The sequence below is a fragment of the Pseudomonas sp. 3-2 genome (genome assembly GCF_019710535.1).
Classification (GTDB): domain Bacteria; phylum Pseudomonadota; class Gammaproteobacteria; order Pseudomonadales; family Pseudomonadaceae; genus Aquipseudomonas; species Aquipseudomonas pharyngis.
Genome location: NZ_CP081200.1, coordinates 3,911,729 through 4,834,474 on the forward strand (window position 1 = coordinate 3,911,729; position 922,746 = coordinate 4,834,474).

Below are 922,746 nucleotides of genomic sequence, written 5' to 3' on the forward strand. Positions count from 1 at the left end.
GGAGGCCTGCGGGCGACGCTGTCGATTCCCGCCGGTTGAACAGGTCTTGGGACCGTTGAGTCAAGGCGTAACCATCGGCGGCGCCTTGCTTTGCAGTGCCATTGAGTCGGCATTGGAACCCGACACTGTCTCGGGCACCGCCACCCAAAGCAGCACCAGCGCTACCAGCGCCACGGCCGCCAAGGTCAGAAACCCGGCGCTGTAACCGGCCTCTTGAACCACGATGCCCGCCAGACTGTTGCTCAATGCCGCGCCCAGTCCGAACACTGTCGAAATCGCCCCCAGACTGACGTTGAAGTGGCCGGTCCCCAGCGTCAGGTCTTTCACCACCACCGGAAACAGCGCGCCGAAAATCCCCGCGCCGATGCCATCGAGCAACTGCACCGAAACCAGCCACCACGGATCGTTCGACAGCACATACAGCACACCGCGCAACGGCAAAATCAGAAACCCCGCCAGCAGCAACGGCTTGCGTCCCCAAAGATCGGCCTTCGCCCCCACCAGCAGCGCGACCGGCACCATCACCAGTTGCGCCGCGACGATGCAGGCAGACGTGAGCGGCGTGGCCATCTGCAGATTGGCCTGCGCCAGCTTCTGACTCACCAGCGGCAACATCGCCGCGTTCGCCAGATGAAACAGCGCGCAGCAAATCGCGAACATCAGCAGCGGGCGGTTGGTGAGCAACACGGAAAAGCCCGAAGGCTGCTTGCCCTGCCCCGCTTCGCTGGGGGAAAGACCTCGGGCGAGATCGTGGTCAATCGCGTCTGCCGACACAAAGGAAACGGCAATCACACTGGCCAGCGCCATGACCGCCATCAAATAAAACACCGCAATCGGACCAAACAGGTACGCGGACAAACCGGCCAACAACGCGGCGCAAGCGTTGCCGGCGTGGTTGAAGGTTTCGTTGCGCCCGGTTCTTCGCGTGAAGGCACGAGGCCCGGTAATCCCGAGGGTGATCGCGCAAATGGCCGGCGCGAAGATCGAAGCGGCGACGGCACTGATGGCTTGCGTCACCGCCACCAGGCTGAACGACGTCACAAACGGCAGCAGCAGACAGCTTGCGGTGACCACCAGCGCGGCAATCGCAATCAGCGACCGTTTGAAGCGCGTGCTGTCGACCAGCGCACCTGCCGGGGTCTGGGTGATGAGCGCGGCGATCCCGGCAAGGGTCATGACCAGACCAATACTCGCCGGCTCCCACTGGTGAACCGCCAGCAGGTAAATCGCCAGATAAGGACCGAGCCCGTCACGCACGTCGGCGAGGAAGAAATTCAGGCTGTCGAGGGACAGGTTATTGCGGCGATCGAGGTGAGTGGCCACGGGAAACGTCTTCGTTGTCGAGGTTCTGCGAAATGACTCAACCTCCGCAAATCGAATGACCCATTGGCGGTGATTTTAGTTGCATGGAAGGGGGGGCGAACTTGCCCCAAAGGCAGCGCATTGCAGATGAATTGACGAGTAACCGACGACACTATCGCCAAGTGCTCTAAAGAACTGTCAGTTCTGTCAGGTTACTTGCCGTTTGGCCAGGTTTACGCTGGCCTCTACGACAGTAAATCGAGGCGTCCAACATGTTCCGGATTCGTCATTTTGTGCCACAAGGTGTTCTCTTGTTGGCGATGCTGAGTTTGATCAGCCATGCTCAAAGCGCCGTCACGTTTACCTATTTTCTACCTGTGGACTTTGAGTGCAACAACGGTGTGACAACGCCGGGCTACAGCGTCTACGTCGTCGGCAACCTCCCGGAAATCGGCAGTTGGGATGTGACCAAGGCAGTGAAACTGACCCCCTCTGCCTACCCGACATGGACCGGTCAGACCAAGTTCACCCTTTTAACTGAAAAGACCTCCGTGGAATGGAAATGCATCATCCGCAGTGAGACGAATCCATCCGACGTAAAACAGTGGCAAGCCGGCGCCAATAACCAGGTGACGACGGCGTGGAGCCCTACACCGAAAAGCATTGGCACGTTCTGACGCATCGTTTTTTTGATCTCAGGGGTTGAGCAACAACCCCTGCTCCGCCTCACACAACCCCACGACGTAATCCCAAACCACCCGCAACCGTACCGACTTGTGCAACTCGCGCCGCGTACTGATCCAGTAGCTGCGTTCGATGCTCTCATCGGGCAACAGCGGCACCAGATCCGGGTCCGAAGCCGCCATGTAACAAGGAAGAACGGCAATGCCGAGACCTGAGCGCGCCGCCTGCTGCTGCGCGATCACGCTGGTGCTGTGAAACACCACCCGTGGGTTGCGACAGAAGCTGTTGAGAAACATCAGTTCCTGACTGAACAGCAGATCATCGACGTAGCCGATCCACGCGTGCCGTCCGAGATCTTCGCGACTGCGCAGCGGCGGCGCATTGTCGAGATAGGCGCGGCTGGCATAGAGCGCGAGCCGGTAATCGGTGAGTTTGCGGGTGACCAGCATGTCCGCCGCCGGCCGCTCCAGGTGAATGCTGATTTCCGCCTCGCGATTGAGGATGCTGACGAAGCGCGGCACCGCCACCAGTTCCACTTCCAGCCCCGGATAGCGTTCGAACAACCCGATCATGCGGCTGGCGAGAAACATGATGCCCAGCCCTTCTGTCACTCCGACGCGAATCTTGCCCAGCGGCGCCGTGGACTGGGTGATTTCTTCCTGAGCCAGGAGCGCGACGTTCTCCATGGCTTCGGCATGTTTGAGTAGCGCCTCTCCCGCCGGGGTCATTTCGTAGCCTTGGGCATGCTGGACGAACAACGCGGTGCCAAGGCTTTTTTCGATGGCTTCGATATGTCGGGCGACGGTGGCGTGCGTGGTGTTCAGGCGGCGGGCGGCGGTGAGCAGTCGGCCGCTGCGCTGCAACTCGAGAAAGAACCGCAGGTCGTTCCAGTCGAACATGGCTTGTCCTTGTCGGCTATCGTCATAAAGCGCTGTTTGAAAACGCACAGCGGCTGCGCAAAAACTAACATTCTTTTGACGAAAGCAAACAACTAGGATGACCGACAACAAAAACAATAAGCGAGGTCAGGGAATGCAGACGTCCCTTGATGAATTCGACTACATCGTGGTCGGCGCCGGGCCGGCCGGGTGTTTGCTGGCCAATCGGCTGTCGGCCGATCCACAGCAGCGCGTGCTGTTGCTGGAGGCTGGCGGGCGCGACAACTACCCGTGGATTCACATTCCCGTGGGTTACCTGTTCTGCATCGGCAACCCGCGCACCGACTGGTGCTTCAAGACCGAAGAACAACCGGGCCTCAATGGCCGCGCGCTGAGTTATCCGCGCGGCAAAGTGCTGGGCGGCTGTTCGTCGATCAACGGCATGATCTACATGCGTGGCCAAGCCAACGACTATGACGGCTGGGCCGCCGAAGGCAATCCGGGCTGGGCCTGGAACGATGTGCTACCGCTGTTCAAACAGAGCGAAAACCATTTTGCTGGTGCGGCGGACTTTCATGGCGACAAGGGTGAATGGCGAGTCGAACGCCAGCGCCTGTCGTGGCCGATTCTCGATGCCTTCCGCAGCGCTGCCGAACAGAGCGGCATCGCCAGCATCGACGACTTCAACCAGGGCGACAACGAGGGTTGCGGCTACTTTCAGGTCAATCAGAAGGCCGGGGTGCGCTGGAATGCGGCGAAGGCGTTTCTGAAGCCGATTCGCGATCGGGCCAATCTCACCGTGCTGACTGAAGTCGAAGTAGATCGGGTTTTGTTCGAAAACGGTCGCGCTTCGAAAGTCAGCGCCCGTTGGCAGGGTCAACAAAAGAACTTCAAGGCGCGCAAGGAGATCGTGTTGTGCGCCGGCTCCGTGGGCTCGCCGAGCATTCTGCAACGCTCCGGAATCGGCCCGCGTCCGCTGCTGGAAAAGCTCGGGATCGGCGTGGTGCATGAATTGCCGGGCGTCGGCGGCAACCTGCAGGACCACCTGCAACTGCGGCTTATCTACCAACTGGAAAACGCCCGCACCCTCAACCAGATTGCCGGCAGCATCTGGGGCAAGATGGGCATGGGCCTGCGTTACCTGTACGACCGCAGCGGGCCGTTGTCGATGGCACCGAGTCAGCTGGGTGCGTTTGCCCGCTCGGGGCCGGAACAGACCTCGGCCAACCTCGAATATCACGTGCAGCCGCTGTCGCTGGAGCGTTTTGGCGAGCCGCTGCACAGCTTCCCCGCATTCACCGCGTCGGTGTGTGATTTACGGCCGCAGAGCCGGGGCCGGGTCGAGATTCGCTCAGCCGATCCGCAAACCGCGCCGCTGATCCAGCCCAATTACCTCAGCCATCCCGAAGACCTGCGTGTGGCCGCCGACGCGATTCGCCTGACCCGGCGCATCGTCAGCGCTCCCGCCTTGCAAGCCTTCAACCCGGTGGAATATCTGCCAGGCGCCAGCCTGCAAACCGAAGAACAACTGCACGAAGCGGCGGCGAAGATCGGCACGACGATTTTCCATCCGGTCGGCACCTGCCGCATGGGCAACGACGCGGACGCCGTGGTCGATGCGCAGTTGCGCGTGCATGGCGTGCCGGGGCTGCGGATTGCCGATGCGTCGATCATGCCGCGCATTACCTCGGGCAACACCTGTTCGCCTACGCTGATGATTGCTGAAAAAGCGGCACAGCTGATTCTCAACCCAACCGCCCGGAGTTTTCCCGCCGAAGAAAAAGCACTGACCGCACTCTCTTGACCAAAGGAACAGCGGCACCCGCCCACAAGGTCGGCGCCGACAGTGGAAACAACAAAAACAATCACTGTGAGGGATACCGATATGTCAGAACACGTTCAGCCTCTGGACGCCGTGCGCAGCGCGGACGCCAGCCCCGATACCCGAAAGGTCATCTTCGCCTCGTCCCTGGGGACGGTGTTCGAGTGGTATGACTTCTTCCTCTACGGCGCCCTGGCGGCGGTCATCAGCAAGCAGTTTTTCGCCGGGGTCAACGACACCACGGCGTTCATCTTTGCGCTGATGGCATTCGCCGCCGGCTTCATCGTGCGGCCGTTCGGGGCGCTGGTGTTTGGTCGGTTGGGGGACATGATCGGGCGCAAATACACCTTCCTCGCAACCATCATCCTGATGGGCGTGGCGACGTTCGCCGTGGGCCTGCTGCCGACCTACGCCAGCATCGGCATCGCCGCACCGATCATTCTGGTGATACTGCGCATGCTGCAGGGCCTGGCCCTCGGCGGCGAATACGGCGGCGCCGCGACTTACGTGGCCGAACACGCGCCAATCGGCAAGCGCGGGTTCCACACCAGCTGGATTCAATCCACCGCGACCCTTGGTCTGCTGCTGTCGCTGCTGGTGGTGCTCGGTTGCCGCTACTTCACCGGCGATCAATTCGAAGTCTGGGGCTGGCGTATTCCGTTCCTGTTGTCGATCGTGCTGCTGGGTATTTCCACCTGGATTCGCCTGAGTCTGCACGAATCGCCGGCCTATCTGAAAATGAAAGAAGAAGGCAAGGCCAGCAAGGCGCCGATCCGCGAGTCCTTCGGCAAATGGGAAAACCTCAAAGTCGTGCTGATCGCCCTGTTCAGCATCAACGCCGGGCAAGCGGTGACCTTCTACGCGGCGCAGTTTTACGTGCTGTTCTTCCTCACCCAGTTCCTGAAAATGGACCCGGCGGTGGCCAACAGTCTGCTGATCATCAGCGTGGTGATCGGCGCGCCGTTCTTCATCATTTTCGGCTGGCTGTCGGACAAGGTCGGGCGCAAACCGGTGCTGATGCTTGGCTTGCTGCTGGCCACCGCGCTGTACTTCCCGATCTTCAAATCCCTGGCCCACTACGCCAACCCGGCCATCGACCACGCCAGCCGACAGGCACCGATCACCGTGGTGGCCGACCCGGCGACCTGCACCTTCCAGTTCGATCCGGTGGGCAAGGCCAAATTCGACAGCCCGTGCGACAAGGTCAAGACCTTCCTGGTCAAGCAAGGCCTGCCCTACTCCAGTGTTGCCGCCCCGGCGGGCAGCGCGGTGCAGGTGAGCGTCGGCGATGTGAAACTCGACGGCTTCGACGAGGCGGCTCTGCGCGGCGCGATCACCCTCGCCGGCTATCCGCAACAGGCTGATATGCAGCAAATCAACAAACCGATGATCGTGGCCCTGATCGTCGGCCTGATCATCATCTCGGCCATGTGCTACGGCCCGCTCGCCGCGCTGATGGTCGAACTGTTCCCGACCCGCATCCGCTACACCTCGATGTCCCTGCCGTACCACATCGGTAACGGCTGGTTCGGCGGTTTCCTGCCGACCGTGTCGTTTGCGCTGGTGGTGTACACCGGGGATATTTTCTACGGGTTGTGGTACCCGGTGCTGATTACCGGGGTGAGCCTGGTGGTGGGGATGATCTGTCTGCGTGAGACGAAGAATATCGATCTGGACAAGAACTGATTGATATTCGTGTGGCGGGGGCGCAATGCCCTCGCCACCCTGCGGAATTTCAAACCTCCGCCTCCAACAACTCAAACTTCACCTGATCGGGATAAAACGCCACGTAGTCCTTGATCTGGCTGACCGAAATCTTTGGATTTTCGTACGTCCATACCGCGTTCGCCCCTTCGTGCCCCGGCACTTGCAGACTGAAATAGTTGGCATCGCCCTTGTACGGGCAGTAGGTGGTGTGGTCGGTGCGGGCGAAGTATGTTTCGTCGATGTCTTCACGCGGGATGTAGTAGACCGGCGGGTAATTGGCTTCGAGCAGCACCAGGGCTCGGGCCGAGGCGGCGACCTGTATGCCGTGGAATTTTACCAGCAGGCAGCCAGGCTGCTCGGCAACGGTGATGACGGGACTGGGACCGGAACTTTTCATCGGTTTCTCCTGACGGCGGCGAAGGCACCGGTTCAGGTATAACCCATGTGGGGGAATCTCGTCGGATCCGCAGCCGAACGGTTTTTTCTCCGATCAGTAACAACCGTCGCTTGCGAAGGCGGCGGTTTCTGTTTTCATATCACGCGCAAAACGACCAAGACGCCCACCGACAGGAGTCATCATGCGCAAGGATTACCTGGCTTTTTTCATCTCGCTGTTCCTGTCACGGCTGGCGGATCAGATCCTGTTGTTCATCGTGCCGCTTGTGGTGTTCCAGACTACCAACAGCGCGTCCTGGGCGGGGCTTGCATTCTTCGTCGAGTCGCTGCCGCGTTTTCTCGCGTTTCCGCTATGCGGAGCCCTGTGCGACAAGTTCTCGCCCATCAGGATCCTGCACATCAGTCAGGTCTACCGTGCTCTGCTTTGCGTGCTGGCAGTAGGGCTTTATGCCGTCTTCGGCGGTATCGCGTGGCTGGTGGTGCTGTCGGCGCTATGCGGCGTGCTGACGACTCAGGGCATCATGGCCCGCGAAGTGCTGATGCCGCGTATTTTCCAACACTACAGCTACACCAAAACCCTGTCCTACTCGCAGATAGCCGACCAGACCGGACTGGTTCTGGGGCCTTTGGTGGCGGCATTGCTGCTGGAAGTTTCGGCCTGGTACTGGGTGGTGCTGTGGGTGGCCGGGCTGTTCCTGCTCGCCGACCTGAGCATGCGGGTGTGGCAACGTTTCAGCCGTATCACCCTGGAGGTGTTCGAGCAGCATCAGGACATCTGGCTGCAGCCTCTGCGCATCGCTTTCAGGCATATCCGCGAACGGGCGGAGCTGAAAAAGATCATCACACTGGCAGTGGGGGTCAACCTGATTGTCGGGGTCACCCTGGCCACTTCGGCGGCCATGGTGCTGGGTCAATACAGCGCCGGCAAGGACGACTACGCCATGCTGCAAGCGGTTGGCGCGGTGACCACCATCGTGATTCTGTTTTTCCTCGCCCGGGTGGTATTGCCGTTGCGCGTACTGGGTGGGGTTGCCTGTTCGATGCTCGCCGCCGGCGCCTTCATCAGTGCCCTGAGCCCGAACCTGGCGGGTTATGTGCTGGGTTTCCTGCTGATCGTCGGCTTCGACAAAATGTTCAACGTCTACATGCGCAGCATTCGCCAGCGAGTCATTCCACCTCAGGACTTCGGCAAGACCGTGGGCGTGGTCACCCTGCTCAACAACTTGTCGCAACCGCTGGCCGGTCTGCTGGTCGCACTGCTTGCTGCGCCATTGGGGACGCAACGTGTGATTCTGATTCTGGCCGTGCTGGCGACGCTGCTGGGCGTGGCGGCTTTCGGGTGGTTTGCCCGAGTACGTAATGCCCACGCCACGTCGATCCTCGAGACCGAGCAGTAACGGATTTCACTGTCTTAGAGCGATGTCCAAAAACAAAAAAACCGCAGCCTGCGAAGGACTGCGGTTTTTTCGTTTCAGATTTTCCGGTTTCAGATCAGGCTACGATATCGGTCGCCACCGCCTGCCCCACCACACCCACGGCGAAGTCCACCGAACCCTGGCCTGTGAGGTCAATCATCAGGCTGGTCTGGTTGGTCTGTTCGAAGTAAGTGAGGATCGCGTCCCCGGCATGCCCTGTGAAGCCGCTGACGAAGTTCAGTGTGGCTGCGCCGGTGGCGAACCCGGCGATGCCTGACAGGTCGATCTTGTCCAGGCCGCTGGTGAAATCCATGATCCAGTCCGGCGCGGTCATGGTCGAGTCGCTGGCCGCGCCGAACACGAAGGTGTCTGCGCCCTCACCACCCCACAGCGAATCACCGCCGCCACCGCCGTAAATGATGTCGTTGCCGGCACCGCCGACCAGGTCGTTGGCCGCTGCGTTGCCGATCAGCAGGTCATTGCCCGAGCCGCCAATGGCGTTTTCCACGGTCACGCCGTGAGCGATGGACACGTTGCCCACCAGACCGCCGACATCGGAGAACGACCCTTCGTTGAGGTTGATCTTCTGGTTCTGGCTGAAGCCGGAGAAATCCAGCGTGTCATTGCCGCCGCCGTCCCACACCGAGAACACCACTTTGGAAGTGTTCGAGGTGGCGCTGTAGAAGTCGCGATCGGCGTTCGAGTTGAAGCCGTACACGGTGTTGTCGGCACGGGTTTCGAAGTTGGCGCCGTAGAGTTTCTGCACCGCGACGATGTCGTCCATCAACGGTGCCGAGGCGTAGGCGCCGCTGCCGTCCTTGCTGAAGTTCTGGTCGGTGTTGGCTTCGCTCCAGTAGCTCATCAGGCTGTAGCCACGGGTGTCTTCGGCGTATTTGGCGTCGCCGTAGGTCGGGTTGCCGTTGCCGGCGTTGTAGGCGCCCGGGTGCGACAGGCCGAGGGTGTGGCCGATTTCGTGGGTCAGTGTCTGGCGCCCGTAGTTGTTGGTGTCCGGGGTCTTGTTGACCTGGTACTGATCGTTGATCAGGTACCACGACTGACCGTCGTAGCTGCTGCCCTGCGGCAGGTAGGCGAACGCCGCGCCGCCGGTGCTGACGTCGTAGTTGCCGAAAGTCATGTGGCCGTCGCCACCCTTGCCTTCGGTGAAAGTCACGTTGGCCACGTCGGACCACGATTGCATCGCCAACACGGCCTGGGCCTTTTGCTGGGCGCTGAACTCGCTGAAGTTACCGAGTTTCGGGTTGTAGTTCGACGGTTTGTCGGTCAGGAACGTGTAGGTCAGATCAATCTTGCCGTCGGCATTCTTGTCCTGCCACGACATGCCCTTGCGCAGGATTTCGTCGGCGGCCTGGTCGGCGGTGAACGATGGTTTGCCGTTGACGGTTCCGGTGCCGCGATCGTACAGGTGGCTGAAGGTGTCGACGGCGGTGAAGGCGCTGCTGGCCTGGGAGGAAGGTTGAGACATGGTGTACGTCCTTGTTTCTGAAGAGTCAGTGTCAGACAGAAAAACGGCGATCTTCTGGCGAGATCGTCCTGTCACTCGCCCTGTTAGGCAGATTGAACCTGCCACAGCCGCCAACGCGGGCGCTAATCAATTTCTCGATAGCGTCCCGGATTGCTCCGACGGGGGCTGTCATGACCGGCAAACTATTCATCTGTATATCCATACAGATAAAAGTTGCCCCATCGCCCGAGTCAGGCCATTCTGTGCGCCTCTTCGGGCAATGATCGACGACGGTGGTTATGCGGCTGTACCTCTGTGAAAAACCTTCCCAGGCCAAGGACATTGCGGCCGTGCTCGGCGCAAAGCGTCGGGGCGACGGCTGCTGGCTGGGAACGGACGTCACGGTGACCTGGTGCATCGGCCACTTGCTGGAAACCGCACCGCCGGACGCCTACGACGCCAAATACAAGCGCTGGGTGCTGGCCGACCTGCCGATCATCCCGGACAAGTGGAAAATGACCGTCAAGCCGCGTACCGCCAGCCAGTACAAGGCGGTCAAGCGCCTGCTCGGCGAGGCCAGCGAACTGATCATCGCCACCGACGCCGACCGCGAGGGCGAAATGACCGCCCGGGAGCTGGTGGAGCATTGCCGCTATCGCGGGCCGATCCGCCGCTTGTGGCTGTCGGCGCTGGATGAAGCCTCGATCCGCAAGGCGTTGGCAGCGCTCAAACCGGGCGCTGAAACCTTCAGCCTGTATCACTCGGCACTGGGGCGCTCGCGGGCGGACTGGCTGATCGGGATGAACATGAGTCGCCTGTTCACCCTGCTCGGCCGGCAATCGGGCTATCAAGGCGTGTTGCCGGTGGGCCGGGTACAGACGCCGACCTTGCGACTGGTGGTGGATCGCGACCGCAGCATTGCCGATTTCGTGCCGGTCGCGTACTGGGCCATCGACGTGCAACTGCTGCACAACGGCACGCCGTTCACGGCGCAATGGCGGGCGCCGGGCGATGCCTGTGACGATCAGGATCGCTGCCTCAATCAGGCCCTCGCCCAGCAAGCGGCCGCCGCGATCGGCAGCGCTGCCAGTGCCCGGGTGGTCAAACTGCGCACCGAGCGCATGCGCGAGGTGGCGCCCCTGCCCTTCGACCTCGGCACCTTGCAGGAAGTCTGCTCGAAGAAGCTCGGCCTCGGTGCCCAGGAAACCCTCGACATCGCCCAGGCGCTTTACGAAACCTACAAGGTCATCACCTACCCGCGCAGCGATTGCGGCTATCTGCCCCTGAGCCAGCACAGCGAGGCGCCAGGGATTCTTGCGGCGTTGCGTCAGGCCGATCCGAGCCTCGAAGCGCTGCGCGAGCATCTGGAGCCACAGCGCCGCTCCCGCGCCTGGAACGACGCCAAGGTCAGCGCCCACCACGGCATCATTCCGACCGCTGCCGCGAAAAACCTGGAGCGTCTGACCGGCAAGCACCGCGCGGTCTACACGCTGGTTCGCGCACGGTATCTGGCTCAGTTCCTGCCCAATCACGAATACGACCGCACCCAGGCCGATTTCGATTGCGCCGGGGAAGCCTTGCGCGCGGTCGGCAAGCAGATCATCGAGCCGGGCTGGAAACGCGCGTTGCCCGAAGCGCTGGCCCCGGCCAGGGGGCGTGAAGCCCCCGCGCCACAGACGCTACCGACACTGACCCAAGGCGCCGAGTGCGCCGTGGCGGACGTGAAGCTCAAGGACCTTTGGACGCAACCGCCCAAGCCCTATACCGAAGGCGACCTGATCAAGGCCATGAAGAACGTCGCCAAACTGGTGGAAGATCCGCTGCTCAAGCAGAAACTCAAGGACACCACCGGCATCGGCACCGAAGCTACCCGCGCCTCGATCATTCAAGGGTTGCTGGATCGCGGTTATCTGGTGAAAAACGGCAAGGCGCTGTCCGCCACGCCCGCCGCCTTCAGCCTGATCGACGCCGTGCCGCGGGCGATTGCCGACCCCGGGACCACGGCGATCTGGGAACAGGCGCTGGACATGGTGCAGAGCGGCGAGATGAGTCTGGAGGAGTTCGTCACCAAACAGGCCGCATGGATGAGCAAGCAAGTGACCCGTTGCGCCGGGCTGAACCTGACCATCAGCGGCCCGCCACCTGCCGGCAAAGCCGCTGCGCCATGGAAGAACAAACGCAAGACCACTCGGCGCAAAACCACCGGAACCGGCAAACGCTCGGCAAAACCGGCAGCCAAATAGCCCGCTGCACGCTACTGTTTCTGCAGTGATGGTCAGGAGGCAGCGGCATGTCTGTCATCGAACTGCGCGTCGCCCGGCGCGACGAACTGGACACCCTCGAAAACCTGATGCAGTTCTACACCTATGACTTCAGCGAGTGGCTGCCGCTGAAGCTGGGAGGACATGGTTTCTTCCCGATCCAGTTGAAAGACGATTACTGGCGCCAGCCAGCGACCCGGCCATTCCTGATCCACGTCGACGGCGAACTCGCGGGGTTCGTGACCGTGGATGACCACCTCCTCATCGAAGGCGCCGACTTCAACATCGGCTATTTCTTCGTCAGCCGGCGCTGGCGTGGCCAAGGCGTCGCGCAGTTTGTCGCCTCTGCCCTCTTGAGCCACTTGCCCGGTCGATGGCAGATTTTCCATGTCGACGCCAACCTGCCTGCACAGCGGTTCTGGGCCCGGTTCATCCCCGAGCTGAGCGGCGGCGACTTTACTCGCCAGACCAAAACCGTGGACGGCTATCCCTGCACGTTCTACTGCCTGCGCAGCCTTTCTCCCGCTGCGTGAGCTCCTCTTTTTTCATTCCAGAATGACTTTGTCCGACAATATGTAGTGACCAAAAATAATCACTACAAAACCGTTGACGGCATCGTTTTGCTTTTGCATGATGCAGACGTCTCCCCGATCGGGAGCACTGGCAACACGCTTGAGCAAGCTCGTCTGACCGCCGAGCTGTTTTTTCCGGATACACGCTGCCCACAAGGCAGATTGAAGAAGCTGACCTGGCCTGAACGTCCAGTACAAGGACGAGAAGCGCTGGCGAAAATTCTCAAGACGCTTGTGGTCGACCCTGAAAACGTCGTCAAGGAGCCTCCCGGTTTTCGCTGCTTCTCCTCGTTGTGACGCTTTTGCGTAGCAGTTATTCAACACGACTACATGCAACAGACGCATGACCCCGTACTTCACACGGGCGACCGCTGACGTCCTGGTTTCGGTGCCAGGGATCAACTAACCGATGGGCTACCTGTATTAGCGAATCAACTTTGAAAGATCACCAGACTGGTCAAGGGGCAATATGATGAATCTGAACAATCAACCTACTATCGAAGAACTGGCTCGTATGTTCGCTGCGCAAAAAGACAGCCACGACAGCCATATTCTGTGGATCAGCAAGTCGGGTCAGGTCCATATCGACTGCCTGTCGCCCCATGCTGGTGAAGAAGAGTTCGACCGGAACAACCAGAACCTGCTGGCCCGCCTGAAGATGTACCGCCGTGGCCACGGCTATGTCGGCAAGAAAGCCGCGGCCGACAAGGACTTCATCGGTAATGTTCTGCAAACGCTGAAACAGGCGTGGGACTCGATGCAGAACAAGAACGAAGTTCGGGTGATTGATCGGTTCTGCTAAGTTAAAACTTCAATAAAACAAGGGCCTGCTTCGAAAACGAAGCAGGCTCTTTTTATTGCTCGCAAAAAAAGCTCATGAACGAGTTTCCAGCACCAACTTCATAAACGCCTCAGCCGCCGCACTGTGATAGTTGTTGTTGCGCCGCAACAACGCCGCTCCCCGCTGCGGCGCTTCGCTCTCGACCCGCAACCTGCGCAACGCCCGGTCCTCGGTCGCAATCGCCTCGGGCAGCATGGTCGCAATCGGCGCATGCCGGATCACTTCCAGCAACGTGCTCACCGAATTCACCTCTATCTGCACCTTGGGGGTGATGCCGTTCTGGCGGAAGTATTCATCGATCGACAGGCGCGTGAAAAAATCCGGCGCCAGCAAGGCGAAATCCAGCTGCGCAATGTCATCCGGGGTCAGCACCGAAGAGCTGTCGTATAGCGGATGCTCACGCCCGACCATCACCCCCAACGTCTCGACAAACGCCGGAATGCACTCAATGTCCGGATTGCGCACTGGCGTGAAGGCAATCGCAATATCCAGCGAGTCATCCGCCAACCCGGCCTCGATGTCGTCCATCGACAACTCGAAAATCTCCAGGTGAATCCCCGGATACCGCGCCACGTAATCGCGCACCAACGGCCCGACCAGGTACGCCATGAACGTCGGCGTCATGGCCAGCCGCAGCGAGCCTCGGGACAGATCCTTCACGTCATGCAACGCGCGCTTGCCCGCCTCCAGCTCCACCAGCACCCGTCGCGCGCATTCGATATAGGCCTGTCCGGCGTCCGTAGGTTTGACCGAGCGCGAGGTGCGATCAAACAGATCCACACCGAGGGTTTCTTCCAGTTGGCGGATCTGTTGCGACAAGGTCGGCTGCGACACGTGCAACGCCTCGGCCGCCCGGGTGAAGCCGCCGTGATCGGCCACGGCCAGCAGGTATCGCAAATGTCGCAGCAGCATGGACGCTCCATCTATAGGCAGTACTTATGCTTGGCATTGTATATCGGTCTTGGACGCTATGGATCAATCGGCAGAAGATGAATCCCACACAGCAAGCCAACCCCGAAAGGAGAAGCACCATGCAATCCCAAGCCTACAACGACTGCCGCATCGCCCTCACCACCCGCGCCCTGGATGCCAAGGCTCAGAAAAACCTGTCGTGGCAGGACCTGGCCGACGGCACCGGCCTGAGCCTGGCCTACGTCACCGCCGCCCTCCTCGGCCAGCACCCATTGCCGAAAGCCGCTGCCGAAGTGGTCGGCGACAAGCTTGAGCTGAGCGCCGAAGACGTCGCCGCTCTGCAAATCATCCCGCTGCGCGGCAGCCTCGACGGCGTGCCGACCGACCCGACCATTTACCGCTTCCACGAGATGATCCAGATCTACGGCACCACCCTGAAGGCGCTGGTTCACGAGCAGTTCGGCGACGGCATCATCAGCGCGATCAACTTCAAGCTCGACATCAAGAAAGTCGAAGACCCTGAAGGCGGCTCCCGCGCCGTGGTCACCCTCGACGGCAAGTTCCTCCCGCTGCGTCCGTTCTGATCCCTCCCGGGCCCGCAACCCGCGTGCGGGCCCCTCCAAACCTGATTTGCCAAGTCATCACCACATCTGTCTGGAGGCTGCCCCATGCAAAAAATTCTGTTGACCCTGGCCCTGCTCGCCGGCCTCGCCGCCCAGGCCCAGGCTGATGAAGAGGCCGTCGCCTACCGCTACGGCATGTCGCTGGACATCGCGCAAGTCGTGAGCATCACCCCGGTCGCCGACGTCTGCGGCGTAGTGCCGGTCGAAATGACTTACCTCGACAGCCACGGCGCAAAACACATTCTTCAATACAGCGAATTCGGCACCGGCTGTTCGAACTGAGAGGACACACCATGAAAAACCTGATCGAAGGCTTCCTGAAGTTCCAGAACGAGGCGTTTCCGCAACGCACCGAGCTGTTCAAACACCTGGCGACCACCCAGACCCCGGGCACGCTGTTCATCACTTGCTCCGACAGCCGCGTCGTCCCGGAACTGCTGACCCAGCAAGAACCCGGTGAGCTGTTCGTGATCCGCAACGCCGGCAATATCGTGCCGTCCTACAGCCCGCATCCGGGCGGAGTTTCGGCGACGGTGGAATACGCGGTGGCCGTGCTCGGCGTAACCGACATCGTGATCTGCGGCCACTCCGATTGCGGCGCCATGACCGCCATCGCCCAGTGCAAATGCATGGATCACCTGCCCGCCGTCAGCGGCTGGCTGCAACACGCCGAGTCGGCGAAAGTGGTCAACGAATCGCGGCTACACGCCAATGACGCCGCCAGGCTGAGTTCGATGGTGCGGGAAAACGTGATCGCGCAACTGGCGAATATCCAGACTCACCCGAGCGTGCGCCTGGCTCAGGAGAAAGGCCTGCTGAATCTGCATGGCTGGGTGTACGACATCGAGACCGGCTCGATCGACGCACTGAGTGCCGACCGTCGCACCTTTGTCTCGCTGGCCGAGCAACCGTCGACTTGCGCGGTGTACGGTCAGGCAGTCGATGCGGCTTGAAAACACAACGCCGCGCCCGCCATTGCGACGGGCGCGGCGTTGTTCTGTTCAGCGTTTTACGCCCAGATCGATCTGCGTCATGCGGCTGCGTACGGTGAACACGCCGTCACCGGAGAGGATCGCGCTGCGGGCAAACAGGCGGCCGCTTTCCCAGTTCGAAAGGCCCAGTTCCGGCTTGTTCAGCGCGTACTGGCCATCGACCCAACGGGTGATCCCGTTGCCCACGAACGGCGCGTTGACCGCGCTGTAGAAGCGCTCCTGAACCGCCGCGTCCTCGCTGATCAGCGACACGGTGAACTGCGGGCTGTAACGGTTGAACAGCGCGATGGCCTGATCCAGATCGTCGACGATCATCAGGCTGGTTTCCGGGGTTTCTTCCCATTCCCACTCGCGGCCCAGTTGGGCTTCCGACAGCGGTTCGGCCAGCGCTTCGGTCTGGTAACCCTCGGCGCGATAGACCTCGACCGTCGCGTTCCGCCAGTCGCTCGGCAGGTAGCTTTCGCTGCCTTCGACGATATGCAATTTGCAGCCCTGGCCACGCGCGGTGCCGGCCTGCTGCAAGGCGTCGAGGAACAGCGGCACCAGTTCGGCAGCACGGTCGCGCTGGATCAGGCAGACGTTCAGCGTGTTGCAAACCTTGCGATCCAGCGAGTTGCGCACCACAGCGGCAAAGCGCTTGGCGTCCGCCTCGCGGTCGGCGATCAGCCACGCGCCACCAGTGCCGTGCAGGCTGACGGCGGTGCCGGCCTGCTGGGCGATGCTGCCCAACTGGCTGACCGCACGCCCCGAACCACGGGCCACCGCCAGCGACAGACGCCGGTCGGCGAACATCGCCCAACCGGCGGCGTGGTTGACGCTCTCCACCAGCGACACCGCACCGGCCGGCAGACCGGCATCGACCAACGCCGGGTTCAGGGCGTGGCTGACGATGGCTTGCGCGGTACCCAGCGCATCGCTGCCAATACGCAGCACGGCGGTGTTGCCGGTGCGCAGTACGCCCGCGGCGTCGGCGAAGACGTTTGGCCGACCTTCGAACACGAACGCGACGATGCCCAGCGGCGACACTACCTGCTCGACCTTCCAGCCGTCATGTTCGACGCTGCTGATCACCTTGCCACGGGTGGCCGGCGCATCACGCCAGGCCCGCAGACCGGCGATCATGTCGCGGCGCATGCGCTCGTCGGCGAGCAAGCGGGTGGTGGAGCGACCGCGCGCCTTGGCCCGTTCGATGTCGGCGAGGTTGGCGGTTTCGATCAGTGCCCAGGCGTCCGGGTTTTCCAGACGTTGGGCAAACAGATCGAAGAAGCGGCTGATGGCCTCGTCCGGCACCGCTGACAACGCGGTAAACGCCGCCGCTGCACGCTCGATTGCCACCGAGGCTGCCTGCTGATCCGCCACCGGAATCAGCAACAGCTCGCCGCTCACCTGCTCCACCAACAGGTGGTCGCCGGGGCGGAAACGCTCGGCCAGTTCGGGGCTGACCACGGTGACGCGGTTACCGGCGAAAGGGATAGGCGTGCCAGCGACGAGACGTTCGAGCGCGAGAGACATGGAGCGGATTCACCATATTGAGGGCGGCCGGAAAATGTATAGGTTGGCCTCCCTCAAAGCAACACGGCCTCAGAACACCGACCAGCCAATCCGCGAGCTGAGCATTTCCAGCGCCGCCATCCCCGCCAGCGAGTTGCCCGCCGTGTTCAGTTCCGGCGACCACACGCACACCGTGAACTGCCCCGGCACCACCGCAACGATGCCGCCACCGACGCCGCTCTTGCCCGGCAGACCGACGCGGTAGGCGAAGTTGCCCGCCTCATCGTACAGGCCGCTGGTAGCCATGATCGAGTTGACTTGCTGGGTCTGGCGGCGAGTAAGAATCTGCTCACCGCTGTGCTTGCAGAAACCGTCGTTGGCCAGGAAGCAGAACGCCCGGGCCAGATCGATGCAGTTCATACGCAACGCGCAGTGGCTGAAGTAGCTGCGCAGCACCGCTTCAACGTCGTTGTGGAAATTGCCGAAAGATTGCATCAGGTACGCCATCGCCGCGTTGCGCGCGCGGTGCTGGTATTCGGAGTCAGCGACCTTGCCGTCAACCATCACCTGCGGGTTGCCCGACAGCCGCCGTACGAAGTCGCGCATCGACAACGCGGGCGCCGCAAAGCGTGACTGGTTGATGTCGCAGATCACCAGCGCCCCGGCGTTGATGAACGGATTGCGCGGACGGCCGCGTTCGAATTCCAGTTGCACCAGCGAGTTGAACGGCTGGCCGGACGGCTCATGGCCCAGACGCTCCCAGATGGCCTCGCCGGAATGTTCGATGGCCTGCACCAGGCTGAATACCTTGGAAATACTCTGCACCGAGAACGGCGTCTCGGCGTCGCCGGCGCAATACATCTCGCCGTCGTTGCCATACACGGCGATGCCCAGTTGATTGGCCGGCACGGTGCCGAGGGCGGGAATGTAGTCAGCCACCTTGCCCTGCCCGATCAGGGGCCGGACAGCGTCAAGGATCTCGTTCAACAGCGCTTGCATGCCGGGTCTCGAAGTCTCGCCCCATGGGATTGCGGGGACACGGTGGCTAGACGCTGCGCCCGGCAATCGAATCACAACGGCGCTGTGTATCGCAGTGTGTACGGCCCGACGCCCGACACATCCCGCGCACAAATCCGGCCCTTTGCGACACATCCGCGATACAGCCTGACGCTCAAATACGCCTGTCGATCGGCAACCCCGATCAAGCCTTTGAACTAACCTATCGCATCGGAGATACATCATGACCAAGCGCTCGAAAACCTCCCTGACCCTCGGCCTCCTGCTTGCCGGTGGCCTGGCCCTGTCCAACGCGGCTTCGGCTTCCGAAGCGTTCAGCGTCAAGCAACTGGATCACGGCTACAGCCAGACCCAGGCCAAGGCCGACTCGGCGGAAAAAACCTCGGAAGGCAAATGCGGCGAAGGCAAGTGCGGCGCCGGCGAATAACCCTTTTCACGGGGCACGTCGGTGCCCCGTTTTCTTTTGAATGAATGGAGCCTTCCCATGACCACAGCTCTCTCGTCGGCCGTCAAAGGCCTGCATGTGAACCTCGACCGCGCCGGTCAGTGGCTCGCGCCGCTGACCTTGCGCCTGTTCATCGCCTGGGAGTTTTTCGAATCGGGGCTGGAGAAATTCAACGGCCAGAACTGGTTCGAAGACATTCAGGAGCGGTTCCCGTTTCCCTTCGACCACTTGCCGGCCACGCTGAACTGGGAACTGTCGATGTGGGCCGAGCTGATCTGCGCGCTGGCGATCCTGATCGGATTCGGCACGCGGATTTCGGCGATTTCGCTGATTGTCGTGACCGTCGTCGCCACCGCTGCCGTGCACTGGCCGGCGGACTGGTCATCGTTGAGTGAGCTGGCCCAGGGTTACGCGATCACCAACAAGGGCTTCGGCAACTTCAAGCTGCCGGCGATTTACTTGGCTGCGCTGCTGCCGCTGGTGTTTGCCGGGGCCGGCAAGTTGAGCGTGGATGCGTGGCTGGCGCGGTTTTTCTGGAAACACGCCAGCCACTGAGGATCAATGCGCCCGGTCCAGCCCGGCCAGCAACGCACTGTCCCGGCTGTAGATGTCCGGTGCGTAGAGCACACGCCCCTGGCCGTCGACCTGTGCCGTCCAGTAAGTCATGAGGATCGGCACCGGATTGCTCAGGCGGAATTCATGGGTGGTGCCGGTGGCGAGCAAGGTGTCGGTGCGCGCCTTCTCCGCCGGGCTGAGCAGCAAATCGCGCAGCTTCATCGGATGCTCGACCCGCACGCAGCCGGAGCTGAACGCCCGTGGCCCCTTGTCGAACAGCGCCTTGCTCGGCGTGTCGTGCAGGTACACCGAAAACGGGTTGGGGAAACGAATGACCATTTGCCCCAGCGGGTTGCGTGGCCCGGCGTCTTGACGCAGGAGGATGTTGCCGGGGTTGTCCCAGTCGATGTCGGCGGCGGCCAGCGGCTGGCCGTTGGCGTCGAGCACTTGCAGGTTCTGGCGGCTGAGGAAGGTCTGATCCTTGCGGATTTCCGGCAGCTTGTCTTCCTTCCAGATGGTCGGCGGCACGGTCCAGGTCGGGTTCAGCGTCAGGCGCGTGACCCGGGATTTGAGCAGCGGGGTCTGGCGTTCGGCGCGCCCGACCTGGGTGCGGGTCTGCCACACCGGCAGGCCACCTTGATAAAGCGTCAGCTCGGCAGCGGCGACGTTGACCAGCAGACCGTCCGGCTCCATGTCTTGGGCCATCCAGCGGAAACGTTCAAGGTTGACCCGCAATTGTTCGCGACGGGTCAACGGGCTGATGTTCAGCTCCGCAATCGTCCCCGGCCCGACCACCCCGTCGGCCTGCAACGAATGGTTGGCCTGAAAACGCTTCACCGCCTCCACCAATACGCCGTGATAAGCGTTGTCCGGCGTGCCGACCACACTGCTCAGATAACCTTCGCTGTAGAGCCGGCGGGCCAGTTCCGGCACGCGTTTGTCTTCCATGTCCGGACGCAGCAACGGGCCGTTGCCCACCGACGTCCACTGAGGCAGGGCTTGCAGGCGCTGCGCGGCATACAGATGACGCAGGTTCTGGTACTGCGCCAACTGCGGCCGGGCCAGATCGAAGGCGGCGGGAACGTTGTGCACGCCTGGCACGGCGATCGCCAGCAATTCAGCCTGACGGTCGCGAGGCGTTTCGTCGGAATGCCACAGCGGTTCGAAGTGCGATTGCAACAGGCGGCCGTAATGCAGATCCTGCAGGGCTTGCAGGTAATAGCGGCTGATCTCGATATCGGCGCACAGTTCTCCATCCTGCGGGGCAGTGAGCGCTACCGGATAGCGTTTCGGGTTCAGGCCATCGTCGGCCAACAGCTGCAATTGCGCATGCAAGGCCGGCAATTGCCCGCCATCGGCCCACACTGGCAGCCAGTCCTGCTGCTGGTAGAACGCGCGCAACTGATCCAGCGCCGGACCGTTGAGACTGGTGCCGATCGTCGGGCACGCCTGGGGCAGGCTGATCAGCGCAGCCTGCAGCGGGCTCTGCGGTTCGATGGGCATTTCCGTCGGCACGGGCGGCAGCGTCGGGAGTCCCGGCAACGGCTCTTCGGCGCAAGCGACAAACGGCGCAGCGAGCAAACAAATGCTCAAGTAGCATGCGTACTTTTTGAACAACTGCTTTACTCCAATCCATGGCCGTCTTGATTGACGGTCAACCTTACCTCAGGTGCGGTGCACAGTCAGGCCCGATTCGCGGGCTTGCCGGGAACGACTGGACGTCAGGAGCCTAAGTGCCAAACAAGTAGCAAGTGGAGACTCACTTTAAATGTTGACGTTTTTGCGCCGACTTCTGCTGACTGCCACCGCCCTTGGCGTGCTGACCAGTCCAGCCTTTGCCGCCGGCACCACTTCGCCGGTTCTGTACACCAGCCTCGCGCACGCCGCGCCGGAACTCAATCCCCAGGCGCTGAAAGGTGCCTTGAACGCCATGCAATGTGCGATCAACAACGGCGCGAAGCAGTCTCGTCATCTGGCGATCATCGACTATTCGCAGCCGTCCACCGAGCGCCGGTTGTGGATCTTCGACCTGACGCGGAAAAAACTGGTGCTGCGCGATCTGGTCGCCCACGGCTCGAACTCCGGGGAAAACTTCGCCACCCGGTTCTCCAACCGTGAAGGCAGTTTTCAGTCCAGCCTCGGCCTGTTCCGGACCCAGGAAAGTTACCAGGGCACCCACGGTTACTCGCTGCGCATGGACGGTCTGGAACCGGGCATCAACGACATGGCCCGTGACCGCGCCATCGTCATCCACGCCGCCGACTACGTGAACCCGTTCTGGAGCAAACGTACCGGCCGTCTGGGCCGCAGCCAGGGTTGCCCGGCCGTGCGACCGCAAGTGGCCAAACGGGTGATCGACAGCCTGAAGAACGGCCAATTCATGTTCTCCTGGTATCCGGATCAGCAGTGGCTGAAATCCTCGCCGTACCTCAACTGCCAGCCACAACAGATCGCGAGCATTCTCAGCACTCACGCCAGCTGAATACGCTGTGGGAGTGCGCTGGCTCCCACAGGTTCGGTTTATTACAGATTTGTCATCGAGTTGTCGGTTTGCCGAGCGGATCGCCCGGTAGCTTGAAGTTGTCCCGGCCAGAACGCCGATCAACTTCAACGATTCGAGTGACTCATCATGAAAACCCTGATCCTCGCCTTCACCGCCCTCCTCGCCACCGGTTCCGTGTTCGCCGCGCCTGCGCCGGACGCTGCCGTCATTCATGACAAAACCGGCTTCTTCGTGCACCTGGATGTCGACAAAGTCCTCTCCAGCACCGATATTTCCCAGGCCTGCGGCGTGATCCCCGCGCAGCTCAACTACCTCGACCACCAGGGCCGTGAACATGTGCTGGACTATCAAGTGCAAGGCAGCGGCTGCACCAACGACCATTGAGGCGCAGTAGCCATGAATATCCTTGTTGTCGAAGACGAACCCAAGGCCGGCAATTATTTGCTCAACGGCTTGCAGGAACTGGGCTACAGCGTGAGCCTGGCCCGGGACGGCGCCGACGGTCTGCACCTGGCGCTGGAATTCGACTTCGACGTGATCGTGCTGGACGTGATGATGCCGAAAATGGATGGCTGGGAAGTCCTGCGCCGGCTGCGCAAGGAAACCGACACGCCGGTGCTGTTCCTGACTGCCCGCGACGACATCGCCGACCGGGTCAAAGGCCTGGAACTGGGCGCCGACGATTACCTGATCAAGCCGTTTTCCTTCGCCGAACTGGTGGCACGCCTGCGCACCCTGACCCGGCGCGGGCCGATCCATGAAGAAGAGCAATTGCAGGTGGCCGATCTGCAGATCGATGTGCTCAAGCGTCGGGTCAGCCGCGCCGGCAACCGGATCACCCTGACCAACAAGGAATTCGCCCTGCTGCAACTGTTCGCCACCCACACCGGGCAAGTGCTGTCGCGCTCGCTGATCGCCTCGCGGGTGTGGGACATGAATTTCGACAGCGACACCAACGTGGTCGATGTCGCCGTGCGCCGCCTGCGGGCGAAGATCGACGATCCGTTCCCGCTCAAGCTGATCCACAGCGTGCGCGGCATCGGCTACCGCTTCGATACCCAGCCGTGAAAGTCGCCGGCACGTATTCCCTGACCTTGCGCCTGGCGCTGGTCTTCGCCGTGCTCGCCTTTGCGGCGCTGGCAGGCCTGGGCGCGGCGCTGTACAACCAACTGGAAGCAGCTCTGATTCGCCGCGACGACATCCAGTTGGTCAGTCGCGTCGATCAGTTGCGCACCTTCCTCAACGACAGCAACACCCTGGAGCTGATCAAGAACAAGCCGGCGCTGTTTCAGAACATGCTCGGCAACCGCGAAGCCTTGCTGACCATCGGCGCCCCTGGCCAGCCGCCGCTGCTGGTGGTCAACCCCGGCAACCTCGCCACCCCGAACTTGCCCGCCGTACCGATCGGTCATCCGATGGCCCTGAGCGATGTACAGCACTTGCCGAGCGTCGACGGTGTGCCGTTTTCGGCGGTGGCGGCGACCATCGACTCGGGCGATCTGGGCAACCTGCAGGTGCTCACCGGACGCCTGATGACCGAGCGCACGGCAATGCTCGCCAATTACCGCCTCAGCGTGTACGGCCTCGCATCATTGGCCGCGATCGTGCTGGCGCTGGTCGGCTGCCTGCTGGTGTATCGCGGTTTGCTGCCATTGCGGCGGATTGCCCGGCATGCCCACGGAATCGGCATCGCCAACCTCGGCGAACGCCTCGACCGCCACGGCACGCCCCGGGAATTGCAGCCGATGATCGAAGCTTTCAATGCGATGCTTGACCGGCTCGACCGAGGGGTTGCGCAACTGAGCCAGGTCTCCACCGACATGGCCCACGAACTGCGCACGCCAATCAACAACCTGCTCGGCGAAACCCAGGTCGCCCTGCAACAGAGCCGCAGCGTCGACGCCTATCAGCAGTTACTCGCCTCCAACGTCGAAGAACTCGAACGGCTGGCGCGGATGCTCGACAACATGCTGTTTCTCGCCCGCACCGACCCGGCCAGCGCGCTGAGTCAGCGTCAGGAACTGGACGCCTGCGATGAGATGCAGCGCATTGCTGATTACTTCGAAGGGCTGGCCGCCGACGTCGGCATCAGCATCGAGGCCCGTGGCAGCGGCGTGATCTGGGCCGAACCGATGCTGCTGCGCCGCGCCCTGGCCAATCTGTGCGCCAACGCGATCAAGTACGGCGCGGCGGATTCGACGCTGCAGGTCGAGGCCGTGGCTGAAGCGGACGGCAGTTATCTGCGGGTACGCAATCAGGGCGCGACCATTCCGGCAGAACATCTGTCGCGGCTGTTCGAACGCTTCTACCGCGTCGATCCGTCCCGCGAGCGCTCGGCCCAATCCAACGGACTGGGCCTGTCGATTGTCGCGACCATCATGCAATTGCATCAGGGCCGCTACAGCGTCAGCAGCGCCGACGGCATCACCTGCTTTGAACTGTTCTTTCCGGCCCGACAACCCCGCGACTGATTTCGCCAAGGTCTCCCTGTGGGAGCGAACCTGCTCGCGAATGCGTTGTGTCGAGCACTGATGAAACTGACTGACCCGGGCGCTATCGCGAGCAGGCTCGCTCCCACAAGGAAAATGCAGTGCGACGGCGCCATTGTGTGCGCGAAGTCTGCGCCTAACGCGCATCCCCGCCAGCGGGCTTATAGAACAGAAACTTCCTGGTCTCGGCGGTTTTCCTGTATTCCTTCGCCCAGCTCGGATGAACGTTACGGTCGTGGAAATACAGGGCGCCATGGGTGCGGTCGGTGAGCTGGCGGTTCAGTGCCTTGCCGGCGATTTCCTTGGCCAGCGCGTATTCGGCGTCCTCCTTGACCTGATCCGGACGCCCGTCGCACCACCAGGAAAACTGGCAACTCCTGGTTTCCGAGCCCTGCTTGACCACCTCGCAGACCGTGCCCGGAAAGCCGTCATGCCCGAGACGGTTCATCACCACACTGGCCACACCTTCCATGTCGGCGTTGTCCTTGCCCTTGGCTTCCCAATAGATACTGCGCGCCAGACAGGTGATCGGATCATCCAGTGGCGCGGCGCCGGCCGGGTCGACCGCCTGCGCTTCGGTCGGGGTGATGGCTTCGGATTTGGGCGCCGGCGGCGCGTCGGGTTTGTCGGCGGCCTTTTCTTCCAGAACCTCGGCTTTCGCCTCGGCCTTTTCCTTGATCGGTGCCTGATCGGTGGCCAGTGCCGCGCCGCTCAGCAGGGTCAACGCAAGACAGCAAAGCAACCCGTTCAATCGCATGTTCATTCTTCCGGCAGGGCCCGATGCGGGCAAAGTGTTACGTGGTTGAGACGCCCGGTTTCCGGGGTCTTCGCAGAGTGTAGACGGCAAATTGCACGCAATCGTTCTGCAGAAAAAACCCTGTCGTGAAGAAAAAGACATTGCACCAACCGGGGCCCTTTCGCGCATGATGTGCGCACTCAGCCCAAGGGAGATTTCCATGCGCTTCATGCCATCCGTTCTGCGACTCGCCGCGTTGTCCGTGGGCCTGGCGCTGGCCACTTCGGCCATGGCCACCGACGAGTCGCAATTGATCGAATCGATCAACAGCTACCGCAGCCAGCCGCAGCGTTGTGGCAGCCAGGCGTCCAGCGAATTGCCGCCGCTGTCGGCCGATCCGCGCCTGATTCTGCCGGCCACCGGCGTGGTGGATTTGCAGCAGGCGATGTCCAGCGCTCGCTACCCGATGGTCAACGTGCAGGCGATCACCCTGAACGGACCACGGGACGCGGCGTCGGCGATGAAGGCGATTCAGGAGAGCTTCTGTCAGGTGGTGCTGGATCCGCAGTTCGTCGATATCGGTGTCAGTCGCGCCGACCGTGACTGGCGCATCACTCTGGCCCGACCGCTGCTGTCGGCCCGCCTCGGCGACGGTCAGGCGGAAGGCCAGAAACTCCTCGAACAACTCAATGCCGCCCGCGCCCAACCGCGCCAGTGCGGCAGTCAGGCATTCGCGGCGACCACGCCGCTGGCATGGAACGCCGTGCTTGGCGGCGTTGCCCAGGAACACAGCCGCGAGATGGCCAACAACAATTATTTCGACCACAAGGACCGCAACGGCGGCACTCCCGGCGACCGCGCCGAACTGGCCGGCTACAGCGGCCAGCAGGTCGGCGAGAACATCGCCGCCGGGCAGGACACGGTGCAGAAGGTCGTCGCCGGCTGGCTCGCCAGCCCCGGTCATTGCGCCAACCTGATGAACCCTCAGTATCGTGAGCTCGGCGCTGCGTACGCAGTCGATCCGAAGAGCAGTGCCGGGATTTACTGGACTGCGATGTTTGGCGGGGAGTAAACCTCAAGGCATCCTCCCCATTAGGGGAGGATGCAATAGGCAGGCAATAAAAAACCGGAGCCAGGCTCCGGTTTTTTTATGCTCAGTGGGTTCTCATTCCCGCTGCATACATCGCCAGTTTCAGCAGGCTCGCTACCACCGCCAGCGAGACCACGCTGCCGGACCAGATCAGCAGCAGCCAGCCCAGACGCTTGTACCAGGGGCTGGATTTCACCTCACGCGAATCAATGGTAGCCATCGCCAATCCTCACTTTGCCGCGGAACACGTAGTAGCTCCAGAAGGTGTACATCAGGATCACCGGCAGGATGAACAGCGCGCCGATCAGGGCGAACAGCTGGCTGGTGGCCGGTGAAGCCGCCGCCCACAGGCTGACCGACGGCGGGATGATGTTCGGCCAGATGCTCATTGCCAGGCCGACGTAACCGAGGAACATCAGCGCCAGGGTGAACACGAACGGCCAGTGGGTGTGCCGCTGACGCAGCGAACGCAACAGCCCGAACAACGCCAGCACCGCCAATACCACCAGCCCGGCGAACACGGTCAGGTGCGCATGGTTGAACCAGCGACTGGCCAGTTCCGGATGCAGTTGCAACGTCCACACGCCGATCACCACCACCATCGCCAGCAGCAGCCACGCCAGTGGACGGCTGTAGTGACGCATCCGCGATTCGAGCATGCCTTCGGTCTTGACCAGCAACCAGGTGCTGCCGAGCAAGGCGTAGGCGATCACCAGACCGACGCCGCAGACCAGCGGGAACGGCGCCAGCCAGTCGAGACCGCCACCGGCGAACTCCCGATTCACCACCGGAATTCCCGACACATACGCGCCGATCACCACGCCCTGGGAGAACGTCGCCAGCAGCGAACCGCCAATGAACGCCCAGTCCCACAGATGGCGTTTTTCAGCCGGCGCCTTGAAGCGAAACTCGAACGCCACTCCACGGAAAATCAGACCCGCCAGCATGAAGATCAACGGCAGATACAGCGCCTCCAGAATCACCCCGTAAGCCAGCGGAAACGCGCCGTACAACGCCGCCCCGCCGAGCACCAGCCAGGTTTCGTTGCCGTCCCACACCGGTGCGACGGTGTTCATCATCACGTCGCGTTCCTGCTCGTCGCTGATCATCGGGAACAGGATCCCGAGGCCCAGATCGAAGCCGTCCATGATCACGTACATCATCACCCCGAAGGCAATGATCACGCCCCAGATCAACGAGAGATCGATACCTTGAATACCCATGACTCAACACTCCTTTTTCAGTGGATCCGGGTCGCGGATTCGAGGTTGTCGGTGACCGCCGAAAGTGGCCGGCGCGGGGTCTGCACCTGAGTGCCTTCGGGCGGATGTTCATGGTGCGGCTGCGGGCCCTTGCTCACCAGTTTCATCATGTAGCCGATGCCCACGGTGAACACCGAGCAGTAGATGACGACGAACAGCGCCAACGAGGTGCTCATCTGCGCCACCGAGTGATGGGACGCGGCGTCATGGGTGCGCATCAGGCCATACACCACCCACGGCTGACGCCCGACTTCGGTGGTGATCCAACCGGCCAGCAGCGCAATCAGTCCGCTCGGCCCCATCAGCAGCACCAGCCGCTGGAAGCCGCGATGCCGGTAGACCTTGCCGTTGCGCCGCAACACCAGGCCCAGCACACCGACCAGAATCATCAACATGCCCAGCCCGGCCATCACGCGGAAGCTCCAGAAGATCACGGTCGAGTTCGGCCGGTCTTCTTTCGGGAAACTCTTGAGCGCCGGGATCTGCTTGTCGAGGCTGTGGGTGAGGATCAGGCTGCCGAGGTACGGAATCTCGATCGCATACTTGGTCTTTTCCGCCTGCATGTCGGGGATGCCGAACAGCACCAACGGGGTCGGACCGTTGTCGGCGTTTTCCCAGTGGCCTTCGATGGCGGCGATTTTTGCCGGCTGATGCTCCAGGGTGTTCAAGCCATGGGCGTCACCGACCACCGCTTGAATCGGCGCCACGATCAGCGCCATCCACAGCGCCATGGAAAACATCTTGCGCACCGGTTTGCTGTCGTTGCCGCGCAGCAAATGCCAGGCCGCCGAAGCACCGACGAAGAACGCCGTGGCAACGAACGCGGCAATCGCCATGTGCGCCGGACGAAACGGAAACGACGGGTTGAACACGATCGCCAGCCAGTCGACCGGCATCACCCGGCCGTCAACGATCTCGAAGCCCTGCGGGGTCTGCATCCAGCTGTTGGAGGCGAGAATCCAGAAGGTCGAGATCAGCGTACCGATGGCGACCATCACCGTGGCGAAGAAGTGCAAGCCACGGCCCACGCGGTTCCAGCCGAACAGCATCACCCCGAGGAACCCGGCCTCGAGGAAGAACGCGGTCAGCACTTCATAGGTCAGCAACGGCCCGGTGACGCTGCCGGCGAAGTCGGAAAATCCGCTCCAGTTGGTGCCGAACTGGTACGCCATGACCAGCCCCGACACCACGCCCATGCCGAAGTTGACGGCGAAGATCTTCGACCAGAAGTGGTAAAGATCGCGGTAAGTGTCGTTACGGGTTTTCAGCCACAGGCCTTCGAGCACCGCCAGGAAACTCGCGAGACCAATGGTGATCGCCGGGAAAATGATGTGGAACGAAACCGTGAACGCGAATTGAATTCGCGCCAGGTCCAGTGCCTCCAGGTTGAACATGATGATGTCCTCATCCAGGCTGAAAAGCGGCAGCACACGGCCGGGCCACCGCCAGGCGCGAACGCCTGCAGCCAGTCAAAATGCAAAAGGGTTGGATCGCGTGGTTCGGTCAGGCCACCGACGACGGGATCAGGTTGCTCGCCTCGGCCGCTTCGAGGCGGATCGCCACGAATTTGGAGGTCGGCGTGTAGGTGCGGTCGCCGTAGCTTTCCAGCGGCACCAACGGGTTGGTTTCCGGGTAGTACGCGGCAGCCTGCCCGGCGGGAATGTCGTAGGCGATCAGGGTGAAACCGCTGACCCGACGCTCGCGCTCGTCGCCCCACAGCGCCACCAGATCAACCTTTTGCCCCGGTTCGAAACCGAGTCGGCGGATGTCCTGTTCGTTGGCGAATACCACGTCGCGCATACCGTAGACCCCGCGATAACGGTCGTCGAGGCCGTATAGCGTGGTGTTGTACTGATCGTGGGACCGCATGGTTTGCAGGATCAGATGCGGTTTGACCGGCAGGTTGCGCACGCCTTCGCTGATCAGATGCTCCGGCAGCACACACGGGGTGAACTGGGCCTTGCCGGATTCGGTGTTCCAGACCCGGTCGGAGGCGTTGTTGCCGAGGTGGAAACCACCGGGGATCAGCAGCTTCTCGTTGAAATTCTCGAAGCCCGGAATCACGTCGGCGATCAGGTTGCGGATGCGTCCGTAGTCGCCGACCGCCCATTCCCAGTCGATCGGGTGTTTGCCCAATGTGGCGGCAGCGATTCCGGCAATGATCGCCGGCTCGGATTTCAGATGCGCCGACTTCGGCTTCAGTTGACCGAACGACAAGTGCACCATGCTGAAGGTGTCTTCCACTGTCACGCCTTGCGGGCCTTCGGCCTGAACATCGATGTCGGTACGGCCGAGGCACGGCAGGATCAGTGCGTCACGCCCGGTCACCAGATGGCTACGGTTGAGCTTGGTCGAGATGTGCACGGTGAGGTCCAGTTTGCGCATCGCGGCGTGGGTACGCGGCGTGTCCGGCGTGGCTTGAGCGAAGTTGCCGCCCAGCCCGATAAACACCTTGGCTTCGCCGCGTTCCATGGCGCCAATCGCCATCACCGTGTTGTGGCCGTGCATGCGCGGCACCTTGAAGTTGAAGCGCTTTTCCAGGGCGTCCATCAGCTCGGTCGGGGCCAGTTCGTTGATGCCCATGGTGCGGTCGCCCTGCACGTTACTGTGCCCACGCACCGGCGACAGCCCGGCGCCCGGACGGCCGACGTTGCCGCGCAGCAGTTGCAGGTTGATGACTTCTTGCAGGGTCGGCACCGAGTGTACGTGCTGGGTCAGGCCCATGGCCCAGCACATGATCACGCTCTTGGCCCGGGCGTACATGCGCGCTGCCAGTTCGATGTCATGCAGCGGCACGCCGGACTGCTCGACGATGTGCTCCCAGCTCGTGGCATCGACTTCGGCCAGGTAGCTGTCGAGGCCCGACGTGTGCTCGGCAATGAACGCGTGATCGAACACCGGTTCGCCGCCAGTGGCCTGGGCTTCGCGCTCCCACTCCAGCAGGAACTTGGCCATGCCGCGAATCATCGCCATGTCGCCGCCCAAGGCCGGGCGGAAGTACGCGGTGTTGGTCGCTTCCCAGCCGTTGCTGAGCATCTCGATCGGGTTCTGCGGATTCTGGAAGCGCTCCAGTCCACGCTCCTTGAGCGGGTTGATGCACACCACCTGCGCGCCGCGTTTCACCGCTTCACGCAGTGGTTCGAGCATGCGCGGGTGGTTGGTGCCGGGGTTCTGGCCGATGACGAAAATCGCGTCGGCGTGGTGCAGGTCTTCATAGACCACCGTGCCTTTGCCGACGCCCAGGCTCTCGCCCATGCTCACCGCACTGGCTTCGTGGCACATGTTCGAGCAGTCGGGGAAGTTGTTGGTGCCGTAGGCACGGACGAACAACTGATAGAGAAACGCCGCTTCGTTGCTGGCGCGACCCGAGGTGTAGAACTCGGCCTCGTGGGGCGATTTCAGACCTTTGAGGTGTTTGGCGATCAGCGCGAAGGCGTCATCCCAGGTGGTTTCGACATAGCGGTCGACCCGGGCGTCGTAGCGCATCGGATGGGTGATCCGGCCCTGGTATTCGAGCCAGTAATCGCTTTGCTCGGCCAGGGTCGAGACCGTGTACTTGTTGAAGAACGCCGGATCGACCAGGCGGCCGGTGGCTTCCCAGTTCACCGCTTTGGCGCCGTTTTCGCAGAACTTCAGCATGCTCGCGCCGGGCGCTTCACCCCAGGCGCAACCGGGGCAGTCGAAGCCGCCGTTCTGGTTGGTCTTGAGCATGGCGCGGATGTTTTTCAGGGCGTTTTCACTGCCCAGCCAGTTCTTGGTGAGGCTGATGACAGCGCCCCAACCCGCAGCGGCGCCCTTGTAGGGTTTGTAACGGTCGACTTGTGACATGGGACTTCTCCATGACGATGCACACAGGCAAAAACCTGATCGGGTTTAAACAGCGACGACTGACTTTCAAGTTAAAAAGCGGTCGTTTCGTTTGACGGGGCCAAGGATAGGAACCGCTGCAAAACCTTGTCTAATCGCTATTAATGACTGCGTTATCGAAAGCATCTATCACGGCGTTAAACCCTTTGAATACGGGAACTTGCAAAACTAAGCAGCGCAAAATTCCAAATAATTATTTCATCATCGACAGCATCAATCGGCCGGTAATCAAGAGTGATTGGACGCTGTCTCAAGTTGCTCATAATCTGCGCCGACCCAATCCCTTCAATAGCGGATTTCACCCAAGCGAGGCTGTCATGTCAGAGCGCGTCTTGATCGATGGTTACAACCGCCGCGTCGACTACCTGCGCATGTCGGTCACCGACCGCTGCGACTTCCGCTGCGTGTATTGCATGGCCGAAGACATGCAGTTTTTGCCGCGCCAACGGGTGCTGACGCTGGAGGAGATCTATCAACTGGCGCAGAGCTTCGTTGCGCTGGGCACCCGCAAGATCCGCCTGACCGGTGGTGAGCCGCTGATACGCCCCGGCGTCGTCGGCTTGTGCAAGCAGATCGCCGCCCTGCCCGGCCTGCGCGAACTGTGCCTGACCACCAACGGCTCGCAACTCGTCAAACTCGCCAGCCCGCTGTTCGATGCCGGGGTCAAACGCCTCAACGTCAGCCTCGACAGCCTCGATGCCGAGCGCTTCAAGCAGATGACCCGCACCGGCGACCTGGGCCAGGTGATCGACGGCATCGACGCCGCACGCGCCGCCGGATTTACCCGCACTAAACTCAACTGCGTGGTGATGCAGGGCCGCAACGATCACGAGATCAATGATCTGGTGCAGTTCGCCATCGAGCGGGATCTGGATATTTCCTTCATCGAGGAAATGCCGCTGGGGATCATCAGCGAACACAGCCGCGCCGAGTCGTTCTTTTCCAGCACTGAGGTGCGCGAAAAGATCGCCGAGCGCTACACCCTGATCGACTCCGCCGAATCGACCCAGGGCCCGTCGCGCTACTGGCGGCTGGCCGAAGCGCCGCACATTCGACTGGGGTTCATCTCGCCCCACAGCCACAACTTCTGCGGCACCTGCAACCGGGTGCGGCTGACGGTCGAGGGGCGTTTGCTACTGTGTCTGGGGAATGAGCATTCGGTGGATCTGAAAGCGGTGCTGCGGGCTCATCCGGGTCAACCGGAACGACTCGAGAAAGCCATCATTGAAGCAATGAAACTCAAGCCTTACCGGCACAATTTTGAAGTGAACGACGACGTGCAAGTGGTGCGTTTCATGAACATGACCGGCGGCTGATCCGCCACGTTTGCAAGGCAGAGAGCCGCATGATCATCCGACCCAAGGTCAATCAATTCGCCATTCTCTTCACCCTCAAAGGCTCGATTGCCAAGCGCATCGCCCTGCGCGCCCTGATGGTGACGCTGCTGGCGTCGGCCATCGTGCTGGTGGAAATGCTCCACCCGAGCAACTTCACCAAGGTCAACGCCACGCCGTTCACCCTGCTCGGCCTGTCGCTGTCGATCTTCATGAATTTTCGCAACAACGCCTGTTACGACCGCTGGTACGAAGCGCGCAAGGCCTGGGGCGAAGTGATCGTGCATGTGCGCTCGATGATTCGCGAGACCCATGTGATTCGCGAATCTGCGCAGCGCCGTCTGTTGCTGCTCAACCTCGCAGGTTTTGCCCATGCGCTGAATGCGCGGTTGCGCCGGGAAGACGAAGCCGCCGCCAGCGCCGAATGGATCACCCCGCAGCACGACGCGCAGGTGCCGGATTACAGCGGGCGCATCCTGCAAACCGTCGGTCAACAATGTTCCGATCTGCATGAGGCCGGTGATCTCAGCGAGTGGCGCTACATGCTGCTGGCCAATCACCTGACCAGCCTGACCCAGGCGCAGGCGGTGTGCGAGCGGATCAAGAACACGCCGCTGCCCTTCCCTTACACCCTGCTGCTGCACCGCACGATTTACCTGTTCTGCATCCTGCTGCCGTTCGCCATGGCCGAACCGCTGGGCTGGCTGACGCCACTGTTCACGGCAATTGTCAGCTACACCTTCTTCGGGCTGGATGCGATTGCCGATGAACTGGAAGACCCGTTCGGCCGGGATGAAAACGATTTGCCGACCGATGCGCTGGTGCGCAGCATCGAGCGGGATATTCTGGCAGAGCTGGGGACTGAGCCGTTGCCGCCAGCGCTGAAACCGGTGGACTACGTCCTCAGTTAATCGACTGCCTCCCCCTTCCGGGGAGGGAAACTCATCAATCCAGATGCGCCCAGGTCATGCGGAACGACGCCCCGCCCCACGGTGAATCGCCGACGTCGACCTGCCCGCCATGGGATTGCGACACCCGCCGCACCAGCGCCAGACCGAGGCCAAAGCCGCCCGTGCGGCGGTCACGGCTGGCATCCAGGCGCGAGAACGGTTCGAAGATTTTCTCCCGTCCTTCCAGCGGCACGCCCGGGCCGTCGTCGTTGACCTGCACTTCGTATTGATCGCCGATGCGCACCAGCGACACCTCGACCCGCTGCTCGGCATAGCGAATGGCATTGCGCAGCAGATTGATCACTGCCCGCGCCATGAAGCGCGGCTCGATCCGCACTTCATCGACCCGGCAATCTACGATCAACAGCTGCACCCCGGCGGCCTCGGCTTCCAGCGCCACGCTGCCGACCACGCTGTCCAGCCAGTTGGCCGCCTGGATGTTTTCGCGGGTAATCACCGTCGCGCCACGTTCGAGACTGGCGTAGGTCAGCAGTTCGGAGACCATTTCTTCCAGCTCGCCGAGGTCGGCATACATGTCGGCGATCAGTTCGCGGTTCTGGCTGGCGTCCGGTTGCTGCTTGAGTTGATCGAGCTCGAACGACAACCGGGCAATCGGCGTGCGCAGTTCGTGGGAGACGGCGTTGGTCAGTTCGCGCTGATTGGCGATCAGCCCTTCGATGCGCGCTGCCATCAGGTTGAAGTGGCCGGCCAGGTCGCGGATGTTCGAGCGTTTGGACAGCTGGATCCGCACCGAGAGGTCGTTGTCGCCGAAGCGCTCGGCGGCCAGCCGCAGTTTTTCCAGATCGCGCCAGTGCGGACGAACCCAGAAGTACAGGACGATGCCCAGCAGCACAGCCAGCATCAGGTAGGCCCCGGTAATGTAGAACGGCATCAGGCTCGGCTCGGGCGGCAGCTTGATACTGAGCAACTGCGAACCACCGTCGATGTTGCTGATGAACTGGGTGTAATCGTCACGAATAACCAACACATCCTGGGCCAGTTCGGCTTTTTCCTGATCATTGAGGTTCAATTGGTCAGCCTCGACCAGGCTCAACGTCAGCCCGTAGTGCGGCCGCAACGCCTCCAGTTGCGCCTCGCGCGCCGCGCCCTGCTGGTCGCGCATGTGTTCGACCAGCGACCAGGCCTGACCGCGCACCGCTTCACGGTTGTAGGCCTGCATCTGGTTGTCGAGCAACGCGTTGAAGGTGTGTTCGACGGTTTGCAGCGCCGCCACCAGCCCGACCGTCATCACCAGAAACAGCCCGAGAAATAACCGCAGCATCTACAACTCCCACGCGAACGGATTGAACAGGTAACCCTTGCCCCACACGGTCTTGATGCACACCGGTTCGCGAGGGTTGTCCTTGAGTTTGTTACGCAACTTGCTGATGTAAACGTCGACGCTGCGGTTGAGGCCATCGAACGCGATGCCGCGCATGCGGTTGAGAATGTCATCGCGCGACAGGATCTTGCCGGCGGCGCTGGCCAGCAGCCAAAGCAGTTCGAATTCCATGGTGGTCAGCTCGATCAGTTCGCCCGCCAGACGCACTTCGCGGCAACTGCGGTCGATGATCAGGTTGCCGAATTCCAGTGAACTGACCACGCCGCTGTCCGGCACCTGCCGGCGTTGCAGGGCCCGCAGGCGCGCGAGCAGGACCGGCGGCTTGATCGGTTTGATCACGTAGTCATCGGCGCCGGACTCCAGGCCCAGAATGTGGTCGAGGTCATCTTCCTTGGCCGTCAGGATGACAATCGGTGTGTCCGACACGCTGCGGATTTCCCGGCATACGTGCAGGCCGCTCTGCCCTGGCAGCATCAGGTCGAGCACCACCACTTTGGGCTTGAATTCGAGAAACGCGGCCACGGCCAGATCGCCGCGATGCACCGTGCGTACCTCGTAGCCGTGTTGTTCGAGAAAGTGGGCGATCAGCGCGGCCAGCCGCTCATCGTCTTCCACCAGCAGGACTCTGCCAAAACCCAGGTTATCCATAACAACCGCCGCCAACCGCTTTGTGAAGTGGGCGCCATTATGGCGGCATTCGCGGGCGAGTCGTTTATCGCAGGCAGCAAAAACCGGCCTCCGGGGCCGGTTTTCGTTGATGTTTCATACTCTTAAGAGTTTTTAACAATTCATACCGCGACGGGTACGCCGCTGTGGAAGCGGAATTCCTCGTCCGGCGATTCGATCAGGTCCTGCTCGGCGGCGCGGACTTTCTCGATCACCTGGGCGATGTCCTTGGCGTCACCGTACTGGTAGGCCAGTTTCAGGTAACCCTGGAAATGCCGGGCCTCGCTTTTCAGCAGGCCGAAGTAGAACTTGCCGAGTTCTTCGTCCAGATGCGGCACCAGCGCTTCGAACCGCTCGCAACTGCGCGCTTCGATGAAGGCGCCGACCACCAGGGTGTCGACCAGTTTCACCGGTTCATGGCTGCGCACCACTTTGCGCAGGCTCGAGGCATAACGGCCGGCATGCAGCTGGCGCAGTTCGATCTTGCGTCGCTTCATGATGCGCATCACCTGCTCGTGGTGCACCAGCTCTTCCCGGGCCAGACGCGACATCATGTTGATCAGATCGACATGGGAATGGTACTTGGCGATCAGGCTCAACGCGGTGCTGGCGGCCTTGAACTCGCAGTTCTTGTGGTCGATCAGCAGGGTTTCCTGATCGGCCAGCGCGGCTTCAACCCAGGCGTCAGGCGTGCGGCAACCAAGGAATTCGTGGATTTCGGGAAGGATCATGGGGCTCACGGTCAAAAGGTGTTCGAGCGAAGGGCGCCGATTATACCGGCCTGCCCGCAGACCACCAGCCGCGCGCGTTGATATGCATCAAGTCGCAGACGGATGCGCAGCAACTATAGTTGTGCAACGCCGTGCCTTTTCATTGCTGGAGATTCACTCATGCAAGCCATTCGCAGCATTCTGGTGGTCATCGAACCCGAACACGCGGAAAGCCTGGCGCTCAAGCGCGCCAAGCTGATCGCCGGGGTGACCCAAGCCCATCTGCACCTGCTGGTCTGCGACAAGAAGCACGATCACGCCGGCATGCTCAGCGTGCTCAAGGCCGCGCTGCTGGCGGACGGCTACAGCGTCACCACCGAACAGGCGTGGAACGAGAGCCTGCACGAAACCATCATCGACGTGCAGCAGGCCGAAGGTTGCGGGCTGGTGATCAAACAGCACTTCCCCGACAGCTCGCTGAAAAAGGCCCTGCTGACCCCGGCGGACTGGAAACTGCTGCGCCACTGCCCTACTCCCGTGCTGCTGGTGAAGACCGCCGGTTCGTGGAAGGACAAGGTGATTCTTGCGGCTGTCGACGTGGGCAATGCCGACGGCGAACACCGTCATCTGCACACCACGATCATCGACCATGGGTTCGACATCGCCAGCCTGGCCAAGGGGCATCTGCACGTGATTACCGCCCATCCGTCGCCGATGCTGTCGGCGGCCGACCCGACGTTCCAGCTCAAGGAAACCATCGAGGCGCGCTATCGCGAGCAATGCCGGGCGTTTCAGGCTGAATTCGACATTGATGACGCTCATCTGCATGTCGAGGAAGGCCCGGCAGACGTGCTGATTCCGTTCATGGCGCACAAGCTGCAGGCGGCGGTGACGGTGATTGGCACCGTGGCGCGCAGCGGCGTATCCGGTGCGTTGATCGGCAACACGGCTGAACAGGTGCTGGATCAGCTGGAAAGCGACGTGCTGGTGCTAAAGCCTCAGGAGGTTGAAGACCATTTGGTCGAATTAACGGTGAAGCATTAAGTATTGGGACGCCTGCAAGGCCGTCATCGCTGGCAAGCCAGCTCCCACAGGAACTTCGGTGTGCACTCCATGGAGAGCTTTACACCATCATTGTGGGAGCTGACTTGCCAGCGATAGCAATAGGTCAGTCGCCGAGGGCGTCCTTGAGGAAACCGGGCGCGATGTAGCGCTGATAGTGCGCTTCCGACAGCAGGAAAAATTCCCGATCAATGGCATCGCGCAGTTCCGGCAGGTTCCAGTCACGAAACTCCGGCAGCAGCACCATGCCGTAGGCTTCCAGATTAATAATCACCCGCGCGCCCCGGGCGATCAGCTGATACGCCCAGCAATATTCCGACTGATGCGGCACGAAGCGGATCTTGCGCTGCTCCAGCTGATGGCGCAGACGCGCCGGATCGAAGACCTCGACCTTGCTCGCCATCACTTGTGACAGCAATTGCTCAAGACGCAGCCAGACCGCGCGCTTTTCCTCCTCGTTGTAACCGTTCCAATGGATCACTTCGTGGTGGAAACGCTTGCAGCCACGGCACACCAGATCACCGTAAACGGTGGAGCAGAGGCCGACGCAAGGGGTCTTGATGGTCTGATTGGGCATAGAGTGGGCAAAACACTTGAAACGCGGAACAGGTCGGCATGTTAGCCCTTTGTCCGCCATTCATCACCCCTCAAACGTCAGGGACAAGCGCCGGATCAGGGTTTGCCCCAGCCGCGCACAACGCAACCAAAGTCCAATAGAGCGCGACTTACCTTTAAATTTTTTTTGCCGTAGAATCAGCCAGCCTTTTTAGGCGCCAATGTCCGTTAGAAGCTGTTTTCAAAGCGTCACGAGCACAGTCGTTCCTTCAGAGCGGTGTTGGCGTAAGGTTTTTCCAGCGGGGAAAAGCCATACGCCAACCCTCATCAGCTCCCCGTTCTGCAGGCGTAAAACTTTGAAAGCAGCTTCTGTAAGGAATTGCCGGTAATTCTGGCCGAACGACCCACAACGTCGTGAGGAGCATGAGTACGGCAATTTCGGGATGAGCGTCCCGGACACCCATTTGGGACCACTGATGAGGGTAATAACTGTGCTTGAAGCCTACCGCAAACATATCGAAGAGCGTGCAGCCCTGGGTATCGTTCCCCAGCCGCTTAACGCCGAACAAACTGCAGGCCTGGTCGAGCTGCTGAAGAATCCTCCGGCTGGCGAAGAAGCTTTCCTCGTTGACCTGATCACCAATCGCGTACCACCAGGAGTGGACGAAGCCGCCTACGTCAAGGCCGGTTTCCTCTCCGCACTGGCCAAGGGCGAAGTCTCCTCCCCTCTGCTGGACAAGAAGCGCGCTGTAGAACTGCTCGGCACCATGCAGGGCGGCTACAACATCGTGACCCTGGTTGAACTGCTGGACGACGCCGAGCTGGCGCCAGTGGCCGCCGAGGAACTCAAGCACACCCTGCTGATGTTCGATGCTTTCCACGACGTGGCTGAAAAGGCCAAGAACGGCAACGTTCACGCCAAGGCCGTGCTGCAATCCTGGGCTGACGGCGAGTGGTTCAAGAAGCGCCCGGTGCTGGCCGACAAGATCAGCTTGCGCGTCTTCAAGGTCACCGGCGAAACCAACACCGACGACCTGTCCCCTGCCCCAGACGCCTGGTCGCGTCCAGACATCCCGCTGCACGCCCTGGCCATGCTGAAAATGGCCCGTGACGGCATCGTTCCGGACGAGCAAGGCAAGACCGGCCCGATGAAGCAGATCGAAGAAATGCGCGGCCAGGGCTTCCCTATCGCCTACGTCGGTGACGTGGTCGGTACCGGTTCCTCGCGTAAATCGGCGACCAACTCGGTCCTGTGGTTCTTCGGCGACGACATCCCTTACGTGCCGAACAAGCGCGCTGGCGGTTTCTGCTTCGGCAGCAAAATTGCTCCGATCTTCTACAACACCATGGAAGATGCCGGCGCACTGCCAATCGAGTTCGACGTATCGAACATGAACATGGGCGACGTGATCGACCTGTACCCGCACGCAGGCAAAGTCTGCAAGCACGGTACCGACGAAGTCATCACCACCTTCGAAATGAAGACCCCGGTGCTGCTGGACGAAGTCCGCGCCGGCGGCCGTATCCCGCTGATCATCGGCCGTGGCCTGACCGAGAAGGCTCGCGCCGAACTGGGTCTGCCAGCGTTCGACCTGTTCAAGAAGCCTGAAGCACCGGCTGAAAGCACCAAGGGCTTCACCCTGGCGCAGAAAATGGTCGGCAAGGCATGCGGTCTGGCAGAAGGCAAAGGCGTTCGTCCTGGCACCTACTGCGAACCGAAGATGACCACCGTAGGTTCTCAGGACACCACCGGTCCAATGACCCGTGACGAACTGAAAGACCTGGCGTGCCTGGGCTTCTCCGCTGATCTGGTGATGCAGTCCTTCTGCCACACCGCGGCTTATCCAAAGCCGATCGACGTGACCACCCACCACACCCTGCCTGACTTCATCATGACCCGCGGCGGTGTTTCCCTGCGTCCGGGCGACGGCATCATCCACTCGTGGCTGAACCGCATGCTGCTGCCGGACACCGTGGGTACCGGTGGTGACTCGCACACCCGTTTCCCGATGGGCATCTCGTTCCCGGCCGGTTCCGGCCTGGTCGCGTTCGCCGCTGCCACCGGCGTCATGCCGCTGGACATGCCGGAATCGATCCTGGTGCGCTTCAAAGGCAAAATGAAACCTGGCATCACCCTGCGTGACCTGGTTCATGCCATTCCTTACTTCGCCATCCAGAACGGTCTGCTGACCGTTGAGAAGAAAGGCAAGAAAAACGCCTTCTCCGGCCGCATCCTGGAAATCGAAGGCCTGGAAGGTCTGACTCTGGAACAGGCGTTCGAACTGTCCGACGCCTCGGCCGAACGCTCGGCTGCCGGTTGCACCATCAAGCTGTCGAAAGAGTCGATCACCGAGTACCTGCAGTCCAACATCACCCTGCTGCGCTGGATGATCGGCGAAGGCTACGGCGATGCGCGTACCCTGGAGCGTCGTGCTCAAGCGATGGAAGCCTGGATCGCCAACCCGCAACTGATGGAAGCCGATGCCGACGCCGAATACGCCGAAGTCATCGAAATCGATCTGGCCGACATCAGCGAGCCTGTGCTGTGCGCGCCGAACGACCCGGACGACGCCCGTCTGCTGTCCAGCGTTGCTGGCGAGAAGATCGACGAAGTGTTCATCGGTTCGTGCATGACCAACATCGGTCACTTCCGCGCTGCCGGTAAACTGCTGGATCAGGTCAAGGGTCAGCTGCCAACCCGTCTGTGGCTGTCGCCGCCGACCAAGATGGACGCTCACCAACTGACCGAAGAAGGCTACTACGGCATCTACGGCAAGGCCGGCGCCCGCATGGAAATGCCAGGCTGCTCGCTGTGCATGGGTAACCAGGCACGCGTTGAGCCGAACAGCACCGTGGTGTCGACCTCGACCCGTAACTTCCCGAACCGTCTGGGCGACGGCGCGAACGTCTACCTGGCTTCGGCTGAGCTGGCGTCCGTTGCTTCGATCCTGGGTCGCCTGCCGACCGTCGAGGAGTACATGGAATACGCTGGCAAGATCGACAGCATGGCGGCCGACGTTTACCGCTACCTGTCTTTCGACCAGATTGCCGAGTTCCGTGAAGCGGCTGCGAACGCCAAGATCCCTGTCGTTCAAGCCTAACGCTGCAACGCAATGAAAAACGCCGCCCATCGCGAGATGAGCGGCGTTTTTTTATGCCTGCCGGATGGGGCCTCGCCCCGCGAAGATCGCAGGCACAAAAAAAGGCCGACCTGCGAGGCAGATCGGCCTTTCTGTTTCACAAGATCAAACGGGATCTTGTGTTGGATCTCACGCCGTCAGCGAATAGATCAACGCCGAAATGGCCACCAGACCCACTGCGGTGACAAACACGTTCGACATCTGCCCACGATAACGGGCCATCGCCGACACTTTGCGGATCGCGTACATCGGCATCAGGAACAGGATCGCCGCGATGACCGGGCCACCGATGGTTTCGATCATGCCGAGGATGCTCGGGTTCAGGGTCGCCACGATCCAGCACACCACCAGCATGAACGCCGCCACGATGCGGTCCAGCGCCTTGGCGCCCGGACGCTTGCCGCTTTTGACGATCAAGCCCTTCAGGCCTTCGCTGGCACCGATGTAGTGGCCGAGGAACGACTTGGAGATCGCCACGAACGCAATCAGTGGCGCCGCGAACGCGATGGTCGGGTTGCTGAAGTGGTTGGCCAGGTACGACAGGATCGACAGGTTCTGCGCCTTGGCTTCCGCCAGTTGCTCCGGCGACAGGGTCAGCACGCAGCTGAACACGAAGAACAGCACCATCACCACCATCAGCAGGTGCGCGCGGGACAGGATCTGCGAGCTGCGCTCATCCGCGTGAATGCCGTAACGACGCTTCTGATCCACAGCAAACGCCGAGATGATCGGCGAGTGGTTGAAAGAGAACACCATCACCGGAATCGCCAGCCACAGCGTGTGCAGCAGCGCCGACGGTGCCGGCACTTGCGAAGCGGTGGTCAGGATGCCGCCGTTCCAGTGCGGAATCAGGTACACCGCCAGGAAGAGCAGCGCGACGATGAACGGATACACCATCAGGCTCATGGCCTTGACGATCACTTGCTCGCCGCAGCGCACCACGGCCAGCAGGCCGAGGATCAGCACGAACGAAAGCAGCGCGCGCGGTGGCGGCGTGATGTGCAGTTGGTGCTCGAGAAAACTGGCGACCGTGTTGGTCAGGCCAACGCTGTAGATCAGCAGGATCGGGAAGATAGCGAAGAAGTACAGCAGGGTGATCAGCGCGCCGGCCTTGATGCCGAAATGCTGTTCCACCACGTCCGTGATGTCGGCGCCTTCGCGACCGGAAAGCACGAAGCGGGTCAGGCCGCGGTGTGCGTAGAACGTCATCGGGAAGGCCAGCAGCGCGAGGATCACCAGCGGCCAGAAGCCACCCAGACCTGCGTTGATCGGCAAAAACAGGGTACCGGCGCCGATGGCCGTCCCGAACAGTCCCAACATCCAGGTAGTGTCATGGCGATTCCAGCTCGACAGTTCGGCTGGTGCTGCCGCCTCAAAGCGTTGTTCGACGCTATTGGCCTGATCATTCATCCGGTCGGATCTCCGCATTCCGGTCACTTGCCACTCGGTCAGGACGCGTCGGAAAAAACCGACAGACATGCTCCGGCCGAAACAGGGGCGCGATTCTCCGCGATAAATGAGCAGAAGCAAAGACTTAGCTGAGGAATGGTTGTGCGGAGCAGATCGGAGGCTTGTCGCTTTTGGGAAAAAGACTGTCGGCGCCAGATACGCCATATGTCGTTTTATGGAATGTACCGGCGCCGAATGTGCCATGGGAAAACCCGATCAGATTGATCGGGCCAACATGAAGCCGAGGGACATGCAAAAGATGCCCAACCCCAGCAAACCCCAGATCGGGCGCATTTCTTTCCTGTTCTTGATCCGTATTTTTTCGGCCCACTCATCGTGTTCCCGTTCCAATTGCTCCATTCTGGCTTTGGCGTCATAGGTGCTCATGTTGATTTCCTTTTGGGTCATGTGTCTGAAGATTGCGAAAACGAACATTCAAAACTTGAAAAAGACGCCCGCTAACGCCGCGCTTGCCGTCAACACGCCGGCCACCACCGCGACTGGATAGAAATACGTCTCCCACTTCAGCTTCTTCTCTTCCGCCAGAAGCTTCTGCCGCTCAGCCACCAGTTTTCGCGTTTCGTTATGCAGCCTGTCGAGTTCCAGGTTTTCACGGTTGTTCTGAAGCATTGGCCTTCCTTGGCTGATGGCAATTTCCGTCCGGGTTGCCGCTCCGTCCTGAAGAGCGCATCCCGTCCTGCTCTCTATGGTTCCGCGCTTCTCACCCCGCCGTATAGCGGATGAATCCGGCAGCACTTGTAGGCAACATCCGTAAATCCCGCAGGATGGTGCGTCCATTTCCTAACGTTTTTAAACAACCTCACTGACCGGCATTTTTCGGCTATACCCAATGGCGAATTGACTGACATTCCCGTCCAGTCCCCCTCGCCTGTGGAGCCATCCCATGCCCCTCGTCCGCGTCGACATCAAGAAGAACCCGGACCCGACGTTCGCCAAACGCATTGGCGAAGTGATCTACGCCGCCCTGCGCAGCGAGATCAACGTGCCGGAACATGACAACTTTCAGGTCCTGGCCGAGCACGACGACCAGCACTTGATCTATGACCCGCAATACCTGGGGATCCAGCGCAGCGACGGCATCGTGTTCATCCAGCTGACCATCAGCGAAGGCCGTACCGTCGAGATGAAACAACGGCTGTTCCAGACCATCGCGCGCAACCTGAACCAGCAACTGGCCGTGCGTCAGGAGGATGTGTTTATCAATCTGGTGGAGGTGAAAAAAGAGAACTGGTCGTTCGGCAACGGCATCGCCCAGTACGTGACCTGATTCAGTGAACGTGAGCGCCGATGTCAGCTTCTGACAAAGCACCCGCGCACTCCCCGCGTCAGCTCCTACACTGCCTGATGCGAGGCCGCGCCAGCCATTGCCAAACCGCTCTGGAGTCAGCACTCTGAACCGACTTTTGCGCCCGAAGACCGACGATCACAGGAGCCAAGCAATGCCCGCCACCGTTCTGGTACTGGTTGAAACCATCAATGACTATTTGCCGATTCTCGAACATCAGGGTTTTCACCTGATTCTCGCGCCGACCCCTGCCGAACGCGCGCAAGCCATCGCCACCCACGGGGCGCGGATCGACGCGGTGCTGACCCGTGGCCCCCTGGGGTTATACGCTGAAGAGATCGCCGCATTGCCCGCGCTGAAAATCATTTGCGTGATCGGCGCCGGTTACGAGCAGGTCGACCTGCAAGCCGCCAGCGACCGTGGCCTGACTGTAACCAACGGCGCCGGTGTCAACGCTTCGTCGGTGGCCGACCACGCCATGGCCATGTTGCTGGCGCTGGTGCGTGACATACCGCGCTGCGACGCAGCCGTGCGCCGGGGTGAATGGCCGAAGATCATGCGTCCGTCACTGGCCGGCAAGCGTCTGGGGATCCTCGGGCTGGGCGCGGTGGGGATGGCGATCGCCAAACGCGCAAGCCTGGGCTTCGACATGGAGATCAGCTACCACAACCGTCAGGTGCGCAGCGACGTGCCTTACGCGTTCTGCTCGACCCCGACCGAACTGGCCCGGGCCTCGGACTTTCTGGTGGTCGCCACGCCCGGCGGCATCGGCAGCCAGCATCTGGTGACCCGCCCGGTGCTCGATGCCCTGGGGCCCAACGGTTTTATCGTCAACATTGCCCGCGCCAGCGTCATCGCCACCGCTGAACTGATCAGCGCACTGGAACAACGTCGCATCGCCGGGGCGGCGCTGGATGTGTTCGATCACGAGCCGCAAGTGCCCGATGCACTGAAAAACCTCAGCAATGTGCTTCTGACCCCGCACGTCGCCGGGTTATCACCGGAAGCCACCCAGGGCACCGTGGAACTGGTGGGCAAAAATCTGGTGGCTTTCTTCTCCGGCCAACCGGTGCTGACGCCCCTCCAGTTGCCGCCGAAACTGAACAACCAGCGCGTGCACTAAAGCGCGCCAGGCAAAGTTCAAGACGCCGGGATTCGGCGTCTGCCGAAATCATGCCAAGCGTGGCGGCGTTGGGCTGCGGGACGCCACGCCCATTCCTAAAGTTGATTACCGTCCAACACGCTAACCTATAAGACCGGACCGCGCTTGTGACGACCCGAGCGCGCCATTAGATTAGCCAATGATGTCTGGCCTCCAAAATAAGCAGAAGGGATAAGCATGGCGCTTACTGACCAGTCCACCCGTATCCGCTCTGGCGAAGAACTCGATGCCAGCCTGATCGATCCGTACCTCAAGGCTCATATTCCGGGCCTGACCGGCACACCGCAGATCAGCCAGTTTCCCGGCGGCGCGTCGAACCTGACCTACCTGCTGGAATACCCGGACCAGGAATTCGTCCTGCGCCGTCCGCCGTTCGGCCACAAGGCCAAATCCGCCCACGACATGGGCCGCGAATTCCGCATCCTTAACCAGTTGCGCGACGGTTTCCCGTATTGCCCAAAAGCCTACGTGCACTGCACCGACGATTCGGTGATCGGCGCCGAGTTCTATGTGATGGAACGGGTCAAGGGGATCATCCTGCGCTCGGACCTGCCGCCTGAACTGGGGCTGGATTCAGCGAAAACCGAAGCCCTGTGCAAGAGTTTCATCGACCGTTTCGTCGAACTGCACCGGGTCGATTACAACGCCTGCGGCCTGGGCGATCTGGGCAAACCGGAAGGCTACGTCGCCCGCCAGATCAAAGGCTGGAGCGAGCGCTACGAAAAAGCCCTGACCCCGGACGCTCCGCACTGGGAACAGGTCAAAGCCTGGCTCACCGACAAGATGCCGGCCGACCACCCGACCTCCAGCATCGTCCACAACGACTACCGCTTCGACAACGTCATCCTCGACCCGAACAACCCGATGCAGATCATCGGCGTGCTCGACTGGGAACTGACCACCCTCGGCGATCCACTGATGGACCTGGGCAACACCCTCGCCTACTGGATCCAGGCCGACGACCCGGCACCGGTGCAACTGATGCGCCGCCAGCCAAGCCACGCGCCAGGGATGCTGACCCGCCGCGAATTCGTCGACTATTACGCCGAACGCTCGGGCATCCAGATCGACAATTTCGATTTCTACTACACCTACGGCCTGTTCCGCCTGGCCGGCATCGTGCAGCAGATCTACTACCGCTTCTTCCATGGCCAGACCCAGGACAAACGCTTCGCGCAGTTCATTCACATGAACAAACTGCTGGAGCAGATGAGCCTGCAGGTCATTGCCAAATCCAGCCTCTGATGACGGCGTTATAACAAGGTTTACTACAAGGGAATCCCATGTCCAAGACTCAGTTGTTCGACCTCGACGGCAAGATCGCTTTCGTCTCCGGCGCCAGCCGCGGCATCGGTGAGGCCATCGCCAAACTGCTGGCCCAGCAAGGCGCCCATGTCATCGTTTCGAGCCGCAAACTCGAAGGCTGCCAACACGTGGCCGATGCCATCATCGCCGACGGCGGCAAGGCCACAGCAATCGCCTGCCACATCGGCGAAATGGAACAGATCAGCCAGGTCTTCGCCGGAATCAAGGAACAGTTCGGCCGGCTGGACATCCTGGTCAACAACGCCGCGACCAACCCACAGTTCTGCAACGTGCTGGACACCGACCTTGGCGCCTTCCAGAAAACTGTCGATGTGAACATCCGCGGCTACTTCTTCATGTCGGTGGAAGCCGGCAAGCTGATGCGCGAAAACGGCGGCGGCAGCATCATCAACGTGGCGTCGATCAACGGCATCTCGCCGGGGATCTTCCAGGGCATCTACTCGGTGACCAAGGCTGCGGTGATCAACATGACCAAAGTCTTCGCCAAGGAATGCGCCCAGTTCGGCATCCGCTGCAACGCCCTGCTGCCGGGCCTGACCGACACCAAATTCGCCTCGGCCCTGGTTAAGAACGATGCGATCCTGAAACAGGCCCTGACGCAGATCCCGCTCAAACGCGTCGCCGACCCGAGCGAAATGGCCGGCGCCGTGCTGTACCTGGCGAGCGACGCGTCGAGCTACACCACCGGCGTGTCGCTGAACGTGGACGGCGGATTCCTGTCCTGAGCCGCTTCTGACGCAAAAGAAGAGGGCAGCCCGAGGGCTGCCCTCTTCATGCCTCCAGAACCTTCGGCAACTGCCAGCCGAAATGCACCGACAACAACCGCAACAACAAACACGCCGCCCCCGCCAGCAACGCAGCCGCCACCGGCGGCACACCCAGCCTGCGCCCGACAATCAACACCGCCGCCCCGACAAACGCCGAGCTGGCATACAAATCCGCCTGCAACACCACCGGCACCCGCGCCAGCACAATGTCACGCAACACCCCGCCACCGACCCCGGTAATCGTGCCCATCAACATGGCCACAAACGGCGAGATCCCGAAATTCAAGGCCTTCTGCGCCCCGGCCACGGCAAACAGCGCCAATCCCGCCGCATCCAGCACGATCAGGGTCGAACCGGACCAGCCCAGCACCAGCTCATGAAAAACAAACGCCACCCCGCCCATGGCAAATGCCAGCGCCGGATAGCGCCAGTCCGCCACAGCCTTGGGCGGCGTAGCACCGATCAACAGATCACGGGTCACCCCGCCACCGAGCGCGACGATGAACGCAATCACCATCACCCCGAGCAGATCGAGTTGACTGCGCATCGCCGCAATCGCGCCTTCCACGGCAAAGACTGCGGTGCCAACCAGATCGGCCACCAGCACAATCCACTCGACCCGCGCCTTCAACGGCGCCCGGCTTATTGAGTGACGCAACGGGTCTTGGTGATGTGTCGAGTCACTTGCCCGTCGGCATAGGCATCACCGGCGACCTCGGTATTTTCCATGACCTGACAAGTGCGCTCAGGTGGCGGAGGCGGTGCTGCCGGCGGAGGGGGTGGCGGACTGGCGCAACCACTGAGCAGCACCAGACCGAAAGCCGACAACAACGAAGCACACACGCGTTTCCCAGGATTGTTCATAGGATGACCCGCGATGAATGGAAGAAAACTCCCGTCGCCGAGCAGGACAACGCCCGGTTATGGAAACCGAACCACTCATTCCTTATAGACCAGTGGGGGGTGAGTGCCAGTGAAATGGCTCGAACTGGCAGGATTTGCTGTCGATTTTCGGAATGAGTCGACTAATCCATCGCCACCGCCGACAAGCCATCACCGACAGGTGAACCTCGGATTGGGACGCAGAGCGTCCCGGCTGCATTCCCACGCGGAGCGTGGGAACGATCAAAATCGGCCCTACGCTCCTCACCACTCACCGCTCACCACGATGAGCGTTAGCTCGAGTAAGGCTTTTGACGTGCTGGCCCCGTCGGCAGGCTGAGTGGAGGGATTGATCCGGGGGTGGGAGCGCAGCGACCGTTTGGCGAAGCCAAACACATCGAGAGGAGGTGCAGCGAAGCAAACCGTAGGCGATGCCCCCGGATCAATCCCGGAGCGAAGGAACCCCGAGCCTCAGCGAGGGGCCGTACGTCAGGGTTAGAGACCTTTTGGTTACTTTTGGGGCGTTCGGTGCGTGTCAAGGCACCTGTCGCCTTGTTCCAATCGTTGTTAGCCAGTTGAGCCCTTAAAGTCAGGGCGCTCTGGGTTTAAATACACCGCATCAGCTAGTTTCCAGTTGCGTGTCCGAGTGCTCCAACGGCTCGGATTAGCTTTCCTGGCATCCTCATAAAGCGCTGCTCTTGCTTGTAATAGCATCGTCGCTTTGCCTTCGTGCCTCTCGTTTGGCGTCACGTATTTCAAAGCGCTATGGCGATGATCTTCGTTGTACCACTCGATGAATTTCTGCACCCAAAGCCTCGCATCAATGACCGTATCAAATGGTTGATCCGGCCAGAGCGGGCAGTACTTTGCAGTGCGGAAAAGTGCCTCTGCATATGCGTTATCGTTACTTACCCTTGGCCGGCTAAAAGAAGGCTCGACGCCAAGTGCAACCATGCTTTCACGCAGCAAAGAACCTCTCATCACGTGTCCGTTATCCGAGTGCAGCACCAGCGGGCGACCCGCTGTATGTTCACGTAAGCATCCCTTTCTAAGCAGCTCGCATGCGTGTTCGGCGCATTCCACTTCGTGCACTTCATTGGCGACCAGTTTGCGGCTGTAGACATCCTTGACCATGTACCAGTAGAAAAATCGACCTCTGACGGTGCTTGGCAACCAAGTGATATCCCAGCACCACACCTGGTTGGGGCCATCGGCACAATGCGTCGTCAGCACCCTACGTTTCGGGGCTTTGGTTCGGCCGCGACGCACGTTTTGATGAGCCGCTTTTAACACTCGGTAAAACGTCGATTCCGAAGCCAGATAGATGCCTTCATCGGCCAGTTTGGGGACGATCTGGTGCGGAGTAAGGCTGGCGTAGCCAGCCTGATTGGCAGCATCAAGTACCGCTTGGCATTCCGACTCACTGAGCTTGTTAGCCGGAGCTGCCCGTTTAGCCAGCAGTCGCCCATCACAGTCAGCATATCGCCAGCGCTGGACTGTACGCAGGCTCAACCCCAACTCATTGCAGGCTCGATATCGACGAGCGCCGCTCTGCACTGCGTCTGCAATCAACTTCATGGCTTGCGTACGATCAGCGGCGTTAATCAGTCTTCCTTGTCCTTGCCCCAGATCGCATTGGCTTTTTTTCTGAGCTCCAGCAAGGCCACCGCCTCCGCACGTCCGGCATCTGACTGGATCAATTGACGCTCGAGTATTTTGATACGCCGTTGCTCGGCCGTTTTAGAGGTTCGAGAGTTGAGATCAACGACCGGATTGGCGTTTTGACAGGCCAGTCTCCACTGCTGAATTTGCTCAGGGTAAATGCCCTTTATTCGGCAATACTGAGAAATTTCCACCTCGCTCAACGGCGCGGTTTCCATAACAGCATTGAATTTATCGGCGCTAGACCATTGGTCACTGGTTTTGCCGTTTCCTGGAACGATCAAGCCTTTGTCTCTGGCCATTTGTCTCCAGTTTCGCAGCGACTGTGGCGTGAGATTGAGTGCAACGGCAAGTTCTGCCACTGACCGATTAAAGGGCGGCATCATTTGCAAAACGACCCAGTCTTTGAAGTCGCTGTCGTAGCGCTTGCCTAAATTGGACATTGTTATGCACCTTCACCCTCTTGAATGAACGAGTCAATCAACAAGGGCGACAGGTAGCCTGACACAGAGGGCGTTTGCCAAAAGTGACCCGCCGTAAGGGCGGAACCCCAAGAAGCCGTTACCGCAGCAACGGATATTCACCCAAACCGAACAAGAATCTGGTCGGCCCAAAGGCCGCCAAGTTTAACTGGGCGAACGCAAAGAATTACTCTCAAGCTCATACCGCAACTCATCAACCAAAGCATCCACCGCTTCCGAAGTACGCAAGGCATCCAGACTCAACCCACTAATCACCAGATCAACCTGCCCTGAAGCCGGGTGATACAACTTCACAGTAAGGGAATGATCCCCATCCACCACACACTCACAAGCCAACGGCGAAAAACTACGCTCAAGTTGCGCCCGCAACTGCGTCAGATAAATCATCGCGCCAGCTCCGAAAATCGACGCAACACGCCAGGTTCAATGACAAACAACACATTCATGGTCTGATCCAATAACAACGACGGAAGGGACACGATCACGAACGAAACCCGCATCGCACCCCACCAGCCTAAGAACAGCCTGCCTTGTCAGACACCCGAATTTGCACCTCATGAACTAGTGCATTTGCACCTTAGCGCTGTCCCCGGCTGCTCCCCGAGAACAACCCCCGTTCGCGGGCCCAGACAATCGCCTCGCTGCGGCTGTGCACATCCAGCTTGGAATAAACCGTCGCCACATGATTGCGCACTGTATTCGGCGCCAGTTTCAACCGTGCAGCAATTTCCTTGTCCGCCAGCCCCTCGCAGATCAGCCCCAGAACATCGCGCTCGCGGGCGGTGAGATCGGTGAACGAAACGCTGGGCAACTGCGGCGAGTTGATCTTCTTCACATTGGCCAGCTTTTCGATCAGCGTGCGGCTGAACCACGACGCATCCTTCATCACCTCTTCAATCGCTGCCACCAGTTCAAGCTCAGTGTGCTTGCGCTCGGTGATGTCCATCAGCACCAGCAGATAGCACACTGTGTTCTGGATGTTGACGGTGTCAGCGGACACCGCGCACTCCAGCACTTCGGCGTTTTTCTTGCGGATTCGCATATCGGCGCGATCGACCCGGCCGGTCTTCTCCAGCGCCGCCAGCAACCGGGCGCGCTCAGCCTTTTCATCGATGAAGTCCAGTTGCGCGACGGTCTTGCCGAGCACGTCGTCGCTGTCGTAAGCCAAGGTATCGAGGAAGGCCTGGTTGACATCGATCAGCCGCTGCTCGTCGGCACTGCAAATCAGGATCGGCACCGGCGTCAGGCGAAAGGCCTTGGCGAACCGTTCCTCACTCTGGCGCAGGGCGACCTCGGCCTTGTGCCGTGGCTCCATGTCGACGAACGAAAACAGCATGCAGTCTTCGTCGTTGAGCACCAACGGCTGGCCGGCGACGATAACCTGTTTGCTGCCACCGTCCGGCAGACGCAGTTCGGCCTGCATCTGCGGAATGGTCGCGACATCACGCAGGCGCTGGATCGCCAGATCCTTGCGCTCGGCCCGTTCGAGAATGTCCAGCTCATAAGTCGAGGCGCCGATCACCTGATCGCGGGCGTAGCCGGTCATTTCCAGAAATCCCGGATTGACCTTGATATAACGCAGATCGCTGAGGCGGCAGATCACCGCAGGCGCCGGGTTGGCATTGAAGGTTTTTTCAAAGCGCTGCTCGGCGTTGGCCCAATCGGTGACGTCGCTCATGATCAGCACCAGCGACTCGATGTCGCCGTCGCGATCGGTCAGCACCATGCTCCGCACGCTGTGTACCCAGGTGCGTTCCTCGTCACTGCACGGGGAGACTTCGACCAGCACGTCGCTGAAGGTTTCGCCGGCGGCCACACGGCAGATCGGGTACTGCTCCGGTGCCAGCGCGTGGTTGTTGCGATACCGCAGATTGAAGCGCTCGGCATATTCCCCGGCGTTGTTGCCCAGCTCTCCGATGCGGCTGACGCCATGCATCGCCAGCGCCGCTTCATTGGCCCAGAGAATCGTCTGGTCGATCTCCAGCAGAATCACCCCGTCGGACAGCCCGGCAATGATTTGCTGCAACTGACGGCGATTGGTTTCGGTGGTCAGGACGTCCCGGCTCATTGATTCTCCACAAGTTCGCGCATGTGAAATTTACGACCGCGGACGGTTGTGATCGTGCCAACCACGATTGAGCGTTGACTATTCGCGCCTCGCGGCTTTCTCGTCTAACGTTAGTACCTCGACGGATTGTGTCCGCGCCTGCGGCCGGGCATCTGATCAAGGAGAGACAAATGACGAGCGACCGTATTACCGAACGGACCTATCGCACGTGGTCCACACCCATTCTGTTGGAGCTGAAAAAGCGCGAACACCAGATGGACCCGGCAGAGCGGCAGGCACTGGAAAACGTGATGATCGAAAGAAGGCTGTTGAACATCGGCAGCCCGGATGGCAAGGAACGGCGCAAGGCAGCGGTGAGCCACAAAAGAACAACTTGAGCCGGGTGTCTGTGGCGATCTGCCAGATCGCCACAATCTCTTGCCTACTCAACCCTGGCTTTACGCCGCGCGTTGCTTGCCCGCCACCGCCGCCGAAGCCGCCAGCATCGCCCGCAGCAACACCGCACAGCCGGCCGCCAGATCGTCCGGCGCGGCGTTTTCGATTTCGTTGTGGCTGATACCGCCTTCGCACGGCACGAAAATCATCCCGGCCGGGCCGAGTTCGGCAAGGAAAATCGCGTCGTGGCCGGCGCCGCTGACAATGTCCATGTGCGACAGGCCCAGACCTTTGGCGGCGCCGCGCACGGCTTCGACGCAGCCTTTTTCGAAGTACAGCGGCGGGAAGTCGGCGGTCGGGGTCAGTTCATAGGTCAGGCCGTGTTCTTCGCAGGTGGCTTCGATGACTTGCTTGACCTCGGCGATCATCGAGTCGAGGCGTGCCGGTTCCAAATGCCGGAAATCGAGGGTCATGCGCACTTCGCCGGGAATGACGTTGCGTGAGCCGGGATAGGCTTGCAGGCAACCGACCGTGCCGCAGGCGTGGGGTTGGTGGCCGAGGGCAACGCGATTGACCGCGCCGACGATCACCGAGGCGCCGACCAGAGCGTCCTTGCGCAGGTGCATCGGGGTCGGACCGGCGTGGGCTTCGACGCCGCGCAGTTTCAGGTCGAACCACTTCTGCCCCAGTGCGCCGAGTACTACGCCGATGGTTTTGTGTTCGTCCTCAAGAATCGGGCCTTGCTCGATGTGCGCTTCGAAATAGGCGCCGACCTTGTGCCCGCTGACCTTGCGCGGTCCGGCGTAACCGATGGCGTTCAACGCTTCGCCAACCGTTATGCCGTCGGCATCGACCTTGGCCAGGGTTTCTTCGAGGGTGAATTTTTCTGCGAACACGCCGGAGCCCATCATGCACGGGGCGAAGCGCGAGCCTTCTTCGTTGGTCCAGACCACCACTTCCAACGGCGCCTCGGTTTCCACGCCCAAATCATTGAGGGTGCGCAGCACTTCGACGCCGGCGAGCACGCCGAAGCAGCCGTCGAACTTGCCACCAGTGGGCTGGGTGTCGATGTGGCTGCCGGTCATCACCGGGGGCAGGTTCGGGTTGCGGCCGGGGCGGCGGGCGAAGATGTTGCCGACTTCATCGACCGTGACGCTGCAACCGGCGTCCTTGCACCACTGCACGAACAGGTCGCGGGCCTGGCGGTCGAGGTCGGTCAGGGCCAGGCGACAGACCCCGCCCTTGACCGTGGCGCCGAGCTTCGCCAGCTCCATGAGCGACGCCCATAAGCGGTCGCGGTTGATGTGCTGATGGGTCGATTGCAGAACGTCTACGGCTGCGTTCATGGGGATCTCCTCAGGCAGTTCTTATGGGAATTACAACGGCGATTTGACGGCCACCGGCGTCGCACGCATCGCGCACAACCCGTAATAGATCAACCCGCCCAGCGCCGAGCCGGTGAACCAGCCGTAGCTGTAGAACCAGCTGAATGCGCTGCTGCCCAGCGACAGCAGGGTCAGCACCACCGGCACGCCAAAGGCGATGAATCCGGACCAGTTCCACGCCGGGTACACGTCGTCGCGGTACAGGCCAGCCAGGTCCAGTTGCTGTTTCTTGATCAGGAAATAGTCCACCACCATGATCCCTGCAATCGGTCCGAGCAGGCTGGAATAGCCCAGCAGCCAGTTCGAATACACGGTTTCCAGGCTGACATCGGAGACGATCAGCCCGAGCTTCTTCAGCAGCTCATGGCCCATCAGCGCCAGACCGACGAACCCGGTGAGAATCACCGCTTTGGTGCGGTTGATGACTTTGGGCGCGATGTTCTGGAAGTCGTTGGTTGGCGAGACGATGTTGGCGGCAGTGTTGGTCGACAGCGTAGCGATGATGATCAGCGCCATGGCCACCGCGACCCACACCGGGCTCTGGATATGACCGATCAAAGTCACCGGATCGGAGACGCTGACGCCCACCAGTTTCACCGAGGCGGCGGTCATCACCACGCCCAGTGCGGCGAACAGGAACATGGTCAGCGGCAGACCGAAAATCTGCCCGAGGATCTGATCCTTCTGGCTGCGGGCATAACGGCTGAAGTCAGGAATGTTCAGCGACAACGTGGCCCAGAAACCGACCATCGCCGTCAGCCCGGCGGCGAAGTAGCTCACCACGCTCGCGCCTTCGGGACGCTTCGGCGGAATCGCCAGCAACTCGGTCATCGACACATTCGGCATGGCCCACACCAGCAACCCGATGCCAACCGCCACCAGCAGCGGCGCCGACAGGGTTTCCAGCCATTTGATCGACTCGGCGCCACGGATCACCACCCACAGGTTGAGCGCCCAGAAGACCATGAAACCGATCACCTCTCCCGTCCCGCCGAGGGATTTCCAGCCCTCGAACACCGAGCCGAGAAACAGGTGAATCGCCAGCCCGCCGAACATGGTCTGGATGCCGAACCAGCCGCACGCCACCAGCGCGCGGATCAGGCACGGTACGTTGGAGCCGAGAATGCCGAACGACGAACGCAGCAGCACCGGAAACGGAATCCCGTATTTGGTGCCGGGAAACGCGTTGAGCGTGAGAGGAATCAGGACGATGACGTTGGCAAACAGAATCGCCAGCAAGGCTTCGCCGACGCTCAGGCCGAAATACGCGGTGAGTACGCCGCCGAGGGTGTAGGTCGGCACGCAGATCGACATGCCGACCCACAGCGCGGTGATGTGCCATTTGTTCCAGGTTCGTTCGCGCACCTTGGTCGGTGCCATGTCGTGGTTGTAACGGGGACTGTCGAGGACGTCGCTGCCGGCTTCGAGTTCGAACAAGCCGTCGCGCTCGGTCACTTGCGATCTGTTCTGTTGCATGGCCGCTCCACTGTTCTTCTGATTATTTTTTGCTCATCAGGCGGCTGCACACGCAGGTGCGAGCCGGACGATGGCCGGAGGAACTGACAACTTTCATGCACCGGCCATGGTGTCAGCGGCGGCATCAATAAACGTGCCGGGGGAACCGCTTGGCGCTGGGGCCGTGCTTCGATCTTTTTGTAACTGACTGATGTTTATCAGTTTTAATTATTCACCTTGTGAGGCCGCGAAAACTTGACTGAACACTCAGGCTAAATGCCAGGCAAGTTGTCCGAACTGTCAGGACTCAATCTGGTGCACTGCATTATTTTTCTTCAGGACGCCTCACTCTCCGCTTAACTTCAAGCGGCTGATTTCACATAGGAAATCTTGCTCATATTTCCAACCTGTCAAGTGCGTCAAAATGGTGAAGCGCCTCACCATTTTGGTGATTTCGTATTTTTATCTTTATTTATCAGCCACTTAAAACAGTCATAAGCTTATAAAAAATAATCTTGATCAATTGCAGAACTGCGACTAGCGTCTATTCCTGACAGCGCTGACAAGATTACGCATTTGGCGCTGCAGACAATAAAACACTAGAACCGGCACAAGTCGGTCATGCCTGCGAGGAACTCGGAATGTCTCTGTTGATCCGTGGCGCCACCGTTGTTACCCATGATGAAAGTTACCGCGCCGATGTCTATTGCGCTGACGGCGTGATCAAAGCCATTGGTGAAAACCTGGATGTTCCCGCCGGCGCCGAAATGCTCGACGGCAGCGGTCAATACCTGATGCCCGGCGGCATCGATCCGCACACCCACATGCAACTCCCGTTCATGGGCACCGTGGCCAGCGAAGACTTCTACAGCGGCACCGCCGCTGGCCTGGCCGGCGGCACCACCTCGATCATCGATTTCGTGATTCCCAATCCGCAGCAATCGCTGCTCGAAGCGTTTCACCAGTGGCGCGGCTGGGCGGAAAAGTCCGCCTCCGACTACGGCTTCCACGTCGCGATCACTTGGTGGAGCGAGCAGGTGCGGGAGGAAATGGCCGAGCTGGTCAGCCATCACGGGATCAACAGCTTCAAGCATTTCATGGCCTACAAGAACGCGATCATGGCCGCCGATGACACGCTGGTGGCGAGCTTCGAGCGCTGCCTGGAGCTCGGCGCGGTGCCGACCGTGCACGCGGAAAACGGCGAGCTGGTTTATCACCTGCAACGCAAGTTGATGGCCCAGGGCATCACCGGGCCGGAAGCGCATCCGCTGTCGCGGCCATCTCAGGTCGAAGGTGAAGCCGCGAGCCGGGCAATCCGGATCGCTGAAACCATCGGCACGCCGCTGTACCTGGTGCATGTTTCGACCAAAGAGGCCCTCGACGAAATCACCTATGCCCGCAGCAAGGGCCAACCGGTTTACGGCGAAGTGCTGGCCGGGCATCTGCTGCTGGACGACAGTGTCTACCAGCACCCGGACTGGCAGACCGCCGCCGGTTACGTGATGAGCCCGCCGTTCCGTCCGCGCGGGCATCAGGACGCGCTTTGGCATGGCTTGCAGAGCGGCAATCTGCACACCACCGCCACCGACCACTGCTGCTTCTGCGCCGAGCAGAAAGCCGCCGGCCGCGACGATTTCAGCAAGATCCCCAACGGCACCGCCGGCATCGAAGACCGCATGGCGGTGTTGTGGGATGAAGGGGTGAACTCGGGGCGGTTGTCGATGCAGGACTTCGTCGCCCTCACCTCCACCAACACCGCGAAAATCTTCAATCTCTATCCGCGCAAGGGCGCGATCCGCGTCGGCGCCGATGCCGACCTGGTGCTGTGGGACCCGCAAGGCACTCGCACCATCTCTGCCAAGACCCACCATCAGCAGGTGGACTTCAACATCTTCGAAGGCAAGACCGTGACCGGTGTGCCGAGCCATACCGTCAGCCAGGGCCGGGTGGTCTGGGCCGACGGCGACCTGCGCGCCGAGCGTGGCGCAGGCCGCTATATCGAACGGCCGGCGTATCCGGCGGTGTTTGATTTGCTGAGCAAGCGGGCGGAGTTGCACAGGCCGGTTGCGGTTAAACGCTGAAATCCAGGCCTTCGGCCATCGCTGGCAGGCTAGCTCCCACAGGTGTACGCATTCCAAATGTGGGAGCCAGCCTGCTGGCGATGAGGCCAGTTCAGACACCACAAAAAACCACTGCCCGACAGAGGCAGAAAACCTCAAATAACCGTGAGGCAAAAAACCGTGATCGAGACCCTGAACCATCTCCCGCACCCGCACGAAAGTGCGGCCGCCCTCGCCGGCCATTTCACCGATCTGGCGCCGCCGCTCAACGACCGCCAGGCACATCTGGAAGCCTCGCGCTGCCTGTATTGCTACGACGCGCCGTGCGTGAACGCGTGCCCGAGCGAGATCGACATTCCGTCGTTCATCCGCAATATCCATCAGGACAACGTGCCAGGCGCGGCGCAGAAAATCCTTTCGGCAAACATCCTCGGCGGCAGTTGCGCCCGAGTCTGTCCGACCGAGATCCTCTGCCAGCAAGCCTGCGTGCGCAACAACGCCCACGAATGCGCGCCGGTGCTGATCGGCCTGCTGCAGCGTTATGCCGTGGACAACGCGCACTTCACCGAGCATCCGTTCCAGCGCGCCGCCGCCACCGGCAAACGCATCGCCGTGGTCGGTGCCGGCCCGGCGGGTTTGTCCTGCGCGCATCGCAGCGCCATGCACGGCCATGACGTGGTGATTTTCGAAGCGCGGGAGAAGGCTGGCGGGCTCAACGAATACGGGATCGCCAAATACAAACTGGTCGACGACTACGCGCAGAAGGAGCTGGATTTCCTCCTGCAGATCGGCGGCATCGAAATCCGCCACGGACAGAAACTCGGCGACAACCTGACTTTGAGCGAACTGCATCAACAGTTCGACGCAGTGTTCCTCGGCCTCGGTCTTAATGCGAGCAAGCAACTCGGCCTGGCCCACGAAGACGCCCCCGGCCTGCTCGCCGCCACCGACTACATCCGCGAACTGCGTCAGGCCGACGACCTGTCGCAACTGCCGTTGGCCGAACACTGCATCGTCCTCGGCGCCGGCAACACCGCCATCGACATGGCCGTGCAAATGGCCCGCCTCGGTGCCCGCGACGTCAACCTGGTCTATCGCCGTGGCGCAGCGGACATGGGCGCCACCGGCCACGAACAGGACATCGCCAAGGCCAATCAGGTGCGGCTGCTGACCTGGGCGCAACCGGATGAGGTGCTGCTCGATGCCCAAGGCAAGGTGCGTGGCATGCGCTTCGCCCGCACCCATCTGGTGGACAGTCGCCTGCAAACCACTGGCGAAACGTTCGAGCTGGCCGCCGATGCGATCTTCAAAGCCATCGGCCAGGCCTTCGACGGCAGCGCCCTCGCCGACCCACTGGCCCGCGAACTCAAGCGTCAGGGCGAACGGATTCAGGTCGATGAAAACCTGCGCACCAGCATCCCCGGCGTCTATGCCGGCGGCGACTGCACCGGCCTCGATCAGGACCTGACCGTGCAAGCGGTGCAACACGGCAAGCGCGCCGCCGAGGCGATCAACGCTCAACTGATGCTCAATGTGGAGGCTGCGTAAATGGCCGATCTCTCGATTGTCTTCGCCGGTATCAAAGCCCCCAATCCGTTCTGGCTGGCCTCCGCGCCGCCGACCGACAAGGCCTACAACGTGGTGCGCGCCTTCGAAGCCGGCTGGGGTGGCGTGGTCTGGAAAACCCTGGGTGAAGACCCGGCGGCGGTTAACGTGTCATCGCGTTATTCGGCGCACTACGGCGCCAACCGCGAAGTGCTGGGCATCAACAACATCGAGCTGATCACCGACCGCTCGCTGGAAATCAACCTGCGGGAAATCACTCAGGTGAAAAAGGATTGGCCGGACCGCGCGCTGATCGTTTCGCTGATGGTGCCGTGCGTCGAAGAGTCGTGGAAACACATCCTGCCGCTGGTGGAAGCCACCGGCGCTGATGGCATCGAACTGAATTTCGGCTGCCCCCACGGCATGCCGGAACGTGGCATGGGCGCGGCGGTCGGTCAGGTGCCGGAGTACGTCGAACAGGTTACGCGCTGGTGCAAGACCTATTGCTCGCTGCCGGTGATCGTCAAGCTGACGCCGAACATCACCGACATCCGCGTCGCCGCCCGCGCTGCGCACCGGGGTGGCGCGGATGCAGTATCGCTGATCAACACCATCAACTCGATCACCAGCGTCGACCTGGAACACATGGTCGCCCTGCCCACCGTCGGCAGCAAAAGCACCCACGGCGGGTATTGCGGTTCGGCGGTCAAGCCGATCGCGCTGAACATGGTCGCGGAAATCGCCCGTGATCCGCAGACCCAGGGCCTGCCGATCTGCGGCATTGGCGGCATTGGCAGCTGGCGCGACGCGGCGGAGTTCATCGCTTTGGGCAGCGGCGCGGTGCAGGTGTGCACGGCGGCGATGCTGCATGGCTTCCGGATTGTCGATGAAATGAAGGATGGCCTGTCGCGGTGGATGGACAGTCAGGGTTACGCCAGCATCGCCGAGTTTTCCGGGCGTGCGGTGGGCAATACGACCGACTGGAAGTACCTGGACATCAACTATCAGGTGATCGCGAAGATCGACCAGGCGGCGTGCATCGGTTGCGGGCGTTGCCACATTGCCTGCGAGGACACGTCACACCAGGCGATCATCAGCCTGAAACAGGCCGATGGCACGCATCAATATGAAGTGATCGATGATGAGTGTGTGGGGTGCAATCTGTGCCAGATCACTTGTCCGGTGGCGGATTGCATCGAGATGGTGCCGATGGAAACGGGCAAGCCGTTTCTGGACTGGAATCATGATCCGCGCAATCCCTATCACGTCAGCCCTTGAATGATCGTTCCCACGCTCCGCGTGGGAATGCAGCCCGGGACGCTCTGCGTCCCACTGGAACGCGGAGCGTCACTTGAGGCATTCCCACGCGGAGCGTGGGAACGATCAGTTACGGTTCTAATCCGATCCCCCGCAAAATCACGCTAGTCACCGTCTGCACCGCCCGCTCGAACTGCATGTCCGACAACGGCTGGTGCTCATTCAGAATATTCACCTGATGATCAAAGTCGGCATAGTGCTGGGTTGAGGCCCAGATCATGTACAGCAGGCTCGACGGCTCCACCGGCAGAATCCGCTTGTCCTCCACCCACTGCCGGATCTTCGCCTCCTTCATCTTCGCCCAGTCGTACAGGCTCACATCCAGCGCCTCGCCGAGGGTCGGGGCGCCGTGGATGATTTCGTTGGCCCAGACTTTCGACCCGTAAGGCCGGCTGCGCGAGTGGTTCATCTTGGCGCGGATGTAGCTGCTGAGCACCACGCGCGGATCGTCGAACATCTCGAAGCACAGCGCGTCCTGCTTCCACACTTCCAGCAGGTCGAACAGCACCGCGCTGTACAGCTCGCTCTTGGTCGAAAAGTAGTAATGCAGATTGGAGCGTGGCAGCTGCACTTCCGCGGCGATGTCCGCCATGGCGGTGCCGCCGAAACCTTTCTCGGCGAAGACTTTCTCCGCCGCCAGCAGGATCTTGTCGACGTTGGTGCGGCGGATTTCGATCTTGTGATTGCCCATGAGGGCTCCCTGAAGACAACGTGGTTGAAGACTAGCATCCGCTCTGGGCAAGGGGCGACAGCCGAGAACGATTCTTCACACACTTGGGCTTTTTTCTGGTTTAGGATCGCCCTCCTTCTCCCCGTCAGACACTGAAGGATCTGTCCATGACCATTCGAAAGCGCATCGCTGCGGATGATCCGCAGCTCGCCGCACTGTGGGAGCGCTCGGTCCGCGCCACCCACGATTTCCTCCCGGAAGACGACATCCATCGGCTGTTCCCGCTGGTGCGTGACACCTACCTGCCCGCGCTGGACGTGCAGGTTTTCGAAAACCCCGACCACTCCCCGGCAGGCTTCATCGCCACCGACGAAGACACCGTGCAGATGCTATTCATCGACCCGGCTCAGCGTGGCCAGGGGATCGGCCGGCGCTTGCTCGACCATGTCCGCCGCCCACTGCTGAAGGTCGACGTCAACGAACAGAACCCGCAAGCCCACGGCTTCTACCGTCACTACGGATTCGAAGACATCGGCCGCTCGGCACTCGACGGCGAAGGCCGGCCCTTTCCGGTCATTCACATGCGCCTGAAAGCCCTGTGATCCAGGTTCTATACTCAGCCCGCCATTTCACTGAAAGGAATCTTTCCATGCCGATGAAAAAACTCTTCACCGCTGGCGCGCTGCTGGCTTCGCTGATCGTCACTTCCCAGGCCTTCGCCCACGCCCATCTGAAAAGCCAAACTCCGGCTGCCGACAGCACCGTCGCGGCACCGGCAGATCTGCGCCTGGTGTTTTCCGAAGGCGTCGAAGCCAGCTTCACCAAAGTCACCGTGACCCACGATGGCAAGCCGGTGGCGGTCAAACCGCTGACCACCGAAGGCGACAAGAAAACCCTGATCGTCACCCCCAAAACACCGCTGACCGCTGGCGAATACAAGGTCGAATGGCATGCGGTGTCGGTCGACACACACATAAGCGAAGGCGCCTATCAGTTCAAGGTTGGCCAGTAATTCATGAGTGAAGCGCTGGTGCTGTGCCGGTTCCTGCATTTCATCGTCGTGTTGATGCTGTTCGGGGCCTGGTTGTTCCGGCCGCTGCTGCTCAAGGGTGAAGCGCCGGCGCTGGATCGGCAGCTGGCGCGACTGGCTCGCTGGCTGGTGGCGATTGCCTTGGCCAGCGGCGTCACCTGGGCGTTGTTGATTACCGCAAGCATGGCCGGTTCGGCGGCTGCCGCGTTTGATCCGCCCACCGTCGAGCTGGTTCTCGGTCATACGTTTTTCGGTCAGGTCTGGCGCTGGCATCTGTTGATCAATGCGCTGTTGCTGGCGTTGCTGTTTACGCCGTGGCGTTCGAGCCGACCATTGCAGCTGGGCTTGAGTGCGGTGCTGCTGATGACGCTGGCACCGGTCGGACACGGGGCGATGCTCGACGGCTTCAGTGGCCAGATGCTGATCCTCAATCAGGTCATTCATTTGACCTGCGTCGGCGCCTGGCTCGGTGGGTTGTTGATGCTGGTGATGATCCTGCGCCAACCTGACAAAGACATGCGCGAGGTTTTGCGGCGATTCAGCGGGCTCGGTTACGCACTGGTCGCCGGCCTGCTGATCACCGGGCTGATCAATGTGCGCGTACTCACCGGCCAATGGTGGCCGACGCCGCTGTTCTCGGGCTTCGCCCTGATCCTGTTGATCAAGGCGCTGCTGGTGTTTGGCATGCTCGCCCTGGCGCTGTTCAATCGCCTGCGGATCAACGATTGCGAACAGCGGCTCGACACCCTCAAGCGCAGCGTCATGCTCGAATGGCTGCTGGGGATCGGCGCCGTGGCGGCGGTTTCCGTGCTTGGCACCTTGCCGCCGATGACCGCCGCCTGAGGTCAGTGTTTCTGGGTGTCACCCGCCGCCGTATCAATGCTGACCACCACCGACATCCCCGGCCGCAGGCGCTCGCTCTCCTGCTGATCCGGATCGATGGTGATGCGCACCGGCACCCGCTGGGCGATTTTCACGAAGTTGCCGGTGGCGTTGTCGGCCTGCAACAACGCGAATTCGGAACCGGTGCCCGGCGAGATGTGCTGCACATGGCCGGTGAATTTGCGGTGGTTCAAGGCATCGACGGTGAAACTCGCCGGCTGCCCGACGCGCACATTGTCCATCTGGGTTTCCTTGAGGTTGGCGATCACCCATTTCTGGTTCGGCACCAGCGCCATCAACTGCGCCCCGGAGTTGACGTAGGCGCCGAGACGCACGCCGATCTGCCCGAGCTGACCGTCACGCGGAGCAATGATCCGGGTGTTGGACAAGTCGATCCGCGCCAGCTGCACCGCCGCCTCGGCGCTGGCCACCGCCGCTTCCAGCGAGCCGCGATTGACGATCACCGTTTGCAGATCCTGCCGGGCGATTTCCAGATTGGCCTTGGCCTGCGCCACCGCCGCAATGCTTTGCGCATTGGCGGCCAGCGCCACGTCCATCTCACGCTTGGACACGGAACCGTCTTTGACCAGCGCCTTGTTGCGTCGCAAGTCGGCCTCGCTTTTGCGCAACTGCGCCTCGCTGTCGGCCACCACCGCCTGCCGCAGCTTGATCGTGGCTTCGGCGCTATTGCGCTGCTGCACCACGTTGGCCAGCGAGGCCTTCTGCACCGCCAGTTGTGCCAGCGACTGGTCGAGACGTTGCTGATAGATGCGGTCATCGAGACGCACCAGCAAATCGCCTTCTTTCACAAACTGGAAGTCCTGCACCGGCACTTCAAACACATACCCACTGAGCTGCGGGCCGATGATCGTCACCTGCCCGCGCACCAAGGCGTTTTCGGTGGTCTCAACTGCGCTGCTGAACGGCGGCAGTTGCCAGGCGTAAAGCACGATCAGCACACCGACGATGGCAATCGCGGCAAAGCCCAGCGACGAGATGATCCGCACCCGCAACGAACGCGGCTCGGTGTTCGGTGATGACGGCGGCGCCACACCTTCAGGGGTGGCGGCGATGGCATTGGTGGTCGTAGTGGTCGGTTCGGTCATGAAGAAGTGGCACCGCTGGAAGGTACGGAAGGTGTCGGGGCGACGGCTTTGGTGGTACTGATCAGCCACAGCGCACGGATGGAAATCCAGATCATGGTCAGGATCGCGATCACCGCAATCAGCATGAACACATCGTTATAGGCCAGTACGTTGGCTTCGCGCGTGGCGGCGTTGGCCAGGCTGCGAATGCCTTGCAGGTTGCGCAGGCTCGGGTCGGCAATCACGGAGCCGACCGCCGATCCGCCGCTCTGTACCCGGGCGGCGACACGCGGGTCGGACATCACCAATTGCTCGACGATATGGCTGGAATGAAACTTCTCGCGCACGATCTGGAACGTCCCCAGCAACGCCGCGCCGATCAGGCCGCCGAGGTTGTTGCAGATCCCGAACAACACTGAAAAGCTCACCAGGTTGCGTGGATTGGTCAGCACGTTGCTCGTGCCCAGCACCATGGTCGGGCCGAGGAAAAAGGTACTGCCGAACGCCAGCAGGAACTGGCTGAAATACAGGTTGCCGGGGCGGGTCAGGTTGTTCGATGAGCTGTCCATGATCGAGCCGGTGGCCATCAACGCCAGCGAAATGATCAGCGGCATCAGCAGGTGTTTCGGGTCGATGGTCAGCGCGCTGGTCAGCAGCCCGGCGACGCTGCCGATCAGCATCACCACATACAGGCTATGAAGCTGCTGGCTGCTCATGTTCAGGTTCTGCATGAAGCCCACGGCGCCGGTGGATTGCTCCGAGGTCACCATGCGGATCAGGATCACCGCCAGCGCCAGGCGGATCATCACCCCGCTGCCGAGCCAGCGGGTCATCAACATCGGGTTGCTGCGGTTATGTTCGATGGCCAGCCCCGCGAGAATCAGCGCAATCGACGCGGCCAGGGCGATACCGATCCAGTCGGCCTCCAGCCACCAGTCGATCCGCCCCAGGGACAACACCGCGCACAACAGCGCGACGCCGCTGGCGAGGATCGCGAAGGTCAGGAAGTCGAGCGGTTCGAAGGTCTTGAACCGGTCACCCGGCGGCAGTTTGAGCATCAGGACGCAGCCCAACGACAGCAGCGCCATACCCAGTTCAAACAGGTACAGGCCGCGCCATTCGGCAATCTGCAACAGGTCTTCGGAAAACAGCCGCGCCAGCGGCAAGGCCAGTTGCGAGGTGCCCAGGCCCAGCACCAAGGCCTTCATCCGCCATTTGGCCGGGAACGCCTGCACCATGTAATACAGGCCCAGCGAACTGAGCGCCGCGCCAACCATGCCGTGGGCCGCCCGCACCGCGACTGCTGAATTCAAGTCATTGACGAATAGATGGCCGAAGGTCACCAGCGCATACAGCACCAGAAACACCTCGGTAAACGCCCGCAGCCCGAACTGCTGGCGAAACTTCACCAGCAGCAGGTTCATCGACACGTTGGTCATCACGTACGCCGCCGGCAGCCAGGCCATCTCCGCCGTCGTCGCCCCGAGCGCACCTTGCAGATAAGGCAGGTTGGCGACCACCAGCGCATTACCCAGCCCACCGGTCACCGCCACCAGCAAGCCCACCAGCGCATAAGCCAGGCGCTTGGGGTTGGAGTGCAGCGGCGTCGAGGGAGAACCGGGCAGACTGGGCTTCTCGTGCGGCTGCCAGTTGCGCGGGGCGTATTGATCCATTGAAAGGCCTTGTCTTGTAGTCGCTTAAGTGTGCCGCAAATCCTGGCCAAACACCTATCCAGTGTGGGAGCGAGCCTGCTCCCACAAGGGATTTTGGGTGGATTCGTAAATTTTGTTTAAAGGTCATCTCGCCCGCAGCGGATTTTTCCCAAGCGTAGCGGATGCCAACCTTGCAGCACTTCTAAACCTGAAAGGTGCCCGATATGACCACTCCCCGTTGGCAACGCTCCCCGCGTCTGCTGAAAAACCTGCTGGCCGCCGCCCTGTTGCTGCCCGCCCTCACCTTCGCTCAGGAACGCCCGTGGCCGGATGGCTCGCAACTGGTGATTTCGGTGTCGATGCAATTCGAAACCGGCGGCCAGCCCGAGGGCGCTGAAAGTCCGTTCTCCGGCACACCGCTGCCAAAAGGCTACCCGGATCTACCGGCGCAGACCTGGTTCGATTACGGCTACAAGGAAGGCCTGTGGCGCATGCTCGATCTGTGGGATCGCACCGGCATCAAAGTCACCTCCCACGTGGTCGGCGAAGCGGCGCTCAAGCACCCGGACCTGGCCAAGGCGATTGCCGAGCGCGGCCATGAACTGGCGGCCCACGGCATGCGCTGGGCCGACTCGTACAACATGAATTACGCCCAGGAAAAACAGTTCATCGGTGATGGCGTCGCCGCGGTGGAAAAAATCACCGGTCAGCGCTCGGTCGGCTACAACGCCAACTGGCTGCGCCGCAGCCCCAATACGTTGAAGGTGCTGCAGGATCTGAATTTCACCTATCACATCGACGATGTCAGCCGCGACGAGCCGTTCGTGACCATGGTTCGTGGACGCAAATTCGCCGTGGTGCCGTACACCCTGCGCAACAACGACATCGTTCTGGTCGAGGGCCGGCATTTCTCTGCCGAACAGTTCTATCAGCAACTGGTGCTGGAATTCGATCGCCTCTACGCCGAAGGCGCGAGCAAGCGGCGGATGATGTCGGTGAGTCTGCACGACCGCATCGGTGGCACCCCGGCGATGGTCGAGGCTATGGAGCGCTTCATCCGGTACGCCCAGTCGCATTCGAAGGTGAGTTTCATGCGCAAGGATCAGATCGCGCAGATCGTGCTGACCGAAAAAAATCCCCTGATCGATAACACTGAAGCGCTCTACAACCAGTAAACGTGCCGAAAGCAGCCCTCTTCACAGCGCTTTGAGGGCTGCCCGCTCACCCAAAGTCATCGTACGACGCCCTGTTGACTTTTCCGGAAAACCTCGCAAATATCCGCAACCATGTTGTACGACGACGTATAACAAATAATAAAAACAACAAATGAAACAGGGAGCGTCACAGTGAGCACACTCGTCTGCAATTCCGTCCGCACGTCCCGTTTTTCTATCCCCCGCCCGCGTTCCACCCTGAGCCTGATCGGCTGCGGCAGTCTCGCCCTCGCCTTGCCGATGAGCGCCGATGCCGAGGGCTTCCTCGAAGACAGCAAAGCCACGCTGAACCTGCGCAACGCCTACTTCAACCGCAACTTCGTCAACCCGAACTATCCGCAGGGCAAGGCCGAAGAGTGGACGCAGAACTTCATCCTCGACGCCAAATCCGGTTTCACCCAGGGCACCGTCGGCTTTGGCCTGGATGTGCTGGGTATGTATTCGCAGAAACTTGATGGCGGCAAAGGCACGGGCGGTACGCAGCTGCTGCCGATTCACGATGACGGACGCCCGGCGGACAATTTCGGGCGACTGGGTGTTGCGCTCAAGGCCAAGGTGTCGAAGACCGAACTGAAGGTGGGTGAATGGATGCCGGTGTTGCCCATCCTGCGCTCGGACGATGGTCGCTCCCTGCCCCAGACCTTTCGTGGCGGCCAGATCACCTCTACCGAAATCAATGGCCTGACCCTTTACGGCGGGCAGTTCCGTGGCAACAGCCCACGCAACGATGCCAGCATGGAAGACATGTCGATGAACGGCCGCGGCGCCTTCACCTCCGACCGTTTCAACTTTGGCGGCGGCGAATACACCTTCAACGACAAACGCACGCTTGTCGGTCTGTGGTACGCCGAACTCAGCGATATCTACCAACAGCAGTACTTCAACCTCAGCCACAGCCAGCCGCTGGGCGACTGGACGCTGGGTGCCAATCTCGGTTTCTTCACCGGCAAGGAAGACGGCAGCGCCCAGGCCGGCGACCTCGACAACAAAACCGCATTCGCCATGCTCTCGGCCCGGTACGGCGGCAACACGTTCTACATCGGCCTGCAAAAGCTCAGCGGCGACGATGCCTGGATGCGCGTCAACGGCACCAGCGGCGGCACCCTGGCCAACGACAGCTACAACGCCAGTTACGACAACGCGCAGGAGCGTTCCTGGCAGATCCGCCACGACTACAACTTCGTAGTCCTCGGCGTCCCCGGGCTGACGCTGATGAACCGCTACATCAGCGGTGACAACGTGCACACCGGCACCATCACCGATGGCAAGGAATGGGGTCGTGAATCGGAGCTGGCCTACACCGTGCAGAGCGGTCCGCTGAAAAACCTCAACGTCAAATGGCGCAACGCGACAATTCGCCGGGACTTCAGCACCAATGAATTCGACGAGAACCGGATCTTCATCAGTTACCCGATTTCGTTGTTGTAAACCCTGGCATGGGGTGAACGGAGGGTGAATCGGCCTTCCGTCACTTACACCGAAAGTCGCGTTGACAAGTTCCGGAAACCCTACCGATACTTCAGCGCAGTCATACGACAACCTACAACAAACCTAATAACAACGTGTAAGGGATTGCCATGACGTCCACCTCCACCGCCCCAACTCCGTTCAATCGCCTGCTGCTGACCGGCGCCGCCGGTGGCCTGGGCAAAGTCTTGCGTGAACGTCTGCGCCCGTATGCCAACGTGCTGCGCCTGTCGGACATCACGGCCCTCGCCCCGGCCATCGATGACCGGGAAGAAGTCGTGCTCTGCGACCTCGCCAACAAAGCTGCCGTGCATCAGCTGGTCGAAGGCGTGGATGCGATCCTGCACTTCGGTGGCGTCTCGGTGGAGCGCCCCTTCGAAGAAATCCTCGGCGCCAACATCTGCGGCGTATTCCATATCTATGAAGCGGCACGCCGACACGGTGTGAAGCGGGTGATATTCGCCAGCTCCAACCATGTCATCGGCTTCTACAAGCAGGACGAACACCTCGACGCCAGCTCCGCTCGCCGCCCCGACGGCTACTACGGTCTGTCCAAGTCCTACGGCGAAGACATGGCCAGTTTCTACTTCGATCGCTATGGCATCGAAACCGTCAGCATCCGCATCGGCTCGTCGTTTCCCGAACCACAGAACCGCCGAATGATGCACACCTGGCTGAGCTTCGACGACCTCACCCAATTGCTCGAGCGTGCGCTGTACACCCCCAACGTCGGCCACACCGTGGTTTATGGCATGTCCGCCAACAAGGATGTGTGGTGGGACAACCGCTTCGCCAGTCACCTCGGTTTCGAAGCCAGGGACACCTCCGAAGTGTTTCGCGAAAAGGTCGAGGCGCAGCCCATGCCGGCAGCCGATGACCCGGCGCGGATCTACCAGGGCGGAGCCTTCGTCGCGGCCGGCCCGTTCGGCGATTGACCGGCGCGATTCACGTCTCCAATAAAACCAAGGGAATGAGTATGCAAGCCGAATTGATCGTCGACGCCCGCAACGCGGTGGGTGAAAGCCCGGTCTGGGTATCGCAGGAGAACGCCTTGTACTGGGTCGATATCCCCAACGGTGGCCTGCAGCGCTGGAGTGCCGACACTGGCCATGTCCATGCCTGGAAGACTCCCGAAATGCTTGCCTGCCTCGCCCGCCACAGCAAGGGCGGTTGGGTTGCCGGGATGGAGAGCGGGTTCTTTCACTTGCAACCGCATGCCGATGGCAGCCTTGACAGCGACTTGCTCGCGACCGTGGAACACAGCCGCCAGGACATGCGCCTGAACGACGGTCGCTGCGACCGCCAGGGCCGGTTCTGGGCCGGCAGCATGGTGCTGAACATGGGCCTGAATCTGCCCGAGGGCCGGCTCTATCGTTACGGTGCCGGGCAAACAGGCGTGATCGAGGCACAGCTTGATGGCTTCATCGTGCCCAATGGCCTGGGCTTCAGCCCGGACGGCAAAACCATGTACCTGTCGGACTCGCACCCGAACGTCCAACTGATCTGGGCTTTCGATTACGACAACGAGACAGGCACACCCTCCAACCGGCGGGTGTTCGTGGACATGAACCATTTTTACGGCCGCCCCGACGGCGCAGCCGTGGATGCCGATGGCTGCTACTGGATCTGCGCCAACGACGTCGGCCTGATCCATCGTTTTACCCCCGACGGTCGCCTTGACCGCTCGCTGCAGGTACCGGTGAAAAAACCCACCATGTGCGCCTTCGGCGGCAGCCGGATGGACACCTTGTTCGTGACTTCGATTCGCCCCGGCGACGACCAGGATCCGCAGTCCCTGGCCGGCGGCGTGTTCGCCCTCAACCCCGGCGTCAAAGGCCTGCCGGAGCCAATGTTCGACGATCTGCTGTAACCCGCCCTTGCTGCATTGCTGTGCCTTGAACACAAAAATAACAAGACTGGAGAACCCCTCATGGACTTCAAACGCACGTTGCTCGCCGCCGCCCTCCCCCTCGCGCTCACCTTCGGCAGCGCGGCCCAGGCGCTGGAAATCAAATTCGCCGACATCCACCCCGCCGGGTATCCGACCGTGGTCGCCGAAGAACAGTTGGGCAAGACCCTGGTTGCCGAAAGTGACGGCAAGCTGACCTTCAAGATGTTCCCCGGCGGTGTACTCGGCTCGGAAAAGGAAGTGGTCGAACAGGCCCAGGTCGGCGCCATCCAGATGGCCCGCGTCAGCCTCGGGATTGTCGGCCCTGTGGTGCCGGACGTGAACGTGTTCAACATGCCGTTCGTGTTCCGTGACCAGGCGCACATGCGCAAAATCATCGACGGTGAAATCGGTGACGAGATCCTCGACAAGATCACCAACTCCGAATTCAACCTCGTGGCGCTGGCGTGGATGGATGGCGGCACGCGCAACATCTACACCAAGAAACCGGTGCGCAGCCTGGCGGACCTCAAGGGCATGAAAATCCGCGTGCAGGGCAACCCGATGTTCATCGAAACGATCAACGCCATGGGCGGCAACGGTATCGCCATGGACACCGGCGAAATCTTCAGTGCCCTGCAGACCGGCGTCATCGATGGCGCGGAAAACAATCCGCCGACCCTGCTTGAACACAACCACTACCAGAACGCCAAGTTCTACAGCCTGACCGGGCACCTGATCCTGCCCGAGCCCATCGTGATGTCGAAAATCACCTGGGAAAAACTCAGCCCCGATCAGCAGACGCTGGTGAAAAAAGCCGCCAAGGCTGCGCAGGCCCAGGAGCGCACCTTGTGGGATGCCAAGTCGGCCAGCAGTGAAGAGAAACTCAAGGCCGCTGGCGTCGAGTTCATCACCGTCGACAAGAAACCCTTCTACGAGGCCACCGCTTCGATCCGCGAAAAATACGGCGCGCCCTACGTCGACCTGATCAAACGCATCGAAGCCGTTCAGTAACCTCCCTGCCCTCAATACAAGGCCCGGCAGCGCTGGCGTCGCTCGACGCTCACGCCTGCCCGGTTACGGTGGAACCCGATGAAGAATTTGCTGCTGCGCATCAATGACCGGATCTACATGGCCTGCATCTGGGTCGCCGGTCTGTCGGTGCTGACCATTTCCCTGATCATTCCCTGGGGCGTGTTCGCCCGTTACGTCCTCGGCACCGGCTCAAGCTGGCCGGAGCCCACCGCCATCCTGCTGATGATGGTCTTCACCTTCATCGGCGCCGCCGCCAGCTATCGCGCCGGCGCGCACATGGCGGTGGCGATGGTCACCGACCGTCTGCAACCGAACATGCGTCGAACCATGAGCATCGTTTCCCAAGTGCTCATGGGCACCATCTGCCTGTTCATGACCATCTGGGGCACCAAGCTCTGCCTGTCGACGTGGAACCAGTTCATGAGCGCCCTGCCGACATTGCGCGTCGGCATCACCTACATGCCGATCCCGATTGGCGGCGCGCTGACGCTGATTTTCGTGCTGGAAAAACTCTTGCTCGGCGATCAAAGCAATCGCCGCGTGGTGCGATTCGACCTGGTTGAAGAAAACGAAGGGGCTGCCTGATGGACGCATTGATTCTGCTGGGCAGTTTTATCGCACTGATCCTGATCGGCATGCCGGTTGCCTATGCGCTCGGGCTGTCGGCCCTGATTGGCGCGTGGTGGATCGACATCCCGTTCCAGGCCTTGATGATCCAGGTGGCGGGCGGGGTGAACAAATTCTCGCTGCTGGCGATTCCGTTCTTCGTGCTCGCCGGCGCAATCATGGCCGAGGGCGGCATGTCGCGACGGCTGGTGGCCTTCGCCGGGGTCCTGGTGGGCTTCGTGCGTGGCGGGCTGTCGTTGGTCAACATCATGGCCTCGACGTTTTTTGGTGCGATTTCCGGCTCGTCGGTGGCCGATACCGCGTCGGTGGGTTCGGTACTGATCCCGGAAATGGAGCGCAAGGGTTATCCCCGGGACTTCTCCACGGCAGTGACCGTCAGTGGTTCGGTGCAGGCCTTGCTGACTCCGCCGAGTCACAACTCGGTGCTCTACTCGCTGGCCGCCGGCGGCACCGTGTCCATCGCTTCGCTGTTCATGGCCGGCGTGGTGCCGGGCCTGCTGATGAGCGCATGCCTGATGGTGCTTTGCCTGATCTTCGCGCGCAAACGCGACTATCCCAAAGGCGAAGTGATCCCGATGCGCGAAGCCTTGAAGATCTGCGGCGAAGCGCTGTGGGGGCTGATGGCGATGGTGATCATTCTCGGCGGGATTCTCTCGGGGATCTTCACGGCCACCGAGTCGGCGGCCATCGCCGTGCTGTGGTCGTTTTTCGTCACCATGTTCATCTACCGCGACTACAAATGGAGTGAGCTGCCGAAACTGATGCATCGCACGGTGCGCACCATTTCCATCGTGATGATCCTGATCGGCTTCGCCGCCAGCTTCGGCTACATCATGACCCTGATGCAGATCCCAGCGAAAATCACCACGCTGTTCCTGACCCTGTCCGACAACCGCTACGTGATCCTGATGTGCATCAACGTCATGCTGCTGTTGCTCGGCACCGTGATGGACATGGCGCCGCTGATCCTGATCCTTACGCCGATTCTGATGCCGGTGATCCTCGGAATCGGCGTCGACCCGGTGCAGTTCGGCATGATCATGCTGGTCAACCTCGGCATCGGCCTGATAACGCCGCCGGTGGGCGCCGTGCTGTTCGTGGGTTCTGCGGTGGGCAAGGTCAGCATCGAAAGCACCGTGAAGGCGCTGCTGCCGTTCTATGCGGTGCTGTTCCTGGTGCTGATGCTGGTGACCTATGTTCCGGCACTGTCGCTGTGGTTGCCGCATCTGGTGTTGTAACGCTAACGCTGTGGCGAGGGCGTTCGCTCCCTCGCCACAGATTTCATATCACGCCCGCAGCAACATGTAAGCCGCAACCACCAGGCACACACTGGCAAACCCCACCTGCAACGTCCTCGCCGGTACTCGCGCGCAAAGTTGGCGACCGATGATCATGCCGATGATGCTCGCCACAATGAACGCAGCACCCAGTCGATCTATCCGCACGCCCGCGTGGAACGCGCCGATCACACCGATGGCGGAAATCAGGCTGATGACCATCAGTGAAGTAGCGACGATCCCGCGCATCTGTACATCGGTCAGTTGCTTGAACGCCGGCACGATCAGAAACCCGCCGCCCACCCCCAGCAACCCGGACACTACACCGGTGACAGCGCCCAGCGCCGCAAGGGTCGCGGTGCATTTGGCGGTCCAGTCGAAACGCCCAGTCTGTTCATTGAGCATGCAGTTCTTCTGGCCCCAACTGGCGTGGCCATGGTCACTCGGACCCTCCTGCTGGCGTTCGCGGCGCAGCATTCGCCACGCCACCATCACCATCAGCAGGCTGAACAGAATCATCAAAACCTTTTCCGGCAACTGATGGGCGAAGTAGATGCCCACTGGCGAAAACACCGCGCCGAGCGCCGCGATCAACAGCGCCGCACGATAGCGCACCAGTCCATGACGCAGGCCATCGATAGCGCCGACCGCCGCCGCGCTGCCCACTGCAAACAACGCCACCGGCGCCGCTTGCGTCATCGTCCAGCCCAGCCCCAGCACCAGCGCCGGCACCGCGAGAATCCCGCCGCCGGCCCCGGTCAGACCAAGGACCAATCCCATCACCACGCCAAACAGACTTGCCAGCAACATAGAGTGTTCTCAGTCGACCCTGGACAGACGCGTCAGCCATTCGCGGCCCTTGAGCATGCCGTTCCAGTAGAACCACGGCAGCAGCGTCGCCTTCAGCCACCACGCGGAGCGGCGCGGCACGGTCGGGTCGAGGGGAAAGGTCGGCAGCAATTTTCCACCGTAGCCGAACTCGGCGAGGATCACCTTGCCCTTCTCTACCGTCAGCGGGCAGGAACCATAGCCGTCGTACTTCAGCGGCAGTGCCAGATCCTTGCGCAGGGCCAGCAGGTTTTCCGCCACCACCACGACCTGTTTGCGCACTGCTGCGGCGGTTTTCGCATGGGTGGTGCCGCAGATATCGCCCAGGGCAAACACGTCGGGATAACGCGGATGTTGCAGCGTGTGCGGGTCGACCTCGCACCAGCCGCTGGCGTCGGCCAACTGACTCTGCGCGATGAAATCCGGCGAAACCTGCGGCGGGACGACGTGCAACAGATCGAAGGTTTTCGCCTGACGGGTGACATTGCCGTCCGCGTCCTTGACGTCGAACCAGGCGGTTTTCGCCGGGCCGTCGACCTTCACCAGATTGGAATTGAACGCCAGCCGCGCGTTGTATTTCTCGATGTACTTCATCAGCGGCGGCACGAAAGTCGGGACGCCGAACAGTGCGGCGCCGGCCAGATTGAACTCGACCTCGACCTTGCTCAGCACGTTGCGCTTGAGCCAGTGATCGCAGGACAGGTACAGCGCCTTCTGCGGCGCGCCGGCGCACTTGATCGGGATCGGCGGCTGGGTGAACAGGGCTTTGCCGCCGCGCAGTTTCTGCACCTGATCCCAGGTGTATTGCGCGTGCTGATAGCTGTAGTTGGAAGTGACGCCGTACTGGCCGAGGCTTTCCTGCAAGCCTTCGATGTTCTCCCACGCCAGGCGCAGGCCGGGGCAGACGATCAGGTTCTGATAGGTGACGCTGCGTTGGTCGTTGAGGGTGAGGCGGCGCTGGTCGGGGTCGATGCCGGTCACTGCAGCCTGAATCCAGGTGGCCTGACGCGGCATCACTTTGTTCATCGGTCGGGCAGTGTCTTTGGCATCAAAGGCACCACCGCCGACCAGCGTCCAGGCCGGCTGGTAGTAATGCAGGGTGCTCGGCTCGATCACCGTGATTTTCAGGCCGGGATCGCGCTTGAGCAGGCTCGCGACAAAACCGATACCGGCAGTGCCGCCGCCGATGACCACGATGTCCGCACTGATGGATGGGCCCCAGTGTTGATCGTTCATTGTTTGTTCCTTATGGCTGCACGCAAGGATAGCCGGGTCTATTGCGCCCAGCTTTTGAGCACGGCTCCGCAGTAGAGTCCGGAAAGGGTTTTCATCACCTGGATCACTTCGTGACTGGCGAGACCGTAAAAAATGTACTTGCCTTCACGACGGGTCGCGACCAGCCCTTCATCACGCAGGATGCCCAGTTGCTGGGACAGGGTCGGCTGCCGCACGCCGGTCATTTTCTCCAGCTCGCCGACGTTGCGCTCGCCCTGGGTCAACTGGCACAGGATCAGCAGCCGATCCTCATTGGCCAGGGCCTTGAGCAAAGAACAGGCCTTGGAAGCCGAGGCGCGCAGCTGCGCCACTTCACATTCGGTCAGACTGGATTGCATTTGCAGGATGCCTTCAACGTCACTTAAGCTGCGGACATTATGTGTTTACATAAAGTGTTGCAACCCTGACTTCCCACCTTCTGCACAGGACCGTGTTCATGCCCGCGCTGATTGAAGCTTTCCTCGACCCCGCCTCCTCGACCTACAGCTATGTGGTCTACGAGGCCGACGGCGGGCAGTGCGCAATCGTCGATCCGGTGCTCGATTACGACGGCGCCGCCGGCCGCACCTGCACGGCTCAGGCCGACAAGATCATCGCCTTCGTTCGCGCCCACAACCTGCAAGTGCAATGGCTGCTGGAAACCCACGCCCACGCCGATCACTTGTCCGCCGCGCCGTACCTGCGCCGGGAACTGGGCGGGAAAATCGCGATTGGCGAATCGATCAGCAAAGTGCAGAACGTGTTCAAGGCGCTGTTCAACCTGGAGCCGGAATTTCGCGTCGACGGCTCACAGTTCGATCATCTGTTCGCACCCAACGAGTCGTTCCGAATCGGCAATCTCAAGGCCACCGCCCTGCACGTCCCCGGGCATACCCCGGCGGACATGGCCTATTTGATCGATGGCGAGCAGATCCTGGTCGGCGACACGCTGTTCATGCCCGACGTCGGCACCGCCCGTTGCGACTTTCCCGGCGGCAACGCCCATCAATTGTTCAATTCGATTCACAAGCTGCTGGCTTTCCCGGCCAGCGTGAAGCTCTACGTCTGCCACGACTACCCGCCGCAAGGTCGCGACTCGCAGTGCCAGACCACCGTCGGCGAACAGCGCAAAAGCAATATCCACGTGCATGACGGCATCGATGAAGCCACGTTCGTTGAAATGCGCACACGGCGGGACGCGGGGTTGGGAATGCCGACGCTGTTGCTGCCGGCGATTCAGGTCAATGTCCGGGCGGGAAACCTGCCGCCGGCGGAAGGCAATGGCGTTGTCTACCTGAAGATCCCCATCAACTCTGTGTAGGAAAAACTCAATTCAAGAAACGGGAATAACGGTTTTCGTACCTGTCGCGTCGGATGCGATGAACTGGGCGTATTCTCGGCCAGAAGGCAGACTTCATGGGGTAATCAACCCATGGAGATTTGGCAATATGGATATTCGCCGCAACCACCGGGATCTGTCCCCGGAGGAAAAGGCCGCCTTCGTCAACGCGGTTCTGACGCTGAAAAACAACGTGAACAGCGTGCTGCGTCCCGGCCAGCAAAGCCGTTACGACGATTTTGTACAGATCCACAAGAATTCAATGGGACGAGGTAATCCTCTTGTTCCCAATCCGCATCGCAGCCCCCTGTTCTATCCGTGGCACCGTGTGCTGATCCGCCAGTTCGAGTTGGCGCTGCAGGCCGCGGCTGATGACCCTCGCATCACCCTGCCCTACTGGAACTGGCAACTCGGCGGCGCCGACAATCCGTTCACTTCGGACTTCATGGGCGGCAACGGTGACAATACCCAAAACATGCTGGTAACAACCGGTCCCTTTTCCAGTACACAGTCGTCATTCATTGTCTCCGTATGGGACGAGGGGTTCGGTAACGCCGGGGTGCGCCGCAATCTCGGTGCTGCGGGTGCCTTGCCGTCACCAGAAACCGTCATTTCGGCGCTGAACAGAACGTCGTACTGGATGGAGCCGGGCGGTTGGGAAAACGTCTCCGAGCGCGAACTGCACAATCAGGTACATGCCTGGATCGGGGGCAGCATGATGGAAGCATCGTCCCCCAACGACCCGATATTCTTCCTGCATCATTGCTATCTGGATCTGCTCTGGGAGCGCTGGAAGAAGCTCCATCCGAACGTCCCCTCCTTCACGCAGGACGACCTGAGTCACTCGACACTGGTCTTTCACCCGGAAAACGAACCCGCTCCCTGGCCTCAGAGCTTTACCGTTCAGCAGACACTTGTTACCAAAGACCTGGAATATCGCTATGAATACCTGTGAACTGCATCGCACTCAGTTACCCAGCGTCAAGCCATTCGCCGGCAACGGCAACGCCGTCTTGTAGCGCACCTGCTTGAGCGCAAAACTTGACCGGATGTTGGCCACGCCCGGCACCTTGGTCAGAAAGTCCATCATGAAGCGTTCGAGCGACTGGATGGTCGGCACCAGCACCCGGATCAGATAGTCCGGGTCGCCGGCCATCAAGTAGCACTCCATGACTTCGGGCCGATCGGAAATCGCCTCTTCGAAATGCTGCAGGGCCTCTTCCACCTGCTTCTCCAGGCTGACGTGAATGAACACATTGACGTGCAGCCCCAGCAGGTCGGCATCCAGCAGGGTCACCTGCTCGCGGATCAGCCCCAACTCTTCCATTGCCTTGACCCGGTTGAAGCACGGGGTCGGTGACAGATTGACCGATCGGGCCAGGTCGGCGTTGGTGATGCGCGCGTTCTCCTGAAGGCTGTTGAGAATGCCGATGTCGGTACGGTCCAGTTTGCGCATGAGACAAAACCACCTGTTTTTTATGTTTATGCAGAATTTCTATCTGCAAATGATCTTCAGCGCAACGAAACAGAGAGAAATATTCTTCTTGCCCGGGCCTATGATTGTTGTAGGACAAGATTTCTTTTATCGAAGAATGACTGCCAGCTCACTACAAGAAATTCACAAGATCGAGCGTAGAAGCCATGACCCAAGCGTATGAACCGCTGCGTCTGCACGTCCCTGAACCCTCGGGCCGCCCAGGCTGCAAAACCGATTTCTCCTACCTGCATCTGACCGATGCCGGCACGGTGCGCAAACCTTCCATCGACGTAGAACCCGCCGACACTGCCGACCTGGCCCGTGGCCTGATCCGCGTGCTTGACGACCAGGGCAACGCCCTCGGCCCATGGGCTGAAAACGTGCCGGTCGAGATCCTGCGCAAAGGCATGCGTGCCATGCTCAAGACCAGGATCTACGACAACCGCATGGTGGTCGCCCAGCGTCAGAAAAAAATGTCGTTCTACATGCAAAGCCTCGGCGAAGAAGCCATCGGCAGCGCCCAGGCCCTGGCCTTGAACATCGACGACATGTGCTTCCCGACCTACCGCCAGCAAAGCATTCTGATGGCCCGCGACGTGCCATTGGTCGACCTGATCTGCCAACTGCTGTCCAACGAGCGCGATCCGCTCAAGGGCCGTCAGCTGCCGATCATGTACTCGGTCAAGGACGCCGGTTTCTTCACCATTTCCGGCAACCTCGCCACCCAATTCATTCAGGGCGTGGGCTGGGGCATGGCTTCGGCGATCAAGGGCGATACCAAAATCGCCTCGGCCTGGATCGGCGACGGCGCCACCGCCGAATCGGACTTCCACACCGCCCTCACCTTCGCCCACGTTTACCGGGCGCCAGTGATCCTCAACGTGGTCAATAACCAGTGGGCGATCTCGACCTTCCAGGCCATCGCCGGTGGTGAAGCCACCACCTTCGCCGGACGCGGCGTCGGATGCGGCATCGCCTCGCTGCGGGTTGACGGTAACGATTTCTACGCGGTCTACGCCGCCTCCGCCTGGGCTGCCGAACGCGCCCGCCGTAACCTCGGCCCGACCATGATCGAATGGGTCACCTACCGCGCCGGCCCGCACTCGACCTCCGACGATCCGTCCAAATACCGTCCTGCCGACGACTGGAGCCACTTCCCGCTGGGCGACCCGATTGCCCGCTTGAAACAGCACCTGATCAAGGTCGGCCACTGGTCGGAAGAGGAGCACGCCGCCGTCAGCGCGGAGCTCGAAGCCGAAGTGATCGCCGCACAGAAACAGGCCGAACAGTACGGCACCCTCGCCGGCGGGCAGATTCCGAGCGCCGCGACCATGTTCGAAGACGTCTACAAAGAGATGCCGGAGCACTTGAAGCGCCAGCGTCAGCAGTTGGGGATCTGACATGAACGATCACAACAACAATATTCAGTTGGAAACCGCCATGACCACGACCACCATGACCATGATCCAGGCCCTGCGCTCGGCCATGGATGTGATGCTTGAGCGTGACGACAACGTGGTGGTGTTCGGCCAGGACGTCGGTTACTTCGGCGGCGTGTTCCGTTGCACCGAAGGCTTGCAGACCAAGTACGGCACCTCGCGGGTGTTCGATGCGCCGATCTCCGAAAGCGGTATCGTCGGCGTCGCGGTGGGCATGGGCGCTTATGGCTTGCGTCCGGTGGCCGAGATTCAGTTCGCCGACTACGTGTACCCGGCGTCCGACCAGATCATTTCCGAAGCCGCCCGTCTGCGTTATCGCTCGGCCGGCGAGTTCACCGCCCCGATGACCCTGCGCATGCCGTGCGGCGGCGGCATCTACGGTGGCCAGACCCATAGTCAGAGCATCGAGGCGATGTTCACTCAGGTCTGCGGCCTGCGCACCGTCATGCCGTCCAACCCGTATGACGCCAAAGGCCTGCTGATCGCCTCCATCGAAAACGATGACCCGGTGATCTTCCTCGAGCCGAAACGCCTGTACAACGGCCCGTTCGACGGGCACCACGACCGCCCGGTAACCCCGTGGTCGAAACACCCGCAAGCCCAGGTGCCGGACGGTTACTACACCGTGCCGCTGGACGTGGCCGCCATTACCCGTCCGGGCAAGGACGTGACCGTGCTGACTTACGGCACCACCGTGTACGTGTCGCAAGTCGCCGCCGAAGAATCCGGCGTGGATGCGGAAGTCATCGACCTGCGCAGCCTGTGGCCGCTGGACCTGGAAACCATCGTCAAATCCGTGAAGAAAACCGGCCGTTGCGTCGTGGTTCACGAAGCCACCCGCACCTGCGGTTTCGGCGCCGAACTGGTGTCGCTGGTGCAAGAGCATTGCTTCCACTACCTGGAGGCGCCGATCGAACGCGTCACCGGTTGGGACACCCCCTACCCGCACGCGCAGGAGTGGGCGTATTTCCCTGGGCCGTCCCGAGTGGGCGCGGCGCTGAAACGGGTCATGGAGGTCTGAATGGGCACGCACGTTATCAAGATGCCGGACATCGGCGAAGGCATCGCGGAAGTAGAACTGTCGCAGTGGCACGTCAAGGTTGGTGATCTGGTCGTTGAAGATCAGGTGCTGGCGGATGTGATGACCGACAAGGCGATGGTCGATATTCCCTCGCCGGTCCACGGCAAGGTGATTGCGCTGGGTGGTCAGCCGGGTGAGGTGATGGCGGTCGGCAGTGTGCTGATCAGCATCGAGGTCGAGGGCGCCGGCAATCTGAAGGAGTCGGACAAACCGGCGCCAGTTGCGGCGAAAGAAACGCCAGTCGCACCCAAAGTTGAAGCTGTCGTTGAAAGCAAACCCGCCGCGCCGCGTACGGCTCCGGTTTGCCAGGGCCCGGTGGTCGCTCGCGAAGCCGATGAGCGCCCGCTGGCCTCGCCGGCCGTGCGCAAACATGCGCTGGACCTGGGCATTCAATTGCGTCTGGTGCGCGGTTCCGGTCCGGCCGGTCGCGTGCTGCACGAAGACCTCGACGCCTATCTGGCGCAGGGTCAGTCGAATGCTTCGGCGCCGGTCGCCGCCGCGTCCGCCCAGCGTCACGATGAAGAACAGATTCAGGTTATCGGCATGCGCCGCAAGATTGCCCAGCGCATGCAGGACGCCACCCAGCGTGCTGCGCACTTCAGCTATGTCGAGGAAATCGACGTCACCGCAATTGAAGAACTGCGTGCCCACCTGAACGAAAAACACGGTGCCAGCCGTGGCAAGTTGACCTTGCTGCCGTTCCTGGTGCGCGCACTGGTCGTTGCCCTGCGCGACTTCCCGCAGATGAACGCCCGCTACGACGATGAAGCCCAGGTCATCACCCGCCTCGGCGCCGTGCATGTTGGCGTCGCCACTCAAAGCGATGTTGGCCTGATGGTGCCGGTGGTGCGTCATGCAGAAGCTCGCAGCCTGTGGGACAGCGCGGCGGAAATCTCCCGCCTGGCCACCGCCGCGCGCAATGGCAAGGCCAGCCGCGATGAACTGTCCGGCTCGACCATCACCCTGACCAGCCTCGGCGCCCTTGGCGGCATCGTCAGTACCCCGGTGCTGAACCTGCCGGAAGTCGCGATCGTCGGCGTGAACAAAATCGTCGAACGCCCAATGGTCGTCAAAGGCCAGGTGGTGATCCGCAAGATGATGAACCTCTCCAGCTCCTTCGATCACCGCGTGGTCGACGGCATGGACGCGGCGCTCTTCATCCAGGCCATTCGTGGTCTGCTCGAACAACCCGCGACCCTGTTTGTGGAGTGATCGCATGCAAACTCTGAACACCACGCTGCTGATCATCGGCGGTGGCCCCGGCGGTTATGTAACGGCCATTCGCGCCGGGCAACTGGGCATCCCGACCATTCTGGTCGAGGGCGAATCGCTGGGCGGCACCTGCCTGAACATCGGCTGCATTCCGTCGAAAGCGCTGATCCATGTGGCCGAGCAGTTTCATCAGACTCAACATCACAATCAGCATTCGGCACTGGGCATCAGCGTTTCCGCGCCGACCCTCGACATCACCAAGAGCGTCGAGTGGAAGGACGGCATCGTCGATCGCCTGACCACCGGCGTCGCGGCGTTGCTGAAGAAGCACAAGGTTCAGGTCATCAACGGCTGGGCCAAGGTCATCGACGGCAAGACCGTGGAAGTCGGCGACACCCGCATCCAGTGCGAGCATCTGGTGCTGGCCACCGGCTCGCAAAGCGTCAACCTGCCTATCCTGCCGATTGGCGGGCCGATCATTTCGTCCACCGAAGCGCTGGCGCCGAAGTCAATTCCGAAACGCCTGATCGTGGTGGGCGGTGGTTACATCGGTCTGGAGCTGGGCATTGCCTATCGCAAGCTCGGCGCCGAGGTCAGCGTGGTCGAGGCGCAGGATCGGATTCTGCCGGCCTACGACGCCGAACTGACCCAACCGGTGCACGACGCGCTGAAGCAACTGGGCGTGAAGTTGTACCTCAAGCACAGCGTGCTGGGCTTCGACGGGACATTGCAGGTGCGCGATCCGAACGGCGACACCCTCAACCTGGAAACCGATCAGGTGCTGGTGGCTGTCGGCCGCAAACCCAATACCCAAGGCTGGAACCTCGAAGCGCTGAACCTGGACATGAACGGCTCGGCGATCAAAGTCGACAGCCGCTGCCAGACCAGCATGCGCAATGTCTACGCCATCGGCGACCTGAGCGGCGAGCCGATGCTGGCCCACCGCGCCATGGCCCAGGGCGAGATGGTTGCCGAGCTGATCAGCGGCAAGACCCGCGAATTCAACCCGACCGCCATCGCTGCCGTGTGCTTCACCGACCCGGAACTGGTGGTGGTCGGCAAGACCCCGGACGAAGCCAAAGCGGCAGGACTGGACTGCATCGTGTCGAACTTCCCGTTCGCCGCCAACGGCCGGGCGATGACCCTGGAATCGAAAACCGGCTTCGTGCGGGTGGTCGCTCGTCGGGACAATCATGTGATTGTCGGCTGGCAGGCGGTGGGTGTCGGGGTCTCCGAACTGTCGACTGCGTTCGCGCAAAGCCTGGAAATGGGTGCGCGACTGGAAGACATCGGTGGCACCATCCATGCGCACCCGACCCTGGGTGAAGCGGTGCAGGAAGCGGCGTTGCGTGCGCTTGGGCACGCGTTGCACCTGTAAAAACCCGACACGGGGGAGTTTTTTCATAAGCAGGCTAATAAATCTGCTGCTCCCCCCATCGCCCGGGCTGCGAAACCGCTCAAGAATGAAGTATTGTTGTGCCCATCCAAAAAAACGTCAGAAGCCTTGAACCGCTTCGGCGGTTGTTCAGTGATAGAGGGTGTCATGGGTAACGAAAGCATCAACTGGGACAAGCTGGGTTTTGACTACATCAAGACCGACAAACGCTATCTGTCGTACTTTCGCAACGGCGAGTGGGACAAAGGCACCCTGACCGAAGACAACGTGCTGCACATCAGCGAAGGCTCCACTGCCCTTCACTATGGCCAGCAATGCTTCGAGGGCCTGAAGGCCTATCGTTGCAAGGACGGCTCGATCAACCTGTTCCGTCCGGACCAGAACGCCGCGCGCATGCAACGCAGCTGCGCCCGCCTGCTGATGCCACATGTCTCCACCGAGCAGTTCATCGAAGCATGCAAGCAAGTGGTACGCGCCAACGAGCGTTTCATCCCGCCTTACGGCACCGGCGGCGCGCTGTACCTGCGTCCGTTCGTGATCGGCGTGGGTGACAACATCGGCGTGCGTACCGCACCTGAGTTCATCTTTTCGGTATTCGCGATCCCGGTCGGCGCCTACTTCAAGGGCGGCCTGACCCCGCACAACTTCCAGATCTCCACCTTCGACCGCGCCGCGCCACAAGGCACCGGTGCTGCCAAGGTCGGTGGCAACTACGCTGCCAGCCTGATGCCGGGCTCCCAGGCCAAGAAAGCGCACTTCGCTGACGCCATCTACCTGGATCCGCTGACCCACAAGAAGATCGAGGAAGTCGGTTCGGCCAACTTCTTCGGGATCACTCACGACAACAAGTTCGTGACCCCGAACTCGCCGTCAGTACTGCCGGGTATCACCCGTCTGTCGCTGATCGAACTGGCCAAGTCCCGCCTGGGCCTGGAAGTGGTCGAAGGTGATGTGTTCATCGACAAGCTGTCGGACTTCAAAGAAGCCGGCGCCTGCGGTACCGCTGCGGTGATCACCCCGATCGGCGGCATCAGCTACAACGACCACCTGCACGTGTTCCACAGCGAAACAGAAGTCGGCCCTGTGACCCAGAAGCTCTACAAAGAGCTGACCGGCGTGCAGACCGGCGACGTCGAAGCGCCAGCAGGCTGGATCGTCAAGGTTTGATCTGACGGCCAGATGCACAAAAGCCCCCATCGAGTGATCGATGGGGGCTTTTTCATTCGCCTCGCTCGCCGGCCTTCATGGCAATCCGCTTGCCCGCGCGACCGGCGATCCCGCTCGCCTGCCCGTTCTGCTGCTTGCCCATTCGTGCCTGGGTAATCAATCCGGGAATCAGTTCCCCCTCCGGCAGGTTCTTCCAGAACCGCGTCGGCAAATGCCCCTGCATGACTTTCTCGTTCAAACGCGCCGGGTTGAAGATGTGGCTGTAGTACGTCAGCCATAAGTCACCGTGGGGATCGTCGACGTTCTGCGCCAGTTGCTGCCATTCCACCGGGCACTGGCGCTGATGGATCAGTTGTTCGCCATCGTAATAAACCCCGTCGCGGGGCGTGGCGATCAGCCAGCGATGCCGGCCCATGCGCCCGATGAAGTGTTCGCTGGCACTGTGCAGAATGTCATGGGCCGGTTCGTGCCACGCGACGTATTGCGGGCCCGGCAATTCTGGCGGGCGCTCGATGAAACGCACGAATGCATGCAGATGATGGGCTTCGCGCTGCACCTGCTTGATCCGCCGCTGCAACTCGCTGCCCAGCTTGTCGCCAGCCATCATTGCGGTGCGATCACCATGGCTGACCCGCCACAGCACTTCATACAACAGACTCCAGCGTTGATTGCCACGGTAGCGTGACGCTTGTTCCAGGGTGTCGAGCAACACACGCGGAATCCGCGCCTGAAACGGCCCCTGCCCTTCGGGCACCGACACATCACTGGCAAACAGATCACTTACCCCTTCTGACGCCCAGCTCACCAGACTCGGGTCGATTTCATGGCTGAGCAGCCAGCGCGCCTGCTGGCGCCAGGTGTCGAACAGATCGTCACAGTCGAGATTGATCATCCCCATAGCCCCATCTGCTGCGGCATCGGCCGGTCGCGCAACTGCTGATAGAGCATCTGGCTGGTGACTTCTGCCTGCTGCGGGTGGTAATCGCTGGTGATGATGAACGGCTTGGCCTTGGCCAGCACACAACGCATACGGGCCACGTCTTCGTAGCGAATGCGCCGCTGTCGACGCAGCTCCACCAGACGTTCGGTGGTGCGCAGGCCGATGCCGGGTATGCGCGAAATCAACGCCGGTTCGGCACGATTGAGATCTAGCGGGAACACCTCGCGATTCTGCAGCGCCCAGGCCAGTTTCGGGTCGATGTCCAACGCCAGATTGCCCGGCCCCGTAAGCAACTCACCGGCGGTATAGCCATAACCGCGCAACAGGAAGTCAGCCTGATACAAGCGGTGCTCGCGCATCAGCGGCGGTGCGGCCAACGGCACGCTTTTCGGGCTGTCGGGAATCGGGCTGAACGCCGAGTAATAGACCCGGCGCAGACGGAAGTTGCCATACAAAGCCTGAGCGCTGTGCAGGATGGTGCTGTCGTCGGTGTCATCGGCACCGACGATCATCTGCGTGCTCTGCCCGGCCGGGGCGAACTTCGGAGCGCGGGGTTCGTTGAGCAAGGTCTGCACGCCGGTGTAGATGGTGTTCATCGCCTGCTTGATCGAACCGATGTGCTTCTCCGGCGCCAGGGTTTGCAGGCTGGCATCGGTGGGCAATTCGATGTTGACGCTCAAGCGGTCGGCGTAACGCCCGGCTTCTTCGATCAGCGCGGGGTCCGCATCGGGAATGGTCTTGAGATGAATGTAGCCACGGAACTCATGCTCTTCGCGCAACAGCTTCGCGACGCGCACCAGTTGCTCCATGGTGTAGTCCGCCGAGCGAATGATCCCCGAGCTGAGGAACAACCCGCTGACGCAGTTGCGCCGGTAGAAATCCAGGGTCAGCGTCACCACTTCCTCGGGCGTGAAACGCGCACGCGGTACGTCGCTGGAGCGGCGGTTGACGCAGTATTGGCAGTCGTAGAGGCAGAAATTGGTCAGCAGAATCTTGAGCAGCGACACACAACGCCCGTCCGGCGTGTAGCTGTGGCAGATGCCCATGCCATCGGTCGAGCCCAGCCCGCTCTTGCCCTCGGAGCTGCGCTTGGGCGCGCCGCTGCTGGCGCAGGAGGCGTCGTACTTGGCGGCGTCGGCGAGGATGCTGAGCTTGTCGATGATTTGCATGGCACGGACTCAATACTGTTCGCATATACAGTATAGACAGCGATTTGCTCACACAAGGCGCAATGCCGCTCTTCGTCGGAATGTCGCGCCGCAGCAGTCAGGTCAATTTGACTCAGCAGGAGTCGGATTGACTCGATTCCACAAGCGTCATAATGACTATCAAACCTGCGCAGCCCTTGATATCAAAGGCTGTCCGGCATGGCCCGAAAATTGACTGACTCTCGGTAGCCATTTGGCTGAAGACCAAAACGGGAGTCGAAAATGGATCATGTTTTTCAGGGCAAGCTGGCCGTCATCACCGGTGCCAGTTCGGGCATAGGCCTGGCCGCTACCGAACGCCTGCTGGATCAGGGCGCGCGCGTATTGGCCATATCGCGAAAACTCGGCGCACTGGCCGAACTGCTTGAGCGGTATCCGCAGCAACTGGTGTGGAAACCCGGCGATGTCACTCAAGCTTCCGACCTAAACGCTTTGGCCGAACAGGCTACACGCCTCGGTCCGGTGAATTTCGTAATCCCTAACGCCGGTATTGCGGAGCTCGCTGACGGGCTCAACAGCTCGGCGTTCGATCGCCAATGGGCAGTGAACGGCGCCGGCGCCCTGAACACCTTGGCCGCCCTGCGCCCGCACCTTGCAGACAAGGCGTCAGTGGTGTTCATCGGTACTTTTCTGGCCGGAATCAGTTTCGCGGGACTGGCCGCCTATATCGCATCAAAAGCAGCATTGATCGCCCACGCCCGAACCCTCGCGGTCGAGCTGGCACCCCACGGTGTGCGCATCAATTGCGTCTCCCCCGGCCCGACCGCAACGCCGATCTGGTCGACACTGGGTCTGAGCGAAGAAGCGCTCGGAGACGTAGCCCGAGGCGTCAACCAACGACTATTGGGCGGACAATTCCTGGAACCTGCGGCAGTGGCCGACGTCATTCTTTTTCAGTTGGGCAATGGCGCACGCGGCGTCATCGGTCAGGATTGGGTGGTCGATAGCGGATACACCCTGAGCTAACGCGCATGCACCGATCCGGGCGGGGAGTCAGCCAGTTGGCGACCTGACAATTCCCGCCCGGCCCCAGGCAAAACCAGACCCCAGCGCGACGCCAGTTCCCGGCGCCCCTGCACCGTCAGGGTCAGTGCGCGACTGTCCAGATCCTGCGTCACCCATTTGCGCTTCAACGCGGCCTGCAACAACGCGGCCCCGAGCGAACCGCCCAAATGCGGCCGACGCATGCTCCAGTCGAGACACGGGCAAGCGAAGCGGCGGCGCAGCGTCGACAGATCCTTGACCTCAATGCCCAGCTCTTCAAAAAACGCCTCCCCGCTTTCACTGAGGCGATAAACCTGCTCATCGGTTTCCACCAGCCATCCCGCCTCAAGCAGGCGGTCATGCAACAACACCGCGAGCGTCCCGGCCATATGGTCGTAGCAGGTGCGGGCAAATTGCAGGCGATCCGGCGTGTGCGGTTTGAAGGTCGGCTCGGGGTTCTGACCGATCACCATCAGCGCTTCGAGCGCCTGGGCCACGCGCTTGTCGGCGAGGCTGTAATAACGGTGGCGGCCTTGTACATGCAGACGCACCAGCGCCAGGTCCTTGAGCTTGGACAGGTGCGCGCTGGCGGTCGAGGCGCTGACGTCGGCGAGGGTCGCCAGCTCTGTGGCAGTTCGGGCGTGGCCGTCCATCAGCGAACACAGCATTTTGGTCCGCGCCGGTTCCGCGATGGCGGCGGCCACTTGCGAAACGCCAATGTCTTGATGTTCTGCGTGCATATTTCGCTCCCGGACGAATCATCGCCCTCAAGGACTGGAGATAGTAGCAACACTTTCCCCACCGACAAGGATGCGATCCATGGACCCGATCTTCGCTGCAACTCACGCCGATCCCTATCCCTATTACGCCGAACTGCGCACGACGGGCGGGCTGACTTTTCATCACGGACTGAAACTGTGGGTGGCCAGCAGCGCCCGGGCGGTGTGCGCGGTGCTGGCGCATCCGGATTGCCGGGTGCGTCCGGTGCAGGAGCCGGTGCCCAAAGCCATCGCCGATGGCATGGCGGGCAAGGTGTTCGGCCAGTTAATGCGCATGAATGACGGTGAAGCTCAGCGCTGCCCGCGCTCAGCCATCGAGCCGCCGTTGGGGTTGATTGATCGGGAAGAAGTCAGCGCGCTGGTGTCCGCGCGGCTGATAACGAACGATGCCGACGGCCTCTATAACGCCATGTTTCGCGGCCCGGTGTGCGTGGTTGCATCGCTGCTCGGATTCACCCCGGCGCAGGCACGCGTAATCAGTGAACTGACGGCGGATTTCGCGGCGTGTCTGTCGCCGTTGAGCAATGACCTGCAACTGGCGGCAGCGCATCGGGCGGCGGAGCAATTGCGCGGGTATTTCATTGAAATGTTGGCGGATCCGAACCCGTTTCTCGCCGACATTCGCCAGCGGTTTGTCGGCGATGAAGACGTGCTGCTCGCCAACCTGATCGGCCTCTGTTCACAGACGTTCGAGGCCACTGCCGGGCTTATCGGCAATGCGTTGGTGGCTTTACAGCGTTTGCCTGAATTACGCGCGGCGTCAGTGGATTCGTTACTGGCTGAAGTCCAACGCTTCGATCCATCGGTGCAGAACACCCGCCGATTTGTGGCGAACACCTGCGAAATCGACGGCGTGCGGCTGGTAGCCGGCGATGTGATTCTGGTGCTGCTGGCCTCGGCCAATCGCGACCCGGCACTCAATGAAAACCCGGATCGCTTTATGCCGGATCGCCCGAATCGTCGCAGTTTCACGTTCGGCAGCGGTCGGCATCAATGTCCCGGACAGATGCTGGCAATGACGATCGCCAGCGCCACGCTCACCGAAATCCTCGCCCGCGACATTGATCCGGGAAGACTCGCGTGGCACTACCGGCCTTCGCTGAATGGACGAATTCCGATGTTCAGCATTGTCGGTGCATGAACATTTGCCATCGCGAGCAAGCTCGCTTCCACAGGGAATTTGAGAGAACGCACAACTCTGTGAGAGCGAGCTTGCTCGCGATGGCGGACTGAAAAATGAAGCATCATTTTGCCCTCATCCGAGAGGCTACATCGCCTTGCGCCTTTGCCTACAACTACGCCAGAATCCGCCGGCTTGTGCGGCTTGGGGCCTGCCAGTAACTTGATTCGCATCACTGAATGGTCAGTGAACGGGTTTAGTCGCTCGGGAACCACAAACCATGCACAAGCTCCATCCAGTCAGATATTTCGCATATCTGCACTCTATGGCGGCCGTGCGCAGGGCACCTTCGGGTGCACCGGGTTTGGTGTGTTCCCCGGTCGACTAACCTGCGTACAGCTGCCACCTCACTGTTTAGTCGCAAGGTGGTGTCAGCATCATTTACGGATACCACCAAAATGTTCAAACCTACGCCTAATCCACCCGAAACTGACGTACCCAACGAATCCGACCCAACCTCTCCCTACTCCACAACCGACTCAAAAAAACTCCACGAAGCCGCCGAGCGCGCCCTCGACCATTACCTGAAACCCACCGCCCCGAAACAACACTGCCCCGGCCGCATGTTCCTCGTCGCCCCCGACCTGGATCAGCATGCCCTGCTGGCCCACGCCTGCGAATCGATGACTTCGGCCAGCGTGATGCTCAGCGACTTCGCCGCGCTGCTGGACCCGCCCTACCGCAGCACCGTGCTGGGCATCGCCCAAGTGGTGATGTGTGGCGAACTCGCGGTGAACCGGGCGCTGGACACTCTCGATGTCACGACCTGAGGAACACCCATGGAAAGCAAATCCGATGCACACATCGTCGCCGCCCTGATCTCCATCGGCCTCAACGAGAAAGACAGCCAATGGGCCCAGAAAGCCTGTCTGCTACTGCTCGAGAGCGAACGGAAATCCATCGTCAGCGCCGCCCTCACCGCCCTCGTCCAGATTGCCCGCGACCATGGCGAACTGGACCGCAACCGCCTGCTGCCGGCACTCGCCAGCGTAAAACGCAGATTCCCAAGCCTGACCGGCACGGTTGCCGCGACGCTGGATGAGATGGTAATGGCTGCGTAATACCCGGGGCGCAAGGCAAGAAAAAACCCGCAGCCTCCGTTGAGGGAGGCTGCGGGTTTTGTGTGCAGATGTGGTTAACGCCGAAAGTCAGCCAGAACGAAAGGCGTATGCGCCCTCAAGTAAGCCTCGACCTCTTCCAGCGAAAGCAACCCTTCGCGGGACGAAACAGTGGCTTCTTTGTCATCGTCACGAGTCACTGTCACGGTGTAAGCGCCTTCCGTCTCCTGCAAAACGCCGGTGAGTCTGACCTTCTGCCCGTCTTCCTCGGCGAAGGAAATCGCGGACAGTGGCTTTGACGCCAAGACCTGAGCCTTGCGGGCCAGAAAGGCTTCTCGCCGTGCGAGGACATCCTTTCCGGCGAACCACAAAAAAATCATCATGGCCGCGAAGAATACCAACTGGATGTTGTAAATCGGGCTCCGTCGCCCCGGGTGTTCGATAGTCAACCACTCAACAGTTTTGTAAATGATCTGTTCAACATCCATCGACCTGATCCTTGAGCCGTTCGAACAAGATGACCTCCGGTCATCAATCCTCCCGCGTCAAAACCTCAAGCAACTCAATCTCGAACACCAGATTCGAATTCGGCGGAATCTTGCCCATCGTCCGCTCGCCATAACCCAGATGCGCCGGCACCAGGAGTTTGCGCTTGCCGCCAACCTGCATCCCCATGATCCCCTGATCCCAACCCTTGATCACCCGACCGGTGCCGATCACACACTGAAACGGCTTGCCCCGGCTCCAGGACGAATCGAATTCGGTGCCGTCTTCCAGCCAACCGGTGTATTGGGTGGTGATCAACGCGCCTTTGACGGCGGCTTTTCCGTCACCGGGCTGGAGATCGATTATCTGCAGTTCATCATTCATAACATTCGCTCTACTGTTCCGCTGGCCGCCGTTTTCCCAGAAATACCGGCCATTGGCAACCGTTTGGCCCAAGGTTGCCGCTGTTTCCGGTGTTGACCGCGAATGAGGATTGTGTGGCGGACAGACGCTGAGTCATGGCCGGGCTGATTGAATTTCAGCGCTCGGGTGTACCGAACACAACGCCATTGAAGGTATGCGTGCAGCATTGGCAGTTGGGCGTCATGTCTTCGGCTTTCAGGGCGGGATTTACGATTTGCAGGCGCTTGTTCTCATCGACGTATAACCCGCTGTAGATGCTGGACTCACCCACCCCCACCACATCCCTTCGCTCGTGTTCATGCAGAGCGACCATCCAGAACACCGGTTCCTGCCGATCCAGCCGCGACACCGCCTCACTGAAAATCTCGTCCCAATCACCGCCGACACGCGACAACAGAAAGCGAAACAACGGCGTGTAATCGTAGCCATGATGCTTGATGCCATGCATCGAACCGCGTGCAGCCTCGCTGTGGATTTCAGCCTTGGTGTTTCGCTGATGCCGATAATGCCCGCCCGGGTTGTTGCGCCAAACGTTGTGGGCGGTGGTGTTTTCTTTGCGATAAAGGGGTTTCTTGTTCAACGATTTGCTCCTGACATCCAGTCACTCGAAACGCCCCTCGCGTTTTACCGGAACGGCGCTCGAATGCAATCAACCGTCCATGGCCAATTGTTGCTTGAGGTCAGCGTTCCACCGGTTGAATCGCCACAATCGTCCCGTTGGTGATCATCACCATCACGTATTTATCGTTGATCTGCACCCACTGCGCCTGCGGTTCCGGCTGCTTGAGGCCTTTCTGTTTCCAGTTTTTGATGGCTTTTTCGCTGCGCTGGTAGATGTCCGGGGCGCGGTCGTTGACGTTCAATTCGCGGTTGCCGGTCGGTGATTGTTCGACAGTGTCGTTCGAGGTTTGCGCCGCTTGAACGAGGGGGCTGATCCCGGCGATGCCGGCGACGAGTGCCAGGCTGGCGATTAGGGTCTTGTTGTTCATCGGTGAACCTCCTGAGATTTGTGATACCTGAAATCCGACTGCGGGGTTCTGGAATCATTCCTTGTTTTTTGATGATGCTGAACCGGAGATTGTAGTCGCGCCCCGGAACGCGATCCGGGCTCGTCCGCCACCGGGCGAATACAGTCAACGGCATCCATTTGCGATAAGATCGCGCGCCCCCACAGAGTGAACAAGGACATCACCGTGAAAATCTATCTCATCGTCAATCTGGTGTTGCTGGCGCTTCTGGGGCTCTACGCTGTCAGTCTTTTCAACAAACTTGTTGCCCGGCGCAACGAGATCAAGAACGCATTTGCCCAGGTCGAAGTGCAGCTCAAACGCCGCTATGACCTGATCCCCAATCTGGTCAGCATCGCCAAGGGTTATCTGGCCCATGAGCGCGAAACCCTTGAAGCGGTGATCGCCGCGCGCAATGCCGCCGTGGCCGGACTTGAGGCTGCACAGGCGAAACCGGGCAGCGCCCAGAACATTGCGCAATTGGGGCTGGCGGACAGCGCACTCAGCAGTGCCGTGGGGCGATTGAACCTGACGCTGGAGGCTTATCCGGAACTCAAGGCCTCGCAGAACATGCAACAACTGAGCGAAGAGCTGAGCAGCACCGAAAACAAGGTGAGCTTCGCGCGCCAGGCGTTTAACGACGCGGTGATGACCTACAACACGCTCAAGCAGAGTTTTCCGGCGGTGCTGCTGGCGGCCAGTTTTGGCCATCGCGAGGATGCGGTTCCGTTGAAGTTCGCCGATACGCTGGCCATCAAGACCGCGCCCAACGTTTCTTTCTGATTGCTGCTCTCCATGGATGGCCCGATGAAGCTTTACGACAGGGGCTGCATCGAGCACTCCTGATCAGGCGGTAAAAGCCGTTGTCGCGTCCACCTGAAGACGGCCTGAGCAGTTTATTCCAACCCCAGCCAACGGATGGCCCAATGAATTTTTTTGAACAACAGCGCAAGGCTAAACGCCGTACAGTGTTGCTCGTGATTTTGATGTTTTTTGCAGTACTGAGCCTGATCCTCGTTTCTTGCGTGCTGATGACCATTCCGGTCGAGGATGGTAATGGCAAGGTCCTGCTGGATCTGGAACTGGACTGGCGGCTGTTCTCTATTGTTTCAGCTGTCGTGATCAGCATCGTGCTGCTGGCCAGCCTGGCCAAACATTCAGAGTTGTCCGCAGGCGGCAAGGTGATTGCGCGGCGCCTGGGCGGCCGTCTGATCAACCACAGTGCGCAGACTCTGGAAGAGCGTCGCTTACTCAATGTCGTCGAAGAAATGGCCCTCGCCTCCGGCACCGTAGTGCCTTCGGTGTACTTGCTTCCGGATCTGGGCATCAATGCGTTCGCCGCCGGACTCACACCGCAGGACGCCGTGATCGGGGTGACGCAAGGCGCGATCAACCTGCTGACCCGTGAAGAGCTGCAAGGTGTGATCGCCCATGAGTTCAGCCACATCTATAACGGCGATATGCGCCTGAATACGCGACTGGTGGCCATCGTCCACGGCATTCTGGTTCTTGGCCTGACGGGCAGCTACATCCTGCGGGGCATGGATAACGTTCGCAAAACACCGGCCGAGCGCAGCCGGTTTGTCGCGTTGCCGATGCTGTTCGGTTTCGTGTTGTGTGTCGTGGGATTGGCCGGCACTTTCTTCGGCAATCTGATCAAGGCTGCGATCGGTCGACAACGCGAGTTTCTGGCCGACGCCACTGCCGTGCAATACACCCGCAACCCACAAAGCATTGCCGGCGCGCTGAAAAAAATCGGCGGTTATCCATTGGGAGCGTCGATCAATTCCGCGCACGCCGCCGAATTCAGCCACCTGTATTTCGGCTCGAGCACTTCGTCGATGGGCGACGGTTTGATGGCGAGCCATCCGGATCTGAGCGAGCGAATTCGCCGGGTCGATGCAGAGTGGGATGGCACTTTCACAAAAATCGCGGCGCCCGTGCAGCCCCACATAGAACCTGTGCCGGCAACCCCGGTGACCGATGCGTTCAGCGGTGTTCCGACAGATGCAATGGCTGTTCTCTACGATGTAAACGCCCTCCAGGGTTCAATCGAAACCATTGGCACGCCGCAATCCGCACACCTTGATCAAGCTCGCAAGATGCTGCAAGACATCGCGCAGCCGCTCAAAACCGCGGCCCACAGCCCGGAGGGAGCCCAAGCAATCGTGTATGGCTTGCTGCTGTCACGTCTGCCCTCCCTGCAGGCCGTGCAACTGGATTTACTCCAGTCGGAAATCGACGACAACGTATTCAACACCCTGAGTCTACTGCGTGAACCGCTCTCGACACTTAACCCTGGACTGCGATTGCCGCTGATCGATCTCGCGATTCCCTGCCTGAAAGAGCTGGGTAAAAAACCGGTTGCAGCCATGAAGTGCAACCTGAATCTGCTGGTCGAGGCGGACAACGAAACTGAATTGCTGGAGTGGACGCTGCTGCGCATCATCGAACGCAATGTCGAGGGGCCAATGCCTGTGCAATTCAAGTTCGGTCTGTTCCAGTGCGCCGAAGAACTGATGGTGCTATTGCATGCATTGACCCGCGCCGGACAGGAAAACCCTCAAGCGGCAGCACAGGCGCTTGAACATGCCTGGAACGGTTTGCCGTTCGAGCAGCCGCAAGAGGTGCGCCCTGAGCTGGAAGATCTGACCGGACTGGAAAGCGCAATCAAACGCCTGCGTCATCTCATGCCGGAAGAGCGTCCCGCCCTGCTCGATGCCATGACTCGCTGCGTATTGCACGACGGTGTCATCACGGTGGCTGAAGCAGAACTTTTCCGCGCTCTGGCAGATTTGCTTGATTGTCCATTGCCGCCGTTGCTGGCTACGGGACAAGTACACGATGCGCGAACGCAAACAACGGCAGCGGCATAGGCGGATGCCGTTTTCTGAACAAGACATGCAAAGGATTGATCCGCTTCTAACATCAATCCATGCCAACAATGCAATTAACAAATCGATCCCTGCGCGCCACTATCCGCCCCAATAAAAACCGTGCGCCGCCTCCCCGTCGCGCACGTCATAAAAGCGGTGGAGTACTTTTCTATGACAGCCTCAATCCCACACGGCGGCTCGCGGGCCGGCGCCATTTTCCGGGTGACCTCGGGTAACTTCCTCGAACAGTTCGACTTCTTTCTGTTCGGCTTCTACGCCACGCAGATCGCGGCGGTGTTCTTTCCGGCGAGCAGCGAGTTCGCGTCCCTGATGATGACTTTCGCAGTGTTCGGCGCAGGCTTTTTGATGCGTCCGCTGGGGGCTATCGTGCTCGGCGCGTACATCGATGACGTCGGTCGTCGCAAAGGTTTGATCGTCACCCTGTCGATCATGGCCAGCGGCACGATACTGATTGTGCTGGTGCCCGGATATGAAACCATCGGCCTGTTTGCCCCGGCGCTGGTGTTGATCGGACGGCTGCTGCAGGGCTTCTCCGCCGGTGCCGAACTGGGCGGGGTTTCGGTGTATCTCTCGGAGATCGCCACACCCGGTCGCAAAGGCTTTTTCACCGCCTGGCAGTCGGCCAGTCAGCAGGTGGCGATCGTCGTCGCCGCAGCGCTGGGTTATGGCTTGAACCAGTGGATGGCGCCGCAAGCCGTCGCCGATTGGGGCTGGCGGATTCCGTTTTTCGTTGGCTGCATGATCGTGCCGTTCATCTTCTTTCTGCGGCGCAATCTCGCGGAAACCGAAGAGTTCGCCGCTCGCAAACATCGCCCGAGCATGAAGGAAGTGTTCCGCACCCTCGGTCAGAACTGGGGCGTGGTACTGGGCGGGATGCTGATGGTTGCCCTGACCACCACCGCGTTTTACTTGATTACCGTGTACGCACCGACCTTCGGCAAAACCGTGCTGCACCTGAGCACTTCCGATGCGTTGCTGGTGACGCTGCTGGTGGGTGTTTCCAACTTCTTCTGGCTGCCGATTGGCGGTGCATTGTCCGATCGCGTCGGCCGCCGTCCGGTGCTGATCGCCATGGCGCTGCTGGCGCTGGCCACCACGTATCCGGCGTTGTCGTATCTGGTGCAGGCGCCGAGCTTCAGTCACATGCTGCTGTCGCTGTTGTGGCTGTCGTTTATCTACGGTCTGTACAACGGCGCGATGATCCCGGCGCTGACCGAAATCATGCCGGTGGAAGTGCGGGTGGCCGGTTTCTCCCTGGCCTATAGCCTCGCCACTGCCGTGTTCGGCGGGTTCACCCCGGCAATGTCGACCTTCCTGATTGAGTACACCGGCGACAAAGCCGCACCGGGTTACTGGATGAGCATCGGCGCACTGTGTGCATTGTGCGCCACGCTTTATCTGTATCGCCGGGCCGGCGGTCGTCTGCAACCTGTTACTGCCTGAGAACATCACCATGAAAAAACTGTTTACCGTTACAGCCCTGCTCGCCGGTCTTGCGTTCAACGTTGCGGCCCAGGCCGAAGAACTGCGCGTCATGACCTCCGGCGGTTTCACCGCCGCCTACAAGATCCTCGGGCCGAAATTCGCCGCCGCCACCGGCAACACGCTGGACACCCAACTCGGCCCGTCGATGGGCAAGGCGCCGGAGGCAATCCCCAATCGCCTCGCCCGTGGCGAAAAGGCTGACGTAGTGATCATGGTCGGCTATGCCCTCGATGACTTGATCAAGCAAGGCAAGGTCGATCCGGCGTCGCGGGTGGAACTGGCGGATTCGCGAATCGGCCTGGTGGTGCGCGAAGGCGCGCCGAAACCGGACATCAGCAACGTCGACGCCCTGAAGAAAACCCTGCTCGACGCCCAGTCGGTGGCCTACTCCGACAGCGCCAGCGGCGTGTACATCGAGCAGCAATTGTTCAAGAAACTCGGCATCGAAGATCAGCTGAAACTCAAGGCGAAGATGATCCCGAAAATCCCGGTGGGCTCGGTGGTCGCCACCGGCGACTATCAACTGGGCTTCCAGCAGGTCAGCGAATTGCTGCCGGTGCCGGGAGTGAGTTTTGTGGCGAAGATTCCTGAATCGGTGCAGTCGGTCACGCGGTTTGCAGCGGGGATTCCGGTGGGTGCGCAGCATCCACAGGAAGCCAAGGCGTTGCTCGCTTATCTGGCCGCACCTGCCGCCCAGGTTGACGTACAGGCCACCGGTCTGGATTCGGTCAAGCGCTGACCGTCGGCGGCTGGACTTTCATTTCCACCACCAGCCGCTCCAGTTCCAATGCCGCCGGGGTCAGCGTTCGACCCCGGCGTTTGATGATGCCGACGCTGCGCATCACTTGCGGCTCGGTCAGCGGCACCCGCGTCAGGATCGGATGATCCGCCGCCGGCATCGCCATCAGCGGCACCGCCGCCACACCCAACCCCGCTTCCACCAGACCAATCATGGTCGTCACATGCCGCGTCTCGCAGATGCTCGGGCGCTGCGGCACCACTTTCGCCAAGGCCTGATCCAGCAGAAAACGGTTGCCCGAGGTTTTGTCGAGCGAGATGTAATCCTGCCGGTAGAACTCGTCCCAGGTCACGCTGCTGCGCCCGGCCAGCGGATGATCGCGGCGACAGGCAACGACGTAGCTCTCCTGCACCAGCGGTTCGAAATCCACGCCCGCCTCCTGGGTGCCCATGAAACTCAGACCGAAATCCGCCTCGCCGTTGACCACCGCGCTCAGCACGTCGTGGGCGCTGGAATCGAGGACTTTGACTTTGATGCGCGGAAACTGCCGGTGATAACGGGCGACCACGCTCGGCATGAAGTAGTACGCCGCCGACGGCACGCAGGCAACGGTTACGTGGCCCTGCCGATTCGAGGCGACTTCGCTGATGCCCAGCAACGCGACGTCCAGATCGTCGAGCAAACGTTCGACGCTCGGCATGAAACCGCGTCCGGCCTGGGTCAGGCTGACCTTGCGCGTGGTGCGCTCGAACAGCTTCACGCCGAGGGCGTCTTCGAGCTTTTCGATGCGCCGGCTCAGGGCCGGTTGCGACAGGCGCACGGTGTCGGCGGCCTTGCGGAAACTGCCCTGCTCGACCACGGCGCGAAAGGCTTGCAGGTCGTTGAGGTCGAAGTTGATGGCCATGGAAGACTCGAAAGGAATTGATTCGCTGAGGCTATAAATGTAACCAATTGATGCAAATTATTACAGAAGCACATCTGCTCAAGCATGTGCTGCCCTGGAGTGTTCACATAGCCTGGGATCATCTCAGTCTCCCTTGTGGGAGTGGGCTTGCTCGCGAAGAAGTCGTCAGGCAACTGATCTGCGGAATGACACACCGCCTTCGCGAGCAAGCCCGCTCCCACATCAGGATCTGCGGTGGATCTTGAATCGTTGCAACCTTTATCCTTGTCGCCCCCCCCGCCGTACCGCGTTACTGGAGTTCCGCTCATGCCCCATGAAGGCAATCTGTTACAAGCCGCCGTCGTCTTTCTCTTCGCCGCCGTGCTCACCGTTCCCCTGGCCAAGCGCCTGCAACTGGGCGCGGTGCTCGGTTATCTGTTTGCCGGGGTGATCATCGGCCCGTCGGTGCTGGGCCTGATCGGCAATCCGCAAAGCGTCAGCCATATCTCGGAACTGGGCGTGGTGCTGCTGTTGTTCATCATCGGTCTGGAGCTGTCGCCGCGACGTTTGTGGGTGATGCGCAAATCGGTGTTCGGCGTGGGTCTGGCGCAGGTGCTGCTGACCGGTTCGGTGATCGGGGTGCTGGCGTTGTCGGTGTTCGGTCAGCCGTTGAACAGCGCGATTGTCTTGGGCCTGGGTCTGGCGCTGTCGTCCACCGCGTTCGGCTTGCAAAGCCTCGCCGAGCGAAAGGAACTGACCAGCCCCCACGGTCGTCTGGCGTTTGCGATTCTGCTGTTCCAGGACATCGCCGCGATCCCGCTGATCGCCCTGGTGCCGATGCTCGCGGGGGTCGATCACCACACCAGCACCGCCGACGACGTGCGCCACAGTTTGCAGGTGCTCGGCGGCATCGCGGTGGTGGTGATCGGCGGACGTTACCTGTTGCGTCCAGTGTTCCGCATCGTAGCGAAAACCGGTCTGCCGGAAGTCTCCACCGCCACCGCGTTGCTGGTGGTGATCGGCACCGCGTGGCTGATGGACATGGTCGGTGTTTCGATGGCGTTGGGCGCGTTTCTTGCGGGCCTGTTGCTGGCGGATTCGGAATATCGCCATGAGCTGGAAGCGCAGATCGAGCCGTTCAAGGGCCTGCTGCTGGGACTGTTTTTCATCAGTGTCGGCATGGGCGCCAACCTCAGTCTGCTGCTCAGCGCGCCGATCACGGTGCTGGGGCTGACGCTGCTGCTGATCGCCCTGAAGTTGCCGCTGTTGTTTGTGGTCGGGCGTCTGGCCGGCGGGTTGAACAAGGTCAGCGCGATTCGCCTCGGCATCGTGCTGGCGGCGGGCGGTGAATTTGCGTTTGTGGTGTTCAAGATCGGTCGCGATCAGGGGCTGTTCGAACCGCGTCTGTACGATCTGCTGGTGCTGACCATCACCCTGTCGATGGCGGTCACGCCGCTGTTGCTGTTGGTCTGCGCACGACTGGTCAGCCCGAAGGTGCAGCCGGTGGAAGTGCCGGAGAAATTCCGCCAGATCGAGACCGAAACCCCACGAGTGGTGATCGCCGGTATGGGTCGGATGGGCCAGATCGTGGCGCGGATCCTGCGGGCGCAGAACATCAAGTTCGTGGCGCTGGACACCTCGGTGGAGACTATCGAACTGTCGCGCAGTTTTGGTGGCGTGCCGGTGTTCTACGGTGACCCGATGCGTCCGGAAATCCTTAGTGCGGCCAAGGCCGGGGAAGCGGAGTATTTCGTGATTGCCACGGACGATCCGGAAACCAACATCAAGACCGCCGAGATCGTGCGCAAGCTCTACCCGCACATGAAGATCATCGCCCGCGCGCGTAACCGGCAGCATGTGCATCGGTTGGTGGATGTGGGGGCTGATCCGATTCGGGAGACCTATTACTCAAGCCTCGAAATGAGCCGCCGTACGCTGGTTGGCCTCGGTTTGACCCAGGCCCAGGCCGATGCGCGGATCAAGCGCTTCAAGCACCATGATGAACAGGTGCTGGAAGCTCAACACGCGGTGTACGACGACGCGGCCAAAGTCCTGCAGACCGCCCAGGAAGCGCGGGCGGAACTGGCCCGGTTGTTCGAGTCGGATCAACTGGAAGAACAATCGGGCCAGTCCTGAAGGTTGCAGAGTTCCAAATGTGGGAGCCAGCCTGCTGGCGATTGCGACAGCTCGGCCACCATCAAGGGTGGCTGAACCGGCCTCATCGCCAGCAGGCTGGCTCCCACAAGTTCAGGCTATCTCCAGCTCCCTCTCTTCTTTGGCCGGCGCCACTTCAAACCGATCCGCCAGAAACGGCGTGATGTCCAGCGGCAGCGGTTCATCGTTGACCAGTTTGTCCAGCAACACCCCGGTGATCGCCGACGTCAGCACGCCGGTGCGGAAATGCCCGCAGGCGTTGAGATACCCCTCTACCCCGGCCATCGGCCCGAGAATCGGCAACTCGTCCGGCGAGCCCGGCCGCAGCCCGGCCCAGGTGCGCTTGAGGTTGATATCCGCCAGTTCCGGCAAACAACGCACGGCGCCCTGCACCAGTCCGGCGATTTCCGGCCAGGTGGTGGTGACGTCGAAGCCTTTGTCCTCGGTGGTGCTGCCGATCAGGATTTCGCCGTTGTCCTTCTGCGCCATGTAGCAATCGCTGGTGGTCAGGCAGCCGTTGAGGATTTTCGGCAGACGTTCGGTCAGCAGGATCTGGCCTTTCACCGGTTTCACTGGAATCCGGATGCCCGTGGCCCACTCACTCAAGTCCGCTGCCCAGGCGCCGGCGGCGTTGATCAGGGTTTTGCAGTGGAACACCCCGGCTTCAGCCGTCTGCACCCCGGTCACCCGCGTGCCGTGATGCAACACGCCGGTGATGTTGGTGTTGACGAACATGTCCACGCCATTCTGCCGGGCGCCTTCGGTGTAGGCGTCGGCCAGGCGGAACGGGCTGACCTGATGGTCGCAGAGAAACTCCAGCGCCCCGCGCGCTTCATGGCTGACGCTCGGCTCGGACTCGCGCAATCCCGCCTGATCCAGCCAGCGCACCTGATCGGCCAGATGCGGAATGCAGCCGACGATGTGCTCGGCGTACAACCGGTCTTCATCGTCATAGATCACGAACTTGAGCCCGGTCTTTTCGAACTTGAAATCCATCCCGTGGTTGTCGCGCAGCTCACGGTGCAACGCCGGGTACAGCGCGTTGGACTGCAAGGCGAAATCGAAGAACGACGGCGGCAGGATGTGCGGCGTGCTGGCGTCCACCGCCACCGCCGCGCCCTGGGTTTCGCGCTTGCGATTGGCCGACATCATGCGGAAGAAAATCACCCCGCAGCCCAGCCCCACCGACTCGCCGATGGCCCACAAGCCACCGGCCGAAGCGCGGGTTGCATTGCCCGGGCGCTTGGCATCGATCAGCGCGACCTTGAGGCCTTTGCGCTTTGACAATTGATAGGCGATGGACGCGCCGATCACACCGCCGCCGGCAATGACAACGTCATAGAACTTACTCATGGGAAACGGCCTCCGTGCCGAGGGACTGGAACGCGGAAAAAGGAATCGGATCGATCGGGAAACGCGGCCGCAGCCAGCCGACATCCTGCCGCCCGGTGGCCTGCCGCAAACGGTCGCTGCAATAGCCGACGCACATCCGACCCTGGCAGTCGCCCATGCTTACGCGGGTGCGCATTTTCAGGCTGGCGATGTCTTGCACGCCCTGCTCCAGCGCGCGGTCGATGTCAGCGCGGGTCGCGTGTTCGCAACGGCAGATCACCGTGTCGGCCGCCGGCAAGGCGGTCTGCCCGACGCCGCGTTCGGTGTAGCGATCCACCGCTGCGCGGAAACGCACGATGGCTTTGAGTTTGCCCAAGTAGCGGTCGCGACGGACGCGCGCCAGCTCTTCTTCCAGCACGCCGCGTTGCAGCAGGATCGAAGTGGCGGCGATCTTGCCGGCGAGCATCGCCGCTTCGCCGCCGCGAATCCCGCCCATGTCACCGGCCAGGTGCACGTGGGGCTCGCTGCTTTGCTGCCAGATGTTGGCATTGGCGCGCAGGTAACCGTCGTCGCTGAAGCCGTGATCCAGGCCCATTTGCTGACTCAGTTGCGTACGCGGAATAAAGCCGTAACCGACCGCCAGCGTCTTCGCTTCGAAGCGCTCAACGCGGCTCATGTCCGGCTCCCACGTCGCCGAATACGGCGCCACGCTGACGCTTTTCAATTCGCCTTCGCCGTGCGCCTCGACCACGCCCCAGCCGTAGTGCATCGGGATGCCGTGCAGTTTCAGATAGGCGAGCATGCTCAAGCCATCGAGGAACAGCTGCGGCTTGTTGAGCAGCGCCAGACTTTCCTTGGCGATCTTGCCGAACGCGCAGGCCTCGTAGACCCCTGCCACGCTCACGCCCGACGCATGCAACTGGGTCGCCACCAGCGGCAACAATGGCCCGGTGCCGGCGATCACCACCGGCCCCTGCGGTTTGACCACGCCACTTTTGATCTGCAATTGCAGGCCGCCGAGCATGATCACACCGGGCAAGGTCCAGCCGGGAAACGGCACGCTGCGCTCATGGCAACCGGCGGCCAGCAGCAATTGCGGGTATTCGATTTCGTGCAGACGCTCGTCGCCGTCCAGCACCACCAGCGAGCGCGTGCCTTCGGCGCCGACCACGCGATGGTTGAGGCGCACGTCGATCAGCCCGGACTGCTCCTGGAAATCGCCGTGCAGTTTGCCCAGCGCCTCGGCATAGCGCGGCCCCAGGTAATCCAGCTGCACACCATCACGCAGCGGCCCGCGATAGACCACGCCACCCAGGCGCGAAGCTTCTTCAAGCAAGGTGCAGCGCACCCCGTGCCGGGCCAGTTCGATGGCCGCCGCCATGCCCGCCGGACCACCGCCGACGATTACCGGATTGAGGCTCATACCACCTCCTGCCCGTGAATGCGGTTGACCTGGGTCTCGATCAGCATGCCGTCGCGCACCACAGTCTGGCAGGCGCGGCGCTTGTGCCGACCGTTGATTTTCACCAGGCAGCACTGGCACACGCCCATGCCGCAATAGGCACCGCTGATCTGGTTGTGATCGTTGCGCGCGACCTGGCGCACGCCGAGGGACTGAATGACGCTGAGCACGGTTTCGCCGATGGCAGCGCTGACCGGCTGGCCGTTGACGTGGACAGTCATATCCGCCTGCGTCAAAGGCTGGATATCGAAGGTTCTTTCTAGGCAGTGCATTGCAATGATCATCCGTGAAAAGTTCAGGTGAGGTTGAAACAGCTCCTTGCTGCACTACACCTCGCCGGCTCGTGGGGGTTAGCTCTCTATCGGGCCGGCAGGGTTACTCCGTCAGCGCAGCAAAGCGCGCGCAAGCAATGTAGTCGATCCAGCGGCAAGGGCCTGGAAATTTCACGGTAGGGGATATTGCGCCGACGAATATTGATCCAGGCCATGGAAATGACTATAGGGTCCTGCGACCTCGACACTGCGCAGAAAGCAAAAAGCCGCTTCAACCCGAAGGTGGAAGCGGCCAAGGCATATGCCTCAAGGAATCAGTGCACGAACAGGGCGATCAGGATGATGATCGGGATCGGTACGCCGAGGAAAAACAGCAGTAGTGAGCGCATGGTGGTTCTCCTTGATTAACGGACTGGCGGCAGCGTGGTCGTGGTGTAGGTTTCGACTTCGACGTACTCGACCGCATCCCGGCGGCGACCGCCGAAGGTGGCCGAAAGGCTGGCGAAGAACGCACCGGCCAGCAGCGCGATGAACATCCACAATGAGGTCCAGGCAGCGACTTTGGCGGCGGTGTCGGCGGCTTGTTGCGCTTTCACCTTGGCGTCGGCGATTGCTTTCTGGGTGCGGGCGTAGATTTCATCGACCCGACGTTCGGCGTCAGCCTGGGTCAGGTTGGTACGCTGAGCGACCAGTTGAGCGAGGTAGGTACGATCTTCGGCGCTGAGCTGACCGTTGGCCAGGCTCTGGGCGAAGATCCGGGTCACGGTGCCACGGGCGGCGTCATCGCTGACAGCGGCGGGACGATCATCGCGGAACAGGCTGTCGACGAAGTAACCATACTGGTCACTGTCGGTATTGCCCGCTGCGGTTCCGGCCGCTTGCGTCATGGCACCGGCCGCACCGCCAACAACACTCGCACCGGCCTGCACGCCGCCGCTGACGATGCTGCTGACCGAACCGACCACCAGCGTCGCGGTGACCAGCGTGGCCACGCACCAGGCGAGGAAGCCATGGGCGGTGTCGCGGAAATACACCTCGTCACCGTGCATGTTGGCCCACTTCACCCGCAGGCGACCGGCGATGTAGCCACCGAGCCCCGAGGCGATGATTTGCGTGGCGGCCAGCCAGATGATGGTGGAAATGCCCAGGCCTTTGGCGCTGACGCCCTCCCCGGCCCACGGTGAAACGGCGGAGAAGCCCAGACCGAAACCCAGCAGCACGAGAATCAGCGACAGCGCCGCAGCCGCGGCCGCCCCGGCGAAGATCGCGCCCCAGGACACGCCCGAGACGTTGCTCGACTCTCCTTCGTAGGCAGGATAAAACCCATCAGAGGATCTATTCATTGTTGTAGTGCTCCAGGCATGAAAAATGGTGTTACAACTCGTCGTCAGATGAATTGCAGTGACCGTGCCAGTCGCCAACATTAAATAAATCGTTTTAATTCAATCAGTTAAAAACTCTGAACTTCTTAGGACCATGCAATTTGCAACAACGGCTCGATAACAGCGGGTTTTATGCATTGGCACAAAAGCCCGGTCGTAGCGTTTGTATCCGCTAAAACATGAAAGTTAATTTAAAGCGCAGGCGCAAAATCTTGGCAAAATGCTGCCATTGCGTTTGAACAGACCAGCAGGCCCACCATGACTCGCATCCTCACCATCGAAGACGACGCCGTGACCGCCCGGGAAATTGTCGCCGAACTGAGCAGCCACGGCCTCGACGTGGACTGGGTCGACAACGGCCGTGAAGGCCTGGACCGCGCCGTCAGCGGCAACTACGACCTGATCACCCTTGACCGCATGCTGCCGGAGCTTGATGGCCTGGCCATCGTCACCACGCTGCGGACCATGGGCGTGGCGACGCCGATCCTGATGATCAGCGCCCTCTCCGACGTCGACGAGCGCGTGCGTGGCTTGCGCGCCGGCGGCGATGACTACCTGACCAAACCGTTCGCCACCGATGAGATGGCGGCCCGGGTCGAAGTGCTGCTGCGCCGGCAGAACAGCAACGGAGCACAACCGACCACGTTGCAGGTGGCGGATCTGCAACTCGACCTGATCAGCCACGAAGCCCGCCGCGCCGAGCAGGTGCTGACGCTGTTGCCGACCGAGTACAAGCTGCTGGAATTCCTGATGCGCAACAGCGGCCAGATCCTGTCGCGGATGATGATTTTCGAGGAGGTCTGGGGTTATCACTTCGACCCTGGCACCAACCTGATCGACGTGCACATCGGCCGCCTGCGCAAGAAGATCGACCCGCCGGGCAATGTCCCGCTGATCCGTACGGTGCGAGGCTCGGGTTATGTCATTGCCGAACCCGTCTGACGGTTGGCGTTCTTCCAGCAGTCGCTTGCTGGCGCTGTACAGTTCGTTGTTCGTGGCCTGGAGCGCGATCCTGATGGGGGTCATGTACTTCGAGGTCTCCGGTTACCTCGACAACCTGGCCAAGCATTCGCTGATGCAACGTCAGCATCTGTTTTCGCACTTTCGCGGCGATCAGCTGGAAGACGCGCTCGCCGCCAGCATGACCTTCGACATTCGTGGCATCGACGCCTACGGTCTGTTCGACGCCCAGCATCGCTACCTCGGCGGCGCGCTGCAGAGGATCCCCGAGGGCCTGCCGCTGGACGGCAAGATCCATATGCTCAGCGAATGCGCCGACTCCGACGACCCGACCCTGCCCGCCGACAGCTGCGACGCAGTCGCCACCCCGACCCGCGACGGCCGCTGGTTGGTGTTGTTGCGCGACAACGGTTCGCTGTTCGCGGTGACCAGGATCATTCTGCATGCGTTGCTCTGGGGCGTGTCGCTGACGATTGTGCCGGGGATCATTGGCTGGCATCTGCTGCGTCGGCGGCCGCTGCGGCGGATCCGGGCGATCCAGGCCAGCGCCCAGTCGATTGTCGCCGGCGACCTGACCCACCGCTTGCCGCTGTCCAATCGCCGCGATGAACTGGACATGCTCGCCGCCATCGTCAACGCCATGCTTGATCGCATCGAGCGCTTGATGAACGAAGTCAAAGGCGTGTGCGACAACATCGCCCATGACCTGCGCACCCCGCTGACCCGTTTGCGCGCGCAGTTGTATCGCATGCAGCAGCAGGCCGGCGAAGGTTCGCCGGAAGCGGCGCAACTGGATCTGGTGCTGGCCGAGGCCGATACGCTGATGGCGCGGTTTCGCGGTTTATTGAGGATTTCCGAACTGGAGGATCGTCAGCGGCGCTCGGGGTTTGTCGAGCTCGATCCGGTGTTGTTGCTGCAGGAACTGCACGAGTTCTATTTGCCGCTGGCCGAAGACGACGAGTTGCGCTTCGAGCTGAACATGCCGGAAACGCTGCCGATGCTGAACGGTGATCGAGCGTTGCTGTTTGAAGCGCTGGCGAACCTGTTGAGCAATTCGATCAAGTTCACCCCGGCCGGTGGCACGGTGGTGTTGCGCGGGGTCAATGATGCGGGGCATACGCGGATCGAGGTGCATGACTCCGGCCCCGGTATTCCCGAGACCGAACGGGAGGCGGTGTTCCAGCGGTTCTACCGCGCCGAGGGTGGGCAGTTGCAGAATGGCTTTGGCCTGGGGCTGTCGATTGTCGCGGCGATCGTCAACCTGCATGGGTTCAGTCTTGAGGTGGGGCGCAGCGATCTGGGCGGGGCGAAGCTGGTGCTGGATTGTCGGCAGAGCTTGATTTCACAGTCCTGAACTTCATGTATTCCCCATGTGGGAGCCAGCCTGCTGGCGATGACGGTGTGTCAGTCAATGAATATGAATGATCGACCGTTATCGCTAGCAGGCTAGCTCCCACAAGGGGTTCTTGCAGAAACTCAGGCGGGATAGTTCGCGCGCAGCGCTTCGAGGCCACCCTGATAGATGCCGCTGAACAGCGCCACCACTTCCTCATCGCTCACGCCCTTGGCCGTGAAGCGTCCCGACCACGTCACCTTCGCGCCCTGCCCCTGGGCTTCAACACGAATCGTCGCCAGATAATCGGTGGCCGGAAACGGTGCCTGCAGAATCGAATAACTGTAGGTTTTGCCCGCGTTATCGAACGTCTCCAGACGCTCGACCACCACCCCGCCGTCAGCGGTTTGCAGGGTGCGCACACGCCCGCCTTCACTCAGTTCGCTGTTGGGAATGAACGGCAGCCAGTCCGGCAGGGTGTTGAAGCCGCCAATCAATTGCCAGACCTGATCGGCCGAAGCCGGGATGTCGATCGTTGCTGATGCTGTTGCCATAAATAAAAAGTCTCTCTCGATAAATTCAGATAGTCAGGCTGTCGACCACGCCGCCGTCGACCCGCAACGCGGCGCCGGTGGTGGCTGAAGACAGCGGTGAAGCGATGTAGGTGACCAGGTGCGCGACCTCTTCGACATCCGCCACGCGCTGGATGATCGAGCTCGGACGGGCCCGGCGCACAAAGGCGTCAGCCTCGTCCCGCAGGCTGCGGCCAGATTCGGCGGCGGCATCCTTGAGCATTTCCTCGACACCGTCGGTGAAGGTCGGCCCGGGCAAAATCGCATTAACCGTAACCCCGGTGCCAGCCAGACGTTTAGCCAGGCCATGGGACACCGCGAGGTTGGCGCTTTTGGTCACGCCGTAGTTGATCATGTCGGCCGGAGTGGCCACGCCGGATTCCGAAGACAGGAAGATCACCCGGCCCCAGCCCTGTTCGACCATCGCCGGTACGTAATGCCGCGACAGGCGAACGCCGGAGATTACGTTGATTTCGTAGAAGCGCGTCCACTCATCGTCCGGCGCGTCGAAGAAATCCACGGCGTTGTAGATGCCGAGGTTGTTCACCAGGATGTCGGCTTTCGGTTCAGCGGCGAACAGTTTCTGCGCGCCTTCGGCCGTGCCCAGATCCGCCGTCAGACCGCGCAGTTGCGCCCCCGGCACTTTGCCTCGAATGCTTGCCAGCGCCTGCTCGACCTTGGCCGCGTCGCGACCGATCACCACCACCGTGGCGCCCGCCTCGGCCAGCGACTGGCTGATGCCCAAACCGATGCCCGCCGTGCTGCCGCTGACAATCGCCAGTTTTCCGCTCAGATCGATCTTCATGCTTTCACCTCGTCGATGGGTAATGGTGCACGTTCGGACACCAGTTTCGCTTCACGCATGGCCTGCCAGAAACCGGCCGGAATGACCGCCGACAGCGCCGCCACATCTTCAGCGATGCGCCCCGGTTTGCTCGCGCCGGGAATCACGGCTGCCACGGCCGGATTGGCCAGCGAGAATTGTAGTGCAGCCGCTTTGACATCCACGCCATGGGCCGCGGCGATGCGTTTGATCTGCTCGACCTTCGCCACGATCTCAGGGCTGGCCTTCTGGTATTCGAAGTGCGCGCCGCCGGCCAGGATCCCCGAGCTGTAGGGACCGCCGACAACGATTCCAACATTCTGCGCCCGCGCCGAATCCATCAAACGCTGCAAGGCGCGGTCGTGGTCGAGCAAGGTGTAGCGGCCGGCCAGCAGGAAGCCGTCAGGCTGCGCCTCGGTCAGGTCCAGCGTCAACTCGCACGGCTCGACCTTGTTCACGCCCAGGCCCCAACCCTTGATCACGCCTTCTTCACGCAGACGGGTCAGGACTTTAAAGGCACCGGTGCGGGCGTGATTGAAGTACTCGAGCCATTGATCGCCGTAGAAATCCTGAGCGATGTCGTGGACCCAGACGATGTCGAGGCGATCGGTTTTCAGACGCTTGAGGCTGTCTTCGATCGAGCGCAGCGTGGCGTCGGCGCTGTAGTCGTTGACGATCTTGTTCGGGCGGCCGTGTTCGAACACCCCACTTTTCTCGCCCAGATCCCGGGCGGCGGCGTCTTCGACTTCATCGAGAATCACCCGGCCGACTTTGGTGCTGAGCACATAGTCGTCGCGCTTGTAGCGGGACAGTGCTTCGCCGAGGCGGATTTCCGAGAGGCCCGAGCCGTAGAACGGTGCGGTGTCGAAGTACCGCACGCCGGCATCCCACGCTGCGTGCACGGTGGCCTGGGCTTCTTCTTCAGGAATGGCGCGGAACATGTTGCCCAGTGGCGCGGTGCCGAAGCCGAGTTGGCCGGGGAGTTTGTCTTTCAAGCTCATGATGCTGTCCTCGTAGTTCGTGGTCGGTGTTGACCGTTGAGCAGATCCTAGATTGCGCCACTCAGACCGTCCAAGACATAATCAGCAGTACTTGAGTCCCTGAAGGTCTGACATGATCGACATCCGCCAATTGCGCTACTTCGTCGCCGTCGCCGAGGAAGAACACGTCGGCCGCGCCGCCGAGCGCCTGCACATTTCCCAGTCGCCCCTGAGCCGACAGATCGCCCAGCTCGAAGAACGCCTGGGCCTGACCCTGTTCGAACGCAGCCAGCAGCGCATACGCCTGACCCGCGACGGCCAGACCTTTCTCGCCGAAACCCGCGCCCTGCTGACCCACGCCAATCGCCTGGAATCCCTCGGCAAACGCCTGGGCCGTGGCGAAGAAGGCGGCCTGTGCATCGGCTACATCGAGAACGCGATGCACGCCGGGGTTTTGCCCAATGCCTTGCGCGTACTGCGGGTCGACCGGCCTAACGTGCATGTCGCGCTGTACAACCTGAGTTCTGCCGAACAACTGGAAGGCCTGCGTCAGCGTAGCCTCGATATCGCGCTGGTCAGTGAACCGCCGACGATCGACGATCCCGACCTGCTGGGCTTCCAGGTGCTGGACGACCCGATGCTGCTGGCGCTGCCCGAAGGACACCCGCTGAACCAACTGGCGTCGCTGACCCCGGCGGATCTGGCCGATCAGGAATGGATCGGCGTGCAGCCGCGCCAAGGGGCCGACGATGAGTTCGTCAGCGCCTGCATCCGTGCAGGCTTCACCCCGGATGTGCGGATGCAGGCCACCGAGCCGTTTACCGCGCTGGGGCTGGTCGCTTCGGGCCTGGGGATCGCGATGATCCAGAAAGGCCTGAGCCACAACGCACCGCCGGGCGTGGTGCTGCGGGAAGTGCCGTGGCTGGCGTTCACCACACCGTTGTGGGCGGCGTGGCACCGGATCAACCTGCGGCCGCTGGTGGAAACGTTTCGCAAGGTATTGACCGGCGTCGATCCCGCCCAGTGACCCGACAGCGAAAGACTTTGCTGCTTTACTGAAAAGACTCAAAAAACCAGCGAGTCTTCCGGCATGAACCGCAATGACCTGCGTCGCGTGGACATGAACCTGTTGGTGATTTTCGAAACCCTGATGTTCGAAAAGAACCTGACCCGCGCCGGGGAAAAGCTGTTCCTTGGCCAACCCGCCGTCAGTGCGTCACTGGCGAAACTGCGCGACCTGTTCGACGACCCGTTGCTGGTGCGCAACGGCCGCGTGCTGGAGCCCACCCAGCGGGCGCTGGCGATCCTCAAGGAATTGCAGCCGGCGATGGACACCATTTCCGGGGCGGTCAGCCGAGCCAAGGATTTCGACCCGCTGAGCAGCCGCGACGTGTTTCGCATCGGTCTGTCGGACGATGCCGAGTTCGGCCTGTTGCCGCCGTTGCTCAAGCAATTGCGCGAAGAGGCACCGGACGTGGTGGTCGTCATCCGCCGGGTTAATTTCCTGCTGATGTCGTCGATGCTGGCGTCCGGGGAGATTTCCGTCGGCGTCAGTTACACCACTGAACTGCCGGCCAATGCCAAACGCAAAAAGCTGCGGGACCTGCGCTGCAAGATCCTGCGCGGCGATGATCGTCCCGGCGCGCTGACCCTCGACGACTACTGCGAACGGCCCCATGCGCTGGTGTCGTTTTCCGGCGATCTGGGCGGGGCCATCGATAACGACCTGGCGCGGATCAACCGCGCGCGTCGCGTGGTGCTGGCAGTGCCGCAATTCGCTCCGCTGCGGGCTATTCTGGCCGGCACCGACATGCTCGCCACCGTGCCGGATTTCGCCGCTTGTGCGCTGGTCGAAGGCAGCAGCGTGCTGCGCGCCGACGACCCGCCGTTCGACATCGTGCCTTCGGAGCTGTCGATGGTCTGGAACGGGGTCAACGACAACGATCCGGCGGAACGCTGGTTGCGCTCGCTGATTGCCCATCACATGTCGGCGCCGCTTCCGCCACAGGCGCACTGATCGGCTTGAACCCCGGATCGACCTCGCGCAGGTACACCGGCAGGTCGGTCATCGGCGGCATCTGCGGGATCTCGAAATACATCTGCACCACCCAGCCACGGTGGTAGTTGTTGTGGTTGATCACGTGCATCAGGATCGCCCCGGCGTTCATGGTGCCGCCATCGCCGGAAACAAATTTGAAATCGATCGAGCGGTTCAGCGAGGCTTCGGTCTGCTGCGCGCTCCAGGTGCGATACCAGCCGTCGACTGTCTGCTGAGCCTGGCGCAACTCGCCGAGGTCGGCGTGCACCAGATCATGGGACGTCGTGAAACCGTGCTCGCGCCCCTCGAGGTGCGCCTGCCAGATCCGGTCGACCACGTAGATGTGGTTCAACGTACCGATCATGTTCTTGAAAACCGTCTTGCGCTCCTTTGTAGTCTCCCCCGCCGGCAGCGCTTGCAGGCTGTCGAACAGACGCTGATTGGCCCAGGTCTTGTAGTCCGTGAGCAGATGGGCCGTGGCCAGATTGATCATCGCGGGTCACCGTAGGCACGAAAAAGGGCTCCGCCTAGGATAGACCTCTCTTGCGGGAATGGCGGTGATGCTGACTATTGGTCGAAGAGTAATAACCTCCACTTTCGCTCAAGCCCCCAACCGCGCCCACCCCTCCACCAATCGCGCACTGATACTCACCCCGCCACAAACAATGATCACCACATCCCGTGCCCCCGCCAGCGCCGGGAGGTCAAGATACGCCACCGCCAGTAAAAGCCCGCACGCCGTTGATCCGCCCTCCGCCGCTGCCAGCGGTTAAACGCCGGGGATCGTGCCGGGATCTACACTGAACGGAACAGCCGTGAGGTGCCTATGAAAATGTCTGCGCAAATGACCGTGGTCGCCGTGCTCGCCACCCTCGCCTATCTGGGCCTGGCGATGTGGGGCATCGGTGGCGTGGCGGTGTTTTTTTCTCACGGCGCATTGGTCGTGGTGGCCCTGGCCACGCTGGCCATGGTGGTGGCGTCGCTGTTCACGGAAGTGAATCTGAGCACCGGCGAGCGCGAGGACCGGGCCAATCGCTGGGTGATTCCGGCGTTCGCCGTAATCGGATTGGTCAGTGCCTTTCTGCCGGCTTACTGCGACCGCATCGGCTTTTGGACCATCGGCCGCGAAGGCACCCGTTGGCTGGGAGCCCTGCTTTTTATGGTCGGCGGTGGATTGCGTTTGTGGCCGGTGTTTGTGCTGGGCCATCGGTTCAGCGGGTTGGTGGCGATTCAGCCGGGGCACAGGTTGGTCACCGAAGGCATCTACCGGCATCTGCGCAACCCCAGTTATCTGGGGCTGGTGATCAATGCGATCGGCTGGGCACTGGCGTTTCGTTCGGTGGTCGGCTTGTTGCTGGCGGCGCTGACGCTGATCCCGCTGATCGCCCGCATCCACGCCGAAGAGGCCCTGCTGCGTGCGCAGTTCGGCGCCGAATACGACGCTTATTGCGCGCGCAGCTGGCGACTGGTGCCCGGGGTTTATTGAGGTTGCAGGCGCAGCTGGCCGTCGCTGTCGATGCTCAGCGCAATGTCGCGGTAACTGGCGATGGTCGCGTGGGTGGTTTCAAGCGGATGCTGGTGAGTGGTGGTGATGATCATCAACGGCGCACCGGCGGCTTCAGCGGCCTGGATGCCGACGGTGGCGTCTTCGAAAATCAGGCAGTCCGCCGGCTCCAGGCCCAGGCGTTTGGCCGCCAGTCGATAACCGGCCGGATCAGGCTTGCCTGCGCTCACGTCTTCAGCGGTGATCATCACCACCGGTTCAGGAATTCCCGCCGCCGCCATCCGCCGCAACGCCAGATCACGTGGCGCCGAGGTCACCATGGCCCAGCGATCCGCCGGCAACGACTTGAGAAACGCCGCAGCACCGGGAATCTCGACAATGCCTTCGACGTCTTCGATTTCCGCCGTGGTGATGAACGCCGCTTGCGCCTCGGCGTCCACGCCCGGCAGGTTCAAACGCGTGATGGTGTCGATGGCGCGCACGCCATGGATGGTCGGCAAGAACGTTTCGACGTTCACCCCGTGGCGCACGGCCCAGGCGGACCAGATCCGCTCGGCGGCGGCGATGGAGTTGAGGACGGTGCCGTCCATGTCGAACAGGAACGCGCCGAACGCGCGGTTGAAAATAGTCTCGTGAGCTGACAAAAGATCACTTCCTCGCAAGGGGCCGGGCAACGATGCCCGGCAATGTAGCACTTGCAGGACGCTTCAGTGCAGACGCGGCGCCCTGGATTTGAACGCACTGTCCACGCAATCGAGCAACTGGCCGATTGCCCAAGGCTTCTTGATGAACGCCACCGGATGTTTCACCCCTGAGGTTTCCGGCGTTTCATAACCGGACATGACCATCACCGGTTTGTCCGGCCAGCGATCGCCGACCAGATTGGCCAGGTCCGCGCCGTTAAGGGTGCCGGGCATGGTGATGTCGGTGAGCAGCAGTGCCACTTCCGGCGCGTGCTCTTCCAGGTATTGCGAGGCCGCATCGGCACTGGTCTGCGGCTCGACCTTGAAACCTTCCTCCTGAAGAATTTCGCAAAGAAACTCCAGAATCAACGGATCGTCCTCGACTACCAGAATCAATCCGCCAGGAAGGTGCGCGCTCGACGTCGAAATTGGACACATGAACTGGCACTCCCTGAATTGCATGAACGATTTAGCGGCTTGATTCCGCTACTTATCAGGTATGAGCAGCACCTTCTACAGAAATTCATTTTTGATACAGGTCTTTTCGATAACAGTGGGTCAAAGGGCACTCGCCGGCGGGTAATTGCGGTTAAAATGCGCGCCCTTTTGCTGGCCGATCCTGATTGATGAACCCTCAAGCCCTCGCCGTTCTCCATGCCCACCTGCTCACTGCGCTGACGTCGGCCCCGGCCGAAACCCGGCGTCTGTTCCATGGGCGCGGGCGTTGCTGGCCGGGGCTGGAGCAAGTCACTGTGGATTGGCTGCAGGGCGTGGTGCTGGTGTCCTTGTTCAAGGAGCCCGAGACTTCGCAGCTGGAAGACCTCAAGCGTCTGTTGCTGGAAATCACCGCTTCGGCGCCATGGCAGCAGTCCGGCGCCCACACTTTGTTGATCCAGCACCGTTACCTGCCGCAGAGCACCGCCGAATGGCTGTTGGGCGAAGAAATCGACGAGATGACCATCGTCGAGGGCGGGCTGAAATATCGGGTGGATCTGGGCCGCAAACAGAACGCCGGGCTGTTCCTCGACATGCGTTACGGGCGCAACTGGGTACGTGAACAGGCGGCGGGCAAACGGGTGCTGAACCTCTTCGCCTACACCTGCGGCTTCTCGGTGGCGGCCATCGAAGGTGGCGCCAGCCATGTGGTCAACCTCGACATGTCCCGCGCGGCCCTGAGCCGGGGCCGCGACAATCACCGGTTGAACGGGCATGACCTGAGCAAGGTGAGCTTCCTCGGCCACGACCTGTTCAAATCCTGGGGCAAGGTGATCAACAGCGGCCCGTACGATCTGGTGATCATCGACCCGCCGTCGTTCCAGAAAGGCAGCTTTCTGCTGACCAAGGATTACCAGCGTGTGCTGCGTCGTCTGCCGGAATTGCTGACGGCACAGGGCACGGTGCTGGCCTGCATGAACGATCCATCGTTCGGTTCCGACTTCCTGATCGACGGCGTGACCCAGGAAGCGCCGAGCCTGCGCTTCGAGCAACGGCTGGAAAATCCGCCGGAGTTTCCCGACGTCGATCCTGAAAGTGGTCTGAAGGCGCTAGTCTTCAAGCGCACTGAATAACTTCCTCGCCGGTTTCAGCGGAACAGTCCGAGGCCCATTTCGCGCGCCGCCTGCAGCTGCACCGCAGGATCGCTCGACTCGGACTCCAGCAATAATGTCGATCCCGCCACCGTCGCCCCGCAATAATCGAAAATGCCGTGATCGATCTGCGCTTTCATCGCCGTGTCGTAGCCGTGGCGCTCGTAGGTGCCTGCATCCGCCCCGCCCAGTGCGACCATGTGCACACGCAGTCGTCCGAGTTTTTTCAGGGTCTTATCACCGTCGAAATCGTACGCCCAACCGTTGCTGAACACCCGATCGATCCAGCCTTTGAGCATTGCCGGCATCGACCACCAAAACACCGGATAGACCAGCACCAGCGCGTCGGCGCGTTCAATGCGGGCCTGCTCGGCCAGCACGTCCGCCGGTGGCGCGGATTCGCGGTGATGCACCGCCCAGTCAGCCACGCCGAAGCGCGGGTCGAATTCTTCGGCGTGCAGGTCGGCGATTTCGAAGGTGTTGGAGGGATCGCTTTCCGACAGGCCTTTGGCAATCTGTTGCGCCAACGCGCGTGTCAGCGAACGTGGATCATCGTGGTCTACAACAATCAATGCGTGCATGGGGAAATCTCCGGTTGGTGATTGCTGACCAAGGGCTTATCCTTTCGATAAGCTACGATTGGTAAGTTACCATCAGTAAGTTACGTTTGGTATATAAGCAATGTCAACCACTGAAATCCCCGAACCCGCACAACCCCGTCGCCGCCTGTCCCGGGAAGATCGCCAGCGCCAGTTGCTCGACATGGCCTGGCAGCTGATTCGCGAGGAAGGCACCGATGCCCTGACTCTCGGCTACCTGGCGGAAAAAGCCGGCGTGACCAAACCGGTGGTCTATGACCACTTCACCACCCGCGCCGGTCTGCTCGCGGCGCTGTACCAGGATTTCGACCGGCGCCAGACGGCGCTGATGGACGCGGCGCTGGCCAATGCCGAAGCGACCTTGAATGGCATCGCGACGGTGATTGCCACGGCGTATGTCGATTGCGTGCTGACCCAGGGCAACGAGATTCCGGGGGTGATTGCGGCCCTGGCGAGCACGCCGGAACTGGAGAGGATCAAGCGCGAATACGAGGCGATTTTCCTGGAGAAGTGCCGCAACGTGCTGTCGCCTTTCGCTGAAGGCGCAGAGATCGGACAGGCAGGATTACGCGCCATGCTCGGCGCCGCTGAAGCGCTGTCGCAAGCGGCAGCCACCGACGAAATCAGCGCAGTACAGGCCCGTGACGAGCTATTGGCAACCATCATTGCGATGGTCGAAAGAGCCGCCGCCCGCGCCGCCAAAGCAGGTGACTGACGGTACTTGAGCCCGCCCTCCCGGCTTCCTACGATGAAGCTACGCAGCTTCTTGGTCCGCCAAGCCGTTGCGTAGGTGCGGGTGCTCTGAACCCCAATCAAGCCTGCACCTGGCTTCATGCGCATCTTGAGCCTCGCGGGCTCTACTTCCTCCCCATCAAAGAGTCTTGAGGCTCTTTTTTTGTCTCGGAAAATCAGTGTTCGGGGTCGCGTCGTATCGAACGCCACGCGGCCTGAGCCAGCAATTCACGATGAGCCTTCGGACTGCCCTGCACTCGCCCGGACAACCACGCGCGGCAATAGCTGTCGGCCTGACCGACGATCAGCGACGGCAACAGTTCGGCCGGGCATTGGTTGAGTTCATCTGCGCGCCCGGACTCGCCCAGCCAGGTACGCAGCCCCAGGTTGCGGGTCTTGTTGCGCTCGGCCAGTTCATCCTTGTGCGGCCCCCGGGTCACGGCATAACGCGCGTGATACTGGAACCGCGCCCACTCCGGCTGGTTCTCGACCCAATCCACATAGCTGTAGACCAGCGCCTGCACGCCCTCTTCGGTCGTCGTCGCGTCGGCCAGATAGGCGTCGCGCAGGCGCGCCTGGTCCTCCAGCGCAGTGAAGAACAGCGCGGCCACCAGCCCTTCCTTGTTGCCGAAGTGGTGGTAGATCGCCCCGACACTGGTGTCACACTCGGCACGGATCATTTCGATGGTGGTGGCCTCGATGCCCTGCTCGTTGAACAGGCGCAGGGCCTTGCGAAAGATGTCGCGCTTGAGTTCGGCGCGGCGGCCGGGGTAGCTGCGTTCGAGTAGATCTGCGGTGTCCATGGGCCTTGAAAATCCGGGTAAAGGGCACGTCCGTGCCGGTGATCCAAACGCGCACAGGTTGACAGATTTCCCGCGAACAGAATACCGTTCCGTTACAGAACAATATTCTGTTACGGAACATGATTCTGTAAATCCCCTAACCGCGAGGCTCCCCCCCCATGAGTCAGTTTCTCAGCATGTTCAACAGTGTCGGTTCCCAGGCGTTCAGCCAGATGGCCTGCCAGGTCGCGCCGTACTTCAGCACCATCAACCCGCTGGTGACCGAATTGCGGGCAGGTTCGGCGCAGGTGCAGGTGCCGTTTCGCCGCGAGATCACCAACCACCTCGGCACCGTGCACGCCATCGCGCTGTGCAACGCCGCTGAACTGGCGGCCGGGATGATGACCGACGTGTCGATTCCCGCCGGCGCGCGCTGGATTCCCAAAGGCATGACCGTCGAATACCTGGCCAAGGCCAAGACCGACGTGACCGCCGTGGCCAATGGCGAAGCGCTGGACTGGCAGACCGAAGGCGACAAGATCGTGCCGGTGGATGTCCACGACGCCGAAGGCAAGAAAGTGTTCACGGCGCGCATCACCATGAACGTGAAACTGGCCTGAAATCACCGGCACAAAAAAACCCTTGCTGCGCTAAGCGCAACAAGGGCTTTTTGTCGCTGCCCGGATCAGTGAACGGTCAGGCGCTGACGAACAAATTCTTCGGTGCGGCGGGTGACCTGATCCAGATGCCGGTCGCGCTGTTTCTCGGCATCGAGCATCGCGCGCTTGCCGTGCTTTTGCAGAAGGTAGGTGTGGATTTGCTGCACTTCCAGCGAACGGTAGATCGGTGTCGTGTCGATAAAACCGCGCAACCCGTTGCTGCGGTAATGCCGAGTGCTCATCAGCACCTGCGTTTCGAGCTGGCCCAGCACCTCGAAACCCAGCGCTTCGAAATACGGCACCTTGCCGACGCTGCAGGTCAGTTCGGCATGGGGGTAACGCGCCACCATATCCGCGATCAACGAACGGGCCACACCCTGACGCCGATGCCCCTCGCGCACCGCCAGATAGGCCACGTTGCACGCCTCCCAATCACCCTGCACCGGCAGGTACAACAGGAAGCCGATCACCTGCTCCGGATCATCGTCGTCGGTGGCCACCAGCAGTTCCACTTCGGTGCCCTTCTCGCCGTTCAACGCCTCCAGGTACAGATGAACCTCGTAGCCGACCGCGTACTGATAAACGTTGTACAGCAGATTGCTCGGGCCCAGCCCTACAGCGCTGATGTCGGTGAGATAGTCGACCACCATCTGCAGGATCTGGCTGTTGACGCCTTCGGGGCATGGGGATTTGTAGTGGGTGATGCGGGGCATGGCGGGCGGACTCCAACGGTAAAACACAGGTTGCCGGGCGAGTTGAGCGACCGGCGAACCGCGACATCATACCTTGTGCACGCCTGACAAAAATTTCATCTGCCCGAGAACGGATCTTTCGCCGATTTGGCGTCCAATTTTTCAGCTGCGTTCATTCCCGACGCACGCCTTGAGGAGTTGCCATGAACGTTCTGCGTTCCGCGAAAACCATCAAATCCTTGCTCGCTGCCGCGCTGGTAGCGATCACCCTCTCGGGCTGTGTCGTCGAACCGGTTCGCCCGCATCGGCCACCACCGATCGTTGAGGTGGTTCCGGTCATGCCTGCGCCGGGTTATCACTGGGTCGCCGGGCATTACCGCTGGGCCGGCAACCAATGGCGCTGGATGCCAGGGCATTGGCGAGCGTACTGAGGCCGGTCACTGCGCGGGGGCAACGACCTTGAACCTGATGTCGATGTCCTTGGAAACCACGGTGTCCGCCCACTCCCCTGCACCGAGCCCGAACTGGTCGCGCTTGAGCACCAGTTCGCCGTCAAAAATGCCGATGCTGCTGTCGGGTTTGAGTTGCACCGGCACCTGCACCTCACGGGTGATGCCTTTGAGCGTGAGATGGCCGTTAACCAGATAACGGTTGTCGCCGGCCGGGCTGAAGCGGGTCGATTCGAACACAGCCACCGGGAATTTCTCGGTGTCGAACCATGCCGGTTTCACCAGCTCGGTGTTGGCGTCCTCACTGCCGGCGTCGATGCTGGTCAGGTCGATGTGCAGCGTGGTGCGGGCATTGGCGAGATTGTCGCTGTCGAAATCCAGCGTCGCATCGAACTTGCCGAACGTGCCGTACATCCGCGAGCCCATCTGGTTGTAGGTGAAACTGATCTGACTGGCGGTGGTATTGACGCGGGTGTACTCCACCGCCTGCACAGCAGGGACGACAATCAGGCAACACGCGGCAGCCAATAACAATCGAATCGACATGGAATGCTCCGGCGCCCGATGGGGCTCGAATGACTTAAGCAAACATCCGGCACTTGCGCCAGCCCCGCCAAGGCCCACCCGGCCCGTCACACCAATCGCTCGATCTTCTGATGCTGCCAGATCCGTTTGTAATACAGCGTCTGCAGCACCAGCATCCCCAGATAGGCAATCGGAAACGCCATCCACACACCCTGCAGACCGAACTGCCCGTCCAGCCAGTAGGCCGCCGGCAACTGCACACCGAGCACACAGATGATCGCCACACCCACCGGCACCAGCACCGTGCCGCTGGCGCGCATGATGCCGCCGATGATCGCCTGGAAACCGAAGATCAACAGGCTCCACAACATGATGTGCAACAGGTGTTCGGCCATTGCCCGGGTCGAGTCTTCGGTCAGGAACAGCCCCAGCAACCAGTGCGACAACAGGTAACCCGCCAGGATCAAGCCACCGGTCAGGCACACGTTGATCCAAAGCCCGGTGCGCAGGATCGGCCCCATTCGCTCCAACCGCCCGGCACCGATCGCCTGGGCGCCGAGGATCGACGCGGTGATCGCAATCGACAGCGCCGGGAACTGCACGTAGTTGACGATCTGCGTCACCGCACCATAGGCCGCCGTCGCCTGCGAGCCGTGCTGGTTGACCAGCGCCAGAATCACCAGCTCCGACAGCGACAGAACAATCATCTGCACCCCGGTCGGCAGGCCGATACGCAACACCTTGCCGAGAATTGCGCCGTCCAGTCGCAGCGCCGCGAAGAACTCACGATCCGGCGCCAGTGGATGACCCTTGCGGATCAGGCTCCATGACAGCCACGCCATCGACGCCAGCGTACCGGCCAGACCTGCAACCGCCGCGCTCTGGATGCCCAGTTGCGGCAAGCCGATCCAGCCGCGAATGAACGCCGGAGTCAGCGCCAGCCCGACAACGGTCGACAGCAGCAGCGCCAACATCGGCGACAGTGTGTCGCTCACCCCGCGCAACAACTGGGTGAACAGCACGTACACCAGCACAAACGGCAAGGTCCACATCATCACCCGGGCATAGGCCACCGCATCGTCCAGCACATCCGCCGGCGTGCCCAAGCCCTGCAAGGCCTGACGCGCAAACACACTGCCCAGCACCGCCGCCACCAGCCCGATCAATACCCCAAGCAACAGCGTCGCCCCGGCAATCGCCTTGACCATGTGCGACTCACGCGCGCCCCACGCCTGACCGATCAACACCCCTGCCCCGGCGCCCAGGCCGATGACCAGCGCGATAAAGAAAAAAATGATCGGAAACATCCCCGACACCGCCGCCAGCGCCTGCGTACCAAGCATCTGGCCGATGTAGATGCTGTTGACCGTGCCCGACATCGATTGCAGGAAGTTCGACAGCACCATCGGGGCCAGGAACAGCAGGTAGGTTTTCCAGAGGGGGGATTGAGCGGGGGTTTGCATTGAGGTCCGTCTCGGGTGGGAGCTGATGACAGAGTCTAAGGTATGCGATGCCGTTCAGGTCGTACCGGTTTGCATTAAAACTTCGTAATCTGCACCTCGACCAATGTGCATAGCCTCCCCATCACGACAGGAAGTGAATCCCCCCCATGCGCCGTTCCCCATTTCTGCTGAGTTGCACCTTATTGACTGTTTTGACGACGACTGCCCACGCCGCTGCCGCCCCCTCGCCCGAGGTGGTGCAAGGATTGGTGAACACGTTGAACGAACGCCTGAACATCGGCGACCTCGTTGCCCTGACCAAATGGGACAGTGGCAAGCCGATCCAGGACAGTCCCCGTGAGGCGCAGGTGATCGACAACGCCCGCAAGTTGGCCGCCGAACGCAAGCTCGACCCGGAAGACGTCGCGCAGTTGATTGCCGCACAGATGGAGGCCAACAAACTGGTGCAGTACGGTTTGCTCGCACAATGGCAAGCGGCCGGTGCCGCGCCGGACACGCCGCGCCCGGATCTGGGCAAGCAGATTCGCCCGCGTCTGGATGAGTTGCAAACCCGTCTGCTGCAGCAATACGCCGACTTCACACCCTACCGTCACGACCCGAACTGCCCGGCGTGGTTGGCCAAGGCGCGCACCGGTCTGACCCGCGATGCGCTGCATGATCTGGCCCTGACCCGCGCCACCGGAGAGCTGTGCATTCGACCGCTAGCGCCCTAGAACAAGGGTCTTGGCATTCATTGCTGGCGTCGATAGTCACCATCAGTTCAATGAAGTTCTCATAAAAAATCCGCGGCGTAACATCGGCTCCATACCCAACAAACAACACCCCTGGAGCACACGATCATGAAACGCCAAATCCTTCTCGGCATCGCTTTCTCGGTTCTTGCAGTCAACGCTTTTGCAGCCAAACCCGCCCACACCATGATCGCCGAAGGCGGTTCGGATCGGTTGATTGAAAGTCGTTTAGCTGAGGGTGGTTCGGATCGTTTGATCGAACGCCGTGTTGCCGAAGGTGGCGCTGATCGTCTGATCGAACGCCGCGTTGCTGAAGGTGGTTCGGATCGTCTGATCGAACGTCGCGTTGCCGAAGGTGGCGCTGATCGTCTGATCGAACGCCGCGTGGCTGAAGGTGGTTCGGATCGTCTGATCGAACGTCGTGTTGCTGAAGGTGGCGCTGATCGACTGATCGAACGCCGCGTTGCTGAAGGTGGCGCTGATCGCCTGATCGAACGCCGCGTTGCATAAGTAAGCAGCGCATAAAGATAAGCCCGGCCTGATCAGCCGGGCTTTTCTTTGCGCGCGCTTTTTGCGTTTGCTGGGTAAGCTCTTAGCCCGACGCTGCGAATTTCAGGTTTCCCGTGGACATTGAACGACTACTGAAGAAAAAACAGCTCAACGTGCAGGAGCAAAACGCAGTCGTTGCGCATCGTTTGATGCTTTGCGCCAGTGAATGGCGCAAACAGGGTGTACCTGTCGCCCTGGCCCGATACGGAGAATCCCAAGGCATCGACTGGTCGTCGTCCATCGTGCTGGAACTGGAAATCGACTTTCCCGGCATGCCTCGCCTGTTCGGACTTTTGCTGGATCAAAACGAATGTTTCATCGCATTTGAAATCGATACGGACGCCTCCCATGAACACATTGAATCCGTGGATCGCTGGGAGGACGTCTCGTCGATGCAAAATACTTCGACATCTAATCCGGGCACAGGTAAAGGCTTTGCCTCGATCGCGCTGGACGTGAAGCGTCAGCTTGTTTGATCGCTCTTTGCGCAACGCTCACTCTTCGGCGTCTTGAAGTCGTCACTGGTTGAGTATCTACGCCTCATCAAAAGGAGCACTCATTGAACATGGGCCCGAAAACCGAAACGCTGATCAAGGTACTGAATGAGTTAATCAGTGTTCTGGAAAGCGACGGAGAAGCGCACTGGAGCGCGTGGATGCGAAAAGCTCGCGCACGATTGCTGGACTCCGATTATTCCGGAATCACGTAGCTGCTCTCGGCCTATGGCGGGATGGGGTCCTTCAATGATGTCGTGCTCGGACAAACCAGTATCAACGGTGCATTTGCCTGGAAGCGCGGCTATGGCGAACTGAATGCAAAATTTGCCGAACTCCGTGAGCAAGCCTACGGGCTGGCCAATGAAATCAGGCACATGCAGCGATAACGGCATTCATTGCTGGCGTCGATAGTCACCATCAGCTCAATGAAGTTCTCATAAAAAATCCGCGGCGTAACATCGGCTCCATACCCAACAAACAACACCCCTGGAGCACACGATCATGAAACGCCAAATCCTTCTCGGCATCGCTTTCTCGGTTCTTGCAGTCAACGCTTTTGCAGCCAAACCCGCCCACACCATGATCGCCGAAGGCGGTTCGGATCGGTTGATTGAAAGTCGAGTGGCTGAGGGTGGTTCGGATCGTTTGATCGAACGCCGTGTTGCCGAAGGTGGCGCTGATCGTCTGATCGAACGCCGCGTTGCTGAAGGTGGCGCTGATCGCCTGATCGAACGTCGCGTCGCTGAAGGTGGCGCTGATCGCCTGATCGAACGTCGCGTTGCTGAAGGTGGCGCTGATCGCCTGATCGAACGTCGCGTTGCCGAAGGTGGCGCTGATCGCCTGATCGAACGTCGCGTTGCCGAAGGTGGCGCTGATCGCCTGATCGAACGTCGCGTTGCCGAAGGTGGCGCTGATCGCCTGATCGAACGCCGCGTTGCTGAAGGTGGCGCTGATCGCCTGATCGAACGTCGCGTCGCTGAAGGTGGCGCTGATCGCCTGATCGAACGCCGTGTTGCCGAAGGTGGCGCTGATCGTCTGATCGAACGCCGCGTTGCTGAAGGTGGCGCTGATCGCCTGATCGAACGTCGCGTCGCTGAAGGTGGCGCTGATCGCCTGATCGAACGTCGCGTTGCTGAAGGTGGCGCTGATCGCCTGATCGAACGTCGCGTTGCCGAAGGTGGCGCTGATCGCCTGATCGAACGTCGCGTCGCTGAAGGGGGTTCGGATCGTCTGCTGGAACGCCGCGTCGCCTGAATCAAACGCTCTACCGCTGTACAAACAAAAAGCCCGGCCTGATCAGCCGGGCTTTTTCACATCCACCGCCGCTTACTGAACGGTTTTCAGCTTGACCACATCACCGGAGACCTTGGTGGTGTAGCCGCTCAGGACCCATGCCCAGAACCAGTTTTCCTGAATCTGAGTATTGATCATGGCGTCGCCGCCCTTGGCCTTGATCGCGGCATCCTGTGCACGGACGAAACGGCTGTTCTGCCGGATCGGGATCACGCCGAACAGCATCAGGCCGGTGGCAGTGGCTTCGCTGTGGCCAATCACGGTGTATTGGCTGCTGTCGTAATGTCTGGTGTTCATCGGGGTGCCGGTGCAACCTGCCAGAACCACACCGAACAGTGCGGCGGCGACTACTTTGCTGAGGTATTTCACTGCAAGACTCCATGGGTAAACGCCCGGGATCCGTCTCTCGGGCGGCGCACACTTTACCGAACGAAGTGGCTCATTGATATCAACCTCGGCAGATTTTCATTAAACGCCTTGCTGGCAGCCCGTCCGCGATGTCGCATACCATGGCGCCACTTCAATAAAAACAGACTTCGCCCATGCTCAAAGCCAGCCTGCGTAGCCACCTGACTCTCTGGTTTGCCGGTTTGTCCCTGCTGACGCTGTTGAGCGTTGGCTTCTATGTCGGCCACATCGCCACCGAACAAATGAAACAGGCCAGCGGCAATGCCCTGTTGAGCACCGCACGATCGGCCGCAGCATTGCTGGGTGAGCAATTGCGTGAGCGACAACTGGAGGTTTATCTGCTCAGTCGCGCGCCGCATCTGGAGCGTGGTGATCTGGATAACCCGGCGATCCTCAAATCGATGCAGCTGCGCACCCAGGCCCGCGCCGAATATGCGTGGATGGGCATCGCCGACGCCAACGGTCAGGTGCATCAGGCCGTCAACGGATTGCTGGTGGGCCAGTCTGTCCAACAGCGTCCGTGGTTCCAGGCGGGTTTGCGCGGTGAATACACCGGCGACCCACACGAAGCCGTGTTGCTGGCAAAAATGTTGCCGGCGCTGGCGAATGGCGAACCGCTGCGCTTCATCGATTTCGCCGCGCCGATTCACAATGCCGACGGCCAGGTGATCGGCGTGCTCGGCGCCCACGCGCACTGGAGTTGGGTGACGCGCATCGTCGAATCGGCGGCGCTTTCGCACAAAGGCGTCGCGCCGGACATCGAGGCATTGATCGTCGATCACGACGGCAAAGTGCTGTATCCGGAAGCGCTGGTTGGCCAGCAACTGGCAGCGAACAATCCCGACTCGCCGGGCTGGACCGTCGGCGACGGTTACCTGACCAGTGCGGTGACGGTGCCGACGCCCTTGAGCACCGCGTTATCCTGGTCGATTGCCGTGCGCCAGCCGTTGGACACCGCGCTGCAACCGGCGCGCCTGCTGCTCTATAAATTGTTGCTGCTGGGGGTGATGGCTGCGGTGGTGTTTGCACTGGTCGCCTACTATCTGGCGCTGTACCTGAGTCGCCCGATCGAGCAATTGGCACGCTCGGCTCAACAGGTGCAGAACAATCAGCCGGGGACGCGCTTTCAGTTGCAGCACCCGGTACGGGAAATCGCCCAGCTCGGCCAGTCCATCGACACGATGACCCAATCGCTGCTGGCCAAAGAGCGCGAGTTGCAGGAAGCCAACGCTTCGCTGGAAGCCACGGTTGCACAACGTACTGCTGCCCTCACCCAGGCCAATGCCGAACTGCTGAGTCTGGCGACTCATGATGGGTTGACCGGCGCGTTCAACCGTCGCCGGTTTGACGAAAAGCTCACCGAGTACAGTCTTTTGTTTCGCCGTACCGGACGGCCGTTTGCGTTGTTGCTGATCGACGTCGATCATTTCAAACGCATCAACGATACCCACGGCCACGCGGTCGGAGATGACGTGCTGCGACAACTGGCACAACTCATACAGATCAGCACCCGGGCCACCGATTTTGTCGCACGTTATGGCGGTGAGGAGTTTGCCGTGCTGCTGCCGGAAATCGCCAAACCGGACACCCCGGAAGTGGTCGCCGAGAAGATCCGGACCACCATTGCCGAAACGACATTTCCGCTGGTCGGGCTCGTTACCGTAAGCATTGGTGTCGGCCTGGCCGACCCGGCCGACAACTCCCCGACAGCACTGATCAAACGTGCCGACCAGCGGTTGTACAAGGCAAAAGCGGCAGGTCGCAATCAAGTGGCCTGCCAGGCTTCGCTCATCGAGGTGAGCGAAAATGGCTGATGCGCACTCGATCCCGCCACGATTCATCCTCCACGAAACCGAACACTGGATACTCAATCACCACATGGCTTCGTCCCTGCCCGGCTATCTGATGCTGGGATCGCGCCAGGGCGCTCACTCGCTGGCCGACCTGCCGGAGGCGGCATTGGCGGAACTTGGCATTCTGCTCGCCAGAGTGCAGAAGACGCTGGAGCAACAACTGCAACCCAAATGGCTGTACATCAGCCGCTTCGGTCATGAGCCCGGTTATCCCATCCACTTTCATTTCATCCCGGTGTACGACTGGGTGGAAACGTTGTTCTGGAAAGACGAGCGTTATCGGGCATTACAGGTATTCGGCAGTCTGGAGAGTGCGCAGACTGCCACCGATGGCGCCGAGTTGACGTTGTTTATCTGGCGAGAGTTTGGCGAAAGCCCGACACCCCCTGCGATTCAGGGGGCGTCGATCAAAGATGTGACTGCGCGATTGAGACTGGCGCTGAAGTAAACCGCTTTATTGCTTCATATCTTTGACCAGTTCAGCCATCAGCAGATCAGACACATGGGTAAATGCCTTGCGCAGGACTTCCGGATCTTTCGCGTATTGCTCCGGTAGATAGGCAAGGTTGTTGGCATCATTGAATACCGTGATCGTTTCAAAGTTTCGCCAGACCGCCGAACCCTTGCGCTTGATCTGGGCGTTGGCGCCGATCACCGGATACAGCACCTCGCTGAAGTTTTTGAGGCACAGCCCCCACTGTCCGACCATGATTTCGATTTCGGCGTCGGCCTGCTCGCCTTCTCCGACTATTGTGAACAGCCGCTCCTGCTGAACCCGGTCAACGAAACTCTGGCGGACCAGTTTGGCCAGGTCGATATCATTGGCCTTCATGTTGTTGAGGATTGCCCGGGAAATATCCCCCGTCAGCACATCACCATTTTTTGTCCCCTCCACGGACCCCGCGCCTGCCAATGCATTGACTTGTGTCGTCGATGCACCGGCCGCCATCCCAGTGGCCGCCCCGGCACCGGCACCCAGTCCCGCGCTCCAGGCTTGAGTCATGCTGGTGTATTTGAAGTTATCGACGGCAACAAATACCGGTAGCAGCTTCAGTGTCTTGATCTGTTGACGATCTTCGACACTAAAGTTCTTGGTGACGCATCCACATAACAGCAAGAGTGCGCCAATAACAACGAGCAATTTTTTCATGGTGGGGAAAGTTCGAGGGATTGGACATCAGACTTATCGCCCGCACTCGTCAATCCTTGAACCTGGCATGACTCATTGCCACCGAAAAGTTGGGTCGGGTGCAAGGCTTAGGCATAGCCGTTCTTTTCGTAAGGCGCGCTCTTGGAATACCGTCGTCACGCGGGAACTTGCATTGCGCAGCTCCCGCACAGACGCTTCATTGCAGAGAAAAGGTCTGAAGATACGCCAACAAATTATCAATCTTCTCCTCGTCACTCAGTCCCCAAAAGATCATCCGCGTCCCCGGCACCACGCCCTTCGGATCCTTCAGATACTTCGTCAGCGTTTCACGATCCCAGGTCAGGCCGGAGTTTTTCATGGCGTCGGAGTACACGTAATTCGCCGACGTCCCCGCCGGGCGGCCGATGATGCCGTTGAGTTCCGGACCGAATCCCGGCCGGGCAGATTCGCCGACTTGATGACAACCGCCGCACAGGCGCGGGAAGATTTTTGCGCCGGCCTCGGCGTCACCGGCAGCCAGTGTCGGCGTGCAGAACAGGCCAGCGTTGAGGATCAGGGCGAAAGTCAGTGCAGCGTTTTTCATCAGGGATTTCCAGGTCTTCGGCGGCGCCAAGGGTAATCCTGCGCGGTCACTTGCGCTACAGGTAGGCGCCCACGACCTGGCGGACTTTGAGCAAGGCTTGACGCAGGGCAAGCATGTCCACCGATCCCAACGCCAGACGAATCGCGTGGGGCACATGGGCGGACACGGTGAAGGGCTCGGCGGTGGTGACGGAAACCTGTTCGTGCATCAACTCGACCACGATGTGGTCGGCCCGAATATCTTCCGGCAGCGGCAGCCAAAGAAAATACGAAGAGGGATGGCCGACAGTCGGCAGTCCTTCGAGAATCTGCGCGGCCAGGGCTTGCCGGGCCTGGGCGTCGCTGCGTTTTTGTGCTTCGAGCAAATTGACGGTGCCGTCGTCGAGCCAGCCGCAGGCGATGGCGGTCATCACGCCGGGGGTGTTCCAGGTGGTCGCGCGGATGATCCGCTCCAGCGCCGCCACCCGCTCGACCGGCGCGGCGATGAAGCCGACCCGCAGGCCGGTGGCGATGTTTTTCGACAGACCCGAGACATAGACCGTGCGTTCCGGTGCCAGAACCGCCAACGGGGGTGGCGGGTTATCGACCAGAAACGCGTAGGCCGCATCTTCGATGATCGTCAGATCATGTCGGCGGGCAATCGCGATCAAATCCTCACGTTGTTCCAGAAGCATCACCCAGCCCAGTGGATTGTGCAGGGTCGGCATGCTGTACACCGCACGCACCGGTCGTTGGCGGCAGAGTTTGTCGAGGGCCGCCAGATCGGGGCCCTGCTCATTGACGGGAATCGAGACCACTTCAAGGTGCAGCGCTTCGGCCAGCACTTTGAATCCCGAATAGGTCAAGGCGTCGGCGGCGATCACATCGCCGGGCTTGAACAGCGCCATCAACGTGACTGCCAGCCCTTGCTGCGCGCCGTTGACGATCAGCACCTGCTCGGCCTCGACACTCAAACCGCGTGTTTGCAGGTGCCGCGCCACCGAGGCCCGTTCATGCTGGCGACCGGCGTGGGGCTGATAGCGCAGCAGCGCTTCAAGGTCGCCGGACAATGCCAGTTGCCGCAACGCAGTGCGCAACAACTCGGCCTGCCCCGGCAATGACGGGTAGTTGAAGTTCAGATCGATCATGCCCACCGCGACGTCTTTCTGGTCGATGCCCTGCCCCGGCAACAACGACGTTTCCCGCACGAACGTGCCGCGCCCGGCTTCGCCGCTGACCAGGCCCATGGCCTCGAGCTCGGCGTATACGCGCGAGGCCGTGACCAGCGCCAGCCCTTCACTGGCTGCCAATTGCCGGTGAGTCGGCAAACGCGTGCCGGGCAACAGGCGACCAGCGCGGATGTCGGCGGCATAGGTGTCGACGAGGGTCTTGTAGCGGGAGCGCGGCATGTCGGCTTGTATCCATGACAATTTTTTGATTGTGCTGATTCTCAGCCCTAGGATCGATCCAACGCAACCCACCTCCGAGCGCCACATCCATGGAACGAACCACCCACCTCGGCACCCCGGCCCTGGAAAAAACCAGCGGCTGGATCAATGGCCTCATCGGCGTCGTGATTTTCAGCGGCTCGCTGCCCGCCACGCGGTTGGCGGTGCTGGAGTTCGACCCGGTGTTTCTCACCGTCATCCGCGCGACCATCGCCGGCGCCCTGGCGTTGTGTCTGTTGTGGCTGCTTCGCGAACGGCGTCCGGCGCGGGATCAGTGGTTCTCGTTGTTGATCGTGGCGCTGGGCGTGGTCGTGGGTTTCCCGCTGTTGACGGCCTTGGCGCTGCAATACGTGACGTCGGCGCATTCGATTGTGTTTGTAGGATTGCTACCACTGGCGACGGCGATTTTTGGTGTGTTGCGCGGTGGCGAACGTCCAAGTCCGGTGTTCTGGATTTTTTCGGTGCTGGGCAGCTCGCTGGTGGTCGGTTTTGCGATCTCACAAGTCCTGACCGCCTCGCCCACCGGTGATCTATTGATGCTGGCGGCGATTCTCGCCTGCGGCCTCGGTTATGCCGAAGGCGCCAAACTGTCGCGCACCCTCGGCGGCTGGCAGGTGATCTGTTGGGCACTGGTGTTGTCGTTGCCGGTGATGGCTGTGCTGAGTGTGTGGCTGGCGCCCGCCTCGTTCAGCGGTATAAGCCTGTCGGCGTGGGTGTGCCTGGCTTACGTTTCGCTGTTCAGCATGCTGATCGGCTTCGTATTCTGGTATCGCGGGCTGGCTCAGGGCGGGATTGCGGCGGTCGGACAGCTGCAATTGCTACAACCGTTTTTTGGCCTGGCACTGGCCGCGACCTTGCTCCATGAGCATGTCAGCGTGGGCATGCTGGTGGTTACGCTGGGGGTGATCCTGTGCGTGGCCGGGGCGAAGAAATTCGCCAGATAGTCTTCAACTCGCGCCAGCCTTCCATTCCCGCGGGCTGAGCCCGGTCTTGCGTCGAAACGCCCGGGCCAGCGCCGAAGGACTTTCATAACCGACTTCTTCGGCAATCAGGGCGATCGGTCGTCCCTCGCGCAGGCGTTTCTGCGCGAGGCTGATCCGCCAGTTCACCAGATAATCCACCGGCGTCTGCCCCACCACCCGCCGGAAGTGGTCGGCGAAACCGGCGCGGGACAGGTTGGCGGCGCTCGCCAGTTCGGCGACGCTCCAGGCCTTGGCCGGTTGGTCGTGCATCAGGTTCAAGGCTCGGGAAATCTTCGGATCGGCCAGCCCCGCCATCATGCCGGGCTGCTGGTTGCGACTGCTGATGAGGTGGCGCAGCAGCAGAATCACCAGCAACTCGAACAGCCGGTCCATCACCGCTTCGCGCCCGCAATGGCCGTCGAAAGCTTCCTTGAACAGCCACTCCAGGGTGTTGGTCATTTCCGGCAGGTCGGCGAGTTTCAGCACCAGATAATCCGGCAGCGCTGCCGCCAAAGCATTGCCCGCGCCGCCGTCGAAGGTCAGCGAAGCACACACCAGTTGCGTGCCCATGCCTTCATCGGCGAACAAGCGATGGGCCATGGGGCGGGGAAAAAAGATCAGGGTCGGTTCGTTGAGCGAGACTTCAGGATCATTGCCCGGTTTGAGCAATAACTCCCCCGCCTGCAACAGGTGCACATGCCCGCACACCTGATCGCCGCCGTAGGCGCTCAACCCGCAGAACGTGCCGCTGTGAAAGGTGCCGGCATTGACGCCGAAATGGCTGAGCAACGTAGAAAGGCGATCCATGACTGATTCTCGCAAGGACAGGTTTGGACGATCTGTCGCATATCCTCGACGATTTGCACCCAAAGCACCAGCCGCGCTCAATAACATGACCTCCATCCCCGGCGCACTTCGCACCGGACTTTCGGAGAATCACCATGAGCCGCATCGCCCCTCTCAGCCTCGAAACCGCCACGGACGCCACTCGCCCAGTGCTTGAAGGCGTGCAGAAAAAAATCGGTTTCCTGCCCAACCTGTTCAAGACCCTGGCCGTCGCACCTGTCGCGCTGGATGCCTACGTGCAAATCTCGGCAACCCTGGGCAAGACATCCCTGAGTGCCAAGGAAAAAGAGGCGGTGTACCTGGCCACCTCGCAAGTCAACGGTTGCGACTATTGCCTGGCAGCGCACACCCTGTTCGCCAGCAAGGCCGGGCTGGCAGCAGAAGAAATCATCGAAGCGCGTCATGGCCGGCTCAATGCCTTCGCCACCCTCGCCCAACAACTGACCGAGACTCGTGGTCATCTGAGCGATGAACAGATTGCCGCCGCCCGCGCTGCCGGCATCGACGACAAGAAGATCATCGAAGTGATCGCCCTCGTCGCTGTGCAAACCCTCACTAACTACCTGAACAACGCGGCGCTGACCGACATCGATTTCCCGGCAATCGATGCCTGACCAGTGACCGGGGTCGATCTCAGTCGTGATCGACCCCGGCGCGTTTCAGCAATTTCTTGCAGCGCTCGGACAGGTGAAACACCTGCAACTGCTTGCCCGCCTTGGCGTAGCGTTCGCGAAGGGTTTTCAGCGCAGCGATGGCCGAGTAATCGACAAAGCTCAGGTGCCGACAATCCAGCGTCACCCGTTGCGGATCGCTGGCCGGGTCGAACTGATTGAGAAACGGCGTGGTCGAGGCAAAAAACAGCGTGCCGTGCAGGCGATAGAGTTTGCTGCCGTCCGCTTCCAGATGCTCATCGGCGTACAGCTCGCGCGCTTGCTGCCAGGCAAAATTCAGTGCGGCGATGATGATCCCGCACAGCACGGCCGTGGCCAGATCGGTAAACACCGTGATGGTCGTTACCGCGATGATCACCAGCACATCGTTGAGCGGCACTTTGTTCAGCACCCGCAACGAAGCCCAGGCAAACGTCTGCTGCGACACCACGAACATCACCCCCACCAGCGCCGCCAGCGGAATCCGCTCGATCAGCGGCGACAGAAACAGAATGAACAGCAGAATCAACACACCCGCCACTACGCCGGACAAACGCCCGCGCCCGCCGGAACTGAGGTTGATCACGGTCTGGCCGATCATCGCGCAACCGCCCATGCCGCCGAATGCACCGGAGACCACGTTTGCCGCGCCCAGCGCCACGCATTCGCGATCCGGGTAGCCACGGGTTTCGGTGATTTCGTCGGTGAGGTTGAGGGTCAGCAGGGTTTCCAGCAAACCGACCAGTGCCATCAGAATCGCGTAGGGCGCGATGATGCGCAGGGTGTCCAGCGTCCACGGGATGTCCGGCAGCGCGAACGTCGGCAGGCCGCCGGCGATGTGCGCCATGTCGCCGAGGGTGCGGGTCGGCAGGCCAAGCAGATAAACCAGCAAGCCGACGCCGAGGATCGCCACCAGTGCCGGCGGCACCGCGCGGGTCAGGCGCGGTAGGATGTAGACGATGGCCATGGTCAGCAGCACCAGCCCGGTCATCACGTACAACGGCGTGCCGCTGAGCCACTGTTCACCGCTCTTGAAATGCTCCAGTTGCGCCAGCGCGATGATGATCGCCAGGCCGTTGACGAACCCCAGCATCACCGGGTGCGGCACCATGCGCACCAGTTTGCCCAGCCGCAACAGCCCGAACGCCATCATGATCAAGCCGCCGAGCAACACCGTCGCCAACAGGTACTGCACGCCGTGCTGCACCACCAGCGCGACGATCACCACCGCCATCGAACCCGCCGCCCCGGAGACCATGCCCGGCCGGCCACCGAACAGCGCGGTCAGCGTGCAAATGATGAAGGCGCCGTACAGGCCCATCAGCGGATTGAGGTGAGCCACCAGCGCAAATGCAATGCATTCGGGCAACAGGGCAAACGAGGTGGTGAGTCCGGCCAGGACATCGGCGCGCAGACGAATCGGTTTCATGGCTTACCTGACAGAGTGGCCGACGGGCGCGGCCGCATGCATTGGCGCAAAAGAGCGCCGAGGAAAAAGAGGGTTGCGGATGTTACGCAAATGCACCGGCGTGGGCCAGTCATCGCTGACAACCGCCGGCGCGCGCTCTATGCTGGCGCGCAGTTTTTGCCAGTGGAGCCTCTGATGCCGAGCGAATTGACCAGCCGCGAAGTGTGCCAGCGATTGCGCGATGCCGCGCTGGGCGTGTGTGGCTTGCGGGTGATGGACGCGCGATCGGATCGGGTTTCGGTCGCCATCGAAGGCTGGCGCTTGCAACTGGACTACGACGGCCAGCGCCTGCATCACTGCGTTGATTGTCTGTGCCCGGACGGTCGCGAGTGGACGCTCGACACCCGGCAGCGCTTCGGCACCGATCCGGTCAGTCTGTTGAGTACCTGGGAACTGGCGCAGATCGAGAGCTTGTTGCGACAACGTGAATGAGGGATGGCATTCAGAGTTGCTCAATGATGGCACTCTGCCCATAATTCGCCCCCCTCTTCTACGCGCAAGGAACTGCCGTGAAAAAATCGCTGTTGTTGATCCCGTTGTTTGCTCTGCTCCTGCAAGGCTGTGGCATGACCATGGCCCGTTACGAGCCAAGCTTCGACAATGTTCAGAAGCTCAAGCAGACCCCGCCGCTGCACGCGATCAGCAATCCACAGGTGACCGCTGAATCGGGCGAAGGCTCGTTGATGGTCCGCGCCAACCCGATCAAATCGCCGACCGGCAGCATCCCGGCGCATATCCAGGACGCGATCACCGAAGAACTGCGCAAGGCCGGTCTGCTTGATCCGCAGGCGACGCGTCATCTGCAAGTGCTGGTGGTGAAGAACCAGCTGAACGCCGGCATGGGTACCGGTGACGGCACCATCGCTGCACGCTTCACCCTGCGCAATGGCAACGACGTGGTGTACGACGCAACCAAAGATGTCAGCCATCAGTGGAACAGCAGCTTTTTCGGCTTTATCGCGATCCCCAACGCGACCAACGCCTACAACCCGATGCTGCAGGACTTGCTGAAGAATCTGTACAGCGATCCACAGTTCATTCAGGCCCTGAAGTAAGGGCCAAAAAAAAGAGCCGCGATTGCGGCTCTTTTTTTGCCCACTCGCTGGAGTGAGTCAGATGCCCGAATACTTCGGACGGTTGCTGTCGGCCCATTCCTTGAGCAACGCATTGACCTGCCGAGTGAATGTATCGGTCACCGCCGCTTTCGGCGTATTGAACGCCAGCGGGAGGAACCAGATGCCCATCCAGGTGCCGACCGCGTCATGGTTGCTGGCGGTGGACAGCGGCTGGCCTTGCTGATCGAGGGTTTCCAGGCTCATGGTGTACTGGTCGGTGGCATAGGCTGGAATGATCGTCATGCTCAGACCACTGATGAACGCCAGCACCAGCTGACCGCCATTCGGTGGATGGTTGTACATTTTCAGACGCAGGCTGTAGTCACCTGGCTGCTTCTCGAACTGGTCGAAGGTCACACGACCGAACAAACCGGAATCCTTCAGGACGGTTTGCAATTGCGGTTTGAGCATGTCCCGAGCTTGTGGCATTTCCACGGCGGAAGCGCTTTTCGGCTCGCCCTGGTAAAAGTCGAAATCGACATAGATGTTTGGCTTGTTGGCATAACTGGCCATCGATGGCAGCGTGACCGGAGCCACTTCGTCCTGGGTGAAACTGGCACAGCCGCCCAGCGCGAGCACCAGACCCAGCGCCAGGATTTTCCCGAATTGCATGATGTCTTCCCTAAAGTGATATCAAAGAGCCTCCATTGCGGAGCGCCGGGGGCGGATTCTAGTGATCGTCTACGTTCGGGAAAAGACCTGATTCGGGAAAACCCTGAAAAAGATTGCGCCGGCTCAGCTTTGGCGCAAATCGAGGGTGTACGTGTAATAGCCCATATCGCGCACCCAACCGAGTGATTCGTACAAACCCTGTGCGCTGAAATTATCGGTGGCGGTTTCCAGCACCAGTCCCTTGGCGCCGGTTTCGACGGCGAAGTCGCGGGCGGTGTTCATTAATAGCCGCCCCACTCCACGGCCACGGGCGGCCGGCGTGGTGAACAGGTCGCTGAGCAGCCAGGTGCGATGGGCATCAATCGAGGAAAACGTCGGGTACAGCTGCACAAATCCCAGCGCCTCACCGTCTTCATCCTCAACCAGAAAAATCGCCGATTCATTGCCGACCATACGCTCGGCGATGAAGGTCCGTGATTGCTCGAGATTCGATGGCTGGCCGTAAAAGCCGCGATAGGCGTCGAACAGCTTCGCCACTGCGTCAAGGTGAATCGTCGTGGCGCGCAGTGCCTGAAGGGTCATTGTGATTTTCCTGATGTCACTGAAATTGAAACCAGCATAGCGCTGAGGAGCGAGTTCGCTGGCTTAATCGCTATATAGTTTTGTATATTGCGAACCCGAAATGGCCAGACCCTCCATGCCGTCCATGAGCAGCATCCGCGCACGCAACCAGCAACTGATCCTGGCCGCCGCCAGTGAAGAATTCGCCGCCAACGGCTTCGACGCGACCCAGACCCGCGACATCGCCGCCCGCGCCGGTGTGCCCAAGGCCAATCTCTATTACTACTTCCAGAGCAAAGAAAACCTCTACGGCAAAGTGCTGCTCGGCTTCGTCGAACCGTTGCTGGAAGCTTCGGCGGTGCTGCGCGAAAGCGACGATCCGCTGATCGGCCTGCGCGCCTACGTCGCCGCGCGCATCCGCATCGCCCGCGAGCACCCGGCGATCGCCAAAGTGTTCAGCGGTGAGTTGCTGCTTGGCGGCCGCCAGTTGCCCGATGAATGCCGCGACCTGTTGCGCGGCGAAGCCCGGCGCAATGTCGAGTGTCTGCGCAGCTGGATCGACCGCGGTTTGCTGGCGCCGGTCGATCCCGAGCATTTGATGTTGTTCATCTGGTCGGCGACGCGCACCTACACCAACATTGCCTGGCAGATGGGGCGCATCACCGGGCGGGAGGTGCCGCAGGATGAGGATTATGCGGTGGCGGCGCAGACGATTACGCGGCTGGTGTTGAGCGGTGCGGTGTCCGAGCCGGTGAGTGATGTTCGCAGGTTGATGTTTGCGACCTGATTTCAGGCAGTGGCAGTATGCCCTCCCACCCTCATCGTCATTTAAGGAGCAGCTCGTGGCCGCTTCGGATATTCACCTGTCGGACAGCTCTGACAGAGAACTCTTCACGCGCATCGCCGATGAGCTCCAGCAGACGCTGAGCGGAACCTGGACAACCCAGGCCAGCGGTCTGGATCAGTATTACTGGGATCTGGCAGTCGATGGTCAGGTGATTACCCTGCACCTGGAGCATTATCTGGGGATCATGTTGTTGGTGGAGGACGCGGATCCGCAGTGGGTGGCGTCCGAACGGTTTCAGACCGTGGTGCGGCGGCTACAAATGGCGTGATCCGCATGCGTCATTGTGGGAGCGAGCTTGCTCGCGATAAGGGCAGCACATTCAACATCATCGGTGACTGAATGAATGCCATCGCGAGCAAGCTCGCTCCCAGTATGACTGCGACAACCCATCAGAACGTAATTTCGGCAGCCGGCTTCACATCGATCCGCGCCACGGAACCGGTCAGGTGCGCCCAGTCCTTGTTGTGTTCGGCGATGATGTCTTCGGCGCTCATGTTGCCGTTGTCGACGGTGGAATGCGCGTCGGCCGCCAGTTCCACGTCGTAGCCCAGTTGATGGGCCTGACGCACGGTGGCGTTGACGCAGTAATCGGTTTGCATGCCGCAGATCACCAAGCGGTCGAAGTCTTCCCGGGGGATCAGTTTCTGCAGATTGGTCTGGTAGAACGAGTCGTTGGCAGTCTTGTCGACGCGCAGATCGCCGGGCGCGGTGACCAGTCCGTCAGCCAGTTGCCAGCCTTCAGCACCGTGGGCGAACGGGCTGTCCTTTTCGTTGTGCTGGATCAGCACCACCGGCACACCCGACTGGCGCGCGCGGGCGGAGAGGCCGTTGATGGTGTCGATTACCCGTTTGGCGTCGTGGCACTCGTATTCGCCGGCGCACAGGGCGCGCTGGACATCGATGATCAGCAATGCGGTGGTCATGGTGAGCCTTCCTTGATCGGTCCTTGAGACAGGGGCGGACCTGTGCCCGCCCCCTTTTTACTCTGCTCAGTAACCCAATGACAACCCGGTGTTGCGCCGTGGGTCGTTGGCGCCGTAGAAGCGGTTCTTGCCGACTGGTTTACCCCCCAGCGAAGGTGCACCGACCAGAATCGCGGCGATGTGGTTGGCGTCCTGCGGGCCCGCGAACTTGTGGCCCCAGCTCTCGAGAATCTTCTTCGTGTCGGGGCTGGCGGCGAAGTCTTCGAGGTTGGTTTCTTCCGGCATCCACTGCTGGTGGAAACGTGGCGCATCGACCGCTTCCTGCAGGCCCATGCCGTAGTCGATGACGTTGAGCATGGTCAGCAACGTCGCGGTAATGATGCGACTGCCACCCGGCGTACCGACCACCATTACCACTTTGCCGTCCTTGGTGACGATAGTCGGGCTCATCGATGACAACGGTGCCTTGCCGGGAGCGATGGCGTTGGCTTCGCCCTGCACCAGGCCGTACATGTTCGGCACGCCGACCTTGGAGGTGAAGTCGTCCATTTCATCGTTGAGGATCACCCCGGTCTTGCTCGCCATCACGCCCGCGCCGAACCAGTCGTTGAGGGTGTAGGTGACCGAGACCGCGTTGCCCCATTTGTCGACGATCGAATAGTGCGTGGTGTTGCTGCCTTCATGGGGCGCGACACCGGGTTTGAGTTCCGCCGACACACCGGCCTTCTGCGGCTGGATCGCGTTACGCAGCTTGGTTGCGTAGTTCTTGTCCAGCAGGTGTTCGATCGGGTTCTTCACGAAATCCGGGTCGCCCAGATAACTGTTGCGATCCACGTATGCGTGGCGCATCGCCTCGATCTGGTAGTGCATGCCCTGGGCCGAATGAAAGCCCAGATCCTTCATCGGATAGCCTTCGAGGATGTTCATGATCTGGCAGATCACGACGCCACCGGAGCTTGGCGGCGGAGCCGAGACAACGTGATAACCGCGATAGTCGCACTCCACCGGGGCCAGTTCACGGGTCTTGTATTTGTCGAGGTCGGCCTGGGTGATGATGCCCTTGTTGGCCTGACTGGAGGTGACGATGGCGTCGGCCACCCAGCCTTTGTAGAAGCCGTCGGCGCCTTTTTCGGAAATGGTGCGCAGGGTTTTGCCCAGGTCCTTCTGCACCAGTTTCTGCCCGACCTGCATCGGTTCGCCGTTGCTCAGAAAGATCGCGCCGGAATCCTTGATGTCTTTCTTGAACACGTCCGTGGCGTACTCCAAAAGCTCGACGTCGCCCTGTTCCAGTTCAAACCCTTCTTCAGCCAGTTTGATGGCCGGGGCAATCATTTCCTTGCGCGGTTTGGTGCCATACTTGCTCAGCGCCAGCTCCATGCCCGACACGGTGCCCGGAACGCCGACCGCGAGGTGGCCACGGGTGCTCAGATCAGGGATGACGTTGCCGTCCTTGTCGAGGTACATGTTGGCCGTCGCGGCCAGCGGGGCTTTTTCCCGGAAGTCGAGGAAGGTCTTGCGTCCGTCCGCCAGTTGAATGGTCATGAAACCACCGCCACCGAGGTTGCCCGCCGCCGGGTAAACCACTGCCAGTGCATAACCCACGGCGACCGCCGCATCCACCGCGTTGCCACCACTTTTCAGCACGTCGACACCCACGTGAGTGGCCAGGTGCTGGGCGGTGACCACCATGCCGTTTTCGGCGGCGACCGGGGCAACCGAGGCGGCGTGGGCCATGAGGCAGCTGAGCGCCAATGAGGTCGCAATCAGCGATTTGGCAAAACGTTCGTACTTCATGAGTCGGTCTCTTCTTTTTATAAGGTAGGAAAGCGCTTCAAGAGCATCAGCCAGTATGGTCGCGATTGCGGTTTGCGCCTCCCCGATCCGGCAGTATGCTGGGCGCAGTTTCCGCCCCGTCCCGGAGTTTTGCCCATGGCCTACACGTTCATCACCCTGCCCTCGCCTGTCGGCGAGTTGAAGCTGGTCGCGAACGGATCACGTCTGGCCGCCATCCTCTGGGAAAACGACAAACCGAACCGGGTGCGCCTGGGGCCGATGAGCGAGGCACCGGACAATCCGCTGTTGATGAAAACCGCGCAACAGCTGGAAGAATATTTTGCAGGAACGCGAAACGCGTTCGATCTGGAGCTGGACTTTGCTGGCACCGAATTCCAGAAAAAGGTCTGGGCCGCGTTGCTGACCATTCCGTTTGGCGAAACCCGCACCTACAGCCAGATTGCCGAACAGATCGGCCACCCGAGTGCGGTGCGTGCCGTCGGCGCGGCGAACGGGCGCAATCCGATTTCAATCATTGCGCCATGCCATCGGGTCATCGGCGCCTCAGGCAAACTGACCGGTTTTGCCGGAGGCCTGGAAGCCAAGGAGCGCCTGCTGACCCTGGAAGGTGGCCTGTGGTCGGACATCGGTAAAACCGGTGACTTGTTTTAACCGTCAAACAGGTTATTCATCGCCGCATATTGCAGCAGCATGATGGTCTTGGCATCGCAGATCTCGCCCCGCTGGAACGCCGCCAGCGCGTCGTCGAAACGCCACTCCAGCACTTCCAGTTCTTCGGTCTCTTCTTCCAGACCGCCCCCTTCACTGACCTTTGACGAGGCATCGTACTCGGCGATGAAAAAGTGCAATTTCTCGGTCACCGAGCCGGGGCTCATGTAGGCCTCGAACACCTTATTCACATCATGCACGCGGTAACCGGTTTCTTCCTCGGCCTCGTCGCGGATGCGCTGCTCCGGCGCCGCGCCTTCAAGCAGTCCGGCCGCCACTTCAATCAGCAAACCGTCGTGACCGTTGACGAACACCGGCAGACGAAACTGCCGTGTCAGCACCACGGTGCGCTGCTCGCGGTTGAACAGCAGAATCGCCGCGCCATTGCCACGATCGTAGACCTCGCGCGTCTGGCGCTGCCAGTCCCCGTTGTTGCGGTGATAGTCGAAGGTGATTTTCTTCAGCAGATACCAGTCGTGGGACAACACCTGGGTATCGACGATGTTGACCCGCTCGGCTGTGTTGGACATGACGCCTGATCCTTTTTTGTTATCGGAAGATGGCCATGGTAGGTGAAATGTTGCGAACCGCCGACGAAAAAAAGCCCGGCAGCGCTACCGGGCTTTTCGTTCAATGACTACTGATGAGCGACGCTCACCGTTGCGGCATCAGCGCCCTGCACCGCAGACGGCACCCCGTGAATCAGTGGTCCATAACGCCGACTGAATTCCCAGTTGTACGGCACGCGATCCTTGCTGGTGCCGTTGTCCCAGTTCACCGACCAGGTCATCAGGCCCTTGATCGGATGCCCTTTGACCGCCAGGCGTTTCATCGCGTTGCCGACCACGGTCTTGTCGATCACGTAGCCGGTGGCGGCGGCATCGACGTTGGCCGGCAGGCCGATGACGAACTTGTCCGCCGGGATCTTCGTAAAGCCGCGAGTGCCGGTCACCAGGCTCTCGGTCAGGTAATAGAGGAAATCCTCTTTCATCGCGTCGTTGTTCTGCGCGATCCACGCCCCGTTGCCGTTATTGGCTTCCGGCACCCAGACCCCGTCGCCGCCCTGGTTGTAGAACTGCGGAGCGATGAAGTCGTAATAGCCTTCCAGCGCCTGCAGATATCCAACGTATTTGCCGGAGACGGTCAGGTACGGAAACTCCGGCGCCATGCTGATGATGAAATGCTTGCCTTGGCCTGCGTAGTGATCCTTGACCAGTTTCAGCGCGGCAGGCAGGACGGTCTTGTTGGCAGCGAAATCAATCGCGCTCTGCTCAAGATCGATGTCCAGGCCGTCAAAGCCGTAGGTTTCCACCAGACGGATGATTTCGTTGGCCAGCGGTTGCTCCTGACCGGCACGCAACTCGATGTGCGCATCGGCACCGCCCAGGGAAATCAGCACCGCCCGCCCCTGACTGTTGAGCACGCCGACCTGACGGCGAAACTCGGCATCGGAGACGTTGAACGGCTTGAAGGTCGGAATCCCGCTGCCCTTCATGAAGGCCACCGCAACCACGTTGTATTCCTTGGGCACGTTTTCCAGGGTGATGTTGGCGAACTGGCCGCGCTGGTAACCATCGCTCGGGCCGGCCGGCCAGTTGTGCCAGAAGCCCATGAGGATCTTCTTGCCGGCAAGGCTCGGCATCAGCGATGCCGCATCGCTGGCCTGGTTATTCAATAGGGTGAAGTCAATGTTTGACATGTTCTAATCCTTCAGAACGTGTGGGTTTGACGTTGCGGGCTTATTTGAAGTCCACATCGAAGGCCTGATAGAAGGCGTTGCCGGTGTTGGCGACGATCCACATCAGCACGATGACGTGATGACCCTGCTTGTTGCCCGGAAGTTTCACGGCGTGGTTGACCTTGGCTTTCAATTCCGCCGCATGACTGTAGTACGGCACTTGCGGATAGAAATCCTCGGCAAACGGTTGCGCTTCCAGTTGCGCCCGGGTGATGCGTTGTTTCGGGTCCCAGCCATCCCTGGTGATCAGCCAGCGGTAACCGCGAGTGGTATGCGGCGCGGTGTACTCCCATTTGACCTCAAGGGTCTGGCCGGGGGTGACATTGAGCAGCGGCCAGGAGAATGGACGCCCGAGTTTCTTGCTCATTTCTTCTGCGGTGAAGTTCACACAGTCACGTGCGTCGTTCTTGCCGCCACTGAGAATATAGCCGTCAGCGGGCGGTACGACGCTCGGGTTGTCGCTTTCGAACGGCGCGGGGAACGGGCCGGCCGCGAGCGCCGGGAAGTTCTTGCCGCCTTCCATTTCATTGACCTGCCAGCCGCCGAGCAATCCTTGCTCGATGGCCACCGCGCCGCGGCTTGCAGGGGAAATGACGCGACCGTGTCGCAGTTGGGTTTGAGCTTGTGGTTGGTTCATGTTTTTCACTCCGTTGATTTAAGAACTCTCCTGTCCGAGGAGAGGCTTTCAAGCTAACGGAGGGGGATTTTTTGTCCATCGGCGGTTTTGTCGCAGTCGGCCTCGGCGAAACTTCAAAAATGCCGAAAATACTGTATATAAACACAGTTCATTGCGACGACGCTCACTCAACGCATGGCGAAAAGACTACACCGCGTCATTACAAACACCTGCGTTCACCGGTTCAGGGAAGCTGCGCTCTGAACTCCTTTTCATACTGCCCGGCGAGCTGTTCCTTTTGCTTGTCGTCGAGCAGCTTGCCGGCCATCTGGAAGAATTTCTGCTCTTCCTCCTGCAAGTGGTGATGGACCTTATCCGAGAGCTTTTTTGCCATCGCCAGCCAGGCCGGGCTGGACATGTCGGTCTCGTCGAGCTCTTCCATCATCTCGTCCATTTCATGGTGTTCGGCAATGGCATGGCGACTGAGGTCGACACCCTTGTCGATCTCCATCAACGGAATATAGAAATGGCGCTCTTCGGCGGTTTCGTGGGCCTGAAGCTCAGCCTTCAGCTGCTTGTAGGCCTCGACCCTTTCCGGGGTGTCACCGCTGGTCTTGATCAACGATTTCGCGTAGGTCCGCTGACGATCGTGGCTCTCACGCAGGGCTTCGAAAATGTTCATGGAATCTCCCAGGCAAACGCGTTCCGGATGGACGCCCTGAAGGGCTAGACCGCGCCGCAGGAGCGACGGTTCCAAGCGATTGCTTCAATCGGCTGTGGCGCGATAGGCTGCCGATTCATTACTACAAGGAAGACAACATGACGTTGCGGATCGAGCTGTCGCAGGAACCCACCGAAGAACAGCGCGCGGCCATCCTGGCGCCGCTGCGTGCCTACAACATTGCCAAGGCCGGGCCGTCGCTGTACGAACCGGTCGCGCTACTGGTGCGCGACGACAACGACGCGATCCTCGGTGGCCTCTATGGGCACACGTTCTATCGGTGGCTGTTTATCGAGTTGCTGGCGGTGCCGGAACAAGGCCGGGGACAGGGCATCGGCTCGAAGCTGATGAACATGGTCGAGGAATTCGCCCGGGAAAAAGACTGCGTTGGGATCTGGCTCGATACCTTTGATTTTCAGGCGCCCGGGTTCTACAAAAAACTGGGGTATACCGAGTGTGGCGAGATTGTGGATTATCCGCTGGGGCACAAGCGGCATTTCTTCCAGAAGCGTTTGATTGATTGAATTCAGCGACCCTCGCCCGCAGGCTGGTGAGGGTCGCAAAATCAACGCATCCAGCCGCCCGTTACAGACAGGTCGCCAGCGCCGCCAAGCGGCGCTTGGCCACAAAATCATCCTTCTGCGCGTAGTAATTCAATACGGTACCGGACGCATCCGTGGTCAAGTCGACAAACGACTCCGCCGAACGCGTGTAGACCGTCGAACCACCCTTTTTGCCCGGTTGCAGATACGCCGCCGCGTCCACGCCGAACACCGCTTCGTCCTGCCAGGCGAATTGCACGCACTGGGCCACGACTTTTTCGGGTTTGTCCGAATTCAGGGTCTTGTTAGGGGTTTGCGTGCGGGCGTCTTCCATCGCCGAACCCGCGCAACCGGCCAGCAAGGTTGCCGCCAGCGCCACCATCAGCATTCGCATTGCATTCGCTCATTCGGAAAAAACCGGACTGTATCACCGCAACGGCAAAAATCGTTCTGCTTTACTGCATTTAAAACGCGACACATGCCGGCGCCTGCGGCACATTAACGGTGACCAGCCTCACAAGGAAAGCCCATGGCGCCTACTGACCAGCGACACGAACAAGCCTTGAAACTGTTTCTCGATGCACGCCCCGAGTTGCGCGAAGCCCTCGACCACCTCAACCCTTTGCTGGCCCAGGCCAAGGGCGAAACTCCGGCGCAGTACCGCGAAGAACGCCTGCACGAAGCTTTCGAAGCCGAGGCCGAAAGCCAAGGTTTGTTTGCCTGGGAATTGACGTTGCAACTGACTGCCACCACGCCCGAGGAGTATCAGGCACAACGCCTGGAAGTGCATCGCGAAGTGGCGGAAATGGCCGGGATGGACTGGCTGGAGTACTGCGATCTGTATGGCATAGAACCGTAAACCCCGCTCAAGGACGCTGCCTCGATGCTGCCTTCCACCTCGACCCACCGCGCCAGTCCCGGACATCTTCACATACAGAAATGGCGCGGCCGTGTGGGTCTGGCGCTGGTTGCCAGCCTGTCGGTACTGGCCGGCATGACCGACGCCATCGGCTTCATGGCCAGTGGCGATTTCGTTTCCTTCATGAGCGGCAACACCACGCGGCTGGCGGTGGCGATCAGCGATGGCGACAGCGCACTGACAGGGCGGCTGATCCTGCTCGTCGCAACGTTCATTGTCGGCAATGCCCTGGGTGTCGTGATCAGTCGGTTGGGTGGTCGGCGGGCGCTGCCGTTGCTGTTGTCCATCGCCGCACTGCTCTGTGCCGCAGCCTGGCCCTTTGACACGCAACTGCCGGCCCTGCTGGCGGCGATCATTGCGATGGGCATGCTCAACGCGGCGGTGGAAGAAGTGAACGGCCTGCCGGTCGGGCTGACGTATGTCACCGGCGCCCTGTCCCGATTTGGTCGGGGAATGGGGCGCTGGGTGCTCGGCGAACGGCGAAGCGGCTGGCGGGTGCAACTGGTGCCGTGGAGCGGGATGCTGGTCGGGGCCATTCTGGGGGCGGTGCTGGAACATCATCTGGGGCTCAAGGCGATGTTGGTCAGCGGTCTGTTCGCCGCCGTTCTGGGGCTGGTGACCCTGAAGATTCCGCGGCGTTGGCAGCTGGGCTACATGCCACGCTGAAGGACGCCTGCTCGTATCGAGACGGGCGCGGGAAACATCCACTTCGCCGCCCCGCCGAGAAAGCTTTATCATGGCCGCAGTTTTGCTGATCGAGTCCGTCATGAAGTTCGCCATTGCGCTGTTTTCCGCCGCCCATGCGCCCTCCTCGCGCCGCGCCCTGCTGTTCGCCAGGGCTGCGCTCGCCGGCGGGCATGAGATTGTCCGGCTGTTTTTCTATCAGGACGGGGTCCACAACGCGTCCGACGCCGTGGTCACGCCGCAGGACGAACTGGACCTGCCCAAACAGTGGCGCAATTTCATCACCGAACAAAACCTCGACGGCGTGGTGTGCATCGCCGCGGCCCTGCGCCGTGGCGTGTTGAATACCGAGGAAGCCGGGCGTTATCAGCGTGATGCCGTGGCCGTCAGCGCGCCGTGGGAATTGTCCGGCCTCGGTCAGTTGCATGACGCGGTGCAGGATGCCGACCGCCTCATCTGTTTCGGAGGCGCATGACATGGCCAAGTCCCTTCTGATTATCAGCCGTCAATCGCCGTGGTCCGGCCCCGGCGCCCGCGAAGCGCTGGACATCGTGCTGGCCGGCGGCGCCTTCGATCTGCCGATCGGTCTGCTGTTTCTCGATGACGGTGTGTTGCAACTGGCCGCCGGACAAAACGCCAAGGCCCTGCAACAGAAAGACCTGAGCGCCAACCTGCAAGCGTTGCCGATGTTCGGCGTCGAAGAGCTGTTCTACTGCGCCGACAGCGCCAGTGTTCGCGGCCTCGGCGATCGTTCGCTGGACGAGGCACAGCCTTTGGCCGCCGAACAAATCACCGCCCTCATTGACCGTTACGACCAGGTGATCACCCTCTGATGTCGACTCTGCATGTGTTGTCCCATTCCCCGTTCGGCGACGAACGCCTGACCAGTTGCCTGCGCCTGCTGGGTGCCAGCGATGCGCTGTTGCTGTCGGGCGATGCCGCTTATGCGTTGCAACCCGGCACTGCGCCGTTCAGTGCGCTGGAATCCCGCAAGGTGAAATTGTTCGTGCTGGCCGAAGACGCGCAAGCCCGTGCCGTGCAGGTTCCGGACTGGGCCGAAGCCATCGATTACCCGGCCTTCGTCGAGCTGTCGATCCACCACGACAAGGTCAACAGCTGGCTATGAATGCGCTGACCGTCGGCACCCGCGCCATTGAACTGGACAAGGACGGCTTTCTGGTCGACCTCAACGACTGGTCGGCCGAAGTCGCCAGCGCCCTCGCCGCTGCCGAAGACATCGAACTGAGCGCCGAACACTGGGAAGTCCTCGAATTGCTGCGCAGCTTCTACGCCGAATTCCAGCTGTCACCGGCCACCCGGCCGCTGATCAAGTACACCGCGCTCAAGCTCGGCGCGGAGAAAGGCAACAGCCTGCACCTGAACCGACTGTTCAAAGGCACCCCTGCCAAACTCGCCGCGAAACTGGCGGGCCTGCCCAAACCGACGAATTGCCTATGACCGACTATCCAGCGCTGACCCTCGAAACGCCCGCCGAGCATCCATTCGCCCAGTTCGTGCGCATCCTCGGCAAGGGCAAGCGCGGCGCCCGCGACCTGACCCGCGAGGAAGCCCGGCAAGCCATGGGCATGGTGCTCGACGAAGCGGTCGAAGAAACCCAGCTCGGAGCCTTCCTGATGTTGCTGCGGCACAAGGAAGAAAGCGCTGAGGAAATGGCTGGCTTCACCGAGGCACTGCGCGAACGTTTGCAGGCGCCAGCGCTGAAGGTCGATCTGGACTGGCCGACCTACGCTGGCAAGAAGCGTCACCTGCCGTGGTATCTGCTGTCCGCCAAGTGCCTGGCGCAGAACGGCGTGCGCATCTTCATGCACGGCGGAGGCGCCCACACAGCCGGGCGTTTGTATTCCGAACAACTGCTCGGTGAGCTGAACATTCCGCTGTGCCGCAACTGGCAACAAGTCGGCGCGGCGCTGGATAACGGTGGCCTGGCGTTCATGCCGCTGGTGGACTGGGCGCCGCAGCTGCAACGGATGATCGACCTGCGCAACACCCTCGGCCTGCGCTCGCCAATCCACTCGCTGACGCGGATTCTCAATCCATTGGGCGCGCGTTGCGGCTTGCAGAGTATTTTCCACCCCGGCTATCAAGCGGTGCACCGCGATGCCAGCGGCCTGCTTGGCGACACGGCGATCGTGATCAAGGGCGACGGCGGCGAAATCGAGATCAACCCGGATGCCAACAGCCATTTGTACGGCACCATGGGTGGCGAAAGCTGGGATGAGGAATGGCCGCAGTTGTCGGCGCAACGCCACGTCAAACCTGCGTCGCTGGATATCGAGCATTTGAAAGCCGTCTGGAGTGGCGATGTGGTCGACAGTTACCCGCAAATGGCCTTGATCTCGACCATGGCGTTGGCGCTGCGCGGCCTCGGCCAAAGCCGTGAACAGGCTTTTGAAACCGCCGAGCAATACTGGGACGCGCGGGATAAATCGATTTAACCGATCATTAACGCCCGATCTTTGCGCTTTTTGTTCGAACTCATCGGAATAGACTCAACTCCAACGAATTATTGGTTTCTGGAGTCTTGATCATGGGTTTACTCGTCGACGGCCGCTGGCAGGACAAGTGGTACGAAAGCAGCAAGGACGGCGCGTTCCAGCGCGAACAGGCGCAGCGCCGCAATTGGGTCACTCGCAATGGCGAGCCGGGCCCGAGCGGTGAAGCCGGTTTTGCCGCCGAAGCCGGGCGTTATCACCTTTATGTCTCTCTCGCCTGTCCGTGGGCGCATCGCACGCTGATCCTGCGCAAGCTCAAGGGCCTGGAAAGCCTGATCGACGTTTCAGTCGTCAGCTGGCTGATGCTGGAAAACGGCTGGACCTTCGATCAGAACCTCGGCTCGACCGGCGACAAACTCGACCACTTCGATTTCATGCACCAGCGCTACACCGCCGACACCGCCGACTACACCGGCCGCGTCACCGTACCGGTGCTGTGGGACAAGAAGCTCAAGCGCATCGTCAGCAACGAATCGGCGGAGATCATCCGCATGTTCAACAGCGCCTTCGATGACTTGACCGGCAACGATCTGGACTTCTATCCGGCGCCGTTGCGCGGCGAGATCGATGCGCTGAACGAGCGGATCTATCCTGCCGTGAACAACGGCGTGTATCGCGCCGGGTTTGCCACCTCGCAGAACGCCTATGAAGAAGCGTTCGATGATGTGTTTGCCGAACTGGATCATCTGGAGCAGGTGCTGGGCGCCAACCGTTATCTGACGGGTGAATACCTGACTGAGGCTGACGTGCGGTTGTTCACCACGCTGATTCGTTTCGATGCGGTGTATCACGGGCACTTCAAATGCAATCTGCGGCGCATCAGCGATTATTCGAATCTGTCGAACTGGCTGCGTGAGATGTACCAGTGGCCGGGCGTTGCCGAAACCGTGGATTTCCAGCACATCAAGCATCACTACTACGGCAGCCACAAGACCATCAACCCGACAGGGGTGGTGCCGAAGGGGCCGGAGCAGGATTTCACTGTTGCCCATGACCGGGACCGGTTGGGCGGGAAAGGGGTCTGGCGCCGAGGTTGAGAGCAGGATGGTTCCCACCGCGTGGGAACGATCCCCCCAGAGTCGTCAGATTTGACCCTGAGCGCCCTCGAACCACGCCAGTTTCTCGCGCAGTTGCACCACTTCGCCGACGATCACCAGCGTCGGCGCATGCACTTCATGCTCCGCCACCAGCCGCGGCAGATCGGCCAGCGTGCCGGTGAAGACCCGCTGATTGACCGTGGTGCCCTGCTGGATCAGCGCTGCCGGGGTATCGGCCGCGCGACCATGCTTGATCAACTGCTCGCAGATGATCGGCAACCCCACCAGCCCCATGTAGAACACCAGCGTCTGAGCCGGCGCGACGAGGTCCGACCACGGCAGATCGGTCGAACCGTCCTTCAAGTGCCCGGTGACGAAACGCACCGACTGAGCGTAGTCGCGATGAGTCAGCGGAATCCCGGCATATGCCGCGCAACCGCTGGCCGCCGTGATGCCCGGCACCACCTGAAACGGGATGCCATGGGCCGCCAGTTCCTCGATCTCTTCGCCGCCACGGCCGAAGATGAACGGATCCCCACCCTTCAACCGCACCACACGCTTGCCGGCCTTGGCCAGATCCACCAGTTGCTGGTTGATCTGATCCTGCGGCACGGCGTGATCGGCGCGACGCTTGCCGACGTAGACCCGCTCGGCATCGCGACGGCACAGCTCAAGAATCGCCGGAGCCACCAAGCGGTCGTACAGCACCACGTCGGCTTGCTGCATCAGACGCAAGGCGCGGAAGGTCAGCAGATCCGGATCACCCGGTCCTGCCCCAACCAGATACACCTCACCGGTCGTGACCATGGCTTTGCCGTCAATCTTGGCTTGCAGCAAACGTTCGGCTTCGGCGCCCTGTCCTGCCAGCTGCCGGTCGGCAATCGGCCCCTGGAACACGTCTTCCCAAAAGCCCCGTCTCTGCTGCACATCGGGAAACAGGCCTTTGACCTGATCGCGAAACCGCGCGGCCAGACCGGCCAGATGGCCGTAGGTCGAAGGAATCCAGGTTTCGATCTTGGCGCGGATCAGCCGGGCCAGCACCGGCGCATCGCCGCCGCTGGAGACAGCGATGATCAGCGGTGAACGATCGACGATTGCCGGGAAGATCACGCTGCACAGCGCCGGCGCATCGACCACGTTGACCGGCACGCAACGCCGATGGGCATCGGCAGAGACTTGCGCGTTCAACGCTTCGTCGTCGGTGGCGGCAATGATCAGCCCGCAACCGTCCAGATCCTTTTCGGCGTAGCCCCGCAGCAGGCATTCGCCACCGCTGGCGGCAACCAGTTCGCGCAGTTGCGCTTCGATTTCAGGTGCGATCACCCGCAGCAGCGCACCGGCATCGGCCAGCAGGCGGGACTTGCGCAAGGCAATCTCCCCCCCACCGACAACCAACACACGACTGCCGCGCAGGTTGTGAAACAGCGGCAGATATTTCATTTAGCCGATGACCTCAAGGCCACCCATATACGGCTTCAGCACGTCCGGCACGCGGATCGAACCGTCGGCCTGCTGGTAGTTTTCCAGCACGGCCACCAGGGTACGACCGACTGCCAGACCGGAACCGTTCAGGGTGTGCACCAGCTCAGGCTTGCCGGTTTCCGGGTTGCGGAAACGCGCCTGCATGCGGCGGGCCTGGAAATCGCCGCAGTTGGAGCACGACGAGATTTCGCGGTATTTGTCCTGGCTCGGAATCCACACTTCCAGGTCGTAAGTCTTGACTGCGCTGAAGCCCATGTCGCCAGTGCACAGCGCCAGGGTGCGGTAAGGCAGCTCCAGCAGTTGCAGGACTTTCTCGGCATTGGCGGTCAGGCTCTCGAGCGCTTCCATCGATTTCGACGGCTCGACGATCTGGACCATCTCGACCTTGTCGAACTGGTGCTGACGGATCATGCCGCGAGTGTCACGACCCGACGCGCCGGCTTCGCTGCGGAAGCACGGAGTGTGGGCAACAAACTTGATCGGCAGCTGTTTCGAATCGACGATTTCACCGGCCACGATGTTGGTCAGCGACACTTCGGCGGTCGGGATCAGGTACAGATCGGCTTCGCCTTCGCGAGCGATCTTGAACAGGTCTTCTTCGAACTTCGGCAGTTGACCGGTGCCTTGCAGCGCCGGGGCCTGAACCAGATAAGGCGTGTAGGCCTCTTCGTAGCCGTGCTCGGTGACGTGCAGGTTGATCATGAATTGCGCCAGTGCGCGGTGCAGACGGGCAATCGGGCCACGCAGCAGGGCGAAACGTGCGCCGGACAGCTTGGCGGCGGTTTCGAAGTCGAGCCAGCCGAACTTCTCGCCCAGAGCCACGTGGTCCTGAACCGGGAAATCGAAGGCGGTCGGGGTGCCCCAGCGGCGCACTTCGACGTTGCCGTCTTCGTCTTCGCCGACCGGTACCGATTCGTGCGGCAAATTCGGGATGCCCAGCAGGATCGAATCCAGTTCGGTCTGGATCGCGTCCAGCTCGACTTTACCGGCGCTCAGTTCGCCCGCCATGCGCTCGACGTCCGCCATCAGCGGCGCGATGTCTTCGCCGCGCTGCTTGGCCTGACCGATGGATTTAGAACGCGCGTTACGCTCAGCCTGCAGTGCTTCGGTGCGGGTCTGGACGGTCTTGCGCTGTTCTTCCAGCGCTTCGATGCGCGCGACATCCAGGGCAAAGCCACGGGAAGCCAGGCGGTCCGCTACGTCCTGAAGGTTGCTACGTAACAGTTTGGAATCGAGCATGTCGGTTTCTCGTTATCAAAGTTTGGTCAGGGACAGGCCAGCCCAGGTCGCGAGCAGCCCGCCGAATACGCTGATGGCCGCATAGCCCAGGGCCAGCGGCACTTGCCCGCTTTCCAGCAGGCGCACCGTATCCAGTGAAAAGGATGAAAAAGTCGTCAGCCCCCCGAGGAAGCCGACCATCAACCCGGCACGTACCTCGATCGGTACTTCCGGGCGTATCAAAAACAGGCCGTACAGCACGCCAATCAGCAGACAGCCCACGATATTAACGGCCAGCGTCGCGGTATAGAAGTGCCGCGGCCAATTGGCGTTGACCCAATTACCGGTGGCGAAGCGCAACAAAGTGCCGGCAATCCCGCCGACGGAGACCGCAACAATCAATGGAACCACTATTTTCTCCGCTGCCGAGGGCTTAAACGATCAAGTTGGGCGAGGTGGTTGAGCTTTTCGCCGATCTTCAATTCCAGGCCACGGGGGACCGGTTGGTAGAACGGAATCGGGTCGAGTTCTTCCGGGAAATAGTCTTCGCCGGCCGCGTAGGCGTCCGGTTCGTCGTGGGCGTAACGGTATTCGTCGCCATAACCCAATTGCTTCATCAATTTGGTCGGCGCATTGCGCAGATGTAGCGGCACTTCCAGCGAACCGTGTTCGGCGGCAGCGCGCAGTGCGGTCTTGAAACCCATGTACACCGCGTTGCTTTTCGGCGCACAGGCCAGATAAGTGATTGCCTGCGCCACTGCCAACTCACCTTCCGGGCTGCCGAGACGTTCCTGCACTTCCCACGCGGCCAGGCACAGGCTCAGGGCGCGAGGATCGGCGTTGCCGATGTCTTCGCTGGCCATCCGCACCACCCGCCGGGCGAGGTACAGCGGATCGCAGCCGCCGTCGATCATTCGCGCAAACCAGTACAGCGCGCCGTCAGGATTCGAGCCGCGAACCGATTTGTGCAGCGCGGAAATCTGGTCGTAGAACGCTTCGCCGCCCTTGTCGAAACGCCGGCGAGTGTCGCCGAGCAGGCTTTGCAGCAGCTCGGTGCCCATCTCACTGTTGTCTTCGGCCAGGTCCGAGGCGTTTTCCAGCAGATTCAGCAGGCGCCGGCCATCGCCATCGGCGGCGGACAGCAGCATCTGAAAGCCTTCATCGCTGAGCGTCAGATGTCGCTTGCCCAGACCACGCTCTTCGGTGAGGGCGCGGTGCACCAGTTTGCGCAACGCCGCTTCGTCGAGGCTTTTGAGTACGTAGACCCGCGCCCGCGACAGCAATGCGTTGTTCAGTTCGAACGAAGGGTTTTCAGTGGTGGCGCCAATGAAGATCAGGGTGCCGTCTTCAACGTACGGCAGGAAGGCGTCCTGTTGAGACTTGTTGAAGCGGTGCACTTCATCGACAAACAGGATCGTGCGCTTGCCGTACTGGCCGGCCTGCTGCTTGGCGATTTCCACCGCCTGACGGATCTCCTTGACCCCGGCCAGCACTGCCGAAACCGTTTCGAAGTGCGCATCCGAGACTTCTGCCAGCAACCGCGCCAACGTGGTCTTGCCCACGCCCGGCGGGCCCCAGAAGATCATCGAATGCAGGGCACCCTGCTCCAGCGCTTCGCGCAGAGGCTTGCCGCGAGCGAGCACGTGTTCCTGACCGACGTACTCGTCCAGATTGGTCGCCCGCAAACGGGCGGCCAGGGGCTGGGCGATCGGTGCACTGCGAAACAGATCCATCACGTACCGTTGAAACCTCTGTGTTTATTCCTGGATCACATCGGCACCCTTGGGGATGTCGAACTTGAACTTGGAGGCCGGGACCGCTTCGTTGGCCTTCACACCGGTAAACAGGATGTTGGTGCGCTGGCCGACGCTGTCGATCAGTTGCATGTCATTGACCAGACCGTTGCGGAACGACAGGCGCAGGCTGTCGAACAGCGTGTCCTTGGTTTTCGGCTTCAGGGTGAAGTCGATCACGCCACCGGCCTCTTTCGCGGTGATGTCAAAGCTCTGACTGATCTTCGATACGTCGCCAGACAGCAACAGCGCCGGGGTCTGGGTCAGACGCTCATCAAGCTTCTTGATGGTGGCCTGTTCCAGATCCGGGTCCCACAGGGTGACTTTCTTGCCGTCGGACACCATGGTCTGCTCGGCTGGCGCATTGGTGTGCCAGTAGAACAGGCCCGGACGCTGCAGGGTCATGTCGCCGGTGGTTTCCTGCAACTGGGTGCCGCTGCCGTCGAGGGTCAGCTGGGAAAAATTGGCGGTCAGGGTCTTGGATGTTTCGAGCAATTGGGTAAGGCGAGCCACATCCTTGTCATCGGCGTGAGCCGTGAGGGTGGTCAGAGCCAGTACCGGCAGCAGCATGCGGATAAGACGCATGGGAGTCCTCTTGAATACTCGTGGGAAAGTGGACGGCGCTTCATGCACCGCCCATTGCATTTGGATCAGGGTATCGAATCAGTCGCGTACCGGGCCAGGGGCCAGGACTTCGCGGGAACCGTTGGTGTTCATCGACGTCACGACCCCGGCCATTTCCATGGCTTCGATCATGCGTGCGGCACGGTTGTAGCCGATCTTCAGCTTGCGCTGTACAGCGGAGATGGAGGCACGGCGGCTTTCGAGCACGAATTGCACGGCTTCGTCGTACAGCGCGTCGGCTTCCGGATCGTCGCCGTCACCGCCGCCGCTGCTGCCTTCGAAACCACTGCCCGCCTCTTCGACACCATTGAGGATGTCGTCGTTGTATTCCGGCGCGCCGCGCAGTTTCCAGGCTTCAACCACCCGGTGAACTTCATCGTCGGACACAAATGCGCCGTGAACCCGGATCGGCAGGCTGGTGCCCGGCGGCATGTAAAGCATGTCACCGTGGCCGAGCAGTTGTTCGGCGCCGCCTTGGTCGATGATGGTCCGGGAGTCGATCTTGCTCGATACCTGGAACGCCATCCGCGTCGGGATGTTGGCCTTGATCAGACCGGTGATCACATCCACCGACGGCCGTTGGGTCGCGAGGATCAGGTGGATACCGGCCGCACGCGCCTTCTGGGCGATACGGGCGATCAGTTCTTCTACCTTCTTGCCGACGATCATCATCATGTCGGCGAATTCGTCCACGACCACGACGATGGTCGGCAGCTTCTGCAACAGCGGCGCTTCGTCGTGGATGCTTTCGCGTTTGTACAGCGGATCGCTCAGCGGCTCGCCGGCGTCCTGGGCTTCCTTGACCTTGGCGTTGAAGCCGGACAGGTTTCGCACGCCCATCTTCGCCATCAGCTTGTAGCGACGCTCCATCTCGGCCACGCTCCAGCGCAGGGCGTTGGCGGCGTCCTTCATGTCGGTCACGACCGGGCACAGCAGGTGCGGAATGCCTTCGTAGATCGACAGCTCGAGCATTTTCGGGTCGATCATGATCAGCTTGGCGTCATCCGGGCCGGACTTGAACAGGATCGACAGAATCATCGCGTTCACACCCACCGACTTACCGGAACCGGTGGTACCGGCCACCAGCAGGTGCGGCATTTTCGCCAGGTCAGTGATGACCGGTTTACCGCCGATGTCGTGGCCCAGGGCCAGGGTGACCGGCGATTTGAAGTTGTCGTACTCAGGGGTCGACAGCACTTCAGAGAAGCGCACGATCTGCCGGTCTTCGTTGGGAATTTCGATACCGACCGTGGTCTTGCCCGGAATCACTTCCACCACCCGCACACTGGTCACGGCCAGCGAACGTGCAAGGTCTTTCGCCAGGTTAGCGATACGGCTGACCTTCACGCCCGCAGCAGGCTGGATTTCGTAACGGGTAATAACCGGGCCGGGATGGATCGAATCCACGGTGACTTCGACGCCGAATTCCTTGAGCTTGATCTCCAGCAAGTGGCCGACCGCCGCCAGGGATTCAGGCGAATAATTGAGTTGTTTCTTTTCCGCAGGATCGAGAATCGAGATCGGCGGCAAGGTGCCTTCCACGGCGCTGTCGACGAACAACGGCACCTGCTTCTCTTTCTGCACGCGCTTGCTTGGCTCCGGCGCCTTGACCGGGGCCGGGGCGATGACCGGCGGCACCTGTTTCTCGCGCTCGGACATGTGCTTGCTCAGGGCCTGTTCGCGCTCGATCAGACGTTCCTTGACCTTGGCCTGCTCGCGTTTGTCGGTGACCGTCGGTGCAACAACGTCATGTACGCGATCGTCGACTTCCCGAAGTTGCGCAACCAGTTGCTTGCGCTCGGTACGCGCCGACCACCAGCGGTTGACCGCGCCCTGGAACAGTTCGAACAGGTCGAGGGTGATCTTGCCGGTGATGTCCATCACCTTGAACCACGACAGGTCGGTGAACACCGTCAGGCCGAACAGGAACAGTGCAATAAACAGCAACGTGCTGCCCTGAATGTTCAGGGCGTTGCGGGCCAGGTCACCGAGGCTTTCACCCAGCGCACCACCCGCGCCGGCCGGCAATCCGGTGGCTGCATGGAAATGAATGTGCGCCAGTGCAGCGCCGGACAACACCAGAAACACCAGACCGATCAGGCGCCAGGAGAACAGCCAGCCGCTCCACTGCCACGGCTCGTGACGCTGACGGAAGATCTGATACGCCTTGATCGCCAGCAGCAACGGGAAGATGTACGCGAAGTAACCCAACACCATGAACAGGATGTCGGCGCTGTAGGAGCCCGCCGGGCCACCGAAATTCTGCACGTCATCGATCTTGCTGTTGTGGCTCCAGCCCGGATCGTCCTTGCCGTAGGTCAGCAAAGCCATCATCAGGAACAGGCACAAGGCGCCGATGGCGATCAATGCACCTTCCTTGAGCCGGTAGTGCAATTGCTGGCGCCAAAGCGGAACGACTGTTTTTGGTGCTTCCGTGGATTTCTTCAAAACGCTTCTTTTCCTGCGCCAGAGGCGCGTCCATCTATTGAATGACGATAAAAAACTGCCCAATCCAGGCAGGTAAAAAATTGACAGGCGCAACGGAGACTACTTTTAACACTGCGCCCCGCCTTTTATAAACACGGCACGCGGCGAATATTCTGTAACAGCCCGGCATTGTACGGGTTTGCGCGTTCGATGCCATGCTTCCAGGTCTCTGGTTCAAGCATAGCCAAACGCACAACACCCGGCGTTCAATTTGAGCATGCATTGTCTTTTGTGACAAAGGCTTATGAGGTGTATTTGATGAACGTAGCGAAGCATTCGCGCCTCATCTCCCATGAACGCCACACATTGACGTCGGCAAGCTTGCTCGCACCGGTGTTGCGCCCGATTACGACCGCATCCGGATGCTCAAGTTGCAGCTACGCAAAAGCCGTACTGCAACGGAGGACATTCGCGTCATTTCCCGGCACACTTTACCGCGGGCCCACTGCCCACCGCCCTCCCCTTCTGCAAGCCTGGACGCCATGCTGACTTGGTTACAACGCAACTCACTGACTTTCCCGCCACTGGAAAAGGCCATGCGCGATCCCAACGGATTGCTGGCGGCCGGCGGCGACCTGTCCGCCGATCGCCTGATCCAGGCCTATCGCCACGGCTGTTTTCCGTGGTTTTCCGAAGGTCAGCCGATTCTCTGGTGGTCGCCGGATCCGCGCACCGTACTTTTTCCCGACGAACTGCACGTCTCGCGCAGCCTCGGCAAATTGATGCGCAAACAGCGTTATCAAGTGACCTTCGATCAGGATTTCGACGCCGTGATCCGCGCCTGCGCCGCCCCCAGGGAATACGCCGACGGCACCTGGATCACCGAGGCGATGCAGAACGCCTATATCGAACTGCATCGGCGCGGTTTTGCTCACTCGGTGGAGGTACGGGATCAGGGCGAACTGGTCGGAGGCCTGTACGGCCTAGCGATGGGGCAACTGTTCTTTGGCGAGTCAATGTTCAGTCGTGCGGACAATGCTTCCAAGTACGGCTTTGCCACGCTGGTGCAACATCTTAAGGAAGCGGGTTTCGTGCTGATCGACTGCCAGATGCCGACCGATCACCTGCACAGCCTTGGCGCCCGGGCCATTTCACGGCAGACATTCGCCGACTATCTGGCCAGGCACCTCGATCAACCCAATCATGCGACCTGGGTTTGCTGAGCGACTTTTGCGCGCGTGGCTTACACTTAATTCACCAGCTTACCCTTGAGGGTTGATCATGACCGAGTTGGCGCGTTTGAAGTTTTATGCCACTCAGCCTCACTCTTGCAGTTATCTGCCCGAGGAACAGGCGACGACCCTGTTTCTCGATCCGAGCCAGCCCATGGATGTGCATGTCTACGCAGATCTGTCGGAAATGGGCTTTCGTCGCAGCGGCGATCATCTTTACCGCCCGCATTGCCAGAACTGCAATGCCTGCGTGCCTGCGCGCATTCCGGTGGCACAGTTCAATCCCAACCGGCAGCAGAAACGCATTTTCAAGCGCAACATCGATTTGCAGGTGCGCCCGGTCAAGCCGGCGTTCAGCGAAGAGTACTTCGACCTCTATCAACGCTACATCGAACAGCGCCACGCGGATGGCGACATGTACCCGCCGAGCCGCGATCAATTCTCGACTTTTCTGGTACGCGACCTGCCCTTCTCACGCTTTTATGAGTTCCGGCTCGACGGACGGTTACTTGCAGTCGCCGTCACCGACCTGCTGCCCAACGGCCTGTCCGCGGTCTACACCTTTTACGAACCGCAGGAAGAACGCCGCAGCCTGGGGCGCTACGCCATCCTCTGGCAAATCGCCGAAGCCCAACGCCTGGGGCTTGAAGCGGTGTACCTGGGCTATTGGATCAAAAACTGCAAAAAGATGAACTACAAGACCCAATATCGGCCCATCGAACTGCTCATTAATCAGCGCTGGGTCATCCTGAACTGAATGCAGACCCTAAACCCCTTGGCGTAAACCCCATTTTTCGGGCACAATGCACGCCGCTTTTGCCTGGCGCAGTTGCACCGGGCCATTCATTGGATACCGAGGGCTTTACTGCATGTCGAAAGAAGACAGCTTCGAAATGGAAGGCACTGTCGTCGACACCCTGCCCAACACCATGTTTCGTGTGGAGTTGGAAAATGGGCACGTCGTAACCGCGCATATTTCCGGCAAGATGCGCAAGAACTACATTCGTATTCTTACCGGTGACAAAGTGCGCGTCGAGCTGACGCCCTATGACTTGAGCAAAGGGCGTATTACTTACCGCGCTCGCTAATCAAGTCAATACAAGACGCCCGGCATTTGCCGGGCGTTTTTGTTTGTCTGGGTTTTGGGTTTGCGCTTGAGTTTTGGGTGTATATCCGTTGCTGCGGTAACGGCTTCTTATGGTTTCGCTCTTACAGCGACTCACTTTTCCAAACGCCGAAAAGTAAGCAAAAGGCTTTTGCCCCGGCGTACGGCACTTCGCTTAGGCTCAGTGTTCCCTCGCTACGGTGTCCACCAGGGGGCATCGCCTACGGTTTGCTTCGCTGCACCTCCTCTCGATGTATGCGGCTTCGCCGCACGGCGCTACGCGCCTACCCCCTGATGGACACCTCCGCTCGGCCTGCCGAAGGGGCAAAAAATCAAAAGCCAAAGCCAAAGCAAAAGCAAAAGCCAGATCAAGAGCCCCCCACTCCTCACCACGCAACACGATGAGCGTTAGCTCGAGTACCGCTTTTGATCGCAGGGCCCGTCGGCAGGCTGAGTGGAGGGATTGATCCGGGGGTGGGAGCGCAGCGACCGTGCGGCGAAGCCGCATGCATCGAGAGGAGGTGCAGCGAAGCAAACCGTAGGCGATGCCCCCGGATCAATCCCGGAGCGAAGGAACCCCGAGCCTTAGCGAGGGGCCGTACGTCAGGGTTAGAGACCTTTTGGTTACTTTTGGGGCGTTCGGTGCGTGTCAAGGCACCTGTCGCCTTGTTCCAATCGTTGTTAGCCAGTTGAGCCCTTAAAGTCAGGGCGCTCTGGGTTTAAATACACCGCATCAGCTAGTTTCCAGTTGCGTGTCCGAGTGCTCCAACGGCTCGGATTAGCTTTCCTGGCATCCTCATAAAGCGCTGCTCTTGCTTGTAATAGCATCGTCGCTTTGCCTTCGTGCCTCTCGTTTGGCGTCACGTATTTCAAAGCGCTATGGCGATGATCTTCGTTGTACCACTCGATGAATTTCTGCACCCAAAGCCTCGCATCAATGACCGTATCAAATGGTTGATCCGGCCAGAGCGGGCAGTACTTTGCAGTGCGGAAAAGTGCCTCTGCATATGCGTTATCGTTACTTACCCTTGGCCGGCTAAAAGAAGGCTCGACGCCAAGTGCAACCATGCTTTCACGCAGCAAAGAACCTCTCATCACGTGTCCGTTATCCGAGTGCAGCACCAGCGGGCGACCCGCTGTATGTTCACGTAAGCATCCCTTTCTAAGCAGCTCGCATGCGTGTTCGGCGCATTCCACTTCGTGCACTTCATTGGCGACCAGTTTGCGGCTGTAGACATCCTTGACCATGTACCAGTAGAAAAATCGACCTCTGACGGTGCTTGGCAACCAAGTGATATCCCAGCACCACACCTGGTTGGGGCCATCGGCACAATGCGTCGTCAGCACCCTACGTTTCGGGGCTTTGGTTCGGCCGCGACGCACGTTTTGATGAGCCGCTTTTAACACTCGGTAAAACGTCGATTCCGAAGCCAGATAGATGCCTTCATCGGCCAGTTTGGGGACGATCTGGTGCGGAGTAAGGCTGGCGTAGCCAGCCTGATTGGCAGCATCAAGTACCGCTTGGCATTCCGACTCACTGAGCTTGTTAGCCGGAGCTGCCCGTTTAGCCAGCAGTCGCCCATCACAGTCAGCATATCGCCAGCGCTGGACTGTACGCAGGCTCAACCCCAACTCATTGCAGGCTCGATATCGACGAGCGCCGCTCTGCACTGCGTCTGCAATCAACTTCATGGCTTGCGTACGATCAGCGGCGTTAATCAGTCTTCCTTGTCCTTGCCCCAGATCGCATTGGCTTTTTTTCTGAGCTCCAGCAAGGCCACCGCCTCCGCACGTCCGGCATCTGACTGGATCAATTGACGCTCGAGTATTTTGATACGCCGTTGCTCGGCCGTTTTAGAGGTTCGAGAGTTGAGATCAACGACCGGATTGGCGTTTTGACAGGCCAGTCTCCACTGCTGAATTTGCTCAGGGTAAATGCCCTTTATTCGGCAATACTGAGAAATTTCCACCTCGCTCAACGGCGCGGTTTCCATAACAGCATTGAATTTATCGGCGCTAGACCATTGGTCACTGGTTTTGCCGTTTCCTGGAACGATCAAGCCTTTGTCTCTGGCCATTTGTCTCCAGTTTCGCAGCGACTGTGGCGTGAGATTGAGTGCAACGGCAAGTTCTGCCACTGACCGATTAAAGGGCGGCATCATTTGCAAAACGACCCAGTCTTTGAAGTCGCTGTCGTAGCGCTTGCCTAAATTGGACATTGTTATGCACCTTCACCCTCTTGAATGAACGAGTCAATCAACAAGGGCGACAGGTAGCCTGACACAGAGGGCGTTTGCCAAAAGTGACCCGCCGTAAGGGCGGAACCCTAAGAAGCCGTTACCGCAACAACGGATATTCACACCAAACAAACAGACAATAAAAAGGCGCCCGAAGGCGCCTTTTCACTTACCAGCCATCAGGCCATTTCTGCAGTGGTCTCGAAGTCAAACGTCAACTCACCATCCTTGATGTCGATGTGAACCACACCGCCATGCTCGGCCAGCTCGCCAAACAGAATCTCCTCCGCCAGCGGACGCTTGATCTTGTCCTGGATCAGACGCGCCATCGGACGAGCGCCCATGGCCGAATCGTAACCACCGGCCGCCAGCCAACTGCGCGCCGCATCGGTGACTTCCAGAAGCACCCGCTTGTCTTCCAGCTGCGCCTGAAGCTCGGTAAGGAACTTGTCCACCACGCTTTTGATAACCTCGTGACTGAGGCGACCAAATTGAATGATGGTATCCAGGCGGTTGCGGAATTCCGGCGTGAAGCTCTTCTTGATCACTTCCATCGCATCGGACGAGTGGTCCTGATGGGTGAAACCGATCGAAGCACGTGCCGCCGTTTCAGCACCGGCGTTGGTGGTCATGATCACGATCACGTTGCGGAAGTCCGCCTTGCGCCCGTTGTTGTCAGTCAGCGTACCGTGGTCCATCACCTGCAACAGCAGATTGAAGACTTCCGGATGCGCCTTCTCGATTTCATCGAGCAGCAATACGCAATGCGGTTGCTTGGTGATCGCTTCGGTCAACAAACCGCCTTGGTCGAAACCGACGTAACCCGGAGGTGCACCGATCAAACGCGATACGGTGTGGCGCTCCATGTACTCGGACATGTCGAAGCGAACCAGTTCGATCCCCAGCGCCTTGGCCAATTGACGCGCGGCTTCGGTTTTACCGACACCGGTCGGCCCTGCGAACAGGAACGAACCAACAGGCTTGTCGGGCGACTTCAGACCGGCACGGGACAGCTTGATCGCAGTCGACAGCGAATCGATCGCCGCGTCCTGTCCGAACACCGTCAGCTTCAGGTCACGCTCCAGATTACGCAGCAGTTCCTTGTCGGAGCTGGTGACATGCTTCGGCGGAATACGCGCGATTTTCGCCACGATGTCCTCGACTTCAGGGACTTCGATGCGTTTCACGCGCTTCTCGACCGGCTGCAGACGCTGGTAGGCGCCCGCCTCGTCGATCACGTCGATGGCCTTGTCCGGCATGTGCCGGTCATTGATGTAGCGCGAAGCCAGTTCCGCAGCGGCGCGCAGCGACTCATCGCTGTATTCGATGTTGTGGTGCTGTTCGAAGCGACCTTTCAGGCCGCGCAGGATACCGATGGTGTCCTCCACCGACGGCTCGACCACATCGACCTTCTGGAAGCGACGCGCCAGGGCACGGTCTTTTTCGAAGATGCCACGGAATTCCTGGAACGTGGTCGAGCCGATGCAGCGAATGTCGCCAGACGACAGCAGCGGTTTGAGCAGGTTCGAGGCATCCATGACGCCACCGGACGCAGCACCCGCACCAATGATGGTGTGGATCTCGTCGATGAACAGGATCGCCTGCGGACGTTTTTTCAGTTCGTTGAGCAGCGCCTTGAAGCGCTTCTCGAAATCACCGCGATACTTGGTGCCCGCGAGCAGAGCACCCAGATCGAGTGAGTAAACGACGCTGTTGGCCAGCAGGTCCGGCACCTGGTTGTCGACAATGCGCTTGGCCAGGCCTTCGGCAATCGCGGTTTTACCCACGCCCGCCTCGCCCACCAGCAGCGGATTGTTCTTGCGACGGCGCGCAAGAATCTGCGCGACACGCTCAACTTCCGTTTCACGCCCGACTAGCGGATCGATCCGGCCCTGGCGTGCAAGTTCGTTAAGATTGCTGGCATAAGCGTCCAGCGGATTGCCTGAAGAAGAAGACTCACCGCCCTCGTCGTCCTGCATATCTTGTTCACCTTCAGAGTGATCGCCATGCCCCGGCACTTTGGAAATGCCGTGGGCGATATAGTTGACGACATCAATGCGTGCAACGCTCTGCTGTTTCAGCAGGAACACCGCCTGACTCTCTTGCTCACTGAAGATTGCAACCAGCACGTTGGCGCCGGTCACTTCGCGTTTGCCCGAGCTCTGCACATGAAAGACAGCACGTTGCAGCACACGCTGGAAGCCCAGGGTTGGCTGGGTTTCGCGATCCTCGTCATGGACGGGGATCAGTGGCGTGGTGGAGTCGATGAACTCCTGCAGGTCGTGCTTGAGTTTGTCGAGGTTTGCGCCGCAGGCACGCAATACGGTGGCGGCAGCCTCATTGTCCAATAGGGCCAGCAGCAGGTGTTCGACGGTCATGAACTCATGACGTTTCGAACGTGCCTCCTTGAAGGCAAGATTGAGGGTGACTTCGAGCTCGCGGTTTAACATAGCTTCACCTCATACCCAAGTGGTCGGCGATTAACCGTCCTTCTCGATTTCACAGAGTAGCGGATGCTGGCTTTCCCTGGCGTACTGGTTGACCTGCATGGCCTTTGTCTCGGCGATGTCGCGGGTAAACACTCCACATACTGCCCGCCCTTCTGTGTGGACGGCCAGCATGACCTTGGTCGCCAGCTCGCGATTCAGGTTAAAAAACACCTCGAGCACTTCGACGACGAAATCCATCGGTGTGTAGTCATCATTGAACAAAACCACCTTGTACATCGGCGGCGCCTGTAACGCAGGCTTTGCTTCCTGAACAGCAACGCCTGCCGAATCGTCGTCGTGCTCCTGTGGAAGATCCTTTTGGAGAAGCGGGCGATCCTGATTGAATGTTAGTCGAATCTGGCTGATTGCATGCATGGAAAGAAAGGTTCGTCAGTTGTGCAAATACAGTGGTGGGGGCGGCTTGACACGTTTTCAACTCCGACTGCCCGGTCACCTTGACTATCGGGAAAACGGTGTTACAACCAATAGAACCCACAGTGGGGAAAAAAGATCCGCGGAGTCAATCTTTTTAACGGATTCGACTGCGGATGAATTGGATGATACTCCAGCGATGGAGACTGTTGCAGAGGGATTTGAGCATGGCTGTCGGCAAGGTGAAATGGTTCAACAATGCCAAGGGGTTCGGTTTCATCAACGCCGATGGCCCCATGGGACATGATGAAGATGGTAAGACCATCGATTTATTTGCCCACTACTCCACCATTGAGATGGAGGGGTACAAAACCCTGAAAGCCGGGCAAATCGTCAAATTCGAGATCGTGCAAGGGCCCAAAGGCCTGCATGCCACAAAAATTCAGAATGTCAATGTCGAGGCCGCGAAAGATGCCGCCTCGGCTGCTGCTGCTGCCGCTCATCACCAATCAGTGACCAGCTGAAGCAACCCGAACACCTGCCAGAAAACAAACCGCCCGGCTCGATCACTCGAGCCGGGCGGTTTCGTTGCAGCCGTCTTTCTTACATATGCTTGATCAGCGCTTCGCCGAAGCCCGAAGAAGACACCAGTGTGGCGCCTTCCATCAGACGTTCGAAGTCGTAGGTCACGGTCTTGGCCTTGATGGCGCCATTGGTGCCCTTGATGATCAGGTCGGCCGCCTCGGTCCAGCCCAGGTGGCGCAGCATCATCTCCGCCGACAGGATCACCGAACCCGGGTTGACCTGGTCCTTGCCGGCATATTTCGGCGCGGTACCGTGGGTCGCCTCGAACATGGCCACGGTGTCGGACAGGTTGGCACCGGGCGCGATACCGATACCGCCCACCTCCGCCGCCAGGGCGTCGGACAGGTAGTCACCGTTGAGGTTGAGGGTGGCGATCACATCGTACTCGGCCGGACGCAGCAGGATCTGCTGGAGCATGGCATCGGCGATCGCGTCCTTGACGACGACCTCGCGGCCGGTTTTCGGATTCTTGAATTTCATCCATGGGCCGCCATCAAGCAGCTCGGCGCCGAATTCTTCCTTCGCCACCTCATAACCCCAGTCCTTGAAGGCGCCTTCGGTGAATTTCATGATGTTGCCCTTGTGTACGATGGTCAGCGACTTGCGGTCATTGTCCACTACGTATTGCAGGGCCTTGCGCACCAGACGCTTGGTGCCTTCTTTCGAAACCGGCTTGATGCCGATGCCGCAGTCCTGGTCGAAACGGATCTTGGTGACGCCCATTTCTTCTTTCAGGAATTTGATGACCTTGGTGGCCTCAGGGGAGCCGGCCTTCCATTCGATACCGGCATAAATGTCTTCGGAGTTCTCGCGGAAGATCACCATATCGACGTCGCCGGGCTTTTTCACCGGGCTCGGCACGCCCTCGAACCACACCACCGGGCGCAGGCAGACATAGAGATCGAGCTGTTGGCGCAGGGCGACGTTGAGGGAGCGGATGCCGCCACCGACTGGAGTGGTCAGCGGGCCCTTGATGGAAACCACGTAATCCTTGACGGCGTCCAGGGTTTCCTGGGGCAGCCAGGTGTCCTGGTCATAGACTTGAGTCGCTTTTTCGCCAGCATAAACCTCCATCCAGGAAATCTTGCGCTTGCCCCCGTAGGCTTTCTCTACGGCAGCATCAACCACTTTGATCATCACAGGGCTGACGTCGACGCCAATGCCGTCACCTTCGATGAAGGGAATGATCGGGTTATCAGGGACATTGAGAGAATGGTCTGCGTTGACGGTGATTTTGTCGCCGACGGCTGGAACCTGAATCTTCTTGTAACCCATGCTGAACTCCATTGTTTGGATTGAACATCTGGCTTGGTTCGAGCGTAACCCAGTTAAATCAACACGCAAACCCTCTGTTCCGGGCGCGACCACATCTCGGTTCGTACAAGCCTGAAAGCAAAGGGAAAAGCGCCAATCTCAAGCATTCACGGCGACTCTACGCCCCACCCCGGCCTGCGACCTTTAGACCAATGGACGAGAATCGTTGCATATGAACCATCGGCAGATTGCCAGCTACCTATGTATAATGCCGCCCGCTGACCAAAGGGTCACGACGGCTGGCCTCTCTAGCACGAGACTTTCCGCCTGATTGGTCGGGTTGTTACCGCAGTCCGACTGCTTGACGCTCTACTGATGCACCCAACATCACCGCGAAGAATCTCGACATTCGGTTCATGGATGACTTTGAACGAACGCGCTTACCCGGCGCCCCTCGAGTTTCTGCGCACGCTTTAGCAAAGAAGAGAGAGTTAATCCGAATATGCCCACCCGCTCGAAGATCATCTATACCTTCACCGACGAAGCTCCAGCCCTCGCCACCTATTCCCTGCTGCCGATCATCGAGGCTTACACCGCCTCGGCCGATATCGCCGTGGAAACCCGCGATATCTCTCTTGCAGCACGTATTCTGGCCAGCTTCCCCGAGCAACTGGGCGACAAAGCCGTAGCCGACCACCTCGCCGAACTGGGCGACCTGGCCGTTACGCCTGAAGCCAACATCATCAAGCTGCCGAACATCAGCGCCTCGGTTCCGCAACTGCAAGCCGCGATCAAAGAACTGCAGGCCCAGGGCTACAACCTGCCGGACTACCCGGAAACCGTGACCAGCGACGCCGACAAAGATGCCAAGGCGCGTTACGACAAGGTCAAGGGCAGCGCCGTGAACCCGGTTCTGCGTGAAGGCAACTCCGACCGTCGCGCGCCGTTGTCGGTCAAGAACTACGCTCGCAAGCACCCACACAAAATGGGCGCCTGGGCCAAGGACTCCAAGTCCCACGTCGCTCACATGAGCACCGGCGATTTCTACGGCAGCGAAAAAGCGGCCCTGATCGACGCCGCTGACACCGTGAAAATCGAGCTGGTCGCCCAAGACGGCACCACCACCGTCCTGAAAGAAAAAACCACCGTTCAGGCGGGCGAGATCCTCGACTGCTCCGTGATGAGCAAAAAGGCCCTGCGCGCGTTCATCGCCGCTGAAATCGACAGCGCCAAGCAACAAGGCGTGCTGCTGTCGGTTCACCTGAAAGCCACCATGATGAAGGTCTCCGACCCGATCATGTTCGGCCAGATCGTTGCCGAGTTCTACAAGGACGCCCTGACCAAGCACGCCGACGTGCTGGCCGAGATCGGCTTCAACCTGAACAACGGCATCGGCGACCTGTACGCCCGCATCAAATCCCTGCCGGCCGAGCAGCAAGCCCAGATCGAAGCTGACGTGCAAGCGGTCTATGCCGTTCGTCCGTCGCTGGCGATGGTCAACTCCGACAAAGGCATCACCAACCTGCACGTGCCGAGCGACGTTATCGTCGACGCCTCGATGCCGGCCATGATCCGTGACTCCGGCAAGATGTGGGGCACCGACGGCCAGCTGCACGACACCAAGGCTGTGATCCCGGATCGCTGCTACGCCACCATCTACCAGGCGGTGATCGAAGATTGCAAAGCCAACGGCGCTTTCGATCCGACCACCATGGGCAGCGTGCCAAACGTTGGCCTGATGGCGAAAAAGGCTGAAGAATACGGCTCCCACGACAAGACCTTCCAGATCAAGGCCGACGGCGTGGTTCGCGTGACCGACAGCAAAGGCACCCTGCTGATGGAGCAGGCTGTTGAAGCCGGCGACATCTTCCGCATGTGCCAGACCAAAGACGCGCCGATCCAGGACTGGGTCAAACTGGCCGTCAACCGTGCTCGTGCAAGCGCAACTCCAGCCATTTTCTGGCTGGACCCGATGCGCGCCCACGACGGCGTGGTGATCGAGAAGGTTCAGGCTTACCTGAAGGATCACGACACCGCTGGTCTGGACATCCAGATCATGGCGCCGGTCGATGCCATGAAATACACCCTGCAGCGCACCCGCGAAGGCAAGGACACCATTTCGGTGACCGGCAACGTACTGCGCGACTACCTGACCGACCTGTTCCCGATCATGGAACTGGGCACCAGCGCCAAGATGCTGTCGATCGTGCCGCTGATGAACGGCGGTGGCCTGTTCGAAACCGGCGCCGGCGGTTCGGCTCCGAAGCACGTGCAGCAACTGGTCGAAGAGAACTTCCTGCGCTGGGATTCGCTGGGTGAATTCCTGGCCCTGGCCGCTTCTCTCGAGCACCTGGGTGTGAACTACAACAACCCGAAAGCGCTGGTTCTGTCCAAGACCCTGGACCAGGCCACCGGCCAGTTCCTCGACAACAACAAGTCGCCATCGCGCAAAGTCGGCAACATCGACAACCGCGGCAGCCACTTCTACCTGGCGATGTACTGGGCACAAGCCCTGGCCGCCCAGACTGAAGACGCTGCACTGCAAGCGCAGTTCGCGACCCTGGCCAAGACCCTGACCGAGAACGAAGCGACCATCGTCGCCGAGCTCAACGCCGTTCAGGGCAAGCCAGTGGACATCGGTGGTTACTACCACGCCGACGCCGAGCTGATCAGCAAGGCTATGCGCCCAAGCGCAACCTTCAACGCGGCCATCGCTGCGCTGGTTTAAGGTTGTAAAGGGAACATCACAAACCCCGGCCATGCGCCGGGGTTTGTGTTTCTGCCTTTCGCCCAGGAGATTCAATCAATGCAATGGCTCCCCCACATCACTGTCGCCACCATCGTCGAGGACAACGGCCGCTTCCTGATGGTCGAGGAACACAAGGCCGGGCGTAACGTGCTCAATCAGCCGGCCGGCCATCTGGATCCGGACGAAACCCTGATCGAAGCCGCCGTGCGCGAAACCCTCGAGGAAACCGGCTGGGACGTCGAACCCACCGCCGTCATCGGCATTTATCTGTACACCGCCCCGAGCAACGGCGTGACTTACCAGCGGGTATGCTTCAGCGCCGAAGCGGTAAAACACCACCCGGATTATCAACTGGACGACGGCATCGTCGGCGCCAAGTGGCTGACCCGCGACGAATTATTGGCCCAGCGCGATAACTGGCGCAGCGAGCTGATCATCCGTTGCATCGACGATTATCTGGCCGGCAATCGCTTCGGCCTCGAACTGATCCGCCCTTCCCTTTAGCCTTGAGGCCGTGAGCCTGATAGAATCGCGTCCTTTTTCAAGACACTCATTGAATCCCTATGCGTGATCCAGCCCCTTCTGACACATCCAAGAAGCGCGTCATTGTCGGCATGTCCGGCGGCGTGGACTCTTCCGTTTCCGCTCTCCTGCTGATCGAGCAGGGTTATGAAGTGGAAGGCCTGTTCATGAAGAACTGGGAAGAAGACGACGGAACGGAATACTGCACCGCCATGGACGACCTGGCGGATGCCCAGGCCGTGTGCGACAAGATCGGTATCAAGCTGCACACCGCCAACTTCGCCGCCGAGTACTGGGACAACGTGTTCGAGCACTTCCTGGCCGAATACAAGGCCGGCCGCACGCCGAACCCGGACATCCTGTGCAACCGCGAGATCAAGTTCAAGGCGTTCCTCGACTACGCCATGATGCTCGGCGCCGATCTGATCGCCACCGGCCACTACGTGCGCCGCCGCGACATCGACGGCCGCACCGAACTGCTCAAGGGCCTGGATCCGAACAAGGATCAGAGCTACTTCCTGCACGCCGTCGGCGGCGAACAGATCGCCAAGACCCTGTTCCCGGTCGGCGAGCTGGAAAAGCCGGAAGTCCGTGCAATTGCCGAGAAATACGAGCTGGCAACCGCCAAGAAGAAGGATTCCACCGGGATCTGCTTCATCGGCGAGCGTCGTTTCAGCGATTTCCTCAAGCAATACCTGCCGGCGCAACCGGGCGAGATCAAGACCACCGAAGGCGAAGTCATCGGCCGTCACCACGGTTTGATGTACCACACCATCGGCCAGCGCCAGGGCCTGGGCATCGGCGGTCTGAAAGACGCCGGCGACGAGCCGTGGTACGTGCTGCGCAAGGACCTGGACACCAACGAGCTGATCGTCGGTCAGGGCAACAACCATCCGTGGCTGTTCTCCAGCGCCCTGCTCGCTTCGGAAATCTATTGGGTCAACCCGATCGATCTGAGTCAGCCATTGCGTCTGACCGCCAAGGTTCGTTATCGCCAAAGTGATCAGGCCTGCACGCTGGAAAAAACCGCGACCGGCTATCGCGCCGTGTTCGACGAGCCGCAACGCGCAGTCACGCCGGGCCAGTCAGTGGTGTTCTATGACGGTGAAATCTGCCTCGGTGGCGGCGTGATCGAAGTCGCCGAGCCGTGGAGCGGCCAGGCATGAGCCCGACTCAGGAGCAATTGACCGCTCTGGGCGGCGTGTTTCTCGCCGCCGTGCTGGTCGACCGGATCGCCAAGACCGGCCAGACCAACGAGGCCGGCCTGAGCTGCATGCTCGGCAGCCTGCTGGTTCGCGACCCGAAAGACACGCTGGATGTCTACGGCGGCGACGACATCAACCTGCGCGAGGGTTACCGCGCACTGATCGGCGCCCTCGAGCGCGACCCGAGCACCTTGCAGCGCGAACCGCTGCGTTACGCGTTGTCGATGCTTGGTCTTGAGCGGCAACTGGCCAAGCGCAACGACATGCTCGACGTGATCGGCAAGCGTCTGCCGCAGATCCAGTCGCAGGTCGAGCATTTCGGCCCGGCCCACGAAAACGTGATAGCGGCCTGCGGCGCGCTGTATCAGGACACCCTGAGCACGCTGCGCCAGCGCATTCAGGTGCACGGCGACATGCGCAACCTGCAGCAGCCGAGCAATGCCTCGAAGATCCGCGCCCTGCTGCTCGCCGGCATTCGTTCGGCACGCCTTTGGCGCCAGCTCGGCGGTCACCGCTGGCAGTTGGTCGTCAGCCGGCGCAAATTGCTCAAAGAGCTGTATCCGTTGATGCGCAGCGAGTAAATCGTCGCGCAATAAAAGCTTTGTAGCCTGTAACGCGTAATACGCCGGTCAGTTGGCGACGGACCGGCGGATTTTTTCATGTATGATACGCGCCCCATTTCGTTGCCCGACTGTCCGAGAACACCCCATGCAGCTCTCTTCGCTCACTGCGGTTTCCCCTGTTGACGGCCGCTACGCCGGCAAAACCCAGGCCCTGCGCCCAATTTTCAGCGAGTACGGCCTGATCCGTGCCCGTGTTCTGGTTGAAGTGCGCTGGCTCCAGCGCCTGGCCGCTCACGCCGGCATCCCGGAAGTGCCAGCCTTCTCCGCCGAAGCCAACGCCGTTCTGAATGAACTGGCCGAGAACTTCTCGCTGGAGCACGCCGAGCGCGTGAAAGAGATCGAGCGCACCACCAACCACGACGTCAAAGCGATCGAATACCTGCTCAAGGAGCAGGCGGCCAAGCTGCCGGAGCTGGCCAAGGTCAGCGAATTCATCCACTTCGCCTGCACCAGTGAGGACATCAACAACCTGTCCCACGCCCTGATGCTGCGCGAAGGTCGTGATGACGTGATGCTGCCGCTGATGCGCCAGACCGCCAACGCCATCCGCGAACTGGCCATCCGTTTCGCCGACGTGCCGATGCTGTCGCGCACCCACGGCCAGCCGGCTTCGCCGACCACTCTGGGCAAAGAACTGGCAAACGTGGTTTACCGTCTCGAGCGTCAGATCGCTCAGGTCGCTGCCGTTCCGCTGCTGGGCAAGATCAACGGCGCTGTCGGCAACTACAACGCTCACCTGTCGGCCTACCCGCAGATCGACTGGGAAGCCAACGCCCGCGCCTTCATCGAAGACGAGCTGGGCCTGGGCTTCAACCCGTACACCACGCAGATCGAGCCGCACGACTACATCGCCGAGCTGTTCGACGCCATTGCGCGCTTCAACACCATCCTGATCGACTTCGACCGTGACATCTGGGGCTACATCTCCCTGGGTTACTTCAAGCAGCGCACCATTGCCGGCGAAATCGGTTCGTCGACCATGCCGCACAAGGTCAACCCGATCGACTTCGAAAACTCCGAAGGCAACCTGGGCATTGCCAACGCACTGTTCCAGCACCTGGCGAGCAAACTGCCGATTTCCCGCTGGCAGCGCGACCTGACCGACTCCACCGTTCTGCGCAACCTCGGTGTCGGCTTCGCCCACAGCGTGATCGCTTATGAAGCGAGTCTCAAAGGCATCAGCAAGCTCGAGCTGAACGCTGACAAGATCGCTGCCGATCTGGACGCGTGCTGGGAAGTCCTGGCCGAGCCGATCCAGACCGTGATGCGCCGCTACAACATCGAAAACCCGTACGAGAAGCTGAAAGAACTGACTCGCGGCAAGGGCATCAGCCCTGAAGCGCTGCAGACTTTCATCGATGGCCTGGACATGCCGGCCGCTGCGAAAGCCGAGCTCAAGCAACTGACCCCGGCCAACTACATCGGCAACGCTGTAGCGCAAGCCAAACGCATCTGATCGACTGCTTGACCCGTTTGAGACGCCCGGCCGCGCCGGGCGTTTTTATTCCCGTCTGAAAAATGCTTTTTTTCAATAGGTTACATATGAATCCCGATATTCCTCTTCAACTTCTGGGTGGTCTTACGGCGCGCGAATTCATGCGCGATTACTGGCAGAAAAAACCACTGCTGATCCGTCAGGCGATTCCTGATTTCGAAAGCCCGATCGACGCCGACGAACTCGCCGGCCTAGCCCTGGAAGAAGAAGTTGAATCGCGCCTGGTGATCGAGCACGGCGAGCGTCCATGGGAACTGCGTCGCGGCCCATTCGCCGAGGACGAATTCAGCAAACTGCCGGAGCGTGAGTGGACCCTGCTGGTGCAGGCGGTCGATCAGTTCGTGCCGGAAGTCAGCGAGCTGCTGGAAAATTTCCGCTTCCTGCCGAGCTGGCGCGTCGACGACGTAATGATCAGCTTCGCCGCCCCGGGTGGCAGCGTCGGCCCGCACTTCGACAACTACGACGTGTTCCTGCTGCAAGGCCACGGCAAGCGCAACTGGAAAATCGGCCAGATGTGCGACTCCGAAAGCCCGCTGCTGCAACACGCGGACCTGCGCATCCTCGCCGAATTCCACGAGACCGAAGAGTGGGTTCTGGAACCGGGCGACATGCTCTACCTGCCGCCGCGCCTGGCCCACTGCGGTGTTGCCGTCGATGACTGCATGACCTACTCGGTCGGCTTTCGCGCACCAAGCGCCGCTGAAGTGCTGACCCACTTCACCGACTTCCTCAGCCAGTTCCTGACTGACGAAGAGCGCTACACCGACGCCGATGCAAAACCGGTCAGTGATGATCCACATCAGATCCAGCACGATGCACTCGGCCGCCTGAAAGCACTGCTCGCCGAGCACATGAGCGATGAGCGCCTGCTGCTGACCTGGTTCGGCCAGTACATGACCGAGCCGCGTTATCCAGAGCTGGTGGTCGGCCCGGAAGAGGTCGAGGAAGAAGACTTGCTCGGCGCACTCGAAGACGGCGCCATCCTGATCCGCAACCCGAGCGCGCGCCTGGCGTGGTCGGACGTCGATGACGATCTGTTGCTGTTCGCCAGCGGCCAGAGCCGTTACCTGCCGGGCAAGCTGCGCGAGCTGCTGAAGCTGATCTGCTCCGCCGACGCCCTGCACACCGACAACCTCGGTGACTGGCTGAGCGACGAAGACGGTCGCGGCCTGCTGTGCGAATTGGTCAAACAGGGAAGCCTGGGGTTCGCAGACGATGAATAAGATTCGCGTACGTGTTGCAGACTGGCAAAAGGACAACGCCGAGATCCGCCGCATTCGCGAAACGGTGTTCATTGCCGAACAATCGGTTCCACCCGAGCTTGAGTGGGACGCCGACGACGCCACAGCGGTGCACTTCCTGGCTTTCGAAGGCGACTTTCCGATCGGCACCGCCCGCCTTTTGCCCGACGGACATGTTGGCCGGGTTTCGGTGCTCAAGGACTGGCGTGGCCTGAAGGTCGGCGATGCGCTGATGCAAGCGGTCATCGCCGAAGCAGAGGAGCGCGGACTGAAGCAGCAGATGCTCAGCGCCCAGGTGCAGGCCACGGCGTTCTATGAGCGCCTGGGTTTCAATCTGGTCAGCGAGGAATTCCTCGAAGCCGGGATTCCGCATGTAGACATGGTTCGTCATTCGGCATAAGTCCGCGTCGCGGCATTCGCGGGCAAGCCCGCTCCCACAGGAGACCTCCAGCGAACACAGATTTTGTGCTCGGCAGAGATCCAATGTGGGAGCGGGCTTGCTCGCGAAGAGGCCCTCCAGAACACCACAAAACGCCCTGCCATTTTCGGATGCCGGGGCGCTTTGCTGTCTACGATTCAACTTGCCCCACCCCGGGCCGACAAACTGGCAATATCAAGCCTTTCGAAAGCGGAGATAACGGACATGTCCCTACGCACCCTGCTCACCACCCTGCTGCTCGGCTGCAGTGTTTCGGTGATGGCAGCCACAGAAATCGTGCCCCTCAAGTACCACACCAGCGCCGACATGCTGCCGGTGGCTCAGGACTTCATCGGCAAGGACGGCCAGGTCAGCGCCTATGGCAACCAGCTGATCGTCAAGGCCGAGCCCGGCAAGATCGAAGAACTCAAGGACCTGCTATCGCAGCTCGACACCGCGCCCAAGCGCTTGCTGATCACGGTCGACACCAACGAAAACAACGGCCGTGGCGACGAAGGTTATTCAGTCAATGGCGCGCAAACCCGGATCATCAGCCGCAGCACCGCCAGCCGTGACGGCGGCATTCAGCAGATCCAGGCCAGCGAAGGTGCACCGGCGCTGATCCAGGTCGGCCAGAGCGTGCCGATCACCAGCAGCCAGACCAACTCCTACGGCGATTACAGCAGCCAGACTCAATATCGCAACGTCACCCAGGGTTTTTACGTCACCGCCAGCGTCACCGGCGAAACCGTTCACCTGGCCATCAGTACCAACCGTGACCGCATGAGCCAGGAACGTCCCGATGTAGTGAACGTGCAAAGCACCGACACAACTGTCACCGGACGGCTGGGCGAATGGATCACCCTCGCCGGCGTGAATCGCCAGACCCAGACCGACAAACAGGGTCTGGCCCGCAGCTACTCGACTCAAGGCCGGGATGACATGACGTTGCGGGTGAAAGTCGACACGCTGGACTAAAGCACCAAAAACTGACTGATTAGTCGTATTAGACGAAAGATGTAGTGCTTGAAAAAAAGCACTACAAAACGTTTGACGAGCCAAAAAAGCGAAGGCATGATGGCCTCGCTCCCGCTAATCAGAGGCCCTGGCAAGGGCCTTCGAAGCGCTGCTCGCAACCATCCCCGCGAGCCGTTTCGTGTCTGTACCGCCCACAAGGCGTGTTTGACGAGGTTGCCGACTGGAACGAAGTTGTCCCGAGGGACGGAAGCGTAATTAGGTAACCCGGCTTTACACTGTCGTTCGTATAAAGGCCCACGACGCCCGAATGCGCCCACCAGTTCGCCTTTACCTGCTCACCTCCCCTCGAGCTCATCGTTCATCCCGTCGCCTGCCCCGCCGAACCCGACCTGACCACCTAAGCTTCTGGTCAGCGAGCGCAAGGAATTTTCCACCGCAGAACAACTTTTCATAAAGACGCGACGAGGTTTATCTCCATGGCACTGACACGCGAACAGCAAATTGCAGCCCTTGAAAAAGACTGGGCTGAAAACCCGCGCTGGAAAGGCGTGACTCGCAATTACTCCGCTGCTGACGTCGTCCGTCTGCGTGGCTCGGTTCAACCAGAGCACACCTTTGCAAAAATGGGCGCCGAGAAGCTGTGGAACCTGGTCACCCAGGGTGCCAAGCCGTCCTTCCGCCCAGAGAAAGATTTCGTCAACTGCATGGGCGCCCTGACCGGTGGTCAGGCTGTTCAACAGGTTAAAGCCGGTATCCAGGCGATCTACCTGTCGGGCTGGCAAGTCGCGGCGGACAACAACTCCGCCGAATCGATGTACCCGGACCAGTCGCTGTATCCGGTGGACTCGGTTCCAACCGTGGTCAAGCGCATCAACAACTCGTTCCGTCGCGCCGACCAGATCCAGTGGAAAGCCGGCAAGAACCCGGGCGACGAAGGCTACATCGACTACTTCGCGCCAATCGTGGCTGACGCCGAAGCCGGTTTCGGCGGCGTACTGAACGCCTACGAGCTGATGAAGAGCATGATCGAGGCAGGCGCCGCCGGCGTTCACTTCGAAGACCAGCTGGCTTCCGTGAAGAAATGTGGCCACATGGGCGGCAAGGTGCTGGTTCCAACCCAGGAAGCCGTGCAGAAGCTGACCGCGGCTCGTCTGGCTGCCGACGTTGCGGGCGTACCGACCATCATTCTGGCCCGTACCGACGCCAACGCTGCCGACTTGCTGACTTCCGACTGCGATCCGTACGACCAGCCATTCGTGACTGGCACCCGTACCCAGGAAGGTTTCTACAAGGTTCGTGCAGGTCTGGACCAGGCAATCGCCCGTGGCCTGGCCTACGCGCCGTACGCCGACCTGATCTGGTGCGAAACCGCCAAGCCGGACCTGGAAGAAGCCCGTCGTTTCGCTGAAGCGATCAAAAAGGAATACCCGGACCAGATCCTGTCGTACAACTGCTCGCCTTCCTTCAACTGGAAGAAAAACCTGGACGACGCGACCATCGCCAAGTTCCAGCGCGAACTGTCCGCCATGGGTTACAAGCACCAGTTCATCACCCTGGCCGGCATTCACAACATGTGGCACAGCATGTTCAACCTGGCGCACGACTACGCCCGCAACGACATGACTGCCTACGTGAAGCTGCAAGAGCAGGAATTCGCTGACGCCGCCAAGGGTTACACCTTCGTGGCTCACCAGCAGGAAGTGGGCACTGGCTACTTCGACGACATGACCACCGTGATTCAAGGTGGCTCATCGTCGGTAACCGCACTGACCGGTTCGACAGAAGAAGAACAGTTCCACTGATCGACTTCGCCTGAGCGAACGGCCTTTGCGGACCGTATAGAAAGCTAACCGCATTGCCGAAAAAACTGACGCCCCGACTGGTTCGGGGCGTTTTTTTGCCTGTGGTTTTCCAGGCACCTCAGGAATTGGCAAAGCCTGTCAGGCAAAACATTGATCCAGAGCGGTATCCGCATCGCAAAAATCGGCTAAAACGGGCGCCGCCGCTACTTGCAGTAACGCGCATATAAGACAACTTCCCAACTACTGACCCGTTAAACAGTTACGAAATCTCTGCAAACGATATCAATTATCATTTAGCGACAACTATGTTCGTTACATTTCCCACAAAACATAATTCTTGAAATTCCGGCTAATGCCCGCAACGCATGGGCTGCGGGCCCTTCGAGGTGTGCTATGTCCTTATTCCAATAAATAATTTCGCCATAGGAATTTTACTTGCAGGGTGTTTAGCCATAAAATCAGCGCGATTGATTGCTGCGACATATCGTCACTGCCTTATTTCTTTATCAAGCTCAGAGACCTTTGCTCTCTGTTAAGGATTTCCAGCATGCCCGAAGCGACAGGACTCATGGCCCACAACTGGGGCTTTGCCATTTTCCTTCTGGGTGTAGTCGGCCTGTGCGCCTTCATGCTCGGCGTCTCCAGCCTCCTCGGGTCAAAAGCCTGGGGCCGCAGCAAAAACGAACCGTTCGAGTCCGGCATGCTACCTACCGGTGGCGCCCGCTTGCGGCTCTCAGCCAAATTCTATCTGGTCGCGATGCTGTTCGTGATCTTCGATATCGAAGCCCTCTTTCTCTTTGCATGGTCTGTGTCCGTCCGCGAAAGCGGCTGGACCGGATTCGTCGAAGCTCTCGTTTTCATAGCAATTCTGTTGGCAGGTCTTGTCTACCTGTTCCGAGTGGGCGCCCTTGACTGGGCTCCGGAAGCTCGTCGCAAGCGGCAGGCGAAGCTGAAACAATGAGGCTTTGGCAATGCAATACAATCTCACCAGAATCGACCCCGATGCTCCTAACGAGCAGTATCCGATCGGCCAGCGGGAAACCGTTTCCGATCCGTTAGAGGATCAAGTCCACAAAAACATTTTCATGGGCAAGCTGGAAGACGTGCTGAGTGGCGCGGTCAACTGGGGACGTAAGAACTCCCTGTGGCCGTACAACTTCGGTCTGTCGTGCTGCTACGTGGAAATGACCACCGCCTTCACGGCGCCCCACGACATCGCGCGCTTCGGCGCCGAAGTTATCCGGGCATCACCGCGTCAGGCCGACTTCATGGTTATCGCCGGGACCTGCTTCATCAAGATGGCGCCGATCATTCAGCGCCTGTACGAGCAGATGCTCGAACCCAAGTGGGTGATCTCGATGGGTTCGTGCGCCAACTCCGGCGGCATGTACGACATCTACTCCGTGGTTCAGGGGGTGGACAAGTTCCTGCCCGTTGACGTCTACGTACCTGGCTGCCCGCCCCGTCCAGAAGCATTTCTGCAAGGCTTGATGCTGTTGCAGGAATCCATTGGCCAGGAGCGTCGCCCACTGTCCTGGGTCGTTGGCGATCAAGGCGTTTATCGCGCCGACATGCCTTCGCAGAAGGAACAGCGCCGCGAACAGCGAATCGCAGTCACCAACCTGCGCAGCCCTGACGAAGTCTGATCCAGTCTGTTTCATAGAAACGAGAGGCTGGCTTCATTCTTTACGTTGACCGAAAGCGAAAAAATAACCATGACTACAGGCAGTGCTCTGTACATCCCGCCTTATAAGGCAGACGACCAGGATGTGGTCGTCGAACTGAACAACCGTTTTGGCGCCGAAGCGTTCACCGCTCAGCCGACCCGCACCGGCATGCCGGTGCTGTGGGTGGCCCGCGCCAAGCTCGTCGAAGTCCTGACCTTCCTGCGCAACCTGCCCAAGCCGTACGTCATGCTCTATGACCTGCACGGCGTGGACGAGCGTCTGCGCACCAAGCGTCAAGGGCTGCCGGGCGGTGCCGATTTCACCGTGTTCTATCACCTCATGTCGCTGGAACGTAATAGTGACGTGATGATCAAGGTCGCCTTGTCCGAGAGCGACCTCAGCTTGCCGACCGTCACCAGCATCTGGCCGAACGCCAACTGGTACGAGCGTGAAGTCTGGGACATGTTCGGCATCGACTTCAAAGGTCACCCGCACCTGTCGCGCATCATGATGCCGCCGACCTGGGAAGGTCACCCGCTGCGCAAGGACTTCCCGGCGCGCGCTACCGAGTTCGATCCGTTCAGCCTGAACCTGGCCAAGCAACAGCTCGAGGAAGAAGCCGCGCGCTTCCGTCCTGAAGACTGGGGCATGAAGCGCTCCGGCCCTAACGAGGACTACATGTTCCTCAACCTGGGTCCGAACCACCCTTCGGCGCACGGTGCGTTCCGCATCATCCTGCAACTGGACGGTGAAGAGATCGTCGACTGCGTTCCGGACATCGGTTACCACCACCGTGGCGCCGAAAAGATGGCCGAGCGTCAGTCCTGGCACAGCTTCATTCCGTACACCGACCGTATCGACTACCTCGGCGGCGTGATGAACAACCTGCCGTACGTGCTCTCGGTCGAGAAGCTGGCCGGCATCAAGGTGCCAGAGAAGGTCGACGTCATCCGCATCATGATGGCCGAGTTCTTCCGGATCACCAGCCACCTTCTGTTCCTGGGTACCTACATCCAGGACGTCGGCGCCATGACCCCGGTGTTCTTCACCTTCACCGACCGCCAGAAGGCGTACACGGTGATCGAAGCCATCACCGGTTTCCGTCTGCACCCGGCCTGGTACCGCATCGGCGGCGTTGCCCACGACCTGCCGCGCGGCTGGGAAAAACTGGTGAAAGACTTCGTTGAATGGCTGCCGAAGCGCCTCGACGAATACACCAAGGCCGCGCTGCAGAACAGCATCCTCAAGGGTCGTACCATCGGCGTTGCCCAGTACAACACCAAAGAGGCCCTGGAATGGGGCGTCACCGGTGCCGGCCTGCGTTCCACCGGTTGCGACTTCGACCTGCGTAAAGCGCGTCCGTACTCCGGTTACGAGAATTTCGAGTTCGAAGTGCCACTGGCCGCCAACGGCGATGCCTACGACCGCTGCATGGTTCGCGTCGAAGAGATGCGCCAGAGCGTCAAGATCATCGACCAGTGCCTGCGCAACATGCCGGAAGGCCCGTACAAGGCGGATCACCCGCTGACCACGCCGCCGCCGAAAGAGCGCACGCTGCAGCACATCGAAACCCTGATCACGCACTTCCTGCAAGTTTCGTGGGGCCCGGTCATGCCGGCCAACGAATCCTTCCAGATGATCGAAGCGACCAAGGGCATCAACAGTTATTACCTGACGAGCGACGGCGGCACCATGAGCTACCGTACCCGGATCCGCACTCCGAGCTTCCCGCATCTGCAACAGATCCCTTCGGTGATCAAAGGCAGCATGGTCGCGGACCTGATTGCGTACCTGGGTAGTATCGATTTCGTTATGGCCGACGTGGACCGCTAAGCATGAACAGCACGCTTATCCAGACAGACCGTTTCACCTTGAGTGAAACCGAGCGCTCGGCCATCGAGCATGAGCTGCATCACTACGAAGACCCGCGCGCGGCGTCGATCGAAGCCCTGAAGATCGTTCAGAAAGAACGCGGCTGGGTGCCGGACGGCGCCCTGTACGCCATCGGCGAGATCCTCGGCATCCCGGCCAGCGACGTTGAAGGCGTGGCCACGTTCTACAGCCAGATCTTCCGTCAGCCGGTCGGCCGTCACATCATTCGCGTCTGCGACAGCATGGTCTGCTACATCGGCGGCCACGAGTCGGTGGTCAGCGAAATCCAGAACAACCTGGGTATCGGCCTGGGTCAGACCACTGCCGACGGTCGTTTCACCCTGCTGCCGGTCTGCTGCCTTGGCAACTGCGACAAGGCACCGGCGCTGATGATCGATGACGACACCTTTGGCGATGTCCAGCCTGCCGGCGTCGCCAAACTGCTCGAGGGCTACGTATGACCCTGACTTCTTTCGGTCCTGCCAACCGCATCCAGCGTTCGGCCGAGACTCACCCGCTGACCTGGCGCCTGCGTGACGACGGCGAAGCCGTGTGGCTCGACGAGTACCAGGCCAAGAACGGTTACGCCGCTGCGCGCAAGGCCTTCGCCGACATGGATCAGGACGCCATCGTCCAGACCGTGAAAGACGCAGGCCTCAAAGGTCGCGGCGGTGCAGGCTTCCCCACAGGCGTGAAGTGGGGCCTGATGCCAAAGGACGAATCCATCAACATCCGCTACCTGCTGTGCAACGCGGATGAAATGGAGCCGAACACCTGGAAAGACCGCATGCTGATGGAGCAACTGCCCCATCTGCTGATCGAAGGCATGCTGATCAGCGCCCGCGCGCTGAAAACCTACCGTGGTTACATCTTCCTGCGTGGCGAGTACACCACCGCCGCCAAGCACCTGAACCGTGCCGTGGAAGAAGCCAAGGCAGCGGGCCTGCTGGGCAAGAACATCCTGGGCAGCGGCTTCGACTTCGAGCTGTTCGTCCACACCGGCGCCGGGCGTTACATCTGCGGTGAAGAAACCGCACTGATCAACTCCCTCGAAGGCCGCCGCGCCAACCCTCGCTCCAAGCCGCCCTTCCCTGCCGCCGTCGGCGTGTGGGGCAAGCCGACCTGCGTGAACAACGTTGAAACCCTGTGCAACGTGCCGGCGATCATCGCCGACGGCGTGGACTGGTACAAATCGTTGGCCCGCGACGGCAGCGAAGACATGGGCACCAAGCTCATGGGCTTCTCCGGCAAGGTCAAGAACCCTGGCCTGTGGGAACTGCCATTCGGCGTGACCGGTCGCGAGCTGTTCGAAGATTACGCCGGCGGCATGCGCGACGGTTACAAGCTCAAGGCCTGGCAGCCAGGCGGCGCCGGTACCGGTTTCCTGTTGCCGGAACACCTCGACGCACAAATGTACGCCGGCGGCATCGCCAAGGTGGGCACCCGTATGGGTACCGGCCTGGCCATGGCGGTGGACGACAGCGTCAACATGGTGTCCCTGCTGCGCAACATGGAGCAGTTCTTCGCTCGCGAATCCTGCGGTTTCTGCACCCCTTGCCGTGATGGCCTGCCATGGAGCGTCAAGCTGCTGATGGCCATCGAACAAGGCCGCGGCCAGCCAGGCGACATCGAGACCCTGCTGGGTCTGGTCAACTTCCTCGGCCCGGGCAAGACCTTCTGTGCTCACGCACCGGGTGCCGTGGAGCCGTTGGGCAGTGCCATCAAATACTTCCGTCCAGAGTTCGAAGCCGGTATCGCGCCTGCAAGCGCCGCCGTCCCGCCTCTGGCGAAGCCGATCACAGTCGGCGCGTAAACGCTTAAAAAAGGCGAAGGGTCCGTGCCCTTCGCCTTTCGTCCGATGACGCCTTTCGGGGCTGACTGGATTCGGACGGATAACAAGATTCCATTAGCCACGCCCGCTGACACCGGGCCAACGAAGACCTTTGAACCATGGCCACTATCCACGTAGACGGCAAAGCGCTCGAAGTCGACGGGGCAGACAACCTGTTACAGGCATGTCTGTCGCTGGGCCTCGACATCCCTTATTTCTGCTGGCACCCCGCGCTTGGTAGCGTCGGGGCGTGCCGCCAGTGCGCGGTCAAACAGTACACCGACGAGAACGACACCCGTGGTCGCATCGTCATGTCCTGCATGACCCCTGCCACCGACAACACCTGGATCTCCATCGACGATGAAGAATCCAAGGCGTTCCGCGCCAGTGTCGTTGAATGGCTGATGACCAACCACCCGCACGACTGCCCTGTGTGCGAGGAAGGCGGTCACTGCCACCTGCAAGACATGACGGTGATGACCGGCCACAACGAGCGCCGTTATCGCTTCACCAAACGTACCCACCAGAACCAGCAACTGGGCCCGTTCATTTCCCACGAGATGAACCGCTGCATCGCCTGCTACCGCTGCGTGCGTTTCTACAAGGATTACGCCGGCGGCACCGACCTCGGTGTATTCGGCGCCCACGACAACGTGTACTTCGGTCGCGTTGAAGACGGCACCCTCGAAAGCGAGTTCTCCGGCAACCTCACTGAGGTCTGCCCGACCGGTGTGTTCACCGACAAGACTCACTCCGAGCGCTACAACCGCAAGTGGGACATGCAGTTCTCGCCGAGCATTTGCCATGGCTGCTCGAGCGGTTGCAACATCTCCCCGGGCGAACGTTACGGCGAACTGCGTCGCATCGAAAACCGTTACAACGGTTCGGTGAACCAGTATTTCCTGTGCGACCGTGGCCGTTTCGGTTATGGCTACGTCAACCGCACCGACCGCCCACGTCAGCCGCTGCTGGCCGACGGCACCAAGCTTGGCCTGGATGCTGCGCTGGACAAAGCCGCCGACCTGCTGCGCGGTCGCAACATCGTCGGTATCGGTTCGCCGCGTGCCAGCCTGGAAAGCAACTACGCGTTGCGTGAGCTGGTCGGTGCCGAGCACTTCTACTCCGGTATCGAAGCCTCGGAGCTGGAACGCATCCGTCTGGTCCTGCAAGTGCTGAAAGACAGCCCGCTGCCCGTGCCGAACATGCGCGACATCGAAGATCACGACGCCGTGTTCGTCCTCGGTGAAGACCTGACCCAGACTGCCGCCCGTATGGCCCTGGCCCTGCGTCAGTCGGTCAAAGGCAAGGCCGAAGACATGGCCGAAGCCATGCGCGTCCAGCCTTGGCTCGACGCTGCGGTGAAGAACATCGGTCAGCACGAACTGAACCCGCTGTTCATCGCCAGCCTGGCTGAAACCAAGCTCGACGACATCGCCGAAGAGTGTGTACACGCCGCTCCAGACGATCTGGCCCGCATCGGTTTCGCCGTGGCTCACGCCCTGGACGCCAGCGCACCGGCCGTTGAAGGTCTGGACGCCGAAGCCCTGGAGCTGGCCAAGCGCATCGCCGACGCCCTGCTCGCGGCCAAGCGTCCGCTGATCATCGCCGGTACTTCGCTGGGCTCCAAAGCCTTGATCGAAGCCGCGGCGAACATCGCCAAGGCCCTGAAGCTGCGCGAGAAGAACGGTTCGATCAGCCTGATCGTGCCGGAAGCCAACAGCCTCGGCCTGGCCATGCTCGGTGGCGAATCGGTCGATGCTGCGCTGCAAGCGGTCATCGACGGCAAGGCCGACGCCATCGTCGTGCTGGAAAACGATCTGTACACCCGCACCGCCAAAGCCAAGGTCGATGCGGCACTGAACGCTGCGCAAGTGGTGATCGTTGCCGACCATCAGAAGACCGCCACCAGCGACCGCGCGCATCTGGTTCTGCCAGCCGCCAGCTTCGCTGAAGGCGACGGTACGCTGGTCAGCCAGGAAGGTCGCGCCCAGCGCTTCTTCCAGGTTTTCGACCCGCAATACATGGACGCGAGCATTCTGGTCCACGAAGGCTGGCGCTGGCTGCACGCCCTGCGCGCCACCCTGCTGAACCAGCCGATCGACTGGACGCAACTCGACCACGTGACCGCTGCCGTTGCTTCGAGCACGCCGCAACTGGCCCGTATCGTCGACGCCGCGCCGTCCGCCTCGTTCCGCATCAAGGGTCTGAAACTGGCCCGTGAGCCGCTGCGTTACTCCGGTCGCACCGCGATGCGCGCCGACATCAGCGTTCACGAGCCACGCACCCCGCAAGACAAGGACACCGCGTTCGCCTTCTCGATGGAAGGTTACTCGGGCTCCGCCGAACCGCGTCAGCAAGTGCCGTTCGCCTGGTCGCCGGGCTGGAACTCGCCGCAAGCCTGGAACAAGTTCCAGGACGAAGTCGGTGGTCACCTGCGCGCTGGCGATCCGGGCACCCGCCTGATCGAAAGCACCGGTGATTCGCTGAACTGGTTCGCCAGTGTTCCGCGCGCGTTCAACCCGGCCCAGGGTACCTGGCAAGCCGTGCCGTTCTATCACCTGTTCGGCAGCGACGAGAACTCGTCGAAAGCCGCTCCGGTCCAGGAACGCATCCCGGCCGCCTACGTTGCACTGGCCAAGTCCGAAGCGGATCGCCTGGGCGTCAACGACGGTGCACTGCTGAGCCTCAATGTGGCCGGCCAGACCCTGCGTCTGCCGCTGCGCATCAATGAAGAGCTGGGCGCTGGCCTGGTTGCACTGCCGGCCGGTCTGGCAGGCATTCCACCGGCGATTTTCGGCCAAACCGTTGATGGTCTGCAGGAGGCAGCGCAATGACCTGGTTCACCCCTGAAGTGATCGATGTGATCCTGACGGTCATCAAGGCCATCGTGATCCTGCTGGCCGTGGTGGTCGCAGGCGCGTTGCTCAGCTTTGTCGAGCGTCGCCTGCTGGGCTGGTGGCAGGACCGTTACGGTCCGAACCGCGTGGGTCCGTTCGGCATGTTCCAGATCGCGGCCGACATGCTGAAGATGTTCTTCAAGGAAGACTGGACGCCGCCGTTTGCCGACAAGGTGATTTTCACCCTGGCACCGGTGGTGGCCATGTCCGCCCTGCTGATCGCTTTCGCGATCATCCCGATCACCCCGACTTGGGGCGTGGCGGATCTGAACATCGGCCTGCTGTTCTTCTTCGCCATGGCTGGTCTGTCGGTCTACGCGGTGCTGTTCGCCGGCTGGTCGAGCAACAACAAGTTCGCCCTGCTGGGCAGTTTGCGTGCCTCGGCGCAGACCGTGTCCTACGAAGTGTTCATGGGCCTGGCCCTGATGGGCATCGTGGTGCAGGTCGGCTCCTTCAACATGCGCGACATCGTCGAGTACCAGGCGCAGAACCTGTGGTTCATCATTCCGCAGTTCTTCGGCTTCTGTACCTTCTTCATCGCTGGCGTGGCCGTGACTCACCGTCACCCGTTCGACCAGCCGGAAGCGGAACAGGAACTGGCCGACGGTTACCACATTGAATACGCCGGTATGAAATGGGGCATGTTCTTCGTCGGTGAATACATCGGCATCATCCTGATCTCGGCGCTGCTGGTCACCCTGTTCTTCGGTGGCTGGCACGGTCCGTTCGGCATCCTGCCGCAACTGTCCTTCGTCTGGTTCGCACTGAAGACCGCGTTCTTCATCATGCTGTTCATCCTGCTGCGCGCTTCCATCCCGCGTCCGCGTTATGACCAGGTGATGGATTTCAGCTGGAAATTCTGCCTGCCACTGACCCTGATCAATTTGCTGATAACCGCTGCGGTTGTGTTGTGGAACACACCTGCGGTTGCGGTTCAGTGAGGATTTGACCCATGTTCAAATATATTGGCGACATCGTTAAGGGTACCGGTACCCAGTTGCGCAGCCTGGTCATGGTCTTCGGCCATGGCTTTCGCAAGCGCGACACCCTGCAATACCCGGAAGAGCAGGTCTATCTACCACCGCGCTACCGTGGCCGCATCGTCCTGACCCGCGACCCCGATGGCGAAGAACGCTGCGTAGCCTGCAACCTGTGCGCCGTGGCGTGCCCGGTGGGTTGCATCTCGCTGCAGAAAGCTGAAACCGAAGACGGTCGCTGGTACCCGGACTTCTTCCGTATCAACTTCTCGCGCTGCATTTTCTGCGGTCTCTGCGAGGAAGCCTGCCCGACCACCGCGATCCAGCTGACCCCGGATTTCGAGATGGCCGAGTTCAAACGTCAGGACCTGGTGTACGAGAAAGAAGATCTGCTGATCTCCGGCCCCGGCAAAAACCCTGATTACAACTTCTATCGTGTTGCAGGTATGGCCGTTGCGGGCAAGCCGAAAGGCGCCGCACAAAACGAAGCCGAGCCGATCAACGTGAAGAGCTTGCTGCCTTAAGGAAGAACGATGGAATTCGCTTTCTATTTCGCATCGGGTATCGCTGTTGTGTCCACACTGCGTGTGGTCACCAACACCAATCCTGTGCACGCCCTGCTCTACCTGATCATTTCGTTGATCGCCGTGGCCATGACCTTCTTCGCACTCGGCGCTCCGTTCGCCGGCGTGCTGGAAGTGATCGCCTACGCTGGCGCCATCATGGTGCTGTTCGTGTTTGTGGTGATGATGCTGAACCTGGGCCCGGCCTCGGTGCAGCAGGAACGCACCTGGCTCAAGCCCGGGATCTGGGCGGGGCCGGTGATTCTCGCCGCCCTGCTGCTGGCCGAACTGCTGTATGTGCTGTTCGCTCACCAGAGCGGTCAGGCCATCGGCCACACCACCGTCGACGCAAAAGCCGTGGGCATCAGCCTGTTCGGTCCGTATCTGCTGGTGGTCGAACTCGCCTCGATGCTGCTGCTCGCTGCAGCCGTCACGGCGTTCCATTTGGGCCGTAATGAGGCTAAGGAGTAGAACATGCCTGTTATCCCTCTCGGTTCTATACCTATGGAGCATGGCCTGGCCGTTGCCGGCATCCTGTTCTGCCTTGGTCTGGTCGGCCTGATGGTCCGCCGCAACATTTTGTTCGTGTTGATGAGTCTGGAAGTGATGATGAACGCCTCTGCACTGGCCTTCATCGTTGCGGGCGCCCGCTGGGCGCAACCGGATGGACAGATCATGTTCATCCTGGTGATCAGCCTTGCAGCCGCCGAAGCCAGTATTGGCCTGGCGATCCTGCTGCAACTGTATCGCCGCTTCCACACGCTCGATATCGACGCTGCCAGTGAGATGCGCGGATGAACCTACTCTTTCTGACTTTCGTATTCCCTCTGATCGGGTTCCTGTTGCTGTCGTTCTCCCGCGGCCGCTTCTCGGAAAACCTGTCGGCGCTGATCGGTGTCGGCTCCATCGGCCTGTCTGCCATCGTCGCGGCCTACGTGATCTGGCAATTCAACGTCGCGCCACCGGAAGGTGGCGTCTACACCCAGGTGCTGTGGCGCTGGATGTCGGTGGAAGGTTTCCAGCCTGACTTCGCGCTGTACCTGGATGGTCTGTCCGTGACCATGCTCGGTGTGGTCGTCGGTGTCGGCTTCCTGATCCACCTGTTTGCATCGTGGTACATGCGTGGCGAAGACGGTTACTCGCGCTTCTTCTCGTACACCAACCTGTTTATCGCCAGCATGCTGTTCCTGATCCTGGGCGATAACCTGCTGTTCATCTACTTCGGTTGGGAAGGCGTGGGCCTGTGCTCGTACCTGTTGATCGGTTTCTACTACAGCAACCGCAACAACGGTAACGCCGCACTCAAAGCCTTCATCGTCACCCGTATCGGCGACGTGTTCATGGCGATCGGCCTGTTCATCCTGTTCCAGCAACTGGGCACGCTGAACGTCCAGGAGCTGCTGGTGAAGGCGCCTGAGCACTTCAAGGTCGGCGATTTCTGGATCGTGCTGGCGACCCTGATGCTGCTGGGTGGTGCGGTCGGTAAATCGGCGCAACTGCCGCTGCAGACCTGGCTGGCGGACGCGATGGCCGGCCCTACCCCGGTTTCGGCACTGATCCACGCCGCAACCATGGTGACTGCCGGTGTCTACCTGATTGCCCGTACCCACGGCCTGTTCGCCCTGGCGCCGGACATTCTGCACCTGGTCGGCATCGTGGGCGGTGTGACCCTGGTACTGGCCGGTTTCGCCGCACTGGTGCAAACCGACATCAAACGTATCCTCGCCTATTCGACCATGAGCCAGATCGGCTACATGTTCCTGGCGCTGGGCGTTGGTGCCTGGGAAGGCGCGATCTTCCACCTGATGACCCACGCCTTCTTCAAGGCCCTGCTGTTCCTTGCCTCCGGTGCGGTGATCGTTGCCTGCCACCACGAGCAGAACATCTTCAAGATGGGCGGCCTGTGGAAGAAACTGCCGCTGGCCTACGCCAGCTTCATCGTCGGTGGTGCCGCCCTGGCCGCCCTGCCGCTGGTGACCGCCGGTTTCTACTCCAAGGACGAAATCCTCTGGGAAGCGTTCGCCAGCGGCAACCACGGTCTGCTTTACGCAGGTCTGGTCGGTGCCTTCATGACGTCGCTGTACACCTTCCGCCTGATCTTCATCGCGTTCCACGGTGAAGCCAAGACCGAAGCCCACGCCGGTCACGGCATCGCTCACTGGCTGCCGCTGTCGGTGCTGATCGTGCTGTCGACCTTCGTCGGCGCCATGATCGTTCCACCACTGCACGGCGTACTGCCGGAGAGCGTTGGCCATGCCGGTGGCGAAGCCAAGCACAGTCTGGAAATTGCCTCGGGTGCCATCGCCCTGGCCGGTATCCTGCTGGCGGCCCTGCTGTTCCTCGGCAAGCGTCGCTTCGTCACCGCGATCGCCAACAGCGGCATCGGCCGTCTCCTTTCGGCCTGGTGGTTCGCTGCCTGGGGCTTCGACTGGATCTACGACAAACTGTTCGTCAAGCCGTACCTTGCGATCAGCCATGTACTGCGCAAAGACCCGCTCGACCAGACCATCGGTCTGATCCCGCGCATGGCCAAGGGTGGTCACACCGCCCTGAGCCGTACTGAAACCGGTCAACTGCGTTGGTACGCCGCCTCGATGGCTGCTGGTGCCGTGTTGGTCATCGGCGCTGTCGTGCTGGTAGCGGTCTGATATGAACCTTGCGAATTTGCGAAAGGAAACGAGCCCGTCATGATTCTGCCTTGGCTAATCCTGATCCCCTTCATCGGCGGCCTGCTGTGCTGGCTGGGTGAGCGCTTCGGCGCCACCCTCCCCCGCTGGATTGCGCTGTTGACCATGACCCTGGAACTCGCCCTCGGCCTCTGGCTGTGGGCCCACGGTGACTATTCATTTGCACCGGCGCCTGGCGCCGATCCGACCTGGGCGCTTGAGTTCAAGCACGTCTGGATCCAGCGCTTCGGCATCAATGTGCACCTGGCCCTCGACGGCCTGTCGCTGCTGATGATCCTGCTGACCGGCCTGCTGGGCATCCTCTCGGTACTCTGCTCGTGGAAAGAGATTCAACGTCACGTTGGCTTCTTCCACCTGAACCTGATGTGGATCCTGGGCGGCGTTGTCGGCGTGTTCCTCGCCCTCGACCTGTTCATGTTCTTCTTCTTCTGGGAAATGATGCTGGTGCCGATGTACTTCCTCATCGCGCTCTGGGGTCACAGTTCTTCGGACGGCAAGAAAACCCGGATCTACGCAGCGACCAAGTTCTTCATCTTCACTCAGGCTTCCGGCCTGATCATGCTGGTGGCGATCCTCGGTCTGGTCCTGGTCAACTACAACAGCACCGGCGTGATCACCTTCAACTACGCCGATCTGTTGAAGACCAAGATGTCGATGACCACCGAGTACATTCTGATGCTCGGCTTCTTCATCGCCTTCGCGGTCAAGCTGCCAGTGGTTCCGTTCCACTCCTGGCTGCCTGATGCTCACGCCCAGGCGCCGACTGCAGGTTCCGTCGACCTCGCCGGTATCCTGCTGAAAACCGCGGCCTACGGTCTGCTGCGTTTCGCCCTGCCGCTGTTCCCGAACGCCTCGGCCGAATTCGCGCCGATCGCCATGACCCTCGGTCTGATCGGGATCTTCTACGGTGCGTTCCTCGCTTTCGCGCAAACCGACATCAAGCGTCTGATCGCCTTCTCGTCCGTTTCCCACATGGGCTTCGTACTGATCGGCATCTACTCCGGCAGCCAACTGGCACTGCAAGGTGCCGTGATCCAGATGCTGGCCCACGGTCTGTCGGCAGCGGCACTGTTTATCCTCAGCGGTCAGCTGTACGAGCGTCTGCACACGCGTGACATGCGTGAGATGGGCGGTCTGTGGTCGCGTATCGCTTACCTGCCGGCGATCAGCCTGTTCTTCGCAGCCGCTTCGCTGGGTCTGCCAGGCACCGGTAACTTTGTCGGCGAGTTCCTGATCCTGATCGGTACATTCGCCAGTGCGCCATGGATCACCGCGATTGCCACCTCCGGTCTGGTGTTCGGTTCGGTCTACTCGCTGATCATGATCCACCGCGCTTACTTCGGTCCGTCCAAATCGGATTCGATCCTGCACGGCATGGACGGTCGCGAACTGATCATGGTGCTGGGCCTTGCGGTACTGCTGATTTACCTCGGCGTCTACCCGCAACCGTTCCTCGACACTTCCGCCGCCACGATGCATGGCGTGCAGCAGTGGCTCGGCACCGCCTTCACTCAACTCGCTTCGGCCCGGTAAGAGCGCTATGGAATTCACGATTCAACACTTTATTGCGCTAGCGCCACTGTTGATCACCAGCCTCACCATTATCGTGGTGATGCTGGCAATCGCCTGGCGCCGCAACCACTCGCAGACCTTCCTGATTTCGGTGGCGGGTCTGAACCTGGCCTTGCTGTCGATCCTGCCGGCCCTGAAAGTCGCGCCTCTGGCCGTGACTCCATTGCTGCAGATCGACACCTTTGCCTGCCTGTACATGGCGCTGATCCTGGTCGCCACCCTCGCTTGCGTCACCCTCGCTCACGCCTACCTCGGCGATGGCGGTTCGGGTTACCCGGGCAACCGTGAAGAACTGTACCTGCTGATCCTGATGGCCGCCGCCGGTGGCCTGGTTCTGGTCAGCGCGCAGCACCTGGCCGGGTTGTTCATCGGTCTGGAACTGCTGTCGGTGCCGGTCTACGGTCTGGTGGCCTACGCCTTCTTCAACAAGCGTTCGCTGGAAGCCGGCATCAAGTACATGGTGCTGTCGGCCGCCGGTTCCGCGTTCCTGCTGTTCGGTATGGCGCTGCTGTACGCCGACTCGGGTTCGCTGAGTTTCGTCGGTATCGGTCAAGCCCTGGCCGCGACCGGTCTGCCAAGCTCGCTGGCGCAACTGGGCCTGGGCATGATGCTGATCGGTCTGGCGTTCAAGCTGTCGCTGGTACCGTTCCACCTGTGGACGCCGGACGTGTACGAAGGTGCTCCGGCACCGGTAGCCGCGTTCCTCGCCACCGCGTCGAAAGTGGCCGTGTTCGCGGTCATGGTTCGTTTGTTCCAGATCTCCCCTGCCGCAAGCAGTGGCGTTCTGAGCAACGTGCTGACCATCATCGCCATCGCTTCGATCCTGTTCGGTAACCTGCTGGCCCTGACCCAGAGCAACCTCAAGCGTCTGCTCGGTTACTCGTCCATCGCGCACTTCGGCTACCTGCTGATCGCACTGGTGGCGAGCAAGGGTCTGGCGGTGGAAGCCATCGGCGTGTATCTGGTCACCTACGTGATCACCAGCCTCGGCGCCTTCGGCGTGATCACCCTGATGTCCTCCCCGTACAACGGCCGTGACGCAGACGCGCTGTACGAGTACCGCGGCCTGTTCTGGCGCCGTCCGTACCTGACCGCCGTACTGACCGTGATGATGCTGTCCCTGGCCGGTATCCCGCTGACCGCTGGCTTCATCGGCAAGTTCTACATCATCGCCACCGGTGTCGAGTCGCACCAATGGTGGTTGGTCGGTTCCCTGGTCCTGGGCAGCGCCATCGGCGTGTTCTACTACCTGCGCGTGATGGTCACCCTGTACCTGATCGAACCGAACCTGCGCCGCCACGACGCCCAACTGCACTGGGAACAGAAAGCAGGCGGCGTGATGCTGCTGGCGATTGCCGTCCTGGCGTTCTTCCTCGGCCTGTACCCACAACCGTTGCTGACCCTGGTTCAGCAATCGGGCCTGGCGGGCTGATCGTTTAGCGATCGTTGGCTACAAACAGAAACGGCACCTTCGGGTGCCGTTTTTGCTTCTGGGCGAGCATTCCGAGTTCCCCCCTGCCAGTCCTGCTTGAACGCCAGAAAGCTTGCGCCGATTGTGCGGTACTTTGCCAAACCTCATAGGAAAACTCACCGCATAACTGTTCCATAAGTCCACGTAAATCCTTCAGTACGAATTTGCGTCATCCCCGCGATGAAACATCTGACAACGGCAGGAAACAGAACGTCTCAGAACGCAGATTCCTTTCGCCTGACTCGACCGTTATCACGCCGTTCGATGCTCTCAGAAGCGCCCCGCCTGGTGATTCCGGCACGTCAATTCACGTTTTATCAGTACGTATTTCGACACCGCTGAAACTCGCGGCTGGAAACGTCTGGACATTTTTGACCCCGCCCTCACCGCCCTTTTAGATTCGGCTCGTGCTTGCAACAGCACTCCCAAACAACAACCAAGGAGCAACATCATGGGCTACATGGGCAGCTGGAACGCAAACCCTATCGATGAACTGGAAGAGCAGGAAGCGCCCTCTCCAGAGCAGATCGAAGCGCTGCAACTGACCGAGGAAGAACAGGCGGAACTCAACGCCGAGTGACAGAACCCGCGGGGGCCTTGCGCCCTCGCGGGCTTTCCAGGAAGGAAATCATGGACAAGACAACGTTGGCCGAGCGTGAGCTCACGGCCGATCAGGCAGAACGGCGTATTCACACCGAACTTTCACGCCTGGGCCTCACACCGCACACCCGCACCCTCGGCAGCAAAGTGGTTGCCGTTCAGGCGAGTCTTCATGGCGGCGACAACCGTCATGCCCGTGGCTCCGGCAAGGGTTATGCGGATCAGGCGCACCTGGGCGCGCTCTATGAAGCGCTCGAGCATTACTGGACGGATGAGCTCTGTACCTACGATGTTCACCACGAAACGGAACGCTATTTTAAAGACACACCAATGTTTGCCGATGACTCGCTTCTGCACAGACTCACTTGCCAGCAAAACGTGCACATCACCTGCCGGACCTATGTCTGTCCGCCGTGGCATGACCGGTTTTCCTATCCGGTGGCGCTGACTTCGCCGAACGGCTCACGTTTACCCTCGTCACCGGGCATGGCGGACTACCGCGCCGTGCGGCGTTACGCCAGCAACAGCGGCACCGCGATTGGCGCCACTTACAACGAAGCGATGCTGCACGCCGCCAACGAATGCATTGAGCGCGACGCCGTGTCGTTGTTTCTGCTCAACCATTTTTACTACCAGAACCATCCGCCACTGCGACGGGTGGCGCGCGTTGATGGCAGTGACGACCTAAGTCGTCTGTGGGCCGATGCCGAACAGGAAATCGACGGCGAAATCGTGCTGGTGGATATCAGCACCGAATTCATGACCCGGACCTTTCTGGCGTTCACGACGAAACCGGGCCCTCACCCACAGATATTCGGCAGTGGCAGCTCTCTCGACCCGCGCCACGCGGCGTGGCGGGCACTCACTGAACTGGTGCAGTTGCAACTGAGTGCCGCCGAACCCGAATACCGCCAGACGCTGGCCAATGCGCTGCGCAACCTGCAACCGTTCCCGCGCCTGCTGCGCTGTGCGCAGTTCGATCCGCAGACGCTGCTGCATCACTGCGTTCAACACGAGGAGAGACTGCCGGATTCCGCCAAAGACCTGTCGGTGCAAAATCAACTGCACCTGCTGATTCAAGACCTGCGGATTCATGGCCGTACGCTGGGTGCAGCGGTCCTGCAGCGAACCGAGCTCGGCACGACCCTGCTCAATGTGGTGATCCCCGGACTGGAACGCTTCTTCGTGGTCTGCAGCGGTAACGTCGTCCTCCCGCAAGCCCGGGGCCGTACGCTGGAGAGGCCCGCCCCATGAGCCGACCCGATCGCAACCGGGAGCTGACACTGGCCCGATCCATGCGCCTTTACCTCAACGAGAACGGCGCTGTTGGCCACTTCCTCGAACCGCGAGGCAGCGGACTGCATCACATTTTTTTCCTGCGGGTGAACGATGAGCTCTGGGTCGGCCGCAAGCTCCTGCAACGTGACCGGCATTTTCGATGGCAGGCCAGCAGCTCGCTCAAACCCGACATGTTGTTTGGCCCGCATCTGCATGCATTGTGGGGGGATGACGGGTTGTCAATCGGCTATCGGACGGTCTCCCCCGCCGACAAAGCGCAGTTCTTCGAGCACGCCTTGCATCAGGCTGACAGCGAGATCCTGTTTCCCTTCCCGCTGCTGGATGAGGCGGGCCGGGAAGCGGTCTGCCCGGCAGAGTTCTGGCAAGGCAACGAATCACTGGCCGAACAGCTGAACACCGACGAACACCACCTGCGCGAATACTGCGCCGGGCTGCTCCAGGCCATCACAGAAAAAGGCGCACTGGTTTACGACCCGGCTTGTTCAACGGGCGCGTTCATCGCCCATCTCGCCCGTGCCCTGCCCGACTGTCTTTGCCTGGGCAGTGACCGTTCGGCCTCGATGATCGAACATGCCAGGCGATGGCACAGCGCAACCTCCGTCGAGTTCGATGTGCTGGAGGCGAGTGAAGCCTTCGATACCGGGATTCGCTGCGATGTCTTGATCCTGCGTTTCCTCAACGCCGAAGTCTTGACCCGCCGAGCGGCCCAAACCGCATTCGAGTCGCTGATCCGCTGCGTCAAGCCCGGCGGCACGATCCTCGTTTTCGGTCACACCCCGGTGCTGATCCCGGTCACCTGGCTTGCCTCCACCCACCACCTGAAACTTGAATCCAGCGTCGCGGCACGGCCTGGGCAGGTCGAGCTGTTCCAGTTCTATCGTCTGACGGTTCAGGCGTCATGACCTTCTCCCTGCACAGCCGAGGTTATTACCCGACCGGCGACGGCCATCAACTCTATTGGGAACGGCATGGTGTTCCGGGACACGAACCGGTGTTTTTCCTCCATGGCGGCCCCGGCGGACGTATCAGTCGTCACCATCTGCAGTTTTTCGACCTGGGCCGGTTCGACATCATCCTGTTTGACCAACGAGGTTGCGGGCGCTCGACGCCTTACGGCGAGCTGCGGGACAACAGCACCGCGCCGTGTGTCGAAGACATCGATGCCCTGCGCCAGCATTTCGGCTTCGAAAAAATCAGCGTGCTGGGCGTGTCATGGGGTAGCTGGCTGGCGATTCAGTACCAGCAGCGTTACCCGCAGCACCTGCTGAAAACCACGCTGGTTTCGGTATTCGTGCCGTTTGCCGACAATGTCCGGGCTTACGATCAGGCGCTCAATGACGGGCTGACGCAATCGCCAGAATCATCGCCCGGCCAACACGCCAGGAACATCTACCGGATCCTCGGCGAAGGCTGTCCATCGCAGCAACACCGCGCCGCCATCGAATGGTTGAACGCTGTTCTACGTCGCACAGGGCAGACGATTTGCCGCGCCACACTGGAGCGCTTCGTCGATCGGGAAGCGGTGCTCGCGATCCGCCTCGAACTGCATTACCACCTGCACAACTATTTCTTCACACCAAAGGACGAATACCTGACCCTCGACGACAACACCCTGCTGATCCAGGGCATCCACGACACCCATGGCATGGCCAGCGTGCGCTGGCTCAGGCAACGCATGAACATCCACTGCCGACTGCTGCATGCCGGGCACAACGCCTTTGAAAACGCCATCCTCAAAGCGGTGCGTCGGGCGGTGAAACGTGAAATCGAAAGGTGAGCGTTATATGGCCGTAGGATTTTTTTCCGTTACTGGCCCGTCCCGCCGGGAACACAGAAAGCTCTCTCCAGAATGCCCGTCTCGTCCTACAGCCACGCCAGGAAACAAGACGTTATCTTGGGTCACGGTTTACCAAGCGGCTGAGGCCAGAACGGACAATGAAACGTGAAATCTTTTTTGAGCTGGTGAGCAGCTTCGATTCATCGGTGGTCGAGCGACGGAGCAAAGTCATGCAATTTCCCTATATAGCGCGGCGTGCAGGTTTGCCCCTCACCTGCACAGAACAAATCCGGGACTTTGCCGCCCCCCCTTGATTCTGGCTATATTTGTCCAGAATATGAGGAAGACATGATGATCATCGTTCCGTTGGCCGAAGCCAAAAACAATCTATCCAGACTCGTCGATGAGGCCGCCTCGGGGCAAATCATCACAATTGCCAAACATGGGCGTGCACTCGCTCGTCTGGTTCCTGTCACCAACGCTCACGGTCCGCGCATAGGTGCGATGAAGGGCAAACTCGTGCTCCCCGAAAACTTCGACGCGCCACTACCGGATGACATGCTCGACGCGTTTGAGGGTGGCCAGTCATGAGGGTATTGCTCGACACCCACATTCTGCTCTGGACGCTTTCAGACGATTCCAGACTCTCCGCAAAAGCCAGAAAACTGATTGAGAACGCCACCGAAATCTACATCAGCGCTGCGACCTACTGGGAGATAGCGATCAAGGTCGGGCTCGGCAAGTTGAATGTTGATCTCGAAGAGATAAGGCAATACAGCCTCGACAGCGGTTTTATCGAACTCCCAGTGACCTCAGAACACGCCATTGCCGTAAAGGAGCTTGAACACCACCATCGCGATCCATTCGATCGGCTTATTGTTGCAACCGCCATGATTGAGCCGATGAAGCTGCTAACCGCCGATCCCCTGGTGGCTCAGTACACAGATCTGGCTGTTCTGGTCTGAATCCCGCACAAAGAAAAACGGCACCCGAAGGTGCCGTCCCATTCCTCAAAAACCCTTACTTGCGTGCCGCCTCCCACGACTTGAGCAGTTCGTTGTAGCTCACGGTTTCGCCTTTCGGCTTCTCGTTGGCCAGCTTCGGTTTGGGTGCGCCCGGCTGGTCGAACCAGTATTGCGCGTCGCGCTCGGGGTTCATTTTCGGTGCGCACACCGCTTGGGCCTTGGAGCGTTCCAGACGGGTCATGATCGCGTCCTGATCCTTGGCCAGACCGTCGAGGGCCTGTTGCGGGGTCTTCTCACCGCTGGCGGCCTCGGCGATGTGGCTCCACCACAGTTGCGCCAGGCGTGGATAATCCGGCACGTTGGTGCCGGTCGGCGTCCATTGCACACGGGCCGGGCTGCGGTAGAACTCGACCAGACCACCGAGTTTCGGTGCCAGATCGGTCATCGCTTGCGAGTTGATATCCGACTCGCGAATCGGCGTCAGGCCGACGATGGTTTTCTTCAGCGACACGGTTTTCGAGGTCACGAACTGCGCATACAGCCAGGCCGCGAGTTTCTGTTTCTCAGGCGTGGATTTCATGAAAGTCCACGAGCCCACGTCCTGATAACCGAGCTTCATCCCCTCTTCCCAGTACGGCCCGCGCGGCGACGGCGCCATGCGCCATTTCGGCGTGCCGTCGGCGTTGACCACCGGCAGACCCGGCTTGGTCATGTCGGCGGTGAAGGCCGTGTACCAGAAGATCTGCTGGGCGATGTTGCCTTGGGACGGCACCGGGCCGGATTCGGAGAAGGTCATGCCCGCCGCTTCCGGTGGCGCGTACTTCTTCAGCCAGTCGACGTATTTGGTGGTGGCGAACACCGCCGCCGGTCCGTTGGTGTCGCCGCCGCGGGTCACGCTGGAACCGACCGGGTGGCAATCCTCGACGCGAATCCCCCACTCGTCCACCGGCAAACCGTTGGGAATGCCCTTGTCGCCGCCACCGGCCATGGAGAACCAGGCATCGGTGAAGCGCCAGCCCAGGGACGGGTCTTTCTTGCCGTAGTCCATGTGCCCGTAGATGCGCTTGCCGTCGATTTCCTTGACGTCTTCGCTGAAGAACTTGGCGATGTCTTCATAGGCCGACCAGTTCACCGGCACGCCCAGTTCATAGCCGTACTTTTCCTTGAACTTGGCTTTCAGGTCGGCGCGTTCGAACCAGTCGGCGCGGAACCAGTAAAGGTTGGCGAACTGCTGGTCGGGCAATTGATAGATCTTGCCGTCCGGCGCAGTGGTAAAGGAGATGCCGATGAAGTCCTTGATGTCGAGGGTCGGCGAGGTGAAGTTCTTGCCTTCGTTGGCCATCAGGTCGGTGATCGATTCGGTCTTGCCGTAGCGAAAGTGCGTACCGATCAGGTCCGAGTCGTTGACCCAGCCGTCGTAGATGTTCTTGTCCGACTGCATCACCGTCTGCATTTTTTCCACCACGTCGCCTTCCTGCAGCAGGTCGTGGGTCAGCTTGATGCCGGTGATTTCGCTGAAGGCCTTGGCCAGCACCTTGGATTCATATTCGTGAGTGGTCAGGGTTTCCGAGACAACCTTGATGTCCATCCCGCGGAACGGCTCGGCCGCCTTGATGAACCACTTCAGTTCTTCGAGCTGCTGCTCGGCCGTCAGGGTCGACGGCTTGAACTCGCTGCCGATCCATTTTTTTGCGGCATCTTCGTAGGCGTCGGCCCAGGCGGACGCGCTCAAACCGCTGAGTGCCAGCATGGCTGCCAATGAAATGCTATGTCGCAGCTTATTTTTCTTATCGAACATAGAGACCTCCTGTTAGGTTTTCGGAGCACGATTGCCGAGCGATTCGACTAGCCCCAACGCATCACAGCCAACAGCCACACCAGGGACAACGCGGACGCTACCCAGATGCTCCAGTCGGTCACGCCGATTACCAGCAGATGCAGGTAGGCGCTGCCGAGAAGACCGATGAACAAGCGATCGCCACGGGTGGTGGCAATCGGCAGAAACCCTCGCCGCAAAATGCTCGGCGAGCGCAGTTCCCAGGTGGTCATGCCCACCAGGATCAAACCAATCACGATGAAAAACGCCGCCGTCGGGACGGTCCAGCTCATCCATTCCATCATCAGTTCCTCAGACCCGGCCCAGGGCAAAGCCCTTGGCCACGTGGTTGCGAACGAACCAGATCACCAGCATGCCGGGGAGAATAGTCAACACCCCCGCTGCCGCCAGTACGCCCCAGTCAATCCCGGATGCCGACACCGTGCGCGTCATCACCGCCGCGATCGGTTTGGCGTTCACCGAAGTCAGCGTGCGCGCCAGCAGCAGTTCGACCCAGGAAAACATGAAGCAGAAAAACGCCGTCACACCGATGCCGGAGCCGATCAGCGGAATGAAGATCTTCACGAAGAACTTGGGAAAACTGTAGCCGTCGATGTAGGCGGTTTCGTCGATTTCCTTTGGCACCCCGGACATGAAACCTTCGAGGATCCACACCGCCAGCGGCACGTTGAACAGGCAGTGCGCCAGCGCCACGGCGATGTGGGTGTCGAACAGGCCGATCGACGAATACAGCTGGAAGAACGGCAGCAGGAACACCGCCGGTGGCGCCATGCGGTTGGTCAGCAGCCAGAAGAAGAGGTGCTTGTCGCCGAGAAAGCGGTAGCGTGAAAACGCGTAGGCCGCCGGCAGTGCCACGGTCAAAGAGATGATCGTGTTCAGACTGACGTAGTACAGCGAGTTGATATAGCCGGTATACCAGCTCGGGTCGGTGAAGATCACCTTGTAGTTCGCCAGCGTGAAATCCTGTGGGAAAAGAGTCAGTCCGCCGAGGATTTCGGTGTTGCTCTTGAAAGACATGTTCAGCAGCCAGTAGATCGGCACCAGCAGGAACAGGATGTAGAGCAGCAGTGGGATCAGCTTTCTTTTGCTCATGGCCGGGCCTCAGCGGTTGGCATCGTTGTGGGTCATGGCGGTGTAGAACAGCCAGGACACCAGCAGGATGATCAGGAAGTACACCAGCGAGAATGCCGCCGCCGGCCCCAGGTCGAATTGGCCTACGGCCATCTGGGTCAAGGTCTGACTCAGGAAGGTCGTCGAGTTACCCGGCCCGCCACCGGTGAGCACGAACGGTTCGGTGTAGATCATGAAGCTGTCCATGAAGCGCAGCATCACCGCGATCAGCAGCACGCTTTTCAACTTGGGCAACTGAATGTGCCGGAACACGGCCCAGGCCGAGGCCCGGTCGATGCGCGCAGCCTGGTAATACACATCGGGAATCGCCCGCAGGCCGGAGAAACACAGCAGCGCCACCAGCGAAGTCCAGTGCCAGACGTCCATCACCAGCACGGTGACCCAGGCGTCCATGGTGTTGGCCGCGTAGTTGTAGCTGATGCCCATGGCGTTGAGGCTCGACCCGAGCAGGCCGATGTCGGCGCGGCCGAAAATCTGCCAGATGGTGCCGACCACGTTCCATGGAATCAGCAACGGGATCGCCAGCACGATCAGCACCACCGACGACCAGCGACCCTTGGTCGGCATGGTCAGGGCAATGGCGATCCCGAGGGGGATTTCGATCAGCAGCACACACGCCGAGTAGATGAACTGGCGCAGCAACGAGTCGTGCAGACGCGGATCGAGCAGCACCTGCTTGTACCAGTCGGCGCCGACGAAGTAGCGGCTGGACTGGTCGAAAATGTCCTGCACCGAATAGTTGACCACGGTCATCATCGGGATCACGGCACTGAAGGCCACCAGCAGGAACACCGGCAACACCAGCCACCAGGCTTTGTTGTTCTGCACCTTGTTCATGGCTGTACCTCGCTGTCGGTGGCATCCAGCAGAAACTCGTCGGCATAGACCATCAGCCACTGCGCCGGAAAACTGATGTACGCCGTGCCCTGGGGCACCGGTTTGTCCTCGGCCAGACGCACTTTCAGCGGTGCGCCGTCCAGATCCAGGGTCATGATCTTGTAGGTGCCGAGGTCTTCGACGTGTACGACCCGCGCCTGCATCGCGTCATCGAACGGCTCGTCCCACACATGGATGAACTCGGGACGGATGCCGACCTTCAGATTTTTCCACTGGCCGTGTTCGATATGGCGCTGCAAGGCGTCGGACAGCGGCAGATGGGTCGAGTTGAAGCCGACTCCGCCCGGTTGCGGCTGCACTTCGATCAGGTTCATCCCCGGGCTGCCGATGAAGTAGCCGACAAAGGTGTGGCTCGGCCGCTCGAACAGTTCCCGTGGGGTGCCGAACTGGACGATCTGGCCGCCGTACATCACCGCGATCTTGTCGGCGAAGGTCGAGGCCTCCAGCTGATCGTGAGTGACGTAGACCATGGTGATGTTGAACTGCTCGTGGATCTGCTTGAGCTTGCGCCGCAGTTTCCATTTCAGGTGCGGGTCGATCACCGTCAGCGGCTCGTCGAACAGAATCGCCGAGACGTCATCGCGCACCAGGCCACGGCCCATGGAGACTTTCTGTTTTTCGTCGGCGGTGAGGTTGCGCGCCTTTTTGCTCAACAGGTTTTGCAGATCGAGGACTTCGGCGATTTCCTGCACCTTGCTGTGCACTTTCGCCTCGGCCAGGCCCTGATTGCGCAGGGGAAAGGCCAGGTTGTCGAACACGGTCATGGTGTCGTACACCACCGGGAACTGGAACACCTGGGCGATGTTGCGCTTCTCCGGCGTCAGGTCGTTGACCGCTTTGCCATCGAACAGCACATGGCCCTGGGACGGACTGAGCAGGCCGGAAATGATGTTGAGCAACGTCGATTTGCCGCAACCCGAAGGGCCGAGCAAGGCATAGGCGCCGCCCTGCTCCCAGATGTGGTCCATCTCGCGGATCGCATAGTCCTCGGGCCCGCTCGGGGTTTTACTGTAGCTGTGGGCGAGGTGCTGCAAACGGATTTCGGCCATCAGGCAACCCTCGCGACGCGCCGGCCCGGTGCCTGCACCAGACGGCCCTGCGCATCGAACACAAACAGTTTATGGGTCGGGATATAGATGCGGATCGGCGCATCGACGTCGTATTCGTGAACCCCCGGCAAATGCAGCACCAGCAGGAAATGCTCGTTGCGCACGTGGAGGAAGGTTTCCGAACCGCTGATTTCCGCCACCTCGACGGTCACCGCCAGTTCCAGGTCGTCATCGTTGCTCGGCACCAGCGAGATGTGGCTCGGGCGCACGCCAAAACGAAACTCGCCCTCGCCCACCGGCCGCAGGTCGACGTTCAACGGGAAGTGCACGAAGTTGGCGAAACTCACTTCGTTACCGGCGATGTGCCCCGGCATCAGGTTGATCGGCGGCTCGGAGAACAATTCAGCCGCCAGCACCGTTTGCGGCTGGTGATAGACCTCGGTCGACGGGCCGCTCTGGATCACCCGGCCTTCATGAAGAATGGTGGTGGTGCCGCCCAGCGCCAGCGCTTCATTGGGCTCGGTGGTCGCGTAAATCGCGATGGTGTGGCGCGCCTTGAACAGCTCGCGCATTTCCTGGCGCAGTTCTTCGCGCAGCTTGTAGTCGAGGTTGACCAGCGGCTCGTCGAACAGGATCAGCTCGGCATCCTTGACCAGCGCCCGGGCCATCGCGGTGCGCTGTTGCTGGCCGCCGGACAGTTCCAGCGGATAGCGCTTGAGAAACTTCTCGATGCGCAGCATCTTCGCGGTTTCCTGCACCTTGCTCTGAATCTGCTCATTGGAGATCCCGGCCTGGCGCAGCGGCGAGGCGATGTTCTCGAACACCGTCATGGTCGGGTAATTGATGAACTGCTGATAGACCATCGACACGTTGCGCAAACGCACCGGGCGCTGGGTGACGTCGACGCCGTTCATCAGGATGCGGCCGCTGTCGGGCTTGTCCAGACCGGCCATCAGGCGCATCAGACTGGTCTTGCCGGACAGCGTGCGTCCGAGCAAAACGTTGAAAGATCCAGGTTCGAATTTCAGGCTCGCATCGTCGATCCAGGTCTGGCCCTCGACGGTACGGCAGACGTGCTCCAGGGTGAGTGACATGGCTCGGCCTTTTTATTATTGGAGTCAAGCGACCTGTCCTGTAGAGCGACATTCGTGCCAGAAACGGCAAGCTGTTGATTTACCGCCAGATTCGCTGAAAGCCACGCAAACCGTGGTTCGTAGCTGAACACAAGTGAACAGTCGCGACTGAACAATTGAACAGTTTGGCGATTGACAATGAACAATAGTGAACAACACTCTATGGATGCTTTTTGCTCATCGAATGAGCCATAACAAAAACAACAAAGCACCCTTCAGAGACTGCCAATCATGGCCGCACCTGCTCCGCCGCTTTCCCACGACGCCCTCGTCCAGAGTTCCTGGCAACGTTGCCGCGCGTTCGGTCTGGATCACCAAAGCGCCCCGGCCTTTGATCAGTTGCCCGCCGCCGGCATCGCGCATCTGCTCGACAGCCATCACGCGCTGGTGCAGACCACCCACCAGGAAGTCTTGCCCTACTACGAAAACATCCTCAGCAATTCCAACTGCCTGATCATGCTCGCCGACAATCAGGGCCAGGTGCTGACCTCGTGGGGCACGCAACGCTTTATCGAGCCGAGTCTGGCGCGGGGTTTTCAACCGGGAGCGAGTTGGATCGAACGCGCCAGCGGCACCAACGCCATCGGCACGGCGCTGGCCTGCGAGCAGGCGGTACACATCGAACACGATGAACACTTTCTCAAGGCCAACCGCTTCATGACCGGTTCCGCCGCGCCGATTTTCGATGCCGAGCGCAAGGTCATCGCCGTACTTGATGTGTCCAGTGACAGCTATCTGCCGCCCTCGCATACCCTCGGCATGGTCAAGATGATGAGCCAGACCGTGGAGAACCGGCTGATCCTCAACCTGTTCCATGGTCAGCACTTTCAACTGACCTTCAACACCGGGTTGAACAACCTCGACAGCCAGTGGGCCGGGCTGCTGATCTTTGATGAGAGCGGTCAGGTGCTGTCGGCCAACCGTCGGGCCGACAATCTGCTGGGTGTGCGCTTGTCGCGGGTCAGCGTTGAAAGCCTGTTCAAGGTGTCGTTGCTGGAGTTGATCAATCAGCCGGACGGTTTGCCGTTTGCCTTGCAGACTTCCGGGCGCAATCGTTTCCAGTGTTTGTTGAAGCGACCTAAACAGGCGCCGGTTCAGGCGCGAGTCTTCACTGAAACAAGAACCGCTGAAACCAGAACCGCTGAAACCAGAACCGCCGAACCGAAAGTCGCCGCACCCACGGCCATCAGCCTGAGCACATTGCACTTCGGCGACAGCCGCGTGGAAAAAGCCGTGCGCCAGGCTGAACGTCTGCTGGAAAAGGACATCCCGCTGCTGATTCACGGCGAAACCGGGGTGGGCAAGGAAGTCTTCGTCAAAGCCCTGCACCAAGCCAGCTCCCGCAGCAAACAGGCGTTCATCGCCGTCAACTGCGCGGCGATCCCCGCCGAACTGGTGGAGTCAGAGCTGTTCGGCTACGAGAAAGGCGCGTTCACCGGTGCCAACCAGAAAGGCAGCATCGGCCTGATCCGCAAGGCCGACAAGGGGACGCTTTTCCTCGATGAAATTGGCGATATGCCACTGCCAACCCAGGCCCGGCTGTTGCGGGTGTTGCAGGAGCGCTGCGTGCAACCGGTGGGCAGCAGCGAGCTGTTCCCGGTGGATCTGCGGATCATTTCCGCCACCAACCGTTCGCTCCGGGAACAGGTGCAACTGGGGCGCTTTCGCGAGGATTTGTACTACCGCATCGGCGGCCTGACCTTGGAACTACCTCCGCTTCGCGAGCGCAGCGACAAGCAGGCGCTGTTCAAACGCCTGTGGGAACAACATCGCGAGCCATCGCAGTGGGCGGGATTGAGTCGCGAGGTGCTGGAACTGTTCGAGCGGCACCCGTGGCCGGGCAATCTGCGCCAGGTCAGCAGCGTGATGCAGGTGGCGCTGGCGATGGCCGAGGAACAACCGATTCGACCCGAGCATTTGCCGGACGATTTTTTCGTCGACCTGGAGATGGAGCCCGTCGAAGTGGCCGAGCCGTTGAGCATCGACCTGAACGATGCCGAGGCGTTGAACCGGGAGTTGCAGCTGGCCGGGGGCAATATTTCCCACCTGGCGCGGCGATTGGGGGTGAGCCGCAATACGCTGTACAAGCGATTGCGGCAGCTTGAAAGCTGAGCGCCCCCATAGCAGGTCAGGCCGAAATTGCTGGTTCAACAGGCGCAGCCGATGCGGACGCCAACGTCCGCAGGCCCATCAGCACCACGACCATCATCATCAGACCTGCAGCAATCGCGACCGCGAACCCTGCCCGTGCACCAAAAGCATCAATCACCAGCCCCGCCAGCATGCCGCCGAGCGCCACGCCGATGCTGATTCCGGTGGTCATCCACGTCAGGCCTTCGGTCATCCTCGCTGCTGGGATGATGATTGTTCCCAGCTTCATGACCACAACCATGGTCGGCGCGAACGAGATGCCGGCGATAAACAGCATCGCGGTAAGGACATAAACGTCCGGTGAGAAAATCGGCAATACGCCGGTGACTGCCGTGACCAGGATCCCGATAAAGAACTGCTTTTCAATCGCCAGCGAAACCCGCAACGCGCCGAAGGTCAGGCCCGCCACCAGCGAGCCGAACGCATAGGCGGCGAGGATGAAGGTGGCGGACGCTGGCCAGCCCTGGGCATTGGCGAAGGCCACAACGGCGACATCGATCGATCCGCCAATGGCGCCCATCGCCAGCAGTGCCAGGACAATGGTGCGAACGCCGGGAATCAGCAGGGTCGAACCGCTGTTTTTCCGGTTGCCCGCCACGACTTTCGGTTCGGTCTGACGCTGCATGAGAAACGCCGTCACGCCGACGGCCAGCAACCCCACCGCCACCAGCGGCCCGGCTTCCGCGAAGAAACTTACGCTCAAACCGATCGCCAGTGGCGGGCCGATGATGTAAGCCAGTTCGGTGAGGACCGTGTCCAGCGAGAACGCGGTGTGCAGTTGTGGCTTGCCACGAAACAATTGCGTCCAGCGTGCGCGGATCATGGACGGCATGCTCGGCATCGTCCCCGCCAGTGCCGCCAGCACAAAAAACAGCGCGGCGGGCGCCCTCAGGTGCACCGCAACAATCAGCGCCAACAACATGACGATGCTGAACGCCGTGACGACGGGCAGCACGCGACTCTGGCCACGCCGATCAACCTGTTTCGAGATGCGCGGGCCGAGCAGCGCATTGGCCAGGGTAAACGTACCGGCGACTGCACCGGCCAGCCAGTAAACGCCGGTCTGCTGCACCAGCATGGTGATGATGCCGATGCCGATCATTGCCTGTGGCAGTCGGGCAATAGAGCTCGCGAGGATCAGCCCGGTCGCGCCGGGTGTCGATACCAACTCGCGATAGTGATTAGCCATGATTCCTCCCTTCCGGATTCGCCGCTGATGAGCATCCTGCCGCGTGCGCTATCAAGACCCATGCGAATACCAAAAGCAATCACACATTGTCTGGATCGTTCCCTCGCGGAGCGTGGGAACGATCAACTGTCTGCGTGAGAACGATCAGTAGGGACAGAAAAACAAAACCCGCACAAGGCGGGTTTTGTTTGTAACAGGCGCAGCAATCAGTCAGCCAGACGCCAAGTCGTGCCGCCCTTGCCGTCCTCCAGCACCACGCCCATGGCGGTGAGCTGGTCGCGGATGCGGTCGGATTCGGCCCAGTCCTTGCCGGCCCGTGCCGCCAGACGCGCAGCGATCAGCGCCTCGACTTCGGCTGCATCGACACGCCCTTCGGCGCCGGCCTGCAGGAAGTCATCGGCTTCGAGCTGCAACACACCCAGCACGCTGGCCAGTTCTTTCAGGCGTGCCGCCAGACCGGCCGCAGCCTCGAGATCGCTCTCGCGCAGACGGTTGATCTCACGCACCATCTCGAACAGCACCGCGCAGGCTTCCGGCGTGCCGAAGTCGTCGTTCATCACCGTGGTGAAACGCTCGACGAACGCTTCGCCGCCCGCCGGCGCCACATTCGGCAGGCCTTTCAACGCGTGGTAGAAACGCTCCAGTGCGCCCTTGGCGTCCTTGAGGTTGTCTTCCGAGTAGTTGATCGCGCTGCGGTAGTGGCTCGACACCAGCAGGTAACGCACGACTTCCGGGTGGTACTTGTCGAGCACGTCGCGAATGGTGAAGAAGTTGTTCAAGGACTTGGACATCTTCTCGCCATTGATACGGATCATGCCGCAATGCATCCACGCGTTGGCGTAGGTCTTGCCGGTGGCCGCTTCGCTCTGGGCGATTTCGTTTTCGTGGTGCGGGAACTCGAGGTCGCTGCCGCCGCCATGAATGTCGAACGTCTCACCCAGGCAGCAGGTGGACATCACCGAGCACTCGATGTGCCAGCCCGGACGCCCGGCGCCCCACGGCGATTCCCAGCTCGGCTCGCCCGGCTTGACGCCTTTCCAGAGCACGAAGTCCAGCGGATCTTCCTTGGCTTCGTCGACCTCGATCCGCGCACCGATGCGCAGGTCTTCGATCTTCTTGCGCGAGAGCTTGCCGTAGCCCATGAACTTGCCGACGCGGTAGTACACGTCGCCATTGCCCGGGGCGTAGGCGTAACCCTTGTCGATCAGGGTCTGGATCATCGCGTGCATGCCAGGGATGTGATCCGTGGCGCGCGGCTCCATGTCCGGCTTCTGGATGTTCAGGCGCGCTTCGTCTTCGTGCATCGCGGCGATCATGCGCTCGGTCAACGCTTCGAACGACTCGCCGTTCTCGTTGGCCCGGTTGATGATCTTGTCGTCGATGTCGGTGATGTTGCGCACGTAGGTCAGGTCATAACCGCTGAACCGCAACCAGCGGGTCACCAGGTCGAACGCGACCATGCTGCGGCCGTGGCCCAGGTGGCAGTAGTCGTACACGGTCATCCCGCAGACGTACATGCGCACCTTGTTGCCATCCAGCGGCTTGAAGATTTCTTTGCTCTTGGTGAGCGTGTTGTAGATCGTAAGCACGGTGTTTCCTTAAGACTTGATCACTGGCCCCACGAATCACGCAGGGTCACGGTACGGTTGAATACCGGCTGACCTGGTTTCGAGTCCTTGATATCCGCGACGAAGTAACCTTCGCGCTCGAACTGGAAACGGTCTTCCGGCTGTGCGTTGCCCAGCGAGGGTTCAGCACGACAACCGGTCAGCACTTGCAGTGAGTCAGGGTTGATGTTGTCCAGGAAACTCGCGCTGTCTTCGGCCTTCTCCGGGTTCGGAGAACGGAACAGGCGATCGTACAGACGCACTTCGCACTCGATGCTGGCACCGGCCGGCACCCAGTGGATCACGCCCTTGACCTTGCGGCCTTCAGGGTTCTTGCCCAGGGTGTCCGGATCGTAGGAGCAACGCAGCTCGACGATGTTGCCGTCGGCGTCCTTGATCGCTTCGTCGGCACGGATCACGTAGCTGCCGCGCAGACGCACTTCGCCATTCGGCTCCAGGCGCTTGTAGCCTTTTGGCGGTTCTTCCATGAAGTCATCGCGGTCGATGTAGATTTCACGGGCGAACGGCAGCTGGCGCACGCCGAGTTCTTCTTTCTGCGGATGACGCGGCAGTTCGAGGTTCTCGACCTGGCCTTCCGGGTAGTTGGTGATCACGACTTTCAACGGACGCAGCACGCACATGGCGCGCGGGGCGTTCGCGTCCAGGTCCTGACGGATGCTGAACTCGAGCATGCCGAAATCGACCACGCCGTCGGAACGGTTGGTGCCGATCATCTCGCAGAAGTTGCGGATCGACGCCGGGGTGTAGCCACGGCGGCGGAAGCCCGACAGCGTCGACATGCGCGGATCGTCCCAGCCGTTGACGTGTTTCTCGTCAACCAGTTGCTTGAGCTTGCGCTTGCTGGTGATGGTGTAGTTGAGGTTCAGACGGCTGAACTCGTACTGACGCGGGTGCGCCGGCACTGGCAGTGCGTCGAGGAACCACTCGTACAGCGGACGATGGCTTTCGAACTCCAGGGTGCAGATCGAGTGGGTGATGCCTTCGATGGCGTCCGACTGACCGTGGGTGAAGTCGTAGTTCGGGTAGATGCACCACTTGTCACCGGTCTGGTGGTGATGGGCGTGGCGGATGCGGTACATGATCGGGTCGCGCAGGTTCATGTTCGGCGAGGCCATGTCGATCTTGGCACGCAGTACGCGGGCACCGTCCGGGAACTCACCGGCGCGCATGCGGGCGAACCAGTCCAGGTTCTCTTCAACCGAACGGTCGCGGAACGGGCTGTTCTTGCCCGGCTCGGTCAGGCTGCCGCGGTATTCCCTGGCTTGCTCGGGCGTCAGGTCGTCGACGTAGGCCTTGCCGGCCTTGATCAGCTCGACGGCCCAGTCGTGCAACTGGTCGAAGTATTGCGAGGCGTAGCGCACTTCGCCGGACCATTCGAAGCCCAGCCATTTGACGTCGCTTTCGATCGCGTCGATGTATTCCTGGTCTTCCTTGGCCGGGTTGGTGTCGTCGAAACGCAGGTGAGTGACGCCGCCGAACTCCTGGGCCAGGCCGAAGTTCACACAGATCGACTTGGCGTGGCCGATGTGCAGGTAGCCGTTGGGCTCAGGCGGGAAACGGGTGACGATCTGCGTGTGCTTACCCGAGTCCAGGTCCGCCTGGATGATCGGGCGCAGGAAATTGACCGGCGTAACGGGGCCGGTCTTGGAATTCGAGGTAGGGTCGACAGTGGGCTTGCTCATAGGATCCTTGAACGTACAGTGCGCGGCCGGGACACGGGCCTGACAAAACAAAGCCGCTATCATAGCCGATGCTGTCAAGCCCCTGACAGAGCAGGGCTTAAAAGGAATGCATTTAATCGCCGGGTTTTGAAAAACAGCCTCGAAATTCGCGCCTGTCACGCTAAACTGCGCACCTTGGCCCCCACGGGCTGAACCGGTACGGGGCCCAAATGTCCCAATACCCACGAATTCCTTATAAAGAGCATCGATCATGACTCAAGTTAAATTGACCACCAACTTCGGTGACATCGTCCTGCAACTGGACGCTGAAAAGGCGCCTCTCACCACCGCCAACTTCATCGAGTACGTTAAAAAGGGTCACTACGAGAACGTCGTGTTCCACCGCGTCATCAAAGGCTTCATGATCCAGGGCGGCGGTTTCGAGCCAGGCATGAAAGAAAAGAAAGACAAGAGCCCGAGCATCCAGAACGAAGCCGACAACGGTCTGAAGAACGACAAGTACACCATCGCCATGGCCCGTACCATGGACCCGCATTCGGCTTCGGCGCAGTTCTTCATCAACGCCTCCGACAACAGCTTCCTGAACCACACCGCCAAGACCGCTCAGGGCTGGGGTTATGCCGTGTTCGGTAAAGTGGTTTCGGGCACCGACGTTGTCGACAAGATCGAAGGCGTTTCCACCACCTCCAAGGCAGGCCACCAGGACGTACCCGCAGACGACGTGATCATCGAGAAAGCCGAGATCATCGAAGCGTGATATTGCTGATTTCAGACTTGCATCTGGAAGAGGAGCGCCCGGACATTACCCGGGCGTTTCTGGATTTACTCGCCGGACGCGCCCGCTCGGCGAGTGCGTTGTACATTCTGGGCGACTTCTTCGAGGCGTGGATTGGCGACGACGCCATGACCCCCTTCCAGCGTTCCATCTGCCAGGCCCTGCGCGAACTCAGCGACAGTGGCACGGCCATTTTTCTGATGCACGGCAATCGCGACTTCATGCTCGGCAAGGCCTTCTGTAAAGAGGCCGGCTGCACGCTGTTGAAGGACCCGAGTGTCGTGCAGTTTTACGACGAACCGGTGCTGCTGATGCACGGCGACAGCCTGTGCACCCGCGACGAAGCCTATATGAAGCTGCGCCGCTACCTGCGCAATCCGCTGAGCCTGTTCATCCTGCGCAACCTGCCCTTGCGCACCCGGCACAAGCTCGCGCGCAAGCTGCGCAGCGAAAGCCGGGCGCAGACGCGGATGAAGGCCAATGACATCGTCGATGTCACGCCGGAGGAAATTCCGCGGATCATGCAGGAATACGGGGTGAAAACCCTGGTTCACGGGCACACCCATCGCCCGGCGATCCACAAGTTGCAGATCGGCGATCAGGCGGCGAAGCGAATTGTGCTGGGGGATTGGGATCGTCAGGGTTGGGCGTTGCAGGTGGATGAGAACGGGTTTGCGTTGGCGCCATTCGACTTCGCGCCGCCGCCAGCACTGCCCGCCCCCGCAATCTAAAGCCAAACCCAAAAACAAATGTGGGAGCGGGCTTGCTCCCACATTTGACCGTACTTCGGATCAGTGACCGCTGGCGGCCGGGCCTGCCTTGGCAGCGAATGGCGGCTTGGCCAGCCACACAATCAGAATCAACCCCATGAACCCCCAGCCCAGCAACGTGAAGTAATCCACGGTGGAGAGCATGTACGCCTGACTGGTGAGGATCTGATCCATCTGCGCATAGGCCGATTGGCTCGCGCCACCCAGCGAATGCAAGGTCTCGCGAGTCGCTGGCTCGAAGGTGCTGATGCTCTCGCTCATATAGGCATGATGCTGATCCGCCCGGCGAATCCAGATCCACGTAGTCAACGACGCCGCAAAGCTGCCGCCCAGTGTCCGCAGAAACGTCGCCAGACCCGCGCCATCGGCAATCTGGCTCGGCGGCAGGTCCGACATCAGAATGCTCAGGGTCGGCATGAAGAACAGCGCCACGCCAATCCCCATGAACAACTGCACCAGGGCGATGTGCTGAAAGTCCACTTCGTTGGTGAACTCGGCGCGCATGAAGCAGCTCAGGCCGATCGCCAGGAACGCCAGCCCGGCCAGCAGGCGCAGGTCGAACTTGTGCGCGTACTTGCCGACAAACGGTGAAAGCAGCACCGGCAGAATGCCGATCGGCGCCACCGCCAGACCGGCCCAGGTCGCGGTGTAGCCCATCTGGGTCTGCAACCACTGCGGCAGGATCAGGTTGATGCCGAAGAATCCGGCGTAACCCAATACCAGCACCAGCGTGCCGATGCGGAAGTTGCGATAGGCAAACAGCCGCAGGTTGACCACCGGATGCTGGTCGGTCATTTCCCAGATGACGAACACCGCCAGCGCGATCACCGAAATCGCCGCGCCGATGATGATGAAGTTCGACTCGAACCAGTCCAGGTCATTGCCTTTGTCGAGGATCACCTGCAACGCGCCCACGCCGATGATCAGCGTGATCAGCCCGACGTAATCCATCGGCTGATGGCTGGTGACCACCGGGCGCTTGGCCAGCTGCTGGCGCACCACCATCACCGCGAAGATCCCGATCGGCACGTTGATGAAGAAAATCCACGGCCAGCTGTAACTGTCGGTGATCCAGCCGCCGAGGATCGGCCCGGCAATCGGCGCCACCACCGTGACCATCGCCAGCAACGCCAGGGCCATGCCCCGCCTCGCCGGCGGATACACCGCAATCAGCAGTGTCTGGGTCATCGGGTACAACGGCCCGGCCACCAGGCCTTGCAGCACGCGGAAGCCGATCAGTTCCGGCATCGATGTGGAAATACCGCAGAGGAACGAAGCCAGCACAAACAGGATGGTCGCCCACAGAAACAGCTTTACCTCGCCGAAGCGACGGCTCAGCCAGCCGGTGAGCGGCAGCGCAATGGCGTTGCTCACGGCGAACGAGGTGATGACCCAGGTGCCCTGCTCCGAACTCACGCCGAGGTTGCCGGAAATGGTCGGCAACGCCACGTTGGCGATGGTGGTGTCGAGCACCTGCATAAAGGTCGCCAGCGACAGGCCGATGGTGCTGAGCAACAGGCTGGGCGGCGTAAAAGAGGCGTTATTGCTCATCGTGAATCCTATGAAGCCGGGTTGGCGCCGTGTCTGTTACAGACGCAGTCGCCCTTTGTGGGAGCGAGCCTGCTCGCGAAGACGGCGGTTCAGCCAACAAAACTGTTGAATTGAAAAATCGCCATCGCGAGCAGGCTCGCTCCCACAGGATGGGATCAGCGTTGCGCAGTCTTGCTGACCGCTGCGCTGTTGTCGTGGATCAACTGGGTGATCATCGCGTCGGCTTCGGCCAGTTGGCGGTCGTAGACGTTGGTGCTGAACGAGGCCTTTTGCGGCGGTTGCTGGGCCAGTACCGGGCCGCTCTGGTCGTGCAGGTTGACCTCGACATTGGTCGACAGACCGACGCGCAGCGGGTGTTTGGCCAGCTCTTCGGCGTTGACGTGAATCCGTACCGGCACACGCTGCACGATCTTGATCCAGTTACCGGTGGCGTTTTGCGCCGGCAACAGGGCGAACGCGCTGCCGGTACCCGCGCCGAGGCTGTCGATGGTGCCGCTGAACTTGACGTCGCTGCCGTAGATGTCCGACTCGATTTCCACCGGTTGGCCGATGCGCATGTCACGCAGCTGGGTTTCCTTGAAGTTGGCGTCGATCCACAGCTGATCCAATGGAATCACCGCCATCAGCGCAGTGCCCGGCTGCACACGCTGGCCAAGTTGCACGGTGCGTTTGGCGACATAACCGGTGACCGGCGCGATCAAGGTGCTGCGCGCGTTGGTCAGGTAGGCCTGACGCAGTTGCGCGGCGGCGGCCATCACGTCCGGGTGCGAGGAGACCACGGTGTCATCGACCAGCGCGCTGGTGGTTTTCAACTGCTGCCTGGCGTTGGCCAGGGCGTTTTGTGCCGAGGTCAGGTCATCGCGGGCGTGGGACAGTTCTTCCTGGGAAATCGCCCCGCCGGCCGCGAGATTTTTCCGCCGGTTGAAGTTGTCCTGGGCTTTCTGCACTTCGGCCTGTTGCGCATTGACCTGGGCCTTCATGCCGTCGACGTTGCTGTACAGGCCGCGAACCTGACGCACGGTGCGGGCCAGATTGGCCTTGGCACTTTGCAGACCGACTTCGGCGTCGTTCGGGTCGAAGTTGATCAGCACCTGGCCTTCGTGCACCAGATCGCCATCGTCAGCACCGATGCTGACCACGGTGCCGGTCACCAGCGGGGTGATTTCCACCACGTTGCCGTTGACGTAGGCGTCGTCGGTGCTTTCGCTCCAGCGCCCGATGAATTCGTGATACGCCCAGACACCGGCACCGGCGAGGGCAACCACAACGGCCAGCACCAGCAGCATCACCTTGCGTTTGCGCGGATTGCCAGTGTCCTGGGCGTTGTCTTGAGCTTGTGTGTTTTCGGCAGTGGCCATGACAAGTACCTTGAATTAGTTGTTCGGCGTGGCTGGGGTGGCGTTGGCTGCGGTCAGGGTTTCACCCTGGAAGCCGCCGCCCAGCGCTTGCATCAGTTGAATCGACAGGTCGATCTGCTCGGCATTCAGGTTGGCCAGCTGACGCTGGGCCTGCAGTAATTGCTGCTCGATGCTGAGCACGTCCAGGTAGTTGCCGATGCCGGAACCGTAACGCTGGACGACGGTGTTGTAAGAATCCTGGGCAATCTCGGTCGCGTGCTGCTGGGCGCCGATCTGCCGGCCGATGTCACGCAGCTGGTTGATCGTGTCGCTGACATCGCCCAGGGCTTTCACCAGGCTTTTGTTGTACTGCGCCACGGCGAGGTCGTAATCGGCGTCGCGGGCATCGAGGTTGGCGCGCAGGCGCCCGCCATCGAAGATCGGCACCGAAATCGTCGGGGCAATGTTGAAGAAGCGACTGGCGGAGCCGAACATCGCGTCCCCCAACAAGGATTCGGCACCGGCGGAAGCCGACAGGTTCAGGTTGGGATAGAAGCGGGTCTTGGCCGAGTCGATGTCCTTGCTCGCCGCCTCGACACGCCAGCGCGCGGCGACCAGATCCGGGCGACGGCCCAGCAGTTCGGCTGGCAGCACCGAGGGCAATGCCACGGCGCTGGCTTGCAGAACTTTCGGTCGAGCGATTTCGTTGCCGCGATCCGGGCCTTTGCCGAGCAGCACGGCCAGGGCGATTTTCGCGCTGTTCAGGCGTTTTTCGGCGTCGATCAGGCTGGCTTCGGAGCTGGCTTCCAGACTTTGGGTCTGCTGGAACTGGTACTGGCTGTCGATCCCCGAGCTCAAACGACGCTGGCTCAGGTCGAGCATCTGTTTGGTGCGCTTCAAATCTTCGTTGGCCAGGTCATAGACGATGTGCGCCTGACCCAGATCGCTGTAGGCCCGGGCCACATCAGCGGCGAGAGTCAGTTGCGCAGCCTGACGGTCGACTTCGGCGGCGCGGGCCTGGCCGAGTGCGGCCTCCCAGGCTTCACGCTGACCGCCCCACAGGTCGAAGTTGTAATTGAAGCCGGCGCTGATGTTGCGCACGGTGGAGTAAGCCCCACCCTGCCCCAGCGGATCCTGATTCCGGGCCAGACGCGAACGGCTGATGCCGGCGCTGGCGTCGAGGGTCGGATAACGCTCGGCATCGGCGGCATACGCGGCGGCGCTGGCCTGATGGGCACGGGCGTCGGCGATCTGCATGTCCGGGCTGTCTTTCAGGGCTTCGCGAATCAGGCCGTCGAGCTGCGGATCGCCGAGGCTGGTCCACCAGTCGCTCTTCGGCCACGCGGCCTGGGACAGGGTCACACCGTTGAGCGATTGCCCGGTCTGCAGGGTTTTCGCATCGAGGCTGGTGCTCTGGGTATCGAGGCCACTGTAGTTGGCGCAACCGGCGAGGATCATCGCCGACAGCACCAGTGTCAGGCTGCTGCGCAAGGTTTTACCGCTCATTGTGTTCACCTAACCGCTGGAGGGTGATCGGGTCACCGGCTGCCAGCAAAATTTTCTTGAGGATGTATTCCAGGGTTTTCAACTCGTCCGGGGTCACGGCGCCGGCCAGTTCATTCATGGCATCGGCGCCGATGTGCGGCAGGCGATCGGCCAGTTGCTGGCCCTGCTCGGTGAGTTTGAGTTGCACCTGACGGCGATCGCCTTCGCTGCGTTGGCGAACCAGAAAGCCTTTCTGCTCCAGACGGTCGAGCATGCGGGTCATCGAACCGCTGTCCAGCGACAGGTGCCGGCACAGCTCGGCCGGGGTGTCGACGCCGAACTGGGCCATGATGATCAACACCTTGAACTGCGCGGCGGTGATGCCGTGGGGTTCCATGTGGGTGTCGATGATCTTGTCCTTGAGTAAAGCGGCGCGGCCGAGCAACAGGCCGAGATGGCAATGCTGGAATTCGTCAGGGGTGAAATGCTTCATGTGCTCACCTAATAACTGCCTAGGCAGTGAATGTATGTCGAGATGTTACTGCCTAGGCAGCGAATGTCAACGTAATAGTTAGGGGGCTTGCTAATCAGATGACCAGTGGCTTTGGTTTGGGCGATGGGTAGGCGTTGGAAAGCGTTGCCTGTAGGAGTGAGCCTGCTCGCGATGAGGCCATCAGCCGCACCGTTGATGGTGAATGAAAGGACGCCATCGCGAGCAGGCTTACCCCTACAGGGGAGCGCATTCCGATGTGAAGAGCGCCGGTGCTTTCTAGGAATCGCCTGATGTCCAGCTTTGAGTGTCGCGGCTAACGTACGCCGCTCATTGGCCGATACGTAAAGCCCTCTTCATGAAGCGTTTCCAACCGCAGCGCCCTACCCCGATCACGAAATTGATTCACACGCTGTGCCTGACGCTGCTCTTCGCGTCCAGCTACGCGGGCGCGGCTAATTGCTCGTTCTACCCAAACCATCATCAAACAACTCTCACTATGCAAGTACCCGCTACACTTTCCATTCCTCGTGACACACCTAACGGCACCCTAATATATGAAAGTCCGCCAATCACACTCGGCCCTACGCCCAGCTCATATAAATGCACTAACGAGTTTTCATATGGTGTTTTGAACAACGTCGGCGTGTCTAAATCGGGCGACCTTGTTTACGCGATAGGAACCACTGGACTTGCATGGCAGTGGTCTTTCAAAGACAACGTAACCATACCCATTTATCCGGGCATTCGGCGAGAAGCGGGTGGATACGGATGGGACACCACAAGACACGTGCTACGACTATTCAAAATAGCGGATGTAATCGGTGTACAGAAAATCCCGGCAGGTACACTTGGGGTTTTCCATGCAGACGGTGTATCACCAATGACAATGGCGACCAACGGCGTAACGATCGTACCTCAATCCTGTGAAACGCCTGATATCCAGGTAGACATGGGATCACACGACATCAGTATATTCGCCAATAACGGAGCCTATTCTGAACCGGTCAAATTCGACATAAGCCTCAACAACTGTCCATCAGGCATTAATAAAGTAACTTATACACTCAAGCCTACTTCAACTTCTCCCTCGCAAAATTCAACGAGGGGCATCGTAAAGCTGAGTGCAGATTCGACTGCTGAGGGTTTGGCCTTGCAAATACTCAACACGGATGGAACGCCTTTGGTTTTACATCAAAGCTATGTGTTCGCGGACTATCCCACTGCGGGAGGCAACTTGAAAATCCCCCTGAGCGCCCGATACTTTCGCATTGCTGAAACAGCTGGCAATGGCGGGTTTGACAAGGGCATGCGCGCCGGATCAGCCAACGCAACGATTGCCTTTGTCATGAGTTACCTGTGAATCCATTAACGCGTTGCCACAGCCGATTGTTCGCCCCCCCTCTTTAGGAATTGTCTGATTTTCGTCGTGCCCGGCCCGCCCTACTGTGCCGGGATGCGCTTGAAGAACTACCTCCATCAGATCAGCCCGGTGCTGTCCACGCCCCACGCGGCGCGACGCTTGTTGCGCATTTTCGCGCTGGTGTTGCTGGTGGGCATTCTCGGCGGCGTGTACAGCTTCCTGCTGTTCACCTTCAACAGTGAGATTTCCCAGCGGCGCAGCTACATGAGCAGCGCCATCGCCGAGGCGCATACGTTTTTCACCACCCGTGAAGCGCTGCTCGAAAGCCTGAGTCTGTCGGCGACCCGTCAGACCGCGCTGAGCGCGCCGCTATCCGAAGAGGAGATCCGTCTGCTGCTCGGACAAACACCGGGCAAGCAGTGGAGCATCTGGCTGACCCAGCGCATGCGCGACTATCTGCAAGCGCGCAAATTGAATCTGCTGTACGTCAGCAGCGGCGCCGAAGCCCAGGTCTGGCGCTTGTACAACACGACGCCCATGGCCGACGACTTTCCGCACGAGATGCTTGATCGCCTGGAAACCCTCAAGCACGGCAACAACAGTGCCTTGAAAGAAATCTGGCTGACCCACAACTGGCAAGGGCACTCGCAGCTGTACATCTTCATTCGTCTGGATGAACGCGATCTGGAGTCCGGTTGGCTCGGCCTGGAAATGGACGACCGTGAAGTGGCCACTGCCTTGAGCGACCACAGCGCCGGCGAGTTCACCATGTTCAATTCTCAGGGCATGCCGTTATTCAGCAACAGCCACAAACCGCCGCCCGGGCAGAATCTGCCGCTGCTGCGCCAGCAGGATTTCTTCGGTTTCGTCGGAGAAGGCTGGCTGCCCGAGCAACTGGTATTGCGCAAACAACTTAAATCGTCGGATTGGCAGCTGACCTACTCCATCGACTTGCTAGCGGTGTTGTGGGCCCTGTGGCCGCAAATGCTCGGCGCGCTGGCGTTCTGTCAGGCGAGTATCAGTCTGGTGTGGCTGTTGATCCGGCGCCTGGAGCATCGCTTCATCACCCCGACCCTGCACCGGATTCAGGCGCTGGTGGAAAGCGAGTTGTTCAGCCGCGATGTGATCCAGACCGCTCCGGTGGCGCTCTGTGTGTTGCGGCGCAGCGACGCTCAGGTGGTACTGGAAAACACGCTCGCGCAGCAATGGCTGGGCGCGTGCAGAGAGCAACTGGGTCGCGGCTGGATCCGCGCGGCATTTGCTGAACACGCGCCGTGCCTGACCGACTATTTCGAGACCGCCGACGGTCGCCACCTGTACCTGAGTTGCGCGCCGACCCGCTACAAGGGCGAAGACGTGTTGTTTTGCGCCTTCAGCGACATCAGCGCGCGCCGGCAAATCGAAGCGGCGCTGGAGCAGGCGCGGCAGTCGGCCGATGCTGCCAACGAAGCGAAAACCCTGTTTCTGGCGACCATGAGCCATGAAATCCGCACCCCGCTGTATGGCGTGCTCGGCACTCTCGAACTGCTCGCTCGCACTCAGCTCGACACTCAGCAGAAAAGCTACTTGCGCGCGATCGAAGGCTCGTCCGCGACCCTTCTGCAATTGATCTGCGACGTGCTCGACGTGTCGAAAATTGAGGCCGGGCAACTGGCGCTGGAACTCAGTGACTTTTCCATCGTTGCCCTGGCCCAAGAGGTTGTGCAGGGCTACGCGGCGGCGGCGCAGAGCAAAGGTTTGCAGCTCTATGCCTGCTTCGATCCGCAGCTGCCCGACAGCCTGATCGGCGACATCAGTCGTGTCCGGCAGATCCTCAACAATCTGCTGAGCAATGCGGTCAAGTTCACCGATTCCGGACGCGTGGTGCTGCGGGTCAACGTGCTGTCCCGCGAAGGCGAGCGCGTCTGCGTGCAATGGCAGGTATCGGACACCGGGCGCGGCATTGCCCACGATGATCAGACATTTATTTTCGAGCCGTTTTACCAGACCCAAGGCAACAGCCACGTCGTTGCGGGCACTGGGCTGGGCCTGCCGATCTGTCTGCGGCTGACGAATTTGATGAACGGCACCCTGCAGATGGTCAGCGAACCGGGGCTGGGCAGCAGTTTTTCCCTGACCTTGCCGCTTGAGCAGCGCACGGGCAACACGCCGCCTGAAACACAACCGAAACTGGCGGGCGACATCGTTTATTTGGTGTCGCCAGTACGCGAACTGGCCGACAGCCTCGCTGGCTGGCTGCGCCGCTGGGGCGCTCGCCCGCACGTCGGCGCGCCGGCCAGTCACGCGCCTGCCGACGGCGGCGTATTGCTTGAGCTGTATCCGGTGCCGATGGATCAGCACAGCGAACTGCGCTGGTCAGGGCCACGCGTGCTGGCCAGCGGCGCGGGCGCCTGTGAGCCGCAATGCACAGTCGACGGCTGGATAGCGAATCTGAACGATCTGGCCGCGATCCGCCAGGCTGTGCGCCAAGCTCAGGGCGGCGCCGTTATCGAGCATCAGCAGACACAGACCCAGGCGTTGGCGCCGCTGCAGCTACACATTCTCGTCGCCGAAGACAATGCCATCAACCAATTGATTCTGCGCGACCAGCTGCAAGAACTCGGCTGCACGGTGGCGCTGGCCAGCGATGGCGAAGAGGCCTTGTCGCTATGGCAGGCCAACACCTTCGATGTCGTGCTCAGCGACGTCAACATGCCGCGCCTCAACGGTTATGAACTGGCCAAGGCCCTGCGCAGACTGGGCTGCACCACGCCGATCATCGGCGCCACCGCCAACGCCCTGCGCGGCGAAGAGGCGCTGTGTCTGGCCGCCGGCATGAATCACTGCCTGATCAAACCTTTTACGCTAAGAGCCTTGTCGATCGTCCTGGCTCCCTACCACCGAGTCGCTCATGAAGTCCCCTAGCCTGCTGATTGTCGAAGATCACCCGTTCCAGCATCTGTACTTGCAGAACCTGTTCAACGAGTTGGGCGTCTTCGATCTGGAGTTTGCCAGGGACGGCGAAGAAGCCTTGCGGCGCCTGAAAAAACGCGAGTTCGACCTGGTGCTCACCGACCTGCTGATGCCGGGCATGGATGGCGTGCAGTTCATTCAGGGCCTGGCCGCGCAGCCCTCCCGCCCGGCACTGGCGATCATGAGCGCCGCCTCACGGCGCATGCTGATGGGCGCGAGCCTGGTGGCGAGCAATCTGCAGGTCAAAGTCATCGGGCTGATTTCCAAACCGGTCAACAGCGCCGCCCTGCGTTGCCTGATCGACCAGTTGCAGGCGCTGCGTCAGGACGTGCCGATCGCCACGCAGGCTGGCATCGACCGCCAGAGCCTTGTACGCGCGTTGGATAACGGTGAGCTGCAAGCCTGGTTTCAACCAAAAAAGGCGTTGGACAATGGTCGCATCGTCGCCGCCGAAGCACTGGTACGCTGGGCTCACCCGGAACACGGCACGTTGTTGCCGGGAGTTTTTCTACCGGCGCTGATCGCCTGCGATCTCGAAGAGCACCTGCTCTGGCGGGTACTGGAACAGGCAATGGCCGCCCAAGCGGTATGGCGCCAGCAGGGCTATGACATTCCGGTGTCGATCAACCTGCCGACGCACCTGCTCAACAGCCACGACCTGCCGGATCGCATCCTCGCTTTTGTCCTGCACCACGACGGGCTGCCGGCGCGGATCTGTTTCGAGCTGATGGAGTGCTCGGTGCCCGATGACATCAGCAACTTCTACGCCGGTGCCTGCCGCTTGAGGATCAAGGGTTTCGGCCTGTCACAGGATGATTTCGGCAAGGGCTACAGTTCCTACATGAACCTGGTCTCGGCCCCTTTCACCGAACTGAAAATCGACCGCGCGCTGGTACAGGGTTGCAACCGCAACGCCGAACTGGCGCAGGCGCTGACCAGCATTGTCACGTTGGGCCGGCAACTGGGTCTGACGGTGGTCGCCGAAGGCGTGGAAACCGCGCAGGAACTTGCTCTGTTGCGTAAAATCGACTGCACTCAGGTTCAGGGTTTCCTGATCTCCCACGCCGTGTCTTCGGAACAGTTCCAGCAGTTGCTCTGTCATGACGGACCGGCGAATGTCTGGTGATCTGCAGCTCGCGGCGGACGACCACCACTTGCCATCGAGGTCAGCCGTGTTCAAACGCTTACCCACTTTTATCGACCGAGCGTATTGATGCCGCACCCCAATGCCCTGCTGGAAAAACTTGCCAACAGCTCGCAGCGCCTAAACAAGGGCTTACTGATCCTCGGCGCGCTTGCGCTGCTGTTGCTGGGTATCAGTTATCTGGGCGTGCAGCGCATGGTGGAAGAACAGCGCGATACCCTGCAGTTCCACTTCGCCCGACTGATGGAAAACATTCGCGAGCAGGAGGCCTTTCTCGACGCGATCTCTAGGGCCAGCGCCAAGGGTGTGTACTTTGCCGAGGCTGTGACGCCGCCTGTTGTCCAAAAGCTTTTGCCCGAAGAAGGGCCGAACATTTACGAAGGCCGTGGGCTGCCGTTTTCGCTGCCGTTCAGCGTAAAGATCGATCCGGAGCGAATCGCCCCCAGCCAACACCCCAAGGTGTTTGTCCTCGGCAGCTATCTGGCAGCTTACTACAGCGCCTTCTGGGCAGCCTCGCATTACCAGTCTCCGCAGGTGATCCTGCTCAACGGGCCGGACAATTACGATATCGCCGTGCCTGCCACCGGCCGTTTGCGCGGCGCCGGGCCAACGCAGGTCGGCCGGTTCGTCGAACTCATGACCCAAATGAACATGCAGCGCCACGCACAGACTTCAGAGCAAGTGCACTGGGCTCCCTACCCGTTCGAGCAGGAAAACGATGGCACCCCGAGCCTGCTGGCTTACGTGCGGATCAACCTGAGTAAACCGACGCTGAGGATTGAGGGGGCGAACTCCTGGGTGCTGCTCGGCTCGCTGTTGAAACTGTCCCAGGTCAACAATATCGAGCGTTTGATGGAGTGGTCGATCTACGACGATTTCACCCTGATCACGCCCAACGGCACAGCGTTGATCGGTGCGCTCAAGCCAGACCAAGTGCTCGATGACGGCGCGAACCTGACCCGCGACGGCCTGGTGTTCAAGCTGACCAGCCCCGGCGACCAACGCTGGACGGCGATCTATGTGATCAGCGTGCAGAGTTTTCTCGATTACGCGCTGTGGCCACTGCTATGCCTGCTGGCACTGGTGCTGGCGCTGCTTGGCAGTGGCCGCGCGCTCAATCGCTGGTACACCCAACGCGTTATCCTCCCCGCGCAAACTGCCCACGCCAGCATCGCCGAAAGCGAAGCCTTCAGCCGTGCGGTCATCGACACCGCGCCGACCGGCCTGTGCGTGATCAGCCGCCGCGATCATCAGGTGTTGCTGGAAAACCAGCTCGCCCAGCAATGGCACGACACTGGCGAACTGATCAGCCTGCTTGACCAGCAGGCAGCGACTGGCCATGGTCATGCCGAACTGGAGATAGACAGCCGGCATTTGCATGTCGCTTTCGTCGCCACTCGTTATCAGGGTCAGGATGCCTGGCTGTGTGCGCTGCACGACGTCACCCGACATGTGGAAGACGCCGCGGCACTGGAAGTCGCGCGTCAGGCCGCCGACTCGGCCAATCAGGCCAAGAGCCGGTTTCTGGCGACGATGAGTCATGAAATCCGTACGCCGCTGTATGGCGTGCTCGGCACTCTGGAGCTGCTCGGCCTGACCGCCCTCGCCCCACGCCAACAGGATTATCTGGAGACCATTCAGCGCTCGTCGGCCAGTCTGTTCAAGTTGATCAGCGATGTGCTGGATGTGTCGAAGATTGAGGCCGGGCAGATGAACCTCGAGCTTCAGCCGTTCTGCCCGCTGGAACTGACCGAAGACGTGGTGCGCAGCTACGCCGCTTTTGCCCGCGGCAAAGGGTTGCAATTGTATGCCTGCATTGATGCAGCACTGCCGGATCACTTGCTCGGTGATGCGCAGCGCATTCGCCAGATCCTCAACAACCTGCTTAGCAACGCGATCAAGTTCACCGATAACGGCCGTGTGGTCGTGCGTGTTCGTGTGCTGCAAAACTCAAGCGGTCGAGCCCGGGTGCAGTGGCAGGTCAGCGACTCGGGCGTGGGCATTTCCCAGGCGCAGCAACAGCAATTGTTCGACCCTTTCTACCAAGTCAACGAAGCCGACAGTCATGCCGGCGCGGGTCTCGGTCTGGCCATTTGCAAATGGCTGTGCGAGTTGATGCACGGCGAGTTGAACGTGGTCAGTGAACCGGGACTAGGCAGCTGCTTCAACTTGCAACTGATGCTCGATTGCGCACCGGGCAGCCTCGCCGATTGCCCGGCGATCGGCGCCGACAGCCCCGCCGTCTACGTGCGTGCGCCAGTCGCTGAACTGGCGCAACATCTGATGGCGTGGCTGAACCGCTTTGGCCTCGACTGTCGACTGGTGACCAACGAGCTGCCGCCGCCTTCGGCGCTGCTGGTCGATCTTGCACCACTGGCCAGCGCTACAGCTTTCGCTGGCCGGCGAATCGTCGCCATTGCCGCTGGCCCCAACCCGGCGCAGGTGAGCGGCAATGACTGGCAGGTCGATGCCGACGACGTGCGCGCGATCGGCTGGGCGATTGCCCTCGCCGTGCACGGCGCCGGTCAGCAGCGCACGCCGTCGCGGCAGGCAAACACCCGAGCGCTGAATCTGCGCGTGCTGGTGGCCGAGGACAATGCGATCAACGCGGGGATCATCAAGGAACAACTGGAGGCGCTGGGCTGCTCGGTGGTTGTCGCAACCAATGGCGAACAGGCTCTGGCGCACTGGACACCGGGGCGCTTCGACTTGCTGCTGACCGACGTCAACATGCCGGTCATGAACGGTTATCAACTGGCCGCAGCACTGCGCGAGCAGGATGCGACATTGCCGATCATCGGCGTCACTGCCAATGCCTTGCGCGAAGAAGGCGAGCGCTGCGCCGCCGTCGGCATGAACGCGTGGATGGTCAAACCGCTGAACTTGGCGACGCTGCGTGCGCAACTGCAAAGCCACTGCCATATCGCTGTCGCGCCGGTCGCCGATACCCCGCCGACGCTCTCGCCGAAAATGCGCGAGCTGTTTGTCGTAACCCTGCGCCGCGACATTCACACCACCCTCAACGCGCTCGACGCAGCCGATGCCGACAGCGTCGCGCGGCAACTGCACAGCATGGCCGGGGCACTGGGCGCGGTGCAGATCCCGGCCCTGGCCAGCGCATTCGTCGAACTGGAATGTCGCCTGACCGGCATGGCCGTAACCCCGGCGCTGGGCGGTGAGGTGCGTCAACAACTGGCGCGCCTGAGCGACCTGCTCGATGCCTTTGAATAATTTCACTCTGGATAAAGCACCCATGGAAACCTTCAATGTTGTCATCGCCGATGATCATCCCATCGTCCTGCTGGGGGTGCGGGAACTGGTCGAGCGTGACCACCACTTCAGCGTAATCGGCGAAGCCGTTTGCCCCGATGAGTTAATCGATTTGCTGAAGACCCAGCCGGTGGATCTGTTGATCACCGATTTCAACATGCCCGGTGACTCGCGTTACGGTGACGGACTGAAGCTGGTGGAATATGTGACCCGGCATTTCCCCCAGGTGCGGGTGCTGGTCCTGACCATGATTTCCAATCCGTTGATCCTGGCCCGTCTGCAGGAACTGGGTGTACTGGCGGTGATTCAGAAAAGCCAGTTGCACGTTGAAATAGAAGTGGCGCTCAAAGCCATTGCCAAAGGCCATACGGTTCGCAGCAAACAACCCGCACCCACTTCGGTGCTGGACAACAGCGCGGACCTGGATGAACGCTTTGCCCGCTTGTCGCCCAGAGAACATGAAATCCTGCGGTTGTTTGTGCAAGGACAAGGCGTCAATGAAATAGCACGAGGACTTAACCGAAGTGCCAAAACAGTCAGTACACAGAAAGTTTCAGCCATGCGAAAACTTGAAGTAAACAGCGATCAGGAGTTAATGACTTATTGCATCGAGCGCAACTTGTTCAACTAGACAATTGCGCACTTCAGCATGACTTGCCGCGCATCTAGGAATCGTCTGATGTTCCAGCGCAAGTACGCGATTTATTGTGTTGCTTTAACCCCACCAATGGAAAAGCAACATGAAAAAGCTGTCTCGCACGCTTCTCGCCTTGTCGATCTTCGCTGCCGGTAATGTTCTGGCGGCCGATCCTGTTTCGCCAACCAAGGCTGGCAGCGGCACCATCAATTTCACAGGTACCATCAACAACGATGCCTGCTCGGTCGAAGGCGCCGGCAAGGACAAGACAATCTCGGTCAACATGGGCGAAGTGTCGATCAAGGACATGGGCACCGCCACCGCGCCGAAAGGCAACGGCACCCTGAGCGTCGAAAACTTCGACATGAAGATCAACTGCAATGCCGGGACCAAGGTGGCGATGATCTTCGAACCGACCAAGGGCGCAGGTTCAGGCATCGAAACCGGCACCAAGGTCTTGAAACTAATCGACGGCCTGGGCTCGGCAAAAGGCATCGGCATCGCCCTGCTTGACTCCAACGGCGCGGTGATCGACCTGACATCGCCAACCACCGCGCGGATTGAAAACACCCTGCAAGACAGCAACACCACGCTGAAATTCTCGGCCGCCTACGTGACCACCGTCGATCCGAAACTGGCGGTCGCCGGTCGCGGCGATGCGACCCTGCCGTTCACCCTGCAATACGAATAATCGCGCGATTCATCGAACCAGTGCGGGGCGCAACGGCCCTGCACTTCCCTTCACTTTGCGCGGTAATTGTTCATGTTCCTACGTCATTCCCTATCCCTGTGCGTCGGCCTCCTGGGCCTGTTCGCCGTCAATCAGGCCATGGCCGGCATTTCGTTGAGCAGCACCCGGCTGATTTTCGATGGCAACCACAAAGAAGCCAGCATCACAGTGCGCAACAGCGGTGCAGACGTGTTGGTTCAGTCCTGGGTCGACACCGACAGCGACGAAGCAGGTTCAGCGCCGTTCGCCGTCACCCCGCCTCTGGTGCGGGTCAGCGGCGATCAACAACAGATTCTGCGGGTTATCTACGAAGGCACCGGCATGCCCGGCGACCGCGAGTCAGTGGTGTGGCTGAATGTCCAGGAGATCCCTCAATCTGCGAAAACCGCGAACACCCTGCAACTGGCGGTGCGTCAGCGCATCAAGGTGTTCTTTCGCCCCGCCGGTTTGCCAGACAAAGCCTATCAAGCGCCGACCGAGTTGCGCTGGCGACTGATCGAGCGCGCCGGCAAAAGCATGTTGGTGGTGAACAATCCAGGGCTCTATCACGTATCGATTGCCGATATAACAATGCAAGCGGGCGCCAGCAGCGAAAAGCCATTCGATTCGATGATGATTGCGCCCGGCGAACAAAAAGAGTTCGCACTCAAACAACCCAACGCGGCCAGTTCTGCGCAACTGTCATTCAGCAGCATCAACGACTACGGCGCCCGAGACCGTTATTTCGCGCAACTTTCCGGCAGCGCCGAAGTTAGCGCCAGCCTTGATAAAGAATCGCCATAACTCGCGTGCCGCTTTATCAGCCGCACTTTCACTGTATTTCTCTTCGCTCCGTTAGTTCGTATCGGAGGTGATATAGGGTTCCTGCATGTTTTTTTTAAAGCGCGATGGATTGGCGCCGTTTTCGGTTGCACTGGTCGTCAGCACAACTTGCCTGGCCGATGGCGAAGAACAATTCAATACATCGTTTCTGCAAGGCGCGACGTCTGCCGTCGATCTGCAGACCCTCCTCGCCGGCAGCCAGGTTCTCCCCGGCACTTATCGGGTCGACCTGTATGGCAACGACACCCTGGTCGGCCGTCGCGATATCGATTTTCGCCACCATCCCGACAGCCACAAGGTCGAAGCCTGCCTGACGCTGGACATGCTCAAGCAACTGGGTGTGGATCTTGGCAAGCTGCAGGCCAGCGGCAAACTGGACAGCGCCGCCGCCGACACCTGCCTTGATCTGCCCGCGCTGATCGATCAGGCCACCGTGCGCTATGACGTGCCGCGCCTGCGCTTGCTGGTCAGCGTGCCGCAAAGCGCCATGGAGCGTGGCCGCCGTGGTTATGTCGATCCGGCGCTGTGGGACGAAGGTGTACCCGCAGCGTTCATCAACTATCAGGTGAGCAGCAACCGCAACAGCACCGACGTCGATACCACGATCGCCAATAACGTCGGCCTACGCAACGGCATCAACCTCGGCGGCTGGCGCTTGCGCAACGAGTCCAACTTCAACAGCAGCACCGGTCGGCCGAGCACGTTCAAGAGCAATCGCAGTTATCTGCAACACGACGTCACCGCGCTGAAGGGCCAGTTCAGCGCCGGCGACATTTTCTCTGATGCCGACCTGTTCGACAGCGTGCGCTATCGCGGCGTGAAACTGGCCTCCGACGATGGCATGCGTGCCGACAGCGAGCGCGGTTATGCGCCGGTGATTCGCGGCATCGCACAATCGAGCGCGACCGTGGAGATTCGCCAGAACGATTACATTCTGTACACCGCCAACGTGCCACCCGGGCCGTTCGAAATCAGCGACATATATCCCAGCGGCTCCAACGGCGATCTGGAAATCACCGTCATCGAAGCCGACGGTCGGCGCCGGGTCACGGTGCAGGCGTTTTCCAGCCTGCCGATCATGGTGCGCGAGGGGCAACTCAAGTACAGCGTTTCGGCGGGCCGCTACAACAGCAACAGCGATGATCAGCAATCGCCGGAGTTCGTCAGCAGCACGGTGGCTTACGGTGTCAGCAGCAATTTGTCGGCGATCGTGGGCACCCAGGCCAGCGAAGATTTCCAGGCGTTTTCCGTTGGCGCCGGGCGCAACACTGCGATCGGTGCGATCTCGCTGGACCTGACCCACTCCAGCAGCCGCACATTTGCCCAGACCGTCAAGGGCAACAGCCTGCGCGCGCTGTACGCCAAGACGTTCACCGGCACCGACACCAACTTCACCCTCGCCGCTTACCGCTATTCGACCGAGGGCTATCGAACCTTCAGCGAACATGTCGAGGAGCTGAACAGCGAGGGCCAGAAGCGCACCGGCAACTCGAAAACCCGCACTGACCTGACCGTCAACCAGAGCCTTGGGCGCAACCAGCAGTTCGGCAGTATTTACCTCAATGCCAGTGACCAGCGCTACTGGGGACGAGGCGGTTCGCAAAGCCTGGCGGCCGGTTACAGCAATTATTGGGGCGATGTCAGCTACAACCTCAGCGCGACTTACACTAAGGATGTCGCCAACTATGGGCCGGCGAACAACGACACGTTGTTCAATCTCTCAGTGTCGTTTCCCTTGGGTTCGAAACCCCGCGCGCCACGCGCTTTCGTCTCGGCCAGCTCGCAGAAGGACACCAGCAGTACCCAGGTCGGCATCAACGGCTATCTGTCCGAAGACAGCGACACCTACTACTCGGTACAAGGCGGCAACAGCCGCACCGGCGGCAGCACCGGCTCGGCCAATATCAGCACACGAACGTCGGTGATGGACATCAGTGCCGGTTACAGCCAGGGCCGTGGCTACAACTCGCAGAATCTCAATGTTGCCGGTTCGATTGTCGGTCACGCGGGCGGCATCAACCTCGGGCAGACCGTCGGTGAGACGTTCGCGCTGGCACAGGTCGAGGGCGTTGAAGGCGTGAAGATCGCCAGCTTCTCCGGGGCGAAAACCGCTGGCAACGGTTATGCGGTGGTGTCCAACGCGCAGCCGTATCGGGTCAACTGGATCAGCCTCGACACCCGCGATCTGGGCGGTGATTTCGAAATTGAAAACGCCACCCGGCAAGTGGTACCGCGCCGTGGTGCCGTGGTACTGGCGCGCTATGCCAGCAAGACCGGGCGTCGGGTGCAATTCGCCCTGTTCGATGTGCAGCACCAGCCAATCCCGTTTGGGGCGTCACTGGAAGACGCCGCCGGCAAGCAACTGGCGATCTCCGACCCAAGCGGCAAGGCACTGGCGCTGGTCGCGGACGCCGCCGGCACCCTGACCATCAACTGGCAAGGCCAGCGCTGCGAGGCGTCGTATGCACTGCCCGAGCGTGACAAGGCGTTGAATTACGAGCGCGCATCGTTGGTATGTCGCCCGGATCAAAACTAGGAGCGAGATTGCTCGCGAAGAGGTGTCAGCCGCCCCCTCTCTGCTGGCTGGAAAGCCGCCTTCGCGAGCAGGCTCGCTCCCACATTTGATCGGTGGCAGGCACACATTCATGTCAGCCGCAGATCTCTTTGGGAGCAAGATTGCTCGCGAAGGCCGCGCCTCGGTTCAAGTAAACAGGTGCGCTCTAGAAATCCCGCTTGTAGAAGATGTCCAGCGAACTGGCCACGCCGCTGGCGGCTTCGAGGTAGACCTTTTTGCTCAGTTTGTAGCGCAGGGCGATGGTGTTGGCCGGCTCGAACACGCCGACGCCGTAACGCAGGCTGAGTTTTTCCGAGATGTTGCCGCTGGCCACCACGCTGGTGGTGTTGCCGCTGCCCTGGGTGTCGAGCTGGAAGTCCTGAATGCCCAGGTCACTGGCCAGACTGCTGGTGACCCCGGAACTGCCCATCAGGCCCAGACCAAGCGCCGCCTGCGCGAGCATGTTGTTGTCCTCGCCGGTGGTGCTCAGCGGACGCCCCAGCACCAGATAAGACAGCGCCTGTTCCTGGCTCATGGCCGGTTCCGAGAAGATCTGTGTGGTCGGCTGCTCGGCGCTGCCGCTCAGGCGGATACCGGCGATCACATCATCGGTCTGGCGAATCGCTTCGATGTCCAGATATGGCTGATCGATCGGGCCGGCAAACAGCAGACGCGCGCGACGCACCGTCAGGCGCTGACCATAAGCGCGGTAGCGTCCGTCGTTGAGCCACAGTTCACCGCGAGTATCCATGTTGTCGCCGATGTGCACCTGGCCTTGCAGGTTGGCGGTCAGGCCGAACCCGGCGAAGCTCAACTTGTCCTGGCCGACCACCACATCGATATCCATTTTCATCGCCAGCGGCGGTTTGCCCTCCTCGGTCTGCGCGCCGACGATGATCGTGTCATCGGAGACTTTCACCGTCGATGGCGGCAGTTCCCGCACAGTGATTTCGCCTTTCGGTACCAGCACCTTGCCGGCAATCGCCAGCTCATCGCCGGCCATGGAAATCTTCAGGTCCGGCGCCACTTCCAGTTTGGCGTAGGGCTCGACCGTCACCGGCAATTGCGTGCCCTTGAGCGCCAGATCCACCACCAGCGCCTGACCCCAGGCGATGTTGCCGTTCAGGCTGCCCTGCCCGCTCTTGCCGCTTTTCCAGCCGCCGTTCAATTGCACGGCCTCACCGGCGATCACCGCTTGCAGTTGCAACGCTTGCAGCTCGATCGGCAACTCCGGCCCGGACACTTCGCCGTCGCTGAGCTGCACGGTGCCGTTGACCAGCGGCGCGAGCAGGCCACCGGAAATCGTGCCGCTGCCGTTCAGGCGCCCAGTGAGTTTCTCGACCATCGGCACAAACGGCCGCGCCACCGACAGATCAAGCCCGCTGAGGCGGAACGAACCACTGACCGGTTTGCTCGCCGGCAGCGGGTTGATCTGCGCCTGCACCATCAACTCGCCAAGCTTGCCGCCGACGAAGTTGAGGTCGGTGTCGATGCGTTTCGGCGTGAGCTTGCTGGTGAGCTTGAGGGTCTGGTACGGGAAGTCCAGCCACTGATCCTTCTCGCGCATGCGCAAGGTGCCGCCGCTGGCATCGATGCTGACCTGGCCGTTCGGGCCGCTGGCCGGCAGGTCCAGTTGCAGGTCGGCGTTGAGCTTGCCCTGCCAGGCGAAATCCTTCGGCAGCCACTGCGCTAGGCTTTCGATCGGGAACTGCTTGAGGTGGTAACGCAGCTTCGGCTCCGGCATCAGGCGCTGATCTTCACCGCACAGGCTGGCATTGCCGGACATCCAGCAATGGGCGCCGAAGTTGATCTTGCCGTCGGCCAGCCGTTCGAGCTTGGCCGGGTTTTGCAGCTTCCAGTCCTGGCCGCCGGCCTGAATGTCGCCGCTGGCCAGACGCCCGCGCCAGTTGCCCTTGTCCAGATTGCCGTCCAGACCCAACGCCAGTTTCAGCTTGGGCCCGAGCAGGTCGAGGTTGAGTTTCTGGTTTTTGATATCGCCCTGAGCGCTGGCGGTCAGGGTGCCCAGCGACGTATCGCCGGCCTGGATGCCGCTGCCCTTGAGGTCGATCTTCGCCCGTTGCGCACTGTCGAGGGTGGCGTCGAGGTTGAGGCTTTGCAGGCGATTGTCCTGGAACGCCAGTTGCGAACCTTGCAGGCCGAGCTTGCCCTGCGGCGCCTTGAGCGTGCCGGCGACATCGACCCGCCCGTTGATCTGCCCGCGCAGTTGCGGCCAGAGCTGGGCCAGTCGCGCCAGTTTGATGTCGATCTGCCCGGTGAGCTTCTGTTGCAGGCTGCCCTTGCCGTTGATGCTGTTGTCGCCGAGGCGGATTTGCAGGGCATTCAGATTCCACTGCTCGCCCGCGCCGTCAGCCTTGGCTTGCAGGATCGCCGGTTGCCCGCGCAGTTTGCCCTTCAGATCGAGGTCGGCATTCAGGCTCAGGCGTTCGTTTTTCATTTCGCCTTTGCTCTTCAACGGACCGGCCAGGGTGCCCGGCAACTCCGCAACCCAGTACGCCGGGTTGAGCGCCGACAACTCCAGCGCGGTGTCCCAGGCAATGCCATCGGCGAACTGCACGTTCACATGGCCTTCGGCCTTGCCCTGCCCGGCTTCGAGTTTCAGTTGTGGCAGGAAAATCTGCTTGAGATTGCCGCTGAACGGACTGCTCAGGCTGAACGCCCCCGCCGGCCCATCTGCAGCGGCGGCGAAGTTACCGATGTACTGACCGTCGGTGTAGGAGACTTCGCCGGTGAAGGTACGCAACGTGACCTGCGGCTCGTCGATTTCCGGATAGAGCCGGTGCCAGGGGAAATCCAGCCAGTTGATATTGGCCTGGGCGCTGAGGCCTTTGCTCCAGTCGACATTGCCGGTCAGCTTGAGGCTTTGCTTGTCGTTGGCCGTCAGATTGAGGCCGGCAATCTGTGCACCGTTGGCGTCGACCTTGCCTTTGAGCAACAGCGCTACCGGGCCATTATCGGCAGGCAGCGTTGCATTGCCGAGCAGTTGGTAACCGTTTTTCAGGTCGCCTTCGCCGGTCAATAGCAGTTGATTGAATTGCAGGGTGTCCGGCAGATCGGCGCTCGGCTTGAACGCCTCCGAGGTGATCCGCACTTTGGCCGGCAGGTCTTCCGCCAGCGGTTGCAGTTCACCGCTCAACTGGCCGTTGAGGTAGCCACGGCTGTCGGCGTGCAGGTTGAGGGTTTTCAGCAGGTCGCCGTCGATTTTCAGCGCCAGCGTCCACGGCTCGGGCGCCGGCGACGGCAAGGTCAGATCACCGGTGATGTTCAGCGGCCAGTTGCCGGTCGGTTGCAGCAGGCCGGACAGATTCAGGCTCAACTCGTCGCGTTGCAGCTTCACACTGTCGATCTGCATGCCCTTGGCAGTCCAGTGCGCCGCCAGTTGCAGGCCTTTCAACGCTTCATTGCCGTTGAACAGCAAGCTGCCGACCTGCACGTCGCCCAGCTCGATGGCCACGGGCAATTGCAGATCAGGAAGCTTGATCGGGCCGCTTTCGGTGACTTCTTCGCTCGGCGGGAATTGCAGGCTGACGGTATCGGCCTTGAGCTGCTGGATGCACAACGTCATGCGCGTCAGGCACAGCGGCGACCATTCGAAGATCGGTTTGTCCAGTTCGACGCGGCTGCTGTCCTGCTGCCACAGCAGATGATCGGCGCTCCACTGCCCGCCGAGGCGGCCCTGGAAATTGTCGACGCTCAAGCCCGGTACCAGCCCCAGCACCCAACGGCTGCCGGCCTGGGTTCCGAGCACAGCGGTGATACTCAATACAATCAGCAGCACCAGCGATAACAGCGCCAGCGCCGATATTTTCAAACCACGCTTCACAGCTCAGGCCCCATGGAAAAGTGCAGCCGGATGCCGCCATCGTCGTCCAGTGCATGGGCCAGGTCGAGGCGGATCGGCCCCACCGGCGAGACCCAGCGCACACCGATACCGACCCCGGTCTTGAGGTTCGGCAGTTCGAGTTTGTTGAAGGAGTTGCCCTGATCGACGAAGGTCGCCACGCGCCACTTCTCGGCAATCGAGTATTGGTATTCGACGCTGCCGGCCACCATGTAGCGCCCGCCGATGCGGTCGCCCTCGGAGTTCTCCGGGGACAGGCTCTGATAGTCGTAGCCGCGCACGCTCTGATCGCCACCGGCGAAGAAGCGCAGCGACGGCGGCACCGATTTGTAGCCGTTGGTGGCGCTGCCGCCGACCTGCACCCGGCCGAGCAGGCGGTGCTTGTCGAACACGGTGGTCAGGCCCTTGATCAGCGCCGTGCCATAAAGCAGGTTGTTGTCCGAACCGAGGCCTTCTTTCGCCACTTTGCTTTCAAAGGTCAGGCGATAGCCGTTGTGCGGGTCGATGCGGTTGTCACTCTTGAGGTAGGAATAGCTGACGCCGGGCATCAGCAAGGTGCTCAGACCGGAGTCGTCGCCGAGCTGGTATTCCTCGCGCTGCCATTTCAGCGAGATCACCCGCTGCCAGCCGCTGGGCAATTTGCTGTGCCATTCCGGGCCGAAGGTCAGCAGCTTGCTCAAGGTGTCGGAACCGTCGATGTCCTCGTATTGATAACCGCCGGCCCAGCGCAGTTTGTCGGTCAGCGGCGGGTCCAGCGGGATGTCGTAGAACAGACCGACGTTCTGCCGTGGCGCCGACAGTTCGGCCTCCCAGCCATAACTGTCGCCCTGCGGGTTGACCCAGTGGCGGGTCCAGTTGGCCTTGATGCGCGGGCCGACGTCAGTGGAATAACCAAGACCCAGGCCCATGGTGCGCGGCTTGCGGGTGTCGAGTTTGACGTCCACCGGGATCACGTCGTTTTTCGCGGCGGTCGGCGCGGCGTCGACCCGCACGCCTTCAAAATATCCGCTCGATTGCAGGTCGCGATTGAGTTCGGCGATCAGCTCGGAGTCATACGGCTCGCCGGCCTTGAACGGCACCATGCGTTGCAGCAAATCTTCGTCGAACGGGGTGTCGCCTTCAAAGCTGACCTTGCCCAGCGCATAACGCGGGCCGCTTTCGTAGATCAGTTCGACGTCGGCGACCCCGGCGCGTGGATCGACCATCAATTTCTGACTGGTGAAACGGCCACTGAAGAAGCCATAACGCGAGGCCTGGTTCTGGATCAGGCGCTTGGCGTCTTCGTAACGCCCATGGTTGAGCACCGCGCCGGGCTTGAGCACGTCACTCTTGGGGACTCGAAAGGATTTGAGAGAGGCCGCCGGACCGTCGACGCGCACGGTCACGTTGCGCAGGCGGATCGGCTCGCCGGGATCGATGTTCAGCACCAGACGCGGTTTTTCACCGCCCTTGACGTCACTTTCGATCTGCGGCTGGTAATAACCCAAGGCCTGGGCGGCCTTGCGCGCCTGTTCTTCGGCGCCGCGACTGAAGCGCTGCAAGGCTTCTTCGTCACGATCGCCGAGGCTGCCGATATAGCCTTCTATATTGGCTTTCAGTTCATCGTTGGACGGTTTGATCCGCACATCCAATTCACTTTGCGCCAGCGCCGCGCAGCTGGTTAACAGCATGAGCACGCCACTGGTAAATCTTCCTGGAAACTTCATAGGCGCGGATGCTATCACGGGCTTGGGAGCGTGATAGAACAGGAAATTCCCCCAAAAGTTCGACGGTCATCCCGTTGCTGTTTGTAACACCTGTGGGTTGGCGTGGAAAAACACGTGCTCGCGTACCGGGCCTACGGCCACTTCGCCGATTTCCTCGTAACCCTGACGCTTGTAGAACTCCAGATAGCGCGGGTTGCCGGTGTCGAGAATCACGCCTTGGGAGCTTTCGTCTACCGCGCACCAGTTGTGCACCGCTTGCAGCAGTTGCTCGCCGAAATGCTTGCCCTGAAATTGTGGATGCACGCCGAGCAGCGGCAGCATGTGCACCGAGTCGGTCGGCACGCAGGCTTCAACGGCAGCGTGATACTCCAGATAACGGCGGGTGCAGCGGAAACCGGTGCTCAGCACCATGCGCAAACGCCAGGCCCAACTCTCGGTAACGCCCAGACGCCGTTGCGGCGGCGCGATCAGGGCGATGCCGATCAAGCGGTCGTTGACCAGCAGGCCGATGGCCGGCAGATCCTGCAGGAAATGCTGTTTGACCAGCTCCCGCACCGTGGCCCGCACCCGCTGTTCGTAACCCGCGCGCTCGGCTTCGAACAGGTAGGCGAAGGTCGGCTCGTGGCGGTAAGCCTGATAAAGAAGGGATCGCGCTTCCCGGGAATAGCCGCGGTCGAGCATGTGGATATCGGCGATGGCGGATTGGGTTTCAGGCATGACGGTGATTCTCCCTGGACGGGACTCAAGAGGCCCCGTTCTTGTTATACGAGCCTTGGGCAGAAGGGATCGTTCCCACACCCGAAAGACATTAGCAGCGCATATGGACTACCGCCACGCTGGCCCAGATCCTACATGTCAGCTAGCATCGCCCTTTTGCCAGGACTGCCGACCATGAAGATTGTTTCCTTCAACATCAACGGACTGCGGGCCCGCCCGCATCAGCTGGCGGCGCTGATCGAAAAGCATCAGCCGGACGTCATCGGCCTGCAGGAAACCAAGGTCCACGACGACCAGTTCCCGCTGGATGAAGTGCGGGCCCTGGGTTATCACGTGTATTTCCACGGCCAGAAAGGCCATTACGGTGTCGCCCTGCTCTCGCGCCAGGAACCGATTGCCGTACACAAAGGCTTCGCCACCGATGAAGAAGACGCGCAGCGGCGCTTCATCTGGGGCACATTCGCCGACGCCAACGGCGTGCCGGTGACGATCATGAACGGCTATTTCCCACAGGGTGAAAGCCGCGACCATCCGACCAAATTCCCGGCCAAGCAGCGTTTCTACAGCGATCTGCAAGCGCTGCTGGAAAGCCAGTTCCACAACGAACAGCCGCTGGTGGTGATGGGCGACGTCAACATCTCCCCCGAAGACTGCGACATCGGCATCGGCCCGGACAACATGAAACGCTGGCTGAAAACCGGCAAATGCAGCTTCCTGCCGGAAGAGCGCGAGTGGATGGCCCGCCTGAAAAACTGGGGCCTGACCGACAGTTTCCGTCACCTGAACCCGGACGTGACCGACACGTTCAGCTGGTTCGACTACCGCAGCCGCGGGTTTGAAGACGAGCCGAAGCGTGGCCTGCGCATCGATGTGATTTTGGCGTCCCACGGTTTGCTGCCAAGGGTGAAAGCCGCCGGTGTCGACTATGAACTGCGCGGGATGGAAAAGCCTTCGGACCATGCGCCGATCTGGCTGGAATTGAGCTGATTCGCTTGAAAGCAGAAGATCACAGCCAGCGGTTGTGATCTTCTGCCTTGTCATCTTTCAGCAACCTCACTGACTTAATCTCCCCGGCAATCCCCTTGGCTGCATTCGGTGCCGGCATGACCCTGCGTGTTCTGTTCGTCTTTCTCCTGAGCGCCTGGCTGCAGGTTGCGGTTGCGGCGTTGCCCATTCCCGAGAACGGCCCCGTATTGCGCATCCAGGGTTCCAACACCATCGGCGCGGCGCTCGGCCCGGCGCTGGTGGAAGGCCTGTTGCAAGACCAGGGGCTGTTGAAAGTCCACAGCGAAACCCCGGACACCGCCAACGAACAACGAGTCGTCGGCCTCACAGCCCAAGGCCAAAGAGTCGTGGTAGAGATCGCCGCCCACGGTTCGAGCACCGGTTTCACTGCACTCAAGAACGCCAGCGCCGACCTGGCTGCCTCTTCGCGCCCGATCAAGGACAGCGAACTGCTGAACCTGCAAGCCCGGGGCGATCTGAAAAGTCCCGACGCCGAACAAGTCATCGCCATCGATGGCCTGGCGATCATCCTTCATCCCGACAATCCGCTGAATCAATTGAACACCGAACAACTGGCGCGAATCTTCAGTGGTGAGGCGAAGACGTGGGAAGACGTCGGCGGCAAGGGTGGGACGATTCATTTATATGCGCGGGATGATCAGTCCGGCACCTACGACACTTTCAAGGAACTTGTCCTCAGCCGTCGTGGGAAATCCCTGAGCAATGCCGCGAAGCGGTTTGAATCCAGCGAGCAGTTGTCCGATGCCGTGAGTGCCGACCCGCAGGCCATCGGTTTCATCGGCCTGCCCTACGTGCGCCAGGCCAAGGCCGTGGCGATCGTCGACGGCCAATCCCAGGCAATGTTGCCGCTCGCCAGCCTGATCGCCACCGAAGACTATCCGCTGTCGCGGCGGTTGTTCTTCTACCTGCCGCCGGACAGCAACAATCCGTGGGCCAAGGCATTGGTGGAATTTGCACAGAGCCGCCGGGGTCAGGCGATTGTCGCGGCCAACGGTTTTATTGCCCAGACCGTGCAGGCCATCGCCGTCACGCCAAATGCGCTGATGCCCGAGGGTTATCAATCCCTCAGCCGCCACGCCCAGCGTCTGACCGTGAACTTCCGCTTTGAAGAAGGCAGCGCCAGCCTCGACAACAAGGCCCGTCAGGATCTGGCTCGGGTGTTCGACTATATAAAGCACCACGACAAGACCGACCGCGCGGTAACGCTGGTGGGATTCGGCGACGCCAAGGACGACCCGGCGCGGGCGGATTTGCTGTCGAAGCTGCGGGCGATGGCGGTCCGCCGGGAGTTGGTGAAGAACGGCGTGGTGCTGCGCGAGGTGCGCGGGTTTGGCGCGCTGATGCCGGTGGCGACCAACAGCGGGGATGAAGGCAGGATCAAGAATCGGCGGGTTGAGGTTTGGGTTTATTGAATCTGATGTTGATGCGTTGCGGGCACTGACGCCATCGCGGGCAAGCCCGCTCCCACAGGGATCTTCGGTGAACACAAATGGTGTGAACACCAGCAGACTTGTGGGAGCTGGCTTGCCAGCGATGAACGATAACGCGCTTTTGGATCAGCGCTCGCTACGCAGCATTTCCTTCGGCACATACTTGCCGATCTCGAACTTGCCGATCGCCGCGCGGTGCACTTCGTCCGGGCCGTCGGCCAGGCGCAGGGTGCGTTGCATGGCGTACATGTAGGCCAGCGGGAAGTCGTTCGACACCCCGGCCCCGCCATGAATCTGGATCGCCCGGTCGATCACCCGCAACGCGACGTTCGGTGCCACGACCTTGATCTGTGCAATCTCGCTCTTGGCGACCTTGTTACCCACGGTGTCCATCATGTACGCCGCTTTCAGGGTCAGCAGGCGTGCCATGTCGATTTCCATCCGCGAGTCGGCGATCTTGTCGACGTTACCGCCCAGACGCGCCAGCGGTTTGCCGAATGCAGTGCGGCTCACGGAACGTTTGCACATCAGTTCCAGTGCGCGCTCGGCCATGCCGATCGAACGCATGCAGTGGTGAATCCGGCCTGGGCCAAGGCGACCTTGTGCGATTTCGAAGCCGCGTCCTTCACCGAGCAGGACGTTTTCGTACGGCACCCGCACGTTGTCGAACAGCACTTCGGCGTGGCCGTGGGGCGCGTCGTCGTAACCGAACACCGGCAGCGGACGGAGGATCTTCACGCCGGGAGTGTCGACCGGTACCAGGATCATCGAGTGCTGAGAGTGACGCGGAGCGTCGGGGTTGCTCAGGCCCATGAAGATCAGGATCTTGCAGCGCGGATCGCAGGCCCCGGAAGTCCACCATTTCTTGCCATTGATGACCCACTCGTCGCCATCACGCACGGCACGGGCGGCCATGTTGGTGGCGTCGGAGGACGCAACGTCCGGCTCGGTCATGGCGAATGCCGAGCGGATCTCGCCGCGCAGCAGCGGTTCGAGCCAGCGCTGTTTCTGTTCTTCGTTGGCGTAACGCACCAGCACTTCCATGTTGCCGGTGTCGGGGGCCGAGCAGTTGAACGGCTCGGGACCGAGCAGCGAACGGCCCATGATTTCCGCCAATGGCGCGTATTCGAGGTTGGTCAGGCCGGCGCCGAGTTCCGACTCAGGCAGAAACAAATTCCACAGACCTTCGGCCTTTGCCTTGGCCTTGAGTTCTTCCATGATCGCCGTCGGCTGCCAGCGATCGCCTTCGGCAACCTGCCGTTCGAACACGGCTTCGGCCGGGTAAACGTAAGCGTCCATGAACGCGGTCACGCGCTCACGCAGTTCTTGCACCTTGGGCGAATAAGCGAAATCCATGAGCAATTACCTTTTTTCGGCAGGTTGTTTAAGTCATGCAATCGATGCTAGAACAGCGTTGATAATTTACCTAGCCTATTCTCGGCGTGTATAAACATTCATCACCGATATATGATTGGTTGATTTTCCTGGCCGCCCTGACCCGCGCCATCCATTAATAACAAGCATCTATAACAAGAGAGCCGCGTAATGAATCTGAGCAAGGTCGACCTCAACCTTTTCATCGTCTTCGACGCGATCTACACCGAAGCCAACCTGACCCGCGCCGGGCAGATTGTCGGCATTACCCAGCCAGCGGTGTCCAACGCATTGGCGCGGTTGCGCGAGACCTTCAACGACCCGCTCTTCGTACGCACCGCCCAGGGCATGGTGCCGACGCCCATGGCGCAAAACATCATCGGCCCGGTGCGCAACGCTCTCTCGCTGTTGCGGGTTTCGGTTCAGGAAAGCCGGATTTTCAACCCCTCGCAAGCGGTCAAGACCTATCGCATCAGCATGACTGACCTGACCGAAGCGGTGATTCTGCCGCCGCTGTTCCAGCGACTGCGTCGCCTGGCGCCGACGGTGATCATCGAAAGCTTCCTGTCCAAACGCCGGGAAACCACCAAGGAGCTGGCTGCCGGACGTCTCGACTTTGCCGTGGATGCGCCGCTCAACACCGACCCGCAGGTGCGCCACGTCAAGCTGATGGAAGACCGTTACGTCTGCGCCATGCGCAAGGGCCATCCGCTGGCGACCAAGGAAAAATTCACCCTCGACGATTACCTGTCGCTGACCCACATTCATATTTCCAGCCGGCGCAGTGGCCTGGGCCATGTCGATCTGGCGCTGGGCAAAATGGGCATCCAGCGCAAGATCGCCCTGCGCTCGCAGCACTATCTGATGGCGTCCCAGGTGTTGCAGCAAACCGACATGGTGATGACCGTGCCGGAACGTTTCGCTCGGCGCCATGACCTGCATGCGTTCAATCTGCCGGTCAACGATGTGCCGCCGGTGGAAACCCATTTGTACTGGCACGAAAGCACCGATCAGGACCCGGCCAACCGCTGGATGCGCGAGCAGATGATCGAGCTGTGCCAGCAAGTGACGGCCCATGAGAAGAAGCTCGACAAGCTGCAGGCGCCCGCTACTTGACGTAAACGTCAACCTGCCATTAGCTTAGCGCCAAGACCCTTCTTCGAGCGCTTTCATGAGCAGCCAGACCTACAGCATTTCCGACCTCGCCCGCGAGCTGGACATCACCACCCGGGCGATCCGTTTCTATGAAGAACAAGGCCTGCTCAGCCCCGAGCGCCGAGGCCAGGAACGCATCTATTCGCCGCGCGACAAGGTCAGCCTGAAGCTGATCCTGCGGGGCAAGCGTATCGGTTTCTCCCTGGCCGAGTGCCGCGAGCTGATCGAGCTCTACGACCCTTCCAGCGGTAACACCAAACAACTCAACAGCATGCTGGCGAAAATCAGCGAACGCCGGGAACAGCTTGAACAGCAACTGCTGGACATCGAACAGATGAAGCTGGAACTCGACACCGCCGAAGAACGCTGCGTGCAGGCACTGGAGCAGACGCTCAAGAGTCAGCAAGTCGCGCAATAGCCTCCCGACAACTACAACAGGTCAACGCCATGTCCCTCCCCTCCCAAGTACGCCTGATCGAAGTCGGCCCGCGTGACGGCCTGCAGAACGAAGCCCAGCCAATCAGCGTCGCCGACAAGGTGCAACTGGTCGACGCCTTGAGCGCTGCCGGCCTCGGCTATATAGAAGTCGGCAGTTTCGTCTCGCCCAAGTGGGTGCCGCAGATGGCCGGTTCCGCTGATGTATTCGCGCAGATCCAGCGCAAGCCCGGCGTGACCTATGGCGCGCTGGCGCCGAACCTGCGCGGTTTTGAGGATGCGCTGGCCGCCGGGGTCAAGGAAGTCGCCGTGTTTGCCGCCGCGTCCGAAGCCTTTTCGCAGCGCAACATCAATTGCTCGATCAGCGAAAGCCTGGCGCGGTTCGCGCCGATCATGGAATCGGCGAAACAGCACGGCGTTACCGTGCGCGGTTACGTGTCCTGCGTGCTGGGCTGCCCTTATGAAGGCGAGGTCGCCCCGGAACAAGTGGCCATGGTCGCCCGCGAGCTGTACGCGATGGGCTGCTACGAAGTGTCGCTGGGTGACACCATCGGCACCGGCACTGCGGGCGCCACCCGCCGACTGTTCGAAGTGGTCTCTAAGCAAGTGCCGCGAGAGAAACTCGCCGGCCACTTCCACGACACCTACGGCCAGGCCATGGCCAACATCTACGCCAGCCTGCTGGAAGGCATCGCGGTGTTCGACAGCTCGATCGCCGGCCTCGGCGGCTGCCCGTACGCCAAAGGCGCCAGCGGTAACGTCGCCACTGAAGATGTAGTGTACCTGCTGAACGGCCTGGGCATCGAGACCGGTATCGACCTCGACGCCTTGATTGCCGCCGGCCAGCAGATCAGCGCCGTGCTGGGTCGCCCGACCGGTTCGCGCGTGGCCAAGGCTCGCAGCGCACAGTGAGGGGATGGTGTTACCGCCGAGCGCGAAACGTGGGCACAAGCGAGTAACACGGAAACAAATTGTCTGGTTTTGACTGAAGGAAAAATCCTTCAAAATTTTCAAGCGGTTGATTTAAAAGGGTTTTATAAAGTTGGCACGGCTTCTGCTATCTCTATGGCATAACAAGAATAAAAAGCAGCAAACCAATAAAAATAAGACGTACCGACTCTGACATAACAAAAACAACACGGCAGAGACGCAGCTAACAGATTTTTTTGGAGAAGGTGTGCTTTTCAGGGTATTCCTCGGAATGACCCGCAACCGGGCAGAGAACAATAAAACTACCTTCAGGTAGCTCCCGAATCGGTTGGATCGCTAGACGAGAAAGCAGATCAGCGCTCAAAAAAATACGTTTGCTCTTGACCCCGGATGGGGGTCGCCAAAAACAGCGGTAAAGGGCCACGGTTGCCAAAAACAACAACAGACCGCCCCTCAATAATAAAAAAGAGCACGCGACGACAAAATTAAAGGGGAGCTTCGGCTCCCCTTTGTGCTTCCTGTGATTTCTGTTTTCACCGCCCCCTTTGTGGGAGCGGGCTTGCTCGCGAATGCGTCAGGTCAGTCAACATGCTTGGTGAATGGCACACTGCATTCGCGAGCAAGCCCGCTCCCACATTCGATCTTTGTCAGGTCTGGTTTTCGCGTAATTCTTCGATACTGATCTCACGCATCCGGAATTTCTGGATCTTGCCCGTTACCGTCATCGGAAACTCCTCTACGAACTTGAAATGACGCGGCGTCTTGAAGTGGGCGATGCGCTCCTTGCACCACGCTTGCAGCTCTTGTTCGGTGGCGCTGTGGCCGGGATGGAATTTGATCCAGGCGACGATTTCCTCACCGTAACGCGAGCAGGGAATGCCGATCACCTGCACGTCCGCCACCGCTGGGTGGGTGAAGAAGAATTCTTCCAGTTCACGCGGGTTTCTCGCCGCCACGGATGATCATGTCCTTGTTACGCCCGGCGATGCACACGTAACCCTCGTCGTTCATGCTCGCCAGGTCGCCGGTGTGCATCCAGCCTGCCGCGTCGATGGCTTCGGCGGTGGCCTGCGGGTTGTTCCAGTAGCCGAGCATCACGCTGTAGCCACGGGTGCACAGTTCGCCGATGGTGCCCCGTGGCACTGGGTTGCCGGCCTCGTCGATGATTTTGCTTTCGAGTTGCGGCTGGGTACGGCCGACGGTGGTGACGCGCAGTTCCAGTTCGTCGGATGGTCCGGTTTGCAGCGAGACCGGGCTGGTTTCGGTCATGCCGTAGGCGATCTGCACTTCGCTCATGTGCATTTCGTTGATGACCCGGCGCATCACTTCGATCGGGCAGGTGGCGCCGGCCATGATCCCGGTGCGCAGGGTCGACAGGTCGAAATCGGCGCGTTGCGGCTGATCGAGCATGGCGATGAACATGGTCGGCACGCCGTACAGCGCGGTGGCTTTTTCTTCGGCGACGGTGCTCAGGGTCAGCAGCGGATCGAAGGCATCGTTGGGGTAGATCATGGTGCTGCCGTGGGTGATGCAGCCCAGGTTGCCCATGACCATGCCGAAGCAGTGATACAACGGCACTGGGATCACCAGGCGATCGGCGGCGGTCAGGCCGAGGCTTTCGCCGACCATGTAACCGTTGTTGAGGATGTTGTAGTGACTGAGGGTCGCGCCCTTGGGAAAACCGGTGGTGCCGGAGGTGTACTGAATGTTGACGGGCTGATCGAAGTGCAGACTGTCGCTGCGTTCACGCAATTGTGCTGGCGAGACACTGGCGGCCAGATCTGCCAGTTGCGACCACGGAAGAAAACCCGAAGGCGGCTGCGGATCGAGACTGATCAGACCGCGCAGTTCCGGCAGGCGCTCACTGCGCAGTTCGCCGATGGATTGCTCGGCCAGTTCCGGCAGCAAGCCTTGCAACATGCCGTGATAGTTGGAGCTCTTGAATGCACCGGCGCAGACCAGCCATTGGCAACCGGATTGCTTGAGCACGTATTCGAGTTCGGAGCTGCGGTAGGCCGGGTTGATGTTGACCAGGATCACGCCGAGCTTCGCGGTGGCGAACTGCGTGATACACCACTGCGCGCAGTTCGGCGCCCAGATACCCAGCCGGTCACCGGCCTGCAAACCCAACGCCAGCAGGGCTCTGGCGTGAACATCCACCGCGTCGGCCAGTTGCCGCCAGGTGTAACGCAGCTGCTGATGACGCACCACCAACGCCTCGCCGTCCGGATACTGCGCGACGGTCTCGTCGAACTTCTGCCCGATGGTCATCGCCAGCAAGGCTTTGTCCTGGGAACCACGGGTATAGCTGCGCAGCGGGTTTGCACTGGGTTGATCCATGACGACCCCTATTGTCTTTATTAGTGGGTGTTGGAACGGAGCCACGGCAGCTCCGACCATTCAGAACTGGCTCTACTCTCGCTCAAGTTGACGTTAACGTAAAGGGCGATTGACAGCCATTCGTCACAGGCTTACGTTAACGTAAAGGTGAGAACTGAAACGCCCTTCTCCCCACCCTACAAAAAAGCCAAAAGGTGACCCATGAGCTACCCATCCCTGAACTTTGCCCTCGGTGAAACCATCGACATGCTGCGCGATCAGGTTCAGTCCTTTGTCGCCAAGGAGATCGCCCCGCGTGCCGCGCAGATCGACAGCGATAACCTGTTCCCGGCCGATCTGTGGCGCAAGTTCGGCGACATGGGCCTGCTCGGCATCACCGTGCCGGAAGAGTACGGCGGTGCTGGCCTGGGTTACCTGGCGCACGTCGTGGCGATGGAGGAAATCAGCCGTGGATCGGCTTCGGTGGCGTTGTCCTACGGCGCCCACTCCAATCTCTGCGTCAACCAGATCAACCGCAACGGCAACCACGAACAGAAAGCCAAATACCTGCCAAAACTGATCAGCGGCGAACATGTCGGCGCTCTGGCGATGAGCGAACCGAACGCCGGTTCCGACGTGGTCTCGATGAAATTGCGCGCCGATAAGCGCGGCGACCGTTTCGTGCTCAACGGCAGCAAGACCTGGATCACCAACGGTCCCGACGCCAACACTTACGTGATCTACGCCAAGACCGACCTGGAAAAAGGACCGCACGGCATCACCGCATTCATCGTCGAACGTGACTGGAAAGGCTTCAGCCGCAGCAACAAGTTCGACAAACTCGGCATGCGCGGCTCCAACACCTGCGAGCTGTTCTTCGATGACGTCGAAGTGCCGGAAGAAAACATTCTCGGCGTGCTCAACGGCGGCGTGAAAGTGCTGATGAGCGGTCTCGATTACGAACGCGTCGTGCTGTCCGGCGGCCCGACCGGGATCATGCAGTCGTGCATGGACCTGATCGTGCCGTACATCCACGACCGCAAGCAATTCGGCCAGAGCATCGGCGAATTCCAGCTGATCCAGGGCAAAGTCGCCGACATGTACACCCAGCTCAACGCCAGCCGCGCGTACCTTTACGCCGTGGCCCAGGCCTGCGAGCGCAACGAAACCACGCGCAAGGACGCCGCCGGCGTGATCCTCTACACCGCCGAACGTGCCACACAAATGGCCCTTGATGCGATCCAGATTCTCGGCGGTAACGGTTACATCAATGAATTCCCGGCTGGTCGTCTGCTGCGTGACGCCAAGCTGTACGAAATCGGCGCCGGCACCAGTGAGATCCGGCGCATGCTGATCGGTCGCGAACTGTTCAACGAAACCCGCTAAACGGAGCTGTCCATGGCTATCCTGCATACCCAGCTCAACCCTCGTTCAGCGGAGTTCGCCGCCAACAGCGCGGCGATGCTCAAACAGGTCGACGCCCTGCATACCCTGCTCGCCCAAGTGGCCCAGGGCGGCGGCGCGAAAGCTCAGGAACGTCACACCTCGCGGGGCAAACTGCTGCCGCGTGAGCGGATCAACCGCTTGCTCGATCCGGGCTCGCCGTTTCTGGAAATCAGCCAATTGGCCGCTCATGCCGTTTATGGCGAGGACGTGCCGGCCGCTGGCGTGATTGCCGGGATCGGCCGCGTGGAAGGCGTCGAGTGCATGATCGTTGCCAACGACGCGACGGTGAAAGGTGGCTCGTACTACCCGCTGACCGTGAAGAAACACTTGCGCGCCCAGACCATCGCCCAGCAAAACCGCTTGCCGTGCATTTATCTGGTGGACTCGGGCGGCGCCAACCTGCCGCGTCAGGACGAAGTGTTCCCGGATCGCGAACACTTCGGGCGAATCTTCTTCAACCAGGCCAACATGAGCGCCATGGGCATTCCGCAGATTGCCGTGGTCATGGGTTCCTGCACCGCCGGCGGCGCCTACGTGCCGGCGATGGCCGACGAAGCGATCATGGTGCGCAATCAGGCGACGATTTTCCTCGCCGGCCCGCCGCTGGTGAAAGCCGCAACCGGTGAAGTGGTCAGCGCCGAAGACCTTGGCGGGGCCGATGTGCATTGCAAGATTTCCGGGGTCGCCGACCATTACGCCGAAAGCGACGAGCACGCCCTCGCCCTCGCCCGCCGCAGCGTCGCCAACCTCAACTGGCGCAAACTCGGCGAAGTGCAGCAGCGCGCGCCGATTGCTCCGCTGTACGCCAGCGACGAGTTGTACGGCGTGGTGTCGGCGGACGCCAAGCAGCCGTTCGATGTGCGCGAAGTGGTTGCGCGACTGGTCGACGGTTCGGTGTTCGATGAATTCAAAGCGCTGTTCGGGACGACGCTGGTGTGCGGCTTCGCCCATCTGCACGGCTACCCGATCGCCATCCTCGCCAACAACGGCATTCTGTTCGCCGAAGCCGCGCAAAAAGGCGCGCACTTCATCGAATTGGCCTGCCAGCGCGGCATCCCGCTGCTGTTCCTGCAGAACATCACCGGCTTCATGGTCGGCCAGAAATACGAGGCCGGCGGCATCGCCAAGCACGGCGCCAAACTGGTGACCGCCGTGGCGTGCGCCAAGGTGCCGAAATTCACCGTGATCATCGGCGGCAGCTTCGGCGCCGGGAACTACGGCATGTGCGGGCGGGCCTACGATCCACGCTTCCTGTGGATGTGGCCGAACGCGCGGATCGGCGTGATGGGCGCCGAACAGGCGGCCGGCGTGCTGGTTCAGGTCAAGCGCGAGCAGGCCGAACGCAGCGGTCAGGCGTTCAGCGCCGAGCAGGAAAGCGAGATCAAGCAACCGATTCTCGACCAGTACGAAGAACAGGGTCACCCCTACTACTCCAGCGCACGGCTATGGGACGACGGTGTCATCGACCCGGCGCAGACCCGCGATGTACTGGCCCTGGCCTTGTCCGCGTCGTTGAACGCGCCTATCGAACCGAGCCGCTTCGGCGTGTTCCGGATGTGATCGGGAGAACCTCATGAGCGACTTCAACACCCTCGAATTGCAGAGCGATCCACGGGGTTTCGCGACCCTGTGGCTCAGCCGCGAAGAAAAGAACAACGCGTTCAACGCCGAGATGATCCGCGAACTGATCCTGGCGCTGGACAAGGTCGCCAGCGATGCCAGCCTGCGTTTCCTGCTGGTGCGCGGACGCGGCAAACACTTCAGTGCCGGCGCGGATCTGGCCTGGATGCAGCAATCGGCCGAACTCGATTACCACACCAACCTCGACGACGCTCGGGAACTGGCGGAGCTGATGTATAACCTCGCCAAGCTGAAAATCCCGACCGTGGCCGTGGTGCAAGGCGCGGCGTTCGGCGGTGCGCTGGGTCTGATCAGTTGCTGCGACATGGCGATTGGCGCCGATGATGCGCAGTTCTGCCTGTCGGAAGTGCGCATTGGCCTGGCGCCGGCGGTGATCAGTCCGTTTGTGGTGCAAGCCATCGGCGAGCGCGCGGCGCGGCGTTATGCGTTGACGGCCGAGCGATTCGGCGGACAGCGGGCGCGGGAAATCGGTTTGTTATCGGAAAGCTATCCGGCGGCCGAGCTTGAACAGAAAGTCGAACAATGGATCGACAACCTTCTGCTCAACAGCCCCGCCGCCATGCGCGCCAGCAAGGATCTGCTGCGTGAGGTCGGCAACGGCGCACTGACGCCGGCCCTGCGCCGCTACACCGAAAACGCCATCGCCCGCATTCGCGTCAGCCCGGAAGGCCAGGAAGGCTTGCGGGCCTTTTTGCAGAAACGTGCGCCGAGCTGGCAAGCCGCAACCACCACCAAGGAGCCGCGTTGATGAGCGCACCTGTTCTCACCACCCTGCTGGTGGCCAACCGTGGCGAAATCGCTTGCCGGGTCATGCGTACCGCCAAGGCGCTGGGCATGACCACCGTCGCCGTACACAGCGCCACCGACCGCGAAGCACGGCACAGCCGTGAAGCGGATATCCGTGTGGATCTGGGCGGCAGCAAAGCGGCCGACAGTTACTTACAAATCGACAAACTGATCGCCGCGGCCAAGGCCAGCGGCGCTCAGGCGATTCATCCGGGTTATGGCTTTCTGTCGGAGAACGCCGGGTTTGCTCGCGCCATCGAAGCGGCCGGCCTGATCTTCCTCGGCCCACCCGCCTCGGCCATCGACGCGATGGGCAGCAAATCCGCCGCCAAGGCCCTGATGGAAACGGCTGGCGTGCCGCTGGTGCCGGGTTATCACGGCGAAGCTCAGGATCTGGACACCTTCCGCGATGCTTGCGAGCGCATCGGCTATCCGGTGCTGCTCAAGGCCACCGCTGGCGGTGGCGGTAAAGGCATGAAGGTCGTCGAGGACGTCAGTCAACTGGCTGAAGCGCTGGCCTCCGCACAGCGTGAAGCGCAGTCGTCGTTCGGCGACTCGCGGATGCTGGTGGAGAAATACCTGCTCAAGCCGCGGCACGTGGAAATCCAGGTATTCGCCGATCAGCATGGCAATTGCCTGTACCTGAACGAGCGCGATTGCTCGATCCAGCGCCGGCACCAGAAGGTCGTCGAAGAGGCGCCGGCACCGGGTTTGAGCCCGGAACTGCGTCGGGCGATGGGCGAGGCGGCTGTGCGTTCGGCGCAAGCCATCGGCTACGTCGGTGCCGGCACGGTGGAGTTTCTGCTGGATGCTCGCGGCGAGTTCTTCTTCATGGAGATGAACACGCGGCTGCAGGTCGAACACCCGGTCACCGAAGCCATCACCGGGCTCGATCTGGTGGCCTGGCAGATTCGCGTTGCTCGCGGCGAAGCACTGCCGATCACCCAGGATCAGGTGCCGCTGAACGGGCATGCGATTGAGGTTCGGTTGTATGCGGAAGATCCGTCGAATGACTTCCTGCCAGCAACCGGGCGTCTGGATCTGTATCGCGAATCCGCCGCAGGGCCGGGGCGCCGTGTGGACAGCGGCGTTGAAGAAGGCGACGAGATTTCGCCGTTCTACGATCCGATGCTCGGCAAGCTGATTGCCTGGGGCGAGGATCGTGAACAGGCGCGTTTGCGGCTGCTGAGCATGCTCGATGAGTTTGCGATTGGCGGGCTGAAGACCAACATCAACTTCCTGCGGCGGATCATCGGTCATCCGGCGTTCGCGGCGGCCGAGCTGGATACCGGGTTCATTCCGCGCTATCAGGAGCAGTTGCTGCCAGCGCCTGCTGCGCTGAGCGATGAATTCTGGGTGGCGGCGGCGCAGGCTTTTGCGCAGAGCCTGCCGGGGATGGCTCGGGCGGATGATCCCGCTTCGCCTTGGGCGCTTCCCAGCGGTTTGCGTGCTGGCCTGCCACGTGAAATCACTTTGCATTTGAGTTGCGAGGGGCAGGACCGGGCGCTGACGCTCGGTGCTGGCAGTAATGCAAAACTGATCGGCGAACAACTGGTGCTCGAGCACGAAGGGCTGCGTCGGCAGCTGCGGGCGATTCGTCGTGAAGATGTGCTGTTTCTGCAATGGGACGGCGAGTTGCGACGCGTTGAAACGTATGACCCGATCAGCGCTGTCGACGCCAGCCACAGCCATCAGGGCGGTCTGACGGCGCCGATGAACGGCAGCATCGTGCGGGTGCTGGTGGAGGCCGGGCAATCGGTTGAAGCCGGTGCGCAATTGGTGGTGCTCGAGGCGATGAAGATGGAGCACAGCATCCGCGCGCCCCATGCCGGCGTGATCAAGGCGCTGTATTGCCAGGAAGGCGAAATGGTCAGCGAAGGCAGCGCACTGGTCGAACTGGAAGAAGCGTGAAAGGTGGATCGATCCTACGCCTGACGAGGATCGATCTGACTAGTATTTGGCCGATGCCTGAACCACGACGCCGATGATTCGGCACTCTTCGGTCAACAAAGCTTTCGGCCAGGTCGGATTGAGCGGCACCAGGTAGCGCTGGCCGCCCTCTTCGATCAGCTTGCGGAAAATCGCCTCGTCGCTGTCCGGCCACTGGGCGATCACCAGTTTGCCGGGCTCGGCTTCCAGCGCCGGGTCCACCAGAATCATCATCCCCTCGCCGATGCTCTGCCCGGTGGGCGCGGTCATCGCGTTACCCGTCACCGTCAGCCAGAACGCCGGGCCACGGGCGTGGTAATCCGTCAGTTCGAAACGTCGCTTGTCCTTGGCACTGGAATACGCTGGCTGGCTTTCACGGGCCTCGACCGGCGCATTCCACTCGCTGACCGGATAGCGAAAGTAAGGGTTGTACTTCTGCGCGAGGGGCATTTCGTCGTCCGCATCGATCTGCGGTTCACGAATCACCACCGCGACCTCGAGATACTCCATGCCCAGCGCCTTCAGCACGCGGTTCATCTGCGTGATGCCGGGCTCGCGGCGCTTGTTCAGCCAATGGCCGATACCGCCCTGAGACATGCCGACGCGCTCGCCGAGTTCGACTTGAGTGACGTTGAGTTCACTCATTTTGGCCTTGACCAACTCAATCCATTTATCCATGTGCGGCACCATACGTGGACGCCTTCGGCCGACAAAACACATATTGTAGTATTTAAATTCTGGTCACAAATACTGATAGTACTATTCTTGGGTCACGGATTTGAATCGACCAAGGAGTGACCTTTCACCATGAATATCACCAGCAAAGACTTGCCCGACCTGCAAATGGACACCACCTTCACCTCCCCGCAAGGGTGTGCCGCTGCGCAACGGGCGTTGGACTATTACTTGAAACCAGCTGTGTCAGAACCGGATGCAGAGGAACGCTTCTTCGGCGTGAACAGCAACCTGAGTGGCGAAGAATCCCTGGTCCACGCCTCCGACCTGCTGCGATGCGCAGCAGCCACGGCGTTCAAGGCTGCGGATGGCTTACAGGGCGTCAATCGGGATCTGGCGTTTTCGGTCGTGCACATGGTGGACATGGCACGAGCGATGGTCGATCACTCGCTCGATGGCGCGGTTCGCTGAAGACGGGAGTTCGGACGGACAGGAAAGAACTTTCCAATCGCGCAGATAAAACATTTGACTTGCAAATGATAATGATTATTATTGCAAGCAGCTGGTCGCGAGATCAGTCGATGGGCCAGAGACCTTAGGTCGGTCTTCTGGACTATCTCCTCATCAGGCTAATCACGGTTTTTGACCCGGCTTTTTGCCGGGTCTTTTTTTTGCCAGTTTTCTGGCTTGTGGCTTCAGGCTAATGAAGTCTTTGGGTGCTGCAAATTCGATGGCGCGGATAATATCAAAAGAATATTGCTTGGCAAGCGGACCCCGGCCCCATTGGGGCAAAGTAATGCCAATTAGCACTTGAGAATCAATCGCACAGCCACTAAGCTGCATCCGCGTCACGGAAGACGCCCCCTGCCACAACCCGCAATTTCCCTCGGTTTCACCCCTGTCTTGCGTGTAAAGTAGCCGCCATAAAAATCATATTCAGGAACCGATTATGACCGTGGCCAAATCTTCGTTCGACATCAGCGCCAACTTCGACAGCGGCAACATCCAAGTCATCGACATCAGTAATCCGCTCAACCCGGTTCTGGCAATTCGGCCAGATACCCGCAGCGCCCATTTCCAGTGGTTCCACTTCAAGGCCAGCGGCCTGCACGTTCATCAGGAACACTGGTTCCGTCTGGTCAACGCCAGTCAGTCCTCCTACAACAAAGCCTGGACCGGCTATCAGGCGGTCGCCTCTTACGATCACGTCAACTGGTTCCGCATTCCGACCCAATTCGAAGGCGACAGCCTGCGCTTCTGCCTCGAAGCCGAGCAGACCCACGCCTGGTTCGCCTACTTCGAGCCCTACAGCCGTGGCCGTCATGACTGGCTGATCGAGCAGGCGCTGACCAAGGCCGGCACCGAACTGCTGGCCACCGGAAAAAGCGTCGAAGGGCGCGACATTCAGCTGCTGCGCAAAGGCACTGGCGCCGAAGGTCGACGCAAGATCTGGATCATCGCCCAGCAGCATCCCGGCGAGCACATGGCCGAGTGGTTCATGGAGGGCGTGATCGAACGCCTGGAACATCATGACGATCCAGTGCTGAACAAACTGCTGGCCAGCGCCGATCTGTACCTGGTGCCGAACATGAACCCGGACGGCGCCTTCCACGGTCACCTGCGGACCAACGCCATGGGTCAGGACCTGAACCGCGCCTGGCAGAACGCCAGTCAGGAAGTCAGCCCGGAAGTACTTTTCGTACAACAGCAAATGGAAAAGTACGGCGTCGATCTGTTCCTCGACGTACACGGCGACGAAGAAATTCCCCACGTGTTCACCGCCGGCTGCGAAGGCAATCCGGGTTACACCCCGCGGATCGAGAAACTCGAAGAACACTTCCGCAGCCACCTCAAGCACACCACCAAAGATTTCCAGACCAAGTATGGCTACACCCGCGATGAACCGGGCCAGGCCAACATGACCCTGGCCTGCAACAGCGTCGGCCAGAAGTTCGACTGCCTGTCACTGACCCTGGAAATGCCGTTCAAGGATCACGATGATGCGCCGAATCCGCTCACCGGCTGGTCGGGCAAGCGCTCGAAGCAACTGGGCAAGGACGTGCTGACCACCATCGCGGACATGGTCGACACCCTGCGCTGATCGCCCCTGAGTTTCGCTTCACAAAAGATCGCAGCCTGTCTGCGATCTTTTTTTTGCGCCGACTTTTACTCAATCAGGTTGCAAATCAAAACCGGATTACTTACCGTCACTCAAGTTTCAAATTGAAACCTGAAAGGATCCGGGACATGAACACTGCAACACTCGATAAAGGTGTCGTACTGCTTTTCTCCATCGCTTGCGGCCTCGCGGTGGGCAACGTTTATTACGCCCAGCCGCTGCTGGATGCGATGGCCGAAGCCTTCGAGATCTCGCCGGGCAGCATCGGCATCGTCATGACCTTGACCCAGGTCGGCTACGGCTTCGGGCTGTTATTGCTCGTACCCCTCGGCGACCTGCTCAACCGCCGGCGGCTGATCGTCACGCAAACACTGTTGTCCGCCGCAGCCTTGCTGATGATTGCTCTGGCCTCGAACAGCACCTGGCTGCTGATCGGCGTCACCCTGACCGGCCTGCTGGCCGTGGTCACCCAGGTGTTGGTCGCCTACGCCGCAACCCTGGCCGTCCCGGCGCAACGCGGAAAGGTTGTGGGCGTGATCACCAGCGGCATCGTCATCGGCATTCTGCTGGCGCGTACGGTGGCCGGCGGTATGGCTGATCTGGCCGGCTGGCGCTCAATCTATCTGCTGTCAGCGGGATTGACGCTGGTGATGGCTGTGTTGCTGTTTCGGGTGTTGCCCAAGGATGAAGGAGCACGACCGACCACGCATTACGTGGCATTGATCGCCTCGGTGTTCAGCCTGTTTCGTGAAGAACCGGTGCTGCGCCAACGTGCGATCCTCGCGCTGCTGACCTTCGCCAGCGCCATGGTGCTGTGGACGCCGATGGTTTTGCCGCTGGCCGCCGCGCCGCTGTCGCTCTCCCACAGTGAGATCGGATTGTTCGGACTCGCCGGCGCGGCGGGTGCACTCGCCGCCGCCAGAGCCGGACACCTGGCGGATCGAGGATGGGGGCAATGGGTCAGCGGTCTGTCGCTGCTGCTGATGCTGGGCTCGTGGCTGCCGATCGCACTGACCCAGTCTTCGTTGTGGGCGCTGCTGCTTGGCGTCATCACCCTGGATCTGGGCTTGCAGGCCGTGCACGTCACCAGCCAGAGCCTGATCTACAGCGTCCGCCCGGAGGCACAAAGCCGACTGACCGCCGGCTACATGCTGTTTTACTCAATTGGCAGCGCCTTGGGCTCAATCGCCTCGACGGCCATGTACGCCTGGGCAGGATGGCCGGGCGTCTGCGGGCTGGGTGCCGCAATCAACATGGTCGCGTTGCTGTACTGGTGGCGAACGCTGGGCACCCGGAAACGTGGCGAGGCGGCTTGCGCCCTCGCCACGTCGGACTGACACACGATCAACCGCGATTGCGTCCCCGCAGCATGCTGTCGAGCACCTCGTCGCGGCGCACCCAGCCATGGAACAGCGCGGCCGCCAAGTGCAGTAGCACGGTCAGGAACAACAGATACGCCAGATACCCATGAGCCTTGCGCAGCAACGCGAACACCTGCGCATCCGCCGGCACGATCGACGGCAATTGCAGGGACGCGCCGAGCATCACCGGATCCCCCGCCGCGCTGATCATCGCCCAGCCCAGCAGCGGCAACACCAGCATCAGCGCGTACAGCAACAGATGAGAGGCCTTGGCCGCCATCACCTGCCAGCCCGGCAGATCCGCCGGCAGCGGCGGCTGACGGGTGCCCAATCGCACCAGAATGCGCACGATCACCAACGCGAGAATAGCGATGCCCAGCGGTTTGTGCAGATTGATCAGCCATTCATGCCGCGCCGACACCGAGGTCACCATACCGGCGCCGATGAACAACATCGCGATGATCATCAACGCCATCAACCAGTGCAGCAACCGCGCCAGCGGATTGAAATGAGTCGGTTGCGTGCTCATGGGCGAGCCTCCTTTTTGCCGGTGGGCAGTTGGCTGACTTCGCTGGTGCGACGCAGGTAGGAATCGGCGTAACCGGCCGAGCGCGCGGCGAGCAGCGGATCGTCGGAACCCTGAATGCCGGCCGGCAGCACCAGCGGATCGTAGTTGATGTCACGGCATTCGCCGCTGAGCTGCGGCTGGGTCTTTTCCAGCACCAGGGTGCCGGCGTTCAACACTTTGCGACCGGCGGGCCAGGTCTTGCTCGCATCGTTCACCGGATCGTCGGCATTGGCCAACGTGATGTTCAATTGAAAGCGCAGCGGCCCTTCGGCCAGGCGTTGCACCAAGTCTTTTTCAAGGAAGTCGCTACCTTCAGGCGCAGTCGCACCGGCAGCGTCCTGGGCCAGAGGCGTCATGCTCCAGCGCACCGCCTGCTTCTTGCCGCTGGCATCCACCAGATAGAACGCGTTGACGCTGTTGTAGGTTTCCGTCGCGTAACTGGCCGAGGGTCTGGCGGTTTTTATCCAGGTCAGAAATGGCACGGCTTCCGGGTGTGCGGCAAAAAATGCCGGCACCTTGGTCGGATCCGGTTTACCGGTGGCAGGATCCGGCGATTGCGCCTGCTGCAACTGATAGAACGCCTCGGGCGTGCCAACCGGGAACACCGGCATGCTGTTCATCCCGGTGCGCCACTGCTGGCCGTTGGCCTGAGTGAAACGCAGCGCCAGGCTGCGGATCGGTACGGCGCTGTCCGGCGCATACGGACTGCCGGCTGGCAACGCAAAGCGCCCGACCACCGGAGTGCGCGGCTCGTTGAACACTTGCGCGACAGAATACGAGCGAGCCTCGCCGCTGCTCTCGAAATGTCCGATCACGCACACACCTTTGGCGTGATTGCGGCGAAAGCCGGGATGCACGCCGTTGTTCTTTTCCAACACATCGACCAGCGCTTTTGGCGTCAGGCGTTGTGGGTCAAATGAACCATGAACGTAGGCAAACGCCCCGGCCAGGGCTGCGACTACCACGGCGATTCCGCCAAGACGCAACACCAGGCTCGCGGCACTCAGTGGCGGGCGTTGTGGCCCGCCGGGCGATGAACTGCGATCAACCATGAAGCACTCCAGGGCCATCGGCCACAAGTAGGAAGAATCAGCAAGACGCACACCATCGGGATTTATTCCACGGCCCGGTATTTATTTTTCAGAACGTGGAATAACCTCCAATGCCGGGCGTCTTCCTAGTCCACAGCGTAGCGACTAGCAGAACTTCATGAGCGAATTCGACGAACAACTGCGAGAAATAATCCCCAGATTGCGGCGTTTTGCCGTGTCGTTGACTCGCAACGGCAGCAGCGCCGACGACCTGGTACAGGCCAGTCTGGAGCGCGCGCTGTCGGGTTGGGGTGACAAACGCGCCGACGGTGATCTGCGCGCCTGGCTGTTTTCGATCCTGTACCGGCAATTCCTCGACGCGCATCGGCGTTCGCGGCGCTATGCGCGGATGCTCGAATTCTTCACCGGCCGCGATGACGCCGAGCCCTCGGTGGAACGCACCGTCATTGCCCAATCGACTTTGAAGGCCTTCGACCGACTGCCCACCGAACAGCGCGCGCTGCTGCTGATGGTGTCGGTCGAAGGCCTGACCTATAAGGAGGTCGCCGAGATTCTCGGCGTCCCCACCGGCACCGTGATGTCGCGCCTGTCCCGTGCTCGCCAGGCCTTGCGCCAGCTCAGCGACGGGGAAATCAGCAGCCCTTCCTTGCGGATACTCAAATGATCAGTCTGCCCCCCAACGAACGTGACCTGCACGCCTACGTCGACCATCAGCTCAGCGAATCCGACCGGCATGTGCTGGAAACCTGGCTCGCCAGTCACCCGGACGAAGCGGCGCAGGTTCGCGCCTGGCAACAGGACGCCCAGCACCTGCGCGCCGCCCTCGGCGGCGCCTTGCAACAGCCGGCCAATCCGGACCTCGATCCGGCGCTGATCCGTCAGCGCCTCAAACGCCAATCGCGCCGCCAGTGGGCCAGCGCGGCGGTGTTGCTGATTGCCGTCAGCCTCGGCGGTGTCGGTGGCTGGAAGGCTCGGGACATGACCGTTTTTCATCCTCCGGCGCCGATGACGGATGCCTTGCAGGCGTACCGTTTGATCGCCCAGCAAGGGCTTCTGCCGGCGGACTACAAGGTCGATGGCGATGGCGACATCCAGCGCTGGCTCGACCGTTATTTCACTCAGGCCAATCGCCTGCCGGACCTGACGGCAGCCGGGTTTGCACCGGTCAGCGGTCGTCTGTTGAGCACCGATGAAGGCCCGGCGGCGATGGTGATGTATGAAGACCAGAGCGGGCACAAGGTCAGTTTCTACGTGCGTCCACCGGGACCGAAAAATACCTTCCTGCCACGGGGCAGCCGCCAGGACGGGGATCTGCAGGCCGAGTACTGGTCCGGAAAAGGCTACAACTACGCAATGGTCAGCCCAACCGATACTCCGGCGGCGAAAATGCTCAAGCAATCGCTGAGCTTCTAGCCGGTTCAGAACCCCACATCCAGCACCACATTGTCCAGATAGGTTCCAGCGGGCGGTGTGGTCTGGTCGGTGTAGATTTTCGCGTTGTAATTGAAGATCTGGCTGCCGGTGCCCAACCCGTTGCCGGGGTTGACCTCGGCATCGCTGCTGGCCCGGCGAGCCGCGCCGACACTGCCCCAACGGGTGGTCCCGGCACTCTTGAAAATGTCGTAGGCCAGATAGTTGCTGCCGGAAATCATCCGCCGTCGTCCGCCAACGCTCAGCGCATTCTGCCCGTCGTTCAGCCCCACTGTGTAGGCACTGCCCTTGGTGCAGGCGAGGTTGATGGTCTGCCCGGTCACCGGGGTGAACGCACTGACCACCGGCGCGCTGCCGAAAGCGATGTTCGGCGCGGTGATGGTGCAATCGTTGGACACCGTCAGGTTGACCGTCAGTGTCGTGGTACCGCTGTTGATGTCGCGGCCCAGGCAAAGCCCGCCGACACCTATGCCCGAGCAGTAATTCCAGTTCCAGAAAATGCTCAGGGTTTCGGTGTATACCCCCGCCGCCACGTTGCTGCCGATGGTGGTACCGAAATAGAGCGGAACGGTTTTCGGCACCGTACCGCCGAGCAAGCCGAGGGCGTCGATAATGCCGTTGCGGGCGAAGTCATAGGCGGTGCCACGCGTCAGCGGGTAACTGGTGCTGTTGTTGGCGTAGATCGTGTAACCGATCACGTCGCCGGTAGGTCCGAGCAAGCCACTCTGGGTCGAGGTGACCGTGGCCCAGAAATGGTCATTGTTGGTCAACAGCGACAGCAACGAGCCGGTGCAACTCAAGCCCCCGTTCAAGGTGGAACTGGGTTGCGAGGCGGTGCGCACGGCGATCGAACTGATGTTGCCGAACCCGGCCGGCGTGGTGGTCACCACCGAACACAGCGCCTGCGCCAGCCCCGGCAGCAGCAACAGCAGCCACAGAACAAGCCGCGCCCGGATCATTGGCACACCAACGGGCCGATCAGCGGCACTTCGTTCTGCTGCAGATCGACGCTGAATTGCGCCTGGCAGGTCTTGCCGTCCGCGAGAGTCACCCGCAGCGAATTCTGCGCCTGGAGGTTTTCCAGGTAGACCAGTCCGTCCCAGCCGACCACCGTTCGCGTGCCGCTCTGTTCGTGCAGCACGCCACTGCCCAGCGGCAACTCCTTCTGCTGCGCATCCACCAGCACGATGCTCGCGGCAATCACCCGGCTCAGCGGAAACTCCAGCAGATAGCCGCTGCCCCGGCGCACGGCAACGCGCTGTTCGACATTCGGGCTGCGCACGTTGGCCGGCAGGTTCAACGGATCGATTTCGTACTTGCCGCGGTAATAGGCACTGCTCCACGGCACCAGCAAATGGCCGTTGCGGTCGGTCTGGCCGACCTGCTGGTTCTCGTAACGCACCGGAATGTTCGCGTAGCCGTCGGTGCTGACCACCACGAACGCATCGTCGATACGGTTGGCGGCGAATACTTGATCATCCATCCACACCAGCGAGCCGCTGGCATCGGCCCAACGGGTTTCGGCGTCGGACGTCCCGTAGACGCCCGCCTGCAATTGCACCGATTGCAGACGCCAGGTCACGTCAGCCTGACGGTAATCGGCGCCGTCGCCCTTGGCGTAGCCCAGATTGAAGCCCACCCCGCCCTCGGACGGCACGGCGCGGCTGTAGTTGACTCGCTGCTGCGTCTGCCCGGTCTTGCTGCGTTCGCTGCTGATGGCCAGGCTGCCGCGCAGGTCGAACGGAATCACCAGTTGCGCCTGCACCGCCCAGTTGCTGTCGCCGATTTCGCGGTTGGCCGACAGGTAGAAACTGCTGTTGCGCCACAGCGGTTTGCTCCAGCTCAGATTGAGCAACCGCGTGCGGGTTTCGTCTGCCGCGCGAATATCGAAATAACCGACGCCGAGACTGCCCCAGCGCTCGAGGTTGAGGCTCAGTGTCGCCTGTTCACTGCGCCGGCTGAGTGTGGTGTAGGGACTGTCCACGACCGTCAGGTCGGCATAGCGGTCACGGCGTTGCAGACGCTGATAGGAAAAGCTGTAGCGCTGGCCGCTGTATTGATAACCGAGGCTCAGTTGCTGACCACCGTCGCCATCGAAACGGCTTTGACTGATTGCACTGTTGAGTACCCCGAAATTGCCCAGACGCAAGTTGCCGCCCAGCCCGCCGAGGGTGAGGGAATCCGCCGCTTCGGCATGACTCTCCAGAGTAAACGTGTCGCTGACGCCGTAGCGCAGACTTCCCGAGGTCACGCCCGGCCCGTAGCTGAAATCCTTCAGGCCGTAATCCCGGCGCAACGTACCGGCGGCCACCGAAAAATCGCTCAGGCCTTTTTGCAACAGGCTGCTGGTGACGTAGAACGGCACCGTGGTCGACACCTGTCGGCCCAGCGCATCGGTAGTCACCACCACCGCCTCACCCGCGCCGTTGATAAACGGAATGTTGGTCAGGGTGTACGGGCCCGGCTGCAGGTCGGTGCTGCTGGATTTGTAGCCGTTGATGAACAGATCCACCGAGGACGGCACCGCCGCTTCCCCGGCGAACTGCGGCAGCGGATAGGTCACCAGATCCGGACGCACCGCAAAATCCCGCGAGAACTGCACACCGCCCAGCCGTACCGAACTGCTCCAGGGCAAGGCGCCGCTGACCACGTCCCCGGCCTCGTAGGTCAGCATCCGTTCATCATCGGAGTAGCGCCAGGTGGTGTCGTAACGCAGATAGCCGTTGTCCAGCGTGCTGACCGCATCCCCTGACAATGTGCGGCGATATTGCCCGGTGTTCGACAACGTGCCCCAACTGTCGAACAGCCGCACCTCGTTCCACGCCGCCAGATAAGTGCCGACGTCGTCGGTGTCATTGAGGTAGAGGTCATAGTTGAACAACGCGCCGAAACTGCTCAGCGCCGGGGTGCGCGGATAAACCTCGCGGTTGCCGATGAACTGCTCCGGCAGCCAGTCCGGCGGCACGTCGAGCAGCAAGCGCTGGCTGACGCTGTCGTAATCGCTGTGCAGGCCCGGCAGGCCGTCGAGATCGACTTCGGCACCGGCCTCTTCCGGCAGCTTCATGCCGGTATCGCGCAATACGCTGGCAGGCAGGAACAGGCGCCCGTCGCGCTGCTCCACCGCCACCACCCGACCGGTATTCATCTGGTTGACCACCAGTTCCAGAAACAACTGTGCATCACTCACGGCCTCCATGCCGCTGGGAGGCGGCGGCAGTTCACCGGCCCCGGATGGATGAATGAACATCAGGCACCACGCGCCGGTCATGAGCCACAACGGACGCTGAATACGGCGAGCCCATCCTGGACTCATTAGCGTGTTACGTCCGTCAATGGACTGATTCCTCCTGAAACCGCTGGCGCCGAAGCCTGAACACTTCGACATGGCTCGCTACGGCTATCGCGCCGGCGGAATGCTCTGCACCTTGGCCGCGCCATTGATCCGTCCCGCCAGCTCTCCCGCCACCGGCCCCGGTGCCGGCCAGCGCATCACCGCGCCGGGCAGTACGTAGCCGAGTAATCCCTCGGCCAGCGGTTTGCTTTGACCGCCCTGTGTGATGGCCACATCGGTCAGTCGCGCATGCACCGCGCCCTGATTGCGCACTTCCACATAAGGACGGCCCTCCACCGCCACCGTGCGCCAGCTCAATTGCGGCAGGCCGATACCCTTGGGGTCACGCTGGCGGGCGCTGTCTTCCTTGCTCCACAACCCCGCGCCATAGGCGAACAGTGGCACCGAATAGCGCATCTGGAAGCGGATCGCCGCCGCAGTCTTGCCGTCTTCGGCGACGGGCGGCTGGGCCGAGGGGATTTCATCGATGATGATCCGATACGCCAGCTCCTGGCCTGGCGGCACGTCCTTGGTACGGGTCAGACGCACCAGTTGCTTCTGTCCCGGCTCGATCTTCGCCACCGGCGGGCTGCCGATCACCTCGCGTTGATTGCGGTATTGCTCTTCGAAACCGCTCTGGCTCCAGCCGAACACGCGTATCTGCAGGTTGGCGGTTTCCGTGCCGCGATTTTCCAGCCACAGCGCACTGGCCTGCTGATCGGCCTCCAATACCGGGTCGATCGGCCAGATCAGCACCGAACTGGCAGCCTGGGCCTTGAGCGTCCCGAACATGACCAGCGCCAGCACGGCGCAACACGCGAACGAATAGCGTGACGTGAAAAACCCCATAAACCTGCTCCTTGTCATTTCACATCACCACGACAGCTGCACCTGCAACACATCGCTGTATGTCCCCCCGGGTTGATTGCCCGGTAATTGCACCTGCCCGTAGATCGGCAGACTGATGTTGTTCGCATCGCTGTAGGCCACCGCCACGCTCTGGCCGATGCCCAGGCTCTGGCTGTACGCCGCATCGCGAAACAGCGCATAGGCCACCTTCGCGCTGCCTCCGCTGATCTGCATGCGTCGTCCGCCGCTGTTGTATTGGCCGCCATCGACCGTCATGTTAAGCGCCACCCCCGGCGTGCATTGCAGCGTCACGCCACCGGTCAATGCGACCTGCACCGTGCCGGTGGCAAGCGCCGACCGCGAACCGAAATTCAGCCCGCCATAGTTCGATACGCCCCCCACCACCAGACAGCCCGGTGTCACCGTGGCACTGACCTGGAAGCTCTGACTGGTGACCGCCGCCAACGGCAGCGGCAAGCTGCCCGCACACAGCAGCAACAGCCCCGCACAGCCATGCCGGCCCATGGCGCTAGAACGTCAGTTCAACGGAAATCGTGTCGGTGTACGTGCCCGCCGGCAGCCCGGCCTTGCCGACCGCCTGACCGTAGATGTTCACGGTCTGCGCTACACCGGTGCTGGCCGCGAGGTTGATCACCCCGTCGATGGCCAACAATTGGGAGTGCCCGGCGTCGGTGTACAAGTCATACGGCACGTAATTGGCCACTCCGTCATACAACGCGCGAGTGCCACCCGGCGAGAGCCCGTCATGGGCGCCCGCCCGGACCTTGACCGTCGGCGTGGTGCCAGCCGAGCACAGGATCGACAGCGCCCCGCCCCCGCCGCCCAGCACCTGTCCGGTCGCCGTGGTGAACAGGCTGTTGGCGGTGCCGAAGTTCAACGCACCGAAGTTCAGCCCGGTAGAACCGCCGGAACCGTTGACCTGGCAACTGCTGATCAGGGTCAGGCTGGAGGTGATCTGGCCGGTGACCGTGGTGGCGGCATTGACGCTGGAAGCGAGCGTCAGGCCGAGCAACGACAAAGCTATCCTTGATGCAATCGTACGCATGGTGTCCGTCCTCTACGGGGTTACCAGTCGAGCGTCACCGTCAGGGTGTCGGTATAGACACCGGCCGGTACCGCACGGGTGTTCGCCACCACCGAGCCAAATACCGGAATGGGTATCTGTGCGCCGCTGGTGACAGCGAAATTGTGTTGTTGACCAATGCTGTAGCTCTGGCTGCCGGAGGCATCGAGAAACAGCTGATAGGGAAGTGTCTGGCGCCCATTGCTCAGGCGGCGTGTGGTGCCGTCGCCATGGGTGCCGCCGTCGATGGTCACGGTGAACCCGGTGACCGAAGGGTTACAGGCGACATTGAGCTGGCCGCTGCCTGCTTCGCTGAGGCTGGCCTTGATCGGTGCATTCCAGGTCGGGCCCTGCTGGCCGAAATCGAGTGAGCCCAGCCCGTCTACCGGGCCGGCGGGGCTGGAGGCGTTGGTCACTTCGCAGCCGGCAATCAACGTCAGCCGCGCGACGATCTGCCCACTGACTGCCGCTGGCGCGACCTCGGCGAACATCAGCAGCGTGGCTATGGCGATTACCCGCCCGTGTCTGTCCATCATTGAGCGCCTACTCCTTCAGGATCACTCGAACATTGCGCTCATCACTGAACGCCCTTCCCTGCGCCGCCCGGATCCAGCGGATGGCTGAAAAAACGCCGCGATCACCAGGTGACCGTCACCTTCACCAGATCCGAATACCGGCTGACCCGTGGCACTTCGGCCATCCGTTCGATCCGCCCGTATAACGGCAAGTCCACCGTGCCGCTGTCCGGCACCCGGCCACTGACCGGCACATCCACCACCAGCGGCACCTGCCGCGCAGGGTCCTGATACAGGCGATAGGGAATCGGCTTGCTGCCGGCCTCACCCGCCATATAACGCACCTCGCCGACGCCACCGTGCAGGCCGCCATCGACACGCAACTGGTACGGGGTGTCCGGGTTGCATTCCAGACGCGGCAGGCGCGAATTCGTCAGCGCCGCACCGAGTGGCCCGTCCCGGTCGCCAAGCCGCGCCGTGACGCCGAAATCGAGCACGCCCAGTTGTTCGATACCGGCTTCACGTTGCTGGCCAATCAACAGGCAACCGCGTTGCACATCGACCCGCACCTCGACCTGAAGATCGGCGGCGTGGGCCGGTGCCGCGAGCCCGCCCAGCAATGCCCAGACCATCCCTGCTTTCACCGCCCGCTCCTTGATCGCGACGGCGTATCTGCCGTTACAGTGTTTCAGGTTAGCAACGGACACCGATTGCGCCAGTCGATTGGATCCAGGCAACCGCCGGGATTTGTTTCGAAAGGTTGGCAACAGGTCGATTCATAATGTTGAAAAAACCTGTACATGCCGCAGATTACTGTCCGGGAAAACGATAAAGCGCAGTGGAAGCAAAACTACCCGTCTGGTTACACTACGCCGCCGCGCTCGCGGGGAGCCGGCCCGATGATGACGGAGTGATTGCAGTGCCCGCCCGACCGCCCGAACGTTCGCGTCTGACCCATCGCTGGTCAGCCTTGCGCCGCCTCTTCGGCAAACGCTCCAGTACCGCTGCGGGCCAATGCGCCGCCAGTGCGCAATCGGTGCGTGACTATTTCCGGCAAAAGGCCCACGGCCAGGGCTACACCCTCAGCCACAGCCAGCAGCGGGTCATCGACTGCATGGCGCAGCAGGCCGGCCTGTTGTTCGGCACACCTGCGCAAACCCCGCCCAGCCTGTATCTGCACGGGGCGGTCGGGCGCGGCAAAAGCTGGCTGCTGGACGGATTCTTCGAGGCGTTGCCGATTGCGCAAAAGCGCCGTCTGCACTTCCATGGGTTCTTCGCCCAGTTGCACCAAGGCATGTTCGAGCATCGTGACTGCGACGATGCCTTGGCCGTTACCCTCGATGCGCTGCTGCTGGACTGTCGGGTGCTGTGTTTCGATGAATTTCATGTGCATGACATCGGCGATGCAATGCTCATCACCCGCTTGTTCAAGGCGCTGTTCAAGCGCGGGATCCTGCTGTTGGTGACGTCCAACTACCCGCCCGAAGGCTTGCTGCCCAACCCGCTGTACCACGCGCGGTTCAAACCGGTGATCGACCTGATCAATGCGCGCATGCAGGTCATGGAAGTCGGCGGCCCGCACGATTACCGCAGCCAGGCGCGCCGGCATGCGCACCAGGTGTTCACCCAGGGCTATTACGTCTGGCCGGCCACCCCGGCGCAGCGCCAGGCCTTGAAGCTGCCGCCACTCGGCACCACGCCGTTGTCTCTGGCGGTCGGCAGTCGGCATTTGCAGGCGCGGCTGTGCGAAGACCGGCGCGTCGGTTTCACCTTCAACGACCTCTGCGAACAGCCCACCGCCGTGATGGACTATCTGGAACTGTGCCGGCGCTTCGACCACTGGATCATCGATGAGCTGCCGGAGTTGGGCGAATGTTCGATCGCCGCCCAGCAACGCTTCATCAATCTGATCGACGTGCTCTACGACCAGGACAAACACCTGACCCTGCTCGGCCAGCTCCCGTTGCGTGAAAGCCTCGGCGGCCAGGCGATCGATCTGGCCCGCACCCGCAGCAGGCTCGGGCAATTGCGCGAAGTGCACGAACCGGGCTGATTTGCCGTTATCATGCCGCCCATTTCCGGCGCTCGTGCGCCTTCCAGATAGCGATCCTTTTCATGCACACCCTTGCACAACTGCGCGCCGGCGAACTGTCGGGCATCACCCGGCTCGACCTGGCTGAAGGCCTGACTGAATTTCCGCCGGAGATTTTCAACCTGGCCGACACGCTGGAAGTGCTCAACCTCAGCGGCAATGCCCTGAGCAGCCTGCCGGACGACTTGCACCGCCTGACACGCCTGCGCGTGCTGTTCTGCTCGGACAATCAGTTCACCCGGTTGCCGGCGTGCCTGGGCCAGTGTCAGGCGCTGACGATGATCGGTTTCAAGGCCAACCGGATCACCCAGGTGCCCGGCGCGGCGCTGCCGCCGCAGTTGCGCTGGCTGATCCTGACCGACAACGCCATCGAAACCCTGCCCACCGAACTGGGCGAGCGTCCGCTGTTGCAAAAGCTCATGCTCGCCGGCAATCGCCTGCGCACGCTGCCGCCGTCACTGAGCCAGTGCCATCGGCTGGAACTGATCCGTATTGCCGCCAACCAGTTGATCGAGCTGCCGCAATGGCTGCTGACCTTGCCGAGCCTGACCTGGCTGGCCTACGCCGGCAATCCGCTGGAAACCGAAGCCGATGCCGACGCGCTCAACAACGCGCCCCTGATCGACTGGTCGGCGCTGCAGCTGGAGCAACGGCTGGGCGAAGGCGCTTCCGGGGTGATTTACCGGGCGCAGTGGCAGTCTGCGGACCAGTCGGCTACGCCGGTGGCGGTCAAGTTGTACAAGGGTGAGATGACCAGCGACGGCTCGCCGCTGCATGAAATGAACGCGTGCATCACCGCCGGGATGCACCCGAACCTGATCCGCGTCGAAGGCCGCATCGACCAGCATCCCGATGGTCAGCAAGGCCTGGTGATGCAACTGATCGATTCGAGTTACCGCAACCTGGCAGGACTGCCGAGCCTGGCGTCCTGTTCACGGGATGTGTATGCCGATGATTGCCGTTTCAGTGCCGACGTCGCCCTGCGTATTGCCCGGGGCATTGCCTCGGTCGCCGGGCATCTGCACCGTCACGGCATCACCCATGGCGATCTCTACGGACACAACATTCTGTTGAACGATCAGGGCGATTGTCTGCTGGGGGATTTTGGCGCGGCATCATTCCATGCCACGGCGGACACGCCTGAAACCCGTGCACTGCAGCGCCTCGAAGTGCGGGCGTTCGGGATTTTGCTGGGGGAACTGCTGGCACGCATCGACTCGGGGTTGAGCGATGAACAACGTCAGGCGCTGGAGGCTCTGGAACAGCAGTGCTGTCAGCCGGACGTGCTGGCACGGCCGGGGTTCGGCGAGATCGTTGAGGTGCTGCAACAGTAATGACCGCTGCGCGATCAATCGCGAGCAGGCTCGCTGCCACAATCGACTTGTATCACCCCTGTAAAGGGTCACTGATCAAATGTGGGAGCGAGCCTGCTCGCGATTGCAGCGTTACTGACTCGAAAAATCAGCCGGCCAGACCGACGAACATGTCCTGCACATCGTCATGGTTGTCCAGGCCTTCGAGGAACGCCTCGACTTCAGCCATCTGCTCGTCGCTCAGACCGCTGACCGGGTTCTTCGGCTGGTAGCCGAGTTTGGCCGACAGCACGGTGAAGCCTTGTTCCGGCAGGGCTTTCTGCACGGCATCGAGGTCGGTCGGATCGGTCAGGAACAGGGTCGCACCCTCTTCGCCCGCTTCGAAATCCTGCGCGCCGGCTTCGATCGCGGCCATTTCCGGATCGGCGTCCGGGGTGTCCGGCGACGCTTCGATCATGCCGACATGGTTGAAGTCCCAGGCAACGGAACCGGAAGCACCCAGTTGACCCTTGCGGAACGCCACGCGGATTTCCGCCACGGTGCGGTTGATATTGTCGGTCACGCACTCGACGATCAGCGGCACCTGATGCGGTGCGAAGCCTTCGTAGGTAACGCGATGGTATTGCACGGTTTCGCCCAGCAGCCCAGCACCCTTCTTGATGGCACGGTCCAGGGTTTCCTTGGGCATCGAGGCTTTCTTGGCCTGTTCGACCACCAGACGCAGGTGTGCGTTGGTGGCGGTATCGGCACCGTTACGCGCAGCAATGGTGATTTCCTTCACCAGTTTGCCGAAGATCTTGCCCTTGGCGTTGGCTGCCGCTTCTTTGTGTTTAACCTTCCACTGTGCGCCCATTACTCACTCTCTTGATCTGTGGCGCCGAGACATCTATTGGCCGACGCATGGCGGCAAGTTTATACGGCCTAAAGTCGGCAATCGACCAAAAAATCCGCTGCGGATCGACATCTTCTACGCGCCTTGTAGGGCGATTCTGAAAAACCGGTTTGCCATGTCCAATCAACGTCGCGTTTTCGTACCCTCTGTCGCCCGTATTGCCAGAACAGAGCCTGCCCGAATGCTCAATGACAAGGAAAGCCCGTTTTCACTGACCCTGGCCGAAGGCGGGATAAGCCTGCCGGTGCTGCGCTTCAGCGGTCATGAAGCGCTGAATCAGCCTTATCGGTTTGAAATCGAGGTCATGGGCCTGGCGCCCGCCTGGTCACCCGGCAGGCTGCTGCATCAGGCGGCGTTTCTGCACCTGGATGAGGATCACGGCATTCACGGCATCATTCAAAGTGCCAGCTGCGAACATCGCGCAACGCACCGGATCGCCTACCAACTGGTGCTGATGCCGCATCTGCAAGCGCTGGAGCAACATCCCGTACGCCGGGTCTTCACGCAACTGAGCGTGCCGGCCATCCTTGAGCAACTGTTGATCGAACATCACCTGCCCGCCCACAGCTACCGGATCGAGATGACCGTCGGCCACTATCCGCCGCGTCCGTTCTGCATTCAGTACGACGAAACCGATTTGGCCCTGTTGCAACGGCTTTGCGAAGAGGAAGGCATTCACTACCACTTCGAACATCAGCCGGACGGCCATGTGGTGGTGTTCGCCGATGACAGCCTGAGCCTGCCACAGCAACTGACGGCGATTCCTTTCAACACCCAGCTCGATGCGCCAACCAGCGGCCTCAGCAGCCTGTTCCAGCGGCATGAGGCGGTAATGCCTGCGATGCCTGCCGGCGTACGAGAGCGAGGGCGACCGATCAAGGGTCAGGAGGCCGCCAATCACACGCTGGGCAGTGCCGTCGCCCCACAGGAGTCTCTGCCAACTGCGCAACGTCACGCCACCCAGCGCAGTCGCCGTCTGCTCGAGCGCCAACGCTGCCGGTCGCGCTCGATTCAGGGCCGCAGCGATTGTCTGCGCCTGCTCAGCGGGCGCCTGTTGCAAGTCACGGAGCACCCGGTGAACGCCTTCAACGAGCAGTGGCTGATCACCGAATTGCGTCATCAGGGCCAGCAACCTTCGATTCTCGACCCAGTTCCCACGGCTCGCCGCTATCACAACGACTTCACCGCGCTGCCCTGGTCGACCCCGTTTCGCCCGTCGCCGCAACAACCGCGTCCGCGCATTCCGGGGTATCACCCGGCGCAATTGCTCGGTGCGCCGGGGCAACCGGCGCAGGTGGACGATCAGGGACGCATGGCCGTCCGGTTATGGCCGGAGCGTTCACGTAACGGTGCAAGCGAAGGGCTGTGGCTGCCGTTGGTCATGCCCCATGCTGACGCCTGCGTGCCTCGGGAAAATCTTCCCTGCGCCGGCAGCGAAGTCTGGGTCAGTTTTCTCGACAGCGATCCCGACCGACCGATCCTCTGCCTCGACGCCTGCCGGCCCCAACCGGCACAACCGAGAGAAACCGAGCCCGACGAGGACCTGTTGCTCGACTGGCTGCTCAACCGCTCCACCCCGCCGCGCTGACGCTCACGCCTTGTCGGCCTTGCCCGCCGCCGCCGCGAATTTCGCCAGACGCACGTCAAGGTGCCGGGGTCGCCGACCGTGATCCTCGGCGCGCTCCTTGCGGCGAATGGCGTTGCGCACCATCAGCGAGCCGAGGTAGCGGATCGGCTCCGGCGGAAAGTAACCCAGCGGCCCGTTGACCAGCGGCGAGCGTGTCCATGGGTTGTCGAGGCCCTGCACCAGCGAAGCGAGGATCTGCCCGCCCATGTGGCACGGCCCGACGCCGCTGCCGGAATAACCGAAACCGTAGAACACATTCCCGCTGGCACTCATCCGGCCGAAGAACGGCAGGCCGGTGACCGAGCGATCCGAGGGGCCGTTCCAGGTTGCGTCGACTTTCACATCGGCAAAGGCCGGGAAGAAGTCGTCGAGGCTGCGCTTGAGCAACCCGGTATAGGGCGAGGGCTGGTCGAACACCGGCAACATCCGCCCGCCGTAAGCGAAGGTATTGCCGCCCTTGCCGAGCATGATCCGGCCGTCCGGGGTGTTGTGGTAGTAGTGCACGAAAATCCGCGAATCAAGCACAGTCACGCCGCTGATCAAACCGATTTCCTGCAACAGATCCGGCCGCGGTTCGGTGATCAGCATGTCGCTGGAGACGATCGCCACACTGCGCTCGAACTGCGGGAAAGCACGGGCCATCCACGCGTTCATCGCCAGCACCACGCGGTCGGCGGTCACCCGGCCGCTCGCCGTGTGAAGGCGCGCCGGGCGGCCCTCCTCCAGCCCGGTCATTGCCGTGCCTTCATGAATCCGCACGCCCAGCTGCAACGCCACCTGGCGCAAGCCGCGCACCAGTTTGCCCGGCTGCACGCTGGCGGCGGCCGGCGAGAACCAGCCTTCCAGGTGTTTTGCCGATCCGGCCATGCGCTGTACATCAGCGACCGGCCGCTGGGTAAACGAGTTGATGCCGTTGCGCTCCAGCGCCGCAATCACCGCATCGGTCGAGCCGCATTGCGCGCGGTTGGTCGCGGTGTAAAGCGTGCCGTCGAGGCGGTAATCGGCGTCGATGCCGTACTGCTCGCAGAACTCGCCGATGGCGTGGATGCTGCGCTCGGATTCCTTGACCAGCCGCACCGCCTCTTCGACGCCGAACAGTCGTTCCAGAGTGAAGTACTTCGCCGACCACGACAGCGCACAGCCGCCGTTGCGCCCACTGGCGCCGGCGCCGCAAATGTCGGCTTCGATCAGCAACACATCGAGTTCGGGGTTCTGCTGCTTGAGCATGATCGCCGTCCACAACCCGGTGTAACCGCCGCCGACGATGCACACGTCGGTGCGCACATCGCCTTGCAGCGGCGGGCAAGGTTCGGACGTGTCGAGCTGCAAAGCCTGGTCCAGCCAAAACGGTCTCATGAAAATTCTCCAGTCAGTCGGCCACGGCACAGCCTGCCGCGAATGCCGCAGCAGGCCGCGAGGTGAGGGTTTTCAGTTACGCAGGGGTTTGATGGTCAGGGCGCGGTTGGGCACGTAGGCACGTGGTTCCATGACGCCGACCGGGCGGCTGTTCCAGTGCGGAATCAGCACCAGCGCCGAAAACAGCGCGCAACCGGCGAACACGATGAACACCGTCACCGAGTCGAAGTAACCCGGCAGCAAACCACCGAGCACCGCACCGACCGAGCCGCAGCCGTTGACGAACCCCGCCGCCGTGGCGCCGGCCCTGGCCTTGCCGAAATCGATCGCGGCCGCGCCGCTGATCATCGAGTCCGGGCCGTACAGGGTCAGGCCCATCACGAACAGCAGTGCGACCACCAGCATCACGCTGCCGGTGTGCAAGGCGCCCATGAACAGCGCGAGGGTCACGGTCAGCGCCAGCAGACTCAACACGCAGGCCGGCATGCGGCGGGCGCCGAACAGTTTATCCGAGGCCAGGCCGATCATGATGGGACCCAGCAGGCCCGCCAGTTCAAATGCCGTTGGAATGATCGCTGCGCCGACCTTGCCGACTGAAGGCATCTGCTCGAACACAATCACCGGCCCCCACAGCAGAATCGCGTAACGCGCCGGTTTCAACAGGAAATACGCCAGACCCAGCACCAGTACCGTGCGGTTGCGCAGGATTTCCTTGAGCGGCTCCCAGACGCTGAGTTTGCTGTTGGCTTCGGCCTCTTCGGCGCTGATCACCGGCTCCGGCTCCACGGCGGGCAGGCCGACGTCTTCCGGTTTGTCGCGCTGGAAGATGAAGAACAACACCGCCACCACCGCGACCACCGCCGCGCTGGAAATGAACGCCGCGTGCCACGAACCAATCAGCGTGTAGGCCCACCAGCCGGCGAACGGCGAGGCCACCAGACCGCCGAATGCATAGCAGGAACTCCACAACCCCAGCACGCGCCCGCGCTGTTCGGAAGGGAAGAAACTGCCGAGGTTCTTGCACAACCCCGACCAGCCGGTGGACTGCGCCAGCCCCTGAATCAGCATGCAGGTGGCGAAGATCGGCAGCGTCGCGAAACTGCCCATCACCAGCGCCGCAGCGGCGGAAATCAGCAAACCGCCGAGTACCACGACCCGTGGGCCGAAGCGGTCGGCGAGCATGCCCCAGGTGAACTGGCCGATGGCGTAGGCCGCCAGGTAAATCGCGTCGAGGTTGGCCATGGCCATTTTGTCGAGGGTGAAGCTGGGGTCTTCGGCGATGCCCAGTTTGGCCACCGAAAAGGCTTTGCGGGTGAAATAGAACGCGGCGTAAGCGAGCCAGGTGACAGCGAAGATCTGCATGCGCCAACGCGCAATGGTGCCGATGTGCTTGTTCATTGTGGTTCTGACCTCAGGGTGTGAGTGTGCCGGCAGAATCGATAAGTAAACGCCTGTGTTTTTATTGTTGAGCACTGCGATATCACCCCGTCCCTTCGGCGATACCGGTCAGATGAGTCCTGGTGTTGCACGCACAGGCTCATGGCCAACGTCGCTGCCCAACCGGGCAGTCAGCGTTGGCGTGAGCCGATCAAAGCAATTACTGTTTAATAAATAAAATCGATTTATCGTATTTCACACATAAGCTCAGCTTGTTACTGGAGTCAGAACATGTCGGTTTCACACGCACAGCTCAAAGCCTTTCACGCCGTGGCCGTGCACGGAAGCTTCACCAAGGCCGCCGAGCGGCTTTATCTGACGCAGCCGGCGATTTCCGACCAGGTGCGCAAGCTGGAAGAACGCTTCGGCGTGTTGCTGTTCCATCGCAACAAACGCTCGGTGCGCCTGACAGATCTCGGCGAACGCTTGCTGGCGATCACCCAGCGTCTGTTTGTGGTCGAGGCCGAAGCTCAGGAGTTGTTGCAGGAGTCTCAGGCGTTGCAGACCGGCAGCCTGATTCTGGCGGTGGATGCCCCGGTGCATGTGTTGCCGCAGATCGCCCGGTTTTGTGAGCGCTACCCGGGGATCAGCGTGAAGATCGAGACCGGTAACACCGATGAGTCGCTGTTTCGACTGTTCAACTATCAGGCCGATCTGGCGTTGCTGGGTCGCGATGTCAGCGATGAACGCCTGCTGTGTGTGCCGCTGCGCAACGACCCGATGGTGGCGTTTGTCTCCCGCCATCATCCGTGGGCCGAGCGTGAATCGATCTGCCTGGAAGATCTGGACGACACGCCGCTGGTGCTGCGCGAACACGGCTCGGTGACCCGCCAGACCCTGGAAGAGGAAATGGCCCGCGCCGGCTTCCGCATCCGCCCGGCGATTCAGGTCGAAGGCCGGGAAGCGGCGCGGGAGGCGGTGGTGGTGGGGATTGGCGTGGGGGTGGTGTCGGCGGCGGAGTTTGGTGCTGACTCGCGGGTTTGCGCGTTGCCGATCACCGATTGCACCCGGCGCTTGACCGAGACGCTGGTGTGCCTGCGCGAGCAGAGTTCGCGGCGGGTGGTGGCGACGTTTCTGGATATGGTGCGCGAAAGCCTGGTGTAGATCGTTCCCACGTCGAGGCGTCGAACCGTCCGCGTGGGAACGATCTGGTGGGTATCAGGTGGGGGCCAATCCGAAAAACGCCTGAATCAACCGCAATTCCCGCCGGCGCTCCACGCAGCCGATCATGTGCCGGTTCACCAGCCCTTCTCCGGCAATGGGAATCGCGACGACACGGGGGTCATGGCTGACCTCAACCGACGACACCACCCCAACCCCCAACTCAGCCGCCACCGCTTCCGTCACCGCCTCGCGACTGTCCAGTTCCAGCAACACCCGTGGGCTGACCGACGCCTGGGCACAGGCCTGATCAAACGTGCGCCGGGTAATCGAACTCGGCTCGCGCAAGACCATGATCACCTGATCCAACTCCTTGAGCCTGACCTCGCCGGAACGTGTCGCCCATGGATGCCCCGCCGGCACCAGCGCGCAGATCCGCGATTCACTCAATGCTTGCAGATGCAGCCCTTTGCGCGGCTCGACCTCGGTCAGCACCGCCACATCGGCATGCTCGGACAACAACGCCGCCAGCGTTTCCTGAGCGTTGCCCAACCGCAGATTCACCGTGATCCCCGGATAGCGCGCCCGCAGGCTGGCAAGCATCGGCATGACCATGTGCGGACCGTCCGCCGCCACCTCAAGGCGTCCGGTCAGCAACTGCCGATTGGCTTCCAGCAACGCTTGGGCCTCCTCGGCCATGCCGAACATTGCCCGGGTGATCGCCGCCAGTTTGGTGCCCTCCTCGGTCAGCTCGACCCGGCGCGCCGTGCGTCGCAACAGGGTGATCTGGTAATGCTCCTCCAGCGCCTTGATGTGCCCGGTGACCGCCGGCTGGCTGATGAACAACCGCGCGGCGGCACGGGTGAAGCTGCCTTCACGGGCCACGGCGTCGAAGGCGCGGAGCTGGAACAGGTTCATGAATAACCCTCACTGATGGCTGGCATAACAACAAACAATTTGATTGATGATCCGCCCAATTGCAACGTAGGCCCCGTAGCTTCATCCCACAGCGCAATCGCGAGGACACACGAATGAGTACTGCCGCCCCCATCCTGCTCACTCCCGGCCCGTTGACCACCTCGGCCCGCACCCGCCAGGCGATGATGGTCGACTGGGGTTCATGGGATGACCGCTTCAACCAATTGACCGCCAGCCTGTGCGAGCAACTGCTGGCCATACTCAATGGCGCCGACAGCCACCACTGCGTACCGTTGCAGGGCAGCGGCACCTTCGCCGTCGAAGCTGCGATTGGCACCCTCGTCCCCCGCGACGGCAAGGTGCTGGTGCTGATCAACGGCGCCTACGGCAAGCGTCTGGCGAAAATCTGCGAAGTGCTCGGCCGCTCGTTCAGCACCTTTGAAACCGCTGAAGACGAACCGACCACCGCCGCCGACGTCGACCGCCTGCTGCGCGCCGACAACGACATTACCCACGTAGCGCTGATCCACTGCGAAACCAGCACGGGCATTCTCAATCCGCTGCCGGAAATCGCTCAGGTCGTCGAACAACACGGCAAACGCCTGATCATCGACGCCATGAGTTCCTTCGGCGCGTTACCGGTGGATGCACAGAAAATCCCGTTCGACGCGCTGATCGCCGCCTCCGGCAAATGCCTGGAAGGCGTGCCGGGCATGGGTTTCGTTTTTGCCCGCAAGGACTCGCTGGCCGCAGCCGCCGGCAATTCGCATTCGCTGGCGATGGACCTGTTCGATCAGCACAGCTACATGAAGAAGACCGGCCAATGGCGCTTCACCCCGCCGACCCACGTGGTCGCCGCGCTGCACGAGGCGCTGCTGCAATACAACGAAGAAGGCGGCCTGCCCGCGCGGCATGCGCGTTACGCCGCCAACTGCCAGGCGCTGATGGAAGAGATGGGCAAACTCGGCTTGCGCAGTTTCCTGCCTGCTGCGATTCAGGCGCCGATCATCGCGACCTTCCACGCACCGAAAGATCCGCGCTACCAGTTCAAGGACTTCTACGAACGGGTCAAGGCCAAGGGTTACATCCTCTACCCCGGCAAGCTGACTCAGGTCGAAACCTTCCGCGTCGGCTGCATCGGCCACGTCACCCCGGCGCAGATGCGCGAAGCCGTCGCGGCGGTGGGTGAAGTGCTGCGCGAGATGGAAGTCCTGGAAATTTAAGCAACACCACAAATCCCCTGTGAGAGCGGGCTTGCTCCCACAGGTACACCGAACACCCAAACAACTCATTCCTGCAGGATTTCTCCATGAACTACAACAACCCTACCCAGCTGCAAGCCGCCATCCTCGACTGGGCCGGCACCGTGGTCGACTTCGGTTCCTTCGCACCGACCCAGATTTTTGTCGAAGCCTTCGCCGAGTTCGACGTCCAGGTTTCCATCGAAGAAGCCCGGGGCCCGATGGGCATGGGCAAATGGGATCACATCCGCACCCTGTGCGATCAGCCGCAGGTTGCCGAGCGCTATCGCAAGGCGTTCGGCCGCACCCCGACCGACGATGATGTCACCGCGATCTACAACCGCTTCATGCCGCTGCAGATCGAGAAAATCGCCGAGCACTCGGCGCTGATTCCCGGCGCACTGGAGACCATCGCCCACCTGCGTCAGCAAGGGATCAAGATCGGCTCCTGCTCCGGTTATCCGAAGCAGGTGATGGACAAGGTCGTGGCACTGGCCGCCACCAACGGCTACGTCGCCGACCACGTCGTCGCCACCGACGAAGTGCCGAACGGCCGCCCATGGCCTGCGCAAGCGCTGGCCAACGTGATTGCCCTGGGCATCGACGACGTCGCCGCCTGCGTGAAGATCGACGACACCGTGCCGGGGATTCTCGAAGGCCGTCGCGCCGGGATGTGGACCGTGGCGCTGATCTGCTCCGGCAATGCGCTGGGCCTGGATTACCAAGGCTATCGCGCACTGGGCAGCGATGCGCTGGCCAGCGAACGCAAGCGCATTCACGCGCTGTTCGAAGGCTCGCGCCCGCACTACATGATCGACACCATCAGCGATCTGCCGGAAGTGATCGCCGACATCAACAAGCGCCTGGCCAACGGCGAGATGCCGCAAAGCAGCTGATTGCATCCATCGCGGCAAACAAAAACGCCAGTGTCTGCCCGACACTGGCGTTTTTTCATGAGTGTTTTCAGCTAAATCGCTGACTCAGCTCAGTGAAAGCTTTTTTAGCCTGGGGCAAACGCGCCAAAGGGGATTACAGTTAAGGCATGCCGTCGCAGAACGGCACGCTTGAGCCCTGAACCGTGAGGAACGCCGTATGCCGTGGACAAATTCCGAGTCACGTTACAGCACCGTATCGATCCTGTTGCACTGGCTGATGCTGGTGCTGTTGGTGCTGGTGTACGCCAGCATGGAATTGCGCGGGCTGTTTCCCAAGGGCAGCGGTGGCCGCACGCTGATCCGCGAAGTGCATTACATGCTCGGGCTGACTGTGTTCGTGCTGGTGTGGTTTCGCCTGTTCGCCCGCAGCCTGGGGCCTGCGCCGAAAATCTTCCCGGCTTCGCCACAATGGCAAACCACCCTCGCACGCTTGATGCACTGGGCCTTGTACCTGTTCATGATCAGCATGCCGATCCTCGGCTGGCTGATCACCAGCGCCGAGGGCCATCAGGTGATGTTCTACGGTTTCGACCTGCCGCTTTTGGTGAGTGAGGACAAGGCCTTCGCCAAACAGATTGAATACTGGCACGTACTGATCAGCACGATTGGCTATTGGCTGATCGGTCTGCATGCACTGGCGGGGATCTATCACCATTACGTGGTACGCGATAACACGCTGCTGCGGATGATGCCCAAGCGCAGCCAGGGTTAACCGTCGAATCCGCGCCGGCCCTGCAAGCCGCCGGTGTGGACAACGATCAAGCGTGAACCCCGGGCAAAGCGGCCCGCCTCGATCTGTTGTTTGAGTGCCAGCAAGGCTTTGCCGGTGTACAGCGGTTCGAGGGGAATGCCGCTGGCTTGCTCGGATTGCGCGATGAACTCAAGCAACGTCGGATCGACCTTGGCGAAACCGCCACGGCTGGCGTCGATCAGCTCAAAGCCTCCGGTGTCACCGACAATCGCCTCGACATTGGCCGCAACGCCGTGATCGTCGGGCACGGCCATTGCGCCATACACCGGGTGTTGACCGGCCTCCGCCAGCACCAATCCCGCGAGCGTGGTGCCCGTGCCGCAGGCCAGCCACCAACCGTGGTAGTCGTCCCAGCCGAGCTTGCCGAGTTGTTGACTGACCTGATCCTTCAATGACGCGCAACCCTGCGCGCCCGGCAACCCGCCACCCCCTTCGGGCACCGGATGCAGCGTCGGATATTGCTCTCCCCACGGCTGCCAGAACCCCGGCTCGTGCCGCGCCCGATAGCCGCCGTAACCAAGCCAGTGCAGTTGCATGCCGAAATCCTGCAGATCCCTGACCGTCGGCGTGTCCTGCGGATGCCCGCGCAATAACCCGACCGTTGTGAATCCCAGGCGTTTGCCCGCAGCCGCCAGCGCATGCAGATGATTGGAGTGCGCACCGCCCAGGCTGATGATGCCTTCGGCACCCGCGCGGTCGGCGGCCTTCAGATGTTCGACGAGTTTGAACCACTTGTTGCCGCTGATCAGCGGATCGATGCGGTCTAGACGCAGGATCGCGACTTCAATGCCGGCGGCAGTGAGCCAGTCCAGATGAAAGGGATCGAGGGGGGCTTGAGGTAGCCAGTCGGTGGGAGGCAGAAACATGAAGGCCGGCTCTGTGCAAAGAGCCGGCATTCTAGGGTGGATCAGAGCTCGGCGGCCAGACGCGAGCCCTGATTGATCGCACGCTTGGCATCCAGTTCGGCCGCCACATCGGCGCCGCCGATCAGGTGCACGTTCTGCCCTGCTGCTATCAGACCGTCGTGCAGCTCGCGCAGCGGATCCTGGCCGGCGCAGATGACGATGTTGTCCACCGGCAGCACTTGCGGCTCGCCGGTTTCGCCGATGCGGATGTGCAGGCCTTCGTCGTCGATCTTCAGGTATTCGACGCTGTTGAGCATCTGCACCTGCTTGTTCTTCAGACCGGTGCGGTGAATCCAGCCGGTGGTCTTGCCCAGACCGTCGCCGACCTTGGACTTCTTGCGTTGCAGCAGGAACACGTCACGGGCCGGTGCGTGCGGTGCAGCCTTGATCCCGGCCACGCCACCACGGGCTTCCAGATTCGTGTCGATGCCCCACTCTTTCCAGAACGCAGCGCGATCCTGACTGGTGGCCACACCTTCATGGACGAGGAATTCCGAGACGTCGAAACCGATACCGCCAGCGCCGATCACCGCCACACGCTTGCCGACCGGTTTGCGCTCGAGCAGCACATCCAGGTAGCTCAGCACTTTGGCGTTCTCGACACCCGGAATCGCCGGCAGACGCGGCGCAATACCGGTCGCCAGAATGACTTCGTCGTAACCGCCCTCGACCAGTTTCGCCACGTCGACGCGGGTGTTCAGGCACACCTCGACGTTGGTGGTCTGCAGTTTGCGTTTGAAGTAACGCAGGGTTTCGTAGAACTCTTCCTTGCCCGGCACACGTTTGGCGACGTTGAACTGGCCGCCAATCTCGCTGGCCGAATCAAACAAGGTCACCTGATGCCCGCGCTCGGCGGCCACGGTGGCAGCGGACAGACCGGCAGGACCGGCACCGACCACGGCGATCTTCTTGATCTGCTTGACCGGCAGGTAGTTGAGCTCGGTCTCGTGGCAGGCACGCGGGTTGACCAGGCAACTGGTGAGCTTGCCGCCGAAGGTGTGATCGAGGCAGGCCTGGTTGCAGCCGATGCAGGTGTTGATTTCGTCGGCGCGGCCTTCGGCAGCCTTGTTGACGAAGTCCGGGTCGGCGAGGAACGGCCGCGCCATCGAGACCATGTCGGCATCGCCTTCGGCAAGAATCTGCTCGGCAACTTCCGGGGTGTTGATGCGGTTGGTGGTGATCAGCGGAATATTCACCGAGCCACGCAGCTTGGCCGTGACCTTGCTGAACGCCGCACGCGGCACTTTGGTGGCGATGGTCGGGATCCGCGCTTCGTGCCAGCCGATGCCGGTATTGATGAGGGTTGCGCCGGCCTGCTCGATGGCTTTGGCCAGGGTGACGATTTCTTCCCAGGTGCTGCCGCCTTCCACCAGATCGAGCATCGACAGACGGAAGATGATGATGAAGTTCGGGCCGACCGCTTCACGTACGCGGCGAACGATTTCCACCGGCAGGCGCATGCGGTTTTCATAGCTGCCGCCCCAACGGTCAGTGCGGTGGTTGGTGTGGGCGGCGAGGAACTGGTTAATGAAATAACCCTCCGAGCCCATGATCTCCACGCCGTCGTACTCGGCGGTCTGGGCCAGTACCGAGCAGGTGACGAAATCGCGGATCTGCTTCTCGATGCCTTCCTCGTCCAGTTCTTTGGGCTTGAACGGGTTGATCGGCGCCTGGATCGCGCTCGGTGCGACCTGTTTCGGGCTGTAGGCATAACGGCCGGCGTGAAGGATCTGCATGCAGATCTTGCCGCCCGCATCATGCACGGCGCGGGTGACGATGCGGTGCTTGAGCGCTTCTTCCTCGGTGGTCAGCTTGGCCGCGCCCGAGTACACACCGCCCTCGTCGTTCGGGCCAATACCGCCGGTGACCATCAGGCCGACGCCGCCACGGGCACGCTCGGCGAAATACGCCGCCATGCGTTCGAAACCACCCGGTTTCTCTTCCAGGCCGGTGTGCATCGAGCCCATCAAGGTGCGGTTGCGCAAGGTGGTGAATCCCAGGTCCAGCGGGGCCAACAGGTGCGGGTATTGAGTGGCGGTCATCGTTAACTCCACAGCGAGCGATCACGGAAAATGCGGGAGCTCTGCGTCCCCCGTCAGTCATGTTCGACAGATTAGGAGTCGCATCGCTGTCACTCAATGACCGTAACTGACAAGTTATTGATCCAAATGCGCAGCGCCCCTTGGCAAGCCGGGGCTGGCGCCCTACCCTGTCCGCACACCCTGTACCCGGTTGTTGTTGGATTTCATGCGCAAACTTCTGTACCTGACTTTTTCCATGGCGCTCATCGCCGCGCTCACCTTCTACGCCATGTGGGCGGCTGACCGCCCGACCGGTCATTACCTGTCGGACCTGCGGATCAAACTGGCGGTCGATCAGGGCACGCCCGCCGATCGCGGCAACCTGCTGGGCATCCAGCCCGAGCTGTTCCCCACCGACTACCAAAGCCCCGAACGCCTGCACCGCAAGCTCGCCGCCTATTTGCAGCAGGCGCAGGATCAGGGGCTGTTGAATGATAAAACCGTGGTCATCCTGCCGGAGCATGTCGGCACCTGGCTGATGATCAGCGGCGAGAAAGACGAGCTGTACCAGGCCGCCACCCTCGCCGAAGCGATGAACTGGCTGGCGGCGAGCAACCCGGTGCAGTTTGCTCGCGCCTGGCTCGCCGCCAAGGGCAGCAGCCGTCTGGATGACGCGCACCTGCGCATGAAGTCCCGGGACATGGCCAAGGACTATCAGGCTCTGTTCGGTGGATTGGCCAAGGAGTTCCACATCACCCTGGTGGCCGGCTCGATCGTGTTGCCTGAACCGAACATTACCGACGGCCGGCTCAAGGCCGGCAGCGGCGCGCTGTACAACAGCACGGTGGTGTTTGGTCGTGACGGCGCGCCGCTCGGCCAGCCACAGCGGCAGATGCGTCCGGTCTTCGATCAGGATGACTCCGGCACCCGAGAAGCTTCGCGGTTCAATGTGATCGACACCCCGGCCGGACGCCTCGGCGTGTTGATCGGCAACGACAGCTGGTACCCGGACAACTACCGCAAACTCGACGAGCAAGGCGCGCAGCTGATCGCGGTGCCCGCGTTTGTCGTCGGTCATGGCGTGTGGGATCAACCCTGGAAGGGTTACAAAGGCTCGAGCGTGCCGGACTCGGTCAGCCTGAAACCGGGAGCAGTCAGTGTAGGCCAGGCCTGGCACCAACTGACCCTGACCGCGCAACCGCCGGCCAGCAAGGCGCTGGCCGGTATGAGTGTGTTTCTGCGCGGGCAGTTCTGGGACAAGCCGAGCGCCGGGCAAAGTTTCCTCAGTAGCAACGGCCAGCAATTCGCCGACAGCGAAGCCCGCGGCGCGCGCCTGCTGAACCTCTGGTTGTAAACCGTGAAGCCGCTGCCGATGCGTCTCGGGGATCTGTCGGTGGGCTTCGTCCACAGCCTGGCCGATGCCGTGCGCAGCCATGAGATCGACCCGCTGCCATTGCTCGAACAGTACGGTTTGGACACCGCACGACTGGCCGAAGCCGGGGCGCGCCTGTCGATCCCGCGCTACATGCGCCTGGGGCATGGCGCGATCCAGCTGACCGGCGACCCGGCACTGGGTTTGCGCATGGGCCGGCTCAGTCGCCTGAGTCAGGCCGGGCTGGCCGGTGTCACCGCTGCGCAGGCACCGACCGTACGCGAAGCCGCTCGCTGCCTGACTCGCTTCGAGCCCTTGTACGGCTCCAACTATCGTGGCCAGTCGAGTTTCCACGAGGACGCCAGCGGTGCTTGGCTGCGCTTCTACTCAATCAGCCCGTACAACGCTTACAACCGCTTTGTGGTGGATTCGATCATTGCCGGCTGGCTGCATCAGCTGTCGAGCGTCAGCCCTGAGCCCTTGCGCGCCGAACGGATCGAGATCGAATTCGACAGTCCGGATTATCGCGACGCTTATGCCGTACTCGGCGAATGCCCGATCCAGTTCGGCGCTGAACACAATCAACTGCGCCTGAGCCTCACCAGCCTGGCCCAACGCAACCCGGAGCATTGCCCCAGCACCTGGAAACATTTGCTCGGTTTGTGTGAACGGGAACTGGAACAACTGACTCGCACCCGCAGCCTGCGCGAACGCATCACGCAATTGCTCGGGCCGTTGCTCAATGGTGGCCGGGAACCCGACCTGGAAGAAGTGGCGACACGCCTGAAGCTGCCGACCTGGACGTTACGGCGCAAACTGGCCGAGGAAGGCACGCAGTTTCGCGCGATCCTCAATGACACCCGCCGTGACTTGGCAATGACCTACATCCGCGACACCGAACTGGCATTCGGTGAAATTGCCTACCTACTGGGCTTTGCCTCGGCCGAAGCTTTCCAGCGCGCCTTCAAGCGCTGGAACGGCCAGACACCGGGCGAATTTCGCCGCAGTCACCGCAAGACAGGCTGACGCCTTACAGCTCGGTGGCGTCTTCCGCAGGCTCTGGTGAATCCAGCTCAAAGGCCTGGAATTCGAGCAGTTCTTCTTGATAGTCATCCATTGCGTAATCCCCCCTGACGCTTGCTTGAAATGGCCTGGAACAAATGACCAGTGCCTCGAGCATAAAGTGCCCGTGTGAAGGAAAAATGAAACCCGGCCTTCATGAAATAAACGTAGCAGGCGGTCAGGAATTTATCGCGGGATATTTTTCGACGAGGCTTGCAGGAAGAAGCTCAAGGGAGACAACAAAACGCCACGCGTCCGACAGGGGTCGGACGCGTGGCGTGAAGTTTACTGCCCGGAGGCAGGCATGGCCGGAATCGGCTCGGAGGGCGGCGGTATGTCCGTCGGATTGGCCGGTGGCGTGATGGTTTCCGTGGCGGGCGCAGGCTCGGCAACCGGTGCCGGGGTAATCGGCGCCGCTTCCGCTGGCGGTGCTACCGGCTCGGAACTGGCCGGGGTCGCTTCTGCAGGCGCTGGCGCAGGTGCTGCAGCGGGCTCGGCGGCCGGTGCTGGGGCCGGGGTCGGTTCAGCCGCGGGGGCTGGAACCAGCGGAGCCGGTGCCGCTTTGGCTTCCGGCACACCCAAGTCGGTCTTCGGTTTTTCGGTGATGTGCGCGGCCTTCTTCGCTTCGGCCGGCAGGAACAGCTCGACCAGCGTGAAGAAGCGCTCGTAGAACTTCTGCGACGACACGGTTTCACTGGCGACCTTGACCATCGAATCGTCAGACGAGCCGATCGGCATCGAAACCGAGCCCAACACGCCGACACCGAGGCTGGCCGAGTTGTTGGTCTTCTTCAGCGCGTAGCGGTCCTGCAGGGCATTGGCGAACACGGTGGCGTGATGGCCGGCGCTGCCATCATCGGCGCATACCACGTTGAAGCTGATCTCCAGGTGGGTTTCGCCGGTCTGTTGGAAGCTCTTGTGTCCGCTGACCAGTTTCGGGTCATTGCTGGTAATGATGTAGCCCTGGCTGAGCAACGCTCGGCGGGCCGCTTCGCAACTGGCGGTGTCGGTCACCGGGTAATTGCGCGAAAAGGTGCCGGAGTCGTCGAAATTCTCATGCTCGTAGATGGGCTTGTCCTTGGAGCAGCCGGCAGCGGCGGTCAGCAACAACGCCAACCCGATGAAACGCACGGGAATAGAATTCAACATTAAACATCCTGAGGGAAAACGGTCCGGGGCGTATTGTGCAACAGATCGCTGCCCCGCGGCGTATGGATTAGTGTCTTAAAACAGTTACAACTCTATCGACCTTCAGTGGCAGGAAAAAGTCGCGCCGATAAATGATCGATGAACACCCGCAACTTGGCGGTTGCATGCCGGCTCGACGGCCACAGCACCCAGAACTGTCCGACGTGCTCCAGATGCTCATCGAGCACGCGCTGCAGGCGACCCTGCTGCTGCGCCTCGAAGATCATGAAGTCCGGCAGACAAGCGATGCCCATGCCCGCCAGCGCTGCAAGCCGCACGGCTTCGATCGACGTACTGACCAGGCGTATCGGCAAGGTCGGCTCGGGAGCGCCCTCCTCGCGTTTGAACGGCCAGGACTCCAGTTTGCCGGTGGCGTGAAACGTATGGCGCAGGCAGGCGTGCTCCGCCAGATCGGCAGGGGTCAGCGGCTCGCCGCGCTCGCGCAGATACGCGGGGCTGGCCACCAACACCATGTGAAACTCGCCCAACGGTCGTGCCATGAGTCGCGAGTCTCGCGGTTTACCCGTTCGGATCACCGCATCGAAGCCCTCCTCAACGACGTCGACCATGCGATCAGTCAGGTCCAGATCCAGTTCGATCTGCGGGTACAGCGCCATGAATTCGTTCATGACCGGCATCACCAGGTCATGCACCTGCGGCAGGCTGACCCGCAACTTGCCGTGAGGCGCCGCTGCGGCATCGCACAGTTCAAATTCCGCCGCCTCCACTTCGGCGAGGATCTTGCGGCAACGCTCAAGAAACAGCGCGCCTTCACTGGTCAGCGTGATGCTGCGAGTGGTGCGGTGAAACAACCGCACATTGAGTCGTGCCTCCAGTCGGGCAATGCTTTTGCCGACCGCCGACGAAGACACGCCCTGCAAGCGGCCGGCCTCGGTAAAGCTGCGGGTTTCCGCCACCTGCACAAACACTGAAATACTGCCCAGGCTGTCCATTCATCCCTCCCTGATTCACGACATTCTTGTCCGAGATGTTCGGAACCCTAACCTGTTTTTCCCGAATGTGCAGCGCCCTACCCTATGGCCTTCGTCTTTCTCGGCAAAAGGGATGCTGGATCATGAACGATGCGCAACTCACCTCTACACCGCTGACCAATAGCGTCCAGCACGATGAACGACTACCGCTGGGCACACTGCTCGCGCTGGCCACCGCCGGCTTCATCACCGTGCTGACCGAGGCGATGCCCGCCGGCCTGCTGCCGCAGATGAGCGCGGGGCTTGATGTTTCTCAGGCACTGATCGGGCAACTGGTCACGCTGTACGCCATCGGTTCGATGCTGGCGGCGATTCCGCTCACCATTGCCACCCGAGGCTGGCGCCGACGCCCGCTGTTGCTGGTGGCCATTGGTGGGTTTGCCATCGCCAACAGCATCACTGCACTGTCGGAACTGTACTGGCTGACCCTGATTGCACGCTTGATCGCAGGCGTATTCGCCGGGCTGCTCTGGGCTCTGCTGGCCGGGTACGCGAGCCGGATGGTCGCACCTCATTTGCAGGGCCGGGCGATTACGGTGGCCATGCTCGGGGCGCCGCTTGCACTGTCGCTGGGCATTCCGGCCGGGACGCTGCTGGGCACGGCGGTCGGCTGGCGTCTGAGCTTTGCGATCATGACCGGGCTGACGTTGCTGCTGGTGATCTGGGTGCGCTGGCAAGTGCCGGATTTCGCCGGTGAACGCACCGGAGAACGTCTGCCACTGCGCCAGGTGTTTAGCTTGCCGGGCGTGCGATCGGTGTTGTTTGTAACTTTGACCTACGTCGTCGCGCACAACCTTCTGTACACCTACATCGCGCCATTTCTTGAACCGTCGGGACTTGGCGGAGAAATCGACCGGGTGTTGCTGGTATTCGGCCTGGCGTCGGTACTGAGCCTGTGGATCGTCGGCAGCCTGATTGATCGCTGGCTGCGTCAATTGGTTCTGGTCAGTGCGGCGCTGTTCCTGCTGTCGGCGATTGCACTGGGTCTGTGGCGCGAATGGCCGGGCGTGGTCTACACCGCCACCGCCGTCTGGGGCCTGGCATTCGGCGCGATGCCCTCGCTGTTGCAGACGGCCCTGGCGAAAACCGCCAGGGAGGCTGCCGACACCGCGCAATCGATGCTGGTGACCCTGTGGAATGTCGGAATTGCCGGCGGCGGGCTTGCGGGCGGTCTGTTGCTGAACAACCTGGGCGTCGGGAGTTACCCGTGGATTGTCGCGGGCCTATTGCTGTTGACCCTGTATGCGACCGTCAATGCCCCGAGCCATGGCTTCCCGAACGCCGGATAGCGCGCATAAAAAAGCCCCGGATTTTCATCCGGGGCTCGGGTCTTGCGGCTCAGCCAGGCATCAGAAACGCTTGATGTCGGCTTCGGCTTCCAGCTGCTTGCGGTACGCCGCGAAGTCTTGCTGGCCCACACGCGAGGCGAGGAAGCGACGGTACTGCGCTTTCTCTTCATCGGTCGGAGCCGCTGCTTCGTTCACGCCGTTAAGACGCACGATGGTCAGGCTACCGTCCGCCAGCGTCACGCTGGTGAAGGTCGGCTTGTCCTTGGCGGCCGGTTTCGGCATGCGGAACAACGCATGGAGCACCGCTGGATCAACGCCTTCCTGAGCGCGGTTCGCCGCTTCAGTGACTTTCCAGCTCTGACCGTCCACCGCCTTGTCCAGCGGGGTCTTGCCATCACGCAGACTGGCGATCAGTTGCTCCGCCTTGGTCTTGGCAGCCGCGCTGGCATGCTCTTTGGTCAACTGGGTGCGAATGGCGGTGGCCACGCTTTCCAGCGGCAATTGAGTCGGCTTGAGGTGCTCCTTGGCGCGCAGCACGATCACGGTTTCCGGATCCAGCTCGATGGCGGTGCTGTTGGCACCCTCTTCCAGCACTTCGGTGCTGAACGCGGCCGTCACAACGGCACGGTTGGCTGCAACGCCTTCGCCACCTTCACGGCCGAACGGCTTGGAGGTGTGCACGGTCAGTTTCAGATCCTGCGCCGGCTGGGCCAGGTCGGATGCTTCGAACGAAGAGTCTTCCAGTTGCTTGGTCGCCTCCACGAAACGCTGCTCGACCTGCTGGGTTTTCAGCTCGCGGGTCAGCTTGTCTTTCAGGCTGGCCAGAGTCGGCACTTCAGGCGCCTCGACACCCAGCAGCTTGATCAGGTGGAACCCGAAGTCGGTGCGAACCGGCTCGGAAACCTGATCCTTGTTCAGCGAATACAGGGCTTTCTCGAAGGCTGGGTCGTAAACGCCAGGACCGGCATAACCGAGGTCACCGCCATTGTTGGCCGAACCCGGATCCTGCGAGAACTCCTTGGCCAGCGCTTCGAACTTCTCGCCCTTGGCCAGACGCGCCTGGACTTCTTCGATCTTCGCCTTGGCCTGGGCTTCGGTGGTCTTGTCGTTGACTTCGATCAGAATGTGCGCCGCACGACGCTGTTCCGACAGGTTGGCGATCTCTTTCTGATACGCCGCCTGCAGGTCTTCGTCCTTGACGGCGACCTGATCGAAGAACGAAGCCTTCTTCAACTCCAGGTAATCGATGACCACTTGATCCGGGGTCATGAATTCCTTGGCGTGCTCGTCGTAGTAGGCCTTGACCTCGTCATCAGTCAGCTTCACGGCCGAAGGGTCAGCCTTGATGTTCAGCGTGGCGAAGTCGCGGGTCTGTTTTTCCAGACGGGCGAAGGCCAGCACCTGAGCGTCGGTCACGAAACCGCTGCCCGCCACACCGGCGCGCAGTTGGCCGATCAGCATTTCCTGAGCCAGCATCTGGCGGAACTGCATGCGGCTGTAGCCCAGTTGACGGATCACCTGATCGAAACGGTCGGAACTGAACTTGCCGTCGACCTGGAATTCAGGCGTCTGCAGGATCACTTGGTCCAGGGCCGCTTCGGAGAAAGCGAATTTCGATTGTTCTGCGCCTTGCAGCAGCAGCTTGCGATCGATCAGACCCTTGAGGGCCGATTCGCGCAGCATTTTTTCGTCCAGCAAGGAAGCGTCGAAGTCCTTGCCCAGTTGTTGCATCAGCTGACGGCGTTGCATATCCACCGCCTGGCTCAGCTCGTTCTGGCTGATTTCTTCGCCGTTGACCTTGGCCGCCTCATTCTTGTGAGTCGTGGCCTGGAAAATGGCGTCGAAACCGGTCAGAGCCATCAGTGCAACGATGACCCCGATAATGGTCTTGGCAATCCAGCCTTGTGAATTGTCCCTGATATTCTGCAGCATGCGTCCCCCAGAAACGGTTGAACTTCAAAATTAGGCAACCGTGGAGCGTGGGTAGAATCCGGATAGAAGAAAGGCGCATCCGAGGGATGCGCCTTCTCGTAACTGGCGGAGCGGACAGGGCTCGAACCCTCGATCCCGGTGTGACAGGCAGCTATTCCAACCGCCTGCTCTACCGCTCCGCTGCCAAGTCAGGCATGACCCCGACCCGGATGGGTAAAAACCTGAATCAAACTTAGTTGACGGCTTCTTTCAGGGCTTTACCGGCTTTGAAACCTGGTTTTTTGGCTGCCGCGATTTCCAGAGTCTTGCCGGTCTGTGGGTTACGACCGATGCGAGCTGGACGATCAGTCACGGAGAAAGTACCGAAACCAACCAGAACAACGGAGTCGCCAGCCTTGAGAGCGCCAGTGACGGATTCGATTACAGCGTCCAGCGCACGGCCAGCAGCAGCTTTCGGGATATCAGCGGATGCAGCGATAGCATCAATCAGTTCCGACTTGTTCACTCTAAGTCCCCTTATATCTATTTGAGTATGATTCTAAGTTTTTTGGTGAAAGCAAAAACGAGTGCTGAATGGCCTACAGACACTTAAGAGCCGCTTTATAACAAGGGCTCTAAAAAGCTGTCAAGGAAGCCCCCCAGGCAAAAGCGTATTAATGCGTGCTAATTCTTTCCTTAGAGTCAGACTCACGTTTTTCGTCCTTGGCAACTATCTCCGGAGCCACATCCGGCAAGGGCTCCGGCGCGTATTGCAGCGCAATTTGCAGGACCTCGTCAATCCATTTAACCGGTTTGATCTGCAGATCCTGCTTGATATTGTCAGGAATCTCCTTCAGATCGCGCACGTTCTCTTCCGGAATAATCACTGTCTTGATTCCGCCACGGTGAGCGGCCAGCAGTTTTTCCTTCAGACCGCCAATGGCGAGAACTTGACCACGCAGGGTGATCTCGCCGGTCATGGCGACATCGGCGCGCACAGGAATACCCGTCAAAGCCGACACCAGCGCGGTACACATGCCTACACCAGCGCTCGGGCCGTCTTTCGGCGTAGCACCTTCCGGCATGTGGATGTGCGTGTCGCGCTTCTCGTGGAAGTCCAGGGGGATACCCAGGCTCTTGGCACGGCTGCGCACCACAGTCAGGGCCGCAGTGATCGATTCGACCATTACGTCACCCAGCGAACCGGTCTTGATCAGTTGACCTTTGCCCGGCACCACAGCGGCTTCGATGGTCAGCAGTTCGCCGCCCACCTGAGTCCAGGCCAAGCCGGTGACTTGTCCGATCTGATCCTGCTGCTCGGCCAGACCGTAGCGGAACTTGCGAACGCCGAGGAAATGCTCCAGCAGATCAGCTGTCACTTTTACCGAGAAGCGTTTTTCCAGCGCGTGCTCTTTGACCGCCTTGCGGCAGACTTTGGCAATCTGCCGCTCGAGGCCACGCACACCGGCTTCGCGGGTGTAGTAACGGATGATGTCGCGGATCGCTTCTTCGTCGAATTCCAGCTCGCCCTTCTTCAGGCCGTTGGCTGCAACCTGCTTGGGCGACAGGTACTTGACCGCGATGTTGATCTTCTCGTCCTCGGTGTAGCCCGGCAGACGGATGACTTCCATCCGGTCCAGCAGCGCCGGTGGAATGTTCATCGAGTTCGAGGTGCACAGGAACATCACATCCGAGAGGTCGTAATCGACTTCCAGATAGTGGTCGTTGAAGTTGTGGTTCTGCTCAGGATCGAGCACTTCCAGCAACGCCGACGCCGGGTCGCCACGCATGTCGCTGCCCATTTTGTCGATTTCATCGAGCAGGAACAGCGGGTTGCGGACACCCACTTTTGTCATCTTTTGAATCAATCTTCCTGGCATCGAACCGATGTAGGTCCGACGATGACCACGGATTTCCGCTTCGTCACGCACGCCACCGAGGGCCATGCGCACGAATTTGCGGTTGGTGGCATGGGCGATCGACTCGGCCAGCGAGGTTTTACCCACGCCCGGAGGACCGACCAGGCACAACACCGGGCCACGGATTTTCTTCACGCGCTTCTGCACGGCGAGGTATTCAAGGATGCGTTCCTTGACCTCTTCGAGGCCGTAGTGATCGGCGTCGAGAATGTCTTCGGCACGAGCCAGGTCCAGACGTACCTTGCTCTGGGCCTTCCACGGCACTTGAACCAGCCAGTCGATGTACGAGCGCACCACAGTGGCTTCAGCGGACATCGGCGACATTTGCTTGAGCTTGTTCAGCTCGGCAGTGGCCTTGGCCAGCGCGTCTTTCGGCAGACCGGCAGCGTCGATGCGCTTTTTCAGGTCTTCAATTTCGTTGTGGCCTTCGTCGCTGTCGCCGAGTTCTTTCTGAATGGCCTTCATCTGCTCGTTCAGGTAGTACTCGCGCTGACTGCGCTCCATTTGCTTTTTGACGCGGCCACGAATGCGTTTTTCGACTTGCAGCAGGTCGATCTCGGCGTCCAGCAAGGCCAGAACGTGCTCGACCCGGGCCGATAAATCGATGATTTCGAGGATTTCCTGCTTCTGCTCGATCTTCAGCGCCATGTGCGCGGCCATGGTATCTACCAGGCGGCCAGGCTCGTCGATGCTGTTGAGCGACGACAGGACTTCAGCCGGGACTTTCTTGCCCAACTGCACATATTGTTCGAACTGCGACAACAGGCTGCGCACAAACACTTCGGATTCGCGCTCGGCGGCATCGACCTCGTCGATCAGCGAGACTTCGGCACGGCAGTGGCCATCGACTTCGCTGAAGCGCTCGACAGCGCCACGCTGCTCGCCTTCGACCAGAACCTTGACGGTGCCGTCCGGCAGTTTCAGCAGCTGCAGAACGGTGGCGATAGTACCTACGCGATAGAGAGCTTCTTCACCGGGATCATCGTCAGCCGGGTTTCTCTGGGCCAGCAGCAGGATCTGCTTGTCGCCCGTCATCGCGGCCTCGAGGGCTTCGATGGATTTCTCGCGCCCCACGAACAGCGGGATAACCATGTGCGGATACACAACGACATCACGCAATGGCAGGAGAGGCAATTCGATGGTGGTCTTCATGATTTCGCCTCTACGGCGGCCATATGGCCGTAATCAGATGGAATTAAGCTTGAAACCAAGATGGGGGTTGCCTTGAAAAAAAACAAGCGCAAAGCGGATGTAAAAAACGACATAAAAAAAAGAGGCCCGAAGGCCCCTTCCTTGTTCCGGCAGGCCGGGCGCTTACGCGTCCGGTGCAGCCTTGGCAGCCGGCTCACTGTTTTCGTAGACATACAGTGGCTTGGACGTGCCTTCGATCACGCTTTCATCGATCACGACTTTGCTCACCTCGGACTGCGAGGGGATTTCATACATCGTGTCGAGCAGCACACCTTCGAGAATCGAACGCAGGCCACGGGCACCGGTTTTACGCTCCAGGGCACGCTTGGCGACCGATTTCAGCGCGTCGGAACGGAATTCCAGATCCACGCCTTCCATCTCGAACAGCTTGGCATACTGTTTGGTCAGGGCATTTTTCGGCTCGGTGAGAATCTGCATCAAAGCAGCCTCATCCAGCTCGTCCAGCGTCGCCAGGACCGGCAGACGACCGACGAATTCCGGGATCAGACCGAACTTGACCAGATCGTCAGGCTCGACTTCACGCAGGGATTCACCAACTTTCTTGCCTTCTTCCTTGCTGCGCACTTCTGCGTTGAAACCGATGCCACCCTTGGTGGAACGGTTCTGAATGACCTTCTCCAGACCGGAGAATGCGCCACCGCAGATGAACAGAATGTTACGGGTATCAACCTGAAGGAATTCCTGCTGCGGATGCTTGCGGCCACCTTGTGGTGGTACGGAAGCGACCGTGCCTTCAATCAGCTTGAGCAAGGCCTGCTGCACGCCTTCACCGGAAACGTCCCGGGTGATCGACGGGTTGTCGGACTTGCGCGAAATCTTGTCGATTTCGTCGATGTAGACAATACCCATCTGGGCTTTCTCTACGTCGTAATCACACTTCTGCAGCAGCTTCTGAATGATGTTCTCGACGTCTTCACCCACGTAACCCGCCTCGGTGAGGGTGGTTGCGTCGGCGATGGTGAACGGAACGTTCAGCAAGCGGGCCAGGGTTTCGGCCAGCAGGGTTTTACCGGAGCCTGTCGGGCCGATCAGCAGGATGTTGCTCTTGCCGAGTTCGACGTCGTCAGCCTTTTTGTCACGCTGGTTCAGACGCTTGTAGTGGTTGTACACCGCTACTGCCAGAACCTTCTTGGCACGCTCCTGACCAATGACATATTGATCAAGGATGCCGCTGATTTCTTTAGGCGAAGGCAATTTATGCGCGCTGCTTTCGGCCTGTGCTTCCTGCACCTCCTCGCGGATGATGTCATTGCACAGGTCGACGCACTCGTCGCAGATAAAGACCGAGGGGCCGGCAATCAATTTGCGTACTTCATGCTGGCTTTTGCCACAGAAGGAGCAATAGAGCAGCTTGCCGTTGTCCTCGCCGTTGCGGGTGTCAGTCATTCGTTCGATCCAAATCCGATAGGCTTGCAACACAAGATGAAGGCTATTGCGGGCTTTTTCAAGCCCGCCGCTGATCAGACGCGCCGACCAAGCCTATTTTGAGCTGCTTATTTTTAAGCTGGACGCTGGTTGATCACTTCGTCGATCAGACCATATTCCTTCGCAGCTTCTGCACTCATGAAGTTGTCGCGGTTGGTGTCGCGCTCGATTTCTTCAAGCGTACGGCCGCTGTGCTTGGCCATCAGCGTGTTCAGACGCTCGCGGATGAAGAGGATTTCCTTGGCATGGATTTCGATGTCCGATGCCTGGCCCTGGAAACCGCCCAGTGGCTGGTGAATCATCACGCGCGAGTTCGGCAGGCAGAAACGCTTGCCAGGTGCACCGGCCGTCAGCAGGAATGCGCCCATGCTGCACGCCTGACCGATACAGGTAGTCGATACGTTTGGCTTGATGAACTGCATGGTGTCGTAGATCGACATGCCCGCTGTCACCGAACCGCCCGGGGAGTTGATATAAAGATGGATGTCCTTGTCCGGGTTTTCCGCTTCAAGGAACAGCAATTGCGCGCAAATCAGGTTGGCCATGTAGTCCTCTACCGGCCCCACCAGAAAGATTACTCGTTCCTTGAGAAGACGCGAGTAGATGTCATAAGCGCGCTCGCCACGAGCAGATTGCTCGACAACCATCGGGACCAGGCCGCCGGCGGCCTGGATATCAGAGTTCTGCTGAATATAGGAATTACGGAACATGCTCTGCAGTCACTCCCAAATAGTCATGTCTTGAATACGCATAAGCCAGCTCGAAGGCTGGCTTATGGTGTGTGCTTCTAACGCAAAAACAATCAGTCGGCTTTTGGAGCTTCTACCGGCTTGACCGCTTCTTCGTAAGAGACCGATTTGTCGGTCACGCTAGCTTTCTGCAGAACAGTATCCACAACTTGTTCTTCCAGCACAACCGAACGAACTTCGTTCAGTTGCTGGTCGTTCTTGTAGTACCAGGACACGACCTGCTCAGGCTCCTGGTAAGCCGAAGCCATTTCCTGAATCATTTCACGAACGCGGGCTTCGTCTGGCTTCAGATCGAACTGCTTGACCACTTCGGCCACGATCAGACCCAGGACAACGCGACGCTTGGCTTGTTCTTCGAACAGCTCGGCCGGCAGTTGGTCTGGCTTGATGTTGCCGCCGAACTGCTGGACAGCCTGCACGCGCAGACGGTCAACTTCGTTGGACAGCAGAGCCTTAGGCACTTCGATCGGGTTGGTGGCCAGCAGACCGTCCATGACCTGATTCTTGACCTTGGATTTGATCGCCTGACGCAGTTCACGCTCCATGTTCTTGCGAACTTCGGTGCGGAAACCGTCGATGCCGCTTTCCTTGATGCCGAATTGAGCGAAGAACTCTTCGTTCAGCTCTGGCAGCTTTGGCTCGGAAACGGTGTTTACAGTCACAGTGAACTCGGCGGTTTTGCCAGCCAGGTCCAGGTTCTGATAGTCCTCTGGGAAGGTCAGGTTCAGAACGCGCTCTTCGCCGGCTTTAGCGCCGACCAGGCCTTCTTCGAAGCCCGGGATCATGCGGCCGGAACCCAGTACCAGCTGAGTGCCCTTGGCGGAACCGCCAGCGAACACTTCGCCGTCAACCTTGCCAACGAAATCGATGTTCAACTGGTCTTCGTTCTGGGCAGCACGATCGGCCACTTCGAAACGGGTGTTCTGCTTGCGCAGGATGTCCAGCATCTTGTCCAGATCGGCGTCAGCCACGTCAGCGCTCAGACGCTCAACGGTGATGCCTTCGAAGCCGGCAACGGTGAACTCAGGGAACACTTCGAATACGGCTACGTATTCCAGGTCCTTGCCAGCTTCGAGCGACTTAGGCTCGATCGACGGCGAACCGGCCGGGTTCAGCTTCTGCTCAACCACAGCTTCGTAGAAGGAGGACTGGATCACGTCGCCGATCGCTTCCTGGCGCGCATCAGCACCGAAACGGCGCTTGATTTCGCTCATTGGCACTTTGCCTGGACGGAAGCCAGCAATCTTGGCCTTTTGGGCAGTCTGCTGCAGACGCTTGTTGACCTGAGTCTCGATGCGCTCAGCCGGCACGGTGATGCTCATGCGGCGCTCAAGAGCAGTAGTATTTTCAACAGAAACTTGCATGGATATTCCTCGTTGCACAGACGTTAGCCGGCCGTTTCCGACCCAAGAATCAAGGGCAAGCATTCTAGTAGGTCAAACTCAAGAAGTCACCCTACTGAAAACGGGTAAAAAAACAGCAGGCCATTTGAAGACGGGGACAAACGGTTGCGCCTCGCCCTGTTAGCAAATACAGCCAATTCAAGCCAGGGCTCTGCGCCAACCTCTTCTATATATAGAGGCGGTTGAATCATCTCCCTGACAGCCAACCTCGCAAGCAAGGCCGGCGGACAGCGCAGCATCATCGAGCAACATTAATACGACGAAGCACCCTGCCCTGCGACCCGAAACCTGCAGCCGCCGAAATCCGAAACCGTAAAACAAAAAAGGCGCCAGACTGTTAAATCTGGCGCCTTTCGGAATATGGGGTGGACGATGGGGATCGAACCCACGACAACGGGAGTCACAATCCCGTGCTCTACCAACTGAGCTACGCCCACCATATTGCGTGCCAAAGAAGCCAAACAACTTCTTTGTAGAACTTCACCCGGCCAATGGCATGAATGAAGCTTTGATTGGTGCGGATGAAGAGACTCGAACTCTTACGCCTCGCGGCGCTGGAACCTAAATCCAGTGTGTCTACCAATTCCACCACATCCGCAGATGAAGCTTTTAAAGCAAAGGCGCCAGACTGTTACATCTGGCGCCTTTCGAAATATGGGGTGGACGATGGGGATCGAACCCACGACAACGGGAGTCACAATCCCGTGCTCTACCAACTGAGCTACGCCCACCATATCGCGTTACTTGTGCCAATGCTGCCTAATGGCGCACCCGGCAGGACTCGAACCTGCGACCATCCGCTTAGAAGGCGGATGCTCTATCCAGCTGAGCTACGGGCGCCTTGTTAGCTGTACCCTTGGAGGACTACAAACTAAGTGCTTTCCAGTCTCGCAAAACGTTGATTTCGCTCGACCTTCTTAACCAGTGCTAGGCTGTGCCCGACAAGTGCGACGAATAGTATAGAGCGACCTGAAGGTCGTCAAATCCTTTTTGAAAAAAATTCATTTAATTAAAGGGCTTAGGGGAATTTGCTGACCAAGCGCCTTTGCCCTCACCGTTTGACATGCGAGAATGCGTTCTCTTTTTTTCCCCTCTCGATGGTTAATCACGCGCAATGACTGCACAACTAATCGACGGCAAATCGATCGCCGCCAGCCTGCGCCAGCAGATCGCCCAACGGGTTGCCGAACGTCGCCAGCAAGGTCTGCGCACGCCAGGCCTCGCGGTGATCCTGGTCGGCAGCGATCCTGCCTCTCAGGTTTATGTCTCGCACAAGCGTAAAGACTGTGAAGAGGTCGGCTTCCTCTCTCAAGCCTACGACCTGCCTTCCGAAACCACTCAAGAAGCGCTGACCGATCTGATCGATCGACTGAACGACGACCCGGCAATCGACGGCGTTCTGCTTCAACTTCCTCTGCCAGAGCACCTGGACGCCTCCAAATTGCTGGAACGCATCCGCCCGGACAAGGACGTCGACGGTTTCCATCCTTATAACGTCGGTCGTCTGGCCCAGCGTATTCCGCTGCTGCGCCCCTGCACCCCGAAGGGCATCATGACCCTGCTGGAAAGCACCGGTGCCGATCTGTACGGGATGGACGCAGTCGTTGTCGGCGCTTCCAACATCGTCGGTCGCCCGATGGCAATGGAACTGTTGCTGGCCGGTTGCACCGTGACCGTTACCCACCGCTTCACCAAGGATCTGGCCGGACACGTCGGCCGCGCAGACCTGGTGGTCGTGGCCGCCGGCAAGCCGGGCCTGGTCAAGGGCGAGTGGATCAAGGAAGGCGCGATCGTGATCGACGTCGGCATCAACCGCCAGGAAGACGGCAAACTGGTGGGTGATGTGGTCTACGAGACCGCCCTGCCCCGCGCCGGCTGGATCACTCCGGTACCCGGCGGCGTCGGCCCGATGACCCGTGCCTGCCTGCTGGAAAACACCCTCTACGCGGCAGAAACCCTGCACGCCTGAGTCGCGTTTTCCGCGCTCCGAGAACCCCGCCTTGTGCGGGGTTTTTCATGCCCTCGAAAAAACCTTTACCGTTCGCCGGAAACCCCTATTTTTACAGGGCTTTTCACGACTTTTTCATGCCTTGCGGACAACCATCGACAGTTCTTCAACCATACTCCTACAATGCGTCGTTTTTACGACACAGGCCGTTACAAAGAACGGCATTTCCAACCTTCATGAGTTCGCCCGCGTGAATATTCGTCTGTCCATCCTGAGCCTGGTTTTTGCATTTTCAGGCACGCTCCTCACGCCAACGGTCAACGCCGCCGAAACCACCGCCGCCCCTCGAGACGCTTCGCAATTGAAGATTGCCTCCGGCAGCGCCCTGCTGATGGATCTGCAGACCAACAAAGTCATTTATTCCAGCAACCCGGACGTGGTGGTGCCCATCGCTTCCGTGAGCAAATTGATGACCGGTTTGGTAGTGGTCGAAGCGCACCAGAACATGGACGAATGGATTGACGTCGACATCAGCCACACGCCGGAAATGAAAGGCGTATTTTCCCGCGTCAAGCTGCGCAGCGAACTGCCCCGCCGGGAGATGCTGCTGATTGCCCTGATGTCCTCGGAAAACCGCGCCGCCGCCAGCCTGGCTCACCACTACCCGGGCGGTTACGCGGCATTCATCGCCGCGATGAACGCCAAGGCCAAGGCGCTGGGCATGACCAGCACACATTTTGTGGAGCCCACCGGCCTGTCCGAGCGCAACGTCTCCACCGCCCGCGACCTGAGCAAGTTACTGGTGGCCGCGCACAAACAGCCGCTGCTCATCGAGTTGACCACCACCAAGGAAAAGACCGTCTCGTTCCGTAAACCCAATTACACCTTGGGCTTCCGTAACACCGATCACCTGGTCAACAAGGCCGACTGGGATATCCGCATCACCAAGACCGGTTTTACCAACCCTGCCGGTCACTGTCTGGTGTTGGTGACCCGCATGGCCAACCGCCCGGTCGCCCTGGTGATTCTCGACGCGTTCGGCAAATACACTCACTTCGCCGATGCCAGCCGCATACGCAGTTGGGTGGAAACCGGCAAGAGTGCCAACGTCCCCGCCGTGGCTCAGCAATACAAGGCCGACAAAAACCTCAAGAGTCGCCAGAGCGGCGTGATCGAAGCGTCCAAGTAATCCGTCCCCCCATGAAAAAGCCCCGAATCGTCGGGGCTTTTTCATTTATGCACTCAGTCGTTGGGCAACGGCATCTTGTCGTCATCGGGAATGCCATCACCAGCGCTCGGGTCGCGGGAATGCTCCGGCGTCACCACCGCCGGACGCGCCAGCGGATCGCGCAGCGGGCTCTCCGGATCCAGCACCGGATCGACTTCCGGCTCGGGGGTGGTTGGCACACTGTCAGGCTTGTGGTCATCGAAACTCGAATCGGTACTCATACGCACCTCGCTTCAAGGCTTGAGATCAGCCAAGGGATCGTAAGGCTTGGACGGACGCTTGGGGTCATCGCCAGGCTGCACATCCTTCGGCGCCTTCGCCGGGCCAATGGGATCAACTTGCGGATCGTCCAGATCAGGCGAGTCCGGATCGAAGCCCAGGTCGTCGCCGCTGCCATGCTCGGAAGAATGCGGCCCGCTGGGTGAAGTTGGAATTGCCATGTTCGCCTCCTGATACTGGCCCGTAAAACACGGGACGCTACAGTTCAGAAGCGCATCCTCCATCAGGGTGCCCGACAGGCGACGAACGGAACCTCAATGCGCCGCCAGCGCCTTCCTCGCCTGTGCCGCTTCCCGCTCCTGCCCGGCTTGCGCCAGTGCGTCGGCAGCCTTGAGCCAGCGCTGTTGGTCGACCGCCGCCGGTATCTGCGTCGGCTTCTGGATCAACACTGCCCAGCCGCCGGATTTTTCCAGGGCCGACTCGAACGAGCTGAAGCTCATCAATTCACGGCGATTCATCCCGGCGCGCAGCAGCACCTTCTGCTTCAAGCGATCGTAGCCGGACAGGATCGCGTAACGCGGCTCCGCCCAAAACGCCGAACCTTCGCTGAAACGCACCATCACCGGATACCCGGCCGCCACCTGAGTCAGCAGCGCCGGCAAGTTGCTGTCCAGCGGATACACGACCATGCCGTATTCACGGGCAAGGTTCTGCAGATTCTGTTGCAATTTGTCCTCGGCGCCCGGCAAGCGCAGCGGTTTTTCCAGCAGACCCGGCGTGATCACGATGCCCTGCTGCGACAGCAGGCTGGCCAGCACTTGCGGCCCGCTTTGATAGGCCTCCCCGCGATAGAACGTACCGCTAAGCTCGACCCGCTCCGGCAGGCGCTTGACCTCCGGCGCCACACTGCCCGCACACCCCACCAATGCTGTCACGCAACCGGCCACCAGCAGCGCCGCGCGGATCCGGGAAAATAGCTGCACCATCATCACTCTCTTGATCAGTTACCGGTCATCGTGTTCCGGCTTGGTCGAGGATCATAGGACGGCGCCACGCTGCGGTATAGCCCAAAGCGGCAGATGCATCGGTTGCATAGAGCGAACTGATTGGTCACCACCGACCTTCGGTCAATAGCTTGAAACACACCAGCGACTAGACTGTCATTCAGACAAGAGCCAAAGAAAGCGCGCCCGACGCAGGGCAAAGAGGAGGCACAGATGAGCCTGACCATGACCATCGTAATGCTGATTGCCGGCTGGCTGGCCGTTGCCGCCGCCATGCTGTGGGGCGTGTTGCGGATTTCCCGCCGCCATCACCACCCGGTTCAACCTGCACCGAACAGGAAGATCGATAAACACGACGCCCGTCACGCCACCGCGCACTGATTTTCCGTAACCGACTCCAACAAAAAGGCCGCCTGGACTCTCGCAAGTTCAGGCGGCCTTTGGTTTTCCAGCGATTACGCTTCGGCAGTCAGTTTCTTCTGCTTGGCGCGGCGCGACATCATGTTCAGCACTTCAATCGCAGCCGAGAACGCCATGGCGGCATACACATAACCTTTCGGTACGTGGGCGCCAAAGCCTTCGGCGATCAGCGTCATACCGATCATGATCAGGAAGCCCAGAGCCAGCATGACCACCGTCGGGTTGTCGTTGATGAACTTGGCCAGCGGGTCAGCTGCAAACAGCATCACCAGCACCGAGACCACAACCGCAATCACCATGATCGGCAAGTGTTCGGTCATGCCGACAGCGGTAATGATGCTGTCGATCGAGAACACCATGTCCAGCATCAGGATCTGCCCGATGGCGGCGGCGAAGCCCAAGGTCACCTTCGACGTCGCGGTCTTCGGATCTTCCGGTGCCGGGTCCATGCTGTGATGGATCTCGGTCGTCGCCTTCCACAACAGGAACAGGCCGCCGGCGATCAGGATCATGTCCTTCCAGGAGAACGCGTGGCCGAGGATCTCGATGACCGGCGCGGTCAATTGAACGATGAACGCAATGGTGCTCAACAGGGCCAGACGCATGATCAGCGCCATGCCGATCCCCAGACGACGAGCCTTCTGCCGGTACTGCTCGGGCAGCTTGTTGGTCAGGATCGAGATGAAGATCAGGTTATCGATGCCGAGCACGATTTCCATCACCACCAGTGTGGCCAAGGCAATCCATGCGGTCGGGCTGGAAGCGAGTTCTAACAGGTATTCCATGGGTCAGTCCTGACTCTGTGTAAGACGGTTTAGATTTCCTGGGAGGACGATTCGGATTTTTCTTCGTCGTCTTTCGGTTCTTTCTTGCTGATCAGATTGCCGGTGGCATCGCTGAGCGCCTGCTCGGCGGCTTTGTGCGTGTCATCGATGGCTTGCTTGGCCGCTTCAGCCGCCTGCCCCATCAGTTGCTGGGCGCTCTTTTCGGCCTGATCGCAACCGGCCAGTACCAGTAAAGACGCGATCAATAACGCCGTAGTTTTTAGTTTCATGATGCTTCCCTCGATAGAACAGACAGCGCCGTACAGGCCAGCCGTCGATGGCTGGGCATTCTAGGGAGACAAACACTTCAGGAAAATTCGTATTTTTAGCGGCTATACTTCGATTTATACGAACTGTATTGGACGGACCGAACCCCATGCTCAATTACCGACAACTGCACTACTTCTGGGTGGTGGCCAAGACCGGCAGCATCGTGCGCGCCTGTGAGCAACTGAACCTGACGCCGCAGACCATCAGCGGGCAGATTTCCTTGCTCGAACAGACCTATGGCATCGAATTGTTTCAACGGGTCGGACGGCAATTGGAACTCACCGAGGCCGGGCGTCAGACCCTGCCCTACGCCGAGCAGATGTTCCAGCTCGGCGGTGAACTGGAGCTGATGCTGCGCGCCCAGCCCAATGAACAGCAGATCCTGTTTCGGGTCGGCGTGGCGGACGTGGTGCCCAAATCCATCGTCTATCGCCTGATCGCGCCGACCATGGAGTTGAGCGAACCGCTGCGCATCACCTGCCGCGAAGACAAGCTCGAACGCCTGCTGGCGGATCTGGCAATCCAGCGCCTGGACCTGGTGATCTCCGACAGCCCGATGCCCTCGCACCTGGACATCAAGGGCTACAGCCAGAAGCTAGGCGAATGCGGGATCAGTTTCTTTGCCACCGCCGAACTGGCCGCGCAATACGGTCAGGATTTTCCCCGCAGCCTGCACGGTGCGCCGCTGTTGATCCCCGGCGCGGAAACCGTGGTGCGCAGCCGTTTACAGCGCTGGTTCGCCGAGCAGCAGATTCAGCCGAGGATTGTCGGGGAGTTCGATGACAGCGCCCTGATGCAGGCGTTCGGCCAGTCCGGCAGCGGGATTTTCATCGGCCCGAGCGTGATTGCCGATGAGGTGAAGCGCCAGTACGGCGTCGAGTTGATCGGCCAGACCGATGCGGTGAGCGAGTCGTTCTACGCGATCTCGGTGGAGCGCAAGGTCAAGCACCCCGGCATCAAAGCGATTACCGAAGGTGCCCGACGCGAGCTGTTTACAGCCTTTTAAGCCGGCGCGCAGACGTCGCGCGGCTTGAGCACCATCAGCACCATGGCGAGGAAAATCGACAGCAGGATGAACCCGGCGGCGGCGAAACCCACAAAGCCCAGACCGGCGCTGTCGATCACCCGACCACCAATGATCGCGCCCAGGCCGATCCCGAGGTTGGCCCCGGCAATGTTCAGCGACGCGGCGAAGGCCGGCGCCTCAGGTGCGGCTTTCATCAAGCGCACATGGCTGACCAGAAACAGCGCCGCTTGCGTCACGCCCCAGATGCCCATCGCCGCCGCCAGACCCAGCGACGAATTGATATTCGGCACCAGCGCCACCATCCCCGGAATCATGAACGCGCAGAACATCACCGAAGCCATCAGTGGATGGCGATCCACCGCACGACCGCCCAGCGAGTTGCCGATCAGACCGACCGCGCCAAAGCCCATCAGGCACCAGCCGACCACGGTGCCATTGAAGCCGGCCAGCCTTTCGAGAATATCCGCCAGATAGGTGTAGGCGGTGAACATGCCGCTGAACACCAGGATCGACAGCAACACATGGCCGAGCATCAACGGGCTGCGCAGGATCTTGAACTGCGAGGCGAAACTGACCTGATGCTGGTGCAGGCTGGTTTTCGGCAGATAGACAAACAGCAGCAGCGCCTTGGCAAACGCGATCACCGCCAGAATGGCGAACGCGCTGCGCCAGCCGAACGCATCGGAAATCAGCGTACCGACCGGAATGCCGAACACGGTGGCGCAGACAATGCCGAAGCCGATCTTGGCGATCGCGCGACCGGCGAAGTCCGGGCCGACGATATCCACCGCCGTTTCGCTGGCCAGCGCCCAGAACACCGGCAACCCCAACGCCGGGATCAACCGGGCAATGGCCATGACCCAGATGTTCGGCGCCAATGCCGCCACGGTATTGGCCAGGCCAAACATGATCAGGATGGTGATGAACAGTTTGCGGCGCTCGAAGCGGGCGAAATACGCGGTCAGAAAAGGACCGAACATCGCTACGGTGAAAGCGAATAGAGTCACCAGCAACCCGGCTTGCGGGATGGTGACGGCCAGGTCGCGGGCAATCGCCGGCAGCAGGCCGACGATGACGAACTCCGTGGTCAGCACCGTAAACCCGGCGGCGGACAACAGAAGGATGGGCAACAGCATGAGGAACTCCAGCAAAACGACGACACCAGCGTTGACCCGAGGGCCCGCTGGCAGAACTTGAAAATAAGGATGCGCAATCTTAACAGAGTGTTTCCCGAGTGACTTGCACAAACCTGTCTAAGTTGTAGAGGGATCCGGTGGCAGATCGTCACAGGCCTGAAGGAATCGGACGACCCTGTGATAAAGTCCGCGCCCTGCAAAACGTACACCCTGTTCAGCCACCCGTTTAACGGCGTGGCTGGCGCGTCAGTCCTTTCGGTTTGTGTCCGTGGCCTGCCCCCGATCAATCGCCCGGATCACGCAACCTTGCACCCTATAAAAACAGAGATGCCGTTCATGACCGCTTCATCCCCTTCTCTATTGCAACGTCTTAAAAGCCTCAGCCTGGTCACCCAGATCCTGATCGGCCTGATTGCCGGCATCGCCCTCGCGCTGTTCGCGCCGGAAGCGGCCAAAGGCACGGCCTTCATCGGCAAAGTATTCGTCTCGGCCCTGAAAGCCGTGGCGCCGATCCTGGTGTTCGTGCTGGTCATGGCCTCGATCGCCAACCACAAGCACGGCCAGGAAACCCACATCCGGCCGATCCTGTTCCTTTACCTGCTGGGCACCTTCGCCGCTGCCGTGGTCGCGGTGATTGCCAGCATGATGTTCCCGTCGCATCTGGTGCTGTCCACCGACAACATCGCGGTGAGCGCGCCGGGCGGCATCAGTGAAGTGCTGCAAAGCCTGTTGCTGAGCGTGGTCGACAACCCGGTGAGCGCACTGATGAACGCCAACTTCATCGGCATTCTGGCCTGGGCCATCGGCATGGGCGTGGCGATCCGGCACGCCGGCGACACCACCCGCGAAGTGCTGGGTGATCTGTCCAACGGCGTGACGCTGATTGTCCGGGTCGTGATTCGCTTCGCACCGCTGGGCATTTTCGGTCTGGTAGCGTCGACCCTGGCCACCTCCGGGTTTGGCGCATTGATCGGTTATGCGCACCTGCTGGCGGTACTGCTCGGCTGCATGCTGTTCGTGGCGCTGGTGATGAACCCGCTGATCGTGTTCTGGAAGCTGCGCCGCAACCCGTACCCGCTGACGCTCCAGTGCCTGCGTGAAAGCGGCATCACTGCGTTTTTCACCCGCAGCTCGGCGGCGAACATTCCGGTCAATCTGGAACTGAGCAAGCGCCTGGGCCTGCATGAAGACACCTACTCGGTATCGATCCCGCTCGGCGCCACCATCAACATGGCCGGCGCGGCGATCACCATCACCGTGCTGACCCTCGCCGCCGTGCACACCTTGGGCATTGCCGTGGACATCCCGACCGCGATCCTGCTCAGCGTCGTCGCTGCGATCTGCGCCTGCGGTGCCTCGGGCGTGGCCGGTGGTTCGCTGCTGTTGATCCCGCTGGCGTGCAGCCTGTTCGGCATCCCGAGCGAAATCGCCATGCAGGTGGTGGCCGTCGGTTTCATCATCGGCGTGCTGCAGGATTCGGCCGAAACGGCGCTGAACTCCTCCACCGACGTGCTGTTCACCGCCGCCGCGTGCCTGGGCGAAGAGCAGAAAGCCCAGCGCCCGGCGTAAAAAACCGGCGCAACAAAAAGCCCGCCAAGGCGTAAACCTTGGCGGGCTTTTTGTTGCAGAACGTTTTAGAACGCGCCCATGTAATCGCGCTTGCCCACTTCCACACCGTTGTGACGCAGCAGTGCGTAGGTGGTGGTGACGTGGAAGAAGAACTGCGGCAGACCGTAGCTCAGCAGATAAGCCTGGCCGCTGAAGCGCTTCTCTTTCGGGGTGCCCGGGCGAGTCACGATCTCGATGCCTTCCTTGCCATTGATCTGCTCTGGCTTGATCTCGCCGATGAAGGCCAGAACCTTGGCGATCAGCGCTTGCAGCTCGGCGAAGGTGGTTTCGGTGTCGTCGTATTTCGGGATTTCGATTTCGGCCAGACGCGAGGAAACGCCTTTGGCGAAGTCCACGGCGATCTGCACCTGACGCACCAGCGGGAACATGTCCGGGTACAGACGCGCTTGCAGGAAGGCGTTCGGGTCGATGTTTTTCTCGGTGGCGTGGGCTTCAGCCTTTTTCAGCACATCGCTCACGGCGTTGAGCATTTGTTGAAAAACCGGGACGGATGCGGCGTACAGGGAAATGGTCATGGCAGTCTCACGTAGTGGCTGGTTGAATCGTGGGGGCGATTATAGCCATGCTCGCGGGCGGCGCGGCTTGTCTTTTATCCAGCAAGGATTAGGCTAGGCGCCTTCGACTGCAGAGGGAACGCGCGATGACCACAGAATTTGAAACCCGCTCCGACGAACCACGGCTCAACGCCACGGAAATCCGCATTCTGGGCTCGTTGATCGAGAAACAGGCTACCAGCCCGGAAACCTACCCGTTGACCCTCAACGCACTGGTGCTGGCCTGCAACCAGAAAACCAGCCGGGAGCCAGTGATGAACCTGACCCAGGGCCAGGTCGGCCAGAGCCTGCGCGCCCTCGAAAGCCGCGGCTTCACCAAACTGGTGATGGGCAGCCGCGCCGACCGCTGGGAGCACAAGGTCGACAAGGCACTGGAGCTGGTGCCGGCGCAATTGATCCTGACCGGGCTGATGTTCCTGCGCGGCCCGCAGACCGTCAACGAACTGCTGACCCGCAGCGGTCGCATGCATGAGTTTGAAGACGCCGAACAAGTGGTGCATCAGCTGGAACGCCTGATCGCCCGGGAGCTGGCGGTGTTGATTCCACGTCAGGCCGGCCAGCGCGAAGATCGTTATACCCACGCGCTGGGCGATCCGGCGGACATCGAGGCGATTATCGCGGCGCGGCAGAACCCGAGTGATCGCGGGGCTGCCAGCGGTGTGTCAGTGGAGCGCATCGAAGAGCTGGAAGCGCGGATTGCGGCGCTGGAAGAGCGTCTGGCCCGTCTCGAAGAATAAGTGCACCGGGGACGGTGTTATTCGCCGTCCCAGTAATCCACCCCGTCCGCCTGCCGCGCCACCGCCACGAAGCCCGAGGCATTGCCTTCGGCATCGACGCTGAAGTTGTCCATCACCGCGTATTTGTTGGAATCCGGGTACTCGCAGATTTCCGGTTGCTGCTGGGTGCTGACCGCCAGATAGCGCAGTTCCGCAGCACTGCTGTTGATGATCTGGTGCGCTGCTTCCGGGCCGCCCGGCGGGCAGGCGATCACGTCGCCGGCCCGGATCGGGAAACGTTCGGCGCCGAGGCGCACTTCCCCTTCCCCGGCCACCACGTAAAACATTTCCTCATTGACCCGATGACTGTGAAACGGACTGCCGCGCATGCCTGGCGGCAATGCATACAGCCGATAACCGAGTTTCTGCGCGCCAAGTTGCTGGCCGACCCGGGCGAACTTCTGCTGATAACGCCCGGCAGTTTCGCCCTCGGGGGCCAATGATTCGGGGAGTGGTTCGAGTTCGACGTCATTCAGGTTGAGAATGGGCGGATGCATGCAAACCTCGGCTTTTTTGTGATGGGCAAGTCTGTGCTTGCCGAGCCGCCAGTATAGGCAAACTGTTCGGATCAAAAACCATGTCGCGGCCTTCGCGAGCAAGCCCGCTCCCACAGGGGAAATGCATTTCAATGTGGGAGCGGGCTTGCTCGCGAAAAGGCCCGGTCAGGCACCGCACGACCCAAGCTCTTTAGCTGCGGGCAAACGCCACCGCCGCATCGAACTGCTCGACCGTCGGCCGCACGCCGGTGTACAGCACGAACTGCTCCAGCGCCTGGATCGCGATCACTTCCAGCCCGGTGATCACCTTTTTACCTTCGGCACGACCGCGCACGATCAGCGGGGTTTCCGAGGGGATCGCCACCACATCGAACACGGTGTCGGCAGACTTGATCACATCCACCTCAAACGACAGTTGACCCGCTTCCGGGCCACCGTCCATGCCGACAGGGGTCACGTTGATCAGCATCTGCGGGCGCTCGTCGCCCAGTTCCGCCTGCCAGCGATACCCCAGGGAGTCCGCCAGCGCACGCCCGGCGCGTTCGTTGCGGGCGACGATCAAACCGTTTTTGTAACCGCCATCGCGCAAGGCACTGGCCACAGCCTTGGCCATGCCGCCGCTGCCGCGCAGGGCGAAAGTCGAGTCCTTCGGCACCGCGTGGGTGTCCAGCAACTGGGCGATGGCGATGTAATCGGTGTTGTAGGCCTTGAGATGGCCGTTGGTGTTGACGATGGTGTTGATCGACTGGATCGCCGCCGCCGAGGCGTCCAGTTCATCAACCAGCGCAATGCTCGCTTCCTTGAACGGCATCGACACGCCGCAACCGCGAATCCCCAGCGCGCGGATCCCGCCGACCGCACCGGGCAGGTCCTGGCTGCTGAACGCCTTATAGTAGAAATTCAGGCCCAGTTGTTCATACAAATGGTTATGAAACCGCAGACCGAAATTCCCGGGACGCCCAGACAGGGACATGCACAATTGGGTGTCTTTGTTGGGGTTCATCTGCATGGGAGGCTCCTTCGAATGCACTTTCGGATGGACGGGATTAGCCAGGCCATCGGGTTCTGAACGATGATTAGGCGGTCTGTTCCGGGCATCACAGTCGATGCCGCAAGCTCGGTAAACAAACCGGTACAGACCTTACACAAAATTTACCCAGCGGCCGTGCTGTTTTTCAAAATGTTGCTGTCTTAGAAGTATCCCCGCGCCATTCCGGGCCTGTTGCAGGTTCGGACGCCGGGTCGAAGAACCGAGGAATTATCATGATTCGTAAACTCCCCATCGTGGCCTTGTTGATTGGTGCATTCGCGATCACGGGTCAGGCAGAAGCCCACGGCGGTGGCTGGCAGGGCCCGGCGGTATTTGGTGCGATCGTCGGCTCGGCCATCATCGGCTCGGCGCTCATCAACCAGGATCGCCCGGTGTATGTCCAACAGCCTGTTTACGCTCAACCGGCTCCGGTCTACGTGCAGCAACCGCCGCCACCGGTTTATTACCAGCCGGCCCCGGTCTATGTGCAGCAACCGGTCTACGTCCAACCGGCCCCGGTGTATTACGGCCCGCCGCGTGGTTATTACGGCCGGCCACACTACTACGGTGGCCCGCGCTGGTAACCGGCACACAAGGGCCCCGCTTGTTAGCGGGGCTTTTTATTGCGCGCATATTATTGCCGGCGGAAAAGCCAACCGTCCGTCGGCCAAGGTCTGAAAAAATCTCGCCAAGGTCGCTGTGGGGACAGTTTGAACCGTTAAAGTCGGCATGATGGACTCGACCGTCGGGGGCAACACACAAACGGTCATCTATTTGTCATGACGGAACCGCACTCTGAATCCGTCCGCAAACAACAGGTTGATAACAACAAGGACGACTTGAATGCCTACACAGAATCCGCACCGCATCGTCGGTTTATGCACCTCGAGCAAGGTCTACAACGCCCTGACCGAACTCAAGCACCTGGAAGGCCACCGCACGGCGAAGTTTCTCTCGTTGCTGGCAGAAAACCTGGTGCGCAAGGGTTTTCTCAACGAACACGAGATCGTGCACATGCTCGATCAAGTGGTGGATTGAGCCAGCCCTCAGCGGCGTCAATGACCACTATCGAAAGCGTTGATTGTCCCTGAAACGGCCAATTCCCTAAGGTAGCTCCACAGATTGATGGAGGTACTTTTCATGGCTCAGGTTCAAATCATGTCCGTTGTCGGCAGCGCCGTTCCCGCATCGCTCAGAGAGCTGGGGCTGCTCGCCTGCTGGTATCTGGTGCGCGACGGCGAGCCGGTCAGCGGCCCGCTCACGTCCTTGCCGGCGGCTCAAGCGCTGTCGCAACAACTGCTCAGCGGCCCGTTCAAGGCTTAAGGCAGCTGCACTTTCGGTTTGCTTTCGATGAACAGCGCCCAGCTCGACATGAACAGGGCCGCGATCAGCGGCCCGATCACAAAGCCGTTCAGCCCGAACACCGCCAATCCGCCCAGGGTCGAGATCAGGATCATGTAGTCCGGCATCCGTGTGTCCTTGCCCACCAGGATCGGGCGCAGCAGGTTGTCCACCAGACCGATCACGAACACCCCGAACAGCCCCAGCACCACGCCCTGCCAGATCATCCCGCTGAGCAGGAAGTAAACCGCGACCGGCACCCAGACAATCCCCGCGCCCACCGCCGGCAGCAACGACAGAAACGCCATCAATACCGCCCAGAGCAACGCACTGGGAATGTCGAGAAACCAGAAAATCGCCCCGCCCAGCGCACCCTGCGTGATCGCCACCAGCAGATTGCCCTTCACCGTGGCGCGTACCACGCGATTGAATTTCAACTGCAAGCGACGCTTGTGATGCTCCTCCAGCGGTATCGCTGTGCGCACCTTGCGCGCCAGTTCGGCGCCGTCGCGCAGGAAGAAAAACAGCAAGTACAGCATGATGAAAAAACTCACCACGAACTCGAATGTGCCCTGGCCGAAACTGAACGCCTGGCTCGCCAGCGCCTGACTGCCCTGCATGGCGGTCTTGACGATTTTTTCGCGCAAGGCATTGAGTTCGCCCATGCCGAAGCGGTCGAGCAAGTGCTGAAAGTAAGGCGGCAGGCTGTGCTTGAACTGCGCCAGATAAGCGCCGATATCGAGCTTGCCGCTTTCGATATTGTCGTAAAGCGTCGCCCCTTCCTGCACCAGCAGCACACTGAGGACGATCACCGGCAAAATCGCGATCACCAGGCAGATGCTCAAGGTACACAGTGATGTGAGGTTGCGTTGCCAGCCGAATTTCAGTTGCAACTGGCGCTGCATCGGTGCGAACAGGATGCCGAGGATCACCGCCCAGAACACCGCACCGTAGAACGGCAGCAGGATCCAGATGAAGGCGACCGTCACCAGAAACAGCAGCACGGTGAGGGATTTGAATTGCAGACTCTTTTGGTTCATGTCCGGTCCAGGTCAGTCAGGCGCCACCCGCGCCCGTCCCGTTTAGTCAGCCAGCGTCAGCACGAGTGCCCTGTTTCTTCATTGAGCATAGATCCAGATCAATAAACCCTCGGCGCAACTGCTCTACCCTGCCGCGCTTTTGCGACCGACGCCGCCATGACGACCTCCTTCACCCCCGAACTGCTCGCCCCCGCCGGCACCCTGAAAAACATGCGTTACGCCTTCGCCTACGGGGCCGATGCGGTGTACGCCGGCCAGCCACGCTACAGCCTGCGGGTGCGCAACAACGAGTTCGATCATGCCAACCTGGCGCTTGGCATTCGCGAAGCCCAGGCCCAGGGCAAGCGCTTCTACGTGGTGGTCAACATCGCGCCGCACAACGCCAAACTGAAGACCTTCCTCAAGGACCTGGCGCCGGTGATCGAGATGGCGCCGGACGCGCTGATCATGTCCGACCCCGGCCTGATCATGCTGGTGCGCCGGCACTTCCCGCAGATGCCAATCCACCTCTCGGTGCAGGCCAACACGGTGAACTGGGCGAGTGTCGAATTCTGGCAACAGCAGGGCTTGAGTCGGATCATCCTGTCCCGTGAATTGTCGCTGGAAGAGATCGGCGAAATCCGCGAGCAAGTGCCCGGCATGGAACTGGAAGTGTTCGTCCATGGCGCGCTGTGCATGGCCTATTCCGGCCGCTGCCTGCTCTCGGGTTACATGAACAAACGCGACGCCAATCAGGGCACCTGCACCAACGCCTGCCGTTGGAAATACTCGGCGCAGGAGGCCACTGAAAATCAACTCGGTGAAATCGTGCAGACCTTCGAACCGCAACCGACCCTCGGCCTCGGCGCTCCCACCGATCAGGTGTTCCTGTTGCAGGAAGCCAACCGCCCCGGCGAGCTGATGCCGGCCTTCGAAGACGAGCACGGCACCTACATCATGAATGCCAAGGACCTGCGCGCGGTGCAGCACGTCGAGCGCCTGACCCGCATGGGCGTGCACTCACTGAAGATCGAAGGCCGGACCAAATCGCACTTCTATTGCGCGCGCACCACCCAGGTCTATCGCCGGGCCATCGACGATGCGGTGGCCGGCCGCGAATTCGACCGCAGCCTGATGACCGATCTGGAATCCCTCGCCCAGCGCGGCTACACCGAAGGCTTCCTGCGCCGGCACGTGCATGACGAATACCAGAACTATCAGAACGGCAGCTCGGTGTCGGAGCGTCAGCAGTTCGTGGGTGAACTGACCGGCGAGCGCCGGGATCGTCTGGCCGAGGTCAAGGTTAAGAACCGATTTGCGCTGGGCGATCATCTGGAACTGATGACACCTAAGGGCAATTTCCATTTTGATCTGCATGAACTGCAGAACCTCAAGGGCGAAGCCATCGACGTGGCGCCGGGGGACGGGCACACGGTGTATCTGCCGATTCCGGATGCGGTGGATTTGCGCTTCGGCTTGTTGATGCGCGATCTCGGCGCTGTTTAAAAGCATCAAAAAAACCCGGCAATCAGCCGGGTTTTGTTCAGCGCCTGTCATCGGACAGCGGTGTCGGCTCGTCAGCCGGCGGTATGTCTTCATCGGACGACGGATCCTTCCAGTCTTCCGGCCGGTCGGCATCGCTCAACGGGTCGCGCCCGGGCATGACGCCCGGCGGCATCTCGTGATCGGCCAGAGTCGGCTCATCCGTACCGGGGACTTTGCGGGTAGGGTCGGTTGGGGCCGTGCCTCCCTGAAACAGCGTATCGTCAGCCATGATTGCACCTCAGAGCATGAGGCCCGGAAGATCCGGGTCGTACTCGTTGGAAGTGCCGCCCCACAGGGCGTGCTATCGAACAGACCAGCGGCATTCAGCTCGTGGCCGAAAACCGGTCTCGACTGTTGGTCAGATGCAACCACATTGCTGCGCGCGCCGCGTCCGCGTCCTGACGTTTGATGGCGTTGAAGATCGCCTCATGCTCAAGATTCGCCAGTTGCCCGAGCTTGCTCAAATCCACCGCCCCGCGCTCGGCCGCATTGACCCGGGTGCGCGGGATCATCGCGCTGCCAAGGTGTTGCATGATTTCGGTGAAGCAGACATTGCCGGTGGCTTCGGCAATCAGCAAGTGGAAGCGCCGGTCGGCTTCGACGCAGCTGTCGTTATTGGCCAATAGACGCTGATAGTCGTCCAGCGCCTGACGCATCTGCACCAGTTGTTGCTCGGTGCGGCGCTGCGCGGCCAGCGCCGCCGCTTGCGTCTCCAGGCCCATGCGCAGCTCGAGAATACTGCGCACCCCCAGCGCGGTGTCGACATTCAGCCGCAGCCCCTGCTCCGCTGCGCGTTCGATCACGAAGGTGCCGATACCATGCCGCGTCTCCACCAGCCCCGACGCCTGCAATTTTGAAATCGCCTCACGCACCACAGTGCGACTGACGCCGTGTTCCTGAACGATCGAGTTTTCCGACGGCAACTTGTCACCGGGCAGCATCTGACCGAGCAGGATGCTCTGGGTCAGTTTTTCCACCAGGTCGTGGGCCAGGTTGTGCGCGCGTTTACGGGCGGGGGCGTCGAAGTCGTCTTGCATGGTCGGTTCCGGTGATCGGGGCAAACCGATCGTAGCATTGGCGGCAATGACTTGTATGAGCTCCTATGAATTCCGGGATCCAACTTGTATGACAACACTCAATTTTAGCTAGAGAATCTTCCACTGCGCCGAGCAGTCGCCCCACTTGCACTGGAACAAAACGCTCTACTACGCGTGCCAAAACCCCTACAAAAGCCAACAAACACGGCGCATAAAATCTGAAAAAGCATAAAAACCCTTTCCGGTGGACAAATTTGATTGAGCACTCCCGCTTGTAGGACAAAAAAATCTAGTTGTATGATGTCTATCAACAACGCAACACCAGCCACACCCCGCATAAAAATAACGAGTGGGAGAAAACCAAGTGAAATCGTCCATTGCCGGGATGAACGAGGGCGCCGATTCGGTGCTGTCCTCCGCCATTGCCAAAGTCAAACGCCACGTCCTGCCGCTGTTCGTCATCATGTTCATCGTCAATTACATTGACCGGGTGAACATCGGTTTCGTCCGTACCCACATGGAACACGACCTCGGCATCGGTGCCGCGGCCTACGGTTTCGGTGCCGGTCTGTTCTTCATCGGTTACGCGCTGTTCGAAGTCCCTTCCAACATGTTGCTGCAAAAGGTCGGCGCGCGAATCTGGCTGACCCGCATCATGCTCACCTGGGGCCTGGTCGCCGCCGGCATGGCGTTCATCCAGAACGAAACCCACTTCTACATCCTGCGATTTCTGCTCGGCGTGGCCGAAGCCGGGTTCTTTCCCGGGGTGATCTACTACTTCACCCGCTGGTTGCCGGGGGCCGAGCGCGGCAAGGCGATTGCGATTTTCTTGAGCGGTTCGGCCGTGGCCTCGCTGATTTCCGGCCCGTTGTCCGGCCTGTTGCTGCAGATCGAAGGTCTGGGCATGCACGGCTGGCAGTGGATGTACTTCATTGAAGGGATGTTCTCGGTCGGCCTGTGCGTGTTCGTCTGGTTCTGGCTCGACGCCAAGCCCCACGATGCCAAGTGGCTGACCCGCGCCGAACAGGATGCGCTGGTCAAAGCCATCGACGATGAGCAGAAGGCCCGCGAAGCCGCGACCCCGATCCGGCCGTCGCTGGGCAAACTGCTCAAGGATCGCCAGATCATCCTGTTCTGCCTGATCTACTTCTTCATTCAATTGACGATCTACGCCGCAACGTTCTGGCTGCCGAGCATCATCAAGAAGATGGGCGAGATGAGCGACTTCCAGGTCGGCCTGTTCAACTCGATTCCGTGGTTGCTGTCGATCATCGGCATGTATGCGTTCGCCTCGTTCTCGGCGAAGTGGAAACACCAGCAGGCATGGGTAGCCACTGCATTGCTGATCGCCGCGGCGGGGATGTTCATGTCCACCACCGGCGGGCCGATTTTTGCCTTCGTCGCGATCTGCTTTGCTGCGCTGGGTTTCAAATCCGCCTCGTCGCTGTTCTGGCCGATCCCGCAGGCCTATCTCGATGCGCGGATCGCCGCTGCCGTGATCGCGTTGATCAACTCGGTAGGCAACCTCGGCGGCTTCGTCGCTCCCACCACTTTCGGTTTGCTCGAGCAACACACCGGTTCGATCCAGGGCGGCCTCTATGGCCTGGCCGCGACCTCGATCATCGCCGCAATCATCGTGTTCGCCGCTCGCATGACACCCAAATCCGCACCTGACGTCGCCGTGGCCGATGCCGCGCCGAAGCACGCTTGAAAGGACAATCAAAAATGACCGCACACGACATCGCCAAAGCTCCAATCATCACCGACATGCAAGTCATCCCGGTGGCCGGCCACGACGGCATGCTGCTCAACCTGAGCGGCGCCCACGGGCCGTTTTTCACCCGCAACATTGTCATTCTCAAGGACAACGCCGGCCACACCGGTGTCGGTGAAGTACCCGGCGGAGAACGCATCCGCCAGACTCTCGAAGACGCCCGCAGTCTGGTGGTCGGCAGCCCGATCGGCACGTATCAGAAGATCCTCAACCAGGTGCGCCAGACCTTCGCTGACCGTGATGCCGGCGGCCGTGGCCTGCAGACCTTCGACCTGCGCATCACCATTCACGCCGTCACCGGGCTCGAAGCCGCCCTGCTCGACCTGCTCGGCCAGCACCTCGACGTGCCGGTGGCGGCATTGCTCGGCGAAGGTCAGCAACGTGATGAAGTGAAGATGCTTGGCTACCTGTTCTACGTGGGCGATCGCCGGGAAACCGACCTCGCCTACCGCAGCGAACCGGATGCCGACAACGACTGGTTCCGCGTGCGTCACGAGAAAGCCATGACCGCCGACGCCGTGGTGCGTCTGGCCGAGGCTGCGCACGCGCGTTATGGCTTCAAGGACTTCAAGCTCAAGGGCGGCGTACTCAGCGGCGATGCCGAAATCGAAGCAGTGACCGCACTGGCCGAGCGCTTCCCGGATGCCCGCATCACGCTCGATCCGAACGGCGCGTGGTCATTGAAAGAAGCGATCCGTTTGTGCCGCGACCAGCATCATGTGCTGGCCTACGCCGAAGACCCGTGCGGTGCAGAGAATGGTTATTCGGGCCGCGAAGTGATGGCTGAATTCCGCCGCGCCACCGGCTTGAAAACAGCCACCAACATGATCGCCACCGACTGGCGCGAAATGGGCCACGCGATCCAGTTGCAGTCAGTCGACATTCCGCTGGCCGACCCGCACTTCTGGACCATGCAGGGTTCGGTGCGCGTGGCGCAAATGTGCCACGAATGGGGCCTGACCTGGGGCTCGCACTCCAACAACCACTTCGACATTTCCCTGGCGATGTTCACCCACGTCGCGGCCGCCGCACCGGGCGACATCACCGCCATTGACACCCACTGGATCTGGCAGGACGGCCAGCGCCTGACCAAGGCACCGCTGCAAATCGTCGACGGCTGCGTGCAGGTGCCGAAGAAACCGGGGCTGGGCGTGGAACTGGACATGGATCAGGTGGCCAAGGCCCACGAACTCTATAAAGGCATGGGGCTGGGCGCACGGGATGACAGCGTGGCGATGCAGTTTCTGATTCCGGGCTGGACGTTCGATAACAAGAAGCCGTGTCTGGTGCGTTAAGCCTGCGCAGCCTCCAGCAACCAGTGTTTGAACGCCGCCATCGCTGACGTCTCCGGCCGAGACTGCAAGCGCGTCAGCCAATAGCTGCCGGTGGTGATTTCGATGGCAAAGGGTTGGCGGATCAGATCCGCCGCCAGTTGTCGGGCAAACATCAACGGCGGCGCCAGTGCCAACCCGCCGCCCTGCAACGCCGCTTCCATCATCGCCAGCGACGAGTCGAACACGATGCTCTGGGGCGGCGCGGCATGGGTCGCCAGACCCGCCGCGTGAAACCATTCCGGCCACTCATCGGTGCGATAGGAGCGCAGCAAACGCTGCTGCAGAAGATCCCCCGGCGTGTGCAGTTGCCGGGCAATTTCCGGCACGCAGAGCACCGACAATGGCGCCTCCAGCAAACGGGTCGCCTCGATACCGTGCCACGCCCCGGCACCGAAGCGGATCGCGTAATCCAGCCCTTCGGCGGCGACGTCCACCCGGTTGTTGTTGGTCGACAGTCGCAAATCTATGAGCGGATGTTTCGCCTGAAAGTCTGCCAGCCTCGGCAACAGCCATCCCACCGCGAAGGTGCCCACCGCGCCGACCGTGAGCATTTCCCGATATTGCCCGCCCGCCAGACGCTCGAGCATCTGCGCGATATGATCAAACGACGTGGTCAGCACCGGCAGCAGGGTTTCGCCCTCGCCGGTCAGCATCAGCCCACGGGGCAGGCGTTTGAACAGGATCACGCCGAGTTGCGCCTCCAGGCTTTTCACTTGATGGCTGACGGCCGCCTGGGTCACGCACAACTCCACGGCGGCGCGCGTAAAGCTCAAGTGACGCGCAGAGGCTTCGAAGGCGCGCAGTGCATTCAAAGGCAATTGAGGTCGAATCATGCCAAGTCCCAAATTTTTCTAATGGCTCGTCCGAGTTTTCATCGTTTGTCGAAAGACGCCGGACTGCCTAGATTTGGCGGCGCCGATCAGCCGGCCCGACGGAAAACGCTCGCAGTGTAGCGGGATAACACCATCAACACTCATGGAGAGTGGTTCAAGCATGCCTTCGATCAACCTGAACAAATTCAAGTCCTACAGCGCTTTCGGACTTTTCTTCAGCACCGCCACTTGCTTGGCCGCCCCGCCAACCGACGATCAGTTGCAGGCGCTGGTCAAGGCCACCGTGACCCCGGTCATGCAGCAACAGGACATCGCAGGCCTCGCCGTGGCCGTGACAGTCGATGGCAAGGCGCATTACTTTAATTACGGTGTCGCCGACAAAAGCACCGGGCAAGCGGTAAGTGAAAACACCCTGTTCGAAATCGGTTCGGTGAGCAAAACCTTCACCGCGACCCTCGCCGCGTACGCCCAGGCCAGCGGCAAACTGCAATTCTCCGACAAGGCCAGCCAGCACTGGCCCGAACTCAAAGGCAGCGCCTTCGACCACATCAGCCTGCTGCAACTGGGCACCTACAGCGCGGGGGGACTGCCGCTGCAATTCCCGGATGCCGCAGATTCTTCCGACAAGATGCTCGGCTATTACCAACAGTGGAAACCGACGTATCCGGCCGGCAGCCATCGCCTGTATTCCAACCCGAGCATCGGCCTGTTCGGCTACCTGGCCGCAAAAAGCCTCGGTCAACCGTTCAATCAGGTCATGACCGAAACCCTGCTGCCGAAACTCGGGCTCAAGCACACCTTCCTGTCGGTGCCGGCGTCTGAACAAAAGCTCTACGCCCAAGGCTATGACAAGAACAACAAACCGATCCGAGTCAGCCCCGGCGCCCTCGATTCCGAAGCCTACGGCGTAAAAACCAGCGCCGCCGACCTGCTGCAATACGTCCAGGCCAACCTTGACACCGCGAAACTCGAAACACCCCTGCAAAAAGCCATCGCCCTCACCCACACCGGCTACTACACCGTCGGCGACATGACCCAGGGCCTGGGCTGGGAACGCTACACTTACCCCATCAGCCTCGACCGCCTGCTGGACGGCAACTCGACGCCAATGGCCATGGAACCGCACAAGGTCAAATGGCTGAATCCGCCGCAGCCAGAACTGGCGAACGTGCTGTTGAACAAGACTGGCTCCACCGCTGGCTACGGTGCGTATGTCGCGTTTGTACCGTCGAAGAAAGTCGGGATCGTGATTCTGGCGAACCGCAATTATCCGAATGGAGAGCGGGTGAAGATTGCGCACAGGATTCTGGGTGAGTTGACCCGGTAATCACGCCATAAAAAACGGGCGACCTGAGAAGGTCGCCCGTTTTTATTTCAGGGTTTGAAAACTACGCCTGTAGCTTCCAGCCCAGTACATCCATCAGATCGCAACTGTCGCGCAGCGGGATTGCCAGCACCCGGGCGAAGTCCTGCAGCAGCAAGGCGTCGTGGCCGATGCCGTCGCTCAATGAAAGTGTTTCCAGCAACTGCGTCACGCTGCGCAAGCGGTAGGCGGCGGTGCCGTGGAGTACGTCTAACGGGGCTTCTCGGTCGATCAGGAGACAGGGAATCTGGCAGTCGATGCCGGTGATGGGGATGTAACGGGGTTTGGAATTAGCGATTTGTTCGCGGGAATCTGAATTCGTGGGAGTTTCTGGCCTGCTCGGATCTGCTTTTTTCATGTGTGAAGACCTCTGACGTTAAGGGAGAAAACTGCCGAGCTCCCTTCCACGAGAGGGTGGCAGCTTTGCGCAGGTGTGGAAGTCCGGGGCCAGAGAAACCCGGTGCACTTGAGAGTGCTCCTGCGCATAGCTGCCATAAACAACGATGGTGGCATAAAAAATACCAACATGTGGTCACAGGCGCACATACGCTTCCCTGTTATCCCCGGACTTCCACATCCGACCGCTGATTTTGCAGCGGCCCGATGAGGTTATCGGCGTACGACTCAAGCCACCAGTTCACCAACGCCGCCGCGTTTTGAAGGAAACTTCCGATGGGTTTGAAGGGTGTTGCCGCGTAAATTTCCGGGCACATTCAGCAATGATTTTCAAAGGTGACCGGCTCAAAGAGATGCATCTAAACTGCACCGCATTGCCGGGTTATCGCGGATGAAATGACGTTCGCCAAACACCTGACCGACTGAAACACAGAGGGGAATGAATGAAGATCGACAGCCTCAAACTCACGAATGTAGGTCGGTTCAATGACATCACCGTTCATTTGGCTCCTCTCTCCGGATCCCATTCCAACGTCACAGTTTTCGTGGGAATCAACGGCGCCGGTAAAACCACCCTGCTGAAAGCGCTCACCACCTGCCTGAGCTGGCTGATAGCAAGAATTCGCACCCAAAAAGGCAATGGCAGCCATATCGCAGAGGAAGACATTCGCAAAGAGACCCCGGCTGCCATCGTCTCGATCGCGGTAGCAGAACCTGCACATCCGCGATGTCAGTCCCGACTCTGATCCCGATGAAGAAGACGATGTATTCGTATGGGGTATGTCACACAGCAAGCAGGAAGGGAAAACGGCTCTGAGCAGCTCCCTGGAAGACGTAAATCTGCTCGCCGATCACTATCGCGTCCTGCTGACAGCCGATGACAACGCCTCACTCCCCCTGATCGCCTACTATCCGGTGGAGCGATCGGCTATCGAAATCCCGCTGAAAATCAAAAGCGGACAAACCTTCGATCAACTGGCGGGCTACGACGACTCACTGAAACACAGCACCGACTTTCGCCGCTTCTTTGAATGGTTTCGAGAGCGTGAAGACAGCGAAAACGAGTCCGGCATTTCCGATTCCGCATTGAACGAAATAGCTCAAAAGCTTGGTGCTGAGAGCGAAGCCTGGAAGACGTTATCCGAGCTAAAAGCTTCGTCCCGTGACGCCCAACTGACGGCCGTCCGCTGCGCCATCGCGGCCTTCATGCCGGGCTTCACCAACCTGCGAGTACAGCGACAACCTCGCCTGCACATGGCGGTCGACAAGGACGGCGTCACTTTCAATGTCGCCCAATTGTCGCAAGGCGAAAAGTCGATGCTGGCGCTGGTCGGCGACATAGCCCGCCGACTGGCCATGATGAACCCGTCACTGGACAACCCGCTCCACGGCGAAGGCGTCGTCCTCATCGATGAAGTGGACCTTCATCTGCATCCGGAATGGCAGCTCAACCTTATCCAGCAATTGAGCAAAACATTTCCAAACTGCCAATTCGTGCTGACAACCCAATCTCCCCTGGTCGTTAGCGAAGCAAAAGATGCACTGGTTTATGTGCTGAATGACGACGAGCTTTACGAGCGCAACAACCTTTAAAAACTCGATGCCAATCAGATGTGGATCAAAACCACAGGAACCGGCATCGCAGAACAGTGTTGGATTGTCCTCCATGACCGCCTGCGGTCATCTTCAGATCAAAACACCGTGGGCAAAAAAATGGCGACCGCTTGATAACGTTCGCCATTTTTATTCAGAGCCTGCCTCAATCAATCATCCGGCATTTCCGGCGGCTTGGCCGGTTTGGTCGGTTTCGCCGGTTTTATCCCTTTCGCACCCTTGGCCGGCGCCGGTTCTGCAGCAGCCGGGGCCGTGACCACGGTGGAAGTGGCTTCTTTTTCAGCGGCAGGCAACGCATCAATGGTGTCGAAGATCTTCTTCAGATCGACCGCCGCCGCTTCCTCTCCAGAAGCCGTCAGTTTGGTCTCTCCATCCTTGCCCACCAGGAAGACTTTCGGATACGCCCCGGCGCCCAGCTTCAGCGAGCGCAGCAGCGCCATGGTTTGCTGCTGCTCGAGGCTTTTGCCATCGACCTGACCGCTCATGCTCAGGATGGTGTAAACCTTGATCTTGCGGTCGGCGATGCCTTGTTTGTTGGCCGGGTCGTCCAGCGCTTTTTTCAGGCTGACCCAATAAGAATCGACTGTGCTGGAAGCGATCACGATCAATGGGCGGTTAATGCCCTTGTCGACGTCCAGAGGGGAATCGCCGTCGGCGGCGAACAGGGGGCCGGCAATCGCCAGCAAGAGTGTCAGGGTCAGTGACCTGATGAGCATGCGCATCTCCTTTTGATATCCACGCTCTAATGATTGCGCATCGCGGCGATTGTTCCGGGGGGTGCCCGGCAAAAGTGTTTCGCCTTGCCCAAAGCTTAGGTCAGCACCGATTTTGCGCAACCGGTTGGGCGCGATCATTTCGCGCATTTGATTACCTTTTATGACCGCATTAGGGTGGCTGTTCAACCTGTGAAATGGAGTTCAACGCGCATGCACATCGACTACCTCTGCCATCACCCGCAACTGATCGAGGAACTGGCCGAACTCAACTTCAAGGAATGGGGCCAGTACAGCCCCGAAGACACCCTCGCCAGCCGCACCGAACGCATGCGCGCCGCCTGCGGCAAAGGCGCGATCCCCAGCGTGGTGGTGGCGATCGAAGATGGAAAACTGCTCGGCGGTGCGCTGCTGATCGACAGCGACATGGACACCCGTCCGCAACTGACGCCGTGGCTGGCCGGGGTCTACGTGAAGGCAGAACAGCGTGGCCGCGGGATCGCTTCGCAACTGGTCAACCGCATCGTCGAGGAAGCCGCCGCACTGGGGGTGCCACAGTTGTACCTTTACACCGATGCCGCGCAGTCGCTATATGCGCGCCTGGGTTGGGAGGTGCTGGAGGAAATGGAATATGACGGATTGCCGGTGACGGTGATGAAGCGCTCTATCAGCCAGTGATCGCTTGGCTCAGCGCCAATTCCAGCGCCGCTTCCAGCCCGGAGAGTTCGACGCATCGGCCGCCAAGCCAAAGCATTCCGTCATCAAGGCTGACGCTCAATGTCACCGCTGGTTTGTCACCCGGATATTTGCGCAGCAGTAGATCAATACCGCCAGCGGTTTCATTGGTAGTGGAAATCAGATCCCACTGGCTGTCGCTCAAGTCCAGCAGCGTCTGTTGGCGCTGCTGATCAACCACTAGAGGCGCGTAGAGCCAGTGGCTCATGCGTATTTCCCGGGGCTCGACCGTGATGGCGAGACGGCCATTGCAATGGAATGTGATTTCGCTCATGGCTGCCTGCCGATCAGAACGCCAGCTTGTAACCGATCAATACCAGCATCGTCGCCAGGCACGGGCGTAGCAGTTCATCGGAGACGCGGCCGGTCAGGTGGCTGCCGAGCCAGATGCCCGGCAGCGAGCCGACCAGCAGAAAGCCCAGCACGCCCCAGTCCATGTTGCCCATGCTCGCGTGGCCGAGGCCGGCGACCAAGGTCAGCGGGACGGCGTGGGCGATTTCGGTGCCGACCAGGCGGCGGGTCGGCAGCAGCGGATAGAGGATGAACAGTGCGACGGTGCCAAGGGCGCCGGCGCCGATGGAGGTCAGGGCGACCATGGTGCCGAGGATCAGACCGGTGATCACGGTCATGACATTCAGGCGCGCGCCGCTGGGGTTATAGTTGCCGCCGGCGCGTTTGTGGGCGAATTCCAGCAGGCGCTTCTTGAACAGAATCGCCAGCGCCGTGGCGAACAGCACGAAGCCCAGCGCTTGCTTGATGATGGCGTTCATCGCATCCGGCGCGGTGTGCAGGGTGCTGAGGAACCACAAGGTCATCGCCACCGCCGGAACACTGCCCAGGGTCAGCCAGCCGGTGATGGCCCAGTCGATGTTCTTGTTCTTCCTGTGCACCAGCACGCCACTGGATTTGGTGATGGCCGCGTACAGCAGATCCGTGCCCACCGCCGTGGCCGGATTGATGCCGAACCACAGCAGGATCGGCGTCATCAACGAACCGCCGCCGACACCGGTCATGCCGACGATGAACCCCACCACCAGCCCGGCAATCACCAGGCCGAAATTTGCCAATTCCATTAAGACGTCCAGACAAACCACAGGAAAATCCGGCCCGCAGCATAACCAGTTTTCTTATAACGCCCTATATCGATCGGATCTATCGTTATGCCATTTCACTGCACAGGCAAAAAATTCAAAAACAACAGGCTCTGGGCGTAATTCAAACCGATGCGCCGGTAGCGCTCGTCGAGCATCTGGGTCAGCAGATCCAGACGCGCCACGACTTTGCCGAACTCCGTGGCGAAGCTCAGGTTGCTGCCCTCCTCGGAAATCTCGTTGGAAAACAGCAGCGGCTGGCCATCCTTGTTCTGCCGCTGAGCGAGGATCCACGTGGCTTTCTCGATGTTGCGCGCGGCGTTGTTGACGAAGGTCGGGTTGATCGCATCGGTCATGTAGAACTCGGTGCGGTTGCCGTGAGCGGTGACCAGCATGCTGCCGATCGCATAGATGAACGCGCCGACCCGGTCGCCGAGAAATTCGGGGCTCATGGCATAGCTCAGCGCTGCCAGATCCTTTCTGCCGCCGAGGGTCGGCAAAGGTTGCTGCTGTTCGATGGCCAGCCGCACCTGTTTGACCGCCGTGCGAATGTCGAGAAAACCGGATTTGCGCAGTTCCTCCGGGTTACGCAAATACAACTTGCCCATCAAGCGGTAGAGGCTGTCGAGGTTGTCACGCATCGCCAGAGTTGCCATGCGGTCGACGCTGGTCTGGAGAAATTCCTGAGGCCTGCCCTCGCGCATCTGGGTGATGAAATTGTTGCCGTCCTGATGGCTGCAACCGCCGAACAACAGGGTCGACAGGCAGGCCAGCAGCAGGCACGGGCGATGAATGAATGCAGCGATGGGGTGCAAAACTCTCGGCATGAATTCTTTGACGGACACGTTCCTGTGCGGCGGAAGTCACCGCACCCTGGCCATGGATAGAGCCGGGGAATTCGCAAAAGTGCAGTGCCGGCGTGGATTCCCGACCTTCGGCGCCCTTGGCTCAATCAATTTAGTCCGACTTTATTTTTGCATTAATCGTTTAATCCGCTATAAATTCCCATTCATCCATTAATTAGCATGACTATTTAAAGATTTTCAAAACAACAACAAAAAGGAAGGTCAACCCATGCTTCAATCCCGACACTCACTCTGCGGCCTCGGACTGTCCCTGATGATCGCCACCCTCTCCGCCCAGGCCGCCGGCCTGTCCAGCGAACACAAAGCCTTCGGCAAAACCAATGACGGCACGCCCGTCGAGCAATACATCCTGCGCAACAGCCACGGCATGCAAGCCACGGTCATCACCTACGGCGCGACCTTGCAGGCACTGCAAGTGCCGGACAAGCACGGCAAGCTCGACGACATCGTCCTCGGTTTCGATGATGTGCAGGGTTATCAGAAAGGCACCGCGTACTTCGGCGCAACCATCGGCCGCTTCGGCAATCGCCTGGCCGACGGTGCGTTCGAGCTCGACGGCAAACGCTACCAGGTGCCGCAGAACGACAAGACCAACGCCTTGCACGGCGGCACTCAGGGCTTCGACAAAAAGGTCTGGAAGGCGAAGGAAACCAAGGACAAGGATTCGGTCGGCGTGACCCTGACCTATCTGTCGGCGGATGGTGAAATGGGTTTCCCCGGCAACCTCACCACCGAGGTGACCTACCGCCTCACCGACAGCAACGAACTGCGCATCGACTACAAGGCCAGCACCGACAAACCCACTGTGCTCAACCTGACCAACCACAGCTACTTCAACCTTGCCGGCGCCGGCAATGGCGATATCCTCAAGCAAGTCGCCACCCTGCACGCCAGCCATTACACCCCGGTCACCGCCAAGCTGATTCCGACCGGCGAATTGGCGCCCGTGGCCGGCACGCCGATGGACTTCACCAAACCGACCGCCATCGGCCAGCACATCAAGGCCGACCATCCGCAGTTGAAATTCGCCGAAGAAAAACACGGCGGTTTCGATTTCAACTGGGCGCTGGACACCAAGGGAGACGTCAGCAAACTCGCCGCCGAAGTCAGCGACCCGCAATCCGGTCGCCACTTGCAGCTGTTCACCAACGAACCGGGCGTGCAGTTCTACACCAGCAACTTCCTCGACGGCACGGTCAAGGGCAAGGGTGGCAAGGTCTATCCGCACTGGGGCGCGTTCACCCTGGAGACTCAGCACTACCCGGATTCGCCGAATCAGCCGAACTTCCCGAGCACCCGGCTCGATCCCGGCCAGACCTACACCCAGAGCGTGGTGTTGAAGTTCTCCGCCAAGTAAGCACCTGACCTCCTTTCTGGAACCGGACGGAACCCGTGGGCTATTCTGCTGCCCACTCAAGGTATCGACCGTTTCAGAAAGGAGGTTTGAATGCGTACCCTCGAATTGGCTGGCGTGCAGGTGCCGGTGATTGGCCAGGGCACCTGGCGCATGGGCGAAGACCGCTCGGCGCACACGCGTGAAGTCGCGGCCCTGCGCAGCGGCATCGAGCTGGGCATGACCCTGATCGACACCGCCGAAATGTACGCCGAGGGCGGTGCCGAAAGCGTGGTCGGCGAAGCCATTGCCGGCCTGCGCGATCAAGTGTTCCTGGTGAGCAAGGTCTACCCGCACAACGCCAGTCGCAAGGGCATTCCCCAGGCCTGCGAGCGCAGTCTGCGCCGGCTCGACACCGATTACATCGACCTCTATCTGCTGCATTGGCGCGGCCAGTATTCGCTGGAAGAAACCGTCGAGGCTTTCGAGCGTCTGCGCGAGGACGGCAAGATCGGCCGCTGGGGCGTGTCGAATTTCGACGTCGATGATCTTGAGGAACTGTCGAGTTCGGCCTGCGCGACCAATCAGGTGCTGTACAACCTGGAAGAGCGCGGCATCGAATTCGACCTGCTGCCGTGGTGCCAACAACAGCGCATGCCGCTGATGGCGTACTGCCCGATCGGCCAGGGCGGCGCGATGCTCGCCGAGCCGGTGTTGAAACAGATTGCCGCTCGTCACGGCGTGACCCCGGCACAGGTTTCGCTGGCGTGGATTCTGCGTCAGGATGGGCTGATTGCAATTCCCAAGGCCGTGCGCCCGGAACACGTGCAGCTCAATGCACAAGCGGCGCAGCTGCAACTCGATGGCGGGGATCTGGCGGCGCTGGACCAGGTGTTTCAGGCGCCAAAACGCAAGCAGCGGCTGGCCATGGTCTGAGCCACCGCCGACTGACAGAGGGCTTCGCCATGAGAAGCACTGATCAGGACGATCCATTCAACCTGCAACGCTTCGTGCTTGCCCAGGACCCGGTGTTCGAACGGGTCCAGCGCGAGCTCCGCGAGGGCCGCAAACGCAGCCACTGGATGTGGTTCGTGTTCCCGCAGTTGGCCGGGCTCGGCGGCAGCGAGATGTCGCGGCGGTTCGCGATCAACTCGGCGCCGGAAACCCGCGCCTACCTCGACCACCCGTTGCTCGGCGCCCGGCTGCGAACCTGCACGCAGCTGGTGCTGAACGCACAGCAGCGTTCAATTGCCGAAATCTTCGGCCATCCAGACGACCTGAAATTCCACTCATCGATGACCCTGTTCGCCCAGTTCGCTGACGACGACAGCCTCTGGCATCAGGCGCTGGAGCGTTTCTTCCACGGCATTCAGGACGAGTGGACCCTGCAACTGCTGGACTCAAAACAGGCCCAGTTGCCCCCCGATCAGGGTTGAGAAATCGTCGTCGACAAACGGCAGGATCGCATCCGCCACCGGTTGCAGCTGGCGAGTGATGTAGTGGTCGTAGTCGATGGCCGCGCGGCGCACTTCCAGCGGCTCTGGGCCGGCCAGGGTGATGACGTAGCTGATCCAGCCACCGTTCTGGTACTGGCGCGGGCGACCGTGTTGCGCGTTGTAATCATCGGCCAGCCGCGCGGCGCGCACATGGGGCGGCACGTTGCGTTCGTAATCGTCGAGGGTGCGGCGCAGGCGCTTGCGGTAGACCAGTCGCTCGTCGAACTCGCCGGCCAGGGTCTTGCGCACGTAATCGCGCACGTAATCCTGATACGGCTTGCGCTGGAAGATCCGCTCGTACAGCTCCTGCTGGAATTGCCGGGCCAGCAGCGACCAGTCGGTGCGCACGGTTTCCAGGCCTTTGTAGACCATTTCCTCGCTGCCGTCGGCGCGGGTCACCAGGCCGGCGTAGCGCTTTTTGCTGCCTTCCTCGGCACCGCGAATGGTCGGCATCAGAAAGCGCTTGTAGTGGGTTTCGAACTGCAATTCGAGGGCGCTTTCCAGCCCGTACTGCTCGCGCACATGCTCGCGCCACCAGTCGTTGACGTGTTGCACCAGCGCCCGGCCGATGGTTGCCGCCTCTTCCTGACCGTGGGGGCGACGCAGCCAGACGAACGTCGAGTCTGTATCGCCATAAATCACCGCGTGGCCCTGGGCTTCGATCAACTGCCGGGTGCGCAGCATGATCTCGTGGCCGCGCAGGGTGATCGATGACGCCAGTCGCGTATCGAAAAACCGGCAGCCGCTGGAACCGAGCACACCGTAAAAGGCGTTCATGATGATCTTCAGCGCCTGGGACAACGGCGCGTTTTGCTCACGCTTGGCGGTCTCGCGGCCCTCGGCGACCCGGGCGACGATGGACGGCAGGCAATGCCGGGTGCGAGAGAAACGAGCGCCGCGAAAACCTGGCACCGAGTCGCTGTCGTCAGGATGCTGCAAGCCTTCGATCAACCCCACCGGATCAATCAGAAAGGTACGAATGATCGACGGGTAAAGGCTCTTGTAGTCGAGCACCAGCACCGATTCGTACAGCCCCGGTTGCGAGTCCATGACAAACCCGCCGGGGCTGGCCTGCGGTGGATTGGTGCCGAGGTTCGGCGCCACAAAACCCTGGCGGTGCATCAGCGGCATGTACAAATGGGTGAATGCCGCCACCGAGCCGCCGCTGCGATCCGCCGGCAGGCCGGTGACGCTGGCGCGCTCGAGCAAAAACTTCAGCAACTCGGTCTTGGCGAAGATCCGCGTGACCAGTTCGCAGTCCTTGAGGTTGTACTTGGCCAGCGCCGGTTTGTCCTCGGCGAACATGCGGTTGATCTCGTCCATGCGCTGGTACGGATTGTCGATGGACTTGCCTTCGCCAAGCAGGGTCTGGGCGACGTTTTCCAGACTGAACGAGGGAAAGCTCCAGGTCGCCGAACGCAGGGATTCGATGCCATCGATGATCAACCGCCCCGCCGCTGCCGCGAAGTAATGATTGCGGCTACCGTGCTCGCGCCACTGCATTTCCTCGCCGCCGCGCCCGAGTTTGAGCGGCACGCCGAGGCGCCGGGCGTGTTCGTGGAGGATACGCAGGTCGAACTGCACGAGATTCCAGCCGATGATCGCGTCTGGGTCGTGGCAGGCGAACCAGTCGTTGAGCTTCTTCAGGATCAGGGTGCGCGACTCGCAGTACTCGAGATCGAAATCGACGATGCTGGCATCGCCATTCGGTGCGCCGAGCATGTATACCTGGCGCTCGCCGCAACCTTCCAGGGCGATGGAGTACAACTCGCCCTGCTCGGTGGTTTCGATGTCCAGCGAGACCAGCCGCAGTTGCGGGCGATAGTCAGGTGAAGGTTTGAGGTGGGCGTCGAGCAACACGCCGTCGGCATCGGGCGTGCCGCTGAACCAGACGGGCGCGGTGATGAAACGCTCCATCAGGTAGCGCTCGGGCGGTCGCACGTCGGCTTCGAAGACATCGACACTGTGCCGGTTGAGCGCGGTTTCGAGGCGCATCAACTGACCGTGCTGCTGGCAATACAGCCCAAGCACCGGGCGATGCTCGAAATCCTGCAGGGCCAAGGGGCGCAGTTCGACGTTCTTTTCGTCCGCCAGCACCCGCTCGGCCTGCTCGCGCTGCGCCGCCGGGATGAACGCCACCGACGGCTGATGCGGCAGGCGCACACGGCGCGGCCCGGCGTCGGTCGCCAGCCAGAACTCGACTTCGGTGCCGGCCGGGGTGTCGCGCCAATGCCGGGTCAGGACGAAGCCCTGCTGTAAATCCACCACTGCAACCTCAGGAATTGATTCAGACGGGCATTCTACGCGGCATTGCCGCCACCCGTGACAAAGGCCTCGCCATGAAAAACCCGGTCAAATGACGTTTTTTGCGTGTTATCTGCCGTTTTGCGGCCTTGCCCTGCGCGCCTGCGTCTACGATGCTTGGAGAACAACGACAACACCTGAGTAACCGCCATGAAAACCGTCGCCCAGCTGCTCAAGCTCAAAGATCCGAAAAATCAGGAAGTGCACCAGATCAAACCCGATCACATGGTGCTCGAAGCGCTGATGAAAATGGCCGAGAAGAACGTCGGCGCCTTGCTCGTGGTGGAAGACGACAACGTGGTGGGCATCATCAGCGAGCGCGATTACGCACGCAAACTGGTGCTGCACGGTCGCTCCTCGGTGGGCACGCCGGTGCGCGACATCATGGTGGCGAACGTGATCACGGTGGACACCCATCAGACCGTCGACACTTGCCTTGGCATCATGTCCGACAAACGCCTGCGTCACTTGCCGGTGGTGGAGAACGGCAAGCTGATCGGCCTGCTGTCGATCGGCGACCTGGTCAAGGAAGCGATTGCCGAACAGGCCGAACTGATCAAACAGCTGGAGCAGTACATTCGCGGGGAGTGATCAGCCGGGCCAATGCCGCGCAAAGACCGGCGCCAGCACCGGGTGCCGGTCGATGCGCTGCAGCCACGCATGGAAACCGGGTCGGGCCTGGCGCAGGTGTTCGCGGGCACCGGCCCAGCGCGTGACCACGGCCGCCAGCACATCCAGCGCCCCCGGTGTTTCATCGTCCAGGTACAGCTCGGCCGAGAACTGATCGGCAAACACCTCCCAGCTCCAGTGCAGTCGTTCCCGCGCACCCGCCATCAGATTCTGTCGCGAGACCTCGTCCGGCATCACCAGCCAGCGTTCCGGGTAATCAATGATCCCGATGGCCGCATAACAATTGCTGACGATGTACACCAGGCCCCGAATCGCCTGATCGCGGTCAGCGCCGTTGGCCGGCAGCAGGCCGGATTGCGCAAAGCTTTGCCCCAGATGAATCAAAATCGCCGCACTTTCGGTGATGACACTGCCGTCCGGCAGTTGCAGGGTCGGGATCTGTTTGAGCGGATTGAGCCGCGCCAGCTCCTGCGCCGCTTCCGCACTGGCCTCGATATCGATGAAGCGGTAAGCCACCTGGCACAGCTCGAGCGCCGCCTCGATGGCCGCTGCTCCTGAGTTGCGGTGTCCGTAGAGCTGATACATATCCCCTCCTCCACTGCGAAAGGCATCCCGCCTGGCCCTATTTATAGCCGTTGTATCGAATTTGGCACGGATTGCGCATTCATCGGCAGCTTGCGAATCCCTGATCTCGCAAAACAGCGCTGGCGGTGCCCATCCCGCACCAAGAGCAATCAGCGAACGCTATCCGCGTTCTTGTAAGGTGCGATACCGAACCAAAAGTTCGCGTATCCGAGCTGGCAACAAGGAGTTCACCGCGTGAATCTTCATCTGCTGCGCCACCCTCTTCTCTCCATGCCCGTTTACCTGCGCCGCGTTCGCCCGCCGAACAGTCCGTGCATTCCTTTTATTACCTGAACACCTTCACTATTTATTTTTTAAATAGCACGCAAGCAGTCATTGCGTGCGCGCTGCATTAATGAATGCCAGAACAGATTGTTCGACAATAACTTTCAGACAGCACACCCGTACAACTTTTGCTGTTTGGAGTTGATGCTCGAAGCGCACCAAAACTGCACTTCCAGTCATTACATCGTTCATGCAGAACGACCGACTTTACTTAAACAAGAACAAGGAACATCGCCTGTGACCCGCTAAAACCCTGACCCGCACCAAATCAGTCCGCCACGCACCATCACGCGCCCTGGCCGACACGAGAACAGCCGCTCTATCTCGCTGAACAGCGCGATACCGCGCCAGAGCTGTCTCGCCCTGAAAAAAGCCCTGCAAACAGGGCCATCGGGACGACATGCGCCCAGGAAAACCGGCCTGTTTAATGAAACTTATATAAATGCGACATACGTATAACCCATGAAATAACCGATACACATTTGGTCACTCTTTGGCACAGCGGTTGCTATTGCATCAACCATGAGGGCAAGAATGATGTTCGCCACTCAATTGCACACTCACTTATAAAAGAACAGCCACGGACCGGATCAATGAACCATCGAAGTCGACGTTACTGAAGCAATAAGCTGCACAAGCCCTGTTCAATAGATAGTTCAACTATCGGCTTCTGCACACCTGTATGAAAGTTGCGACCACTCACTCGAACAACGCGGTGTTGTTCGAACGGCACCTTATTGCCCTTCATCCAGCCGAGGGAGCTTTAATGAACGATGCGGTAAAGCACAGAAGTCCGCCGGGGCCCTTGCGGGAAGCGCCGCTCCCGTCGGTTGCGGGCCGGCCCGTGTTTAAGGCCAACACTTCGCAGCCCGGCGGCCTGAACAAACAGCAGATGCTGTTGCTGGTGGCGGTGTCGGCGTTGATACACGGCGGCGCCTGGTGGTTTTTCCAGCAGGCGCGGGCCGAACCGCTGCCCACGCCACCGGAAATTCCGGAAATGACCGTCGAGCTGACCAGCCCGACACCGCCGGCCCCGCCGACACCGGAGCCGCCGCCGCCCCCACCGCCGCCCCCTCCCGAACCGGAACAACCGGTGGAAGACGAGGACGCGGTCAAGCCGCCGCCCAAACCGGTGGAGAAACCCAAACCGATCGAAAAACCGAAACCGGTCGAGAAACCCAAACCGGTGAAAAAGGCCGAGCCGCCGAAAGCGCCGCCCACCCCTGCGCAACCGGCAGCGCCTGCTGCTCCGGCCACCCCGAGCGCGCCACCGGCGCCTGCTGCGGCGCCGGGCCCGGTGAAAGAGTCGGCGGCAATTTCCGGCCTCGCCAGCCTCGGCAACCCGCCGCCGGAATACCCGTCGCTGGCCCTGCGACGCAACTGGGAAGGCAGCGTGGTGCTGCGGATTCAGGTGCTGGCCAACGGTCGCGCCGGCTCGGTGACGGTGACCAAGTCCAGCGGCAAGCCGCAACTGGATGACGCGGCGGTCGCGGCGGTGAAGGCCTGGAAGTTCATCCCGGCCAAACGCGGCGACACACCGATCGACGGCTTCGCCACCCAGACCATCGATTTCAAATTGCCGCAATGACGGCACAACAACCGAACTCACAACCGATTAACGCAAGCGAGGTGTAGCCATGAACGATTCCCTGTCTTCGATGATTGTCCCCGGCGTGCTCTGGGGGCTGGTGCTGTTTTCCGTGGTCAGTTGGGCGATCCTGCTGGTCAAGTCGGCGCAATACCTGCGCCAGAAAACCCAGAACAAGCAGTTCAGCAAAGCCTTCTGGGGCGCGCCGGACCTGCTCACCGCCGCCGAACACGCCAGCCAGTATCCGGGCTCCCTGGCGCGGATCGCCAGCAGCGGTTTCGAAGCCTTGCTGGTGGAAGAATCCCCTCGCACCACCCAACAACTGGCGCACACCATCAACCGTGCCGACCGCCTGGAACGCAACCTGCGCCAGCAGATCCAGAAGGAACGTCGCTCGCTGGAAAACGGCCAGGCGATCCTCGCCAGTATCGGCAGCACCGCGCCGTTCATTGGTCTGTTCGGCACCGTGTGGGGAATCATGGAAGCCCTGCAAAGCATCGGCGCCAGCGGTTCGGCCAGCCTGGAAACCGTGGCAGGGCCGATCGGCCACGCGCTGATCGCCACCGGTGTGGGGATTGCCGTCGCGGTGCCGGCAGTGCTGATCTACAACTTCTTCCTGCGGCGCCTGAAGCTGGCCTCGGCGGACATGGATGACTTCGCCCACGACTTCGACGCCCTCGCCTCGCGCAGCGCTTTCTCCATCAGCCGCCAGGCCATCGCCAAAACCACGGCCGCCGTGCGGGAGGCCAGCTGATGTCCTTTTCCACTCAAGACAGCGATGAAGTGCTCAGCGAAATGAACGTCACGCCGCTGGTGGACGTGATGCTCGTGCTGCTGGTGGTGTTCATCGTCACCGCGCCGCTGATGACCAACGCGATCAAGGTCAACCTGCCGAAGACCGACGCCGTCGCCCCCGCCGAAAAGAAGGATCCGGTGGTGGTCAGCGTCGATCAGGACGGCAAGTTCTTCCTGGCCAAGACCGAGCTGGCGCCGGAATCACTGGAGGCCAGCCTCAAGGAGGTCAAGGCCAAGGATGCCGAAGTACGCGTGCAGCTGCAGGCCGACTCCGCCGTGAATTACGGCCAGGTCGCCAAAGCCATGGCGTCCATCGAGCGCTCGGGCATCACCAAGATATCGGTGATGACCACCCGCTGACGGCGGTGCCGGGCGCGCAGTGAGGGACGCGCCCGGCACCGTTCGTTGAATCCCGTCGCAATCGGCCGACCGAAAAACGCAGCGCGTCTTCGGAGGGGATCGGCTTGCTTGAAGAAAGTGGTTTTCGCGGCGCGGCACCACCGTGCTCCGTGCAAAGAGGGCTCACAAGGCCATTTCGATAAACGTCTAACAAAGTCGGAAACAACCATGCTGATGAACACTCCACGCTTCACGCTCAAACCCTTGGTGGCGACGATTTCCCGCCACCGTTTCGTTCCGTTGTACCTGGTGGCCATGGGGATGGGCGCCGGGGTTCAGGCCGCCGAGGACGACAACAGCGTCCCGGCCGCCGCGGCGGTGGTCGCGCCGACCACGCAACTGCAACGGGTCGAAGTGACCGGTTCGGCGATCCGTCGGGTCGACGCGGAAACGGCGGTGCCGATCACCGTGCTCAAGGCCGATGAACTGCGCAAACAGGGCGTGACCACCACCGCCGAACTGGTGCAGCGCATCACCGGCAGCCAGTCGATCAACAACAGCGCAGGCTCGGTCGGCGCGGCCACCGGCGGCGCCTCGTTCGCCGACATGCGCGGCATCGGCGCGAACAAGACGCTGGTGCTGCTCAACGGTCGCCGACTGGCCAACAACGCCCTGTCGGGCACCAACTCGGCCGGCGGCGCGGTGGATCTGAACATGATCCCGTTTGCCGCGATCGAGCGCGTGGAAGTGCTGCGCGACGGCGCCTCGGCCCTGTACGGCACCGACGCCATCGGCGGCGTGATCAACTTCATCACCAAGAAATCCATGACCGACGGCCAGCTCACCCTCGGCGGCGAAACCCCGACCCACAGCGGCGGCGGTGCGACCAAGGACATGAGCGCCAGCTGGGGCTACGGCGACCTGGAGCAGGACCGCTTCAACGTGCTCGGCGTGTTCAACTACAACAAGCAGCAGAACCTCGACGCCAACGATCGCTCCTTCGCCCGTGACTACGTGCCCGGCCGAGGTCTGGACCAGACCTCCGGCACCGCGTTCCCCGGCAACTACAGCCAGAACGGCAATGCCACCAACCCGCTGGCCAACAGCAATTGCAACGGCCCCAACCTGGTGGCCCGCGACGGCCTCTGCCGCTTCAGCACCCGAGAATTCATCGACCTGGTGCCGCAGACCGAGAAGACGTCGTTCTTCGGCAAGACCACCGGCAAACTGGCCGACGACCACAACGTCAACCTCGAATACTTCTGGTCGCGCAACAACAACGCCACCGCTATTGGCCCAGCGCCATTGACCGGCCTGAGCCTGGATTCGTCCTCGCCCTACTACCCCGGCAACGGCATCACCCCGGCGCCCACCGATTTTGCCCTCGACCCGACGCAACCGGTGGACGTGAACTGGCGCGAAACAGCCGCCGGCCCGCGTGAATCGAAAGACCAGAACACCAGCCAGCGCTTTTTGCTGAGCTTCGACGGTCTGGTTGGCGGCTGGGACTACAACGTCGGCGCCTCGTACAACCAGAACAAGATCGTCTCCAGCGTCACCAGCGGCTACGTCAGCGATCAGGCGATGATCGACGGTCTGGCCAGCGGTCTGCTCAACCCGTTCGGCCCGCAGAGCAGCGCCGGTCAGCAGTACATCGATCAGGCCGCGTACCACGGCGCCTATTCCACGGCGGTCGGTCGGGTCGCCGGTTTCGACGGGCGGATCAGCCGCGAAATCGGTGACTGGTTTGGTGCCGGTCCGTCCGGCCTGGCCCTGGGCGGCGAGTACCGCAAAGAGAAATTCCACCAGGACTTCGAAGCCTTTGCCGGCGACATCCAGAGCCTGGGCATCGACCCGGCCGGCAGCGTCGAAGGCGACCGCAGCGTGAAAGCCGCCTACGCGGAAATCAACGTACCGGTGCTCGACAGCCTGGAATTGTCCGCCGCCGTGCGTCACGACAAATACAGCGACTTCGGCAGCACCACCAACCCGAAATACTCGTTCCGTTATCAGCCGCTCAAGGAGCTGGTGGTACGCGGCGCCTACAGCGAAGGCTTCCGCGCGCCGTCGCTGTATGAGCTGTATTCGCCGCGCAGCATCACCTACACCCAGGGCTACTACAACGACCCGGTACTGTGTACCGGCGGCGTGGTGCAACCGGGCGGCAACGGCGGACGCGATTGCGGTCAACAGTTCCTCAACCAGATCGGCGGCAACGAAGACCTGGCCCCGGAGAAAGCGCGCAACGTGACGCTGGGCTTTGTCTATCAGCCGGTCAGCAACCTGTCCGTGGGCCTGGATTTCTGGTGGATTCACATCTCCAACCAGATCCAGCCGTTTCCGGAATCCACCGTGTTCGATCAGGCCGGCAGTTACCCTGACCGTTTCGTGCGCAACGCCGACGGCACGCTCAACTACATCGTCACCGGCAACGCCAACCTGGGCATCGTCGAAACCAACGGCGTCGATGTGTCGCTGGACTATCGCTTCCCGAACACGCCGTACGGTCAGTTCGGTCTGGGCCTGCAAGGCACCTATGTCGACGAGTACGACTTCCAGAGCACCATCAAGGGCCCGTTCACCGACAAGGTCGGCGACTTCCGGGGTGACGGTGTGATCGCCCGCTGGAAACACAACCTGACCGGTTCCTGGACCTTCGGCGCGGCCCGTGCGGCACTGACCAACCGCTTCACCACCGGCTACAACGACTACGATCGCGAGACCAATGCGCGGGTCGCGTCGTATTCGGTGTGGGACCTGTCGGCCGGCTACACCTTCGACAAGGTGCTGGACGTCGATGCCGGGGTGAAGAACCTGTTCGACCGCGATCCGCCGTTCTCCAACCAGGCCTACAACTTCCAGAGCGGTTATGACCCGCGCTACACCGATCCGCTGGGCCGCACGCTGTTTGCGCGCATGACGTACCACTTCTGAGTCCCGGTCGGGGCCGCGCAAGACTCCGGCCGGCCCCTTCCCCTTGCGAATTCGCATCCCGCAGCGGCCTGCCGCCGCTTCGGGTTTTTCCGGCTCAGAGGAACGACTTCATGACATTCATGCGCAACATGGCCGGCCTGCTGCTCGGCAGCGCGCTGCTGTGCAACGCGGCATCTGCGCTGGCCGGCGGCAGCTACGCGATGACGGTGTACGGCGAAGCACCGAAATACGCCGCCGGTTTCCGGCACTTCGATTTCGTCAATCCCGACGCCCCCAAGGGTGGCTCGCTCAGCCGCGCTTCGATGGAGATCGGTCAGTACAACTACATCACCCCGTATGCCGATCAGGGCATTTCCGTGGTGCAGGTCAACGACTGGGTGTATTCGCCGCTGGCGTTCCGCTCGCTGGACGAGCCCTACACCGTCTACGGTCTGGTGGCGCAAACCATGGAGCGCGATCCCGACGGTCTGTGGGTGCGCTTCAACCTGAATCCCGAGGCGCGTTTCGCCGACGGCACGCCAATCACCGCCGAGGATGTGCGCTACACCTTCGAGCTGTTGATGACCAAGGGCAGCCTGAGTTATCGCCAGCAATACGCCGACGTGCAGGACGTGCTGATCGAAGGCCCGCGGCAGATTCGCTTCACCTTCAAGAACAACCTCAACCGCACCCTGGCGCTGGATCTGGCGTCGCTGCGACCGGTGCCCGAGCACTGGTGGAAAACCCGCGACTTCGCCAACGGCGGCGGTTTCGAACCCCCGCTGGGCAGCGGCCCGTACCGGGTGAGCAAGGTCGATGCGGGACGTAGCATCAGTTTCCAGCGTGACCCGCAGTGGTGGGGCAAAGACCTGCCGGTCAGTCGCGGGATGTACAACTTCGACAGCCTGACCGTGAATTTCTACGGCGACACCGACGTCGCCCGGCAACTGCTGCAGGCCGGCGCGTTCGACTACAACCGCGAGTTTTCCTCGTCCGGTTATGTGGTCGGCTACGACAGCCCGGCCCTGCGCGACGGTCGCCTGCAACAGGCAATTCTCGCCCCGGACAAACCGACCAGCGCCCAGGGGTTTGTGTTCAATCTGCAGAACCCGCTGTTCAAGGATCGCCGCGTGCGTCAGGCGCTGAGCCTGCTGTGGGATTTCGAGTGGACCAACAAGCAGATGATGCGCGGCTTCTACGTGCGCCAGAACAGCTACTGGCCGAAGAGTGAAATGGCCGCTACCGCACTGCCCGACGCCGAAGAACTGGCGATCCTCGAACCGTTGCGCGGACAGATTCCGGACGAGGTTTTCAGCCGCGTCTATCAGGCGCCGAAAACCGATGGCAGCGGCTACATCCGCGATAAGCAATTGCAGGCACTGAAGCTGTTGGCCGAGGCCGGATGGACGCCGAAAAACAACCGGCTGGTGAACGCCGCCGGCGAGCCCTTCGAATTCACCTTCCTCGACGGCCAGGGCGGTTTCGACCGCATGCTGCTGCCGTACAAACGCACCCTGGCGCAGATCGGCATCACCCTGAATCTGCGGCGTATCGATTCAGCGCAGTACATCAACCGGCTCAACGCCCGGGACTACGACATGATCGTCACCAGTTTCCCGCGTAGCGGCGATCCGATCGTCTCGCCGGGCCGCGAGTTGTACAGCCTGTACGCCTCGCAGAGCGCGACTCAGGTCGGCAGCTCCAATTCGATGGTGCTGGCGGACCCTGCGGTGGACCGGCTGATCGACGGCCTGGTTCAGGCCAATACCCGCGACGCCATGGTGCGTTACGCCCGCGCCCTCGACCGGGTGCTGCAATGGGGTGACTACATGATTCCCAACTACTACTCCAAAGGCACGCCGACGGTGTTTCAGAACCGCTTCGGCATGCCACCGGTGCAGCCGATCTACAGCGAAGGCCTCGACACCTGGTGGGAGGTTTCGGCCAAGCCGCTGACCAACCAGCAGATGAGCGCCCTGCGCCAGCTCGCGGGGGGCCAGTGACATGTGGCGTTATCTGAGTCGACGTCTGTTGCTGATCATCCCGACGCTGCTGTGCATTCTGGTGGTCAACTTCGTCATCGTGCAGGCCGCGCCCGGCGGCCCGGTGGAACAGGCCATCGCCCGCCTGCAAGGCTTCGGTGGGCACAGCATGGGCGGCGCCAGCGAAGTAACCGCAATCGGCGGTGCCGGGCGCAGCAGCCGTGGCCTGGACCCGGCGCTGATCGAAGAGATCAAGCACCACTACGGTTTCGACCGACCGATGCACGAACGCCTGTGGTTGATGCTCAAGAATTACGCGCAACTGGACCTGGGCAGCAGTTTCTTTCGCGGTGCCAAGGTCACCGATCTGATCGTGCAGAAGCTGCCGGTGTCGCTGTCCCTCGGCCTGTGGGCGACCTTGATCACCTACCTGATCTCGATCCCGCTAGGGATCCGCAAGGCAATCAAAAACGGCAGCGCGTTCGATGTCTGGAGCAGCACGGCGATCATCGTCGGTTACGCGATGCCGGCGTTTCTGTTCGCGATCCTGTTGATCGTGGTGTTCGCCGGGGGCAGCTACGTCAACTGGTTTCCGGTACAGGGTCTGGTCTCGGACAACTTCGCCAGCCTGAGCCTATGGGGCAAGGTCGGCGATTACCTCTGGCACCTGGTGTTGCCGGTGACGGCGCTGGTGATCGGCGGTTTTGCCACGCTGACGATCCTGACCAAAAACAGCTTCCTCAACGAGATCAGCCGCCAGTACGTGATCACCGCGCGCGCCAAGGGCCTGACCGAAAGGCGCGTGCTCTACGGCCATGTGTTTCGCAACGCGATGCTGCTGGTGGTGGCCGGTGTGCCGTCAGCATTGATCGAGGTGTTTTTCGCCGGCTCGCTGCTGATCGAAACCATCTTCAACCTCGACGGCCTCGGGCGCATGAGCTACGAAGCGGCGGTGTCTCGGGACTACCCGGTGGTGTTCGGCACGCTGTTTCTGTTCACCCTGTTCGGCCTGTTGATCAAGCTGATCGGCGACCTCTGCTACACCCTGCTCGACCCGCGCATCGACTTCTCGGCGAGGACTGCCTGATGTTCACACTCTCCCCTCTGGGCCGGCGGCGCATCGCCCAATTCAAGGCCAACCGTCGCGGGCGCTGGTCGCTGTGGCTGTTCATCGGACTGTGCCTGATCTGCCTCGGCGGCGAACTGATCGCCAACGACAAACCGCTGGTGATCCGCTATCACCACGCCTTCTACTTCCCGATCCTCAGCGATTATCTGGAAACCGATTTCGGCGGCGAACTGCCGTTCCAGCCGGATTACGCCAGCCAGTACGTGCACAAACTGATCGAGGATCAGGGTGGCTGGATGCTGTTCCCGCCGATCCCGTTCAGCTACGACACGGTCAATTACGACCTCACCGAACCGGCGCCGAGCCCGCCGTCCTCGAGCAACTGGCTGGGCACCGACGATCAGGCCCGGGACGTGTTGGCGCGAGTGATTTTCGGCACGCGGATTTCGATCCTGTTTGCGCTGATTCTCACGGCCGTCAGTGCGCTGATCGGCATCGTCGCCGGGGCGTTGCAGGGTTATTACGGCGGCTGGGTCGACTTGCTCGGACAACGGGTGCTGGAGATCTGGTCGGGGCTGCCGGTGCTGTACCTGCTAATCATTCTGTCGGGGTTCGTCTCGCCGAGTTTCTGGTGGCTGCTGGGGATCATGGCGCTGTTTTCCTGGCTGGCACTGGTGGACGTGGTGCGCGCCGAGTTCCTGCGCGGGCGCAGCCTGGAATACGTCAAGGCCGCGCGGGCCCTGGGCCTGACGGACAGCGAGCTGATGCGCCGGCACATTCTGCCCAACGCCATGACCTCCACCCTGACCTACCTGCCGTTCATTCTGACCGGCGCCATCGCCACCCTCACCGCGCTGGATTTTCTCGGCTTCGGCATGCCCGCCGGCACCGCGTCGCTGGGGGAACTGATCGGCCAGGCCAAGCGCAATCTGCAAGCGCCGTGGCTGGGGCTGACGGCGTTTTTTGCCCTGGCGCTGATTCTGTCCTTGCTGGTGTTTATCGGCGAAGCCTGCCGTGACGCGTTCGATCCGCGATCCTGATCCCCGGAGCTGAAATGACCGATAACCTGATTGAAATCCGCGACCTGCGCGTCGCCTTCACCGGGCACGAAGTGGTGCACGGCGTGAACCTCGACATCCGCCGTGGCGAATGCCTGGCACTGGTCGGCGAGTCCGGCTCGGGCAAGTCGGTGACGGCGCACTCGATCCTGCGTTTACTGCCGGCCAAGACCGTCAGCAGCACGGGCAGCATCCGCTACAACGGCGTGGACTTGCTCCATGCCAGCGAACAGCAGATGCGCGGCTTGCGCGGCAACCGCATCGCAATGATTTTCCAGGAGCCGATGACTTCGCTGAACCCGCTGCACACGGTGGAAAAACAGATCAGCGAAGTGCTGGAGATCCACAAGGGGCTCAAAGGCCGCGCCGCGCGCCAGCGCACGCTGGAGCTGCTGGAGCTGGTGGGTATCCGCCAACCGTTGCAGCGTTTGAAGGCTTATCCGCACCAGCTCTCCGGCGGCCAGCGGCAACGGGTGATGATCGCCATGGCGCTGGCCAACGAGCCGCAATTGCTGATCGCCGACGAACCGACCACGGCGCTGGACGTGACCGTGCAGCAGAAGATTCTGGAGTTGCTGATCGAGCTGCAGCAACGCCTCGGCATGTCGCTGCTGCTGATCACTCACGACCTCAATCTGGTGCGGCGCATCGCCCAGCGGGTGTGCGTGATGCGCCATGGGGAAATCGTCGAACAGGCCGATTGCGAAACGCTGTTCCGCGCCCCGCAGCATCCTTACAGCCGCCTGCTGATCGAGGCGGAACCGTCGGGCGCACCGGTGCCGAGTCGCTACGATCACAACCTGCTGGAGGTGGACGATCTGAAAGTCTGGTTCCCGCTGCCCAAGGCGTTGTTCGGCCGCACCCAGCAATACATCAAGGCTGTGGACGGCGTGAGTTTCCGTCTGCAACGGGGCAAGACTCTGGGGATTGTCGGCGAGTCCGGCTCGGGCAAGTCGACGCTGGGCCAGGCGATTCTGCGGCTGGTGGAATCCGAGGGCGATATTCGCTTCGGCAACAAGCATTTGAGCCTGCTCAATCAGCGCTTGATGCGCCCGTTGCGCCGGCAGATTCAGGTGGTGTTCCAGGACCCGTTCGGCAGCCTCAGCCCACGGATGTCGGTGCAGCAGATCATCGCCGAAGGCCTGCTGACCCACGGCATCGGCACGCCCGAAGAACGTGAGGCAGCGGTGATCCGCGTGCTGGAGGAAGTCGGCCTCGACCCGCAGAGCCGCCATCGCTATCCCCACGAATTCTCCGGCGGCCAGCGCCAGCGCATTTCCATCGCCCGCGCATTGGTGCTGGAACCGGCGTTGATTCTGCTCGACGAACCGACCTCGGCACTGGATCGCACGGTGCAGAAACAGGTGGTGGAGTTGTTGCGGCAATTGCAGATCCGCCATGGGCTGACGTACCTGTTCATCAGCCATGACCTGGCGGTGGTGCATGCGCTGGCGCACGACTTGATGGTGATCAAGGATGGCAAGGTGGTGGAACAGGGAGCCTCACGCCAGATTTTTGCGGCGCCGCAGCATGCCTATACCCAGGAACTCCTGAAAGCCTCCGGCCTGGCCTTGGCAAAAACCGGGGGTGAGTTGGTTACAGCAATCTGACCTTCAGTGCTTTCAGATTTATTTTCCGGCCACTGCATCCAAACGCCTCCGTCAGGGGTAGTCCCTGTAACAGCCCTCTTTCGGCTGTCAGCGGTTTACCCTTTTCGGAGAAACACTGATGAACATCACTCAACTGATCGGCCTCACCGGTTTGCTCGCCGTCGCCTCGACAAGCTTTGCCCAAAGCAGTTATCCCGACGCGATCAAGGTGCCGGACGGCCACAAGATCGCGATGGAAACCACCGGGGTCGGCGAGATCACCTACGAATGCCGGGACAAGGCCAATGCCGCCGGCCAGACCGAGTGGGTGTTCGTCGGCCCGAAAGCGGTGCTCAACGATCGCAGCGGCAAACAGGTCGGCACCTACTTCGGCCCGCCCGCCACCTGGCAGGCGCAGGACGGTTCGAAAGTCACCGGCACGCAACTGGCCGTAGCCCCCTCGAGCCCGGGCAACCTGCCCTATCAACTGGTCAAGGCCAACCCCGCCGAGGGCAAAGGCGCGATGAGCGGCGTGAGCTACATCCAGCGCGTCGCGCTCAAGGGCGGCGTGGCACCGGGCAGCGAATGCACGGCAGCGAACAAGGGCAAACAGGAAGTGGTGAAGTACCAGGCCGACTACATTTTCTGGGCGGCGAACTGAGCCTGACTGGACGTTTGGCCGATGCTTGCTAGATTGCAGGACATGCCATTACCCGAAACCGCGTTTGACTACGAAGCCCGCCTCGCCGCCTGTGCCCGCGGCGAGCGCGGGGCCCTGCGCGAATTGTATGTGCAGGAAAGCCCGCGGCTGCTGGGTGTCGCCCGGCGTCTGGTGCGTGACACGGCACTGGCCGAAGACATCGTTCACGATGCGTTCCTGAAGATCTGGGCCGGCGCGGCGGGTTTCGATCCGGCGCGCGGTTCGGCCCGGGGCTGGATGTTCAGCGTGACCCGGCATCTGGCGCTGAATGTGCTGCGCAATCACCATCAGGAAACGCCGCTGAACGACAGCAACGAATTTCCGGCGATTGATGACGGGTTCGAGGCGCTGGCGCAATCGACCCGCATCCATCGCTGCCTGCATCAACTGGAACCGCAACGCCGCCGCTGCATCCTTCACGCCTACGTCGACGGTTACAGCCACGCGCAGATCGCCCAGCGCCTCGACACCCCGCTGGGCACCGTCAAAGCCTGGATCAAACGCAGCCTCAATGCGTTGCGGGAGTGCATGGGATGACCACCGAATCGGCGCAGGACCGCGATGAACTGGCCAGCGAATACGTGCTCGGCACCCTCTCGGCCGAAGCGCGCGCCGAAGTGCAACGACGCTTGCCCAACGAGCCCGAGCTGCAAGCGGCCGTGGATGCCTGGGAGCGACGTCTGCTGGAACTGACCGACCTCGCCCCGGCGCATCAACCTTCTTCGCAGCTGTGGCAACGCATCGAGCGCAGTGTCGGGCAACTCACCCACAAGAGGGCGCCAGAGATTTCCTGGTGGAACCGCCTGTCACTGTGGCGCGGCTTGAGCGCTGCGGGGCTGGCCGCGACCTTGTTGCTGGGCTCGATCCTGTTGACCCAGACCACGCCGAAACCGAGCTTTCTGGTGGTGCTGGTCGCCCCGCAGGACAAGGCGCCGGGCTGGGTGATCCAGGCCAGCAATCCACGGGAGATTCAGTTGATTCCGCTGGGCGTGGTCGAAGTGCCGGCTGACAAGGCGCTGGAGTTCTGGACCAAGGCCGACGGCTGGCAGGGGCCGGTGTCGCTGGGGCTGGTCAAACCGGGCCAGGCGCTATCGATCCCGCTGGACAAGCTGCCGCCGCTGCAACCCAACCAGTTGTTCGAGCTGACGCTGGAAGGCGCCAACGGTTCGCCGATCGGCAAACCTACCGGGCCGATCCAGGCGATTGGCCGCGCGGTGAAGGTGCTGTGACAAACCATCATCGGCGTCGATGTTCACCATCACGTCAATGAAGTTCTCTTAAAAAATCCCGGGCGTAACATCCGCTCCATACCAAACAAACAACACCCCCGGAGCAAAAATCATGAAACGCCAAGTCATCCTCAGCATTGCCCTTTCGGTTCTGGCCTTCAACGCATTTGCCGCCAAACCGGCCCACACCATGATCGCCGAAGGCGGTTCGGATCGTCTGATTGAACGCCGCGTTGCCGAAGGTGGCTCGGATCGTCTGATCGAACGCCGTGTTGCCGAAGGTGGTTCGGATCGTCTGATTGAACGTCGCGTTGCTGAAGGTGGTTCGGATCGTCTGATTGAACGCCGCGTCGCTGAAGGTGGTTCGGATCGTCTGATCGAACGTCGCGTTGCCGAAGGTGGCTCGGATCGTCTGATCGAACGCCGTGTTGCTGAAGGTGGTTCGGATCGACTGATCGAACGCCGCGTTGCCGAAGGTGGTTCGGATCGTCTGATTGAACGTCGCGTTGCTGAAGGTGGTTCGGATCGTCTGATTGAACGTCGCGTTGCCTGAATGAATGGCTTGACCGCAACAACCCAGAAAAAACCCGGCTCCCGTCAGCCGGGTTTTTTTATACCTTTTTGATCGTCCTCAGCCCTTGGCCATGCAGCGCCGATAACGCTCGTCGACCCGTTTGGCAAACCACGCCGTGGTCAGTTTGCGGGTGATCTTCGGGCTCTGCAGCACGATGCCCGGCAACACCGCACGGGGCAATGTCTTGCCTTCCGCACGCTCCGCCAGTTCGAAGACCCGTTGATACAGTTTGGTCTCCTCGAAGGCCAGGCTATCGCCCTTCTCCAGTTGATCGCGGATCACCGGATTGCGCATGCCCAGGGATTTGCCGAGGGTGCGCACCGCCAGTTCGGTACTGCCCGGCATGATCGCACCCGGGCGGATCAGGTCGCCATCCAGCGCCAGCGGAATCCCCGACGCGCGGCTGACCGCGTTCTGAAACGCTGCGTTGCGACTGGCGTACCAGCCGGCGTTGAAGTCGGCGAAGCGGTACAGCGGCTCGCGGTAACTCACCGGATACCCCAGCAGATGGGCAATGCCGAAATACATCCCGCCGCGACGGCTGAACACCTCGCGACGAATGGTGCCGTCCACCGGGTACGGGTAGTCCTTGGCGTGCTGCTCGGCGAATTCGATGCTGACCTGCATCGGCCCGCCGGTGTGCACCGGGTTGAAACCGCTGAACAGCGTACGACCCATCGGCACCGAGCCGATGAAATCATCGAAAATCGCGCTCAATTCCTTTTCGCTGCGGGCGGCGCTCAGGCGTTCGCTGTAGGTCTTGCCGTTGGGCGAGCGCACCTGCAAGGCGCCGCTGACCAACAGGCTTGGGATGTGCACCTTGGCGGCGCGGCGATCGATTTCGTCACGGGCAATTTTGCCCAGGCCAGGCACCGGCGGATCGACCTGGAAAGTGGATTCCTGCTCGGCGACGGCCAGCACCGAACACAGATTCTGCGTGGTCGGGCTGATGCCCTGGGCGGCGAACGCGGCGTAGATGTCAGTGGCCCAGCCCTGACGGTCGGCGGTTTTTGCCGGCAGCAGGCGCACGATCTGCGCCTTGACCTCGGCGGGCGGGCGCGGCGCCGGTTCTTCGCTGCGTTGACCGGCGCAACCGGCCAGCACCAGCAGCGCGGCGAGGCTGACGAATAATCGAGGGGTGTGCATAACGCTTCATCCAGTCCGTTGAGCCGGGTTAACCCTACGCTCAATCGCAGGGTGCAGGATAGGACTGCGGGCCGGCGGCGCTGTTCCATCGTCCCGTTTGGCAGGCCGACTGGCCGCCCTCGCCGTCTGATCCATACTTGCTGCTGCACACTCAGTGGCAAGCCTCAGGTCAGGACACGCGAGGAGGACAGACCATGAACCGCAGTGATGTTCTGATCATCGGCGCGGGCCCCACCGGGCTGGTGCTGGCCCTGTGGCTGAGCAAACTGGGCGTGCGCGTGCGCATCATCGACAAGACCTCTGCCCCCGGCACCACTTCGCGGGCGCTGTCGGTGCAGGCGCGCACCCTTGAGCTGTACCGGCAACTGGATCTGGCCGATACGGTGGTGCGCAACGGTCATCGGGTGGCCGCGGCGAATTTCTGGGTCAAGGGCAAACCGGTGGCGCAGCTGCCGCTGAACCGGATCGGCGAAGGCCTGACGCCCTATGCCTTTCTGGAAATGTACCCGCAGGACGAACACGAGCGGCTGTTGATCGACCGCCTCGAAGACTACGACGTGACCGTCGAGCGCAACACGACGCTGGAGAGTTTCACGGAAAACGGTGACGGCCTCACCGCGCACTTGCGCCTGCCGGATGGCGAGCAGGAAATCTGCCAGGCCTGCTATCTGGCCGGGTGCGACGGCGCTCGTTCAATCGTGCGCAAGACCCTCGACACCGGTTTTCCCGGCGGCACTTATCAGCAGATTTTCTATGTCGCCGATGTGCGGGCCAGCGGTCCGGCGCTCAATGGCGAGTTGCATCTGGACCTGGATGAAGCGGATTTTCTGGCGGTGTTCCCGCTGGCCGGCGAAGGCCGCGCGCGGCTGATCGGCACCGTGCGCGACGAGCGTGCGGATCGCGCCGAAACCCTCGAGTTTTCCGATGTCAGCAACCGCGCCATCGAACACCTGAACGTGCACATCGAGGACGTCAACTGGTTCTCCACCTACCGCGTGCATCACCGGGTGGCGGATCACTTTCGCAAGGGCCGAGCGTTTCTGCTCGGCGATGCGGCGCACGTGCACAGCCCGGCCGGCGGTCAGGGCATGAACACCGGCATCGGCGATGCGATCAACCTGGCGTGGAAACTCGCGGCAGTGCTCGGCGGCGCGGCCACGCCCGGGCTGCTCGACAGCTACGAAACCGAACGCATCGCCTTCGCCCGGCGACTGGTGTCGACCACCGACAAGGTCTTCAGCTTCGTCACCGCCGAAGGCCGCATGGCCGACCTGTTGCGCACACGGCTGGCGCCGTTCCTGATTCCGAAAATGGCCTCATTCGAGAGCAGCCGCGAATTCCTGTTTCGCACCGTCTCGCAAATCACCGTCAACTATCGGGGCATGGCGTTGAGCGAAGGCGTGGCCGGGCACGTCCACGGCGGTGACCGCTTGCCGTGGGCCCATGATGGTGAGGGGGACAATTACGAGCCGTTGCGCCAGCCGTGCTGGCAGGTGCATGTGTACGGCGACACCAGCGACGAGATGATCGCCTGGTGCAATGAACATCACTTGCCGCTGCACGTGTTCGACTGGCGTCCGGCGTTTGAAACGGCGGGCCTGGGGCGCAACGGCTTTTACCTGCTGCGCCCCGATACCTACGTGGCGATTGCCGACAACAGCGCGGATCCGAAGGTGATCGAGCGGTACTTTCGTGACCACGGGATCCGGCCGTTTTTCAATTGCCCTTGAAGGATCAGATCCCGGCCAGGGCCAGGTCCATCGCGAAGTAGGTGAAGATCAGGTCCGCACCCGCGCGCTTGATCGCGCCGAGGCTTTCGCGCACCACGCGATCTTCGTCGATGGCCCCGGCCTGGGCGCCGAACTTGATCATCGCGTACTCGCCGCTGACCTGATACGCCGCCAGCGGCAGGTTCGAGGCTTCGCGGATGTCGCGGATGATGTCCAGGTACGCGCCGGCCGGTTTGACCATCAGCGCATCGGCGCCTTCCTGCTCGTCGAGCAACGATTCGCGCAGGGCTTCGCGGCGGTTCATCGGGTTCATCTGATAGCTTTTGCGATCGCCCTTCAGCGCGCTCCCACCGGCCTCGCGGAACGGGCCGTAGAGCGCCGAGGCGAATTTGGTCGAGTAGGCCATGATCGGAATCTGCGTGAAGCCGGCATCGTCCAGCGCCCGGCGAATCGCCCGCACCTGGCCGTCCATCGCTGCCGACGGCGCGATCACGTCGGCACCGGCACGGGCTGCCGCCACCGCTTGTTTGCCGAGGTTGATCAGGGTCTGGTCGTTGTCGACTTCATGGTTGTGCATCACGCCGCAATGGCCGTGGTCGGTGTACTCGCAAAAGCAGGTGTCGGACATCACGATCATTTCCGGCACGGCGTCCTTGGCGATCCGCGACATGCGCGACACCAGGCCGTTTTCACGCCAGGTGTCGCTGCCGTTGGCGTCCAGGTGATGGGACACGCCGAAGGTCATCACCGACTTGATTCCGGCCCGAGCGTAACGCTCGATTTCGCCGGCCAGTTTGCGCTCGGGAATGCGCATCACGCCGGGCATGCTCTTGATCGGCACAAAATCGTCGATCTCTTCTTCGACGAAGATCGGCAGCACCAGATCGTTGAGGGAAAACTCGGTTTCCTGGAACAGGCTGCGCAGGCTCGCATTGCGGCGCAGACGGCGTGGACGTGCTTCGGGGAACTGACTGGACATGGGGCCTTTCCTGAAAACAGCGGATGAGACGAAAGTCGTAGGGGGCGAAGCTTATGCCTTGCGGGGATCGGGGTACAAACCTGGATCAATCAACAGTGCGTTACCGGGCACGCAACAATCTGCGCCCCCGGTTCCCGCAGAATCAGGAAGGAATGGTCAGGCCGCGCACAACCGCCGGCCGCGCGAGGAAGCGCTCCAGCACCCGGGTGACGTTCGGGAAGTTGTCGATGCCGACCAGATCGCCCGCCTCGTAGAAGCCGATCAGGTTGCGCACCCACGGAAACGTGGCGATGTCGGCGATGGTGTAGCGCTCGCCCATGATCCAGTCGCGCCCTTCCAGGCGGGTGTTCAGGACGCTGAGCAGGCGGCGGCTTTCTTCGACGTAGCGGTCACGGGGACGCTTGTCTTCGTAGTCCTTGCCGGCGAATTTGTTGAAGAAACCGAGCTGGCCGAACATCGGGCCGATCCCGCCCATCTGGAACATCAGCCACTGGAGGGTTTCGTAGCGCAGCGCGCCTTCCTGGGCCAGCAACTGGCCGCTTTTGTCGGCGAGGTAGATCAGGATCGCGCCGGACTCGAACAACGGCAGCGGTTTGTCCTCTGGACCGTGGGGGTCGATGATCGCCGGAATCTTGTTGTTCGGGTTCAGCGACAAGAACTCCGCAGACATCTGGTCATTGGTGTCGAAGCCCACGCGGTGCGGCTCGTAGGGCAGGCCGATCTCTTCAAGCATGATCGAGACCTTGACGCCGTTGGGGGTCGGCAGGGAATAGAGCTGAATCCAGTCAGGGTACTGCGCCGGCCATTTCTGGGTGATCGGGAACGCGGACAGATCAGTCATGTGTAGCATCCAGTCACAAAATGAAAGGCCTGAGCATAATCCACGATCAGCGCTCTGGCTCGGGTTCTTTACACCCTCGCCCGTCGGCTTACTTAAATCCGCAACATCCTGTGGTTAACCTTCCCTCCAACCGCACAGCCTCAACGGTAAAGTGCGGCGCACTCAAGCGGATCGAACCAAACGGGCCTCAGGGGGCTCCAAGCAAGCCAGTGATGACAGGGAAAACAGCCGGCGCACAGGCACCGGTGCAGAGGTTTGTCAGCCTTAACCGAACAGACTGAAGAATCCTTATCTCATGACGAACTTGATGAAAGTCGCCAGACGCTTCAAACATCGCGCGTATGTGGCCCTGCCCACCCTGCTGGCAGTCAGCGCGCTGTTCCTGTCGCTGGAATCCAGCGAAAGCCGTGCGCAACCGGTGGACGGCACCCAGACCCTGGTGTTCCTGCGCCATGCGGAGAAACCGGCCGGTGGTCTCGGCCAGCTCAACTGCCAGGGCCTGAACCGGGCCATCGACCTGTCGACCCTGCTGCCGGAAAAATTCGGCAAGGCCGACTACGTGTTCGCCGCCAATCCGACGCGCAACGTCGAGGAAGGCGAACTGGACAACTCCTACAGCTACATCCGCCCGCTGATGACCATCAGCCCCGCCGCGATCAAACTCGGCCTGCCGGTGAACATCGAGTTCTCGGCCAACGACACCAGTGACCTGGCCCGGGAGCTGATCGACGACAAGTACCACAACTCGACCATCTACACCGCGTGGTCCCATGGCTACCTGCCGGAGCTGATCAACAAGGTGGCGGACAAGGCGGTCGGCGGGAAGCAGAAGATCACAGAGGATTGGGAATCCAGCGATTACGACTCGCTGTATGTGCTGACCCTGACCTGGCACAACGGCAAGGCCAGCCTGCAGAGCCACAGCTACAAACAGGGACTGGATAACGGCCAGGAAAGCTGTCCGACCTGAGTTTGTCCGGGGCCCGCTCGGGTCCCGTCAGGCCTTGGGTTTGACCCGCTCACGCAGGTACTCGATAACGGCCTGCCGCTCCCCCGCAAACTCGATCCGCCCGCCCTTCTTCTCGCGCTGAAACACATACATCGGGTCGTAATACTCACGCAGCAAACCTTCGATCCACGCGCGGTGCAACTCCACCGCCCCGCTGCGGCCCTGCTCCGCCAGCGCCTCTTCCATCAACCCCCGCATCCGTCGATGCCGCTCGCCGCCCAAGCGCTTGTGCACGTTGTCGAGGCTTTCCAGCAAGCGCTCGCAAAACCGCGCGAAACCCTCGTCGCCATGCACAGCCTGAAACTCGGCAGACAAATCCACCACGTAATCGCGCAGGATTCGCTCGACGCGCTGCTCGAAACGATCTTCCAGCCAGACCATCGAGTATTGCTGCATGCCCTGATACAGCGGCAAGGGCAGCGCGCAGCTCCCCACAACCCGGCTCTCATCCTCCAGCACAAATTGATCGATGCCGGCGGCACGCTTTTTCAGGAAGTCGATGGCCAGCCGGTTCTCGAAATCGATGTTCGACGGCTGACCGGTGGCGCGTTTGCCGAAACTCGAGCCCCGGTGATTGGCATGGCCTTCCAGATCCACACTGTTGCGCAGTTGCACCAGCACTTCGGTCTTGCCGGTGCCGGTCATGCCGCCCAGCAGTACGAAATCACAGTCGGCCAAGGTTGATTCGAGGGTGTCGATCAGAAAACCCCGCAGCGCCTTGTAGCCACCGCCGATACGCGGGTAATCGATGCCGGCTTCCGACTTCAGCCACTGCTGCACGACTTGCGAACGCAGGCCGCCACGAAAGCAATACAGATAACCCTCGGGATGCGTCCGGGCAAACGCCGCCCAAGCCTGGAGCCGTTCGGCCTTCACCGCGCCGGAGACCAGTTGATGGCCCAGTTCGATGGCGGCCTGCTGCCCGTGATGCTTGTAGCAAGTGCCGACCCGCTGCCGCTCGATGTCGTTCATCAGCGGCAGATTGACTGCCCCGGGAAACGCGCCCTTGTGAAACTCGACCGGCGCACGGGCGTCCATCAGCGGGCGGTCGTTGAGGAAGATGTCGCGGTAGTCGGTGAAGTCGGCGGTCATCAATTCACCTCGACCGCGTGGCTCTGTCGCGCGATCAATTCACCGACCGGCTCAAGCGCGAGGCCGAGTTCGGCAGCGACGGCGAGAAATTCGGCATTGCCTTCGGGGGTCACGGCCACCAGCAGCCCGCCGCTGGTCTGCGGGTCGCACAGCACGCGCTTGTGCAATTCCTGCACTCGCCCGACGCGGCTCGAATAACTGTCGAAGTTGCGCAAGGTGCCGCCGGGCACGCAGCCCTGTTCGAGGTAGTACTCGATGCTCGAAAGCCGCGGCACCCGGTCATAAAAAACCCGCGCCGTCAGGTGACTGCCGTCGGCCATTTCCACCAGATGCCCGAGCAGGCCAAACCCGGTGACGTCGGTCATGGCGGTGACCCCGGCCAGTTTGCCGAAACGGCTGCCGGGCTTGTTCAGCGTACACATCCAGTCCCGGGCCACGCCGATGTCGTCGGGGCGCAGCTTGCCCTTTTTTTCCGCCGTGGTGAGGATGCCGATGCCCAGCGGTTTGGTCAGGTACAGCAGGCAACCGGCGGTAGCGGTGTCGTTGCGTTTCATGAAGCGCTTTTCCACCAGCCCGGTGACGGCCAGACCGAAAATCGGCTCCGGCGCATCGATCGAATGCCCGCCGGCCAGCGGAATCCCCGCTTCATCGCACACCGCACGACCACCGCGAATCACCTCCCGCGCCACTTCCGGCGCCAGCACGTTGACCGGCCAGCCGAGGATCGCAATCGCCATCAACGGATCACCGCCCATGGCGTAGATGTCGCTGATGGCATTGGTGGCGGCGATCCGGCCGAAGTCGAACGGGTCGTCGACGATCGGCATGAAGAAATCCGTGGTCGAGACCACCCCGCGCTCGGCATCGATTTCATACACCGCCGCGTCATCGCGCGACGCGTTGCCGACCCACAGTTTCGGATCGAGGTTCTGCGCCCCGCTGCCGGCCAGAATCACCTCCAGCACCTTGGGCGAAATCTTGCAGCCACAACCGGCGCCGTGGCTGTATTGGGTCAGACGGATGGGCTCGGTCATGGGGGCAATCTCCGGGAGGCAGTGGGAGGGATTTTAGCAGAGGGGTCGGCGGGCAAAAAAAACCGCCCTTACGGGCGGCTGAAGTGCTTCGCTCCTGAATCAGAACCCGAGACTGAAGCTGATGGTCATCGCATGGTCGTTGCTCTCGTTCGACAGCTGCCCCGAATAGCCGATGCCGAGTTTACCGGTCGGGCTGATCTGGAAGTCCACGCCCGCTTCGACCACCGCACTGTCCTTGGCAATCGGCACGCCCTGGGTGTTGAACGAGGCGCCGCCGTCGATGAAGGTCAGGTCGGCGTCAGGCTTGGTTTCACCGAAGGCATGCCGCCAGCCGAGGGCCGCGCGCGGAGTGAATTGCCCGCCGTTGGCCAGGGTGATGACCTTGCCGGCGCGCACGCCCAGGGTCGAGAAGGTGATGTCCTGATCGGACTCGGCGCGCAGGCGCCCCACCCCGCCTTTCTCCTTGGCCTTGTCGCTGTCGTAGTTGACGTAGGCCAGACCGGCGAACGGTTCCAGGGCAATCCCGGCCGCTTCGATGGCATAGCCGACTTCACCGAACACCTGGGCGCTGCGGGCGTCGTAATTGGCTTTCAACCGATCGTTGTAGGCGCCGACGCTGACGTCGCGTTTGGTCTCGATGTCGTGCCAGCTGTACGCCGCACCAAGGCGCACCGCCAGGGCATCGAATTGCGAGTTGAGGTACGCCGCCAAGTGGTAGCTCTCGACCGTGGCATCCGAGCGACGATCATGGGCATCCAGATCGCTGCGGGTGTAGCCGGCGGCCATGCCGACGCGCCATTGGTCGTCGAGCTGCTTGTCGGTGCCGAGCATGAAGCCGCTCAGGTTGCGATCCAGCTTCGCACTGTTGCTGTTGCCATCCGACTCGCCCCAGGCGCCGAGTGCGCGGGCCCAGCCGACCATTTCGCCGTGGCAACCGTTGCTGCTCAGCTGGTTGTCGCTCGGGGCCAGGGCGCGGCGTGGATCGTCCGGCGCACTGCACGATGGCTGGCGCATACGGTCGTTGACCGCGTCCCGCACGTAGCGCGAATCCTCGAGGATCGCGCTGGCGGTGCTGGCATGGATTTCCCCCGACAGGCTGTCGAAGGCGTTACGTGCGCCCGCCACGCTGAGGTTGATGATTTCGGCCTGCAACGCGCTGCCCGCCGCGCCGTTACGCATCAACGCCGAAGCGGTGTTGCGCTGGTTGCGGGTGGCGGCGACGTCGACGAACGAGTTGCCGTTGCGGCTGACCACCAGGTTCACCGCGTTCGGGTCATACACCAGCGCCGTGTCGAGGAACGCATATTGCGGCAGGTCGGCGGCGCTGAAGGTGCCGGTCACTCCGCCACCGGCGGTGATCAGCGAGTACACGGTATTGCCGGTGAACGGTGCCAGGCTGTTGACCTGCAGACCGCCGCCCAGGGTCGCGGTACCACCGACCGCCAGCGGTGTGGCGGTCGGCGAGCTGACGGTCAGGGCCAGCACACCGTCGGCGGCGTTGCTCAGGTTGCCGGCGACACTCAAGGTGCCAGCCTCGGCACCGGATTGCACCACGCCATGGTTGACCAACGAACCGACGCTGCCGTTACCGCTCAGCCCGGCGCCGTTGGCCACGGTGACCTGCCCGCCGAGCGAAGCCCGAGCCGAGCGGCTGCCGACCTGCAACACGCCTTGATCGACAGCCACCGTGCCACTGAACGGCTGATTACCGGTCAACAGCAGGGTTCCGGCCCCCCGCTTGGCCAATGCGCCGGTACCACTGAGCACACCGTTGAACTGACCATTGGCGTTCTGCTGGAACACCAGCAATGCGTTGTTGAGGATGTTGCCCTGCAGGCTGGTGGTATTACCGATCAGCGTACCGCCGCTGACCGTGGTCCCGCCGCTGTAGGTGTTGGCGCCGCTGAGGACCAGAGTGCCGGAGTCCAGCTTCTCGATGCCGCCACTGCCCACCAGCGGTACGGAGATTTCCGCACTGCCACCGGCATTCACCCGTACCGGCGCAAGGCTGCCGCCCGGGCCGTTGACCGGGGTCAGCGTACCGCCAGCGCCTGGAACCAGGCTGTAGCCGCTGGAGAGGAACTGCAACCCGGTGAAGTTCTGATTGCCTTGCACGGTGACCGTCCCGCTCTGCCCGCCGAACACGGCGAACTGACCGTTCGACGCCAGCGCCTGAGTACCGCTCGGATCGGTCCAGTTGGTGCCCGGCCCCCACACACCGCTGCCGCCACCGATGCTGCCGTCCGGATTGGTGGTGCCACCGTTCCAGAACTGCACTTCACCCGGGGTGTTCTGCACCAGCAGGTTGACCTGATTGGCCAGCGCGGTCTGCAGGGTCAGGTTGGCCGCCGACACCGGCAGGCTGCCGTAGACCAGACCGTTGTTGGTCAGACTGCCGCCGTAGCTGAACAGTTGATAGACCCCGGTGCCGAAGCCGCCGGCGTTGCTGATGTTCAGCGTGCCGTCGAGGGTCAGGTTGCCGGCGACGTTGACCACCGTTGTAGAACTGGCGGCCGAGCCGAGGCTGAAGTCCAGGTTGGTGCCTGAAGACAATGCCAGCGAACCCACCGACAACGGCGTTGCAGTGCCGCCGCCGGTCAGCGTCGCACCGTTGGCCAGTTGCACGGCGCCGGCGAACACGCCGCTGCCGCCGACCTTCGCCCCGCTGGCTACGTTGACGCTGGCACTGTTGAGCACACCGTTGACGTTCAGCGAACCGCCCTGCACGGCGGTGTTGCCGGTGAAGGTGTTGTTGCCGGTCAGCAGCAAGGCGCCGGTGCCGGTTTTGTTGAGTGTGCCGGCGCCGGTCAGGTTGCCGGTGTAGCTGCCGTCGCTGTTCTGCTCGAAGGTCAGCGTCGCGTTGTTGGCGATGGCGCCTTGCAGGCTGCTGGTGTCACCACGGGTGCTGCCGCCGTTCAGCGTCGTGCCGCCGCTGTAGGTGTTGGCGCCGCTGAGGACGAGGTCGCCACTGCCGTTTTTCACCAGGCTGCCGCTGCCGGTGATCGCCCCGATCAGCGTGGTGTTCTGGTTGCCGGCCAGGGTCAGTTGCGCCCCCAGGTTGATGGCGTTGGCCAGTTGCAGCGCGCTGGTGCTGTCGAGGGTGCCGTTGCCCAGCACGCTGAGGGCGCCGCTGCTGATCGCGCTGTTGTTGCCCAGGATCAGCGAGCCGCCAGACAGTTGAGTGCCACCGCTGTAAGTGTTGCTGCCGTTGAGGGTCAGGCTCGATGCGCCGGTCTTGATCAGACTGCCGCTGCCGCTGACCACACCGCCGAGAGTCAACGCGTTGGAGCCGGCGACGGTGAGTCCGCCATTGAGCACCACGGCGTTGGCCAGGCTGACCGCCGTATTGCTGTCCAGCGCCGTGCCATTGGCGGCGGTCAACACGCCGGTGCCGAGGGCCGCGTTGTTGCCGACCACGATCTTGCCGCCGTTGAGCGCAGTGCCGCCGGTGTAGCCGTTGGCCGCGTTGAGCACCAGCGTGCCGGTGTCGTATTTGCCCAGCGTGCCGGCGCCGTTGAGCGCCACGCCCACGGTCGCGGTGACGTTCGGATCGACCCGCACGGTGGCATTGCCCAGCGACCCGTTGACCAGATTCAGCGACCCGGCCGTGCCGTTCTGCAGGCTGTAGCCATCGGTGACGAACTGCATGCCCGTGATGGTTTGCGCACCGTTGACGGTGACAGTGCCCGCCGTGCCCTGGAACACCGCGAAGTTGTTGGTCCAGGCCTGATTGGTGGTGCCGTTGACGTCGGTCCAGTTGGTGGTGCCGGTACCCCAGGTGCCGCTGCCGCCATCCACCGAACCATTGGCGACAAGCTGGTTGCCGTCCCAGAACTGCACGGTAACGCCCGGTGCGGTAACCAGCAGGTTGATCTGGTTGGCCAGCGCGGTTTGCAGGGTCAGGTCGCCCGGAGTGACGCTGCCCGGCACAGTGCCGATCAGCATGCCGTTGTCGGTCAGCCCGCCGGTGTAGTTGATCAAGCGGTACACGCCGCTGCCGAATCCACCGATGTCGCTGACGTTGAGGGTGCCGTCCAGGGTCAGGTTGCCGCCGACGTTGACCAGCGGGTTGCCGCCACCGGAGACCGGTGTGCCGAGGCCGACATCGAAGTTGGAATTGGCGTTGAACACCAGCGAATTCACCGAAAGCGTGCTGCCGGTGGCGCCGGCCAGATGACCGCCATCCGCCACGGTCACGGCTCCGCCGAGCGAGCCGCCGCCGGTCAGGGTGGCGCCGCTGTTGACCAGCACACTGGCGCTGTCCAGCGAGCCGCTGACGTTCAAGGTGCCGGCGTTGACCGTGGTGTTGCCGGTCAGGCTGTTAAGGCCGGTCAGGGTCAGCGTGCCGGTGCCGAGTTTGCTCAGTTCGCCGGTGCCGGTGAGCACACCGCCGAAAATGCTGCTGGCGTTGTTGCCGCCGATGCTCAGCGTGTTACCGCCGCCGATCAGTGCGGTGCCGCTGCCGGTCAGGCTGGCGAGGCTGCCCGAACCGCCGAGGTTCAGCGTCGCGGCATTGCCGAGATTGACTCCGGCGTTGCTGCCCAGTGCCGAGTTGCCCAGGGTGGTCAGGCTGCCGGACTGCACGTCGAAGGTGCCGCTGAAGGTGTTGTTGCCGGACAGCGTCAGGTCGGCCAGACCGTTCTTGGTCAGGGTGCCCGCCCCGGCGATCACGCCGCCAAGCGTCAGGTTGTTGTTGCCGGCCACGCTGAGGTTGGCATTGACGTTGAGGTTGTTGGCCAGCACCACCGGCGCCGTGGTGTCGAGGGTCGACGCGCCCGCCACGGTCACCGCGCCGGAACCCAGGCTCGCCGCGGTGCCAAGGGTCACGGTGCCGGCGTTCAGCGTGGTGCCGCCGCTGTAGGTGTTGATACCGTTGAGGGTCAGGTTAGAGGCGCCGTTCTTGATCAAACCGCCAGTGCCGCTGACCACGCCGCTGAGGGCCACGTCGCTGTTGCCGGTGTTGGTCAGGTTGGCGTTGAGCACCACGTTGTTGCCCAGCGACACCGAAGTGTTGCTGTCCAGCGCCGAAGCACCGGCCACCGTCAGGTTGCCCAGACCGAGGGCGCCGTTGCTGCCGGCGGTCAGGGTGCCGGCGTTGAGGGTGACGCCGCCGAGGAAGTTGTTGGCCCCGCTCAGGATCAGGTTGGCCGCGCCATTCTTGGTCAGGCTGCCGGCGCCGTTGATCGCACCGCTGAGTGTCAGATCGTTGCTGCCGACGATGCCGAGGTTGCCCGCCAGGTTGATCGCGTTACCCGCCGTGACAGCACTGCTGGCATCCAGGGTAGTGCCGTTCGCCGCGTTCAAAGTGGCCGAACCCAGCGCGCTGTTCGACGCCAGAACCAGTCCGCCCGCGTTCAATGCCACCGGGCCGAGGAAGGCGTTGTTGCCGCCAAGGGTCAGGTTGGCCGAGCCGTTCTTGATCAGCCCGCCGGTGCCGTTGATCACACCGTTAAGGGTCAGCGCGTTGCTGCCAACGATCGTCAGGTTACCGTTGAGCGTGGCCGCGTTGGCCAGGGTCACGGCGGTGTTGCTGTCCAGTTGCGTGCCGGCATTGGCGATCAACGCACCGCTGCCCAGCGCGGTGTTGCTGCCGACCACGATTTTGCCGCCATCGAGTTGCGTGCCGCCGGTGTAGCTGTTGGCGCCATTGAGCACCAGGGTGCCGCTGTCGAGCTTATTGAGAATGCCGCTGCCGTTGATGTTCACGCCGACTGTGGCGGTCACGCCCGGATCAACGCGCATCGCCGTGGTGCCGCCGGCGCCGTTGACGGCGGTCAGCAGTCCCGAGGTACCGTTGACCACGTTGTAGCCATCGGTGAGGAACTGCATGCCGGTGAACAGTTGCGTGCCGTTGACCGATACCGTACCGGCCGTGCCCTGAAATACCGCGAAGTCGCCGGCCCAGGTCTGATTGACCAGACCATTGGCGTCGGTCCAGTTGGTGCCGGCGCCGTTCCAGGTACCGCTGCCGCCATCGACAGTGCCGTTGGCGATGGTCTGGCTGCCGTCCCAGTAACGAATGTCCGAATTCGGCGCCGAGACCTGAATGTTGATCTGATTGGCGACCCCGGTCTGCACCACCAGATCGCCCAGCCCATAACCGACCGGCACGCTGGCAACGTCCAGGCCCAGATTGGTCAGGGCACCGGTGTAGTTGAACAGACGATACACACCGACGCCGAAACCACCGGCATCGGTGACGTTGAGATTACCGTCGAGAGTGAGGTTGCCGCCGACGTTCATCAGCGACGTGGTCGATGGCGTCCCCAGCGCCGCATCGACATTGCTGCCGGCCGCGAGCGTCAACGAGCCGGCCGACAGTGTATTACCCGACGACAGGGCCAGGTGACCGCCGCTGTTGATGGTCATCGCGCCGAGTGCCGAACCGTTACCGGTGAGGGTGCCGCCGGTATTGACGTTGACCTGGGCACTGGCCAGCGAACCGCTGAGGTTCAGGGTGCCGCCGTTGACGGCGGTGTTGCCGACGATGCCGTTGATCCCGGTCAGGTTCAGGGTACCGGTGCCGACCTTGGTCAGACCGCCGTTGCCGCTGAGATCACCGTCGAAGGTGCTGGTGCTGCTCACCCCGCCCACGGTGAGGGTATTGCCGCCACCGATCTGCACGCTGCCGCTGCCGCTCAGGCCGTCGAGGCTGGCGCTGCTGCCGAGGTTGAGGCTGGCGCCAGCGCTGATGTTGGCGCCGGAGGTGTTGCCCAGCGCCCCGCTGCTCAGGGTGGTGACGCTGCCGGCGGCAATGTTCAGCGCGCCGGTGAAGGTGTTGGTGCCGCTGAGGGCCAGGTCGTCCAGACCGGTTTTGGTCAGGCTGCCGGCGCCGTCGATCACGCCGCTGAGGGTCAGGCCGTTGTTGCCGGCCACCGTCAACCCGGCATCGAGGGTGATGTTGTTGCCGAGGGTGAAAGCGCTGCTGTTGTCCAGCGTCGCGGCGCCACCGACGGTGAGCGTGCCGCTGCCCAATGCGCCGGGCGCGCCGACGGTCAGGGTGCCGGCGTTGAGGGTGGTGCCGCCGCTGAAGGTGTTGGTGCCGTTGACGGTCAGGTTGGCCGCCCCGTCTTTCACCAGTTGGCCGGTGCCACTGAGCACGCCGCCCAGGGTCAGGTTCTGCGTGCCGCCGACGCTCAATGCCGCATTGAGCACGACTGCGTTGGCCAGGCTGACCAGCGGCGAACTGCTGTCGAGGGTGGCCGCACCGCCCACCGTCAAGGCGCCGGTGCCGAGCGCCGAGCTGTTGCCGACCGTCAGCGTACCGGCGTTCAGAGTGGTGCCGCCGGCGTAGGTGTTGGTGCCGTTGAGGCTCAGGTTCGCGGCACCGTCTTTCACCAGGCTACCGGCGCCGGCGACGGTTCCGGTGAGGGTCAGATCCGCGCTGCCGCCCACATTGAGCGCCCCGGCGAGGTTGACCTGGTTGCCCAGAGTGACGGCGGTATTGGTATCCAGCGTGGTGCCGGCCGCCGCGTTCAGCGCACCGCTGCCCAGTGCGGTATTGCTGCCGACGATCAGTTTGCCGGCGTTCAGCGCGGTGTTGCCGAAGTAGGTGTTGGCGCCGTTGAGGATCAGATCGGCCGGGCCGCTTTTGGTCAGGCCGCCGAAACCTGAGACCACACCCGCGAGGGTCAGCGCGTTACTGCCGCCAATGGTCAAGTTGCCGCCGAGGTTGACGTTGTTGGCCAGGCTGGTCGCGGTGCTGGCATCCAGTGTGGTGCCGTTGGCGGCGTTAAGGATGCCGGTGCCGAGGGCAGTGTTGGAGCCGACGACCAGGGTCCCGGCGTTCAGCGAAGTAGCGCCGGTGTAGGTGTTGTTGCCGGTCAGGGTCAGGGTCGAAGCACCGGTCTTGATCAGGTTGCTGCCGCCGCTGATCACACCGCCCAGAGTCAGCGGGTTGGCGCCGCCGGTGGTGAGGTTGGCGTTCAGCGCGATGGCGTTGTTCAGCGTCGCATTGGCGCTGCTGTTGAGCGTGCCGCCCGCCCCGCCCACGGTCAGCGTGCCGGTGCCGAGCGCCGCGCCGTTGCCGACGGTCAGGCTGCCGGCGTTGAGCGCGGTGCCGCCGGTGAAGGTGTTGGCGCCGTTGAGGGTCAGGTTGGCCGTGCCGTTCTTGATCAACTGGCTGGCGCCGCTGAGCACGCCTCCGAGGGTCAATGCACTGCTGCCGCCGATCGCCAGATTATTGTTGAGAATGACGTTGTTGTTCAGCGTCACCGCGGTATTGCTGTCGAGAGTCGCCGCGCCGCCGACGGTGATATTGCCACTGCCCAGCGCAGCGTTGGCACCCGCTGTGATGGTGCCCGCGTTCAACGCAACAGCACCGAGGAACGTATTGGTGCCGTTGAGAATCAGGTTCGCCGCGCCGTTCTTGGTCAGCCCGCCGCTGCCGCTGACCACGCCGCCGAGGGTCAGGTTGGCGCTGCCACCGATGTTCAGGTTACCGCCGAGGGCGACGGCGTTGCTCAGCGCCACGGCGGTGCTGGCATCGAGGGTGGCGCCCGCTGCCGTGGTCAGTGCGCCGGTGCCCAGCGCGGTGTTGGAGCCGACGATCAGCGTCCCGGCATTCAGTGCCGTGCCGCCGGAGAAGGTGTTGTTGCCGCTGAGGGTCAGGTTCGCGGTGCCGTTCTTGATCAGGTTGCCGGCGCCGCTGATGACGCCGCTCAAGCCCAGTGCCTGAGTACCGCCAATGGTCAGATCCGCCGCCAGCGCCACCGCATTGGCCAGCGTCACGGCGGTGGTCGCATCCAACGTAGTGCCGGCCGCTGCGTTCAAGGCGCCCGTGCCGAGGGCGGTGTTGCTGCCGACGAGCAAGCTGCCGCCATTGAGCGCGGTGGTGCCGCTGTTGGTGTTGTTGCCGGTCAGGGTCAGGCTGGCGCTGCCGCTCTTGGTGATCGCGCCGGTGCCGGAGACGATGCCGGCCAGGGTCAGGGCATTGCTGCCGAGCACGTTCAACGCACCGGTGATGCCGACGTTATTGGCCAGGGTCACGTTGCCGGTGCTGTCGAGGCTGGTGCCGTTGCTGGTGTTGAGCACCCCGGTGCCCAGGGCGTTGTTGTTGCCGACGCGCAAGGTGCCGGCGCTGAGGCTGGTGTTCCCGGTGTAGGTGTTGATACCGTTGAGGGTCAGGCTGCCGCTGCCGGTCTTGGTCAGGTTGCTGGCGCCGCTGATCACCCCGCCCAGGGTCAGCGCACCGGTGCCGGTTGCGGTCAGGGTGCTGTTGAGCGTGATCGCGTTGGCCAGCGAAATCGGCGTCGTTGCCGAGATGCTCGAAGCGCCGCCAACGGTGATGCCGCCGGTGCTGAATGCCGAGTTATTACCCACTAGCACTGTGCCGCCGTTGAGCACCGTGTTGCCGGTGTAAGTGTTGATGCCGTTGAGGTTGAGCTGACCGCTGCCGATCTTGGTCAGGCCGCCAGTACCGGAAATCACGCCGTTGAGGGTCGTGCCGTTGATGCCCTGCAGGGTCAGGCCACCGGCGCCCAGACTGATCTGGTTGGCCAGCGACAAACCGGCATTGCTGGCCTGAAGAATCCCGCCGTTGGACGTCAGCACACCGCTGCCGAACGCGGCGTTGTCGTTGAACTGCGCGACACCGCCATTGAGTGTGGTCGCCCCGCTGACCAACGGCCCCTGCAAGGTCCAGGTGCCGCTGTTGAGGGTCAGGTTGTTGAAGTTGACGTAGGTCGCGCTGGACGCGGTGCCGGTCCCGGTGACGCCACCACCGACGCCGATCGGGTTTTGCAGGATCAGCGTGTTGGTGCCCCCCGCGCCGCCATCGATGGTGCCGGTCGGGGCGAAGGTCAGGTTGATGCCGACCAGGCCACCGAGGCCGACGGACACTTGCACACCGTCACCGACGTTAACGCTGGAACCGGTGATCGCGTAGAAGGTGTTGGTGCTGCCCGCACCCATCGACACACCGCCGGTGATGTTACCGGCGTTGGTGAAGGTGTTGCCTGCTGCCGACGTCTCGAACGCGATCCGGCCGTTGATCGTGCCGCTGGCACTGTTGGTCATGTTGACTTGCGAACCGCCATACACCCCGACCACCGGGGTATCGGCCAGGGTGATGCCGCCGACCGAGAGCCCGGTGGACGTAATGGTGCCGTCGTTGGTGATACTGGTGGTGCCCCCCGCCGCATTGTTAACGCCGATGGCCAGGCCGTCGATGCTGGTCAGATTGAGGCCGAGCAACATCCCGGTGCCGCGCATGATTCCGCTGGCATTGTTGACCACGCTGACCGTACTGGTCGCGCCGGTGCCGATGAATGCACCGCCACTGAGGACCGAAACCAGACCCAGCAATGCCGGGTCGAGGGTGCCGGAGTTGTTCAGGTTGATGTTGACCCCGGTCAGGCTGAGCACCTTGCCGCCGAGGGTGGCGTTCATCTGCGCGCCGGAGTTGACGTTGACCGTCAGACCGTTGGTAGCACTGCTGAAATTGTTCAGAAACAGCGGCAGGCTCGGCACACCGGTACAGGTGACCGTCGAACCGGCCGTGGAACACGTGGCCAACGCTGGAGTGCTCATCCCGCCGAACAGAAAGCCGGCGACACTCAGATGCACGGCGAGGGAAAGTGGGGAAAAACGCGAAACGAGGGCGACACCAAACCTTGCTTCCACGGGCTACTCCTTTCGTGGCCGATTTCGTCCTTGAAGGCGTGTAACAGCTGCAAGATCCAACACGCGTATCAAGCGTATGACGGTCATCAGATAAACCGTCCTATTCCAGACACACGCTAGTTGATGCCCTGCGATGGGACACCGGTTAAATAGTGTTAATACTTTTGTGCGATAAGGCCCTGCGTCGATACTTCCGGCTGTTCTGAGCAAGGGCTTGAGGATGATTTGAGGCGCTTTTGAGGGGAGTTGACCGAGTCGCCAGGTAATCCCACCAATCAATCGATTTTTCAGCCACTTGAGAAACTGGTACGGCTTATGCAAACGTTTGCGAGTCGCTGTTGACCGCCTTTTCGTTACAAAACCGTACAGGCCCCATAATCCGGGTCTTGATCCGCAAAAAGGACTTTGAATGCACGCTTCTTCCTGCCACCGCCTTCGCGGTGCGCGCACTTTTGCTGTTTCCCTGCTACTGGCCGGCGTTACCGGAGTTCTCAGCCACACCGCGCTGGCGCAACCTGCCCTGCCGGATGAATCCGCCCAGGGTGAAGCCCTCAGCTCCGAAGCCAGCCCGCCAAAAAAAGGCGCGTACCTGTCGGACTGGTACAACCAGGACCTGATGCTGATCGGCAGCAAGGACATCAGCTTCGGCCCGCAACCGGCCGACGACATCTACCTGGAATATGAATACTTCGGACGCAAGGGCCCGTTCGAGCTGTACGGCTACATCGACATCCCGAAGATCTTCAACATCGGCAACAGCCACGACAAAGGCGTGTGGGATCACGGCTCGCCGGTGTTCATGGAGCACGAGCCGCGCATCTCCATCGACTACCTCGCCGGTCGCAGCCTGGCCATCGGGCCGTTCAAGGAATGGTACGTGGCGTTCGACTGGATCTACGATCACGGCAGCCGCAAAGAGAACCGCGCCAACACGCTCTACAGCGGTTTCGGCACCGACATCGACACCCATTCAAGGGTCAATCTGTCGGCCAACCTGTACGGGCGCTACCAGTGGGAAAACTACGGCGCCAGCAACGAATATTCGTGGGACGGCTACCGCGCGCAACTCAAGTACATCGTGCCGATCGACACATTCAGCAACGGCGCCTCGCTGACCTACATCGGCTTCACCAACTTCGATTTCGGCTCGGACCTGCACAAGGACAACCCGGCGCGCACCGCCAATGCCACCGTGGCGACCAACGTCTTGCTGTACTCGTTCACCCACCTGCGCTTCACCCTGGTCGGCCGTTATTTCCACAACGGCGGCAACTGGGAGGACGGCAGCGAGCTGAACTTCGGCGACGGTAATTTCCGTGCGCGTTCCAATGGCTGGGGGTATTACGCGGGGGTTGGGTATCAGTTCTGATGCGATTGCAAACCCGCCAAAAAAATGTGGGAGCTAGCCTGCTAGCGATGGCGTCAGCACAGTCAATATTTTCTTCGACTGAACAAGCGCTTTCGCTAGCAGGCTAGCTCCCACAGGGTTTGTCACTATTTCTGAAGACTCAAGGAATCAGAATGACCTTGTCGCCACTGCCCTGATTCACATCGGCATACCGCGCCAGCCCTTCGGCCAGCGGCGCTTCGACAAGCCCTTGCGGCAGTGGCAGCAGGTCTTCGTCGAAGAACCGGCCGAACTGTTCCAGCATCGCCGCGCAGGCTTCAACGCCATACAGCAACGAGTTGATGCCGACCACCGAACCGCCCTTGCGATACAGCGCTAGCGCCGGCAGTTGCACATGCCCATCGACTGGCGCGGCGATGATCGCGATCCGGCCGAAGGTCGCCAATGCCGCCACCGAAGCCGGCAGCCAGAAACCGGTGGTGTCGAAGATCACGTCGGCGCCGCCGCGATACACCGCGTTGACCTGCGCACCCAGATCCTCGGGTTTATCCAGCTGAATCGTCTGATAACCCTGCGCCTGCAAATCCTTGACCTGCTCCGGCCGCCGCGCCGCCGCCAGCAACTGCGCACCGCGCACTTTGGCCAGCGCCAGCGCCGCCGTCGCCACCGCCCCGCCGCCGATCACCAGCAAACGGGTTTCGGCACTGACCAGGCTGCGCTCCAACGCATCCCACGCCGTGGTGTAAGGCACGCCGAGGCTGGCGGCCTGGGTGAAACTCAAATGCGAAGGCTTGTGCGCCACGCCATTGGCCGGCAGTTTGACGAACTGTGCGTGGGAGCCGTCGGCGAAGAAGCCCAGCTCACGCCCGGTGCCCCAGACCTCCTGACCGATCAACGCCTGCGGACCTTCGACCACGACACCGGCAAAGTCCCGACCGGGAATACGCGGCAGCGTGGTGTACGGGAAACGCCCGAGCACGTTCTTCACGTCGCTGGGATTGAGACCAGCAGCCTTGATCTGCACCAGCACCTCGTCAGCGCCCGGCACCGGCGTCGGCACCTCGACCAAGCGCAGGGACGACAGGTCGCCGGTTTTATCGAATTGCAGTGCTTTCATGGAAATCTCCGAAAGAAAAAGACAGGACTCAGGACAGCCAGCCACTGACCAGTTGCCGACCCATCGGCCACAACTGCTCGCCCGCCAGCATGCCCAGCAGACCCACCAGCGCGATGGCCGGCGGCGCCGGAGAACGGACATCCAGCGCGCCATACAGCAGGCCGACACCCAGACCGACGGCCAGTGAAATCAGGTAATTCATGGGATCACTCCGCCACAAAAGGAATGGGCAAAGTCTAGGGAAAGGCGGCGACCGGCATCGGCCAAGGACTTCTGAATTTCGGCCAAATCACCGGAAGGCACCGCTTCCCTTGTGAGAGCTGCGGTGCGACGATTCGATTTGCCGGCGATAGCGGTACATCTGCCGTAAATGTATCGACTGGCACGACGCCTTCGCGGGCAAGCCCGCTCCCACATGGGTTTTATGGTGTCAGGAGGAAGTCGTGCTGAATTGCGAAGGGGCGACACCCAGTTCCCGGCGGAACATGTCGCTGAAACTGCTCGGCGAATAACCCAGCTCGCGGGCAATCGCGCTGACCGGCACACCCTGGATCAACTCCGCCACTGCCGTCGCCAATTGCACCTGACGCCGCCATTCGGCAAAGCCCATGCCCAGCCCTTCCTTGAACAACCGTGCAAGCGTACGCACGCTGGCCCCGGCGTTTTCGGCATGCTGCTCGAAAGGAATATCCAGCGACGGCGCGGCCATCACCGCCTGACACAGGCTCATCAGCCGCCGGTCGGCATCGTCCGGCAGCGGGATCTTCAGCTGTGAACGCCTTGCGCGTTTCAGCTCCAGCAGCGCCAGTCCGACCAGCGCCTCGTAATAGTCCGGATCGCCGCTGTCGCCCTCTGCCACCAGCCCGACAATCAACTCACGCAGCAAACCGCCGACCTCGATCACCTGCACCGTCTCATCCAGCGTCGCCGCCAGCGCCGGGCGCAAGTAGATATTGCGCATCTGCAAATCCGACACCACCCGAATCCCATGCGGCACCCCCGGCGGCAACCACACCGCCCGCTGCGGCGGCACCACCAGCGCCTCGTGGGGCGTCTCGACCCACATCACCCCGCTCATCGCGTACAGCAACTGCCCCCACACATGCTCATGCGGCTCGATGAACAACCCACGCGGATACGTACGCGCCAGCGGCTGCACCGGCACATCGGTATCACTCAGATCAGGGGGCGCAGCGAGGGCCATGGCGAACATTCATCGGGGTTGGTGAGAGCGCCATGGTAACCAGTGCGCCTCGTTCCTTGCCATTGATAGATACCGTCGGACAATCCGAGTGAATTTTCCCGCAGCCCAGCGATCCTTCTATTACCACAGGGAGGAAGATGGGCTTTATGAACAACGCAAAACTGTACGTCATCGATTACACCCTTCACGGCACGCCAAAGTCGTTCATTATCCGCTCGGACAAAATGGACAACACCGAGGCGTGGCACTGGGCAAGCTGCGACGCAGGGGTCGGCCGCATCCCCCGTTTTGGCCGGGAGAAAGTGCAAAAGACCAGCAAGCCGATGGCAGAAAAATTCGGCGTGGAAAACGTCACATGGCGACCGGCCAGCTAAGCTTGCGCGCAGGCGGGGACACTTTTGGGGGAACTCACATGACAACCATCAACAGCCCGGCACACCTGGACTACGGCCTGGACACCCTGTTCGGTCGCATCACCAAAAGCGTCGACTGCCCGGTTGGCCTGGAACCCGTCGAAAACGACCCCTACCGCTTCGCCCTGCGCGTCCCGGCGCCCTTGCCGGAAGACCTTGAACAGGCCAAGACCATCGTCGTCAACGTCGAAGGCCGCCGCCTGCACGGCAACGTCCGCCACACCGAACGCCTGGACGACGACAGTCTGAAACTGGAAGTGGAGCCCGACTAGGCTCCACCTTTTCAATACCCAGGATTACTTGGGATGCGCACACTGACACCCCTTGCCCGAACACTCCTCACCACTCTTGTGATGATGCGCACAAGCCTCACAGCAATAATGCTTCCCGTGCGCCACATAAGAATGTTCACCCTCCTTGATCGTGCAACGACATCCCGGACAATCGCATTTTCTATCTGCCATGAAACAGACTCCTCTGGTGGTGGTTGTCTGAGGCCGAAAGAACAAGCCGTGCTACCAGTGTAGAAGGTGCTGGTCACGATGAGCGTTAGCTCGAGTACCGCTTTTGACGTACCGGCCCCATCGGCAGGCTGAGTGGAGGGATTTATCCGGGGGTGGGAGCGCAGCGACCGTGCGGCGAAGCCGCATGCATCGAGAGGAGGTGCAGCGAAGCAAACCGTAGGCGATGCCCCCGGATGAATCCCGGAACGAAGGAACCCCGAGCCCCAGCGAGCGGGCCGTACGCCGGGGCCCAGACCTTTGGTTACTTTGGGCTGGGCCGGCATTCCGGCGTTTGCCAAAGTGACTCGCTGTAAGAGCGAAACCGCCAGCGGCCGCACCCGAAGAAACGGATATGCACTCAATAACCCTGGAACCTGGTCGGCCCAACGGCCGCCGCGTTCAATCAGCCTGACGCACGCTACTGCGATACATGAACACCAACGCCAGCCCCAAACAAACCATCGCCAAAACCCGACTCGAAGACAACTCAATAGCGGGATTCCCCAACCAGCCAAAATTATCAATCAACATCCCCATCCCCAACTGCCCGACAATCACCGCCACCGTCGCCACAGCCGCACCAACGCGCGGCACTGCACCAACCATGACCATCATATAAACCACCCCAAACAGCGCACCGCTAAGCTGCCACTTCGGCACCTCCAGCAAACTCACCGCCTGAGCAGGCTCAAAAAACAAAATCAACAACCCCGTAGAAACAGCGCCGACGACAAACGTCAACAAACTGCTGCGCAGAACACCAACGGTCTCCCCCAATCGCCCATTGATCGCCGCCTGCACACTCAACACCGCACCCGCCAACACTACGACCGCCAACAAAATAACCAGACTCATCGCATCACCCTCGCGCAATCAAAACCAAAGCCGCCACAATCAACCCCAACGCCAGCCACCGCTCAGCATTGACCTTCTTGCGCGTAGCCCCAAACCACCCGAAATGGTCAATCAGCACACTCTTGCCAACCTGCCCCGACAAAATCGCAATCATCGTCATCGCAATCCCGATATGCGGCGTGGCCAGCGTCAGCACCACCACATACATCGGCCCCAGAAACCCGCCGATCAACTGCCAGCGCGGCAGATCCGTCAGCGCCGGCCCTTTCTGCGGCCCCGCAAACAGCAACAGCAAAAACAGAATCGCCGACCCAACCCCGAAAATGCTCAAGGTCGCCCACAAATGCCCGACCTGCTCACCCAACGGCCCGAGCAACCCCGCCTCCACCGACAACCCCATGCCGGCCAGGATCACCAGCGGCAACAGCAACAACCGCAAACCGGGCCGGGCGACCGGGGCCGGCGCGGCACTCACTTCATCTAACGACTGCATCTGAAAAACCTCTGAAGGAAACGATGGCGCGGATTATCGGCTGGCGCAGCTGTGCGATAAATGGGAGCATCCGGACAACACTTTTGCGCAATTCGCACAGCAGGACACAGAATGCACGGGCTCAACGAACTGGGATTCAAGGCGCTAAGACTGTTTGTGGCCGTGCTCGACCACGGCAGTTTTTCCGAAGTCGCCCGCCGCGAGGGCGTGGCGCCCTCCTCGATTTCCCGGCAGATCCAGTTGATGGAACAGGCGCTGAACCAGCAATTGCTCTACCGCCACACCCGTGCGGTGACGCCGACCGAGGCCGGGCGCATGCTCGGCCACCACGCGCGGCTGGTGCTGGTGCAACTGGAAGAAGCCGAACAGGCCTTGCAGGAACAGCACAGCGAACCGACCGGCCTGGTGCGGATCAACGCCCCGGTGGTGTTTGGTCAGCGCCATCTGGCGCCATGGCTGGGTCGTTTGTGCGAGCGTTATCCGAAGCTGCAACTGGATATCCAGCAGACCGACCACTACATCGATCCGTTGCAGGAAGGCGCCGACCTGCTGTTTCGCATCGGCCCGTTGCACGACTCGAGCATGCAGGCGCGGATCCTGGCACCGCATCGCTTTCAGGTCGCGGCCAGCCCGGCGTATCTCGAGCGTTTCGGTACGCCACAGCAGCCCGCTGACCTCGCCCGCCACCAGTGCCTGGCCTACAAGGGCGCGACCGGCCTGCAGCGCTGGTTCTTCCGGCAGGATCAGGGCGAGTGGACGCCGTATTCAGTCAAGGGCCCGATCACCGGCAACCACGCGGACACGTTGACCCAAGCCGCGGTGCAAGGCTTGGGGCTGGTGATGTTTCCGTCATGGCTGATCGGCGAGGCGGTGCGTGCGGGCACGCTGGTGCAGGTGCTGGAGGATTATCAGGTGTCGAACAGTGTCGAGCCGCAGCAGATTTCGGTGCTGTGGCCGGGGAGCCGGCGGTTGTCGGTGAAGGTGCGGACGGTGATTGATTTCTTCATGGAATGCTTCGGCGAAGTGCCCTACTGGGACAGAGCATGAGCCTTACACAAAACCCAATGTGGGAGCGGGCTTGCTCGCGAAGGCGTCGTGTCAGTCAGCCATTCTGTATCTGACACAGCGCATTCGCGGGCAAGCCCGCTCCCACAACGTTTTTGCAGCAACCTTTAAATACGGAACTGGCCCACCAGTTTGCCCAGTCGCTGGCCAAGTTCGGCCAGACTACGCGAAGTCTGCGCCCCCAACTGGGTCTCATCCGCCACGTTATCCACCGCCACCGCAATCTGATGCACGCTGCGGTTGATCTCTTCGGCCACCGCCGTCTGCTCCTCGGCGGCACTGGCAATCTGCGCGTTCATCGAATTGATGGTCGCAATCAGATCCGCCATCGCATCCAGCGATGCCCCCGCCTGATTGGCCTGGGCCGACGTGCCGTCACCCGCCTCGCTGGAACGGCGCATGGCCTCGACCGCCGACTGCGTCCCCGCCTGCAAGCGGTCGATCATTCCCTGAATTTCCTGCGTACTGATCTGCGTGCGCGAAGCCAGCGCCCGCACCTCGTCCGCCACCACCGCAAACCCGCGCCCGGCCTCGCCGGCCCGCGCCGCTTCAATCGCAGCGTTGAGCGCCAGCAGGTTGGTCTGTTCGGCGATCGAGCGGATCACCCCGAGCACGCCGACAATCGACGACACGTCCTGTTGCAAGCTATCGAGGGACACGCCGCTGCTGCGGATATCGTCCACCAGCGCATGAATCTGCTTGATGCTGCCGGCCACCACGCGCTTGGCGGTCTGGCCTTCTTCGTCGGTCTGCTGCGCGGCGACGGCGGCGTTCTGCGCGCTCTTGGCGACTTCTTGTGCGGCCGCAGACATTTCGTTGATCGCCGTGGCGACCTGATCCGTCTCGTGACGCTGACGCTCCATGGCCTGATCGGAGCGCTGGGCCTGATCCGACACTTGCGTCACCAGCCCGGTCAGTTGCGAGGTCATTTCGGTGATCTGCCGCACCAGGCCGTGGATCTTGTCGACGAAACGGTTGAACGAGCCGGCCAGTTCGCCGAGTTCGTCCTGGCTGGTGATGGTCAGGCGCCGGGTCAGGTCGCCCTCGCCCGCCGCGATGTCATCGAGGTTGGCTTTCATCAGGGTCAGCGGTCGCAGAATGGTGTTGGCCAGCAGCATCCCCGCCGCCGCGATCACCAGCAGCACCACCACCGCCACGCCGACGATGCTCAGCACCACGCCCTGCATGCGCTCCTGCACCTTGGCCTCGACCACCGCCACTTGCGCTTCGATGCCATCGAGGTTGACCGACGTACCCACCGCCATGTCCCACTTCGCCAGGTATTCGGTGTAGCCGAGTTTCGGCACCAGCACTTTCGCGTTGCCCGGCAGCGGCGAGCTGTATTGCAGGTAGTGGGAGCCGTCCTTCGCGACTTTCACCAGGTCGCGGTTGACGTAGACGCCGTTCGGGTCGCGGTTGTCCTTGAAGCTTTTGCCCACGCCTTCGGGGTCGTTGGCCTTGAACAGGCGCACGGTCTCGGAGTCGTAGCCGAAGAAGTAGCCATCCTTGCCGTACTTGATGCTCGACAGCAGTTTGATCGCTTGCGCCCGCGCCTCGGCGTCGCCGGGAGCGGCAGCGTCGTACAACGGTTTGATGGTGGTCATGGCGACGGCGACGTAGCTGGCCAGCGTAGCTTTGGCGTCGCCGAGCAAGCGTTCGCGGGTCTGCTGGACTTCATTGCGCGCCTGTTCCTGAAGGATGAACAGCGTGGTCAGGCTGATCACCAGTGCAAAGAGCAGCACCGGAAGGACGGCAAGGGACAGGACTTTAGCCTTGAGACTCAGGCGCATGGGGGCTCACTCTTTTGGTTTTATTGGCGTGGTTAAAGGCTTTAACGGCACGCGGAACCAAAAGTTGAGCCTGGAGACACCTCATGTCCTTGTGGGAGCGGGCTTGCCCCGGGCGGCGATCCGACGATAGCGGTGTTTCAGTCACATAAATATTGAATAGGCGGACGCCATCGCGGGCAAGCCCGCTCCCACAGGGAATTTGGGGGTTACAGGACCATCGCAGCCACCCAGCCAAACGCCAGCAGCGGCAGGTTGTAGTGCAGGAAAGTCGGGACCACGGTGTCCCAGATGTGATGGTGCTGGCCGTCGATGTTCAGCCCGGAGGTCGGGCCGAGGGTCGAGTCCGACGCGGGCGAACCGGCATCGCCCAAGGCACCGGCCGTGCCGACGATGCAGACAATCGCCATCGGGCTGAAGCCCAGTTGCACGCACAGCGGCACAAAAATCGCCGCCAGGATCGGCACCGTGGAAAACGAAGAGCCGATGCCCATGGTTACCAGCAGCCCGACCAGCAGCATCAGCAAGGCACCGATGCCTTTGCTGTGGTTGATCCACGACGCCGACGACTCGACTAGCGTCTGCACCTCGCCGGTGGCCTTCATCACTTCGGCGAAGCCGGAGGCGGCGATCATGATGAAGCCGATCATCGCCATCATCTTCATGCCTTCGGTGAACAGGTCATCCGTTTCGCGCCATTTGACGATGCCCGACGCCGAAAAGATCAGGAAACCGGCCAGCGCCCCGATAATCATCGAATCCAGCAGCAACTGAATAATGAAGGCTGCGGCAATGGCGACGCCGGCGATCAACAGGCTGCGCGGGTTGTACTGCACTGCCACCTGCTCGACCTGCTCGATTTTTCCCAGGTCGTAGACGCGTTTCTTGCGGTAACTGATAAAGGCGATACCCAGCCCTGCCAGCATGCCCAGCGCCGGAATTCCCATGGCATGGGTGACGTTGATCCCGCTGATGTCAACGCCACTGCGGGCAACGTTGGCCAGCAGGATTTCATTAAGGAAAATGTTGCCGAAGCCCACCGGCAGGAACATGTACGGCGTAATCAGGCCGAAAGTCATGACGCAGGCGATCAACCGGCGGTCCAGTTGCAGCTTGGTCAGTACATAGAGAAGCGGCGGCACCAGCAGCGGAATGAACGCAATGTGGATCGGCAGGATGTTCTGCGAAGCGATCGCCACCACCCACAGCAGGCCGATCAGCAGCCATTTGACGCTGCCGCCACCGGTCGCATGCTGGCGATCAACCATCGCCAGAGCCTTGTCGGCCAGCGCATGGGCCAGGCCGGACTTGGCAATCGCCACGGCGAAAGCGCCGAGCAACGCGTAGGACAACGCCACCGTCGCCCCGCCGCCCAGGCCACTGTTGAAAGCCTTGAGCGTGGCGTCGATACCCAGACCACCGGTCAGGCCACCAACCAGCGCACCGACGATCAATGCGATCACCACATGCACCCGGGACAGGCTGAGGATCAGCATGACGCCGACCGCAGCAATCACTGCATTCATTTCACTACCTCAAAAACACGACGGTAAAACCATTCACCGCCAGACAGGATGAGTCCGGCCGACAAGCCACGAGGGTCGCCAGCGGATTTGCATAGAGGGTCTTATTAGAAGGGCGCGCACTGTGCCGCAGCGCGGGCGCAGTGTCAAAGCGACTGGTCGCAACACTGTGTAACTTTCCATGATCAATCCGCTGAACAGGGCATATCCGCCACAACATGCGTCAATTCGCCCTATTGCATTTACGCCATAAAGAAAGCCGAAACGCGGCCGTTACAGTGCAAAGTCTCAGATATTTATCGAATAAGGACGTTTCCATGTCACTCAGACAACTTTCCATCCAATGGAAAATCACCCTGCTCGCCGGGCTCTGCCTGGCCGGTATCGTGACCCTGTTGGTAGGTCTTTCGCTGTATCGCATGGAGCACAGTTCCGAACTGGTGAAAGCTTCGAGCATGGAAATGCTCACCGAGTCGGCCCAGGCCCGCATCGAATCCCAGGGCGAAGTCCAGGCAGCGGGCATTCGCCAGCAGTTCATGGATGCCTATCAATATGGCCACGGCTTCTCGCGTCAGGTGCTGTTCCTGCGTGAGCAGGCCGAGAAGCGCTTCCTCGATGCCTTCGACCTGCGTGAGGACATGACCCGTCAGGTGAAATCGGCCTTGCAGGCCAATCCGGATCTGCTAGGCCTGTCGCTGGTGTTTGAAGCCAACGCGCTGGATGGCAAAGACGAACTATTCGCCGGGCAAAGTGAATTAGGCAGCAACGACAAGGGCCGTTTCGCCCTGTACTGGTCGCAGCCGACCCCGGGCAAGGTGACCTCGATGGCCCTGCCGGAAAGCGACATGAGCGACACGAGCACCGGCCCCAGCGGTCAGGCCGCCAACGCCTGGTTCACCTGCCCGCGCACCACGCTCAAGCCATGCGTGATCGAACCCTACTTCTATGTGATCGACGGGCAAAAGGTGCTGATGACCAGCATCGTGTTCCCGCTGATGGTCAACGGCAAAGTCATCGCCTCGCTGTCGGTGGACATCAACCTCAACAGCCTGCAAGCGATCAGCCAGAGCGCCAGCAAAAAGCTCTACGACGGCCAGACCGCCGTGAGCATCGTCAGCCCCGCCGGCCTGCTCGCCGGTTACAGCCCGAACGCCAATAAACTCAGCCAGCGCCTGGATGCCGTGGACACCACCAGCGGCGCCGAACTGCTGCGTCTGCTCGCCTCGAGCAACGCCGTCAGCAGCCTGCACAGCAACGCGCAACTGAAAGTGCTGTCGCCGTTCCAGCCGATTCCCGGCGGCCCGTCCTGGGGCGTACTGCTCGATGTGCCGGAAAAGGTTCTGGTCAGTCGCGCCGAAGCACTCAAGCAGCAACTCGATGCCAGCAACACCTCAGGCACCCTGATCGAACTGAGCCTCGGCGTGCTCGCTGCGCTGATCGGCCTTTTGCTGGTGTGGCTGATGGCGCGCAGCGTGACCAAACCGATCCTCGGCGTGGCCCACATGCTGGAAGACATCGCCAGCGGCGAAGGCGACCTGACCCGCCGCCTGGCCTATGACAAGAAAGACGAACTCGGTCAACTCGCTGGCTGGTTCAACCGTTTCCTCGACAAGCTGCAACCGATCATCGCCGAGGTGAAACGCTCGGTGCAGGACGCGCGCAACACCGCCGACCAGTCTTCAGCGATTGCGACCCAGACCAGCGCCGGCATGGAGCAGCAATACCGTCAGGTCGATCAGGTCGCCACCGCATCCCACGAAATGAGCGCCACCGCCCAGGACGTGGCCCGCAGCGCGGCACAAGCCGCCGAAGCGGCCAAGGATGCCGACCGCGCCACCCGTCAGGGCCTGACCGTGATCGACCGCACCACCGCCAGCATCGACACCCTCGCCGCCGACATGAGTGCAGCGATGGTGCAGGTCGAAGGCCTGGCCGCCAACAGCGAGAAGATCGGCACCGTGCTGGAAACCATCCGCGCCATCGCCGAACAGACCAACCTGCTGGCCCTCAACGCCGCCATCGAAGCCGCCCGCGCCGGTGAAGCCGGGCGCGGTTTTGCGGTGGTCGCCGACGAAGTGCGCAACCTCGCCCGCCGCACCCAGGAATCGGTGGAAGAAACCCGCCAGGTGATCGAGCAATTACAGAACGGCACCCAGGACGTGGTCGGTTCGATGGGCAACAGCCATCGCCAGGCCCAGGGCAGCGTCGAACAGGTCGGCCAGGCCGTGACGGCGCTGCGCCAGATCGGTGATGCGGTGACGGTGATCAGCGACATGAACCTGCAGATTGCCAGCGCCGCCGAGGAACAGAGCGCGGTGGCTGAAGAGATCAACAACAACGTGGCGACGATTCGTGATGTGACGGAGTCGCTGTCGGGGCAGGCGAATGAATCGGCGCGGGTGAGTCAGTCGCTCAATAGTCTGGCGAATCAGCAGCAGAGTCTGATGGATCAGTTTCGGGTCTGACGCTCAAGCCCGCTCACCACAAACCTCGTGGGGGCGGGCTCACCGTCGAGGCAACTGAATCTCCACCTTCAACCCGCCCCACTCGCTTTCGCCCAGCACCAGCACCCCGCCCCAGGTGTCGACGATGTCGCGCACAATCCCCAGCCCCAAGCCATGCCCGTCGGTCTGCTCATCCAGCCGCGTCCCCCGGCTGAATACCTGAGCCCGCTGCGCCTCGGGAATCCCCGGCCCGTCGTCTTCCACACTCAGCACAAAACCATCCGCCGTTTCGACCACACTCAGCCGCACCTCGGCATCCGCCCATTTGCAGGCGTTGTCCAGCAGGTTGCCGAGCAGTTCCAGCAGATCTTCACGATCCCACGGCAATTGCAGGCCCGGCGGGGCCACGTAACTCAGTTCCAGATGCTCGCCATGGATCATGTTCAACGTCGACAGCAACCCCGGCAGCTCGGCGTCGCAATCGAACAGCGCTCCCGGCAACGCATCGCCAGAGAGCCGCGCACGGTTGAGCTCGCGGTTCAGCCGTTGCTGAACCTGCTCCAGTTGTTCCTTGAGGATCTTGCGCAGTTCCGGGTGCGCGTCGAGCCGTTCACTCGACGCCAGACTCAACAGCACCGCCAACGGGGTTTTCAGCGCATGCCCGAGATTGCCCAGAGCGTTGCGCGAACGCTTCAGGCTGTCTTCAGTGTGCGCCAGCAAATGGTTGATCTGCGCCACCAGCGGTTCCAGTTCCGCCGGCACTTGTTCATCGAGTTGCGAACGCTGGCCCTGCTGCAACTGGGCGATCTGCTCGCGGGCCTTTTCCAGCGGCCGCAACGCGCGGCGCACGGTCAGACGTTGCAACAACAGAATCAGCAGCAACCCGGCCAAACCGAGGCCGAGGCCGATCTGGCGCATGCGCTGGAAACTCTCGCGCACCGGCGTGTAATCCTGAGCCACGCTGATGGAAATCGACTGACCGAGCCGTCGATAGTCCGAGCGCAGTACCAGCAATTGCTGGCCGTCCGGCCCCAGTTGCAAGTTGCTGTGCAGGCCGGAGCGTTCGAGCAACGGCAGGTCCTGATCCCACAACGAGCGGGAGCGCCAATGGCTGTCAGCGAAGTCGATGCGGAAGTAATGCCCGGAAAACGGTCGCTGATAAGCCGGTGACAGGTGCCGCTCATCCAGCTGCAAGCCTTGCGGCCCGCGAACCAGCGCCACCAGCAGGCTCTCGCTGTCGTTGCGCAGCCCGGCTTCGAGATAGCGCTGCAATCCCACTTCGAACAGCCACAGGCTGGTTTGCGCCAGCAGCACACCGACGACCACCAGCACGCTGATCAACCCCAGGCTCAAGCGGCGCTGGATCGATCTCACGAAGCCTGTCCGCCAAACAGATAACCCTGACCGCGACGGGTTTCGATCACGCTCTTGCCGAGCTTGCGGCGAAGGTGATTGACGTGAACTTCCAGCACGTTGGAATCGCGCTCGGTCTCGCCGTCGTAGAGGTGCTCGGCAAGGTGGCTTTTGGAGAGGATCTGTTCCGGGTGCAGCATGAAGTAGCGCAGCAGACGGAATTCGGCAGCGGTCAGCTGAATATCGGCGCCGTCGCGCACGACACACTGGCGGCCCTCGTCCAGGTGCAGTCCTGCGGCCTTGAGCGTCGGTTGGTTGGCCTGGCCCTTGGAACGGCGCAGCAGCGACTGGATGCGCAAATACAGCTCTTCCGGGTGGAAGGGTTTGGTCAGGTAATCGTCGGCACCGGCCTTGAGGCCTTCGATGCGCTCGGCCCAGGAGTCGCGGGCAGTGAGGATCAGCACCGGAATCGTCAGACCGCCGGCGCGCCATTGCGCCAGCACCTCAAGCCCCGGAACGCCGGGCAGACCGAGGTCGAGGACGATCAGGTCATAAGGCTCGCTGCTGCCCTGATAGACCGCATCGCGTCCGTCCGCCAGCCAGTCCACCGCGTAGCCCTGACGTTGCAGGCCTGCCAGCAATTCGTCGGCCAGCGGTACGTGGTCTTCCACCAGAAGCAAGCGCATCGGTCAATCTTCCTTGTCTTTCACGAGTTCGCCGGTGTCGGCCTTCAAGTGCAGCTCGCGGGCCACACCCTCGACGGTCAGCAACTCGACTTCATAAATGTAGACGTCGTGTTTTTCTTCCAGCTCGACTTCCAGCAGTTTCGCGCCGGGATAACGGTCCATCGCCTGGTGTAATACCTGCTCGAGCGGCAGGATCACACCCTGCTTGCGCAGATTGAGGGCTTCGTCGGGACCCAGGTCGCGGGCCATGGCCGTCGAGCAAAACATCACCAGCGCCAATGCCGTACGGCGGGTGGCGCGAACATTCACCTTCATTACGTATCCTGATGATCCTTGAGCACTTGCCCGCTCACCGCGTCCAGTTCCAGATCCCATTCCAGCCCCTGCGGATCACGCAGTTCGATCTGGTAGATGTACTTGCCGTACTGTTCTTCCAGCTCGGTGTCGGTGATCGTCGAACCCGGGTGTTTGGCCAGCGCGGTGGCGTTGAGCTTCTCGAAGGAGACGATAGTACCAGCGTCGCGCAGGCGCAGGGCTTCATCCGGGCCGAGATCGCGGGCGTGAACGGTGCTGGCGGTGAGGCCGATGATCGAGGCGATGGTCAGGGCAGTCAGGGTTTTCATGGTGTCTCCGTATTTTTATGTGTCGCTACGGGCCGCACCTTAACGGTGCGAACTTAACTGAAACTGAATTGCCATCATTGGGCCTGCTCCTGCAGCCACGGCAACATGTGCTTATAATCTTTCGCTTGCTAACGATCGAGACCGGTATGACCGCCATTCACATCAAGTTCCCTGCCCTCACCCTCAAGGCCGGCCCCAGGGCCATGGCGCGCATTCGTGCCCAAGGCCTGAACGCCGCCGACGTCGGTACCCTGCCCGGCGCTGCCGGTGGGCCCAAGGCATTGGGGATTCAGGGGCTGGATCTGGCGTTGTTCGGCGAGTGGCTGCCGGCCGCGCCGCGCGAGCGTTCGCTGATCGGTGCGTCGGTGGGTTCCTGGCGGTTCGCCAGTGCCTGCCTGCCGGACGCCGCCGAAGGCATCCGCCGCCTTGGTCATCTGTACACCGAGCAGAACTTCAACAAAGGCGTGACCATTGCCGAGGTCAGCCGCAGTTCGCAGCGCATGCTCGATGACCTGCTCGACGGCCGAGACACGAGCCTTCTGACCAACGCCCATTACCGCTTGAACATCATGGTGGTCAAAAGCCACGGCGGGCTGGCGGAGGATCATCGCGGCCGGCTCGGGCTGGCGCTGGGTTCGGTGATCGCCGACAACCTGCGCGGCCGCGCGCGGCTGTCGCGGCACTTCGAACGGCTGATCATCCACGACCCGCGCCTGGCGCCACCGGTGCATGCGCTGAATGACTTCCCGTCGCGTTTCGTCGCCCTCGACGCCGGCAACCTGCGCCAGGCGCTGCTGGCATCGGGTTCGATCCCGATGGTCATGGAAGGCGTGCGCGACCTGCCGGGCGCCGGTGCCGGCACCTTCCGCGACGGCGGTCTGCTGGACTACCACCTCGACCTGCCCTACAGCGGCGACGGCATCGTGCTCTATCCGCACTTCACCGACCGAGTGATCCCGGGCTGGTTCGACAAGACTCTGCCTTGGCGCAAAGCTTCGGTGGAGCGCTTGCAGGACGTGCTGCTGCTCGCGCCGTCGAAGGAATACCTGGCGCGTCTGCCCTACGGCAAACTCCCCGACCGTAACGACTTCAAGCGTTTCATGGGCGATGCGCCGAGCCGACAGAAATACTGGCGCGCGGCGATGGACGAGAGCCGCCGGATGGGTGACGAATTCCTTGAACTGACTGCCAATGGTCGCCTCGCCGAGCGCTTGCTGACCCTTTAGTCAGCACAGCCGGGAACAAGCTGATAAACTCGCCGCCTGCCCGAATTCGCTGCGGCGAACGCCATCTGAACAGAGCTGAAATCACTGTGGAAATCTTCAAGGAATTTACGTTCGAATCCGCCCACCGCCTGCCCCACGTACCGGACGGCCACAAGTGCGGACGCCTGCACGGTCACTCGTTCAAAGTGGCGATTCACCTGAGCGGCGACCTCGATCCGCACACTGGCTGGATCCGTGATTTCTCCGAGATCAAGGCGATTTTCAAGCCGCTGTACGAGCGTCTGGACCACAACTACCTGAACGACATTCCTGGCCTTGAGAACCCGACCAGCGAAGTGCTGGCCAAATTCATCTGGAATGAATTGAAGCCCCTGCTGCCGGAACTCAGTGCGATCCGCATCCACGAGACCTGCACCAGCGGTTGCATCTATCGCGGCGAGTAATTCCCGCGACACAAAAAAACCACCGAGACCGGTGGTTTTTTTACGCCTATGCTTTTTGGCTCGAACCCGCCAAGAGGACAGGCCCATGACGGACTGGCTGCTGGATCAGGTCTTTGATTTCAACGGGCGACAGATTCGCCACGGGGTGCGCGGCGACGGCCCGCCGCTGGTATTCGTGCACGGCACGCCCTTCTCGTCTTACGTGTGGCACCGCATCGCGCCGCACTTTTTTGCCACGCATCGGGTGCATTACTTCGACCTGCTGGGCTACGGGCAGTCCGAGCAACCGGATGCCGACGTTTCCCTCGGCGTGCAGAACGAATTGCTCGTTCAGTTGCTCGATCACTGGAATCTGCAACGCCCGGACGTGGTCGCCCACGACTTCGGCGGCGCCACCGTGCTGCGCGCTCATCTGCTCAACGGCAAGGATTACCGCAGCCTGACCCTGATCGACCCGGTCGCGCTGACACCCTGGGGTTCGCCGTTCGTGCAGCACGTGCGCCAGCACGAAGCGGCGTTCAGCGGCCTGCCGGATTACATCCAGCGCGCCATCGTACCGACCTACATTCGCGGGGCGATTCACCGGGAGATTCCCGATGACGAACTGGCGCCCTACGTGCAGCCGTGGCTGGGCGATCCGGGGCAAGCGGCGTTCTACCGGCAGATCGCGCAGATGGATCAGCGCTACACGCTGGAGGCGCAGCCGCTGTACCCGACGATCCGCTGCCCGGTGCAGATTCTCTGGGGTGAAGAGGATCAGTGGATTCCCATTGAGCGCGGGCGCGAGTTGCACAGGATGATTCCCGGATCGCAGTTTCACCCGATCCCGAATGCCGGGCATCTGGTGCAGGAGGATGCGCCTGAAGCCATAGTCGCTGCGCTGCTGCGGTTCCTCTGATCCAATCCCGTGCCCCTGTGGGAACAACTGCTCCCACATGGTTCGGTGTGGCGCCCGATGCACTGCTTTCGCGCCGATCATCCGTGTCTCGTCTATAAATACCCGCAACATCGCGTTTGGCACGACCGCTGCAACCTCTTCGCGTCCTCCCCTTTCCAGCAAGGAATGCCCCCATGACGCAAAACGATCCCGGCAACGATTACCCCCTCAGCGAAGTGCCGATGCACGCGCGCAAAGGCCTGGCCTCCACGGCGATGGTGCTGCTGGGGTTCACCTTCTTCACGGCGACCATGTTTGCCGGCGGCAAGCTCGGCGTGGCGTTCAACTTCGGCGAAATGCTCGCCGTCATCGTCATCGGCAATCTGCTGCTCGGCGTGTACGCCGCAGGCCTGGGTTACATCGCCTTCAAGAGCGGGCTGAATTCGGTGCTGATGGGGCGCTTCTGTTTTGGCGAAGTCGGCAGCAAGCTCAGCGACCTGATCCTCGGGTTCACCCAGATCGGCTGGTACGCCTGGGGCACCGCGACGGCGGCGGTGGTGCTCGGCAAATATTTCGATCTGAATGAAGCCACGGTGCTGGGGCTGATGGTGCTGTTCGGCCTGGTGTTCTGCGCCACGGCGTATGTCGGTTATCGCGGACTGGAGATTCTGTCGTACATCGCGGTACCGGCGATGATGTTGCTGCTGATGCTGTCGATGTGGGTCGCCACCGTGAAAGTCGGCGGCCTCGACGGTTTGCTCAGCGTCGTGCCCAGCGGTTCGCTGGATTGGTCGACCGCCATCACGCTGGTGTTCGGCACCTTCGTCAGCGGTGCGACCCAGGCCACCAACTGGACGCGTTTTTCCCGTTCGGCGCGGGTCGCGGTGCTGGCCAGCCTGATCGGCTTTTTCATCGGCAATGGCCTGATGGTGCTGATCGGCGCCTACGGCGCAATCGTCTACCAACAACCCGACGTGGTCGAAGTGCTACTGTTGCAAGGCTTCGCCATGGCGGCGATGGCGATGCTGTTGCTGAACATCTGGAGCACCCAGGACAACACCATCTACAACTTCGCCGTCGCCGGCTGCAACCTGCTGCGCACCGGGCGCCGCAAGACCGTGACCCTGGCCGGTGCCGTGATCGGCACGGCGCTCGCGCTGCTGGGCATGTACGACATGCTGGTGCCTTATCTGATCCTGCTGGGCACGGTGATCCCGCCGATTGGCGGGGTGATCATGGCGGACTTTTTCTTCCGCTGGCGCGGGCGTTATCCGCGTCTGGCCGACGCACGGTTACCGGCGTTCAACTGGCCGGGGCTGGCGGCTTACGCGGCCGGAACCGTCGCCGCGTTCGGCTCGCCGTGGGTCGCGCCGCTGGTCGGCATCGCCGTTGCCGCGTTAACGTATATCGCAGTGACCGGCCTGCTCGGCGCCCGCAACGCGGCCGCCCCTCTACAAGATCTATAAAAGGATTCGCCCGATGCACATCATCAACGCCCGACTGCGCAACCAGGAAGGTCTGCACGAATTGCACCTCGAAGACGGCCTGATCAGCAGCATCGCTCGCCAGACCGAAGCGCCGACTCTGGGCCCCGACGACCTCGACGCCGGCGGCAATCTGGTGGTGCCGCCCTTCGTCGAGCCGCACATTCACCTCGACGCCACCCTGACCGCCGGCGAGCCGCGCTGGAACATGAGCGGCACGCTGTTCGAAGGCATCGAGTGCTGGGGCGAGCGCAAAGTCACCATCACCCAGGAAGACACCAAAACCCGGGCCAGGAAAACCATTCAAACCCTCGCCGCCCACGGCATCCAGCACGTGCGCACCCACGTCGACGTCACCGACCCGCAACTCACCGCGCTCAAAGCGATGCTTGAAGTACGCGAGGAAAGCCGTCACCTGATCGACCTGCAGATCGTCGCGTTCCCCCAGGAAGGCATCGAGTCGTTTCGTAATGGTCGCGAGCTGATGGAAGAAGCGATCCGCATGGGCGCGGACGTGGTCGGCGGGATCCCGCATTTCGAATACACCCGCGATCAGGGCGTCAGTTCGGTGAAATTCCTGATGGACCTCGCCGAGCGCACCTGCTGCCTGGTGGACGTGCACTGCGACGAAACCGACGACCCGCATTCGCGCTTCCTCGAAGTGCTGGCCGAAGAGGCTCGCAGCCGCGACATGGGCGCCCTCGTGACCGCCAGCCACACCACCGCGATGGGCTCCTACGACAACGCCTACTGCGCCAAACTGTTCCGCCTGCTCGGCCATTCGGGGATCAGTTTTGTCTCCTGCCCGACCGAAAGCATTCACCTGCAAGGTCGCTTCGATAACTTCCCGAAACGCCGCGGCGTGACCCGCGTCAACGAACTGCTCGAAGCCGGCATGAACGTCTGCTTCGGCCAGGATTCGATCGTCGATCCGTGGTATCCGCTGGGCAACGGCAACATCCTGCGGGTCCTCGAAGCCGGCCTGCACATCTGCCACATGCTCGGTTATCGCAACCTGCAGAGCGCGCTGGATCTGGTCACCGACAACAGCGCCAAGGCCATGCACCTCGGTGAGCGCTACGGCCTGGAACAGGGCCGCCCGGCGAACCTGCTGATCCTGTCGGCGGACAGCGATTACGAAGTCATCCGCAGCCAGGGCCTGCCGCTGTATTCGATCCGCAACGGCAAGGTGCTGATGAAGCGGCAGATGCCGGTGGTGGAATTCGTCTAAGGTGTAGAAGTCGGCGCTGCAACGGCGCCGACTTCTTCCGATGGACGCACTGTCATGCCGTAGTTCGCGCGTAGTTGCTCCGCTGCCATCCTCATTGATCCGTGAGGACGCGACATGAATCAAAAGACCACTTCCGATCCCATGGCCACGCTTTACCAGGAAGGCCGCCATACGTTTGTCGAACTCGTACCCGATGGCGGGGACAGGCTCGACGCCTTGTTTCGTACCGTTCCCGCACTGCGCGAACTTGCCGTTGGCGTGGTGTACGGACATTTACACTCACGTCCCGGTCTTGATCCGCGATTACGCGAAGCGGTGTCATTTGCCGCCATTGTCGCCTCGGGCATGGTCGGACCACCGCTGAGCGTGCACCTCAAAACCGGCCTGGCATCGGGCCTCGCACCGGGTGAATTGACTGAAATACTGCTGCAGGCTTCGGCCTTCGCCGGTTTCCCCCGAGCGGTCAGCGCTGCGGAGCAGCTCAATCATCTGTTTGCAGACGCGGGCCTTGAATCACCACCGCCCCCTACCCCGAGAGAAGTCACTTCGAGATTTTGCTCTGACGTTCGCGAGGGCCATTCACCAATTCCGTTGAGTGCCGCCGTGAAACGCCAATTGCGGCACGCAGACCGTTTGGCGCTGCAAGCCTGCACAGCACAGGCTGTGATCGTCGAGTGTTTTCAAAGCCCCGAAACGCAGCCCAAAGCCCTGCTGTATGTGACGGTGGACGATGACACTGTTGTCGCCGTGAAACTTTTCAAGGCCCAATGAACGGTTTCATGGTTATGGATCGGGGCGGCTTTATCGCCAAACGATAGAGCCGACCTGTCAGATCTGACAGGCGACAAGCGCGGCGTGTCGGCTCACAGTAAGCCCCAAGGGATCCATCGTTCCCGGGGGGACGACCATGAAAGGGACTTCACCTTTTTGTCCGATGTGCGGTGCCAAACAGACGCACGCCGAGCAGCTCGCCATCGCGCTCTTCCAGTAAAATCGGGGCCGTCCCGCCTGGCATCACCACCTGCACCTCTCCCGCCGACACCCAGCCTACCCGCCATGCCGCAGACGCCACCGCACTGGCGCTGGTGCCGGAGGACGCCGTCGGCCCCTCGCCCCGTTCGAACACCCGCGCCACAATGCGTTGATCGCCAGCGCGCATCGCCCATTGCAGGTTGATCCCGGCCGGGCACGGCTGGCCGGCGCCGGTGGGCATGGCGTAGGCGATGGCGGTCAGACAGTCTGCCAGCGGCGATTCAAGCATCTGTGCGTTGCTCGGCAATGCGGCTTCATCCTGCACCAGGGTCACGCAATGCGGATTGCCGATGCGCACGAACTGGCTGTGCGCCCAGGCAGGATCGAGTTGCGCCAGCGGTCGAACACCGCTGACTTGCACACCATTGAAAGGGTGCGACTCAACCCCGAGCGCACCGACCGCCGCCGGGCCGAAACCGGGCTGGCCGAGGTCCAGCCAGAAGCCCTGCACGCCCGCCACTTTCGCCGGTTTCACCGAGGTCGGCACGGGCGATAGTGCGTCCTGTTTGTCGTGATGCACCCGCAGCGTCGCGCCCTCCTCCGGCATCACCCCCTGTTCGAGCAGCGCCTGGGAGAAGATCGTCAGGCCGTTGCCACTGCGCTCGGCCAGCGTGCCGTCGGTGTTGACGATCAGCAGGTCGAAGGGTGGCGAGGATTGAAACGGGCCGATCAGCAAGCCATCGCTGCGATGATGCTTGACGCCGGTGGGGCGAATCCCATCCGGCCATTGGCAGAATGTCGCGATAGCGTGCTCGCTCCAGATGGCTCTGGATGACGCCGCCTCCTGTGCGTTGGTCGGCAGGTCGATACCCACCTCACGTACCTGCAGGGGTGAAACCACACCATAGATATTGCCGCGTGCATCGTAGAACTTTGCCATCTCGTTTCCTGCGTTCAGGTTGCTGTCAGCGCTCCACTGTATCGCCTGACGGGATCGTCAATCACGTGGAAATATCAGCAAAAGCGATATCACTTCGCCACGAAACATTTAGTAGCAACTTCAAGAAGACCATATGAACCGTGGCTTTCCGGGCATGTGCGCAACTTTTTGCGCAACTTTAAGCCTTTATGATCCGACTCGGTTCTGGATCAGGCTTTCGCCGAGGTTAGAACTTTCAGGAGATTTCGTTTCACCTCAAGGAGCGTCAAATGTTCAGTCCAGCCAACGAAACGCACTTCAGCCTGACGGTCGACGGCTCTCAAGGCGGGCAGGTGGGCGACCTGCAAGTCCTGTCGTTCACCGGCACCGAAGGCATCAGCCAGCCGTTTCGTTTCGACATCGAACTGGTCAGCGAAAACCCGGATCTGGACCTGGAAAAACTCCTGCACAAACAGGCATTCCTCGCCCTCGATCCGCAGGGCTCGGGCATCCACGGCCAGATCTACCGCGTGGCCCAGGGCGATGCCGGCAAGCGCCTGACCCGCTACAAGGTTTCGCTGGTGCCGCAGCTGCAATACCTGCATCACCGCACCAACCAGCGCATCTACCAGCAGATGTCGGCGCCGAAAATCATCGCGCTGATCCTCGACGAGCACGGCATCAAGGGCAACGCCTACAGCTTCCAGCTCAGCCAGCCGTGCCCGGATCGCGACTACTGCGTGCAGTACGACGAAACCGATCTGCACTTCGTCCAGCGCCTGTGCGAAGAAGAAGGCATTCACTACCACTTCCAGCACAGCAAGAAAGGCCACCTGCTGGTGTTCGGCGATGACCAGACCGTGTTCCCCAACCTCGGCCAACCGACCGCTTACGTGCAGGGCAGCGGCATGGTCGCCGAAGAACCGGTGATCAAAGGCTTCAAGCTGCGCCTGGAAACCCGCACCAGCCGCACCACCCGCCGCGACTACGATTTCGAGAAACCGCGCCTGCAAATGGAAGCCGCGTACAAACCGGACGGCGAGAGCACTGAACCGGATCTCGAAGACTACGACTACCCCGGTCGTTTCATCGACCGCGCGCGCGGCAAGTTCCTCAGCCAGCGCGCTCTCGAACGTCACCGTGCCGACTACCGCCAGGCCGAGGGTCGCGGTGACCAGACCCGACTGGTCAGCGGCCACTTCATGGAAATGTCCGACCACCCGCGCAGCGAGTGGAACGACCTGTGGCTGCTCACCGAAATCTTCCACGAAGGCAAACAGCCGCAAGTCCTCGAAGAGTCGGTCACCAGCGACACCACCGACAACAAGGACGACTTCCACCAGGGCTACCGCAACCGCTTCCTCGCCACCCCGTGGGACGTGTTCTACCGCCCGGCCCTCGAACACCCGAAGCCCCGCGTGCTCGGCTGCCAGACCGCCATGGTCACCGGCCCCAAAGGCGAAGAAATCCACTGCGACCAATACGGCCGCATCAAGGTGCAATTCCACTGGGACCGCGAAGGCCTGGCCGACGACAAGACCAGCTGCTGGCTGCGCGTCTCCAGCTCCTGGGCCGGCGACCGCTACGGCGCCATCTCCATCCCGCGCATCGGCATGGAAGTCCTCGTCACCTTCCTCGAAGGCGACCCCGACCAACCCCTCGTCACCGGCTGCCTGTACCACAAGGAAAACCCGGTGCCGTACGCCCTGCCGGCGAACAAAACCCGCAGCGTCTTCAAAACCCTCAGCTCCCCAGGCGGCGGTGGCTACAACGAACTGCGCATCGAAGACAAAAAAGGCGCCGAACAAATCTTCATCCACGCCCAGCGGGATTGGGATGAAAACGTTGAGCACGATCAGAAGATTCGGGTCGGCAATGAACGTCATGACACCGTGGTTAAGAACAGTTACACCGAGCTCAAGGCTGAAGAACACCGCACTACGATTTCCGATCGCAAAGTGGAAGTGAAAGCCAGCGATCACCTGACCGTTAACCAGGACCAGCACATCAAACTCGGCACCGCTCAGTTGACCAGCGCTGGCAAGGAAATCCACCTCAAGGCCGGGGACAAAATGGTCATCGAGGCCGGCAGCGAACTGACTCTCCAGGCGGGCGGCAGCTTCATCAAACTCGATGGCGGTGGCATCACGGTGGTCGGGCCGGTGGTGAAGATCAACGCAGGTGGCTCGGCGGGAACGGGTTCCGGGATTGCGATCCTGAAGCCGCTGTTGCCGATCCCAGCACCGTCGGCCAAGGCCGGCAATCTCATGGCGCCCGCGCAACCGGGCGTATTGCCGACCAAGCCCGAGCCACGGGAATACTTCTTCGACATTACCCTGACCGATGTGCCCGGCGATGAAGGTTTCCCGCTGGCCCACACCCTGTGGCAGATCGTCCAGGACGGCGTGGATGAGCCGTTGCTCGAAGGTCAGACCGACGAGAACGGACGCGTCAATATCGACGAACCGCAACGCCTGAAACTCTCCAAAGCCTATGCCGAAGCCGGCCCGTTGTGGCTGTGCTATCCAGGGCAACGCGTGCCAGTGGCCCTGCATGACGAACCGGCGGATGCGGACAAGGAGCGCTTCGCCTTGGCTGCCCTTGACTTCCATGACAGCACTCACCACCGCACCATCAACGCCGCCAGCAACGAACGCAGCAAGCAGGACTTGCTCACCGACGGCGACTTGTACAGCCGCCTGCACAGCACGGACGAATGACCATGACGGATTCCGCTACCCCCTACAACGGCGTTCGCCACAAGGAAGTCAGCCAGATCAACACGGCCGCCGGTAAAGCCCTGCCCGCCGTGAATGCGCCGGACTTTTTCATTCAGGACAAGTCCGCCTTTGCGCCCAAGCGCAGTGGCAACCAGGTACGTTTTTTCACCACTGGCGAGGATTACTACAAGGATCTGGCCAAGAAAATCGCCAAGGCCGAAACCTCGATTTTCATCACGGGCTGGCAGGTCAACTACGATGTGACCCTGGACGGCAAGCAGACCTTGTGGGAGTGCTTGTACAACGCCCTCCAGGCGCACCCGACACTGAAAGTGTTTGTCATGCCGTGGCTGAGCCCGGCGGCAAGCGTCGGCACCCATGACTTCGAAACCATGCTGGCGGTTTTCCAGCTCAACGCCGGGCTGAAAGTGCCGCGCGCCTTCTGCACCCCGGCCATCCAGCAAAGCGACATGAAGGGCCTGGGCTCGACATTTTCCCATCACCAAAAGTGCGTGGTGATCGACAACAAGATCGGCTATGTCGGCGGTATCGACCTGGCCTACGGTCGTCGGGATGACAACAACTTCAGCCTCAGCGCCGTCGACCGCCAGGGTAACGATGCGTATAACCCTGGGATTCCGCACCTGGGCTGGATGGACATGAACAAGCACGTCAGTCGAGCCGGCCTGCTGTTGGGCACGCTGTTCGACCTGTCCAAACCGCTGGCCGAAACGACCATCGGCACAGAAAACACCAACATCAAACTGGCGTTGCCCCGTCGCGCCAGCGTGATCAACGCCGTCGCGGCGATTCAGAACTTCTTCGCAAGTCCCCCCCTGCCCGTTCTGGACCGGGCAATGAAGGCCGGCAAAAGCCTGAAGGAGTCCGTGTCCTCCATCGATCCTTTGGCCAGGCCCAGGGAGTATCTGACCGACGCGGCCATCCGCAATATCACCGCGCTGATCAAACACAACTGGACGCGCCTGCCGCTTGCCGAACCGCTCAAAGGCCAGGCTCAAGTGTGGATTCGCGAAGTCGAAACCAGCGCCGGCAATTTGCAGGCTTCGCTGCGTCTGAAGAGTTACGAGCTGATCAACAACTGGACGAACTCGACCGATCTCGGCCGCCTTGTCGCGATGTTCTGCGACAAGGGTTACGACGCCATGCCCGCAGAGAAAATGGGCTGGCTTAACAACATCGGCCAATTGACCACTTCATTGCTCGGGCACTTTTACGCATTGCTGCAAGACCGCGTGGCCAATCACCGGGAGCCCTTTGAATATCTCAAACACCAACCGCAGCCACTGGCTTCGGCAGATTACAGCCGGCTGGACAAGGACCAGCCGCGCATGCCGTGGCAAGACGTTCACAGCCGCATCGAGGGGCCATCGGTGTACGACCTGTCGCGCAATTTCATCGACCGCTGGAACGGCCAACAGGCTTACATCGCCGAGATCAAGAGCCTGGAAAAAACCACCGTCATCGTCGCCCTGATGGAGTGGGTCAACACGCTGGTCAGGGACGCCGGCCTGCCCCATCACCTGGATCTCAACAATCAGATCAACCTGAAGCTGCCCATGCCCAAACCGGTCTGGATCGATCAGGCCCCGACCCTGCCGACGCCACCGCAGACAGCGCAAGGCGGAGTCAGCGTGCAAGTGTTGCGCAGCGCTTCAGCCGCGATGACCACTCAGGAAGCCAAGGGTCGAGACATGGCCAGGGTCAACCTGCCGCTGCCCGAGGGTTTCAACGTGGGCGGCGTCCAGGACAACTGCCTGCGCGCCATGCTGCAGACCATTTCCAGTGCCCAGCACTTCATCTACATCGAGAATCAGTTCTTCCAGACCGACTTCGGTGACGAGGGCGAACTGGCAGAAGGTCGGCCACTGTCCGGCCCGATGGCCAGCCTGCGCGACCCGTCTACCTTGAACGAGAATTTCGTCGCCCGGATCAAACTGCGTGAAGCGATGGAGGACCAGGACTTCACCCGGATCGACTGGAAAGAAGTCAACGCCATCAGCAAGGAACCCGGTGAAGAGGCCCGCACCTTTCTCAAAAGTTTCCTCATGATCTGGCAGACCAACGCACAGGGCTGGCTGACTCAGAAACTGGGGAAAGAACAGAAGCTCACCAACACCATCGGCAAAGCGCTGGCCGACCGCATCGGTCGGGCGATTGCCGAAAACCGTCCTTTTCACGTGTACCTGATTTTGCCGGTGCATCCGGAAGGTGCGCTGAACGTGCTGAACCTTATGCACCAGGTTCACCTGACCATGCAAAGTCTGGTGTTTGGCGAACAGAGTCTGGTCAAACGCATTCAACGGCACATGGCGATGAAGGACATGATGGATCGCGGGGCGAGCAAGGAAGAGGCCGGGAAGATTATTGAGCGGGTGGATACGAATGGAGATCCCGTTTACGTACAGCAGGACTGGTCAAAATATTTGACCCTGCTCAACCTGCGCACTTGGGATACGCTTGGCGACCGCGTGGTCACTGAACAGATCTACGTGCACAGCAAGTTGTTGATTGCGGATGATCGGGTGGCGATTCTCGGCAGCGCCAATATCAATGACCGCAGTCAATGCGGGACACGTGACTCTGAGCTGGCAGTCATTGTGCGCGATAGCGAATCGACTGAAGCCAAGCTGGACGGCAAGCACAACCAGAAGGTAGGGAAGATAATCAATAAATTGCGCAAGGATTTGTGGAAGAAGCACTTCGGAATGAGTCAGGCGAAGCAAAATGGCCCTGTGGCTCACTTTACTGTTTCGGACGAAGTTCTCGATCAGCCGGCTGCAGAAAAAACTTGGCGAGATATTCAGAAGCGCGCGAAGAATAATTCGGAAGCTTACGAGCAGTCATTCAACTTCATTCCTCAGAACATCAGTCAGGTGCAAATACTTGTTGATCCAACGACAGCGTCTGAACCTGCCGGGGACATGCCAGCATCAATCTGGCCAACGTGGACATATCGCTCCCCAGATGATCATAAACGTGGTGGAAAACTGGCAGACTGTTTGCCACATGAAGAGGGATTTTGGGAGAGCAAGACATGGGCTGGGGTGAAAACCTATTCCGCTCCCATGGGCATCAAGGGATTCATTACTGCCCTACCAATCGGCTGGACGAAAGGTGAGAACAATGACTCAGGATTGAACCTGACGATCATCGCTCACAACGAAGACAGAAAGAGCGACGTACACATCGCAAGTGTGAGCGAAACGTCCAATCGAAATGAGCACAGTTCATGACACGAATCATCGCCACCTTCGCCGGCTTGTTGCTGGGCACCCAATCAGCCCTTGCTGAGCCTGCCCTGCACGAATGTCTGGGACGTACCAGATTCGAGTCACCGGAAGCATTCGAGTGGGCAACGTTTGCTATCGAACGTAGCAACATGAAAGGTGCAGGAGGACACGTATTTTCCAAGAATGTGCATGCGGTGGGCGACTACGTTAGTTATGACTTCGACGAACTCACCATCAGAGTCAGCGATGCCACGACACGTGAAAATTTTGAAAGACAACGCAACGCCATCGTTCACGAAACCGAACTCTACAAAAAGCGCCTCGAGGACAAGCTTGAAACCAACAAGGACCTTTTGGTATCGATCAAGGAGATGAACTATTCCCATGACGAGGTGAAAAAGCAGGAGGAACGAATAAAAAAACTGGAAGAGCAAATACCCAAAGTAAAAAATTACGAACACGATCTAGGCATCCCCGACTCCTATGTCCTGGGCAGCAAAGAAACGCCCTACGAATTCCTGCTCTGGCGCAACAACCGGGTGTTCTACTTCAACATGAACAAACCCGCCGAGAACTCCGCGCAAAGGATCAAGGATCTCGCCGCCCGCTTCGAAGCCCGCGACCTCTATGAAGTACCCGAAGGCCCCGGCGTCTGTATGCCTTACGGCTTTATCCATGACGACGGCAAAACCGGTTTCAACGTCAAGAACAGCCTGCGCTTCACCAGCACGCCCAACGTCATCATGAGCCTGATCAACGCCTCACTCGGCAACCACGCCAAACCCACCGACGGCACCTACGACACCGACTACCGCCCCGGCTACGACGCCGAAATCTGGAAAAAGTCGAAGATCATGGAGAAGTTCTACATCGGCGATCGCATGACCACCCTCGAAGGCTGGCGTCTGGACCCTCGTCCGGAAACCACCGAACAGGATCGCGCCTGGTTCGCCATCGCCCATGTCGGCGGTCTGGCGAGCCCGCTGATCGCAGCGCAGATGTTCACTTTCCAGAAAGGCACCGACGGCCTGAAAGATCTGGTGCCACCGCCCGAAGCGGTTGTCCCGCGCTTTTTGAAGTTGACGCGAAGCATCCGCGAGCAGTGAAACGCTGTCACCGATCAGCCGAATCGGGAACTCAAGGTCGCGGCCCATGGACTGATGTGCAACGATGTTGCCCTGCATCACGCCATTGACCGCAAGACCAAGGACGCTTCATGACTGCCATCAACACCCCGCCGCCCCTCGCCCCCGGACGTCTGCAACAGATGTCCACGCGCATCGCCTTCTTCATTGCCGGGCTCGGCATCGCCGCGTGGGCGCCGCTGGTGCCGTACGCCAAGGCGCGGGCCGGGCTCGATGAAGGCACCTTGGGATTGTTGTTGCTGTGCCTGGGCGTCGGCTCCATTCTGGCGATGCCGCTGGCGGGGATTCTGGCCACGCGGTTTGGCTGCCGGAAGGTGGCCACCGGCGGCACGCTGCTGATCTGTGCAGCATTGCCGTTGCTGGCGACGGTGTCGTCGATTCCGGCGTTGATCGCCACGCTGTTCATGTTCGGCGCCGGGCTGGGCACGGTGGATTCGACAGTGAACCTGCAAGCGGTGATCGTCGAGCGGGCCAGCGGCAAGAACATGATGTCGGGGTTTCACGGCCTGTTCAGCCTCGGCGGGATCGTCGGCGCGGCGGGCGTGAGCGCCCTGCTCGGTCTCGGGCTGTCGCCACTGGCGGCGATGCTGGTGGTGGTTGTAGTGCTGATTGCGGCGCTGTTCAAAGCCGTGCCGCACATGCTGCCTTACGGCAGTGAAAGCTCGGGGCCTGCGTTCGCGGTGCCCCACGGGATCGTGCTGTTCATCGGCGGCATGTGCTTCATCGTGTTCCTCACCGAAGGCGCGGCGCTGGACTGGAGCGCGGTGTTCCTGGCCCAGGAACGCGGGATCGACACCGCCTATGCGGGGCTGGGTTACGCAGCGTTCGCTTTGACCATGACGGCCGGCCGCTTGACCGGTGACCGGATCGTCCGGGCATTGGGCGCAACCCGGATCATTCTGTTTGGCGGTCTGCTGGCGGCGGCGGGATTGTTTCTGGCGACCTTCGCCCCGAGCTGGCAAGCCGCGCTGCTCGGTTATGCGCTGGTTGGCGCCGGGTGTTCGAACATCGTGCCGGTGCTGTACACGGCGGTGGGCAAGCAGACGGTGATGCCGGAAAGCATCGCCGTACCGGCAATCACCACACTGGGTTATGCAGGGATTCTCGCAGGCCCGGCGGTGATCGGGTTTGTCGCCCACGCCAGCAGCCTGAGTTTTGCCTTCGGGTTGATGGCGACGTTGCTGGTGGCGGTGGCGATTGGCGGCAAAGCGCTCAAAGTCTGAAAAACATCATCTGAACGCCCCCGAAGCGAACCCGCTCCCACAAGATACAAACGATCCCTGTGGGAGCTGCGGTTCGACGATTCGACTTGCCCGCGATGAAGCCACCTCGGTCTATCAGAAACCGACGCTGGCCTGCACGAAGAACGTCCGCGGCGTGCCCACGTAGATCCCCGAGTTGTTGTCGCTGGAGCGGGTGAAGTACTGCTTGTCGAAGATGTTCTTCACCCCGGCGCCGAGCTTCAGGTTCGACAGCTGCGAACCGAAGTCATAGCCGCCGCGCACGTTCCAGGTCACGTAACCCGGAATGTCGCCGTACTGCCCGTCCACCGTGCCTTCGGTGATGTAATTGCCATTGAAGCTGCCATCAGCATTCACGCCAGTGCCCGGCGAGCGCTGTTTGGACTGGGCGAAGCCGTCGATGTTGTAGGTCCAGCGGTTGATGTCGTAACGCAGGCCGACGGTCGCCACCTGACGCGAGTAGAACGGCAGGTCGCGGCCCTTGAAGCCCGGGATCTCGCCTTCGTAGGTCGCGCGGGTGTAAGTGAAACCGGCGTTGGCGGTCAGGCCATCCAGGCGTGGATCGAGCGCCGCCATGTCGTAGTGCACCGACGCTTCGATACCCTGGTGCTTGGTTGCGCCGAGGTTGGTCCAGCCCACGTCGTTGCTGATGTATTGCAGTTCGTCGTCGAAGTCGATGTAGAACAGCGTCACTTCCCCGCCCCACACGTCATCGTTGTAGCGCGTGCCGATTTCGTAGGTCTTGGCTTTCTCCGGCTCCAGACCGTTGGCGGTCTGGTCACCCGAGCCGCCCTGGCCGAGCTGAAAGTACTGAAGGCTGCCGAACGACGTCTCGTAGTTGGCGAACAGCTTCCACGCATCGGACAGGTGATACATCACGCTCAGGGCCGGCAGCGGCTCGTTGCTTTCGATGCTGCGGTTTTTCTCCGGCACGCGTTTGCCGGCGGTGTCGAGCACAGCGCGATCATGCCAGTCAGTGCTGATGTGCTCGAAGCGAATGCCCGGGGTCACGGTCCAGTTGCCGACGTCGATCTTGTTGTCGATGTAGACCGAGTTGGCCTCGGTGCCACCGGTGCGATCCTGGAACACATGACCGTCGGAGGTCTTGGTGACCACCGGCACATTGTTGACCAGCGCCAGACGGCTTGATTGCTCGTGCATCGCTTCTTTCAGATAACGGTAACCGACGCTGACTTCCTGAGTGGTCGGGCCGACGTCGAACACACGCGAAACACGCGGCTCGATGCCCAGCGTGTAATAGGAACGCGGGAACGAGCTGAGGGTTTTCTGATCGCGGGCGGCGATGGTGCTGCCGCGAAAGCTGTCGGAATAGTAGGTCAGCACTTCCGCCTGAGTGCGCTCGTCGATCTGCCGGATCCACTTGAACGACACGTCCTTGCGGCGGCCGCTGAAGCCGTCGTAGTCGCGGTCGGACTGGAACGGTTTGTCGTCGTAGTGTTTCTGCGTCAGGCCGCCGGGCATGTCGGCGCTGGCGTCGTAGTAGTGGAAGTTGAGGCTGAAATCGTCCTGATCGGTCGGCGCCCAGTGGGTCTTGAGGATCACGTCGTCGATGTCGTTGCCGTTGTTGCGCTCGCGGTAACCGTTGCCGTTGACGCCCGAGTACAACAGCGCCATGCCGATGCCGTTGTCGGCGGTGCCGCCGAGAAACGCGGTATCGATGTGTTTCCAGCCACCGTGCTGGGAGGTTTCCAGGGTGGTGCCGATTTCACCGGTGGTTTTTTCCGGGATCGCGCGGGTCACGAAGTTGATCACGCCGCCGACGTTCTGCGGTCCGTAACGCACGGAGCCGGCACCCCGAACCACGTCGATGCTGTCGAGGTTGCCGGAAGAGATCGGTGCCATCGACAGTTGTGGCTGGCCGTACGGCGCAAAAGCGGCCGGCACGCCGTCGATCAATACGGTGGAGCGTGGCGACAGACGCGACGTCAAACCCCGCACGCCGACGTTCAGCGATATGTCGCTGCCGCCGGTGCCGTTGGCTTCCTGGACTTGCACGCCGGGCACGCGGCGCAGTACGTCGCCGACGTTCATCGCGCCCTGCTCGACCATCGCTTCACGGCGAATCACCGTGCGCGCGCCGGGGTGGTTCTGCACCACGGCGGCGTCGGCGTCGCCGAGCCAGTCGCCGACCACCTTGATGTCGGTCACGCCCAGCTCCAGCGGGCCGCTGGCAGCGGAAGTCGGGGCCGGCGACAGCGTCACCGAACCTTCATTGATCTGGTAATCCAGACCGCTGCCTTGCAGCAATTGGCGCAGGGCCTGCTCCGGAGAAAGATTGCCATCCACCGCCGGCGCCTGTTTGCCGGCGACCAGGTCCGGGCTGAAAAACACCTGCAACGACGTTTGCTGGCCCAGTTCGCTCAGGGCCTGACCCAGCGGCTGGGCGCGGATGTGAATGGCTTCGGCGGCGAAAGCCATCGGCATGGCGGCGTTGACCGCCAGCGCGAGCGCCAGCGGCAACCAAGGGGATTTATTGTTTTTGGCGGTGGAGTTTTTCACGTCGAACGGAGTCCTGTGGATCGCAAGAGTGTGCGGCTGTTAATGCAAACCAGTTGCAGTTGAACAGGAAGACGACGAACTCGAAAAAAACCTGAATTTTATTTTGAAATTATTTCCTGGCTGCCGTCGGCAAGGGTGCGCACGGCCACCGGAAGGATGTTCGGCAAGGCCTTGAGCAAGGCATCGGTGTTGTCGGATTTGAACACGCTGGTCAGGCGCAAATTGGCCACGGCGGGGTTAGAGACCTTCAGCGGCTTGTCGCGATAACGCGACACTTCCTCGGCGACTTCGCTGAGGCTGGCGTTGTTGAACACCAGTTTGCCGCTGCGCCAGGCGGTCAGTTCCACCGGATTGACCGCATACGCCGGCGCCACTTTGCCTTGAGCATCGATCCGCGTGCCGAGGCCGGCAGTCAGGCTGATGAAATCGGCCTCGGCCGCATCACGCCCCTGCACCTTGACCGTGCCCTGCTCCACCGCGACCCGGGTCTGCGTCACGTCACGTCGCACATCGAAGCGGGTGCCAGTGACCGTGACCTTGCCGCTGCCGGCCTGGACCACGAACGGACGGGACGTGTCGTGCTCGACGCTGAACATCGCTTCGCCTTCGGTCAGCTCGATGAGCCGCCGATCCTTTTCGAAACGCACCTGCAAGCGGCTGCGGCTGTTGAGGTCGATCACCGAGCCGTCCGGCAACGCCACATGCTTGCGCTCGCCGAGCGCGGTGGCGAATTCGGCGCTGTAACCCGTTGGGTGATTCAAGCCGCTGAACAGGCCGAGCCCGAGCGCCACCGCGACCACGCTGGCCGCCACGGCGTAACGCAACAACGGACGGCGTTCGCGCCGCGCCGGCGGGGTTTCGCACAGGGCCTTGAGCCGTGGCGCTGGCAGCAGATCCGCCGCCGTCCACAAGCCTTGCAGCAACTGGAATTCGTCACGGTGCTGCGGATGTTCCTCCAGCCACGCGTCGAAACGCTGCTGTTCGTCGACGCTGACGGCCGGCTCCTGCAAACGCACAAACCAGCGTGCCGCGTCATCGCGCACCGTTGTTTGCCCGCACGCGCAATCACGAGTATCCATCATGGAATGTCCTGTTTGGCTGGGGATGAAAAGACGCCACGGCTCATGATTGCGCCCCGTCCAGGCGATCACGCAGATGCCGCAGGGTGCGGATCATATACTTTTCCACCATGTTCTTGGACAGGCCCAGGCGTTCGGCGATTTCCGCCTGGGTCAGGCCTTCGATCTTCTGCCAGACGAAGATTCGTCGGCAATTGACCGGAAGCTCCGTGAGCGCGCGTTCGATGGAATCGGCCAGCTGGATCGCATGCATGTAATGCTCCGGGTCGCCGGTCGGCGCCTCACTGAGATCGATCGCCTCCGACTCCATGGCGCCCCGCCGGTCCTCACGCCGATAGCCGTCCACCGCGATGTTGCGCGCGGTCTGGTGCAGATACGCCCGGGGTTGCTGCACCGCCGACGAATCGGATTCGAGCACCCGCACAAAGGTGTCGTGCGCCAGATCCTCGGCCTGCGAGCGATTGCGCAGGCGACGGGTCCAGGTGCCGATCAACTCTTCGTAATGCTCGAGAAAGCCGGGTCTGCGGGGCAGCATGGGGGTCATTGCGGCGTGCTGAAGAAAGGGGCGTGAATAGTAATGCTTCCTATTAAGACGAAGCAATGGATTCCTCGGGTGTGCCGACGAAGCTGTTTTCCCTATCCCTTCGGCGCTCTAATTCGCGGCAGTCCCTGCCTTGCGTGGGCAGAACCACCCGCGTACCAAGCCCCCTGGTATTCACCGTCCATGGCTCTAATGAAAAGCACCGCGATAGTCGCGGTGCAGTTTCCATACCCCCAGGCTGCCAAGCCACTCTGGCTGAACAGCCCTTGATGCATGGCGGCTCAGCCTTTTTCGTCAATACCCGCTTGAAGTGACTGACTGTCGAAATGACCGCTGACGGTCACCGGACCAACTTTCAGGTTGCCGTTTTCAAGGGACACCTTCGGTGCGTTTTCTTCGGTTTTGTGTGGCAGATCCAGCCCGGCTTTCACGCCGTAGTCGCGGTTGCTCAGGTCGCTGCTGTTGACCTTCGAACCACCCAGATCGACCCCGCCTTCAGTTGCAGAAATCCGCGCACCGGTCAGCTGCGTAGCGCCGCCAACGGTGAGATTCACACCCTGACCAGCGCTGATACCGGAAGCCTGTTTGACGCTGTCCTTGTGCGCGTATTCGCCGTCGACTTTCAGCGTTGGCTTGTAGTCGGTGCCAGCCAGTTTGCCCTTGTCGTCGGCCGGGGTCTTCTTGGCGGTCAGGCCCAGATCCACGTCAACCTTGGCGTGAGTGCTGGAGTCCTGACGGCTTTCGACCGACAGATCACCGGCCACGTTGCCGCTGACATTGCGCGCATCAATCCGCGCACCGCTCAGGCTCGCATCACCGGCGCTGTTCAACACCACCGTGTCAGCCTTGATCTGGCTGTTCTGCCGGGTGGTGCCTTGCAGGTAATCCACGCCGACCTTGGCCCCGGCATTGAAGCCGTGATCGCTGCTGACTTTTTCATCGGCGGCGGTCGGTGTGCTTTTGCTCAGATTGCCACCGGCGTTCAACGCCACATTCCAGTTGTTGCGGTCGTCGGTGGACTGCGCGGACTCCTGAACGAAACCGCCCTTCTGCGCGTCGATGCTGACGTTTGGCGCGCTGACCTGAGTGCCTTGCAGGTGCACCGAATCGCCGCTCAACGCTATGCCGTTCTGGCTGTTGAGCTGGCCACCGTTGAGGGTCTGGGTGTTCTCGTTGACCCGACCGAGGTTGAAATTGCCGCTGAGGTTGCCGCCCTGATCGTGGCTCTTCTCGCTGCTGGTCTTGCTGCCGCCGGCCTTCAGGCCGCCGCCGAGATTGCTGCCGGTGGCGACGTGGGTATCAGTGGCTACTTGCAGGTCGAGTTTGCCGTCGGCCTTCAGGTCGATAGCACCGGCACTGTCGATCTTGGTGCCTTGCTGCACCTGATTGCCGCCGCTGCTCAATTGCACCGGGCCGTTGCCGCTGAGGCTGGCGACGTGCGCCTGGCTGTCGGCGGTCTGGTTGCCTTTGTGATCGAGCTGGAACCCGGCGCCGAGATCGACATTGGTGCCGTCGGTGCCCGGCAAGGTGCCGACAGTCAGCGAGCCATTGCCGCGCAGGCTGGAGCTGTCGCTGCTCTGGCGGTCGTTCGCCTGATTCAGCGCCAGATCCCCGCCGGTCTTGACGCTGACACCGCCCTGGCCGCCGTCGAAACGACTGCCTTCGAACTGTGCGTCGCGGGCGACATTGACGTTCACGCCCTGATTGCCAGCGTAACCGCCGACCACCGCCGTGGAGCTGTCCTTGCTCGACTGGCTGCTACCACCCGCGCCGCTGCCGGCCACGTTCACGTCTTCGCCGGTCTTGGTGTAGACGCGCACATCGACCTTGGCATCCACCGAGTTGTCGGTGCTGCTGTGGGTGTTGTTCGCGGCATCGGCCACCAGTTTGTCGGCGCTGATGTTCACTTTGCCGGCGCTGGCGTTGTACTGGGTGCCCTGATCGTGCAGCGTGCCGCCGACCTTCACGTCCACGGTCTGGCCGTCGAACCGGCTGACTACGGCGTTGCTGCCCTGCTCGGTTTTATCGGCGCCGGCATGACCGACTGCCACGTCGATCCCGACGTTCGGCTGACCGAGATTGGCCAGTGCGTCCTTGTCCGGCACCTTGCCGTCGAGCACGTCTTTCACCGCGCCGGCAATCGGCCGGGCGATGTCTTTGTACTCGACGTTGGCGCCGATGTCCGCCGACCAGTTGCTCTCGCTGTGGGTGCTGCGTTCGGTGTTGCTCGCAGCACGGTTGTCGACTTCGTTGGCAGCGACGTTCAGACCGTTGCCGGACTTCAGTTGCGCGCCTTCGGTGGCGAGTTTGTCAGCGTTGATGTTCAGGCTGCCGCTGCTCTGCACGCCGGTGGTTTGCGCAATGGTTTTGCCGGTGGAGTCCTGCGAAGTGCTGTGCGAGAAATCCACACCGCTGCCCGCGCGGTCGAGGCCGCCGGTGTAGTAGAAACCGCCGCCGGTGCTGCGGGTTTCGGTCGAGGTGCTGTGGCTGTCCTGCTCGGCCAGCAGCGAGACGTTCTTGCCGCTCAGGGTGGTGTCGCCGGCGGTGGATTTCACCTCGGCGCCCTTCAGCGTCAGATCGCCGCCCGCGTTCACTTGCACGCTGCCGCCGCTGAGGCTGGAACCCTGCTGCGTGACGTCGTTGGCGGTGACGGTTTGCGCCTTGTCTGCGTAATGCACGCCGGCGCGATATTGCTCCGCCGTCTGCTCCTTGGCGTAGGCGTCGAAACCACGAGTCTGCGTGCTCTTGCTGCTGTCGTGGGTGTTCTGCGTCGAATGCACATTTACATCGCCCGCAGCATCGGCCACCAGCGCGCCGCCAGCCTTGACCGTGGAACCGGCGACGTCGATGTCCTTGGCGCTCTTGAGCTTGAGGTTGCTGTCGGAAGCGAGCTCGCTGCGCACCGTGGTGCTGTCCTTGCTGTTCTGCCGGGACTCGTCCTTGGTGATGCCGAAGAACTTGCTGTCCTTGTCGTGGTTGTTGCTGTGCGAGGTGTCCTGCACACCGTCGATGGTCAGCGAACCGTTGTCGCTGATCACGCTGGCATCCTGGCCGCCGCGCACCTGGCTGGCGCTGATGCGCACGTCGTCAGCCTTGACCACCAGTTTGCCGGCCGCGTTGATCTTACTGCCCTGATGCTGGGTCTGGCCCTTGTCGGCGTCGCCGGTCTTGCCGAAGAAACCGCCGCCGACCAGATCACCGGAGTAGCGATTGTCGCTGCTGCGATGGGTGCGGGTCGCGGTGGTGATTTCCACTTGTTTGCCGGCCAGTCGCAGATCGCCGGCGCTGTTCAGCTCGGCGCCTTCGGCGCGCAACAGTGCAGCGGTCTGCAGGGCAATGTTGCCGGCCTTCAACTGGCTGGTGATGCTGCGCTGCTCTTCGCTGCTGCTGTCCCAATCGGCTTTCCACAGGTGTTTGCGGTGCTTGCCCTGATCGGTCCGGGTGTGGCTTTCAGTGGCGGCGGTCAGGCGCAGGTCACCGCCGCTTTGCACGCTGAGGTTGTTCTTCGCTTCGACCTTGGCGGCTTTCAGTTCGGTGTCTTTGCCGGACGAGAGTTGCGCGTCGCGGCTGGCGACGATCTGGCTGCCGTGCTGGCGCGAATCACTGTCGGTCCTGGTGCGATCGTAGGTTTCCCAGGTGATGCCGATGGTGCTGTTGTTCCAGTTCTCGCGCTGTTCCTGGAGCTTGCGGCTTTCGACGGTGGTCAGGGTCAGGTTGCGTTTGGCCTCGACCTTCACGTCACGACCGCTGACATCGGTGGCGGCCAGCGTCAGGTCCTTGCCGCTGTGCAGGCCTACGTCGCCCTGGCTGCTGCGAATGCCGGCACGGGTCACGTCGAGGCTGTCGGGAATCGCCTGACCACTGACGCTCAAGTCGCCCGCCGAACGAATCTGCACGCCGTCACGTCCGGCGACTTGCACCGCGCCCACTTTCACGCCCGCGCCTTCTGCGGTGCTGACGATGTTGATGCGCCCGGCCTGCATCGCGCCGAACAGGCTGGCGTCGATCCGCTGATCGGTGGTGTTGCCCGCCGGGTCCACGGCTTTCACCTGGCCGCTGGCGTAGTCGACCTGATTGCGCCCGACGGTGAGATTCAGTTGATCGCGAGCGCTGATTACGCCCTGGCTGTCGATGCGCGGCGCGATCAGGTTGATCGAGCCTTCGCCGTTGCGCAGGCCACCGCCCTGAATCTGCAACTGGCCGGTGGCGTCGCGGGTGCTCAGGGCTTGCAGCTTGCCGTCGTTCAGCTCGGGACGGCCGACCAGCAGATTGGCGTTCGGCGTGTTGATGAAACTGCCGCCGTTCACCGAAATGCCGTTCGGGTTGGCGAGCACGTAGTCGGCGGCGCGACCGAAGATTTCCTGGGCGCCGTTGATGGCCGACGGGTTGCGGCTGATCACTTCGTTGAGGATCACGCTCGCGGCCTGGCCCTGCAATTGCGGGTTGGCCGCCAGTTGCCCGGCGAGCTGCGATTGCCCGGCCTGAAGGGCGTTGTTCAGCACCAGTCCCTGACGGTCGACGTTGTAGTCGAGGAACTGGTTATGCGACAGGCCTGAGCCGTTGGGCGCGACGATGTTGACGATCGGGACGCCGCCCTGGGTGTGCAGTTGCGCGGTGCCGCCGGGGCCGGGCGCAACCACCACACCGCCGGCCATGGCGCCCGGCAGGTGAGCGACCAGAAACAGGCTGGCAATCGCCCAGCGCAGTTTGCCCCGTGGGGAAAGATGAAACGCAAAGGTGTTCATTGGCATAAAAAACTCTCCATGTAGTGCGGCATCACGTTGCGCGTTGAGTTGAAGGCCACGGCTGTCGCGCTCAGGTCCGATGGCTGTTGTTCACTGACGTTCATATCTGTAATCCGACCCGCATCAGCCAGGTTTCGGGCTCGCGGTGCAGGCCGGTCGGGGTGTTGAGGCTGCGTTGGTAATCGACATCCACTTGCAGGTTTTTCCAGCCCAGGTTGAGGCCGACGCTGGCGCCGCTCAGACGTTGAACCGGAGCGCCGTGATCGGCCTTGATCCAGCCGTGGTCGAGGCCGACGCGCGGGGTGAGCTGCACCGGCAGATCGCTGCGCAGCGGCAGGCGCAAGGTGTTGCGCCAGATCGCGCCGCTGGCGCCGGACGCGCTGCTGACCCGATAACCGCGCACGGCGGAATCATCGGTGCCGAGCAGTTGTTCGATGGCCGGCAATGGATCCGGGCTGTACTGCAAATTGAGCTGGCTCTGCCATTGCCAGGTCTGCGCGCCGAGCTGGCCGTTGCGCCACTGGCTGAGGCCGGCGCGGTACTTGCGAAACTGCGCCTTGGGCAGGTTTTTGACCTGGCGATCGGCATCGTCGTCGGCGCCGAACCCGCTTAAACCCTGGGCGTAATTGACGTCGAGGTTCCACACCGCGCGGTCGAGCCAGAACAGATTGAGCCCCGCTTCGGCCACAGTCAGAGTCGGGCTTTGAATACCGAGGCGGACGTTTTCCAGATAACTGTCAACGTCCTTGTGCGCCAGTTGCAGGTTGGCACTGAGCTGATGGCTCTGGTCACGCCACAACACCCGGTCGGCGCGCAGGCTGAGCTGATCGGTGATGCCGGTGCTGTGCAGGGTCGCCGTGCTGAGTTTGAACGGCGCGCGGTATTCGGCGTGGCTGGCGAAGGTGCTGAACGTCCAGTATCCGTAGGGAATCGCGTAATAGAGGCTGGCGTTGCGGCTGTAGCGGTCGCCCTGATTGAGGGTGTCGCTGGCGCTGAGGCTCAGCAGATCGTTGAGTTCGAGCGGGCTGTCGAGGGTCAGGCTCAGGGTGTCACGGTCACGACCGGTGCTGGCACTGCCGAGGTTGTCGAAACCGGCACCGAGGGCCCAGCGTGACTGCCCGGAAGTACGTGAACGCAAGATGATTTTTGACGCACCGGGCTGGCTGCCGGGGGCGATGTCGGCGGTCAGGTCGAGCGAGCGCAGACGGTTCAACTGATCCAGACCCTGCTCCAGATCCCGCAGGTTCAGCGGCTTGCCGAGCATTCCGGGGAACGCGCCACCGAGGGAAACCGGCAGGCTTTGATCCGCCAGTTCGATGGACTCGATGTAGCCTTCGTCGATCAGGATATCCAGCGACTGCCCCGCCGCCGGCGCACCGCTCAGGTACGGCCGACTGGCGATGTAGCCCTTCTCCACGTACAGCGCGGTGATGGTCGCCAGCAAATGGTTGATCTGGCCGACGCCCATGCACGGCGCCAGCAACGGTTTGATCCGGGCGTTGAGTTTGTCTTTATCGATCAGCGTCACACCGCCGATGCGCGTGCCGCTCAAGGGCCAGCAGCGTTCGTCGGGGTTGATCGACTCAGGAATGGCCGGGGCAGCAGGCGTCGGGCCGAACGCGCCGCGCTCCAGTTGGCGCGTGCGCTGTTCGAGTTGCAGTTGTTGCAGGTCACGCTGTTGCAGTTGTTGCTGGCGCAGCACTTCCTGGCCCGGGGCTGGAGTTTCGGCGGCGAGAACGCTGGGCGCACACGCACTCAACAACAAGGCCGACAACAGCGGGCGCGGCAGGGAACGACTACGAGAAACAGCGCAAAGCGAATACGGCACTCAACATCCTTGCAATCAACTGGCGTAATGCCACCCCATCAATTGCGGTGATAGTCAGAGCCTTCCTACACAAATGCAAGACGCTTCCTACGCTGCTTACATTTCTTAAACAAATGCCCTTTTAGCGCGGATCGCCAGCGATAATGCCAGCAAGTTGCAGATCATCAGGGTTTCCCCGAGAGCCTGAGACCAGGCTGCCAACATCAATCCCCCGCCGATCAGCAGGTAGTAAAACAGTCCCAGCAAGGCGCCGGCGGTACCCAAACGATCCGTGTAATTGCTCAAGGCTGCTCCCAGAATGTTCGGAATCGCCATGCCGAACGCCAGTACCACCAGCAGCATCGGCAGCACGAACCAGACGTACGCCTGCAACAGCCACACGCCGAAGCCACCGAGCAAACCGGTGACGGCCGCAAGGCGAATCAACTGCAGCGGACTGCAACCGATTTGCAGCAAGCGTTTGTTGAACCATGCTCCAAACCCTGAGGCCAACGCGAGCATCACGCCGCTGTAGCCGAACGCTGAACTGCTCAGTCCAAGCCGCTCGAACAGAAACGGTCCGAGGCTGTAATAGCTGAACAACGCAACGTTGAACGTTGCGATCCACAAAGCCGAACGCCATATGCCGGGATCGCGCAGCATATCGCCCATGGTTGCGAACAGACCGACGGGGGTCAGTTGTGGTGGACGGGTTTCCGGCAAGACGCGCCAACTCCAGAGCAACAAGGCCGACGCCAGTAGCAACAACGCAGCAAGCACGCCGCGATAACCAAAGCCCTGAACCAGACTCGCGCCGCTGAACAGTCCGATGGCCGGGCTGGCCGCCAGCGCCATGCCCACCAGAGAAAAGACCTGGGCCAGTTCGCTCCCGCGAAAACGATCGCGCAACAGTGTCTGGGTCACCACCGAGCCAACCGCAGCGCCGAATGCCGCCAGCGCCTGGGCCATCAACAAACCGTTGAAACTGCGAACACTCAAACCAAGCACGCAGGCAAAAACATAAATCGCCAGACCGGCGAGCATCGAGGGCCGGCGGCCGATCCGGTCGCACACGCGGCCCCACGTCACCACACCCAACGCAAAAGCCAGGAAGTACACCGACAGGGTTTGCCCTGCCGCTTGCGGACCGACGCTGAATGCCCGGCCTATATCCCCCAGCGCCGGGCTGAACAAGGTCTGGGCGATCTGCGGGAACATCAGCAGTGCAATCGCCAACATCAACAACTTTCCAGGGTTCATCACCATGACTCCTCAACAAAAACGCCGAGGAGTTTAAAAAGTCGTGACTGCCGTATTATCCGAATCCTGACAATTTATCGTTGAAATCGGACAACCCATGGCCTGGCTCGAAGCCCACGATCGTTTTGACCCTGATCGCTTCCCGGCGCCGGTGATCGGCATCGCCTCTACCCTCGGCGATCACGACTCCGGCCTGCATCGGCATCAGCGCGGGCAACTGCTCTACACCCGACAGGGCTGCACGCGCATCACGCTGGCGCAGCAGTTTTGCCTGCTGCCGCCGTCGCGGGCGGCGTGGATTCCCGGTGGCGTCACGCATCGGGCGGTGATGCAGCAAAGCGTCGATTACCGCTCCCTCTACCTGACGCCCGAGTTGTGCTGTGAGCTGCCGCAACAGGTTTGCGTGATTGAGGTCAGCCCGTTGCTGCGCGCGGTGCTGGAACCGATGGCGATTGCCGATTTCGCCACCGATTGGCAACAAGGCAAATTCGCCCATCTGCTAGGGCTGTGTCTGAGTGAAATCCGTGACGCGGCGCAGCAACCGATGCTCCTGCCTCTGCCGCAAGACAAGCGTCTCGCCCCCCTGCTTGCACGCCCCGAGCAACTGCCACCAGAACTGCAAGTGCTGGAGCAACAAATCGGCGCCAGCAGCCGTACCATCGGCCGGATCTTCCAGCGCGAAACCGGCATGAGCTATCAGCAATGGCGCCAACAGTGGCGGCTGATGCGCGCCATGGAATTGCTCGCCACTGGGCGCAACCTCGGCTACTGCGCGTTTGAACTGGGCTTCGCCAGCGACAGCGCATTCATTGCGTTCTTCAAATCCATGACCGGCAGCACACCCGGCGCCTGGCTCAAGTAAGCAACTGACGACCGGCGATAAAAATCAATTGCCACAAAATATTACTCGCGTCATATTACGGTCGTAATAGCCATTCCGCTTCTTCAGGTATTACGCCATGACCAGCATGCCCACCGTAGAACCCGATCTCGCCGTTCCGGTCAGCGCCCCCAAACCTCCTCTGCTCAAACGCCTGCTGTTGCCCACTGCGGGTTTGGCCGCGCTGGTGTTCGTCGGCCTGTATGCCGTGCATTGGTGGGGCACGGGGCGATTTCTCGAGGAGACCGACGATGCCTACATCGGCGGCGACGTCACGGTGATCGGACCGAAAGTCGCCGGTTACATCGAGGAAGTGCTGGTCAGCGACAACCAGAAGGTGAAGGCCGGCGACGTGCTGATCCGCCTCGATGCCCGCGACTACCGCGCCAATCTGGCCAAGGCCGAAGGCGCGGTCGCCGCCGAAGAGGCGCTGCTGGCTAACCTCGACGCCACCGAACAACTGCAGCAAGCGGTGATCGGTCAGGCCCGTGCCGGTATCGATGCCGCCAGCGCCGAAACCGCCCGTTCGCGGGATGACAACGCGCGCTACAAACGTCTGGTGACCACCAACGCAGTCTCGGTGGAAAGCGCGCAACGGGCCGACGCCACCTTCAAGACCGCGCAAGCCTTGAGCGCCAAAGCCCAGGCCGAACTGCTGGCCGCGCAACGCCAACTCACCGTGATCGAAACCCAGAAACAACAGGCTCGCGCCGCCCTCCAGCAAGCCCGGGCCGAACGTGATCTGGCGCAACTCAACCTCGGCTACACCGAGCTGCGCGCCCCGGTCGACGGCGTGATCGGCAACCGCCGCGCGCGAGTCGGCGCTTATGCGCAGGCCGGTTCGCAGCAGTTGTCGGTGGTGCCGGCCAGCGGCCTGTGGGTCGATGCGAACTTCAAGGAAGACCAACTGGCGCGGATGAAACCCGGCCAGCGCGTGAGCATCCGCGCCGACGTATTGTCCGGCCAGGAATTCCACGGTCGCCTCGACAGCCTCGCCCCGGCCACCGGTTCGCAGTTCAGTGTGCTGCCGCCGGAAAACGCCACCGGCAACTTCACCAAAATCGTCCAGCGTGTACCGGTGCGGATCCTGCTCGACCCGGCCGACGGCGTGCTCGGCCACCTGCGTCCGGGCCTGTCGGTGACGGCTGAAGTCGACACCCGCGCCCAACCTGAAACCACGGCTGTGGCCAGCGCGCCATGAGCACCGCCCTCACCGCTGCCGCGCAGCCATTCAACGCCGCCGAGATGGCGACGGCGACCAAAGTGTTCGCCTTCGCCACGATGTGCATCGGCATGTTCATCGCGTTGCTCGACATCCAGATCGTCTCGGCCTCGCTGCGCGATATCGGCGGCGGGTTGTCCGCCGGCACCGATGAAACGGCGTGGGTGCAGACCAGTTACCTGATCGCCGAGATCATCGTGATTCCGCTGTCGGGCTGGCTGTCGCGAGTGTTCTCCACGCGCTGGCTGTTCTGCGCTTCAGCGGTCGGCTTCACCCTCGCCAGCCTGCTCTGCGGCATCGCCTGGAACATCCAGAGCATGATCGCCTTTCGCGCGCTGCAAGGGTTTCTCGGTGGGTCGATGATTCCGCTGGTGTTCACCACCGCTTTCTTTTTCTTCACCGGCAAACAGCGGGTAATCGCCGCTGCCACCATCGGCGCCGTGGCTTCGCTGGCGCCAACATTAGGCCCAGTGATCGGCGGCTGGATCACCGACATTTCCTCCTGGCACTGGCTGTTCTACATCAATCTGGTGCCGGGAATTTTCGTCGCCGTGGCGGTGCCGATGCTGGTGAAGATCGACCAGCCGGAACTGTCGCTGCTCAAGGGCGCGGACTATTTGAGCATGGTGTTTCTGGCGCTGTTTCTCGGCTGCCTGGAATACACCCTCGAGGAAGGCCCGCGCTGGAACTGGTCCAGCGACCAGACCATCCTGACCACCGCATGGATCAGTGGCCTCGCGGGGCTGGCCTTCATCGGCCGCACGCTGCACGTGGCCAATCCGATCGTCGACCTGCGCGCCCTCAAGGATCGCAACTTCGCCCTTGGCTGCTTCTTTTCCTTTGTCACCGGGATCGGCCTGTTCGCGACGATTTACCTGACGCCGCTGTTTCTCGGCCGGGTGCGCGGGTACGGCGCGCTGGACATTGGTCTGGCGGTTTTCTCCACCGGGGTGTTCCAGATCATGGCGATTCCGCTGTACGCCTTTCTGGCCAATCGCATCGATCTGCGCTGGATCATGATGGCGGGCCTGGCGTTGTTCGCCTTGTCGATGTGGGAATTCAGTCCGATCACCCATGACTGGGGCGCCGGAGAATTGCTGCTGCCACAAGCCCTGCGCGGAATCGCCCAGCAACTGGCGGTGCCGCCGGCAGTAACGTTGACGTTGGGTGGCCTGGCACCGGCGCGGCTCAAGCATGCGTCGGGCCTGTTCAACCTGATGCGCAATCTGGGCGGTGCAATCGGAATTGCGGCGTGCGCGACCATTCTCAACGACCGCACCAACCTGCACTTCACCCGGTTGGCGGAGCATCTGAACAGCAGCAACGAAGCAGTGAATCAGTGGCTGGCCCAGGTCGGCGGCAACTTTGCCGCACTGGGTCAGAGCGGCGATGTCGGCCTCACTGCCAGCCTGCGTCAGCTGTGGCTGCTGACCTACCGTGAAGCGCAGACGCAAACCTACGGCGACACGTTCCTGATGATCATGGTGTGCTTCGGCATCGCCACGGCGATGGTGCCCTTGATGCGCAAGGTGCAACCACCGGCCGCGCCGAGTGCCGACGCACATTGATCGATCAGGCCTGTGGGGTTTTACGGAAGCCCACGGCCAGACGGTTCCAGCTGTTGATGGTGCTGATCGCGACCGTCAGGTCGACCATTTCCTGGGGCGAGAACTGCGCAGCGACCACTTCGTAGTCTTCGTCCGGGGCGTGGGTCAGGCTCAGTTGGGTCAGGGTTTCGGTCCACAGCAGCGCGGCGCGTTCACGTTCGGTGAAAAACGGCGCTTCACGCCAGGCGGTCACGGCGAACAACCGGCGCGGGGTTTCGCCGCCCTTGATCGCGTCGGCGGTGTGCATGTCGATGCAGAACGCACAGCCATTGATCTGCGAAGCGCGCAGCTTGACCAGTTCGATCAGGTTTTTTTCCAGCGGCAATTTCGAGACGGCGGTTTCCAGGGCGATCATCGCTTTCAGGGCATCTGGGGACGCGGTGTAGAAATCGATACGAGGTTTCATGGCGACTCTCCGGGGCAAGTGAATGTGGGGCTACGTTAGTCCCGGCGTCCGGACCGGCAAATAGCCAATCTCCCGGAAGATGGGTAGGCCACTACGCGGATGTCAGAAAAGAAAGTGTGAAAGGACAATTGCCATCACTCGTTGCGCGCCACTAGAATGCGATCAATTCTTAATTGCACCCTAATCGCACTCTCGATTGCATCTCTGGCAACGGACGCCCGAAACGAGTACCTGCCCTCCATGTCGTCCCTCGATCAGCCGTTGAATCAGCAAGTCCAGACGCTCTACAGCGAACACCACGGGTGGCTGCAGGGCTGGCTGCAGCGCAAGTTGGGCAACCGCTGCGAGGCGGCCGATCTGGCGCACGATACCTTTTTGCGCCTGCTCACCCGGCAGGTGATCAAGCCGCTGGGCAACGAGCCCCGGGCACTGCTGACGCACATCGCCAAAGGCCTGATGATCGATCGCTGGCGGCGTCAGGACCTGGAGCGCGCGTACCTGGAAACCATCGCGCACCTGCCCGCCGCCGAAGTGCCGTCGCCGGAAACCCGCTACCTGATTCTGGAAACCCTGTGGCGCATCGAAGCGCTGCTGCGCGAACTGCCCGAGCAAACCCGCGAGACCTTCCTGCTGTCGCAGATCGAAGGCCTGACCTACGCGCAGATCGCCACGCGCCTGAATGTTTCGCTGATCACCGTCAAACGGCACATGCGTGCCGCGTTCATTGCCTGCCTGAGTGTCGCCTGATGAATTCGTCGATGATCAATCCGCAGATTCTCGGCGAAGCCGCCGACTGGCTGGTGCAACTGCATTCCGGCACCGCGACCCCGTCCGACCACCAGGCCATCGCCCAATGGCGCACCCGCAGCGCCGAGCACGCCATTGCCTGGCAACGGGCCGAAGCGTTGCTGGGGGACTTGCGCAGCGTGCCGGCCAACGTCGCGCTCCAGACCTTGAAACGCGCCTCCCGCAAGGAAGGCCTGAGCCGTCGCCAGACCCTCACCCGCCTCGGCTTGCTGTTGATGGCCGGACCGCTGGGCATCGCTTCGCAGCATGTGCCGTGGCAGCAATGGACCGCCGACCAGCGCACCGCCGTCGGCGAACAAAAGAACCTGCAATTGCCGGACGGCACCCAACTGGTGCTCAACACCGACAGCGCGGTGGACATCGCTTTCAGCCCGGTGGAGCGTCGCGTCCTGCTGCTCAACGGCGAAGTGCTGATCAACACCGCCGCAGATGCCAGCGCCCGTCCGTTCATTGTCGAAACCCCGCAAGGTGTGGCCCGCGCACTGGGCACGCGATTCTGCGTGCGCACCGAAGGTTCGCGCAGCCAGGTGTCGGTGCTCGAAGGCCAGGTTCAGATCACCCCGCAACTGCTCAAGCAGAGTGCGATTCTTCAGGCGGGCGAGCGCCAGCGCTTCAAGCTCAACAGCTTCGACAGCGCCGAAACCTTCGACACCGTGTCCCTGGCCTGGGACAAAGGCATGCTGCTGGCCAGCAACATGCGCCTGGACGAATTGCTCGGCGAGCTGAGCCGCTATCGCCGGGGCGTGCTGCGCTGTCATCCGGACGTCGCGGCGATGCGCGTGTCCGGGGCGTTTTCCCTGCGCGACACCGACGCCAGCCTGCGTTTGCTCAGCGATACCCTGCCACTGAACATCAACAGCCTGACCCGTTATTGGCTGTCGGTGGAACCGCGTGTCTGAGCCCTCGGAAAATATTTTCCGTATTCACTGATACCTTTTCGCGTCTCGTCCGGTGAGTGGATAGACCTTTCAATTCCACGCCCCCGACAGGAACACCGAATGACCGCAATGCCATCGCCCCGCCCCGCCACGTTTGCGCTCAAGGCCCTGAACCTGAGCCTGGCCCTGGCCCTCAGCGCACTGCTGCCGAGCGCCGCCCACGCCGCCGACAGCGTCAGTGAAAGCGCCAGCCGCGCCGTCAACATCGGCCCCGGCCTGCTCAGCCATGTGCTGGCGCAATTTGCGGTCAGCGTCGGCGTGCCGCTGTCGTTCGATCCGGCGCAACTGGGCAATCGCCAGAGCCCGGGCCTGCAAGGCAGCTACACCGCACAGAGCGGTTTTGCCCGGTTGCTGGAAGGCAGCGGTTTCGAGCTGATCAGCACCGGCCACAACGGTTACACCGTGGCGCCGAAAGTCGCGGCGGACGGCGCGCTGGAACTCGGCGCCACCAACGTCAGCGCCCTGCGCGACGACAGCGGTGATACCTACGGCGGCGAACAGGTCGCGCGCCGCGCGCAGATCGGCATGCTCGGCAACCAGGAGGTCAACGACCTGCCCTTCAGCGTCACCAGCTACACCGCCAAGACCATGGCCGACCAACAGGCCCAGACCGTTGGCGATGTGTTGCTCAACGATGCCTCGGTGCGCCAGTCCAACGGCTTCGGCAACTTCTCGCAGATGTTCATGATCCGCGGCCTGCCGCTGGCCTCCGATGACATTTCCTATAACGGCCTCTATGGCGTGCTGCCCCGGCAGATCATTGCCGTCGAAGCGCTGGACCGGGTTGAACTGTTCAAGGGCCCGAATGCATTCGTCAACGGCGTGACCCCGAGCGGCAGCGGCATCGGGGGCGGGATCAACCTGCAACCCAAACGCGCGATGGACACGCCGACCCGCAGCGTCACCCTCGATTACAGCGCCGACGGTCGGGTCGGCGGGCATCTGGATCTGGGCCAGCGTTTTGGCGAGGACAACCGCTTCGGCGCGCGGGTCAACCTGATGCAGCGCGAAGGCGACACCACCGTCGATGACGAAGACCAGCGCTCGTCGCTGTTCAGCGTCGGCCTGGACTATCGCGGCGATCGCCTGCGGGTCTCGACCGATTTCGGCTATCAGAAGCAGGTCATCAACCAGGGCCGCTCGGTGGTCTATGTCGATTCGAGCCTGACCAAAGCCCCCAAGGTGCCGCACGCCAACGCCAGCTATGCCCAGAGCTGGAGCTATTCGCAACTCGAAGACACCTTCGGCATGGCCCGCGCCGAATATGACCTGAACGACAATTGGACCGCCTACGTGTCCGGCGGCGCCAAGCACACCCGCGAGAACGGGGTTTACTCGTCGCTGACCGTCACCGACCTCAACGGCAGCGCCCGTGGCGGCATGCTCTATTCGCCCCACGACGAGGACAACCAGAGCGCCATGGCCGGGCTCAACGGCCGTTTCGAAACCGGCCCCGTCACGCACCAGTTGAACCTCGGCTGGGCGGGCATCTGGGGCGAGCAGCGCTCGGCGTTCGAAACCATCGGCACCGCCGGGCGCTACAGCACCAACCTGTACAACGTCACCGACAAACCGCGCCCGGCGCCCACCTCGTTCGCCAGCGACATCAACGACCCGCGCATCACCGGCAAGAACACCCTGCGCAGCGAGGCGATTTCCGACACCCTCGGCTTCGTCGATGACCGCATCCTGCTGACCCTCGGCGTGCGTCGCCAAGAGCTGAAAGTCGACGGCTGGAGCACCGCCACCGGCGCCCGCACCTCGAGTTATGAAGAGTCGATCACCACCCCGGTCTACGGCCTGGTGATCAAGCCGTGGGAGCATGTGTCGTTCTATGCCAACCGCATCGAAGGCCTGGCCAAGGGCCCGACGCCGCCGACCACCGCGATCAATCGCGACGAAACCTTCGCCCCGGTGCGCAGCAAACAGATCGAGGCCGGCGTGCGCCTGGACATGGGCAGCTACGGCGCCAACCTCGGCGTCTATCGCATCGAGCAACCGTCGAGCTACACCCAGGACGGGATCTTCCGGGTCGACGGCCAGCAGACCAACAAAGGCGTGGAACTCAACGTCTACGGCGAACCGCTCGACGGCCTGCGCCTGCTCAGCGGCGCAACCGTGATGAAAACTGAACTGGAAGGCAGCAGCAACGGCGTGAATGACGGCAATCGCGCCGTCGGGGTGCCGCGCTTCCAGTTCAACCTCGGCGCTGACTGGGACATTCCGGGTCTCGAAGGTGCCGCACTCAGCGCGCGCATGCTGCGCACCGGCGGCCAGTACCTGAACGCGGCGAATACTCAAAGCATTCCGGCGTGGAACCGCTTCGATCTCGGCTCGCGCTACGCCTTCAAACTGGATGAAAAGCAGATCACCCTGCGGGCCAATCTGGAGAACGTCGCCAACGAAGCTTACTGGGCCTCGGCCAACGGCGGTTACCTGACCCAGGGCACACCGCGCACGCTGAAGGTGTCGGCCACCGTGGACTTCTGACCGCTCGTCATCCGGCCGGCACCAAGGGTTCGGCGCGTTTGACCAATATCAGGTAATCCCCTTTCCGGAGACAGACCATGATGACGCGCAAACTCACCTCGCTGTTGTTGATCGGCCTGCTGGCCACAGGCTCAGCCGCGACATTCGCCGCCAACGACGGCGCCGATGCCACGGGCACCAAATCCGGCTCGACCAATGGCTCGCCCATGCCAACGGACAATACGCCGGGCTCGCCGTCGGGCGGCAGCGGCGCGGGTGGCGGGACGGGCACCAACGGCGGTGCCAGCGGTTCGGGCTCGGGAGCAGGCGGGGGCACTGGTTCGGCCGGTGGCGGCACGGGCGGTGCCGGCGGTGGCACTGGCGGCTGAACGAACAAGAGCAGGCCGTGGTAAACGCCATGGCCTGTGTCTGAACCCTATCGTTTTTTGTCAGCGATCCGAACGTAGCAATTCGCCGAAACCGACGTCCATCGACAACACGGCCGCGCGATTGCGGCCGGCGTTTTTGGCCTGATACAGCGCCGCATCGGCGCGCTGGATGAACAGCTCAGGGCTGTCGTTGCCCAGTGGAATAAACGAGTAGCAGCCCAGGCTCACCGTCAGATAACCGGTGGGCGAACCGCTGTGGGTGATGTGCTTGTCCATGACGCTGCGGCGGATCTGCCCGGCAATCGCCAGCGCGCCGTTGATGTCGGTGTCCGGCAGCAACACCGCGAACTCTTCCCCGCCATAGCGCACCGCCAGATCGGACTTGCGCTGGCAGCAGTTCTTCACCACCTGCGCGACCTGCGTCAGGCAATGGTCGCCGGCCACGTGGCCGTAGGCATCGTTGTAGCTTTTGAAGAAATCGATATCGAGCATGATCAGGCTCACCGGGCTCGACTGCCGCGCGCCCCGGGCAAACTCCACCTCCAGCGAGCGCTCGAACAGACGCCGGTTGGCCAACCCGGTCAGGCTGTCGTGGGTGGCGATCTGCTCCAGCGTCCGCTGGGCCTTGCGCAGGTTTTTCTCGATCCGCTCGCCATCGCGCACCTGATGAATGAACACCCAGCCGAACAGCCCCACGCCGAGCATCACCAGCGCCACGATGACGCTGGACTGGAACGCCCGGTCATACCAGCCCTGGAGGATCGTGTCCCGGGACGAAGACGCCGCGACCACCAACGGGTAGCTTTCCAGCTGCCGGTAACCATAAAGACGGGTGACACCGTCGACCACCGAATCGATCATCGCGGTGCCGGCGGCTGCATTGGGCAGCAACTTCTGGTAGATCTCGCCCTTGGCCAGCGAGGTGCCGATCAGGCTCTCGTCGAAAGGCCGCCGGGCGAGCAAGGTGCCGTCGGTCAGGCCGAGGAACATGGTGCCGTTGTCGTCCAGGCTGAAGCTTTTGAAGAACCGGTCGAAGTAGGACATCTTGATCCCGGCCAGCAATACGCCCTGAAAATTGCCGGCGTGGTCGTTGACCCGTTTCGAGATCGGGATGATCCACTCGCCGTTCTCACGGCTGCGGATCGCCGGGCCGATGTGCGCCACGGCCGAGACGTTCTGCTGGTGAAACTTGAAGTACTCGCGATCGGCCACGCCATGGCCGCGCGGCAGATCCGCGAACGAGGTAATCACCCACTGCCCTTCGCGGTCGAACAGGAACATGCCGTGCAACTGCTCCAGTTGCTGCACCCGCCGCGCGAGGGTTTTCTGCAAGCGCGGCTTCTGCTCCGCGCCATAGCCATCGTCCTGAACCCAGTCGACCAGGCTGGTCAGCACCAGATCCGCTGCCAGAAAAGTGTCTTCGGCCTGCTGCGCCATGGCCCGGGTCAGGTTGGCCGACGACACCTGTGCGTTGGCCAGATCCTGGCGCCGCGACTGTTCGATCTGCAAATACAACAGACCGGACAGGCTCAGACACACAGCCACGATGAACAACACCGCCGCCTTGCGCAGGGGCAAACGCTTGAGGGTGCCGCCGGGGGCCTGGTGCGGATCGTGAATGGGGATAGGCAAAAGCGTGTCCTGGGCAGGTACGACAGGGGCAAAAGCCCGAAACCCTTGTTTTTGTGAGCGTAGCCCACCGGGTTGTGTGGGGCAACCAAGCGCCACCGAGACAATCCCGACCCTGTTGCTATCGGCGCGCAGCGTAATTGGATGACCTGCGACGCGAATTATTTTTGCCTGCCCGTTTTCCTCGCTTTTACCCCCGGCTCGACAACCGCCGCATTGCACTGTGCAGATGCGCCCGCGCACTTTCCGGATCGCCCTCGCGCATCTGCTCGTAGGCCCGTTGCGCAACCGCATGCGGTACCGGTTTCAACACCCGTTGCGTGGCCATCGCCAGCAGTTGCACCTGCGCGGCACGCTCCAGGTAATACAGATCGTCCCAGGCCTCGGCGATGGTCGGCGCGGCGACAATCACACCGTGGTTCTTCAAAAACAGAATGTCGGCCTCGCCCATCACCTCGGCAATCCGGTCGCCTTCACGCTCATCCAGCGCCAGCCCGTTGTAATGCTCGTCCACCGCCGTGCGCCCGTAGAACTTCAGCGCGGTCTGACTCAGCCACAACAGCGGCGGCCCCTCCAGCAGGCACAACGCTGTCGCGTTCGGCATGTGCGTATGGAACGCGACCTTCACCCGAGGCAGCCGCTGGTGCAGGCGCGCGTGAATATAGAAAGCAGTCGCTTCCGGCTGACCCTCGCCGTCCACCACGTTGCCGGCGAAGTCGCAGACCAGCAGGTTATGCGCCGTCACTTCGGAAAACGCATAGCCGTACGGATTGACCAGAAACAGGTCATCGTGCCCCGGCAACATCGCCGAAAAATGATTGCAGATCCCCTCCTCCAGCCCGTGCAGCGCCGCCAGTTGAAAGCACGCCGCCAGCTCGTGACGGGCGGTGAGGATGGCTTCACTGTCGAGGTTCAACGAGCCGGAACGCGCAGCTCGGGCGCTGCCGGTCAGGGTGTGGGCCATGGCGAAACTCCTTGATGACGGGCGAGGTTTCTTACCAGCCAAGGGACGAGAACAGCGGGAGCACTTCGTCCAGCGTGTTGAGGATCGCGTCGGGTCGATAGTCCGGCAGCAACTGACGACCAGTGCCGCGGTCGATCCATACACAGCGAAAATGCATGTCGCGGGCCGCCGTGTGATCGAGCATCGGGCTGGCGCAGATGTGCACCACCTGATCGCGGCTGACGCCCAATTGCTCATGAGCGTAGTCGAACAGCCGCGGCGCCGGTTTGTAGGCGCCGGCCTGTTGCGCGGTGATTACCCGGTCGATGTGGCCGCCGAGTTGAGCGACGTTGCCGGCGATGATGTCGTCATCGGTGTTGGAGACGATGCACAGCTTGAAGCCCTTGGCCTTGAGCTGCGCGAGGGTCTCGACGACTTCGGGGAACGGTGGCATCTGCGGGATCGCGGCGGCCAGGCGCTGACTGTCTTCGCTGCCACTCGTCAGGCCCAGTTCTTCCAGGGCCAGTTGCAGGCCGAGAGTGCTCAGCTCGCGGAACGAGCGATGCGGCGGTGTCTGTTCCAGGCGATGTTCGTGGCGGTCGTAGACCTCGATCAGGCGCCCGGCGTCGACCCGGTGCTCGCCCTTCTCGCTGAGGATCCGCTCGGCCACGGCGCGCAGGCCTTCGTCCCATTGAATCAAGGTGCCGTAGCAATCGAAGGTCAGCCATTGCGGGCGCGGTGTGTTGATCAACGTCATGGGGGCATTCCTCTGAAAGTGAGGGCTTCAGCTTATGAACCCGGGGTGATAGTGTGAAATTAAATAAATAGCCGACCGTCAGTTGCCAAACAAATATCGAGACCGCCGCCATGCTGGATCTGGAACTGCTGAAAACCTTCGTCTGCGTGGTTGATGAAGGCAGCTTCACCCGCGCCGCCGAACGCGTCCACCGTACCCAATCCACGGTCAGCCAACAGGTGCGCAAACTCGAAGACCTGGTCGGCCACGCCCTTTTGTTGCGCGACCGCACCGGGCTGAACGTCAGCGTCACCGAGCACGGCGAACTGCTGATCCACTACGCTCGCCGCCTGCTGGCCTTGTCCGCCGAGGCCAGCGAAGCACTGGCCAGCGACGTGGATCTGGAAATCCTGCGCATCGGCATGCCGGAAGACTTCGACGCCCGACGCATGGCGCTGATCCTCGCCGGCTTCACCCGCAGCCACCCGCAAGCACGGCTGGAAACCGTCAGCGGCATGAGCCTCGACCTGCGCCAACGCCTCGACAGCGGCGAAATCGACATCGCCCTGATCAAACGCGAACCCGACAGCGGCCCGGCCTGGGCGACCTGGCCGGAGCGACTGGTGTGGGTCAAAGGCGTGGAATTCGATGCCTCCACTGGCGTGCTGCCGCTGGCGCTGTTTCCCCAGGGCTGCCTGTACCGACAACGGGCGATCCGCCTGCTCGACGTGGCGCAACGCCCATGGCGCGTGGCCTTCGGCAGCCACAGCCTGACCGGCATTCAAGCGGCGGTGGCCTCCGGGCTCGGGGTTTCGGTGCTGCCGGCTTCGGCGGTGTTGCCGGAGCATCGGGTGTGCACGGACTTGCCGTCGCTGCCACCGACGGAACTGGCGCTGGTCAGTCGCGAGGGGGTGTTGAGTGGATTGCAGCGGGGGCTGGTGGAGTTTTTGCGGGGGGAATTGGGGGTGGATGCGGGGGGATTTGCTTGAGGTTGATTGCAAAAAAACAGGCGCCCTTTTCAGGCGCCAGTTTTTATGGTCGGTCAACGCGACGGCGGTACTCGAATATCCCCCGCCCGGCACTGGGTTTTCACGCCCTTGCCGCAGGCGCCGAATTGCAGGTCCTTGCCCATGCACACGCGCACCTCCGAGAGTTCCGGGCCGTTGCAGATGACGGCGATACCGTCTGACGGGATGCCCGGATTACTCCTGCGGAACAGGTCGGCAATTTCCTGCGCTTCGAAGTAATAGGAGCTACTGAACGGTTGCAGTTCTTCCGGGATTTTGACCGCAGCCACGGCCTTGTCCGCTTCGTCCAGATAACCCATGGCTCCAAGGCCGCTGCAGGTGCCGTGTTTGCTCCATTCGTGATCGAGCAGTTTTTTGGTCGGGAACAGCGTCAGGCCTTTGGCCGTTTCGGCGGCCGACAGGTTGGTCAGCGGTGGGCAGGATTGCGGCCAGCCGCCCTTGGCGTATTGCGGCCACAGGCCATGCAGGACAAAACCGTAACCCTTGCCGGTGCATTGCGGGTCATCCTTGTGGGTCAGGCAAAAGGTCGGCGACCAGGACAACGTCAGCAGGTAGTAATCGAATACCCCCGCCACCGATTCCGCCTTGCTGGCGGACGACTGGCGTGCCGAACTCAGGCCGATGCTACCGACCGTCAGCGCAATCAGCGCCATAATTGTAAAAAGCTTTTTCATGTTCCCGTTCCTTGGGACGCGTGCGTCCGTGGTTTCTGTGGTCTGACCATCACTTGGCCAGACGCTGATTGAGTCATGCCCGTGTTGCAGGCGCATGACGCAGGGCAAAACGTGCATTACTTTGAAAGGACTACGATGAAGTTGAAATCACCACAGGGAACCGACATGAGTAAAGCAGACGAACTCGCCGCGAAACTCAAACAAACCCGGCACACCCATGCTGACGAAATCACCTGCGCCGAACTGGAAATCGATTGCTGGCCGGCTCAGGTCTACGCCTTGTATCACCGTATCGAGGGCTGGTTGCAACCGGTCACCGAAGTAGGACTGAAGATTCGGCGCAATCCTACGCATGTTTGCGAATCTTCTTCGGATGGCGAGACCCACGACTACGCCATCGACCAGTTGATCATCGAAGCCAACCACCACAGCCTGACGTTCGACCCCATCGCCCGCTTCACCGAAGACGGCGCAGGGCGAGTGCAAATCGTCCTGCCGGGGCGCGAAGCATCGCTGCTGCGCACGGTCGATGAACACGGCGAAAGCCATTGGTGGTTGCAGACGCTCGAGACCGGGCAACAGCTGGATGCGATTGCGTTGACGGAGAACAACCTGCTGCTGGTAGTCCAGGAAGGTCTCGGTTTGTAGGTTGAACCTGACACAACTGTAATCCGCGCCTCAGCCAGCTGAAAGCTGCCGCCGGTTAGCCTCCCCGTCATTGGTCAAACGGGGACTTCCAGCGCATGCCTTCCACCACCTCAAGACGCACTTTCGTCAAAGGCCTCGCCGCCGGCGGTCTGCTCGGCGGCCTCGGCCTGTGGCGCACGCCGGTCTGGGCCTTGAACAGCCCCCGCCAGGTTAATGAGTTAAGCGGCACCGACTTCGAGCTGTTCATTGGCGAAACCCCGGTCAACTTCACCGGCCAGCCTCGCACCGCCCTGACCATCAACGGCAGCCTGCCCGGCCCGCTGCTGCGCTGGCGCGAAGGCGACACCGTGACGCTGCGGGTGCGCAACCGGCTGAAGGACAGCACCTCGATCCACTGGCACGGCATTCTGCTGCCGGCCAACATGGACGGCGTGCCCGGCCTGAGTTTCAAGGGCATCGAGCCGGGTGGCGTGTACGTCTATCAGTTCAAGGTTCGCCAGCACGGCACCTACTGGTATCACAGCCATTCCGGCCTGCAGGAACAGGCCGGGGTCTACGGGCCGCTGGTGATCGACGCCCGGGAACCGGAGCCGTTCGAGTACGACCGCGACTACGTGGTGATGCTCAGTGACTGGACCGACGAAGACCCGGCCAGCCTGATGAAAACCCTGAAAAAGCAGTCCGACTACTACAATTTCCACAAGCGCACCGTCGGTGATTTCATCCACGACGTCGGTGAAAAAGGCTGGGGTGCCACCGTCGCCGACCGCACGATGTGGGCGCAGATGAAGATGAATCCCACCGACATCGCCGACGTCAGCGGCGCCACGTACACCTTCCTGATGAACGGCCACGCTCCGGATAACAACTGGACCGGCCTGTTTCGCCACGGCGAAAAGCTGCGGCTGCGGCTGATCAACGGCTCGGCCATGACCTACTTCGACGTGCGAATTCCCGGATTGAAAATGACCGTGGTCGCCGCTGATGGCTTGCACGTCAAACCGGTCAGCGTCGACGAGTTGCGCATCGCCGTGGCGGAAACCTATGACGTGATCGTCGAACCCGCCGCCGACGCCTACACCCTGTTCGCCCAGGCCATGGACCGCACCGGTTACGCCCGAGGCACCCTCGCCGCCCGCGTCGGTTTGTCGGCCCCGGTGCCGGCGCTGGACCCGCGCCCGCTGGTGACCATGGACGACATGGGTATGGGCGGCATGAACTCTGGTGGAATGAATCATGGTTCGATGGACATGAGCGGCATGGATCACTCGAGCATGAACATGGGCCCGATGCAGTCGCACCCCGACAGCGAAAAGGACAACCCGCTGGTGGACATGCAAGCCATGACCACTGCCGCGAAACTCGACGACCCTGGCCTTGGCCTGCGCAACAACGGTCGCCGCGTGCTGACCTACGCCGACCTGCGCAGCCCCTTCGAAGACCCGGACGGCCGCGACCCGAGCCGCACCCTCGAACTGCACCTCACCGGCCACATGGAGAAATTCGCCTGGTCGTTCAACGGCATCAAGTTCTCCGACGCCGAGCCCCTGCGTTTGAAGTACGGCGAGCGAATCCGCCTGGTACTGGTCAACGACACGATGATGACCCACCCCATCCACCTGCACGGCATGTGGAGCGATCTGGAAGACGAAAACGGCAATTTCCAGGTGCGCAAACACACCATCGACATGCCGCCCGGCACCCGTCGCAGCTATCGCGTGACCGCCGATGCGCTTGGCCGTTGGGCCTATCACTGCCATCTCCTGTACCACATGGAAATGGGCATGTTCCGCGAAGTGCGGGTGGAAGAATGAGGATGCCGACCATGACTCGATTTGCCGCGCTTTCGTTGTCGCTTCTGTCGATGGCTCCGGCCTTCGCCGCCAGCGACATGCAGGGCATGGATCACAGCCGGATGGGCGATCTGCAAAGCATGGACGACGGCATGATGCAGCCCGCCGCGCCGACCGAAAGCCGCACACCGATCCCGGCACTGACCGACGCCGACCGCGCCGCCGTGTTCACCAGCCACGCCGGACATCAGGTCCACGACAGCGCCATCAACACGTACTTCCTCGCCGACAAACTCGAATGGCAGGACGCCGACGACGCCAGCACTCTGGCCTGGGACTTGTCCGGCTGGATCGGCGGCGACATCGATCGACTGTGGCTGCGCTCCGAAGGCGAACGCAGCAACGGCAAGACCGAAGACGCGGAAATCCAGGCGCTGTGGGGCCACGCGATTTCGCCGTGGTGGGACGTGGTCAGCGGCGTGCGCCAGGACTTCAAACCCGGCACTCCACAAACCTGGGCCGCGTTCGGTTTGCAGGGCATGGCGCTGTACAACTTCGAAGCCGAAGCCACGGCGTTCCTCGGTGAAAACGGTCAGAGCGCGGTGCGGCTGGAGGGCGACTACGACATCCTGCTGACCAATCGCCTGATCCTGCAGCCCACCGCCGAACTCAACGTCTACGGCAAAAACGACCCGCAACGCGGGATCGGCTCGGGCCTTTCGAACACCGAAGCCGGGCTGCGCCTGCGCTATGAGATCCGCCGCGAATTTGCGCCCTACATCGGCGTGACCTGGAACCGCACCTACGGCCAAACCGCCGATTACGCACGGGAAGAAAGCGAGGATCGCAGCGAAGCGCGACTCGTCCTCGGCGTACGGCTGTGGTTCTGAATTCCATCAAAAAACAACACCGAGGTCTTGCATGCGCACACTGAAAATCTCCCTTGTCCTCGCCAGCGGTTTGCTCCTGAGCACCCTGGCCCAGGCCCATCCGAAACTGCTGTCGTCGACCCCGGCCGAAGGTGCCGACGGCGCGGCGCCCGGCAAGATCGAACTGCGCTTTTCGGAGGATCTGTTGACCCAATTCTCCGCCGCCAAACTGGTGATGACCAAAATGCCCGGCATGGCTCATTCGCCGATGCCGATGAAGGCCAAAGTCAGCGCTGGCAGCGACCCGAGAACCATGCTCGTCACCCCGCTCACGCCCTTGCCGGCCGGCACCTACAAGGTCGAATGGCGCGCGGTTTCGTCGGACACGCACCCGATCACCGGCAACGTCACGTTCAAAGTGAAGTGAGTGATGGCTGAACTGATCAACATCCTCCTGCGTCTGGCGTTGTATGTGGATTTGCTGCTGTTGTTCGGGCTGGCGTTGTTCGTGCTGTACAGCGTTGATGCGGTGCTGCGGTTTCGGCCGATGCTGCGCGGGATGGCGTTGATCGGGGCGCTGCTGTCAGTGGCGGGACTGGTGCTGATGACCCGCGCCATGAGTGGCGAAACGGAGTTCGCGGCGCTGTGGCCGCACCTGCAAATGATGCTGTTTGAAACCGATGTCGGGACGGCATGGGCGGTGCGGATGATTGCGCTGATCGTCGTGATGATCTGGCCGGGGTTGTGGCTGGCGTCGATGGCCGGCGCCGTCGCCCTCGCCTCCCTGGCCTGGAGCGGACACGGGGCGATGGATAACGCGTGGCACCTGCTCAGCGACATCCTGCACCTGCTCGCAGCGGGGGCGTGGCTGGGCGCCATGCTCGCGTTGATCTTGATGTCGCGGCTCGATGCACTGTGCAGCGAAGCGCGCATTCGTTCGCTGGCGGATTCCGTCAAACGCTTCGAAGGCGTCGGCGCGGCAATTGTGCTCATCCTCTCGATCACCGGCGTGGCGAATTACCTGTTCATCGTCGGCCCGACACTGGGCGAAGTCCTGCTCGGCACCTACGGTATTCTGCTGGCGATAAAGGTTGTGTTGTTCGGGGGAATGTTGGTGTTGGCCGCGTTGAACCGCTTCCACCTCGGGCCTTTGCTTGAGCAATCGTTGCGCGCCGGCCAGCATCAAATGGCGGCCAACGCCTTGCGCCGCAGCGTGGCACTGGAGCTGATGATTGCGCTTCTGATCGTGGGACTGGTGGCGTGGCTGGGCACGTTGAGCCCGGAACCGGGGTGACACCCGGCAAACCCATTCACTACACTGGCCCGCACCTCCACTGCACAAGCCCGATCACAATGACAATTCCAAAAAGCACGATGATCTTCTGCGGCCTGCTGGCCATGGCCGGCGGCGCCCAGGCACAAGAACCGGCCTCGCACCTCGACACCATTCAGCAACAAGGCCAGTTGCGCGTCTGCACCACCGGCGACTACAAGCCCTACACCTTCAAACGCCCGGACGGCGGATTCGAAGGCATCGACATCGCCATGGCGCAATCCCTGGCCGACAGCCTCGGGGTAAAGGTCGAATGGGTGCAGACCACCTGGAAAACCCTGATGCCGGACATGCAGGCCGGCAAATGCGACATCGGCGTCGGCGGCATCTCGGTGACCCTCGAACGCCAGAAAAAAGCCTTCTTCAGCAACACCCTCGACGTCGACGGCAAGATCCCGCTGGTGCGCTGCGCCGACCAGTCCAAATACCAGACCATCGACCAGATCAACCAGCCGAACGTGCGCCTGGTCGAACCCGCCGGCGGCACCAACGAAGCCTTCGTCCACGCCTTTCTGCCCAAGGCGCAACTGGCGTTGCACGACAACGTGACCATCTTCGAGCAACTGCTCGACAACAAGGCCGACGTGATGATCACCGACGCCTCCGAAGCCCTCTACCAGCAGAAACTCAAACCCGGCCTGTGCGCCGTCAACCCGAGCCAGTTCATGCAATACGGCGAAAAAGCCTACCTGCTGCCGCGCGACGACATCAGCTGGAAACTCTACGTCGACCAGTGGCTGCACCTGAGCAAAGTCACCGGCAAATACCAGAAAGTCCTGAGCGAATGGATCGCCGTACCCGCAGCTCAGTAAACCTCAGTCGTCATGCATCAGGCCGGAGCTGTACTGGTTGAAACTGTTACCGATATTGCTCCCGCCGAACTTCAACGTATTCACGTTCCGCGCCTCCGGCGACTGACAGTCGCTGGAGAAACAACTGGTGGTGGTCAAACCACCGGAGCCGGAACAGGCGCTTAAAACCGAGACAGTGGCGACGAGCAACAGCGCTTTGAGTGGATTGTTCATGGTGTGTGGCGCTCGGGTGGGGTCGGGATCTTGTGGAGGGATCGTAGGCCTGCGCGGGTGGCGGGAAGATGAAACTTACGGGGTTTTCAGCGGGGGTTCAGGTTTGGCCTTTCACAAAGGTTTACATCGGCCTTTCAGTTGGCTCGGTATAGTTTTTTGCAACTTGAGCAACCCAGAGAACCCGCAATGCCGTCGACCAGCCACTTGGTAAATCCTGACCTGATAAAGATTCGACGGCTGTTCACAACGCCCCTCGCCAGCCTCCAGTACCCCGATGCCGCAAAACTTAATTCCCAACTGAAAACCATCATCACAACCCGCATGGCGCAAGATCGTAGCGGCGCCCAGCGCAGTAACGACGGCGGCTGGCAGTCCGCGAACGACTTCCATGAATGGGGCGAAGAAGCCAGCGACGCTCTCGTGAAATTCGCCAAAGCGTTCGCCGTGCAAATGACGGCAGTGCACAGCGAACAATTCGGCCTGACCGAACCGAGTTTCGAATGGAAACTCAACGCCTGGGCCAACGTGAATACCGCAGGCCACAGCAACGCCCTCCACGGACATCCGGGCGCCTTCTGGTCAGGCGTCTACTGGGTGGACGCCGGCGGCCGAGAAGACGACCCGACCGTCGGCGGCGACTTGGAATTCGCCGACCCACGCGGCATGGTCGCCTCCACCTACAACCCCGCACTGCGAATGCGCGTCGAAGACTGCATCACCGCAGGCTTCAGCAGCACCTGCGCCGCCAGCAGCGGCACCTTCATCATGTTTCCATCGTGGCTGATGCATTCGGTTCGACGGTTTGAAGGGACGAGACCAAGGATTTCGATTGCGTTTAATTTTGGTGCTTGAGATTCCAGAGTTGATAAGTTGCTTACGGTTCTAAGCTTCAGAACAAATCAATTCAATCTCGTTTTTTGGTGCGTTTTGAAAGCTACATTCCCGGTCGCCCTTGGAAGCAAGGCTGACACCATCGCATGACAGGACGTCAAAAATGGCTGAACCAACCACTCGGAAGACATCTTCCACCAAGCGCGATTGGGCGTTAGCGACTGAGAAAGAGCGCTCCCACGTCTATTGGGCACTGTCCGACGCGTTTGTAGACAACGAGGTCAACTACGAATCCATCGCGTGCCAGACCGAAGATTACGACCCGCAAGAGATAAAGCGAATTCTCTACGAGGAAGTCGCCCCTGTCTGCCATTCGAACCTTGAGACAGTGATCCCGATGATCTGGTCTGCTTTCAACCTTGAACAACTAACGTCTGACATCAGGGAAAATCTGAAAGCCCGAGAGCGCAGCGGTTATCGACGCCAAATAGACAAACTGCTGATACGTTGGCTTGAGTTCCGATACAGATACATATGGAAAGAAATCTACAGGCACTATCGAAAATAATCTGCGCTGCGCGCACATGCTCTACTGCCCTTCCCTTCATCACACGGGTGACGAAACCTCCGCGTCAGCAAACTGCCCATCTGCCACGGAGGGTTGCAGTAACCTACTTCGGCTCGACGTTATCCAACGCCTGATTCACCGCCAAAGACCCCAACATCACCAACTGCGCAATGCCGATGGCGGTTTTGCGGTGGGCGGGTTCCAGGGAGGCGGCGAAGTTGTTGAGCATTTCGGAGGCTGATCCCAAGGACTCGCTGGCGTTGGCGAGCAGGGATTCGGTGTCGTAGGCCGGGTTGGCGAAGTACATCGGGTCATGTTGGGTGTGGCTGCCCATGATCCGTTGCTGTGGGGTGAGGTAGTGATCGAGGGCGCGTTCGGCGGCTTCGTTCAGGGTTCGTGAATCGGGGAATTTGTAGGGGGAGACTGGATCGGTTTCTGGTGGGTTGGGTGTTGGTTTGAACATGGAGTAACTCCCGACGGATAAGAGGTTAGGAGCCGCCACCTTCGCTACCAAACTAGGGTGGAGGCCATACGCAGGTTGGTAGACCGGCCGTCAGGAACCCCGGCGCATCCGAAGATGCCCTGCGCATGACCACCATAAAACGAAGGCACTGAAAGCCTCCGCAAGACAGTAGTCTTGTGCTTCTGACGGAATACGGGCTACCAAACCCGATCACTGGATTTCAGTGACCCAGGAACGATAGAACCCGCGTGCTAGAGGCACAAGCCGGCGGATTCTGTCTTAGGTGTAGGGGGTGGCGCAAGGTAGTGTAGGTCGTGTATGACGAAAGAATGAGTCATTTAAACGAGTGAGTTTTTTGTTTAAAACAGTCCCAGCTTTTTGGCTTGCGCGAAACTGGGGACTGTTTATACACACTTTCACATCCAAACAAATCCGCCCCCTTACTCTAAATCAGTAAAATCAAGAAGATCTTTTGGCAATCCATTGAGTGTGTTCACGAGAGAAGAGGTTCTCCATTTCATCGACATACCTCTCAAACTCCGAAAAATTTGAAATAGAGTGAACCATATTCTTCGCAGACTCTATTTCATAAGCAGTCATTTCATAAGCAGCATTTAATTCAACGTATTTTTTCGATTGCATCCAAGCAATTAATGAGCTGGATAGAGCAATGACCACATCCGTGGGCATATCCACGCCAGATTGGAACTCTTTCAAAAAAGATAAAACCACTGACAAAATACTGAACAAGCAAAGTAAAACAAACAAACAGCAATGGATTATTTTGTTTCTTCTTGCTTTCATCAAATACCACTTTAATTGCCCTCTCACCCTGCAGGAAGTATAAAAAGTGACCTTTTCCTCCAGAGAGAGCTGTCTAACACGCAACATTTCTTTAGTTGGAGAAACAAGCAATGAACTGCTCGAACTCAATCTATCCAACGCATGACTTTCTAAACAAGACTCACGAATGCGCTCAGAAAACAGAGCACTGTCAATTGGCTCTGAACCTCCAAATGGGGCAGAAACACAACAATACCTCCAACTCAATGTTTTTATTGTCTCAGAAAGCGACCTTTTGGAATACCAGATCCTTTCAGGCTTACTTACCCCTAAATAAATCAGAATTACAAAACCAAGAGCCAAAAGAATCGTTTGATTGTAACCAAAATCTATAAATTGAATTTTAAATTTAGACAAAATCGCCGCAACAACTAGCAAAGACAAATTTATCAGCAATAATGAATAATGAACTCTCTGATAAAATTTCGAACTCTGCCCTGCAGCCCTCTGGATACTTGGATAAAACCCTTCGGGCAAACTATCATCAATAACCATCACTTAGCCTCAAGCATTTTTACGTTTTTATTCACATCTTGAAGCTGCAGCCGTTCCATTGGGACATTCAAATACGATGATATTTTCTGCTTATCTCTATAATTCACTGGAAACATGTAAACATGCTGTATTACGATCTCTTTCAATATCCGATCACACACCGCATTGGATTTAAACTCATCGGCCAATGCACTGAGAGCTTTGAAATCAATTCTCTTATGAAAATCCAAAGTAATGGCTTGGTTAATTATCTTGATAGCGGGACTAGAAATTTCATCTTCCAAGCTTTTATAAATCTCTTCCGCCTCTGCACATCCAGTTGAAGTTGCCATCTTCTTCAGAACGGCATATATTGCAACAAAGGTCATTGATAAAAATGTACTTTTGGCCTCCTTTTCAATTGCCAAGTTCGTTTGAAGTGGATTTTCCCTCATTTCATGGGAGATGGTATGAACCACGCTTTCTTTTGCCATATCAGACAATTCAATAAAAAACTGCAAAAACCTTAATCCACAACCGTAGGTTTCTCGTAGAAGATGTGTCATCTCCTCTCTATTCAAAGATGCATGTCTATTTCTAATTATTTGACCAATGAGCTCAGAGCCTTTGAACACTTTATTAACATTTGCAAATAAGTTGGTATCCCCCTCCGTCAAGACAACAGGCTCATACTCACCACCTGACAAATCTTGCTGATCATATAACTGCATCTCATCCAAAGCTTCATCACGTTTTAAACGCTCTTGCTGAACTTCCCGCTCAACCATGACCAGCTTAGGAATCTCTTTAAGAAACTCATCCAAAAAACTAAGATCTTCTGCTTGAAGAGTTGCCAAGCGATTATCCGAAAACAATGCCATTAAAGACATTTGTATCTCATCAAGTATCCAAGCATCTTTAGTGTGATGAGTAATGAAAATTATGATATTCGCATGATCCTCTCTATGAAGCCCATCCAAAAGCCGAGTAATTTCCTTCTTGATTTCAATATCCTTACTAAAAGTATCTGCAATTTTTTTTGCAGCAAAAAAATAGTATATATATGGATATTTGAATGAAACCTTACCATCTACATCACGTAGCAGGTGGCAATTTATAAGATCCTGAGTAACCTTTACCCTATCGACACTCAAAAACTGTCTCTCGTAATCCTCAAAGAACTCCACCAGCCCCCTAGATGAAAGAGGCTCACCATCATTGGAATACTGTTTCCAAGCAAGTTCCGATAGCACATTAATATATTTATCAATCTCATTAGATTTAACATTGATTTTTTCAAGCGCTTGGTAAACCAAGCTCTGATAACAATGACCATGCGAGGTCAACTCCAATCTCTGGGAGGTGTAAGCCTCTAGCATCTGTAATACGGAAATAATAAATATTGGTTTTGAAGGAACAACATTTTTACGAATAATGGAGTCTACCCTGACCTTTATTTCATCAGACTCTTTAAAAAGCTCTGCTTCATCAATATGTTCCTCTCGACCTAGCGCAACCCACTTCTCAATTAACTGAGTACGCTTAACATTTCCAAAATCATGAATACTCATTATTTGAAAACTTTCAAGTGACGCGTGATCTGGCAATACATACCTAAAAGTATCTTTTGCAAAAATCACGACCTTTGCAAATACGGATTTTATGTGATCGACAAGTTGGGCAATATATTTCTTATTGAGCGTAATGAGATGAAAATCATCCAACAGCAGCAGAGGTTTTTTGCCTGACTTTTCAAAGCCACCCAAACTCTCAGAGTACTGCTCAGAAATTCGCCTTGCGATGAGTTTATCTACTGCAGCAGAAACTACATCCTTTCCACTTATATACACAGGAAAAAAACCCTCAGCCAACCCCTCCCTAATAATAAATTTAGCCAATGACGTTTTACCAGCCTGCTCCTCTCCAATAACAATAATACCTTCAAGATCCTCAAATATTTTTCTGTAACCTACTACTTTCCTGACATTACTAAAATCCCCTGACTTCAACGTAAAATCTGGAGGAACATAGACATCACTAAGTTTAACCTTTGGGACTAAGCGATGAACCAAAGCAATTTCGGTATCATCCAGCCAGCTTCGATGCGACTCTGTGAGTTTCAAAGTCAAATCAACAACTGTCGCCATCTCTTTTTCCTCCGGCAAAGTAGCTATTGTTTTCCTTAGCCCCTCAATCACATCCAACCAAGCACGATCTTTATCATCCCAAGATTTTATTGGCCGCCTGTCAGTCGGTAAAGAATGAATTTCAGCCAGCGGCGAATGTTTCACATCTGTAGCGCGTATATATATCGGAACAATCAAGGCTTGATTTTCACGGTGCATTTCCAACGCACGAGCCATCTCAACATCCACACAATAATCCGAATTAATAAAATCCGGACTTACTAAAAAAATTATAACCTGTGTTCCATTAAGATTATTATCGATCTCCTCTCGCCACTTCTGACTTGCACTAATATCTCGATCAGTCCAAGTAGAAATTTCCTTATTACGCACCATATTTGAAAAATACTTTACTAGATCATTTCTATAAGATTCATCTTCGTGGCTGTAACTGACAAAAACTTTTACTGGAGAACGCATGAATAATTTATCCCTAAATTTTTATTGGCATTACCATGGATGGCATAATGAGATCAGAAGCGAAGCTACTATTTTGCCAGCAGACTGTCTACTCACGGCGATCCGAATGAAGAGGCGGAGTTATCGACCCGTACACAAGAAATTCGGCACTCTATGGTCTCGGAATCTCCCCTCCATCCCCCTCGACTCATCCAGCCTCCTCACACCATTCCTGATAAACTCCCCCACCTCCCAGCCACACCGATTCCGTACCCCCAATGCCCCCAATCTCCGCCACACCCGCCCCACTCTCCCGCCGTTTCTCCGTCGCGCCGATGATGGATCGGATTGACCTCTCTTTTACCTCCCGCAAATAAAGGCCCAAGCGCCTGGCCTCCAACCCGCGTACCAGTTGCGTACCAGCTCTGTTCTTCTCCCTCCTTGTCCCATCCCCTCTGCCGACTGCGTTAGCAAATTTTAAGCAGCGGTTCTCGGCTCCAATCCTGGCACTGTTTACCGTCGAGTCAGGCGTGTTTCGTGAGTGTTAAACCGCGCGTACGAAAGCCAGCGAATCGCCCCGTCAGTACTTCACTCCGTTTTCAGGTTGACCCCTGGGGAAAAGGTAATTTTGGTAATTTCTTTTTTTTCTGTCATAAAAACCTAATAAAATCAGTATGTTAGAATAATTTAGCAAAGGTAATAATAGGGTAAGAAGGAGGTTAGAAAATTACCCTTAGTCCTAGTAATTTCACCCACCTACGAAACCCTTTAAAATCAGACACTTGGTGAAATATTACCTCCGGCCTTACCAAATATTACCTTCAAAGGTAATACGTCAAAGCCACGGTCTATAAGGGCTGCAGCCAATTTTTCGATTCGACTTACCAAAATTACCTTTTCCCCAGCCTCGAACTGAAATGTCCCCCTCCGATGCCCTGCTATGCTTCCTGTTTTCCGAATGGAGTCGAAGGCATGGCTAGTGAATACTCCCTCCCGGTCGTTCTCGAAAAAATCTACGAAAACCAGCTCGCGCTTGAAGCTGCGTTGATGGAGTTGACACTGTTGGTAGAGAAGCAGGGCCAGGCTGACGTAGGCGAAAATATTCGCTGTGCTTTAGAAAGGATTGGCGAAAATGCTGGCTTCATAAAGCAAGGCATTGCACGGCTAACAGTGAACGAAAAGAAGCAGCCGTAAAAAATCGGCCCCGGTGTGGGCTCTGACAGGCCGGGCGTCCAAGCGACATGCAACTCGAATAGGACAAAGCCCGTTCGGTGGTGTCGAAATCCGGTAATGGGGGGCAAACGTCATGGATTACAGGTACATAGGTTCGTGCCGATAGCCTTTTGGCATGATTCAGACGCATTGGCCCAGCCCAGCGGTGTTGACGGATAACGCCATAAAAGGCTGTAATTGACACCTGCACTGTGATTATCCTGTGGATAACCTGTGCGTAATTTTTCCCGTTACCTTGGATGGTGACGCTTTTTGGAGAGGCTATGGCGATCCCGAAGACAATTTCCGTGGATATTATTAACCGCTTAAATGGATTAGCGGAAAGCGGAGAGAAACTGTCCCCCTTCGAAGACGCAAGATTTAAGCGCGATCTGGAAGCATTAAAATCCAAGGAACTGTCTGTTGGCCTTATGGCCTTCGGTGTTTTCTATGCCCTTACTGGGAACGCTGAAAAAGCCATTGAATATCATGTTCATTCTATCGACGCCGGCGGTAGGTTGGCATTCTTTTATAAAAACTTCGCTATCTCATTGAAACATCTTGGACTTTATAGTCGAGCTCTCGACAACTATTTCGAAGCTGCCAAGAGAGATATGGCCGACAGATCAACTATCATGAAGGCTGCGGAACTAGTCTCATATGCAGGAAAGTTTTCCGAATTTTCTGCAATGTTGAATTCATATCTTAAGGCTACTCAGGACGAGTCAATTATGGATGAGTATAGAATAGCGAACATACTGGAAGTCAAAGACGATCTCGCAAAACTGGGACTTGATGAAGAAAGTTATGCCCACGCTTGCAGCAAAGCTGAACAAGTAACACTAAAGCATGGTTTAAAAACAACTGAATGCATTGTCAACACACTTCATTCAGATGGACATGACTACATATGCATAGAGTTACGCGTTAAGTGCTCCGGCGAAATGCTATCTATAATGAACGATGATCTAGCAACTGCCATAGCGGAAGACATCGAGTTTTCTTATTGGAATAAGATCATTCATGTATTCACCTATGCCTCGCACTCTCCAACTGAAACCAAGCTTTCAGCAGCCTAAATTGATACGGAAATCATATGCCTGTTAATAATTATTGTTTTATCGAAGAGGCTGATAGAGCGATGGCCTCGGGCTCCACTGAAGAGATTACGTATCGCAACGCAGTAAGTCGGGCCTATTATGGACTTTATCATTGCGCCCTGGCCCACGCCGATACGCTTTTGACGCCGCCACTTTCTGCCTGCGCAGGCGGTTCTCATCGAAAGGTTTCTGACTATTACTCGATCGGCCTCGCCAAAACGAGAGAACAAACTATCAAGTTCCGGCGCGTCAGCATAAAATTATTGCAACTTCACGGCCTGAGAGTAAAAGCGGATTACAGACTTTCAGAAGAAGTGCACGAAGCTGATGCAGTCTCTACAATCATTACTTCAAAGTCGGTTTTTCAGGACCTTATCGGTCTTGGGGCAGTGGCTTAACATTCTATTCGTTGCCAATACCTGCGCTTAAGAAACCAAACAAATCGCTTCATACGAGTCGCGGGGCTCTAAAGGGTTCCGCCGATTCCACCTTCGAGAATCGCCAAATTTTTTCGGTCTCGTCAATTTTTCTCATCCTCAATAAGCACAGCTGTGCACGCACTCCATGTCAAGTGTCCGCTCCATGGCGCTTAAACCTGCCGGAAATAGCCATCTCGTCATTGCTCTATTTTGAAACGCGCAAAACACTCCGCAAGCCTTGTACTACGCGTCTATTAGGCAATTGGCGTCTTCGTTGAAACTCTTCAAAAAAATCCTTTTTAGGCAAGCACTCAAGTTATAAAAATTCCTTTTTACACGTATTTTCTTGCTAACCTCCCTCAAATACCGAGACCTCCAACCGTGGCACCTTATCTGCCTTCGTTGAAGTTAGGCGCAATTCGCTTTCACTTCCTTGCACACCTTTGCACTTGGTGAAATCACTTTCTGCCCCACAGACCCCAACGGTGGCCTAAGTGCGACGCGGATTTGCATCAACCCCACCCATTTCAAAAACCACAGCATGGAAGCCCGCCGGCGGGAGGGGGATAAGTGCTTTTTCAGCGATTTTTTTCTCACCGGGGATTGTTCGATGTCACCCGATCGGCCACTCACGGCTAGGCCAGTGCCGTCAGTCGGCGTGCAGGTGTGAAGTTGTTAACCTATCGATATACTGGTTGCATATACAGTTGTTTGATTTGGGTAACACACCGATGAGTAGAGAATCTGCGGGAACCGTCACACCGCTATCAAGCGGGGTAACTGAGTGGCAGGCTATGTTGCGCGATGAGATGACATTGCTTGCAATGCCCGGTGCCCATCACAAAGCGCTGCTCAAACAAGCTAACATCCTGCACCAAGGGCATATGATCGACGCTAATGAACTCAGCGACTTTCTGGAGTTAGCCGACGCGGCCTTGGCCTTCGCGATAGAATCGCTACTTGATTTCGACGCTGGCGAGTAAGGGAGGCGTCATGCACGTCCTGGTCACTCCTATGCGTTTGCGTGGTGTCGCGTTGGACCCGAAGGAAAGGAGGCGCTTTCCGGCGATAAGAGGGAATGTCATGGTCAGTTCTACCCAGTGCCATGAATTGGGCCGGGCGGCCAACGTTGCGCGGATAGAGGTAGGAATGCCGCTCGACCCCGCCCCCTTACCGCCGCTGCTCGATGCGACACTTGCAGGGATGGCCGTTACAGGTTTCGTGCTGAGTGGTATTGAGTACGTCGATGGTTGCGCATACGCTCAATCGTGGTGGTGTCGGCTCGGATGAGCAGACTCATAACTTCAAGGACGTAAAAAGAATTGGTCTACTTTTACTTAGCATTACATGTTTTGCTGCCATTGTTCTTGCCAGTCGTTTTTCTCGCTTGTTTGGGCAAAGGCAAGCTGGCAGAGAGGTGGAAGACAACGTGGAAGTTTTCATCCGGTGAAAGCCTCATAGAACAGAAGCTATTTTGGGCTTGCTTAATAATTCCATGCTGTCTTTTTATATCTTTTGGTTTGATCGCTTGGAATGGTTACAGTGTTAGCTTAACAAGCAAGGGGCTTGAAGAGTTTATTAAAATAAGCAAATTTCCATTGGCATTGCTATCAATGGCAATTCCATTCGGTGCGATTGCCGCCAGTTTCCATTCGACTGAACAGACTGCGCGCACCATTAGCAATACTCAGGAAATGCAGAAGTACGAAGAGAGACTGAGAAAGTACAACGAGCAAACAGCAGCCTTAAGCACGCTGAGGCTAGTTCGCGTTGAATTGATAGAAGCTTGGAAAATCTACCACGCAGAGTATGCAGTAGAGTTAAATAAAGTTCCGGATAATGAAGCTTACATTGCGACTTATCCTTTGGGCGAAAATTTGTTTCCGATTTACGAGTCTGCATCTATTCATTTGGCCAGTGCGCCAATTGAAATAGCCGCAGACATTGTGAGAATCCATATGCGGATCAGAGGATTGATAACAACGCTAAACAACAATAATAAGAACTCAGTTATCGCAAGAGGAAGCGCCATACGCCAGGCTGATGAAGAAAAGCGAGATTCGAAGCGAAGGCTATAATAACGAATCAGCGCTTCAAATCCATTGGCAGAGAGTTTTTCAGTGGCGTTGTGCAAAGGAAGCGCACAATCTAGATATGAAAAATGAGGCCAATAGTTTGAAAGCTCTCACACGAGAGCTTAGTGACCTACTTGGGTCCGTAAGTTCAAGAATTGGTGAATATGTTGACGCTAACACGCCAGTTCCTCCTGTATTGCCCGAGGCTAAGTAATCTGACAATCGCGCGCATGGATTACTATTGATTGCTTTATCGTGTCTTGTTCAGATTGTGATGGTTGTCATTTTTTCTAATAGTTCCGTCGATTTGGCAGTGAAACTATTGAAGTGCGAAATGTCTGTTGGACTTGGAACTGGGCCGGGTAAGTGTGTGTGGGTGGCTAATTGACTGTTCATCTGTTGCAACAGATCCAGAACCTCGCAGACTATACGGAATAAATTTACGTCTTCCGATCCAATCCAGTTTTTGGGTGCCAGCATCTTCTGGCTAACCGACGCCACGCTCCGACGCAAGCCCTCAATCCGCTCCTGCATATCGCCGCCCACTGTGGTGTTGAGCGTCTGCCCTACGACCAGGTTCAGATCCCGCCCCGTCGCTTGGTGAAGATCGTCCACCGCTGCAAAGCTCGCCGACCCACCCGACAACAGTTTGACCGCCCCCAGCGCCTCGATCGTCTTCACACCACCCACTGATTCGGTTGAATGGTCGTCGACGGCCAGCGTGTGGTTCTGGAACTGCTCGCGGTTGTCCAGGGCTTCAACCTCACGCTCGATCGCTTGATCCCGGATCTTGCCATCGGTCTGACGTAACCAGTTGCCGTCCACGTCGACGCGCTGCTGTGCCGTGTCGCTGTGCTGCCACACTTGGTCGCCTTTCGGCACCTTCGGCATGCTCAGACCGTGCGGCAGAATCGACTGAATGTAGGGTTTGTTCGGCAGCCCATAAGCGAAGCAAACCACCACGCGCGTGCCTTCCTCCGGAAAGGCATAAAAGCCCATGTCCTCGCCCCCCGTAGGCAGCGGCAACGGAACACCAGCGAGTGTCGGCATGGCCGGATCTGGCTCGTCATCGGCGCCAAGAACTTCAATATCGACGGCATATCGCGGACGGAAGTCATCACAAATCCCAGCAGTCTCCGGCGCATCGGCCACGGCGATGACGCGAGCAAAGCGTGGTAGATGGTAACCTCCCGTTAGTTCAGGAAAACTCCGCTCTACACTTTGCCTTATCAAATTATTCACTCAAACCTCACTTAGGCCCAACTACCATTTTATGCATATACTTAAGCCTTGATAAGTAATCCGTCAGCTCATCGATAGATTTAAAATCACAATACGGCCTTCTACCAAGCAATCTAAGTATCACATCCCTTACATATGCAATAAACTTATTCAACTCCTTTATGGAGACATCGCTTTTACCCGAATGCACAACAGCGGAGCGAATTCCATAAAAATTCTTAATTTCCTGCTCAACCAGTAAGCATGATCCTGAATCATTACCTAAAATTTGCGCGCACGCTTCCGAAAACGTTGCCATCAAAGAAGAGGATATAACACCGGACTTGCTCTTGCTAAAAAGAACCTCAAGCGCGGTCGACGTTTTAATGAAAGCACTCGCTGCATTTTGCTCCGCTAAAGCTTGCCCCAACCACTCTACGCTCTTAAGTATCTTTCGCTCTAAATTATTCGCCGTCTTTTCTTCTAAATTAATAAGGCGATTCATAGCACCACCAGGTGCGCTAAGTAAGTTAGCGCAAAGATTAAATCGATTATTTGTCCCCCGACTTTCGACAGTAAAACCTAAAGATTCGCCTTCACCGATGTACGTGGTATGGGTTCTAAAGCCTTTGTAATCTAGAATCTCCACTTGGTACTGAGATAATCTGCGTCCAATCCAGAAACGTATTATGTTTTCAAATTTGAGAAATTCATAATTCCCTAACTCCTGAGCCTTTTGTCGATCATGACACTTTACAACACACTCTATTAAAATATTATGATTCAAGCTTTCAACCCCCAATGAAAACTCTTCATCATCCAAACCTGCAATTAAATGCTTATGCCTATTCCAGTCGTAGAATTTGAATCGCCCCAACATTAGTGCCTCAGGGCTGTCATTGATGCTCGCGCCGTATATCTCACGTATTACTCGCATTGAACGCAGGGGCAAATTCTTCAGTTCCTCTTTGAATTTGCGACCATCTCCATCGGTGACATCTTTAGACTCTTTGAGAAAGCTATAAACCCGCTTTGAGACCAACTCACTGAGAAACTTTTTGGAAATTCGCTCTCCGATCTCTCCTGTCAACATTCCCTCAAGAGCATCGTCATACTTCAAAAAATTTTCGCTACTCGTAATGCTTATAGCGTCTCGACCAAAAAAATATGTCTTGGGATGAAGAGCTCGGACTTCAGGATTCAAAACGAAACACTTGAACGCATCACAAAAAAAATTTTCCTTCGGTCTATTCATGGCTGGCTCCCGGTAGTAATGGGCGTAGAGTAGACATCGCCAAACAAGTGCGCTAGCTCCACCAAAGCGCCATTTGATCTCCATCTAAGTACACCCTTTGTACACGTTCGCCAGCGTTGATCGTTGCACCTGGTCGCAGGCCAGGAAGGGCCGCGACCATTGCGCTCTGGTTGCCCTGGTAGCCGTCGAACAGCTCCGTGGGGATCTGCAGCGCCGCCCGGGAACCAAAAAAACTGTCGGCCCAGCTGCCGGCGAACACTTCGCCGTTGCCCAGCTGGTGCCAGGTGAAGTCGGGAATACTGAACACGCGGGCCAGGCTGTCCATCGCCTGGTATCCGGCAGCAAGACTGTAGAAGTACGGTGCTTTCACGCCGGCGTAAGGCCGATCGGGAACGCGAAAGCGCAGGCCCGTCTGCTCGCTGATGACAGCCAGCACCGCGCGCAGATCGACGTGACGCAGGTTCAGCGGCAGCGGGTTGGCCAGCACAGCAGCCAGCTCACGGCAAAACAACAGCTGCTCTTTGGCATTGGCGGCGGTGCAACGCTCGACGTAGCCGATGAAGTGGCGCTGCAGCGTGCGGTCGTTGTAGCCGATATCCAGCGTCACCAACCCTTTCAGCGGCTCAGCGGACTGAACGGTGAAGTTCGCCCGCCCTGGACTGGTGGCGTCCAGCCGAACGTCTTCCTTGACCAGGCGAACAGGCGCGCCATTGATCGACAGAACCTTGTGCAGTTTCACGTCTGCTCACTCCCCAGCCATTTGTCGACGCGGCCCAGCACCTTTTCAAAGCCGCTCAGTTCCGGGTTGTCGCTCGAACCTGGGTTACTGCCGCCCTCACCGATCGCGCTGCCCGGGGCGCCCTGGGCATCGACCTTGTTGCCGGCACGCCGACCCTCGACCTTTTCCGGGTTCGATTCGCGCTCGCTGAGGGTGAATTGCACCAGCCAGGCTTTCAGGTTGTCCGCCTCCCGGGCGCTAACGCCTTCGGAGAACTCCACCTGGCGAACACCGAACGCCTCGGCGGTATCGTTCACGACGCGGTACAGATGCAACTCCCCGCCGCTCGCCGTGGCTTCGGCCATGCGCATCAGATCAGTCAACTGCACCCGATCAACGAAGGGGATCATCAGCGACACGGCCAGCGTCTTGGGCTTGAACCCCTTGTGCGCTTTGTCGGTGTTGCTGGTCTGCCCCGACATGTCACCGCTTTCGATGCGAAGATTGCCGGTGACCTTGAGGTTTTTCCCCTGGACTTTTTGCCCGTCGAGTAACAGCGTCATAGGCCCACCAGCTCCTGTACAAAACTCAGACCTTCCTTGGTGCCGACCAGCAGCATTCCCGCGCACTGCACCCACTCATGCCCCGGTGCGTCGCCGCTCAGCAGCTCCTGACGCAGCTCGCTGGAGTTGCCGGGGCCGATCAGACGTGCGCGGATGCTGACATCCGGATTGCCCTCGGCCAGTAGGTTTTTCAGGTCGGCCAGTTGTTGATCTCGGCCCTGTTGCTGGGCGACTTTGCGAGCGGCCAGCGCTGCCAGATCGCCCAGCGGCGAACTGTCGGCGGCGTAGCCCTCCAGCACGGCCAACTGGCCTGCCATGGACTGTTTCGCAGCCTTGACCACCGTGCAGCGCTCCAGCGGCAGGGTCTGCCAGCGCGGGAGTGGGCCGGCGCCGGGGATCTCCCACTTGTCGCTCTCAAGTTTCATCAGGTGCTGGGCGCGCCGCTCCGTGCGCACCAGGTCGGGAATCGGCAGTAATGCGTTGAATCGGGACAGGCCACTGGCCAACTGTTCCAGGCGCGTGCCCAGGAACAGAATCGACAGCGCGTATTGCGGCCCCGCCGGACGCCCGGAGTCGGTCGCGTCTTCCAACTTTCTGGCCAGGTGTTCCAGGACGTTCGGCGCCGACAGGAAACGCTGGTAGCCCGTGCCCTGGCCGATGCCGCTCTGGAATGGCGTCACTACCAGGCACGCCGGCACCTGGCCCAACTGTTCAGCCAGCGCCGCCCGACCGGCTTCAATGGCGCCTTTTGCGGCATCGCCGACCGGCCCCGGGTTGGTGCTGGCCAAACCTTCCAGGCCTGCCACTCGCTGGGCAGTGCTGACCAACTCAACCGTGGCCAGATCCTTGGCGGCGGACAGCCCACCCATCCACTGCGTGGCCTGCTCCGGCCAGCGCATCGTCACCGGTGCCCAAGTCATGCCGGCGGTGTCCAGGTGATGGCTTTCATCGCCTTGAGGTCTTTGTCTTTCAGCGCGCCGGCTACTGCCTGACGCAGCGTCTCGGCCTGTTGCTGCGCCGCCTGGCGAAACCGCACCAGGTCATGACTGACCTTCTGCAGTTGGGCGATTGTGTGCGGTCTGAAAGCCAGCACCTGGTCGGCGTCGTAGCATGGATAAGTGTCGTCCATACCCAGCAACACCTGACCGTTCAGGTTCACCTGGTCATCGATCGCACTGCTGTAGCGGTACACCTCGCCCAAGGAGCTGGAGTTGAATCCGCCGGCGATGTACGCCGCACAGTCGGCGGCGATCGCCTGCAGTTTTTTGTCCCGAAGTGCGGTCAGCACGGCATCGATGTCGTCAACCCATTCGCCGTTCTTCCAGATCTGGTTCGGCCCCGGCTTTTTCATGGTGAAGCCTGCCGGCACCGGTTCGAAGCCTTCCAGAATTCGAGGCTCGCCGGTCGCGGTGTTGTACACCACAACGCCGCCGAAATAGTCCACCAACTGCCAAGCCTTGCCGTTCCACCAGGCCGCTTTATGTTCGGGGATCTGCGGCGGCGGTGTCTCCACACAGCCGCCCGGGATCATGTACACGCCAGGCTCCAGCGGCGATTCATCGGCCCTCACAGCGCCGACCAGGATGCCCAGGTGGTTCGTCTGATAGACAAGTTTTTCAGTCATGCTCGATCTCAATACTTGATGCAGTAGAAAAGGGCCAAGTTCCTGGGCCGGGTTTCAACGCCACCGGCGGCGGCCACTGTCACGCCGTGGGTGTGTGAGCCGCCGGCGCCCACACTGATGTTGTGAGCGTGCAGACCAACAACATCCATTCCGATGGCATGCTGGTGGTGCCCAGCCCATGACGTTTCGTGAGCGCCACCTGATTGCTGTACAGAGTTGAGGCCGCCAGCGCCCTGGCCAATACCTGGCGAACTGGGCGCGGTGTGGGCGTGTCCCCCTTGCGCATCAGTCCAAGCCCGGTGCGCGTGGTTACCCTGAGCGTCAGACCATGCGCCGTGCTGGTGGTCACCGACCGCTGCGGCCGAGGCGGTGTGGGCGTGGGAGTGGATCATCATGTCCTGATAGACACCGAACGCCCGACCCGGGTCGAGGCCGCGCCCGTCGTCCCAGCCGCGAGGGAACAGGCCGCGCATATCAGGCAAGTTGAACGTGGTTGTTCCGTCGCCGGCGCCGTAGTGCGTACCTAACCATCCAAACAGCCGCGGATAGGCCGTGCGCGACACCGCCGCACCGTTGCATTTCAGCCATCCCGGCGGGGCAGCAGTCATTGCAAACGCTGCCACCATGCCGGTCATCGAGTCGTCGACCTGCTTCTGCAGCTTGTTCAACGCGGCCGTGGTGGCAAGGATGTCGCTGCTGTTGGTGGTCGGATCATCGCTCTTGGCGTTGGGCAGGTTGCCCAGATCCACGTCTTCTTTGGTCGTGCCACGGGCGCGCAGCAACGGATAATCACCAGTACGCGACGCGAAATATTTGACCAATGCGCCACCGACCGGCTCAGCGTCCCGCAAATCCACGATGTTGCTGGATGAAATGAAGTCAGCCAACGGCACACAGTAATGACGCACGCCGGCGGCATCGGTGTAGTCCGTCTGATCGCCGAACACCACTTTCCAAGCGGCCACCCGATCGTTCAAGCGACGCTCCAGACATACGTCAAGCCAAACTTTGCCTACCGGAATAACACCGGTGACCGCTTCGGATTTGGCGATCGCCACGCGGATGCCTTCGACATAGGCGGTACCGCCGTTGATCTGGTAGCCGGATTCCACTTTCTCGAAGATCAGCGAGTTGCTGAAAAAGAACGCCCGGCCATACAGGTTGCGGTTGCTCAGTCGCTCACGCTCATCAATACCCGCTAAACGCACGGTGAAGTCATGCTGCCAGGTGCTGGCATCGATCATGACGCCGGTCAGCGCCTGGGCGCCGTCGAACGCCACCAGAAAGTTGCGCGTGACGTTGTTGCCGATCTGCAGCGGCGGGATGTTCTTGCGCTTCTGCTGCAGCGGGACGTAGGAGACGGCAAACAGCAGGCCGTCCGCGTCCTCGAGGCCGACCCAATTGAAGTCCCAGTCGCCGATGTCGGAACCGAGCTGGGCGCTGTAGACAACTTGGTTCGGATTCACAAATCCCCGGTTTTCCTCGGGGATGTCGTAGACCTGGACAATCTGGCCCGCCGGCGGCTTGCCAGCGGCGCGATCCACCGGCGTTTCGGGATCAAGCCCGGGCACGTTGGCGAAGATGAATTTCGTCACAACCAGGGGCTTTTTCTGACTTTGTTTCAGGGCGATCTGGCTTTCGCCGGCCAAAGTGATACTGGCGCTCACGGTGCGCTCCTACAGGCTGGCGACCAGCGTCTGCTGGTCGTCGTTGAAGTCGATCAGGCCGATTTGCAGGCCCACGGGGGTAATGGTCACGAAGTCATAGCGCCGGCAGGTGCGGCCGTACTGCTGGATCAGCACACGCAACAACTCCGGATTGAGGGACAGCTGCGCGTTGCTGAACTTGAGCAGCACCACGTCCCAGTCACGCCCGGGCTGGCGTTCCTCGATCTCGACGTAGCCGACGCCCAGGCGCTCGAAAATGCGCTTCATGCCGGCAGTGCTGCCGGCGTCCACTGAGTTGATGAAGGCGAATTTCACGCGCAGGCGGAAAAGGGCTTCCGGTTCACCGGTGAAGCGCGTCACGTCACGCTGCCAGGCCCACAGTTCCAGAATGGCCAGGTGGCAGGTGTCGGGATCGATCTGCAGGTAAGGCCAGCGCAACCAGCTGGTGACGGTTTCCCACCAGGACTGTGCAGCGGCCAGTAACTTCGACAGCTCGGTGCCGCCGAGCCAGAAAGGCAACTTGAGCTTGGTCATTGCGCCGTCACCTGCAACTGGCCCAGGCGCGGAATGTTCAGCCCGCTGATGATGTCCTGACCGGGCAGAAACCGCAGGGACGCGATGTCCTCGAACTGCTGGTGAATCTCTTCACTGAGCCGGCTGTAGCTGAAACGCGATTGCGGATAGGTCAGCGTCGGCTGGTAGTCCGTCGCGGTGCTTTCGCGAAAAGCAGCCCGCACGAACAGTTCCACCTCTTTCACCAGGGCGGCGATCCGCTCGGCGCCTAAGTTGGGCTTGGGCCACAGCCACAGCGTCACGGTCGCCGGGACTTCGGGCATGACCATGGCCATCAGATCGTCGCCGTGGCCATGGTTGCCCTGGTCGCGGATGTGCGCATTGATCTGCTGCAGGTAGGCGTCCGCCGGCACACCCGCATCGAAAAGGATGTAGGCATTGGCACTGCCCGGGCCACGGGGCGCGCCGTGTTCGAAATACACACCATCCGGCCGCACGCCCGGGAAGGCGGAAATCATGGCGCGATACACCGCGTCGGTGTGCCACTGGTTGACCGCCGAGAACTGGTTACGCACGCGCAGACGCAACTGGTCGTTGGGTTCCGGATCTGCACCTGGGGATTCCAGCCAACCGTCTTTGTTCACCACCTGGACAATGCCAGGGATCGGCACCGGCAGGATCGCGTAGTACCCCGGCGCCAGGTTGAAGCCACTGCCGGCCTCGACTGCCTCCACGGGAACGTCCAACTGCAGCTGGCCCTGCTGGAACGTCGCCGACGCCGTGGTAACCAGTTTGTAGACGTTGCCATTGATCGCGGCAGACTGCACCACGATCCCCTTTTCCAACTCCAGCACGCCGTCCGGAATGGCCCGAGTGAACAGCAGTTTTCCCTGGGCCTTGGTCGCACCCTTGCGCTCGACGTTCACTGCCCAGGCCAGCGTATCCAGCCAGGCGTCAACCGCCGTTTTCACGAAGAAGTTGGGCAGCACGGTCATGCACAGGAAATCCAGCAGCCACAAAAACGGCTTGGTCACCAGCGCGGTCATCACCCGCCAGAACGGCGAATAACTGCTGGTGTTGGCCACTTTCGCGCCCTGGGCTTCAACTTCCTTTTCCCACTCAGCCTTCAACGCCGCCTCAGTGGTCGGGATGCCGGCATCGGCGATCACCTTTTTAAAATCGACGCTCACAGACTTACCTCGATCGATCCGAATTTGATGGTTTTGGCGGTTACCAGGTACACACCTGGCGCCTGCTGAGTGATGCGCGCCGTTCCCGGCACCAGGCGCACATCTTCTTCAACCAGCAGTTCCATCTGCTGGATGCAGTCGCGCTGACGCAGGCGATCACGCTCGGCCACCAGCGTCACCAACAGCCCGCTGTCGCGGATCATGTGGGCGATGTCCTGGGCGATACAGGCACGGTCGTCGACCAGCAGCGGCTGGTGCGACAGATCCAGCGCCATGTCGTTGTCGACGATGAGCAGATCCACGTACTCGCTCATCCGCCTACCGCCATGGCGACCATGTTTTCCATCTCCAGCGGGGTCATCGGCTTACCGGTGTTGATGGTCACGTTCTCCACATGGGTGCCCTTGCTCTGGCTGCTGTTGTTGTTCTGAATGCTGGTCAGCAGGCCACCCGGCGGCACGGCAGACGGACGCGCCGGCGACAGGCTTGGAATGGCCGCATTGATGGTCTGCTGGGCTTTCTGCGCGGCGTTGGCGGTGTCGGCGGCGTTGGTCGCGGCATCGACGCCTGGCACTTCGGGCATGCCGCCAAAACGCGCTTCGATGTTCACGCCCGGGATGCTGTTCAGCAGCTCAATCACGCCGTTAACGGCCTTCGTGAAAATGCCGACGATGCTGTCCCACGCGGCCTTGGCCATGCCCGACCAGCCGCCCATGGAGTTAAACCAGTCGGACAGCTTCTGGAGCTTGTCGGCGATGAACTGGAACGCGGCCGTGTTCATCAGGGCGCTCGTCCACTCCTTCCAGAAGTAGACCGCCGCCACAATGACCGCCACCAGGGCGACGATCCCGACCACGATCCACACCACCGGGTTGGCCAACAGAGCCGCGTTGACCAGCCAGATCGCGCCCTGCCACAGCATCATGGCGCCGCGAATCAGCGCCAGGCCGGCGCTCAGCGTGTAGATCACGGCGACGTAAGCGAGGATGGCCAGCTTCTGCAGGATGAACACCGCGACGGTGCGCAGCCCCATCAGTTGGAAGACTTTCCACACGGTCAGCATCCCCAGCCAGGTCATGCGGGCAATGCCCACCACCATGGTCAGCGCCGACATCGCGGCGACGATGCCCATGATCGTCAGCGCGGTGATGCCGATCACCCGGGTGATGTTCGGGAACAGCTGCGACCAGCGCACCAGCGTTTTGCCGATGTCCACCATCTTGGCCATGAACGGCGACAGCACCGGGATCAACACCTGACCGAACACCACTCGCATGACTTCGACCAGGGACGCCCACTGTTGCCACGGGTCAACCATCGCCCGGGCCATCTGCTCGGCGTTCTCCAACCCGCGCACCTTGCCCAGCTGCTCGATGCCGTTGCGCAGCCGATCGGTATCCTTGGCCAGCGCGCCGATCACCTGGGCGCCTTCGCCGCCGAAGGCCTCCATCAGCTTGGCACCCGCCGACGCGCTGGTGAGGTCGCCGAACTTGCCCTGGAGCTTGTCCAGGATGGTCATCATCGGCAGCAACTTGCCCTGCTGGTCGGTGAACTTCATGCCGAGCTTTTCGGAGGCGGCGCCGATGTTCTCGAAAAACGCTTTATAGCGTCCGCCGGCGTCGCCGCCCTCCATAGTGCTGCTCAGCGTGCCGATCACCGCCATCTGTTCAGCCAGGTCGACGCCGGAAGTCGTGGCGATCGCCCCGGCTTCCTTGAAGGCGTCTTTCATGGCCGCGCCGCTGGTGCGGAACAGCTGCACCGCCAGCGCCGTCTGGCCGCCGAGCTTTTCGACCCACGCGCCCTTCCCCATCGCATCGGCTTGGGACTTCTGCAGGTTGTAGAGCGTGCCGACGTATTCACCCATGGTTTCGGCGTCGGTCTTGGTGGCCTTGGCTAGCAGGTTGCTGGTGTTGGTGAAGGTCGCCAGCTGGTTGCCGGCAAGGCCCTTAATGGCGCCCTCGATCAGGTACGCCGATGCCACAAAGTCCTTGGCGTTCTCGCCGTAGTTCACCGCGAACTCCAGCGATTTGCTGTTGAGCGCCGACAGCGCGTCCTCGGCCACGCCCAGCGATCGGACGTCGCCCAGGGCGCGATTGACTTCCAGCGCCGGCTCCATGGATTCGCGAATGGCGACCACGCCCGCCGTCAGCCCACCGAGGCCCAGGCCGATCGTCTTAATGTGCTTTTCACTTTGATCGGCAAGCTCGGAAAAGCCCATTTTCACCTTGCCCAGGGGCGCGGTGACCTTGTCCTGCAAGCTGAGAATGAAAGCCAGGCTGGCGCTACGGTCTGCCAATGTCGTTACCCGTTCAGCGCAAGGGCGATGCCGCTAGCCACGGCAAATTCCATGCGTCTCCAGTGTTCGTCCTCCAACCACTTGGCCGTCCCCATCGCCTCGGGCGTGGGTTCGGCACCAGGTAGCCAGCGGTTCGTCAGGGCCATCAACTGGCCCAGGCCGTTTTCGCTCAGGCGCTCAGCGTGCTCGAGCGCTTTTTTACGATCACCTCAACGTTGGGCGCGTATTCCTCCAGCAACGCGCCGGCCAGCTGCATCACCATCACCGGGTTGGCCAGCAGCGGTTTCAGCGTGGCCTTTTCCTCTTGCTTGACGGTGGTCATCAACAGGTTGTTGCCCGGGGCGACCTTGTTGGTTTGGGTCAGGGCGTTGAAGTACTTGGTCACGTCCGCCGGGGACAGGTTGAAGGTGAATTCCTGTTCGCCGACTTCCAGGGTGATTTCGGTGTTTTGCTGGCTCATGGGGTATCGCTCTTTTTGAGGTTGGGAAAAGTGGTGACTTGGGGCGCCGGCGATCGCCGGCAAACACCAAGGACGTATTGCTGCAGTCCGACGATCATTTGCCGGCTTTGGGCGAGTTGATCTCGGAGGGTGAAATAATCCTGTCGAGCGTCTGCTGAGAGTTCGGCGCGTCCTGCATCAGCCACGCGGGCGGTGCCGGCGGTGGCGGACACAGATCCGGAGGCGGGACAGGTGGCGCTGACGTACAGCCGGCCAGTGCCATCGCCAACAGCGCGGCGCAGGCGTTCGTTTTCAGTGCGTGCATCGGTCAATTCCTTGGTGTTTCGTTGGTCGATCGCGTCCCGCTCGGCGAGCATTTCGCCGGTGATGCGTGCCGCTTCGCGCAGGCCGCTGGCCTCCCATTTCGCGCTGTCGCGCTCGCGCCTGGCTTCGTCGCGCTGGCCTTCGAGTACGTCGAAACCGATCCAGGCAACCAGGCACAGCACGACCAGGAACAAGGCTTCGCGCAGAATCACAAGCCCTCCGCACACAGCCGGGATTCGGCCAGCCGGCGGTTGTGCAGGCCCGGCACAAAGCGCTTCTGGCCCTTGGCGTCAGTCACAAAGGCCCATACCGGCGTCTTGCCGTCCGGTGCCCATGCCAGGGCTTTGCAGCCCTCGGCAATGCGACCGGCGTTGATAAGCGCGACCGATCGACTGGCGCAGGTGCTGGTCACGCCGAAGTTGTGGCCATGACTGGTGAGGGCGTCGAGCGTGTTCTGGCCCACGTTCGGGTTCGTGATGCACTCGGCCAGATGCAGCTGCGTTTTGCGGATCACCAGCTGCTCCACCTCGGCGCACTTGGCGGGCGACCAGTAGTCGCCGACCACGACCGGGTACGGGCTGGTAAACCGGGTGATGCCTTTGCAAACCGTGGGCAGTCCGCCGGCGAGCTTGTCCGCGTAAACGGTGTTCTGGCCGTTGCCTTCCCAGGTGCCCAGGAAGATCACCAGCGGCGTGCTGGCCAGCGCGATCAAACCGGCGGCTATCCGCCCGCGCAGGCTCATGGGAACCACACGCGCAGCAGTGCCGGCACGACCATCTGCAGCACGGCGCCAACCAGCGTCAGGATGGTCAGCAAGCGGCCAACTTTGGCGCCGATGTCATTCACCGCAACGGTCAGCGTCTGCTGGCCGGCGTTGAGTTCCGACAGCTGGCCCGCCATGTGTTCGAAACCCTGCTCCAGCTTCGTGACACGGGTCGGGACGGTTTCGTGGCGGTCTTCCAGCTCGCCCAGCCGGTGTTCGAAGACAGCGAATTTCTGTTCCAGCGCTCCGAGGCGCAAGGCGTCAGTGGTCATCGGCGTTTACTCTTCTCGACGTCCGTCTGGCACGGGACGCACCGGGTTATGCCGCCGTGCGCCTGGCGCGCCGGCGGGATTGGTTTGTCGCAGTCCTGGCAATGGGTCAGGCTCGGCCCGACCGGCACAGCCTTGCTCAGCTGGGCCTTGATCGCCTGGTCGCGTTGGCGTTGCTCCAGCTCCTGGGCGCGGTCGAACCAGTCCACCATCAGCGCAGCCCCTCGGTTTCAGCAGCGGCCAGGTACGGAACGCCGTTGATGCGGATGAAATCCGGGCTGGTGACGTCGAACGGAACCTTGTATTTGCTCTTCTCGCCGCCCTTGGGATCGATCGACAGCAGGCTGGAGACCTTCACCCGGCAACCGAACGCTTCCACGCGCATTTCTTCATCCTCGCCGGCCTTGGCAAAGAACACCGCATCGAACGGCTTGAGGCCTCGAAAGCTGCCCGCCGATCGCGCCGCGTCGATCAGCAGATTGAAATTGGTGGTATCCAGCTCGAATTCGCCGGCAGCGGCCACGTCACCGTCCACGGTGCCGTCTGGCACGCCCCGGGTTTGGGCCACTGCCGAGTTGTCGGTAATGTCCAGGGTGCAGCTTTCGACGTGCAGCGCGATGTCGCCCAGGTTTACGTCAAAGTTCTTGCCGCCAATCTTTGCCATGGGGCGTTACTCCGTTTTGTCGGTGGAAAGATCCAGGGCGATGTTCGCGGTCAGGTCTTTCGGGCAGTTGAGGGGTTTGAGCTTGAAGTAGGCGACCACCTTGGTTTTGCTCAGCCAGGTCAGCACCAGGTCGCCGTCTTTCGGTGGCTCGATATCGCCAGGGAATACCTGACCCGCGAACGTGATGGACTTCGCCATGGCGCGCAGCGGCGCCATCAACTGGTTGGTGTTGACCGCCATGCTGTTGGGGGTGTTGTTCAAACGACGATCGGCCACGCGACGGATCAGCAGCGCCCGGATCAGGCGAGCGGCCTTGTCGGTGATGCGCAGGTACTCCACGACTTGAAAGTCACTGCCGGGGGTGTCCAGCATGTTGCCGTCGCCCCAGTACACGCCCGGGTAATCCGGATAGGTCTGTGAAACCGAGTAGCGCGCCCGATCCAGTTCACTGCGCACCGCCGAGGTCAACGGGACTTTTTCGCCATCGATCGGAACAGGGCCAAGCCCCAGCACGGCACCGGTGGCCACGCGCATCGGGCTATCAGCGATGCTCACGGATGCGTTGGCCAGGCGACCGGCCAGCACGCCCAGGTCATTGCCGTGCAGCTGCGGTACGACCAACACACGCGGCGCGGCGAGGTTGGCCAACAGCGCTTTGCGCTCGCTGACGTACTGCGCCCAGGTCTGTTCGGCGGTGACGCCAGGCGCGGACGCCATGACGAACACGCGACGCCCGTAGGTGTTGTTCAGCGCGATCGCCGCGTCATGCATGGCAGAAAGTTCGGCAGCAGAGGTTACCGGCTTGGTAATCACCACGGCTTCCACGGAATAGCCCTGCTGCTGGGCCTTTTCCAACGCCTCGTCCCATTTGCCCTCGGCGCCGATCGGAGCCGCAACACATGCCCAGCGCTGGCCACCGTTGAGACGGGCAGCGGTGATTTGGGTTTTCAGGTCGCTAGCCAGAACGCCCAGTTCGGCGTCCAGATCGCTGTCCGTGTTCAGCGGCAGAATCTGGCCGACGTTCTTGCCGGCGGGGCCGATGAAAAGAAAGTAACGCTCAATCTCGCTCACAGGCCCCTGGCCCAGGTTGAGATTGTCGACGGTGACTTGACCGAGTGCCATGCAGTGCCTCGTTAGCGGGGTGAAGTTAGGATTTGTTGCAACACCTGGCTAATCAGCAGGTCGGTGTCGCGTTCGGTTTCGGCGCCGATGAACTGGCGTTTCGGGAGCGTGATTTCCCAGCTCTGCGCGCCCGACGACTCGCTGCGCTGGTCGTCCAGGATGCGAATCAGCAGGCCGGCCTTGGCGTAGTTCACATGCTCTTGAATCCACGCCACCGACGGCCTGGTCAGGGTCTTTTTGCCGGCCTGACGCACGCGGAAGCCCAACCGGCGCAGGCGCTTTGCCTGTTTCTCAGTGGCAGCCAGGCCTGGCGGGGTTTTGTTCCAGCGGCGCATCTGCGCGGCGGTGCGGCGCTCGCTGACGCCGTAGTGCTGCTGGGCGGCGACCCATCGGGTCAGAGCGTTTTTCCAGCCCAATTCCGCTTCATCAGCGGTCACGCGGGTGACCACCATCAGCTTGGCCAGGCCGGCTTCCATCTTCTTTTTGCCCTTGCTCTCGCCCTGGCGCGGGGCGAACGCCGAACCGTCCAGGTTCTGCTGGGCGCGCTGACGCTTGCGGCTCATCGTCCGTACACGCTTGGTCACCTGGTTCAGCAAACGCCGGCGCAATTGCGGCGGCAAAGCCAGCAAGGCCAGTTGCTCACGCACGCCCAGGCGTCCCCGGACATCGAGTTCGAACGTGCTACGCCCCGCCACTGGTGGCCACCTCGCCGCGCTCAGCGACCCACAGGTCAAACGGGATGAACGCCCAGGTCTTGCCGAAGGCTTGGATCTCGCCGTCCGGTTCTTCGGAGAGATACTGCGGCTCGACGAATTCCAGCGTGACTTCCACGTCGAACAGATCGCTGTCCAGGGGCTCCACGGAGAATTCCGGCGCCGGCAGTTCGTGGCGGTCGCGGTCGGCGTCGTGAGTCTCCAGCCAACTGCCCACCAGGGCCATCATGCGGGCCGGATTGGCGGCGAAACGCTCCAGGACAATCACGGCGCGATAGTGCATGTCGGCAAAGTGCATGCCGTCGACGTCGGGTTTCCAGATCAGCGACAGCTTGACCTGCTCCGTCCAGCTGTCGAGCTGTTCAGGCTCGACCAGGCGGCGCTCCAGCAGGTAGGCGGTCAACGCCTGCAGCTTGGTCATAGCAATTTCGCCGTGATGCGGCCACGGCCCTGCAGGGCGCGCACAGCCTGCTGACTGAATGCCAGAAACGTGTCTTCACGCTCCGGCGCTTCCTTGCCGGTGTTCTCGGCGCTCTCGCGGCGGGTCACAGTCGCGAACTGCTGCAGGGCGCTGGCCTTGGCGCGGCAATACACGGCGCGCTTGTACAGCTTGGCTTTGAATGCACGCTCAGGCAGCAGCATCGGATCGGCTGTTTCCACGGCGACGATGCCTGCTGCAAGCCAGCTGGTTTTGAGCTTGGCCAGGTCGGTATTGACCTCGGCCATCGCGATAAACAAAGCGTCGGTCAGCAGGTCGCCCAGGAACTCCGCCGGAAGGCGATAACCCTTCTGGAATTCGGCCACGGAGAGGTTCGGCCAAAAGCCGTCGTTCTCGATCGCCTGTTCCACAACAGTGGTGGGTTTCCCGGAAAAGCTCATTGCTGACCGCTCGAATTAGGGCGGGGAGACTGTTTTTCGTGGGGCTGTCCATAAATGGCAGACACACGTCCACAGTTCCCCGCTGGGGGGGTAGTCGGTTATTGGGCGCCGGTGACGGCGGGTGTTTGTTTGGCGATCGCCTTACGGCACTTCGCAATGCGTGTCTCGTTGCCGGCCTTGGCATGCAACTCGGTAGAACGCTCCAGGTGCTTGAGCGCTGTTTCCCACTGCTCGGCCTCCATGGCGCGCATGCCGATCAACTTGTGGTACTTGCTCGGGATCTGTTCGGGCAGATCCCATTCGCCGTCGACACGCGGCAGCAGGTCGGAAAGGTACGGTTCCGGGCTGCGCTGGGCGTTGTATTCACGGAAAGCCCATTCGATCACCGCGTCCGCTACGAACGTCTGCACGTTGCGCTTGAAGCGCTCCGGCATTTCCTGGCCCTGCTTGATCGCGAAGTCCGCCAGTTCCAGACCGTCTTCGAACTGCTCGGTGTCGAACAGCCAGACCATTACCTGCACCAGGACGGGGTTCTGCATCACCAGGCCCGAATCCATGTAGCGCTGGATGAAGTCCTGGTACTTGGGCAGCAACTCAGTTCGCTTAAGCGTTTGTTTGCTCGCCAAGTTCTTTAAATCGCTCAAGCGCTTCAGGTCTTCATCCAGCGAGGCCTGCATCAGCAGCAGGTGTTTTTTCGCGTTGGCTGGGCTGCTCAGGGCTTCCGCCGGCGAATACGCCAGCGGTGCCGCTGCAGCAGCGATCACTGCAGCAGTTCCCTGAGCCAAAATGCGGCGCTTGTGGGCAAGGGCCAGGCTCACTTCACCAGCTCCACGTTTTCGGTCAGCGCGATCTTTTCCAGCTGCTCGATCACGTAGCCCTCGTTGCGGCTGTTGTAATCCTCGACGCGGGAACGTTTCGGGTTGTCCACGGTTTGCTTGCGCCAGCTGGAGTCCTGGAAGTAAATCGACAGGTTGTCCCAACTGGTGACCAGCACGCCGTTGACCGGGAAGAACGGAACGCTAAAGCTCGGCAGACCGCCGTAGGTGGCGATCACCTGGGCGTCCTCGATGCGCTCTTTCTCGGTCGGGGTGTCGCCCTGCTTGGCATACAGCTTGGCCTTGTCAGCAGCCAGCAGGTCGGTGCCGATGATCGCCACCAGGTCGCCGCTGTCGCGCAGGCGCTCGTCCACCATTTGCTTGGTGTCATGCACCAGGGCGTCCAGGTTCTCGTAATCACCACCCGGCCCCATGGTGACCTTGCCAGGTGTATTGCCTTCCTTGAGAACCTGCTGCGGCGCCTGCTCGCGCAGTTGCTGCAGCCAGCCTTTGTTCACGTCCTGCAGCATCGGATAGGCTTCGATGTCGGTCTGCGCAGCCGCCTTCACACCGTGGAAACCGACCATGATGCGATCCAGGGCGATCTGTTTCTGCACAGCAGCCGAATACTTCTGATGGAAGTCCGGGAACTTGGCCCAGGCATCGATCTTCGCGTAGGGCAGGCCCACATCCGATTCGGTCGACGACAGTTCGTAGGTGCTGTTATCCAGCGCCGAAGCGTCCTTTGCCACGCGGTCGGTGGTCTTGGTGTTGGTGCGGCCTGTCACCGGGCCAGACACGCCAATAAACACCTTCTCGCCCTTGATCTCGGTCACCGGAATGACGTTGATGCGTTGCAGGAAGTCCGACTTGGCGGTGATAGCCTCGTTCAGTTCCTGGGCGATCGACGGTTCAACAGAGAACATCTTGCTGGCCAGCTCGACACCGTAGGTCTCGGCGATCGCCAGCTGCATTTCGGCGTACATCTTGGCGCCGTAGGCGCTCAGTGAACGGGCCATGTCAGAGCACCCGCACTTTGGATTTGTCGGCGGCGCCGGTGGTGCGCGGCAATTGCCGACCGGCAGGGGTGTTTTTCAGTGCGGTGAACTGCTTCTCCAGGCGACCCAGCGCGGCCAGGACAGCTTTGTTGCCGGCACCGCTGCGCTTGAACTCGCGTTCTTCCTCGGCAGTGGTGACGATTTCGTCTACTGCAGCGCTGACATCATCGATCGGGGCCTGATCGGGTTCTGGTGCGTCTTCGGCGGCAGGCTCGATCACGGCCTGAATGCCGGCAGCGACGACCAGCAGCTGGGCCAGCAGGGCTTTCAAGGCCGTTGCGGTAGCTTCATCCATTGGGGGTTTGCTCTCGGTTGGGGTTTGCGGGGTGGTTTCGTTGGGCGTGTCTTCAATCCCGAAACGCTTGAACAGGCGGGTGAACATGGCGGCAAGGCGCCCGATCTCACCCTGCGGCTCGGTTTCGCTCAAAGAGCCCAGCTCGTGGGAAGCGGCGTAGTACGAATCGCGGCTGGTGCGGCTGGAAAAGTAGAGTTCTTGGGTTCCGACACTGGCGGGTTCGTCAGTGACCGCGATGCCGGTCATGTAGGCTTTGCCACGGCCTCGGAAATTCGGTCTGATCTCAATGCTGGTGAACAGCTTTTCGCCGGCGTCGTTGAGGCGAAGCAACTTGTCGTTGGGCTTCAACTGCGCCTCAAGGGCAACTTGGCCAGGCTCCAGGTCTTCCGCGTCCTCGACGAGACGCACAGCGAAGACGGTGCCAAATGAACCGAACCAACGTTCGTGCTCACACCAGATAACGGCGGTGTACAGGGTCGGCGTGTAGGTCTCGGCGATGTCGCGCAGTTCCTGGGGCAGGATCTCGCGGCCATCGACGGTCGGGCCGCTGGTGGCAACACGTTTCCAGTAGGAGACAAGGGAACGGGGCATGGTCGGTAACTGCGCTCAATCGTTGAATGAGCCGCCACGATAGGGAGCCGATTTGCCCCAAACAAACGGTTGGTTTTCGGCGTTCTCCTATTTTCCAGATATAGGCGAATGCCGGGATTTAACCCCGCGTTTCCAGCGTTTTCGCCGCATAGACTGCGGCCCATGAACTACCCGACCGAAGTCAAAGAAGCCGCAAAACGCCTATACCTGCGCCGCTGTTCGGTGAAGGAAATCCAGGCGCATTTGAAGCTGCCTAACATCCGCATCGTCTACTACTGGATTCGCCAAGGCGGCTGGGACGAGATGCTGACGGACGAAGAACCGTTGAGCGCCGTCAACCGACGAATCACCCTGATTCTGGAAAAGATCGATCCGCTGACGGATGCCGAGCTGAAAGAGTTGGAGCGGCTGACAAGCCTGCTGGAGCGCCTAAAAAAACTCGCGGCGAAACCTGCGCCGGCAGCGCCTGCCGACCGTCGGGACGAGTCTGACGAACGCCAGCCAAGCCAACGCCGTGAGCGGCGCGAGGGCGGCGGCAAGAAGCGCGAAAAGAAGGCGAAGAACGACATCAGCGGCCTGACCGAAGTGGACTTCCTGGATAAGTTCATCTCGAAAATGTACGGCTACCAGAAAGAGCTGTTCGAGGCGAAACAGAACCCGCTGACCCGCCGTGTCCGGAACATCCTCAAAAGCCGTCAGGTCGGTCTGACGTACTACTTCGCCGGCGAAGCGTTCATGGACGCCGTGTTGAGCGGTGATAACCAGGTGTTCCTGTCGGCCAGCCGATCACAGTCGGAGATCTTCCGCAGCTACATCATCCAGTTTGCCCAGCAGTGGTTCGGCATCGAGCTGACCGGTAACCCGATCACCCTAAGCAACGGCGCCGAGCTGCGCTTTCTCAGCACCAACAGCAGCACCGCCCAGGGCTACCACGGGCACGTCTACGTCGACGAATACTTCTGGATTCGCGACTTCGAAAAACTCAGCACCGTCGCCAGCGCCATGGGCACCCACAAGAAATGGCGCAAAACCTATTTCTCGACGCCCAGCGCCGTGTCGCACCAGGCGTATCCGTTCTGGTCGGGCGACGAATTCCGCAACAGCAAGCGCGGCAAAAAGGCCGGTGGCGAATGGCCGAGCGAGGCGGCTTACACGCAGGGCGCGCTGTGTCCGGACGGTCAGTGGCGCAAGACGATCACCCTGGACGATGCGATCGCCGGCGGCTGCGATCTGTTCGACCTGGAACAGCTGCAGCTGGAGTACGACGAAGACAAATTCCAGCAGCTGTTCTACTGCAAGTTCATCGACAGCACCCAAAGCGCATTCAGCCTCAAGGATCTGGAGCGCTGCTATTCGGATCTATCGTTGTGGGAAGACTACAACCCGGATCTGGATCGGCCGTTTGGCAACAGCCCGGTCTGGCTGGGCTACGACCCGAGTCGCACCCGCGACGACGCCACTTGCGTGGTCATCGCGCCGCCGCTCGAACCCGGGGCGAAGTTCCGGATTCTGGAAAAGCACAGTTGGCGGGGACATTCGTTCACCTACCAAGCGGCACAGGTCAAGAAACTGACCGAGCGCTTCAACGTCCAGCACATCGGCATCGACGTCACCGGCGTGGGTTACGGCGTGTTCGACCTGGTGCGCGACTTCTACGCAAAGGCAACGCCGATTCACTACAGCCTGGAAGCGAAAAACGCCATGGTGCTGAAAGCCCAGGACACGATCCAAGGCAGTCGCATCGAGTGGGACGCCGGCTGGACGGACATCGCCCAGGCGTTCCTGACCATCAAGCGCGGCGCCACCAACAGCGGCCAGATCACCTACAGCGCATCCCGTACCGAAGCCACCGGTCACGCCGACATTGCTTGGGCGGTGATGCACGCCCTGTCCAACGAACCTTTGAACACCAACAAGCGGCGCCGTAGCCGCTACGTCACGAGTAACCAGAGCAGCCATGGCCAACCGCAAACGCAGAAAGCACCACGTAGCCCAACCACAGCAACAGCCAATGCGCTCGTTTACGTTCGGGGAGCCGGAGCAGGTGCTGTCCGGCAACATCGGCGAGTACGTGGGTGTGTTTCCCAGCGACGACGGCAAGATCTACAAACCGCCGGTGTCACGGGCTGGCCTGGCCAAGCTGTTGCGCGCCAACGCGCACCACGGCGCTATTCCGAAGTTCAAGCGCAACCTGCTGTTGCGTGAATTCATCGCCTCGACTGGCTGCAGCACTGAGACGATGGGACGCGCCGGACTGGACTACATGGTGTTTGGCGAAGCGTACTTCTACAACGACACCAACGCATTCGGCCAGGTGCTGGAGCTGCAGCACCTGCCGGCGATCAACATGCGCGTGAAGGTCGACGGCGGCTTCGTGATGCTGCTGCCGGACAACAAGGAAATGGAGTTTGAGGCGCACGAAATCTCCCACGTCCTGGACTACGACGTGGAACAGAACATTTACGGGATCCCGGACTACCTGGGCGGCTTGCAGGCGTTGCTGCTGAATGAGGCCGCCACCCTCTTCCGCCGGCGCTACTACAGCAACGGCGCGCACGCCGGTTACATCTTCTACACCAACGATCCCGACCTGACCGAAGAGGACGAAGACGAGCTGCGCGCCCAAATCAGCGCGAGCAAAGGTGTGGGCAACTTCCGCTCAATGTTCGTCAACATCCCCAACGGCAAAGAAAACGCGATTCAGATCATCCCCGTGGGTGACTTCCAGGCGAAAGACGAGCTGGAGAAAGTGAAGAACATCACCCGAAACGATGTCATCGCGGCCTGGCGGATGAACCCCGCTCTGGCCGGCATCATCCCGGAAAACACCGGGGGTTTCGGCGACATCGAGAAGATCGATCGCGTGTACACCAGCAACGAAATTCGACCGATTTGCCAGCTGTTCGATCAGCTCAATGACCGGTTACGCGAAGACAGGCGCTTTAGCTGGAAACCTGCGCCGAATGCAGTGGATGCCACTACATGAAGAACCTTTCTAAGCGAATGCCACTACAAATTGTGGCAACATGGTGGCGATCAGTTGCCCCTGGGGAGGGACACAATGAGAGTTGTATGCAAGTGCGGCCACAAGGGCCGAATTGCTTCAAGGGAAGAGGTAACAACGGAGTTCGTGAAGCTGTATTGCCAATGCCTGGACGCAAGGTGCGGACACACGTGGGTGTCGAACCTGACGTTCTCACACACGCTCAGTCCGTCTTCGCAGACCTTCGAACGCATGTTGATCGATCGGTTTCGCGAGTTGCCCAGGGCAAAGCAGCGGGAGCTTTTCGAGCAGTTGGGATCGCAGGCGGTAGCGCAGGCGGTAGCGTAGGTACAAACCGCCAACGCTACAGCGTTGGCGATCGGGATCATTCAAAGAATGACGTTCAGCCCCCTACTTTCTCCTTTGGGTTGATTGCCAGTATCTCAGCCACGCGACGAACCTGCTGCTGTTCAACGCGACTCAGCCGACGATACAGATCGATCAGTCGACGCTCGATGTCCGTGAGTACGGTTGGTTCCGACCCGACATGCCCGAGGTTGATTTGATCGTTCTTCTTGCGATCCAACATGCTAACTACTCCATAAAGTGCACTGCTGAACGGGCTTTATGGGGGGCAGGCAAGTGCATTGGAATAAGAGTTATCCCAATGACTGCGCAGGATTGTCGCGAGTTAAGACTTCTGCCTGGCGACGTCGTCGGCCATCGCTTCAAGGATGCGGCGAATAGCCTTCTGATCGTCCTCTGGAATACTGCGGAACTGCTTAATCAAACAGCCTTCGATATCGCTCAAAGCACTTTCAGCAAGGTTTGTGCGAACACCAGTGAGAATGTAGGGAACGTCAAAGCCGAATTGCAGCGCGACCTTGCTCAAATACGGAGCGGGAGCATCACTAGTTCCTGCTTCGTAATTTGCTTGGGTTCGCTTCACAACGCCAATTGCCTCGGCAATCTCGCCCTGTGTCATGCCGAAGCGCTTGCGCTCTTCCTGCAAGCGGGAACCAATTTCTTCAGAAAGATGCAAAATCATTCATCCCAAATATTTACAAATGCATCAAGATGCATCATTCTGCATTTCACACCACATGAAATTGCATGGATTTGCACTATGCCGAAGATGAGTATCAGCGAGCAAGCCCGCCTGAAAGCGCGGAAAGCTTTAGAAAAGCGCGGGCAATCCGCGAAAGACTTTGCACTTCTACACGACTTAAGTCCCAGCACCGTTTATGCGGTGCTGAGTGGCCAAAGCCAGTGTCGTCGTGGGGAGGCACACCGAGCCGCAGTATTACTCGGCATTAAAAACGGCGTGATCGAACAGTAGTCGCGGCGCTCAACAGGGAAAAGTAGAAGATGAAAAACCCAATCCTAGACACGCGCAAAGAAGTCATGAGCGAAATCATCCGCAGCTACACCGGCGGACGCGAAGCTGCCGCCGCACGCTTGGGACTAAAGCTCAAAAAGTTCGACAACCATGCGTACGAAAATGCGGGCTGTAGCCCACTCAGTGACGCACACATTTTCCTGCTCGAGCAGGACTGCGGCACGCACCATTTCCCCAACTACGTCGCGTCGATGTATGGAGGCTTGTTCGTTCCCATGGCTGATCCTGGAACGCTCGACAATGTCGAACTTTACACACGGTCCGTACAGGTTTCTGCAAAGCGGGGATGTGTTGATCAAGCCATTGCCGCCGCCATTGAAGACGGATCGATCAGTGATGAAGAAGCCGAAGTAATCATGGACGCACACAACCTCCACGTAGCCGCGAGGCACGCAGAAGTGTTGGCCGCCATCGCTCTTTACCGCGCAGGAAAAGCTCAATGAACAATTTGTCTGCGGTACTGGAATACCAGGATGTCCTGCAGAGCGCGGCGCTGTCCTTTCTTGAACGTCATCACTGCGAACACCTGAGCGACGACCAGCAACTGTTCAGCCGAGCCGTACAACACCTCGTTGCGGACTACGACGTGCAAACGCAAGTCGCTGAAAAGATCGTCCACTTGGCACATACCACCATGGTTGCCGTTCGCGATCGGCAACGCCTGAACATTCAGAGCAGCACGTCGACTCACACGGTGATTGTCGACCCGGTCACCGGCAGACAATGGGCCGTACCGGTCAGCCTCATTTATGAGCGAATCATCAACGCGCCAGACCTTGGCCGCTTGCGCTTAGCCAACTCGTAAAACCAACCCTCACACAAACGCCTGCCCCGCACCCCGTGGGTTTGGGTGAGCTGCGCCCGAAATCGAGGTTCCAAGATGGCAAACGCCGTAATTCTGACCACCCAGTTGCGACCTGCAGAGGCCGAAGCACTTCTGGCTGCGATGCGTGAGCAGTACCGCTTGAACCTCAACAACTACTGGTATGCGGATGAATACCGGTATGTCCCACAAGAAAAACGGCACAGCTCGATCCTCGAAAGAACTCCGGTGATGGCTGCCCAAAAAACGCCTGATGGCCGCCCTCTCCCTCAGCCTCAAAGCAGTGAAGTAATCATGAAAGAAGATCTCCGCCACGACGTGCTGCAACGCCTCCAGTTCGACTTCGGACTGAAGCACCGCGTGGGCACCGATTACATGCGCGGTGGCACCTGCCCCAAATGCAAAAAAAAGGAGTTGTATTCCCGATTCGATACGCCCTGGATGGTGATCTGTGGTCGCCCGGAAAAATGCGGCCATACGCTGCACGTGAAAGAGCTGTACGACGATCTGTTTGAAGACTGGAGCAAGCGCGCGCCGGCGACGGACCAGCACCCCAATGCCACCGCACGGGCCTACTTGGAATACGCCCGAGGTTTTCGGTTTGAGCTGGTTCAGGGCTGGTTCACGCAGGAAAGCTTCTACTCGCCTGAACACAATGCTGGCAGCGCCACAGTGCGTTTCGCCCTCGAAAAAGGCGGCTGGTGGGAACGCCTGATCGATCAGCCGCACCGATTCGGCAAGATGAAGGCGCGCTTCAAATCCAAGGACAGCTATCGCGGTGTTTGGTGGTGCCCGCCGTGCGTCGACCTGCTCGAAGTCAAGGAGGTCTGGATCGTTGAGGGCATCTTTGATGCCATCGCCCTGGTGCACAACGACATCGCAGCAGTGTCGGCCATGTCGTCCAACGCGTTCCCGGGGGACTCGCTTAAGGCGCTGATCAAAACCCGTGAGGGCGGCAAGCTGCCCAAGTTGGTTTGGGCGCTGGACAACGAACCGAGTGCTAACGCCTACACCCGGCGCTGGGTCCGCGAAGCCCGCGCTTTGGGTTTTGTCTGCGAGTCAGCACAGATCCTGCAACGCGACGGCCGCAAATCTGATTGGAACGATCTGCACCAGCGCTGGAATTTCATTCAGGACGATGCCAAGCGCGCCGAACAAATCGCTACGGACCTCAAACAGGCCCGTCATCAGGGCGCTCTGCTGCTGGCAGAAAGCGCAGCGGAAAAGGCCTTGCTCATGTACGACTGGAACAAGCGCGGGGAATTTCACCTGGGCTTTGGCAACCGTCTGTACTGGTTCAAGTTGGACATGGAGAAATTCAACCGGGCCATGTCCGACATCGAGGACAGTGAGAACCACGACGACCAGTTGCTCAACCAGGCGCAACAGCGTGAAAAAGCGCTGCAGCAATCCGGCAGCGTCGTGGAGATCGCCAACTGCTACCCACAAGCCTTGTACTTTCAGCGCAACGAAGTCACCGACGAGTCCTGGTATTACCTGCGTGTGGACTTCCCTCACGACTCCGAAAGCGTGAAAAACACCTTCACCAGCGGCCAGCTGTCCGCCGCCAGTGAATTCAAAAAGCGCCTGCTCGGCATGGCCGCCGGCGCTATGTTCACCGGCAGCGGGCAGCAGCTCGACAAGCTAATGAAGGACCAACTGTTCGGCATCAAAACCGTATCAACCATCGACTATGTCGGCTACAGCAAGGAATACGCCTGCTACGTCTACGGCGATATCGCGATCAAGGACGGCATTACCTATAAGGTCAACAGCGAAGACTATTTCGAGTTCGGCAAGCTGCGCCTGAAAACCCTGCAGAAGGGTGTCCCGATCAAGCTGCAGCGGGACGGCAAAGACTTCAACGAACAGTGGGTACGGTTGCTATGGACCTGCTTCGGCGCCCAGGGCTTCGTTGCGCTGGTGTTCTTCTTCGGCTCGCTGTTCTGCGAGCAGATCCGCGCCCGTTACCAGTCCTTCCCGTTTCTGGAAGCCACCGGCGAGGCCGGCGCCGGCAAGACCACCCTGCTCAACCTGCTGTGGAAGTTGCTGGGCCGCGAAGGCTATGAAGGGTTCGACCCGATGAAGTCGACCAAAGCTGGTCGCTCGCGCCTGATGGGGCAGGTCTCCGGCATGCCGGTGGTGTTTCTTGAGGCCGATCGCCACAGTGACGATCGGGCGCACGCGAAAACCTTTGAATGGGATGAACTGAAAGACTTCTACGGCGGCGGCACGTTGGCCACCAAAGGCGTCAAAACCGCGGGCAACGAAACGTACGAACCGCCTTTTCGCGGGACCATCGCCATCAGCCAAAACGCCGCCGTGGTGGCTCACGAAGCGATCATGACGCGCATCGTCAAGCTGCACTTTGTACGCCCGAACGTCACCCCGGAAAGCCGCGCTGCAGCGGACAAGCTGAACGCCCTAGACGGCGGCACACTCAGCCATTTCCTGATTCGGGCCGTCAGTAAAGAGTCGGCCGTCCTCGAGCTTTTCGCCCAGCGCATGCCCGAACACGAAGCAAAGCTGCGCCGGCTGCACACCCACTGCTTCGACTGCGGAACCGAGTTCCCAAGCGATCAAGGTAACTGCCGCAGTTGCGGATCCGACCTGCGCGGATACATCCGTGTGGAGCGGATCAGCAAGAACCACGCGCAGTTGCTTTCGCTGCTCGATGCCCTGCGCCTGGTTCTGAAACTGGACGAACCTCAGGTAGCAGCGACCCAGCGGCAGATCGTCCGAATGGCGATCGAGCGCCAAGCCTCAATCAGCTCCGACCACCCAGCCGTTGCCGAATTCTGGGAAGTCTACGACTACCTCGAATCGCTCAATGATGACCCCTTGGTCGATCACAGCAGCGACCCGAGCGTCATTGCGATCAACCTCAACGAATTCAGCGAACGAGCCGCAGAACACAAACAGAAGCTGGCCGACGTGGCCACCCTGCGCGACCTGCTGAAAGAGTCACGCTCGCACAAGTTTCTGGAAGCAAATAAAGCCGTACACAGCGCAGTCCGCGCAGCGATGAACAGCAGAACACCCTTGGCGCCGGGCCGTCCGACGACGGTCAAGTGCTGGATCTTCAAAGCGTGAAAAGGAGGCTACACCGATGCAAATCCAAGTTTTTATTGGTAATGCCGGCGACGGCAACACGAACAAGCTGCAGGAGATCATCGATCGCCTGAATGCACTGGGGAAGAGCCAGCCGGTGATTCAAGCCGGGGCTTATGGCGAGGACGGGCTGCTGCAGATTCTTGAAGTTCGTGCTGCAGGTGGCCAGCGCGAAATCCTGGTGGACTCGTGCAGCCCACAGCAGATTTTGAGCGTACTGGAATGGCAATCCTGTACAGAGGAAGACCCGAATTACGCTGATCTGGTTATTCACCTGGCCCGTCGGGACTGACGGAATAGAAGCGATGTCGAGGAGTTGCAGCTCCCCGACATCAACCACCACTGAGGGCAATACCATGGAAGCAAGGCACCAAAGCAGCAGTGATTTAAAGGCTAACACACTCAACAACAGTGACCCGCATGCACGGCATCTGATGGCTATCAGAATCGTGGGTACAGCGCTGTTTGATTATCGCGTACGGAAAACTGAAGCAGCGCGGATCCGGCTTGAATGTCTTACCACTTTCGCTAAGGAGCTGGGCGACATCGATGCGGCAGAGTTCGCTGTTGTCGCTCAACTACTGGCAGGCAAATCAACAGCCAACCGCCCCCCAATTGATCGAACTTACTCACTCGAAGGAATCGCACTATGAAAACGCTGTTTGTACTGATGGCCCAATACAATGGCCAAGTGGTAATTCCCTTGGATCGAGTGTGCCAGGATTATTTCACGCACCTGACAACGGATATGTTTCAACGCAAAGTGGGTGCCGGGCAGATAAAACTCCCGATTACTCGCATGGAGCCGAGCCAAAAAAGTGCGAAAGGTGTTCACATTGCAGACCTGTCGGCCTACCTGGATGAACAGCGCGCTGCAGCAGTCAAAGAAAGTAACCAACTGAATAGCGCGCCGCGCAGCAGCTAATTCACTTCAACGTTTTGGCGCCCAGTTTTACGGGCGCCTGCAGGATGCGCTCGAACCATTCCCAAGTTGCATATACATCCCCTCGCCCGCGCAAGTGGGTATAACGGCGCATTGAGTTCCAGTCTCGATGGCCCGACACGCTCGCCACTCGCGGAATATCCCAATCCATTTCAAAAAGACGACTGACGCCTTCGTGGCGCAGATCGTGAAAGTGCAGATCTTCAATGCCCAGGATTTTGCAGGCCCTTGTCCAGGACGTCGACACGGATTCAGCGCTGTAAGGAAAGATCTCAGGCAACACTTTAGGCATGGTCTGAAGGATCTCCCATGCTTCCGGCGGCAAATGACACCAGACGTCGTTACCGATTTTTTGCCCAGGGTTCTTCATGTCACGAACCAGAACCCGATGGCCTGCTTCATCCAAGTCATCCCACCGGATCCGGGTAATCTCTTCTTGCCTACGCGTGGAAAACAACGCGAATCCAGTCAGCTTTAGCATGTTGATAGAAGTCGGACGACGGCTTTGAATACTCCGAAAGTGCGTCAGCAGTTTGTCGAGTTCTTCCAAGGTGGGCCGGCGATCGCGCTCGCGACTTTTCATGTTGTAACCGAGCTTTTTCAACACTCGGCGGGCGTCCGCCATTGCGTGCGGATCCACCTCATACCCCCAAGCGGGCCGAGCTATCGAGAGAACCGCGCCCAGGTGTGCGAGATCGTTGCCGGCGGTTTGAGGCTGAACGCCCCCGCCCTCCTTGCCCATGCGCCATAACGCGTATTCGACCAGGTGCTGGCTGCTTACATCTCTGTCGTTCAACTTCCCCAGGTAGCATTCGCTGATCGCCTTCAACGTGCCGAGCTTCGTCTTCCCGAGAGGGCGCGCCTTGGTCATCTCGGCCAAGTACCGATCGATCATTTCCTTAATCGTCGCACCCGGTCGGTTCGCCCGCTCGATCGCACCTGGTTCATCCAGTTCGGTTTCTCGTTTACGTACCCAAGCCTGTGCGGCCTGTTTTCGGGCGAAGGTCTGGCTCTCTTGGTAAACTTGTGCCCCATCGCGAAACAGGCGTATCTGTGCCGTGTAACTGGTGCTGCCGTCGGTGCGTTTCCGTGCTCTGATCGTGGCCATAGTCAACTGGTACAATTTGAAAGGTGGTTGGTACATTGTACCAACCGACCCCAGAAAACGCCTATTTACCCCCTGAAACCGGCTTAGAACACGTAGAGCAAAATGGTACAGAATTCAGCTACATACCCAACAAACACCGGCTCTACGCTGTCTAGAAGGTTCTCCGTTGCGCCTATGATGGATTGGACTGACCGCCATTGCCGGTACTTCCTACGCATCCTGTCGAAAAACGCCCTGCTCTACACCGAGATGGTCACCACCGGTGCTCTGCTCAATGGCGATCACGAGCGCTTCCTCCGTCACAACGAAGCCGAGCACCCGCTGGCGTTGCAGTTGGGCGGTAGTGTTCCGCTGGACCTGGCCGCTTGCGCACGCATGGCGCAGGAGCACGGTTACGACGAGGTGAATCTGAACGTTGGCTGCCCGAGTGATCGGGTGCAGAACAATATGATCGGGGCGTGCCTGATGGGGCATCCGCAGTTGGTGGCGGATTGTGTGAAGGCGATGCGGGATGCGGTGTCGATTCCGGTGACGGTGAAGCATCGGATCGGGATCAATGGGCGGGACAGTTATGAGGAGCTGTGTGATTTCGTCGGGACGGTACGGGATGCCGGGTGCACCAGTTTTACGGTGCATGCGCGGATTGCGATTCTGGAGGGGTTGTCGCCGAAGGAGAACCGTGACATTCCACCGTTGCGTTATGACGTGGCGGCGCGGTTGAAGGCGGATTTTCCGGAGCTGGAGTTCATTCTGAACGGCGGGATCAAGACGATGGAGGCCTGCCATGAGCATTTGCAGACCTTTGACGGGGTGATGCTGGGGCGCGAGGCGTATCACAATCCTTATCTGCTGGCCGAGGTGGATCAGCAGTTGTTCGGCAGTACCGCACCGGTAATCAGCCGGGCCGAGGCGCTGGCGCAGTTGCGGCCTTATATAGCCGAGCATTTGCTGGCCGGCGGTGCGATGCATCACATCACCCGGCATGTGCTGGGCCTGGGCACCGGGTTCCCGGGGGCGCGCAAGTTTCGTCAGTTGTTGTCGGTGGATATCCACAAGGCCAAGGATCCGCTGGCGTTGCTGGATCAGGCGGCGGAGTTGCTGGCGGGTCGTTGATCGATGCTTTGAATATGCGGGCAACGAATGACTGTTGCCCGCTGATGTAATTCTTTTGATGTACTGACAGGATGTCTTTTGTTTATGCCCGCGTTGAATTTCTCTGGTTTCAAGCGTTGCACCCTCCTTGCCTTGTTTTGCGCCACGTCTAATGCCCAGGCCCACTGCGACGGGCTGTGTCTGGGTAACACCGATACGCCATGGGAGGTGACCAAGTTGTCTGGTTTCTCGCTTGCTTCCTTGCTGCTCACGCCTTTTACAGCCTCGCAAGAAACCACCGACAGCCATAAACGCGTTTACTCCGCCGAGGAGCTGGAAGACGCGCGGCTTTATCTAGCCAGCGACGGAATGCTGAAGGCTGCGTATTTCACGTCAGCCTTGCAGCGGTTTCGTCATGAATCGCCCGATACCGAGTTAAGCGACCTCGCCGTCGCTGCGGTGATCAGCAGTCAATGATCAGGCGGCAGCGGGAGCCGTCCAGTTCACCCAGCCAAATTGCCAGGTGGCAAGGATCAGCAAGCCGAAGGCGATCCGATACCAGGCGAAGGTGGCGTAGCTGTGGTTCGCAATAAACTTCAGCAGGCCGCGCACGGCGATCATCGCGAAGATGAACGCTACGACGAAGCCCAGGGCGAAGACCGGCAGGTCGCTGCTCTGGAACAGTTCGCGGTACTTGTAGCCGGAATACACCGCGGCACCGACCATGGTCGGCATCGCCAGGAAGAACGAGAACTCCGTGGCGGCTTTGCGTGACAGGCCGAACAGCAGACCGCCGATGATGGTGGACCCGGAGCGCGACGTGCCTGGAATCATCGCCAGGCACTGTACGCAACCGATCTTCAGCGCGTCGGCCCACTTCATGTCGTCCACATGGTCGACACTCACTACATGATCGCGCTGCTCGGCCCACAACATCACGATGCCGCCCACGACCAATGCAACGGCAACGGTGATCGGGTTGAACAGGTATTCATGAATCGTGTCGGCGAATAACACGCCGAGAATGACCGCCGGGAAAAAGGCGATCAGCAGATTGCGGGTAAAACGCTGGGCATTGCTCTGGGTCGGCAGGCCTTTGACGATCTCGAAGATCTTCGGGCGAAACTCCCAGACCACCGCCAGAATGGCGCCCAGTTGAATAATGATGTTGAACGCCATGGCGCGTTCACCGCCGAATTCCAGCAAGTCGGCAACAATAATCTGGTGGCCCGTACTGGAAATGGGCAGGAACTCGGTCAGGCCTTCTACCGCCCCAAGAATCAGCACCTTGAACAAGGTCAGTAAATCCATTAATCCTCCGTCAGAGCGCTCTTTGCGGGCGCCCTGTTAAATGCATTCAGGCATTGAGTATCTGAAGTAAAACAATTGGCAGATGAACACCCATTGCCCGACTCGGGGACGGAGAATATGTCTTATCAAAAGCCACACTCAAGGCATGTTAATAAACGTCCGTGTGTGAACTTGTCGACGTTATAGCCAAAAGACAGGCCTCCCCATAAAATGTGACCCACCTCACACTGCTCTGATACGTATGCAGTTGAGTGATGGCCAAGGGACATAAAAACAGCTCGCGATAATTACAAAATAGTGGCACCATTCCATATTGCCACCATCTAACGGCCTCAATTCCGTTAGTTCACAGCCCCGAAAAAATCAACTAAAAGCTTGAATCGCTTAATTATTGTTAGAAAACTCGGGAGCCACGTCTAAAATTCGTCCAAATGTTACCAATTGTCAGTCACAGATGAGAACCGGTGCTTTAACATCCCGATGTCAGCACCTTTTCGAGTCAATGCATGATGCTCACAGGTAACTTAGCGACTAGAAGCCCGCGCCGCACAAGCGACGAACCAGGTGTTCTCTCCCTGGGTCGTACCCGTGGCGTGGCTGAACACTTTAGCGCGCTAATCGCAAAGCATGTGCAGAGCGGTGTGGCTGTTGAAGCCGACGCCTACATTAGTTCATATCAGCACAACGAATATCACGGCCTGTATCGGGCGATCTTCATTATCATCGACAGCCCTCAGGCACTCGAAGATAACCTTGCGCTGGTGGAAAACCTGCGCAACGACAACTTGAAGCCGATTATTTGTGCAGTGATCACAGGCCGCGGCGCCCACAACAAGATCAAGTACTTTCTGGCCGGTGCCGACTTCTGTATCAAACTCAATACCTTGTCCGATGAAAGCGCGGAACTGCTGGGTGAGTTCTTCGACAGCGAAGAATGGCAGCGGGATATCAGCCTGGTGCTGGACCCCACCCGCATCTGCCTCTCGGACACCAGCAAGAAACTCGATATCTCCTTTGCCGAAATGAAGATCCTGCAAGCCTTTGCGCAGACCGGCAATCACATTCTCAGCCATGATGAAATCGCCAGCATCATGGGGCTGAACACCCAATTCTACGACCCTCGGGCGCTGGAAAAATCCATCAGCCGCTTGCGTGGGAAAATCAAGGACGTGTACGGTACGAACGCCATACAGAGCATTCGCGGGTATGGCTATCGTCTGATGAGGGGGTTGATCTCAACCCCTTGATTCAGGGAAAACACTCTTTTGCAGCATACGAGGGAACGTCTGATGCAACGCTTCAAACATCCGCTTTCTCATAGTTTTAACCGCGTCACATATCTAATAAAAAGCTGTCAATTGCATGAGCGCTGCAACACTTAAACATAACAATAAACCATTACTCTAACGCAGACCGAGTGGAACTTATCGAGGCCATCTTTGGGCCCAGACCCTGCCTGATCGATTAATTCCGAGGAAAACATTGCTCGCCTGCCATTATTTTTTCGCCAAATTTGGTGTGTACTTTAGGAGAGAGACATGGAAACCAGCACGACCCTCCCAAGAAAATACTTTGTTGTCGTGACTAACAGCTCAGCGTCGCAACGCGAACTCGAGAGCATTCTCTCCAGTGAGCGTTTCAATTCGTTTGGCACGTCTCAGGCACAAATGTTTATTGAAGGTGTTGCTTCGCCCTCTTCCACTCCGATGCTGATGGAGTTCACTTACCCACGCGGCACAAGGAAGCATGTCGCACGTAGCATCGAACATGATACCCAGCGCATATTGGCCACCCTCGAATCGGAATGGCTGGCAGCACAATCGGCGCATTCATTCCACAATTCCACGGCCATGTCCGAAAACCCCGCTGATACTTCCCGAACGATCGAATCCGACGCGCCCTGCACCGAAGCCTGGCATCTGGACAATGATCAGGGTGCATTGACGAAAGAAGGCGTCGAGATCAGTCTCACCGGGCTTGAAACCGCACTGGTCCGCAAGATGCTGCACCATGAAGATCGCGTTGTCAGTCGCGACGATCTGATCCTCAGCATCGGCCGCGAGCCGGAGCAATACCGGGGACTGGAAATGTGCCTGAGCCGTCTTCAAGACAAATTCAAGAACGCCAGCAACGGTGAACGATTGTTTCGTGCCGTGCGCAATCGCGGTTATTGCCTGATCCAGGAAGTTGTTGCCTAAAAAACATCCCCCACTACAAGACAAACAGATACAAGTGCGATTACAAAAATAAAAAAGCACTCTGTTTGGTTTCACCCCTCCCTGGTTATACCCGCCTCCTGACCCCACCTACGATAGCAAACACAATATTGATTATTCACCCCCTGCCTTTCGACCTTTTCTAACGTTTGAATATTGGAAATTTAAATAAGTTGGCACTGTGCCATCTTGTTAGAACTCGTCAGACAGCATCCCCGGCAATAACTTAGTCTATTGACTGACGACAGTTCCGCATTCCGGCGTTGTTACCTCAGGACACTGGCTCAAACAACAATAACAAGTCTGCTTAACAACTCGGTTTTCTACTGTCGAAACCTGAATGGACGTCTTTTGGGGATATCGTATGGATCTTTCTCTTCGTATCAATCGAAACACCGGCCTCAAGGGACTGACCTTTTGGGGCCAATGGGCGCTGGCACAGAGTTTCATTGTTTCCCTGTTGTTCATACTGGCCGAACAGCACACGGGCACCGTCGAGTTCTACTATCGGATGTGCACGATCCTGGCCGTACTGGCCTCGGTGCCGGCTTATACCTTCAGCGGCGCGTATCGAAAGCGAGACAATTACCTGACCGGGCTGGGTCGACTGTTCATGGGCTGGTTCATGACCATGGCCGGGCTGGCGTTCATCGCCTTCATCTGCAAGGCCGATGCGCTGTTCTCCCGCCAGGTTATCCTTGAGTGGGCGGTGTACGGTTTCCTCGGTCAGGCGCTGCTGTACGCACCGCTGCATGCGTTCTCGAAGTTCTACCAGCGTTCGCGCAAAAGCGAACACAAGACCCTGATCGTCGGCACCGGCGAACTGGCTCTGGGCCTGGCAAAGAAGTTGAGCCAGCATGAAAACCTGCCGCTGGTTGGTCTGGTCAGCAACGGCGATACCCCGTCGCTGGAAGTGGACGCCCCGCGCGTTGTCGGCGCTCAGGACGAACTGCTCGAGCTGATACAGAACCACGACATCCGCCGCCTGTACATCACCCTGCCGCTGTCGGAAGCCGCCAAGATCGAGGCGATGTATGTGGACTTGCTGGATGCCAACGTTGACGTGGTCTGGGTGCCGGATCTGAACAGCCTGACGCTGCTCAACCACTCGGTAAAAGTCGTGGACGGCCTGCCGGCGATCTACCTCAACGAAAGCCCGCTGACCAGCCGCCCGACCGCTGCGCTGAGCAAGAGCCTGGTGGAGAAAGCCGTCGCCCTGCTGGCCATCATCCTGTTGAGCCCGGTGCTGCTGGCCGTGGCCCTGGCGGTGAAACTCAACTCGCCGGGCCCGGTGTTTTTCAAGCAGGATCGCCATGGCTGGAACGGCAAGGTGATCAAGGTCTGGAAATTCCGCTCGATGCGCGTTCACGATGACCGTGACGTCAAGCAGGCCAGCCGCAACGATTCGCGCATTACCGCGGTCGGTCGCTTCATCCGTCGCACTTCGCTGGATGAGCTGCCGCAACTGTTCAACGTGCTGCAAGGGCACATGGCACTGGTCGGTCCACGTCCGCACGCCGTGGCGCACAACAACTACTACTCGGGCAAGATCCTCGCCTATATGGCCCGCCACCGAATCAAACCGGGTATCACTGGCCTGGCGCAGATCAGCGGTTGCCGGGGTGAGACAGACACCCTCGACAAGATGGAAAAGCGTGTCGAGATCGACCTGAAGTACATCAACAACTGGTCGCTGTGGCTGGATCTGAAAATTCTGGTGAAGACGCCGTTTACGCTGTTGTCGAAGGATATTTACTGAGACGCAGGGCTTGAGAAGGCAAAACCGCAAGGGGACGAAAGTCCCCTTTTTTGTGGGCGGGATTTGGGGGTTGGTCGGGGCTCTGAAACCCAAGAGTGACAGATCCTCTGATGTCGCCTGAACAGACGCTTTCGCGGGCAAGCCCGCTCCCACAGGGATTAGGGGAATGCTGAAGATTGCGACCTCACCCGATAACCTGTGGGAGCGGGCTTGGTCCGGGCGGCGATCCGACGAAGGCGCCGGATCATTCAACACCAGATTTGAACCTGCCAACCACCCGCAACACACCAGCTCCCACAGCAATCATGGCTGGATCAAGATCCCCCTTCACCACAAACAAAAACGGGAGCCATCAGGCTCCCGCTTTTTCTTCCCGCTCTTCCGAACCTACTCGGTAATCTTCCCGAAGTTGCGGTAGAACATGTCCCCTTCACGGCTGTCGGTCATCGAATGCAGCTGGAAGCTGCGGTTGAGCCGCGCGCCGCCGTCACGGGTCAGCGGTGCCCACACCAGGTTGGCGCGGCGCATGGTCGACATGCTCATCATTTCGTCGAACGGGATCGACAGGTACAGCCCCTTGTCGAAACTACCCTCGCCATACTCGGCGCTGCCGGCGGTGGTGATGGTCGCCCAGGCGCCAAAGCGCACGCCGTTGAAGAACTCGCGGGAGATGTCCACCGTGCCGCCAAAGTCGCCCGCCAGGTAACGCCCGACGCTGACTGCGGCCAGCGTGTCGAATGGCAGGTCGGTGTAGCCGGTGATGTGGCCAGTCCAGACCGAGTAATCCTGCAGGCCGAAACCCTGGTCGAACTCACGCTGACGCACGTAGTTCAGGTCCGCACCGATCGACCAGCGCTTGCCGGTCGGACGAAACAGCACCTCGCCCCCGACCCCGGCGAACATCGATTCCAGATAACCGCCGTAGACCATGCCGTACAAATCCTTGTCCAGTTGCTCGGCGTGGCTGACCTGGAACAGCGGCATGGTGGTGTCCGACGTGGTCAGGTACTGACGCAAGTCGGTGCGCACGCGCGGCAGGCCGCTGGGGGCGTCGTAGGTGAATTTGTCGAAGTTGTTGATCAGGTTCTGACTGAGCAGACCGTTCCACCAGGTGTTGCGGTTGAAGCGGTACTCGGCGTCCAGATCCGCCGTGAACTGATAGAGCAAACCATCGGGGCCGCCGACGTTCTGTTTGAAGCCCAGGCCGACGCCGTAATTGAAGTGCTGCGGCGCTTCGGTGTAGAGGGTTTTCTCGTTGCGCGGCATCGCCGGGTTGATCTCGGTGGTGCGGTGCAGCGATTCCAGCGGTTCTTCGTTGTTGATCACTTCGCGGAAGGTCTGCCGGGGCACGCTGGTTTCTTCCAGCGGCAGGTCGTAGCGTTTGTTGACCACGGTGAACCAGTCGATGTCGTCGTTGACGCTGTTGTCGAGAATCCGGCTCGCGCGGCCGACAGCCTTGGGCGAATGGAAATAACGCTGCTGCTCGCCGTACACGATCAGTTCGGAATCGCGCTGAGTGATGCGCTCGACCTTGTAGCCGGCGTTCTGCTGCAAGCGCCGGGATACGTCGGCCCAGTTGACCTCTTCCATGGTCGCGGTCGGCGCCTTCGCCGGCAGCGGTTCGGCCGGTGGGTCGAAGGTCTTGGCCGGGGCCTTGCGGCTGACGAAATTGGTGTGGAACGTGATGCCGAACATCGCCGTGTTGCCGCGCTCCCAGGCCGCACTCACATCGACGGAATCGGTCACCTTGAACACCGCGCCAAGGTTGATCGGCGAGTCCTGCTTGATGATGTTGTCCTTGGGCTCGTGCTTGTAGTCGTTGCCTTCGTATTCGAGTTTCAGGCTGAGGCGGTCCCAGGGCGTCTGGTAACTCACGCCGCCGAAAAACGATGGCTTGCCGCGAAAGTACGAGCCGGCGTTGACGTCACCGGTGCCTTCCAGATCCGGGCGGGTGTTGAAGCGGTCACTGATCGAACCCAACGGGTTGTCGACATCGCCGCGATTACCGATGTAACCCCAGGCGATGCCGGCGCTGAAATCGAAATTGTCGTAGCGCTTGTTGGCCACGAAGAATTCACTGGCAAACAAACCGGTACCGCCGATGTCTCGAAAGCCCAGCGCCACTTCCGGCGCCCAGTGGCTTTCCTGCCACAGCCGGACCTTGGCGTCGACCGCCTTGTCCTTATAGCTCTGGCTGCCGCTCAGCGCTTCGGAACCGTACGGACGGTTGGTGATGGCGGTGTAGCGAAACGAACCTTCCAGCCAGTCGAGCGGCTGCAACGAAACGCTGTATCGGCTGTACGGTTCGGTGCGGTTGGCGTTGACGCTCAACTCACCGGCGGGCGACATGCGCGCGGTCGGGGTCTGCAACAGACCGACGCCGCCGAAGTCATTCTGGGTAATCCGTGGCTCGGCATGCACCAGGCCACATGGCAATAACAACACAGCTGCAAAACGCAAATTCAACGAACCACCTCAGCCAACTGCGTGGCAATCAATTCGGCCAACTGCTGATTCAGTTCAGGGACAGGCGGATCCAGATCATCGTTTTTCACCGGCACCAGAATCTTGCTGCCGGCCACGGGCATCTGCCCGCTCTCGCGGTTCCAGTGGGCGATGCCGACCCGCCGCGATTCGCCGTTGGGCTGGATCAGCCACAGATAATCGGCATCGGCGTCCGCCGTCAGCAACGTGCAGCCCTGCAGATATTCGCGGGCCTCCTGCAACGGCTGATAAGGCAGGCGGCACGGCTCGGCGACCGCGCCCAGCACTTCGACTTCGTCGACCCGTTTCGGGTAGATCAGTTGATCGCCATCGTCGAGACGGATGTTGCGGGCGAAACCGACTTCCACCGCCACCGGATCGAGATCGGCGATCTGCCGCCCGGTCACCGGCATCTGCCGGACCTGCTCGGCCAGTCGTTGTGCCAGCGCCGCACGACTCGGCTTGTCGAACAGCATCGCCATGCGTTGCAGCACATCCAGATCGAACAGCACGCCGACCTTCAGCCGCGTCTGTTCCTCCAGCAACGATTGACGCAACAGCACACCCGCCAGCCAGTAGCCTTCGGCATTCGGCACGGCCTCGCCGATCACATCGCGCAAACGTCCGCCCGCCGGCAATTCGATCGGGCCCGGGTTGGCGACATCACCGCTGACGATGACCGCGGCCTCGCTGGCACCGGCAAGCAACATCAGGCACGCCGAGAGCGCTCTTAGCCGCTTCACGGGACATGCCTGCGGTCAGGGGTCAGCTGCACGATCCTGACCCGCAACTGCGAGGTCAGTTGCTGTTCACTTTGCACAATGAAACCGTCCACCGGATCGACCCAGTAACGGTTGGTCGCGCGCAGGCCGATGGCCGGCGCGTCAATCTGCTCATCGACGCGCAGCACGGAGTATTCCTTGTCGAGAATGTCGAGGGTTTCCAGGGATTTTCGGGAGAAGCGGCTGTTGACGATGATCCCGACTTCCTGGCCCTTGTAGAGGTCGATCCAGCGGCGGCTGGTGTAGCCGTCGGTGATGCGATGCAGGCCCTGTTTGAACGGCGAGTCATCGGACAGGCGCGTGCCGTCCAGATCACCCTCCACGCCCAGGCCGACAGTGCGCATGGCCAGGCCGTCGCGCATCAGCAGCACCTGCTTGCCGGAGGCGACCCAGAACTGCAGGTCCTCGCGCTCGCGCACCAGCGCCAGCACCCCGGACCCGGACGGCGTGGTCAGTTTGAGCTGGGGATACTTGACCCCCGCGACCTGCTCCGCCGACACGTCCAGTTCATCCGGCCCGATGACGGCGGACTTGAGGTTGTTCAACGAAGCGCTCATCAGCGGATTGCAGCCACTGAGCAAAACGGCCGCCATCAGGCACACGCCCACTTTCAACGTTTTCACAGTCGGCGGCCTTATTTGCTGTTGTTACTGTATTCGCTCCAGTTCTTCGCAGCGGAAGCCCCGGTCCCGACAATCGATGCCGACGGCACCAACTGGCTGATCAGGCGGTTCCAGCGAGTCACGTTGGCAGGCCCGACGTAGACCACGTCCTGAGGCCGGACTTCGAAGTGCGAGGCGAGCGCCATGGCGGTCGGCGATTCGGCTTCCAGCTGATAGATTTTCGCCGGCTCCACGTCGAGGTTTTCCACCCCGCGAATCACATACACGGCGTTGCCGTTGGAGGTGGTCTGGCTCAAGCCGCCGACCGAGCCGAGCACGTCGGACAGGTTCATGGTGGCGGTCTTGAAGCTCAGCGCACGGGGTTGGTTGACCTCGCCCATCACGTAGATGCGCTTGTTGTCGTTGTACGGCAGATACAGCTGATCGCCTCCCTTGAGGTAGACGTTCTGCAATTCGGAATCCTGCTGATTGAGCGCATCGAGATTGAGCGGATAGACCCGCCCGTTGCGCGTCAGCATCAGCCCGGACAAGTCGGCATTGTTGGTATCGACACCAGCCGAACCGAGGGCCTCGACCACGCTCAGCGGGTTGGTCGAAATCGCCTGGGGGCCGGCCTTGGTGACGGCGCCCGAGACCACGACTTTCTGGCTGGCGAAACGCAGCACCGCGACATCCACTTGCGGCTCGGCAATGAACGCCGAGAGGCGTTGTTCGATGTCCGAACGCAGTTGCTGGATGGTTTTGCCGGCGGCCTGGACTTCCTTGATGTACGGGTAATACAACGTGCCGTCGGAACGCACCAGACGACCGTTGGCGTCGATCTGCTGTTGCGCACCCGAAGGGGCGGTCAGCTCGGGGTGATCCCAGACCGTGATGTACAGCACATCGTTGCTGCCGATGCGGTATTCGGCCGGGGTCGCCAACAACTCCGCCGGCACCGACTCACGTTTGTACGTGGCGCGGTTCATGGCGATGAGCTTGGGGGTGATCGGAATGAGCTCGACCCGGCTGCTTTCGCTGGCGCCCTGGCGCGTGATGCTACTGGTGCTCAGGTACTGGCCGGGGGAGAACATGCAACCTTGCAAAGCGATACTTGCCAACAATAAAAGAGAAAAACGACGGGTCATAATGGCACTACGCTATTCAAGGGCGAATCCAAAAACAAAGTCACCCGACTTTCGTCGGGCGACCCTGTACTGCACCAACAGATACTTCAGTTAGTTGTGCGTGCCGGTTGTACCCGTGGTACCGGTGGTACCCGTTGTACCGCCGTTGGCACTTCCACCACTGTTGGACGCCGCGACAGCACTGGCGACCATGGCAGTACTGGCAGCAGGCGCTGTAGAAGCCGCGACACTGCCAGATACATTGGTCACTGCTGTAAGCGGCGCTTCAGCTGCGGAGGCCCAGTTGCTCAACATCGTCAACAGGGCGATCGCCATCACTTTCTTCATATCAACTCCTTTCTAACATCGCACCTGAACATCGGGTGTTGGTTAGAGGTGGTAGAGTTCAAGTCGCAAAAAGCGCGAACAAGATCCGTTGTTCTTTCACAGTCTTACGCAACTGATAAAAGTCGAACGGCAGGTTTATATCTACGGACTTGCAAAAGGCATTGCCAGTCTAATTTCCCGACGATATCTAACAACCTGACTGAAACTAACATTGCACTAAAACGCCATCATCCCTGATAACCCCGGGGATGATTCGATTGCCAGCGCCAGGTGTCGGTGACCATGTCCTGCAAGTTGCGTGTGGCTTTCCAGCCGAGTTCCTTGGCGGCCTTGGAGGCGTCGGCCCAGCTCTCGGCAATATCCCCGGAACGCCGTGGCATTACCCGGTAAGGCACCGGCTGCCCGCAGGCCTGTTCGAAAGCCCGCAGCACCTGCAACACGCTGTAGCCGTCGCCGGTGCCGAGGTTCCAGGTATGAATGCCAGTGCGGTCGGCGATGGTTTGCAGGGCTTTCAAGTGCCCGTCCGCCAGATCGACGACGTGGATGTAATCACGCACGCCGGTGCCGTCAACCGTCGGGTAGTCGTCGCCGAAGATCGACAACTCCTTGAGGCTGCCGACCGCCACCTGGCTGATGTAAGGCACCAGATTGTTCGGAATGCCGTTGGGGTCTTCGCCCATCTGCCCGCTGTGATGCGCGCCGATCGGGTTGAAGTAGCGCAGCAGCGCAATGCTCCAGCGCGGTTCGGACTGGCACAGGTCGCGCAGCACGTTCTCGACGATCAGCTTGGACTGGCCGTAGGGATTGGTCGGAGTGCCGGTCGGGAAATCCTCGCGGATCGGCATCTGCGCCGGCTCGCCGTAGACCGTGGCGGACGAGCTGAACACCAGCCGGAACACCCCCGCCGCTGCCATTGCCTGGCACAGCGTGATGCTGCCGCTGACATTGGTTTCGTAGTATTCGAGCGGCTTGCGCACGCTCTCGCCGGCAGCCTTGAGCCCGGCGAAATGCAGTACGGCGTCGATAGCGTGCTGCTGGAAAATCCGGTCCAGCAAGGCCCGGTCACAAACATCCCCGCGAATCATCAGCGCACTTTTGCCGCAAATGGCTTCCACCGCGTGCAAGGCGGCGTCGCTGCTGTTGCAAAGATTATCCAGAACTACAACTTCATAACCTGCTTCAAGTAGTGCAAGTGTGGTGTGCGAGCCGATATAGCCGGCGCCCCCCGTTACCAGAATCTTCATAGCGCGGTCCATAAGTGGGAAAAGTGCCAACTCGCGTGTCAAGCGCTGCTTGTTTAATGTGTGTCTTGATTCACACAAACAGCGCGACAACAACCAGAAACAAAAACAGTTCAATCACTGGCTATAAATATTTTTACAAGCCAAACTGTATTACCTGGTACTTATTAGCACTCCCGCGCATTCATCACTATCAACGGATGCCGACTAAAAATAACCAATAACTGTCAAACCGACATCTCATAACATTGTCGTGTTTTACACTCATTGCTATTTGCCACTCATCTCCCGAGTCAGGTATTAAAGTACAGCTTCAATAACTTGCAACCTTCGTTATTGCAATAAACGATGGCAGTGCGCCATGAATGACCAGGAAACTTTTATGATCCGTAAATGTTTGTTCCCCGCTGCCGGTTATGGCACGCGTTTCTTGCCGGCCACCAAAGCCATGCCCAAGGAAATGCTGCCGATCGTCAACAAGCCGTTGATCGAATACGCCGTAGAAGAAGCACGGGACGCCGGCCTGCAACACATGGCAATCGTCACCGGCCGGGGCAAGCGCGCACTGGAAGACCACTTCGACATCAGCTACGAACTCGAACACCAGATTCGTGGCACCGAGAAAGAGAAGTTCCTGGCCGGCACTCGCGAGCTGATCGACACCTGCACGTTCTCCTACACCCGTCAGGTGGAAATGAAAGGCCTGGGCCACGCGATTCTCAGCGGCCGCCCGTTGATCGGCGACGAGCCCTTTGCTGTGGTTCTCGCGGACGACCTGTGCCTGAACCTCGAAGGCGACGGCGTGCTCACGCAGATGATCGAGCTGTACAAGAAATTCCGCTGCTCGATCGTCGCCATCCAGGAAGTCCCGCGCGACCAGACCCACAAGTACGGCGTGATCGCCGGCGAGGCGATTTCCGACGGCATCTACCGGGTCAACCACATGGTGGAAAAACCGGCCCCGCAAGACGCACCGTCGAACCTGGCGATCATCGGCCGCTACATCCTCACGCCCGACATCTTCGACCTGATCGCCGACACCGAGCCGGGCAAGGGCGGCGAAATCCAGATCACCGACGCCCTGATGAAACAGGCACAGAACGGTTGCGTGCTGGCCTACAAATTCAAAGGCTTGCGCTTCGACTGCGGCGACGCCGAGGGTTACCTGCAGGCGACCAACTTCTGCTACGACAACGTCTACCTGAAGGGCCGCTGAGCGGCCCCCACTGATTCATCGCAGCACGCACATCCAACGAGGCAACCATGAACATTGCACAACATTCCGCAGAGATTGAACGTGAGGTGGACAACCTCGGGGTGATGAGCTGGTTATCCCGCCATCAGCCATTGCCCAGCGCCAATGGCCCGTGGCTGGGCACCCTGCTGCTGGTAGACCGCATCGGCGTGTTTCCCTCGTCCGGGGACATACGCCGAGCGATGCGCGATCCCTATCCCCTGCTCGCCCACCTGAAACGGATCTACGGCGAACAGGCGCTGGAGGTCGATGACCGCGACGGCCTGAAGATGATCTTCAGCGACTGGCGTTTTCGCGTGCGGATCTACTGCAACGACCCGGCGATCATCGTCAACGTGGAAACCCGTTGCGTGACGCAGTTGATGCCGCAGAAAACCGCAGAGCTGCTGAGCCATCTGGATCTGTTCGACAACTGACGGCTACTTCAAAGTCTCGCCACAGTTGTCCTGTGGCGAGACTTTTTGCTGTCCGCCCACGACCCAACGATAGAAGTAATCGGCAATCACCCGCCCGCCCGTGGCCGGCACCGGATGAATCTTGTCCGGTCCGATCATGGCCGCCGCGTAGCGTTTGACGTCGGTGCCGAACGCGCATTGCAGGTTGGCATAACCCAGACGCTGCTCACGGGCCCAGGGCTCGATGACCTGCGCATAAGCCGACATCGGATACGCACTGGAGCGGGTGGTGTCCTGACGCAGGATCAGGTTGATGCTCGCCGCCGGTTGAATCTCGCGGAGCATGCCGACCAGCCCCTGAACATTGTGCAGATATTGCTCGGGCTTCACGCCAAAACCCTGATCGTTGCCACCGAGCATGATCAGGTAAATGTCTGCGGGGATCTTCGAAACCACGGCTTTCCACTGCGCCTGCCAGCGGGCATCGTCGTGGTAGAAATCAGCGGACGCCGCGCCGGACGCCGCCAGTTTCGAGACCCGAACCCCGTTTTGATCGTTGCTCAGCCACAGACCGAACAGGGTCGGCGCGCCTTTCACCACTTCCAGCCTGAAGGCCCAATCGGTCGCGGCCGACGTACCGGGCAGCGGAACTTCCTGTACGCCCTCGCCCGCGAGTTTCAACGGCTGCCAGTCGGCGGAGGGTGACCAGCGATAACGCAACTCACTGGACTCACCGTTGCCGAGGTAAAGCAGTTTCGCCTGAGTGACCGCGGTGTTGATGGCGGGCGTCGGACTGGCCTCAACTTGCAGCCAGGCGCCGGGGCGCCCGGTCACCGTGCGACTGTCGGGGCTGGCCTGACCGAGAGCGGAGACCTGCCAGTCGCCGCCGAAGTATTTTTCGCTGCTGCGGGTGTACTTGAAATGCGTGCCGCCCAGCGCTGCGCCGTGATTGAACCCGACATAACCCGGCCCGGCGAACCCGACCTCCCCGGCCACGCGCTGCACCAGTTTGTTCAGGTAGAAATCCTGCCCGGCGCTGTAGCTGTCGCCGATCACCGAGATCGACAACACCTTGCCGGCCTTGCCTTCACGCCACTGGCCAAACCGCTCGCGAGCGTCGCCGACCTGCACAACCGACGCCGCCACCGGCGGCACATCATCAACAGCCAGCATGAATCGCTTCCTTCATCGAATCTGCGCCACCGGGGCAATGGTCGCCGCCGGCTTCTTTTTCATCGCCGCACGTTCGCCGAGAAACAGCACGGAAGTGAAGTTGAACCGACTGAAAATCATCGACAACACCACAGGCCCGAGCAAGCCACACGTCAAACCGCAGAACACCAGCACGCTTTCGTCCTTCACACCCAGGCGGCCGAGGATCGAACGCGACGTAGCGGCGAACAATACGTGAAAGAGGAAAATCGCGTAGGAGTAACCGCCAAGCCAGGTCAGCGTCTTCGAGCGCATGTCACTCGACAGTAACGCGATGCAGGATACGCAGCCCACCGTCAGGCCGATCAGGCTGCGGCGGTCGACAATCAGCTCGCGATCCACCGCCGCCACGTACAGCAGCGTCAGCGAGATCAGCACAAACACCAGCGGGCCGATCACCTTGAACGTCTGCTTAAGCTCGCTGACTTTCTCCTGGCCGATCATGCCCGCCACGAAGAACGGCAGCAGATAAATCGCCCCGTTGATGCCGAACGCGTCCACGGGAAACGGCGGCAACAGGAACACCGCCGCCGCGAAGGCGAACAACAGGTACAGGCGCGTCGGTGTACGCAACAAACCGCGCCACTCCAGCAGGCCGACGAACATGAAGATGATGAACACCGCCTGCAGAAACCAGAAGTGGTTGATCGGCACGTAGAACGACAACAGCGCATCCATCACGCTGACGTCCTTGTTCACGCCCGGCCCCACCGCCTGCAATACCGAGAACGGCACGCCCACGCAAAACAGCGGCACGATCAGCCGCCGCACCTTGCCGCTGAAGAACGCGGAAAAATCATTGCCGCGAATCTTGTAGAGGGAATAGATGTAGCCGGAGATGAAGGTGAACAGCGGCATGCGCACGTACACCATCGAATCGGCGATCACCCGGAACGGCGAGCCGAGGTCGATTTTCAAACCACCGCCCAACGGCCCGATCACGTGATAGAGCACCAGCAACAGGCACGCCAGGCCACGCAGGGTTTCGATCTCCAGGGACTTTTTCTTGCTCGACATAAAGCACCCGCCTCAATTCAGAATTCTTGATTCAACCTTCACCGGTTTGTTCGCCCGCAACATCAACCCCAGGCCCACGAACAGCACCGGTACCACCATCGAAAAGTGCCGGGCGAACGAACCGAAGTCCGGCTCGAACAAGCCTTGAACCAGCAGAAACGCCAGCGGAATCGCGATCAGTTCCTTGGGTTTGGTCTGGATCGGTGCGCCCTTGTAATCGGTCGAGGTGATGACTTTGAACAGCAGCAGCGCGGTCATGATCATCAACGCGACGAAGATCACCTGACCCGGCCCGGACAGCAGAATCAGCTCTACGGGGAACGACAAGCGGAAGAAAATGATCATCGAGTCCAGGGCCTGCGAGACGAAGTCGCTGCCGCTGAGCCACGAGACGATCAGCGATTTGGACCCCTCCTCGCCCGCCGTGCGCAGTTCGTTGTTGCTGGCACGAATCGACGACACCGGAAAGCCCAGCGCCAATTGGATCGCCATTGCAACTGCGAGATAGAACAGGAACAGCATCAGGAAGAAGGTGGTGCGCGAGACGTATTTCTTCATCACGCAGACGCCGACCCAGGATAGCGAAAACAAAATCCAGTAGGGCCGGATCAGCACGCCGTAGATCACCGCCGAGAGGAAAAAACCGCCGCGATATTTGCGCGTCAGCGAGCTGAACAGAATGCTCAGCACCGCCACCGACACGATGATTTCCTTGGTCAGGTTTTCCAGGAAAAACGAACGCACGATGCCCCACAGGCACAGGGTGCCGAAGATGGTCAGCGGCATGCGCCGGAACACCACCACAGGAATGGCCGTGAGGAAAAAGTTGCAGAACATCCCGTAGGCCCAGGCGTTGGTCAGGTTGATCCCGGTGGGCCGCAGCAGGAATGCCGAACACTCGTAGGACGAGCGATCCGGCGAGAACGGGTTCCAGAAATTACAATTGTCGGCCCGGGCATAGGACGACCACAGGGTCATCGCGTCCGGGCCCGGATCGCGCGGCACCAGCAGCGGCATCGCCACCGACAGAAACAGCCCGGTGAACAGGATCAGGAACGACAGCGAGGAATCGAGACGGCGACCACGAAACTCGATGCACGGCAGTTTCAGGCCCATGACACGACAGCCTTTTTCGCCCGCGTGGCACGGGTCAGCAGCGCGATCACGGCGAGCTGCACGGTGATCCCGAAGACACTGCCCCAAGCCGCTCCGTAAATCGAATAATGCTTGATCAACACGTAACTGACCGGCACCGACACCAGCAGGCAAATGGCCGCACTGGCAAGGGACACCCGACTGTTTTTCGACGCGATCAAGCCGCCCCAGACGATGTCGCCAATGGCGCGCAGAGCGAAGGAAAAGATCAGCACACCGAGGACTCCATTGTCCGGGCGTGGCACCGATGTCGCGACGTAATCGAGAACGATGTTGAAGAACAGATAAATCCCTGCCGCCACTGAGGCTGACACGAGCAGCGAACGCATGACCCATTTGTTGATAAACAAGTGTCTGACCGTGAACGCTTGCTGATCACCCTGAAAACGCTTGGCGAGCACCGGGATACCGACCACTGCCACCACCGCGTAGGACAACGCCTGCAACGTATTGGCCGCCGACCAGGCGTACACATACTTACCGAGACTGGCGTAAGGTTCGAGGTCGACGATCAGAAAGCGCTCGACACATTGACTGAGCGCAACCAGACCCGTGCCCAGGTAAAACGGCAAACCTGCCTTCCACACGGTCGACGTCGCCAGTTCCCCTTCCTCACGCCCGCGGTGAGCGCTCACCACTATGAGGTAACCGGCTACGATCACCGACACGTTGGCGATGACCCACAGCCACAGTACGCTGGCAATGCCCGAGACCCAGCCGAGCATCATTCCACCTACGGCCAACAGTGCCCAGAGGCCGCTTTTGATGAAAAACAGCAAGGCACCCGGTGTAGCTTTCTGCGCGGAAAACACGAACGAGTTGACCTCGAACGACAGGTGTTCGGTGAGCAGTACCAGCGTCACGCAGGCGATCAGCGCGGTGGTCGCCTCCACCGACTGGAACAGTGAATAAATCACCACCGTCAGCACCGACAACGCCAGGCCCACGGCCAGGTACAGCAGCAGCACCTTGTCCACGACCCGGCGCGAACTGCCGCCCACGCTGATCAGCCGGTTGATCTCGGAACTGAAACCGACGCTGTAGAACTTCGATGCGATCAACGACGCCGCGACCACCACGCCGTAAAAACCCAGCGCCTCGTAACCGAGGTAATGGGTGATGGCGAGCACCAGCAGGAACTTCGCGCCCAGTGCCCCGCCGCGCAGCAACAGCCGGAATATCATCGAATGACGCCCTTGATGATGTCGTCCATGGCCACGGTTTTCGCCTCGATCTCGCGGCAGGTGTCAGTCAGGCGTTTGCCGAAATTCGACAGGGCGTCCGGTGCGTAAACCGTGTCGATGATGGTGTCGACATTGATGTCGCCGCCGTTGATGACCCAGTCTTCGACGCCCATGTCCTGATAGGCGCCGAAGCCTTTGCGCTCGTAGCTGATGTGATACGCCGGGACACCCGAGAGCAGCGATTCGATCGCGCCGTGCAGGCGTACGGAAATCACCAGGTCCGGTTGGTATTTGGCCAGTGTCGCCTTCAACGGCAACAGGTCCTCGGTGATGCCCAGTTCGCGATAGAACGCGCCGTCATCGTTACCACGCACGGCGCTCTGCACCGCACAGACCACTTTGCTTTTGTTCTTCAAGCGCTGCAGCAGCACTTTCAGGTTGGCCACGTAGGCCAGCTTCTTTTCCTTGCTCCACGCCGGCGGTTTACGCAGCACCACGCACACCGTGGCCGGGGTCGAGGCGCAGCGGGTGAACTTGGGTTGCTGGAGGATCTTGCCGGCCAGGGCCTGCACTGCGAGGTCCGGTGCGCGGTAGACATTTTCACAGGCATCGAACAATGCCGAGGAGCGGTTATCGCGTACGAACACCGCGTCGGCGCTGGCGTAGTGGCCGACGATCTTGTCGCTGTCGCCGTGGAACGGCCCGATGCTTTGCGGCAGGTACACCGACGGCACCTTGCTGAGGATCGCGGTTTCCAGTTGCTTGGCGTGGCCGAGTTTCAGCTTGATGTGCTCGAAGGCGCTCTTCGAACGCATGTAGCCGCCGCCGACGCCGACGATCAGATCGGTTTTCTTCAACAGATCCGCCAGCCCCGCGTAGGACTGATTGAGGAACACCGCCTGCTTGACCCGGCCCAGGCCCTTGGCCGCCATGACTGGCGCATCGAAGCGCGGGTGCGGCAGGTACTTGAAAGAGTCCGGGTCGGAAGCCACCACACTGATCGCGGTGTCTTCGCCAAAGTTGCGCTGCACCAGCGCAATGGCCAGATCGACCAGCAGACCATCACCGGAATTGGAGGCACTGTAGCCATGCAAAATCGTTACGTTCATGAGCGGAGTTCTACTTAATAAGAGGGAGCGGAATACACGTCGTAGGTCTGGCGGATCATCAACGCGGCGCTGAAACGCTCGCGGACGATGCGCCGACCTTCGATGCCGAGGGCCGACAACGCAGGCTTCTGGATTTTCTTCAGCCGATCGGCCAGCGCCTGGTGATCACCGGCAGGGAACACGTAACCGGACACACCATGGGTGACCAGTTCGGGCAACGACGTGCAGTCGCTGGCGATCACCGGCAGGCCCAGCGCCATGCCTTCCAGCGGCACCATGGCAAAACCTTCCCAGCGGCTCGGCACGATCAGCGCATCGGCTTTCTGGTACAGCGCGTGCACTTCGGTTGGCGTCACCCAGGGCAGGTATTCCACCCCGTCCAGCGGCGGACATTCGACCACGTCCTCGTTCACCGCACTGCCCACCACCGTCAGTTTCAGGTCGCTGCGCTGTGCTTCGGTATAGGCCTTGAGCAACACGTCGAAGCCTTTCTGGTAGTCGAGGCGACCGACAAACAGCAGATGAATCGGTGCCGGATCGTTGGCCTTGCGTTCTTCATGCTTGTGATCGATGCCGTTGTAGATCAGCGTCATGCGCTTGCGCTCGATGCCAAACTTCGCGGCCTTGTCCAGCTCGAACTGGCTGACGCAGATGATCGTGTCCGTGACTTTCTGCAGCACCCGCTCGATCCCCGCATAGACTTTCTGCTTGATCGGCGAGCTTTCCATGAGGAACGAAAACGCATGGGGGCAGTAGACGATTTTCGGCTTGCGCCACGGTCGCAGCAGCACGCACACGCAACGGCCGATCACCCCGGAAAAGGTGCTGTGCAAATGCACCACGTCGGGTTTTTCCTTGAGCAGGACCCGCGCCAGTTGCCAGGCAAAACGCAGCAGCGACGGCACATTCCGCCCGCTTCGGGCGAAGGTGCGGATCTGCTGTGGATCGATGCCGTGCAGCTCTTTCTTCTGGTCGAGCGGGACCAGATACACCAGCTCATAGCGCCCGTCTTCGGGAGCCGCCGAAATTGTGCGGATGACCGTCGCCACCCCACCTTTGATCGTTTCCGCCACGTGCAGTATTTTTTTCACAACTCACCCACTTTCATGCCTGTAAGGACCGTCGCTGAATTTCAGGACTGGTCGGACGCGTATTCGTAGTTGTAATAGCTGCCGTTGCCGTAATAGCTGGCCGCGCGCTTCTCGACGCCGTTGAACACCGCGCCTTTCAACTCGATACCGTTCTGGGCGAAACGCCGGATCGTCATCTCGATTTCCTTGGCCGGGTTCACCCCGAACCGCGCGACGATCAGGCTGATGCCGGCTTCGCGACCGACAATCGCCGCATCGGTCACCGCCAGCAGCGGTGGCGTGTCGATGATCACCACGTCATAGCGCTCGCTGAGTTGCGCCAGCAGGTCGCGGAAATTGGCGTGCATCAACAGCTCGGAAGGGTTGGGCGGGACCTGGCCACGGCTGATGAAGTGCAGGTTGTCGACTTCGACCTTGTTGATCGCCTGTTCGAGGGTGCAGCGCTTGACCAGCAGATCGGACAAGCCGTTGGTGATCTGCGTGTTCAGCGTCTTGTGCAGATGCCCCTTGCGCATGTCGGCGTCGATCAGCACCACGCGCTGCCCGCTCTGCGCCATGACCGCCGCGAGGTTGGAAGAGACGAAGGTCTTGCCGACCTGCGGGCTCGGGCCGGAAATCATGATGCGGTTGTTGGTCGAATCCAGTGCGGCGAAGTGCAGGCAGGTGCGCAGGCTGCGGATCGATTCGATAGATAGGTCCGTCGGGTTGCGCAGGGCCAGCAGATACGCCGGCGTGTCCGCCGCGACTTTGGCCCGGACTTTTTTGCTGTCCTCTTCCTGTTGCAGAGCGCTGTAGGGAATCGACGCGTAGACCGGCAAGCCGAGCTGCTCGATGCCTTCCGGCCCTTCCAGGCCCTTGCTCAGGGATTTGCGCAACAGCACCAGCGCCACGCCGACGAAGGCGCCGAGGAAGGTGGCGATCAACACGATCAGGGCTTTTTTCGGTTTGACCGGGCTGGTCAGGTCGACATCCGCCGTATCCACCAGACGCACGTTACCCACAGCGCCCGCGCGAACGATGTCCAGCTCCTGGGATTTGTTCAGCAACTGGGTGTAGATCTGCGAGGCGACTTCGACATCGCGGGTCAGGTTGAGCAGTTCCTGCTGCGTGGCTGGCAGGTCCTGAACCTTGCCTTCCAGCGAGCGCTGTTGCTGGGTCAATTCGCCAATCTGGGTCATCAGCGCGCGGTAGGCCGGGTGCTGTTTGGTGAACTTGCGATCCATCTCCGCCTGTTGCAGTTTCAGCTCGGAAATCCGCGTTTCGAGGGCCACGGACTGGCCGAGCACCGATTGGGTTTCCATGGAGATGTTCACGGTCTTGCCGTGGGTCTGGTAGGCGTTGAGCGCATCGCTGGCCTTGGCCAGATCACGCTTGACCTGCGGCAACTGGCTTTGCAGGAAGGCCAGGCTTTGCGCCGCTTCGGCGGAGGTGCGGCGCACGTTCTGATCGACGTACAGCGCGGCGATCTTGTTGAGGATCTTCACCGCTTCGGCGGCGTCGCTGCTGGCCAGGGCCAGACGGATGATGCCGGACTCCTTGCCTTGCTCGGAGATGTCCAGCGCGTCCTGATAACCCTGGATGGTCACGATTCGTGGGTTGCGCACCACTTCGAAACGGGTCCCGGGATTGGCCAACAGTTGCGCGACCTGCCCTTCTACGCCGTTCTGCGCGAAGGCTTCGCCCGCCACGCCTTCGACCAGCAGGTTGTCGTTGTCGTCCAACAGCTGAAAGCGATGTTGTTCGCCGGCAATCAGGGTGAGTTTCTTGCCCAGCAGTTCCTTGGGCAGATTGAGCTTCGCAAACTCCAGGCGTTCACCGCCCCAGGCGTAGCTGCTCAGGCCGAAACGCGGCGGCGCGACGCTGAGTTCGGTCTCACCGCGATAGCGCCGGGAAAGAAAGCCGCCGATCAGCGGGAAGGTGTTGGGGGTGACGTCGATGTCCAGGCGCAGATCGTCGACCGTTTTGCCGATTACCGCGCGGGATTTGATGATGCCGATTTCGGTCACCGACGGCGATTGCCCGCCGAGCATGCTGTTGAGGTCGGAAAAACCGAGCATGTCGTTCTTTTTCGGTTCGACCTGCACCAGCGCGTTGGCCAGATACACCGGCGTGGCCAAAATCGCATAGGCCACACCGGTCATCATGAACGCGCCGGTGAACGCACCGATCAACCATTTCTGATCGATCAGGCTGCCGAAGATGCCGAGAAGATCAATACTGTCTTGATCGTTGTCGCGGGTGCCTATTACTGACGGTAACTGCATAAGTCTTTCTTACCATTCACTGAACTGAAGAATATTCATCAACGCGCCAGGCGTTGCGCCCATGAGCTAACAGCATCTTCAATCAATGCATGGGCATGAATAAAAGCGGCTTGCCCCTGACGATACGGGTCCTGTATTTCTCGTTCGCTCTGCCACTTGCCCAGCAGAAACACTTTGCCCCTGGCGTGAGAGGCAATCTTCAGTACTTGATTAACATGTTGTTTTTCCATGACCAGAATCAGGTCTGATTCATTGACGATGTCTGCTGTCAGTTGCCGCGCCTTGAACCCTTCGGCACTGTGCCCGCGGTCTTCCAGCACCCGGCGCGCGGTCGACTCCATGCCTTCGCCGACCCGTGCAGACAGGCCTGCGGAGGTCACGCTGATCGCCGAGGGTGTCAGTGCATTGCGCAACAGAAGTTCCGCTGTCGGACTTCGGCAGATATTGCCTACGCAAACGACAAGAATCTTTTTGAACAAGGTTTACTTTCCCGTGTAATGTCAATCGGCCAACATGCCTTGCAAATTCGAATGAACCCGCAAGACCTTCCTTCACTCGGAAATAGATTCACCCTTAATACCGATGCATTAAGTACCACGGCCTCTAAAAGTCCCCCAACCAGAATTACCGGACTAAAAATAACTGTGATTTTCAGGCGAAAGTTTTCCGACAAAAAATAACATTCGTGCACTTAGCATCCTTATTGCCCTCGAAACCTGTGTAACGAGATAACCCTTCGCTAGATGTCATTCTCATCAGGAGAGCCGACATGAAATCAGCACATCTCAAACATCTGGGTGCCGCCGCCCTGTTGACGCTCAGTGCCACCGCGCAGGTTCACGCCAGTACGCTGTTCCCGTCATTGCCCACCCGAACCATTGGCGTTCAGGTCAAGATCCAGAACTTCACCCCGGCGGACGCCGAGCAGATCAAAGCGGCCGGATTCAGCTTTGTGCGCTTCGGCGTCTGGAGCGACAGCCTCGGCGGCAAGGCCTACCAGAAACAGATCAGCGATGCGTTTGCGACGGCGCGGTCCGCCGGGTTGCCGGTCTTGATGACCGTTCGCGCCACCAAACCCTTGACCGGTGACCTGACCACCGCCGGTGAAGCCTTTGCCAACGCGGTGAGCGGGCTTGAGCAAGCCTGGAGCGCGCAACTGGTGGGGATCGAAATCTGGAATGAGCCGGACCTCGACACCTACTGGCCCACCGGAGACTTCAAGAACACCTTCGTGCCGTTCATGACGGCCATGTGCAAGACGCTGCAGGGCAAACCGCAATCGACGCCTCTGGTGGGCTTCGGTTTTGCCCGTCCGCCAACGGCCGGCTCCGCCTCGACCGTGGCCCTCAACAGCATCCTCGGCACTTATCCTGAGTGCCTGGACGCCATTTCCTATCACCCCTACGGCATGACCGCGACGCAGATCAGTAACGCGCAGACCTTCATCCAGCAAAACTTCCGTCTGCCGGGCGTTATCAGTGAATGGGGCGTCTCGGCGCTCGCCTCCAACGGCGGGCCGGAAGGGCAAGCCACTAAAATCTCTGCGTTCATCGCCGATGTTAAAAAACTCAACATTCCACTGACGTCGATTTACGAATGGAAGAACAGCGAGTCGGGCAGCAACGACCGGGAGAAGAATTTCGGCCTGCTGACCTCCGACGGCCAGCCGAAACCGGCACAGACGGCGGTCTCGACGCATTTGAATGCCGATTAAGCCGTACAGCGGGTCAGTTGCTTTGAACCTGTGGTTCTTTTTGGCATCGTATTGATCGATACGCGCCCCGCCTTTCAAACAGCCGTTTTCAGGTTGTTGCCGCCGGGGCGCTCGATACGCCGACATGCCCTTGAGTGGCTGTCGACGCTCGGGTAATGTCACCAGACCCATAGGACAGAGCACGCTCATGACTTCCAAGCTGGAACAACTCAAACAGTTCACCACCGTCGTGGCCGACACCGGCGACTTCGAAGCGATTGCCCGGGTCAAACCGGTCGACGCCACCACCAACCCTTCCCTGCTGCTCAAGGCAGCGGCCATCCCGGCTTACGCCGAACTGCTGAACGCCAGCGTCGGCGACTGCAAGGGCGATGTCGGCCTGGCCAGCGACCGTTTCGGCGTCGCGGTCGGTCAGGAAATCCTCAAAGTGATCCCGGGCCGCATTTCCACTGAAGTGGATGCGCGCCTGTCGTTCGACAAGGACGCAGTGCTCAAACGTGCCCACCGCCTGATCGAGCTGTACGACAAGGCCGGCGTTGGCCGTGACCGCGTACTGATCAAGATCGCCTCGACCTGGGAAGGCATCCGCGCCGCCGAGATCCTGGAAAAGGAAGGCATCCAGACCAACCTGACCCTGCTGTTCTCCTTCGCTCAGGCCGCTGCCTGCGCCGATGCCGGCGTGTTCCTGATCTCGCCGTTCGTGGGCCGCATCTATGACTGGTACAAGAAGGCCAACGGCAACGACTACACCGGTGCCGACGATCCGGGCGTGCAGTCCGTGACGCGCATCTACAACTACTACAAGGCCAATGACTACAAGACCGTGGTCATGGGCGCGAGCTTCCGCAATCTGAGTCAGATCGAGCAACTGGCCGGCTGCGACCGCCTGACCATCAGCCCGGACCTGATCGAGAAACTGGCAGCCGACACCGGCAAGCTGGAACGCAAACTCGCTCCGGGCCACGCTGGCGAGGCGCGTCTAAGCCTCAACGAAGCGCAATTCCGCTGGTTGTCCAACGAAGACGCGATGGCCACCGAGAAACTGGCCGAAGGCATCCGTCAGTTTGCCCGTGACCAGGAAAAACTCGAGGCGCTGCTGCAAGCCAAGCTGTAATCGGCCGAGCGCAAACGCAAAAAGGGCGAACCCTCACAGGTTCGCCCTTTTTTGTGCCTTGCGGTCTGGCTGATCAGTGCCGTTCGAGGGCATTCACCAGGTCATGGAAGGCTTCGCGGTTGGAGTCGTTCAGGCCCATGAGGATCTTGTGCGCTTCGAGCACCTTGATCCGCACCACCTCTTCCGACTGGTCCTGATCCGGCAGGTCATCAAGGCATTCCGGGCACGGCACGGGATGATTGACGATATTGAACACCTGCTCGAAACCCATCGACTGCAGCAGACGGGTGATGTCCTCGTGGGTGGTGACCACGGTCGGCAGCAGGCCGACCTTCTGCCGCGACAGGATCGACAGCTTGGCCAGCAGGCCCAGGGTGGTGCTGTCGATGCTGCGGGTTTCGGTCAAATCGATCACGATCGCGTTGAAATTCAGCGCGGTGAAGATTTTTTCAATAGTCGCATCCAACGCCGAACACAGGGTCAGGCGAACTTCACCGACGAACTTCAGGACGAAGGTGCCGTCCTGCTCGGCGAACTGGATTCTACCGGTACTCATCAAAGATTCCTGCTCAACACCAACAGGGCGATATCATCCGGCATCTCCCCTAGCGTGGCCAATCCAAAAACCTGCCGCAGACCATCCAGGCTGCCGCCCGCCGACTTCACCTTCTGCGGTAAAGCGGCTTCTTTCTCTTTGAGTGTGGGCTCTGGCAAAAGATCCAGAATGCCATCAGACATCAGCGTCAGGCTGAACGTCGGTGGCAGCTCGAGCACGTGATCTTCGTAGGTGGCTTCGTTGAAAAGCCCCACCGGCAGACCGCGCCCCTCGAGGTAGCGAACACTGTCAGGCGTGTACAACACAGGCAACGGCAGATGGCCGCCGATGCTATAGGTCAACAAACCGGTCTCCTCGTCGATGACTCCACCGACCATTGTGACGTGTTTACCCAGCTTACAACTGATCAGCCCCCGGTTGATATGACCGAGGACTTCCGAAGGCTTGAATTCCGGCAGCGTGCCGTTGCGCTTGGATTCGAACAGCAGGCGCGTGGTCATGAACTTCAACAGCACGGTGACGAACGCCGAAGAGGCGCCATGACCGGACACGTCCGCCAGGTAGAACGCCACCCGGCGCTCGTCGACCCGGAAGTAGTCGACAAAATCACCCGACAGGTACAGCGACGGGATGATCTGGTGCGCAAACCTGAATTCGTCGATGGCCCACGGACTTTCCGGCAGCATGTTCATCTGCACCTGGCGACCGGCGTTCTGGTCTTCCTGGAGCAGGTTCAGGCTGGCTTCGAGTTCGCGGTTGGCCTTTTCCAGTTTCTCGCGGTAGCGCTGGTTTTCCAGCAGCAGACGCGCACGATCCAGGGCCCGGCGCACGGAGTGCTCGAGCACGGCCAGATCTTCGAGAGGCTTGATCAGGTAATCCGCCGCGCCCAGGCGCAGGGCCTCGACCGCGTCGTTCATCACGCCGGCGCCCGAGACCACGATCACCGGTGTCTGCGGCGACCGCTCAGTGACCTGACGGATGAGTTCGAGACCGCCCATCTGCGGCATGCGCAGATCGCAGATGACCAAGTCGGGCGTGTCTTGCTCGAATACCTGAAGACCCTGCTGGCCGTTACTGGCCTGCAAGACGCTGAAACCACTGTCTTCCAAATAGGCCGCGAGGCTCGCGCGCACTACTTCGTCATCATCGATTATCAGCAGCGTGGCACTGGTTTTTGGCATGTGGGCAAACGGCGCCAGAATTAGGTTGGCGTAGCAGGCGGGGCAACGGCCCGGCGCAGACTACTGGATTCGCTTTCTAGCCTCTCTGCTGCACCGCTTCGGAGCATTCGCGCCGCACACGGTTGCACCAGAGGTGCCCTTCTAAGGCGCAGACGGTACTCCCATCCTTCGAGCGTTTCAAGCATGCGCCGATGGTCGCTTGGAGACTTTGTTTGTCAAATCACTCGCAGTTATAAGAACGGCTTCTACCGTAACCCGATCATTGGACGCGCCCACAAAAAAGGCGACCTCGCGGTCGCCCTTTCATACCGATCAATCGAGATCAGAAATCGTCTTCAACCTGCCCGTCCTTGACCTTGAACTCGCGGTTCTGCAGGTAGGCGTTGCGGATGAAAGTGTACTTGTCGCCGCTGATCAGCTTCTCGCTGGACAACAGGCTGGCACGGGTGTCGACGATGTTCAGGCCGAAAATCGAGTTACGCACCGGCACATCGTTGATGTAGCGGTACGGGCCGGTGAAGCTGTCGACGTATTTGGACGGTGCATCGCGCAGGGTGCTCGGGCCCATCAGCGGCAGCATCACGTAAGGACCGCTACCCACGCCCCAGTAGCCGAGGGTCTGGCCGAAGTCTTCGTCACTGCGGTTCAGGCCCATTTTGGTGCCGACGTCGAAGAAACCGAGCAGGCCGAACGTGGTGTTGAAGATCAGGCGCGCGGTGTCGACGCCAGCCGCAGCCGGTTTGGCCTGAAGAATGTTGTTCGCCAGGTTGGTGACATCACCGACGTTGCGGAACATGTTGTGGATGCCGTCTTCCAGGAATTGCGGAGTAACAAATTCGTAGCCCTGCGCCAGCGGCTTCAGCGCATAGGTGTCGACGAAATCGTTGAACTGGAAAATCGGACGGTTGACGCTTTCCCAAGGGTCTTCTTCCGTTGCGGCCTGAGCGGCGAACGGCACCAGCATCACGCTGGCACATACACAAAGCTGAGCAAGAGGATGGCTCCAGCGCATAGAAAACTCCTTGGATAGTACGGACGCAGCACCTGGGCCGCGGCGATTAGTGCGTCAGTATAAGACGGAAACGGCGCTTTAGGCAGTTCCCCGGTGAAACCCTCTGTAGGACGCTTCGTCATTGGCCTGTCATGCAACTGTCACCGATGTTGCCTAGCCTGATCGCTATTTCAGGGACGTTTTCCATGCCTCAAGCCGAAGCCTCGCCCCTCGCGGCACCGACGCTGACCGCCGTGCTGTTCGGACTCAGCGGCTGTCTGGTGGACTTCGGCGCCCGCGCCCGCCATCAGACCAGCATCGGCCCGGAACACGCCGACGTGACACCCGGCGCCCTCGACAGCCTGCGCAGCCTGCAGCGCCAGCAAATTCCCTGCGCCTGGCTGGATGAGTTGTCCACCGCGAGCACTCAGGTACTGGCATCGGCGCTGCCAGACTGGATCAAACCATCGCAATATTCGGCAACAATCAATCCTTGGCCAGCGCCCAACGCCTGCTGGCAAACGTTGATGGGATTGAATGTCGATCGCCTCGACGGTTGCGTACTGGTCAGCGGCGAACCGCGCCTGCTGCAATCGGGCCTCAATGCCGGGTTGTGGACCATTGGCCTGGCGTCCTGCGGTTCACTGTGCGGCCTGGCGCCGAGTGAATGGCAGGCCCTGAGCCAGAAGGAGCGCGAACAACTGCGCGGCAAGGCGACCGTACAACTGTTCAGCCTCGGCGTGCACTCGGTGATCGATCATCTGGGCGAGCTCGACACTTGCCTCGCGGACATCAACCTGCGTCGCCTCAAAGGCGAAAAGCCCTGACCGGGATCATGCAGGTTGGCCAAGAGTGGATTAGTCTTAGGAGAGCCATAGACCTTTGGCGCACAGCTGCGGTCTATGCAAGTGCCTCTCGATAAAAGGAAACAACCATGCCCGCTCAAGAACTGCAGAAACAGCTCAATGCCCTGCGCGAGCAACTGGATCAGACTCCGCCGCTCACCGAAGAAGAGCGCGAACATCTGCACGACCTGATGGCGCAGATCGAATCCGAGATAAAACTGGAACAGTCCACTCAGGAAAACAGTATCGCCGATGGTGTGAACCTGGCGGTCGAACGCTTTGAACTCGAACATCCAACCATCGCCGGTACTTTGCGCAACATTGCTACTACCCTGCACAGCATGGGCATCTGAAACCCGCGAATGCAAAAAAGCCCTGCCATCACTGGCAGGGCTTTTTCATGTCTGCGATACGGGTTACTGACGAACCAGACGATGGTTCGGCAGTTGCACGCTTTCAGTGCTGCGGTACGGATTGATGTCCAGCCCGCCCCGGCGCACATAACGCGCAAACACCGTGAGTTTTTCCGGTTTCAGCAGGCGCTGCAGGTCAAGGAAGATCCGCTCCACGCACTGCTCGTGGAAGTCCGAGTGCTGGCGGAAGCTGACGATGTATTCCAGCAGGCTGGCGTGATCCAGCGCCGCGCCACGGTATTCCACCACCACGCTGCCCCAGTCCGGCTGGCTCGTCACCGGGCAGTTGGATTTGAGCAGATGACTGTGCACGCTCTCCTCCACCACGCGCGAATCGTCGCAGCGCAGCAGTTCAGGACGCGGATGTTCGTAGTTGGTGACGCTGATGTCCAGATCGTCGATGCACACCCCCGGTAACGCCACGACGCCTTCAGCTTCGACGTCTTTCAGGCTGCGAACCCGCACGCCCACCGGTTTACCGGCAGCAGCGGACAGATCCTTGACCAGCGTCGCTTCCAGGCTCGCGATATCGGCGAATGGCGTCTGGTTCAGCGAGTTCAGGTACAGCTTGAACGACTTGGATTCGATGATGTTCGGCGAATCCGCCGGAATGCTGAATTCACCGATCGCCACCACCGGTTTACCCGACGGCAGCAGCCACGACAGCTCGAAGCAGTTCCAGAAATCCACGCCTTTGTACGGCAGGGTTTCGGCGGTCAGGCCCAGCTCGGCCCATTTCGCAGTGCGCGGAATCGGGAACAGCAGGGATGGCGTGTACGTGGCGATGTATTCGCTGGATTTGCCCAGCGGCGAATGTTCGGCTGCGGGATGCATGGCGGAAACCTGACTGAAGAATCAGCGGATTCTACCAGCCTTTGCTCCCGCCTTTGAGTGCTTACTGACTGACAGTCAGTTTGCCGACCATTCCGGCCTGGTAATGCCCGGGAATGTTACAGGCAAACTCCAGATTCACGGCTTTGCTGAAGGTCCAGGTCAACTCGGCGGTCTTGCCCGGCTCCACCAGCACGCTGTTGGGGTCGTCATGCTTCATGCCATGCCCCATCGAGCCGTGATCCATGCCCGCCATGTCGTGGGACATTTCCTTCATGCCGGTCGGCGTCAGCATGCCGCTTTGCTGCATCTGCAACATTTCCTGCTGATGTTTTGCATGCATCGCCGCGTCGCCAAGGTTGAATTCATGCAGCAACCGGCCTTTATTCACCAGCACAAAACGAACGGTCTCACCGGCCTTGATCTCGATCGCTTTCGGATCGAAGCTCATGTCGCCCATCACCACTTCAATGCTGCGGCTGGCCTTGGCCGCCGGGGCCGGCTGGCCGAAGTCATAGGTGTGCGCCGGCGCTGCCCACAGCGGCGAATTGAGCGCCAGCAGACACGCGGCAAGGGCCAGACGGTTGCGCAAAAACATAGTCGTACTCCAACAAATCAAGGTTCAGCCTGTGGGAAACTCTAGCCCGCCTGCGCTGGCAGCGACCTGACAGGCAGATTACAACTTTGTCAGGTTGGCGCTCACCGCGTTTGCCCACGGTATAACGTCCTCGTTCCCGCTACCCGAGTCGCCCATGAAACTGCTGATCGTCGAAGACCAACCCAAAACCGGCCAGTACCTGCGCCAGGGCCTGACCGAGGCCGGTTTCAACACCGAACTGGTGGCCGACGGCACCACCGGCCAGCAATTGGCGTTGAGTGGCGACTATGCGCTGCTGATCCTCGACGTGATGCTGCCCGGACGCAATGGCTGGCAGATTCTGCAAGCGGTGCGCAGCGCCGGTCTGGAAACGCCGATCCTGTTTCTGACCGCCAAGGACACCGTGGAAGACCGGGTTCACGGCCTCGAACTGGGCGCCGACGATTATCTGGTCAAACCATTCGCCTTCTCCGAATTGCTGGCCCGAGTGCGCAGCCTGTTGCGCCGCGGCAGTTCCACGCCTCAGGAAACCAGCCTGCGCCTGGCCGACCTGAGCCTGGACCTGATTCGCCGCCGGGTGGAGCGCAGCGGTCAACGCATCGACCTTACGGCCAAAGAGTTCGCTCTGCTGGAGATGCTCCTGCGCCGCCAGGGCGAAGTGCTGCCCAAATCGCTGATCGCCTCACAGGTCTGGGACATGAACTTCGACAGCGACACCAACGTCATCGAAGTAGCGATTCGCCGACTGCGCCTGAAGATCGACGACGACTTCCCCAACAAGCTGATTCACACCGTTCGCGGCATGGGTTACGTCCTTGAAGAGCGTACCGACTGATGCGCCGACTGTCCTTGAGCGGCCGGCTGGCGCTGTTGTTTGCAGGCTGTACCGCAGTGGTTTCGCTGGTCGCCGGGGTCGTTTTCAATCGGGCCAGCGAGGGCCACTTCATCGAGCTCGACCAGCAACTGCTCGAAGGAAAACTGCTCAGCGTGCGTCAGACACTGCTGAGTGGTAGCGACGCCGCGCACATCACCGACGAGTTGAGCCAGCAGGGCGATGTCTCGCTGCGCATCAGCAGCCCTGAGGGGCAGCGCTGGTTCGGTCGCTCGTTGCATGCCCCGGCAAACCTGCCGCAGCAACCCGGTCTGGCCACCATCAACGACAACGGCACCGACTATCGCCTGCTCAACGCCGCGCTTGAACCGGGAAAATCCGATTCCCCGCAATTGACCTTGCTGCTGGACATCACCCACCACCAGCACTTCCTGCAACGCATGCAGCATCTGATCTGGCTGACTGTCGGCCTCTCCGCGCTGGCCACCGCGCTGCTCGGCGCCTGGGCTGCCCGCAGCGGTCTTCGCCCGTTACGGCGCATGAGTGCCGTGGCCCGTGGGATTTCGGCGCAATCGCTGAATGCCCGACTGCCGGAAGCGCGGATGCCTGCAGAGCTCGCGGAATTGGCCCACAGCTTCAACGCCATGCTCGGACGCCTCGACGATTCTTTTCAGCGGCTTTCAGCGTTCTCCGCCGACATCGCCCATGAGCTACGCACACCACTTTCCAATCTGCTGACCCACACCCAGGTCACCCTGACCCGCCCTCGCCCCCTCGAAGACTATCGCGAGGCACTGCACAGCAACCTCGAAGAGCTGCAGTGGATGGCGCAGTTGGTCAACGACATGCTTTATCTGGCCAAGGCTGACCACGGTTTGCTGGTGCCCAAGCGTGAACCGCTGGAGCTGACTGAAGAAGCCGATGCGTTGCTGGAGTTTTTTGCGCCGCTGGCCGAAGACGCTCAGGTCAGCCTAAGCCGTGACGGTGCGGGGCAGCTCGAGGGGGATCGCGCGATGTTGCGCCGGGCGCTGTCGAATCTGCTGGATAACGCGTTGCGCTTTACCCCTGCAAACGGCGAGGTGCGCATTCGGGTCACCGAGCAGGCGAAATCCTTGAGGGTGACCGTGGAGAACAGTGGCGAAGGGATTTCTGCGGACTTGTTGCCGCGTTTGTTTGACCGTTTCTACCGTGCGGACCCGGCGCGCCAGGAAGGCAGCAGCGAGCATGCGGGATTGGGGCTGGCGATTACTCAGTCGATCATCCGGGCCCATGGCGGGCAGATTCATTGCGAATCGGCTCAGGGCTGGACGCGGTTTGTGATTGAGTTGCCGAAAAACGATTGAGGCCGGCAATGCCGGCCTCAATGGGGGAACTTACGAATAGCGCAACGCGTGCGCCGGTTCGATCTTTGCCGCTCGCCAGGCCGGGTAAACCGTGGCCAGGAAGCTGAGGATGAAGCCCGCCGAGCAGATCAGCAGCACGTCGCCGCCCTGCAATTCCGATGGCAGGTTGCTGACGAAATACACGTCCGAACTGAAGATGTGCTGCCCGGTCACCCGCTCGACCCAGCCCACCATCTCACTGACGTTCAGCGCCGCAATCACACCCAGCACGCCACCAATGATGGTGCCGACGATGCCGATCACCGTGCCCTGCACCATGAAGATCGCCATGATCTGCCGTGGCGTGGCGCCGATGGTGCGCAGGATCGCGATGTCCGCGCCTTTGTCGTTCACCACCATGATCAGGGTCGCGATGATGTTGAACGCCGCCACCGCGACGATCATCAGCAGCAACAGGCCGATCATGGTTTTTTCCATCTTCATCGCGCTGAACAGACTGCCCTGGGTGTGGGTCCAGTCGTCAGCCTTGAAATCGGCGCCGAGGCCGCTGGCAATGTCCGAGGAAACCTTCGGCGCGGCGTACAGATCCTTCACCGCCAGACGCACGCTCTGCACCTGATTCGGCTCCCAGTGCTGCATGGTCGCGGCGTCGGAGACGTGGATCAGGCCCATGGAACCGTCGAGTTCGGCGCCAACCTTGAACACGCCGACCACGTTCAGACGCTGCATGCGCGGGGTGATGCCGCCCGGTGCAGTGCTGACTTCCGGCACGATCAGGGTGATCTTGTCGCCGACGTTGAGGCGAAAACGCCGAGCGGTGATTTCGCCCAGCACTACGCCGAACTCACCCGGTTTCAAGGCATCGAGACGACCCTGAACAATGTGCTGGGCAACGATCGACACCTTGCCTTCCTGGGCCGGGTCGACGCCGCTGATCTGGATCGGCTGCATCATGCCCTTGTAGGACAGCATGCCTTCCATCTCGGTGAACGGCACGGCGGCGGTCACTTCCGGGTTCTTCATCGCGGCGGCGGCCACTGGCTGCCAGTCGTCGATCGGCTTGACGCCGACGATGGTCGCGTGGGGCACCATGCCAAGGATGCGCGAGCTCATTTCGCGCTGGAAGCCGTTCATCACCGACAACACCACGATCATTGCCAGCACGCCGAGGGCGAGGCCGATCATCGAGGTCATCGAGATGAACGAAACAAAGCGATTGCGGCGCTTGGCGCGGGTATAGCGCGTGCCGATAAAGATCGATAACGGTCTGAACATTCGCTGGGGCACCGTATAAAAATAAAAGACCCGATGCCTTTTCAGGCATCGAGTTTCAAGCCGTCAGATGGGGGTCAGGCAACCTTCCTGCAGTTGCAGGACGCGGTCCATCTGGCGAGCCAGGTTCATGTCGTGAGTCACCACCAGAAACGCCGTGCGCATCGAAGTGCTGAGTTCCAGCATCAGATCCTGAATGCCTTCAGCGGTGTGGGAGTCGAGGTTGCCGGTCGGCTCGTCGAGCATCACCAGCCCTGGATTGTTCACCAGCGCCCGGGCGATGGCCACGCGCTGGCGTTCGCCACCGGACAGCTCTGCCGGTTTGTGTTCCAGGCGATGGCCCAGACCGACCCGCTCCAGCAACGCCGTGGCACGCTGACGTGCTTCCGGGATCGCGGTCTTGCCGATCAGCAGCGGCATGCAGACGTTTTCCAGCGCGGTGAATTCCGGCAGCAGGTGGTGGAACTGGTACACGAACCCGAGGGCACGGTTACGCAGCAGACCCCGCTTCTTCTCGCTCAGCGCCGAAAGCTCTTCACCGTCGAGCCAGACACCGCCCTTGGTTGGCGTGTCGAGACCGCCCAGCAGGTTGAGCAAGGTACTTTTGCCCGAACCGGATTTGCCGACGATCGCCACCCGCTCGCCCGGATGCAGTTCCAGTTGCAGGTTGGCCAGCACTTCCACCGACTCCGGGCCTTCCTCGTAGGATTTGCCCAGGTTGCGGCAGCTCAAGATTGCTTTTTCACTCATGCCCGACTCACTCATAACGTAGCGCCTCCGCCGGCTGGGTGCGCGCGGCACGCCAGGCTGGATACAGGGTGGCGAGGAAACTCAGGACCAACGCAGCGGCGCAGACCATGACCACGTCCTGGCTCTGCACCTGCGACGGCAGGTAATCGATGAAATACACGTCGGCGTTGAGGAATTTGTGTCCGATCACGCCTTCGAGGGCGGAAATCGCGGCGCTGACGTTGAGCGCGGCGAAGATCCCGACCACGGCGCCGATGGCCGTGCCGACCACGCCGATCACCGTGCCCTGCACCATGAACGTGCGCATGATCGTGCCCGGCGTGGCGCCCAGTGTGCGCAGAATGGCGATATCGCCCTTCTTGTCATTCACCACCATCACCAGCGTGGAAATGATGTTGAACGCGGCCACGGCGACGATCAGCAGCAACAGCAGGCCGATCATGGCTTTTTCCATGCGGATCGCCTGATACAGGTTGCCGTGGGTACGGGTCCAGTCGCGGGCGTAGTAACGGTCTTCGCCGAGGCGCTGGGCGATGTTCCACGCCTCACGCGGGGCCTGGAACAGATCGTCGAACTTCAGGCGCAGGCCCTGCACCTGATCAGGCTTCCAGCGGTGCATCTTCGCCAGATCCTGCAGGTTGGTGACGCCCAGATAACCGTCCAGTTCACCGGCGCCGACATGGAAGATGCCGACCACGGTGAAGCGCTTCATGCGCGGGAACATCCCGGCCGGGGTCACACTGACCTCCGGCGCGACGAAGGTGATCTTGTCACCGATGCCCACGCCGAGCTTGGTCGCGGCCTTGTCGCCAATCACGATGCCGAAGCTGCCCGGCGTCAAATCGTCGAGTTTGCCCTGCTTCATGAAGTTGTCGATGATCGAAACGTTGCGCTCCAGCGCCGGATCGATGGCATTGAGCAACACTTTGGACACCTGGCCGTTGTTGGTCAGCAACCCCTGCATCTGGGTGAACGGCGCAACGGCCGCCACCTGCGGGTTCTGCTTGACCTTGGCAGCCAGGCTCGGCCAGTCGTTGATGGCTTCACCGGACTCGATGGTCGCGTGGGGCACCATGCCCAGCACGCGGGTGCGCATCTCATGATCGAAGCCGTTCATTACCGACAGCACCACGATCATCACGACCACGCCAAGGGCGAGCCCGATCATCGAAGTCAGGGAAATGAATGACACAAAATGATTGCGACGCTTTGCACGGGTATAACGCGTGCCGATAAATACGAAGAGAGGTCTGAACATGTCGGGGCTTGTTCGGAGGGAAAAGGAACGTCCTTGTGGCGGGGGTCGATAACCAGCTTTACACTCAGACCACCGCCGCTACCATGGGTTCGCCATGTCGACATTAGATGAAGAAGATCGCCGCGAATACTACCGTATCGAGGACACGATCGCACTGGAAATTCGGCCCCTGTCCGCTCCCGAAGCCGCAGGCCAGGAAGTGTTGCAGGATGCTTCTCCACTGTTCAACCTGCTCAGCGAATTGCACCTGAGCGAATTCGAGTCGCAGCACCTGCTGCGCCAGATCAGCGAACGCGACCGCGCCATCGCGGCGTTCCTGAAATCCCAGAACAAACGCATCGACCTGCTCAGCCAGGTGGTCGCCCTGACCGTGCTCGGCCATATCGGCGAGCCGCAACCGGTGATCATCTCCGAGGGCGGCATCGACTTTCAGCACCCTACCCCGATCGCCACCGGCGCGCACCTGTCGGTGAAACTGGTTCTGATGCCCCAGGCGCTTGGCCTGCTGCTGCGCGCCCGCGTGACCCATTGCGACCGCAAGGGCGACGGCTACGACGTCGGCACCGAGTTCGAACACTTGACCGATGCCCAGCGCCAGTTGCTCGCCCGCTATATCTTGCAGAAGCAGGCCCAGGAACGACGTCTGGCCCGCGAACAGAACGAATCAGGCATCTAAATTAAGGAAGAACCGTGACCCTTATCTACGGCCACCGCGGCGCCAAGGGCGAAGCACCGGAAAACACCCTGAGCAGTTTTCAGGAATGTCTCAAGCACGGCGTTCGCCGTTGCGAGCTGGACCTGCACCTGTCCAAGGACGGCGAGCTGATGGTCATCCACGACCCGACCCTCAAGCGCACCACCGACCGGCGCGGCAAGGTGGTCGAGCACACCGCCGCCGAGCTGGTGACCTACGACGCGCGCAAGGGCGGTCCGGGCTGGATCAAGCCATGCCCGATTCCAACGCTGGAAGAACTGTTCGAAAAGTGTGATTTCGAGCACTGGCAGCTGGAAGTCAAAAGCGCTTCTCGCACCCGCGCCGCGACCACCGTGCTGGCGATCCGTGAAATGGCAGTCAGACACGGGCTGCTCGACAAGGTGACAATCACCTCGAGTTCGCGGGAAGTCTTGAAGGCTGCACTGGATCTGGTGCCCGACGTATCGCGCGGCCTGGTGGCCGAATACGCCTGGCTCGACCCGTTGAAGGTCGCGCAAAGTTACGGCTGCGAGATTCTGGCGTTGAACTGGACGCTGTGTACGCCGGAACGCCTGCAAAAGGCGCAGCGTCAGGGGCTGCATGTGTCGGTGTGGACCGTCAACGAGCCTGCGCTGATGCGCAGACTCGCCGACTTCGGCGTTGACAGCCTGATTACAGACTTTCCCGGTTTGGCCACTGCCACCCTCGGGAATGGCTGAAATCGGTCTCCCCGGCCGGCTCAGGCCACCGGCCGGAGCCCGTCAAAAAAGCCGGTTGAGGCCGTCGTACGCCGCTACCCGATAGGCTTCGGCCATGGTCGGGTAGTTGAACGTCGTGTTGACGAAGTACTTCAGGGTATTCAGCTCGCCCGGCTGGTTCATGATCGCCTGACCGATGTGCACGATCTCCGACGCCTGATAACCGAAGCAGTGAACGCCCAGCACTTCGAGGGTTTCACGGTGGAACAGGATCTTCAGCATGCCTTGCGGCTCGCCGGCGATCTGTGCCCGCGCCATGCTCTTGAAGAACGCCTTGCCCACTTCGTACGGCACTTTGGCCTGGGTCAGCTCCTGCTCGTTCTTGCCGATCGAGCTGATCTCCGGAATGGTGTAGATGCCGGTCGGCACGTCATTCACGAAACGCCAGCTGCCATTGTCGACGATGCTGCCAGCGGCGGAACGGCCCTGGTCGTGGGCGGCACTGGCCAGGCTCGGCCAGCCGATCACGTCACCGGCGCCATAGATATTCTGCACGCAGGTGCGGTAGTTCTCGTCGACTTCGATCTGGCCACGGCTGTTGACCTTGACCCCGATGTTTTCCAGACCCAACTGGTCGGTGTTACCGGTACGGCCGTTGCACCAGAGCAAGGCGTCGGCCTTGATCTTCTTGCCGGATTTCAGGTGCAGGATCACGCCGTTGTCCACGCCTTCGACGCGGTCATACTCTTCGTTGTGACGCACGGTGATGTTGTTGTTGCTGAAGTGGTAGCTCAACGCCTGGGAGATTTCCGAGTCGAGGAAGCTCAACAACTGACCACGGTTGTCCACCAGCTCGACCAGCACGCCCAGACCGCTGAAGATCGAGGCGTATTCGCAACCGATCACGCCGGCGCCGTAAACGATCAGTTTGCGCGGGGTGTGGCCGAGGCTGAGGATGGTGTCGCTATCATAGATACGCGGGTGGTGGAAATCGATGTCCGCCGGGCGATAAGGACGCGAACCGGTGGCGATGATGATGTGCTTGGCCACCAGTTTCTCGACCACGCCGTTGGCGCAGACCACTTCGATGGTTTGCTCGTCGGCGAAGCTGCCGGTACCGAAGAACACGTCGACGCGGTTACGGGCGTAGTAGCCGGTACGCGAAGCGACTTGTTTGGAAATGACTTTCTCGGCGCTTTTCAACACGTCCGGGAAGGAGAACCAGCGCGGCTCGCCGATCGCACGGAACATCGGGTTGGTGTTGAACTGCATGATCTGCCGCACCGAGTGACGCAGGGCCTTGGACGGGATGGTGCCCAGGTGGGTGCAGTTGCCGCCGACCTGGCGACGGCTGTCGACCATCGCCACCTTGCGCCCTGCTTTGGCGGCGTTCATTGCCGCGCCTTCTCCCGCCGGGCCGGAACCCAGCACCACCACGTCGTAGTTGTAGACAGCCATGCGTACTCCTCAGAACAGGCCGCGATGCCAGCAGCACCGGCGGCTAAATCACGCCGAACGACGGCGCGAAGGAACAATTGGGGGCCAGTAGAAAACCCGGACACAGTCTATAGAAGCGTCAACGCCGCGCACATTAACCCTTGGTCGCGTCGTAGGCTACTTTTGCATGCACTACAACGCCAGCTTTCGTACTGTTCTCAGTCAACTTTTGCGCCACTGAGCCGTTCGAACGCGTGACTGGTGCGTGTGACGAAACCTTTATCGGCACGAATCACAAAGAATGCACCAATGTCGTGTTTTTCGGCATAGTCCCAGGCCCTTTCAGGGCCGAGAATCAGCAACAGCGTCGATAGTCCATCGGCCATCAGCGCTGAAGGATGAATTACCGTGACCGACGCCAAGTCATGCAGGACCGGCGCACCGGTCCGGGCATCGAAGGTGTGGGAATAACGCCGGCCATCCTGCTGAAAAAAGTTGCGGTAGTCGCCGGACGTGGAGAGGCCGTAGCCATCGACATTGATGACGCGCTCTGCAAGCTGCTGATCGTCGCGCGGTTCTTCCAGTGCGATGCGCCATGGCGAACCGTCGGGCTTCTTGCCGGATGCCTTGAGCTCGCCGGTGGCTTCGGCAAGGTAATCATGTATGCCCAGAGCCTGGAGCCGCGCGGCAATGGTGTCGACCGCGTAACCGGCGGCGATGCTGTTGAAATCCACCTCGACCGCCGCGTCCTTGCACAACCGGTCACCGTCGATGCGCAGGTGCTGATGACCGACGCGCTGCCGCACTTCGGCCAGCGCCGCCACATCCGGGACTTTTTCTTCACGGCCTTGCGGGCCGAAACCCCACAAATTCATCAGCGGTTCTACGGTGAGGTCGTAGGAGCCTTCGCTTTGTTGCGACAGCTGCTCGCCCACGCGGATCAATTCAAGGACCGGCGCGGGCATGACCTGACAGCGATCAGCCGGCAATGCATTGAAGCGCGAGATGTCGGAGTCCGCACGGTAAGTCGACATCTGCCGGTCGACGTCCGCGAGGATTTTTTCCACTTCGACACGCACCTCCTGCGGCGCAGGCAGATTGGCGTGGCGCACGTACTTGATCGAATAGGTGCTGCCCATCGTCGGGCCGCCGAAAGTCTCCAGGGAATCACCGTTGCCGCAGCCGGACAAAAACCCGGTCAGCAGCACGAGAATCACCCAGCGTCCAGTTAACAATTCTTCATCTCCCCGCAAAACCGCGCCGGCCATTATGGGCTACGAGCGCAACGCTTTCTTACAAGATTTAGAGCGAGTACCTACCCATGTCTTCCACGACCGGCAAAGGCAAGGCGATTTTTCGCGTTGTCAGCGGCAACTTTCTCGAGATGTTCGACTTTATGGTCTACGGCTTCTATGCCACGGCCATTGCCAAGACCTTCTTCCCTACCGACAGCGCCTTCGCGTCCCTCATGCTTTCCTTGGCCACTTTCGGCGCCGGCTTCCTGATGCGTCCGTTGGGGGCGATTTTTCTCGGTGCCTACATCGACCGACACGGCCGGCGCCAAGGCCTGATCATCACGCTGGCCATGATGGCGGCCGGCACCGTGCTGATTGCCTGCGTGCCGGGCTACGCCACCCTGGGCGTCGCTGCACCGCTGATCGTGCTGTTCGGGCGATTGCTGCAAGGTTTCTCGGCCGGCGTCGAATTGGGCGGTGTGTCGGTGTATCTGGCGGAAATCGCCACACCGGGCCGCAAGGGCTTTTTCGTCAGTTGGCAGTCCGCCAGCCAGCAGGCGGCGGTGGTATTCGCCGGCCTGCTCGGGGTCGGCCTCAACCACTGGCTGAGCCCGGAACAGATGGGCGACTGGGGCTGGCGCGTGCCGTTCCTGATCGGCTGCATGATCGTCCCGGTGATTTTCGTCATCCGCCGCTCGCTGGAGGAAACTCCGGAGTTCCAGGCGCGCAAACATCGCCCTACCCTGCAGGAAATCATCCGTTCGATCGGTCAGAACTTTGGCATCGTCATCGCCGGCATGGCGTTGGTGGTCATGACCACGGTGTCGTTCTACCTGATCACGGCCTACACACCGACGTTCGGCAAGGCGGAACTGCACCTGTCGGACTTCGATGCGTTGCTGGTGACCGTGTGCATCGGTCTGTCGAACTTCTTCTGGCTGCCGGTGATGGGCGCGGTGTCTGACAAGGTTGGGCGTAAACCCCTACTGCTGGCGGCGACGATTCTGGCGATCCTGACCGCTTATCCGGCGCTGTCGTGGCTGGTGGCGAACCCGAGCTTCAGCCATTTGCTGATCGTCGAGCTGTGGCTGTCCTTCCTGTACGGCTCGTACAACGGGGCAATGGTGGTGGCACTCACCGAAATCATGCCGGTAGAAGTTCGTACGACCGGTTTCTCGCTGGCCTACAGCCTGGCGACCGCGACCTTCGGTGGCTTTACCCCGGCGGCCTGCACTTATCTGATTCATGTGCTGGACAACAAGGCGGCGCCGGGGATCTGGCTCAGTGGCGCAGCCGTATTGGGCCTGATCGCCACGCTGGTGCTATTCCGTGGCAACAGGCACGAACTGCGCACGGCCCAAGCCGCCATCCCCCGCTAAGGCAAATCGCGCGCAAACAAAAACGCCCCGACCAGAGTCGGGGCGTTTTCAATTGCAGCTAAGGCTTAGCGCGGGAACGCTGGCGGGTTTACACCGGCCATGTCCTCCATCACGCGAACCACCTGGCAGCTGTAGCCGAACTCGTTGTCGTACCAGACGTACAGAACAACGCGGTTGTCCTGAACGATGGTCGCTTCAGCGTCGACCACACCGGCGTGGCGCGAGCCAACGAAGTCGGTCGAAACCACTTCCTGCGAATTGACGAAGTCGATTTGCTTGTGCAGATCGGAGTGCAGCGCCATGTAGCGCAGGTACTCGTTCATCTCTTCACGGGAGGCGGCTTTCTCAAGGTTCAGGTTGAGAATGGCCATGGACACGTTCGGCGTCGGAACGCGGATCGCGTTACCGGTCAGCTTGCCGGCCAGCTCAGGCAGGGCCTTGGCAGCAGCGGTGGCAGCACCGGTCTCGGTGATCACCATGTTCAGCGCGGCGCTACGGCCACGGCGATCGCCTTTGTGGAAGTTGTCGATCAGGTTCTGGTCGTTGGTGTACGAGTGAACGGTTTCGACGTGACCGTTGATGATGCCGAACTTGTCATTCACGGCTTTCAGCACCGGCACAATGGCGTTGGTGGTGCAGGAAGCGGCGGACACGATCTTGTCGTCAGCCGTGATTTCGTTGTGGTTGATACCGTGAACGATGTTCTTCAGCTTGCCCTTGCCAGGTGCGGTCAGAACAACGCGGTCGATACCCGGGCACGCCAGGTGCTGGCCCAGGCCATCGGCATCACGCCATACACCGGTGTTGTCCACCAGCAGCGCATCTTTGATGCCGTACTGGGTGTAGTCCACTTCGGTAGGGTTCTTCGCGTAGATAACCTGGATCAGGTTGCCGTTGGCGGTGATGGTGTTGTTTTCTTCGTCGATGGTGATGGTGCCGTTGAACGAACCGTGTACCGAATCGCGACGCAGCAGGCTGGCGCGTTTGGTCAGGTCGTTTTCGGCGCCCTTGCGCACCACGATGGCACGCAGACGCAGGCCGTCGCCGCCACCGGTTTTCTCGATCAGGATACGCGCCAGCAGACGGCCGATACGACCGAAGCCGTACAGCACAACGTCGGTGCCTTTGCGGGCCGAAGCGTTTTGCTGGCCAACCACGTCAGCCATTTCTTCACGCACGAACTGCTCGGCGGTGCGGCCGTTGCCTTCGTTACGGAATTTGTACGCCAGCTTGCCCAGATCTACCGAGGCCGCGCCGAGCTTGAGCTCGCTCATGGCCTTGAGCAGTGGGAATGTTTCGTGGACGGAGAGTTCGCTGTCGTCGGCAGAGCGGTGGCGAGCAAAGCGGTGAGCTTTGAGAATCGCGATGACAGACTGGTTGATCAGGCTGCGGCCATAGATCGAGCTCACCACGTTGTTGTTGCGGTAGAGCTGACCGATAAGCGGAATCATCGCTTCTGCGAGTGCTTCACGGTCGATCCATTCACCAAGACACTGGTCGGGCTTCTGAGTCACGGTAACCTTCCACATGTAGGGGCAGAAAAAAGGGGCTACATTATGCCGCCGAGAACCTCTTGTAGCAATGCGCGCCTGTCGCGCAATCGGTAACAAAAACCCGTCCAAAAAAATAACGCTCTCCGCCAGCCCAGTAAAACCGGGGCTTCCAGCGCAGTCAGTTTTTCGACGACTGTTAGACGATGTCTGTAACCCTCCGTAACACCACCGACTTTTGGCACTACATAACCGTAAAAAAAGCGCTGGTTTTTATGGTTACCACTACATTTTTCCCAAACGGTGCAGATAGACGCATCCTGCAACTGACAGGCGGCACCGGACGCCGCTACAATTACCGACTTTGTCGCAACGCCTGGAGCTCAACCTTCCGTGCCTGTTCTGCGTCTACCGCTTCTCCCTGCTGCGGCAGGTAAACAGCACTGGGGCAACCTCCCCGGTGCCGCCCTGAGCCTGGCGATTGCCGAGGCTGCCAGCGCTGCCAAGCGCTTCACGCTGCTTTTGACCGCCGACAGCCAGAGTGCCGAACGGCTGGAACAGGAGCTGAGTTTCTTCGCCCCGGATTTGCCGGTGCTGCATTTCCCGGACTGGGAAACCCTGCCCTACGATCTGTTTTCGCCGCACCAGGACATCATTTCTCAGCGCATCGCCAGCCTTTATAGGCTGCCGGAGCTGGAACATGGCGTGCTGGTGGTGCCGATCACCACCGCCCTGCATCGTCTGGCGCCGACTAAATTCCTGCTCGGCAGCAGCCTGGTGCTGGATGTCGGGCAGAAACTCGATGTCGAGCAGATGCGCTCGCGGCTCGAAGCCAGCGGCTATCGCTACGTCGACACCGTCTACGAGCACGGTGAGTTCACGGTCCGCGGTGCACTGATCGACCTGTTCCCGATGGGCAGCAAACTGCCCTATCGCATCGACTTGTTCGACGACGAAATCGAAACCCTGCGCACCTTCGATCCGGAAAATCAGCGCTCCATCGACAAAGTCGATTCGGTCAAGCTGCTGCCGGCCAAGGAATTCCCGCTGCAAAAAGAGGCGGTCACCCGCTTCAAGGCGCGCTTTCGCGAGCGCTTCGACGTCGATTTCCGCCGCTGCCCGATCTTCCAGGACCTGAGCAGCGGCATCACGCCGGCCGGTATCGAGTACTACCTGCCACTGTTCTTCGAAGAAACCTCGACCCTGTTCGATTACCTGCCGCAAGACACCCAGGTGTTCTCGCTGCCGGGCATCGAGCAGGCGGCGGAAAACTTCTGGAACGATGTGCGCAATCGTTATGAAGAACGCCGCGTCGATCCCTCGCGTCCTTTATTGCCGCCGGCCGAACTGTTCCTGCCGGTGGAAGACTGCTTCGCCCGCCTGAAGAACTGGCCGCGCGTGGTCGCCAGCCAGCAGGACGTGGAAACCGGTGCCGGCCGCGAGCGCTTCCCGGCGCAGGCCTTGCCGAATCTGGCGATCGAAGCCAAAGCTACCCAGCCGCTTGCTGCACTCTCGGCATTCCTCGATGAATTCCCCGGACGCGTGCTGTTCACCGCCGAATCCGCCGGTCGTCGCGAGGTGCTGCTGGAGTTGCTGGATCGCCTGAAGCTGCGGCCGAAAACCGTCGACAGCTGGCCGGACTTTGTCGCAAGCAAGGATCGCCTGGCGATCACCATTGCCCCGCTCGACGAAGGCCTGATGCTGGACGACCCGGCGCTGGCACTGGTCGCGGAAAGTCCGCTGTTCGGCCAGCGCGTGATGCAGCGTCGCCGTCGCGAAAAGCGCGCCGATGCCAACAACGATGCGGTGATCAAGAACCTCACCGAGCTGCGCGAAGGCGCGCCGGTGGTGCACATCGACCATGGTGTCGGTCGTTATCTCGGCCTGACGATTCTGGAAATCGACAATCAGGCTGCCGAATTCCTGACCCTCGAATACGCCGAGAACGCCAAGCTCTACGTGCCGGTGGCCAACCTGCATTTGATCGCCCGTTACACCGGCAGCGACGACGCACTGGCCCCGCTGCACCGCCTCGGCTCCGAGACCTGGCAGAAAGCCAAGCGCAAGGCCGCTGAACAGGTCCGCGACGTGGCTGCCGAACTGCTCGACATCTACGCCCGTCGCGCCGCCCGCGAAGGTTATGCGTTTGCCGATCCGAAGGCCGATTACGCGACGTTCAGCGCCGGTTTCCCGTTCGAAGAAACCCCGGACCAGCAATCCACCATCGAAGCCGTGCGCGAAGACATGCTCGCGCCGAAGCCGATGGATCGCCTGGTCTGCGGCGATGTGGGTTTCGGCAAGACCGAAGTCGCCATGCGCGCCGCGTTCATCGCCGTGCACGGCGGCAAGCAAGTGGCGATCCTCGTGCCGACCACCCTGCTCGCCCAGCAGCACTACAACAGCTTCCGCGACCGCTTCGCCGACTGGCCGGTGACCGTGGAAGTGATGAGCCGCTTCAAGTCGGCCAAGGAAGTGAACGCTGCAGTCGCTCAGTTGGCCGAAGGCAATATCGATATCGTGATCGGCACTCACAAGCTGCTGCAGGACGACGTCAAGATCAAAAACCTCGGGCTGGTGATCATCGACGAAGAGCACCGTTTCGGTGTCCGTCAGAAGGAGCAGCTCAAGGCCCTGCGCAGCGAAGTCGACATTCTTACGCTGACCGCCACGCCGATTCCGCGCACGCTGAACATGGCGGTGTCGGGCATGCGCGACCTGTCGATCATCGCCACACCACCGGCGCGACGCCTGTCGGTGCGCACCTTCGTCATGGAGCAGAACAAGAGCACGGTCAAAGAAGCCCTGCTGCGTGAGTTGCTGCGTGGCGGTCAGGTCTATTACCTGCACAACGACGTGAAAACCATCGAGAAATGCGCCGCCGAACTGGCCGAACTGGTGCCGGAAGCGCGAATCGGCATCGGCCACGGGCAGATGCGCGAACGCGAACTCGAACAGGTGATGAGCGACTTCTACCACAAGCGCTTCAACGTGCTGATCGCCTCGACCATCATCGAGACCGGCATCGACGTGCCGAGCGCCAACACCATCATCATCGAGCGTGCCGACAAGTTCGGTCTGGCGCAGTTGCACCAGTTGCGCGGCCGCGTTGGGCGTAGCCACCACCAGGCTTACGCCTACCTGCTGACCCCACCGCGCCAGCAGATCACCGGCGATGCGGAAAAACGTCTGGAGGCGATTGCCAATACTCAGGATCTTGGCGCTGGCTTCGTGCTGGCCACCAACGACCTGGAAATCCGTGGCGCCGGCGAACTGCTGGGCGACGGCCAGAGCGGGCAGATTCAGGCCGTTGGATTCACGCTGTACATGGAAATGCTCGAGCGCGCGGTGAAGTCGATCCGCAAGGGCGAACAGCCGAACCTCGATCAACCGCTCGGCGGTGGCCCGGAGGTCAACCTGCGGGTGCCGGCGCTGATTCCGGAAGATTACCTGCCGGACGTTCACGCACGCCTGATCCTTTACAAACGCATCGCTTCGGCCACCGACGAGGAAGGTCTGAAGGATCTGCAGGTCGAGATGATTGACCGCTTTGGTCTGCTGCCGGAGCCAACCAAGAATCTGGTACGCATCACGGCGCTGAAATTGCAGGCCGAACAGTTGGGCATCAAGAAAGTCGATGGCGGTCCGCAAGGCGGACGCATCGAGTTCGCGGCGCAGACGCCGGTCGACCCGATGACCCTGATCAAATTGATCCAGAGTCAGCCAAAACGCTACAAATTCGAAGGCGCCACGATGTTCAAGTTCCAGGTGCCGATGGAGCGCCCGGAAGAGCGCTTTAATACTGTGGAGGCGCTGTTCGAGCGCCTCATCCCGAAAACTGCTTGAAGGACGCCGCATGCGCCTGTTTCGCTCATTGACCTTGCTACTGACTCTGGTAGCACCGACGGCGTTTGCCGATGACCTGTATCAGGTCGAAATGATTCTGGTACGCCAGAACGCCGTCCCGGCGATTGTCAGCCGCGCGGCACCGGAAGACTGGGCGGCGGGCGCCCAGCGGCTGAGCGATGACAGTAAACGCACGCCGGCGCTGAACGACGTTGTGACCAAACTCACCGCAAGCGGCGAATACAGCGTGCTGATGCACAAAGCCTGGCAGCAGACGCTGGGCGAGACGCCTGCCAAAGTTGCGGTCAGCGAAGGTCAGGAGCAGTTCGGCCAGTTCCCGATCGAAGGCACGATTGAAATGAAGCTCGGGCGCTTCACCGACGTGAACGCCGACTTCTGGGTCAACCAGATCGACGCCAACGGCATGGTCACCGCCAGCGAGCGCCTGAAACAGGACAGCCATACCAAAAATGGCCAACTCAACTACCTCGATAACGGCCACCTGGCCCTGCTGATCAAGATCACTTCACTGACGGCGCCCGCGCCTCGGGAAGCGCCTGAAGCCATTCCGGACTGACTGAAGTCCTTATGTCCCCGCCTCTGAGTAAACCGCTGGCCTCCTCCTGGGTCAGTCGGTTCAAGGAACAAAGCCTGGAGCGTGGCCGCCGCTATGCCCTGGAAAACCGGGTGCGATTCGTGCAGGTCGGCGACGCGACCATTACCGCCAGCTGCGAAGGTTCTGGCGGTAATGTGTACCGTCAGACGATTCATCTGCGCGAGTCGGCCAAAGGCACGCTGCTGATGGTCGACGCCACCTGCACCTGCCCGGTGCACAGCAACTGCAAACATTGCGCGGCGGTGTTGCTGCAAGTGCAGGAAACCCTCGAATACCCCGCCGCCGCCAAAGACGCCGAACTGCTGGAAAAACTCCAGGCCGTACTGGAAAACCGCAGCCCGAAAGCGCCGCCGCAAGTGCTGGTGGACAACGTGCAACCGGTGCCGCGCTTGTGGCTGGCCAGCGTCGAGTTCAGCGCATTCGAACCGCGTAACGGCAAAATGCAGCGTTATATCCAACATCGCGCGGCGCTGTCCTTCAGTTACCTCGACGAATACGTCAGCGGCCAGAAGAACAGCGACATTCTGATTCGCCAGGAAGCGCAGACCCTGCGGGTCAAGCGCCATCCGGACGTCGAGCAAAGCTACCGCGAGCAGTTGCGAATTCTCGGTTTCCGCATCGCCACCCGGCAGAGCAAAGCCCTGCCGGAAAGCGCCGGAGAACTCTACGAGATGGTCAACGACAGCGCCTGGCTGACCTTCACTCTCAACGATCTGCCGAAGCTGCGCACCCAGGGCTGGGAGCTGCTGGTCGATGATGAGTTCGGTTTCGACCTGACTGCCGTGGACGACTGGTACGCCACCGTCGAGCAGACGCCGGAACGCGACTGGTTCGATCTGGAGCTCGGGATCATCGTCAACGGTGAGCGCCTGAGCCTGCTGCCGATCCTGCTCAACCTGATGCGTTCGCACACGGAAATCCTCAACCCGGAACGTCTCGCCCGCCGTCGCGATGATGAACTGATTCTGGTGAACATCCCGCAACGCAACAGCGAGCACGGGCCGTTGCAAGTTGCCCTGCCCCTCGGTCGCCTGAAACCGGTGCTGGCGACCCTTGGCGAGTTCTATCTTCAGGAGCCGGGCGAAACCACCCTGCGCCTGAGCAAGGCCGACGCCACGCGCCTGAATTCGCTGGAAGGCATTCCCCTGCTCTGGGAGGGTGGCGAGCAGATTCGCAGCTTCGCCCAGCGCTTGCGCGACATCCGCGATTACAGCGCCAAAGCACCGAAGGGGCTGAATGCGACGCTGCGTCCTTATCAGCTCGAAGGCTTGAGCTGGATGCAGTCGCTGCGGCAACTTGAGGTCGGCGGGATTCTCGCGGACGACATGGGCTTGGGCAAAACCCTACAGACATTGGCGCACATTCTCAGCGAGAAGAACGCCGGACGCCTGGATCGCCCGAGCATGGTGGTAATGCCTACCAGCCTGATTCCCAACTGGCTCGACGAAGCGGCGCACTTCACGCCACAGCTCAAGGTTGTCGCGCTGTACGGTGCCAGCCGTAAAAAGCATTTCGAACATCTGGCCGATTACGACCTGATCCTCACCACTTATGCGCTGCTGCCCAAGGATGTCGAACGTCTGGCCAAGCAGCCGCTGCACGTACTGGTGCTGGACGAAGCGCAGTACATCAAGAACCCGAACAGCAAAGCTGCACAGGCTGCCCGTGAACTCAATGCGCGTCAGCGCCTGTGCCTGAGCGGTACACCACTGGAAAACCACCTGGGCGAACTGTGGTCACTGTTTCACTTCCTGCTGCCCGGCTGGCTCGGCGACGTCAAAAGCTTCAACGCCGATTACCGCGTGCCGATTGAAAAACGCGCGAGCGAAGTCAGACTTCAGCACCTCAACGGTCGGATCAAACCGTTTCTGCTGCGCCGCACCAAGGAGCAGGTTGCGACCGAGCTGCCGCCGAAAACCGAAATCATTCATTGGGTCGAGCTCAACGAAGCGCAGCGCGACGTGTACGAAACCATGCGCCTGGCCATGGATAAAAAGGTTCGCGACGAAATCACCCGTAAAGGCGTGGCGCGCAGTCAGATCATCATTCTCGAGGCGCTGCTCAAGCTGCGTCAGGTCTGTTGCGATTTGCGCCTGGTCAACGACGCCACCCTGCCCGCTCGCGGCAGCACATCAGGCAAGCTCGACAGCCTGATGGAAATGCTCGAGGAGTTGTTTGAGGAAGGACGGCGGATTCTGCTGTTCTCGCAGTTCACTTCGATGCTGTCACTGATCGAGGACGAGCTGAAAAAACGCAATGTCGCCTATGCGCTGTTGACGGGACAGACCCGTGATCGGCGTACACCGGTGAAGGAATTCCAGAGCGGCAAGCGTCAGATCTTTCTCATCAGCCTGAAGGCTGGCGGCGTGGGTCTAAACCTGACAGAAGCGGACACGGTGATTCACTACGATCCGTGGTGGAACCCGGCGACCGAAAATCAGGCAACCGACCGCGCGTATCGCATTGGCCAGGAGAAGCCGGTGTTCGTCTACAAGATGATTGCCCGGGGCACGGTCGAGGAGAAGATTCAACACTTGCAGCGGGAAAAATCCGACCTGGCGGCCGGCGTGCTGGATGGGCGCAAGGCCGGGGACTGGAAATTGCAGAGTGATGATATCGAGGCGCTGTTTGCGCCGCTGCCGGACAAATTCGACAAGCGCTGAAGTCTTTGTCGTCTACCAGATCGATTCGCGGGCAAGCCCGCTCCCACAGAGATAGCGCTTAACCTGTGGGAGCGGGCTTGCCCGCGAATGGCTCGACTCGGTTTTGAGCCAGACTCAGCCCTTCAGCACCCGCGCCAACGTCGATTTCACCTTGCCCATCCCGTCATGCAGCGCCTGCTCGATCTCGGCCATGGTGATCACTTCAGTGGTCTTGCCCGCCGCCGGGTTTACCACCAGCGACAGACACGCGTAATCCAGATCCAGCTCGCGAGCCAGCGCCGCTTCCGGCATGCCGGTCATGCCGACGATGTCGCAGCCGTCACGCTCCAGTCGCACGATCTCGGCCACGGTTTCCAGACGCGGGCCCTGGGTACAGGCATAAACGCCTTGATCGCTGTATTCACACCCTTCCGCGGCCAATGCAGCAATCAGTCGCTGACGCAGCGGTTCGCTGTAGGGAAAGCTGAAGTCGATGTGTGTGACATGTTCCAGATCATCGGCGAAATAGGTGTGCTCGCGACCGCTGGTGTAGTCCACGATCTGATGCGGCACGCAGAAATGTCCGGTGCCCATTGCAGGATGAATCCCGCCCACGGCGTTGACCGCAATGATTGCTTCAGCCCCTGCCTGCTTCAATGCCCAAAGGTTGGCGCGGTAGTTGACCTTGTGCGGCGGGAAGCGATGCGGGTGGCCGTGACGAGCGAGGAACAGCACTTCCTTACCGGCGTACTCGCCAATCTGGACCTCGGCCGATGGCGCGCCATAAGGCGTATCCACCGCCAGCGACTGACGAATGCTCAGGCCTTCCAGCTGGGTCAGGCCAGTGCCGCCAATGATTGCGTAAACCGTCATAGCGAAAAAATCCTTAATCGATCAGTTGAGCGTCTTTGAGCGCGCCGACAGCGGTCAGCCAGCGCGGATCCTGACGGTATTCGGTATTGGCGAATGCCTGACCGCGCATGCGTGCGATGCGCGGCGACGGCTTGACCTTCATGCGCTGCGCGGCACTCAGGGCCAGCTCGGCAGCTGCGCGATCGTTGCACACCAGGCCCATGTCGCAACCGGCACTCAGTGCCGCTTCGATACGGCTGGCGGCGTCGCCAACCACGTGGGCGCCGGCCATCGACAGGTCGTCGCTGAAGATCACGCCGTCGAACTGCAACTCGCCGCGCAGGATGTCCTGCAACCAGCGCCGGGAGAAACCGGCAGGTTGTGTGTCGACTTGCGGATAAATCACGTGGGCCGGCATGACGGCGGCCAATTGCTTGCTGAGTCTGGCGAACGGCACCAGGTCGTTGGCGCGGATCTCTTCGAGGCTGCGCTCGTCGTTGGGGATTGCGACATGGGAGTCGGCTTCCGCCCAGCCGTGGCCAGGGAAATGCTTGCCGGTGGCGGCCATGCCCGCGCTGTTCATGCCTTTGATGAAAGCGCCTGCGAGCAGTGCGGCGCGCTCCGGGTCACCTTCAAACGAGCGGGTGCCGACCACGGCGCTGCGCTGGTAATCCAGATCCAGCACCGGCGCGAAGCTCAGGTCGAGTCCGACTGCCAGCACTTCGGTGGCCATGATCCAGCCGCATTGCTCGGCCAGATACTCGGCGTTCGGGTTATCAGCGATGGCGCGCATGGCTGGCAAACGGACGAAGCCCTGACGCAGACGCTGGACGCGACCGCCTTCCTGATCCACCGCCAGCAGCAAGTCCGGACGAATGGCACGGATCGCCGCGCTCAGTTCACGCACCTGGCGCGGATGCTCGATGTTGCGGGCAAAGATGATCAGGCCGCCCACTTCGGGCTGGCGCAACAATTGGCGATCTTCGGCCGTCAGCCAGGTACCGGCGACGTCCACCATCAACGAGCCTTGCAGGCCAGCAGTCATAGAGATTCCTTGAAAACGAAAAACCCGTCGCCCACGAAATCACCACCAGGGACATTGCCCGGCGGGTCGGTGATTTCGATGAGAAACGGGTTCAGAACGAGAGTCGACATGGGCGGCTAGCTTAGCGGATGTCAGCTGTCGCGCCCACCCATGAACGGTCAAACCTTGGCAGGTGCCGGCGCGGATTTGCTGCGTGGTCGCAACTGCGCTGTGGCCATGGCCGTGTCCGTGACGCCGGTTTCGGCACGCATGCCGGCCGCCAGGAACGGCACCATCAGACGCATCACCTGCTCGATGGAGGTGTTGACGCCGAAATCGGTCTCGGCAATCGCACGCAAGGCCTTGATCCCGGACATGCTGAACGCCGCAGCGCCGAGCATGAAGTGCACGCGCCAGAACAGTTCGATTGGAGGAATACGCGGCGCAGCTTCATTCACCAGCAACATGTAGCGGCGGAATACCTTGCCGTACATGTCTTCCAGATAACGGCGCAAGTGGCCCTGGCTCTGACTGAAGGCCAAACCGAGCAAACGCATGAAGATCGACAGATCGTTGCCGCTGCGTGGCTGTACTACCAACGCTTGCTCGACGAGGATTTCCAGCAACTCTTCGAGCGAAGGCTTGTTCTCTGGTTTGGCCTGGCGGCGCTCCAGCTCTTTGTCGAGGCTGATGCAGAACGGACCAAGGAAGCGCGAGAAAACCGCCTGGATCAGCGCCTTCTTCGAGCCGAAGTGATAGTTCACCGCAGCGAGGTTGACCCCTGCCTTGCTGGTGATCAGACGCAATGAGGTTTCAGCGAAACCTTTTTCCGCGAACAGCTGTTCTGCAGCATCAAGAATGCGTTCAACGGTTTCCGACTGGGCCATGGCTACTCCGCCTGACAAACACTTGTTTGAAACATACGTTTCAGTCTATGCCTTGTCAAGCCTGCCAGTTCGTTTTGGGAATGGTCGGTCAGTTATTTAACCACAACAAGGACGCCACATTAATCAGCGCCGTCACTGACCGTCCGGCGGCATGGCAAAAAACGATGATTGCCAAGACCGCTTCACTGTATATAATCCCAGTCACTGTATAAAAAGACAGAGCGATCAATATGCTTAAGCTGACGCCACGCCAAGCCGAGATTCTGGCCTTTATCAAACGCTGCCTCGAAGACAACGGTTACCCGCCGACCCGTGCGGAAATCGCTCAGGAACTGGGTTTCAAATCGCCCAACGCGGCCGAAGAACATCTCAAGGCGCTTGCCCGCAAAGGCGCGATCGAGATGACACCCGGCGCTTCTCGCGGCATTCGCATTCCCGGTTTTGAAGCCAAGGTCGACGAGTCCACGCTGCCGATCATCGGTCGAGTAGCTGCCGGCGCGCCGATTCTCGCTCAGCAACACATCGAGGAGTCCTGCAACATCAATCCGGCCTTCTTTCATCCGCGCGCCGACTACCTGTTGCGCGTCCACGGCATGAGCATGAAGGACATCGGTATTTTCGACGGCGACTTGCTGGCGGTTCACACCACCCGCGAGGCACGCAACGGTCAGATCGTGGTTGCCCGGATCGGCGACGAAGTCACCGTCAAACGCTTCAAGCGTGACGGCAGCAAAGTCTGGCTGATTGCCGAAAACCCCGAGTTCGCCCCTATCGAAGTCAACCTGAAAGACCAGGAACTGGTTATCGAAGGCTTGAGTGTCGGCGTCATCCGCCGCTAAAGGAGGCTTTATGCAGTTCCCACACGCACCTCAGCAAACACAACTGCCGTTGTTCGAGGCATTTCTGGCGCAACCACTCGCCCCCATCCTCAAGGATGTTGTCGAGCGTCCGTGGAATACCGAACCTGAAGCGTTCAGCGAGCTGTCACTACGCGGCGCGACCGGGAACTGCCTGAGCCTGCTGGCACCGATTCTTCGCGAACTGAGCGAGGATCAGGACGCACGCTGGCTGACCCTGATTGCACCGCCTGCCAGCCTGACTCAGACCTGGCTGCGGGACGCTGGATTGAATCGCGAACGCATCCTGCTCCTGCAACCACGCGGCGCCCAAAGCGCTCAGCAACTGGCCTGCGAAGCACTACGCCTGGGCCGCAGCCACACGGTCGTCACGTGGCTGAACCCACTAAGCGCAGGGTCACGGCAACAGCTGATCAGCGCCGCCCGCACCGGGGACGCTCAAAGCCTGAACATTCGTTTGGGTTGATTCAGCAACAATGTGCGCCAAGTTAAGCGCAGGGCTTCTCCAAGGATAGAGAAGCCGGTCTGGAGCAGTGACTGACAGACAGCGGATCAATGAAGAACCCGCGGCCCCTCATCTTTATCGAATTCGCCTTCAACCATACGCCCCGCCATTTGCACGCCAACGCTCAACATCGCTTTGGCAATTTCAACGTGCTGGCCCTGCAAAAACGCCTTGGCATCCTCGGAGAAATCCAGAGTCACCAGAGAACCCTCGTCCTCGGCCCTGCGCAGTTCGATTCGGCCGTCTGGTAGCTCGACAATTTCTAGAAAGGACGTTGGCATATAGGTCTGATCTCCACGAAAGGCAGGGATTATATAGACATCATTCAGGCTTCGCTCGGGATCTTGACCAGCAGCACGCCTCTCGTCGCCGCCAACCCACGCCCCTCAGCACTCGCTCAAGCCTTCACGGAAACGGAGCGCCAGCCCCTTGAGGTTCTGCCGCCAGCTCTCGAGCTCTTCACGGCTCAACTCTTCAACCACCTCTTCTTCATCCAGATTCACTGCCTGAATCAATGGCTGCGTCACATCGCCCTTCGGCTTGTGTGGCACGCGTGGCGGCTGAAACAACGCCGAATGCGCAGCCAGTAACTTAGACAGCCAGGTCTCCGGATTGCCCGCCAGCTCAATCATCTCTGCCAGCTCAGGAATGGCAATCGACTCCAGCACTTCGCGGGTCAGCAGAGTTTCCGCCCGCGACGTATTGGCTTGCGGCAGACGGTAGAAGCCGGCGATTTCATGACACAACCCCAACAACGCACCGTAGAGATGAAACAGTGCGGATTCGCGCCCGGCCTGAATCAGCGCCAGCGAGTTCATCGCCCGCCCCTCTTCGGCCCTGGCCAGCGCTTCCAGCGACAAACCCGCGAAATAGATCTTCTGATTGGTACGGGTATAGAGTTCGTGGGCCATGTCGGCACTCTCCACATCGAAATAATTGCTTCACACAGGCCGGACAGTGTCATGGATCAGCCGATCCAACCGCAAGCATTAAACAAAAAGGCCGCATGAAAACCCGAAGGTTGTCATGCGGCCTTTTGTCGTATTGGGCCGATAACATCAGCCCATCGCAAGGTCGGAGTCAGCTCACGCCTTGGCTTTCGCCGGACGCTTGTCCTCAACCGTCCACTTGCCACCGTCAAAGAACGCTTTCCAGCCAGTCGGCTTGCCGTCGACTTCGGTCTGAACATACTGTTCTTTGGTCTTGCGGCTGTAGCGGATCACGGCTGGCAGACCATCCGGATCCTTCTGCGGCGCTTCGCACAGGAAGTGGTACTTCGGATCGATCTCGTCCTTGTGCGGCAGAATCTCGATCACCAGCGGAGCACGGGTCTCGCGGTTTTTCGGGAACTGACTGGCCGCCAGGAACAGGCCGGACGCTCCGTCACGCAGGATGTAGGTGTCGTTGACCTTCTCGCATTTCAGCTCAGGCATCTTCACCGGATCCATCTTCGGCGGCGCCGCATCACCGCTTTTCAGCAGCTTGCGGGTGTTCTTGCACGTCGGGTTGGTGCAACCGAAGAACTTGCCGAAACGGCCGGTCTTGAGCTGCATCTCGCTGCCGCACTTGTCGCATTCCAGGCTCGGCCCCTCGTAGCCCTTGATGCGGTAGCTACCTTCTTCGATTTCGTAGCCGGCGCAATCCGGGTTGTTACCGCAGATGTGCAGCTTGCGCTTTTCGTCGAGCAGGTAGGCATCCATCGCCGTGCTGCAGATCGGGCAGCGGTGCTTGCCGCGCAATACCAGGGATTCCGACTCACCTTCGTCATCAGCCGCGATTTCGTCGCCCGGCACCAGGTTGACGGTGGCCTTGCAGCGCTCTTTCGGCGGCAGGCTGTAGCCCGAGCAACCAAGGAACACACCAGTCGAGGCAGTACGAATCTGCATCGGACGGCCGCAGGTGGTGCACGGGATATCGGTCATCACCGGCTGGTTGGCACGCATGCCGGCTTCCGGATTCTCCGCCACTTCGAGTTTTTTCTTGAAGTCGCCGTAGAACTCGTCCAGCACGTTTTTCCAGTCGCGTTCACCCTGGGCCACGTCATCGAGATTCTCTTCCATGCCGGCGGTGAAGCCGTAGTCCATGAGATTCGAGAAGCTTTCCGACAGACGCTCGGTAACGATGTCGCCCATCTTTTCCGAATAGAAACGACGGTTGTGCAGGGTCACGTAGCCGCGATCCTGAATGGTCGAGATGATCGCTGCGTAGGTCGAAGGACGACCGATGCCGCGCTTTTCCATTTCCTTCACCAGGCTGGCTTCCGAATAACGGGCCGGCGGCTTGGTGAAGTGCTGGGACGGATCGAGCTTTATAAGCTTCATCACGTCGCCCTGCGCCATATCAGGCAGAACGTCATCGTCGCCAGGCTTGGTGATTTGCGGCAGCACACGGGTGTAACCGTCGAACTTCAGGATGCGGCCCTTGGCGCGCAGCTCGAAGTCGCCGGCAGCGACGCTGACGGTGGTCGACAGGTATTGCGCCGGCAGCATCTGGCAAGCCAGGAACTGGCGCCAGATCAGCTCATAGAGGCGCTCAGCGTCACGCTCCATGCCGGCCAGCTTGCTTGGCGTGGTGTTGGCGTCGGAAGGACGAATCGCTTCGTGAGCCTCTTGTGCGCCTTCCTTGCTGCTGTAGACATTCGGCGACTCCGGCAGGTATTTCTTGCCGAACTCGGTTTCGATGTAATCGCGCGCCATCGCCACGGCATCAGCCGAGAGGTTGGTCGAGTCGGTACGCATATAAGTGATGTAGCCGGCTTCGTACAGACGCTGGGCCATCATCATGGTTTTCTTCACACCGAAGCCCAGGCGGTTGCTCGCGGCCTGTTGCAGTGTGGAGGTGATGAACGGTGCCGACGGCTTGCTGCTGGTCGGCTTGTCTTCACGCTTGACGATGCTGTAGCTGGAGGACTTGAGCTTCTCCAGCGCTGCCGTCGCTTGGGCTTCGTTCAGCGGCTTGAAGGCTTCGCCTCTCTCGCGAGCCACTTCGAAACGCACGGTCGAGCCTTTGGCGGTGCCGAGATCGGCATGCACTTCCCAGTACTCTTCCGGGTTGAACGCGCGGATTTCACGTTCACGCTCGACCACCAGTTTCACGGCAACCGATTGCACGCGACCGGCGGACAGACCACGGGCGATCTTCGCCCACAGCAGCGGTGAGACCATGTAGCCGACGACGCGGTCGAGGAAACGACGGGCCTGCTGCGCGTTCACTCGATCGATGTCGAGTTCGCCCGGCTCCGAGAAGGCTTCCTGAATCGCCTTCTTGGTGATTTCGTTGAACACCACGCGCTTGTAGCGGCTGTCGTCACCACCGATGGCTTCGCGCAGGTGCCAGGCAATGGCTTCCCCCTCGCGGTCCAAGTCGGTTGCGAGATAGATGGTGTCAGCATCCTTGGCGAGCCGGCGCAGCTCTTCGATGACCTTTTCCTTGCCCGGGAGGATCTCGTACTTGGCTTTCCAGCCGTGTTCAGGATCGACTCCCATCCGCGAGACCAGCTGCTTGCGCGCCTTCTCTTTCGGCGACAGCGCTGGCGCTTCGCCCGCAGCAGCCTTGCCGCGCTTGGCGGCTGGCTCCTTGCTGGCGCTAGCCGAACCGCTGGTGGGCAGGTCTCGGATATGGCCGATACTCGACTTCACCACGTATTGGTTGCCCAGATACTTGTTGATGGTCTTGGCCTTAGCCGGGGATTCCACAATGACCAGCGATTTGCCCATGGATCAGAAAATTCCTGAATTCTAGAAGTGAAAGGCGGTTGGCGCCTGACGCGGCACCGCTATATATAGTGGCTACAAGGTGAGGTCAAGCGCAGGGTTTTGCGCGCACTCGCCTTACGGCTTCGAAAAAAGGCTCGGTTCGGCTTGCACCAAAGCAAAGCGTGGGACCTGCTCGCCGTCAACCTCGACGGACTCCAGGAACATGCTCAAGGGACGTACCCAAAAGCCGTAATCGCCATACAGGGCTTGGTAAAAGACCACTTCTTCTTCGGTCTCGGAATGCCGCGCGACACTGAATACGCGGTACTGCGGACCTTTGTAATGTTGGTAGAGCCCAGGTTGTATCGGCATGCTTTGGCCCTCACTCAAATATTTTCAAAATAAAAACAAAATAAATCCGCAAAAACAAAAACCGGGGCACTTGGCCCCGGCTTCCATCGACGAGACGCTTAAACGCGTTCGAAGACGGTGGAGATGCCTTGGCCGAGGCCAATGCACATGGTGGCCACCCCGAAGGTGCCGCCATTCTGCTTCATCACGTTCAGCAACGTGCCGGAAATCCGGGCACCGGAGCAACCGAACGGGTGACCCAGGGCGATCGCGCCGCCGTGCAGGTTAACCTTCTCATTCATCTTGTCGAGCACTTTCAGGTCTTTCAGCACTGGCAGGGCCTGTGCGGCGAACGCTTCGTTGAGCTCGAAGAAGTCGATATCGTTGATACCCAGGCCGGCACGTTTCAGTGCTTTCTGAGTAGCCGGTACCGGACCATAGCCCATGATCGCCGGGTCCACACCCGCTACCGCCATCGAGCGAATCACCGCCATAGGCTGGATGCCCAGGTCCTGTGCGCGCTGTGCCGACATCACGATCATGCACGAAGCACCATCGGTGATCTGCGACGAAGTACCGGCCGTCACGGTGCCGCCCTTTGGATTGAACGCCGGCTTCAGAGCCGCCAGACTTTCCAGGGTGGTTTCCGGACGAATGGTTTCGTCGTAGTCGAAGGTTTTCAGGAAACCGTTCTCGTCGTAACCCTGCATCGGGATGATTTCGTCCTTGAACTTGCCTTCCACAGTCGCCTTGTGGGCCAACTGGTGGGAACGCACGCCAAAGGCGTCCTGCTGTTCGCGAGTGATGCCGTGCATTTTGCCCAGCATTTCAGCGGTCAGGCCCATCATGCCCGAGGCTTTCGCCGCGTACAGGGACATGTGCGGGTTCGGATCGACACCGTGCATCATGCTCACGTGACCCATATGCTCGACGCCGCCAACCACGAACACGTCACCGTTGCCGGTCATGATCGCTTGCGCCGCGGTGTGCAGCGCGCTCATCGACGAGCCGCACAGACGGCTGACGGTCTGGCCGGCCGAAGTGTGCGGGATCTGGGTCATCAGCGACGCCATGCGCGCGATGTTCCAGCCCTGCTCCAGGGTCTGGTTGACGCAGCCCCAGATCACGTCCTCGACTTCGGCAGGATCGACCTTGGTGTTGCGTTCCAGCAATTTGCTGATCAGGTGCGCCGACATGTCTTCGGCGCGGGTGTTGCGGTGCATGCCGCCCTTGGAGCGGCCCATCGGAGTACGACCGAAGTCGACAATCACGACGTCTCTAGGATTCAAGCTCATAAGTTCACTCTCACTCTAGTTGGGGGCGCTTAACCGAAGAAGCTCTGGCCGTTCTTGGCCATTTCGCGCAGCTTCGCGGTCGGGTGGTACAGCGCGCCCAAATCAGCGTACTGGTCGGCCAGGGCAACGAACTCGGCAACACCGATCGAGTCGATGTAGCGCAGCGCACCGCCACGGAATGGAGGGAAACCAATACCGTAGACCAGACCCATGTCGGCTTCGGCGGCGGTTTCGACGATGCCGTCTTCCAGGCAACGCACGGTTTCCAGGCACAGCGGGATCATCATCCAGTTGATGATGTCTTCGTCAGTGACTTCGCGCTGCTCGTAGACGATCGGCTTGAGCACTTCCAGTACCGACGGATCGGCGACTTTCTTCTGCTTGCCTTTCTTGTCGGCCTCGTAGGCATAGAAGCCCTTGCCGTTCTTCTGACCCAGACGTTTGGATTCGTAAAGCACGTCGATGGCCGAACGACGGTCGTCCTTCATGCGATCCGGGAAGCCTTCGGCCATCACGTCACGACCGTGGTGACCGGTGTCGATACCGACCACGTCCATCAGGTACGCTGGGCCCATCGGCCAGCCGAATTTTTCCATGATCTTGTCGATACGGACGAAGTCCACACCGGCGCTGACCAGCTTGGCGAAACCGCCGAAGTACGGGAACAGTACGCGGTTGACCAGGAAGCCCGGGCAGTCGTTGACGACGATCGGGTTCTTGCCCATTTTCTTGGCGTAGGCAACGGTGGTGGCGATGGCCTGCTCGCTGGATTTCTCGCCACGGATTACTTCCACCAGCGGCATCATGTGCACCGGGTTGAAGAAGTGCATGCCGACGAAGTTTTCCGGACGCTTGAGGGCCTTGGCCAGCAGGCTGATGGAAATGGTCGAGGTGTTGGACGCGAGGATGGTGTCCTCTTTGACCTTGTCTTCGACTTCCGCCAGAACGGCTTGCTTGACCTTCGGGTTCTCGACCACGGCTTCAACGACCAGGTCAACGTGACCGAAATCGCCGTAAGACAGCGTAGGACGAATGCCGTTGAGCACTTCAGCCATTTTCGCGGCGGTCATGCGGCCCTTGTCAACGCGACCGACCAGCAGCTTGGCGGCTTCAGCCAGACCTTGCTCGATGCCGTGCTCGTTGATGTCCTTCATCAGGATCGGCGTACCTTTGGAAGCCGACTGATAGGCGATACCGCCACCCATGATGCCAGCGCCCAGTACGGCAGCCTGCTTCACGTCCTTGGCGATTTCGTCGTAGGCCTTGGCCTTTTTCTTCAGTTCCTGATCGTTCAGGAACAGACCGATCAAGCTCTGCGCGGCAGAGGTCTTGGCCAGTTTCACGAAACCTGCCGCTTCGACTTCCAGCGCCTTGTCACGACCGAAATTCGCAGCTTTCTGGATGGTCTTGATCGCTTCGACCGGGGCCGGATAGTTCGGGCCAGCCTGGCCAGCCACAAAACCTTTGGCGGTTTCGAAAGCCATCATTTGTTCAATGGCGTTCAGCTTGAGCTTTTCCAGCTTAGGCTGACGCTTGGCCTTGTAGTCGAACTCGCCGGAGACGGCGCGCTTGATCAGCTCAAGGGCGGCATCCTGCAGCTTTTCAGGGGCAACCACGGCATCGACGGCGCCGACTTTCAGCGCGTCTTCAGGACGGTTTTCCTTGCCGGCGGCAATCCACTCGATGGCGTTGTCGGCACCGATCAGGCGCGGCAGGCGCACGGTACCGCCGAAGCCCGGGTAGATGCCCAGTTTGACTTCCGGCAGACCGATCTTGGCCTTGGTCGACATGACGCGGTAGTCCGCTGCCAGGCACATTTCCAGCCCCCCACCCAAAGCGATGCCATTGATCGCGGCGACGGTCGGAACGTTGAGGTCTTCGAAATCGCTGAAGATCTTGTTGGCTTCGAGATTGCCAGCAACCAGCTCGGCATCCGGCAGCTTGAAGTTGTCGACAAATTCGGTGATGTCGGCGCCGACGATGAACACGTCCTTGCCACTGCTGACGATCACGCCCTTGATCGAAGCATCTGCCTTGATGGTGTCTACGGCCTGACGCAGTTCGTTCAGGGTAAGACGGTTGAACTTGTTGACGGACTCACCCTTGAGGTCGAATTTCAATTCGACGATGCCACTTTCAAGAGCTTTAACCGTGATGGCTTTACCTTCGTAAATCATCAACTGATCTCCACGATATGGAAGCTGAACAGTACACGTCGGACGCAGGCGAATGGCTCGGCAGGACGCTTTTTCGTCGATGCTGACACCCATCCACCCGGCACACCCGCCAACGCGATAGTCGGGATTCTGTAGGAGCAGTCTGCAATACAAACGCTCAATTCATACGCCCGTTTGATTTGGGTACGCCACCTTCACGGAATTTCCGACAATTGTCAATCGCCCAAAATACGGGTTGAAATGCGACTTTGCGGTCATTTCTGTAGGACGCAGCCCGGCCACACACGCTTGCATGTGGGGGCATTCATAAGATTAATAGTTAGAAAAGTCGCCCTAATTCACGGCACGCCTTGTTTAACAGGCTACGCTGGCTGGACTACGAAGGAAAACAGGCGCACGTTTGTTGACCGGATCACCCGACTCAGCGCCAAAAAGACTTTCCGGCCTGCCTGGCCAACCCCGCCCGATGAATCATGTCGGGCTTTTTATTGCGCGTCTGCCAGACGTTTCGCACCGTTGCAGCGCGAAAAATCCGCAAGTCATGCCAGCGCTTTCAGCGTGGCATCAATGTCCAGCAAAACCGACGCATCCCCCTTCTCGCCCCAATAAAGGGCGATCATCTGCTTGTCGGCCTCGACCTTGAAAACGTTGCCCGGCAATTTTTCGAAATGATTGAGCAACAGCGGATCGTCACAGACTTCCTGCCACTGATTCACCCAAACACCCGGGGATTTCTGCCAATACGTCCAGCACGCCGGCTGTTTGCCACGGCGTGGCCGATGGTATTGCGCACACGGGCTAGGCGGCTCCTGAGACATCCAGTGCGGCCATTCCTGAGGCGCCAGCTGCATGGCCAGCCCGATGCGCCGGGCCTCCGTGCGCAGGGCTATCCGGCCACTCTGAGCACGGGACGGACGCAACCATGCCAACGGACTCAACACCACCAGCAGGATTGACACCACCAGCCAGACCGTCATATCTCTACTCCCGAATCCTGATGAGCCCATTGCGTCACTTTGGAACCAATGCGCTTGAAACCAGCCATACTTACCAATATTGATCCCTCACGAGGAGCACCTCATGCCCTACCACCATATCCTGGTCGCCGTAGATCTGACCGAAGAGTGCGACCCTGTGATCCACCGCGCCCGAGAGCTGTCGGTGAGCAATGGCGCCAAGCTGTCGCTGGTGCATATCGTCGAACCGATGGCCATGGCCTTCGGCGGTGACGTGCCGATGGATCTGTCACAACTGCAACAACAGCAGTTCGACCAGGCCAAGGAACGACTCGAACGCCTGAAGCACAAGTACACCGAGCTCGAAGGCGCCAACTGCCACCTGACCTATGGCCAGCCACGTCAGGAAATCCACCATTTTGCCAAGGAACAGCAGTGCGACCTGATCGTGGTCGGCAGCCACGGCCGGCATGGTCTCGCATTGTTGCTGGGCTCGACCGCCAATGACGTGCTGCACGGCGCACCATGCGATGTGCTGGCGGTGCACCTGGTCAAACGCTGATACCAGTCACTTATGAAAAGCTGAAAAGCCCGGCGCCCATCACTGGACGCCGGGCTTTTTCATGCCTGGAATCAATCAGGCGTCGAGCTCGGCCCAGCGCTCCACCAGCGCATCCAGCTCAGCCTGCAACTGCTCCAGAGAAGCAATCACCTTGGCCGTCTCGGCCGGCGGACGCTGATAGAAACCGGCCTCAGCCATTTCAGCCTCGACAGCAGCAATCTGCTGCTCTTTGGCATCGATGTCGCCCGGCAGCGCTTCCAGCTCGCGCTGAAGCTTGTAGCTCAGCTTCTTTTTCGCAGCCGGGGCCGCAGCAACCGGTGCGGCAACCGGAGCCGGTTCGGCAGTGACCACCGCCGAGTTCAGGTCAGCCTTGCCGGATTTGCTTTCCGTCACGCCCAGCAGACGCGGCGAGCCGCCCTGGCGGATCCAGTCCTGATAGCCGCCGACGTATTCGCGAACCTTGCCTTCACCTTCGAAGACCAGGGTGCTGGTGACCACGTTGTCGAGGAATGCCCGGTCGTGACTGACCATCAGCACAGTGCCGTTGAAGGTCAGCAGCACTTCTTCGAGCAGCTCGAGGGTTTCCACGTCGAGGTCGTTGGTCGGTTCGTCGAGTACCAGCAGGTTCGCCGGCTTGCTGAACAGTTTGGCCAGCAGCAGACGCGCACGCTCGCCACCGGACAACGCCTTCACCGGCGTGCGGGCACGCTGCGGGCTGAACAGGAAGTCGCCGAGGTAGCTGAGCACGTGGCGGCTCTGGCCGTCGATATCGATGAAGTCCCGACCTTCGGCGACGTTGTCGATCACGGTTTTTTCCAGATCCAGCTGATGGCGCAACTGGTCGAAGTAGGCCACGTCGATCCTGGTGCCCTCTTCCACTTTGCCGCTGGTCGGTTGCAGACCGCTGAGCATCAGTTTCAGCAGGGTAGTCTTGCCGGTACCGTTGGCGCCGAGCAGGCCGATCCGGTCGCCGCGTTGCAGCACCATGGAAAAATCGCGGATCAGGAACGGACCGCCCGGATGCGCGAAGCTCACGTTATCCAGCACCATTACCTGCTTGCCGGACTTCTCCGCTGTTTCCAGCTGGATGTTGGCCTTGCCGGTGCGCTCGCGACGCTCGCTGCGCTCCACGCGCAGGGCTTTCAGCGCACGTACGCGGCCTTCGTTACGGGTACGACGAGCCTTGATGCCCTGGCGAATCCACACTTCTTCCTGGGCCAGACGCTTGTCGAACAGCGCGTTGGCGGTTTCTTCGGCGGCCAGCGCGGCTTCTTTATGGACGAGGAAACTGGCGTAGTCGCCGTTCCAGTCGATCAGGCCACCGCGATCCAGTTCGAGGATGCGGGTGGCAAGGTTTTGCAGGAAAGAACGGTCGTGCGTGATGAACAGCACGGCGCCCTGGAAATCCTTCAGCGCTTCTTCAAGCCAGGCAATCGCACCGATGTCCAGGTGGTTGGTCGGTTCGTCGAGCAGCAGCAGATCCGGTTCGGACACCAGCGCCTGCGCCAGCAACACACGACGACGCCAGCCGCCGGACAGTTCGGCGAGGGTCTTGTCGGCCGGCAGTTGCAGGCGGCTCAGGGTGCTGTCGACCAGGGTCTGCAAGCGCCAGCCATCGCGGGCTTCGAGGTCGTGCTGGACGTGCATCAGCTTGTCCAGATCGGCATCGGTGACGATGTTCTGGCTCAGGTGATGGTATTCGGCGAGCAAGGCGCCAACGCCGTCGAGACCTTCGGCGACCACGTCGAACACAGTCCGCTCGTCGGCCACCGGCAATTCCTGCGGCAATTCACCGATTTTCAGACCGGGGGCACGCCACACCGAGCCGTCATCAGGCTTCTGGTCGCCCTTGACCAGTTTCATCATGCTGGATTTGCCAGTGCCGTTGCGGCCGATGATGCACACCCGCTCACCACGGGCGATCTGCCAGGACACCTTGTCCAACAACGGCATCGCGCCGAATGCAAGGGACACATCGCTGAATTTGAGCAGGGTCATGAGCTTCTCCAAAAACCGGGCGCGCATTCTACCTGAATCGGGGCCCGAGCAGGCCGGCAATTTCGACGCTGACGCACTCTGCACAACAATTGTTGCGAACTTGTGCTGCAAGGCCGGCAAAGCTTTCGCCGCCTGCTGGCAAAAGGCTAAGCTACAGACAATTCAGTGCGGGTTTTGGGCCGGCACTTGTCATGATTTCTCTGCCCGGATGTCTCATGCGCAGTCGCCTCTTCAGTGTTTTTTCATGTTTGCTGCTTTCCGCCGCTGCCGTTCAATCCGCCCAGGCGGTGGACCTGTCCACCCAACGCCAGTATTACGATGAAGCCAAGCGCGCCCTGGCCAAGGGCGATACCGGCCCGTATTTCCGTTACAGCCAGGCTCTGGCTGATTATCCGCTGGAGCCATACCTGGCTTACGACGAGCTGACCGCCCGCCTGAAAACCGCCAGCAACGCGGAGATCGAAAAATTCCTCGCCGAACACGGTGACCTGCCCCAGGCCAACTGGATGAAACTGCGCTGGCTGCGCTGGCTGGCCGATCGCGGCGACTGGGCGACGTTCGTCAAGTATTACGACCCCAAACTGAATTTCACCGAACTGGACTGCCTCAACGCGCAGTACCAGATCAGCCACAACAAGAAGGCCGAGGGCTACGCCAACGCCGAGAAACTGTGGCTGACCGGTAAATCCCAGCCCGCCGCCTGCGATGCGCTGTTCGGCATGTGGGCCGCCGAAGGTCAGTTGACCGAACAGAAACGCTGGGAACGCGCCAAACTCGCCGCCCAGCACCGCAACTATCCGCTGGCCAACAGCCTGGTCAACGGCCTGACCACCCTCGCCCCGCGCGGCCGCCTGCTGGTGGACGTGGCGCAGAAACCGGAATTGCTCAACCAGCCGTCGCGCTTCACGCCGGCCGATGAACCGATGTCGGACGTGGTCAGCCTCGGTCTGCGCCGCCTCGCGCGCCAGGATCCGGACAAGGCCATGGCCCTGCTCGACGGTTATGCCAGCAGCATGCATTTCTCCCGGGATGAAAAAGTCGCGATCGCCCGGGAAATCGGCCTGACGCTGGCCCGCCGCTTCGACAGCCGCGCGCTGGACGTGATGACCAAATACGATCCGGAACTGCGCGACAACACCGTGTCCGAATGGCGCCTGCGTCTGTTGTTGCGTCTGGCGCGCTGGGATGACGCCTACCAACTGACCCGCCGTTTGCCACAGGACCTGGCCACCACCAACCGCTGGCGCTACTGGCAGGCCCGCAGCCTGGAACTGGCGCAACCGCAGAACCCGGAAGCGCAGACGCTGTACAAGAATCTGTCGCGGGAGCGTGATTTCTACGGCTTCCTCGCCGCCGACCGCTCGCAGTCGCCTTACTCGCTGAACAACAAGCCGCTGGTGCTCAGTCAGGCGCTGATCAACAAGGTGCGCAACACCCCTGGCGTGCGTCGTGCGCTGGAGTTCCACGCCCGTGGGCAGATCGTCGACGGTCGCCGCGAGTGGTATCACGTCAGCCGGCATTTCAGCCGCGACGAAATGGTCGCTCAGGCAAAACTGGCCTACGACCTGAAATGGTATTTCCCGGCCATCCGCACCATCAGTCAGGCGCAGTACTGGGATGATCTGGATATCCGTTTCCCGATGGCCCACCGCGACACCCTGGTGCGCGAAGCCAAGGTGCGCGGCCTGCATTCGAGCTGGGTGTTCGCCATCACCCGTCAGGAAAGTGCGTTCATGGACGACGCCCGCTCCAGCGTCGGCGCCAGCGGCCTGATGCAACTGATGCCCGGCACCGCCAAGGAAACCGCGCGCAAGTTCAGCATTCCGTTGGCCTCGCCGCAGCAAGTGCTGGATCCGGATAAAAACATCCAGCTCGGCGCCGCCTATCTGAGCCAGGTGCACAGCCAGTTCAACGGCAACCGCGTGCTCGCCTCCGCCGCCTACAACGCCGGCCCCGGCCGCGTGCGCCAATGGCTGCGCGGCGCCGACCACCTGAGCTTCGACGTGTGGGTGGAAAGTATCCCGTTCGACGAAACCCGCCAGTATGTGCAGAACGTGCTGTCCTACTCGGTGATCTACGGCCAGAAACTCAACTCGCCACAGCCGCTGGTGGACTGGCATGAGCGGTATTTCGACGATCAGTGATCGGGGCGCGTATTGCCGATAGATCGACGTGAACAAAAATGCCTGCATCGAGAGATGCGGGCATTTTTTATGGCGTTCTACTGGGTCGGTTACTTAGTCGGTTACAGGGTCGGTCGAAGCTTGATGACCATCACTGAACTGCAACGCCGCCAACCGCGCATACAGCGGATTACTGGCAATCAACTCCTGATGTGTGCCGATCGCCACCAGTTTGCCCTGATCCATCACCGCGATCCGGTCGGCGTTTTTCACCGTGGCCAACCGGTGGGCGATGACCAGCGTGGTGCGGTTTTGCATCAGGCTCGGCAGCGCTTGCTGGATCAGGTGTTCGCTTTGGGCGTCAAGGGCGCTGGTGGCTTCGTCGAGCAGCAGGATCGGCGCGTCGACCAGCAACGCCCGGGCAATGGCCAGGCGCTGGCGTTGTCCACCTGACAGACCGAGGCCACCGTCGCCCAGATGGGTCTGGTAGCCGTCGGGCATCTGTTCGATGAAGTCGTGGGCGTGGGCGATTTTCGCGGCTTCCCGCACCTGCTCCAGCGTGGCGGTGGGGCAGCCGTAGCGAATGTTCTCTTCGACGCTGCCGAAGAACAGCGCCGGGGTTTGCGAGACCAGCGCGAAGCAGCGACGCAAGTCCAGCGGATCAAGGCTCGTCAGCGGCACGCCATCGATCAGGATCCGCCCTTCCCGGGGATCGTAGAAACGCAGCAGCAAGTCATACACCGTGGACTTGCCCGCGCCGGACGGTCCTACAAGCGCGAGGGTTTCTCCGGCGTTGATCGTCAGACTCAAGCCATCGACGGCAAGACTTTCGGGACGCGAAGGGTAGGAAAAACGCACATCCTGTAATTCCAGTTCGCCTTTGACTCGCTCCGGCAGCGTCACCAATCCCGCGGTCGGTGGCTGAATGATGTTCTCCGAACGCAGCAATTCGGCGATGCGCTCGGCGGCGCCGGCTGCTCGCTGCAACTCGCCAATCACTTCGCTCAACGTGCCAAACGCACTGCCAACAATCAGGCTGTAAAACACGAACGCCGCCAGTTCACCCGCCGAAATCCGCCCCGCGATCACGTCCATGCCGCCGACCCACAACATCACCGCGACGGCGCCGAGCACCAGCACGATCACCAGCGTGATCAGCCAGGCCCGCTGGAAAATCCGTTTGCGCGCGGTCTCGAACGCCTGCTCGACGGTGCTGGCGAACCGCTGTTCGTCCTGCACCTGATGGTTGTAGGCCTGCACGGTTTTGATCTGGCCGAGGGTTTCCGACACATAACTGCCAATGTCGGCAATCCGGTCCTGACTCAGCCGGGAGAGGTTGCGCACGCGACGGCCGAAAATCAGGATCGGCGCAATCACCAGCGGCAGCGCGATCACTACGATGCTGGTGAGCTTTGGGTTGGTGATGAACAGCAACACGACACCGCCAATGACCATCAGCAGATTACGCAGGAACAGCGACAGCGACGAGCCGATCACCGATTGCAGCAACGTGGTGTCAGCGGTCAGACGCGACTGGATTTCCGAGCTGCGGTTGTCTTCGTAGAACCCGGGATGCAGGTACACCAGATGGTTGAACACCTGCCGGCGAATGTCTGCCACCACGCGCTCACCGATCCACGACACCAGGTAAAACCGCGCAAAGGTGCCGACCGCCAGGCCGAACACCAACAGCATGAACAGGCCGATGGATTGGTTGAGCAAGTGCGGCGACTGGGTCATGAAGCCTTGATCGACCAGCAGCTTGATGCCCTGCCCCATCGACAGGGTGATGCCCGCCGTGACGATCAGCGCCAGCAGTGCGCCGAAGGCCGGCCAGCGATAGGGAGCAAGGAAATGACTGGTCAGGCGCAAGGCCCGGCGGTGGCGCGAGGAAAGCATCGAGATCATTCAGGTTCACGTCGTGTGCTGATGGATAGGGCCAGCCTACAGAGTCAAATGGGGTGGAACTCTGCAAATCACAATGAGTCAGGTTAATTATGACCGGCAAGACTACCCCCTAGACGCTATTGGTCTAAGGTCCGGGTTGAGACAGACGGTCATTTCTGTTTGAGTGGAGATGCCGTTCCGGACCGACCGCAGGGAGTTGTCACAGCCTGGTCACCTGACGGTTTTAACCTAGGCACACAACCTGATGAGGAGACAGGCCATGTCCTTGCAAAACAGCAGCGATGACAAGATTGAAGTGATCCGCACCAAGCCCGGCCAACCTCTGGGTTGCTCGATCATCGACGAAAACGGGCGTGAAATCGAGATCACTGAAGACATGATCCAGGACGCCTGCCGCGAACTGGAGAAGCGATTGGTCAAGCCTGCCGAACAAAAGTGATATCGCCACCGTCTTCCTGACCCGGCCCCTGCAGGCCGGGTTTTTTCTGCCCGCTGTTTATACCGCCACAGCCCCCAGCGCGGTCACGATCTGGCGCAAGACGGGCGAATCCCCCTCGATCCGCACCTTCAAGCCTTCGATTTCGCGTCGCGAAGGATACTGTTTGCGCAGCAGATCAAACGCGGCACGTTGCTCACCGACGCTGCCCAGCAGCGTGCGACGGAAATCCGCATCGTCCCGGCGCGGGTCGTACACACCGCGGCACAACATCGCCAGCGCCCAGGCCGGATCGCTGTCGGCATGCAGGGAAACTTCCGACAGCCACGGCGCCGGCAGCAGATCACCGAGCTGAATGCTGGCCGGCTCACCGATAAATTCGCAGTACGCCTGATAGATCTGCGCCGTGCCGCGCTGTTTGCCGTCGAGGCTGTAACCGGCGATGTGCGGCGTCGCCAGCACGCAGAGCTCGGCCAGCGCCACATCGACTTGCGGCTCGGCTTCCCAGACATCGAGCACCGCTTGCAGGTCTTCACGCTCCAGCAGCACCTCGCGCAACGCGGTGTTATCCACTACCGGACCGCGCGCCGCGTTGATCAGCCAGGCGCCGGGCTTGAGCTGCTGCAAACGCTGCTCGTCGAACAAATGCCAGGTCGCGCCGTCGCCGCTGCGGGTCAGCGGGGTATGCAGGCTGATCACATCGCACTGCGCGATGATCTGCTCCAGGCTGACATAGTCGCCGCCCTCGGCCGCCTGACGTGGCGGGTCGCAGACTTTCACGTTCCAGCCCAAGCCTTTCAGGACCTTGATCAGGCGACCGCCGACTTCACCGGCACCGATCACACCGTAAGTACGTTCACGCAAATCGACGCCTTCAATTTCCGCCAGGGTCATCAGGCTGCCCAGCACGTAATCGACCACGCCCCGGGCATTGCAACCGGGCGCGCTGGACCAGGTGATGCCGGCCTCGTTGAAATAGTCGAGATCCAGATGATCGGTGCCGATGGTGCAGGTGCCGACAAAACGCACCTTGCTGCCTTCGAGCAGTGCGCGGTTGACGTTGGTCACCGAGCGCACCAGCAGCACGTCGGCGTGTTCGACCGTGGCCCGGTCGATGGAACGGCCCGAAACCCGGCGGATCTCGCCGAAACCGGCAAAAAAGGCATCGAGCAGCGGGATATTTTCGTCGGCAACAATCAGCATGGCGGGGCTCCTTGGGCGGATCGGCAGTGTAGGCGCTGGGACTGCGATGAGCCAGCAGGCTGTGATTTCTTGATGAGGCGCCTCGATTACAAATACGCAACAGAGGATTTTTCCTGACCGTTACGTCAGCGGCGTAGAATGCCCGGCCTTGCGCATCAACCCCTGTGGACGCTTTGCCTGTGAATTCCGTGACTGACCGCCCTGCCGCCGTTTCCCTCAACCGCCCTGCCCGGGTTCGCCTGGAGCTGAAAAACCTGCTCGGCCTGGCCCTGCCGATCATGATCGCGCAACTGGCGACCACCGCCATGGGCTTCGTCGATGCGGTGATGGCCGGGCGCGTCGGACCCAAGGATCTGGCGGCCGTGGCGCTGGGCAACTCGATCTGGGTGCCGGTGTTCCTGCTGATGACCGGCACCCTGCTGGCCACCACCCCGAAAGTCGCCCAGCGCTTCGGCGCCGGCACTCACAGTGAAATCGGCCCGATCGTGCGCCAGGCCTTGTGGCTGGCACTGGTGGTGGGCCTGATGGCGACTACGATGCTGTTCAGCGCCGAACCGATCCTGCACCTGATGAAAGTCGATCCGGAACTGATCGGCCCGTGCATGCAGTACCTGCACGGCATCGCCAGCGGTCTGCCAGCCGTTGCCTTCTACCATGTGCTGCGCTGCACCAGTGATGGCCTCGGCCGCACGCGGCCGGCGATGGTGCTGGGCCTGTGTGGGCTGGCGCTGAACATTCCGCTGAACTACGTGTTCATTTATGGCCACTTTGGCGTGCCTGCGATGGGCGGCGTCGGCTGCGGCTGGGCCACGGCGATCGTGATGTGGGTGATGGCGCTGGGTCTGGCCGGTTATGAGCGCTGGGCACCAGCCTACAAGTCGAGCGAACTGTTCAGCCGGTTCGACTGGCCGCAATGGGCGGTGATCAAGCGTTTGCTGGCCATCGGTCTGCCGATCGGCGTCGCGGTGTTTGCCGAGTCGAGCATCTTCGCGGTGATCGCGCTGCTGATCGGCAGCCTCGGCGCCACCGTGGTGGCCGGGCACCAGATCGCGCTGAACGTCAGCTCGCTGGTGTTCATGATTCCGTACTCGCTGGGCATGGCCGTGACGGTGCGGGTCGGCCAGGCTCTGGGCCGTGAAGAACCTCGCGAAGCACGTTTCGCCGCGGGTGTCGGCATGGGCACCGCGCTGGCTTACGCCTGCCTGTCGGCGAGCATAATGCTGCTGATGCGCGAACATATTGCTGCGATCTACACCTCCGATCCGATGGTGATTCATATCGCGGCGATGCTGATCGTGTACTCGGCGCTGTTCCAGTTCTCCGACGCGATTCAGGTTACCGCTGCTGGCGCCCTGCGCGGTTATCAGGACACCCGGGTGACGATGATCCTGACCCTGTTCGCCTATTGGGGTATCGGTCTGCCGGTGGGTTACGCACTCGGCCTGACCGACTGGCTCGGCGAACCGCGTGGCCCGAGCGGCTTGTGGGAAGGTTTGATCGTCGGCCTCAGCTGCGCGGCGCTGATGCTGTCGATCCGCCTGACGCGCAGCGCACGCAAACGCATTCGCATCAGCCGCTTGATGGGCTGACCGGCCATAAAAAAAGACCTGCATTTGCAGGTCTTTTTTTGCCTTGCGATCAACCGGACTTCTTGCGGATCCAGTACAGATAGGTCCCGGCTTCTTCGTGCTGCCCCACCAATTCATGGTCGAGAAACACGCAGAACTTGGGGATGTCGCGGCGGGTCGACGGGTCGGTGGCGATCACCTTGAGCAGGCCACCGGGCACCAGGTCGCGGATGTGCTGGTGCAGCATCATCACCGGCTCCGGGCAGTTGAGGCCCGTAGCATCGAGGGTGCCGTCGACCGGCGTATCGATCATTTCACTCATGATTCACTCCTGAAACTGGCCGGCATTGTCGCCCAATGCCGGGTGTTCGGTCACCTGTCGTGCGCTCAGCGGGCTTTGGCTTTCTTCACGTCATGGCGGCGCAGATGGCAGGTCACTTCCTCACGGTCGTGGTACAGCTGCTTGCAACCGATGTCGACCTTGATCCCACGGGCCTTGAAACCGTCGGCGATACGCTCGAGCAAGCGCTTCACTTCGGCGTAACGCTGCTTCATCGGCAGCTTGAGGTTGACCACTGCTTCCCGACAATGCCCCTCGCCGATCCACTCTTCGAGCATCGCGGCGTTGCGCGCCGGTTTCTCGACGATGTCGCAGACCATCCAGTCCACCGGTTGCTTGGGTTTGAAGGTGAAACCGTCAGCCATCAAATGCTGCACCAGACCGGTGTCCATCAGGCTTTCGGCCATCGGGCCGTTGTCGATGGCGGTCACCAGCATGCCGCGATTGACCAGTTGCCAGGTCCAGCCGCCCGGCGCAGCGCCGAGGTCGACGCCGGTCATGTCGCTGTGCAGGCGATCTTCCCACTGATCGCGGGGGATGAAGTGGTGCCAGGCCTCTTCCAGTTTCAGGGTCGAACGGCTCGGCGCCTCGCGCGGGAACTTCAGGCGCGGAATGCCCATCGGCCACATCGCCGAGTTGCCGGCGTCGGCCAGACCGAGAAACACCTCACGACCGCTCTTGAAGGTCAGCAGCAGGCGCGGCTTGCTCGCGTCCTCCACCAGTTTGCCGGCGCCGGTCAGCGCCTTGCGCAGTGGGCCTTCGAACTTCTTGCAGAAATTCGACAATTCCTTGCCGTCGTTGGTGTCGACGACTTCCAGCCACAGGCTGCCACAGACCGGGAATTCAGCCATGTGCGCGAGGATCACGCTGATGCGGTCGTTTTCCGGCAGATCGATGAAAAACCCGCGCGCCCACTGGCGCGGGAAGATCAACTCGGCGAAACGCTGACCGCGCATCAGACGCTCGGCGCCATCCTCTTCGCTGCAGACAAACTCGGCGCAAGCGGTGGCCGATTTGGCCTTGGCGTAGCCGGCCACGTTCAGTTGGGCGGCGAGGTCGGAAATCTCCGAGCAGACTTCGCCTTCGAAGCCTGGCCGGCAATGCATGAATAGGGTGTTCATTCTTACTCCTGGGCAGAGGGCGATCATTCATCCCCTGCGCGATGCCCAGACCCTGCTTTGAAGCAAAGCCTGTCACGAAAACCGGCGCATGATAGCCCATGTCGGAACCTTGGACTTGCCCATAGAGTCCAGTTATTAGCCAGCTACTGAAAACAGGGCTACGTTGATAGCTCTGCCCGTCCCCTCAATCCGTAGCCGTGCGGATTCAAAGGAGTGATCGTAATGCCGTCCCTCGATAGTCTGAATTCTCTGAAAACCCTCAAAGTCGATGACAAGACTTACCACTATTTCAGCCTGCCGGATGCCGCCAAGACCTTGGGCGATCTCGACAGGCTGCCGATGTCGCTGAAAGTTCTGCTGGAAAACCTGCTGCGCTGGGAAGATGAAAAAACCGTCACCGGCGCCGACCTCAAGGCGCTTGCCGCGTGGCTCAAGGAGCGCCGCTCCGACCGGGAAATCCAGTACCGCCCTGCCCGTGTGCTGATGCAGGACTTTACCGGCGTACCGGCGGTCGTCGATCTGGCCGCGATGCGCGCCGCCATGGCCAAGGCCGGTGGTGATCCGCAGCGGATCAACCCGCTGTCGCCGGTGGATCTGGTGATCGACCACTCGGTGATGGTCGACAAGTTCGCCAGCGCCAGCGCCTTCGAACAGAACGTCGACATCGAAATGCAGCGCAACGGCGAACGCTACGCCTTCCTGCGCTGGGGCCAGAGCGCCTTCGATAACTTCAGCGTGGTGCCGCCGGGCACCGGGATCTGCCACCAGGTCAACCTCGAATACCTCGGTCGCACGGTGTGGACCAAGGACGAAGACGGCCGTACCTATGCCTTCCCCGACACACTGGTCGGCACCGACTCCCACACCACCATGATCAACGGCCTCGGCGTACTGGGCTGGGGCGTGGGCGGGATCGAGGCGGAAGCGGCGATGCTCGGGCAACCGGTGTCGATGCTGATTCCGGAAGTGATTGGTTTCAAACTTACCGGCAAACTAAAGGAAGGCATCACCGCCACCGACCTGGTGCTGACCGTCACCCAGATGCTGCGCAAGAAAGGCGTGGTCGGCAAATTCGTCGAGTTCTATGGCGACGGCCTCGCCGACCTGCCGCTGGCCGACCGCGCAACCATCGCCAACATGGCCCCGGAATATGGCGCGACCTGCGGTTTCTTCCCGGTGGATGACGTGACCCTCGACTACCTGCGCCTGTCCGGCCGTCCGCCTGAAGTGGTGAAACTGGTCGAGGCCTACACCAAGGCTCAGGGTCTGTGGCGCCTGCCCGGTCAGGAACCGGTGTTCACCGACAGCCTGGCGCTGGACATGGGCAGCGTCGAAGCCAGCCTCGCCGGGCCGAAACGCCCGCAGGACCGCGTCTCGCTACCGAATGTCGGCCAGGCGTTCAGCGACTTCCTCGACTTGCAGTTCAAACCCACCAGCAAGGAAGAAGGACGCCTGGAAAGCGAGGGCGGTGGTGGCGTGGCGGTGGGCAATGCCGATCTGGTCGGCGAAACGGATTACGAGTACGACGGCCACACCTATCGCCTGAAAAACGGGGCCGTGGTGATTGCCGCGATCACCTCCTGCACCAACACCTCCAACCCGAGCGTGATGATGGCCGCCGGCCTGCTGGCGAAAAAAGCCGTGGAAAAAGGCCTGACCCGCAAGCCGTGGGTGAAAAGCTCATTGGCACCGGGGTCGAAAGTGGTCACCGATTACTACAAGGCCGCCGGGCTGACGCAGTACCTCGACCAGCTCGGGTTTTCACTGGTGGGTTACGGCTGCACCACTTGCATCGGCAACTCCGGACCGCTGCCTGAACCGATCGAAAAAGCCATCCAGAAAGCCGACCTGACCGTGGCTTCGGTGCTGTCCGGCAACCGCAACTTTGAAGGCCGGGTGCATCCGCTGGTGAAAACCAACTGGCTGGCCTCGCCGCCACTGGTGGTCGCCTACGCCCTGGCCGGCACTGTGCGCACCGACATCAGCAGCGAGCCGCTGGGTAACGACCAGCAGGGCAATCCGGTTTACCTGCGCGACATCTGGCCGAGCAGCAAGGAAATCGCCGACGCGGTGAATCAGGTCAATACGGCGATGTTCCACAAGGAATACGCCGAGGTGTTCGCCGGTGACGAACAGTGGCAAGCCATCGAAGTGCCGCAAGCCGCGACCTACGTCTGGCAGGCGGATTCGACCTACATCCAGCATCCGCCGTTCTTCGATGACATTGCCGGGCCATTGCCGGTGATCGCTGACGTGCAAGGCGCGCGAGTGCTGGCGCTATTGGGCGATTCGGTGACCACCGACCACATCTCCCCCGCCGGCAACATCAAGGTCGACAGCCCGGCCGGGCGTTACCTGCGCGAGCAAGGCGTCGAGCCACGGGACTTCAACTCCTACGGCTCGCGCCGGGGCAACCACGAAGTGATGATGCGCGGCACGTTTGCCAATATCCGTATCCGCAACGAAATGCTCGGCGGCGAAGAAGGCGGCAACACGATCTACATTCCGACCGGCGAAAAGCTGGCTATCTACGACGCGGCCATGCGCTATCAGGCGTCGGGGACGCCGCTGGTGGTGATTGCCGGGCAAGAATACGGCACTGGCTCCAGCCGCGACTGGGCGGCCAAGGGCACCAATCTGCTGGGCGTGAAAGCGGTGATCGCCGAAAGCTTCGAGCGCATTCACCGTTCCAACCTGGTGGGCATGGGCGTGCTGCCGTTGCAGTTCAAACTGGATCAGAACCGCAAGAGCCTGAACCTCACCGGCAAGGAAACCCTGGATATCCAGGGCCTGAGCGGTGTCGAGCTGACGCCACGGATGAACCTGACCCTGGTCATCACCCGTGAAGACGGACGGCAGGAGAAAATCGAAGTGCTGTGCCGCATCGACACCTTGAACGAGGTGGAGTACTTCAAGTCCGGCGGGATTCTGCATTACGTGTTGCGCCAGTTGATCGCCTCGTAAGACCTGCAGATGCAGAAACACCGCCAGATCGGCGGTGTTTCTGTTTGAGCACGGCACTTTTCTGCAGACGAAAAAAAACCCGCCGAAGCGGGTTTTTCCCAAGACCATTATCGACTCCCTGTCGGCAGCGATCCTTGCTAATGGTCGATCATCCGTGATCCTGAAACACTCCCTGTGCTTCAGTTGATGAGGCTAGATTACGCTCTGGATCCAATCGGCAATAGTCGAAAAAGCTACCAGCGCGTGTAAGACATTCGCCATAGCGCGCCTTCCGAAAACCCTTAGGCGTGTCAGGCATTGAGCGCGGAAGCCGCCAGTCGTGCGACTTTCAGCTGCCCGGTGGCGGCTTTTGGCTCGTCATCCTCCATGAACCATGCGGCAGATAGTCCGGCGAAGGCCAGTACCCATTGCAGCAGGCGCTTTCGTTCAATTCCCGCTGCTTTGCAGGTCACCTCGACTTGCCGCCGAAAGCGCTCCGGATCAGTTGCCGTCGGCAATTCCGGGTTGCAGATCAGGTTGGCGTAGTCGTAACCGCGCTCGCCCCGCACCCGCTTGGGGTCGATGGCCAGCCAGCCCCGCGGGCCGAAATCGAGGACGTTGTCGTGGTGCATGTCGCCGTGCAGCACCACCACGTCCTGCGGCTCGGCGAGCAAGGTCTGGGCGGTTTGCAGGCATTCGGCGTACTGGCCGCCGTATCGGGCTGCGGCCACTCGTAATGCAGCGAACCACGGCGCCAGTTCCACCAACGGGGGTGGCGGCGTTGGTCGCGGTGCGTGCAGGTGCGCCAGCGCTCGACACATGATCCGTGTGGCTTCGTCGTCTTCGCCGTTGAGCGCCATGTGCATCAGCGAACGCTGGCCCATGGCCCGCTCCAGCAACAGGCCTTCCTCGTAATGAGCGAGCACCCGGGCGGCGCCATCGCCGTCCCACCAGGTCATCAGCAGGTTGCCGTACTTTTCCTCGTCGTCCACCGCGACTTTCAGCATTGCCGGCACATCGCCCTGACGCACCGGCAACAGGCGGCTGCCCGGGGTGATGACCGGCTCGCCGTCCGGCACCAGCGCCCAGCGTTCCAGCCACGGCGTGAACAGGCCGAGATCAGCCACCTTCACGCTCGCGGGCCCGTTCGCTCTCCGCGAGGAAGTGTTCAAGTCGACTCAACTGTTCCTCCCAGCCCCGGCTGTCCATGTAATACGCCTCTTTCTGGCGCACGTCGGGAATGTGCGCGAAACCGGATTCGGAGACTTTCAGCAACGTACCGTTCTCGTAGTCCTGCAATTCGAATCTGACCAGCGTGGTCGGTTCCTGGGAGTAGTCGATTTTCGGGTTCACCGCGTAGGGGTGCCAACGGAAGGAGAACAACTGCTGCGGCTCGACCCGCTCCACCAGCACGTTCCACAACACATGTTCATAACCGGGGTATGTGACCTGCCCTTGCGTCCATTCGCCCGCGATAAACCGCCGGCCCTCCAGCGCAACGCCGAACCACTGGCCGAACGCCTCGGCATCGACCAGGGCGCGCCAGACATGGGAGCGCGGCGACCTGAGCATGATCTTGCGTTCAAAGCTGTTGGGTACTGGTTTCATACGTCACCTCCTGTTTTGAACAGTAGGCTTGTATGACCACATGTCCAATCCGAAGTTGTATCAATCCAGTGCAACGGTCGGGTCTGATTGAAATATCCGGCAGTATTTTGGATCACCGGTTCGTCAGAATGCGCACGGATCGGCGCGGCGAAACTGCTAACGTTCCCAGCGAATTGAACGACACAAGGACGTCATCATGCAGCCCTCCCTCCCCGAACGTTACCGTGGCGCCCTGCTCGGCCTGGCCTGCGGCGATGCCGTGGGAACCACCGTCGAATTCCAGCCTCGCGGCAGCTTCCGCCGCCTGACCGACATGGTCGGTGGCGGGCCTTTTCACTTGAAGCCCGGACAATGGACCGACGACACCTCGATGGCGTTGTGCCTGGCGGAGAGTCTGCTGAACAAAAACGCATTCGATGCCGCTGATCAGATGGGCCGCTATCTGAACTGGTGGCAATGGGGTTATCTGAGCTCGACCGGCGAATGCTTCGACATTGGCATGACCGTGAGCCAGGCGCTGGATCGCTATCAACACACCGGAGAGCCGTTTGCCGGCTCCACCGATCCCGATAGCGCCGGCAATGGCTCGTTGATGCGACTGGTGCCCGTGGTTCTGTTTTATTTCCCCGATGCCCGGCAAATCAGGCGATTCGCCGCCGACAGTTCACGCACCACACACGCGGCGCCCGAGGCCATCGAATGTTGCCAGTTGTTTGCCGAACTGCTCTGCAAGGCCCTGGAAGGCGCATCGAAAGCGCAACTGCGCACTCTGCCGCAAACATCCTTCAACCAGCCCAAGGTGGCGGCGATTGCCCGGGGTAACTACCTGCACAAGACCGAGCGCGACATTCGCGGCAGCGGCTACTGCGTCGAATCCCTGGAAGCGGCGCTATGGTGCTTCCAGCATACCGACAGTTTTTCCGCAGCCATCCTGCAGGCGGCGAATCTGGGCGATGACGCGGACACCACGGCCGCCATCGTCGGTCAGTTGGCCGGTGCCCATTACGGCGTGCAGGGAATCCCGTCCGCGTGGCTGGAAAAACTGCATGACGGAGAGGAAATTGCCGCGACTGCCGAACGGTTGCTCAACGCATCCAGACATCGCACACCTTGTTAGCGCGACGAAGCCGCTAAACTGCCCGGCAAGTTCATTCATCAAAGCGAGATGACTCATGTCCCCACGCCTGCTTTTGGCCCTGACACCCTTTCTTTTCACTTCCGTCGTCCACGCCGCCGTGGACTGCGCCAATGCCAGCGATCAGGCGACGATGAATCAGTGCGCCGCGCAGGAAAACAAGGCGGCGGACAAAGAGTTGAACGCGGTTTATCAACAGATCACCGCCCGTTTGAAGGACAACCCTGAGGGCAAAAAAATGCTGGTGAGCGCGCAACGGGCATGGATCGGCTTTCGCGATGCCGAGTGCAAGTTTTCGGCATCCGGGGTGGCAGGCGGGAGTGTTTATCCGTTGATCTACAACAATTGCATCACCTCAGTGACAAAGACGCGAACCGAGGCGCTCAAGCAGTATTTGAAGTGTGAGGAAGGTGACATGAGCTGTCCGGTACCCGGGGCCTGACTTTTGTAACTGTTTCGAGGGCCTCTTCGCGGGCAAGCCCGCTCCCACATTTGAACCGCATTTCAAATGTGGGAGCGGGCTTGCTCGCGATGGCTTCAGGGCGATGGCAAGCACCACCGGCGCTACGGCAGGTGGAGTGCCTCAGCGTTGCCACACCTCGCCATTCAGGAAAAACGCTCGGGCATTGTCTTCGAGACTTTCCAGGTGATAACCGCCCTCCTGCACGATCAGGCATGGCAGGCCCAGGCTGCGGATCCGCTCGCCCAGTACCGCAAAGCCCTCACGGGTCACGGCGACTTTGCTTTGCGGGTCCAGCTCATAGATATCGAAGCCCAGCGACAGCACCAGCACCTCGGCGCCGAACTCGCGCACCGCATCCAAAGCGACTTCCAGTTGCCCGAGAAAATCCGCTTCGCTTGAACCATGGGCCATCGGCAGGTTGAGATTGAAGCCCTCCCCCGCGCCGCTGCCGCGTTCGTCGGCGAACCCGGCGACGCCCGGGTAGAAGTTGGTCGGATCGCCATGCACCGAAACGTAAAGCACGTCATCGCGGTCGTAAAAAATCTCCTGGATGCCCTGACCGTGGTGCATGTCGGTGTCGAGCACGGCGACTTTTTCAAACTTGTCGCGCAGCACTTGCGCCGCCACCGCTGCGTTGTTCACGTAGCAGAAACCGCCCGCTGCTTCTGCCCGGGCATGGTGCCCCGGCGGACGGCACAAGGCGTAGGCTGCGGGCTCACCGTCGATCAGCGCCTGAGCCCCGGCCATTGCGCTTTGCGCCGACCAGTAGGCGGAACGCCAGGTCTGCTCGCCGACCGGGCAACTGCCGTCCGCCAGATAGCGCGCCGCCTGGGCGAGGATGCCGCGCAAGGCGTTGGGCTCGCGGACGAAGATGTTCGACATCACCTCATCGCCCCAGTCTTCGGGGATTTCCTTCCAGCGTGCATGCGCTTCCTGAAGGAACGTCAGATACGGCGCACCGTGTACCGCCAGCAACGGTGCGAGGCCGGCATCGATCGGCTGCTCGACGCTGAAACCCAAACCGTGGGCGGCCTGCACCAGACGTTGCGCACGCTCGGGGACTTCCTGCGGCGTGCGCATCTGCCCCCGCGAGTAATAGCTGCGTGGATGGTGGAGCAATTGTTCGGGGTGGAAAAAACTGCGCATAGTGATACCTGTCAGTTAACGAATATCTTGAATCCGGCGCCGTCAACTGTGGGAGCGGGCTTGCTCCCACAGAGATTGCGTTTATTCAGCTCGACCGGCGCGAGCCAGCACGGCGTTGAGCAATACATCGGTGCCCTGCTTCACATCTTCGGGCAACACGTCCTCGGCTTCGTTGTGGCTCAAGCCGCCAACGCACGGGATGAACACCATCGCCGTCGGGCAGTAGCGTGCAAGATGAATCGCGTCATGCCCGGCGCCGCTGACAATCGACTGCTGAGCGTAGCCCAGCGCATCTACCGCTTCTTGCACCGCCGCCACGCATTCGGCGTCGAACGGTGTGGCCGGGCTGATCCAGTGCGGGGTGATCGTCAGATTCAGACCTCGCCCATCGGCGATCGCCTGCAGGCGGGCGCGGACTTGTTGCTCCATGGTGGCAATGGCGTCGTCGCGGTGATGACGCAGATCGACGGTGAAATTCACCAGCCCCGGAATGGTGTTGCGCGAGGACTTGTTGATACTCAACTCGCCGACCGTGGTCAGGCCTTCGGGGGCAAAATCCGTGGCCAAGCCTTCAATCGCCTGAATCATCCGCGCCACGCCGTACAGCGCATCTTTGCGCAGCGGCATCGGCGTGGTGCCGGCGTGAGCGGCCATGCCTTCGACACGCACATCGAGCCAGCGGATCGCCTGACCGCCCGTGACCACGCCGATGCTTTTGGCGTTGTCCTCGAGGATCGGGCCTTGTTCGATGTGCGCTTCAAAATACGCGTCCACCGCGCCTCCCAACGGGCGATCACCGGCATAACCGGTACGCTGCAAAGCCTCGGCAACGCTGATGCCATCGACATCACGCACCGCCAGCGCGGCGTTCAGATCCATGATTCCGGTGAACACCGCCGAGCCGAACATGGCCGGGGTGAAGCGCGCACCTTCTTCGTTGGTCCATACCGCCACTTCCAGCGGTTTGCGGGTCTGGATGTTCAGGTCGTTGAGGCAACGTACCACTTCCAATCCTGCGAGTACGCCGTAGACGCCGTCGAAACGTCCGCCTTCGGGCTGGGTGTCGAGGTGGCTGCCCATCATCACCGGCGCGGCGTCCGGATCGGTGCCGGCGCGACGGGCGAACAGGTTGCCGATGGCGTCCACGCTCAGGGTCATGCCGGCTTCGCGGCACCAGTGGGCGAACAGTTCGCGGCCGGCCTTGTCTTCGTCGCTCAATGCCAGACGGCAGCTGCCGCCTCGGGCTGTGGCACCGATTTCGGCCATGGCCATCAGGCTCGCCCACAGGCGTTGGCCATTGATTTTCAACATGAGGTTCTCCTGAAATTCCGGGTCAGGCACGGGCCAGTTCCGCGCGATGAGCACTGGCGTGACGCCGGGCGAGGGACAGCACGCACACCAGCGAAATGCCGGCGATCAGGCTGTAGAACAGCGCCATCGGCCACCACTGCCCGGTGAACTTGTGCGCGAGCATCGTGCCGATCAGCGGCGTCAACCCACCGGCCACCGCGCCGCAAATCTGATAGGCCAACGAGATCGCGGTGTAGCGCACGCGGGTCTCGAACATGCCGCTGACGTAACCGGCGATCACCGCGTAGAACGAGGCCATGCACACCACCGCCAGCGCGATGCCGAGGATGATCAGCGGCGCCTGGGCCGAACTGACCAGCACGAACATCGGATACGGCGAGGCCATCGCCAGCAGAGACACCAGGCACAGGAAACGTGTCGCACCGATCTTCTCCGCCGTCCACGCGGCCAGCGGCTGGATGCAGAACTGAATGATCGCGACGAAAAACAGGCATTCGAGAATCAGCGAACGTGGCAGCGCCAGTTGCTGAGTGGTGTAGGCGATCATGAAAGTGTTGGTGAAATACACCCCTGCGATGCCCAGCGTGTTGGCGCCGATGCACAGCAACAGTGGGCGCCACGCGGTGCGCAGGACTTCCATCACCGGCGCCTGCTCTTTCTTGATTTGCTTGCTGGCCTGCTCGCGGCTAGCGAGGAATTCCGGTGACTCATTCACGCCCAGACGAATCGCCAGGCCCACCAACAGCAACAGCGCACTGGCGAGGAACGGCAGACGCCAGCCCCAGCTCATCAGGTCTTCTTCCGGCAAACGGGTCACGGCACTGAAGGCCAGCAGCGACAGGATCAGACCCGCCGGACTGCCCAGTTGCGCGAACGAGGCGAAGAAATTGCGCCGCCCCTTCGGCGCATGCTCGCCGGCCATCAACACCGCCCCGCCCCACTCGCCACCGACGGCAATGCCCTGGACGATGCGCAACAGAATCAGCAGCACCGGCGCTGCCGCGCCGATCTGCGCGTAGGTCGGCAGCAGACCGATGCACACCGTGACCACGCCCATCATCAACAGCGTGATGATCAGTGATTTCTTGCGGCCGATACGGTCGCCGATATGACCGAAAATGATCCCGCCCAACGGCCGGGCGAAGAAGCCCACGGCGAAGGTGCCGAACGCGGCCATGGTGCTGAACAGCGGATCGTCGGAGGGAAAGAACAGCGCACCGAACACCAGCGCGGCGGCGGTGGCGTAGATGTAAAAGTCGTACCACTCGATCATGGTGCCGATGAAGGCTGCGGCCGCCGCACGGCGCGGCTGGTTCGAAGCGTGGGGCTTCATGGGGTCGGGCTCCTTTGATTGTTTTTTTGGCAGGAGGAAAACGTAAATCCAAGGCGCTCTGGCGGCGCCTGTCGTGGGGTGATTTATCGTCCCGGGGCTATGATTAGTCAATTTTCTATTTATTATTCCGAGTATTACCTCACCTTATAATCGAGAGTCGCCATGGCCGAACGCGATGTCCAACGCCTGCTCAACGACCGCCTGGACTGGAACCTTTTGCGCACCTTCCGGGTGATCGGCCAGGAGCTGAGCATCAGCCGCGCCGCCGCGCGTCTGCACCTGACTCAACCGGCGGTGAGCCAGGCACTCAAGCGTCTGGAGGAGCAACTGGGTCGCCAGCTAATCGCCCGGCGCGGCCCACGCTTTGCCCTCACCGAAGTCGGCGAGCAGATCTTCGAACTGGCCGGCGAGATCTACGGGCAAATGTCCCAGGTCAGCAGCCTGCTGGAGCAACCGGCTGACGAAGTGATCGGCAAGGTGCGGCTGCTGATCATCAGCCGGATCTTTTCCGAGCGCTTCGATGACTTCCTCGCTGACTTTCATCGGCAGTATCCACGGGTGGATCTGGAGGTCGATGTGATGCGCAGTTCGGACATCGTCAGCGCCCTTCAGGAGAAAACCGCGACGCTCGGCCTTAGCCTCAATCGCCGCCCGCAACCGCGTCTGGAACAGCGTCTGTTTCTGCGTCAACGCTATGCGTTCTTCTGTGGCAAACACCACGCGCTGTTTGGCCGACAGGACATCGGCGAAGGCGATTTGCAGCGTGAGAATTTCGTCAGTTTCACCAGCGACCAAATTGGCGGCATGCTCTCGCCGCTGACGATTTTTCGCGATCAACAGGGCTTCAGCGGACGCATCGTTGCGTCATCGCCGAGCCTGGAAGAAGTACGGCGACTGGTGATCGCCGGGTTCGGTATCGGTTGCCTGCCGGAGCACGTGGTGGCAGCGGACGTCGAGGCCGGATTGCTCTGGCGCCTGCCGCCCCACGAGGGTATTGCCGATGTCGACATTCATCTGCTGTGGAACCGCGACCAGCGCTTGAGCCGCGCCGAAACGCTGTTCATCGAACGCTTGCAGGCCTGCCTGGCGGATCAGTAACCGAGCAGGCGATCCGCGCTGTTGAGCAGCGGCTCGCCGGCATTCAAACGGCGGAAGTTCTCGGCGATCTGATCGGCGATGCAATCGTGGGAGGCTGCCGAAGCCATGTGCGGAGTGATGGTCACGCCCGGGGTTTTCCACAGTGGATGATCGGCGGGCAGCGGTTCCTGTTCGAAGACATCGAGCAGCGCCCCGCGCAGATTTCCACGGGCCAGTGCCTGTTGCAGATCGTCGATGTTCAGATGCCCGCCGCGCCCGACGTTGACCAGCGCCGCGCCGTTTGCCAAGCGCTCGAAAGTCTGGCGATTGAGGATGCCGCGAGTCTCGTGAGTCAGCGGCAACAGATTGATCAGCAATTCCACACCGTCGAGGAACGGGTGGAAGGCACCGGTGCCGGCAAAGGTCTGCACGCCCGGTAAATCCTTTTTGCTGCGCGCCCAGCCACGCACGTCATAACCGGCACTGGCCAGGTCTTGGGCAATCGCGCTGCCGAGCGAGCCGAGCCCCATCACACCGATCCGGAACTCACGGGCCGGGCGTTGCAGCGGTCGCTCCCAATGCTGTTGGCGTTGTTGCTCGAGCACTTGATCGAAGCCGCGATGAAAGTGAATCACCGCCCAGCGCACATACTCGGTCATGCCTTGGCGATGGCCGGGATCAACTACCCTGCACACTGGCAAATCCGGGCACGACGGATCGTGCTCCAGGTGATCAATGCCGGCGGCGACCGAGTGAATCACTTGCAGATTGGGCAACGCGGCGAGGCTGTCCGGCAGCGGAAACCAGCACGCCGCGATCTGCGCATTCGCCGCCCGGGGATCGTCGGCCAGCACCGCTGAAAGCTGCGGCGCACGGCGGGCAAAGGCTTCCTGCAATTGTTTGAGCAACAGCGTATCGCGGGACATCAGTGCAACGGTGTTCATGACAGATAGGACTCGCGCTGGGATTCGATCAGGGTCAATGCGGCCTCCCAGGCCAGGTCGATGATGTTGTCCTGCTCATCGCGGTCGAACTGTTCGGCGGTGTGGGCACAGACTTCCGGCGACGGGAAATGCAGCTCGCAACCGCCGGCCAGCGCTTGCACTTGAGCCTGGCAGGCGCGCTCCAGAAAGTGGATTTCCTGGAATGCCTGGGCCACGCTCGAACCGCCGACCAGCAGGCCGTGATTGCGCAGGATCATCGCCCGGTGCGGGCCGAGGTCGGCGATCAACCGATCGCGCTCGTCCAGCGACAGAGCGATACCTTCGTAGGTGTGGTAAGCGAGTTTTCCGAAGAACTTCAACGCGTGTTGACTGATCGGCAGCAGGCCTTGTTTCTGCGCGGCGACAGCCATGCCGGCGGCGGTGTGGGTGTGAATCACGCAGTTCAGATCCGGCCGCGCCATGTGGATCGCCGAGTGGATCACGAAGCCGGCAGCGTTGACCCGATGCCCGGCGTATTCAGGGTCGACGATGCGCCCGTCCTGATCGATGCGCACCAGATCGGAGGCGCGCATGCGGTCGAAAATCACGCCGTAGCGGTTGATCAGGAAATGGTGCTCAGGCCCCGGAATCCGCAGGGTGATGTGGGTGTCGATCAGGTCGGTCATGCGAAAGTGCGCGATCAATCGGTACAACGCCGCAAGCTCGCAACGGGCTTGCCATTCGATCGGGTCAATGTGGGCGGGCTTACTCACGAATACACCTCTTTGTGGGTATGAAGGACGACCGGGTTGGCCCGCAAGCGCGCGAGGCCGCAGACACCGATCAGAGACAGGGCGGACAGCAGCGTGAAGAACACCGCCAATGGCAGCCACTGTCCGGAGAACTTGCTGGCCAGCAGCGTGCCGATCAGCGGCGTGGTACCGCCGGCCAACGCACAGCTCAACTGGTAAGCGATGGAGATCCCCGAGTAGCGCAGGTGCACCGGGAAGGCCTGGGTCATGTACCCGGCGATCACCGCGTACAAGGCCGAGAGAATCACCACCGCGACAGCGATGCCGAGGGTCATCAACAGAATGTTTTGAGTGCCGACCAGCAGGAACATCGGGTACGGCGTGCCCATGCACAGCAACGCCACCAACATCAGGAATCGGCCTTCGCCGATGCGCTCGGCGAGCAGTGCCGATAACGGTTGCGACAGCAGTTGAATGACTGTCACCAGGAACAGGCAGTCGAGAATGGTCGCGCGCGGAATGCCCTGATATTGGGTGACGTAGGTGATCATGAAGGTGTTGGTGAAGAAGAACCCGGCCGAACCGATGGTGACTGCGGCCGCGGCGAACAGGATCTGCCGCCAGCACTGACGGATCACGTCTTTCACCGGGTATTTAGCGGTTTCGTTGTTGTCCTTGGCCTTGGCGAATTCCGGCGATTCATGCACCCCGGAGCGGATCATCAGGCCGACCATCATCAACACGCCGCTGGCGAGAAACGGCAGACGCCAGCCCCAGGCGAGGAAGTCTTCCGGCGACAGCGATGTCACCAGGCGGAAGGCGATCAGAGCCAGCAGCAAACCCGCCGGACTGCCGAGCTGGGCGAACGAGGCGTAGAACGTCTTGCGCTTGGCCGGCGCGTGCTCACTGGCCATCAACACCGCCCCGCCCCACTCGCCGCCGACGGAGATGCCCTGAATCAGGCGTAATACGATCAGCCCGATCGGCGCCCAGATGCCGACGCTGGCGTAGCTCGGCAACATACCGATACCCGCCGTGGCCAAGCCCATCAGTGCCATGGTCACCAGCAACATTTTCTTGCGGCCGAGGCGATCACCCAAATGGCCGAACACCATCCCGGCCATCGGACGGGCGATGAAGCCTACGGCGAAACTGCCGAACGCGGCGAGGGTGCTAGTCACCGGGTCGCTGCTGGGAAAGAACACTTGCCCGAGCACCAGTGCGGCGGCGGTGGCGTAGATGTAGAAATCGTAGAACTCGATGGTCGTGCCAATGAAGGCAGCGGCCGCGGCGCGACGCGGCTGAGCGGTGGTGTGCATGCAAGAACCCTGTGTATTTATAGTTTTGGGCAGGTGTCGAGGCGGCTGACGGTCGCGCTCTGTGGCGCTTGTGGGCTTTATCGCTTCCGTGAAAGGATTAGTCAATTTTCAAAAACTTATCTTTACTATTAGCGTGGCTACTACATGACCTCCTCCGCAAATCCCTGGATTGGCCGACGTTTTCTCAATGACCGGCTGGACTGGAACCTGCTCCGCACGTATCTGGTGATCGGGCAGGAAGGCAGCATGAGCCGTGCCGCTGCCCGCTTGCACATCACCCAGTCGGCAGTCAGCCAGGCGTTGAAACGTCTCGAAGAACAACTGGATTGTGTGTTGATTGCGCGCAGTGGAAGGCGCTTTGATCTGACGGAAACCGGGGAAGAAGTCCTGCGGATTGCGGCGGATATCTACGGCGATATTTCCCGTTTGGGCACGGTGGTCGAGAACCGCCATGACGACGTTGTCGGCAAGATCCGCATCCTCACCGTCAGTGGCGTGCAGGCGCGGCATTACGACGAGTTTCTTGCGGATTTCCACGAAACTCACCCGAAAATCGAGCTGGAAGTCGAGGTGATGGGCAGCTCGAACATCATCAGTTCATTGCTGCAAAAGACCGCTACGGTAGGTGTCGGATTGTGTCGTCTACCGCAGCCGAGGCTGGAACAACGGGTTTTGTTTCGTGAGCGCTATGCGTACTTTTGCGGGCAGCGGCACCGGCTGTTCGGGCAGCAGAATCTGACGCTGGAGCAACTCGCGGCAGAGAACTTTGTCAGCTTCACCAGTGATCAGCTCGGCGGCAATCTTTCGCCGTTGACGCTGTTTCGTGATCAACAGGGCTTTACCGGCAAGATCGTCGCATCCTCCACCAGTTTCGAAGAAATTTATCGCCTGATCTGTGCGGGATTCGGGATTGGTTGTTTGCCGATTCACCTGGTTCGACGGGATGTCGAACAGGGCTTGCTGTGGCGTTTGCCGCCGGAGGATGGGGTGGTGGATTTCGATATTCAGCTGCTGTGGAATCGCGAGCAGAAGATGACTCAGGCTGAAACGGTGTTCCTCGACAGCTTCCAGCACATGCTCAGCTTGCGTGAGCCTGTGCTGTGAAGCTGTGACGGATTACACGTGGGGATCGCCCGGCGCTTTGGTCGGCGCCGCGTATTGCGGCTTGAGGTGACCGTCCTGGTCGAGTAGCCAGGCGTCCATGATCTGCCGCACTACGGGACCTGCGACGCGGCCACCGGCCTCGCCGTTTTCGATCATCACCGAAATCACGATCTTCGGATGCTCGGCCGGAGCAAAGCCGACGAACAAGGCGTTGTCGCGATGGCGCTCAAGGGTTTTCTCGCGGTTGTAGCGTTCGCCCTGCTTGATCGCCACCACCTGCGCCGTACCACTCTTGCCGGCGATGCGGTATTGCGCACCGGCCGCCGCCGCACGGGCAATGCCTCGGGCGTCGTGCATCACCATCTGCATGCCATGATTGACCTGTTCCCAGTCACGGGGATCCTTTAGCAGGATATTCGGCATCGGGTGTTCGTCCACCGGTGCTACACCGTCGACGGTCTTGGCCAGATGCGGACGGTTCCAGACGCCCTTGTTGGCGATCAACGCAGTGGCCTGGGCCAGTTGCAGTGGCGTGACTTGCATGTAGCCCTGGCCGATACCGAGAATCACAGTCTCGCCAGGGAACCAGGCCTGACGACGAGTTGCACGTTTCCAGGCTTGGGACGGCATCAGGCCGGGTGACTCCTCGAACATGTCGAGCGAGACTTTCTCGCCGAGGCCGAACATCGTCATGTAGTCGTGCAGGCGATCGATGCCGAGCTTGTGCGCCAGGTCGTAGAAGTAGGTGTCGTTGGAGCGCATGATCGCGGCGTCCATGTCCACCCAGCCGTCGCCGCTGTGGTTCCAGTTGCGGTACTTGTGATCGAAATCAGGCAGTTGGTAGTAACCCGGATCGAAGACGCGGGTCTGAGGCGTGACCACGCCGGCGTCGAGCCCGGCAATCGCCACCTCTGGCTTGATCGTCGAACCGGGCGCGTACAGGCCGCGCAACACGCGGTTGAACAGCGGGCGGTCAATGGAGTCACGCAGCGCGGAGTATTCCTTGGAGCTGATACCGGTCACGAACAGATTGGGGTCGAAGCTCGGGTTGCTGACCATGGCCAGCACTTCGCCGGTCGATGGGTCCAGCGCAACCACCGAGCCGCGACGGTCGCCCAGTGCGGCTTCGGCGGCTTCCTGGAGTTTAACGTCGAGACTCAGAACAATGTTTTTGCCTGGTATCGGATCGGTGTGTTTCAGCACGCGCAGTACGCGGCCCTGAGCATTGGTCTCAACTTCCTCGTAACCGACGTGGCCGTGCAGTTGCGGCTCGTAGAAGCGTTCGATACCGGTCTTGCCGATGGATTGGGTGCCACGGTATTCGACAGAATCGAGGGTCTTGGATTCTTTTTCGTTGATACGGCCGACATAGCCGATCGAGTGTGCGAAGTGTGCGCCCAATGGATAGTTACGAACGAATTGCGGCTCGACATCCAGACCCGGCAGGCGGAACTCGTTGACTGCCAGCACGGCGATCTGTTCTTCGGTCAGCTCGTAGAACAGCGTCACTGGTGTAAACGGGTGACGCGACTGCTTCATGGCCTTGTCGAAGACTGCGCGGTCTTCGGCGGGCAGGTGCAGAAGGTTGATGACTTCATCCAGTTCCTGGTTGACGTCAGTCGCGCGCTCTCTTGTGATCGTCAGGTTGTAGCTGGGACGGTTGTCGGCCAGCAACACGCCGTTGCGATCGTAGATCAGGCCGCGTGTCGGCGGTATCGGCAGTACATGGACGCGATTGTTCTCGGAGATGGTCGAGTGATAGTCGAACTCGACGACTTGCAGGATGTACAGGCGCACAACCAAGGCGCAACTAATGGCGAAGACGAACAAGGCACAGGCGATCAGGCGTTTGTTGACCAGCCGCGTCTCTTTTTCGTGATCTTTGATTGGGATGGGTTCGGGCATTTCTGCAGCCACTCTTTGACAAAAAAATGAGCGCCGATCCTTAGGCGTGACATCAGTCCGTTAAAAAACGAGCTGCACCATACCAAAAACCGGGCGGTCATTTCAGAGGGATTTCCCCAATGGTTGCGATCGTGACGGTTGGAGCTTCAGCTTCCTCCAGGCACTTTCCTGCGGACAAAACAAAACCCCAACTGCTTTCGCAATTGGGGTTTCGGAATTTAATCTTGACGATGACCTACTCTCACATGGGGAAACCCCACACTACCATCGGCGATGCATCGTTTCACTTCTGAGTTCGGGATGGGATCAGGTGGTTCCAACGCTCTATGGTCGTCAAGAAATTCGGGTACTGAGTCGTGGCCAGATGGCCTCGCTTCAGCAAATTGGGTATGTGACAGCTGTCGGTGTTTTGTGAGCGTCGAACTTTCGGTTCATTTTCGTCTTCACACACCGCAATCTGGTCTCTTTCGAGTCTACAGATTGCTTGGGTGTTATATGGTCAAGCCTCACGGGCAATTAGTATTGGTTAGCTCAACGCCTCACAGCGCTTACACACCCAACCTATCAACGTCGTAGTCTTCGACGGCCCTTCAGGGAACTCAAGGTTCCAGTGAGATCTCATCTTGAGGCAAGTTTCCCGCTTAGATGCTTTCAGCGGTTATCTTTCCCGAACATAGCTACCCGGCAATGCCACTGGCGTGACAACCGGAACACCAGAGGTTCGTCCACTCCGGTCCTCTCGTACTAGGAGCAGCCCCTCTCAAATCTCAAACGTCCACGGCAGATAGGGACCGAACTGTCTCACGACGTTCTAAACCCAGCTCGCGTACCACTTTAAATGGCGAACAGCCATACCCTTGGGACCGGCTTCAGCCCCAGGATGTGATGAGCCGACATCGAGGTGCCAAACACCGCCGTCGATATGAACTCTTGGGCGGTATCAGCCTGTTATCCCCGGAGTACCTTTTATCCGTTGAGCGATGGCCCTTCCATACAGAACCACCGGATCACTAAGACCTACTTTCGTACCTGCTCGACGTGTCTGTCTCGCAGTCAAGCGCGCTTTTGCCTTTATACTCTACGACCGATTTCCGACCGGTCTGAGCGCACCTTCGTACTCCTCCGTTACTCTTTAGGAGGAGACCGCCCCAGTCAAACTACCCACCATACACTGTCCTCGATCCGGATAACGGACCTGAGTTAGAACCTCAAAGTTGCCAGGGTGGTATTTCAAGGATGGCTCCACGCGAACTGGCGTCCACGCTTCAAAGCCTCCCACCTATCCTACACAAGCAAATTCAAAGTCCAGTGCAAAGCTATAGTAAAGGTTCACGGGGTCTTTCCGTCTAGCCGCGGATACACTGCATCTTCACAGCGATTTCAATTTCACTGAGTCTCGGGTGGAGACAGCGCCGCCATCGTTACGCCATTCGTGCAGGTCGGAACTTACCCGACAAGGAATTTCGCTACCTTAGGACCGTTATAGTTACGGCCGCCGTTTACCGGGGCTTCGATCAAGAGCTTCGCGTTAGCTAACCCCATCAATTAACCTTCCGGCACCGGGCAGGCGTCACACCCTATACGTCCACTTTCGTGTTTGCAGAGTGCTGTGTTTTTAATAAACAGTCGCAGCGGCCTGGTATCTTCGACCGGCGTGGGCTTACGCAGCAAGTGCTTCACCCTCACCGGCGCACCTTCTCCCGAAGTTACGGTGCCATTTTGCCTAGTTCCTTCACCCGAGTTCTCTCAAGCGCCTTGGTATTCTCTACCCAACCACCTGTGTCGGTTTGGGGTACGGTTCCTGGTTATCTGAAGCTTAGAAGCTTTTCTTGGAAGCATGGCATCAACCACTTCGTCGCCTAAAGGCAACTCGTCATCAGCTCTCGGCCTTGAAACCCCGGATTTACCTAAGATTTCAGCCTACCACCTTAAACTTGGACAACCAACGCCAAGCTGGCCTAGCCTTCTCCGTCCCTCCATCGCAATAACCAGAAGTACAGGAATATTAACCTGTTTTCCATCGACTACGCTTTTCAGCCTCGCCTTAGGGACCGACTAACCCTGCGTCGATTAACGTTGCGCAGGAAACCTTGGTCTTTCGGCGTGGGTGTTTTTCACACCCATTGTCGTTACTCATGTCAGCATTCGCACTTCTGATACCTCCAGCAAGCTTCTCAACTCACCTTCACAGGCTTACAGAACGCTCCTCTACCGCATCACTTGCGTGATACCCGTAGCTTCGGTGTATGGTTTGAGCCCCGTTACATCTTCCGCGCAGGCCGACTCGACTAGTGAGCTATTACGCTTTCTTTAAAGGGTGGCTGCTTCTAAGCCAACCTCCTAGCTGTCTAAGCCTTCCCACATCGTTTCCCACTTAACCATAACTTTGGGACCTTAGCTGACGGTCTGGGTTGTTTCCCTTTTCACGACGGACGTTAGCACCCGCCGTGTGTCTCCCATGCTCGGCACTTGTAGGTATTCGGAGTTTGCATCGGTTTGGTAAGTCGGGATGACCCCCTAGCCGAAACAGTGCTCTACCCCCTACAGTGATACATGAGGCGCTACCTAAATAGCTTTCGAGGAGAACCAGCTATCTCCGAGCTTGATTAGCCTTTCACTCCGATCCACAGGTCATCCGCTAACTTTTCAACGGTAGTCGGTTCGGTCCTCCAGTCAGTGTTACCTAACCTTCAACCTGCCCATGGATAGATCGCCCGGTTTCGGGTCTATTCCCAGCGACTAGACGCCCTATTAAGACTCGCTTTCGCTACGCCTCCCCTATTCGGTTAAGCTCGCCACTGAAAATAAGTCGCTGACCCATTATACAAAAGGTACGCAGTCACAGAACAAAGTCTGCTCCCACTGCTTGTACGCATACGGTTTCAGGATCTATTTCACTCCCCTCTCCGGGGTTCTTTTCGCCTTTCCCTCACGGTACTAGTTCACTATCGGTCAGTCAGTAGTATTTAGCCTTGGAGGATGGTCCCCCCATATTCAGACAAAGTTTCTCGTGCTCCGTCCTACTCGATTTCATGACTAAGAGACTTTCGCGTACAGGGCTATCACCCACTATGGCCGCACTTTCCAGAGCGTTCCGCTAATCTCAAAGCCACTTAAGGGCTAGTCCCCGTTCGCTCGCCACTACTAAGGGAATCTCGGTTGATTTCTTTTCCTCAGGGTACTTAGATGTTTCAGTTCCCCTGGTTCGCCTCTTGCACCTATGTATTCAGTACAAGATAACCATCTTGTGATGGCTGGGTTCCCCCATTCAGACATCTCCGGATCAAAGTCTGTTTGCCGACTCCCCGAAGCTTTTCGCAGGCTACCACGTCTTTCATCGCCTCTGACTGCCAAGGCATCCACCGTATGCGCTTCTTCACTTGACCATATAACCCCAAGCAATCTGGTTATACTGTGAAGACGACATTCGCCGAAAATTCGAATTTCTCAACTAAGAGAACTCACAAATTTTACCTTAGCCTGATCACCACCAGTGAAAGTGGCCATCAGTCTATCTTTCTATCACATACCCAAATTTTTAAAGAACGAACTAGTCAAAGACTAGAAATCAACATTCACCATCACAACGATGGAATGCTCATTTCTAAGCTCTTACTTCAGAAGCAGTAGTGGTGGAGCCAAGCGGGATCGAACCGCTGACCTCCTGCGTGCAAGGCAGGCGCTCTCCCAGCTGAGCTATGGCCCCGTATTTCTACAGGCGTTTCCCACACAAAATTGGTGGGTCTGGGCAGATTCGAACTGCCGACCTCACCCTTATCAGGGGTGCGCTCTAACCAACTGAGCTACAGACCCAATTTCGGGCTGCTTCTTTCGTCTTCTTCAATGAATCAAGCAATTCGTGTGGGAACTTATGGAGCAGCTGATGTCGTCGATTAAGGAGGTGATCCAGCCGCAGGTTCCCCTACGGCTACCTTGTTACGACTTCACCCCAGTCATGAATCACACCGTGGTAACCGTCCTCCCGAAGGTTAGACTAGCTACTTCTGGTGCAACCCACTCCCATGGTGTGACGGGCGGTGTGTACAAGGCCCGGGAACGTATTCACCGCGACATTCTGATTCGCGATTACTAGCGATTCCGACTTCACGCAGTCGAGTTGCAGACTGCGATCCGGACTACGATCGGTTTTATGGGATTAGCTCCACCTCGCGGCTTGGCAACCCTTTGTACCGACCATTGTAGCACGTGTGTAGCCCAGGCCGTAAGGGCCATGATGACTTGACGTCATCCCCACCTTCCTCCGGTTTGTCACCGGCAGTCTCCTTAGAGTGCCCACCATTACGTGCTGGTAACTAAGGACAAGGGTTGCGCTCGTTACGGGACTTAACCCAACATCTCACGACACGAGCTGACGACAGCCATGCAGCACCTGTCTCAATGTTCCCGAAGGCACCAATCCATCTCTGGAAAGTTCATTGGATGTCAAGGCCTGGTAAGGTTCTTCGCGTTGCTTCGAATTAAACCACATGCTCCACCGCTTGTGCGGGCCCCCGTCAATTCATTTGAGTTTTAACCTTGCGGCCGTACTCCCCAGGCGGTCAACTTAATGCGTTAGCTGCGCCACTAAGAGCTCAAGGCTCCCAACGGCTAGTTGACATCGTTTACGGCGTGGACTACCAGGGTATCTAATCCTGTTTGCTCCCCACGCTTTCGCACCTCAGTGTCAGTATCAGTCCAGGTGGTCGCCTTCGCCACTGGTGTTCCTTCCTATATCTACGCATTTCACCGCTACACAGGAAATTCCACCACCCTCTACCATACTCTAGCTCGCCAGTTTTGGATGCAGTTCCCAGGTTGAGCCCGGGGATTTCACATCCAACTTAACGAACCACCTACGCGCGCTTTACGCCCAGTAATTCCGATTAACGCTTGCACCCTCTGTATTACCGCGGCTGCTGGCACAGAGTTAGCCGGTGCTTATTCTGTCGGTAACGTCAAAATTGCAGAGTATTAATCTACAACCCTTCCTCCCAACTTAAAGTGCTTTACAATCCGAAGACCTTCTTCACACACGCGGCATGGCTGGATCAGGCTTTCGCCCATTGTCCAATATTCCCCACTGCTGCCTCCCGTAGGAGTCTGGACCGTGTCTCAGTTCCAGTGTGACTGATCATCCTCTCAGACCAGTTACGGATCGTCGCCTTGGTGAGCCATTACCTCACCAACTAGCTAATCCGACCTAGGCTCATCTGATAGCGCAAGGCCCGAAGGTCCCCTGCTTTCTCCCGTAGGACGTATGCGGTATTAGCGTTCCTTTCGAAACGTTGTCCCCCACTACCAGGCAGATTCCTAGGCATTACTCACCCGTCCGCCGCTGAATCCAGGAGCAAGCTCCCTTCATCCGCTCGACTTGCATGTGTTAGGCCTGCCGCCAGCGTTCAATCTGAGCCATGATCAAACTCTTCAGTTCAAACATCTTTGGGTTTTGAGAAAACCCTAAACTTGGCTCAGCAATCGTTGGTTACATCTTTGATTTCTCGCGGAGTAACTTGTGATGCTGATAATCTTTCTGACTATCAGTCTGACTCCACAAGCACCCACACGAATTGCTTGATTCAGTTGTTAAAGAGCGGTTGGTTAAGATCTTTCGTCTCAACCGAGGCGCGCATTCTACAGCAGCCTCATTTGCTGTCAAGTGATTATTTTCAGAAGTTTTCGAAGATTTCTTCAACAACTTCAACCACTTGCGCTTCCGATCTCTCGTTAGCGGGAGGCGAATTCTACAGCGTTACACGCTGCTGTCAACACCTCTTTTTCTCCGCTTTCGACCGAGAAGATCGAACCGTTGAAAGCACCAGAAAAACCGGCATTTCCAACTCTTTCCAGGCTTCGATGAACTGAAGCGACCCACCCTCGAAACCTACTTAACTCATTGAATCTCAAAGAGTTTTCCGTTTCGACTGCGCCGGAAGTGGTGCGAATTATAGAGACTCAGAATCTGCCGTCAACCATTAATTTGAGTTTTCTATCAAGAGAAGGAAAAAGACCGCTTCTTTATAGACGGGGGCTTGGCGAGTGCGCACTATATTGCCCAATACAACAGCTACTCTTCGGATGATGCCACGCAATGAACGATCAACCTCGCAGCCTTGCCTCAACTCTGTTCCCGGTTGGCCTGCTATTAATAGCCATGGCATCAATCCAGTCCGGCGCTTCGCTGGCCAAAAGCATGTTCCCTATCGTTGGAGCCCAAGGTACTACTACCCTTCGCCTGATCTTCGCCAGCGTGATCATGCTGTTATTGCTCAAACCCTGGAGAGCGAAGCTGACAGCCAAATCACTGCGCACAGTGATTATCTACGGGATGGCACTAGGCGGCATGAACTTCCTTTTCTATATGTCGTTGCGCACCGTTCCGCTCGGCATCGCAGTCGCGCTGGAGTTCACGGGTCCGCTGGCAGTCGCTATCTATGCCTCGCGTCGCGCGATCGACTTTCTCTGGATTGCCCTGGCTGCCATCGGCTTGTTGCTGTTGATACCGACCGGCGCCACGGCAACGGGTATCGATCTGGTCGGTGCAGGTTATGCGCTGGGAGCCGGCGCGTGCTGGGCGTTGTATATCCTGTTTGGCCAGAAGGCCGGCGCAGATAACGGCGTGACCACTGCGGCACTTGGTGTGATGATCGCAGCCCTGTTCGTCGCCCCCATAGGCATCGTCCACGCCGGCAGCGCACTGCTGACACCCGCATTGATCCCCATCGCTATCGGGGTCGCGATCCTTTCCACAGCTCTCCCCTACACACTGGAAATGGTCGCCCTCACCCGCATGCCCGCCCGCACCTTTGGCACGCTTATGAGCATCGAACCGGCCTTCGGCGCACTCTCGGGTCTGCTTTTCCTTCAGGAATACCTCTCTTTGTCACAATGGATGGCGATCCTGTGCATTATTCTGGCCTCCGTAGGAGCAACCATGACGATGGGCAGCACCTCTAAACCCGCCATCGCGGCAGATTGAAAGAGGATTTTACGAAGGTCTGGCAATTGGCGTTCATTTAGGCCATGTTTAGCCTCGCAACCCAATGCCAGACATGGATTTTTTCGGATAGGGATATCGGAACGCTTCAAGCGAGAGCGCATACAGGCAGACCCGAGCGTCAGACTCGAGGCGGCCATAAGGACGGTAATGAAACGAATTTTGATACTGATGGCCATACTCGCCGTTGCGGGCTGCGCGGCGACGTCGAAGACCCACGTAAAACACGGCAAGAAAGGGCTGCACATCAACTGTTCGGGGTTGTCCTCCTCTTGGGACAAGTGCTACGCCAGCGCCGCGAACTCTTGCGCGCCGAAGGGCTACAAGGTCATTGCAAAATCTGGCGACACCGTGGAAGAGCCAGGTGATTATCCCTTTGGCCTCAACCCCGCCGGCTATACCAGCCGCAGCATGATCGTCATCTGCAAATAAATCATCGCCCCTACTGCGTTCGCGAAGCGCCGAGCTGGATCCCGATCTCTTCACGACAGGAATCCAGCACCCGCTGCTGAATCCTGGGCGACGCCAGCATACGCGCCACCACCAGTGCCCCGACGCATTGCGACAGAATTGCCCAGGCCAGGCTGTCACTTTCCAGAATTTGCGCCCAACTCTCCTGAAGCTTGCAAATCCACAGCTCAGCCTGTTCCCGCACAACGACGTCCGACCGCGCAATCTCGGCGCCCAGAGCCGGTAATGCACAGCCCAGTTCAGGCTGCTCGACATGAGCCATTTTCAGATACAGCTTCAGGCACCGCTCCAGCCGTTCGCGATCATGCGCACCCTGCCCGCCCAACCGCTCCAGACTCTGGCATAACTCGCGCTCGACGATAGCCGCGAACAGAGCATCCTTGGACGAGAAGTGGCTGTAAAACGCCGCCCCACTCAGGCCGATCGCCTTCATCAGACCATCGACGCCCATTGATGAAAACCCATTTTTTTTCGCAGACAACGAGCTGCTTTGCAGGAGCTTTTCTTTGGTTTCCAGCTTATGACCGGCGGAATACCGCATGTTCTGTCCTCACATTGAGTGCCTTGACGCTGAGCAAATCCTAGCATAACGTTCGTTCACTTAACGATCGTTTACTAAAGGGATCCACCCATGAATAACAAGAAGGTCGTGTTGGTTGTCGGCGCAGGTGACGCCACGGGCGGCGCCATTGCTAGGCGGTTTGCCAAAGAAGGTTTCATCGCTTGCGTCACGCGGCGCAGCGCCGACAACTTGCAGCCCTTGGTGGAAGCCATTCAGATGGACGGCGGTGAAGCCCACGGTTTTGCCTGCGATGCGCGCAAGGAAGAAGACGTAATTGCGCTGATTGAAGATATCGAAACCCGCCTCGGACCGATTGAAGCATTCGTTTTCAACATCGGCGCCAACGTGCCCTGCAGCATTCTTGAAGAAACCGCTCGCAAGTATTTCAAGATCTGGGAGATGGCCTGTTTCTCCGGGTTTCTCAATGCCCGGGAAGTCGCCAAACGGATGGTGACCCGCCGTCGCGGCACGATCCTGTTTACGGGTGCCACCGCTGGTCTGCGGGGCGCCTCGGGTTTTGCCGCATTCGCGGGAGCCAAGCACGGTATCCGGGCTCTGGCACAAAGCATGGCCAGAGAGCTTGGCCCGATGAACATTCATGTCGCCCACGTTGTGGTCGACGGTGCCATCGATACCGATTTCATCCGCGACAACTTCCCTGACAAATATGCCACCAAAGATCAGGACGGTATCCTCGACCCCGAACACATTGCCGAGAACTACTGGTATCTGCATAGCCAGCCACGGGACGCCTGGACGTTCGAGCTGGATCTGCGCCCGTGGAACGAACGCTGGTAATCCCACCAAGAACAAAAACAGAGTGCAGCGAACATGAGCAAAACCGTGGAGTTCTATTTTGATCTCGGCAGCCCCGCCACCTACCTGGCGTATACTCAACTGCCGAAAATCTGCGCTGAAACCGGCAGCCAGTTGATCTACATTCCGATATTGCTGGGCGGCGTCTTCAAAGCCACCGGCAACGCGTCGCCGGCAATGATCCCGGCCAAGGGTCGTTACATGTTTCAGGACCTGGACCGCTACGCCAAACGCTACGGCGTGCCCCTGAAATTCAACCCGCATTTCCCGATCAATACCCTGATGTTGATGCGCGCGGTCACCGGCATTCAACTGCGTTATCCGGATCGCTTCCTGGCATTCATCGATTGCCTGTTCAAAGCGCTGTGGGTTGAAGGCCGCGCCCTCGATGAGCCGGCAACAGTTGCCGCCGTGCTGACCGAACATGGCTTCAATCCTGAAGAAGTACTGGCATTGACCAACGATGAAGCGGTCAAGGCTGCGCTCAAGGACAACACCGAAACCGCCGTGAAGCGTGGCGTCTTCGGTGCGCCGAGCATGTTCATCGACAACCAGTTGTTCTTCGGTCAGGACCGGCTCGACTTCGTTGTGGAAGCCCTGCGTTAAATCTCCACAACCACACCAGTCCGCCTGGGTCAACGCGTTTGTCGACTTCATGACCCAGGCGCTGGCCGCAGCGCCCGAGCTTCAACCTGTTAAATAGCGGCAGTACGGGTGTTCAACCAATCCAGCGCCGCGCCATCAAGCAACGGGCTCAGGCGCTCGCGCACTTCGGCGTGATAGGCGTTGAACCACTGCTTCTCTTCCTGCGTCAGCAACGAGGGCTCCAGGCAGCGAGTGTCGATCGGGCACAGGGTCAGGGTTTCGAACTTGAGGAATTCGCCGAACTCACTGCGTCCCGCTTCAACGTTCATCGCCAGGTTCTCGATCCGCACACCCCAGCGGCCCGGACGATAAGTGCCCGGCTCGATGGAGGTGATCATTCCAGGCTGCATAGCGGTTTGTGGCGCCGGCGCCGCCTGATAGGCGATCACCTGCGGACCTTCATGCACGTTGAGGAAGTAGCCCACGCCGTGACCGGTGCCGTGACCGTAGTCCACGTTTTCGGCCCAGATCGGCGCACGGGCAATCGCATCCAGTAACGGCGACAGAATGCCTTTCGGGAAATGCGCGCGGGACAAGGCGATCACGCCCTTCAACACCCGAGTGCAGTCACGTTTCTGCTCTTCACTCGGCGTACCGACCGCCACCATCCGCGTAATGTCGGTGGTACCGCCCAGGTATTGGCCACCGGAATCAATCAGCAGCAAGCCGTCACCCTCGATCACCGCGTGTTCTTCCGGAGTGGCATGGTAGTGTGGCATCGCACCATTGGCGTTGAACGCAGCGATGGTGTTGAAACTCAGCGACACATAATCCGGGCGACGCTCCCGGGCGGCGGTGAGTTTTTCGTCGATGGTCAGTTCGGTAATGCGCTCACGACCCCAGGCCGAATCCAGCCAGGTGAAAAACTCGCACAGCGCCGCGCCGTCCTGCTCCATCGCCTGACGGATGTGTGCGGCGTCCGCCAGGCTCTTCTGCGACTTGGCCAGTGTGGTCGGGTTCAGGCCTTCGACCAGTTTCACGCCAGTGTCGAGGTTATCCAGCAGACCGCTGGTGACCCGCGCCGGATCCACCAGCAGGCTCGCGCCACTCGGGATCGCACGCAAGGCGTCAGCGACTTCGCTGTAATCGCGCAGGGCCACGCCGTCTTTTTCCAGCACTGCGCGCAGCTCAGCATCGACCTTGCTCAGTGCCACAAAAAGCGTGGCTTGTTGCTGGCTGATCAGCGCGAAAGAAACGAATACCGGGTTGAACGACACATCGCCGCCGCGCAGGTTGAACAGCCAGGCGATATCGTCGAGGGTGGCAATGAAGTGCCAGTCGGCACCGCGTTCCTGCAAAGTCTCGCGCAGTTTGCCGAGTTTTTCGCCACGGCTGACAGTCGCCTGCGGTGGCAGGTGCTGGTAGATTGGCGCGTTCGGCAGCGCCGGGCGATCACTCCAGACTTCCTTCAACAAGTCGATGTCGGTACGCAGACTGGCGCCCCGTGCTTCTAGCTTGCTGCCCAGCGTACGTGCCGACGCGACGGCCATCACCGCACCATCGACCGCGACCACGCCACCTTCCGGGGTCTGCTCGGCCAGCCAGTCCAGCGGGCTCGGCTGACCCGGTTGCAGTTTCACCAGTTCGATACCGCTGCCCTTGAGTTCCTTTGTCGCCTGTTCCCAGTAACGGCTGTCAGCCCAGACCCCGGCGAAATCGTTGGTGACAATCAACGTGCCGACCGAGCCATGGAAACCCGACAGCCATTGCCGGCCCTGCCAGTAACCCGGCAGGTATTCCGACAGGTGCGGGTCGGCGGACGGCACCAGCAACGCATGGATACCTTCGCGACGCATCAATTCACGGGTGTGCGCGAGGCGCTGGGGAACCGTTCCTTCGGTCAAAGTCTGGGTACTCATCATGTCTCCTGCCAATCACTGCATCGTTATTGTTCGTAGCCGTCAGGTCGGCTGGTTAAAGTCCTGTCGCCCAGAATGCCGGAGCACTGGAGCAGGCGGTCTTGATCAGTTCTACAGCCTTGTCGATGTCCTCGGCGGTGGTGAAACGGCCGAGGCTCAGGCGAATCGTGCGTCCCGCCAGGTGCGCGTCGTGCCCCAATGCCAGCAAAACGTGGGACGGTGTGTTGCTCGCGGAATTGCAGGCCGAGGTCGCGGAAAACGCGATCGAATGGCTCAGCGCCGCCGGGTTGAATTCACCTTCGCTGAAGGTCAGGCTCAAGGTGTGCGGGATACGTTGGGTGCTGCTGCCATTGAGGCGCAAGCCGGGCAGGCTCAAGAGTTGTTCGAGCAGTCGCTCGCGCAGCGCGACGATGGTTTTCTTCTCGTCATCGAAAGCTTCGGCGGCCAAGGCAAATGCCGAGCCCATGGCAGCGATCTGGTGAGTCGCCAGCGTACCGGAACGCAAGCCGCCCTCGTGCCCGCCACCGTGAATCTGCGCCTGCAAACGCTGCTGCGCACGCGGGCCGACGTACAGCGCACCGATGCCTTTGGGCCCGTAGAGTTTGTGCGCCGAAAACGACATCAGATCGACCGGCCATTGCGCCAGATCGATCACGACCTTGCCGGCGCCCTGGGCCGCATCGACATGGAACAACGCCCCACGCCCACGCACCACTTCGCCGATGGCCGGGATGTCGTTGACGGTGCCGAGTTCGTTGTTGACCAGCATCAGCGACACCAGAAAAGTGTCATCGCGCATCGCTTCGCTGACCGCTTGCGGGGTGATCAAACCTTCGGCGTCCGGCACCAGATAGGTCACGGCGACACCGGCGTCCTGCAATTGCCGGGCGGTGTCGAGGATGGCCTTGTGTTCGATCTGACTGGTGATGATGTGCCCGCCGGACACACCACGGGCCTGGGCCACGCCTTTCAGTGCAAGGTTGTTGGATTCGGTGGCGCCGGAGGTCCAGACGATCTGCTGCGCCTGGGCGCCGACCAGTTCGGCGACTTGCCGGCGAGCGTTCTCGACCGTTTGCCGAGCCTGCTGGCCGAAGGCGTGGGAACTGGAAGCCGGGTTGCCGAAATTACCGTTGAAACCCAGACACTCGATCATCACCTGGATGACCCGCTCGTCCACCGGGGTGGTGGCGGCGTAATCGAAATACAGCGGACGTGTGTTCATAAAAAGACTCGCAGAGCGTGTTCCGGGATCAGGAGGCTCGTGTCTGCAAACGGCACGACGCAGCCTTGTGAGCTGCGTCCGGGTTCGAGAGCGTCATCAATACCTGATCGGAGGCCGTTAAAGAAGAACAACTTCATTTAAAAGTGCGTAGGAACGCTCCTGAACGCGACTTTAACAGGCATCGGGCCGGCGGTTGTAGCACTGCGTCAGCTAAAGCTTTCAAGGAGTAACGGATACAGCGAAATCACCAGCAGCGCTGCCATGCCCCAGTTGAACAGCCGCAACCAGCGGCGATCCTTGAGCACGTTGCGCAGCAAGGTCCCGCACGCCGCCCAGACGCCGACGCTCGGCAGGTTGATGATGGCGAACACCGCCGCAATCACGATCACGTTGGTGAAATAGCCCTGCATCGGCGTGTAGGTGCTGATGGCACCAATGGCCATGATCCACGCCTTGGGGTTGACCCACTGGAAGGCTGCCGCGCCGAGATAGCTGATCGGCTTCGCCTCGCCCTGTTCGCTGTCGCCGACCGGGCCGGAGTGAGCGATTTTCCATGCCAAGTACAGCAAGTACGCCGCGCCGACATAACGCAGGATCGTATAAAGCAGCGGATAGGTCTGGAATACCGCGCCCAGGCCAAAACCCACCGCCACCACCAGCACGAAGAAGCCGCAGGTAATGCCAAGCATATGAGGGATGGTGCGGTTGAAACCGAAGTTCACGCCCGATGCCAGCAACATGGTGTTGTTCGGCCCCGGTGTGATCGAGGTGACAAGGGCAAACAGGGCGAAGCCCAGCAACAGGTCGAGCGAGAGGGTCATGGCAGGCAGTCCGTCAGGGTCATTCAGGTGTTGACCCTATCCCACGGCGCCGCGCAAACCCACGGACAGTTGGATAAAACTTCGAGCAGTACAGTTAGCGATCAGCTTGGACGACCGTGCAGCTGTACGGCCCGCTCGGCGCTCATTTCACCCCTGGTATCGAAACCGAATGTCTTCTGTGGCTGGCCGAGCAATTCGGCTTTTTTCGCGTGGTATTCCTCGAAGGACAGACCGCGACGGTTCAGCGACTCAAGCGCCAATTCGCGGGTTTCATCCGCCGTGTAAGGGCGCAGTTCCGGAGAAGCGTGGCTCGCGCAACCAGCGAGAACGGAGACAGCGAGCATCAGGGAAACAGTCAGTAAACGATTCATGGGAGCGTCCTGGCGAGCAGCGTGGGTCGATGGAGAAAGGCTACGCCCGGGCACGCTTTGGCAGAAATCAACGCTCTCAATAGTGGCTATCAGAATTCAGTCAGGATTCGCCCTTCATATTCCCACATGACCTATCAATATCAATTAACAGTCTTTTACGGAATAACAGTCAGCCTTTATAAATCCTTCATCGCGTTCGGCACTGTTGCTCCAGCAACTGTTTCCCAGGCAACAGCGGTTCAACAAACCGGCCTGAAAGTCACACGAGCACAGCCGCCGACAACGCTCAAAGCCCCGGAATACGGGCCTTACAGGAATTGGTACAGCGCTTGCTCTGCTCCAGTGACTACTCACTGCTCGTCGAGCAACTGTTGAAAAAGGAACTGACCATGTCGCGTCCACTGAAAGTCGTCGCCCTGTCCGGCGGAACCTGGCGTCCGTCCCGCACCCTGGTGCTGACCCAGGCCTTGCTGGCCGAATTGTCCGGGCACTTGCCGGTCGAGAGTCATCTGATCGAACTCGGCGACATCGCCCGCCCACTTGGCGCCGCGCTGTCGCGTCAGGAGTTGCCGGCCGAGATCGAAGCCGAGCTGCAAGCCATCGAACAGGCTGACCTGCTGATCGTCGCCGCGCCGGTCTATCGCGGTTCCTATCCTGGATTGCTCAAGCATCTGTTCGATCTGATCGACCTGAATGCGCTGATCGACACACCAGTGCTGCTCGCCGCCACCGGTGGCAGCGAACGCCATGCGCTGGTCCTCGATCACCAGTTGCGCCCACTGTTCAGTTTCTTCCAGGCCGTGACCCTGCCGATTGGCGTGTACGCCACCGAAGCCGATTTCGCCGACTACCAGATCACCAGCGAACCGCTCAAGGCGCGCATCCGTCTGGCCGCCGAACGCGCCGCGCCGCTGTTCGGCACTCACATCAAACCGTTGCTGAAAATCGCCTGAGGAGCTGTTCATGGATGTTTTCTGGTTCCTGCCGACCCACGGCGACGGTCACTATCTGGGCACCACCCAAGGCGCGCGCCCGGTCACCCTCAATTACCTGAAGCAGGTGGCGCAAGCCGCCGACAGCCTCGGCTACTACGGCGTACTGATTCCCACCGGTCGTTCCTGCGAGGATTCGTGGGTGATCGCCTCGGCGCTGGTGCCGCTCACCGAACGCCTGCGTTATCTGGTGGCGATCCGTCCGGGAATCATCTCGCCGACCGTCTCGGCGCGCATGGCCGCGACCCTGGATCGACTGTCCAACGGCCGCTTGCTGATCAACGTCGTGACCGGCGGTGACCCGGACGAAAACCGTGGCGACGGCAGCTTCCTCAGCCACAGCGAACGCTACGAAGTCACCGATGAATTCCTCAAGATCTGGCGCCGGGTGCTGCAAGGCGAAGCGGTAGATTTCGAAGGTAAACACCTGAAGGTACAGAACGCCAAGGCCCTGTATCCGCCGGTGCAGAAACCCTATCCGCCGCTGTACTTCGGCGGGTCCTCCGATGCAGCTCACGATCTGGCCGCCGAGCAGGTCGACGTGTACCTGACCTGGGGTGAACCACCGGCCGCCGTCGCCGAGAAACTCGCCGACGTGCGTGAACGCGCCGCCCGCCACGGGCGCAAGGTGAAGTTCGGCATTCGTCTGCACGTGATCGTACGCGAGACCGCCGAAGAGGCGTGGAAAGCCGCCGACAAACTGATCGAGCACATCAGCGACGAAACCATTGAAGCCGCGCAGAAATCCTTTTCGCGCTTCGACTCCGAAGGCCAGCGGCGCATGGCCGCTCTGCACGACGGACGCCGCGACAACCTGGAAATCGCCCCCAACCTGTGGGCCGGCGTCGGACTGGTGCGCGGCGGTGCCGGTACCGCATTGGTCGGCGATCCGCAGCAAGTGGCAGCGCGAATCAAGGAGTACGCAGACCTCGGCATCGAGAGTTTCATCTTCTCCGGCTACCCGCATCTCGAAGAGGCCTACCGCTTTGCCGAGCTGGTCTTCCCGTTGTTGCCCGAGCCATATGCAAGCCTGGCTGGACGCGGTGTCACCAACCTCACCGGGCCGTTCGGCGAAATGATCGCCAACGATGTACTGCCCGCCAAAGCCAACGCCTGAGGAAGACCGAGTGACTGCCAAACCGCAAAGCACCCTGCTCTCCCCGTTGCAGACCGCCCGCCAACTGGCCGCCGAATTTGCTCTGACCGCCGTCGAGCGCGACGAGCGTGGTGGCACACCGAAAGCCGAACGTGACGCCCTGCGCGACAGCGGTCTGCTGGCCCTGAGCATTCCCACCCGTTACGGCGGCCTCGGCGCGCGCTGGAGCGAAACCCTGGAAGTCGTGCGCGAGTTCGCCAAGGTCGACAGCTCGATCGCCCACGTCTTCGGTTTTCATCATTTGATGCTTGCCACCGTGCGCCTGTTTTCCCGCCCGGAACAATGGCAGCCGTGGTTCGAACAGACCGCGCGGCAGAACTGGTTCTGGGGCAACGCGCTCAATCCGCTGGACACCCGCACCGTGGTCAAGGACCTCGGTGGCTGGCGCGAGTTTTCCGGCAAGAAGAGCTTCTGCTCCGGCGCCAGCGATTCGCAGATGCTGATCGCCTCGGCGGTGGACGAAAGCAACGGCGGCAAACTGTTGATCGCGGCGATCCCCAGCGGGCGCAGCGGCATCACCCTGCACAACGACTGGAACAACATCGGCCAGCGCCAGACCGACAGCGGCAGCGCGACGTTCGAACGGGTGCGGGTCGAAGAGTCGGAACTGCTGCTGGATCCGGGTCCGCTGAGCACACCGTTCGCCTGCTTGCGCCCGTTGATCGCGCAACTGACGTTCACCCACATGTTTCTCGGCATTGCCGAAGGGGCCTTTGAAGAGGCGCGGCAATACACCCTCAGCGAAACCCGTGTCTGGCACAAATCCTCGGTGCGCGAGGTGCGCGAAGATCCTTACGTGCTGGCCCATTACGGCGAGTTCTGGGTCGCCCTCGAAGGCGTCCGTCTGTTGGTGGAACGCGCCGCTGCATTGCTCGACGAGGCCTGGGCCAAAGGCCCGAACCTCAGTGCCGAAGAACGCGGTCACCTGGCCACGGCAATTGCCACGGCCAAGGTCGCCGCCAGTCGTCAGGGTCTGGATATCTGCAGCCGATTGTTCGAAGTCACCGGCGCCCGTTCGACTCACGCGTCGCTGCGTCTGGATCGACACTGGCGCAACCTGCGCACGCAAACCCTGCACGACCCGCTGGATTACAAGCTCCACGAGCTGGGCGACTGGGCGCTGAACCAGTCCCTGCCGGTGCCGACGTTCTATTCCTGATTTTCTTTCGTGGAGCGAGACCCCATGCAACTGCTGACCCTGCCGCCCTCACCCGCCCTGGCCACTTCGATTCGCGCCACCGCCCAGGTGTTCGAAGACCCGAAATCCCAGGCCCTGCTCGCGCATCTGCAACAGGTCGCACCGAGCGAAGCCAGCGTGCTGATCATCGGCGAAACGGGCACCGGCAAAGAGTTGGTAGCGCGGCACATCCACAACCTGAGCAACCGGCGCAACCGGCCGTTCATTGCGGTGAACTGCGGGGCGTTTTCCGAATCGCTGGTGGAAGCCGAATTGTTCGGCCATGAAAAAGGCGCCTTCACCGGCGCCCTCAGTGCCAAGGCCGGGTGGTTCGAAGAGGCGGATGGCGGCACTCTGTTCCTCGATGAAATCGGCGATCTGCCGATGGCCATTCAGGTCAAATTGCTGCGGGTGTTGCAGGAGCGCGAAGTGGTGCGCCTGGGTTCGCGCAAGAGCATTCCCATCGATGTGCGAGTGTTGGCAGCGACCAACGTGCAACTGGAGAAAGCCATCAACGCCGGACATTTCCGCGAGGATCTGTATTACCGGCTGAACGTGGTCAATCTGGAGCTGAGCCCGTTGCGCGAGCGGCCCGGCGATATCCTGCCGCTGACCCGGCATTTCATCGAGGCCTACAGTCAGCGTCTGGGTTACGGGCGCGTCACCATCAGCCCCGGCGCCGAACACAAACTGCGCGGCTACAGTTGGCCGGGCAATATCCGCGAACTGGAAAACGTCATCCACCACACGCTGCTGATCTGCCGTAACGGCGTGATCGAGCGCGACGATCTACGTCTATCCAACCTGCGCATCGACCGTCCGGACGATCAGCACGCGACCGCCGACGACTCACCGGAAGCGCTGCTGGAACGCGCCTTCCAGAAACTGTTCGAGCAACAGGCCGGCGCCCTGCATGAGAAGGTCGAGGACGCATTGCTGCGCGCGGCCTATCGCTTCTGCCATTACAACCAGGTGCACACCGCGTCCCTGTTAGGCCTGAGCCGTAATGTCACCCGCACGCGACTGATCAAGATCGGCGAACTGGCGGTGAACAAGCGGCGGCCCACGGAAAACCTGCAAGGCGAGCGCTTGATCCAGCTGTCGATCTAACCAACCAGTTGACAGTGCAAGCCGTCGTCATAGCTGCGGGCTATGCTGCTCAGCACCTGGAATGAACCGAAGGTCACGGTGCGCGCCTGATGGGTGCGGATCAGTTGCCAGAAATCCTGCTCGCCGGTTTCGAAACTCTGAAACGCCGCCTCCCCCGCCTCGCGGGACTGCCATTGCAGAAAGCTCAACACTCGCCGGCCATCGTCGCTGGCCTGGACGCTGGCGCTGACGAAGCCGGCGTAACGCTGGGCCAGACGTTCGGTCTGCACGGCCAGCGCCGAGACCAGCGCCGGTTGCTGGCCGGGTTCGATTTCAAATTCGATCAATTGGGTAAAGCTGCGGTTTTTCGCTGGTGCTTGCATGAGATCCCCACTCGGTCAGGCGAATCTTGCGATTCGAAGGCCTGCAGGGTAAAACCTCGAGTTAACTAGAGGTCAAGGGGCATTTTGCAAATGATCACTGCGGAAAATGTGCACAAGCAATTGACCGTCGGCGAAGTCGCGGCCCGCAGCGGTGTGGCCGTCACCGCCCTGCACTTTTATGAATCGAAAGGCTTGATCAAGAGCCAGCGCAATGCCGGCAACCAGCGGCGCTATCCACGGGAAGTACTGCGGCGGGTGGCGTTGATCAAAGTGGCGCAACGCCTGGGCATTCCACTGGCGGAAATCGGCGAGGCGTTGAAGCAGTTGCCGGACAACCGCGCGCCAACGGCAGCGGACTGGAAAGTGCTGTCGGAGCAGTGGCGGCGGGAGCTGGACGAGCGGATCAATCAGTTGATGCTGCTGCGTGACCGGCTGACCGGTTGCATCGGTTGCGGATGCCTGTCGATGGAAGCCTGCCCGCTGCGCAATCAGGGCGATGTGCTGGGCGAGCAAGGGCCGGGGGCGCATTTTCTCGACGTTCCCAAGTGAGGGCTCCCATGCCACGGGAGCCCTCGGATCTATCGATCAGAAACCCGGCGCAATCTGCCCTTTGTAGCGGGTCAGAATGAACTGACGCACTTCATCGGAATTCAACGCCTTGGCCAGTTTCTGCAGGCCCGGGTCATTGATGTTGTCGGGACGCGCGACCAGAAACTCGATGTACAGGCTCTTGCCCTTCTCGACGATCAGCGCGCTGTTGGTGTCGATCCCGGCTTCCAGCGCGTAGTTGGCGAACACGAATGCCAGATCCACCTGACTCACTGAACGAGCGAGCAATGCGCCCTCCAGTTCACGGATTTTCAGGTGCTTGGGGTTTTCGACGATGTCGCGCTGGGTGGCCAGGGTGTTGCTCGGATCCTTGAGCTTGATCAGCCCCGCCTCGTGCAACAGCACCAGCGCGCGACCGGTGTTCACCGGGTCGTTGGGGATCGACACGCTGGCGCCGTCCTTCAGCTCCGAAATGTTCTTGATCTTGGTCGAGTAAGCCCCGAACGGTTCGATGTGCACGCCGACCACCGGCACCAGATCGGTGTGGCGAGTCTTGTTGAAATCATCGAGAAACGGCCGGTACTGGTAGTAGTTGGCGTCGAGGTTTTTCAGCGCCAGTTGCTGGTTGGGCTGGATGAAGTCGGTGAACACCTTGATGTCCAGATCCACGCCTTCCTTGGCCAGGGTCGGTTTGACGAACTCGAGGATTTCCGCGTGCGGCACCGGGGTGGCACCGACGATCAGTTTTTCGTTGGCATGGGCGCCGAACGACAGAACGGCAGCCAGTACGGCCAAGGTCTTTTTCATGCTGTGCTCCAAGGCAGATTTGAGTGGCCGTCGTGGGGTGAACGTGGGGCCTTTATGGGTTGAACTTGTTTTTTCAGCGTCGGCTGTAGTGCGCCACCAAGCGGTCGCCGGTCATTTGCAGGGCCTGCACCAGAATCAGCAGCAACACCACGGTGACCACCATCACGTCGGTCTGAAAGCGTTGATAGCCGTAGCGGATCGCCAAATCGCCGAGCCCGCCACCACCGATCACGCCGGCCATCGCCGTGTAATCCACCAGCACGATGGCGGTGACCGTCACCGCTGCCAGCAACCCGCCGCGGGCCTCCGGCAACAGGGTGTGGCGGATGATCTGCCAGGTGTTGGCACCCATGGCCTGGGTCGCCTCGACCACCCCGCGATCGACTTCGCGCAGTGCGGTTTCCACCAGCCGCGCGAAGAACGGTGTGCAACCGACGACCAGCGGCGGAATGGTTCCGGGCACGCCCAGTGACGTGCCCACCAGCAACGTGGTCAGCGGAATCAGCACGATCAGCAAAATGATGAATGGCAGCGAACGCAGCATGTTCACGATCACTGACAGAACCCGGTACAGGCCGACGGTTTCATGCAGCTGGCGCTTGCCGGTGAGAAACAGCAACAGCCCCAGCGGCAATCCCAGCAGCACCGTAAACAGCAGCGCCGCGCCGAGCATGCTCAGGGTGTCGAGACAGGCCTGGGCGATGTCGGCCCAGTAAATGTGTTTGAACCACTCGGCCATGATCAGGACCAGTCGTGGCGCGGTGGTTTGACGCCGTTGAGCAGCCAGTTGCCGACCACGTGGTATTTCCAGCGCACCGGGTCATGCAGGGTGTGGACCCGGGCGTTGCGCCAGTGGCGGTCGAAGTTGTGCTTTTTCAGGGTCGAGCGGGTACCGCCGAGTTCGAACAGCTTGTTGCTGGCCTCGATGGCGATTTCGGTGGTCAGCACTTTAGCCTTGGCCACGGCCAGCGAGGCCAGCGCGACGTTGTCTTCATCAGGCGCCGGACGTGCGGCGTCGAGCGCCCAGCCGGCGCGTTCAAGCAAGGCTTCGGCGGCTTCCAGACGGATTTCCAGTGCGCCGATCTGAATGATGGTCAACGGATCTTCACTGGCCTTGTCCACACCTGCATCGATCCATGGCCGCGCAAACTGGCGGACGAATTCCACGGTATCGCGCAACGCTGCCCGGGCAATGCCGGCGTCGATGGCAGCGGTGGTCAACTGGGCGAAAGGCCCGGCCAGGGTCGGGCTCTCGTAGGAACGGTACGTCGGAAACAGATTGAAGGGCGCCACTTGCAGATTTTCCGCCAGCACCGTGCCGCTGGAAGTAGTGCGCTGACCGATGCTGTCCCAGTCGTCGACGATCACCAGCCCTTTCGTACCGCGCTCGACGAAGGCCAACTGGCCCTTCTGCTCTTCATCCAGCGCCAGCACCGCCAGCCAATGGGCGTAAAGCGAACCGGTGCAGTAGCCCTTGCGGCCGTTGATCACGAAGCCGTCGCCATAACGGCGGAGGGTCGCCTGAATGTCCTGCACGTTCTTGCCGCCGGTTTCCGACAGCGCATTGGCGAAGCGATGACCTTGCAGCGCCAGCTCAAAGAAATGCGCTTGCTGGGCCGGGGTGCCTTGCAGGCGGATGTCTTCGAGCAGGCAGTAATGGTTTTGCGGAATCTGCCCGAGGGACGGATCGGCGGCGGAAATGATCGCGATCACCTGGGCCAGTACCGCAAAGGACACCTGCGCGCCGCCGTATTCCTTCGGCACGGTGATGCCCCACAGGCCACTGTTGGAAAACAGGTCGACGATCTCGGCGGGCACTTCGCGGTTGCGGTCACGCTCGGCGGCGTGTTCCTGCAAGACGGCGGCGACCTGCACAGCCACGCGCAAGGCTTCGGCGTCGTCGGCGATCCGGTGGGCGGCCGGCGGGTTGATCGGATAAACGGCAGATTCAGACATGGATGACTCTCGGTATCGGTTTTGTACCGGGTCATTGCAGCTTCTGTGCCTGACGCTAAGACCTTGTTTTACGGGGGCTGCAGCGGAACTTCAGGGCGTCTGGCGATGAAAACTTGCGCACTCTGTTGCTTCGCTGTCGATGGCTGAACAGTGGGAGGCCTGCTCGTCGGCTACTCGGTCACGACGGCGGCACGGATCTATAGTTGAGCGACCGGCAATCCCGGCGAAGGCACACCTCAATCTCTAATAAAAACCAGGCAACAAATAACAGGGAGTACCGCCATGAGCGTCAAACCCATTCCCGAGGGGTATCACAGCATTACCCCGTACCTCGGCATTCACAAAGCTGCCGAAGCCATCGATTTCTATAAAAAGGCGTTCGGTGCCACCGAAGTCATGCGCCTGAGCATGCCCGACGGCGGCATCGGCCACGCCGAACTGCGCATCGGTGACAGCGCGATCATGCTCGGCTCGCCGTGCGATCAAGGGCCGTTGAGCAATCCGGACAACGCAGTGTCGGTCGGCCTGCATCTGTACGTGACCGATGTGGACAAATCCTTCCAACGCGCACTGGAGGCCGGCGCCACCTCGGTGTCCGAGGTCAAGGATCAGTTCTACGGCGACCGCAGCGGCACGTTGAAAGATCCGTACGGGCATCTGTGGTTCCTGGCCTCGCGCAAGGAGGACCTGACCCAGGCGCAGATCGAGCAGCGGGCGAAGGAAATGTTCCAGCAGAGCTAACTACGCCGAGTGTCCATTCCCGCGCGGCGCGCGGGGATGGGCGAACACGATTCATGAACCGTCGAATCACGCATCACGTCTTGTCATGAACGCCCGGCGATTTCAGGATGCAGGCCACTCGCCTGAATAAAGGATCACCCGATGTTTGCCGGATTCGTCAAAGACCAGCGCCACGTCAACGGTGTGGACATCAGCTACCGCCTCAAAGGCAGCGGCCCCGGCCTGCTGCTGTTGCACGGGCACCCGCAGACGCACGTCATCTGGCACAAGATCGCCGAGCAACTGGCGGAGCATTTCACGGTGATCGCCGCCGACCTGCGCGGTTATGGCGACAGCAGTCGCCCGCCGGCCGATGAGGCTCACCTCAATTACTCCAAGCGCGAGATGGCCCGCGACGGCGTGGAATTGATGAAGGCGTTGGGTTTCGAGCACTTCTCGATCCTTGCCCACGACCGTGGCGCGCGGGTTGCCCATCGCCTGGCGCTCGATCATCCCGAGGTTGTGCAGCGCATGGTCCTGCTCGACATCGCGCCAACGCTGGCGATGTACAGCCAGACAAATGAAGCCTTCGCCCGGGCCTACTGGCACTGGTTCTTCCTGATCCGCCCGGCACCGTTGCCGGAAACCCTGATCGAAACCGATCCCGAAGGTTATCTGCGCAGCGTCATGGGCAGTCGCAGCGCCGGGCTTGCACCCTTTACCGACGAGGCGTTCAGTGAGTACCGGCGTTGCCTGGAACGTCCCGGAAGTGCTCGGGGGATCTGCGAGGATTACCGCGCCAGTGCCGGCATCGACCTGGAACATGACCGCGCCGACATCACGGCTGGTCGTCACCTGACCCTGCCGTTGCTGGTGCTGTGGGGCGCCGAGGGCACCGTCGGTCGCTGCTTCGATCCGCTCGGGGAATGGCAGCAGGTTGCCACCGATGTACGCGGCAAGGCCCTGCCGGCCGGGCATTACCTTGCCGAAGAAGTCCCTGAGCTGTTGCTGACCGAAGCGCTCGACTTTCTACGCTGATCCTTTCCTTCAATCCGGCGGCATGCGCCGTCGGACTGCTTCGCCTCCCCCGCAGAAATCCGCCCACGCGGCATCAAGATATAATCGCGAAACATTTACTTTCATATCGTTCATCGGGAATTGCTTCGGTCATCCGTCTTATAGAGATGCGGGCCGGTCGCGTAGGCAAAAGCCACGACCGGCCTTTCAGGGGACTCCCGTGCTGCGAAGCCCGTAGTACCGCTCCCTCTCACTGAATCAAGACCCGTCATCATGTCGAAGAAATCCCGCTCGAAACTGTGGTTCCTGGTACACAGCTGGCTGGCATTGCCGATCTGGTTTTTCGTTCTGATCGTCTGCGTCACCGGCACCCTGGCAGTGGTCAGCCAGGAAATCGTCTGGCTGGCCAACCCGCAAATGCGCGCCAGCGCGCCGTCCGACGACGCACCATTGCTCAGCTACGACCAGATCCTCGCCGAAATCAAAAAAGCCGAACCGCAGACAGTGGTGCAAAGCATCAACCGTCCGGACGAGTCGCACTTTGCTCTCGACGTCGACGTCAGCTATCCCGACGGCCGCTCGCTGACCGTCTACGTCAACCCGTACACCGGCGTGATTCAGGGCACGGCACCGAGCTTCAACTTCAAGGCGTTCACCCGCGCACTGCATGGCTGGTGGCTGGTGCCGTTCACCAACGGCTTCAGCTGGGGCTGGTATCTGGTGTCGTTCCTCGGCCTGCCGATGCTGGCTTCGCTGGTGACCGGGCTGGTGGTGTACAAGCGCTTCTGGAAGGGTTTTTTCCGCCCGACCCTGCGCTTCAATCACGGCGCACGGATCTTCTGGGGCGACTTCCACCGCTTGAGCGGCATCTGGTCGATCTGGTTCATCGCGGTGATTTCGATCACCGGCACCTGGTTCCTGATTCAGGCGCTGCTGTTTGACAACCAGATTTCCATTTCCAGCGAGCCGATCGTCCCGGCCATGTCCCGCGAAGCCGTGCCACAGTCCAACGATGGTTCGCCACCGCCGCGTATCAGCCTCGACCGCGCCATCGAAATCGCCCAGACGAAAATCCCCGGCTTCGAAGCCAGCTTCATCAGCCTGCCGGGCAATGCCTACGCGCACCTGGATATCGGCGGTCGCGGCTGGTACCCGCTGATGTACCAGACCGCCACGCTCAACCCATACAGCGGTGAAGTGGCGGCTTCGCGGCTGTTGTCCGATCGCACGTCGCTGGAGTTCGTCACCGAATCCATGCGCCCGCTGCACACCGGTGACTTCGGCGGTCTGTGGATCAAGCTGATCTGGTTCTTCTTCGGCCTGCTGCTGAGCATGATGGTCCTCAGTGGCCTGCTGATCTGGACCAAGCGCACCGCGCTGGCCACCGCCAACGCCCTCAAGCGCGAGCACAAGAAACAGCGCGTGCAGGCACAACCGGCCCTGCGCCGTGAAACCTCGGAGGCCAATCTGTGAGCAAATCCACTACCGTGGCTCAGCCTTCACGGCTGAGCGTGATCTGGCACAAATGGCGCTTCCACATCAACGTGCTGTTGCTGCTGATCCCCTTGGGCTTCATGCCCAAATACTTCGCCGATGCCTCGCTGTTTCGCGGTGACAGCGGACTGGGTGAACGGGAGATCGGCGAAATCCAGGTCGGTCCCTGGAGCCTGCGACTGGCCGAACTGCGTAATCAGGCACCGATCCTGACCGGCCCCGCCGGCTACATGAAAGATTTCAGCGCCGCCCTCTGCGACGCCTGCGTCGACCACGTCAAGGCGACGTATCTGCGCATCGGCAAACCTCGCAGCCTGCGCGCGGCCGGGGTGATTTTCTTCGGCACGCCGTACCGCATGGGCACCCAGTTGCCGGTTCCGGAAAAGACCGCTGCCGACGCCGAACTGTGGATCACCATGGAAGGCTGGGACGGCAGCATGCACCAAGCCTCGATTCCGCTGAGCCAGGCCTCGCCTGCCACCCTCGCCTGGCTGAACAAACAAGGAGCCAAACCATGAGTCATGCCCAACGCCCCTTCCGCCTGCACCTGAGCGCTGCCTTGGTGGTGCTGTCTGCCGGTTTCAGCACAGGCGCCCTGGCCCACAACCCGATGTGCGAGTGCAAGGCCATCGATGCCGAGCAGATCAAGTGCACCGGCGGTTTCTCCGACGGCAGCGGCGCGCCGGGGGTGACCCTCGATGTGATCGGCTACGACGAAACCATCCTGGTGCCGGGCAAGCTCGGCGCCGACTCGACCCTGACCTTCAAGAAACCCGGCGCCGAGTTCTACGTGCTGTTCGACGCCGGCCCCGGTCACGTGGTCGAAATTGACCAAGCGGATATCGAAGCCCCATGACCACGCCGACTACCCAGGTTGTCCGCCCCGCCGGTGCCGGGCACGAAACCCTCAATGTGCTGCTGATGTGCCTGCTGATCCTCGCGGTTGCCGGCTCGGTAGTGACATGGCGCGGCGTTTCCCACGAACCGGAGCCGGTCTCCAGCCATCAACTGGATGCCCGTCGCGACCTTGGCGCCAGCGAGCAGGGCATCTATGCCGATCTGCGCGTGACCCTCGACGAGATCCGCCTGCTGCGTGAAGAACAGCAAACGCTGCCAAGCCCGCAGAACCTGGCCGATGAAGGTTTTGCACCGTTCGCCCAGGACGCCAGCTCGGTCAGTCGTGGCGGCCATGCCTGGCAGTTGCTGGCCGACCGCGCCTACTTCGGCCACAGTCAGGCACCGGCCGTGGCCGGTTCGTTTCTGATGCGCCTGAACGACGCCGCGCCGGACATCTGGCTCAACCGCGCCACCGACCTGCAAGCGCCGAAAGACCTGTCAGACGCAGCGCTGACCGCTGCCGGATGGAAACAGATCGTCGCGCAATTCGATGCCGGGGTGACCCGCGAACATCGTCATTGAACCCTCGCCTTCATTCGAGAGAAGACCGCTTGCCCATGCCTAGTTCATCTCAACGCCGTCCTTTCCTGCGCCTGCTGCTGATCGGTCTGTGCGCCTGCCTGCTGAGTCCGCTGGCCAGCGCCGATCAGGCCAAGCGCCTGCGCATCGGCATCACCCTGCATCCGTATTACAGCTATGTGGCGAACATCGTAGGCGACAAGGCCGAGGTCGTGCCGCTGATTCCCGCCGGCTTCAACCCGCATGCCTACGAGCCGCGCGCCGAAGACATCAAGCGCATCAGCGGGCTGGATGTGATCGTGCTCAACGGCGTTGGCCATGACGACTTCGCCGACCGCATGATTGCCGCCAGCGAAACGCCGAACATCAAGACCATCGAAGCCAACGAAAACGTGCCGCTGCTGGCCGCCACCGGGGTTGCCGCGCGCGGTGCCGGCAAAGTGGTGAACCCGCACACCTTCCTGTCGATCAGCGCCTCGATTGCCCAGGTCAACAACATCGCCCGTGAGCTGGGCAAGCTCGACCCGGACAATGCCAAGACCTACACCCAGAACGCCCGCGCCTACGGCAAACGCCTGCGGCAGATGCGCGCCGACGCCCTGGCCAGGCTGACCCAGGCGCCGAACGCCGAACTGCGAGTAGCCACGGTGCACGCCGCTTATGACTACCTGCTGCGTGAATTCGGCCTGGAAGTGACGGCGGTGGTCGAGCCGGCCCACGGTATCGAGCCGAGCCCGAGCCAGTTGAAGAAAACCATCGACCAATTGCGTGAACTGGACGTGAAAGTGATCTTCTCCGAGATGGATTTCCCCTCCACCTACGTCGAAACCATCCAGCGTGAATCCGGCGTGAAACTTTACCCGCTGTCGCACATTTCCTACGGCGAATACACCGCCGACAAGTACGAAAAGGAAATGACCGGCAACCTCAACACCGTGGTTCGAGCGATTCAGGAGTCCGGCGCATGACAGCTCAGGAAAACCTGTCGATAGCCAGCAGCGGCCCGACCCTGGATTTCGCTGACGTCAGCCTGACCCTCGGCCGCACGACGATTCTGGACAAGGTCACCTTCCAGGTGCAGCCCGGCAGCGTGCATGCGCTGGTGGGCCCCAACGGCGGCGGCAAGAGTTCGCTGATCAAGACCCTGCTCGGGCAGATGCCCCATCAGGGCCGGCTCAGCCTGCAATGGCCCGGCGAGCCCGGCACCATCGGTTACGTGCCGCAGGCGCTGGAGTTTGATCGCGGCCAGCCCATGACCGTCGACGACTTCATGGCCGCCATGTGTCAGCGTCGCCCGGCCTTTCTCGGCTTGAGCAAACGCTACGCCGGCGCCATCGGTGATGCGCTGGAGCGGGTCGGCATGCAGGACAAACGCAAACGCCGAATGGGTGCGCTGTCCGGTGGCGAACGCCAGCGGGTATTGCTTGCCCAGGGCCTGATTCCGGCGCCGCAATTGCTGGTGCTGGATGAGCCGATGTCCGCCCTCGACGAAGCCGGGATCCAGGTGTTCGAGCGTTTGCTGGGCGACTGGCGCGCGGCGGGCATCACCGTGCTGTGGATCGAGCACGACCTGGAAGCGGTCGGGCGTCTGGCCAATCGCGTCACCGGCCTTAACCGCCGGGTGCTGTTCGACGCCACGCCGCAACAGGCCCTGACCCCGGAACGTCTGCTGACCCTGTTTTCGACCCATCCACGGAGCGCTGCCTGATGAGTTACGAAGCCTTTCGTTTGACGGTGCAAGGCTGGGCCTCTTCCGGTTACCTGCCGGAAGCCCTGGCCTATGGGTTTGTGGTCAATGCCTTGCTTGCCGGTCTGTTGATCGGCCCGGTACTGGGTGGCCTCGGCACGCTGGTGGTGGTCAAGCGCTTCGCGTTTTTCTCCGAAGCGGTGGGCCACGCGGCGTTGACCGGCGTGGCCATCGGCATCCTGCTCGGCGAGCCCTACACCGGGCCTTACGGCAGCCTGTTCGGTTACTGCCTGCTGTTTGGCATTCTGCTCAATTACCTGCGCAACCGTACCGGGCTGTCCCCGGACACATTGATCGGCGTGTTCCTGTCGGTGTCCCTCGCTTTGGGCGCCAGCCTGCTGCTGATTCTGGCGGGCAAGATCAACGTGCACATTCTGGAAAACGTGCTGTTCGGCTCGGTGCTGACGGTCAATGGCAACGACCTGCTGGTGCTGGCGATTGTCGGCTCGCTGGTCATGGCGCTGGCCCTGCCGCTGTACAACCGGATCATGCTCGCCAGCTTCAACCCGCAACTGGCGGCGGTGCGTGGCGTCGCGGTGAAGACCCTGGATTATCTGTTCGTGATTCTGGTGACACTGATTACGGTTGCCGCGGTGAAAGTCATCGGCGCGATTCTGGTCGGTGCACTGCTGGTGATTCCGGCGGCGGCTGCGCGCCTGCTCAGCCAGTCGCTCAAGGGCTTTTTCTGGTGTTCGGTGCTGATTGCCACGGTCAGTACGCTGTGCGGGATTCTCGCGCCGATCGTGTTCGACCTGCCGATTCCGTCCGGTGCCGCGATCATTCTGGTCGCCGGTATCGCCTTCGCCCTCGCCGCGATTGCCCGGGGCGTCGTCCCCAGTCTGAAAGGGAACCTTGGATAAATGGCTTTTTCATTGCGACAACTGACCCTGGCCATCGCCCTCAGCGGCGCGGTTTCGAGCCCTCTGCTGGCGGCCGAGAAACCGTTGCGGGTGCTGGCCTCGTTGCCGATCACTTATGGTCTGGGCGAAGTCCTGCTCAAGGGCACCGACATCAGCCTCGAACGCGCAGCACCGGCCAACCTGCCAGGCAGCCGCCAGACCGCCTACTTCACCGGTCGCGGCGCGCCCGTGCTGAGCAAACTGGCCACGGGCGCCGATGCAGTGATCGGCGTGCGCTCGCTGTGGGCCGATGATCCGCTGTACCCGATCGCCCGCCGCAGCAACATCCGCATCGTCGAAGTCGATGCTGCCCGCCCGGTGGACGGCGCCCTGCCCGGCATTGCCGTGCAACCGGGGCTCAAGGTCGACGGCCTGAACAGTCAGCCGTGGCTGGCCAGCAACAACATGGGGCGCATGGCCGATGTGATGGCGGCGGATCTGGTGCGCCTGGCACCGAAGGACAAATCGAAGATCGAGGCCAATCTGGCCGCACTGAAACAGCGTCTGCTGAAACTCAGTGCCGACAGCGAAGCGCGTCTGGCCAGTGCCGACAACCTGAGCTTGATGAGCCTGAGCGATCACTTCGGTTACCTGATCGGCAGCCTGAATCTGGAGTTGATCGGACAGGATGCGCGACCGGATGCCGAATGGACGCCGGAGGAGCTGAAAAAACTGACCGCGACTTTGAAAGACAACGACGTAGCAGTGGTGCTGCACCATCGCCAGCCTTCGGATGCGGTGAAAGCGGCGATTGCCGAATCGGGCAGTCAACTGCTGGTGCTGAGCACCGATGCAGCGGATCCGGTGGCAGAGCTGGAAGGGAATGTGGATGTGCTGCTCAAGGGCCTGGCCGGCGCGTAACGCCATTATGACCGCGTCATCGTCCATCGCTGGCTTGCCAGCGATGAGGCCTTCACAGGCAACAAAAATCCCGGACATGAAAAAACCCGCTGACTGATTCCAGTCCAGCGGGTTTCTTTTGGCTGATAACTTACTGGGCAGCCGCTTGCGCTTCCATCTTCTGGCGCAGGCTTAGCGGACGCATGTCGGTCCAGACTTCTTCGATGTAGGCCAGGCATTCCTTTTTCAGGCCACTCTTGCCCACAGTGCGCCAACCTTCCGGCACGGCCTTGTAGTCCGGCCAGATCGAGTACTGCTCTTCGTGGTTGACCACGACTTGAAAGAGGATGTCCTCGCGGTCGAATACTGACGTCATGCTGTGTCTCCATCGCTGTAAGGGTGGGCTGCACGACGGTGCAGCCGGGTATGTAGAAAGAACGTTCGACGCGGCGAAAAATTTACAGGCCGGCAGTCGCAGCGCTCAACGCACGGCCGAAGATCTCGGCGACGCGGTCGATTTCCGCGGCGGTGATCACCAGCGGCGGCAGGAACCGCACCACCGCACCGTGACGCCCGCCCAGCTCCAGAATCAGCCCGCGCTTGAGACATTCGCGCTGAACCAGCGGCGCCAGACGTGCGAAGGCCGGTGGATGCCCCAGCGCATCCGGTGCACCGTTCGGATCGACCAGCTCGACACCGAGCATCAGGCCACGACCACGAATATCGCCCAGTTGCGGGAAATCGCGCTGCAGAATGCGCAGGTGTTCGCTCAGGCGTTCGCCCATGGCGGCAGCGTGTTCGCAGACCTTGTGCTCGACCAGGTACCGCATCACGGCAGAACCGGCGGCCATCGCCATCTGGTTGCCACGAAACGTACCGGCGTGAGCGCCCGGCTGCCAGGTGTCGAGCCAGTCGCGATAAACCACCACGGCCAGCGGCAGGCTGCCGCCGATGGCTTTGGACAGCACCACCACATCCGGGGTGATGCCGGCGTGTTCGAAGGCAAACATGTTGCCGGTGCGGGCGAAGCCGCTCTGGATCTCGTCGATGATCAGCGCCACGCCAGCCTTTTCGGTGATGCGGCGCAGACCGCGCAGCCACTCGATGTCCGCCGGGATCACGCCGCCCTCGCCCTGCACCGCTTCGACGATGACGGCGGCCGGCAATTGCACGCCGGCCTCGGGATCATTGAGCAGGTTTTCCAGGTAGCTCAGATTGGCCTTCACACCCGCCGCGCCACCGAGGCCGAACGGGCAACGGTAGTCGTAAGGGAACGGCATGAATTGCACGCCGTTGCTGAGCAACGCGCCCAGTGGCTTTTTCGGCCCCAGGCTGCCCATCAGGCTCAAGGCGCCTTGGCTCATGCCGTGGTAACCGCCGGAGAACGACAGCACGGTGCTGCGCCCGGTGGCGGTGCGCACCAGTTTCAGCGCGGCTTCCACGGCGTCGGTGCCGGTCGGGCCGCAGAACTGGATTTTCGCTTCCTTGGCCAATGCCGGAGGCAGCAGGCCGAACAGGTCCTGAACAAATTGATCCTTTACCGGCGTGGTCAGGTCCAGGGTGTGCAGTGGCAACTCATCGGCCAGCACCTGCTGAATGGCCTCGATCACTACCGGATGGTTATGCCCCAGCGCGAGGGTGCCGGCGCCGGCCAGGCAATCGATGAAGCTGCGGCCTTCAACGTCCTCGACGTACAGGCCCTTGGCGCGCTTAAGCGCCAGGGGAATGCGCCGCGGGTAGCTGCGGGCATTGGACTCCTGCTGGCTCTGACGGGCCAGCAACGGCGACTCATTGAACTGATACAGCGTTTCCGCCGGCGCGGAGGCGATCCGGGCCGACGACTCTTCGATAAGGCTGGTGGCGACTGACATCTCTCGACCCCTCAATACGCTATGGATAGTGACCAAAACTGCACACCGGGCAGGTGCGCGTTCCGGTCGCGGGGCGCACATGCAGGTTTTCCTGTTCTGGAAACGCACCAGCGTGTCGAGGATTTACACCCTTGATCGAATGTCAGGCCGACAATGCCAGCGGCTTGTGCATCGGCAGGGTCAAAACGCCGTGTTGCATGAAGGGAGACGCCGTTTCGCGATACCCCAGGCGCCGGTAGAACGCCGCGCCGGTTCGCGTGCTTGCAAGCGTGATGCATGGCCTGCCACGAATCCTCAGCCAACCCTCGAGATCGCCCATCAGCGCACGGCCCGCACCTCGGCGAAACCACTCCGGCTGCACGTGACAGAACATGACCTCGCCATGGGCTGCGGCCATGCCGACGCCGACGGGTTTGTCCTGCAGCAGCGCGATGTTCAGATAGTGATGGGGATCGGCGAGCCAGGCGCTGACGTGCTCCGCCGATTGTCGGCGGACCCAGCGGTCGACCAGTTGTGGGTCGTTGCGATGATCGAGCGCGCAACCGACGCGGATCGAACGCTCAAGGATCCTGCTGATGATGCCGGCGTCGGCGGGGGTGGCGGGACAGATATAGACGGGTGCTTCCATGGCGCTGTTTCCCTCAATCCATTGAGTCAAAGGCTGGGGCGACAATAACGTCGCGGCCGGCGGATGACTAATGGAGAGAGGTTACATTTGATGTGCCTGCAAACTGTCAGACCGGTTGCAGCGGCATGGTCAGCTCGACCCGCAAACCATCCGGACGGCTGTCGAAATGCAGGGTGCAGGCGCAGCGCTGAACGATCGCCTGGACAATCGCCAGCCCCAGTCCGCAGCCGGTGCTCTGGCCGTTGCGCCAGAAGCGCTGGGTCAGGTGTTGCAGATCGTCAGGGGCGATTCCCGGCCCATGGTCGCGCACCACAAAACGCACGCGATTGGCGCTGGTTTCCAGGCTCAGGTCCACCGCGCCGTCCGTCGGCGTGTGACGCAGAGCGTTGTCCAACAGGTTGCGCAGGGCCGCGATCGACAGCACCGCCGGCATTTGCAGCGGCGCAGCGGACAAGTGTTCAGGCAGATGCAGCCTGATGCGCTGACGCTGGTCGCTGGCCGAGTCCTGAATCGCCAGTTTCGCTACCTGCTCGGCACTGCACTGCACGCCGTCATCGAACGACAGGCTGCCCTCGACCCGGGCCAGCAACAGCAACTGCTCAAGGGTCCGGTGCAGGCGGTCGGCACCCTCCTCGGCTCGGGCCAGAGACTGATCGCGGGCGCTGCCATCGGTCATGCGCGCCACTTGCAGGTGGGTCTTGATCGCCGTCAGCGGGCTGCGCAGTTCGTGGGCGGCATCGCCGGTCAGGCGACGCTCGCGCTCGATGGTCTTGCCGATGCGCTGAAACAATTGGTTCTGGGTTTCGAGCAGCGGTTTCAGTTCGCTGGGGAATGACTGCAACTGCAACGGCTCAAGCGAATCCGCGTTGCGACGCATCAAGGCTTCACGCAAGCGGTTGAGCGGCGCCAACCCCTGGCCGATCCCCAGCCACAACAGGCACAGGCAGCCAAGCAGCGCCACGCCGACCGGCACCGAGGCCGCCAGCAGGATCGACATGTTCAGGGCTTCGCGCTCGATCACCCGGTCGGCGGTGGTAATACGCACATCGCCCCGGGCCAGGGTGAAGCTGCGCCATGGCGCACCGTCGATCATTTGATCGTGGAAGCCCATCTTCTGGGCTTCCAGCGCCTGTTCCGGATTGTTGTGGCTGCGAGCGAGGATTTCCCCGCGCAGCGAGCTGACCTGGCAGGCCATGCCGCCGGGAATGTTCAACTGCTCGGCGCTGAAATGAGTGCCCTCGCCTTTGCTCGGGACAGCCGGCAATTGTTCCAGCAACCCGGCGACCATCCGCGCCGACGCCACCAGGCGCTGGTCGAGGGAAAACATCATCTGGTTGCGCAGGTCGCTGAGCATCCAGGCGGCCGCCAATGCCCAGATCAGCGCGAATGCGGCGCCGAGGGTCAGGCTCAGGCGCAGGCGCAGGCTCATCACTTGTCGGGTTCTCCGCCATCGGCCGGGCCCAGGCGATAACCCAGACCGCGCACGGTTTCGACGATGCCTTTGCCGAGTTTGCTGCGCAGGTGATGGATGTGCACATTGAGCGCATTGCTTTCCAGTTCATCGTTGAAACCGTAGACGCTGTCCTTCAACTGCTCGGTGGACAGCACCCGGCCACGGTTGTGCAGCAAGGCTTGCAACAACGACTGCTCGCGCCGCGACAGATCCACCGGACGCCCCGCCAGGGTGGTTTCGCGACTGCTCGGATCGTAAGTCAGCGCGCCGTGTTCGATCAGATTGACGCTGCGTCCGGCCACCCGGCGCAGCAGGGTTTGCAGGCGGGCGAACAACTCGCGCAGGTCGAACGGCTTGAGCAGGTAGTCGTCGGCACCGGACTGCAGACCGTCGACACGGTCGGTAACCGAATCCCGCGCAGTCAGGATCAGGACCGGAATCTCCAGGCCTTGCTGACGCAGTTGTTGCAGCAACTTGAGGCCATCTTCGTCCGGCAGGCCGAGATCGAGCACCATCACGTCGAATTCGGCAACCTTGAGAATCGCCCGCGCCTTGGAGGCGGTGTTGACGTGCTCGACGGTCAGGCCCTGCGCCGTCAGCCCGGCGACGATCCCGCTGGCGATCAACTCATCGTCTTCGCAAACCAGTACGTGCATGGTGAGTCCCGTGGAAAAGTGCTGATTAGGCCGCTGGCCGATTAAGCCGACATTATGCCCCGAACGCCACCGCGACAAGGGCGTCGCGGTTAATCATCGGTTAATCGCCGCCGCCCATTGTGCCCCTCAATTGCACAGGGACAAGGCTCCTCCATGCGTCATTTTTTTCTGTTTTTTGCACTGCTGATTTCGAGTCTGGCCCAGGCGGGGAATGATCCATTTGCGTCAAAACCGGAGTTCTTGCCGGTCGACAAGGCATTCGTGCTGACCTCGCAACGTCTGGATTCCGGTGAGACCCAGTTGTTCTGGCAAATCGCCGATGGCTATTACCTGTATCAGAAGCGTCTGAAGTTCGACGGGCTGACGACACAAAACATCCCGGCCCTGCCCGAAGGCGAGTCCCACAGCGACGAGTACTTCGGCGAACAACCGGTTTATCGCCAGGGTCTGGAACTGAAGATTCCGGCGGCCGCCACGGGCCAGATCAAGGTCAGTTATCAGGGCTGTGCCGATGCCGGTCTTTGCTATCCCCCGCAGACCCGAGTGATCGACCTCGGCGGCAAAGCTGCCGCTGCGGCGACAGATGAAGCGCCGGATCAGGCACTGGCCAGCGGCCTGCAACAGCACTCGCTGGGCTGGAGTCTGCTGGTGTTCTTCGGCCTGGGTCTGCTGCTGGCGTTTGCGCCGTGTTCGCTGCCGATGCTGCCGATTCTAGCGGGCATGGTGGTGGGCAGCGGTGCTACGCCGCGTCGCGGTTTCGCGCTGGCCGGCAGTTATGTGGTTTGCATGGCCCTGGTGTATGCGGCGATGGGCGTTATTGCCGCGCTGCTGGGGGCCAACCTGCAGGCGTGGTTGCAGAACCCGTGGCTGCTCGGGACATTCGCGGCAGTGTTTGTGGTTCTGGCGTTGCCGATGTTTGGCTTCTTCGAACTGCAATTGCCGGTGGCCCTGCGGGATCGACTGGAACACGCCTCGCGCAGCCAACGCGGCGGCAGCCTGATCGGCGCCGGCGTATTGGGCGCGCTGTCCGGTCTGCTGGTCGGCCCGTGCATGACCGCGCCGCTGGCCGGCGCTCTGCTCTACATCGCGCAAAGCGGCAACGCGCTGCACGGAGGCCTGATCCTGTTTGCTTTGGGCATCGGCATCGGCGTCCCGCTGCTGTTGCTGGTAACGGTCGGCAATCGCTTCCTGCCCAAGCCCGGCGCGTGGATGAATCTGCTCAAAGGCGTGTTCGGCTTCCTGTTCCTCGCCACCGCGCTGCTGATGCTGCGCCCGGTGCTGGAGCCGTCGCTGTGGTTGGGCCTGTGCGGCGCGCTGCTGTTGATCGCCGCTTACAGCGCCTGGAAACAGTCCGATGGCTTTGGTCGCGTGGCGCAGCTGTTCGGTGCCGGTTCGCTGTTGCTGGGCCTGTGGGGCAGTCTGCTGGTGGTCGGGGCGGCGGGTGGCAGTGACGATCCATATCAGCCGTTGCAGGTGTACAGCGCCGGACGCGTCGGATCTGCGGCGCCCAGCGGCCACGAAGCCTTCACGACGATCAAGGATCCCGCCGCCCTGCAACGCGAGTTAGACGCCGCCAAAGCCCAGGGCCAGTGGGTGCTGCTCGATTACTACGCCGATTGGTGCGTGTCGTGCAAAATCATGGAGAAACAGGTGTTCGGCCAGGCGCGGGTGATGCAGGCCCTGAGTGATGTGCGCTTGCTCCAAATCGACGTCACCGCCGACAATGCCGCCAGCCGCGAACTGCTCGGTCGTTATAAAGTGCCTGGGCCACCGAGTTTCGTGTGGATTGGCGCCGACGGTGAAGAGCGCCGCAGCCAGCGCATCACCGGCGAGGTCGATGCCGATACTTTCCTGCAACGCTGGACCACCATCCGAGACGCCCGTTAATGCTGACCTTCACCCTCGGCACCTTTGCCATCGCACTCAATCACTTGTTGCTGATCAGCGCGCTGGCACTGGCGACCTTCGTCGGCTGGCGGGTGGCCAAGCGCGGCGGTGACAATCCCGAGTCGGCGCTGTTCAGCCTGTTTCTGCTCGGCATGCTGACGGCGCGCATTGCGTTCGTCGCCGTGTATTGGGGGCACTATCGCAACGACCTGTGGCAGATCATCGACCTGCGCGACGGCGGTTTTCTCGCCTGGCCGGGGGTGATCGTGCTGTTGCTCGCGGCGCTGTATCGCGGCTGGCGCCGGCCGGGTCTGCGTCGACCGCTGGGTTTCGGTGTGGTCAGCGGTGTGGTGTTCTGGGTGATGGCGACCCTGTCGCTGAACATCTACGAGCAAGGCACGCGCCTGCCGGACATCACTCTGCGCAACGCCGCCGGGGAAACCGTGAAACTCACCGACTATCAGGGCGGGCCGCTGGTGATCAACCTGTGGGCCACCTGGTGTCCGCCGTGCCGCCGGGAAATGCCGGTGCTGGAAAACGCCCAGCAACAACGCCCGGACCTGACGTTCCTGTTCGTCAACCAGGCCGAAAGCATGCAAAGCGTCGCCACGTTTCTCGAAACCCAGGGTTTGAGCCTGAACAACGTGCTGTTCGACCGCAGCGGACGCCTCGGCCAGGCCGTGGGCTCCATGGCCCTGCCGACTACCCTGTTCTATAGCCCGGACGGTCGCCTGCTGGGCAGCCATTTGGGCGAATTGTCCAACGCCAGCCTGGCCCGTGCCCTGGAAAGCTTCGACACCCCGGCCTCCAGCCCGAATCCGGCCACCTCTTCTTCAAGGAAACTGCCATGCCCCGCCTCCGCCACCTGCTGACGCTGACCCTGGGCGCCGCCCTGCTGCACTTGCCGTCGGTCCAGGCCGCTGAAGAACTGCCTGAAGCGATCAAGAAAATTGAAGCCAAGGGCGCCAAGATCGTCGGTCAGTTCGACGCGCCGGACGGCTTGCGCGGTTACGCCGCGCAATACCAGAACCGCGGCATGGCGCTGTACCTGACGCCGGACGGCAAGCACGTGCTGCTGGGCAACCTGTACGACGCCGACGGCAACGACCTGAGCAGCGCACCGCTGCAAAAACTGGTCTACGCGCCGATGGCCAAGGAAGTCTGGGCCAAGTTCGAGGCCAGCAACTGGATTCAGGACGGCAACAAGGATGCACCACGCACTGTGTACCTGTTCAGCGACCCGAACTGCCCGTATTGCAACATGTTCTGGGAACAAGCCCGTCCATGGGTCAAGGCCGGCAAGGTGCAGCTGCGACACATCATGGTCGGCATCATCCGCGAAGACAGCCCGGCCAAAGCCGCTGCCCTGCTCGCCGCCAAGGACCCGAGCAAAGCCCTGGAAGATCACGAGAAGGCCGGCAAGGCCAGCACCCTCAAGGCCTTGAAGGACATTCCGGTCGCCGTGCAGACCAAACTCGCGGCGAACATGCAGTTGATGGAAGACCTGGAGTTACAGGCCACCCCGGCGATCTTCTACATGGACGACAAGGGCGAACTGCAACAACAGCAAGGTGCACCGACGCCGGACAAGCTGGCGAAGATTCTCGGGCCGAAATAAAAAACGCCCACGCAATGCGTGGGCGTTTTCGTTACTTCAGCTCAGTCAGAAACTTCAGCAGCGTGTCGGTCACGAACGACGGATTCTCCAGATTGGAGATATGCCCCGCTTCCGGCACCAGCACACACGGGCAACCAATCAACTCGGCCATTTCCCGTGCTTCCGACGGCGGGCGTGGTTTGTCCTGATCGCCGCAGACCACCAGCGTGGTCGCCGCGTTCAGCTCGCCCAGACGCGGCAACAGGTCGTCACGGCCAAAGGTGATGCGTCCCATCGGCACGATGCTGTCGCGCAGGCGTTCGGCCGAATAGCCGGCGAGTTTTGCGCGGAAATCCTGATACAGCGCCGACGCCCGATCGATGCCCGGCCGGAAGAAGATCGGCACCACGATATCCAGCAGTTGCTCGGAGATCCCGCCGTTTTCCTCGATCTGTTTGAACAGCGAGAAATAGTACTGGCGGGTCGGCTCCGGCTCGACGCCGACGTAAGTGTCCATCAGCACCAGACCGTTGAGCCGCTGCGGCGCCGACAGTGCCAGGCGCACGCCCCACATGCCGCCGACCGACAACCCGACCAGGGTCACCCGGTCGATGTCCAGATGATCGAGCAACGCCTGTGCCTGACGGGCGATGTCGTCCAGCGAAGCGGTGCCTTGCGGCAAGCGCCCGGATTCGCCATGGCCCCATAGATCCAGGGCAATCACCCGGTAGTTCGCCGACAGCGCTGCGATTTGCGGGGCCCACATGGCCTGGTCCCACAGGTAGCTGCCGGCCAACAACACCGCCGGGCCCGTGCCTTGATCAATGTAGTGAAGCGCCTGTCCGTCAACCGTGAAAAAAGGCATGGATAACCCCCGTGGCAAAGAAACTGGAGCACGAAGACTGAGCGGGCGCGCCTCGGCCGTCAATGATATGAAAGGATTACAAAGCCCGATTTGCGACAACGGCCACAGCGAAACTCATGTTTCGGTAGCCATTGCCGCAGGCTGTGCTTTACAGCCCCTCGAGTTCCGCCATCAGGTCATTCAACCGATCAACCTTCTCCTCGGTAATGTCGCTGGCCGCCAGTCCTTCGATGTACCCGGCCAGTTCCTCCACCGTGCTGCATTCGAACATCGCTCGCAGCGGCACGTCCCGTTGCAGGGCTTTCTGCACCCGCGAGGCAATCTGCGTGGCGAGCAGCGAGTGGCCGCCCAGTTCGAAGAAGTTGTCGCGTACCCCGACCTTCTCGACCTTCAGCACCTCGGCCCAGATATCGGCCAGGGTCTGTTCCAGTTCGCTGCGCGGCGCCAGGTAATCCTGGCTCTGCAGCTGACCGATCTCCAGCGCCGGCAAGGCCTTGCGGTCGAGTTTGCCGTTGGCGTTCAGCGGCAAGCGGTCGAGCCACAACCAGTGCAGCGGCACCATGTATTCCGGCAGTTCGGCGCGCAGGCGCTGCTTGATTCGCTCCAGCCGTTCGCTTTGGTTCAGTGCAGAATCGGAGGCGACCAGATAGCCGACCAGATGCTTGCCATTGACGCCTTCCTGCACACCCACTGCCCCGTCACGGACTTCCGGTTGCTCGTGCAGACGCGCCTCGATTTCACCCAGTTCGATCCGGTAACCGCGGATCTTCACCTGATGGTCGACCCGACCGACGTACTCCAGCACCCCGTCACTGCGACGACGCGCCAGGTCGCCGGTTCGGTACAGACGCTCGCCCGGCGCACCGAACGGATTCGGCACAAACACCGGCGCGGTGCGCAGCGGATCGCTGACATAACCGCGACCGACCCCGGTGCCCGCCACACACAACTCACCCACCGCACCCAGCGGCACCAGCTCCAGCGCGCCATCGAGCAGGTACAGCAAATTGTTGTCGGTCGGCGTACCGATCGGCAGGTAACTGCCGCGAGTCGAGGCCATGTCGACACGGAAGAACGCCACGTCGTCCGAGCACTCCGCCGGGCCATAGGCGTTGACCAGACCGATGTCCGGGTAGCGCAGCAGCCATTGATGCGCCAGTTCCGGCGGCATCGCTTCACCGGTCGGCAACATCCAGCGCAGACCGTCGAGGCTCAGGCGATCGGAAGCGAGCATGCCCTGGATCAGCGACGGCACACTTTCCAGCACGGTGATGCCCTGCTGTTGCACATGCACCAGCAAGCCTTGCGGATCGTGGGCGATGGTGTTCGGCACGATGTCCACCCGCGCCCCGAACAGCGGCGCAGCGAGGAATTGCCAGACCGAAATGTCGAAACTTTGCGAAGCGGTCTGGGCGATCACATCGGCGTCGCTCAGGTTCAGGTACGGCACCTTGCTTAACTGGTTGTTGAGCATGCCGCGCTGCTCGACCATCACGCCTTTCGGCAACCCGGTGGAGCCCGAGGTGTAGATCACGTAGGCCAGATTGTCCAGGCCGCTGAAGATCCCCGTATTCGCCGATGATACCGCGCCGGCCTGAACCTCCTCCCACACCAGCAAGCGTGGGCGGTTGGCGCAGCTGAACTCATCCAGCAAGGTCGTCGCCTGTTCACGGCAAGCCTCGGTGCACACCAGCACCGGCGTGCGGCTGAGCTCGATGATCCGCTGCAGACGCTGGCTCGGCAGGCCCGGATCCAGCGGCAGGTAACCGGCACCGGCCTTGAAGCTGCCGATGATCATGCCCAGCAGATCCAGATTCCGTTCGCCCAACAGCGCCACCGGTTGATCCATCTGCACCCCGGCCGCGACCAGTGCATGACCGAGACGGTTGGCGTTCCGGTTCAGCTCGGCATAGCTCAGTTGCTGATCGAGGCAACTGGCGGCGATGCGTTGCGGATGTTGCGCGACCTGCGCTTCGAACAGTTCGACGTAGCTCTGCTCCAGCGGATAGTCGTGCTCACTCTGGTTGCAGCCGTGGAGCAGGAAGTCCTGTTCCTCTTGGCCCAGCAGCGGCAGGTCGGCCATGTCGCCATGGAAGCCATCGACCAGCGCCAGCAGCAGACGCTTGAACTCGCCGAGCATGCGCTCGATGGTCGACTCGTCGAAGTAACGCTGGTCGTAGGACAGATGCAGACCGAGGTCATCACCCGGATAGCAAACGGCGGTCAGCGGGAAGTTGGTGTGGGTACGGCCCGAGTCCGAGGTCGCATTGAGGCTCTGCGCACGGTCCAGCACCGAGACTTCCACCGGGGCGTTTTCGAACACGAACAGGCTGTCGAACAGCGGCTGGCCTTTCGGCAGTTCGCTCTGCTCCTGAATGTTCACCAGCGGCAGGTATTCGTACTCGCGCAGTTGCATGTTGCTGTCGAGCAGACCGCTCAACCACTGGCGCACGCTGACACGCTGATCGTCCGCCGGGATCTGCACCCGCAGCGCGATGCTGTTGATGAACAGGCCGACGGTGCGTTGCATCTCCGGCATCTCCACCGGGCGCCCGGCCACGGTCACGCCGAACAGCACGTCGCGATCACCGCTCATGCGGCGCAGCACCAGCGCCCACGCCGCCTGGGCGAAGGTGTTGATGGTCAGTTGATGGGCCTGGGCCAGCTCACGCAGACGGGCGCCGTCCTCGACACTCAGTCGGGTGTAGCGGTCGCCGACGATCATGCCGCCGCTTTCGCCGGCGTGCTCACGCAGGAACGGACGGTCACTCGGGATCGGCGTGGTGCGCTCGAACCCCTGCAGGTTCTGCTGCCACCACTGACGCGCTTCGGCCAGGCTCTGGCGTTGCAGCCAGCCGATGTAATCGCGATAACGCGGCGGCACCGTCAATTGTGCTTCGCGACCTTCGCCGAGGGCGGTGTAGATCTCGAAGAAATCGTTCATCAGCAGCGAGCGGCACCAGGCATCGATGAGGATGTGGTGGTTGCTCATCATGAACCAGTAACGCGCCGCGCCGACCTTGATCAGGCGCAGGTGAAACGGTGCCTGATTGAGCAGATCGAACCCGGCCTCGCGTTCGGTCTTGAGCAGCGCTTGCAGTTTCGGCTCCTGCTCGGCGTCGGCGATGGCGCTCCAGTCCAGGTACTCGATCGGCGTGCGCCCCGGCGTATGAATCACTTGCAGCATGTCTTCGCCGACGTTCCAGCAGAACGAGGCACGCAGCGCTTCGTGACGGGCGACCACCGCTTGCCACGCCTGGGCGAAACGCTCGGGGTCGAGTTCGCTGTTGATGCGGTAGCGATCCTGCATGTAGTACAGACCGGTGCCCGGTTCGAGCAAGGTGTGCAGCAGCATGCCTTCCTGCATCGGCGTCAGCGGGTACACGTCCTCAATGTGCGCCGCCGGCACCGGCAGTGCGTCGAGCTGCGCCTGGGTCAGTTTTGCCAGCGGGAAGTCCGACGGCGTCAGGCCACCGGCCTCGTCCTGCAGGCAATGTTCGATCAGGCTCTGCAACTCGCCGACGTAGGCATCGGCCAAGTCGTTGATGGTATGCGCGTCGTAGCGTTCGGCGCTGAAGGTCCAGCGCAGTAGCAGTTCCCCGCCATACACCTGACTGTCGACACTCAACTCGTTCGGCAACGGTGCGTGCGGATCGTGGGCGGCGCCGACCGATTCATCCAGCGGTCGGAACAGCGCGTCGCTGCCGAAGCTCTGGTCGAACTGGCCGAGGTAGTTAAACGTGATCGGCGCACTCGGCAACGTCGCCATGCTCTGACGGCTGGCGTCATCGGCCAGATAACGCAGCACGCCATAGCCCAGCCCCTTGTGCGGCACGGCGCGCAGTTGCTCCTTGATCGCCTTGATCGAAGCGCCCTGCCCCGCAGCCTCTTCGATATTGTGCGGGGTCAGGCGCAGCGGATAAGCGCTGGTGAACCAGCCGACGGTGCGGGTCAGGTCGATCTCGTCGAACAGGGTTTCCCGGCCGTGGCCTTCCAGTTGAATCAGTGCCGATGGCTGACCGCTCCAGCGGCATAGCACGCGGGCCAGCGCGGTCAGCAACAGGTCGTTGACCTGCGTGCGATAGGCGCTCGGTGCCTGTTGCAGCAGTTGCCTGGTGCGCTCGGCATCCAGTCGCACGCTGACGGTCTGCGCGTGACGATTCTCGCGACCGCCCTCAGGACGTTCGCACGGCAAGTCGGCGCTCGGGCCAGCCAGTTGCGCTTGCCACCAGCTCAGTTCTTCACGCAGGGATTCGCTGCCGGCGTAAGCCTGCAAGCGCGCGGCCCAGTCCTTGAAGGCGCTGGTTTTCGCCGGCAGTTTCAGCGACTGATCGGTATCGAGCTGGCGGTACACGGTTTGCAGATCATCGAGCAGAACACGCCACGACACACCGTCGACCACCAGGTGATGAATCGCGATGAACAGCCGTTGCTGGCCGTCCGGACCATCGACCAGCACCGCACGCAGCAGAGGCCCCTGTGCAAGGTCGAGACTGCGCTGGGCGTCGGCGAACAGCGCCGCGCACTTGTCCATTGACGGCACGCGAACCTGCCACAGCACGGCAGCATCGGACACCGGTTGATGCGCTGCTTGCCATGCGCCGTTGACCTCGGTGAAGCGCAGACGCAGGGCGTCATGCCGCTCGATCACCGCCAACAGCGCTTGCTCAAGACGATGCGGTTCCAGCGCCACAGTCGGCTCCAGCAGCAACGCCTGGTTCCAGTGCTGACGCTCGGGAGTCTCGGTGTCGAAGAACCAGTGCTGGATCGGTGTCAGACGCGATTCACCCGTTACCAGACCTTGCTCAGCGGTCACGGTCTCACTGCGACTGGCGACAGCCGCCAGGGTCTGCACGGTCTGATGCTGGAACAGATCACGCGGGCTGAAGTGAATGCCCTGCTGACGCGCGCGGCTGACCACTTGAATCGACAGGATCGAGTCGCCGCCCAGTTCGAAGAAGTTGTCGTTCAGACCGACCTGCTCGACGTTGAGCACTTCGCACCAGATCTGCGCCAGGGTTTGCTCAAGCTCGTTGCTCGGCGCCACGTAATCCTGACGATTGAGCTCCGGATCCGGTGCCGGCAAGGCGCGGCGATCGAGCTTGCCGTTGGCGGTCAGCGGCATGCTCGCCAGCAGAATCAGATGCGTCGGCACCATGTAATCCGGCAATTGCGTCTTCAGGTGCGCCTTCAGCGCGTCGCGCAGTTCGGCCTGCTCGGCTTCGCTTCGCGAAGCGACCTCGGTCACGAGATAGCCGACCAGTTGCTTCCCGCTCGGCGCATCCAGCGCCAGCACCACGGCTTCGCGGATCGAGTCGTGATCAAGCAGGCGGGTTTCGATCTCGCCCAGTTCGATCCGGAAACCACGGATCTTCACCTGATGGTCGATCCGCCCCAGGTATTCCACCAGACCGTCGGCGCGCTGGCGCACCAGGTCGCCGGTGCGGTACATGCGCCCGCCAGCGGCGGCAAACGGGTCGGCGACGAAACGTTCGGCCGTGATGCCCGCACGCTCGTGATAGCCCACCGCCAGACCGGCGCCGCCGACGAACAATTCACCGGTCGCGCCTTGCGGCACCAGCGCCAGATCGGCGTCGAGAATGTAGGCCACGCGATCACCGATCACGCTGCCGATCGGCACACTGCCGGCGCCCTCTTCCAGCACTTCTGGCGCGAGGCTGGCCAGCGGCATGACCACGGTTTCGGTCGGGCCGTAAGCGTTGAAGAACAGGCTCGGCTTGAATGTCGCGCGAATCCGCTGCAGGTGTTCGCCGGTCAGTGCTTCGCCGCCGGTGATGATCATCCGGACCGGCAAAACCTCGTTTTGCGTCGCGAGGAACTGCGCCAACTGGCTGCCGTAGCTCGGGGTGAAGCCGAGAATATTGATCCGGTGTTCACGGATCAGGCCGCAGATTTGTTCCGCGTCCCACTGACCTTGCGCACGCAGCACCACCTGCGCACCGCTGAGCAGCGGCACCAACAGGCGCTCGGTGGCGGCGTCGAAGTTGATCGAATAGAAATGCAGTTCGCAGTCGTCCGGACGCATGCCGAAGCGTTCGATCACCGCCTGGCAATGCATGGCGATTTCACCGTGGGACACCACCACGCCTTTCGGCTTGCCGGTGGAACCCGAGGTGTAAATCAGGTACGCCTGATGCTGCGGCAGGCTGATGAATGGCAGCTCAGTGGCCGGGTAATCGGCCAGCGCGACGCTGTCGTCTTCCAGGCACCAGCGCGCCACGTTCGGCGGCAGTTCGCCGAGGGCCTTGAACATTGCGCGGTCGCTGAGCAGCAGGCCGACGCCGCTGTCTTCGATCATGTAATGCAAACGGTCGAGCGGGTATTCCGGGTCCAGCGGCACATAGGCGCCGCCGGCCTTGAGGATCGCCAGCAGGCCGACGACCATTTCCAGCGAGCGCTCCAGCGCCAGACCGACCCGCACTTGCGGGCCGACACCGCGCTCACGCAGGGCCCAGGCCAGACGATTGGCGCGGGCATCGAGTTCGGCGTAGCTCAGGGTCTGCCCGGCAAAGGTCAGGGCCGGCGCATCTTTACGCGCCAGCGCCTGCTCGGCGAACAGGTGATGAATGCACTGATCGAGACGACGCTCGCCCGGCTCGACGCCAAGGCTGTCGAGCAATTGCTGTTGCTCAGGCGCATCGAGCAGTGGCAATTCGCTGAGGCGTTGCTGCGGGTCGGCGATCAGCGCTTCCAGCAGGTTGCGCCAGTGCCTGGCCATGCGCGCAATCGTCGGCTCGTCGAACAGATCGGTGCTGTAGGTCAGGCAGCAACCGAGGCGATGGTCGAGGTCGGTGACTTCCAGGTTGAGGTCGAACTTGGTCGCCCGCGCATCGTTGGCCAGGTACTCAACGGTCATCCCGGCGAGCATGCGACTCTGCTGGAATTCCCAGCGCTGCACGTTGCACATCACTTGGAACAACGGGTTGTAGGCGGCACTGCGCGGTGGCTGCAACGCTTCAACCAGATGATCGAACGGCAGGTCCTGATGGGACTGACCTTCGATCACGGTGTGGCGCACCTGCTCGAACAATTCGCCGACCGACATCTGGCCGTCGAGCTGGCAACGCAGCACCTGGGTGTTGAGGAACGCACCGATCAGGCCTTCGCTTTCCGGGCGGATCCGGTTGGCCACCGGCGCGCCGATCCGCAGATCGGTCTGGCCGCTGTAGCGGTAAAGCAAGGTCGCGAGTGCAGCAGTCATGGTCATGAACAGGGTCAGACCGTTCTGCGCATTGAACGCCCGAACGCGCGCGGCGAGATCGTCGCTGAGGTCGAAACGGAACAGCTCGCCCTGATGACTTTGCACCGGCGGACGCGGGCGGTCACCCGGCAATTCCAACAGTGGATGTTCGCGGCCCAGTTGTTCGGTCCAGTAATCGAGCTGACGCTGACGCTCGCCGGACTCCAGCCAGTTGCGCTGCCAGACGCTGTAGTCGAGGTACTGCACCGGCAACGGTTCCAGCGGCGATTCGCGATCATCGACGAACGCTTCGTACAGCGCGCTCAGTTCCCGGGCGAAGATGTCCATCGCCCAGCCTTCGGTGACGATGTGGTGCAGGGTCAGGACGAAGTAATGCTCGTGCTCGGCGGTCTTGACCAGGCAGGCGCGCAGCAGCGGGCCGGTTTCCAGATCGAACGGCAGGTGCGCTTCGTCGTCGGCCAGTTGCTGGACTTTCTGCTCGCGCACATCGGCGGCGAGTGTCGAGAAATCCTTCCAGCCCATGCGCACACCGGTCTCGGCATGCACCTGCTGGCAGGCCACGCCGTCGATGCTCGGGAACGTGGTACGCAGGGTTTCGTGACGCAGGATCAGCGCTTGCAGCGCGGCCTCGAAACGCCCGACATCCAGCACGCCACGCAGGCGCGCCATACCGCCGACGTTGTACGCCGGGCTGTCCGGCTCCATCTGCCAGAGGAACCACATGCGCTGCTGCGAATAGGACAGCGGCACCGGTTTGCTGCGATCAACCTTGTCGATCGGCGGCTGCTTGTTGGTGCGGCCGCTGGCCTGGATCTGGCGGATCTGTTCGGCGAAATCACCGAGTTCGCAGTGTTCGAACAAGGCACGCAGCGGCAGCTCGACGTCGCAGGCTTGGCGGGTGCGGGAGATGATTTGCGTGGCCAGCAGCGAGTGACCGCCGAGGGCGAAGAAGTCGTCGCGCAGGCCGACCTGCTTCAGGCCGAGCACTTCGCGCCAGATCGCGGCGATCTGCTGCTCCAGCTCGGTGACCGGCTCGACGTGTTCGTGCACCTGCCATTGCGGTTCGGGCAAGGCGCGGCGGTCGAGTTTGCCGCTCGGGCTCAGGGGCATTGCGTCCAGGCGCATCAGTTGCGCCGGGACCATGTATTCCGGCAGCTCGGCGGCCAATGCGGTTTTCAGGCGAGCGATTTGCCCGTCCTGATCTTCACTGGCGTCGGTGGCGGTGAAGTAGCCGATCAGTTGCGGGCCAGCGACGGTTTCGCGCACCAGCACGGCGACCTGCGCCACGCCGTCCTGAGCCAGCAGACGGGCTTCGATTTCTTCCGGCTCGACGCGGAAACCACGCAGTTTGACCTGCTGATCGAGACGGCCGAGATATTCGATCACGCCATCATTCGTCCAGCGTGCGCGGTCACCGGTGCGGTACAGACGCGCGCCCTGCTCGCCCAGCGGATCGACCACAAAACGTTCGGCGGTCAGCGCCGGACGGCCGAGGTAACCCCGGGCCAGGCCGATGCCGCTGATGCACAGTTCACCCGGCACAACGGCCGGCACAGGATTGAGATCGCTATCGAGCACCCGGCAGACCACGTTGCCCAGCGGACGACCAATCGGCGAACGCTCGCCATCCGCCACGCTGCAATGCCAGTGGGTGACGTTGATCGCGGTTTCGGTCGGGCCGTAACGGTTGTGCAGTTGCACCGCCGGCAGTTGCGCCAACACGCGGTTGCGCAGTTCCGCCGGCAGCGCTTCACCACCGGAGAAAACCCGGCGCAGGCTGGTGCATTCGCCGCTCAGTGGTTCATCGATAAACAGCGAAAGCAGCGGCGGCACGAAGTGCAGCGTGGTCACGCCGTATTGCTGAACCAGCTGCGCGATGCGGTGCGGATCGCGGTGTTCACCGAGGCCGGCGATCAGCAGGCGCGCGCCGGTGATCAGCGGCCAAAAGCACTCCCACACCGACACGTCGAAACTGATCGGGGCCTTTTGCATCAGCACGTCGGTTTCATTCAGGCGATAAGTGTTCTGCATCCATTGCAGACGCTCGGCCAACGCCGCATGCGTGTTGCCCACACCTTTCGGCTGGCCGGTGGAGCCGGAGGTGTAAATCACGTAGGCGAGATTGTCGCCGTGCAGGTGCAGGCCCGGTGCCTGGCTCGGCCAGTTTTCCAGGTGCAGGGTGTCCATGGCGATCACGCTGACGCCTTCGCTGGCCGGCAAGCGGTCGAGCAATGCCGTCTGGGTCAGCAACAGTTCGGCGCCGCTGTCGCTGAGCATGTAGGCCAGGCGTTCTGCCGGGTAATCCGGGTCCAGCGGCACGTAGGCGCCACCAGCCTTGATGATCGCCAGCAGACCGATCAACAGTTGCGGCGAACGCTCGGCGGCGATGGCCACGCAGACGTCCGGGCCGACGCCCTTGTCGCGCAGGTAATGGGCCAGACGGTTGGCCTGCGCGTGCAGTTCGGCGAAGTCCAGGCTGCCGCCGTCCCACACCAATGCCGTGCGATCCGGGGTCTGACGGGCCTGTTCATTCAGCAGTTCCGGCAGCCATTGTTGCGCCGGGGTGCACGGGGCAATGCTCCACGCGTTTTGCTGAGTGTATTCAGTGGCGGTCAGCAATGGCAGGTCGCCGATGGCTTGGTCCGGACCTTCGCAGACTGCACGCAACAGGTTGCTGAAATGCTCGGCGAGGCGCTCGATGGTCGCAGCGTCGAACAGCTCATCGGCGTAGTCGAAGGACAATGTCAGGCGACCGTTGCGGTCTTCTTCACTGTGCAGTTGCAGATCGAACTTGGCCTCGCGGCTGTGCCACGGCAGTTCTTCGGCCAGCAAGCCCGGCAGACGTTTGAGCGCACTGAGGTCGCGCTGCTGGTGGTTGAACATGACCTGGAACAGACCTTGTTCGCGGGCCTGCGGGAAGGCTTCCAGCAGTTGTTCGAACGGCAGATCCTGATTCGCCTGAGCACCGAGTGCCGCCTGACGGGTTTGCGCCAGCAGTTCGGTGAACGGCAGACGCGAATCGACGTCGGCGCGCAGCACCTGGGTGTTGATGAAGAAGCCGATCAGGCCCTGGGTTTCCAGACGCGGACGGTTGGCGTTCGGCACACCGATGCGAATGTCGCGCTGGCCGCTGTAGCGATGCAACAGGCTCTGGAACGCCGAGAGCAGCAGCATGAACGGGGTGGACTGATAATCCTGGGCTGTCTGGCGAATGGCGTCGCTGAGGCTGATCCCCAAGCGAACGCTGTGGCGTGCGGCGCTGTGTTTTTGTTTGGCAGAACGCGGATGGTCGGCCGCCAGTTCCAGGGTCGGATGCTCGTCACCCAACTGCGCTTTCCAGTACGCCAGTTGCCGCTCGCCCTCGCCCTGCGCCAACCATTGGCGCTGCCAGCTGCCGTAGTCGGCGTATTGGGTTGGCAGCGGCGCCAGTTCCGCGCGCTGGCCTTGGGACGCGGCGGCGTACAGGCGCGAGAACTCGTCGATCAGCACGTTCAGCGACCAGCCGTCGGCGATGATGTGGTGCATTGTCACCAGCAGTTGGTGATCTTCGTCTTCGAGGCGCACCAGCGTCACCCACAGCAGCGGGCCTTTCTCCAGATCGAACCGGGTGCGGGCTTCGTCCTCGCGGATCTGTAGTGCGCGGGCTTCACGTTCGCTGGCCGGCAGGTCACTGATGTCGATCAGTTGCAGGTTGAACTCACCCGCCGCTTCGACCTGTTGCAGCGCTACGCCGTCGCACTCGAAGAAGCGCGTGCGCAGGGATTCGTGGCGCTCGATCAGTTGCTGGAAACTGGCGCGCAGGGCGTCTTCGTCCAGTTCGCCGCGCAGGCGCAGGGCACCGGGAATGTTGTAGGCGCTGCTTTTTGGGTCGAGCTGCCAGGTGATCCACAGTCGGTTTTGCGCCAGGGATTGCGGCAAGGCTTCGTTGCGCGACAGTGCGGTGATTTCGCCTTGGGTGCTGCCGCCGTCCTGTTGCTGTTGTGCCACCACAGCGGCGAATGCGGACAGGGTCGGTGCTTCGAACAGCAGGCGCAGGTTCAGCTCCAGGCTCAGTTCTTCGCGGACCTTGGCGATCACCTGGGCGGCGGCGATCGAGTTGCCGCCGAGCAGGAAGAAATGATCGTCGGCGTTGACCTGTTTGACGTTGAGTTGCTCGGCCCAGACTTTGCCGATCAGCGCTTCCAGTTCGGAGGCGGATGCCGTCGAGCCCAGAGCGATTTCCGCAGTGGCCGACGGGAACACCGCGTAGCTGTCGAGGCTGCCGTCGGCCAGACGATTGCGGCAGGCCGAACGTTGCAGCTTGCCGCTGGAAGTCTTCGGCAATGCGCCCGGATTGAGCAGCACCACCACGCTCGGTGCTTCCTGATACGCCTCGGCCACCGCTTGGCGAATGGCTTTGATCAGCGCTTCGGGCGGCAGGATTTTCTGCACGCTGCGACTGATTTCCGCCGCGATGCCGATGCCCTCCTCGCCATTCTGATTGACCGCAAACGCCGCAACGCGGCCCTTTCGCACCACTTCCACTTCGTTCTCGACGGTCTTTTCGAGATCCTGCGGATAGAGGTTGTGACCGCGCACGATCAGCATGTCTTTCAGGCGACCGGTGATGAACAGTTCACCTTCGCGGATGAAACCCAGGTCACCGGTGCGCAGCCAGGTCTGGCCGGCGTGCTGGACGAAAGTCTTGGCGCTGGCCTCGGGGTTGCGCCAGTAGCCGAGGGCGATGCTCGGGCCGGCGGCCCAGACTTCACCCACGGCGTTGTCGGCCAGTTCTTCGAGGGTGTTAGGTTCGACGATCAGCACCGCATGTTCCGGCTGACTGATGCCGCAGCTCATGATCGGGCTGCCCTCGCCCGCTTCGGCGCGGTTCTGTGCGAGGGCTTGATCGTCGACGCGCAGTGCAGGAATCCCTTTGCCACGCGGTGTGCCGGCGACGAACAGGGTCGCTTCGGCCAGACCGTAGGACGCCATGAAGCTGCTTTCGCTGAAACCGCATGCGGTGAATTTCTCCGCGAAGCGTTCGAGGGTGTCGAGACGGATCGGCTCGGAGCCGGAATAGGCCACGCGCCAACGGCTCAGGTCGAGACGCTCCAGCGCCGATTCACTGACTCGTTCGCTGCACAAACGGTAGGCGAAGTCCGGCCCGCCGCTGATGGTGCCGCCATACTGGCTGATCGCTTCAAGCCAGCGCAACGGCCGGCCGAGGAAGTACGCCGGCGACATCAGGATGCACGGCACGCCACTGAAGATCGGTTGCAGCAGACCGCCAATCAGGCCCATGTCGTGGTACAGCGGCAGCCAGCTGACGATCACGTCGTCGGGGTTTACGTCGATACCGAAACCGTGGCGGATCAGCAGTTCGTTGGCCACCAGATTGCCGTGGCTGACCTGCACGCCTTTGGGCAGCGCGGTGGAGCCGGACGTGTATTGCAGGAAGGCGATGTGGTCTTGCGGCAAGGTCGGTTCGACCCAGCGCTCGGCCAGCGCAGCGTCGAGGGTGTCGACGCACAGCAGCGGTGGCGCGCCTTCGATTTGCTGCAGGGCGTCGCGCAGGTCGGCGCTGGTCAGCAGCAGGCGCGGTTCGGCGTCGGCGATGATCGACAGCAGGCGTTCCTGATGGTGACGCTTGGCCGATTCCGGCGGATAGGCTGGCACCGCGATCACCCCCGCATACAGGCAACCGAAGAACGCCGCGACGTAATCCGGGCCGCTGGGAAACAGCAACACCGCGCGATCACCGAATCCGGCCTCGGCCTGCAACGCGGCGGCGATGGTGCGCGCGCGCTGATCGAGTTCGCGATAACTGAGCACCACAGCCTGCTCCTCGGTTTCGGCGAGAAAGCGCAAGGCCAGCCGATCCGGCGTCAGGGCCGAACGGCGCTGAAGGGCTTGGACCAGGGTGCTGGGGAGTTCGAACGCGTCGGTCATGAGGTTTCCTGCCTGAATTCGGCTTGCTGGTGGAATCGGGTTGGCTGCGGCATGCCCATGCAAGGCATGCGGGACACGGTCTTCGCCGACCGTGCAAGGCACTGGAATGCGGTAGGTCCGGGGCTGCGCACCCGGATCCATTCACCAATGAGAACGGATGACGTCTTGAAATAATTAGTCGGCAGGCTGGATCGCCAACGCGGCTGGGCGCTTGGGCGAGTGCGGCGGCGTGTCGCAGTTCTCAGATCGCACTGTTATGGATCATTAGTTCTCTTTCTCAATTGACAATCATTATCATTCAACATAATTTGTCGCTCGATGTGTAGGACGGCCCGCCCCCAGGCGTCCCACTAACCTATTGGCAGCAAGGTGATTTCCATGACGGAACAAGTATCCACAAGCAGGTGCGATTCACCGCTACTTCAGGCATTCGTCGACAATCGACTGATTCTGGTCAAGATTGCAGCCCGCATTACCGGCTGCCGGTCACGCGCCGAAGATGTGGTGCAGGATGCGTTCTTCCGACTGCAATCGGCACCGCCGATCACGTCGTCGATCAAGGCCCAGCTGAGTTATCTGTTCCAGATCGTGCGCAACCTGGCGATCGATCACTACCGCAAACAGGCGCTGGAGCAGAAGTACGCCGGCCCCGAGGAGGAAGGGTTGAACGTGGTCATTCAGGGCGCTTCGCCGGAAACCTCACACATCAACTTTTCGACCCTGGAACACATTGCCGACGCGCTGACCGAGCTGCCAGTTCGCACCCGCTACGCCTTCGAGATGTACCGCCTGCACGGCGTGCCGCAGAAGGACATCGCCAAGGAACTCGGCGTTTCCCCGACCCTGGTCAACTTCATGATTCGCGATGCGCTGGTGCATTGCCGCAAGGTGTCGAGCAGTCGCGCTGATGCAGTGACCGCAAACCGTCGCTGATAAAAATCGGCCGCAAAAAAAAAGATCGCAGCCTTCGTCGAAGCGCTGCGATCTTTTTCGTTTTCAGCGCAATGTCACACCAGCGTGCACCGGTCGAAGAACCGTTCGCGCCCAAGAATCATCAGCGCCGCGCGTTTGTGCGGGAAGTCGAATTCCTTCTCGCAGTGGAAGCACTGGTTGTGCATGTGGCCAATCATTTTCGCGTTGTCGGCACGGGGTTCGGCGACCACCCGCTGCGTGCGCGGATCATCCAGGAACAGATAATGCACCAGCGCCGACAGCCAGCTCGCCACCTTGTGCGGGCCGCGATGATCTTCTTCCCCGACCAGCATGTGAATGCCGCGATCGTAATTGTCGGCATCGTAGAACGGCGCGATGCGATCTTCCTTGGCCCAGTAGGCTTCGAAATAGGCAAACGGCTGATCATCGAAACAACCGATCAGGGTCAGCGTGTGCGGATCGGCGTCGAGTTTGCTCAGGTACTCGCGATGCTGTTCGAGGCTGCCCTCTTCCTGCCAGAAGCTGGCGACTCGCGGGCTGTTCTGCCAGCGATTGAAACGCGCCAGATCCTGCTCGATCTCCACCGTTCGCAGGGAAATCCAGGCACCGAGGCGCGCATCGAAACGCCGATAAACCTCACCACGCGGTTTCACCGGTCGCAGCGGATGACGCTTGCCGTTGCTGATGACCACCTGCTGCGGATAACTGCCGGTCAGCGAGGCCCCCAGCCACGGTTGCGGCAGTTGCCAGAACAGCGTGCGCTCGCAGCGATATTCGCCCGCCACTTCAGTGCTCACCAGCAAGCCGCTGAGCAAGGCTTCGGTCGGCGCCTGGTCCAGTTGCCAGATCAATTGCTGACGCGCCGGCTCCCGGGCAAACAGCCAATAACAGGCTGCCCACAGCGCCTGGCCGGGTGGCAGCGCGTAGCGTTCATCGATCTGGATCGGCCCCTGACCTTCACGATCGAGGCGCAGGCGAATCAGCGGTTGCCCGTCCAGGCTCAGGCTCAGACGGCTTTCGGTGGCATCGGCTACCAGTTGGCTGCCCGAAGGCAGGGCCAGGGCAGTCAGGTCATTCAGATTGGACATGGGTCGGGCTCACGATAATCGTCGACAGTTCAACGATGGGACGTGAGCCGGGGCGGGAAATTTAGGCCGGACGCGAAAAACCGCAGCTCATTGATGCGGCACCGGCACCACCGCAATCTTGTACGGATCGAAGATCTTCAGCATCTGCCCGTTGTCGCGCAGGCCTTGCAGCAGTTTGCCGAACGCCTCGCCGGTAATCGGTGCCTCTGGCCTGAGAATCGCGTAATGGTGGTAGATCTGGTCGATGCGCTGGGACACCAGCAACTCGTCGCGCACTTTTTCGTTGCGCAGCAGGTAATCGAACAGGTACGAGCGGGTCACCAGCGCAATGTCTGCGCGCCCGCGCAAGACCATCAGCAGGTTGCTGTCGTGGGAATAGGTCAGCGTGGCGCTGTAAGTTTCGGCGAGGTACTTGGGATCGGCATTGAAGTTGGCGAATTCGTAGTGATAGCCGCTGTACAGCGCCAGCCGTTTGCCCTTGAGATCGGCGAAGTAATTCTGCTGGCGACCGGGCTTGTTCTGCGCGACGAAAATCTCTGCGTCCTCAAGCCCCATGTCGACGGTGATGTGGGGAATGTCTTTCCAGCCCCACTCAGGGTTTTCGAAGATCGCCATGTCAGTGCGGCTGTCCTTGAAATCGCCGAACCGGCGAGGAATCGAGGTGGGCACCAGTTCGAAGCGATAGTCGCTCTGGGCGCTGTTCAAAGCCGCGACCAGTTCGGGCAGCAGGCCGGTGTCGGCGCCATTTTCCGGGCGAATGGTATAGGGCGGAAAATGCGCCGCGCCCACTCGAACCACCTGCGCCGCCGGAGCGGGCAATACCCATAGTGCAGCCAGCGCTGCGAGCATCAGCCCGGCGGCCGTCCGAATTGGCGAAGACTTCAAAACACCCCACTCCCCGAAAAAGTACCGATCATTGCATTCAAGCTAGGCGGTTTCGCCAAGTTAGCCAGTTTCCCGGCCCGATAGAAAGCGCCTAGCGCTCTTCGAGCACCAGAATCAGCGCTTCTTCGGCCAGTTGATCCAGGCTCAGGCTGCCGCCGGCACGGAACCAGGTGGTGGTCCAGGACAGCGCACCCGTGAGAAAACGTCGGGTAATGAACACGTCACCACGGATGAACCCCGCCTCCTTGGCCTCGCCCAGCACTTGCAGCCAGAGGTCTTCGTAGATGTCGCGCAGCGCCAGCACTTTGGCCTGGCCGTCTTCGGACAGCGAGCGCCATTCATACACCAGCACCGCCATCGCCTCGCCGCTGCCGCCCATGATCGACTGCAATTCGCAGCGAATCAGCGCCAGCACCCGCTCGCGCACATCGACGGCATCGGCAAGGGCCGCACGCATCAGCGCAGTGTTGTAGCGGATGGTTTCTTCCATCACCGCCCGCAGGATTTCATCCTTGCTCTTGAAGTGATGAAAGATGCTGCCGGATTGAATTCCCACGGCACCGGCCAGATCGCGCACCGTCGTGCGCTCGTAGCCTTTGTTGCGGAACAGGTGGGCCGCCACTTGCAGCAGTTTGCCGCGAGCGCTGTCCGGATCGGTCAACTGGCCGGCATCGACCAGTTCACGCATGACCCTCAGGGCTTTTTGCTCGTCCACCCGTTCTCTCCTACAGTCGTTCAGTCAAATGCGCCGTACGCCGCAGAAACGGCGGGGTTGCGCGGGCAATTTAAGCCGCCGGCGGTGACCAAGCAAGCGCTTGGGCAGAAGATAATTTCAAGCGTTTACAAACCAAGCGCTTGCTTGGTAGTCTCGATGCACTTCTGTCACAGGTTCCTGAGTCGGAGATCAAAATGCCCACCACGGTTCGCATCGGATGCGCCAGCGCATTCTGGGGAGACACCTCCACCGCTGCCGCGCAGCTCGTGGCCGGAGGACAGCTGGATTATCTGGTCTTCGACTACCTCGCCGAAATCACCATGTCGATCATGGCCGGCGCCCGCATGAAGGATCCGCAGGCCGGGTTCGCCGGCGATTTCATCGAAGTCCTCGCGCCCCTGCTGCCGCAACTGGCCGAACAGAACATTCGCGTCATCAGCAATGCCGGCGGGGTCAATCCAAAGGCCTGCGCCGCCGCGCTGCAAGCGGCCTGCGACAAGGCTGGCGTGGTGCTGAAGATCGCCGTGCTTCTAGGCGATGACCTGCAACCCCAGTTCAAACAACTCGCCACCCAAGGCATCACGGAAATGTTCAGCGGCGCCCCGCTGCCGCCGATGTGCGTGTCGACCAACGCTTACCTCGGCGCACCGGGCATTGTCGAAGCGCTGCGTCTGGGCGCCGACATCGTCATCACCGGCCGGGTGGTCGACAGCGCCGTGGTCAGCGCCGCGCTGGTGCATGAGTTCGGCTGGTCATGGCATGACTACGACAAACTCGCGCAAGCCGCCCTGGCCGGGCACATCATCGAATGTGGCGCGCAGTGCACCGGCGGTAATTTCACCGACTGGCGCGACGTGCCGGACTACGAACACATCGGTTTCCCGATCGTCGAGGTCAGCGCCGATGGCCAGTTCATCGTCAGCAAACCCGAAGGCTCCGGCGGGCTGGTCACGCCGCTGACTGTCGGCGAGCAGATGCTCTACGAAATCGGCGATCCGCAGGCTTATCTGCTACCCGATGTGGTCTGCGATTTCAGCCAGGTCAAACTCCAGCAACAAGGCAAGAACGCCGTCCGGGTCCACGGTGCCAAAGGCCTGCCGCCCAGCGACCAATACAAGGTCAGCGCAACGTATCCGGACGGTTTCCGTTGCACCGCCAGTTGCCTGATCGCCGGCATCGATGCCGTGGAGAAAGCCCGGCGCGTCAGCCAGGCGATTCTCGACAAGACCTCGGAAATGCTCGACCAGAAAGGATTGGGCCCCTACACCGAAACTAACGTCGAACTGCTCGGCAGCGAAGCCACCTACGGCCCTCACGGTCAGCGCCGGGACAGTCGCGAAGTGGTGATCAAACTCGCCGTGCGTCACCCGAACAAACAAGCCTTGATCCTGTTCTCCCGGGAGATCGCCCAGGCCGCCACCGGCATGGCGCCGGGCCTGACCGGTATCGTCGGCGGGCGGCCGACGGTGTATCCGCTGATCCGGCTGTTCTCGTTCCTGATCGACAAAAGCGCCTGCACATTGCAGATCGACATCGCCGGCGAATCTCACCCGTTCGCCCTCCCCGCCCCCACCGCCCTCGACAGTCAGGATCTGCCCCTGCCCCATGAAACGCCCAAACCCCAGGGCCGCGCCGACGCGAGCGTGCCATTGGTGAAACTGGCCGTGGCGCGCTCCGGCGACAAGGGCAATCACAGCAACATCGGCGTCATGCCGCGCCGTCCCGAATACCTGCCGTGGATCGCCGAGGCGCTGACCCCGGCGGTGGTCGTCGACTGGATGAACCATGTCCTCGATCCGATTCACGGCCGGGTCGAACGCTGGTATCTGCCGGGCACCCACAGCCTCAACTTCCTGCTGGAAAACGCCCTTGGTGGCGGCGGCGTGGCGAGCCTGCGCATCGACCCGCAAGGCAAGGCCTTCGCCCAACAACTACTGGAAATCCAGATCCCGGTGCCGCAGAGCATCGCCGAACAACTCGACTAGAGGATTGGCAGCATGGCGTTCGAATCGATTTTCAGGGCTGACCTGTTCAGCGGCCAGACCGTCATCGTCACCGGGGGCGGCAGTGGCATCGGGCGTTGCACCGCCCATGAACTGGCGGCGCTCGGGGCCAACGTGGTGCTGGTCGGACGCAAGCCGGAAAAGCTGCAGACCGTCGCCGCCGAAATCGCCGAGGATGGCGGTCGCGCCCACTGGAAGGCCTGCGATATCCGTGACGAAGAAGCGGTGAAGGCGCTGGTCAGCGAACTGATCCGTGAACACGGGCCGATCCACGGGCTGGTCAACAATGCCGGCGGCCAGTACCCCTCGCCCCTGGCCTCGATCAATCAGAAAGGTTTCGAAACCGTGCTGCGGACCAATCTGGTCGGCGGTTTCCTGATGGCCCGCGAAGTGTTCAACCAGTCGATGAGCAAACACGGCGGCAGCATCGTCAACATGCTCGCCGACATGTGGGGCGGCATGCCCGGCATGGGCCACTCCGGCGCCGCGCGCTCGGGCATGGACAACTTCACCAAGACGGCGGCGTTCGAATGGGGTTATGCCGGCGTTCGAGTGAATGCGGTAGCCCCGGGGTGGATCGCTTCCAGCGGCATGGACACTTACGAAGGCGCGTTCAAGGCCGTGATCCCGACCTTGCGCGAACACGTGCCGCTCAAGCGCATCGGCACCGAATCGGAGGTCAGCGCGGCGATCGTGTTTCTGCTCAGCCCGGCTGCCGCGTTCATCAGCGGCAGCACCTTGCGCATCGACGGCGCGGCCAGCCTGGGCAGTCGCGCCTGGCCGTTGCACAAGGCGACCCACAGCGAATCGTTCAACGGTTTTCACCGGGCCTATATGCCGGATGTCTTGAAGGACAAGGAGTAAGCCATGCCGCAGATCCAGTCCCAGCTCGACTCGCACAGCGAAGCCTTCGCCCGCAACCGCGCAGCGATGCTCGCCGCCATCGAGCAAGTCCAGCAGCTCGAACAGAACCTGCTGAACAAGGCTGCCGAGGCCAAACCGAAATTCGACAAACGCGGACAATTGCTGCCCCGTGAACGTCTGAATCTGTTGCTCGACCCCGGCGCGCCATTCCTCGAACTGGCGAGCCTGGCCGGCTACAAACTGCACGACGACAAGGACGGCAGTTCGGCCGGTGGCGGCTTGATCGCCGGCATCGGTTACGTGTCCGGCGTGCGCGCCTTGATCGTGGCGAACAACAGCGCGATCAAGGGCGGAACGATTTCCCCGTCAGGCCTGAAAAAATCCCTGCGCCTGCAACAGATCGCCCAGGAAAACAAACTGCCGGTCATCACCCTCGCCGAAAGCGGCGGCGCCAACCTCAATTACGCGGCGGAAATTTTCGTCGAAGGCGCACGCAGCTTTGCCAATCAGGCGCGGATGTCGGCCATGGGTTTGCCGCAGATCACCGTGGTGCACGGTTCGGCCACCGCTGGCGGTGCCTATCAGCCGGGGCTGTCGGATTATGTGGTGGTGGTGCGCGGCAAGGCCAAGCTGTTTCTCGCCGGTCCCCCATTGCTTAAAGCGGCGACCGGTGAAGTCGCCACCGACGAAGAACTGGGCGGCGCCGAGATGCACGCGCAAGTCGCCGGCACCGCGGAATACCTGGCCGAAAACGATGCCGACGGCATACGTCAGGTGCGAGAAATCGTCAGCCTGCTGAACTGGAACGAGCAACTGCCGTGGCTGCCTGAGCCGCCATTCAAGGAGCCGTTGTACCCCATCGACGAACTGCTCGGGCTGATCCCGGACGACCCGAAAAAACCCTACGACGTGCGCGAAATCATTGCGCGGATCGCCGACGAATCGCGCTTTCTGGAGTTCAAGGGCGAGTTCGATCAGCAGACCGTCTGTGGCCACCTGAAGATTCAGGGTCGCGCCTGCGGCTTCATCGGCAACAACGGCCCGATCACGCCCAATGGTGCGAGCAAGGCGGCGCAGTTCATTCAGCTCTGCGACCAGAGCCAGACGCCGCTGCTGTTTTTCCACAACACCACCGGGTTCATGGTCGGCACCGAATCGGAACAGCACGGCGTGATCAAGCACGGTTCGAAACTGATCCAGGCCGTGGCCAATGCGCGGGTGCCGAAACTGACGATCGTGGTCGGTGGCTCCTACGGCGCGGGCAACTATGCGATGTGCGGACGCGGGCTCGATCCGCGCTTCATCTTCGCCTGGCCCAACAGCCGCACGGCGGTGATGGGCGGCGCCCAGGCCGGCAAGGTGCTGCGCATCGTCACTGAAGCCAAGCAGCTCAAGGACGGTCTGGTGCCCGATCCGAAAATGCTCGACATGCTGGAGCAGGTCACCGCGCAGAAACTCGACAGCCAGTCCACCGCCCTCTACGGCAGCGCCAACCTGTGGGACGACGGGCTGATCGATCCACGCGACACCCGCACCCTGCTCGGTTACCTGCTGGACATCTGCCACGAAGCCGACATCCGCACGTTGCAACCCAACAGCTTCGGCGTCAGCCGGTTCTGATCGCCACGGATTAAAGGAGAACAATAAAAATGATCTTCACCCCGGAACACGAAGCACTGCGCCGTACCGTCCGCCAGTTCGTCGAGCACGAGATCAACCCCCACGTCGATGAATGGGAAAAGGCCGGGCGCTTTCCGATCCACGAGATTTTCCGCAAGGCCGGCGACCTCGGTCTGCTGGGGATTTCCAAACCGGAAAAATTCGGCGGCATGGGCCTGGATTACAGCTATTCGATCGTCGCGGCCGAAGAGTTCGGCACCATCCATTGCGGCGGCATCCCGATGTCGATTGGCGTGCAGACCGACATGTGCACCCCCGCCCTCGCCCGTTTCGGTTCCGATGAGTTGCGCGAAGAATTCCTGCGTCCGGCGATCACCGGCGAGCAGGTCGGCTGCATCGGCGTCTCGGAAGTCGGCGCCGGCTCCGATGTCGCCGGGCTCAAGACCACAGCGCGCAAGGATGGCGACGACTATGTGATCAACGGCAGCAAAATGTGGATCACCAACTCGCCGAGCGCCGACTTCATCTGCCTGCTGGCCAACACCTCGGACGACAAGCCGCATATCAACAAATCGCTGATCATGGTGCCGATGAACACACCGGGCATCAGCCTCAGTTCGCATTTGGACAAGCTCGGCATGCGCAGTTCGGAAACCGCCCAGGTGTTTTTCGACAACGTGCGCGTGCCCCAGCGCAATCGCATCGGCCATGAAGGCGCCGGGTTCATGATGCAGATGCTGCAGTTCCAGGAGGAACGTCTGTTCGGCGCGGCCAACATGATCAAGGGCCTGGAATACTGCGTCGACAGCACCATCGAGTACTGCAAGGAACGCAAAACCTTCGGCAATGCGCTGATCGACAATCAGGTGATCCACTTCCGCCTCGCCGAACTACAGACCGAAATCGAATGCCTGCGGGCGCTGGTCTATCAGGCCACCGAGCAATACGTGAAAGGCCAGGACGTCACCCGACTGGCCTCGATGGCCAAGCTCAAGGCCGGGCGCCTCGGTCGTGAAGTCAGCGACAGTTGCCTGCAATATTGGGGTGGCATGGGCTTCATGTGGGACAACCCGGTAGCCCGCGCCTACCGCGACGTGCGGCTGGTGTCGATTGGCGGCGGCGCCGACGAAATCATGCTGGGGATCATCTGCAAACTGATGGGCATCCTGCCGGGGAAAAAGAAATGAGCGCCCTGCCCGATTGCCAGACGCTGCTGCTGGAGCGGCACAACGGCGTGTTGCACATCACCCTCAATCGCCCGGACAGCCGCAACGCCATGAGCCTGCAAATGGTCGCCGAGTTGCGCGCCGTGCTGGCCAGCGTGTGCGATGACCGCAGCGTCCGCGCACTGGTGCTCAACGGTGCCGGCGGGCATTTCTGCGCCGGCGGCGACATCAAGGACATGGCCAACGCCCGCGCTCAGGGCAGTGATGCCTATCGCGACCTGAACCGAGCGTTCGGGTCGTTGCTGGAAGAAGCGCAGCACGCACCGCAAGTGCTGATCACCGTGCTGCAAGGCGCAGTGCTCGGGGGTGGCTTCGGGCTGGCCTGTGTCAGCGATATCGCGATAGCCGATCACCAGGCGCAATTCGGTTTGCCGGAAACCAGCCTCGGCCTGCTGCCGGCGCAGATCGCGCCGTTTGTGGTGCAGCGCATCGGCCTGACCGAGACCCGACGCCTGGCCCTGACCGCCGCCCGTTTCGACGGCCATCAGGCCCGGCGTCTGGGGCTGGTGCATTTTGTCGAGCAGGACCCGCAGGCGCTCGCCGAGCGGCTGGATGAAGTGCTCGATCATGTCTTGTGTTGCGCCCCGGAAGCGAATGCCGTGACGAAAAAACTGCTGCTGGCCAGCGCCGGCCAACCGTCGAGTGAATTGCTGGACGAAGCCGCGCAGTGGTTCAACGCCGCGGTGACCGGTGCCGAAGGCATCGAAGGCACGATGGCGTTTGTGCAAAAGCGCAAACCGAGGTGGGCCCCTTAAAAACATCGCGGGCAAGCCCGCTCCCACAGTTTTTGTGAGCAACACTGAATCCTGTGGGAGCGAACCTGCTCGCGATGAGGCCCTTCATTCCATCGCCAACATTCAGGAAAACCACCATGCCCGCCCTCCACAAAATCCTGATCGCCAACCGCGGTGAAATCGCCTGCCGCATCCAGCGCACCGCCCAGGCCCTCGGTTATCGCACCGTCGCCGTTTTCAGCGATGCCGACGCTGACGCACTGCATGTCCAAATGGCGGACGAGGCCGTGAACATCGGTCCGGCACCCGTGCAACAGTCCTACCTGAACATCCCGGCCATTCTCGACGCCGCCCGCCGCAGCGGCGCCGACGCCATCCATCCGGGCTACGGTTTTCTCTCGGAAAATGCCGATTTCGCCCGCGCCTGCAAACAGGCCGGCCTGACCTTCATCGGCCCCAGCGTCGAAGCCATCGAACTGATGGGCAGCAAACGCCAATCGAAAATCGCCATGCTCGCCGCCGGCGTCCCCTGCATCGCCGGCTATCAAGGCGCCGAGCAGGACGATGCGGCCCTGACTCGAGAAGCCGAGCGCATCGGTTACCCGCTGATGATCAAGGCCAGCGCCGGCGGTGGCGGGCGCGGCATGCGTCTGGTGCACAGCGCCGAGGAACTGCCGGCGCAATTGCGCACGGCGCGCTCCGAAGCCTTGAACGGTTTCGGCAGTGATGAACTGATCCTCGAACAGGCGTTGATCGAGCCGCGCCATGTCGAGGTGCAGCTATTCGGCGACCATCACGGCAACCTGATCTACCTCGGCGAGCGCGACTGTTCGATACAGCGTCGCCACCAGAAAGTCATCGAAGAAGCGCCGTGCCCGGTGATGACCGCAGAACTGCGCCAGGCGATGGGCGAAGCGGCACTCAAGGCAGGGCGTGCGGTGAACTACGTGGGTGCCGGCACCGTGGAATTTCTCCTCGACGCCAGCGGCCAGTTCTACTTTCTGGAGATGAACACCCGGTTGCAGGTCGAGCACCCGGTGACGGAGTTGATTACCGGGCTGGACCTGGTGGCGTGGCAACTGTCGGTCGCCGAGGGCCAACCGCTGCCGCTGACCCAGGCGCAGGTGAAACTCGATGGCCACGCGATGGAAGTGCGTCTCTACGCCGAAGATCCGGCCCAGGGTTTTCTGCCGCAGACCGGGCGTGTCGAAGCCTGGGCGCCGGCACTGGATCGCGGCGCGCGGATTGATCACGGGCTGATCGAAGGGCAGTCGATCTCACCGTTTTACGACCCGATGCTCGGCAAACTGATTGCCCACGGCGCGACCCGCGAAGAGGCCAGGCGCAAACTGTTGTGTGCGGTGCAGGACAGCGTGTTGCTGGGCGTGCAGAGCAATCAGCGGTTGCTCGCCAGCCTGTTGCAGCATCCGCAGTTCATCAGCGGGGAGTTCGGCACTGGCTTCATCCCTCAACATTTCGCCGATCACGATTGCCTGCACGCCTATTCGCCCAGTGCCGAAGAGCTGGCCATCGCGGCGGTGCTGTTTTACCAATCCGCCGTGCAGCAACACCGCGCACCGCTGTCCGGATGGCGCAACAACGCCGGCGCGCCGTTGCTCTATCGAATCGGCCTCGACGCCCGCGACTGGAATGTGCAACTGCGTACCAGTCCGGACAAGGCGTTTGAAGTGCAGGTCGCCGAACGTGTCATCAAACTCACGCTGGTCGAGCACACCGCCGGGGCCGTGACACTGGAAATCGATGGCCTGCGCCAGCGCCATGCCTATCGCCTGCACAACGACCAGCTCTGGCTGTTCACCCACCCCGGCAGCCTGCATCTGGTGGACCGAACTCATGCGGTGATCGACAGTCAGACCAGCGTCAGTTCCGGCACGTTGAAAGCGCCGATGGATGGCGCCATCATCGATGTGCTCGTCAGCGAAGGCAGCCCGGTCAGCAAGGGCCAGCTGCTGGTGGTGCTGGAAGCGATGAAAATGGAGCACCCGCTCAAGGCCGGCATCGACGGCGTGCTCAAGCGGGTGCAGGTCAAGGTCGGCGATCAGGTAAAAAATCGTCAGGTTCTGTTGCAGGTCGAGTAGTCGCCGCGCGCATTCGCAAGGTTTGACTACGCTCTGAATAATCAGGACGCGGAAATCAGGAACCCTGCGATGCCCCATTGGCTGGTCATAGATCTGGAAGCCACCACCGATGAGGGTGGCTGGCCGGTTACGGAAATGGAGATCATCGAGATCGGCGCGACCCTGGTGGATCGCGCGGGTCGCGAGCAGGATCACTTTCAGCGCTTCGTCAAACCGACGCGGCGCCCCTTGTTGACGCCCTTTTGCCGCGAACTCACGCACATCACCCAGGCCAACATCGACGCGGCGCAGCCGTTGAGCGAGGTCTGGCCGGCCTTCGAGCGCTGGCTCGGTCAGCACCAGACGCGCCTTGAAGGCTGGGCCAGCTGGGGCGATTACGACCGCAAGCAATTGCTTCAGGAATGGCAGCGTCTGCAACTCGACAGCGCCCTGAGCCGGGTGCCGCACATGAACCTCAAACAGCGCTTTGCCAAGGCCCGGCGCCTCGAACGGCCTCTGGGCCTCAATGGCGCGTTGCAACTGGCGGGGATGCAATTCAGCGGTCAGCAGCATCGGGCGCTGGAAGATGCGCGCAATACCGCACGCCTGCTGCCACTGGTATTGCCGCTCTAGCACAGGTGACGGCATCGGAAGCCTTGTGCATACTGGCCGCCCCTTTTTGCCCCTTTTAAGCCCTTTTCGAGAGGAATCGCCCATGTTTAAAGTCAACGAGTACTTCGACGGCACCGTCAAGTCGATCGCTTTTGGCACTGCTGAAGGTCCTGCGACCATCGGCGTCATGGCCCCGGGCGAATACGAATTCGGCACCAGCCAGCGTGAAATCATGCACGTGGTTTCGGGCGCCTTGACCGTCAAACTGCCGGACAGCAGCGACTGGGAAACCTTCGCCGCCGGTAGCCAGTTCAACGTGCCCGCCAACAGCAAGTTCCAGCTGAAAGTCGCCGTCGACACCGCTTACCTGTGCGAATACCGCGGCTGAAACTCCGGTTTCCTGCTGCCATAAAAATGCCCGTGTCCAAGGACACGGGCATTTTTCGTTTCAGGGCGGGTTATTCGAGGACTTCCACCGGCATGCCAACTTCGAGTCGACCGTTGCTGTCGTTGACCAGGTTCTGGCCGAACATCGCACCGTCGGCCTGAGCACGGGTCTTCTGCAGGGTCGCCAAGGGTTCGCGGTCAGCGCTGCGCTCACCGGTCTGCGGATCGATCGTGGTGAGAATGCACCGCGAGCAGGACTTGACCACGCGGAACTCGACATCGCCGATACGAATCCGCTTCCAGCCATCCTCGGCGTAAGCATCACTGCCTTCGATCACCAGATTCGGCCGGAACCGCAGCATTTCCAAAGGTCGCCCGACTTCCTGCGACAGGTGTTGCAGCGAGGCCTCACCAATCAGCAACAGCGGGAAACCATCGGCGAATGCCACTTGGTCGTCGTCGTTGCCGTACCCGGCTTGGGTCGTCCGGGCGCGATCCAGCGGCACTTGCACCAGTCGGGTTGGCTTGCCGATGAAATCGCTGACCCAGCGGGCCGCCTCTTCACCGGCATCCGGCACACGCAGGGTGTCACGCCAGATGGTCACGCCACGCAGGTTGTCGTCGCTGCCGGGCAAGGCGACATCCATTGCCGAATGCCCCGGCGCGCTGAGCGTCAGCCCGCCGCTGGCATTCCACAACGCGGAGAGCTGGCTCATTTTCGCTTCGGCACGCTGGGTCAGGAACCGCCCGCTGGCCTCATCCACCAGCATCCAGCGTCGGTCACCCTCAAGCCCCAGTTTGTCCAGGCCGATCCCTTGCAGGACCTCACCCTTGGCGGATTTCAACGGGTAACGATAAAGCGCGCTCAGACGCAGCATGGCCAGCTCCCTGGTGGGTCAAAAACGCCACCCTATACGAGCTTTGTCAGCGAATCAAAGGCTGACGCAGGGTCAGCCTCGACCTGTAGATCAGGCCGGCACTTCGTCAAGCATCAGACGCTGGCGCACCACATCCACCAGTTTGTCCGGCTGGAACTTGGAGAGGAAATTGTCGCAGCCGACCTTTTTCACCATCGAGTCGTTGAAACTGCCGGACAGAGAAGTGTGCAACACCACGTACAGGCCACGCAGGCGCGGGTCGTTGCGGATTTCGGTGGTCAGGCGATAGCCGTCCATTTCCGGCATTTCGGCGTCGGTGAACACCATCAGCAGTTTGTCGGTCATGTTCACCCCGGTATCGGCCCAGGCCTTGAGCATGTTCAGGGCTTTCAGGCCGTCGCTGGCGATGTGCATCTTCACGCCCAACTGGCCGAGGGTGTCGCGCAATTGCGAGAGCGCCACGTTGGAGTCGTCCACCAGCAACACTTCGCGGCCACGGGCACGTTCCAGCACCGGGTCGTCCAGTTTGTCCCGGGAGACCTTGGCGTTGTACGGCACGATTTCGGCGAGGACTTTCTCGACGTCGATGATTTCCACCAGTTGATCGTCGACCTTGCTGATGGCAGTCAGGTAGTGCTGGCGACCGGCACTGGTCGGCGGCGGCAGAATGGCTTCCCAATTCATGTTGACGATGCGGTCCACGCCACCGACGAGGAACGCCTGCACCGAGCGGTTGTACTCGGTGACGATGATCGTGCTGTTCGGGCCCGGCACCAACGGTCGCATGCCGATCGCCTGGGACAGGTCGATCACCGGCAGCGTCTGGCCGCGCAGGTTGACCACACCGCAGACAAACGGGTGACGCTGGGGCATCAAAGTCAGCTTCGGCAATTGCAGGACTTCCTGCACCTTGAACACGTTGATCGCGAATAATTGGCGCCCGGCCAGTCGAAACATGAGAATTTCCAGGCGATTCTCACCCACCAGTTGCGTGCGTTGGTCTACCGTGTCGAGAATGCCGGCCATCAATGACTCCTGGGCTTGTTCTGATGAATTCACTATTGGGGGTTATCGGCTGAATCTGACGGATCTTGATCCCGTCCAAAATCACCAACAAAAATGCCATTGGCAGGCATTGATGTCACATTAACATCATGCTTTACTGGCCCGGTGAAATCATCTGCTACATTCTTCTCGGCGCGACCCCGATTTGCGCCACAGGTTCCCGTGCCTAAGGGAATCCCCTAGGAACAATCAGGCCCAACCTGATGTTCGCGATATCCAATAGCCATTAATGTGACGCCATTCTCATTGCATGAACGGAGTCAGGCTATTGTGTGCGATCGCAGTTCAGTGGAAACACATCCTCTTGAAACCCCAGGTCTGTGCCAATGCACACCGGGGCGCGGTCTCGCGACGGTTCATGATCGTCGACACACACGGCATTCCCTCATCAGACATGACGTGGTGGAGATAAGCATGCCGAACGACCGTAGTGACTGGGCGCAGCGCTTCCCCGAATTCCTTGTCGAGGCTGAAACGCTCCTGGCCAAGTCCGAAGAATGCCTAAGCCATCTGCAGCTGATCAGCAATGACAAGGACGCCATCGACTGCATGCTCAGCACCCTCCTCAAGCTGGCGAACAAGGCCGATGCCCTGGGGCTGGAGGCGGTATCCGAATTCTCCCTGCACCTGCATGGCTTGCTCAACCAGGTGCAGGGTCACGTGGATTTGCATGCACAGGCCCTGGAAGCACTGAAGGATTGCTTCACCCTGATGGCCTGGCAACTGGAACTGATCGACCCAAGCACCGGCCAATTGGGCCTGGATGAAAGCGAACAGGTGACGCTGATCGAAGCCTTTGCCTGCCAGGTGGGGCAGACTCACTTCCAATTGCCGCTCAATGGCAAGCCGATGTCCCTCGTAACCTGGTCGGAGCGCCAAGCGTAATCGGGCATACCGTGGGCTGTTCGGGCCCGTCATTTCTCACAGACGAAAGTCGCAATTGAATAGTTCATGCCTGCCTGCGACATCCTCCAATAAATAATTACGCTTGATGAATGCTGGCTGCCTTCTGCTGATGTCAGGGTTTTCCTGTGCAAAAGTAACTTGCTGCCGCATCGATAATATCGAGTCGGATATTTCAACTTTTCCATTATGGAACTCTCGTCCAACATGGCCTGTTTCCTGACTCTTTGGACATATAGGCAAACGCGACCAACGGTATGTTAAGTGGTATTATGCAGCCCGTTAGTTGCTTCAATTAATGGCATTGTGACTTCAATGATGGGTTGCCACCGAAGTTGGCGCTCAATTATCGATCACTGAACCGTTTTGAAATCAACAACCTGAGCAAACGTTTTCCAGACAGAGACCGCCAGCCCTTCTGACGGTCTGCCCGCAGCGAACATCCATTGGCTCCATCCGCTATGTACGCCAGCCTCAAGTCGATCACCACATGGCCTCCCTCCCGAGAAAATGCCCGCAGGTTCACACTCCTGCTGTGCACGGTTTCAGCCTTGGGCAGTCTGTTGAGCTATGGCGTCTCCGCGCCGCTGTCACTCGGCCTGTTGCTGATCAACGTGGCGGCTGCCGGCTGCGTCTGGACACAACATCGCCTGTCGCGCAAATCCATCAAATTCCAGCCTCAGGAACTGGCCGACCGTTTGCTGGAAGTCCAGGAAAACGAGCGCCATCGCCTGAGCCGCGAACTGCATGACGATATCGGCCAGTTGCTGACCGCCGCCAAGCTGCAAAGCGAATGGCTCAAGCGTCGCTTGCCCGCGGATATGCAGGAACACTGTTCGGTACTTTGCGAGACGCTGGAAGAAACCCTCAACAAGGTGCGCGACGTTTCGGCCATTCTCAACCCGCGGCAACTGACCAGCCTGGGTCTGGAAGCGAGCCTGCGTGCACACCTGGTCAAGGTATTGGCCAATACTTCGGTGCACTGGAGTCTGGACTGCCAGCAGCGCCTGAATGGAATCCCCGAAGAGATGGCCGTCGCAGCCTTTCGCATCACTCAGGAAGCCGTGACCAACATCCTTCGTCACGCACAGGCCAAAAACCTGCTGATTCGCGTGCAACGCCTGCCACAGGGCTTGACCCTGCTTATCAGCGATGATGGCCTGGGCTTTTCCCCGGCGGCGAATCCCGGCCGCGAAGGACAGCGGGGCATGGCCGGGATGGCCGAGCGCATTGAGCAACTGGGCGGCACACTCAATGTGACCAGCGAGCCGGGCAAAGGCACTCAAATCGAAGCACTATTCCCCTGGGCGCCCCGGGCACTCGAGCGGGCCAGTACGAATAAGGTTATGCGTTGACTTGTAACTTACTTCTGGTGGATGACCACTCGCTGATCAGGGCCGGCGTGCGTGCCCTGGTGCTGGATATTCCCGGCTATGCAGTCATCGGCGAGGCCAATGATGGCTCGCAGCTGCTCGAGATGGTCGAGCTGCTGTCCCCCGATATCGTATTGCTGGACATTTCCATGAAAGAAACCGGCGGCCTGGAAGCCCTGCAGCGACTCAAACGAGTGCGTCCGCACGCCAAAGTGCTGATTCTTTCGATGCACACCGACCCCGCGCTGATCATGCAGGCGCTGGAGTCCGGTGCTCACGGTTATCTGCTCAAGGACACCACGGCCACCGAACTCGAACATGCGCTCGAAGCTCTGCGCAACAACGAGCGCTACTTGAGCCCCGCCATCGCCCATACCGTGATCAATCAGGCGCTGACCCGCAATCTGAAACAGCAGCCGGAAGTCGCCGAGTCGCACAACCTGACCGCACGCCAGCTGGAAATCCTGCGCCTGATCGTGCGTGGCAAGTCCACACGGGAAATCGCCAACGGCCTGGGCCTGAGCATCAAAACAGTCGAAACCCACCGCTCGCAGATCATGAAGCGCCTGCAGATCTACGATGTGGCAGGCCTGGTGCTGTTTGCCGTGCGGGAGCAGATCATCAGTCTGGACGACTGAGCCGACGAGTTGCACTCAACAGCGGCGAGCCCTTCGGCAAATGCACACGCAACGCCCCGGGGCGCGCCGCAAACCGCAAACTTTCGCCCTCCAGGGGCTCGCCGTCGAGATTGATGTAAAGCCCTTCGGCGACCTTGATTTCAACCCATGGCAAACGGGCGCGCACAAACATGTTGTCAATGCCGAAGCCGTCGCTGAGCAGATTTTTCAGGGTGCCAACCAACTCCTGCGGCGCCGGCAGGATGCTGATATCCAAGAGACCATCGTCCACCAGCGCTTCGGGGCACAACACGTGTCCGCCGCCGGCCTGACGGCCATTGCCGATCCCGAGGGCCAGCAACTCGCCCTGCCAATGGAAATCCGGCCCCTGCAACTCACCGTACGCGGCATGCAGTTCACTGAACCGCGTCAAACCGGTGAACAGATAAGCTGCGCCACCCAATACCTTTTTCAGATCTTCCGACGTGTTGGCCGTTACCTGGCTGCCGAATCCTCCGGTCGCCATGTTCAGAAAAATCTGCCCACCGACTTCGCCCAGATCGATGTCGTGGGCGGGCGCTTCAAGCATCTCAAGCGCCTCGGCCGGCTCCATCGGAATACCTGCCGCGTGGGAAAAGTCGTTGGCAGTTCCCAGCGGTAAAAGCACCAGACTGGCTTTGCCTGGCTGCGCCGCCAGCGCTTCGGCGATATCACGCAGGGTGCCATCCCCACCGCCGGCGATGATCTGGCGGTATCCCGCCGCCAGCGCCTCCTCCACCAACCGCTGCGCATCGCCGGCCTCCCAGGTCAGACGTACAGCCAGCTCCCAGCCTTGCTCTCGCTTGTTCTCGACAGCGGCACGAACCGCCTCGTTGAGTGCCTGCTTGCCATGCAGAATCAACAATGCCTTGCGTTCACTCATTGCGGTCACTCCCGGAATCAAATTGGTACGCGACATCTTGACCCTCAAGATCGATAAAAAAGTCGTACTTCTTCTGATTAATTCGTGAAGCTCGCCCTCCTTGTCCTACATACCGGTACTTTTTCGTACAGAACGTAAGGAATCGGCTCAATTGACCCGGCCCGGCCATTGGTACAACGTGTGTCGGCGTTAGCGATCTTCAATTCAATTACACAAGGATGTGCATGTAATGAGTGGAAACAATTTCAGGACTTTCGATATTTTGCATTTCGGCATTTGCCAAGAGACCCCCACTGCAGCAGGTGGACGTTTCCATGCAAAGCCATGAAGCAGGACTAGCCGTGAGTCCGGTTGCCTCTCTCTCCGAAAGTCGCGCCAGCCTCAAAGACGAATTCAAATGCAGCGCCAGAAATACCGGAGAAAACAATATGGAACCGCGTATCACCGAGCTGGAAACTCACCTCAAGTACATTCGACGCGACATGGACGAAGTCAGAGGAGACGTCAAAGCCATCAAGCACCGCCTTGCCTACTCGGCAGGTGCGACAGCGATGGTGCTCGGACTGGTGGGCTGGATTGCCAATAGCCGGTTCGACCAGCTCGTTGCACTGATCAGTCGTTGACTGGCAGAAAGGCAGGCATCGTGTAACCACTGTGCCTGCGTTTCAAATTCCTGCGATCAACCGAGAAGCTCGCTGAGTGGAATGAATGGCACCAGGTCTCCTTCGGCCAGGACTCCTCCCTCCCGTACCTCCACCAGCCCCTCGGCCCAGGCAGCGCTGCGCAGAACGCCCGAACTCTGGTTACGGTAGATAATCGCTTGCCCCTGCTCCAGGCGCCCTCGCAGAAATTCACGGCGGTTACCGGCATGGGGCCAGACAAATCCTGCGGGTACCGAAAACTTCAGCGGCTCGACATCCTGCACGCCCTGGCGACGTAACAGATAGGGTCGGGTCAACAAGGCGAAAGTCACCAGTGTCGAGGCAGGATTACCCGGCAATCCAATCACCGGGACACCGCGAAAATGCCCGACCGTCAATGGCTTGCCAGGTTTGATTGCCAGCTTCCAGAGTGTCAGCTCGCCTTCTTCCCTCAATGCGATTCCGAGGAAATCCGCCTCTCCGACCGATACCCCACCGGTCGACAGAATCAGGTCTACATCCTGGAGCTCCCCGAGTTTCGCACGGGTAGTGGGCAGGTCATCAGGCAGAATACCGGCATCAACGACTTCACATCCCAGGCGCTGCAACCAGCTGCACAACAGCACCCGGTTGCTGTTGTAGATCTGTCCCGGCCCCAACGTCGTGCCCGGCTCGACCAACTCGTCTCCGGTGGACAAAACCGCCACACGAACCTGTCGAACGACCTCAAGCCCTGCACAACCCAGCGAGGCAGCCAGCCCCAGCTCGATCGGACCGAGCCGAGTTCCTGCGGACAAGACCAATTCACCGACGGTCGTTTCCTGGCCTTGTGGACGAATGTTCTGCCCGGCCACCATCGTTTCGATGAAACTCACGCGCTCATCGGCATGAATCTCGACGTTTTCCTGCATCTCGACACAGTCGGCCCCCGCAGGCACCGGCGCGCCGGTAAAGATCCGGGCACAGGTGCCCGGTTTCAAAGGTTCCGGTGCCTGACCGGCGAAAATCTTCTGACTGACCGGCAACGGCTCGCCGGTCCAGTCGTCCAGATTCAAGGCATATCCGTCCATGGCGCTGTTCGGCCATGGCGGCAGATCCAGCGTCGAAATCAGATCCTGCGCCAGCACCCGCCCGTGAATCTGCGCCAGTGGCAAAGACTCGCACTCGACAATCCGCGAGGTTTCGGCCATTTCCAGCAAACGCACCAATGCCTCTTCAACAGGCATGAGGCTGCCGGTCTTGCCCGGCTTACCCACGGGATTCACAAGGCGCTGCCTTTTTCAAATGAGTAACGAAATTGCAAGGGCGGTGACGTGAGTCCAGTTGCTCGGCCAGGATGCCATCCCAACCGGTGCGCACTGCATTGGTCGAACCTGGCAGGCAGCAGACCAGCGTGCCATTGGCCAATCCCGCCAGAGCTCGGGATTGCACGGTGGAGGTGCCGATGTCAGCCACCGATATCTGGCGAAACAGCTCACCAAAACCATCGACCTGTTTGTCCAGCAGGCAGGCAACGGCTTCTGGTGTACTGTCGCGACCGGTAAAACCGGTACCACCGGTAATCAGCACGACTTGCACGACGTCTTCGGCAATCCAGTGGGCGACTTGCGCACGGATCTTGTACAGGTCATCTTTGAGCAGCACTCGCTGCGCCAGATGGTGGCCGGCGGCCGTCAGACGGTCGACGAAGACCTGGCCGGAAGTATCGGTTTCCAGGGTTCGGGTGTCGCTGACCGTCAGTACCGCGATATTGAGCGGCACGAAAGGTACATCAGCCTTGGCTTTCATAGGCTCGTCCAGTTGTAGGAGAAACAGCCCGGTGTTATATCACAGCGCCCCCTTTTTTCGCCGCCCCTGCGGAGAGTTGCCATGACCTCGAACACGCCATTACCACCTTGCTCCATTCTGTTACTGGCAGGTGGGCGCGGCCAGCGCATGGGCGGCAAGGACAAGGGGCTCGTGGAATGGCACGGTGAACCGTTGATCGCGCATCTTCATCGTAAAGTTCGGTCGTTGACCGATGATCTGATCATCTCCTGCAACCGCAATCGTGAACGCTATGCGCCATTTGCCGACCAGTTGGTAGGCGATGACGAGGAAGATTTTCCCGGTCCGTTGGCCGGCATTCGTGCCGGCTTGAAAGCCGCGCGCCATACCCACCTGCTGGTACTGCCCTGCGATGTCCCGCGCATCGACCTAGCGTTGCTGCACAGCATGCGTGAAGCGGCCAATCTGAATTCTGAAAAACCTTTAATGTTGCGCCATGACGATCACTGGGAACCGCTGCTTTGCGTAATCCCCGTGGCACTCCTGCCCGCCTTCGAAAACGCCTGGAACGCTGGAGAACGCAGCCCCGGCCGGGTCATGCGCAATCTTGATGCCCAGGCCCTGGTTTGCCCTGACAACGACCCACGCCTGGCCAATCTCAACACCCCTGAACTGTTGAGTTCGCACAACACTGTGTCAGACTGACAGCACTCAAGGAACTTGCACGCCTTGTATACGTCTCAAGCTCAGTAACCAAAAGAATTTCCCTTCGGAGACACACTCATGACTCAACGGACCCTCGCCACTTTCATGCTCGCACTGGGCCTCGCCACCCTCGCCGGTTGCGCCTCGCCAACAGTGATCACCTTGAATGACGGTCGCGAAATCCAGGCTGTCGACGCCCCTAAATATGATGAAGATTCGGGCTTCTACGAGTTCGAACAACTGGACGGCAAGCACACTCGCATCAACAAGGATCAGGTTCGTACTGTCAAAGAGCTTTAATTCTTCAGTTCGACACCCGATACAGAAAAGCCCGCAATATGCGGGCTTTTTCGTGTCTGACCGAAAACAATCGATAGCGGGATCACCAGTCCAGCGTGATGCGGCTCTCGAACTCGCGGGGCTGCCCCATAACCGGATCAATGAATCGCAGGCCTTGCGCCAGAAGTTTCAGCGGATTGGCGTAGTCATCCTCAACGTCTTTGAGCACTTCGGGATAAAACGGATCATTGCAGATGCTCGCCCCCAGCGCCGTCATGTGTACTCGCAGCTGATGCTTCTTGCCGGTCACCGGATACAGGCCGTAGCGCCAGAGATCACCATTCCTTTCACGCACCTCCACCGCCGTTTCGGTGTTACTTGCACCCGCCCCCTCCTTCATGCGGAAGAAAGGTTCGCCATCGACGAGACGACTTTTGTGTACCAACGGAAAGTCCAGCCCAGGTAACGCGGCCGCAATGGCTTCATAGCGTTTTTCGATCTGCCGAGTCGGGAACAGTGACTGATACGCCGAACGCGTCTGTGGGTTGGCCGAAAAAATCACCAGCCCGGCCGTGTGCCGGTCAATCCGATGCAGCGGCACCAGATGGGGATTGTTCAGGCGCCGGATCAATCGGCGAAGCAGCGTATGTTCGACGTACTCGCCTGCCGGGGTCACCGGAAGGAAATGCGGCTTGTCGGCCACCACCAGATGATCGTCCGCATACAGAATCGACTCAACTACCGGAATCGGTTTTTCATCCGGCACTTCACGAAAGTAGTGAATGCGCAGCCCTTCCCTGTAGGGCAAATCCAGCGCGATCGGCCGCCCCTGACCATCCAGCACCCGGCCCCGGGCAATCCGATCCAGCCATTGATCGCGCCCGATGGCACTGAAATGCTCACACAGGCAGTCGAGCACTGTCCGCCAGTTGCCGGGGGGCAGATACAGCGTGCTGGCCTGATTCAGTGCGGCGGAAAACGTGGGTGTGCTGGACATACAGAGAACTCGAACCTTCAAAGCAGAGCGGCATTATCCAACACCGGGCGCAGCAGGCCTAGCGCAGAATCAGGCGGGGATCGATTTGAGCGCCGCCGCCTCGGTGAATTCCTTGAGCCAGCGCAGAACATCGACGGCCTCCCAGCGGCCTGGGTCGTACAAGGCGTACAACAGTCCCTGATAACCGACCACATCCAGTTGCTTGTGATAACCGGCGCGCTGAAACAAGGCCTCGATCTCGGCAAAGCACGTATTGAAATGCAGCTTGTTGAAGGGAGTCTTGCCTTCCGTGACCAGACCGTCCAGGCGCAATTCGTGGACGGCCTCGCGCACCACGTCAACCGACATCCCGTTCACGCTGCTTTTCAACTGTTCGACATTGACCACGGTGACTCCCTCTGACATCCGGCTTGCCCTGGCGAATGCCCGAAAACGGCATGGCAGGCCAACTCAATTACTGTATGCGCATACAGTAACCGAATAACCCGAAAAGTGCCAAGTCGTGATTGAGCGAAGGTGACGAGCGCCATCAGCGCAGAAGGGAAAAGACCATTAAAGCAGGAATGCCACCACCTGATCGGCACTGAACGGCCACCCCAGTTCCGCGCCGGTATCGACCCTGCGCAAGACCGGGATCCGCAGGCTGTAAGCCTCGAACCACGACTCATCGTCAGCAATATCCACCAGTTCCACCAGCAGGCCATGCTCGACAAAAGGCATCAGTTCAGCCTCGGCGACTGCACACAAATGGCACCCCAGGGTGCCGAACAACTGGCATTCAGGAAGCATGTGCGCTCAACCCCAGAAAACGAGTGCTCATTCTAGGCCTGCTCGCAAGGCCCGTCGACCTGCCCACCGGGCACAAATCCGCTCTTCGCAAAACCCTGATGTAAATCAGCCCACAAAATCGCCATTTACGCGATGCTCCGGTGTTTTTTACCTCTACGCTTGAAGAGCCTGACCTGTTCCGGAGTGTCTTGTGTTTGCCAATCTGCTGATCATTCTGGCGTCGTCCCTGGTGATGATTGCCCTGTTCCGTCGCCTGCGCCTGCCACCTGTGCTGGGCTACCTGTGCGTGGGATTGATGGTCGGGCCGAAGGCGTTCGACTGGATCAATGAAAGCGAACACTTGCCGGATCTTGCCGAACTGGGGGTGGTGTTTCTGCTGTTTTCCCTGGGGCTGGAATTCTCCCTGTCGAAAATGATTGCCCTGCGCCAGGTGGTTTTCCGACTGGGCAGCCAGCAGGTGCTGATCACTACACTGCTGCTGGGAAGCGTGCTGATGCTCCTGGGCATGCCCGCCACACCGGCCTTGCTGCTGGGCGCCGGCCTGTCGTTGTCATCCACGGCAATTGTGACCAAGGAACTGAGCAGCCTCGGCGAAATCTTCAGCAGCCATGGCCAGAACGCGGTAGGAGTCCTGTTGTTCCAGGACGTGGTGGCCGTATTGCTGCTGACGCTGGTGCCGGTGTTCGCCGGCAGCAGTGATCAGGCCTGGTACTGGGCGTTGCCCCTGACTTTGCTGAAGACCGTGTTGCTGTTTTTCGGTTTGTTGCTGGCCAGCCGCTGGCTGCTTCCCCGCCTGTTTCAGGAAGTCGCGGCGTCCCGCTCGGCGGAGCTGTTCGTACTGCTGGCACTGGTAATTGTGCTGCTGACGGCCTGGCTGACCCACCTGCTGGGCCTGTCCCCGGCCCTCGGCGCGTTCCTCGCGGGCATGCTGCTGGGCGAGAGCCATTACCGACATCAGATCGAGGCCGATATCCGGCCGTTTCGCGACATTCTGCTGGGATTGTTTTTCGTCAGCATCGGCATGCTGATCGACCTGCAACTGTTCGCCAGCCACAGCCTGCTGATTATCGGGATGACCCTGGGTTTACTGGTGATCAAAGGCCTGGTGGTGGCGCTGCTGGTGAAATGGCGCGGCAGCGACAGTGAAACGGCCTGGCGCAGCGGCCTCGCCCTCGCCCAGGGCGGTGAATTCTGCTTCGCCCTGATGGCACAGATGCAGCAAACCCGGTTGCTCCCCGCCGAACTCGGTGCGCTGCTGCTCGCCGCCACCTTCTGCTCGATGCTGCTGACGCCCCTGCTGTTACGCGCCGCACCGCGCATCGCCGCCGCCCTGCACCGCAAACCCAACCAGGAAGCGCAGATCGAGGAAATCAGCGCCCTCAATGCGGGGTTCGACGGGCATGTGGTGATTTGTGGCTACGGCCGTGTCGGTCAGTCGATCGGGCGTTTCATGCGCAATGCCGGGCAAACCTACGTCGCGCTGGACAACGATCCGGTGCGGATCCAGGAAGCCGCCAACGCCGAGCGCGACGTCCACTACGGCGATTCAACCCGCGGCGATCTGTTGACCGCCGTCGGTTTGCTGCGCGCCAGGTTGCTGGTGATTGCTGTGGATCAAGCCGACGTGGCTCTGCGGGTTCTCAAGGAGGCAAGACGCCTCAACCCGACAGTGCCGATCCTGGTGCGCACCCGGGACGACAGCCAGTCGGCCGAGCTGAAAGCAGCCGGCGCCAGTGAAGTGGTGCCGGAACTGCTGGAGTCGAGCCTGATGCTCGGTTCCCATGCCCTGATCCTGCTGGGGTTCCCCGCGCACCGGGTGCAGGAGAAAGTCGATCAGGTGCGTATCGATCGTTATCGCCTGCTTCACGGTTTTTACCCCGGAGCCGACGATGAGGAGACCTAGTCCTGGCTCACCGCGCCGATCTTGTGCAGCGACAGGTCGGCGCCGTAGTACTCCTGTTCCTGGCTCAGGCGCAGACCATGCAGTGCCTTGATCGAACCATAGACGGCGAAACCGCCGATAAGCGCCACCGCCACACCAAGGGCGGTGCCGATCATTTGGCTGATCAGGCTGACGCCGCCGAGCCCGCCCAACGCGGTCGACCCGAAGATCCCGCAGGCAATGCCGCCCCACACGCCACACAGACCGTGCAACGGCCAGACACCCAGCACGTCGTCGATGCGCCATTTGACCTGCGCCGCTGTGAAACACCAGACAAACAGGGCACCGGCAATCGCGCCGGTTACCAGCGCACCGACCGGATGCATCAGGTCGGAACCGGCGCACACCGCCACCAACCCCGCCAACGGGCCGTTGTGCAGGAAGCCAGGGTCGTTGCGACCGACGATCAACGCCGCCACCGTTCCGCCCACCATGGCCATCAGCGAGTTGACCGCCACCAGCCCGCTGACCCCTTGCAGGGTTTGCGCGCTCATCACGTTGAAGCCAAACCAGCCGACGATCAGAATCCACGACCCCAATGCCAGAAACGGAATGCTCGACGGCGCGAACGCCACCAGCTTGCCATCGCGATAGCGTCCGTTGCGCGGCCCGAGCAGCAGCACTGCCGCCAACGCCAGCCAGCCGCCCATGGCATGCACCACCACCGAACCCGCAAAATCATGGAAAGCAGCGCCGAACTGTGCGGTCAGCCAGGCTTGCACACCGTAGTTGCCGTTCCAGATCATGCCTTCGAAAAACGGGTAGATGAACGCAACGATCAGCGCCGTGGCGCACAATTGCGGGACAAAGCGCGCCCGCTCGGCGATGCCGCCGGAGATGATCGCCGGGATCGCCGCAGCAAAGGTCAGCAAGAAGAAAAACTTCACCAGTCCATAACCATGATCGGCATTGAGCACCGCCGCCGGTTGCAGGAAGGTCACCCCGTACGAGAGCCAGTAGCCTATAAAGAAATAGGCCAGGGTCGACACCGCGAAGTCGCTGAGAATCTTCGACAGTGCATTGACCTGGTTTTTCTGGCGAACCGTTCCGACCTCCAGAAACGCGAAACCGGCGTGCATGGCCAGCACCATGACCGCACCGATCAGAATGAACAACGTGTTGGAACTGTGGACCAGCGTGTCCACAGCGCTTTGCAGATTTTCCATGAGGAGGCAGACCCGAGGCTGAAAAAGGCACCAAAGCGGTTCATGCGCACATTTCATGCACCAAGTTGCGACCACGCAGTCACTGATCCGGCAGGTCGGTGAACCGCTTTGGCGCACAAGGTCGATGGGCTGACATGAACCTTCATCATCCGGGCCAAGGTTTGCCCGGTTTCACGCCCGGCAACAGCGCACTGCCACCGATCGACGCACCACGACACAGCAAAGTTTGTACCAGTCATTTGTACTGAACCTTCACTCTTGGCTCATACTCGAACGCTTCAGAACACCGCTTCAGAACGCCACTTACGGAGATCCCCCATGGCCAGCATCAAGGCAAAGACTGCTCAAGAAATCCTGATGAACGACTTCCAGACCCTGGTCAGCGACACTGAACGCTTGCTGGAGCACACCGCCACGCTGGCCGGTGATCAGGCCGATGAGTTGCGCGAACAGATCCACGAAAGCCTGCTGCGCGCGCGGGAAACCCTGAAGCTGACCGAAGACACCCTGCGCGAGCGCGGTCAGGCGGCGGTCACCGCCACCGAGGAATATGTGTCGGCCAACCCGTGGCAATCGGTGGGCATCGCCGCCGGCGTCGGCTTTCTGATTGGCCTGCTGGCCACGCGGCGCTGATCATGTCGATCGGTGAATCCGGCCCGAACTCGGGCACCGCCTCCTCCACGCGTCGTCTGGGTGCTGCCGTTCTCGGCCTGCTGCACAGCCACGTCGAACTGTTCGGCATCGAACTGCAGGAACAGAAAGCACGCACCGTCAGCCTGTTGCTGTTCGCCGGCCTGGCGCTGGTGTTTGCGCTGCTGTTGCTGGTCGGCCTGTCGACCCTCGTACTGATCGTGTTCTGGGACACCTATCGCCTCGCCGCAATCATTGGTCTGTGCGTGTTCTACACCCTGGCGGCAATTTTTTGCGCGCTGCGTCTCAAAGCCGCGATCTTCGATGAATCCTCGCCCTTCCACGGCACGCTGGAAGAACTGGCCAATGATCGGGAGCGCCTGCTGCCATGAGCCTGCCTGAACTTCCGCACAACAGCTCACGCCGGGAAATGCGCAAGGCACTGATCCGCCTGCGCATGGAAATGCATCGTCAGGAAATCCGCCATGAAACCGGCCAGGTCCTGCAACCACTGCAACGCATGCGTGGCATGACGCAAAACCTGCAGGGTGGTTTCGGCATCAAGCACGCGCCGTTGTGGGGCGTGGCGGCTGTGACGCTACTGGGTTTCATCACGGGTAAAGGGGCCAAGAGCGGTGGCGTCGGCGGTTTGACCCGACTGATCCGCCTGGGCACCGGCCTCGCTCCGCTGATCAAGCTGGTCATGCAGAGTTCGAGCAAGCGCTGATCCCCACGCATCTGGCTGCATTCTTGCAACACCGGGGGGATTGAATCTCTTATCCGGAGGTTCAATCCCGCTTGCCTGTCCGGCCGGCAGAATTCGACCAGAACAAGAACGACAAGGAGGCCCCGTGATCGACGGGCAACCGCTCGCCTGCTTTCAACCTTTCATCGATACCGCCACCGGACGCATTGCCGGGGTCGAGGCACTGGGCCGTCTGCGCCAGGCCGATGGCCAACTGGCGTCGGTCGGACCGCTGTTCGCCGACCCGCGCACCCCGGCCATCGCGCTGCGCCGAATGGACCGGCAGATCCGCGACAATGCGCTGAGTCGACTGCACGAAGCCCCGCCGGACTGGTTTCTCAGCCTGAACATGTCACCGCGCTGGATCAGCCGCTTGCGTGCCGATCAGGCACTGCCCAGCCTGAAGCAACTCGCGCGGCACGGTATCGACCCGCAACGGATTGTTTTCGAGATCACTGAACTGGGCGGTAACAGCCAGCGCCTGACCGAAGTCGTGGCGCGCTACCGCGATGCCGGCGCCCGGATCGCTATCGACGATTTCGGCGCCGGTTATTCGCAGCTCGATCGCGTGCTGGCGTTGCAACCGGACATTCTCAAACTCGACATGCGTCTGTTCCAGGCGGCCGCACTGGGCGGGCCGAGCAGTGACGTGGTCAAGGCCCTCGCGCAAATGGCCGAAAAAACCGGCTGCTGGATCATTGCCGAAGGCGTGGAAACTGCGGCGCAACTGAATTTCGCGCTGGAATGCGGATCGCGCTACGTGCAGGGTTTTCTGTTCGCCCGGGCGCAGGAGGCGCTTTTCGGTACGAATGACTTCGTGGAGCGCTTTGCCGAGCTGCGCCAGTCTTACGTGCGTCAGAAGCTGGCCGAGCGCAGCAAGCTGATGTTCATGCGCCAGCAGCTCAGCGAACTCATGACCATCCTCCAAACCTGGGCCCAGGCCCGCGCTCCGCTCAGCGCCCTGCCACAGCTCGACGCCTTCCCCTGGCTGCTGCGTTTTTATCAATGTGACCGCCACGGCACCCAACTGACGCCAAACCTGGAGTGGCGCCCCAGCGGCTGGGTCGCCGACAATCGATATCTGGGTCACAACTGGTCGTGGCGCCCCTACTTCTATCACCTGCTGGCCGAAGGCTGGGAGGAACGGCGCCTGACCCTTTCCAACACCTACCGCGACGCCACCAGCAACCAGTATTGCCTGACCGCCGGACAGTTTTTCGATAACGGCGAGCGCCTGCTGTTGATCGACATCGATGCGGCGGGGCTGTAGTTGCGCTTGCAGATGCCAGCCTGAACCGGGAAGCTAGGGAATCAGTCACCAGACGGAGAGAATCAGCCTTGGATTGGCATACCCTGCTCAACCGCGAACGTCTCGGCAAACCGTTGCACAGCCCGCAGGAACTTGGCCGCAGCCCGTTCCATAAAGACCATGACCGTATCATCTTCTCCGGCGCCTTCCGCCGTCTGGGGCGCAAGACCCAGGTGCATCCGGTGTCGAGCAACGACCACATTCACACACGCCTGACCCATTCGCTGGAAGTCAGTTGCGTCGGCCGCTCGCTGGGCATGCGCGTCGGCGAAACCCTGCGCTCCGCCCTGCCCGAATGGTGCGAGCCGAGCGATCTGGGCATGGTGGTCCAGTCGGCCTGTCTGGCGCACGACATCGGCAACCCGCCGTTCGGCCACTCCGGCGAAGACGCGATCCGTCACTGGTTTCAGCAGGCTGCGGGGCGTGGCTGGCTGGACGCGATGAGCGACGCCGAGCGCGGCGACTTCCTGAACTTCGAAGGCAATGCCCAGGGTTTCCGGGTGCTGACGCAATTGGAGTATCACCAGTTCGACGGCGGTACCCGGCTGACCTACGCCACACTCGGGACCTATCTGAAATACCCTTGGACAGCCCGTCACGCCGACTCCCTCGGTTACAAGAAGCACAAGTTCGGCTGCTACCAGAGCGAGCTGCCGTTACTGGAGCAGATCGCCCACAAGCTGGGTCTGCCGCAACTCGAAGAACAGCGCTGGGCGCGCCATCCGCTGGTGTATCTGATGGAGGCGGCGGACGACATCTGTTACGCCTTGATCGATCTGGAGGATGGCCTGGAAATGGAGCTGCTCGATTACGCCGAAGTCGAGTCTCTGCTGCTCGGTCTGGTGGGCGATGACCTGCCGGAAACCTATCGCCAGCTCGGCCCGCAGGATTCGCGCCGGCGCAAACTGGCGATCCTGCGCGGCAAAGCCATTGAGCACCTGACCAACGCCGCCGCCCGGGCTTTCGTCGAACAACAGGACGCACTGCTGGCCGGTACGCTGCCGGGGGATCTGGTGGAACACATGCACGGTCCGGCCAAACGTTGCGTGTTGAACGCCAAGGACATCGCCCGCAAGAAAATTTTCCAGGACAAGCGCAAGACGTTGCATGAGATCGGCGCCTACACGACCCTGGAGATCCTGCTCAACGCCTTCTGCGGTGCCGCCCTGGAACAGCACAACGGCCGCACGCCGTCCTTCAAGAGCCGCCGGATCCTCGACCTGTTGGGCAACAACGCACCGGATCCGCACGGCCCCTTGCACGCGTCGTTCCTGCGCATGATCGACTTCATCGCCGGCATGACCGACAGCTACGCCAGTGACATGGCGCTGGAAATGACCGGACGTTCCAGCCATTGACGTCTGCTGCCCGACCGATCCGCAATGGATCGGTCGGGCGCCGACGACTGAACCTCTTCCAAAGTCTGTGCAGTCGGCAGGGCTGAAAATAAAACCTGAAATCAACTAACAACAATCATTGAAAGCCTTTACCCGATAAATTTTTCCGTGCGCCGTAAACTTCATCAAGTCCAGCCATCGAACATCTCACGGGCCTACCTACGCCAAACCTAGTTAACACGTAGTCTGATTCTTCTTTATTTGTAGGACTTATCCTAGATTGCTGCTAATACCCTGTCGGTTCATGCGAGTGTTCATGCAACTGAGCTAAGGTTCGCCCTTTATTTGCGCTCGTATGGGATTTGATTATGAACTCCGTTTTTATTGTCGACGATCACCCGGTCATCCGCCTCGCCGTTCGAATGCTGCTGGAGCATGAAGGTTATAAAGTCGTCGGAGAAACCGATAACGGTGTCGATGCCATGCAGATGATTCGCGAATGCATGCCCGACCTGATCATTCTCGACATCAGCATTCCCAAGCTCGATGGCCTGGAAGTCCTGGCCCGCTTCAACGCCATGAGCTCGCCATTCAAGACACTGGTACTGACTGCGCAATGCCCGACCCTGTTCGGCATTCGCTGTATGCAGTCGGGTGCATCGGGTTATGTGTGCAAGCAGGAAGACCTGAGTGAACTGGTCAGTGCGATCAAAGCGGTCCTTTCCGGTTACAACTACTTTCCCAGCCAGGCTTTGAACCCTGTTCGTCATGATGACGTGCGTTATGCCGAGCTGGAACTTTTCAAATCAGTCAATGATCGGGAACTCATGGTTTTGCAACTTTTCGCCCAAGGCCGCACAAACAAGGAAATTGCCAAAGGCATGTTTCTCAGCAACAAAACAGTAAGCACTTATAAAAAACGACTGATGCAAAAACTGAAGGCCAAGTCTCTCGTAGAACTTATCGAAATGGCCAAACGTAACGCACTCGTGTGAGAGCCAACATGCCCAGCCGTTTAGTGAGTCTCCTGATTGCATTGAGTGCATGCCTGGGTTTCTGCACCTCTGCAACAGCCGCATCACCCACCTCGCAAGATTTCACCCTGCTCGGTCGCTCGACCGAACCGACGGTGCAGGCCTTGTTCGATCCATCGCAAGTGGCGTGGCTGCACACTCGCAATGAGCTGGTTCTGGGGACTTCCGCGCCAGACTATCCTCCCTTCGACATGACGGCCAGCGGACAAGACTACGAAGGCTACACGGCGGATTACGCAGTACTGATTGGTCAGGCGACCGGTCTGCCGATCAGGGTCAAACGCTTCGCCACGCGGGAGGTCGCCATACGGGCATTGATCGACGGCCAGATCGACATGCTCGGCACTGCCAACGGATTCGAGGCAGGAAACGCCGAAATAGTACTGTCCAGGCCTTACGCCATCGATCAACCGGTCCTTGTGACACGTGAGGGCGAAACCCGCACGCTGACCGAAGGTCTGGCAGGCCTGCGACTCAGCATGCTGTATCACTACCTGCCGCTGGATGATGTCAAGGCCATGTATCCCAAGGCCCTCATCACCTCTTATCCGTCCTACCAGAACGCAATCAACGCAGTCGCGTTCGACCAGGCGGACGTGTTTCTCGGCGACACCATTTCCACCCACTACATGATCAACAAGGGTTACCTGAACAACATCCGCATGGCCAGTTTCGGCAAGCATGAGGCTCACGGTTTCAGCTTCGCCGTACATCGCAACAATCCACAGCTGCTCGCCATCATCAATACTGCGCTAAAGGCCGTGCCGGGCAGCGAGCGCGAAAATATCGCCAAACGGTGGAGCGTGGGCAGCGACGTACTTCTGACCGACCAGAGGCTGCAACTGACCAAACGTGAAGAGCAGTGGCTGAAAAAACATCCGGTGCTGAGCGTGGTCGTCAACGAGGCTTTCGCGCCCCTGACGTTTTTTGACAGTGACGGCAACTTTCGCGGCATCAGCGCCGACTTGCTGGAACTCATCCGTCTGCGCACCGGACTGCGCTTCGAAATCCGTCGCAGTCGCAGCGACGCCGAAATGGTCAAGCAGGTCGAACACCATCAGGCTGACCTGATCGCAGCCTTGCTCCCTACTGCCCAGCGCGAGGAAACCCTGAAGTTCAGTCGTCCCTACCTGGAAAATTCATACGTACTGCTGACCCGAAAAGCCGCCGACAGCCCTACTCACCTGGGTCAACTCAAACGCAAGCGCCTGGCGATTGCTCAGGGCAATCCGATGATCGAATACCTGCGCAGCGAGTTTCCACGCATCCATCTGATCGAAACGCCGGACACCTTCAGTGCAGTGGCGCTGCTCGACGCAGGTCAGGTCGAAGGCGCAGTGAATTCCCTCGTCATCGCAAACTACTTCATTGCCTCGCGAACCTTCGAACATCCCCTGCAGATCACCACCACCATCGGCACCCGGCAGGCAGCGTTCTCTCTGGCGACTGCCCGGGACAACACGGAACTGGGCTCGATCATCGACAAGACGCTGATGAGCATCACACCCGAAGAACTGGGCATCATCAATGGTCGCTGGCGGGGCTACTCAAACATTTCGCAAGGCACCTGGCATCAATACCAGCGTTTCTTCTTTCAGTTGATCGGCGGCGCCTGCCTGCTGTTGTTGCTGTCGTTGCTCTGGAATGCCTACATGCGGCGCCAGATCAAACAACGCAAATCGGCCGAACGGGCCTTGAACGACCAACTGGAGTTCATGGGTTCACTGGTCAACGGGACGCCCCACCCAATCTACGTGCGTGACCGACAGGGCCTGCTGCAAAGCTGCAATGACAGTTATCTTCAGGCCTTCAATGCCCGGCGCGAAGACGTCATCGGCAAAGATGTCATGCAGGGAGCACTGAACAACGCTTTCGAGGCACAGGCGTATCAGGCCGACTATCAGCGGGTAGTGACCGAAGGCAAACCACTGGTGCTCGACCGGCCGTTGCATATAGGCAACCGACGACTGACGATCTATCACTGGATCCTGCCGTACCGGGACTCCAGCGGCGAAGTCCAGGGGATCATCGGCGGCTGGATCGACATCAGCGAACGCCGCGAACTGCTCGATGAACTTCGCGCAGCCAAGGAACGGGCAGACGAAGCCAACCGGGCCAAGAGTACGTTTCTGGCAACCATGAGTCACGAGATCCGCACGCCGATGAACGCAGTGATCGGCATGCTCGAGCTGACGCTCAAACGCATGGATCATACCCACCCGGACCGCTCCGGCATCGAAACGGCCTACCATTCGGCCAGGGATCTGCTGGGCCTGATCGGTGACATTCTGGACATTGCCCGCATCGAATCCGGGCGACTGAGCCTGAATCCCGAGCGAATCAACCTGATCGACACCGTGGGTTCGGTGGTGCGAATCTTCGAAGGGCTCGCCCGGCAGAAACAGCTGTCACTGACAGTGTCCGTCTCGCCTCCTGAACTGAATGTCGATGTGGAACTCGATCCTCTGCGCTTCAAACAGGTGCTGTCGAACCTGATCAGCAATGCGATCAAGTTCACCGAGGCAGGACAGGTCAGAATCACACTGGATGTTCTGCCCACGGATGATAGCGAAGGCTCGATGGTGCAGCTGACCGTACAGGACAGTGGCATCGGGATCACGACGCAGGATCAGTTGCGGTTGTTCGAACCTTTTGCCCAGGCCGGCCAGGATGGGCAACGAACCGTCAGCGGCGCAGGACTCGGGCTGGTCATCAGCCGCAACCTGTGCGAAATGATGGGTGGAAAACTGCGATTGAGCAGCCTGCCCGGAATTGGCACCCAGGTTCGGGTATCGCTACCGGTGACCATTCTGCCTGCACAAGTGGCGAGAGCTGAAGATGAACCACAGATTCAGACATCCCTGATTCCGTTGACGGTTCTGGTGGTCGATGACCATCCGGCCAATCGACTGCTGATGTGCCAGCAACTGGAATACCTCGGCCATCGATTCTGTATCGCCGAAGATGGCCAGCGCGGGCTGGAACAATGGAAGAACGGCGAATTCGATCTGGTCATCGCCGATTGCAACATGCCCGTCATGAACGGTTATGAGCTGACCCGGGCGATTCGTCAGCACGAAAAGCTTACCAGTCGCCCGGCCTGCACAGTGCTGGGATTCACCGCCAATGCCCAGCCGGAAGAGATCCTGCGCTGCAAACAGGCAGGCATGAACGAATGCCTGTTCAAACCCCTGAGCCTCAACAGCCTGAGCCAATGGGTCAACGGTGTTCAGCCGCTATTTCGTGCACCGGCGTTCAACTTGCAGGGGCTGGCGCAGCTGACCGGTGACAACCCCTCGCAAACCCACCGACTGCTGGCAGAACTGCTCAACAGCAGTCGCCTCGATCGGCAGGAGTTACAAGCACTGTCCCTCACCCGGGATCCCTCCGCGCTGGCCGTCATCGCACACAAGATCAAAGGTGCCGCACGCATTGCCCAGGCCTCGCGTCTGATCGACTGCTGCGATGCGCTTGAGCAGGCTTGTCTGCAAGCACTGCCGTGGGAAGAAATCGAGCGTCATTGCCAGGCCAGTCGCCTCGCTATCCTGGAACTGGAGCAGGCACTGGAACAGCAACTGGCGCGGATCGCCAAAAGCAAAATGGCCGGGGCTTAACTATGCTTGAAGGCTGAGCAGTGTGCTTAACCTACACGGAGAGTCTGCAATGCCCAGCCCACTGCGCCCGGAAAGACGCCGGTTTCCGCTACATGTACACATCAGCGTCATGTTCACCTTTCTGCTGTTGCTCACCGGGGTGGTGCTGGGCTTGTTCAACTACCACCAGACCACACACATCATTCTGTCGAGCAGTGAAAAGCTGTTCAGCCGGATCGAACAGGATGTACGTCTCGACCTGCAGGCCACTTATGCACCGATCCGGCACCTGCTGAGCCTGCTGGCAGAGACCCCCGCCGCCGGATCTTTCAACCTCGAATCGCGCATGGCGCTGCTCAAGCCGTTCAGTCAATCCCTGACGAACAACCCGGATCTGGCCTCGCTGTATCTGGGTTATGGCAATGGCGATTTTTTCATGGTTCGTCCGTTGCGCACGTCAGCGCTGAAAACCCTGCTCAAGGCACCGGACGCAGCAGCGTTTCAAGTCTGGAGCATCGAACATGACGCCAGCGGTCAGACACATTCACAATCACTGTTCTTCGACCAGGCACTGTCCCCGGTCGGCCGACAGGACCACCCCGATGATCCTTATGATCCTCGCAGCCGGGCGTGGTACATCAACGCACGGCAGCAGGCCGAACAGATCACCACCGAACCCTACGTCTTTTTCTCCACCCACAACGTTGGCACGACGCTGGCCCGACGCAGCGGCGAGTACGCCGTGATCGGCGCCGACCTGACCCTTGATGCACTCTCCGCGACCCTGATCAAACACGTGGTGACACCGGCCACGGAAATCGTCCTGTTCGACGCCGACGGCAACGCCGTGGCTTACCCCGACAGCCGCCGGCTGATCGTCGATGACCGCACGGCGCGCCTGGCCAAGGCTGCCGATTTGAGCCCCGCCTTGCACACCTTGTTGTCCGGGCACCAGGGCAATCGGCTCGAAGTAGACGGCCGACAATGGATCGTCGCCCGCAGCCAGCTGCAGGAAGGCGGACCGAAAGGTTTACAGATGGCTTTACTGGTGCCCGAAGACGAACTGCTGGTCGATGCCTATCGCCTGCGCTGGCAAGGAGCGCTCATCACGCTGGCTACCTTACTGCTATGTCTGCCGCTGGGCTGGCTGATCTCGCGGGTGCTGGTGACGCCCTTGCATGCCTTGGTCAAGGAAGCCGATGCAATTCGCAGCTTCGACTTCAATTTCCCGGTGACCCGCCGATCGCTGGTGCTGGAGATTGACCAGTTGAGCCTGTCGATGGCTCGCATGAAAGACACCCTGGCCAGCTTCTTTCGCATCACTGACAGCCTGACCGCCGAAACCCGCTTCGACCCGCTGCTGCAACGGGTACTGTTCGAGACAGTGCAGATCGCCCAGGCCCAGGCGGGGCTGATTTATCTGCGTGAAAACGATGGCAATCGCATGGAGCCCTACGGCCTGGTGGTCGCAGACTCGTCTCAACCGTTGGCGACATTCGATCTGCAAAGCCGCAGTCTAGATGCCTCGCAAAGCCCCGAATGGTTCCGGCAACTGGCCAACGCCGACACGGTCGTGAGCAACCTGGGTTTCGAACAGGCCACCGACCTGCAGAAAGTGCTGCTGGCCATGGGTTCGCCGAGGGTGCATTTGATTGGAATCCGTCTGCATAACCGGCACAACGAAACCGTCGGCCTGCTGGTGCTGTTGATCAACGATGGCGGCACGCCGAGTGACCTGGAAAAACTCCGGCCAGATCGCATCGCCTTTCTGCAAGCGGTGTCCGGGGCGGCCGCGGTGAGTATCGAGAGTCAACGCCTGCAAGCCAGACAGAAACAACTGCTGGATGCGTTCATTCAACTGCTGGCCGGCGCCATTGATGCCAAGAGTCCTTATACCGGCGGGCATTGCCAGCGCGTGCCGGAACTGACCCTGATGCTCGCCCGTGCCGCTGCAGCCAGTCAGGCCCCGGCCTTCAGCGATTACCAGCCGAGCGAAGACGAATGGGAAGCCTTGCACATCGCTGCATGGCTGCACGACTGCGGCAAGGTCACGACCCCGGAATACGTGGTCGACAAAGCCACCAAGCTGGAGACCCTGAACGATCGCCTTCACGAAATCCGCACCCGCTTCGAAGTGCTCAAGCGCGACGCCTGGATCAACTATTGGCAAGCCCTGGCGTTGGGCGGTGAAGAACAGCAACTGGCCGGTCTACGCGAGGCCACCCTGAAAGCACTGGATGATGATTTTGCGTTCGTCGCCCGCTGCAATCTGGGCAGTGAAACCATGCTCGAGGTTGACCTGCAACGTCTGCAAGGCATCGCGCAACGCACCTGGACGCGCACGCTGGATGATCGCTTGGGCCTGTCATGGGAGGAGAACCGGCGTCAGGCACGCACCCCGGCACCGACCTTGCCGGTCACCGAACCGTTGCTGGCAGACAAGCCGGAGCATCTACTGGAACGCGCCGAAGGCGAGCTCATCCCAGAGGACAATCCGTGGGGCTTCAAGCTCGACGTGCCACCGTACAAATACAATCGCGGCGAGCTGTACAACCTGAGCATCCCCCGGGGCACGCTGACCCGCGAAGAACGCTACATCATTAACCACCACATGGTGCAGACGATCCTGATGCTCAGCCACCTGCCCTTCCCCGGACACCTGAACAGCGTCGCGGAAATCGCCGGCGGGCATCACGAAAAGATGGATGGCACCGGTTATCCCAAGCGCCTGAAGCGCGAAGACATGAGCCTGCCGGCGCGCATGATGGCGATTGCCGATATTTTCGAAGCCCTGACCGCCGCCGATCGCCCGTACAAAAAGGCCAAGTCCCTGAGCGAAGCACTGGGGATCATGGCCACCATGTGCCGCGACGCGCACATCGATGCCGAGCTGTTCGAGCTGTTCATTCGCGATGGCGTGTATCTGCAATACGCCACGCGTTTTCTCGATCCACGGCAGATCGATGCCGTGGACCCGGCGGCCGTGCTGCTCAAGGCAGGCCTGACGACGTGATCAGCAATCGGTCAGACGCAGGAAGATCGCCGCCAGTTGTTCGATACCGGCCTGATCGTCCGTACCAAAACGCGCGAGCTTCGGGCTGTCGAGGTCGAGCACACCGATCAGGCGACCGTCCTTGACCAACGGGACCACCAGTTCGCTGTTCGACGCGCTGTCGCAGGCGATATGGCCGGGGAACGCATGAACGTCTTCGACCCGCTGCGTCTGCAGGCTGGCAGCCGCCGCGCCGCAAACGCCCCGACCGAACGGAATGCGCACGCAGGCGATCTGGCCCTGGAACGGGCCGAGCACCAGCTCTTCATTGCGATTGAGGTAGAAACCGGCCCAGTTCAGGTCATCGAGCTGGTTGAACAGGAACGCCGAAAACTGCGCGGCGTTGGCGATGAAATCGCGCTCGTCCGCCAGCAGCGACTCCAGTTGCGCGGCCAACATGCCATAGCCTTCGAGGCCCTGGCCGCTCTGCTGCAAATCAATCATGCCTTGTGCTCCAACAATTTCAGTCCCACCCAATAACGGGCGAATTGGTAGGCGCAACGTCCGTTGCGGTTGCCGCGGCCGGTTGCCCAGCGCACGGCGAGGATGTCCAGTTGTTCGTCGCGTTCCCAGCTCAGGCCGGCCTTGGCGGCCAACTGGCCGATCCAGTGTTCGACGACGTTGAGGAAATGTTCCTGGGTAAACGGATAGAACGACAGCCACAGGCCGAAGCGATCCGACAGCGCGATCTTGTCTTCCACCGCTTCGCTCGGATGCAGTTCGCCATCGACGCGCTTCCAGTTTTCGTTGTCGCTTTCCTTCTCCGGCACCAGATGGCGGCGGTTGGAGGTGGCGTACAACAACACGTTGTCCGGCGCCTGTTCGAGCGAGCCGTCCAGCACACTTTTCAGCACGCGGTAGTCGCCTTCGCCGGACTCGAACGACAGGTCATCGCAGAACAGCACAAAACGTTGCGGCAGCTTGGCGATCTGCTCCACCACCCGTGGCAGGTCCGCCAGGTGATCACGCTCGATTTCGATCAGACGCAAACCGGCCTTGGCGTGTTCAGCCAGCAACGCGCGCACCAGCGACGATTTACCGGTACCGCGCGACCCCCACAGCAGCGCATGGTTGGCCGGCATGCCGTCGAGAAATTGCTGAGTGTTGCGGCCCAGTTGCTCCAGCTGCCGGTCGACGCCGATCAGGTCCGACAGGCGCATGTCGAGGCTGACTTCCAGCGGCAGCAGATAACCGCTGCGACCGTCACGCTGCCAGCGTGCGGCCAGGCAAGTACCCCAGTCGATGACCGGGCGTGGAGCCGGCAGCAGTGGTTCGATTCGCGCCAGAACCGACTCGGCGCGTTCAAGAAAAGCATTCAATCGGGAATCCACGTCTTCTCCTCGGGCTCGTTCACAGTGATGATGGCGGTACAGCGACGACAGACAGCGTTCGAAACCTGTCCCGGGCCTTGTTACAAGGCGCTTCGGGAACCCCGGAATCCGTGCATGATCGACTATGCTTGAGCAGCGAAGGGAAACGGAAGTGGTTCAACACCCCATGGATATCAAATTCACCCACCGGCTGTCGTACAAACAGGCCCGGCTTACCGTGCTGGTCGGGTTCATTCTGGGCACGCTGCTCAGCCTGCTGCAAATCGGTATCGATTATGCCAGTGAAGACGCGTCCATCAACCGTGAAATCCTGTCGTTGCTGGAAATCAGCCATAACCCGGCCTCGCGCATCGCCTACAACATCGACGCCGAACTGGCGCAGGAACTGACCCTGGGCCTGCTGCGCTCGCCGGCGATCATTTCCGCACAACTGACCGACAACAATCAGACGGTGCTGGCCAACGTCAAACGGCCGGAGCTGCAAAGCGGCTACCGGATGATCAGCGACTTCCTGTTCGGCGCCAAACGTCAGTTTGAAGACCGCCTCTATCTCGATCACTTGCCCAACGAATCCCTAGGCACCCTGAAACTGGAAGTCGACACCTACGCGTTCGGCAGCCGCTTCCTGCGCCGGGCCGAGGTCACGCTGCTGAACGGTTTCGCCCGCAGCCTGATCCTCACCGGAATTCTGCTCGCGCTGTTCTATGTGATGCTGACCAAACCGCTGGTACGGGTAATCCGCGAACTCAGCGGTCGCGACCCGCGCAGCGCCGAGCCGACCACCCTGGAATGTCCAGCCGGGCATGCCAATGACGAGATCGGCGTGCTGGTCAAGGTCGCCAACCAGCAGTTCGAGAACATCGCCACGGAAATCCAGCAGCGACGCAATGCGGAAAACCGCCTCACTGAATACCTCGCACAACTCGAAGACATCGTGTCGGCGCGTACCGCAGAGCTCAAGGCGATCAATGCACGACTCAGCCAGTCCAACCAGGAGCTGGAAGTGGCTCGCAGTACGGCGCTGGACATGGCCGAGGCACGCTCGGCATTTCTCGCCAACATGAGCCACGAGATCCGCACTCCGCTCAACGGCCTGCTGGGGATGATCGCCCTCTCGCTCGACGGCCCGCTGAATGCCGAACAGCAGCAGCAACTGTCCATCGCCCACGACTCGGGCAAAGTGCTGGTGGAGCTGCTCAACGACATTCTCGACCTGTCCAAATTCGATGCAGGGCAACTTGAGCTGGAACACATTCCCTTCGATCTCGGCTCACTGATCGAAGACACCGCCAACCTTCTGTCGCAGAACGCGGCGCCGAGTGTCGAGCTGACTTGCCTGATTGATCCGTACTTTCCGGCGCTGGTGCTCGGCGATCCGACCCGGGTCAGGCAGATCGTCAGCAACCTGCTGTCCAATGCGCTGAAATTCACCCGCTTCGGTCGGGTCGATGTGCGTCTGTCTACCTGGAAGGACGGCGTTCGAATCGAAGTCTGCGACACCGGCATCGGTATCGCCCAGGAAGCCCAGGTGAAGATTTTCCAGCCGTTCACCCAGGCGGGGGCCGGCATCACTCGTCAGTACGGCGGCACCGGGCTCGGTCTGGCGCTGACCTACAACCTGTGCGAAGCCATGCAGGGACGTCTGACGATCAGTTCCGAAGTGGGTTTCGGCAGCCAGTTCTGCGCCGAACTGCCACTGCCCTGCCACACCAGCGCGGTGATTCCGCCACCGTTGCACGGCAAGGTGCTGGCGATCACCAACGCGGTCAGCGGGCTGGCGGAACTGCTGGAAAGCCTGCTGCCGGTCTGGGGGATGACCTACGAGCAGCGAACCCTCGACGATCCGCTGCTCGGTCTGTCCCCCGACGTCATCATCACCGATTGCCCCGAATGCCTGTTCGGCCTGCGCCCGGTGATGACGGCGCCGATTCTGCTGGTGACCGCCTACGGCAGCTTCTTGCCGGGTGAAGAAGCCGCGGCCCTCGCCCCGTTGCAGCAGCAGGCCCGACCGCTGGCTCGCAACGCGCTGTATCAGAATCTGCGTCGGACGCTGTTGCCGGACCTCACCATCATCGACCGTGCACGCCTTGAGAGCGTGCCGTCGCAGCGGCGCGGTCGGGTGCTGCTGGTGGAAGACAACCCGGTCAACCAGTTGGTGGCCAAGGGCATGCTGGGCAAACTGGGGTGCGATGTCGTGGTTGCCGCCCATGGAGTGGAGGCACTGGATCAGCTGGAACACGACGAGTTCGATCTGGTGCTGATGGACTGCAACATGCCAGTGATGGACGGCTACGAAGCCAGCCGCCAGATCCGCCAGAGCGGTCGCTGGCCGCACTTGCCGATTGTCGCCCTGACCGCCAACGCGATGTCCGAGGAACGGGAGCGCTGCCGGGCGGCGGGCATGAGCGACTACCTGGCCAAGCCGTTTCGCCGTGAAGAGCTGGCGGCGCTGCTGGATCAGTGGATACCAACTACGACAACGCTTTGATCTGGCCCAGCAGGTGATCGAGTCCCTCACGCAACTCGTTGAGCCGGTCCAGATCCACCCCGCTCTCGCACAACAGCTGCGCCTTCAATGGCCCGACCTGTTCACGCAGCGCCTGCCCTTGTGGAGTAAGGCTCAGATGAACCTCGCGCTCGTCACGGGCCGAGCGTTGACGCTGAACCAGTTCAAGTTGCTCCAGACGCTTGAGCAGCGGCGTCAGCGTTCCTGAGTCCAGTGCCAACCGCTCACCCAGCGCCTTGACGGTCGGTTGCTCCGGCGCGGTTTGCTGCCATTCCCACAACACCAGCATCGCCAGGTATTGCGGGTAGGTCAGGCCAAGCCGATCAAGCATCGGCTTGTAGCCACGGATCACCGCCCGCGATGCGGCATACAACTTGAAGCACAGTTGGCTGTCGAGCCTCAGCGAATCGGCGGACAGGTTGTTCATTTGAGCAGGGCTTCGATCTCGCGGCTCAAATCCTGCGGCTTGGTGGCCGGGGCGAAACGCTTGACCAACTGGCCGTCCTTGCCGATCAGGAATTTGGTGAAGTTCCACTTGATGCCCTGGGAGCCCAGCACGCCCGGCGCGCGTTTCTTCAATTGCACAAACAGCGGGTGCGCACCGGTCCCATTGACTTCGATCTTCTTGAACAGCGGGAAGCTGACGCCGTAGTTCAGTTCGCAGAACTCGCTGATGGCGCCCTCGTTGCCCGGCTCCTGCTTGCCGAACTGGTTGCACGGGAAGCCCAGCACCACCAGGCCCTGATCCTTGTAGGTCTGCCACAGCTCCTCAAGGCCTTTGTACTGCGGCGTGAAACCGCATTTGCTGGCGGTATTGACCACCAGCACCGCCTTGCCGGCGAAATCGGCGAGGGTCTTTTGCTCGCCCTTGATGGTGGTGCACGGAATGTTCAGCAGGTTATCGCTCATGGTGCGCACTCTTGAGAAATGGGTAGACGGCAAAAATAGCGAGCAATTGAATTGCGTGCAATTTAATTATCCGAAAGGCGACCCGAGGATCGCCCGTATCGGTTACTCGCGCGGCACCAGGTCCAGGCACACCGAGTTGATGCAGTAACGCAGGCCGGTCGGCGGCGGACCGTCCGGGAACACGTGGCCAAGGTGTGCATCGCACTTGGCGCATTTCACTTCGGTGCGGATCATGCCGTGGCTGGTGTCACGGATTTCGGTCATCGCGTTGTCGCCGATCGGCGCGTAGAAGCTTGGCCAGCCGCAACCGGAGTCGAATTTGGTCCTGGAGTCGAACAGCGGCTCATTGCAGCAGATGCAGTGGTAGACGCCATCGGTCTTGGTGGCGTTGTACTTGCCGGAGAACGGCCGCTCGGTGGCGCTCAGGCGGCACACATTGAACTGCTCGGGGTCGAGCATCGCCCGCCATTCTTCCAGGGTCTTTTCAATCTTTTCCATCATCACACCTCAGCGGCTGAAAAAGCCCGATCTGTACCTTTTCCACGGATCGGGCGGCACGTATGATTGCGCCTCGTCACACGCCAGTCTGGCAGCGGGTTCCTGCGCATTCAAACGGATTGTTGGAAACCGCCGCTCGAGACACTTGCCTGTGTGAAGACGCAGGATTCCCAGCACGGTTGTCCACCCGCCGCCTGGATCGTTCATTTTCGGGATCACATCGCCATGCAGTTCAGCAAATCGAACAAGCTCGCCAACGTCTGCTACGACATTCGCGGCCCGGTGCTCAAGCACGCCAAACGCCTGGAAGAGGAAGGCCATCGCATCCTCAAGCTGAACATCGGCAACCCGGCACCCTTTGGTTTCGAGGCGCCGGACGAAATTCTCCAGGATGTGATCCGCAACCTGCCGACCGCCCAGGGCTACAGCGATTCCAAAGGCCTGTTCAGCGCGCGCAAGGCGGTGATGCAGTACTACCAGCAGAAGCAGGTCGAAGGTGTCGGCATCGAAGACATCTACCTGGGCAACGGCGTGTCCGAGCTGATCGTAATGTCGTTGCAAGCGCTGCTCAACAACGGTGACGAAGTGCTGGTGCCGGCGCCGGACTACCCGCTGTGGACCGCTGCCGTGAGCCTGGCCGGTGGTAACGCGGTGCATTACCTGTGCGACGAAGGCGCCGACTGGTTCCCGGACCTGGCCGACATCAAGGCGAAAATCACCCCGAACACCAAGGCGATGGTGATCATCAACCCGAACAACCCGACTGGCGCGGTGTATTCGAAGGAAGTGCTGCTGGGCATGCTCGAGCTGGCCCGTCAGCACAACCTGGTGGTGTTCTCCGACGAGATCTACGACAAGATCCTCTACGACGACGCCGTGCACATCTGCACCGCATCCCTGGCCCCGGATCTGCTGTGCCTGACCTTCAACGGTCTGTCCAAATCATATCGCGTGGCCGGTTTCCGCTCCGGCTGGATCGCCATCTCCGGGCCGAAACACAACGCTCACAGCTACATCGAAGGCATCGACATGCTGGCCAATATGCGCTTGTGCGCCAACGTGCCAAGCCAGCATGCGATCCAGACCGCCTTGGGCGGCTATCAGAGCATCAACGATCTGGTACTGCCGCAAGGCCGTTTGCTGGAGCAACGTAACCGCACCTGGGAGTTGCTCAACGACATCCCCGGCGTGAGCTGCGTGAAGCCGATGGGCGCGCTGTACGCATTCCCGAAGATTGACCCGAAAGTCTGCCCGATCCATAACGACGAAAAATTCGTGCTCGATCTGCTGCTCTCCGAGAAGCTGCTGGTGGTGCAAGGTACGGCGTTCAATTGGCCGTGGCCTGACCACTTCCGTGTGGTGACCCTGCCGCGGGTCGATGACCTGGACATGGCCATCGGTCGCATCGGCAACTTCCTCAAGTCCTACCGCCAGTAACCGGCGCTCGGTGCGCAACGGCCCGAACGTTGCGCACTGTCTGATTCAGCAACACTTCTGCTGCGCCCCTCCTCCAGCACCTTCTACACTTGCGATTCATATCAATCATGCGTGCCTGACGCAATCAGGGCGGGTGGTGCGTGCCTGTCATCCATAGCGATTTCACCGGTGGGAAATGTCCCATGGCAGGACGAATCCGGTGTAGGACACAGTTTGAAATAGTCACTCGGTTGAATCGCCAGGTGCCGCACCTTATATACCCCGCAGTACGCTACATCTTTAGCTTGAGGAGATTTCTACAACCATGATGCGCATTCTGCTGTTTTTGGCCACTAACCTGGCGGTCGTGCTGATAGCCAGCATCACCTTGAGCCTTTTCGGGTTCAACGGGTTCATGGCGGCCAACGGGGTTGATCTCAACCTCAATCAGCTGCTGGTTTTCTGTGCAGTCTTTGGTTTCGCCGGTTCCCTGTTCTCGCTGTTCATCTCCAAGTGGATGGCGAAGATGAGCACCAGCACCCAGATCATCACCCAGCCACGTACTCGCCACGAACAATGGCTGCTGCAAACCGTCGAGCAACTGTCCCGGGAAGCCGGGATCAAGATGCCCGAAGTCGGGATTTTCCCGGCCTATGAAGCCAACGCCTTCGCCACCGGCTGGAACAAGAACGACGCACTGGTCGCGGTCAGCCAGGGCTTGCTCGAGCGTTTCAAGGAAGATGAAGTGCGGGCCGTGCTGGCCCACGAGATCGGCCACGTGGCCAACGGCGACATGGTCACCCTGGCGCTGATCCAGGGCGTGGTAAACACCTTCGTGATGTTCTTCGCGCGGATCATCGGCAACTTCGTCGACAAGGTGATTTTCAAGAACGAAGAAGGCCAGGGCATGGCCTACTACATCGCGACCATCTTCGCCGAGCTGGTGCTGGGCATTCTGGCCAGCGCAATCGTGATGTGGTTCTCGCGCAAACGCGAGTTCCGTGCCGACGATGCCGGCGCCCGCCTGGCCGGTACGGGGGCGATGATCAACGCCTTGCAACGCTTGCGCGCCGAACAGGGCCTGCCGGTGCACATGCCTGATACCCTGAACGCCTTCGGCATCAACGGCGGCATCAAACAAGGGTTCGCCCGCATGTTCATGAGCCACCCGCCGCTGGAAGAGCGTATCGACGCCCTGCGTCGTCGCGGCTGATCAAACTGGCGCACCAACCAAAAGGCCCGCAGTGATGCGGGCCTTTTTTTGCCTGTCGATTACTCCCCGCAAATCCGGTAAACCCGCTCTTCCAGCCGAGTTACGCCGGCTTGTACGAACTTCCAGCTGTCACCGAGTATATCCTGCTCTTCCAGCATCTCGACACGCCAGGCACTGCCCAGCAAACGCTGCACTTCAGCATCGTCTACGGAAAATGGCGGCCCTGGCATCTGCGACTGGTCGTAATCCAGCGTCACCAACAGCCCTCGGCATGTCGGCAAAAGACCCTGCAAGTGCGCCGCATAACGCTCGCGCATCGCTTGCGGCAAGGCAATCACTGCCGCACGGTCATACAGCGCGGTGCAACCCGCCACGTCAGCCGCAGTCAGCGAAAAAAAATCCCCGCACCACAACTCGATCGCCCCGGCCCGATAAACCTTGAAGCTGCCCTCTTCGCTGATCTGCGGCTGCAATTGCTGCTCACGGAAGAAGTCTTCCACGGCCTTCTCCGACAGCTCGACGCCGAGCACCCGATGCCCACGCCCGGCAAGCCACAGCAGATCCAGACTTTTACCGCACAACGGCACCAACACACGCGCCTGCGCCGGGATGGCCAGATCGGGCCAGTGCCGCTGCAAATACGGGTTTACCTCCGGCTGGTGAAAGCCGATCTGGTTCGATTCCCACTTCTTGTGCCAAAACTCCGGCTGCATGCATCCTCCTAAGAATTCGATCAAAAGGCGTTAAAACTTATATTGGAATTAGATCAATGAACTGACTGAAGATGAACCATCTTAACGCTCAGGAACCCTTCCATGTTTCCCAGCCTGTTTATCTCCCACGGCTCGCCCATGCTGGCACTGGAGCCCGGCGCCAGCGGCCCGGCCCTGGCCCGGTTGGCGGCCGAACTGCCACGCCCGAAAGCCATCGTCATCGTTTCCGCCCACTGGGAAAGCCATGAGCTGCTGGTCAGCAGCCATCCGCAACCGGAAACCTGGCACGACTTCGGCGGTTTCCCCCGCGCGCTGTTTGAAGTGCAGTATCCGGCTCCGGGCGATCCGCAGTTGGCCCGTGAGGTTGCCGATCTGCTGACCGCCAACGACCTGCCGGCACGCCTCGATCCACAACGACCGTTCGATCACGGTGTGTGGGTGCCGCTGTCGCTGATGTACCCGCAGGCTGACATCCCGGTGGTACAGGTTTCCCTACCGAGTCGTGGCGGTCCGGCGCTACAGAACCGCGTCGGCCAGGCGCTGGCCAGGCTGCGCGAACAGGGCATTCTGTTGATCGGCTCCGGCAGCATCACCCACAACCTGCGGGAACTGGACTGGCACGCCGGCCCGGAAAGCGTCGAGCCGTGGGCCCGGGATTTCCGCGACTGGATAGTCGACAAACTGGCCGCCAACGACGAAGCCGCCCTGCACGATTACCGTCAGCAGGCACCGAACGCAGTACGCAACCATCCAAGCGACGAGCACCTGTTGCCGCTGTACTTCGCCCGCGGCGCTGGCGGTGATTTCAGCATTGCCCATCAAGGTTTCACCATGGGCGCACTGGGCATGGACATCTACCGCTTCGGCTGATGCCCAAATCGCAGGCAAAAAAAATCCCCGAACCAGTCGGGGATTTTTTATGTTCGATCAATCAGCCCAAGGGCGGATCAATCTTCGCGGTAGCGACGCAGCTTCAACTGCTTACCGGCAACGCGAGTGTCCTTCAGCTTGGTCAGGAGTTTGTCCAGACCATCTTCCGGCAGCTCGACGAGGCTGAAGCTGTCACGCACCTGAATGCGACCGATGGCTTCACGTGCCAGACCACCTTCGTTGAGGATGGCGCCCAGCAGGTTTTTCGCCGCGATACCGTCACGCGCGCCCAGCGCGGTACGGCAACGAGCACGGCCTTCGCCCAACGGCATTGGCGCACGACGCTCACGATCACCACGGTCCGGACGATCACCGGAACGCTCAGGACGGTCGCCACGCGGCGCGCTGTTCGGCACCAGTGGACGTTCCTTCTCGATCGCTGCCAGGTTCAACGCCTGACCATTGGTGGCCTTGCGCAGCAGTGCGGCAGCCAGGGCACGCGGGGTGCAACCGATGTCGGCGGTCAGGCGATCCAGCAGATCACCGTGGGTCGATTCGGCGTCAGCCACCAGCGGCGACAGGCTGTTGGTCAGTTTCTTGATGCGGGCATCGAGAACGGCCTGAGCGTCCGGCAGACGCACTTCGGCAACTTTCTGACCGGTTACACGCTCGATTACCTGCAGCATGCGGCGCTCACGTGGCGTCACCAGCAGCAGCGCGCGGCCTTCGCGACCGGCACGGCCGGTACGGCCGATACGGTGCACGTAGGATTCCGGATCGTACGGCATGTCCACGTTGAATACGTGGGTGATGCGCGGTACGTCCAGGCCACGGGCGGCAACGTCGGTCGCCACAACGATGTCCAGACGGCCATCCTTGAGCGAGTCGATCACGCGCTCACGCTGGTTCTGGGCGATGTCGCCGTTCAACGCGGCGGCTTTGTAGCCTTTGGCGTCGAGGGCGCTGGCCAGATCCAGGGTCGCTTGCTTGGTGCGCACGAACATGATCAGAGCGTCGAAATCTTCCACTTCCAGCAAGCTGAGAACGGCAGAGGTCTTCTGGTCAGCGTGAACCAACAGGTGAGCCTGTTCGATCGCGGTAACGGTCTGGGTCTTGCTCTGGATCTTCACGTGCTTTGGATCGCGCAGGTGACGCTCGGCGATGGCACGGATCGATTGCGGCAGGGTCGCCGAGAACAATACGGTCTGACGGGTTTCCGGCATGGCCTTGAAGATGACTTCGAGGTCGTCCATGAAACCCAGTTTGAGCATTTCGTCTGCTTCGTCGAGAACCAGGTGGTTCACGGTCTGCAGTACTTTTTCGTCGCGACGCAGGTGGTCGCACAGACGGCCCGGAGTGGCGACAACGATCTGTGCGCCATTACGGATTGCTTTCAATTGTGGGCCCATCGGCGCGCCGCCGTAGACAGCCACAACAGTCACGCCCGGCATTTGCTTGGCGTAGGTTTCGAAAGCGGTTGCAACTTGTAGCGCCAACTCACGAGTTGGGGCCAGGATCAGAGCTTGCGGCTCGCGCTTGGACGGATCAATGCGGTGCAGAATAGGCAGGGCAAAGGCAGCGGTTTTACCGGTACCGGTTTGCGCCTGACCAATCATATCGTGACCGGCGAGGATGATCGGGATCGACTGCTGCTGAATGGCCGAAGGCTCTTCATAGCCGGTAGCGACTACTGCAGCGACAATATTGGGATGAAGTTCAAGAGCGGCGAAGCCGCCGATTTCCTGGGTCATGGGTCTGCCTCTAAGTGCATCCGCAAAGACCCATGCTCCAAAGCTGCACATGCCGTGTTGAGACTCAAGAGTCGCCCTGGCAGCTTTGTCGGCGGGGATTTGCGAAAACGAATGAATGAAAAAGAATCGTCAAGGAAGAGCCCGCAGTGCGGACGTGCAGCCGAAGCTGACTTCGGGGAATTGCGCTACCTAAACGCGGCCCGGTTAAAGGCCGGCGCGCACTATACCGGAATTTGCCCAAAAAGGGAGCTTTTTTTATCGGCGAAATGCAGTTGTCACCGCTGTGTAACGGGGTTTTGCGGATAATCGGGCAAAGGTCTATTTTTCAAACACCCCGGCCCTGCGGGCGATGGCGCTTAAACGATTCACCGACGTGCGGCATCTGGTCGCTGCACCCTTTCTTTCCCTGCGAGGAAACACCCATGAATCAGCCCTGCCCCGGCCGCGTGAGCCGTGCGCGTCACGGCCACGTGCATTTGATCGGCCTGGACCGCGTCGCCAAGCGCAATGCCTTCGACCTCGACCTGCTCAACGACCTGGCCCTGGCCTACGGTGAATTCGAGGCCGACAGCGACGCACGGGTGGCGGTGGTGTTTGGGCATGGCGAGCATTTCACCGCCGGGCTCGATCTGGTGAATGCCAGTTCCGCCCTCGCCCAGGGCTGGCAGGTGCCTCCCGGCGGTTGCGACCCATGGGGCGTGTTCGTCGGGCCGCGGGTCAGCAAACCGGTGATTGTTGCCGCGCAGGGTTATTGCCTGACCATCGGCATCGAGCTGATGCTCGCCGCCGACATCAACCTGTGCGCGAGCAACACCCGCTTCGCGCAGATGGAAGTGCAGCGCGGGATCTTTCCGTTCGGCGGTGCGACGCTACGCTTTCATCAGATTGCCGGTTGGGGCAACGCAATGCGCTGGCTGCTGACCGGCGACGAGTTCGATGCCCACGATGCGCTACGCCTGGGGCTGGTGCAGGAAATCATGGCCACTGAAGATTTGCTTCCACGCGCCATCGAACTGGCCGAACGCATTGCCCGGCAGGCGCCGCTGGGCGTGCAGGCGACGCTGATGTCGGCGCGTCAGGCACGCTATGAAGGCGAAACTGCGGCGGCTAAGAGCTTGCCGCCGCTGGTGAAGAAGTTGCTGGCCACCGAAGATGCCAAGGAAGGTGTGCGCTCGCTGGTGGAGCGCAGACCAGGGGTTTTCAAAGGCCTTTGAAGATCAGGTCGCCGGACGGATGCAGTTGATCAACGACTGCAACGAGTAGCCCAGCTTCGGCGCCAGCGCTTCAGCCCGTGCAGTCAGCGCCTGCAGGTCCAGCACCTGATCGAGATCCGCCGGCACGATCAGAATCACGTTGCCCTCCTTCACCGGCAATTCCCAGTAATGCCGGTGATAGAGCCCACGCAGCAGCGCTGCGCCCAACGGTTTGCCGTCGTCGGTGGCCCATTGGTTGATCACCAGCCAGCCACCGGGATTCAGACGTTTCTGACAGTCACCGAGGAAATTCCACGCAAGGTGCCCGGCGCCAGGACCGACATCGGTGTACAGGTCGACGAAGATCAGATCCGCAGGTTCAGCGGTCGGCAGCAGTTCGAGAGCATCACCGACGCGGATGTACAGCCGTGGATCGTCATCCAGCCCGAGGTATTCGATGGCCAGACGCGGCACGTCCGGGCGCAACTCGATGGCTTCGACATCTTCCAGCGGCAGGAACTTGAGGCAGGCCTGGGTCAGCGTGCCCGCGCCCAGGCCGAGGAACAGCGCGCTCTCTGGCTGCTCATGGCACAACGCGCCGATCAGCATCGCCCGGGTGTAGTCGTACTCCAGCCAGCTCGGGTCGGCGGTAAACACGCAGCTTTGCTCAATGGCATCGCCGAACTCCAGAAAGCGGTAGTCGGCCACTTCCAGCACGCGAATCACGCCGAACTCATCCTGTACCTCGGCGAGCAACAGCTCGACGCGCTCCTCAGTCATTTCGTCTCCTGGTGGTCACCGGGCGCGGTGACGCGATGGCACCGCTGTGGTGCCGTGGCAAAGCGGCGATTGTCGGCGAAGCGGCGGGAGCAGGTCACGCACTAATTGCTGCTAACATGGCCGTCCGTGCGTAGAACCATAGAGACCGTGATGAGCCAACCCTGGAGCCCTGACAGCTGGCGCGCCCTGCCGATCCAGCAACAACCCCAATACCCCGACGCCGCGCATCTGCGCCAGGTCGAGCAGACGCTGGCCAGCTATCCGCCGCTGGTGTTTGCCGGCGAAGCGCGCGAGCTGCGCCGTCAGTTTGCCGAAGTCACCCAGGGCCGGGCGTTCCTGCTGCAAGGCGGCGACTGCGCGGAAAGCTTCGCCGAGTTCTCAGCCGCGAAGATTCGCGACACCTTTAAAGTGCTGCTGCAAATGGCAATCGTCATGACCTTCGCCGCCGGTTGCCCGGTGGTCAAAGTCGGGCGCATGGCCGGCCAGTTCGCCAAGCCACGTTCGGCCAACGACGAGACCATCGACGGCGTGACTCTGCCGGCCTACCGTGGCGACATCGTCAACGGCATCGGTTTCGACGCCGCCAGCCGCGTACCGGATCCGGAGCGTCTGCTGCAGTCGTATCACCAGTCCACCGCCACCCTCAACCTGCTGCGCGCCTTCGCCCAGGGCGGTTTTGCCGACCTGCATCAGGTGCACAAGTGGAACCTGGACTTCATCGCCAACTCGGCGCTGGCCGAAAAGTACAGCCATCTGGCCGACCGCATCGATGAAACCCTGGCCTTCATGCGCGCCTGCGGCATGGACAGCTCGCCGCAACTGCGCGAAACCAGTTTCTTCACCGCCCACGAAGCGCTGCTGCTGAACTACGAAGAAGCCTTCGTGCGCCGCGACAGCCTGACCAATGATTACTACGATTGCTCGGCGCACATGCTGTGGATCGGTGACCGCACCCGTCAGCTTGACGGTGCCCACGTCGAATTCCTGCGCGGGGTGAACAACCCGATCGGGGTGAAAGTCGGCCCGAGCATGAACCCCGACGACCTGATCCGTCTGATCGACGTGCTCAATCCGGACAACGATCCGGGCCGTCTGAACCTGATCGCGCGGATGGGCGCGAACAAGGTCGGCGATCACCTGCCGGCGCTGATCCGTGCGGTGCAGCGTGAAGGCAAGCAGGTGCTGTGGAGCTCCGACCCGATGCACGGCAACACCATCAAGGCCAGCAGCGGTTACAAGACTCGCGACTTCGCGCAGATTCTTGGTGAGGTGAAGCAGTTCTTCCAGGTTCATGAAGCGGAAGGCAGCTACGCCGGCGGCATCCACATCGAGATGACCGGGCAGAACGTCACCGAGTGCATCGGTGGCGCGCGGCCGATCACTGAAGATGGATTGTCGGATCGCTATCACACTCACTGCGACCCACGGATGAATGCCGATCAGTCGCTGGAATTGGCGTTCTTGATTGCTGAAACCCTGAAGCAGGTTCGTCGCTAAGGTTCGATATTTTTAGCGTCTGAGTTGGCCTCTTCGCGGGCAAGCCCGGCTCCCACAGGATCGATGTCGTACATTTGGTTTGTGAACGACTCGGTCACTGTGGGAGCTGGCTTGCCAGCGATGGGGCCGGTTCAGTCGCAGCCGATCTGAACCATAGCCATCCGGAGCCGACCGGCACTTTCCCGCTGACAATTGAGCTGCACCCGCGCGAGCCCCAACCAGTCCGCCATGCGCCGCAGGTTCAGCGCCAGGGCCAGCATTCCCGCCTCGTCCAGCCCCGTTTCTTCCTCGTGCACCGCATGCACCGCCAACCGCCCCGCCACCCGTTCGGCGCGCAGATCAACCCGCGCGGCAATCCGTTCGTTGTGCAGGAACGGCAGCACGTAATAACCGTAGACCCGCTTGTCCTGCGGTGTGTATATCTCCAGACGATAGCGAAAATCGAACAGCCGCTCGGTCCGGCTGCGCTCCCAGATCAGTGAATCGAAAGGTGACAGCAGCGCGCTGGCTTCGACTTTTCGAGGGATTTTCGGCTCGGGCAGGCAATAAGCGATCTGCCGCCACCCGGCGACTTCGCAAGTCAGCAGCTGCCCGTCCTCGACCAGTTCAGCCAGACGCGGGCGGGCATCGGAAGGCTTCAGACGGAAGTAATCACGCAGGTCTCTTTCCGTGCCGACACCAAGCGCTTGCGCTGCATGCAGCAGCAAACCGCGCTGCGCCTCAGCCTCATCGGGCAATGGCTGGTGCAGCACGGAAGCCGGAATGACGCGCTCCGGCAAGTCATATAACCGCTCGAAGCCACGGCGTCCGGCGACGGTGACTTCGCCAGCAGCAAACAGCCATTCCAACGCGTGCTTTTCCGCGCTCCAGTCCCACCACGGTCCGGCCTTTTCTTCGCGGGTCGAAAGGCTGCCGGCGCCCAATGCGCCCTGCTCTTGGACCGACGCCAGCACGCGGCGGATGGTGTCCTGTTGCTCGTGACCGAAGCGCGCCAATTGCTGATAGATGTCTTCACCGCGCCTGGCCCGCTGCATGCGCCAGCCCATCAACGGGTACATCGACAACGGCAGCAGCGACGCTTCATGGCCCCAGTATTCGAACAGCGAACGACGTCGCCCCGAACTCCAGGCAGCCTGGTCGAGCAAATCGGAAGAATAGGAACCGAGACGGGAGAACAGCGGCAGGTAATGCGAGCGCACAACGGCGTTGACGGAGTCGATCTGCAACAGGCCGAGGCGTTCGATTAGCCGGTTGAGGTGCATGGCCTTGACAGTCGGCGGCTGGCGCCCGTGAAACCCTTGGGCAGCCAGTGCCAGACGTCGAGCCTGTTTAAGGGAAAAGGACAGTGTCGCGGGCATGTGTACCTCCATGTCTGCTCGCAACCTACCTCACTGCAAGAGGGTTTGTGTAGCGATGGCCTCATCATTTATGCATCGGATCGTCCCAGAACGGCCGCACCGACTCGTGTTCGACATCGGCACGGCTGACCCCGATGTCCTTGAGCGCTTCGTCGCTCAGGCTGGCGAGCAGCTCGCGCTCACGGTGCAATTCGTACCACCGGCTAAACTTGTGCAACAGATCGGAAACGATATGGCCGGAAAATTTTTCTTCGCCTGCGTACTCTCTTTGACCTTTCATCGTGTTGCCTCCTTTTTGGGATGGCTCAAGTCTCCCGCCAGAGCTACGATCAATCCAACGAATGTTTCTGATGGCATGCATCACGGAGATTCATCAATTGTCGGCATATCCCAGTATCGATACCGATGTCCTGCGCACCTTTGTCGCGATTGCCGATCAGGGCGGTTTTACCCGTGCCGGCGAAATGGTCAACCGCACCCAATCGGCGGTGAGCATGCAAATGAAGCGTCTGGAAGAGGACGTGTTGCAGCGCCAGTTGTTCGAGCGCGACGGGCGTCAGGTGCGCCTGACCGCTGAAGGCCAAGTGTTGCTCGGCTATGCGCGGCGCATCCTTAAACTGCACAGTGAAGTGTTCAACACCCTGCGCGAACCACACATGGTTGGCACGGTCAGGATCGGCACGCCGGACGATTACGTGATGCGTTTTCTGCCGGGGATTCTGTCGCGTTTTGCGCAGTTCTATCCGCTGATCCAGATCGAAGTGCACTGCGAGTCCACCAAACAGCTGCTGCAGCGCACGGATCTGGATCTGTCGATCGTCACCCGCGAGCCGGGCAATGAAATCGGCCAACTGCTGCGCAAGGAGCGTTTCGTGTGGGCCGAGGCGCAGAATTTCAGCGCCCACGAGCAGACGCCGTTGCCGCTGGCGATGTTCAACAGTGATTGCTTCTGTCGCCTGTGGGCCTGCAATGCGCTGGACGCGATGGGCCGCGAATACCGGATCGCCTACAACAGCACCAGTCTGTCGGCGTTGATGGCGGTGGTGAGCGCGGGTCTGGCGATCACCGCGCAACTGGAAAGCCTGATCACTCCCGACATGCGGATTCTCGGGGCCGCCGAGGATCTGCCGCTGCTGCCCGAAGCCAGCATCATGCTGATACGCAACCTCAACAACCCCTCGCCGATCACCGAATGCCTGGCCGAGCACATCGTCGAAGGCTTCAAACTTTAAAGGCGAGCATCACCGCGCACAGCACCAGGAACCCGCAGAACAGCCCGCGCAGGAGTTTTTCCGGCATCGCGTGGGCGACTTTCACACCCCAACTGATGCTGGCCAGCCCGCCAATGGCCAGCGGCAGGCCGATCATCCAGTCCACTTCGTGGTGCACCGCGTACGTTACCAGCGTGACGCCGGTGCTCGGCAATGCCAGCGCCAGCGAAAGACCCTGAGCGACCACTTGAGTAGTGCCGAACAGACTGGTCAGTACCGGCGTCGCCACCACCGCCCCGCCGACACCAAACAAGCCACCCATGGCGCCTGACGCCGCGCCGAGCACGCCCAGCCACGGCCATGAATAACGCATCTCGGAGGTGGCCGCCGGGCGCGCACCAAACATGCGCACCAGGTTGTAGGCCGACAAAGCCACGAGGAACGCGACAAAACCGATGCGCATGGTTTGCGCGTCGATGCCCACGGCCCAGATCGAGCCGATCCACGCAAAGCAGAATCCCATCACTGCCAGCGGCAACGCATGGCGGAGTTCGATGCGGTTGCGCTGGTGATAACGCCACAGCGCCAACATTACGTTCGGCACCACCATCACCAGCGCCGTGCCTTGGGCGATCTGCTGATCGAGCCCGAACCAGACACCGAGCAAGGGAATGGCGATCAGCCCGCCGCCAATGCCGAAGATCCCACCCAGGGTGCCAAGGGCGGCGCCGAACAACAGGTACATCGAAAACTCGATCACAGCAGAATTCCTCAAACGTCAGGCGATTCATCCTACGCAGTCGGCGCTGGCACGGAAACGCACAGCAACGCACAATGGCTGTGCCAAATCCGCATAGGCACTGGACTGATTCATGAATCCCAATCAATTGACCGACCAACTCGGGCTGTTTCTCGATGTGCTGGAGAGTGGCAGTTTTTCCGCCGCCTCGCGCCGACATCCGCTAACGCCCTCCGCCGTTGCCCGGCGTATCGATAGTCTGGAAAGCGCGGTCGGCAGCCAGCTGTTCATCCGCAGCACCCACGCGGTGCGTGCCACACCGGCGGGTCTGGCATTTGCCGAACGGGCGCGGCGGATTGTGGCGGAGTTGCAATTGGCCCGGGCTGAAGCGGTATCCCTGAGCAGTGCGCCGGAGGGTCTGATTCGGGTGGATGCGCCGGCGGCGTTCGGACGGCGGCATCTGGCGCCGGTGATTGCCGATTTTCTGGTGCTGTACCCGGGGCTGGACGTACAACTGCATTTGATCGACAGCTTCGTCGACATGGACGGTTCAAACCTGGGCAAAGTCGATCTGGTGTTGCGCGCCGGGCAAATGGCTGACACCCGGCTGGTGGCCACCCCTCTGGCGAGCATGGTCCGCATCGCCTGCGCCAGCCCCGACTATCTCAAGCGCCGCGGCGTGCCGAGCGAACCCGCGCAATTGAGCGAGCATGACGGCCTCGATTGGGACGGCCTCGCCCCGCCCTTCGCCTGGCGCTTCGAACAGGATGGACAAATGCAATTGCACCGCCCGGCGCGGGTGCGCATGAGCGCCAACAACGCCGAGGCGCTGGTGTGCGGCGCGCTGGCGGGACTCGGGATCGCGCATCTGCCAACCTGGTTGGCCAGCGAATACCTGTTGCGTGGCGAGTTGCTGCCGCTGTTTTGCGAACACGGTCTGCCAAAGCCGGAAAGCACCGGCATCTATGCACTGCGGCTGGAGCAACAGGCCAGCTCCCGCAGCCGTCTGCTGTTGGAATACCTGAAGACCCGGTTCAGCCCCGTGCCGCCTTGGGATCTGGCATTGCAACGGGAGCTGGGCCGGCACTGACCGATTCGCCACCGGGCACAATTGTCTGGCGCATTAAAGATTCGAGCGCTAGATTCATCTGCATCACCGTTCAAGGCACTGACATGACCACCGACCGCAACACCACCGATCACTGCGAAGACCTGCTGCTCGACAATCAGGCCTGCTTCGCCCTGCATTCCACTTCGCTGATGATGACCAAGGTCTACAAGCCACTGCTGCAAGCGCTTGGCCTGACGTATCCGCAATACCTGGCGATGATGGTGCTGTGGGAGAAGGATGGTTTGACCGTCGGAGAAATCAGCACGCGCCTGCTGACCGACCCGGGTTCACTGACCCCGTTGCTCAAGCGGCTGGAAGGTGAAGGTTTGCTCAGCCGTACGCGAAGCCGTGAGGATGAGCGTGTGGTGATCGTTGAACTGACTGCCCAGGGACGCGCCTTGAAAGACAAGGCCCGGACCGTTCCACAATGCATCCTGGGGGCCAGTGGCTTCACGCTGGAGCGCCTGCAACACCTGCAAGCCGAGTTGCAGGCCTTGCGTGGTCATTTGCAGGACAGCCTCACTTAAAACTCCCCCTTTTCCTGTGGGCGCAGCCTTGCGCCTGCAGGCGCATCGCCCCTTCCCCGCTTATCACAGAAAAATTTTTTCATCTCGTTTTACATTCAAAAAATCCTTCAATATCAAAAGCTTGAGATCACGCCACTTCCCAATCCAAGCGCTAATTCCTGCTTTCTTCAAAAATTTATCTTGCGCGCTAAATATTAGCGAAGTACATTTACTTCGCACCTAGTTAGCGCGCAAACAATTAGCGCAACAAACCACACTTAATGAGGCTCACACCATGCAAACTCTCTACACCGCAATCGCAACCTCCACTGGCGGCCGTGACGGTCGTGCGATCTCCAGCGACAACATTCTCGACGTCAAACTCGCCACCCCGAAAGAACTCGGCGGTGCCGGCGGCGCAGCTACCAACCCTGAGCAACTGTTCGCCGCCGGCTACTCGGCCTGCTTCATCGGCGCCCTGAAATTCGTCGCCAGCCAGACCAAACGCAAAATCCCGGACGACGCCTCGATCACCGCTCACGTCGGCATCGGCCAGATCCCTGGCGGTTTCGGTCTGGACATCGACCTGCACATCAGTCTGCCGGGCCTGGAACAGGCTGACGCACAAAGTCTGGTTGACGCGGCTCACCAGGTCTGCCCGTACTCCAACGCCACTCGCGGCAACGTCGATGTGCGTCTGCACGTCACCGTGTAATCACTGACACTCAGGCCCGTACAGGAAATGAACATGAACACTTTCAGCAAAGTCTTGACCGGTACTCTTCTCGCCCTGTCCATCCACAGCGCATTCGCCGGGGAGGTTGAACACAACACCCAGGCGTTCCTTGATGTGCTGAATGCCGGCAACGGCAAACCGATGGAACAGATGACGCCCAAGGATGCCCGCGCCGTGCTGACGGGCGCGCAGTCCGGGGTCAAACTGACGCTGCCCAAAGCGGACGTCAGCGAGAAAACCATCCAGGTCGATGGCCAACCGTTGAGCCTGACCATCGTCCGGCCGGCCGGGGTCAAGGGCGAGCTGCCGGTGTTCATGTTCTTCCACGGCGGCGGCTGGGTGCTGGGGGATTTCCCGACCCACGAACGTCTGGTGCGGGATCTGGTGGTCGGCTCGGGTGCGGCGGCAGTGTTCGTCAATTACACCCCTTCGCCGGAAGCGCATTACCCGGTGGCGATCAACCAGGCTTACGCGGCAACCAAATGGGTAGCCGAATACGGCAAAGAGATCAACGTCGACGGCAAGCGTCTGGCGGTGGCGGGCAACAGCGTCGGCGGCAACATGGCGGCAGTCGTCGCCCTGATGGCCAAAGACAAAGGCACCCCGGCGATCAAATTCCAGGTGCTGCTGTGGCCGGTGACCGATGCCAATTTCGATACCGGTTCGTATAACCAGTACGCCGAGGGGCACTTCCTCACTCGCAACATGATGAAGTGGTTCTGGGACAACTACACCACTGACGCCAACCAGCGGAACGAGATCTATGCCTCGCCGCTGCGTGCAACCACCGCGCAATTGAAGGGTCTGCCGCCTGCGCTGGTGCAGACCGCCGGGGCCGACGTGCTGCGTGACGAAGGTGAAGCCTACGCCCGCAAACTCGACGAAGCCGGTGTGCCGGTGACCTCGGTGCGCTACAACGGCATGATCCACGACTACGGTTTGCTCAACGTGGTCAGCCAGGTGCCGGCAGTGCGTTCGGCGATGCTGCAGGCCTCGGAAGAACTGAAGCAGCACCTGAAAAAGTAATTTTCATCAGGCACAAAAAAGCCCGACTCAATGGTCGGGCTTTTTCTTTCCGCAAAAAGCAGTGCTTATTTGGCACGGCCTTTGTAGGAACCGCCTTCGCGGGTATCGATCTCGATCATGTCGCCGATTTCGATGAAGTCAGCAACCGACAGCTCGGTACCGTTCTTCAGTTTGGCAGGCTTCATCACCTTGCCGGAAGTGTCGCCGCGAGCGGAACCTTCGGTGTAGTCAACCTGACGCACGATGGTGGTCGGCAGCTCTACGGAAACCAGACGGCCTTCGAAGAATACGGCTTCGCAAACGTCGGTCATGCCTTCTTCCACGAATGGCAGAACGCTTTCGATGTCTTCGGCGTTCAGCTCGTACATGGTGTAGTCGGTGGTGTCCATGAACGTGTAGGAGTCACCGCTGATGAAGGACAGGGTCGCTTCTTTGCGGTCCAGAATCACGTCGTCCAGCTTGTCGTCCGCACCGTAAACGGTTTCGGTCTTGTAACCGGTCAGCAGGTTCTTCAGCTTGGTCTTCATGATCGCGCTGTTACGGCCCGACTTGGTGAATTCAGCTTTCTGAACCAGCCAAGGATCGTTGTCGATACGGATCACGGTACCGGGTTTGAGTTCTTTACCAGTTTTCATTGCGAATATCCGAATTTGGATGGGATTTACAAAAATCTAGGCCGCGTATCATATCCAATTTCGGTAAAACTGTACCAGCGCCGTCGCAAGATCGGCCTGCAAGGCTTGTTCCAGACACCACGCGCGGGCATTTTCCTGCAGTTCGGGCCAGTATTTACGGGCCTCAAGCCAGTGGTCGCCGATAGGCTGGCCGGCACTCCAGGCACGCCATAGACCGTTCATCGCCTCGGCGGCAGCGGGCGAAAGGCGTTTTGTGTAGAGCGCAAGGAAGGCGTCGAGCTTGTCGAGATGGATGTCTTCGTCCTGCTGATAGATGTGCCACAGCATCGGCCGCCCCGCCCATTGCGCTCGGACAAACGAGTCCTCGCCACGCACCGCGTTGAAATCACAGCACCAGAGCAATTGATCGTATTGATCCTGACGGACGAACGGCAGCACCTGCACTGTCAGCGACTGACGAACGTGCATTGCACCGACCGGCAGCGACTCGACTCCAAGCCAACGGGCGACATCGCCGAGAATCCGGCCTTCCGGCACCAGCAGATGGGTAGGCGTAGCGTCCGCCGCGAGCACATCCAGCCAACTGGCGAGTCCGGCATTCTCGTAGGCAAACAGCGAAATCAGCTGCGCACCGGATGCAGGAGCGATCCCCAGACCATGCAGGAATTGTCGCTGCGCCTCGGGGTCCTGTTGAAACTGCTGACGCCGCTCCAGTAAACCGCTCTCACGCAGCAAGCCGCCGGTCCCCGGCTGAAATCCCGGAAAGAAAAAGTACTTCTGCACCGACTTGTACTTCACCGACGGCAGACCGTGGCAGCCAGTCACCCAGTCTTCAGCGCTGAGATAGTCGAGGTTCATCCACAACGGCGGCTTCTCCCGTGCGGCCATGGCGTCCATGTAAATGCTCGGCAACTGGCAGGCAAAAGCCGCGATCACTACGTCGGCCGCTACTGATTCCTGCCACTCAGCCGGCCAATGCCGGACTTCGACGCCCTGCTGCCATTGCTGATCGAGGCCGATGTCGATTTCCGGGCAAATGCGTTCGAAAGCGCGCAGGTCATCGACCCACAATCGCACCGTCATTGCCTGCTCGCTGACCAGTTGCCGGGCCAGACGCCAGGTCACGCCGATGTCGCCGTAGTTATCGACGACCGTACAAAAAATGTCCCAGCGGGTGTTCAGTGGCGGCATTCAAGGCTCCCGTTGGCAAAAGCGCCGATTGTCCGCATAAATGTCTCCATGCAGAAGAGCCGACGGCAATTAATCTTCGTGCGACAATCGCCACTCGCCCGCATTCATCCGCCAGGAGGCAGCCATGCCCTATCGTCCCAACCCGCGTCGCCCCTTGCCTGTTCAGCTTAGCGCGCTGCAATTGACCGGCAGCATTGCCCTGGGTCTGTGGCTGGGTTTCCTGGCCATTGCGCTGACTTGCTGGCTCGCCTCGCTGCTGTTCAGCCGTCAATTGCAGCCGGTGGCGGAAGCGGTGCAACAACTGAGCAAGCCTCCGGTAGCCGCCCAGCCGCAGCCAGAACCTGAGCCACAAAACCGCCTGTTCGAGCAGTACGAAGAAAACCTGCGCAAGAACGAACAGCAGGCACGCCTGGACCAGGCCCGTGGCAGCACGCGCAATCTGTCGAACCCCAAATGCCAGTTCTGGCTGCAACAGGATCAGACGGCCCCGAGCGAAAAAAGCCGCGCCAACGTCCTGCAATTCTGCGATTGATCATGAATAAACAGATTGTTCACCAACTGATTCTCGACAAGCTGCGCGTTGATCTCGACATCGCCGAGCGCGCGGCGCAAACCGCTTACGAAACCGCGACCCACGAAGAGAACATCGCCGAAAACAAGTACGACACTCTGGGCCTCGAGGCGTCGTATCTGGCGGCGGGCCAGGCGAAACGGGTCGAGGAAATTCGTCAGTCACTGGCGCTGTGCCAGAACCTGACGCTGCGCGCGTATGACGATCAACGCGGGATTGAAATCGGCGCCCTGCTCGGTCTGGAAGACGAAAAGGGTCGCGAGCAATGGCTGTTTCTGGCGCCGGATGCGGCGGGTCTGAAAGTCGATGTGGTGGGTCAGCCGATTACCGTCATCACCCCGCGCTCGCCGCTGGGCAAAAGCCTGCTGGGCAAGTTCGCGGGTGACGAGGTGGAGATTCTGGTAGCAGGCACCCGGCAACAGTTTGCTGTCACCGAGGTGCTGTAGACAGGGGCTTAGTGACAGGGGCTTAGTGGACCGGCAGTTCGACACCATCGAAAAGCTCTTCCAGTTCCTGCTTGTTGTGGCACTGAATGGCCTTGGCCATGACTTCGCGGGTTAGGTGCGGCGCGAACTTCTCGATGAAGTCGCACATGAAGCCGCGCAGGAAGGTACCGCGACGGAAACCGATCTTGGTCACGCTGGACTCGAAGAGTTCGCTGGCATCGAGCACCACCAGATCGTTATCCAGTTTGGTGTCGACCGCCATTTTCGCCACGATGCCAACACCCAGGCCCAGACGTACGTAGGTTTTGATCACGTCGGCGTCGGCAGCGGTGAACACCACTTTCGGCGTCAGGCCGCGATGGCTGAAGGCTTCGTCGAGTTTCGAACGGCCGGTGAAACCGAACACGTAAGTCACGATCGGGTATTCGGCCAGCGCTTCAAGGGTCAGCTTCGGCAGTTTGGTCAGCGGGTGGCCCTGGGGCACGACCACGCAACGGTTCCAGCGGTAGCACGGCATCATTACCAGATCGCCGAACAGCTCCAGCGCTTCGGTGGCAATGGCGAAATCGACGGTGCCGTCAGCGGCCATCTCGGCGATCTGCATCGGCGAGCCCTGGTGCATGTGCAGCGCCACGTCCGGGTATTGCTTGATGAAATTGCTGATCACCGGCGGCAGCGCATAGCGTGCCTGGGTGTGAGTGGTGGCGATCGACAGGGTGCCCTTCTTCTCGTTGGAGAATTCCTGGGCGATCTGCTTGATGCTTTCGACCTTGCGCAGAATTTCACCGGCAGTGGTGATGATGCGCTCGCCGGCCGGCGTGACACGGGTCAGGTGCTTGCCGCTGCGGGCGAACACTTCGACGCCCAGTTCGTCTTCCAGCAGACGGATTTGTTTACTGATGCCCGGTTGCGAGGTGTAGAGGCTTTGGGCTGTAGCGGAAACGTTGAGGTCGTGGTGCGCCACTTCCCAGATGTAGCGCAGTTGTTGAAGCTTCATATGAATCCCTCAAAGCAGGTAGACGCCACGGGCATCAGCGACGGTATATAACTATATTAATGGTTTGAAGAATAAATCTAGAACTTTTTTATCAAAGTGCCATTATTCCTGCTTCAGCGATCCTCTCGACGCCGACGCTCCACCAGCGGCACCAGATAAACCGGCACCTTGGACAATTGCAGCAGCCGGGCCGCCGTTCGCCCCAAAGGTGTTTCCGCCCCGACCCCGTGGCTATGACTTCCTACGATCAGCAAATCGACAGAGAGTTTCTGCACCTGATCGAGAATCACCTGTGACGGATCGCCCTGCAGCACCCGTACCGCGCGTATCCGCTGCAGGTCCTGCTCGCCCTCGTCCCCCAGTTCTTCGCGAAAACTGTCGAGCACCCGCTGCTCGATATTGGCAATGACCGTTTTCAGACCCTGACTGTGAAATTCGTTCAATGCCTGTTCGTCGAGATAGCTCTGCAACACCGATTCGGCAAACAGCCCCATGGGCTCCACCGCGTGCACCACGTACAGATCGGCATTGAACGTTCGCGCCATCGCCAGGGCATGCTGCATCACTAACGGTGCGTACAGACCGAGGTCAGTGGCATACAGCATCGAACGAATCATATGACCTCCTCGCGTGCCAACATGGCGGAGATTTGATTCAGCTTAGCAGTGCCTTGGCGAGTACGACGTGCGACGCAACGTCTTGAACCACGAGGGCTTTAGACCGCCGGTTCGTTGCTGATGCCGTGGGGCACGTGACCGGTCGCCACCACTTCCCGGGCCAGCTCGCAGTGGCCGGCCTGATCGTCGAAAAACACGTCGGCGGCGAAGGCTTCGAGGAACGCCGATTTGGTCAGGCCGCCGAGGAACAGCGACTCGTCCAGACGAATGTCCCACTCGCGCAAGGTACGGATCACCCGCTCGTGGGCCGGAGCCGAGCGCGCGGTGACCAGTGCGGTGCGGATCGGGCACTCCTCATCGGAGAACTCGCGCTGCAACAGATTGAGCGCCGCGAGAAAGCCCTTGAACGGCCCGCCGCGCAACGGTTCGCGAGCGGATTCACGCTCCTTGGCCTGGAAGGCTTCGAGGCCACCGGATTGATAGACGCGCTCCGACTCGTCGGAAAACAGCACCGCATCACCGTCGAAGGCGATGCGCAATTCGTCGCTGGCCGCACGGCTGGCGCCCCCGGACAGAATGGTCGCCGCCGCGAAACCGGCATCCAGCGCGGCGCGTACGTCTTCGGCATGGGTGGAGAGAAACAGGTCGCAACCGAAAGCCTTCAGGTACGGATAAGGACTGCGCCCGCCAACGAACGCCGCACGGGAGATCGCCAGGCCGTAGTGACCAATGGAGTTGAAAACGCGCAGGCCGGTGTCGGCGCTGTTGCGCGACACCAGAATCACCTCGACCCGGGCGCGACCGAGGCGACTGTTGAGATTGAGCAGTTTTTCCACCAGCGGAAAGGCATCACCCGGCGCGAGGATTTCGTCTTCGTGTTCGATCTGATATTGCCGATAGGCTTCGACGCCGCTCGACAGGTAGACCTTGTGACTCTCACTGAGGTCGAACAGGGCACGGGACGAGATCGCCAGCACCAGTTTGTCATCGATGTTCTTGGCCATGCCTTTCCCCCAATGCGACCGGTTTAAACGTTGCGCCGGTCGATAAAGCTCAATGTGCGATACAACGATTCGATACGCGGCAACTCGCAGCCTGCCGCTTTTGCCGCCGCCAAAGGACGAGCGTAGATCGCCTCGAGCTCCAGCGGTCGTTTGTGCAGGAAGTCGTGATACATGCTCGGCCAATAGTCGGGCATTTTCTCGGTCATCATGAACAGGTATTCAGCGTAACCGGGCGGCATGTCGTGGCCGCAGGCCTTGGCGCCCTGCACCACTTCAGCCATCAGTGCCTGAATCAACGCGCGGCTGTCTGTGTCGGCCATCAACGGCGTGGTGCCGGCGCCGAGCAATAACGAAAGCCCGTTATAGGGAATGTTCCACACCAGTTTCTGCCAGCGCGCCTGATGCAGATTCGGCATCGCCTGGGAATCGAGACCGGCGGCCCTAAACAGACCGGCGCCCTCCTCGACAATTGCCATGCGCGCCGCGTCATCCGCTGCCGGGCCGCTGTGATAACCGACGTTCACCGCCCCCAGCGCCTGGTGGGTGACCTGGCCCGGCCCTTCGCGGTGGACGCAGATCAGGCACAAGCCGCCCAGCAAGTGCAGTGAATCGGGCAGCAACGCCCGCAAGCTGTCTTCGACGTCGAGGCCGTTTTGCAATACCAGCACTTTCGCGTCGGATTTCGCCGCCTGAATGATCGACGGCGCCAACCCGGCATTGCTGGTGGTCTTGGCGCCGACCAGCAGCCAGTCGCAGGGCGGCATGTCTTCAGCCGACGAATAGGCCTGCACCGGGTTCAGCGTCAACACACCATGCACGGCACTGTCTACCTGCAAGCCGCGCTCGGCGACTGCGGAAAATTCACTGCGCAACAGAAAGTGCACATCGAACCCGGCCCGGGCCAGCATCACCCCATAAAACCCGCCGATGGCACCGGTGCCAATGATCCCCACCACCGGTTTGTTCACTGCTCCCATCACGGCAACTCCTCTGCAATTCGACCCAGCGCCTGCGCCACGGCTGCGTTCAGCTCATCGGCATTCAGGCGCGTGTGTACCGCCCCAAAGAACTCGCCGTCGCGCACCACAAACAGCGCCGGCAAATGAAAGACCTGATAACGCTCGACCAGTCCGCCGTTGTCACCGGCATCGATCCAGCACACGCGATCGACGACCAGATCGAGCCCCGGCAACACTTCGCGGGCATAGCGGCAACTGGCGCAGCCGACGCTGGTGAAAATCACCAGCGAAACGCCGCTCATCGCCAGCAGCCGTTGGTCGGCGTCGAAATCGGTCAGCTGCGATTCGACCACTATACTGGGGGAAACAAAGTCAAATGGCCGACACAGGGAGTCTGTGCTCATGGGACGGTTTATTCCTCATCCGGATGATGTGCCCGTTGAATTGACCTTGCTCACACCGGAGTGTATTTCGCGTCAACGGCTGCACACTATCAGCCTCGGCGGCATCGCTTGCAATTACCATCGTGCCTGGCGCCATGGCACCGCATTGCAGGTGCGCATGCCGACCCTCAACGCCGACATCTGTTATCCGGGCTACGTGGCCTGGTGCCTGCGACGCAAAAAAGGCTATCTGGTGGGCATCGCCTTCACCGACGAACAGACCCTGTTCAGCGCGCGAATGGGTGAGCAGGTGTGTCAGATCGAACGCTATTGCCGACTCAACGACGCCCACGACGACCTCCAGGATATTCAGGCCCTGGCCCTGCAATGGGTCGAACAACACGCCGACGAGTTCTCCCACGACACCGTTCGCAAGGCTTTCGCGCAGCCCGTGCTGGACTGAACAGTGACTTGCCCATTGTCTAGCAGGCGCCTAACGCGATAAGGTTCGGCTCCCCGACGCGCTTAAATCTGCTGTGCTCCGCCGCGCGGGGATCGCTGGCGGCCGGCACCCGTGACCTGACGAGTAAACGATGGCTGATTTACCGATCAACGACCTGAACGTCGCTTCCAACGAGACCCTGATCACTCCCGATCAGCTCAAGCGTGATATCCCTCTGAGCGACGCTGCCTTGCGCACTGTCACCAAGGGTCGCGAAGTCATCCGCAACATTCTCGATGGCACCGACCATCGTCTGTTCGTGGTGATCGGCCCCTGCTCGATCCACGACATCAAGGCTGCCCATGAATATGCCGATCGCCTGAAGGTGCTGGCGGCAGAAGTCTCGGACACCCTGTATCTGGTCATGCGCGTGTATTTCGAAAAGCCACGGACCACCGTCGGCTGGAAAGGCCTGATCAACGACCCGTACCTGGATGACTCCTTCAAGATCCAGGACGGTCTGCACATCGGTCGCCAGCTGCTGCTGGACCTGGCCGAGAAAGGCCTGCCGACCGCGACCGAAGCCCTCGACCCGATCTCCCCGCAGTATCTGCAGGACCTGATCAGCTGGTCGGCCATCGGCGCACGGACCACCGAATCCCAGACCCACCGCGAGATGGCTTCCGGCCTGTCCTCGGCGGTCGGCTTCAAGAACGGCACCGACGGCGGCCTGACCGTGGCGATCAACGCCTTGCAGTCGGTCTCCAGCCCGCACCGTTTCCTGGGCATCAACCAGGAGGGTGGCGTGTCGATCGTCACCACCAAGGGCAACGCCTACGGCCACGTGGTGCTGCGCGGCGGCAACGGCAAGCCGAACTACGATTCGGTGAGCGTCGCCCTGTGCGAGCAGGCGCTGAACAAGGCGAAGATCAAGCCGAACATCATGGTCGATTGCAGCCACGCCAACTCCAACAAGGATCCGGCCCTGCAACCGCTGGTGATGGAGAACGTCGCCAACCAGATCCTCGAAGGCAACCAGTCGATCATCGGCCTGATGGTCGAGAGTCATCTGAACTGGGGCTGCCAGGCGATCCCGAAAGACCTCGCCGACCTGCAATATGGCGTTTCGATCACCGACGCCTGCATCGACTGGTCCGCTACCGAAAACACCTTGCGCAGCATGCACGCCAAGCTCAAGGATGTGCTGCCGAAACGTCAGCGCAGCTGACAGCCGTTTCGCAGGCATAAAAAACGCCGGGCATTGCCCGGCGTTTTTGTGTATGCGGTGAGGTCAGTCAGATCTTGGCGGTGCGCCGCTGATGACGCTCCATGTAGCGCTCCACGTAGGAGCACGATGGAATGACCGTGTAGCCCATTTCATCGGCGTATTGCAATGCCCGTTCGGTCAGGGCTGCCGCGATTCCTCGGCCACGCAAGGCGTTGGGCACGAAGGTTCGGTAGATATCCAGGGTCTGTTTCCCCAGATCCATGTAGGTCAGGTAGGCACGATGACCGTCCACATTGGTCTCGAACTGATGACCAGCCTGGTCATGGTGGATGGACAACGCCTCGCTCATCACTACTCCTCGCGGGTCTCGAATTCTGACCCCTACCTTACCGATGTTTTCCCGGCGAAGGAACATCTACGCCACCCCGTGCCTGATGGGCATCGAGAAGAACTGCACCGATCTCGCGCAACCCGAGCACGTATCAAATAGTAGGCACCATTGGCGAAAATGCTCAAGGTACGCTCGTCATCGTGCGGATTGACGGGGCAGTTCCGGTGGACTCAGGGCCGGTTCGGGAGACGATCTTCCCGAGCCGAAAGGCTGAACATCGCCGGATGTTGAGACTTAAGACGAGCCGCCTGTTTTAAAGTCACCTCAACATGGACAAAGATATGCGAGGCGCTGCGCAAATTCGCAACAAAAGTGTGGACGAATCCATATAGACAGACTTTGGCCACTACCTGCAAAACAGCGCACGGCACCGGGAACTTTTTCTCATTAACTCGCTCATCTCGCGGCTTACAGCTGGATATTTTTTATACAGCGCAGTTAAAAGTTGCTCGAAAAAGAATCAACGCCTACAATTTTTTTTGCTTCTTGCCTTACGTCAGTTTACTTACTACAAGTAATGGGTAGTATGTACGCCGGCTATTTCCTCAATCGGAGGAGACAGCCACTTAATTGAAAGTCCTTGAAGGGGAACACGATGAACAACGTTCTGAAATTCTCTGCTCTGGCTCTGGCCGCAGTTCTGGCTACCGGTTGCAGCAGCGCATCGAAAGAAACCGAAGCACGTCTGACCGCTACTGAAGACGCAGCTGCTCGCGCCCAGGCTCGTGCAGACGAAGCTTACCGTAAAGCTGATGAAGCTCTGGCTGCTGCTCAAAAAGCACAACAGACTGCTGACGAAGCTAACGAGCGTGCTCTGCGCATGCTGGACAAAGCTAGCCGCAAGTAATAATCCTCCGGGATTGTTATCGAGCCGACCCATTTTTTGGGTCGGCTTTTTTGTGCCCGCTGTTTTCTACGGGCGACAAAAAACCCGCCGATGCAATAGCCTCGGCGGGTTCTGTCTTACAGCTTATTGCTGCAGGTCGATCGGTGCGCTGGAGACCATCGGCGCCGAAGTGTTCGGCGTGCCGATTTCAGTTGGCAGGCCATCTTCGGCCGCCACCACATCACGCACCACATCCCAGTTCATGCGCAGATTGTTGGTGATGTCTTCGCGCTTGAGCATCGCATTGATCACAGCGGTGTGCTTGTCGACTACCGACGGGTTGCCCTTGTCGTCAATCGGCGTGTGCGCTTCCAGATAGACCTTGCCGCCACTGCGACCGAACTTGTACGCATCGTTGATGATCCGCACCGACGTACCCACCGGCACCATGCTGGCCATTTCCAGCACGTTGTTGTTGAACATGCGGAAGCAACCGTGGCTGGTGCGCATGCCGATGCCGAACTTCTTGTTCGAACCGTGGATCAGGTAGCCTGGAGTCCCCAGGGTGAACTTGAACGGGCCCAGCGGGTTGTCGGGACCGGCGGGCACCACGTTCGGCAGCGGATCGCCATCGGCGGCGTGCTCGGCCTTGATCGAGGCAGGCGGCGTCCAGGTTGGGTTCGGAGTCTTGGCAGTGATTGAGGTGTGGGCAATCGGCGAACCCCAGCCCTCACGACCAATTCCCAATGGGAAGGTGTACACCACGTTCCGGCCTTTCGGGTAGTAGTAGAGACGGTATTCGGCGAGGTTGATCACGATGCCTTCACGCGGCCCCGGCGGCAGGATGAAACGCGTCGGCAGGACCACTTCGGTGCCGGCGCCCGGCAGCCACGCATCGACGCCCGGGTTGGCCGCGACCATTTCCGAATAACCCAGATCGTAGGTGGTGCCCAGATCGGCAAAAGTGTCTTCGTACTTGGCCTTGATCACCTGCACCTGGCCGATGATGTCCTCACCGGGTGGTGGCAGGGGAAACTCCAGTGCGGCAACGGGACCGGCCACACACAGGGCGGCAAGAGACAGGCAGCGGGTGACGGCAGGAAAACGCGGCAACATCCGGAGAATCCTTCGCAAGATCGACAAGGGTATAAGAGCGCGATTGTACACCGCGCCCAGGGAATTCGGGGAGATGCGCCGATAGACCGCGATATCGACGAAAAAGGACTCAGAGCTCGAAACGCAGCTCAGGCCAGATCGGCGAGGTGCCGCGCTTCTGCGATTCGAGGATTGCCCGGCACAGCGAGCACAGGCGCTGATCCTGGAACACCCGGCGATCCACGCTCGACCAGCGCGGTTGCGCCGGCAGCAGACTGCCGCACAGGGTGCGGTCCGCCGAACCACCGAGCTCCAGTTGACGGGTCACCAGATGCACCCGCACTTCCTGGCAGGCGAACAGATCCAGCTGTTCGTCAGGCTCGATCAGTTGGTAGGCGAACAGGGACCAGGCAGGACGCGGCATCGGGGGCTCCAAATAAGGGGGCGCCACATTAGCCGAAAGCCTGCCGCTAGAAAAGCCTCATAGCAGCGGTTTTAGCGTCGGCCAGACATTTTCCAGCAACTTGCCCTGAGCCCCGGCCGCCGGGTGCAGACCGTCGGCCTGCATCAGGTCCGGATGCCCGCCCACGCCGTCGAGGAAAAACGGCACCAGCGGGATTTTTTTCTCCTCGGCGAGTTTGCCGTAGACCTCGGCAAAGGCATCGGTATAGCGCTTGCCGTAGTTGGGTGGCAATTGCATGCCGAGCAACAGCACCTTGGCACCGCTTTGACGGGAGCTGTCGATCATCGACGCAAGATTTTGTTGCAATTGCGTCGGCGGCATTCCGCGCAGGCCATCGTTGCCGCCCAACTCGAGGATCACCAGTTCCGGTTTGTGCTCTGCAAGCAGCGCCGGCAGCCGCGCTTGGCCTCCGGCGCTGGTGTCGCCACTGATGGACGCATTGACCACTTTGTCGTCAAAACCTTCGGTCTTGAGCCGCTGTTCGAGCAACGACACCCACCCCAAGCGGGTATCCAGTCCAAAACCGGCGCTGATACTATCGCCAACGATCAGGACTGTACCCGCCGCTGCGTTCTGGGCCATGCACATCAAGGCCAGGCCAGCACTCAAAAACCACACACGCATCGGATTCTCCATGGGCGCAAGCATTCTCACCGCGAAGAACCTTAGCAAAGTGGTTCCCAGCGCGGAAGGTGAACTGACCATCCTGCACGAACTCAGCCTGGAACTGAACAAGGGCGACAGCCTGGCCATCGTCGGCGCGTCCGGTTCCGGTAAATCCACCCTGCTGGGCCTGCTCGCCGGCCTTGATCTGCCAAGCAGCGGCGAAGTGACGCTCGCCGGGCAAGGCCTGAGTAATCTCGACGAAGACCAGCGCGCGCGCATTCGCGCCGAACACGTGGGTTTCGTCTTTCAATCTTTCCAGCTGCTCGACAGCCTCAACGCGCTGGAAAACGTCATGCTGCCGCTGGAGCTCGACGGCCGCAAAGACGCTCGAAGCCGCGCCACCGAACTGCTGCAACGGGTCGGCCTCGGCCAGCGCCTGACTCACTCGCCGCGCCAGCTCTCCGGCGGCGAACAACAGCGCGTGGCGATTGCCCGGGCCTTCGCCGCCGAGCCGGACGTGCTGTTCGCCGACGAACCCACCGGTAATCTCGACAGCCACACCGGCGAGCGCATCAGCGACTTGCTGTTCGAATTGAACAAGGAACGCGGCACCACCCTGGTGCTGGTGACCCACGACGAACGCCTGGCCCATCGTTGCCGGCGTCTGATCCGTCTTGAAGCCGGCCTGTTGGTCGCCCCTCTGGAGCCTTGATGGCACGTCTGCCGCTGTTGCGTCTGTTCAGTCTCGCCCTGCGCCAACTGATGCGCGATGCCCGCGCCGGTGAACTGCGGGTGCTGTTTTTCGCCTTGGTGGTGGCGGTGGCGGCGAGTACCGCGATCGGCTATTTCGGCGCCCGCCTCAACGGCGCAATGATGCTGCGCGCTACCGAGTTTCTTGGCGCCGACCTGGCGCTCGAAGGCAGCTCGCCGGCTCGGCCGGAACAGATCCGGAGCGGCACCGAACTGCGTCTGGATCATGCGCAGGTGGTGGAATTTTCCAGCGTCATCGCCACGGACAACGGTATTCAGCTCTCCAGTATCAAAGCCGTCGACCGCGCCTATCCGCTGCGCGGCGAACTGAAAAGCGCTCCCGCCCCTTACGCGACAGAAGAAGCCGGAGGCGAGCCGCAGCCCGGTGAAGCCTGGGTCGAAGCGCGCCTGCTGACAGCGCTGGACCTGAAGATCGGCGACAGCATCGACGTCGGCATGAAGACGCTGAAACTGACGCGAGTGCTGACCTACGAACCGGATCGCGCCGGTAATTTCTACAGCCTGACGCCACGGGTGCTGATCAACCTCGACGACCTCGCCGCCACCGGCGTGGTGCAACCCGGCAGCCGGGTGAGTTACCGCGAACTGTGGCGCGGTGAGCCGCAAGCGCTGGAAACCTATCGCCAACTGATCAAACCGGGACTCGCCGCCAACCAGCGGATTCAGGATGCCCGCGATGGCAACCGGCAGATCGGCGGTGCACTGGGCAAGGCCGAACGCTATCTGAACATGGCCAGTCTGGTCGCCGTGCTTCTGGCCGGGGTGGCGGTGGCGTTGTCGGCCAACCGCTTCGCCAGTCGCCGCTTCGATGCCAGCGCCCTGCTGCGTTGTCTGGGTCTGTCACGCCGGGAAACCCTGGTGCTGTTCAGTCTGCAACTGACGGTGCTCGGCCTGTTCGCCAGCCTCGGCGGCGCCCTGCTCGGCTGGCTCGCGCAATTGGGATTGTTCGCGTTGCTGCATGATCTGCTGCCGACCGACGTTCCACCGGGTGGCTTGTTGCCGGCACTGGCCGGCATCGGCACCGGACTGGTGGCGCTGGCCGGTTTCGCCCTGCCACCGCTCGCCGCGCTGGGCCGCGTGCCGCCGCTGCGGGTATTGCGCCGGGACATGCTGCCGATTCCCTCCAGTACCTGGATGGTCTACGGCGCAGCACTCGGTGCACTCGGGCTGATCATGTGGCGCCTGAGCCTGGATCTGCTGCTGACGTTCGCCCTGCTCGGCGGTGGCGTGGTCGCCGCTCTGGTACTCGGCGGCTTGCTGCTTTTGCTGCTGCAGAGTCTGCGTCGCCTGCTCGCACGCGCGTCCCTGCCGTGGCGTCTCGGGCTGGGTCAGTTGTTGCGCCATCCTTTGGCGGCAGCCGGCCAGTCACTGGCCTTCGGGCTGATCCTGCTGTCCATGGCGCTGATCGCCTTGCTGCGCGGCGAATTGCTCGACACCTGGCAGAACCAGTTGCCGAAAAATGCACCCAACTACTTCGCCCTGAACATCCTGCCGGCCGACAAACAGGCCTTCACCGATCACCTGATCAATGTCTCGGCCCAGGCTGCGCCGTTGTACCCGGTGGTGCCGGGACGGCTGATCAGCATCAACGGCGAAGCGGTGCAGCAGATCGTCAGCAAGGATTCGGCCGGCGACCGCGCGATCCAGCGCGACCTGAGCCTGACCTGGGCGGCCGATCTGCCGGCGGGCAACAAAATCACCGCCGGTTCGTGGTGGACCGGCCAACCTTCGGACGATGTTCCGGGCGTCTCGGTGGAAGGCAAGGTGGCCGAAAGCCTCAAGCTCAAACTGGGCGATCACATGGTGTTCAGCGTCGGCGGGGTCAATCGTGAAGCGAAGGTCACCAGCCTGCGGGAGATCAACTGGGACAACTTCCAGCCGAACTTCTTCATGATCTTCCAGCCCGGCACCCTGAAGGATCTGCCGGCGACTTACCTGACCAGCTTCTATCTGGCGCCCGGTCACGATCAGCAGATCGTCGAGCTGTCGCGAACATTTCCGGCGGTGACTATCCTGCAAGTCGAAGCCTTGCTCGAACAGCTGCGCAGCATCCTCGCCCAGGTCACCCTGGCGGTGGAGTATGTGTTGTTGTTTGTATTGGCGGCGGGGATGGCAGTGCTGTTTTCCGGGTTGCAGGCAACGCTGGACGAACGCATTCGCCAGGGCGCACTGCTGCGTGCGCTGGGTGCCGAGCGCCAGTTGCTGATCAAGGCGCGACGAATCGAGTTCGGCTTGCTCGGCGCGGTCAGTGGATTGCTCGCGGCCATCGGTTCGGAAGTAGTGAGTCTGGTGCTGTATCGCTTCGCCTTCGACCTGCCATGGCATCCCCACCCGTGGTTGCTGCTGTTGCCAGTGATCGGCGCGGCGCTGATCGGTGGCGCCGGCGTGTTCGGCACGCGACGTGCGCTCAACGCCAGCCCGCTGACAGTGTTGCGCGAGGGTTGATAGACTCCAGCCGTCTTAATCAAAAGAAGTTGCCATGAGCCGTTATCGCCCTCCCCGCACCGCCGGCACCGCACTGATCACCCCCGAGGGTGAAGCGCGGATGCGCGCCGAATTCCATGAGCTGTGGCATGTGCGCCGACCGCAGGTGACGCAGTCGGTCAGCGAAGCGGCGGCTCAGGGTGATCGTTCGGAAAATGCCGAGTACACCTACGGCAAGAAAATGCTGCGCGAGATCGACAGCCGCGTGCGCTTTCTCACCAAACGCCTTGAGGCGTTGAAAGTGGTCAGCGAAAAACCCAGTGATCCGAACAAGGTCTACTTCGGCGCGTGGGTGACCATCGAAGACGAAGACGGCAAACAGTCGCGCTATCGCATCGTCGGCCCGGACGAGCTGGACCTGAAACTCGGCCTGATCAGCATCGACTCACCGCTGGCCCGCGCCTTGATCGGCAAGGCGCTGGATGCCGAAGTTCGGGTACAGACGCCAACCGGCGAACAGTTCGTCTACATCGTGGCGATCGAATATCCCTGACGCTCAGCGCCGGGTGATCAGGCCCTGGCGTGCGACGCGGGTCAATTGGCGAATCATTTCCGGCGCCTCTTCACGGCTCGGGGCCTGAATGACGGCCAAATCGAAACTGTCATCGGCAAAACGCGCCAGCGACTCACCGTCTTCAACGAACTGGATCAGGAATGCGGCAGGACCACCGCTGCGACGTGGCCAGCCATCGAGATAACGCAACAGCGTCGGCTGATGTTTGCCGCCAAGCAGGATTTTCGGATTGCGCTGGGTGATGTGTGCCGTGATCGGCGCGGGACGTGCTGGAGGGCGTAGTGCATTCATCGTGTCGTGTCTCTGCCTCAAAAGTCTGCATGGCAGGTGAGAGGCAACACCGAACCAGCGCTTTAGCGGTATTTCGAAGCCGTGTTCCGGCTTCTGACGGCAACTGAAGAATAGTCACCTGGCGCCCCGCAAGTAGCTGTTTAAATCGGCGCATGAGCGGCATCCTAGAGAACGTGACCGGCCAGTGTCAAGAATCAGCCGCAACAAAAAAGGCCCGCAGAATGCGGGCCTTTTGCTTGAGCCAGAGCGGTCAACCGGCGATGGCGCGATCCACCGAGAGCTTGCCGGCGCCTTCGATCAGCACCGCGAGGCTACCGCCGAGCAGGGCCAGAGCGAACTCGTAACCGTTGTTGGCCATGAACAGACCGTTGCTGATGTGCACGGTGAAGATCGCCACCAGCGACAGGAAGGTCAGACCCAGCGCCGCCGGGCGAACCAGCAGGCCGATGATCAGCGCCAGACCGGCGAAGAACTCGGTACCGCCGGCCAGGGTGGCCATCAGGTAACCCGGGGTCAGGCCGATGCTTTCCATGTATTGCGCGGTGCCTGCCAGACCGTAGCCACCGAACAGACCGAAGAGTTTCTGCGAGCCGTGGGCAGCGAAGATCACGCCGACGGCAATGCGCAGAATGGTCAGACCGTAGCCGGCGCGGGTGAACAGAACCTTGTTGATCAGAGAGCTCATGTTGCGTTTCCTTGTTGTCAGAAGTGCTTGTTGGTTGGCCGCTATATTAATCAGTTATTTTCATGTTAAAAGCGCAAAAATTCCGCCATAACAATCAATTTATTTGATCATTTTCGTGAGACAACTTTCTGCCCCCCGGGCTCCAACGACTCCCGCTCCCGGTCGAACGCCAAGTAATACTTGTTCACGCTATTAACATAGCTGACGGCGCCCATTCCCACCTGCTCCATGGCGATGCGCTCGACCTGAAAGAACCACTGGTTGGGATTCAGGCCGCGACGCCGCGCCTCGGCGCGCATGCCTTGCACCCGTTCCGGGCCGATGTTGTAAGCCGCAAGAGTGAACGCCATGCGCTCGCGCTCATTGAGTTTCGGACTGTTGAAGAACTTGCGGCGGATCATCGCCAGGTACTTGGCACCGGCCTGCACATTCGCATCGAGATTCTGGATGTTGTTGACGCCAACCCGCTGTGCCGCCGACGGGGTGATCTGCATAAGCCCGGTCGGCCCGCTGCCGCTGCGCGCGTTGGGCTGCAGCGCCGATTCCTTGAAGGCCAGCGCCGCCAGGTTGAGCCAGTCCATGTTTTGCGCTTCGGCGTGCTTCTGCAGGGTCGGTCGCAGTTTTTCCAGCCGCTGGCGATCGGCCTTGGCCAACGGATAGTGCACTTGATAGAGACGGCGGTAGATCCGCAGGAAGGCCGCATCTTCGTTCGCCGGCTTCTTGTAGCCGGTGAGGAAGCGGTCGATGCTCGCCCGCAACATCGAGGCATCACGGCGCACGAACCAGTATTCCTCGCCCGGTTCGCTGATCATCACCTGACGGTCGAAACGCAACTTGGGCAGGATCTTGCCCCAACGCTCGGCAATCGGTTGTTCGACGATGGTCAGGTGGAAGATCCCGCCCTGGACCATTTCCAGCACATCCTCGACCGCCAGCGTCGGATCGACCCATTCGATCTTGATCGGCGCCAGTTTGTGCAGCGCCAGCTTCTGGTTGAGCTGACTGACCGCCTCCCCCGCGGCACTGCCGGTGGGCAGCGCCAGGGTTTTGCCGGCCAGTTGTTCGACCTTGGTGTAGCGCTTTTCACCTTTGATGCCGACCAGCACCAGCGGCACGTTGCTTGCGATCGGCTCGCTGCTGGCGACGGCGTGGCCCGGTTGCAGCTCGAGCAGTTCGCCCGGCGCCACCAGATCGCCTTCGCCACGCTGCAACGCGCCGAGCAATTGATCCTTGGCTTTGGGAATGATCTTGAGGGTGATTTCCTGGCCGTCGCGGGCGTGGCCGTTGAGGTATTGCTCGAAGGCGCGCAGCCGGTGGTATTCGATGCCGATGGCCTGACCCTGGACTTCGCCGGAGCTGTTGCGGCTCTGGTTGACCAGCACCCGCAAGACGCGGCTGCTGCGGATTTCGGTCAGGTCGCGAACCTTGGCGGCCGGCACGGCTTGCAGTGGTCCGGGCAGCCGCGCGACCGCCGTCATCGGCAACAGCAGCGAACCACACAGCAGGAGCAAAACCGAGGGACGAACCATCCACTCTCCGGAAAGAATACGGGGCGTTTTCACCGCTGAGCGGTCGTAAAACACCGACGAAAACAGAGCGCCTGGAGCGCTGATAAAGTGCGAGAGACTGGCACAGTGATGGCAATTCTGCCAACCCGGCCTGCTACGCGGCCTCAACAGACAGCCATAAGCCGTTGTAGTTCTTGGCTTTTCTTATAAATCTACAGCTCTGATATGCTTTCCGGCCTTCGGCCCGAGGTAGCACCATGCAACTCATCGATATCGGCGTCAACCTGACCAACCCCAGTTTCGCCGACAAACACCAGGCCGTGCTCGACCGCGCCTACGCGGCCGGGGTCTGCCAACTGGTGCTGACCGGCACCAGTGTCGAAGGCAGCGAACAGGCGCTGGAGCTGTGCCAGCAACTGGATCCGGACGGCCAGCGACTGTTCGCCACCGCCGGCATTCACCCGCATTCGGCCAGCGACTGGAATGCCGACAGCGCACGGCGTCTGCGCAGCCTGCTGCAGGAATCGAATGTGGTGGCGGTGGGCGAATGCGGACTGGATTTCAACCGCGATTTCTCGCCGCGCCCGCAGCAGGAAAAAGTCCTCGAAGAACATCTGGCCCTGGCGGCCGAACTGCAATTGCCGGTGTTTCTGCATGAGCGTGATGCGAGCCAGCGCCTGCTGGAAATCCTCCGTGACTTCCGCGACCGCTTGCCCGCCGCCGTGGTGCATTGCTTCACCGGCGAGCAGAAAGCGCTGTTCAGTTACCTCGACCTGGACCTGCACATCGGCATCACCGGCTGGATCTGTGACGAGCGTCGCGGCACGCATTTGCATCCGCTTGTGAAGGAGATCAAGCGCGGTCGCCTGATGCTGGAAAGCGATGCACCGTACCTGCTGCCGCGCACACTGCGGCCAAAGCCGAAAAACGGGCGCAACGAGCCGGCGTATCTGACTGAGGTGTTACGCGAGGTCGCGTTGCATCGAGGCGAAACCGAAGCAGACCTGGCGGCCCACACCACCGCCTGCGCGCGGGCGTTCTACGGTTTACCTACCCTGCCCTGAAAGAGGCAGATGCATCGGTTGTTGATGCACATCAAGAACCGGGCACCTGGGTAGCGGCACAATAATGGCACCTTGCCAAAACTGTTTCCGCTATCAGAGAAGACCTCCATGGGTGCCTGGCTTAGCAATATCTCGCTGAAATACAAATTCTGGGCGGTCAACGCGGTCGCCTTTGTCACCACCCTGTTGCTGGTGCTGTACGCCGTGCAGCTCGAACAACAGGCCCGCAGCCATGCCGCGCAAACCTCGGCCCAGGCCCAGGCGCAATTGCTCAAGGCTTGGCCGGTCGGGCAGGCGCTGCCCAAATCCGATCAGGTACTGACCTTCAAACGCGGTGAAGCGCCGCGCCTCAACGATCAACCGCTGCTGGAAATCACCGACAGCAGCGGCTGGATCGAGATCAGTCACTTGCCATTGTTTGGTGAAAACCCGCTGCTCGGCGCCGAGGTCTTCAGCCGCGCCGATGGCCAGCAAGTCGCCGTGATCGCCTACGCCCCCAGCCTCAGCCAGGTGTTCAGCGAGCGCTTCGCCAACTATGCGGTGGCAGTATTCATCCTGATGCTGGCGATGCTCGGTGCCTCGCAATTGCTGATCCGCTTTCTGCTCAGTCAGCTTAATACCCTCAAGGACGTGATGCTGCACGTGGAGAAAACCGGCGACCTCGCCGCCCGGGTGCCACTGGCCTGCAAGGACGAAGTCGGGCAGATGGCCAACGCGTTCAATGCGATGCAGGCCGGTTATCAGCGCGTGGTGACCACCGTGGCCAACACTGCGCGGCAACTGGACGTCGGCGCCGCGCGACTGGCGTCGAGCATGAACGAAGTCCGTCACGGCATGCTCGGCCAGCAGAGCGAAACCGATCAGGCCGCCACGGCGATCAACGAAATGACCGCCACCGTCTACCACATCGCCCAGCACGCCGGCGCCACACGCGACCTTTCGCAGACCGCCGATGGCCTGGCCGGCAGCGGCCAGCAAGTGGTGACCCGCGTCCAGCATTCGATTGCCGGTCTGTCCAGCGGCGTGCAGCAGACTGCCGAGATGATCCAGCGCCTGGCCGAGGACAGCCAGAAGATCAACGGCGTGGTCAGCGTGATCCACAGCATCGCCGAGCAGACCAATCTGCTGGCGCTCAATGCCGCGATCGAAGCGGCCCGTGCCGGGGAAATGGGTCGCGGGTTCGCGGTGGTCGCCGACGAGGTGCGCAACCTCGCCAAACGTGTGCAGACCTCCACCGATGAAATCACCACCATGGTCTCGGCGTTGCAGGCGGGCACCCGCGATGCGGTGGACTTCATGCAGGAGAGTTCGTACAAGGCCGACGACTGCGTGCAGCAGGCGCAAGAGGCGGGAGAAGCACTGGCGGAAATCACCGGTGCGGTGGCGCAGATGCGTGAGAGCAACACGCAGATTGCGGTGGCGGCGGAACAGCAAAGTCAGGTTGCCGAGGAGATGAACCGCGCGGTGGTGAGCATTCGCGACGTGACCGAAAACACCGTGCAACAGACCGTGGATTCGGCGACCACCAGTAACGAGTTAGCGACGCTGGCCGGGGAACTGAACAAGGCGATTGGGCAGTTGAAACTTTAAGGGCCTCATCGCGGGCAAGCCCGCTCCCACAGTAGACTCAGCGGCGTTCACAATCCCGTGTGGGAGCGGGCTTGCCCGCGATGGCGTCAGCAGAAACAGCATCAAATAAGACCATTGTCCCTATCACTTCAATAGCCAACCTTGATTCGCCGCCCTCACTGCCCCGGCCTATTCTTCAACCATGTACCGAACGAACATGGATCGAGGAGCAGCAACATGGGCAAACGTCACCCCAACCTTCCCGCGTGGCAATGGCGCGCGTACCCGAACAACCATCAGCACCCGACCAATCTGGTGCTGCACCTGATTGCCGTGCCGCTGTTCATCGTCGCGTTTCTGTTGATCGTCTCGGGTGTGTTCAGCCTGAGTCTGGCCAGCGTGGCGATCGGCGTGATCGGCATCATCGCGGCGCTGGGTCTGCAGCGCCATGGTCACAGCCTGGAGGCGCAAGCCTCCGAGCCGTTCAGTGATCGCAAGGACGCCGTCTCGCGGCTGCTGGTCGAGCAGTTTCTGACGTTTCCGCGGTTCTTCCTCAGTGGCGGCTGGTTTCGCGCCTGGCGTGAACGCCATCGCCGCCATTGAGTCAGGCGAAGATCGTCACCGTCTGCCGACTCATGGCAATCAGTTCACCCTTCGCGCTCCACAGCTTGGCGGCGACGTGACCGTAACCGTCAGCCGCATACTCGATGTCCGCCAGATACTGGCACCAGTCCAGCGTGCTCAAATCCTGTAACGGCTGAACGAATTCGATGGTCCAGGTCAGGGTGCTGCCCGGTGCCGGTTTCTTCAGGTACGGCAACAGCGCGGGTGGCCAGGCATCGACCAGCGCCAGCAGATGCGCCTCGTTGACCGGCTCTTCCTTCACATCCCCACGCAAACGCACCCAGCCGCCCATCAGCCGCGATTGATTGCCGGTGAACGGCATGCCGCCGACACTCCAGCGCATCGCCAGATGACGCATGAACTCCGGGGTTACGCCTTTGATGTAAGGCAGTTCCTGGCAGTCGTCCCAGTGTTTCATCTCGGGTGCCGGATACGCTTCAACCGCCACTTCCGACGGACGCGAGGCCCCGAAGCTGCCTTGCACCATCGTCACTACCTGACCGTTCTGCACGGCGCGCCCCAGCACCTGGCTGACTGCCTTGCCTTCGCGCAGCACCTCGACTTCAAAGCTCACCGGCACTTCGGGCTCAACCGGGCCGACAAAGGTGATCGCCAGCGAACGCACCGGCCGATCGGCAGGCACCCTGGTACGCATCACTTCAAACTGCAGCGCGGCCACCAAGCCGCCGAAACTGGCCCGGCCCTGGCCCCACTCCGCCGGAATCGTGACCTCCGGTTGACGACGGACAGCATCGATCAGATCGCAAAAGCGCATGGAAACCTCGGACACGAAAAAGGGAATGACCGGATCTTAACCAGCACGGCAGAGCGGCGCAGCATCCATTCCGGTCAAAGAGACTGACAGATAAGACAGCGGTGCTGCGCGCCAGCGGGTTTCAGGACCTGAAGCAGGCCGCGCTGAGTTTTTCCAGCACCCGGTCGGCCTTGATTTCGGCCTTGGCCATGGTCGCCTGCCAGGTGGCGACGCAGGGTTGCAGATCCGGCTCCAGCTCGGCGCGGGCCAGCCATTGCCAGCAATCGTGCCAGTCACCGAGGGCACCTTGTGCGGATTTCAAACGGGACAATGCGGCTTCCGGCAGACGATCCAGTTCCGGGTAGGCCTCGATGCCGTAACGCACGCGCTTGATCAGCAGACGCAGGCGATGACGGTCGTGGGCCGGATCGTGCAGCGCCACGTCGAGGTTCTTCCATTGTTTGCCCAGACGTTTTTCAATGCGCTTGTCCAGGCGCTTGAGCAATCCCTGGCGCTGGGACGCGCGCAGGAAACGCGGAAAGGCATCGAGGATCATCAGCAGCGACGCCACTTCGGCGCTGGCCGCCAGCGTCGGGTACGCCTCGGTCATTTGCGCCATCCGGCGCTGTGCAGCTTCCGGCTGATCATGTTTGATCAGCCAGGCCGCCAGCACCTCGCGGTCGCGCCACGGCGTGGTCAGTTGCCCGACGCAGGCCGCCGCGCTTTCCAGCTGTTCGACACCGGGCAAGCCGCGCAACGGTCGCAACAGACTGCGCAAGCGCCGTACGGTGGTGCGCAGGTCGTGCAGCGCTTCAGGGTCGGTCCGCGCGGTCAGACGCGCCTGACAGGCCAGCAGCCGCACTTCCAGGCTCAGGACATGGGCCACCAGCCGATCAACCAACGCAGACATCGCTTGCTCCTGAATTCAATGACTTTGCACGAGTGTGCGCCGGCGCAAGCGACCTGCCCTTGCGCTACGTCAGCAGCTTAGCGCCCGGCGCGGGACTCGCGAATGTAGAAACGCGCTTTTTCGGCTTTCTTGGTGCAGCCTTCGAAGCCCTCGAATTGCTGCTGGGTTTTGGCGGCTGTCAGCAAAGACAACGCCTTGGAGTAACTGACCGTACCGGCGAAACCTTCGGCCTTGGCCAGATCCAGTTCATGCCACGCCGCGTCCAGTTGGCTGCCGCAGCTGTCGCGGTAAGCGGTCTTGCCGGCGCAACCGGCCAATGCCAGAGCCATCAACGGCACACAGATCCAGGCTTTCATCACTCACACCTCAAAGATAGGTCAACAGTCGTGCAGGTAAGACGGTGCGCCAGCGAAAAAGTGCCTTGTGCCCCGCCATTGCGCTGCACGGCCAAGATAACGCCGACGGGTCATGAAGTATCGAAAAAACGACGCCATCGCCGCCCCGAGCGACCCCGGCGATTGAAGCCCGGCCCTCGATGGGTGCATTGTGCAACCTTGTCGGGAGGAAGTTTGATGAAAAAGCGTGTCGCACTGGTGCTGGGCTCCGGTGGCGCCCGGGGCTATGCCCATATCGGGGTCATTGAAGAGATCGAACGACGGGGCTATGACATCAGTTGTATTGCCGGCTGTTCCATGGGGGCCGTGGTCGGCGGAATCTACGCCGCCGGCAAGCTCGACGAGTACCGCAACTGGATCGAAAGCCTGGATTACCTCGACGTGCTGCGCCTGGTGGACGTCAGCTTCCGCCTCGGTGCGATCCGCGGCGAAAAAGTCTTCGGCCAGATCCGCAAGATCGTCGGCGAGATAAACATCGAAGACCTGCGCATCCCCTACACGGCGGTGGCCGCCGACCTCACCAACCAACAGGAAATCTGGTTTCAGGAAGGCTGTCTGCATCAGGCCATGCGCGCCTCGGCGGCGATTCCCAGCCTGTTCACTCCGGTGATGCAGGGCAACCGGATGCTGGTGGACGGCGGCATTCTCAACCCGTTGCCGATCGTGCCGGTGGTGTCGAGCCACTGCGACCTGATCATCGCGGTCAACCTCAACTCGACCAACCAGCGCCATTACAAATTGCCGGTGATCCAGCGGCCCGCCGCGTTCCGCACGCGCTTCGACAGTCTGATCAGTTCACTGGGCTCGAAGATGCCGTTTCGCCGCAAACAGGCCGAGCAATTGCTGTTGCTGGAACAGGAAGCATTGCGTGCCGAAGCCGCGGACATCAATCCGTGGATCGAAAGCGCCGAGCCGGAAGCCCAGCAACCGGCCGCCGCGCCTGAACGCGACGGCGCACCGAAATCCGCCACCGGATCGTTCATCGTCGATAACGTCGGGCCGGCTTCTTTGCTCGATCTGATCAACCAGAGTTTCGAGGTGATGCAGACCTCGCTGGCGCAGTACAAGATCGCCGGGTATCCGCCGGACATCCTGATCAACGTGCCGAAGCGGGTATGCCGGTTCTTCGAGTTCTACAAGGCGCCCGAGTTGATCGCGCTGGGCCGGGAGATTGCCCGGGATACGCTGGATCGCTACGAGAGCGAGCAGAACTAAAGACTGCTCTCGCTCAACAACCGATAACCGACACCCGCCTCGGTCACGATAAAGCGTGGCCGGGTCGGATCGTCTGCCAGCTTCTGCCGCAAATGCCCGACCACGATCCGCAGGTAGTGGCTGTCCTCGGTGTGAGTCGGGCCCCAGATGTCCTTGAGCAATTGCTGCTGGGTGATTACCCGCCCCGGATGCCGCGCCAGTTGCGCCAGCACTGCGTATTCCTTGCGGGTCAGGGCAACTTCAACGCCGTCCAGCAGCACCCGGCGATACGCCAGGTCCACGGTCAGCGGGCCGAAATTCAACGCGGCCTGCTGCGCTTCCCCGGCCGGTGCCTGACGCAACAACGCGCGCACCCGGGCGAGAAACTCTTGAATGCCGAACGGCTTGGTCACGTAGTCATTGGCCCCGCCATCCAGCGCCTGGACCTTCTGTCCTTCGCTGGCGCGCACCGACAGCACCAGCACCGGCGCCGTGGCCCATTCGCGAAACTCGCGCAGCACTTGCTGGCCGTCCATGTCCGGCAGGCCGAGGTCGAGCACCAGCAGATCCGGTTTGTTCAGCGCCGCCTGGGCCAGGCCCTCGGCGCCGGTGCCGGCCTCCAGCACTTTGTAGCCCTGGGAAGCGAGGCTGATGCGCAGGAACTTGCGAATCTGCGGTTCGTCATCAATGACCAAAATGGTCGCGGTCTGGCTCATGAATTCACATCAACACAAAAGAGTGGCAAGAGAGTAGCGCAGCGCGGATCAGGCTTCACCGTCCATCCCCGGTTGCGTCTGCAACGGCAGGTGCAGGGTGATGCAAGTGCCGCGCCCGTCGATGCCGTCGCCGACACTGATCCGCCCGCCATGGGCGCCGACCATGCCCTGACAGATCGCCAACCCAAGGCCGGTGCCCTGACCACCACGATCACCTCGGGCAGCGGTGTAAAACATGTCGAAAATCTTCGCCCGCTCATCCACCGGAATCCCCGGCCCTTCGTCGCTGACCGAGAAAAACACTCCGCTGTCATCCGCCCCGGCGCGCAGTTGCAGACGGCCGTGGGATGGCGAGAATCGGGCGGCGTTTTCCAGCACGTTCACCAGCGCCTGCTCGATCAACGCGGCATGCACGTACAACAGCGGCAACTCGGCCGGTACATCGGTGCTCACTTGCAACGACGACAGCACCGCCCGCAGACGATTGAGCGCACTGCCGACGATGTCCGCCGGCGACACCCAGTCCCGCGCCAGCTTCAGGGCGCCGTGGCCGAGACGGGTCATGTCCAGCAGGTTCTGGATGTAGCGGTCGAGGCGCTCGGCTTCATCGCGGGTGCCTTCCAGCAGCTCGCGGCGATCCTCCAGCGGGATCGCTTCGCCGAGCGCCAGCAGGCTGTCGATGCTGCCGCGCATCGAGGTCAGCGGCGTGCGCAGATCGTGGGACACCGAGGCCAGCAAGGCGCTGCGCAGTTGTTCGGTTTCGCCGTGCAGGCGCGCGGCTTCCAGGTCATCGGCCAGTTGCGCCCGGGCCAGTGCTTGAGCCAGGGGCTGGCTCAACGCGGTCAACAAACGACGACGCTGACCGCTCAAGGTCTGGCCCTCCTTGGCACACACACCGAGCAGCGCCAGCGGCCCGTCTTCCACCGACAGTGGCCACCACCACCAGCGCCCGAACGGCAACGTGCCGGTGCCCATGCCCGCCGGTTGATCGTGTTGCCAGGCCCAGTCGGCGGCGGCGCGTTCGGATTCAGTGAACTGCAATGGCCCGCCGGTTTCGACTTTCCAGCCGCCCTGCCCGTCGCGATTGAGCAGGCACAGCTGCAGATCGCTCCAGCCATTGAGGTGTTGGGCTGCGGCGCTGACCACGGCCTGACGGTCGGTGGCGGCGGTGAGTTTGCGCGATAGGTCGAGCAGTTCGGTGGTTTCTTCCTGGGTATCGCGCAGCGCCTGCAATTGCCGCCGCTGACGGGCTGCCAGGTTGCCGGTGAGCGCCGCCATCAGCAGGAAGAACAGCAAGGTCAGCACGTCTTCTTCGCGCTGGATGCTGAACGAGAAATTCGGCGGGATGAACAGAAAGTCATACGTCAGAAACGACAACGCCGCACAGGCCAGCGCCGGGCCGAGACTGCTGCGCACCGCCACCAGAAGCACTGCCGCAAGAAACACCAGCGAGATATTCGGCAACGGCAGCACGCTGGACACCGCCCACGCCAGTGCACTGGCCAACAGCGTCGCGACCAGCGCCAGCGCGTAGTCGAACCACACCAGCGTCGGCGCGACACGCGGGCGCGGCTGATGCTGCTCCTGATCACTGTCCAGCACATTGATTTCCAGACCATGGGCCTGACGCAGCAAACGTGCCGCCAGCCCGCCACCGAACAAACGCCTGCGCAGACGCGGCCGCGACTGGCCCACCAGCACCAGACTCGCCCGCCGTTCCGCCGCATGCTGAATCAGGGTTTTCGCCACCTCGCCGGCCCGCAGCAGCACCACGTCGCCGCCGAGGCGTTCGGCCAGTTGCTGGGCGCTTTGCAGGCGCAGGCGCGATTGCTCGTCACGCACGCTGCCGTTGTCGACGTGCACCAGACTCCACGGCAAATGCCGTCGCTGGGCGACGCGACTGGCGTGACGCACCAGCCGTTCGGCCTGGGCATCGCCATCGACGCCGACCAGCAAGCGCCCGCGCACCGCTGGCGCGGCCTGGCCAAGCTGACGATAGCCCTGAGCGAGATCGTTATCGACTTGCGCGGCAGCGGTCTGCATCGCCAGTTCGCGCAGCGCGGTGAGGTTGGTCTGGGTAAAAAATGCATCGATCGCGGCGCGTGCCTGCTCCGGCACGTAGACCTTGCCTTCGCGCAAGCGCTCGAGCAGTTCGCGGGGCGGCAGGTCGATCAGCAGCAGTTCGTAGGCTTCCTGCAACACCCAGTCCGGCAGGGTTTCGCGTACCTGCACACCAGTGATGCCCCGCACCTGATCGTTGAGACTTTCCAGGTGCTGGACGTTGACCGTGGTGTACACGTCGATGCCGGCGGCGAGCAGTTCCTGAATGTCCTGCCAGCGTTTGGCGTGACGACTGCCGGGAGCGTTGCTATGGGCGAGTTCGTCGACCAGCACCAGTTTCGGCTTGGCGGCGAGCAGGCCATCGAGGTCCATTTCTTCGAGCGTCACGCCGCGATATTCCGAGCGCACCAGCGGCAGTTGCGGCAAGCCCCCGAGCAGCGCTTCGGTTTCGGCACGGCCGTGGGTTTCGACCACCCCGGCGATGACTTTCACGCCCTGGCGCAATTGGCTGTGGGCCGCCTGCAACATCGCGTAGGTCTTGCCCACGCCCGGCGCGGCGCCGAGGAAAACCTTGAGCCGGCCGCGTCCGTCGCGGGGCAAGTCTGCTAACAGCGCGTCGGCGCGGCCGGAGTCACTCATGCTTGAAGCTCTCTCTTCCTGATGTCATCGCGATTTACAGCTTCTCGAGCGCCATGTTCAGCGCCAGCACATTCACCACCGGCGGGCCCACCAACGGCTGTTCGATGTGCGCGTCGAGCAGTTGCTGCAAAGTCGCTACCGGCACATTACGCGCGGCTGCAACACGCGCCAGTTGATAGGCAATCGCCTGCGGTGGCAAGTGCGGATCGAGACCACTGCCGGAGGTGGTCAGCAGCGCCAGCGGCACCGGGCCCTGACCGGGCACCTGCAGCTTGTTGGCGTCGTCAATCACCCGAGTGGCCAGTGCCGGATTGCTTGGCGACAGGTTGCTCGCACTGCTCGACACGGTGGCAAAGGCACCGGCCGATGGACGCGGATGGAACCAGGCATCGCCGACAAAATCCTGAGCGATCAGCGAGGAGCCGCGCACCTTGCCTTCGGCATCGCGCACCAGGCTGCCGTTGGCCTGCTCGGGGAAGGCGACTTGCGCGACGCCCGTAACTACCAGCGGATAGGCAACGCCGGTGACCAGGGTCATCAGCACCAGCAGGCTCAGGGCCGGACGTAACATTGTGGACATTTCAAAATCCTCGAATTCGTGCTTGAAGCGGTGTGCCCGGCACACCGCTGTTCAGGTTCAAACCAGATGCAACGCCGTCAACAGCATGTCGATCGCCTTGATCCCCACGAACGGCACCAGAATCCCGCCCAGGCCATAGATCAGCAAATTGCGCCGCAGCAGCGCCGCCGCACTCGCCGCCTGCACCCGCACACCGCGCAGGGCCAGCGGAATCAGCACGACGATAATCAAGGCGTTAAAGACGATGGCCGACAGAATCGCGCTCTGCGGGCTGGTCAAATGCATGATGTTCAGCACGCCGAGTTGCGGGTAGATCGCGGCAAACAGCGCCGGCAGGATCGCGAAGTACTTGGCCACGTCGTTGGCGATGGAAAAGGTCGTCAGCGCACCACGGGTCACCAGCAATTCCTTGCCGATCTGCACCACGTCCAGCAGCTTGGTCGGGTCGCTGTCGAGGTCGACCATGTTGGCCGCTTCGCGCGCCGCTTGCGTGCCGTCGTTCATCGCCATGCCGACGTCAGCCTGGGCCAGCGCCGGTGCGTCGTTGGCGCCATCGCCGCACATCGCGACCAGCCGACCGTCGTTCTGCTCGTGACGGATGCGCGCCAGTTTCTTCTCAGGTGTCGCTTCGGCCAGCACGTCGTCGACGCCTGCTTCAGCAGCAATCGCGGCAGCAGTCAGCGGGTTGTCGCCGGTGACCATCACCGTGCGAATTCCCAGCTTGCGCAGCTCGGCGAAACGCTCGCGGATACCCGGCTTGACCACGTCTTTCAGGTGGATCGCACCAAGCAGCTTGCCGTCGGCGCAGACCAGCAACGGGGTGCCGCCGCTCTGGGCAATCTTGTCGATTTCCCGGGACAGCGCCGGGGCCAGATCCTTGCGTTGTTGACCGAGGAAGGCCAGCAGCGAATCCACCGCGCCCTTGCGGAACACACGGCCCTGGTAGTCGACACCGGACAAACGGGTTTCCGCACTGAACGGCACGGCAGTCAGGGTTTCCGGCGCCGGTTCCGGCTGCGGATTGGAGCCGCGCAGGTACTCGACGATGGACTTGCCTTCGGCAGTTTCGTCGGCCAGCGAGGCGAATAGCGCGCCTTCGGCCAGCTCACGGGCATTCACACCCGGCGCCGCATACACCGCGCTGCAACGACGGTTGCCGAAAGTGATGGTGCCGGTCTTGTCCAGCAGCAACACATGCACGTCACCCGCCGCTTCCACCGCACGACCGGATTTGGCAATCACGTTCAGGCGCACCAGACGATCCATCCCGGCGATACCGATGGCCGACAGCAGCCCGCCAATGGTGGTCGGAATCAGCGTGACCAATAACGCCACCAGGAACACCAGCGGCAGGCTGCCATTGGCGAAGTGGGCAAATGGCTGGAGGGTCACGACCACCAGCAGGAAGATCAGGGTCAGGCCGATCAGCAGGATGTCCAGCGCCACTTCGTTCGGGGTCTTCTGGCGTTTGGCACCTTCGACCAGCGCGATCATGCGGTCGAGGGTCGATTCACCGGGGTTGGCAGTGATCTTCACCAGCAGCCAGTCGGACACCAGCCGGGTGTTGCCGGTGACGGCGGAACGGTCGCCGCCGGACTCACGAATCACCGGCGCCGATTCACCGGTGATCGCGGCTTCGTTGACCGCCGCAATACCTTCGATGACCTCGCCGTCACCCGGGATCATTTCCCCGGCTTCGACGCGCACCACATCACCTTTGCGCAGGCTGGTGGCCGGCACGACTTGGAAGCTGCCGTTGGCCAGTTTGCGTCGGGCGCTGAGGCCTTCGCTGCCAGCCTTGAGGCTGTCGGCGCGGGCCTTGCCGCGACCTTCGGCGAGCGCTTCGGCGAAGTTGGCGAACAGCACGGTGAACCACAGCCACAGCGCAATTTGTGCGGCGACGAAAGTCGGCACGCTGCTGTCGGGAATGAAGCACAGCACGGTGGTCAGGATCGCCGTCAGTTCGACCACCAGCATCACCGGCGAGCGCTGCAACTGGCGCGGGTCGAGCTTGACGAACGCTTGCACCAGCGCCGGACGCCAAAGGGCGCTGATCGCGGTTTTCGCTTGTTCCGGCGCCTTGACGGCGGCGGGTTTGATTGCGGGCATATTCATCATTGACTCCTTAGAAGCCCATGCTCAGATGTTCGGCGATTGGGCCCAGTGCGAGGGTCGGCAAAAAGGTCAGGCCGCCCACCAGCAAAATGGTCACGGTCAACAGGGTCACGAACAGCGGGCCGTGGGTCGGGAAGCTGTTCTGGCCGATCGGTGCGGTTTTCTTCATCGCCAGGCTGCCGGCCAGGGCCAGTACCGGGAGGATGTAACCGAAGCGGCCGATCAACATGCCCAGGCCGAGCATCAGGTTGTGGAACGCGGTGTTGGCGCCGAAGCCGCCGAATGCCGAACCGTTGTTGGCACTGGCCGAGGTGTAGGCGTAGAGCAACTGACTGAAACCGTGCGGGCCGGGGTTGCTCACCGCCGCCACCGGGCCCGGCAGGCTCGCGGCAATCGCGCCCAGCACCAGCACGCCGACCGGCATGACCAGCAGGGTGACGACCAGCAGTTGCACTTCACGGGCCTGGAGTTTCTTGCCGAGGTATTCCGGGGTGCGGCCGATCATCAGGCCGGCGAGGAACACCGCGATCAGCACGTTCAGCAACATGCCGTAGAGCCCCGCGCCGACGCCGCCGAAGATCACTTCGCCGACCATCATGTTCACCAGCGCGACCATGCCGCTGAGCGGGTTGAGGCTGTCATGCATGCCGTTGACCGAACCGTTCGACGCTGCGGTGGTGGTCACCGACCAAAGAACAGTGGCAGTGGTGCCGAAGCGCGCTTCCTTGCCTTCCAGCGGGGCGGTTTGTTCGACGGCGACGTTGTTCAGCGCCGGGTTCGGCTGATATTCGGCCCACAGCGAAGTGGCGCCGCCGATGATGAACAGCGCGAGCATGCAGCCGATGATGGCGCGGCTCTGACGCAGATCCTTCACGTAGTGGCCGAAGGTGAACACCAGCGCCACCGGGATCAGGATGATCGACGCAACTTCGAACAGGTTGCTCCAGGCGGTCGGGTTCTCGAACGGATGCGCCGAGTTGACGCCGAAGAAACCACCGCCGTTGGTGCCCAGTTGCTTGATCGCAATCTGGCTGGCGGCCGGGCCGAGCGGGATCACCTGATCAACGCCCTGCATCGTCACTGCATTCACATATTGGGCGAAGGTTTGCGGCACGCCCTGCCACACCAGGTACAGCGCCAGCAGCAGGCACAGCGGCAGCAAGCCGTAGAGGGTGGCGCGGGTCATGTCTACCCAGAAGTTGCCGAGGGTTTTGGTGGACTTGCGCCCAATGCCACGGCACAGCGCAACCAGTACGGCGAGGCCGGTGGCGGCGCTGACGAAGTTCTGCACGGTGAGGCCGACCATCTGGCTCAGGTAGCTGAGCGACGCTTCGCCGCTGTAGGCCTGCCAGTTGGTGTTGGTCATGAAACTGACGGCGGTGTTGAACGCGAGGGTCCACTCCTGGCCCGGCAGGTTTTGCGGGTTCAGCGGCAGGTGATCCTGAAACAGCAGGATCGCGAACAGCAGCAGGAAACCGGCAAGGTTGAACGCCAGCAGCGCCAGCGTGTACTTCTGCCAGCTCTGTTCGTCCTGCGGATTGACCCCGGCGATGCGGTAACAGCCGCGCTCGACCGGGCCGAGAATCGGCGTCAGCCAGGTGCGCTGGCCCTCCATCACCTTGTAGTAGAAGCGCCCGAGGAACGGCGCCGGCAGCAAGACCACCGCGAAGAAAGCGAGGATCAGCCAATAGTCATAACTGTGCATAGCCGCTCCTAAGTCCGATCCGCGCGCAACAGCGCAACCAACAGATAAATGAACAGCCCCACTGCCAGCAGCAGTGACACCCCGTCCAGAACGCTCATGGAAGATCTCCGTGTTACGGCGTATTGCCGCGTGTGGAGGCATTGTCGGAAAGGAGGCTGTAAAGGAACGAGAGCGAGGGTGTGGGCGGGGCATAAAGAAAGCGTAAAGAGTGGGTTTACGCGGGCGTTACAGCAAAGTTTTGCGTCGTGCGGGCGGGACTCTTCGTCGGATCGCCGCCCGGACCAAGCCCGCTCTCACAGGGGTATGCGTTGTTTGGACGAGCGCATTTCAGAATGTGGGAGCGGGCTTGCCCGCGAAGACGGCAGCACAAACAACATCGCACCCAACTGGCGCACAATTTTGTGGGCATTGCGCCGCGAACATCCCCGATACGACAGCTTTCAGCCTATTACGACCCGCCAATGCAAAATGGCACGGCCACTGCACACGCCCTTCCCCGAGCTTTCCAAACCGTTCAGGGAGCAAAACACATGAACACACAACTCAAACCCACGCTGGGCACCTTGCACCTGTGGGGCATTGCGGTGGGGCTGGTGATTTCCGGGGAGTATTTCGGCTGGAGTTATGGCTGGGGCGTAGCGGGAACCCTGGGTTTCCTGGTGACTTCGTTCATGGTCGCGACCATGTACACCTGTTTCATCTTCAGCTTCACCGAACTGACCACGGCGATCCCTCACGCGGGCGGGCCGTTTGCCTACAGTCGCCGCGCCTTCGGTGAAAAAGGCGGGCTGATTGCCGGACTGGCGACGCTGATCGAATTCGTCTTTGCTCCGCCGGCGATTGCCTTGGCGATTGGCGCGTACCTGAACGTGCAGTTTCCGGCGCTCGATCCGAAACACGCGGCGGTCGGCGCGTACATCGTCTTTATGGGTCTGAATATTCTCGGGGTGAAACTGGCCGCGACCTTCGAGTTGATCGTCTGCGTCCTGGCCGTCGCCGAGCTATTGGTGTTCATGGGCGTGGTCGCCCCGGCGTTCAGTTTCAGCAACTTTGCGCTCAATGGCTGGGCCGGCTCGGACATCTTCGGTGCTCCGGCGATTGCCGGGATGTTCGCGGCAATTCCGTTTGCGATCTGGTTTTTCCTCGCCATCGAAGGCGCAGCCATGGCGGCCGAAGAAGCCAAGGACCCGAAACGCACGATTCCCAAGGCCTACATCAGCGGCATTCTGACCTTGGTGTTGCTGGCCATGGGCGTGATGTTCTTCGCCGGTGGCGTCGGTGACTGGCGCACCCTGTCGAACATCAACGACCCGCTGCCTCAGGCAATGAAAGCGGTGGTCGGCGACAACTCCGGCTGGCTGCACATGCTGGTGTGGATCGGTCTGTTCGGGCTGGTGGCGAGTTTCCACGGCATCATTCTTGGCTACTCACGGCAGTTCTTCGCCCTCGCCCGCGCCGGTTATCTGCCCGCCTCGCTGGCGAAACTGTCGCGCTTCCAGACCCCGCACCGCGCCATCATCGCCGGCGGCGTGATCGGCATCGCGGCGATCTACAGCGACGGCCTGATCAATCTGGGCGGCATGACCCTCACTGCCGCGATGATCACCATGGCGGTGTTCGGCGCGATCGTGATGTACATCATGAGCATGCTCAGCCTGTTCAAGCTGCGTAAATCCGAACCGAATCTGGAGCGCACCTTCCGTGCGCCGTGCTATCCGCTGATTCCATTGATTGCACTGGTGCTGGCCGTGGTGTGTCTGGTGGCGATGGCCTGGTTCAATGCGTTGATCGGACTGATCTTCCTCGGTTTCATGGCCGTCGGTTTCGGCTACTTCCTGTTGACCGGCCAGTTGCGCGCCAACGCCCCGGCAGACGCCATGCTCACCGGACGGTAAACCACGACGGGCATAACCGGCCTAGAATGGAACCACTGCGAATGCACTTCGCTCAAAGTGGTATGCAGCGTTGCACGGCGAAACCCTCGCCCGTCGACCTGCCTTAAGGAGAGCCGTTATGCCCTGGTATGCCTGGTTGATTCTGGTCGTTGCAATCGGCTCGATCGTCGGCGGTCTGATGATGTTGCGTGACACCGCCAACAAGGTCGAACTGACCGATGAACAACGCAAGCGCGTCGCTGAACGCAACGCCGAAGCGGACATCAAGGACGCGCAGGACCGCTGAACGAAAACCCCGCCTGAATCGGCGGGGTTTGTTTTTTGTCGCGATTATTTTTCCCAGTCGGCCTTGGCGATGTGCAAGCCATGCAGGCCTTTGTACGCCGCACGTTCCGGCTGGCTCCAGCCTTCGAGCAGCGCATCGTCCAGACGATAGATTTCCACCCCGAGCGGGCGGCACACGGTCAGCGGATCCTGCGCATCCGGCCCCCACATCGCCAAAGACAAGTCACCACCCGGACAGGTCGACAACGCGCACAGCAAGTCGATTTCGGCGAAGAACTCCAGGTAATCGCCCTTCTGCGCCGGGCAGGCCTTCATGAAATACAGGTCATCGTGATTCAGGCCGGTGCACTGGAAGATGTTCAGCACGTCATGCACATCGAACTCGGTCAGGCCATGCGGAAGTACGGCGCGAGTCAGATTGGAATGGCAGTGATGATGGAAATCCTCGCCGGTGAGCATTTTGTTCACATAGGGATCGCAGCGCGTGCCGAGCAAATCGTGCAGGCGCCCGCCGTGCTCGTCGATGCCATAGTCGGCCAGGCTGTCATCGGTGATGGTCACCAGAGGTCGCAGGAAAGGCAGGTTCGACCAGAGGCGATCGTGGGTGCTGACATGCGCGCCCTGCAATTGCCGGGTGCGCGCCGCCCACATCCGTTCGCGCGGATCATGTGCGTTCCACACATTGAAATCGCCCACCTGGGGCCCGACCGGTGTGGTGACGCGAAACACATGCCCCGCCGGCACGTGCCAGGCGCGGCCGGTGCGGATCGGCACCTCGAATTGCTCGATCAGCGTGCGCCCGTCCTTGCGGTCGCGAATCCGTTCGTAGAAAGGTGTATCGACCTGCAACGCCGAGCCTTTGCTGACCTGATAGGCGGCCGGGTAGTCTTTGTACATGATTCTCCTGCTCCTCAAGTGATGGCAACTTTGCAAGCTGCAACCACTATCCGTGCCAACCGTTGATGGCTGTTACGAACATGTCGGAGTGACCGGGCGTTTTTTTAGAAGTAGAAGTACAGTCACCATCCAATTCCCATTGGTTAAGATGGCGATCTTGTTGCGGAGAGTTTAAATGCGTTACTCGCAGGATCATAAAGCCCAGACCCATCAGCGCATTATCAAGGAAGCTTCCGAGCGTTTTCGCAAGGACGGCATCGGTGCGACCGGACTGCAGCCATTGATGAAAGCGCTGGGCCTGACGCACGGCGGTTTCTACTCGCACTTCAAGTCCAAGGACGAACTCGTTGAAAAAGCCCTGCAAGCGGCCGGAGATCAAGTGGCTGGCTTGTGTGCGGAGATCTTCGCCCAGGAAAACCCGCTTGAGCTGTTCATCGACACCTACCTGTCCGAATGGCACCAGACCACGCCGCATGAAGGCTGCCCACTGCTGACCATTTCATCGGAGTTGGGATTGCGCGGCCAGCCGAGCCCGACCAGCGATGAAGTGCTCAAGGCTCGCCTGGACCAGATCGAAGGCACCCTTGAAGGCGAGAACGCCGCCGAGCGCAGCATCGTCATCATGGCGACACTGGCCGGGGCGCTCCTGCTGTCACGCAGTGTCGCGGATCCTGAATTTGCGCAGCAAATCCTCGACGTCACCCGCGAACACCTCAAACGCTCCGAAGACTAAGCCTGCCAGCGCTTGAACAGCACGCTGGCATTGACCCCGCCGAAACCGAACCCGTTGGACAACGCATACTCGATCGGCATCGACCGCGCCTGACCGTGGACGATGTCTACGCCTTCGCTTGCCGGATCGGGATTTTCCAGATTAAGGGTGGGCGGAACGATCTGATCGCGGATCGCCAACAGCGTGAAGATCGCTTCCAGACCTCCCGCCGCACCGAGCAAATGCCCCGTCGCGGATTTGGTCGAGGTCACGGCAATTGAGTTTTGTGCGCCAAAAACCGACTTGATCGCCGCCAGCTCACCGAGGTCGCCCACCGGTGTCGAGGTCGCATGCGCATTCAGATGCTGCACCTGATCCGGCGCTATACCGGCCTGGGCCAGCGCCACTGTCATCGCCCGCCGTGCACCGCTGCCGTCTTCCGGCCCGGCGGTCAGGTGATAGGCGTCGGCGCTGGTGCCATAACCGACCAGTTCGGCCAGCGGCTGTGCGCCGCGCGCCAGTGCGTGCTCCAGCGACTCGATCACCAGCAGACCGGCGCCCTCGCCCATCACGAAACCGTCACGTCCGCTGTCGAACGGACGCGAGGCGCGCTCAGGCGTGTCGTTGTAGCCACTGGACAAAGCCCGCGCTGCCGCAAAACCGGCAAGACTGACGCGATCGATGCAGGCTTCCGCACCGCCGCACACCGCGATGTCGGCCTCACCGGCACGAATCAGCCGGGCCGCATCACCGATCGCCTGCACCCCGGCGGCACACGCGGTGACCGGCGCACCGAGCGGGCCCTTGAGACCGTGCTGGATCGAGACATGCCCTGCGGCGAGATTGACCAGAAACGAGGGAATGGTGAACGGCGACAACCGTCGCGGACCACGGCTGTCGGTGGTGCGTACCGCATCGGCGATAGCGCCGAAGCCGCCGACACCGGAGCCGATGATCGTGGCGGTGCGTTCCTGAGCGCCGGATTCGGTCGGGTGCCAGCCGGCCTGTTCAAGCGCCTGCCGTGCAGCCTCCATCGCGAACAGAATGAAACGATCCATTTTCTTCTGTTCTTTGGGCGGCGTGGCACGGTCAGGATCGAAACCCGCTTCGGCGTCCTCCTCCATCGTCGGCACCGCACCGCCAACCCGGGTCGGTAGATCGGCAATCACCGCTTCCGGCAAGTTTCGCAATCCCGAACGCCCGGCCAGCAAGCGCTGCCAGACCACTTCGACGCCGCTTCCCAAGGGCGATACCAGGCCCATACCCGTGACAACTACTCGACGCTGATCCATATCGGGTTGACCTCTCTCGACTTGATTTACTTGTAACGACTGGCTGCCGAGCTGTGGGACAGGTTGGGCGCCATCACATGACGGGCAGCGACGAAGGCTTGCCATTCCCCGGCATCGGGCAGCGAAGGAATCGTGACGAGCTCGCCCTGATCCAGACCGGACAGCGCGGCATCGACCATCTCGCCCGCTTCCATGACCATTTCCGCCGGAATATTGGTGGCATCCAGACCCGAACGCTCCCAGATTTCGGTGCGCGTCACTCCAGGCAGAACCGCTTGCACCTTGACACCTGTGCCTTCGAGTTCCGCATTCAGCGTTTGGGAGAGGCTCAACACGTAAGCCTTGCTGGCGCTGTAGGTGGCGTTGAAGCGCTCGGGGAACAAGGCGACCACGGATGCAATGTTGATGATCGTGCCACGCCCGGCGTTGGTGAATGCCGCGGCAGCGGCCGAGGCCAGTCGGGTGAGCGTCGTGACGTTCAACTGAATCAGTTTCTCCAGCTCGTCCGGGTCGGCGTTGGCCAGCAATCCGTTGACCGCTACTCCCGCATTGTTGACCAGCAGGCTGATACTGGAATCGCTGCGCAGACGCTGCTCAAGCTTGATCACTTCCTCCTTCTGCGTCAGATCGGCCTTGAGCACTTCAACCTGAACGCCATGGACGTCTCGCAGTTTGCTCGCAGCCGATTCCAGACGCGCCTTGTCACGAGCGACCAGCAGCAGATCGAAACCACGCGCCGCCAATCGCTCGGCATACACGGCACCGATGCCGGAAGAAGCGCCCGTGACCAGCGCCGTGCCTTGGGATTTCGGTGAATTCATGACGATACTCCTGGGATGCGTTAGGAATGAACGACCGCTAAAAAGCAGAACGCTACAGTGGCGACTGAAATTATTATAGGCATAATCTCAAGGCAATATGACAGCCATAATTTTCTATTTCCCGACGGAAAGGCTGTCGCCCTCCTGTGCTGTGCTCCACCTGGAAGCAAAAAGGGCCGGTCAATGACCGGCCCCTTGGCGTTGAACAATCAGCTTAGTTCACTTCCAGCTTGTCGCGATTGCGATCCAGGATCGCCTTGCCGATCCCCTTCACTTCCAGCAGCTCATCCACGGACGCAAACGGCCCGTTTGTTTCACGATAAGCAACAATCGCTTTCGCCTTGGCCTCGCCCACGCCTGCCAATTCCTTTTGCAGAGTGGCCGCGTCGGCACCGTTCAGATCGACCTTCTGATTTTCAGAAGTGGCTGACGCGTCCATCACCACGGGTGCCTTGTTCGCTTCTGAAGAACCCAGAGGCGCAGCAATGGCAGCAATAGAGGCGCTGGTCAGCAGGGCAAAAATCAGGGAGTAGAAATATCCGGTACGCATAAGTGACGCTCCTTCATCAATTGAGAAAGCAGCTTTTCCGAAGCTGCTCTCCAAACTTAGGCGATGATCGGGACAAGTCAAAAATGCGTCCGTTACAGGATGTGAAACAATCAGGGTTCGAGACGGCGCTGCTGATAAATCCAGTCGACGATCTCGCCGTCGGGGGTATAACCACTGACGGTTTCGCGCAGGAGTTGGCGGACTCGGGAGTAATCATCTGCATCGACAGCAGCGAGCAGCTCTCCCAACCGGGATTTAAGAACATCCCAAGGCAAGTGGTCCTCATTGGCCGTCATGATCATCGGATGCGGCGTCGCGGCAACATTGTCGCCAATCAGCAGTTCTTCATAGAGCTTTTCACCGGGACGCAACCCCGTGAACTCGATGGAAATATCGCCCTGCGGATTGCGTTCGGAACGTATGCTCAAACCGGACAAATGAATCATTTTCTCGGCCAGTTCCACGATTCTTACCGGCTCGCCCATATCCAGCACGAACACATCGCCGCCCTGCCCCATGGAGCCCGCCTGAATCACCAGTTGGGCGGCTTCCGGGATCGTCATGAAGTAGCGGGTGATTTTCGGGTGGGTGACCGTCAGAGGGCCGCCGGACTTGATTTGACTGTGAAACAGTGGGATCACCGAACCGGACGAGCCCAGTACGTTGCCGAAGCGGACCATGGTGAAGCGGGTTTTGTTGACGCGTGAAACGTTGGCCTTGTCGCCGAACAACACTGGCGCAACTTCTCGACTCAATGCCTGAAGCGTGAGCTCCGCCAGACGCTTGGTACTGCCCATGACGTTGGTCGGACGAACGGCCTTGTCGGTCGAGATCAGCACGAAATTCGAAACGCCCGACTGCAACGCCGCCTGTGCCGTATTGAGCGTACCGATCACGTTATTCAACACGCCTTCGGCGATATTGTGCTCGACCATCGGCACATGCTTGTAGGCCGCCGCGTGGTAAACGGTGTCGACCTTCCAGGTTTTCATCACATCCAGCAGTTTGTCCTGATGGCGGATCGAGCCGAGAATTGGCAGCAAACGAACGGGCGTCGACTCACGACTGCCACGCTGCTCGAGCTCCGAGAGAATGCTGTAGAGGTTGAATTCGCTATGTTCGAACAGCAGAAGCGTCGTCGGCTGCAACGAAAATATCTGCCGGCACAGTTCAGAACCGATGGATCCCCCTGCGCCGGTGACCATCACCGTCTTGCCCTTGATGCAGCGTTCGAGCAAATCCGGCTGAGCCGGCACTGAGTCACGCCCCAGCAGGTCGGCAATATCGACTTCTTGAATGTCTTCGACTTTTACCCGGCCACTGGCCAGGTCAGTAAAGTTGGGAACGCTGCGAACGTGCAGCGGAAAACCTTCCAGCAGGTTGAGAATTTCCCGACGACGGGCACGAGTCGAGGAAGGCAGTGCCAGAAGAATTTCCTGGGCACCGGTCACGTCGATCATTTGCTGGATATGTTTGGGCTTGTAGACCTGCAGCCCGGAAATCGAGCGGTCTGAGATACCCGGATCATCATCGATGAACGCCACGGGACGCAGCACCCGGCCCATGCGCAGTGCCGCAACCAGTTGATTGCCCGCCACGCCGGCACCGTACACTGCCACTTTGGTCAGCCCGTCGTCGCGGTTGGTGAAGGGCACGTGCTGGGCTGCGGTAAACCAGTCGCCCATGAAGTATTGGCGCATGCACAGGCGCAAACCGCCTATGATGACGAGACTGAGCCACCAATAGTTGAAAATGATGGAGCGGGGAACCACGGCCTCGTGGTTGCTGTACCAATAAACCACCAGCGCCAGGATCAGCGATGAAAGACTGACGGCCTTGACGATCGCGATCAGCGCATCGTTACCGAAGTAACGCATGACTGCACGGTACATTCCGAAGCGAATGAAAAGCGGGATTGCAACGATCGGAGCACTGACGAACAACCAGAAATGTACTTTAAGCGGGTTGTACATATCGTCGATGCCGAGCCGGACGATGAACGCAAGCCAAAGAGACCCCCAGACCAGAAACACATCTGTGGCAACTTGAATCAGTCGTTTTTGCCTGCGTGGCAAACCTAACAAAAAGGCGCGTAATTTATCCATAAACCTCAACCGACCAGGCACGTTGGCCTACTTAATCCGCCTTCATTGTACGTAATAATTAGAGGCCAGACGGATTTTGTCTAACGATCCTTGCCCCGCACAGTTTTGACTTCATACTCACCCGCATGAAACTTCACCGCCAGAACCAGCAATGGCACATAGGCAATTATCAGGCCTGTCGCTCCATCCAGCCCCGTCACTACCACGGCGATGGCAACCGGCAGTAGCCACAGCACATTGATCAACGCCACGGCAATAGTCACCGGCAAATGCCTTCCATAAGCCCGCGAGGCGTACTGGTAGGCATGACTTCGATGAGCTTCATACACCTTCTCGCCTCGCAGCAAACGCCTGAGCAACGTAAACGTCGCATCGACGATAAACACGCCCGGCAGGATCAGCCATGCCCACAAGAGATCCGGGTTGAGCGATGCCGCCTGTAATGCAAGGACCCCCAAAATGATTCCCAGAAATCCGCTTCCGGCATCACCCATAAAAATTTTTGCCGGTGGAAAATTCCAGACCAGAAACCCCAGGACCGACATTGCCAACAGCAATGGTGCCCAGATAAAGCCCTCATGACCGGTGATCCAATAGAGAAGGCAGGCTGAACCACAGACACTGATTGCCTCGACGCTGGCCAGGCCGTCGATTCCGTCCATGAAATTGTAAAGGTTCAACATCCATACCAGATAAAAAAGTGCGAAGACATTGCTGACCCAGCCCGGATCCAAGGTCATACCAAACACTTCCACCGGTGCCAGTCCGCCGGTCCACCACAACACCCAGGCCGCCGCAGCAAAATGGCCGAGCAGACGCCAGCGAGCCGCAATATGGCCATGATCATCCATGAATCCGATCACAGCCACCAAGGCGCCCGCACCGGCAGCGCCCAGAAAAAAGCCGGAATCGATCAACCCTGCTGACCATATTGCCACCAGGCCAGACAAAAAGGTCACGACGATCGATACCCCACCGCCACGCGGAGTGGGAACGGCGTGAGAGCTGCGATCATTCGGCACGTCGAGCATGCTGCGGGCCAACGCATATCGGCGAAGGCCGGCAGTCAATGCAAACGAAAGGCCGCAGATAGCAGGTATGAGCCACCAGAAAATCATCGAGTACATCACTCCAAAAGGTAAAACGTGTCACACGTGATGCCCCACGCTCTCTTTGAGAAAACAAGTGAGCTGGCAAATGAGGGGAGACGGCGGCAGGCCGCGCCCGGTGCACCAAAACGGCTAAGGATACACGACGGATTGCACCTCGGATGGCCGACAGCAATCGTCGTGAGTGGCGGATGGGCTGTATTTTGCAAGTTTTCGTGCAAAAGGCCATGAATGAAAAGGATGACGCGACCTACCTTGCAGATTAAGATTACGGGCTTTTTTTCGAAATGATGGACGACAGCCGATGGCTGACGTCTCGAGGGACTGTAAATGGTATTTTTTCCGGTATTTCTTTCGGTTGTCTTTGTAGTGCGCAACCAATCTAACCATATTGGAAGTATCCTGGCAGACGCAGTTGAACGGATGTCCACGCTCGTTAGCGACTATGAACTTATTGTTGTCGATAACGCTTCGGATGACGACAGCATATCGATACTAAAAAGCCTGACCGGCGAAAACGGTCTGCCCAACTTGCAAGTCTATGCACTGACCAAAGAAGTCGATGCCGATACCGCATCGTGGGCTGGCCTGGAAAACGCTCTGGGCGATTTCGTCGCAGTGATCGATCCGCTAGTCGATGACATCGCTTTCTTGCCTGAGATGCTCGACAAGGCAGTCAGCGGCGCCGACGTGGTTTTCGCCAAGAACAAACAGAAACCCGCACAAAGTCTCGCTTACGAAGTCGCCTATTCGGTCTTCAACAAAGTATACAAATCGTTCAACGGCATACATCTTGCCACCGAGGCCCCGCAATATCGGGTGCTCAGCAAGCGCGTCATCAATTTCATCCTGCAGCACCCTCAACCTTCGGTAACCTATCGCCACCTCCCGGCGACAGGCGGTTTTGCCCGTGCCAATCTGAACTACAGTTCCAGCCCTCGAGTAACACAGAAGAAACGTCTGCGCGAAAGTATTGATCGGGGCATGCTCCTGTTGGTGTCGACCACTCGGGCGCCCATGCGGCTGGTTACTTCCCTTTCGCTGTTTGGCGCAGTCGCGAATCTCATTTACAGCTTCTATGTGGTCGCCAGCGGCTTTCTCAAAACAGACATTGCACCGGGCTGGATCAGTCTCTCCTTACAACAATCCGGCATGTTTTTCCTGATTTCGCTGGTGCTCCTGGTACTGGGCGAATACATCCTGCACATGACCAGCCTGACCAATGAAGGTCCGCTCTATCATATTGCCCAGGAGTTCACCAGCGCGCGCATAACCCGCCGGGAAAAACTGAATATCGAAGAGGTCGCATCGCCCGAGACGCCTCAATCCTCCTCAGGCCGAGTGGCGTGATGTCGACGACCAATATGCAGGATGCGGTCGTTGTAGGAGGGGGGTTCTACGGCGCAGCGATCGCGGTTTACCTTGCCAGACAACGCGGCATGAAACAGGTCATGCTTATCGAGCGTGAATCTTCGCTGTTGAGCCGGGCCTCTTATAACAATCAGGCTCGCGTACACAATGGCTACCACTACCCGCGCAGTTTCACCACGGCATACCGCAGCCGGGTCAACCTTCCGAAATTCGTTCAAGACTGGCCTGAAGCCGTAAAACAGGACTTCACCAAGCTGTATGCAATCGCACGACGCAATTCGAAGGTTACTGCCAACCAGTTCGAACGCTTTTACAGGGAAATTGGGGCAAAAATCGAGCTGGCCAGCCCTGCGCTTCGATCACTATTCGAGCCAAGGCTGATCGAAGAGGTTTTTCTGGTTGAAGAGTACGCATTCGACTCGACTCAACTGGCGAGATGGGCAATACGTGAACTGCAGGAGAGCGGTGTGCGCATTCGCCTGAATACCCAGGCCGTGGCCATTGCCAACAGCCCGAACCAATCGCTGAACATTACCCTGGCCCCCGACGGCAAAGATCGGGAACAGATCAGCGCTCGATACGTCTTCAACTGCACCTACAGTGGTCTGAACCAGTTTGGCGGCGACTTTCCTGGCACTCGCACTGCGTTGAAACAGGAAATTACCGAAATGGCGCTCATGCGAATGCCGCCAGCACTGAGCGATCTGGGTATCACCGTAATGGATGGACCGTTCTTTTCCGTTATGCCCTTTCCAGCTCGTGGCTTGCATACGGTTTCGCATGTTCGCTACACGCCCCACCTGCATTGGGCCGACGACCCTAATACAAATCCCTACCAAAAGCTGGACACCTATCAAAGGGATACACGCGTGGATCGGATGATTCGCGATATTGGGCGCTACTTGCCTTCAGTACTGGGCTCCGAATACGTCGACTCACTCTTCGAGGTCAAAACCATTCTCAGCAAAAATGAAGGCGACGACGGCCGACCTATTTTGTTCGAGAAACACGAAACCCTCCCGGGCTGTTATTCCATCCTGGGTGGCAAGATCGACAATATTTATGACGTGCTGGAAAAGCTCGAGACTGAAAACCTGTCCGGCACGCAAACCACCTCTTCCGAGCAAGCACAATGAATTCGCTGATTGAAATTACTATTCCGGTCCTGAACGAAGAGTCAACGCTCGCGGAACAGGTTCGTAAAACCCACGATTATATTCAAACCAACCTGAGCGATATCGGCATCATCCGCATTGTCCTCGCGGATAATGGATCCACCGACCGAACTCAAGAAATTGCTCTGGAGCTGCAAAAAAGCCTGTCCGACGTTCGCTACCTGCGCCTTGAACAGCGCGGAGTCGGTCGTGCGCTAAAAGCGTCCTGGACACAATCGAGCGCCGACATCGTCGGCTACATGGATCTCGACCTGGCCACCGACTTGAGCCACCTGCGCCCGGCGCTCGAAGCGCTGAAAGCCAACAAGGCAGATATTGTGACTGGCTCGCGCCTGGCCAAAGGCGCCAAGGTCATCGGACGCAAACCCCTCAGAAACGTTACCAGCTTTGGCTTTAACCTCATCGTCAAACTGATTTTCCGAACGTCATTCAGCGATGGGATGTGCGGGTTCAAATTTCTCCAGCGCAGTGTTCTCGCCCCTTTGATGCAGACAGGCGCCAACAGTGACGGATGGTTTTTTGCAACCGAGTTGCTGATCACCGGGGAACACTTGAAATACCGCGTGATGGACTTGCCGGTCACCTGGACTGATGATCCGAACTCGAAGGTGAAAGTGCTCAAACTGACCATCGAGTACCTCAAAGCGATGTTTTCCCTGCGCCAACGCCTGAACAACTCAAAGCGTGAAGCATGAAGAACACGAGTCTTTCGCCAGACCATAAACAGTTGATATTGGGTACCGCCCTCTGGGGCTGGGGTATTGAACGTGCCCAGGCATATGAGTTGCTTGAGCAGTTTTTGCTCAGCGGCGGAACAATGGTCGACACCGCGACGAACTACCCTATCAACAAGCGTCAGGAGGACTTCGGTCTCGCTGTTCGCTGGATTGCTGACTGGGTCAGGCAAAACACCAGCTCCAAACTCGCACTGACTGTCAAAATCGGCTCGAAGGACAATATGGGCTCGCCTGAAGTCAGTCTGAGCCCGGATGATATAGATCGCGCATCGAGTACCCTGCACAGTCAATTTGGTTCGGCACTTTCCTGCGTTTCGATCCACTGGGACAATCGCGCAGAGGACGACATCGACGGCGCGACCATTGCAGATACCGTCGAGGCCATGTCCAGACTTGAACAGCAGGGTCTCGGTATCGGTCTTTCGGGTATCAGACATCCCGAGCTTTATTACAAGGCCGATCCGTCGCTCTCTCGCAAGTGGGCCATTCAGGTCAAAGAGAACCTCAAGACCCATGCTGCTCGCGCAGCCTACGAAGCCTGGTTTCCCGATGCGAAGTATCTGGCCTACGGTATCAATCTTGGCGGCCTGAAGACCGAAGCGGCCAAGACAAACAGTTCGATGGAATTGCGCAACATCAATATTCCTCAGGCGTTTACACAGAAGCTCGTCGACTTCCTCAACGAGCCGCACGCATTCGAACCAAGACCCACAACGCTCAACGAACTGGCCCTCGCCGCTTCCTTTGTAAACCCGTCGCTGTCCGGGATCGTCATTGGCCCCAGAAACACCGACCAATTGGACAATACCCTCAACTATTGGAAATCGCTGCAAGCACAAGCAGACACAAGTACAGGGCAGAAAGTCTTCACTCGACTGTTCGAAGAATTACCGTCCGACTAGGAAGACTCGCTGACAATGCAACCGCTCAAATTCATATTTGCAGGCGTCGCCAATACGGCCATCGGCTATGGCGTTTTCCTGCTACTTGTCACATTGCTGGACATGAACCCTTCCTATGCGAACGCCATTGGCTATGTCATTGCCTTGATAGCCGCGTTCATCCTCAACAAGACTTTTGTGTTCAACCAATCCACCACTGATCGAAGCACGATACCGAAGTTCATTGTTGCTTTCGGCATTGCTTTTGGAATCAACCAGCTGGTGTTGATCTCCGGGTATCGCCTGGCGGGCCTGGATCCGAAAATCGCGCAAGTATTTGCCATGATTTCTTACACCATCAGCTTTTACGCTCTGAACAAAAAATTTGTATTCAACAAAAAAACAGATATCGATTAAAAAAGACACTACACAAGGACACAACAAGTGCCGACCACCCCCATCAACAAGCGCGTCACAAACGCCTTGTTCTCACCGCTTAGTTATGGCTTAGCTCTTCTGCTCTCCATGGCAGTTGGTGTTATTTTTTTTATTGCCAACAACACAACTATCCCTGCACCACTCCCACCAGAAGAAAATTATATTCCCGCACTGAAGGTTAACTTTGATCAGTGCACAACTGGAAAATACTGGATAACTGTAAATGGCTGGGCACTATTGGACCGGCCTGACAGCGCGACAAAAATCCACCTATTTGCCACCGGGCCAGGCGGTTCTATAAAACTGACAACACGGCGCCTGCAAAGAAAAGATGTCAGTGACTTTCTAAAAATTCACAGTGATTTCCACTTGCACGGTTTTTACGCATCAGCAATAGGGCGCAACCTGAGCCAGCGGTATGGTGAAAAAGTAAAAATCTTCATTGAAGACTCGAAGGGCTTAATTCACTACGGAGGCGAAAATGTCTGCACAGCAAATTGATTCCAACACCCAAAAGACACTGGCCTTTGTGTTATTTATTGCCTTGTTCTACTTGTACTTCTTTCTAACTCTGGAACTCAAACCTTTTTCCGACGATGTAACTTTTCTATCAGTTGCCACATCAGGCGAATCACCGCTCCACTATTTAGCCAGGCGCTACAACGTCTGGACAGGTAGGATCGTTATTGAAGCAGTCATGTACACCACGATCGCCTATTCTGCGTTCTGGAAACTGGCAATACCTACTTTATTGCTACTTAGCATCTACGCCACCTGGAGAGTTTTCTTTTCCAAGACAATCGACTTCCGCTATGGCATTCCGATCTGCATGGCTTTAATGCTGTTAACAGGCCACAACATCCTCGACACCACCATATATTACGTGACCGGATTTTATAACTACTTGCTTCCGATTTCAGCAGCAGTTTTTGTATGCGCAACATTCATGCGCCCCTCGTTATTCTCTACCCCCGAGAAATTTCTCGCCATTCCTCTCGCACTGATCGCATCACAGTCCGAGCAGGCCGGCATATCAACACTCGCACTGTTTACCGTTTCTTTATTATGGGACAAAAAGAGTTCATTAGCATATAGAAGCACACTACTGGTAATCGTTGCCATTGGATTTGCGTTTCTTATCACCGCCCCAGGGAACTACCTGCGCCTCGTCTCCGAATTGCGCTACATGCCAGAATTCAATGACTACAATATAATAAAGAAAATCTCGACTGGCTTTGATGTTTTCAACGCCCACTACACCGACACAAGAAATCTATACCCAAAAGCGATCGGAATACTAATAACGATGCTTGCCTTTCAAAAACAATTCAAATTCAAAAAAATTGCCTTTGTATTGATGGCGATCGGAGTATTCCAAGGAAGTATTTTTTCTAACATCTTCAACATAGGAACAAATGAGTATTACTCCCTGCGCTACGCAAGCACAGGACTCGGCCTGGAGTACTTTTTGTCCTACACGCTTAGTATTCTTTCCCTTGTCAGCATGATCTACATCATGAAACAACTGTTAGAAAATGACGCGAGCTTCTATCTCGCCACTTTCTTCCTGCTCCTGCATACCGCAGTTACGACTCTGGTAGGTCTTTCTCCGACAGCATATGAATCGGGCTACAGGGTTCTATTGGCAGGTGACATGATAAGCCTAATGTTGATTTGCCTGCTCATTAAAGAACTCATTGATCAGCGCAGTCATTGCGTGCTGCCTACCCCTTCGAAATAACCCCTTGATCAAGAGTTCCATGTACCGAACACTTGATTAACAGGTGTTCGGTACATATAAAGGGATAAACGGAGGGGATGGGGAGGGGGCGATGGGTATCTATAAGCAAACCATCCAGTCAAGAGCCCAGCTCAAAATCCACAATCAGTTTTAACGCCAATACTTTTCCATACTGACGCAACTCTGGTACAGCGGTAGCCTCCCAATAGTCCGCCTTTAACATAGGCCCTATATAGAACAACCAATCGGACGCCTTTCCCTGCTGACTTAGCACGGCCAATTCACTGCTAACACACAACCCAAGGTTTAACGCATCGACCTTCAAAAGACCATCGCGCTCCAGCTGTCGGATCAAACGATCCTCAACCCGCCTAAGATTGGTGTTAGGTCCTGTACAATTTACGACTTTGGCAACTTTCAAGCTTGTAACGGATTGCTCGCCTCTTGCTTGAATATCAATATTCATGCCTTCTGCACAAGTTGTTACAGCCTTGATCCGTCCCGCTATTGAGCGAATTTGCCCGCGCGACTGAGCCCTCTCGAAGCGGCTGTACGCCTCCGGGGCCACTCGATGGCGATGAACATCCCAATAAGCCTGGAGGTGCCGCAGAAACCGTTGACGCTCGATGTTGGGCAGACGTTTCCACAACGTAGGAGTAATGGGCCGCAATGCACCCAGAACATCTCGCCAGTCAACACCCCGCTGCTCACACAAATCGACTTCAGTACGAATTACCCGCATGTAACTACGTACGGTTGACGCAGTGCTCATTAACTTAGCAACGATGTCCGTAGACAGCAGCTCAGCGTTACGGCTTGCACGATGAGGAGCAGGGCACAAACCGCGACGCGAGAGCATATGAATTGGCCCCCGATGCCCTTCATGTATCAGTCCGAGCGCAACGTCGAGCGCGGTTAGCCCGGCCCCCACAAGCAGAATCGGTAAGTCGACATCTGGAGTGGCTGCTTTACTGATCGCCCAAGGGTCAGATTCATAAAGATCAGATTCAACGTGAGATGTAAAACAATCCAGATCAACAGGTGAAAAGTTACCAAACGCGAGCACCACTCGATCCGCGATAACTTTTTCACCGCCGGCCAACTCAACAACGCCTTGCGCACCTTGTGCCTTTATTGAATGCACTTCGGAAACTAGTCGTTCCAACCGCACGCTCTTCGAGCAATGCTTTTCGGCATCATCCAGAACCGACGTCAGATACTCTCCATAAATCTTGCGCGGAATGAATGACGATGCCGTGCAGGCAGGATCCCTCGCCTGGCAGAAGCGCAGAAAGTGCTCAGGATCATCGACGTCCGCACTCATATTCCCCGCAGGCACATTGAGCAGGTGTAACGGGCTGTTGGTGCCGTACGCCAATCCTCGCGCCATGGTCCCGGAGCGGTTGATGAGTACGACTCGGACATCGGAGAGGCTGCGACGCAAGAATTGTGCTGCCGTTACTGCACCGCTGAAACCAGCGCCAATGATGACGAGGGTTTTCATTGATCAAACCTTTTATCCAGGTATTCCAGTACTCTTGCGATGGATTCGGACAGTTCTTCGGCAACAGTGTTGATGCGAATATCCGGATTGACCGGTGCCTCATAGGCAGAGTCGATCCCGGTGAAGTTCTTGATCTGGCCCGCTCTTGCCTTGCTGTAGAGTCCTTTCGGATCGCGTCGCTCACACTCTTCCAGCGAGGTGTCGATAAAGACTTCGACAAATGCTTCATTGCCGATGACGTCACGCGCCATGGCGCGATCACGATGAAACGGGGAAATGAACGCGGTAATCACGATCAACCCGGCGTCGATGAGTAACTTCGACACTTCTGCAACACGTCGAATATTCTCGACCCGATCAGCATCGGTAAAACCCAGATCCTTGCACAAACCCATGCGCAAGTTGTCGCCATCCAACAGAAATGTGTGCCGGGCCTTGGCCACGAGTGCCTGCTCCAGAGCATTGGCGATCGTCGACTTGCCCGAGCCACTCAAACCCGTCAGCCAGATAACAGCCGGTTTTTGCCCCTTTACCTGAGCTCTTGCCGACGCACTGATGGCGGTAGCGTGAAAAACCAGATCCTTGCTCATACGATTAACCTTATTCGAATCAGACTACAAGACCCGCCAGCAACTGGCGGGCCTTCTGCTCTAAGCGTGGGGCAACAGGCGATCACGCAGGGCCTTGATGCGAGCCTCGCAGATCCGGTAAGACTCACTAGCCAGCAAGTCAGCACGCTGTTGCTCATCGGTCAGCGCAAGCGTATGGGTATCGCAACCGATCCGGTGAATGTAATCACCGATAAAATCACAGGTACGCAGTGATGCCCAATCCGTCCCGTCGCGCGTGAACAACTGCAGGGTCAGATAATAGTCTTCCATGTACTTCATATCATCAAAGTACGTGACGGCTTCCAGATCGCACTTGTTCAGATCGAGGAGGAAACTGTGCAGCGGCGCGTGGTTATGTTCGACGAAATCACGGTAGTTATCGCCGTAATCGAAAATCTTTTCACGCTTGACGATGCAACCAGTCGCCGAATCCACCATGGTGGAGTAGACACGTGCAAAGGTTGCATTTTTGCCACTCGACTTGATCTGTTCCAGTTGTGAGCTGTAAGCCCACGGAAACAGCATGTCGTCATAATCAAGAAATGCTGCGTAACCACTACCGACTGCTTTAAGCGCGTCATTGAGCATCAACGAACGCAGGTCCGGCGTTTGCTCCGTCGAGAAGTAACGACGAATCACCGGAGCACAATGTTCACTCCACGGCAATTGAGCGAGTTGCGTTTCAAGTGTTGCAATTTCCTCGTCATCCATGTCCTGGATAGCCAGAACAGGCAACACCTGACTACCGGACTGAGCGATCAACGAAAGAAGTGCATTGATCAGCGATGCCCGGTCACCACGACGGTGGTAGCGCACAATTGTCGATACGGTATCGAGCGCAGAACCGTGGACACCGTCCTCCGGCAACAGTCGGAAACATGAGGCTTCGCAGCATATCTTGTAGCCGATCGCCGGAGCATTCGGGCGCAATTCCATGCAGGCAACTTGATCAGCCTCGATACTGAAGTTGGCAGTGCCTTCGCCCTGCACGAACGACGGATCGTTTCGCAAACTGGCCGACACGGAATAACCCTCGTGCCGCTTCGCCATTTTCAGCAACGACTCGACGGCCGTTGCAGGGAACAGGCAAATATCACTGAAGCGCAGCGTGAAGTCAGATTCGGCAGGCACATGACCGGAGATTTTCACACCTTGTCCCTGCAACGCCTGGTGAAGCTCTGCGTTTTCGACAGAAACCGAGCAAGCCTTGAACGCCCCTGAATTGGCAAGGCATGTCAGGAACTTGCGGCGCAACTCAGGTTCAGCCTCCAGGCGTGCCACGGCTTCAGGTGTCAGCACGACATTCAGCTTCAATTCTGCTGGCAGGACACAATTGGTGGTCGCCGAAAACGACTGGCCGGACAATGCACGTCCGATGGAGTTGAGGTAGCCGTAACCAAAGCGGGTATCGGGCTCAAGGTGCGCCCCCTCAGCCCATTCGTTCCAGGCGTTTACCACTACGTAGCGGCGATCTTCCGGCAGGTTCTGCTCGGAGTAATCCACCAGATACTCCATCCAGCTCTGGAATTTTTCCGTAGTGAAGTGGTTAAGCACGTACGCCCGGTTACCGTAACGAGCAGTGTTATCCCAGGTTGGAACCAGCGACCGGAACAGCGTGAAATCCTTGCCCAGATCCTGCCCCATGTAGTGATCGGCAACTTCGCTGTAGTTAATGACGTTACCTTCCAGAGGCCAGTAAGGGCGCAACTGGCTGCGAGTGTCCTGAACCGCGTCGGCAGTCCAGTCATGCAGTACCCGTTCGACGGCAGAGTCCATGCCATGGTCTTGCGGATTTGTCGCACCGCGCGTCAGCGTCGCCACCATGTATGGTGCCTTGAGGCCCTCGCGCTCGCACTCTTCGCGCCACACAGCCAAGTATTCGTCGATATGCTCGATCGAGGATGGACGATACACGTGCAACATCGGACGCCCATCTACTTTGATATAGCGCTCGTCCTTGAAGAACGGGATGAGATAGCGAATAAAACCACGGGCGTCTTCTTTCGAATAGACCTGTCCCAGCAGAATTTCCGCCTCATTACCATCCCAGCGGCGAGTCCAGTTCTCGTTCGCCCAACAGAAACAGAACGGCATATCGATCTGCTGATTATCCAGCAGCATCTGTGCCGGCTTCTCGAGGATCATTCTGCCGGTAAACCAGTAATGATAGAAAATCAGGCCGTGAACACCTGACTTCTTCATCATTTCAGCCTGCTGTTCCAACCTGGCCGGGCCGTCAAGATGGTAGTAACCGATGTCCTCGTGCGGGACATGTTGCTGATAATGACCATAGAACAACGGATTGGCCGAACGGACTTTGTACCACTCGGTAAATCCGGTGCCGTGCCATTCATCATTCTCGGGTGTCGGATGAAACTGCGGCAGGTAGTACGCCAGCACCTTGATGGTGTCGTGTGTGATGCTCGCAGAGTAATCAACCTGTGGCTCGTAATATTCCCGAGGCTCATGCGAAATCTGCGGAGCTTCCAACTGATAGTTACGTCCCTCACTGGTGGTCGTATTGACCAGTATCAGGCGTTCCAGCGAACGGCTCAGCAGATCGCCGGCAACGGCGTCTTCGCTGCTCGCGAAGTGCTCGAATTGCAATGGCAACTGCAGCAGGTCACTGATAGTGCCAACCCGTGCCCAGAACAGCCCGACTCGAGGGAATTGCGCACTAGGGAAAGTAGTCGCATCGATCTCGCGGTACTTTTCCAGAGCCGTGGCAATCACGTTTCCGGCATCAGTCCAGCCAGCCTGGTGGTAGATGGCAGACTCAGGTCGGGTGTCGACGGGATATACAACCTTCGCGTCCCCATCGAGCAATTGAAGAATCTGCCCGACATTGGCAGGGGAACCGCATAGTAGCTCCAGGCGCTCTTTCAACCCCGAACCATCATCGTTATCGGCGCTGCCGGCTTCGTCATGGAAGTGCGCTATTACGTCGTAAGCTTTCAATCGACTGCCGAACTGGACAATCAGCGCAGCAATCGCTCCAACCTGCCCAGGGACAACCTCAACGACCAACTTGCGCAACAGAGGCACTGCTGCACGCAACGCTCTGTCGTCAAACTTCGAGCTATCGCCGCTGCTGCGAGAAATGAACAGATCGAATTCGACCGGGACATTTTTGAGGTAGCTGAGCCAATGGCCCGACAATTGCTCACCGCTCAAATGAAGATGAACGGCAACCATTCCAGGCGCTGTTGTTGGTGCCTCTGGCAGGTAAGGATCCAGGTAGTAAGGCACCACTTTGAGTACTTCGTACTCAGTCAATGCGGCGTCGCCAAGCGGTTTTGAAACCTGATTCAACGCCAGTCGCTTCTGGCTGAGCTTGAGCTTGCGGACTGCAATAGCCAGTGCATGACGCAAACCGCCACGGCGAGCTTCGCGTACAAAACGGCTGAGCAGCTGCGGCTGTTGCGCAAGCAGATTCAACAGTTGTATGGCGACGCGATGGCGGCCGACCTTGCGGGATAGATGGTAGTTACGACCTTTGGTGTCGTGGATCGACCGGCCTTCGTAGTACCCGTGGCGCAAATAATGGATCAGCGGATTGATACGGCGTAACCGCACGTCCGGATAGTTGTCGAGATAGGACTTGGTGGAAAATCCTGCCGACGGGTCACGCCCCTCACGCCAGCCCTGCTCAAGATAGTGCTGCAACGGGTCGACACCCGCCGCCCGAACATCTTTGTAGGTACTGAGGTAGTAAGCGGCATCGAACAGCTCGCTCTGAGCCGGATGATCATCTCGATAGCGAAGACCGAACCGCTCTGCAATGCGCGAGACAAGGGATTTCAGCAAAAAGCGTCCAGAAGAATAACGACGCAGGTCAGCCTCAAGGCTCTCAATTGATAGCTCCGCGTCTGAAAGAGACGTCTTGAAAACACCATACTCAGTCTCGAGCCAACGACGGTGTCCGTCGAGGTTTGAGTAATCGGCCTTCAACGCTTCGTGTCGTTTATCAAGTTCGCCGTAGTCGGCGGCAAGCGTCGTGATGTTTTGTTCTTTCAGCCTCAGTTGCACATTCAGATCAGCGTTGTTTTCATCGAAACGACGCATGAGTCGATAGGCAGGCAAACGTTCGTTCATCGCCTCGCAAAGGCTGTTGACAGTGCTGACGACCGCCTGGTCATCTGCACGCTCATCACGCGAGAGTTCCAATAGCAGAAGGCTGAGGTTCAAGACATCGGCCGGTACTGCGGAATCCTTTTTGAGCTCGTCCAGCGTAAAGCTGTTGTGCTGCAGCGACCGCTGGAGAAAGTTGCTCTGATATTCCAGGAACTCGGAGCCCTGCGGGTCAAACGGCAACCCCAGCGACTCAGACATGCGTCGCAGCTGCTTCTCGGGTTCCTGAAGCATCAACTCGTAATTTACAAAAACGCGCGATGCTCCCTGGCTGTATTTCAAGCTGAACAGCATGTGCTCAAGCCAGAGAAAGTAGCCTTTCTCAACTTCAAACTCGTTCCGTTTGACCAATGAATGCGCAACGTTTATCGGATTACGGAAAGCAATGACATAGCTGACCTGCAGACCCAGTTCGGCAAAGATCTCCTGCCAAAATGGCAGCAGTCGGGACATCCGCGGGTCTTTTACACCAAAACACTTGATCTCATTGAGCTTATCGCGCAGATGCTCGATTGCTCGCGCCTTGTGGCTCTGCGCGACCGGCGAGTCCAGCTCTTCCCGGCGAATGGGAAGCAGACTGTCCCAGGCGTGCCCCAGATCCGCCAGCAACTCTTCGTTGTAAGCGGTAATCGTTGCGTCTTCAAAAAAGCCTTTTTCGTTATTGCCCGACTCGGCAGGCAACAGGTTATCGCCCAGATCGACACCAAGGACTTTCAAACCACGCGTAATGGCACTCGTACCGCTTCGGTGCATGCCCAGAACTACGACTATTTGTTTATGATCCATAAGATTAATTATGCTCAACACTTGAAATGGTAAAAGCTGGGATACATTTGAAATCTACTGTCCCGGTTGCTGTGATCGCAGTCTCCGGCAGAACGCGAAACAGGCAGGCATCGATTAAACGATGCAGATAGGTCTCCGCTTCCCCTACGACACCGACCACTCCTGAGTTGAGGAAATACGTTCCGGGGTTCAAATTGCACTCGAACTCGAATTCAACATCGACTTCAGCTTCAGCTGCCACGTAGGCGATGGCGTCCTGAGCGCTCGCCGCGCTCGCCGCGCCACCGATCTCGATACCGGCGAGCGTTTTTATCATCATGCCAAAGCGAACAGCCCCCGCCCCCGTCGAAAAAGCTACGCGATAGGTATAACGGTAGCTGTCACCGCGCTTGAGACAGTTAACCTGTTTGCCGGCCGCATTGAGGATGCGCGGCTCGCTGATCAGCACGCCGTGAGATTCGTAGGACATCACACTTTTGGAAACGATATGAGGATCGAAGTACTCCTCAAGTCCGTTGTCCTTCGCCTGTGACGCCTCGACTGCCACCTCGGTGCGCTTGGCCTCGCGCTGGAGTTCAAGGCGCTCGAGCACACCGGTCTTAATCGATTCGCGGATTTCCGCAACTTTGTCCGCAGGCGCGTACAGCAGCTTCTGGTACTGGCCGACAATGACCTTGGGCACACCTTCGGCGAGCTTCTCGCCCTTATCCAGCAGAATCGCCCGCGTACACAGTTCGATGACGGCACTCCCGGAATGCGACACAAACAGGATGGTCGCGCCACTCGCCTTGATCGCCTCGATCCGCGCGAAGCATTTACGCTGGAACAATTCATCGCCGACCGACAGCGCTTCATCAACAATCAGGATTTGCGGGTCAACATTGATCGCCACGGCAAAAGCCAGGCGCACCATCATGCCACTGGAGTAGGTCTTGACCGGCTGATCGATGAATTCGCCGATTTCCGCAAAGGCTTCGATCTCGGCAAAACGGGCTTCAGTCTCGTCTCGTGTCAGGCCAAGTACGGCAGCATTCATGTACACGTTTTCGCGACCACTGAATTCAGGGTTGAATCCGGAACCCAGCTCCAGCAAGGCTGCGACACGACCATGAGTCATGATGTCGCCGTGTGTCTGATTGAGCGTGCCGCAAATCATCTGCAAAAGTGTCGATTTACCGCTACCGTTTCGCCCGAGGATACCAACCGTTTCGCCTCGGTTGATGGTGAACGAAACATCCTGCAGGGCCCAGAATTCACGAAAATATTGCTTGCGTCCGCGTGCGAACATCTGCATCAGCCGATCTCTCGGCTTGTCGTAAATATGGAAACACTTACTCAGGTTGTTGACGGCAATGGCGGTATTAGAGGACATCGGCGAACCCTTTACGCGTTTTTTGGAACCACGCAAATCCTAGCCAAAAGACAAGAGCTGCAGCGATATAGTAGAAACCCAAGTGAATCAGACTCGGCAGTTCACCCCTGAAGAGCAGAGCCCGGGTATCTTCAATTGCCGGGGTCAGGGGGTTCAAAAAGAGCAGATGCCGGTATTCTTCAGGCAGCGCCGTGATCGGATAAAAAATCGGTGAAAGAAACATCAGGACGGAAGTGCAGACACCGATGATCTGACTGACATCTCGCAGGTACACGCCCATTGAGGCGAGAAACCAGACCAGGCCGACAACAAAAATGATCAGAGGAGCCAGAAATACCGGGAGCAACAGAATGGTGTACTGAAGCTTTCCGAAGAAAATCAGATAAGCAATCAGCCAGACACTGAGGCTGACGAGAAAGTGAAACATGGCCGCGCCCAGCGTAACCCATGGAAGTATTTCCAGCGGAAACACCACTTTCTTCACGTAGTTGACGTTGCCGATAATCAGACCCGGGGCTCTGTTTATGCACTCGGCAAACAGATTGAAAACGATCAGGCCCGCAAACAACATGAGCGCAAACTCGGTTTTCGAACTGCTATCGACGCTCCATCGGGCTTTGAACACGACGCTGAATACGAATGTGTAAATCACCAGCATCACAATCGGATTGAACAGTGACCACAGCATGCCCATGATCGACCCGCGGTAACGCCCAACGATCTCCCGCTGCACCAGCGCCCGGATGAGACCTTTGTTGCGCCAGATGCTATTGAGCATCTCCTTTGGCGAAGCAGAAAAGTTCAGCATTGTCTCAAAACCTCAATAAATCCGAGGGAGTTTAAATTCCTCAGCAAACTCTCTCGTCCTGCCATCACTTGAATTACCACAACACTCTTCCTGAAAAAGGCCAAGTCCGACTGCGTATCAGATTCCATTGAATACCGCCGCCAAAAGCAGCCCAAGGTTGCCCCATAAGGATTGCCGGTAGACGCCAGATCGCCGTAACCAGATGATCCGCGCCAATCCGCGAGAATTTCGCGCCCGCTGAAACAGATCCAGCCTCATCCGGCTTTCTTCATTCAACTGGAATCTGGTCGACTCCAGCGCCGCAATATTCTTTTGATTCCACCCACGGAAACGACCGCGGAACTGCATCCGTACTCTGTTCAATTGCGCCATCAGGCCCGATGTAGAGCCGATGAGGTTTGCTCCGTGCTGCCTGTAGAGAATGGTTGGACAAACGTCGTAAGTGACTCGCCCTCCAGCACCTGAGACGAGGAGATACGCCCACCAGTCATGCGAAACGATGTCCAGACTGGAGCCTGCCTGCAGGAACAGCATACGGGCAGCCTGATTGAAGACCATTGTGTTGCCCCCTCCCACGCTTTGCACTAGCGCATTGGCAAATCCGACGGGACGCTCAAACAGAGGAGACAAACCTATTGGTGCCCCTTCCTCATCGATCAATTCGGTCCTGCCACAGTAAAGAGCCGGCTCCTGTGGGGAGGTGCCCTGAAGCTCGCACAGAGCACGCTCCAGCTTGTTTTCTTGCCAGATATCATCCTGATCGGCCCAGGCATAGAAATCGGACTCGATGGATTGGTCACAGGTCAGCGAAAGGAAGTTGGCGGCGTATCCACGTCCCGGTCCCTGGCGAATCGACAGTTTGCCCTCTCCCCAGCGCTCGGCGTATTCGCGTAATAATTCCAGGGTAGAGTCGTCAGAACTATCATCTGACACCACGACAAACCAGTGGGGATAGCTTTGTCGCGCAATGGACTCCAGCTGCTGTGCCAAAAAACGCTCGCCATTGAAGGTGCACAACAGAACGGCGACGCGTCCGGAAGGACCACCTGGTTCCTGCTGAAGCCGGTCGACAATGCGGTGATCCGGACTGCTGTTTTGAACATCCGGGAAAAGAGGGGCTACCACCGAGCACTCCGTTGCTTAAAGGAGAAAATTTCACCTGTGCCGATTCGTTCAACACGAGCGAGCATTCGACGGGCAAGGAGCGCGCCCTCGGAACGGCTCATGCGCCACTTCCAGCTGCGCAAAATTTGCAATTATAACGACGAAACATTGCCATTTGATAGCCCAGTGACATTATCGCTTTGCAAACGCTGGAAGCAGGACCGTCAGCCCCGACAAGACATGGATAACGTGAATATTGCAGATGAGCGCCGCGGTGGCGGCGCGTAGGGTATCAAGCCACCATCGTTAGAAAAAGGGTGGCAGTTTGCCAATGCCGATGTAGCAGGCAAAGGCCATCAACGGTCACACGTCTCCACTCAAGTACGCTGCCGCGATTGATACTGGTACGCCGTTCGCTTCAACGCATCGTCGACGCCAATGACAGGCGACCATCCCAGCCTATCGATGGTTTTACTGATATCGACCTGCAATGACCCACACAATCGCTGCGCGAGATCAGCACGACCGATCAGCGATGCGCCCGTCTTCAATACCCAGGAAGGAATCGACAGCAAGCGAGGCTTTACACCCAGGGCACTCGCCATGCGTCTGAGCAATTGAGTGGTGGACAAGTCTTCTCCATCACTGACCAGAAAGGTGTTTCCCGCCGCCTCTGGATGACTGATGCAGACATTGAGCAAATCCACCAGATTCTCAAGCGCAACAAGGCTGCGATGGTTATGTATCGCCCCAAGCGGCAGCGGAGTACCTCGTTCAAGCCAGCGCATCATGCTCAGGAAATTGGCCCCGACACCGGGGCCGTAGACCAATGGCGGCCGGATGACGACGACCTCCATACCCGTTTCGACGCTGATTGCTCGCAAGGCGTCCTCTGCTTCGCTTTTTGATAGGCCGTAAGGATCGAGCGGCGCCGGTAGATCGTCCGCCTTGAAGACAACTCCCGGCAGGGTCATTTCACCGTTGACCTTGATCGAACTGACGAAAATGAATCTTTTAACGCCAGCTTCAGCTGCACTGCGTGCCAGACGAACAGTCCCTTCGACATTGATTTTGCGAAACCGCTCAAGAGCCCCCTCTGCCAAATCATTCATCACATGCACTCGCGCGGCACAATGAACAACCACGTCAATGCCAGCCAGAGGAGGCAGCAGGGCCCTGTCACCCATGTCAAATGCCACAACCCGGCACAGACCACTCAACCTGGTTTCGCCGCGCACAGCAGCAACAGGGCTGAATACCTTGTCGCGCAGCAGTCGAAACACGAGCGCCTCTCCGACAAACCCGGTCGCGCCGGTCACCAAAACTTGAGTACCGATCATTTAGCCTTGCTTCCAACCAGCGCTGTAGCCCAACAGATGCAAAAGAAAAACAGCTTGTCTCGTGCCCTGCGCCGACAGTCTCTGGCACTGAACGAGAGCTTTATCAGCTGCCGGCGCCCCAAAGGCAGCCAAGGCTCGACAAATGAATTCCGCTCAAGCCCCACCAGCCGAACGATCTGCCTGACCTGAGAAAACCACCACCCGTCATGAATGGTCTTGTAACGCATGATCAGAGAACCGATGCCGGCGTTTGCGCCTACCTGATTACTTTCATGCTGGCGATAATCCATGGAGGGACGCGCGTCGATGAACCAGAGAAATCCACGGCTACGTGCGAAAGAGTAAAAATACCAATCGTGGAGACTGACATTCTGCAAGTCGCTCCAGCTGCCCAGCATGGCGGCCTTGAGTGAATGCATCAGCTCACGAGTGAAGACGTATGTACATCCCGGCCCAGCGGCCTCGAACAGGAAATCCCAGGAGGTTTGGGGCTGAGCCTTGTCCAGCAGTTGTGTGCGGCCATCCGGCCAGAACGCGACAACATTGCTGGAGTAGGCATCCACGCCTCGCGCCTGAATTTCGCCGATCGCCCTCTCGAGCTTGTCCCGATACCAGACATCATCCTGATCGGAGAACGCGATGTAGTCGTATTCTTCGAGGGATACATCACGGATCAATCTGAAAAAGTTGCGTGCGGCACCACCGAACGCACCGACGCCAGGGAGCACATGAACACTCTGGCACCTGGCCGCATAGGCTAGGCACCAGGCCTCGGTACCATCAGTCGAGGGATCAACACTGATATAGACGCTCAGGTCTACACCGGACTGTCGAAGAATCGAATCGAGTTGCTCTTCGATCCACTGCATTCCATTGAAGGCCGCCAGCAAAACCGCAACCTTGGGATGTTTTACTGGCATAGCCTTCCTGCTTGCACCGATTTTAACTTTCTCACCCGAAAACGCTTTGTTATTCGAATCAGTGAGAAGGCGAGTCCAGCAACTTCTGCAGGTATTGACCGTAGCCCGTCTTCTTCAATGCATCAGCTTGCTCAGCCAACTGATCGGCGGTGATCCAGCCATGGTGGTACGCAATTTCTTCCAGGCAGGCCACTTTCAAACCCTGACGCTGCTCAATGGTATGAACGAAGTGACTGGCTTCAAGCAAAGAGTCGTGAGTACCTGTGTCCAGCCAGGCAAAGCCGCGACCGAGCATCTCGACATTCAGGGATTTTTGCTCCAGGTAGGCGCGGTTCACATCAGTGATTTCCAGCTCTCCCCGCTCGGAAGGCTTGATGTTCTTCGCGATCTCCACGACTTGATTGTCATAGAAATAAAGACCTGTAACCGCATAGCTGGATTTTGGCTTCAGTGGCTTCTCTTCAATACTCAACGCGCGACCGGACGCATCAAATTCCACAACACCAAAACGCTCGGGATCAGAGACGTGATAACCAAATACAGTCGCGCCGTGCTGTTGAGAGCTGGCCGAACGCAAGTTGTCAGAGAAGTGCTGACCATAAAAGATGTTATCGCCCAGGATCAGACAGCAAGGATCCTTTCCGATGAATTCTTCACCAATGATGAAGGCCTGCGCCAGACCGTCCGGACTTGGCTGCTCGGCATAAGTCAGCTTGATTCCGTAACGACTCCCATCGCCCAATAGTTTACGGAAACAAGGCAAATCTTCCGGGGTTGAAATAATCAGAATTTCACGCATCCCGGCAAGCATCAGCACTGACAGCGGATAAAAGATCATCGGCTTGTCGTAGATCGGCAGCATCTGCTTGGAAACACCAAGGGTCAACGGGTGCAGGCGCGTACCCGAACCACCGGCGAGAATGATGCCTTTACGATTTGTCGTGGTCATTTATTAAGAACTTCCCTAAGCATTCGGGTTACACCACTTTGCCAATCCGGCAAGTGTAGAGAAAAATTATCGCGCAGCTTCTGAGTATTCAAACGTGAATTCAGAGGCCGACGAGCGGGTGTCGGATATGCAGTCGTATCGATCGGATTGATCGCAGTAACTGCAAGCTGCTCGCCATTGTCCCGAGCGAACGCGATGACATGGCTTGCATAGCCGTACCACGATACTTCGCCGCTCGCTGCGAGGTGATACACACCCGCCAGCTCCGGCTGCTGAAGCACCTTGTGAATCGCGATTGCCGTGACATCGGCGATCAGGTCAGCCCCTGTAGGAGCCCCTATCTGATCGGCAATCACACTGAGTGTTTCGCGATCTTTTGCCAGTCGAAGCATGGTCTTGGCGAAGTTATTGCCGCGAGCACCATAGACCCAACTGGTTCGAAAGATCAGATGCTTGCAGCCCGACGCAGCGATTGCCTGCTCACCGGCGAGCTTGCTTGCACCGTAATGATTGACCGGTGCGACCGCATCGGTCTCCTGCCATGACGCAGAACCCTCACCACTGAACACGTAATCGGTTGAGTAATGAATCAGCCAGGCATCCAGCAAAGCCGCCTCTTCAGCCATGACTTGACTGGCATCGCCGTTGACGCGATCGGCCAACTCGACTTCGGATTCGGCCTTGTCGACTGCGGTGTATGCAGCCGCGTTGACAATGACATGGGGCTTGAGCTGGCGGATTGTCGCACGCAACGCGTCCAGATCCGACAAATCGCCGCACAAACCATCAACAGCATGACGATCCAGCGCTACCAACTCACCAAGCGGGGCAAGGGAGCGCTGCAGCTCCCACCCAACCTGACCATTTTTTCCAAGCAGGAGGATTTTCATACTTTGTTCGAACGATCAGCGTAATTCTGGTCGATCCACTGCTGGTAGCTTCCGCTTTTGACGTGAGCGACCCATTCATTATTGTTCAGATACCACTCGACGGTCTTGCGAATGCCGGTTTCAAAAGTTTCTTCCGGTGTCCAGCCCAGTTCACGCTGGATTTTACTGGCATCGATGGCATAGCGCTGATCATGACCTGGACGATCCTGAACGTAAGTGATCAAGTTCGCATGCGGACGATGCGCAGAGTCGGGACGTAATTCGTCGAGAAGAGCACAGAGAGTGTTCACAACTTCAATATTCTGCTTCTCGTTGTGACCGCCAATGTTATACGTCTCGCCAATGACGCCTTCGGTCACGACCTTGTAAAGCGCACGCGCGTGATCTTCGACATAAAGCCAGTCACGTACCTGGTTTCCTTTGCCATAGACCGGCAACGGCTTGCCTTCCAGCGCATTGAGAATGATCAACGGGATCAACTTTTCAGGGAAGTGGCAAGGACCGTAGTTGTTCGAGCAGTTGGTCACAAGCGTCGGCAAACCATAAGTACGAGCCCAGGCACGGACCAGATGGTCGGAGCTGGCCTTGCTTGCCGAATACGGCGAACTTGGCTGATAGGGAGTCGTTTCAGTGAAGAGATCTTCCGGACCTTCGAGGTCGCCGTAAACTTCGTCCGTCGAGATATGGTGAAAGCGGAAAGCGGCCTTGCGCGCATCATCCAGCGCAGTCCAATAATGGCGTGCCGCTTCCAACAGCGTGTAAGTACCAATGATATTGGTCTGAATGAACTCGGAAGGACCCGAGATGGAGCGATCGACGTGAGACTCTGCGGCCAGATGCATGATCGCATCCGGTTGATGCTCACGCAGGACACGGTCGATCTGCTCACGATCGCAGATATCGACGCGCTCGAACGTGTAACGCGAGTTTCCGCTGACTTCGGCCAACGACTCAAGGTTACCGGCATACGTCAGCTTGTCGACGTTTACCACTGCGTCGGTAGTGTTGGAAATGATATGACGGATAACAGCTGAGCCGATAAACCCGGCGCCGCCGGTTACTAGAATTTTCACGCGAAACCATACCCTTGAGTTGCTGACAGGGCCGCCAACCGAGCGCTGTCTAATCCATAAAAGCAAAAGCCATCAATCCAGCCGGGGCTTCTGACCAGAGTCAGTCTGTACCGACGTGGGAATATGCCACTATCGGACGAGCGCAGCATTTTACAGCTTAATGAACGTTTTACTAATGGATATAGACAAGCTGTGGCTAAAGTTTGGTTCGCCTTTCCTTCCATGTCGCAATCAGACAAGGCGCTTGCGTGAAGCCCTGGACGAACGTCCCAGAAACCAGCCAAAAACAGGCCCGATCAGCATACCCGCCAGCAATGCACCAACCGTGATCACTGATACCGGAAGTTGCGGCCCCGCCCAGCCAAGAAACAACAGGGAAACCGATTGCTGATTTTCGAGAACGAACGCAAGGATCGCCAATACAAGCAATAGAATTAAAACGGAAAACAAAATGCGCTTGAGATTACTCATGAGCAACTCCTTGCGTAACGGTGACCGTCAAGCCCCCTCCTCCTCTTCTTCATTCACGCGATCGCGCAGCTCTTTGCCTGGCTTGAAATGCGGAACGAATTTACCGTCCAGACTGACGGACTGACCGGTCTTTGGATTACGACCGACGCGCGGCGCACGATAGTGCAAGGAAAAGCTGCCAAAACCACGGATCTCGATACGATCTCCAGTAGCCAGGCATTGGGACATTTGCTCAAGCATGGTCTTGATGGCCAACTCCACATCTTTGGATGAGAGCAGCCCTTGATGGGTGACAATTCGTTCGATCAACTCCGACTTCGTCATATTTTTCCCTTCTTTTTCAAGCAGCTAGGTCAGCGCTTGAAAGGTTTTAGCACGCCCGGAAGATTTTGAACAGCCCAGGACTTGACATATCTTTCAACTCGCTACAACGCCCGGTTACAGGGCATCGAATTGCAGCCTGAGCGACACTCACCGACAAATCACCAACATGGTGCGAGTGACGTAGCCGGCAGGATTGAAGCCGAAGGGAAACCCATCTTCATCCCGAGCATCATCAGAACGCGTGATCACCTTGTAACCTGCCCCCTTGCATTCCTTGGCAGCGCGTTTCTGACACCTTTCCCAGCCTGAACCCAAGCCGGAGCAGTCAACCTCGATGCCACTCACTCCACGCACCGCATGGGTCTTGGCGCTGGTAGTACAGCCTGCCAACACCAGCAAACCCAACAGAACTATAAGCTTGTTCATTCACTTCCTTATGCCAGGCGCCTGCCCGACTACTGCGATCTTCAGCCTAAGCCTAGACGCGAATAGACGATTGATCCGATTAAAGAAACAGACCTCCCGGCGAAGGGAATGGTTTCACCGATTGACCGGAAAGCAGTCCCCCACTAAATCGCAGGCACAAAAAAGGGCGACCGAAGTCGCCCTTTTTGATGATCAGACAGAACTCAGTTCTGTTTGGCCATTGCTTGACGCAGCAGTGCCGCCATAGTGGTGTCAGCTGCTTCGCCTTCCGGAGCTGCTTTCAGGCTCTGGATGGCTTCTTTCTCTTCAGCATCGTCTTTCGATTTGATCGACAGCTGGATTACGCGGCTCTTACGATCAACGCTGATGATCTTGGCTTCTACTTGCTGGCCTTCTTTCAGAACGTTGCGCGCGTCTTCAACGCGGTCACGGCTGATTTCGGAGGCTTTCAGAGTCGCTTCGATATCGTCGGCCAGAACGATGATGGCGCCTTTGGCGTCAACTTCTTTCACGGTGCCAGTCACGATTGCGCCTTTGTCGTTAACCGAGACGTACTCGGAGAACGGATCGCTTTCCAGTTGTTTGATACCCAGGGAGATACGCTCACGCTCCGGGTCAACCGACAGGATAACGGTGTCCAGCTCGTCGCCCTTCTTGAAACGACGTACGGCTTCTTCGCCCACTTCGTTCCAGGAGATGTCGGACAGGTGAACCAGACCGTCGATGCCGCCGTCCAGACCAATGAAGATACCGAAATCGGTGATCGACTTGATGGTTCCGGAGATTTTGTCGCCCTTGTTGAACTGGCCAGAGAAGTCTTCCCATGGGTTCGACTTGCACTGCTTGATGCCCAGGGAGATACGACGACGCTCTTCGTCGATGTCCAGAACCATGACTTCCACTTCGTCGCCGACTTGTACGACTTTCGAAGGGTGGATGTTCTTGTTGGTCCAGTCCATTTCCGAAACGTGTACCAGACCTTCAACGCCTTCTTCCAGCTCAGCGAAGCAGCCGTAGTCGGTCAGGTTGGTTACACGAGCGGTAACGCGAGTGCCTTCTGGGTAACGGGCTTTGATAGCAACCCATGGATCTTCGCCCAGTTGTTTCAGGCCCAGGGAAACACGGTTGCGTTCGCGATCGTATTTCAGAACCTTGACGTCGATTTCGTCACCAACGTTGACGATCTCGGAAGGATGCTTGATGCGCTTCCAGGCCATGTCGGTGATGTGCAGCAGGCCGTCCACGCCACCCAGATCGACGAATGCGCCGTAATCGGTGAGGTTTTTGACGATACCTTTGACTTGCTGGCCTTCCTGCAGGGATTCCAGCAGAGCTTCACGCTCGGCGGAGTTCTCGGCTTCCAGGACGCTGCGACGGGAAACGACAACGTTGTTGCGCTTCTGGTCCAGCTTGATGACCTTGAATTCCAGCTCTTTGCCTTCCAGGTGCGTGGTGTCGCGCACTGGACGGACGTCAACCAGGGAACCTGGCAGGAACGCACGGATGCCGTTAACGTCGACAGTGAAGCCGCCTTTAACCTTACCGTTGATAACGCCCTTGACCACTTCCTCAGCTGCGAAGGCTGCTTCCAGAACGATCCAGCATTCAGCGCGCTTGGCTTTTTCACGGGACAGCTTGGTTTCACCGAAACCGTCTTCAACCGAGTCCAGCGCAACGTGAACTTCGTCACCGACGTTGATGTTCAGTTCGCCAGCGTCGTTGTAGAACTGCTCCAGCGGGATCAGTGCTTCGGACTTCAAGCCAGCGTGAACGGTTACCCAGCGAGCCTGGTAATCGATATCAACGATAACACCGGTGATGATGGAGCCTGCCTGAAGGTTCAGGGTCTTTAGGCTTTCTTCAAAGAGTTCCGCAAAGCTTTCGCTCATTTTAATTCCTGTTGATTAGGGCGAAAAATACGCCCATCTCCACATCCCAGACAATGTGGGTTAGTTTCATTTAAAAGAAGCGCCACAGGACTATGACTGGTCCCCTGCAACCTTCTTGGTCACCCGGCGATATCGCGAATGGCGATCTCGCTCATGATGCGTTCAAGCACCTGATCGATGGACAACTCCGTGGAATCCAGCTGTATGGCGTCAGCCGCCGGCTTGAGCGGGGCCACCGCTCGCTGGGTATCACGCTCGTCGCGCGCACGGATCTCATCTAGCAGACTCGACAGACTAACACCCTCGACTTTGCCCTTCAACTGCAAATATCGGCGGCGCGCCCGCTCCTCGGCGCTGGCGGTCAGGAAAATCTTCAATGGCGCGTTCGGAAATACCACCGTACCCATGTCGCGACCGTCAGCCACCAGACCCGGGAATTCCTGGAAAGCACGCTGGCGCTGCAGCAGCGCCTCGCGCACGGCGGGTAACGCTGCCACCTGGGAAGCGCCGGATCCGACGCTTTCAGTGCGGATGACATCGCTGACTTCGTCACCTTCCAGAATGATGCGTTGCAGCTGACCGTCGGTCGCCGCGATGAACTGCACATCCAGATGAGCCGCCAGTTTCTTCAGCAGCTCTTCATTGGTCAGGTCGACACCATGGTTGTGCGCAGCAAATGCCAGCAGGCGATACAGCGCACCGGAGTCCAGCAGGTTCCAGCCCAGACGCTTGGCCAGAATCCCGGCTACGGTGCCTTTGCCCGAGCCGCTTGGCCCGTCGATGGTGATGACCGGTGCAATGTTGTTCACGACTGAGCCTCTTGCGCCACACGAATGCCGACCTGCGCGCACAGCGCCAGGAAGTTCGGGAACGATGTCGCGACGTTGGCGCAGTCATGGATGCGGATCGGTGCAGTGGCGCGCAGTGAGGCCACGCTAAATGCCATCGCGATGCGGTGATCGCCATGACCATGCACTTCGCCGCCGCCGATCTGGCCGCCGTCGATGATGATGCCGTCCGGGGTCGGTTCGCACTTGACGCCCAGCGCCAGCAAACCGTCCGCCATGACCTGGATACGGTCCGATTCCTTGACCCGCAGCTCCTCGGCGCCGGTCAGCACGGTGCGCCCTTCGGCACAGGCCGCCGCCACGAACAGCACCGGAAATTCGTCAATGGCCAACGGAACCAGTGCTTCCGGAATCTCGATACCCTTGAGTTTAGCTGCCCGTACGCGAAGATCAGCTACCGGCTCGCCACCCACTTCACGCTGGTTTTCCAGAGTGATGTCGGCGCCCATCAGACGCAGGATGTCGATCACGCCGGTGCGTGTCGGGTTGATGCCGACGTGCTCGAGCACCAGCTCCGAGCCTTCAGCGATCGATGCGGCCACCAGGAAGAACGCCGACGACGAGATGTCGCCAGGCACTTCGATGTGGGTCGCGGTCAGCTTGCCGCCGGACTCAACCGATGCCGTGGCACCGTCAACGCTCACCGAATAACCAAAACCGCGCAACATGCGCTCGGTATGATCGCGAGTCGGAGCCGGCTCGGTCACGGTGGTCTTGCCTTCGGCGTACAGACCCGCCAGCAGCAGGCAGGATTTAACCTGAGCACTGGCCATCGGCATGGTGTAGGTCAGGCCTTTAAGCTTGTGACCGCCACGAATGGTCATCGGCGGACGACCGTCGGCAGCGGTTTCGATCACGGCGCCCATTTCCCGCAGCGGGTTGGCGACGCGGTTCATCGGGCGTTTGGACAGCGACGCATCACCAGTCAGAGTGCTGTCGAAGTCCTGCGCGGCCAGCAGGCCGGACAGCAGGCGCATCGAAGTGCCGGAGTTGCCCAGATAGATCGGGCCCGGCGCAGGCTTCAGGCCGTGCAGGCCGACACCGTGGATGGTCACGCGGCCGTGATGCGGACCTTCGATGACCACGCCCATGTCGCGGAACGCCTGCAAGGTCGCCAGGGCATCTTCGCCCTCGAGGAAGCCTTCGACTTCGGTGACGCCTTCAGCCAGGGAACCGAGCATGATCGAACGGTGGGAAATCGATTTGTCACCTGGTACGCGAATCCGACCGGACAGGCGGCCACCAGGTTGAGCCAGGAAAATCAGATCGTTGGAATTCATAGCGTCCACATAGGCCCTGCGGGCCAGGATTTTACTGAAATGCTCGCGGGCAACCCGGGCGCGCGTGAAGACGCCCAACAATTGGTGCCCATCCCCTGCATCGACCGCGTCGCGCAAGGCGTCGAGGTCGCTGCGAAATGTATCGAGAGTGCGCAGGACAGCCTCGCGGTTGGCGAGAAAGATGTCATGCCACATGACCGGGTCGCTTCCGGCGATTCTTGTGAAATCACGGAAACCGCCCGCAGCGTAACGGAAGATCTCAAGGTTTTCATTGCGCTTGGCCAGCGAATCGACCAGACCGAAGGCCAGCAGGTGCGGCAGATGACTGGTTGCGGCCAGCACTTCATCGTGACGCTCGACCTGCATGTGCTCGACGTCGGCGCCCAGCTCGCGCCACAAACGATCAACCACCGCCAGGGCAGCCGGATCGGTCTGCTCCAGCGGGGTCAGAATCACTTTATGACGGCGGAACAGCTCTGAGTTGGAGGCTTCCACCCCGCTCTGCTCGGAGCCGGCAATCGGATGCCCCGGCACGAAACGCGCCGGCATGCCGCCGAACGCCTCAGTCGCCGCGCGCACCACATTGCCCTTGGCGCTGCCGACATCCGTGAGAATCGCCTGCCCCAGGTCCATGCCGGCCAGACGGGCCAGCACTTTTTCCATGGCCAGGATCGGCACCGCCAACTGGATCACGTCCGCGCCCTGGCAAGCCTTCACCAGGTCGTCTTCGCAGCGATCCACCACACCCAACTCGACCGCCAGCTTGCGCGATTGCGGGTCGAGGTCGACCCCGACCACTTCGCGGCACACGCCACTTTCACGCAAGCCTTTGGCAAATGAACCACCGATCAACCCCAGACCGACCACCACCAGGCGCCCGATCATAGGTGCAGCAGATTGCAGCGCAGTGACATCACCCACGAGCCAGAACCTTGCGCAGCGCTTCGAGGAAGCGGCTGTTTTCCGCCGGCAGACCGATGGTCACCCGCAGATGGTTCGGCATGCCGTAGTTGGCCACCGGACGCACGATCACACCTTCGCGCAGCAGGCCCTGGAACACCGGAGCCGCCACCTGACCGAGGTCGACGCAGATAAAGTTGCCCTTGGACGGAATCCAGCTCAGACCCAGCTCACGAAAACCTGCTTCCAGCTGTTGCATGCCGGACTCGTTGAGCTGCCGGCTCTGCGCCAGATATTCCTCGTCCTTCAGCGCCGCACACGCCGCCGCCAAGGCCAGGCTGTTGACGTTGAATGGCTGACGTACCCGGTTCAGCACGTCCGCCACCACCGGGGTAGACAGACCATAGCCAACGCGCAGCGCCGCCAGACCGTAAGCCTTGGAGAACGTGCGCGAGACCAGCAGATTCGGGTAAGCGGCGAGGAAATCCAGACCATCCGGCAGATCGCTGCCTTCGGCATATTCGATGTAGGCCTCGTCCAGCACCACCAGCACATGCTCCGGCACATCCTGCAGGAACTCGTCCAGCGCTTCGGCGCCGAACCAGGTACCGGTCGGGTTGTTCGGGTTGGCGATGAACACCACGCGAGTGTTGGCGTCGATCGCGGCCAGCATGGCCGGCAGATCATGCCCCCAATCCTTGGCCGGAACGACCTTGGCCTGAGCGCCGACTGCCTGGGTCGCGATCGGGTACACCGCGAACGCGTGCTCGCTGAACACCGCATTCAGGCCCGGCGCCAGATAGGCGCGCGCCACCAGTTCGAGAATATCGTTGGAGCCGTTGCCCAGGGTCACCTGGTTCAGCTCGACACGGCACTGCTCGGCCAGCAGGGATTTCAGGGCAAAACCGTTGCCGTCCGGATAACGGGTCAGCTCGTCCAGCGCTTCGCGGATCGCGGCCAGCGCTTTCGGGCTCGCGCCCAACGGGTTTTCGTTGCTCGCCAGTTTGACAATGCTCGCCGGATCCAGGTCCAGTTCGCGAGCCAGCTCGTCCACGGGTTTGCCCGGTACGTATGGCGAAAGTTGTTGCACGCCCGGCTGTGCCAGAGCGAGGAAGTTGCCACTCATTGCTACCACCCCTTAAAGAACTGCTTTCGGGTAGGAACCCAGCACCTTGAGTGCTACTGCTTCCTGACTGATCTTTTCCAGTACACCTTTGATCAGCGGATCACGGTGATGACCGACGAAGTCGATGAAGAACACGTAGGTCCATTTGCCGCTGCGCGACGGACGGGTTTCGATCCGGGTCAGGTCGATCCCGTTGTCATGGAACGGCACCAGCAGCTCGTGGAGCGCGCCGGGCTTGTTGCTCATGGACACGATGATCGATGTTTTGTCGTCGCCGGTCGGCGGCACTTCCTGGTTACCGATCATCAGGAAGCGCGTGGAGTTGTCCGGGCGATCCTCGATCTTCTCGGCCAGACGAGTCAGGCCGTACAACCCGGCCGCCATGTCACCGGCGATCGCTGCCGAATTCCACTCACCCTTGACCCGCTTGGCCGCTTCGGCGTTGCTGGACACCGCCACGCGCTCGACATTCGGGTAATGGGCGTCCAGCCACTTGCGGCACTGCGCCAACGACTGGGCATGGGAATAGATGCGGCTGATGCTGTCGGTCTTGGTGTTTTCACCGACCAGCAGGTGGTGGTGAATCCGCAGCTCGACTTCGCCGCAGATCACCATGTCGTGCTCGAGGAAGCTGTCGAGGGTGTGGTTGACCGCGCCTTCGGTGGAGTTTTCCACCGGCACCACGCCAAAATTCACCGCACCGGCCGCCACTTCACGGAACACTTCGTCGATCGCCGCCATCGGCTTGCTGATCACCGCATGACCGAAGTGCTTCATGGCCGCCGCTTGGGTGAAGGTGCCTTCCGGACCGAGATAAGCCACTTTCAGCGGGTTCTCGAGGGCCAGGCACGAAGACATGATTTCGCGGAACAAGCGCGCCATCTCTTCGTTGCCCAGCGGCCCCTTGTTGCGCTCCATCACGCGTTTGAGGACCTGCGCCTCACGCTCGGGACGGTAGAACACCGGCTGCTCGCCTTCGGCCAGACTGGCCATCTTGACCCGAGCAACTTCTTCTGCGCAGCGCGCGCGATCACTGATCAGCTGGAGAATCTTCTCATCCAGATTATCGATGCGAACGCGCAGCGCCTTGAGCTCCTGCTCGGACATCAGGAATGCTCCTTCTCGAATTCGGCCATGTAGCCGACCAGCGCCTCGACAGCGTCCAGACCCAGGGCGTTGTAGATCGAGGCACGCATGCCGCCAACCGAACGATGGCCCTTGAGGTTGAGCAGGCCACGGGCGTCGGCGCCGGCCAGGAACGCCTTGTCCAGACGCTCGTCAGCCAGGCGGAACGGCACGTTCATCCACGAGCGGGCGTTGGTGCTGATCGGGTTGGTATAGAAGTCGCTGTTGTCGATGAAGCCGTACAGGCGATCTTTCTTTGCCTTGTTGCGCTGCTCCATCGCGGCGACGCCGCCCTGCTCCTTCAGCCACTCGAAAACCAGGCCCGAGAGGTACCAGGAATAGGTGGCCGGGGTGTTGTACATCGAGCCGTTATCGGCGGAGATCTTGTAGTCGAGCATGGTCGGGCATGAACTGCGAGCGCGGCCCAACAGGTCTTCACGGACGATCACCACGACCAGACCGCTCGGGCCGATGTTCTTCTGCGCGCCGGCGTAGATCAGGCCGTACTGCGACACATCGATCGGACGCGAGAGGATATCGGAGGACATGTCGACCACCAGCGGAACGTCACCGGCTTCGGGAACCCAGTCGAACTGCAGGCCGCCGATGGTTTCGTTGGACGCATAGTGCAGATAGGCCGCACCCGGGGTCAGCTTCCACTCGTTCTGGCCAGGGATGGTCAGGTAATCATAAGGCTTGGCGCTGGCAGCAACGTTGATGTTGCCGAAGCGACGCGCTTCCTCGATGGCTTTCTTCGACCAGATGCCGGTTTCGACATAGTCGGCAGTACCGTTCTCGGGCAGCAGGTTCAGCGGAATCTCGGCGAACTGTTGGCTCGCACCGCCCTGCAGGAACAGCACTTTGTAATTGGAGGGGATGGACAGCAGGTCGCGCAGGTCTTGTTCGGCCTTCTCGGCGATGGCCACGTAGTCATCGCTGCGATGGCTCATTTCCATGACCGACAGACCCTTGCCGTGCCAGTCGAGCATCTCGGACTGGGCACGCAACAGGACAGCTTCAGGCAGCGCAGCGGGACCTGCGCAGAAGTTAAAGGCTCGTTTGCTCACATCCACTCTCGCTATGCAATCACGGTAGCGGACAGAGCAAACACTCTGCCCTGCTACGATTTGGTTAGTCTTGCGACTCTTCTTCGTCTGCGGCGTCCGCCTGCAGGTTGTCGACCGCATCGTCCGGTTCGGCGCCGATCACGCCATCTTCCAACTCGACACCTTCTTCGCCTTCCAGCTCGTCACCTTCAACTTCCGAAGGCTCCTGAACCCGCTCCAGACCGACCAGGGTTTCATCCTTGGCCAGCTTGATCAGGGTCACGCCCTGGGTGTTGCGACCCAGGCTGGAGACTTCATCGACACGGGTACGCACCAGCGTGCCCTGGTCGGAAATCAGCATGATCTCCTCGCCGTCGAGCACCTGAACCGCACCGACCAGACGGCCGTTACGCTCGTTGCTGACCATGGCGATCACGCCCTGGCCACCACGCTTGTACTCAGGGAACTCGGTGATCGCGGTGCGCTTGCCGTAGCCACGCTCGGAAGCGGTGAGGATCTGGCTGCCTTCTTCCGGGATCAGCATCGAAATCAGCTTCTGCCCTTCCGGCAGACGCATGCCGCGCACACCGCGGGCGGTACGGCCCATGGCACGAACATCGGATTCCTTGAAGCGGGTCACCTTGCCGCCGTCGGAGAACAACATCACTTCTCGCTCGCCATCGGTGATGGCTGCAGAGATCAGCACGTCGCCTTCATCCAGCTCCAGCGCGATCAGACCGACGCTGCGCTGACGGCTGAAGGATTCCAGCGGGGTCTTCTTCACGGTGCCGTTGGCGGTCGCCATGAAGATGTAGTGACCCTCGGTGTATTCCTCGACCGGCAGCATGGTGGTGATGTATTCACCGTCATCCAGCGGCAGCAGGTTGACCAGCGGACGACCACGGGCGGCGCGGGATGCTTCCGGAATTTCGTAGGTCTTCAGCCAGTACACCTTGCCCTTGCTGGAGAACAGCAGCAGCGTGGTGTGGCTGTTGGCGACCAGCAGGTGAGCGATGTAGTCCTCATCCTTCACGCCGGTCGCCGATTTGCCTTTACCGCCACGACGCTGGGCCTGGTACGCAGCCAGCGGCTGGGTCTTGGCATAGCCACCGTGGGAGATGGTCACGACGCGCTCTTCTTCCGGGATCATGTCGCCCAGGGTCAGGTCGAGACGAGCATCGAGGATTTCGGTGCGGCGCACATCGCCGTATTCGGCGCGGATAACTTCCAGCTCTTCGCGGATCACTTCCATCAGGCGCACGGCGCTGTTGAGGATGCGGATCAGCTCGCCGATCTGGTTGAGGATCTCTTGATACTCGGCCAGCAGCTTTTCGTGTTCCAGACCGGTCAGGCGGTGCAGACGCAGTTCCAGAATGGCTTGCGCCTGCTCTGGCGACAGGAAGTACTTGCCGTCGCGCAGACCGTATTGCGGATCGAGGTTTTCCGGACGGCACGAATCGGCACCGGCACGCTCAACCATCGCGACCACAGCCGAGGATTCCCACGGCGTGCTGACCAGCGCTTCCTTGGCTTCCGACGGAGTCGGCGAAGCCTTGATCAGGGCAATGACCGGGTCGATGTTCGACAGGGCAACGGCCTGACCTTCGAGGATGTGACCACGCTCGCGCGCCTTGCGCAGTTCGAACACGGTACGGCGGGTAACCACTTCGCGGCGGTGACGGACGAAGGCTTCCAGCAGGTCCTTGAGGTTGAGGATCCGTGGACGGCCGTCGATCAGGGCAACGATGTTGATGCCGAATACCGATTGCAGCTGGGTCTGGGCGTAGAGGTTGTTGAGGATCACCTCTGGCACTTCGCCGCGACGCAGTTCGATCACGACGCGCATACCGTCCTTGTCGGACTCGTCGCGCAGTTCAGTGATGCCTTCGAGTTTCTTCTCTTTTACCAGCTCGGCGATCTTCTCGATCAGACGTGCCTTGTTCAACTGGTAAGGGAGTTCGGTGATGACGATCTGCTGACGGCCACCGACCTTGTCGATGTCTTCGATGATCGAACGGGCGCGCATGTAAATGCGGCCACGGCCGGTGCGGTAGGCTTCGATGATGCCGGCGCGGCCGTTGATGATCGCGGCAGTCGGGAAGTCCGGGCCGGGGATGTATTGCATCAGCTCATCGACCGTCAGCTCGGGGTTGTCGATGAGGGCCAGGCAACCGTCGATGACTTCACCGAGGTTGTGCGGCGGAATGTTGGTCGCCATGCCCACGGCGATGCCGCTGGAACCGTTGACCAGCAGGTTCGGCACGCGGGTCGGCATGACCGCCGGGATCAGTTCGGTGCCGTCGTAGTTCGGCACCCAGTCCACGGTTTCCTTGTGCAGGTCGGCCAGCAGCTCGTGCGCCAGCTTGGTCATGCGCACTTCGGTGTATCGCATGGCCGCGGCGTTGTCGCCGTCCACCGAACCGAAGTTGCCCTGGCCGTCGACCAGCAGGTAACGCAGGGAGAATGGCTGCGCCATGCGGACGATGGTGTCGTACACCGCGGTATCACCGTGCGGGTGATACTTACCGATCACGTCACCGACGACACGGGCAGATTTCTTGTACGGCTTGTTGAAGTCGTTGCCCAGCTCGCTCATCGCGAACAGCACGCGACGGTGCACGGGCTTCAAGCCATCGCGCGCATCCGGCAGTGCACGGCCGACGATCACGCTCATCGCGTAGTCGAGATAGGACTGTTTCAGCTCGTCTTCGATATTGACCGGGAGGATTTCTTTGGCCAGTTCGCCCATGAGAAGCCTGATTCCTTTTTCTGGTGAAACTTCGCCATATCCATAGGGGACGCACGAAGCTCGTCGATGCAGGCCGAGTGCCATGCACCGACTTACGACAAATCGACAAGTTGACCCTGGATTTGCGCAGTGAAGACAACCCCGTGGGGCCGCCTCGGAAAACGCCGGATGTTATCACAAGAGCCGCCACGCACCTATCCCCCAGATGCGCATGGAGCATAGTTAGATGACCGATGACAGGCTTAACGGGGACGAGAGAGGCTCAGAGCTTCCCTGAATGCAAATTTCGGGGCGAAATTGCGGATGTTTATTGACTTTCAAGGCCCCATCGCGAGCAGGCTCGCTCCCACAAGGTTCTGTGGCGATCACAAAACCTGTGGGAGCGAGCCTGCTCGCGAAGAGGACAACGCAGACATCAAGCCAATCAATGCAAGCGCTTGCGGCACATCAACTGCGCCATTTTCGCGGTGTCCGGGCGCTCGACGATGCCTTTTTCGGTGACGATCGCATCGATCAGGTCCGCCGGGGTGACGTCAAACACCGGGTTGAACGCCTCAACGTCAGCCCCGACACGTTTGCCGCCAACCTCCAGCAACTCGGCGCCGTCGCGTTCTTCGATCGGAATGTCATCACCGCTGGCCAGATTCATGTCGATGGTCGAGCTCGGCGCCACCACCATGAAACGCACGCCGTGGTGCATGGCGTTGACCGCCAGTTGATAGGTGCCGATCTTGTTCGCCACGTCGCCGTTGGCGGTGATCCGGTCAGCGCCGACGATCACCCAGGTAACGCCTTTGGTCTTCATGATGTGCGCAGCGGCGGAGTCGGCGTTCAGGGTCACCGGAATGCCTTCGTTGGCCAGTTCCCACGCGGTCAGGCGCGAGCCTTGCAGCCACGGCCGGGTCTCGTCGGCGTAGACGCGCTCGACCATGCCCTCGATGAACGCTGCGCGAATCACCCCGAGCGCCGTGCCGAAACCGCCGGTAGCCAGGGCGCCGGTGTTGCAGTGCGTCAGAATCGCCTGGGCATTGCCCTGATGCTTGCGGATCAGGTCGACGCCGAGCTGAGCCATGGTCAGGTTGGCCTCGCGATCGCTTTCATGAATGGCGATGGCCTCGGCTTCCAGCGCCACCAGTGGATCGGCGTTTTCCTTCAAACGGTCCAGCCGGTCATGCATGCGGTTCAACGCCCAGAACAGGTTGACCGCTGTCGGCCGGGAATCGGCCAGCAGCATGAAATCCTCTTCCAGCGCCGCGTACCAGTCGCCCCCCTCGGCAATCCGGGCACGGGCCGCCAGTACGATGCCGTAGGCGGCACTGATGCCGATGGCCGGCGCACCGCGCACCACCATCGAACGAATCGCTTCGGCCACGCCGGCGGCGCTGGTGTAGGCGATCCAGTTTTCCTCGAACGGCAAAACGCGCTGATCCAGCAGGTGGAGCGCGCCATCACGCCAATCGATGGCCTTTACTTTCTCCGCAGCCAACAGTCGATCGCGCATCCCTCACCCCGCACTCATGAACAAAAGCCGCCGATTATAGCGATCCCCCCGCGAAGACGCTCGGGTATACTTCGCCATCCTTTACAAAAGCACTGGAACCGACCCTCGATGCCGAAACCTGCCATTGCGCTCGACTTATTATTGCTGCCGACCTGGCTGGTACCCGTCGAACCCGCAGGCGTTGTGCTCAAGGAGCACGGCCTGGGCATCCGCGACGGCCGCATCGTGTTCATCGGCCCGCGTGCCGAAGCGCTGAAGTGTAACGCCGCCGAAGTCCGCGATCTGCCGGACGTGCTGCTCAGCCCCGGCCTGATCAACGCCCACGGCCACGCCGCGATGACGCTGTTCCGTGGTCTGGCCGACGATTTGCCGCTGATGACCTGGCTGGAAAACCACATCTGGCCGGCCGAGGGCAAATGGGTCGATGAAGATTTTGTGCGTGACGGCACCGATCTGGCCATCGCCGAGCAGATAAAAGGTGGCATCACCTGTTTCTCGGACATGTACTTCTTCCCCAAGGTTGCCAGCGAGCGCGTGCACAACAGCGGAATCCGTGCGCAGATCGCGATTCCGATCCTCGACTTCCCGATTCCGGGTGCCGCCAGCGCCGATGAAGCCATTCGTCAAGGCGTCGAACTGTTCGGCGACCTGAAGCATCACGAGCGCATCAAGATCACCTTCGGCCCTCATGCCCCCTACACCGTGGGCGACGAGAACCTGGAAAAAATCCGCGTGATCGCCGAAGAACTGGACGCCTCGATCCACATGCACGTCCACGAAACCGCTTTCGAAGTGCAGCAAGCGCTCGAACAGCACGGCGAACGCCCGCTGGCCCGCCTCGGTCGTCTCGGCCTGCTCGGCCCGCGCTTCCAGGCCGTGCACATGACCCAGATCAGCGATGACGACCTGGCGTTGCTGGTAGAAAGCAACACCAGCGTGATCCACTGCCCGGAGTCGAACCTGAAACTGGCCAGCGGCTTCTGCCCGGTGGAGCGTCTGTGGCAGGCCGGGGTCAACGTCGCGGTCGGCACCGATGGCGCGGCGAGCAACAATGACCTGGACCTGCTGGGTGAAACCCGCACCGCCGCCCTGCTGGCCAAAGCCGTCGCCGGCTCGGCCACCGCGCTGGACGCCCACCGGGCCCTGCGCATGGCCACGTTGAACGGCGCGCGAGCCCTGGGAATCGAAGCCGAGACCGGCTCGCTGGAGCTCGGCAAGGCCGCAGACATCGTCGCTTTCGATCTGTCCGGCCTGGCGCAACGACCGGTCTATGACCCGGTCTCGCAACTGATATACGCCACCGGTCGCGACTGCGTGAAACACCTGTGGGTCGCCGGCAAGCAGTTGCTTGACGACCGGCGTCTGACCCGACTGGACGAACAACAGCTCGGCGAAACCGCCCGGGCCTGGGGCCGACGCATCAGCGGCCACACCGAATCGTAAACACCTCGGGGCACACTCCGGGGCTACAGCCTTTTTCAAGTTTTAGAGGATTGAATCATGAGCAACGTCGACCACGCCGAAATCGCCAAATTCGAAGCCCTGGCCCATCGCTGGTGGGACCGCGAAAGCGAGTTCAAACCGCTGCACGACATCAACCCGCTGCGGGTCAACTGGATTGACGAGCGTGTCAATCTGGCCGGCAAGAAGGTCCTCGACGTCGGTTGCGGTGGCGGCATTCTCAGCGAAGCCATGGCCCAGCGCGGCGCGACCGTGACCGGCATCGACATGGGCGAAGCGCCGCTGGCGGTCGCGCAACTGCATCAGCTGGAATCCGGCGTGAACGTCGAATACCGGCAGATCACCGCCGAAGCCCTGGCCGAAGAAATGCCCGAGCAGTTCGACGTGGTCACCTGCCTGGAAATGCTCGAGCACGTACCGGACCCGTCCTCGGTGATCCGCGCCTGCTTCCGCATGGTCAAGCCCGGCGGCCAGGTGTTCTTCTCCACCATCAACCGCAACCCGAAGGCCTACCTGTTCGCCATCATCGGTGCCGAATACATCATGAAGCTGCTGCCGCGCGGCACTCACGATTTCAAGAAATTCATTCGCCCGTCCGAGCTCGGCGCCTGGAGCCGCATGGCCGGCCTGACCGTCAAGGACATCATCGGTCTGACCTACAACCCGCTGACCAAGCACTACAAGCTGGCGGCGGACGTTGACGTCAACTACATGATCCAGACCCTGCGCGAGGAATAAGCCGATGGCCATCAGAGCAGTCCTTTTCGACATGGACGGCACGCTGCTCGACACCGCGCCGGACTTCATCGCCATTTGCCAGGCGATGCGTGCGGATCGCGGTTTGCCGCCTATGAACGACAAACACATCCGCGACGAAATTTCCGGCGGCGCCAAGGCCATGGTCGCGGTGACGTTCTCGATGGATCCGGAGTCGCCGGGCTTCGAGGAGTTGCGCCTGGAGTTCCTCGAGCGCTATCTGGTGGGCTGCGCCGTGCACAGCAAGCTGTTCGACGGCATGGGCGAATTGCTGGCCGACATCGAGAAAGCCAATCTGGTCTGGGGCGTGGTCACCAACAAGCCGCTGCGCTTCGCCGAGCCGATCATGCAGCAGCTGGGGCTGGCCGAGCGCTCGGCCCTGCTGATCTGCCCGGATCACGTGAAGAACAGCAAGCCGGATCCCGAGATGCTGACCCTGGCCTGCAAGATGCTTGATCTGGATCCGTCGACCGTCCTGTTCATCGGCGATGATTTGCGCGATATCGAATCCGGCCGTGACGCCGGCACCAAAACCGCTGCCGTGACCTATGGCTACATCCACCCGGACGACAACCCTCGGCACTGGGGCGCGGACGTGGTGGTGGATCATCCGCTGGAATTGCGCAAGGTGCTGGATAACGCACTCTGCAGCTGCTGAGACCTGACGCGGAGCGTCGTTGGCTGCATTCCTTTGCTGCGCAGGGGAACGATCTGACTCTTGATGAGGTTTTTTATGTTTGATTACACCGCTCGCCCCGAATTGCTCAAGGATCGGGTCATTCTGGTCACCGGTGCCGGTCGTGGCATCGGTGCGGCGGCCGCCAGGACATACGCCGCCCACGGCGCGACCGTGCTGCTGCTGGGCAAGACCGAAGCCAATCTGACCCAGGTCTATGACGAGATCGAAGCAGCCGGGCATCCACAGCCCGCCGTGATCCCGTTCAACCTCGAAACCGCCCTGCCCCATCAATACGATGAGCTGGCGGCGATGATCGAGACCGAGTTCGGCCACCTCGACGGCCTGCTGCACAACGCCTCGATCATTGGCCCGCGCACGCCGATCGAGCAGTTGTCCGGTGAAAACTTCATGCGCGTCATGCAGGTCAACGTCAACGCGATGTTCATGCTGACCAGCACCCTGCTGCCGCTGCTCAAGCTTTCACAGGATGCTTCGGTGGTGTTCACCTCCAGCAGCGTCGGGCGCAAGGGCCGTGCTTACTGGGGCGCCTATGGCGTGTCGAAATTTGCCACCGAAGGCCTGATGCAGACTCTGGCCGATGAAATCGAAAACGTCGCCCCGGTGCGCTCCAACAGCATCAATCCTGGCGCTACTCGCACCAGCATGCGCGCCCAGGCCTACCCGGGCGAAAACCCGCTGAATAACCCGACACCGGAGGAGATCATGCCGGTCTATTTGTACCTGATGGGCCCGGACAGCACGGGTATCAATGGCCAGGCCTTCAACGCCCAGTAATGCCATACGTCGCAATTGTTGCCGTGGCGGAATCCCGTCGCGGCATGCAATTGCCGCTTTGAGTAGCGCCAACTCAGTCAAATAACCACCACCCCGCTTTACTGAAAAATCTCAAGCTATTGATTCATAACAGTTTTCAAAAAATATGAACCGTGTGGCACGACTTTCGCTCTACATGTCCTCAAAGCACGCCGTGTGAAAGCAGTCGGGCAAGGCCTGATTCGATGGCTGACTAATCGTCATCGGGCAGACTAGACTTACGCCAAATGTCCTACGGGACTGATGGACCAGTATGACGCGCAGCCCATAGCCGCTCTCACCCAGCCTGTAAGACAGACTTACTGCTTAGGGGCTCACGCCATATGAAATCACCCTCCCAGACCACTGCAATTGACTTCGACAGTGCCAAATTGCAACGCCTGGGCTTTGGTCAGCAGCCTCCCCTGCTGGCGCGACCTGTCAGCCTGGCGCAATTGCGCCAGCACATGAGCCTGCAACTGCAAACCAGCCTTGAGCCTCAACGCATCCTCGGTCTGTTTTTCCGCGAAGTTCAGCGCCTGGTGCCGCTGGACGCCCTGACCTACGTGCACGACGGCAGCGACTTGCGCCTGGAGTTCGGTGCTCGCGGGCACCATTCGGCCAGCTATAGTCTCAGCCACGAAGGCGAGCATATGGGTGAGTTGGTGTTCCGCCGCAACCAGCGCTTCAACGAACAGGAACTGGGTTATCTCGAGTCACTGCTGTCGGCCCTGCTGTACCCGATGCGCAATGCATTGCTTTACCGCGCCGCCACTCAGAGCGCCCTGCGTGATCCGTTGACCGGAGCCGGTAACCGCATTGCGATGGAGCAGACGTTGCTGCGAGAAATCGAAATGTCGCGCCGGCACCTGCAACCACTGTCGGTGCTGATGCTGGATATCGACCACTTCAAACAGGTCAACGACCTTCATGGTCACAGCGCCGGCGATGAGGTCCTCAAAGCCGTGGCCGCGTCAATCAAGGGCCAGTTGCGCAATGTCGACATGGTGTTCCGTTATGGCGGGGAAGAATTTCTGATTCTGCTGTCCAACACCGGTCGCGATGCGGCCGCCATGGTCGGCGAGCGCCTGCGTCAGGCGGCGCAGGCCCAGGATTACTTCGCCAATAATCAATTGATCGAACTGACCGTGAGCCTCGGCTGCTCGACCCTGTTGCCGGGCGAATCCGCCGACAGCCTGTTGCGTCGCGCCGACAGCGCGCTCTATGTCGCCAAGCGCGAAGGCCGCAATCGCCTGACCATGGCAGGCTAGATTTTCTCCGCCAACAAAAAACGGGAGCCAAGGCTCCCGTTTTTTATGGGTGTCGCCGAAATCAGCTCTCGACCAGCGCCCGACGCTCACGCCCGACCAACACCCGCTCCGACAGCTCAAGCTGCATGCAGCGCTCAAGGAACAGGTACATGTAGTCGTAACTCTTGCAGATGGCCTGTCGCAGTTCCGCCTGCAAGGCTTTGCTCGGGTTTAGCCCGGCGAGAGTGCAGATGATCTCCAGGGCTTCCCACGGGTGGGCGTCATCGTACTGGGCGTGCATCTTCAGCCACTTCATGGCCCGTTTGCGATCTTCTTCAGGGAAAGCGGCGGTATAGACCCCCGTCGAACACACCAGCGCCGACCACTCCCCGGTCGCGCCTTCGATGGCGTAGTTGGTAGCCGCGATGGCCACGATCAGCGAATCCGCCGAACTGGTGTGCCAGCACCAGTGGCTCAAGGCATGCAACTCCGGTGGCACTTGCTGCGCTTGCAGGTCTTCCAGGCTCACCCCATGGGCCCGGCTCCAGTGCATCCAATAATCGGCGTGGTTGAGTTCGACGCGGATGTTGCGCATCAGCCAGCGCCGCGCCATGTCCTCGCCCGGGTGGCGGGCGAATTTGGTTTTGGTCAGGTTCTGCGCCATGTACAACGCGAATTGCTCAACGACGGGCCAGCCCCCGATCAGGTACTGGCGCATGGTTCTGGCGCTGAGCTTGTTATCACGCATGCGCAGATAAAGTTCATGTTCGACAACCCGGCGTTTGCTCTCGCTGCAATCCTGGATCAACTGTTGCGCCCAGGCGGGATAACTTGCAGCTTCCATGAGTGGTCCGGTTCGGTTGAATGTGTCGATCACTGTTCGGCTCCTTTTGATTTGTGATTGTAAGGATCGGCAAGAGACTTCAACGGAATGTGCCAGGCGCCTTGAACAACAACGGCTGCGGTCTGGCGGGCCGACTTTGCAAACTGTCACAGGTAAACAACTGCGGGCGTTCAATAACATAACCCTGAGCGTAATCCACGCCGATTTCAAGCAATGCCTGCTCGATCTGCGCTGTCTCGACAAACTCGGCAATTGTCTGCTTACCCATGACATGCCCGATGTGATTGATCACTTCGACCATAGCGCGGTTAATCGGGTCGTCCAGCATATCCTTTACGAAACTCCCGTCGATCTTCAGGAAGTCTACAGGCAAATGTTTCAGATAAGCGAATGAAGACATTCCGGCGCAAAAATCATCCAGGGAAAAGTAACAACCCAAGCCTTTGAGTTCATTGATAAATCTGATTGCACTACCCAGATTTGCAATGGCACTGGTTTCTGTAATTTCAAAACAAATCATTTCAGGCGGTATGCCGTAGTTATCAAACTGTTCCCGCAGAAAGTGCAAGAACGCGTCATCTCCGATAGTAATGCCTGAAAGATTAATCGCACACATTGCCAGAGGACCCTGACACTTATCGTTAATACATTGGGCAATAACCTTAAATACATTCTGCACAACCCAGCGATCCAGCGATGTCATCAATCCGTAACGCTCGGCCGCCGGTATGAAACTGTCCGGGAGAATCATCCGGCCCGCTTCGTCATGCAGACGCAGCAGAATTTCGATGTGCCCGCGGGCACCACCGGCAACCGAGCCCAATGGCGCGATTTCCTGGGCGTAGAGACAAAAGCGGTTTTCTTCCAGGGCCATGTGCAGACGTTGAACCCAGGCCATCTCGCCGAAGCGCAGGGACAGTTCCGAGTCGTCGGCATGGTAGACCTGCACCCGGTTGCGGCCCTTTTCCTTGGCCATGTAGCAGGCCATGTCGGCAGCCCGCAGCGAGGCTTCGAGGGTGGTCGGCGTCTGCGCCACATGCACCAGGCCAATGCTCACCGTGGTCAGGAACGGTCGCCCCTTCCAGACGAAATGCAGGTTCTGTACGGTCTGGCGCAAACTCTCTGCGATCTTCTCGGCGGCCTCCGGGGCACAGTTCTCCAGCAGGATGCCGAACTCGTCCCCCCCCAGCCGCGCCAGGGTGTCGCCCTCGCGCAAGCCGGATTGCAGCAACGCGCAGATATGCCGCAGCAATTCATCGCCGGCCGCGTGCCCGCAGGTGTCATTGACCAGTTTGAACTGGTCGAGGTCGAGGAACATCAGCGCATGGCGTCCAGCTTGCCGGGTCAGGTTATGCAGGGCCTGTTCGAGGCGGTATTCGAACTCGCGGCGGTTGGCCAGGCCGGTCAGTGCATCATGGGTCGCCTGCCATGACAGATTGGCGATGTATTGCCGCTCCTGGGTCATGTCATGCAGCACCAGCACGGTGCCGCTGACCTTGTCGGAATTGCGAATCGGTGCCCCGACCAGGGTCACCGACACGGTACTGCCATCGAGCCGCTGGATCAGCTTGGAGTGTTCACTGCCTCCGCTGAGCTGGCCGCTGAGAATATGCTCGATCAGGGTCAGTCCTTCCGTCTGGGCGTTGTCGTCCAGCAGATTGAACAGTGCCGCGAGTGGCAACCCGGCCGCCTGCTCGGCTTTCCAGTGGGTCAGGGCTTCGGCGGCCGGGTTCATGTATTCGATGGCCCCGCTCACGTCGGTGGTGATCACCCCGTCGCCAATCGATTGCAACGTGATATGAGCCCGATCCTTTTCCAGCTGCAAGGCCTCGGCGAAGGCATGTCGCTGCTTGAGCAGTTTGCGGGTACGCAGCAATGCCAGCACGATCAGGCCCAGCGCCGTGGCGAGGTTGGTGAACAGCAACAGACGCAGGATCACCCGCGACCCTTCACCCAAGGCATCACTGAAGGCCTTGGCGGCGGGCGTCACGCCGTCGTTGATCGCAAAGATCCGGTCCTTCCAGCGCCGGATATCCGCCTCGGTGGCAGCATTGGCAATGATGGACCGATGCATCTCCCGGGCGACATCATCGAGTTCCACCAGATAGGCGTCACCCAGCGTCCAGCGGTCGATGGCGATTTCCAGATAACTGAAGTGACGAAAATTCAGGTACAGCCAGATCAGGCTGGAAACATCGTCCGGGTGGTTGCCGCCCTTGAGGATGCCCTCGCGCGCCGATTGCAGATCGGGCGGTTGTCTGTCCAGTGCCAGACGCAACTGATGACCGCCCTGAGGCACGGCGATTGCGTTCTGATATTTGAGGTAAATCGCCTCGTCACGACTATCGGCATACAAATTGAGGTAATAGATGGCGTCTTTCTGGCCCTTGGACCAGAGACTCTCGCCCGCCACATAACCACGAACGGCCGACAGGACATAGAGGCTCACGCCTCCCAGCAAGGCTTGAAACAACACGACGGCGATAAATGGCCAGACGATGCCCAGCAACCGAGGCGTTCCGAGAGTCCGCTTTTGCTTCATGGGATTCCTTGCGTGAGCACAGTCCGTTCGTCGTCCGGACGAAATCGCTATCACGAGACTAGGTTGGCTTGTGAATCTAGGCAAGCGACAGGCGCTTCAACTCCTTTGCGACAAGACATATGTACCGCCCTTCTGCCTTTTGGAAGCGATCTACTGCAAACCGCCCCCCTGAGGGCTAAAGCCTTACGGATCCCTCCACACCAAAAGGACAATCAAACATGCTGCCCCCTTCGACTTCCAACGCACCGCTCGACGCAGGCTCCTCTTATCCCGCGCGGCATCAGGCCTTACTGGAAGAGTACAGCAGGTTGCTGGAAAAACTGCGAAACACGCCCTCAACCGCTAGTGCCTTGACCAATACCTACCTCAAACCACATCCCGGCTCGCCTCTGGACCTGGATGCAAAAAAACCGTCCATCGCCCGAAAACTGAAACTGACTCTACGCCCGGACGGGCAGTTCAGCCTCGCCCGGATGGCGCTTTATTACGGTATCTCCCCCTGGAATCCTGCCGATAAAGAGGAACACCAAGCCGCATTGCGCGCCCTGGAAGAAAAGCGCGCCCGTCATGGGCTGCAATTGGAACGCGGCATTGACGTCGACTCGCTGGCCTGCACTCCGAACCTCGAGGAACGCCAGGCTTTGCTGAAAAGCCCGAGATTACCACCCAAAGAACGCTTGCCCCTCTCGACCCTGCTGGGCCGTCTGACCGAGAGCAAAATCCGTGAAGCCATCGGACAGTTCTTGCCGGCGTCAGTCAAATCGCTGATCGGCCATCTCGCGAAAAATCTCGCCTCCGATATCACCGCAGCGCGTGTTCGCCAGACCCCCACAGTGTACCTGGAGCAAATCCTTCAATCGGCCGACGCCAGCCAGCTGGCGAAGTCGCTGCTGACAAAACTGGGATGGTACGGCAGCGACACTGAACAAGACGATTCACCGCTCGTTCGCAACAAACTGCTGAGCAGGGCAATCCGCTTGTGGGAGCAACGTGACACTGATGCAGAGAGAGATATCGCAGGGTATCCCTGGCATCAGCGCTCCAACTACGGGAAAAGCTACCAGGCCATATGGAGCGAATTCGAAGACCATCTTCTGAGCAGCAACCGGGTCACTTCGGAGATCGAGGCGGTCCTGCTGGCCTGCCTGTACCGCTGCGAATTTCCAATCGACTTCCATCGCTCCGACATTCCCGTCGACCTGCCTTATAGAAGCTCTCTGGTCTGGGTGAACTTTGTCCATGGACTTCATCTGGCTGACGCCATCGAACCGGACCGTGTGCCTCACATGACATTCCAGCAACTGGTTGACTTTCCTCTGGAGGAATCCACAGAAGCCACTGAACAGGAACTGGCTATTGTCGCCTGGAGCAGGATTGCTCCCGCGATGGACTGGGCTGTCGCCAACGGCATCGTGCAAGAAGACAGATACGCCGAGTACAGCGAGTCCACCAAGGAGCGTGTAATGGAGGCCCTCGACCAGCATACAGAGGTGATGAAAAACACTTTGAAACAACTGGATATCGATCCGCCAAAACGCTGGGAGATCGCAGACCAGGAAATCAAGAAAGTATTCGGTCAACAGGTGTTCACCAGCGATGGTCGAAAACTGGTCAGATATTTTGGGCCCGACACTGGGTCAAGGTTCGTGCCGGATATACGACAGAAAAGCGTGTCCTTTCGCGATGTCTATATGTGGAAGGGACATAAAGACAAAACCTGGCTCATTACCGGAAACGATGGCGAAAGTGTCAGCACCGCCCGTTTCAGCATTCGATCGGACGGGAGCATTGAAACGACCGCCAAATGGATCCCGGAAGCCATCCGGCTCAGGACACTGCCAGACGTCAATGTGTTGTTCGAGAGTCAATACAACAGCTATCTCAACACGACAAAAAGTGCCTACCGGCAATTACTGATCAGCCTGTTCAGCCATCTGCCCAATGATGATCGTCTGGCCATCGAATACGGTGAGACAAAAATCTACACCGTGAGATCGTCGACCAAAGACCTGGAAGCTTCCCAGGAGAAGCCCTCACTCACAATGCCGTTGAGGCTGCGAATGGGCTTTATCCTTTCCATGACCTACAACGACCGGACCTGCTGGTATGAATGCCTGCCGCGCGCCGGAATCATTCGCCAGCGTACCGACTTCACCGCGGACATGCTCAACGGTCGCCTTACAACCGAAGAATGGCGAATGCGCGGCAAGGTGCGGGTAACGGTGCGGCGTGGCAAACCCGTACCACTGGACTGGGATGCCTACGAAAGCGGCCGAGCCCCCAAGAAAGAGGCCACATGCGTCGCTATCATCGAACAACTGGGCGAAGCCTTTTCCCCTCAGGCGCCGACGGGTTATCCCCCTGCCATCACCTCCAGTCGCGCCTCGGAGATCGCTATATTCATCGCACGCGACCACTTTTATGTAGAGGAAGACAAGCTTTACGCCAACGCACGGCAGCAGACGGAACTGGAGAAATCGGAAGATAAGCGTCATACCCTGCTTATCAAGATCGGGAAGTGGGTACCTTTCTTTGGCAACCTCGACGATCTTCATTCCGATGATCCCCGAAAAAGCATTAACGCAATCTTCGGCATGTTGACCGATACACTTTCCTTCGCCCTCCCCCTTGGAAAATTTGTTTCCGGCTCTGCAAGACTGGCCTCCACCGCTGTTCGCCTGGGTTACAAACAAGTACTGCCACAATTTTCCCGCCTGACCCAAAAACTACTGATCACATCCTTACGCAACTTCAACCCAATGGATGGCGCGCCCACTCTGGCGAAAGTACTGGTGCATGGACTTTATGCCGTGAACCGGCTGGCACTGCGGGCCGCCATCAGGCAAATCAACAGGCTGGCCGGGAGAACTGGCTCATACGACTTCGTAAAAGGACTACCGCAAGTCACGGACCCGGGCAGCTACAAGCTGCTTGCCGCTTCTGACAACCTGGTCTCTACCAGAGGGTTCGATGACCTTCCGGTTCGCAGAGTCGACAGCGCGACGCTGCTTGATTATCGAATGCTTGATCCGATGACCGACAAACCCTTTGGACCGCCTCTGGCCGACAAGCTTTACCGGTTGTCGCTGGGCCGCTCTGCCTATCGCCCGATTCAAAAAACCGATCAGCACGTCGTCGTCGAAGTAGCAGAACACGCCAGAATCCGCGAGTTGCCGGAAATCGATGGCCGAATCACCGTTTATATCGACGATGTGCCCTATCGACTGGATGGGGACTGGTTGCGGCGTATCGAACTGATTGATGAAAGCGCGAATATGAAACGTATTCCCTGCCGCAGCAAACGCGCGCCAGGGAGCGACATTTGCGTTAATGAATTCATTACTGGCGATCCCCATCCCGATACCCCGCCGCTTCGCTCATTCGACCCGGACAAAGGTTATGCCCCCTGGTTTGGTGAACGGTTGTGCACGCCAAAAGCGCGGCATTCAGCAGAGGGGGAGTACTTCCTGCGCGATGGCCTGCTCTATCAATTGTTGAATGGCAAACTGAAGAGGTGGACAGGTGATTTCACCCGCTTGGGCTTCCCCAAAAAATGGCCGGTCCCCAAAAGCGCAATCCTGGCCGACCTGCAGTTTCAAAAGGGCATTTATGTACGAATAGAAATCCAGGGAACCTATCAAGGCAGTGATGAACTGCACCGAATAGGCGCGATTGTCGTACCGTCTCTCGTTACCTCCGACAATCTCCTCTTTACTCGCGTAAATACCGATAAATATTACCTGGCGACGTTTCCTGCAGATAAAGACCTGGGCGAGCTGCAGACGCTCACTCTGCAACGACTATTTCAAGCCGATCTCATGGAAGGCAAACAGGGTGCCGAGCTGTTGCGAGCGTATGAAGGCTCACTGACCGCCAACAATCTCGTGGCGGTCTACGGTATAGATGCAGTCGAGCGTGCAATGAAAACCATGAAGCGAATCGCCATCCCCTTGGGCACCCCCCCAAACCCACCCGCCAATATGCAATGGATCAAACTCGATACCAGCCCCGGCGAAGCCCTGATGTTCGATCAAAGGATGAGAATGATCGTCACACAATCGTCCGAAGGCGCAACAACATGGTCACGCAGCCATGAAGCTTCGGAAACATTGCGCCAACGAACAGCCGAAATTTTCGACACATTGTTCATGGAGCAGACGATCCCTCAGAACACAGAAAGCCTGTTCAGGATCGATCGCACGATGAAAAAGCTCAATGACCTGTTGCCTAGATCACAACGACGTTCCAACCCCAGAAACATCGCGTATGCAGAAGTCATCAAGACCGATGGAGTCAGGGAGGTCTATGTCAGTGTTTCCGGGGCGCAGGACATAACAGGAAAACTGCCTCTGTTCAAAACCTATCTGGGAGCCGAGTACGTCCAGAGGGGCGACGCGACTTACTTCAATGTCGACTTGAGCGGTCCACCCACCCCAAGTGGCCTTCTGATGGATAGCCAGGAGAATCTTCTGGCCATTCCGAAAACCTATCCCGCACTGCCAGAGGTACCCACTTCACTGGACAGTGAAAGCAAGTTGATCAGTTTCATCCACCAGAAATATCCCGATAAACAGGCCATCCGCTCAGTCAACATCGCAACCACCATGCCGCCCTGCGAAGCTTGCGCGGTGATCGTAAAGGCGTTCGGTCATACAGGCGCTGACGATTGGCTGAACGTCATCTGGAAATAACCTACATCCGCTGCAAATGCCCATACAGCTTGGCGTACAACCCACCATCGGCAATCAGTTGCTGATGGTCGCCATCCTCGGCTACCTGCCCGCCGTCGAACACCAGCACCCGGTCTGCCTGCTTCACTGCTGACAGGCGGTGGGCGATGATCAGCGTGGTGCGGCCATGGAGAAAACGCGCCATGGCCTGGTGCAGGTTGTATTCGGTGGCGGCGTCGAGGGCTGACGTCGCCTCGTCGAGAATCACCACTTTGGGTTCGGCGAGGATCATCCGGGCGATGGCCAGACGTTGCCGTTGGCCGCCGGACAGCCGCACGCCGGAGCGGCCGACGATGCTGTCCAGGCCGTCCGGCAAGGCGCGGATGGTGGGTTCGAGCTGGGCAACTTCCAGCGCCTGCCAGCAGGCTTCGTCGCTGCGTGTGCGGCCCATGGTCAAATTGGCGCGTACGGTGTCGTTGAACAGCGCCGGATGCTGCAGCACCACCGCGACATTTTCCCGAACCGTTTCCAGGCCGATTTCCTGTTGGGTCGATCCACCAAAACGAATGGTGCCGGCCAGCGGTGTGTACAGACCCAGCAGCAATTGCACGAGCGTGCTTTTGCCACCGCCGCTGGCGCCGACAATCGCCACTTTCTCGCCCGGCGCGATGGACAGGTTCAACTGATCCAGCACCAGTTCGTCACCGTAACCGAAGCTCAAACCCTGCACCTGAATCCCTACGGTATCGCGGCCCTTGAACGGGTCGACGCCGCCGGGGTATTGCGGTTCGTCGGCGCGGGCCAACAGTTCGTTGATCCGCGACAGCGCACCGCCTGCCGCGTAGTAGGCGTATTGCAGGTTCAGCAGTTGTTCGACCGGGCCGATCATGAACCACAGGTAGCTGAACACCGCGAGCATCTGCCCGATCGACAGGTCGGAAAACAGCACCGTCAACATGGCCGCCGCGCGGAAGATGTCGATACCGAACTGGAACAGCAGGCCACTGGCGCGGTTGGAGGCGTCAGTCTTCCACTGCGAATTCACCGCGTAGTTGCGCACTTCCTGAGCCCGCAGGCCGAGTCTTCCGAGGAAGAAGCCCTGGCGGTTGCCGGCTCGCACTTCCTGGATCGCATCGAGGGTTTCGCTCAGCGCCTGAGTGAAGCGCGAGGTGCTGTCGTTCTCCAGTTTCTTCAGGTGCTTGACCCGTTTGCCCAACTGCACCGTGGCGTAGATCACCAGCGGGTTGAACAGCAGGATCAGCAGCGCCAGTTTCCAGTGCATCCACATCAGGATGCTGGCGGTACCGACCAGGGTCAGCATCGCCACCAGAAAACGGCTGAGGGTTTCGCCGACAAACTTGTCGAGGGTGTCGAGGTCGGTGACCAGGTGCGTGGTAACGGTGCCGCTGCCCAGGCTTTCGTATTCGCCGAGGGAGATCCGCTTCAGACGCTCGATCAGCCGCACGCGGATGCGATACACGATGTCCTTGGCCAACCGCGCAAACAATCGCGCCTGCAATACGCCAAAACACAGAGCGCTGCAACGCAGGGTCAATGTCACCACCAGCATCAGGCCGATGTAACCCGCCGCCTGCTGCCACATCGAGGGCAGCACATGGTTCATGACTTTCAATGCGGCATCGCCATGGCCGAGCAGGACTTCGTCCACCAGCAACGGCAGCAGCAACGGAATCGGCACGCTGCACAGCGTCGCCAGTACGGCCACGCCGTTGGCGATCCACAGGGATTTTTTGTGATGAAGTGCCAGTCGCCGGACTTCAGTCCAGCTCAGCCGGTCGACACGCTTGACGGCTGGCGTGTCATCGGCTGGGTCAGACACAGGCCGCGCGCTCCAGCCATCGACCGAGCAACGGTGACAGTTCACTGAGCGGCTGGTAGCCGTTGGTCAGCAACGCCAGTTGGCCGTTGCGCTCGGCGAGCAGGGTCGGGAATCCGGCGATGCCCAGATCCTGCACCCAACTGAAATCGGCCTGGGTCGCCTTGTGCTGATCGGCATGATCAAACAGGGCAGCAAATTCAATGCGCGGGACACCGGCCTTCTCGGCCAGCTCCACCAGAACGCTGGCCTGAGTGACATCGCGACCTTCGGCGTAAAACGCGTGCTGGATCAACCCGACCAGTTTCCACGCGCAATCCGGCGCCAGGCTGCGCGCGGTGACGATGGCGCGGCAGGCAGGTTCGGTGTCGTAGACAAAACCGTCCGGCAACGCGCCTTCCAACTTGAACGGCTGGCCGGTGGCCTCGGTGACCGCCTGCCAGTGTTCAAGAATGTAGCGCCGAGTGGTCGGCTCCAGCGCCGCACCGCTGCCGGTGCGTAACCCGCCGACCACCAGGTGCAATTCCACCCCGGCTGCCTGCGCCTGCTCCACCAACGCCTTGGCTACCGGGGCAAATCCCCAGCACCACGAACACATCGGATCCATCACATAGAGCAGGCGTGCAGACATGATTAAGCCTCGGTGGATGCTTGCTTATAGTTGTAGCCGATCGGGTGCGGCATGTTGCGCGCTTTGGCCAGTTCGATCTGTTTCTGGCGGTCGATGGCGCTGCGGCGAGTCTTCTCGCTCAGGGAGTTCCAGCAGTGCGGGCAGCTGATGCCGGCCACGTAATGCTCGGAGGCGCGATCTTCAACGCTGACCGGGGTGCGGCAGGCGTGGCACTGATCGTAGTCGCCTTCGCTCAGGTCATGGCGCACGGTCACACGGTTGTCGAAGACGAAGCAGTCGCCCTGCCATTTGGTTTCTTCCTGCGGCACCTCTTCGAGGTACTTCAGGATGCCGCCCTTGAGGTGGTAAACCTCTTCGAAGCCTTCGCCGAGCATGTAGCTCGAGGCTTTTTCGCAGCGAATGCCGCCGGTGCAGAACATCGCGACCTTCTTGTGCACGGTCGGATCGAAGTGTTCTTTGATGTAGTCGGGGAATTCGCGAAAACTGGTGGTTTTCGGATCGATGGCGCCTTCGAAGGTGCCGATCGAGACTTCGTAATCGTTGCGGGTGTCGATCAGCAGCACTTCCGGGTCGCTGATCAGCGCATTCCAGTCCTTGGGCTCGACGTAGGTGCCGACCTTCTTGTTCGGGTCGACGCCTTCGACGCCCAGGGTCACGATCTCTTTCTTGAGCTTGACCTTGGTGCGATAGAACGGCTGCTCGTCGCAGTACGATTCCTTGTGATCGATATCGACCATGCGCGGATCGTTGCGCAGCCAGGCCAGCAGGCCGTCGATGCCTTCACGGCTGCCGGAAACCGTGCCGTTGATGCCTTCTTCGGCGATCAGCAGGGTGCCTTTGATGCCGTTGTCGACCATCGCTTGCAGCAGGGGCTCGCGCAGGTTGACGTAATCTTCGAGGGTGACGAACTTGTACAGTGCCGCCACGACAATCGGTTGTGTCATGGGTATTTCTCCAGGTGGCTACCCTCGTAAAGGGTGAACCGGATGCGAAAAAAAACGCGCCGGGTGAGCGGCGCGTTGCGGATTCTAGCAAAAAACCTCAGTTCATTGCTGCAAGGCTCAATGCTTGCTGCCGCCGGCACAGGTCGGCGACGCCGGAGCGACGCCTGTCTCTGCCCATTCCTGCGGGGTGTAGGTGTGCAGCGCCAACGCATGGAACTCGCCCATCAGCTCGCCGAGCGTGCCGTAGACTTTCTGGTGGCGCTTGACCCGGTTCAGGCCTTCGAACTGCGCACTGACCACCACTGCCTTGAAGTGGGTCTGCAACCCGCGACTGTGCATGTGGCTTTCGTCCAGCACTTGCAGATGCTCAGGCTGAAGCAGCGCCAGCGTCGATTCGATGCGTTGTTGCATGGTCATCACGAACTCCGCTTACTTCTTCTTGGCCGGAGCGGCGCCTTTCGGTGCCAGCTCGTTGGTCATGTCGTCCAGCAGCTTGTTGACCACCGGTACGGCGCTTTCCAGTTTGGCCTGGGTCATCTGGGCCGATTGCTGGGTCAGCTGCGGCATTTTCTCCAGGACTTTCTTGCCCAGTGGCGACTGGTAGAACGCGACCAGGTCTTTCAGCTCGGATTCGCTGAAGTTGCTGGTGTAGAGCTTGACCATGTCCGGCTTCAGCTTGTTCCAGCCAATGGCCTGGTCCAGAGCAGCGTTGGCCTTGGCCTGGTAGGTATCCAGTACGGCTTTCTTGGATTCCGGCGCCTTGGTCTGTTCAAAACGCTGGGCGAACATCTGCTGAACCTGCATGTACACCGGAGTGCCCAGCTTGTCAGCGTGTGCCAGGGTCAGGAAAGCTTCGGCACTGGCGTTGTGGCTGGCGGTATCGGCAAGCACCTGGCCGCTGGCGCAGACCAGGGCAACCGCGGTACAGATGGCACGAAGACGAGTCATCGAGTTTCCTTTTCAGCTAGGCGAGGTAAAACCCCAAGGGCGACCATTCTGCGCCTGAATAACGCTGCGGCTCAACCCCCGGCCCTTGCCGCGCTTGATTGGCGGGGATTTGCCGGTCAACAATCGACCGGATGGAACCACCCGGGCCGACACCGGCCTAAACTGCGCAAACAGACCAACAGGAGTGTGCACGATGAGCCGTATCGAAACCGACAGCCTGGGCCAGATCGAGGTCCCGGACGACGCTTACTGGGGCGCTCAGACGCAACGCTCGCTGATCAACTTCGCCATCGGTCAGGAACGCATGCCATTGCCGGTACTGCACGCCCTGGCCCTGATCAAGAAAGCCGCGGCCCGGGTCAACGACCGCAACGGCGACCTGCCTGCCGACATCGCCCGCCTGATCGAACAGGCCGCCGACGAAGTGCTCGACGGCCAACACGACGACCAGTTTCCGCTGGTGGTCTGGCAGACCGGCAGCGGCACGCAAAGCAACATGAACGCCAACGAAGTGATCGCCGGCCGCGCCAACGAACTGGCCGGCAACCCACGCGGCGGCAAGACGCCGGTGCACCCCAACGATCACGTCAACCGCTCGCAGAGCTCCAACGACTGCTTCCCCACCGCCATGAGCATCGCCACCGCGCAAGCGGTGCAGACCCAACTGCTGCCAGCCATCGCCGAGCTGTCGGGCGGACTGGCCGAACTGTCGGCGCGGCACATGAAGCTGGTGAAGACCGGCCGCACCCACATGATGGACGCCACGCCGATCACCTTCGGCCAGGAAATCTCCGGATTCATAGCGCAGCTGGATTACGCCGAACGGGCGATTCGCGCAGCGTTGCCGGCGGTCTGCGAACTGGCGCAGGGCGGCACGGCCGTCGGCACCGGGCTCAACTCGCCCCACGGCTTCGGCGAAGCGATTGCCGCTGAACTGGCGGCGTTGTCCGGCCTGCCGTTTGTCACCGCACCAAACAAATTCGCTGCCCTCGCCGGCCATGAGCCGTTGACTACCCTCTCCGGCGCCCTGAAAACCCTCGCCGTGGCGCTGATGAAAATCGCCAACGACCTGCGCCTGCTGGGTTCCGGCCCACGCGCCGGTTTTGCCGAAGTGCGCCTGCCGGCCAACGAACCGGGCAGTTCGATCATGCCCGGCAAGGTCAACCCGACCCAGTGCGAGGCGTTGTCGATGCTCGCCTGTCAGGTGCTGGGCAACGACGTGGCGATCGGCTTCGCCGCCAGCCAGGGTCACCTGCAACTGAACGTGTTCAAACCGGTGATCATCCACAATCTGCTGCAATCGATCCGCCTGCTGGCCGATGGTTGCAGCAACTTCCAGCAGCACTGCATCGCCGGGCTTGAACCGGATGCCGAAGTCATGGCGAAGCATCTGGAACGCGGCCTGATGCTGGTGACGGCGCTGAACCCGCACATCGGCTACGACAAGTCGGCGGAAATCGCCAAGAAGGCCTACAGCGAAGGCAAAACCTTGCGTGAGGCGGCGCTGGAGCTGGGTTACCTGACCGATGAAGAGTTCGATGCCTGGGTGCGGCCGGAAAACATGATCGAGGCCGGTGCCAAGGGCTGAGATCTTCAGCGTCTGTAAGTCAGTCTTCGCGAGCAAGCCCGCTCCCACATTTGACCGCGATCCCCTGTGAGGAATGCGGTTAAAAGTGGGAGCGGGCTTGCTCGCGAAGAACGATGACTCGGTTAACCTGCCGCCATGCGCATCCGCCGGGCCTTGAGCCCGGCAATCAGCGAAGGGCCGAGCGCCACCAGTGCCGAACCCAGCACCACCAGCACCGCCCCGCCATACCCCAGCAGATTGATGTGCTCGGCATGCACATACTCGGGCCACACCCCCGCCGCCACGGCCACCGCACCGAACGTCACCAACGGCGTGATCGCCAGCGTCGCGCTGACCCGCGAAGCTTCCCAATGCGCCAGCGCCTCGGCAAATGCGCCGTAGGCGATCAGCGTGTTCATGCAGCACGCCAGCAGCAGCCAGCCCTGCAACGGGTTCAGCGACAGTGCTTCGAGCGGATGCACCCACGGCGTCAGCAACAAGGCGCAGAACAGGTAGATCACCATCATCACCTGTAAAGAATTCCACACCGTCAGCAATTGCTTCTGGCCCAGCGCATAGAAAGTCCAGACAGTCGAGGCCAGCAGCACCAGCAACACACCGGCGGTGTAATCAGATAAAGAGGTGAGCAATTCCGCCAGACGCTGATTGAAGAACAAAGCAAAACCGATCAACAGCACCGCCAGGCCAATGCCCTGACCGATACTGAAGCGTTCCTTGAACACAAACAGACTGGCGATCAGCAACATGATCGGCCCCATCTGCACCACCAGTTGCGCAGTACCGGGGCTGAGCAGGTTCAGGCCCATGAGGTACAGCACGTAATTGCCCACCAGCCCGAGCACCGCCATCAGCACCAGCCAGCCGCCCTTCGGCCCGAGCACCTTGCGGCTCGGCAAGCGTTTGGTCGCGGCCAGATAAATGAACAGACAGCCGCCGGACACCAGCAGGCGAAACCAGGTCACCGTGACCGGGTCCATCACCACCAGCACCTGCTTGAGCTTGATCGGCAGGATTCCCCACAGAAACGCCGTCAATAACGCCAGGAACATGCCGTACACCCAACGACCCGATGAAACGTGCATGAGAACCCCAAGCGCCAGAGACAGAAGCGCTCATTCTAGGCGCACAGACCCTGCGCGACACAGGGACAGTTGCGCTCCAGCCGCAAATGAAACTGTGCAGGTCGCAGCAGAAAATTGACGATGGGCCGTTGATCGGCCGGCCGGGCAAGGTAAGTGGTTCAGGCATAAGCTTCTTGGATCCAGCCCGGGACATCACTCACCAAGGAGACCCGTCATGTTAGGCATGCGCGCCCAGGACACCGCCCCCGCCACGCACTTTCGCAGCGACCGCGTGTGCCGGGTCAACGGTGAACTGTATTTCAGCACCCGGGAAAACACCCTCGAAGGGCCGTTCGACAGCCACGAGAAAGCCGAGCAGGAAATAAAGGCCTACATCGCGCGGATGCAGCTTCTGGATTCTGGCAGGTAGAACCGGTTGTCCCATTCGCGAGCAGGCTCGCTCCCACAGGAGAGCATGGTTACCTGTGGGAGCGAGCCTGCTCGCGAAAACGATGGATCAAACACACATCTTTCAGGGTTTAACGCACAGCTTCAAACAACCCGGTCGCCCCCATCCCCCCGCCCACGCACATGGTCACGATTCCGTAGCGCAGATTGCGCCGCTGCAACTCGCGCACCAGATGCCCGACCTGCCGTGACCCGGTCATGCCGAACGGGTGACCGATGGAAATCGAGCCGCCGTTGACGTTGTACTTCTCGTTGTCGATTTCCAGACGATCACGGGCGTACAGGCACTGCGAGGCAAACGCTTCGTTCAATTCCCACAGATCGATATCCGCCACCTGCAGGCCTTTGGCCTTGAGCAGCTTTGGCACCGAAAACACCGGGCCGATGCCCATTTCGTCAGGCTCGCACCCAGCGACGGTAAACCCGCGGAAAAACGCTTTCGGCTTGAGCCCCAGTTGTAGGGCTTTTTCCAGGCTCATCACCAGCGTCATCGAGGCGCCATCGGACAACTGCGACGAGTTGCCGGCGGTCACCGAACCGTCCTCGGCGAACACCGGTTTCAACCCGGCAAGGCTTTCATAGGTGGTGTCCGGACGATTGCAGTCATCGCGGTCGACGATGCCATCGAGGATCTGCACTTCACCGCTGTTCTTGTCTTCAACCCGGTACTTCACCGGCATCGGCACGATTTCATCGTTGAACAGCCCTGCTGCCTGCGCCTGAGCGGTGCGGATCTGACTTTGCAGCGAGTAGCGATCCTGCGCCTCGCGGCTGACGCCATAACGGCGCGCCACCACTTCCGCGGTCTGGCCCATGGTGTAATAGATGCCCGGCGTCTGCTGCTTGAGCAACGGATTGATCAGGTGATCGGTGTTGACGCTTTTCAGGGTCAGGCTGATCGACTCGACGCCGCCGGCGACGATGATGTCGCTGCAACCCGACGCGATCTGGTTGGCGGCAATCGCAATCGCCTGCAACCCCGAAGAACAGAAACGGTTGAGGGTCATGCCGGCGGTGCCGGTGCCCAATTGCGAGAGCACCGCCACGTTGCGGCCGATGTTGTAGCCCTGGGCGCCCTCGTTGGAGCCGGCGCCGACGATGCAATCCTCGACGCTGGCCGGGTCGATGTCGTTGCGCGAGAGCAACGCATTGACGCAATGGGCCGCCATGTCATCGGGACGGGTCTGGTTGAACTTGCCGCGAAAGGACTTGGCCAGGCCGGTCCGTACGCTGTCGACGATCACCACTTCACGCATGGCATACCTCATTGTTGCAGTCGGTTGAGAGTGGACCGAGCATAAGTCCCCCCCATCGCCGACCGCGACAATCATTCACCTCGCGTATGCGGGCCCATCGGTTCAGTCCTTGTGCTTTTTGGCTCGCTTGTCGGACTTCTCGAAAGCGTCTTCCAGCGCCCGGTTGATCGTGCGCAACACCTTGACCCGGGCCCAGCGCTTGTCATTGGCCTCGACCAGGGTCCACGGCGCGATTTCGGTGCTGGTGCGGTCGACCATGTCGCCCACGGCGGCACGGTAGGCGTCCCACTTGTCACGGTTGCGCCAGTCGTCTTCGGTGATCTTGAAGCGCTTGAACGGGATTTCTTCGCGCGCCTGGAAGCGCTCCATCTGCGTGTCCTTGTCGATCGCCAGCCAGAACTTGACCACGATCACCCCGGCGTCGGCCAGTTGCTCCTCAAAATCATTGATCTCGCCATAAGCGCGCATCCAGTCGGCAGTGCTGCAAAAGCCCTCGACCCGCTCCACCAGCACCCGGCCATACCACGAGCGGTCGAACACGGTGAACTTGCCCCGCGCCGGAATATGTCGCCAAAACCGCCACAGATACGGCTGCGCCCGTTCCTCTTCGGTCGGCGCGGCAATCGGCACGATGCTGTATTGGCGCGGATCGAGCGCCGCCGCCACCCGACGGATCGAACCGCCCTTGCCCGCCGCATCGTTGCCTTCGAACACCGCCACCAGCGCATGCCGGCGCATGCGTTTGTCACGCATCAGCCCCGACAGCCTTGCCTGCTCGGTGATCAATTGTTCTTCGTAGTCTTTCTTGTCCAGACGCTGGGTCAGATCGAGGCTGTCGAGCAGGTTCAACTGGTCGACGGAAGTCCCCAGCGGTGCAGCGTTGACCTCATGGGGATGCACATCGGGACGCTTCAAGGCATTTTGCAGGCCTTCGAGCAGGATCTTGCCGACCGTCAGGCTGCGGTAGTGCGGGTCGACACCCTCGATGACATGCCACGGCGCGTAATCGCGACTGGTGCGGCGCAACACGCGTTCGCCGTATTTGACGAACTTGTCGTAGGTCTGCGATTGCTGCCAGTCCAGCGGGCTGATGCGCCAGCTGTGCAGCGGGTCGTCGGCCAACGCCTTGAGCCGCGCCTTCATCTGTTTCTTGGACAGGTGGAACCAGAACTTGAAGATCAGCGCGCCTTCATCGCAGAACATCTTTTCCATGCGCTCGGCGCCGGCAATCGCCTGATCCAGTCGCGGATCCTTGAACAAACCATGCACCCGGCCCTGCAGCATCTGGCTGTACCAGTTGCCGAAGAAAATCCCCATCCGCCCCTTGGCCGGCAGCATCCGCCAGTAGCGCCAGGCCGGTGGCCGCGCCAGCTCTTCATCGGTCTGCTGGTCGAAAGTGCGCACTTCGATCAGGCGCGGATCCATCCACTCGTTGAGCAACTTGACCGTCTCGCCCTTGCCGGCGCCTTCGATGCCGTTGATCAAAATGATCACCGGGAAACGCTTCTGCTGCTGCAACTCGAACTGGGCTTCGAGCAAGGCTTCACGCAGGGCGGGCACGGCGGCTTCGTAGGTGTCTTTGTCGATGGCGTGACCGATTTCAGCGGATTCGAACATGGGACGGCTCCTTCCAGGATTCAGCAAGACTAGCGGATTGGGCTCTGACGCGGCACAGAAATTCCCGCCGGCGGCGGATTGTCCTTGAGTGATCGTCGGCAAGGCTTGCCATGGATCAAGCGCCGCCTGCGTGATCGGCTAGAATGGCCGCCTTGCCGTTGCCGAGCCTGCCATGAAACCTGTATTGCCCCACGCCCAACTCGACTGGGATGACCAGGGACGCCCGCGTTCGCGAGTGTTCGACGATGTGTATTTTTCCGACCAGTCGGGGCTGGATGAAACCCGCTACGTGTTCCTCGAACAGAACCGTCTGGCCGAGCGCTTCGCCGCACTGCCGGCGGGTGGGCGACTGGTGATCGGTGAAACCGGCTTCGGCACCGGGCTGAATTTTCTCTGTGCCTGGCAGTTGTTCGAACAGCACGCGGTGCCCGGTGCGCGGCTGCATTTCGTCAGTGTCGAGAAATTTCCGTTGAGCCCTGCCGACCTGCAGCGGGCGCTGGCGTTGTGGCCCGACTTGAAGCAATTCGCCGATCAGTTGCTCAAGCATTACGTGGCAATCCATCAGGGTTTCCAGCGCATTGTTCTGGATAACGGTCGCGTGACCCTGACCCTGTTGATCGGTGATGCGCTGGAGCAGTTGCCGCAACTGGATGGCCAGATCGACGCATGGTTTCTCGACGGTTTCGCCCCCGCGAAAAACCCGGAGATGTGGACCGCCGAACTGTTCGCCGAACTGGCGCGACTGGCGGCGCCCGGCTCGACCATCAGCACCTTTACCAGCACCGGTTGGGTGCGCCGACTGCTCAACGCCGCCGGTTTCAAGATGAAGCGCACACCGGGCATCGGCCACAAATGGGAGATCCTGCGCGGCGAATTTCTCGGCTGGCCCGAGGATGTGCCGTTACCCGCAGCGGACAAACCGTGGTTCGCCCGCCCGACGCCTTTCAATGGAGAGCGTCGTGCGCTGGTGATCGGTGCCGGCCTGGCCGGCTGTGCCACGGCGGCCAGCCTCGCGGCGCGGGGTTGGCAGGTCAGTCTGCTGGAACGACATGACGCGGTGGCGCAGGAAGCCTCGGGCAATCCGCAAGGCGTGCTGTATCTGAAACTGTCCGCCCACGGCACCGCACTGTCGCAGTTGATCGTCAGCGGTTTCGGCTACACCCGACGTTTGCTGGAAACCCTGCAACGCGGCACCGATTGGGACGACTGCGGCGTGCTGCAACTGGCATTCAACGAAAAGGAACGCGAACGTCAGGCGCAACTGGCGGCCGCGTTTCCCGAAGACCTGCTGCAATGGCTCGATCAACCCGAAGCGCAGGCCCGTGCCGGGATCGGTCTGGCCCATGGCGGTTTGTATTATCCCGAGGGCGGCTGGGTGCATCCGTCGGCGTTGTGTCAGGCGCAATCGACACAACCGGGCGTCACGCTGCTGCCCCATCAGGAAGCCGTGGAGTTGCGCAAGGTCGACGGTCAGTGGCAAGCCTTCGACGGTGAACGATTGATCGCAACAGCACCGGTCGCGGTGCTGGCCGGCGCCGCCGACATCAAGCGTTTCCCCCAGAGCGCCGACCTGCCCCTCAAGCGCATTCGCGGGCAGATCACCCGCCTCGCGCAGACCACGCAAAGCCAGGCGCTGACCAGCGTCGTGTGCGCCGAAGGTTACGTCGCACCGGCACGCCTGGGGGAACACACCCTCGGTGCCAGTTTCGATTTCAACAGCGACGACCTGACTCCGACCACCGCCGAACACTTGGGTAATCTGGCGATGCTCGAAGAGATCTCCACCGATCTGGTCGCGCGCCTGCACGTCAGCGAGCTCGACGCCGAAAGTCTCCAGGGCCGGGCAGCCTTCCGTTGCACCAGCCCCGATTACCTGCCGATCGTCGGCCCGCTCGCCGATCGCGAAGCCTTCACCGAGGCCTATCGCGCCTTGAGCAAGGATGCCCGGCAAGTGCCGGACATTGCCTGCCCATGGCTGGACGGTCTGTACGTCAACAGTGGCCACGGTTCCCGGGGGCTGATCACCGCGCCACTGTCCGGTGAACTGCTGGCAGCCTGGCTGGACAACGAACCGCTGCCCCTGCCCAGAGGTGTCGCAGAGGCGTGTCATCCGAACCGGTTTGCCTTGCGGTGGCTGATCCGGGGCAAATGAGCGAATCCGGAATTGGAATCAACCACCGGGCAACAGGCAGATATTGCCCTCGACCAGTCGTAGCACTTGCTCGGTCAACCGCTCGAGCAAGGCGCTTTCCGTCTGTTCCTGCCGGGCGGCACACAGGTTCATTTCGCTGAGATAGTCGGCCGAGCTGAGTTCTTCGGCTTTCTCGAACAACGCCAGGGCTTCTTCCTGGTGAGGCGCGCGCGCATCGTCGAACTGTTGGGCAAAACTGCTTTTCATGTATTCGTTCCACCAAGGCTGGCGAACCAGAAACGCCAGCCACTCGGGAGACAATTCAGCAGTCTGGATTCGATTGATAGCCTCCACCAGATCCGCCCCTGTCACCTCCGCGAGTGAGGCGTAATGCATGTGCGAAGGTTGCCCGGGCAATTCGAGTGCCTGCGCAAGACCGGAACGGTAGGCAAGGGTCACTTCCAGCGGGTCAGGTGCCGCATGGACCTGCGCGTGTTCCGCGGCGATCCGGTCAATCTGCTCCAGCCGAAACAGTCCTCTCGCCAGCCTCATCAGCGCCTTCGTCGAAGGGCGTTGCCCCCTGGGACCACGGGTCACATGGTGGACCTGCACTGCAACTTCCAGGTGGCTGAAGTTCAACGCCGCATTGTCCGTGCAGTTGATCGGGTTGGCCGCCAGATCGAAAATCTGCTCCCGCAATTCGGCATCGGCCTGCGTAGCATCCAGAACCGTCCAGACCCGCCGGTGCATATCCTCGCGCACATTGGCTGACTCGGCGGAATTGCCCAACTCCGCCAGCAGCGCGAACAGGCCTTCGGCCCTTGGGTCATCCTTGAGTGCGTTCCACATCTGCAGATGCCGGGAGCCCTCGCTTCCTCCCGTCTCGGTCAGCCAGATCGAACGTGCCTGGTTTTCGTCCAGTCGCGCGATATCGTTATCCAGGTAACCCATGCCGACGCCGACCGTCGTGCGGTAGTTTTCAAGGTAAGTTCTGCTGACATCGGAAATCGGGTTACGCCGCAAATTGATCGTTTCACTGAAGCGTCTGGGCGTTTCAAAAAGCCAGGCAGGCAGATCACGGATTTCGTTATCCCGCAGATCCACCCGATCCAGATTGGGTAGAAACTGCAGGCCTTTTGGCAGCTCCGTGGCGCCGGTATTACGCAAGGAGAGGTAAGTCAGATCGAACAGGTTGCGGACATCCACCGTGGCGCCGAGGGGGTTCCCGCTCAGATTCAGACTTTGCAAGGTGCGCAACCCGGCCAGCTTCACCAGGGCGTGCTCGGTCAGTTGAAGCCGATTGCCGGCCAGGCTCAGCCGCCTGAGGTTCGGCATATGCGAAATGATCTCGGGCAACCGGGTGATCTGATTGCGATCCAGTTCAAGGGACTCGACGTTCGTGAACGCTTTGAGGAAATAAGCGGCATCGTCGTCCAGCAACATGTCTTGCAGAGACAATTGCCTGACATGATCAAAGGTCAAACCGACCGGCAAGGTCGGAAACTTGCCGAAGCGCATGCCATCGAGCTTCAAACCATAGACGAGACGCCCGGCGTCATCGGGCAGGGAGATCAAACGGCGAAAACAGTCTTCGATTTCAAACGCAACGATTTGCCGGCATTCACGAATTTCGTTCAGATCACCGCCCAGGACCTTCATGGCTGCCTCATCCTGGATCCAGGTATCCATCACGCCCTGTAGTCGGCTCAGATCCTCTCGCAACTGCCGAACCCGGATCGCCCTGGTCAGATGGTCGCTGCCCAACTGGTCAAGAAATTCATTGGCTTGTACGTCGGTAAACAAGGGATAGAGCTTTTTCACCTGCCGCAATAAACGACGCGAATGAGTGTTCGACCCGGCGGGAGAGTCGGCAGGCGTGCACGCAGGCTCGGCGGTCGCCGTTTGCAACTGACCGCCTGCCAACACCCGGGCGCATGCCTCACGTTCGTCCAGAGCACTCTCCAAGAGTTTGCCGCGCAGGCGCCCGCCATTTTCCGGCGTCGGTTGCACAAATCCGATGGCCTTGCGCTGCTGCGCTGAAAGACCTTTGAGAATCGCCTGATAGAGATCTTCCGGCCCGGACGCGATCTTGCCGAGTGACTTCCTGTCGCTGCCAAACACTTCGTAACCATTGTCGAGTTTGACCAGCGTGCATGAGCTCGACGTAACGAGCGGTTTTTCGCCCAGCGTTTCCAGGACATGACCGCTCAAGGATTTCGCCCGCAGTTCCAGATAGAACTCGGGATCCCAGCCTGCGAGACGGGGTAGCAACCGGATCGCCAGTTTCCTTGTATCGGCATTGGCGATGTCGGCCAGGTAAAAACCTGCCAATGCCCGATCCACTCGCCCATCGCTCAAAGCCTGACGCACCCGTTGTGCCAACCCCATGGGCACCCGCCCGGTGCTGCGCAGGCGCATCCGTTCAATGCTCGGCGTCCGTTTGAGCAGCTCCCGGGCGGAGCGCACCGGCAAATCGGGAAAGGCCCTGCGCACCTTGAGCAACTCTCCGGCAACGTCTTGATCGTATCGGCTGTAGAGATGGTCGAAAGTCGACCTTCGATCGGCCTTGATCGCCGCCCCGATCACTTTCGCCAACTGCTGACTGGCATCGGCCGGGGCTACGTCAGCCCCCACCAAGACCTCCACTTCTTTGGGACGCAGAACATCGACGACCGCTTGCAGCAACTCGCCCTTCTCCAGTTGCGCATGCTTCACAATGACGCTCACGGTATCGTCGTCGATCGATCCGGGCGGGTAGGTCGCGGTGATCCGCCCTTGTTCATCCACGACCTTGATGTAGCGATCGGCCGGCCAGTTCGCAAGCCGGGGTAAAGCATGCAGCTGTTCGTTGACGTAACGCGGATCACTCGCCTCGCCACGCTCTATGGCAGCAATGTAGTCGCGCACTCTGCGCTCGATTCCAAAACGCTCGATCATGTCCAGCAAGCGAGAAGGCAGCGGCCGGTTGTCATCGCTCAGGCGATGCAGCTCATCGATCCGGGTGTCGGTCAACCGACGGGCCATCTCCAGACGACTGTCTTCCCAACCCTCAAGACCAGGATCAATGCGTTTGAGCGTGTACGCCCCGCTCCATCGCTCGGTCTGTTCGAAGTCATGACGCCAGCCTCCGCGATCATTGCGCTTCAATACCGGCTGATAAGCCTGTGCACGCACAGGGTGTCGGACTTCCCAGGTATTGGATGCAGGCTCCAGCGCTACCTCGTAAGCCCGATTGTCGAAATGGGCAAACTGCTTGCCGTTCGCCCGGAACAAGCCTGCAGTATCGGGTTCGGCACCTGTCGGAAGCGGCTGTTCATAACCGAGTAGCTGCGGTTTCCACAATCGAGGCTGACCGTCACGGTCCAATATGGCCGTGAACGGCTGGAAGAAATCCGGATGCTTGCGCACCGTCTTGATTGCCAGTGTTTTCAGGCCCTTGATACCGGCCCCCACGCTGACCATCAGCACTACGCTTTCAGCAACGCTGAGCAGGTGCGAAAACGCCTCCTCACGATCTCCCCGCGACCAGTCCTCAACGCCCTCATAAACTTCCGCAAGCATTTGCCCCACGGCAACCCCCATCATCAGTTGCCCTACGACCGGCACGAAAATCCCGGCCACATTGGCAACCGTCAGACCGATTTCCAGATACTCGAGCAGGCGCTTCTTGCGCGCCTCTTCATCCACATCGGCAGTCGGTACGGCGAGCGCGCGGGCATCGATCTGCAGTTTGCCGATATGGCTTTGGTGCATGAAGTCGAGCAACGACACGGTTATCGGCAAATATTTGGCACGACCCAGGCTGCGAGCGTCCGCGAAGTTTTTGAAGAAATCCGCCTTGTCGACCTCGCCGATGCAATGAGTGAAGTAGCTCCTGTAACTGGCCACCCCCAATTGGTATTCCAGGTACACGAGAAACGCCGAGAAACTCGCGTACTCGTACAACGGTTGAGAGGGCGCGCCGGGCATGTAAACCAGGCACCATTGATCCGGGTCCGACTCGACCGAGCGCTCGGAAAACACCACAACGCCCCAAATGCAACAGTCGAGCAGTTCGATGCCTTGCATGATCAACGGCCGCCCCTGGTAATTCAGGCTTCTGGCATCGGCGCTACCGCCGGCCTCGAGCAGGCGCTCCAGGCTTTCGTATGCGTCCTGACTGATGTGGGCATTCAACAGCGCCAGATGCAGATCCAGTTGCAGCAATTGTTTTTTCAGGTCGGTGATGTTGCGGACCATGGGACCGGTGGCAACCGGTTTACCGTCAACCTCCGTGATACCGAATACCTGTTGAAAATGCTGTTGGTAGTGCTTCCCCAGATCGAGCTCGCGACAAAGTTCGGCGAATGCGGAGGGTGTCAGGCCCGCAATCCCAGCAGGCTGGCCAGAGATGCGCACCACACTGCCGGCGGGGAAAAAATCGTCCTGTGCCTCCCGCTCCGTGAAGTTCTGCATCGCCGCTTCCAGAAGAGTCGGCGTTGCCGGCGGCGTGACCGGCGATCCTCCGCCGGGCGGCGTCACGGGCTCGCAACCACAGTACTCCCCAGGCAGCTCCAGATAGTCTTTTTCGACATCGAACTGCACTGGCCAGCGAGCTTTCAGGGCACTGCTCAACAGCGCGGCGCAAAAGCTGTTCACGGGTTGCAAGCGGCCAAGATCGGCGTCGACCCTGGCCTGAGCGGCGTGTAAATCACGCGCGGTCTGGTCCAGCGCAGCGAATGTGGAGCTAGAAGCTTTCAGAAGGCTGGAAGGCAGGGTTTTCTGCAAGGCCTGGGCAGTATCCAGATCGCCGGTGGCTTCCAGCAAAAAAACCAGTATCTGTTCCTGGGTCAGCGGTGTCGCAGTATCCGACTGCGTATTCGACATGGGCAATATTCCTTTATCGCACTTTGGAACCATTACCTTAACGATCCTGCCTGCGTAAAAAAAACACGAAAAACTACGTGATCAGGCTGGCAAACAAGCAGACATCCGCATGTTTTCGCTATTTATCTACTACCCATAAACCCAAGCGGAAAGCTAATGGCCCATCGGTCAGGCCGAACCGCTTATAACCGATCGTTCTAAAACTCCCACATCCCAGCCGGGTCAGTTTCTGAGTACCGGCCATTTCGGCGCGGTGCAGTGACACCTTCCCCAACGGAAAAACCGGTAAGGACCTTATGTGCGGATTAGCTGGCGAGTTACGTTTTGATCAACAACCTGCAGACCTTGCAGCCATCGAGCGAATCACCCATCACCTGGCGCCTCGCGGCCCCGACGCGTGGGGCTTTCATGCCCAGGGGCCGATTGCCCTGGGCCATCGCCGCCTGAAAATCATGGACCTGTCGGACGGCTCGGCGCAGCCGATGATCGACAGCCAATTGGGCCTGTCCCTGGCCTTCAACGGCGCGATCTACAACTTCCCTGAATTGCGTACCGAACTCGAAGCGCTCGGGTACGCGTTCTATTCCGGCGGCGACACCGAAGTGCTGCTCAAGGGTTATCACGCCTGGGGCGAAGCGCTGCTGCCGAAACTCAATGGCATGTTCGCCTTCGCCATCTGGGAGCGTGATGCCCAACGCCTGTTCATCGCCCGCGACCGTCTCGGCGTCAAGCCGCTGTACCTGTCGCGCACCGGCCAGCGCCTGCGTTTTGCCTCGACCCTGCCGGCCTTGCTCAAGGGCGGCGACATCAACCCGATCCTCGATCCGGTGGCGCTCAACCATTACCTGAATTTCCACGCCGTGGTACCTGCGCCGCGCACCTTGCTGGCCGGTATCGAAAAGCTGCCGCCAGCCAGCTGGATGCGCATTGAAGCAGACGGCACCACGGAGCAGAAAATCTGGTGGACCCTGCCCTACGGACCACACGACGACGAAAAAAACCTGACCCTGGAAGACTGGCGTGACCGCGTGCTCGACAGCACCCGCGAAGCCGTGGCGATCCGCCAACGGGCAGCGGTGGATGTCGGCGTGCTGCTTTCCGGCGGTGTCGATTCGAGCATGCTGGTGGGCCTGTTGCGCGAAGTCGGCGTGGAGAACCTGTCGACCTTTTCCATCGGTTTTCAGGATGCCGGGGGCGAGCGCGGTGACGAGTTTCAGTACTCAGACCTGATCGCAAAACACTACGGCACCCAGCACCATCAACTGCGCATCGACGAAAAAGAGATCATCGAGCAATTGCCCGCCGCGTTCCGCGCCATGAGCGAGCCGATGGTCAGCCACGATTGCATCGCCTTCTATCTGCTGTCCCGCGAAGTGGCCAAGCACTGCAAGGTTGTGCAAAGCGGCCAGGGCGCCGACGAGTTGTTCGCCGGTTATCACTGGTATCCGCAAGTCGACGGCGCGGCCGATCCATATGCGGCCTATCGCCAGGCGTTCTTCGACCGCAGCTACGACGATTACGCCGCGACCGTGCAGCCGAAATGGCTGACTGCCAATGACGCCGCCGGCGACTTCGTGAAGGAACATTTCGCACAGCCCGGCGCCGATGCGGCGGTCGACAAGGCTCTGCGCTTGGACAGCACGGTGATGCTGGTGGACGACCCGGTCAAACGCGTCGACAACATGACCATGGCCTGGGGTCTGGAGGCGCGCACGCCGTTTCTCGACTATCGACTGGTGGAATTGTCGGCCCGCATTCCGGGCCAGTTCAAACTGCCGGACGGCGGCAAGCAGGTGCTGAAGGAAGCCGCGCGACGGGTGATTCCGAGCGAGGTGATCGACCGCAAGAAAGGTTACTTCCCGGTGCCGGGACTCAAGCATTTGCAGGGCGACACTCTGAACTGGGTGCGCGAACTGCTGCTCGATCCGAGTCAGGATCGCGGCCTGTTCAACCCGGTGATGCTCGACAAGCTACTCACTGATCCACAAGGTCAACTCACGCCTCTGCGCGGTTCCAAACTGTGGCAACTGGCAGCCCTGAACCTGTGGCTCAGCGAACAAGGAATCTGATCGATGAAACCTCACGCCACGGCTTACAGCCAACGCCTGCTGCGCGGTCAGACGCCGTCCTACGAACGCTTGCAGGCGCGCCTGGCCGAAGATGGCAGCGAGCCTGCCGCCGAACCGATCGCGGTGCATTGCGGCTGGGGCCGATTGCTCATCGGTCACACCTTCCCGGATCCGGCAAGCCTTGCCCGGGAACTGCTCAACGAGCAGACGGGCGAGCGCGACATTGCTTTGTACGTTGCCGCGCCGCAGCAAATTCTCGGGCTGGAACCGACTCAATTGTTTCTCGACCCGTCCGATACCCTGCGCTTGTGGTTCAGCGATTATCGTCAGGCCACCCGCGTGTTTCGCGGCTTCCGCATCCGTCGTGCGCAAAGTGACGCGGACTGGCAGGGGATCAATCAGCTGTATCAGGCGCGCGGCATGCTGCCGATCGACGCCACCCTGCTCACCCCGCACCATCAGGGCGGCCCGGTGTACTGGCTGGCGGAAGACGACGACAGCGGCGCGGTGATCGGCAGCGTCATGGGCCTCAATCACCAGAAGGCTTACAACGACCCGGAAAACGGCAGCAGCCTGTGGTGCCTGGCGGTCGATCCGCAGTGTTCGCGCCCCGGGGTCGGCGAAGTGCTGGTGCGTCATCTGATCGAACACTTTATGAGCCGGGGTTTGAGCTACCTCGATCTGTCGGTGCTGCACGATAACCGCCAGGCGAAAAACCTCTACGCCAAACTCGGTTTTCGCAACCTGCCGACGTTCGCCATCAAGCGCAAGAACGGCATCAATCAGCCGCTGTTTCTCGGCCCTGGGCCAGAGGCGCAGTTCAACCCTTACGCGCGGATTATCGTCGAGGAAGCCCATCGGCGCGGCATCGACGTGCAAGTGGATGACGCCGATGCCGGGCTGTTCACCCTTAGTCATGGCGGGCGCCGGGTGCGTTGCCGCGAATCACTGAGCGACCTGACCAGCGCCATCAGCATGAACCTGTGCCAGGACAAGAGCCTGACCCACAAAGTGTTGAAAGCCGCCGGGTTGAATGTGCCGTCGCAGCAGCTGGCAGGGAACGCGGACGACAATCTGGCGTTCCTCGATGAACACCAGCGAGTGGTGGTCAAACCGCTGGATGGCGAACAGGGCCAAGGCGTGGCGGTGGATCTGCAGACCATCGAGGAAGTGCAGCAGGCCATCGAAGCGGCCAGACAGTTCGACACTCGCGTATTGCTCGAAAGCTTCCATGAAGGCTTCGACCTGCGGATTCTGGTGATCGGTTTCGAGGTGGTTGCAGCGGCGATCCGCCGGCCGGCGGAAGTGGTCGGCGACGGCCATCATTCCATCGGCGCCCTGATCGAAGCCCAGAGTCGGCGCCGGCAGGCGGCGACCAGCGGGGAAAGCAAGATTCCGCTGGATCACGAAACCCAGCGCACCCTGCACGCAGCCGGTTACGACTACAGCAGCATCCTGCCGGCCGGTGAGCATCTGTTCGTACGGCGCACGGCGAATCTGCACACTGGCGGCACGCTGGAAGACGTCACGGCGATTCTGCATCCGACCTTGGCCGAGGCCGCCGTGCGTGCGGCCCGCGCCCTGGAAATACCCATGGTCGGACTCGACCTGATGGTGCCGGCGGCGGATCAACCACAGTACGTGTTCATCGAAGCCAACGAGCGGGCGGGTCTTGCCAACCACGAGCCGCAACCGACGGCGGAGCGGTTTGTCGATCTGTTGTTTCCGCACAGTCAGCCGGCCGTTTGATCTCTCTTCAGCGTCATTCCCGCGTTGAACGCGCGAATGACGCCCCGCAACAGGAGTTTCCATGACCACCCAAATTCCCGAACCAGATTTGAACTACCTGCAAAAAGTCCTGCTGGAAATGCTCGCCATTCCCAGTCCCACCGGGTTCACCGACACCATCGTGCGTTACGTCGCCGAGCGTCTGGAGGAGCTCGGCATTCCCTTCGAGATGACCCGTCGCGGCACGATCCGCGCCACCCTCAAGGGCAAGAAAAACAGTCCCGACCGCGCAGTATCGGCGCACCTGGACACCATTGGCGCCGCCGTGCGCGCGGTGAAAGACAACGGCCGCCTGACCCTGGCGCCGGTGGGCTGCTGGTCAAGTCGATTCGCCGAAGGCAGTCGCGTCAGCCTGTTCACCGACAACGGCGTGATTCGCGGCAGCGTGTTGCCGCTGATGGCTTCCGGGCATGCATTCAACACGGCTGTGGACGAGATGCCGATCAGTTGGGACCACGTCGAATTGCGCCTGGACGCCTACTGCGCGACCCGCGCCGATTGTGATTCGCTGGGCATCAGCGTTGGCGATGTGGTGGCCTTCGATCCGCTGCCGGAGTTCACCGAAAGCGGCCACATCAGCGCCCGACATCTGGACGACAAGGCCGGTGTCGCCGCGCTGCTGGCCGCGCTGAAAGCCATCGTCGACAGCGGTCAGGAGCTGATGATCGACTGTCATCCGCTGTTCACCATCACCGAGGAAACCGGCAGCGGCGCAGCGGCGGCGTTGCCGTGGGACGTCAGCGAATTCGTCGGCATCGACATCGCCCCGGTCGCGCCGGGCCAGCACTCCAGCGAACACGCGGTGAGCGTGGCAATGCAGGATTCCGGCGGCCCGTACGACTATCACTTGTCGCGGCACTTGTTGCGTCTGGCGGGTGAGCACGAACTGCCAGTGCGCCGCGACCTGTTCCGCTATTACTTCAGTGACGCCCACTCGGCGGTCACCGCCGGTCACGACATTCGCACCGCCCTGCTCGCCTTCGGCTGCGACGCGACCCACGGTTACGAACGCACGCACATCGACAGCCTCGCGGCGCTCAGTCGCTTGCTGGGGGCGTACATTCTGAGTCCGCCGGTGTTCGCCAGCGATGCGCAACCGGCCACCGGGTCACTGGATCGCTTCAGTCATCAGATCGAGCACGAGACGCAGATGGAGAGCGACACCCGTGTGCCGTCGGTGGACAGCCTGGTGGGGCAGCGTTCGGACAGTTGAGTCTGGCCCTCGGCGATCATTCGCCGTAGCATCCCGACATTGATTTAGCCGAGGTGCCCATGCTGATTCCCTACGACGCGCTCGAAGTCGACACCCTCACCCGCCTGATCGAGGATTTCGTCACCCGTGACGGTACCGACAACGGTGACGACACGCCGCTGGAAACCCGCGTACTGCGGGTTCGCCAGGCGCTGACCAAAGGCCAGGCGCTGATCGTTTTCGATCCGGAAAGCGAGCAATGCCAGTTGATGCTCAAGCACGACGTGCCCAAGCACCTGTTCGACTGAAAACGGTCAGCGGCCCTTGCCGCTGGCCTGTTTGCGCTGGATCCGTTCGTAGACCTCGGCGCGATGCACGCCGATCTGCTCCGGCGCTTCGACGCCGAACCGCACGCTGGAGCCGTTGACCGCCAGAACGCGCAAAGTGATGTTGTCGCCGATGGAAATCAGTTCCCCGACAACACGGCTGAGTACAAGCATGGGAGGTGTCCTTCAAGGTTTGCGAGCCTTGAAGATGCGCGGCTTTCGAGCGCCCTACAATGCATGCCGGGCAATTCAGTCATTCCCTACGCGCCAAGGCGCGCAAGCCTTCAGACGTTTCCTTCAGGCCTGCAAGATTCAGCTCGCGGAAAACCGCGGCCCGAACAGGATCACACTGGCCCCGATCACACACAGCGCCACACCGATCCAGTCCGAACCCAACGGGCGGATGCGCTCGACCACCGCCAGCCAGCCAATCGAAGCAATGATATAGATGCCGCCATAAGCGGCGTAGGCGCGACCGGCGTAGGTCGCTTCGACGCGTGTCAACAGCAGCGCAAAGAGAGTCAGACTGATCAGTGCCGGGATCACCCACAAGGCGCTCTTGCCCTGGCGCAACCACATCCAGAACGCGAAACAGCCGGCGATTTCGAACAGCGCGGCGAGAAAAAACCACAGGTAGTTGAGCATGCAAGACATCTCGTCAGGGTGACTGTTGCGGCCACCCTAACGATGCGACGAACCCCGGGCAAGTTCAGCCGTTGTTCTGTTTGGCCTTGGCGCGCATCTTCTCGGCCATCGCGGTCATTTCGTTGTACAGCAATTGCGGGTTTTTCTGTTTGAGCGCCCAGGCCATGCGCCCTTGTTCGTGGGGCAGGATCATGAACTCGCCGGCCGCGACTTGCTGGTAGATGTAGTCCGCAATGTCGCTGGCGGTGATCGGCGAACTTTCCAGCAACTTGCCGACCTGGGCTTTCATCGCCGGCGTCGGGCCCCGGAAAGAGTCCAGCAGGTTGGTCTGGAAGAACGACGGACAGACCACATGCACACCGATTTCCTGCTGAGCCAGTTCGATCAACAGGCTTTCCGACAGGGCCACCACTCCGGCCTTGGCCACGTTGTAGTTGCTCATCGCCGGGCCCTGCATCAGCGCGGCCATCGAGGCGATGTTGATGATCTTGCCCTTGCTCTGCTCCAGCAGCGGCAGGAATGCCTTGCAGCCCTTGACCACGCCCATCAGGTTGATCGCGATCTGCCAGTCCCAGTCCTCCAGCGACAACTCGCTGAAGAACCCGCCCGACGCCACACCGGCGTTGTTGACGATGATGTCGATGCCGCCAAGTTTCACTTCGCAGGCCTGGGCGAACGCCGTCAGCTGGCTGTAATCGCGCACGTCGCAGCGCTGGATGAAGCCGTCGCCGCCGGCCTCACGAACCAGTTTCAGGGTCTCTTGCAAACCGGGCTCGCTGACGTCGGACAAGGCCAGTTGCCAGCCTTCACGCGCCCAGCGCAGCGCGATTTCGCGACCCAGGCCAGAGCCCGCGCCAGTGATCATCATGCGATTTTGCATAGCAGACAGCCTTGTTGTTCCGGGGAAGATGCGCGGAGTGTAGCGAAGGATACGCAGCGACCCACGCTCCATCAGATTGCTGAATGGCGAGGGCAAACCGCGACAACAAACGAAATAAGCGAGCGAGCCAAATACCTTAAAAAAACATTGAATTTTCTTTCATGCGCACCAGTCGGAATTTGTAAGCCGGCTGGATTTAGTTCAACTTCCAGCTGCCCTTGAACACCAAGACTTCACAGACACTATCAACAAGGAAATAGACATGGGCACAATTCTAATCATCATCCTGATCCTGTTGCTGATCGGTGGTCTGCCGGTCTTCCCGCACTCCAGAAGTTGGGGTTATGGCCCTTCGGGCATTATCGGCGTAGTGCTGGTAGTCCTGTTGGTGCTGTTGTTACTCGGTCGGATATGACTGTTTGACCGACAAAAAAAAGAGGCCCTGTGAAGGGCCTCTTTTTTATTGTGCCGACTGATCAGTCCGGCTTGCCGTTAACCACACCGGCGGTATTGTCGATCAGGCTCTTGGTGGCCGTTTGCAGAAACGCTTCGAGCTTGAGTTTCAGCTCGGCAGTGCGCGGTGCATCCGGAATGATTTCAGCAGAAGGATTCGCGCCCAGTTGGTACTGGTAGATCTTCGGCGCCATTTCCTTCTCTTTCGGCAGTACCAGGATCTGGTCAGCGGTGACGATGGCAGTGGTCTGCTCGCTGCCCGACGGCTTGATCACACCGAAACCGGTGTCACCCTGCGGCAGGTTCAGCAGATCGCGGCCCCAGCACTGATGGCGCACTTCGCCACCGAGGCGACCCATGATGGTCGGCACGATGTCGATCTGGGTGCCCACGGTGTGGTCACGGGTACCGAATTTTTCCTGGATGCCCGGTGCGATCATCAGCATCGGCACGTTGAAGCGACCCAGGTCCATTTCGGTGATCTGACGCTCGTTACCGAAACCATGGTCGCCGACGATGACGAACAGGGTTTCCTTGAAGTACGGCTCCTTGCGAGCCTTCTCGAAGAACTGGCCCAGCGCCCAGTCTGCGTAACGCATGGCGGTCAGGTGCTCGTTGAGCGGGCCACGGTCGGTGACGCGTTCGACCGGCAATGGAGTCGGCAAGGCGTACGGCGTGTGGTTGGACAGGGTCTGCAGCAGCGCGTAGAACGGCTTGCCGTTTTCCCGCGCCTTGAGCTCCACCAGACCACGGTCGAACATGTCCTGGTCGGACACGCCCCAGGTCGGATCGGAGAACACCGGGTTCACGAAGTCGTTACGGCCGACGAAGTTGGTCATGCCCTGGTTGCTGAAGAAACCGGACTGGTTGTCCCAGGCAAAGTCACCGTTGTAGACGTAGACATCGTCATAGTCACGCGCACTGAGCAACTGCGGCAGGCCGGACAGTTTGTGGCTGCCTTCCGGGGTCTGCATCAGGTATTCGAAACCCGGCAGGTTCGGGAAGCACGCCATGGTGGCGAACATGCCCTGGTGGGTGTGGGTGCCGTTGGAGAAGAAACGGTCGAACAGCAGGCCTTCCTTCGACAGCTTGTCGAGGTACGGCGTGATGTTGCCCGGCGCGCCCAGTGCGCCCACCGAGTGACCGGCCATGCTTTCCATCAGGATCACGACGACGTTCTTGATCGGCAGGGTCTTGTCGGCAGGCGGCGTGTATTCACGACGCACGGCGGCAATATCGGCATCCACCAGTTTGTCGTCCGGCATCACCAGCATCTCGCGCACCACTTTCTGCGCCTGATCCTGCGGCAGCGTGGCTTTCCAGATGTTGTCACGATCCTCGCCCATCCGGTCCTTGGCCGCCGCGATCAGCGACAGCGTGCCGTTGAGGCCGAGCTGGTTGGCGAAGTTCGAATCGGTGGTGTAAACGTCACCCCAGCGCAGCGGCGGGCCTTGACGCAGGGTGCCGCGAGCCGCCACCACGCAGATCAGCAGGCACACCACGAACACCGCCAGACGCGCATACCAGGGCGCCACTTGACGGGTGCCGACGTTGCCACCGCTGAACGGGCCACGCGGACGGGTCAGACGATCGGCGCCCTTGAATGCCAGGGTCAGGATCAGCGTGCCCACGGCCCAGGCCAGCAGGTAGCGCACCACCGGGAAACCGTACCAGAGCATGCTCATCACGGTTTTCGGGTCTTCCTTCACGTACTGGAACACCAGGCCGTTGAGGCGCTGGTGGAACTCGCGATAGAAGTCCATCTCCATCAGGCCGAGGAACAGCGCGATGCTCGAAGCAACGGTCAGCCACAGACGGAAGAACCCGCGCGCCGCCATGGCCCGGGCACTGAACAGCGCCAGCACCAGCGGAATGCAGACGTACACCACCAGCCGAATATCGAAGCGCAGGCCGTTGGCGAAGGCTTCGAGGAAAGTCGAGGCCGGGGTGTCGAGGATCATCTCGCGGTTGTAGACCAGCAGCGCGAGGCGCAGCACGGAAAACATCACCATCATGACCAGCGCGCACAGAAGCGTGTAGGCCAGATGCGATTTGACGGTCGGTTGCAGCAGGCGACTGGAAGATCGCTGCTGACTCAGGGCGTCCGGGTTTGCCATGTCGTTTTAGGACCCATTGGAAGTTGAAGTTGCAAAAATTCAGCTGCGCCCTGCCCTCTGTTGGCCATTCCAGGCCCCGGGGCTTGCGCGGAGCGCAAATGTTGCACGATCACCGGCGGCATTGCCATTGATTAGTACCCGCTGCCGGACACTTTCATTCAAGGCACAGCGCCGCGGGACAGGTACAAACAGCGCGGGCGAATTGTCTTGGAGACTTTGTGAAAATTTCGTTCAACGCATATTCGGAAACACAATAAACCTGGAAAACAAAACGCCCCGAGTTCTTCGGGGCGTTTACAGATGAACGCGATGTTTACTTCTCGGCGCGTTCTTTCAAGGCTCTCAGGGTATTGAACGGTGCGTCGACCACAAACTTGTTGGCGATCATGGAAGGCACGCTGCCGCCCGGCTCGGTGTGAACCTGATAGGTCACTTCAACCTGATCGCCCTTTGGCACGAACTTCCAGAAGCCTTTGACCTGAGCGACCCGCACAAAGCCCTTTTCTTCAGGCAGGTATTTCGGCACGCCTTCCAGATTACGGGTCAGGCTGCCATCGGCACCTTCAACGGTGGTGACATGCAGGATGGAGTCGCGCGGGGTAACCGGCCATGGCGTATTGAACTGGGTGTAGGTCCAGCTCTGGTCGCCTTCGTGCTTGAGCAGTTTCTGAGTCTTGCACTCGTGAATCCATGCGCAGGCCCCGGACACGTCTTCCTGCAAGGCGCGCAGTTTGGCAATGGTGGTCTTCATCACGGTCACACCCTGATAAGACTTGTAGTCCGAACCCGGCACTTCGCTCAGGGAGACCTTGATGCCGTCCTCGTTCTTGGCGACTTTCCAGTCTTCAGCCTGGGCAACCGAGGTGGCCAGCGCGGCAGTCAAACCACACAACACAGCGATACGATGCAGCGAACCCATAGTCTTATTCCTTATTGTTGAAGTTCCGTTCGTTTGACACATCACGCCGCCGTCATCTGCTCCCACCAGCCGAGCAGTCTGATCGCGTCTTCCTGGCTGCTGCCGCAGACTTCGGGATCGGCCTTGAATCCTGAACAGACCGCCGGACGTTCCGGTCGGCCGAAAATGTTGCACAGGTTATCGACCGACAACTGCACGCAGCGTTCACCGGCAGGTTTGCCATCGGGCATGCCTGGAATCGGCGAACTGATGGAAGGGGCAATGCAGCAGGCGCCACAGCCTTCACGGCATTTCATGACGACGCGTTCCTCGCAGCGGGCAATGTGTTAAAGGGACGCGGAACAGGGTAACCGCTTAAACGGCTGTTTTAAATTGCCTGAACCGGGGTTTTTACGCAGAAACGAAAGTGACTGACCAGTCTCCGACAAAGCGTCTGGTCTGCGGGTCACCGATGGGGACGATTTATTGCTTGAACTCGAAATCCAGTGCCGCGCCTTCGACTTCGCGGCGCTCCTCATTGCGCAGTTGCAGCTGCATTTCGTTGCTGAGCAAACGGCCGTTGAGCTGGAACCCGCTGTTTTTTTCACCAAACATCTGCGGCAGGACCGGATCGCGCTTGGGCAGCGTCACGGAACCGGGAGGTTTCAACTCCTGAACCATGTCTTTCGGCAGGCTCAAATCGAGCTTCGCAGGCGGCAGCGGCGTCTTGGCCACCTCCTTCGCCGATTTCGACTTGGAGGCTACCGGGGCGCGCTTCTTGGCGGGAGCAGCCTTATTCTGCGGTGTTTTTTTCGCTTGAACGGTTTTCTTGGCCGTGACCGGTTTTTTTGCCGTGGCAGTCGCCGGCGTCTTTTCCTGAGCCGCCATGGCGCCAGGGACCTGACCCATCATCAGCAGGCAGAGCACAACCCAGACGGCAGAAAATTTCGCTTTCATGAACCCAACGAAGCTAACGGCAGAGGGCCATATGCTCGCTTGTTGGGCGTCACATGACAAGCTCCGCCATTGGTTCAAAATCCGCCGGCCATCTCCTGGCAGAGCTGGGTGGCCAACATGCCGAGGGTCATCAGCGCCCGTTCCGCCTCGCGATTCCACGGGATGCCGCAATTCAACCGGATGCAGTGGTTGAACTGTTCGGTGTTGCTGAAGATCAACCCCGGCGCAATGCTGATGCCCTGTTGCAGCGCCCGCACGTGCAATTCCTGGGTGTTGACCCGTCCCGGCAGGCTGACCCACAGAATGAATCCGCCGGTCGGCCGGGTCATCTGTGTGCCTTCGGGAAAGTGCTGCTGAACCGCCAGCTGGAATGCGCTGAGATTTTTCCGGTATTCCTGGCGGATGTACCGTAAATGCCGGTCATAGCCGCCGTTTTCCAGGTAGGCCGCGATAGCCATTTGGGTGACGCTGCACGCGGAATGGGTGCTGAAAGTCTGCAAGCGCTGGATTTCCTGCTGGTACTTGCCGGCGATCATCCAGCCGATGCGCACACCGGGCGATAACGTCTTGGAAAAACTCGAGCAATAGATCACTCGATCGAGCCGGTCGTAGGCCTTGAGCGACTTGGTGCGACCCTGCTCGAACATCAACTCGCCATAGATGTCGTCTTCGACGATCTGGATATCGAAGTCCGAGGCAAGGCGCAGCAGTTGTTTCTGGCGCTCTTCGGGCATGGTGCCACCGAGTGGATTGCTCAGGCGAGTGGTCAGCACCAGCGCCTTGATCGACCATTGATTGGCCGCCAGTTGCAGGGCTTCGAGGCTCATGCCGGTGGCGGGGTCACTGGGGATCTCGATGACTTTCAGGCCCAGAAGGTCGGCCAATTGCAACAGACCGTAATAGGTCGGTGATTCGGCGGCGATCAGGTCGCCGGGGCGGGTCAGCACCCGCAACGACATCTGCAACGCATCGACGCAGCCGTGGGTGATCACCACTTCCGAAGGGTCAACGACCACGCCTGCATCACGCATGCGGATCGCCACCTGCCGGCGCAGCGGCTCGAAACCGGGGCTGAACATGTAGCTGAACGCCCGAGGGCTGTGAAAGCGGGTGACCTTGGCCAACTGCTGATGCAGGGCCCGCACCGGCAAATAATCGACACTCGGCACCGCCGCCCCCAGCGGGAACACGCCTTCACGACGGGATTCGACCAGCACTTGCTGAATGATACTGCTGCGGGTGACCAGGCCTGGCCGCTCGACCCGGGCGATGTCTGGCGTGGGCGCCGTCAGTGCGGGAGTCTGGTGCACGTAGTAGCCGGACTGCGGCCGCGCACGGATCAGGCCCTGATCCTCGAGGTTGGCGTAAGCCTGCAACACCGTGGCATGGCTGACGTTGAGCTGCGAACTCATCTTGCGCACCGAAGGCACGCGCTCGCCCGGTTGATAGACGCCACGGCGGATATCTTCGGCCAGCTGTTGAGCAATACGTTGGTAGAGCAAGAGATTGGTCATGACGCAGCACTCGATTTCACGGGCGTTTTATTCTTGTGTGAAACAATACCGGAACAGTTTGGAAGTGTACTGGGACAGTTGCCATATTAGTCAACCATACAGTGCTGTGTCGGTTAAATCTGTACTGCTTTGTGAGGTAATCGACAGACGTAAAAAAACCCGGTGCTGCCTGACAGCCCGGGCTTTCCAGTAACGCCACCCTCAGCGGGCGGCGCCGAGCTGGCCTTTTTCGTCGGAGAACACGATTTCCACTCGACGGTTCTGCGCACGCCCACGCTCGGAAGCGTTGGCGTCCACGGGATATTCATCACCGTAGCCTTCGACCTGAATGCGTTTTTCGTCGATGCCCAGGTCCGTCAGCACGTCAGCTACCGACTGCGCACGGTCACGGGATAGCTTGAGGTTTTCCTGCTTGCCGCCAGTGCTGTCGGTGTAACCCTCGATCCGCACGATGCGTTTCGGGTTGAGTTGCAGAAACTGCACGATCTTCAGCACCACGCGGTTGGCAGAGTTTTTCAGTTCGGCCTCACCGGTGTCGAACAGCACGTCACCCAGGGTCATCACCAGGCCACGGTCGGTTTGGGTAGTGGCCAGTGCAACGATCTGTTCTTCCAGCCATTTACCCTGCTGTTGCACACTCAGCAGCTTGGACTCGCGCAGGGCCAGTTGCAGGCGCTGGCGTTCAAGTTCCAGCTTCGCCACACGCTCTTCGTTGAGCACCTGGTTGGTATGCTCACGAGCGATTTCGCTGTAGCGCTGACTCAGATAGGCGTAATGCACCACGTCCGAGCCGCTGCCCCAGTACGTCGACAGACGATCGGCACGGGCCAGCGACTCACCGGCGCGGATCACGTCTTTCGGCGCGATACGCAGCACGTTGGAATCTTCCTTGACCTTCTGGAAGTCGGTGCTGGCCTGCTGCAATGCGGATTCGCTGTGCTGACCGGCGCAGCCGTACAGGCTGGCGCAACCGGCGAGGATCAGAGCACCGAGAGTTTTGGACTTCAGGCTCATTGGGCATCCCCCAGTTGCTTGCGCAGTCGGACGATACGGGTGTTGAGCACGTTCACTTGCTCTTCGCTCTTGCGGGTCAGGACTTTGGCTTCCGCCAGACGTGCGTCGAGTTCGGCCTGTTCGAAGCGCATCCGCGCATTCTTGTAAGACTCACCCGCCATGCTGCCTTTGGCCCGGTTGAACTTGTCCTCGGCCAGTTTCATCTCCGGCACGTCTTCGGCGGTGGCGCCCACGGCTTTGGCTTGCTCAAGGGCCTGCTCGGTCAGGCGCATTTGTTCGTTGGGTGCAGGATCGCTGGCGCAACCGGCCAGGGCCAGAACGGCCATGGCCGCGAAAAGAAGTCGATTACTCACTAAGAATCCCTACTGTTTTGGGGCGCTGACAGGTGGTTGCGGCGGCTGTTGCTGCTGCGCCTTCCAGCGCTCGATGTTGCGTTGCAGCGCGGCTTCCGTCAGGCCGGACGCGGGCAATTCTGTCATCTTTTTGGCCAGCTGTCCGCGCAACCACGGATCGTTGCAGGCCGAGTTGTGCGAAACCGCGAGGAACAGACCGGGCCGGTCGATGGGTTGTTCGAAGGCCAGCAGATCGTTGGCCATGCCCAAGGCCTGCGCGGCCGCCATGCCCGAGTAGCGACCGGCGAGTACATATTCCACTTCGCCCAGCAGAAGTTTCTGAAACGCCTGGGTCAGGTTTGCCGTACGGGTCAGGGTCAATTGCTGCTCGGCGATAGCGCCAAATGCCGGGGTCATTCGAGACTTTTCCGACAAGCCGCCGGTATGCCCGTGCAGGTCCTTGGCTTCGCTGTAGACCAGGGTCGACCCCTTGCGCGTCCACACCAGGTAATCGTTTTCCAGTAACGGCGGGTGTATGTAGTCGAGGTTTTCCAGCTCATTAAAGGTCAGCGGTGCGTCGGCCAGCATGTCCATGCGCCCGCTGCGCACTTCATCGAGGGCCTGGGAGCGCTTGCCGGCGTACAAAAGATCGACCTTGATCCCCAACTCCTTGGCCACCTGTTGCAACAGATCGGCACTTGCACCGATCAGTTGTTTGGGGTTCTGCGGATCCTGCCAGAGGTACGGCGGTGCATCCGGGCTGCCGGTGACGACCAGCCGCTCGCACTTGCCAGCCGCCACTGACAGGCCCGGCAACAATGCCAGCCCCAGCAACCACGAGCAGCTCAACCGACGATGCAGATCCATGGCGAAACGCTCCCACTCAAATCCCGGACAAAAAAAAAGCCCGACTAAAAGGTCGGGCTCTTTATAAGTGAAGCAGCCGGATTAGACCAGCTTCTCCAGCTCAGGTACGGCTTCGAACAGATCCGCCACCAGGCCGTAATCGGCCACCTGGAAGATCGGTGCTTCTTCGTCCTTGTTGATCGCAACGATCACTTTGGAGTCTTTCATGCCGGCCAGGTGCTGGATCGCGCCGGAGATACCGACGGCGATGTACAGCTGTGGCGCAACGATCTTGCCGGTCTGGCCGACCTGCATGTCGTTCGGTACGAAACCTGCGTCGACCGCTGCACGGGAAGCACCGACGGCAGCGCCCAGCTTGTCGGCCAAGGCGTACAGGTGTTTGAAGTTGTCGCCGTTCTGCATGCCGCGGCCGCCGGAAACGACGATCTTGGCAGCGGTCAGCTCAGGACGATCGGACTTGGCCAGTTCTTCGCTGACGAAGCTGGAAGTGCCGGCGTTGTGAGCAGCAGCAACCGCTTCAACAGCAGCCGAACCACCTTCAGCGGCAACCGGGTCGAAACCGGTAGCACGTACGGTGATCACCTTGATCGCAGCGGTCGATTGCACGGTAGCGATGGCGTTACCGGCGTAGATCGGACGCTTGAAGGTGTCAGCGCTTTCGACCGAGATGATCTCGGATATCTGGTCAACGTCCAGCTGGGCAGCAACGCGCGGCAGGATGTTTTTGCCGTTGGAAGTAGCGGCAGCCAGGATGTGGCTGTAGCCAGCGCCCGCGCCTTCATGGGCAAGAGCAGCAACCAGCGGAGCAACGTTTTCCGGCAACTGATGCGCGTAAGCGGCATTGTCAGCATTCAGGACTTTGCTCACGCCCGCGATTTTCGCAGCGGCTTCAGCCACGGCGCCAGCGCCCTGGCCTGCAACCAGAACGTGGATGTCGCCGCCGATTTTGGCAGCAGCAGCCACGGTGTTCAGGGTGGCCGGAGCCAGCACTTTGTTGTCGTGTTCAGCAATAACCAAGATAGTCATTTAGATTACCTTCGCTTCGTTTTTCAGTTTCTCGACCAGTTCAGCCACCGACTTGACCTTGATGCCCGCGCTGCGTGCAGCCGGCGCTTCGACTTTCAGGGTCTTGTTGGTGGAGGCGGTGGAAACGCCCAAAGCGTCCGGAGTCAGCGTCTCGAGAGGCTTCTTCTTGGCTTTCATGATGTTTGGAAGGGACGCATAACGCGGCTCGTTCAAACGCAGGTCGGTGGTGACGATCGCTGGCAACTTCAGGGAGACAGTCTGCGCGCCGCCGTCGATTTCGCGGGTCACGGCAACGCTGTCGCCGGAGACTTCGACTTTCGAGGCGAAAGTACCCTGACCGTAGCCGCTCAGTGCAGCGAGCATCTGGCCGGTCTGGTTGTTGTCGCTGTCGATGGCCTGTTTGCCCAGGATCACCAGCTGAGGCTGTTCCTTGTCGACCACGGCCTTGAGCAGCTTGGCCACGGCCAGGGAAGTCAGGTCTTCAGCGGATTCGACGAGGATGGCGCGGTCGGCACCCAGAGCCAGTGCGGTACGCAGCTGTTCCTGAGCGGTGGACGGGCCGATGGAGACGACGACGATTTCAGTCGCAACGCCTTTTTCTTTCAGGCGTACGGCTTCTTCCACTGCGATTTCGCAGAACGGGTTCATCGACATCTTGACGTTGGCGAGGTCTACGCCGGAATTGTCCGCCTTGACGCGAACCTTGACGTTGTAATCCACAACGCGTTTGACAGCTACAAGAACCTTCATGGATTCCTCGTTACTCTCCGGTGAAAAGAAAGTCGCCTAGGCGAACCTGGCGGTTGATGCTCATCGGGCACAAGGGCACCTCTAAAAACGTCGGCTGAGCGGGATGACCGTTCGTCAGTCGTGACCGACGAGTCATGCCGCCTCGCGGTGTGTAAACTGCGCGCCAAACTTGCGCTGCGCATCACCGGTTACCGCCTACGCCCTGTCTTTAGAGGTGCTCTTGAAACCACCATTCAGCCTACGGCGAGCGCAAAACCGCCCGTATCTTGACCGGAACGCCCATTCTGGTCAATACGCCAAAATGCCCTGTCATAAGCCGCGCTTCTTTGATTTCTCTGGGCTGGAGCCAATTCAAACAAACGTTTGTATTGGACGCTAAGAGTGGTGTAGATATAATGCGCCGCCTAGAGAGAAAGGTGGTTTGCCCATTATTACCCTTGACGTTAACGTAAAGGCAATAACGGATACGACACCGAACCTCCAAATTAGAAAAAAAACTGTTGAGCCTTGAGTAGGAGATAGCCTGTGGAACGCGAATACATGGAATTCGACGTGGTCATCGTCGGTGCCGGCCCCGCTGGCCTGTCCGCCGCCTGCCGTCTGAAGCAGAAGGCCGCCGAAGCCGGTAAGGAAATCAGCGTCTGCGTGGTCGAAAAAGGCTCCGAAGTCGGCGCGCACATCCTGTCCGGTGCCGTATTCGAACCACGGGCCCTGAACGAACTGTTCCCGGACTGGAAAGAACTCGGCGCCCCGCTGAACACGCCCGTCACCCGCGATGACATCTTCGTGCTGAAAAACGCCGAAAGCGCGCAGAAAATTCCTGACTTCTTTGTGCCCAAGACCATGCACAACGAAGGCAACTACATTATTTCCCTCGGCAACCTGTGCCGCTGGCTCGCTCAGCAGGCGGAAAATCTGGGCGTGGAAATCTACCCGGGCTTCGCCGCTCAGGAAGCACTTATCGATGAAAACGGCGTGGTACGCGGGATCATCACCGGCGACCTCGGCGTCGACCGCGAAGGTCATCCGAAAGAAGGCCTGTACACCCCGGGCATGGAACTGCGTGGCAAGTACACGCTGTTCGCCGAAGGCTGCCGTGGCCACATCGGCAAGCAACTGATCAAGCGCTATAACCTGGACAGCGACGCCGACGCCCAGCACTACGGCATCGGCCTGAAGGAAATCTGGGAAATCGACCCGGCCAAACACCAGCCAGGCCTGGTGGTGCACACCGCCGGTTGGCCGATGGACATCATGGGCACCGAGAACACCGGCGGCTCCTTCCTCTATCACCTGGAAAACAACCAGGTGGTGGTCGGTCTGATCGTCGATCTTTCCTACAGCAACACCTATCTGTCGCCATTTGATGAATTCCAGCGCCTCAAGCATCACCCGGTGCTCAAGCAATATCTGGAAGGCGGCAAGCGCATCAGCTACGGCGCGCGCGCGATCTGCAAGGGTGGCCTGAACTCGTTGCCAAAGATGGTGTTCAAGGGCGGCGCACTGATCGGTTGCGACCTCGGCACCCTGAACTTCGCCAAGATCAAGGGCAGCCACACCGCGATGAAGTCCGGCATGCTCGCCGCTGAATCCGTGGCCGACGCACTGTTCGCTGACAAGGACGGCACTGAAGAGCTGACCACTTACGTCGACGCCTTCAAGCAGAGCTGGCTCTACGAAGAACTGTTCGCCAGCCGCAACTTCGGCCCGGCGATCCACAAGTTCGGCGCCATCGTCGGCGGCGGTTTCAACTGGCTGGATCAGAACATCTTCGGCGGCAAACTGCCGTTCACCCTGCACGACACCAAGCCGGACTACGCCTGCCTCAAGCTCGCGGCCGACTGCAAGAAGATCGACTACCCGAAACCCGACGGCAAGATCAGCTTCGACAAGCTGAGCTCGGTGTTCATCTCCGGTACCAACCATGAAGAAGAACAGCCGTGCCACCTGAAACTGACCGACCCGACCATCCCGCTGAGCAAGAACCTGCCGCTGTACGACGAGCCGGCGCAGCGCTATTGCCCGGCCGGCGTGTATGAAGTGATCACCAAGGAAGACGGCGAGAAGCGCTTCCAGATCAACGCCCAGAACTGCGTGCACTGCAAGACCTGTGACATCAAGGACCCTTCGCAGAACATCACCTGGGTTGCGCCGGAAGGCGCCGGCGGTCCGACCTACCCGAACATGTAAGTCGAACCGCTGAACATCAAGGCTCCCGAAACGGGGGCCTTTTTGTTGCCTGCGTTTTGTAAAAGATCAAGCCGCGCGTTCATCCCCTGGACTGCGCTCGAAATAGCGTTTGTACTCGCGACTGAACTGCGACGTGCTCTGATACCCCACCCGATGCGCCACCTGCGCCACGCCCAGTCCTTCGGCGATCAACAACGTCTGCGCCTTCAACAAACGTAAACGCTTCAGGTACTGCACTGGCGACAGCAACGTGCTGCGTTTGAAGTGTTCGTGAAAGGTCGAAACGCTCATGTTCGCGCAACCGGCCAATGTCTCGACATTCAATGGCTCGGTGTAATGCGCATGCAGATGACTGATCGAAGCCGCCACTCGCGCAAACTGCCCCTGCTGCTCGACCAGTGCCCGCAGCACATCAGCCTGGGGACCGCGCAACGCGACGAACAATAACTCCCGCACCCGCGCCGGGCCGAGAATCTGGCATTCCAGCGGATCGTGCAGACAACGCAGCAAGCGTTCGACACAACCACGCATGTCATCGTCGAGCACCACCGACGTCATCGACTCCGGGGTCTGCGCCGGAATATGCCGCCCCGGCGCCAGCCCCATGGCCAGCACCAGTTCGCCGAGCAGCACCCGGTCGATCGCCACCGATACGCCGAGCAACGGCGCATCCGGCAACGCATAGGTCTCGCACTCGAACGGCACCGGCAAGGCCTGGATCAGGTAATGCCCGGCGCCGTACTCCATGGTGCGCGGCCCCAGATACGCCAATTTGCTGCCCTGGGCGATGATCATCAGGCTCGGCTCATAAATGTGCGGGCCACGGGCGACGTCGCAACTGGCGCGCAACACCTGCACGCCCGGCAGCCCGGTCTGGCTGTAACCATCGCGCAGCGCCAGCGGTTCGATCAGCGAAACCAGGGTGGCGTTGGCATCAAGGTGACGGGTCAATTGCATCGGGCGGCTCTTCAGAAAAAATCACGGAAAAAGGGATGAAAGCATCATCGCAGATCCTTTTGCCAATGCGACCGATCAACCCCGCATGCCGGAGGATTAGGCATGACACCCGGAGGAATCGCCATGGCCGGACAAGCGGACGGCGCCCAGAATGCGCCGCCTCACTTGTCACTGCTTTTGCGAGGTTTCACATGTACACCGCCATCGGCTATGCCGCTCAAACGGCCACCACGCCCCTCGCCCCGATGAAGTTCGAACGCCGCAGCCCTCGGGCCGACGACGTCGCCATCGAAATCCTGTACTGCGGCGTCTGCCACTCCGACATCCACCAGGCGCGCAACGAATGGGGCATCGCCGTTTACCCGTTGATGCCCGGCCACGAGATCGTCGGAAAAGTCACCGCCGTCGGTGCGAATGTCACTAAACACAAGGTAGGCGATCTGGTTGGCGTCGGGTGCATGGTCGACTCCTGCCGCACCTGCGAAGCCTGCCAGTCGAACCTCGAGCAATACTGCCTCGAAGGCCCGACCATGACCTATGCCACTCCGGACCGGGTCGATGGCAGCAACACCATGGGCGGTTATTCGGACAGCATCGTGGTCAGCGAGCACTTCGTGGTGCGCATCCCCGAGAAGCTGGACCTGGCGGCCGCTGCACCGATTCTCTGCGCCGGCATCACCACCTACTCGCCGCTCAAGCACTACGGCGTGAAGGCCGGCGACAAGGTCGGGATTCTCGGCATGGGCGGCCTCGGCCACATGGGCATCAAGTTCGCCAAGGCCATGGGCGCTGAAGTCACGCTGTTCACCCGTTCGGCGAGCAAGGCCGAGGAAGGCCGCCGCCAGGGCGCCGATCACGTGATCGTGTCCACCGACGAAGAACAGATGAAAGCAGCGGCCGGTCGGTTCGACTTCCTGCTGGACACCATTCCGGTCCAGCACGATCTCAACCCGTACCTCGACACCCTGCGCTTCGACGGCGTGCACATTCTGGTGGGCCTGATCGAACCGATCGATCCGCCGGTCCACGCCGCGAAACTGGTGCTGGGTCGTCGCGTACTGGCCGGCTCGTTGATCGGGGGCGTCGCCGAAACCCAGGAAGTGCTGGATTTCTGCGCCGAGCACAACATCAGCTGCGACATCGAAATGCTCGACATCCGCCAGATCAACGAAGCCTACGCGCGGATGATCGCCGGCGACGTGAAGTATCGTTTCGTCATCGATATGGCGACTCTGAAGCTCTGATTCCTCAGACCTTCAAGCCAAGCTCCGCCGAAAGCCGGGCCGTGACCCCTTTGATCAGGGGAATCAGCTCGGCCATTTTTTCCAGCGGCATGTACGGCACCGTGCTGGCGATGCTGATCGCCGCGACGATGCGCTTGCTCGCGTCGCGGATCGGCGCCGCCACACACCGGATCGACGGTTCGTTGTCTTCCAGATCGAACGCGTAGCCGCCGGCCACGTACTCGGTCATCCGCTGCTCCAGCTGCTCCCACGACTGCTGGGGATGCTGCGGCCAGAACTGACTTTTCCCACCCGCCGGCAGGCTGATGTCGTACAGGCGCTGCCAGTCCTGCGGCGCGTCATCCAGCATCAGCGCCTTGCCGATCCCGGTTCGCGCCAGCGGCATGCGATGGCCGACCCGCGAGCGCATTTCCGGGCCGTTGCGCCCCGGATTCTTCAACAGGTACAGCACCTCGTCGCCTTCACGAATGCCCAGGTGAACGGTGTCGCCGGTCAGCGCCGACAACTCGTCCAGATACGGCCCGGCCAGGGTCACCAGCGGCAATTCTTCACGCGCCTGAAAACCCAGTTCGATCAACTTCGGCCCCAGCAGATAACCGACTTGCGGCACGACGCGCAGGTAGCGCTCGTCCACCAGACAACTGGCCAGACGATGGGTGGTGCTGCGCGTGGTGCCGATCAGGCGGGCAATCTCTTTGAGATCGCGGGCGCCACTGGCGACGGCCTGCACCACACCCAACCCGCGAAGCAGGGTTTGGGTGCCAGTCGGCGCGGCGTCCTTGGCGGTTTTTGGGGCGTCTTCCTGCATATCCAGCCTTTAGCGTTGAGCGAGGGAACGGGCGGCATTATGGTCGCCCGACATAGCCGACTACAACTCGATGCGCTCGACCTTGCCCACCAGCAGCACGTAGGACAAAGCACCGATCAATGCCAGAACCGCGATGTAGGTGATCGCCGGCGCGAACGAGTCACCGCTGGCCAGGAAGCCGATGACAATCGGCGTGGCAATCGCCGACAGATTGCCGATGAAGTTGAACACCCCACCGGTCAAGCCCAGCAGCCGCGCCGGCGCCAGTGTCGACACCAGCGACCAGGTGATCGACGCCAGCCCGTTGCCGAAAAACGCCAGGGCCAGGAAGGCAATCACCAACGGCGTCGATTCGACGAAGTTGGCGCCGATGATCGAGGTGGAAATCAGCAGCCCGCCAATGATCGGCAGCTTGCGCGCAAAACCGACGGTGCAACCACGGCGAATCAGGAAGTCGGAAAAGAACCCGGAGCACAGCACGCCGATGAACGCGGCGAGAAACGGCAGCGACGCCAGCAGGCCGGACTTGATGAAGTCCATGCCGCGGTATTTCACCAGGTAGGTCGGGAACCACGTCAGGAAAAACCACAGCGTCGAGTTCAGGCAGAACTGGCCGAGGTAGATCCCCCACAACTTGCGTTTACTGAGGACGATGCCGAGATCGGTCCAGCTGAATTTTGCCTTCACCTTGGCAGTTTCGGCCGCGATATCCACCAGTCCGCCGCCCTCGCGGATCAGGTCGATTTCCGCTTCGTTGGCGCCTTTGAAATCACGCGGCTCGCGATACACCGCGTACCAGATCGCCGCCCAGATGATGCCCACCGCGCCGGTCGCGACAAATACCATGTGCCAGCCAAATTCATGTTGCAGCCACGCCAGCACCGGGGTCAGGAACGCCAGCCCGACAAACTGCCCGGAGGTGTAGAACCCGATGGCCGTGGCCCGCTCACGCTCGGGGAACCAGGTCGTCACCACGCGGCTGTTGATCGGGTACGCCGGCGCTTCCAGCGCACCGACCGCCATGCGCAGCACGAACAGTGCGATGAAACTGGCAGCGAAACCGAGCATCACCGTGGCCAGCGACCACAGCAACAGTGCGACGCTATAAAGGATGCGTGGCGGCACCCGGTCCACCAGCCAGCCGCCGGGGATCTGCATGGCGGCGTAGGTCCAGCCGAACGCCGAGAAGATCAGTCCGACGTGTACCGGATCGATGCCCAGATCCGTCGTCAGTGCCGGGGCGGCAATCGACAGGTTGCTGCGGTCGAGGTAGTTGATGACCACGGTGATGAACAGCAACACCATGATGAAAAATCGCTTGCGGCTGGGCGTGACTAACGTCGCTTGCCCGGTGAGGGTTTGCGGTTGCATGGGGAGCGCCTCTTCTTATGTTTATTGAGGTCGAGGGTATGCAGATCTCCGCTCCCTGGAGATCTGACTTACTGGATGCGGCAGAGAGTCAGCGACTCACCACTCGGCAAAACTGCCATCGGCATGCCGCCAGATCGGGTTACGCCAGCGGTGGCCGACCGCCGCGCGTTCGATCACGTATTCCTCGTTGATCTCGATCCCCAGGCCCGGGCCGTTGGGGATTTTCACGAAGCCCTTGTCGTAGTCGAATACCCGTGGATCCTTCACATAGTCGAGCAGGTCATTGCTCTCGTTGTAATGGATGCCCAGGCTCTGCTCCTGGATAAACGCGTTGTAACAAGCGGCGTCCAGTTGCAGACACGCCGCCAGTGCAATCGGCCCCAGCGGGCAGTGCAGTGCCAGCGCCACGTCGTAGGCTTCGGCCATGTTGGCGATCTTGCGGGTCTCGGTGATGCCGCCGGCGTGGGACGCATCGGGCTGGATGATGTCGACGTAACCTTCGCTCAACACCCGTTTAAAGTCCCAGCGTGAAAACAGCCGCTCGCCGAGGGCAATCGGGGTGCTGGTCAGCGGTGCCAGCTCCTTCAGCGCTTCATAGTTTTCGCTGAGCACCGGCTCTTCGATGAACATCAGTTTGTACGGGTCGAGTTCCTTCATCAGGACCTTGGCCATCGGTTTGTGCACCCGGCCATGGAAGTCGACACCGATGCCGACGTTCGGCCCCACCGCATCGCGCACGGCGGCAACGTTGGCCAGCGCCAGATCGACTTTTTCGAAGGTATCGAGAAATTGCAGCTCCTCGGTGCCGTTCATTTTCACCGCTGTAAAACCACGACCCACCGCCTCTTTCGCGGCCCGCGCCGTGTCCGCCGGACGGTCACCGCCGATCCACGAATACACGCGGATCTTGTCCCGCACCTGACCGCCGAGCAGGTCGCTGACCGACACACCGAGGGCCTTGCCCTTGATATCCCACAACGCCTGATCGATACCGGCGAGCGCGCTCATGTGGATCGCGCCGCCCCGGTAGAAGCCGCCGCGATACAGCACGGTCCAGATGTCTTCGATATTGCGTGGGTCTTTGCCGATCAGGTAGTCGGACAATTCCTCGACTGCAGCCGCGACGGTGTGGGCGCGGCCCTCGACCACGGGCTCGCCCCAACCGGTCACACCTTCGTCGGTTTCGACTTTCAGGAAGCACCAGCGCGGCGGGACGATGAAGGTGGTGAGTTTGGTGATTTTCATCTGCTTGTCTCTCTTGTTAGATGCAGCGCACGCAGCGCCGGAAAAGTCTTAGCGAAGGGCTTTCCAGGCCGCCACGTAGACCTTGGCATTGGCCGCCACTTGCTCAGTCGTCATGCCCGGCTTGAACAGCCCGGACCCGAGGCCGAAGCCTTTGACGCCAGCGTCGATGAACGCCTGCATGTTGTCCGGCGTGATGCCGCCGACCGGCGCCAGAATCGTCCCGACCGGCAACACCGCCAGCCAGGCTTTCACCACTGCCGGGCCCATCTGTTCGGCCGGGAACAGCTTGAGAATGTCCGCCCCCTCCTCCAGCGCCGCAAAGGCTTCGGTCGGCGTGGCGACGCCGGGCGACAGGTACAGCCCCGCCGCTTTCGCGGCCCGCAACACCTTGACATCGCTGTGGGGCATGACGATGACCTGACCGCCGGCCTCCTTCACCCGTTCGACCTGTTCCGGGGTCAGCACCGTGCCGGCACCGATCAGGCAATCGGCGGGCAGGGTCTTACGCAGGATGCGAATGCTTTCGTACGGCGCGGGGGAATTGAGCGGTACTTCGATGACGCGAAATCCGGCCGCATACAGGACTTCTCCGACAGCGGCGGCTTCCTGCGGATGCAGGCCGCGCAGGATCGCGATCAGACCGTTTTGCGCCAGTGCTTGCTTGAGCATGTCAGGCCTCCAGTCAGGGTTAACGGGATGAGGAATCGATCAGTCCGGCGGCGAGCGCCAGCTGCCAAAGACCACGCTCGGTAGCCTGTTCGGCCAAAGTCACCCGGGCGAAACCGCAGGCATCGAGGGCACGGCTGTAGCGGGCGCACAACTGCGCGTTGCCGATGAGGATGATCGAAGGAAGCTGTGCGCTGTTGCGCCGGCGTCGTTGCACGGCGGCCAGCGCCGTCAGTTCATGGCCGATCAGCAGGCCGGACAGATAGTCCGGTTGCGCGGTGGCGCTGAGTTCGCCGGTCAGGCCCAGGCTGCGGGCGCTGAACAGGGTCGACAGCACGCCAATCTCGCCCTCCGCCGATAACGCCACCTGCACGCCGCGATCGAAGGCATCGGCGTCGAACGTCGCGCTGTGCTGTTGGGTACGGCCGAGAATGCTGTGGTCACTGAGCACGGCGAACACTTCGCCGGTCATGAAGGTGTCGAAACGGGTGATGCAGCCGTCGGCCACTTCCACCCATTTCGAATGACTGCCCGGCAGGCCGATCAGCAGATCATTGCCCGCCTCGACCGGCAGATTCTGCAGGACGCCGAGGACCTGGGTTTCCTCGCCGCGCATCACGTTCGGCAGCGTCGAGCGCTGAATCACACCCGGCACGATGTGCACATCGACACCGCGAATACTGCGAACGGTTTGCAGGGATTTTCCGAGATCGGCGACGTTGGCCGGCGTATCGCGGTAGGACGCTTCGCGCCAGCCCTGGGCGCTGCCAACCATGCCGCAGGCAATCACCGGCAAGCCGGGTTGCGCGTCGAGCCAGTCGCCGCACGCCTCGTCGAACGCCAGTTCAAAACCCTCGGCGCATTCGCGACCGTTGATGACCCGTGGCGTCTTCGGCAACTGCATGATCCCGAACGACAGCGAACGCTGCGCCAGCACCTGTCCGCCCGCCGCGAGTTTGTAAGCACGTAGTGAGGTCGTCCCCCAATCGAGCGCGATCAATTGCGCCAGCATCGCTTCACCTGTTTTGTTATTGGCAGTGAGTGAGCTGGACTATAGACCTCTCAGGCGTTAAATCTCAATATGTAATTTTGCATCCCATATTTTGGGATTCATCTTTTTTAAAACCCGGACAGCGAACTGAGCAGCGAGCGCCGCCTGTCCGTACGGATCGCAGCCCGTTTAAAACTTATCGATCTCTCTTAATAGATCTGCCGTTGGAACTTTCATGTCCTCCGACAAATATATTTTATAGGAGTAGGAATTAATTCTGACCTTACAGACAATAGACTCTCGGCCCACTAATAAAGACCTCAATGCCTCACCTTCAATGATTTTTTCACTGGTATCGTTTTTTCTTTCGAAAAATAAAACATCCACCCTGAAAACCGGCCCGGCATTTGAAATTTCAGGCTCGACAAAACCCTCTCCATATCGACCCGCAGAGTGAGGTGCCGAAAAATCAAAATCGTCCTCAAAAGAACACAGCAGCGTCTGGCTTATTTTTGATTTGAAAAGATTGACAACATCAACATCAGACGAAAAACGCACCTGATAAATGTTCCTATCCAAATAACGTTCAACACCAACGTATTGTAAATGAGCAATGGGCTTACCATGATTCATCGCACAGGAAGTGCAAAGCAAGAAAGCTATACATAAAATTATATTACGCACATTTCCGTCCTTTAAAATGAGTAACAACAACCTGCATCAAAGCGTCTCTGGCCGAGATGCCACTTTGCAGGACTGATGTGTAGATAACCCAGGCATCGGCGTGATTCACATTCACTCGCCCGTTCATATTGGGCCCACTTTTCATATCCCATTGTTCTCCAAAATCGGCTACGAGATCGGAAAAATTCCAGTCTTTGGCATCGGCTCTGACGTTAACCCAATATTCCGCCTTCGGCTTCGGCTCCTGACGGTAGATGTTAGAAACCCCCCACACGATTTTTCCTTCGCCAACCGGATCGAGTGTAACCAGACACGGAATTCGATACCCCTTATCAGTCAATACAGCTGACAGGTGCGCACCATTCCATCCGCCCAAGCTATGCCCAATGATATATACAGGCGTGGCCATATCAGTAATTTTCTCCAGCACATTCTTTTTCAGATCATCATCACTAATAAAATAGTTATAACCAATATGGTGGGCATCATAATTATCAGAACAAACACCCTCAGCCTCCATATCCCTAACGAACACCTTCATGACGTCAGCAACGTTATTATTGGGGCCTGTGCCGTAATAACTTTCTTTATCACCCGCACCACCCACAAAAAACAGAACAATCCTTTTGGGAGTGATCGTGGCCTGCTTGACTGTTCCGTCCGTTTTGCAGGTCAGGTCGTGGGTCACGACCAGTCTTTTACACCCTTTCAGAGCAGGATTTTCAGCGGTCATATCTTTCCTACTCCACGAACAGCTTGATCGACTCAGGCAAATGCGAACTCACCGTATGGGTGAAGCCCGCGTCATTGGTTACGCCGTGCTCCACGCTCCCATCAGCGCGTTGAATCGCGTAAGGGTGATTTGGCATGGGCTCACCAGTAATTTCGTTAATCACCTGCATTCGATCATTGAAATGCACCGGCATCGGCGACAACCCACTAAACGCCGCCCCTCCCCCGCTCTGTCCAATAATCACCGTCCCCGACCCACCGACCACGACATTGCCGTGCCCGCCGGTGCTGTCGAGCATCGCGGCATTCAGGCCGTTGATGAAGACCGTGGCGGAAACACCGCCGGTTATCGGGCTGCCGCACGCCGATTTATCGGTCATGCGCGCAGCGGGGAGTCCGTCGAAGAACACGTCCGGCGAGCCGGAGACGATCGGGTTGTTACCGTGGCCTGGCAGTGGGCAGGCGGTTGGGTCGGTGACGCGTGCAGCGGGTTTACCACTCAATTCAAAGCTCCTTGCTTCAGAGGTTCCAGGTGTGGCTGATAGAGGTCGACATCAGTCGCGGCGAAACGCCAGCGGTTTTCGACGGAATCAAACAGCGCGTGACAATGCTCGCGGCTGTTCGGGGGTGTGAGGGTTTGCAATTGTTGCCAGGCTTCGTCGGCAAACCAGTTCAGATCGGCAGGTGTGGCGTCGTCGAGTTGGTTGAGCCAGGTGTTGTAGCCGGTCAGTCGATGCTGGTCGTAGGTGGTTTGCAGCAGCTCGGCCATTTGCGGGCCGAAATCCAGATAGCGCTCGGCTGTCCAGCGGCCGGTTTCCGAGTAGACGTACCAACCCATCGGCAACAGCCCGCCTTGGTGGAAAATCGATTGCCCCGCAGGCGCGACAAAACCGCAGCACACGTGCAGGGTCAGCCAGCCTTGATGGGCATCAATGAATCCGTTCGGATCGAACGTGCGCAGCGGTATTACGCGGTAGTCATCGAAGCCCGCACTGCGCGTCATCAGCTCGGCATCGAGGCGCGAGACAAACGCACGGATGGCTTTGCCACCGAGGCGGTTGACGGTGCAGAGGATGTCCACCGGTTGGCGGTTCGGGTTGTCGCTTGAACCGAGGTTTTTGACCAGGCCGTACAGGCGGATCGACGCCCGTAGTCCGCTCATTGCCGGTCACTCGTTGACGCGGCGAAGGCTCCACGGGCGTGGAGAAAGAGTGCCAGAGGCATTGCAGGTGTCGTCCATGAGCGCGCAAAAATGGCGCGTAGGATGCCGGACTAGAGCGGTTTGAACAATCAAATCAGCAATCAGATTGCCACTATTTGTTCAGCCCTCGGCAAACTCCCGCAATACCTTGCCATCCATGCGGTAACGCACCCACTCTTCCTGCGGCTGGGCGCCGAGGGATTTGTAGAATTCGATGGCAGGGGTGTTCCAGTCCAGCACGCTCCATTCGAAGCGGCCGCAGTCGTTGGCGCAGGCGATTTTCGCGAGGTGGCGCAGCAGGGTTTTACCGGCGCCACCGCCCCGTTGTTCCGGGGTGATGTAGAGGTCTTCGAGGTACAGGCAGTTGCTGCCCAGCCAGGTCGAATAGCTGAAGAAGAACACCGCAAAACCGATTGGCAAGCCGTCGCGCAGGCAAATCAGGCCATGGGCCGTGGCGCCTTCGCTGAACAGGCTGCGCTCGATGTCGGCGACGCTGGCGATGACTTCGTGACGGGCCTTTTCGAAGTCTGCAAGTTCAGTGATGAACGCGAGGATTTGCGGTGCATCGCTGGGGGTCGCCGGGCGGATTTCGATCGTCATGGACGGGCCTTGTCGGAAAAAGGAAAACGCCATACTAAGGCGGCGCGCGGCGCTCGTCACATGGCAAAGCAAACACTACCCTCCCACAGGGATTTTTGACTGGTCTGAAGGATATTCATGAACGCATTCGAACCACTGGCCTCACTCGCCGCCGAACTGCTGCCCCACGCGCTGGAACCGTCGGAAGACGGCGCTCATGATCTGTCGCATCTGCAACGGGTCTGGCACAACGCGCGCACCTTGCAGGCCGACGAAGGCGGCGACCTTGAAGTGCTGCTCGCGGCCGTGCTGCTGCACGATTGTGTGGCGGTGGAAAAGAACTCGCCGCTGCGCTCACAGGCATCGCGTCTGGCAGCGGAAAAAGCTTCGAAGGTGCTGGCGAACATGCATTGGCCCGAAGCCAAAATCGACGCCGTCACCCACGCCATCGAAGCCCACAGTTTTTCCGCCAACATCACTCCGCTTACCCTCGAAGCGCGACTGGTGCAGGACGCCGACCGTCTCGACTCCCTCGGCATGCTCGGCGTCGCCCGCACCTTTTACACCGCCGGACGCATGGGCAGCGCGCTGTACGACCCGCAAGATCCCGAGGCCCGGGAAAGGGACTACGACGACAAGCGATTCTGCCTCGATCATTTCCAGACCAAACTGCTGCACCTCGCCGACGGCTTCCAGACCGTTGCCGGCCAACGTCTTGCACGGCTCCGTCATCGACGCTTGAAAGGTTTCATGGAGCAATTCAAGGAAGAGATCGGCCTCGAAAGCACTCAGCCCTTCTGAACCGTTCGTCGATCATCAGGCACCAATCTTTCACGAGGGCAGACCAAAAGGAGGTAAGGATTTCAATCACTGGAGACACCCTATGATCTCGTCAAGGTTGACTGCACTCGTATTCGCTACCCTCCTCAGCCCGGCGGTATTCGCCGCCTCGACTACCGCTGCCGGTACCGGGCCGACCGATCCGGTTACCCAGCCAAGAGCCCCCGCCATCAACAGTGCCCCCGGTATGAATACCGACGGTTCGGGTGTACCGCTGATCAATCAGCCACCGGCCACGGGAACCGATCCTCGCACCCAGGGCAGCGATCCCGGACGCCAGGGCGGCATGAACACCCCTGACTCTCCGGCTGCCCCCGACAACGCCGGTCCCGGCGTCGGCTCGAAAACCACCACGGGTGGTTCGGGCTCTGAAGGCGCAGGACAGTGATCCGTGCTTCATCCACGCAACGTGTCTTATCCACTTCCCTGAAGAGGTAACCATGAACGTCGATAAAAACCTGGAAAAAGAAGTCCTCACCCGCCTGTTGCATGCCCACCCAAGCGGCCTCGGCAAAGAGGTGCTGGACAATTATCGCGGCGAGAAAGTCGTGGCCAGTGCCCTCGCCGCCCTGCAGGAGCGTGGACTGATTCACCACGGACACATCACTTGCAATGAAGCGGGAGAGCATTCGCTGAATCTGCCGATCAAGCTCAGCGCTGCGGGTGTGGAAGCGGCGCGTAAACTCGATACCTGACGCTTGCGGTCACTGGCGCAGGCAGTGGTTGAATGCATTGCCTGCGCCGGTTCATACCGAGATTCATCCAACCACCAGGAGACTCGCCATGCCTCGTGGAAGCAAAGCCAAATACACTGAAGAACAGAAGCGCAAAGCCGAACACATTGAAGACAGCTATCAAAACAAAGGGATGTCCAAGGATGAAGCCGAGGCCCGCGCCTGGGCGACGGTGAACAAACAGTCCGGCGGCGGCGAGAAGGCCGGAGGTTCCGGGCGTCGGAAACCGGCCAATGCGAAGGCCGAGGATCGCAAGGAATCAGCACGGCGCGCGGCGGTGAGTCGTGAGGGACATTCGCGCGACAGCAAGGCTTCCCGCGAAGTGCAGACGGTCGACAGCCTGCGCAAGGAGGCCCGGGAGCGGAAGATTCCCGGGCGTTCGTCGATGCGAAAGGATGAGTTGATTGCGGCGTTGCGCAGAGCCGGCTAGGTCCAGACTGGATGTAACGGCTGAAGGCCTTATCGCTGGCAAGCCAGCGATTGCGATCGTTCAGTCAGTGCATTTTTTGCTGATCAGCACATCAACCTCGGCAGTGCCAGGCGCGGTCGCCGGGCCCCAGCGGGTAACGGCCAATGCAGCCGCAGCGTTGGCGCGCCGTGCAGCTTTCTGCGCAGACAACCCTCGCGCCAGCCCGGCCACAAACACCCCGGCATGCGCATCGCCCGCGCCGTTGCTATCCACTGCCTGCACCTTGAAACCCGGCACATGCTGACGCTCGCCGCGCTGATGAATCCAGCAACCCTGCGGGCCGTCGCGTACCACCATCAGCACCTCCGGCGGCAGGTGCACGGCCAAGCGGTCCAGCGCGGTTTCGATGTCCGCCGCGCCAGTGAAACGCAGCGCCTCGACGCTGTTGCTGGTCCACACATCGATGCGCGGTAGCAATGCCTGCATCATCGGTGAATCCGGCGATTCCACCAGCGGGCCCGGATCGAACACCACGTTGATTGTCCTCGGCAGCGCCAGCGTCCAGTCCAGCAACGCCTGGGCCTTGCCGCTGTGCAGCAGGCTGTAGCCGCTGACGTAGACGTAATCTCCCGACTCGGCGGCAACGCTGTTCAGCTCCGCCGCCGTGACCTCGCCTTCAGCGCCGATGTAGGAAATGAAACTGCGCTCGGCCGACGCATCGGTCAGCGCCACGCAGATCCCGGTGTCACGCTCTGCAGGCTGGTCGATGCCGATGCGGATGCCTTCGGCGTTCATCGCCTGCCGCGCCAGATCTCCGAAACGCCCGTTGCCGTGGCGACCCAGATAGACCACCGGCAAGCCGTTGCGCACAGCAGCGGCCATCACATTGAAGCCGCCGCCGGCTTCGAAACTGGCGGACTGCGCCAGCACGTCACCGCCGATTTGCGGCAGCGCTTCCACGGCCATGACCAGGTCGATGATGACCTGGCCGGTGTGCAACATCTTAGGCATGAGCATTCTCGGATTGCGCAGCGCGGCGATCTCTTGCCCCGCCGAGTACGAAGTAAATGCCGCCGGCGACCACGAACGTCACGATCCAGCCGAGGCCGTTATGGCCCAGCCAGGAGTCGGACAGGAAGCCCTTGAACCAGACATTTTCAGCCGTGGTGCCGATGGTGGTGAAACTGAAGCCCAGCACGATGGCGATCGCCCACGCGCCGAATGCGCGCCACTCGATGCCGCCGCTGTACCAGTAGGCGCTGCTCGGGCTGACGTCGAGCAGGTCTTTCGGGCTGTAGTAGTGACGGTGAATCAGGTCGACCACGAAGATCCCGACCCATGCCGTGATCGGCACCGCCAGCAGCGAAATGAAAGTAATGAACGGGCCATAGAAACTGTCGGCGATCAGCATGAAGTAGATCGAACCGGCGAAGATCGCCACGATGTCGACCACCACCGCGTACACGCGCTTGACCTTCAGGCCGAGGGTCAGCGTGGTCAGGCCGGCGGAGTACACCGACAGGTTGTTCGACAGCAGCAGGCCACCGAATGCGGTGATCAGGTACGGCACGGCCATCCAGGTCGGCAGCATGTCGCGGATCGCTACGATCGGGTCAGTCGCCGAAGCAAGGTCGTTGTTGCCCACAGACAACAGGCCACCGAGGGTGATCAGCAGCACCAGCGGAATCCCCGCGCCGAACGCCGCCGACGCGACCAGACGCACGGCTTTGACGCTGCGATGCTGATAGCGCGACATGTCGGCGCCAGCATTCGCCCAACCGATCCCGGTGCCGGCGGCCATGGTGCCGATGCCGATGATCATCGCGCTCATCGGCGCCGGCGTGGCGTTGAACACCGCGCTCCAGTCGATGGTCGCGCAGAGGAAGCCGCCCACCAAAATGTTCAGCGCACCGAACACGTAGGTCGCCCACTTCTGGATCACCAGCAACGTGGCGTGGCCGAGGCCGGATACCGACAGGGTCAGCAGCACGAAAATCGCGATGAAGATCAGGGTCAGCACCGGCGCGCTTTTGGCTTCCACCGGCGAGCCGAACAGGATCGAGCACAACGACAGCAGCACGAACGCGGCGGTGGTGGTGTTGACGGTTTCCCAGCCCAGGCGCGACATCAGCGACACCAGCGTCGGGCCAATATTGCCGCGCACACCGAAGATCGCTCGCGACAAAGTCAGACTCGGCGCACGACCGCGACGGCCGGCAATCGAGATGATCCCCACCACCGCGAACGAACCGGCAGCGCCGAGGATCGCGACGATGATCGCCTGCCAGATCGCCAGGCCGCGAAACGCAACCAGCGTGGCGCCCAGCGGCAGGCCGAGGATGGAAATGTTGGCCGCGAACCAGACCCAGAACAGTTGCAGTGGATGGCCGTTGCACTCGCCTTCCGGCACCGGTTCGATGCCCCGGGTTTCCAGTTGCCCGGCGCTTTGTCCGGCGGTCGATGAACTCATGAAAAATGCTCCTGTTTGCCTTTATTGTGGTTGTGGCAATGACGCAGAACGACAAGAAATCCCGGCCTTCCTGGGCCTGTCTGCGCGATCCATTGCGGGTGAATAGTCAGGGTTTGTGGTGCGTCCATCGCGAGCAGGCTCGCTCCCACAGGGATAACGCCTTACTTGTGGGAGCGAGCTTGCTCCGGGCGGCGATCCGACGATGGCGTCAGTCCAATCAGCGCAAGGCCAACAGCCCTGTCACCAACGGTTCCAGCTCCAGACCATTGACGGCCTTCACCGTCTCGATCATCGGCGCCGGCCAGCTCTGCAGGCCCAGGCAGGCCCCGAGCATGGCACCGAGAATCGCGGCGATGGTGTCGGTGTCGCCACCCAGGCTCGCGGCCATGCACAGCGCATCGAACGGCGTCATTTCACCGACCGCGACTTGCTGCGCGAGGGCGAATGACACCACTACCGACTCCTGCGAGGCCACCGAGGTGCCGATCACGTCGTACAGCAGATCCGCGAGCAACACCGGGTCGCTCTCGACACTGATGCTGCGCGCCCAACTGATCCGTGAGGCGATGCGCCCGCCGGCCACCCAGTGTCCGTGCGATTCTGCTTGCTGGGCGATCTGCTGGCCGAGGTTCAGCGCCTCACCCAGATCCAGACCGTTGATGCCGGCCGAGACCACCGCCGCCACCGCCGCCGCGCTGGAAATCCCCAGCGTGGTGTTGTGAGTGACCTGACAGGCCTGCACCACCGCCGCGATAAAGCGCTCGGGGTCGGCGACATCCGCCGCGATGCCCACCGGGGTGATGCGCATCGCGGCGCCATTGGTGGTGCCGTAGCGCCCGGCCTCTTCCGGCGAGTGGCCGGCGAGGATCATTTCAATCGCACGCTTGGTCGACGGGCCGAGCAAGTCCTGCGAGCCCTTGGCCTGCATCTCGGCTTCCCATTCGATCAACCGTTGCGCGAGCACCGCCGGTTCGATCCGGCCCTTGCCTGCGACCAGCAACTCGCCGACCAGAATCGCCTGTTCGGTGTCATCGGTGATCGAGCCCTTGGGCATGTTCGCGGCAATCGGCTGCAAGGGCCCGGCGTCCTGTAGATCGGTGATCTGGCCGAAGCGCTGCTTGATGGTTTCGCGATTCAGGGATTGGGTCGGCATGCCCAGCGCGTCGCCCAGGGCAAGGCCATAAAACGCGCCCAAGGCACGGTCGAGGGCGGTCATTTCGATTCTCCAAATTGCAGGTGCAGACGGAAATGCACCGGGTCGAGCAGGCTTTCGACCTGTTCCATGAAACGGTTCTGCCGGTCGTAGGTGGTCCGCAGCGCCTTGAGGAACACCGTGCCTTCGGGGCGGCCGAGCAGTTCGGCGTCCACGGCGTTGAGCGGTTCGGCGCCGATCCACTGATCGCCGCGCTCGCCGATGTAACCGTAGGCGGCCAGGGTGATGGTCAGGGAGTTATCGATCAGGCCCACTCGCGGCAGGCTTTCCAGGCCTCCGCTGGCGGGCATCAGAGAGCGTTCAAGGGACACCGCCGTGCCGTCGTTGGAACGGCGGCGACGTTCGAGAAGAATGAATTGATCGGAGCCGAAACGCGCAAGCAGATCCGCACGCGTCACGGCCTCCAGACGCAGCACGTCGGTATTGATCATCGCCCCGCTGTCGGCCAGGGCCTGGGCCCAGCCGCTGCGCTGGTCGAGCACCACACCGTCAAACGTGACGATGGAGCCCACCCCGCTTTGCGTGGCGATGTATTTGCGCCGTTTCAGTTCGGCCAGCGCTTCGCGCAACGTGCCACGGCTGACGTTGAATTCCTGAGCCAACTGATGCTCGCCGGGCAACAGAAAGCCGTCCTCCATGAGGCCGCTTTCGATGCGTCGGACGAGCTCGTCGACCACCCGTTGTTTCTTGTCAAATCGTACCTGTCTAATCATGTACAAATTGATAACCGAAACGGGTTGCGGCGGGCAAGGGATATTTGGGGAAGGAGACAGAAGGCGTGGCGTTGAAAGCACCCTCCCCCGAAGGAGAGGGTCAGAAGAGCTTTGATCTCAACGCTGTTTCAGACGGTCGATAACCACAGCCAACAGCAAAATCGACCCACGAATCACATACTGATAAAAAGTGTCGATATTTTTCAGATTCATCGCATTCTCGATAATCGCCAGAATCAGCACCCCGGCAATCACGTGCCGGATCATCCCGATCCCGCCACTCAGCGACACCCCGCCCAGCACGCAAGCCGAAATCACCGTCAGCTCAAACCCCTGGCCAATCATCGGCTGACCCGAAGTCATCCGCGATGCCAGAATCACCCCCGCCAACGCACCAATCACGCCATGCACCGCGAAGATGATGATCTTCGTCCGGTCAACATTCACCCCCGCCAGCAACGCTGCTTCCTGGTTGCCGCCGATGGCCATGGTGTTGCGCCCGTAGGTCGTGTAGTTCAGCAACCAGCCGAAAAACAGGAAGCAGACGATGGTGATCAGGATCGGCACCGGCACACCGAACAACTGACCGTTGCCGAACACGAAGAACGATTCCTGCGAAACGCCCACCGCTTTGCCGTTGGCAAAGATGTAAGCCAGGCCACGGACGATCTGCATGGTCGCCAGCGTCGTGATCAACGCGTTGACCCGCAACTTGGCGATCACGATGCCGTTGATCAAGCCGACGATCAGGCCCATCACCAGCGCGGCGCTGACGCCGAGAAACACGCTGTTGGTGTCACGCATCACCACCGCCGCCACCACCCCGGCGCAGGCGATTACCGAGCCTACCGACAAGTCGAAATGCCCCGACGCCAGGCAATACAACATGGTGCACGCGGCGATCCCGGTAGTGGAGATCGCCAGCCCCAGGCCACGCATGTTCAGCGGCGAAAGGAAGTTGTCGATCAGCAAGGTGCAGGCGACAAAAATGCCCACCGCCGCCAGCAGCATCACCCAGTCATCGAGGAAGCGCCGCATATCCAGAGGTTTGCGCTCGGTCGGCAGGGTTTCGTTTTGGGTTGTCATCATAGTCACCTCTCAGTTCGCCACGCCGTCAGCGCGGTGGCGCGGCAAAGCCAGTTGCAGCAGGTTGGATTCGTTGGCCTGGTCGCGGCTGACTTCGCCACGCAGGGCGCCCTCGCACAGCACCAGAATGCGGTCGGAAATACCCATGACTTCCATCAGATCGCTGGACACCACGATCACCGAAATACCGTCGGCGGCCAGGTTATGGATGATCTGGTAGATCTCGGCCTTGGCACCGATGTCGATGCCCCGGGTCGGCTCGTCGAGCAGCAGCACTTTCATCGGCATCGACAGCCAGCGGCCGAGAATGGCTTTCTGCTGATTGCCGCCGGACAGGAACTTGATCTGTTGCCCGGCGTGGGGCGTTTTCACTTTCAGGGCCTTGATCTGTTTCTCGGCGTTGCCCTTCTCCCAGATCCCGCGCAGCAGGCAGCCGAGCCCGGAATGCGCACCGCGCGCACTGATGTTGATGTTCTCGGCGACGCTGGCCAGCGGGATGATGCCTTCCTTCTTGCGGTCTTCCGGGCACAACAGAATCCCGGCGGCAATCGCATCGCGGGGTGAACGCAGTTTCAGTTCATGACCGCGCAACTCCAGGCGTCCGGCGGTGTTGCGCTCAAGACCGCTGAGCAGCCGGAACAGCTCGGTGCGCCCGGCCCCGACCAGTCCGAACAGGCCCAGAATCTCGCCTTTGTGCGCATCGAAACTGATCGGCTCGCGCAGGCCCGGGCCGAGCAAGCCATCGACTCTCAGCGCCACAGCACCGCGCGGGCGACCGCGATAATCGTAGATGTCCTGAATGTCGCGCCCGACCATGCAGGTCACCAGTTGATCGTGGGTCAGCTGGCTCATGTCCTCGAAAGTGCGCACGTAGCGACCGTCCTTGAACACCGTCACCGCGTCGCAGATGCGGAACACTTCTTCCATGCGATGGGAGACATAGAGCACCACTTTGCCCTCGTCGCGCAGCCGGCCGATGATCGCCATCAAGCGGTCGATCTCCCGCGCCGAGAGGCTGCTGGTCGGTTCGTCAAAAGCAATCACATGCGCGCCCCGGGACAACGCCTTGGCGATTTCCACCAATTGCCGCTGGCCGAGGGACAAGCGTCCGACCTTGGTCTGCGGATCGATTTCATCGGCCAGGCCTTTGAGGCATGCCAATGCCTGCTGGCGCAACGCGCCGCGATTGATCAGGCCGAAGCTGGCCGGCAGGTGACCGAGGAACAGGTTCTCGGCCACGGTCATTTCCGGCACCAGATGCAGCTCCTGGTGAATCACCGCCACGCCGCTGCCGATGCTGTCGGCGGTGGACTTGAACGCCATCGTCCGCTCGCCGATCTGCAGCTCGCCGCTGCTCGGGATATAGGCGCCGCCGAGGATTTTCAGCAGGGTCGATTTGCCGGCGCCGTTCTCGCCCATCAAGGCGTGAACCTGCCCGGGGTGAGCGACGAAACTGATGCCGTCCAGCGCCTTCACGCCCGGGAAGGTCTTGCCGATCCCGTTGAAACGCAGGCTACCGCTGGCGCTGTGTTCTTGTGTCTGTACTTGCGCGTGCATTTAAGCCACCTCATCACACCGTTCAAGCGGCCCGGCTGCCCGGGCCGCCGCTGCCGTCAGTTCCACAGGCCGATCTTCTCCAGCTCCTGCTTGAAGTTGTCGCGGGTGATCAGGGTGACGTCGTCCATCGCGGTGTACTTCGGCGGTTCCTTGCCGGTGGTGACCCACTCGTACATCATCTCGGCAGTCTTGTAGCCTTCGATGTGCGGGCTCGGCAGCATCGAACCGTAGAAGCCGCTGTTAGGCTTTTTCAATTCGCCGATGGCGTCGGTGCCGTTGATGCCGATGCCGATCACATTGGCCGCGGCAAACCCCGCTGCTTCGGTGGCGCGCACGCCGCCCAGCACGGTGTTGTCGTTCATGCCGCCGATGATCAGGTTCTTCGCCGCACTCGGCAGCTTGACCAGCGCGGAGTTGGTGGCGTCCATGCTGCCCGGCACGTCGAGGGTTTTCAGGGCGGCCGTCAGAATGTGATCTTTCGGCATGCCGGCATCTTCGAGCGCCTTCATCGAGCCGTCGGTGCGCTTCTTGCCGGTGTCGAGTTCGTTGTAGGTGTTGACCACCGCGTAGGTGTCTTTCCAGTCCCAGTTACGCTTTTTCGCTTCGGCGGCCATGGCGGCGCCCTGCTTCTGGCCGACTTCGAAGGCGGCCATGCCGAGGTACGGCACGTCTTCCATGAATTTGCCATTGGCATCGACGAAGCGGTCGTCGACGGCGATCACTTTCAAGTCATTGAGCTTGGCCTTGGCCATGATCGCCGGGCCGAGCGATACGTCCGGCGGGCAGATGACGAAGCCCTTGGCGCCGTTGGCCGCGAGGCTGTCGATGGCCGAGAGGGTTTTCTCGCCGTCCGGCACGGCGATCTTGATCAGCTCGAAGCCTTTGTCCTTGGCAGCTTTCTCGGCGAAGGCCCATTCAGTCTGGAACCATGGCTCTTCGGCTTGTTTGACCAGAAAACCGATCTTCACCGGATCGGCGGCCAGCAGCGAACTGCTCAGGCTGAACGCAGTAACCGCCAGCGCGGTACTGCACAGGGTACGAATCCCGAAACGACGTTTCATAAGCAGACTCCTTGTTATTTTTCTTGAGCGTTATTTGAAAAACGTTAAAGCGGTCGAAGCGTTTCCTGCGAATCATGACGACAATAGTCATATCGTATGATGATTGAATTTCAGGCGGACCTTTCCACCTGAAATCCGGATTTTCAGTCGTGGTACATCACCGAGCGGCCACCATCGATGGTGATGCACGAGGCATTGATGAACGGCGCTTCATCGCTGGCCAGAAACACGGCGGTCATCGCCACTTCAATCGGCTGGCCGATGCGTTTCGGTGGATGCAGATCGAAAGCGCGCTGGCGTTCGGCGTGCGGGTCGGCAAAGCCGTTCCAGTAATCGACGTTGAGTTGGGTTTCGATGTAGCCCGGTGCAATCGCATTGACCCGAATACCCTTCGGCGCGTACTCGATGCCCAGCGCTCGGGTCAGCCCGAGCAAGCCGTGCTTGGCCACCGGGTACGGAAAGCAGCCGGGAATGATGTTCGTGGAATGGGTCGAGGCAATGTTGATGATGCTGCCGATGCCTTGCTCGATCATCTGCGGCAATACGGCCTTGCAGCCATACCAGGCGCCGTCGAGGTCGATGGCGAAGCAGCGTTTCCAGTCTTCTTCGGTCATTTCCAACGGATCGCGGAACACATTGACCCCGGCGCAATTCACCAGCACGTCGATGCGGCCGTGCAGCTCGATGGCCAGTTTGGCCATGGCGTGCAGATCCTGCTGACGCGAGACGTCGGCCTTGATCGCCTGCACATCGGCGCCCTGCTCGCGCCAGTGCGCAGCGACTTTCTCGACCTTTTCAGCCTGGATATCGCTGATCACCAGTTTGGCCTGCTGCGAGGCGAAGGTCGCGACGATTGCTTCGCCGATGCCTTGGGCAGCGCCGGTCAGCAGCACGACCTTGTTTTTCAGGCGCTCACCTTTCGGTGGCTCGGGCACCGGTGGCAAGGATAGTGGTTCAGCCATGAATCAGGACTCCTGTTCGAAAGCATAAAAAAACCGGGCATCTGACGATGTCCGGTCTGGAAGGCTTGTGGAACAAGACAGGCGAGCGCACGCCGCGGCACCGAGACGGCCCGAAGCGCTGACTCCGCTATGGAGTGCGATGGAAATTCGCTGCATCACTTCACCTGTTTTGTTCTTTTTAAGTGTGAGTGCGTGTTACTGCTGGGACCGACTATAAACCCGACCGCCAAATAATCTCAATATATAATTTTGCATCCCATATTTTGGGATTTAACTGGCAAATCGCGTGCAGAGCTTTCCGGCGACATCCACTTGCAGCGACAGTACGGCGCCGTCCAGCGGATGATTCAGCGGACTTTTGGCGCTGGTGATGTACAGGGTTTTCAAGTCTGCGCCGCCGAACACGCAACTGGTGGGGCGACTGATCGGCAGGTCGATCTTGCGATCGATCTGGCCATCCGGCGTCAGGCGCAGCAGGCAGCTGCCGTCCCAGCGGGCGTTCCACACGTAGCCTTCGGCGTCCATCGCCGAACCGTCCGGGCCGCCGTGCTGATCGGCGCTGTACCAGGGCTGGGCGGTGTCGAGGTTGCCGTCGGTGTGAATGAAATAGCGATACAAGGTGCTGTCGAGGCTGTCACCGAACAACAAAGTCGTGCCGTCGTCGCTCCAGAGCAGCGTGTTGGGAATGCCCAGGCCGCGCAGCAATGGCGTGACCCTTTTATCCGGATCAACGCGGAACAGCCCGCCGGAACGACGGGTGATCGGCAGATCCTCGCCCTGCTCGCCAATGTTGTTTTGCATGGTGCCGAGCCACAAGCGGCCCTGGCCGTCGCAACGTGCCTCGTTGGCGCGGTTGCCCGGTTGCGGGTCGGCGACGCAGAACAGCGTCAGTCGCGGCTCAAGTCCGGGGGAATCCAGATCGAGCCGGTAGACGCCGCTGCTCAAGGTCACCAGCGCGTCGCCGCTGGCGCAGGGAATGAACGCCGAGACGTGCTCCGGCATCTGCCAGATCTGCACGTTCTGCCCGATCAGCCGCAGCGCCTGTTTGCCGGCGATGTCCACCCAATACAGCGCCTGGGTTGGTGCGTCCCAGAACGGGCCTTCGCCCAGTTGCGCCCGATGTTCTGTCACCGCAGTCCACGTCATGCAACCTCCTGTCTTGTTGTTTTTGTCAGCTGGCTTTTTTGTCGGCCATCACCTGCGGGTAAAACCGCTTGATGGCCAGGTCGGCATTGTCGATCAGGGTCATGCAGGCCCACACCCCCCGCGCGGCATCCCGGGCGGCAATGGCGTCGGCCATGTCCTTGTGGATGGGCAGTGTGCGGCGCAATTCGTCAGGGTCGGCCGCCGAGACTTCGAAAGACACGGCAAGCAGTGCACCGAGGGCCGGCACCATTTGTTCGATGAATTGATTGTGGCTGGCGGCGAGAATGCATTCGTGGAAGAACTGGTCGGCGCGGTTGTAATCGATGCCGCTGTCGACCGCCCGTTCCAGCGCGTTGTAAGCCTGCTGCACCGCTTGCACCTGTTCGACGGTCGCCCGCTCGCAGGCCCAGCGCACCGCCATCGGTTCGATGGTACGGCGCAGGTCGAGCAGGTCATCGACGAAATTTTCCGGCAAGCCGCTGCGTGACAGCCAGCCCACCACTTGCGGATCGAACAGGTTCCAGCGCTTGATCGGCAGCACCCGCGTGCCGACCTTCGGCCCGACTTCGAGCATGCCTTTGGCAACCAGGGTCTTGATGGCTTCGCGGATCACGGTGCGGCTGACCCCGAGTTGCTCGCCCAGATCGGCCTCGACCTTGATCGCCTGCCCCGGTTTCACTTGGCCGGCAGCAATCCAGGCGCCCAGCCAGTCAACCGTTGATGCGTGAAAACTGCTCGACATGGACACCCCGAAGCCGTTCGCTGTGGGTGCCTACGCTAATCATCATACGATTGAGAGTCAACGACAAAAAACCGCAGCCTGCTTTCACAGACTGCGGTTTTTTTAAGGTTCGAGGCCGATGCGGAAGAACTCGCCACCGCTCCAGACGCCGAGCCAGCGCTGGCCATCGATTTCACGGCTGACTGCCAGCTCCACCAACTGGTAGAACACGTTGCGGTGGATCAGCGCTTCGAGATTGGTGCGGACATGCACGTAAGGCGCAGGTTCTTGCGTCGCTGGATCAATCTCGACCCGGATCGGATGCTCCGGGCCGGCTTCCGTTGTTTCATCGACGTTGGTGGTGAAGCGCAGCACTTGCGCCTCACCCTCGCCTTCCACCTCGACGGCAATCGCCACGAATGGCGCGTCATCGACCTTGATCCCGACTTTCTCAACCGGAGTAATCAGGAAATAATCATCGCCGTCGCGGCGGATGATGGTGGAGAACAGCTTGACCATCGGCTTGCGCCCGATCGGCGTACCCAGGTAGTACCAGGTGCCGTCACGGGCGATGCGCATGTCGATATCGCCGCAGAAATCCGGGTTCCACAAGTGCACCGGCGGCAAGCCTTTGGTTTTGGGGATTTGTCCCAACAGGTCATTGGCTTTTTGCGGACCACTCATGGCGTACTCCTTGAATTACTGGTCCCCGAGGCCCAGCAGGCTACGCGCGTATTGCGCAAGCGGTGGGCCGATCAGGTCTTCGGGCTTGTTGTCGTGGAACGTCAGTAAACCGCCACGACTCTTGATCCGTGCAGTATCAATCAAATACTGGGTGCTGGTCTCGATCAACATGATCTGAATCACGCCACCGTCGATACCGAGACGATCCACAGCTTCCTGATCGAGCCATTCATCGGAGTTGCCGATGCGGTCGTCGGCCTTGGCGAAACGGGTGTACAGCAGGTAGTGCGCACCGGCGTCGCGGGCTTCGCCCATCGCCTGGTCGAGGCCTTCCGGCGCACGGGCGCGGCGGACCATCGGGAAATATTCGACGAAACCCTTGAAGGCCTCTTCGGCCACTACGTTGGGACGCGGGTAAGAACCACCCGGCGGCGCGAACGAGCCTTGCGCGATGTAGATGAACGAATCCGGCTGAATGCGGAAATTGTTTACGCGACGGCTGTCGCTGTGGTCCAGCAGACCCGCGTCGCTCATCTGGTAGCGAGTCCCTTCGGCCATGTCACTGACAGTCATACAGCCGCCCAGCGCAAAAACGGCCAGCAGCAAAACCAGGCTACGCATCCTAATCCTCCAGAAGCCGGTGACGGAAAACCGGCGAATGGCCGTAGGATGCAGCTTTTGCGCCACCTCCAGATCTTCGTCGTTTTTTCGATCGTAATCGCGAGCAGGCTCGCTTCCACAGGGAGATAGCATTTACCTGTGGGGAGCGAGCCTGCTCGCGATGAGGACTTCAGCCGCCGATGATCTTCATGACGGTCGCGCCGCCGGAGAACGCGACTTCCTGCTTGTCGCCCAACGCCTTGACCAGCAGTCGTTGCAACGCCGGCAGCGCCTCGTGGCGCGGCTTGTCGAGCAGGTCACCGACGTAGTGGCGGTTGCTCGACGACAGGCAGCCATGCAGCCATCCGGTGGACGACAGGCGCAGGCGCGAACAGGTTCGGCAGAACGGCACGCTTTCGTTGGCGATCACGCCGAAATTGCCCAGACCGGGAATCGCATAGCGAACTGCCGTGGCATCCACCGGCGCGTCGGTTTGCGCGTACTCGTAATGTTCGCCGATCAGGCTCAGCAGCTGTTGCAGGCTGACGAACTGCTGCAGGAAGGCGTTGGAATCAGTGGCCAGGTGGCCCATGCGCATCAGCTCGATGAAACGCAGTTCAAAGCCACGCTCGAGGCAGTAATCGAGCAGCGGCAGCACCTGGTCGAGGTTCTGCCCGCGCAACGGCACCATGTTGACCTTGATCTTCATCCCCGCCGCTGCGGCCTGATCCATGCCATCCAGCACGGTGGCCAGGTCGCCGCCACGGGCGATGCTGCGGAACGCGCCGGCGTCCAGGGTATCGAGGGAAACGTTGAGGCGTCGCAGGCCGGCATCGACCAGCAACGGAAGTTTTTTCGCCAGGAGCTGGCCGTTGGTGGTCAGGCTGATGTCTTCCAGGCCCATCCTGCCGACGGCGCTCATGAAAGATTCGAGTTTGGGGCTGACCAGCGGCTCGCCGCCGGTGATGCGCAGGCGCTCGATGCCCGCGGCTTCAATCAGATAGGCTACGCCACGTGCCATGGCCTCGGCCGACAGTTCATCCTGCGCAGCCACCAGCCGCTTGCCGTTGGGCACGCAGTAGGTACAGGCGTAATTGCAGGCTGAAGTCAGACTGATCCGCAAATTGCGAAAGCGCCTGCCTTGACGGTCAACGATCATGAAGCACTCCGGCGATGGAAAATCGAGCGGCTAAAACTTGACTCACAATTCAAGTTTTAGCAAGCCCTATGCCTGAGTATATTCCTGCGGTACTGCGCCATGTAGCGAAAAACACGGCGCATAAGGCAACTGAATGATTCAGCTGCTTGGCGTTTCAGGGTCGCGCTTGCGCTTGTTGCCCATACGCACGCCGATATCCATCAGGAACTGGAAGAAACCTTCCTGATCTTCCAGCACATTGCTCCAGAACGGCGAGTGATACAGCGCCACCGCGCCGTGCACCAGCGCCCAGGATGCGCAGTAATGGAAGTATGGCGGCACGTCTTCGAGCTTGCCTTCGCTGATGCGGCCCTTGATGAGCAGCGTCAGGCGTTCGAAGTTCGAGGCACGGATCTTGTGCAGCTCCTCGACCATCTCGGGGACCTGATTGCCCTTGACCACCTTCTCTTCCAGGCGATCGAACAGGCGATAGCGCTGCGGGTCGCGCATGCGGAATTCAAAGTAGGCACGGGACAGCGCTTCCTTGTCCTTGTCGACATCGGCCGAGTGCAACAGCTCGTTCAAGTCGCGCTCGTAATCGAGCATCAGGCGCAGGTAGATCTCGGCCTTGGACTTGAAGTGCTTGTAAATCGTGCCTTTGCCGATACCCACGGCATCAGCAATCATCTCGACGGTGACACTGTCTTCACCTTGTTCGAGGAACAGCTTGAGCGCGGTATCGAGAATTTCTTGCTCGCGGCGACGAAACTCACGGACCTTACGAGGTTCTTTGTGCATAAGAAAAGGTCTGTAGGGGTCAAAATTCGAAGCCGCGTATTATGCCTAACTTGCGCAAAAATGCACGGATCATCCGACCATATCTGTGTTTCTTGTTCATTTCACGAACGTTTCGAGGGGAATGAGAACATAACCGAAGCGAACGTATTCCAAATTTGTTTAAAAACCCCGGCCAGCCAACTGGACTCGGCGCCAGACTGATCAATACTTGAACTGTCGGGCGACATCTCCCCCAAGTGTCGTGCCGGTAAAGGTACCAAGGGACCGCGTGCCTTTGTTTTACTCCTAATGGTCTTAACCCGGATTCACCCCCCAGAACCCGGGTTTTTTTTGCCTGCGATTCAGGCTTTTACATTCGCCAGCGGAAACAGTCGCTTGAAGTTCTCGGTGGTCTGCTCGGCAAAACGCTCATAGTTCTCGCCGCGCAGCATCGCCAGAAACTCTGCCACTTCCCGCACGTATTGCGGCAGGTTCGGCTTGCCGCGATACGGGATCGGCGCCAGGTACGGTGAATCGGTTTCCACCAGCAGGCGATCGGCCGGAACCTTGCTCGCTACATCGCGCAGCGCATCGGCATTACGGAAGGTGACGATGCCCGACAGGGAAATGTAATAACCCATGTCCAGCGCTGCCTTGGCCATGTCCCAGTCTTCGGTGAAACAATGCAGCACACCGGCCTGGGGCAACGCGGCTTCGCGCAACAACTCGAGCGTGTCGGCGCGGGCGCCGCGGGTGTGGATGATCACCGGCTTGCCGGTCTGCTGCGCGGCTTGCAGGTGCAGACGGAACGACTCCTGCTGAAGCTCGGCGGCTTCCGGCTCGTAGTGGTAGTCCAGACCGGTTTCGCCGATCGCCACCACTTTCGGGTGATTGAGCTCGTGCAACAGCCAGCCCAGCGCCGGCGCCGCGCCCGGCTGCACATCCAGCGGATGCACGCCGACCGAACAATCGACATCGTCGTAACGCTCGGCGAGGGCTTTAACGTCGGCCGCGTTGTCGGCGCTGACGCCGATGCACAGGAAATGCCCGACGCCGCGTTCGCGGGCCGCATCCAGTGCGGCATCCAGGGAACCGTCGTGAGCGGCGAGGTCGAGGCGATCAAGGTGACAATGGGAATCTACGAGCATAAAAAGGACTGCAACTTACATCGTATGAGTGGGACGGTCGGATTTCAGGGCTCCGGCCAGATGAGTTTCGATGCGACTGCGGGCGGTGTTGTCGCCATCGTTGAATTGCACACCGACGCCGGCCGCGCGGTTGCCCTGCGCGCCTTTGGGGGTGATCCAGGCGACTTTGCCGGCCACCGGAATCTTCTCCGCCTCGTCCATCAGGTTCAGCAGCATGAACACCTCGTCGCCCAACTTGTAGTTCTTGTTGGTCGGGATGAACAGGCCGCCGTTCTTGATGAACGGCATGTAGGCGGCGTAGAGGACCGACTTGTCCTTGATGGTCAGGGACAAGATGCCGTTGCGCGGCCCCGGACTGACGGGTTCATTCATGTTGACCTCCACTGCTGATGTTCAGAGTCTAGGTACACATTCTTATCTTTGGCCAGGCAAGCTCGCCCATTGCACCAGCAACGCTTCCAGCAGCAACGCCGCGTTGAGGTTGGCCTTGCTCAGGACTTTCTGGCGCTGGGCGAGAATCCAGTCCTGAATATCCAGCACTTTAGCCTGGGCACTTTTCTGCGCCAGATACTGCACGACCTTGCGCATGTCGGTCAGGCCGAGGCCCGCTTCGTCCTGGGTCAATTGATAGCGCAGGATCAGGCTCGACCAGTCGCAGAACCAATCGAACAGCCGCAGCATCGGAATGTTTTTCCACTCCTCGGCCAATTGCGTCGGCGATTGCTGCTGCTTGAGCAGCTTCTTCACGCCTTCCACCACCTGCGCGCGCTGTTCACGTACGCCCTGCCCCTGCAAAGTGACGGCGGCCAACGGCGAGCCGGCGGCCAGGGTCAACAGTTCGACCCGTTCGTCTTCGGAACATTCCGGCAGTGCCTGAGCCAGCCATTGCAGGCTCATGGATTCGCTCGGCAGCGGGCAGGCCTGCTGCACGCAGCGGCTCTTGATGGTCGGCAACAACCGGCTCGGCTGGTGGCTGACCAGTAACAGCACGGTATCGCCGGACGGCTCCTCAAGGCTCTTGAGCAAGGCGTTGGCGGCGTTGATGTTCATCGACTCCACCGGCTCGATCAGCACCACCTTGCGCCCGCCCAGTTGCGCGGTTTGCACCACGAAACTGACCAGATCGCGCACCTGGTCGACCTTGATCGCCTTGTCCGCTTCCTCCGGTTCGAGGATGTAATTGTCCGGGTGGCTGCCGGCCTTGAGCAGCAGGCAGGATTTGCACTCGCCGCAGGCTTCAGGCGTCGGACGCTGGCACAACAGGCTGGCCATCAGCCGCTCGGCCAGCGCACGCTTGCCGATCCCGGCCGGCCCGTGCAGCAGATACGCGTGAGCGTGCTGAGTGCGCCCGGCCAGTTGCTGCCAGAGGCTGTCCTGCCACGGATAGGCCTCAGCCACGGCTCAGCTCCAGCAAGTTCGGAATCAGGGTATCCAGCGATTGTTGAACCTTGGCCAACGGCTGACCGGCATCGATCCGCACGTAACGCGCCGGATCGGCTTCCGCGCGCTTGAGGAACGCACTGCGTACGGCTTCAAAAAACTCACGGCCTTCCAGCTCGAAACGATCCAGACGACCTCGGGCGCTGGCCCGGGCCAGGCCGATTTCCACCGGCAGATCGAATATCAGCGTCAGGTCGGGACGCAGATCGCCCTGCACGAAAGTCTCCAGCGCCGCGATGCGCTCCAGCGACAAGCCGCGGCCGCCACCCTGATAGGCGTAAGTCGAATCGGTGAAACGATCACACAGCACCACCGCACCACGGGCCAGTGCCGGGCGAATGACTTCAGCCAGATGCTGGGCACGGGCGGCGAACACCAGCAGCAGCTCGGTGTCCGGGTTCATCACTTCGTCGACCGGGGCCAGCAACACCTCACGAATGCGCTCGGCCAGCGGCGTACCGCCGGGCTCGCGGGTCAGCACCACTTCGATACCGGCGGCGCGCAGGCGCTCGGCGAGGTATTCGCGGTTGGTGCTTTTGCCGGCGCCTTCCGGGCCTTCCAGGGTAATAAACAAGCCAGTCACAGGCAGTCCTTAATCAAAGTCATTGCGTGTTTTGGGGAGCGGACGCTTCTGGTTCCGGCGTCGGTGCAGGCGCTTGAGCAGGCGGCTGCGGCAACGATTCCGGTGCAGTATCGGGTGAGGCGGCAGGTATCGCCTCCTCGGCTGCCGGAGCGGCCTCGGGCGCTGTCGTCGGCGCCGGGCTGGAGCGGTAATCCGCGCGCCGCTTGAGCTGATACTCGCGCACCGCGTTGTTGTGCGCGTCCAGGTCATCGGAGAACACGTGGCTGCCATCGCCACGGGCAACGAAGTAGAGGCTGGTGCCATCCACCGGGTTGAGAGCCGCGTGAATGGCTTCACGTCCGACCATGGCAATCGGCGTCGGCGGCAGGCCGGGAATCATGTACGTGTTGTACGGCGTGGCTTCCTTGAGGTGGGCGCGAGTCAGTTTGCCGTTGTAGCGGTCGCCCAGGCCGTAGATCACCGTCGGGTCGGTCTGCAGCTGCATGCCCAGCGCCATGCGACGCACAAAGACTCCGGCAATCTGGCCACGTTCCTGAGGCACGCCCGTTTCCTTTTCCACCAGCGACGCCATGATCAGCGCTTGATAGGGCTCGGTGTAAGGCACGTCGGCGGAGCGCTTTTCCCACTCCTTGGCCAGCACTTCGTCGAGGCGGTCGAAGGCCTTTTTCAGCAGTTCGGTATCAGTCACACCGCGCACGAAGCGGTAGGTGTCGGGGAAGAAGCGGCCTTCAGGGAACAGACCCTTGTGACCGATTTTGGCCATGACCTCGCTGTCACTCAGACCATTGAGGGTCTGTTCGATCTTTTCATCCTTGGCCAGCGCGGCGCGCACTTGATGGAAATTCCAGCCTTCGACCAGAGTCAGGCTGTACTGAACCACATCGCCACGCTTCCACAGGTCGATCAGGCCGTTGACGGTCATGCCCGGCTGCATGCGGTATTCACCGCTGTGAATCGGCGTGCCGGCGAGGTTGAAACGCCAATAGACCCGCAGCCAGAACGCGTCCTTGATGACGCCATCGGCTTCGAGTCCAAGAAAAGTACGGGTCGGGGTGGATCCCTTGGGCACATCCAGCAGTTCTTCCTGCGTGATGTTCAGGGGCTGTTCCAGTGCCGAATGAATCTTCCAGGCGCTGGCGCCCAACAGCAGCCCTGCCAGAACCAGTCCGGTTTCCAGCAGCAGCAAAAGTTTACGTCTCACGAATCAGGCATCCAGTAGCGCGCGGGCAATGGTTTGCAGTTTACGGGTGAGCGGGCCAACCGGCCAGCTCAGAGCAGCACAGGCGCGTACCGGCCAGACGCCATACACGCTGTTGCAGACAAAGACTTCATCAGCCCATTGCAGCTGTTCGAGGGGGATGTCGGTGATTTGCACGGGAATGCCCAGGGACTCGGCCTGAAACAATATTTCTGCGCGCATCACGCCGGCCACGCCGCAACGTTTCAGGTCCGCCGTGATCAGCACACCGTCACGCACCAGGAACAGGTTGCTGAAGACTCCCTCGATCACGCGACCTGCCTGATCGAGCATCAAACCTTCGGCGTGCTCACTGTCCCGCCATTCGGCGCGGGCAATGACCTGCTCCAGTCGATTGAGGTGTTTGAGCCCGGCGAGCAACGGCTGTCTGGACAAACGCGTGCTGCAAGGAAACAGGCGAACGCCCTGTTCGGCGTGGGCCGCTGGATAAGCGGCGGGAGGATTGCCTTGCAGAATGCGTCGGCCCTGCGCCGAAGGATCCGGCGCATAACCGCGCAATCCGTCGCCACGGGTGAGGATGAGCTTGAGCACGCCCTCGCCCATCGCGGCGGCATAGGATTGCAGCTCATGGCGAACCCGCTCGATGTCGGCTGCGATGGCCAGACGCGCACAGCCGTCGGCCAGACGCGTCAGATGCCGATCCAGCAGCAACGGCTGGCCGCCACGCACGGCGATGGTCTCGAACAGACCGTCGCCGTAAGCCAGGCCGCGATCTTTCAGCGACAGAGCGTCAGCCGGCAGACCGTCGACCCAGCAGTCCATCAGCCGGCGAACCGACGGAACGCCAACGTGCCGTTGGTACCGCCAAATCCGAACGAGTTGGACAGCACGACATCGATGTCCATGTTGCGCGCGGTGTGCGGCACGAAATCGAGGTCGCAGCCTTCGTCCGGCTCTTCGAGGTTGATGGTCGGTGGCGCCACCTGGCTGTTGATCGCCAGCACGCTGAAGATCGCCTCGACCGCGCCCGCCGCACCGAGCAGGTGACCGGTCATGGACTTGGTGGAGCTGACCGCCAGCTTGTAGGCGTGATCACCGAACACCGACTTGATCGCGTTGGCTTCAGCGAGGTCGCCGGCCGGGGTCGAAGTGCCGTGGGCGTTGATGTATTGCACTTGATCGACGTTAATCTTCGCATCGCGCAGCGCGTTGGTGATGCAACGTGCCGCACCGGCGCCGTCGGCGGGTGGCGAAGTCATGTGGAAGGCGTCGCCACTGGTGCCGAAACCAATCAGCTCGGCATAGATGGTCGCGCCACGGGCCTTGGCGTGTTCGAGCTCTTCGAGCACCAGGGCACCGGCGCCGTCGGACAGCACGAAGCCGTCACGGCCCTTGTCCCACGGACGGCTGGCGCGGGTCGGCTCGTCGTTGCGGGTCGACAGCGCACGGGAAGCACCAAAGCCGCCCATGCCCAGACCGCACGCGGCCATCTCGGCACCGCCGGCAATCATCACGTCGGCTTCGTCGTACATGATGTTGCGCGCCGCCATGCCGATGCAGTGCGTACCGGTGGTACACGCCGTGGCGATGGCGTAGTTAGGCCCCTGTGCACCCAGGTGGATGGACAGGAAACCGGAAATCATATTGATGATCGAGCCAGGCACAAAGAACGGAGAAATCCGGCGCGGGCCGGTCTCGTGCAGGGTGCGGCTGGTTTCTTCGATGTTGGTCAGACCGCCGATACCCGAACCCATGGCCACGCCAATGCGTTCACGGTTGGCATCGGTGACTTCCAGACCGGCATTGCGTACGGCTTGAAAGCCGGCCGCCAGACCGTACTGAATGAACAGGTCGAGCTTGCGCGCTTCCTTGACCGACAGGTATTCCTCGACATTGAAGCCCTTTACCGAGCCGCCAAAGCGGGTGGAATAGGCAGAAAGGTCGGTGTGTTCGATCAGACCAATGCCACTGCGGCCAGCCAGAATGCCCTGCCAACTGCTCGGCACATCCGTGCCCAGTGGCGACAACATACCCATACCGGTGACTACGACGCGTCTACGCGACACAGCACTCTCCTTTTTCAAATGACGACTTTGCATCAGGCCTAAAGAAAAAACCGCACGCCATGATGGCAGTGCGGTTTTTCCATGACAGCAAGCAACGATTACAAACTATTACGCCTGGTGGCTAGTAACGTAGTCGATTGCAGCTTGTACAGTAGTGATCTTCTCAGCTTCTTCGTCAGGGATTTCGGTCTCGAATTCCTCTTCCAGAGCCATCACCAGCTCAACGGTGTCAAGGGAGTCGGCACCCAGGTCTTCTACGAAGGAAGCGGTGTTGACCACTTCTTCTTCTTTAACACCCAGTTGCTCGGCAACGATTTTCTTGACGCGCTCTTCGATGGTGCTCATACCTTGTTTTCACTCCTAATGGACAAATTCAGGCAGCTGGCCAGTGGGTAAGTGTATAGAAAGACTTTTCAGCTTTTCAACTGAAAGCTTCACTCCTCAAACCCTGCGGCCCTCTGCCTATAAATAGATTGCAGCTTTATAACGGATTTTAGACAGCTCGTATGACATTTTTTTGAAGCAATCCGTCACATTTGAATTACATGTACATCCCGCCGTTAACCGGGATTGTAGCCCCGGTCACGTATGCCGCACCGTCGGATGCAAGAAAAGCGACCACGGACGCGATCTCTTGAGCTTGTCCCAGACGGCCCAGCGGAATCTGCGTCTGCAAGGCTTCACGCTGTGCTTCAGGCAGCTCGCGCGTCATATCGGTGTCGATGAACCCTGGGGTTACCGAGTTGACCGTAATCGAACGCGAACCGACTTCACGCGCCATGGCACGGCTGAAACCTTCCAGCCCGGCCTTGGCGGCTGCATAGTTTACTTGGCCAGCGTTGCCCATGGCACCCACCACCGAGCCAATACTGATAATTCGGCCCCAACGCGCCTTGGTCATGCCGCGCAAAACGCCCTTGGACAGGCGATACAGACTGTTCAGGTTGGTATCGATCACGTCGTACCACTCGTCGTCTTTCATGCGCATCATCAGGTTATCGCGGGTGATGCCGGCATTGTTGACCAGAATCGCCACCGGAGCACCGAATTGCTCCTGGATGCTCGCCAGTACCTTGGTAACCGATTCATCGCTGGTGACGTTCAGTTCGAAACCTGCGCCCTGAATGCCGTTTTCCTTCAGGGTCGCAGCAATACGCTCGGCGCCCGAAGCGGAAGTCGCGGTGCCGACAACGATGGCGCCCTGACGACCCAGTTCCAGTGCGATAGCCTGGCCGATGCCACGGCTTGCGCCGGTGACCAGTGCAACTTTACCTTGCAGACTCATGCAAGCTTCTCCTGATTCAGACAGCCGCTGCGCGAGCAGCAGCGAAAGCGTCTGGGGTATTGAGGTTGGAAGTCGAAACGCCTTCGGCGCAACGTTTGTTCAGACCGGCCAGCACTTTGCCAGGGCCACATTCGACCAGGTTGGTCGCGCCTTTGGCGGCCAGGGTCTGGACCGATTCAACCCAGCGAACCGGCTTGTAGAGTTGCTCCAGCAGATCACGCTTGAGGGTTTCCAGATCCGCCGGCACCTGGGCGCTGACGTTCTGCACCACAGGGATCTGCGGTGCCTGCCAGTCGATGGCAGCGATGGACTCGGCGAAGCGCTCGGCAGCCGGGCGCATCAGTTCACAGTGCGACGGCACGCTGACCGGCAGCGGCATGGCACGCTTGGCGCCACGGGCCTTGCAGCCTTCGATGGCACGCTCAACGGCAGCCTTGGCACCGGCGATCACTACCTGGCCCGGGGAGTTGAAGTTCACCGCGCTGACCACTTCGCCTTGTGCTGCTTCGGCACAGGCAGCGAGAACGTCAGCATCTTCCAGACCGAGGATGGCAGCCATGCCGCCCTGCCCGGCCGGTACGGCTTCCTGCATCAACTGGCCACGGCGCTCGACGAGCTTTACCGCGTCGGCCAGGCTCAGGCTGCCGGCAGCGACCAGCGCGCTGTATTCACCCAGGCTGTGACCAGCAACGAAGGCCGGACGCGCGCCACCTTCCGCCAGCCACAGACGCCACAGGGCGATCGAAGCGGTCAGAATGGCCGGTTGGGTTTTGTCGGTTTGATTGAGCAGCTCTTCCGGGCCCTGCTGGGTCAGTGCCCACAGGTCATAGCCCAGAGCATCGGATGCTTCTTTGAAAGTTTCGAGGATCAGTGGATGTTGCGCGCCCAGCTCGGCCAGCATGCCGAGGGACTGCGAACCCTGTCCTGGAAAGACGAATGCGAGGGAAGCAGACATGTAACAAGCCCCTAATGATCTTGTCGTCGGAAAAATGGCATCCCGCTAGAGGGACGCAAGAAACTGACAGTTGGATGGCCCTTTGAACCGGGCGGTCACATTTAAGCATTGTCCGACGAAAACGCCTAAGACAACAAATCCTCCAGTCGGCCGTGCAGGCGCTCGGGAAGATTCTCCTGAATCTCGATCAGCGCTCGCTGAATCGCACTCTGAAACCCCTGAACCCCGGCCGAACCGTGACTTTTCACGACAATCCCCTGCAAGCCGAGGAAGCTTGCGCCGTTATGTCGCGCCGGCGCCAGATCAGCCTGCAGACGCTTCATCAATGGCAGCGCCAGAGCGCCGACAGCACGGGAAGCGAAGTTTTTCTTGAACAAGGCCTCGATACGCGCAGCGATCATCGTCGCCAGGCCTTCGCTGGACTTGAGCAGTATATTGCCGACAAAACCGTCGCAAACCACCACATCCGCCTCGCCGCGATACAAGCCGTCACCTTCGATGAAACCGATGTAGTTAATGCCCCGTGCAGCCTGCAGCAACGTCGCAGCCAGTTTGACCTGCTGATTGCCCTTGATGTCTTCGGTGCCGATATTCAGCAGCGCAACACGCGGACGGGCAATGCCAAGGGTTTGCGCGGCCACGGACCCCATCACGGCGAACTGCAACAAGTGCTCGGCACTGCAATCGACGTTGGCGCCGAGATCAAGCAACTGGCAGTAGCCTTTTTGGGTGGGGATGGCGGCAACCATGGCCGGACGATCAATCCCCGGCAGGGTCTTGAGCACGAATCGCGACAGGGCCATCAGTGCCCCGGTATTGCCGGCACTGACACAGGCCTGGACCTTGCCATCACGCAGCAACTCGAGGGCGACACGCATCGACGAGTCCGGCTTGCCACGCAGGGCCTGGGCAGGTTTTTCGTCCATGGTGATGACTTCGGACGCCGGGACAATCGTCAGGCGCGCGCGATCGGCAGCCGATTGGCCGGTGATCAGTTCTTCAAGAAGGGAAGGTTGACCGACGAGGGTCAGGTGCAGCGAGGGTGTAGCAGAAAGGCAAGCAAGGCTGGCCTGAACAATGCTGCGGGGACCGAAGTCCCCGCCCATTGCGTCAATCGCGATGACTTGAGCGGACAAGTGATTACTCGTCAGCGCCCTTGTCGATCACTTTACGGCCACGGTATACGCCTTCTGGCGATACGTGGTGACGCAGGTGAACTTCACCAGTGGTTTTTTCTACAGACAGGGTGCTAGCCTCGAGAGCGTCGTGCGAACGGCGCATGTCACGGGCAGAGCGGGATTTTTTGTTCTGCTGAACAGCCATAATTGATTAACTCCTAAACGTTTGGGTCACGCTTTAACTGCGCCAATACACTGAACGGGTTGGACCGCGTTACCTCGTCCTCGCTCGGTTCGGGCTCATCTGCTCCCGCCGGCTGCTGGCATTCTTCCGGATGATGAGCAGGCACAATGGGCAAGGCGAGCAGAAGCTCCTCCTCGATCAGTGACTGCAGATCCAATGGATCTTCGCCCAGTTCCAGCACGTCATAACCTTTCGGTAACGACTGGGTATTCGCACCCTCCTTCACAACAGCGTAACTGCATTCGCTGTGGATCGGCAGGGTGACCAGCTCAAGACAACGCTGGCAAACCATTTTGACTTCGGTGTCGATAAAGCTGTGGATCACCACAGATTTACGTTCATCTCGTTCAAAAACGAATTTTGCCTGCACCGTACCGACATCGTCGGAAAGCGGGTCGCAGAGTCTCTTCAAATCGGCCAGCAGCAGTTCACCTTGAAGGGTGGTGCCACGGTCAGCCAATTTGCGCGGGTCAACGTGAGGTGGAATCGGGTCATTCAACATAGGCGCAGCATTATAGGGATGCACCCACCCATGTCAAAGGAAATTGTGCCCTGTCCGTCACTTGCGCGGCTCCGCTAGAATCTGTCGCCTGCCTCTGGAGATGCGAATGCTGCCTTTATTACTCGCTTCAAGCTCGACCTATCGTCGAGAATTGCTCAGCCGCCTGCGCCTGCCGTTCGTCTGCAGCTCACCGAATATCGATGAAAGCCATCGCCCGGACGAGTCGGCAATCGAGCTGGTCAAGCGCCTCGCCGAACAAAAGGCCCGAGCCTTGGCCGACAGCCACCCTGCCCACCTGATCATCGGCTCCGATCAGGTTGCGGTACTCGGCGAGCGCATCATCGGCAAGCCGCACACCTTCGAAAACGCCCGCGAACAACTGATGGCCGCCAGCGGCGCCAGCGTGACCTTCCTCACCGGCCTGGCCCTGCTCAACAGCCAGACCGGCCACTGCCAGGTCGACTGCGTGCCTTTCACCGTGCACATGCGCGTACTGGACCAGGCCCGCGTCGAGCGCTATCTGCGCGCCGAGCAGCCCTACGACTGCGCCGGCAGCTTCAAGGCCGAAGGACTGGGTGTGAGCCTGTTTCAGTCCACCGAAGGCCCGGACGCCACCAGCCTGATCGGCCTGCCGCTGATTCGCCTGATCGACATGCTGCTGGTCGAAGGCGTACAGATTCCCTGACCCACAAAAAACCGGCCCTCAGGCCGGCCTTTCTTGCAGCATTCGATCAACGCAACGACGGGCCGTTGAAACCCATCCACATTGCCAGCTTCTCGGCAACGCTGGCACCGAGCTTCTTCGAGAAGCGGTCGAACGGCGATTCCTGAACGGTGAAGTCCACCAGTTCCTTTTCGCCAATCACCTCACGCGCCACCGAACTGGCATTGCCCAGCCCATCGATCAGGCCCAATGGCAGCGCCTGCTCGCCAGACCAGACCAGCCCGGAGAACAGCTCCGGATGCTCCTTGTCCTTCAGGCGATCGCCACGCCCCTGCTTGACGCTGTTGATGAACTGCTTGTGCGTGGTATCCAGCACACTCTGCCAGAACGCCGTTTCTTCCGGCTTCTGCGGCTGGAACGGATCGAGGAACGCCTTGTGCTCGCCGGAGGTGTAAGTGCGACGCTCGACACCGAGCTTCTCCATGGTCCCGACAAACCCGTAACCGGCCGCCGTCACACCAATGGAACCGACCAGACTGGCCTTGTCGGCATAAATCTGATCCGCCGCACTGGCAATGTAATAGGCACCGGAAGCTCCCAGATCGGAAATCACCGCGTACAGCTTGGTGTCGGGATGCAGGCCGCGCAGGCGCTTGATCTCGTCATACACATAACCCGACTGCACCGGACTGCCGCCCGGACTGTTGATGCGCAGGATTACGCCCTTGACCTTCTTGTCCTCGAACGCCGCGCGCAGGCTGCCGACGATATTGTCGGCGCTGGCCGGCTCCTTGTCGGCAATCATGCCGGTGACGTCGATCAGCGCGGTGTAGTTGCCGCTGCGGGTGGCGCTTTTTTCCATGTCCATCAACGGCGTGAACAGGATCAGCGCAACAAACAGATAAACAAAGGTCAGCAACTTGAAGAAGATGCCCCAGCGCCGCGAACGACGCTGCTCCTGCACGCCGGCCAGCAGAGTCTTTTCCAGCAGCTTCCAGCTTTTCGCATCACCGTCGTCGGCAGTTGCCTTGGCCGGTGCTTTCCATTCGTCGGTCATGCCATCCACCCCAGCAAAAACGTATTAAGCCTGCTGCCCCAGCCAGGCGTGCAATTCGGAAAAATGGTCGATCGACAGTCGCGGCTCAAACTGCTGCAGTGATTCGATCGATTGCGCGCCATAACTGACCGCCACCGAATCCATCCCCGCATTGCTCGCCATCAGCAGATCGAAGGACGAATCACCGACCATCAGCGCTTGCTCGGCACGCACACCGCAATGCGCAAGGATCTGCTCCAGCATCAGAGGGTGCGGCTTGCTTGCAGTTTCATCGGCTGCGCGGGTGATATCGAAATAATCTTCCCAGCCATTGGCCTTGAGCACCCGATCCAGCCCGCGACGATTCTTGCCGGTCGCGACAGCCAGGTGATAGCCCTGCTCGCGAAAGGACGCCATCGACTCGACTACGCCTTCGAACAACGGCGAAGGCACGGCTTCTGCAGCGATGTAGTGATCGGCGTAATACTCGCGAAACAAGGTCATTTCGGTATCGCTGATTTCCGGATACAGCGTGCGGATCGCCTCGGGTAAGCCCAGACCGATGATGCCTTTGACGGCAAAATCATCACGCAACTCGAAACCTGAACGCCCGGACGCCGAGTGCATCGCCTCGACAATCCGATGAATGGAATCGGCCAGGGTGCCGTCCCAATCGAAAATCAGCAGCTTGTAATCAGATGGGCGCACTCAATCGCTCCACAGTTTTGGCCCACATTTCATCGACCGGTGCCTGCAACTTGAGTTCACCGCCATCGGGCAGCGGCACGGTCAGCATGTAGGCGTGCAGGAACAGGCGCTTGCCGCCCAGATCACGGATTTCCTTACTGAAACCGTCATCGCCGTATTTGGTGTCACCGGCAATGCAGTGTCCGGCGTGCAACGTGTGGACGCGGATCTGGTGCGTGCGCCCGGTGATCGGTTTGGCCTCGATCAAAGTGGCAAAATCGCCGAAGCGACGCAGGACCTTGAACACGGTCACAGACTCCTTGCCCTCCTCCTCGTCGACCTCGACCATGCGCTCACCGGAGCGCAGATTGCTCTTGCCGAGCGCCGCACGGACCTGCTTGATCGAGGTCGCCCAGTTGCCGCGAACCAGTGCCATGTAGCGCTTGTCGACACCGTCACCGCGCAACGCGGCATGCAAGTGACGCAACATGCTGCGTTTCTTGGCGATCATCAGCAGGCCGGAGGTGTCGCGATCGAGACGGTGAACCAGCTCGAGCTCCTTGGCATCGGGGCGCAACTGACGAAAGGCTTCGATAACGCCGTAATTCAGGCCGCTGCCACCGTGAACCGCAATGCCGGCGGGCTTGTTGATCACGATCAGGGCTTTGTCTTCGTAGACAATCGAGGCTTCCAGGCGCTGCAACAGGCCTTGAGCCAAAGGGACCGGCTCGTCACGCTCAGGCACGCGCACCGGCGGCACGCGCACAATGTCGCCGGCCTGCAGCTTGTATTCGGGCTTGATCCGACCCTTGTTCACGCGCACTTCGCCTTTGCGCAAAATGCGGTAAATCAAGGTCTTGGGCACGCCTTTGAGCCGGGCGAGGAGGAAATTGTCGATTCGTTGGCCGGCATATTCCGGCGAGACCTCAAGCAGTTGAACGCCTGGAGTCGTAGGGGCAGTAGTCGTCATGGCGCGGATAATAACAATTTTTTATGGAATTGAAGCACTTAATCATTGCTGCTATAGTCGCGAACGCCGCCAAAAGCGGCCTGGACAGCGGAACCACGGTCAAAAACCGGCCCTGACCAACGCAATTCACCAGGACGCGAGGCCGTCCTACGGGGCTTTTGCTACGTAACGGTGGAGTTTGCAGCTGTAACAAGCGCAGGTGACATGAGGCCTGAATCACGCCGCAAAGCAGAGTTTTCACTCGCCACGCGAGCCATATTCACGGCCAGTTCACAAAGTGCAGTCAGCCGCGGATGACCCCGAGCGAAGACTCCGGAAACACCGCCTGAATTAGCCATGATGCGTGACCTCCCCTTTCGGAGCTCACGGTAAATGCCAACCCGCTGCGGATTCTGCGCGCGGCAGCACCCGAATTATCAGGGATACGTGTAGGGTGGAGATGCACAACCGCTGGACTGTGTAGCAACAGGTTTTATCAAGACGCTTCATCTCGTCCACAGCCACCGGTTGATTCCTCCTCCTGACTGAGTGCTTAAGTAGCCACAGCAAGCAGGACGCGTACGTCGCGATAACGGCCCAATTGGCCGGACATCGCTGGACACGGGAATGGCCAACCACTCCCGACGCACCTGACACCGACCGTGAGAAGTCGTGTGTGCCGAACGCCGTTTCCGGCAGCCCGGAAACCGACGGTACTACATGAAAAGAATGCTGATTAACGCAACTCAACCCGAAGAGTTGCGTGTTGCACTGGTAGATGGCCAGCGCCTCTACGACCTGGACATCGAATCCGGTGCACGCGAGCAGAAGAAGGCCAACATCTATAAAGGCCGCATCACTCGCATCGAACCAAGCCTTGAGGCTGCCTTTGTCGATTTCGGCTCCGAGCGCCACGGCTTCCTGCCCCTCAAAGAAATCTCCCGCGAATACTTCAAGAAAGCCCCTGAAGGCCGCGTCAACATCAAGGACGTCCTGAGCGAAGGCCAGGAAGTCATCGTTCAGGTCGAAAAAGAAGAACGTGGCAACAAGGGCGCAGCCCTGACCACCTTCATCAGCCTGGCCGGTCGTTACCTCGTTCTGATGCCGAACAACCCGCGTGCCGGCGGCATCTCCCGTCGCATCGAAGGCGAAGAGCGCAACGAACTGCGTGAAGCGCTGAACGGTCTGGTCGCTCCAGCCGACATGGGTCTGATCGTGCGCACTGCCGGCCTGGGCCGCAGCAGCGAAGAAATGCAGTGGGACCTCGATTACCTGCTGCAACTCTGGACCGCCATCAAAGAAGCCTCGCTGGATCGTTCCGCGCCATTCCTGATCTACCAGGAAAGCAACGTGATCATCCGCGCGATCCGCGATTACCTGCGCCAGGACATCGGCGAAGTGCTGATCGACAGCGTTGAAGCCCAGGACGAAGCCCTGACCTTCATCCGCCAGGTGATGCCGCAGTACGCCAGCAAGATCAAGCTGTACGAAGACAGCGTTCCGCTGTTCAACCGTTTCCAGATCGAAAGCCAGATCGAGACCGCTTTCCAGCGCGTCGTCGAACTGCCGTCCGGCGGCTCCATCGTCATCGATCCGACCGAAGCCCTGGTGTCCATCGACATCAACTCGGCGCGCGCCACCAAAGGCAGCGACATCGAAGAAACCGCCCTGCAGACCAACCTTGAAGCCGCCGAAGAAATCGCCCGTCAGTTGCGCCTGCGCGACATCGGCGGCCTGATCGTCATCGACTTCATCGACATGACCCCTGCCAAGAACCAGCGCGCCGTGGAAGAGAAAGTCCGCGAATGCCTGGAAGCCGACCGCGCCCGCGTGCAGATCGGCCGCATCTCGCGCTTCGGCCTGCTGGAAATGTCCCGTCAGCGCCTGCGTCCTTCGCTGGGCGAAAGCAGCGGCATCGTCTGCCCGCGCTGCAGCGGCACCGGCATCATCCGTGACGTCGAATCGCTTTCCCTGGCGATCCTGCGCCTGATCGAAGAAGAAGCCCTGAAAGACCGCACCGCCGAAGTTCGCGCTCAAGTGCCGATCCCGGTGGCCGCATTCCTGCTCAACGAAAAACGCAACTCGATCACCAAGATCGAACTGCGCACCCGCGCCCGCATCGTCATCCTGCCGAACGATCACCTCGAAACCCCTCATTTCGAAGTTCAGCGCCTGCGTGACGACAGCCCGGAAGCCGCGACCAACCAGTCCAGCTACGAAATCGCTGCCGCTGCCGCCGATGTCGAAGACGTCCAGCCAGCCGCCGCGACCCGCACCCTGGTTCGCCAGGAAGCCGCGGTCAAGACGGCTCCGGCCCGCGCCAACGCTCCGGTTCCGACCGAAGTCGCCGCTCCGGCCCCGGCACCTGCTCCGGTTGCCGCGCCAGAGCCAAGCCTGTTCAAAGGCCTGGTGAAGTCGCTGGTCAGCCTGTTCGCCACCAAGGAAGAGCCTGTTGCTCCGGTCGTGGTTGAAAAACCAGCCACCGAGCGTCCGGCCCGCAACGAAGAGCGTCGCAACGGTCGTCAGCAGAGCCGCAACCGTAATGGTCGCCGCGATGAAGAGCGCAAGCCGCGCGAAGAGCGTGCACCGCGTGAAGAGCGCGCCCCACGTGAGCCGCGTGAAGAGCGTCAACCGCGCGAACCACGTGAAGTCCGCGAGCCACGCGAATCCCGTGACGAAGCACCGGTAGCCCGCGAAGAACGCGCACCACGCGCGCCTCGTGAAGAACGTGCACCACGTGCTCCGCGTGAAGATCGCAAGCCACGTGGCGAGCGTGAAGAACGCGTACGTGAACTGCGCGAGCCTCTGGATGCCGCTCCGGCCGTTGCTGCCGCCGCCACCGCTGAAGAGCGTCCGGCCCGTCAGCCACGTGAAGAACGTGCGCCACGTCCTCCGCGTGAAGAGCGTCAACCGCGTGCCGAACAGGCCGCTGCTGCCGTCGCTGAAGAAGAGATCACCACCAACGAAGAGCAACTGCCGGAAGACGGTTCGGAGAACGCCGAAGGCGATCGTCCACGCCGCCGCTCCCGTGGTCAGCGTCGTCGCAGCAACCGTCGCGAGCGTCAGCGTGATGCCAATGGCAACGTGATCGAAGGTTCGGAAGAGTCCGAGTCCGGCGAAAACGCCCAGGCGCCAAGCACTGCCGATCTGGCTGCTGGTCTGGCTGTTACCGCTGCTGTTGCCAGCACCGTGATCAGCGCTCCGGCTGAAGCTCAGGCCCACGAGCAAGCTGAACGCGCTACCGCTGCAACACTGGAAACTGCTCCAGTAGAAGCGCCGGTTGTTGAAGCCACCACTCCGGTCGTAGCGCCTGCTGCTCCGGAAGTCGAAGTAGCTCCGGCTCGCGAAGCTCAGCCTCAGGTTGAAGTCGCTGCCGAACCAGCTGTGTCCTTTGAAGCGCCAGCCGTCGCTGAACAGTCGGTTGTCGAAACCGTCGCTGAAACCGTGACCGAAACCGTGCGTGAAGTTCGCGAAGAACAGACCGCGTTCAACTGGGTCGCCGAGCCGGCTGCCACTGAAACACCAGCGCCAGTGGTTGAAGCGCCTGTTGTTGAAGAAGCCAAGGCTGCCGAGCCAGTAGTTGTTGCTGAACCGGCACCGGTCGTTGAAGCCCCTGTGGTTGAAGCGCCAGTTGTAGCCGAAGCACCAGCGCCAGTGGTTGAAGCAGCTCCGGTCAGCGCCCTGACCCCAAGCGGCCGCGCGCCGAACGACCCGCGTGAAGTGCGTCGTCGCAAGCGTGAAGAAGAGCGTCTGCAGAAGGAAGCCGAGCTGGCTGCCGCTGCCGCTGCCGCCGCTGCTGCTCCAGCTGCCGAAGTGGTCGAGGCGGCTCCTGCCCCGGTCGCCGAGGAAGTGGCCGTTGAATCCGTGATTGCCGAAGCACCACGCTCCGTTCAGGAAGCGGTCGAGCAACACGAAGAGGCCCAGGAAAAAGAACACGAGCCTAAACCCCTCGTCTGATTCCAAAAGCCACTAAAAAGCCCCGCCTGGTGATCCAGGCGGGGCTTTTTTATATCTCAAGGTTTTATCAGGAGGGCGGGAACACCAGCGCATCCGGCACATCGATATCCCACAACACCCCCGGGTCATCCACCGCGACTTCAATCACCCGACCTTGGGCAAACAGCGGTCTGGCGCCCCGGTCACCGGACAAAGCCATCAGCCCTGCGGCGAACGAGCGGCCAAACCCGACCGGATGCCCATAGTCACCGTTCAACGTCGGTACGCTGACCGCATCCTCGGCAATCGCCGCCACGACCCGCTCAATGCTCGACGGCAGGATGAACGGCATGTCGCCCAGCACAATCAGCCAGCCATCGGCCTCCGGGCAAGCCGCCACACCCGCCGCGATGCTGTCGCCCATTCCCGTGGACTCGATCGAGACAATGTCACACCCATAAGCCTGCGCCATGCGCATCGCCTGCGGGCGCGCCTCGGTCGTCACCAGCACCCGCTGGTCGAGACTCGCCGGCAGGTTGACCAACACCTGCTCGATCACCGAACGCACCGCGCCATCGCGCCCGGTGCAATCGGCCAGCAACTTGTCCTTGTCGGCACCCGCCACTTCGCGAAAGCGGCTGCCCTCGCCCGCCGCCAGCACAATCACTCCGATGGATCGGCTCATACGCTCTCCAGTGTCTTCTTCTGTTTGAGCTCGACACCATTCTTGATCGCGACGATTTCCGCCAACAGCGACAGGGCGATTTCCGCCGGTGAATGGCTGCCGATGTGCAAACCGATCGGCCCGTGCAAACGGGCGATGGCCGCTTCCGACAAGCCTAGCTCAGCCAGATTTTCCCGACGCTTGCGGCTGTTGACCCGTGAACCGAGTGCGCCGACGTAGAACGCCTTGGAGTCGAGCGCCGTGAGCAGCGCCATGTCATCCAGCCGTGGGTCGTGAGTCAGCGCGACAATCGCCGTGCGTTCATCGGTCTGGATATTCAGCACTGCTTCGTCCGGCATGCCGGGGACAAAACGTCCATGCTGCTCTTCCCAGCCATAGACGAACTCGGTGCGCGGATCACAGATCAGCACTTCGAAATCCAGCAGCCGCGCCATCTCGGCCACATACCGTGACAACTGCCCGGCGCCGATCAACAGCAGGCGCCAGCGCGGACCGTAAATGGCACGCAGGGTCTGGCCGTCGAAGCTCAAGGTGTCAGCCTTGCCGGCCGGTCGCAACACCACCTCGCCAGTGCCGATGTTCAGCTCACGAGCGACGATTTCGTGAGCCTCGCAACGTTCCAGCAACTCGGCGACCCACGCCGGATCGCCGACCCGCTCCTCGGTGAGGCGCAGGGTGCCGCCGCAAGGCAGGCCGAAGCGCGCCGCTTCTTCCTGCGTCACGCCGTAGGTGATCAACTGCACCGGCGGCCCGTTGGCGGGAATCCGCCCGTCGTGCAGCCGGGCGATCAGATCATCCTCGACGCAACCGCCGGACACCGAACCGATCACCACGCCATCTTCGCGCAACGCCAGCATTGCGCCGGGCGCCCGGGGCGCGGTGCCCCAGGTCTGCACGACACTGAACAACATCACTCGCTGCCCGGCGCGACGCCATTCGAGCACACTGCGCAGGACATTCAGATCGGCGCTGTCCATCACGCTTGCGCCTTCTGCCAGCCCTGCAACTGGTAACGCACCGGCAGGTTACGGATGCGCTGACCGGTGGCGGCGAAGATCGCGTTGCACAGCGCCGGCGCAATCGGTGGCACACCCGGTTCGCCGACACCGCCCAGCGGCACCTCGCCCGGCGGCGTCACCAGATGCACCGCGACTTCCTTCGGCGCCAGCGACATGCGCGCCACTTCATACATATGGAAGTTGTCCTGCTGCACCTTGCCGTCCTTGAAGCTGATTTCGCCCCACACGGCGTTGCCCAGGCCCATCACGCAGGCGCCTTCGAACTGCGAACGGATCCGCTCGGGGTTGATCTGCGGGCCGCAATCCACGGCGATATCGGCCTTGTGCACGATCAGCGTGCCGTCGTCCTTGACCTCGACTTCGATCACCGCCGCCACGTAGGTGACGAAGCTGTAATGCACCGCCAATCCGAGACCACGACCCTTGGGCAGTTGACGACCCCAACCCGCCGCCTTGGCCGCAGTCTCGAGCACGGTGCGCATGCGCCCGGTGTCGATCGGATAACGCTCGGGGGATTCGCCGTAGTTCCATTCTTCACTGAGCGTGCGCGGATCAATCTGCCGATCCGGGCCGAGCAACTTGATCTGGTACTTGAGCGGATCTTCCTTGGCCTTGTGCGCCAGTTCGTCGACGAAGCTCTGAATTGCGAAGCCATGGGGAATGTTCGACACCGAGCGATACCAGCCGACCCGCGTATGAACCGTGGCTTCAGGGTTTTCCAGGCGCACGTTGGGAATCGCGTAGGCCATGTTGGTGAAACCCATGCCCAGCTCGAACGCAGCTTCGTGATTCATGCCCGGCGCAAACAGCGCGGTAATGCTCGGCGCTACCGTGCGGTGCAGCCAGGCGGACGGCAAACCGTCCTTGCCCACGCCGGCCTTGAGGTATTCGGCGGACACCGTGTGGAAATACGAATTGTGGATGTCGTCTTCCCGGGTCCACTGCACGCGCAAGGCTTTGCCAGGAAACTCCTTGGCGAGTACGGCCGCTTCAACGACGAAGTCCGGTTTGGACTTGCGGCCGAAACCACCGCCCAACAGCGTGACGTTGAAGGTGACGTTATCGAATGGCAGCCCCAGGCGTTCGGCGATCCGCTCACGGGTGACCTGCGGCGCCTGGCTCGGTGCCCAGGCTTCGCAAGTGCCATCCTTGTAACGGGCAATGGCCACCATCGGTTCCATCGGCGCCTGTGCCAGATGCGGCAAGTAATAAGAGGCTTCCAGCGTGCTGGCGGCACCGGCGATGGCTTTGTCGATGTCGCCGGTATTGCGTACCACTTTGCCCGGTTTCAGCGAAGCGGCTTCGATCTCCTTGCGATAGGCGACCGAGTCATAAGTGGCGTTCGGGCCGTCATCCCACTCGATTTTCAGCGCTTCACGGCCCTTCAATGCCGCCCAGGTATTGCTGGCCACCACAGCCACGCCACCCAACGGCTGAAATTCCGAAGGCAATGGCCGGGGTTCGATCTGGATGACTTTCAGCACGCCCGGCACCTTCAGCGCGGCGCTGTCGTCCACCGACTTGACCTTGCCGCCGTAAACCGCAGGACGCGCGATGACCGCGAACAACATGCCGTCGAAATGCACGTCGGCCCCGTACACCGCGCGGCCATTGACGATGTCGGCACCGTCGATGGCTTTGGTGCCTTCCTTGCCGATGTAGCGGAATTCCGACGGTTGCTTGAGCCGCAGGCTGTCACGGGCCGGCACCGTCAGCGCACTGGCCGCAGCGGCCAGTTCACCGTAACCCAGCTCGCGTCCGGACGGCGTGTGAATGACTTTATGCAGTTGCGCGCGGCATTCGCCGACTGGCACCTTCCACTGGGCGGCGGCCGCTTGTTCCAGCATGGTACGGGCGGCGGCGCCGCAACGGCGCATTGGTTCGTACCAGTGACGCATGCTGCGCGAGCCGTCGGTGTCCTGGTTGCCGAAGCGCACCTCATCACCCGGCGCCTGCTGAACCTTGACGTGCGCCCAGTCGGCTTCCAGTTCATCGGCGACCACCATGGTCAGGCTGGTACGCACACCCTGGCCCATCTCCGAACGGTTGCAGACCACGGTTACCGTGCCGTCGGCGGCAATGCTGACGTAGACCTTCGGATCGTCGATCCAGCCGTTGGGCATGCCATCGGCGCCGAACTGCTTGGGCTTGTCTTCGGCCAGCGCATCCTGCCAGCCCCAGCTCGCCGCCAGCACCAGCGCACCCGTGGCGCCGACGCCCTTGAGGAAGCCCCGGCGACTCAGGTTGCTCAGGGCGAAATCGTTCGGTAGACGGCTCATGCCTTGGCCTCCTTCAGGTGAGTGGATGCCTGGCGGATCGCGGTCTTGATCCGGTTGTAGGTGCCGCAGCGGCAGATGTTGCCGACCATCGCTTCTTCGATCTGCTCGTCGCTCGGGTTCGGGTTGGTCTTGAGCAACGCGGTGGCGGACATGATCTGCCCGCCCTGGCAGTAACCGCATTGGGCCACAGCGGTGTCGAGCCAGGCTTGCTGGACGATCTGACCGACCGGGTCGGCATGCAGGTTGTCGATGGTGGTCACGTTCTGCCCGACCACCGAACCGATCGGGGTGATGCAACTGCGCGCCGGCGCGCCGTCGATATGAATGGTGCATGCACCGCACAGCCCCATGCCGCAGCCGAACTTGGTGCCGTTGTAACCGGCGACGTCGCGGATCGCCCACAACAGCGGCATGTCCTCGGTGACATCGAGTGGATGATCTTGACCATTGAGTTTCAGGGTAATCATGGGCACGCCCGCATATTCTTGGAGGTTATGGGGTCGAGCCATCTGCCACCGCAGGGACGGTAGTGGTTCGCGCAGATCGGCTCAGGCTAATCAGGCTCTCTTGTGCCGACGGGAATGTCTGCACCGGGCCTTTGGTGGAGCAAATGGTTGGTATCGTTAGCTGGCTACGTTAACCCGCGATTAACAAAAAAGCCCTGCACTTTTTAAATAAGTGCAGGGCTTTGGGTTCAGCCTTGAAAGCGTAGCCTCAATACCTGTTGGGCTCCATTTCCAGCTCGACATTGAAACGTTCTGAAATGTCTTTCTGGATGCGCTGCGCCAGATCGAGCAATTGCAGCCCGGTCGCCGCACCGTAGTTGACCAGCACCAGCGCCTGCAATTTATGCACGCCGGCATCGGCCTCGCGGAAACCTTTCCAGCCGGCACGCTCGATCAACCAGCCGGCCGCCAGTTTCATCTGCCCGTCCGGTTGCGCGTAGGCCACCAGATCCGGATGCTGCGCCTTGATCTGTGCAACCACAGCCGCCGACACCAGCGGGTTCTTGAAGAAGCTGCCGGCATTGCCGAGCACCGCCGGGTCCGGCAGTTTTTCGCTGCGGATGCTGCAGATCGCTCGACTGACGTCTGTCGGCGTCGGTTGCTCGATGCCCTGCTCGGTCAGACGCTGACGCACCGGACCGTATTCCAGATGCAAATGCGCGACTCGGTCCAGTGCGAAGCGCACCCGCAGAATCAGCCAACGCCCCGGCTGCTGCTTGAACACGCTGTCGCGATAGGCGAACCGGCATTCCTCCAGGCTGAAGTCGCGCAGCTCGCCGGTCTGGCGATCCAGCGCCGTCAGGCCGGCGAACACATCCTTGATCTCGACGCCGTAAGCACCGATGTTCTGCATCGGCGCAGCGCCGACAGTGCCGGGGATCAGGCTGAGATTCTCCAGTCCCGAAAAACCCTGCGCCAGCGTGTGCTGCACGAACGGGTGCCACGGCTCACCGGCTTCGGCTTCAATCACCACACGATTGCCGTCGTCGCTGATGACACGGATGCCACGGCTGGCCATGCGCAGCACCAGTGCCGGGATATCCGCCGTGAGCAACAGGTTGCTGCCGCCGCCGATCACCAGCAACGGCACGTTGTGAGAAGTCGCGTAAGCCAGGGCTTCGCGCACATCGGCGTCACTGTGGGCTTCGGCAAACAGCTGTGCGCGCACATCAACGCCGAAGGTATTGAAGGGTTTCAGGGAAACCTGCGGTTGCACCTGCAAACTCATAACCGCCCCTTCACTTCAATCAACAACTGATCGCAGGCACGCTCGATCAGATCCAGCACCTGCTCGAAGCCCTGATCGCCGTCGTAATACGGATCCGGCACCTCGTCGACTTCACCTTCATAACGCCGCAGGAACAAGTCCAGCTCGGCCTTGCCGGTGGACGGTTGCAGCGCCTTGAGATTGCGCAGATTGCTGTTGTCCATGGCGAGGATCAGGTCGTAGCTGGCGAAATCGGCGCGGCTGACCTGCTGCGCGCGTTGCGCCGACAGGTCATAACCGCGCAGCTTGGCCGCCGCCTGGCTGCGCTTGTCCGGCGGATTGCCAACGTGCCAGTCGCCAGTGCCGGCGGAGGCCACTTCGACCTGATCCGCCAGCCCCGCTTCACGCAACTTGTGGCGCAACACGCCTTCGGCGGTGGGCGAACGGCAGATGTTACCCAGGCACACGAACAGAACGCGCATCAGGCCTCCAGCAGGCGACGGACACGCTCGAGGTCTTCGGCGGTGTCGACCCCGGTCGGCGGCGCGATCAACGCGTCAGCCACATGAATCCGCACGCCGTGCCACAGGGCACGCAATTGCTCGAGGGATTCGGTGTTTTCCAGCCAGCACGGACCCCAGCTCACGAAGTCCTGAAGGAAGCCTGCGCGGTAGGCATAAATGCCGATGTGACGACGATACGGCACGCCTTCCGGCAGCACGTCGCGGCTCTTGGCAAACGAATCGCGGGCCCATGGCAGGGTCGCGCGACTGAAGGTCAGCGCCAGACCGTTGAGGTCGCTGACGACCTTGACCACGTTCGGGTTGAACAGGGTTTCCACGTCTTCGATCGGCTCGGCCAGGGTGGCCATGCGCGCTTCGGTGTGGGCCGCAAGATTCGCGGCGACCTGATCGATCACGCTCGACGGGATCAGCGGTTCGTCGCCTTGCACGTTGACCACGATGGCATCCGGTTCCAGACCCAGCTTCGCCGCCACTTCGGCCAGACGATCGGTGCCGGAATTATGATCTTCACGGGTCAGCACTACTTCGGCGCCAAAAGCCTTGCAGGCCTCGACGATACGCGCATCGTCGGTCGCCACGACCACACGGCTGGCGCTGCTTTTGCTCGCCTGTTCCCAGACGTGCTGGATCATCGGCTTGCCGGCGATGTCCAGCAGCGGTTTGCCCGGCAGGCGGGTCGAGGCGTAACGCGACGGGATGACAACGGTGAAGTCGGTGGTCATTTATCCAGACGCTCGTCGGTGGTCAGGGTGCGGGCTTCGCTTTCCAGCATGACCGGGATGCCGTCGCGGATCGGGTACGCCAGACCGGCGCCCTTGCTGATCAGTTCGGTCTTGTCGGCGCTGAGCTTGAGCGGGCCTTTGCAGACCGGGCAGGCGAGGATGTCGAGCAATTTGGTGTCCATGAACATTCCCTGGATAAAAACGGATTAAGGCAAAAGACGATCCGGCAACAGGCGCATCAACTGCGTGTCGAACCAGGCCACGAAGGCCGGCGACGGCACAGCATCGACCGCCAGGTACCACCAATCATCGGCAGCGAAGGCACGGCACTTCACCGCGTCCTTTTCAGTCATCACCACTGGCAATGACGGCGTGAAACTCAAGGCCTGCACGCTGTATTCGGCGTGGTCGGCGAAGGCGTGGGGCACAGGCCGCCAGTCTAGCGCTTCGAGGGTATTGAAGAAACGTTGCGGGTTGCCGATCCCGGCCACCGCGTGCACGGCCTGACCAGGCGGAAAATGATCGAGCGGCCGGCGTTCACCGCTGCGCAGGTTGACCAGCGCCGAGGGCTTGAGACGGAAAGCGAAACCGCCGTCGCGATCCTCAAGGGCGCCGTTGAACAGCACCCCGTCAACGCTTTGCAGGCGCTCGACCGGTTCGCGCAGGGGGCCGGCGGGCAGGCAGCGTTGGTTGCCAAGGCCTCGGGCGGCGTCGATCAACACCAGTTCCAGATCCCGCGCGAGGCGGTAATGTTGCATACCGTCATCGGACAGGATCAGGTCCAGCGGCTCGCTGTCCAGCAGGGCTCTGACGGCGGCGCTGCGATCGGGATCGATCATCAGCGGTACGCCGGTGCGCTGCACGATCAGCAACGGCTCGTCGCCGGCGATGTCGGCAGTCTGCTCAGCGTCGACCCGCCACGGCAGTTGCGCCGGTTTGGCGCCGTAACCACGGCTGACCACGCCGACCCGCAGCCCGTGGCGTCGGCAGTGCTCGATCAGCCACAGGATCATCGGTGTCTTGCCGGTGCCGCCGACCGTGATGTTGCCGACCACGATCACCGGCACCGGCGACTGGTAGATCTCACCTTCGCCATCGAGAAAACGCTGACGTTTGCCCGCCACCACGCGGCGGTACAGCCACTCCAGCGGCCGCAACAGCGTCAGGGCCGGGTGCCCCTGATACCACGCGGCGAGCAGACGATCGGACATGGCCATCAGGATTTGGGCGCCGCCTCGACCGTGGTCATGCGCAGATGGCTGAAACCGAGCTTGCCGGCCGCATCCATGGCGGTGATCACGGATTGATGCTGAGCCTTGCCGTCAGCACTGATCGACAGCGGCATATTGGTGTCGCCGTTGGCTTCTTTCTGCATGGCTTCCATCAACGTCGCCAGATCGTTTTTCGGCAGAATCCTGTTGTTCACCGAGAACACGCCTTCGGCGCTGATGGCCACGTCCAGTTGTTTGACCTGCTGATCCTCGGCCGGCGAGCCGCTGACCGCTTCCGGCAGGTCGACACGCAGCTGGGTTTCGCGGGTGAAGGTGGTGGTCACGACGAAAAACAGCAACAGGATGAACACCACGTCGATCAGCGACGCGAGGTTGATGTCGATGGTTTCCCGGGGCTTGCGACGGAATTTCACGCTTTGCCCCCGGCCAGATCGACGTCACGGTCGCCCTGCACCACTTCCACCAGTTTGATCGCTTCCTGTTCCATGCCCACCACCAGTTCATCGATGCGGCGTTGCAGGAAACGGTGGAAGAACACTGCCGGAATACCGACCATCAGGCCCGCAGCGGTAGTGATCAGCGCCTTGGAAATACCGCCGGCCAGCACCGCAGCATTGGTGGTCATGCCGGAGCCGGTGAAGGCACTGAAAATATCGATCATGCCCAGCACCGTGCCCAGCAGACCCAGCAACGGCGACATGGCGGCAATGGTGCCCAGCGCGTTGACGTAGCGTTCCAGCTCGTGGATGACCCGGGCGGCCGCTTCTTCAATGCACTCTTTCATGATCTCGCGACCATGCTTGGAGTTGGCCAGGCCTGCGGCGAGGATTTCCCCCAGCGGCGAGTTGGCGCGCAATTCCTTGAGTTTTTCCTTGTTGAGCTGCTTGTCCTTGATCCAGACCCAGACCTGACCCAGCAGATGCTCAGGGGTGACGCGACTGGCGCGCAGGGTCCACAGGCGCTCGGCGACGATCGCCATGGCGGCGATGGAACTCAGAATGATCGGCAACATCATCCAGCCGCCGGATTTGACCAATTCCCACACAGTGACAGCCCCCTCGAAAAAGTGCGCCACTTTACCATACCGGTTCGTGATAAAGACCCGTCGCCCCGACGACCGTGCTCAACGGTACTCCGTCCCCGGCAACGGCGGCGCGCGCCAGAACCGGCGTTGTTGACGCATCGACCGGGCCGGCTGAAACCGCCCCAGTTGCAGATGAATGGCGCCCTGTTCGGCGCTGTCGTGGATGTGTATTCCCTGTTTGCGGTAGCGGGCGATGACCGTCGGGTGTGGATGGCCGAACGAGTTGCCCTGCCCCCGGGAGATCAGCACGGCCTGGGGCTGCAAAACCTTGAGCAAGGCCATCGATGAGGAACTGCGGCTGCCATGGTGCGGGGCTTGCAGCCACTGGGTCGGAACCGCCAGTGCGCTGTAAAGCAAATCCCGTTCGGCAGCGCTGTCGATGTCACCGGTCAGCAGCAACCGCTCGCCGTTGGCTTCGATCTGCAACACGCAGGAACGCTGGTTGCTGTCGTGGGCTTCTGCCCATTGCCATAGATGAAAGGCAACGCCGTCCCACTGCCATTGCCGACCGCTTTCACAGGCCTCGGCGTTCAGCGCCTCGGGCAGACCCGGCGGGTCGCCACTGATGACCCGACTGACGGCCAGTCCTTTCGCCACGGCGAGTGCACCACCCGCGTGATCGGCATCGGCATGGCTGAGCAGCATCAGGTCGAGTCGCTCGACGCCCAGCTTGTGCAGGGCTGGCAACACCACCCGCTCGCCGACATCGAAATCGCCGAAGCGCGGGCCGCTGTCGTACAGCAAGGCGTGATGGCGCGTGCGGATCAGAATCGCCAGCCCTTGGCCAACATCAAGCTGCCAGACATCCGCCACGCCTTCGGCCAGTCGCTCCCGGGGCGGAAATGCCAGCACCAGCAGCAACGGCCAGCCCAGCGGGCGCAAAGGAACGCCTCGAGGCAGCAATAACAGCACTGCACCGATGCAACCCAGCGCCACGATCCAGCCCGGCATCGATTCTGCAACCCACGCCGGCCAGCGTCCGGCAATCAGGGCCAGCGCCCGGAACAATCCATCGATCAGTCCGCCGGCCAGCCACAGCAACCCTTCGCCGACATGAGGAATTGACAGCAACAAAGTCCCGAGCAACGCCGGCGGCAGCACCGCAAAACTGACCCACGGCACCGCCAGCAAATTGGCCAGCGGCCCGCTAAGACTGATCGGCAGACTCAGCGCCAGCAGCACCGGGCACAGGCCGATCGCGATCAACCACTGCGCGCGCGTCCAGGTTTGCCACCAGCGCCACGGCCCCAGACGGCCGCCGAAGGTGAAGATCAACACAGCCACCGCCGCGAAAGACAGCCACAACCCCGGACGCAAGCTGGCCAGCGGATCCATCAACAACACGCCATTGAAGGCCAGCAGCAACGGCCACCATGCGCCGAGATGACGAAAGCGCAAACGCCACAACAGCACCAGCGCAACCATCACGCAGGCCCGTCGTACCGGCACATCGAATCCAGCCAGCAGGCCGTAACCCAGCGCCGCCGCGAATGCCAGACCGCACGCCCAGGGCAGCCAGGGCCAACGCAGCGGCCAGATCCCGACCCGCGCCAGCCCGGCGACCAGCGCATACATCAACGCCGCCAACAGCCCGATGTGCTGACCGGAAATCACCAGCAGGTGCACGGTGCCGGTGTCCTGCAAGATCTGCCAGTCTTCGCGACTGAGGCCGGAACCATCGCCGAGCACCAACGCGGCCAAGGCGCCGTTACGATCCTGGGCGTCAACGGCAAGCAGGCGCTGGCGAATACTGTCGCGCCAGGCCCACTGCGCCGGCGCCAGACGCTGGCCATCCTTCACCGTCCCGGTAGCACCGATGCGTTGCGCCAGCAGCCAGGCCTCGTAATCGAACGCATCCGGATTGAGCAGGCCACCGGGACGCTTGAGCTTGACCGCCAATCGCCAGCGTTCGCCACTTTTGACTTCGGGCCCGGCGTACCAGGCCAGACGCATCAGCGATGGCAGTTTGTCGTGACGCGAACGCGCATCGGCCAGCTCAAACCGCACGACGCCCTCGGCACTCTGCGGCAAGCCGACGACCCGGCCCTCCACCCAGCGCGTTTCGCCATCCAGCCGGGACGGCAGTCGATCATTCAACGCCAGTTGCGCGTTGAATCCCGCCCATGCGAATCCAAGCAGTAAAAACGCCAGTGGATAGCTGCGAAACGGCAGCAGCATCAGCGCCACCCACGGCAACACCAGCAATAACCCGACCGGCGGCAAGGCCGGTAAAAAAACCGCTGCCAGCAGACCGACCGCCAGCGCCATCATCCCTGTGCGCATAAGCCCGTCCTTGAGAGTCCCACCTTCAGGCATAGCGGCTGCGGGGCACGGGCGTCGTTATCAATTGTCACAAAGTCTGAATGGGCGGTTCGTAGAATCCAGACATACTTGCCGCCTTAACCGACCGAGAAGCCTTATGCCCCGGCGCTTATTCAAACGTTACATGCCCGACCCGACGAGCATCAGGGAACACAAATCCTTACGCTTTCTCGGTACGTTGCTGCATGACCCGAACCTCTGGCACCTCAACCGACACTCGGTGGCCCGCGCCATGGCCGTTGGTCTGTTCGCCGCGTTTCTGCCGATTCCCGCACAAATGCTGGTGGCCGCCGTACTTGCGATCATGGTGCGCGGCAACATGCCGATTGCCGTCAGCCTGGTCTGGCTGACCAATCCGATCACCATGCCGGCGGTGTTCTTCTGCACCTATCAAGTCGGGGCCTGGCTGATGGATGTTCCCGCCCGCACACTTCCAGACGAATTGACCTGGGAATGGATCAGCGGCGAGCTTTCGACCCTGTGGCAACCGTTCCTGCTGGGTTCGGTGGTGGTCGGGCTGGCACTGGGCGCCCTCGCCTACTGTCTGGTGATGCTGTACTGGCGCTGGTGGGTGGCCCGGCAATGGGCGCGGCGCAAGAAAAGTCGCATGCGCTGAATGCAAAACGGCCTCCACTGTGGGAGGCCGTTTTTCATTGCAGCATTGAAGAAATCAGGTACGCATTCCGCGCCCGCTCACCAGCAGCCGTGCGCAACCGAAATACAGCGCCACGGTCGCCACCAGCATGAAAGTGATCGCGATACCGATGCGGATGTCCGACACACCGAGGATGCCGTAACGGAAGGCGTTGACCATGTGCAGCACCGGGTTGGCCAGCGACACGGTCTGCCAGAACGGCGGCAGCAAGGTGATCGAATAGAACACACCGCCAAGGTAGGTCAACGGGGTCAGCACGAAGGTCGGGATGATCGAGATGTCATCGAAGTTGCGCGCAAACACCGCGTTGATGAAGCCCAGCAGCGAGAAGATCGTCGCCGTCAGCACCACCACCAGAACGGTCACGCCCAGGTGATGCACCTGCAGACTGGTAAAGAACAACGACAGAATCGTCACGATGACGCCCACCATCAAGCCACGCAGCACGCCGCCAAGGGTGTAGCCGATCAGGATCGTATGCGGTGAAACCGGCGACACCATCAACTCTTCGATGGAACGCTGGAACTTGCTGCCGAAGAAGCTCGACACCACGTTGCCGTAGGAGTTGGTGATCACCGACATCATGATCAGACCCGGCACGATGTACTCCATGTAGGTGAAGCCACCCATGTCACCGATCTGCCGGCCGATCAGGTTACCGAAGATCACGAAATACAGAACCATGGTGATCGCCGGCGGCAGCAGGGTCTGCGGCCAGATCCGGGTGAAGCGTCTGACTTCGCGGTAAACGATGGTGTTAAGGGCAACGAGGTTGGGGCGCAGCTCGGAACTCATACCGCCACCTTCGACAGATTCTTCTCCACCAGGGACACGAACAGCTCCTCGAGGCGATTGGTTTTATTGCGCAGGCTCAGCACTTCGATGTTCTGCAGGGCCAGTTGGCCGAACAGCGCAGTGATGCCCATGGACTTGTCGACCTGGACTTCCAGCGTATGGCCGTCCACCAGGCGCGCCGGATAGCCTGCCAGTTGCGGCGCAGCGCTCAGGCCGTTCTTCAGATCCAGCAGGAAGGTTTCGACATGCAGTTGTCCGAGCAGCTGACGCATGCTGGTGTTCTCGACGATGGTGCCGTGGTCGATGATGCCGATGTTGCGGCATAACTGCTCAGCCTCTTCCAGGTAGTGGGTGGTGAGGATGATGGTGATGCCTTTCTGATTCAGTTCGGTGAGGAACGTCCACATCGAGCGGCGCAGTTCGATGTCGACGCCGGCAGTCGGCTCGTCGAGGATCAGCAGACGCGGCTCATGCACCAACGCCCGGGCGATCATCAGACGCCGCTTCATGCCGCCGGACAGCGAACGTGACGGCACATCGCGTTTGTCCCACAGGCCGAGTTGGGTCAGGTACTGCTCGGCGCGTTCCTTGGCGATCTTCGCCGGAATGCCGTAGTAACCGGCCTGGGTCACGACGATGTCGAACGTCTTTTCGAACTGGTTGAAGTTGAACTCCTGGGGCACCACGCCGATCGAGCGCTTGAGCGCCGCCGGGTTCTTGTCCAGGTCGTGGCCGAAGATATTCACGGTGCCGCTGGTCTTGTTGACCAGGGTCGAGAGAATGCCGATGGTCGTGGATTTGCCGGCGCCGTTGGGGCCGAGCAAGGCGAAGAAGTCACCTTCGGCGACGTCCAGATCGATACCGTTCAAGGCCTGGAACCCGTTGCCGTAGGTTTTGGTTAGCTGCCGGATGGACAGAGCGGAACTCATATCGGATTTACGCACCCAGTGAAGAAAAAAGGACTGATAAAAGGCCGGCGGCGAGGAAGACAACCGCAGCGCTCGAGCGCAATGGTGCTTGCCGTCGCCGCACAAGTACAGTCAAGTGTGTCGATAGTAGGTATTAAGTCAACGCGGTCATGACAGCTTTCTGATACGCCGGACGCTGCTTCAACCGTGCGTACCAGGCTTCAAGATTCGGTTGTGGCGCGCGCTCGATCGGCATCTCGAACCAGGCATAAATGAAACTGCCGAGCGGGATATCGCCCATGCCGATTTCACTCCCGGACAGATACGGCTGGTGCTTCAGTGCCTGATCGGCCATCGCCAGCAAGCCGTCACATTCCTTGATCGCCGCGTGGATGGCCGGCCAGTCCTGCTTGTCTGCCGGGGTACGCAGAACGCCCCAGAACACTGTGCGAAACGGTCCGGCAAAACTGGAAGTCGTCCAGTCCATCCACTTGTCAGCGGTGGCGCGGGTCTGCGGATCCGTCGGATACCACGAAGTATCGGCCGCATGTTTTGCCAGCAGATAACGCACGATGGCATTCGATTCCCACAACACGAAACCATCGTCCTGAATCACCGGCACCCGCCCGTTCGGGTTCATATCCCGGTACTCCGGCGTGTCGACCACACCAAACGCGCCACCGGCATCGATGGCCTCGTAGGCAAGCCCGAGCTCTTCGGCAGCCCACAACGGCTTTCTGACATTCGACGAATTCTTGCGACCCCAGATCTTCAGCATGACCGCCTCTTTTCCAGTGAATGGGCAGGCAGCATACGCCGGATCAGAGACTGCCGACATCACCGCGCATGTCACTGGACAGTGGCGTCTGCTGATCGTTGAACAGGTGCGGATAACATTTCTGCAGATGTTCGAAGAAAAAAGATTCCGGTACATCGGCGAACTGGCCGTGATCGACCAGGTACTCCATCAGCAGCGCGCCATCGCTGTTGTACGAGTGAAAAACGCTGTCGTTCATGCCGTCGAATTCCAGCGGCGCAACGTTGAACATTTCGCAGAGTTTCTGGTTGAACGCGGGTGTGGCTTTGACCCAGCGATCATTGAGAAACAGCTCGGTATAACCATGCATGGCGAACACTTCGCTTCTCAGCAGTTCAAGCAGACGCGGCGTCGACAGATGATTTTTCACATCCGCCAGACCAATGCGTGCGGGGATCCCGCAATGGCGCGCGCAACCGGCGAGCAACGTGGCCTTGGGCACGCAATAACTTTCACCTGCCGCCAGCGCGTAGCTGCCGCGCAAGGTCTGCGGGTCGCGGCTGAAGGTGTACATGTTGTAACGCACCGCCTCGCGCACGGCGTAATAAAGACTGATCGCCTGCGCGAGCGGATCGCGACTGGCACCACGGTGCTGCTCGGCGAACTCCACCACCGAGGGGTGGTCACTATCGATGAAGCGGCCGGGGCTCAGATACTCGTGCATGACGACATTCTCCTGATTGAGCCCCGAGTCTAGCGAGAGGTTCAGCACAGAGATAACGACGTTTCGGCCAAACATGCACGTAAAGACGCGGAAGCGGCGAACGATTTCCCACGCGTGTTGCCCACCGAACCTACAAAAGACATCCGGGGTTTCCCACGATTTCAATCACCTTGCTCTGACCGCCCCGTTTTGCAGATGCCGTCTAAGCTCTGGAGGGTCGGTTCGCCCTGGTTCACGGAGGATTAAATATGCTGTTGTTGTGGATACTGGTTCTGATCGTCGGCGTGGCGTATCTGGCCCACCGGCGCATCGCCCCGCTGCCGGCACTGGGCATCGTTGCCGCTTACCTGCTGGCGATGGGAATTTTCAGCCACGCACCGGGCTGGTTGCTGCTGATTTTCTGGGTGGTGCTGGCCCTGGTCGCCGCCCCGCTGCTGTTGCCTGACCTGCGCCGCAAACACTTCACCGCGCCGCTGTTCGGCTGGTTCCAGAAAACCCTGCCACCGATGTCGCAGACCGAGCGCGACGCGATCGACGCCGGCACGGTGTGGTGGGACGGCGAACTGTTCAGCGGCCGTCCGGACTGGGACAAGCTGCTGTCCTATCCCAAAGTGCAACTGAGTGAAGAAGAACAGGCGTTCATCGACGGTCCGACCGAAGAGCTCTGCGCCATGGTCACCGACTGGCAGATCGGCCAGTCGATGGACCTGCCGCCGGAAGCCTGGACTCACATCAAGGAACACGGTTTCTTTGCCCTGATCATCCCCAAGGAATTCGGCGGCAAGGGTTTCTCCGCCTACGCCCACTCCCAGGTGGCAATGAAACTGGCGACCCGCAGCGGCGACCTCGCCTCCACTGTGATGGTGCCCAACTCCCTCGGCCCGGCCGAACTGCTGCTGCATTACGGCACAGACGAACAACGCAATCATTACCTGCCACGGCTGGCCCGGGGCGACGACATTCCGTGTTTTGCGCTGACCGGCCCGCTTGCCGGCTCAGACGCCGGCGCCATGCCCGACACCGGGATCATCTGCAAAGGCGAATGGGAAGGTCAGGAAACCCTCGGCCTGCGCCTGAACTGGGAAAAACGCTACATCACCCTCGGCCCGGTCGCGACCTTGCTCGGCCTGGCCTTCAAAGCCTATGACCCGGATCACCTGCTCGGCGACAAGGAAGACCTCGGCATCAGCCTCGCGCTGATCCCGACCGACACTCCCGGCGTGGAAATCGGTCGTCGCCACCTGCCGCTGGGCGCTGCGTTCATGAACGGCCCCAACTCCGGCAAGGACGTGTTCATCCCGCTGGACTTCCTCATCGGCGGCCAGGACATGCTCGGCAAAGGCTGGATGATGCTGATGAACTGCCTTTCGGTCGGGCGTTCGATCTCGCTGCCGGCAGTGGGTACCGGCGCGGCCAAGTTCACCAGTCTGGTGACCGGGCAATACGCGCAGATTCGCGAGCAGTTCAACGTGCCGCTGTCAGCGTTCGAAGGCATTCAGGAAGCCATGGCGCGGATCGGCGGCAACGCCTGGATGATGGACGCCGCACGGATGCTGACCGCCAACGCGGTGGATCTGGGCGAGAAGCCTTCCGTGCTGTCGGCGATCCTCAAGTACCACCTCACCGAACGCGGTCGCGAGTGCATCAGCCACGCCATGGACGTACACGGCGGCAAGGCGATCATCATGGGCCCGAACAACTACCTGGGTCGCAGCTGGAACGGCGCGCCGATCTTCATCACCGTGGAAGGCGCGAACATTCTTTCGCGCAACCTGATGATCTTCGGCCAGGGCGCCATCCGCTGCCATCCGTTCGTCCTCAAGGAAATGGCCCTCGCCGGACACGAGGACAAGGATCAGGCACTCAAGGAATTCGATGGCCTGCTGCTCAAGCACATCGGCTTTGCCGTGAGCAACGCCGCCAGCACCCTGGTGTTGAACCTTGGCTTCGGCCATTTCGAACATGCGCCGGGCGACAAGCTCAGCCAGGGCTATTTCCGTGCGCTCAACCGTCAGGCTGCCGCTTTTGCCATGCTTGCCGACCTGAGCATGATGTTGCTGGGGGGTGAGCTGAAGCGTCGCGAGCGATTGTCAGCACGATTGGGCGATGTGCTGAGCAACCTGTATCTGGCGTCAGCGGCGCTCAAGCGTTATCACGATCTCGATTCCCCGGCGTACATGGAACCGCTGTTCAGATGGGCCATGGAAGAAAGCCTCGGCCAGTCGGAAAAGGCGCTGGATGAACTGCTGACCAACTTCCCGAACCGAGTCTTTGGCTGCCTGTTGCGCGTGATCGTGTTCCCGTTCGGCCGCCGTCACAAAGGGCCTTCGGACAAACTCGGTGCCGAGGTGGCTGCGGTCATCGGCCGGGCCAAGGGCGATCCGGCGCTGGAAGAACTGCTTGCCGGCTGCTATCGCCCGCAATCGGCCGACGATGCGGTCGGTGCGCTGCAACATGCCTGCGATCAATTGAACGCTGCTCAGCCGCTGCACAAAAAATTGCACACGTCGCTCAAGAGCGGTCAAGTCAAACCGGTAGCTGGCGAACACGCCATCGATGCGGCACTGGAAGCCGGGGTGTTGCAGGCCGTGGAAGCCCAGACCCTGCGTGATGCCGAAGCGGCGCGGCGCAAGGTGATCGATGTCGATGATTTCGACAAGGAGCAACTCAAACCCGCGGAAGGCAAAATCCGCTGATCCCTTCAATCAGTGAAAAACGGGCGCGGGCGCTTTATACTCCCGCGCCCGTTTTGCTCTTGAGGACTTATCTCGTGTCCAACGTCGTTGCCGATCATCTGGTTTTGCTCGACCATCTGCGCAGTATCCTGGTCGCCGTAGGTGAGGCCGATCAGGTTCCCGAAGAAAGCCATGCCCTGTTCCTGGAGCGTTTCGACGAACTGCTGGCGTCACTGCCGATCGAGCCAATCGAAAGCCAATACCTGGGCCAGGACATCCTGACTCAAGTGATTACCCGTTACCCGCAAATTGCCCACCTGATCCCGCGGGATCTGCTGTGGTTCTTCGCCGGCGACTGCCTGCATTACCTGTCCGACGAAGAAATCGACATGTATCAGGCACTGGAAGAACGCCGCTACGAAGCCGAACAGAACGACGAACCGTTCGACTGGAACCAGGAAAAACAGCTGCTGGCGATGTCCGCCCAGGACAGCAAGCACTGATTTTCCCCGGTAATGAAAAGGCCCGCACGGTGATCCATGCGGGCCTTTTTTATGGAATCAAAGCAGCCCTTCACTCTCGGGCAATTCGTACTCGGCCAACGGTTTCGCACCGCCAGACTTCCCCGGCTTGCTCAGGGTCGGCTCTTTCTCCAGACACTCCACCAGATAGTCGATGAATACCCGCAGCTTCGGCGGCAGATAGCGCGTCGGCGAATGCAGCAACCACAATCCGCCGTGGTACGACGCCAGGAATGTCCAGTCCGGCAGCACCTGCAAGATCAGCCCCTGCTCCAGCGCATAACGGGCGGTGAAATACGGCAGGCTGCCAATCCCGATGTGTTGCAACACGGCGCCCAGACGCACGCCGGTGTGATTGGCGGCATACCGGCCGCGCACGCCGACGGTGACGGCTTTGGTGCCTTTCTTGAATTTCCAGCGCGCATCACTCGGGGTTTCGCCCAGGTAAATGCAACTGTGGTTGAGCAAGTCGTGGGGATGAGTTGGCGTCCCGTGTTCAGCCAAATATTGCGGCGTCGCGCAGAGCAAATGGTCGATGGTCAGCAGTTGTCGGCCGACCAGTCCGGCCGGCGGGCGATCCGTGATGCGAATGGCCAGGTCGACATGGTCATCGATCAGATCGACCTGGCGGTCCTCCAGCAACAGCTCCACATCGACCTTCGGATAGCGCCGCAGAAACTCCGGCATGTGCGGATGAATCACGAATCGCCCCACCGCTTTCGGCACGCTGACCCGCACCAGACCTTCGGCTTCGTGGGTGAACTGGCCGCTGATCTCCATCACCGACTTGGCGGCGCTGACCATTTCCTGGCAGCGCTTGAACACCTCTTCCCCGCCGTCGCTCAAGCGCAGTTTGCGCGTGGTGCGTTGCAGCAGCCGCGTGGCCAGCGCTTTCTCCAGCCGGGAAATACTGCGACTGACTGCCGAGGGCGATGAGCCCAACTGGCGAGCGGCTTCGGAGAAACTGCCGGTCTCGACGACTTTGACGAAAATCGCCATCTCACCAAGCAGCGGCAGGGGAAGATTTATGCTCACAGCGCAACAGTCCTTTGATGTTTGAACGGATTATCACGTTATTGCACGATTCATATAATTAAAAAAGAAACTTTAATAAGGGCATGGAATATGACGCTTCGCCTCTTTTTCCATAGTGATGACCTCAAGGCCAATGTGGAAGTCCTCGACTGCACGCCCCACCAGAACGAGTTCGCCGTTGTGTTGCGCGCCACGCTTTTCCATCCCCAGGGCGGTGGCCAACCCTGCGATACCGGTTGGATTGGCGAAAGCAAGGTTCTGCGCATCGTCCAGGAACCGGACCGGATCATTCATTTTGTCGATCAGCCGGTGCCACTGGGCATGACCCAGATTCGCGTCGACGAAGAACGCCGCCGCTTCAACACCCGCATGCACTCTGCCGGACATTTGATCGGCCACTTCGTCCAGGCCATGGGCTGGATGCCGATCAAGGCGCACCACTGGCCGGACGAGGGCCGGGTTCAATTCAAACCCGGAGATTCGGCCCAGGAAGTCGATGCGCAAACCGTTCAATACGGCATCGGGCAATGGATCGAACACGACCTGCCACGCCTGACGTCCCTGCGCGAAGGCGCGCGGGAAATCGGTTTCGGTGAACTGCCAGCCTATGGCTGCGGTGGCACCCATGTACGCAGCCTGAAGGATTTGGGCACAGTCACGATCGCGTCCCTTTCGCAGAAGAAAGGCACGTTGTCCGTCCACTACAGCGTGGATTGAGGATTTCGGGCGCTGCCAGATGCAGCGTCCGACGCCGGGGGAACCGCGTTCGCCGGTTCCGTTGACTATTCGATAGATGGACCTGAAACCATGATGCTTGACGTCGAGCGTCTCGATGAGACGTGCATAAAAAAACTGGCCAACGAAGAAGTCCTCGCCATCCGCTTCAAAGGCTTTCTGCCCCAGGCGCAGGCAATCCAGATTGGCGACAAGATCCTCGCCCCCGGCTTCGAGGGCTACATCAACGCGCCGAGCATCGGCCGCATCGGCATGGCGTTCTACGAGGCGGAAAACCAGCCGCTGCTGATCGAAGATTATTTCGAGCGCGCCACCAGCAACATCGCCGAACTACGTAACCGTTGCGCACCCTACTCGTCGCCGGTCGATACCTTGCGCTGCATGCTCGACGAATCCTGGCCGGCGGGTGCCCACCTGGAAAACCTCTACGGTCGCAAGATGTACGTCGGCCTGTCCCGCGTGGTGAAACCGGGCGTGTGCTTTCTGGCCCACCACGACATCTTCGCCAAGGACGCCCCGGACAGTTTTCAGGCCCGCAGCCTGGAGGCGCAGTTTGCCTGCAACGTCTACCTCAACATGCCGACCGAAGGCGGCGCGTTGCAGATGTGGGAAGACGACATTTCCCCGGACCGCTTCGACGAAATGCGCGGCGACAGCTACGGCATCGACCCGGCACTGCTCGGCCCGCCCGCCCTCGAAGTTCGCCCGGAACCGGGGGATTTCATCATGTTCAATTCGCGTCGCATGCACTCGGTAACGCCGGGCGTGGCCGATCCGCGCTTGAGCCTTTCGTTTTTTGTCGGCTATCGCGGCAATGCCTCACCCCTGACTTTCTGGAGCTGAAATGACATCGAATTATCTGGGCGAGTTTCTGGCGCTGGCCACCATCCACTTTCTGGCCGTGGTCGCTCCCGGCCCGGACTTCGCCGTGACCATCCGCCAGAGTGTGCGCTTCGGTCGTTTGGTCGGCATCTGCACGGCACTGGGCATCGGCGCGGGGATTTCCGTGCACGTGCTGTACACCCTGCTGGGCGTCGGCGCCTTGATGCACACCACGCCGTGGTTGCTGACCGTCGCCAAAGTGGTCGGTGGTGCTTACATTCTTTATCTGGGCGTCAGCCTGATCCGCAGCAAACCCAAAACGACAATAGAAGGCGAAAAGACCAGTGACGAACCACTGGTCGAGCAATCGCTGTTCAAGGCGTTTTCCACCGGTTTCCTGACCAACGCCACCAACCCCAAGGCCACGCTGTTTTTCCTGGCGATCTTCACCACGATCATCAGCGCCAGCACGCCGCTGCAAATCCAGGCCCTGTACGGGTTGTGGATGTGCGGGGTGAATGCGTTGTGGTTCGTGATCGTCGCGCTGTTCTTTTCCAGCAGCAAAGTGCGCGTGCTGTTCATGCGCATGGGCCACTGGTTCGAGCGCAGCATGGGGGTGATTCTGATCCTGTTTGCCGGGCGTCTGGTGCTGTCGATGTAAGCATGCTGATCGGAGAAGCCCGATTCAGACAGATTGGACGGGCTTTTTCGATTCTGCGCCGCTTTTGCATTTCTGTGCGACGCGTCCCACTCCGGGGGCTCCCGGGCACGCTCGTGTGGTGGTAGTTTGCGAGACCGTCTGACGCATCGGTCAGACAACTCCTTCTCATCGCCTGCAAAGGAATGCCCTTAGCAATGGATTTTTCACTCAAGCAACTGGCCGCGTCGACGCTGATTCTGGCCAGCCTTTCGTCCGTCACGCTGCCAGCCCAAGCCAACCTAACCGAGCAGCAGAGCGCGACCATTCTCAAGACCTTCAATGAGGCAAAGGTCAGTGACTTCAGAGTATTTCTCGGTGATCTGGCCAAGAACGACCTGAGCAAAACCGACGATCTGCGCCCTGCCATCAGCGCCTTCCTCGACAACAAGACGCTGACCGCCGAACAGCAAAACGAAATCCATCGCCTGCTCGGTCTGTACACCCGCGTGAAGTACGGCAAGGCCGCCCTGGAAACCCTGCGTGAACTGGTGGAAATCCCGACCTTCCGCAAGGACGGCGTCGATCAGCACGACAACCCCGAATTCATCAAGATCGCCGGCAAGATCAAGGATCTGGCTGAGTCTTTCGGCCTGAACTACCGCAACATCGACAACCGCGTCTACGAAATCTCCCTCGACGGCAGCGGCAAGGACGTCGTCGGCATTCATGCTCACGCCGACGTGGTGCCGGTAACGCCGGAAAACTGGGTGCTGAAGGACGGCACCAAACTCGACCCGTTCAAGGTCACGTTGATCGGCGACCGCATGTACGGCCGCGGCACCGAGGACGATAAAAACGGCATCGTCGTGACGCTGTATGCCATGAAGGTGATCAAGGAAGAGAAGCTGCCACTGGCGCGCAATTTCAAACTGCTGGTGGACACCACCGAAGAAACTACCGGTGACGCGATTCCCTACTACTTCGAACGCAACCCGACGCCCGAGTACAACCTGGCACTGGATGGCGGCTATCCCGTAGTGATTGCGGAAAAAGGCTACGGCACCGTCATGGCCGAGTTCGCCAAGCGCAAGGCCGAGGGTAAAGGCGCGGAGATCGCCTCGATGACCGGAGGCCTGGCGACCAACCAGATTCCATCGGTTTCGGTCGTCACGCTGGTGACTGACAAACCCGCCGAGCTGGCGGCCAGCCTGCAAAAGGCCGGCACTGAATACGCCAAGCGCAATGGCGGCGATTTCGAAGTGAACGCCAAGGTCGATGGCAAAGACGTCAAACTCACCGTCACCGGTGTTTCCGCGCACTCGTCCGAGCCAGAATCCGGCGTTAATCCGGTCGCGCGCATGCTCGACTTCATCCACAGCGTGGACGGCAAGATCGCCTTCAAGCACAACCACATCACCGACGCTGCCCACTACGCCGCCGACAACTGGGGCCTGGATTACAAGGGTGGCAAGCTGGGCGTCGGCTTCGCCGATGACTTCATGGGCCCGCTGACCACGTCCCTGACCTACGTCGGCATGGACGACAAAACCTTCAAACTCGCGGTCAACCTGCGCGTGCCGAAGGGCAAGTCGCCGGAAGTGCTCAAGCGCGAAATCGCCGACAAACTGGCGGCCTGGAGCAAGAAGACCCATGTCGCGGTCAACTTCGACTATTCGATCGCCGAACCGATGTACCGCAATCCAGAAGGTGAGTGGGTCAAGGCGCTGCTGGCCGTGGCCACCGAAAACCTGGGCATGAAACACGAATTCGGTACTTCGGCTGGCGCCACCTCGGTGCATGAACTGCCGAACGGCGTGCAATTCGGCCTGGCGCGACCTGAGGTCAAGTACACCGGTCACACCGATGGCGAATTCAAGACCGTTGACCAGTTCCTGCTGGACCTGCAGATCGTCACCGAAATGATGGGACGCATCGGGCAATTGCCGAAACTCTGATCGCGTACCGGGCTCGCCACATTGGCGGGCCCACAAAAAAGGACCGCGAGGTCCTTTTCTATTGCCTGACAAAAACCGCACAAACAAAAACGCCGCTCATCACTGAGCGGCGTTTTTGTGAATTTGGAGCGGGAAACGAGACTCGAACTCGCGACCCCGACCTTGGCAAGGTCGTGCTCTACCAACTGAGCTATTCCCGCAATGGCGTCCCCTAGGGGACTCGAACCCCTGTTACCGCCGTGAAAGGGCGGTGTCCTAGGCCACTAGACGAAGGGGACACAGGCTACAACTTTCACTAATAAAAACGCCGCTCTTTGCAAAGCGGCGCTTTTTGAATTTGGAGCGGGAAACGAGACTCGAACTCGCGACCCCGACCTTGGCAAGGTCGTGCTCTACCAACTGAGCTATTCCCGCAAATGGCGTCCCCTAGGGGACTCGAACCCCTGTTACCGCCGTGAAAGGGCGGTGTCCTAGGCCACTAGACGAAGGGGACACGCTACCCGGAACACATGGTGTGTGTTTCGGTGTCCAGATCCGCCTCCGAAGATTGGGTTCTGGTTTCACTCAGCACCGCCCGAAAGCGTTGCTGTTTAAAATTGGAGCGGGAAACGAGACTCGAACTCGCGACCCCGACCTTGGCAAGGTCGTGCTCTACCAACTGAGCTATTCCCGCATTGGCGTCCCCTAGGGGACTCGAACCCCTGTTACCGCCGTGAAAGGGCGGTGTCCTAGGCCACTAGACGAAGGGGACACACTACAACATTCACTCCCTGCCGCGTTTCGCTGTGTGCTTTACGCTGCAAGTGGCGCGCATTCTATGGATGGATTGAAAGGTCGTCAACCCCCAGATATAAATTTATTTAAATCAATGACTTCGACCTGCTTTACGCACCGTTTCCGGCTTTTGCATCGCCCGGCGATTGACGCCTATATTCCGACACTCGCCAAGGCGTTATAGTCCACGGCACAGGTGATGGCAATCTGCACCCCAAGGGCCAGCATTTATATAAGCCGGTTCCTGGCCGATACAGATTCAGCTTCGCCGATCCAAACCCGTCGAGCGGCGCTAGGCTCCTGTATGCCAAGCCACTACACTCGCACGCGAACCCTATAAAGAGGTCTTACCGGTGACACCACTCATGATCACCCTGCTAGTCATAGCCGGGATCGCAATCTTGATCGCCATTGGCTACATGAACCATGTGGTGGAAAACACCAAACTGGAGAAGGCCCGCACCAAGGTCGAACTCAACGACCGCCTGCGCCGTTGCGGCGAACTGACTGAAACCTTCCCCGGCCAGTTCATGACCCCGGCCCTCAAGCTGCTGCTGACCCGCCTTGAGCTGAACGTCTGCCAGCGTCTGCTGAACCTGGAAAAGACCAGCGCCACCACCAAGGCCCGCATCACAGAACTGAGCGCCCTCGTCGCCCAGGGCGAATCGATCCCGGTCAACAACCCGCCGGCCCCGATCCAGACCGAAGCCAAGGCCAAAGACGTCCGCTTCCTCCTCGAAGCCCTCCACGGCCAGATCACCCGCGCCGCGCAGGACGGCTTCCTGCCACCGAACGAAGCCAAACACTGGATCCGCGAAGTCCGCCACATCCTCGTATTGCTGCACATCGAGTTCTTCAACAACCTCGGCCAACACGCCCTCCAGCAAAACCAGCCAGGCCAGGCCCGCCTCGCCTTCGAACGCGGCGTGCAATACCTGCGCAAACAGCAGGACCCGCAAATCTACGCCGAACAACTCCAATACCTGGAAAAACTCCTGGCCCGCGCCAACGCCCAGGTCATGGACAAGATTGCCCCGGTCGAAGGCGAAGAAAACCAACTGACTGCCGGCCTCAAAGATGTCGAGGCTGATGCGGACTGGAAGAAGAAAGTGATTTACGACTGAGTGCAGTCGGAGAGAGAAGCCACCGGGAGGTGGCTTTTTTATTGCCCGCGGAGAAGATCAAAATCAAAAGCGCCCTCACCCTAGCCCTCCCGAAACGTCGGACCGCCCGGAGTGAGAGCGGACTGACCGAGGTGATTGGGGGAGGTACGCCGACGTGAAATACCGAGTCGCACTCAGGTTGAAACGCATGCAACTCAACTCACTCTGCTGCACCTGCTGCACCTGCTGCACCTGCTGCACCTTCTGAATCCTATGCTTCTTCTACTCTTGCTTCTGCTTTGGCTTTGGCTTCCCACCACTCAACACGATGAGCGTTAGCTCGAGTAAGGCTTTTGACGTGCCGGCCCCATCGGAAGGCTGAGTGGAGGGATTTATCCGGGGGTGGGAGCGCAGCGACCGTGCGGCGAAGCCGCATGCATCGAGAGGAGGTGCAGCGAAGCAAACCGTAGGCGATGCCCCCGGATGAATCCCGGAACGAAGGAACGCCGAGCCACAGCGAGGTGCCGAACGCCGGGGCCTAGACCTTTGCTTCCTTTGGGGCGTTTGCCAAAGGGAGTCGCCGTAAGGGCGAAACCGCCAGCGGCAGCACCCGCAGAAACGGATATGAACGCAATAAAACGGGAACCTGGTCGGCCCAAAGGCCGCCAAGGTCAAAGCCGAAAGTGCCCCACCATCCCCCGAAGCTCACTCCCCAACTGCGCCAGCTCAACACTGGAAGCCGCATTCCCGCGCATGGCAATCGAAGACTGATCCGCACTCGCCCGAATACTCGTCACACTGCGATTGATCTCCTCGGCCACCGAACTCTGCTCCTCGGCCGCCGCCGCAATCTGCTGGTTCATCTGCTGAATCAACGAAACCGCCGCCGCAATACTCCCCAGGGCGCTTTCGGTCTGCAACGCATCGCTCACCGCCAGTTTCACCAGTTCGCCACTGCTCTGAATCTGCTGCACCGACGAATGCGCCGCCGAACGCAAGGCACTGACCAGCCGCTCGATTTCCTCGGTCGACTGCTGCGTGCGCCGGGCCAGCGCCCGCACCTCATCGGCGACCACCGCAAAGCCCCTGCCCTGCTCGCCCGCCCGCGCCGCTTCGATCGCCGCGTTGAGCGCCAGCAGATTGGTCTGCTCGGCGACACTCTTGATCACTTCCAGCACCGTGCCGATGTTCTGGATTTCCGCACTGAGACTTTCGATGCTCGAACTGGCCGAGGTCGCCGAATCCGCCAGTTGCTCGATCCGCGCCATGCTCTGGCGCACCACCTGCTGGCCGCTTTCGACCTTGCCATCAGCGGTCTGCGCCGCGAGCGCCGCTTCTTCGGCATTACGCGCCACATCGTGAACGGTGGCGGTCATCTGGTTCATCGCCGTCGCCACCTGTTCGGTTTCCTCTTTTTGGCTGCTGACCTCCAGGTTGGTCTGCTCGGTCACCGCCGACAGCGATTGCGCCGAACTGGCCAACTGTTCGATACCCGCCTGCAACCCGCTGACAATCGTGCTCAAGCCCGCGCCCATCTGCTGCATGGCCAGCATCAATTGACCGATTTCATCACGGCGCGATACCTCGATCGTTGCGCTCAAATCACCGGCCGCAATCTGTTGCGCCACGTGAATCACGCTGCGCAACGGTGCAACGATCAACCGGGTGATCACCCACGCCGCAATCAGCCCGACGAGCAACGCCAGCGCCGATGAGCCGATGATCAGCACCGAATTCTTTTTCAGTTCGCTCTGCATGGCGCCGTCTTGCGCAACATAGGCCTGTTGGACCCGCGCCACGACTTCGTCGGCCCGTTGGTGCAGCTGTTGATAGACGGTCTTTTCCTGGGCCAGCAACCCGGTGTACTCGGCCAGCTTGTCGCTGAAACCGGCAATGTGCCCGGACACTTCATTGAGCACCGTCAGATAGCCTTCGTCCTTGACCGTGGACTTGAGCTGCTCGGCTTGCGCCTGGGCTTGCGCAGCCTGCTCGATATTGCCCTGACCTGCGCTGTCATCACCCTTGCGGCTTTGATCCAGGCGTACCCGCGCCTCGTTCATCGCCTGCAACATCAACCGTGAGACCTGACTGACCTGGCCGGCCTGCTCGATGAATTGCGCCCCGTCCTTGCCCTCGCTGTCTTTCAGGGTGTACGCGCCGTCGTCGGCCAGACCGGCCTGCAACACATCGAGATTGTTGGCGACGCTGGACACCGACCAACTGGCCATTTCCAGCGCCAGGTCCTTGGCCTGGGACAACGAGACGAATTCATCGAACGCCTTGCGGTACGCGCCCAATGACTGTTGGACGTCGTTCATGACCGGCTCATTGCCCGGCGACAAAATCTTGAGTTGGTCGGCCATGGCGACCAGACCGTCGACACCTTCGTGCAAAGCCTCGACGGTTTTCGGGTTGCCGTGCAAGGCGTAGTCCTGCTCCAGCAGCCGCACTTTGAGCAGGCCACTGTTGAGCGATGACATCTGCTTGAGGCCATCGAAGCGCTGGCTGATGGTTTGCAGGGACCAGACGCCAATCGCCGCCACCAGTGCAGTCAGCAACAACACCAGCACAAACCCGATACCCAGTTTTTTTGCCATACCGAGGTTGGCAAAACGTCCTTGCACGGCCGAAATCATTGCGCGTAGTCCCCTGCCATAGTCTGTTGTCGAAGATTCGCAACGGCCTTGAACCAGCACAAGTCTCTGGCGTCGGAATAATGGCAAAAAGCTACGCACGCGTCGTTTTCAGAACGTTCGAGGTCGATCCATGGCTGTATCGCGAAAAAACTGCCGTGCCCGGGGATCGCAGGCGTAAGCCACGTTGATCCGCTGCCAGTCGCAGGCTTCGCCACTGGGACTGAACGACGTTGCGCAGGACAACTGCACACCGCATCGCAGAGCATGCCTGCGCAGGCGCGCCTCATCGGCCACTGGCGAACGTGCCCAGATGAACAGGCCGCCCGTGGGTTTGCCGAACACCTCCCAGTCAGCGTCTTCCAGCGCCTGAAGAGCGGCCGCACGATCAGTGGAAAGCCGCTGACGCTGACGCTGTACCAGTTTTCGATAGGCACCACTGGCAAGCATCCCCGCCAGCACCGCCTCGCAGAACCTTGGGGTCCCCATGCAACTGATCATCTTGACCCGCGCCATCCGCTCGACCAGCTCGCCATCGGCCAGCACGAAACCCACCCGTAGCGAGCTGCTCAGGGTCTTGGAAAAACTGCCGACGTAAATGACCCGCCCCTCGTCATCCAGCGCCGCCAGGCGAGTGCCGCTGCCGTTGTGCAGGTCGGCGTAGACATCATCTTCTATCAGCCGCAGGTCGTAGATCCTGCTCAGCTGCAGGATGCGTCGGGCGACCGCCGGCACCAGGCAACTGCCCGTGGGATTGTGATGATGACTGTTGATGAACAGCGCCGAGGGTCGGAACTGCTGCAGCAACGCCTCAAGGGCCTCGACATCCGGCCCGCCCGCCATGCGGCGAACCTCCAGCATGCGCACGCCATGCAAGCGCAGGAGATCGAACAGCGGCGCATAACCGGGGGTTTCTACCACGACGCAATCACCGGCCTTGAACAAGGTCCGCACGATCAGGTCGAGTGCGTGGCTGGCGCCGGCGGTGGTCATCACCTGCTCGTCAGCAGCCTTGATATTCAGCAATCCGAGGCGCCTGACAATCTGTTCGCGCAACGCCGGCAGCCCAAGAGGCGTGCTGTAGTTGAACAGGCTGGCCATGTCGGCGCGCGTCACCTCGCGGATCGCATAGCCGAGATCATCGGGCTCGCGCCAACTCTCTGGCAGGACGCCACTCCCCAGCGTCAAACCGCCGCGCCATCGGAGGGCCGGATCGCCCCCGGTGCGCTCCCCCTCACACCCGGAGCCATCGATCGCCTTGCAACAATCGGGCGACGAAGCCGCCACCATGAATCCCGAGCCCTGACGCGAGGCCAGAACCCCTTGCGCCACCAGCCGCTCGCAAGCCTCCATGACGCAGGACTGGCTGAGCAGATTGCACCGTGCGATCTCGCGCACGGAGGGCAGACGCGTCGTCGGCGGCACCTGCCCCTGCATGATCCACTCGGTCAACCCGTCAACAATCTGCTGTACGACCGGCACCATTGCCTGTCGGTCAATTCTCAATTCCATGAGCACGCAAACTCCTGTCCGTTTTTGCTGGCGGCAGTAAATCACAGCCACGCCCTTGAGGCTGTGCGACAAAACCGCCAAAAGCCTCCGTTCTCACCATTTGAAACACATTGTTTAGCGGACTCACGGAACCGCTCCCGAGGCGAAAAAAAACCCGCCGGTGGGCGGGTCATTTTTTGTCTCGGTCGACGCCACCTTAGAAGGCGGTCACGCCGCCATCCACGGCCAGCGAATGGCCGGTGGTAAAAGCCGCTCCGTCGCTGCACAGATACAGCACGGCGCTGGCGATTTCCTCGACCTTGCCAATGCGCCCGACCGGGTGCATCGCGTTGGCGAATTCACCTTTTTTCGGGTCCGCTTCATAGGCGCGACGGAACATGTCAGTGTCGATCACCGCCGGGCAGACGGCGTTGACGCGGATTTTCTTCTTGGCGTATTCGATCGCAGCCGACTTGGTCAGACCGATCACCGCGTGCTTGGAGGCGGCATAGATGCTCATCTTCGGCGCGGCACCCAATCCAGCCACCGACGCGGTGTTGACGATCGCCCCGCCGCCCTGCGCCAGCAGCAACGGCAACTGATACTTCATGCAAAGCCAGACACCCTTGACGTTGACGCCCATGATCGCGTCGAACTCGTCCATCGAGCCTTCGGCCAGTTTGCCCTTCTCGATTTCGATCCCGGCATTGTTGAAGGCGTAGTCGAGACGGCCGTAGGTATTGATCACCTCGTCCATCAGATTTTTCACTTCGCTTTCGACGGTCACGTTGCAGCGCACGAAGGTCGCTTCGCCACCGGCTGTACGAATCAGCGCCACGGTGCCCTCGCCCCCGGCCGCATCCAGATCGGCCACCACCACTTTCAGACCTTCGGCGGCGAATGCCTGGGCCGTCGCGCGGCCGATGCCGTTGGCCGCGCCAGTGACGACGGCTACCTGACCGGAAAACGTCATGCTCATTGTTATGTCCTCGAATGCGGGGGGAATGGATGAAGGCAGCATAGCCACAGGGGCCTGAGTGACGTCAGCACTATCAGAAGGCCGGTTAGGCTTGCATGAATCGCAGTGATGAAACCCAGGCCTGCACTATCACCGTACTGGATCAGCCTGCATTCGCCCCGTGAGCCAACCTTGCGGCATCGCTCATGAAGGTCTATCAACAAGGCTTCATTCAATTCGAGTGCCTGTCATGACCAACCAGACCAATCGCCAGTTCCTGCTCGCCAAACGCCCAGTGGGCGCCGCCACCCGCGAGACCTTCACCTATCAGGAAGTACCGGTCGGCGAGCCGGCGGCAGGGCAGATTCTGGTCAAGAACGAATACCTGTCCCTCGACCCGGCCATGCGCGGCTGGATGAACGAAGGCAAGTCCTACATTCCGCCGGTGGGTCTGGGCGAAGTCATGCGCGCGTTGGGCGTAGGTAAAGTCGTCGCGTCGAACAATCCGGGGTTTGCCGTCGGCGACTACGTCAACGGTGCCATTGGCGTGCAGGATTATTTCCTCGGCGAGCCAAGAGGTTTCTACAAGGTCGATCCGAAACTGGCACCGCTGCCGGTTTATCTGTCCGCACTGGGCATGACCGGCATGACCGCCTACTTTGCCCTGCTCGATGTCGGCACGCCGAAGGCCGGGGACACCGTGGTGCTGTCCGGTGCCGCGGGCGCGGTCGGCAGCATCGCCGGGCAGATCGCCAAAATAAAAGGCTGCCGGGTGGTCGGCATCGCCGGCGGCGCCGACAAGTGCAAGTTCCTGATCGATGAACTGGGCTTCGACGGTGCCATCGACTACAAGAGCGAAGACGTGCTGGCCGGTCTCAAACGCGAATGCCCGAAAGGCGTGGACGTGTATTTCGACAACGTCGGCGGCGACATCCTCGACACCGTACTCAGCCGTATCAACCTGAAAGCACGCGTGGTGATCTGCGGCGCGATCAGCCAGTACAACAACAAGGAAGCGGTCAAAGGCCCGGCCAACTACCTGTCGCTGCTGGTCAACCGCGCGCGGATGGAAGGCTTCGTGGTGATGGATTACGCCGCGCAGTACGCCAGTGCCGCCCAGGAGATGGCCGGGTGGATGGCCAAAGGTCAACTCAAGAGCAAGGAAGACATCGTTGAAGGCCTGGAAACATTCCCCGAGACCCTGGGCAAACTGTTCAGCGGCGAGAACTTCGGCAAGCTGGTGTTGAAGGTCTGAAAACAATGAAGGGAGCCATCGGGCTCCCTTCATTGTTTCTTCAGCTGTTCGCTCAGGCCAGTTCGGCAACCACCGAGGCCAGTGCCTTGGCCGGATCCGCCGCCTGGCTGATCGGACGGCCGATCACCAGATAGTCGGAACCGGCATCCAGCGCCTGACGCGGGGTCAGGATGCGACGCTGGTCGTCCTGGGCGCTGCCCGCCGGACGAATTCCCGGGGTCACCAGTTGCAGCGATGGATGCGCGGTTTTCAGCGCAGTGGCTTCCAGCGCCGAGCACACCAGACCGTCCATCCCGGCCTTTTCGGCCAACGCCGCCAGACGCAGCACCTGCTCCTGCGGCTCGATGTCCAGACCGATACCCGCCAGATCCTCACGCTCCATGCTGGTCAGCACGGTCACGCCGATCAGCAACGGCTGCGGACCGCTGCGCTTGTCCAGCTCTTCGCGGCAGGCCGCCATCATGCGCAGGCCGCCGGAGCAGTGAACGTTGACCATCCACACGCCCATCTCGGCCGCGGCCTTGACCGCCATCGCCGTGGTGTTGGGAATGTCGTGGAATTTCAGGTCCAGGAATACTTCAAAACCCTTGTCACGCAGAGTGCCGACGATTTCCGCGGCGCAACTGGTGAACAGTTCCTTGCCCACTTTGACCCGGCACAGTTTCGGGTCCAACTGGTCGGCCAGCTTCAGTGCGGCGTCACGGGTAGGGAAATCCAGGGCGACGATGATAGGAGTCTGGCAGGCGGACATGGATGGGCTCTCAGGCAAGTCGAAATCGGCGCGCATTGTAGCGGAACCGGCGGCGGCGCGGCACCCGATGATCGGTAAATCGTCGCGCCAACCGTGATCAGCATAGCCTTGCAGGGTATTGTGTCGAACCCGATACACAACCGACACGCCGACAACATGCGCCCGCGCTAGCCTCGCCAGCCGCAACAAGTCCTTACAGCAGCCCTTCCCGCCTCACGGCCGGACGCCTATGCTGAAACCACAACCTCGCAGCCTATCTTTGTGGTTGGCGGCCTACTGGCAGATGAACAGCCTCATGCACAACTCCCAAGCCTCCGTGAACGACGAACAGAAAGACGACAAGCGCTGGAACATCCGCGCGCTGATCGTCGACGATGACGTGCCGATCCGTGAATTGATGATCGACTACCTGGCCCGCTTCAACATTCACGCCAGCGGCGTCACCGACGGCGCGGCCATGCGCCAGGCGATGCAGGCCGAACATTTCGACGTGGTGGTGCTCGACCTGATGCTGCCCGGCGAAGACGGTCTGTCGCTGTGCCGCTGGCTGCGCGCTGAATCGGACATCCCGATCCTGATGCTCACCGCCCGCTGCGAACCCACCGACCGGATCATCGGCCTGGAACTGGGCGCCGATGATTACATGGCCAAGCCGTTCGAACCCCGGGAACTGGTGGCGCGGATCCAGACGATTCTGCGTCGGGTGCGCGACGACCGCAGCGAACAGCGTGCGAACATTCGCTTCGACAACTGGCGCCTGAACAGCGTCCTGCGCCAGTTGATCGCCGACGATGGTCTGGTGGTGCCGCTGTCCAACGCTGAATTCCGCCTGCTCTGGGTGTTCATCGAACGCCCGCGCCGGGTGCTCAGCCGCGAACAGTTGCTGGACGCCGCCCGTGGCCGCTCGATCGAAGCCTTCGACCGTAGCATCGACCTGCTGGTCTCGCGTCTGCGGCAAAAACTCGGCGACGACCCGAAAGCCCCGCAACTGATTAAGACCGTACGTGGTGAAGGCTACCTGTTCGACGCCCGGGACATCGGCTGATGCGGGCGCGCTTCGACACGCTGTTCGGCCGCCTGTTTGGCATGCTGTTGGTGGCGATCGTCCTGGCGCACCTGCTGGCCTTCGCCTGGTTCCGCCTCTACGGCCCACCGCCCCCGCCACCGCCGCCGGAGTTCTCGCAAAACCTCGACGGTCAACAGCCGGCTCAGGATCCACGCTACCCGCCCCGTCCACCGCGCCCCTGGTTCGGCGGGCCGATCGTGCCACTGACCTTCCAGTTCATCTCGCTGATCATCGCCGCCTGGTACGGCGCCAAGCTGCTGACCCGACCGATCCAGCGTCTGAGCGATGCGGCCGAGCGCCTGAGCGAAGACCTCGACAGCCCGCCGCTGGACGAAACCGGCCCGCGGGAAGCACGGCAGGCTGCGTACACCTTCAACCTGATGCAGCAGCGCATCCGCGAACAGGTGCAGCAACGGGCGCGGATGCTCGGCGCCGTCTCCCACGACCTGCGCACCCCGCTGTCGCGACTGAAACTGCGTCTGGAAAATATCAGCGACGACAAACTGCAGGGCCAGATGCGCCAGGATCTGGACGACATGATCGGCATGCTCGACGCCACCCTCACCTACCTGCACGAACAGCGCACCAGCGAGGCCTTGCAGTTGATGGACGTGCAGGCGCTGGTCGAATCACTGTGCGAAAACGCCCAGGATCAAGGCGCCGACGTTCAGGTCAGCGGCCACTGCGCCCCGTTGCAGGTACAACCGATGGCCCTGCGCTCGTGCATCAACAACCTGATGGACAACGCCCTGCGCTACGCCGGCCAAGCGCACATCGAACTGCAAGACCAGCGCGAACAACTGCTGATCCGCGTCATCGACCACGGCCCGGGCATCGCGGCGGACAAGCGTGAAGCGGTATTCGAACCGTTCTTCCGCCTCGAAGGCTCACGTAACCGCAACTCCGGCGGCGTCGGCCTGGGCATGACCATCGCCCGAGAAGCGGCGCAGCGCCAGGGCGGACAACTGACCCTGGCAGAAACCCCCGGCGGCGGCCTGACCGCCGTGATCCAACTGCCTCGCCACTGAGTTTGACTGTGTACCGGCCGGTACAAACCTCACATACCCACGACACCTTGCACCTTGAGGCTGCATAAGCCGGTACACCCACCGGTTTTCCAGTCCAAGGAGTGAGCCCGATGATCGGTAGCGTCAGCAACTACACGAGCTATACCAGCACCAGCAGCACCTCCACCCAGAACGCCCGCAGCCAGCAGCTGCAAAAGGAACTGTTCGCCAAGCTCGACAGCAACGGCGACGGCGCGGTGGATCAGGACGAACTGGGCAGCGCCCTGTCGCAAAAGTCCAACGACGGCCTGCTGGTCAGTCTGAGCAAACAATTCGGCGATCTGGACAGCGACGCCAGCGGCAGCCTCAGCGCCGAAGAAATGACCGCCATGGCCCCACCGCCACCGCCCCCAGGCGACCAGGCCCCCAACACCGAACTGGCCGACGCCCTGATCAGCGCCCTGGACGCCGACGGCGACGGCGCCATCAGCAGCGACGAACTGAGCAACGGCCTGACCAGCGCCGGCAGCACCGCCGACAGCAGCAAAATCTTCTCGGCCCTGGACAAAAACGAAGACGGCGTCGTCAGCCAGGACGAACTCGCCGCCAGCCTCACCCCACCGCCACCCCCGCCCCCACAAGCCTCCAGTGACGAACTCTTCAGCCAACTCGATGCAGACGGCGACGGCAGCGTCACCGCCACCGAGTTGAGCAGTGCGTTGCAAGCCAGCGACAGCACCTCATCGAACAACACCGACACCGCCGCCGCTCTGCTCAAGGTTCTGGACAGCGACAGCAGCGCAGGCGTCAGCAGCGACGAACTGAAAGCTGCACTGCATGCAGGTCGCGAACGCCCGGATGACGAACAGACCGCCAGCAATACTCAAACCACCACCGAAGCGCTGAACCGGATGATTGCCAATCTGAGCAAGCAGTACTCGCTCGAAAGCACCGCGTCGGTGGGCAAGTATTTGAATGTGGCGACTTGAGGTAATCCAAAACCAGGATGAGCGTTAGCTCGACAAAGCTCTTGATCTTGATCCACCCGCCCCTTCGGAAGGCTGAGTGGAGGTGTTCATCCGGGGATTGGCACGCAGTGCCGTTTGGCGAAGCCGAACTCATCGACGAAGTCGATGCCTCCGGAAGGACGCCGGAGCGAAGGAACCCGAGCCTGCGAGGGCCGAACGCCGGGGCGAGCGTTTTTTGCTTACTTTTTTAGGCGCTCGGTGCGTGTCAAGGCACCTGTCGCCTTGTTCCAATCGTTGTTAGCCAGTTGAGCCCTTAAAGTCAGGGCGCTCTGGGTTTAAATACACCGCATCAGCTAGTTTCCAGTTGCGTGTCCGAGTGCTCCAACGGCTCGGATTAGCTTTCCTGGCATCCTCATAAAGCGCTGCTCTTGCTTGTAATAGCATCGTCGCTTTGCCTTCGTGCCTCTCGTTTGGCGTCACGTATTTCAAAGCGCTATGGCGATGATCTTCGTTGTACCACTCGATGAATTTCTGCACCCAAAGCCTCGCATCAATGACCGTATCAAATGGTTGATCCGGCCAGAGCGGGCAGTACTTTGCAGTGCGGAAAAGTGCCTCTGCATATGCGTTATCGTTACTTACCCTTGGCCGGCTAAAAGAAGGCTCGACGCCAAGTGCAACCATGCTTTCACGCAGCAAAGAACCTCTCATCACGTGTCCGTTATCCGAGTGCAGCACCAGCGGGCGACCCGCTGTATGTTCACGTAAGCATCCCTTTCTAAGCAGCTCGCATGCGTGTTCGGCGCATTCCACTTCGTGCACTTCATTGGCGACCAGTTTGCGGCTGTAGACATCCTTGACCATGTACCAGTAGAAAAATCGACCTCTGACGGTGCTTGGCAACCAAGTGATATCCCAGCACCACACCTGGTTGGGGCCATCGGCACAATGCGTCGTCAGCACCCTACGTTTCGGGGCTTTGGTTCGGCCGCGACGCACGTTTTGATGAGCCGCTTTTAACACTCGGTAAAACGTCGATTCCGAAGCCAGATAGATGCCTTCATCGGCCAGTTTGGGGACGATCTGGTGCGGAGTAAGGCTGGCGTAGCCAGCCTGATTGGCAGCATCAAGTACCGCTTGGCATTCCGACTCACTGAGCTTGTTAGCCGGAGCTGCCCGTTTAGCCAGCAGTCGCCCATCACAGTCAGCATATCGCCAGCGCTGGACTGTACGCAGGCTCAACCCCAACTCATTGCAGGCTCGATATCGACGAGCGCCGCTCTGCACTGCGTCTGCAATCAACTTCATGGCTTGCGTACGATCAGCGGCGTTAATCAGTCTTCCTTGTCCTTGCCCCAGATCGCATTGGCTTTTTTTCTGAGCTCCAGCAGGGCCACCGCCTCCGCACGTCCGGCATCTGACTGGATCAATTGACGCTCGAGTATTTTGATACGCCGTTGCTCGGCCGTTTTAGAGGTTCGAGAGTTGAGATCAACGACCGGATTGGCGTTTTGACAGGCCAGTCTCCACTGCTGAATTTGCTCAGGGTAAATGCCCTTTATTCGGCAATACTGAGAAATTTCCACCTCGCTCAACGGCGCGGTTTCCATAACAGCATTGAATTTATCGGCGCTAGACCATTGGTCACTGGTTTTGCCGTTTCCTGGAACGATCAAGCCTTTGTCTCTGGCCATTTGTCTCCAGTTTCGCAGCGACTGTGGCGTGAGATTGAGTGCAACGGCAAGTTCTGCCACTGACCGATTAAAGGGCGGCATCATTTGCAAAACGACCCAGTCTTTGAAGTCGCTGTCGTAGCGCTTGCCTAAATTGGACATTGTTATGCACCTTCACCCTCTTGAATGAACGAGTCAATCAACAAGGGCGACAGGTAGCCTGACACAGAGGGCGCTTGTAAAAAAGTGAGTCGCCGTAAGGGCGAAACCATAAGCCGCCGTTACCGAAGAAACGGATATGTACACAGTCAACCCAAAACCTGGTCGGCCCAAAGGCCGCCAAGTCCAAAGCCTCAAACCCGAGCCTGACTCTTACTCCAATCCGTCAACAAACTATAAGCAACAGCCAAAAGCGTAGGCCCAATAAACAACCCGATAAACCCAAACGCAATCAAGCCGCCAAACACCCCAAGCAACACAATCACCAACGGCAGATTCCCACCCCGGCTGATCAGATACGGCTTGAGCACGTTATCCACGCCACTGATGATGAACGTCCCCCAGATCCCGAGAAACACCGCCATCCCGTACTCGCCCTTCCAGGCCAGCCATGCCGTGGCCGGAATCCACACCAGCGGTGGCCCCATCGGAATCAGACTGAGCAGAAACGTCACGATCCCCAGCACCAGCGCCCCCGGCACCCCGGCAATCAGGAACCCGATCAGCGCCAGCACCGCTTGCGCCGCCGCTGTACCAATCACCCCGTTGACCACCCGTTGCACGGTACCGGCCACCAGATCGATGTAGTATCCGGCCCGGTCACCGATCAGGCGTTCCAGCAGACTGTGCACGAATGCCGCCAGCCGCGGCCCGTCGCGGTAGAAAAAGAACACGAAGACAATGCTCAGGGTCAGCTCGAGAATCCCGCTGCCGATCTGCGCACTGCGCGCCAGCAGCCAGTTGCCGACCTGCCCCAGATAGGGTTTGACCGTCACCATCAGCGCCGCGCCCTGCTGATCGATGCTGTTCCAGATCCCCACCAGCCGTTCGCCCACCAACGGCACGCCACCCAGCCAGCTCGGTGCCTCCGGCAGACCGTCGACCTGCACATCCTTGATGAACGCCGTGGCATCACGCACGTGATCGGCCAAGTTAAAGCCGAGCCACACCAGCGGCCCCGCTACCAGCAACATCCAGCCCATGGTCAAAACCAGGGCCGCCAGCGATTCCCGGCCATTGAGCCAGCGGGTCAGCAAACGCATCAGCGGCCAACTGGCGAACGCCAGCACCGCGCCCCAGAACAGCGCCGACCAGAACGGCGCCATCACCCAGAAACTGGCACCAAACAGCACCAGCAACAGGATCTGCACCAGCAGACGATCATTATTGGGCATGTGAAATCTCGAAAAAAATCAGTCAGGCAAAGAGTAGGCGAACACGTCGAGCGTGTCCGCCAAAGACACCTTATCGCAACAGATCGATGCGCAGACCTTCGCCGTCGACACTGCCGGTTTCCATTCGCGCGGCGCGCACGCCCTGCCCGATCAGCGCCTGCCGCCAGGCCTCGGCTTTCGGCCCGGACACTGTCACCCGCAAGGTGGTGTCGAGGTTCAGTCCACGGGACAGCAAGCGCAGCCAGGTGTCATCCGGATCGCCGGCGAGCTTGGGAAAGTCCAGTTCGCCGGTGCTTTTCAGCTCCCGCAGCAGCGTGGCCGAAGTCGGCAGCAGGTCACCCAGCGGGGCCAGCGCCTCGAACTGTTCAACGTGCAGATAGGCTTTGCGATTGCCCCGGGTGATGCTGTACAGCGCCACCAGCGTGTTGTCGCGCGGGGCCGCGAGCCTCAGCAGCAGATAGGCCTGCTGCTCGTCGGCACCGTACAGCTTGGCGTTGCCGAACACCTCGTTGGCCCACAGGCTGCTCTCGCCGCAATCCCGGGCCTGGCACCAGAACAACAGCTGGGCCTCCTGCTTTTGCAGGGCTTCGCGGGCAAGGGTAAAGGCTTCGGTGGCGGAATGCTCCGGCGGTAATTCATAGGTCACCGAGGTGGTTTGCCCCCGGGCGCTGACCTGGCCGTCGAAACGCAATTGACCGCTGATCTTGCGGATCGAGCCGAGCGGGTAGATCCGCTCCAGCTCCACGGCGGGGCGATAGTCGACGATCTGCGCATCGGCCACACGCGGCACGATCGGCAAGTCCTGACTGCCCGGCAGGTCGGCAGCGAATAGAAAGGGACTGAAACAGCACAGCGCCAGCAGACTGATAGATCGCATGGACAGGCTCATCGCAGGGACATGGCCTGGATGCCTTGGGGGCAGTTCGAAGTCGCAGCGGTGTAGAAATCCATCTTGGTTGTCTCCCATTTCAACCCGCCCAGCCTCGACAGTTGCCGGGAGCAAGTCAAGGAATGGCGAAGAACCGATTGAAACAGTCTGCGACAAGCTCGGCCCCGGCCTCATCGTTCAGGTGCAGATGATGCCCGCCCGGCAGCTGTTCCCAGGCAAAGGGTAGACGTTCCAGCAGCTCGGGATGTTTGGCCAGCATGCCATCGGCGGCGACCATCAATTGTGCGGGGCAGGCAATGCGCTGCACGAACGCCATCGCCTGTTCCTGGGTCAGACGCAGCGGCGAAGGCAAAGTCAGGCGGTTGTCGGTGCGCCAGGTGTACCCACCGGGCACCGGCATCAGTCCGCGTTGCGCCAGCAGTTCGGCGGCTTCGCGACTGACCGCCACCAGCCCTTTCATCCGCGCTTCGATCGCCCGGTCGAGGGTGTTGTAGACCGGTTTGCGCTTTTCCCGAAGATCGAGCTGCGCCTGTAAGGCCATGCCCATGCGCTCGGCGGCATTTTCGCCTTTGTCGGTAGGAGGAATAACCCCGTCGATCAACGCCAGATGGGTGATGCGTTCGGGCAACGACCCGGCCAACACCAGCGAAACAATGGCGCCCATGGAATGCCCGAGCAACCCGAAACGTTTCCAGCCCAGTTGCTCGGCAACCTGCAGCACGTCATGGGCGTAGTCCCACAGCGCGTAACCGGCGCCGTTCGGACGGTGCCCGGAATGCCCGTGACCGGCCATGTCCAGCGCCACGATGCGCAAGCCTTTGAGCTTCGGCGCCAGTCGGGCGAAGCTGTTGGCGTTGTCCAGCCAGCCATGCAGGGCGATTACCGGCACCCCGTCTTCCGGGCCGAACAGGTGCGCCGCCAGTTCGATATGCGGCAGGCTCAGGCGCACTTCTTCGACGGCCGGGTTCATGCGCAGTCCTTGTCTTGCCGGCGTTCCCAGCGATTGAACAGGTTTTTCAGTAATTGTGCGGTGTCCTGCGGACGCTCAAGCGGAAACATGTGCCCGCCGGGCACGGTCAGCGACTCGCCCTGAGGCAGGCGTCCGACAAATCGGGTGTGGTGGTTCATCACCACGCGGCTCTTGTGTCCACGTACCACCGCCAGCGGCACTTTCAATTGCCGGGTATGCGCAGGACTGGTGTGCGGCACGCCGCGATAGATGCTGATCTCGGTCGCAGGATCGAAGCGCAGGCGCAGCTTGTCGCCGACCTTGTGCAGACCGTGCTGCAAGTAGGCATCGAAACATTCCGGATCAAAGCTGCGGAACAGGGTCTTGCCAGCGAAATAACCACGGGCACTGTCCAGATCGGCAAATTCTTCGCGCCGTCCCAGCGTGCGGCCGGCCGGGGTCAGTTTGTCGATGAAACCAAAACGCTTGGCGGCCCGGATCACCCATTGATCGGTGCGGGTCAGCACCGGCGAGTCGAGCATCACCACGCCCCGATACAGTTCAGGGCAACGCAGCGCGGCGTGCAAATGCAGCATGCCGCCGAAGGAATGGCCCACGCCCCACACCGGCTCGTCTTGCTGTTGAAGATGATGGATGAGTTCATCGACCAGGTGATACCAGTTGTCACCTGCCGGGAAACGCGGGTCATGGGCATGTTGTTCCAGATGCGCGACCCGGTACTCGGGCGCCAGCGCCGCGAACAGTTTGCCGTAGGTACCCGAAGGGAAACCGTTGGCGTGGGCGAAGAAGATCGGTTGCGACATACCGGCAAATCCAAGAGCGGAAAACAGGCGTTGATTGTCCGTAAGACCGCGTCCTACAGCAATGACCGTAACTGCCAGGAATGATGACAGTCCGGTCAGGGCTATGACGCTGCGGCCATTAACGCGCCGGCGGTTGTTCTCCCAGCGGCACCACCGCCATGGTCAGGCGCGACACACAACTGGCCTTGCCTTCATCGCTGGTCAGGCGGATATCCCAGACGTGGGTGGTGCGGCCGATGTGGATCGGTTTGGCCACCGCCGTCACTCGTCCGCTGCGCAGGCCGCGCAAGTGGTTGGCGTTGATTTCCAGGCCCACGCAATAGAACTTGCTGGCGTCGATGCACAGGTAACTCGCCATCGACCCGACCGTTTCCGCCAGCACCACCGAGGCGCCGCCGTGCAGCAGGCCGTAAGGCTGATGGGTGCGATGGTCGATGACCATGCTGGCCGTCAGCGATTCCTCGTCGAAGGACTCGAAGCGAATGTCCAGCACTTCGCCGATGGTGTTTTTCTGGATTGCGTTCAACTGCTCGATGTTCGGAGTGGTGCGCCACAAGGTCATCGCAGGCTTCCTTTGTTGTTTTGATCGACGCTCAATCCTGCCACAGCACCGCCTCGCTGCGCTCGCTCCATTCTTCGAAACGTGCTCCGTAGGTGTCTTCGATGATGTTGCGTTTGATTTTCAGGGTCGGCGTGAGGAAGCCGTTCTCCACCGCCCAGCTGTCCTTGACCACCACCAGCCGGCGCAGGCGCTCGTGCTTGTCGAGGACGGCGTTGACCTCCTCCAGCAGTTTTTCCAGGCTCGAATGCAGCGGTGCGCGGGGCTCTTCCCGGCCCACCGCCGAGAGCACGCACAATCCCAGCGGCGCACTCAGGCCATCGCCGACCACGCAGACCTGTTCGATCCGCGAATGCACCGCCAGACGGTTTTCGATCGGCGCCGGGGCGACGTATTTGCCCTTGCTGGTCTTGAAGATTTCCTTGAGCCGCCCGGTCAGGCGCAAACGCCCTTCGGCGTCCTGTTCGCCCTTGTCGCCGGTGCGCAGGAAGCCATCTTCGGTGAGGGTCTCGGCGGTTTTCTGCGGTTCCTTGAAATAGCCGAGCATGTTCGCCTGGCTGCGCACCTGCACTTCGCCGGACTCATCGATGCGCACTTCAACGTCGGGGCACGGCCGGCCGATCCAGCCTTCCTTGTACTGACCCGGCAGACAGATGTGCGAATAACCGCAGCTTTCGGTCATGCCGTAGACCTCCAGCACGTCGAGCCCGAGTTTCTGATACCAGCGCAATAAGGTCAGCGGCACCGGCGCCGCACCGGACAGCGCCACGCGCAAGGCATCCAGACCCAATCCGGCCAGGACCTTGTGGCCGATCCGTCGGCCGATAAAAGGCAGACCGAGCAGCAAATCCAGGCGTTTCGCCGGGATCTTGCTGTAGACCCCCATCTGGAACTTGGTCCAGATCCGCGGCACACCGAACATCGCCGTCGGCCGTGCCCGCTTGAGATCGGCAAGAAAGGTGTCGAGGCTTTCGGCGAAAAACACCGTCTGCCCGGTATAGATCGACGCCAGCTCGACGAACATCCGCTCGGCGACATGACACAGCGGCAGATACGACAGCAGCCGGTCGTTCTCATTGAGGCCGAACAGCTGCGTACCGCGCGTCGTCGCGAAGCCGAGGTTGGCAAAACTGTGCATCACGCCCTTGGGCAGGCCGGTGGTGCCGGAGGTGTAAATGATGGTCGCCAGTTGCTCGGCGGCGGGTCGCGGGTCGTCCTGGATCGGTGAGCTGCGTTGCAGGTCATCCCAGTTGAAATCGAACGTGCCCGGCGGATGCAGCGGCAGGCTGACGGTGGTCAGGCCGGCCGGTATGCCCGCTGACATGCTCGGCCAGTCATCGAGCTTGCCGATGAACGCCAGCACGCTTTCCGAGTGGGTGAGCACCTGATTCACCGATTCGGCGGTGAGGTTCGGATAGAGCGGCACCGAGACATGCCCGGCCATCCAGATCGCCAGGTCGGCGATGATCCAGTGCGCGCAATTTTTCGAGATCAGGGCGATGTGGCTGCCTGGCGGCCACTCCCGGGAGCGCAGCCAGTGCGCCGCGCAGCGAGCCTGATGGCCGACGTCGGCCCAGGTCAGTGTCTCGACCTGCCCGCCGCCGATCGGCTGCACCAGAAAACGCTGGCGCGGGTGCCGGGCCTCGCGTTCGTAAAACACGTCCAGCGGCAAACGGAAGGCGGAAGACATTCGACTCGCTCCTGTTTTTTGGTCTGGAGCAAGCGTAGTCAACCAAGCAAGTGCTTGGTTGACTATTTCATACAAAAAATTTCAGGGATGTTTAAGGCTGTTGAGCGTCATCGAGCCGATCAGCAACTCGCTGTGTTCGAGCTCGGCCAGCCCGGCGGTGCTGACTTTTTCCGGTGGGTAGCCCGCACCGTGTTGCAGGTAGCTGAGCAGATTGCCCACCAGCGGATTGTGGCTGACCAGCAGCACGTTGCTCACCGACACCAGTTGCTCGGCCACGCGATCCGGGTCAACTTCCGGGGTCAACCACTCGACTGTACGGATTTCCGGCTCGAAGCCCAGCGCCTCGCGCACCAGTTGCGCCGTCTGCTGCGCCCGCAGGTACGGGCTGGCGTAGATCGCCGTCAGCGGCTGGCCCATCAAACGGGCCGCGCTGCTCAACACTTCCTTGCGACCGTGGGCGGTCAGTTCCCGCTCGGAGTCGGGGCGCGAGCCATAGGGCTCGGCCTCACCGTGACGCAATACCCAGAGTTTCATAGCTTGGGTTCCTCATCCCGGGCCGGATGCGGTGCCGGCGCAACAACGTGTGGCGCTTCACCTTCCGGCGTACGCGGCGCCGGCCAGTCGGCGAACGGCCAGGGTTTCTGGTCGCTGTGGAAGCTGCCGAAACGGCCGATCTGCGCCAGAAACTGGCTCAGGCTGTCGCCGAAATTCATCAGGCTGGCGCTCGGGGCGCCATAGAACAAACGATAGATCAACTGCACCAGCACCACCGCGCCGAGGATGAACTGCGCCACCTGCCAGACCAGGATGTAAACAATCATCCACAACACCCGCAGGAGGATGGATTCATATTTGGCTTCGGTTTTCGGATCGTTCATGGCCTGCTCCCTGCTGAATCAGTTGAAACCACTGGTGGAAATAAAGTCGACATCGGTTTTCGGTTCGGCACGCATCAGCAGACCGATCACCTGCTCAAGCGTGCGCCCTTCGAACAGGATTGCATGCAATCCGGCGACCAGCGGCATGTACACGCCAACCTCCTGAGCCTTGGCCTTAAGCACTTTCAGGGTGTTGACGCCTTCGGCCACTTCACCCAGGCGCGACACCGCTTCGTCGAGGCTCAAACCCTGACCGAGGGCGAAACCGACCTGGTAGTTGCGGCTTTTCGGCGACGAGCAAGTGACGATCAGGTCGCCGACACCGGCCAGACCGAGGAAGGTCATAGGGTTGGCGCCCTGATTCACCGCAAACCGGGTCATTTCGGCCAGGGCGCGGGTGATCAGCATGCTCTTGGTGTTCTCGCCCATTTCCAGCGCCACCGCCATGCCGGCGATGATCGCGTAGACGTTTTTCAGCGCCCCGCCCAGCTCGACGCCGAAACGGTCGGCGCTGGCGTAGACGCGGAAAGTGCGGCCATGCAATGCGGCCTGCACAGCTTTGCAGAGTTCTTCGTCTTCGCTGGCGACCACGGTGGCGGTCAGCGCGTGTTCGGCGATTTCCCGCGCCAGGTTTGGCCCGGACAGCACGCCGATACGCGCCTGGGGGGCGATCTCTTCGAGGATCTGGCTCATCAGTTTGAAGGTGTGGGCTTCGATGCCCTTGGTCAGGCTGACCAGCATCTTGCCGCTCAGGCGCTCGGAATGAGGCGCCAAAACCGTGCGCAGCGCGCTGGACGGCAACGCGACGAAACACAAATCGCAGGCGTCGAGGGTTTCCTGCAGGTCGGTGACCGCGGTCACGCCGGGCAGAATCTTGATGCCTTTGAGGTAACGCGGGTTCTCGCGATTGACCCGGATGGCCTCGGCCTGCTCGGGGTCACGCATCCACTGCCGGACTTGATGGCCGTTCTCGGCCAACAGATTGGCCACGGCGGTACCGAAACTTCCGCCTCCCAGGACCGCAATCGGGCGCTGTTCAGTCATATGTAATCCGTTAATCCATACCAGTGGCGATGCCGGCATTATACGGAGCGTCCCCTTCTCGGACAGCCCCGGCGTCAATTACCCGCACTTGTAGGAAGAAGACCAATAAAACCGAGGAAAATGCCTGCAACGTGACTGGAAAAGTCGTCGACCTCGGTTAACATGCGCGCCAATTCTTTGCTATCAAGGCTGCGTCGTGTTTTCTGGCCCCCCTTCCCCGCGTTCGTCCCTGCTGCTGGCGCTGCTGTTCAGCCCGGTACTACTGGCGGACGACCTGTTTGTCGACAGTGAGGCCTTGCCGCAGATCCTGACCGCCACGCGCCTGAAACAGTCGCCGGCGGAAGTCCCGGGCAGCATGACCGTCCTCGACAGCGAACTGATTGCCGCCAGTGGCGCCCGGGACATCAGTGAACTGCTGCGCCTGGTGCCAGGGATGATGGTCGGCAACATCAGCGGCAATCAGGCGGCGGTGAACTATCACGGGACCAACGCCAGCGAAGCCCGGCGCATGCAGGTGTTGATCGACGGCCGCTCGGTGTACCGCGCCGGTCTGGCGACCGTGGACTGGAGCGATATCCCGGTGGCCATGGAAGACATCGAGCGCATCGAAGTCTTTCGCGGCCCGAACACCGTCAGCTACGGCGCCAACGCGCTGATGGCGGTGATCAACATCATCACCCGCAACCCGGCGGACAGCCACGGCACACGACTGAAGCTGACCCGCGGCCAACGCGGCATCAATGATTTCTATGCCAGCCAGAGCACCGGCTGGAATGGCGGCGACCTGCGTCTGTCGCTGTCCGGCCAGGAGGACGACGGTTTCGACAGCGACCGCACCGGCGCCGACTACCGCGACAACCGCCGCTTGAACCGCTTCAGCCTCGCGGTCAGCCAGACCCTGAGCGACAACCAGAGCCTGGACTGGCAGGTCAACGCCAAGGACGGGACCAATCAGCGGCCTTACACCTACCGCCCGGTGTTCTCCGGGATTACCGCTGCCGGGAACAATTCCGACGTGGTAGCCAAGGACTACGCCGGCTCGGTGCGCTGGAACCTCGACCTCAATCCCGATCACAGCCTTTACGTGCAAGGCTCGGCACAACACTGGGATCGCCAGCAGACCTGGCGCGCCTGTGACGCCGAAGTGTCGTTCAGCCCGCAATTGACCGAGCTGTGGCAACTTAACCCGAACTACACCGAGCGCCTGGCCCGCAACATGACCCTGTTCACCGGCCCCGGCGCCCCCGCCGGTACACCGCAGGAAATGACCCTGGCCAATCAGGTGCTGGATCAGTGGCGCAACGGCGCGCGCCAGACTCTGTGCGGTGACATCGACCAGAGTGCCCGGGAATCGCGCTACGACCTGGAGTTGCAGGACACCCTCAGCCTGTCCGATAGCCTGCGTCTGGTCAGCGGTCTGAACTATCGTTACGACCGTGCCGACTCCGAGACCTACTTCAACGGCACGCTGGACGACAGCACCTGGCGCACCTTCGGCCAACTGGAATGGCGCGCCAGCGAACACTGGCTGTTGCAGGGCGGCGCCATGTTCGAAGACACGCAATTGATCGGCAGCTCGCTGACGCCCCGGTTTGCGGTCAACTACCTGTTCAATCCGCGCCACAGCCTGCGCGCGGTGTATTCGGAAGCCATCCGTTCGCCGGACATGTTCGAGAACAACGTCAACTGGAGTTATCAGGTGACCAACCTGCGGCCCGCCGCCTATGGCCAGTCTTCGGCCCGCTACTTCGTCAAGACCCGGGGCCCCGGCGATCTGGACCAGGAACACATGCGCTCGCGGGAACTGGGCTACAACGGCTTTTTCCCGGAATGGGGCCTGGCGCTGGACGTGAAGCTGTTCTACGACGAAATCACCGGGATGATCAGCGAGCCGCTGCGCAACAATCAGTACATCGCCAGCAACGCCAACGATTCGCGCTTTCGCGGCACAGAGACGCAAATGGACTGGCGCCTGAGTGCGGCCGACCGCTTGCGCCTGACCTACGCCTTCGTCGACGCCGAGGCGAGCAATCCGCTGGATCAGCAATTCACCGCGCGCAACAGCGGTTCGGCGGGCTGGCTGCGCGATTGGGGCCACGGCTGGAACAGCGCCCTCTTCTATTACGGTGACAACGCGCTCAACGGTTACCGCTTCGAGCGGGTCGACACGCGGATCGCCAAACGCATCGCCCTGGGCAAGGCCCAACTGCAACTGGCCGGCGTGCTGCAACAACGCCTCGACCATGAGCCGACCACCTTCGTCGACAACAATTACGACGAACGCCGCGTGGTGTATTTCAGCGCCGAGCTGGAGTTCTAGATGCGTTACGCCATGTCACGGAAGATGCCAACGCTCGGCCAATGGCTGGCCGGGCTCTGTCTGTTCCTGACAGCATGGCTGCATGGCGTGGCGGTGCAGGCGGCCGACATTCTGCTGACCGGCGCCGAGGAAAGCCCCGGTGTGCAGTCCTTCGTTCAGGCCCTGAGCGAACTGCGCCCCACCGACCGCGTGCATTTCCAGCCACTGGCCAGCCTGCCAGCACCGGGCAAGTTGCCATCGAGCCTGCGCCTGATCCTGCTCGATTTGCCGAGCCTCGACTGGCGCATGCAGGAAAGCCAAGGCCCCGCGACTTTGGTCCTGCGCATCAGCCGCTTGCAAGCCCGACAACGCTTCGGCGACGCGCAGCCACCCCACTTGAGCCTGCTGTGGGCCGATCCGCCGCTGAGTCGTCAGTTGCAACTGATCCGCCGGATTCTGCCCCAGGCCGGGCGCGTCGGCGTGCTGTTCGATCAGCACAGCGAGTTCCTGCTCAAGGAGCTGCAATCGGCCGCCCAGCCGCTGAATCTGCAAATCGTCCCGCAGCGCTGGGACAACACCCACGACAGCCGACCCTTGCAGACCGTGCTGAAAAACAGCGACGTGCTGCTGGGCCTCGACGACCCTGACCTGTACAACCCGAAAACCGCGAAGAACCTGTTGCTCAGCAGTTACTCTCGGCAACTGGCACTGGTCGGGCCGAATGTCTCGTTCGTTCGCGCCGGCAGCCTGGCCAGTACCTACAGCGATCAGAACGACTGGCTGGCCGTCCTCGACGAATTGCTGGACCGGCCACCGGCCACCTGGCCGCGCACGCTCTACCCCGGGCGTTTTAAAGTCTCAAGTAATGCGCAGGTGGCTCGTTCCTTAGGGATAGAACCGATCAATGAAGCGTCTGTCGCCGCAGAACTGGCCGAAGGAGAGCGCCGCCCATGATTTTCCGCCGTTGGGACATCAACACCCGCACTCAGTTGATCAGCCTGGGCCCTGCGCTGTTGCTGACCTTGCTGCTGATCAGCTTTTTCACCTTCGTGCGCATTCAGGATCTGCGTCAGGAGCTGAATCACACCGGCCAGTTGATCGCCAACCAGCTCGCACCGGCCACCGAATACGGGGTGATTTCCGGCAATAACGAAGTCCTGGAAAGCCTGCTCAAGGCCACGCTGGCCACGCCGAACGTGCGGTTTCTGGAAGTGCAGGACAGCGCCAACCGGATTCTGGCCTACGTCGAACAGCCGGCGGATGCGCACAATCGCCCGCATCAGGTCGAAGTGTTCCAGGCGCCGGTGCGGCTGCAACGCATCGCCCTGCACAACGATTTCTTTCAGGACGGCAAGAGCAGCCCCGGGGTGGCCAGCGAGGATTATCTGGGGCGGGTGATCGTCGGGCTGTCGAATGACGCCTTCAGTCAGCGCCAACAGGAGATCCTGCTCAAGGCCGGGATTCTGGCGTTGTTCGCCCTGCTCTTCACCTTTGTGCTGGCGCGGCGACTGGCCGGCAGCCTGTCGCAGCCGATCCGCGACATCGGCAATGCGGTCAAGGCGATTCAGGAGGGCGACTACAAAACCCCGCTGCCGATCGTCGATGACACCGAGCTGGGTGCACTGTCCCAGCACATCAACAACCTGGCCCAGGCGCTGGAGCAGGCCAGCCGCGAACAGCATCAGGCGATGGCGCAACTGATCCAGACCCGCGAAGAGGCGGAAAAGGCCAACAACGCCAAATCGGATTTCCTGGCGATGATGAGCCATGAACTGCGCACACCGATGAACGGCGTCTTGGGCATGCTGCAGTTGCTGGAAACCACCGACATGACCGAGGAGCAGGTCGAGTATGCGGCGCTGGCTTCCGAGTCCACCGAGCATTTGCTCAAGGTGATCAACGACATTCTGGATTTCTCGCGCATCGAACGTTCGGAACTGGAGCTGGAGCACATTCCGTTCAACCTCGCCGACCTGATCGGCGCCTGCGCCCATTCCTTCCAGCACAGTGCGGCGCAACGCGGGCTGGCCCTGCAACTGCGGATCGCCGATGACATGCACGACTTGCAGGTACAGGGCGATCCGACGCGGATCCGGCAGATTCTGGTCAACCTGGTCGGCAATGCGCTGAAGTTCACCGAGCAGGGGCGCGTCAGCATCGAGGCGCAATGGCAATCGCTGGATCACGAATTGCTGTGGTTCACCTGCGCGGTACGTGACAGTGGCATCGGCATTTCGCCGGAAAGCCTGGAGCTGATGTTCAACGCGTTCCAGCAGGCCGACAGCTCGATTTCCCGTCGATATGGCGGCACCGGTCTGGGCCTGCCGATTGCCCGCACGCTCGCTGAACGGATGGGCGGCACCTTGCGCGCCCAGAGTGAAGAAGGTCGCGGCTCGGTGTTCACCCTGGAAATACCACTGGCCCTATATAAGCAGACGCTGCCCGTGCTTGCCGCACCGCGCACATTGAACGGTGCAAGTCACGGCGAAGGCCGAAATGTGCTGCTGGTCGAGGACAACCCGGTCAACCAGACGGTGATCGAAGCGATGTTGCGCAGCCTGGGCTTTACCGTCAGCGTCGCCACCGATGGCGTGCAGGCGGTGCGCAGTGCCGGGGACAGCCGTTTCGAAGCGATTCTGATGGATTGCCGCTTGCCGCTGATCGACGGTTACGAAGCGACCCGGCGGATCCGGCAGCTGCCCGGCTGCGGCCAGGTGCCGATCATCGCCCTGACCGCCAATGCTTTACAGGGCGACCGGGAAAACTGCCTCGCGGCGGGCATGAACGATTACCTGGCCAAGCCATTCAAACGCAATGACCTGCAGCAGATTCTGCAGCGATGGGTGCAGTAACGGGGCCCTTTCGAGCATCTGCGACTGGCGTGAAAAGCGAAAGTGCGGCAGTCTTAGGCACCCGAACGAGCCTCAAAAGGGGCTTGATTAAAAATTTCAGTGCACAAGTGTACATTCATGTCCTTGGTGCTGTGACTTTCACCACAACGCAATAGTCTATGAGTAGGCTGCCGGTTCGAGGCATGAACGCGTCGATCGGCCGGGAAGATTTGCCCCACCTGCCGCATGGGATTATTGAGGAGCTCGCATGACCAAACAAAACGCCTTTACTCGGGAAGACCTGCTGCGCTGCAGTCGCGGTGAGCTGTTCGGCCCAGGTAACGCGCAACTGCCCGCCCCGAACATGCTGATGGTGGATCGCATCACCCTGATCAGCGAAGAAGGCGGCAAGTACGGCAAAGGTGAATTGGTCGCCGAGCTGGATATCAACCCTGACCTGTGGTTCTTCGCGTGCCACTTCGAAGGCGATCCGGTGATGCCGGGCTGCCTGGGTCTGGATGCCATGTGGCAATTGGTCGGCTTCTTCCTGGGCTGGCAAGGCCTGCCGGGCCGTGGCCGTGCGCTGGGTTCGGGCGAAGTGAAATTCTTCGGCCAGGTCCTGCCGACCGCCAAGAAAGTCACCTACAACATTCATATCAAGCGCGTCCTCAAGGGCAAGCTGAACCTGGCCATCGCGGACGGTTCGGTGACTGTCGACGGTCGCGAAATCTACACCGCCGAAGGCCTTCGCGTCGGCGTGTTCACCTCCACTGACAACTTCTAAGGGTTATTCGCATGCGCCGCGTCGTTATCACTGGTCTGGGCATCGTTTCGTGCCTGGGCAATGACAAAGAGACCGTCTCCGCTAACCTGCGTGCAAGCCGCCCTGGCATCCGGTTCAACCCGGAATACGCCGAAATGGGTCTGCGTAGCCAGGTTTCCGGCTCCATCGACCTCAACCTTGAAGAGCTGATCGATCGCAAGATCTATCGCTTCGTCGGCCACGCAGCGGCTTACGCCTACCTGGCCATGAAAGACGCCATCGCTGACTCCGGTCTGACCGAAGAGCAGGTGTCCAACCCGCGTACCGGCCTGATCGCAGGTTCCGGCGGCGCGTCGACCCTGAACCAGATGGAAGCGCTGGACATCCTGCGCGAGAAAGGCGTCAAGCGCGTCGGCCCATACCGTGTAACGCGGACCATGAGCAGCACCGTTTCGGCTTGCCTGGCCACCCCGTTCAAGATCAAGGGTCTGAACTACTCCATCGCTTCTGCCTGCGCCACCAGTGCTCACTGCATCGGTACCGCCATGGAACAGATCCAGATGGGCAAGCAGGACATCGTGTTTGCCGGTGGCGGTGAAGAAGAGCACTGGAGCCAGTCGTTCCTGTTCGACGCGATGGGCGCCCTGTCCAGCAAGCGTAACGACACCCCGGAACAAGCTTCCCGCGCCTACGACGCCGACCGTGACGGTTTCGTCATCGCCGGTGGTGGCGGCATGGTGGTGGTCGAGGAGCTGGAACACGCTCTCGCCCGTGGCGCGAAGATCTACGCGGAAATCGTTGGCTACGGCGCGACCTCCGACGGCTACGACATGGTGGCTCCAAGCGGCGAAGGCGCCATCCGCTGCATGCAGCAGGCGCTGTCCACCGTCGACACCCCGATCGACTACCTGAACACCCACGGCACTTCGACTCCGGTCGGCGACGTCGCGGAAATGAAAGGTGTGCGCGAAGTGTTCGGCGACAAAGCCCCGGCCATCAGCTCCACCAAGAGCCTGTCGGGTCACTCCCTGGGCGCCGCCGGCGTTCACGAAGCGATCTACTGCATGCTGATGATGGAAGGCAACTTCATCGCCGGTTCCGCCAACATCGACGAACTGGACCCTGAAGTGGCCGATCTGCCGGTGCTGACCAAGACCCGCGAGAACGCCACCATCAACACCGTGATGAGCAACAGCTTCGGCTTCGGTGGCACCAACGCCACCCTCGTGCTGAAGCGCTGGGAAGGCAAGTAATTCCCTCCCGCTGAGCCGCACATGAAAACGCCCCGACTGGTTCGGGGCGTTTTTTTTCGCCAGCCATAAACACAACCTGCTGTGGGAGCGGGCTTGCTCGCGAAAGCGGTGGGTCAGTCGACAAAAATGTTGAATGTTAAATCGCATTCGCGAGCAAGCCCGCTCCCACAGGGTCGGTGTATTGCTTGAAAATCGCCGTCAGGAACATGAAGCTTTTGTCATGGAACTCAATGCCCTGCGACTGAATGTCGCGGTTTCTGCGGGCTCCAGCGCTGTTGCAGATTTCGCAAGAATACATTGCACGAATCGGGCGTTTACTTAGCAGGCTAACAAAATCTATAACAGAGTCCTGCACACGCCTTGCTGCAGATAACTTGAGATTTGGAGCTAGCAGATGACTGTAAAAGTAACTGAACGCGACGATTCACACATGTCCCATGAAGGCGTAGCCGCCGGCGTACGGATCTGGGATGTGCATCAACAAGACTTGCTGGTCGGCATGTTCCACAACGAGATCGACGCCCACAACTACAAGGCCGAACTGGAACTGCAGGAACAGCAGCGGGATCGGAAATCCGCCTGAAACAAAACCACAGCATTGAAAACGACAAACCCCGCCATGAGCGGGGTTTGTCGTTTTGGGGATTTCAGGGCCGCTTCGCAGCCCGGCGGAACCCGATTACCACATCAGATCATCAGGGATCACGTAGGCCGCGTACGGATCGTCCTCGGCATTGACCTCTTCGACCTTTTCGTTGAGCTGGACGATGCGCTGTGGATCGCGCTCCTGAATCTTCAGGGCCGCCTCACGAGGAATCACTTCGTAACCGCCAGCGTGGTGCACGATCGCCAGCGAGCCGCTGCTGAGCTTGTTGCGCATCAGCGTGTTGACCGAGATGCGCTTGACCTTCTTGTCGTCGACGAAGTTGTAGTAGTCCTCGGTCGTCAGCTTCGGCAGACGCGAGACCTCGATCAACTGCTTGACCTGCGCGGCGCGGGCCTTGGCTTCCGCCTTCTCCTGCTGCTGGCGGTTCAGCTCCTGGTCGCGCTTGACCTTCTCGGCCATGGCTTCCTGGGCAGCACGCTGCTGGGAGTCGTCCAGTTCGATCTGACCTTTGTGGGCCAGGCGCTGTTGTTTCTGTTTGTCTTTGCTGACCTGCTTGGCCTGCTTTTGGTTGACCAGTCCTGCCTTGAGCAACTGGTCGCGAAGGGAAAGGCTCATTGATGCTTACTCACTTGGGCAACGGCTCAGCCACAGCTGGGCGAATTCTTTTCCTGACGTTTGGCTTCGCCCCACAGGGCGTCCAACTCTTCGAGGGTGCAATCTTCCATGGGGCGGTGGGTATCGCGCAATGCCTGTTCGATAAAACGGAAACGTCGTTCGAACTTGGCGTTGGCGCCACGCAATGCGGTTTCCGGATCGACCTTCAGGTGCCGGGCCAGATTGACCACCGAAAACAGCAGATCACCGATCTCGTCGGCCACCGCTTGCGGGTCATTTTCGGACATGGCTTCGAGCACTTCATCGAGCTCTTCACGGACCTTGTCCAGCACCGGCAAGGCATCCGGCCAGTCGAAACCGACCTGACCTGCGCGCTTCTGCAACTTGGCCGAGCGGGATAATGCCGGCAACGCAGCAGGCACATCGTCGAGCAGTGACAGTTGTTGCGGCTCGGTGGATTTCTCGGCGCGCTCCTCGGCCTTGATTTCCTCCCAGCGCTGCTTGACCTGCTCTTCACTCAGACGCGGCACGTCCAGCGACGCATACAGATCGCCAGTGGGGAACACATGCGGATGACGACGGATCAGTTTGCGGGTAATGCCGTCGACCACCCCGGCGAATTCGAATCGCGCTTCTTCCCGGGCCAACTGGCTGTAATACACCACCTGAAACAGCAGATCGCCCAACTCCCCCTGCAAGTGATCGAAGTCGCCGCGCTCGATGGCGTCGGCGACTTCGTAGGCCTCTTCAAGGGTGTGTGGAACGATGGTCGCGTAAGTCTGCCTGATATCCCACGGGCAACCATACTGCGGGTCACGCAGACGGTTCATCAGGTGCAGCAGGTCGTCAAGGCTGTAGGTCGGTTTCATGGAGTCCGGTTACGCCGCGTTTCGATAATGTTCGGCAACTGGGAAATCCGCCCCAGCAATCGCCCCAGCGCGTCCAGACCCGGAATCTCGATGGTCAGGGACATCAGCGCGGTGTTGTCTTCCTTGTTCGAGCGGGTGTTGACCGCCAGCACGTTGATCCGCTCGTTGAGCAGCACCTGCGAGACGTCACGCAGCAGACCGGAACGGTCGTAGGCGCGGATGACGATGTCCACCGGATAGGTGAGCACCGGCACCGGGCCCCAACTGACCTGGATGATCCGCTCCGGCTCGCGCCCGGCCAGTTGCAACACCGAGGCGCAATCCTGGCGGTGAATGCTCACGCCACGGCCCTGAGTGATGTAACCGACGATCGCATCGCCCGGCAACGGCTGGCAGCAGCCGGCCATCTGGGTCATCAGGTTGCCGACGCCCTGGATCTGAATGTCGCCGCGCTTGCCAGGTTTGTAGCCGGTGGCCTTGCGCGGAATCAGCTCCAACTGTTCGTTGCCGCGTTCAGGCTCGACCAGTTGTTGCGCCAGATTGACCAGTTGCGCCAGACGCAGGTCGCCGGCACCGAGGGCGGCGAACATGTCTTCGGCGGTTTTCATGTTGGCCTTGTCGGCCAGCTTGTCAAAATCCACCGCTGGCAGGCCGAGGCGATTGAGCTCGCGCTCGAGCAGGGTCTTGCCCGCCGCGACGTTCTGGTCGCGCGCCTGCAACTTGAACCAGTGCACGATCTTCGCCCGCGCCCGGGACGTAGTGACGTAGCCCAGGTTCGGGTTCAGCCAGTCGCGGCTCGGAGTGCCGTGCTTGCTGGTGATGATCTCGACCTGCTCACCGGTCTGCAGGCTGTAGTTGAGCGGAACGATGCGCCCGTTGATCTTCGCGCCACGGCAGTTGTGGCCGATTTCGGTGTGTACGCGGTAGGCGAAGTCCAGCGGCGTCGCGCCCTTCGGCAAGTCGATGGCGTGACCGTCCGGGGTGAAGATGTAGACCCGGTCCGGCTCGATATCGACCCGCAGCTGTTCGGCGAGACCACCGATGTCGCCCAACTCCTCGTGCCACTCGAGGACCTGACGCAGCCAGGAGATTTTCTCTTCGTAGTGATTGGAGCCGGACTTGACGTCGGTGCCCTTGTAGCGCCAGTGCGCGCAGACACCGAGTTCGGCCTCTTCGTGCATCGAATGGGTACGGATCTGGACTTCCAGCACCTTGCCTTCCGGGCCGATTACCGCCGTGTGCAGCGAGCGGTAGCCGTTCTCTTTCGGGTTGGCGATGTAGTCGTCGAACTCTTTCGGGATGTGCCGCCACAGGGTGTGGACGATACCGAGCGCGGTGTAGCAGTCGCGCATTTCCGGCACCAGCACGCGCACCGCACGCACGTCGTAGATCTGGCTGAACTCCAGACCCTTGCGCTGCATTTTGCGCCAGATCGAATAGATGTGTTTGGCCCGGCCGCTGATGTCGGCTTCGACGCCGGTGGCCTGCAGTTCGTCCTTGAGCTGGGTCATCACGTCGGCGATGAAACGCTCGCGGTCGAGCCGCCGCTCATGCAGCAGCTTGGCAATCTGTTTGTATTGATCGGGCTCCAGGTAACGGAAGGACAGGTCCTCCAGTTCCCATTTGATATGACCGATGCCGAGTCGATGCGCGAGCGGCGCATAGATGTCGAACACTTCCCGGGCGACCCGGTTACGTTTTTCGTCGTCGGCGGTTTTCACCGCGCGGATCGCACAGGTGCGTTCGGCGAGCTTGATCAGCGCGACACGCACGTCGTCGACCATCGCCACCAGCATCTTGCGCAGGTTTTCCACCTGGCCCTGAGTGCCAAGCACCATCGACTGGCGCGGGCTGAGGCTGGCACTGATCGCCGCCATGCGCAGCACGCCGTCGATCAGCTTGGCGACCACCGGGCCGAAGCGCTGGCTGACCGCTGCGAGTTCAATCTGGCCTTCGCGTACGCCGCGATACAGAACCGCGGCAACCAGCGAATCCTGATCGAGCTTGAGGTCGGCGAGGATCTCGGCGATCTCAAGGCCCGTGCTGAAACTGCCGCTGCCTTCGGACCAGAGATTCTTCGCGGCATTGGATTGCTGCTCGGCCTGGCGAGCGTACTCGCAGGCCTCTTTCAAAGCTTCGCGATCCAGTGCCAGATCGACACTGACCGCGTGATCGAGCCAAGCCTCGAGATTGATACTGCCGTCAGTGTTGATCGGCTGGTGTGCTCTCACCTGTACCATCTTGTTTTACCTTCCCTACGACGCAGATTCAATGCGTCAAATCACTGACCGTCAATGCCCGTTCGCGCTCGCGGGGCCAAGGCGAGCGCTACGGACGACCAGTCGGATCAGACGAGCCATCCTGGCTCGCTTCAAATAACGCCATGGCCTCGACATGTGCCGTCTGAGGAAACATATCGAGAATCCCGGCACGTTTTAACCGGTAGCCCTGCTTGATCAATTCGACCGTATCGCGCGCCAGAGTTGCAGGGTTGCACGACACGTACACCAACCGTTTGGCGCCCAAGGCCGCCAGCTTGCGCACCACCTCGAAAGCACCGTCGCGCGGTGGGTCCAAGAGTACCGCAGAAAAGCCGTTTCCGATCCACTGGGCATCGGTCAAAGGCTGGGATAAATCGGCCTGAAAAAACTTTGTGTTATGCAAATTGTTGCTAGCGGCATTGGCCGCCGCGCGATCGACCATGGTCTGCACGCCTTCGACCGCCACCACTTCACGCGCGGCTTTTGCCAGCGGCAAGGCAAAGTTGCCCAGACCGCAAAACAGGTCGAGCACGCGCTCATCGCTCGTCGGTTTCAACCAGTCCAGCGCCTGGGCGACCATGGCCTCGTTGACCCCGGCGTTGACCTGGATGAAATCTCCCGGCCGATAGGCCAGTTGCAGGTCCCATTGTTCCAGGCGGTAACCGAGCGACTGTGCATCATCCACCGGCTGCGGTTCGCCTTCGCCATGCAGCCAGAGCTGCGCTTCATGGAATGCGCAGAAATCCTTGAGGATCGTCAGGTCGGCCTCGGACAGCGGCGCCATGTGACGCAGCAGGACGGCGAGTGACGAGCCGCTGAACAGTTCGACATGCCCCAGCGCCTGAGGCTTGCTCAAGCGCCGCAGCATCTCCGGCAAGCGGGTCATGATCGGCTGCAAGGGCTGTACCAGCACCGGGCATTCGCTGATCGCGACGATGTCCTGACTGCCGGCGGCACGGAAACCGACTTCAAGCTGTTTGGCCTTGCTGTCCCAGCGCACGGCGATCCGGGCGCGGCGACGGTAGCCGAATTCGGGACCGGTCAACGGCGCCGCCCACTCCTCGGGCTCGGCACCGGCGACTCGCGACAACTGCTCGGCGAGCATGCGCTGTTTCAGGGCAAGCTGTTCGTTGTGGGGCAGATGCTGAACGCTGCAACCACCGCAACGTCCGGCATGCTGACAAGGTGCGGGACGACGCAATTGACTGGCGCTGAACACGCGCTCGGTGCGCGCCTCGACCACTTTGCCGTGGGCGCCGAGCACTCGGGCTTCGACCTCTTCACCGGCGAGGGCGCCGAGGACGAACCAGGTTTTGCCTTCAAAAAACGCGATGCCGCGACCGTCATTGGCCAGGCGCTCGATGCTCAGGCGCTGCTTTTTGCCGGTCGGGATTTGCGCGGCCTTGCTGCCGCCGGTGGGCTGGAAGCGCAGGCCTCTATCATGCTTGGCCATCAGTTGGGCGCGTCGAAAATGCCGGTCGACAGGTAACGGTCGCCACGGTCGCAGATGATCGCGACGATCACCGCGTTTTCAACTTCTTTGGACAGGCGCAGCATCGCTGCCACCGCACCGCCCGAGGACACGCCACAGAAGATGCCTTCTTCGCGGGCCAGACGCCGGGTGACATCCTCGGCTTCGCTTTGCGCCATATCGACGATGCGGTCAACGCGGTCGGCCTGGTAGATCTTCGGCAGGTATTCCTGCGGCCAGCGGCGGATGCCGGGAATGGCCGAACCTTCCATCGGTTGCAGGCCGACGATCTGCACGTTGTCGTTCTGCTCCTTGAGGTAGCGCGACACGCCCATGATGGTGCCGGTGGTGCCCATGGAGCTGACGAAATGAGTGATGGAGCCTTGGGTCTGACGCCAGATTTCCGGGCCGGTGGTGGTGTAGTGCGCTTCAGGATTGTCGCCGTTGGCGAACTGATCCAGCACCTTGCCACGGCCTTCGGCTTCCATCCGCTGGGCGAGATCGCGAGCGCCTTCCATGCCCTCTTCCTGGCTGACCAGAATCAGCTGCGCGCCGTAAGCGGTCATCGCCGCCTTACGCTCGGCGCTGGAGTTGTCCGGCATGATCAGGATCATCTTGTAACCCTTGATCGCGGCGGCCATCGCCAGGGCGATCCCGGTGTTGCCCGAGGTCGCTTCGATCAGCGTATCGCCTTCGTGGATCTGCCCGCGCAACTCGGCACGGGTGATCATCGACAGCGCCGGACGATCCTTGACCGAACCCGCCGGGTTGTTCCCTTCGAGCTTGAGCAAAAGGGTGTTGCTGGTGACACCGGGCAGGCGCTGCAAACGCACCAGCGGCGTGTTGCCGACGCAATCGGCGATGGTTGGGTACTGCAAGGTCATGGCGTTTTTCGCAATCCGGACAGCGGGGGCGCCTATCATACCGGCAAACCTGCGCAGGCCATATCACGCAAAGTGTGGTGCTTATGGTTTCTTGGAATAAGCAATAAAAGTCGCGCCAGTGGTGCGACTTTTAAATAGTGTCAACAGCGCTGACACTTTCTTGTGCAGCTCAAACGATCTGCGGGCGGCTCATGTCCACTGTGGCAGCTGGCTTGCCAGCGAAAACGTCAGGACTGACAGCACTGTCATCCGCCACCAACCGCAGATTCAGTCGCAATCCCGATGGCCCGTTCTCGGCCCACAGGGTTCCGCCCTGGCGTTGCACCGCGTTCCTCGCGATGCTCAGCCCCAACCCAAAACCACCGTCCCCCGGCCGCGAGCCATCGAGTCGGATGAAGGGCGAGAAGATCCGCTCAAGGTCCGCTTCGGCCACGCCGCCGCCCTCGTCCTCCAGCCACAGGTGCCAGTAATCGCCATCCCGTCGACCGTCGAGCCGCACGATGCCGCCCGGTGGCGAATGTCGAATCGCATTGCGCAGAATGTTTTCCAGTGCCTGGGCCAAGGTGTTGAGATTGCCGCGCACCCAGCATGAGGCCTCCACCCCGCACTGCAACTGCCCCATCGGACAGCAGCTTTCGTAGCAGGCGTTTTCCGTGAGCATTTCCCACAGTGCCTGAATCTGGATCGCTTCGTCCGGCAACGGCGCGCGTTCGGTGTCGAGCCAGGCCAGTTGCAGGGTGTCCTCCACCAATCGCTGCATCACGTCGACTTCGCGACCGATACGTTCGCGCAGCGGTTGCAGCTGCTGCTCGCTTTCGCTGGCGACCCGCAACCGACTCAGGGGCGTGCGCAGTTCGTGGGACAGGTCGCGCAACAGTTGCTGTTGCAGGGCCACGGTGGATTGCAGGCGTTCGGACATCGAGTCGAAAGCACGGGCCAGTTCGCCAAGCTCATCGGGCCGCTGGGTGATGCCGCTCGACAACCGCACATTCAATTGATCGGCACGCCACGCATTGGCCTGCTCGCGCAGATTGTTCAGCGGCACCACCAGCAGGCGATACAGGCCGACGCACAGCAGCAAGGTGAACAGACCTGGAATCACGCCGTTGGTGATGACGCGCCAGAAGACCCGGTATTTGCCCGGCAGAAATCGCTCGGGCAACTCGATCACCAGACTGCCGGCGGTCGCGTCAGTGGGAAATGGAACCCGCAGCCACGGCCGGCCCTTTTTGTGAATCGGCCAGTCAAGGCCACGCAGGAAGGTCAGGCGTTGAAGCTCTTGAGCGTTCAACGGTTGACTGCCCAGCGACTGCAGGTTGCCGCCGATCACGCCGACCCAGCCGGCTTCGCGCAACTCCATGCTCTGTAACCAGCTATCGATGCCATCGCGCCCGCCCTGCTGCCATGCGCGCTCGGCCTCGGCGGCATAACGGCTCAACGTGCGACGGGCGTCGTCGGAGAGGAACTGGTTGCGCTGCTCCATGTACCGGCCCCAGGACCAGCTCAGCCAGATCATCAACAGACAGAACGCCACCAACAGGCAGGCGAGTTTCCAGAACAGCGAGTGCCGGCCCGGCAGGTCAGACACTTTCATCGATGGCACTCAGGACGTAACCCTTGCCCCACACCGTGCGCACTTCCCGCTCGGTGTAGCCGACCGACTTGAGTTTGCGGCGGATCTGGCTGATGTGCATGTCGAGGCTGCGGTCGTGGGCCGCATAGCCGCGTTGCAGAACGTGCTGATAAAGGAAGGCCTTGCTCAGCACTTCCTCGTCGTTGCGGTTGAGGGTTTCCAGCAGACGGTATTCGCTGCGGGTCAGGCCGGCCGGTTGATTACGGTAGAACACATCGCACTGCTCGTCGTCGAAACGCAGTCCGCCGACCGGCACCACCGGAGCGATGGCCGCCGGACGACGGTCGAGGGCGACCCGGCGCAGGATCGCTTCGATCCGCACATGCAGCTCGGCCATGCTGAAGGGTTTGGGCAGATAGTCGTCGGCGCCGAGGCGGAAACCGCTGATACGGTCGGCCTCGGCACCCAGCGCCGACATCAGCAGCACCGGCGTGGAATGGCTCTGACGCAGTTGAGTCAGGACATTCAATCCATCCAGCCCCGGCAACAGAATGTCCATCAACACCACATCGAACGGCTGGCGCCGGGCAATGCTCAGGCCTTCGCTGCCGTTCTGGCACCAGGTCACCTGGAAGCCGCTGCGGCCCAGTTGTTCATGGACATAGGCACCGAGGACGGGATCGTCTTCGATGGAAAGAATGCGGGGTTGGCCAATAGAGACAGGAGTCATGACTATCTGCAAATAATTCTCAGTTGGGCGATTATTCAAGATTGCCCGGCGCCCGGCAACCCAAGCTTGACCTGTCGGACAGATGACCGGCCTGAGAGTGAACAACCACGACATCATTTTTCCCAAGATTGCCCGCAAGCAAATCGCTACACTGCGCCGATACCGCGTGCCGGACGCACGTGTGAGTCAACAATCAGCGGGATGCAGGAGAAAGGCGTGCTCAAGAAACTGGGAATCAAAGGTCGCGTATTGTTGCTGACCCTGTTGCCGACCAGCCTGATGGCACTGGTGCTGGGCGGGTACTTCACCTGGACGCAGCAATCCGACCTGCAAGCTCAACTGATGCAGCGCGGCGAAATGATCGCCGAGCAACTGGCTCCGCTGGTGGCACCGGCCATGGGCCACGGCGATGCCGAACTGCTCGAGCGCATCGCCACCCAGTCCCTCGAACAACCAGACGTGCGCGCCGTGACCTTCCTCGCGCCCGACCGCTCTCCTCTCGCCCACGCCGGCCCGACCATGCTCAATCAGGCGCCGAGCGGTGACAGCGCGCACCTGCTGCGACGCAGCGGCAACGATGCCACCCGCTATCTGCTGCCGGTCTTCGGCAAACACCGCAACCTCGCCGGCGAGCTGATCCCGCAAGAATCCGACCGCCTGCTCGGCTGGGTTGAACTGGAGCTGTCGCACAACGGCATGTTGTTGCGCGGCTACCGAAGCCTGTTCGCCAGTCTGTTGCTGATTGGTGCGGGGCTGGCCGGCGCCGCGCTGCTGGCCTTGCGCATGGGCCGCACGATCAACCGCCCGCTGAGCCAGATCAAACAGGCCGTCGCCCAGCTCAAGGACGGTCATCTGGAAACCCGCCTGCCACCGCTGGGCAGTCAGGAACTGGATGAACTGGCATCCGGCATCAACCGCATGGCCGGCACCCTGCAGAACGCCCGGGAAGAATTGCAGCACAGCGTCGATCAGGCCACCGAAGACGTGCGCCAGAACCTGGAAACCATCGAGATCCAGAACATCGAGCTGGACCTGGCCCGCAAGGAAGCGCTGGAAGCGAGCCGGATCAAATCCGAATTCCTCGCCAACATGAGCCACGAGATCCGCACGCCGCTCAACGGCATTCTGGGTTTCACCCACCTGTTGCAGAAAAGCGAACTGACCCCGCGCCAGCTCGACTACCTGGGCACCATCGAAAAATCCGCCGACAGCCTGCTGGGGATCATCAACGAGATCCTCGATTTCTCGAAGATCGAGGCCGGCAAACTGGTGCTCGACCATATTCCGTTCAACCTGCGCGACCTGTTACAGGACACCCTGACCATCCTCGCCCCCGCCGCGCACGCCAAGCAGCTGGAACTGGTGAGTCTGGTGTACCGCGATACGCCGCTGTCGCTGGTCGGTGATCCGTTGCGGCTCAAGCAGATCCTGACCAACCTTGTGAGTAACGCGATCAAGTTCACCCGCGAAGGCACCATCGTCGCCCGCGCCATGCTTGAAGAAGAGCACGAAGACAGTGTGCAACTGCGCATCAGCATTCAGGACACCGGCATCGGTTTGTCGAACCAGGACGTGCGCGCGTTGTTCCAGGCCTTCAGCCAAGCTGACAACTCACTGTCGCGCCAACCCGGCGGCACGGGTCTGGGGCTGGTGATTTCCAAGCGCCTGATCGAACAGATGGGCGGCGAAATCGGCGTCGACAGCACGCCGGGAGAAGGCTCGGAGTTCTGGATCAGCCTGAACCTGCCCAAGACCCGCGACGATGCCGAAGACCTGCCCGCCGCGCCGTTGCTCGGGCGCCGGGTGGCGGTGCTGGAAAATCACGAACTGGCGCGTCAGGCCCTGCAGCATCAACTGGAAGACTGCGGCCTCGACGTCACGCCGTTCAACACGTTGGAAAGCCTGACCAATGGCGTTACCGGCGCCCATCAGACCGATCAGGCCATCGATCTGGCGGTGCTCGGCATCACCAGCAACGACATGCCGCCGGAGCGCCTCAACCAGCACATCTGGGACCTTGAGCACCTCGGTTGCCGGGTGCTGGTGTTATGCCCGACCACCGAGCTGACGCTCTATCACCTTTCGGTGCCCAACCCTCACAGTCAGTTGCAATCGAAACCGGCCTGCACCCGCAAACTGCGCCGGGCCTTGTCGGACATGGTCAACCCGCGCCAGCAGCGCAGCGAACCGGGCGAACCGTTGTCGAGCCGCGCGCCGAAAGTGCTGTGCGTCGACGACAACCCGGCCAACCTGTTGCTGGTGCAGACGCTGCTCGAAGACATGGGCGCCAAGGTGCTGGCCGTGGAAAGCGGTTATGCCGCAGTCAAGGCGGTGCAGAACGAAACCTTCGATCTGGTGCTGATGGACGTGCAGATGCCCGGCATGGACGGACGCCAGAGCACCGAGACGATTCGCCAGTGGGAAAGCGAGCGGCACTGCACGCCGCTGCCGATCGTCGCCCTCACCGCCCACGCCATGGCCAATGAAAAACGCGCGCTGCTGCAAAGCGGCATGGACGACTACCTGACCAAGCCGATCAGCGAGCGGCAACTGGCGCAGGTGGTGCTGAAGTGGACCGGCCTGGCGCTGCGCAATCAGGCGCCGGACCGGGGCGGTGAAAGCCTGCTGGGCAATCAGGAACTGCCGATTCTCGATCACGAGGAAGGTTTGCGCCTGGCTGCCGGCAAGGCGGATCTGGCGGCGGACATGCTGGCGATGCTGCTGGCTTCGCTTGAAGCCGACCGCGAAGCCATCCGCACCGCCCGCGACCATCAGGATCAAAACGGTCTGCTCGAACGGGTGCACCGCCTGCATGGCGCCACTCGCTACTGCGGTGTGCCGCAATTGCGCGCCGCCTGCCAGCGCAGCGAAACCCTGCTCAAGCAGCAGGACCCCAAGGCCTCGACCGCGCTGGACGAGCTGGAACGGGCGATCAATCGTCTGGCAGCCCAGGCGAAGATCAGCGCCTGATCCACGGCAATGCCGGTCAACGCCGACGCGGCTACAGTTGTCGCGGGTGAATTGCGCCCGCGTCGATGCTCCAGGAGGATTTCATGCGCACGATCGTTTTCAGCAGCCAGACTTACGACCGCGACAGTTTCCTCGCCGCCGACTGCCCGGCCGGGATCGAACTGCACTTCCAGCCGGCCCGGCTCAGCCTCGATACCGCAGCGCTGGCCGAACATCACGAGGTGGTCTGCGCCTTCATCAACGATGACCTGAGCGCGCCGGTGCTGGAACGTCTGGCGGCCGGCGGCACTCGCCTTATCGCCTTGCGTTCGGCCGGCTACAACCACGTGGATCTGACCGTCGCCAAACGTCTGGGGCTGGCCGTCGTGCGTGTACCAGCCTACTCGCCCCACGCGGTGGCCGAGCATGCGGTGGCGTTGATCCTCGCCCTCAACCGGCGCCTGCATCGCGCCTACAACCGCACCCGCGAAGGCGATTTCAGCCTGCACGGTCTTACCGGTTTCGATCTGGTGGGCAAAACCGTCGGCATCGTCGGCACCGGGCAGATCGGCGCGACCTTCGCGAAAATCATGCACGGCTTTGGCTGCGAACTGCTGGCCTACGACCCTTATCCGAATCCCGCCGTCGAAGCGTTAGGCGCGCGCTACCTGAGCCTGCCGGATCTGCTGGCACAGTCGCGGATCATCAGCCTGCACTGCCCGCTCAACGAACAGAGCAAACACCTGATCAACCGCAATTCGCTGGCACACATGCAACCGGGGGCGATGCTGATCAACACCGGGCGCGGCGGTCTGGTGGACACGCCAGCGCTGATCGACGCCTTGAAGGACGGCCAGCTCGGTTATCTGGGACTGGATGTGTATGAAGAGGAAGCGCAGCTGTTTTTCGAGGACCGTTCCGACCTGCCGCTACAGGACGACGTGCTGGCGCGGCTGCTGACGTTCCCCAATGTGATCGTCACCGCGCATCAGGCGTTTCTGACCCATGAGGCGCTGGGCGCGATTGCCGCGACCACCCTGCACAACATCGCGACCTGGGCGGCGGGTGCGCCGCAGAACCAGGTCGAAGGCTGAACGATCGGACTCAGACCGGAGGCGGCGTCGGGGTAATGGCCACGCACAGGATCAACAGCGCCAGCCAGCCGAACCCCAGTAAACGCTGCTTGAGGGAGTGCCCGTTGCGCAGCAGGAACCAGACAAACACCAGCGGCATCAGAAACGCCATGATCTTCAGCCAGCCTTCCACCGGGCGCGAGCCATCCGGGTTCAACACCGGCTCGACCGGCTGCGAACGACGGCGTCGCCCCGCAGCGGCCGGCATGATCTTCGGCCGCTCGGGTGCCGGCGGCGGAACATAAGCCTCGGGCACGGCCTTGTTGCGCGGCAGGCTGCCAAAGGAAATTGTCGACGTGCCCGTCCGGGCGTGCGAAGCAGGCGCCTCTGCCAGCGGGGCCCCGCAATGAATGCATGCCGTGGCTTCGGAGCTGATGCTCCGCTTGCATTCATAACATTCGATCAGCGCCATGTTCCGTTCCTTGAAAATGAAGGCGGCAGTTTGCCACGACTGCGGTGTCGATTTGAACCGGATCGAAGGTCGCACGCGCGCATCATTCTGCAATCAAGCCCGTGCTAGCATGTCGCGCATATTTGGAGGACCCATGGTCGAACACGATTTCCGCTACACCCTGATGAACCCGCAACACACCCTCACCGAATGCCGCGCCCTGGTTCCGGGCCGTTATCAGGTCACCGGCAACGGTGGCTCGATCCGCATCGGCGACGTGCTGGTCGTAACCCTCAAAGGCAGCAAGGACTTGTCCATGCGTCTGACCGTCGACACCGTCCGCCACCTGATCAACCCGCCGGGCCAATGGACCGCAATGACCACCGGCCCGGTGTTTGGTGAGCTGGCGATCCACACCTGGCAGGTCAACTGCGACAGCTGCGCCAGGGAGCTGAGCTTCGAATTCGCCGTGGACGCCAAGTTGGGCAAGCCTGCGGAAAAACCGGCCGCCACCGCACGCATCGCCGAGCTCGGCTGGAAAACCGTTGGCGACAAGCACCTGTGCCCGAAATGCCAGGAGCCGGCGTGATGAAACACCTGGCCCTGACCGCTGTTGTCGGCGCCGGCCTGATGGGTTGCGCCGCGGAGCCTGTGCAACTGCAACAGAACCGCAGCTACATTCTGGAATGGATCGGCGAGCGTCCGCTGATGGACTACAGCCACCTGACCGTGACCCTTGGCGATGATGGCCGGGCGTATGGCAATGGCGGCTGCAACCACTGGTTCGCGCCGTACACTCTGGAAGGCGACAAGCTGAGCTTCGGCAAGATCGGCAAGACCCGCAAACTCTGTGCCCCGGCGCTGATGGAGCAGGAGCAACGCTTCCTCCAGGCCCTGGAACACGTGGAACGCTGGGATATCTCGCCGATCGAGCAGATGCGTTTCTGGCCGGCTGAAGGCAAGCCGTTGCGCTGGTGGCTGGAAGAAGGCTGATCCTTCGAATCGTTCCCACGCTCTGCGTGGGAACGATCAGCGACGATCAGCCAAGGCGAATCAGTTGGTCGCCTGCAACGCCTCAAGCTTCGCCATCACCCCCGCCGCCGTCTGCTCACCCATCAGCTGCTCCCGCACCTTGCCCTTGTTGTCGATGATGTAGGTCACCGGCAAGGCCTCACTGCGCGGCAGTTCGAAGAGTTCCGACGGATCCTGCGCCAGCACCGTGAACTTGATGCCCAGTTTTTCGCTGGCGCTCTTCAGCTCTTCACCCTGCACGTTGTCGAAATTGACCCCGAACACGCCGATCTTCTTGCCCTTGAGCTCTTCGGCCAAATGATTGAGTTCCGGGATTTCCGTGCGGCACGGGCCGCACCATTCGGCCCAGTAGTTGAGCACGACCCATTGTTTGTCGAGGCGCTCGGACGCCACTTTCTGCCCGTTCTGGTCGATGCCGTAGTCGTTACCGCAGCCCCCCAGCATCAACGCCCCGATGATCGTCAATGCCGCTGCCAGTGCCCGTGTCATGTCGTGTTCCTTGTGAAAAATTGAATGCGCCTGCGACCCATCGCCTCCCAAGGTTCTGGATTGCGCGCTGCACAGTTAGAATAGCCGCCACTCTACGCAAGAAGCGACCCGCCCATGACCGATCTGACGCTTTATCACAACCCGCGCTGCTCGAAATCCCGCGGTGCGCTCGAACTGCTCGAAGCCCGTGGCCTGACGCCGAACGTGGTGCGCTACCTCGAAACCCCGCTGGACGCCGCGCAGATCAAGGCGCTGCTCGGCAAGCTGGGAATCAGCGCACGGCAACTGTTGCGCACCGGCGAAGACGAGTACAAGACCCTGAACCTGGCCGACGCCAGTCTCACCGAGCAGCAATTGATCGAAGCCATCGCGGCGCATCCGAAGTTGATGGAGCGACCGATTCTCGAAGCCGGCGACAAAGCCATTATCGGCCGTCCACCGGAGCAGATCCTGGAGCTGCTGCCGTGAGTGCGCCGTACATTCTGGTTCTGTATTACAGCCGCAGCGGCTCGACCAACGAGATGGCCCGGCAGATCGCCCGTGGCGTCGAGCAGGCCGGTCTCGAAGCACGCCTGCGCACCGTGCCGGCGATCTCCACCGAGTGTGAAGCCGTGGCACCGGACATTCCGGATGAAGGCGCGCTGTACGCCACGCTGGATGACCTGAAGAACTGCGCCGGTCTTGCCCTCGGCAGCCCGACCCGTTTCGGCAACATGGCCGCGCCGCTCAAGTACTTCCTCGATGGCACCAGCAACCTGTGGCTGACCGGCGCGCTGGTCGGCAAGCCGGCCGGAGTGTTCACCTCCACCGCCAGCCTGCACGGTGGTCAGGAAACCACCCTGCTGTCGATGATGCTGCCGCTGCTGCACCACGGCATGCTGATCACCGGCCTGCCTTACAGCGAATCGGCGCTGCTGGAAACCCAGGGCGGCGGCACGCCTTACGGCGCCAGCCATCACGCTGGGGCCGACGGTAAAAGTGGTCTCGATCAGCACGAAGTGGCGCTGTGCCGCGCCCTCGGTGCACGTCTGGCCAAGACCGCCCAGAAGCTGGGGAACTGAGATGGCCAAAAAGCCGAAAGTCCTGCCCGCCGTCGCATGGCTGGAGCCACGGGTGCGGGCCATGCGGGTGATCAGTCTGCTGTGCTTTTTCGGCCTGGCTGGATTGCTTGCCGCTTATTACCTGGTGTTCGCCGACCTGCACGGCGCGCGGCCGTGGGTGATTCTGCTGATCGAGCTGATCCCGTGGATCGTGCTTGCACCGGGCATGATCATGGGCAGCGCACGCGGGCATTCGTGGATGTGCTTTGTGGTGAACCTGTATTTCATCAAGGGCGCGCTGGCCGCATACGACCCGAGCCGGCAGCTGTTTGGCGTGCTGGAGATGATCGCCAGTCTGGCGGTGTTCTGCTCGGCGTTGCTGTATGTGCGCTGGCGGTATCAGCTGAATCGCAAACTGGCGGGCGAAGGCGAAATCTCCGTCGCCTGACAGACCGCTATCGCTGGCAAGCCAGCTCCCACAGGTTTCGGGATCGTTCCCACGCTCCGCGTGGGAACGATCACTCTGAGCTCAATGATTGACGGTGTACGCCAGCATCATCGAGATCTGGCTCATCGGCCGTCCGCCACTCTCTTCATGCCACTGGTTGAACGCGTTCTGCACCGTCGCCAGATCCCGCAGGCTGGTAGGTGCCTTGTCGACGATCTTCTGTGCATTCAACGCCGCGACCACGTCGTAGCTCGGCACAAACGTATCCTTGCCGACCATCCGCAAAAACCGTGGCGCCGACAGCCCGCCCAATTGATGGCCGTGCTTTTTCAGGTAGGTCCACAAACCGACGATGTCGGTCACCGGCCAGTCGGCCAGCAACGCGCCGAAACTGCCCTTCTCTTTCTCGACGTCCAGAATGAATTGCGCATTGCGCGGCACGCTTTTCAGCTTGCCCAGATGACGGATGATCCGCGCATCCTGCATCAGCCGCTCAAGGTGTTCGGCACTCATCAGCACGACCTTTTCCGGGTCGAACTTGAAGAACACTTCTTCGAAGGCCGGCCACTTGGCGTCCACCAGACTGTGCTTGAGCCCGGCGCGAAATACCCGCAGGGCCATGGTCGAGAGATAACGGTCGTCGCTGATCTTGCGCAGTTGCGCCGGGGTCTTGGGAACGGGCAGATGGGCTTCCAGTTCAGCCGCCGAACCGAAGCGGTTCAGACAGTATTCGTGCAGCCACTTGTAGTCGCGCATGCCCTCTCCTAAAAAATGAATTGAAAACGGCGCCCGCGAGCGCCGTTTCTTTCGAGCGATCAGATCACTTACAGGTTCACCACATTGACGAAACGCGAAGCCGCCGTCTCGTCGATCTTCAGGCTGGTGAAGTCAAACAGGTTACGGTCGGCCAGTTGCGACGGGATCACGTTCTGCAGGCTGCGGAAAATGCTCTCGGTACGGCCCGGGGTCTTGCGTTCCCAGTCCACCAGCATTTCCTTGACCACCTGACGCTGCAGGTTTTCCTGGGAACCGCAAAGGTTGCACGGGATGATCGGGAATTGCTTGAAGTCCGAGTAGGCCTGGATGTCTTTCTCGTTGCAGTAGGCCAGCGGACGGATCACCACATTGCGACCATCGTCGGCGCGCAGCTTCGGCGGCATGGCCTTGAGGCTGCCGTTGAAGAACATGTTGAGGAAGAACGTCTCGACGATGTCGTCGCGATGATGACCGAGGGCCATTTTGGTCGCGCCGATTTCATCGGCAAAGGTATACAGCGTGCCGCGACGCAGGCGCGAGCACAGCGAGCAAGTGGTCTTGCCTTCCGGGATCAGCTCCTTGACTACCGAGTAGGTGTCCTTCTCGACGATGTGGTACTCGATGCCCAGCTCTTTCAGGTAGGCCGGCAGCACGTGTTCGGGGAAACCCGGCTGCTTCTGGTCCATGTTCACGGCGACAATCTCGAACTTGATCGGTGCAACCTTCTGCAGGTGCATCAGCACGTCGAGCATGGTGTAGCTGTCCTTGCCCCCGGACAGGCAGACCATGACCTTGTCGCCGTCTTCGATCATGTTGAAGTCGGTGACGGCTTCGCCCGCCAGGCGGCGCAGGCGCTTTTGCAGTTTGTTCTGGTTGACCGTAAGAGTGCCCATGACGCGAAATCCGTGAGGTGTGACGAAAGGCGGGCATTTTACGCAAAAACACTGGGCTTGTGGCCACAGGTTGTCGCCGCTCGCAGCGCCCTTCTACACAGACCTCGACGCGATTACCCCGAGGTTTTACAGCGCGATTTGCTCTAAGCCCCTATCACCTGTGCGGTTAAGACCTTTCTATACTGCGACATAAGGTCGCACACAATCTGAAGACCTGTATTTGCTCGGCCGCATTGGCCCGTAGGCGCTCCGCTGGGGGGCGATGGCAATAACGAGAGGAGTGACTGGCATGATCCATCACGTAGTGGGACTTTTTACCCACCCCGATCAGGAATGGAAGGAAATCCGTGGCGACCAGGAAGAAAGCATCAGCCACATGTACCTGACGCACACGCTGATCCTGGCGGCGATCCCCGCAGTTTCGGCATTTATCGGCACCACCCAGGTCGGCTGGGTGATCGGCAACCGCGCACCGGTGATGCTCACCGTCGAAAGCGCGTTGTGGATGACGATCATGTCTTATCTGGCAATGCTCGGCGGGGTCGCGGTCATGGGTGCCTTCGTGCACTGGATGGCCCGCACCTATGACGCCAACCCGAGCCTGGCCCGTTGCGTGGCATTTGCCACCTACACCGCGACACCGCTGTTCGTCGGCGGACTGGCGGCGCTCTACCCGCACATGTGGCTGGGGATGATCGTCGGCACGGCGGCCATCTGCTACACGGTGTACCTGTTGTATGTGGGGCTGCCGACCTTCATGAATATTCCGTCCGACGAGGGTTTCCTGTTTTCCAGCTCGGTACTGGCGGTGGGTCTGGTGGTGCTGGTGGCCATCATGGCGTTCACCGTGATTGTCTGGGGACTGGGCGTGGGGCCCGTCTACACCAATTAGCAATCGGTTGATCCCGAGAAAAACAAGATCCGCCAACACAGGCCGCCGCAAGGCGGCCTTCTCGTGCCGGTTGAAAAAGAGCGACGACCATTCGGCAGCTCGACGATTCGCAACGCCCCGGGGTTGCGGCATACTCGACGCCTCTGGAGATCCATCAAGCATGCCCGAGCAACTCAATACCCGCGTCGAAGACTGTTTCCAACTCGCTGAATCCTTTTTCAAACGTCCTTTCAAACGCCCCGTGGTGAGCCTCAAGCTGCGCGGGCAAAAAGCCGGGGTCGCGCATCTGCACGAGAACCTGCTGCGTTTCAATCCGCAGCTGTACCGGGAAAACACCGAACATTTCCTCAAGCAGACCGTGGCCCACGAAGTCGCACACCTGATCGCCCATCAACTGTTCGGCGACCGCATCCAGCCACACGGCGAGGAGTGGCAACTGATCATGCGCGGCGTTTACGAATTGCCGCCGGACCGCTGCCATACCTATGAAGTCAAACGCCGCAGCGTGACCCGCTACATCTATAAATGCCCGTGTGCGGATAGCGATTTTCCGTTTTCGGCGCAGCGCCATAGCCTGGTCCGGCAGGGGCGGCGGTATCTGTGCCGGCGCTGTCGCAATACGCTGGTGTTCAGTGGCGAGATGCGGGTCGAATAACCTGGATTTTGTGTTGTCTGGTCGGGCCTCTTCGCGGGCAAGCCCGCGAAGAGGCCGCAACAGGCACTAGAGAACTACCTTTGCCCGCCGCAGCTCGGCAATCCGCTTCGGGCTCAACCCCAACTCCGCCAACACCTGATCCGTATGCTGTCCCAGCGCCGCGCCAACATGCCGTGGCGCCGGCAACGCCTCGGAAAACTTCAGCGGGCAAGCGATCTGCGCCTGCGCCGAGCCATCGCCACGGGGCACCTGCGTCACCAGTTCCCGCGCCTGCAATTGCGGATGCTGCAGCGCCTCGCCAAGATTCAGCACCGGTTCGACACAGGCGTCGAGCCCGGCGAACAGCTCACACAGTTCGGCAAAGTCATGCTTCTCGAACTCGACCTTCAAGGCGTCCTTGAGCGCCCGCTGCTGTTCGGGTTTGGGTGACAAGCCCTGCGCCGCCAGTTCCGGCCGCCCCAGCGCCGCACACAGTTGCTGCATGAAGGCCGGTTCCAGACTGCCCACCGACATCCAGCGCCCGTCGCGAGAGCGGTAGTAATCGTAGAAACTGCCGCCATTGAGCATCTGCTCTTCCCAGCCCGGCTCTTCGCCGCAGGCCAGATACCCGGCTCCGGCCATGGCATTCAGGCTGAACGCGCAGTCGGTCATGCTCACGTCCAGATGGGTGCCCTGCCCGGTTTGCTGACGGGAAATCACCGCCGCCAGCAGACCGATCACCCCGTGCAGCGAGCCGCCCGCGACATCCGCCACCTGCATGCCCAGCGGCAACGGCCCCCTGTCGGCGCGCCCGGTGTAACTGGAGAGCCCGGCCAGTGCCAGATAGTTGATGTCATGGCCGGCGCGATCCTTGTACGGCCCGGTCTGGCCGTAACCGGTGATCGACACATAAATCAGCTTCGGATTGATCGCCTTCAGCGCCTCGTAACCCAGCCCCAGCCGCTCCATCACACCGGGGCGAAATTGCTCCAGCACGATGTCGTAATCCGTCAGCAACTGCTTCACCAGCTCCAGCGCTTCGGGCTGCTTGAGGTCCAGTGCCAGGCTGCGCTTGTTGCGGTTGAGATAAGCGTGACTGGCCGAGACGCCGTGATCGTGAGGCGGCAACACCCGCACCAGGTCGAGGCGGGTCGGCGATTCGATGCGCAGTACCTCGGCGCCCATGTCCGCCAGCAGCAGCGAGGCGAACGGCCCCGGCAGCAGGGTCGAGAAATCCAGAATCTTCAGTGAGGCCAGCGGTGCAGACATGGGCATTCTCCATCAACGATGCATGCAGCCTAGGCAGCCCTCGGCGATGGGGCAATTACCGGATCCATCAGTTGCGCTGACCGTTGCGCTCAAACAGCAGACAAGAAAAAACCCGCCGAAGCGGGTTTTTCCATTCGAGCGATGCTTACTTCACATTGCTCGGGGTCGGGCCTTCGGCCACGCCCAGGTCGTCTTCTTGACGCTCGTCAGAGATACCGCGACCGCCCGAGGCCAGCTCGGATTGCAACACGTCGGTGTCCAGCTCCTTGACCCACTTGGCCACGACGATAGTCGCTACGGCGTTGCCGACCAGGTTGGTCAGGGCGCGGGCTTCGGACATGAAGCGGTCGATACCGAGGATCAGCGCCAGACCGGCCACCGGCAGGTGACCTACGGCCGACAGGGTGGCCGCCAGTACGATGAAGCCCGAACCGGTCACACCGGCTGCGCCTTTGGAGGACAGCAGCAGCACCAGCAGCAGGGTGATCTGATGGGTGATGTCCATGTGGGTGTCGGTCGCCTGAGCGATGAACACGGCCGCCATGGTCAGGTAGATCGAGGTACCGTCGAGGTTGAACGAGTAGCCGGTCGGGATGACCAGACCTACCACCGATTTCTTCGCGCCCAGACGTTCCATCTTGATCAGCATGCGTGGCAGCGCCGATTCGGAGGAGGACGTACCCAGTACGATCAACAGTTCTTCACGGATGTAGCGCACCAGCTTCAGTACGCTGAAACCGTGGGCCCGGCAGATCGCGCCCAGAACCACCAGCACGAACAGGATGCAGGTGATGTAGAAGCAGATCATCAACTGACCCAACTGCACCAGCGAGCCGACACCGTAGGCACCGATGGTGAAGGCCATGGCACCCAGCGCACCCAGCGGCGCCAGTTTCATGATCATGTTGATGATGTTGAACATCACGTGGGCGAAACGATCGATCAGGTCCAGGAGCGGACGACCGTACGAACCCAGGCGATGCAGCGCATAGCCAAAGATCACCGAGAACATCAACACTTGCAGGATGTCACCGGTGGCGAATGCGCCGACGATGGTGTTCGGGATCACGTTGAGGAGGAAGCCAACGATGCTCTGGTCTTTACTGGCCGTCACATAAGTGGCGATTTTCGAGGCGTCCAGGGTGGTGACGTCGATGTGCATGCCGGCGCCCGGCTGCACAACGTTGACCACGACCAGACCGATCAGCAGGGCAATGGTGGAAACGATTTCGAAGTACAGCAGCGCGTAGCCGCCGGTCTTGCCCACGGATTTCATGTTCTGCATGCCGGCGATGCCGCTGACAACGGTACAGAAGATGATCGGCGCAATGACCATTTTGATCAGTTTGATGAACCCGTCACCCAGTGGCTTGAGCGCCACACCGGTCTGTGGGTAGAAGTGACCGAGCAGGATGCCGATGGCGATGGCAACGATCACCTGGAAATACAGGGATTTGTACAGTGGCTGACGAGTCGTCATTGCAAAGTTCCTCAAGAGTCCCGCGTGGCAACATCCATCTGTTGAACGCGACACCTGAATTGCGAACCCTCCTGCACTGGAGGGATTTGTTGTGTCGAACGGCGCTTTTCCGGACCGGCTCGGCGCACGCTTCTGTGGCTCTTATCGCAAACGTCGTGCCACTTTGGTGCAAATCGCTGCAAGCCTTTTGATATCAGGGGATTCGAGTTTTTCTGTGTCACCATTCGGTGACTCAAGTGTGGCGGATTTCCGCCAACTCGCCCGACCTCGTCCTACAATTTGGCGGAAATCCGCCTTGTTACCGATCAAAGGCAGCCGCTACCATCGGTCGCCAGAGGAAGGATCTGCCGCTCATGCGCGAACGCACCATCGCCAGTCACTTTGCCCGCGCCGCCCTCGGTGGCGCGCGGCGCTCGGGTTACGACTATTCGGACCTGCTGCAGCAACTGGGCATCAGCCCCGAACTGCTCGACGAGCCGCGCGCGCGGATCGCCCCGGAACAATTCACCCAGTTGATCCAGAACCTGTGGCTGGCCCTGGACGACGAATACCTGGGTTTCGGCAACGCGCCGAGCAAACCCGGCAGCTTCGCCATGATGTGCCACGCGATCATTCATTGCCGCAGCCTGGAAAAGGCTCTGCAACGCGGCTTATTGTTTTATAGCCTATTCCCCGAAGCCCCGCGCCTGACCCTGACCCATGAAGACGAATGGGTGCGCCTGAGCCTCGACGATGCGCAATTGTGGGACCCGGATCACTTTCTCAGCGAGAGCCTGCTGGTGATCTGGCATCGCCTCGGCAGCTGGCTGATCGGCCAGCGGATTCGTCTTGAACAGGCGAGCTTCAGCTACCCGAAACCGGCGCACGGGGCGGAATACGATTTGCTGTTTTCCTGCCCGCTGGAATTTTCGGCAACGCAAAGCAGCCTGGTATTTCACAGCCGCTATCTGCACATGCCGCTGTTGCAGGACGAACGCACCCTCAAGCATTTCCTCGAACGCTCCCCCGCCGACCTGCTGTCCCGCCCGGACGACGGCAACAGCCTGAGCAGCCGACTGCGTCGCTTGCTCAGCCACGACAGCGCACGCTGGCCGGATCTGGAAGCCGTGGCCGCGCACCTGCACATCAGCCCGCAAACCCTGCGCCGGCATCTGCGCGAGGAAGGCACCAGTTTTCAGGAATTGAAGGATCAGTTGCGGCGGGACATCGCGATTTATCACCTGGGGCGGGCCGATCTGTCGTTGCAACAGATCGCCGAACAGCTCGGGTTTTCCGAGCCGTCGGCGTTTCATCGGGCGTTCAAGAAATGGACGGGACTGACGCCGGGGGCGTATCGAGCGCAAGAACACTGAAAAAGGTCATTCGCCATAGAAGGAAACAAACTGGGCACTTTGCCTCCCTGCTGAACCTTCCTTTCTGCTGATAGGGTTCCCCTTCAAGACAATCACCCTCCGCAACCTTTGCATCTGGCAGGAAGCCTGATGCGCACGGAGCTTCATGAAGGAACGACCATGCTTCAATCACCCATTGCAACCCTCACCACACTTGCTTTGCCATTCCTGTTGACGGGGTGCCTGGTAAATCCAGTACAGCCTTCCATTGATCCAACGCCGTACGAGACGCCGGAATATCGGGCTCAGAAAGCTCTCGCAATCGTTAATGCGTCGGCTCTCTATGCTCGTGGCGGCACCGGTCAGGACGTGGCTGTAGCCGTTGTCGACTCGGGTTTGAACGACAATCTGCCGGAGTTTCAGGGCAGGCTGAGGGATCCGGGATTCGATTATGTCGAAAACCGGGTCGGCACCTTCGACCGAATTGGTCACGGCACCCAAATGGCCGGCATTCTGGCGGCCAACAAGGACGACAAAGGCATGCACGGTATTGCCTTCGGCGCTCAGTTGATCCCTTATCGCTTCGGTGACGACAACGAACCATTTTTCTTTGATAGCGAGATAGCACAATCCTGGCAAGCAGGTTTCGACAAGGGCGCGCGGATCTTCAACAACTCCTGGGCCAACGCCATCCCGGCGACCGAGATCAATGAGGCGCGCTACAACCAGGTCATGCCGGAATCATTGGCCACAGCGCGGAATATGGTTCAGGAAGGGGCGGTCTTCGTGTTCCCGACCGGAAACGAGTTGAAACGGGAACCCTTGGCCGAACCTGGTTTGCCGCTCGCCCTGCCTGAACTTGAAAAAGGCTGGATCGCGGTGGTTGCCCTGAAGAGCGATGGCAGCACCATCAATGCGAAATCCAACTACTGCGGCGTGGCGGCAGCCTGGTGCATCGCTGTACCGGGCGGTGACTCAGGTTCCGACCAAGGCCTGTTGACCACCAACAAGAATGGTCAATACACCGAGACCGCTGGCACGTCGCCCGCTGCCGCGCTGGTTAGCGGAGCGCTCGCAGCTCTGCAAAGCCGCTATCCGGAACTCACGCCACAACAAGTCCGCGAACGCCTGCTGAGCACCGCGAACCGGACAGGCATCTATGCAAACAGTGAAGCATACGGTCGGGGCCTGCTGGATCTTGAAGCAGCTTCTCGTCCGGCCCCGCAGTCCATGGTTGATTGACGGGGCCGAGGCCGGCGAACATGAAGGGCTGACACGATAGCAGTGAAAGCAATGCGACTGATGTCATCGCCGATTTGCTGCCGACAGAGGCCAAAAAGTCAACGTTTAAATTGTCGGAAAGTGAATCCTGAACGCCGCCCCGCCCATCGGCGAATCACCCAGGGTCAGTTTCGCGCTGTAGCTCTCGATGATGTCTTTGACCACTGCCAGCCCGATCCCCTGCCCCGGATGCTGGCGATCCAGGCGTTCGCCGCGTTCGAGAATCCGTGCCCGCTGATCCGGTGGTACGCCGGGGCCGTCGTCTTCGATGCACAGCTCCATTCCGGAATGGCTTTCGCGCACGCTGATGCGCACCTCGCCCAGGCACAGACGGTAGGCGTTTTCCAGCAGGTTGCCCATCATCTCCAGCAAGGCGCCCTGCTCGATCGGCACGTAACAGTGCTCCGGCAGATCGAAGGCGACGCGCACGTGTTTGTCGCGGTAGACCTTGTCCAGCGTGTCGCACAGGCTTTGCAGCACCGGGCGCAGGCGCACCTGATGGCGTACCAGACCGCTTTTGCGCAGGCTGGCGCGTTGCAACTGGTAGCCGATCTGCTGGCTCATGCGTTCGATCTGGGTTTGCAGCACCCAGGCCTGATCTCGGTCTTCGGGACGCTGGGCCATGTCTTCGCTGACGCCTTGCAATACCGCCAGCGGGGTTTTCAGACTGTGGGCCAGATCGTCGAGGGAGTCGCGGTAACGGCTGCGCTGCTGGCGTTCGCTGTGCAGCAGGCGGTTGAGGGAACCGGTCAGTCGCAGCAGTTCGCGCGGGTGTTGTTCACTGAGGCTTTCGAGGGTTCCGCCTTCGATTTCGTCAAGTTCCTGACTAAGCCGGCGCAAGGCTTTCAGACCCCAGGTCAGGCCGATCCACAGCAGCGCCAGCAGCACCAGCAATGCCGCGCCAAAACCGAGGTAGAGATTTTCCCGCAGGCCTTCGAGGGTGGTTTCGTATTCGCGCACCGGTTGCAGGGCCACGATACTGAAGGCCGCGCTCTTGCCGCCGAGCAGTTTGACTTCGACGTCATAGACGAAGAATTCCTGCCCGTTGGCTTCGCGGATCCGCGCGAACTCGTTGCCGAGGCCGTCGTAGCGCGGCGTGTAGTTGATCTTTTCTTCCTGGGTGCCCTTCGAACGCCAGACCAGATGCCCTTCGCGGTCATAGATGTAGCCGAGCAGGCGGTTGTCCGTGAGGTTGAAGCGCTCGTCGGGCAACTGCGCCGGCATCATCAAGCGGTTGTTTTCAACCCGCGCGGCAGAGATCAGCGTGGTGACGTCGGACGCCAGCCGCTGCTCGATCGAGTCCTGCAGCGCCAGGCTGAACGCGCCCTGCATCGCCGGGAGCAACGCGAGCATGAACAACACCGCCAGGGTGGTGGCGGCGAGCATCAGCCGGACGCGAAGGGAACGGATCAAGTGCAGCGCTCATTGAACAGGTAACCGAGGCCGCGCACGGTGTCGATCGGCTTGAACCCGGCCGGGCCTTCCAGCTTGCGGCGCAGACGGCCGACCAGCACTTCGATCACGTTCGGATCGCGCTCGTCGTCATCCGGGTACAACTGCTCCATCAGCCGATCCTTGGGCACCACTTGCTGGTGATGGCGCATGAGGTATTCGAGGATCCGGTATTCGTAGGCGGTCAGCGCCAGCGGTTGCTCATCGAGGCTCGCCTGCTTGCGATTCAGGTCCAGCAGCAACGGGCCGGCAACGATGGTCGACTGGGTGAAACCGCTGGAGCGGCGCAGCAACGCATTGAGCCGCGCTTCGAGCTCTTCGAACTGGAACGGCTTGACCACGTAATCGTCGGCGCCGGCGGCCAGGCCTTCGACCTTGTCCTGCCAGTTGCCGCGCGCGGTGAGGATCAGGATCGGAAAGGTCTTGCCGCCCGAGCGCAACTGGCGGATCAGGTCGAGCCCACCCATGCCCGGCAGGCCGAGGTCGATCACCGCCAGGTCAAAGTTGAATTGCCCGGTCTGGTACAACGCCTCTTCGGCGTTGGCCACGGACTCGACCACATGACCGCTCTCCGTCAGGCGGGTTTGCAGGTGATGGCGCAACAGCGCTTCATCTTCGACAACCAACAGTTTCATGACGCTCTCCCGGGTAAATCGACAACTCCAAAGGCTTTCGCCTCACATGGCTGCGCCGGATCGCCCCTCGAAGGACGACCCGGCGCGGGCCTGACGCCAGTCGCTTAGAAAGCGTAGTTGGCCGACAGGTAAGTCTGGGCGCTGCTGGTCAAATCCAGCGAGCCTTGCTTGCTGCCGCCGCTCTCTTTCATCTCGGTGCTGGCGTTGCTGCGCAGGTAACGGTAACCGAGTTCGACCGAGGTGTTCTGCGAGACTTGCTGCAGCACACCGAACTGACCGCCGACGGCGTAACCGATGTCGCTGTCACGGCTGTAGCCTGGCGAATCCTGGGTCAGCTTGGTCAGACCCGCCGTGGCACCGCCAAACAGCTTGGTGCTGCCGCCCACCGGGTAGAACAGATCGTAGCTGCCCAGCAGGTTTTCCTGGCGCAGTTTAATGCCATTGTGCGAGCCCGACACGTTGTCGTAGGTGGCGTAGTAGCGACCCTGGCTGTTTTGCTGACCCAGACGCAGGCCGTAGGTGTTGTTGCCGTCGATGGCCGCGGTGGCATCCGGGTGGCCGAGGTTGTCGTTCAGGGCGTTGGATTTCTTGATCTTGTCGCTGGTCTGGCCAAAGGTCAGGCCGGCGAAGTTGCTGGTGGTGTCGGCGTGGGCCGCGATACTGGCGCTCATTACAGTAAAAGCCAGCAGCAGTTTATTTAAACGAGTCATGGAGTTTCCTCTTTCACAGTGCTGTTTGGGTATGGCGCAAGGTTACTGAGCCTCCCCTGTACCGCCCCTGAACGCTCTCTGAACCTCGCCTGAATGAAATGAACTAGGCTGTTTTGACCCCTTATTGTCCGGAGACCCGATCATGCGCCTGCTATTGACCCTCGCCCTTCTCGCCTTAAGCAGCCTCAGCCAGGCTGCGATCAAGACCGAGGAAATCCCCTATCAGAGCGCCGACGGCACGAAGCTGATCGGTTACTACGCCTACGACGACGCGATCAAGGGCCCGCGCCCCGGCGTGGTGGTGGTGCATGAATGGTGGGGCCTGAACGACTACGCCAAGCGCCGCGCCCGGGACCTCGCCGGGCTTGGCTACAGCGCGCTGGCCATCGACATGTACGGTGAAGGCAAGAACACCGAGCACCCGAAAGACGCGATGGCGTTCATGCAAGCCGCCACGCAAAACGCCGATGCGGCCAGCAAGCGCTTTCAGGCCGGGCTGGATCTGTTGAAGAAACAGCCACAGACCGACAAGGATAAAATCGCCGCCATCGGTTACTGCTTCGGCGGTGGCGTGGTGCTGAATGCGGCGCGTCAGGGTGTGCCGCTGGCCGGCGTGGTGAGTTTCCACGGCGCGCTGGCCACCAAGACCCCGGCTGCGCCTGGCACTGTGAAGGCGAAAATCCTCGTCGAACATGGCGCGTTGGACAGTATGGTCACCCCGGACAACGTCACGGCGTTCAAGTCGGAAATGGACAAGGCCGGCGCCGACTATCAATTCGTCAGCCTCGACGGCGCCAAGCACGGTTTCAGCAATCCCGACGCGGATCGCCTGAGCCACGGCGATCACGGTGGCCCGGATATCGGCTACAACAAGGCTGCAGATGAAAAATCCTGGGCGGACATGCAGGCGTTCTTCAAGAAGATCTTTGGCTGAACCCCTGTTGCTGATCGTTCCCACGCTCTGCGTGGGAATGCATACAGTGACGCTCCGCGTCACACAGCGAGGGACGCGGAGCGAGGGACGCGGAGCGTGGGAACGATCGCAATTCGGGGCCGCAGCGTCGGAGCGATCACGGTTCGACGTGGGAACGATCATGTCGACACTATCCAGCCCGAAGACAACCCGGCAAAATGCCCGCCATGAATGCCAGCCCTTTCCTCCCCGCCTGCTGCACCCCGCTCGATGCCCATTGGCCACTGCCGACGGTGTTGCCCGAAACCGTATTTCTGAGCACCCATTTCGACCCGTCGCAACTGCTTGGCGATGACTTTCGTCGTAGCGCCATCGAGCCGCCGCCGAGCATTCAGCGTTCAGTGGCCAAGCGGCAGGCGGAATTCCTCGCCGGGCGAATTTGCGCCCGGGCCGCGTTGCAGCAATTGGAAGGCTCAAGCACTGTTCCGGCGATCGGCGAGGACCGTGCACCGGTGTGGCCGGCGCACATCTGCGGCTCGATCACCCACAGCACCGGCCGTGCGGCGGCGATTGTCGCCAACAAGCAGCACTGGCGCGGACTGGGCATGGACCTGGAAAACCTGCTCAACGCCGAACGCGCCGAACGACTGGCCGGAGAGATCCTGACCCCGCCGGAAATGCAGCGCATGGCCGCCGGCTCCCGAGATCAGATTGCGTTGTGGGTGACCCTGACCTTCTCGGTGAAAGAAAGCCTGTTCAAGGCGCTGTACCCGATCGTGCAGCAGCGCTTCTACTTCGAACACGCCGAGGTGCTGGAGTGGAATGAACAGGGTCAGGTGCGGTTGCGGTTGCTGACGGATCTGTCCAGTGAATGGCGCAACGGCACTGAACTCGATGCGCAATTTGGCGTGCAGGACGGGCAGTTGCTGAGTCTGGTCAGCATTCCTGCCTGAAGTTTTTTAGCGCCGCTCCTGATTCCTCGGCCAGCTCAGACTGAAACAAGCCCCGCCCAGGCTCTTGCTCTTGCCAATCAACGCCCGGCCATCGTGCCAGTGGATGATCCGCCGCACGATCGACAGGCCCAGCCCGTGCCCACCGGACGCCCGGGTGCGACTGTCGTCCAGGCGCAGGAACGGCGTGAAGATTTTCTCCCAGGCGGTTTCCGGCACACCGGGGC

Annotated in this window: 857 protein-coding genes, 12 tRNA genes, 3 rRNA genes and 9 pseudogenes (2 of these 881 only partly in view); 401 read left to right on the forward strand and 480 right to left on the reverse strand. The window is 60.6% G+C overall.

Annotated elements, in window-relative coordinates; genetic code table 11:
• On the forward strand, positions 1-39 hold the end of the coding sequence (locus K3819_RS17530) for an ATP-binding protein (RefSeq protein WP_221397586.1). The gene continues 1,329 nt to the left of window position 1, outside the view; only the last 39 of its 1,368 coding nucleotides appear in the window; its start codon lies off the left edge, out of view; its stop codon occupies positions 37-39.
• Positions 40-60: 21 nt separating this feature from the next.
• On the opposite strand, the gene K3819_RS17535 is transcribed toward K3819_RS17530, so the two are convergent.
• Positions 61-1,323, reverse strand: coding sequence for an MFS transporter (locus K3819_RS17535; RefSeq protein WP_221397587.1), 1,263 nt, complete (start codon positions 1,321-1,323; stop codon positions 61-63).
• A gap of 251 nt (positions 1,324-1,574) precedes the next feature.
• Here K3819_RS17535 and K3819_RS17540 point away from each other — a divergent pair, with 251 nt between their 5' ends.
• Complete coding sequence (locus K3819_RS17540) at positions 1,575-1,979, forward strand: carbohydrate-binding module family 20 domain-containing protein (RefSeq protein ID WP_085610633.1); 405 nt, start codon at positions 1,575-1,577, stop codon at positions 1,977-1,979.
• Between the two features lie 18 nt (positions 1,980-1,997).
• Here K3819_RS17540 and K3819_RS17545 read toward each other — a convergent pair whose 3' ends face one another.
• Complete coding sequence (locus tag K3819_RS17545; RefSeq protein ID WP_085610634.1) at positions 1,998-2,885, reverse strand: LysR family transcriptional regulator; 888 nt, start codon at positions 2,883-2,885, stop codon at positions 1,998-2,000.
• A 133-nt stretch (positions 2,886-3,018) separates the two neighbouring features.
• On the opposite strand from K3819_RS17545, the gene K3819_RS17550 reads away from it, so the two are divergent.
• Together K3819_RS17550 and K3819_RS17555 are read left to right on the forward strand one after the other, a co-directional pair.
• Positions 3,019-4,668, forward strand: a complete 1,650-nt coding sequence (locus tag K3819_RS17550; protein WP_221397588.1) for a GMC family oxidoreductase — start codon at positions 3,019-3,021, stop codon at positions 4,666-4,668.
• 81 nt (positions 4,669-4,749) lie between these two features.
• Positions 4,750-6,372: an MFS transporter gene (locus tag K3819_RS17555; protein ID WP_221397589.1), complete on the forward strand. Its 1,623-nt coding sequence runs from the start codon at positions 4,750-4,752 to the stop codon at positions 6,370-6,372.
• Positions 6,373-6,421: 49 nt separating this feature from the next.
• Here the strand turns inward: K3819_RS17555 and K3819_RS17560 are convergent, their stop codons facing one another.
• The gene (locus K3819_RS17560) at positions 6,422-6,790 is read right to left on the reverse strand and encodes a DUF427 domain-containing protein (RefSeq protein WP_085610637.1); all 369 of its coding nucleotides are present in this window, start codon (positions 6,788-6,790) and stop codon (positions 6,422-6,424) included.
• A gap of 181 nt (positions 6,791-6,971) precedes the next feature.
• On the opposite strand from K3819_RS17560, the gene K3819_RS17565 reads away from it, so the two are divergent.
• A complete protein-coding gene (locus K3819_RS17565; RefSeq protein ID WP_221397590.1) occupies positions 6,972-8,186 on the forward strand; it encodes an MFS transporter in 1,215 nt (404 codons plus the stop codon).
• A 94-nt stretch (positions 8,187-8,280) separates the two neighbouring features.
• Here the strand turns inward: K3819_RS17565 and K3819_RS17570 are convergent, their stop codons facing one another.
• Positions 8,281-9,687 carry a serralysin family metalloprotease gene (locus tag K3819_RS17570; protein ID WP_221397591.1) on the reverse strand — a complete coding sequence of 469 codons (1,407 nt, stop codon included), beginning with the start codon at positions 9,685-9,687 and terminating at the stop codon, positions 8,281-8,283.
• Between the two features lie 278 nt (positions 9,688-9,965).
• Between K3819_RS17570 and K3819_RS17575 the strand changes: the two genes are divergently transcribed.
• Together K3819_RS17575 and K3819_RS17580 are read left to right on the forward strand one after the other, a co-directional pair.
• The gene (locus tag K3819_RS17575) at positions 9,966-11,909 is read left to right on the forward strand and encodes a DNA topoisomerase III (RefSeq protein ID WP_221397592.1); all 1,944 of its coding nucleotides are present in this window, start codon (positions 9,966-9,968) and stop codon (positions 11,907-11,909) included.
• A gap of 47 nt (positions 11,910-11,956) precedes the next feature.
• Entirely contained in the window at positions 11,957-12,460 is a 504-nt protein-coding gene (locus K3819_RS17580; protein WP_221397593.1) for a GNAT family N-acetyltransferase, read from the forward strand.
• Between the two features lie 12 nt (positions 12,461-12,472).
• Here K3819_RS17580 and K3819_RS17585 read toward each other — a convergent pair whose 3' ends face one another.
• Positions 12,473-12,844, reverse strand: coding sequence for a hypothetical protein (locus K3819_RS17585; protein ID WP_064597467.1), 372 nt, complete (start codon positions 12,842-12,844; stop codon positions 12,473-12,475).
• Positions 12,845-12,971: 127 nt separating this feature from the next.
• Here K3819_RS17585 and K3819_RS17590 point away from each other — a divergent pair, with 127 nt between their 5' ends.
• On the forward strand, positions 12,972-13,301 hold the full coding sequence (locus tag K3819_RS17590) for a hypothetical protein (protein ID WP_047293552.1): 330 nt from the start codon (positions 12,972-12,974) through the stop codon (positions 13,299-13,301).
• Between the two features lie 72 nt (positions 13,302-13,373).
• Here K3819_RS17590 and cynR read toward each other — a convergent pair whose 3' ends face one another.
• Positions 13,374-14,252, reverse strand: a complete 879-nt coding sequence (gene cynR, locus K3819_RS17595; RefSeq protein WP_221397594.1) for a transcriptional regulator CynR — start codon at positions 14,250-14,252, stop codon at positions 13,374-13,376.
• Between the two features lie 119 nt (positions 14,253-14,371).
• On the opposite strand from cynR, the gene cynS reads away from it, so the two are divergent.
• The 3 genes from cynS to K3819_RS17610 all read left to right on the forward strand — a co-directional run bounded on the left by cynS (position 14,372) and on the right by K3819_RS17610 (position 15,828).
• Complete coding sequence (gene cynS, locus K3819_RS17600; protein ID WP_221397595.1) at positions 14,372-14,836, forward strand: cyanase; 465 nt, start codon at positions 14,372-14,374, stop codon at positions 14,834-14,836.
• Between the two features lie 84 nt (positions 14,837-14,920).
• A complete protein-coding gene (locus tag K3819_RS17605) occupies positions 14,921-15,157 on the forward strand; it encodes a DUF2790 domain-containing protein (RefSeq protein WP_064597472.1) in 237 nt (78 codons plus the stop codon).
• 11 nt (positions 15,158-15,168) lie between these two features.
• Entirely contained in the window at positions 15,169-15,828 is a 660-nt protein-coding gene (locus tag K3819_RS17610) for a carbonic anhydrase (protein ID WP_221397596.1), read from the forward strand.
• 48 nt (positions 15,829-15,876) lie between these two features.
• On the opposite strand, the gene K3819_RS17615 is transcribed toward K3819_RS17610, so the two are convergent.
• Both K3819_RS17615 and glsB read right to left on the reverse strand, forming a co-directional pair.
• Complete coding sequence (locus tag K3819_RS17615; protein WP_221397597.1) at positions 15,877-17,379, reverse strand: aldehyde dehydrogenase family protein; 1,503 nt, start codon at positions 17,377-17,379, stop codon at positions 15,877-15,879.
• A 69-nt stretch (positions 17,380-17,448) separates the two neighbouring features.
• The gene (gene glsB / locus K3819_RS17620; protein WP_011334745.1) at positions 17,449-18,357 is read right to left on the reverse strand and encodes a glutaminase B; all 909 of its coding nucleotides are present in this window, start codon (positions 18,355-18,357) and stop codon (positions 17,449-17,451) included.
• A 241-nt stretch (positions 18,358-18,598) separates the two neighbouring features.
• On the opposite strand from glsB, the gene K3819_RS17625 reads away from it, so the two are divergent.
• On the forward strand, positions 18,599-18,802 hold the full coding sequence (locus tag K3819_RS17625; protein ID WP_039767107.1) for a hypothetical protein: 204 nt from the start codon (positions 18,599-18,601) through the stop codon (positions 18,800-18,802).
• A 57-nt stretch (positions 18,803-18,859) separates the two neighbouring features.
• The gene (locus K3819_RS17630; protein WP_221397598.1) at positions 18,860-19,375 is read left to right on the forward strand and encodes a DoxX family protein; all 516 of its coding nucleotides are present in this window, start codon (positions 18,860-18,862) and stop codon (positions 19,373-19,375) included.
• A 3-nt stretch (positions 19,376-19,378) separates the two neighbouring features.
• Here K3819_RS17630 and K3819_RS17635 read toward each other — a convergent pair whose 3' ends face one another.
• Positions 19,379-20,992, reverse strand: coding sequence for a murein L,D-transpeptidase (locus tag K3819_RS17635; RefSeq protein ID WP_221397599.1), 1,614 nt, complete (start codon positions 20,990-20,992; stop codon positions 19,379-19,381).
• 151 nt (positions 20,993-21,143) lie between these two features.
• Here K3819_RS17635 and K3819_RS17640 point away from each other — a divergent pair, with 151 nt between their 5' ends.
• From K3819_RS17640 to K3819_RS17655, 4 genes are all read left to right on the forward strand, one after another.
• A complete protein-coding gene (locus K3819_RS17640) occupies positions 21,144-21,857 on the forward strand; it encodes a murein L,D-transpeptidase catalytic domain family protein (RefSeq protein ID WP_085610649.1) in 714 nt (237 codons plus the stop codon).
• 147 nt (positions 21,858-22,004) lie between these two features.
• Positions 22,005-22,262 carry a DUF2790 domain-containing protein gene (locus K3819_RS17645; protein ID WP_085610650.1) on the forward strand — a complete coding sequence of 86 codons (258 nt, stop codon included), beginning with the start codon at positions 22,005-22,007 and terminating at the stop codon, positions 22,260-22,262.
• Positions 22,263-22,274: 12 nt separating this feature from the next.
• Entirely contained in the window at positions 22,275-22,946 is a 672-nt protein-coding gene (locus tag K3819_RS17650) for a heavy metal response regulator transcription factor (protein ID WP_039767117.1), read from the forward strand.
• Positions 22,943-24,349 (forward strand): heavy metal sensor histidine kinase, encoded by a 1,407-nt coding sequence (locus K3819_RS17655; RefSeq protein ID WP_221397600.1) that lies wholly within the window; start codon positions 22,943-22,945, stop codon positions 24,347-24,349. The genes K3819_RS17650 and K3819_RS17655 overlap by 4 nt, the downstream gene beginning before the upstream one ends.
• A 154-nt stretch (positions 24,350-24,503) precedes the next feature.
• Here the strand turns inward: K3819_RS17655 and K3819_RS17660 are convergent, their stop codons facing one another.
• Complete coding sequence (locus K3819_RS17660) at positions 24,504-25,124, reverse strand: cell wall hydrolase (RefSeq protein ID WP_221397601.1); 621 nt, start codon at positions 25,122-25,124, stop codon at positions 24,504-24,506.
• A gap of 199 nt (positions 25,125-25,323) precedes the next feature.
• Between K3819_RS17660 and K3819_RS17665 the strand changes: the two genes are divergently transcribed.
• Positions 25,324-26,175: a CAP domain-containing protein gene (locus K3819_RS17665; protein ID WP_064597492.1), complete on the forward strand. Its 852-nt coding sequence runs from the start codon at positions 25,324-25,326 to the stop codon at positions 26,173-26,175.
• Positions 26,176-26,257: 82 nt separating this feature from the next.
• On the opposite strand, the gene K3819_RS17670 is transcribed toward K3819_RS17665, so the two are convergent.
• From K3819_RS17670 to K3819_RS17685, 4 genes are all read right to left on the reverse strand, one after another.
• Positions 26,258-26,413: a DUF2474 domain-containing protein gene (locus K3819_RS17670; RefSeq protein WP_192561461.1), complete on the reverse strand. Its 156-nt coding sequence runs from the start codon at positions 26,411-26,413 to the stop codon at positions 26,258-26,260.
• Positions 26,400-27,416, reverse strand: a complete 1,017-nt coding sequence (gene cydB / locus K3819_RS17675) for a cytochrome d ubiquinol oxidase subunit II (protein WP_221397602.1) — start codon at positions 27,414-27,416, stop codon at positions 26,400-26,402. Before cydB ends, K3819_RS17670 begins: the two co-directional genes overlap by 14 nt.
• A gap of 17 nt (positions 27,417-27,433) precedes the next feature.
• Positions 27,434-28,849, reverse strand: a complete 1,416-nt coding sequence (locus K3819_RS17680; protein ID WP_221397603.1) for a cytochrome ubiquinol oxidase subunit I — start codon at positions 28,847-28,849, stop codon at positions 27,434-27,436.
• Positions 28,850-28,958: 109 nt separating this feature from the next.
• Positions 28,959-31,283, reverse strand: coding sequence for an FdhF/YdeP family oxidoreductase (locus tag K3819_RS17685; protein WP_221397604.1), 2,325 nt, complete (start codon positions 31,281-31,283; stop codon positions 28,959-28,961).
• A gap of 356 nt (positions 31,284-31,639) precedes the next feature.
• Here K3819_RS17685 and moaA point away from each other — a divergent pair, with 356 nt between their 5' ends.
• A complete protein-coding gene (moaA, locus tag K3819_RS17690; protein ID WP_221397605.1) occupies positions 31,640-32,638 on the forward strand; it encodes a GTP 3',8-cyclase MoaA in 999 nt (332 codons plus the stop codon).
• Positions 32,639-32,667: 29 nt separating this feature from the next.
• On the forward strand, positions 32,668-33,567 hold the full coding sequence (locus tag K3819_RS17695) for a bestrophin family protein (protein ID WP_221397606.1): 900 nt from the start codon (positions 32,668-32,670) through the stop codon (positions 33,565-33,567).
• Positions 33,568-33,601: 34 nt separating this feature from the next.
• Here K3819_RS17695 and K3819_RS17700 read toward each other — a convergent pair whose 3' ends face one another.
• From K3819_RS17700 to K3819_RS17710, 3 genes are all read right to left on the reverse strand, one after another.
• Entirely contained in the window at positions 33,602-34,888 is a 1,287-nt protein-coding gene (locus tag K3819_RS17700) for an ATP-binding protein (RefSeq protein ID WP_221397607.1), read from the reverse strand.
• Positions 34,889-35,596 carry a response regulator gene (locus K3819_RS17705; RefSeq protein WP_011334763.1) on the reverse strand — a complete coding sequence of 236 codons (708 nt, stop codon included), beginning with the start codon at positions 35,594-35,596 and terminating at the stop codon, positions 34,889-34,891.
• Between the two features lie 140 nt (positions 35,597-35,736).
• Positions 35,737-36,345 (reverse strand): tRNA-(ms[2]io[6]A)-hydroxylase, encoded by a 609-nt coding sequence (locus K3819_RS17710; protein WP_221397608.1) that lies wholly within the window; start codon positions 36,343-36,345, stop codon positions 35,737-35,739.
• A 159-nt stretch (positions 36,346-36,504) separates the two neighbouring features.
• Here K3819_RS17710 and K3819_RS17715 point away from each other — a divergent pair, with 159 nt between their 5' ends.
• Positions 36,505-37,368 carry a universal stress protein gene (locus K3819_RS17715; RefSeq protein ID WP_221397609.1) on the forward strand — a complete coding sequence of 288 codons (864 nt, stop codon included), beginning with the start codon at positions 36,505-36,507 and terminating at the stop codon, positions 37,366-37,368.
• 124 nt (positions 37,369-37,492) lie between these two features.
• Here the strand turns inward: K3819_RS17715 and K3819_RS17720 are convergent, their stop codons facing one another.
• Positions 37,493-37,963 carry a DUF1289 domain-containing protein gene (locus K3819_RS17720; RefSeq protein WP_085610662.1) on the reverse strand — a complete coding sequence of 157 codons (471 nt, stop codon included), beginning with the start codon at positions 37,961-37,963 and terminating at the stop codon, positions 37,493-37,495.
• Between the two features lie 469 nt (positions 37,964-38,432).
• Here K3819_RS17720 and acnB point away from each other — a divergent pair, with 469 nt between their 5' ends.
• On the forward strand, positions 38,433-41,042 hold the full coding sequence (acnB, locus tag K3819_RS17725) for a bifunctional aconitate hydratase 2/2-methylisocitrate dehydratase (RefSeq protein ID WP_041475328.1): 2,610 nt from the start codon (positions 38,433-38,435) through the stop codon (positions 41,040-41,042).
• 168 nt (positions 41,043-41,210) lie between these two features.
• On the opposite strand, the gene K3819_RS17730 is transcribed toward acnB, so the two are convergent.
• From K3819_RS17730 to K3819_RS17740, 3 genes are all read right to left on the reverse strand, one after another.
• On the reverse strand, positions 41,211-42,491 hold the full coding sequence (locus tag K3819_RS17730) for an HAAAP family serine/threonine permease (RefSeq protein WP_085610663.1): 1,281 nt from the start codon (positions 42,489-42,491) through the stop codon (positions 41,211-41,213).
• A 255-nt stretch (positions 42,492-42,746) separates the two neighbouring features.
• The gene (locus K3819_RS17735; RefSeq protein ID WP_167443778.1) at positions 42,747-42,917 is read right to left on the reverse strand and encodes a hypothetical protein; all 171 of its coding nucleotides are present in this window, start codon (positions 42,915-42,917) and stop codon (positions 42,747-42,749) included.
• Between the two features lie 48 nt (positions 42,918-42,965).
• Complete coding sequence (locus tag K3819_RS17740; protein WP_064597508.1) at positions 42,966-43,160, reverse strand: hypothetical protein; 195 nt, start codon at positions 43,158-43,160, stop codon at positions 42,966-42,968.
• A gap of 274 nt (positions 43,161-43,434) precedes the next feature.
• Here K3819_RS17740 and K3819_RS17745 point away from each other — a divergent pair, with 274 nt between their 5' ends.
• The 4 genes from K3819_RS17745 (at position 43,435) to K3819_RS17760 (ending at position 47,049) form a co-directional block, all read left to right on the forward strand.
• A complete protein-coding gene (locus K3819_RS17745; RefSeq protein ID WP_064597510.1) occupies positions 43,435-43,818 on the forward strand; it encodes a tautomerase family protein in 384 nt (127 codons plus the stop codon).
• Positions 43,819-43,990: 172 nt separating this feature from the next.
• Positions 43,991-44,959: a 2-hydroxyacid dehydrogenase gene (locus tag K3819_RS17750; RefSeq protein WP_221397610.1), complete on the forward strand. Its 969-nt coding sequence runs from the start codon at positions 43,991-43,993 to the stop codon at positions 44,957-44,959.
• 216 nt (positions 44,960-45,175) lie between these two features.
• Entirely contained in the window at positions 45,176-46,243 is a 1,068-nt protein-coding gene (locus tag K3819_RS17755) for a phosphotransferase family protein (RefSeq protein ID WP_085610665.1), read from the forward strand.
• A gap of 38 nt (positions 46,244-46,281) precedes the next feature.
• Entirely contained in the window at positions 46,282-47,049 is a 768-nt protein-coding gene (locus K3819_RS17760) for an SDR family oxidoreductase (RefSeq protein ID WP_064597516.1), read from the forward strand.
• A gap of 46 nt (positions 47,050-47,095) precedes the next feature.
• On the opposite strand, the gene K3819_RS17765 is transcribed toward K3819_RS17760, so the two are convergent.
• From K3819_RS17765 to K3819_RS17785, 5 genes are all read right to left on the reverse strand, one after another.
• Complete coding sequence (locus K3819_RS17765) at positions 47,096-47,749, reverse strand: trimeric intracellular cation channel family protein (protein WP_236189071.1); 654 nt, start codon at positions 47,747-47,749, stop codon at positions 47,096-47,098.
• Positions 47,734-47,955, reverse strand: coding sequence for a hypothetical protein (locus K3819_RS17770; RefSeq protein WP_221397611.1), 222 nt, complete (start codon positions 47,953-47,955; stop codon positions 47,734-47,736). The genes K3819_RS17765 and K3819_RS17770 overlap by 16 nt, the downstream gene beginning before the upstream one ends.
• A 585-nt stretch (positions 47,956-48,540) precedes the next feature.
• Positions 48,541-50,078, reverse strand: a protein-coding gene (locus K3819_RS17775) for an IS3 family transposase (protein ID WP_139834536.1) whose coding sequence is annotated in 2 segments (ribosomal slippage) — positions 48,541-49,628 and positions 49,628-50,078 — 1,539 coding nt in all. Because the reading frame shifts where the segments join, the coding sequence is not laid out codon by codon here.
• Positions 50,079-50,261: 183 nt separating this feature from the next.
• The gene (locus K3819_RS17780) at positions 50,262-50,504 is read right to left on the reverse strand and encodes a DUF1652 domain-containing protein (RefSeq protein WP_085667570.1); all 243 of its coding nucleotides are present in this window, start codon (positions 50,502-50,504) and stop codon (positions 50,262-50,264) included.
• A gap of 190 nt (positions 50,505-50,694) precedes the next feature.
• Positions 50,695-52,185 (reverse strand): helix-turn-helix transcriptional regulator, encoded by a 1,491-nt coding sequence (locus K3819_RS17785; protein ID WP_221397612.1) that lies wholly within the window; start codon positions 52,183-52,185, stop codon positions 50,695-50,697.
• Between the two features lie 170 nt (positions 52,186-52,355).
• Here K3819_RS17785 and K3819_RS17790 point away from each other — a divergent pair, with 170 nt between their 5' ends.
• Positions 52,356-52,562 (forward strand): hypothetical protein, encoded by a 207-nt coding sequence (locus K3819_RS17790; RefSeq protein ID WP_221397613.1) that lies wholly within the window; start codon positions 52,356-52,358, stop codon positions 52,560-52,562.
• A 60-nt stretch (positions 52,563-52,622) separates the two neighbouring features.
• Here the strand turns inward: K3819_RS17790 and K3819_RS17795 are convergent, their stop codons facing one another.
• On the reverse strand, positions 52,623-53,906 hold the full coding sequence (locus K3819_RS17795) for a Zn-dependent hydrolase (protein WP_221397614.1): 1,284 nt from the start codon (positions 53,904-53,906) through the stop codon (positions 52,623-52,625).
• A gap of 30 nt (positions 53,907-53,936) precedes the next feature.
• The gene (locus K3819_RS17800) at positions 53,937-55,421 is read right to left on the reverse strand and encodes an NCS1 family nucleobase:cation symporter-1 (protein ID WP_221397615.1); all 1,485 of its coding nucleotides are present in this window, start codon (positions 55,419-55,421) and stop codon (positions 53,937-53,939) included.
• A gap of 620 nt (positions 55,422-56,041) precedes the next feature.
• Here K3819_RS17800 and hydA point away from each other — a divergent pair.
• The 3 genes from hydA to preA all read left to right on the forward strand — a co-directional run bounded on the left by hydA (position 56,042) and on the right by preA (position 60,283).
• Positions 56,042-57,481 (forward strand): dihydropyrimidinase, encoded by a 1,440-nt coding sequence (gene hydA, locus K3819_RS17805; RefSeq protein ID WP_221397616.1) that lies wholly within the window; start codon positions 56,042-56,044, stop codon positions 57,479-57,481.
• Between the two features lie 159 nt (positions 57,482-57,640).
• A complete protein-coding gene (locus K3819_RS17810) occupies positions 57,641-59,008 on the forward strand; it encodes an NAD(P)-dependent oxidoreductase (RefSeq protein WP_221397617.1) in 1,368 nt (455 codons plus the stop codon).
• Entirely contained in the window at positions 59,009-60,283 is a 1,275-nt protein-coding gene (gene preA, locus K3819_RS17815) for an NAD-dependent dihydropyrimidine dehydrogenase subunit PreA (protein WP_221397618.1), read from the forward strand.
• A gap of 109 nt (positions 60,284-60,392) precedes the next feature.
• Here the strand turns inward: preA and K3819_RS17820 are convergent, their stop codons facing one another.
• Positions 60,393-61,013 (reverse strand): TetR/AcrR family transcriptional regulator, encoded by a 621-nt coding sequence (locus tag K3819_RS17820; RefSeq protein WP_007952885.1) that lies wholly within the window; start codon positions 61,011-61,013, stop codon positions 60,393-60,395.
• Positions 61,014-61,159: 146 nt separating this feature from the next.
• Here K3819_RS17820 and K3819_RS17825 point away from each other — a divergent pair, with 146 nt between their 5' ends.
• Genes K3819_RS17825 through copD (K3819_RS17835) form a run of 3 tightly spaced genes read left to right on the forward strand, consistent with a single transcriptional unit; the run spans position 61,160 to position 62,865 of the window.
• Positions 61,160-61,594, forward strand: a complete 435-nt coding sequence (locus tag K3819_RS17825; protein WP_221397619.1) for a GNAT family N-acetyltransferase — start codon at positions 61,160-61,162, stop codon at positions 61,592-61,594.
• Between the two features lie 47 nt (positions 61,595-61,641).
• Positions 61,642-62,004 carry a copper homeostasis periplasmic binding protein CopC gene (copC, locus tag K3819_RS17830; protein WP_221397620.1) on the forward strand — a complete coding sequence of 121 codons (363 nt, stop codon included), beginning with the start codon at positions 61,642-61,644 and terminating at the stop codon, positions 62,002-62,004.
• Between the two features lie 3 nt (positions 62,005-62,007).
• Positions 62,008-62,865: a copper homeostasis membrane protein CopD gene (gene copD / locus K3819_RS17835; RefSeq protein ID WP_221397621.1), complete on the forward strand. Its 858-nt coding sequence runs from the start codon at positions 62,008-62,010 to the stop codon at positions 62,863-62,865.
• Positions 62,866-62,867: 2 nt separating this feature from the next.
• On the opposite strand, the gene K3819_RS17840 is transcribed toward copD (K3819_RS17835), so the two are convergent.
• Together K3819_RS17840 and K3819_RS17845 are read right to left on the reverse strand one after the other, a co-directional pair.
• Entirely contained in the window at positions 62,868-64,010 is a 1,143-nt protein-coding gene (locus tag K3819_RS17840; protein ID WP_221397622.1) for an HlyD family secretion protein, read from the reverse strand.
• The gene (locus K3819_RS17845) at positions 64,007-65,662 is read right to left on the reverse strand and encodes an MFS transporter (protein WP_221397623.1); all 1,656 of its coding nucleotides are present in this window, start codon (positions 65,660-65,662) and stop codon (positions 64,007-64,009) included. Before K3819_RS17845 ends, K3819_RS17840 begins: the two co-directional genes overlap by 4 nt.
• Before the next feature lie 203 nt (positions 65,663-65,865).
• Between K3819_RS17845 and K3819_RS17850 the strand changes: the two genes are divergently transcribed.
• From K3819_RS17850 to K3819_RS17880, 7 genes are all read left to right on the forward strand, one after another.
• Positions 65,866-66,816: a polysaccharide deacetylase family protein gene (locus K3819_RS17850; protein ID WP_085648334.1), complete on the forward strand. Its 951-nt coding sequence runs from the start codon at positions 65,866-65,868 to the stop codon at positions 66,814-66,816.
• A gap of 171 nt (positions 66,817-66,987) precedes the next feature.
• Complete coding sequence (locus tag K3819_RS17855; protein WP_064597539.1) at positions 66,988-68,283, forward strand: OprD family porin; 1,296 nt, start codon at positions 66,988-66,990, stop codon at positions 68,281-68,283.
• A 149-nt stretch (positions 68,284-68,432) separates the two neighbouring features.
• The gene (locus K3819_RS17860) at positions 68,433-69,257 is read left to right on the forward strand and encodes an NAD(P)-dependent oxidoreductase (protein WP_221397624.1); all 825 of its coding nucleotides are present in this window, start codon (positions 68,433-68,435) and stop codon (positions 69,255-69,257) included.
• A 41-nt stretch (positions 69,258-69,298) separates the two neighbouring features.
• Positions 69,299-70,192 carry an SMP-30/gluconolactonase/LRE family protein gene (locus K3819_RS17865; protein WP_085613199.1) on the forward strand — a complete coding sequence of 298 codons (894 nt, stop codon included), beginning with the start codon at positions 69,299-69,301 and terminating at the stop codon, positions 70,190-70,192.
• Positions 70,193-70,252: 60 nt separating this feature from the next.
• Positions 70,253-71,224 carry a TRAP transporter substrate-binding protein gene (locus tag K3819_RS17870; RefSeq protein ID WP_039767234.1) on the forward strand — a complete coding sequence of 324 codons (972 nt, stop codon included), beginning with the start codon at positions 70,253-70,255 and terminating at the stop codon, positions 71,222-71,224.
• A gap of 78 nt (positions 71,225-71,302) precedes the next feature.
• On the forward strand, positions 71,303-71,830 hold the full coding sequence (locus K3819_RS17875; RefSeq protein ID WP_039767235.1) for a TRAP transporter small permease: 528 nt from the start codon (positions 71,303-71,305) through the stop codon (positions 71,828-71,830).
• Entirely contained in the window at positions 71,830-73,110 is a 1,281-nt protein-coding gene (locus K3819_RS17880) for a TRAP transporter large permease (RefSeq protein WP_039767236.1), read from the forward strand. The genes K3819_RS17875 and K3819_RS17880 overlap by 1 nt, the downstream gene beginning before the upstream one ends.
• 48 nt (positions 73,111-73,158) lie before the next feature.
• Here the strand turns inward: K3819_RS17880 and K3819_RS17885 are convergent, their stop codons facing one another.
• Genes K3819_RS17885 through K3819_RS17895 form a run of 3 tightly spaced genes read right to left on the reverse strand, consistent with a single transcriptional unit; the run spans position 73,159 to position 75,590 of the window.
• Positions 73,159-73,959: a sulfite exporter TauE/SafE family protein gene (locus K3819_RS17885; protein WP_085613200.1), complete on the reverse strand. Its 801-nt coding sequence runs from the start codon at positions 73,957-73,959 to the stop codon at positions 73,159-73,161.
• A gap of 9 nt (positions 73,960-73,968) precedes the next feature.
• On the reverse strand, positions 73,969-75,213 hold the full coding sequence (locus tag K3819_RS17890; RefSeq protein WP_085613201.1) for an FAD/NAD(P)-binding oxidoreductase: 1,245 nt from the start codon (positions 75,211-75,213) through the stop codon (positions 73,969-73,971).
• Between the two features lie 38 nt (positions 75,214-75,251).
• Complete coding sequence (locus tag K3819_RS17895; RefSeq protein ID WP_007952897.1) at positions 75,252-75,590, reverse strand: helix-turn-helix transcriptional regulator; 339 nt, start codon at positions 75,588-75,590, stop codon at positions 75,252-75,254.
• Between the two features lie 98 nt (positions 75,591-75,688).
• Between K3819_RS17895 and K3819_RS17900 the strand changes: the two genes are divergently transcribed.
• Together K3819_RS17900 and K3819_RS17905 are read left to right on the forward strand one after the other, a co-directional pair.
• On the forward strand, positions 75,689-76,552 hold the full coding sequence (locus tag K3819_RS17900; protein ID WP_085613202.1) for an MBL fold metallo-hydrolase: 864 nt from the start codon (positions 75,689-75,691) through the stop codon (positions 76,550-76,552).
• A gap of 127 nt (positions 76,553-76,679) precedes the next feature.
• The gene (locus K3819_RS17905; protein WP_085613203.1) at positions 76,680-77,525 is read left to right on the forward strand and encodes a tyrosinase family protein; all 846 of its coding nucleotides are present in this window, start codon (positions 76,680-76,682) and stop codon (positions 77,523-77,525) included.
• Between the two features lie 12 nt (positions 77,526-77,537).
• On the opposite strand, the gene bkdR is transcribed toward K3819_RS17905, so the two are convergent.
• Positions 77,538-78,026: a Bkd operon transcriptional regulator BkdR gene (gene bkdR / locus K3819_RS17910; RefSeq protein WP_007915088.1), complete on the reverse strand. Its 489-nt coding sequence runs from the start codon at positions 78,024-78,026 to the stop codon at positions 77,538-77,540.
• A gap of 185 nt (positions 78,027-78,211) precedes the next feature.
• Here bkdR and K3819_RS17915 point away from each other — a divergent pair, with 185 nt between their 5' ends.
• From K3819_RS17915 to K3819_RS17935, 5 genes are all read left to right on the forward strand, one after another.
• Entirely contained in the window at positions 78,212-79,447 is a 1,236-nt protein-coding gene (locus K3819_RS17915; RefSeq protein WP_007952906.1) for a 3-methyl-2-oxobutanoate dehydrogenase (2-methylpropanoyl-transferring) subunit alpha, read from the forward strand.
• A gap of 1 nt (position 79,448) precedes the next feature.
• A complete protein-coding gene (locus tag K3819_RS17920) occupies positions 79,449-80,507 on the forward strand; it encodes an alpha-ketoacid dehydrogenase subunit beta (protein ID WP_071172848.1) in 1,059 nt (352 codons plus the stop codon).
• Positions 80,508-81,779, forward strand: coding sequence for a dihydrolipoamide acetyltransferase family protein (locus tag K3819_RS17925; protein WP_221397625.1), 1,272 nt, complete (start codon positions 80,508-80,510; stop codon positions 81,777-81,779).
• 4 nt (positions 81,780-81,783) lie between these two features.
• Complete coding sequence (lpdA, locus tag K3819_RS17930; protein WP_221397626.1) at positions 81,784-83,157, forward strand: dihydrolipoyl dehydrogenase; 1,374 nt, start codon at positions 81,784-81,786, stop codon at positions 83,155-83,157.
• A gap of 165 nt (positions 83,158-83,322) precedes the next feature.
• Positions 83,323-84,342, forward strand: coding sequence for a branched-chain amino acid aminotransferase (locus tag K3819_RS17935; protein ID WP_064597568.1), 1,020 nt, complete (start codon positions 83,323-83,325; stop codon positions 84,340-84,342).
• 52 nt (positions 84,343-84,394) lie between these two features.
• Here the strand turns inward: K3819_RS17935 and K3819_RS17940 are convergent, their stop codons facing one another.
• On the reverse strand, positions 84,395-85,234 hold the full coding sequence (locus K3819_RS17940) for a TIGR03915 family putative DNA repair protein (RefSeq protein ID WP_221397627.1): 840 nt from the start codon (positions 85,232-85,234) through the stop codon (positions 84,395-84,397).
• On the reverse strand, positions 85,231-86,451 hold the full coding sequence (locus K3819_RS17945; protein ID WP_221397628.1) for a putative DNA modification/repair radical SAM protein: 1,221 nt from the start codon (positions 86,449-86,451) through the stop codon (positions 85,231-85,233). The genes K3819_RS17940 and K3819_RS17945 overlap by 4 nt, the downstream gene beginning before the upstream one ends.
• A 261-nt stretch (positions 86,452-86,712) precedes the next feature.
• On the opposite strand from K3819_RS17945, the gene K3819_RS17950 reads away from it, so the two are divergent.
• Positions 86,713-87,456 carry an SDR family NAD(P)-dependent oxidoreductase gene (locus tag K3819_RS17950; protein WP_085613209.1) on the forward strand — a complete coding sequence of 248 codons (744 nt, stop codon included), beginning with the start codon at positions 86,713-86,715 and terminating at the stop codon, positions 87,454-87,456.
• Here K3819_RS17950 and K3819_RS17955 read toward each other — a convergent pair.
• Entirely contained in the window at positions 87,453-88,214 is a 762-nt protein-coding gene (locus K3819_RS17955) for a helix-turn-helix transcriptional regulator (protein WP_221397629.1), read from the reverse strand. The genes K3819_RS17950 and K3819_RS17955 overlap by 4 nt on opposite strands.
• A 79-nt stretch (positions 88,215-88,293) precedes the next feature.
• Between K3819_RS17955 and K3819_RS17960 the strand changes: the two genes are divergently transcribed.
• The 3 genes from K3819_RS17960 (at position 88,294) to K3819_RS17970 (ending at position 90,494) form a co-directional block, all read left to right on the forward strand.
• The gene (locus K3819_RS17960) at positions 88,294-89,394 is read left to right on the forward strand and encodes a cytochrome P450 (RefSeq protein WP_221397630.1); all 1,101 of its coding nucleotides are present in this window, start codon (positions 88,294-88,296) and stop codon (positions 89,392-89,394) included.
• Between the two features lie 437 nt (positions 89,395-89,831).
• Positions 89,832-90,203 carry a DUF6124 family protein gene (locus tag K3819_RS17965; protein WP_221397631.1) on the forward strand — a complete coding sequence of 124 codons (372 nt, stop codon included), beginning with the start codon at positions 89,832-89,834 and terminating at the stop codon, positions 90,201-90,203.
• Positions 90,204-90,212: 9 nt separating this feature from the next.
• Positions 90,213-90,494, forward strand: a complete 282-nt coding sequence (locus K3819_RS17970; protein WP_221397632.1) for a hypothetical protein — start codon at positions 90,213-90,215, stop codon at positions 90,492-90,494.
• Between the two features lie 74 nt (positions 90,495-90,568).
• On the opposite strand, the gene K3819_RS17975 is transcribed toward K3819_RS17970, so the two are convergent.
• The 4 genes from K3819_RS17975 to K3819_RS17990 form a co-directional block, all read right to left on the reverse strand.
• Positions 90,569-90,979 (reverse strand): hypothetical protein, encoded by a 411-nt coding sequence (locus K3819_RS17975; protein ID WP_221397633.1) that lies wholly within the window; start codon positions 90,977-90,979, stop codon positions 90,569-90,571.
• Between the two features lie 43 nt (positions 90,980-91,022).
• The gene (locus tag K3819_RS17980; protein ID WP_007952931.1) at positions 91,023-91,361 is read right to left on the reverse strand and encodes an FKBP-type peptidyl-prolyl cis-trans isomerase; all 339 of its coding nucleotides are present in this window, start codon (positions 91,359-91,361) and stop codon (positions 91,023-91,025) included.
• A gap of 154 nt (positions 91,362-91,515) precedes the next feature.
• Complete coding sequence (locus K3819_RS17985; protein ID WP_221397634.1) at positions 91,516-91,980, reverse strand: hypothetical protein; 465 nt, start codon at positions 91,978-91,980, stop codon at positions 91,516-91,518.
• A gap of 100 nt (positions 91,981-92,080) precedes the next feature.
• On the reverse strand, positions 92,081-92,389 hold the full coding sequence (locus tag K3819_RS17990; protein WP_064597595.1) for an RcnB family protein: 309 nt from the start codon (positions 92,387-92,389) through the stop codon (positions 92,081-92,083).
• Positions 92,390-92,593: 204 nt separating this feature from the next.
• Here K3819_RS17990 and K3819_RS17995 point away from each other — a divergent pair, with 204 nt between their 5' ends.
• From K3819_RS17995 to K3819_RS18010, 4 genes are all read left to right on the forward strand, one after another.
• Complete coding sequence (locus K3819_RS17995; protein WP_074688846.1) at positions 92,594-93,190, forward strand: LemA family protein; 597 nt, start codon at positions 92,594-92,596, stop codon at positions 93,188-93,190.
• A gap of 143 nt (positions 93,191-93,333) precedes the next feature.
• A complete protein-coding gene (locus tag K3819_RS18000; protein ID WP_221397635.1) occupies positions 93,334-95,283 on the forward strand; it encodes a M48 family metallopeptidase in 1,950 nt (649 codons plus the stop codon).
• Positions 95,284-95,454: 171 nt separating this feature from the next.
• Entirely contained in the window at positions 95,455-96,747 is a 1,293-nt protein-coding gene (locus K3819_RS18005) for an MFS transporter (protein WP_064597597.1), read from the forward strand.
• 10 nt (positions 96,748-96,757) lie between these two features.
• Positions 96,758-97,528, forward strand: a complete 771-nt coding sequence (locus tag K3819_RS18010; RefSeq protein ID WP_221397636.1) for a substrate-binding domain-containing protein — start codon at positions 96,758-96,760, stop codon at positions 97,526-97,528.
• On the opposite strand, the gene K3819_RS18015 is transcribed toward K3819_RS18010, so the two are convergent.
• A complete protein-coding gene (locus K3819_RS18015; protein ID WP_064597602.1) occupies positions 97,518-98,432 on the reverse strand; it encodes a LysR family transcriptional regulator in 915 nt (304 codons plus the stop codon). The two genes, K3819_RS18010 and K3819_RS18015, sit on opposite strands and share 11 nt — an antisense overlap.
• A 306-nt stretch (positions 98,433-98,738) precedes the next feature.
• Between K3819_RS18015 and K3819_RS18020 the strand changes: the two genes are divergently transcribed.
• Positions 98,739-100,547 carry a monovalent cation:proton antiporter-2 (CPA2) family protein gene (locus K3819_RS18020; RefSeq protein ID WP_085613217.1) on the forward strand — a complete coding sequence of 603 codons (1,809 nt, stop codon included), beginning with the start codon at positions 98,739-98,741 and terminating at the stop codon, positions 100,545-100,547.
• A gap of 111 nt (positions 100,548-100,658) precedes the next feature.
• Here the strand turns inward: K3819_RS18020 and hcnC are convergent, their stop codons facing one another.
• The 4 genes from hcnC to K3819_RS18040 form a co-directional block, all read right to left on the reverse strand.
• Entirely contained in the window at positions 100,659-101,918 is a 1,260-nt protein-coding gene (gene hcnC / locus K3819_RS18025; protein WP_085613218.1) for a cyanide-forming glycine dehydrogenase subunit HcnC, read from the reverse strand.
• On the reverse strand, positions 101,911-103,320 hold the full coding sequence (gene hcnB / locus K3819_RS18030; protein ID WP_085613219.1) for a cyanide-forming glycine dehydrogenase subunit HcnB: 1,410 nt from the start codon (positions 103,318-103,320) through the stop codon (positions 101,911-101,913). The genes hcnC and hcnB overlap by 8 nt, the downstream gene beginning before the upstream one ends.
• The gene (gene hcnA, locus K3819_RS18035) at positions 103,317-103,631 is read right to left on the reverse strand and encodes a cyanide-forming glycine dehydrogenase subunit HcnA (RefSeq protein WP_085613265.1); all 315 of its coding nucleotides are present in this window, start codon (positions 103,629-103,631) and stop codon (positions 103,317-103,319) included. The genes hcnB and hcnA overlap by 4 nt, the downstream gene beginning before the upstream one ends.
• Before the next feature lie 404 nt (positions 103,632-104,035).
• Positions 104,036-104,974 (reverse strand): hypothetical protein, encoded by a 939-nt coding sequence (locus tag K3819_RS18040; RefSeq protein WP_085613221.1) that lies wholly within the window; start codon positions 104,972-104,974, stop codon positions 104,036-104,038.
• Positions 104,975-105,271: 297 nt separating this feature from the next.
• Here K3819_RS18040 and K3819_RS18045 point away from each other — a divergent pair, with 297 nt between their 5' ends.
• On the forward strand, positions 105,272-105,955 hold the full coding sequence (locus K3819_RS18045) for a response regulator transcription factor (protein ID WP_007952956.1): 684 nt from the start codon (positions 105,272-105,274) through the stop codon (positions 105,953-105,955).
• Positions 105,933-107,327 (forward strand): HAMP domain-containing sensor histidine kinase, encoded by a 1,395-nt coding sequence (locus K3819_RS18050; protein ID WP_085613222.1) that lies wholly within the window; start codon positions 105,933-105,935, stop codon positions 107,325-107,327. Before K3819_RS18045 ends, K3819_RS18050 begins: the two co-directional genes overlap by 23 nt.
• Positions 107,328-107,449: 122 nt before the next feature.
• Here K3819_RS18050 and K3819_RS18055 read toward each other — a convergent pair whose 3' ends face one another.
• From K3819_RS18055 to K3819_RS18065, 3 genes are read right to left on the reverse strand one after another with little or no spacing between them, the layout of a single operon-like run.
• Positions 107,450-107,860: an SRPBCC family protein gene (locus K3819_RS18055; RefSeq protein WP_064597619.1), complete on the reverse strand. Its 411-nt coding sequence runs from the start codon at positions 107,858-107,860 to the stop codon at positions 107,450-107,452.
• Positions 107,861-107,885: 25 nt separating this feature from the next.
• Positions 107,886-108,683: an SDR family NAD(P)-dependent oxidoreductase gene (locus tag K3819_RS18060; RefSeq protein ID WP_064597620.1), complete on the reverse strand. Its 798-nt coding sequence runs from the start codon at positions 108,681-108,683 to the stop codon at positions 107,886-107,888.
• Positions 108,680-109,702, reverse strand: a complete 1,023-nt coding sequence (locus tag K3819_RS18065; protein ID WP_221397637.1) for an aldo/keto reductase — start codon at positions 109,700-109,702, stop codon at positions 108,680-108,682. Before K3819_RS18065 ends, K3819_RS18060 begins: the two co-directional genes overlap by 4 nt.
• A 112-nt stretch (positions 109,703-109,814) precedes the next feature.
• Between K3819_RS18065 and K3819_RS18070 the strand changes: the two genes are divergently transcribed.
• Both K3819_RS18070 and K3819_RS18075 read left to right on the forward strand, forming a co-directional pair.
• Positions 109,815-110,708, forward strand: a complete 894-nt coding sequence (locus tag K3819_RS18070) for a LysR substrate-binding domain-containing protein (RefSeq protein WP_085613225.1) — start codon at positions 109,815-109,817, stop codon at positions 110,706-110,708.
• A gap of 63 nt (positions 110,709-110,771) precedes the next feature.
• Positions 110,772-111,698, forward strand: coding sequence for a LysR substrate-binding domain-containing protein (locus K3819_RS18075; RefSeq protein ID WP_221397638.1), 927 nt, complete (start codon positions 110,772-110,774; stop codon positions 111,696-111,698).
• Here the strand turns inward: K3819_RS18075 and K3819_RS18080 are convergent.
• Entirely contained in the window at positions 111,613-112,212 is a 600-nt protein-coding gene (locus K3819_RS18080) for a DinB family protein (RefSeq protein ID WP_221397639.1), read from the reverse strand. The genes K3819_RS18075 and K3819_RS18080 overlap by 86 nt on opposite strands.
• Positions 112,213-112,320: 108 nt before the next feature.
• Positions 112,321-112,458: pseudogene (locus tag K3819_RS29495) on the reverse strand (pyridoxal-5'-phosphate-dependent protein subunit beta); the annotation flags it as partial.
• Between the two features lie 87 nt (positions 112,459-112,545).
• Here K3819_RS29495 and K3819_RS18085 point away from each other — a divergent pair.
• A complete protein-coding gene (locus tag K3819_RS18085) occupies positions 112,546-113,205 on the forward strand; it encodes an isoprenylcysteine carboxylmethyltransferase family protein (RefSeq protein WP_221397640.1) in 660 nt (219 codons plus the stop codon).
• Here the strand turns inward: K3819_RS18085 and K3819_RS18090 are convergent.
• Both K3819_RS18090 and K3819_RS18095 read right to left on the reverse strand, forming a co-directional pair.
• The gene (locus K3819_RS18090) at positions 113,199-113,867 is read right to left on the reverse strand and encodes an HAD family hydrolase (RefSeq protein WP_221397641.1); all 669 of its coding nucleotides are present in this window, start codon (positions 113,865-113,867) and stop codon (positions 113,199-113,201) included. The genes K3819_RS18085 and K3819_RS18090 overlap by 7 nt on opposite strands.
• Before the next feature lie 63 nt (positions 113,868-113,930).
• Positions 113,931-114,344: a response regulator gene (locus K3819_RS18095; protein ID WP_039767308.1), complete on the reverse strand. Its 414-nt coding sequence runs from the start codon at positions 114,342-114,344 to the stop codon at positions 113,931-113,933.
• Positions 114,345-114,532: 188 nt separating this feature from the next.
• On the opposite strand from K3819_RS18095, the gene K3819_RS18100 reads away from it, so the two are divergent.
• The gene (locus tag K3819_RS18100) at positions 114,533-115,474 is read left to right on the forward strand and encodes a class I SAM-dependent methyltransferase (protein WP_085613229.1); all 942 of its coding nucleotides are present in this window, start codon (positions 114,533-114,535) and stop codon (positions 115,472-115,474) included.
• Positions 115,475-115,488: 14 nt separating this feature from the next.
• Here K3819_RS18100 and K3819_RS18105 read toward each other — a convergent pair whose 3' ends face one another.
• Positions 115,489-116,073, reverse strand: a complete 585-nt coding sequence (locus K3819_RS18105) for an NAD(P)H-dependent oxidoreductase (protein ID WP_221397642.1) — start codon at positions 116,071-116,073, stop codon at positions 115,489-115,491.
• Between the two features lie 100 nt (positions 116,074-116,173).
• On the opposite strand from K3819_RS18105, the gene K3819_RS18110 reads away from it, so the two are divergent.
• Positions 116,174-116,806: a TetR/AcrR family transcriptional regulator gene (locus K3819_RS18110; RefSeq protein ID WP_085613231.1), complete on the forward strand. Its 633-nt coding sequence runs from the start codon at positions 116,174-116,176 to the stop codon at positions 116,804-116,806.
• A 193-nt stretch (positions 116,807-116,999) separates the two neighbouring features.
• Here the strand turns inward: K3819_RS18110 and K3819_RS18115 are convergent, their stop codons facing one another.
• Positions 117,000-117,626, reverse strand: coding sequence for a TetR/AcrR family transcriptional regulator (locus tag K3819_RS18115; protein WP_221397643.1), 627 nt, complete (start codon positions 117,624-117,626; stop codon positions 117,000-117,002).
• Positions 117,627-117,784: 158 nt separating this feature from the next.
• Between K3819_RS18115 and K3819_RS18120 the strand changes: the two genes are divergently transcribed.
• A complete protein-coding gene (locus tag K3819_RS18120) occupies positions 117,785-118,225 on the forward strand; it encodes a hotdog fold domain-containing protein (protein ID WP_085613233.1) in 441 nt (146 codons plus the stop codon).
• A gap of 65 nt (positions 118,226-118,290) precedes the next feature.
• Here K3819_RS18120 and K3819_RS18125 read toward each other — a convergent pair whose 3' ends face one another.
• A complete protein-coding gene (locus K3819_RS18125) occupies positions 118,291-118,977 on the reverse strand; it encodes a GNAT family N-acetyltransferase (RefSeq protein ID WP_085613234.1) in 687 nt (228 codons plus the stop codon).
• 182 nt (positions 118,978-119,159) lie between these two features.
• Here K3819_RS18125 and K3819_RS18130 point away from each other — a divergent pair, with 182 nt between their 5' ends.
• Entirely contained in the window at positions 119,160-119,387 is a 228-nt protein-coding gene (locus K3819_RS18130) for a YXWGXW repeat-containing protein (protein ID WP_039767335.1), read from the forward strand.
• Positions 119,388-119,393: 6 nt separating this feature from the next.
• On the opposite strand, the gene K3819_RS18135 is transcribed toward K3819_RS18130, so the two are convergent.
• Together K3819_RS18135 and K3819_RS18140 are read right to left on the reverse strand one after the other, a co-directional pair.
• Positions 119,394-119,951, reverse strand: a complete 558-nt coding sequence (locus K3819_RS18135) for a YceI family protein (protein ID WP_221397644.1) — start codon at positions 119,949-119,951, stop codon at positions 119,394-119,396.
• A gap of 86 nt (positions 119,952-120,037) precedes the next feature.
• A complete protein-coding gene (locus K3819_RS18140) occupies positions 120,038-121,393 on the reverse strand; it encodes an MATE family efflux transporter (protein WP_221397645.1) in 1,356 nt (451 codons plus the stop codon).
• A 146-nt stretch (positions 121,394-121,539) separates the two neighbouring features.
• Between K3819_RS18140 and K3819_RS18145 the strand changes: the two genes are divergently transcribed.
• The 6 genes and pseudogenes from K3819_RS18145 to K3819_RS29710 all read left to right on the forward strand — a co-directional run.
• Positions 121,540-122,106, forward strand: coding sequence for a chorismate mutase (locus K3819_RS18145; protein WP_085613237.1), 567 nt, complete (start codon positions 121,540-121,542; stop codon positions 122,104-122,106).
• Positions 122,107-122,232: 126 nt separating this feature from the next.
• Positions 122,233-122,634 carry a hypothetical protein gene (locus tag K3819_RS18150; protein ID WP_221397646.1) on the forward strand — a complete coding sequence of 134 codons (402 nt, stop codon included), beginning with the start codon at positions 122,233-122,235 and terminating at the stop codon, positions 122,632-122,634.
• Between the two features lie 113 nt (positions 122,635-122,747).
• A complete protein-coding gene (locus K3819_RS18155; RefSeq protein ID WP_085613239.1) occupies positions 122,748-123,149 on the forward strand; it encodes a hypothetical protein in 402 nt (133 codons plus the stop codon).
• Between the two features lie 254 nt (positions 123,150-123,403).
• A complete protein-coding gene (locus K3819_RS29705) occupies positions 123,404-123,556 on the forward strand; it encodes a hypothetical protein (RefSeq protein WP_409348307.1) in 153 nt (50 codons plus the stop codon).
• Between the two features lie 115 nt (positions 123,557-123,671).
• Positions 123,672-124,109 (forward strand): annotated as a pseudogene (locus K3819_RS29590) (phage infection protein); the annotation flags it as partial.
• A 57-nt stretch (positions 124,110-124,166) separates the two neighbouring features.
• Positions 124,167-124,421 (forward strand): annotated as a pseudogene (locus K3819_RS29710) (phage infection protein); the annotation flags it as partial.
• A gap of 75 nt (positions 124,422-124,496) precedes the next feature.
• On the opposite strand, the gene K3819_RS18165 reads toward K3819_RS29710, so the two are convergent.
• Positions 124,497-124,832: a hypothetical protein gene (locus K3819_RS18165; RefSeq protein WP_085667548.1), complete on the reverse strand. Its 336-nt coding sequence runs from the start codon at positions 124,830-124,832 to the stop codon at positions 124,497-124,499.
• 173 nt (positions 124,833-125,005) lie between these two features.
• Here K3819_RS18165 and K3819_RS18170 point away from each other — a divergent pair, with 173 nt between their 5' ends.
• Together K3819_RS18170 and K3819_RS18175 are read left to right on the forward strand one after the other, a co-directional pair.
• Complete coding sequence (locus K3819_RS18170) at positions 125,006-126,685, forward strand: diguanylate cyclase (protein WP_221397647.1); 1,680 nt, start codon at positions 125,006-125,008, stop codon at positions 126,683-126,685.
• Positions 126,678-127,172, forward strand: coding sequence for an HIT family protein (locus tag K3819_RS18175; RefSeq protein WP_221397648.1), 495 nt, complete (start codon positions 126,678-126,680; stop codon positions 127,170-127,172). The genes K3819_RS18170 and K3819_RS18175 overlap by 8 nt, the downstream gene beginning before the upstream one ends.
• Positions 127,173-127,178: 6 nt before the next feature.
• Here the strand turns inward: K3819_RS18175 and K3819_RS18180 are convergent, their stop codons facing one another.
• The 3 genes from K3819_RS18180 to K3819_RS18190 all read right to left on the reverse strand — a co-directional run bounded on the left by K3819_RS18180 (position 127,179) and on the right by K3819_RS18190 (position 129,844).
• Positions 127,179-127,874, reverse strand: coding sequence for a hypothetical protein (locus K3819_RS18180; RefSeq protein ID WP_064597666.1), 696 nt, complete (start codon positions 127,872-127,874; stop codon positions 127,179-127,181).
• A gap of 196 nt (positions 127,875-128,070) precedes the next feature.
• The gene (locus K3819_RS18185; RefSeq protein ID WP_221397649.1) at positions 128,071-128,457 is read right to left on the reverse strand and encodes a cytochrome c family protein; all 387 of its coding nucleotides are present in this window, start codon (positions 128,455-128,457) and stop codon (positions 128,071-128,073) included.
• A gap of 55 nt (positions 128,458-128,512) precedes the next feature.
• Positions 128,513-129,844, reverse strand: coding sequence for a PLP-dependent aminotransferase family protein (locus tag K3819_RS18190; protein ID WP_221397650.1), 1,332 nt, complete (start codon positions 129,842-129,844; stop codon positions 128,513-128,515).
• 89 nt (positions 129,845-129,933) lie between these two features.
• Here K3819_RS18190 and K3819_RS18195 point away from each other — a divergent pair, with 89 nt between their 5' ends.
• A complete protein-coding gene (locus tag K3819_RS18195) occupies positions 129,934-130,827 on the forward strand; it encodes a DMT family transporter (RefSeq protein ID WP_221397651.1) in 894 nt (297 codons plus the stop codon).
• Between the two features lie 3 nt (positions 130,828-130,830).
• On the opposite strand, the gene K3819_RS18200 is transcribed toward K3819_RS18195, so the two are convergent.
• Entirely contained in the window at positions 130,831-131,652 is an 822-nt protein-coding gene (locus tag K3819_RS18200; protein WP_221397652.1) for an AraC family transcriptional regulator, read from the reverse strand.
• 134 nt (positions 131,653-131,786) lie between these two features.
• Here K3819_RS18200 and K3819_RS18205 point away from each other — a divergent pair, with 134 nt between their 5' ends.
• A complete protein-coding gene (locus K3819_RS18205; protein ID WP_085613246.1) occupies positions 131,787-132,305 on the forward strand; it encodes a carboxymuconolactone decarboxylase family protein in 519 nt (172 codons plus the stop codon).
• 19 nt (positions 132,306-132,324) lie between these two features.
• Here the strand turns inward: K3819_RS18205 and K3819_RS18210 are convergent, their stop codons facing one another.
• Entirely contained in the window at positions 132,325-133,770 is a 1,446-nt protein-coding gene (locus tag K3819_RS18210) for a SulP family inorganic anion transporter (protein ID WP_221397653.1), read from the reverse strand.
• Between the two features lie 174 nt (positions 133,771-133,944).
• Here K3819_RS18210 and K3819_RS18215 point away from each other — a divergent pair, with 174 nt between their 5' ends.
• Positions 133,945-134,241: a hypothetical protein gene (locus tag K3819_RS18215; RefSeq protein ID WP_221397654.1), complete on the forward strand. Its 297-nt coding sequence runs from the start codon at positions 133,945-133,947 to the stop codon at positions 134,239-134,241.
• A 77-nt stretch (positions 134,242-134,318) separates the two neighbouring features.
• On the forward strand, positions 134,319-134,864 hold the full coding sequence (locus K3819_RS18220) for a hypothetical protein (protein ID WP_039767367.1): 546 nt from the start codon (positions 134,319-134,321) through the stop codon (positions 134,862-134,864).
• A 57-nt stretch (positions 134,865-134,921) separates the two neighbouring features.
• Here K3819_RS18220 and K3819_RS18225 read toward each other — a convergent pair whose 3' ends face one another.
• Positions 134,922-135,536, reverse strand: a complete 615-nt coding sequence (locus K3819_RS18225) for a hypothetical protein (RefSeq protein WP_074688914.1) — start codon at positions 135,534-135,536, stop codon at positions 134,922-134,924.
• A gap of 123 nt (positions 135,537-135,659) precedes the next feature.
• Positions 135,660-136,118, reverse strand: coding sequence for a GNAT family N-acetyltransferase (locus tag K3819_RS18230; protein WP_221397655.1), 459 nt, complete (start codon positions 136,116-136,118; stop codon positions 135,660-135,662).
• A 124-nt stretch (positions 136,119-136,242) separates the two neighbouring features.
• Between K3819_RS18230 and K3819_RS18235 the strand changes: the two genes are divergently transcribed.
• Together K3819_RS18235 and K3819_RS18240 are read left to right on the forward strand one after the other, a co-directional pair.
• Positions 136,243-136,884, forward strand: coding sequence for a TetR/AcrR family transcriptional regulator (locus K3819_RS18235; RefSeq protein WP_221399716.1), 642 nt, complete (start codon positions 136,243-136,245; stop codon positions 136,882-136,884).
• 55 nt (positions 136,885-136,939) lie between these two features.
• Complete coding sequence (locus K3819_RS18240; protein WP_085613249.1) at positions 136,940-137,212, forward strand: DUF3630 family protein; 273 nt, start codon at positions 136,940-136,942, stop codon at positions 137,210-137,212.
• Between the two features lie 121 nt (positions 137,213-137,333).
• On the opposite strand, the gene K3819_RS18245 is transcribed toward K3819_RS18240, so the two are convergent.
• Together K3819_RS18245 and ggt are read right to left on the reverse strand one after the other, a co-directional pair.
• Positions 137,334-137,867, reverse strand: a complete 534-nt coding sequence (locus tag K3819_RS18245; protein WP_085613250.1) for a cysteine hydrolase family protein — start codon at positions 137,865-137,867, stop codon at positions 137,334-137,336.
• A gap of 66 nt (positions 137,868-137,933) precedes the next feature.
• The gene (ggt, locus tag K3819_RS18250; protein WP_085613251.1) at positions 137,934-139,661 is read right to left on the reverse strand and encodes a gamma-glutamyltransferase; all 1,728 of its coding nucleotides are present in this window, start codon (positions 139,659-139,661) and stop codon (positions 137,934-137,936) included.
• 135 nt (positions 139,662-139,796) lie between these two features.
• Here ggt and K3819_RS18255 point away from each other — a divergent pair, with 135 nt between their 5' ends.
• Entirely contained in the window at positions 139,797-140,312 is a 516-nt protein-coding gene (locus K3819_RS18255; protein WP_085613252.1) for a methylated-DNA--[protein]-cysteine S-methyltransferase, read from the forward strand.
• Here K3819_RS18255 and K3819_RS18260 read toward each other — a convergent pair.
• From K3819_RS18260 to K3819_RS18275, 4 genes and pseudogenes are all read right to left on the reverse strand, one after another.
• The gene (locus K3819_RS18260; protein WP_085613253.1) at positions 140,309-140,899 is read right to left on the reverse strand and encodes an NUDIX domain-containing protein; all 591 of its coding nucleotides are present in this window, start codon (positions 140,897-140,899) and stop codon (positions 140,309-140,311) included. The genes K3819_RS18255 and K3819_RS18260 overlap by 4 nt on opposite strands.
• Positions 140,900-141,066: 167 nt before the next feature.
• Positions 141,067-142,068, reverse strand: a pseudogene (locus tag K3819_RS18265) (chitinase); the annotation flags it as partial.
• A 40-nt stretch (positions 142,069-142,108) separates the two neighbouring features.
• On the reverse strand, positions 142,109-142,744 hold the full coding sequence (locus tag K3819_RS18270; RefSeq protein WP_064597701.1) for a lytic polysaccharide monooxygenase auxiliary activity family 9 protein: 636 nt from the start codon (positions 142,742-142,744) through the stop codon (positions 142,109-142,111).
• Between the two features lie 223 nt (positions 142,745-142,967).
• Complete coding sequence (locus K3819_RS18275) at positions 142,968-143,405, reverse strand: hemerythrin domain-containing protein (RefSeq protein WP_085613256.1); 438 nt, start codon at positions 143,403-143,405, stop codon at positions 142,968-142,970.
• 137 nt (positions 143,406-143,542) lie between these two features.
• On the opposite strand from K3819_RS18275, the gene K3819_RS18280 reads away from it, so the two are divergent.
• Positions 143,543-143,968, forward strand: coding sequence for a GNAT family N-acetyltransferase (locus K3819_RS18280; RefSeq protein WP_221397656.1), 426 nt, complete (start codon positions 143,543-143,545; stop codon positions 143,966-143,968).
• A 61-nt stretch (positions 143,969-144,029) separates the two neighbouring features.
• Here K3819_RS18280 and K3819_RS18285 read toward each other — a convergent pair whose 3' ends face one another.
• Positions 144,030-144,380 carry a hypothetical protein gene (locus K3819_RS18285; RefSeq protein ID WP_011334933.1) on the reverse strand — a complete coding sequence of 117 codons (351 nt, stop codon included), beginning with the start codon at positions 144,378-144,380 and terminating at the stop codon, positions 144,030-144,032.
• A 135-nt stretch (positions 144,381-144,515) separates the two neighbouring features.
• On the opposite strand from K3819_RS18285, the gene K3819_RS18290 reads away from it, so the two are divergent.
• The 8 genes from K3819_RS18290 to K3819_RS18325 all read left to right on the forward strand — a co-directional run bounded on the left by K3819_RS18290 (position 144,516) and on the right by K3819_RS18325 (position 149,139).
• On the forward strand, positions 144,516-144,845 hold the full coding sequence (locus K3819_RS18290; RefSeq protein WP_085648284.1) for a DUF6388 family protein: 330 nt from the start codon (positions 144,516-144,518) through the stop codon (positions 144,843-144,845).
• A 24-nt stretch (positions 144,846-144,869) separates the two neighbouring features.
• Positions 144,870-145,571: a YoaK family protein gene (locus K3819_RS18295; protein WP_221397657.1), complete on the forward strand. Its 702-nt coding sequence runs from the start codon at positions 144,870-144,872 to the stop codon at positions 145,569-145,571.
• A gap of 100 nt (positions 145,572-145,671) precedes the next feature.
• Positions 145,672-146,064, forward strand: coding sequence for a sulfurtransferase complex subunit TusD (tusD, locus tag K3819_RS18300; protein WP_221397658.1), 393 nt, complete (start codon positions 145,672-145,674; stop codon positions 146,062-146,064).
• A 1-nt stretch (position 146,065) separates the two neighbouring features.
• The gene (tusC, locus tag K3819_RS18305) at positions 146,066-146,422 is read left to right on the forward strand and encodes a sulfurtransferase complex subunit TusC (protein WP_039767393.1); all 357 of its coding nucleotides are present in this window, start codon (positions 146,066-146,068) and stop codon (positions 146,420-146,422) included.
• Entirely contained in the window at positions 146,422-146,715 is a 294-nt protein-coding gene (tusB, locus tag K3819_RS18310; protein ID WP_115078459.1) for a sulfurtransferase complex subunit TusB, read from the forward strand. The genes tusC and tusB overlap by 1 nt, the downstream gene beginning before the upstream one ends.
• A complete protein-coding gene (locus K3819_RS18315) occupies positions 146,712-147,047 on the forward strand; it encodes a TusE/DsrC/DsvC family sulfur relay protein (RefSeq protein ID WP_221397659.1) in 336 nt (111 codons plus the stop codon). The genes tusB and K3819_RS18315 overlap by 4 nt, the downstream gene beginning before the upstream one ends.
• Positions 147,044-148,045 carry a glycosyl transferase family protein gene (locus K3819_RS18320; protein ID WP_221397660.1) on the forward strand — a complete coding sequence of 334 codons (1,002 nt, stop codon included), beginning with the start codon at positions 147,044-147,046 and terminating at the stop codon, positions 148,043-148,045. The genes K3819_RS18315 and K3819_RS18320 overlap by 4 nt, the downstream gene beginning before the upstream one ends.
• Positions 148,046-148,137: 92 nt before the next feature.
• Positions 148,138-149,139, forward strand: coding sequence for a glutathione S-transferase family protein (locus tag K3819_RS18325; RefSeq protein WP_221397661.1), 1,002 nt, complete (start codon positions 148,138-148,140; stop codon positions 149,137-149,139).
• Positions 149,140-149,184: 45 nt separating this feature from the next.
• Here K3819_RS18325 and cysG read toward each other — a convergent pair whose 3' ends face one another.
• From cysG to K3819_RS18355, 6 genes are all read right to left on the reverse strand, one after another.
• On the reverse strand, positions 149,185-150,579 hold the full coding sequence (gene cysG / locus K3819_RS18330; protein WP_221397662.1) for a siroheme synthase CysG: 1,395 nt from the start codon (positions 150,577-150,579) through the stop codon (positions 149,185-149,187).
• Positions 150,580-151,860 carry a serine--tRNA ligase gene (gene serS / locus K3819_RS18335; protein WP_074688938.1) on the reverse strand — a complete coding sequence of 427 codons (1,281 nt, stop codon included), beginning with the start codon at positions 151,858-151,860 and terminating at the stop codon, positions 150,580-150,582.
• Between the two features lie 15 nt (positions 151,861-151,875).
• Entirely contained in the window at positions 151,876-152,250 is a 375-nt protein-coding gene (crcB, locus tag K3819_RS18340) for a fluoride efflux transporter CrcB (RefSeq protein WP_007958188.1), read from the reverse strand.
• A complete protein-coding gene (locus tag K3819_RS18345; RefSeq protein WP_007958186.1) occupies positions 152,250-153,572 on the reverse strand; it encodes a replication-associated recombination protein A in 1,323 nt (440 codons plus the stop codon). The genes crcB and K3819_RS18345 overlap by 1 nt, the downstream gene beginning before the upstream one ends.
• Positions 153,573-153,596: 24 nt before the next feature.
• On the reverse strand, positions 153,597-154,217 hold the full coding sequence (gene lolA, locus K3819_RS18350) for an outer membrane lipoprotein chaperone LolA (protein WP_011334944.1): 621 nt from the start codon (positions 154,215-154,217) through the stop codon (positions 153,597-153,599).
• A gap of 78 nt (positions 154,218-154,295) precedes the next feature.
• Positions 154,296-156,704, reverse strand: coding sequence for a DNA translocase FtsK (locus K3819_RS18355; RefSeq protein WP_045121862.1), 2,409 nt, complete (start codon positions 156,702-156,704; stop codon positions 154,296-154,298).
• A 521-nt stretch (positions 156,705-157,225) separates the two neighbouring features.
• On the opposite strand from K3819_RS18355, the gene aat reads away from it, so the two are divergent.
• The 3 genes from aat (at position 157,226) to infA (ending at position 159,003) form a co-directional block, all read left to right on the forward strand.
• On the forward strand, positions 157,226-157,906 hold the full coding sequence (gene aat, locus K3819_RS18360; RefSeq protein ID WP_221397663.1) for a leucyl/phenylalanyl-tRNA--protein transferase: 681 nt from the start codon (positions 157,226-157,228) through the stop codon (positions 157,904-157,906).
• Between the two features lie 58 nt (positions 157,907-157,964).
• Positions 157,965-158,672: an arginyltransferase gene (locus K3819_RS18365; RefSeq protein ID WP_007958178.1), complete on the forward strand. Its 708-nt coding sequence runs from the start codon at positions 157,965-157,967 to the stop codon at positions 158,670-158,672.
• A 112-nt stretch (positions 158,673-158,784) separates the two neighbouring features.
• Complete coding sequence (infA, locus tag K3819_RS18370; RefSeq protein WP_002553999.1) at positions 158,785-159,003, forward strand: translation initiation factor IF-1; 219 nt, start codon at positions 158,785-158,787, stop codon at positions 159,001-159,003.
• A 698-nt stretch (positions 159,004-159,701) separates the two neighbouring features.
• On the opposite strand, the gene K3819_RS18375 is transcribed toward infA, so the two are convergent.
• The 3 genes from K3819_RS18375 to clpS form a co-directional block, all read right to left on the reverse strand.
• Positions 159,702-161,239, reverse strand: a protein-coding gene (locus tag K3819_RS18375) for an IS3 family transposase (RefSeq protein ID WP_139834536.1) whose coding sequence is annotated in 2 segments (ribosomal slippage) — positions 159,702-160,789 and positions 160,789-161,239 — 1,539 coding nt in all. Because the reading frame shifts where the segments join, the coding sequence is not laid out codon by codon here.
• Between the two features lie 197 nt (positions 161,240-161,436).
• The gene (gene clpA, locus K3819_RS18380) at positions 161,437-163,707 is read right to left on the reverse strand and encodes an ATP-dependent Clp protease ATP-binding subunit ClpA (RefSeq protein WP_007951436.1); all 2,271 of its coding nucleotides are present in this window, start codon (positions 163,705-163,707) and stop codon (positions 161,437-161,439) included.
• Positions 163,708-163,737: 30 nt separating this feature from the next.
• Complete coding sequence (gene clpS / locus K3819_RS18385; RefSeq protein WP_011334948.1) at positions 163,738-164,121, reverse strand: ATP-dependent Clp protease adapter ClpS; 384 nt, start codon at positions 164,119-164,121, stop codon at positions 163,738-163,740.
• 224 nt (positions 164,122-164,345) lie between these two features.
• Between clpS and K3819_RS18390 the strand changes: the two genes are divergently transcribed.
• On the forward strand, positions 164,346-164,642 hold the full coding sequence (locus K3819_RS18390; protein WP_221397664.1) for a cold shock domain-containing protein: 297 nt from the start codon (positions 164,346-164,348) through the stop codon (positions 164,640-164,642).
• A gap of 79 nt (positions 164,643-164,721) precedes the next feature.
• On the opposite strand, the gene icd is transcribed toward K3819_RS18390, so the two are convergent.
• Complete coding sequence (gene icd / locus K3819_RS18395; RefSeq protein ID WP_007951441.1) at positions 164,722-165,978, reverse strand: NADP-dependent isocitrate dehydrogenase; 1,257 nt, start codon at positions 165,976-165,978, stop codon at positions 164,722-164,724.
• Between the two features lie 481 nt (positions 165,979-166,459).
• Here icd and K3819_RS18400 point away from each other — a divergent pair, with 481 nt between their 5' ends.
• The 28 genes from K3819_RS18400 to K3819_RS18530 all read left to right on the forward strand — a co-directional run bounded on the left by K3819_RS18400 (position 166,460) and on the right by K3819_RS18530 (position 197,168).
• The gene (locus K3819_RS18400; RefSeq protein ID WP_085612661.1) at positions 166,460-168,685 is read left to right on the forward strand and encodes an NADP-dependent isocitrate dehydrogenase; all 2,226 of its coding nucleotides are present in this window, start codon (positions 166,460-166,462) and stop codon (positions 168,683-168,685) included.
• A gap of 78 nt (positions 168,686-168,763) precedes the next feature.
• Entirely contained in the window at positions 168,764-169,210 is a 447-nt protein-coding gene (locus K3819_RS18405; RefSeq protein ID WP_085612662.1) for an NUDIX hydrolase, read from the forward strand.
• A 59-nt stretch (positions 169,211-169,269) separates the two neighbouring features.
• The gene (mnmA, locus tag K3819_RS18410; RefSeq protein WP_007951446.1) at positions 169,270-170,394 is read left to right on the forward strand and encodes a tRNA 2-thiouridine(34) synthase MnmA; all 1,125 of its coding nucleotides are present in this window, start codon (positions 169,270-169,272) and stop codon (positions 170,392-170,394) included.
• Positions 170,391-171,014: a high frequency lysogenization protein HflD gene (hflD, locus tag K3819_RS18415; RefSeq protein WP_039767411.1), complete on the forward strand. Its 624-nt coding sequence runs from the start codon at positions 170,391-170,393 to the stop codon at positions 171,012-171,014. Before mnmA ends, hflD begins: the two co-directional genes overlap by 4 nt.
• A gap of 127 nt (positions 171,015-171,141) precedes the next feature.
• Complete coding sequence (gene purB, locus K3819_RS18420; RefSeq protein ID WP_039767413.1) at positions 171,142-172,512, forward strand: adenylosuccinate lyase; 1,371 nt, start codon at positions 171,142-171,144, stop codon at positions 172,510-172,512.
• An 86-nt stretch (positions 172,513-172,598) separates the two neighbouring features.
• The gene (locus K3819_RS18425; protein ID WP_007951451.1) at positions 172,599-173,774 is read left to right on the forward strand and encodes a cupin domain-containing protein; all 1,176 of its coding nucleotides are present in this window, start codon (positions 172,599-172,601) and stop codon (positions 173,772-173,774) included.
• Entirely contained in the window at positions 173,767-174,192 is a 426-nt protein-coding gene (locus K3819_RS18430) for a GNAT family N-acetyltransferase (protein WP_039767415.1), read from the forward strand. The genes K3819_RS18425 and K3819_RS18430 overlap by 8 nt, the downstream gene beginning before the upstream one ends.
• A 243-nt stretch (positions 174,193-174,435) precedes the next feature.
• Entirely contained in the window at positions 174,436-175,188 is a 753-nt protein-coding gene (locus K3819_RS18435) for a secretin N-terminal domain-containing protein (RefSeq protein WP_221397665.1), read from the forward strand.
• A gap of 476 nt (positions 175,189-175,664) precedes the next feature.
• Entirely contained in the window at positions 175,665-176,990 is a 1,326-nt protein-coding gene (gene aceA, locus K3819_RS18440; RefSeq protein ID WP_064597742.1) for an isocitrate lyase, read from the forward strand.
• A 547-nt stretch (positions 176,991-177,537) separates the two neighbouring features.
• Entirely contained in the window at positions 177,538-177,951 is a 414-nt protein-coding gene (locus K3819_RS18445) for an NADH-quinone oxidoreductase subunit A (RefSeq protein WP_003223812.1), read from the forward strand.
• Between the two features lie 10 nt (positions 177,952-177,961).
• Positions 177,962-178,636, forward strand: a complete 675-nt coding sequence (locus tag K3819_RS18450; RefSeq protein WP_007951456.1) for an NADH-quinone oxidoreductase subunit B family protein — start codon at positions 177,962-177,964, stop codon at positions 178,634-178,636.
• A 69-nt stretch (positions 178,637-178,705) separates the two neighbouring features.
• Entirely contained in the window at positions 178,706-180,490 is a 1,785-nt protein-coding gene (gene nuoC / locus K3819_RS18455; protein WP_039767687.1) for an NADH-quinone oxidoreductase subunit C/D, read from the forward strand.
• Positions 180,491-180,492: 2 nt separating this feature from the next.
• On the forward strand, positions 180,493-180,990 hold the full coding sequence (gene nuoE, locus K3819_RS18460) for an NADH-quinone oxidoreductase subunit NuoE (protein WP_003223804.1): 498 nt from the start codon (positions 180,493-180,495) through the stop codon (positions 180,988-180,990).
• Positions 180,987-182,342: an NADH-quinone oxidoreductase subunit NuoF gene (gene nuoF, locus K3819_RS18465; RefSeq protein WP_064597744.1), complete on the forward strand. Its 1,356-nt coding sequence runs from the start codon at positions 180,987-180,989 to the stop codon at positions 182,340-182,342. Before nuoE ends, nuoF begins: the two co-directional genes overlap by 4 nt.
• 137 nt (positions 182,343-182,479) lie before the next feature.
• On the forward strand, positions 182,480-185,194 hold the full coding sequence (gene nuoG, locus K3819_RS18470; protein WP_221397666.1) for an NADH-quinone oxidoreductase subunit NuoG: 2,715 nt from the start codon (positions 182,480-182,482) through the stop codon (positions 185,192-185,194).
• Entirely contained in the window at positions 185,191-186,198 is a 1,008-nt protein-coding gene (gene nuoH, locus K3819_RS18475) for an NADH-quinone oxidoreductase subunit NuoH (protein WP_007964859.1), read from the forward strand. Before nuoG ends, nuoH begins: the two co-directional genes overlap by 4 nt.
• An 11-nt stretch (positions 186,199-186,209) precedes the next feature.
• Positions 186,210-186,758, forward strand: a complete 549-nt coding sequence (nuoI, locus tag K3819_RS18480; protein ID WP_011334960.1) for an NADH-quinone oxidoreductase subunit NuoI — start codon at positions 186,210-186,212, stop codon at positions 186,756-186,758.
• Between the two features lie 9 nt (positions 186,759-186,767).
• Positions 186,768-187,268 (forward strand): NADH-quinone oxidoreductase subunit J, encoded by a 501-nt coding sequence (gene nuoJ / locus K3819_RS18485; protein ID WP_007951462.1) that lies wholly within the window; start codon positions 186,768-186,770, stop codon positions 187,266-187,268.
• A gap of 3 nt (positions 187,269-187,271) precedes the next feature.
• Positions 187,272-187,595: an NADH-quinone oxidoreductase subunit NuoK gene (gene nuoK, locus K3819_RS18490; RefSeq protein ID WP_085699101.1), complete on the forward strand. Its 324-nt coding sequence runs from the start codon at positions 187,272-187,274 to the stop codon at positions 187,593-187,595.
• Positions 187,592-189,445: an NADH-quinone oxidoreductase subunit L gene (nuoL, locus tag K3819_RS18495; RefSeq protein WP_074688953.1), complete on the forward strand. Its 1,854-nt coding sequence runs from the start codon at positions 187,592-187,594 to the stop codon at positions 189,443-189,445. Before nuoK ends, nuoL begins: the two co-directional genes overlap by 4 nt.
• Positions 189,446-189,484: 39 nt before the next feature.
• Positions 189,485-191,017, forward strand: coding sequence for an NADH-quinone oxidoreductase subunit M (gene nuoM / locus K3819_RS18500; protein ID WP_011334963.1), 1,533 nt, complete (start codon positions 189,485-189,487; stop codon positions 191,015-191,017).
• Positions 191,018-191,024: 7 nt separating this feature from the next.
• Positions 191,025-192,488: an NADH-quinone oxidoreductase subunit NuoN gene (gene nuoN / locus K3819_RS18505; RefSeq protein ID WP_064597748.1), complete on the forward strand. Its 1,464-nt coding sequence runs from the start codon at positions 191,025-191,027 to the stop codon at positions 192,486-192,488.
• A 490-nt stretch (positions 192,489-192,978) separates the two neighbouring features.
• Entirely contained in the window at positions 192,979-193,107 is a 129-nt protein-coding gene (locus K3819_RS29500; RefSeq protein ID WP_256574470.1) for a hypothetical protein, read from the forward strand.
• 50 nt (positions 193,108-193,157) lie between these two features.
• Positions 193,158-194,381 carry a YcaO-like family protein gene (locus K3819_RS18510; RefSeq protein ID WP_221397667.1) on the forward strand — a complete coding sequence of 408 codons (1,224 nt, stop codon included), beginning with the start codon at positions 193,158-193,160 and terminating at the stop codon, positions 194,379-194,381.
• Positions 194,378-195,328 carry a trans-aconitate 2-methyltransferase gene (locus K3819_RS18515; protein ID WP_221397668.1) on the forward strand — a complete coding sequence of 317 codons (951 nt, stop codon included), beginning with the start codon at positions 194,378-194,380 and terminating at the stop codon, positions 195,326-195,328. The genes K3819_RS18510 and K3819_RS18515 overlap by 4 nt, the downstream gene beginning before the upstream one ends.
• A complete protein-coding gene (locus K3819_RS18520) occupies positions 195,325-196,203 on the forward strand; it encodes an alpha/beta fold hydrolase (protein WP_221397669.1) in 879 nt (292 codons plus the stop codon). Before K3819_RS18515 ends, K3819_RS18520 begins: the two co-directional genes overlap by 4 nt.
• Before the next feature lie 297 nt (positions 196,204-196,500).
• Positions 196,501-196,794, forward strand: a complete 294-nt coding sequence (locus tag K3819_RS18525; protein ID WP_409348308.1) for a type II toxin-antitoxin system Phd/YefM family antitoxin — start codon at positions 196,501-196,503, stop codon at positions 196,792-196,794.
• Positions 196,791-197,168, forward strand: a complete 378-nt coding sequence (locus K3819_RS18530) for a type II toxin-antitoxin system VapC family toxin (protein ID WP_221397670.1) — start codon at positions 196,791-196,793, stop codon at positions 197,166-197,168. The genes K3819_RS18525 and K3819_RS18530 overlap by 4 nt, the downstream gene beginning before the upstream one ends.
• Positions 197,169-197,223: 55 nt before the next feature.
• On the opposite strand, the gene K3819_RS18535 is transcribed toward K3819_RS18530, so the two are convergent.
• The 6 genes from K3819_RS18535 to K3819_RS18560 are packed head-to-tail and all read right to left on the reverse strand — an operon-like array spanning position 197,224 to position 203,176.
• Positions 197,224-198,966, reverse strand: a complete 1,743-nt coding sequence (locus K3819_RS18535) for an ABC transporter substrate-binding protein (RefSeq protein WP_007951484.1) — start codon at positions 198,964-198,966, stop codon at positions 197,224-197,226.
• Between the two features lie 47 nt (positions 198,967-199,013).
• Positions 199,014-199,286: a DUF2160 domain-containing protein gene (locus K3819_RS18540; RefSeq protein ID WP_039767461.1), complete on the reverse strand. Its 273-nt coding sequence runs from the start codon at positions 199,284-199,286 to the stop codon at positions 199,014-199,016.
• A gap of 10 nt (positions 199,287-199,296) precedes the next feature.
• On the reverse strand, positions 199,297-200,097 hold the full coding sequence (locus K3819_RS18545; protein ID WP_007951486.1) for a carbohydrate ABC transporter permease: 801 nt from the start codon (positions 200,095-200,097) through the stop codon (positions 199,297-199,299).
• 9 nt (positions 200,098-200,106) lie between these two features.
• A complete protein-coding gene (locus K3819_RS18550; protein ID WP_007951487.1) occupies positions 200,107-200,973 on the reverse strand; it encodes a carbohydrate ABC transporter permease in 867 nt (288 codons plus the stop codon).
• Entirely contained in the window at positions 200,970-202,082 is a 1,113-nt protein-coding gene (locus tag K3819_RS18555) for an ABC transporter ATP-binding protein (protein ID WP_085699085.1), read from the reverse strand. Before K3819_RS18555 ends, K3819_RS18550 begins: the two co-directional genes overlap by 4 nt.
• Positions 202,082-203,176: an ABC transporter ATP-binding protein gene (locus K3819_RS18560; RefSeq protein WP_221397671.1), complete on the reverse strand. Its 1,095-nt coding sequence runs from the start codon at positions 203,174-203,176 to the stop codon at positions 202,082-202,084. The genes K3819_RS18555 and K3819_RS18560 overlap by 1 nt, the downstream gene beginning before the upstream one ends.
• A gap of 270 nt (positions 203,177-203,446) precedes the next feature.
• On the opposite strand from K3819_RS18560, the gene K3819_RS18565 reads away from it, so the two are divergent.
• A complete protein-coding gene (locus K3819_RS18565; protein WP_221397672.1) occupies positions 203,447-205,327 on the forward strand; it encodes a sigma-54-dependent Fis family transcriptional regulator in 1,881 nt (626 codons plus the stop codon).
• Between the two features lie 16 nt (positions 205,328-205,343).
• Here K3819_RS18565 and K3819_RS18570 read toward each other — a convergent pair whose 3' ends face one another.
• The 3 genes from K3819_RS18570 to K3819_RS18580 all read right to left on the reverse strand — a co-directional run bounded on the left by K3819_RS18570 (position 205,344) and on the right by K3819_RS18580 (position 209,865).
• On the reverse strand, positions 205,344-206,555 hold the full coding sequence (locus K3819_RS18570; protein ID WP_085612672.1) for an MFS transporter: 1,212 nt from the start codon (positions 206,553-206,555) through the stop codon (positions 205,344-205,346).
• Positions 206,556-206,761: 206 nt separating this feature from the next.
• Positions 206,762-208,144, reverse strand: a complete 1,383-nt coding sequence (gene cysS / locus K3819_RS18575; RefSeq protein WP_221397673.1) for a cysteine--tRNA ligase — start codon at positions 208,142-208,144, stop codon at positions 206,762-206,764.
• Between the two features lie 20 nt (positions 208,145-208,164).
• On the reverse strand, positions 208,165-209,865 hold the full coding sequence (locus K3819_RS18580; RefSeq protein ID WP_221397674.1) for a glutamine--tRNA ligase/YqeY domain fusion protein: 1,701 nt from the start codon (positions 209,863-209,865) through the stop codon (positions 208,165-208,167).
• Between the two features lie 250 nt (positions 209,866-210,115).
• Here K3819_RS18580 and K3819_RS18585 point away from each other — a divergent pair, with 250 nt between their 5' ends.
• Together K3819_RS18585 and lpxH are read left to right on the forward strand one after the other, a co-directional pair.
• The gene (locus K3819_RS18585; protein WP_221397675.1) at positions 210,116-210,622 is read left to right on the forward strand and encodes a peptidylprolyl isomerase; all 507 of its coding nucleotides are present in this window, start codon (positions 210,116-210,118) and stop codon (positions 210,620-210,622) included.
• Positions 210,619-211,371: a UDP-2,3-diacylglucosamine diphosphatase gene (gene lpxH / locus K3819_RS18590; protein ID WP_221397676.1), complete on the forward strand. Its 753-nt coding sequence runs from the start codon at positions 210,619-210,621 to the stop codon at positions 211,369-211,371. Before K3819_RS18585 ends, lpxH begins: the two co-directional genes overlap by 4 nt.
• Before the next feature lie 60 nt (positions 211,372-211,431).
• Here the strand turns inward: lpxH and K3819_RS18595 are convergent, their stop codons facing one another.
• The 4 genes from K3819_RS18595 to K3819_RS18610 all read right to left on the reverse strand — a co-directional run bounded on the left by K3819_RS18595 (position 211,432) and on the right by K3819_RS18610 (position 216,276).
• Positions 211,432-212,961 (reverse strand): DHA2 family efflux MFS transporter permease subunit, encoded by a 1,530-nt coding sequence (locus tag K3819_RS18595; RefSeq protein ID WP_039767480.1) that lies wholly within the window; start codon positions 212,959-212,961, stop codon positions 211,432-211,434.
• Positions 212,962-213,116: 155 nt separating this feature from the next.
• Positions 213,117-214,319 (reverse strand): efflux RND transporter periplasmic adaptor subunit, encoded by a 1,203-nt coding sequence (locus tag K3819_RS18600; protein WP_039767481.1) that lies wholly within the window; start codon positions 214,317-214,319, stop codon positions 213,117-213,119.
• A 15-nt stretch (positions 214,320-214,334) separates the two neighbouring features.
• Positions 214,335-215,804, reverse strand: a complete 1,470-nt coding sequence (locus tag K3819_RS18605) for an efflux transporter outer membrane subunit (protein WP_221397677.1) — start codon at positions 215,802-215,804, stop codon at positions 214,335-214,337.
• Complete coding sequence (locus K3819_RS18610) at positions 215,794-216,276, reverse strand: MarR family winged helix-turn-helix transcriptional regulator (protein ID WP_085612677.1); 483 nt, start codon at positions 216,274-216,276, stop codon at positions 215,794-215,796. Before K3819_RS18610 ends, K3819_RS18605 begins: the two co-directional genes overlap by 11 nt.
• 355 nt (positions 216,277-216,631) lie before the next feature.
• On the opposite strand from K3819_RS18610, the gene K3819_RS29505 reads away from it, so the two are divergent.
• From K3819_RS29505 to K3819_RS18650, 8 genes are all read left to right on the forward strand, one after another.
• A complete protein-coding gene (locus K3819_RS29505; protein WP_085644029.1) occupies positions 216,632-217,636 on the forward strand; it encodes a fimbrial protein in 1,005 nt (334 codons plus the stop codon).
• A 93-nt stretch (positions 217,637-217,729) separates the two neighbouring features.
• Positions 217,730-220,540 (forward strand): ATP-binding protein, encoded by a 2,811-nt coding sequence (locus tag K3819_RS18620; protein WP_085612679.1) that lies wholly within the window; start codon positions 217,730-217,732, stop codon positions 220,538-220,540.
• Positions 220,527-221,714 (forward strand): EAL domain-containing protein, encoded by a 1,188-nt coding sequence (locus K3819_RS18625; protein ID WP_085612680.1) that lies wholly within the window; start codon positions 220,527-220,529, stop codon positions 221,712-221,714. The genes K3819_RS18620 and K3819_RS18625 overlap by 14 nt, the downstream gene beginning before the upstream one ends.
• A gap of 87 nt (positions 221,715-221,801) precedes the next feature.
• Positions 221,802-224,963, forward strand: coding sequence for a hybrid sensor histidine kinase/response regulator (locus K3819_RS18630; RefSeq protein ID WP_221397678.1), 3,162 nt, complete (start codon positions 221,802-221,804; stop codon positions 224,961-224,963).
• 22 nt (positions 224,964-224,985) lie between these two features.
• A complete protein-coding gene (locus K3819_RS18635) occupies positions 224,986-225,633 on the forward strand; it encodes a response regulator (RefSeq protein WP_085612682.1) in 648 nt (215 codons plus the stop codon).
• A gap of 109 nt (positions 225,634-225,742) precedes the next feature.
• Entirely contained in the window at positions 225,743-226,330 is a 588-nt protein-coding gene (locus tag K3819_RS18640) for a fimbrial protein (protein ID WP_011334439.1), read from the forward strand.
• Positions 226,331-226,402: 72 nt separating this feature from the next.
• Entirely contained in the window at positions 226,403-227,152 is a 750-nt protein-coding gene (locus tag K3819_RS18645; RefSeq protein ID WP_221397679.1) for a molecular chaperone, read from the forward strand.
• 85 nt (positions 227,153-227,237) lie between these two features.
• Positions 227,238-229,727: a fimbria/pilus outer membrane usher protein gene (locus K3819_RS18650; protein ID WP_085612684.1), complete on the forward strand. Its 2,490-nt coding sequence runs from the start codon at positions 227,238-227,240 to the stop codon at positions 229,725-229,727.
• 184 nt (positions 229,728-229,911) lie between these two features.
• On the opposite strand, the gene K3819_RS18655 is transcribed toward K3819_RS18650, so the two are convergent.
• The 3 genes from K3819_RS18655 to K3819_RS18665 form a co-directional block, all read right to left on the reverse strand.
• A complete protein-coding gene (locus K3819_RS18655; protein WP_221397680.1) occupies positions 229,912-233,586 on the reverse strand; it encodes a translocation/assembly module TamB domain-containing protein in 3,675 nt (1,224 codons plus the stop codon).
• Positions 233,583-235,310, reverse strand: coding sequence for an autotransporter assembly complex family protein (locus K3819_RS18660; RefSeq protein WP_064597778.1), 1,728 nt, complete (start codon positions 235,308-235,310; stop codon positions 233,583-233,585). Before K3819_RS18660 ends, K3819_RS18655 begins: the two co-directional genes overlap by 4 nt.
• 66 nt (positions 235,311-235,376) lie before the next feature.
• Entirely contained in the window at positions 235,377-236,027 is a 651-nt protein-coding gene (locus K3819_RS18665) for an N-acetyltransferase (protein ID WP_221397681.1), read from the reverse strand.
• A 174-nt stretch (positions 236,028-236,201) separates the two neighbouring features.
• Here K3819_RS18665 and xthA point away from each other — a divergent pair, with 174 nt between their 5' ends.
• Positions 236,202-237,014 (forward strand): exodeoxyribonuclease III, encoded by an 813-nt coding sequence (gene xthA / locus K3819_RS18670; RefSeq protein WP_064380745.1) that lies wholly within the window; start codon positions 236,202-236,204, stop codon positions 237,012-237,014.
• A gap of 116 nt (positions 237,015-237,130) precedes the next feature.
• The gene (locus K3819_RS18675; protein ID WP_221397682.1) at positions 237,131-238,465 is read left to right on the forward strand and encodes a substrate-binding domain-containing protein; all 1,335 of its coding nucleotides are present in this window, start codon (positions 237,131-237,133) and stop codon (positions 238,463-238,465) included.
• A 144-nt stretch (positions 238,466-238,609) separates the two neighbouring features.
• On the opposite strand, the gene K3819_RS18680 is transcribed toward K3819_RS18675, so the two are convergent.
• A complete protein-coding gene (locus K3819_RS18680) occupies positions 238,610-239,839 on the reverse strand; it encodes an acyl-CoA dehydrogenase (protein ID WP_221397683.1) in 1,230 nt (409 codons plus the stop codon).
• Between the two features lie 189 nt (positions 239,840-240,028).
• Between K3819_RS18680 and K3819_RS18685 the strand changes: the two genes are divergently transcribed.
• Genes K3819_RS18685 through K3819_RS18695 form a run of 3 tightly spaced genes read left to right on the forward strand, consistent with a single transcriptional unit; the run spans position 240,029 to position 242,359 of the window.
• Complete coding sequence (locus K3819_RS18685) at positions 240,029-240,973, forward strand: LysR family transcriptional regulator (protein WP_011334997.1); 945 nt, start codon at positions 240,029-240,031, stop codon at positions 240,971-240,973.
• A gap of 55 nt (positions 240,974-241,028) precedes the next feature.
• Positions 241,029-241,430, forward strand: a complete 402-nt coding sequence (locus K3819_RS18690; protein WP_007951507.1) for a MerR family DNA-binding transcriptional regulator — start codon at positions 241,029-241,031, stop codon at positions 241,428-241,430.
• Between the two features lie 29 nt (positions 241,431-241,459).
• Positions 241,460-242,359, forward strand: coding sequence for a hydroxymethylglutaryl-CoA lyase (locus K3819_RS18695; protein ID WP_007951509.1), 900 nt, complete (start codon positions 241,460-241,462; stop codon positions 242,357-242,359).
• Between the two features lie 665 nt (positions 242,360-243,024).
• On the opposite strand, the pseudogene K3819_RS18700 reads toward K3819_RS18695, so the two are convergent.
• Positions 243,025-244,717: pseudogene (locus K3819_RS18700) on the reverse strand (AMP-binding protein).
• Between the two features lie 201 nt (positions 244,718-244,918).
• On the opposite strand from K3819_RS18700, the gene K3819_RS18705 reads away from it, so the two are divergent.
• Genes K3819_RS18705 through K3819_RS18720 form a run of 4 tightly spaced genes read left to right on the forward strand, consistent with a single transcriptional unit; the run spans position 244,919 to position 250,480 of the window.
• Positions 244,919-246,082, forward strand: a complete 1,164-nt coding sequence (locus K3819_RS18705) for an isovaleryl-CoA dehydrogenase (protein WP_039767508.1) — start codon at positions 244,919-244,921, stop codon at positions 246,080-246,082.
• Between the two features lie 12 nt (positions 246,083-246,094).
• Positions 246,095-247,702 (forward strand): carboxyl transferase domain-containing protein, encoded by a 1,608-nt coding sequence (locus K3819_RS18710; protein WP_221397684.1) that lies wholly within the window; start codon positions 246,095-246,097, stop codon positions 247,700-247,702.
• Between the two features lie 13 nt (positions 247,703-247,715).
• Positions 247,716-248,531 carry a gamma-carboxygeranoyl-CoA hydratase gene (locus tag K3819_RS18715; protein ID WP_221397685.1) on the forward strand — a complete coding sequence of 272 codons (816 nt, stop codon included), beginning with the start codon at positions 247,716-247,718 and terminating at the stop codon, positions 248,529-248,531.
• Positions 248,531-250,480, forward strand: a complete 1,950-nt coding sequence (locus tag K3819_RS18720) for an acetyl/propionyl/methylcrotonyl-CoA carboxylase subunit alpha (RefSeq protein WP_221397686.1) — start codon at positions 248,531-248,533, stop codon at positions 250,478-250,480. The genes K3819_RS18715 and K3819_RS18720 overlap by 1 nt, the downstream gene beginning before the upstream one ends.
• A gap of 39 nt (positions 250,481-250,519) precedes the next feature.
• Here the strand turns inward: K3819_RS18720 and K3819_RS18725 are convergent, their stop codons facing one another.
• Positions 250,520-251,176, reverse strand: a complete 657-nt coding sequence (locus K3819_RS18725; protein ID WP_221397687.1) for a LexA family transcriptional regulator — start codon at positions 251,174-251,176, stop codon at positions 250,520-250,522.
• Positions 251,177-251,305: 129 nt separating this feature from the next.
• Between K3819_RS18725 and K3819_RS18730 the strand changes: the two genes are divergently transcribed.
• Positions 251,306-251,644: a DUF6124 family protein gene (locus K3819_RS18730; protein WP_039767517.1), complete on the forward strand. Its 339-nt coding sequence runs from the start codon at positions 251,306-251,308 to the stop codon at positions 251,642-251,644.
• Positions 251,645-251,806: 162 nt separating this feature from the next.
• On the opposite strand, the gene K3819_RS18735 is transcribed toward K3819_RS18730, so the two are convergent.
• Positions 251,807-252,025, reverse strand: coding sequence for a hypothetical protein (locus K3819_RS18735; protein WP_156669347.1), 219 nt, complete (start codon positions 252,023-252,025; stop codon positions 251,807-251,809).
• Positions 252,026-252,122: 97 nt separating this feature from the next.
• On the opposite strand from K3819_RS18735, the gene K3819_RS18740 reads away from it, so the two are divergent.
• Positions 252,123-253,274, forward strand: a complete 1,152-nt coding sequence (locus K3819_RS18740) for a M14-type cytosolic carboxypeptidase (RefSeq protein WP_064597797.1) — start codon at positions 252,123-252,125, stop codon at positions 253,272-253,274.
• 146 nt (positions 253,275-253,420) lie between these two features.
• Positions 253,421-254,629, forward strand: a complete 1,209-nt coding sequence (locus tag K3819_RS18745) for an MFS transporter (protein WP_221397688.1) — start codon at positions 253,421-253,423, stop codon at positions 254,627-254,629.
• A 7-nt stretch (positions 254,630-254,636) separates the two neighbouring features.
• Here K3819_RS18745 and K3819_RS18750 read toward each other — a convergent pair whose 3' ends face one another.
• Together K3819_RS18750 and K3819_RS18755 are read right to left on the reverse strand one after the other, a co-directional pair.
• Complete coding sequence (locus K3819_RS18750; RefSeq protein ID WP_085612696.1) at positions 254,637-255,182, reverse strand: cytochrome b; 546 nt, start codon at positions 255,180-255,182, stop codon at positions 254,637-254,639.
• Entirely contained in the window at positions 255,179-256,273 is a 1,095-nt protein-coding gene (locus K3819_RS18755; protein ID WP_221397689.1) for a catalase family peroxidase, read from the reverse strand. The genes K3819_RS18750 and K3819_RS18755 overlap by 4 nt, the downstream gene beginning before the upstream one ends.
• Positions 256,274-256,430: 157 nt before the next feature.
• Between K3819_RS18755 and K3819_RS18760 the strand changes: the two genes are divergently transcribed.
• Both K3819_RS18760 and K3819_RS18765 read left to right on the forward strand, forming a co-directional pair.
• On the forward strand, positions 256,431-256,937 hold the full coding sequence (locus K3819_RS18760) for an RNA polymerase sigma factor (protein ID WP_085612697.1): 507 nt from the start codon (positions 256,431-256,433) through the stop codon (positions 256,935-256,937).
• On the forward strand, positions 256,934-257,686 hold the full coding sequence (locus K3819_RS18765) for an anti-sigma factor (RefSeq protein WP_221397690.1): 753 nt from the start codon (positions 256,934-256,936) through the stop codon (positions 257,684-257,686). Before K3819_RS18760 ends, K3819_RS18765 begins: the two co-directional genes overlap by 4 nt.
• 5 nt (positions 257,687-257,691) lie before the next feature.
• On the opposite strand, the gene K3819_RS18770 is transcribed toward K3819_RS18765, so the two are convergent.
• The 7 genes from K3819_RS18770 to K3819_RS18800 all read right to left on the reverse strand — a co-directional run bounded on the left by K3819_RS18770 (position 257,692) and on the right by K3819_RS18800 (position 264,115).
• Positions 257,692-258,663 (reverse strand): spore coat U domain-containing protein, encoded by a 972-nt coding sequence (locus tag K3819_RS18770; RefSeq protein WP_221397691.1) that lies wholly within the window; start codon positions 258,661-258,663, stop codon positions 257,692-257,694.
• Positions 258,660-261,017 (reverse strand): fimbria/pilus outer membrane usher protein, encoded by a 2,358-nt coding sequence (locus K3819_RS18775; protein ID WP_221397692.1) that lies wholly within the window; start codon positions 261,015-261,017, stop codon positions 258,660-258,662. The genes K3819_RS18770 and K3819_RS18775 overlap by 4 nt, the downstream gene beginning before the upstream one ends.
• A gap of 84 nt (positions 261,018-261,101) precedes the next feature.
• The gene (locus K3819_RS18780; RefSeq protein ID WP_085612701.1) at positions 261,102-261,884 is read right to left on the reverse strand and encodes a molecular chaperone; all 783 of its coding nucleotides are present in this window, start codon (positions 261,882-261,884) and stop codon (positions 261,102-261,104) included.
• Positions 261,885-261,908: 24 nt separating this feature from the next.
• Positions 261,909-262,409, reverse strand: a complete 501-nt coding sequence (locus tag K3819_RS18785) for a spore coat U domain-containing protein (protein WP_064597816.1) — start codon at positions 262,407-262,409, stop codon at positions 261,909-261,911.
• A 4-nt stretch (positions 262,410-262,413) separates the two neighbouring features.
• Positions 262,414-262,950: a spore coat protein U domain-containing protein gene (locus K3819_RS18790; RefSeq protein ID WP_064597818.1), complete on the reverse strand. Its 537-nt coding sequence runs from the start codon at positions 262,948-262,950 to the stop codon at positions 262,414-262,416.
• Positions 262,951-262,970: 20 nt separating this feature from the next.
• Positions 262,971-263,504 carry a spore coat U domain-containing protein gene (locus K3819_RS18795; protein ID WP_085612702.1) on the reverse strand — a complete coding sequence of 178 codons (534 nt, stop codon included), beginning with the start codon at positions 263,502-263,504 and terminating at the stop codon, positions 262,971-262,973.
• A 101-nt stretch (positions 263,505-263,605) separates the two neighbouring features.
• Complete coding sequence (locus tag K3819_RS18800; RefSeq protein WP_409348356.1) at positions 263,606-264,115, reverse strand: spore coat U domain-containing protein; 510 nt, start codon at positions 264,113-264,115, stop codon at positions 263,606-263,608.
• A gap of 287 nt (positions 264,116-264,402) precedes the next feature.
• Between K3819_RS18800 and zapE the strand changes: the two genes are divergently transcribed.
• Both zapE and K3819_RS18810 read left to right on the forward strand, forming a co-directional pair.
• The gene (zapE, locus tag K3819_RS18805; protein WP_221397694.1) at positions 264,403-265,536 is read left to right on the forward strand and encodes a cell division protein ZapE; all 1,134 of its coding nucleotides are present in this window, start codon (positions 264,403-264,405) and stop codon (positions 265,534-265,536) included.
• A 62-nt stretch (positions 265,537-265,598) separates the two neighbouring features.
• Positions 265,599-266,909, forward strand: a complete 1,311-nt coding sequence (locus tag K3819_RS18810) for a leucine-rich repeat-containing protein kinase family protein (protein ID WP_221397695.1) — start codon at positions 265,599-265,601, stop codon at positions 266,907-266,909.
• Positions 266,910-267,036: 127 nt separating this feature from the next.
• Here K3819_RS18810 and K3819_RS18815 read toward each other — a convergent pair whose 3' ends face one another.
• Complete coding sequence (locus K3819_RS18815) at positions 267,037-267,741, reverse strand: YebC/PmpR family DNA-binding transcriptional regulator (RefSeq protein ID WP_011335021.1); 705 nt, start codon at positions 267,739-267,741, stop codon at positions 267,037-267,039.
• A 220-nt stretch (positions 267,742-267,961) separates the two neighbouring features.
• Here K3819_RS18815 and K3819_RS18820 point away from each other — a divergent pair, with 220 nt between their 5' ends.
• Entirely contained in the window at positions 267,962-269,368 is a 1,407-nt protein-coding gene (locus K3819_RS18820) for a type VI secretion system Vgr family protein (RefSeq protein WP_221397696.1), read from the forward strand.
• Between the two features lie 3 nt (positions 269,369-269,371).
• Here K3819_RS18820 and K3819_RS18825 read toward each other — a convergent pair whose 3' ends face one another.
• Together K3819_RS18825 and K3819_RS18830 are read right to left on the reverse strand one after the other, a co-directional pair.
• Positions 269,372-270,769, reverse strand: coding sequence for an FAD-dependent oxidoreductase (locus tag K3819_RS18825; RefSeq protein ID WP_221399718.1), 1,398 nt, complete (start codon positions 270,767-270,769; stop codon positions 269,372-269,374).
• A 66-nt stretch (positions 270,770-270,835) separates the two neighbouring features.
• On the reverse strand, positions 270,836-272,161 hold the full coding sequence (locus tag K3819_RS18830) for an MFS transporter (RefSeq protein ID WP_221397697.1): 1,326 nt from the start codon (positions 272,159-272,161) through the stop codon (positions 270,836-270,838).
• Between the two features lie 270 nt (positions 272,162-272,431).
• Between K3819_RS18830 and K3819_RS18835 the strand changes: the two genes are divergently transcribed.
• A complete protein-coding gene (locus K3819_RS18835) occupies positions 272,432-273,304 on the forward strand; it encodes a LysR family transcriptional regulator (protein ID WP_064597834.1) in 873 nt (290 codons plus the stop codon).
• A 54-nt stretch (positions 273,305-273,358) separates the two neighbouring features.
• On the opposite strand, the gene K3819_RS18840 is transcribed toward K3819_RS18835, so the two are convergent.
• Positions 273,359-274,219: a LysR substrate-binding domain-containing protein gene (locus K3819_RS18840; protein WP_221397698.1), complete on the reverse strand. Its 861-nt coding sequence runs from the start codon at positions 274,217-274,219 to the stop codon at positions 273,359-273,361.
• A gap of 113 nt (positions 274,220-274,332) precedes the next feature.
• Between K3819_RS18840 and K3819_RS18845 the strand changes: the two genes are divergently transcribed.
• From K3819_RS18845 to K3819_RS18855, 3 genes are all read left to right on the forward strand, one after another.
• Complete coding sequence (locus tag K3819_RS18845) at positions 274,333-275,442, forward strand: 2-aminoethylphosphonate--pyruvate transaminase (protein ID WP_221397699.1); 1,110 nt, start codon at positions 274,333-274,335, stop codon at positions 275,440-275,442.
• Between the two features lie 86 nt (positions 275,443-275,528).
• Positions 275,529-276,356, forward strand: coding sequence for a phosphonoacetaldehyde hydrolase (gene phnX, locus K3819_RS18850; RefSeq protein ID WP_221397700.1), 828 nt, complete (start codon positions 275,529-275,531; stop codon positions 276,354-276,356).
• 196 nt (positions 276,357-276,552) lie between these two features.
• On the forward strand, positions 276,553-277,107 hold the full coding sequence (locus K3819_RS18855) for a cytochrome b (protein WP_221397701.1): 555 nt from the start codon (positions 276,553-276,555) through the stop codon (positions 277,105-277,107).
• Here K3819_RS18855 and K3819_RS18860 read toward each other — a convergent pair.
• Both K3819_RS18860 and K3819_RS18865 read right to left on the reverse strand, forming a co-directional pair.
• Positions 277,104-278,012: a 1-aminocyclopropane-1-carboxylate deaminase/D-cysteine desulfhydrase gene (locus K3819_RS18860; protein ID WP_221397702.1), complete on the reverse strand. Its 909-nt coding sequence runs from the start codon at positions 278,010-278,012 to the stop codon at positions 277,104-277,106. The two genes, K3819_RS18855 and K3819_RS18860, sit on opposite strands and share 4 nt — an antisense overlap.
• Positions 278,013-278,053: 41 nt before the next feature.
• Positions 278,054-280,093, reverse strand: coding sequence for an NADPH-dependent 2,4-dienoyl-CoA reductase (locus K3819_RS18865; protein ID WP_085612713.1), 2,040 nt, complete (start codon positions 280,091-280,093; stop codon positions 278,054-278,056).
• Between the two features lie 205 nt (positions 280,094-280,298).
• Between K3819_RS18865 and K3819_RS18870 the strand changes: the two genes are divergently transcribed.
• Positions 280,299-281,426 (forward strand): nitrilase-related carbon-nitrogen hydrolase, encoded by a 1,128-nt coding sequence (locus K3819_RS18870; RefSeq protein ID WP_085612714.1) that lies wholly within the window; start codon positions 280,299-280,301, stop codon positions 281,424-281,426.
• Between the two features lie 3 nt (positions 281,427-281,429).
• Positions 281,430-282,470 carry an AraC family transcriptional regulator gene (locus K3819_RS18875; RefSeq protein WP_221397703.1) on the forward strand — a complete coding sequence of 347 codons (1,041 nt, stop codon included), beginning with the start codon at positions 281,430-281,432 and terminating at the stop codon, positions 282,468-282,470.
• Between the two features lie 4 nt (positions 282,471-282,474).
• On the opposite strand, the gene K3819_RS18880 is transcribed toward K3819_RS18875, so the two are convergent.
• From K3819_RS18880 to K3819_RS18890, 3 genes are all read right to left on the reverse strand, one after another.
• Positions 282,475-282,624, reverse strand: a complete 150-nt coding sequence (locus K3819_RS18880) for a hypothetical protein (RefSeq protein ID WP_178076487.1) — start codon at positions 282,622-282,624, stop codon at positions 282,475-282,477.
• Between the two features lie 167 nt (positions 282,625-282,791).
• Complete coding sequence (locus K3819_RS18885) at positions 282,792-283,655, reverse strand: DUF2242 domain-containing protein (RefSeq protein WP_221397704.1); 864 nt, start codon at positions 283,653-283,655, stop codon at positions 282,792-282,794.
• A gap of 92 nt (positions 283,656-283,747) precedes the next feature.
• On the reverse strand, positions 283,748-284,647 hold the full coding sequence (locus K3819_RS18890) for a LysR family transcriptional regulator (RefSeq protein ID WP_221397705.1): 900 nt from the start codon (positions 284,645-284,647) through the stop codon (positions 283,748-283,750).
• Positions 284,648-284,769: 122 nt separating this feature from the next.
• Here K3819_RS18890 and K3819_RS18895 point away from each other — a divergent pair, with 122 nt between their 5' ends.
• The gene (locus K3819_RS18895; RefSeq protein ID WP_221397706.1) at positions 284,770-285,975 is read left to right on the forward strand and encodes an MFS transporter; all 1,206 of its coding nucleotides are present in this window, start codon (positions 284,770-284,772) and stop codon (positions 285,973-285,975) included.
• A 60-nt stretch (positions 285,976-286,035) separates the two neighbouring features.
• Here the strand turns inward: K3819_RS18895 and K3819_RS18900 are convergent, their stop codons facing one another.
• From K3819_RS18900 to K3819_RS18945, 10 genes are all read right to left on the reverse strand, one after another.
• Entirely contained in the window at positions 286,036-287,907 is a 1,872-nt protein-coding gene (locus K3819_RS18900; protein ID WP_221397707.1) for a SurA N-terminal domain-containing protein, read from the reverse strand.
• A gap of 232 nt (positions 287,908-288,139) precedes the next feature.
• Positions 288,140-288,412 (reverse strand): HU family DNA-binding protein, encoded by a 273-nt coding sequence (locus K3819_RS18905; protein WP_002552737.1) that lies wholly within the window; start codon positions 288,410-288,412, stop codon positions 288,140-288,142.
• Between the two features lie 148 nt (positions 288,413-288,560).
• Positions 288,561-290,957, reverse strand: coding sequence for an endopeptidase La (gene lon, locus K3819_RS18910; RefSeq protein WP_039767614.1), 2,397 nt, complete (start codon positions 290,955-290,957; stop codon positions 288,561-288,563).
• Between the two features lie 162 nt (positions 290,958-291,119).
• Positions 291,120-292,403, reverse strand: a complete 1,284-nt coding sequence (gene clpX / locus K3819_RS18915) for an ATP-dependent Clp protease ATP-binding subunit ClpX (RefSeq protein ID WP_064597867.1) — start codon at positions 292,401-292,403, stop codon at positions 291,120-291,122.
• Between the two features lie 113 nt (positions 292,404-292,516).
• Positions 292,517-293,152, reverse strand: coding sequence for an ATP-dependent Clp endopeptidase proteolytic subunit ClpP (clpP, locus tag K3819_RS18920; protein WP_007951559.1), 636 nt, complete (start codon positions 293,150-293,152; stop codon positions 292,517-292,519).
• 92 nt (positions 293,153-293,244) lie between these two features.
• On the reverse strand, positions 293,245-294,555 hold the full coding sequence (gene tig, locus K3819_RS18925; RefSeq protein WP_064597869.1) for a trigger factor: 1,311 nt from the start codon (positions 294,553-294,555) through the stop codon (positions 293,245-293,247).
• Positions 294,556-294,955: 400 nt separating this feature from the next.
• Positions 294,956-295,031: transfer RNA gene (locus K3819_RS18930), tRNA-His, on the reverse strand.
• A gap of 76 nt (positions 295,032-295,107) precedes the next feature.
• Positions 295,108-295,192, reverse strand: a tRNA-Leu gene (locus tag K3819_RS18935).
• A gap of 57 nt (positions 295,193-295,249) precedes the next feature.
• Positions 295,250-295,325 (reverse strand) — tRNA-His (locus K3819_RS18940).
• Positions 295,326-295,357: 32 nt separating this feature from the next.
• Positions 295,358-295,434, reverse strand: a tRNA-Arg gene (locus K3819_RS18945).
• A gap of 274 nt (positions 295,435-295,708) precedes the next feature.
• Here K3819_RS18945 and folD point away from each other — a divergent pair.
• Both folD and pbpG read left to right on the forward strand, forming a co-directional pair.
• The gene (folD, locus tag K3819_RS18950; protein ID WP_011335038.1) at positions 295,709-296,563 is read left to right on the forward strand and encodes a bifunctional methylenetetrahydrofolate dehydrogenase/methenyltetrahydrofolate cyclohydrolase FolD; all 855 of its coding nucleotides are present in this window, start codon (positions 295,709-295,711) and stop codon (positions 296,561-296,563) included.
• A gap of 229 nt (positions 296,564-296,792) precedes the next feature.
• Positions 296,793-297,731, forward strand: coding sequence for a D-alanyl-D-alanine endopeptidase (gene pbpG / locus K3819_RS18955; RefSeq protein WP_011335039.1), 939 nt, complete (start codon positions 296,793-296,795; stop codon positions 297,729-297,731).
• 53 nt (positions 297,732-297,784) lie between these two features.
• Here pbpG and K3819_RS18960 read toward each other — a convergent pair whose 3' ends face one another.
• The 3 genes from K3819_RS18960 to K3819_RS18970 all read right to left on the reverse strand — a co-directional run bounded on the left by K3819_RS18960 (position 297,785) and on the right by K3819_RS18970 (position 298,975).
• Positions 297,785-297,991, reverse strand: coding sequence for a hypothetical protein (locus K3819_RS18960; protein WP_007951563.1), 207 nt, complete (start codon positions 297,989-297,991; stop codon positions 297,785-297,787).
• A 12-nt stretch (positions 297,992-298,003) separates the two neighbouring features.
• A complete protein-coding gene (locus K3819_RS18965) occupies positions 298,004-298,210 on the reverse strand; it encodes a DUF6021 family protein (protein WP_221397708.1) in 207 nt (68 codons plus the stop codon).
• Positions 298,211-298,303: 93 nt separating this feature from the next.
• Positions 298,304-298,975: a peptidase C39 family protein gene (locus tag K3819_RS18970; protein ID WP_085612720.1), complete on the reverse strand. Its 672-nt coding sequence runs from the start codon at positions 298,973-298,975 to the stop codon at positions 298,304-298,306.
• Positions 298,976-299,206: 231 nt separating this feature from the next.
• Between K3819_RS18970 and K3819_RS18975 the strand changes: the two genes are divergently transcribed.
• Positions 299,207-299,374 (forward strand): hypothetical protein, encoded by a 168-nt coding sequence (locus K3819_RS18975; RefSeq protein ID WP_172829492.1) that lies wholly within the window; start codon positions 299,207-299,209, stop codon positions 299,372-299,374.
• A 74-nt stretch (positions 299,375-299,448) separates the two neighbouring features.
• Here the strand turns inward: K3819_RS18975 and K3819_RS18980 are convergent, their stop codons facing one another.
• A complete protein-coding gene (locus K3819_RS18980) occupies positions 299,449-300,198 on the reverse strand; it encodes a TerC family protein (RefSeq protein WP_039767626.1) in 750 nt (249 codons plus the stop codon).
• 29 nt (positions 300,199-300,227) lie between these two features.
• On the reverse strand, positions 300,228-300,467 hold the full coding sequence (locus K3819_RS18985) for a hypothetical protein (RefSeq protein WP_039767627.1): 240 nt from the start codon (positions 300,465-300,467) through the stop codon (positions 300,228-300,230).
• A 146-nt stretch (positions 300,468-300,613) separates the two neighbouring features.
• Between K3819_RS18985 and nhaR the strand changes: the two genes are divergently transcribed.
• Positions 300,614-301,513 carry a transcriptional activator NhaR gene (gene nhaR, locus K3819_RS18990; protein WP_064380824.1) on the forward strand — a complete coding sequence of 300 codons (900 nt, stop codon included), beginning with the start codon at positions 300,614-300,616 and terminating at the stop codon, positions 301,511-301,513.
• Here the strand turns inward: nhaR and K3819_RS18995 are convergent.
• Positions 301,510-302,670, reverse strand: a complete 1,161-nt coding sequence (locus K3819_RS18995; protein WP_007951570.1) for an MFS transporter — start codon at positions 302,668-302,670, stop codon at positions 301,510-301,512. The genes nhaR and K3819_RS18995 overlap by 4 nt on opposite strands.
• Before the next feature lie 336 nt (positions 302,671-303,006).
• Between K3819_RS18995 and sstT the strand changes: the two genes are divergently transcribed.
• Complete coding sequence (sstT, locus tag K3819_RS19000; protein ID WP_064600897.1) at positions 303,007-304,239, forward strand: serine/threonine transporter SstT; 1,233 nt, start codon at positions 303,007-303,009, stop codon at positions 304,237-304,239.
• 65 nt (positions 304,240-304,304) lie between these two features.
• Here the strand turns inward: sstT and K3819_RS19005 are convergent, their stop codons facing one another.
• On the reverse strand, positions 304,305-304,814 hold the full coding sequence (locus K3819_RS19005) for a DUF1993 family protein (protein ID WP_007951572.1): 510 nt from the start codon (positions 304,812-304,814) through the stop codon (positions 304,305-304,307).
• A 125-nt stretch (positions 304,815-304,939) separates the two neighbouring features.
• Here K3819_RS19005 and K3819_RS19010 point away from each other — a divergent pair, with 125 nt between their 5' ends.
• Entirely contained in the window at positions 304,940-305,590 is a 651-nt protein-coding gene (locus K3819_RS19010; RefSeq protein ID WP_085612722.1) for a YceH family protein, read from the forward strand.
• Positions 305,591-305,607: 17 nt separating this feature from the next.
• Here K3819_RS19010 and K3819_RS19015 read toward each other — a convergent pair whose 3' ends face one another.
• Positions 305,608-306,126, reverse strand: a complete 519-nt coding sequence (locus K3819_RS19015; RefSeq protein ID WP_085612723.1) for a cupin domain-containing protein — start codon at positions 306,124-306,126, stop codon at positions 305,608-305,610.
• Positions 306,127-306,316: 190 nt separating this feature from the next.
• Positions 306,317-307,135, reverse strand: a complete 819-nt coding sequence (locus K3819_RS19020) for a shikimate 5-dehydrogenase (protein ID WP_221397709.1) — start codon at positions 307,133-307,135, stop codon at positions 306,317-306,319.
• Between the two features lie 254 nt (positions 307,136-307,389).
• On the opposite strand from K3819_RS19020, the gene K3819_RS19025 reads away from it, so the two are divergent.
• The 3 genes from K3819_RS19025 (at position 307,390) to K3819_RS19035 (ending at position 308,479) form a co-directional block, all read left to right on the forward strand.
• A complete protein-coding gene (locus K3819_RS19025; RefSeq protein WP_007951578.1) occupies positions 307,390-307,740 on the forward strand; it encodes a hypothetical protein in 351 nt (116 codons plus the stop codon).
• A gap of 259 nt (positions 307,741-307,999) precedes the next feature.
• Positions 308,000-308,194, forward strand: a complete 195-nt coding sequence (locus K3819_RS19030; protein WP_007951579.1) for a hypothetical protein — start codon at positions 308,000-308,002, stop codon at positions 308,192-308,194.
• Between the two features lie 102 nt (positions 308,195-308,296).
• Positions 308,297-308,479: a hypothetical protein gene (locus tag K3819_RS19035; RefSeq protein WP_064597883.1), complete on the forward strand. Its 183-nt coding sequence runs from the start codon at positions 308,297-308,299 to the stop codon at positions 308,477-308,479.
• Here K3819_RS19035 and K3819_RS19040 read toward each other — a convergent pair.
• Positions 308,476-309,537 carry an AI-2E family transporter gene (locus K3819_RS19040; RefSeq protein WP_039767635.1) on the reverse strand — a complete coding sequence of 354 codons (1,062 nt, stop codon included), beginning with the start codon at positions 309,535-309,537 and terminating at the stop codon, positions 308,476-308,478. The two genes, K3819_RS19035 and K3819_RS19040, sit on opposite strands and share 4 nt — an antisense overlap.
• 156 nt (positions 309,538-309,693) lie before the next feature.
• Here K3819_RS19040 and yegQ point away from each other — a divergent pair, with 156 nt between their 5' ends.
• Positions 309,694-311,022 (forward strand): tRNA 5-hydroxyuridine modification protein YegQ, encoded by a 1,329-nt coding sequence (gene yegQ, locus K3819_RS19045; RefSeq protein WP_221397710.1) that lies wholly within the window; start codon positions 309,694-309,696, stop codon positions 311,020-311,022.
• Positions 311,023-311,059: 37 nt separating this feature from the next.
• On the opposite strand, the gene K3819_RS19050 is transcribed toward yegQ, so the two are convergent.
• Both K3819_RS19050 and K3819_RS19055 read right to left on the reverse strand, forming a co-directional pair.
• The gene (locus K3819_RS19050) at positions 311,060-311,290 is read right to left on the reverse strand and encodes a hypothetical protein (protein WP_064597887.1); all 231 of its coding nucleotides are present in this window, start codon (positions 311,288-311,290) and stop codon (positions 311,060-311,062) included.
• Positions 311,291-311,384: 94 nt separating this feature from the next.
• A complete protein-coding gene (locus tag K3819_RS19055) occupies positions 311,385-312,098 on the reverse strand; it encodes a FadR/GntR family transcriptional regulator (protein ID WP_221397711.1) in 714 nt (237 codons plus the stop codon).
• Between the two features lie 364 nt (positions 312,099-312,462).
• Here K3819_RS19055 and K3819_RS19060 point away from each other — a divergent pair, with 364 nt between their 5' ends.
• Both K3819_RS19060 and gudD read left to right on the forward strand, forming a co-directional pair.
• Positions 312,463-313,809 (forward strand): MFS transporter, encoded by a 1,347-nt coding sequence (locus K3819_RS19060; protein ID WP_011335053.1) that lies wholly within the window; start codon positions 312,463-312,465, stop codon positions 313,807-313,809.
• 14 nt (positions 313,810-313,823) lie between these two features.
• Entirely contained in the window at positions 313,824-315,167 is a 1,344-nt protein-coding gene (gene gudD, locus K3819_RS19065; RefSeq protein ID WP_221397712.1) for a glucarate dehydratase, read from the forward strand.
• Here gudD and K3819_RS19070 read toward each other — a convergent pair.
• A complete protein-coding gene (locus K3819_RS19070) occupies positions 315,164-316,039 on the reverse strand; it encodes a LysR family transcriptional regulator (protein WP_221397713.1) in 876 nt (291 codons plus the stop codon). The genes gudD and K3819_RS19070 overlap by 4 nt on opposite strands.
• A gap of 160 nt (positions 316,040-316,199) precedes the next feature.
• Here K3819_RS19070 and ampC point away from each other — a divergent pair, with 160 nt between their 5' ends.
• The gene (gene ampC / locus K3819_RS19075; protein ID WP_221397714.1) at positions 316,200-317,366 is read left to right on the forward strand and encodes a class C beta-lactamase; all 1,167 of its coding nucleotides are present in this window, start codon (positions 316,200-316,202) and stop codon (positions 317,364-317,366) included.
• Positions 317,367-317,427: 61 nt separating this feature from the next.
• On the opposite strand, the gene K3819_RS19080 is transcribed toward ampC, so the two are convergent.
• Positions 317,428-317,760, reverse strand: coding sequence for a hypothetical protein (locus K3819_RS19080; protein WP_371857745.1), 333 nt, complete (start codon positions 317,758-317,760; stop codon positions 317,428-317,430).
• A gap of 481 nt (positions 317,761-318,241) precedes the next feature.
• Between K3819_RS19080 and K3819_RS29510 the strand changes: the two genes are divergently transcribed.
• Together K3819_RS29510 and K3819_RS19085 are read left to right on the forward strand one after the other, a co-directional pair.
• Positions 318,242-318,544: an AAA family ATPase gene (locus tag K3819_RS29510; RefSeq protein ID WP_260328941.1), complete on the forward strand. Its 303-nt coding sequence runs from the start codon at positions 318,242-318,244 to the stop codon at positions 318,542-318,544.
• Positions 318,545-318,578: 34 nt separating this feature from the next.
• Positions 318,579-319,391 (forward strand): AAA family ATPase, encoded by an 813-nt coding sequence (locus K3819_RS19085; protein WP_260328942.1) that lies wholly within the window; start codon positions 318,579-318,581, stop codon positions 319,389-319,391.
• 170 nt (positions 319,392-319,561) lie between these two features.
• On the opposite strand, the gene K3819_RS19090 is transcribed toward K3819_RS19085, so the two are convergent.
• Positions 319,562-320,128: a DUF4174 domain-containing protein gene (locus K3819_RS19090; RefSeq protein ID WP_085612729.1), complete on the reverse strand. Its 567-nt coding sequence runs from the start codon at positions 320,126-320,128 to the stop codon at positions 319,562-319,564.
• Between the two features lie 210 nt (positions 320,129-320,338).
• Between K3819_RS19090 and K3819_RS19095 the strand changes: the two genes are divergently transcribed.
• Positions 320,339-320,803, forward strand: a complete 465-nt coding sequence (locus tag K3819_RS19095; protein WP_085612730.1) for a GNAT family N-acetyltransferase — start codon at positions 320,339-320,341, stop codon at positions 320,801-320,803.
• Here the strand turns inward: K3819_RS19095 and K3819_RS19100 are convergent.
• The 3 genes from K3819_RS19100 to K3819_RS19110 all read right to left on the reverse strand — a co-directional run bounded on the left by K3819_RS19100 (position 320,793) and on the right by K3819_RS19110 (position 322,778).
• A complete protein-coding gene (locus tag K3819_RS19100) occupies positions 320,793-321,134 on the reverse strand; it encodes a hypothetical protein (protein WP_221397715.1) in 342 nt (113 codons plus the stop codon). The two genes, K3819_RS19095 and K3819_RS19100, sit on opposite strands and share 11 nt — an antisense overlap.
• Before the next feature lie 13 nt (positions 321,135-321,147).
• On the reverse strand, positions 321,148-321,933 hold the full coding sequence (locus tag K3819_RS19105; protein ID WP_011335062.1) for a sulfite exporter TauE/SafE family protein: 786 nt from the start codon (positions 321,931-321,933) through the stop codon (positions 321,148-321,150).
• A gap of 95 nt (positions 321,934-322,028) precedes the next feature.
• Positions 322,029-322,778, reverse strand: coding sequence for a hypothetical protein (locus tag K3819_RS19110; RefSeq protein ID WP_221399719.1), 750 nt, complete (start codon positions 322,776-322,778; stop codon positions 322,029-322,031).
• A 247-nt stretch (positions 322,779-323,025) separates the two neighbouring features.
• On the opposite strand from K3819_RS19110, the gene K3819_RS19115 reads away from it, so the two are divergent.
• The 3 genes from K3819_RS19115 to K3819_RS19125 all read left to right on the forward strand — a co-directional run bounded on the left by K3819_RS19115 (position 323,026) and on the right by K3819_RS19125 (position 325,586).
• Entirely contained in the window at positions 323,026-324,174 is a 1,149-nt protein-coding gene (locus K3819_RS19115; RefSeq protein ID WP_221397716.1) for an aldose epimerase family protein, read from the forward strand.
• Between the two features lie 90 nt (positions 324,175-324,264).
• Positions 324,265-325,086: an aldo/keto reductase gene (locus tag K3819_RS19120; RefSeq protein WP_221397717.1), complete on the forward strand. Its 822-nt coding sequence runs from the start codon at positions 324,265-324,267 to the stop codon at positions 325,084-325,086.
• A gap of 29 nt (positions 325,087-325,115) precedes the next feature.
• On the forward strand, positions 325,116-325,586 hold the full coding sequence (locus tag K3819_RS19125; RefSeq protein WP_085612734.1) for a DUF1810 domain-containing protein: 471 nt from the start codon (positions 325,116-325,118) through the stop codon (positions 325,584-325,586).
• On the opposite strand, the gene K3819_RS19130 is transcribed toward K3819_RS19125, so the two are convergent.
• The gene (locus tag K3819_RS19130) at positions 325,551-327,911 is read right to left on the reverse strand and encodes a DNA polymerase II (protein WP_221397718.1); all 2,361 of its coding nucleotides are present in this window, start codon (positions 327,909-327,911) and stop codon (positions 325,551-325,553) included. The genes K3819_RS19125 and K3819_RS19130 overlap by 36 nt on opposite strands.
• 189 nt (positions 327,912-328,100) lie before the next feature.
• On the opposite strand from K3819_RS19130, the gene K3819_RS19135 reads away from it, so the two are divergent.
• Positions 328,101-328,541, forward strand: a complete 441-nt coding sequence (locus K3819_RS19135; RefSeq protein ID WP_011335068.1) for a CBS domain-containing protein — start codon at positions 328,101-328,103, stop codon at positions 328,539-328,541.
• Here K3819_RS19135 and K3819_RS19140 read toward each other — a convergent pair whose 3' ends face one another.
• Complete coding sequence (locus tag K3819_RS19140) at positions 328,542-329,165, reverse strand: glutathione S-transferase N-terminal domain-containing protein (protein ID WP_221397719.1); 624 nt, start codon at positions 329,163-329,165, stop codon at positions 328,542-328,544.
• Between the two features lie 1,090 nt (positions 329,166-330,255).
• Here K3819_RS19140 and K3819_RS19145 point away from each other — a divergent pair.
• The 12 genes from K3819_RS19145 (at position 330,256) to K3819_RS19200 (ending at position 343,304) form a co-directional block, all read left to right on the forward strand.
• On the forward strand, positions 330,256-331,077 hold the full coding sequence (locus K3819_RS19145; RefSeq protein WP_085612737.1) for a TonB family protein: 822 nt from the start codon (positions 330,256-330,258) through the stop codon (positions 331,075-331,077).
• 49 nt (positions 331,078-331,126) lie between these two features.
• Entirely contained in the window at positions 331,127-331,831 is a 705-nt protein-coding gene (locus tag K3819_RS19150; RefSeq protein WP_039770206.1) for a MotA/TolQ/ExbB proton channel family protein, read from the forward strand.
• Positions 331,831-332,232: a biopolymer transporter ExbD gene (locus tag K3819_RS19155; RefSeq protein ID WP_007959059.1), complete on the forward strand. Its 402-nt coding sequence runs from the start codon at positions 331,831-331,833 to the stop codon at positions 332,230-332,232. Before K3819_RS19150 ends, K3819_RS19155 begins: the two co-directional genes overlap by 1 nt.
• A 207-nt stretch (positions 332,233-332,439) precedes the next feature.
• A complete protein-coding gene (locus K3819_RS19160; protein WP_085612738.1) occupies positions 332,440-335,145 on the forward strand; it encodes a TonB-dependent receptor in 2,706 nt (901 codons plus the stop codon).
• A gap of 110 nt (positions 335,146-335,255) precedes the next feature.
• Positions 335,256-337,127, forward strand: a complete 1,872-nt coding sequence (locus tag K3819_RS19165) for an extracellular solute-binding protein (RefSeq protein ID WP_221397720.1) — start codon at positions 335,256-335,258, stop codon at positions 337,125-337,127.
• Between the two features lies 1 nt (position 337,128).
• Positions 337,129-338,193, forward strand: coding sequence for a microcin C ABC transporter permease YejB (locus K3819_RS19170; RefSeq protein ID WP_221397721.1), 1,065 nt, complete (start codon positions 337,129-337,131; stop codon positions 338,191-338,193).
• Positions 338,193-339,215 carry an ABC transporter permease gene (locus tag K3819_RS19175; RefSeq protein WP_221397722.1) on the forward strand — a complete coding sequence of 341 codons (1,023 nt, stop codon included), beginning with the start codon at positions 338,193-338,195 and terminating at the stop codon, positions 339,213-339,215. Before K3819_RS19170 ends, K3819_RS19175 begins: the two co-directional genes overlap by 1 nt.
• Before the next feature lie 14 nt (positions 339,216-339,229).
• Complete coding sequence (locus K3819_RS19180; RefSeq protein ID WP_221397723.1) at positions 339,230-340,843, forward strand: ABC transporter ATP-binding protein; 1,614 nt, start codon at positions 339,230-339,232, stop codon at positions 340,841-340,843.
• Between the two features lie 118 nt (positions 340,844-340,961).
• A complete protein-coding gene (locus K3819_RS19185; protein ID WP_085608292.1) occupies positions 340,962-341,483 on the forward strand; it encodes a DUF3455 domain-containing protein in 522 nt (173 codons plus the stop codon).
• A gap of 42 nt (positions 341,484-341,525) precedes the next feature.
• Complete coding sequence (locus K3819_RS19190) at positions 341,526-342,059, forward strand: sigma-70 family RNA polymerase sigma factor (RefSeq protein WP_178076492.1); 534 nt, start codon at positions 341,526-341,528, stop codon at positions 342,057-342,059.
• Positions 342,056-342,751 (forward strand): anti-sigma factor domain-containing protein, encoded by a 696-nt coding sequence (locus K3819_RS19195; RefSeq protein ID WP_085612744.1) that lies wholly within the window; start codon positions 342,056-342,058, stop codon positions 342,749-342,751. Before K3819_RS19190 ends, K3819_RS19195 begins: the two co-directional genes overlap by 4 nt.
• 112 nt (positions 342,752-342,863) lie before the next feature.
• A complete protein-coding gene (locus tag K3819_RS19200) occupies positions 342,864-343,304 on the forward strand; it encodes a hypothetical protein (protein WP_011335081.1) in 441 nt (146 codons plus the stop codon).
• Between the two features lie 78 nt (positions 343,305-343,382).
• On the opposite strand, the gene K3819_RS19205 is transcribed toward K3819_RS19200, so the two are convergent.
• Positions 343,383-344,471, reverse strand: a complete 1,089-nt coding sequence (locus tag K3819_RS19205; protein ID WP_085612745.1) for a DUF1615 domain-containing protein — start codon at positions 344,469-344,471, stop codon at positions 343,383-343,385.
• A 194-nt stretch (positions 344,472-344,665) separates the two neighbouring features.
• Here K3819_RS19205 and K3819_RS19210 point away from each other — a divergent pair, with 194 nt between their 5' ends.
• A complete protein-coding gene (locus tag K3819_RS19210) occupies positions 344,666-346,201 on the forward strand; it encodes an FAD-dependent oxidoreductase (RefSeq protein ID WP_221397724.1) in 1,536 nt (511 codons plus the stop codon).
• Between the two features lie 4 nt (positions 346,202-346,205).
• Here the strand turns inward: K3819_RS19210 and hemB are convergent, their stop codons facing one another.
• Complete coding sequence (hemB, locus tag K3819_RS19215; RefSeq protein ID WP_085648205.1) at positions 346,206-347,180, reverse strand: porphobilinogen synthase; 975 nt, start codon at positions 347,178-347,180, stop codon at positions 346,206-346,208.
• A 142-nt stretch (positions 347,181-347,322) separates the two neighbouring features.
• Entirely contained in the window at positions 347,323-348,021 is a 699-nt protein-coding gene (locus K3819_RS19220; RefSeq protein ID WP_064597941.1) for a glutathione S-transferase family protein, read from the reverse strand.
• 295 nt (positions 348,022-348,316) lie between these two features.
• Here K3819_RS19220 and K3819_RS19225 point away from each other — a divergent pair, with 295 nt between their 5' ends.
• Positions 348,317-348,991, forward strand: coding sequence for a histidine phosphatase family protein (locus tag K3819_RS19225; protein ID WP_221397725.1), 675 nt, complete (start codon positions 348,317-348,319; stop codon positions 348,989-348,991).
• Positions 348,992-349,018: 27 nt separating this feature from the next.
• Here the strand turns inward: K3819_RS19225 and mnmH are convergent, their stop codons facing one another.
• From mnmH to K3819_RS19240, 3 genes are all read right to left on the reverse strand, one after another.
• Positions 349,019-350,122 carry a tRNA 2-selenouridine(34) synthase MnmH gene (mnmH, locus tag K3819_RS19230; RefSeq protein WP_221397726.1) on the reverse strand — a complete coding sequence of 368 codons (1,104 nt, stop codon included), beginning with the start codon at positions 350,120-350,122 and terminating at the stop codon, positions 349,019-349,021.
• Complete coding sequence (gene selD, locus K3819_RS19235; RefSeq protein WP_221397727.1) at positions 350,122-351,156, reverse strand: selenide, water dikinase SelD; 1,035 nt, start codon at positions 351,154-351,156, stop codon at positions 350,122-350,124. The genes mnmH and selD overlap by 1 nt, the downstream gene beginning before the upstream one ends.
• A gap of 99 nt (positions 351,157-351,255) precedes the next feature.
• Positions 351,256-361,779 (reverse strand): autotransporter-associated beta strand repeat-containing protein, encoded by a 10,524-nt coding sequence (locus K3819_RS19240; protein ID WP_221397728.1) that lies wholly within the window; start codon positions 361,777-361,779, stop codon positions 351,256-351,258.
• Positions 361,780-362,188: 409 nt separating this feature from the next.
• Between K3819_RS19240 and K3819_RS19245 the strand changes: the two genes are divergently transcribed.
• The gene (locus K3819_RS19245) at positions 362,189-363,148 is read left to right on the forward strand and encodes a nucleoside-specific channel-forming protein Tsx (protein ID WP_221397729.1); all 960 of its coding nucleotides are present in this window, start codon (positions 362,189-362,191) and stop codon (positions 363,146-363,148) included.
• 139 nt (positions 363,149-363,287) lie between these two features.
• Here K3819_RS19245 and K3819_RS19250 read toward each other — a convergent pair whose 3' ends face one another.
• From K3819_RS19250 to K3819_RS19260, 3 genes are all read right to left on the reverse strand, one after another.
• Positions 363,288-364,244 (reverse strand): zinc-binding alcohol dehydrogenase family protein, encoded by a 957-nt coding sequence (locus K3819_RS19250; RefSeq protein WP_085612751.1) that lies wholly within the window; start codon positions 364,242-364,244, stop codon positions 363,288-363,290.
• Between the two features lie 28 nt (positions 364,245-364,272).
• Entirely contained in the window at positions 364,273-364,446 is a 174-nt protein-coding gene (locus K3819_RS19255; protein WP_074689141.1) for a DUF1427 family protein, read from the reverse strand.
• A 228-nt stretch (positions 364,447-364,674) separates the two neighbouring features.
• Complete coding sequence (locus K3819_RS19260) at positions 364,675-365,457, reverse strand: helix-turn-helix domain-containing protein (protein WP_221397730.1); 783 nt, start codon at positions 365,455-365,457, stop codon at positions 364,675-364,677.
• Positions 365,458-365,594: 137 nt separating this feature from the next.
• Here K3819_RS19260 and K3819_RS19265 point away from each other — a divergent pair, with 137 nt between their 5' ends.
• On the forward strand, positions 365,595-365,822 hold the full coding sequence (locus K3819_RS19265; RefSeq protein WP_064597962.1) for a DUF6555 family protein: 228 nt from the start codon (positions 365,595-365,597) through the stop codon (positions 365,820-365,822).
• A 38-nt stretch (positions 365,823-365,860) separates the two neighbouring features.
• Positions 365,861-366,133: a hypothetical protein gene (locus K3819_RS19270; RefSeq protein WP_064597964.1), complete on the forward strand. Its 273-nt coding sequence runs from the start codon at positions 365,861-365,863 to the stop codon at positions 366,131-366,133.
• A 24-nt stretch (positions 366,134-366,157) separates the two neighbouring features.
• Here the strand turns inward: K3819_RS19270 and K3819_RS19275 are convergent, their stop codons facing one another.
• The 3 genes from K3819_RS19275 to K3819_RS19285 form a co-directional block, all read right to left on the reverse strand.
• Positions 366,158-366,325: a metallothionein gene (locus K3819_RS19275; protein WP_074689145.1), complete on the reverse strand. Its 168-nt coding sequence runs from the start codon at positions 366,323-366,325 to the stop codon at positions 366,158-366,160.
• A gap of 438 nt (positions 366,326-366,763) precedes the next feature.
• Positions 366,764-367,219 (reverse strand): DMT family transporter, encoded by a 456-nt coding sequence (locus K3819_RS19280; protein ID WP_221397731.1) that lies wholly within the window; start codon positions 367,217-367,219, stop codon positions 366,764-366,766.
• A 4-nt stretch (positions 367,220-367,223) separates the two neighbouring features.
• Complete coding sequence (locus K3819_RS19285) at positions 367,224-367,712, reverse strand: DMT family transporter (protein WP_221397732.1); 489 nt, start codon at positions 367,710-367,712, stop codon at positions 367,224-367,226.
• A 111-nt stretch (positions 367,713-367,823) separates the two neighbouring features.
• Between K3819_RS19285 and K3819_RS19290 the strand changes: the two genes are divergently transcribed.
• On the forward strand, positions 367,824-368,759 hold the full coding sequence (locus K3819_RS19290) for a LysR family transcriptional regulator (protein ID WP_085612754.1): 936 nt from the start codon (positions 367,824-367,826) through the stop codon (positions 368,757-368,759).
• A 125-nt stretch (positions 368,760-368,884) separates the two neighbouring features.
• On the opposite strand, the gene K3819_RS29715 is transcribed toward K3819_RS19290, so the two are convergent.
• The 3 genes and pseudogenes from K3819_RS29715 to K3819_RS19300 all read right to left on the reverse strand — a co-directional run bounded on the left by K3819_RS29715 (position 368,885) and on the right by K3819_RS19300 (position 372,090).
• Positions 368,885-369,706 carry a methyl-accepting chemotaxis protein gene (locus tag K3819_RS29715; RefSeq protein ID WP_371807413.1) on the reverse strand — a complete coding sequence of 274 codons (822 nt, stop codon included), beginning with the start codon at positions 369,704-369,706 and terminating at the stop codon, positions 368,885-368,887.
• An 84-nt stretch (positions 369,707-369,790) separates the two neighbouring features.
• Positions 369,791-370,567: pseudogene (locus tag K3819_RS29720) on the reverse strand (cache domain-containing protein); the annotation flags it as partial.
• A gap of 206 nt (positions 370,568-370,773) precedes the next feature.
• Positions 370,774-372,090: a Na+/H+ antiporter family protein gene (locus K3819_RS19300; RefSeq protein ID WP_039770253.1), complete on the reverse strand. Its 1,317-nt coding sequence runs from the start codon at positions 372,088-372,090 to the stop codon at positions 370,774-370,776.
• A gap of 1,499 nt (positions 372,091-373,589) precedes the next feature.
• Between K3819_RS19300 and K3819_RS29725 the strand changes: the two are divergent.
• Together K3819_RS29725 and K3819_RS29730 are read left to right on the forward strand one after the other, a co-directional pair.
• Positions 373,590-373,646, forward strand: a pseudogene (locus K3819_RS29725) (hypothetical protein); the annotation flags it as partial.
• Positions 373,647-373,847: 201 nt separating this feature from the next.
• Positions 373,848-374,552, forward strand: a complete 705-nt coding sequence (locus tag K3819_RS29730; protein ID WP_409348357.1) for a methyl-accepting chemotaxis protein — start codon at positions 373,848-373,850, stop codon at positions 374,550-374,552.
• Positions 374,553-374,591: 39 nt separating this feature from the next.
• Here K3819_RS29730 and K3819_RS19310 read toward each other — a convergent pair whose 3' ends face one another.
• From K3819_RS19310 to K3819_RS19325, 4 genes are read right to left on the reverse strand one after another with little or no spacing between them, the layout of a single operon-like run.
• Positions 374,592-375,905, reverse strand: coding sequence for a sensor histidine kinase (locus K3819_RS19310; RefSeq protein WP_221397734.1), 1,314 nt, complete (start codon positions 375,903-375,905; stop codon positions 374,592-374,594).
• Positions 375,902-376,570 (reverse strand): response regulator transcription factor, encoded by a 669-nt coding sequence (locus K3819_RS19315; protein WP_011335105.1) that lies wholly within the window; start codon positions 376,568-376,570, stop codon positions 375,902-375,904. The genes K3819_RS19310 and K3819_RS19315 overlap by 4 nt, the downstream gene beginning before the upstream one ends.
• Before the next feature lie 3 nt (positions 376,571-376,573).
• Entirely contained in the window at positions 376,574-376,885 is a 312-nt protein-coding gene (locus tag K3819_RS19320) for a PepSY domain-containing protein (protein ID WP_064597979.1), read from the reverse strand.
• Positions 376,885-377,193: a PepSY domain-containing protein gene (locus tag K3819_RS19325; protein ID WP_039770261.1), complete on the reverse strand. Its 309-nt coding sequence runs from the start codon at positions 377,191-377,193 to the stop codon at positions 376,885-376,887. Before K3819_RS19325 ends, K3819_RS19320 begins: the two co-directional genes overlap by 1 nt.
• 146 nt (positions 377,194-377,339) lie before the next feature.
• On the opposite strand from K3819_RS19325, the gene K3819_RS19330 reads away from it, so the two are divergent.
• From K3819_RS19330 to K3819_RS19355, 6 genes are all read left to right on the forward strand, one after another.
• On the forward strand, positions 377,340-378,419 hold the full coding sequence (locus K3819_RS19330; protein WP_221397735.1) for a patatin-like phospholipase family protein: 1,080 nt from the start codon (positions 377,340-377,342) through the stop codon (positions 378,417-378,419).
• An 86-nt stretch (positions 378,420-378,505) separates the two neighbouring features.
• Positions 378,506-378,862 (forward strand): 6-carboxytetrahydropterin synthase QueD, encoded by a 357-nt coding sequence (gene queD / locus K3819_RS19335; protein WP_007955941.1) that lies wholly within the window; start codon positions 378,506-378,508, stop codon positions 378,860-378,862.
• An 85-nt stretch (positions 378,863-378,947) separates the two neighbouring features.
• Positions 378,948-379,760 (forward strand): alpha/beta fold hydrolase, encoded by an 813-nt coding sequence (locus K3819_RS19340; protein ID WP_221397736.1) that lies wholly within the window; start codon positions 378,948-378,950, stop codon positions 379,758-379,760.
• A 173-nt stretch (positions 379,761-379,933) separates the two neighbouring features.
• Entirely contained in the window at positions 379,934-381,205 is a 1,272-nt protein-coding gene (codB, locus tag K3819_RS19345; protein WP_074689162.1) for a cytosine permease, read from the forward strand.
• Between the two features lie 13 nt (positions 381,206-381,218).
• Positions 381,219-382,454 carry a cytosine deaminase gene (gene codA, locus K3819_RS19350; RefSeq protein WP_221397737.1) on the forward strand — a complete coding sequence of 412 codons (1,236 nt, stop codon included), beginning with the start codon at positions 381,219-381,221 and terminating at the stop codon, positions 382,452-382,454.
• A gap of 114 nt (positions 382,455-382,568) precedes the next feature.
• Complete coding sequence (locus tag K3819_RS19355; RefSeq protein WP_221397738.1) at positions 382,569-383,225, forward strand: carboxymuconolactone decarboxylase family protein; 657 nt, start codon at positions 382,569-382,571, stop codon at positions 383,223-383,225.
• Positions 383,226-383,373: 148 nt separating this feature from the next.
• Here K3819_RS19355 and K3819_RS19360 read toward each other — a convergent pair whose 3' ends face one another.
• A complete protein-coding gene (locus tag K3819_RS19360) occupies positions 383,374-384,366 on the reverse strand; it encodes a diaminopimelate epimerase (protein ID WP_221397739.1) in 993 nt (330 codons plus the stop codon).
• A 269-nt stretch (positions 384,367-384,635) separates the two neighbouring features.
• Between K3819_RS19360 and tssI the strand changes: the two genes are divergently transcribed.
• From tssI to K3819_RS19380, 4 genes are all read left to right on the forward strand, one after another.
• Positions 384,636-387,065, forward strand: coding sequence for a type VI secretion system tip protein VgrG (gene tssI, locus K3819_RS19365; RefSeq protein ID WP_221397740.1), 2,430 nt, complete (start codon positions 384,636-384,638; stop codon positions 387,063-387,065).
• 260 nt (positions 387,066-387,325) lie between these two features.
• Positions 387,326-390,319 (forward strand): phospholipase D-like domain-containing protein, encoded by a 2,994-nt coding sequence (locus K3819_RS19370; protein WP_311736286.1) that lies wholly within the window; start codon positions 387,326-387,328, stop codon positions 390,317-390,319.
• Between the two features lie 26 nt (positions 390,320-390,345).
• Positions 390,346-391,422, forward strand: a complete 1,077-nt coding sequence (locus K3819_RS29515; RefSeq protein WP_260328943.1) for a hypothetical protein — start codon at positions 390,346-390,348, stop codon at positions 391,420-391,422.
• A gap of 110 nt (positions 391,423-391,532) precedes the next feature.
• Entirely contained in the window at positions 391,533-392,684 is a 1,152-nt protein-coding gene (locus K3819_RS19380; protein ID WP_085613177.1) for an MFS transporter, read from the forward strand.
• A gap of 114 nt (positions 392,685-392,798) precedes the next feature.
• On the opposite strand, the gene K3819_RS19385 is transcribed toward K3819_RS19380, so the two are convergent.
• From K3819_RS19385 to K3819_RS19410, 6 genes are all read right to left on the reverse strand, one after another.
• A complete protein-coding gene (locus tag K3819_RS19385) occupies positions 392,799-395,222 on the reverse strand; it encodes a TonB-dependent receptor (RefSeq protein ID WP_221397742.1) in 2,424 nt (807 codons plus the stop codon).
• A 98-nt stretch (positions 395,223-395,320) separates the two neighbouring features.
• Entirely contained in the window at positions 395,321-396,304 is a 984-nt protein-coding gene (locus tag K3819_RS19390; protein WP_221397743.1) for a FecR family protein, read from the reverse strand.
• Positions 396,305-396,344: 40 nt separating this feature from the next.
• On the reverse strand, positions 396,345-396,845 hold the full coding sequence (locus tag K3819_RS19395) for a sigma-70 family RNA polymerase sigma factor (RefSeq protein WP_064598003.1): 501 nt from the start codon (positions 396,843-396,845) through the stop codon (positions 396,345-396,347).
• 278 nt (positions 396,846-397,123) lie between these two features.
• A complete protein-coding gene (locus tag K3819_RS19400) occupies positions 397,124-401,593 on the reverse strand; it encodes a hemagglutinin repeat-containing protein (RefSeq protein WP_221397744.1) in 4,470 nt (1,489 codons plus the stop codon).
• A gap of 94 nt (positions 401,594-401,687) precedes the next feature.
• A complete protein-coding gene (locus tag K3819_RS19405) occupies positions 401,688-403,415 on the reverse strand; it encodes a ShlB/FhaC/HecB family hemolysin secretion/activation protein (RefSeq protein ID WP_221397745.1) in 1,728 nt (575 codons plus the stop codon).
• Between the two features lie 105 nt (positions 403,416-403,520).
• Positions 403,521-404,654 (reverse strand): MFS transporter, encoded by a 1,134-nt coding sequence (locus tag K3819_RS19410; protein WP_085613170.1) that lies wholly within the window; start codon positions 404,652-404,654, stop codon positions 403,521-403,523.
• A gap of 97 nt (positions 404,655-404,751) precedes the next feature.
• Between K3819_RS19410 and K3819_RS19415 the strand changes: the two genes are divergently transcribed.
• The 3 genes from K3819_RS19415 to K3819_RS19425 all read left to right on the forward strand — a co-directional run bounded on the left by K3819_RS19415 (position 404,752) and on the right by K3819_RS19425 (position 408,324).
• Positions 404,752-405,516 carry a helix-turn-helix transcriptional regulator gene (locus K3819_RS19415; RefSeq protein ID WP_085613169.1) on the forward strand — a complete coding sequence of 255 codons (765 nt, stop codon included), beginning with the start codon at positions 404,752-404,754 and terminating at the stop codon, positions 405,514-405,516.
• A gap of 97 nt (positions 405,517-405,613) precedes the next feature.
• Positions 405,614-406,735, forward strand: coding sequence for an HlyD family secretion protein (locus K3819_RS19420; RefSeq protein WP_221397746.1), 1,122 nt, complete (start codon positions 405,614-405,616; stop codon positions 406,733-406,735).
• A complete protein-coding gene (locus K3819_RS19425) occupies positions 406,732-408,324 on the forward strand; it encodes a DHA2 family efflux MFS transporter permease subunit (protein WP_221397747.1) in 1,593 nt (530 codons plus the stop codon). The genes K3819_RS19420 and K3819_RS19425 overlap by 4 nt, the downstream gene beginning before the upstream one ends.
• 4 nt (positions 408,325-408,328) lie before the next feature.
• On the opposite strand, the gene K3819_RS19430 is transcribed toward K3819_RS19425, so the two are convergent.
• Entirely contained in the window at positions 408,329-408,769 is a 441-nt protein-coding gene (locus K3819_RS19430; protein WP_064598013.1) for a carboxymuconolactone decarboxylase family protein, read from the reverse strand.
• A gap of 240 nt (positions 408,770-409,009) precedes the next feature.
• Here K3819_RS19430 and K3819_RS19435 point away from each other — a divergent pair, with 240 nt between their 5' ends.
• The 4 genes from K3819_RS19435 (at position 409,010) to K3819_RS19450 (ending at position 413,372) form a co-directional block, all read left to right on the forward strand.
• Positions 409,010-409,516, forward strand: coding sequence for a sigma-70 family RNA polymerase sigma factor (locus K3819_RS19435; RefSeq protein ID WP_085613166.1), 507 nt, complete (start codon positions 409,010-409,012; stop codon positions 409,514-409,516).
• On the forward strand, positions 409,516-410,475 hold the full coding sequence (locus K3819_RS19440; protein ID WP_221397748.1) for a FecR domain-containing protein: 960 nt from the start codon (positions 409,516-409,518) through the stop codon (positions 410,473-410,475). The genes K3819_RS19435 and K3819_RS19440 overlap by 1 nt, the downstream gene beginning before the upstream one ends.
• A 99-nt stretch (positions 410,476-410,574) precedes the next feature.
• Positions 410,575-413,004 carry a TonB-dependent receptor gene (locus K3819_RS19445; protein WP_221397749.1) on the forward strand — a complete coding sequence of 810 codons (2,430 nt, stop codon included), beginning with the start codon at positions 410,575-410,577 and terminating at the stop codon, positions 413,002-413,004.
• A gap of 77 nt (positions 413,005-413,081) precedes the next feature.
• Entirely contained in the window at positions 413,082-413,372 is a 291-nt protein-coding gene (locus K3819_RS19450) for a hypothetical protein (protein WP_221397750.1), read from the forward strand.
• 60 nt (positions 413,373-413,432) lie between these two features.
• On the opposite strand, the gene K3819_RS19455 is transcribed toward K3819_RS19450, so the two are convergent.
• From K3819_RS19455 to K3819_RS19465, 3 genes are all read right to left on the reverse strand, one after another.
• Positions 413,433-415,004: a GGDEF domain-containing protein gene (locus K3819_RS19455; RefSeq protein WP_064598025.1), complete on the reverse strand. Its 1,572-nt coding sequence runs from the start codon at positions 415,002-415,004 to the stop codon at positions 413,433-413,435.
• A 187-nt stretch (positions 415,005-415,191) separates the two neighbouring features.
• Positions 415,192-415,965, reverse strand: coding sequence for an aldolase (locus K3819_RS19460; RefSeq protein ID WP_221397751.1), 774 nt, complete (start codon positions 415,963-415,965; stop codon positions 415,192-415,194).
• 31 nt (positions 415,966-415,996) lie between these two features.
• On the reverse strand, positions 415,997-416,701 hold the full coding sequence (locus K3819_RS19465) for a haloacid dehalogenase type II (protein ID WP_221397752.1): 705 nt from the start codon (positions 416,699-416,701) through the stop codon (positions 415,997-415,999).
• A gap of 110 nt (positions 416,702-416,811) precedes the next feature.
• Between K3819_RS19465 and K3819_RS19470 the strand changes: the two genes are divergently transcribed.
• Positions 416,812-417,669 (forward strand): LysR substrate-binding domain-containing protein, encoded by an 858-nt coding sequence (locus K3819_RS19470; protein ID WP_221397753.1) that lies wholly within the window; start codon positions 416,812-416,814, stop codon positions 417,667-417,669.
• A 53-nt stretch (positions 417,670-417,722) separates the two neighbouring features.
• On the opposite strand, the gene K3819_RS19475 is transcribed toward K3819_RS19470, so the two are convergent.
• Positions 417,723-418,382 (reverse strand): ribonuclease T2, encoded by a 660-nt coding sequence (locus K3819_RS19475; RefSeq protein WP_221397754.1) that lies wholly within the window; start codon positions 418,380-418,382, stop codon positions 417,723-417,725.
• Between the two features lie 165 nt (positions 418,383-418,547).
• Between K3819_RS19475 and K3819_RS19480 the strand changes: the two genes are divergently transcribed.
• The 6 genes from K3819_RS19480 to K3819_RS19505 all read left to right on the forward strand — a co-directional run bounded on the left by K3819_RS19480 (position 418,548) and on the right by K3819_RS19505 (position 423,837).
• Complete coding sequence (locus tag K3819_RS19480) at positions 418,548-419,030, forward strand: hypothetical protein (protein ID WP_064598036.1); 483 nt, start codon at positions 418,548-418,550, stop codon at positions 419,028-419,030.
• Positions 419,031-419,125: 95 nt separating this feature from the next.
• Positions 419,126-420,844, forward strand: coding sequence for a copper resistance system multicopper oxidase (locus K3819_RS19485; protein ID WP_221397755.1), 1,719 nt, complete (start codon positions 419,126-419,128; stop codon positions 420,842-420,844).
• Between the two features lie 11 nt (positions 420,845-420,855).
• Positions 420,856-421,713 (forward strand): copper resistance protein B, encoded by an 858-nt coding sequence (locus K3819_RS19490; protein ID WP_221397756.1) that lies wholly within the window; start codon positions 420,856-420,858, stop codon positions 421,711-421,713.
• A 31-nt stretch (positions 421,714-421,744) separates the two neighbouring features.
• Complete coding sequence (gene copC / locus K3819_RS19495; protein WP_221397757.1) at positions 421,745-422,119, forward strand: copper homeostasis periplasmic binding protein CopC; 375 nt, start codon at positions 421,745-421,747, stop codon at positions 422,117-422,119.
• 3 nt (positions 422,120-422,122) lie between these two features.
• Entirely contained in the window at positions 422,123-422,986 is an 864-nt protein-coding gene (gene copD, locus K3819_RS19500; protein WP_221397758.1) for a copper homeostasis membrane protein CopD, read from the forward strand.
• Between the two features lie 59 nt (positions 422,987-423,045).
• Positions 423,046-423,837: a transporter substrate-binding domain-containing protein gene (locus K3819_RS19505; RefSeq protein ID WP_178076496.1), complete on the forward strand. Its 792-nt coding sequence runs from the start codon at positions 423,046-423,048 to the stop codon at positions 423,835-423,837.
• A 3-nt stretch (positions 423,838-423,840) separates the two neighbouring features.
• On the opposite strand, the gene K3819_RS19510 is transcribed toward K3819_RS19505, so the two are convergent.
• On the reverse strand, positions 423,841-424,050 hold the full coding sequence (locus tag K3819_RS19510; protein ID WP_221397759.1) for a hypothetical protein: 210 nt from the start codon (positions 424,048-424,050) through the stop codon (positions 423,841-423,843).
• 186 nt (positions 424,051-424,236) lie between these two features.
• Between K3819_RS19510 and K3819_RS19515 the strand changes: the two genes are divergently transcribed.
• Both K3819_RS19515 and K3819_RS19520 read left to right on the forward strand, forming a co-directional pair.
• Entirely contained in the window at positions 424,237-424,902 is a 666-nt protein-coding gene (locus tag K3819_RS19515; protein ID WP_221397760.1) for a TIGR02466 family protein, read from the forward strand.
• A gap of 142 nt (positions 424,903-425,044) precedes the next feature.
• A complete protein-coding gene (locus K3819_RS19520) occupies positions 425,045-425,449 on the forward strand; it encodes a hypothetical protein (protein WP_221397761.1) in 405 nt (134 codons plus the stop codon).
• Positions 425,450-425,552: 103 nt separating this feature from the next.
• On the opposite strand, the gene K3819_RS19525 is transcribed toward K3819_RS19520, so the two are convergent.
• From K3819_RS19525 to K3819_RS19535, 3 genes are all read right to left on the reverse strand, one after another.
• The gene (locus K3819_RS19525) at positions 425,553-425,912 is read right to left on the reverse strand and encodes a DUF6124 family protein (RefSeq protein WP_085608241.1); all 360 of its coding nucleotides are present in this window, start codon (positions 425,910-425,912) and stop codon (positions 425,553-425,555) included.
• A 459-nt stretch (positions 425,913-426,371) separates the two neighbouring features.
• Positions 426,372-427,250, reverse strand: a complete 879-nt coding sequence (locus K3819_RS19530) for a DUF4231 domain-containing protein (protein ID WP_221397762.1) — start codon at positions 427,248-427,250, stop codon at positions 426,372-426,374.
• Positions 427,250-429,835: a TIR domain-containing protein gene (locus K3819_RS19535; RefSeq protein ID WP_221397763.1), complete on the reverse strand. Its 2,586-nt coding sequence runs from the start codon at positions 429,833-429,835 to the stop codon at positions 427,250-427,252. Before K3819_RS19535 ends, K3819_RS19530 begins: the two co-directional genes overlap by 1 nt.
• Before the next feature lie 951 nt (positions 429,836-430,786).
• Between K3819_RS19535 and K3819_RS19540 the strand changes: the two genes are divergently transcribed.
• The 6 genes from K3819_RS19540 to K3819_RS19560 all read left to right on the forward strand — a co-directional run bounded on the left by K3819_RS19540 (position 430,787) and on the right by K3819_RS19560 (position 434,623).
• Complete coding sequence (locus K3819_RS19540) at positions 430,787-431,008, forward strand: hypothetical protein (protein ID WP_221397764.1); 222 nt, start codon at positions 430,787-430,789, stop codon at positions 431,006-431,008.
• A 302-nt stretch (positions 431,009-431,310) separates the two neighbouring features.
• Positions 431,311-432,105: a hypothetical protein gene (locus tag K3819_RS19545; RefSeq protein ID WP_221397765.1), complete on the forward strand. Its 795-nt coding sequence runs from the start codon at positions 431,311-431,313 to the stop codon at positions 432,103-432,105.
• Between the two features lie 17 nt (positions 432,106-432,122).
• Positions 432,123-432,524 (forward strand): hypothetical protein, encoded by a 402-nt coding sequence (locus K3819_RS19550; protein ID WP_221397766.1) that lies wholly within the window; start codon positions 432,123-432,125, stop codon positions 432,522-432,524.
• An 815-nt stretch (positions 432,525-433,339) separates the two neighbouring features.
• Positions 433,340-433,528 (forward strand): hypothetical protein, encoded by a 189-nt coding sequence (locus tag K3819_RS19555; protein WP_260328944.1) that lies wholly within the window; start codon positions 433,340-433,342, stop codon positions 433,526-433,528.
• A 10-nt stretch (positions 433,529-433,538) separates the two neighbouring features.
• Entirely contained in the window at positions 433,539-433,835 is a 297-nt protein-coding gene (locus K3819_RS29520) for a hypothetical protein (RefSeq protein WP_260328945.1), read from the forward strand.
• A 32-nt stretch (positions 433,836-433,867) separates the two neighbouring features.
• A complete protein-coding gene (locus tag K3819_RS19560) occupies positions 433,868-434,623 on the forward strand; it encodes a hypothetical protein (RefSeq protein ID WP_221397768.1) in 756 nt (251 codons plus the stop codon).
• Between the two features lie 261 nt (positions 434,624-434,884).
• Here the strand turns inward: K3819_RS19560 and K3819_RS19565 are convergent, their stop codons facing one another.
• The 25 genes from K3819_RS19565 to K3819_RS19680 form a co-directional block, all read right to left on the reverse strand.
• On the reverse strand, positions 434,885-435,862 hold the full coding sequence (locus tag K3819_RS19565; RefSeq protein ID WP_221397769.1) for a hypothetical protein: 978 nt from the start codon (positions 435,860-435,862) through the stop codon (positions 434,885-434,887).
• Positions 435,863-435,869: 7 nt separating this feature from the next.
• Positions 435,870-437,096 (reverse strand): HEPN domain-containing protein, encoded by a 1,227-nt coding sequence (locus tag K3819_RS19570; RefSeq protein WP_221397770.1) that lies wholly within the window; start codon positions 437,094-437,096, stop codon positions 435,870-435,872.
• 52 nt (positions 437,097-437,148) lie between these two features.
• Positions 437,149-437,835, reverse strand: a complete 687-nt coding sequence (locus tag K3819_RS19575) for a hypothetical protein (protein WP_221397771.1) — start codon at positions 437,833-437,835, stop codon at positions 437,149-437,151.
• Positions 437,832-438,377, reverse strand: coding sequence for a DNA-binding protein (locus tag K3819_RS19580; RefSeq protein ID WP_221397772.1), 546 nt, complete (start codon positions 438,375-438,377; stop codon positions 437,832-437,834). The genes K3819_RS19575 and K3819_RS19580 overlap by 4 nt, the downstream gene beginning before the upstream one ends.
• Positions 438,374-439,297 (reverse strand): hypothetical protein, encoded by a 924-nt coding sequence (locus tag K3819_RS19585; RefSeq protein ID WP_221397773.1) that lies wholly within the window; start codon positions 439,295-439,297, stop codon positions 438,374-438,376. Before K3819_RS19585 ends, K3819_RS19580 begins: the two co-directional genes overlap by 4 nt.
• Positions 439,294-440,001: a hypothetical protein gene (locus tag K3819_RS19590; RefSeq protein ID WP_221397774.1), complete on the reverse strand. Its 708-nt coding sequence runs from the start codon at positions 439,999-440,001 to the stop codon at positions 439,294-439,296. Before K3819_RS19590 ends, K3819_RS19585 begins: the two co-directional genes overlap by 4 nt.
• 8 nt (positions 440,002-440,009) lie before the next feature.
• The gene (locus K3819_RS19595) at positions 440,010-441,668 is read right to left on the reverse strand and encodes a phage tail protein (RefSeq protein WP_221397775.1); all 1,659 of its coding nucleotides are present in this window, start codon (positions 441,666-441,668) and stop codon (positions 440,010-440,012) included.
• A gap of 9 nt (positions 441,669-441,677) precedes the next feature.
• Positions 441,678-442,202, reverse strand: coding sequence for a phage tail protein (locus K3819_RS19600; RefSeq protein WP_085649253.1), 525 nt, complete (start codon positions 442,200-442,202; stop codon positions 441,678-441,680).
• Positions 442,199-443,371: a baseplate J/gp47 family protein gene (locus K3819_RS19605; RefSeq protein WP_221397776.1), complete on the reverse strand. Its 1,173-nt coding sequence runs from the start codon at positions 443,369-443,371 to the stop codon at positions 442,199-442,201. The genes K3819_RS19600 and K3819_RS19605 overlap by 4 nt, the downstream gene beginning before the upstream one ends.
• Complete coding sequence (locus K3819_RS19610; protein ID WP_085649255.1) at positions 443,368-443,685, reverse strand: DUF2590 family protein; 318 nt, start codon at positions 443,683-443,685, stop codon at positions 443,368-443,370. The genes K3819_RS19605 and K3819_RS19610 overlap by 4 nt, the downstream gene beginning before the upstream one ends.
• Complete coding sequence (locus K3819_RS19615) at positions 443,682-445,667, reverse strand: phage tail tape measure protein (RefSeq protein WP_221397777.1); 1,986 nt, start codon at positions 445,665-445,667, stop codon at positions 443,682-443,684. Before K3819_RS19615 ends, K3819_RS19610 begins: the two co-directional genes overlap by 4 nt.
• A 5-nt stretch (positions 445,668-445,672) precedes the next feature.
• The gene (locus K3819_RS29735; RefSeq protein WP_047293149.1) at positions 445,673-445,813 is read right to left on the reverse strand and encodes a DUF6890 family protein; all 141 of its coding nucleotides are present in this window, start codon (positions 445,811-445,813) and stop codon (positions 445,673-445,675) included.
• Between the two features lie 23 nt (positions 445,814-445,836).
• Positions 445,837-446,127 carry a putative phage tail assembly chaperone gene (locus tag K3819_RS19620; protein WP_221397778.1) on the reverse strand — a complete coding sequence of 97 codons (291 nt, stop codon included), beginning with the start codon at positions 446,125-446,127 and terminating at the stop codon, positions 445,837-445,839.
• Positions 446,124-446,639, reverse strand: a complete 516-nt coding sequence (locus K3819_RS19625; protein ID WP_221399720.1) for a lysis protein — start codon at positions 446,637-446,639, stop codon at positions 446,124-446,126. The genes K3819_RS19620 and K3819_RS19625 overlap by 4 nt, the downstream gene beginning before the upstream one ends.
• Positions 446,639-447,172 carry a lysozyme gene (locus K3819_RS19630; RefSeq protein WP_221397779.1) on the reverse strand — a complete coding sequence of 178 codons (534 nt, stop codon included), beginning with the start codon at positions 447,170-447,172 and terminating at the stop codon, positions 446,639-446,641. Before K3819_RS19630 ends, K3819_RS19625 begins: the two co-directional genes overlap by 1 nt.
• Positions 447,169-447,465, reverse strand: coding sequence for a hypothetical protein (locus K3819_RS19635; RefSeq protein WP_197869377.1), 297 nt, complete (start codon positions 447,463-447,465; stop codon positions 447,169-447,171). The genes K3819_RS19630 and K3819_RS19635 overlap by 4 nt, the downstream gene beginning before the upstream one ends.
• Positions 447,462-447,674 (reverse strand): TraR/DksA C4-type zinc finger protein, encoded by a 213-nt coding sequence (locus K3819_RS19640; RefSeq protein ID WP_085649261.1) that lies wholly within the window; start codon positions 447,672-447,674, stop codon positions 447,462-447,464. The genes K3819_RS19635 and K3819_RS19640 overlap by 4 nt, the downstream gene beginning before the upstream one ends.
• Complete coding sequence (locus K3819_RS19645; protein WP_221397780.1) at positions 447,674-448,126, reverse strand: phage protein; 453 nt, start codon at positions 448,124-448,126, stop codon at positions 447,674-447,676. The genes K3819_RS19640 and K3819_RS19645 overlap by 1 nt, the downstream gene beginning before the upstream one ends.
• A 6-nt stretch (positions 448,127-448,132) precedes the next feature.
• Positions 448,133-449,248: a DUF2586 domain-containing protein gene (locus tag K3819_RS19650; RefSeq protein ID WP_221397781.1), complete on the reverse strand. Its 1,116-nt coding sequence runs from the start codon at positions 449,246-449,248 to the stop codon at positions 448,133-448,135.
• An 11-nt stretch (positions 449,249-449,259) separates the two neighbouring features.
• A complete protein-coding gene (locus K3819_RS19655; protein ID WP_221397782.1) occupies positions 449,260-449,943 on the reverse strand; it encodes a virion morphogenesis protein in 684 nt (227 codons plus the stop codon).
• Entirely contained in the window at positions 449,930-450,382 is a 453-nt protein-coding gene (locus K3819_RS19660; RefSeq protein ID WP_221397783.1) for a phage tail protein, read from the reverse strand. Before K3819_RS19660 ends, K3819_RS19655 begins: the two co-directional genes overlap by 14 nt.
• The gene (locus K3819_RS19665; protein ID WP_221397784.1) at positions 450,379-450,840 is read right to left on the reverse strand and encodes a head completion/stabilization protein; all 462 of its coding nucleotides are present in this window, start codon (positions 450,838-450,840) and stop codon (positions 450,379-450,381) included. Before K3819_RS19665 ends, K3819_RS19660 begins: the two co-directional genes overlap by 4 nt.
• Before the next feature lie 98 nt (positions 450,841-450,938).
• A complete protein-coding gene (gene gpM, locus K3819_RS19670; RefSeq protein ID WP_221397785.1) occupies positions 450,939-451,658 on the reverse strand; it encodes a phage terminase small subunit in 720 nt (239 codons plus the stop codon).
• On the reverse strand, positions 451,655-452,674 hold the full coding sequence (locus K3819_RS19675) for a phage major capsid protein, P2 family (RefSeq protein WP_221397786.1): 1,020 nt from the start codon (positions 452,672-452,674) through the stop codon (positions 451,655-451,657). The genes gpM and K3819_RS19675 overlap by 4 nt, the downstream gene beginning before the upstream one ends.
• A gap of 1 nt (position 452,675) precedes the next feature.
• A complete protein-coding gene (locus tag K3819_RS19680; RefSeq protein WP_221397787.1) occupies positions 452,676-453,599 on the reverse strand; it encodes a GPO family capsid scaffolding protein in 924 nt (307 codons plus the stop codon).
• Between the two features lie 162 nt (positions 453,600-453,761).
• Here K3819_RS19680 and K3819_RS19685 point away from each other — a divergent pair, with 162 nt between their 5' ends.
• From K3819_RS19685 to K3819_RS19695, 3 genes are all read left to right on the forward strand, one after another.
• On the forward strand, positions 453,762-455,804 hold the full coding sequence (locus K3819_RS19685; protein WP_221397788.1) for a terminase large subunit domain-containing protein: 2,043 nt from the start codon (positions 453,762-453,764) through the stop codon (positions 455,802-455,804).
• Positions 455,716-456,585: a phage portal protein gene (locus K3819_RS19690; protein ID WP_221399721.1), complete on the forward strand. Its 870-nt coding sequence runs from the start codon at positions 455,716-455,718 to the stop codon at positions 456,583-456,585. Before K3819_RS19685 ends, K3819_RS19690 begins: the two co-directional genes overlap by 89 nt.
• A 75-nt stretch (positions 456,586-456,660) precedes the next feature.
• Entirely contained in the window at positions 456,661-456,930 is a 270-nt protein-coding gene (locus K3819_RS19695) for an ogr/Delta-like zinc finger family protein (protein WP_221397789.1), read from the forward strand.
• A 55-nt stretch (positions 456,931-456,985) separates the two neighbouring features.
• Here K3819_RS19695 and K3819_RS19700 read toward each other — a convergent pair whose 3' ends face one another.
• Both K3819_RS19700 and K3819_RS19705 read right to left on the reverse strand, forming a co-directional pair.
• Entirely contained in the window at positions 456,986-457,171 is a 186-nt protein-coding gene (locus tag K3819_RS19700) for a hypothetical protein (protein ID WP_221397790.1), read from the reverse strand.
• A 102-nt stretch (positions 457,172-457,273) separates the two neighbouring features.
• Positions 457,274-457,630 carry a helix-turn-helix domain-containing protein gene (locus K3819_RS19705; RefSeq protein ID WP_260328947.1) on the reverse strand — a complete coding sequence of 119 codons (357 nt, stop codon included), beginning with the start codon at positions 457,628-457,630 and terminating at the stop codon, positions 457,274-457,276.
• Positions 457,631-457,708: 78 nt separating this feature from the next.
• Here K3819_RS19705 and K3819_RS19710 point away from each other — a divergent pair, with 78 nt between their 5' ends.
• From K3819_RS19710 to K3819_RS19740, 8 genes and pseudogenes are all read left to right on the forward strand, one after another.
• A complete protein-coding gene (locus K3819_RS19710; RefSeq protein WP_221397791.1) occupies positions 457,709-457,921 on the forward strand; it encodes a DNA-binding protein in 213 nt (70 codons plus the stop codon).
• 29 nt (positions 457,922-457,950) lie between these two features.
• Entirely contained in the window at positions 457,951-458,424 is a 474-nt protein-coding gene (locus K3819_RS19715; protein WP_221397792.1) for a YmfL family putative regulatory protein, read from the forward strand.
• The gene (locus K3819_RS19720; protein ID WP_221397793.1) at positions 458,421-458,786 is read left to right on the forward strand and encodes a hypothetical protein; all 366 of its coding nucleotides are present in this window, start codon (positions 458,421-458,423) and stop codon (positions 458,784-458,786) included. The genes K3819_RS19715 and K3819_RS19720 overlap by 4 nt, the downstream gene beginning before the upstream one ends.
• A 75-nt stretch (positions 458,787-458,861) precedes the next feature.
• Positions 458,862-459,096, forward strand: a pseudogene (locus K3819_RS29525) (hypothetical protein).
• Positions 459,097-459,098: 2 nt separating this feature from the next.
• The gene (locus K3819_RS19725) at positions 459,099-461,897 is read left to right on the forward strand and encodes a toprim domain-containing protein (protein ID WP_221397794.1); all 2,799 of its coding nucleotides are present in this window, start codon (positions 459,099-459,101) and stop codon (positions 461,895-461,897) included.
• A gap of 16 nt (positions 461,898-461,913) precedes the next feature.
• Complete coding sequence (locus tag K3819_RS19730) at positions 461,914-462,207, forward strand: hypothetical protein (protein WP_221397795.1); 294 nt, start codon at positions 461,914-461,916, stop codon at positions 462,205-462,207.
• 64 nt (positions 462,208-462,271) lie between these two features.
• Positions 462,272-462,568 carry a hypothetical protein gene (locus tag K3819_RS19735; protein WP_221397796.1) on the forward strand — a complete coding sequence of 99 codons (297 nt, stop codon included), beginning with the start codon at positions 462,272-462,274 and terminating at the stop codon, positions 462,566-462,568.
• Positions 462,565-462,840: a pyocin activator PrtN family protein gene (locus tag K3819_RS19740; protein WP_025111104.1), complete on the forward strand. Its 276-nt coding sequence runs from the start codon at positions 462,565-462,567 to the stop codon at positions 462,838-462,840. The genes K3819_RS19735 and K3819_RS19740 overlap by 4 nt, the downstream gene beginning before the upstream one ends.
• 1 nt (position 462,841) lies before the next feature.
• Here K3819_RS19740 and K3819_RS19745 read toward each other — a convergent pair whose 3' ends face one another.
• Positions 462,842-463,966 (reverse strand): site-specific integrase, encoded by a 1,125-nt coding sequence (locus tag K3819_RS19745; protein ID WP_221399723.1) that lies wholly within the window; start codon positions 463,964-463,966, stop codon positions 462,842-462,844.
• Between the two features lie 102 nt (positions 463,967-464,068).
• Here K3819_RS19745 and dusA point away from each other — a divergent pair, with 102 nt between their 5' ends.
• The gene (dusA, locus tag K3819_RS19750) at positions 464,069-465,079 is read left to right on the forward strand and encodes a tRNA dihydrouridine(20/20a) synthase DusA (protein ID WP_221397797.1); all 1,011 of its coding nucleotides are present in this window, start codon (positions 464,069-464,071) and stop codon (positions 465,077-465,079) included.
• An 84-nt stretch (positions 465,080-465,163) separates the two neighbouring features.
• Complete coding sequence (locus K3819_RS19755) at positions 465,164-465,535, forward strand: DUF2388 domain-containing protein (RefSeq protein WP_221397798.1); 372 nt, start codon at positions 465,164-465,166, stop codon at positions 465,533-465,535.
• On the opposite strand, the gene K3819_RS19760 is transcribed toward K3819_RS19755, so the two are convergent.
• Positions 465,536-466,369, reverse strand: coding sequence for an undecaprenyl-diphosphate phosphatase (locus tag K3819_RS19760; RefSeq protein WP_221397799.1), 834 nt, complete (start codon positions 466,367-466,369; stop codon positions 465,536-465,538).
• 506 nt (positions 466,370-466,875) lie between these two features.
• Between K3819_RS19760 and K3819_RS19765 the strand changes: the two genes are divergently transcribed.
• The 3 genes from K3819_RS19765 (at position 466,876) to K3819_RS19775 (ending at position 470,344) form a co-directional block, all read left to right on the forward strand.
• Complete coding sequence (locus K3819_RS19765) at positions 466,876-467,616, forward strand: winged helix-turn-helix domain-containing protein (RefSeq protein ID WP_221397800.1); 741 nt, start codon at positions 466,876-466,878, stop codon at positions 467,614-467,616.
• 291 nt (positions 467,617-467,907) lie between these two features.
• Positions 467,908-468,567, forward strand: a complete 660-nt coding sequence (locus tag K3819_RS19770; RefSeq protein WP_085613143.1) for a helix-turn-helix domain-containing protein — start codon at positions 467,908-467,910, stop codon at positions 468,565-468,567.
• A 382-nt stretch (positions 468,568-468,949) separates the two neighbouring features.
• Positions 468,950-470,344, forward strand: a complete 1,395-nt coding sequence (locus K3819_RS19775) for an undecaprenyl-phosphate glucose phosphotransferase (protein ID WP_221397801.1) — start codon at positions 468,950-468,952, stop codon at positions 470,342-470,344.
• Between the two features lie 387 nt (positions 470,345-470,731).
• On the opposite strand, the gene K3819_RS19780 is transcribed toward K3819_RS19775, so the two are convergent.
• The 6 genes from K3819_RS19780 to galE form a co-directional block, all read right to left on the reverse strand.
• Positions 470,732-472,810: a YjbH domain-containing protein gene (locus tag K3819_RS19780; protein WP_221397802.1), complete on the reverse strand. Its 2,079-nt coding sequence runs from the start codon at positions 472,808-472,810 to the stop codon at positions 470,732-470,734.
• Positions 472,807-473,571, reverse strand: coding sequence for a capsule biosynthesis GfcC family protein (locus K3819_RS19785; protein WP_371855520.1), 765 nt, complete (start codon positions 473,569-473,571; stop codon positions 472,807-472,809). Before K3819_RS19785 ends, K3819_RS19780 begins: the two co-directional genes overlap by 4 nt.
• A complete protein-coding gene (locus K3819_RS19790) occupies positions 473,568-474,233 on the reverse strand; it encodes a YjbF family lipoprotein (protein ID WP_080770671.1) in 666 nt (221 codons plus the stop codon). The genes K3819_RS19785 and K3819_RS19790 overlap by 4 nt, the downstream gene beginning before the upstream one ends.
• Before the next feature lie 11 nt (positions 474,234-474,244).
• Positions 474,245-475,360 carry a polysaccharide biosynthesis/export family protein gene (locus K3819_RS19795; RefSeq protein ID WP_172829496.1) on the reverse strand — a complete coding sequence of 372 codons (1,116 nt, stop codon included), beginning with the start codon at positions 475,358-475,360 and terminating at the stop codon, positions 474,245-474,247.
• A 90-nt stretch (positions 475,361-475,450) separates the two neighbouring features.
• Positions 475,451-475,687 (reverse strand): hypothetical protein, encoded by a 237-nt coding sequence (locus K3819_RS19800; RefSeq protein ID WP_003226528.1) that lies wholly within the window; start codon positions 475,685-475,687, stop codon positions 475,451-475,453.
• Positions 475,688-475,914: 227 nt separating this feature from the next.
• Positions 475,915-476,931, reverse strand: coding sequence for a UDP-glucose 4-epimerase GalE (galE, locus tag K3819_RS19805; protein WP_221397803.1), 1,017 nt, complete (start codon positions 476,929-476,931; stop codon positions 475,915-475,917).
• A 379-nt stretch (positions 476,932-477,310) separates the two neighbouring features.
• Between galE and galU the strand changes: the two genes are divergently transcribed.
• Positions 477,311-478,144, forward strand: coding sequence for a UTP--glucose-1-phosphate uridylyltransferase GalU (gene galU / locus K3819_RS19810; protein ID WP_134827553.1), 834 nt, complete (start codon positions 477,311-477,313; stop codon positions 478,142-478,144).
• A 47-nt stretch (positions 478,145-478,191) separates the two neighbouring features.
• Positions 478,192-478,599: a mannose-1-phosphate guanylyltransferase gene (locus tag K3819_RS19815; protein ID WP_221397804.1), complete on the forward strand. Its 408-nt coding sequence runs from the start codon at positions 478,192-478,194 to the stop codon at positions 478,597-478,599.
• 3 nt (positions 478,600-478,602) lie between these two features.
• Here the strand turns inward: K3819_RS19815 and K3819_RS19820 are convergent, their stop codons facing one another.
• The 8 genes from K3819_RS19820 to K3819_RS19855 are packed head-to-tail and all read right to left on the reverse strand — an operon-like array spanning position 478,603 to position 488,089.
• Complete coding sequence (locus K3819_RS19820) at positions 478,603-479,751, reverse strand: GDSL-type esterase/lipase family protein (RefSeq protein ID WP_221397805.1); 1,149 nt, start codon at positions 479,749-479,751, stop codon at positions 478,603-478,605.
• A gap of 12 nt (positions 479,752-479,763) precedes the next feature.
• Complete coding sequence (locus tag K3819_RS19825) at positions 479,764-480,807, reverse strand: acyltransferase family protein (protein ID WP_221397806.1); 1,044 nt, start codon at positions 480,805-480,807, stop codon at positions 479,764-479,766.
• Between the two features lie 12 nt (positions 480,808-480,819).
• Positions 480,820-481,923, reverse strand: coding sequence for a hypothetical protein (locus tag K3819_RS19830; RefSeq protein ID WP_011335164.1), 1,104 nt, complete (start codon positions 481,921-481,923; stop codon positions 480,820-480,822).
• The gene (locus K3819_RS19835) at positions 481,914-483,146 is read right to left on the reverse strand and encodes a polysaccharide biosynthesis C-terminal domain-containing protein (RefSeq protein WP_221397807.1); all 1,233 of its coding nucleotides are present in this window, start codon (positions 483,144-483,146) and stop codon (positions 481,914-481,916) included. Before K3819_RS19835 ends, K3819_RS19830 begins: the two co-directional genes overlap by 10 nt.
• Positions 483,143-484,255: a polysaccharide pyruvyl transferase family protein gene (locus K3819_RS19840; RefSeq protein WP_039772772.1), complete on the reverse strand. Its 1,113-nt coding sequence runs from the start codon at positions 484,253-484,255 to the stop codon at positions 483,143-483,145. Before K3819_RS19840 ends, K3819_RS19835 begins: the two co-directional genes overlap by 4 nt.
• A gap of 14 nt (positions 484,256-484,269) precedes the next feature.
• Positions 484,270-485,346 (reverse strand): glycosyltransferase, encoded by a 1,077-nt coding sequence (locus tag K3819_RS19845; RefSeq protein ID WP_085649290.1) that lies wholly within the window; start codon positions 485,344-485,346, stop codon positions 484,270-484,272.
• A gap of 41 nt (positions 485,347-485,387) precedes the next feature.
• Positions 485,388-487,610, reverse strand: coding sequence for a polysaccharide biosynthesis tyrosine autokinase (locus tag K3819_RS19850; RefSeq protein ID WP_221397808.1), 2,223 nt, complete (start codon positions 487,608-487,610; stop codon positions 485,388-485,390).
• A gap of 38 nt (positions 487,611-487,648) precedes the next feature.
• A complete protein-coding gene (locus K3819_RS19855) occupies positions 487,649-488,089 on the reverse strand; it encodes a low molecular weight protein-tyrosine-phosphatase (protein WP_064598094.1) in 441 nt (146 codons plus the stop codon).
• A gap of 290 nt (positions 488,090-488,379) precedes the next feature.
• Here K3819_RS19855 and K3819_RS19860 point away from each other — a divergent pair, with 290 nt between their 5' ends.
• On the forward strand, positions 488,380-489,324 hold the full coding sequence (locus K3819_RS19860) for a glycosyl hydrolase family 5 (protein WP_085613132.1): 945 nt from the start codon (positions 488,380-488,382) through the stop codon (positions 489,322-489,324).
• A 187-nt stretch (positions 489,325-489,511) separates the two neighbouring features.
• Entirely contained in the window at positions 489,512-490,438 is a 927-nt protein-coding gene (tal, locus tag K3819_RS19865) for a transaldolase (protein WP_039772777.1), read from the forward strand.
• A gap of 73 nt (positions 490,439-490,511) precedes the next feature.
• On the opposite strand, the gene rssC is transcribed toward tal, so the two are convergent.
• The 3 genes from rssC to K3819_RS19880 all read right to left on the reverse strand — a co-directional run bounded on the left by rssC (position 490,512) and on the right by K3819_RS19880 (position 493,187).
• A complete protein-coding gene (gene rssC / locus K3819_RS19870; RefSeq protein WP_003226553.1) occupies positions 490,512-490,994 on the reverse strand; it encodes an anti-sigma factor antagonist RssC in 483 nt (160 codons plus the stop codon).
• Positions 490,994-492,175, reverse strand: coding sequence for a two-component system response regulator RssB (gene rssB / locus K3819_RS19875; protein WP_041475374.1), 1,182 nt, complete (start codon positions 492,173-492,175; stop codon positions 490,994-490,996). Before rssB ends, rssC begins: the two co-directional genes overlap by 1 nt.
• Positions 492,176-492,497: 322 nt before the next feature.
• A complete protein-coding gene (locus K3819_RS19880; protein WP_011335174.1) occupies positions 492,498-493,187 on the reverse strand; it encodes a VacJ family lipoprotein in 690 nt (229 codons plus the stop codon).
• 185 nt (positions 493,188-493,372) lie between these two features.
• Here K3819_RS19880 and K3819_RS19885 point away from each other — a divergent pair, with 185 nt between their 5' ends.
• Together K3819_RS19885 and K3819_RS19890 are read left to right on the forward strand one after the other, a co-directional pair.
• Positions 493,373-493,993 (forward strand): HAD family phosphatase, encoded by a 621-nt coding sequence (locus K3819_RS19885; protein WP_221397809.1) that lies wholly within the window; start codon positions 493,373-493,375, stop codon positions 493,991-493,993.
• A 107-nt stretch (positions 493,994-494,100) separates the two neighbouring features.
• Positions 494,101-494,364 (forward strand): DUF4404 family protein, encoded by a 264-nt coding sequence (locus K3819_RS19890; protein WP_007951611.1) that lies wholly within the window; start codon positions 494,101-494,103, stop codon positions 494,362-494,364.
• 63 nt (positions 494,365-494,427) lie between these two features.
• On the opposite strand, the gene queF is transcribed toward K3819_RS19890, so the two are convergent.
• Entirely contained in the window at positions 494,428-495,258 is an 831-nt protein-coding gene (gene queF / locus K3819_RS19895) for an NADPH-dependent 7-cyano-7-deazaguanine reductase QueF (RefSeq protein WP_064598100.1), read from the reverse strand.
• 61 nt (positions 495,259-495,319) lie between these two features.
• Positions 495,320-495,853: a plastocyanin/azurin family copper-binding protein gene (locus K3819_RS19900; protein WP_085613130.1), complete on the reverse strand. Its 534-nt coding sequence runs from the start codon at positions 495,851-495,853 to the stop codon at positions 495,320-495,322.
• A 154-nt stretch (positions 495,854-496,007) separates the two neighbouring features.
• On the opposite strand from K3819_RS19900, the gene K3819_RS19905 reads away from it, so the two are divergent.
• Both K3819_RS19905 and K3819_RS19910 read left to right on the forward strand, forming a co-directional pair.
• The gene (locus tag K3819_RS19905; protein WP_085649297.1) at positions 496,008-496,688 is read left to right on the forward strand and encodes a heavy metal response regulator transcription factor; all 681 of its coding nucleotides are present in this window, start codon (positions 496,008-496,010) and stop codon (positions 496,686-496,688) included.
• A complete protein-coding gene (locus K3819_RS19910) occupies positions 496,688-498,028 on the forward strand; it encodes a heavy metal sensor histidine kinase (RefSeq protein WP_221397810.1) in 1,341 nt (446 codons plus the stop codon). The genes K3819_RS19905 and K3819_RS19910 overlap by 1 nt, the downstream gene beginning before the upstream one ends.
• Before the next feature lie 30 nt (positions 498,029-498,058).
• On the opposite strand, the gene K3819_RS19915 is transcribed toward K3819_RS19910, so the two are convergent.
• The 3 genes from K3819_RS19915 to K3819_RS19925 form a co-directional block, all read right to left on the reverse strand.
• Complete coding sequence (locus tag K3819_RS19915) at positions 498,059-499,303, reverse strand: lipoprotein-releasing ABC transporter permease subunit (RefSeq protein ID WP_011335181.1); 1,245 nt, start codon at positions 499,301-499,303, stop codon at positions 498,059-498,061.
• A 63-nt stretch (positions 499,304-499,366) separates the two neighbouring features.
• Positions 499,367-500,050 carry a lipoprotein-releasing ABC transporter ATP-binding protein LolD gene (lolD, locus tag K3819_RS19920; RefSeq protein ID WP_162831788.1) on the reverse strand — a complete coding sequence of 228 codons (684 nt, stop codon included), beginning with the start codon at positions 500,048-500,050 and terminating at the stop codon, positions 499,367-499,369.
• A 7-nt stretch (positions 500,051-500,057) separates the two neighbouring features.
• Complete coding sequence (locus K3819_RS19925) at positions 500,058-501,308, reverse strand: lipoprotein-releasing ABC transporter permease subunit (RefSeq protein WP_011335182.1); 1,251 nt, start codon at positions 501,306-501,308, stop codon at positions 500,058-500,060.
• 94 nt (positions 501,309-501,402) lie between these two features.
• Here K3819_RS19925 and K3819_RS19930 point away from each other — a divergent pair, with 94 nt between their 5' ends.
• Positions 501,403-501,984, forward strand: coding sequence for a PilZ domain-containing protein (locus K3819_RS19930; RefSeq protein ID WP_039772787.1), 582 nt, complete (start codon positions 501,403-501,405; stop codon positions 501,982-501,984).
• 14 nt (positions 501,985-501,998) lie between these two features.
• Positions 501,999-502,721, forward strand: coding sequence for a glycerophosphodiester phosphodiesterase family protein (locus tag K3819_RS19935; RefSeq protein WP_064381085.1), 723 nt, complete (start codon positions 501,999-502,001; stop codon positions 502,719-502,721).
• 42 nt (positions 502,722-502,763) lie between these two features.
• Here K3819_RS19935 and sthA read toward each other — a convergent pair whose 3' ends face one another.
• On the reverse strand, positions 502,764-504,158 hold the full coding sequence (gene sthA, locus K3819_RS19940; RefSeq protein ID WP_007953019.1) for a Si-specific NAD(P)(+) transhydrogenase: 1,395 nt from the start codon (positions 504,156-504,158) through the stop codon (positions 502,764-502,766).
• A 197-nt stretch (positions 504,159-504,355) separates the two neighbouring features.
• A complete protein-coding gene (locus K3819_RS19945; protein WP_256575419.1) occupies positions 504,356-505,405 on the reverse strand; it encodes an FAD:protein FMN transferase in 1,050 nt (349 codons plus the stop codon).
• 53 nt (positions 505,406-505,458) lie between these two features.
• Between K3819_RS19945 and K3819_RS19950 the strand changes: the two genes are divergently transcribed.
• Positions 505,459-506,751, forward strand: a complete 1,293-nt coding sequence (locus tag K3819_RS19950) for an MFS transporter (RefSeq protein ID WP_039772790.1) — start codon at positions 505,459-505,461, stop codon at positions 506,749-506,751.
• A 65-nt stretch (positions 506,752-506,816) separates the two neighbouring features.
• Here K3819_RS19950 and K3819_RS19955 read toward each other — a convergent pair whose 3' ends face one another.
• Positions 506,817-508,280 (reverse strand): glyceraldehyde-3-phosphate dehydrogenase, encoded by a 1,464-nt coding sequence (locus K3819_RS19955; protein WP_039772791.1) that lies wholly within the window; start codon positions 508,278-508,280, stop codon positions 506,817-506,819.
• Between the two features lie 354 nt (positions 508,281-508,634).
• On the opposite strand from K3819_RS19955, the gene mfd reads away from it, so the two are divergent.
• The 3 genes from mfd to K3819_RS19970 are packed head-to-tail and all read left to right on the forward strand — an operon-like array spanning position 508,635 to position 515,363.
• A complete protein-coding gene (mfd, locus tag K3819_RS19960) occupies positions 508,635-512,084 on the forward strand; it encodes a transcription-repair coupling factor (protein WP_007953027.1) in 3,450 nt (1,149 codons plus the stop codon).
• A 10-nt stretch (positions 512,085-512,094) separates the two neighbouring features.
• Positions 512,095-512,661 (forward strand): CsiV family protein, encoded by a 567-nt coding sequence (locus K3819_RS19965; protein ID WP_221397811.1) that lies wholly within the window; start codon positions 512,095-512,097, stop codon positions 512,659-512,661.
• A gap of 11 nt (positions 512,662-512,672) precedes the next feature.
• Complete coding sequence (locus K3819_RS19970; RefSeq protein ID WP_221397812.1) at positions 512,673-515,363, forward strand: DEAD/DEAH box helicase; 2,691 nt, start codon at positions 512,673-512,675, stop codon at positions 515,361-515,363.
• A gap of 114 nt (positions 515,364-515,477) precedes the next feature.
• On the opposite strand, the gene K3819_RS19975 is transcribed toward K3819_RS19970, so the two are convergent.
• From K3819_RS19975 to K3819_RS19985, 3 genes are all read right to left on the reverse strand, one after another.
• On the reverse strand, positions 515,478-516,215 hold the full coding sequence (locus K3819_RS19975) for an S-methyl-5'-thioinosine phosphorylase (protein ID WP_064598112.1): 738 nt from the start codon (positions 516,213-516,215) through the stop codon (positions 515,478-515,480).
• Between the two features lie 13 nt (positions 516,216-516,228).
• Positions 516,229-517,227: a beta-N-acetylhexosaminidase gene (gene nagZ / locus K3819_RS19980; protein ID WP_172829541.1), complete on the reverse strand. Its 999-nt coding sequence runs from the start codon at positions 517,225-517,227 to the stop codon at positions 516,229-516,231.
• Positions 517,228-517,397: 170 nt separating this feature from the next.
• The gene (locus K3819_RS19985; RefSeq protein WP_007953037.1) at positions 517,398-518,105 is read right to left on the reverse strand and encodes a TetR/AcrR family transcriptional regulator; all 708 of its coding nucleotides are present in this window, start codon (positions 518,103-518,105) and stop codon (positions 517,398-517,400) included.
• A gap of 230 nt (positions 518,106-518,335) precedes the next feature.
• Here K3819_RS19985 and lexA point away from each other — a divergent pair, with 230 nt between their 5' ends.
• Together lexA and sulA are read left to right on the forward strand one after the other, a co-directional pair.
• Positions 518,336-518,944, forward strand: a complete 609-nt coding sequence (lexA, locus tag K3819_RS19990; RefSeq protein ID WP_007953044.1) for a transcriptional repressor LexA — start codon at positions 518,336-518,338, stop codon at positions 518,942-518,944.
• 10 nt (positions 518,945-518,954) lie between these two features.
• The gene (sulA, locus tag K3819_RS19995; RefSeq protein WP_085613121.1) at positions 518,955-519,428 is read left to right on the forward strand and encodes an SOS-induced cell division inhibitor SulA; all 474 of its coding nucleotides are present in this window, start codon (positions 518,955-518,957) and stop codon (positions 519,426-519,428) included.
• Between the two features lie 86 nt (positions 519,429-519,514).
• Here the strand turns inward: sulA and K3819_RS20000 are convergent, their stop codons facing one another.
• From K3819_RS20000 to K3819_RS20030, 7 genes are all read right to left on the reverse strand, one after another.
• The gene (locus K3819_RS20000; protein ID WP_007953047.1) at positions 519,515-519,748 is read right to left on the reverse strand and encodes a hypothetical protein; all 234 of its coding nucleotides are present in this window, start codon (positions 519,746-519,748) and stop codon (positions 519,515-519,517) included.
• A gap of 105 nt (positions 519,749-519,853) precedes the next feature.
• Positions 519,854-520,378, reverse strand: a complete 525-nt coding sequence (locus K3819_RS20005) for a DUF6586 family protein (protein WP_085613120.1) — start codon at positions 520,376-520,378, stop codon at positions 519,854-519,856.
• Positions 520,379-520,552: 174 nt separating this feature from the next.
• The gene (gene topA / locus K3819_RS20010; protein WP_221397813.1) at positions 520,553-523,183 is read right to left on the reverse strand and encodes a type I DNA topoisomerase; all 2,631 of its coding nucleotides are present in this window, start codon (positions 523,181-523,183) and stop codon (positions 520,553-520,555) included.
• Between the two features lie 114 nt (positions 523,184-523,297).
• Positions 523,298-523,534 carry a DUF1653 domain-containing protein gene (locus tag K3819_RS20015; RefSeq protein WP_007953059.1) on the reverse strand — a complete coding sequence of 79 codons (237 nt, stop codon included), beginning with the start codon at positions 523,532-523,534 and terminating at the stop codon, positions 523,298-523,300.
• Positions 523,535-523,632: 98 nt separating this feature from the next.
• Complete coding sequence (gene fadA, locus K3819_RS20020) at positions 523,633-524,808, reverse strand: acetyl-CoA C-acyltransferase FadA (protein ID WP_085613118.1); 1,176 nt, start codon at positions 524,806-524,808, stop codon at positions 523,633-523,635.
• 29 nt (positions 524,809-524,837) lie between these two features.
• Positions 524,838-526,985: a fatty acid oxidation complex subunit alpha FadB gene (fadB, locus tag K3819_RS20025; RefSeq protein ID WP_085613117.1), complete on the reverse strand. Its 2,148-nt coding sequence runs from the start codon at positions 526,983-526,985 to the stop codon at positions 524,838-524,840.
• A 539-nt stretch (positions 526,986-527,524) separates the two neighbouring features.
• Entirely contained in the window at positions 527,525-527,962 is a 438-nt protein-coding gene (locus K3819_RS20030; RefSeq protein WP_085613116.1) for a hypothetical protein, read from the reverse strand.
• A gap of 103 nt (positions 527,963-528,065) precedes the next feature.
• Here K3819_RS20030 and K3819_RS20035 point away from each other — a divergent pair, with 103 nt between their 5' ends.
• Positions 528,066-528,503 (forward strand): universal stress protein, encoded by a 438-nt coding sequence (locus tag K3819_RS20035; protein WP_011335197.1) that lies wholly within the window; start codon positions 528,066-528,068, stop codon positions 528,501-528,503.
• 75 nt (positions 528,504-528,578) lie between these two features.
• Here the strand turns inward: K3819_RS20035 and K3819_RS20040 are convergent, their stop codons facing one another.
• Positions 528,579-530,501: an ATP-binding cassette domain-containing protein gene (locus tag K3819_RS20040; RefSeq protein ID WP_064381114.1), complete on the reverse strand. Its 1,923-nt coding sequence runs from the start codon at positions 530,499-530,501 to the stop codon at positions 528,579-528,581.
• A 215-nt stretch (positions 530,502-530,716) separates the two neighbouring features.
• Between K3819_RS20040 and K3819_RS20045 the strand changes: the two genes are divergently transcribed.
• Positions 530,717-532,645 (forward strand): transglycosylase SLT domain-containing protein, encoded by a 1,929-nt coding sequence (locus tag K3819_RS20045; RefSeq protein ID WP_085613115.1) that lies wholly within the window; start codon positions 530,717-530,719, stop codon positions 532,643-532,645.
• A gap of 93 nt (positions 532,646-532,738) precedes the next feature.
• Here the strand turns inward: K3819_RS20045 and K3819_RS20050 are convergent, their stop codons facing one another.
• Positions 532,739-534,532: an ABC transporter transmembrane domain-containing protein gene (locus K3819_RS20050; protein ID WP_178076495.1), complete on the reverse strand. Its 1,794-nt coding sequence runs from the start codon at positions 534,530-534,532 to the stop codon at positions 532,739-532,741.
• A 259-nt stretch (positions 534,533-534,791) separates the two neighbouring features.
• Here K3819_RS20050 and K3819_RS20055 point away from each other — a divergent pair, with 259 nt between their 5' ends.
• Positions 534,792-534,971 carry a PA1571 family protein gene (locus K3819_RS20055; protein WP_074689257.1) on the forward strand — a complete coding sequence of 60 codons (180 nt, stop codon included), beginning with the start codon at positions 534,792-534,794 and terminating at the stop codon, positions 534,969-534,971.
• Between the two features lie 57 nt (positions 534,972-535,028).
• On the opposite strand, the gene pdxB is transcribed toward K3819_RS20055, so the two are convergent.
• Complete coding sequence (pdxB, locus tag K3819_RS20060) at positions 535,029-536,171, reverse strand: 4-phosphoerythronate dehydrogenase PdxB (RefSeq protein WP_221397814.1); 1,143 nt, start codon at positions 536,169-536,171, stop codon at positions 535,029-535,031.
• 179 nt (positions 536,172-536,350) lie between these two features.
• Between pdxB and K3819_RS20065 the strand changes: the two genes are divergently transcribed.
• Positions 536,351-537,760, forward strand: a complete 1,410-nt coding sequence (locus K3819_RS20065) for an MATE family efflux transporter (protein WP_221397815.1) — start codon at positions 536,351-536,353, stop codon at positions 537,758-537,760.
• A 49-nt stretch (positions 537,761-537,809) separates the two neighbouring features.
• Here the strand turns inward: K3819_RS20065 and tusA are convergent, their stop codons facing one another.
• Both tusA and rlmM read right to left on the reverse strand, forming a co-directional pair.
• A complete protein-coding gene (gene tusA / locus K3819_RS20070; protein WP_007953079.1) occupies positions 537,810-538,061 on the reverse strand; it encodes a sulfurtransferase TusA in 252 nt (83 codons plus the stop codon).
• Between the two features lie 65 nt (positions 538,062-538,126).
• Positions 538,127-539,200: a 23S rRNA (cytidine(2498)-2'-O)-methyltransferase RlmM gene (gene rlmM / locus K3819_RS20075; RefSeq protein WP_221397816.1), complete on the reverse strand. Its 1,074-nt coding sequence runs from the start codon at positions 539,198-539,200 to the stop codon at positions 538,127-538,129.
• 222 nt (positions 539,201-539,422) lie between these two features.
• Here rlmM and acnA point away from each other — a divergent pair, with 222 nt between their 5' ends.
• On the forward strand, positions 539,423-542,164 hold the full coding sequence (gene acnA / locus K3819_RS20080; protein ID WP_221397817.1) for an aconitate hydratase AcnA: 2,742 nt from the start codon (positions 539,423-539,425) through the stop codon (positions 542,162-542,164).
• Between the two features lie 290 nt (positions 542,165-542,454).
• On the opposite strand, the gene K3819_RS20085 is transcribed toward acnA, so the two are convergent.
• The gene (locus K3819_RS20085; RefSeq protein ID WP_221397818.1) at positions 542,455-543,270 is read right to left on the reverse strand and encodes an aminoglycoside phosphotransferase family protein; all 816 of its coding nucleotides are present in this window, start codon (positions 543,268-543,270) and stop codon (positions 542,455-542,457) included.
• Complete coding sequence (locus K3819_RS20090) at positions 543,263-543,751, reverse strand: SRPBCC family protein (protein ID WP_085613109.1); 489 nt, start codon at positions 543,749-543,751, stop codon at positions 543,263-543,265. The genes K3819_RS20085 and K3819_RS20090 overlap by 8 nt, the downstream gene beginning before the upstream one ends.
• Before the next feature lie 196 nt (positions 543,752-543,947).
• Here K3819_RS20090 and K3819_RS20095 point away from each other — a divergent pair, with 196 nt between their 5' ends.
• Both K3819_RS20095 and K3819_RS20100 read left to right on the forward strand, forming a co-directional pair.
• Positions 543,948-544,868, forward strand: coding sequence for an ADP-ribosylglycohydrolase family protein (locus K3819_RS20095; RefSeq protein ID WP_221397819.1), 921 nt, complete (start codon positions 543,948-543,950; stop codon positions 544,866-544,868).
• A gap of 55 nt (positions 544,869-544,923) precedes the next feature.
• Positions 544,924-545,328, forward strand: coding sequence for a lysozyme inhibitor LprI family protein (locus tag K3819_RS20100; protein WP_085613107.1), 405 nt, complete (start codon positions 544,924-544,926; stop codon positions 545,326-545,328).
• 141 nt (positions 545,329-545,469) lie between these two features.
• On the opposite strand, the gene K3819_RS20105 is transcribed toward K3819_RS20100, so the two are convergent.
• The 3 genes from K3819_RS20105 to K3819_RS20115 form a co-directional block, all read right to left on the reverse strand.
• On the reverse strand, positions 545,470-546,495 hold the full coding sequence (locus K3819_RS20105; protein WP_221397820.1) for a histone deacetylase family protein: 1,026 nt from the start codon (positions 546,493-546,495) through the stop codon (positions 545,470-545,472).
• Between the two features lie 81 nt (positions 546,496-546,576).
• A complete protein-coding gene (locus K3819_RS20110; protein ID WP_221397821.1) occupies positions 546,577-547,806 on the reverse strand; it encodes a Zn-dependent hydrolase in 1,230 nt (409 codons plus the stop codon).
• 22 nt (positions 547,807-547,828) lie between these two features.
• Positions 547,829-549,139, reverse strand: a complete 1,311-nt coding sequence (locus K3819_RS20115) for an MFS transporter (protein ID WP_221397822.1) — start codon at positions 549,137-549,139, stop codon at positions 547,829-547,831.
• 162 nt (positions 549,140-549,301) lie between these two features.
• Here K3819_RS20115 and K3819_RS20120 point away from each other — a divergent pair, with 162 nt between their 5' ends.
• On the forward strand, positions 549,302-550,237 hold the full coding sequence (locus K3819_RS20120) for a LysR family transcriptional regulator (protein WP_064598173.1): 936 nt from the start codon (positions 549,302-549,304) through the stop codon (positions 550,235-550,237).
• Here K3819_RS20120 and K3819_RS20125 read toward each other — a convergent pair.
• From K3819_RS20125 to K3819_RS20135, 3 genes are read right to left on the reverse strand one after another with little or no spacing between them, the layout of a single operon-like run.
• Positions 550,231-551,160: a glyoxylate/hydroxypyruvate reductase A gene (locus K3819_RS20125; RefSeq protein WP_221397823.1), complete on the reverse strand. Its 930-nt coding sequence runs from the start codon at positions 551,158-551,160 to the stop codon at positions 550,231-550,233. The two genes, K3819_RS20120 and K3819_RS20125, sit on opposite strands and share 7 nt — an antisense overlap.
• Complete coding sequence (locus tag K3819_RS20130) at positions 551,157-551,912, reverse strand: class II aldolase/adducin family protein (protein WP_221397824.1); 756 nt, start codon at positions 551,910-551,912, stop codon at positions 551,157-551,159. The genes K3819_RS20125 and K3819_RS20130 overlap by 4 nt, the downstream gene beginning before the upstream one ends.
• Complete coding sequence (locus K3819_RS20135) at positions 551,909-553,210, reverse strand: MFS transporter (RefSeq protein WP_221397825.1); 1,302 nt, start codon at positions 553,208-553,210, stop codon at positions 551,909-551,911. Before K3819_RS20135 ends, K3819_RS20130 begins: the two co-directional genes overlap by 4 nt.
• Before the next feature lie 144 nt (positions 553,211-553,354).
• Here K3819_RS20135 and K3819_RS20140 point away from each other — a divergent pair, with 144 nt between their 5' ends.
• Positions 553,355-554,314, forward strand: coding sequence for a LysR family transcriptional regulator (locus tag K3819_RS20140; RefSeq protein ID WP_064381145.1), 960 nt, complete (start codon positions 553,355-553,357; stop codon positions 554,312-554,314).
• Between the two features lie 12 nt (positions 554,315-554,326).
• Here the strand turns inward: K3819_RS20140 and mrdA are convergent, their stop codons facing one another.
• From mrdA to K3819_RS20170, 6 genes are all read right to left on the reverse strand, one after another.
• A complete protein-coding gene (gene mrdA, locus K3819_RS20145; protein WP_221397826.1) occupies positions 554,327-556,219 on the reverse strand; it encodes a penicillin-binding protein 2 in 1,893 nt (630 codons plus the stop codon).
• Positions 556,220-556,441: 222 nt separating this feature from the next.
• Positions 556,442-556,557 (reverse strand): 5S ribosomal RNA (rrf, locus tag K3819_RS20150).
• A 157-nt stretch (positions 556,558-556,714) separates the two neighbouring features.
• A 23S ribosomal RNA gene (locus K3819_RS20155) occupies positions 556,715-559,605 on the reverse strand.
• Positions 559,606-559,849: 244 nt separating this feature from the next.
• Positions 559,850-559,925 (reverse strand) — tRNA-Ala (locus K3819_RS20160).
• Between the two features lie 30 nt (positions 559,926-559,955).
• Positions 559,956-560,032 (reverse strand) — tRNA-Ile (locus K3819_RS20165).
• Positions 560,033-560,113: 81 nt separating this feature from the next.
• Positions 560,114-561,650, reverse strand: a 16S ribosomal RNA gene (locus tag K3819_RS20170).
• Together the 16S, 23S and 5S rRNA genes with 2 tRNA genes alongside form the textbook arrangement of a ribosomal RNA operon.
• 657 nt (positions 561,651-562,307) lie before the next feature.
• Here K3819_RS20170 and rhtA point away from each other — a divergent pair.
• Complete coding sequence (rhtA, locus tag K3819_RS20175) at positions 562,308-563,195, forward strand: threonine/homoserine exporter RhtA (protein WP_064598184.1); 888 nt, start codon at positions 562,308-562,310, stop codon at positions 563,193-563,195.
• Positions 563,196-563,363: 168 nt separating this feature from the next.
• On the forward strand, positions 563,364-563,645 hold the full coding sequence (locus K3819_RS20180; RefSeq protein ID WP_221397827.1) for a hypothetical protein: 282 nt from the start codon (positions 563,364-563,366) through the stop codon (positions 563,643-563,645).
• Positions 563,646-563,655: 10 nt separating this feature from the next.
• Here K3819_RS20180 and K3819_RS20185 read toward each other — a convergent pair whose 3' ends face one another.
• Positions 563,656-564,225 (reverse strand): TetR/AcrR family transcriptional regulator, encoded by a 570-nt coding sequence (locus tag K3819_RS20185; RefSeq protein ID WP_221397828.1) that lies wholly within the window; start codon positions 564,223-564,225, stop codon positions 563,656-563,658.
• 90 nt (positions 564,226-564,315) lie between these two features.
• On the opposite strand from K3819_RS20185, the gene K3819_RS20190 reads away from it, so the two are divergent.
• Positions 564,316-565,044 carry an SDR family oxidoreductase gene (locus tag K3819_RS20190; protein ID WP_221397829.1) on the forward strand — a complete coding sequence of 243 codons (729 nt, stop codon included), beginning with the start codon at positions 564,316-564,318 and terminating at the stop codon, positions 565,042-565,044.
• A gap of 33 nt (positions 565,045-565,077) precedes the next feature.
• On the forward strand, positions 565,078-565,668 hold the full coding sequence (locus tag K3819_RS20195; protein WP_039770330.1) for a 2-hydroxychromene-2-carboxylate isomerase: 591 nt from the start codon (positions 565,078-565,080) through the stop codon (positions 565,666-565,668).
• 89 nt (positions 565,669-565,757) lie between these two features.
• Here the strand turns inward: K3819_RS20195 and K3819_RS20200 are convergent, their stop codons facing one another.
• The 4 genes from K3819_RS20200 to K3819_RS20215 form a co-directional block, all read right to left on the reverse strand.
• Complete coding sequence (locus tag K3819_RS20200) at positions 565,758-567,566, reverse strand: aminopeptidase P family protein (protein ID WP_221397830.1); 1,809 nt, start codon at positions 567,564-567,566, stop codon at positions 565,758-565,760.
• A gap of 55 nt (positions 567,567-567,621) precedes the next feature.
• Positions 567,622-568,788, reverse strand: a complete 1,167-nt coding sequence (locus K3819_RS20205) for an aminotransferase class V-fold PLP-dependent enzyme (RefSeq protein ID WP_221397831.1) — start codon at positions 568,786-568,788, stop codon at positions 567,622-567,624.
• Between the two features lie 206 nt (positions 568,789-568,994).
• Positions 568,995-569,609: a LysE family translocator gene (locus K3819_RS20210; RefSeq protein WP_039770336.1), complete on the reverse strand. Its 615-nt coding sequence runs from the start codon at positions 569,607-569,609 to the stop codon at positions 568,995-568,997.
• A gap of 101 nt (positions 569,610-569,710) precedes the next feature.
• Positions 569,711-569,980, reverse strand: coding sequence for a hypothetical protein (locus K3819_RS20215; protein ID WP_221397832.1), 270 nt, complete (start codon positions 569,978-569,980; stop codon positions 569,711-569,713).
• A 389-nt stretch (positions 569,981-570,369) separates the two neighbouring features.
• On the opposite strand from K3819_RS20215, the gene msuE reads away from it, so the two are divergent.
• From msuE to K3819_RS20235, 4 genes are read left to right on the forward strand one after another with little or no spacing between them, the layout of a single operon-like run.
• Positions 570,370-570,933 (forward strand): FMN reductase, encoded by a 564-nt coding sequence (gene msuE, locus K3819_RS20220; protein ID WP_007955830.1) that lies wholly within the window; start codon positions 570,370-570,372, stop codon positions 570,931-570,933.
• Between the two features lie 10 nt (positions 570,934-570,943).
• Complete coding sequence (gene ssuD, locus K3819_RS20225; RefSeq protein ID WP_085612252.1) at positions 570,944-572,089, forward strand: FMNH2-dependent alkanesulfonate monooxygenase; 1,146 nt, start codon at positions 570,944-570,946, stop codon at positions 572,087-572,089.
• Positions 572,090-572,099: 10 nt separating this feature from the next.
• Positions 572,100-573,287, forward strand: a complete 1,188-nt coding sequence (locus K3819_RS20230) for an acyl-CoA dehydrogenase family protein (protein ID WP_221397833.1) — start codon at positions 572,100-572,102, stop codon at positions 573,285-573,287.
• A 24-nt stretch (positions 573,288-573,311) separates the two neighbouring features.
• Entirely contained in the window at positions 573,312-574,415 is a 1,104-nt protein-coding gene (locus K3819_RS20235) for a sigma-54-dependent Fis family transcriptional regulator (protein WP_064378552.1), read from the forward strand.
• Here K3819_RS20235 and K3819_RS20240 read toward each other — a convergent pair.
• Complete coding sequence (locus tag K3819_RS20240; protein WP_064598201.1) at positions 574,412-574,777, reverse strand: antibiotic biosynthesis monooxygenase; 366 nt, start codon at positions 574,775-574,777, stop codon at positions 574,412-574,414. The two genes, K3819_RS20235 and K3819_RS20240, sit on opposite strands and share 4 nt — an antisense overlap.
• Before the next feature lie 90 nt (positions 574,778-574,867).
• Here K3819_RS20240 and soxR point away from each other — a divergent pair, with 90 nt between their 5' ends.
• Positions 574,868-575,326, forward strand: coding sequence for a redox-sensitive transcriptional activator SoxR (gene soxR, locus K3819_RS20245; protein ID WP_007955822.1), 459 nt, complete (start codon positions 574,868-574,870; stop codon positions 575,324-575,326).
• Positions 575,327-575,362: 36 nt separating this feature from the next.
• Here soxR and K3819_RS20250 read toward each other — a convergent pair whose 3' ends face one another.
• The 3 genes from K3819_RS20250 to K3819_RS20260 all read right to left on the reverse strand — a co-directional run bounded on the left by K3819_RS20250 (position 575,363) and on the right by K3819_RS20260 (position 578,089).
• On the reverse strand, positions 575,363-576,133 hold the full coding sequence (locus tag K3819_RS20250; protein ID WP_039770347.1) for a MetQ/NlpA family ABC transporter substrate-binding protein: 771 nt from the start codon (positions 576,131-576,133) through the stop codon (positions 575,363-575,365).
• Positions 576,134-576,206: 73 nt separating this feature from the next.
• Positions 576,207-576,872, reverse strand: a complete 666-nt coding sequence (locus tag K3819_RS20255) for a methionine ABC transporter permease (protein ID WP_007955819.1) — start codon at positions 576,870-576,872, stop codon at positions 576,207-576,209.
• 2 nt (positions 576,873-576,874) lie between these two features.
• Positions 576,875-578,089 (reverse strand): SfnB family sulfur acquisition oxidoreductase, encoded by a 1,215-nt coding sequence (locus tag K3819_RS20260; RefSeq protein WP_221397834.1) that lies wholly within the window; start codon positions 578,087-578,089, stop codon positions 576,875-576,877.
• Positions 578,090-578,371: 282 nt separating this feature from the next.
• Here K3819_RS20260 and K3819_RS20265 point away from each other — a divergent pair, with 282 nt between their 5' ends.
• From K3819_RS20265 to K3819_RS20310, 10 genes are all read left to right on the forward strand, one after another.
• Complete coding sequence (locus K3819_RS20265) at positions 578,372-578,830, forward strand: VOC family protein (RefSeq protein ID WP_064598209.1); 459 nt, start codon at positions 578,372-578,374, stop codon at positions 578,828-578,830.
• A gap of 141 nt (positions 578,831-578,971) precedes the next feature.
• A complete protein-coding gene (locus tag K3819_RS20270; protein WP_221397835.1) occupies positions 578,972-579,847 on the forward strand; it encodes an alpha/beta fold hydrolase in 876 nt (291 codons plus the stop codon).
• A gap of 252 nt (positions 579,848-580,099) precedes the next feature.
• Positions 580,100-581,299: a PepSY domain-containing protein gene (locus K3819_RS20275; RefSeq protein WP_064598213.1), complete on the forward strand. Its 1,200-nt coding sequence runs from the start codon at positions 580,100-580,102 to the stop codon at positions 581,297-581,299.
• Positions 581,296-581,838: a hypothetical protein gene (locus K3819_RS20280; protein WP_064598215.1), complete on the forward strand. Its 543-nt coding sequence runs from the start codon at positions 581,296-581,298 to the stop codon at positions 581,836-581,838. Before K3819_RS20275 ends, K3819_RS20280 begins: the two co-directional genes overlap by 4 nt.
• The gene (locus tag K3819_RS20285; protein WP_085612248.1) at positions 581,835-582,176 is read left to right on the forward strand and encodes a hypothetical protein; all 342 of its coding nucleotides are present in this window, start codon (positions 581,835-581,837) and stop codon (positions 582,174-582,176) included. The genes K3819_RS20280 and K3819_RS20285 overlap by 4 nt, the downstream gene beginning before the upstream one ends.
• Positions 582,173-582,739, forward strand: a complete 567-nt coding sequence (locus K3819_RS20290; RefSeq protein ID WP_085612247.1) for a DUF6162 family protein — start codon at positions 582,173-582,175, stop codon at positions 582,737-582,739. Before K3819_RS20285 ends, K3819_RS20290 begins: the two co-directional genes overlap by 4 nt.
• Positions 582,740-582,774: 35 nt before the next feature.
• Complete coding sequence (locus K3819_RS20295; RefSeq protein WP_085612246.1) at positions 582,775-583,704, forward strand: metal ABC transporter substrate-binding protein; 930 nt, start codon at positions 582,775-582,777, stop codon at positions 583,702-583,704.
• Entirely contained in the window at positions 583,701-584,444 is a 744-nt protein-coding gene (locus K3819_RS20300) for a metal ABC transporter ATP-binding protein (RefSeq protein WP_221397836.1), read from the forward strand. Before K3819_RS20295 ends, K3819_RS20300 begins: the two co-directional genes overlap by 4 nt.
• Complete coding sequence (locus K3819_RS20305) at positions 584,444-585,343, forward strand: metal ABC transporter permease (protein ID WP_221397837.1); 900 nt, start codon at positions 584,444-584,446, stop codon at positions 585,341-585,343. Before K3819_RS20300 ends, K3819_RS20305 begins: the two co-directional genes overlap by 1 nt.
• The gene (locus K3819_RS20310; RefSeq protein ID WP_221397838.1) at positions 585,344-586,243 is read left to right on the forward strand and encodes a metal ABC transporter solute-binding protein, Zn/Mn family; all 900 of its coding nucleotides are present in this window, start codon (positions 585,344-585,346) and stop codon (positions 586,241-586,243) included.
• A gap of 130 nt (positions 586,244-586,373) precedes the next feature.
• Here K3819_RS20310 and K3819_RS20315 read toward each other — a convergent pair whose 3' ends face one another.
• The 5 genes from K3819_RS20315 to K3819_RS20335 all read right to left on the reverse strand — a co-directional run bounded on the left by K3819_RS20315 (position 586,374) and on the right by K3819_RS20335 (position 590,830).
• Positions 586,374-586,598: an MbtH family protein gene (locus tag K3819_RS20315; RefSeq protein ID WP_007917715.1), complete on the reverse strand. Its 225-nt coding sequence runs from the start codon at positions 586,596-586,598 to the stop codon at positions 586,374-586,376.
• 82 nt (positions 586,599-586,680) lie between these two features.
• Positions 586,681-588,093 carry an aspartate aminotransferase family protein gene (locus K3819_RS20320; protein WP_221397839.1) on the reverse strand — a complete coding sequence of 471 codons (1,413 nt, stop codon included), beginning with the start codon at positions 588,091-588,093 and terminating at the stop codon, positions 586,681-586,683.
• A 142-nt stretch (positions 588,094-588,235) separates the two neighbouring features.
• The gene (locus K3819_RS20325; protein WP_041475378.1) at positions 588,236-588,721 is read right to left on the reverse strand and encodes a GNAT family N-acetyltransferase; all 486 of its coding nucleotides are present in this window, start codon (positions 588,719-588,721) and stop codon (positions 588,236-588,238) included.
• A gap of 106 nt (positions 588,722-588,827) precedes the next feature.
• Positions 588,828-590,150, reverse strand: a complete 1,323-nt coding sequence (locus K3819_RS20330; protein WP_041475379.1) for an ATP-binding protein — start codon at positions 590,148-590,150, stop codon at positions 588,828-588,830.
• Positions 590,150-590,830 carry a response regulator gene (locus K3819_RS20335; RefSeq protein WP_011335250.1) on the reverse strand — a complete coding sequence of 227 codons (681 nt, stop codon included), beginning with the start codon at positions 590,828-590,830 and terminating at the stop codon, positions 590,150-590,152. Before K3819_RS20335 ends, K3819_RS20330 begins: the two co-directional genes overlap by 1 nt.
• A gap of 153 nt (positions 590,831-590,983) precedes the next feature.
• On the opposite strand from K3819_RS20335, the gene dsbD reads away from it, so the two are divergent.
• Genes dsbD through dsbG form a run of 3 tightly spaced genes read left to right on the forward strand, consistent with a single transcriptional unit; the run spans position 590,984 to position 594,335 of the window.
• A complete protein-coding gene (dsbD, locus tag K3819_RS20340) occupies positions 590,984-592,717 on the forward strand; it encodes a protein-disulfide reductase DsbD (protein ID WP_221397840.1) in 1,734 nt (577 codons plus the stop codon).
• Positions 592,717-593,589, forward strand: coding sequence for a TlpA disulfide reductase family protein (locus K3819_RS20345; RefSeq protein ID WP_221397841.1), 873 nt, complete (start codon positions 592,717-592,719; stop codon positions 593,587-593,589). The genes dsbD and K3819_RS20345 overlap by 1 nt, the downstream gene beginning before the upstream one ends.
• Positions 593,565-594,335 carry a thiol:disulfide interchange protein DsbG gene (gene dsbG / locus K3819_RS20350; protein ID WP_041475380.1) on the forward strand — a complete coding sequence of 257 codons (771 nt, stop codon included), beginning with the start codon at positions 593,565-593,567 and terminating at the stop codon, positions 594,333-594,335. The genes K3819_RS20345 and dsbG overlap by 25 nt, the downstream gene beginning before the upstream one ends.
• 31 nt (positions 594,336-594,366) lie before the next feature.
• Here dsbG and K3819_RS20355 read toward each other — a convergent pair whose 3' ends face one another.
• On the reverse strand, positions 594,367-595,179 hold the full coding sequence (locus K3819_RS20355; RefSeq protein ID WP_085612239.1) for an alpha/beta fold hydrolase: 813 nt from the start codon (positions 595,177-595,179) through the stop codon (positions 594,367-594,369).
• Between the two features lie 148 nt (positions 595,180-595,327).
• Entirely contained in the window at positions 595,328-608,329 is a 13,002-nt protein-coding gene (locus K3819_RS20360) for a non-ribosomal peptide synthetase (RefSeq protein ID WP_221397842.1), read from the reverse strand.
• Positions 608,330-608,707: 378 nt separating this feature from the next.
• On the opposite strand from K3819_RS20360, the gene K3819_RS20365 reads away from it, so the two are divergent.
• A complete protein-coding gene (locus K3819_RS20365; protein WP_011335256.1) occupies positions 608,708-609,262 on the forward strand; it encodes an RNA polymerase factor sigma-70 in 555 nt (184 codons plus the stop codon).
• A 74-nt stretch (positions 609,263-609,336) separates the two neighbouring features.
• Here the strand turns inward: K3819_RS20365 and K3819_RS20370 are convergent, their stop codons facing one another.
• From K3819_RS20370 to K3819_RS20380, 3 genes are all read right to left on the reverse strand, one after another.
• Positions 609,337-610,350, reverse strand: a complete 1,014-nt coding sequence (locus K3819_RS20370; protein WP_221397843.1) for a GNAT family N-acetyltransferase — start codon at positions 610,348-610,350, stop codon at positions 609,337-609,339.
• Between the two features lie 87 nt (positions 610,351-610,437).
• On the reverse strand, positions 610,438-611,235 hold the full coding sequence (locus tag K3819_RS20375) for an ABC transporter substrate-binding protein (protein WP_085647588.1): 798 nt from the start codon (positions 611,233-611,235) through the stop codon (positions 610,438-610,440).
• 91 nt (positions 611,236-611,326) lie between these two features.
• Positions 611,327-611,950, reverse strand: a complete 624-nt coding sequence (locus K3819_RS20380) for a TetR/AcrR family transcriptional regulator (protein WP_085612237.1) — start codon at positions 611,948-611,950, stop codon at positions 611,327-611,329.
• 194 nt (positions 611,951-612,144) lie between these two features.
• Here K3819_RS20380 and K3819_RS20385 point away from each other — a divergent pair, with 194 nt between their 5' ends.
• The 8 genes from K3819_RS20385 (at position 612,145) to K3819_RS20420 (ending at position 621,475) form a co-directional block, all read left to right on the forward strand.
• On the forward strand, positions 612,145-613,935 hold the full coding sequence (locus tag K3819_RS20385) for an acyclic terpene utilization AtuA family protein (protein WP_221397844.1): 1,791 nt from the start codon (positions 612,145-612,147) through the stop codon (positions 613,933-613,935).
• 12 nt (positions 613,936-613,947) lie between these two features.
• Positions 613,948-614,817 carry an SDR family oxidoreductase gene (locus tag K3819_RS20390; RefSeq protein WP_192561877.1) on the forward strand — a complete coding sequence of 290 codons (870 nt, stop codon included), beginning with the start codon at positions 613,948-613,950 and terminating at the stop codon, positions 614,815-614,817.
• Between the two features lie 3 nt (positions 614,818-614,820).
• On the forward strand, positions 614,821-616,437 hold the full coding sequence (atuC, locus tag K3819_RS20395) for a geranyl-CoA carboxylase subunit beta (protein ID WP_085612234.1): 1,617 nt from the start codon (positions 614,821-614,823) through the stop codon (positions 616,435-616,437).
• 29 nt (positions 616,438-616,466) lie between these two features.
• A complete protein-coding gene (gene atuD, locus K3819_RS20400) occupies positions 616,467-617,624 on the forward strand; it encodes a citronellyl-CoA dehydrogenase (RefSeq protein WP_007908685.1) in 1,158 nt (385 codons plus the stop codon).
• On the forward strand, positions 617,621-618,418 hold the full coding sequence (locus tag K3819_RS20405) for an enoyl-CoA hydratase/isomerase family protein (RefSeq protein ID WP_221397845.1): 798 nt from the start codon (positions 617,621-617,623) through the stop codon (positions 618,416-618,418). Before atuD ends, K3819_RS20405 begins: the two co-directional genes overlap by 4 nt.
• A 116-nt stretch (positions 618,419-618,534) precedes the next feature.
• A complete protein-coding gene (locus tag K3819_RS20410) occupies positions 618,535-620,496 on the forward strand; it encodes an acetyl/propionyl/methylcrotonyl-CoA carboxylase subunit alpha (RefSeq protein ID WP_221397846.1) in 1,962 nt (653 codons plus the stop codon).
• 69 nt (positions 620,497-620,565) lie between these two features.
• Entirely contained in the window at positions 620,566-621,108 is a 543-nt protein-coding gene (locus K3819_RS20415) for an exonuclease domain-containing protein (RefSeq protein WP_039770400.1), read from the forward strand.
• 82 nt (positions 621,109-621,190) lie between these two features.
• A complete protein-coding gene (locus K3819_RS20420) occupies positions 621,191-621,475 on the forward strand; it encodes a pyrimidine/purine nucleoside phosphorylase (RefSeq protein ID WP_007940055.1) in 285 nt (94 codons plus the stop codon).
• Positions 621,476-621,545: 70 nt separating this feature from the next.
• Here the strand turns inward: K3819_RS20420 and K3819_RS20425 are convergent, their stop codons facing one another.
• Positions 621,546-622,352: an MOSC domain-containing protein gene (locus K3819_RS20425; RefSeq protein WP_221397847.1), complete on the reverse strand. Its 807-nt coding sequence runs from the start codon at positions 622,350-622,352 to the stop codon at positions 621,546-621,548.
• Between the two features lie 90 nt (positions 622,353-622,442).
• Positions 622,443-623,378: a chemotaxis protein CheV gene (locus K3819_RS20430; RefSeq protein ID WP_003226705.1), complete on the reverse strand. Its 936-nt coding sequence runs from the start codon at positions 623,376-623,378 to the stop codon at positions 622,443-622,445.
• 453 nt (positions 623,379-623,831) lie between these two features.
• Here K3819_RS20430 and K3819_RS20435 point away from each other — a divergent pair, with 453 nt between their 5' ends.
• The 3 genes from K3819_RS20435 to K3819_RS20445 all read left to right on the forward strand — a co-directional run bounded on the left by K3819_RS20435 (position 623,832) and on the right by K3819_RS20445 (position 626,331).
• Positions 623,832-624,302, forward strand: coding sequence for a hypothetical protein (locus K3819_RS20435; protein WP_085612230.1), 471 nt, complete (start codon positions 623,832-623,834; stop codon positions 624,300-624,302).
• A 479-nt stretch (positions 624,303-624,781) separates the two neighbouring features.
• A complete protein-coding gene (locus tag K3819_RS20440) occupies positions 624,782-625,675 on the forward strand; it encodes a sensor histidine kinase (RefSeq protein ID WP_085612229.1) in 894 nt (297 codons plus the stop codon).
• Complete coding sequence (locus K3819_RS20445; protein ID WP_064598266.1) at positions 625,672-626,331, forward strand: response regulator transcription factor; 660 nt, start codon at positions 625,672-625,674, stop codon at positions 626,329-626,331. Before K3819_RS20440 ends, K3819_RS20445 begins: the two co-directional genes overlap by 4 nt.
• On the opposite strand, the gene yegS is transcribed toward K3819_RS20445, so the two are convergent.
• Positions 626,315-627,232 (reverse strand): lipid kinase YegS, encoded by a 918-nt coding sequence (yegS, locus tag K3819_RS20450; protein ID WP_221397848.1) that lies wholly within the window; start codon positions 627,230-627,232, stop codon positions 626,315-626,317. The genes K3819_RS20445 and yegS overlap by 17 nt on opposite strands.
• A 314-nt stretch (positions 627,233-627,546) precedes the next feature.
• On the opposite strand from yegS, the gene K3819_RS20455 reads away from it, so the two are divergent.
• Positions 627,547-627,855 (forward strand): hypothetical protein, encoded by a 309-nt coding sequence (locus tag K3819_RS20455; protein ID WP_172829499.1) that lies wholly within the window; start codon positions 627,547-627,549, stop codon positions 627,853-627,855.
• Between the two features lie 56 nt (positions 627,856-627,911).
• Here the strand turns inward: K3819_RS20455 and glp are convergent, their stop codons facing one another.
• Entirely contained in the window at positions 627,912-629,138 is a 1,227-nt protein-coding gene (gene glp, locus K3819_RS20460) for a gephyrin-like molybdotransferase Glp (RefSeq protein WP_221397849.1), read from the reverse strand.
• Positions 629,122-629,661: a molybdenum cofactor biosynthesis protein B gene (moaB, locus tag K3819_RS20465; RefSeq protein WP_085612227.1), complete on the reverse strand. Its 540-nt coding sequence runs from the start codon at positions 629,659-629,661 to the stop codon at positions 629,122-629,124. Before moaB ends, glp begins: the two co-directional genes overlap by 17 nt.
• 81 nt (positions 629,662-629,742) lie before the next feature.
• Between moaB and mobA the strand changes: the two genes are divergently transcribed.
• Positions 629,743-630,345: a molybdenum cofactor guanylyltransferase MobA gene (mobA, locus tag K3819_RS20470; RefSeq protein WP_210709591.1), complete on the forward strand. Its 603-nt coding sequence runs from the start codon at positions 629,743-629,745 to the stop codon at positions 630,343-630,345.
• A gap of 78 nt (positions 630,346-630,423) precedes the next feature.
• A complete protein-coding gene (locus tag K3819_RS20475) occupies positions 630,424-630,645 on the forward strand; it encodes a YgdI/YgdR family lipoprotein (RefSeq protein WP_039770418.1) in 222 nt (73 codons plus the stop codon).
• An 82-nt stretch (positions 630,646-630,727) separates the two neighbouring features.
• On the opposite strand, the gene K3819_RS20480 is transcribed toward K3819_RS20475, so the two are convergent.
• The 3 genes from K3819_RS20480 to K3819_RS20490 all read right to left on the reverse strand — a co-directional run bounded on the left by K3819_RS20480 (position 630,728) and on the right by K3819_RS20490 (position 632,410).
• Positions 630,728-631,621: a pseudouridine synthase gene (locus tag K3819_RS20480; protein ID WP_221397850.1), complete on the reverse strand. Its 894-nt coding sequence runs from the start codon at positions 631,619-631,621 to the stop codon at positions 630,728-630,730.
• Between the two features lie 69 nt (positions 631,622-631,690).
• Positions 631,691-632,008, reverse strand: a complete 318-nt coding sequence (locus tag K3819_RS20485; protein WP_064598282.1) for a hypothetical protein — start codon at positions 632,006-632,008, stop codon at positions 631,691-631,693.
• A 165-nt stretch (positions 632,009-632,173) separates the two neighbouring features.
• On the reverse strand, positions 632,174-632,410 hold the full coding sequence (locus tag K3819_RS20490; RefSeq protein WP_064598283.1) for a glutaredoxin family protein: 237 nt from the start codon (positions 632,408-632,410) through the stop codon (positions 632,174-632,176).
• Between the two features lie 190 nt (positions 632,411-632,600).
• Between K3819_RS20490 and K3819_RS20495 the strand changes: the two genes are divergently transcribed.
• Positions 632,601-634,313, forward strand: coding sequence for a monovalent cation:proton antiporter-2 (CPA2) family protein (locus K3819_RS20495; RefSeq protein WP_221397851.1), 1,713 nt, complete (start codon positions 632,601-632,603; stop codon positions 634,311-634,313).
• Here K3819_RS20495 and K3819_RS20500 read toward each other — a convergent pair.
• A complete protein-coding gene (locus K3819_RS20500; RefSeq protein ID WP_221397852.1) occupies positions 634,310-635,518 on the reverse strand; it encodes an ammonium transporter in 1,209 nt (402 codons plus the stop codon). The two genes, K3819_RS20495 and K3819_RS20500, sit on opposite strands and share 4 nt — an antisense overlap.
• A gap of 318 nt (positions 635,519-635,836) precedes the next feature.
• Here K3819_RS20500 and K3819_RS20505 point away from each other — a divergent pair, with 318 nt between their 5' ends.
• The 8 genes from K3819_RS20505 to K3819_RS20540 all read left to right on the forward strand — a co-directional run bounded on the left by K3819_RS20505 (position 635,837) and on the right by K3819_RS20540 (position 647,179).
• Positions 635,837-636,151 (forward strand): YqjD family protein, encoded by a 315-nt coding sequence (locus K3819_RS20505; protein ID WP_007955729.1) that lies wholly within the window; start codon positions 635,837-635,839, stop codon positions 636,149-636,151.
• Positions 636,152-636,153: 2 nt separating this feature from the next.
• Positions 636,154-636,540: a phage holin family protein gene (locus K3819_RS20510; protein ID WP_011335280.1), complete on the forward strand. Its 387-nt coding sequence runs from the start codon at positions 636,154-636,156 to the stop codon at positions 636,538-636,540.
• Positions 636,537-636,875 carry a hypothetical protein gene (locus K3819_RS20515; protein ID WP_221397853.1) on the forward strand — a complete coding sequence of 113 codons (339 nt, stop codon included), beginning with the start codon at positions 636,537-636,539 and terminating at the stop codon, positions 636,873-636,875. The genes K3819_RS20510 and K3819_RS20515 overlap by 4 nt, the downstream gene beginning before the upstream one ends.
• A 124-nt stretch (positions 636,876-636,999) precedes the next feature.
• Positions 637,000-638,163: an EAL domain-containing protein gene (locus K3819_RS20520; protein ID WP_039770425.1), complete on the forward strand. Its 1,164-nt coding sequence runs from the start codon at positions 637,000-637,002 to the stop codon at positions 638,161-638,163.
• 68 nt (positions 638,164-638,231) lie between these two features.
• A complete protein-coding gene (locus tag K3819_RS20525) occupies positions 638,232-639,560 on the forward strand; it encodes a deoxyguanosinetriphosphate triphosphohydrolase (protein WP_085612222.1) in 1,329 nt (442 codons plus the stop codon).
• A 347-nt stretch (positions 639,561-639,907) separates the two neighbouring features.
• Complete coding sequence (locus K3819_RS20530; RefSeq protein ID WP_039770429.1) at positions 639,908-640,534, forward strand: response regulator transcription factor; 627 nt, start codon at positions 639,908-639,910, stop codon at positions 640,532-640,534.
• 8 nt (positions 640,535-640,542) lie between these two features.
• Positions 640,543-644,187, forward strand: a complete 3,645-nt coding sequence (locus tag K3819_RS20535) for a transporter substrate-binding domain-containing protein (RefSeq protein WP_085612221.1) — start codon at positions 640,543-640,545, stop codon at positions 644,185-644,187.
• A 49-nt stretch (positions 644,188-644,236) separates the two neighbouring features.
• The gene (locus K3819_RS20540; RefSeq protein ID WP_221397854.1) at positions 644,237-647,179 is read left to right on the forward strand and encodes an HD domain-containing phosphohydrolase; all 2,943 of its coding nucleotides are present in this window, start codon (positions 644,237-644,239) and stop codon (positions 647,177-647,179) included.
• On the opposite strand, the gene K3819_RS20545 is transcribed toward K3819_RS20540, so the two are convergent.
• Positions 647,180-647,662 carry a GAF domain-containing protein gene (locus tag K3819_RS20545; protein WP_039770434.1) on the reverse strand — a complete coding sequence of 161 codons (483 nt, stop codon included), beginning with the start codon at positions 647,660-647,662 and terminating at the stop codon, positions 647,180-647,182.
• Positions 647,659-648,549: an ATP-binding protein gene (locus K3819_RS20550; RefSeq protein WP_007955716.1), complete on the reverse strand. Its 891-nt coding sequence runs from the start codon at positions 648,547-648,549 to the stop codon at positions 647,659-647,661. Before K3819_RS20550 ends, K3819_RS20545 begins: the two co-directional genes overlap by 4 nt.
• A 124-nt stretch (positions 648,550-648,673) precedes the next feature.
• Between K3819_RS20550 and K3819_RS20555 the strand changes: the two genes are divergently transcribed.
• Positions 648,674-651,037, forward strand: a complete 2,364-nt coding sequence (locus K3819_RS20555; RefSeq protein ID WP_409348309.1) for a response regulator — start codon at positions 648,674-648,676, stop codon at positions 651,035-651,037.
• On the opposite strand, the gene K3819_RS20560 is transcribed toward K3819_RS20555, so the two are convergent.
• The 3 genes from K3819_RS20560 to msrB all read right to left on the reverse strand — a co-directional run bounded on the left by K3819_RS20560 (position 651,021) and on the right by msrB (position 652,462).
• The gene (locus K3819_RS20560) at positions 651,021-651,482 is read right to left on the reverse strand and encodes a MarR family winged helix-turn-helix transcriptional regulator (RefSeq protein WP_085612218.1); all 462 of its coding nucleotides are present in this window, start codon (positions 651,480-651,482) and stop codon (positions 651,021-651,023) included. The genes K3819_RS20555 and K3819_RS20560 overlap by 17 nt on opposite strands.
• Positions 651,479-651,964 carry a glutathione peroxidase gene (locus K3819_RS20565; protein ID WP_011335290.1) on the reverse strand — a complete coding sequence of 162 codons (486 nt, stop codon included), beginning with the start codon at positions 651,962-651,964 and terminating at the stop codon, positions 651,479-651,481. The genes K3819_RS20560 and K3819_RS20565 overlap by 4 nt, the downstream gene beginning before the upstream one ends.
• A 102-nt stretch (positions 651,965-652,066) precedes the next feature.
• On the reverse strand, positions 652,067-652,462 hold the full coding sequence (msrB, locus tag K3819_RS20570) for a peptide-methionine (R)-S-oxide reductase MsrB (RefSeq protein WP_064598308.1): 396 nt from the start codon (positions 652,460-652,462) through the stop codon (positions 652,067-652,069).
• 225 nt (positions 652,463-652,687) lie between these two features.
• On the opposite strand from msrB, the gene K3819_RS20575 reads away from it, so the two are divergent.
• Positions 652,688-653,899, forward strand: coding sequence for a pyridoxal phosphate-dependent aminotransferase (locus tag K3819_RS20575; protein WP_007955711.1), 1,212 nt, complete (start codon positions 652,688-652,690; stop codon positions 653,897-653,899).
• Between the two features lie 304 nt (positions 653,900-654,203).
• Entirely contained in the window at positions 654,204-655,091 is an 888-nt protein-coding gene (htpX, locus tag K3819_RS20580; protein ID WP_064598312.1) for a protease HtpX, read from the forward strand.
• 59 nt (positions 655,092-655,150) lie between these two features.
• Here the strand turns inward: htpX and K3819_RS20585 are convergent, their stop codons facing one another.
• Positions 655,151-655,804, reverse strand: a complete 654-nt coding sequence (locus tag K3819_RS20585; RefSeq protein ID WP_085612217.1) for a thiopurine S-methyltransferase — start codon at positions 655,802-655,804, stop codon at positions 655,151-655,153.
• A 102-nt stretch (positions 655,805-655,906) separates the two neighbouring features.
• Between K3819_RS20585 and K3819_RS20590 the strand changes: the two genes are divergently transcribed.
• The gene (locus K3819_RS20590; RefSeq protein ID WP_085612216.1) at positions 655,907-656,674 is read left to right on the forward strand and encodes a class III extradiol ring-cleavage dioxygenase; all 768 of its coding nucleotides are present in this window, start codon (positions 655,907-655,909) and stop codon (positions 656,672-656,674) included.
• Positions 656,675-656,751: 77 nt separating this feature from the next.
• Here K3819_RS20590 and K3819_RS20595 read toward each other — a convergent pair whose 3' ends face one another.
• Positions 656,752-658,425 carry a DEAD/DEAH box helicase gene (locus K3819_RS20595; RefSeq protein WP_007955707.1) on the reverse strand — a complete coding sequence of 558 codons (1,674 nt, stop codon included), beginning with the start codon at positions 658,423-658,425 and terminating at the stop codon, positions 656,752-656,754.
• 422 nt (positions 658,426-658,847) lie between these two features.
• Between K3819_RS20595 and K3819_RS20600 the strand changes: the two genes are divergently transcribed.
• Entirely contained in the window at positions 658,848-659,639 is a 792-nt protein-coding gene (locus K3819_RS20600; RefSeq protein ID WP_221397856.1) for a crotonase/enoyl-CoA hydratase family protein, read from the forward strand.
• A 3-nt stretch (positions 659,640-659,642) separates the two neighbouring features.
• Here K3819_RS20600 and K3819_RS20605 read toward each other — a convergent pair whose 3' ends face one another.
• The gene (locus tag K3819_RS20605; protein ID WP_085612214.1) at positions 659,643-660,398 is read right to left on the reverse strand and encodes a spermidine synthase; all 756 of its coding nucleotides are present in this window, start codon (positions 660,396-660,398) and stop codon (positions 659,643-659,645) included.
• A gap of 150 nt (positions 660,399-660,548) precedes the next feature.
• Here K3819_RS20605 and K3819_RS20610 point away from each other — a divergent pair, with 150 nt between their 5' ends.
• Positions 660,549-661,895, forward strand: a complete 1,347-nt coding sequence (locus tag K3819_RS20610) for a class II 3-deoxy-7-phosphoheptulonate synthase (RefSeq protein WP_039770450.1) — start codon at positions 660,549-660,551, stop codon at positions 661,893-661,895.
• A 131-nt stretch (positions 661,896-662,026) separates the two neighbouring features.
• On the opposite strand, the gene K3819_RS20615 is transcribed toward K3819_RS20610, so the two are convergent.
• Together K3819_RS20615 and K3819_RS20620 are read right to left on the reverse strand one after the other, a co-directional pair.
• Complete coding sequence (locus K3819_RS20615; protein ID WP_221397857.1) at positions 662,027-663,253, reverse strand: winged helix-turn-helix domain-containing protein; 1,227 nt, start codon at positions 663,251-663,253, stop codon at positions 662,027-662,029.
• Positions 663,254-663,317: 64 nt separating this feature from the next.
• A complete protein-coding gene (locus K3819_RS20620) occupies positions 663,318-663,533 on the reverse strand; it encodes a DUF1127 domain-containing protein (protein WP_039770454.1) in 216 nt (71 codons plus the stop codon).
• Between the two features lie 97 nt (positions 663,534-663,630).
• Here K3819_RS20620 and K3819_RS20625 point away from each other — a divergent pair, with 97 nt between their 5' ends.
• Positions 663,631-664,485: a LysR substrate-binding domain-containing protein gene (locus K3819_RS20625; RefSeq protein ID WP_007908606.1), complete on the forward strand. Its 855-nt coding sequence runs from the start codon at positions 663,631-663,633 to the stop codon at positions 664,483-664,485.
• On the opposite strand, the gene K3819_RS20630 is transcribed toward K3819_RS20625, so the two are convergent.
• Positions 664,475-665,209: a sulfite exporter TauE/SafE family protein gene (locus K3819_RS20630; protein WP_085612261.1), complete on the reverse strand. Its 735-nt coding sequence runs from the start codon at positions 665,207-665,209 to the stop codon at positions 664,475-664,477. The two genes, K3819_RS20625 and K3819_RS20630, sit on opposite strands and share 11 nt — an antisense overlap.
• Before the next feature lie 127 nt (positions 665,210-665,336).
• On the opposite strand from K3819_RS20630, the gene K3819_RS20635 reads away from it, so the two are divergent.
• The 4 genes from K3819_RS20635 (at position 665,337) to K3819_RS20650 (ending at position 668,582) form a co-directional block, all read left to right on the forward strand.
• Complete coding sequence (locus K3819_RS20635) at positions 665,337-666,293, forward strand: LysR family transcriptional regulator (protein WP_085612211.1); 957 nt, start codon at positions 665,337-665,339, stop codon at positions 666,291-666,293.
• Positions 666,294-666,376: 83 nt separating this feature from the next.
• Positions 666,377-666,841 (forward strand): MarR family winged helix-turn-helix transcriptional regulator, encoded by a 465-nt coding sequence (locus K3819_RS20640; protein WP_221397858.1) that lies wholly within the window; start codon positions 666,377-666,379, stop codon positions 666,839-666,841.
• A gap of 274 nt (positions 666,842-667,115) precedes the next feature.
• On the forward strand, positions 667,116-667,535 hold the full coding sequence (locus K3819_RS20645; protein WP_034155242.1) for an organic hydroperoxide resistance protein: 420 nt from the start codon (positions 667,116-667,118) through the stop codon (positions 667,533-667,535).
• Between the two features lie 33 nt (positions 667,536-667,568).
• Positions 667,569-668,582 (forward strand): alpha/beta hydrolase, encoded by a 1,014-nt coding sequence (locus K3819_RS20650; protein ID WP_221397859.1) that lies wholly within the window; start codon positions 667,569-667,571, stop codon positions 668,580-668,582.
• 65 nt (positions 668,583-668,647) lie between these two features.
• Here K3819_RS20650 and K3819_RS20655 read toward each other — a convergent pair whose 3' ends face one another.
• Together K3819_RS20655 and earP are read right to left on the reverse strand one after the other, a co-directional pair.
• A complete protein-coding gene (locus K3819_RS20655) occupies positions 668,648-669,217 on the reverse strand; it encodes an elongation factor P (protein WP_007955690.1) in 570 nt (189 codons plus the stop codon).
• 48 nt (positions 669,218-669,265) lie between these two features.
• Positions 669,266-670,408 carry an elongation factor P maturation arginine rhamnosyltransferase EarP gene (earP, locus tag K3819_RS20660; RefSeq protein ID WP_221397860.1) on the reverse strand — a complete coding sequence of 381 codons (1,143 nt, stop codon included), beginning with the start codon at positions 670,406-670,408 and terminating at the stop codon, positions 669,266-669,268.
• 124 nt (positions 670,409-670,532) lie between these two features.
• Here earP and K3819_RS20665 point away from each other — a divergent pair, with 124 nt between their 5' ends.
• Together K3819_RS20665 and K3819_RS20670 are read left to right on the forward strand one after the other, a co-directional pair.
• A complete protein-coding gene (locus K3819_RS20665) occupies positions 670,533-670,940 on the forward strand; it encodes a hypothetical protein (protein WP_039770468.1) in 408 nt (135 codons plus the stop codon).
• A gap of 2 nt (positions 670,941-670,942) precedes the next feature.
• Complete coding sequence (locus K3819_RS20670; protein ID WP_085612206.1) at positions 670,943-671,425, forward strand: GreA/GreB family elongation factor; 483 nt, start codon at positions 670,943-670,945, stop codon at positions 671,423-671,425.
• Positions 671,426-671,447: 22 nt separating this feature from the next.
• On the opposite strand, the gene cysB is transcribed toward K3819_RS20670, so the two are convergent.
• The 5 genes from cysB to K3819_RS20695 all read right to left on the reverse strand — a co-directional run bounded on the left by cysB (position 671,448) and on the right by K3819_RS20695 (position 675,406).
• The gene (cysB, locus tag K3819_RS20675; RefSeq protein WP_003183769.1) at positions 671,448-672,422 is read right to left on the reverse strand and encodes an HTH-type transcriptional regulator CysB; all 975 of its coding nucleotides are present in this window, start codon (positions 672,420-672,422) and stop codon (positions 671,448-671,450) included.
• Positions 672,423-672,535: 113 nt separating this feature from the next.
• Complete coding sequence (locus tag K3819_RS20680) at positions 672,536-673,039, reverse strand: universal stress protein (protein ID WP_007955683.1); 504 nt, start codon at positions 673,037-673,039, stop codon at positions 672,536-672,538.
• 98 nt (positions 673,040-673,137) lie between these two features.
• Entirely contained in the window at positions 673,138-674,043 is a 906-nt protein-coding gene (locus K3819_RS20685; protein WP_039770472.1) for a 5'-nucleotidase, read from the reverse strand.
• A 23-nt stretch (positions 674,044-674,066) separates the two neighbouring features.
• Positions 674,067-675,023: a putative 2-dehydropantoate 2-reductase gene (locus K3819_RS20690; RefSeq protein ID WP_221397861.1), complete on the reverse strand. Its 957-nt coding sequence runs from the start codon at positions 675,021-675,023 to the stop codon at positions 674,067-674,069.
• Entirely contained in the window at positions 675,020-675,406 is a 387-nt protein-coding gene (locus K3819_RS20695; RefSeq protein WP_221397862.1) for a co-chaperone YbbN, read from the reverse strand. The genes K3819_RS20690 and K3819_RS20695 overlap by 4 nt, the downstream gene beginning before the upstream one ends.
• On the opposite strand from K3819_RS20695, the gene K3819_RS20700 reads away from it, so the two are divergent.
• A complete protein-coding gene (locus tag K3819_RS20700; protein ID WP_011335308.1) occupies positions 675,405-675,848 on the forward strand; it encodes a PilZ domain-containing protein in 444 nt (147 codons plus the stop codon). The two genes, K3819_RS20695 and K3819_RS20700, sit on opposite strands and share 2 nt — an antisense overlap.
• A gap of 130 nt (positions 675,849-675,978) precedes the next feature.
• Positions 675,979-677,055 (forward strand): 3-deoxy-7-phosphoheptulonate synthase, encoded by a 1,077-nt coding sequence (locus K3819_RS20705; RefSeq protein WP_007908583.1) that lies wholly within the window; start codon positions 675,979-675,981, stop codon positions 677,053-677,055.
• Positions 677,056-677,122: 67 nt separating this feature from the next.
• On the opposite strand, the gene K3819_RS20710 is transcribed toward K3819_RS20705, so the two are convergent.
• Positions 677,123-677,404: a GNAT family N-acetyltransferase gene (locus K3819_RS20710; RefSeq protein WP_007955658.1), complete on the reverse strand. Its 282-nt coding sequence runs from the start codon at positions 677,402-677,404 to the stop codon at positions 677,123-677,125.
• A 637-nt stretch (positions 677,405-678,041) separates the two neighbouring features.
• On the opposite strand from K3819_RS20710, the gene oprI reads away from it, so the two are divergent.
• A complete protein-coding gene (gene oprI / locus K3819_RS20715; protein WP_025113130.1) occupies positions 678,042-678,293 on the forward strand; it encodes an outer membrane lipoprotei OprI in 252 nt (83 codons plus the stop codon).
• A gap of 123 nt (positions 678,294-678,416) precedes the next feature.
• Here the strand turns inward: oprI and K3819_RS20720 are convergent, their stop codons facing one another.
• From K3819_RS20720 to K3819_RS20730, 3 genes are all read right to left on the reverse strand, one after another.
• Positions 678,417-679,388: a L,D-transpeptidase family protein gene (locus K3819_RS20720; RefSeq protein ID WP_039770479.1), complete on the reverse strand. Its 972-nt coding sequence runs from the start codon at positions 679,386-679,388 to the stop codon at positions 678,417-678,419.
• 109 nt (positions 679,389-679,497) lie between these two features.
• On the reverse strand, positions 679,498-679,791 hold the full coding sequence (locus tag K3819_RS20725) for a hypothetical protein (protein ID WP_003226812.1): 294 nt from the start codon (positions 679,789-679,791) through the stop codon (positions 679,498-679,500).
• 57 nt (positions 679,792-679,848) lie between these two features.
• Complete coding sequence (locus tag K3819_RS20730) at positions 679,849-680,454, reverse strand: arylesterase (protein WP_007955652.1); 606 nt, start codon at positions 680,452-680,454, stop codon at positions 679,849-679,851.
• Positions 680,455-680,464: 10 nt separating this feature from the next.
• Here K3819_RS20730 and K3819_RS20735 point away from each other — a divergent pair, with 10 nt between their 5' ends.
• The 3 genes from K3819_RS20735 to greB are packed head-to-tail and all read left to right on the forward strand — an operon-like array spanning position 680,465 to position 684,184.
• Positions 680,465-681,148: an ABC transporter ATP-binding protein gene (locus tag K3819_RS20735; RefSeq protein ID WP_007955651.1), complete on the forward strand. Its 684-nt coding sequence runs from the start codon at positions 680,465-680,467 to the stop codon at positions 681,146-681,148.
• Positions 681,148-683,652, forward strand: a complete 2,505-nt coding sequence (locus K3819_RS20740; RefSeq protein WP_221397863.1) for an ABC transporter permease — start codon at positions 681,148-681,150, stop codon at positions 683,650-683,652. Before K3819_RS20735 ends, K3819_RS20740 begins: the two co-directional genes overlap by 1 nt.
• Positions 683,653-683,686: 34 nt before the next feature.
• On the forward strand, positions 683,687-684,184 hold the full coding sequence (greB, locus tag K3819_RS20745; RefSeq protein WP_039770483.1) for a transcription elongation factor GreB: 498 nt from the start codon (positions 683,687-683,689) through the stop codon (positions 684,182-684,184).
• Between the two features lie 3 nt (positions 684,185-684,187).
• On the opposite strand, the gene K3819_RS20750 is transcribed toward greB, so the two are convergent.
• The 3 genes from K3819_RS20750 to K3819_RS20760 form a co-directional block, all read right to left on the reverse strand.
• On the reverse strand, positions 684,188-684,496 hold the full coding sequence (locus tag K3819_RS20750) for a hypothetical protein (protein WP_011335317.1): 309 nt from the start codon (positions 684,494-684,496) through the stop codon (positions 684,188-684,190).
• A gap of 250 nt (positions 684,497-684,746) precedes the next feature.
• Positions 684,747-685,181, reverse strand: a complete 435-nt coding sequence (locus tag K3819_RS20755) for a DoxX family protein (RefSeq protein ID WP_007950955.1) — start codon at positions 685,179-685,181, stop codon at positions 684,747-684,749.
• Between the two features lie 107 nt (positions 685,182-685,288).
• Complete coding sequence (locus tag K3819_RS20760) at positions 685,289-686,710, reverse strand: transglycosylase SLT domain-containing protein (RefSeq protein WP_221397864.1); 1,422 nt, start codon at positions 686,708-686,710, stop codon at positions 685,289-685,291.
• A gap of 236 nt (positions 686,711-686,946) precedes the next feature.
• Here K3819_RS20760 and K3819_RS20765 point away from each other — a divergent pair, with 236 nt between their 5' ends.
• The 3 genes from K3819_RS20765 to K3819_RS20775 all read left to right on the forward strand — a co-directional run bounded on the left by K3819_RS20765 (position 686,947) and on the right by K3819_RS20775 (position 689,925).
• Positions 686,947-687,753 carry a TatD family hydrolase gene (locus K3819_RS20765; RefSeq protein WP_127799192.1) on the forward strand — a complete coding sequence of 269 codons (807 nt, stop codon included), beginning with the start codon at positions 686,947-686,949 and terminating at the stop codon, positions 687,751-687,753.
• A gap of 108 nt (positions 687,754-687,861) precedes the next feature.
• Positions 687,862-689,343 (forward strand): methyl-accepting chemotaxis protein, encoded by a 1,482-nt coding sequence (locus tag K3819_RS20770; protein WP_197869115.1) that lies wholly within the window; start codon positions 687,862-687,864, stop codon positions 689,341-689,343.
• Positions 689,344-689,559: 216 nt separating this feature from the next.
• On the forward strand, positions 689,560-689,925 hold the full coding sequence (locus tag K3819_RS20775; RefSeq protein WP_007950951.1) for an Mpo1-like protein: 366 nt from the start codon (positions 689,560-689,562) through the stop codon (positions 689,923-689,925).
• Between the two features lies 1 nt (position 689,926).
• Here the strand turns inward: K3819_RS20775 and K3819_RS20780 are convergent, their stop codons facing one another.
• The 3 genes from K3819_RS20780 to K3819_RS20790 all read right to left on the reverse strand — a co-directional run bounded on the left by K3819_RS20780 (position 689,927) and on the right by K3819_RS20790 (position 691,966).
• A complete protein-coding gene (locus tag K3819_RS20780; protein ID WP_221397865.1) occupies positions 689,927-690,721 on the reverse strand; it encodes an acyl-CoA thioesterase II in 795 nt (264 codons plus the stop codon).
• A 121-nt stretch (positions 690,722-690,842) separates the two neighbouring features.
• Positions 690,843-691,610 (reverse strand): CHAD domain-containing protein, encoded by a 768-nt coding sequence (locus tag K3819_RS20785; RefSeq protein WP_085612196.1) that lies wholly within the window; start codon positions 691,608-691,610, stop codon positions 690,843-690,845.
• Between the two features lie 77 nt (positions 691,611-691,687).
• Positions 691,688-691,966: a hypothetical protein gene (locus K3819_RS20790; protein ID WP_007950948.1), complete on the reverse strand. Its 279-nt coding sequence runs from the start codon at positions 691,964-691,966 to the stop codon at positions 691,688-691,690.
• A 216-nt stretch (positions 691,967-692,182) separates the two neighbouring features.
• Here K3819_RS20790 and K3819_RS20795 point away from each other — a divergent pair, with 216 nt between their 5' ends.
• On the forward strand, positions 692,183-693,220 hold the full coding sequence (locus K3819_RS20795; protein ID WP_085612195.1) for a patatin-like phospholipase family protein: 1,038 nt from the start codon (positions 692,183-692,185) through the stop codon (positions 693,218-693,220).
• Here the strand turns inward: K3819_RS20795 and K3819_RS20800 are convergent.
• The 6 genes from K3819_RS20800 to kdpF are packed head-to-tail and all read right to left on the reverse strand — an operon-like array spanning position 693,217 to position 701,113.
• Positions 693,217-693,915, reverse strand: a complete 699-nt coding sequence (locus tag K3819_RS20800) for a response regulator (RefSeq protein ID WP_039770498.1) — start codon at positions 693,913-693,915, stop codon at positions 693,217-693,219. The two genes, K3819_RS20795 and K3819_RS20800, sit on opposite strands and share 4 nt — an antisense overlap.
• A 48-nt stretch (positions 693,916-693,963) precedes the next feature.
• Positions 693,964-696,615, reverse strand: a complete 2,652-nt coding sequence (locus K3819_RS20805; protein ID WP_221397866.1) for a sensor histidine kinase KdpD — start codon at positions 696,613-696,615, stop codon at positions 693,964-693,966.
• Positions 696,616-696,649: 34 nt separating this feature from the next.
• The gene (gene kdpC / locus K3819_RS20810) at positions 696,650-697,195 is read right to left on the reverse strand and encodes a potassium-transporting ATPase subunit KdpC (protein WP_221397867.1); all 546 of its coding nucleotides are present in this window, start codon (positions 697,193-697,195) and stop codon (positions 696,650-696,652) included.
• A gap of 57 nt (positions 697,196-697,252) precedes the next feature.
• Positions 697,253-699,310 (reverse strand): potassium-transporting ATPase subunit KdpB, encoded by a 2,058-nt coding sequence (kdpB, locus tag K3819_RS20815; protein ID WP_221397868.1) that lies wholly within the window; start codon positions 699,308-699,310, stop codon positions 697,253-697,255.
• A gap of 10 nt (positions 699,311-699,320) precedes the next feature.
• Positions 699,321-701,015, reverse strand: a complete 1,695-nt coding sequence (gene kdpA / locus K3819_RS20820; RefSeq protein ID WP_039770510.1) for a potassium-transporting ATPase subunit KdpA — start codon at positions 701,013-701,015, stop codon at positions 699,321-699,323.
• 8 nt (positions 701,016-701,023) lie between these two features.
• Positions 701,024-701,113, reverse strand: coding sequence for a K(+)-transporting ATPase subunit F (kdpF, locus tag K3819_RS20825; protein ID WP_007950940.1), 90 nt, complete (start codon positions 701,111-701,113; stop codon positions 701,024-701,026).
• 432 nt (positions 701,114-701,545) lie between these two features.
• On the opposite strand from kdpF, the gene eat reads away from it, so the two are divergent.
• Both eat and K3819_RS20835 read left to right on the forward strand, forming a co-directional pair.
• Entirely contained in the window at positions 701,546-702,910 is a 1,365-nt protein-coding gene (gene eat, locus K3819_RS20830; protein ID WP_221397869.1) for an ethanolamine permease, read from the forward strand.
• A gap of 118 nt (positions 702,911-703,028) precedes the next feature.
• Positions 703,029-703,196 carry a DUF2897 family protein gene (locus K3819_RS20835; protein ID WP_007950938.1) on the forward strand — a complete coding sequence of 56 codons (168 nt, stop codon included), beginning with the start codon at positions 703,029-703,031 and terminating at the stop codon, positions 703,194-703,196.
• Positions 703,197-703,240: 44 nt separating this feature from the next.
• Here K3819_RS20835 and K3819_RS20840 read toward each other — a convergent pair whose 3' ends face one another.
• Positions 703,241-704,092 (reverse strand): DUF1989 domain-containing protein, encoded by an 852-nt coding sequence (locus K3819_RS20840; RefSeq protein WP_085612191.1) that lies wholly within the window; start codon positions 704,090-704,092, stop codon positions 703,241-703,243.
• A 175-nt stretch (positions 704,093-704,267) separates the two neighbouring features.
• On the opposite strand from K3819_RS20840, the gene K3819_RS20845 reads away from it, so the two are divergent.
• A complete protein-coding gene (locus K3819_RS20845) occupies positions 704,268-704,825 on the forward strand; it encodes a TetR/AcrR family transcriptional regulator (RefSeq protein WP_085612190.1) in 558 nt (185 codons plus the stop codon).
• On the opposite strand, the gene fabF (K3819_RS20850) is transcribed toward K3819_RS20845, so the two are convergent.
• From fabF (K3819_RS20850) to K3819_RS20870, 5 genes are all read right to left on the reverse strand, one after another.
• The gene (fabF, locus tag K3819_RS20850; RefSeq protein WP_085612189.1) at positions 704,822-706,096 is read right to left on the reverse strand and encodes a beta-ketoacyl-ACP synthase II; all 1,275 of its coding nucleotides are present in this window, start codon (positions 706,094-706,096) and stop codon (positions 704,822-704,824) included. The two genes, K3819_RS20845 and fabF (K3819_RS20850), sit on opposite strands and share 4 nt — an antisense overlap.
• A 26-nt stretch (positions 706,097-706,122) precedes the next feature.
• Positions 706,123-706,917 (reverse strand): SDR family oxidoreductase, encoded by a 795-nt coding sequence (locus K3819_RS20855; protein ID WP_221397870.1) that lies wholly within the window; start codon positions 706,915-706,917, stop codon positions 706,123-706,125.
• Positions 706,918-707,131: 214 nt separating this feature from the next.
• Positions 707,132-707,467, reverse strand: coding sequence for a ComEA family DNA-binding protein (locus K3819_RS20860; RefSeq protein ID WP_085612187.1), 336 nt, complete (start codon positions 707,465-707,467; stop codon positions 707,132-707,134).
• A gap of 110 nt (positions 707,468-707,577) precedes the next feature.
• Entirely contained in the window at positions 707,578-709,572 is a 1,995-nt protein-coding gene (locus K3819_RS20865; RefSeq protein ID WP_085612186.1) for a nucleoside-diphosphate sugar epimerase/dehydratase, read from the reverse strand.
• An 80-nt stretch (positions 709,573-709,652) separates the two neighbouring features.
• Complete coding sequence (locus K3819_RS20870; protein ID WP_221397871.1) at positions 709,653-710,690, reverse strand: glycosyltransferase family 4 protein; 1,038 nt, start codon at positions 710,688-710,690, stop codon at positions 709,653-709,655.
• Positions 710,691-711,011: 321 nt separating this feature from the next.
• Here K3819_RS20870 and K3819_RS20875 point away from each other — a divergent pair, with 321 nt between their 5' ends.
• Genes K3819_RS20875 through K3819_RS20905 form a run of 7 tightly spaced genes read left to right on the forward strand, consistent with a single transcriptional unit; the run spans position 711,012 to position 717,024 of the window.
• Positions 711,012-712,031 (forward strand): glycosyltransferase, encoded by a 1,020-nt coding sequence (locus K3819_RS20875; protein WP_085612185.1) that lies wholly within the window; start codon positions 711,012-711,014, stop codon positions 712,029-712,031.
• The gene (locus K3819_RS20880) at positions 712,031-713,188 is read left to right on the forward strand and encodes an FAD-binding oxidoreductase (RefSeq protein WP_085612184.1); all 1,158 of its coding nucleotides are present in this window, start codon (positions 712,031-712,033) and stop codon (positions 713,186-713,188) included. The genes K3819_RS20875 and K3819_RS20880 overlap by 1 nt, the downstream gene beginning before the upstream one ends.
• Positions 713,185-713,922: a glycosyltransferase gene (locus K3819_RS20885; RefSeq protein ID WP_085612183.1), complete on the forward strand. Its 738-nt coding sequence runs from the start codon at positions 713,185-713,187 to the stop codon at positions 713,920-713,922. The genes K3819_RS20880 and K3819_RS20885 overlap by 4 nt, the downstream gene beginning before the upstream one ends.
• Positions 713,919-714,866 carry an aldo/keto reductase gene (locus tag K3819_RS20890; RefSeq protein ID WP_221397872.1) on the forward strand — a complete coding sequence of 316 codons (948 nt, stop codon included), beginning with the start codon at positions 713,919-713,921 and terminating at the stop codon, positions 714,864-714,866. The genes K3819_RS20885 and K3819_RS20890 overlap by 4 nt, the downstream gene beginning before the upstream one ends.
• 15 nt (positions 714,867-714,881) lie before the next feature.
• Positions 714,882-715,262 (forward strand): GtrA family protein, encoded by a 381-nt coding sequence (locus K3819_RS20895; RefSeq protein WP_085612181.1) that lies wholly within the window; start codon positions 714,882-714,884, stop codon positions 715,260-715,262.
• Positions 715,263-715,289: 27 nt separating this feature from the next.
• A complete protein-coding gene (locus tag K3819_RS20900; RefSeq protein WP_143492943.1) occupies positions 715,290-715,784 on the forward strand; it encodes a hypothetical protein in 495 nt (164 codons plus the stop codon).
• Positions 715,765-717,024, forward strand: coding sequence for a hypothetical protein (locus tag K3819_RS20905; RefSeq protein ID WP_085612180.1), 1,260 nt, complete (start codon positions 715,765-715,767; stop codon positions 717,022-717,024). Before K3819_RS20900 ends, K3819_RS20905 begins: the two co-directional genes overlap by 20 nt.
• Before the next feature lie 118 nt (positions 717,025-717,142).
• Here K3819_RS20905 and K3819_RS20910 read toward each other — a convergent pair whose 3' ends face one another.
• From K3819_RS20910 to mtnA, 22 genes are all read right to left on the reverse strand, one after another.
• On the reverse strand, positions 717,143-718,528 hold the full coding sequence (locus K3819_RS20910) for an FAD/NAD(P)-binding protein (RefSeq protein ID WP_221397873.1): 1,386 nt from the start codon (positions 718,526-718,528) through the stop codon (positions 717,143-717,145).
• Positions 718,525-719,118: an adenylyl-sulfate kinase gene (gene cysC / locus K3819_RS20915; protein WP_221397874.1), complete on the reverse strand. Its 594-nt coding sequence runs from the start codon at positions 719,116-719,118 to the stop codon at positions 718,525-718,527. The genes K3819_RS20910 and cysC overlap by 4 nt, the downstream gene beginning before the upstream one ends.
• 60 nt (positions 719,119-719,178) lie before the next feature.
• Entirely contained in the window at positions 719,179-724,056 is a 4,878-nt protein-coding gene (locus K3819_RS20920) for a glycoside hydrolase family 99-like domain-containing protein (RefSeq protein ID WP_221397875.1), read from the reverse strand.
• Positions 724,057-724,060: 4 nt separating this feature from the next.
• Positions 724,061-725,428, reverse strand: a complete 1,368-nt coding sequence (locus tag K3819_RS20925) for an ABC transporter ATP-binding protein (RefSeq protein ID WP_221397876.1) — start codon at positions 725,426-725,428, stop codon at positions 724,061-724,063.
• Positions 725,418-726,236, reverse strand: coding sequence for an ABC transporter permease (locus K3819_RS20930; RefSeq protein ID WP_085612176.1), 819 nt, complete (start codon positions 726,234-726,236; stop codon positions 725,418-725,420). The genes K3819_RS20925 and K3819_RS20930 overlap by 11 nt, the downstream gene beginning before the upstream one ends.
• Positions 726,237-726,353: 117 nt before the next feature.
• A complete protein-coding gene (locus K3819_RS20935; RefSeq protein WP_085612175.1) occupies positions 726,354-727,361 on the reverse strand; it encodes a glycosyltransferase family 2 protein in 1,008 nt (335 codons plus the stop codon).
• Positions 727,362-727,717: 356 nt separating this feature from the next.
• Positions 727,718-728,680: an SDR family oxidoreductase gene (locus K3819_RS20940; protein ID WP_221397877.1), complete on the reverse strand. Its 963-nt coding sequence runs from the start codon at positions 728,678-728,680 to the stop codon at positions 727,718-727,720.
• Positions 728,677-729,600 carry a glycosyltransferase gene (locus K3819_RS20945; RefSeq protein ID WP_085612173.1) on the reverse strand — a complete coding sequence of 308 codons (924 nt, stop codon included), beginning with the start codon at positions 729,598-729,600 and terminating at the stop codon, positions 728,677-728,679. The genes K3819_RS20940 and K3819_RS20945 overlap by 4 nt, the downstream gene beginning before the upstream one ends.
• A gap of 58 nt (positions 729,601-729,658) precedes the next feature.
• Entirely contained in the window at positions 729,659-730,549 is an 891-nt protein-coding gene (gene rfbA / locus K3819_RS20950) for a glucose-1-phosphate thymidylyltransferase RfbA (protein ID WP_085612172.1), read from the reverse strand.
• Entirely contained in the window at positions 730,546-731,439 is an 894-nt protein-coding gene (gene rfbD / locus K3819_RS20955; RefSeq protein ID WP_221397878.1) for a dTDP-4-dehydrorhamnose reductase, read from the reverse strand. The genes rfbA and rfbD overlap by 4 nt, the downstream gene beginning before the upstream one ends.
• Complete coding sequence (gene rfbB, locus K3819_RS20960; protein ID WP_221397879.1) at positions 731,436-732,512, reverse strand: dTDP-glucose 4,6-dehydratase; 1,077 nt, start codon at positions 732,510-732,512, stop codon at positions 731,436-731,438. The genes rfbD and rfbB overlap by 4 nt, the downstream gene beginning before the upstream one ends.
• A 231-nt stretch (positions 732,513-732,743) precedes the next feature.
• On the reverse strand, positions 732,744-732,983 hold the full coding sequence (locus K3819_RS20965; RefSeq protein ID WP_221397880.1) for a LapA family protein: 240 nt from the start codon (positions 732,981-732,983) through the stop codon (positions 732,744-732,746).
• A 27-nt stretch (positions 732,984-733,010) separates the two neighbouring features.
• A complete protein-coding gene (gene ihfB, locus K3819_RS20970; RefSeq protein ID WP_007950920.1) occupies positions 733,011-733,307 on the reverse strand; it encodes an integration host factor subunit beta in 297 nt (98 codons plus the stop codon).
• Positions 733,308-733,454: 147 nt separating this feature from the next.
• Positions 733,455-733,733, reverse strand: coding sequence for a hypothetical protein (locus tag K3819_RS20975; RefSeq protein WP_085612169.1), 279 nt, complete (start codon positions 733,731-733,733; stop codon positions 733,455-733,457).
• 203 nt (positions 733,734-733,936) lie between these two features.
• Positions 733,937-735,622 (reverse strand): 30S ribosomal protein S1, encoded by a 1,686-nt coding sequence (gene rpsA, locus K3819_RS20980; RefSeq protein WP_039770554.1) that lies wholly within the window; start codon positions 735,620-735,622, stop codon positions 733,937-733,939.
• Between the two features lie 119 nt (positions 735,623-735,741).
• A complete protein-coding gene (cmk, locus tag K3819_RS20985) occupies positions 735,742-736,431 on the reverse strand; it encodes a (d)CMP kinase (RefSeq protein ID WP_064598429.1) in 690 nt (229 codons plus the stop codon).
• Positions 736,428-738,635: a bifunctional prephenate dehydrogenase/3-phosphoshikimate 1-carboxyvinyltransferase gene (locus tag K3819_RS20990; protein ID WP_256575372.1), complete on the reverse strand. Its 2,208-nt coding sequence runs from the start codon at positions 738,633-738,635 to the stop codon at positions 736,428-736,430. Before K3819_RS20990 ends, cmk begins: the two co-directional genes overlap by 4 nt.
• Positions 738,636-738,663: 28 nt before the next feature.
• Entirely contained in the window at positions 738,664-739,776 is a 1,113-nt protein-coding gene (gene hisC / locus K3819_RS20995) for a histidinol-phosphate transaminase (protein ID WP_007950914.1), read from the reverse strand.
• 12 nt (positions 739,777-739,788) lie between these two features.
• Positions 739,789-740,883 (reverse strand): prephenate dehydratase, encoded by a 1,095-nt coding sequence (gene pheA, locus K3819_RS21000; protein WP_007950913.1) that lies wholly within the window; start codon positions 740,881-740,883, stop codon positions 739,789-739,791.
• Entirely contained in the window at positions 740,883-741,968 is a 1,086-nt protein-coding gene (serC, locus tag K3819_RS21005) for a 3-phosphoserine/phosphohydroxythreonine transaminase (protein WP_221397881.1), read from the reverse strand. Before serC ends, pheA begins: the two co-directional genes overlap by 1 nt.
• Positions 741,969-742,032: 64 nt before the next feature.
• Positions 742,033-744,696 carry a DNA gyrase subunit A gene (gene gyrA, locus K3819_RS21010; protein WP_085612166.1) on the reverse strand — a complete coding sequence of 888 codons (2,664 nt, stop codon included), beginning with the start codon at positions 744,694-744,696 and terminating at the stop codon, positions 742,033-742,035.
• A gap of 424 nt (positions 744,697-745,120) precedes the next feature.
• A complete protein-coding gene (gene mtnA / locus K3819_RS21015) occupies positions 745,121-746,197 on the reverse strand; it encodes an S-methyl-5-thioribose-1-phosphate isomerase (RefSeq protein ID WP_039770560.1) in 1,077 nt (358 codons plus the stop codon).
• A gap of 108 nt (positions 746,198-746,305) precedes the next feature.
• Between mtnA and K3819_RS21020 the strand changes: the two genes are divergently transcribed.
• From K3819_RS21020 to K3819_RS21040, 5 genes are all read left to right on the forward strand, one after another.
• A complete protein-coding gene (locus K3819_RS21020; RefSeq protein ID WP_085612165.1) occupies positions 746,306-747,640 on the forward strand; it encodes a TRZ/ATZ family hydrolase in 1,335 nt (444 codons plus the stop codon).
• A gap of 57 nt (positions 747,641-747,697) precedes the next feature.
• Positions 747,698-748,396 carry a bifunctional 2-polyprenyl-6-hydroxyphenol methylase/3-demethylubiquinol 3-O-methyltransferase UbiG gene (gene ubiG, locus K3819_RS21025; RefSeq protein ID WP_039770564.1) on the forward strand — a complete coding sequence of 233 codons (699 nt, stop codon included), beginning with the start codon at positions 747,698-747,700 and terminating at the stop codon, positions 748,394-748,396.
• Positions 748,397-748,400: 4 nt separating this feature from the next.
• Entirely contained in the window at positions 748,401-749,072 is a 672-nt protein-coding gene (gene mupP, locus K3819_RS21030; RefSeq protein ID WP_074688036.1) for an N-acetylmuramic acid 6-phosphate phosphatase MupP, read from the forward strand.
• A gap of 75 nt (positions 749,073-749,147) precedes the next feature.
• A complete protein-coding gene (locus K3819_RS21035) occupies positions 749,148-749,888 on the forward strand; it encodes a YciK family oxidoreductase (RefSeq protein ID WP_221397882.1) in 741 nt (246 codons plus the stop codon).
• A gap of 362 nt (positions 749,889-750,250) precedes the next feature.
• The gene (locus K3819_RS21040; protein ID WP_221397883.1) at positions 750,251-751,177 is read left to right on the forward strand and encodes a GGDEF domain-containing protein; all 927 of its coding nucleotides are present in this window, start codon (positions 750,251-750,253) and stop codon (positions 751,175-751,177) included.
• 61 nt (positions 751,178-751,238) lie between these two features.
• Here K3819_RS21040 and K3819_RS21045 read toward each other — a convergent pair whose 3' ends face one another.
• Both K3819_RS21045 and K3819_RS21050 read right to left on the reverse strand, forming a co-directional pair.
• On the reverse strand, positions 751,239-752,033 hold the full coding sequence (locus K3819_RS21045) for a TenA family transcriptional regulator (protein ID WP_221397884.1): 795 nt from the start codon (positions 752,031-752,033) through the stop codon (positions 751,239-751,241).
• A 46-nt stretch (positions 752,034-752,079) separates the two neighbouring features.
• Positions 752,080-754,542 (reverse strand): EAL domain-containing protein, encoded by a 2,463-nt coding sequence (locus K3819_RS21050; RefSeq protein ID WP_085612163.1) that lies wholly within the window; start codon positions 754,540-754,542, stop codon positions 752,080-752,082.
• Positions 754,543-754,760: 218 nt separating this feature from the next.
• Here K3819_RS21050 and K3819_RS21055 point away from each other — a divergent pair, with 218 nt between their 5' ends.
• Positions 754,761-759,233: a hypothetical protein gene (locus K3819_RS21055; RefSeq protein WP_221397885.1), complete on the forward strand. Its 4,473-nt coding sequence runs from the start codon at positions 754,761-754,763 to the stop codon at positions 759,231-759,233.
• A 1-nt stretch (position 759,234) separates the two neighbouring features.
• On the opposite strand, the gene K3819_RS21060 is transcribed toward K3819_RS21055, so the two are convergent.
• From K3819_RS21060 to K3819_RS21080, 5 genes are all read right to left on the reverse strand, one after another.
• Entirely contained in the window at positions 759,235-761,052 is a 1,818-nt protein-coding gene (locus K3819_RS21060) for an ABC transporter ATP-binding protein (protein ID WP_221397886.1), read from the reverse strand.
• Complete coding sequence (locus tag K3819_RS21065) at positions 761,045-761,647, reverse strand: DsbA family protein (protein WP_176504858.1); 603 nt, start codon at positions 761,645-761,647, stop codon at positions 761,045-761,047. Before K3819_RS21065 ends, K3819_RS21060 begins: the two co-directional genes overlap by 8 nt.
• A gap of 35 nt (positions 761,648-761,682) precedes the next feature.
• The gene (locus K3819_RS21070; protein ID WP_221397887.1) at positions 761,683-762,624 is read right to left on the reverse strand and encodes a rhodanese-related sulfurtransferase; all 942 of its coding nucleotides are present in this window, start codon (positions 762,622-762,624) and stop codon (positions 761,683-761,685) included.
• 117 nt (positions 762,625-762,741) lie between these two features.
• Positions 762,742-763,041: a BolA family transcriptional regulator gene (locus tag K3819_RS21075; protein WP_007950896.1), complete on the reverse strand. Its 300-nt coding sequence runs from the start codon at positions 763,039-763,041 to the stop codon at positions 762,742-762,744.
• Positions 763,042-763,053: 12 nt separating this feature from the next.
• Entirely contained in the window at positions 763,054-763,572 is a 519-nt protein-coding gene (locus K3819_RS21080; RefSeq protein ID WP_007950895.1) for a DUF2059 domain-containing protein, read from the reverse strand.
• A gap of 193 nt (positions 763,573-763,765) precedes the next feature.
• Between K3819_RS21080 and K3819_RS21085 the strand changes: the two genes are divergently transcribed.
• Complete coding sequence (locus tag K3819_RS21085) at positions 763,766-765,160, forward strand: class II fumarate hydratase (protein ID WP_085668121.1); 1,395 nt, start codon at positions 763,766-763,768, stop codon at positions 765,158-765,160.
• Positions 765,161-765,282: 122 nt separating this feature from the next.
• Here K3819_RS21085 and K3819_RS21090 read toward each other — a convergent pair whose 3' ends face one another.
• Complete coding sequence (locus K3819_RS21090; RefSeq protein ID WP_085612159.1) at positions 765,283-766,242, reverse strand: DMT family transporter; 960 nt, start codon at positions 766,240-766,242, stop codon at positions 765,283-765,285.
• Between the two features lie 214 nt (positions 766,243-766,456).
• Between K3819_RS21090 and K3819_RS21095 the strand changes: the two genes are divergently transcribed.
• Positions 766,457-766,651 (forward strand): DUF6316 family protein, encoded by a 195-nt coding sequence (locus K3819_RS21095; RefSeq protein WP_064598468.1) that lies wholly within the window; start codon positions 766,457-766,459, stop codon positions 766,649-766,651.
• 109 nt (positions 766,652-766,760) lie between these two features.
• On the opposite strand, the gene K3819_RS21100 is transcribed toward K3819_RS21095, so the two are convergent.
• Complete coding sequence (locus K3819_RS21100) at positions 766,761-767,945, reverse strand: thiolase family protein (protein WP_039770588.1); 1,185 nt, start codon at positions 767,943-767,945, stop codon at positions 766,761-766,763.
• A 102-nt stretch (positions 767,946-768,047) separates the two neighbouring features.
• Complete coding sequence (gene pap, locus K3819_RS21105) at positions 768,048-769,562, reverse strand: polyphosphate:AMP phosphotransferase (RefSeq protein ID WP_085612157.1); 1,515 nt, start codon at positions 769,560-769,562, stop codon at positions 768,048-768,050.
• Positions 769,563-769,734: 172 nt separating this feature from the next.
• On the opposite strand from pap, the gene mnmC reads away from it, so the two are divergent.
• The gene (gene mnmC, locus K3819_RS21110; RefSeq protein WP_221397888.1) at positions 769,735-771,714 is read left to right on the forward strand and encodes a bifunctional tRNA (5-methylaminomethyl-2-thiouridine)(34)-methyltransferase MnmD/FAD-dependent 5-carboxymethylaminomethyl-2-thiouridine(34) oxidoreductase MnmC; all 1,980 of its coding nucleotides are present in this window, start codon (positions 769,735-769,737) and stop codon (positions 771,712-771,714) included.
• A gap of 18 nt (positions 771,715-771,732) precedes the next feature.
• Here mnmC and K3819_RS21115 read toward each other — a convergent pair whose 3' ends face one another.
• Positions 771,733-776,559 carry an NEL-type E3 ubiquitin ligase domain-containing protein gene (locus tag K3819_RS21115; protein WP_221397889.1) on the reverse strand — a complete coding sequence of 1,609 codons (4,827 nt, stop codon included), beginning with the start codon at positions 776,557-776,559 and terminating at the stop codon, positions 771,733-771,735.
• A 296-nt stretch (positions 776,560-776,855) separates the two neighbouring features.
• Between K3819_RS21115 and K3819_RS21120 the strand changes: the two genes are divergently transcribed.
• The 4 genes from K3819_RS21120 (at position 776,856) to K3819_RS21135 (ending at position 781,916) form a co-directional block, all read left to right on the forward strand.
• Positions 776,856-778,628 (forward strand): N-acetylglutaminylglutamine amidotransferase, encoded by a 1,773-nt coding sequence (locus K3819_RS21120; protein ID WP_221397890.1) that lies wholly within the window; start codon positions 776,856-776,858, stop codon positions 778,626-778,628.
• A 3-nt stretch (positions 778,629-778,631) separates the two neighbouring features.
• Positions 778,632-780,377 carry an N-acetylglutaminylglutamine synthetase gene (gene ngg / locus K3819_RS21125; RefSeq protein ID WP_064598480.1) on the forward strand — a complete coding sequence of 582 codons (1,746 nt, stop codon included), beginning with the start codon at positions 778,632-778,634 and terminating at the stop codon, positions 780,375-780,377.
• A gap of 61 nt (positions 780,378-780,438) precedes the next feature.
• A complete protein-coding gene (locus K3819_RS21130; protein WP_007950879.1) occupies positions 780,439-781,629 on the forward strand; it encodes an osmoprotectant NAGGN system M42 family peptidase in 1,191 nt (396 codons plus the stop codon).
• 59 nt (positions 781,630-781,688) lie between these two features.
• Positions 781,689-781,916, forward strand: a complete 228-nt coding sequence (locus tag K3819_RS21135) for a YheU family protein (RefSeq protein WP_003192759.1) — start codon at positions 781,689-781,691, stop codon at positions 781,914-781,916.
• A 6-nt stretch (positions 781,917-781,922) separates the two neighbouring features.
• Here K3819_RS21135 and csrA read toward each other — a convergent pair whose 3' ends face one another.
• The 3 genes from csrA to K3819_RS21150 form a co-directional block, all read right to left on the reverse strand.
• The gene (csrA, locus tag K3819_RS21140; RefSeq protein ID WP_039770603.1) at positions 781,923-782,108 is read right to left on the reverse strand and encodes a carbon storage regulator CsrA; all 186 of its coding nucleotides are present in this window, start codon (positions 782,106-782,108) and stop codon (positions 781,923-781,925) included.
• 138 nt (positions 782,109-782,246) lie between these two features.
• Positions 782,247-782,579: a YnfA family protein gene (locus K3819_RS21145; protein ID WP_007950874.1), complete on the reverse strand. Its 333-nt coding sequence runs from the start codon at positions 782,577-782,579 to the stop codon at positions 782,247-782,249.
• A 64-nt stretch (positions 782,580-782,643) separates the two neighbouring features.
• On the reverse strand, positions 782,644-783,459 hold the full coding sequence (locus tag K3819_RS21150) for an SDR family oxidoreductase (RefSeq protein WP_064598482.1): 816 nt from the start codon (positions 783,457-783,459) through the stop codon (positions 782,644-782,646).
• 256 nt (positions 783,460-783,715) lie between these two features.
• On the opposite strand from K3819_RS21150, the gene K3819_RS21155 reads away from it, so the two are divergent.
• A complete protein-coding gene (locus tag K3819_RS21155) occupies positions 783,716-783,874 on the forward strand; it encodes a DUF3309 family protein (protein ID WP_169432680.1) in 159 nt (52 codons plus the stop codon).
• A 61-nt stretch (positions 783,875-783,935) separates the two neighbouring features.
• Here the strand turns inward: K3819_RS21155 and K3819_RS21160 are convergent, their stop codons facing one another.
• From K3819_RS21160 to K3819_RS21205, 10 genes are all read right to left on the reverse strand, one after another.
• A complete protein-coding gene (locus tag K3819_RS21160; protein WP_064598484.1) occupies positions 783,936-786,029 on the reverse strand; it encodes an LTA synthase family protein in 2,094 nt (697 codons plus the stop codon).
• Between the two features lie 313 nt (positions 786,030-786,342).
• Complete coding sequence (locus tag K3819_RS21165) at positions 786,343-786,948, reverse strand: START domain-containing protein (RefSeq protein WP_085612152.1); 606 nt, start codon at positions 786,946-786,948, stop codon at positions 786,343-786,345.
• A 41-nt stretch (positions 786,949-786,989) separates the two neighbouring features.
• Complete coding sequence (locus tag K3819_RS21170) at positions 786,990-787,244, reverse strand: YkgJ family cysteine cluster protein (protein WP_007950870.1); 255 nt, start codon at positions 787,242-787,244, stop codon at positions 786,990-786,992.
• 166 nt (positions 787,245-787,410) lie between these two features.
• Positions 787,411-787,884 (reverse strand): translation initiation factor 2, encoded by a 474-nt coding sequence (locus K3819_RS21175; protein ID WP_221397891.1) that lies wholly within the window; start codon positions 787,882-787,884, stop codon positions 787,411-787,413.
• Between the two features lie 74 nt (positions 787,885-787,958).
• Positions 787,959-789,398: a PLP-dependent aminotransferase family protein gene (locus K3819_RS21180; protein ID WP_039770612.1), complete on the reverse strand. Its 1,440-nt coding sequence runs from the start codon at positions 789,396-789,398 to the stop codon at positions 787,959-787,961.
• A 201-nt stretch (positions 789,399-789,599) separates the two neighbouring features.
• Positions 789,600-790,412 carry an OmpA family protein gene (locus K3819_RS21185; RefSeq protein WP_064598489.1) on the reverse strand — a complete coding sequence of 271 codons (813 nt, stop codon included), beginning with the start codon at positions 790,410-790,412 and terminating at the stop codon, positions 789,600-789,602.
• Entirely contained in the window at positions 790,409-790,765 is a 357-nt protein-coding gene (locus K3819_RS21190) for a DUF4398 domain-containing protein (protein WP_172829501.1), read from the reverse strand. Before K3819_RS21190 ends, K3819_RS21185 begins: the two co-directional genes overlap by 4 nt.
• A gap of 9 nt (positions 790,766-790,774) precedes the next feature.
• Positions 790,775-791,611, reverse strand: a complete 837-nt coding sequence (locus K3819_RS21195; protein ID WP_221397892.1) for an ABC transporter substrate-binding protein — start codon at positions 791,609-791,611, stop codon at positions 790,775-790,777.
• A gap of 81 nt (positions 791,612-791,692) precedes the next feature.
• Positions 791,693-792,637, reverse strand: coding sequence for an electron transfer flavoprotein subunit alpha/FixB family protein (locus K3819_RS21200; RefSeq protein WP_085612148.1), 945 nt, complete (start codon positions 792,635-792,637; stop codon positions 791,693-791,695).
• Positions 792,638-793,387, reverse strand: a complete 750-nt coding sequence (locus K3819_RS21205) for an electron transfer flavoprotein subunit beta/FixA family protein (protein WP_007950859.1) — start codon at positions 793,385-793,387, stop codon at positions 792,638-792,640. It lies immediately after the preceding gene.
• Positions 793,388-793,912: 525 nt separating this feature from the next.
• Between K3819_RS21205 and K3819_RS21210 the strand changes: the two genes are divergently transcribed.
• Positions 793,913-795,577: an electron transfer flavoprotein-ubiquinone oxidoreductase gene (locus K3819_RS21210; protein ID WP_221397893.1), complete on the forward strand. Its 1,665-nt coding sequence runs from the start codon at positions 793,913-793,915 to the stop codon at positions 795,575-795,577.
• Positions 795,578-795,643: 66 nt separating this feature from the next.
• Here the strand turns inward: K3819_RS21210 and K3819_RS21215 are convergent, their stop codons facing one another.
• Positions 795,644-796,534: an AraC family transcriptional regulator gene (locus K3819_RS21215; protein ID WP_074688074.1), complete on the reverse strand. Its 891-nt coding sequence runs from the start codon at positions 796,532-796,534 to the stop codon at positions 795,644-795,646.
• 191 nt (positions 796,535-796,725) lie between these two features.
• Between K3819_RS21215 and K3819_RS21220 the strand changes: the two genes are divergently transcribed.
• Positions 796,726-797,778 carry an NAD(P)-dependent alcohol dehydrogenase gene (locus K3819_RS21220; RefSeq protein ID WP_011335405.1) on the forward strand — a complete coding sequence of 351 codons (1,053 nt, stop codon included), beginning with the start codon at positions 796,726-796,728 and terminating at the stop codon, positions 797,776-797,778.
• 4 nt (positions 797,779-797,782) lie between these two features.
• Here K3819_RS21220 and K3819_RS21225 read toward each other — a convergent pair whose 3' ends face one another.
• The 10 genes from K3819_RS21225 to K3819_RS21270 all read right to left on the reverse strand — a co-directional run bounded on the left by K3819_RS21225 (position 797,783) and on the right by K3819_RS21270 (position 806,076).
• Positions 797,783-798,586, reverse strand: coding sequence for an IclR family transcriptional regulator (locus tag K3819_RS21225; protein ID WP_007950852.1), 804 nt, complete (start codon positions 798,584-798,586; stop codon positions 797,783-797,785).
• 60 nt (positions 798,587-798,646) lie between these two features.
• Positions 798,647-799,957: an MFS transporter gene (locus tag K3819_RS21230; RefSeq protein WP_064598501.1), complete on the reverse strand. Its 1,311-nt coding sequence runs from the start codon at positions 799,955-799,957 to the stop codon at positions 798,647-798,649.
• Positions 799,958-800,053: 96 nt separating this feature from the next.
• Complete coding sequence (gene dgoD, locus K3819_RS21235; RefSeq protein WP_007950849.1) at positions 800,054-801,202, reverse strand: galactonate dehydratase; 1,149 nt, start codon at positions 801,200-801,202, stop codon at positions 800,054-800,056.
• A 48-nt stretch (positions 801,203-801,250) separates the two neighbouring features.
• Entirely contained in the window at positions 801,251-801,871 is a 621-nt protein-coding gene (locus K3819_RS21240) for a 2-dehydro-3-deoxy-6-phosphogalactonate aldolase (RefSeq protein ID WP_085612144.1), read from the reverse strand.
• A gap of 19 nt (positions 801,872-801,890) precedes the next feature.
• Entirely contained in the window at positions 801,891-802,880 is a 990-nt protein-coding gene (locus tag K3819_RS21245) for a 2-dehydro-3-deoxygalactonokinase (protein WP_221397894.1), read from the reverse strand.
• Positions 802,881-803,048: 168 nt separating this feature from the next.
• The gene (locus K3819_RS21250) at positions 803,049-803,543 is read right to left on the reverse strand and encodes a hypothetical protein (protein WP_221397895.1); all 495 of its coding nucleotides are present in this window, start codon (positions 803,541-803,543) and stop codon (positions 803,049-803,051) included.
• Positions 803,536-804,276 carry an alpha/beta fold hydrolase gene (locus K3819_RS21255; RefSeq protein ID WP_221397896.1) on the reverse strand — a complete coding sequence of 247 codons (741 nt, stop codon included), beginning with the start codon at positions 804,274-804,276 and terminating at the stop codon, positions 803,536-803,538. The genes K3819_RS21250 and K3819_RS21255 overlap by 8 nt, the downstream gene beginning before the upstream one ends.
• A gap of 7 nt (positions 804,277-804,283) precedes the next feature.
• Complete coding sequence (locus tag K3819_RS21260) at positions 804,284-804,778, reverse strand: PAAR domain-containing protein (RefSeq protein ID WP_085612141.1); 495 nt, start codon at positions 804,776-804,778, stop codon at positions 804,284-804,286.
• Positions 804,775-805,437: a hypothetical protein gene (locus K3819_RS21265; RefSeq protein WP_085612140.1), complete on the reverse strand. Its 663-nt coding sequence runs from the start codon at positions 805,435-805,437 to the stop codon at positions 804,775-804,777. Before K3819_RS21265 ends, K3819_RS21260 begins: the two co-directional genes overlap by 4 nt.
• Positions 805,438-805,596: 159 nt before the next feature.
• On the reverse strand, positions 805,597-806,076 hold the full coding sequence (locus K3819_RS21270) for a GNAT family N-acetyltransferase (protein WP_041475599.1): 480 nt from the start codon (positions 806,074-806,076) through the stop codon (positions 805,597-805,599).
• Between the two features lie 117 nt (positions 806,077-806,193).
• Here K3819_RS21270 and K3819_RS21275 point away from each other — a divergent pair, with 117 nt between their 5' ends.
• From K3819_RS21275 to K3819_RS21290, 4 genes are all read left to right on the forward strand, one after another.
• Positions 806,194-806,856 carry an HD domain-containing protein gene (locus K3819_RS21275; RefSeq protein ID WP_221397897.1) on the forward strand — a complete coding sequence of 221 codons (663 nt, stop codon included), beginning with the start codon at positions 806,194-806,196 and terminating at the stop codon, positions 806,854-806,856.
• A gap of 82 nt (positions 806,857-806,938) precedes the next feature.
• Complete coding sequence (locus K3819_RS21280) at positions 806,939-807,283, forward strand: hypothetical protein (RefSeq protein WP_064598512.1); 345 nt, start codon at positions 806,939-806,941, stop codon at positions 807,281-807,283.
• A gap of 52 nt (positions 807,284-807,335) precedes the next feature.
• Complete coding sequence (locus tag K3819_RS21285; RefSeq protein ID WP_011335416.1) at positions 807,336-807,590, forward strand: hypothetical protein; 255 nt, start codon at positions 807,336-807,338, stop codon at positions 807,588-807,590.
• A gap of 88 nt (positions 807,591-807,678) precedes the next feature.
• Positions 807,679-808,059 (forward strand): Rho termination factor N-terminal domain-containing protein, encoded by a 381-nt coding sequence (locus tag K3819_RS21290; RefSeq protein WP_085607302.1) that lies wholly within the window; start codon positions 807,679-807,681, stop codon positions 808,057-808,059.
• Between the two features lie 60 nt (positions 808,060-808,119).
• Here K3819_RS21290 and K3819_RS21295 read toward each other — a convergent pair whose 3' ends face one another.
• The 27 genes from K3819_RS21295 to K3819_RS21425 all read right to left on the reverse strand — a co-directional run bounded on the left by K3819_RS21295 (position 808,120) and on the right by K3819_RS21425 (position 832,705).
• Complete coding sequence (locus K3819_RS21295) at positions 808,120-809,049, reverse strand: PfkB family carbohydrate kinase (protein WP_085612258.1); 930 nt, start codon at positions 809,047-809,049, stop codon at positions 808,120-808,122.
• Positions 809,042-810,508, reverse strand: coding sequence for a cytosine permease (locus K3819_RS21300; protein ID WP_085647459.1), 1,467 nt, complete (start codon positions 810,506-810,508; stop codon positions 809,042-809,044). The genes K3819_RS21295 and K3819_RS21300 overlap by 8 nt, the downstream gene beginning before the upstream one ends.
• 217 nt (positions 810,509-810,725) lie before the next feature.
• Complete coding sequence (locus K3819_RS21305) at positions 810,726-811,724, reverse strand: ADP-ribosylglycohydrolase family protein (protein ID WP_064598525.1); 999 nt, start codon at positions 811,722-811,724, stop codon at positions 810,726-810,728.
• Positions 811,721-812,434 (reverse strand): GntR family transcriptional regulator, encoded by a 714-nt coding sequence (locus K3819_RS21310; protein WP_064598527.1) that lies wholly within the window; start codon positions 812,432-812,434, stop codon positions 811,721-811,723. Before K3819_RS21310 ends, K3819_RS21305 begins: the two co-directional genes overlap by 4 nt.
• A gap of 117 nt (positions 812,435-812,551) precedes the next feature.
• The gene (araH, locus tag K3819_RS21315) at positions 812,552-813,520 is read right to left on the reverse strand and encodes an L-arabinose ABC transporter permease AraH (protein WP_011335422.1); all 969 of its coding nucleotides are present in this window, start codon (positions 813,518-813,520) and stop codon (positions 812,552-812,554) included.
• Positions 813,521-813,532: 12 nt separating this feature from the next.
• Positions 813,533-815,077, reverse strand: coding sequence for an L-arabinose ABC transporter ATP-binding protein AraG (gene araG / locus K3819_RS21320; protein ID WP_221397898.1), 1,545 nt, complete (start codon positions 815,075-815,077; stop codon positions 813,533-813,535).
• A 56-nt stretch (positions 815,078-815,133) separates the two neighbouring features.
• Positions 815,134-816,138: a substrate-binding domain-containing protein gene (locus tag K3819_RS21325; RefSeq protein ID WP_064598531.1), complete on the reverse strand. Its 1,005-nt coding sequence runs from the start codon at positions 816,136-816,138 to the stop codon at positions 815,134-815,136.
• Between the two features lie 143 nt (positions 816,139-816,281).
• Positions 816,282-817,100 (reverse strand): SDR family oxidoreductase, encoded by an 819-nt coding sequence (locus K3819_RS21330; RefSeq protein WP_011335425.1) that lies wholly within the window; start codon positions 817,098-817,100, stop codon positions 816,282-816,284.
• Between the two features lie 270 nt (positions 817,101-817,370).
• A complete protein-coding gene (locus K3819_RS21335; RefSeq protein WP_221397899.1) occupies positions 817,371-818,246 on the reverse strand; it encodes an SMP-30/gluconolactonase/LRE family protein in 876 nt (291 codons plus the stop codon).
• 25 nt (positions 818,247-818,271) lie between these two features.
• Complete coding sequence (locus K3819_RS21340; RefSeq protein ID WP_007950814.1) at positions 818,272-818,988, reverse strand: FadR/GntR family transcriptional regulator; 717 nt, start codon at positions 818,986-818,988, stop codon at positions 818,272-818,274.
• 102 nt (positions 818,989-819,090) lie between these two features.
• Positions 819,091-819,651 (reverse strand): DUF1285 domain-containing protein, encoded by a 561-nt coding sequence (locus K3819_RS21345; protein ID WP_221397900.1) that lies wholly within the window; start codon positions 819,649-819,651, stop codon positions 819,091-819,093.
• A 15-nt stretch (positions 819,652-819,666) separates the two neighbouring features.
• On the reverse strand, positions 819,667-820,272 hold the full coding sequence (locus tag K3819_RS21350; protein ID WP_085612130.1) for a DUF4823 domain-containing protein: 606 nt from the start codon (positions 820,270-820,272) through the stop codon (positions 819,667-819,669).
• Positions 820,273-820,441: 169 nt separating this feature from the next.
• A complete protein-coding gene (locus K3819_RS21355) occupies positions 820,442-821,410 on the reverse strand; it encodes a GTP 3',8-cyclase MoaA (protein WP_221397901.1) in 969 nt (322 codons plus the stop codon).
• A 138-nt stretch (positions 821,411-821,548) separates the two neighbouring features.
• Positions 821,549-822,187, reverse strand: coding sequence for a TetR/AcrR family transcriptional regulator (locus K3819_RS21360; protein ID WP_007950805.1), 639 nt, complete (start codon positions 822,185-822,187; stop codon positions 821,549-821,551).
• A gap of 341 nt (positions 822,188-822,528) precedes the next feature.
• Entirely contained in the window at positions 822,529-823,314 is a 786-nt protein-coding gene (locus tag K3819_RS21365) for a TatD family hydrolase (protein ID WP_085612129.1), read from the reverse strand.
• A 15-nt stretch (positions 823,315-823,329) separates the two neighbouring features.
• Positions 823,330-823,686: a PilZ domain-containing protein gene (locus tag K3819_RS21370; RefSeq protein ID WP_039770657.1), complete on the reverse strand. Its 357-nt coding sequence runs from the start codon at positions 823,684-823,686 to the stop codon at positions 823,330-823,332.
• Between the two features lie 42 nt (positions 823,687-823,728).
• Positions 823,729-824,712: a DNA polymerase III subunit delta' gene (locus K3819_RS21375; RefSeq protein WP_085612128.1), complete on the reverse strand. Its 984-nt coding sequence runs from the start codon at positions 824,710-824,712 to the stop codon at positions 823,729-823,731.
• Entirely contained in the window at positions 824,705-825,337 is a 633-nt protein-coding gene (tmk, locus tag K3819_RS21380) for a dTMP kinase (protein ID WP_007950797.1), read from the reverse strand. Before tmk ends, K3819_RS21375 begins: the two co-directional genes overlap by 8 nt.
• Before the next feature lie 19 nt (positions 825,338-825,356).
• The gene (gene mltG / locus K3819_RS21385) at positions 825,357-826,538 is read right to left on the reverse strand and encodes an endolytic transglycosylase MltG (protein WP_085612127.1); all 1,182 of its coding nucleotides are present in this window, start codon (positions 826,536-826,538) and stop codon (positions 825,357-825,359) included.
• A 3-nt stretch (positions 826,539-826,541) separates the two neighbouring features.
• A complete protein-coding gene (gene pabC, locus K3819_RS21390) occupies positions 826,542-827,357 on the reverse strand; it encodes an aminodeoxychorismate lyase (protein WP_085612126.1) in 816 nt (271 codons plus the stop codon).
• On the reverse strand, positions 827,357-828,601 hold the full coding sequence (gene fabF / locus K3819_RS21395) for a beta-ketoacyl-ACP synthase II (RefSeq protein WP_041475396.1): 1,245 nt from the start codon (positions 828,599-828,601) through the stop codon (positions 827,357-827,359). The genes pabC and fabF (K3819_RS21395) overlap by 1 nt, the downstream gene beginning before the upstream one ends.
• Positions 828,602-828,709: 108 nt before the next feature.
• On the reverse strand, positions 828,710-828,946 hold the full coding sequence (acpP, locus tag K3819_RS21400; RefSeq protein WP_003175607.1) for an acyl carrier protein: 237 nt from the start codon (positions 828,944-828,946) through the stop codon (positions 828,710-828,712).
• 196 nt (positions 828,947-829,142) lie between these two features.
• The gene (gene fabG / locus K3819_RS21405) at positions 829,143-829,886 is read right to left on the reverse strand and encodes a 3-oxoacyl-ACP reductase FabG (RefSeq protein WP_007950790.1); all 744 of its coding nucleotides are present in this window, start codon (positions 829,884-829,886) and stop codon (positions 829,143-829,145) included.
• Between the two features lie 16 nt (positions 829,887-829,902).
• Entirely contained in the window at positions 829,903-830,841 is a 939-nt protein-coding gene (gene fabD, locus K3819_RS21410) for an ACP S-malonyltransferase (protein ID WP_007950787.1), read from the reverse strand.
• A gap of 125 nt (positions 830,842-830,966) precedes the next feature.
• The gene (gene plsX, locus K3819_RS21415) at positions 830,967-831,977 is read right to left on the reverse strand and encodes a phosphate acyltransferase PlsX (protein ID WP_085612125.1); all 1,011 of its coding nucleotides are present in this window, start codon (positions 831,975-831,977) and stop codon (positions 830,967-830,969) included.
• A gap of 4 nt (positions 831,978-831,981) precedes the next feature.
• Entirely contained in the window at positions 831,982-832,164 is a 183-nt protein-coding gene (rpmF, locus tag K3819_RS21420; RefSeq protein ID WP_003179396.1) for a 50S ribosomal protein L32, read from the reverse strand.
• Positions 832,165-832,177: 13 nt separating this feature from the next.
• Complete coding sequence (locus K3819_RS21425) at positions 832,178-832,705, reverse strand: YceD family protein (RefSeq protein WP_003204262.1); 528 nt, start codon at positions 832,703-832,705, stop codon at positions 832,178-832,180.
• A 106-nt stretch (positions 832,706-832,811) separates the two neighbouring features.
• Between K3819_RS21425 and K3819_RS21430 the strand changes: the two genes are divergently transcribed.
• Positions 832,812-833,390: a nucleoside triphosphate pyrophosphatase gene (locus K3819_RS21430; protein ID WP_064598552.1), complete on the forward strand. Its 579-nt coding sequence runs from the start codon at positions 832,812-832,814 to the stop codon at positions 833,388-833,390.
• 46 nt (positions 833,391-833,436) lie between these two features.
• Here K3819_RS21430 and sppA read toward each other — a convergent pair whose 3' ends face one another.
• The 3 genes from sppA to rluC are packed head-to-tail and all read right to left on the reverse strand — an operon-like array spanning position 833,437 to position 836,062.
• Complete coding sequence (gene sppA / locus K3819_RS21435) at positions 833,437-834,426, reverse strand: signal peptide peptidase SppA (RefSeq protein WP_085612123.1); 990 nt, start codon at positions 834,424-834,426, stop codon at positions 833,437-833,439.
• A gap of 24 nt (positions 834,427-834,450) precedes the next feature.
• Entirely contained in the window at positions 834,451-835,113 is a 663-nt protein-coding gene (locus K3819_RS21440) for an HAD-IA family hydrolase (RefSeq protein ID WP_085612122.1), read from the reverse strand.
• Entirely contained in the window at positions 835,100-836,062 is a 963-nt protein-coding gene (gene rluC / locus K3819_RS21445) for a 23S rRNA pseudouridine(955/2504/2580) synthase RluC (protein WP_039770677.1), read from the reverse strand. Before rluC ends, K3819_RS21440 begins: the two co-directional genes overlap by 14 nt.
• Before the next feature lie 699 nt (positions 836,063-836,761).
• On the opposite strand from rluC, the gene rne reads away from it, so the two are divergent.
• Entirely contained in the window at positions 836,762-839,998 is a 3,237-nt protein-coding gene (gene rne / locus K3819_RS21450) for a ribonuclease E (RefSeq protein ID WP_221397902.1), read from the forward strand.
• A gap of 67 nt (positions 839,999-840,065) precedes the next feature.
• Here the strand turns inward: rne and K3819_RS21455 are convergent, their stop codons facing one another.
• The 12 genes from K3819_RS21455 to K3819_RS21510 all read right to left on the reverse strand — a co-directional run bounded on the left by K3819_RS21455 (position 840,066) and on the right by K3819_RS21510 (position 851,518).
• Positions 840,066-840,662 carry a nucleotidyltransferase family protein gene (locus K3819_RS21455; protein WP_221397903.1) on the reverse strand — a complete coding sequence of 199 codons (597 nt, stop codon included), beginning with the start codon at positions 840,660-840,662 and terminating at the stop codon, positions 840,066-840,068.
• Entirely contained in the window at positions 840,659-841,639 is a 981-nt protein-coding gene (locus tag K3819_RS21460; protein ID WP_085612119.1) for an XdhC family protein, read from the reverse strand. Before K3819_RS21460 ends, K3819_RS21455 begins: the two co-directional genes overlap by 4 nt.
• The gene (locus tag K3819_RS21465; RefSeq protein ID WP_085612118.1) at positions 841,639-843,960 is read right to left on the reverse strand and encodes a xanthine dehydrogenase family protein molybdopterin-binding subunit; all 2,322 of its coding nucleotides are present in this window, start codon (positions 843,958-843,960) and stop codon (positions 841,639-841,641) included. The genes K3819_RS21460 and K3819_RS21465 overlap by 1 nt, the downstream gene beginning before the upstream one ends.
• Positions 843,957-844,427 (reverse strand): (2Fe-2S)-binding protein, encoded by a 471-nt coding sequence (locus K3819_RS21470; protein ID WP_039770687.1) that lies wholly within the window; start codon positions 844,425-844,427, stop codon positions 843,957-843,959. Before K3819_RS21470 ends, K3819_RS21465 begins: the two co-directional genes overlap by 4 nt.
• A gap of 247 nt (positions 844,428-844,674) precedes the next feature.
• A complete protein-coding gene (gene murB / locus K3819_RS21475) occupies positions 844,675-845,694 on the reverse strand; it encodes a UDP-N-acetylmuramate dehydrogenase (protein ID WP_221397904.1) in 1,020 nt (339 codons plus the stop codon).
• On the reverse strand, positions 845,691-846,155 hold the full coding sequence (locus tag K3819_RS21480; RefSeq protein ID WP_064598568.1) for a low molecular weight protein-tyrosine-phosphatase: 465 nt from the start codon (positions 846,153-846,155) through the stop codon (positions 845,691-845,693). Before K3819_RS21480 ends, murB begins: the two co-directional genes overlap by 4 nt.
• Positions 846,155-846,919 (reverse strand): 3-deoxy-manno-octulosonate cytidylyltransferase, encoded by a 765-nt coding sequence (kdsB, locus tag K3819_RS21485; protein ID WP_221397905.1) that lies wholly within the window; start codon positions 846,917-846,919, stop codon positions 846,155-846,157. Before kdsB ends, K3819_RS21480 begins: the two co-directional genes overlap by 1 nt.
• Positions 846,916-847,101, reverse strand: a complete 186-nt coding sequence (locus K3819_RS21490; RefSeq protein WP_003179363.1) for a Trm112 family protein — start codon at positions 847,099-847,101, stop codon at positions 846,916-846,918. Before K3819_RS21490 ends, kdsB begins: the two co-directional genes overlap by 4 nt.
• Before the next feature lie 24 nt (positions 847,102-847,125).
• On the reverse strand, positions 847,126-848,136 hold the full coding sequence (gene lpxK, locus K3819_RS21495) for a tetraacyldisaccharide 4'-kinase (RefSeq protein ID WP_221397906.1): 1,011 nt from the start codon (positions 848,134-848,136) through the stop codon (positions 847,126-847,128).
• Complete coding sequence (locus K3819_RS21500; RefSeq protein WP_039770694.1) at positions 848,136-848,564, reverse strand: biopolymer transporter ExbD; 429 nt, start codon at positions 848,562-848,564, stop codon at positions 848,136-848,138. The genes lpxK and K3819_RS21500 overlap by 1 nt, the downstream gene beginning before the upstream one ends.
• On the reverse strand, positions 848,561-849,196 hold the full coding sequence (locus tag K3819_RS21505; RefSeq protein ID WP_163976130.1) for a MotA/TolQ/ExbB proton channel family protein: 636 nt from the start codon (positions 849,194-849,196) through the stop codon (positions 848,561-848,563). Before K3819_RS21505 ends, K3819_RS21500 begins: the two co-directional genes overlap by 4 nt.
• A gap of 78 nt (positions 849,197-849,274) precedes the next feature.
• Positions 849,275-851,518, reverse strand: a complete 2,244-nt coding sequence (locus tag K3819_RS21510) for a DNA internalization-related competence protein ComEC/Rec2 (protein WP_221397907.1) — start codon at positions 851,516-851,518, stop codon at positions 849,275-849,277.
• Between the two features lie 136 nt (positions 851,519-851,654).
• Here K3819_RS21510 and K3819_RS21515 point away from each other — a divergent pair, with 136 nt between their 5' ends.
• Positions 851,655-852,173: a DUF2062 domain-containing protein gene (locus K3819_RS21515; protein ID WP_085612113.1), complete on the forward strand. Its 519-nt coding sequence runs from the start codon at positions 851,655-851,657 to the stop codon at positions 852,171-852,173.
• A 54-nt stretch (positions 852,174-852,227) separates the two neighbouring features.
• On the opposite strand, the gene K3819_RS21520 is transcribed toward K3819_RS21515, so the two are convergent.
• The 4 genes from K3819_RS21520 to K3819_RS21535 form a co-directional block, all read right to left on the reverse strand.
• Positions 852,228-853,007 (reverse strand): ABC transporter permease, encoded by a 780-nt coding sequence (locus K3819_RS21520; protein WP_085612112.1) that lies wholly within the window; start codon positions 853,005-853,007, stop codon positions 852,228-852,230.
• Entirely contained in the window at positions 853,004-853,936 is a 933-nt protein-coding gene (locus K3819_RS21525; RefSeq protein ID WP_221397908.1) for an ABC transporter ATP-binding protein, read from the reverse strand. The genes K3819_RS21520 and K3819_RS21525 overlap by 4 nt, the downstream gene beginning before the upstream one ends.
• A 133-nt stretch (positions 853,937-854,069) precedes the next feature.
• Positions 854,070-854,693 carry a glutathione S-transferase family protein gene (locus K3819_RS21530; protein WP_085612111.1) on the reverse strand — a complete coding sequence of 208 codons (624 nt, stop codon included), beginning with the start codon at positions 854,691-854,693 and terminating at the stop codon, positions 854,070-854,072.
• Positions 854,694-854,736: 43 nt separating this feature from the next.
• Entirely contained in the window at positions 854,737-855,396 is a 660-nt protein-coding gene (locus K3819_RS21535) for a transglutaminase family protein (RefSeq protein ID WP_085612110.1), read from the reverse strand.
• Between the two features lie 248 nt (positions 855,397-855,644).
• Here K3819_RS21535 and K3819_RS21540 point away from each other — a divergent pair, with 248 nt between their 5' ends.
• Entirely contained in the window at positions 855,645-858,092 is a 2,448-nt protein-coding gene (locus K3819_RS21540; protein ID WP_221397909.1) for an acyl-CoA dehydrogenase, read from the forward strand.
• Positions 858,093-858,166: 74 nt separating this feature from the next.
• Positions 858,167-858,574: a PA2817 family protein gene (locus K3819_RS21545; RefSeq protein WP_007950758.1), complete on the forward strand. Its 408-nt coding sequence runs from the start codon at positions 858,167-858,169 to the stop codon at positions 858,572-858,574.
• A gap of 57 nt (positions 858,575-858,631) precedes the next feature.
• Here the strand turns inward: K3819_RS21545 and K3819_RS21550 are convergent, their stop codons facing one another.
• Complete coding sequence (locus K3819_RS21550; RefSeq protein ID WP_221397910.1) at positions 858,632-859,627, reverse strand: LysR family transcriptional regulator; 996 nt, start codon at positions 859,625-859,627, stop codon at positions 858,632-858,634.
• 90 nt (positions 859,628-859,717) lie between these two features.
• Here K3819_RS21550 and K3819_RS21555 point away from each other — a divergent pair, with 90 nt between their 5' ends.
• The 4 genes from K3819_RS21555 to K3819_RS21570 all read left to right on the forward strand — a co-directional run bounded on the left by K3819_RS21555 (position 859,718) and on the right by K3819_RS21570 (position 863,779).
• Positions 859,718-860,344: an alanyl-tRNA editing protein gene (locus tag K3819_RS21555; protein ID WP_221397911.1), complete on the forward strand. Its 627-nt coding sequence runs from the start codon at positions 859,718-859,720 to the stop codon at positions 860,342-860,344.
• 90 nt (positions 860,345-860,434) lie between these two features.
• Positions 860,435-861,205: a 2OG-Fe(II) oxygenase gene (locus K3819_RS21560; protein ID WP_064598593.1), complete on the forward strand. Its 771-nt coding sequence runs from the start codon at positions 860,435-860,437 to the stop codon at positions 861,203-861,205.
• 1 nt (position 861,206) lies between these two features.
• On the forward strand, positions 861,207-861,845 hold the full coding sequence (locus K3819_RS21565; RefSeq protein WP_221397912.1) for a LysE family translocator: 639 nt from the start codon (positions 861,207-861,209) through the stop codon (positions 861,843-861,845).
• Between the two features lie 194 nt (positions 861,846-862,039).
• A complete protein-coding gene (locus K3819_RS21570; RefSeq protein WP_221397913.1) occupies positions 862,040-863,779 on the forward strand; it encodes a dipeptidase in 1,740 nt (579 codons plus the stop codon).
• Positions 863,780-863,903: 124 nt separating this feature from the next.
• Here K3819_RS21570 and K3819_RS21575 read toward each other — a convergent pair.
• The 6 genes from K3819_RS21575 to K3819_RS21600 form a co-directional block, all read right to left on the reverse strand.
• Positions 863,904-863,979 (reverse strand) — tRNA-Gly (locus K3819_RS21575).
• A 2-nt stretch (positions 863,980-863,981) separates the two neighbouring features.
• Positions 863,982-864,057 (reverse strand) — tRNA-Glu (locus K3819_RS21580).
• Positions 864,058-864,117: 60 nt separating this feature from the next.
• Positions 864,118-864,193, reverse strand: a tRNA-Gly gene (locus K3819_RS21585).
• A gap of 3 nt (positions 864,194-864,196) precedes the next feature.
• Positions 864,197-864,272 (reverse strand) — tRNA-Glu (locus K3819_RS21590).
• Between the two features lie 104 nt (positions 864,273-864,376).
• Positions 864,377-864,452: transfer RNA gene (locus tag K3819_RS21595), tRNA-Gly, on the reverse strand.
• Between the two features lie 2 nt (positions 864,453-864,454).
• Positions 864,455-864,530, reverse strand: a tRNA-Glu gene (locus K3819_RS21600).
• A 388-nt stretch (positions 864,531-864,918) separates the two neighbouring features.
• Between K3819_RS21600 and K3819_RS21605 the strand changes: the two genes are divergently transcribed.
• A complete protein-coding gene (locus K3819_RS21605; protein ID WP_011335462.1) occupies positions 864,919-865,677 on the forward strand; it encodes a hypothetical protein in 759 nt (252 codons plus the stop codon).
• Between the two features lie 650 nt (positions 865,678-866,327).
• Here K3819_RS21605 and K3819_RS29740 read toward each other — a convergent pair.
• The 4 genes and pseudogenes from K3819_RS29740 to K3819_RS21620 form a co-directional block, all read right to left on the reverse strand.
• The gene (locus K3819_RS29740; RefSeq protein WP_371857911.1) at positions 866,328-867,209 is read right to left on the reverse strand and encodes a methyl-accepting chemotaxis protein; all 882 of its coding nucleotides are present in this window, start codon (positions 867,207-867,209) and stop codon (positions 866,328-866,330) included.
• Positions 867,210-867,236: 27 nt separating this feature from the next.
• Positions 867,237-868,292: pseudogene (locus K3819_RS29745) on the reverse strand (methyl-accepting chemotaxis protein); the annotation flags it as partial.
• A 108-nt stretch (positions 868,293-868,400) separates the two neighbouring features.
• Positions 868,401-869,801, reverse strand: coding sequence for a PLP-dependent aminotransferase family protein (locus tag K3819_RS21615; RefSeq protein WP_221397915.1), 1,401 nt, complete (start codon positions 869,799-869,801; stop codon positions 868,401-868,403).
• 196 nt (positions 869,802-869,997) lie between these two features.
• Positions 869,998-870,759: an SDR family oxidoreductase gene (locus K3819_RS21620; RefSeq protein ID WP_007917441.1), complete on the reverse strand. Its 762-nt coding sequence runs from the start codon at positions 870,757-870,759 to the stop codon at positions 869,998-870,000.
• Positions 870,760-870,988: 229 nt separating this feature from the next.
• Here K3819_RS21620 and K3819_RS21625 point away from each other — a divergent pair, with 229 nt between their 5' ends.
• Positions 870,989-871,993 (forward strand): NADP-dependent oxidoreductase, encoded by a 1,005-nt coding sequence (locus K3819_RS21625; RefSeq protein ID WP_221397916.1) that lies wholly within the window; start codon positions 870,989-870,991, stop codon positions 871,991-871,993.
• 52 nt (positions 871,994-872,045) lie between these two features.
• On the opposite strand, the gene pyrF is transcribed toward K3819_RS21625, so the two are convergent.
• The gene (gene pyrF / locus K3819_RS21630; RefSeq protein WP_007960372.1) at positions 872,046-872,744 is read right to left on the reverse strand and encodes an orotidine-5'-phosphate decarboxylase; all 699 of its coding nucleotides are present in this window, start codon (positions 872,742-872,744) and stop codon (positions 872,046-872,048) included.
• A gap of 295 nt (positions 872,745-873,039) precedes the next feature.
• Between pyrF and K3819_RS21635 the strand changes: the two genes are divergently transcribed.
• From K3819_RS21635 to xopAW, 3 genes are all read left to right on the forward strand, one after another.
• Positions 873,040-873,789, forward strand: a complete 750-nt coding sequence (locus tag K3819_RS21635; RefSeq protein ID WP_064600917.1) for a response regulator — start codon at positions 873,040-873,042, stop codon at positions 873,787-873,789.
• A complete protein-coding gene (locus K3819_RS21640) occupies positions 873,789-874,838 on the forward strand; it encodes a cell wall metabolism sensor histidine kinase WalK (protein ID WP_085612102.1) in 1,050 nt (349 codons plus the stop codon). The genes K3819_RS21635 and K3819_RS21640 overlap by 1 nt, the downstream gene beginning before the upstream one ends.
• 110 nt (positions 874,839-874,948) lie before the next feature.
• Positions 874,949-875,806 (forward strand): XopAW family type III secretion system calcium-binding effector, encoded by an 858-nt coding sequence (gene xopAW, locus K3819_RS21645; RefSeq protein ID WP_221397917.1) that lies wholly within the window; start codon positions 874,949-874,951, stop codon positions 875,804-875,806.
• Between the two features lie 276 nt (positions 875,807-876,082).
• Here xopAW and K3819_RS21650 read toward each other — a convergent pair.
• From K3819_RS21650 to K3819_RS21695, 10 genes are all read right to left on the reverse strand, one after another.
• Positions 876,083-877,620, reverse strand: a protein-coding gene (locus K3819_RS21650; protein ID WP_139834536.1) for an IS3 family transposase whose coding sequence is annotated in 2 segments (ribosomal slippage) — positions 876,083-877,170 and positions 877,170-877,620 — 1,539 coding nt in all. Because the reading frame shifts where the segments join, the coding sequence is not laid out codon by codon here.
• 191 nt (positions 877,621-877,811) lie between these two features.
• Positions 877,812-878,852, reverse strand: a complete 1,041-nt coding sequence (locus K3819_RS21655; protein ID WP_039772850.1) for an AI-2E family transporter — start codon at positions 878,850-878,852, stop codon at positions 877,812-877,814.
• A gap of 70 nt (positions 878,853-878,922) precedes the next feature.
• The gene (locus K3819_RS21660; RefSeq protein WP_221397918.1) at positions 878,923-879,729 is read right to left on the reverse strand and encodes a DUF4892 domain-containing protein; all 807 of its coding nucleotides are present in this window, start codon (positions 879,727-879,729) and stop codon (positions 878,923-878,925) included.
• Between the two features lie 127 nt (positions 879,730-879,856).
• Positions 879,857-880,711, reverse strand: coding sequence for an alpha/beta hydrolase (locus tag K3819_RS21665; RefSeq protein ID WP_221397919.1), 855 nt, complete (start codon positions 880,709-880,711; stop codon positions 879,857-879,859).
• The gene (locus tag K3819_RS21670; protein WP_039772855.1) at positions 880,708-881,514 is read right to left on the reverse strand and encodes an alpha/beta fold hydrolase; all 807 of its coding nucleotides are present in this window, start codon (positions 881,512-881,514) and stop codon (positions 880,708-880,710) included. The genes K3819_RS21665 and K3819_RS21670 overlap by 4 nt, the downstream gene beginning before the upstream one ends.
• 118 nt (positions 881,515-881,632) lie before the next feature.
• A complete protein-coding gene (locus tag K3819_RS21675) occupies positions 881,633-882,076 on the reverse strand; it encodes a hotdog fold thioesterase (RefSeq protein ID WP_007957810.1) in 444 nt (147 codons plus the stop codon).
• Positions 882,077-882,107: 31 nt separating this feature from the next.
• Positions 882,108-883,763 carry an AMP-binding protein gene (locus K3819_RS21680; protein WP_221397920.1) on the reverse strand — a complete coding sequence of 552 codons (1,656 nt, stop codon included), beginning with the start codon at positions 883,761-883,763 and terminating at the stop codon, positions 882,108-882,110.
• Between the two features lie 81 nt (positions 883,764-883,844).
• Complete coding sequence (gene sixA / locus K3819_RS21685; RefSeq protein WP_007957806.1) at positions 883,845-884,297, reverse strand: phosphohistidine phosphatase SixA; 453 nt, start codon at positions 884,295-884,297, stop codon at positions 883,845-883,847.
• Positions 884,294-884,641, reverse strand: coding sequence for a DUF4389 domain-containing protein (locus K3819_RS21690; RefSeq protein ID WP_039772859.1), 348 nt, complete (start codon positions 884,639-884,641; stop codon positions 884,294-884,296). The genes sixA and K3819_RS21690 overlap by 4 nt, the downstream gene beginning before the upstream one ends.
• Positions 884,642-884,659: 18 nt before the next feature.
• The gene (locus K3819_RS21695; RefSeq protein WP_221397921.1) at positions 884,660-885,685 is read right to left on the reverse strand and encodes an NAD(P)H-dependent glycerol-3-phosphate dehydrogenase; all 1,026 of its coding nucleotides are present in this window, start codon (positions 885,683-885,685) and stop codon (positions 884,660-884,662) included.
• A gap of 196 nt (positions 885,686-885,881) precedes the next feature.
• Between K3819_RS21695 and K3819_RS21700 the strand changes: the two genes are divergently transcribed.
• The 6 genes from K3819_RS21700 to K3819_RS21725 all read left to right on the forward strand — a co-directional run bounded on the left by K3819_RS21700 (position 885,882) and on the right by K3819_RS21725 (position 893,414).
• Complete coding sequence (locus tag K3819_RS21700; RefSeq protein WP_221397922.1) at positions 885,882-888,005, forward strand: TonB-dependent siderophore receptor; 2,124 nt, start codon at positions 885,882-885,884, stop codon at positions 888,003-888,005.
• Positions 888,006-888,938 carry a hypothetical protein gene (locus K3819_RS21705; RefSeq protein ID WP_064598631.1) on the forward strand — a complete coding sequence of 311 codons (933 nt, stop codon included), beginning with the start codon at positions 888,006-888,008 and terminating at the stop codon, positions 888,936-888,938. It abuts the gene before it with no gap.
• Positions 888,935-890,836, forward strand: a complete 1,902-nt coding sequence (locus K3819_RS21710) for an ATP-binding protein (RefSeq protein ID WP_221397923.1) — start codon at positions 888,935-888,937, stop codon at positions 890,834-890,836. The genes K3819_RS21705 and K3819_RS21710 overlap by 4 nt, the downstream gene beginning before the upstream one ends.
• 247 nt (positions 890,837-891,083) lie before the next feature.
• Positions 891,084-891,599 carry a 3-hydroxyacyl-[acyl-carrier-protein] dehydratase FabA gene (fabA, locus tag K3819_RS21715; protein ID WP_003227150.1) on the forward strand — a complete coding sequence of 172 codons (516 nt, stop codon included), beginning with the start codon at positions 891,084-891,086 and terminating at the stop codon, positions 891,597-891,599.
• 11 nt (positions 891,600-891,610) lie between these two features.
• Complete coding sequence (gene fabB / locus K3819_RS21720) at positions 891,611-892,831, forward strand: beta-ketoacyl-ACP synthase I (protein WP_007957797.1); 1,221 nt, start codon at positions 891,611-891,613, stop codon at positions 892,829-892,831.
• A gap of 394 nt (positions 892,832-893,225) precedes the next feature.
• Positions 893,226-893,414, forward strand: coding sequence for a hypothetical protein (locus tag K3819_RS21725; protein ID WP_039772867.1), 189 nt, complete (start codon positions 893,226-893,228; stop codon positions 893,412-893,414).
• 96 nt (positions 893,415-893,510) lie between these two features.
• Here K3819_RS21725 and K3819_RS21730 read toward each other — a convergent pair whose 3' ends face one another.
• The 7 genes from K3819_RS21730 to K3819_RS21760 form a co-directional block, all read right to left on the reverse strand.
• Entirely contained in the window at positions 893,511-894,053 is a 543-nt protein-coding gene (locus K3819_RS21730; RefSeq protein ID WP_011335479.1) for a DUF2058 domain-containing protein, read from the reverse strand.
• A gap of 26 nt (positions 894,054-894,079) precedes the next feature.
• A complete protein-coding gene (mazG, locus tag K3819_RS21735) occupies positions 894,080-894,922 on the reverse strand; it encodes a nucleoside triphosphate pyrophosphohydrolase (protein WP_221397924.1) in 843 nt (280 codons plus the stop codon).
• Positions 894,919-897,162 carry a GTP diphosphokinase gene (relA, locus tag K3819_RS21740; RefSeq protein ID WP_007957789.1) on the reverse strand — a complete coding sequence of 748 codons (2,244 nt, stop codon included), beginning with the start codon at positions 897,160-897,162 and terminating at the stop codon, positions 894,919-894,921. Before relA ends, mazG begins: the two co-directional genes overlap by 4 nt.
• 88 nt (positions 897,163-897,250) lie before the next feature.
• A complete protein-coding gene (gene rlmD / locus K3819_RS21745) occupies positions 897,251-898,636 on the reverse strand; it encodes a 23S rRNA (uracil(1939)-C(5))-methyltransferase RlmD (protein ID WP_221397925.1) in 1,386 nt (461 codons plus the stop codon).
• Complete coding sequence (cysM, locus tag K3819_RS21750) at positions 898,636-899,538, reverse strand: cysteine synthase CysM (RefSeq protein WP_221397926.1); 903 nt, start codon at positions 899,536-899,538, stop codon at positions 898,636-898,638. The genes rlmD and cysM overlap by 1 nt, the downstream gene beginning before the upstream one ends.
• A 169-nt stretch (positions 899,539-899,707) precedes the next feature.
• Positions 899,708-901,132: a sensor histidine kinase gene (locus K3819_RS21755; RefSeq protein ID WP_221397927.1), complete on the reverse strand. Its 1,425-nt coding sequence runs from the start codon at positions 901,130-901,132 to the stop codon at positions 899,708-899,710.
• Positions 901,119-901,841: a response regulator transcription factor gene (locus K3819_RS21760; protein ID WP_085610704.1), complete on the reverse strand. Its 723-nt coding sequence runs from the start codon at positions 901,839-901,841 to the stop codon at positions 901,119-901,121. The genes K3819_RS21755 and K3819_RS21760 overlap by 14 nt, the downstream gene beginning before the upstream one ends.
• A gap of 216 nt (positions 901,842-902,057) precedes the next feature.
• Here K3819_RS21760 and K3819_RS21765 point away from each other — a divergent pair, with 216 nt between their 5' ends.
• Positions 902,058-904,811, forward strand: a complete 2,754-nt coding sequence (locus K3819_RS21765) for a response regulator (RefSeq protein WP_221397928.1) — start codon at positions 902,058-902,060, stop codon at positions 904,809-904,811.
• An 83-nt stretch (positions 904,812-904,894) separates the two neighbouring features.
• Positions 904,895-905,884: a 2-hydroxyacid dehydrogenase gene (locus tag K3819_RS21770; protein ID WP_221397929.1), complete on the forward strand. Its 990-nt coding sequence runs from the start codon at positions 904,895-904,897 to the stop codon at positions 905,882-905,884.
• Positions 905,885-905,894: 10 nt separating this feature from the next.
• Here the strand turns inward: K3819_RS21770 and K3819_RS21775 are convergent, their stop codons facing one another.
• Positions 905,895-906,335, reverse strand: a complete 441-nt coding sequence (locus tag K3819_RS21775) for a hypothetical protein (RefSeq protein ID WP_221397930.1) — start codon at positions 906,333-906,335, stop codon at positions 905,895-905,897.
• A 133-nt stretch (positions 906,336-906,468) separates the two neighbouring features.
• Between K3819_RS21775 and K3819_RS21780 the strand changes: the two genes are divergently transcribed.
• Positions 906,469-906,903, forward strand: a complete 435-nt coding sequence (locus K3819_RS21780; protein WP_085610706.1) for a hypothetical protein — start codon at positions 906,469-906,471, stop codon at positions 906,901-906,903.
• Entirely contained in the window at positions 906,903-907,307 is a 405-nt protein-coding gene (locus K3819_RS21785; RefSeq protein WP_039772881.1) for an META domain-containing protein, read from the forward strand. Before K3819_RS21780 ends, K3819_RS21785 begins: the two co-directional genes overlap by 1 nt.
• A 60-nt stretch (positions 907,308-907,367) precedes the next feature.
• Here the strand turns inward: K3819_RS21785 and K3819_RS21790 are convergent, their stop codons facing one another.
• Positions 907,368-907,835: a TlpA disulfide reductase family protein gene (locus K3819_RS21790; protein ID WP_085610707.1), complete on the reverse strand. Its 468-nt coding sequence runs from the start codon at positions 907,833-907,835 to the stop codon at positions 907,368-907,370.
• A 114-nt stretch (positions 907,836-907,949) separates the two neighbouring features.
• Here K3819_RS21790 and arsC point away from each other — a divergent pair, with 114 nt between their 5' ends.
• The 3 genes from arsC to K3819_RS21805 are packed head-to-tail and all read left to right on the forward strand — an operon-like array spanning position 907,950 to position 909,323.
• Complete coding sequence (arsC, locus tag K3819_RS21795) at positions 907,950-908,303, forward strand: arsenate reductase (glutaredoxin) (protein ID WP_085610708.1); 354 nt, start codon at positions 907,950-907,952, stop codon at positions 908,301-908,303.
• The gene (gene wrbA / locus K3819_RS21800; RefSeq protein WP_007957765.1) at positions 908,300-908,896 is read left to right on the forward strand and encodes an NAD(P)H:quinone oxidoreductase; all 597 of its coding nucleotides are present in this window, start codon (positions 908,300-908,302) and stop codon (positions 908,894-908,896) included. Before arsC ends, wrbA begins: the two co-directional genes overlap by 4 nt.
• 1 nt (position 908,897) lies before the next feature.
• A complete protein-coding gene (locus K3819_RS21805; protein WP_221397931.1) occupies positions 908,898-909,323 on the forward strand; it encodes a DUF2069 domain-containing protein in 426 nt (141 codons plus the stop codon).
• Positions 909,324-909,404: 81 nt separating this feature from the next.
• Here K3819_RS21805 and K3819_RS21810 read toward each other — a convergent pair whose 3' ends face one another.
• Positions 909,405-910,079, reverse strand: a complete 675-nt coding sequence (locus tag K3819_RS21810) for a DNA-3-methyladenine glycosylase I (RefSeq protein ID WP_039772888.1) — start codon at positions 910,077-910,079, stop codon at positions 909,405-909,407.
• Positions 910,080-910,147: 68 nt separating this feature from the next.
• On the reverse strand, positions 910,148-910,972 hold the full coding sequence (gene ttcA, locus K3819_RS21815; RefSeq protein ID WP_064598661.1) for a tRNA 2-thiocytidine(32) synthetase TtcA: 825 nt from the start codon (positions 910,970-910,972) through the stop codon (positions 910,148-910,150).
• Positions 910,973-911,261: 289 nt separating this feature from the next.
• On the opposite strand from ttcA, the gene K3819_RS21820 reads away from it, so the two are divergent.
• Entirely contained in the window at positions 911,262-911,864 is a 603-nt protein-coding gene (locus K3819_RS21820) for a Yip1 family protein (protein ID WP_007957761.1), read from the forward strand.
• A gap of 160 nt (positions 911,865-912,024) precedes the next feature.
• Positions 912,025-912,519, forward strand: coding sequence for a SprT family zinc-dependent metalloprotease (locus K3819_RS21825; RefSeq protein WP_007957760.1), 495 nt, complete (start codon positions 912,025-912,027; stop codon positions 912,517-912,519).
• Between the two features lie 66 nt (positions 912,520-912,585).
• Here K3819_RS21825 and K3819_RS21830 read toward each other — a convergent pair whose 3' ends face one another.
• Positions 912,586-913,767 carry a CaiB/BaiF CoA-transferase family protein gene (locus tag K3819_RS21830; RefSeq protein ID WP_221397933.1) on the reverse strand — a complete coding sequence of 394 codons (1,182 nt, stop codon included), beginning with the start codon at positions 913,765-913,767 and terminating at the stop codon, positions 912,586-912,588.
• A 145-nt stretch (positions 913,768-913,912) separates the two neighbouring features.
• Positions 913,913-915,247: a dicarboxylate/amino acid:cation symporter gene (locus K3819_RS21835; RefSeq protein ID WP_074688172.1), complete on the reverse strand. Its 1,335-nt coding sequence runs from the start codon at positions 915,245-915,247 to the stop codon at positions 913,913-913,915.
• A gap of 353 nt (positions 915,248-915,600) precedes the next feature.
• On the opposite strand from K3819_RS21835, the gene K3819_RS21840 reads away from it, so the two are divergent.
• Together K3819_RS21840 and K3819_RS21845 are read left to right on the forward strand one after the other, a co-directional pair.
• Positions 915,601-916,599, forward strand: a complete 999-nt coding sequence (locus K3819_RS21840; RefSeq protein WP_085610712.1) for an AraC family transcriptional regulator — start codon at positions 915,601-915,603, stop codon at positions 916,597-916,599.
• A gap of 159 nt (positions 916,600-916,758) precedes the next feature.
• Positions 916,759-917,820: a S8 family peptidase gene (locus K3819_RS21845; protein WP_085610713.1), complete on the forward strand. Its 1,062-nt coding sequence runs from the start codon at positions 916,759-916,761 to the stop codon at positions 917,818-917,820.
• A gap of 105 nt (positions 917,821-917,925) precedes the next feature.
• On the opposite strand, the gene K3819_RS21850 is transcribed toward K3819_RS21845, so the two are convergent.
• The 3 genes from K3819_RS21850 to K3819_RS21860 form a co-directional block, all read right to left on the reverse strand.
• A complete protein-coding gene (locus K3819_RS21850; RefSeq protein ID WP_085610714.1) occupies positions 917,926-919,272 on the reverse strand; it encodes an ATP-binding protein in 1,347 nt (448 codons plus the stop codon).
• Entirely contained in the window at positions 919,269-919,946 is a 678-nt protein-coding gene (locus K3819_RS21855; RefSeq protein ID WP_039772894.1) for a response regulator transcription factor, read from the reverse strand. The genes K3819_RS21850 and K3819_RS21855 overlap by 4 nt, the downstream gene beginning before the upstream one ends.
• 104 nt (positions 919,947-920,050) lie before the next feature.
• Complete coding sequence (locus tag K3819_RS21860) at positions 920,051-920,656, reverse strand: hypothetical protein (RefSeq protein WP_064598671.1); 606 nt, start codon at positions 920,654-920,656, stop codon at positions 920,051-920,053.
• Between the two features lie 142 nt (positions 920,657-920,798).
• Between K3819_RS21860 and K3819_RS21865 the strand changes: the two genes are divergently transcribed.
• Both K3819_RS21865 and K3819_RS21870 read left to right on the forward strand, forming a co-directional pair.
• Entirely contained in the window at positions 920,799-921,590 is a 792-nt protein-coding gene (locus K3819_RS21865) for a dienelactone hydrolase family protein (protein ID WP_085647377.1), read from the forward strand.
• Between the two features lie 206 nt (positions 921,591-921,796).
• Positions 921,797-922,522 carry a 4'-phosphopantetheinyl transferase gene (locus tag K3819_RS21870; RefSeq protein WP_085610716.1) on the forward strand — a complete coding sequence of 242 codons (726 nt, stop codon included), beginning with the start codon at positions 921,797-921,799 and terminating at the stop codon, positions 922,520-922,522.
• Between the two features lie 6 nt (positions 922,523-922,528).
• On the opposite strand, the gene K3819_RS21875 is transcribed toward K3819_RS21870, so the two are convergent.
• Positions 922,529-922,746, reverse strand: the end of a protein-coding gene (locus K3819_RS21875) for an ATP-binding protein (protein ID WP_007957745.1). Its footprint extends 1,393 nt past the window's final position; the window shows 218 of its 1,611 coding nt (coding positions 1,394-1,611); the start codon falls outside the window, past its right edge; it ends in the stop codon at positions 922,529-922,531.

Coding starts and splice junctions, on each gene's coding strand:
- K3819_RS19430 (WP_064598013.1), bottom strand. CDS start 408,769: ATGAAACCTCGTATCGATTTCTACACCGCGTCCCCAGATGCCCTGAAA.
- K3819_RS20910 (WP_221397873.1), bottom strand. CDS start 718,528: ATGAAAACCCTCGTCATCATTGGCGCTGGTTTCAGCGGTGCAGTAACG.
- copC (WP_221397757.1), top strand. CDS start 421,745: ATGCGCACACTGAAAATCTCCCTTGTCCTCGCCAGCGGTTTGCTCCTG.
- selD (WP_221397727.1), bottom strand. CDS start 351,156: ATGACCGAGCCCATCCGTCTGACCCAATACAGCCACGGCGCCGGTTGT.
- K3819_RS18210 (WP_221397653.1), bottom strand. CDS start 133,770: ATGAAACCGATTCGTCTGCGCGCCGATGTCCTGGCCGGACTCACCACC.
- K3819_RS29705 (WP_409348307.1), top strand. CDS start 123,404: ATGGGGTCCTTCAATGATGTCGTGCTCGGACAAACCAGTATCAACGGT.
- K3819_RS17880 (WP_039767236.1), top strand. CDS start 71,830: ATGGACGCATTGATTCTGCTGGGCAGTTTTATCGCACTGATCCTGATC.
- K3819_RS18150 (WP_221397646.1), top strand. CDS start 122,233: ATGAAACGCCAAATCCTTCTCGGCATCGCTTTCTCGGTTCTTGCAGTC.
- K3819_RS18755 (WP_221397689.1), bottom strand. CDS start 256,273: ATGGTTGATCGCAGTTCATCGCCCGGCGGGCCACAACGCCCGCCACTG.
- K3819_RS17715 (WP_221397609.1), top strand. CDS start 36,505: ATGCAAGCCATTCGCAGCATTCTGGTGGTCATCGAACCCGAACACGCG.
- K3819_RS17760 (WP_064597516.1), top strand. CDS start 46,282: ATGTCCAAGACTCAGTTGTTCGACCTCGACGGCAAGATCGCTTTCGTC.
- K3819_RS18595 (WP_039767480.1), bottom strand. CDS start 212,961: ATGAGCAATAACGCCTCTTTTACGCCGCCCAGCCTGTTGCTCAGCACC.
- K3819_RS21670 (WP_039772855.1), bottom strand. CDS start 881,514: ATGTCGCAACCGATCTTCTTCGCCCACGCCAACGGTTTCCCTTCGGGT.
- K3819_RS18520 (WP_221397669.1), top strand. CDS start 195,325: ATGACCTTCTCCCTGCACAGCCGAGGTTATTACCCGACCGGCGACGGC.
- K3819_RS21755 (WP_221397927.1), bottom strand. CDS start 901,132: ATGAAAGTGTCTGACCTGCCGGGCCGGCACTCGCTGTTCTGGAAACTC.
- K3819_RS21120 (WP_221397890.1), top strand. CDS start 776,856: ATGTGCGGATTAGCTGGCGAGTTACGTTTTGATCAACAACCTGCAGAC.
- K3819_RS20435 (WP_085612230.1), top strand. CDS start 623,832: ATGCCGAACGACCGTAGTGACTGGGCGCAGCGCTTCCCCGAATTCCTT.
- K3819_RS19840 (WP_039772772.1), bottom strand. CDS start 484,255: ATGAACGTAACGATTTTGCATGGCTACAGTGCCTCCAATTCCGGTGAT.
- aat (WP_221397663.1), top strand. CDS start 157,226: ATGCTGACTTGGTTACAACGCAACTCACTGACTTTCCCGCCACTGGAA.
- K3819_RS19090 (WP_085612729.1), bottom strand. CDS start 320,128: ATGCTCATCAGGTCACTGACCCTGACACTCTTGCTGGCGATTGCCGGC.
- K3819_RS21080 (WP_007950895.1), bottom strand. CDS start 763,572: ATGACTCGTCTTCGTGCCATCTGTACCGCGGTTGCCCTGGTCTGCGCC.
- K3819_RS19975 (WP_064598112.1), bottom strand. CDS start 516,215: ATGACGGTTTACGCAATCATTGGCGGCACTGGCCTGACCCAGCTGGAA.
- K3819_RS21845 (WP_085610713.1), top strand. CDS start 916,759: ATGCTTCAATCACCCATTGCAACCCTCACCACACTTGCTTTGCCATTC.
- K3819_RS20750 (WP_011335317.1), bottom strand. CDS start 684,496: ATGAATGCACTACGCCCTCCAGCACGTCCCGCGCCGATCACGGCACAC.
- K3819_RS19160 (WP_085612738.1), top strand. CDS start 332,440: ATGCTGATGAACACTCCACGCTTCACGCTCAAACCCTTGGTGGCGACG.
- K3819_RS20735 (WP_007955651.1), top strand. CDS start 680,465: ATGGGCGCAAGCATTCTCACCGCGAAGAACCTTAGCAAAGTGGTTCCC.
- aceA (WP_064597742.1), top strand. CDS start 175,665: ATGGCACTGACACGCGAACAGCAAATTGCAGCCCTTGAAAAAGACTGG.
- K3819_RS19770 (WP_085613143.1), top strand. CDS start 467,908: ATGGAAACCAGCACGACCCTCCCAAGAAAATACTTTGTTGTCGTGACT.
- K3819_RS17625 (WP_039767107.1), top strand. CDS start 18,599: ATGACCAAGCGCTCGAAAACCTCCCTGACCCTCGGCCTCCTGCTTGCC.
- K3819_RS20805 (WP_221397866.1), bottom strand. CDS start 696,615: ATGAGTGACTCCGGCCGCGCCGACGCGCTGTTAGCAGACTTGCCCCGC.
- glsB (WP_011334745.1), bottom strand. CDS start 18,357: ATGCAAGCGCTGTTGAACGAGATCCTTGACGCTGTCCGGCCCCTGATC.
- K3819_RS21640 (WP_085612102.1), top strand. CDS start 873,789: ATGCGGGCGCGCTTCGACACGCTGTTCGGCCGCCTGTTTGGCATGCTG.
- K3819_RS18170 (WP_221397647.1), top strand. CDS start 125,006: ATGCTCAAAGCCAGCCTGCGTAGCCACCTGACTCTCTGGTTTGCCGGT.
- K3819_RS21090 (WP_085612159.1), bottom strand. CDS start 766,242: ATGCACGTTTCATCGGGTCGTTGGGTGTACGGCATGTTCCTGGCGTTA.
- kdpA (WP_039770510.1), bottom strand. CDS start 701,015: ATGCACAGTTATGACTATTGGCTGATCCTCGCTTTCTTCGCGGTGGTC.
- K3819_RS20000 (WP_007953047.1), bottom strand. CDS start 519,748: ATGCCAACGTCCTTTCTAGAAATTGTCGAGCTACCAGACGGCCGAATC.
- infA (WP_002553999.1), top strand. CDS start 158,785: ATGTCGAAAGAAGACAGCTTCGAAATGGAAGGCACTGTCGTCGACACC.
- K3819_RS20665 (WP_039770468.1), top strand. CDS start 670,533: ATGCCCTATCGTCCCAACCCGCGTCGCCCCTTGCCTGTTCAGCTTAGC.
- moaB (WP_085612227.1), bottom strand. CDS start 629,661: ATGAAAGCCAAGGCTGATGTACCTTTCGTGCCGCTCAATATCGCGGTA.
- K3819_RS18565 (WP_221397672.1), top strand. CDS start 203,447: ATGGCCGCACCTGCTCCGCCGCTTTCCCACGACGCCCTCGTCCAGAGT.
- K3819_RS20930 (WP_085612176.1), bottom strand. CDS start 726,236: ATGCTGAACTTTTCTGCTTCGCCAAAGGAGATGCTCAATAGCATCTGG.
- K3819_RS18205 (WP_085613246.1), top strand. CDS start 131,787: ATGAGCCGCATCGCCCCTCTCAGCCTCGAAACCGCCACGGACGCCACT.
- K3819_RS20880 (WP_085612184.1), top strand. CDS start 712,031: ATGTCGACGACCAATATGCAGGATGCGGTCGTTGTAGGAGGGGGGTTC.
- fabB (WP_007957797.1), top strand. CDS start 891,611: ATGCGCCGCGTCGTTATCACTGGTCTGGGCATCGTTTCGTGCCTGGGC.
- K3819_RS20975 (WP_085612169.1), bottom strand. CDS start 733,733: ATGAACAAGCTTATAGTTCTGTTGGGTTTGCTGGTGTTGGCAGGCTGT.
- nuoI (WP_011334960.1), top strand. CDS start 186,210: ATGTTCAAATATATTGGCGACATCGTTAAGGGTACCGGTACCCAGTTG.
- K3819_RS20775 (WP_007950951.1), top strand. CDS start 689,560: ATGGGCAAACGTCACCCCAACCTTCCCGCGTGGCAATGGCGCGCGTAC.
- K3819_RS20755 (WP_007950955.1), bottom strand. CDS start 685,181: ATGAGCTCTCTGATCAACAAGGTTCTGTTCACCCGCGCCGGCTACGGT.
- K3819_RS21705 (WP_064598631.1), top strand. CDS start 888,006: ATGCGTTACGCCATGTCACGGAAGATGCCAACGCTCGGCCAATGGCTG.
- K3819_RS21725 (WP_039772867.1), top strand. CDS start 893,226: ATGACTGTAAAAGTAACTGAACGCGACGATTCACACATGTCCCATGAA.
- K3819_RS21305 (WP_064598525.1), bottom strand. CDS start 811,724: ATGACCGCCCTCGACCGTGCCTTGGGCGCGTTTTATGGCCTTGCCCTG.
- K3819_RS17840 (WP_221397622.1), bottom strand. CDS start 64,010: ATGACCGAACCGACCACTACGACCACCAATGCCATCGCCGCCACCCCT.
- K3819_RS19580 (WP_221397772.1), bottom strand. CDS start 438,377: ATGACGCTGTTACTCGACGGGCAAAAAGTCCAGGGGAAAAACCTCAAG.
- K3819_RS17545 (WP_085610634.1), bottom strand. CDS start 2,885: ATGTTCGACTGGAACGACCTGCGGTTCTTTCTCGAGTTGCAGCGCAGC.
- K3819_RS20895 (WP_085612181.1), top strand. CDS start 714,882: ATGCAACCGCTCAAATTCATATTTGCAGGCGTCGCCAATACGGCCATC.
- K3819_RS18965 (WP_221397708.1), bottom strand. CDS start 298,210: ATGGCAATTCCAACTTCACCCAGCGGGCCGCATTCTTCCGAGCATGGC.
- K3819_RS21350 (WP_085612130.1), bottom strand. CDS start 820,272: ATGCGTAGCCTGGTTTTGCTGCTGGCCGTTTTTGCGCTGGGCGGCTGT.
- K3819_RS18260 (WP_085613253.1), bottom strand. CDS start 140,899: ATGTCCAACACAGCCGAGCGGGTCAACATCGTCGATACCCAGGTGTTG.
- K3819_RS17550 (WP_221397588.1), top strand. CDS start 3,019: ATGCAGACGTCCCTTGATGAATTCGACTACATCGTGGTCGGCGCCGGG.
- atuC (WP_085612234.1), top strand. CDS start 614,821: ATGCCGCAGATCCAGTCCCAGCTCGACTCGCACAGCGAAGCCTTCGCC.
- K3819_RS17795 (WP_221397614.1), bottom strand. CDS start 53,906: ATGAACGCAGCCGTAGACGTTCTGCAATCGACCCATCAGCACATCAAC.
- K3819_RS20250 (WP_039770347.1), bottom strand. CDS start 576,133: ATGAAAAAGACCTTGGCCGTACTGGCTGCCGTTCTGTCGTTCGGCGCC.
- csrA (WP_039770603.1), bottom strand. CDS start 782,108: ATGCTTGTACTCAGCCGTGTTGTCGGGGAACTGATTTCCATCGGCGAC.
- K3819_RS19475 (WP_221397754.1), bottom strand. CDS start 418,382: ATGAAAAAGCTTTTTACAATTATGGCGCTGATTGCGCTGACGGTCGGT.
- K3819_RS19755 (WP_221397798.1), top strand. CDS start 465,164: ATGCCCGCGTTGAATTTCTCTGGTTTCAAGCGTTGCACCCTCCTTGCC.
- hisC (WP_007950914.1), bottom strand. CDS start 739,776: ATGAGTGGCAACTTCCTCGCTCTGGCACAGCCGGGCGTGCAACAACTT.
- K3819_RS18795 (WP_085612702.1), bottom strand. CDS start 263,504: ATGATGGACAGACACGGGCGGGTAATCGCCATAGCCACGCTGCTGATG.
- K3819_RS21330 (WP_011335425.1), bottom strand. CDS start 817,100: ATGGCTGAACCACTATCCTTGCCACCGGTGCCCGAGCCACCGAAAGGT.
- copC (WP_221397620.1), top strand. CDS start 61,642: ATGCCGATGAAAAAACTCTTCACCGCTGGCGCGCTGCTGGCTTCGCTG.
- K3819_RS18830 (WP_221397697.1), bottom strand. CDS start 272,161: ATGAACAAGCACATCGGCACCATTGCGCGTTGGCGCATGCAGATCTTC.
- K3819_RS21615 (WP_221397915.1), bottom strand. CDS start 869,801: ATGGAATTGAGAATTGACCGACAGGCAATGGTGCCGGTCGTACAGCAG.
- K3819_RS18535 (WP_007951484.1), bottom strand. CDS start 198,966: ATGTTCGATAAGAAAAATAAGCTGCGACATAGCATTTCATTGGCAGCC.
- K3819_RS17865 (WP_085613199.1), top strand. CDS start 69,299: ATGCAAGCCGAATTGATCGTCGACGCCCGCAACGCGGTGGGTGAAAGC.
- K3819_RS21625 (WP_221397916.1), top strand. CDS start 870,989: ATGACCAACCAGACCAATCGCCAGTTCCTGCTCGCCAAACGCCCAGTG.
- K3819_RS18020 (WP_085613217.1), top strand. CDS start 98,739: ATGCCCCATGAAGGCAATCTGTTACAAGCCGCCGTCGTCTTTCTCTTC.
- K3819_RS21215 (WP_074688074.1), bottom strand. CDS start 796,534: ATGCAATTGACCCGTCACCTTGATGCCAACGCCACCCTGGTTTCGCTG.
- K3819_RS20490 (WP_064598283.1), bottom strand. CDS start 632,410: ATGCTTCCTGAATGCCAGTTGTTCGGCACCCTGGGGTGCCATTTGTGT.
- K3819_RS18895 (WP_221397706.1), top strand. CDS start 284,770: ATGAACGATGCGCAACTCACCTCTACACCGCTGACCAATAGCGTCCAG.
- K3819_RS20345 (WP_221397841.1), top strand. CDS start 592,717: ATGCTGACCTTCACCCTCGGCACCTTTGCCATCGCACTCAATCACTTG.
- K3819_RS18540 (WP_039767461.1), bottom strand. CDS start 199,286: ATGGAATGGATGAGCTGGACCGTCCCGACGGCGGCGTTTTTCATCGTG.
- K3819_RS21465 (WP_085612118.1), bottom strand. CDS start 843,960: ATGAGCCGTCTACCGAACGATTTCGCCCTGAGCAACCTGAGTCGCCGG.
- htpX (WP_064598312.1), top strand. CDS start 654,204: ATGATGCGCATTCTGCTGTTTTTGGCCACTAACCTGGCGGTCGTGCTG.
- lolA (WP_011334944.1), bottom strand. CDS start 154,217: ATGCGTCTTATCCGCATGCTGCTGCCGGTACTGGCTCTGACCACCCTC.
- K3819_RS19985 (WP_007953037.1), bottom strand. CDS start 518,105: ATGGCCCAGTCGGAAACCGTTGAACGCATTCTTGATGCTGCAGAACAG.
- K3819_RS21270 (WP_041475599.1), bottom strand. CDS start 806,076: ATGACGATCGAAATCCGCCCGGCGACCCCCAGCGATGCACCGCAAATC.
- K3819_RS20765 (WP_127799192.1), top strand. CDS start 686,947: ATGCAACTCATCGATATCGGCGTCAACCTGACCAACCCCAGTTTCGCC.
- K3819_RS19155 (WP_007959059.1), top strand. CDS start 331,831: ATGTCCTTTTCCACTCAAGACAGCGATGAAGTGCTCAGCGAAATGAAC.
- K3819_RS18125 (WP_085613234.1), bottom strand. CDS start 118,977: ATGCCCCGCATCACCCACTACAAATCCCCATGCCCCGAAGGCGTCAAC.
- K3819_RS18060 (WP_064597620.1), bottom strand. CDS start 108,683: ATGAAGATCGATCTGAGCGGAAAACTGGCGATTGTCAGCGGCAGCACG.
- K3819_RS18510 (WP_221397667.1), top strand. CDS start 193,158: ATGGACAAGACAACGTTGGCCGAGCGTGAGCTCACGGCCGATCAGGCA.
- K3819_RS18120 (WP_085613233.1), top strand. CDS start 117,785: ATGAGTCAGTTTCTCAGCATGTTCAACAGTGTCGGTTCCCAGGCGTTC.
- K3819_RS20185 (WP_221397828.1), bottom strand. CDS start 564,225: ATGCGGTATTCCGCCGGTCATAAGCTGGAAACCAAAGAAAAGCTCCTG.
- K3819_RS18730 (WP_039767517.1), top strand. CDS start 251,306: ATGAATATCACCAGCAAAGACTTGCCCGACCTGCAAATGGACACCACC.
- K3819_RS19740 (WP_025111104.1), top strand. CDS start 462,565: ATGAAAACGCTGTTTGTACTGATGGCCCAATACAATGGCCAAGTGGTA.
- K3819_RS19205 (WP_085612745.1), bottom strand. CDS start 344,471: ATGCACACCCCTCGATTATTCGTCAGCCTCGCCGCGCTGCTGGTGCTG.
- K3819_RS20005 (WP_085613120.1), bottom strand. CDS start 520,378: ATGGCCCACGAACTCTATACCCGTACCAATCAGAAGATCTATTTCGCG.
- K3819_RS20115 (WP_221397822.1), bottom strand. CDS start 549,139: ATGAAGCCCCACGCTTCGAACCAGCCGCGCCGTGCGGCGGCCGCAGCC.
- lexA (WP_007953044.1), top strand. CDS start 518,336: ATGCTTAAGCTGACGCCACGCCAAGCCGAGATTCTGGCCTTTATCAAA.
- K3819_RS21365 (WP_085612129.1), bottom strand. CDS start 823,314: ATGCTCGTAGATTCCCATTGTCACCTTGATCGCCTCGACCTCGCCGCT.
- K3819_RS20425 (WP_221397847.1), bottom strand. CDS start 622,352: ATGCTGCGTCTGAGCGCGCTTTATCGTTACCCGTTGAAATCCGCCAAG.
- K3819_RS17615 (WP_221397597.1), bottom strand. CDS start 17,379: ATGTCTCTCGCGCTCGAACGTCTCGTCGCTGGCACGCCTATCCCTTTC.
- K3819_RS19200 (WP_011335081.1), top strand. CDS start 342,864: ATGAAACGCCAAGTCATCCTCAGCATTGCCCTTTCGGTTCTGGCCTTC.
- K3819_RS18295 (WP_221397657.1), top strand. CDS start 144,870: ATGCTGCCTTCCACCTCGACCCACCGCGCCAGTCCCGGACATCTTCAC.
- K3819_RS17585 (WP_064597467.1), bottom strand. CDS start 12,844: ATGCGTCTGTTGCATGTAGTCGTGTTGAATAACTGCTACGCAAAAGCG.
- K3819_RS20455 (WP_172829499.1), top strand. CDS start 627,547: ATGCAAAGCCATGAAGCAGGACTAGCCGTGAGTCCGGTTGCCTCTCTC.
- K3819_RS20785 (WP_085612196.1), bottom strand. CDS start 691,610: ATGTCTGCGTTGGTTGATCGGCTGGTGGCCCATGTCCTGAGCCTGGAA.
- K3819_RS18230 (WP_221397655.1), bottom strand. CDS start 136,118: ATGACCCTTCAGGCACTGCGCGCCACGACGATTCACCTTGACGCAGTG.
- K3819_RS18760 (WP_085612697.1), top strand. CDS start 256,431: ATGAGCGAATTCGACGAACAACTGCGAGAAATAATCCCCAGATTGCGG.
- K3819_RS18985 (WP_039767627.1), bottom strand. CDS start 300,467: ATGAAACTAAAAACTACGGCGTTATTGATCGCGTCTTTACTGGTACTG.
- K3819_RS19165 (WP_221397720.1), top strand. CDS start 335,256: ATGACATTCATGCGCAACATGGCCGGCCTGCTGCTCGGCAGCGCGCTG.
- K3819_RS18195 (WP_221397651.1), top strand. CDS start 129,934: ATGGAACGAACCACCCACCTCGGCACCCCGGCCCTGGAAAAAACCAGC.
- K3819_RS17590 (WP_047293552.1), top strand. CDS start 12,972: ATGAATCTGAACAATCAACCTACTATCGAAGAACTGGCTCGTATGTTC.
- K3819_RS21470 (WP_039770687.1), bottom strand. CDS start 844,427: ATGATTACCCTGAAACTCAATGGTCAAGATCATCCACTCGATGTCACC.
- K3819_RS21040 (WP_221397883.1), top strand. CDS start 750,251: ATGAAATCACCCTCCCAGACCACTGCAATTGACTTCGACAGTGCCAAA.
- K3819_RS19010 (WP_085612722.1), top strand. CDS start 304,940: ATGACCACAGAATTTGAAACCCGCTCCGACGAACCACGGCTCAACGCC.
- araH (WP_011335422.1), bottom strand. CDS start 813,520: ATGACAACCCAAAACGAAACCCTGCCGACCGAGCGCAAACCTCTGGAT.
- K3819_RS20700 (WP_011335308.1), top strand. CDS start 675,405: ATGGGACGGTTTATTCCTCATCCGGATGATGTGCCCGTTGAATTGACC.
- K3819_RS20865 (WP_085612186.1), bottom strand. CDS start 709,572: ATGGATAAATTACGCGCCTTTTTGTTAGGTTTGCCACGCAGGCAAAAA.
- K3819_RS20120 (WP_064598173.1), top strand. CDS start 549,302: ATGGCCGAACGCGATGTCCAACGCCTGCTCAACGACCGCCTGGACTGG.
- K3819_RS17695 (WP_221397606.1), top strand. CDS start 32,668: ATGATCATCCGACCCAAGGTCAATCAATTCGCCATTCTCTTCACCCTC.
- K3819_RS20630 (WP_085612261.1), bottom strand. CDS start 665,209: ATGTACCTGTTGTTCGGCGCCGCCCTTGGCACCCTGGGTGGGATCTTC.
- K3819_RS17955 (WP_221397629.1), bottom strand. CDS start 88,214: ATGCACGCAGAACATCAAGACATTGGCGTTTCGCAAGTGGCCGCCGCC.
- K3819_RS20360 (WP_221397842.1), bottom strand. CDS start 608,329: ATGACCGACGCGTTCGAACTCCCCAGCACCCTGGTCCAAGCCCTTCAG.
- K3819_RS21290 (WP_085607302.1), top strand. CDS start 807,679: ATGCCTCGTGGAAGCAAAGCCAAATACACTGAAGAACAGAAGCGCAAA.
- K3819_RS18275 (WP_085613256.1), bottom strand. CDS start 143,405: ATGAACATTTTCGAAGCCCTGCGTGAGAGCCACGATCGTCAGCGGACC.
- K3819_RS19760 (WP_221397799.1), bottom strand. CDS start 466,369: ATGGATTTACTGACCTTGTTCAAGGTGCTGATTCTTGGGGCGGTAGAA.
- K3819_RS17965 (WP_221397631.1), top strand. CDS start 89,832: ATGTTCAAACCTACGCCTAATCCACCCGAAACTGACGTACCCAACGAA.
- K3819_RS17710 (WP_221397608.1), bottom strand. CDS start 36,345: ATGATCCTTCCCGAAATCCACGAATTCCTTGGTTGCCGCACGCCTGAC.
- galE (WP_221397803.1), bottom strand. CDS start 476,931: ATGAAGATTCTGGTAACGGGGGGCGCCGGCTATATCGGCTCGCACACC.
- K3819_RS18885 (WP_221397704.1), bottom strand. CDS start 283,655: ATGTTGAATTCTATTCCCGTGCGTTTCATCGGGTTGGCGTTGTTGCTG.
- mazG (WP_221397924.1), bottom strand. CDS start 894,922: ATGAAACCGACCTACAGCCTTGACGACCTGCTGCACCTGATGAACCGT.
- K3819_RS20940 (WP_221397877.1), bottom strand. CDS start 728,680: ATGATCGGTACTCAAGTTTTGGTGACCGGCGCGACCGGGTTTGTCGGA.
- murB (WP_221397904.1), bottom strand. CDS start 845,694: ATGAGTTTGCAGGTGCAACCGCAGGTTTCCCTGAAACCCTTCAATACC.
- K3819_RS18055 (WP_064597619.1), bottom strand. CDS start 107,860: ATGGCAACAGCATCAGCAACGATCGACATCCCGGCTTCGGCCGATCAG.
- K3819_RS18725 (WP_221397687.1), bottom strand. CDS start 251,176: ATGGATAAATGGATTGAGTTGGTCAAGGCCAAAATGAGTGAACTCAAC.
- fadA (WP_085613118.1), bottom strand. CDS start 524,808: ATGAGCTTGAATCCTAGAGACGTCGTGATTGTCGACTTCGGTCGTACT.
- K3819_RS18185 (WP_221397649.1), bottom strand. CDS start 128,457: ATGAAAAACGCTGCACTGACTTTCGCCCTGATCCTCAACGCTGGCCTG.
- K3819_RS21345 (WP_221397900.1), bottom strand. CDS start 819,651: ATGAGTGGTCCGCAAAAAGCCAATGACCTGTTGGGACAAATCCCCAAA.
- K3819_RS21870 (WP_085610716.1), top strand. CDS start 921,797: ATGAATGCCAGCCCTTTCCTCCCCGCCTGCTGCACCCCGCTCGATGCC.
- K3819_RS21865 (WP_085647377.1), top strand. CDS start 920,799: ATGCGCCTGCTATTGACCCTCGCCCTTCTCGCCTTAAGCAGCCTCAGC.
- K3819_RS21525 (WP_221397908.1), bottom strand. CDS start 853,936: ATGAGTTCCGCTCTGTCCATCCGGCAGCTAACCAAAACCTACGGCAAC.
- K3819_RS20215 (WP_221397832.1), bottom strand. CDS start 569,980: ATGAATCGTTTACTGACTGTTTCCCTGATGCTCGCTGTCTCCGTTCTC.
- K3819_RS21245 (WP_221397894.1), bottom strand. CDS start 802,880: ATGCTGGCGCAATTGATCGCGCTCGATTGGGGGACGACCTCACTACGT.
- K3819_RS19425 (WP_221397747.1), top strand. CDS start 406,732: ATGAGCACCGCCCTCACCGCTGCCGCGCAGCCATTCAACGCCGCCGAG.
- K3819_RS21710 (WP_221397923.1), top strand. CDS start 888,935: ATGATTTTCCGCCGTTGGGACATCAACACCCGCACTCAGTTGATCAGC.
- K3819_RS18390 (WP_221397664.1), top strand. CDS start 164,346: ATGGCTGTCGGCAAGGTGAAATGGTTCAACAATGCCAAGGGGTTCGGT.
- K3819_RS18085 (WP_221397640.1), top strand. CDS start 112,546: ATGAAAATGTCTGCGCAAATGACCGTGGTCGCCGTGCTCGCCACCCTC.
- K3819_RS19175 (WP_221397722.1), top strand. CDS start 338,193: ATGTTCACACTCTCCCCTCTGGGCCGGCGGCGCATCGCCCAATTCAAG.
- K3819_RS17645 (WP_085610650.1), top strand. CDS start 22,005: ATGAAAACCCTGATCCTCGCCTTCACCGCCCTCCTCGCCACCGGTTCC.
- K3819_RS18770 (WP_221397691.1), bottom strand. CDS start 258,663: ATGATCCGGGCGCGGCTTGTTCTGTGGCTGCTGTTGCTGCTGCCGGGG.
- K3819_RS21285 (WP_011335416.1), top strand. CDS start 807,336: ATGAACGTCGATAAAAACCTGGAAAAAGAAGTCCTCACCCGCCTGTTG.
- K3819_RS18720 (WP_221397686.1), top strand. CDS start 248,531: ATGAGCGCACCTGTTCTCACCACCCTGCTGGTGGCCAACCGTGGCGAA.
- K3819_RS21085 (WP_085668121.1), top strand. CDS start 763,766: ATGAGCCGTATCGAAACCGACAGCCTGGGCCAGATCGAGGTCCCGGAC.
- K3819_RS19545 (WP_221397765.1), top strand. CDS start 431,311: ATGGCGATCCCGAAGACAATTTCCGTGGATATTATTAACCGCTTAAAT.
- K3819_RS20595 (WP_007955707.1), bottom strand. CDS start 658,425: ATGACCCAGGAAATCGGCGGCTTCGCCGCTCTTGAACTTCATCCCAAT.
- K3819_RS17605 (WP_064597472.1), top strand. CDS start 14,921: ATGCAAAAAATTCTGTTGACCCTGGCCCTGCTCGCCGGCCTCGCCGCC.
- K3819_RS18570 (WP_085612672.1), bottom strand. CDS start 206,555: ATGGCTAATCACTATCGCGAGTTGGTATCGACACCCGGCGCGACCGGG.
- K3819_RS21480 (WP_064598568.1), bottom strand. CDS start 846,155: ATGCGCGTTCTGTTCGTGTGCCTGGGTAACATCTGCCGTTCGCCCACC.
- queF (WP_064598100.1), bottom strand. CDS start 495,258: ATGCATCCCGCAGCCGAACATTCGCCGCTGGGCAAATCCAGCGAATAC.
- K3819_RS29730 (WP_409348357.1), top strand. CDS start 373,848: ATGAGCGCCACCGCCCAGGACGTGGCCCGCAGCGCGGCACAAGCCGCC.
- tssI (WP_221397740.1), top strand. CDS start 384,636: ATGTTCAGTCCAGCCAACGAAACGCACTTCAGCCTGACGGTCGACGGC.
- K3819_RS17920 (WP_071172848.1), top strand. CDS start 79,449: ATGAACGATCACAACAACAATATTCAGTTGGAAACCGCCATGACCACG.
- K3819_RS17755 (WP_085610665.1), top strand. CDS start 45,176: ATGGCGCTTACTGACCAGTCCACCCGTATCCGCTCTGGCGAAGAACTC.
- hflD (WP_039767411.1), top strand. CDS start 170,391: ATGAGCCCGACTCAGGAGCAATTGACCGCTCTGGGCGGCGTGTTTCTC.
- K3819_RS21355 (WP_221397901.1), bottom strand. CDS start 821,410: ATGATCGTTGACCGTCAAGGCAGGCGCTTTCGCAATTTGCGGATCAGT.
- xopAW (WP_221397917.1), top strand. CDS start 874,949: ATGATCGGTAGCGTCAGCAACTACACGAGCTATACCAGCACCAGCAGC.
- K3819_RS19400 (WP_221397744.1), bottom strand. CDS start 401,593: ATGCCAATGAACACCTTTGCGTTTCATCTTTCCCCACGGGGCAAACTG.
- K3819_RS19745 (WP_221399723.1), bottom strand. CDS start 463,966: ATGGCCACGATCAGAGCACGGAAACGCACCGACGGCAGCACCAGTTAC.
- K3819_RS19140 (WP_221397719.1), bottom strand. CDS start 329,165: ATGTATCAGCTCTACGGACACCGCAACTCAGGAGCAGCGGCCATCGAG.
- K3819_RS21490 (WP_003179363.1), bottom strand. CDS start 847,101: ATGGACACCAAATTGCTCGACATCCTCGCCTGCCCGGTCTGCAAAGGC.
- sppA (WP_085612123.1), bottom strand. CDS start 834,426: ATGACCGACGAATGGAAAGCACCGGCCAAGGCAACTGCCGACGACGGT.
- cysM (WP_221397926.1), bottom strand. CDS start 899,538: ATGACCTTGCAGTACCCAACCATCGCCGATTGCGTCGGCAACACGCCG.
- K3819_RS20050 (WP_178076495.1), bottom strand. CDS start 534,532: ATGATCTCGATGCTTTCCTCGCGCCACCGCCGGGCCTTGCGCCTGACC.
- K3819_RS18190 (WP_221397650.1), bottom strand. CDS start 129,844: ATGCCGCGCTCCCGCTACAAGACCCTCGTCGACACCTATGCCGCCGAC.
- fabA (WP_003227150.1), top strand. CDS start 891,084: ATGACCAAACAAAACGCCTTTACTCGGGAAGACCTGCTGCGCTGCAGT.
- bkdR (WP_007915088.1), bottom strand. CDS start 78,026: ATGCGCAAACTGGACCGTACCGACATCGGCATTCTCAACAGCCTTCAG.
- K3819_RS21165 (WP_085612152.1), bottom strand. CDS start 786,948: ATGGGTTCGCTGCATCGTATCGCTGTGTTGTGTGGTTTGACTGCCGCG.
- K3819_RS19510 (WP_221397759.1), bottom strand. CDS start 424,050: ATGAACAATCCACTCAAAGCGCTGTTGCTCGTCGCCACTGTCTCGGTT.
- K3819_RS19145 (WP_085612737.1), top strand. CDS start 330,256: ATGAACGATGCGGTAAAGCACAGAAGTCCGCCGGGGCCCTTGCGGGAA.
- K3819_RS18740 (WP_064597797.1), top strand. CDS start 252,123: ATGACCGTGGCCAAATCTTCGTTCGACATCAGCGCCAACTTCGACAGC.
- K3819_RS17925 (WP_221397625.1), top strand. CDS start 80,508: ATGGGCACGCACGTTATCAAGATGCCGGACATCGGCGAAGGCATCGCG.
- K3819_RS19650 (WP_221397781.1), bottom strand. CDS start 449,248: ATGGCACTCGGTCAAGTCACCGTCGACAATCTCAACCTGGGCCAGGGG.
- K3819_RS17580 (WP_221397593.1), top strand. CDS start 11,957: ATGTCTGTCATCGAACTGCGCGTCGCCCGGCGCGACGAACTGGACACC.
- hcnC (WP_085613218.1), bottom strand. CDS start 101,918: ATGAGTAAGTTCTATGACGTTGTCATTGCCGGCGGCGGTGTGATCGGC.
- dsbD (WP_221397840.1), top strand. CDS start 590,984: ATGCGTCATTTTTTTCTGTTTTTTGCACTGCTGATTTCGAGTCTGGCC.
- K3819_RS20670 (WP_085612206.1), top strand. CDS start 670,943: ATGAATAAACAGATTGTTCACCAACTGATTCTCGACAAGCTGCGCGTT.
- K3819_RS18135 (WP_221397644.1), bottom strand. CDS start 119,951: ATGTCGATTCGATTGTTATTGGCTGCCGCGTGTTGCCTGATTGTCGTC.
- nhaR (WP_064380824.1), top strand. CDS start 300,614: ATGCTCAATTACCGACAACTGCACTACTTCTGGGTGGTGGCCAAGACC.
- K3819_RS19570 (WP_221397770.1), bottom strand. CDS start 437,096: ATGAATAGACCGAAGGAAAATTTTTTTTGTGATGCGTTCAAGTGTTTC.
- K3819_RS20195 (WP_039770330.1), top strand. CDS start 565,078: ATGAGCAAAACCGTGGAGTTCTATTTTGATCTCGGCAGCCCCGCCACC.
- K3819_RS20870 (WP_221397871.1), bottom strand. CDS start 710,690: ATGATTTTCTGGTGGCTCATACCTGCTATCTGCGGCCTTTCGTTTGCA.
- K3819_RS21220 (WP_011335405.1), top strand. CDS start 796,726: ATGTACACCGCCATCGGCTATGCCGCTCAAACGGCCACCACGCCCCTC.
- K3819_RS20030 (WP_085613116.1), bottom strand. CDS start 527,962: ATGACGGTCTGGCTGGTGGTGTCAATCCTGCTGGTGGTGTTGAGTCCG.
- atuD (WP_007908685.1), top strand. CDS start 616,467: ATGATCTTCACCCCGGAACACGAAGCACTGCGCCGTACCGTCCGCCAG.
- K3819_RS19555 (WP_260328944.1), top strand. CDS start 433,340: ATGTTGCGCGATGAGATGACATTGCTTGCAATGCCCGGTGCCCATCAC.
- K3819_RS19830 (WP_011335164.1), bottom strand. CDS start 481,923: ATGGGCCTGAAACTGCCGTGCATCGAGTTTCGTGGTCGCCGTCTCGAT.
- K3819_RS18780 (WP_085612701.1), bottom strand. CDS start 261,884: ATGGGGTTTTTCACGTCACGCTATTCGTTCGCGTGTTGCGCCGTGCTG.
- K3819_RS20275 (WP_064598213.1), top strand. CDS start 580,100: ATGTCGAAGAAATCCCGCTCGAAACTGTGGTTCCTGGTACACAGCTGG.
- K3819_RS19775 (WP_221397801.1), top strand. CDS start 468,950: ATGGATCTTTCTCTTCGTATCAATCGAAACACCGGCCTCAAGGGACTG.
- K3819_RS17850 (WP_085648334.1), top strand. CDS start 65,866: ATGACCACTCCCCGTTGGCAACGCTCCCCGCGTCTGCTGAAAAACCTG.
- K3819_RS20355 (WP_085612239.1), bottom strand. CDS start 595,179: ATGCCTTTTTTCACGGTTGACGGACAGGCGCTTCACTACATTGATCAA.
- sixA (WP_007957806.1), bottom strand. CDS start 884,297: ATGAAACTCTGGGTATTGCGTCACGGTGAGGCCGAGCCCTATGGCTCG.
- K3819_RS20855 (WP_221397870.1), bottom strand. CDS start 706,917: ATGAATTCACCGAAATCCCAAGGCACGGCGCTGGTCACGGGCGCTTCT.
- tusC (WP_039767393.1), top strand. CDS start 146,066: ATGGCCAAGTCCCTTCTGATTATCAGCCGTCAATCGCCGTGGTCCGGC.
- tusA (WP_007953079.1), bottom strand. CDS start 538,061: ATGAGTGAAATGATCGATACGCCGGTCGACGGCACCCTCGATGCTACG.
- K3819_RS18280 (WP_221397656.1), top strand. CDS start 143,543: ATGACGTTGCGGATCGAGCTGTCGCAGGAACCCACCGAAGAACAGCGC.
- K3819_RS18430 (WP_039767415.1), top strand. CDS start 173,767: ATGAATAAGATTCGCGTACGTGTTGCAGACTGGCAAAAGGACAACGCC.
- K3819_RS18695 (WP_007951509.1), top strand. CDS start 241,460: ATGTCCCTCCCCTCCCAAGTACGCCTGATCGAAGTCGGCCCGCGTGAC.
- K3819_RS19890 (WP_007951611.1), top strand. CDS start 494,101: ATGCCCGCTCAAGAACTGCAGAAACAGCTCAATGCCCTGCGCGAGCAA.
- rssC (WP_003226553.1), bottom strand. CDS start 490,994: ATGAGTACCGGTAGAATCCAGTTCGCCGAGCAGGACGGCACCTTCGTC.
- K3819_RS17860 (WP_221397624.1), top strand. CDS start 68,433: ATGACGTCCACCTCCACCGCCCCAACTCCGTTCAATCGCCTGCTGCTG.
- K3819_RS18995 (WP_007951570.1), bottom strand. CDS start 302,670: ATGCTGTTGCCCATCCTTCTGTTGTCCGCCGCCGGGTTTACGGTGCTG.
- K3819_RS18530 (WP_221397670.1), top strand. CDS start 196,791: ATGAGGGTATTGCTCGACACCCACATTCTGCTCTGGACGCTTTCAGAC.
- hemB (WP_085648205.1), bottom strand. CDS start 347,180: ATGTCCAGTCAGTTCCCCGAAGCACGTCCACGCCGTCTGCGCCGCAAT.
- K3819_RS19965 (WP_221397811.1), top strand. CDS start 512,095: ATGCGCCTGTTTCGCTCATTGACCTTGCTACTGACTCTGGTAGCACCG.
- mupP (WP_074688036.1), top strand. CDS start 748,401: ATGGCCATCAGAGCAGTCCTTTTCGACATGGACGGCACGCTGCTCGAC.
- K3819_RS18660 (WP_064597778.1), bottom strand. CDS start 235,310: ATGAAGTTTCCAGGAAGATTTACCAGTGGCGTGCTCATGCTGTTAACC.
- K3819_RS19270 (WP_064597964.1), top strand. CDS start 365,861: ATGACAACCATCAACAGCCCGGCACACCTGGACTACGGCCTGGACACC.
- K3819_RS20555 (WP_409348309.1), top strand. CDS start 648,674: ATGCTTGAGCAGCGAAGGGAAACGGAAGTGGTTCAACACCCCATGGAT.
- K3819_RS19665 (WP_221397784.1), bottom strand. CDS start 450,840: ATGAGCTTTTCCGGGAAACCCACCACTGTTGTGGAACAGGCGATCGAG.
- K3819_RS19550 (WP_221397766.1), top strand. CDS start 432,123: ATGCCTGTTAATAATTATTGTTTTATCGAAGAGGCTGATAGAGCGATG.
- K3819_RS20015 (WP_007953059.1), bottom strand. CDS start 523,534: ATGCCGATACAACCTGGGCTCTACCAACATTACAAAGGTCCGCAGTAC.
- K3819_RS18705 (WP_039767508.1), top strand. CDS start 244,919: ATGAGCTACCCATCCCTGAACTTTGCCCTCGGTGAAACCATCGACATG.
- K3819_RS18200 (WP_221397652.1), bottom strand. CDS start 131,652: ATGGATCGCCTTTCTACGTTGCTCAGCCATTTCGGCGTCAATGCCGGC.
- mtnA (WP_039770560.1), bottom strand. CDS start 746,197: ATGCGCGATCGACTGTTGGCTGCGGAGAAAGTAAAGGCCATCGATTGG.
- K3819_RS18665 (WP_221397681.1), bottom strand. CDS start 236,027: ATGCCTGAAACCCAATCCGCCATCGCCGATATCCACATGCTCGACCGC.
- K3819_RS19585 (WP_221397773.1), bottom strand. CDS start 439,297: ATGACTTGGGCACCGGTGACGATGCGCTGGCCGGAGCAGGCCACGCAG.
- K3819_RS18715 (WP_221397685.1), top strand. CDS start 247,716: ATGAGCGACTTCAACACCCTCGAATTGCAGAGCGATCCACGGGGTTTC.
- K3819_RS21805 (WP_221397931.1), top strand. CDS start 908,898: ATGGCCAAAAAGCCGAAAGTCCTGCCCGCCGTCGCATGGCTGGAGCCA.
- ubiG (WP_039770564.1), top strand. CDS start 747,698: ATGAGCAACGTCGACCACGCCGAAATCGCCAAATTCGAAGCCCTGGCC.
- K3819_RS19440 (WP_221397748.1), top strand. CDS start 409,516: ATGAATTCGTCGATGATCAATCCGCAGATTCTCGGCGAAGCCGCCGAC.
- K3819_RS20475 (WP_039770418.1), top strand. CDS start 630,424: ATGACTCAACGGACCCTCGCCACTTTCATGCTCGCACTGGGCCTCGCC.
- K3819_RS18215 (WP_221397654.1), top strand. CDS start 133,945: ATGCCGAGCGAATTGACCAGCCGCGAAGTGTGCCAGCGATTGCGCGAT.
- K3819_RS21635 (WP_064600917.1), top strand. CDS start 873,040: ATGCACAACTCCCAAGCCTCCGTGAACGACGAACAGAAAGACGACAAG.
- K3819_RS20500 (WP_221397852.1), bottom strand. CDS start 635,518: ATGGAAAATCTGCAAAGCGCTGTGGACACGCTGGTCCACAGTTCCAAC.
- cydB (WP_221397602.1), bottom strand. CDS start 27,416: ATGGGTATTCAAGGTATCGATCTCTCGTTGATCTGGGGCGTGATCATT.
- K3819_RS18445 (WP_003223812.1), top strand. CDS start 177,538: ATGCCCGAAGCGACAGGACTCATGGCCCACAACTGGGGCTTTGCCATT.
- K3819_RS17800 (WP_221397615.1), bottom strand. CDS start 55,421: ATGCAACAGAACAGATCGCAAGTGACCGAGCGCGACGGCTTGTTCGAA.
- fabF (WP_085612189.1), bottom strand. CDS start 706,096: ATGGATCAGCGTCGAGTAGTTGTCACGGGTATGGGCCTGGTATCGCCC.
- K3819_RS21065 (WP_176504858.1), bottom strand. CDS start 761,647: ATGTGTTCGTGGTGCTGGGGATTTGCCCCGGTAGCCAAGGCGTTGGTG.
- mobA (WP_210709591.1), top strand. CDS start 629,743: ATGACCTCGAACACGCCATTACCACCTTGCTCCATTCTGTTACTGGCA.
- K3819_RS18325 (WP_221397661.1), top strand. CDS start 148,138: ATGGGTTTACTCGTCGACGGCCGCTGGCAGGACAAGTGGTACGAAAGC.
- K3819_RS21185 (WP_064598489.1), bottom strand. CDS start 790,412: ATGAGCCTGAAGTCCAAAACTCTCGGTGCTCTGATCCTCGCCGGTTGC.
- K3819_RS21055 (WP_221397885.1), top strand. CDS start 754,761: ATGCTGCCCCCTTCGACTTCCAACGCACCGCTCGACGCAGGCTCCTCT.
- clpS (WP_011334948.1), bottom strand. CDS start 164,121: ATGCATGCAATCAGCCAGATTCGACTAACATTCAATCAGGATCGCCCG.
- K3819_RS18785 (WP_064597816.1), bottom strand. CDS start 262,409: ATGGGCCGGCATGGCTGTGCGGGGCTGTTGCTGCTGTGTGCGGGCAGC.
- K3819_RS17895 (WP_007952897.1), bottom strand. CDS start 75,590: ATGCAATCCAGTCTGACCGAATGTGAAGTGGCGCAGCTGCGCGCCTCG.
- K3819_RS20295 (WP_085612246.1), top strand. CDS start 582,775: ATGCCTAGTTCATCTCAACGCCGTCCTTTCCTGCGCCTGCTGCTGATC.
- nuoM (WP_011334963.1), top strand. CDS start 189,485: ATGATTCTGCCTTGGCTAATCCTGATCCCCTTCATCGGCGGCCTGCTG.
- K3819_RS19005 (WP_007951572.1), bottom strand. CDS start 304,814: ATGACCATTTCCCTGTACGCCGCATCCGTCCCGGTTTTTCAACAAATG.
- K3819_RS20740 (WP_221397863.1), top strand. CDS start 681,148: ATGGCACGTCTGCCGCTGTTGCGTCTGTTCAGTCTCGCCCTGCGCCAA.
- K3819_RS20240 (WP_064598201.1), bottom strand. CDS start 574,777: ATGCAAGCACCAGCGAAAAACCGCAGCTTTACCCAATTGATCGAATTT.
- K3819_RS19420 (WP_221397746.1), top strand. CDS start 405,614: ATGACCAGCATGCCCACCGTAGAACCCGATCTCGCCGTTCCGGTCAGC.
- K3819_RS21300 (WP_085647459.1), bottom strand. CDS start 810,508: ATGAGTTCATCGACCGCCGGACAAAGCGCCGGGCAACTGGAAACCCGG.
- ngg (WP_064598480.1), top strand. CDS start 778,632: ATGAAACCTCACGCCACGGCTTACAGCCAACGCCTGCTGCGCGGTCAG.
- K3819_RS20305 (WP_221397837.1), top strand. CDS start 584,444: ATGAGTTACGAAGCCTTTCGTTTGACGGTGCAAGGCTGGGCCTCTTCC.
- K3819_RS21075 (WP_007950896.1), bottom strand. CDS start 763,041: ATGACCATGCAACAACGCATCGAATCGACGCTGGCGCTGCTTCAGCCT.
- K3819_RS19285 (WP_221397732.1), bottom strand. CDS start 367,712: ATGCAGTCGTTAGATGAAGTGAGTGCCGCGCCGGCCCCGGTCGCCCGG.
- hcnA (WP_085613265.1), bottom strand. CDS start 103,631: ATGCACTGCCTAGAAAGAACCTTCGATATCCAGCCTTTGACGCAGGCG.
- K3819_RS19480 (WP_064598036.1), top strand. CDS start 418,548: ATGAGTAAAGCAGACGAACTCGCCGCGAAACTCAAACAAACCCGGCAC.
- K3819_RS21570 (WP_221397913.1), top strand. CDS start 862,040: ATGGATTTTTCACTCAAGCAACTGGCCGCGTCGACGCTGATTCTGGCC.
- K3819_RS17780 (WP_085667570.1), bottom strand. CDS start 50,504: ATGATTTATCTGACGCAGTTGCGGGCGCAACTTGAGCGTAGTTTTTCG.
- hydA (WP_221397616.1), top strand. CDS start 56,042: ATGTCTCTGTTGATCCGTGGCGCCACCGTTGTTACCCATGATGAAAGT.
- K3819_RS19150 (WP_039770206.1), top strand. CDS start 331,127: ATGAACGATTCCCTGTCTTCGATGATTGTCCCCGGCGTGCTCTGGGGG.
- K3819_RS19110 (WP_221399719.1), bottom strand. CDS start 322,778: ATGCCGAGAGTTTTGCACCCCATCGCTGCATTCATTCATCGCCCGTGC.
- K3819_RS20890 (WP_221397872.1), top strand. CDS start 713,919: ATGAAGAACACGAGTCTTTCGCCAGACCATAAACAGTTGATATTGGGT.
- sthA (WP_007953019.1), bottom strand. CDS start 504,158: ATGGCTGTCTACAACTACGACGTGGTGGTGCTGGGTTCCGGCCCGGCG.
- K3819_RS18435 (WP_221397665.1), top strand. CDS start 174,436: ATGTCCCTACGCACCCTGCTCACCACCCTGCTGCTCGGCTGCAGTGTT.
- K3819_RS19195 (WP_085612744.1), top strand. CDS start 342,056: ATGACCACCGAATCGGCGCAGGACCGCGATGAACTGGCCAGCGAATAC.
- K3819_RS19050 (WP_064597887.1), bottom strand. CDS start 311,290: ATGGCTGACGATACGCTGTTTCAGGGAGGCACGGCCCCAACCGACCCT.
- K3819_RS18050 (WP_085613222.1), top strand. CDS start 105,933: ATGTCATTGCCGAACCCGTCTGACGGTTGGCGTTCTTCCAGCAGTCGC.
- K3819_RS20545 (WP_039770434.1), bottom strand. CDS start 647,662: ATGATTGATTTGCAGCAGAGCGGCCAGGGCCTCGAAGGCTATGGCATG.
- K3819_RS19700 (WP_221397790.1), bottom strand. CDS start 457,171: ATGTTGGATCGCAAGAAGAACGATCAAATCAACCTCGGGCATGTCGGG.
- K3819_RS18105 (WP_221397642.1), bottom strand. CDS start 116,073: ATGCACGCATTGATTGTTGTAGACCACGATGATCCACGTTCGCTGACA.
- K3819_RS20505 (WP_007955729.1), top strand. CDS start 635,837: ATGGCCAGCATCAAGGCAAAGACTGCTCAAGAAATCCTGATGAACGAC.
- K3819_RS19885 (WP_221397809.1), top strand. CDS start 493,373: ATGCCTCAAGCCGAAGCCTCGCCCCTCGCGGCACCGACGCTGACCGCC.
- K3819_RS20560 (WP_085612218.1), bottom strand. CDS start 651,482: ATGAACAACCTGTCCGCCGATTCGCTGAGGCTCGACAGCCAACTGTGC.
- K3819_RS18800 (WP_409348356.1), bottom strand. CDS start 264,115: ATGGTCTGGGCATTGCTGGGCGGGCTCGCGGCACCGGCCCACGCCGCC.
- rfbD (WP_221397878.1), bottom strand. CDS start 731,439: ATGAAAATCCTCCTGCTTGGAAAAAATGGTCAGGTTGGGTGGGAGCTG.
- K3819_RS20620 (WP_039770454.1), bottom strand. CDS start 663,533: ATGAAAGGTCAAAGAGAGTACGCAGGCGAAGAAAAATTTTCCGGCCAT.
- K3819_RS19825 (WP_221397806.1), bottom strand. CDS start 480,807: ATGTCGAGCAAGAAAAAGTCCCTGGAGATCGAAACCCTGCGTGGCCTG.
- K3819_RS17660 (WP_221397601.1), bottom strand. CDS start 25,124: ATGCGATTGAACGGGTTGCTTTGCTGTCTTGCGTTGACCCTGCTGAGC.
- K3819_RS18180 (WP_064597666.1), bottom strand. CDS start 127,874: ATGAAAAAATTGCTCGTTGTTATTGGCGCACTCTTGCTGTTATGTGGA.
- K3819_RS21225 (WP_007950852.1), bottom strand. CDS start 798,586: ATGCAGGAAGACGCCCCAAAAACCGCCAAGGACGCCGCGCCGACTGGC.
- K3819_RS20045 (WP_085613115.1), top strand. CDS start 530,717: ATGCGCAGTCGCCTCTTCAGTGTTTTTTCATGTTTGCTGCTTTCCGCC.
- K3819_RS21680 (WP_221397920.1), bottom strand. CDS start 883,763: ATGTCTTCCGCCTTCCGTTTGCCGCTGGACGTGTTTTACGAACGCGAG.
- K3819_RS19520 (WP_221397761.1), top strand. CDS start 425,045: ATGGCTGAACCAACCACTCGGAAGACATCTTCCACCAAGCGCGATTGG.
- K3819_RS19085 (WP_260328942.1), top strand. CDS start 318,579: ATGTCACACAGCAAGCAGGAAGGGAAAACGGCTCTGAGCAGCTCCCTG.
- K3819_RS19070 (WP_221397713.1), bottom strand. CDS start 316,039: ATGATTCGACCTCAATTGCCTTTGAATGCACTGCGCGCCTTCGAAGCC.
- K3819_RS20835 (WP_007950938.1), top strand. CDS start 703,029: ATGCCCTGGTATGCCTGGTTGATTCTGGTCGTTGCAATCGGCTCGATC.
- K3819_RS29505 (WP_085644029.1), top strand. CDS start 216,632: ATGAAGCGTTTCCAACCGCAGCGCCCTACCCCGATCACGAAATTGATT.
- K3819_RS20990 (WP_256575372.1), bottom strand. CDS start 738,635: ATGATCGGGCGCCTGGTGGTGGTCGGTCTGGGGTTGATCGGTGGTTCA.
- K3819_RS21565 (WP_221397912.1), top strand. CDS start 861,207: ATGACATCGAATTATCTGGGCGAGTTTCTGGCGCTGGCCACCATCCAC.
- K3819_RS17670 (WP_192561461.1), bottom strand. CDS start 26,413: ATGGCTACCATTGATTCGCGTGAGGTGAAATCCAGCCCCTGGTACAAG.
- K3819_RS19450 (WP_221397750.1), top strand. CDS start 413,082: ATGATGACGCGCAAACTCACCTCGCTGTTGTTGATCGGCCTGCTGGCC.
- K3819_RS21170 (WP_007950870.1), bottom strand. CDS start 787,244: ATGAAATGCCGTGAAGGCTGTGGCGCCTGCTGCATTGCCCCTTCCATC.
- nuoK (WP_085699101.1), top strand. CDS start 187,272: ATGCCTGTTATCCCTCTCGGTTCTATACCTATGGAGCATGGCCTGGCC.
- K3819_RS17570 (WP_221397591.1), bottom strand. CDS start 9,687: ATGTCTCAACCTTCCTCCCAGGCCAGCAGCGCCTTCACCGCCGTCGAC.
- K3819_RS18175 (WP_221397648.1), top strand. CDS start 126,678: ATGGCTGATGCGCACTCGATCCCGCCACGATTCATCCTCCACGAAACC.
- K3819_RS17740 (WP_064597508.1), bottom strand. CDS start 43,160: ATGCTTCAGAACAACCGTGAAAACCTGGAACTCGACAGGCTGCATAAC.
- lon (WP_039767614.1), bottom strand. CDS start 290,957: ATGAAGACCACCATCGAATTGCCTCTCCTGCCATTGCGTGATGTCGTT.
- K3819_RS20860 (WP_085612187.1), bottom strand. CDS start 707,467: ATGCGTACCGGATATTTCTACTCCCTGATTTTTGCCCTGCTGACCAGC.
- K3819_RS18555 (WP_085699085.1), bottom strand. CDS start 202,082: ATGGCCGAAATCCGTTTGCAGCACCTCGCCCACAGCTACAGTAAAACC.
- K3819_RS20650 (WP_221397859.1), top strand. CDS start 667,569: ATGAACACTTTCAGCAAAGTCTTGACCGGTACTCTTCTCGCCCTGTCC.
- K3819_RS18270 (WP_064597701.1), bottom strand. CDS start 142,744: ATGAACCAACCACAAGCTCAAACCCAACTGCGACACGGTCGCGTCATT.
- K3819_RS20575 (WP_007955711.1), top strand. CDS start 652,688: ATGCAGTTCAGCAAATCGAACAAGCTCGCCAACGTCTGCTACGACATT.
- K3819_RS21370 (WP_039770657.1), bottom strand. CDS start 823,686: ATGAATGAACCCGTCAGTCCGGGGCCGCGCAACGGCATCTTGTCCCTG.
- K3819_RS21195 (WP_221397892.1), bottom strand. CDS start 791,611: ATGGATCTGCATCGTCGGTTGAGCTGCTCGTGGTTGCTGGGGCTGGCA.
- ttcA (WP_064598661.1), bottom strand. CDS start 910,972: ATGGGCACTCTTACGGTCAACCAGAACAAACTGCAAAAGCGCCTGCGC.
- K3819_RS20235 (WP_064378552.1), top strand. CDS start 573,312: ATGCAACTGCTGACCCTGCCGCCCTCACCCGCCCTGGCCACTTCGATT.
- K3819_RS17685 (WP_221397604.1), bottom strand. CDS start 31,283: ATGTCACAAGTCGACCGTTACAAACCCTACAAGGGCGCCGCTGCGGGT.
- K3819_RS20430 (WP_003226705.1), bottom strand. CDS start 623,378: ATGGCCGGCATTCTCGACACGGTAGACCAACGCACGCAACTGGTGGGT.
- rssB (WP_041475374.1), bottom strand. CDS start 492,175: ATGCCAAAAACCAGTGCCACGCTGCTGATAATCGATGATGACGAAGTA.
- mnmA (WP_007951446.1), top strand. CDS start 169,270: ATGCGTGATCCAGCCCCTTCTGACACATCCAAGAAGCGCGTCATTGTC.
- rlmM (WP_221397816.1), bottom strand. CDS start 539,200: ATGAACACCCTATTCATGCATTGCCGGCCAGGCTTCGAAGGCGAAGTC.
- K3819_RS18235 (WP_221399716.1), top strand. CDS start 136,243: ATGAGCAGCATCCGCGCACGCAACCAGCAACTGATCCTGGCCGCCGCC.
- rfbA (WP_085612172.1), bottom strand. CDS start 730,549: ATGACCACGACAAATCGTAAAGGCATCATTCTCGCCGGTGGTTCGGGT.
- K3819_RS20290 (WP_085612247.1), top strand. CDS start 582,173: ATGACCACGCCGACTACCCAGGTTGTCCGCCCCGCCGGTGCCGGGCAC.
- K3819_RS21690 (WP_039772859.1), bottom strand. CDS start 884,641: ATGAACGATCCGAAAACCGAAGCCAAATATGAATCCATCCTCCTGCGG.
- K3819_RS21780 (WP_085610706.1), top strand. CDS start 906,469: ATGGTCGAACACGATTTCCGCTACACCCTGATGAACCCGCAACACACC.
- K3819_RS20320 (WP_221397839.1), bottom strand. CDS start 588,093: ATGTCAGTCGCCACCAGCCTTATCGAAGAGTCGTCGGCCCGGATCGCC.
- K3819_RS19675 (WP_221397786.1), bottom strand. CDS start 452,674: ATGGCCCGTTCACTGAGCGCCTACGGCGCCAAGATGTACGCCGAAATG.
- K3819_RS19190 (WP_178076492.1), top strand. CDS start 341,526: ATGCCATTACCCGAAACCGCGTTTGACTACGAAGCCCGCCTCGCCGCC.
- K3819_RS20480 (WP_221397850.1), bottom strand. CDS start 631,621: ATGTCCAGCACACCCACGTTTTCCGCCGCACTGAATCAGGCCAGCACG.
- K3819_RS19640 (WP_085649261.1), bottom strand. CDS start 447,674: ATGGTGGACTGGTTCGACCGCGCCCAGGAGCTGGAGCAACGCCAACGC.
- K3819_RS18690 (WP_007951507.1), top strand. CDS start 241,029: ATGAGCAGCCAGACCTACAGCATTTCCGACCTCGCCCGCGAGCTGGAC.
- K3819_RS19330 (WP_221397735.1), top strand. CDS start 377,340: ATGACCGCCATTCACATCAAGTTCCCTGCCCTCACCCTCAAGGCCGGC.
- K3819_RS19630 (WP_221397779.1), bottom strand. CDS start 447,172: ATGAGCCTGCGCGGGCGGATAGCCGCCGGTTTGATCGCGCTGGCCAGC.
- K3819_RS19540 (WP_221397764.1), top strand. CDS start 430,787: ATGGCTAGTGAATACTCCCTCCCGGTCGTTCTCGAAAAAATCTACGAA.
- lpdA (WP_221397626.1), top strand. CDS start 81,784: ATGCAAACTCTGAACACCACGCTGCTGATCATCGGCGGTGGCCCCGGC.
- K3819_RS19515 (WP_221397760.1), top strand. CDS start 424,237: ATGCCGTCGACCAGCCACTTGGTAAATCCTGACCTGATAAAGATTCGA.
- K3819_RS20795 (WP_085612195.1), top strand. CDS start 692,183: ATGAAAAAGCGTGTCGCACTGGTGCTGGGCTCCGGTGGCGCCCGGGGC.
- K3819_RS17680 (WP_221397603.1), bottom strand. CDS start 28,849: ATGTTCAACCTGGAGGCACTGGACCTGGCGCGAATTCAATTCGCGTTC.
- K3819_RS18225 (WP_074688914.1), bottom strand. CDS start 135,536: ATGCAATTCGGGAAAATCCTGGCGCTGGGTCTGGTGCTCGCGCTGGGC.
- K3819_RS20875 (WP_085612185.1), top strand. CDS start 711,012: ATGGTATTTTTTCCGGTATTTCTTTCGGTTGTCTTTGTAGTGCGCAAC.
- K3819_RS18865 (WP_085612713.1), bottom strand. CDS start 280,093: ATGACCGCCACTCAATACCCGCACCTGTTGGCCCCGCTGGACCTGGGA.
- K3819_RS17700 (WP_221397607.1), bottom strand. CDS start 34,888: ATGCTGCGGTTATTTCTCGGGCTGTTTCTGGTGATGACGGTCGGGCTG.
- K3819_RS20205 (WP_221397831.1), bottom strand. CDS start 568,788: ATGAACACACGTCCGCTGTATTTCGATTACGCCGCCACCACCCCGGTG.
- K3819_RS17945 (WP_221397628.1), bottom strand. CDS start 86,451: ATGCAAATCATCGACAAGCTCAGCATCCTCGCCGACGCCGCCAAGTAC.
- K3819_RS18550 (WP_007951487.1), bottom strand. CDS start 200,973: ATGAACAAGGTGCAGAACAACAAAGCCTGGTGGCTGGTGTTGCCGGTG.
- K3819_RS21660 (WP_221397918.1), bottom strand. CDS start 879,729: ATGCGATCTATCAGTCTGCTGGCGCTGTGCTGTTTCAGTCCCTTTCTA.
- K3819_RS19315 (WP_011335105.1), bottom strand. CDS start 376,570: ATGCGCTTGCTTCTGGTGGAAGACCACGTACCGCTGGCCGACGAATTG.
- purB (WP_039767413.1), top strand. CDS start 171,142: ATGCAGCTCTCTTCGCTCACTGCGGTTTCCCCTGTTGACGGCCGCTAC.
- K3819_RS18005 (WP_064597597.1), top strand. CDS start 95,455: ATGACAGCCTCAATCCCACACGGCGGCTCGCGGGCCGGCGCCATTTTC.
- K3819_RS18245 (WP_085613250.1), bottom strand. CDS start 137,867: ATGACCACCGCATTGCTGATCATCGATGTCCAGCGCGCCCTGTGCGCC.
- kdpC (WP_221397867.1), bottom strand. CDS start 697,195: ATGTCCACAATGTTACGTCCGGCCCTGAGCCTGCTGGTGCTGATGACC.
- K3819_RS21730 (WP_011335479.1), bottom strand. CDS start 894,053: ATGAGCCTTTCCCTTCGCGACCAGTTGCTCAAGGCAGGACTGGTCAAC.
- nuoC (WP_039767687.1), top strand. CDS start 178,706: ATGACTACAGGCAGTGCTCTGTACATCCCGCCTTATAAGGCAGACGAC.
- K3819_RS21820 (WP_007957761.1), top strand. CDS start 911,262: ATGATCCATCACGTAGTGGGACTTTTTACCCACCCCGATCAGGAATGG.
- K3819_RS21295 (WP_085612258.1), bottom strand. CDS start 809,049: ATGCCTAAGATGTTGCACACCGGCCAGGTCATCATCGACCTGGTCATG.
- K3819_RS17705 (WP_011334763.1), bottom strand. CDS start 35,596: ATGGATAACCTGGGTTTTGGCAGAGTCCTGCTGGTGGAAGACGATGAG.
- K3819_RS21100 (WP_039770588.1), bottom strand. CDS start 767,945: ATGCGTGAAGTGGTGATCGTCGACAGCGTACGGACCGGCCTGGCCAAG.
- nuoF (WP_064597744.1), top strand. CDS start 180,987: ATGACCCTGACTTCTTTCGGTCCTGCCAACCGCATCCAGCGTTCGGCC.
- kdsB (WP_221397905.1), bottom strand. CDS start 846,919: ATGACCACCGACTTCACCGTTGTCATCCCGTCGCGTTACGCCTCGACC.
- K3819_RS21035 (WP_221397882.1), top strand. CDS start 749,148: ATGTTTGATTACACCGCTCGCCCCGAATTGCTCAAGGATCGGGTCATT.
- K3819_RS20440 (WP_085612229.1), top strand. CDS start 624,782: ATGTACGCCAGCCTCAAGTCGATCACCACATGGCCTCCCTCCCGAGAA.
- K3819_RS21145 (WP_007950874.1), bottom strand. CDS start 782,579: ATGCTCAACTACCTGTGGTTTTTTCTCGCCGCGCTGTTCGAAATCGCC.
- tal (WP_039772777.1), top strand. CDS start 489,512: ATGACTTCCAAGCTGGAACAACTCAAACAGTTCACCACCGTCGTGGCC.
- K3819_RS21770 (WP_221397929.1), top strand. CDS start 904,895: ATGCGCACGATCGTTTTCAGCAGCCAGACTTACGACCGCGACAGTTTC.
- K3819_RS18620 (WP_085612679.1), top strand. CDS start 217,730: ATGCGCTTGAAGAACTACCTCCATCAGATCAGCCCGGTGCTGTCCACG.
- K3819_RS21310 (WP_064598527.1), bottom strand. CDS start 812,434: ATGATTAGACAGGTACGATTTGACAAGAAACAACGGGTGGTCGACGAG.
- kdpB (WP_221397868.1), bottom strand. CDS start 699,310: ATGAATATGCCCGCAATCAAACCCGCCGCCGTCAAGGCGCCGGAACAA.
- K3819_RS21175 (WP_221397891.1), bottom strand. CDS start 787,884: ATGAAAGCGAAATTTTCTGCCGTCTGGGTTGTGCTCTGCCTGCTGATG.
- K3819_RS17630 (WP_221397598.1), top strand. CDS start 18,860: ATGACCACAGCTCTCTCGTCGGCCGTCAAAGGCCTGCATGTGAACCTC.
- K3819_RS20410 (WP_221397846.1), top strand. CDS start 618,535: ATGCCCGCCCTCCACAAAATCCTGATCGCCAACCGCGGTGAAATCGCC.
- K3819_RS20090 (WP_085613109.1), bottom strand. CDS start 543,751: ATGAAACCAGTACCCAACAGCTTTGAACGCAAGATCATGCTCAGGTCG.
- pabC (WP_085612126.1), bottom strand. CDS start 827,357: ATGGACTGCTGGGTCGACGGTCTGCCGGCTGACGCTCTGTCGCTGAAA.
- ggt (WP_085613251.1), bottom strand. CDS start 139,661: ATGAAGTACGAACGTTTTGCCAAATCGCTGATTGCGACCTCATTGGCG.
- K3819_RS17575 (WP_221397592.1), top strand. CDS start 9,966: ATGCGGCTGTACCTCTGTGAAAAACCTTCCCAGGCCAAGGACATTGCG.
- serS (WP_074688938.1), bottom strand. CDS start 151,860: ATGCTCGATTCCAAACTGTTACGTAGCAACCTTCAGGACGTAGCGGAC.
- K3819_RS21675 (WP_007957810.1), bottom strand. CDS start 882,076: ATGACCTTGTGGCGCACCACTCCGAACATCGAGCAGTTGAACGCAATC.
- K3819_RS19925 (WP_011335182.1), bottom strand. CDS start 501,308: ATGTTCAGACCTCTCTTCGTATTTATCGGCACGCGTTATACCCGTGCA.
- K3819_RS19120 (WP_221397717.1), top strand. CDS start 324,265: ATGCGTACCCTCGAATTGGCTGGCGTGCAGGTGCCGGTGATTGGCCAG.
- K3819_RS18365 (WP_007958178.1), top strand. CDS start 157,965: ATGACCGAGTTGGCGCGTTTGAAGTTTTATGCCACTCAGCCTCACTCT.
- K3819_RS20125 (WP_221397823.1), bottom strand. CDS start 551,160: ATGAACACCGTTGCACTGATGTCCCGCGATACGCTGTTGCTCAAACAA.
- lpxK (WP_221397906.1), bottom strand. CDS start 848,136: ATGGCCATGTCCGATCGTCTGCTCGCCGCGTGGTATCAGGGGCACCCG.
- K3819_RS18635 (WP_085612682.1), top strand. CDS start 224,986: ATGGAAACCTTCAATGTTGTCATCGCCGATGATCATCCCATCGTCCTG.
- K3819_RS20260 (WP_221397834.1), bottom strand. CDS start 578,089: ATGTCTGAATCTGCCGTTTATCCGATCAACCCGCCGGCCGCCCACCGG.
- K3819_RS19220 (WP_064597941.1), bottom strand. CDS start 348,021: ATGACTGATCTGTCCGCGTTCCCGATCACCCAGAAATGGCCGGCGCAG.
- K3819_RS19080 (WP_371857745.1), bottom strand. CDS start 317,760: ATGAAAAAAGCAGATCCGAGCAGGCCAGAAACTCCCACGAATTCAGAT.
- K3819_RS21275 (WP_221397897.1), top strand. CDS start 806,194: ATGAACGCATTCGAACCACTGGCCTCACTCGCCGCCGAACTGCTGCCC.
- K3819_RS21810 (WP_039772888.1), bottom strand. CDS start 910,079: ATGCGCGACTACAAGTGGCTGCACGAATACTGTCTGAACCGCTTCGGT.
- K3819_RS21555 (WP_221397911.1), top strand. CDS start 859,718: ATGACGCTTCGCCTCTTTTTCCATAGTGATGACCTCAAGGCCAATGTG.
- yegS (WP_221397848.1), bottom strand. CDS start 627,232: ATGAGTGAACGCAAGGCATTGTTGATTCTGCATGGCAAGCAGGCACTC.
- K3819_RS21655 (WP_039772850.1), bottom strand. CDS start 878,852: ATGCCCAATAATGATCGTCTGCTGGTGCAGATCCTGTTGCTGGTGCTG.
- K3819_RS19685 (WP_221397788.1), top strand. CDS start 453,762: ATGAACTACCCGACCGAAGTCAAAGAAGCCGCAAAACGCCTATACCTG.
- K3819_RS21455 (WP_221397903.1), bottom strand. CDS start 840,662: ATGAGCCGATCCATCGGAGTGATTGTGCTGGCGGCGGGCGAGGGCAGC.
- clpA (WP_007951436.1), bottom strand. CDS start 163,707: ATGTTAAACCGCGAGCTCGAAGTCACCCTCAATCTTGCCTTCAAGGAG.
- K3819_RS18680 (WP_221397683.1), bottom strand. CDS start 239,839: ATGGATTTCGCTTATTCGCCCAAGGTGCAAGAACTGCGTGAGCGCGTG.
- K3819_RS19245 (WP_221397729.1), top strand. CDS start 362,189: ATGCACGCTTCTTCCTGCCACCGCCTTCGCGGTGCGCGCACTTTTGCT.
- K3819_RS19660 (WP_221397783.1), bottom strand. CDS start 450,382: ATGACCAAGCTGCAGGCGTTGACCGCCTACCTGCTGGAGCGCCGCCTG.
- K3819_RS19290 (WP_085612754.1), top strand. CDS start 367,824: ATGCACGGGCTCAACGAACTGGGATTCAAGGCGCTAAGACTGTTTGTG.
- K3819_RS19300 (WP_039770253.1), bottom strand. CDS start 372,090: ATGAATGCAGTGATTGCTGCGGTCGGCGTCATGCTGATCCTCAGCCTG.
- K3819_RS20515 (WP_221397853.1), top strand. CDS start 636,537: ATGAGCCTGCCTGAACTTCCGCACAACAGCTCACGCCGGGAAATGCGC.
- K3819_RS19055 (WP_221397711.1), bottom strand. CDS start 312,098: ATGCAAGACGACTTCGACGCCCCCGCCCGTAAACGCGCGCACAACCTG.
- ssuD (WP_085612252.1), top strand. CDS start 570,944: ATGGATGTTTTCTGGTTCCTGCCGACCCACGGCGACGGTCACTATCTG.
- clpP (WP_007951559.1), bottom strand. CDS start 293,152: ATGTTCCGTAATTCCTATATTCAGCAGAACTCTGATATCCAGGCCGCC.
- K3819_RS18110 (WP_085613231.1), top strand. CDS start 116,174: ATGTCAACCACTGAAATCCCCGAACCCGCACAACCCCGTCGCCGCCTG.
- rluC (WP_039770677.1), bottom strand. CDS start 836,062: ATGACGACTACTGCCCCTACGACTCCAGGCGTTCAACTGCTTGAGGTC.
- galU (WP_134827553.1), top strand. CDS start 477,311: ATGATCCGTAAATGTTTGTTCCCCGCTGCCGGTTATGGCACGCGTTTC.
- K3819_RS20270 (WP_221397835.1), top strand. CDS start 578,972: ATGTTTGCCGGATTCGTCAAAGACCAGCGCCACGTCAACGGTGTGGAC.
- K3819_RS19850 (WP_221397808.1), bottom strand. CDS start 487,610: ATGCAGTTACCGTCAGTAATAGGCACCCGCGACAACGATCAAGACAGT.
- msuE (WP_007955830.1), top strand. CDS start 570,370: ATGTCGCGTCCACTGAAAGTCGTCGCCCTGTCCGGCGGAACCTGGCGT.
- K3819_RS19880 (WP_011335174.1), bottom strand. CDS start 493,187: ATGCGCTGGAGCCATCCTCTTGCTCAGCTTTGTGTATGTGCCAGCGTG.
- K3819_RS17990 (WP_064597595.1), bottom strand. CDS start 92,389: ATGAACAACAAGACCCTAATCGCCAGCCTGGCACTCGTCGCCGGCATC.
- K3819_RS18710 (WP_221397684.1), top strand. CDS start 246,095: ATGGCTATCCTGCATACCCAGCTCAACCCTCGTTCAGCGGAGTTCGCC.
- K3819_RS19620 (WP_221397778.1), bottom strand. CDS start 446,127: ATGAGCCAGCAAAACACCGAAATCACCCTGGAAGTCGGCGAACAGGAA.
- fadB (WP_085613117.1), bottom strand. CDS start 526,985: ATGATTTACGAAGGTAAAGCCATCACGGTTAAAGCTCTTGAAAGTGGC.
- K3819_RS18605 (WP_221397677.1), bottom strand. CDS start 215,804: ATGAGCGGTAAAACCTTGCGCAGCAGCCTGACACTGGTGCTGTCGGCG.
- K3819_RS20565 (WP_011335290.1), bottom strand. CDS start 651,964: ATGAGCGATAACCTGCTGAACATTCCGTGCACCACCATCAAGGGCGAG.
- K3819_RS18645 (WP_221397679.1), top strand. CDS start 226,403: ATGTTCCTACGTCATTCCCTATCCCTGTGCGTCGGCCTCCTGGGCCTG.
- K3819_RS20310 (WP_221397838.1), top strand. CDS start 585,344: ATGGCTTTTTCATTGCGACAACTGACCCTGGCCATCGCCCTCAGCGGC.
- K3819_RS18145 (WP_085613237.1), top strand. CDS start 121,540: ATGCGCCGTTCCCCATTTCTGCTGAGTTGCACCTTATTGACTGTTTTG.
- cysG (WP_221397662.1), bottom strand. CDS start 150,579: ATGAAATATCTGCCGCTGTTTCACAACCTGCGCGGCAGTCGTGTGTTG.
- K3819_RS20800 (WP_039770498.1), bottom strand. CDS start 693,915: ATGAGCCAGACCGCGACCATTTTGGTCATTGATGACGAACCGCAGATT.
- K3819_RS21325 (WP_064598531.1), bottom strand. CDS start 816,138: ATGAAACGTCGTTTCGGGATTCGTACCCTGTGCAGTACCGCGCTGGCG.
- K3819_RS17735 (WP_167443778.1), bottom strand. CDS start 42,917: ATGAGCACCTATGACGCCAAAGCCAGAATGGAGCAATTGGAACGGGAA.
- K3819_RS21130 (WP_007950879.1), top strand. CDS start 780,439: ATGACCACCCAAATTCCCGAACCAGATTTGAACTACCTGCAAAAAGTC.
- K3819_RS21840 (WP_085610712.1), top strand. CDS start 915,601: ATGCGCGAACGCACCATCGCCAGTCACTTTGCCCGCGCCGCCCTCGGT.
- K3819_RS18400 (WP_085612661.1), top strand. CDS start 166,460: ATGCCCACCCGCTCGAAGATCATCTATACCTTCACCGACGAAGCTCCA.
- K3819_RS21540 (WP_221397909.1), top strand. CDS start 855,645: ATGCTGTTGTTGTGGATACTGGTTCTGATCGTCGGCGTGGCGTATCTG.
- K3819_RS18580 (WP_221397674.1), bottom strand. CDS start 209,865: ATGAGCAAGCCCACTGTCGACCCTACCTCGAATTCCAAGACCGGCCCC.
- K3819_RS18255 (WP_085613252.1), top strand. CDS start 139,797: ATGGCCTACACGTTCATCACCCTGCCCTCGCCTGTCGGCGAGTTGAAG.
- K3819_RS18405 (WP_085612662.1), top strand. CDS start 168,764: ATGCAATGGCTCCCCCACATCACTGTCGCCACCATCGTCGAGGACAAC.
- K3819_RS20920 (WP_221397875.1), bottom strand. CDS start 724,056: ATGGATCATAAACAAATAGTCGTAGTTCTGGGCATGCACCGAAGCGGT.
- K3819_RS18450 (WP_007951456.1), top strand. CDS start 177,962: ATGCAATACAATCTCACCAGAATCGACCCCGATGCTCCTAACGAGCAG.
- K3819_RS17720 (WP_085610662.1), bottom strand. CDS start 37,963: ATGCCCAATCAGACCATCAAGACCCCTTGCGTCGGCCTCTGCTCCACC.
- K3819_RS18650 (WP_085612684.1), top strand. CDS start 227,238: ATGTTTTTTTTAAAGCGCGATGGATTGGCGCCGTTTTCGGTTGCACTG.
- K3819_RS29500 (WP_256574470.1), top strand. CDS start 192,979: ATGGGCTACATGGGCAGCTGGAACGCAAACCCTATCGATGAACTGGAA.
- arsC (WP_085610708.1), top strand. CDS start 907,950: ATGACCGATCTGACGCTTTATCACAACCCGCGCTGCTCGAAATCCCGC.
- K3819_RS18835 (WP_064597834.1), top strand. CDS start 272,432: ATGTCGGTTTCACACGCACAGCTCAAAGCCTTTCACGCCGTGGCCGTG.
- preA (WP_221397618.1), top strand. CDS start 59,009: ATGGCCGATCTCTCGATTGTCTTCGCCGGTATCAAAGCCCCCAATCCG.
- K3819_RS19505 (WP_178076496.1), top strand. CDS start 423,046: ATGACAATTCCAAAAAGCACGATGATCTTCTGCGGCCTGCTGGCCATG.
- K3819_RS19435 (WP_085613166.1), top strand. CDS start 409,010: ATGTCGTCCCTCGATCAGCCGTTGAATCAGCAAGTCCAGACGCTCTAC.
- K3819_RS20180 (WP_221397827.1), top strand. CDS start 563,364: ATGAAACGAATTTTGATACTGATGGCCATACTCGCCGTTGCGGGCTGC.
- K3819_RS19225 (WP_221397725.1), top strand. CDS start 348,317: ATGACGAACTTGATGAAAGTCGCCAGACGCTTCAAACATCGCGCGTAT.
- K3819_RS21460 (WP_085612119.1), bottom strand. CDS start 841,639: ATGGACAGCGCCGATCTGAATGTCCTGCGCAGTGTGCTCGAATGGCGT.
- K3819_RS21430 (WP_064598552.1), top strand. CDS start 832,812: ATGCTGCCTTTATTACTCGCTTCAAGCTCGACCTATCGTCGAGAATTG.
- K3819_RS21825 (WP_007957760.1), top strand. CDS start 912,025: ATGCCCGAGCAACTCAATACCCGCGTCGAAGACTGTTTCCAACTCGCT.
- K3819_RS18140 (WP_221397645.1), bottom strand. CDS start 121,393: ATGCAAACCCCCGCTCAATCCCCCCTCTGGAAAACCTACCTGCTGTTC.
- K3819_RS19765 (WP_221397800.1), top strand. CDS start 466,876: ATGATGCTCACAGGTAACTTAGCGACTAGAAGCCCGCGCCGCACAAGC.
- K3819_RS20535 (WP_085612221.1), top strand. CDS start 640,543: ATGCCCAGCCGTTTAGTGAGTCTCCTGATTGCATTGAGTGCATGCCTG.
- K3819_RS17845 (WP_221397623.1), bottom strand. CDS start 65,662: ATGGATCAATACGCCCCGCGCAACTGGCAGCCGCACGAGAAGCCCAGT.
- K3819_RS20780 (WP_221397865.1), bottom strand. CDS start 690,721: ATGCGCTTTTGCGATCTGATCGATGCTGTCCGTCGTCAACCGGAGGTC.
- K3819_RS19955 (WP_039772791.1), bottom strand. CDS start 508,280: ATGTGGAAGGTTACCGTGACTCAGAAGCCCGACCAGTGTCTTGGTGAA.
- K3819_RS20760 (WP_221397864.1), bottom strand. CDS start 686,710: ATGGTTCGTCCCTCGGTTTTGCTCCTGCTGTGTGGTTCGCTGCTGTTG.
- tusD (WP_221397658.1), top strand. CDS start 145,672: ATGAAGTTCGCCATTGCGCTGTTTTCCGCCGCCCATGCGCCCTCCTCG.
- K3819_RS18815 (WP_011335021.1), bottom strand. CDS start 267,741: ATGGGCGCACAGTGGAAGGTTAAACACAAAGAAGCGGCAGCCAACGCC.
- greB (WP_039770483.1), top strand. CDS start 683,687: ATGAGCCGTTATCGCCCTCCCCGCACCGCCGGCACCGCACTGATCACC.
- K3819_RS19705 (WP_260328947.1), bottom strand. CDS start 457,630: ATGATTTTGCATCTTTCTGAAGAAATTGGTTCCCGCTTGCAGGAAGAG.
- K3819_RS20285 (WP_085612248.1), top strand. CDS start 581,835: ATGAGTCATGCCCAACGCCCCTTCCGCCTGCACCTGAGCGCTGCCTTG.
- K3819_RS20685 (WP_039770472.1), bottom strand. CDS start 674,043: ATGGCCAAGAACATCGATGACAAACTGGTGCTGGCGATCTCGTCCCGT.
- K3819_RS18745 (WP_221397688.1), top strand. CDS start 253,421: ATGAACACTGCAACACTCGATAAAGGTGTCGTACTGCTTTTCTCCATC.
- rpsA (WP_039770554.1), bottom strand. CDS start 735,622: ATGAGCGAAAGCTTTGCGGAACTCTTTGAAGAAAGCCTAAAGACCCTG.
- K3819_RS18880 (WP_178076487.1), bottom strand. CDS start 282,624: ATGCTCGAGGCACTGGTCATTTGTTCCAGGCCATTTCAAGCAAGCGTC.
- codB (WP_074689162.1), top strand. CDS start 379,934: ATGACGCAAAACGATCCCGGCAACGATTACCCCCTCAGCGAAGTGCCG.
- K3819_RS21530 (WP_085612111.1), bottom strand. CDS start 854,693: ATGCTGAAGATCTGGGGTCGCAAGAATTCGTCGAATGTCAGAAAGCCG.
- K3819_RS21790 (WP_085610707.1), bottom strand. CDS start 907,835: ATGACACGGGCACTGGCAGCGGCATTGACGATCATCGGGGCGTTGATG.
- K3819_RS20370 (WP_221397843.1), bottom strand. CDS start 610,350: ATGTCCAATCTGAATGACCTGACTGCCCTGGCCCTGCCTTCGGGCAGC.
- K3819_RS19025 (WP_007951578.1), top strand. CDS start 307,390: ATGATTCGTAAACTCCCCATCGTGGCCTTGTTGATTGGTGCATTCGCG.
- K3819_RS19355 (WP_221397738.1), top strand. CDS start 382,569: ATGAATCAAAAGACCACTTCCGATCCCATGGCCACGCTTTACCAGGAA.
- K3819_RS19860 (WP_085613132.1), top strand. CDS start 488,380: ATGAAATCAGCACATCTCAAACATCTGGGTGCCGCCGCCCTGTTGACG.
- K3819_RS17900 (WP_085613202.1), top strand. CDS start 75,689: ATGCCCGCGCTGATTGAAGCTTTCCTCGACCCCGCCTCCTCGACCTAC.
- K3819_RS19210 (WP_221397724.1), top strand. CDS start 344,666: ATGAACCGCAGTGATGTTCTGATCATCGGCGCGGGCCCCACCGGGCTG.
- K3819_RS19415 (WP_085613169.1), top strand. CDS start 404,752: ATGGCCTGGCTCGAAGCCCACGATCGTTTTGACCCTGATCGCTTCCCG.
- K3819_RS19100 (WP_221397715.1), bottom strand. CDS start 321,134: ATGAGCGAAATCACATTCCATTGCAATGGCCGTCTCGCCATCACGGTC.
- K3819_RS21360 (WP_007950805.1), bottom strand. CDS start 822,187: ATGCACAAAGAACCTCGTAAGGTCCGTGAGTTTCGTCGCCGCGAGCAA.
- K3819_RS17785 (WP_221397612.1), bottom strand. CDS start 52,185: ATGAGCCGGGACGTCCTGACCACCGAAACCAATCGCCGTCAGTTGCAG.
- K3819_RS20725 (WP_003226812.1), bottom strand. CDS start 679,791: ATGCCGCGTCCTGCCTGGTCCCTGTTCGCCTACCAACTGATCGAGCCT.
- K3819_RS19535 (WP_221397763.1), bottom strand. CDS start 429,835: ATGCGTTCTCCAGTAAAAGTTTTTGTCAGTTACAGCCACGAAGATGAA.
- K3819_RS20190 (WP_221397829.1), top strand. CDS start 564,316: ATGAATAACAAGAAGGTCGTGTTGGTTGTCGGCGCAGGTGACGCCACG.
- K3819_RS21760 (WP_085610704.1), bottom strand. CDS start 901,841: ATGACTCCTGTCTCTATTGGCCAACCCCGCATTCTTTCCATCGAAGAC.
- K3819_RS21855 (WP_039772894.1), bottom strand. CDS start 919,946: ATGAAACTGTTGGTTGTCGAAGATGAAGCGCTGTTGCGCCATCACCTG.
- K3819_RS18810 (WP_221397695.1), top strand. CDS start 265,599: ATGCACACCCTTGCACAACTGCGCGCCGGCGAACTGTCGGGCATCACC.
- K3819_RS17565 (WP_221397590.1), top strand. CDS start 6,972: ATGCGCAAGGATTACCTGGCTTTTTTCATCTCGCTGTTCCTGTCACGG.
- K3819_RS20405 (WP_221397845.1), top strand. CDS start 617,621: ATGAGCGCCCTGCCCGATTGCCAGACGCTGCTGCTGGAGCGGCACAAC.
- clpX (WP_064597867.1), bottom strand. CDS start 292,403: ATGACTGACACCCGCAACGGCGAGGACAACGGCAAGCTGCTCTATTGC.
- cynR (WP_221397594.1), bottom strand. CDS start 14,252: ATGCTGCTGCGACATTTGCGATACCTGCTGGCCGTGGCCGATCACGGC.
- K3819_RS17540 (WP_085610633.1), top strand. CDS start 1,575: ATGTTCCGGATTCGTCATTTTGTGCCACAAGGTGTTCTCTTGTTGGCG.
- K3819_RS18750 (WP_085612696.1), bottom strand. CDS start 255,182: ATGAGCACGCAACCGACTCATTTCAATCCGCTGGCGCGGTTGCTGCAC.
- K3819_RS21180 (WP_039770612.1), bottom strand. CDS start 789,398: ATGACCAATCTCTTGCTCTACCAACGTATTGCTCAACAGCTGGCCGAA.
- xthA (WP_064380745.1), top strand. CDS start 236,202: ATGAAGATTGTTTCCTTCAACATCAACGGACTGCGGGCCCGCCCGCAT.
- icd (WP_007951441.1), bottom strand. CDS start 165,978: ATGGGTTACAAGAAGATTCAGGTTCCAGCCGTCGGCGACAAAATCACC.
- K3819_RS21230 (WP_064598501.1), bottom strand. CDS start 799,957: ATGCAACCGCAAACCCTCACCGGGCAAGCGACGTTAGTCACGCCCAGC.
- K3819_RS19395 (WP_064598003.1), bottom strand. CDS start 396,845: ATGACCCCCATGCTGCCCCGCAGACCCGGCTTTCTCGAGCATTACGAA.
- pap (WP_085612157.1), bottom strand. CDS start 769,562: ATGTTCGAATCCGCTGAAATCGGTCACGCCATCGACAAAGACACCTAC.
- rne (WP_221397902.1), top strand. CDS start 836,762: ATGAAAAGAATGCTGATTAACGCAACTCAACCCGAAGAGTTGCGTGTT.
- K3819_RS19930 (WP_039772787.1), top strand. CDS start 501,403: ATGTCGACATTAGATGAAGAAGATCGCCGCGAATACTACCGTATCGAG.
- sulA (WP_085613121.1), top strand. CDS start 518,955: ATGCAGTTCCCACACGCACCTCAGCAAACACAACTGCCGTTGTTCGAG.
- K3819_RS17890 (WP_085613201.1), bottom strand. CDS start 75,213: ATGAACGATCAACACTGGGGCCCATCCATCAGTGCGGACATCGTGGTC.
- K3819_RS20095 (WP_221397819.1), top strand. CDS start 543,948: ATGCAGCCCTCCCTCCCCGAACGTTACCGTGGCGCCCTGCTCGGCCTG.
- K3819_RS19950 (WP_039772790.1), top strand. CDS start 505,459: ATGTCTTCCACGACCGGCAAAGGCAAGGCGATTTTTCGCGTTGTCAGC.
- K3819_RS20325 (WP_041475378.1), bottom strand. CDS start 588,721: ATGGAAGCACCCGTCTATATCTGTCCCGCCACCCCCGCCGACGCCGGC.
- K3819_RS21135 (WP_003192759.1), top strand. CDS start 781,689: ATGCTGATTCCCTACGACGCGCTCGAAGTCGACACCCTCACCCGCCTG.
- K3819_RS21775 (WP_221397930.1), bottom strand. CDS start 906,335: ATGGCGCTGATCGAATGTTATGAATGCAAGCGGAGCATCAGCTCCGAA.
- K3819_RS18630 (WP_221397678.1), top strand. CDS start 221,802: ATGCCGCACCCCAATGCCCTGCTGGAAAAACTTGCCAACAGCTCGCAG.
- K3819_RS19095 (WP_085612730.1), top strand. CDS start 320,339: ATGCACATCGACTACCTCTGCCATCACCCGCAACTGATCGAGGAACTG.
- K3819_RS21200 (WP_085612148.1), bottom strand. CDS start 792,637: ATGACTATCTTGGTTATTGCTGAACACGACAACAAAGTGCTGGCTCCG.
- K3819_RS18855 (WP_221397701.1), top strand. CDS start 276,553: ATGCCGTGGACAAATTCCGAGTCACGTTACAGCACCGTATCGATCCTG.
- K3819_RS19815 (WP_221397804.1), top strand. CDS start 478,192: ATGAACATTGCACAACATTCCGCAGAGATTGAACGTGAGGTGGACAAC.
- lolD (WP_162831788.1), bottom strand. CDS start 500,050: ATGAGTGAAAAAGCAATCTTGAGCTGCCGCAACCTGGGCAAATCCTAC.
- K3819_RS20140 (WP_064381145.1), top strand. CDS start 553,355: ATGACCTCCTCCGCAAATCCCTGGATTGGCCGACGTTTTCTCAATGAC.
- K3819_RS18045 (WP_007952956.1), top strand. CDS start 105,272: ATGACTCGCATCCTCACCATCGAAGACGACGCCGTGACCGCCCGGGAA.
- K3819_RS19280 (WP_221397731.1), bottom strand. CDS start 367,219: ATGAGTCTGGTTATTTTGTTGGCGGTCGTAGTGTTGGCGGGTGCGGTG.
- K3819_RS18585 (WP_221397675.1), top strand. CDS start 210,116: ATGACTCAAGTTAAATTGACCACCAACTTCGGTGACATCGTCCTGCAA.
- K3819_RS19445 (WP_221397749.1), top strand. CDS start 410,575: ATGACCGCAATGCCATCGCCCCGCCCCGCCACGTTTGCGCTCAAGGCC.
- K3819_RS29510 (WP_260328941.1), top strand. CDS start 318,242: ATGAAGATCGACAGCCTCAAACTCACGAATGTAGGTCGGTTCAATGAC.
- K3819_RS19040 (WP_039767635.1), bottom strand. CDS start 309,537: ATGAACCAAAAGAGTCTGCAATTCAAATCCCTCACCGTGCTGCTGTTT.
- K3819_RS21425 (WP_003204262.1), bottom strand. CDS start 832,705: ATGTTGAATGACCCGATTCCACCTCACGTTGACCCGCGCAAATTGGCT.
- K3819_RS17745 (WP_064597510.1), top strand. CDS start 43,435: ATGCCCCTCGTCCGCGTCGACATCAAGAAGAACCCGGACCCGACGTTC.
- K3819_RS20635 (WP_085612211.1), top strand. CDS start 665,337: ATGAATCCCAATCAATTGACCGACCAACTCGGGCTGTTTCTCGATGTG.
- K3819_RS19645 (WP_221397780.1), bottom strand. CDS start 448,126: ATGGCAAAGATTGGCGGCAAGAACTTTGACGTAAACCTGGGCGACATC.
- K3819_RS19725 (WP_221397794.1), top strand. CDS start 459,099: ATGAAAGAAGATCTCCGCCACGACGTGCTGCAACGCCTCCAGTTCGAC.
- dusA (WP_221397797.1), top strand. CDS start 464,069: ATGGTACAGAATTCAGCTACATACCCAACAAACACCGGCTCTACGCTG.
- rhtA (WP_064598184.1), top strand. CDS start 562,308: ATGAACGATCAACCTCGCAGCCTTGCCTCAACTCTGTTCCCGGTTGGC.
- K3819_RS18015 (WP_064597602.1), bottom strand. CDS start 98,432: ATGGCCATCAACTTCGACCTCAACGACCTGCAAGCCTTTCGCGCCGTG.
- K3819_RS21020 (WP_085612165.1), top strand. CDS start 746,306: ATGCCGAAACCTGCCATTGCGCTCGACTTATTATTGCTGCCGACCTGG.
- K3819_RS20530 (WP_039770429.1), top strand. CDS start 639,908: ATGAACTCCGTTTTTATTGTCGACGATCACCCGGTCATCCGCCTCGCC.
- K3819_RS21665 (WP_221397919.1), bottom strand. CDS start 880,711: ATGAACCCGGCCGTCGAAGAAGTGCGCCTGAGCCTGCCGCATATCGAA.
- K3819_RS20590 (WP_085612216.1), top strand. CDS start 655,907: ATGTTTCCCAGCCTGTTTATCTCCCACGGCTCGCCCATGCTGGCACTG.
- K3819_RS19265 (WP_064597962.1), top strand. CDS start 365,595: ATGAACAACGCAAAACTGTACGTCATCGATTACACCCTTCACGGCACG.
- dgoD (WP_007950849.1), bottom strand. CDS start 801,202: ATGAAAATCACCAAACTCACCACCTTCATCGTCCCGCCGCGCTGGTGC.
- pheA (WP_007950913.1), bottom strand. CDS start 740,883: ATGTCCGAGCAGGAGCTCAAGGCGCTGCGCGTTCGCATCGATAATCTG.
- kdpF (WP_007950940.1), bottom strand. CDS start 701,113: ATGAGCGTTCTGGACGGGGTGTCACTGCTGCTGGCAGTGGGGCTGTTC.
- K3819_RS21605 (WP_011335462.1), top strand. CDS start 864,919: ATGATCACCCTGCTAGTCATAGCCGGGATCGCAATCTTGATCGCCATT.
- K3819_RS18600 (WP_039767481.1), bottom strand. CDS start 214,319: ATGGCCACTGCCGAAAACACACAAGCTCAAGACAACGCCCAGGACACT.
- cynS (WP_221397595.1), top strand. CDS start 14,372: ATGCAATCCCAAGCCTACAACGACTGCCGCATCGCCCTCACCACCCGC.
- sstT (WP_064600897.1), top strand. CDS start 303,007: ATGACCGCTTCATCCCCTTCTCTATTGCAACGTCTTAAAAGCCTCAGC.
- K3819_RS19525 (WP_085608241.1), bottom strand. CDS start 425,912: ATGTTCAAACCAACACCCAACCCACCAGAAACCGATCCAGTCTCCCCC.
- K3819_RS18130 (WP_039767335.1), top strand. CDS start 119,160: ATGAACGTTCTGCGTTCCGCGAAAACCATCAAATCCTTGCTCGCTGCC.
- K3819_RS18115 (WP_221397643.1), bottom strand. CDS start 117,626: ATGGACACCGCAGATCTACTCGAACGCAGCTACCCCGGCCGCCGCGCC.
- K3819_RS17875 (WP_039767235.1), top strand. CDS start 71,303: ATGAAGAATTTGCTGCTGCGCATCAATGACCGGATCTACATGGCCTGC.
- K3819_RS19910 (WP_221397810.1), top strand. CDS start 496,688: ATGCGCCGACTGTCCTTGAGCGGCCGGCTGGCGCTGTTGTTTGCAGGC.
- K3819_RS20300 (WP_221397836.1), top strand. CDS start 583,701: ATGACAGCTCAGGAAAACCTGTCGATAGCCAGCAGCGGCCCGACCCTG.
- K3819_RS18515 (WP_221397668.1), top strand. CDS start 194,378: ATGAGCCGACCCGATCGCAACCGGGAGCTGACACTGGCCCGATCCATG.
- K3819_RS21255 (WP_221397896.1), bottom strand. CDS start 804,276: ATGACCGCTGAAAATCCTGCTCTGAAAGGGTGTAAAAGACTGGTCGTG.
- K3819_RS18860 (WP_221397702.1), bottom strand. CDS start 278,012: ATGTTTCTGCCTCCCACCGACTGGCTACCTCAAGCCCCCCTCGATCCC.
- folD (WP_011335038.1), top strand. CDS start 295,709: ATGACTGCACAACTAATCGACGGCAAATCGATCGCCGCCAGCCTGCGC.
- K3819_RS18000 (WP_221397635.1), top strand. CDS start 93,334: ATGAATTTTTTTGAACAACAGCGCAAGGCTAAACGCCGTACAGTGTTG.
- K3819_RS18075 (WP_221397638.1), top strand. CDS start 110,772: ATGAACCGCAATGACCTGCGTCGCGTGGACATGAACCTGTTGGTGATT.
- K3819_RS20645 (WP_034155242.1), top strand. CDS start 667,116: ATGCAAACTCTCTACACCGCAATCGCAACCTCCACTGGCGGCCGTGAC.
- K3819_RS20335 (WP_011335250.1), bottom strand. CDS start 590,830: ATGCACGTACTGGTTTGCGAAGACGATGAGTTGATCGCCAGCGGGATC.
- K3819_RS17790 (WP_221397613.1), top strand. CDS start 52,356: ATGACGAGCGACCGTATTACCGAACGGACCTATCGCACGTGGTCCACA.
- K3819_RS19800 (WP_003226528.1), bottom strand. CDS start 475,687: ATGAAGAAAGTGATGGCGATCGCCCTGTTGACGATGTTGAGCAACTGG.
- K3819_RS18625 (WP_085612680.1), top strand. CDS start 220,527: ATGAAGTCCCCTAGCCTGCTGATTGTCGAAGATCACCCGTTCCAGCAT.
- K3819_RS21050 (WP_085612163.1), bottom strand. CDS start 754,542: ATGAAGCAAAAGCGGACTCTCGGAACGCCTCGGTTGCTGGGCATCGTC.
- copD (WP_221397621.1), top strand. CDS start 62,008: ATGAGTGAAGCGCTGGTGCTGTGCCGGTTCCTGCATTTCATCGTCGTG.
- K3819_RS21280 (WP_064598512.1), top strand. CDS start 806,939: ATGATCTCGTCAAGGTTGACTGCACTCGTATTCGCTACCCTCCTCAGC.
- K3819_RS18970 (WP_085612720.1), bottom strand. CDS start 298,975: ATGGTGCAGCTATTTTCCCGGATCCGCGCGGCGCTGCTGGTGGCCGGT.
- K3819_RS21150 (WP_064598482.1), bottom strand. CDS start 783,459: ATGCAAAATCGCATGATGATCACTGGCGCGGGCTCTGGCCTGGGTCGC.
- K3819_RS19820 (WP_221397805.1), bottom strand. CDS start 479,751: ATGCTGGCTGTTGATGATGTGCCGCCGGTGGCGGCGTCGGTTGTGCAG.
- nuoL (WP_074688953.1), top strand. CDS start 187,592: ATGAACCTACTCTTTCTGACTTTCGTATTCCCTCTGATCGGGTTCCTG.
- K3819_RS20925 (WP_221397876.1), bottom strand. CDS start 725,428: ATGTCCTCTAATACCGCCATTGCCGTCAACAACCTGAGTAAGTGTTTC.
- soxR (WP_007955822.1), top strand. CDS start 574,868: ATGATCACTGCGGAAAATGTGCACAAGCAATTGACCGTCGGCGAAGTC.
- K3819_RS21830 (WP_221397933.1), bottom strand. CDS start 913,767: ATGTCTGCACCGCTGGCCTCACTGAAGATTCTGGATTTCTCGACCCTG.
- acpP (WP_003175607.1), bottom strand. CDS start 828,946: ATGAGCACCATCGAAGAGCGCGTCAAGAAAATCGTTGCCGAGCAACTG.
- rlmD (WP_221397925.1), bottom strand. CDS start 898,636: ATGGCCAAGCATGATAGAGGCCTGCGCTTCCAGCCCACCGGCGGCAGC.
- K3819_RS19410 (WP_085613170.1), bottom strand. CDS start 404,654: ATGAACCCTGGAAAGTTGTTGATGTTGGCGATTGCACTGCTGATGTTC.
- acnA (WP_221397817.1), top strand. CDS start 539,423: ATGCCGTCCCTCGATAGTCTGAATTCTCTGAAAACCCTCAAAGTCGAT.
- mrdA (WP_221397826.1), bottom strand. CDS start 556,219: ATGCCCGAACCCATCCCAATCAAAGATCACGAAAAAGAGACGCGGCTG.
- K3819_RS19170 (WP_221397721.1), top strand. CDS start 337,129: ATGTGGCGTTATCTGAGTCGACGTCTGTTGCTGATCATCCCGACGCTG.
- K3819_RS21860 (WP_064598671.1), bottom strand. CDS start 920,656: ATGACTCGTTTAAATAAACTGCTGCTGGCTTTTACTGTAATGAGCGCC.
- K3819_RS19125 (WP_085612734.1), top strand. CDS start 325,116: ATGAGAAGCACTGATCAGGACGATCCATTCAACCTGCAACGCTTCGTG.
- K3819_RS17640 (WP_085610649.1), top strand. CDS start 21,144: ATGTTGACGTTTTTGCGCCGACTTCTGCTGACTGCCACCGCCCTTGGC.
- tusB (WP_115078459.1), top strand. CDS start 146,422: ATGTCGACTCTGCATGTGTTGTCCCATTCCCCGTTCGGCGACGAACGC.
- K3819_RS29520 (WP_260328945.1), top strand. CDS start 433,539: ATGCACGTCCTGGTCACTCCTATGCGTTTGCGTGGTGTCGCGTTGGAC.
- codA (WP_221397737.1), top strand. CDS start 381,219: ATGCACATCATCAACGCCCGACTGCGCAACCAGGAAGGTCTGCACGAA.
- K3819_RS19105 (WP_011335062.1), bottom strand. CDS start 321,933: ATGGAATTGGCAAATTTCGGCCTGGTGATTGCCGGGCTGGTGGTGGGG.
- K3819_RS20965 (WP_221397880.1), bottom strand. CDS start 732,983: ATGAGTAATCTCAAGCGCATTTTGTTTTCCGTTTTAATTCTATTGCTT.
- K3819_RS18040 (WP_085613221.1), bottom strand. CDS start 104,974: ATGAATAGATCCTCTGATGGGTTTTATCCTGCCTACGAAGGAGAGTCG.
- K3819_RS20385 (WP_221397844.1), top strand. CDS start 612,145: ATGCCCACCACGGTTCGCATCGGATGCGCCAGCGCATTCTGGGGAGAC.
- K3819_RS19460 (WP_221397751.1), bottom strand. CDS start 415,965: ATGGCCCACACCCTGACCGGCAGCGCCCGAGCTGCGCGTTCCGGCTCG.
- K3819_RS19030 (WP_007951579.1), top strand. CDS start 308,000: ATGCCTACACAGAATCCGCACCGCATCGTCGGTTTATGCACCTCGAGC.
- K3819_RS19275 (WP_074689145.1), bottom strand. CDS start 366,325: ATGGCAGATAGAAAATGCGATTGTCCGGGATGTCGTTGCACGATCAAG.
- K3819_RS21205 (WP_007950859.1), bottom strand. CDS start 793,387: ATGAAGGTTCTTGTAGCTGTCAAACGCGTTGTGGATTACAACGTCAAG.
- K3819_RS19720 (WP_221397793.1), top strand. CDS start 458,421: ATGAACAATTTGTCTGCGGTACTGGAATACCAGGATGTCCTGCAGAGC.
- K3819_RS19490 (WP_221397756.1), top strand. CDS start 420,856: ATGACTCGATTTGCCGCGCTTTCGTTGTCGCTTCTGTCGATGGCTCCG.
- K3819_RS19115 (WP_221397716.1), top strand. CDS start 323,026: ATGCTTCAATCCCGACACTCACTCTGCGGCCTCGGACTGTCCCTGATG.
- K3819_RS19035 (WP_064597883.1), top strand. CDS start 308,297: ATGGCTCAGGTTCAAATCATGTCCGTTGTCGGCAGCGCCGTTCCCGCA.
- K3819_RS20420 (WP_007940055.1), top strand. CDS start 621,191: ATGTTTAAAGTCAACGAGTACTTCGACGGCACCGTCAAGTCGATCGCT.
- hcnB (WP_085613219.1), bottom strand. CDS start 103,320: ATGAGCCTCAATCCGGTAATCGTCGGCGGTGGTCCGGCGGGCATGGCG.
- K3819_RS19470 (WP_221397753.1), top strand. CDS start 416,812: ATGCTGGATCTGGAACTGCTGAAAACCTTCGTCTGCGTGGTTGATGAA.
- K3819_RS20105 (WP_221397820.1), bottom strand. CDS start 546,495: ATGCGCAGTTTTTTCCACCCCGAACAATTGCTCCACCATCCACGCAGC.
- msrB (WP_064598308.1), bottom strand. CDS start 652,462: ATGGAAAAGATTGAAAAGACCCTGGAAGAATGGCGGGCGATGCTCGAC.
- moaA (WP_221397605.1), top strand. CDS start 31,640: ATGTCAGAGCGCGTCTTGATCGATGGTTACAACCGCCGCGTCGACTAC.
- K3819_RS20600 (WP_221397856.1), top strand. CDS start 658,848: ATGAATCAGCCCTGCCCCGGCCGCGTGAGCCGTGCGCGTCACGGCCAC.
- K3819_RS20905 (WP_085612180.1), top strand. CDS start 715,765: ATGTCTGCACAGCAAATTGATTCCAACACCCAAAAGACACTGGCCTTT.
- K3819_RS19135 (WP_011335068.1), top strand. CDS start 328,101: ATGAAAACCGTCGCCCAGCTGCTCAAGCTCAAAGATCCGAAAAATCAG.
- K3819_RS20100 (WP_085613107.1), top strand. CDS start 544,924: ATGTCCCCACGCCTGCTTTTGGCCCTGACACCCTTTCTTTTCACTTCC.
- ihfB (WP_007950920.1), bottom strand. CDS start 733,307: ATGACGAAGTCGGAGTTGATCGAACGAATTGTCACCCATCAAGGGCTG.
- K3819_RS19250 (WP_085612751.1), bottom strand. CDS start 364,244: ATGAAAGCACTGCAATTCGATAAAACCGGCGACCTGTCGTCCCTGCGC.
- K3819_RS18640 (WP_011334439.1), top strand. CDS start 225,743: ATGAAAAAGCTGTCTCGCACGCTTCTCGCCTTGTCGATCTTCGCTGCC.
- K3819_RS20640 (WP_221397858.1), top strand. CDS start 666,377: ATGACCACCGACCGCAACACCACCGATCACTGCGAAGACCTGCTGCTC.
- K3819_RS17610 (WP_221397596.1), top strand. CDS start 15,169: ATGAAAAACCTGATCGAAGGCTTCCTGAAGTTCCAGAACGAGGCGTTT.
- K3819_RS18545 (WP_007951486.1), bottom strand. CDS start 200,097: ATGAGCAAAAGAAAGCTGATCCCACTGCTGCTCTACATCCTGTTCCTG.
- K3819_RS21335 (WP_221397899.1), bottom strand. CDS start 818,246: ATGACGTGGACTGCGGTGACAGAACATCGGGCGCAACTGGGCGAAGGC.
- K3819_RS18840 (WP_221397698.1), bottom strand. CDS start 274,219: ATGAACCTGTTCCAGCTCCGCGCCTTCGACGCCGTGGCCCGTGAAGGC.
- fabG (WP_007950790.1), bottom strand. CDS start 829,886: ATGAGTCTGCAAGGTAAAGTTGCACTGGTCACCGGCGCAAGCCGTGGC.
- K3819_RS18290 (WP_085648284.1), top strand. CDS start 144,516: ATGGCGCCTACTGACCAGCGACACGAACAAGCCTTGAAACTGTTTCTC.
- K3819_RS19695 (WP_221397789.1), top strand. CDS start 456,661: ATGAGAGTTGTATGCAAGTGCGGCCACAAGGGCCGAATTGCTTCAAGG.
- K3819_RS21160 (WP_064598484.1), bottom strand. CDS start 786,029: ATGGCAAACCCGGACGCCCTGAGTCAGCAGCGATCTTCCAGTCGCCTG.
- K3819_RS18765 (WP_221397690.1), top strand. CDS start 256,934: ATGATCAGTCTGCCCCCCAACGAACGTGACCTGCACGCCTACGTCGAC.
- K3819_RS17555 (WP_221397589.1), top strand. CDS start 4,750: ATGTCAGAACACGTTCAGCCTCTGGACGCCGTGCGCAGCGCGGACGCC.
- K3819_RS17950 (WP_085613209.1), top strand. CDS start 86,713: ATGGATCATGTTTTTCAGGGCAAGCTGGCCGTCATCACCGGTGCCAGT.
- K3819_RS20035 (WP_011335197.1), top strand. CDS start 528,066: ATGCCCTACCACCATATCCTGGTCGCCGTAGATCTGACCGAAGAGTGC.
- K3819_RS19260 (WP_221397730.1), bottom strand. CDS start 365,457: ATGTTCGCCATGGCCCTCGCTGCGCCCCCTGATCTGAGTGATACCGAT.
- K3819_RS20210 (WP_039770336.1), bottom strand. CDS start 569,609: ATGACCCTCTCGCTCGACCTGTTGCTGGGCTTCGCCCTGTTTGCCCTT.
- K3819_RS17975 (WP_221397633.1), bottom strand. CDS start 90,979: ATGGATGTTGAACAGATCATTTACAAAACTGTTGAGTGGTTGACTATC.
- K3819_RS20885 (WP_085612183.1), top strand. CDS start 713,185: ATGAATTCGCTGATTGAAATTACTATTCCGGTCCTGAACGAAGAGTCA.
- K3819_RS18675 (WP_221397682.1), top strand. CDS start 237,131: ATGACCCTGCGTGTTCTGTTCGTCTTTCTCCTGAGCGCCTGGCTGCAG.
- K3819_RS19360 (WP_221397739.1), bottom strand. CDS start 384,366: ATGGCAAAGTTCTACGATGCACGCGGCAATATCTATGGTGTGGTTTCA.
- K3819_RS21240 (WP_085612144.1), bottom strand. CDS start 801,871: ATGCTCAAGCAAGCACTGGCGCAAAACGGTCTGATCGCGATCCTGCGC.
- dsbG (WP_041475380.1), top strand. CDS start 593,565: ATGCCCCGCCTCCGCCACCTGCTGACGCTGACCCTGGGCGCCGCCCTG.
- K3819_RS19970 (WP_221397812.1), top strand. CDS start 512,673: ATGTCCCCGCCTCTGAGTAAACCGCTGGCCTCCTCCTGGGTCAGTCGG.
- K3819_RS19610 (WP_085649255.1), bottom strand. CDS start 443,685: ATGAGCGAGTACGTGGATCTGCTCATCGTCGACAACGACATGGCGCTG.
- rpmF (WP_003179396.1), bottom strand. CDS start 832,164: ATGGCTGTTCAGCAGAACAAAAAATCCCGCTCTGCCCGTGACATGCGC.
- K3819_RS17825 (WP_221397619.1), top strand. CDS start 61,160: ATGACCATTCGAAAGCGCATCGCTGCGGATGATCCGCAGCTCGCCGCA.
- K3819_RS17940 (WP_221397627.1), bottom strand. CDS start 85,234: ATGATCAATCTCGACTGTGACGATCTGTTCGACACCTGGCGCCAGCAG.
- K3819_RS17820 (WP_007952885.1), bottom strand. CDS start 61,013: ATGGGCAATCACAAGATCGAAATCCGCCGCACCAACGTCGACAAGATC.
- K3819_RS21115 (WP_221397889.1), bottom strand. CDS start 776,559: ATGTCGAATACGCAGTCGGATACTGCGACACCGCTGACCCAGGAACAG.
- K3819_RS19680 (WP_221397787.1), bottom strand. CDS start 453,599: ATGCCCCGTTCCCTTGTCTCCTACTGGAAACGTGTTGCCACCAGCGGC.
- K3819_RS18315 (WP_221397659.1), top strand. CDS start 146,712: ATGAATGCGCTGACCGTCGGCACCCGCGCCATTGAACTGGACAAGGAC.
- nuoJ (WP_007951462.1), top strand. CDS start 186,768: ATGGAATTCGCTTTCTATTTCGCATCGGGTATCGCTGTTGTGTCCACA.
- K3819_RS17870 (WP_039767234.1), top strand. CDS start 70,253: ATGGACTTCAAACGCACGTTGCTCGCCGCCGCCCTCCCCCTCGCGCTC.
- K3819_RS18100 (WP_085613229.1), top strand. CDS start 114,533: ATGAACCCTCAAGCCCTCGCCGTTCTCCATGCCCACCTGCTCACTGCG.
- cysC (WP_221397874.1), bottom strand. CDS start 719,118: ATGAGCAAGGATCTGGTTTTTCACGCTACCGCCATCAGTGCGTCGGCA.
- K3819_RS18010 (WP_221397636.1), top strand. CDS start 96,758: ATGAAAAAACTGTTTACCGTTACAGCCCTGCTCGCCGGTCTTGCGTTC.
- K3819_RS18285 (WP_011334933.1), bottom strand. CDS start 144,380: ATGCGAATGCTGATGGTGGCGCTGGCGGCAACCTTGCTGGCCGGTTGC.
- K3819_RS21095 (WP_064598468.1), top strand. CDS start 766,457: ATGTTAGGCATGCGCGCCCAGGACACCGCCCCCGCCACGCACTTTCGC.
- K3819_RS18610 (WP_085612677.1), bottom strand. CDS start 216,276: ATGAAGCATTTCACCCCTGACGAATTCCAGCATTGCCATCTCGGCCTG.
- K3819_RS29740 (WP_371857911.1), bottom strand. CDS start 867,209: ATGCTGGCCATGCAGCAGATGGGCGCGGGCTTGAGCACGATTGTCAGC.
- K3819_RS18775 (WP_221397692.1), bottom strand. CDS start 261,017: ATGAGTCCAGGATGGGCTCGCCGTATTCAGCGTCCGTTGTGGCTCATG.
- K3819_RS20040 (WP_064381114.1), bottom strand. CDS start 530,501: ATGACCCTGCTCAAATTCAGCGATGTGTCCCTTGCATTCGGCGCGATG.
- K3819_RS18790 (WP_064597818.1), bottom strand. CDS start 262,950: ATGCGTACGATTGCATCAAGGATAGCTTTGTCGTTGCTCGGCCTGACG.
- nuoE (WP_003223804.1), top strand. CDS start 180,493: ATGAACAGCACGCTTATCCAGACAGACCGTTTCACCTTGAGTGAAACC.
- K3819_RS20510 (WP_011335280.1), top strand. CDS start 636,154: ATGTCGATCGGTGAATCCGGCCCGAACTCGGGCACCGCCTCCTCCACG.
- K3819_RS17560 (WP_085610637.1), bottom strand. CDS start 6,790: ATGAAAAGTTCCGGTCCCAGTCCCGTCATCACCGTTGCCGAGCAGCCT.
- K3819_RS17885 (WP_085613200.1), bottom strand. CDS start 73,959: ATGTTGCTGGCAAGTCTGTTTGGCGTGGTGATGGGATTGGTCCTTGGT.
- K3819_RS21520 (WP_085612112.1), bottom strand. CDS start 853,007: ATGAGTTCCGAGCTGCGCCCCAACCTCGTTGCCCTTAACACCATCGTT.
- K3819_RS20605 (WP_085612214.1), bottom strand. CDS start 660,398: ATGACTGAGGAGCGCGTCGAGCTGTTGCTCGCCGAGGTACAGGATGAG.
- K3819_RS20705 (WP_007908583.1), top strand. CDS start 675,979: ATGGCTGATTTACCGATCAACGACCTGAACGTCGCTTCCAACGAGACC.
- K3819_RS20945 (WP_085612173.1), bottom strand. CDS start 729,600: ATGCCAGTAAAACATCCCAAGGTTGCGGTTTTGCTGGCGGCCTTCAAT.
- pdxB (WP_221397814.1), bottom strand. CDS start 536,171: ATGCTGATTGTTGCCGACGAAAATATCCCGCTGCTCGATGCCTTTTTT.
- cysB (WP_003183769.1), bottom strand. CDS start 672,422: ATGAAGCTTCAACAACTGCGCTACATCTGGGAAGTGGCGCACCACGAC.
- K3819_RS18080 (WP_221397639.1), bottom strand. CDS start 112,212: ATGATCAATCTGGCCACGGCCCATCTGCTCACGGACTACAAGACCTGG.
- nuoH (WP_007964859.1), top strand. CDS start 185,191: ATGACCTGGTTCACCCCTGAAGTGATCGATGTGATCCTGACGGTCATC.
- K3819_RS21510 (WP_221397907.1), bottom strand. CDS start 851,518: ATGCGCACAGGGATGATGGCGCTGGCGGTCGGTCTGCTGGCAGCGGTT.
- topA (WP_221397813.1), bottom strand. CDS start 523,183: ATGGGCAAATCGCTGGTCATTGTGGAATCCCCGGCTAAGGCCAAGACC.
- K3819_RS20585 (WP_085612217.1), bottom strand. CDS start 655,804: ATGCAGCCGGAGTTTTGGCACAAGAAGTGGGAATCGAACCAGATCGGC.
- tig (WP_064597869.1), bottom strand. CDS start 294,555: ATGCAAGTTTCTGTTGAAAATACTACTGCTCTTGAGCGCCGCATGAGC.
- K3819_RS17650 (WP_039767117.1), top strand. CDS start 22,275: ATGAATATCCTTGTTGTCGAAGACGAACCCAAGGCCGGCAATTATTTG.
- earP (WP_221397860.1), bottom strand. CDS start 670,408: ATGCCGCCACTGAACACCCGCTGGGACATTTTTTGTACGGTCGTCGAT.
- K3819_RS19320 (WP_064597979.1), bottom strand. CDS start 376,885: ATGAAGGTGAATGTTCGCGCCACCCGCCGTACGGCATTGGCGCTGGTG.
- nuoG (WP_221397666.1), top strand. CDS start 182,480: ATGGCCACTATCCACGTAGACGGCAAAGCGCTCGAAGTCGACGGGGCA.
- relA (WP_007957789.1), bottom strand. CDS start 897,162: ATGGTACAGGTGAGAGCACACCAGCCGATCAACACTGACGGCAGTATC.
- K3819_RS20415 (WP_039770400.1), top strand. CDS start 620,566: ATGCCCCATTGGCTGGTCATAGATCTGGAAGCCACCACCGATGAGGGT.
- K3819_RS21070 (WP_221397887.1), bottom strand. CDS start 762,624: ATGACACAACCGATTGTCGTGGCGGCACTGTACAAGTTCGTCACCCTC.
- K3819_RS21835 (WP_074688172.1), bottom strand. CDS start 915,247: ATGACGACTCGTCAGCCACTGTACAAATCCCTGTATTTCCAGGTGATC.
- K3819_RS20265 (WP_064598209.1), top strand. CDS start 578,372: ATGAGCGTCAAACCCATTCCCGAGGGGTATCACAGCATTACCCCGTAC.
- K3819_RS20330 (WP_041475379.1), bottom strand. CDS start 590,150: ATGAGCCTGCGCCTGCGCCTGAGCCTGACCCTCGGCGCCGCATTCGCG.
- K3819_RS20055 (WP_074689257.1), top strand. CDS start 534,792: ATGTCCTTGCAAAACAGCAGCGATGACAAGATTGAAGTGATCCGCACC.
- gyrA (WP_085612166.1), bottom strand. CDS start 744,696: ATGGGCGAACTGGCCAAAGAAATCCTCCCGGTCAATATCGAAGACGAG.
- K3819_RS17905 (WP_085613203.1), top strand. CDS start 76,680: ATGGATATTCGCCGCAACCACCGGGATCTGTCCCCGGAGGAAAAGGCC.
- K3819_RS19945 (WP_256575419.1), bottom strand. CDS start 505,405: ATGGCCGGCGCGGTTTTGCGGGGAGATGAAGAATTGTTAACTGGACGC.
- K3819_RS18560 (WP_221397671.1), bottom strand. CDS start 203,176: ATGTCACTCACCCTGGAGCACGTCTGCCGTACCGTCGAGGGCCAGACC.
- K3819_RS17770 (WP_221397611.1), bottom strand. CDS start 47,955: ATGAACAATCCTGGGAAACGCGTGTGTGCTTCGTTGTTGTCGGCTTTC.
- K3819_RS18065 (WP_221397637.1), bottom strand. CDS start 109,702: ATGAGCTTGAAAGACAAACTCCCCGGCCAACTCGGCTTCGGCACCGCG.
- copD (WP_221397758.1), top strand. CDS start 422,123: ATGGCTGAACTGATCAACATCCTCCTGCGTCTGGCGTTGTATGTGGAT.
- pyrF (WP_007960372.1), bottom strand. CDS start 872,744: ATGTCCGCCTGCCAGACTCCTATCATCGTCGCCCTGGATTTCCCTACC.
- K3819_RS19185 (WP_085608292.1), top strand. CDS start 340,962: ATGAACATCACTCAACTGATCGGCCTCACCGGTTTGCTCGCCGTCGCC.
- K3819_RS18900 (WP_221397707.1), bottom strand. CDS start 287,907: ATGCTGCAGAATATCAGGGACAATTCACAAGGCTGGATTGCCAAGACC.
- yegQ (WP_221397710.1), top strand. CDS start 309,694: ATGACGACCTCCTTCACCCCCGAACTGCTCGCCCCCGCCGGCACCCTG.
- gudD (WP_221397712.1), top strand. CDS start 313,824: ATGACCGCACACGACATCGCCAAAGCTCCAATCATCACCGACATGCAA.
- K3819_RS19590 (WP_221397774.1), bottom strand. CDS start 440,001: ATGACTGAAAAACTTGTCTATCAGACGAACCACCTGGGCATCCTGGTC.
- K3819_RS18890 (WP_221397705.1), bottom strand. CDS start 284,647: ATGGACAGCCTGGGCAGTATTTCAGTGTTTGTGCAGGTGGCGGAAACC.
- K3819_RS19900 (WP_085613130.1), bottom strand. CDS start 495,853: ATGTTTTTGCGCAACCGTCTGGCCCTTGCCGCGTGTCTGCTGGCGCTC.
- K3819_RS18820 (WP_221397696.1), top strand. CDS start 267,962: ATGCTCAATGACAAGGAAAGCCCGTTTTCACTGACCCTGGCCGAAGGC.
- K3819_RS19905 (WP_085649297.1), top strand. CDS start 496,008: ATGAAACTGCTGATCGTCGAAGACCAACCCAAAACCGGCCAGTACCTG.
- K3819_RS18685 (WP_011334997.1), top strand. CDS start 240,029: ATGAATCTGAGCAAGGTCGACCTCAACCTTTTCATCGTCTTCGACGCG.
- K3819_RS19020 (WP_221397709.1), bottom strand. CDS start 307,135: ATGCAGATGAACCCCAACAAAGACACCCAATTGTGCATGTCCCTGTCT.
- K3819_RS18845 (WP_221397699.1), top strand. CDS start 274,333: ATGAGTACTGCCGCCCCCATCCTGCTCACTCCCGGCCCGTTGACCACC.
- K3819_RS17980 (WP_007952931.1), bottom strand. CDS start 91,361: ATGAATGATGAACTGCAGATAATCGATCTCCAGCCCGGTGACGGAAAA.
- K3819_RS19715 (WP_221397792.1), top strand. CDS start 457,951: ATGAAAAACCCAATCCTAGACACGCGCAAAGAAGTCATGAGCGAAATC.
- K3819_RS20315 (WP_007917715.1), bottom strand. CDS start 586,598: ATGACGTCAGTATTCGACCGCGAGGACATCCTCTTTCAAGTCGTGGTC.
- K3819_RS20135 (WP_221397825.1), bottom strand. CDS start 553,210: ATGCACACCACCGCTCAGCCGCGTCGCGCCGCGGCCGCTGCCTTCATT.
- eat (WP_221397869.1), top strand. CDS start 701,546: ATGAACACACAACTCAAACCCACGCTGGGCACCTTGCACCTGTGGGGC.
- K3819_RS19255 (WP_074689141.1), bottom strand. CDS start 364,446: ATGAATTACCTGATTTCACTGGCCGTCGGTCTGGGTGTCGGCCTGCTG.
- K3819_RS21785 (WP_039772881.1), top strand. CDS start 906,903: ATGAAACACCTGGCCCTGACCGCTGTTGTCGGCGCCGGCCTGATGGGT.
- K3819_RS19635 (WP_197869377.1), bottom strand. CDS start 447,465: ATGACCACTGACGCCTTGCGCCTCGGAGCGCTGGAACAGAAATTCGCT.
- K3819_RS18425 (WP_007951451.1), top strand. CDS start 172,599: ATGAATCCCGATATTCCTCTTCAACTTCTGGGTGGTCTTACGGCGCGC.
- K3819_RS21620 (WP_007917441.1), bottom strand. CDS start 870,759: ATGAGCATGACGTTTTCCGGTCAGGTAGCCGTCGTCACTGGCGCGGCC.
- K3819_RS18960 (WP_007951563.1), bottom strand. CDS start 297,991: ATGAGTACCGATTCGAGTTTCGATGACCACAAGCCTGACAGTGTGCCA.
- K3819_RS19795 (WP_172829496.1), bottom strand. CDS start 475,360: ATGACCCGTCGTTTTTCTCTTTTATTGTTGGCAAGTATCGCTTTGCAA.
- K3819_RS17970 (WP_221397632.1), top strand. CDS start 90,213: ATGGAAAGCAAATCCGATGCACACATCGTCGCCGCCCTGATCTCCATC.
- K3819_RS21535 (WP_085612110.1), bottom strand. CDS start 855,396: ATGCACGAGTATCTGAGCCCCGGCCGCTTCATCGATAGTGACCACCCC.
- ampC (WP_221397714.1), top strand. CDS start 316,200: ATGCCTTCGATCAACCTGAACAAATTCAAGTCCTACAGCGCTTTCGGA.
- K3819_RS20540 (WP_221397854.1), top strand. CDS start 644,237: ATGCCCAGCCCACTGCGCCCGGAAAGACGCCGGTTTCCGCTACATGTA.
- K3819_RS18095 (WP_039767308.1), bottom strand. CDS start 114,344: ATGTGTCCAATTTCGACGTCGAGCGCGCACCTTCCTGGCGGATTGATT.
- fabD (WP_007950787.1), bottom strand. CDS start 830,841: ATGTCTGCTTCCCTCGCATTCGTCTTTCCAGGACAGGGTTCGCAGTCC.
- K3819_RS19730 (WP_221397795.1), top strand. CDS start 461,914: ATGCAAATCCAAGTTTTTATTGGTAATGCCGGCGACGGCAACACGAAC.
- K3819_RS21515 (WP_085612113.1), top strand. CDS start 851,655: ATGCCCCGGCGCTTATTCAAACGTTACATGCCCGACCCGACGAGCATC.
- phnX (WP_221397700.1), top strand. CDS start 275,529: ATGAACTACAACAACCCTACCCAGCTGCAAGCCGCCATCCTCGACTGG.
- K3819_RS18870 (WP_085612714.1), top strand. CDS start 280,299: ATGCGCAAACTTCTGTACCTGACTTTTTCCATGGCGCTCATCGCCGCG.
- K3819_RS19530 (WP_221397762.1), bottom strand. CDS start 427,250: ATGGTTATTGATGATAGTTTGCCCGAAGGGTTTTATCCAAGTATCCAG.
- K3819_RS20255 (WP_007955819.1), bottom strand. CDS start 576,872: ATGGCCGAGTGGTTCAAACACATTTACTGGGCCGACATCGCCCAGGCC.
- K3819_RS19380 (WP_085613177.1), top strand. CDS start 391,533: ATGACTGCCATCAACACCCCGCCGCCCCTCGCCCCCGGACGTCTGCAA.
- K3819_RS29715 (WP_371807413.1), bottom strand. CDS start 369,706: ATGACCTCGCAACTGACCGGGCTGGTGACGCAAGTGTCGGATCAGGCC.
- K3819_RS19465 (WP_221397752.1), bottom strand. CDS start 416,701: ATGACGTTGATCAACACACCGCGCCCGCAATGGCTGACCTTCGATTGC.
- K3819_RS20200 (WP_221397830.1), bottom strand. CDS start 567,566: ATGAGTACCCAGACTTTGACCGAAGGAACGGTTCCCCAGCGCCTCGCG.
- K3819_RS19015 (WP_085612723.1), bottom strand. CDS start 306,126: ATGCATCCGCCCATTCTCAACCTGAATGACGTCGAACTCGAACCACTC.
- K3819_RS20710 (WP_007955658.1), bottom strand. CDS start 677,404: ATGAGCGAGGCGTTGTCCATCCACCATGACCAGGCTGGTCATCAGTTC.
- mnmH (WP_221397726.1), bottom strand. CDS start 350,122: ATGACCGCCGACTTCACCGACTACCGCGACATCTTCCTCAACGACCGC.
- K3819_RS20390 (WP_192561877.1), top strand. CDS start 613,948: ATGGCGTTCGAATCGATTTTCAGGGCTGACCTGTTCAGCGGCCAGACC.
- araG (WP_221397898.1), bottom strand. CDS start 815,077: ATGCACGCGCAAGTACAGACACAAGAACACAGCGCCAGCGGTAGCCTG.
- K3819_RS18980 (WP_039767626.1), bottom strand. CDS start 300,198: ATGGAATACCTGTTAGAACTCGCTTCCAGCCCGACCGCATGGATTGCC.
- K3819_RS21695 (WP_221397921.1), bottom strand. CDS start 885,685: ATGACTGAACAGCGCCCGATTGCGGTCCTGGGAGGCGGAAGTTTCGGT.
- K3819_RS18345 (WP_007958186.1), bottom strand. CDS start 153,572: ATGGATCTGTTTCGCAGTGCACCGATCGCCCAGCCCCTGGCCGCCCGT.
- K3819_RS17750 (WP_221397610.1), top strand. CDS start 43,991: ATGCCCGCCACCGTTCTGGTACTGGTTGAAACCATCAATGACTATTTG.
- K3819_RS20695 (WP_221397862.1), bottom strand. CDS start 675,406: ATGAGCACAGACTCCCTGTGTCGGCCATTTGACTTTGTTTCCCCCAGT.
- oprI (WP_025113130.1), top strand. CDS start 678,042: ATGAACAACGTTCTGAAATTCTCTGCTCTGGCTCTGGCCGCAGTTCTG.
- K3819_RS20655 (WP_007955690.1), bottom strand. CDS start 669,217: ATGAAAACTGGTAAAGAACTCAAACCCGGTACCGTGATCCGTATCGAC.
- nuoN (WP_064597748.1), top strand. CDS start 191,025: ATGGAATTCACGATTCAACACTTTATTGCGCTAGCGCCACTGTTGATC.
- K3819_RS20845 (WP_085612190.1), top strand. CDS start 704,268: ATGCGTTACTCGCAGGATCATAAAGCCCAGACCCATCAGCGCATTATC.
- K3819_RS19485 (WP_221397755.1), top strand. CDS start 419,126: ATGCCTTCCACCACCTCAAGACGCACTTTCGTCAAAGGCCTCGCCGCC.
- K3819_RS19600 (WP_085649253.1), bottom strand. CDS start 442,202: ATGACCAAGCTCAAGTTGCCTTTCTGGCTCGGCGGCACCGAGCTGTCG.
- K3819_RS19735 (WP_221397796.1), top strand. CDS start 462,272: ATGGAAGCAAGGCACCAAAGCAGCAGTGATTTAAAGGCTAACACACTC.
- K3819_RS19710 (WP_221397791.1), top strand. CDS start 457,709: ATGCCGAAGATGAGTATCAGCGAGCAAGCCCGCCTGAAAGCGCGGAAA.
- K3819_RS20615 (WP_221397857.1), bottom strand. CDS start 663,253: ATGCCCGCGACACTGTCCTTTTCCCTTAAACAGGCTCGACGTCTGGCA.
- K3819_RS19915 (WP_011335181.1), bottom strand. CDS start 499,303: ATGTTCAGACCGTTATCGATCTTTATCGGCACGCGCTATACCCGCGCC.
- K3819_RS20110 (WP_221397821.1), bottom strand. CDS start 547,806: ATGTTGAAAATCAATGGCCAACGCCTGTGGGCGAGCCTGATGGCCATG.
- K3819_RS20790 (WP_007950948.1), bottom strand. CDS start 691,966: ATGAAAGCCTGGATCTGTGTGCCGTTGATGGCTCTGGCATTGGCCGGT.
- K3819_RS29735 (WP_047293149.1), bottom strand. CDS start 445,813: ATGGCCCTGACGAACCGCTGGCTACCTGGTGCCGAACCCACGCCCGAG.
- K3819_RS17665 (WP_064597492.1), top strand. CDS start 25,324: ATGCGCTTCATGCCATCCGTTCTGCGACTCGCCGCGTTGTCCGTGGGC.
- K3819_RS19390 (WP_221397743.1), bottom strand. CDS start 396,304: ATGATGGATACTCGTGATTGCGCGTGCGGGCAAACAACGGTGCGCGAT.
- K3819_RS17915 (WP_007952906.1), top strand. CDS start 78,212: ATGACCCAAGCGTATGAACCGCTGCGTCTGCACGTCCCTGAACCCTCG.
- K3819_RS18070 (WP_085613225.1), top strand. CDS start 109,815: ATGATCGACATCCGCCAATTGCGCTACTTCGTCGCCGTCGCCGAGGAA.
- mnmC (WP_221397888.1), top strand. CDS start 769,735: ATGAAACCTGTATTGCCCCACGCCCAACTCGACTGGGATGACCAGGGA.
- K3819_RS20770 (WP_197869115.1), top strand. CDS start 687,862: ATGGGTGCCTGGCTTAGCAATATCTCGCTGAAATACAAATTCTGGGCG.
- K3819_RS19180 (WP_221397723.1), top strand. CDS start 339,230: ATGACCGATAACCTGATTGAAATCCGCGACCTGCGCGTCGCCTTCACC.
- K3819_RS20365 (WP_011335256.1), top strand. CDS start 608,708: ATGACGGAACAAGTATCCACAAGCAGGTGCGATTCACCGCTACTTCAG.
- K3819_RS21340 (WP_007950814.1), bottom strand. CDS start 818,988: ATGTCGAGCAGTTTTCACGCATCAACGGTTGACTGGCTGGGCGCCTGG.
- K3819_RS18320 (WP_221397660.1), top strand. CDS start 147,044: ATGACCGACTATCCAGCGCTGACCCTCGAAACGCCCGCCGAGCATCCA.
- K3819_RS20680 (WP_007955683.1), bottom strand. CDS start 673,039: ATGATTCGTTCGATGCTGTATGCCACTGACCTCGGTCTGTACGCACCG.
- K3819_RS19340 (WP_221397736.1), top strand. CDS start 378,948: ATGACGGACTGGCTGCTGGATCAGGTCTTTGATTTCAACGGGCGACAG.
- K3819_RS20610 (WP_039770450.1), top strand. CDS start 660,549: ATGAGCCAACCCTGGAGCCCTGACAGCTGGCGCGCCCTGCCGATCCAG.
- K3819_RS20730 (WP_007955652.1), bottom strand. CDS start 680,454: ATGCGTGTGTGGTTTTTGAGTGCTGGCCTGGCCTTGATGTGCATGGCC.
- K3819_RS19325 (WP_039770261.1), bottom strand. CDS start 377,193: ATGAAAACCCTGACTGCCCTGACCATCGCCTCGATCATCGGCCTCACC.
- K3819_RS21265 (WP_085612140.1), bottom strand. CDS start 805,437: ATGAGCGGACTACGGGCGTCGATCCGCCTGTACGGCCTGGTCAAAAAC.
- K3819_RS18975 (WP_172829492.1), top strand. CDS start 299,207: ATGAGCCTGACCATGACCATCGTAATGCTGATTGCCGGCTGGCTGGCC.
- K3819_RS20720 (WP_039770479.1), bottom strand. CDS start 679,388: ATGTTGCCGCGTTTTCCTGCCGTCACCCGCTGCCTGTCTCTTGCCGCC.
- K3819_RS19835 (WP_221397807.1), bottom strand. CDS start 483,146: ATGATATTCCGGCTGTTGCTGCGCGGCGGGGCACTGGGCGCGAAGTTC.
- K3819_RS20840 (WP_085612191.1), bottom strand. CDS start 704,092: ATGTACAAAGACTACCCGGCCGCCTATCAGGTCAGCAAAGGCTCGGCG.
- K3819_RS17730 (WP_085610663.1), bottom strand. CDS start 42,491: ATGAATGATCAGGCCAATAGCGTCGAACAACGCTTTGAGGCGGCAGCA.
- K3819_RS17935 (WP_064597568.1), top strand. CDS start 83,323: ATGGGTAACGAAAGCATCAACTGGGACAAGCTGGGTTTTGACTACATC.
- K3819_RS21560 (WP_064598593.1), top strand. CDS start 860,435: ATGATGCTTGACGTCGAGCGTCTCGATGAGACGTGCATAAAAAAACTG.
- K3819_RS17960 (WP_221397630.1), top strand. CDS start 88,294: ATGGACCCGATCTTCGCTGCAACTCACGCCGATCCCTATCCCTATTAC.